Source organism: Actinocrispum sp. NPDC049592 (assembly GCF_040675465.1).
GTDB lineage: Bacteria > Actinomycetota > Actinomycetes > Mycobacteriales > Pseudonocardiaceae > Kibdelosporangium.
The window spans coordinates 523322-1437354 of record NZ_JBFAPA010000001.1; the positions used below are offsets into that span (position 1 = coordinate 523322).

General features: G+C 68.4%; 864 protein-coding genes, 17 tRNA genes, 1 other RNA gene and 4 pseudogenes. 455 read left to right on the top strand and 431 right to left on the bottom strand.

The genetic code is table 11. The annotated features are described in order from the left end of the window. Positions 1-840 (bottom strand): annotated as a pseudogene (locus tag AB0J95_RS02455) (hypothetical protein); the annotation flags it as partial. A 115-nt stretch (positions 841-955) separates the two neighbouring features. Here AB0J95_RS02455 and AB0J95_RS02460 point away from each other — a divergent pair. Continuing rightward, positions 956-1438 carry an inorganic diphosphatase gene (locus tag AB0J95_RS02460; RefSeq protein ID WP_364751219.1) on the top strand — a complete coding sequence of 161 codons (483 nt, stop codon included), beginning with the start codon at positions 956-958 and terminating at the stop codon, positions 1436-1438. A 49-nt stretch (positions 1439-1487) separates the two neighbouring features. Here AB0J95_RS02460 and AB0J95_RS02465 read toward each other — a convergent pair whose 3' ends face one another. The 3 genes from AB0J95_RS02465 to AB0J95_RS02475 form a co-directional block, all read right to left on the bottom strand. Continuing rightward, complete coding sequence (locus AB0J95_RS02465; RefSeq protein ID WP_364751221.1) at positions 1488-3152, bottom strand: MDR family MFS transporter; 1665 nt, start codon at positions 3150-3152, stop codon at positions 1488-1490. After that, positions 3152-3682 (bottom strand): MarR family transcriptional regulator, encoded by a 531-nt coding sequence (locus AB0J95_RS02470; protein WP_364751222.1) that lies wholly within the window; start codon positions 3680-3682, stop codon positions 3152-3154. The genes AB0J95_RS02465 and AB0J95_RS02470 overlap by 1 nt, the downstream gene beginning before the upstream one ends. Positions 3683-3807: 125 nt before the next feature. Then, on the bottom strand, positions 3808-4683 hold the full coding sequence (locus AB0J95_RS02475) for an ROK family protein (protein WP_364751224.1): 876 nt from the start codon (positions 4681-4683) through the stop codon (positions 3808-3810). A 45-nt stretch (positions 4684-4728) separates the two neighbouring features. On the opposite strand from AB0J95_RS02475, the gene AB0J95_RS02480 reads away from it, so the two are divergent. Further along, complete coding sequence (locus tag AB0J95_RS02480) at positions 4729-5448, top strand: copper homeostasis protein CutC (protein WP_364751226.1); 720 nt, start codon at positions 4729-4731, stop codon at positions 5446-5448. Here AB0J95_RS02480 and AB0J95_RS02485 read toward each other — a convergent pair. The 4 genes from AB0J95_RS02485 to AB0J95_RS02500 are packed head-to-tail and all read right to left on the bottom strand — an operon-like array spanning position 5435 to position 10634. Continuing rightward, complete coding sequence (locus AB0J95_RS02485; protein WP_364751230.1) at positions 5435-7006, bottom strand: ABC transporter ATP-binding protein; 1572 nt, start codon at positions 7004-7006, stop codon at positions 5435-5437. The genes AB0J95_RS02480 and AB0J95_RS02485 overlap by 14 nt on opposite strands. Continuing rightward, on the bottom strand, positions 7006-7857 hold the full coding sequence (locus AB0J95_RS02490) for an ABC transporter permease (protein WP_364751231.1): 852 nt from the start codon (positions 7855-7857) through the stop codon (positions 7006-7008). Before AB0J95_RS02490 ends, AB0J95_RS02485 begins: the two co-directional genes overlap by 1 nt. Then, entirely contained in the window at positions 7854-8807 is a 954-nt protein-coding gene (locus tag AB0J95_RS02495) for an ABC transporter permease (protein ID WP_364751232.1), read from the bottom strand. Before AB0J95_RS02495 ends, AB0J95_RS02490 begins: the two co-directional genes overlap by 4 nt. Positions 8808-8864: 57 nt before the next feature. After that, positions 8865-10634 (bottom strand): peptide ABC transporter substrate-binding protein, encoded by a 1770-nt coding sequence (locus tag AB0J95_RS02500; protein ID WP_364751235.1) that lies wholly within the window; start codon positions 10632-10634, stop codon positions 8865-8867. Between the two features lie 150 nt (positions 10635-10784). Here AB0J95_RS02500 and AB0J95_RS02505 point away from each other — a divergent pair, with 150 nt between their 5' ends. Both AB0J95_RS02505 and AB0J95_RS02510 read left to right on the top strand, forming a co-directional pair. Next, positions 10785-11900, top strand: a complete 1116-nt coding sequence (locus tag AB0J95_RS02505) for an ROK family transcriptional regulator (RefSeq protein ID WP_364751237.1) — start codon at positions 10785-10787, stop codon at positions 11898-11900. 3 nt (positions 11901-11903) lie between these two features. After that, on the top strand, positions 11904-13316 hold the full coding sequence (locus AB0J95_RS02510) for a M81 family metallopeptidase (RefSeq protein ID WP_364751240.1): 1413 nt from the start codon (positions 11904-11906) through the stop codon (positions 13314-13316). A 160-nt stretch (positions 13317-13476) separates the two neighbouring features. Here AB0J95_RS02510 and glyA read toward each other — a convergent pair whose 3' ends face one another. Next, positions 13477-14739: a serine hydroxymethyltransferase gene (gene glyA / locus AB0J95_RS02515; RefSeq protein WP_364751243.1), complete on the bottom strand. Its 1263-nt coding sequence runs from the start codon at positions 14737-14739 to the stop codon at positions 13477-13479. A gap of 100 nt (positions 14740-14839) precedes the next feature. Between glyA and AB0J95_RS02520 the strand changes: the two genes are divergently transcribed. Further along, the gene (locus AB0J95_RS02520) at positions 14840-15259 is read left to right on the top strand and encodes a DUF4442 domain-containing protein (protein ID WP_364753412.1); all 420 of its coding nucleotides are present in this window, start codon (positions 14840-14842) and stop codon (positions 15257-15259) included. A gap of 1 nt (position 15260) precedes the next feature. On the opposite strand, the gene AB0J95_RS02525 is transcribed toward AB0J95_RS02520, so the two are convergent. From AB0J95_RS02525 to AB0J95_RS02535, 3 genes are all read right to left on the bottom strand, one after another. Beyond that, positions 15261-15680: a 50S ribosomal protein L11 gene (locus AB0J95_RS02525; protein ID WP_364751245.1), complete on the bottom strand. Its 420-nt coding sequence runs from the start codon at positions 15678-15680 to the stop codon at positions 15261-15263. Positions 15681-15747: 67 nt separating this feature from the next. Next, complete coding sequence (locus AB0J95_RS02530; protein ID WP_364751247.1) at positions 15748-16614, bottom strand: hypothetical protein; 867 nt, start codon at positions 16612-16614, stop codon at positions 15748-15750. A 59-nt stretch (positions 16615-16673) separates the two neighbouring features. Beyond that, complete coding sequence (locus tag AB0J95_RS02535; protein WP_364751250.1) at positions 16674-17675, bottom strand: LysR substrate-binding domain-containing protein; 1002 nt, start codon at positions 17673-17675, stop codon at positions 16674-16676. A gap of 297 nt (positions 17676-17972) precedes the next feature. Between AB0J95_RS02535 and AB0J95_RS02540 the strand changes: the two genes are divergently transcribed. Next, positions 17973-19190, top strand: coding sequence for an MFS transporter (locus AB0J95_RS02540; RefSeq protein WP_364751252.1), 1218 nt, complete (start codon positions 17973-17975; stop codon positions 19188-19190). Positions 19191-19441: 251 nt separating this feature from the next. Next, the gene (locus AB0J95_RS02545; RefSeq protein ID WP_364751255.1) at positions 19442-20614 is read left to right on the top strand and encodes a GGDEF domain-containing protein; all 1173 of its coding nucleotides are present in this window, start codon (positions 19442-19444) and stop codon (positions 20612-20614) included. Between the two features lie 2 nt (positions 20615-20616). Here the strand turns inward: AB0J95_RS02545 and AB0J95_RS02550 are convergent, their stop codons facing one another. Beyond that, positions 20617-21819, bottom strand: a complete 1203-nt coding sequence (locus AB0J95_RS02550; RefSeq protein ID WP_364751257.1) for an MFS transporter — start codon at positions 21817-21819, stop codon at positions 20617-20619. A gap of 162 nt (positions 21820-21981) precedes the next feature. On the opposite strand from AB0J95_RS02550, the gene AB0J95_RS02555 reads away from it, so the two are divergent. Continuing rightward, entirely contained in the window at positions 21982-22989 is a 1008-nt protein-coding gene (locus AB0J95_RS02555) for a serine hydrolase domain-containing protein (RefSeq protein ID WP_364751260.1), read from the top strand. Here AB0J95_RS02555 and AB0J95_RS02560 read toward each other — a convergent pair. Then, positions 22986-23363 carry a hypothetical protein gene (locus AB0J95_RS02560; protein WP_364751261.1) on the bottom strand — a complete coding sequence of 126 codons (378 nt, stop codon included), beginning with the start codon at positions 23361-23363 and terminating at the stop codon, positions 22986-22988. The two genes, AB0J95_RS02555 and AB0J95_RS02560, sit on opposite strands and share 4 nt — an antisense overlap. Positions 23364-23435: 72 nt before the next feature. Between AB0J95_RS02560 and AB0J95_RS02565 the strand changes: the two genes are divergently transcribed. Further along, positions 23436-24131, top strand: coding sequence for an SDR family oxidoreductase (locus tag AB0J95_RS02565; RefSeq protein ID WP_364751264.1), 696 nt, complete (start codon positions 23436-23438; stop codon positions 24129-24131). A 9-nt stretch (positions 24132-24140) separates the two neighbouring features. After that, complete coding sequence (locus tag AB0J95_RS02570) at positions 24141-24593, top strand: SRPBCC family protein (protein WP_364751266.1); 453 nt, start codon at positions 24141-24143, stop codon at positions 24591-24593. Positions 24594-24648: 55 nt separating this feature from the next. Here the strand turns inward: AB0J95_RS02570 and AB0J95_RS02575 are convergent, their stop codons facing one another. The 3 genes from AB0J95_RS02575 to AB0J95_RS02585 form a co-directional block, all read right to left on the bottom strand. Further along, positions 24649-28623, bottom strand: a complete 3975-nt coding sequence (locus tag AB0J95_RS02575) for a discoidin domain-containing protein (RefSeq protein ID WP_364751269.1) — start codon at positions 28621-28623, stop codon at positions 24649-24651. A 210-nt stretch (positions 28624-28833) separates the two neighbouring features. Continuing rightward, positions 28834-29121, bottom strand: coding sequence for a hypothetical protein (locus AB0J95_RS02580; RefSeq protein ID WP_364751271.1), 288 nt, complete (start codon positions 29119-29121; stop codon positions 28834-28836). 965 nt (positions 29122-30086) lie between these two features. Then, complete coding sequence (locus AB0J95_RS02585) at positions 30087-30236, bottom strand: hypothetical protein (RefSeq protein WP_364751274.1); 150 nt, start codon at positions 30234-30236, stop codon at positions 30087-30089. 6 nt (positions 30237-30242) lie between these two features. On the opposite strand from AB0J95_RS02585, the gene AB0J95_RS02590 reads away from it, so the two are divergent. From AB0J95_RS02590 to AB0J95_RS02610, 5 genes are all read left to right on the top strand, one after another. Continuing rightward, on the top strand, positions 30243-30431 hold the full coding sequence (locus AB0J95_RS02590; protein WP_364751276.1) for a hypothetical protein: 189 nt from the start codon (positions 30243-30245) through the stop codon (positions 30429-30431). Then, positions 30428-30946 carry a response regulator transcription factor gene (locus AB0J95_RS02595; RefSeq protein WP_364751279.1) on the top strand — a complete coding sequence of 173 codons (519 nt, stop codon included), beginning with the start codon at positions 30428-30430 and terminating at the stop codon, positions 30944-30946. The genes AB0J95_RS02590 and AB0J95_RS02595 overlap by 4 nt, the downstream gene beginning before the upstream one ends. Continuing rightward, positions 30943-31116, top strand: a complete 174-nt coding sequence (locus AB0J95_RS02600; protein WP_364753415.1) for a LuxR C-terminal-related transcriptional regulator — start codon at positions 30943-30945, stop codon at positions 31114-31116. Before AB0J95_RS02595 ends, AB0J95_RS02600 begins: the two co-directional genes overlap by 4 nt. A gap of 323 nt (positions 31117-31439) precedes the next feature. Beyond that, positions 31440-32591 (top strand): dGTP triphosphohydrolase, encoded by a 1152-nt coding sequence (gene dgt, locus AB0J95_RS02605; protein WP_364751282.1) that lies wholly within the window; start codon positions 31440-31442, stop codon positions 32589-32591. Between the two features lie 29 nt (positions 32592-32620). After that, positions 32621-32902, top strand: coding sequence for a hypothetical protein (locus tag AB0J95_RS02610; protein WP_364753416.1), 282 nt, complete (start codon positions 32621-32623; stop codon positions 32900-32902). Between the two features lie 174 nt (positions 32903-33076). Here AB0J95_RS02610 and AB0J95_RS02615 read toward each other — a convergent pair. Beyond that, positions 33077-33153: transfer RNA gene (locus AB0J95_RS02615), tRNA-Thr, on the bottom strand. Between the two features lie 131 nt (positions 33154-33284). Between AB0J95_RS02615 and AB0J95_RS02620 the strand changes: the two genes are divergently transcribed. Then, positions 33285-34883 carry a hypothetical protein gene (locus tag AB0J95_RS02620; RefSeq protein WP_364751285.1) on the top strand — a complete coding sequence of 533 codons (1599 nt, stop codon included), beginning with the start codon at positions 33285-33287 and terminating at the stop codon, positions 34881-34883. Here AB0J95_RS02620 and AB0J95_RS02625 read toward each other — a convergent pair. The 9 genes from AB0J95_RS02625 to AB0J95_RS02665 form a co-directional block, all read right to left on the bottom strand. Next, complete coding sequence (locus AB0J95_RS02625) at positions 34880-36067, bottom strand: DNA polymerase III subunit delta' (protein ID WP_364751288.1); 1188 nt, start codon at positions 36065-36067, stop codon at positions 34880-34882. The two genes, AB0J95_RS02620 and AB0J95_RS02625, sit on opposite strands and share 4 nt — an antisense overlap. Continuing rightward, positions 36064-38127 carry a dTMP kinase gene (locus tag AB0J95_RS02630; protein ID WP_364751291.1) on the bottom strand — a complete coding sequence of 688 codons (2064 nt, stop codon included), beginning with the start codon at positions 38125-38127 and terminating at the stop codon, positions 36064-36066. The genes AB0J95_RS02625 and AB0J95_RS02630 overlap by 4 nt, the downstream gene beginning before the upstream one ends. Before the next feature lie 73 nt (positions 38128-38200). Further along, positions 38201-38584, bottom strand: coding sequence for a hypothetical protein (locus AB0J95_RS02635; protein ID WP_364751294.1), 384 nt, complete (start codon positions 38582-38584; stop codon positions 38201-38203). After that, positions 38563-39837 carry a hypothetical protein gene (locus AB0J95_RS02640; RefSeq protein WP_364751296.1) on the bottom strand — a complete coding sequence of 425 codons (1275 nt, stop codon included), beginning with the start codon at positions 39835-39837 and terminating at the stop codon, positions 38563-38565. The genes AB0J95_RS02635 and AB0J95_RS02640 overlap by 22 nt, the downstream gene beginning before the upstream one ends. A gap of 299 nt (positions 39838-40136) precedes the next feature. Continuing rightward, positions 40137-42923 (bottom strand): type I DNA topoisomerase, encoded by a 2787-nt coding sequence (gene topA / locus AB0J95_RS02645; protein WP_364751298.1) that lies wholly within the window; start codon positions 42921-42923, stop codon positions 40137-40139. Between the two features lie 270 nt (positions 42924-43193). Then, positions 43194-43799 (bottom strand): hypothetical protein, encoded by a 606-nt coding sequence (locus tag AB0J95_RS02650; RefSeq protein ID WP_364753417.1) that lies wholly within the window; start codon positions 43797-43799, stop codon positions 43194-43196. A 68-nt stretch (positions 43800-43867) separates the two neighbouring features. Beyond that, entirely contained in the window at positions 43868-44587 is a 720-nt protein-coding gene (locus AB0J95_RS02655; protein ID WP_364751300.1) for a hypothetical protein, read from the bottom strand. Positions 44588-44611: 24 nt separating this feature from the next. Next, on the bottom strand, positions 44612-45262 hold the full coding sequence (locus tag AB0J95_RS02660; protein ID WP_364751303.1) for a hypothetical protein: 651 nt from the start codon (positions 45260-45262) through the stop codon (positions 44612-44614). Between the two features lie 112 nt (positions 45263-45374). Next, positions 45375-47639, bottom strand: a complete 2265-nt coding sequence (locus AB0J95_RS02665; RefSeq protein ID WP_364751306.1) for a sodium-translocating pyrophosphatase — start codon at positions 47637-47639, stop codon at positions 45375-45377. A 232-nt stretch (positions 47640-47871) separates the two neighbouring features. Here AB0J95_RS02665 and AB0J95_RS02670 point away from each other — a divergent pair, with 232 nt between their 5' ends. Continuing rightward, entirely contained in the window at positions 47872-50184 is a 2313-nt protein-coding gene (locus AB0J95_RS02670) for a DEAD/DEAH box helicase (RefSeq protein WP_364751308.1), read from the top strand. Positions 50185-51351: 1167 nt separating this feature from the next. On the opposite strand, the gene AB0J95_RS02675 is transcribed toward AB0J95_RS02670, so the two are convergent. The 9 genes from AB0J95_RS02675 to ssd form a co-directional block, all read right to left on the bottom strand. Continuing rightward, complete coding sequence (locus tag AB0J95_RS02675; protein ID WP_364751311.1) at positions 51352-51981, bottom strand: bifunctional DNA primase/polymerase; 630 nt, start codon at positions 51979-51981, stop codon at positions 51352-51354. 201 nt (positions 51982-52182) lie between these two features. After that, positions 52183-52950, bottom strand: coding sequence for an Rv3654c family TadE-like protein (locus tag AB0J95_RS02680; protein WP_364751314.1), 768 nt, complete (start codon positions 52948-52950; stop codon positions 52183-52185). A gap of 327 nt (positions 52951-53277) precedes the next feature. Next, positions 53278-53613: a TadE family type IV pilus minor pilin gene (locus tag AB0J95_RS02685; protein ID WP_364751317.1), complete on the bottom strand. Its 336-nt coding sequence runs from the start codon at positions 53611-53613 to the stop codon at positions 53278-53280. Positions 53614-53732: 119 nt separating this feature from the next. Then, on the bottom strand, positions 53733-53861 hold the full coding sequence (locus AB0J95_RS02690) for a hypothetical protein (RefSeq protein ID WP_364751320.1): 129 nt from the start codon (positions 53859-53861) through the stop codon (positions 53733-53735). Between the two features lie 54 nt (positions 53862-53915). Beyond that, a complete protein-coding gene (locus AB0J95_RS02695) occupies positions 53916-54101 on the bottom strand; it encodes a DUF4244 domain-containing protein (protein WP_364751322.1) in 186 nt (61 codons plus the stop codon). An 18-nt stretch (positions 54102-54119) separates the two neighbouring features. Next, positions 54120-54830, bottom strand: a complete 711-nt coding sequence (locus AB0J95_RS02700) for a type II secretion system F family protein (RefSeq protein WP_364751325.1) — start codon at positions 54828-54830, stop codon at positions 54120-54122. Then, the gene (locus AB0J95_RS02705) at positions 54827-55339 is read right to left on the bottom strand and encodes a type II secretion system F family protein (RefSeq protein ID WP_364751328.1); all 513 of its coding nucleotides are present in this window, start codon (positions 55337-55339) and stop codon (positions 54827-54829) included. Before AB0J95_RS02705 ends, AB0J95_RS02700 begins: the two co-directional genes overlap by 4 nt. A 1057-nt stretch (positions 55340-56396) precedes the next feature. Continuing rightward, a complete protein-coding gene (locus tag AB0J95_RS02710; protein WP_364751332.1) occupies positions 56397-57566 on the bottom strand; it encodes a TadA family conjugal transfer-associated ATPase in 1170 nt (389 codons plus the stop codon). Beyond that, positions 57563-58633, bottom strand: a complete 1071-nt coding sequence (gene ssd, locus AB0J95_RS02715; protein ID WP_364751335.1) for a septum site-determining protein Ssd — start codon at positions 58631-58633, stop codon at positions 57563-57565. Before ssd ends, AB0J95_RS02710 begins: the two co-directional genes overlap by 4 nt. A gap of 493 nt (positions 58634-59126) precedes the next feature. Between ssd and AB0J95_RS02720 the strand changes: the two genes are divergently transcribed. From AB0J95_RS02720 to AB0J95_RS02745, 6 genes are all read left to right on the top strand, one after another. After that, positions 59127-59942, top strand: a complete 816-nt coding sequence (locus tag AB0J95_RS02720; RefSeq protein WP_364751338.1) for an HAD-IB family hydrolase — start codon at positions 59127-59129, stop codon at positions 59940-59942. A gap of 604 nt (positions 59943-60546) precedes the next feature. Beyond that, positions 60547-62268: a glycoside hydrolase family 3 N-terminal domain-containing protein gene (locus tag AB0J95_RS02725; RefSeq protein WP_364753420.1), complete on the top strand. Its 1722-nt coding sequence runs from the start codon at positions 60547-60549 to the stop codon at positions 62266-62268. Then, the gene (locus AB0J95_RS02730; protein ID WP_364751340.1) at positions 62262-63521 is read left to right on the top strand and encodes a DUF1343 domain-containing protein; all 1260 of its coding nucleotides are present in this window, start codon (positions 62262-62264) and stop codon (positions 63519-63521) included. Before AB0J95_RS02725 ends, AB0J95_RS02730 begins: the two co-directional genes overlap by 7 nt. A 12-nt stretch (positions 63522-63533) precedes the next feature. Next, the gene (locus AB0J95_RS02735) at positions 63534-65276 is read left to right on the top strand and encodes a serine hydrolase domain-containing protein (RefSeq protein ID WP_364751342.1); all 1743 of its coding nucleotides are present in this window, start codon (positions 63534-63536) and stop codon (positions 65274-65276) included. A gap of 167 nt (positions 65277-65443) precedes the next feature. Beyond that, a complete protein-coding gene (locus AB0J95_RS02740; RefSeq protein ID WP_364753422.1) occupies positions 65444-66361 on the top strand; it encodes a MurR/RpiR family transcriptional regulator in 918 nt (305 codons plus the stop codon). A 33-nt stretch (positions 66362-66394) separates the two neighbouring features. Beyond that, positions 66395-67321: an N-acetylmuramic acid 6-phosphate etherase gene (locus AB0J95_RS02745; RefSeq protein ID WP_364751345.1), complete on the top strand. Its 927-nt coding sequence runs from the start codon at positions 66395-66397 to the stop codon at positions 67319-67321. A 218-nt stretch (positions 67322-67539) separates the two neighbouring features. Here the strand turns inward: AB0J95_RS02745 and AB0J95_RS02750 are convergent, their stop codons facing one another. Continuing rightward, positions 67540-67968, bottom strand: coding sequence for an excalibur calcium-binding domain-containing protein (locus tag AB0J95_RS02750; protein WP_364751348.1), 429 nt, complete (start codon positions 67966-67968; stop codon positions 67540-67542). Between the two features lie 13 nt (positions 67969-67981). On the opposite strand from AB0J95_RS02750, the gene AB0J95_RS02755 reads away from it, so the two are divergent. Beyond that, positions 67982-68179 carry a hypothetical protein gene (locus AB0J95_RS02755; protein WP_364751351.1) on the top strand — a complete coding sequence of 66 codons (198 nt, stop codon included), beginning with the start codon at positions 67982-67984 and terminating at the stop codon, positions 68177-68179. A 107-nt stretch (positions 68180-68286) separates the two neighbouring features. Here AB0J95_RS02755 and AB0J95_RS02760 read toward each other — a convergent pair whose 3' ends face one another. Then, entirely contained in the window at positions 68287-69027 is a 741-nt protein-coding gene (locus AB0J95_RS02760; protein ID WP_364751354.1) for an oxidoreductase, read from the bottom strand. A gap of 166 nt (positions 69028-69193) precedes the next feature. Here AB0J95_RS02760 and acs point away from each other — a divergent pair, with 166 nt between their 5' ends. Continuing rightward, positions 69194-71173, top strand: a complete 1980-nt coding sequence (gene acs, locus AB0J95_RS02765) for an acetate--CoA ligase (RefSeq protein WP_364751357.1) — start codon at positions 69194-69196, stop codon at positions 71171-71173. Between the two features lie 155 nt (positions 71174-71328). On the opposite strand, the gene AB0J95_RS02770 is transcribed toward acs, so the two are convergent. After that, positions 71329-71784 carry an OsmC family protein gene (locus tag AB0J95_RS02770; RefSeq protein ID WP_364751359.1) on the bottom strand — a complete coding sequence of 152 codons (456 nt, stop codon included), beginning with the start codon at positions 71782-71784 and terminating at the stop codon, positions 71329-71331. Next, positions 71784-72560: a carbon-nitrogen hydrolase family protein gene (locus AB0J95_RS02775; RefSeq protein ID WP_364751361.1), complete on the bottom strand. Its 777-nt coding sequence runs from the start codon at positions 72558-72560 to the stop codon at positions 71784-71786. Before AB0J95_RS02775 ends, AB0J95_RS02770 begins: the two co-directional genes overlap by 1 nt. A 70-nt stretch (positions 72561-72630) precedes the next feature. Between AB0J95_RS02775 and AB0J95_RS02780 the strand changes: the two genes are divergently transcribed. The 6 genes and pseudogenes from AB0J95_RS02780 (at position 72631) to AB0J95_RS02805 (ending at position 77332) form a co-directional block, all read left to right on the top strand. Continuing rightward, the gene (locus AB0J95_RS02780) at positions 72631-73254 is read left to right on the top strand and encodes a GntR family transcriptional regulator (protein ID WP_364751364.1); all 624 of its coding nucleotides are present in this window, start codon (positions 72631-72633) and stop codon (positions 73252-73254) included. A gap of 243 nt (positions 73255-73497) precedes the next feature. Next, on the top strand, positions 73498-74187 hold the full coding sequence (locus AB0J95_RS02785; RefSeq protein WP_364751367.1) for a DUF2848 domain-containing protein: 690 nt from the start codon (positions 73498-73500) through the stop codon (positions 74185-74187). A gap of 76 nt (positions 74188-74263) precedes the next feature. Next, positions 74264-74395: pseudogene (locus AB0J95_RS02790) on the top strand (phosphate ABC transporter substrate-binding protein PstS); the annotation flags it as partial. A 317-nt stretch (positions 74396-74712) separates the two neighbouring features. Further along, a complete protein-coding gene (nhaA, locus tag AB0J95_RS02795; protein WP_364751370.1) occupies positions 74713-75888 on the top strand; it encodes a Na+/H+ antiporter NhaA in 1176 nt (391 codons plus the stop codon). A gap of 27 nt (positions 75889-75915) precedes the next feature. Continuing rightward, entirely contained in the window at positions 75916-76368 is a 453-nt protein-coding gene (locus AB0J95_RS02800; protein ID WP_364751372.1) for a phage holin family protein, read from the top strand. Further along, on the top strand, positions 76349-77332 hold the full coding sequence (locus AB0J95_RS02805; RefSeq protein ID WP_364751375.1) for an alpha/beta hydrolase: 984 nt from the start codon (positions 76349-76351) through the stop codon (positions 77330-77332). The genes AB0J95_RS02800 and AB0J95_RS02805 overlap by 20 nt, the downstream gene beginning before the upstream one ends. On the opposite strand, the gene AB0J95_RS02810 is transcribed toward AB0J95_RS02805, so the two are convergent. From AB0J95_RS02810 to nth, 4 genes are read right to left on the bottom strand one after another with little or no spacing between them, the layout of a single operon-like run. Then, entirely contained in the window at positions 77282-78466 is a 1185-nt protein-coding gene (locus AB0J95_RS02810; protein WP_364751378.1) for a MarP family serine protease, read from the bottom strand. The genes AB0J95_RS02805 and AB0J95_RS02810 overlap by 51 nt on opposite strands. 4 nt (positions 78467-78470) lie before the next feature. After that, complete coding sequence (locus AB0J95_RS02815; RefSeq protein WP_364753425.1) at positions 78471-79106, bottom strand: CoA pyrophosphatase; 636 nt, start codon at positions 79104-79106, stop codon at positions 78471-78473. A 50-nt stretch (positions 79107-79156) separates the two neighbouring features. Beyond that, complete coding sequence (locus AB0J95_RS02820; protein ID WP_364751380.1) at positions 79157-79696, bottom strand: TlpA disulfide reductase family protein; 540 nt, start codon at positions 79694-79696, stop codon at positions 79157-79159. A 17-nt stretch (positions 79697-79713) separates the two neighbouring features. Then, complete coding sequence (gene nth, locus AB0J95_RS02825; RefSeq protein ID WP_364751383.1) at positions 79714-80490, bottom strand: endonuclease III; 777 nt, start codon at positions 80488-80490, stop codon at positions 79714-79716. Positions 80491-80645: 155 nt separating this feature from the next. On the opposite strand from nth, the gene AB0J95_RS02830 reads away from it, so the two are divergent. The 4 genes from AB0J95_RS02830 (at position 80646) to AB0J95_RS02845 (ending at position 84381) form a co-directional block, all read left to right on the top strand. Continuing rightward, entirely contained in the window at positions 80646-80903 is a 258-nt protein-coding gene (locus AB0J95_RS02830; RefSeq protein WP_364751386.1) for a hypothetical protein, read from the top strand. 125 nt (positions 80904-81028) lie between these two features. Next, positions 81029-81703, top strand: a complete 675-nt coding sequence (locus AB0J95_RS02835) for a Crp/Fnr family transcriptional regulator (protein ID WP_364751388.1) — start codon at positions 81029-81031, stop codon at positions 81701-81703. A 489-nt stretch (positions 81704-82192) separates the two neighbouring features. Next, positions 82193-83434, top strand: a complete 1242-nt coding sequence (locus AB0J95_RS02840; protein WP_364751391.1) for an MFS transporter — start codon at positions 82193-82195, stop codon at positions 83432-83434. 11 nt (positions 83435-83445) lie between these two features. After that, on the top strand, positions 83446-84381 hold the full coding sequence (locus AB0J95_RS02845) for a nucleoside hydrolase (RefSeq protein ID WP_364751393.1): 936 nt from the start codon (positions 83446-83448) through the stop codon (positions 84379-84381). On the opposite strand, the gene AB0J95_RS02850 is transcribed toward AB0J95_RS02845, so the two are convergent. Beyond that, positions 84353-85711: a CehA/McbA family metallohydrolase gene (locus tag AB0J95_RS02850; protein ID WP_364751396.1), complete on the bottom strand. Its 1359-nt coding sequence runs from the start codon at positions 85709-85711 to the stop codon at positions 84353-84355. The genes AB0J95_RS02845 and AB0J95_RS02850 overlap by 29 nt on opposite strands. 60 nt (positions 85712-85771) lie before the next feature. On the opposite strand from AB0J95_RS02850, the gene dnaN (AB0J95_RS02855) reads away from it, so the two are divergent. Beyond that, positions 85772-86869: a DNA polymerase III subunit beta gene (gene dnaN / locus AB0J95_RS02855; protein WP_364751399.1), complete on the top strand. Its 1098-nt coding sequence runs from the start codon at positions 85772-85774 to the stop codon at positions 86867-86869. A 1760-nt stretch (positions 86870-88629) separates the two neighbouring features. Here dnaN (AB0J95_RS02855) and AB0J95_RS02860 read toward each other — a convergent pair. Both AB0J95_RS02860 and AB0J95_RS02865 read right to left on the bottom strand, forming a co-directional pair. Then, complete coding sequence (locus tag AB0J95_RS02860) at positions 88630-89328, bottom strand: MBL fold metallo-hydrolase (protein WP_364753428.1); 699 nt, start codon at positions 89326-89328, stop codon at positions 88630-88632. Positions 89329-89412: 84 nt separating this feature from the next. Then, positions 89413-90261, bottom strand: a complete 849-nt coding sequence (locus AB0J95_RS02865) for an NUDIX hydrolase (RefSeq protein ID WP_364753430.1) — start codon at positions 90259-90261, stop codon at positions 89413-89415. Positions 90262-90360: 99 nt separating this feature from the next. On the opposite strand from AB0J95_RS02865, the gene AB0J95_RS02870 reads away from it, so the two are divergent. Continuing rightward, positions 90361-91242, top strand: coding sequence for a Gfo/Idh/MocA family oxidoreductase (locus tag AB0J95_RS02870; RefSeq protein WP_364751402.1), 882 nt, complete (start codon positions 90361-90363; stop codon positions 91240-91242). A gap of 78 nt (positions 91243-91320) precedes the next feature. Here AB0J95_RS02870 and AB0J95_RS02875 read toward each other — a convergent pair whose 3' ends face one another. From AB0J95_RS02875 to AB0J95_RS02890, 4 genes are read right to left on the bottom strand one after another with little or no spacing between them, the layout of a single operon-like run. Continuing rightward, complete coding sequence (locus tag AB0J95_RS02875; RefSeq protein WP_364751405.1) at positions 91321-92589, bottom strand: hypothetical protein; 1269 nt, start codon at positions 92587-92589, stop codon at positions 91321-91323. 10 nt (positions 92590-92599) lie between these two features. Next, entirely contained in the window at positions 92600-93223 is a 624-nt protein-coding gene (locus AB0J95_RS02880) for a hypothetical protein (protein ID WP_364751408.1), read from the bottom strand. Between the two features lie 2 nt (positions 93224-93225). Continuing rightward, positions 93226-93684, bottom strand: coding sequence for a RidA family protein (locus AB0J95_RS02885; protein ID WP_364751410.1), 459 nt, complete (start codon positions 93682-93684; stop codon positions 93226-93228). Beyond that, positions 93681-93836: a hypothetical protein gene (locus tag AB0J95_RS02890; protein ID WP_364751413.1), complete on the bottom strand. Its 156-nt coding sequence runs from the start codon at positions 93834-93836 to the stop codon at positions 93681-93683. The genes AB0J95_RS02885 and AB0J95_RS02890 overlap by 4 nt, the downstream gene beginning before the upstream one ends. A 41-nt stretch (positions 93837-93877) precedes the next feature. On the opposite strand from AB0J95_RS02890, the gene AB0J95_RS02895 reads away from it, so the two are divergent. From AB0J95_RS02895 to AB0J95_RS02905, 3 genes are read left to right on the top strand one after another with little or no spacing between them, the layout of a single operon-like run. Continuing rightward, on the top strand, positions 93878-94129 hold the full coding sequence (locus tag AB0J95_RS02895; RefSeq protein ID WP_364751416.1) for a hypothetical protein: 252 nt from the start codon (positions 93878-93880) through the stop codon (positions 94127-94129). Between the two features lie 45 nt (positions 94130-94174). Then, positions 94175-95185, top strand: coding sequence for an ArsA-related P-loop ATPase (locus AB0J95_RS02900; RefSeq protein WP_364751419.1), 1011 nt, complete (start codon positions 94175-94177; stop codon positions 95183-95185). Next, entirely contained in the window at positions 95182-96312 is a 1131-nt protein-coding gene (locus AB0J95_RS02905) for an ArsA family ATPase (RefSeq protein ID WP_364751422.1), read from the top strand. The genes AB0J95_RS02900 and AB0J95_RS02905 overlap by 4 nt, the downstream gene beginning before the upstream one ends. Positions 96313-96317: 5 nt before the next feature. Here AB0J95_RS02905 and AB0J95_RS02910 read toward each other — a convergent pair whose 3' ends face one another. Then, positions 96318-96623, bottom strand: a complete 306-nt coding sequence (locus AB0J95_RS02910; protein ID WP_364751424.1) for a WhiB family transcriptional regulator — start codon at positions 96621-96623, stop codon at positions 96318-96320. A gap of 200 nt (positions 96624-96823) precedes the next feature. Here AB0J95_RS02910 and AB0J95_RS02915 point away from each other — a divergent pair, with 200 nt between their 5' ends. Next, positions 96824-99250, top strand: a complete 2427-nt coding sequence (locus tag AB0J95_RS02915; protein ID WP_364751427.1) for a transglycosylase domain-containing protein — start codon at positions 96824-96826, stop codon at positions 99248-99250. Positions 99251-99298: 48 nt separating this feature from the next. On the opposite strand, the gene AB0J95_RS02920 is transcribed toward AB0J95_RS02915, so the two are convergent. Further along, a complete protein-coding gene (locus AB0J95_RS02920) occupies positions 99299-99766 on the bottom strand; it encodes a GatB/YqeY domain-containing protein (protein ID WP_364751430.1) in 468 nt (155 codons plus the stop codon). Positions 99767-99829: 63 nt separating this feature from the next. Here AB0J95_RS02920 and AB0J95_RS02925 point away from each other — a divergent pair, with 63 nt between their 5' ends. Together AB0J95_RS02925 and AB0J95_RS02930 are read left to right on the top strand one after the other, a co-directional pair. After that, a complete protein-coding gene (locus AB0J95_RS02925) occupies positions 99830-100780 on the top strand; it encodes a metallophosphoesterase (RefSeq protein ID WP_364751432.1) in 951 nt (316 codons plus the stop codon). Between the two features lie 17 nt (positions 100781-100797). Then, positions 100798-100871: transfer RNA gene (locus AB0J95_RS02930), tRNA-Pro, on the top strand. A gap of 400 nt (positions 100872-101271) precedes the next feature. Here the strand turns inward: AB0J95_RS02930 and AB0J95_RS02935 are convergent. From AB0J95_RS02935 to AB0J95_RS02945, 3 genes are all read right to left on the bottom strand, one after another. After that, positions 101272-102078, bottom strand: coding sequence for a helix-turn-helix domain-containing protein (locus AB0J95_RS02935; protein ID WP_364751435.1), 807 nt, complete (start codon positions 102076-102078; stop codon positions 101272-101274). A 139-nt stretch (positions 102079-102217) separates the two neighbouring features. Beyond that, positions 102218-103057, bottom strand: a complete 840-nt coding sequence (locus tag AB0J95_RS02940) for an SAVMC3_10250 family protein (protein ID WP_364751438.1) — start codon at positions 103055-103057, stop codon at positions 102218-102220. 940 nt (positions 103058-103997) lie between these two features. Next, positions 103998-104489, bottom strand: a complete 492-nt coding sequence (locus tag AB0J95_RS02945) for a hypothetical protein (RefSeq protein ID WP_364751440.1) — start codon at positions 104487-104489, stop codon at positions 103998-104000. 588 nt (positions 104490-105077) lie between these two features. Here AB0J95_RS02945 and AB0J95_RS02950 point away from each other — a divergent pair. The 4 genes from AB0J95_RS02950 (at position 105078) to AB0J95_RS02965 (ending at position 107564) form a co-directional block, all read left to right on the top strand. Beyond that, positions 105078-105362, top strand: a complete 285-nt coding sequence (locus AB0J95_RS02950) for a hypothetical protein (RefSeq protein ID WP_364751442.1) — start codon at positions 105078-105080, stop codon at positions 105360-105362. Further along, positions 105359-106276, top strand: a complete 918-nt coding sequence (locus tag AB0J95_RS02955; RefSeq protein WP_364751445.1) for a sigma-70 family RNA polymerase sigma factor — start codon at positions 105359-105361, stop codon at positions 106274-106276. The genes AB0J95_RS02950 and AB0J95_RS02955 overlap by 4 nt, the downstream gene beginning before the upstream one ends. A 24-nt stretch (positions 106277-106300) precedes the next feature. Next, positions 106301-107209, top strand: coding sequence for an RNA polymerase sigma factor SigJ (sigJ, locus tag AB0J95_RS02960; protein ID WP_364751449.1), 909 nt, complete (start codon positions 106301-106303; stop codon positions 107207-107209). A 133-nt stretch (positions 107210-107342) separates the two neighbouring features. After that, a complete protein-coding gene (locus AB0J95_RS02965; protein WP_364751452.1) occupies positions 107343-107564 on the top strand; it encodes a hypothetical protein in 222 nt (73 codons plus the stop codon). Here the strand turns inward: AB0J95_RS02965 and AB0J95_RS02970 are convergent. Next, positions 107561-108037, bottom strand: a complete 477-nt coding sequence (locus tag AB0J95_RS02970; RefSeq protein WP_364751454.1) for a DUF3291 domain-containing protein — start codon at positions 108035-108037, stop codon at positions 107561-107563. The genes AB0J95_RS02965 and AB0J95_RS02970 overlap by 4 nt on opposite strands. A gap of 50 nt (positions 108038-108087) precedes the next feature. Between AB0J95_RS02970 and AB0J95_RS02975 the strand changes: the two genes are divergently transcribed. Beyond that, positions 108088-109944, top strand: coding sequence for a prolyl oligopeptidase family serine peptidase (locus AB0J95_RS02975; RefSeq protein WP_364751457.1), 1857 nt, complete (start codon positions 108088-108090; stop codon positions 109942-109944). Positions 109945-110013: 69 nt separating this feature from the next. Here AB0J95_RS02975 and AB0J95_RS02980 read toward each other — a convergent pair whose 3' ends face one another. The 3 genes from AB0J95_RS02980 to AB0J95_RS02990 all read right to left on the bottom strand — a co-directional run bounded on the left by AB0J95_RS02980 (position 110014) and on the right by AB0J95_RS02990 (position 111599). After that, on the bottom strand, positions 110014-110490 hold the full coding sequence (locus AB0J95_RS02980) for a DNA starvation/stationary phase protection protein (RefSeq protein ID WP_364751460.1): 477 nt from the start codon (positions 110488-110490) through the stop codon (positions 110014-110016). A gap of 42 nt (positions 110491-110532) precedes the next feature. After that, on the bottom strand, positions 110533-110958 hold the full coding sequence (locus tag AB0J95_RS02985; RefSeq protein ID WP_364751462.1) for an organic hydroperoxide resistance protein: 426 nt from the start codon (positions 110956-110958) through the stop codon (positions 110533-110535). A gap of 86 nt (positions 110959-111044) precedes the next feature. After that, positions 111045-111599, bottom strand: coding sequence for an NAD(P)H-dependent oxidoreductase (locus AB0J95_RS02990; protein WP_364751465.1), 555 nt, complete (start codon positions 111597-111599; stop codon positions 111045-111047). A 65-nt stretch (positions 111600-111664) separates the two neighbouring features. On the opposite strand from AB0J95_RS02990, the gene AB0J95_RS02995 reads away from it, so the two are divergent. After that, entirely contained in the window at positions 111665-112738 is a 1074-nt protein-coding gene (locus AB0J95_RS02995; protein ID WP_364751467.1) for an alpha/beta hydrolase, read from the top strand. A 50-nt stretch (positions 112739-112788) separates the two neighbouring features. Here the strand turns inward: AB0J95_RS02995 and AB0J95_RS03000 are convergent, their stop codons facing one another. From AB0J95_RS03000 to AB0J95_RS03010, 3 genes are all read right to left on the bottom strand, one after another. Then, positions 112789-113316: a hypothetical protein gene (locus AB0J95_RS03000; protein WP_364751470.1), complete on the bottom strand. Its 528-nt coding sequence runs from the start codon at positions 113314-113316 to the stop codon at positions 112789-112791. 321 nt (positions 113317-113637) lie between these two features. Then, positions 113638-114069 carry a Fur family transcriptional regulator gene (locus AB0J95_RS03005; protein ID WP_364753433.1) on the bottom strand — a complete coding sequence of 144 codons (432 nt, stop codon included), beginning with the start codon at positions 114067-114069 and terminating at the stop codon, positions 113638-113640. Between the two features lie 206 nt (positions 114070-114275). Continuing rightward, positions 114276-114461, bottom strand: coding sequence for a hypothetical protein (locus tag AB0J95_RS03010; RefSeq protein WP_364751473.1), 186 nt, complete (start codon positions 114459-114461; stop codon positions 114276-114278). Positions 114462-114620: 159 nt separating this feature from the next. Between AB0J95_RS03010 and AB0J95_RS03015 the strand changes: the two genes are divergently transcribed. After that, on the top strand, positions 114621-115646 hold the full coding sequence (locus AB0J95_RS03015) for a LacI family DNA-binding transcriptional regulator (protein ID WP_364751475.1): 1026 nt from the start codon (positions 114621-114623) through the stop codon (positions 115644-115646). Positions 115647-115819: 173 nt separating this feature from the next. Continuing rightward, positions 115820-117421 carry an alpha/beta fold hydrolase gene (locus AB0J95_RS03020; protein ID WP_364751477.1) on the top strand — a complete coding sequence of 534 codons (1602 nt, stop codon included), beginning with the start codon at positions 115820-115822 and terminating at the stop codon, positions 117419-117421. Positions 117422-117644: 223 nt separating this feature from the next. Here AB0J95_RS03020 and AB0J95_RS03025 read toward each other — a convergent pair whose 3' ends face one another. From AB0J95_RS03025 to AB0J95_RS03060, 8 genes are all read right to left on the bottom strand, one after another. After that, a complete protein-coding gene (locus AB0J95_RS03025) occupies positions 117645-118694 on the bottom strand; it encodes a dipeptide ABC transporter ATP-binding protein (protein ID WP_364751480.1) in 1050 nt (349 codons plus the stop codon). Positions 118695-118698: 4 nt separating this feature from the next. Next, entirely contained in the window at positions 118699-119772 is a 1074-nt protein-coding gene (locus AB0J95_RS03030; protein WP_364751483.1) for an ABC transporter ATP-binding protein, read from the bottom strand. Then, positions 119769-120782, bottom strand: a complete 1014-nt coding sequence (locus AB0J95_RS03035; RefSeq protein ID WP_364751486.1) for an ABC transporter permease — start codon at positions 120780-120782, stop codon at positions 119769-119771. The genes AB0J95_RS03030 and AB0J95_RS03035 overlap by 4 nt, the downstream gene beginning before the upstream one ends. Positions 120783-120867: 85 nt before the next feature. Beyond that, a complete protein-coding gene (locus AB0J95_RS03040) occupies positions 120868-122634 on the bottom strand; it encodes an ABC transporter substrate-binding protein (RefSeq protein WP_364751488.1) in 1767 nt (588 codons plus the stop codon). 60 nt (positions 122635-122694) lie between these two features. After that, a complete protein-coding gene (locus AB0J95_RS03045; protein ID WP_364751491.1) occupies positions 122695-123696 on the bottom strand; it encodes an ABC transporter permease in 1002 nt (333 codons plus the stop codon). Between the two features lie 264 nt (positions 123697-123960). Further along, on the bottom strand, positions 123961-124449 hold the full coding sequence (locus tag AB0J95_RS03050; RefSeq protein WP_364751493.1) for a hypothetical protein: 489 nt from the start codon (positions 124447-124449) through the stop codon (positions 123961-123963). Positions 124450-124487: 38 nt separating this feature from the next. Beyond that, on the bottom strand, positions 124488-125084 hold the full coding sequence (gene recR / locus AB0J95_RS03055; protein ID WP_364751496.1) for a recombination mediator RecR: 597 nt from the start codon (positions 125082-125084) through the stop codon (positions 124488-124490). Beyond that, positions 125085-125408, bottom strand: a complete 324-nt coding sequence (locus AB0J95_RS03060; RefSeq protein WP_364753436.1) for a YbaB/EbfC family nucleoid-associated protein — start codon at positions 125406-125408, stop codon at positions 125085-125087. A gap of 70 nt (positions 125409-125478) precedes the next feature. On the opposite strand from AB0J95_RS03060, the gene AB0J95_RS03065 reads away from it, so the two are divergent. Beyond that, positions 125479-126354: an N-acetylmuramoyl-L-alanine amidase gene (locus AB0J95_RS03065; protein WP_364751498.1), complete on the top strand. Its 876-nt coding sequence runs from the start codon at positions 125479-125481 to the stop codon at positions 126352-126354. Positions 126355-126430: 76 nt separating this feature from the next. On the opposite strand, the gene AB0J95_RS03070 is transcribed toward AB0J95_RS03065, so the two are convergent. Then, positions 126431-126982 (bottom strand): XRE family transcriptional regulator, encoded by a 552-nt coding sequence (locus AB0J95_RS03070; protein WP_364751500.1) that lies wholly within the window; start codon positions 126980-126982, stop codon positions 126431-126433. 39 nt (positions 126983-127021) lie between these two features. Here AB0J95_RS03070 and AB0J95_RS03075 point away from each other — a divergent pair, with 39 nt between their 5' ends. Continuing rightward, positions 127022-127540, top strand: coding sequence for an N-acetyltransferase family protein (locus AB0J95_RS03075; RefSeq protein ID WP_364751502.1), 519 nt, complete (start codon positions 127022-127024; stop codon positions 127538-127540). Between the two features lie 2 nt (positions 127541-127542). Here the strand turns inward: AB0J95_RS03075 and AB0J95_RS03080 are convergent, their stop codons facing one another. The 4 genes from AB0J95_RS03080 to ffs form a co-directional block, all read right to left on the bottom strand. Beyond that, a complete protein-coding gene (locus AB0J95_RS03080) occupies positions 127543-127899 on the bottom strand; it encodes a VOC family protein (protein WP_364751505.1) in 357 nt (118 codons plus the stop codon). Positions 127900-127969: 70 nt separating this feature from the next. Further along, positions 127970-128668: a WYL domain-containing protein gene (locus tag AB0J95_RS03085; RefSeq protein WP_364751508.1), complete on the bottom strand. Its 699-nt coding sequence runs from the start codon at positions 128666-128668 to the stop codon at positions 127970-127972. A gap of 32 nt (positions 128669-128700) precedes the next feature. Continuing rightward, positions 128701-130647, bottom strand: coding sequence for a DNA polymerase III subunit gamma and tau (locus AB0J95_RS03090; protein ID WP_364751511.1), 1947 nt, complete (start codon positions 130645-130647; stop codon positions 128701-128703). Positions 130648-130892: 245 nt separating this feature from the next. Then, an RNA gene (gene ffs, locus AB0J95_RS03095) (signal recognition particle sRNA small type) lies at positions 130893-130989 on the bottom strand. A gap of 14 nt (positions 130990-131003) precedes the next feature. Here ffs and AB0J95_RS03100 point away from each other — a divergent pair. Further along, positions 131004-131786: a serine protease gene (locus tag AB0J95_RS03100; protein ID WP_364751513.1), complete on the top strand. Its 783-nt coding sequence runs from the start codon at positions 131004-131006 to the stop codon at positions 131784-131786. On the opposite strand, the gene AB0J95_RS03105 is transcribed toward AB0J95_RS03100, so the two are convergent. Both AB0J95_RS03105 and AB0J95_RS03110 read right to left on the bottom strand, forming a co-directional pair. Next, on the bottom strand, positions 131737-132312 hold the full coding sequence (locus AB0J95_RS03105; RefSeq protein WP_364753439.1) for a nitroreductase family protein: 576 nt from the start codon (positions 132310-132312) through the stop codon (positions 131737-131739). The two genes, AB0J95_RS03100 and AB0J95_RS03105, sit on opposite strands and share 50 nt — an antisense overlap. Next, positions 132312-133529 carry a hypothetical protein gene (locus AB0J95_RS03110; protein WP_364751516.1) on the bottom strand — a complete coding sequence of 406 codons (1218 nt, stop codon included), beginning with the start codon at positions 133527-133529 and terminating at the stop codon, positions 132312-132314. Before AB0J95_RS03110 ends, AB0J95_RS03105 begins: the two co-directional genes overlap by 1 nt. A gap of 291 nt (positions 133530-133820) precedes the next feature. On the opposite strand from AB0J95_RS03110, the gene AB0J95_RS03115 reads away from it, so the two are divergent. Both AB0J95_RS03115 and AB0J95_RS03120 read left to right on the top strand, forming a co-directional pair. Next, positions 133821-135086, top strand: coding sequence for an aspartate kinase (locus tag AB0J95_RS03115; protein WP_364751519.1), 1266 nt, complete (start codon positions 133821-133823; stop codon positions 135084-135086). Continuing rightward, complete coding sequence (locus AB0J95_RS03120; protein ID WP_364751522.1) at positions 135086-136141, top strand: aspartate-semialdehyde dehydrogenase; 1056 nt, start codon at positions 135086-135088, stop codon at positions 136139-136141. Before AB0J95_RS03115 ends, AB0J95_RS03120 begins: the two co-directional genes overlap by 1 nt. On the opposite strand, the gene AB0J95_RS03125 is transcribed toward AB0J95_RS03120, so the two are convergent. Next, positions 136111-137286 carry an MFS transporter gene (locus AB0J95_RS03125; RefSeq protein WP_364751525.1) on the bottom strand — a complete coding sequence of 392 codons (1176 nt, stop codon included), beginning with the start codon at positions 137284-137286 and terminating at the stop codon, positions 136111-136113. The genes AB0J95_RS03120 and AB0J95_RS03125 overlap by 31 nt on opposite strands. Positions 137287-137631: 345 nt before the next feature. Between AB0J95_RS03125 and AB0J95_RS03130 the strand changes: the two genes are divergently transcribed. Then, complete coding sequence (locus tag AB0J95_RS03130) at positions 137632-137961, top strand: hypothetical protein (RefSeq protein ID WP_364751527.1); 330 nt, start codon at positions 137632-137634, stop codon at positions 137959-137961. Here the strand turns inward: AB0J95_RS03130 and leuA are convergent. Continuing rightward, positions 137958-139748: a 2-isopropylmalate synthase gene (leuA, locus tag AB0J95_RS03135; RefSeq protein ID WP_364751530.1), complete on the bottom strand. Its 1791-nt coding sequence runs from the start codon at positions 139746-139748 to the stop codon at positions 137958-137960. The two genes, AB0J95_RS03130 and leuA, sit on opposite strands and share 4 nt — an antisense overlap. A 240-nt stretch (positions 139749-139988) precedes the next feature. On the opposite strand from leuA, the gene AB0J95_RS03140 reads away from it, so the two are divergent. Together AB0J95_RS03140 and AB0J95_RS03145 are read left to right on the top strand one after the other, a co-directional pair. Then, positions 139989-140285, top strand: coding sequence for a hypothetical protein (locus tag AB0J95_RS03140; RefSeq protein WP_364751532.1), 297 nt, complete (start codon positions 139989-139991; stop codon positions 140283-140285). A 47-nt stretch (positions 140286-140332) separates the two neighbouring features. Next, the gene (locus tag AB0J95_RS03145; protein ID WP_364751534.1) at positions 140333-140662 is read left to right on the top strand and encodes a hypothetical protein; all 330 of its coding nucleotides are present in this window, start codon (positions 140333-140335) and stop codon (positions 140660-140662) included. Here AB0J95_RS03145 and AB0J95_RS03150 read toward each other — a convergent pair. After that, a complete protein-coding gene (locus AB0J95_RS03150) occupies positions 140659-141063 on the bottom strand; it encodes an RpiB/LacA/LacB family sugar-phosphate isomerase (protein ID WP_364751537.1) in 405 nt (134 codons plus the stop codon). The genes AB0J95_RS03145 and AB0J95_RS03150 overlap by 4 nt on opposite strands. A 111-nt stretch (positions 141064-141174) precedes the next feature. Between AB0J95_RS03150 and AB0J95_RS03155 the strand changes: the two genes are divergently transcribed. Continuing rightward, positions 141175-142233, top strand: coding sequence for a DUF3103 family protein (locus AB0J95_RS03155; RefSeq protein WP_364751540.1), 1059 nt, complete (start codon positions 141175-141177; stop codon positions 142231-142233). 25 nt (positions 142234-142258) lie between these two features. Here AB0J95_RS03155 and AB0J95_RS03160 read toward each other — a convergent pair whose 3' ends face one another. Continuing rightward, a complete protein-coding gene (locus AB0J95_RS03160; RefSeq protein WP_364751543.1) occupies positions 142259-143134 on the bottom strand; it encodes a hypothetical protein in 876 nt (291 codons plus the stop codon). A 314-nt stretch (positions 143135-143448) separates the two neighbouring features. On the opposite strand from AB0J95_RS03160, the gene AB0J95_RS03165 reads away from it, so the two are divergent. Beyond that, positions 143449-144342 (top strand): TIGR03084 family metal-binding protein, encoded by an 894-nt coding sequence (locus tag AB0J95_RS03165; RefSeq protein ID WP_364751545.1) that lies wholly within the window; start codon positions 143449-143451, stop codon positions 144340-144342. Between the two features lie 365 nt (positions 144343-144707). Next, positions 144708-144794: transfer RNA gene (locus AB0J95_RS03170), tRNA-Ser, on the top strand. Between the two features lie 92 nt (positions 144795-144886). Here AB0J95_RS03170 and AB0J95_RS03175 read toward each other — a convergent pair. Further along, on the bottom strand, positions 144887-145861 hold the full coding sequence (locus AB0J95_RS03175) for a hypothetical protein (protein WP_364751548.1): 975 nt from the start codon (positions 145859-145861) through the stop codon (positions 144887-144889). 88 nt (positions 145862-145949) lie between these two features. Then, on the bottom strand, positions 145950-146093 hold the full coding sequence (locus AB0J95_RS03180; protein ID WP_364751551.1) for a hypothetical protein: 144 nt from the start codon (positions 146091-146093) through the stop codon (positions 145950-145952). A gap of 124 nt (positions 146094-146217) precedes the next feature. Between AB0J95_RS03180 and AB0J95_RS03185 the strand changes: the two genes are divergently transcribed. Continuing rightward, on the top strand, positions 146218-147537 hold the full coding sequence (locus tag AB0J95_RS03185; protein WP_364751553.1) for a BNR-4 repeat-containing protein: 1320 nt from the start codon (positions 146218-146220) through the stop codon (positions 147535-147537). A 43-nt stretch (positions 147538-147580) separates the two neighbouring features. Here the strand turns inward: AB0J95_RS03185 and AB0J95_RS03190 are convergent, their stop codons facing one another. Next, the gene (locus AB0J95_RS03190; protein ID WP_364751554.1) at positions 147581-147928 is read right to left on the bottom strand and encodes a hypothetical protein; all 348 of its coding nucleotides are present in this window, start codon (positions 147926-147928) and stop codon (positions 147581-147583) included. 249 nt (positions 147929-148177) lie between these two features. On the opposite strand from AB0J95_RS03190, the gene AB0J95_RS03195 reads away from it, so the two are divergent. Together AB0J95_RS03195 and AB0J95_RS03200 are read left to right on the top strand one after the other, a co-directional pair. Beyond that, complete coding sequence (locus AB0J95_RS03195; protein ID WP_364751556.1) at positions 148178-148489, top strand: hypothetical protein; 312 nt, start codon at positions 148178-148180, stop codon at positions 148487-148489. Further along, positions 148489-148872 (top strand): hypothetical protein, encoded by a 384-nt coding sequence (locus AB0J95_RS03200; RefSeq protein ID WP_364751559.1) that lies wholly within the window; start codon positions 148489-148491, stop codon positions 148870-148872. Before AB0J95_RS03195 ends, AB0J95_RS03200 begins: the two co-directional genes overlap by 1 nt. A gap of 158 nt (positions 148873-149030) precedes the next feature. Here AB0J95_RS03200 and AB0J95_RS03205 read toward each other — a convergent pair. The 4 genes from AB0J95_RS03205 to AB0J95_RS03220 all read right to left on the bottom strand — a co-directional run bounded on the left by AB0J95_RS03205 (position 149031) and on the right by AB0J95_RS03220 (position 150444). Then, a tRNA-Ser gene (locus AB0J95_RS03205) sits at positions 149031-149117 on the bottom strand. 129 nt (positions 149118-149246) lie between these two features. Continuing rightward, positions 149247-149459, bottom strand: coding sequence for a CsbD family protein (locus AB0J95_RS03210; RefSeq protein WP_364751562.1), 213 nt, complete (start codon positions 149457-149459; stop codon positions 149247-149249). Positions 149460-149503: 44 nt separating this feature from the next. After that, complete coding sequence (locus tag AB0J95_RS03215; protein ID WP_364751564.1) at positions 149504-149959, bottom strand: nucleoside deaminase; 456 nt, start codon at positions 149957-149959, stop codon at positions 149504-149506. After that, positions 149956-150444, bottom strand: coding sequence for a tRNA adenosine deaminase-associated protein (locus AB0J95_RS03220; RefSeq protein ID WP_364751566.1), 489 nt, complete (start codon positions 150442-150444; stop codon positions 149956-149958). Before AB0J95_RS03220 ends, AB0J95_RS03215 begins: the two co-directional genes overlap by 4 nt. A 79-nt stretch (positions 150445-150523) precedes the next feature. Between AB0J95_RS03220 and AB0J95_RS03225 the strand changes: the two genes are divergently transcribed. The 3 genes from AB0J95_RS03225 (at position 150524) to AB0J95_RS03235 (ending at position 154645) form a co-directional block, all read left to right on the top strand. Further along, complete coding sequence (locus AB0J95_RS03225) at positions 150524-151771, top strand: M20 family metallopeptidase (protein WP_364751569.1); 1248 nt, start codon at positions 150524-150526, stop codon at positions 151769-151771. Between the two features lie 78 nt (positions 151772-151849). Continuing rightward, positions 151850-152812, top strand: a complete 963-nt coding sequence (locus AB0J95_RS03230; RefSeq protein ID WP_364751572.1) for a prephenate dehydrogenase — start codon at positions 151850-151852, stop codon at positions 152810-152812. 45 nt (positions 152813-152857) lie between these two features. Then, complete coding sequence (locus AB0J95_RS03235) at positions 152858-154645, top strand: hypothetical protein (RefSeq protein WP_364751573.1); 1788 nt, start codon at positions 152858-152860, stop codon at positions 154643-154645. Between the two features lie 45 nt (positions 154646-154690). Here the strand turns inward: AB0J95_RS03235 and AB0J95_RS03240 are convergent, their stop codons facing one another. The 6 genes from AB0J95_RS03240 to AB0J95_RS03265 form a co-directional block, all read right to left on the bottom strand. Continuing rightward, on the bottom strand, positions 154691-155287 hold the full coding sequence (locus AB0J95_RS03240; RefSeq protein ID WP_364751576.1) for a putative glycolipid-binding domain-containing protein: 597 nt from the start codon (positions 155285-155287) through the stop codon (positions 154691-154693). Beyond that, positions 155284-155487: an antitoxin gene (locus tag AB0J95_RS03245; protein ID WP_364751578.1), complete on the bottom strand. Its 204-nt coding sequence runs from the start codon at positions 155485-155487 to the stop codon at positions 155284-155286. The genes AB0J95_RS03240 and AB0J95_RS03245 overlap by 4 nt, the downstream gene beginning before the upstream one ends. A gap of 36 nt (positions 155488-155523) precedes the next feature. Further along, a complete protein-coding gene (locus tag AB0J95_RS03250) occupies positions 155524-157485 on the bottom strand; it encodes an FUSC family protein (RefSeq protein ID WP_364751581.1) in 1962 nt (653 codons plus the stop codon). Positions 157486-157630: 145 nt separating this feature from the next. Further along, positions 157631-158782 (bottom strand): thioester domain-containing protein, encoded by a 1152-nt coding sequence (locus AB0J95_RS03255; RefSeq protein ID WP_364751583.1) that lies wholly within the window; start codon positions 158780-158782, stop codon positions 157631-157633. A 141-nt stretch (positions 158783-158923) separates the two neighbouring features. Continuing rightward, the gene (locus AB0J95_RS03260) at positions 158924-160588 is read right to left on the bottom strand and encodes a DUF885 domain-containing protein (RefSeq protein WP_364751585.1); all 1665 of its coding nucleotides are present in this window, start codon (positions 160586-160588) and stop codon (positions 158924-158926) included. Positions 160589-160597: 9 nt separating this feature from the next. Then, the gene (locus tag AB0J95_RS03265) at positions 160598-161107 is read right to left on the bottom strand and encodes a MarR family transcriptional regulator (protein WP_364751588.1); all 510 of its coding nucleotides are present in this window, start codon (positions 161105-161107) and stop codon (positions 160598-160600) included. A gap of 92 nt (positions 161108-161199) precedes the next feature. On the opposite strand from AB0J95_RS03265, the gene AB0J95_RS03270 reads away from it, so the two are divergent. Both AB0J95_RS03270 and AB0J95_RS03275 read left to right on the top strand, forming a co-directional pair. Beyond that, on the top strand, positions 161200-162090 hold the full coding sequence (locus tag AB0J95_RS03270; protein WP_364751591.1) for an ABC transporter ATP-binding protein: 891 nt from the start codon (positions 161200-161202) through the stop codon (positions 162088-162090). After that, the gene (locus tag AB0J95_RS03275; RefSeq protein WP_364751594.1) at positions 162087-163682 is read left to right on the top strand and encodes an ABC transporter permease; all 1596 of its coding nucleotides are present in this window, start codon (positions 162087-162089) and stop codon (positions 163680-163682) included. Before AB0J95_RS03270 ends, AB0J95_RS03275 begins: the two co-directional genes overlap by 4 nt. An 87-nt stretch (positions 163683-163769) precedes the next feature. Here AB0J95_RS03275 and AB0J95_RS03280 read toward each other — a convergent pair. Further along, a tRNA-Arg gene (locus tag AB0J95_RS03280) sits at positions 163770-163843 on the bottom strand. A gap of 340 nt (positions 163844-164183) precedes the next feature. On the opposite strand from AB0J95_RS03280, the gene AB0J95_RS03285 reads away from it, so the two are divergent. From AB0J95_RS03285 to AB0J95_RS03300, 4 genes are read left to right on the top strand one after another with little or no spacing between them, the layout of a single operon-like run. Beyond that, the gene (locus tag AB0J95_RS03285) at positions 164184-165407 is read left to right on the top strand and encodes an extracellular solute-binding protein (protein ID WP_364751596.1); all 1224 of its coding nucleotides are present in this window, start codon (positions 164184-164186) and stop codon (positions 165405-165407) included. Beyond that, positions 165407-166438 carry an ABC transporter ATP-binding protein gene (locus AB0J95_RS03290; RefSeq protein ID WP_364751599.1) on the top strand — a complete coding sequence of 344 codons (1032 nt, stop codon included), beginning with the start codon at positions 165407-165409 and terminating at the stop codon, positions 166436-166438. Before AB0J95_RS03285 ends, AB0J95_RS03290 begins: the two co-directional genes overlap by 1 nt. Next, positions 166435-167331, top strand: coding sequence for an ABC transporter permease subunit (locus AB0J95_RS03295; protein ID WP_364751602.1), 897 nt, complete (start codon positions 166435-166437; stop codon positions 167329-167331). Before AB0J95_RS03290 ends, AB0J95_RS03295 begins: the two co-directional genes overlap by 4 nt. Further along, on the top strand, positions 167328-168161 hold the full coding sequence (locus AB0J95_RS03300) for an ABC transporter permease subunit (protein WP_364751605.1): 834 nt from the start codon (positions 167328-167330) through the stop codon (positions 168159-168161). Before AB0J95_RS03295 ends, AB0J95_RS03300 begins: the two co-directional genes overlap by 4 nt. Here AB0J95_RS03300 and AB0J95_RS03305 read toward each other — a convergent pair. The 3 genes from AB0J95_RS03305 to AB0J95_RS03315 all read right to left on the bottom strand — a co-directional run bounded on the left by AB0J95_RS03305 (position 168130) and on the right by AB0J95_RS03315 (position 172039). After that, positions 168130-168687, bottom strand: a complete 558-nt coding sequence (locus AB0J95_RS03305) for a GNAT family N-acetyltransferase (protein ID WP_364751607.1) — start codon at positions 168685-168687, stop codon at positions 168130-168132. The genes AB0J95_RS03300 and AB0J95_RS03305 overlap by 32 nt on opposite strands. Before the next feature lie 33 nt (positions 168688-168720). Continuing rightward, positions 168721-169641 (bottom strand): M28 family metallopeptidase, encoded by a 921-nt coding sequence (locus AB0J95_RS03310; RefSeq protein WP_364751609.1) that lies wholly within the window; start codon positions 169639-169641, stop codon positions 168721-168723. Positions 169642-170332: 691 nt separating this feature from the next. Next, positions 170333-172039 carry a hypothetical protein gene (locus AB0J95_RS03315; RefSeq protein ID WP_364751611.1) on the bottom strand — a complete coding sequence of 569 codons (1707 nt, stop codon included), beginning with the start codon at positions 172037-172039 and terminating at the stop codon, positions 170333-170335. Between the two features lie 269 nt (positions 172040-172308). Here AB0J95_RS03315 and AB0J95_RS03320 point away from each other — a divergent pair, with 269 nt between their 5' ends. Genes AB0J95_RS03320 through AB0J95_RS03340 form a run of 5 tightly spaced genes read left to right on the top strand, consistent with a single transcriptional unit; the run spans position 172309 to position 180736 of the window. Further along, entirely contained in the window at positions 172309-173595 is a 1287-nt protein-coding gene (locus AB0J95_RS03320) for a helix-turn-helix transcriptional regulator (protein ID WP_364751614.1), read from the top strand. A gap of 19 nt (positions 173596-173614) precedes the next feature. Continuing rightward, positions 173615-174577 (top strand): MoxR family ATPase, encoded by a 963-nt coding sequence (locus AB0J95_RS03325; protein ID WP_364751617.1) that lies wholly within the window; start codon positions 173615-173617, stop codon positions 174575-174577. Next, positions 174574-175716: a DUF58 domain-containing protein gene (locus AB0J95_RS03330; RefSeq protein WP_364751620.1), complete on the top strand. Its 1143-nt coding sequence runs from the start codon at positions 174574-174576 to the stop codon at positions 175714-175716. Before AB0J95_RS03325 ends, AB0J95_RS03330 begins: the two co-directional genes overlap by 4 nt. Beyond that, positions 175713-177881, top strand: coding sequence for a transglutaminaseTgpA domain-containing protein (locus AB0J95_RS03335; protein ID WP_364751622.1), 2169 nt, complete (start codon positions 175713-175715; stop codon positions 177879-177881). Before AB0J95_RS03330 ends, AB0J95_RS03335 begins: the two co-directional genes overlap by 4 nt. Then, positions 177878-180736 (top strand): PKD domain-containing protein, encoded by a 2859-nt coding sequence (locus AB0J95_RS03340; protein WP_364751625.1) that lies wholly within the window; start codon positions 177878-177880, stop codon positions 180734-180736. The genes AB0J95_RS03335 and AB0J95_RS03340 overlap by 4 nt, the downstream gene beginning before the upstream one ends. On the opposite strand, the gene AB0J95_RS03345 is transcribed toward AB0J95_RS03340, so the two are convergent. Beyond that, positions 180733-182076: a toll/interleukin-1 receptor domain-containing protein gene (locus AB0J95_RS03345; RefSeq protein ID WP_364751628.1), complete on the bottom strand. Its 1344-nt coding sequence runs from the start codon at positions 182074-182076 to the stop codon at positions 180733-180735. The genes AB0J95_RS03340 and AB0J95_RS03345 overlap by 4 nt on opposite strands. 182 nt (positions 182077-182258) lie before the next feature. Between AB0J95_RS03345 and AB0J95_RS03350 the strand changes: the two genes are divergently transcribed. Then, entirely contained in the window at positions 182259-182885 is a 627-nt protein-coding gene (locus AB0J95_RS03350; protein ID WP_364751631.1) for a hypothetical protein, read from the top strand. Between the two features lie 695 nt (positions 182886-183580). Beyond that, a complete protein-coding gene (locus tag AB0J95_RS03355) occupies positions 183581-185296 on the top strand; it encodes an HEXXH motif domain-containing protein (protein ID WP_364751633.1) in 1716 nt (571 codons plus the stop codon). A 56-nt stretch (positions 185297-185352) separates the two neighbouring features. Here AB0J95_RS03355 and fxsT read toward each other — a convergent pair whose 3' ends face one another. The 7 genes from fxsT to AB0J95_RS03390 all read right to left on the bottom strand — a co-directional run bounded on the left by fxsT (position 185353) and on the right by AB0J95_RS03390 (position 196138). Next, positions 185353-189750 (bottom strand): FxSxx-COOH system tetratricopeptide repeat protein, encoded by a 4398-nt coding sequence (gene fxsT / locus AB0J95_RS03360; protein ID WP_364751635.1) that lies wholly within the window; start codon positions 189748-189750, stop codon positions 185353-185355. 1 nt (position 189751) lies between these two features. Continuing rightward, positions 189752-190840 carry a MoxR family ATPase gene (locus AB0J95_RS03365; protein ID WP_364751638.1) on the bottom strand — a complete coding sequence of 363 codons (1089 nt, stop codon included), beginning with the start codon at positions 190838-190840 and terminating at the stop codon, positions 189752-189754. Between the two features lie 19 nt (positions 190841-190859). Next, on the bottom strand, positions 190860-192602 hold the full coding sequence (locus AB0J95_RS03370) for a hypothetical protein (RefSeq protein WP_364751640.1): 1743 nt from the start codon (positions 192600-192602) through the stop codon (positions 190860-190862). A 586-nt stretch (positions 192603-193188) separates the two neighbouring features. Next, positions 193189-193261, bottom strand: a tRNA-Arg gene (locus AB0J95_RS03375). A gap of 39 nt (positions 193262-193300) precedes the next feature. Then, positions 193301-193389 (bottom strand) — tRNA-Ser (locus AB0J95_RS03380). 72 nt (positions 193390-193461) lie between these two features. After that, the gene (locus AB0J95_RS03385) at positions 193462-195432 is read right to left on the bottom strand and encodes an acetoacetate--CoA ligase (protein ID WP_364751642.1); all 1971 of its coding nucleotides are present in this window, start codon (positions 195430-195432) and stop codon (positions 193462-193464) included. Between the two features lie 49 nt (positions 195433-195481). Continuing rightward, the gene (locus AB0J95_RS03390) at positions 195482-196138 is read right to left on the bottom strand and encodes a dienelactone hydrolase family protein (protein WP_364751645.1); all 657 of its coding nucleotides are present in this window, start codon (positions 196136-196138) and stop codon (positions 195482-195484) included. 165 nt (positions 196139-196303) lie between these two features. Between AB0J95_RS03390 and hisC the strand changes: the two genes are divergently transcribed. Beyond that, a complete protein-coding gene (hisC, locus tag AB0J95_RS03395) occupies positions 196304-197356 on the top strand; it encodes a histidinol-phosphate transaminase (protein WP_364753442.1) in 1053 nt (350 codons plus the stop codon). Here hisC and AB0J95_RS03400 read toward each other — a convergent pair. After that, positions 197349-198098: a sulfite exporter TauE/SafE family protein gene (locus AB0J95_RS03400; RefSeq protein ID WP_364751647.1), complete on the bottom strand. Its 750-nt coding sequence runs from the start codon at positions 198096-198098 to the stop codon at positions 197349-197351. The genes hisC and AB0J95_RS03400 overlap by 8 nt on opposite strands. Before the next feature lie 105 nt (positions 198099-198203). Between AB0J95_RS03400 and AB0J95_RS03405 the strand changes: the two genes are divergently transcribed. Then, positions 198204-199247: a DUF1906 domain-containing protein gene (locus tag AB0J95_RS03405; protein ID WP_364751650.1), complete on the top strand. Its 1044-nt coding sequence runs from the start codon at positions 198204-198206 to the stop codon at positions 199245-199247. On the opposite strand, the gene AB0J95_RS03410 is transcribed toward AB0J95_RS03405, so the two are convergent. Then, positions 199244-200242: a polyprenyl synthetase family protein gene (locus AB0J95_RS03410; protein ID WP_364751653.1), complete on the bottom strand. Its 999-nt coding sequence runs from the start codon at positions 200240-200242 to the stop codon at positions 199244-199246. The two genes, AB0J95_RS03405 and AB0J95_RS03410, sit on opposite strands and share 4 nt — an antisense overlap. Positions 200243-200379: 137 nt before the next feature. Between AB0J95_RS03410 and AB0J95_RS03415 the strand changes: the two genes are divergently transcribed. Together AB0J95_RS03415 and AB0J95_RS03420 are read left to right on the top strand one after the other, a co-directional pair. Continuing rightward, a complete protein-coding gene (locus AB0J95_RS03415; protein ID WP_364751656.1) occupies positions 200380-200817 on the top strand; it encodes an excalibur calcium-binding domain-containing protein in 438 nt (145 codons plus the stop codon). Positions 200818-200899: 82 nt separating this feature from the next. After that, the gene (locus AB0J95_RS03420; RefSeq protein WP_364751657.1) at positions 200900-201196 is read left to right on the top strand and encodes a hypothetical protein; all 297 of its coding nucleotides are present in this window, start codon (positions 200900-200902) and stop codon (positions 201194-201196) included. Here AB0J95_RS03420 and AB0J95_RS03425 read toward each other — a convergent pair. Genes AB0J95_RS03425 through AB0J95_RS03440 form a run of 4 tightly spaced genes read right to left on the bottom strand, consistent with a single transcriptional unit; the run spans position 201177 to position 204310 of the window. Continuing rightward, positions 201177-202316 (bottom strand): nucleoside 2-deoxyribosyltransferase domain-containing protein, encoded by a 1140-nt coding sequence (locus tag AB0J95_RS03425; RefSeq protein ID WP_364751658.1) that lies wholly within the window; start codon positions 202314-202316, stop codon positions 201177-201179. The genes AB0J95_RS03420 and AB0J95_RS03425 overlap by 20 nt on opposite strands. Next, positions 202313-203329, bottom strand: a complete 1017-nt coding sequence (locus AB0J95_RS03430; RefSeq protein ID WP_364751661.1) for a methyltransferase — start codon at positions 203327-203329, stop codon at positions 202313-202315. The genes AB0J95_RS03425 and AB0J95_RS03430 overlap by 4 nt, the downstream gene beginning before the upstream one ends. A 22-nt stretch (positions 203330-203351) precedes the next feature. After that, complete coding sequence (locus AB0J95_RS03435; RefSeq protein WP_364751663.1) at positions 203352-203978, bottom strand: nitroreductase family protein; 627 nt, start codon at positions 203976-203978, stop codon at positions 203352-203354. Further along, the gene (locus AB0J95_RS03440) at positions 203975-204310 is read right to left on the bottom strand and encodes a hypothetical protein (protein ID WP_364751665.1); all 336 of its coding nucleotides are present in this window, start codon (positions 204308-204310) and stop codon (positions 203975-203977) included. Before AB0J95_RS03440 ends, AB0J95_RS03435 begins: the two co-directional genes overlap by 4 nt. A gap of 66 nt (positions 204311-204376) precedes the next feature. On the opposite strand from AB0J95_RS03440, the gene AB0J95_RS03445 reads away from it, so the two are divergent. From AB0J95_RS03445 to AB0J95_RS03455, 3 genes are all read left to right on the top strand, one after another. Beyond that, entirely contained in the window at positions 204377-204820 is a 444-nt protein-coding gene (locus AB0J95_RS03445; RefSeq protein ID WP_364751667.1) for a hypothetical protein, read from the top strand. Then, complete coding sequence (locus AB0J95_RS03450; RefSeq protein ID WP_364751670.1) at positions 204817-205257, top strand: hypothetical protein; 441 nt, start codon at positions 204817-204819, stop codon at positions 205255-205257. Before AB0J95_RS03445 ends, AB0J95_RS03450 begins: the two co-directional genes overlap by 4 nt. Positions 205258-205732: 475 nt before the next feature. Then, positions 205733-206719, top strand: coding sequence for a helix-turn-helix domain-containing protein (locus AB0J95_RS03455; RefSeq protein ID WP_364751672.1), 987 nt, complete (start codon positions 205733-205735; stop codon positions 206717-206719). Between the two features lie 254 nt (positions 206720-206973). Here AB0J95_RS03455 and AB0J95_RS03460 read toward each other — a convergent pair whose 3' ends face one another. From AB0J95_RS03460 to AB0J95_RS03470, 3 genes are all read right to left on the bottom strand, one after another. Continuing rightward, complete coding sequence (locus tag AB0J95_RS03460; protein ID WP_364751674.1) at positions 206974-209091, bottom strand: ATP-binding protein; 2118 nt, start codon at positions 209089-209091, stop codon at positions 206974-206976. A 1396-nt stretch (positions 209092-210487) separates the two neighbouring features. Then, positions 210488-210572, bottom strand: a tRNA-Ser gene (locus AB0J95_RS03465). An 18-nt stretch (positions 210573-210590) separates the two neighbouring features. Next, entirely contained in the window at positions 210591-211061 is a 471-nt protein-coding gene (locus AB0J95_RS03470; RefSeq protein ID WP_364751676.1) for a MarR family transcriptional regulator, read from the bottom strand. Between the two features lie 106 nt (positions 211062-211167). On the opposite strand from AB0J95_RS03470, the gene AB0J95_RS03475 reads away from it, so the two are divergent. After that, positions 211168-212856 carry a bifunctional metallophosphatase/5'-nucleotidase gene (locus AB0J95_RS03475; RefSeq protein WP_364751679.1) on the top strand — a complete coding sequence of 563 codons (1689 nt, stop codon included), beginning with the start codon at positions 211168-211170 and terminating at the stop codon, positions 212854-212856. Here AB0J95_RS03475 and AB0J95_RS03480 read toward each other — a convergent pair. The 3 genes from AB0J95_RS03480 to AB0J95_RS03490 all read right to left on the bottom strand — a co-directional run bounded on the left by AB0J95_RS03480 (position 212853) and on the right by AB0J95_RS03490 (position 215752). Next, positions 212853-213344, bottom strand: a complete 492-nt coding sequence (locus AB0J95_RS03480) for a MarR family transcriptional regulator (RefSeq protein ID WP_364751681.1) — start codon at positions 213342-213344, stop codon at positions 212853-212855. The two genes, AB0J95_RS03475 and AB0J95_RS03480, sit on opposite strands and share 4 nt — an antisense overlap. 131 nt (positions 213345-213475) lie before the next feature. Beyond that, positions 213476-214516, bottom strand: coding sequence for a hypothetical protein (locus tag AB0J95_RS03485; protein ID WP_364751684.1), 1041 nt, complete (start codon positions 214514-214516; stop codon positions 213476-213478). 87 nt (positions 214517-214603) lie between these two features. Next, the gene (locus tag AB0J95_RS03490; protein ID WP_364751687.1) at positions 214604-215752 is read right to left on the bottom strand and encodes a hypothetical protein; all 1149 of its coding nucleotides are present in this window, start codon (positions 215750-215752) and stop codon (positions 214604-214606) included. Positions 215753-215856: 104 nt separating this feature from the next. Here AB0J95_RS03490 and AB0J95_RS03495 point away from each other — a divergent pair, with 104 nt between their 5' ends. Further along, positions 215857-216600: a BTAD domain-containing putative transcriptional regulator gene (locus AB0J95_RS03495; RefSeq protein WP_364751689.1), complete on the top strand. Its 744-nt coding sequence runs from the start codon at positions 215857-215859 to the stop codon at positions 216598-216600. A gap of 93 nt (positions 216601-216693) precedes the next feature. Continuing rightward, the gene (locus tag AB0J95_RS03500) at positions 216694-218241 is read left to right on the top strand and encodes an MDR family MFS transporter (RefSeq protein WP_364751691.1); all 1548 of its coding nucleotides are present in this window, start codon (positions 216694-216696) and stop codon (positions 218239-218241) included. Here the strand turns inward: AB0J95_RS03500 and AB0J95_RS03505 are convergent. Next, on the bottom strand, positions 218220-218651 hold the full coding sequence (locus AB0J95_RS03505) for a helix-turn-helix domain-containing protein (RefSeq protein ID WP_364751694.1): 432 nt from the start codon (positions 218649-218651) through the stop codon (positions 218220-218222). The genes AB0J95_RS03500 and AB0J95_RS03505 overlap by 22 nt on opposite strands. Positions 218652-218676: 25 nt before the next feature. Between AB0J95_RS03505 and AB0J95_RS03510 the strand changes: the two genes are divergently transcribed. Both AB0J95_RS03510 and AB0J95_RS03515 read left to right on the top strand, forming a co-directional pair. Beyond that, complete coding sequence (locus AB0J95_RS03510) at positions 218677-219525, top strand: NAD(P)H-binding protein (RefSeq protein WP_364751697.1); 849 nt, start codon at positions 218677-218679, stop codon at positions 219523-219525. Positions 219526-219865: 340 nt separating this feature from the next. Continuing rightward, the gene (locus tag AB0J95_RS03515) at positions 219866-220786 is read left to right on the top strand and encodes a neutral zinc metallopeptidase (RefSeq protein WP_364751699.1); all 921 of its coding nucleotides are present in this window, start codon (positions 219866-219868) and stop codon (positions 220784-220786) included. Positions 220787-221455: 669 nt separating this feature from the next. Here AB0J95_RS03515 and AB0J95_RS03520 read toward each other — a convergent pair. Continuing rightward, positions 221456-222943 carry a M28 family peptidase gene (locus tag AB0J95_RS03520; RefSeq protein ID WP_364751702.1) on the bottom strand — a complete coding sequence of 496 codons (1488 nt, stop codon included), beginning with the start codon at positions 222941-222943 and terminating at the stop codon, positions 221456-221458. A gap of 62 nt (positions 222944-223005) precedes the next feature. Then, positions 223006-223650 carry a GNAT family protein gene (locus tag AB0J95_RS03525; RefSeq protein ID WP_364751705.1) on the bottom strand — a complete coding sequence of 215 codons (645 nt, stop codon included), beginning with the start codon at positions 223648-223650 and terminating at the stop codon, positions 223006-223008. Positions 223651-223704: 54 nt separating this feature from the next. Here AB0J95_RS03525 and AB0J95_RS03530 point away from each other — a divergent pair, with 54 nt between their 5' ends. After that, positions 223705-224682, top strand: a complete 978-nt coding sequence (locus AB0J95_RS03530; protein ID WP_364751708.1) for an NAD(P)H-quinone oxidoreductase — start codon at positions 223705-223707, stop codon at positions 224680-224682. Between the two features lie 119 nt (positions 224683-224801). Here the strand turns inward: AB0J95_RS03530 and AB0J95_RS03535 are convergent, their stop codons facing one another. Then, the gene (locus tag AB0J95_RS03535) at positions 224802-225056 is read right to left on the bottom strand and encodes a transposase (RefSeq protein ID WP_364751709.1); all 255 of its coding nucleotides are present in this window, start codon (positions 225054-225056) and stop codon (positions 224802-224804) included. Between the two features lie 3 nt (positions 225057-225059). After that, on the bottom strand, positions 225060-225398 hold the full coding sequence (locus tag AB0J95_RS03540) for a transposase (protein ID WP_364751711.1): 339 nt from the start codon (positions 225396-225398) through the stop codon (positions 225060-225062). A 113-nt stretch (positions 225399-225511) separates the two neighbouring features. Between AB0J95_RS03540 and AB0J95_RS03545 the strand changes: the two genes are divergently transcribed. Further along, on the top strand, positions 225512-226237 hold the full coding sequence (locus tag AB0J95_RS03545; RefSeq protein ID WP_364751714.1) for a type IV toxin-antitoxin system AbiEi family antitoxin: 726 nt from the start codon (positions 225512-225514) through the stop codon (positions 226235-226237). A 188-nt stretch (positions 226238-226425) separates the two neighbouring features. Further along, a complete protein-coding gene (locus AB0J95_RS03550; protein ID WP_364751716.1) occupies positions 226426-227178 on the top strand; it encodes a nucleotidyl transferase AbiEii/AbiGii toxin family protein in 753 nt (250 codons plus the stop codon). Here AB0J95_RS03550 and AB0J95_RS03555 read toward each other — a convergent pair. Next, complete coding sequence (locus AB0J95_RS03555) at positions 227168-228373, bottom strand: cysteine desulfurase-like protein (RefSeq protein ID WP_364751719.1); 1206 nt, start codon at positions 228371-228373, stop codon at positions 227168-227170. The genes AB0J95_RS03550 and AB0J95_RS03555 overlap by 11 nt on opposite strands. Before the next feature lie 102 nt (positions 228374-228475). On the opposite strand from AB0J95_RS03555, the gene AB0J95_RS03560 reads away from it, so the two are divergent. From AB0J95_RS03560 to AB0J95_RS03580, 5 genes are all read left to right on the top strand, one after another. After that, positions 228476-229006 (top strand): bacterial proteasome activator family protein, encoded by a 531-nt coding sequence (locus AB0J95_RS03560; RefSeq protein WP_364753444.1) that lies wholly within the window; start codon positions 228476-228478, stop codon positions 229004-229006. 75 nt (positions 229007-229081) lie between these two features. Further along, complete coding sequence (locus AB0J95_RS03565) at positions 229082-229606, top strand: D-alanyl-D-alanine carboxypeptidase family protein (protein ID WP_364751722.1); 525 nt, start codon at positions 229082-229084, stop codon at positions 229604-229606. 130 nt (positions 229607-229736) lie between these two features. Next, positions 229737-230639 carry an ABC transporter permease gene (locus AB0J95_RS03570; protein ID WP_364751725.1) on the top strand — a complete coding sequence of 301 codons (903 nt, stop codon included), beginning with the start codon at positions 229737-229739 and terminating at the stop codon, positions 230637-230639. 12 nt (positions 230640-230651) lie between these two features. Then, complete coding sequence (locus AB0J95_RS03575; RefSeq protein WP_364751727.1) at positions 230652-231458, top strand: ABC transporter ATP-binding protein; 807 nt, start codon at positions 230652-230654, stop codon at positions 231456-231458. Next, the gene (locus tag AB0J95_RS03580) at positions 231455-232354 is read left to right on the top strand and encodes a glycosyltransferase family 2 protein (protein ID WP_364751728.1); all 900 of its coding nucleotides are present in this window, start codon (positions 231455-231457) and stop codon (positions 232352-232354) included. Before AB0J95_RS03575 ends, AB0J95_RS03580 begins: the two co-directional genes overlap by 4 nt. On the opposite strand, the gene lanKC is transcribed toward AB0J95_RS03580, so the two are convergent. Then, complete coding sequence (lanKC, locus tag AB0J95_RS03585; protein WP_364751730.1) at positions 232308-234941, bottom strand: class III lanthionine synthetase LanKC; 2634 nt, start codon at positions 234939-234941, stop codon at positions 232308-232310. The genes AB0J95_RS03580 and lanKC overlap by 47 nt on opposite strands. Before the next feature lie 451 nt (positions 234942-235392). On the opposite strand from lanKC, the gene AB0J95_RS03590 reads away from it, so the two are divergent. Continuing rightward, entirely contained in the window at positions 235393-236316 is a 924-nt protein-coding gene (locus AB0J95_RS03590; RefSeq protein WP_364751733.1) for a DMT family transporter, read from the top strand. Continuing rightward, complete coding sequence (locus AB0J95_RS03595; protein ID WP_364751735.1) at positions 236313-236585, top strand: hypothetical protein; 273 nt, start codon at positions 236313-236315, stop codon at positions 236583-236585. Before AB0J95_RS03590 ends, AB0J95_RS03595 begins: the two co-directional genes overlap by 4 nt. 37 nt (positions 236586-236622) lie before the next feature. On the opposite strand, the gene AB0J95_RS03600 is transcribed toward AB0J95_RS03595, so the two are convergent. Continuing rightward, positions 236623-237042 (bottom strand): GtrA family protein, encoded by a 420-nt coding sequence (locus AB0J95_RS03600; RefSeq protein ID WP_364751736.1) that lies wholly within the window; start codon positions 237040-237042, stop codon positions 236623-236625. Positions 237043-237138: 96 nt separating this feature from the next. Here AB0J95_RS03600 and AB0J95_RS03605 point away from each other — a divergent pair, with 96 nt between their 5' ends. The 3 genes from AB0J95_RS03605 to AB0J95_RS03615 are packed head-to-tail and all read left to right on the top strand — an operon-like array spanning position 237139 to position 239686. Next, positions 237139-238494: an FAD-binding oxidoreductase gene (locus tag AB0J95_RS03605; protein WP_364751739.1), complete on the top strand. Its 1356-nt coding sequence runs from the start codon at positions 237139-237141 to the stop codon at positions 238492-238494. Next, the gene (locus AB0J95_RS03610) at positions 238491-239246 is read left to right on the top strand and encodes a decaprenylphospho-beta-D-erythro-pentofuranosid-2-ulose 2-reductase (protein WP_364751741.1); all 756 of its coding nucleotides are present in this window, start codon (positions 238491-238493) and stop codon (positions 239244-239246) included. The genes AB0J95_RS03605 and AB0J95_RS03610 overlap by 4 nt, the downstream gene beginning before the upstream one ends. After that, entirely contained in the window at positions 239165-239686 is a 522-nt protein-coding gene (locus AB0J95_RS03615) for a type II toxin-antitoxin system VapC family toxin (protein ID WP_364751744.1), read from the top strand. The genes AB0J95_RS03610 and AB0J95_RS03615 overlap by 82 nt, the downstream gene beginning before the upstream one ends. Before the next feature lie 3 nt (positions 239687-239689). On the opposite strand, the gene AB0J95_RS03620 is transcribed toward AB0J95_RS03615, so the two are convergent. The 4 genes from AB0J95_RS03620 to AB0J95_RS03635 all read right to left on the bottom strand — a co-directional run bounded on the left by AB0J95_RS03620 (position 239690) and on the right by AB0J95_RS03635 (position 243351). Next, on the bottom strand, positions 239690-240616 hold the full coding sequence (locus AB0J95_RS03620; RefSeq protein ID WP_364751747.1) for a decaprenyl-phosphate phosphoribosyltransferase: 927 nt from the start codon (positions 240614-240616) through the stop codon (positions 239690-239692). Beyond that, complete coding sequence (locus tag AB0J95_RS03625) at positions 240591-241124, bottom strand: phosphatase PAP2 family protein (protein ID WP_364751750.1); 534 nt, start codon at positions 241122-241124, stop codon at positions 240591-240593. Before AB0J95_RS03625 ends, AB0J95_RS03620 begins: the two co-directional genes overlap by 26 nt. Further along, positions 241117-242307, bottom strand: coding sequence for a UDP-galactopyranose mutase (glf, locus tag AB0J95_RS03630; protein WP_364751752.1), 1191 nt, complete (start codon positions 242305-242307; stop codon positions 241117-241119). The genes AB0J95_RS03625 and glf overlap by 8 nt, the downstream gene beginning before the upstream one ends. Positions 242308-242475: 168 nt before the next feature. Further along, the gene (locus tag AB0J95_RS03635; protein ID WP_364751755.1) at positions 242476-243351 is read right to left on the bottom strand and encodes an LLM class flavin-dependent oxidoreductase; all 876 of its coding nucleotides are present in this window, start codon (positions 243349-243351) and stop codon (positions 242476-242478) included. 151 nt (positions 243352-243502) lie between these two features. On the opposite strand from AB0J95_RS03635, the gene AB0J95_RS03640 reads away from it, so the two are divergent. From AB0J95_RS03640 to AB0J95_RS03650, 3 genes are all read left to right on the top strand, one after another. Continuing rightward, positions 243503-244300: an HAD family hydrolase gene (locus tag AB0J95_RS03640; RefSeq protein WP_364751758.1), complete on the top strand. Its 798-nt coding sequence runs from the start codon at positions 243503-243505 to the stop codon at positions 244298-244300. Positions 244301-244310: 10 nt separating this feature from the next. Then, positions 244311-245489 (top strand): L-2-hydroxyglutarate oxidase, encoded by a 1179-nt coding sequence (gene lhgO, locus AB0J95_RS03645; RefSeq protein WP_364751760.1) that lies wholly within the window; start codon positions 244311-244313, stop codon positions 245487-245489. A gap of 69 nt (positions 245490-245558) precedes the next feature. After that, positions 245559-246329: a heparin lyase I family protein gene (locus AB0J95_RS03650; protein WP_364753447.1), complete on the top strand. Its 771-nt coding sequence runs from the start codon at positions 245559-245561 to the stop codon at positions 246327-246329. A 34-nt stretch (positions 246330-246363) separates the two neighbouring features. Here the strand turns inward: AB0J95_RS03650 and serS are convergent, their stop codons facing one another. From serS to AB0J95_RS03670, 4 genes are read right to left on the bottom strand one after another with little or no spacing between them, the layout of a single operon-like run. After that, positions 246364-247626, bottom strand: a complete 1263-nt coding sequence (serS, locus tag AB0J95_RS03655) for a serine--tRNA ligase (protein WP_364751763.1) — start codon at positions 247624-247626, stop codon at positions 246364-246366. A 42-nt stretch (positions 247627-247668) separates the two neighbouring features. After that, the gene (locus tag AB0J95_RS03660; RefSeq protein ID WP_364751766.1) at positions 247669-248118 is read right to left on the bottom strand and encodes a DUF350 domain-containing protein; all 450 of its coding nucleotides are present in this window, start codon (positions 248116-248118) and stop codon (positions 247669-247671) included. Between the two features lie 45 nt (positions 248119-248163). Further along, positions 248164-249330 (bottom strand): glutathionylspermidine synthase family protein, encoded by a 1167-nt coding sequence (locus tag AB0J95_RS03665; protein WP_364753449.1) that lies wholly within the window; start codon positions 249328-249330, stop codon positions 248164-248166. A 1-nt stretch (position 249331) separates the two neighbouring features. After that, positions 249332-249973, bottom strand: a complete 642-nt coding sequence (locus AB0J95_RS03670) for a hypothetical protein (protein WP_364751769.1) — start codon at positions 249971-249973, stop codon at positions 249332-249334. A gap of 155 nt (positions 249974-250128) precedes the next feature. On the opposite strand from AB0J95_RS03670, the gene AB0J95_RS03675 reads away from it, so the two are divergent. Continuing rightward, entirely contained in the window at positions 250129-251115 is a 987-nt protein-coding gene (locus AB0J95_RS03675) for a septum formation family protein (RefSeq protein ID WP_364751771.1), read from the top strand. A gap of 7 nt (positions 251116-251122) precedes the next feature. Continuing rightward, positions 251123-251473 carry a metallopeptidase family protein gene (locus AB0J95_RS03680; protein WP_364751773.1) on the top strand — a complete coding sequence of 117 codons (351 nt, stop codon included), beginning with the start codon at positions 251123-251125 and terminating at the stop codon, positions 251471-251473. A 179-nt stretch (positions 251474-251652) separates the two neighbouring features. Here AB0J95_RS03680 and AB0J95_RS03685 read toward each other — a convergent pair whose 3' ends face one another. Further along, positions 251653-252831 (bottom strand): RtcB family protein, encoded by a 1179-nt coding sequence (locus tag AB0J95_RS03685; RefSeq protein WP_364751776.1) that lies wholly within the window; start codon positions 252829-252831, stop codon positions 251653-251655. Positions 252832-252897: 66 nt separating this feature from the next. Here AB0J95_RS03685 and tenA point away from each other — a divergent pair, with 66 nt between their 5' ends. Both tenA and shbA read left to right on the top strand, forming a co-directional pair. After that, entirely contained in the window at positions 252898-253551 is a 654-nt protein-coding gene (gene tenA, locus AB0J95_RS03690; RefSeq protein WP_364751778.1) for a thiaminase II, read from the top strand. Between the two features lie 155 nt (positions 253552-253706). After that, the gene (gene shbA, locus AB0J95_RS03695) at positions 253707-254270 is read left to right on the top strand and encodes an RNA polymerase sigma factor ShbA (protein ID WP_364751781.1); all 564 of its coding nucleotides are present in this window, start codon (positions 253707-253709) and stop codon (positions 254268-254270) included. On the opposite strand, the gene AB0J95_RS03700 is transcribed toward shbA, so the two are convergent. The 3 genes from AB0J95_RS03700 to AB0J95_RS03710 all read right to left on the bottom strand — a co-directional run bounded on the left by AB0J95_RS03700 (position 254260) and on the right by AB0J95_RS03710 (position 255294). Then, positions 254260-254631: a YciI family protein gene (locus tag AB0J95_RS03700; RefSeq protein WP_364751783.1), complete on the bottom strand. Its 372-nt coding sequence runs from the start codon at positions 254629-254631 to the stop codon at positions 254260-254262. The genes shbA and AB0J95_RS03700 overlap by 11 nt on opposite strands. Before the next feature lie 122 nt (positions 254632-254753). Further along, positions 254754-255083: a nucleotide pyrophosphohydrolase gene (locus AB0J95_RS03705; protein WP_364751785.1), complete on the bottom strand. Its 330-nt coding sequence runs from the start codon at positions 255081-255083 to the stop codon at positions 254754-254756. A 10-nt stretch (positions 255084-255093) separates the two neighbouring features. Continuing rightward, complete coding sequence (locus AB0J95_RS03710) at positions 255094-255294, bottom strand: hypothetical protein (protein ID WP_364751788.1); 201 nt, start codon at positions 255292-255294, stop codon at positions 255094-255096. 197 nt (positions 255295-255491) lie between these two features. Here AB0J95_RS03710 and AB0J95_RS03715 point away from each other — a divergent pair, with 197 nt between their 5' ends. Together AB0J95_RS03715 and AB0J95_RS03720 are read left to right on the top strand one after the other, a co-directional pair. Then, positions 255492-257183, top strand: coding sequence for a histidine kinase (locus tag AB0J95_RS03715; protein ID WP_364751791.1), 1692 nt, complete (start codon positions 255492-255494; stop codon positions 257181-257183). Next, complete coding sequence (locus AB0J95_RS03720; RefSeq protein ID WP_364751794.1) at positions 257180-257827, top strand: response regulator transcription factor; 648 nt, start codon at positions 257180-257182, stop codon at positions 257825-257827. The genes AB0J95_RS03715 and AB0J95_RS03720 overlap by 4 nt, the downstream gene beginning before the upstream one ends. Before the next feature lies 1 nt (position 257828). Here the strand turns inward: AB0J95_RS03720 and AB0J95_RS03725 are convergent, their stop codons facing one another. Beyond that, positions 257829-258203: a PASTA domain-containing protein gene (locus AB0J95_RS03725; protein WP_364751797.1), complete on the bottom strand. Its 375-nt coding sequence runs from the start codon at positions 258201-258203 to the stop codon at positions 257829-257831. Between the two features lie 13 nt (positions 258204-258216). Further along, entirely contained in the window at positions 258217-259419 is a 1203-nt protein-coding gene (locus tag AB0J95_RS03730) for an Ig-like domain-containing protein (protein ID WP_364751800.1), read from the bottom strand. A gap of 138 nt (positions 259420-259557) precedes the next feature. Here AB0J95_RS03730 and AB0J95_RS03735 point away from each other — a divergent pair, with 138 nt between their 5' ends. After that, positions 259558-260298, top strand: coding sequence for an SDR family NAD(P)-dependent oxidoreductase (locus tag AB0J95_RS03735; protein ID WP_364751803.1), 741 nt, complete (start codon positions 259558-259560; stop codon positions 260296-260298). Here AB0J95_RS03735 and AB0J95_RS03740 read toward each other — a convergent pair. The 4 genes from AB0J95_RS03740 to pheA all read right to left on the bottom strand — a co-directional run bounded on the left by AB0J95_RS03740 (position 260295) and on the right by pheA (position 263197). Further along, positions 260295-260942: a DUF4232 domain-containing protein gene (locus AB0J95_RS03740; RefSeq protein ID WP_364751806.1), complete on the bottom strand. Its 648-nt coding sequence runs from the start codon at positions 260940-260942 to the stop codon at positions 260295-260297. The genes AB0J95_RS03735 and AB0J95_RS03740 overlap by 4 nt on opposite strands. Positions 260943-260997: 55 nt before the next feature. Beyond that, positions 260998-261606: an FMN-binding negative transcriptional regulator gene (locus AB0J95_RS03745; RefSeq protein ID WP_364751809.1), complete on the bottom strand. Its 609-nt coding sequence runs from the start codon at positions 261604-261606 to the stop codon at positions 260998-261000. Between the two features lie 65 nt (positions 261607-261671). Next, a complete protein-coding gene (locus AB0J95_RS03750) occupies positions 261672-262283 on the bottom strand; it encodes a histidine phosphatase family protein (protein ID WP_364753452.1) in 612 nt (203 codons plus the stop codon). A 5-nt stretch (positions 262284-262288) separates the two neighbouring features. Continuing rightward, the gene (gene pheA / locus AB0J95_RS03755) at positions 262289-263197 is read right to left on the bottom strand and encodes a prephenate dehydratase (RefSeq protein WP_364751812.1); all 909 of its coding nucleotides are present in this window, start codon (positions 263195-263197) and stop codon (positions 262289-262291) included. Positions 263198-263273: 76 nt separating this feature from the next. Between pheA and AB0J95_RS03760 the strand changes: the two genes are divergently transcribed. Both AB0J95_RS03760 and AB0J95_RS03765 read left to right on the top strand, forming a co-directional pair. Then, complete coding sequence (locus AB0J95_RS03760) at positions 263274-263870, top strand: macro domain-containing protein (RefSeq protein WP_364751814.1); 597 nt, start codon at positions 263274-263276, stop codon at positions 263868-263870. Continuing rightward, positions 263867-266401, top strand: a complete 2535-nt coding sequence (locus AB0J95_RS03765) for a hypothetical protein (RefSeq protein ID WP_364751817.1) — start codon at positions 263867-263869, stop codon at positions 266399-266401. Before AB0J95_RS03760 ends, AB0J95_RS03765 begins: the two co-directional genes overlap by 4 nt. On the opposite strand, the gene AB0J95_RS03770 is transcribed toward AB0J95_RS03765, so the two are convergent. Next, entirely contained in the window at positions 266390-266875 is a 486-nt protein-coding gene (locus AB0J95_RS03770) for a GNAT family N-acetyltransferase (protein WP_364751820.1), read from the bottom strand. The two genes, AB0J95_RS03765 and AB0J95_RS03770, sit on opposite strands and share 12 nt — an antisense overlap. A gap of 71 nt (positions 266876-266946) precedes the next feature. On the opposite strand from AB0J95_RS03770, the gene coaA reads away from it, so the two are divergent. Beyond that, the gene (coaA, locus tag AB0J95_RS03775) at positions 266947-267870 is read left to right on the top strand and encodes a type I pantothenate kinase (protein WP_364751822.1); all 924 of its coding nucleotides are present in this window, start codon (positions 266947-266949) and stop codon (positions 267868-267870) included. Positions 267871-267872: 2 nt separating this feature from the next. Continuing rightward, a complete protein-coding gene (locus AB0J95_RS03780) occupies positions 267873-268505 on the top strand; it encodes a response regulator transcription factor (RefSeq protein ID WP_364751824.1) in 633 nt (210 codons plus the stop codon). A gap of 385 nt (positions 268506-268890) precedes the next feature. Here the strand turns inward: AB0J95_RS03780 and AB0J95_RS03785 are convergent, their stop codons facing one another. The 4 genes from AB0J95_RS03785 to AB0J95_RS03800 are packed head-to-tail and all read right to left on the bottom strand — an operon-like array spanning position 268891 to position 275655. Then, a complete protein-coding gene (locus tag AB0J95_RS03785; RefSeq protein WP_364751826.1) occupies positions 268891-270018 on the bottom strand; it encodes a GAF domain-containing sensor histidine kinase in 1128 nt (375 codons plus the stop codon). 13 nt (positions 270019-270031) lie between these two features. Further along, complete coding sequence (gene cydD / locus AB0J95_RS03790) at positions 270032-273175, bottom strand: thiol reductant ABC exporter subunit CydD (protein WP_364751829.1); 3144 nt, start codon at positions 273173-273175, stop codon at positions 270032-270034. Further along, positions 273172-274179 carry a cytochrome d ubiquinol oxidase subunit II gene (cydB, locus tag AB0J95_RS03795; protein WP_364751832.1) on the bottom strand — a complete coding sequence of 336 codons (1008 nt, stop codon included), beginning with the start codon at positions 274177-274179 and terminating at the stop codon, positions 273172-273174. The genes cydD and cydB overlap by 4 nt, the downstream gene beginning before the upstream one ends. Before the next feature lie 12 nt (positions 274180-274191). Continuing rightward, on the bottom strand, positions 274192-275655 hold the full coding sequence (locus AB0J95_RS03800) for a cytochrome ubiquinol oxidase subunit I (RefSeq protein ID WP_364751835.1): 1464 nt from the start codon (positions 275653-275655) through the stop codon (positions 274192-274194). A gap of 86 nt (positions 275656-275741) precedes the next feature. Here AB0J95_RS03800 and AB0J95_RS03805 point away from each other — a divergent pair, with 86 nt between their 5' ends. Beyond that, positions 275742-276950 (top strand): MFS transporter, encoded by a 1209-nt coding sequence (locus AB0J95_RS03805; RefSeq protein ID WP_364751838.1) that lies wholly within the window; start codon positions 275742-275744, stop codon positions 276948-276950. Here AB0J95_RS03805 and AB0J95_RS03810 read toward each other — a convergent pair. The 3 genes from AB0J95_RS03810 to AB0J95_RS03820 are packed head-to-tail and all read right to left on the bottom strand — an operon-like array spanning position 276868 to position 279547. Next, positions 276868-277518, bottom strand: a complete 651-nt coding sequence (locus tag AB0J95_RS03810) for a helix-turn-helix domain-containing protein (protein WP_364751841.1) — start codon at positions 277516-277518, stop codon at positions 276868-276870. The genes AB0J95_RS03805 and AB0J95_RS03810 overlap by 83 nt on opposite strands. After that, positions 277515-278684 carry a fumarylacetoacetate hydrolase family protein gene (locus AB0J95_RS03815; protein ID WP_364751844.1) on the bottom strand — a complete coding sequence of 390 codons (1170 nt, stop codon included), beginning with the start codon at positions 278682-278684 and terminating at the stop codon, positions 277515-277517. Before AB0J95_RS03815 ends, AB0J95_RS03810 begins: the two co-directional genes overlap by 4 nt. After that, positions 278681-279547, bottom strand: coding sequence for a hypothetical protein (locus tag AB0J95_RS03820; RefSeq protein ID WP_364751847.1), 867 nt, complete (start codon positions 279545-279547; stop codon positions 278681-278683). Before AB0J95_RS03820 ends, AB0J95_RS03815 begins: the two co-directional genes overlap by 4 nt. Positions 279548-279614: 67 nt before the next feature. On the opposite strand from AB0J95_RS03820, the gene AB0J95_RS03825 reads away from it, so the two are divergent. Continuing rightward, the gene (locus AB0J95_RS03825; protein WP_364751850.1) at positions 279615-280793 is read left to right on the top strand and encodes a homogentisate 1,2-dioxygenase; all 1179 of its coding nucleotides are present in this window, start codon (positions 279615-279617) and stop codon (positions 280791-280793) included. Here AB0J95_RS03825 and AB0J95_RS03830 read toward each other — a convergent pair. Next, positions 280790-281767 carry a GDP-mannose 4,6-dehydratase gene (locus AB0J95_RS03830; protein WP_364751853.1) on the bottom strand — a complete coding sequence of 326 codons (978 nt, stop codon included), beginning with the start codon at positions 281765-281767 and terminating at the stop codon, positions 280790-280792. The two genes, AB0J95_RS03825 and AB0J95_RS03830, sit on opposite strands and share 4 nt — an antisense overlap. Then, the gene (murG, locus tag AB0J95_RS03835; protein ID WP_364751856.1) at positions 281764-282864 is read right to left on the bottom strand and encodes an undecaprenyldiphospho-muramoylpentapeptide beta-N-acetylglucosaminyltransferase; all 1101 of its coding nucleotides are present in this window, start codon (positions 282862-282864) and stop codon (positions 281764-281766) included. Before murG ends, AB0J95_RS03830 begins: the two co-directional genes overlap by 4 nt. 114 nt (positions 282865-282978) lie before the next feature. Here murG and AB0J95_RS03840 point away from each other — a divergent pair, with 114 nt between their 5' ends. From AB0J95_RS03840 to AB0J95_RS03865, 6 genes are all read left to right on the top strand, one after another. After that, positions 282979-283650 (top strand): hypothetical protein, encoded by a 672-nt coding sequence (locus tag AB0J95_RS03840; protein ID WP_364751859.1) that lies wholly within the window; start codon positions 282979-282981, stop codon positions 283648-283650. Positions 283651-283724: 74 nt separating this feature from the next. Further along, positions 283725-285980 carry an SWIM zinc finger family protein gene (locus tag AB0J95_RS03845; protein ID WP_364751862.1) on the top strand — a complete coding sequence of 752 codons (2256 nt, stop codon included), beginning with the start codon at positions 283725-283727 and terminating at the stop codon, positions 285978-285980. A gap of 55 nt (positions 285981-286035) precedes the next feature. Further along, positions 286036-287412 carry a DUF5691 domain-containing protein gene (locus AB0J95_RS03850; RefSeq protein ID WP_364751865.1) on the top strand — a complete coding sequence of 459 codons (1377 nt, stop codon included), beginning with the start codon at positions 286036-286038 and terminating at the stop codon, positions 287410-287412. After that, positions 287409-288500, top strand: coding sequence for an AAA family ATPase (locus AB0J95_RS03855; RefSeq protein ID WP_364751868.1), 1092 nt, complete (start codon positions 287409-287411; stop codon positions 288498-288500). Before AB0J95_RS03850 ends, AB0J95_RS03855 begins: the two co-directional genes overlap by 4 nt. Beyond that, positions 288455-290683, top strand: a complete 2229-nt coding sequence (locus AB0J95_RS03860) for a DUF5682 family protein (protein WP_364751871.1) — start codon at positions 288455-288457, stop codon at positions 290681-290683. Before AB0J95_RS03855 ends, AB0J95_RS03860 begins: the two co-directional genes overlap by 46 nt. Beyond that, the gene (locus AB0J95_RS03865) at positions 290680-291834 is read left to right on the top strand and encodes a VWA domain-containing protein (protein WP_364751874.1); all 1155 of its coding nucleotides are present in this window, start codon (positions 290680-290682) and stop codon (positions 291832-291834) included. The genes AB0J95_RS03860 and AB0J95_RS03865 overlap by 4 nt, the downstream gene beginning before the upstream one ends. Positions 291835-291977: 143 nt before the next feature. On the opposite strand, the gene AB0J95_RS03870 is transcribed toward AB0J95_RS03865, so the two are convergent. After that, positions 291978-292601, bottom strand: a complete 624-nt coding sequence (locus AB0J95_RS03870) for a LysE family translocator (protein ID WP_364751877.1) — start codon at positions 292599-292601, stop codon at positions 291978-291980. A gap of 223 nt (positions 292602-292824) precedes the next feature. Here AB0J95_RS03870 and AB0J95_RS03875 point away from each other — a divergent pair, with 223 nt between their 5' ends. The 3 genes from AB0J95_RS03875 (at position 292825) to AB0J95_RS03885 (ending at position 296559) form a co-directional block, all read left to right on the top strand. Continuing rightward, complete coding sequence (locus AB0J95_RS03875; protein ID WP_364753454.1) at positions 292825-295095, top strand: Tat pathway signal sequence domain protein; 2271 nt, start codon at positions 292825-292827, stop codon at positions 295093-295095. Between the two features lie 105 nt (positions 295096-295200). Then, positions 295201-295926 carry a DUF2470 domain-containing protein gene (locus AB0J95_RS03880; protein WP_364753457.1) on the top strand — a complete coding sequence of 242 codons (726 nt, stop codon included), beginning with the start codon at positions 295201-295203 and terminating at the stop codon, positions 295924-295926. A gap of 84 nt (positions 295927-296010) precedes the next feature. Beyond that, the gene (locus AB0J95_RS03885) at positions 296011-296559 is read left to right on the top strand and encodes a CHRD domain-containing protein (protein ID WP_364751880.1); all 549 of its coding nucleotides are present in this window, start codon (positions 296011-296013) and stop codon (positions 296557-296559) included. A 23-nt stretch (positions 296560-296582) separates the two neighbouring features. Here AB0J95_RS03885 and AB0J95_RS03890 read toward each other — a convergent pair whose 3' ends face one another. Next, complete coding sequence (locus AB0J95_RS03890) at positions 296583-296876, bottom strand: hypothetical protein (RefSeq protein ID WP_364753459.1); 294 nt, start codon at positions 296874-296876, stop codon at positions 296583-296585. A gap of 365 nt (positions 296877-297241) precedes the next feature. On the opposite strand from AB0J95_RS03890, the gene AB0J95_RS03895 reads away from it, so the two are divergent. Further along, entirely contained in the window at positions 297242-300199 is a 2958-nt protein-coding gene (locus AB0J95_RS03895) for a tetratricopeptide repeat protein (RefSeq protein WP_364751883.1), read from the top strand. A gap of 171 nt (positions 300200-300370) precedes the next feature. Here AB0J95_RS03895 and AB0J95_RS03900 read toward each other — a convergent pair whose 3' ends face one another. Continuing rightward, entirely contained in the window at positions 300371-300838 is a 468-nt protein-coding gene (locus AB0J95_RS03900; protein WP_364751886.1) for a PPOX class F420-dependent oxidoreductase, read from the bottom strand. Between the two features lie 22 nt (positions 300839-300860). On the opposite strand from AB0J95_RS03900, the gene AB0J95_RS03905 reads away from it, so the two are divergent. Continuing rightward, positions 300861-301661 (top strand): CPBP family intramembrane glutamic endopeptidase, encoded by an 801-nt coding sequence (locus AB0J95_RS03905; RefSeq protein ID WP_364751889.1) that lies wholly within the window; start codon positions 300861-300863, stop codon positions 301659-301661. Here AB0J95_RS03905 and AB0J95_RS03910 read toward each other — a convergent pair. Both AB0J95_RS03910 and AB0J95_RS03915 read right to left on the bottom strand, forming a co-directional pair. Then, a complete protein-coding gene (locus tag AB0J95_RS03910) occupies positions 301654-302541 on the bottom strand; it encodes an SDR family NAD(P)-dependent oxidoreductase (RefSeq protein WP_364751892.1) in 888 nt (295 codons plus the stop codon). The two genes, AB0J95_RS03905 and AB0J95_RS03910, sit on opposite strands and share 8 nt — an antisense overlap. Before the next feature lie 9 nt (positions 302542-302550). Beyond that, entirely contained in the window at positions 302551-303348 is a 798-nt protein-coding gene (locus AB0J95_RS03915) for a glutamate ABC transporter substrate-binding protein (protein ID WP_364751895.1), read from the bottom strand. A gap of 184 nt (positions 303349-303532) precedes the next feature. On the opposite strand from AB0J95_RS03915, the gene AB0J95_RS03920 reads away from it, so the two are divergent. Both AB0J95_RS03920 and AB0J95_RS03925 read left to right on the top strand, forming a co-directional pair. Then, a complete protein-coding gene (locus AB0J95_RS03920; RefSeq protein WP_364751898.1) occupies positions 303533-304777 on the top strand; it encodes an arginine deiminase in 1245 nt (414 codons plus the stop codon). 203 nt (positions 304778-304980) lie between these two features. Further along, positions 304981-305511 (top strand): ferritin, encoded by a 531-nt coding sequence (locus AB0J95_RS03925; protein ID WP_364751901.1) that lies wholly within the window; start codon positions 304981-304983, stop codon positions 305509-305511. A gap of 4 nt (positions 305512-305515) precedes the next feature. Here the strand turns inward: AB0J95_RS03925 and AB0J95_RS03930 are convergent, their stop codons facing one another. The 5 genes from AB0J95_RS03930 to AB0J95_RS03950 all read right to left on the bottom strand — a co-directional run bounded on the left by AB0J95_RS03930 (position 305516) and on the right by AB0J95_RS03950 (position 308995). Then, the gene (locus tag AB0J95_RS03930; RefSeq protein WP_364751904.1) at positions 305516-306328 is read right to left on the bottom strand and encodes a hypothetical protein; all 813 of its coding nucleotides are present in this window, start codon (positions 306326-306328) and stop codon (positions 305516-305518) included. A gap of 2 nt (positions 306329-306330) precedes the next feature. Then, complete coding sequence (locus AB0J95_RS03935; RefSeq protein ID WP_364751906.1) at positions 306331-306873, bottom strand: SigE family RNA polymerase sigma factor; 543 nt, start codon at positions 306871-306873, stop codon at positions 306331-306333. Positions 306874-306945: 72 nt separating this feature from the next. Next, a complete protein-coding gene (locus tag AB0J95_RS03940) occupies positions 306946-307296 on the bottom strand; it encodes a DUF952 domain-containing protein (RefSeq protein ID WP_364751909.1) in 351 nt (116 codons plus the stop codon). Next, a complete protein-coding gene (locus AB0J95_RS03945) occupies positions 307293-308249 on the bottom strand; it encodes a DUF5926 family protein (RefSeq protein WP_364751912.1) in 957 nt (318 codons plus the stop codon). The genes AB0J95_RS03940 and AB0J95_RS03945 overlap by 4 nt, the downstream gene beginning before the upstream one ends. Before the next feature lie 11 nt (positions 308250-308260). Continuing rightward, positions 308261-308995: a glycerophosphodiester phosphodiesterase family protein gene (locus AB0J95_RS03950; protein ID WP_364751915.1), complete on the bottom strand. Its 735-nt coding sequence runs from the start codon at positions 308993-308995 to the stop codon at positions 308261-308263. Positions 308996-309055: 60 nt separating this feature from the next. Here AB0J95_RS03950 and AB0J95_RS03955 point away from each other — a divergent pair, with 60 nt between their 5' ends. The 7 genes from AB0J95_RS03955 (at position 309056) to AB0J95_RS03985 (ending at position 317322) form a co-directional block, all read left to right on the top strand. Next, a complete protein-coding gene (locus tag AB0J95_RS03955) occupies positions 309056-310228 on the top strand; it encodes a cytochrome P450 (RefSeq protein ID WP_364751918.1) in 1173 nt (390 codons plus the stop codon). A gap of 129 nt (positions 310229-310357) precedes the next feature. Then, positions 310358-311128, top strand: coding sequence for an ABC transporter ATP-binding protein (locus tag AB0J95_RS03960; protein WP_364751922.1), 771 nt, complete (start codon positions 310358-310360; stop codon positions 311126-311128). Continuing rightward, a complete protein-coding gene (locus tag AB0J95_RS03965; RefSeq protein ID WP_364751925.1) occupies positions 311116-311880 on the top strand; it encodes an ABC transporter ATP-binding protein in 765 nt (254 codons plus the stop codon). The genes AB0J95_RS03960 and AB0J95_RS03965 overlap by 13 nt, the downstream gene beginning before the upstream one ends. Further along, positions 311877-313658, top strand: a complete 1782-nt coding sequence (locus tag AB0J95_RS03970) for an AMP-binding protein (protein ID WP_364751928.1) — start codon at positions 311877-311879, stop codon at positions 313656-313658. Before AB0J95_RS03965 ends, AB0J95_RS03970 begins: the two co-directional genes overlap by 4 nt. 382 nt (positions 313659-314040) lie before the next feature. Further along, positions 314041-314937 (top strand): branched-chain amino acid ABC transporter permease, encoded by an 897-nt coding sequence (locus AB0J95_RS03975; protein ID WP_364751931.1) that lies wholly within the window; start codon positions 314041-314043, stop codon positions 314935-314937. Then, complete coding sequence (locus AB0J95_RS03980) at positions 314937-316034, top strand: branched-chain amino acid ABC transporter permease (RefSeq protein ID WP_364751934.1); 1098 nt, start codon at positions 314937-314939, stop codon at positions 316032-316034. The genes AB0J95_RS03975 and AB0J95_RS03980 overlap by 1 nt, the downstream gene beginning before the upstream one ends. A 19-nt stretch (positions 316035-316053) precedes the next feature. After that, positions 316054-317322 (top strand): ABC transporter substrate-binding protein, encoded by a 1269-nt coding sequence (locus AB0J95_RS03985; protein ID WP_364751937.1) that lies wholly within the window; start codon positions 316054-316056, stop codon positions 317320-317322. Here the strand turns inward: AB0J95_RS03985 and AB0J95_RS03990 are convergent. The 14 genes from AB0J95_RS03990 to AB0J95_RS04055 form a co-directional block, all read right to left on the bottom strand. After that, positions 317319-318863, bottom strand: a complete 1545-nt coding sequence (locus tag AB0J95_RS03990; protein WP_364751940.1) for a carboxylesterase family protein — start codon at positions 318861-318863, stop codon at positions 317319-317321. The two genes, AB0J95_RS03985 and AB0J95_RS03990, sit on opposite strands and share 4 nt — an antisense overlap. Before the next feature lie 51 nt (positions 318864-318914). Next, positions 318915-319571 carry a response regulator transcription factor gene (locus tag AB0J95_RS03995; RefSeq protein ID WP_364751943.1) on the bottom strand — a complete coding sequence of 219 codons (657 nt, stop codon included), beginning with the start codon at positions 319569-319571 and terminating at the stop codon, positions 318915-318917. Continuing rightward, entirely contained in the window at positions 319571-320572 is a 1002-nt protein-coding gene (locus AB0J95_RS04000) for a histidine kinase (RefSeq protein WP_364751946.1), read from the bottom strand. Before AB0J95_RS04000 ends, AB0J95_RS03995 begins: the two co-directional genes overlap by 1 nt. Before the next feature lie 66 nt (positions 320573-320638). Continuing rightward, a complete protein-coding gene (locus tag AB0J95_RS04005; protein ID WP_364751949.1) occupies positions 320639-321541 on the bottom strand; it encodes a hypothetical protein in 903 nt (300 codons plus the stop codon). After that, on the bottom strand, positions 321541-322029 hold the full coding sequence (locus AB0J95_RS04010; protein WP_364751952.1) for a SigE family RNA polymerase sigma factor: 489 nt from the start codon (positions 322027-322029) through the stop codon (positions 321541-321543). The genes AB0J95_RS04005 and AB0J95_RS04010 overlap by 1 nt, the downstream gene beginning before the upstream one ends. 58 nt (positions 322030-322087) lie before the next feature. Beyond that, positions 322088-322972, bottom strand: coding sequence for a DUF4328 domain-containing protein (locus AB0J95_RS04015; protein ID WP_364753462.1), 885 nt, complete (start codon positions 322970-322972; stop codon positions 322088-322090). 30 nt (positions 322973-323002) lie between these two features. Then, on the bottom strand, positions 323003-323335 hold the full coding sequence (locus AB0J95_RS04020; protein ID WP_364751955.1) for a rhodanese-like domain-containing protein: 333 nt from the start codon (positions 323333-323335) through the stop codon (positions 323003-323005). Between the two features lie 29 nt (positions 323336-323364). Then, positions 323365-324957, bottom strand: a complete 1593-nt coding sequence (locus AB0J95_RS04025) for a cation acetate symporter (RefSeq protein WP_364751958.1) — start codon at positions 324955-324957, stop codon at positions 323365-323367. After that, positions 324954-325295 carry a DUF485 domain-containing protein gene (locus AB0J95_RS04030; protein ID WP_364751961.1) on the bottom strand — a complete coding sequence of 114 codons (342 nt, stop codon included), beginning with the start codon at positions 325293-325295 and terminating at the stop codon, positions 324954-324956. Before AB0J95_RS04030 ends, AB0J95_RS04025 begins: the two co-directional genes overlap by 4 nt. A 226-nt stretch (positions 325296-325521) precedes the next feature. After that, positions 325522-327237 (bottom strand): cation acetate symporter, encoded by a 1716-nt coding sequence (locus AB0J95_RS04035; protein WP_364753464.1) that lies wholly within the window; start codon positions 327235-327237, stop codon positions 325522-325524. A gap of 111 nt (positions 327238-327348) precedes the next feature. Then, positions 327349-327780 (bottom strand): hypothetical protein, encoded by a 432-nt coding sequence (locus AB0J95_RS04040; RefSeq protein WP_364751964.1) that lies wholly within the window; start codon positions 327778-327780, stop codon positions 327349-327351. Further along, positions 327780-328625 carry a LytTR family DNA-binding domain-containing protein gene (locus AB0J95_RS04045; RefSeq protein ID WP_364751967.1) on the bottom strand — a complete coding sequence of 282 codons (846 nt, stop codon included), beginning with the start codon at positions 328623-328625 and terminating at the stop codon, positions 327780-327782. Before AB0J95_RS04045 ends, AB0J95_RS04040 begins: the two co-directional genes overlap by 1 nt. A gap of 67 nt (positions 328626-328692) precedes the next feature. Continuing rightward, a complete protein-coding gene (locus tag AB0J95_RS04050) occupies positions 328693-329541 on the bottom strand; it encodes a S49 family peptidase (RefSeq protein WP_364751970.1) in 849 nt (282 codons plus the stop codon). Positions 329542-329563: 22 nt separating this feature from the next. Continuing rightward, the gene (locus AB0J95_RS04055) at positions 329564-330847 is read right to left on the bottom strand and encodes a histidine kinase (protein ID WP_364751973.1); all 1284 of its coding nucleotides are present in this window, start codon (positions 330845-330847) and stop codon (positions 329564-329566) included. A gap of 98 nt (positions 330848-330945) precedes the next feature. Between AB0J95_RS04055 and AB0J95_RS04060 the strand changes: the two genes are divergently transcribed. The 3 genes from AB0J95_RS04060 to AB0J95_RS04070 are packed head-to-tail and all read left to right on the top strand — an operon-like array spanning position 330946 to position 333675. Beyond that, positions 330946-331680, top strand: coding sequence for a (Fe-S)-binding protein (locus AB0J95_RS04060; RefSeq protein ID WP_364753467.1), 735 nt, complete (start codon positions 330946-330948; stop codon positions 331678-331680). Continuing rightward, entirely contained in the window at positions 331662-333089 is a 1428-nt protein-coding gene (locus AB0J95_RS04065) for a LutB/LldF family L-lactate oxidation iron-sulfur protein (RefSeq protein WP_364751976.1), read from the top strand. Before AB0J95_RS04060 ends, AB0J95_RS04065 begins: the two co-directional genes overlap by 19 nt. Beyond that, positions 333082-333675, top strand: a complete 594-nt coding sequence (locus AB0J95_RS04070; protein ID WP_364751979.1) for a lactate utilization protein C — start codon at positions 333082-333084, stop codon at positions 333673-333675. Before AB0J95_RS04065 ends, AB0J95_RS04070 begins: the two co-directional genes overlap by 8 nt. On the opposite strand, the gene AB0J95_RS04075 is transcribed toward AB0J95_RS04070, so the two are convergent. Beyond that, a complete protein-coding gene (locus tag AB0J95_RS04075; protein ID WP_364751981.1) occupies positions 333665-334570 on the bottom strand; it encodes a LysR family transcriptional regulator in 906 nt (301 codons plus the stop codon). The two genes, AB0J95_RS04070 and AB0J95_RS04075, sit on opposite strands and share 11 nt — an antisense overlap. An 87-nt stretch (positions 334571-334657) precedes the next feature. Here AB0J95_RS04075 and AB0J95_RS04080 point away from each other — a divergent pair, with 87 nt between their 5' ends. After that, entirely contained in the window at positions 334658-335851 is a 1194-nt protein-coding gene (locus tag AB0J95_RS04080; protein ID WP_364751984.1) for an MFS transporter, read from the top strand. Here the strand turns inward: AB0J95_RS04080 and AB0J95_RS04085 are convergent. The 3 genes from AB0J95_RS04085 to AB0J95_RS04095 form a co-directional block, all read right to left on the bottom strand. Continuing rightward, positions 335844-336707, bottom strand: coding sequence for a DNA-formamidopyrimidine glycosylase family protein (locus tag AB0J95_RS04085; protein ID WP_364751987.1), 864 nt, complete (start codon positions 336705-336707; stop codon positions 335844-335846). The two genes, AB0J95_RS04080 and AB0J95_RS04085, sit on opposite strands and share 8 nt — an antisense overlap. 43 nt (positions 336708-336750) lie before the next feature. After that, entirely contained in the window at positions 336751-337191 is a 441-nt protein-coding gene (locus tag AB0J95_RS04090) for a DUF983 domain-containing protein (protein ID WP_364751990.1), read from the bottom strand. A 114-nt stretch (positions 337192-337305) separates the two neighbouring features. Next, entirely contained in the window at positions 337306-338715 is a 1410-nt protein-coding gene (locus tag AB0J95_RS04095; protein WP_364751993.1) for a sigma-70 family RNA polymerase sigma factor, read from the bottom strand. A 265-nt stretch (positions 338716-338980) separates the two neighbouring features. Between AB0J95_RS04095 and AB0J95_RS04100 the strand changes: the two genes are divergently transcribed. Both AB0J95_RS04100 and AB0J95_RS04105 read left to right on the top strand, forming a co-directional pair. Continuing rightward, positions 338981-339053 (top strand) — tRNA-Gly (locus AB0J95_RS04100). A gap of 163 nt (positions 339054-339216) precedes the next feature. Further along, positions 339217-339609, top strand: a complete 393-nt coding sequence (locus AB0J95_RS04105) for a hypothetical protein (protein WP_364751996.1) — start codon at positions 339217-339219, stop codon at positions 339607-339609. Here AB0J95_RS04105 and AB0J95_RS04110 read toward each other — a convergent pair. Beyond that, positions 339606-339893 carry a YiaA/YiaB family inner membrane protein gene (locus AB0J95_RS04110; RefSeq protein ID WP_364751999.1) on the bottom strand — a complete coding sequence of 96 codons (288 nt, stop codon included), beginning with the start codon at positions 339891-339893 and terminating at the stop codon, positions 339606-339608. The genes AB0J95_RS04105 and AB0J95_RS04110 overlap by 4 nt on opposite strands. A 147-nt stretch (positions 339894-340040) precedes the next feature. Between AB0J95_RS04110 and AB0J95_RS04115 the strand changes: the two genes are divergently transcribed. Continuing rightward, the gene (locus AB0J95_RS04115) at positions 340041-341153 is read left to right on the top strand and encodes a class I SAM-dependent methyltransferase (protein ID WP_364752002.1); all 1113 of its coding nucleotides are present in this window, start codon (positions 340041-340043) and stop codon (positions 341151-341153) included. Positions 341154-341176: 23 nt separating this feature from the next. Beyond that, positions 341177-342112, top strand: a complete 936-nt coding sequence (locus tag AB0J95_RS04120) for a hypothetical protein (RefSeq protein WP_364752004.1) — start codon at positions 341177-341179, stop codon at positions 342110-342112. Here the strand turns inward: AB0J95_RS04120 and AB0J95_RS04125 are convergent. From AB0J95_RS04125 to AB0J95_RS04155, 7 genes are all read right to left on the bottom strand, one after another. After that, entirely contained in the window at positions 342095-343804 is a 1710-nt protein-coding gene (locus AB0J95_RS04125) for an acyltransferase family protein (RefSeq protein ID WP_364752007.1), read from the bottom strand. The genes AB0J95_RS04120 and AB0J95_RS04125 overlap by 18 nt on opposite strands. Continuing rightward, positions 343797-344333 carry a hypothetical protein gene (locus AB0J95_RS04130; RefSeq protein ID WP_364752010.1) on the bottom strand — a complete coding sequence of 179 codons (537 nt, stop codon included), beginning with the start codon at positions 344331-344333 and terminating at the stop codon, positions 343797-343799. Before AB0J95_RS04130 ends, AB0J95_RS04125 begins: the two co-directional genes overlap by 8 nt. A gap of 36 nt (positions 344334-344369) precedes the next feature. Continuing rightward, positions 344370-348077 carry an FkbM family methyltransferase gene (locus tag AB0J95_RS04135; protein ID WP_364752013.1) on the bottom strand — a complete coding sequence of 1236 codons (3708 nt, stop codon included), beginning with the start codon at positions 348075-348077 and terminating at the stop codon, positions 344370-344372. After that, a complete protein-coding gene (locus AB0J95_RS04140; RefSeq protein ID WP_364752016.1) occupies positions 348070-349230 on the bottom strand; it encodes a hypothetical protein in 1161 nt (386 codons plus the stop codon). Before AB0J95_RS04140 ends, AB0J95_RS04135 begins: the two co-directional genes overlap by 8 nt. Before the next feature lie 109 nt (positions 349231-349339). Further along, on the bottom strand, positions 349340-350638 hold the full coding sequence (locus tag AB0J95_RS04145; RefSeq protein ID WP_364752019.1) for a hypothetical protein: 1299 nt from the start codon (positions 350636-350638) through the stop codon (positions 349340-349342). Between the two features lie 245 nt (positions 350639-350883). After that, positions 350884-352674 (bottom strand): gamma-glutamyltransferase family protein, encoded by a 1791-nt coding sequence (locus AB0J95_RS04150; protein WP_364752022.1) that lies wholly within the window; start codon positions 352672-352674, stop codon positions 350884-350886. A 31-nt stretch (positions 352675-352705) separates the two neighbouring features. Further along, positions 352706-353977, bottom strand: coding sequence for a UDP-glucose/GDP-mannose dehydrogenase family protein (locus AB0J95_RS04155; protein ID WP_364752025.1), 1272 nt, complete (start codon positions 353975-353977; stop codon positions 352706-352708). Positions 353978-354121: 144 nt separating this feature from the next. On the opposite strand from AB0J95_RS04155, the gene AB0J95_RS04160 reads away from it, so the two are divergent. Then, the gene (locus tag AB0J95_RS04160) at positions 354122-355084 is read left to right on the top strand and encodes an aldo/keto reductase (RefSeq protein WP_364752028.1); all 963 of its coding nucleotides are present in this window, start codon (positions 354122-354124) and stop codon (positions 355082-355084) included. Positions 355085-355133: 49 nt separating this feature from the next. After that, positions 355134-355646 (top strand): MarR family transcriptional regulator, encoded by a 513-nt coding sequence (locus tag AB0J95_RS04165; protein WP_364752031.1) that lies wholly within the window; start codon positions 355134-355136, stop codon positions 355644-355646. On the opposite strand, the gene AB0J95_RS04170 is transcribed toward AB0J95_RS04165, so the two are convergent. Continuing rightward, positions 355640-356116 (bottom strand): hypothetical protein, encoded by a 477-nt coding sequence (locus tag AB0J95_RS04170; protein WP_364752034.1) that lies wholly within the window; start codon positions 356114-356116, stop codon positions 355640-355642. The genes AB0J95_RS04165 and AB0J95_RS04170 overlap by 7 nt on opposite strands. Before the next feature lie 107 nt (positions 356117-356223). On the opposite strand from AB0J95_RS04170, the gene AB0J95_RS04175 reads away from it, so the two are divergent. The 7 genes from AB0J95_RS04175 to AB0J95_RS04205 all read left to right on the top strand — a co-directional run bounded on the left by AB0J95_RS04175 (position 356224) and on the right by AB0J95_RS04205 (position 361368). After that, on the top strand, positions 356224-356796 hold the full coding sequence (locus AB0J95_RS04175; protein WP_364752037.1) for an RNA polymerase sigma factor: 573 nt from the start codon (positions 356224-356226) through the stop codon (positions 356794-356796). Continuing rightward, on the top strand, positions 356789-357403 hold the full coding sequence (locus AB0J95_RS04180; RefSeq protein ID WP_364752039.1) for a zf-HC2 domain-containing protein: 615 nt from the start codon (positions 356789-356791) through the stop codon (positions 357401-357403). The genes AB0J95_RS04175 and AB0J95_RS04180 overlap by 8 nt, the downstream gene beginning before the upstream one ends. 118 nt (positions 357404-357521) lie before the next feature. After that, complete coding sequence (locus tag AB0J95_RS04185) at positions 357522-357665, top strand: hypothetical protein (protein ID WP_364752042.1); 144 nt, start codon at positions 357522-357524, stop codon at positions 357663-357665. 46 nt (positions 357666-357711) lie between these two features. Next, a complete protein-coding gene (locus AB0J95_RS04190) occupies positions 357712-358467 on the top strand; it encodes an SDR family NAD(P)-dependent oxidoreductase (RefSeq protein ID WP_364752045.1) in 756 nt (251 codons plus the stop codon). Then, positions 358467-359276, top strand: a complete 810-nt coding sequence (locus AB0J95_RS04195; RefSeq protein ID WP_364752048.1) for a hypothetical protein — start codon at positions 358467-358469, stop codon at positions 359274-359276. The genes AB0J95_RS04190 and AB0J95_RS04195 overlap by 1 nt, the downstream gene beginning before the upstream one ends. A gap of 86 nt (positions 359277-359362) precedes the next feature. Next, positions 359363-360700, top strand: a complete 1338-nt coding sequence (locus AB0J95_RS04200; protein WP_364752051.1) for an ATP-binding protein — start codon at positions 359363-359365, stop codon at positions 360698-360700. Beyond that, positions 360697-361368, top strand: coding sequence for an RloB family protein (locus tag AB0J95_RS04205; RefSeq protein WP_364752054.1), 672 nt, complete (start codon positions 360697-360699; stop codon positions 361366-361368). Before AB0J95_RS04200 ends, AB0J95_RS04205 begins: the two co-directional genes overlap by 4 nt. 9 nt (positions 361369-361377) lie before the next feature. Here the strand turns inward: AB0J95_RS04205 and AB0J95_RS04210 are convergent, their stop codons facing one another. From AB0J95_RS04210 to AB0J95_RS04220, 3 genes are read right to left on the bottom strand one after another with little or no spacing between them, the layout of a single operon-like run. Then, the gene (locus tag AB0J95_RS04210; protein ID WP_364752057.1) at positions 361378-362496 is read right to left on the bottom strand and encodes an aromatic ring-hydroxylating dioxygenase subunit alpha; all 1119 of its coding nucleotides are present in this window, start codon (positions 362494-362496) and stop codon (positions 361378-361380) included. Then, complete coding sequence (locus tag AB0J95_RS04215; protein ID WP_364752060.1) at positions 362493-363641, bottom strand: FAD-dependent oxidoreductase; 1149 nt, start codon at positions 363639-363641, stop codon at positions 362493-362495. Before AB0J95_RS04215 ends, AB0J95_RS04210 begins: the two co-directional genes overlap by 4 nt. Further along, complete coding sequence (locus AB0J95_RS04220; protein ID WP_364752063.1) at positions 363638-363943, bottom strand: bifunctional 3-phenylpropionate/cinnamic acid dioxygenase ferredoxin subunit; 306 nt, start codon at positions 363941-363943, stop codon at positions 363638-363640. The genes AB0J95_RS04215 and AB0J95_RS04220 overlap by 4 nt, the downstream gene beginning before the upstream one ends. A 119-nt stretch (positions 363944-364062) precedes the next feature. Between AB0J95_RS04220 and AB0J95_RS04225 the strand changes: the two genes are divergently transcribed. Next, positions 364063-364842, top strand: a complete 780-nt coding sequence (locus AB0J95_RS04225) for an IclR family transcriptional regulator (protein WP_364752065.1) — start codon at positions 364063-364065, stop codon at positions 364840-364842. Between the two features lie 357 nt (positions 364843-365199). Here the strand turns inward: AB0J95_RS04225 and purU are convergent, their stop codons facing one another. Continuing rightward, positions 365200-366066 (bottom strand): formyltetrahydrofolate deformylase, encoded by an 867-nt coding sequence (purU, locus tag AB0J95_RS04230; RefSeq protein ID WP_364752068.1) that lies wholly within the window; start codon positions 366064-366066, stop codon positions 365200-365202. Positions 366067-366196: 130 nt separating this feature from the next. Here purU and betA point away from each other — a divergent pair, with 130 nt between their 5' ends. The 5 genes from betA (at position 366197) to AB0J95_RS04255 (ending at position 372640) form a co-directional block, all read left to right on the top strand. After that, the gene (gene betA / locus AB0J95_RS04235) at positions 366197-367843 is read left to right on the top strand and encodes a choline dehydrogenase (RefSeq protein WP_364752071.1); all 1647 of its coding nucleotides are present in this window, start codon (positions 366197-366199) and stop codon (positions 367841-367843) included. Then, the gene (locus AB0J95_RS04240) at positions 367836-368597 is read left to right on the top strand and encodes an IclR family transcriptional regulator (protein WP_364752073.1); all 762 of its coding nucleotides are present in this window, start codon (positions 367836-367838) and stop codon (positions 368595-368597) included. The genes betA and AB0J95_RS04240 overlap by 8 nt, the downstream gene beginning before the upstream one ends. Positions 368598-368724: 127 nt before the next feature. After that, complete coding sequence (locus AB0J95_RS04245) at positions 368725-369714, top strand: betaine/proline/choline family ABC transporter ATP-binding protein (RefSeq protein ID WP_364752076.1); 990 nt, start codon at positions 368725-368727, stop codon at positions 369712-369714. Further along, a complete protein-coding gene (locus AB0J95_RS04250) occupies positions 369714-371690 on the top strand; it encodes an ABC transporter permease subunit (protein WP_364752079.1) in 1977 nt (658 codons plus the stop codon). The genes AB0J95_RS04245 and AB0J95_RS04250 overlap by 1 nt, the downstream gene beginning before the upstream one ends. Next, positions 371687-372640 carry an ABC transporter substrate-binding protein gene (locus AB0J95_RS04255; RefSeq protein ID WP_364752082.1) on the top strand — a complete coding sequence of 318 codons (954 nt, stop codon included), beginning with the start codon at positions 371687-371689 and terminating at the stop codon, positions 372638-372640. The genes AB0J95_RS04250 and AB0J95_RS04255 overlap by 4 nt, the downstream gene beginning before the upstream one ends. Before the next feature lie 255 nt (positions 372641-372895). On the opposite strand, the gene AB0J95_RS04260 is transcribed toward AB0J95_RS04255, so the two are convergent. Continuing rightward, complete coding sequence (locus tag AB0J95_RS04260; protein WP_364752085.1) at positions 372896-373429, bottom strand: PadR family transcriptional regulator; 534 nt, start codon at positions 373427-373429, stop codon at positions 372896-372898. Between the two features lie 66 nt (positions 373430-373495). Between AB0J95_RS04260 and AB0J95_RS04265 the strand changes: the two genes are divergently transcribed. The 7 genes from AB0J95_RS04265 (at position 373496) to AB0J95_RS04295 (ending at position 382510) form a co-directional block, all read left to right on the top strand. Beyond that, positions 373496-374089 (top strand): hypothetical protein, encoded by a 594-nt coding sequence (locus tag AB0J95_RS04265; RefSeq protein ID WP_364752088.1) that lies wholly within the window; start codon positions 373496-373498, stop codon positions 374087-374089. After that, positions 374086-375384, top strand: coding sequence for a carotenoid oxygenase family protein (locus AB0J95_RS04270; protein WP_364752091.1), 1299 nt, complete (start codon positions 374086-374088; stop codon positions 375382-375384). The genes AB0J95_RS04265 and AB0J95_RS04270 overlap by 4 nt, the downstream gene beginning before the upstream one ends. A gap of 75 nt (positions 375385-375459) precedes the next feature. Next, a complete protein-coding gene (locus AB0J95_RS04275) occupies positions 375460-377853 on the top strand; it encodes an FAD-dependent oxidoreductase (protein ID WP_364752094.1) in 2394 nt (797 codons plus the stop codon). A gap of 2 nt (positions 377854-377855) precedes the next feature. After that, positions 377856-379058 carry a sarcosine oxidase subunit beta family protein gene (locus tag AB0J95_RS04280; protein ID WP_364752097.1) on the top strand — a complete coding sequence of 401 codons (1203 nt, stop codon included), beginning with the start codon at positions 377856-377858 and terminating at the stop codon, positions 379056-379058. 23 nt (positions 379059-379081) lie between these two features. After that, positions 379082-379324, top strand: a complete 243-nt coding sequence (locus AB0J95_RS04285) for a sarcosine oxidase subunit delta (RefSeq protein WP_364752099.1) — start codon at positions 379082-379084, stop codon at positions 379322-379324. Further along, positions 379321-381996 carry a 2Fe-2S iron-sulfur cluster-binding protein gene (locus AB0J95_RS04290; protein ID WP_364752102.1) on the top strand — a complete coding sequence of 892 codons (2676 nt, stop codon included), beginning with the start codon at positions 379321-379323 and terminating at the stop codon, positions 381994-381996. Before AB0J95_RS04285 ends, AB0J95_RS04290 begins: the two co-directional genes overlap by 4 nt. Next, positions 381986-382510 carry a sarcosine oxidase subunit gamma family protein gene (locus tag AB0J95_RS04295; protein WP_364752105.1) on the top strand — a complete coding sequence of 175 codons (525 nt, stop codon included), beginning with the start codon at positions 381986-381988 and terminating at the stop codon, positions 382508-382510. Before AB0J95_RS04290 ends, AB0J95_RS04295 begins: the two co-directional genes overlap by 11 nt. On the opposite strand, the gene AB0J95_RS04300 is transcribed toward AB0J95_RS04295, so the two are convergent. Further along, on the bottom strand, positions 382479-384101 hold the full coding sequence (locus AB0J95_RS04300; protein ID WP_364752108.1) for a TM0106 family RecB-like putative nuclease: 1623 nt from the start codon (positions 384099-384101) through the stop codon (positions 382479-382481). The genes AB0J95_RS04295 and AB0J95_RS04300 overlap by 32 nt on opposite strands. A 71-nt stretch (positions 384102-384172) precedes the next feature. On the opposite strand from AB0J95_RS04300, the gene AB0J95_RS04305 reads away from it, so the two are divergent. From AB0J95_RS04305 to AB0J95_RS04325, 5 genes are all read left to right on the top strand, one after another. Then, the gene (locus AB0J95_RS04305) at positions 384173-384616 is read left to right on the top strand and encodes a DUF6474 family protein (RefSeq protein ID WP_364752111.1); all 444 of its coding nucleotides are present in this window, start codon (positions 384173-384175) and stop codon (positions 384614-384616) included. 122 nt (positions 384617-384738) lie between these two features. Next, positions 384739-385281, top strand: a complete 543-nt coding sequence (locus tag AB0J95_RS04310) for a hypothetical protein (protein WP_364752114.1) — start codon at positions 384739-384741, stop codon at positions 385279-385281. Positions 385282-385333: 52 nt separating this feature from the next. Next, complete coding sequence (locus AB0J95_RS04315) at positions 385334-386083, top strand: YcnI family protein (protein ID WP_364752116.1); 750 nt, start codon at positions 385334-385336, stop codon at positions 386081-386083. Next, complete coding sequence (locus AB0J95_RS04320; protein ID WP_364752119.1) at positions 386080-386631, top strand: copper resistance CopC family protein; 552 nt, start codon at positions 386080-386082, stop codon at positions 386629-386631. The genes AB0J95_RS04315 and AB0J95_RS04320 overlap by 4 nt, the downstream gene beginning before the upstream one ends. Further along, a complete protein-coding gene (locus AB0J95_RS04325) occupies positions 386631-387647 on the top strand; it encodes a CopD family protein (protein ID WP_364752121.1) in 1017 nt (338 codons plus the stop codon). Before AB0J95_RS04320 ends, AB0J95_RS04325 begins: the two co-directional genes overlap by 1 nt. 83 nt (positions 387648-387730) lie before the next feature. Here AB0J95_RS04325 and AB0J95_RS04330 read toward each other — a convergent pair whose 3' ends face one another. The 3 genes from AB0J95_RS04330 to AB0J95_RS04340 form a co-directional block, all read right to left on the bottom strand. After that, on the bottom strand, positions 387731-388036 hold the full coding sequence (locus tag AB0J95_RS04330; protein WP_364752123.1) for a hypothetical protein: 306 nt from the start codon (positions 388034-388036) through the stop codon (positions 387731-387733). 133 nt (positions 388037-388169) lie between these two features. Further along, positions 388170-389066 (bottom strand): aminoglycoside phosphotransferase family protein, encoded by an 897-nt coding sequence (locus AB0J95_RS04335; protein WP_364752126.1) that lies wholly within the window; start codon positions 389064-389066, stop codon positions 388170-388172. Between the two features lie 28 nt (positions 389067-389094). Beyond that, entirely contained in the window at positions 389095-390411 is a 1317-nt protein-coding gene (locus AB0J95_RS04340) for a helix-turn-helix transcriptional regulator (protein ID WP_364753470.1), read from the bottom strand. 326 nt (positions 390412-390737) lie between these two features. On the opposite strand from AB0J95_RS04340, the gene AB0J95_RS04345 reads away from it, so the two are divergent. Both AB0J95_RS04345 and AB0J95_RS04350 read left to right on the top strand, forming a co-directional pair. Beyond that, positions 390738-390980: a hypothetical protein gene (locus AB0J95_RS04345; RefSeq protein ID WP_364753472.1), complete on the top strand. Its 243-nt coding sequence runs from the start codon at positions 390738-390740 to the stop codon at positions 390978-390980. A 13-nt stretch (positions 390981-390993) separates the two neighbouring features. Next, the gene (locus AB0J95_RS04350; RefSeq protein WP_364752128.1) at positions 390994-391338 is read left to right on the top strand and encodes a hypothetical protein; all 345 of its coding nucleotides are present in this window, start codon (positions 390994-390996) and stop codon (positions 391336-391338) included. A 129-nt stretch (positions 391339-391467) separates the two neighbouring features. Here the strand turns inward: AB0J95_RS04350 and AB0J95_RS04355 are convergent, their stop codons facing one another. Together AB0J95_RS04355 and AB0J95_RS04360 are read right to left on the bottom strand one after the other, a co-directional pair. Next, a complete protein-coding gene (locus AB0J95_RS04355; RefSeq protein ID WP_364752131.1) occupies positions 391468-392682 on the bottom strand; it encodes an MFS transporter in 1215 nt (404 codons plus the stop codon). Then, positions 392679-393977 (bottom strand): GH1 family beta-glucosidase, encoded by a 1299-nt coding sequence (locus tag AB0J95_RS04360; RefSeq protein ID WP_364752133.1) that lies wholly within the window; start codon positions 393975-393977, stop codon positions 392679-392681. The genes AB0J95_RS04355 and AB0J95_RS04360 overlap by 4 nt, the downstream gene beginning before the upstream one ends. Positions 393978-394087: 110 nt before the next feature. On the opposite strand from AB0J95_RS04360, the gene AB0J95_RS04365 reads away from it, so the two are divergent. Continuing rightward, positions 394088-394708: a TetR/AcrR family transcriptional regulator gene (locus AB0J95_RS04365; protein ID WP_364752136.1), complete on the top strand. Its 621-nt coding sequence runs from the start codon at positions 394088-394090 to the stop codon at positions 394706-394708. A 129-nt stretch (positions 394709-394837) separates the two neighbouring features. Here the strand turns inward: AB0J95_RS04365 and AB0J95_RS04370 are convergent, their stop codons facing one another. Further along, the gene (locus AB0J95_RS04370; RefSeq protein WP_364752138.1) at positions 394838-396040 is read right to left on the bottom strand and encodes an amino acid deaminase/aldolase; all 1203 of its coding nucleotides are present in this window, start codon (positions 396038-396040) and stop codon (positions 394838-394840) included. Positions 396041-396130: 90 nt separating this feature from the next. Here AB0J95_RS04370 and AB0J95_RS04375 point away from each other — a divergent pair, with 90 nt between their 5' ends. Then, positions 396131-397432: a D-arabinono-1,4-lactone oxidase gene (locus tag AB0J95_RS04375; protein WP_364752141.1), complete on the top strand. Its 1302-nt coding sequence runs from the start codon at positions 396131-396133 to the stop codon at positions 397430-397432. Here AB0J95_RS04375 and AB0J95_RS04380 read toward each other — a convergent pair. From AB0J95_RS04380 to AB0J95_RS04390, 3 genes are all read right to left on the bottom strand, one after another. Then, on the bottom strand, positions 397411-398076 hold the full coding sequence (locus AB0J95_RS04380) for an NAD(P)H-binding protein (RefSeq protein ID WP_364752144.1): 666 nt from the start codon (positions 398074-398076) through the stop codon (positions 397411-397413). The genes AB0J95_RS04375 and AB0J95_RS04380 overlap by 22 nt on opposite strands. Positions 398077-398100: 24 nt before the next feature. Beyond that, positions 398101-398685 (bottom strand): hypothetical protein, encoded by a 585-nt coding sequence (locus tag AB0J95_RS04385; RefSeq protein ID WP_364752146.1) that lies wholly within the window; start codon positions 398683-398685, stop codon positions 398101-398103. A 1195-nt stretch (positions 398686-399880) separates the two neighbouring features. Continuing rightward, positions 399881-399963, bottom strand: a tRNA-Leu gene (locus AB0J95_RS04390). Positions 399964-400090: 127 nt separating this feature from the next. Here AB0J95_RS04390 and AB0J95_RS04395 point away from each other — a divergent pair. The 8 genes from AB0J95_RS04395 (at position 400091) to AB0J95_RS04430 (ending at position 411177) form a co-directional block, all read left to right on the top strand. Then, the gene (locus tag AB0J95_RS04395; protein WP_364752149.1) at positions 400091-401284 is read left to right on the top strand and encodes a DUF3662 and FHA domain-containing protein; all 1194 of its coding nucleotides are present in this window, start codon (positions 400091-400093) and stop codon (positions 401282-401284) included. An 82-nt stretch (positions 401285-401366) separates the two neighbouring features. Beyond that, the gene (locus AB0J95_RS04400; RefSeq protein ID WP_364752151.1) at positions 401367-401822 is read left to right on the top strand and encodes an FHA domain-containing protein; all 456 of its coding nucleotides are present in this window, start codon (positions 401367-401369) and stop codon (positions 401820-401822) included. Then, a complete protein-coding gene (locus tag AB0J95_RS04405) occupies positions 401819-403222 on the top strand; it encodes a PP2C family serine/threonine-protein phosphatase (RefSeq protein ID WP_364752154.1) in 1404 nt (467 codons plus the stop codon). The genes AB0J95_RS04400 and AB0J95_RS04405 overlap by 4 nt, the downstream gene beginning before the upstream one ends. Further along, entirely contained in the window at positions 403222-404691 is a 1470-nt protein-coding gene (locus AB0J95_RS04410; RefSeq protein WP_364752157.1) for an FtsW/RodA/SpoVE family cell cycle protein, read from the top strand. The genes AB0J95_RS04405 and AB0J95_RS04410 overlap by 1 nt, the downstream gene beginning before the upstream one ends. Then, positions 404688-406175: a penicillin-binding protein 2 gene (locus AB0J95_RS04415; RefSeq protein WP_364752159.1), complete on the top strand. Its 1488-nt coding sequence runs from the start codon at positions 404688-404690 to the stop codon at positions 406173-406175. The genes AB0J95_RS04410 and AB0J95_RS04415 overlap by 4 nt, the downstream gene beginning before the upstream one ends. A gap of 6 nt (positions 406176-406181) precedes the next feature. After that, entirely contained in the window at positions 406182-407603 is a 1422-nt protein-coding gene (locus AB0J95_RS04420; protein ID WP_364752162.1) for a serine/threonine-protein kinase, read from the top strand. 73 nt (positions 407604-407676) lie between these two features. Continuing rightward, the gene (gene pknB, locus AB0J95_RS04425; RefSeq protein WP_364752164.1) at positions 407677-409659 is read left to right on the top strand and encodes a Stk1 family PASTA domain-containing Ser/Thr kinase; all 1983 of its coding nucleotides are present in this window, start codon (positions 407677-407679) and stop codon (positions 409657-409659) included. A 132-nt stretch (positions 409660-409791) separates the two neighbouring features. After that, positions 409792-411177 carry a protein phosphatase 2C domain-containing protein gene (locus AB0J95_RS04430; protein WP_364752167.1) on the top strand — a complete coding sequence of 462 codons (1386 nt, stop codon included), beginning with the start codon at positions 409792-409794 and terminating at the stop codon, positions 411175-411177. A gap of 13 nt (positions 411178-411190) precedes the next feature. On the opposite strand, the gene AB0J95_RS04435 is transcribed toward AB0J95_RS04430, so the two are convergent. Then, positions 411191-411835 (bottom strand): aminodeoxychorismate/anthranilate synthase component II, encoded by a 645-nt coding sequence (locus AB0J95_RS04435; protein WP_364752169.1) that lies wholly within the window; start codon positions 411833-411835, stop codon positions 411191-411193. Positions 411836-411923: 88 nt separating this feature from the next. Here AB0J95_RS04435 and AB0J95_RS04440 point away from each other — a divergent pair, with 88 nt between their 5' ends. After that, positions 411924-412607, top strand: coding sequence for an HAD family hydrolase (locus AB0J95_RS04440; RefSeq protein ID WP_364752172.1), 684 nt, complete (start codon positions 411924-411926; stop codon positions 412605-412607). Here AB0J95_RS04440 and AB0J95_RS04445 read toward each other — a convergent pair. Beyond that, positions 412604-412756: a hypothetical protein gene (locus tag AB0J95_RS04445; RefSeq protein ID WP_364752175.1), complete on the bottom strand. Its 153-nt coding sequence runs from the start codon at positions 412754-412756 to the stop codon at positions 412604-412606. The two genes, AB0J95_RS04440 and AB0J95_RS04445, sit on opposite strands and share 4 nt — an antisense overlap. Next, positions 412756-413631, bottom strand: coding sequence for a class E sortase (locus tag AB0J95_RS04450; RefSeq protein WP_364752178.1), 876 nt, complete (start codon positions 413629-413631; stop codon positions 412756-412758). The genes AB0J95_RS04445 and AB0J95_RS04450 overlap by 1 nt, the downstream gene beginning before the upstream one ends. Before the next feature lie 117 nt (positions 413632-413748). On the opposite strand from AB0J95_RS04450, the gene crgA reads away from it, so the two are divergent. Continuing rightward, positions 413749-414018 carry a cell division protein CrgA gene (crgA, locus tag AB0J95_RS04455; RefSeq protein ID WP_364752181.1) on the top strand — a complete coding sequence of 90 codons (270 nt, stop codon included), beginning with the start codon at positions 413749-413751 and terminating at the stop codon, positions 414016-414018. 123 nt (positions 414019-414141) lie between these two features. Further along, a complete protein-coding gene (locus AB0J95_RS04460; protein ID WP_364752183.1) occupies positions 414142-414552 on the top strand; it encodes a PH domain-containing protein in 411 nt (136 codons plus the stop codon). 10 nt (positions 414553-414562) lie between these two features. Here the strand turns inward: AB0J95_RS04460 and AB0J95_RS04465 are convergent, their stop codons facing one another. After that, the gene (locus AB0J95_RS04465) at positions 414563-415408 is read right to left on the bottom strand and encodes a rhomboid family intramembrane serine protease (protein ID WP_364752185.1); all 846 of its coding nucleotides are present in this window, start codon (positions 415406-415408) and stop codon (positions 414563-414565) included. Positions 415409-415413: 5 nt separating this feature from the next. Further along, the gene (locus AB0J95_RS04470; RefSeq protein ID WP_364752187.1) at positions 415414-415968 is read right to left on the bottom strand and encodes a peptidylprolyl isomerase; all 555 of its coding nucleotides are present in this window, start codon (positions 415966-415968) and stop codon (positions 415414-415416) included. A 102-nt stretch (positions 415969-416070) separates the two neighbouring features. On the opposite strand from AB0J95_RS04470, the gene AB0J95_RS04475 reads away from it, so the two are divergent. After that, positions 416071-416493 carry a hypothetical protein gene (locus AB0J95_RS04475; RefSeq protein ID WP_364752189.1) on the top strand — a complete coding sequence of 141 codons (423 nt, stop codon included), beginning with the start codon at positions 416071-416073 and terminating at the stop codon, positions 416491-416493. A gap of 90 nt (positions 416494-416583) precedes the next feature. Here the strand turns inward: AB0J95_RS04475 and AB0J95_RS04480 are convergent, their stop codons facing one another. Beyond that, positions 416584-417117 carry a DUF2020 domain-containing protein gene (locus AB0J95_RS04480; protein ID WP_364752190.1) on the bottom strand — a complete coding sequence of 178 codons (534 nt, stop codon included), beginning with the start codon at positions 417115-417117 and terminating at the stop codon, positions 416584-416586. A 115-nt stretch (positions 417118-417232) separates the two neighbouring features. Here AB0J95_RS04480 and AB0J95_RS04485 point away from each other — a divergent pair, with 115 nt between their 5' ends. Further along, positions 417233-417640 carry a DoxX family protein gene (locus AB0J95_RS04485; RefSeq protein ID WP_364752192.1) on the top strand — a complete coding sequence of 136 codons (408 nt, stop codon included), beginning with the start codon at positions 417233-417235 and terminating at the stop codon, positions 417638-417640. Between the two features lie 35 nt (positions 417641-417675). Here the strand turns inward: AB0J95_RS04485 and AB0J95_RS04490 are convergent, their stop codons facing one another. The 3 genes from AB0J95_RS04490 to AB0J95_RS04500 are packed head-to-tail and all read right to left on the bottom strand — an operon-like array spanning position 417676 to position 419919. Continuing rightward, positions 417676-418377, bottom strand: a complete 702-nt coding sequence (locus AB0J95_RS04490) for an FCD domain-containing protein (RefSeq protein ID WP_364752193.1) — start codon at positions 418375-418377, stop codon at positions 417676-417678. Further along, positions 418374-419051 carry an IspD/TarI family cytidylyltransferase gene (locus AB0J95_RS04495; protein WP_364752195.1) on the bottom strand — a complete coding sequence of 226 codons (678 nt, stop codon included), beginning with the start codon at positions 419049-419051 and terminating at the stop codon, positions 418374-418376. Before AB0J95_RS04495 ends, AB0J95_RS04490 begins: the two co-directional genes overlap by 4 nt. A 22-nt stretch (positions 419052-419073) precedes the next feature. Then, the gene (locus AB0J95_RS04500; RefSeq protein WP_364752197.1) at positions 419074-419919 is read right to left on the bottom strand and encodes a LysR family transcriptional regulator; all 846 of its coding nucleotides are present in this window, start codon (positions 419917-419919) and stop codon (positions 419074-419076) included. 69 nt (positions 419920-419988) lie between these two features. Here AB0J95_RS04500 and AB0J95_RS04505 point away from each other — a divergent pair, with 69 nt between their 5' ends. Continuing rightward, positions 419989-420522 (top strand): hypothetical protein, encoded by a 534-nt coding sequence (locus AB0J95_RS04505; protein WP_364752199.1) that lies wholly within the window; start codon positions 419989-419991, stop codon positions 420520-420522. Here the strand turns inward: AB0J95_RS04505 and AB0J95_RS04510 are convergent. Both AB0J95_RS04510 and AB0J95_RS04515 read right to left on the bottom strand, forming a co-directional pair. After that, a complete protein-coding gene (locus AB0J95_RS04510; protein ID WP_364752200.1) occupies positions 420467-420991 on the bottom strand; it encodes an RNA 2'-phosphotransferase in 525 nt (174 codons plus the stop codon). The two genes, AB0J95_RS04505 and AB0J95_RS04510, sit on opposite strands and share 56 nt — an antisense overlap. After that, complete coding sequence (locus tag AB0J95_RS04515; RefSeq protein ID WP_364752203.1) at positions 420988-421650, bottom strand: lysophospholipid acyltransferase family protein; 663 nt, start codon at positions 421648-421650, stop codon at positions 420988-420990. Before AB0J95_RS04515 ends, AB0J95_RS04510 begins: the two co-directional genes overlap by 4 nt. Positions 421651-421684: 34 nt before the next feature. On the opposite strand from AB0J95_RS04515, the gene AB0J95_RS04520 reads away from it, so the two are divergent. Continuing rightward, positions 421685-422503 (top strand): SDR family oxidoreductase, encoded by an 819-nt coding sequence (locus AB0J95_RS04520; protein ID WP_364752206.1) that lies wholly within the window; start codon positions 421685-421687, stop codon positions 422501-422503. Positions 422504-422683: 180 nt separating this feature from the next. Here the strand turns inward: AB0J95_RS04520 and AB0J95_RS04525 are convergent. The 11 genes from AB0J95_RS04525 to dnaA form a co-directional block, all read right to left on the bottom strand. After that, positions 422684-422756, bottom strand: a tRNA-Ala gene (locus AB0J95_RS04525). 78 nt (positions 422757-422834) lie between these two features. Beyond that, positions 422835-422972 (bottom strand): DLW-39 family protein, encoded by a 138-nt coding sequence (locus AB0J95_RS04530; RefSeq protein WP_364752208.1) that lies wholly within the window; start codon positions 422970-422972, stop codon positions 422835-422837. Positions 422973-423184: 212 nt separating this feature from the next. Continuing rightward, positions 423185-423258, bottom strand: a tRNA-Ile gene (locus AB0J95_RS04535). Positions 423259-423323: 65 nt separating this feature from the next. Further along, on the bottom strand, positions 423324-424088 hold the full coding sequence (locus AB0J95_RS04540) for a DUF3566 domain-containing protein (protein WP_364753474.1): 765 nt from the start codon (positions 424086-424088) through the stop codon (positions 423324-423326). A gap of 246 nt (positions 424089-424334) precedes the next feature. Continuing rightward, positions 424335-426929, bottom strand: a complete 2595-nt coding sequence (gene gyrA / locus AB0J95_RS04545; protein ID WP_364752210.1) for a DNA gyrase subunit A — start codon at positions 426927-426929, stop codon at positions 424335-424337. A gap of 51 nt (positions 426930-426980) precedes the next feature. After that, on the bottom strand, positions 426981-428960 hold the full coding sequence (gene gyrB, locus AB0J95_RS04550) for a DNA topoisomerase (ATP-hydrolyzing) subunit B (protein WP_364752212.1): 1980 nt from the start codon (positions 428958-428960) through the stop codon (positions 426981-426983). A 177-nt stretch (positions 428961-429137) separates the two neighbouring features. Beyond that, positions 429138-429647, bottom strand: coding sequence for a DciA family protein (locus tag AB0J95_RS04555; protein ID WP_364752215.1), 510 nt, complete (start codon positions 429645-429647; stop codon positions 429138-429140). A 172-nt stretch (positions 429648-429819) separates the two neighbouring features. Further along, complete coding sequence (gene recF / locus AB0J95_RS04560; RefSeq protein ID WP_364752217.1) at positions 429820-430977, bottom strand: DNA replication/repair protein RecF; 1158 nt, start codon at positions 430975-430977, stop codon at positions 429820-429822. Then, positions 430978-431892, bottom strand: coding sequence for a phosphogluconate dehydrogenase (NAD(+)-dependent, decarboxylating) (gene gnd / locus AB0J95_RS04565; RefSeq protein WP_364752220.1), 915 nt, complete (start codon positions 431890-431892; stop codon positions 430978-430980). It lies immediately after the preceding gene. Between the two features lie 28 nt (positions 431893-431920). Continuing rightward, complete coding sequence (gene dnaN / locus AB0J95_RS04570) at positions 431921-433054, bottom strand: DNA polymerase III subunit beta (protein WP_364752223.1); 1134 nt, start codon at positions 433052-433054, stop codon at positions 431921-431923. A 2681-nt stretch (positions 433055-435735) separates the two neighbouring features. Continuing rightward, positions 435736-437283, bottom strand: coding sequence for a chromosomal replication initiator protein DnaA (gene dnaA, locus AB0J95_RS04575; protein WP_364752226.1), 1548 nt, complete (start codon positions 437281-437283; stop codon positions 435736-435738). 459 nt (positions 437284-437742) lie between these two features. Between dnaA and rpmH the strand changes: the two genes are divergently transcribed. From rpmH to AB0J95_RS04615, 8 genes are all read left to right on the top strand, one after another. Next, on the top strand, positions 437743-437886 hold the full coding sequence (gene rpmH / locus AB0J95_RS04580) for a 50S ribosomal protein L34 (protein WP_042184002.1): 144 nt from the start codon (positions 437743-437745) through the stop codon (positions 437884-437886). Positions 437887-437903: 17 nt separating this feature from the next. After that, positions 437904-438293, top strand: coding sequence for a ribonuclease P protein component (rnpA, locus tag AB0J95_RS04585; protein WP_364752228.1), 390 nt, complete (start codon positions 437904-437906; stop codon positions 438291-438293). An 8-nt stretch (positions 438294-438301) separates the two neighbouring features. Next, on the top strand, positions 438302-438655 hold the full coding sequence (yidD, locus tag AB0J95_RS04590; RefSeq protein ID WP_364753476.1) for a membrane protein insertion efficiency factor YidD: 354 nt from the start codon (positions 438302-438304) through the stop codon (positions 438653-438655). Positions 438656-438659: 4 nt separating this feature from the next. Then, positions 438660-439793 carry a membrane protein insertase YidC gene (yidC, locus tag AB0J95_RS04595; protein WP_364752230.1) on the top strand — a complete coding sequence of 378 codons (1134 nt, stop codon included), beginning with the start codon at positions 438660-438662 and terminating at the stop codon, positions 439791-439793. Positions 439794-439822: 29 nt separating this feature from the next. After that, on the top strand, positions 439823-440380 hold the full coding sequence (locus AB0J95_RS04600; protein WP_364752232.1) for a R3H domain-containing nucleic acid-binding protein: 558 nt from the start codon (positions 439823-439825) through the stop codon (positions 440378-440380). A 213-nt stretch (positions 440381-440593) separates the two neighbouring features. Next, the gene (gene rsmG / locus AB0J95_RS04605; protein ID WP_364752235.1) at positions 440594-441238 is read left to right on the top strand and encodes a 16S rRNA (guanine(527)-N(7))-methyltransferase RsmG; all 645 of its coding nucleotides are present in this window, start codon (positions 440594-440596) and stop codon (positions 441236-441238) included. A 41-nt stretch (positions 441239-441279) separates the two neighbouring features. Then, a complete protein-coding gene (locus tag AB0J95_RS04610; protein WP_364752237.1) occupies positions 441280-442182 on the top strand; it encodes a ParA family protein in 903 nt (300 codons plus the stop codon). Next, positions 442179-443159, top strand: a complete 981-nt coding sequence (locus tag AB0J95_RS04615; RefSeq protein WP_364752239.1) for a ParB/RepB/Spo0J family partition protein — start codon at positions 442179-442181, stop codon at positions 443157-443159. Before AB0J95_RS04610 ends, AB0J95_RS04615 begins: the two co-directional genes overlap by 4 nt. 1273 nt (positions 443160-444432) lie before the next feature. On the opposite strand, the gene AB0J95_RS04620 is transcribed toward AB0J95_RS04615, so the two are convergent. Both AB0J95_RS04620 and AB0J95_RS04625 read right to left on the bottom strand, forming a co-directional pair. After that, a complete protein-coding gene (locus AB0J95_RS04620) occupies positions 444433-445389 on the bottom strand; it encodes a D-alanine--D-alanine ligase (protein ID WP_364752241.1) in 957 nt (318 codons plus the stop codon). Between the two features lie 8 nt (positions 445390-445397). Beyond that, complete coding sequence (locus tag AB0J95_RS04625; RefSeq protein WP_364752243.1) at positions 445398-446741, bottom strand: PLP-dependent aminotransferase family protein; 1344 nt, start codon at positions 446739-446741, stop codon at positions 445398-445400. Between the two features lie 152 nt (positions 446742-446893). Between AB0J95_RS04625 and AB0J95_RS04630 the strand changes: the two genes are divergently transcribed. After that, positions 446894-447520, top strand: a complete 627-nt coding sequence (locus AB0J95_RS04630; protein ID WP_364752245.1) for a GNAT family N-acetyltransferase — start codon at positions 446894-446896, stop codon at positions 447518-447520. Positions 447521-447571: 51 nt separating this feature from the next. On the opposite strand, the gene AB0J95_RS04635 is transcribed toward AB0J95_RS04630, so the two are convergent. The 9 genes from AB0J95_RS04635 to AB0J95_RS04675 form a co-directional block, all read right to left on the bottom strand. Beyond that, on the bottom strand, positions 447572-448714 hold the full coding sequence (locus AB0J95_RS04635) for an N-acetylmuramoyl-L-alanine amidase (RefSeq protein WP_364752248.1): 1143 nt from the start codon (positions 448712-448714) through the stop codon (positions 447572-447574). 219 nt (positions 448715-448933) lie between these two features. Continuing rightward, a complete protein-coding gene (gene trxA, locus AB0J95_RS04640; RefSeq protein ID WP_364752250.1) occupies positions 448934-449263 on the bottom strand; it encodes a thioredoxin in 330 nt (109 codons plus the stop codon). 15 nt (positions 449264-449278) lie between these two features. Then, entirely contained in the window at positions 449279-450265 is a 987-nt protein-coding gene (trxB, locus tag AB0J95_RS04645) for a thioredoxin-disulfide reductase (RefSeq protein ID WP_364752253.1), read from the bottom strand. A 150-nt stretch (positions 450266-450415) separates the two neighbouring features. After that, the gene (locus AB0J95_RS04650; protein ID WP_364752256.1) at positions 450416-451180 is read right to left on the bottom strand and encodes a hypothetical protein; all 765 of its coding nucleotides are present in this window, start codon (positions 451178-451180) and stop codon (positions 450416-450418) included. Further along, a complete protein-coding gene (gene sigM / locus AB0J95_RS04655; RefSeq protein WP_364752258.1) occupies positions 451177-451803 on the bottom strand; it encodes an RNA polymerase sigma factor SigM in 627 nt (208 codons plus the stop codon). The genes AB0J95_RS04650 and sigM overlap by 4 nt, the downstream gene beginning before the upstream one ends. A 44-nt stretch (positions 451804-451847) precedes the next feature. Further along, positions 451848-453437 (bottom strand): protein kinase family protein, encoded by a 1590-nt coding sequence (locus AB0J95_RS04660; RefSeq protein ID WP_364752260.1) that lies wholly within the window; start codon positions 453435-453437, stop codon positions 451848-451850. A gap of 94 nt (positions 453438-453531) precedes the next feature. After that, positions 453532-455205, bottom strand: coding sequence for a murein biosynthesis integral membrane protein MurJ (gene murJ / locus AB0J95_RS04665; RefSeq protein WP_364752263.1), 1674 nt, complete (start codon positions 455203-455205; stop codon positions 453532-453534). Continuing rightward, positions 455202-457370 carry a DUF6049 family protein gene (locus AB0J95_RS04670; RefSeq protein WP_364752266.1) on the bottom strand — a complete coding sequence of 723 codons (2169 nt, stop codon included), beginning with the start codon at positions 457368-457370 and terminating at the stop codon, positions 455202-455204. The genes murJ and AB0J95_RS04670 overlap by 4 nt, the downstream gene beginning before the upstream one ends. Beyond that, positions 457367-457933 carry an NUDIX hydrolase gene (locus AB0J95_RS04675; protein ID WP_364752269.1) on the bottom strand — a complete coding sequence of 189 codons (567 nt, stop codon included), beginning with the start codon at positions 457931-457933 and terminating at the stop codon, positions 457367-457369. Before AB0J95_RS04675 ends, AB0J95_RS04670 begins: the two co-directional genes overlap by 4 nt. A gap of 55 nt (positions 457934-457988) precedes the next feature. Between AB0J95_RS04675 and AB0J95_RS04680 the strand changes: the two genes are divergently transcribed. Next, on the top strand, positions 457989-459488 hold the full coding sequence (locus AB0J95_RS04680) for a CCA tRNA nucleotidyltransferase (RefSeq protein ID WP_364753483.1): 1500 nt from the start codon (positions 457989-457991) through the stop codon (positions 459486-459488). Here the strand turns inward: AB0J95_RS04680 and AB0J95_RS04685 are convergent. Further along, on the bottom strand, positions 459399-460691 hold the full coding sequence (locus AB0J95_RS04685) for an MFS transporter (RefSeq protein ID WP_364752272.1): 1293 nt from the start codon (positions 460689-460691) through the stop codon (positions 459399-459401). The two genes, AB0J95_RS04680 and AB0J95_RS04685, sit on opposite strands and share 90 nt — an antisense overlap. Before the next feature lie 552 nt (positions 460692-461243). Between AB0J95_RS04685 and AB0J95_RS04690 the strand changes: the two genes are divergently transcribed. Then, positions 461244-461825, top strand: a complete 582-nt coding sequence (locus AB0J95_RS04690) for a YqgE/AlgH family protein (protein WP_364752275.1) — start codon at positions 461244-461246, stop codon at positions 461823-461825. Here the strand turns inward: AB0J95_RS04690 and AB0J95_RS04695 are convergent. Beyond that, positions 461787-462215 (bottom strand): SdpI family protein, encoded by a 429-nt coding sequence (locus AB0J95_RS04695; protein WP_364752277.1) that lies wholly within the window; start codon positions 462213-462215, stop codon positions 461787-461789. The two genes, AB0J95_RS04690 and AB0J95_RS04695, sit on opposite strands and share 39 nt — an antisense overlap. 66 nt (positions 462216-462281) lie before the next feature. Here AB0J95_RS04695 and AB0J95_RS04700 point away from each other — a divergent pair, with 66 nt between their 5' ends. Both AB0J95_RS04700 and leuS read left to right on the top strand, forming a co-directional pair. Next, positions 462282-463385: an esterase-like activity of phytase family protein gene (locus tag AB0J95_RS04700; protein WP_364752280.1), complete on the top strand. Its 1104-nt coding sequence runs from the start codon at positions 462282-462284 to the stop codon at positions 463383-463385. 134 nt (positions 463386-463519) lie between these two features. Continuing rightward, positions 463520-466351 carry a leucine--tRNA ligase gene (gene leuS, locus AB0J95_RS04705; RefSeq protein WP_364752283.1) on the top strand — a complete coding sequence of 944 codons (2832 nt, stop codon included), beginning with the start codon at positions 463520-463522 and terminating at the stop codon, positions 466349-466351. On the opposite strand, the gene AB0J95_RS04710 is transcribed toward leuS, so the two are convergent. Further along, positions 466352-469513: a hypothetical protein gene (locus AB0J95_RS04710; protein WP_364752285.1), complete on the bottom strand. Its 3162-nt coding sequence runs from the start codon at positions 469511-469513 to the stop codon at positions 466352-466354. A 22-nt stretch (positions 469514-469535) separates the two neighbouring features. After that, complete coding sequence (locus AB0J95_RS04715; RefSeq protein ID WP_364752287.1) at positions 469536-470261, bottom strand: TetR/AcrR family transcriptional regulator; 726 nt, start codon at positions 470259-470261, stop codon at positions 469536-469538. A 115-nt stretch (positions 470262-470376) separates the two neighbouring features. Between AB0J95_RS04715 and AB0J95_RS04720 the strand changes: the two genes are divergently transcribed. The 3 genes from AB0J95_RS04720 (at position 470377) to ptsP (ending at position 475284) form a co-directional block, all read left to right on the top strand. After that, positions 470377-472503 carry an MMPL family transporter gene (locus AB0J95_RS04720; RefSeq protein WP_364752289.1) on the top strand — a complete coding sequence of 709 codons (2127 nt, stop codon included), beginning with the start codon at positions 470377-470379 and terminating at the stop codon, positions 472501-472503. Between the two features lie 277 nt (positions 472504-472780). Continuing rightward, a complete protein-coding gene (locus AB0J95_RS04725) occupies positions 472781-473644 on the top strand; it encodes a ribokinase (RefSeq protein WP_364752292.1) in 864 nt (287 codons plus the stop codon). Between the two features lie 11 nt (positions 473645-473655). Then, entirely contained in the window at positions 473656-475284 is a 1629-nt protein-coding gene (gene ptsP / locus AB0J95_RS04730) for a phosphoenolpyruvate--protein phosphotransferase (RefSeq protein WP_364752294.1), read from the top strand. Here the strand turns inward: ptsP and AB0J95_RS04735 are convergent. The 4 genes from AB0J95_RS04735 to AB0J95_RS04750 are packed head-to-tail and all read right to left on the bottom strand — an operon-like array spanning position 475281 to position 478829. Continuing rightward, the gene (locus AB0J95_RS04735) at positions 475281-475904 is read right to left on the bottom strand and encodes a DUF1707 domain-containing protein (protein ID WP_364752297.1); all 624 of its coding nucleotides are present in this window, start codon (positions 475902-475904) and stop codon (positions 475281-475283) included. The genes ptsP and AB0J95_RS04735 overlap by 4 nt on opposite strands. A 9-nt stretch (positions 475905-475913) precedes the next feature. Further along, the gene (locus AB0J95_RS04740; RefSeq protein WP_364752299.1) at positions 475914-476561 is read right to left on the bottom strand and encodes a response regulator transcription factor; all 648 of its coding nucleotides are present in this window, start codon (positions 476559-476561) and stop codon (positions 475914-475916) included. Further along, on the bottom strand, positions 476558-477703 hold the full coding sequence (locus AB0J95_RS04745) for a DUF5931 domain-containing protein (RefSeq protein ID WP_364752300.1): 1146 nt from the start codon (positions 477701-477703) through the stop codon (positions 476558-476560). The genes AB0J95_RS04740 and AB0J95_RS04745 overlap by 4 nt, the downstream gene beginning before the upstream one ends. Further along, on the bottom strand, positions 477690-478829 hold the full coding sequence (locus AB0J95_RS04750; RefSeq protein ID WP_364753486.1) for an AI-2E family transporter: 1140 nt from the start codon (positions 478827-478829) through the stop codon (positions 477690-477692). Before AB0J95_RS04750 ends, AB0J95_RS04745 begins: the two co-directional genes overlap by 14 nt. Before the next feature lie 99 nt (positions 478830-478928). Between AB0J95_RS04750 and AB0J95_RS04755 the strand changes: the two genes are divergently transcribed. The 4 genes from AB0J95_RS04755 (at position 478929) to AB0J95_RS04770 (ending at position 486606) form a co-directional block, all read left to right on the top strand. Next, on the top strand, positions 478929-480851 hold the full coding sequence (locus AB0J95_RS04755) for a hypothetical protein (RefSeq protein WP_364752302.1): 1923 nt from the start codon (positions 478929-478931) through the stop codon (positions 480849-480851). 177 nt (positions 480852-481028) lie between these two features. Further along, positions 481029-481781 (top strand): hypothetical protein, encoded by a 753-nt coding sequence (locus tag AB0J95_RS04760; protein WP_364752305.1) that lies wholly within the window; start codon positions 481029-481031, stop codon positions 481779-481781. Positions 481782-481949: 168 nt separating this feature from the next. Continuing rightward, positions 481950-485657 carry a hypothetical protein gene (locus tag AB0J95_RS04765; RefSeq protein WP_364752307.1) on the top strand — a complete coding sequence of 1236 codons (3708 nt, stop codon included), beginning with the start codon at positions 481950-481952 and terminating at the stop codon, positions 485655-485657. Positions 485658-485754: 97 nt separating this feature from the next. Next, positions 485755-486606 (top strand): hypothetical protein, encoded by an 852-nt coding sequence (locus AB0J95_RS04770; protein ID WP_364752309.1) that lies wholly within the window; start codon positions 485755-485757, stop codon positions 486604-486606. Positions 486607-486743: 137 nt separating this feature from the next. Here the strand turns inward: AB0J95_RS04770 and AB0J95_RS04775 are convergent, their stop codons facing one another. Genes AB0J95_RS04775 through AB0J95_RS04785 form a run of 3 tightly spaced genes read right to left on the bottom strand, consistent with a single transcriptional unit; the run spans position 486744 to position 488363 of the window. Then, a complete protein-coding gene (locus AB0J95_RS04775) occupies positions 486744-487115 on the bottom strand; it encodes a GGDEF domain-containing protein (protein WP_364752312.1) in 372 nt (123 codons plus the stop codon). A gap of 52 nt (positions 487116-487167) precedes the next feature. Further along, positions 487168-487932, bottom strand: a complete 765-nt coding sequence (locus tag AB0J95_RS04780) for a class III extradiol ring-cleavage dioxygenase (protein WP_364752315.1) — start codon at positions 487930-487932, stop codon at positions 487168-487170. A gap of 35 nt (positions 487933-487967) precedes the next feature. Then, entirely contained in the window at positions 487968-488363 is a 396-nt protein-coding gene (locus tag AB0J95_RS04785) for a MarR family transcriptional regulator (protein WP_364752318.1), read from the bottom strand. A 44-nt stretch (positions 488364-488407) separates the two neighbouring features. Between AB0J95_RS04785 and AB0J95_RS04790 the strand changes: the two genes are divergently transcribed. The 10 genes from AB0J95_RS04790 to infA all read left to right on the top strand — a co-directional run bounded on the left by AB0J95_RS04790 (position 488408) and on the right by infA (position 495562). Then, complete coding sequence (locus AB0J95_RS04790; protein WP_364752321.1) at positions 488408-488827, top strand: MarR family winged helix-turn-helix transcriptional regulator; 420 nt, start codon at positions 488408-488410, stop codon at positions 488825-488827. Between the two features lie 42 nt (positions 488828-488869). Next, positions 488870-489205 (top strand): metalloregulator ArsR/SmtB family transcription factor, encoded by a 336-nt coding sequence (locus AB0J95_RS04795; RefSeq protein ID WP_364752323.1) that lies wholly within the window; start codon positions 488870-488872, stop codon positions 489203-489205. Next, a complete protein-coding gene (locus AB0J95_RS04800) occupies positions 489198-489632 on the top strand; it encodes an SRPBCC family protein (protein ID WP_364752326.1) in 435 nt (144 codons plus the stop codon). Before AB0J95_RS04795 ends, AB0J95_RS04800 begins: the two co-directional genes overlap by 8 nt. Beyond that, entirely contained in the window at positions 489629-490354 is a 726-nt protein-coding gene (locus AB0J95_RS04805) for a DUF899 domain-containing protein (RefSeq protein WP_364752328.1), read from the top strand. Before AB0J95_RS04800 ends, AB0J95_RS04805 begins: the two co-directional genes overlap by 4 nt. Further along, a complete protein-coding gene (locus AB0J95_RS04810; protein ID WP_364752331.1) occupies positions 490351-491517 on the top strand; it encodes a serine hydrolase domain-containing protein in 1167 nt (388 codons plus the stop codon). The genes AB0J95_RS04805 and AB0J95_RS04810 overlap by 4 nt, the downstream gene beginning before the upstream one ends. A gap of 40 nt (positions 491518-491557) precedes the next feature. After that, positions 491558-492382, top strand: a complete 825-nt coding sequence (locus AB0J95_RS04815) for a class I SAM-dependent methyltransferase (RefSeq protein WP_364752333.1) — start codon at positions 491558-491560, stop codon at positions 492380-492382. An 81-nt stretch (positions 492383-492463) separates the two neighbouring features. After that, positions 492464-493204, top strand: a complete 741-nt coding sequence (locus AB0J95_RS04820) for a hypothetical protein (RefSeq protein WP_364752336.1) — start codon at positions 492464-492466, stop codon at positions 493202-493204. 70 nt (positions 493205-493274) lie between these two features. Beyond that, positions 493275-494063, top strand: coding sequence for a class I SAM-dependent methyltransferase (locus tag AB0J95_RS04825; RefSeq protein WP_364752338.1), 789 nt, complete (start codon positions 493275-493277; stop codon positions 494061-494063). Between the two features lie 576 nt (positions 494064-494639). Beyond that, positions 494640-495344, top strand: coding sequence for a GNAT family N-acetyltransferase (locus AB0J95_RS04830; protein WP_364752340.1), 705 nt, complete (start codon positions 494640-494642; stop codon positions 495342-495344). After that, the gene (gene infA, locus AB0J95_RS04835; protein ID WP_364752343.1) at positions 495344-495562 is read left to right on the top strand and encodes a translation initiation factor IF-1; all 219 of its coding nucleotides are present in this window, start codon (positions 495344-495346) and stop codon (positions 495560-495562) included. The genes AB0J95_RS04830 and infA overlap by 1 nt, the downstream gene beginning before the upstream one ends. Positions 495563-495607: 45 nt before the next feature. Here the strand turns inward: infA and dnaB are convergent, their stop codons facing one another. The 6 genes from dnaB to AB0J95_RS04865 form a co-directional block, all read right to left on the bottom strand. After that, complete coding sequence (gene dnaB, locus AB0J95_RS04840) at positions 495608-496993, bottom strand: replicative DNA helicase (RefSeq protein ID WP_364752346.1); 1386 nt, start codon at positions 496991-496993, stop codon at positions 495608-495610. A gap of 430 nt (positions 496994-497423) precedes the next feature. Beyond that, positions 497424-497879, bottom strand: coding sequence for a 50S ribosomal protein L9 (gene rplI / locus AB0J95_RS04845; protein WP_364752349.1), 456 nt, complete (start codon positions 497877-497879; stop codon positions 497424-497426). Positions 497880-497892: 13 nt separating this feature from the next. After that, positions 497893-498135 (bottom strand): 30S ribosomal protein S18, encoded by a 243-nt coding sequence (gene rpsR / locus AB0J95_RS04850; protein ID WP_033380198.1) that lies wholly within the window; start codon positions 498133-498135, stop codon positions 497893-497895. 36 nt (positions 498136-498171) lie between these two features. Further along, complete coding sequence (locus AB0J95_RS04855; protein WP_364752351.1) at positions 498172-498687, bottom strand: single-stranded DNA-binding protein; 516 nt, start codon at positions 498685-498687, stop codon at positions 498172-498174. 31 nt (positions 498688-498718) lie between these two features. Then, a complete protein-coding gene (gene rpsF / locus AB0J95_RS04860) occupies positions 498719-499027 on the bottom strand; it encodes a 30S ribosomal protein S6 (RefSeq protein WP_364752354.1) in 309 nt (102 codons plus the stop codon). A gap of 80 nt (positions 499028-499107) precedes the next feature. Next, a complete protein-coding gene (locus AB0J95_RS04865; protein WP_364752357.1) occupies positions 499108-500112 on the bottom strand; it encodes a hypothetical protein in 1005 nt (334 codons plus the stop codon). Positions 500113-500308: 196 nt separating this feature from the next. Here AB0J95_RS04865 and AB0J95_RS04870 point away from each other — a divergent pair, with 196 nt between their 5' ends. From AB0J95_RS04870 to AB0J95_RS04880, 3 genes are all read left to right on the top strand, one after another. Beyond that, positions 500309-501079 (top strand): deoxyribonuclease IV, encoded by a 771-nt coding sequence (locus tag AB0J95_RS04870; RefSeq protein WP_364752360.1) that lies wholly within the window; start codon positions 500309-500311, stop codon positions 501077-501079. A gap of 141 nt (positions 501080-501220) precedes the next feature. Beyond that, positions 501221-502564: a hypothetical protein gene (locus AB0J95_RS04875; protein ID WP_364753488.1), complete on the top strand. Its 1344-nt coding sequence runs from the start codon at positions 501221-501223 to the stop codon at positions 502562-502564. A gap of 77 nt (positions 502565-502641) precedes the next feature. Continuing rightward, the gene (locus tag AB0J95_RS04880; RefSeq protein ID WP_364752362.1) at positions 502642-503871 is read left to right on the top strand and encodes an SGNH/GDSL hydrolase family protein; all 1230 of its coding nucleotides are present in this window, start codon (positions 502642-502644) and stop codon (positions 503869-503871) included. On the opposite strand, the gene AB0J95_RS04885 is transcribed toward AB0J95_RS04880, so the two are convergent. From AB0J95_RS04885 to AB0J95_RS04895, 3 genes are all read right to left on the bottom strand, one after another. After that, on the bottom strand, positions 503837-505360 hold the full coding sequence (locus tag AB0J95_RS04885; protein WP_364752364.1) for a glycosyltransferase 87 family protein: 1524 nt from the start codon (positions 505358-505360) through the stop codon (positions 503837-503839). The genes AB0J95_RS04880 and AB0J95_RS04885 overlap by 35 nt on opposite strands. 37 nt (positions 505361-505397) lie before the next feature. After that, complete coding sequence (locus tag AB0J95_RS04890; RefSeq protein WP_364752366.1) at positions 505398-507869, bottom strand: transglycosylase domain-containing protein; 2472 nt, start codon at positions 507867-507869, stop codon at positions 505398-505400. A 343-nt stretch (positions 507870-508212) separates the two neighbouring features. Beyond that, positions 508213-508617, bottom strand: coding sequence for a DUF5318 domain-containing protein (locus AB0J95_RS04895; RefSeq protein WP_364752369.1), 405 nt, complete (start codon positions 508615-508617; stop codon positions 508213-508215). 190 nt (positions 508618-508807) lie between these two features. On the opposite strand from AB0J95_RS04895, the gene AB0J95_RS04900 reads away from it, so the two are divergent. Next, entirely contained in the window at positions 508808-509350 is a 543-nt protein-coding gene (locus tag AB0J95_RS04900) for a PadR family transcriptional regulator (RefSeq protein ID WP_364752371.1), read from the top strand. An 80-nt stretch (positions 509351-509430) separates the two neighbouring features. Next, positions 509431-510513, top strand: a complete 1083-nt coding sequence (locus tag AB0J95_RS04905) for an inositol-3-phosphate synthase (RefSeq protein WP_364752374.1) — start codon at positions 509431-509433, stop codon at positions 510511-510513. 63 nt (positions 510514-510576) lie between these two features. Here the strand turns inward: AB0J95_RS04905 and AB0J95_RS04910 are convergent, their stop codons facing one another. After that, entirely contained in the window at positions 510577-511074 is a 498-nt protein-coding gene (locus AB0J95_RS04910) for a DNA-processing protein DprA (protein ID WP_364752376.1), read from the bottom strand. Further along, complete coding sequence (locus AB0J95_RS04915) at positions 511074-511343, bottom strand: hypothetical protein (RefSeq protein ID WP_364752379.1); 270 nt, start codon at positions 511341-511343, stop codon at positions 511074-511076. The genes AB0J95_RS04910 and AB0J95_RS04915 overlap by 1 nt, the downstream gene beginning before the upstream one ends. Positions 511344-511425: 82 nt before the next feature. Here AB0J95_RS04915 and AB0J95_RS04920 point away from each other — a divergent pair, with 82 nt between their 5' ends. The 6 genes from AB0J95_RS04920 to AB0J95_RS04945 all read left to right on the top strand — a co-directional run bounded on the left by AB0J95_RS04920 (position 511426) and on the right by AB0J95_RS04945 (position 516891). Beyond that, positions 511426-511953 (top strand): sigma-70 family RNA polymerase sigma factor, encoded by a 528-nt coding sequence (locus AB0J95_RS04920; protein ID WP_364752382.1) that lies wholly within the window; start codon positions 511426-511428, stop codon positions 511951-511953. Further along, positions 511953-512735, top strand: a complete 783-nt coding sequence (locus AB0J95_RS04925) for a hypothetical protein (protein WP_364752385.1) — start codon at positions 511953-511955, stop codon at positions 512733-512735. The genes AB0J95_RS04920 and AB0J95_RS04925 overlap by 1 nt, the downstream gene beginning before the upstream one ends. A gap of 31 nt (positions 512736-512766) precedes the next feature. Beyond that, positions 512767-513270, top strand: a complete 504-nt coding sequence (locus AB0J95_RS04930) for a sigma-70 family RNA polymerase sigma factor (protein ID WP_364752388.1) — start codon at positions 512767-512769, stop codon at positions 513268-513270. Next, positions 513270-514043, top strand: a complete 774-nt coding sequence (locus tag AB0J95_RS04935; protein WP_364752391.1) for a hypothetical protein — start codon at positions 513270-513272, stop codon at positions 514041-514043. Before AB0J95_RS04930 ends, AB0J95_RS04935 begins: the two co-directional genes overlap by 1 nt. Before the next feature lie 134 nt (positions 514044-514177). Next, a complete protein-coding gene (locus tag AB0J95_RS04940; protein ID WP_364752394.1) occupies positions 514178-516217 on the top strand; it encodes a PhoX family phosphatase in 2040 nt (679 codons plus the stop codon). Between the two features lie 14 nt (positions 516218-516231). Beyond that, complete coding sequence (locus AB0J95_RS04945; RefSeq protein WP_364752396.1) at positions 516232-516891, top strand: SDR family oxidoreductase; 660 nt, start codon at positions 516232-516234, stop codon at positions 516889-516891. Here AB0J95_RS04945 and AB0J95_RS04950 read toward each other — a convergent pair. From AB0J95_RS04950 to AB0J95_RS04975, 6 genes are all read right to left on the bottom strand, one after another. After that, positions 516866-518176, bottom strand: a complete 1311-nt coding sequence (locus AB0J95_RS04950) for an amidohydrolase (protein ID WP_364752399.1) — start codon at positions 518174-518176, stop codon at positions 516866-516868. The two genes, AB0J95_RS04945 and AB0J95_RS04950, sit on opposite strands and share 26 nt — an antisense overlap. A gap of 10 nt (positions 518177-518186) precedes the next feature. Next, on the bottom strand, positions 518187-519155 hold the full coding sequence (locus AB0J95_RS04955; protein WP_364752402.1) for a nitric oxide synthase oxygenase: 969 nt from the start codon (positions 519153-519155) through the stop codon (positions 518187-518189). 66 nt (positions 519156-519221) lie between these two features. Beyond that, positions 519222-519857, bottom strand: a complete 636-nt coding sequence (gene trmB, locus AB0J95_RS04960) for a tRNA (guanosine(46)-N7)-methyltransferase TrmB (protein ID WP_364753491.1) — start codon at positions 519855-519857, stop codon at positions 519222-519224. A 67-nt stretch (positions 519858-519924) separates the two neighbouring features. Beyond that, positions 519925-520524 (bottom strand): hypothetical protein, encoded by a 600-nt coding sequence (locus AB0J95_RS04965; protein WP_364752405.1) that lies wholly within the window; start codon positions 520522-520524, stop codon positions 519925-519927. A gap of 287 nt (positions 520525-520811) precedes the next feature. Then, on the bottom strand, positions 520812-521576 hold the full coding sequence (locus tag AB0J95_RS04970) for a hypothetical protein (protein ID WP_364752407.1): 765 nt from the start codon (positions 521574-521576) through the stop codon (positions 520812-520814). Then, complete coding sequence (locus tag AB0J95_RS04975) at positions 521573-522514, bottom strand: ABC transporter ATP-binding protein (protein ID WP_364752410.1); 942 nt, start codon at positions 522512-522514, stop codon at positions 521573-521575. The genes AB0J95_RS04970 and AB0J95_RS04975 overlap by 4 nt, the downstream gene beginning before the upstream one ends. A 221-nt stretch (positions 522515-522735) precedes the next feature. On the opposite strand from AB0J95_RS04975, the gene AB0J95_RS04980 reads away from it, so the two are divergent. Then, the gene (locus AB0J95_RS04980) at positions 522736-523272 is read left to right on the top strand and encodes a TetR/AcrR family transcriptional regulator (protein ID WP_364752413.1); all 537 of its coding nucleotides are present in this window, start codon (positions 522736-522738) and stop codon (positions 523270-523272) included. Then, on the top strand, positions 523269-524147 hold the full coding sequence (locus tag AB0J95_RS04985) for an SDR family oxidoreductase (RefSeq protein ID WP_364752415.1): 879 nt from the start codon (positions 523269-523271) through the stop codon (positions 524145-524147). Before AB0J95_RS04980 ends, AB0J95_RS04985 begins: the two co-directional genes overlap by 4 nt. A 1-nt stretch (position 524148) precedes the next feature. On the opposite strand, the gene AB0J95_RS04990 is transcribed toward AB0J95_RS04985, so the two are convergent. The 9 genes from AB0J95_RS04990 to AB0J95_RS05030 form a co-directional block, all read right to left on the bottom strand. Beyond that, positions 524149-525351, bottom strand: a complete 1203-nt coding sequence (locus AB0J95_RS04990; RefSeq protein WP_364752417.1) for an ABC transporter permease — start codon at positions 525349-525351, stop codon at positions 524149-524151. Then, the gene (locus AB0J95_RS04995) at positions 525348-526019 is read right to left on the bottom strand and encodes an ABC transporter ATP-binding protein (RefSeq protein ID WP_364752419.1); all 672 of its coding nucleotides are present in this window, start codon (positions 526017-526019) and stop codon (positions 525348-525350) included. Before AB0J95_RS04995 ends, AB0J95_RS04990 begins: the two co-directional genes overlap by 4 nt. After that, positions 526016-527059, bottom strand: a complete 1044-nt coding sequence (locus tag AB0J95_RS05000; protein WP_364752422.1) for an efflux RND transporter periplasmic adaptor subunit — start codon at positions 527057-527059, stop codon at positions 526016-526018. The genes AB0J95_RS04995 and AB0J95_RS05000 overlap by 4 nt, the downstream gene beginning before the upstream one ends. Continuing rightward, on the bottom strand, positions 527056-527604 hold the full coding sequence (locus tag AB0J95_RS05005) for a hypothetical protein (protein WP_364752425.1): 549 nt from the start codon (positions 527602-527604) through the stop codon (positions 527056-527058). Before AB0J95_RS05005 ends, AB0J95_RS05000 begins: the two co-directional genes overlap by 4 nt. Positions 527605-527647: 43 nt before the next feature. Continuing rightward, positions 527648-529387: a HAMP domain-containing sensor histidine kinase gene (locus AB0J95_RS05010; protein ID WP_364752428.1), complete on the bottom strand. Its 1740-nt coding sequence runs from the start codon at positions 529385-529387 to the stop codon at positions 527648-527650. Further along, complete coding sequence (locus AB0J95_RS05015) at positions 529365-530066, bottom strand: response regulator transcription factor (RefSeq protein WP_364752430.1); 702 nt, start codon at positions 530064-530066, stop codon at positions 529365-529367. The genes AB0J95_RS05010 and AB0J95_RS05015 overlap by 23 nt, the downstream gene beginning before the upstream one ends. 11 nt (positions 530067-530077) lie before the next feature. Further along, on the bottom strand, positions 530078-530734 hold the full coding sequence (locus AB0J95_RS05020; protein WP_364752433.1) for a response regulator transcription factor: 657 nt from the start codon (positions 530732-530734) through the stop codon (positions 530078-530080). A gap of 23 nt (positions 530735-530757) precedes the next feature. Further along, entirely contained in the window at positions 530758-531945 is a 1188-nt protein-coding gene (locus AB0J95_RS05025; RefSeq protein WP_364752436.1) for a sensor histidine kinase, read from the bottom strand. Positions 531946-532008: 63 nt separating this feature from the next. Next, positions 532009-532467, bottom strand: coding sequence for a hypothetical protein (locus AB0J95_RS05030; RefSeq protein WP_364752439.1), 459 nt, complete (start codon positions 532465-532467; stop codon positions 532009-532011). Between the two features lie 78 nt (positions 532468-532545). Between AB0J95_RS05030 and AB0J95_RS05035 the strand changes: the two genes are divergently transcribed. The 6 genes from AB0J95_RS05035 (at position 532546) to AB0J95_RS05060 (ending at position 540751) form a co-directional block, all read left to right on the top strand. Continuing rightward, positions 532546-534096 (top strand): dynamin family protein, encoded by a 1551-nt coding sequence (locus tag AB0J95_RS05035; RefSeq protein ID WP_364752442.1) that lies wholly within the window; start codon positions 532546-532548, stop codon positions 534094-534096. 145 nt (positions 534097-534241) lie between these two features. Next, entirely contained in the window at positions 534242-534598 is a 357-nt protein-coding gene (grpE, locus tag AB0J95_RS05040) for a nucleotide exchange factor GrpE (protein WP_364753493.1), read from the top strand. After that, positions 534595-536484: a dynamin family protein gene (locus tag AB0J95_RS05045; protein WP_364752444.1), complete on the top strand. Its 1890-nt coding sequence runs from the start codon at positions 534595-534597 to the stop codon at positions 536482-536484. The genes grpE (AB0J95_RS05040) and AB0J95_RS05045 overlap by 4 nt, the downstream gene beginning before the upstream one ends. A 45-nt stretch (positions 536485-536529) precedes the next feature. Then, entirely contained in the window at positions 536530-537231 is a 702-nt protein-coding gene (locus tag AB0J95_RS05050; RefSeq protein WP_364752447.1) for a DUF6802 family protein, read from the top strand. A gap of 1245 nt (positions 537232-538476) precedes the next feature. Next, positions 538477-540288, top strand: a complete 1812-nt coding sequence (locus AB0J95_RS05055) for a phosphoenolpyruvate carboxykinase (GTP) (protein WP_364752450.1) — start codon at positions 538477-538479, stop codon at positions 540286-540288. Positions 540289-540589: 301 nt separating this feature from the next. Next, positions 540590-540751 (top strand): hypothetical protein, encoded by a 162-nt coding sequence (locus AB0J95_RS05060; RefSeq protein ID WP_364752453.1) that lies wholly within the window; start codon positions 540590-540592, stop codon positions 540749-540751. Between the two features lie 27 nt (positions 540752-540778). Here AB0J95_RS05060 and AB0J95_RS05065 read toward each other — a convergent pair whose 3' ends face one another. Continuing rightward, entirely contained in the window at positions 540779-541642 is an 864-nt protein-coding gene (locus tag AB0J95_RS05065; protein WP_364752456.1) for a septum formation family protein, read from the bottom strand. Between the two features lie 154 nt (positions 541643-541796). Between AB0J95_RS05065 and AB0J95_RS05070 the strand changes: the two genes are divergently transcribed. Both AB0J95_RS05070 and mctP read left to right on the top strand, forming a co-directional pair. Then, positions 541797-542075 (top strand): DUF3311 domain-containing protein, encoded by a 279-nt coding sequence (locus AB0J95_RS05070; RefSeq protein ID WP_364752458.1) that lies wholly within the window; start codon positions 541797-541799, stop codon positions 542073-542075. Then, positions 542075-543712: a monocarboxylate uptake permease MctP gene (mctP, locus tag AB0J95_RS05075; protein ID WP_364752461.1), complete on the top strand. Its 1638-nt coding sequence runs from the start codon at positions 542075-542077 to the stop codon at positions 543710-543712. The genes AB0J95_RS05070 and mctP overlap by 1 nt, the downstream gene beginning before the upstream one ends. Before the next feature lie 168 nt (positions 543713-543880). Here mctP and AB0J95_RS05080 read toward each other — a convergent pair whose 3' ends face one another. The 4 genes from AB0J95_RS05080 to AB0J95_RS05095 form a co-directional block, all read right to left on the bottom strand. After that, positions 543881-544387, bottom strand: coding sequence for a hypothetical protein (locus tag AB0J95_RS05080; RefSeq protein WP_364752463.1), 507 nt, complete (start codon positions 544385-544387; stop codon positions 543881-543883). Positions 544388-544612: 225 nt separating this feature from the next. Further along, entirely contained in the window at positions 544613-545512 is a 900-nt protein-coding gene (locus AB0J95_RS05085; RefSeq protein WP_364753495.1) for an ROK family protein, read from the bottom strand. A 262-nt stretch (positions 545513-545774) separates the two neighbouring features. Next, positions 545775-545918, bottom strand: a complete 144-nt coding sequence (locus AB0J95_RS05090) for a hypothetical protein (protein WP_364752466.1) — start codon at positions 545916-545918, stop codon at positions 545775-545777. Positions 545919-546106: 188 nt separating this feature from the next. Then, positions 546107-547300 carry an AAA family ATPase gene (locus AB0J95_RS05095; RefSeq protein ID WP_364752469.1) on the bottom strand — a complete coding sequence of 398 codons (1194 nt, stop codon included), beginning with the start codon at positions 547298-547300 and terminating at the stop codon, positions 546107-546109. A gap of 82 nt (positions 547301-547382) precedes the next feature. Between AB0J95_RS05095 and AB0J95_RS05100 the strand changes: the two genes are divergently transcribed. After that, positions 547383-548000, top strand: coding sequence for a methyltransferase domain-containing protein (locus AB0J95_RS05100; RefSeq protein ID WP_364752472.1), 618 nt, complete (start codon positions 547383-547385; stop codon positions 547998-548000). A gap of 28 nt (positions 548001-548028) precedes the next feature. Here the strand turns inward: AB0J95_RS05100 and AB0J95_RS05105 are convergent, their stop codons facing one another. After that, positions 548029-549309, bottom strand: coding sequence for an acetyl-CoA C-acetyltransferase (locus tag AB0J95_RS05105; RefSeq protein ID WP_364752474.1), 1281 nt, complete (start codon positions 549307-549309; stop codon positions 548029-548031). An 81-nt stretch (positions 549310-549390) separates the two neighbouring features. Between AB0J95_RS05105 and AB0J95_RS05110 the strand changes: the two genes are divergently transcribed. Further along, positions 549391-550746, top strand: a complete 1356-nt coding sequence (locus AB0J95_RS05110; protein ID WP_364752477.1) for a 3-oxoacyl-ACP reductase — start codon at positions 549391-549393, stop codon at positions 550744-550746. A gap of 1 nt (position 550747) precedes the next feature. Beyond that, positions 550748-551584 (top strand): MaoC/PaaZ C-terminal domain-containing protein, encoded by an 837-nt coding sequence (locus tag AB0J95_RS05115; RefSeq protein ID WP_364752480.1) that lies wholly within the window; start codon positions 550748-550750, stop codon positions 551582-551584. Here AB0J95_RS05115 and AB0J95_RS05120 read toward each other — a convergent pair. After that, positions 551564-552220, bottom strand: a complete 657-nt coding sequence (locus AB0J95_RS05120) for a TetR/AcrR family transcriptional regulator (protein ID WP_364752483.1) — start codon at positions 552218-552220, stop codon at positions 551564-551566. The genes AB0J95_RS05115 and AB0J95_RS05120 overlap by 21 nt on opposite strands. A gap of 79 nt (positions 552221-552299) precedes the next feature. Here AB0J95_RS05120 and AB0J95_RS05125 point away from each other — a divergent pair, with 79 nt between their 5' ends. Next, a complete protein-coding gene (locus tag AB0J95_RS05125) occupies positions 552300-552941 on the top strand; it encodes an SCP2 sterol-binding domain-containing protein (protein WP_364752486.1) in 642 nt (213 codons plus the stop codon). Further along, on the top strand, positions 552941-553525 hold the full coding sequence (locus AB0J95_RS05130) for an SCP2 sterol-binding domain-containing protein (RefSeq protein ID WP_364752488.1): 585 nt from the start codon (positions 552941-552943) through the stop codon (positions 553523-553525). The genes AB0J95_RS05125 and AB0J95_RS05130 overlap by 1 nt, the downstream gene beginning before the upstream one ends. On the opposite strand, the gene AB0J95_RS05135 is transcribed toward AB0J95_RS05130, so the two are convergent. Further along, positions 553427-554848 (bottom strand): PLP-dependent aminotransferase family protein, encoded by a 1422-nt coding sequence (locus AB0J95_RS05135; RefSeq protein ID WP_364752491.1) that lies wholly within the window; start codon positions 554846-554848, stop codon positions 553427-553429. The genes AB0J95_RS05130 and AB0J95_RS05135 overlap by 99 nt on opposite strands. A gap of 45 nt (positions 554849-554893) precedes the next feature. On the opposite strand from AB0J95_RS05135, the gene AB0J95_RS05140 reads away from it, so the two are divergent. Next, positions 554894-555865 carry an aldo/keto reductase gene (locus AB0J95_RS05140; protein WP_364752493.1) on the top strand — a complete coding sequence of 324 codons (972 nt, stop codon included), beginning with the start codon at positions 554894-554896 and terminating at the stop codon, positions 555863-555865. A 169-nt stretch (positions 555866-556034) separates the two neighbouring features. On the opposite strand, the gene AB0J95_RS05145 is transcribed toward AB0J95_RS05140, so the two are convergent. Both AB0J95_RS05145 and AB0J95_RS05150 read right to left on the bottom strand, forming a co-directional pair. Next, entirely contained in the window at positions 556035-556883 is an 849-nt protein-coding gene (locus AB0J95_RS05145) for an LLM class flavin-dependent oxidoreductase (protein ID WP_364752496.1), read from the bottom strand. Positions 556884-556916: 33 nt separating this feature from the next. Next, a complete protein-coding gene (locus AB0J95_RS05150) occupies positions 556917-557651 on the bottom strand; it encodes a helix-turn-helix domain-containing protein (RefSeq protein ID WP_364752499.1) in 735 nt (244 codons plus the stop codon). A gap of 62 nt (positions 557652-557713) precedes the next feature. Here AB0J95_RS05150 and AB0J95_RS05155 point away from each other — a divergent pair, with 62 nt between their 5' ends. Both AB0J95_RS05155 and AB0J95_RS05160 read left to right on the top strand, forming a co-directional pair. After that, a complete protein-coding gene (locus tag AB0J95_RS05155) occupies positions 557714-558292 on the top strand; it encodes a TIGR03086 family metal-binding protein (protein ID WP_364752502.1) in 579 nt (192 codons plus the stop codon). 143 nt (positions 558293-558435) lie between these two features. Then, a complete protein-coding gene (locus AB0J95_RS05160) occupies positions 558436-558954 on the top strand; it encodes a hypothetical protein (protein WP_364752505.1) in 519 nt (172 codons plus the stop codon). A 57-nt stretch (positions 558955-559011) separates the two neighbouring features. On the opposite strand, the gene AB0J95_RS05165 is transcribed toward AB0J95_RS05160, so the two are convergent. From AB0J95_RS05165 to pdhA, 3 genes are read right to left on the bottom strand one after another with little or no spacing between them, the layout of a single operon-like run. Further along, the gene (locus tag AB0J95_RS05165; protein ID WP_364752508.1) at positions 559012-560313 is read right to left on the bottom strand and encodes a dihydrolipoamide acetyltransferase family protein; all 1302 of its coding nucleotides are present in this window, start codon (positions 560311-560313) and stop codon (positions 559012-559014) included. Positions 560314-560316: 3 nt separating this feature from the next. Further along, the gene (locus tag AB0J95_RS05170) at positions 560317-561336 is read right to left on the bottom strand and encodes an alpha-ketoacid dehydrogenase subunit beta (protein WP_364752511.1); all 1020 of its coding nucleotides are present in this window, start codon (positions 561334-561336) and stop codon (positions 560317-560319) included. Beyond that, positions 561336-562544, bottom strand: coding sequence for a pyruvate dehydrogenase (acetyl-transferring) E1 component subunit alpha (gene pdhA / locus AB0J95_RS05175; RefSeq protein ID WP_364752514.1), 1209 nt, complete (start codon positions 562542-562544; stop codon positions 561336-561338). The genes AB0J95_RS05170 and pdhA overlap by 1 nt, the downstream gene beginning before the upstream one ends. A gap of 257 nt (positions 562545-562801) precedes the next feature. Between pdhA and AB0J95_RS05180 the strand changes: the two genes are divergently transcribed. Then, on the top strand, positions 562802-564220 hold the full coding sequence (locus AB0J95_RS05180; protein ID WP_364752516.1) for a M20/M25/M40 family metallo-hydrolase: 1419 nt from the start codon (positions 562802-562804) through the stop codon (positions 564218-564220). Here the strand turns inward: AB0J95_RS05180 and AB0J95_RS05185 are convergent. After that, positions 564182-564853, bottom strand: coding sequence for an endonuclease V (locus tag AB0J95_RS05185; RefSeq protein ID WP_364752519.1), 672 nt, complete (start codon positions 564851-564853; stop codon positions 564182-564184). The two genes, AB0J95_RS05180 and AB0J95_RS05185, sit on opposite strands and share 39 nt — an antisense overlap. Positions 564854-564858: 5 nt before the next feature. Further along, complete coding sequence (locus AB0J95_RS05190) at positions 564859-565950, bottom strand: ADP-ribosylglycohydrolase family protein (protein WP_364752522.1); 1092 nt, start codon at positions 565948-565950, stop codon at positions 564859-564861. Between the two features lie 113 nt (positions 565951-566063). Here AB0J95_RS05190 and AB0J95_RS05195 point away from each other — a divergent pair, with 113 nt between their 5' ends. From AB0J95_RS05195 to AB0J95_RS05240, 10 genes are all read left to right on the top strand, one after another. Further along, positions 566064-566993, top strand: a complete 930-nt coding sequence (locus tag AB0J95_RS05195; protein ID WP_364752524.1) for an ABC transporter substrate-binding protein — start codon at positions 566064-566066, stop codon at positions 566991-566993. A 7-nt stretch (positions 566994-567000) separates the two neighbouring features. Beyond that, entirely contained in the window at positions 567001-567912 is a 912-nt protein-coding gene (locus AB0J95_RS05200; RefSeq protein WP_364752526.1) for an amino acid ABC transporter permease, read from the top strand. 127 nt (positions 567913-568039) lie between these two features. Continuing rightward, on the top strand, positions 568040-568810 hold the full coding sequence (locus AB0J95_RS05205) for an amino acid ABC transporter ATP-binding protein (RefSeq protein WP_364752529.1): 771 nt from the start codon (positions 568040-568042) through the stop codon (positions 568808-568810). A 2-nt stretch (positions 568811-568812) separates the two neighbouring features. Continuing rightward, on the top strand, positions 568813-571005 hold the full coding sequence (locus AB0J95_RS05210) for a hypothetical protein (protein ID WP_364752531.1): 2193 nt from the start codon (positions 568813-568815) through the stop codon (positions 571003-571005). Positions 571006-571023: 18 nt separating this feature from the next. Further along, the gene (locus AB0J95_RS05215; RefSeq protein ID WP_364752534.1) at positions 571024-571485 is read left to right on the top strand and encodes an SRPBCC family protein; all 462 of its coding nucleotides are present in this window, start codon (positions 571024-571026) and stop codon (positions 571483-571485) included. Beyond that, on the top strand, positions 571482-571850 hold the full coding sequence (locus AB0J95_RS05220; protein ID WP_364752537.1) for an NTP pyrophosphohydrolase: 369 nt from the start codon (positions 571482-571484) through the stop codon (positions 571848-571850). Before AB0J95_RS05215 ends, AB0J95_RS05220 begins: the two co-directional genes overlap by 4 nt. A 105-nt stretch (positions 571851-571955) precedes the next feature. Next, positions 571956-572429, top strand: a complete 474-nt coding sequence (locus AB0J95_RS05225; RefSeq protein WP_364752540.1) for a GNAT family N-acetyltransferase — start codon at positions 571956-571958, stop codon at positions 572427-572429. A gap of 43 nt (positions 572430-572472) precedes the next feature. Continuing rightward, on the top strand, positions 572473-574290 hold the full coding sequence (locus AB0J95_RS05230) for an NHL domain-containing thioredoxin family protein (protein ID WP_364752543.1): 1818 nt from the start codon (positions 572473-572475) through the stop codon (positions 574288-574290). A 69-nt stretch (positions 574291-574359) separates the two neighbouring features. Next, a complete protein-coding gene (locus AB0J95_RS05235; protein ID WP_364753496.1) occupies positions 574360-574653 on the top strand; it encodes a co-chaperone GroES in 294 nt (97 codons plus the stop codon). A 21-nt stretch (positions 574654-574674) separates the two neighbouring features. Further along, positions 574675-576564 (top strand): VanW family protein, encoded by a 1890-nt coding sequence (locus AB0J95_RS05240; protein WP_364752546.1) that lies wholly within the window; start codon positions 574675-574677, stop codon positions 576562-576564. Between the two features lie 320 nt (positions 576565-576884). Here AB0J95_RS05240 and AB0J95_RS05245 read toward each other — a convergent pair whose 3' ends face one another. Next, positions 576885-578720 (bottom strand): acyl-CoA dehydrogenase, encoded by a 1836-nt coding sequence (locus tag AB0J95_RS05245; RefSeq protein ID WP_364752549.1) that lies wholly within the window; start codon positions 578718-578720, stop codon positions 576885-576887. Positions 578721-578887: 167 nt separating this feature from the next. Further along, complete coding sequence (locus tag AB0J95_RS05250) at positions 578888-579622, bottom strand: response regulator transcription factor (RefSeq protein ID WP_364752552.1); 735 nt, start codon at positions 579620-579622, stop codon at positions 578888-578890. A gap of 196 nt (positions 579623-579818) precedes the next feature. Between AB0J95_RS05250 and AB0J95_RS05255 the strand changes: the two genes are divergently transcribed. The 7 genes and pseudogenes from AB0J95_RS05255 to AB0J95_RS05285 all read left to right on the top strand — a co-directional run bounded on the left by AB0J95_RS05255 (position 579819) and on the right by AB0J95_RS05285 (position 585975). Beyond that, positions 579819-580094, top strand: coding sequence for a DUF6191 domain-containing protein (locus AB0J95_RS05255; RefSeq protein ID WP_364752554.1), 276 nt, complete (start codon positions 579819-579821; stop codon positions 580092-580094). A gap of 50 nt (positions 580095-580144) precedes the next feature. Then, a complete protein-coding gene (locus tag AB0J95_RS05260) occupies positions 580145-580519 on the top strand; it encodes an LLM class flavin-dependent oxidoreductase (RefSeq protein ID WP_364752556.1) in 375 nt (124 codons plus the stop codon). Positions 580520-580548: 29 nt separating this feature from the next. Beyond that, on the top strand, positions 580549-580989 hold the full coding sequence (locus AB0J95_RS05265; RefSeq protein ID WP_364752558.1) for a nuclear transport factor 2 family protein: 441 nt from the start codon (positions 580549-580551) through the stop codon (positions 580987-580989). Positions 580990-581111: 122 nt separating this feature from the next. After that, positions 581112-582626, top strand: coding sequence for a sodium:solute symporter family protein (locus AB0J95_RS05270; protein WP_364752561.1), 1515 nt, complete (start codon positions 581112-581114; stop codon positions 582624-582626). A gap of 153 nt (positions 582627-582779) precedes the next feature. Continuing rightward, positions 582780-582983 (top strand): annotated as a pseudogene (locus tag AB0J95_RS05275) (DUF1707 domain-containing protein); the annotation flags it as partial. A 213-nt stretch (positions 582984-583196) separates the two neighbouring features. Further along, positions 583197-584459: an MFS transporter gene (locus AB0J95_RS05280; RefSeq protein ID WP_364752563.1), complete on the top strand. Its 1263-nt coding sequence runs from the start codon at positions 583197-583199 to the stop codon at positions 584457-584459. Positions 584460-584793: 334 nt separating this feature from the next. After that, a complete protein-coding gene (locus AB0J95_RS05285; RefSeq protein ID WP_364752566.1) occupies positions 584794-585975 on the top strand; it encodes a GGDEF domain-containing protein in 1182 nt (393 codons plus the stop codon). A 343-nt stretch (positions 585976-586318) separates the two neighbouring features. Here AB0J95_RS05285 and AB0J95_RS05290 read toward each other — a convergent pair whose 3' ends face one another. Next, on the bottom strand, positions 586319-588511 hold the full coding sequence (locus AB0J95_RS05290) for a hypothetical protein (protein ID WP_364752569.1): 2193 nt from the start codon (positions 588509-588511) through the stop codon (positions 586319-586321). Positions 588512-588544: 33 nt separating this feature from the next. Next, complete coding sequence (gene dcd / locus AB0J95_RS05295) at positions 588545-589141, bottom strand: dCTP deaminase (RefSeq protein WP_364752571.1); 597 nt, start codon at positions 589139-589141, stop codon at positions 588545-588547. A gap of 58 nt (positions 589142-589199) precedes the next feature. Here dcd and AB0J95_RS05300 point away from each other — a divergent pair. Beyond that, positions 589200-589270, top strand: a tRNA-Gly gene (locus AB0J95_RS05300). A gap of 107 nt (positions 589271-589377) precedes the next feature. Here AB0J95_RS05300 and AB0J95_RS05305 read toward each other — a convergent pair. The 4 genes from AB0J95_RS05305 to AB0J95_RS05320 are packed head-to-tail and all read right to left on the bottom strand — an operon-like array spanning position 589378 to position 593995. Next, positions 589378-590091, bottom strand: coding sequence for an SRPBCC family protein (locus AB0J95_RS05305; RefSeq protein WP_364752574.1), 714 nt, complete (start codon positions 590089-590091; stop codon positions 589378-589380). Between the two features lie 9 nt (positions 590092-590100). Further along, positions 590101-590898 (bottom strand): SDR family oxidoreductase, encoded by a 798-nt coding sequence (locus AB0J95_RS05310; RefSeq protein ID WP_364752577.1) that lies wholly within the window; start codon positions 590896-590898, stop codon positions 590101-590103. Between the two features lie 10 nt (positions 590899-590908). Beyond that, complete coding sequence (locus AB0J95_RS05315; RefSeq protein WP_364752580.1) at positions 590909-593317, bottom strand: AMP-binding protein; 2409 nt, start codon at positions 593315-593317, stop codon at positions 590909-590911. Positions 593318-593329: 12 nt separating this feature from the next. Beyond that, entirely contained in the window at positions 593330-593995 is a 666-nt protein-coding gene (locus tag AB0J95_RS05320) for an enoyl-CoA hydratase/isomerase family protein (RefSeq protein WP_364752581.1), read from the bottom strand. Positions 593996-594034: 39 nt separating this feature from the next. Here AB0J95_RS05320 and AB0J95_RS05325 point away from each other — a divergent pair, with 39 nt between their 5' ends. The 5 genes from AB0J95_RS05325 to AB0J95_RS05345 are packed head-to-tail and all read left to right on the top strand — an operon-like array spanning position 594035 to position 600540. Continuing rightward, on the top strand, positions 594035-594868 hold the full coding sequence (locus tag AB0J95_RS05325) for a xanthine dehydrogenase family protein subunit M (RefSeq protein WP_364752584.1): 834 nt from the start codon (positions 594035-594037) through the stop codon (positions 594866-594868). Next, complete coding sequence (locus AB0J95_RS05330) at positions 594865-597189, top strand: xanthine dehydrogenase family protein molybdopterin-binding subunit (protein WP_364752587.1); 2325 nt, start codon at positions 594865-594867, stop codon at positions 597187-597189. Before AB0J95_RS05325 ends, AB0J95_RS05330 begins: the two co-directional genes overlap by 4 nt. Next, on the top strand, positions 597186-597665 hold the full coding sequence (locus AB0J95_RS05335) for a (2Fe-2S)-binding protein (protein WP_364752589.1): 480 nt from the start codon (positions 597186-597188) through the stop codon (positions 597663-597665). The genes AB0J95_RS05330 and AB0J95_RS05335 overlap by 4 nt, the downstream gene beginning before the upstream one ends. Further along, positions 597662-599923, top strand: a complete 2262-nt coding sequence (locus tag AB0J95_RS05340) for a xanthine dehydrogenase family protein molybdopterin-binding subunit (protein WP_364752592.1) — start codon at positions 597662-597664, stop codon at positions 599921-599923. Before AB0J95_RS05335 ends, AB0J95_RS05340 begins: the two co-directional genes overlap by 4 nt. Next, entirely contained in the window at positions 599920-600540 is a 621-nt protein-coding gene (locus AB0J95_RS05345) for a GntR family transcriptional regulator (RefSeq protein ID WP_364752594.1), read from the top strand. Before AB0J95_RS05340 ends, AB0J95_RS05345 begins: the two co-directional genes overlap by 4 nt. A 404-nt stretch (positions 600541-600944) precedes the next feature. Here the strand turns inward: AB0J95_RS05345 and AB0J95_RS05350 are convergent, their stop codons facing one another. Further along, positions 600945-602306 (bottom strand): MFS transporter, encoded by a 1362-nt coding sequence (locus AB0J95_RS05350; protein WP_364752596.1) that lies wholly within the window; start codon positions 602304-602306, stop codon positions 600945-600947. 174 nt (positions 602307-602480) lie between these two features. Between AB0J95_RS05350 and AB0J95_RS05355 the strand changes: the two genes are divergently transcribed. Then, positions 602481-603362 (top strand): alpha/beta hydrolase, encoded by an 882-nt coding sequence (locus AB0J95_RS05355; protein WP_364752598.1) that lies wholly within the window; start codon positions 602481-602483, stop codon positions 603360-603362. Positions 603363-604867: 1505 nt separating this feature from the next. Here AB0J95_RS05355 and AB0J95_RS05360 read toward each other — a convergent pair. The 6 genes from AB0J95_RS05360 to AB0J95_RS05385 form a co-directional block, all read right to left on the bottom strand. Beyond that, positions 604868-605881, bottom strand: coding sequence for a cation diffusion facilitator family transporter (locus AB0J95_RS05360; RefSeq protein WP_364752601.1), 1014 nt, complete (start codon positions 605879-605881; stop codon positions 604868-604870). Beyond that, complete coding sequence (locus AB0J95_RS05365) at positions 605878-607251, bottom strand: NAD(P)/FAD-dependent oxidoreductase (RefSeq protein WP_364752603.1); 1374 nt, start codon at positions 607249-607251, stop codon at positions 605878-605880. Before AB0J95_RS05365 ends, AB0J95_RS05360 begins: the two co-directional genes overlap by 4 nt. 33 nt (positions 607252-607284) lie before the next feature. Then, complete coding sequence (locus AB0J95_RS05370) at positions 607285-608595, bottom strand: ankyrin repeat domain-containing protein (RefSeq protein WP_364752605.1); 1311 nt, start codon at positions 608593-608595, stop codon at positions 607285-607287. A gap of 86 nt (positions 608596-608681) precedes the next feature. Further along, positions 608682-609872, bottom strand: coding sequence for an MFS transporter (locus AB0J95_RS05375; RefSeq protein ID WP_364752607.1), 1191 nt, complete (start codon positions 609870-609872; stop codon positions 608682-608684). Between the two features lie 45 nt (positions 609873-609917). Beyond that, entirely contained in the window at positions 609918-610640 is a 723-nt protein-coding gene (locus tag AB0J95_RS05380) for a class I SAM-dependent methyltransferase (protein WP_364752610.1), read from the bottom strand. After that, a complete protein-coding gene (locus AB0J95_RS05385; RefSeq protein ID WP_364753498.1) occupies positions 610637-611821 on the bottom strand; it encodes an MFS transporter in 1185 nt (394 codons plus the stop codon). The genes AB0J95_RS05380 and AB0J95_RS05385 overlap by 4 nt, the downstream gene beginning before the upstream one ends. Before the next feature lie 123 nt (positions 611822-611944). On the opposite strand from AB0J95_RS05385, the gene AB0J95_RS05390 reads away from it, so the two are divergent. Then, positions 611945-612610: a TetR/AcrR family transcriptional regulator gene (locus tag AB0J95_RS05390; RefSeq protein WP_364752613.1), complete on the top strand. Its 666-nt coding sequence runs from the start codon at positions 611945-611947 to the stop codon at positions 612608-612610. A gap of 33 nt (positions 612611-612643) precedes the next feature. On the opposite strand, the gene AB0J95_RS05395 is transcribed toward AB0J95_RS05390, so the two are convergent. Next, entirely contained in the window at positions 612644-614812 is a 2169-nt protein-coding gene (locus AB0J95_RS05395; protein ID WP_364752616.1) for a (Fe-S)-binding protein, read from the bottom strand. A 152-nt stretch (positions 614813-614964) separates the two neighbouring features. On the opposite strand from AB0J95_RS05395, the gene AB0J95_RS05400 reads away from it, so the two are divergent. From AB0J95_RS05400 to AB0J95_RS05420, 5 genes are all read left to right on the top strand, one after another. Beyond that, entirely contained in the window at positions 614965-615291 is a 327-nt protein-coding gene (locus AB0J95_RS05400; RefSeq protein ID WP_364752618.1) for an SMR family transporter, read from the top strand. Continuing rightward, positions 615291-615857, top strand: coding sequence for a TetR family transcriptional regulator (locus AB0J95_RS05405; protein WP_364753501.1), 567 nt, complete (start codon positions 615291-615293; stop codon positions 615855-615857). Before AB0J95_RS05400 ends, AB0J95_RS05405 begins: the two co-directional genes overlap by 1 nt. A 62-nt stretch (positions 615858-615919) precedes the next feature. Then, positions 615920-617038, top strand: a complete 1119-nt coding sequence (locus tag AB0J95_RS05410) for a serine hydrolase domain-containing protein (RefSeq protein WP_364752620.1) — start codon at positions 615920-615922, stop codon at positions 617036-617038. Positions 617039-617103: 65 nt separating this feature from the next. Continuing rightward, positions 617104-617835, top strand: coding sequence for a beta-phosphoglucomutase family hydrolase (locus AB0J95_RS05415; RefSeq protein WP_364752622.1), 732 nt, complete (start codon positions 617104-617106; stop codon positions 617833-617835). Further along, positions 617832-620183 carry a glycoside hydrolase family 65 protein gene (locus AB0J95_RS05420; RefSeq protein ID WP_364752625.1) on the top strand — a complete coding sequence of 784 codons (2352 nt, stop codon included), beginning with the start codon at positions 617832-617834 and terminating at the stop codon, positions 620181-620183. Before AB0J95_RS05415 ends, AB0J95_RS05420 begins: the two co-directional genes overlap by 4 nt. On the opposite strand, the gene AB0J95_RS05425 is transcribed toward AB0J95_RS05420, so the two are convergent. After that, entirely contained in the window at positions 620180-620557 is a 378-nt protein-coding gene (locus tag AB0J95_RS05425) for a hypothetical protein (protein ID WP_364752628.1), read from the bottom strand. The genes AB0J95_RS05420 and AB0J95_RS05425 overlap by 4 nt on opposite strands. A 260-nt stretch (positions 620558-620817) precedes the next feature. On the opposite strand from AB0J95_RS05425, the gene AB0J95_RS05430 reads away from it, so the two are divergent. The 6 genes from AB0J95_RS05430 to AB0J95_RS05455 all read left to right on the top strand — a co-directional run bounded on the left by AB0J95_RS05430 (position 620818) and on the right by AB0J95_RS05455 (position 627123). Next, on the top strand, positions 620818-621648 hold the full coding sequence (locus tag AB0J95_RS05430; protein ID WP_364752630.1) for a DUF4097 family beta strand repeat-containing protein: 831 nt from the start codon (positions 620818-620820) through the stop codon (positions 621646-621648). Positions 621649-621805: 157 nt separating this feature from the next. Then, complete coding sequence (dnaK, locus tag AB0J95_RS05435; RefSeq protein ID WP_364752632.1) at positions 621806-623656, top strand: molecular chaperone DnaK; 1851 nt, start codon at positions 621806-621808, stop codon at positions 623654-623656. Then, positions 623653-624333 carry a nucleotide exchange factor GrpE gene (gene grpE / locus AB0J95_RS05440; protein ID WP_364752635.1) on the top strand — a complete coding sequence of 227 codons (681 nt, stop codon included), beginning with the start codon at positions 623653-623655 and terminating at the stop codon, positions 624331-624333. The genes dnaK and grpE (AB0J95_RS05440) overlap by 4 nt, the downstream gene beginning before the upstream one ends. Before the next feature lie 30 nt (positions 624334-624363). Further along, positions 624364-625530 (top strand): molecular chaperone DnaJ, encoded by a 1167-nt coding sequence (gene dnaJ / locus AB0J95_RS05445; RefSeq protein WP_364752637.1) that lies wholly within the window; start codon positions 624364-624366, stop codon positions 625528-625530. Continuing rightward, on the top strand, positions 625530-625967 hold the full coding sequence (locus AB0J95_RS05450) for a helix-turn-helix transcriptional regulator (protein WP_364752640.1): 438 nt from the start codon (positions 625530-625532) through the stop codon (positions 625965-625967). Before dnaJ ends, AB0J95_RS05450 begins: the two co-directional genes overlap by 1 nt. Positions 625968-626058: 91 nt before the next feature. Next, positions 626059-627123 carry a DUF4037 domain-containing protein gene (locus AB0J95_RS05455; protein WP_364752643.1) on the top strand — a complete coding sequence of 355 codons (1065 nt, stop codon included), beginning with the start codon at positions 626059-626061 and terminating at the stop codon, positions 627121-627123. Positions 627124-627181: 58 nt separating this feature from the next. On the opposite strand, the gene AB0J95_RS05460 is transcribed toward AB0J95_RS05455, so the two are convergent. Then, positions 627182-628285: an FAD-binding oxidoreductase gene (locus AB0J95_RS05460; protein ID WP_364753504.1), complete on the bottom strand. Its 1104-nt coding sequence runs from the start codon at positions 628283-628285 to the stop codon at positions 627182-627184. A 332-nt stretch (positions 628286-628617) separates the two neighbouring features. Here AB0J95_RS05460 and AB0J95_RS05465 point away from each other — a divergent pair, with 332 nt between their 5' ends. The 3 genes from AB0J95_RS05465 to AB0J95_RS05475 are packed head-to-tail and all read left to right on the top strand — an operon-like array spanning position 628618 to position 630310. After that, complete coding sequence (locus tag AB0J95_RS05465) at positions 628618-629367, top strand: pyridoxamine 5'-phosphate oxidase family protein (RefSeq protein ID WP_364752645.1); 750 nt, start codon at positions 628618-628620, stop codon at positions 629365-629367. Continuing rightward, complete coding sequence (locus AB0J95_RS05470) at positions 629367-629819, top strand: MarR family transcriptional regulator (RefSeq protein WP_364752647.1); 453 nt, start codon at positions 629367-629369, stop codon at positions 629817-629819. Before AB0J95_RS05465 ends, AB0J95_RS05470 begins: the two co-directional genes overlap by 1 nt. 44 nt (positions 629820-629863) lie before the next feature. Then, positions 629864-630310: a MarR family transcriptional regulator gene (locus AB0J95_RS05475; protein WP_364752649.1), complete on the top strand. Its 447-nt coding sequence runs from the start codon at positions 629864-629866 to the stop codon at positions 630308-630310. 597 nt (positions 630311-630907) lie between these two features. Here AB0J95_RS05475 and AB0J95_RS05480 read toward each other — a convergent pair. From AB0J95_RS05480 to AB0J95_RS05495, 4 genes are all read right to left on the bottom strand, one after another. Continuing rightward, entirely contained in the window at positions 630908-631711 is an 804-nt protein-coding gene (locus AB0J95_RS05480; protein WP_364752651.1) for a phospholipid scramblase-related protein, read from the bottom strand. A 19-nt stretch (positions 631712-631730) separates the two neighbouring features. After that, positions 631731-632498: an SDR family oxidoreductase gene (locus AB0J95_RS05485; RefSeq protein WP_364752654.1), complete on the bottom strand. Its 768-nt coding sequence runs from the start codon at positions 632496-632498 to the stop codon at positions 631731-631733. 30 nt (positions 632499-632528) lie between these two features. Next, positions 632529-633221, bottom strand: coding sequence for a hypothetical protein (locus AB0J95_RS05490; protein WP_364752656.1), 693 nt, complete (start codon positions 633219-633221; stop codon positions 632529-632531). 829 nt (positions 633222-634050) lie between these two features. After that, a complete protein-coding gene (locus AB0J95_RS05495; protein ID WP_364752658.1) occupies positions 634051-637011 on the bottom strand; it encodes a non-ribosomal peptide synthetase in 2961 nt (986 codons plus the stop codon). Positions 637012-637348: 337 nt separating this feature from the next. On the opposite strand from AB0J95_RS05495, the gene clpB reads away from it, so the two are divergent. The 6 genes from clpB (at position 637349) to AB0J95_RS05525 (ending at position 643654) form a co-directional block, all read left to right on the top strand. Then, a complete protein-coding gene (clpB, locus tag AB0J95_RS05500; RefSeq protein ID WP_364752660.1) occupies positions 637349-639928 on the top strand; it encodes an ATP-dependent chaperone ClpB in 2580 nt (859 codons plus the stop codon). 170 nt (positions 639929-640098) lie between these two features. Beyond that, positions 640099-640659 (top strand): orotate phosphoribosyltransferase, encoded by a 561-nt coding sequence (pyrE, locus tag AB0J95_RS05505; protein ID WP_364752663.1) that lies wholly within the window; start codon positions 640099-640101, stop codon positions 640657-640659. Positions 640660-640716: 57 nt separating this feature from the next. Further along, positions 640717-641088 (top strand): DUF2784 domain-containing protein, encoded by a 372-nt coding sequence (locus AB0J95_RS05510; protein WP_364752665.1) that lies wholly within the window; start codon positions 640717-640719, stop codon positions 641086-641088. Then, on the top strand, positions 641085-641717 hold the full coding sequence (locus tag AB0J95_RS05515; protein WP_364752668.1) for an RNA methyltransferase: 633 nt from the start codon (positions 641085-641087) through the stop codon (positions 641715-641717). The genes AB0J95_RS05510 and AB0J95_RS05515 overlap by 4 nt, the downstream gene beginning before the upstream one ends. Before the next feature lie 75 nt (positions 641718-641792). Next, positions 641793-642908, top strand: a complete 1116-nt coding sequence (locus AB0J95_RS05520; RefSeq protein WP_364752670.1) for a glycoside hydrolase family 76 protein — start codon at positions 641793-641795, stop codon at positions 642906-642908. Between the two features lie 17 nt (positions 642909-642925). Further along, on the top strand, positions 642926-643654 hold the full coding sequence (locus AB0J95_RS05525; protein WP_364752673.1) for an SDR family oxidoreductase: 729 nt from the start codon (positions 642926-642928) through the stop codon (positions 643652-643654). On the opposite strand, the gene AB0J95_RS05530 is transcribed toward AB0J95_RS05525, so the two are convergent. Beyond that, positions 643638-644075 (bottom strand): VOC family protein, encoded by a 438-nt coding sequence (locus tag AB0J95_RS05530; protein ID WP_364752676.1) that lies wholly within the window; start codon positions 644073-644075, stop codon positions 643638-643640. The genes AB0J95_RS05525 and AB0J95_RS05530 overlap by 17 nt on opposite strands. Before the next feature lie 38 nt (positions 644076-644113). Here AB0J95_RS05530 and AB0J95_RS05535 point away from each other — a divergent pair, with 38 nt between their 5' ends. Further along, positions 644114-644875, top strand: coding sequence for an AraC family transcriptional regulator (locus AB0J95_RS05535; RefSeq protein ID WP_364752678.1), 762 nt, complete (start codon positions 644114-644116; stop codon positions 644873-644875). Positions 644876-644890: 15 nt separating this feature from the next. After that, the gene (locus AB0J95_RS05540) at positions 644891-645703 is read left to right on the top strand and encodes a DUF2637 domain-containing protein (RefSeq protein ID WP_364753507.1); all 813 of its coding nucleotides are present in this window, start codon (positions 644891-644893) and stop codon (positions 645701-645703) included. 24 nt (positions 645704-645727) lie between these two features. On the opposite strand, the gene AB0J95_RS05545 is transcribed toward AB0J95_RS05540, so the two are convergent. Beyond that, positions 645728-646720, bottom strand: coding sequence for a LacI family DNA-binding transcriptional regulator (locus AB0J95_RS05545; RefSeq protein ID WP_364752681.1), 993 nt, complete (start codon positions 646718-646720; stop codon positions 645728-645730). A gap of 113 nt (positions 646721-646833) precedes the next feature. On the opposite strand from AB0J95_RS05545, the gene AB0J95_RS05550 reads away from it, so the two are divergent. The 6 genes from AB0J95_RS05550 to AB0J95_RS05575 all read left to right on the top strand — a co-directional run bounded on the left by AB0J95_RS05550 (position 646834) and on the right by AB0J95_RS05575 (position 651610). After that, complete coding sequence (locus AB0J95_RS05550; protein WP_364752682.1) at positions 646834-647841, top strand: substrate-binding domain-containing protein; 1008 nt, start codon at positions 646834-646836, stop codon at positions 647839-647841. Positions 647842-647875: 34 nt separating this feature from the next. Continuing rightward, complete coding sequence (locus AB0J95_RS05555) at positions 647876-648859, top strand: ABC transporter permease (RefSeq protein WP_364752685.1); 984 nt, start codon at positions 647876-647878, stop codon at positions 648857-648859. Then, complete coding sequence (locus AB0J95_RS05560; protein WP_364752687.1) at positions 648856-649665, top strand: ATP-binding cassette domain-containing protein; 810 nt, start codon at positions 648856-648858, stop codon at positions 649663-649665. The genes AB0J95_RS05555 and AB0J95_RS05560 overlap by 4 nt, the downstream gene beginning before the upstream one ends. Next, a complete protein-coding gene (locus tag AB0J95_RS05565) occupies positions 649665-650471 on the top strand; it encodes a PfkB family carbohydrate kinase (protein WP_364753510.1) in 807 nt (268 codons plus the stop codon). The genes AB0J95_RS05560 and AB0J95_RS05565 overlap by 1 nt, the downstream gene beginning before the upstream one ends. Beyond that, positions 650458-651063 (top strand): nucleoside/nucleotide kinase family protein, encoded by a 606-nt coding sequence (locus tag AB0J95_RS05570; protein ID WP_364752690.1) that lies wholly within the window; start codon positions 650458-650460, stop codon positions 651061-651063. The genes AB0J95_RS05565 and AB0J95_RS05570 overlap by 14 nt, the downstream gene beginning before the upstream one ends. Before the next feature lie 136 nt (positions 651064-651199). Beyond that, the gene (locus AB0J95_RS05575) at positions 651200-651610 is read left to right on the top strand and encodes a VOC family protein (RefSeq protein WP_364752692.1); all 411 of its coding nucleotides are present in this window, start codon (positions 651200-651202) and stop codon (positions 651608-651610) included. Between the two features lie 9 nt (positions 651611-651619). Here the strand turns inward: AB0J95_RS05575 and AB0J95_RS05580 are convergent, their stop codons facing one another. The 4 genes from AB0J95_RS05580 to AB0J95_RS05595 form a co-directional block, all read right to left on the bottom strand. Continuing rightward, a complete protein-coding gene (locus AB0J95_RS05580; protein ID WP_364753512.1) occupies positions 651620-652255 on the bottom strand; it encodes a DedA family protein in 636 nt (211 codons plus the stop codon). A gap of 29 nt (positions 652256-652284) precedes the next feature. Then, positions 652285-653190, bottom strand: a complete 906-nt coding sequence (locus AB0J95_RS05585; RefSeq protein WP_364752695.1) for an alpha/beta hydrolase — start codon at positions 653188-653190, stop codon at positions 652285-652287. After that, the gene (locus AB0J95_RS05590; RefSeq protein WP_364752697.1) at positions 653187-654119 is read right to left on the bottom strand and encodes an LLM class F420-dependent oxidoreductase; all 933 of its coding nucleotides are present in this window, start codon (positions 654117-654119) and stop codon (positions 653187-653189) included. The genes AB0J95_RS05585 and AB0J95_RS05590 overlap by 4 nt, the downstream gene beginning before the upstream one ends. Before the next feature lie 70 nt (positions 654120-654189). Continuing rightward, positions 654190-655107 carry an alpha/beta hydrolase gene (locus AB0J95_RS05595; RefSeq protein WP_364752699.1) on the bottom strand — a complete coding sequence of 306 codons (918 nt, stop codon included), beginning with the start codon at positions 655105-655107 and terminating at the stop codon, positions 654190-654192. A gap of 152 nt (positions 655108-655259) precedes the next feature. On the opposite strand from AB0J95_RS05595, the gene AB0J95_RS05600 reads away from it, so the two are divergent. Next, positions 655260-656633: an FAD-linked oxidase C-terminal domain-containing protein gene (locus AB0J95_RS05600; protein ID WP_364752701.1), complete on the top strand. Its 1374-nt coding sequence runs from the start codon at positions 655260-655262 to the stop codon at positions 656631-656633. Here the strand turns inward: AB0J95_RS05600 and AB0J95_RS05605 are convergent. From AB0J95_RS05605 to AB0J95_RS05630, 6 genes are all read right to left on the bottom strand, one after another. Beyond that, the gene (locus AB0J95_RS05605) at positions 656630-659335 is read right to left on the bottom strand and encodes a P-loop NTPase fold protein (RefSeq protein WP_364752704.1); all 2706 of its coding nucleotides are present in this window, start codon (positions 659333-659335) and stop codon (positions 656630-656632) included. The genes AB0J95_RS05600 and AB0J95_RS05605 overlap by 4 nt on opposite strands. 9 nt (positions 659336-659344) lie before the next feature. After that, complete coding sequence (locus tag AB0J95_RS05610) at positions 659345-660022, bottom strand: VTT domain-containing protein (RefSeq protein ID WP_364753513.1); 678 nt, start codon at positions 660020-660022, stop codon at positions 659345-659347. Between the two features lie 35 nt (positions 660023-660057). Next, positions 660058-660321 carry a hypothetical protein gene (locus AB0J95_RS05615; protein WP_364752706.1) on the bottom strand — a complete coding sequence of 88 codons (264 nt, stop codon included), beginning with the start codon at positions 660319-660321 and terminating at the stop codon, positions 660058-660060. 764 nt (positions 660322-661085) lie between these two features. Next, positions 661086-661352, bottom strand: a complete 267-nt coding sequence (locus tag AB0J95_RS05620) for a hypothetical protein (protein ID WP_364752709.1) — start codon at positions 661350-661352, stop codon at positions 661086-661088. A gap of 419 nt (positions 661353-661771) precedes the next feature. After that, a complete protein-coding gene (gene nagA / locus AB0J95_RS05625) occupies positions 661772-662917 on the bottom strand; it encodes an N-acetylglucosamine-6-phosphate deacetylase (RefSeq protein WP_364752711.1) in 1146 nt (381 codons plus the stop codon). 112 nt (positions 662918-663029) lie between these two features. Continuing rightward, positions 663030-663614 carry a SigE family RNA polymerase sigma factor gene (locus AB0J95_RS05630; RefSeq protein ID WP_364752712.1) on the bottom strand — a complete coding sequence of 195 codons (585 nt, stop codon included), beginning with the start codon at positions 663612-663614 and terminating at the stop codon, positions 663030-663032. Between the two features lie 161 nt (positions 663615-663775). Here AB0J95_RS05630 and AB0J95_RS05635 point away from each other — a divergent pair, with 161 nt between their 5' ends. Next, positions 663776-664060 (top strand): YciI family protein, encoded by a 285-nt coding sequence (locus AB0J95_RS05635; RefSeq protein ID WP_364752714.1) that lies wholly within the window; start codon positions 663776-663778, stop codon positions 664058-664060. A gap of 11 nt (positions 664061-664071) precedes the next feature. Here the strand turns inward: AB0J95_RS05635 and AB0J95_RS05640 are convergent, their stop codons facing one another. The 3 genes from AB0J95_RS05640 to AB0J95_RS05650 form a co-directional block, all read right to left on the bottom strand. Next, positions 664072-664539 (bottom strand): pyridoxamine 5'-phosphate oxidase family protein, encoded by a 468-nt coding sequence (locus AB0J95_RS05640; protein ID WP_364752716.1) that lies wholly within the window; start codon positions 664537-664539, stop codon positions 664072-664074. 9 nt (positions 664540-664548) lie between these two features. Further along, positions 664549-665442, bottom strand: a complete 894-nt coding sequence (locus tag AB0J95_RS05645) for an SDR family oxidoreductase (protein WP_364752719.1) — start codon at positions 665440-665442, stop codon at positions 664549-664551. 64 nt (positions 665443-665506) lie between these two features. Next, on the bottom strand, positions 665507-666448 hold the full coding sequence (locus tag AB0J95_RS05650; protein ID WP_364752722.1) for an aldo/keto reductase: 942 nt from the start codon (positions 666446-666448) through the stop codon (positions 665507-665509). Between the two features lie 54 nt (positions 666449-666502). Between AB0J95_RS05650 and AB0J95_RS05655 the strand changes: the two genes are divergently transcribed. Then, complete coding sequence (locus AB0J95_RS05655) at positions 666503-667333, top strand: LLM class F420-dependent oxidoreductase (protein WP_364752724.1); 831 nt, start codon at positions 666503-666505, stop codon at positions 667331-667333. On the opposite strand, the gene AB0J95_RS05660 is transcribed toward AB0J95_RS05655, so the two are convergent. Then, positions 667327-668163 carry an alpha/beta hydrolase gene (locus AB0J95_RS05660; protein WP_364752727.1) on the bottom strand — a complete coding sequence of 279 codons (837 nt, stop codon included), beginning with the start codon at positions 668161-668163 and terminating at the stop codon, positions 667327-667329. The two genes, AB0J95_RS05655 and AB0J95_RS05660, sit on opposite strands and share 7 nt — an antisense overlap. A gap of 59 nt (positions 668164-668222) precedes the next feature. Beyond that, a complete protein-coding gene (locus tag AB0J95_RS05665; RefSeq protein ID WP_364752729.1) occupies positions 668223-669230 on the bottom strand; it encodes a nitric oxide synthase oxygenase in 1008 nt (335 codons plus the stop codon). Positions 669231-669502: 272 nt separating this feature from the next. Here AB0J95_RS05665 and fbaA point away from each other — a divergent pair, with 272 nt between their 5' ends. Beyond that, the gene (gene fbaA / locus AB0J95_RS05670; RefSeq protein WP_364752732.1) at positions 669503-670537 is read left to right on the top strand and encodes a class II fructose-bisphosphate aldolase; all 1035 of its coding nucleotides are present in this window, start codon (positions 669503-669505) and stop codon (positions 670535-670537) included. Positions 670538-670590: 53 nt separating this feature from the next. Here the strand turns inward: fbaA and AB0J95_RS05675 are convergent, their stop codons facing one another. Further along, on the bottom strand, positions 670591-671307 hold the full coding sequence (locus AB0J95_RS05675; protein ID WP_364752734.1) for a hypothetical protein: 717 nt from the start codon (positions 671305-671307) through the stop codon (positions 670591-670593). 164 nt (positions 671308-671471) lie between these two features. Between AB0J95_RS05675 and AB0J95_RS05680 the strand changes: the two genes are divergently transcribed. After that, a complete protein-coding gene (locus AB0J95_RS05680; RefSeq protein WP_364752737.1) occupies positions 671472-672218 on the top strand; it encodes a hypothetical protein in 747 nt (248 codons plus the stop codon). A 1-nt stretch (position 672219) separates the two neighbouring features. Here AB0J95_RS05680 and AB0J95_RS05685 read toward each other — a convergent pair whose 3' ends face one another. Then, complete coding sequence (locus AB0J95_RS05685) at positions 672220-673362, bottom strand: hypothetical protein (protein ID WP_364752740.1); 1143 nt, start codon at positions 673360-673362, stop codon at positions 672220-672222. A 175-nt stretch (positions 673363-673537) separates the two neighbouring features. On the opposite strand from AB0J95_RS05685, the gene AB0J95_RS05690 reads away from it, so the two are divergent. Then, positions 673538-673936, top strand: coding sequence for a DUF3151 domain-containing protein (locus AB0J95_RS05690; protein WP_364752742.1), 399 nt, complete (start codon positions 673538-673540; stop codon positions 673934-673936). Positions 673937-673972: 36 nt separating this feature from the next. Here AB0J95_RS05690 and AB0J95_RS05695 read toward each other — a convergent pair whose 3' ends face one another. After that, the gene (locus tag AB0J95_RS05695; RefSeq protein WP_364752745.1) at positions 673973-674599 is read right to left on the bottom strand and encodes an HNH endonuclease family protein; all 627 of its coding nucleotides are present in this window, start codon (positions 674597-674599) and stop codon (positions 673973-673975) included. Between the two features lie 35 nt (positions 674600-674634). Continuing rightward, positions 674635-675207: a TetR/AcrR family transcriptional regulator gene (locus AB0J95_RS05700; RefSeq protein ID WP_364752748.1), complete on the bottom strand. Its 573-nt coding sequence runs from the start codon at positions 675205-675207 to the stop codon at positions 674635-674637. 110 nt (positions 675208-675317) lie between these two features. Here AB0J95_RS05700 and AB0J95_RS05705 point away from each other — a divergent pair, with 110 nt between their 5' ends. Continuing rightward, complete coding sequence (locus AB0J95_RS05705) at positions 675318-676262, top strand: zinc-binding dehydrogenase (RefSeq protein WP_364752751.1); 945 nt, start codon at positions 675318-675320, stop codon at positions 676260-676262. Here AB0J95_RS05705 and AB0J95_RS05710 read toward each other — a convergent pair. After that, on the bottom strand, positions 676237-676893 hold the full coding sequence (locus AB0J95_RS05710; RefSeq protein WP_364753516.1) for a hypothetical protein: 657 nt from the start codon (positions 676891-676893) through the stop codon (positions 676237-676239). The genes AB0J95_RS05705 and AB0J95_RS05710 overlap by 26 nt on opposite strands. Before the next feature lie 74 nt (positions 676894-676967). Between AB0J95_RS05710 and AB0J95_RS05715 the strand changes: the two genes are divergently transcribed. The 5 genes from AB0J95_RS05715 (at position 676968) to AB0J95_RS05735 (ending at position 681969) form a co-directional block, all read left to right on the top strand. Continuing rightward, positions 676968-678263, top strand: coding sequence for an adenylosuccinate synthase (locus AB0J95_RS05715; RefSeq protein ID WP_364752754.1), 1296 nt, complete (start codon positions 676968-676970; stop codon positions 678261-678263). Positions 678264-678400: 137 nt separating this feature from the next. After that, complete coding sequence (locus tag AB0J95_RS05720; protein WP_364752757.1) at positions 678401-679225, top strand: ABC transporter permease; 825 nt, start codon at positions 678401-678403, stop codon at positions 679223-679225. Further along, entirely contained in the window at positions 679213-679878 is a 666-nt protein-coding gene (locus AB0J95_RS05725) for an ABC transporter ATP-binding protein (protein ID WP_364752760.1), read from the top strand. The genes AB0J95_RS05720 and AB0J95_RS05725 overlap by 13 nt, the downstream gene beginning before the upstream one ends. Beyond that, positions 679865-680851: an ABC transporter substrate-binding protein gene (locus AB0J95_RS05730; RefSeq protein ID WP_364752762.1), complete on the top strand. Its 987-nt coding sequence runs from the start codon at positions 679865-679867 to the stop codon at positions 680849-680851. The genes AB0J95_RS05725 and AB0J95_RS05730 overlap by 14 nt, the downstream gene beginning before the upstream one ends. Beyond that, a complete protein-coding gene (locus AB0J95_RS05735) occupies positions 680848-681969 on the top strand; it encodes an LLM class flavin-dependent oxidoreductase (RefSeq protein ID WP_364752764.1) in 1122 nt (373 codons plus the stop codon). Before AB0J95_RS05730 ends, AB0J95_RS05735 begins: the two co-directional genes overlap by 4 nt. Positions 681970-682029: 60 nt before the next feature. Here AB0J95_RS05735 and AB0J95_RS05740 read toward each other — a convergent pair whose 3' ends face one another. After that, positions 682030-683133 carry a glycerophosphodiester phosphodiesterase gene (locus AB0J95_RS05740; RefSeq protein WP_364752767.1) on the bottom strand — a complete coding sequence of 368 codons (1104 nt, stop codon included), beginning with the start codon at positions 683131-683133 and terminating at the stop codon, positions 682030-682032. 228 nt (positions 683134-683361) lie between these two features. Here AB0J95_RS05740 and AB0J95_RS05745 point away from each other — a divergent pair, with 228 nt between their 5' ends. The 11 genes from AB0J95_RS05745 to AB0J95_RS05795 all read left to right on the top strand — a co-directional run bounded on the left by AB0J95_RS05745 (position 683362) and on the right by AB0J95_RS05795 (position 694124). Next, positions 683362-685368: a TRAP transporter fused permease subunit gene (locus tag AB0J95_RS05745; RefSeq protein WP_364752770.1), complete on the top strand. Its 2007-nt coding sequence runs from the start codon at positions 683362-683364 to the stop codon at positions 685366-685368. Then, complete coding sequence (locus tag AB0J95_RS05750) at positions 685361-686338, top strand: TAXI family TRAP transporter solute-binding subunit (protein ID WP_364752772.1); 978 nt, start codon at positions 685361-685363, stop codon at positions 686336-686338. The genes AB0J95_RS05745 and AB0J95_RS05750 overlap by 8 nt, the downstream gene beginning before the upstream one ends. 322 nt (positions 686339-686660) lie before the next feature. Continuing rightward, positions 686661-687926 (top strand): phosphoribosylamine--glycine ligase, encoded by a 1266-nt coding sequence (purD, locus tag AB0J95_RS05755; protein ID WP_364752776.1) that lies wholly within the window; start codon positions 686661-686663, stop codon positions 687924-687926. Between the two features lie 114 nt (positions 687927-688040). Next, entirely contained in the window at positions 688041-688445 is a 405-nt protein-coding gene (locus AB0J95_RS05760) for a hypothetical protein (RefSeq protein WP_364752779.1), read from the top strand. Continuing rightward, the gene (locus tag AB0J95_RS05765; RefSeq protein ID WP_364752782.1) at positions 688438-689040 is read left to right on the top strand and encodes a DUF3558 domain-containing protein; all 603 of its coding nucleotides are present in this window, start codon (positions 688438-688440) and stop codon (positions 689038-689040) included. Before AB0J95_RS05760 ends, AB0J95_RS05765 begins: the two co-directional genes overlap by 8 nt. 9 nt (positions 689041-689049) lie before the next feature. Then, the gene (locus tag AB0J95_RS05770) at positions 689050-690315 is read left to right on the top strand and encodes a hypothetical protein (RefSeq protein ID WP_364752785.1); all 1266 of its coding nucleotides are present in this window, start codon (positions 689050-689052) and stop codon (positions 690313-690315) included. Next, positions 690312-691073: an ESX secretion-associated protein EspG gene (locus AB0J95_RS05775; protein ID WP_364752788.1), complete on the top strand. Its 762-nt coding sequence runs from the start codon at positions 690312-690314 to the stop codon at positions 691071-691073. Before AB0J95_RS05770 ends, AB0J95_RS05775 begins: the two co-directional genes overlap by 4 nt. Before the next feature lie 79 nt (positions 691074-691152). Continuing rightward, positions 691153-691449 (top strand): hypothetical protein, encoded by a 297-nt coding sequence (locus tag AB0J95_RS05780; RefSeq protein WP_364752791.1) that lies wholly within the window; start codon positions 691153-691155, stop codon positions 691447-691449. Positions 691450-691470: 21 nt separating this feature from the next. Further along, positions 691471-692619 (top strand): transglycosylase SLT domain-containing protein, encoded by a 1149-nt coding sequence (locus tag AB0J95_RS05785; protein WP_364752794.1) that lies wholly within the window; start codon positions 691471-691473, stop codon positions 692617-692619. A 13-nt stretch (positions 692620-692632) separates the two neighbouring features. Further along, the gene (locus AB0J95_RS05790; protein WP_364752796.1) at positions 692633-693790 is read left to right on the top strand and encodes a pyridoxal phosphate-dependent aminotransferase; all 1158 of its coding nucleotides are present in this window, start codon (positions 692633-692635) and stop codon (positions 693788-693790) included. Between the two features lie 172 nt (positions 693791-693962). Further along, complete coding sequence (locus AB0J95_RS05795) at positions 693963-694124, top strand: hypothetical protein (RefSeq protein ID WP_364752799.1); 162 nt, start codon at positions 693963-693965, stop codon at positions 694122-694124. On the opposite strand, the gene AB0J95_RS05800 is transcribed toward AB0J95_RS05795, so the two are convergent. Further along, complete coding sequence (locus AB0J95_RS05800) at positions 694119-694703, bottom strand: HAD-IA family hydrolase (protein WP_364752801.1); 585 nt, start codon at positions 694701-694703, stop codon at positions 694119-694121. The two genes, AB0J95_RS05795 and AB0J95_RS05800, sit on opposite strands and share 6 nt — an antisense overlap. A gap of 1 nt (position 694704) precedes the next feature. After that, entirely contained in the window at positions 694705-695736 is a 1032-nt protein-coding gene (locus tag AB0J95_RS05805) for a GntG family PLP-dependent aldolase (protein WP_364752804.1), read from the bottom strand. A 120-nt stretch (positions 695737-695856) separates the two neighbouring features. Here AB0J95_RS05805 and AB0J95_RS05810 point away from each other — a divergent pair, with 120 nt between their 5' ends. The 7 genes from AB0J95_RS05810 to AB0J95_RS05840 all read left to right on the top strand — a co-directional run bounded on the left by AB0J95_RS05810 (position 695857) and on the right by AB0J95_RS05840 (position 701412). Then, complete coding sequence (locus tag AB0J95_RS05810) at positions 695857-696375, top strand: SigE family RNA polymerase sigma factor (protein ID WP_364752807.1); 519 nt, start codon at positions 695857-695859, stop codon at positions 696373-696375. A 14-nt stretch (positions 696376-696389) separates the two neighbouring features. Continuing rightward, the gene (locus AB0J95_RS05815) at positions 696390-697157 is read left to right on the top strand and encodes a hypothetical protein (RefSeq protein ID WP_364752810.1); all 768 of its coding nucleotides are present in this window, start codon (positions 696390-696392) and stop codon (positions 697155-697157) included. A 17-nt stretch (positions 697158-697174) separates the two neighbouring features. Then, a complete protein-coding gene (locus tag AB0J95_RS05820) occupies positions 697175-697747 on the top strand; it encodes a TetR family transcriptional regulator (protein ID WP_364752813.1) in 573 nt (190 codons plus the stop codon). 61 nt (positions 697748-697808) lie between these two features. Beyond that, positions 697809-698348, top strand: a complete 540-nt coding sequence (locus AB0J95_RS05825) for a SigE family RNA polymerase sigma factor (protein WP_364752816.1) — start codon at positions 697809-697811, stop codon at positions 698346-698348. After that, entirely contained in the window at positions 698345-699076 is a 732-nt protein-coding gene (locus AB0J95_RS05830; RefSeq protein WP_364752818.1) for a hypothetical protein, read from the top strand. Before AB0J95_RS05825 ends, AB0J95_RS05830 begins: the two co-directional genes overlap by 4 nt. Positions 699077-699095: 19 nt before the next feature. After that, the gene (gene purB, locus AB0J95_RS05835) at positions 699096-700541 is read left to right on the top strand and encodes an adenylosuccinate lyase (protein WP_364752821.1); all 1446 of its coding nucleotides are present in this window, start codon (positions 699096-699098) and stop codon (positions 700539-700541) included. Positions 700542-700593: 52 nt separating this feature from the next. After that, entirely contained in the window at positions 700594-701412 is an 819-nt protein-coding gene (locus AB0J95_RS05840; protein ID WP_364752823.1) for an MOSC N-terminal beta barrel domain-containing protein, read from the top strand. On the opposite strand, the gene AB0J95_RS05845 is transcribed toward AB0J95_RS05840, so the two are convergent. Continuing rightward, entirely contained in the window at positions 701409-702671 is a 1263-nt protein-coding gene (locus tag AB0J95_RS05845; protein ID WP_364752825.1) for a M14 family metallopeptidase, read from the bottom strand. The two genes, AB0J95_RS05840 and AB0J95_RS05845, sit on opposite strands and share 4 nt — an antisense overlap. 59 nt (positions 702672-702730) lie before the next feature. Between AB0J95_RS05845 and AB0J95_RS05850 the strand changes: the two genes are divergently transcribed. After that, on the top strand, positions 702731-703627 hold the full coding sequence (locus AB0J95_RS05850) for an ABC transporter ATP-binding protein (protein ID WP_364752827.1): 897 nt from the start codon (positions 702731-702733) through the stop codon (positions 703625-703627). Between the two features lie 122 nt (positions 703628-703749). Then, on the top strand, positions 703750-704391 hold the full coding sequence (locus AB0J95_RS05855) for a hypothetical protein (RefSeq protein ID WP_364752830.1): 642 nt from the start codon (positions 703750-703752) through the stop codon (positions 704389-704391). On the opposite strand, the gene AB0J95_RS05860 is transcribed toward AB0J95_RS05855, so the two are convergent. Genes AB0J95_RS05860 through AB0J95_RS05870 form a run of 3 tightly spaced genes read right to left on the bottom strand, consistent with a single transcriptional unit; the run spans position 704392 to position 708462 of the window. Next, complete coding sequence (locus tag AB0J95_RS05860; RefSeq protein ID WP_364752832.1) at positions 704392-705207, bottom strand: SAM-dependent chlorinase/fluorinase; 816 nt, start codon at positions 705205-705207, stop codon at positions 704392-704394. It lies immediately after the preceding gene. A 43-nt stretch (positions 705208-705250) separates the two neighbouring features. Further along, complete coding sequence (locus AB0J95_RS05865) at positions 705251-706984, bottom strand: ABC transporter ATP-binding protein (RefSeq protein WP_364752835.1); 1734 nt, start codon at positions 706982-706984, stop codon at positions 705251-705253. Continuing rightward, on the bottom strand, positions 706981-708462 hold the full coding sequence (locus AB0J95_RS05870) for an ABC transporter ATP-binding protein (protein ID WP_364752837.1): 1482 nt from the start codon (positions 708460-708462) through the stop codon (positions 706981-706983). The genes AB0J95_RS05865 and AB0J95_RS05870 overlap by 4 nt, the downstream gene beginning before the upstream one ends. A 147-nt stretch (positions 708463-708609) precedes the next feature. Here AB0J95_RS05870 and AB0J95_RS05875 point away from each other — a divergent pair, with 147 nt between their 5' ends. From AB0J95_RS05875 to AB0J95_RS05885, 3 genes are all read left to right on the top strand, one after another. Further along, positions 708610-709485, top strand: a complete 876-nt coding sequence (locus AB0J95_RS05875; protein ID WP_364752840.1) for a phosphoribosylaminoimidazolesuccinocarboxamide synthase — start codon at positions 708610-708612, stop codon at positions 709483-709485. An 83-nt stretch (positions 709486-709568) separates the two neighbouring features. Next, positions 709569-710255, top strand: coding sequence for a DUF2334 domain-containing protein (locus AB0J95_RS05880; protein ID WP_364752843.1), 687 nt, complete (start codon positions 709569-709571; stop codon positions 710253-710255). Between the two features lie 11 nt (positions 710256-710266). Next, positions 710267-710665 (top strand): VOC family protein, encoded by a 399-nt coding sequence (locus AB0J95_RS05885; protein ID WP_364752845.1) that lies wholly within the window; start codon positions 710267-710269, stop codon positions 710663-710665. Here AB0J95_RS05885 and AB0J95_RS05890 read toward each other — a convergent pair whose 3' ends face one another. Genes AB0J95_RS05890 through AB0J95_RS05900 form a run of 3 tightly spaced genes read right to left on the bottom strand, consistent with a single transcriptional unit; the run spans position 710666 to position 712641 of the window. Continuing rightward, positions 710666-711004 carry a TfoX/Sxy family protein gene (locus AB0J95_RS05890; protein ID WP_364752848.1) on the bottom strand — a complete coding sequence of 113 codons (339 nt, stop codon included), beginning with the start codon at positions 711002-711004 and terminating at the stop codon, positions 710666-710668. Positions 711005-711035: 31 nt separating this feature from the next. Beyond that, positions 711036-711674, bottom strand: coding sequence for an MBL fold metallo-hydrolase (locus tag AB0J95_RS05895; protein ID WP_364752850.1), 639 nt, complete (start codon positions 711672-711674; stop codon positions 711036-711038). A gap of 34 nt (positions 711675-711708) precedes the next feature. After that, positions 711709-712641, bottom strand: coding sequence for a DUF5937 family protein (locus tag AB0J95_RS05900; protein ID WP_364752852.1), 933 nt, complete (start codon positions 712639-712641; stop codon positions 711709-711711). Between the two features lie 79 nt (positions 712642-712720). Here AB0J95_RS05900 and AB0J95_RS05905 point away from each other — a divergent pair, with 79 nt between their 5' ends. Together AB0J95_RS05905 and AB0J95_RS05910 are read left to right on the top strand one after the other, a co-directional pair. Then, entirely contained in the window at positions 712721-713791 is a 1071-nt protein-coding gene (locus AB0J95_RS05905; RefSeq protein WP_364752855.1) for an MFS transporter, read from the top strand. Between the two features lie 29 nt (positions 713792-713820). Continuing rightward, positions 713821-715317, top strand: a complete 1497-nt coding sequence (locus tag AB0J95_RS05910) for an aldehyde dehydrogenase family protein (RefSeq protein WP_364752856.1) — start codon at positions 713821-713823, stop codon at positions 715315-715317. 41 nt (positions 715318-715358) lie between these two features. Here AB0J95_RS05910 and AB0J95_RS05915 read toward each other — a convergent pair whose 3' ends face one another. Beyond that, the gene (locus AB0J95_RS05915) at positions 715359-716912 is read right to left on the bottom strand and encodes a GMC family oxidoreductase N-terminal domain-containing protein (RefSeq protein WP_364752859.1); all 1554 of its coding nucleotides are present in this window, start codon (positions 716910-716912) and stop codon (positions 715359-715361) included. Between the two features lie 41 nt (positions 716913-716953). Next, entirely contained in the window at positions 716954-717919 is a 966-nt protein-coding gene (locus tag AB0J95_RS05920; RefSeq protein ID WP_364752861.1) for an NAD-dependent epimerase/dehydratase family protein, read from the bottom strand. A 120-nt stretch (positions 717920-718039) separates the two neighbouring features. On the opposite strand from AB0J95_RS05920, the gene purS reads away from it, so the two are divergent. Genes purS through purL form a run of 3 tightly spaced genes read left to right on the top strand, consistent with a single transcriptional unit; the run spans position 718040 to position 721217 of the window. Then, positions 718040-718279, top strand: a complete 240-nt coding sequence (purS, locus tag AB0J95_RS05925) for a phosphoribosylformylglycinamidine synthase subunit PurS (RefSeq protein WP_364752864.1) — start codon at positions 718040-718042, stop codon at positions 718277-718279. Continuing rightward, positions 718276-718953 carry a phosphoribosylformylglycinamidine synthase subunit PurQ gene (gene purQ, locus AB0J95_RS05930; protein ID WP_364752867.1) on the top strand — a complete coding sequence of 226 codons (678 nt, stop codon included), beginning with the start codon at positions 718276-718278 and terminating at the stop codon, positions 718951-718953. The genes purS and purQ overlap by 4 nt, the downstream gene beginning before the upstream one ends. Beyond that, a complete protein-coding gene (purL, locus tag AB0J95_RS05935; protein WP_364752870.1) occupies positions 718950-721217 on the top strand; it encodes a phosphoribosylformylglycinamidine synthase subunit PurL in 2268 nt (755 codons plus the stop codon). The genes purQ and purL overlap by 4 nt, the downstream gene beginning before the upstream one ends. A gap of 49 nt (positions 721218-721266) precedes the next feature. Here the strand turns inward: purL and AB0J95_RS05940 are convergent, their stop codons facing one another. Both AB0J95_RS05940 and AB0J95_RS05945 read right to left on the bottom strand, forming a co-directional pair. After that, entirely contained in the window at positions 721267-722235 is a 969-nt protein-coding gene (locus AB0J95_RS05940) for a hypothetical protein (RefSeq protein WP_364752873.1), read from the bottom strand. Then, complete coding sequence (locus AB0J95_RS05945; protein ID WP_364752876.1) at positions 722222-722743, bottom strand: SigE family RNA polymerase sigma factor; 522 nt, start codon at positions 722741-722743, stop codon at positions 722222-722224. Before AB0J95_RS05945 ends, AB0J95_RS05940 begins: the two co-directional genes overlap by 14 nt. Before the next feature lie 56 nt (positions 722744-722799). Here AB0J95_RS05945 and AB0J95_RS05950 point away from each other — a divergent pair, with 56 nt between their 5' ends. Further along, positions 722800-723396: a hypothetical protein gene (locus AB0J95_RS05950; protein ID WP_364752877.1), complete on the top strand. Its 597-nt coding sequence runs from the start codon at positions 722800-722802 to the stop codon at positions 723394-723396. Here the strand turns inward: AB0J95_RS05950 and AB0J95_RS05955 are convergent, their stop codons facing one another. Together AB0J95_RS05955 and AB0J95_RS05960 are read right to left on the bottom strand one after the other, a co-directional pair. Then, positions 723397-724563 (bottom strand): pentapeptide repeat-containing protein, encoded by a 1167-nt coding sequence (locus tag AB0J95_RS05955; protein WP_364752879.1) that lies wholly within the window; start codon positions 724561-724563, stop codon positions 723397-723399. 55 nt (positions 724564-724618) lie between these two features. Continuing rightward, on the bottom strand, positions 724619-725470 hold the full coding sequence (locus AB0J95_RS05960) for an aldo/keto reductase (protein ID WP_364752881.1): 852 nt from the start codon (positions 725468-725470) through the stop codon (positions 724619-724621). Between the two features lie 115 nt (positions 725471-725585). On the opposite strand from AB0J95_RS05960, the gene AB0J95_RS05965 reads away from it, so the two are divergent. After that, positions 725586-726455 carry a LysR family transcriptional regulator gene (locus AB0J95_RS05965; RefSeq protein WP_364752883.1) on the top strand — a complete coding sequence of 290 codons (870 nt, stop codon included), beginning with the start codon at positions 725586-725588 and terminating at the stop codon, positions 726453-726455. Here AB0J95_RS05965 and AB0J95_RS05970 read toward each other — a convergent pair. Continuing rightward, positions 726441-727292 carry a lysozyme gene (locus AB0J95_RS05970; protein ID WP_364752885.1) on the bottom strand — a complete coding sequence of 284 codons (852 nt, stop codon included), beginning with the start codon at positions 727290-727292 and terminating at the stop codon, positions 726441-726443. The genes AB0J95_RS05965 and AB0J95_RS05970 overlap by 15 nt on opposite strands. Positions 727293-727522: 230 nt before the next feature. Here AB0J95_RS05970 and AB0J95_RS05975 point away from each other — a divergent pair, with 230 nt between their 5' ends. After that, positions 727523-729673, top strand: a complete 2151-nt coding sequence (locus AB0J95_RS05975; RefSeq protein ID WP_364752888.1) for an EAL domain-containing protein — start codon at positions 727523-727525, stop codon at positions 729671-729673. On the opposite strand, the gene AB0J95_RS05980 is transcribed toward AB0J95_RS05975, so the two are convergent. Then, positions 729636-730181: a type VII secretion system-associated protein gene (locus tag AB0J95_RS05980; RefSeq protein WP_364752891.1), complete on the bottom strand. Its 546-nt coding sequence runs from the start codon at positions 730179-730181 to the stop codon at positions 729636-729638. The genes AB0J95_RS05975 and AB0J95_RS05980 overlap by 38 nt on opposite strands. A 178-nt stretch (positions 730182-730359) precedes the next feature. On the opposite strand from AB0J95_RS05980, the gene AB0J95_RS05985 reads away from it, so the two are divergent. The 10 genes from AB0J95_RS05985 (at position 730360) to arfB (ending at position 737998) form a co-directional block, all read left to right on the top strand. After that, positions 730360-730968 carry a DUF3558 family protein gene (locus tag AB0J95_RS05985; protein ID WP_364752894.1) on the top strand — a complete coding sequence of 203 codons (609 nt, stop codon included), beginning with the start codon at positions 730360-730362 and terminating at the stop codon, positions 730966-730968. Positions 730969-731091: 123 nt separating this feature from the next. Then, positions 731092-731472: a hypothetical protein gene (locus AB0J95_RS05990; RefSeq protein ID WP_364752896.1), complete on the top strand. Its 381-nt coding sequence runs from the start codon at positions 731092-731094 to the stop codon at positions 731470-731472. A 33-nt stretch (positions 731473-731505) separates the two neighbouring features. Next, positions 731506-732819, top strand: a complete 1314-nt coding sequence (locus tag AB0J95_RS05995) for a PPE domain-containing protein (protein ID WP_364752898.1) — start codon at positions 731506-731508, stop codon at positions 732817-732819. A gap of 17 nt (positions 732820-732836) precedes the next feature. After that, positions 732837-733628: an ESX secretion-associated protein EspG gene (locus tag AB0J95_RS06000; RefSeq protein WP_364752900.1), complete on the top strand. Its 792-nt coding sequence runs from the start codon at positions 732837-732839 to the stop codon at positions 733626-733628. Beyond that, complete coding sequence (locus tag AB0J95_RS06005; RefSeq protein ID WP_364752901.1) at positions 733628-734005, top strand: sterol carrier family protein; 378 nt, start codon at positions 733628-733630, stop codon at positions 734003-734005. Before AB0J95_RS06000 ends, AB0J95_RS06005 begins: the two co-directional genes overlap by 1 nt. A gap of 108 nt (positions 734006-734113) precedes the next feature. Next, positions 734114-735631 carry an amidophosphoribosyltransferase gene (gene purF / locus AB0J95_RS06010; RefSeq protein ID WP_364753519.1) on the top strand — a complete coding sequence of 506 codons (1518 nt, stop codon included), beginning with the start codon at positions 734114-734116 and terminating at the stop codon, positions 735629-735631. Between the two features lie 21 nt (positions 735632-735652). Further along, positions 735653-736705, top strand: coding sequence for a phosphoribosylformylglycinamidine cyclo-ligase (purM, locus tag AB0J95_RS06015; RefSeq protein ID WP_364752904.1), 1053 nt, complete (start codon positions 735653-735655; stop codon positions 736703-736705). 38 nt (positions 736706-736743) lie between these two features. Then, positions 736744-737232 (top strand): SigE family RNA polymerase sigma factor, encoded by a 489-nt coding sequence (locus AB0J95_RS06020; protein WP_364752906.1) that lies wholly within the window; start codon positions 736744-736746, stop codon positions 737230-737232. Next, positions 737229-737531: a hypothetical protein gene (locus AB0J95_RS06025; RefSeq protein ID WP_364752908.1), complete on the top strand. Its 303-nt coding sequence runs from the start codon at positions 737229-737231 to the stop codon at positions 737529-737531. Before AB0J95_RS06020 ends, AB0J95_RS06025 begins: the two co-directional genes overlap by 4 nt. Before the next feature lie 41 nt (positions 737532-737572). Continuing rightward, positions 737573-737998: an alternative ribosome rescue aminoacyl-tRNA hydrolase ArfB gene (gene arfB, locus AB0J95_RS06030; RefSeq protein WP_364752910.1), complete on the top strand. Its 426-nt coding sequence runs from the start codon at positions 737573-737575 to the stop codon at positions 737996-737998. 25 nt (positions 737999-738023) lie between these two features. Here arfB and AB0J95_RS06035 read toward each other — a convergent pair whose 3' ends face one another. After that, a complete protein-coding gene (locus tag AB0J95_RS06035) occupies positions 738024-739079 on the bottom strand; it encodes a pyridoxal-phosphate dependent enzyme (protein ID WP_364752912.1) in 1056 nt (351 codons plus the stop codon). 46 nt (positions 739080-739125) lie between these two features. Between AB0J95_RS06035 and AB0J95_RS06040 the strand changes: the two genes are divergently transcribed. Continuing rightward, the gene (locus AB0J95_RS06040) at positions 739126-739767 is read left to right on the top strand and encodes a GntR family transcriptional regulator (protein ID WP_364752914.1); all 642 of its coding nucleotides are present in this window, start codon (positions 739126-739128) and stop codon (positions 739765-739767) included. A gap of 53 nt (positions 739768-739820) precedes the next feature. After that, complete coding sequence (locus AB0J95_RS06045) at positions 739821-740699, top strand: virginiamycin B lyase (RefSeq protein ID WP_364752916.1); 879 nt, start codon at positions 739821-739823, stop codon at positions 740697-740699. 32 nt (positions 740700-740731) lie between these two features. On the opposite strand, the gene AB0J95_RS06050 is transcribed toward AB0J95_RS06045, so the two are convergent. Both AB0J95_RS06050 and AB0J95_RS06055 read right to left on the bottom strand, forming a co-directional pair. After that, on the bottom strand, positions 740732-742222 hold the full coding sequence (locus AB0J95_RS06050; protein WP_364752917.1) for a CoA-acylating methylmalonate-semialdehyde dehydrogenase: 1491 nt from the start codon (positions 742220-742222) through the stop codon (positions 740732-740734). 5 nt (positions 742223-742227) lie between these two features. Next, positions 742228-743220, bottom strand: a complete 993-nt coding sequence (locus AB0J95_RS06055) for a LacI family DNA-binding transcriptional regulator (RefSeq protein ID WP_364752919.1) — start codon at positions 743218-743220, stop codon at positions 742228-742230. A 131-nt stretch (positions 743221-743351) separates the two neighbouring features. Here AB0J95_RS06055 and AB0J95_RS06060 point away from each other — a divergent pair, with 131 nt between their 5' ends. From AB0J95_RS06060 to iolD, 9 genes are all read left to right on the top strand, one after another. Further along, entirely contained in the window at positions 743352-744356 is a 1005-nt protein-coding gene (locus AB0J95_RS06060; protein WP_364752922.1) for a Gfo/Idh/MocA family oxidoreductase, read from the top strand. Then, the gene (locus AB0J95_RS06065; protein WP_364752923.1) at positions 744353-745207 is read left to right on the top strand and encodes a sugar phosphate isomerase/epimerase; all 855 of its coding nucleotides are present in this window, start codon (positions 744353-744355) and stop codon (positions 745205-745207) included. Before AB0J95_RS06060 ends, AB0J95_RS06065 begins: the two co-directional genes overlap by 4 nt. 21 nt (positions 745208-745228) lie before the next feature. Then, positions 745229-746245: a sugar ABC transporter substrate-binding protein gene (locus AB0J95_RS06070; protein WP_364752925.1), complete on the top strand. Its 1017-nt coding sequence runs from the start codon at positions 745229-745231 to the stop codon at positions 746243-746245. 104 nt (positions 746246-746349) lie between these two features. Continuing rightward, positions 746350-747393, top strand: a complete 1044-nt coding sequence (locus AB0J95_RS06075) for an ABC transporter permease (RefSeq protein WP_364752928.1) — start codon at positions 746350-746352, stop codon at positions 747391-747393. Next, on the top strand, positions 747390-748169 hold the full coding sequence (locus AB0J95_RS06080) for an ATP-binding cassette domain-containing protein (protein ID WP_364752931.1): 780 nt from the start codon (positions 747390-747392) through the stop codon (positions 748167-748169). The genes AB0J95_RS06075 and AB0J95_RS06080 overlap by 4 nt, the downstream gene beginning before the upstream one ends. Then, complete coding sequence (gene iolC, locus AB0J95_RS06085) at positions 748166-749095, top strand: 5-dehydro-2-deoxygluconokinase (RefSeq protein WP_364752933.1); 930 nt, start codon at positions 748166-748168, stop codon at positions 749093-749095. Before AB0J95_RS06080 ends, iolC begins: the two co-directional genes overlap by 4 nt. After that, positions 749092-749988 carry an aldolase gene (locus AB0J95_RS06090; protein WP_364752936.1) on the top strand — a complete coding sequence of 299 codons (897 nt, stop codon included), beginning with the start codon at positions 749092-749094 and terminating at the stop codon, positions 749986-749988. Before iolC ends, AB0J95_RS06090 begins: the two co-directional genes overlap by 4 nt. Then, entirely contained in the window at positions 749985-750875 is an 891-nt protein-coding gene (gene iolB / locus AB0J95_RS06095; RefSeq protein ID WP_364752939.1) for a 5-deoxy-glucuronate isomerase, read from the top strand. The genes AB0J95_RS06090 and iolB overlap by 4 nt, the downstream gene beginning before the upstream one ends. Beyond that, complete coding sequence (gene iolD / locus AB0J95_RS06100) at positions 750872-752716, top strand: 3D-(3,5/4)-trihydroxycyclohexane-1,2-dione acylhydrolase (decyclizing) (protein WP_364752941.1); 1845 nt, start codon at positions 750872-750874, stop codon at positions 752714-752716. Before iolB ends, iolD begins: the two co-directional genes overlap by 4 nt. Positions 752717-752729: 13 nt before the next feature. Here iolD and AB0J95_RS06105 read toward each other — a convergent pair whose 3' ends face one another. Next, complete coding sequence (locus tag AB0J95_RS06105; RefSeq protein WP_364752944.1) at positions 752730-753845, bottom strand: serine hydrolase domain-containing protein; 1116 nt, start codon at positions 753843-753845, stop codon at positions 752730-752732. Here AB0J95_RS06105 and AB0J95_RS06110 point away from each other — a divergent pair. Together AB0J95_RS06110 and AB0J95_RS06115 are read left to right on the top strand one after the other, a co-directional pair. After that, positions 753844-754005 (top strand): hypothetical protein, encoded by a 162-nt coding sequence (locus AB0J95_RS06110; RefSeq protein WP_364752945.1) that lies wholly within the window; start codon positions 753844-753846, stop codon positions 754003-754005. The two genes, AB0J95_RS06105 and AB0J95_RS06110, sit on opposite strands and share 2 nt — an antisense overlap. Further along, entirely contained in the window at positions 754002-754169 is a 168-nt protein-coding gene (locus AB0J95_RS06115) for a hypothetical protein (RefSeq protein WP_364752948.1), read from the top strand. Before AB0J95_RS06110 ends, AB0J95_RS06115 begins: the two co-directional genes overlap by 4 nt. 72 nt (positions 754170-754241) lie before the next feature. Here AB0J95_RS06115 and AB0J95_RS06120 read toward each other — a convergent pair whose 3' ends face one another. Then, positions 754242-754418 carry a DUF3073 domain-containing protein gene (locus AB0J95_RS06120; RefSeq protein ID WP_364752950.1) on the bottom strand — a complete coding sequence of 59 codons (177 nt, stop codon included), beginning with the start codon at positions 754416-754418 and terminating at the stop codon, positions 754242-754244. 195 nt (positions 754419-754613) lie between these two features. On the opposite strand from AB0J95_RS06120, the gene AB0J95_RS06125 reads away from it, so the two are divergent. After that, on the top strand, positions 754614-755498 hold the full coding sequence (locus AB0J95_RS06125; protein WP_364752952.1) for a hypothetical protein: 885 nt from the start codon (positions 754614-754616) through the stop codon (positions 755496-755498). Between the two features lie 676 nt (positions 755499-756174). Here the strand turns inward: AB0J95_RS06125 and AB0J95_RS06130 are convergent. The 6 genes from AB0J95_RS06130 to AB0J95_RS06155 form a co-directional block, all read right to left on the bottom strand. Beyond that, positions 756175-757116 (bottom strand): redoxin family protein, encoded by a 942-nt coding sequence (locus AB0J95_RS06130; protein WP_364752954.1) that lies wholly within the window; start codon positions 757114-757116, stop codon positions 756175-756177. A 56-nt stretch (positions 757117-757172) separates the two neighbouring features. Beyond that, positions 757173-758012 carry a DUF1932 domain-containing protein gene (locus AB0J95_RS06135; protein WP_364752957.1) on the bottom strand — a complete coding sequence of 280 codons (840 nt, stop codon included), beginning with the start codon at positions 758010-758012 and terminating at the stop codon, positions 757173-757175. After that, positions 758009-758581 carry an aerial mycelium formation protein gene (locus tag AB0J95_RS06140; RefSeq protein WP_364752960.1) on the bottom strand — a complete coding sequence of 191 codons (573 nt, stop codon included), beginning with the start codon at positions 758579-758581 and terminating at the stop codon, positions 758009-758011. The genes AB0J95_RS06135 and AB0J95_RS06140 overlap by 4 nt, the downstream gene beginning before the upstream one ends. A 24-nt stretch (positions 758582-758605) precedes the next feature. Then, the gene (locus AB0J95_RS06145) at positions 758606-759463 is read right to left on the bottom strand and encodes a 3-keto-5-aminohexanoate cleavage protein (RefSeq protein ID WP_364752963.1); all 858 of its coding nucleotides are present in this window, start codon (positions 759461-759463) and stop codon (positions 758606-758608) included. A 194-nt stretch (positions 759464-759657) separates the two neighbouring features. After that, entirely contained in the window at positions 759658-760299 is a 642-nt protein-coding gene (locus tag AB0J95_RS06150; RefSeq protein WP_364752966.1) for a response regulator transcription factor, read from the bottom strand. After that, complete coding sequence (locus tag AB0J95_RS06155; RefSeq protein WP_364752969.1) at positions 760296-761378, bottom strand: histidine kinase; 1083 nt, start codon at positions 761376-761378, stop codon at positions 760296-760298. The genes AB0J95_RS06150 and AB0J95_RS06155 overlap by 4 nt, the downstream gene beginning before the upstream one ends. A 156-nt stretch (positions 761379-761534) precedes the next feature. Here AB0J95_RS06155 and AB0J95_RS06160 point away from each other — a divergent pair, with 156 nt between their 5' ends. Further along, entirely contained in the window at positions 761535-762149 is a 615-nt protein-coding gene (locus AB0J95_RS06160) for a methyltransferase domain-containing protein (protein WP_364752972.1), read from the top strand. On the opposite strand, the gene AB0J95_RS06165 is transcribed toward AB0J95_RS06160, so the two are convergent. Beyond that, on the bottom strand, positions 762121-762963 hold the full coding sequence (locus AB0J95_RS06165) for an aminodeoxychorismate lyase (protein WP_364752975.1): 843 nt from the start codon (positions 762961-762963) through the stop codon (positions 762121-762123). The genes AB0J95_RS06160 and AB0J95_RS06165 overlap by 29 nt on opposite strands. A 100-nt stretch (positions 762964-763063) precedes the next feature. Here AB0J95_RS06165 and AB0J95_RS06170 point away from each other — a divergent pair, with 100 nt between their 5' ends. Together AB0J95_RS06170 and AB0J95_RS06175 are read left to right on the top strand one after the other, a co-directional pair. Further along, positions 763064-763444 (top strand): transcriptional repressor, encoded by a 381-nt coding sequence (locus tag AB0J95_RS06170; RefSeq protein ID WP_364753522.1) that lies wholly within the window; start codon positions 763064-763066, stop codon positions 763442-763444. Beyond that, positions 763423-764520, top strand: coding sequence for a folate-binding protein (locus tag AB0J95_RS06175; RefSeq protein ID WP_364753524.1), 1098 nt, complete (start codon positions 763423-763425; stop codon positions 764518-764520). The genes AB0J95_RS06170 and AB0J95_RS06175 overlap by 22 nt, the downstream gene beginning before the upstream one ends. A 760-nt stretch (positions 764521-765280) precedes the next feature. On the opposite strand, the gene AB0J95_RS06180 is transcribed toward AB0J95_RS06175, so the two are convergent. The 13 genes from AB0J95_RS06180 to AB0J95_RS06240 form a co-directional block, all read right to left on the bottom strand. Then, entirely contained in the window at positions 765281-766375 is a 1095-nt protein-coding gene (locus tag AB0J95_RS06180; protein WP_364752978.1) for a glycoside hydrolase family 88 protein, read from the bottom strand. Positions 766376-766426: 51 nt separating this feature from the next. Beyond that, a complete protein-coding gene (locus AB0J95_RS06185; protein WP_364752980.1) occupies positions 766427-768679 on the bottom strand; it encodes a glycosyl hydrolase family 18 protein in 2253 nt (750 codons plus the stop codon). Between the two features lie 111 nt (positions 768680-768790). Beyond that, a complete protein-coding gene (locus AB0J95_RS06190) occupies positions 768791-769642 on the bottom strand; it encodes a biotin-dependent carboxyltransferase family protein (RefSeq protein ID WP_364752982.1) in 852 nt (283 codons plus the stop codon). After that, entirely contained in the window at positions 769639-770250 is a 612-nt protein-coding gene (locus AB0J95_RS06195; protein ID WP_364752985.1) for an allophanate hydrolase subunit 1, read from the bottom strand. The genes AB0J95_RS06190 and AB0J95_RS06195 overlap by 4 nt, the downstream gene beginning before the upstream one ends. A gap of 2 nt (positions 770251-770252) precedes the next feature. Next, the gene (locus AB0J95_RS06200; protein ID WP_364752988.1) at positions 770253-770885 is read right to left on the bottom strand and encodes an FABP family protein; all 633 of its coding nucleotides are present in this window, start codon (positions 770883-770885) and stop codon (positions 770253-770255) included. A gap of 168 nt (positions 770886-771053) precedes the next feature. Further along, positions 771054-771596, bottom strand: a complete 543-nt coding sequence (locus AB0J95_RS06205) for a peptidoglycan-binding protein (protein WP_364752990.1) — start codon at positions 771594-771596, stop codon at positions 771054-771056. A 505-nt stretch (positions 771597-772101) separates the two neighbouring features. After that, on the bottom strand, positions 772102-772434 hold the full coding sequence (locus AB0J95_RS06210) for a DUF1416 domain-containing protein (RefSeq protein ID WP_364752993.1): 333 nt from the start codon (positions 772432-772434) through the stop codon (positions 772102-772104). Beyond that, positions 772431-773270, bottom strand: coding sequence for a sulfurtransferase (locus AB0J95_RS06215; protein WP_364752995.1), 840 nt, complete (start codon positions 773268-773270; stop codon positions 772431-772433). Before AB0J95_RS06215 ends, AB0J95_RS06210 begins: the two co-directional genes overlap by 4 nt. A gap of 32 nt (positions 773271-773302) precedes the next feature. After that, positions 773303-773734, bottom strand: a complete 432-nt coding sequence (locus tag AB0J95_RS06220) for a DUF4395 domain-containing protein (protein ID WP_364752998.1) — start codon at positions 773732-773734, stop codon at positions 773303-773305. A gap of 310 nt (positions 773735-774044) precedes the next feature. Further along, positions 774045-779201 carry an SdrD B-like domain-containing protein gene (locus tag AB0J95_RS06225; RefSeq protein WP_364753000.1) on the bottom strand — a complete coding sequence of 1719 codons (5157 nt, stop codon included), beginning with the start codon at positions 779199-779201 and terminating at the stop codon, positions 774045-774047. Positions 779202-779415: 214 nt separating this feature from the next. Continuing rightward, entirely contained in the window at positions 779416-779826 is a 411-nt protein-coding gene (locus AB0J95_RS06230) for a thioredoxin family protein (protein WP_364753527.1), read from the bottom strand. A 7-nt stretch (positions 779827-779833) separates the two neighbouring features. Further along, the gene (locus tag AB0J95_RS06235) at positions 779834-780748 is read right to left on the bottom strand and encodes a DUF2993 domain-containing protein (protein WP_364753003.1); all 915 of its coding nucleotides are present in this window, start codon (positions 780746-780748) and stop codon (positions 779834-779836) included. Next, entirely contained in the window at positions 780736-781677 is a 942-nt protein-coding gene (locus AB0J95_RS06240) for an alpha/beta hydrolase (RefSeq protein ID WP_364753005.1), read from the bottom strand. Before AB0J95_RS06240 ends, AB0J95_RS06235 begins: the two co-directional genes overlap by 13 nt. Between AB0J95_RS06240 and AB0J95_RS06245 the strand changes: the two genes are divergently transcribed. The 9 genes from AB0J95_RS06245 to AB0J95_RS06285 all read left to right on the top strand — a co-directional run bounded on the left by AB0J95_RS06245 (position 781600) and on the right by AB0J95_RS06285 (position 789752). Continuing rightward, positions 781600-782328, top strand: a complete 729-nt coding sequence (locus AB0J95_RS06245; RefSeq protein WP_364753008.1) for a response regulator transcription factor — start codon at positions 781600-781602, stop codon at positions 782326-782328. The genes AB0J95_RS06240 and AB0J95_RS06245 overlap by 78 nt on opposite strands. A 5-nt stretch (positions 782329-782333) precedes the next feature. Beyond that, complete coding sequence (mshD, locus tag AB0J95_RS06250; RefSeq protein ID WP_364753010.1) at positions 782334-783164, top strand: mycothiol synthase; 831 nt, start codon at positions 782334-782336, stop codon at positions 783162-783164. A gap of 209 nt (positions 783165-783373) precedes the next feature. Further along, a complete protein-coding gene (pstS, locus tag AB0J95_RS06255) occupies positions 783374-784507 on the top strand; it encodes a phosphate ABC transporter substrate-binding protein PstS (protein ID WP_364753013.1) in 1134 nt (377 codons plus the stop codon). A 26-nt stretch (positions 784508-784533) separates the two neighbouring features. Further along, positions 784534-785607 (top strand): phosphate ABC transporter permease subunit PstC, encoded by a 1074-nt coding sequence (gene pstC, locus AB0J95_RS06260; protein ID WP_364753016.1) that lies wholly within the window; start codon positions 784534-784536, stop codon positions 785605-785607. Continuing rightward, positions 785604-786518, top strand: coding sequence for a phosphate ABC transporter permease PstA (gene pstA / locus AB0J95_RS06265; RefSeq protein ID WP_364753018.1), 915 nt, complete (start codon positions 785604-785606; stop codon positions 786516-786518). The genes pstC and pstA overlap by 4 nt, the downstream gene beginning before the upstream one ends. A gap of 7 nt (positions 786519-786525) precedes the next feature. Beyond that, the gene (pstB, locus tag AB0J95_RS06270) at positions 786526-787302 is read left to right on the top strand and encodes a phosphate ABC transporter ATP-binding protein PstB (protein ID WP_364753021.1); all 777 of its coding nucleotides are present in this window, start codon (positions 786526-786528) and stop codon (positions 787300-787302) included. 353 nt (positions 787303-787655) lie between these two features. Continuing rightward, complete coding sequence (locus AB0J95_RS06275; protein WP_364753024.1) at positions 787656-787985, top strand: hypothetical protein; 330 nt, start codon at positions 787656-787658, stop codon at positions 787983-787985. A gap of 28 nt (positions 787986-788013) precedes the next feature. After that, entirely contained in the window at positions 788014-788997 is a 984-nt protein-coding gene (locus AB0J95_RS06280; RefSeq protein ID WP_364753026.1) for a hypothetical protein, read from the top strand. Further along, the gene (locus AB0J95_RS06285) at positions 788994-789752 is read left to right on the top strand and encodes an ESX secretion-associated protein EspG (RefSeq protein WP_364753029.1); all 759 of its coding nucleotides are present in this window, start codon (positions 788994-788996) and stop codon (positions 789750-789752) included. The genes AB0J95_RS06280 and AB0J95_RS06285 overlap by 4 nt, the downstream gene beginning before the upstream one ends. Positions 789753-789820: 68 nt before the next feature. Here the strand turns inward: AB0J95_RS06285 and phoU are convergent, their stop codons facing one another. From phoU to dusB, 5 genes are all read right to left on the bottom strand, one after another. Further along, positions 789821-790483 carry a phosphate signaling complex protein PhoU gene (gene phoU / locus AB0J95_RS06290; protein ID WP_364753031.1) on the bottom strand — a complete coding sequence of 221 codons (663 nt, stop codon included), beginning with the start codon at positions 790481-790483 and terminating at the stop codon, positions 789821-789823. Positions 790484-790557: 74 nt separating this feature from the next. Then, a complete protein-coding gene (locus tag AB0J95_RS06295) occupies positions 790558-792897 on the bottom strand; it encodes an LCP family protein (protein ID WP_364753034.1) in 2340 nt (779 codons plus the stop codon). Between the two features lie 827 nt (positions 792898-793724). After that, positions 793725-794594 carry a GGDEF domain-containing protein gene (locus AB0J95_RS06300; RefSeq protein ID WP_364753037.1) on the bottom strand — a complete coding sequence of 290 codons (870 nt, stop codon included), beginning with the start codon at positions 794592-794594 and terminating at the stop codon, positions 793725-793727. A 144-nt stretch (positions 794595-794738) separates the two neighbouring features. After that, positions 794739-795161 (bottom strand): hypothetical protein, encoded by a 423-nt coding sequence (locus AB0J95_RS06305; RefSeq protein WP_364753039.1) that lies wholly within the window; start codon positions 795159-795161, stop codon positions 794739-794741. 1 nt (position 795162) lies between these two features. After that, on the bottom strand, positions 795163-796296 hold the full coding sequence (dusB, locus tag AB0J95_RS06310; RefSeq protein ID WP_364753041.1) for a tRNA dihydrouridine synthase DusB: 1134 nt from the start codon (positions 796294-796296) through the stop codon (positions 795163-795165). 275 nt (positions 796297-796571) lie between these two features. Here dusB and AB0J95_RS06315 point away from each other — a divergent pair, with 275 nt between their 5' ends. Further along, entirely contained in the window at positions 796572-797174 is a 603-nt protein-coding gene (locus AB0J95_RS06315; protein ID WP_364753044.1) for a hypothetical protein, read from the top strand. Here AB0J95_RS06315 and AB0J95_RS06320 read toward each other — a convergent pair whose 3' ends face one another. Next, positions 797175-797675, bottom strand: coding sequence for an O-acetyl-ADP-ribose deacetylase (locus AB0J95_RS06320; protein WP_364753046.1), 501 nt, complete (start codon positions 797673-797675; stop codon positions 797175-797177). It abuts the gene before it with no gap. A gap of 124 nt (positions 797676-797799) precedes the next feature. On the opposite strand from AB0J95_RS06320, the gene AB0J95_RS06325 reads away from it, so the two are divergent. After that, positions 797800-798381 carry a hypothetical protein gene (locus AB0J95_RS06325; protein WP_364753048.1) on the top strand — a complete coding sequence of 194 codons (582 nt, stop codon included), beginning with the start codon at positions 797800-797802 and terminating at the stop codon, positions 798379-798381. 170 nt (positions 798382-798551) lie between these two features. Here the strand turns inward: AB0J95_RS06325 and ligD are convergent, their stop codons facing one another. Beyond that, positions 798552-799541, bottom strand: a complete 990-nt coding sequence (gene ligD, locus AB0J95_RS06330) for a non-homologous end-joining DNA ligase (protein ID WP_364753051.1) — start codon at positions 799539-799541, stop codon at positions 798552-798554. A 59-nt stretch (positions 799542-799600) separates the two neighbouring features. Between ligD and AB0J95_RS06335 the strand changes: the two genes are divergently transcribed. Next, positions 799601-800563: a YafY family protein gene (locus AB0J95_RS06335; protein ID WP_364753053.1), complete on the top strand. Its 963-nt coding sequence runs from the start codon at positions 799601-799603 to the stop codon at positions 800561-800563. Here the strand turns inward: AB0J95_RS06335 and lysA are convergent. The 4 genes from lysA to AB0J95_RS06355 all read right to left on the bottom strand — a co-directional run bounded on the left by lysA (position 800560) and on the right by AB0J95_RS06355 (position 803726). Then, entirely contained in the window at positions 800560-801876 is a 1317-nt protein-coding gene (gene lysA / locus AB0J95_RS06340; RefSeq protein WP_364753056.1) for a diaminopimelate decarboxylase, read from the bottom strand. The two genes, AB0J95_RS06335 and lysA, sit on opposite strands and share 4 nt — an antisense overlap. 132 nt (positions 801877-802008) lie before the next feature. Further along, a complete protein-coding gene (locus AB0J95_RS06345) occupies positions 802009-802626 on the bottom strand; it encodes an NAD(P)H-dependent oxidoreductase (protein ID WP_364753057.1) in 618 nt (205 codons plus the stop codon). Positions 802627-802671: 45 nt separating this feature from the next. Continuing rightward, positions 802672-803277, bottom strand: a complete 606-nt coding sequence (locus tag AB0J95_RS06350; protein ID WP_364753060.1) for a helix-turn-helix domain-containing protein — start codon at positions 803275-803277, stop codon at positions 802672-802674. Between the two features lie 20 nt (positions 803278-803297). After that, on the bottom strand, positions 803298-803726 hold the full coding sequence (locus AB0J95_RS06355; protein WP_364753063.1) for an SRPBCC family protein: 429 nt from the start codon (positions 803724-803726) through the stop codon (positions 803298-803300). A gap of 46 nt (positions 803727-803772) precedes the next feature. Between AB0J95_RS06355 and AB0J95_RS06360 the strand changes: the two genes are divergently transcribed. Next, positions 803773-804351 (top strand): TetR/AcrR family transcriptional regulator, encoded by a 579-nt coding sequence (locus AB0J95_RS06360; protein ID WP_364753065.1) that lies wholly within the window; start codon positions 803773-803775, stop codon positions 804349-804351. Here the strand turns inward: AB0J95_RS06360 and AB0J95_RS06365 are convergent. Next, positions 804318-804932 carry a response regulator transcription factor gene (locus AB0J95_RS06365; RefSeq protein WP_364753068.1) on the bottom strand — a complete coding sequence of 205 codons (615 nt, stop codon included), beginning with the start codon at positions 804930-804932 and terminating at the stop codon, positions 804318-804320. The genes AB0J95_RS06360 and AB0J95_RS06365 overlap by 34 nt on opposite strands. Beyond that, positions 804929-805960, bottom strand: coding sequence for a histidine kinase (locus AB0J95_RS06370; RefSeq protein WP_364753071.1), 1032 nt, complete (start codon positions 805958-805960; stop codon positions 804929-804931). Before AB0J95_RS06370 ends, AB0J95_RS06365 begins: the two co-directional genes overlap by 4 nt. Before the next feature lie 114 nt (positions 805961-806074). On the opposite strand from AB0J95_RS06370, the gene AB0J95_RS06375 reads away from it, so the two are divergent. The 3 genes from AB0J95_RS06375 (at position 806075) to AB0J95_RS06385 (ending at position 807356) form a co-directional block, all read left to right on the top strand. Continuing rightward, complete coding sequence (locus AB0J95_RS06375) at positions 806075-806323, top strand: hypothetical protein (RefSeq protein WP_364753074.1); 249 nt, start codon at positions 806075-806077, stop codon at positions 806321-806323. A 130-nt stretch (positions 806324-806453) separates the two neighbouring features. After that, the gene (locus AB0J95_RS06380; RefSeq protein ID WP_364753077.1) at positions 806454-806765 is read left to right on the top strand and encodes a hypothetical protein; all 312 of its coding nucleotides are present in this window, start codon (positions 806454-806456) and stop codon (positions 806763-806765) included. A 33-nt stretch (positions 806766-806798) separates the two neighbouring features. Continuing rightward, entirely contained in the window at positions 806799-807356 is a 558-nt protein-coding gene (locus AB0J95_RS06385) for a helix-turn-helix domain-containing protein (RefSeq protein WP_364753079.1), read from the top strand. A 7-nt stretch (positions 807357-807363) separates the two neighbouring features. Here AB0J95_RS06385 and AB0J95_RS06390 read toward each other — a convergent pair whose 3' ends face one another. After that, positions 807364-808008: a transcriptional regulator gene (locus AB0J95_RS06390; protein ID WP_364753081.1), complete on the bottom strand. Its 645-nt coding sequence runs from the start codon at positions 808006-808008 to the stop codon at positions 807364-807366. A 116-nt stretch (positions 808009-808124) separates the two neighbouring features. Here AB0J95_RS06390 and AB0J95_RS06395 point away from each other — a divergent pair, with 116 nt between their 5' ends. After that, complete coding sequence (locus AB0J95_RS06395) at positions 808125-808328, top strand: hypothetical protein (protein ID WP_364753083.1); 204 nt, start codon at positions 808125-808127, stop codon at positions 808326-808328. 71 nt (positions 808329-808399) lie between these two features. Then, positions 808400-809818: a cytosine permease gene (locus AB0J95_RS06400; RefSeq protein WP_364753085.1), complete on the top strand. Its 1419-nt coding sequence runs from the start codon at positions 808400-808402 to the stop codon at positions 809816-809818. Here AB0J95_RS06400 and AB0J95_RS06405 read toward each other — a convergent pair. Both AB0J95_RS06405 and AB0J95_RS06410 read right to left on the bottom strand, forming a co-directional pair. Continuing rightward, on the bottom strand, positions 809815-810282 hold the full coding sequence (locus tag AB0J95_RS06405) for a histidine phosphatase family protein (RefSeq protein ID WP_364753087.1): 468 nt from the start codon (positions 810280-810282) through the stop codon (positions 809815-809817). The two genes, AB0J95_RS06400 and AB0J95_RS06405, sit on opposite strands and share 4 nt — an antisense overlap. Next, positions 810276-811484: an endonuclease/exonuclease/phosphatase family protein gene (locus AB0J95_RS06410; protein ID WP_364753089.1), complete on the bottom strand. Its 1209-nt coding sequence runs from the start codon at positions 811482-811484 to the stop codon at positions 810276-810278. The genes AB0J95_RS06405 and AB0J95_RS06410 overlap by 7 nt, the downstream gene beginning before the upstream one ends. Positions 811485-811647: 163 nt before the next feature. On the opposite strand from AB0J95_RS06410, the gene AB0J95_RS06415 reads away from it, so the two are divergent. Continuing rightward, positions 811648-812976, top strand: coding sequence for a zinc-dependent metalloprotease family protein (locus AB0J95_RS06415; protein ID WP_364753090.1), 1329 nt, complete (start codon positions 811648-811650; stop codon positions 812974-812976). Between the two features lie 48 nt (positions 812977-813024). Here the strand turns inward: AB0J95_RS06415 and AB0J95_RS06420 are convergent, their stop codons facing one another. Next, entirely contained in the window at positions 813025-814107 is a 1083-nt protein-coding gene (locus AB0J95_RS06420) for an aldo/keto reductase (RefSeq protein WP_364753092.1), read from the bottom strand. A 142-nt stretch (positions 814108-814249) separates the two neighbouring features. Here AB0J95_RS06420 and AB0J95_RS06425 point away from each other — a divergent pair, with 142 nt between their 5' ends. The 4 genes from AB0J95_RS06425 to AB0J95_RS06440 are packed head-to-tail and all read left to right on the top strand — an operon-like array spanning position 814250 to position 817246. Further along, complete coding sequence (locus AB0J95_RS06425) at positions 814250-815137, top strand: AraC family transcriptional regulator (RefSeq protein WP_364753095.1); 888 nt, start codon at positions 814250-814252, stop codon at positions 815135-815137. 36 nt (positions 815138-815173) lie between these two features. Next, on the top strand, positions 815174-815719 hold the full coding sequence (locus tag AB0J95_RS06430; protein WP_364753098.1) for a PadR family transcriptional regulator: 546 nt from the start codon (positions 815174-815176) through the stop codon (positions 815717-815719). Then, positions 815716-816552, top strand: a complete 837-nt coding sequence (locus AB0J95_RS06435; protein WP_364753101.1) for an NAD(P)H-binding protein — start codon at positions 815716-815718, stop codon at positions 816550-816552. The genes AB0J95_RS06430 and AB0J95_RS06435 overlap by 4 nt, the downstream gene beginning before the upstream one ends. Before the next feature lie 40 nt (positions 816553-816592). Continuing rightward, on the top strand, positions 816593-817246 hold the full coding sequence (locus AB0J95_RS06440) for a maleylpyruvate isomerase N-terminal domain-containing protein (RefSeq protein ID WP_364753104.1): 654 nt from the start codon (positions 816593-816595) through the stop codon (positions 817244-817246). Positions 817247-817685: 439 nt separating this feature from the next. On the opposite strand, the gene AB0J95_RS06445 is transcribed toward AB0J95_RS06440, so the two are convergent. After that, a tRNA-Lys gene (locus tag AB0J95_RS06445) sits at positions 817686-817758 on the bottom strand. Between the two features lie 16 nt (positions 817759-817774). Next, positions 817775-818344, bottom strand: coding sequence for a TetR/AcrR family transcriptional regulator (locus tag AB0J95_RS06450; protein ID WP_364753106.1), 570 nt, complete (start codon positions 818342-818344; stop codon positions 817775-817777). A gap of 98 nt (positions 818345-818442) precedes the next feature. On the opposite strand from AB0J95_RS06450, the gene AB0J95_RS06455 reads away from it, so the two are divergent. Further along, a complete protein-coding gene (locus AB0J95_RS06455) occupies positions 818443-819609 on the top strand; it encodes an FAD-dependent monooxygenase (protein WP_364753108.1) in 1167 nt (388 codons plus the stop codon). A gap of 138 nt (positions 819610-819747) precedes the next feature. After that, a complete protein-coding gene (locus AB0J95_RS06460) occupies positions 819748-820374 on the top strand; it encodes a class I SAM-dependent methyltransferase (protein ID WP_364753111.1) in 627 nt (208 codons plus the stop codon). 52 nt (positions 820375-820426) lie between these two features. Here AB0J95_RS06460 and AB0J95_RS06465 read toward each other — a convergent pair whose 3' ends face one another. Further along, the gene (locus tag AB0J95_RS06465) at positions 820427-820642 is read right to left on the bottom strand and encodes a hypothetical protein (RefSeq protein ID WP_364753114.1); all 216 of its coding nucleotides are present in this window, start codon (positions 820640-820642) and stop codon (positions 820427-820429) included. Positions 820643-820856: 214 nt separating this feature from the next. Here AB0J95_RS06465 and AB0J95_RS06470 point away from each other — a divergent pair, with 214 nt between their 5' ends. The 3 genes from AB0J95_RS06470 to AB0J95_RS06480 are packed head-to-tail and all read left to right on the top strand — an operon-like array spanning position 820857 to position 825550. Then, the gene (locus AB0J95_RS06470; protein WP_364753116.1) at positions 820857-822128 is read left to right on the top strand and encodes a hypothetical protein; all 1272 of its coding nucleotides are present in this window, start codon (positions 820857-820859) and stop codon (positions 822126-822128) included. After that, the gene (locus AB0J95_RS06475) at positions 822125-823078 is read left to right on the top strand and encodes a glutamate ABC transporter substrate-binding protein (RefSeq protein WP_364753119.1); all 954 of its coding nucleotides are present in this window, start codon (positions 822125-822127) and stop codon (positions 823076-823078) included. The genes AB0J95_RS06470 and AB0J95_RS06475 overlap by 4 nt, the downstream gene beginning before the upstream one ends. A gap of 15 nt (positions 823079-823093) precedes the next feature. Further along, positions 823094-825550: a tetratricopeptide repeat protein gene (locus tag AB0J95_RS06480; RefSeq protein ID WP_364753120.1), complete on the top strand. Its 2457-nt coding sequence runs from the start codon at positions 823094-823096 to the stop codon at positions 825548-825550. 45 nt (positions 825551-825595) lie between these two features. On the opposite strand, the gene AB0J95_RS06485 is transcribed toward AB0J95_RS06480, so the two are convergent. Both AB0J95_RS06485 and AB0J95_RS06490 read right to left on the bottom strand, forming a co-directional pair. Continuing rightward, a complete protein-coding gene (locus AB0J95_RS06485) occupies positions 825596-826756 on the bottom strand; it encodes an Ig-like domain-containing protein (protein ID WP_364753123.1) in 1161 nt (386 codons plus the stop codon). A gap of 158 nt (positions 826757-826914) precedes the next feature. Then, positions 826915-828078: an Ig-like domain-containing protein gene (locus AB0J95_RS06490; protein WP_364753530.1), complete on the bottom strand. Its 1164-nt coding sequence runs from the start codon at positions 828076-828078 to the stop codon at positions 826915-826917. A 434-nt stretch (positions 828079-828512) separates the two neighbouring features. Here AB0J95_RS06490 and AB0J95_RS06495 point away from each other — a divergent pair, with 434 nt between their 5' ends. Further along, entirely contained in the window at positions 828513-828716 is a 204-nt protein-coding gene (locus AB0J95_RS06495) for a cold-shock protein (RefSeq protein WP_037265614.1), read from the top strand. Between the two features lie 96 nt (positions 828717-828812). On the opposite strand, the gene AB0J95_RS06500 is transcribed toward AB0J95_RS06495, so the two are convergent. Beyond that, the gene (locus tag AB0J95_RS06500) at positions 828813-829133 is read right to left on the bottom strand and encodes a hypothetical protein (protein WP_364753126.1); all 321 of its coding nucleotides are present in this window, start codon (positions 829131-829133) and stop codon (positions 828813-828815) included. An 869-nt stretch (positions 829134-830002) separates the two neighbouring features. Here AB0J95_RS06500 and AB0J95_RS06505 point away from each other — a divergent pair. The 9 genes from AB0J95_RS06505 to AB0J95_RS06545 all read left to right on the top strand — a co-directional run bounded on the left by AB0J95_RS06505 (position 830003) and on the right by AB0J95_RS06545 (position 837097). Further along, the gene (locus tag AB0J95_RS06505) at positions 830003-830242 is read left to right on the top strand and encodes a hypothetical protein (RefSeq protein WP_364753128.1); all 240 of its coding nucleotides are present in this window, start codon (positions 830003-830005) and stop codon (positions 830240-830242) included. 206 nt (positions 830243-830448) lie between these two features. Beyond that, positions 830449-830521, top strand: a tRNA-Glu gene (locus tag AB0J95_RS06510). 46 nt (positions 830522-830567) lie between these two features. Beyond that, positions 830568-830641: transfer RNA gene (locus tag AB0J95_RS06515), tRNA-Asp, on the top strand. Between the two features lie 50 nt (positions 830642-830691). Further along, positions 830692-830765, top strand: a tRNA-Phe gene (locus AB0J95_RS06520). Positions 830766-832054: 1289 nt separating this feature from the next. Next, entirely contained in the window at positions 832055-833476 is a 1422-nt protein-coding gene (locus tag AB0J95_RS06525) for a sugar transferase (protein ID WP_364753131.1), read from the top strand. Continuing rightward, entirely contained in the window at positions 833473-834687 is a 1215-nt protein-coding gene (locus AB0J95_RS06530) for a class I SAM-dependent methyltransferase (RefSeq protein WP_364753533.1), read from the top strand. Before AB0J95_RS06525 ends, AB0J95_RS06530 begins: the two co-directional genes overlap by 4 nt. Then, positions 834684-835475: a glucose-1-phosphate cytidylyltransferase gene (locus tag AB0J95_RS06535; protein ID WP_364753134.1), complete on the top strand. Its 792-nt coding sequence runs from the start codon at positions 834684-834686 to the stop codon at positions 835473-835475. Before AB0J95_RS06530 ends, AB0J95_RS06535 begins: the two co-directional genes overlap by 4 nt. After that, entirely contained in the window at positions 835456-836103 is a 648-nt protein-coding gene (locus tag AB0J95_RS06540) for a PIG-L deacetylase family protein (RefSeq protein ID WP_364753137.1), read from the top strand. The genes AB0J95_RS06535 and AB0J95_RS06540 overlap by 20 nt, the downstream gene beginning before the upstream one ends. 1 nt (position 836104) lies before the next feature. Then, entirely contained in the window at positions 836105-837097 is a 993-nt protein-coding gene (locus tag AB0J95_RS06545; RefSeq protein WP_364753139.1) for an SDR family oxidoreductase, read from the top strand. Here AB0J95_RS06545 and AB0J95_RS06550 read toward each other — a convergent pair. After that, positions 837079-837609, bottom strand: coding sequence for a dTDP-4-dehydrorhamnose 3,5-epimerase family protein (locus tag AB0J95_RS06550; RefSeq protein ID WP_364753141.1), 531 nt, complete (start codon positions 837607-837609; stop codon positions 837079-837081). The genes AB0J95_RS06545 and AB0J95_RS06550 overlap by 19 nt on opposite strands. Positions 837610-837623: 14 nt before the next feature. On the opposite strand from AB0J95_RS06550, the gene AB0J95_RS06555 reads away from it, so the two are divergent. The 4 genes from AB0J95_RS06555 (at position 837624) to AB0J95_RS06570 (ending at position 842746) form a co-directional block, all read left to right on the top strand. Then, positions 837624-838775, top strand: coding sequence for a class I SAM-dependent methyltransferase (locus AB0J95_RS06555; RefSeq protein WP_364753144.1), 1152 nt, complete (start codon positions 837624-837626; stop codon positions 838773-838775). 532 nt (positions 838776-839307) lie between these two features. Beyond that, positions 839308-841044 carry an O-antigen ligase family protein gene (locus tag AB0J95_RS06560; RefSeq protein WP_364753147.1) on the top strand — a complete coding sequence of 579 codons (1737 nt, stop codon included), beginning with the start codon at positions 839308-839310 and terminating at the stop codon, positions 841042-841044. Then, complete coding sequence (locus AB0J95_RS06565) at positions 841041-841733, top strand: hypothetical protein (RefSeq protein ID WP_364753150.1); 693 nt, start codon at positions 841041-841043, stop codon at positions 841731-841733. The genes AB0J95_RS06560 and AB0J95_RS06565 overlap by 4 nt, the downstream gene beginning before the upstream one ends. Beyond that, positions 841730-842746, top strand: coding sequence for a glycosyltransferase family 4 protein (locus AB0J95_RS06570; RefSeq protein WP_364753152.1), 1017 nt, complete (start codon positions 841730-841732; stop codon positions 842744-842746). The genes AB0J95_RS06565 and AB0J95_RS06570 overlap by 4 nt, the downstream gene beginning before the upstream one ends. Here AB0J95_RS06570 and AB0J95_RS06575 read toward each other — a convergent pair. The 4 genes from AB0J95_RS06575 to AB0J95_RS06590 form a co-directional block, all read right to left on the bottom strand. Beyond that, positions 842736-843989 (bottom strand): glycosyl hydrolase, encoded by a 1254-nt coding sequence (locus tag AB0J95_RS06575; protein WP_364753155.1) that lies wholly within the window; start codon positions 843987-843989, stop codon positions 842736-842738. The two genes, AB0J95_RS06570 and AB0J95_RS06575, sit on opposite strands and share 11 nt — an antisense overlap. Before the next feature lie 65 nt (positions 843990-844054). Continuing rightward, positions 844055-845056, bottom strand: a complete 1002-nt coding sequence (locus AB0J95_RS06580; RefSeq protein WP_364753158.1) for a glycosyltransferase family 4 protein — start codon at positions 845054-845056, stop codon at positions 844055-844057. Positions 845057-845079: 23 nt separating this feature from the next. Further along, a complete protein-coding gene (locus AB0J95_RS06585) occupies positions 845080-846984 on the bottom strand; it encodes a glycosyltransferase (protein ID WP_364753161.1) in 1905 nt (634 codons plus the stop codon). A gap of 109 nt (positions 846985-847093) precedes the next feature. Beyond that, positions 847094-848542, bottom strand: coding sequence for a flippase (locus AB0J95_RS06590; RefSeq protein ID WP_364753164.1), 1449 nt, complete (start codon positions 848540-848542; stop codon positions 847094-847096). Positions 848543-848857: 315 nt separating this feature from the next. Between AB0J95_RS06590 and AB0J95_RS06595 the strand changes: the two genes are divergently transcribed. Next, positions 848858-849613, top strand: coding sequence for a glycosyltransferase family 4 protein (locus AB0J95_RS06595; protein WP_364753166.1), 756 nt, complete (start codon positions 848858-848860; stop codon positions 849611-849613). Next, positions 849610-850707: a glycosyltransferase family 4 protein gene (locus AB0J95_RS06600; RefSeq protein WP_364753168.1), complete on the top strand. Its 1098-nt coding sequence runs from the start codon at positions 849610-849612 to the stop codon at positions 850705-850707. The genes AB0J95_RS06595 and AB0J95_RS06600 overlap by 4 nt, the downstream gene beginning before the upstream one ends. Here AB0J95_RS06600 and AB0J95_RS06605 read toward each other — a convergent pair. The 4 genes and pseudogenes from AB0J95_RS06605 to AB0J95_RS06620 form a co-directional block, all read right to left on the bottom strand. Further along, on the bottom strand, positions 850695-852821 hold the full coding sequence (locus AB0J95_RS06605; RefSeq protein WP_364753536.1) for a phage holin family protein: 2127 nt from the start codon (positions 852819-852821) through the stop codon (positions 850695-850697). The genes AB0J95_RS06600 and AB0J95_RS06605 overlap by 13 nt on opposite strands. A 93-nt stretch (positions 852822-852914) precedes the next feature. Beyond that, positions 852915-853370, bottom strand: a pseudogene (locus AB0J95_RS06610) (VTT domain-containing protein); the annotation flags it as partial. Beyond that, complete coding sequence (locus AB0J95_RS06615; protein ID WP_364753539.1) at positions 853367-854119, bottom strand: MBL fold metallo-hydrolase; 753 nt, start codon at positions 854117-854119, stop codon at positions 853367-853369. The pseudogene AB0J95_RS06610 and the gene AB0J95_RS06615, both read right to left, overlap by 4 nt. 62 nt (positions 854120-854181) lie before the next feature. Beyond that, complete coding sequence (locus AB0J95_RS06620) at positions 854182-854940, bottom strand: WecB/TagA/CpsF family glycosyltransferase (RefSeq protein WP_364753171.1); 759 nt, start codon at positions 854938-854940, stop codon at positions 854182-854184. A gap of 56 nt (positions 854941-854996) precedes the next feature. Here AB0J95_RS06620 and AB0J95_RS06625 point away from each other — a divergent pair, with 56 nt between their 5' ends. From AB0J95_RS06625 to AB0J95_RS06660, 8 genes are all read left to right on the top strand, one after another. Then, positions 854997-856343, top strand: a complete 1347-nt coding sequence (locus AB0J95_RS06625; protein ID WP_364753173.1) for a glutamate-1-semialdehyde 2,1-aminomutase — start codon at positions 854997-854999, stop codon at positions 856341-856343. A 378-nt stretch (positions 856344-856721) separates the two neighbouring features. Further along, positions 856722-858230, top strand: coding sequence for a sugar transferase (locus AB0J95_RS06630; RefSeq protein WP_364753176.1), 1509 nt, complete (start codon positions 856722-856724; stop codon positions 858228-858230). A 46-nt stretch (positions 858231-858276) separates the two neighbouring features. Beyond that, positions 858277-859104: a hypothetical protein gene (locus AB0J95_RS06635; RefSeq protein WP_364753178.1), complete on the top strand. Its 828-nt coding sequence runs from the start codon at positions 858277-858279 to the stop codon at positions 859102-859104. 261 nt (positions 859105-859365) lie between these two features. Next, a complete protein-coding gene (locus tag AB0J95_RS06640; RefSeq protein ID WP_364753180.1) occupies positions 859366-863391 on the top strand; it encodes a DUF4082 domain-containing protein in 4026 nt (1341 codons plus the stop codon). Between the two features lie 66 nt (positions 863392-863457). Next, positions 863458-864600 carry a glycosyltransferase gene (locus AB0J95_RS06645; protein ID WP_364753182.1) on the top strand — a complete coding sequence of 381 codons (1143 nt, stop codon included), beginning with the start codon at positions 863458-863460 and terminating at the stop codon, positions 864598-864600. 58 nt (positions 864601-864658) lie between these two features. Next, positions 864659-865792 (top strand): DegT/DnrJ/EryC1/StrS aminotransferase family protein, encoded by a 1134-nt coding sequence (locus AB0J95_RS06650; protein WP_364753185.1) that lies wholly within the window; start codon positions 864659-864661, stop codon positions 865790-865792. Then, entirely contained in the window at positions 865789-866049 is a 261-nt protein-coding gene (locus AB0J95_RS06655) for a hypothetical protein (protein ID WP_364753187.1), read from the top strand. The genes AB0J95_RS06650 and AB0J95_RS06655 overlap by 4 nt, the downstream gene beginning before the upstream one ends. Next, positions 866046-868115 carry a methyltransferase domain-containing protein gene (locus tag AB0J95_RS06660; protein ID WP_364753189.1) on the top strand — a complete coding sequence of 690 codons (2070 nt, stop codon included), beginning with the start codon at positions 866046-866048 and terminating at the stop codon, positions 868113-868115. Before AB0J95_RS06655 ends, AB0J95_RS06660 begins: the two co-directional genes overlap by 4 nt. Here the strand turns inward: AB0J95_RS06660 and AB0J95_RS06665 are convergent. The 5 genes from AB0J95_RS06665 to AB0J95_RS06685 are packed head-to-tail and all read right to left on the bottom strand — an operon-like array spanning position 868096 to position 873468. Continuing rightward, positions 868096-868692, bottom strand: coding sequence for a class I SAM-dependent methyltransferase (locus AB0J95_RS06665; RefSeq protein WP_364753192.1), 597 nt, complete (start codon positions 868690-868692; stop codon positions 868096-868098). The two genes, AB0J95_RS06660 and AB0J95_RS06665, sit on opposite strands and share 20 nt — an antisense overlap. A gap of 56 nt (positions 868693-868748) precedes the next feature. Further along, the gene (locus AB0J95_RS06670) at positions 868749-870167 is read right to left on the bottom strand and encodes a lipopolysaccharide biosynthesis protein (protein ID WP_364753195.1); all 1419 of its coding nucleotides are present in this window, start codon (positions 870165-870167) and stop codon (positions 868749-868751) included. Further along, a complete protein-coding gene (locus tag AB0J95_RS06675; RefSeq protein ID WP_364753198.1) occupies positions 870164-871378 on the bottom strand; it encodes a glycosyltransferase family 39 protein in 1215 nt (404 codons plus the stop codon). Before AB0J95_RS06675 ends, AB0J95_RS06670 begins: the two co-directional genes overlap by 4 nt. Beyond that, positions 871375-872700 carry an O-antigen ligase family protein gene (locus AB0J95_RS06680; protein WP_364753201.1) on the bottom strand — a complete coding sequence of 442 codons (1326 nt, stop codon included), beginning with the start codon at positions 872698-872700 and terminating at the stop codon, positions 871375-871377. The genes AB0J95_RS06675 and AB0J95_RS06680 overlap by 4 nt, the downstream gene beginning before the upstream one ends. 3 nt (positions 872701-872703) lie before the next feature. Then, positions 872704-873468: a hypothetical protein gene (locus AB0J95_RS06685; protein ID WP_364753204.1), complete on the bottom strand. Its 765-nt coding sequence runs from the start codon at positions 873466-873468 to the stop codon at positions 872704-872706. Between the two features lie 229 nt (positions 873469-873697). On the opposite strand from AB0J95_RS06685, the gene AB0J95_RS06690 reads away from it, so the two are divergent. From AB0J95_RS06690 to AB0J95_RS06710, 5 genes are all read left to right on the top strand, one after another. Next, positions 873698-874918, top strand: a complete 1221-nt coding sequence (locus tag AB0J95_RS06690) for an MFS transporter (RefSeq protein WP_364753207.1) — start codon at positions 873698-873700, stop codon at positions 874916-874918. Continuing rightward, a complete protein-coding gene (locus AB0J95_RS06695) occupies positions 874915-875892 on the top strand; it encodes a hypothetical protein (protein ID WP_364753210.1) in 978 nt (325 codons plus the stop codon). The genes AB0J95_RS06690 and AB0J95_RS06695 overlap by 4 nt, the downstream gene beginning before the upstream one ends. A gap of 8 nt (positions 875893-875900) precedes the next feature. Further along, positions 875901-876737 carry a glycosyltransferase family 2 protein gene (locus AB0J95_RS06700; RefSeq protein WP_364753212.1) on the top strand — a complete coding sequence of 279 codons (837 nt, stop codon included), beginning with the start codon at positions 875901-875903 and terminating at the stop codon, positions 876735-876737. 279 nt (positions 876738-877016) lie between these two features. After that, positions 877017-878324 carry a glycosyltransferase family 4 protein gene (locus tag AB0J95_RS06705; RefSeq protein WP_364753215.1) on the top strand — a complete coding sequence of 436 codons (1308 nt, stop codon included), beginning with the start codon at positions 877017-877019 and terminating at the stop codon, positions 878322-878324. 11 nt (positions 878325-878335) lie between these two features. Next, entirely contained in the window at positions 878336-879652 is a 1317-nt protein-coding gene (locus AB0J95_RS06710) for a UDP-glucose/GDP-mannose dehydrogenase family protein (protein WP_364753218.1), read from the top strand. A 60-nt stretch (positions 879653-879712) separates the two neighbouring features. Here AB0J95_RS06710 and AB0J95_RS06715 read toward each other — a convergent pair whose 3' ends face one another. From AB0J95_RS06715 to AB0J95_RS06725, 3 genes are read right to left on the bottom strand one after another with little or no spacing between them, the layout of a single operon-like run. Then, positions 879713-880720 carry a GNAT family N-acetyltransferase gene (locus AB0J95_RS06715; protein ID WP_364753220.1) on the bottom strand — a complete coding sequence of 336 codons (1008 nt, stop codon included), beginning with the start codon at positions 880718-880720 and terminating at the stop codon, positions 879713-879715. After that, on the bottom strand, positions 880717-881622 hold the full coding sequence (locus tag AB0J95_RS06720) for a glycosyltransferase family 2 protein (protein WP_364753223.1): 906 nt from the start codon (positions 881620-881622) through the stop codon (positions 880717-880719). Before AB0J95_RS06720 ends, AB0J95_RS06715 begins: the two co-directional genes overlap by 4 nt. A gap of 7 nt (positions 881623-881629) precedes the next feature. Beyond that, positions 881630-882307 carry a polysaccharide deacetylase family protein gene (locus AB0J95_RS06725; RefSeq protein ID WP_364753226.1) on the bottom strand — a complete coding sequence of 226 codons (678 nt, stop codon included), beginning with the start codon at positions 882305-882307 and terminating at the stop codon, positions 881630-881632. Positions 882308-882497: 190 nt separating this feature from the next. Here AB0J95_RS06725 and AB0J95_RS06730 point away from each other — a divergent pair, with 190 nt between their 5' ends. Beyond that, the gene (locus AB0J95_RS06730; protein ID WP_364753229.1) at positions 882498-883436 is read left to right on the top strand and encodes a chitinase; all 939 of its coding nucleotides are present in this window, start codon (positions 882498-882500) and stop codon (positions 883434-883436) included. A gap of 13 nt (positions 883437-883449) precedes the next feature. On the opposite strand, the gene AB0J95_RS06735 is transcribed toward AB0J95_RS06730, so the two are convergent. Further along, the gene (locus AB0J95_RS06735) at positions 883450-884397 is read right to left on the bottom strand and encodes a DMT family transporter (RefSeq protein WP_364753232.1); all 948 of its coding nucleotides are present in this window, start codon (positions 884395-884397) and stop codon (positions 883450-883452) included. A gap of 143 nt (positions 884398-884540) precedes the next feature. Between AB0J95_RS06735 and AB0J95_RS06740 the strand changes: the two genes are divergently transcribed. Continuing rightward, positions 884541-884750 (top strand): AsnC family protein, encoded by a 210-nt coding sequence (locus tag AB0J95_RS06740; protein WP_364753235.1) that lies wholly within the window; start codon positions 884541-884543, stop codon positions 884748-884750. Beyond that, on the top strand, positions 884750-885301 hold the full coding sequence (locus tag AB0J95_RS06745) for a Clp protease N-terminal domain-containing protein (protein WP_364753236.1): 552 nt from the start codon (positions 884750-884752) through the stop codon (positions 885299-885301). The genes AB0J95_RS06740 and AB0J95_RS06745 overlap by 1 nt, the downstream gene beginning before the upstream one ends. A 1668-nt stretch (positions 885302-886969) precedes the next feature. Here AB0J95_RS06745 and AB0J95_RS06750 read toward each other — a convergent pair. Further along, a complete protein-coding gene (locus tag AB0J95_RS06750; protein WP_364753239.1) occupies positions 886970-887983 on the bottom strand; it encodes a hypothetical protein in 1014 nt (337 codons plus the stop codon). Between the two features lie 195 nt (positions 887984-888178). Here AB0J95_RS06750 and AB0J95_RS06755 point away from each other — a divergent pair, with 195 nt between their 5' ends. From AB0J95_RS06755 to AB0J95_RS06770, 4 genes are all read left to right on the top strand, one after another. Next, positions 888179-889297: a S8/S53 family peptidase gene (locus tag AB0J95_RS06755; protein ID WP_364753242.1), complete on the top strand. Its 1119-nt coding sequence runs from the start codon at positions 888179-888181 to the stop codon at positions 889295-889297. A gap of 980 nt (positions 889298-890277) precedes the next feature. After that, positions 890278-890811 carry a sigma-70 family RNA polymerase sigma factor gene (locus tag AB0J95_RS06760; protein ID WP_364753245.1) on the top strand — a complete coding sequence of 178 codons (534 nt, stop codon included), beginning with the start codon at positions 890278-890280 and terminating at the stop codon, positions 890809-890811. Continuing rightward, positions 890795-891145: a hypothetical protein gene (locus AB0J95_RS06765; protein WP_364753248.1), complete on the top strand. Its 351-nt coding sequence runs from the start codon at positions 890795-890797 to the stop codon at positions 891143-891145. Before AB0J95_RS06760 ends, AB0J95_RS06765 begins: the two co-directional genes overlap by 17 nt. Continuing rightward, entirely contained in the window at positions 891142-893121 is a 1980-nt protein-coding gene (locus AB0J95_RS06770) for a CHAT domain-containing protein (protein ID WP_364753250.1), read from the top strand. The genes AB0J95_RS06765 and AB0J95_RS06770 overlap by 4 nt, the downstream gene beginning before the upstream one ends. Before the next feature lie 151 nt (positions 893122-893272). On the opposite strand, the gene AB0J95_RS06775 is transcribed toward AB0J95_RS06770, so the two are convergent. Then, positions 893273-894436: a pyridoxal phosphate-dependent aminotransferase gene (locus tag AB0J95_RS06775; protein WP_364753253.1), complete on the bottom strand. Its 1164-nt coding sequence runs from the start codon at positions 894434-894436 to the stop codon at positions 893273-893275. 86 nt (positions 894437-894522) lie between these two features. On the opposite strand from AB0J95_RS06775, the gene AB0J95_RS06780 reads away from it, so the two are divergent. After that, positions 894523-895731: a DUF445 family protein gene (locus AB0J95_RS06780; protein WP_364753541.1), complete on the top strand. Its 1209-nt coding sequence runs from the start codon at positions 894523-894525 to the stop codon at positions 895729-895731. Here AB0J95_RS06780 and AB0J95_RS06785 read toward each other — a convergent pair. Beyond that, positions 895728-896195, bottom strand: coding sequence for a CGNR zinc finger domain-containing protein (locus AB0J95_RS06785; protein WP_364753256.1), 468 nt, complete (start codon positions 896193-896195; stop codon positions 895728-895730). The genes AB0J95_RS06780 and AB0J95_RS06785 overlap by 4 nt on opposite strands. A gap of 105 nt (positions 896196-896300) precedes the next feature. Between AB0J95_RS06785 and AB0J95_RS06790 the strand changes: the two genes are divergently transcribed. The 3 genes from AB0J95_RS06790 to AB0J95_RS06800 are packed head-to-tail and all read left to right on the top strand — an operon-like array spanning position 896301 to position 899829. Further along, entirely contained in the window at positions 896301-896825 is a 525-nt protein-coding gene (locus tag AB0J95_RS06790; RefSeq protein WP_364753259.1) for a PadR family transcriptional regulator, read from the top strand. Next, a complete protein-coding gene (locus AB0J95_RS06795) occupies positions 896822-897517 on the top strand; it encodes an ABC transporter ATP-binding protein (RefSeq protein ID WP_364753261.1) in 696 nt (231 codons plus the stop codon). Before AB0J95_RS06790 ends, AB0J95_RS06795 begins: the two co-directional genes overlap by 4 nt. Before the next feature lie 5 nt (positions 897518-897522). Further along, positions 897523-899829 carry an FtsX-like permease family protein gene (locus tag AB0J95_RS06800; protein ID WP_364753264.1) on the top strand — a complete coding sequence of 769 codons (2307 nt, stop codon included), beginning with the start codon at positions 897523-897525 and terminating at the stop codon, positions 899827-899829. Between the two features lie 9 nt (positions 899830-899838). On the opposite strand, the gene AB0J95_RS06805 is transcribed toward AB0J95_RS06800, so the two are convergent. Both AB0J95_RS06805 and AB0J95_RS06810 read right to left on the bottom strand, forming a co-directional pair. Further along, complete coding sequence (locus tag AB0J95_RS06805) at positions 899839-900549, bottom strand: phytanoyl-CoA dioxygenase family protein (RefSeq protein WP_364753266.1); 711 nt, start codon at positions 900547-900549, stop codon at positions 899839-899841. A gap of 70 nt (positions 900550-900619) precedes the next feature. Continuing rightward, positions 900620-901939, bottom strand: coding sequence for an NAD(P)/FAD-dependent oxidoreductase (locus AB0J95_RS06810; protein ID WP_364753269.1), 1320 nt, complete (start codon positions 901937-901939; stop codon positions 900620-900622). A gap of 81 nt (positions 901940-902020) precedes the next feature. Here AB0J95_RS06810 and AB0J95_RS06815 point away from each other — a divergent pair, with 81 nt between their 5' ends. Then, positions 902021-902482, top strand: a complete 462-nt coding sequence (locus tag AB0J95_RS06815; RefSeq protein ID WP_364753271.1) for a MarR family transcriptional regulator — start codon at positions 902021-902023, stop codon at positions 902480-902482. A gap of 36 nt (positions 902483-902518) precedes the next feature. After that, a complete protein-coding gene (locus tag AB0J95_RS06820; RefSeq protein WP_364753274.1) occupies positions 902519-902899 on the top strand; it encodes a DUF3224 domain-containing protein in 381 nt (126 codons plus the stop codon). Here the strand turns inward: AB0J95_RS06820 and AB0J95_RS06825 are convergent. From AB0J95_RS06825 to AB0J95_RS06835, 3 genes are read right to left on the bottom strand one after another with little or no spacing between them, the layout of a single operon-like run. Next, positions 902889-904706, bottom strand: a complete 1818-nt coding sequence (locus AB0J95_RS06825; RefSeq protein ID WP_364753276.1) for a GAF domain-containing protein — start codon at positions 904704-904706, stop codon at positions 902889-902891. The two genes, AB0J95_RS06820 and AB0J95_RS06825, sit on opposite strands and share 11 nt — an antisense overlap. Next, the gene (locus AB0J95_RS06830; protein WP_364753279.1) at positions 904672-905991 is read right to left on the bottom strand and encodes an MFS transporter; all 1320 of its coding nucleotides are present in this window, start codon (positions 905989-905991) and stop codon (positions 904672-904674) included. The genes AB0J95_RS06825 and AB0J95_RS06830 overlap by 35 nt, the downstream gene beginning before the upstream one ends. A gap of 14 nt (positions 905992-906005) precedes the next feature. Further along, positions 906006-906761 carry a 3-hydroxybutyrate dehydrogenase gene (locus AB0J95_RS06835; protein WP_364753281.1) on the bottom strand — a complete coding sequence of 252 codons (756 nt, stop codon included), beginning with the start codon at positions 906759-906761 and terminating at the stop codon, positions 906006-906008. A 114-nt stretch (positions 906762-906875) separates the two neighbouring features. Here AB0J95_RS06835 and AB0J95_RS06840 point away from each other — a divergent pair, with 114 nt between their 5' ends. Together AB0J95_RS06840 and AB0J95_RS06845 are read left to right on the top strand one after the other, a co-directional pair. Next, positions 906876-907199 (top strand): zf-TFIIB domain-containing protein, encoded by a 324-nt coding sequence (locus AB0J95_RS06840; protein WP_364753283.1) that lies wholly within the window; start codon positions 906876-906878, stop codon positions 907197-907199. Between the two features lie 55 nt (positions 907200-907254). Further along, positions 907255-907869 carry an AAA family ATPase gene (locus AB0J95_RS06845; protein ID WP_364753544.1) on the top strand — a complete coding sequence of 205 codons (615 nt, stop codon included), beginning with the start codon at positions 907255-907257 and terminating at the stop codon, positions 907867-907869. A gap of 497 nt (positions 907870-908366) precedes the next feature. Here AB0J95_RS06845 and AB0J95_RS06850 read toward each other — a convergent pair whose 3' ends face one another. From AB0J95_RS06850 to AB0J95_RS06860, 3 genes are all read right to left on the bottom strand, one after another. Further along, a complete protein-coding gene (locus tag AB0J95_RS06850; RefSeq protein ID WP_364753286.1) occupies positions 908367-908693 on the bottom strand; it encodes a hypothetical protein in 327 nt (108 codons plus the stop codon). Positions 908694-909084: 391 nt separating this feature from the next. Then, on the bottom strand, positions 909085-909747 hold the full coding sequence (locus AB0J95_RS06855) for a hypothetical protein (RefSeq protein ID WP_364753288.1): 663 nt from the start codon (positions 909745-909747) through the stop codon (positions 909085-909087). A gap of 5 nt (positions 909748-909752) precedes the next feature. Beyond that, positions 909753-910148, bottom strand: coding sequence for a helix-turn-helix transcriptional regulator (locus tag AB0J95_RS06860; protein ID WP_364753547.1), 396 nt, complete (start codon positions 910146-910148; stop codon positions 909753-909755). Between the two features lie 132 nt (positions 910149-910280). On the opposite strand from AB0J95_RS06860, the gene AB0J95_RS06865 reads away from it, so the two are divergent. The 4 genes from AB0J95_RS06865 (at position 910281) to AB0J95_RS06880 (ending at position 913218) form a co-directional block, all read left to right on the top strand. Then, on the top strand, positions 910281-911423 hold the full coding sequence (locus AB0J95_RS06865) for a methyltransferase domain-containing protein (protein ID WP_364753291.1): 1143 nt from the start codon (positions 910281-910283) through the stop codon (positions 911421-911423). 241 nt (positions 911424-911664) lie between these two features. Then, the gene (locus AB0J95_RS06870) at positions 911665-911958 is read left to right on the top strand and encodes a DUF2516 family protein (RefSeq protein WP_364753294.1); all 294 of its coding nucleotides are present in this window, start codon (positions 911665-911667) and stop codon (positions 911956-911958) included. Beyond that, entirely contained in the window at positions 911955-912665 is a 711-nt protein-coding gene (locus tag AB0J95_RS06875) for an alpha/beta fold hydrolase (RefSeq protein ID WP_364753296.1), read from the top strand. The genes AB0J95_RS06870 and AB0J95_RS06875 overlap by 4 nt, the downstream gene beginning before the upstream one ends. Before the next feature lie 10 nt (positions 912666-912675). Continuing rightward, entirely contained in the window at positions 912676-913218 is a 543-nt protein-coding gene (locus tag AB0J95_RS06880) for a YbaK/EbsC family protein (protein ID WP_364753298.1), read from the top strand. Positions 913219-914033: the final 815 nt, after the last annotated feature.

Consider the following 914033-nt stretch of genomic DNA (forward strand, 5'->3'; position numbering starts at 1 on the left):
GGTACCCAACTCGGCATCCGACTCGCCTGCCCACGCCGCCACTGACTCAGCGCCCGAACCCGACCGAGGATCCACGTCAGCAGCCCACGACTGGCCCGACTCAACACCGGCGCCCAACTCGGCATCCGACTCGCCTGCCCACATCGGAGTTGACTCAGTGCCCGACTGCGCTTCCAGGTCGGCGGCCCACTCCGGGGCCGGCTCACGCCCCGGCTCGTCTGTCCAGGCCGACTCGGCCGCCGGGCCGGACTCAGTGTCCGTCTCCTCTGCCAGGGCCGAGGTCGGCTCAGCGGCCGGGCCCGGCTCGCCTGCAGTGTCCGGCTCAGCAGCGGCTGGCTCGGCCACCTCGGCCGAGGCTGGCTCAGCAGCCGAGTCTGGTCGCGCTTCCGGCTCATCTGCCGAGGCCGACTCAGCGTCGGGGCTCGGTTGCGTGTCCGGCTGATCGCCGTGGGACTCAGCGGAGGTCGGTTGGGGGTCCGGCTGATCGGTGGTCGGGTCGTCTGCCTCAGCGGTGGGTTCCAGGTCGGCATCGGAGTGTTGCTCCTCCTCGGCCGAGGGCGGCTCCACGTCCTGGACCGCCTCACTCACTGACGTTGGCTCGGGGTCCTGGTCTCCCGAGGCCGGCACCGGGAGTTCCGCGGCCGCCGCCTCAGACCCACCAGCCGAGACCGGCTCGGTGGCAGGGGCGCCAAGTGCGGACGGTTCCCCCTGCTCACCACCCGCGTCAGACTCGACGTCGGCCGGAGACGCGTGGGGGTCGGCGGGCACCGGGGATGTGGAGGAGGTGGCGGGGAGGTCGTCGTCGGCGGTCGGCCACTCCGGGTGTCGCTGGTCTGACACTCAGTCCTCCTGGTCAACATCACATCGGTACCAGCCGCCGTGATGCCGGCCGAGTCCACGTCGTGGTCCAGACTAGTGGCGGACACCGACCGAAGATGATGAGCGAGGAAAGCGCGTGGAGTTCGACGTCACGATCGAGATCCCCAAGGGCGTACGCAACAAGTACGAGATGGACCACGAGACGGGGCGGATCCGGTTGGACCGGACTCTGTTCACCGCCACCCAGTACCCGGCCGACTACGGCTTCGTGGACAACACGCTCGGCGAGGACGGCGACCCGCTGGACGCGCTCGTGCTGGTGCAGGAGCCGACGTTCCCGGGCTGCCTGATCCGCAGCCGCGCGATCGGCATGTTCCGGATGACCGACGAGAAGGGCGGCGACGACAAGGTCCTCTGCGTCCCGGCCGACGACCCCCGCTCGGAGCACCTGCGGGACATCCACCACCTCAACGAGTTCTACCGCCTGGAGATCCAGCACTTCTTCGAGGTCTACAAGGACCTCGAGCCGGGCAAGAGCGTGGAGGGCGCGACCTGGGTCGGCCGCGTCGAGGCCGAGGCCGAGATCAACCGGTCCTACGAGCGTCTGAAGAACCACTAACTGAACAAAAAGGCCCCCGGGACAACCCGGGGGCCTTTTCAGTAATCCGTCAGTGCACCGCCACCGGTGCGGCAGCTGCCTCCTCGGCCTGCTGCTGCACGCGCGACTTGTTCGACAGCGGGATCTCCTTGACGAACCAGACCAGCGCGAACGCGACCAGCATCACGATCCCGCCGACCATGAACACGGTGTCCAGCGAGCTGGCGAAGCCCTGCAGGATCGGCCGGGCCAGCGCCGGGTCCATGTGGTTGAGGAACTCGGTGTTGTTCAGGTCGAGCCCGCCACCGCCCTGCAGGCCCTGGGCCGCGCCGGCGTTCGCCGGGTTCTGCAGCGCCGCGATGAACGCCGGGTCCGTGCGGGCCGAGGCGAACGCCGAGGCGATCCGGTCGGCCACCACGCCGAACAGGATGGACAGGAACACCGCGGTGCCCACCGTGCCACCGATCGACCGGAAGAACGTCGCCGACGAGGTCGCCACGCCCATGTCCTGCACCGGCGCCTCGGCCTGGATCGCCAGCAACAGGCTCTGCATGCACAGGCCGAGCCCTGCACCGGCCAGCAACATCACCAGCATGGTCTGCCAGAGCGCGGTGTCCACGGTGATCTGCGCGAACAGGAACAACGCCACCGCGGTCGCGCCGGTGCCCAGGATCGGGAAGATCTTGTACCGGCCCGTCTTCGAGGTGAACCGGCCGCTGCTCATCGCCGAGACCATGATGCCGAGCACCATCGGCAGCGACATCAGACCGGACTCGGTCGGCGTCGCGCCCTTGACGATCTGCAGGTACAGCGGCAGCGACATCATCATCCCGAACATCCCGATGCCCATGATGAAGTTGATGACGTTCACCAGGGAGAACACCGGGCGGCGGAACATCCGCATCGGCAGCAGCGCCGCGTCGCCCATCCAGCGCTCGACGAACACGAACGCCACCAGGCCGACGAAACCGGTCACGAACATGGCGATCGAGGCGGTCGAGCCCCAGCCCCACTCGCGGCCCTGCTCGGCCACGATCAGCAACGGCACCAGGCCCAGGGTCAGCGTGCCCGCGCCCCAGAAGTCGATCCGCTGCCGCACCTTGACATGCGGCACGTTCAGTACCCGCGAGACGACCACGAGAGCCAGCAGCGCGATCGGCACGTTGAGCAGGAACACCCAGCGCCAACCGGTGATGCCGGCGAACGTGTCCAGGCCGGCGAACAGGCCGCCGATCAACGGACCGGCCACACTGGACAGTCCCCAGACGCCCATGAAGTAACCGGTGTAGCGGCTGCGCTCCCGCGGCGTGGTGATGTCGGCGATGATCGCCAGCGCCAGCGACATCAGGCCACCGGCACCGAGGCCCTGCACCGCGCGGAACGCGGCGAGCTCGTACATCGAGGTCGCGATGCCCGACAGCAGCGAGCCCGCCAGGAACACCGAGATCGCGGTGAGGTACATCGGCTTGCGCCCGAAGATGTCGGACAGCTTGCCGTACAACGGGGTGGAGATGGTCGCGGTGATCAGGTACGCGGTGGTGGCCCAGGCCTGGATGGTCTGGCCGTGCAACTGGTCGGCGATGGTGCGCATGGCCGAGCCCATGATCGTCTGATCGAGGGCGGCCAGGAACATGCCGAGCATCAGCCCGGACAGAATCGTCAGGATCTGCCGGTGGCTCAGCGCGCCGGCCCGTTCGGGGGCTGCCCCAGTGGCGGCTGTGGCCTGGTCTGACATCAGTTCTCCTCTGCGGCGCGCGCCTGTTCGGCGGCGCACTGTTCGATAATGTCCGGAATGTGGCGTTCGTGGTCGGTCACGAACCGCTCGAACAGTTCGGCGAACCGTTCGCGGTCGGCCTCCGGCCAGTGCGCCAGAAACCGGGCGATCGAGCCGGCCTTCTGCCGCTTGCGGGTCTCCAGGAGCTGGTGCCCCTTGTCGGTGACCGCGAGCAGGCTGGCCCGGCCGTCGGCCGGGTCGGCACGACGCTCGATCAAGCCGTCCTTGACCAGCGCGGCTACCTGCCGGCTGATCGTCGAGGGGTCCGAGAAGACCGCCTCGGCCAGCGCGTTGGACCGCATCGGCCCCATCGCCGTCAACGCGTGCAGCAGGATCATCGACGTCCGGTCGATCCCCAACTTCGCCAGCTGCGACGCCACCGCGGTCCACTGCCGGGACATGCCCATCATGGCGTTGCCGATCCGCGTGCCCAACTCCATTTCCCGTGGGGTCAGTTCGTCAGCCATCGTCTCGACGGGTGCTGCGGCCATGATGGTTCCCTCGTTGCTCACTCTGTGTGATTGCTTGTATCAGCCAATTACTTGTTCGATACAAGCATGCGCTTCGATGGTTGACCGATGCAAACAATTAAGCTGTGAGCCGAATCGCAGCACGGTCAGTGCGCGGGGGTGAACTCCCGGTGAGCCAGCGCGGCCGCGCCGATGGCGACGGCATGGTCTCCTAGCTGGGCGGATTCGATGAGCAGACCCTTGTTCGGGTCCAGCACGGACGCCTGGACGGCCGCCCGGCACGACTCCTCGAGCAGGTCCCACGCACCCAGCACGCCACCGCCGAGGACCGCGATCTGGCTGTCCAGGATCGTCGCGACGGTCGCGATGGCCTGCCCCAGCGCCGCGCCCGCCGCCGAGTAGACGTTCATGGCGGCTCGGTCGCCCGCTCGGGCACGGTCTGCCACCTGGATGGCACCAATGTTCTGCCCGTACCGGCGGCTGATCGACAAACCGGAGGCCACCGATTCAAGGTGCCCGCGCGCCCCACAAGTACACGGCTCGTCACCGAACCCAGGCGTGTGGCCGATCTCCCCCGCCCCACCACCCGCGCCGTGCAGCAGCACGCCGTCGCTGATCAGCGCGCCGCCGATGCCGGTGCCGACGGTGATCCCGAACGCGTGCCGGAACCCTTTCGCCGCACCCGCGACGGCTTCGCCATGCAGGAACGCGTTGACGTCGTTGTCCACCACCACGGGAAGGCCCAGCTCGCGCGTGAAGACATCGCCCAGCCTGGTGCCCGCCCAGCCGGGAAAGGAGTCGCTGGCCGCGGTGACTTGACCGGTCACCGGGTCGATCACCCCTGCCGCACCGACACCGATCCCCTGCGCACCGGCGCTGATCTCACGGGCGAGCTCGACCGCTGTGCCGAGCATCCGGCCCGGTGCCGACTCCGCGCGGCGGCTGTCCAGGATCGTCAAGCCGTCGTCGCACCGGACCACTTCGATCTTGGTGCCGCCGATGTCCACGCCGAGCCAGCTCATCGATGCTCGATCCGGCAAGCAGATCTTCGGGAGATACTCACGGCCATGCAGGTGGAGATCAGTGTGGAGTCGTTGGCAGGCGCGAGAATCGCCCAGGAGGCCGGTGCGGACCGGGTGGAGCTGTGCGGTTCGCTGTCCGAGGGCGGCCTCACACCCAGCTGGGGCCTGATGTGGCTGGTCCCTGGGGTGATCGACGCGCACGTGCTGATCCGGCCACGGCCGGGCGACTTCAGGTACTCCGGCGACGAACTGGACGTGATGTTCAAGGACATCGAGGGTGTGGTGCTGTCGGGTGCCGACGGGATCGTGATCGGCGCGCTCGGCGAGGACGGCCTGCTGGACCCGGTCTGCGAGGAGTTCGTCCAGGCCGCCGGGGAGCTGGAGGTCACGCTGCATCGCGCGATCGACGTCAGCGCCTCTCCCGAGCGCGTACTCGACCAGGCGATGGAGATGGGGTTCGCCCGGGTGCTCACCTCGGGGCAGCAGCGGTCCGCGGTGGACGGTGCCCCGCTGATCAAGTCCCTGGTGGCGCAGGCGGGTTCGGACATCGAGATCATGGCGTGCGGCGGGGTGCGCGCGTCGAACGCCCTGGAGGTCATCGCGGCCACCGGGGCTGCCGCCGTGCACGCTGCCCCGCGAAAGCCGGTGACCGGGGTGCCTGGCGGCATGGTGTCGTACGCGGGCGCTGGTGTGCCCGAAGGGTTCGACCACTTCGAGACCGACGCCGACGAGGTCACGGCGCTGTGTGCGGTCATCCGCGGCTGACCCGCCGTTCGCGCTGCTCAACCGGATCCGGCACGGGCGCCGCGGCGAGCAACTTCTTCGTGTAATCCTCTTGCGGGGCACCGAAAACGTCGTTCCGGGCGCCCTGTTCGACGATTTTTCCTTGGTGCATCACGGCGACGCGGTTGGCGAGCAGGTCGACCACGGCGAGGTCGTGGCTGATGAACAGGCACGAGAACGCGAACTGCTGCTGCAGGTCGAGGAACAGCTGCAGGATGCTCGCCTGTACGGAGACGTCGAGCGCGCTCGTGGGTTCGTCGGCGATCAGCAGGTCGGGGTTGAGGGCGAGGGCTCGGGCGATGCTCACCCGCTGGCGTTGTCCCCCGGACAACTCGTGCGGGTAGCGGTCCTTCAGGGCCTCGCCCAGCTCGACCGCGTCGAGCAGCTCGGCGACCCGTTCCTTGCGGTTCTTCTTGTGGTGCAGGACAAGGGGTTCGCCGATGCACTCGGCGACGGTCATCCGCGGGTCCAATGAGGACGCCGGGTCCTGGAAGATCATCCCGATCCGGGAGCGCAGCGGCTTGAGCCGCTTCGGCGAGGCGATGTCCTGACCGAACAGCTCGATCGTGCCCGCGGTGGGTTTCTGCAGGCCGACCGCGCACCGGCCGACGGTCGTCTTGCCCGAGCCGGACTCGCCGACCAGGCCGAGCACCTCGCCTTTGCCGATCTCGAAGGAGATCCCGTCGACCGCCCGGTGGCCGCCGAAGGACACGGTGAGGCCGTCGACCTTGAGCACGGGCTCGGCGGGTTCCGGCTTCTTGGTGCCTTCGCCGAGGCGCGGCACGGCTTTCAGCAGGCGCTTGGTGTAGTCGTGGCGGGGCTTGAGCAGGACGTCCTCGACCGGGCCCTGCTCGACGATCTTCCCCTGGTACATCACGATCACGCGGTCGGCGAGGTCGGCGACGACGCCCATGCTGTGGGTGATCAGCACGATCGCGGTGCCGAGGCGGTCTCTCAGGTCGCGGAGCAGTTCGAGGATCTCGGCCTGGACGGTCACGTCGAGGGCGGTCGTCGGTTCATCCGCGATGATCACCTTGGGGTCGCAGGCGATCGCCATCGCGATCATCACTCGCTGCCGCATGCCGCCGGAGAGTTCGTGTGGGTACTGCTTGACGCGCAGTTCCGGTTTGTCGAGGCCCACCAATGTGAGCAGCTCGCGAACGCGGTCTTTTCGTTTGTCCTGGCCGAGGTCGCGGTGGAGTCTGATGGCCTCGTCGAGCTGCCAGCCGATCGTGCGGACCGGGTTGAGCGCGGTCATCGGTTCCTGGAAGACCATCGCGATCTCGTTGCCGCGCAACCTTCGCAGCTCGTCGGCGGGCAGGTCGAGGACCTCGTTGCCGCCCAGCCGGATGTCGCCCGTGACCAGCGCGCGCTTGGGAAGCAGGCCCATCGCGGACATCGCGGTGACCGTCTTGCCTGAGCCGGATTCGCCGACCACCGCGACCACTTCGCCCTCGCGGACGGCGAAGCTGACCGTGTTGACGGCTTGGACGTCACCGAACCGCACGGAAAGGTCGTCGAACTTCAGCACGACATCCATCAGTGGCCCCCGAACTTGACGTCGAAGGCGTCCCGGAGGCCGTCGCCGATGAAGTTGAACGCGCACACCGTCATCACGATCAGCAGCCCCGGCGGCAGGATCAGCCACCACGCGCCGTCGTGCGCGTAGGTGAGGCCGTCGCTGAGCATTCCGCCCCAGTTCGCCGCGGGCGGCGGAATGCCGAGGCCAAGGAAGCTGACATACGCGACGAGCAGGACGGCGTCCGCGATCTGGAAGGTCGCGTTGACGATCACCGTGCCGATGGCGTTCGGAATGATGTGCCGACCGATGGCGCGGAGATTGCCGCCGCCCATCAGCCGCATCGACTCGACATACGCGCGGCCTTTGAGCGCAACGGATTCGGCGCGCATCAACCGTGCCGGAACCAGCCACGACACGAGGCCGATGACGAGGATGAGCATGGGCACGCTCGGTGTCGTGATCGCGGCGGCGACCACAAGCAGGAATAGTGCGGGGATTGCGATTCCGGCGTCGACGACCCGCATCATCACCGCTTCGATCCAGCCTCCGGCGTATCCGGCTATCGCGCCCCACAGAGTGCCGATCAGTGTTGCGAGGACGCCCGCGGCGAGGCCGATCACCAGGCTCGTTTGTCCCGCGAGCATGAGGCGGCCGAGGAGGTCGTAGCCGAGGTCGTCCGTGCCCAGGGGGTGACCGTTGACTCCGGGTTTGAGACGGCCTTCTTTGAGCGCGGTGAGCACCTGCTCGGTGTGGTAGAAGAGCGGGCCGATGAAGCAGAAGACAAGGAGCAGGATCAGCAGGGTGAAGCCGACGATCGCGAGTTTGTTGCGCAGGAAGCGTTTCGCGCGCCTGACGTTGGGGCCGCTCATGTCTTCACCCGCCTGGTGCGCGGGTCGATCAGCGCCTGCGCCACATCGGCGAGCAGACTTCCGACCACGGTGGCGATCGAGATGATGAGGACTACACCGAGGAGGATCGGGAAGTCGCTGGTCTGGGCGGCGTTCCAGAACAGCAGGCCCATTCCCGGGTAGTTGAACAGTTTCTCGACGACCAGGGCGCCGCCGAACAGGACGGGCAGGTAGTAGCCGAGCATTGCCACGACTGACGTCAGCGAGTTCCTGAAGACGTGTTCGCGGAGGATCCGGCTTTCCGAGGCGCCTTTTGCCCTTGCTGTGCGCACGTAGTCCTCGTCGAGGTTGTCCACAACGGACGATCGCAGGTATCGGCTGAAGATGGCGATTGTTGCCGCGGCTCCGGTGAGGACCGGGAGGACGAGGGCTTTCGGGTCGGCGAAGATCCCGCCGAGAGTGGTCGCCTGTGGGGCCTGGACCGGGAAGATCTCCCAGTTCAGGGCGAAGGCGATGAGGAGGATGAAGCCGAGGAGGAAGACTGGGGTTGAGTACATCAGCAGGGTGATCGCGCTCAGCACGTAGTCGGTGGTTTTGTTCCTCCGGACTGCTTGCCAGACTCCGAGCGGGATGGCGACGAGGAGGGCGACCAGTGTCGAAAGCACTGTCAGCACAAGCGTCTTGGGCAATCGCGACGAGATCAGATCCCCGACCCTCAGGTTCAGCTGATACGACTCCCCCAGATCGCCGGTCACCAGCCGGCCCAGGTAGTGCAGGTACTGGATGGGCAGGGGCTGGTCGAGTCCTTGGTCGTGTTCGAATGCCTTGATCTGCTCCTCGCTGGCTTGCAGGCCCAGGATTCCCCGCGCCGGCCCACCAGGCAGTTGATGCAGGATCACGAATACCACAAGCGTGACAACGAAGATGACGACAATCGCCTGCAGAACCCGCCACGCAAGGTACCTAGCCACGGCCACGCCCCAGCGCGACAATCCCACCCAGCCCAGTGAGGGTCGTGAGCTGGGGTTTCACGAGGTTGTCCAGCGTTGGGGTTGCATGCTGGCGAGGGGGTCTTGGGTGCCGACGTTGAGGTTCTTCTTGATGGCGCTGATCTGGTAGGCGGGGTTGGGGAGCCAGATGACGGGGAGTTGTTTGGCGAGATAGTCGCTGTAGGCCTTCATCGACGCCTCGTCGGCGGTGAAGGTGGTGGCGCTGATCAGTTCGTCGGCTTTGGGGTCTGTGTAGCTGCCGAGGTTGGAGGTGGCGCCGGTGCCGAAGATGCGCTCGCCGCTGGGGTAGGCGGGGAAGTACCAGCTGCCCTGGGTTCCGAAGAACGACAGCTGCCAGGAGCATTCGGGCTGCTCGGGTTTGCACGGTTTGGTGTTGCCCAGGACCGTGTTGAGCGGGGCTTGTTTGAGGTCGAGGGCCACGCCGATCTTCGACAGCGACGACTTCAGCTCCGCCATCATGTTGTCGGTTTCCTTGGAGCCGCTTTCGGCCAGCAGCGTCAGCTTGAGTTGGGTGCCCGCGGCGATGCCTGGGCCGCACGCGCCCGGGTCGGTGCAGGAGGCGACGCCGTCCGCGCCGATGGCCCAGCCGTGTGACTCCAGCAACTGCTTGCCCTTGGCCACATCGAACGGATACGGGTTGGACTTCTGGGTGTCCGACAGGAACGGCGAGGAGTTGTCCTGCGGGATCGGGCCATACCCGGGGACGGCCATGTCACGCCAGATGTTCTTGGCGATCGACTCCTGGTCCACCGCGTACTGGATCGCCTGGCGCACATACAGTTGCTTGAAGACCGGGCCGGCTTGGGGGTTGTTGAAGTTGTACGGGATGTAGGTGATGGCCCAGCCCTTCCACGGCTGGATCACGTACCCCTTCTGCTCCAGCGAGTCCTTCTGGTTCAGGTTCGCCGAGGCCAGGTAGCCGTAGTCCAGGCCGTTGGTCTGCAACACGTTGAACTCGGCGTCCGCGCTGGTGAACGGCTTGAGCGAGACCTTGTCCAGCTTGGGCTTGTCCTGGCCGGTGTACTTCTGGTTGCGCACCAGCGTGACCTGGCCTGAGGTGGAGTACTCCTCGATCGCGAACGGGCCGTCAACGACCTTCCACAGTGGATTCGAGGTGTACGAGGGCAGGTCCTTGGCCTGGGACACCAGGAAGTCGAACACCTGCTGGGCGCCCGCCTCAGTGCGGTCGTTGTCGCCCACCGCGCCGTCCGCGGATGTCTTGTCCCACGCGGACTGTGGCAGCGGCCGGACGTTGGTCAGCTGGTTGGCGGTGAACCAGTCCGGGCTGTAGGCCTTGTCCAGCGTGAACGTGAACGTCTTGTCGTCGGTTGCGGTGAACCCGGTGATGTTGTCCGGCAGCCGGCCCTTGGCGTACCCGCCCCACTTGGACTTGTTGGCCTTGACCAGGTTGTACCAGAACTCGACGTCCCTTGTGGTCAGTTTCTGGCCGTTGGACCAGGTCAGGTCGTTCAACGTGATGGTGACCGACTTGCCGTCCGCGCCGTACTTCGGTGGCTGCGCTGCGCTGGCCTTGGGGTCCATCGCGACCGTGCCGGAGGTGCCGTTGTACGAGTACAACGGCGTGTACAGCACCTCGTAGATGCTGGAGTTGTAGCTGGCCAGGTAGCCGGGGATGCCCAGCGGGAAGATCCAGTTCGGGGTGGCGTTGGGCGGTAACGCGAACGACACCGTGCCCTTGGCCGCGCCAGGTGGTGTCGGTTCGGTACCGCAGGAGGCGGCGAGCAGGGCAACGGCGGCGACACCGGCGGTCAGCAAGCGGCGATTCATCACGCCTCCCCGAGTCTGTGGGTGATTCGCCGGACGGTAGTAGTGGAGGCGAACAAAACACAAGACCGGTCGCCGCAAGCGTCCGATTGAGGTAGCGTTTTCGACGTAACTTGGTTCGCTGCTGAACAAAGATCGACCAAAGGGGAGGGAATGGCGCAGGCTCCCACCGCCGAGATCCTCCGGCTGGTATCCACCGGCGCGGCCTCGTCCCGGACCGACCTCGCCCGCCTGCTCGGCCTGGCGCGCTCGACGGTGTCGGTCCGCGTCCAGGAACTCCTCGACGCGGGCCTGCTCGCCGAGACTGGCGAAGGCCCGTCCCGTGGCGGCCGCCGACCCCGCGTTCTGAGAGCCGCGGGCGGCGGCGGGTACGTCATCGGCGCGGACCTGGGCGCGCAACACGCCCGCGTCGCCGCGTTCGACCTCTCCGGCGAACGCCTGCACATCGACGACTACGAGCTGGACATCACGACCGGCCCGGAAAGCAGCCTGGCCACGCTCGCGGCGATCGTCTCCGGGATCCGCGATCTCCTGCCCGGCCAGCAATTCCTCGGCCTCGGCCTCGGTCTGCCCGGGCCGGTGAACTTCCCCGGAGGCCGCGTCGAAGGCGCGTCCCGCATGCCCGGCTGGCACGGTTACGGCGTTCGTGACTGGCTCGCCACCAGGCTCGAAGTCCCGGTGGCGGTCGACAACGACGCCAATGTCGTCGCGCTGGGGGAATTCCACACGCGCAACCGCGGTCCCGAGCACCTCGTGGTGGTCAAAGCCGGTACGGGTGTCGGATGTGGAGTGATCGCGAACGGTGTCGTTCACCGCGGCGCCAACGGTGTTTCCGGCGACGTGAGCCACGTCCGGGTGTCCGCGGGCGGCGATATCCCGTGCGGCTGCGGCAATACCGGTTGTCTCGAAACGATCGCCAGCGGAGCCGCGCTCGCCCAGAGCGTCGGCCTAGCGCACACCGCGGACCTCGTCGAACTCGCCAACAACGCCGACCCGACGGTGACGGCAGCGGTGCGGCGCGCGGGCGGCCAGCTGGGCGAGGTACTGTCCACAGTGGTCAACTTTTTCAATCCGCACGCCGTCCTGCTCACTGGCAGACTGGCAGCCATCGAGCCGTTCGTGGCCGCGGTCCGTGGTGCGCTGTACGAACGCTGCCTGCCGATGGCCACGCAGAACCTCGAGGTCTCGGTGGCGTCCGCCGGGGCCGACGCGGGTTCGCTCGGTGCTGGTTTACTGGCACTGCACCTGGTGCACAGCAGGAAGGACTGACGAGTGCGGATCGGGATCGCCGGGATCGCCATCGAGAGCAGCACGTTCTCCCCGCACCGGACCAGCCTGGCCGACTTCCGGGTCACCCGGGGCGCCGACCTGCTCGCCCGCTACGCCTGGACACGGGACTCGGACATCGAGTGGGTTCCCTTGCTGCACGCGGTTTCCCTGCCCGGCGGCGCGGTGCTGACCGACGTCTACGAGGAGCTGAAGTCCGAGATCCTGGCCCGGCTGGTCGGTGCAGGGCCGCTGGACGGGTTGCTGCTCGACATCCACGGCGCCATGAGCGTGGTCGGCATGACCGACGCCGAAGCGGATCTGGTCGCCGCGATCCGCGCTTCGGTCGGACCGGACGTGCTGATCTCGGCGTCGATGGACCTGCACGGCAACGTCTCGCACGACTTCGTCCAGCAGCTGGACTTAGTCACCTGTTATCGCATGGCACCGCACGAAGACGCCTGGGAGACCAGGGAAAGGGCCGCGCGCAACCTCGTCGCCCGGCTGACCTCGGGCACCCGGCCGCACCTGGCGTGGGCGCAGATCCCGGTCCTGCTGCCCGGCGAGAAGACGAGCACCCGCATCGAACCCGCGAAGAGCCTCTACGGTCAGCTGGAGGAAATCGAGGCGGGCGAAGGGATCCTGGACGCGTCGATCTGGGTCGGTTACGCGTGGGCGGACGAACCCCGTTGCCAGGCAGCGGTTGTGGTCACCGGCGATGACGCGGAGCGAGTCCAGCGGACCGCCACCAAACTGGCCAAGGACTACTGGCAGGCGCGAGCCGACTTCGCGTTCGTCGCCCCCACCGGAACCCTCGCCGAATGCATCGCCGTGGGCCTGGAAAGCCGCGCCCGCCCGTTCTTCATCAGCGACTCCGGTGACAACCCCACCGCGGGTGGCGCCGGTGACGTGTCCTGGACGCTCGGCAAACTCCTGGCCTACAAGTCCCTCTCGGCGATCTACGCCAGCATTGTCGACCCCGCCGCGGTGGCGAGCGCCCGGTTCGGCGGCGAAGTGGATCTCCTGGTGGGCGGCAAGATCGACCCCGGCCCGGCCGGCCCGGTGCGGTTGCGCGGGACGGTCACGAAGGTGGTCGACGACCCGGTCGGCGGCGTTGTCGCCGTGGTGAAGTCCGGTGGTGTCAACGTGATCCTCACCGAACGCCGCAAGCCCTACCACCTGGTCAAGGACTTCACGGATCTCGGCTTGGACCCGGCGGCGGTCGACCTGACCTTCGTCAAGATCGGCTACCTGGAGCCGGAACTCTACAAACTCGCCCGCGGCTGGCGCCTCGCGCTGACCCCAGGCGGAGTGGACCAGGACCTGCTCCGCCTGGGGCACATGAGGATTCAGCGCCCGATGTTCCCGTTCGACCCGGACATGCCCGACCCGGACCTCAACGCGGTGTTGATCCGCTAGTGCTGTGGCCGGGTAGGTTTGCCGTGTTATCGGCGGATCCAGGTTTTCGCTGGGCGTGCGGCCGGAAGGTCCTCGTACCGGGTTGTACTTGGGCCTTTCGGCCGTGCGTCCAGCGGAAAGCTGGGCCGTCGAGAACCGGTGAACCTATCCGGTCACAGCACTAGGCCCAGCCGGGCATCGGGTAGCCGGTGAGCAGCTCACGGATCTCACCGGCGATGCGCTCGATGGCGGCCTCGTCACCGTTGTTCTCGGCCTGGATGGTCAGGTCGATCCACTCGGCGATCTGGGCCATCTCGTCGACGCCCAGGCCGCGGGTGGTGACGGCGGCGGTACCGAGGCGCAGGCCGGAGGGGTCGAACGGCTTGCGCGGGTCGAACGGCACGGTGTTGTAGTTCAGCTCGATGCCCGCGCGGTCGAGGGCCTTGGCGGCCGGCTTGCCCGCGATGCCCTTGTTGGTCAGGTCGATCAGGATCAGGTGGTTGTCCGTGCCGCCGGAGACCAGGTCGAAACCGCGTTCGGTCAAAGCAGCGGCCAGGGCGGCGGCGTTGGCGACGATGTTGTGCGCGTACGTGCTGAAGGTGGCCGCCTGGGCTTCCTTGAGCGCCACGGCGATCGCGGCGGTCGTGTGGTTGTGCGGGCCGCCCTGCAGACCGGGGAAGACCGCCTTGTCCAGTGCCTTCGCGTGCTCGGCGTCGGACATCAGCATCGCGCCGCGCGGGCCGCGCAGAGTCTTGTGCGTGGTGGTCGAGATGACCGGCGCGTGGCCGACCGGCGAGGGGTGCGCGCCACCGGCGATCAGGCCGGCGATGTGCGCGATGTCGGCCACCAGGATCGCGCCGACCTCGTTGGCGATCTCGGCGAACGCCGGGTAGTCGATGGTGCGCGGGATGGCCGTGCCACCACAGAAGATCACCTTCGGCCGCTCGGCCACCGCCAGAGCGCGGACCTCGTCCATGTCGACGCGGCCGGTCTCCTTGCGCACGCCGTAGGCCACGCTGCGGAACCACTTGCCGGTGGCCGACACGCTCCAGCCGTGCGTCAGGTGACCGCCGGCCGGCAGCGCCATGCCCATCACGGTCTCACCCGGGTTGAGGAACGCCAGGTAGACGGCGAGGTTCGCGGGCGAGCCGGAGTACGGCTGCACGTTGGCGTGCTCGACGCCGAAAACGGCCTTGGCGCGTTCGATCGCGAGCGTCTCGACCGGGTCGATGACCTGCTGGCCTTCGTAGTAGCGCTTGCCGGCGTACCCCTCGGAGTACTTGTTCGTCAGAACCGTGCCGGTGGCCTCCAGGACCGCGGTCGACACGTAGTTCTCCGACGCGATGAGCCGGATCTTCTCGTACTGGCGTTTGGCCTCGGCTTCGACCAGACCGGCGATCTCGGGGTCGGCGGCGGCGAGTTCGGTAATCGCTGGCTGATGCACCCTGCGGATCCTAGTTGCCCGGCCCTGGCCCGAACGGGTGCCATATAAGTTACTGGCGGGTAATATCGCCCGCATGGACTACACGATGATCGGCGAGGCCATGCGGAACACCGTTCCGTGGGTAAGGACCGTGGGCGTGACCTTCAAGGAGATCACCGCCACCCGCGTCGTCACGCAGCTGCCGGACGACCCCGCACTGCACAACCACGTCGGTGGTCCGCACGCGGCAATGACGTTCGGCATTGGTGAGACCGCTTCGGGCGCCGTTCTCCTGGCGGCTTTCGCCGACCAGCTCGGCCGCGCCACGCCATTGGTCGCGCGCACCGAGATCGCGTACAAGAAAATCGGCAAAGGCGACCTCACCGCCGAAGCGGTATTGGGCCGCCCGGCGCAGGAGATCGTCGCGGAACTGGACGCCGGAACCCGCCCGGAATTCCCGGTCCACATCACCATCTCGAACAGCGAAGGGGAGACCACCGCCGAGATGACGGTGGTCTGGACCCTGCGTCCGAACCGCTGACCTAACCGATCACCACGCCCATCGAACGAGCGGTGCCGGCGATGATGCGCATCGCCGCCTCGACGTCGGATGTGTTGAGGTCAGGCAGTTTCCGCTCGGCGATCGCGCGCAGCTGGTCCTTGCTCAACGTGCCCGCGACCACGTGACCGGGCCGGGGTGACCCCTTCGAGCCGAGCGCCTTGCGGATCAGGAACGCGGTCGGCGGGGTTTTCAGGCGCAAGCTGAAGGTCCGGTCCTCGAAAACGGTGATGACGACCGGGACGATGTCTCCGCGTTGCGCCGCGGTGGCGCCGTCGTACTCCTTTTTGACCGCCACGAGGTTGACACCGGTCTGGCCGAGCATCTTGCCGAGCTCGGCCACCGGCGCCTCACCCGCGGTGAGCTCCATGGTGACCTGATGGGTTTTCCGTTTGGGAGGCATCGCTCGCCGTCCTTTCTCCGACGACGAGCGACGCTAAAGTCTCCGGTTACGGGAGAGTCAAAGTCATTTACTTCAATCGCCAGGTCTTGCTGTCGAACAGGACGCAGATGCCCGGCGACATGACGATCACGCGCAGGGTGCCGTCGCGCTCGTCGTAGTCGATGCCCTCGACCTCGAACGACCCGCTGCAGCCACTTTCCTGCGGCAGCGCGCCGAGCGCGGTGACGTGCGCGGACACATCGCTGTTGGACAACGGACCGGCCAAGTCCACCTGCAGCAGCGGCTTCTTGATGCCGAACAAGGTGCCGTCCGGGTCGTCCGACGCGCACAGCAGCCGGGTCGCCGAGGTGAAGTCGCAGCCCTGGATGTCGCGGACGTTGTGGTCCAGCCGGATCACCGAGGCGAGCGGCAGGTTCTGCGCGGGGTTCGTGAACGCGACGCCCGGCATGGGGTGCACGAGCAGCCGGTTGTTGGTGCCCCACTCGCCGGCGACCATCCACTGCCCGTCCGGCGACACCGCCGAGAACGAGTTGTTGTTGGCCTCCCAGGACTCCAGGGCGTGCTGGTACTCCGACCAGACCCCGGTGGGCGACTCGACGCGGAACAGCTTGGCCCCGCGGTCGTCGCGCTGGTACGGCTCGACGTACCAGCCGAGCGCGGTGCCCGGGTCGCCGACGTGGTTCCAGCCCCGGACGGAGATGCTCGCCGGAATGGTGCCGACGCCGGTGTACCGGAAGATCGTCTGGTTCGGCCGGACGATCGAGGCGAGACCCTGACTCTCGTCCAACGCCCGCGCGCGGTCGGAACCGATGGGGTTCCACGGGCCGACCGGCGAAGCGGCCTGCGCGAGGGCAGGGGCCAGGCCGGTGAGCAGCACAGTGATCAAAGAACTGAGAACGGCAACAGTGCCGATTCTTCTGCCTACTCTTCGCATGCGGGATGCATAACAGCCCTGTTCACCCAGCGGAACCCGCCACATGAAGTATTTTCACATTATTGGGGCTGGCTTGGCCTGGCGAGCCGCAGCGCCGCGTCGAGCTCGACGTGCGCCTCGGGATGCTCGGCCCACCACCGCGTGAAGTGCGGGTTGCGGTCCACCACCGCTCTATAGGCATGCGCTGCACAGGCGAAGGCCTCGTGCGCCCGCCCCGCGACCAGGCCGTCGGTCCGGGTCGCCACCATCACCCGGATCGAGATGGGGTCCCCGCGCAGCGGCCGGACGACGATGCCGTCCCAGTTCCGGGACGCCGGGGAGGCCAGCGAGACCGCCCCCGCCGAGATCAACGCGCGGGCCGCGCCGGTCTCGATCGCGTGATGGGTGATCCGCGGGCTGAACCCGAGCGTGGCGCAGGCGGAGTGCAGCTGGCCGCGAGCACTGTCGTACTCCGGGGGCAGCGCGACCCATTCATACGACGCGAGCTCGGCCAAGGGAACGGTGTCATAGGACGCCAGCTGGCTGTGTTGGGGAACGGCCACGAACTGCGGCTCGTGCAGCAGCGTCCGGACCTCGACCCCGGACAGCTGACGGCGGTCGACCCCCTCGAAGTAGTCGAACACGGCGATGTTGGCCCGCTTGGACACCAACATGTCGAGCAGCGCCTGCCAGGACCAGTCGATCTCGGTGCGCACCTCCGTACACCGGAACCGCGCCCGTAACTCCTCCACCAACTGCGAGACCCAGAGCATCGGCATCGCGGCCGCGACGAACGGCCCGTGCGACGGCCCGCTCGCACGTTCCCGCGCCGAGGACAACAGCTGAGCGAGGTCGTCGAGAACGACGTGGGCCGAACGGATGACGTACCTACCCAGGTCGGTCGGCACGCTACCCGCAGGCGTTCGTTCGAAGAGCTGTCCGCCGACCAACCGCTCAACCGACCGCAGTTGCGCGCTCAACGCCGGCTGGGTGAGGCCCAGGCGCGCTGCGGCCTTTGTCACACTGCCTTCCTCGGCGATGGCGCAGACGGCTCGCAGATGACGAAGCTCCAACTCGGCCATAAGGGTTCTTGATACCCCTTTTGGATGAGCAGGAGCTAGTGGCCGGGGGCATATTTTCGTTGTCCGGTCAGATCCGACCGGCCAGCGGAACGCTCAAATCGCCCCTCACCGCTCCACAGGAACAGATGCCCGGCCGGTCGCCTGCTTGACCGGCCGGGCATCTCAGTGATCGCGGAGTGTGTTCACACCGTCCGGCAGAGTGAAGAGGTGCTTCCCCTCGGTATTGGCTTAGTGACCAAGGGCACCTACATTAGGTGTCGACATGAGGGTGCAGCCGGTGACGGGGAGCATGGGCAGTTGACGAAGCGGTCTGGGTTCCTTGCGGCCTTCCGCGTGGTGGAGTTCCGCGCGCTGTGGGGCGCGGAAGCGCTTTCCCAGCTGGGCGACCAGCTGGCCCGCGTCGCGCTGGCCGTCCTCGTCTACGCGAGAACGAACTCCGCCGCACTGGCCGCGCTGACCCTCGCGCTGAGCATCCTCCCCTCGTTCATCGGGTCCACCCTGTTCGCCGGCCTGGCCGACCGCTATCCCCGGCGCGAGGTCATGGTCGTCTGCGACGTGATCGCGGCCGCGCTGGTCATCGTGATGTCCATCGAGGGCATGCCACTGGGCATCGTCTGCCTGGCGATGGCCGGGGTGTCCTTCGTCGGCGGCCCGTTCAAGTCCGCGCGGCTCGCCCTGCTGCCCGAGGTGCTCTCCGGCGAGGCCTACGTCGCCGGGCTCGCGGCCCGCGGCATCACCATCCAGATCGCCCAGCTGCTCGGCTTCACGGCCGGTGGCCTGGTCGTCGCGCTGATCAACCCCTATGTCGCGCTGGCGATCGACGCGGGCACGTTCCTGCTGTCGGCGCTGCTGGTCCGGATCTACGTGCCCTACCGCCCGGCCCCGGCGAGCCCCTCGGCACGCAAGCTGTTCTGGGCGTCGACCGCGCGCGGGGCCAAGATCATCGCGAGCATCCCCGGCCTGCGGTCACTGTATGTCCTGACGATGCTCGCCGGTCTGTACGTCGGACCGGAGGGTCTGGCGCCCGCGTGGAGTGCCGAACTGGGTGAGACGGCCAAGGTGGTCGGCCTGCTGATGGCCGCCCCGGCCGCCGGGCTGATCGTCGGCTCGTGGGCGTTCACCAAGTTCGCCGGGCCCGAGCTGCGGCCCCGGCTGGTCGGTCCGCTCGCGGCGCTGACCGGGTTCTGCTTGATGCTGTGCGTGTTCCAGCCGGGACTGTGGGTGGCGCTGGCGCTGCTGGTGCTCAGCGGGCTCTGCAGCTCGTATCAGGTTCAGGTGGGCGCGACGTTCGCGACGTCCGCGCCCGCGGAAAGCCGCGCTCAGGTGATGGGCCTGCTCAACTCCGGCGTGCTGACCGCGCAGGGGCTGGGCGTGGTGCTCGCCGGCGTGGTGGCCGAACAGATCGGTGTCGCCAACACGGTGGCACTGGCTGGAGGTATCGGCCTGGTCATCGCACTCCCAGCGGCGGCGGCATGGAACCGCGCCACCGCCGCCCGGGAAACCGCCACCGGATGAGGACGATCCGGCAAAGGCGCCGGATCCGGCCCTCAAAACTCGATGATCGCTCGCATGACGGGTACCTCTTCCGCAGCCTTCCGATTCGGCCCCCAGAGTGTAGCTTGAAGACGTCCGGGTTCGAGTAGCCGAACGGGGGAGAACTTTTGCCCAGTGCGGTCGACGCGAACAGCCGGGGTGCACATCCTCGGAAATGGGCACTCTGGCGACAGCCGCGCGCCATGGTCAGGTATTTCCTTGCCATAGAGACGGTGGCGGCCGGGCTTCTCATCTTTTTCGCGATCCGGGACCACATCACCGGTGACAACTGGTGGCAGTTCGCAGCATTGTGTGCACTCGCTGTGTTCCAGGCCGAGGTTTCGCGCAAGATCGAGCAGACCCGCCGCCTGATCACCAACGCACCACACGTGGACATGACGTCGGTGTGGGTGTTCGGCGCGGCCATCGTGCTGCCGCCGAGCCTTTGCGGCGCGCTGGTGATCGTCGTCTATGTGCACCTGTGGCTGCGGATCTGGCGCAAGATCGGCAACCGGCCCATCCACCGCGTCATCTTCACCACCACCGTCGCCGGCCTGAGCACGTACGCGGCCATCGGTGTGCTGGCTGTGGGCAAGCTGGTGCTGGAGGCGAACCACTGGACCCAGCCGTTCGCCTACGCCGTCGTGGTCTACGTCGCCGGTGTCGTTCTGTTGCTGGTCAACAACACCTTGGTCACCGTGGCCGCGCGGTTGTACGGGCAGCCGACGCACATGGTCGTGTCCTGGGCCGACTACGCGCTGGAGATCTCAACCCTCTGCCTGGGTGCGTTGTGCGGCTTGGCTTTGCTGCACGTTCCCTATCTGGTCGTGCTCGTCCTGCCGCCTTTACTGGTACTGCACCGCGCGGTCCTGGTGAAGCAGCTGGAGGACCTGGCCAGCCTGGACCAGAAGACCGGCCTGCTGAACGCGACGGCCTGGCACGAGAGCGCCAAGCTGGAGCTGTCCCGCGCGGCCCGCACGAACGACTCGTTCGGCGTGCTCATGGTGGACCTGGACTTCTTCAAGAAGGTCAACGACACCTACGGCCACCTCGCCGGCGACGAGGTGCTCAAGGGCATCGCGCGGCTGCTCAAGGGCGAGATCCGCGACTACGACTCGGCGGGCCGGTTCGGCGGCGAGGAGTTCGCCGTGCTCATCCCGAACTCGACCGCCGAGCAGATCGTCACGACGGCGGAACGCCTGCGACGCAGGGTCACCGAGCTGGAGATCCCGGTGCAGAACGAGTCCGGCGAGGAGACGGTGATCCGCGGGCTGAGCGCGTCCATCGGGGTCGCCATCTACCCCAACAGCGGGACCACGCTGGAACAGCTGATGCTCACCGCCGACTCGGCGGTCTACACGGCCAAGTCCAACGGCCGCAACCAGGTCGTCACGCTCTCGACCTGAGTTCACAGTGGACTGGCGATCCGGGCGCGCCGCCAGGCGAGCGCGGCCGGAATCGCCGTGAGCACACCGGCACCCGCGATCAGTGACACCGTCATCGACGGAGAATTGGTTCCCAGCACCACCAAAGCACCGACCAAAAGGCCAATGCCCTGTACGGCGATGAGCCCAGCGCCCGCCAGCCCGAATGCCTGGCCGCGTTCGGCATCCGGAACAAGACGCATGAACGTCGCCGCCGCGGTGATCTGATAGGCCGCGCACGAACCGGAAATGACCAACAGGATCATCGTGCCGATCAATCCGGGCCGGAACGCGTACCCGACCAGCGGGACGATCGCGAGTGCCGCCAGCACGCCGATATACCGCAGCCGCACCTCGGCCGGGACCCAGCGCGACCAGATCGACGCGCCGAGCACGATGCCCGCCGGGTGCGCGGCGAGCAGCAGACCCGTGGTGACCGCACCGCCGCCGATCTCGGCCGCGTACGGCACCGCGAGTCCTTCTGGGACAGTCACGAACCCCGCGAGCCAAGCCAGCCCAACCAATGCGCGAAGCCTCGGGTCGTGCCAGATGGTCCGGACCCCGCTGCGCAGCCGGTGCGCCACCGGCTTCTCGGGCAGCCCGGCGGGCGGCCTGGGGTGCACGCCCAGGCGGATGATGACGGCCGAGAGCGCGAAGCTGACCGCGTTCAACGCCAGCGCGTTGTTCGGCCCGAGCGCGCCGATCACCAGTCCCCCACCGGCGAACCCGGCCAGCTGACCGGCCTGGCTGGTGACCTGGCGAATGGACTGGCCGATGTCGTAATGCTCACCGGACAACACATTCGGCAGCACCGCGGCCTGCGCCGAAGTGAAGGGCGCGTTGAGCAGCTGCACGATCACCAGCAATATGACCAGAATCAGCAGCGGCATGCCGTGAATGGCCATCAGGGCAACGAGGACCGCCCTTATGACGTCCACCGTGACCATTACCGCGCGGCGCGGATACTTGTCCGCCAGGCCACCGAGCAATGGCCCGCCCACCAGGTCCGGCAAATATGTCAACGCGTATGTCAGGGCGGGCAACGCGGCCGAGTTCGTGCGTTGGTAGACCAGCACCGACAATGCGACCCTGGCCAGCTGGTCACCGAAGATGGACTGCAGTTCGGCGAGCCAGATCGCGCGGAACTCGCCCACCGCGAACGTGCCGCGATAGGTCGCGGTTGTCACTAACGGACTCTCCCCTCGGTTCGCCTCTTCGTGGAGCGGTCACTTCAAGCCGAACACTCACGCACCGTACCGCCGCGCCTGCGGTACGTGAATAGGTTTCATCCCGGCCGGGGTGATCAAAACCGATTTACCGGTTGCCACTCGGCCGGTTAGTCTCGGCCGATGCTCCCCTTGGCCGACGCCGTTGACGAGATAGCCGGATCAACGGACTTCTCCGGTGTGGTTTCCGTTGATCGGGGTGGTGAGATCGAATTCGCCAAGGCGTACGGGTTCGCCCATCGCGGATACGAGATCGGCAACACGCTGGACACCCGGTTCGCAATTGCCAGCGGTACCAAAGGACTCACCGCGCTGACGGTGATGAGCCTGGTCGCCGAGGGTCTGCTCGACCTGCCGACGCCGGTCCGATCGGTGCTGGGCGAGGACCTCCCGCTGGTCGACGCCGGTGTGACGGTCGAGCACCTGTTGGCGAACCGGTCCGGGATCGGCGAGTACTACGACGACGATCAGGGCGATATCAACGACTACCGTCCGCCGGCGCCGCCGTTCGACCTGATCGACACCTCGCAGTACCTGCCGTTGCTGGACGGGCATCCGCGGGATTTCCCGCCTGGCGAGAGGTTCTCGTACAACAACGCGGGCTTCGTGCTGCTGGCGTTGATCGCTGAACGGGTGAGCGGGACACCGTTCCATTCCCTCGTCGTCGACCGGGTGTGCCGGCCGGCGGGAATGATCGACACCGAGTTCCTGCGTTCCGACGAACCCGGTCCGCGCACGGCATTGGGTTATCTGAACTACGACGGGGTGTGGCGGGCCAACACGTTCCACTTGCCGGTACGGGGAAACGGCGACGGCGGGATCTACACGACGGTCGCGGACTTCCGGGCGTTCTGGCCGGCGCTGTACGGGGGAAAGATCGTTCCCCGCTCACTGGTGGCGGAAATGGTCCGCCCGCGCAGCGGCGTCCCGGAGTACTCGCTGCGGTACGGCCTCGGATTCTGGTTGCACGAGACCAAGAACGTCGTTTTCCTGGAGGGGTACGACCCTGGTGTGTCGTTTCGCAGCACGCACGATCCGGAAACGAGGACGACCTGCACGGTGATCTCGAACTACTCGGAGGGTGCGTGGCCGGTGGCGAAGCTGCTCGCGGAACTGCTCGGCCAGAGCTAGAGGTCGGGAAGCGGGTCCAGCGGCACCAGGTTGGTGATCTCCGCGTCCGCGGCCCGGATCACCGGCACGTATTCCTCGTCCACTTCCAGCAGCAGGGGGCCGATCGTGACCGTCGGCGAGAGCGACCCGTAGAGCTCGACCGGCCCGAGCCGGAAGCCCCGTGGATACGTCGCCCACACCGACGAGGGTCTGTTGCGGCGGAACCAGCTGCAGCCCAGCACGGTCACCTGGGAGTCGGTCACCGCGACGATGAAGTCGGCGATCATCGCGGCCCGCCCGGTCCACAGCGAGGTCGCCGGGAACACGTATCTCAGTTGCTCCCCGTCCGGCAGGAACGCACGACAGCGCTCACGGACGGCAGCCGATAACGGCATGTCGCCTCCTCCCACTCCAACCGAGAGAATGCCAAACGTTTTCACCTGCGCCAACCCCCGGAATAGGGAGAAATGACCAGAGTCGCCCTGGTAACCGGCGTGTCGCGGCCGCAAGGCATCGGCCACGCCATCGCCCACCGCCTGCACGCCCAGCACGTTGATCTTTTCCTGCACCATTACGAGACCTATTCGGGTTTTCCCGATGTCCCCCATCTGGATCTCGACCTGACCATGCCAACCGCACCGCAGGAGCTCATCGACGCGGTGATGTCGGCCTACGGGCGCCTGGATGTGTTGGTGTGCAACCACGCCCTCGACGGTCACGACGGCCCGCTGGCCGAGATGACGGCCGCCACCCTGGACACCCACTGGGCCGTCAACACCCGCTCGTCGATCCTGCTCACCAAGGCCTTCGCCTCGGTCGCCTCGGCCGGCGGCCGGGTCATCTACCTGACCTCAGGCCAGGACAACGGGCCGATGGTGAACGAGATCGCCTACGCGGCCAGCAAAGGCGCCCTCGCGTCCATCGTCCGATCGCTCTCGGCCGCCCTGGCCCCGCGCGAAATCACTGTGAACGCGGTGAATCCCGGCCCCACCGACACCGGCTGGGCCACACCGGAGATCTACGAGGCCGTGCGGAAGCAGTTCCCCACCGGCCGCTGGGGAACGCCGGACGACGCCGCCCGCCTGATCGCCTGGCTCGCCAGCGAGGACGCCTCCTGGGTCACCGGCCAGGTCATCACCAGCGAAGGCGGCTTCGGCCGCTAGATTCACCGAATGACGCGCTTCGAGATCACGACCGCCATCGCGGCGCCGCCGCAGCGCGTCTTCGATGTCTCGCTGCGGATCGAGGTGCACACCGCCGGGATGGCCCACTCCGGCGAGCAGGCCATCGGCGGTGTCACCTCGGGCCAGCTGCGGCTCGGCGACACGGTCACCTGGCAGGCCCGGCACTTCGGCCTGCGCTGGCGGATGACCTCGCGGATCAGCGCGTACGAGCCGCCGGGTCACTTCGTCGACGAGCAGGTCGCCGGTCCCTTCAAGCGCTGGCACCACGCCCACCACTTCGAGCCGGACGGCAACGGCGGCACCATCATGCGCGATGTCATCGACTTCGCCGCCCCGCTCGGTCCCCTTGGCACCATCGCCGAACGCCTGGTGCTCAACAGGTACATGCCCCGGCTGATCGGGATCCGCAACGCCGAGATCAAATCCACCGCCGAAGCCTGACCGTGGAACCGGGGCCGTACGGGTGTTTCCGTACGGCCCCGGGGTCTCTTAGCCGTCAGTTGCGGATGATGGTGAAGGTCGTCGTGGTGTTCCTGATGTCCTGGAAGTTGTTGCTCAGCCTGAGGTTGTTGAAGGTCACCGAGCCGCGGGCCGGGCCTTCGCCGGGCTCGGGCAGCTCGTTGGCCCACAGGCCGAAGCCGGACTTCTCGTTGAACGCGTCACCGCTGCGCTGTGCCCCGCTGATCGACACGTTGGTGAACACGGTGTCGGTGATCGGGTTCAGCGGCGAACCGCCCACATAGTCGGTCTGGAACATGATCCCGCTGTAGGTGGGATCCACTATGTCCACGTCGTTCACGCGGATCGCGCGGTACAACGTGTTGGCGGAGAAGATCCAGATCGCCGGGAACGTCTGCGCGCCCCAGAAGTGGCCGCCGTCGCGCACCAGCGAGATGTTCGAGAACTCGGTGATCCCCGGCCCGAAGTCACGCATGGGGAAGCCGAAGTTCAGCGAGCTGATGGTGATGCCCGCGTAGGTGAGGGTGTCGGCGATGTACATGTTGCGGAAGGTGTTGCTCTGCCCGCCGTACACCGCGAGACCGGCCGCCCGCCACGGCAGCAGCGCGGTGAGGTTCTCGAACACGTTCCCGCTCTGGTCGCCGCCGCCCTGGTCGGTGGCCGCGAACAACGCGAAGCTGTCGTCACCCGTGCTGCGGGCCTCGACGTTCGCAACGCGGTTGTTGGTGCTGCCGTTGGTCAGGTTGATGCCGTCGGCGAACGTGTCCCGGATCCGCGAGTTGGTGATCGTCACGTTGTGCACGTTCGTGCCCCAGAACATGACGATCATGTGCTCGACCCAGACGTTGTCGATGGTCAGCCCGGTCACGCCGGTGATGTTGAAGACCTTGCCGGGGCCGTCGATCCGGCTGACGTAGTTGCCCCAGTAGGAGAACCCGGCGAACGACGAGCCACCGGCGGACGACTGCACGTCCATGCCGACGTCCGTGCCTTCCTGGTTGGCCGGCGCAATGAACCGGGTGAACCAGGGACCGGCGCCGACAACGCGGATCGCCTTGCCGTACACGTTGAACTTGCCGGTGGTCTGGTAGTCACCCGCGGGCAGGTAGACACCGGTGAGCGTGGTGTCCTGCCGGACCCGGTCGAAGGCGTTCTGCACGTCCTGGTGGCTGAACCCGGCCGGCACCGCGAGGTGTGCCGGGTCGGGGTTGCCGACCGCCGAGACCTGTTCGAAGTTCACGAAGTCGACCGCGGTGTTCACGCCGGAACCGCCGCGCTGCAACCGAATCTTGCTCCCGGCCGGAACGTTCGTGCCGAGCAGGACGCTGGCCTCGTCGTAGATGTGCCGCGGCCCACCGGCGCCCGGCGAGTTGCCCGGACCCGCCTCGGCCCCGTACAGCCAGGCGTACTTCGACGTCAGGCTGATGGACTTGAGGAACGTGCCGTTGACGTAGATGTCCAAAGAGGACGTTATGCCGCCACCGCCTGCCGAGTCCGGAATCGAGAACCGGGTCACCAGGGTGTTGGTCGGCTGGGAGTTGGTGAACTCCACTGACGCGCCGGTGCTGTTCAACATCACCGCACGGCGCCCGGAAGCCTCGCCGGCGAAGTCGCCGATCGTCCGGTTGGGACCGACGAGCGTCGCACCGCCACCGAGCACACCGTTCTCGGCTTCGATGGACTCGTAAGGCATGTTGGCGCCACGGCCGACGAACAGCGAGACCGTGCTGGTGTTGTTGGCCTGCTTGACCGGCAACTCGTTGGCGTCGTTGGCGATCACCGTCTTGACGTTGAACCGGCCGTTCACCGCGGTCCACGAACCCAGGTTCACCGGAGCCGTGGTGGCACCGGCCGCGATGGCCCCGTTGAACGAACCGCTGAGGTTGGCCACCACCGCGCCGCTGGTCGCGTCGGACACCTGCAGCGTGATGTTGTGCGCGCCACCGGCCGAGGCGATCGTGCCCTGGTTCTTGATGGCCACGCTGAAGTTCACCGAGTTGCCCGCGGACGGGTTGTTCGGCGTCCAGCTCACCGGCGAGGCGATCAGGTCCGAACTGGACACTGGCACGACCGTGAGCGCGTTCGGGTTGGTGGTGCTGTTGTTGTTCTCGTTCTGCTCGACGACCTGGCCGGACTCGTCGACCTTCGCGGTGAGCTGGTACGAGCCCGCGGTCTGGGTGCCGATGTTCGCCGACACCGTCTGCGACGCTCCCGCCGCCAGGCCGCCGACCTGCGCGGTGCCGACCTTGGTGGTGCCCAGGTAGAAGTTCACGTCGGTCGCGCCGGACGCGAGGTTGCCGGTGTTGGCGACGGTAGCGCTCGCGGTGATCGCGTCCGTCTCCACCGGGTTCGCCGGCGACCAGGAGGTGCTGCTGACGGTCAGGTCCGGGTTCGGGCCGGGCACGCCGATCACCTGGAACTCCGCGGCCTGGCCACCGCCCGCACCGGAGTTCGCGGTGAACTGCAGCCGGACGTCGGCAACCCTTGCGGTGACGGGGATCGTGACGGTGTTGCCGCTGGCCGGGTCGAAGCTGTACTGCGTGGCGGCGACCAGGCTGCTGAACCCGGTCGCGTTCTGCTCGCGGCCGAGGACCTGGATGGTCTGCGTGCGCGGACCCCAGATCGGATCCGGGTTGAGCTTCACGACGACCTGACTGGTGTCCACATTGGAGCCAAGCTGGACGGTCAGGGTGTTCGGGTAGGTGCCGCCCGCGCCTTCCCAGTAGGTCGTGACGCTGTCGTCGTTCGCGTTGGTGGCGACGAAGTTCTGTGTCGTCGAGGATGCGGTGATCGGCTTGCCCACGGCCAGGTTCCGGCCCGGGCCACCGGTGCCGTTGCGCGTGACGCTGTTGCTGTTGCCGGACTGGTTGCCCGCGGCGTCGTGTGCACGTACGAAGTACGTCACGGTCGCGGTGTCCGGCTGCGTGTCGGTGTACGTCGTCGCGGTGACGGTTGTACGCAGCTGGCTGTTCGCGTAGACGTCGTAGCCGGTGACGCCGACGTTGTCCGTGGAAGCGTTCCAGGTCAACCGGATCTGGCCGCTGCCCGGCTGGGTGAAGGCGAGGTTCGTCGGTGCGGTCGGCGGGTCGGTGTCGCCGGTGCTCGGGCCGTAGACCTCGAACTCGGCGACCTGCCCGGCCGGCCAGCCGGTGTTGCCGGTGAAGTTCAGCCGCAGGCAGCGAGTGGTGATCGCGGTGTAGTCGATCGTCACGGTGTTGTTGCTGGCCGGGTTGAACTGGTAGCCGGCCGACGGGACGATTTGGCTGAAGCTGCTGCAGTTCGCGCTGCCTTGCACGGACAACGTCTGCGTACGCGCGCCCCAGCCGTTGGTCGGCAGCTTGAGCACGATCTGGTTGGAGCTGACCGACGCGCCGAGGTCGACCTGCAGCCACTGCGGGAACGCGTTGTTCGTGCTTTCCCAATAGCTGCTTTGGTTGCTGTCGTTGGCATTGCCGGGGCCGAAGCCCGGCTGCACGCCGCTGGCGGTCATTGTCTTGCCCAGCGCGAGGTTCGGCCCGGCCTGGATGGTCGGCTCGACCGTGAGCTCGCCGAGCTGCCCGGCCGGGGCGCCGGAGTTCGCGGTGATCTCGACGCGGACCATGCGGGTGACCGTGGGCGCGAAGGTGATCCGGACCTGGTTGCCCTGCTCGGGCGCGAACTTGTAGTCCTTGGCGCCGACGAGGGTGGCGTACCCAGTGCCGTCCGGGCTGCCCTGGACCGAGAGGGTCTGCGTGCGCGCGGCCCACTTGGCCGGGAGCTTCAGCACGGCACCCGAGATGCTCGTCTGTCTGCCGAGATCCAGCTGGGCCCATTGCGGGAGCGCGGCACCCGCGCTCTGCCAGTAGGACTCGGGGTTGCCGTCGTTGATGTTGGTGCTGCTGGCGGCGGCGCTGCTGGCGGTCGTGACCTGCGCGTTCGCCAGCGCGGCCGGGGAGACCACGGCGGGCGCGGCGATCAGCGCGAAGGTGACCAGCGCTGTGCCTAGCCGTGGCAGTAACCGGGAGGTGCTCATGCCTGGTAGACCTCTCGTCCGGTGGGCAGGGTTAACGAGAAGGTTGGATCTTCCGGCCTAGTCCGTGGATTTTTCGGCCGAATGTTAGATTCTTGCGCGCGAGGGTCCAAGCGTTACAGACGTGCTACGGCCCCGTCAATGGGCAGCTTCTGAACACGGAAAGAGGGCAGGCCCGCGGACGGGCCTGCCCTCTCTGGTCTTCGCTACCTGCTAGAACATCTTCCCGCTGATGCGCACGCCGGGTGTGACCGTCTCGACGCCGAGACCGGTCAGCACGATCTCGCCGGTCTGGCCGGTCACCACCTCGGGAACCGGGTCGCCCTTGAAGATCACCGCCATCACCCGCATGCCCACATCCTCAAGGCCCCGGCCGGACTTGACCTCGGTGAAGATGTCACCGATCTTGATCGGGCCGTGGTAGCACCGCCCGAACAGCCGGACGGTGTTCCCGCCGAGCATGGGGTCGCCCCGCAGCTCGGCGAACTCGATGCGCCGCAATTCGTCCTCCGCGCGCTTCGCCCCTGTACTTCGTTGTACCCGGGCCACCCCACATGCCCGCCCTGATCCAACACTGTTGACAGATGAACGAAAAGGGGCGGAGCCGAATTCATAGCCGCCGGGTGCGGGCCAGGCCTGCGGGTTCGTAGCGTTGCGGCATGATCGAGATCGAGTCGTTGACCAAGAGAGACGGCAGCTGCCGGTGTTGTGGGCCAAGGCTTTCGTGCTGGTGACCGGCACGGCACCGGTCGTGGCCGCGTGCTACCTCGCGTCTTTCCTGGCGAATCAGGCCTTCTCCGTTGAGCCGTTGTCGTTGGGTGCTCCTTCGATTTCGCGGGCCTTGTCCGGGGTCACCGGGGCGACGGTTGCCGCGGGTTTGATGGGGTTGGCGGTCGGGAGTTTGTTGCGGAGCACACCCGGGTCGATCTTCGCTTTCGTGTCGGTGCTGATTGTGTTGCCGCAGGCACTTTTTGGAGGCCTTGCCGGAGCACGCGCAGGAGTTCGTCCTGCCTTTTGTGCCGACTTTGGCGTTGCAGGCGCTGTTCCAGGTGGGTTCGCTGCACCGCCGGGACGTGTGAGCTTTCGGGGGGTTTCGTGCGTGCTTGGGCCTATATCACCGGCTTCGCCGCCGCGGCGGCTCTGGCAGTCCTGGCGGCGACCGTCGGCGGTCGGTGTGTTGCGGCCCGGTACCGGGGTGACAGGGTTCGGCTGGCTGCTTTCGTTGCCGTGCATGTGCCTTTGGTGTGGCGTCGACGGTGGCCTTCGCCGGTGTTCTGGGGTGTGCTCGAATTGTCGCACTGTCGGTCCTTTGTGGAGTAGCTGGCGTTTTTCGTGACGGCTCCGCTTTTCGCGGTGTACGCGGTCGCCCGACACTCTTCCACTCGCTGGCTTTGGCCCGCGGTCGCGGCTTGCGTCGGCCTGGTGTCGCGGGAGCCCGGTGTGGGTTCGCTGGACTCGTTGCTCGCTCAGGTGCGGGCCGCAGGGGTGCCGGTGTCGTTCACCTGCTCGGGGCCGGTCTGCGCGCTGGACGAGGGCTTGCGGTTCGCCGTGTACCGGATCGTGCAGGAGGCTCTGACGAACACGTTGAAGCACGCGGGCCCGGGGTCGAGGCCCATGTCTCGTTGGAGTGCTCGGACGCCTCGGTCGCCGTGGACGTGACGGATTCCGGGGTGCCGGGTTCGGCGGGTGTTCCCGGCCACGGGCTCACGGGGATCGCCGAACGGGCGGCCTTGTACGGCGGGCACGCTTCCGCCGGTCCTGTTCCCGCCGGCTGGCGGGTGCACGCGGTGCTGCCGTTGGAGGTTCGGTGATCAGGGTTCTGCTCGTCGACGATCAGCCGCTGCTGCGTCTCGGGTTCCGCGCAGTGCTCGACCAGGAGCCGGACATCACCGTGGTCGGTGAGGCGGACAACGGTCAGCAGGCCGTCCGGATGGTTCCCGGTGCACGGCCCGATGTCGTGCTGATGGACATCCGCATGCCGGTCATGGATGGGATCGAGGCCACTCGCCGCATTGTGTCGTCCGGGTCGGCGGCTCGCGTTCTCGTGCTCACCACGTTCGACCTCGATGAGTACGTCTTCGCCGCACTCCGCCACGGCGCCGCGGGTTTCCTGTCGAAGGACGCTCTCCCCGCCGATCTCATCAACGGCATCCGCGTGGTCGCCGCCCGCAACAGCACCCTCTCCCCGACCACAACCCGCCGCCTGATCACCCACTTCACCCCGCACCTGCCCAACCCCACCCCAGACCCCCGCCTCGCCACCTCACGCCCCGCGAGAAACAAATCCTCCACCACCACGCCTGCGCCCATTCCAACCGCGGAATAGCCACCCACACCCACATCTCCGAAACCACCGTGAAAGTCCACATCACCCACATCCTCACCAAACTCAACCTCCGCAACCGCGCCCACGCCATCGTCTACGCCTACGAATCCGGCCTAATCCACCCCGGCAGCAAACCGGAGGACGACATGAGCCTGGGCAGCGGAGCATGAGTCACGGACGCGTTCAACGCCAAAGCTGCGGAGACGTCAACCGTCGCACCGCCGAATTAGACGAAGCGTACCGAACCGCTCACCTTATGTATCCAACCAAGATCAAAGGCCCACTTGACCTGCTGACTTTCGACACAGAAATGCCGCATCGCTGTTCCTGTAGATTTCTATTGGAACTCTAATTGATACCGATCGAGCATTCGACAAGGAAGTCACACACGGGCCGGTAACGACGGTGGCGGCAGCTCGTACGTAACTCAAGCACCCCTCTTCAAAGGAGCTTTATTAGACGACTCGCCAATACGGCAGACCGGAGGCATCACATGTACGAAGATCACGACAAAGCACGCCTCCTGGCAGTAGAGGACGCTGCCACCCGGCTACCGATAGCGGGTCAGACACAGGCGAGTGGAATCGAACAAGCCGCCAGACCGCCGTTCACCCGAGACTACGACCGCCTGATCCACACTGCTGCGTTCCGCCGACTCCAAGGCAAAACCCAAGTTGTGACCCCAGGTCAGTCGGATTTCTTCCATACCAGGTTGACACATACTGTCGAGGTGGCGCAGATCGCCCGACGTCTCGCCTACCGACTGTGCTACGAGGCCGACGAGACGCACGCCCGAGAGGTGTCCGACGTTTGCGAAGCAGCCGCGATCATGCACGACTTCGGACACCCTCCCTTTGGTCACATTGGCGAAGAAGCACTACACCAAGCCCTCAAGTCGGTCGCCAAGGAACCGAAATGGAACGTCGACTTCACACACCTCGGCGGCTACGAGGGCAATGCGCAGAGCTTCAGACAAGTGGTGTGGTCTTTCCAGCGAGCACAAGAAGACGGTCCCGGACTGCAACTCACTCGCGCGGTACTCGACGCGTCAATAAAGTATCCATGGACGTTCAAGAAGGGCAAACGCAAGTGGAACTACTACCCTAGCGAGAAGTGGGCTTTCGATTGGGTCCGCGGCGAGGCACCAACCGAGGACAAAAGCTTTGAGGCCCAGATCATGGACTGGGCAGATGATGTCGCGTATGCAACACACGATCTTGAAGACTGGTGTCACGCTCAGTACATACCATTGGCGATGCTTTCACAGTCCGATTCGGCGCTTGAGTACCTGAAACAAGAGATCATCAACTCATGGGCGCCAACCGGACGGATCGTCAACTCCGAGGCACGTCCCGAGAACCTGCCGACCGCCGTCGGATTGCTCTCAACCGAGGACGAGGTGGACAGCGCCCTGAGGACCATGTTCCGCAACAGCCAGATGTTCAAGGGCTTCCAAAAGCTCGGTACGGAGTACGATGGCAGTAGAGACGCCAAGCTTGCCGTACAGCATATGCGTCACTACTTGTTCGAGACGTTCCTCGGCAGCGTCGTCAGCACAACAGGAGATGTTCTCCGCGGCAGGCATGCCGCAAAGCTCCACATACCACCCGAGGTAAGGCGCCAGAACGCGATCCTCAAGGAATGATCTGGATATATGTGATCAAACACCCACGTATGGCGACCCACCAGCGAGGGCAACGAGAGATCGTGGATTTTCTGGTGAAAACCTATGCGTCATTCGTGTACCACTCTGACGAATCGGCCCTGGACGCCCTGCCTCGCGACAGAAGACACAGAATCAGGGAGTTGCGCCAGACGGCTGATCACAATGGCAGCAGCGTCGAGGTGCTGCGCCTTATCGCAGACCACGTCGCGGGAATGACCGACTCATATGCCGCCATGATCCATAAGCGTTTGAGCGGGCAAGTCAGCGGTGAGTTCAACAAGTTCGTCTAACCGTCCGATGTACTCATCACGCCAACACAGCAGCGAAGATGCAGGTTCGCCGTCCGTGGGCTGACGATCAGGTCCATCTAACTGTTCGCCACCACCGACGATGACCGTCCGTTTGAGCCACCTCGCTGGTACGAACTCAGGGCCTTCCCAACGTACTGGGAAGGCCCTGAGTGGTGGAGCCGCCTAAGGGAATCGAACCCTTGACCTGCTCATTACGAGTGAGCCGCTCTGGCCGACTGAGCTAAGGCGGCGTGCCCTGGGGCAAGTGTAGCGGGTCGGGTCGACCGACTTTGCACCACCCGGATGGGTGAGGGGGTGGGCGTCACTGGGGGCTGGGCCGTTCGTTGGTATGGGTGACGCCGGTGGTAGGAGGACCTTCCTGATGCGCAGAGCTATGGCCTTGCCCGTGACCATTGCTGTGCTGGCGTTGTGTGCCGCGCCGGCCGCGGCGGCGCAGCCTCCGGCGACGACGCCCATCCCGGCCCCGAAGGACCCGAACGACCCGCCGGCCTCCCAGCCGAACGGCCCGCAGCCGCTGGGCCACGCGATCGGCGACGCGGGGACGGGTCTGTCGGTGATCCGCCTGCTGCCCGCATCCGCGCCGACGAACACGATCCTGCCCGGCTACTCGGCGCAACTGCCCAAGCAGTCCGCGTTGGAGGTCGGCTTCGGCCTGTCCAGCGCCCAGGTGAACTCCGAGTCCTACCTGTCCTACGAGCACTCGATCGCCCAGGCGTCGCCGGGTGGGATCGCGGTCCAGGGCTCGAGCCCGCAGTCGCCGGGTGCGGTCGCGCAGACCGCACCGCCGGACAACGAGAAGCCCACGACGTTCGGCCTGAACCCGCCGCAGACCCCGATCGACGCCCTGATCAAGATCAACGCCCTGAACGGCAGCGCCCACGCCCGCTGGAGCGACACCGAGGGCCCGTGCGTGTCGCCGCTGTCGGACGCGAGCACGTCGGTCGCCAGCCTGAGCCTGCTCAACGCGATCCCGACGCTGCCGGGCATCAGCGACCTGTCCGGCAAGCTGACCGACTCGAAGCTCACCCCGGACCAGCAGAACGCGCTGACCAACCAGCTCAAGGCCCTGCCCGGCCCGCTGTCGCAGCTCGGCGGCCTGCTCCCCGGGCCAGGTCAGAGCGGCACGGGTTCGCTGATCAGCCTGCCGAACACCCTGTCGACCCGCTCGAACGTCCAGCTCGTCGACATCCCGGGCTCGAAGAACAAGGCCGTCCAGGCCACGTCGACCCTGCAGGTGGCAAGCCTGAACCTGCTGGCAGGCACCCCGTTCGCGATCACGCTGAACGTGGTCAGCCAGCCGACCCTGCAGGTGACGTCCACCGGCGACGCCAAGACCTCGACGGTCAAGTACACCGCGCCTGTGTTCCAGGTGAAGCAGGGCGACAAGGTGCTGTACACGCTGGACGCCGCGCACCCCACGTTCGACCTGCCGATCGGCATCCCGCTGCCGGACCTGACCAAGCAGCTGCCGGACAACCTGAAGAACCTGCCGCTGATCGGCGACATCACCAAGTTCCTGCCCGGCACGCCCGATGCGAACCAGCTCAAGCTGGACATCGGGGTGCTCCGGCTGACCATCGCGGGCCTGCAGCAGAAGGCCCAGGACATGACCGAGCCGTTCAAGGGCCACCAGCTCGCCGCGTCCGCCCGCATGCTCGATCTGCAGGTCCTGCCGACCCAGGCGCTCGGCCTGCCGGGCCTGCCGTCCTCGCTCGCCGAGGTGTCGATGGGCGAACAGGTCGCCCGCGCCGCCGCGCCGACCGGCGGGGTCGTCTGCGGCACCGCCGGAACGCCCCCGGGCCCGGCCCCGCAGGCCTCACCGCCCCAGAAACTCGCGTACACCAGCGCCTACCAGGCGGTGCCGATGTTCTGGACCGGTGCGGCGATGCTGCTGATCGGCGTGATCATCGTGGCCGCGATGCCGGTCCACCGCCTGCGCCGCCCCGAAGACCAGGACTAGCCGTAGTACAGCGTGGTCACCATTGCTTCGATGGCGATCCGGGGTTTGACGTTCAGTTCCAGCGCCTCGCGGCAGGCCAGCACCGCTTCGAGGCGCCGGAGCGTGGACTCCGGTGACCACGCGGAGGCTGCGGTCCGCGCGTCGTCGGCGTGGTCCGGGTGGTTGAAGACGGCCGAGGAACCGGACCCCGCAACGAGAACATCGCGGTAGAACCCGGCGAGGTCGACCAGTGCAAGGTCCAAAGTGTCCCGTTGGGTTCGCGTGGCACGAGACTTCTGCCTGCGCTCCAACTCTTTCAACGCCCCAGCCGAACCGCGGGTCGCCGAGGCGGTGCCCTTTCCGGTTCCGCCGGCGCCCAACGCGGTCTTCAACGCCTCGCGCTCGATCTCGTCCCGCGACTCGCTCTGCTCGCTCGCCTCGGACTCCGCGGCCTTCACCAGCTCGTCCGACAACGTGAACACATCGCCGGGACGCCGTAGCCCCAACGGGATCCGCAACACCGATTCCCGGCGCTGACGGGCATGCTCGTCGGTCGCGAGCCGACGCGCTCGCCCAACATGGCCCGCGGAAACGGAAGCGGCCCAAGTGGCGGTCGCCGGGTCGACGCCGTCGCGGTCCACCAGCACTTCCGCGATCGCGTCCGGCGGCGGGATCCGCAAAGACACGACGCGGCACCGGGACCGGATGGTCACCGACACGTCGTCAGGGTGGTCAGAGGGCGCGCACAACAGGAACACCGTGCGCTCCGGCGGTTCCTCGACGGCCTTCAGCAGAGCGTTGGCCGCGCCTTCGGTGAGCCGGTCGGCGTCCTCGATGATCACGACCTGCCAGCGCCCGCTGGTCGGCCGCCGCGCGGCGGTCTGCACCAACGCGCGCATCTCCGCGACGGAGATGGAAAGCCCTTCCGGCACAACGAGCCGGACGTCCGCGTGGGTGCCCGCCATCGTGGTCCGGCAGCCCGGGCACTCACCGCAGCCCATGCCGAACTCGCACTGCAAAGCGCCGGCGAACGCCCGCGCCGCAACGGAACGACCGGACCCGGGCGGCCCGGTGAACAGCCAGGCGTGGGTCATCCCGGTCGCCGCGCCCGGACCGTCCCGCACGATGACCGCCGCCGCGGCGGCGGCCTTGGTCAGGACCTCAACGGCGTTCGCTTGTCCGACAACCTGCGACCAGACGGTCACGTGGCCTCCGCAACGGGCGCTAACGCGGGGGCGTTCTCCTCGTCCAGGCCGAGCTTGGCCGCCGGAACGGCACTCTGCACCGCCGCGCGCACGCGTTCGGCGGTGGCGGAGTCGTCGGTCGCCTCGACCACGACGTACTTCTCCGGGTCGGCGGAAGCCATCTCCAGCAACAGGTCCTGCACCCGCCAGTGGTGGTCGTTGGCCTGGTACTGGAACTTCGGCAGCGTCGCGGGGTCGCGGTCGAGCAGCACCGTCAGGTCCGGCCGCAGTTTGGCGGTCGCCCAGTCGGTGAGCCCTTCCATCTCCTCCGGGTCGAGCCCGGCCACGGCCGACAGGTGCGCGAACGGGCTGTCCACGAACCGTTCCATCACCACGATCGCGCCGCGGTCCAGCGCGGGCCGGATCTCCCGCTCGACGATGTCCGCCCGCACGGCCGCCGCCACCAGGGCATGCGCCCGCGCACCGGTCAGCTCAGCGCCCGCGAGCACCGCTCGCAGTCGAGCGTCGTTCAGCGAGGGGTCGCTGGCCAGCAGGATCTCGCGGCGGCCGGACTGCCGCAGCCAGTCGGTCAGCTGCCGGGCCTGACCGGCGGTGTCCTGCGCGGTGTCACCCTCGACCGCGATCAGCAGGCCGGTCGACCGGCGCGGCTTGCCGCGGATCGCGGCCTTCAGGTCGGCCAGGATGGTCTCGGCCCGGCGGTCGTCCATCTGCTTGTACGCGATCACGCCGACCAGCGCCGCGATCAGCCCGGCGGCGAACAGCACCGGCCGGGTGCCGTCGATCCGCACCGGGTTGCCGAACAGCTCGACCACCCGCGGCCGCACGAGACCGACGAACAGCGGCACCACCATCATCGACAGCGCCAGCACGATCTTCATCAGCGACTGGTAGATCGCGTTGATCCGGCCGCGGATGGCGTCCTCGACCTGCGTGCCGATGATGGTCACACCGGTCAGGAACGCGATCCCGGCACACGCGCCGACGAACGCCACCGCCACCAGCGACACCCACAGGTGCGGGGACGCGGCGACCGGCAGCAGGCCGAGGCCGGCCGCGACGATCGAGATGCCGAACAGCCGGTTGTGCGGGATGCGCTGGGCCATCTTCGGCGCGCTCGCCATGCCCGTGCCCAGGCCGATGAACAGCGCCGCGAACAGCCAGCCGAACGCCGAGTCACCGCCGAGCAGGCTGGACGAGTACGGCTTGGACGAACCGACCAGCGCGCCCGCGGCGGCGAACGCGCCGAGCATGCCGACCAGCAGGCCGCGCACCAGCCGGGTGGTCCGGATGAACCGGGCCGCGTCGCGGAGCATGACCAGCAGCCCGGTCTTCTCCTCGGCCGGTTCGGCGGCGGCCTCGGCCTTCGGGTCGGCGGGCGGCGCCGCCACCCGCCGGGACAGCTCCGGGATGCGGGTCGCCACGATGATCGCCGACGTGAGGTAGAACAGGCCGTTGATCACGATGATGATCGTGGCCATCTGCATGCCCTCGTCGTCCAGCTTGACGTGCAGCTGGGAGGTGATGCCGGTGATCAGCGCGTACAGACCGGCGCCGGAGATCACCGAGATGCCCCAGGTCATCACCAGGCCGAGCTGGTTGGCCGTCTCCACCTGGTCCTTGCGGCGCAGCAGGTTCGGGATCGCGGCGTCCTTGGACGGGATCCACAGCAGCTGGCAGCAGCCGACCAGGAAGTTGCCGGCGAACAGCCACAACGGCGTGCCCACCAGGGCGATCGAGATCAGCAGGCCGCACCGCATCAGGTCGCAGACGACCATCACCTTGCGCCGGTCGAACTTGTCCGCCAGCACGCCGCCGAACGGGGCGAACAACAGCCCGGGCAGCAGCTGGGTGAGCACGACGCCGGAGAAGGCGTAGTTCTGGAACGCGTAGTCGTGGGTCAGCTTGGTGATCAGACCGGACAACGCCAGCAGCGACAGCCAGTCGCCGGTGCTGCAGATGAAACTGACCGCCCACAGCCTGCGGAAGGGCCGGATCGCCAGCACGCTGCGGATCCGGTGCGCCAAGGACGCATCGGAGCGGACGGACGGTATTCCTTCCATGCTGATATGCCCCACCTCATTCCCACCAACAGCGTAGCCATGGCCGCCGGGCGGCCGGTCAGCCGCCTGGATCTCAGCCGAACAGCTGGGTGATCGTGCTGGCGAGGCTCTGGATCACGGAGAGCAGGATCAGCGCTGTGACCAGCAGGGCCACGATAACCACCGCGACGCCCCTGCGTGACGCATTTGACGCAGCTGTCAGCGGGACGACAGGTGGCGGTTGCATGGCCGCGCGCTCGGCCGGAACGGGCCAGGACCGGCGGACCCGGCGGGGCGGTTGCTCGAGGGCGGCGCGGATGCCGGCGTGATCCGGCAGCTCGGGCGGGGCGGGCACGACGACCCGCGGGGTCTCGACCAGGTCGTCACCGGTGATCAGGCCGGCCAGCGGATCGGGGAACAACGGCAGGGGCGGCGGATCGGCGGTGCCGTCCGCGCCTACTGAGGTGTCTCCTGCCACTCCAGGTCACCTTTCACCACCAAGGGCCCCGCGTCAGGGTAGCTGGTCCGGGTGACGGGTTTGTCCCAAAGTGTCAGGTAGACGTCACGGGCTGCGAGGCTCATCGCCACGTCGGCCATCAATGGGTCGAAGAACGACTTCCGGTAGGTGGAGTCGGTCGCGATCGAGGCGGCGAAGTACATCCCGGAGAACCCGGCCAGGAAGATCGACACCCGGATCAGTTCGTCGCTGATCCCGGGCACCGGCAGGCCGAACAGCTTCCCGCTCGAGCTCGGCGGGTGCCCGAGCCAGGTCGCGATCACCGAGTTGTCCACCGCGATCAGCCCGAACACCACGAAGAACCAGAACACCACCACCGAGAACACGACCGCCTGCAGGGCTTGGGCGAGGAACACCACCAGGGCGAGGTTGATCTTCTCGGCCCGGTTCAGCGGGTGGTTGCGCACGGCGTCGTCATCGTCGGGCACCAGCCCGTCCAGCGGCGTCTGCCACAGCAGGGCGACGTAGTCCTTCGTGCTGCCGGCCCGGTGTTTGGCCAGCATGTCGCGGCCCTCGTCGCGCAGGATGGAGATCAGGAACAGCGACCCGAACACCACGAAGAACCCGATCACCAGCCATAGGTTGGTGCGGTGCCCGTCGACCTCGAGCTTCTCCGAGATCTGCCAGGTCTCGGTGGCGAAGAACCCGAACAGCAGGAACAGCATCAGCAGCGGCAGTGCCCGGCTCGCCAGGCTGCCCACCGCGCTGACCTGCCGCAACGCGACCTGCAGGGTCCAGCCGAGGATCGACCCGGCGCCCACGAAGATCACGAACAGCACGATCAGCCGCAGCCCGCCGTCGAGCAGCAGGGCCGCGGTCAGGTTCGGCTCGGTCCCGGCCAGCCAGTTCCCCACCGGCGCGACCACCACCCCGAGGATCAGCACGACCCACCCGACGGCCCGGCCGGTGGCCGGACTGAGCCGCCGCATCACGCGCGACGCGACGATCGACAACACGATCGGCACCACCACGGTGGCCAGCGAGATCGCGAGCAGACCCAGCACATACGGCGTGTTGCCGGAGTTCACCTCGAGCTTGTCCAACTCGGCGGCGACCCAGTTGAGCAGCGGATCGGCGACCAGCAGGAACACCTGAGCTGGCACCGCCCGCGCGAGCAGCGCGGCCCCCCGGATGCGACGGCGGACGACCATCGGCAACCCTCGCCGCCGGAACCAGGCCTCGACCGCCCGCCGGTTCCGCTCCGACTCGTCCACGCGCCACCCCCGTGATCACCCGACCAGACCAGGCGACAACCTATCGGGGCAGGTCAGCTCGCGTGGGCGGTTTCGACCGCCGGAACGGCCCAAACCCGCCATGACCAGATCATCCAGCGGGGCAGCAAACAAAGGGGGGCAGATCTGCGACCTGCCTCGCCGGAAGGCTTATGTGCGCCGCCACCCCGCACAAAATCGCGGCAAAACCACTCCCGACCAGGTGGGGAGTTCGTTCACTCGGCCCAGGGCGGCGGCCCCGGTCACGAGTTCGTTCGCTCGGACCGGAGCGGCCGCCGGAGTCAGGACTTCGAAGACTTCGCGCGGGACGCCGCGGCGGGGCGCTTCGCGGCCGTCGTCTTCTTGGCCGTCGTCTTCTTCGCCGCGGTCTTGCGCGCGGGAGTCTTCTTCGGCGCCGGGCCCTTGTCCCGCTTCTCCTGCAGCAGCTCGGCGGCCCGCTCATCGGTCAGCGTGTCCACGCTGTCCGACTTGCGCAGGGACGCGTTGTACTCGCCGTCGGTCACGTACGGCCCGAACCGGCCGTCCTTGACGATCATCGGCTTGCCGGAGACGGGGTCGTTGCCCAGCTCCTTGAGCGGCGGCTGTGCGGAGGCCGCTGCCCGCCCGCGCTTCTTGGGCTCGGCGTAGATCTTGAGCGCCTCGTCCAGGGTCACGTTGAAGATCTGGTCCTCGGTGGCCAGCGACCGGGAGTCCGTGCCCTTCTTCAGGTACGGGCCGTAGCGGCCGTTCTGCGCGGTGATCTCGTCGCCCGACTGGGGGTCGGTGCCCACGACCCGCGGCAGCGACAGCAGCTTGAGGGCGTCGTCGAGGGTCACGTCCGCGATGGTCATCGACTTGAACAGCGAGCCGGTCCGCGGCTTGACCTTCTTGGTGCCGTTCTCCTCGGGCAGGATCTCGGTGACGTAGGGGCCGAACCGGCCGTCCTTGGCGACGATCTCGTGCCCGGTCACCGGATCGGTGCCCAGCGAGCGCCCCTCCTGCGGGGTGGCGAACAGCTCCTCGGCGATCGCCGGGGTCAGCTCGTCCGGCGGCAGGTCCTCGGGCAGGTTCGCCCGCTGCGACTCACCGTCGACCTCTCGCTCCAGGTACGGCCCGAACTTGCCGACCCGGACCACGACCTGGCGGCCCTCGGCATCGTCGAACATCGGGATCGAGTTGACCAGCCGCGGGTCGATCTCGTCCACGCTCGCGCTGATCAGCTTCTTCAGCCCGCCCGCGCGGCCGATCGAGTCCTCGGGACCGACCTCGCCGCCGAAGTAGAACCCGGACAGCCAGTCGGTGCGCTGCGCGCGCCCGGCCGCGATGCCGTCCAGCTCGTCCTCGAGCGTGGCGGTGAAGTCGTAGTCCACCAGCCGGCCGAAGTGCTGCTCGAGCAGCCCGACCACGGCGAACGCGATCCACGAGGGCACCAGCGCGGCGCCCTTCTTCCACACGTAGCCGCGGGACTGGATGGTGCTGATCGTCGTGGCGTACGTGGACGGACGGCCGATGCCCAGCTCCTCCAGGGTCTTGACCAGGCTCGGCTCGGTGAACCGGGGCGGCGGGTTGGTGGAGTGCCCGTCGGCGGTCAGCTCGGTCGCGGTGACCGCCTGGTCCTTGACCAGGTTCGGCAGCCTGCGCTCGGCGTCGTCCGCCTCGCCGCCCTGCTCGGAGTCGACCGTCTCGACATAGGCCTTGAGGAAGCCGGGGAACGTGATGGTCCGGCCGGACGAGGAGAACGTGCACTCCTCGCCGCTGGTGGCGGTGCCGACGATCCGCACGGTCATGGTCGTGCCGCGCACGTCGGCCATCTGCGAGGCGATCGTGCGCTGCCAGATCAGCTCGTAGAGCCGGAACTCGTCGGACTGCAGCTCGTTGGCGACCTGGCCGGGGGTCCGGAACACCTCACCGGCTGGCCGGATGGCCTCGTGCGCCTCCTGCGCGTTCTTCACCTTGCGCGTGTACTGCCGGGGCGTCGGGTGGACGAACTGTTTGCCGTACAGGCTCTCCGCCTGCGCCCGGGCAGCCGCGATCGCCGTCTCCGACAGCGTCGTGGAGTCGGTACGCATGTAGGTGATGTAGCCGTTCTCGTACAGCCGCTGCGCCACGCGCATGGTCGTGTCCGAGGAGAACCGCAGCTTGCGCCCGGCCTCCTGCTGCAGCGTGGACGTCATGAACGGTGCGTACGGGCGGCGGGTGTACGGCTTCTCCTCGACGCTCGCGACCCGCATCGAGGCGCCGTTGAGCGCCTGCGCCAGCCGCTGGGCCTCGGTCTCGTCCAGCAGCCGGACGTCCGAGCCGTTCTTGAGCTTGCCGTCGGTGCCGAAGTCGCGGCCCGCGGCCAGGCGGGTGCCGTCGACGGCGATCAGCCGGGAGCCGAAGGTGCGCGGGTCCGCGCTCTCCCCAGCGTCCATGGTGGCGGCGATGTCCCAGTACGAGGCCGACTTGAACGCCATCCGCTCGCGTTCCCGCTGGACCACGATCCGGGTCGCCACGGACTGCACACGGCCGGCCGACAGCCGCGGCATGACCTTCTTCCACAGCACGGGGCTGACCTCGTAGCCGTAGAGCCGGTCGAGGATGCGCCGGGTCTCCTGCGCGTCGACCAGGTCGAGGTCCAGGTCACGGGTGCTGTTGGCGGCCTCGCGGATGGCCGACTCGGTGATCTCGTAGAACACCATCCGGCGCACCGGGACGGTCGGCTTGAGCGTCTCCAGCAGGTGCCACGCGATCGCCTCGCCCTCGCGGTCACCGTCTGTCGCGAGGTAGACCTCGTCGACCGTCTTGAGCGCCTCTTTCAGCTCGGTGACGGTGGACTTCTTGTCCGGGGTGACGATGTAGATCGGCTCGAACCCGCCGTCGACGTTCACGCCGAGGCTGGCCCAGGACTGGCCCTTGTACTTGGCGGGCACCTCGGCGGCCTTGCGGGGAAGGTCGCGGATGTGGCCCTTGGACGACTCCACGACGAAGTTGCGGCCGAGGTAGGACGCGATCTTGCGCGCCTTCGCCGGTGACTCGACGATCACCAGCCGGCGCGGCTCGGCCCCGTTCGCCGTTCCGTCGCTCTTCTTCGTCCGCGTACCTGCCACGCTTTTCCTGCCCTCTTGTCCCGCCTGTCCCAGGTCGACTGGGAGCGTCAGCCCGTCAGTGTGCACTGCCGGGTGCCGAGTACCGAAGTGGAGGTGTCCCGACGCACACACGAACTCGGGTAACCCCCGGTGACCCTCTCTACCTCGCCCGGGCCATCCGGCTCGTTACCTTCCGGATGGTCCCCGTGCACGTGGGACCCCGTCCCGCAGGTCTGCGGGCTATCCACTACTAGCACGACCGGACGTCCACGTGCATCACTCGGGGCGACCCTACGCGCGCGAGGTAATTTCACCCGTTTGGATGAATGGGCGTGTCGGCCAGTGTGGTTCCGCGTCCGGCACGGGAGCGTCGCCCACCAGTTCGACCAGACGGCCGATTCGCCGTCTGCCGTTCACCCGCAACCCCGGGCCGCCGCCGCGTATTCCCAGCAGGTGCGCGGGCAGGCCGATCCGGGTGACCGCCTGGACCAGCGGTTCGTGCGTGTCCGGGGCGCGTTCGTCCAGGCCGAGCAGATACCCGCTGTCCACCCAGCGGCCGAACGCCAGTGCCCAGATCCGCAGCGTGGCGCCGTCCATGGCCAGGCCCTTGGGCACCGCCTTGACCGCGCCCTTGGTCCACGCGTCGGCCAGTCCGACCAGATCACGGCGGAACGCCGTGCGGACCAGCGGGTGCCCCTCGTCGCTCTGGCCGGTTTCCGCCTGCACGCCACGCTCGGCGAAGGCGGCCGCGAGCGCGCGCTGGCGCCACGGCTCGTCGAGGACCACCGAAAGCCGGGCCGCGGCGCTGGCGAAGTGCGCCACCTGGCCCTGCCCGCAGAGCAGCCCGGCGAGGTCGGCGACCCCGGGCTGCATCGCCTCGGCGGAGAAGAACGACATCTGCGCCACGAGCCTCAGAGTAGAACAAGTGTTCGCCTACCGCGAGGGAAGGATGTTGCCAGAGTTACTCACGGGGTCGAGGTCGAGGTGGACGTCGGCGGCCCGTCCGGGAAGCTCGGGTCGGTCGTCGGGGTGGTGGGTGTGGTGGTGCCACCCGGCAGGCCCGGTTCGGTGGACGACGTGAGCGGAGGCAGCGCGGAACGGCTCGCCCGGGCCCTGGTGATCTCCGTGCAGTTGTCCGCCCCGCGTACGGCCGCCTGGAGGTCCGGGAACCGCGCCCCCATGCCCTCCAGCGGGTTCACCGGCGTCTTGAGCTGCTGCAGGTCCCTGGCGACGTCCTGGAGGGTCGCGCTGGTGTTCGAGCGGTCGTTCGGGTCCGCCTTGGCCAGCTTCTCCTTCGACCTGGTCACCACGGTCTGCACGTCCTTGAGGCCCTGCACGAGGTTGCGCACGGCCTCGTCACCGCCGTCCACCGGCGCGGCGCCGATCTCGCCGAGCTTGCTCGTGGCGGTGTCGACCCTGGTCAGGACCGCGTCCAGGTAGGTGTTCAGCGACGAGATCATCGTCGCCGGGTTGCTGGAGTCGATGTCCGCCTTGGGCGTGCTGCCGTCGTAGTCGAGGATGACCGAGCAGAGCTTGTCCGCCCACTCCACCGCGGCCGGACCGGCCGACGGCGTCGTGGTCTGGGCCACCTGCGCGGCCGGGTGAGCGGCCGGAGCGTCACAACCGGCCACCGTGGCCGCGACCGCCAGGGCCAGCACCGCCCGGCGCACCTGGGCGCGTTTCACTGCGCCAACCTCATTTCCCCTGATTCAGCCGCCGGCGATGTCCTTGCACCGCGGTGCCTTGCTCATCGCGTCGCGCAGCTCGTTGTTCTGCAGGTCCTTGAACGGGTCCGCGATCTTGGTGGTCTCGTCGCCGAGGCTCTGCATCGCGGCGGCCGCGGCGTCCTGGTCGCCCGCCTTCATCTTGGCGGCGGCGTCCTTGAGCACCTGCTGCGACTTGCCGTAGGACTCGATCATCTTGGCCTTGGCGTCGTCCGCCCCCTTGATCGGCGAGGGCTCGAGCTGCTTGAGCCGGTCGACCAGGCCACCGACACCGTTGGCCATGTCGTCGAGCAGCTGGCCGAGCTTGGCCTGGATCTGGTTCTGGTCACCGGCGGCCGAGCCGAGGTCGGAGGCCTTCTGGGTGATCGACTTGGTGAAGTCGCTGACCGGCGCGCACAGGTTGTCCACCCACTTGACCGGGTCGCCGTTGCTCGGCTGGGGCGGCGGCGCGGATGCCTCCGGCGAGGACGAGCCACCACCGGAGCCACCGGTGCCCGACGCGGGAGCGGACGCGCCTGCCGACCCGGAGCTGCTCGGGGCGGCGTTCTGCCCGCCGCTGTCGCTGGAGCCGCAGCCGGTCAGGGTGAGCGCGATGCCCAGAGTGGCGGCCGCGACGGACGCGAGGCGACGCTTCATCAAGACTCCTGGTGTGGGGGACCTGGCGGGCCCGACGGTACCCGCGTACGGGTTTGAGTGCCGTGAGGGCCGCTCCTCAGACGAGAAGCGGCCCTCATTCGGTTGCATCCGATCAGGCGTTGTTGACCTGTTCGGCCGGGCTGTCGGCGATGGCGTTACCGCGCCGCTTCGACACGACCACCGCCGCGGCGATGATCGCCACGGCCACCAGGGCGATGATGATCCGCAGCGCGGTCTTGTCCTCGATGATGAAGGTCACGACGGCCGGTGCGACCAGCAGCGAGACCAGGTTCATCACCTTGATCAGCGGGTTGATGGCCGGACCCGCGGTGTCCTTGAACGGGTCACCGACGGTGTCACCGATGACGGTGGCCTCGTGCGCGGGCGAGCCCTTGCCGCCGTGGTTGCCGTCCTCGACCAGTTTCTTGGCGTTGTCCCAGGCACCACCGGAGTTGGCCAGGAAGATCGCCATCAGGGTGCCGGTCGCGATGGCACCACCCAGGTAACCGGCGAGCGACTGGACGCCCAGGCCGAAGCCGACCGCGATGGGCGCGAACACCGCCAGCAGACCCGGCGTCATCAGCTCACGCAACGAGTCCCGGGTGCAGATGTCCACCACACGGCCGTACTCCGGCCGCACGGACCCGTCCATGATCCCGGGGTTGTCGTGGAACTGACGGCGGACCTCGTAGACGACCGCACCCGCGGCGCGGGACACGGCGTTGACCGCGAGGCCGGAGAACATGAACACGACGGCCGCGCCGATGAGCACACCGACGAGCGTGTTCGGGCTGACCAGGTTCGCCACGAAGTCACCGGTCGCGTTGGCCGCGGTGCGGATCGCCTCGCTGTACGAGCCGAACAGCGCCGTCGCCGCGAGCACGGCGGTCGCGATCGCGATGCCCTTGGTGATGGCCTTGGTGGTGTTGCCGACCGCGTCCAGCTCGGTGAGGATCTGCGCGCCGTCGCCGTGCACGTCGCCGGACATCTCGGCGATGCCCTGCGCGTTGTCGGAGACCGGGCCGAAGGTGTCCATGGCGACGATGACGCCGACCGTGGTGAGCAGACCGGTACCGGCCAGCGCGATCGCGAACAGCGCGACGGTCACGTCACCGGACAGCAGGAACGCGCCGTACACGGCGGCACCGATGACGATGGCGGTGTACACGGCGGACTCGAAACCGACCGAGATGCCGGACAGGATCACCGTCGCCGCACCGGTCTCGGAGGTCTCACCGACGTGCTTGACCGGCTTGTGCTCGGTGCCGGTGTAGTAGCCGGTGAGCCACAGGATGATGCCAGCCAGCGCGATACCGATGATCACGGCGACCGCGGCGATCAGGCCCGGGTTGCCCGGCAGCGTGGAGTTCTTGGCCCCGTCCAGAGCGGCGAACGAGGTCGGCAGGAACGCGAACGCGGCCACCGTGCACAGCACCAGCGAGATCAGCGCGGAGATGTAGAAGGACCGGTTGATCGCGGTCAGGCCGTTCTCGCCCGGACGCGCCTTGGTGATGAACACGCCGATCACGGCGGTGATGACACCGATCGCCGGCACGATCAACGGGAACAGCAGGCCCTGCGCACCGAAGGCCGCGCTGCCCAGGATCAGCGCCGCGACCAGGGTCACCGCGTAGGACTCGAAGAGGTCCGCGGCCATACCGGCGCAGTCACCGACGTTGTCGCCCACGTTGTCGGCGATGGTCGCCGCGTTGCGGGGGTCGTCCTCGGGAATGCCCTGCTCGACCTTGCCGACCAGGTCGGCGCCGACGTCAGCGGCCTTGGTGAAGATACCGCCGCCGACACGCATGAACATGGCGATCAGCGCGGCTCCGAAACCGAAGCCCTCCAGCACCTTCGGCGCCTGGCCGGAGAACGCCAGCACCACGATCGAGGCGCCGAACAGGCCCAGGCCGACGGTGGCCATACCGACCACACCACCGGTGCGGAACGCGATCCGAGTTGCCTTCTCCCGGCCGCCGTCCTCGTTGGCCGCCGCGGCGACCCGGAGGTTCGCCTGCGTGGACAGCCACATGCCGAGGTAGCCGATGGAGAAGGAGAACACCGCGCCAACGAGGAAGAACAGCGATCGCCCGATCAGTTCACCCGTACTGTCCGCAGGCAATGCGAACAGCAGCAGGAACACCACCGTTCCGAAGATCAACAGCGTGTTCCGCTGACGCTTGAGATATGCCGCCGCGCCCTCTTGGACCGCCTTCGCGATGTCCTGCATCTTCGCGGTGCCCTGGCCCGCGGCCAGCACCTCCCTGAGCAGGAAATAGCCGACGCCAAGAGCGGCCAGGGCGACCACGGCGACCACAACGACAATGCTGTAGTCACCGCCGGAGAGTGAGGCCTCCGCTAGGTACTGCCCGGACATCCGTCCTCCTGTGACTTCTGCCGATTTCTCCCGTCCTTTGACGCCGACGGGACGTGCATGCCACCACGAGTGGTGGGACGTCGGCGGAGTCTATGTGTAGTGAAAACCGCGTTCGTAAGGCGTCCCCGCCCGTGCACGTTCCGTTATCTTGCGGTGATCGATTTCGAGATCGATCAAGACCACCGCGACGGCGGCGCGCGGGACTGTCGGTGGGCTGTGCGAAGCTCGTCCGGTGGGTGACGTGCGACCAGAACGCGGGCGGATTCTGCTGGACCGTGTGCTCGCCGGGGTGCCGGCGAACGAGAACCCGCTGACCCACGCGGAGGATCTGCCCGAGCGCGAGGCGCGGTACGCCGAGTGGCCGTCGTGGGCGCCGGCCGAGCTGGTGTCGGCGCTGCAGATGAAGGGCCTGCAAAAGCCGTGGTCGCACCAGGTCGAGGCGGCTTCGCACGTGTGGGAGGGCCGCCACGTCGTGCTGTCGACCGGCACCGCGTCGGGCAAGTCACTTGCTTACCAGTTGCCGGTTTTGTCCTCGATGCTGACCGACAAGCGCTGCACCGCCTTGTATCTGGCGCCGACCAAGGCACTGGGCTACGACCAGCTGCGCACGGTGCAGGACATGAACCTGACGGGGGTGCGGGCGTCGAGCTTCGACGGTGACACCCCGATGAACGAGCGCGACTGGGTGCGTGCGCATGCCCGCTGGGTGTTCACCAACCCGGACATGTTGCATCGCGGGATCCTGCCCGCGCACGCGCGGTGGGCGCAGTTCTTCCGGCGCCTGCGGTATGTAGTGGTGGACGAGGCGCACGCGTACCGCGGTGTGTTCGGCTCGCACGTGGCCCTGCTGTTGCGCCGGCTCAGCCGTGTCGCCGCGCATTACGGGACTTCGCCGGTGTTCGTCGCCGCTTCCGCGACCGTGTCGGATCCGGGTGTTTCGGTGTCCCGGCTGACGGGCGCGGAGTGCATCGCGGTCACCGAGGACGGTTCGCCGCGGGGGGCGCGGACGGTCGCGTTGTGGGAGCCGCCGTTGATCGATGACCTCGTCGGCGAGAACGGTGCTCCCGTGCGCCGGTCCGCGGGGGCCGAGACCTCGCGGATCATGACGGACTTGGTGGTCGAGGGCGCCCGCACGCTGGCGTTCATCCGGTCCCGCCGTGGGGCCGAGCTGACGGCGTTGTCCACCAAGCACGCACTGTCCCAAGTGGACAGTGCGCTGGCCCGCCGGGTAGCCGCCTACCGTTCGGGTTTCCTGCCCGAGGAGCGGCGGGCGTTGGAGAAGTCCTTGGCGTCGGGCGAGTTGCTGGCCGTGGCCAGCACGAACGCGTTGGAGCTGGGTGTCGACATCGCGGGCCTGGACGCTGTGGTCGTCGCGGGATATCCAGGCACTTTGGCGTCTTTCTGGCAGCAGGCGGGCCGTGCTGGCCGGGAGAACGACGGGGCGTTGGTGATCTTCGTGGCCCGCGACGACCCGTTGGACACCTATCTGGTGCACAACCCGGCGGCGATGTTGCACCGGCCGGTCGAGGCGACCGTGCTGGACCCGGCCAACCCGTATGTCCTGGCCCCACAGCTGGCGTGTGCCGCCGCTGAACTGCCGTTGAAGACCGCTGATCTCCGGGCGTTCGGCGGGGAGGTGGCCCGCGAGGTGCTCGACGGCCTGGTGGCGGAGGGTGCGCTGCGCAAGCGCCCCGCTGGCTGGTACTGGACCTCGCACGACCGGCCGCACGCGGGGGTGGACATCCGCGGGTCGGGTGGTGAGCAGATCGTGGTGGTGGAGGCGGACACCGGGCGGATGCTGGGCACGGTGGACGGCGGGTCGGCATCGATGGCGGTGCATCCGGGAGCGGTGTACCTGCACCAGGGCCAGTCGTACGTGGTGGACGACCTGGATTTCGAGTCGGGCCTGGCGATGGTGCATGGCGAGGACCCGGACTGGACGACCCAGCCGCGGGAGAAGGTGGACATCGCGGTGCTGCGGGAGTTGACCCGCAAGGACTACGGAGGTGTGAGCGTCTGCCTCGGCGACGTGGCGGTGACCTCCCAAGTGGTGGCGTACCTGCGACGTCTGCCCTCCGGCCAGGTCCTCGACCAGATCCCCCTTGACCTCCCCGAACGGACGCTGGAGACCCGCGCGGTCTGGTACACGATCACCGAGGACCTCCTGCGCGCGGCGGGCCTCGACCGCGCCCAGGTCCCCGGCGCCCTCCACGCAGCGGAGCACGCCGCCATCGGCCTCCTTCCGCTGCTGGCCACCTGCGACCGCTGGGACATCGGCGGCGTCTCCACCGCCCTCCACCCCGACACCGGCGAGGCAACGGTCTTCGTCCACGACGGCCACCCAGGCGGCGCCGGCTTCGCCGACCGAGGCCACGACAAGATCAAACCCTGGCTCCACGCCACCCGCCGGGCGATAGCCGCCTGCGAATGCCCCACCGGCTGCCCTTCCTGCGTCCAGTCCCCCAAGTGCGGCAACGGAAACGAACCCCTCAACAAACAAGGCGCGATCCAGGTCCTCACCATCGTCCTAGACGCAATCACCTAGCCCGCCGACTCCCGTGCTCACGCCCCTACGCCCCTACGCCCTACCCCAAACCGCCCTCCGCCCTCCGCCCTCCGCCCTCCGCCCTCCGCCCTCCGCCCTCCGCCCTCCGCCCTGACACCACCAAAACACCCCGTTCGACCGCTGGCGCCCTTGGGCGCCATTAACCCCGCACCACCAGCCCACCACGGCCTCGCACGCCTCCGCGCCACCACACATGCGGTATGCCCGCTTAACTTCTCACCACAACCCCGCTGCTTAGACCACCACGGCACACGCCTCTACACCCGCCAACATCCGGTGTCGCCCCTTACGACTCCCACGCGGCAACTCGCCTCAGCGCACCGCGAGATCACACGCCCCGCCTGAACATGCCGCGCGACCGCTCACAACTCCGCACCGCAGGCCCCGCACCACAAACATGCGGTGTGTTGCTTACCTCCGCAGCACAACCCTGCTTAGCGCACGCCGTCTCATGCACCTCGCACTGCCAAACCTCACCGCGCGGTTCGCTTTCCGTCGCATCCGCGACCGTTCCGCTCGGGACACCGCGCTGGCTCCCTCGGCGCCCACCAGTTCCCGGTCGTACGTAGAACTCAGTGCCATCGCCCACTTTGCGGAGTCCCCCCCCGCAGCACACCTCACGGGTTCCAGCCCTCGTCCACATTGCACTGTCGCTCGAAGCGATCTCGCTGCCACGGCGCAGTTCTTAGCCGCGTTCATCGTGGGGGTGTCATCATCGTCGCGCTAAATCGCGTGCTCACCGGTGCGACCGTTGTGGCCGCTGGTGATTCACGCGCGGCGAGGGCTTTTCTGGTGGTAGATATGGCAATGCGCAGGGGTATCGGTTCCGTACGATACCCCTGCGCATTGCCTTGCCGCCGAGTCCAGCCCGTGGGCCTGCTACCGCTTGTTCACGACCGCCGTCAGCACTGGGACACCGGGAGGCGAAGGTGTCGTGTGCCGGAGTTTCTTCCCGGGGGCAAGATCGCCGACCGCGGCGGGAGGGCCGCGCTCACCGGAGGCTGCCGTGTCTCGGGAGACCGTCTACGGGGTGGTTTCCTCGGCAGGCTGCCCTGTCCTGGTCGTCGCTTCGGTGCGGGAGGCCGGCTTACGACCAACGGACGAGGCAAACCTGTGTGGCGCTATGGAGTTGTGAGTCTGGGTGGGTCAGTCCGCTGCCACGAGTTCGGAGACGTGGGTCAGCCGGCTCGGTGCCGCCAGTGCGTCGGCGAGTGCGTCCTGCACCATCGCGGACTCCGGCAGCCGCCAGCCGCACACCTCGGGCTTGACCCGCCAGTGCACGACACCGTGCTCGAAGGGGCTCGGCGGCAGCGGGACGTAGCTGCCGTCGCCGTGCAGGGTCACCGACTCCTCGCGAGCCAGCTCCCGGCGCAGCGAACGCCCGGTCTTGGTCAGGAACATCCAGCGCCCGGCCGGGGTGGCGACGATCGGCACCGGCATCCCGAAGGTGCGCAGAACACCGGCGGCCTGACGGCCCAGGGCGTCGTCGACCTCGATCGCGTCCAGCGTGACACCGGTGGCGACAAGGAGGCTGTATGGGCGGCCGGTCCACCAGGTCGCGACCTGCTCGGGCTTGGTGCCGATCCGCTCCTGCCAGTCGCGGTGCACCGGAACCGGACCGGTGGCTTCCGTCCCCTCACGGCCCGCCCACTGCGAGCCCGCCGGATAGGTGCCGGGCAGCACCGGCCACCCGTGCCACGCGAGGCCAACCGCTTCCGCACGCAGTTCGATGCGGAAAGCCCCACGCCAGCTATCCGACCAGTCCGTCTCCAACATCTTGGGTTCTGCCTCCTTGCACGTCGGGCACCGTCCGTGCCCTGCATCTGACTAAACGGCACAAAGGCGCCGTCCTGTAACCAGCTGTCGGCAACTGGTCGGTACGGCACGCCGAGTGACGTGGGTCTCGACCTACGGGCCGAACTTCCACCGGTCGGCGGTACCACTCGCCGAGGCTCTTCGGCCTGTCTGCCCTGCCGCTCACCGCTTGTGAACGACCGTTGCCCGTGGCCGGACGGGCGTTTCACCAGCACGCGTCCAGTCGTCGACCGGTCCGGCCCGCGCCCGGGCGGTCACCGTCCCCAGACCGCTCACCGCACCGGCCACCTCAACCCACGCCTCCCACCCCTCCATCCGGCACGAGGTCAGCCGCACCCCCATCCCCTCAGCCACCCACCTAGCCAGCCCGCACGCGTACTCCTCGCCCCACGGCCCGTAGGACGCTGCCGCCAACGCACCCAAGTCCGCCGCACTCTCCGCCCGATGCCGAACCGAAGCCACCATCCCCACCCCCACAATCGCCCCCACCAACGCCGCAATCCCCGCAACCACCCAAGCGGTCCACACGGTCGCCACACCCCGATCCCCACCACCCTGATCGAGCCCTGTGCCGCCGAAGCCCGGTCTGCCAGCCTCCAAGGCAGCGGACGCCAATTCGCCAGATCGCAAGCCGCCGAGCCGCCCGGCGTCAGACGGCGAGCCGCCGGATCCAAAGGGATCGCTGAGCCACGTGCGGTCGGACTCCAAGGCATCGGGTAGTACGCAGCTGGGCCACGAGTCGTTAGCCCCATAGACACCGAGCCGCACACGGCCGGGCTCCACGTCATCAGACCCAAGGGCGCCGAGCCGCACGCAGCCCCGCTCCACGTCATCAGCCCGCATGCAATCGAGCCGAAAGCCAGGCCATGACTCATCAGACCCAAGGACACCGAGCCGCACGCAGCTGGGCTCCACGTCACCGGGCCGCATACAATCGGGTCGAAAGCCGCTAGGCCACGCCTCATCAGAGCCAAGGGCACCGAGCCCCGCGCAGTCGAGCCCCACGTCATCAGGCCGCGCGCAGCCGGGCCGCGAGGTCTCAGGCTCCAAGTCACCGCCTCTCCTGGTCAGCCGAGCGCTCAACCACGTCACCCGGCCCACGCACGTATCACCCAAACCACGCACACGCACCGCCCGACTCCTCTCACGTATTGCCTACTTGCATCACCTGCGGCCGAGCCCTTCACGCTCACCGGGCTCTTCGCGGTTCTCGTCATGTCTTGATCCCTTCGGTCATCTGCTGAGGCGCGTATCGCTTCATTCGGGGGTGGTTTCGGTTGGTTCGGCGATGGCGAAGGCCTTGCCGGTGACGGTGAGGCCGGGGAGTTGGGTGGAGGCGGAGATTTCTACTTGGATGTGGTCGCCGTCGGTTGTTGTGCTGAGGTGGGCATTGGATGGGGCGATCTTGGCGACGGCTTGTTGGGCAAGGGTGGGTTCGCCTCGGGCGATGAGGCGGGCGGCTTCGCGGGCGGCGTCGACACAACGGAGGTGGGTAGTGATGGCCGCGATGCCGGCGAGCGCCAGGTAGAGAACCAAGGCGAGGGAGCAGAGCGCGATCGCCGCCTCGACGGTAACCGCACCCCGCTCGCTCACCAGCCCACGGCGGACATCCCGGCCGCACCGAAGATCACGACGAACTACTCGATCATTCGGTAGGCCACGGCCGATGTATCCGCCATTTGAAGTGCCACGGCGGACATCCCGAACGCCAATTAGGTCACGATGGGCATACCGATCCTGATGAAGGGCACGGCGTACTCCTCGATCGCTCTGATGGTCACCGCGGACCTCGCGGTGGTTCGCAGGTTCTGTACGGATTTCTCGGCCATTCCGAACGTCACGGCTGGTCTCCTGACCTGTTCCTAGATCGTTTGGGTGTTCGGGTTCGCGGTGGTTTAGAAGTTGACAGTGAAGGCCCTCTTGATGATGTTGGTGATGCCGTCGAGGACTTGGTCGCCGGTGAGGACCGCGTAGAGGATGCCTGCGAGCGCGGCTGCGGCGATCGTGCCGATCGCGTATTCGGCAGTGGACATACCGTCGTCGCCGTAGTCGTTGTAGTCGGTGAAGTCGTGGAGTTGCATGGGGTGTTCCTTTCGGGGTCATGGGGTCAGTCCGAGGTGGGTGGCGAGGCCCGCGATCACCGGCACGATCCCGAGACATACGAAGGCAGGCAGGAAACACAGGCCCAGAGGTCCGGTGATCAGCACACCGGCACGTTGCGCCCGTGACTCGGAGAGGTCGTTCGCGGAAGTCCGCATGTCGGCTGCGAGAGCCGTGGCCACGGCCGCCAGTTCCGTTCCAGATCTGGCGGTTCTCCTGGCGCCTCTCGCCAGTGCAGCGGTCTGCGGGACTGCTGCCACGGGGCGCCACGCGGTGGTTGGGTCAGCGCCAACTGCGAGCAGATCGGCTGTCGACCGCAGGGCCTGCCCGCTTTCGCCTGGCACGCGGGCCGCCACTGCGCGGACTGCGGTCGACACCGGGAGCCCAGCCCGCAGGCATGCGGCGAGCAGGTCCCAGCAAGCCGCTAGCCGTAAGGGATCCACCTCTGGTGGGCGCTTCCGCAGTGCCCGGCGCGCCGCGAACCAAGCGGCCACGGTCACCGGCACCGCAAGCAGCCAGGCTCCTATCATCGTCACCAAGACGCCAACAGGAACCGCTGCCACGACTGGCAACAGCTGCTGGCTGGGCAGCCGAATTCGTTTCCGCTGCACACCAGCTACAGCCGCCAACCGCCATCGAGCGACCTGCCGACCGGGCTCGACGACCAGAGCAGTCGCCAGCAACAGCAACGCCCACACGAAGTTCGTCATGGCAGCACCGCCTGATGAGTCAGCCGGGCGCTCCACTGGATTCCAGCGCACACCAAACCAATTCCCACTACGAGCAGGACCTGTCCAAAGGCCGTGCTGGACAGAACATGCAGCGGACGCGCACCCATCACTTCGCCCAAGGCGATGCCGAGAATGGGAAGCGCCGCCAGGATCGCGGCACTCGCCCGGGGTCCAGCCATCCGGGCCTGGACCTGCCCGGCGAACCGGGCCCGTTGCTCCAGATCGCGAACGACCGCGTCCAGAACATCGGCCAACGGCAACCCATGTTGTTGAGCCAAAGCCCAAGCATGGGCGGTCTCGGCCAGCAGTGGTTCCTGGACTGCCTGTTGCACGTCCACACCGGTCCGACTCGCGATCGCCAGTGCCCGCATGGCCTCCGCACCGGCTGGCGGCGCATCGGCAGCGACGGACTCGGCAGCGATCGCGGGATGCGCACCGGCTCTTAGTTCACCCACAAGCGATCGCAGGGTCTCAGCCAGCTGATCCACTGTGGATAGTCGATGGCGCAGATCCTTCCGTGCCTGCCAACGCCGCCAACCAACCAGTGCGCCGACAGAAGCGGCGACACCGCCGCCGATCCCCAGCGTCGCCCAGCCGCCGATAGCCGCAGCTATCGCCACGCTGACAGCGTTCGGCTTTGGCAGCTTCCATTTTCTGGACCTGACTCCGACCAACGCTGACAGCCGCCACCCCGAGCGCCGTCCAGGCCATACGAGCAATGCCGCTGCCAGCAGTAGAAGTGCGACGACCATCAACTGACACCCCAATTGGCGAACGATGCGGGCTGTCCGATGTAGACATAGGTGGGCTGCATGATGATTTCCTTGGGCATTGGCAGCGGCGATAGGCCGGAAGGGTTCCGGGATGGGTCAAGGACCGCTCGGGATGGGCGGAGGTGGGTGATCTGGGTTAGGTGGGTGCGGTGCGGAGCGGGATTGGTGGGGTGACAGGTTGGTGGGGTTTGGGTTTGATGCCCAGGGCGGTGAGGCGACGATTGGCGATGTGGGATGGCCAGACGGTGTGAGCGGCGGCTGATACGGGGGTGGGTGGATTCATGGTGTGCTCCGGGAGTAAGGCGAGGGGTGGTAGGTGATGAGGATCGAGGCGTGAGGCGAAGCGCTGTCCTGGAGTAGTGGGCAGCGCAGGGCGGTGGGTGGATCGAAGCGGCGGGGGCGCCGACAGAATTGGAATCTGGCAAGAAGGTTGCGGCTAGGCCTACTGGATCGGGTGATGGGCGACGGTTCAGTGACGGCGTGAGGTGATCAGGGGCGGGGTCATGGCGCTATGTGGCGGTCGTGATATGTGCCGTGGGGTGGCAATGGGAGGTGGTCACGGGGTGGGCCATGGGTGAGGATGTGGGGTGGTCACGAGTGACCCATGGCGTCGCGGTGGGCGGTGAGGGTAGAGAGGTGACGGGCGGTCAGGTTTTGTGGCTATGGAATGGAGGCTTGCGGTAGTCAGATGTGGAGGGGTGGCTGAGGGCGGGAATGGTTGGGGTGTGCGGGATGGGGGGTGAGAGGTGGAGTGGTGATGAGGGGTGGGTGGTCAGGGTGGGGGCCAGGGGGTGGGGGTGTTGTGGGTGGTGAGGAGGGATTCGAGGGTTGTGCGGGCGTAGAGGCGTTCGCCGGGGCGCCAGGCGGGGTGGACTTTGAGGGTGTGGGTTGTCTTTTCGAGGATGGCGATCTCGGCGAGACGGCGGGTGGAGCCGTCGCGGCGCATGAACAGGATCAGGTGGACGGCGGCGGCGAGCTGACTGTGCAGCTCGGCCCGGGAAAGGCCGCCCAGGGCGGCGAGGGCCTCGAAGCGGGCAGGGACCTCCGCTGGGGAGTTGGCGTGCAAGGTGCCCGCACCGCCGTCGTGACCGGTGTTCAAGGCTGCCAAGAGATCCACCACCTCGGGACCGCGGACTTCGCCGACGACGAGGCGGTCCGGTCGCATTCGCAACGCCTGACGGACCAGATCCCGCAAGGTGATCTCGCCGGCGCCCTCGATGTTGGGCGGCCGGGCGACCAACCGCACGAACTGCGGATGGGTGGGATGCAACTCCCCCGCGTCCTCGACACAGACGATTCGCTCGCTCTCGGGGACGCACCCGAGCATGGCCGACAGCAACGTCGTCTTGCCCGAACCGGTCCCGCCCACCACAACGAAAGCCAGCCGGGCGGCGACGATCGCGCGCAGCAGCTCGGCACCCTGCTGTTCGAACGTTCCCAAGGCCCGCAAGGACTCCAAGTCGTGCGCCGCGGGACGGAGCACCCGCAGGGACAGGCAGGTGCCGTCCGGGGCGATGGGCGGCAGGACAGCGTGCATGCGGACCTTGCCCAGCGCGGTGGTCTCCGGGATCCAAGCGTCCACATAGGGCTGCGCGTCGTCCAGCCGCCGCCCGGCAGCGAGCGCCAGGCGCTGGGCGAGCCTGCGGACCGCGGTCTCGTCCGGGAACTGGACGGCGGTGCGGCGCAGCCCTGCCGGACCATCGACCCAGACCGAGCGCGGACCGGTGACGAGCACGTCGGTCGTGGCCGGGTCGCGGAGCAACGGCTCCAACGGCCCCGCGCCGACGAACTCCTGGTGCATCTTGTGCATCGTGTCGAGCACGTCCTTGTCGCCCACGACCCCGCCGGCCTCGTCGCGGACCGCGTCGGCGACCGTGGCGAACGTGATGTTCGGCCCGGCGGCGGCGACCCGGTTGCGCACCCGCTCCATGAAGTCCGTCATGACGCCCTCCGCAGTTTATGTTGCACGCCAAGCACTTCGAGGGTCAGCCGGGCCGCGGCGCCCAGCGGGCCCCGGCGTTCGCTGAACCGGCCCTTCTCCAGATCGACCGCGAGGCCGCGCTGGTAAGGCATCCACGCGAGCAGAGGAAGGTCGATGGCATCGGCGATCTCCTGCGCCCGCAGGCCGTCCGGCGCCGGGCCGCGGACCAGGACCCGCGCCGTGACGCCACGTTCGGCCAGCCGCTCGGCGATGCGGCTCGCCGAAGTGGTCGCCCGCAGCTCGGCAGGAACCACGATCACCGTCAGATCGGTCAGATCCAGCGCCGCCGCAACGGTTTCGGACATCGCCCTGGGCAGGTCGCAGACCACCACATCGCCGCCGCGCTTGCTCGCCTGGACGACGGCGGTCACCGCGTCCGGCTCGGGTGCGAACCCCTTTCTGGCCCCGGACAACAGTTTCACGCCGCCGAGGCTGGGCAGCGCCGCCCGCAGCGACGAGCACGCCACCCGGCCGGACCGCACACGGATGTCCGGCCAGCGCAGGCCCTGCTCGTTCTCCGCGCCCAGCACCAGATCCAGCCCACCGGCCATCGGATCGCAGTCCACCAGCATGGTGGAGTGACCGGCTCGCGCGGCGGCCATGGCAACGGCACCGGCGAACACCGAAGCACCCGCGCCGCCGCGGCCACCGATGACCGACAGCACCCGGCCCGGTGGCCCGCTCGGTCCCTCAGCGGTGTCGGCAAAGCACTCGCTCAGCCACGCACCGGCGACGGGCAGCTCGACCACCCGCTCGGCGCCCAGTTCCAGTGCGCCTTGAAGCGAAGAGATGTCGGTGGTTTCCGGGGATACCACGATGATCCGGTCTCTTCGCGGCAGATGGGCGGCGTGGCATTCGCGGACCCCGCCGGGATCCAGCAGCACCAAGGGAGCGCTGAGCCAGCGGGCACGGGCGGCGCTCACGTCGGGTACGCGCTCAAGTTCGCAGCCTGCGGCGGCGGCCAGCCTCGACAGCTCGTCGACCACGTCGTCGTTGGTGGCCAGGACCAGCGGCCGGTTCTCGCTCATGTCCACTCCCCTGTGTCGCTTTGCCGGTCGGTTGGCCGGCGCTCTTCCACGTTCGCCGGTTGGGCCTTTGGCGGCAATGCGGTCTCGCTCGGCTGTGGACAACTTGGGGACTTGTGGACAACTGGGTGCGGGCGGGCCCGAGTTGCCTTCCGCTGTCGCTGATGTGTGGTAGAGGCCTCGGTGCGGGGCGTTGCTACGACAACGTAGAATTCACACGCGCGCCTGGATCGGGGCCTGCACAACAGAAGTACAAGTGAATATGGGACGACCCCCGCCAGGGGGGAGGGACGGGGGTCGTCAATAGGTTCAGTCCCGGGGGGTCGGACTGAACCGGCCCGGCGTCAGAGACCGGACGCCCTCACTGTATCCCCTCCCGGCCGCGTCGTGGTCACGGATGCGGCTTTTTCTTGCAGTGTCTTGTTGACAGAGTTCGCCACGACGGCAGAAGCACGCATCCGCGCGGCAATCGGACCAACGGACATATGCTGGGCTTATGCCCGACGTCGAGCCCCTGACCAGGCCGGTCGCCGCGTTCTTCGACCTGGACAAGACGGTGATCGCCAAGTCCAGCACGCTCGCCTTCAGCCGGCCCTTCTTCCAGGGCGGCCTGATCAACCGCAGAGCGGTGCTCAAGAGCGCCTACGCCCAGTTCGTGTTCATGCAGTCCGGAGCCGACGCCGACCAGGTGGACCGGATGCGTGCGCACCTGACCGCGCTGTGCACCGGCTGGGACATCGAGCAGGTGCGGTCGATCGTCGAGGAGACCCTGCACGACATCGTCGACCCGCTGGTGTACGCGGAGGCCGCCGAGCTGATCGCCGACCACAAGGCCCAGGGCCACGATGTGGTGGTCGTCTCAGCCTCCGGCGAGGAGATCGTCCGGCCGATCGCGCGGATGATCGGCGCGACCGACAGCGTCGGCACCCAGATGGTCGCCGAGGAGGGCCGATACACCGGCGAGATCGAGTTCTACTGCTACGGCGAGAACAAGGCCATGGCGATGAAGCAGCTCGCAGCGCAGCGCGACTACGACCTGACGGCCTGTTACGCCTACAGCGACTCGAGCACCGACATCCCGATGCTCGAGGTCGTCGGCCACCCGAACGTCGTCAACCCGGACCGCGCCCTGCGCAAGCTCGCCGGTGAACGCGGCTGGCCGGTCCTCACCTTCTCCAAGCCGGTCTCGCTGCGTTCGCGGATCCAGATGCCCTCCCCGACCGCGGTTGCGATCACCGCGGCCAGTCTGGGCGCGGTGGCCGCCGCGGGCGCGACCTGGTACGGCATCCAGCGCCGCCGACGCCGCAAGTAGTCGACTTTGTGGGTGACCCGGATAGCCCGGATGGAGGTAGCGCGCTGCGCCGTCAGCACGCTACCCGGCGTCCGTTCGACACGAGGCGTGTTGATCTACCGCTCACCGACTCTGTACCGGTGCACCCCTTCGTGCCCTTGAAGTGACCGCCATCACTAGGTAGAAAAGGGGTGCGGACTTCTAGTCGGCCAGGGACCAAACGAAGAGAAGCTTGGTCCACCCCGAGAGAACTCCGTGCGCGGACTCCAGGCACCCACGCGCAGCACGCCGCGGGAGGCTTGTCGTCAAGGGACTGCGTACCGGGACGCCGGGCGCCGAGGCCCAGTGAGTACGACGTGAGTTGCACGCTTGGTAACCCGAGATGTTCGCGCTTGGGGCGGGGTCCACCTCCGGGTGGGCCCCGCCTAATCTTTTGTCCTCGCTTGACCTGGCCAACTGGGGATACTCAAACACTCCGTTCGGCTCTTTGCCTCCATGGTGTCGCGTGGGTAACTTACCGATTCAAGGAGTAAGTCGGTAAGAATATTTCGCCTCCAGGGAGGCAGTGGTGTCCCGTCCACGTCCCCGCCGTTGGATCCCGTCCGCACTCGCCGCCGTCACGGTCCTGGCCACGGCCGTCGTTCCGGCCGAGGCGACGCCCGACGTCATGTCGCTGGTGCTGCGGCACATGTCATTGCAGGAGAAGGTCGGCCAGCTGTTCGTCGCGACGGTCTGGGGCAAGTCCGCGGACGAGGCGAGGCCGGAGAACAAGACCGCGTACGGTGTCGACACCCCGGCGCAGGTCGTGCAGCGCTACCACGTCGGTGGCGTCATCTACTTCAACAACCCCACCACGGACAACGTCGACGACCCCGCGCAGCTCACCCGGTTCTCCAACGGCCTGCAGCGCGCGGCCCTCACCAGCGGCGCCCACCTGCCGTTGATGATCTCGATCGACCAGGAGGGCGGCAACGTCACCCGAATCGTCGCCCCGGCCAGCGAGTTCCCCAGCAACATGGCGATCGGCGCGGGCCGCAGCACCCAGGACGCCAAGAAGCTGGCCACCATCAACGGTCACGAGCTGCGGGCGATGGGCATCACGCAGAACTTCGCCCCGGTCGCGGACGTCAACTCCAACCCGCTCAACCCGATCATCGGCGCCCGCAGCTTCTCCTCGGACCCGAAACTGGCCGGTGACATGGTGACCGCGGAGATCAACGGCTACCAGCGCAGTGGCTGGCCGGGCGACACGGTTTCGTCCGCCGCCAAGCACTTCCCGGGCCACGGCGACGCCGCCGAGGACAGCCACACGGGCCTGCCACGGATCAACCGGACCGCCGAGGAGTGGCGGCAGACCGACATGCCGCCGTTCAAGGCCGCGGTCAAGGCCGGGATCGACGTCATCATGACCGCGCACATCCAGGTCCCGAGCCTGGACCCGTCCGGCGAACCGGCCACGCTGTCCAAGCCGATCATGACCGGCCTGCTGCGCAATGAGCTCAAGTACGACGGCGTGGTGGTCACGGACGCGCTGGGCATGGAAGGCGTCCGCAAGATGCACTCCGACGCCGAGATCCCCGTTCTGGCCCTGGAAGCCGGCGTCGACCAGATGCTGATGCCGGTCGACCTCAACCTGGCGATCACCTCGGTGACGAACGCCGTGCGGTCCGGCCGGATCAGCGAGAGCCGGATCGACCAGAGCGTCCGGCGCATCCTCAAGCTGAAGTGGGACCGGGGCGTGTTCATCAAGCCGTTCGCCAACGAGCGCGCCGTGCCGCACGTGGTCGGTACGCCGCAGAACCTCAAGCAGGTCCAGCAGATCACCGACCGCACGGTGACCGTCGTCAAGAACGACACCAAACTGCTGCCCGTCCGCCAGCTGCCACCCAAGGTCCTCGTCACCGGCTGGAACAACCCCGCGTTCCCCGGTAAGCCCGCGGAACCTGTAGCCACACTGGCCAGGGAGCTAGGCGGCACAGCGGTTTCCACGGGTGCCGCGCCGACAACCGCGCAAATCGACCAAGCCGTCGCAGCGGCGAACACTTCGGACATGGTCGTCGTGCTGACCAACGGCCTGCGAACGTCCGCATCCCAACGCAACCTCGTCACCAGGCTGCTCGCCACGGGCAAGCCGGTGATCGCGGTCGCCGCCCAGGTCCCCTACGACCCCGCGTTCGTGGACGTGCCCACGTGGGTCATCACCTACGCGTGGCGCGATGTCGACATGGTCTCGCTGGCCAAGGTGATCACCGGCAAGCTCGCGCCGAAGGGCAAACTGCCGGTGAACGTGCCCAACGCCGACTCCAGCAAGATCCTCTACCCGTTCGGAGCAGGCCTGTCATGGTGACCCGGCGAGTTTTCCTAGCCGCCCCAGCGGTTCTCGCGGCCGCCGCACCGGCCGCGGCCGCGCAGCCACCCGCGGTAGCCGACCACTACCGCGCCGTGACCACGGGCGCCGACCGGCTCGCCGCACGCGGCTGGCGGGACTTCGACGGCCGCAGGGTCGGCGTTCTCACCAACCCCACCGGCGTGCTCAAGGACAAGACGCACATCGTGGACTCCTTGGTGGCGGCCGGAAAGGCGCCCGTCGCGGTGTTCGGCCCGGAGCACGGGTTCCGCGGCACCGCCCAGGCAGGCGGGTCCGAGGGCAGCTACACCGACCCGCGGACCAAGGTCCCGGTGTACGACGCATACGCGGTCAGCACGGCGAAGCTGGCCGAGATGTTCGCCAAGTCCGGCCTGGACACTGTCGTCTTCGACATCGCCGACGTCGGCGCTCGCTTCTATACATACATATGGTCGATGTACACGGCCATGGCGGCCGCCGTCGAGGTCGGCGCGTCCTTCGTGGTGCTCGACCGGCCCAACCCGGTCGGCGGCCAGGCGTTCGGCCCGCAGCTCGACCCCGCGTTCGCATCCGGGGTCGGCAAGAAGCCGATCGTGCAGCAGCACGGGATGACCGCGGGCGAGCTGGCGAAGCTGTTCGACGCCGAGTTCCTGCCCGCGGACACCAACGGCCGCCGGCTGTCCAAGTTGGACGTGGTCGAGGTGCGCGACTGGCGGCGGGACATGCTGTTCGGCCAGACCGGCCTGGACTGGGTCCTGCCGAGCCCAAACATGCCGACCCCGCAGACGGCGCTGACCTACCCGGGCACGTGCCTGTTCGAGGGCACCGTGCTGTCCGAGGGGCGCGGCACGACCCGGCCGTTCGAGACGATCGGCGCGCCGGACATCGACTGGCGCTGGGCCGAGGAGCTCAACGCGATGCGGCTGCCCGGAGTGCGGTTCCGGGAGAACTACTTCGCTCCCACGTTCAACAAGTTCGTCGGCAAGACCTGTGGCGGTGTGCAGCTGCACTTCACCGACGAGCGCGCCTTTGACCCGATTCTGACCGCCGTGGCGATGCTGGTCACCGTGAGACGGCTCTACCCGGCGATCTTCGCGTGGCGCCCGGACAACTACGTGGACAAGCTGTCCGGTTCCGCCCGGCTGCGCACGATGATCGACGCGGGTGCGGGCGTCGCCGAGGTGACCGGCGCCTGGCGGGACGAGCTGGCGGCCTTCCGCCGGCTGCGGCAGCGGTACCTGATCTACCGGTAAGAGGGGGACGAGATGCTTCGCCGAGCGGTGGTCGTGCTGACCGTGCTGGGTGTCGCCGGAGCGAGCGCGGTGGCGGCCGACGCGCACAAGGACGGTACGGGACGGTTTGATCGTCCTATGAACGGTTTCGCGGCGCCCTGGACGACGCTGCACCCGGGCAGCCCGCAGTCGGCCGGGCTGGACCCGGCGCCGATCGACGCCGCGCTGCGCCAGATCGACGAGTGGACGCGGACGAACACCAACCCGGCGATCCCGCATCCGCTGATGTCCGGCGTGGTGACGTTGCTGGCGCACGACGGCGTGGTGGTCAGCCGTGCCGCCAAGGGATACGCCCTGCAGTACGCCACGCAGGACGGCCAGCAGCTGCCGCCCGAACAGCGGGTGCCGATGCGCGACGACACCATCTTCGACATGGCGTCGATCAGCAAGCTGTTCACGTCGATCGCCGTGATGAAGCTGGTGGAACAGGGGAAAGTCGATGTGGACGTCCCGGTTTCCCGCTATCTGCCGGAGTTCGGTGTCAACGGCAAGACTGACATCACGGTCAAGCAGCTGCTGACGCACGTGTCCGGCCTGGCCGCGGACCTGCCGCTGTGGCGGGACTGGCCGGACAAGCCGTCGCGGATCAAGGCGGTCATGGACGTGGCCCCGGTCAACCCGCCGGGCAAGGTGTACCTGTACTCCGACTTGAACCTGATAACTCTCGGCGTTCTTGTCGAGCGTCTCACCGGGTCCACGTTGGACAACGTTGTCAGATCGTGGATCACCGAACCGCTGCACATGGTGGATACCGGATACAATCCACCCTTGTCCAAACTGGACAGGATCGCCGCGACGGAGTTCGAGGCCGTGCCGGCGCGAGGCATGGTGCGGGGCCAGGTTCACGACGAGAACGCGTGGGCACTCGGCGGAGTCGCCGGCCACGCAGGGGTCTTCTCGACCGCCTCGGACATGGCCGTTCTAGGGCAGACCATCATCAATGGCGGTACTTATGCCGGCAAGCGGATCCTTCGCGAGGACACCATGCGGGCCATGCTCGCCGACTACAACGCCGCTTTCCCTGGCAACGCACACGGTTTGGGCTTCGAACTGGACCGAATGTTCTACATGGGAGGGCTGAGCAGCCTCGCCACCGCGGGCCACACCGGTTACACCGGAACGACTTTCGTCGTCGACCTGGAGTCGCGGTCGATCGCGATCCTGTTGTCCAACCGCGTGCATCCGAACCGTGGCTGGGGATCCATCAACCCGGCGCGGGAGGCGCTGGCGAACGGACTTGCCAAAGCAATGGCCGTTAGACCCTTGCGCGGACGGGATTCTTGGTACTCAGGCATCGGCAACCTGAGCACCGCCACACTGTCCACACAGGAGCTCACGGCCCGGAGTTCACCCGTACGGGTTACGTTCGATGCATTTGTTGATACGGAGCCGACCGACCACCTCGTTCTGGAGTCGAGTGGTGACGGCGTGCAGTGGCAGGCGGTCCCGTTGACCGTTCGCGGGCGGGCAGCGCCCACCGGAAATCCACTGTGGTTGGCCGGTCACGGCCATCGGACCTGGTGGTTTGTCACCGCGGAGGTCCCGGGAACCCCGAAGCTGAGGTTCCGCTGGCGGCTCACCACCGACACCCTCTACACCGGTCGCGGGGTCAACCTGGACAACATCAAAATCACCGAGGGTAGCCGGACACTTCTTGACGGTGAAAAACAACCAACAGCGCTCGATTCACAAGCTTGGGATCGTCGAATCCGATGATAAAGTCTGTTAACGACACCCCCATTACCTGCGATTTCCCACGCAAGCCGGTTTGGTTGCAGGTTCAAGTTTCGGACACGTTTGGGTGTCGTTGCGTCAGGAGGTCTGGTCGTGACCTTGTACGATCTCGTAACTGTTAGTAAGTTTCCCACGTGAGCACCGCGGAGATGGTCGACGAACGGAGCGAGTCCAGCCCGCTCGTACGCATCAGGTCGCTGCTCCCGGGGCTGGCCCGGGCGGAGCAGCGCGTCGCGAAGGTGGTGCTGGACAACCCGGGCGCGGTCGCGCGCCGGAGCATCACCGAGGTCGCCGATGCCGCAGGCACCAGCGAGACGACGGTCACGCGGTTCTGCAAGGCGATCGGCGTCGGCGGGTACCCCGAGCTGCGCATCGCGCTGGCCGCGGACACCGCCCGCACCGAGGCCCGCGCCGAGCGGGACCTCGGCGGTGAGATCGGCCCCGAGGACGACCTGCACCAGGTCGTCGGCAAGGTGACCTTCGCGGACGCACGTGCCGTGGAGGAGACCGCCGACCAGCTCGACATCCCCACGTTGCAGCAGGTCGTCGAGGTCATCGCCAACGCGGGCCGGGTGGACGTCTACGGCGTGGGCGCCAGCGCGTTCGTCGCCGCGGACCTGCAGCAGAAGCTGCACCGCATCGGGCGGGTGAGTTTCGCCTGGAACGACACCCACATCATGCTCACGTCCGCTGCCGTGCTGCGTGAGGGAGATGTCGCTGTGGGCATCTCGCACACCGGTGCGACCACGGACACCGTGGAGGCGCTGCGAACCGCACGCCAGCACGGCGCCACGACCGTGGCGCTGACCAACTTCCCCCGCTCCCCGATCACCGAGGTGGCCGATCTCGTGCTCACCACCGCGGCCAGGGAGACCACGTTCCGCTCCGGCGCGATGGCCAGCAGGATCGCCCAGCTGACGGTGATCGACTGCCTGTTCATCGGGGTGGCGCAACGGCATCTGTCGGAGGCCATGGGCGCGCTGGAGGCCACTCGCGATGCGGTCGGACCGCACCGGCTGGAGACCCGGCCGGACGGCCGCCGCAAAGCGCGCGATATCGGGAAATGAGAGTGACCTAGTGCCGGATGAGGTGCGTGGGCGATGACGGTTCCGCAGCAAGCGGTCTACGTCGACTCGCCGACCGAGGGCCGCAACCCGCGGACCATGGGGCTGGACACCATGCCCACCCTCGAGGTCCTGCGAGTGATCAACGCGGAGGACCGGCAGGTGCCGGCCGCCGTGGGGGCTGCGCTGCCGCAGCTGGCCCAGGCCGTCGACCTGGCGGCCGCCGCGCTTCAGCAGGGGCACAAGGTGCACTACGTCGGCGCGGGCACGTCCGGGCGGCTGGCCAGCCTGGACGTGGCCGAGCTGGCGCCGACGTTCAACACCCCGGCAGGCTGGTTCGTCGCCCACCACGCGGGCGGTGACACCGCGCTGCGGACGGCGGTGGAGAACGCGGAGGACGACTCGGCCGCGGGGGCGGCCGAGCTGACCAGGGACGCCGAGGCCGGGGATTTCGTCCTCGGCCTCACCGCATCCGGCCGGACACCGTTCGTGCTGGGTGCGCTGGCGGCGTCCCGGCGGATCGGCGCGACCACCGCGCTGGTCTCGAACAACCCGATGTCGGCCAGGACCGTCGACGTGGACGTGGTGATCGCCGTGGACACCGGTCCGGAGGCGGTCGCCGGGTCCACGCGGATGAAGGCTGGCACGGCGCAGAAGCTGGTGCTCACGGCGTTCTCCACCGCCGTGATGGTGAAACTGGGGCGCACGTACTCGAACCTGATGGTGAGTATGCGCGCCACGAATGCCAAGCTGCGCGGCCGTACCCTGCGGATCCTGCGGGAGGCGACCGGTTTGAGCACCCAGGAGTGCTCGGCGGCGCTGATGGCGGCCCACGGCGACCTGAAGGTGGCCCTGGTGCATTTGCTGTCCGGTGTCGACTCGGAACGCGCCGCCAAGGCGTTGCACGAGGCGAACGGACATGTCCGCAACGCCTTGGACGTACTCGGCGCGGCGGCACGGTAGTTATACCCACATTTTCGCGGCGCACCCTGTGGTGCGCCGCTTAATCACGCATGCGCAATCAGGACACGGAATAAGGCGTGAATGCCCTTATTCATAGCGACAACCCTGTGGCCATTCCGGCCACAGGGTTGCCCGGCCGCCCTCCCGCGGGGCACCGGCGGGCGCTTCCAGTACGCCCGGCGGTCAGACGACGTTCATGGTGTGTCCACTATGGACACTTATTCGCAGGCGACTCCGTCCTTGTCGCGGTCGAGAGCGGCTCGATAGCCCGGCTCACCGACGTGCAGCGGGGCGGCGCCAGCGGCTCTGGCCGCATCACAGTTCGCGTAGTACGGGGCGGGCGGCGCGGCCGGCTTCGGGGTTGTCTTGGGCGGCGCGGGTTTCGGTGTAGTGGTCTTGGTCGTGGTCTTCGGCGGCGCGGGCGGCGGACCGACCACGTGCACCACGACGGTCGAACTGCGCGACATCCCGGTCCCGGCGCCCTCCACCGAGTCCACTATCCAATCCGGACCCGGCGTGACCGGCTTCCACAGGCTGTCGACGTAGCTGATCGCTGTGAAGCCAAGGGCTTTCAGCCGTCCTTCGACCGTGCCGGTGGATATACCCGCGAGGTCGGCGGGGATCGTGACGGGCGGATCGGTGACCACAGTGGATGCCGGCGTGGAGTACGTGGTGCTGGTGGTCGTCGCGGAAGTTGTTGTTGGCGTTGGGATAACAGGTGCGGCGGTCCGCACCGGTGTTGTCCCGCAAGCGCTGGCCATGGTCAGCGCGACGACTACGCAGACAATCCTTTTGGTTGCCACCATATTCGACTCGGTTCCGCCAACCGGTTCGTCCTATGTGACCGTCCGGATATGAATCCCTTCTGCAGCACAGGATTCACCGTTACTGAAGTCACACTATCGGCTGAACTTAGGTTGCACTTTGGTCATGTCTCGGTGACAGAACCGTTGAAACGTGCGCTTTCAGGCGTTCACCGAATCGGCGATCGAGGTGGCCTCGCGCGCGCCGATCTCCATCGCCTCGCAGCACAGCACGACCCAGTCGCGCACGCCGTCCGGCTGCCCGCTGGCGAACGCCTCGGCCGCCTCGCGGTACCGCTCCGGCCGCCGCAAGTACGCGACCTCCGGCACGGTCAGCCCCTTGGGGTCCAGACCCGTGCCGATCATGGTCAGCCGGGCCGCCGCCCGCGCGACCACACCGTCGGCGACCCCGAACGGCGCCAACGTCAACAACTCGCCATGCACCACGGCGACCAGTACCGGTGCAGGCGCCTTCGTCGCACCCGTCACGAGTGAAGCGAGCAGATCGAGCCGCCCGGACACACCGCGTGCCGACCGGGGACGGCCGAGCCGGTCGTCCTCCGCGGGGTCGATGAGGTCCGCGGCCGCCAGCAGGTGCAGCCGCGCCAACGCCTGGAGCGGAGCTCGTTGCCACACGGGCAACAACGGTCCGAGGGCCTCGGCGACCCGCAGCGCCCCGGCCAGGACCGGATCTGTGACTTCGCCCTCATCGGGGATCTCGGGGTTGCCGCCGTCCAGGTACGCGGAGGAACGTGCGGCTCGGACCGACGCCTCGGCGGCCGTGGTCGGCCACCCACGCCGGTTCGCCGGATGCCGGTGCACGGCGTCCACGGTCTCGCGCGCGGACTGGACCGCCTCGGCGATCCCGGGAAGGTCCAGCAGTGGGCCCAGGGGGTCGGTCACGCGCTGACACTACCGAGCGCGGCGGTCATCCGATACGGCGACGCTCCACTGGGCCGACGCTCACCATTGGTCTAAACCAAACGGGGTCCTAGCCTGTTGTTTCCCGCCGCGCGGCACTACGGTCACCACATCACAAATTTTGTCAGTTCCGAGGAGGTCACACGCGATGACCGAGCAGTCGGGCCAGGGTCCCGCACTGGACAACCTGCTCACCGAGAGCAGGACGTTCCCGCCGTCCGCCGAGTTCGCGGCGGCGGCCAACGCGGGCCCGGACCTGTACGCCGAGGCAGACGCCGACCGGGAGAGCTTCTGGGCGAAGCAGGCCGAGCGACTGCACTGGGACACCAAGTGGGACCAGGTTCTGGACTGGAGCGGCGCGCCGTTCGCGAAGTGGTTCGTCGGCGGGAAGCTGAACGTCGCCTACAACTGTGTCGACCGGCATGTCGAGTCCGGGCATGGCGACCAGGTCGCCATCCACTGGGAGGGTGAACCCGGCGACACCCGGACGATCACGTACAACGACCTGAAGGCCGAGGTCAGCAAGACCGCGAACGCGCTGCTGGAGCTGGGCCTGCAGGTCGGCGACCGGGTCGCGATCTACATGCCGATGGTCCCCGAGGCCATCTTCTCGATGCTCGCCTGCGCGCGGCTCGGGCTGACCCACAGCGTCGTGTTCGGCGGGTTCTCCGCGGAGGCGCTGCGGTCGCGGATCGACGACGCCGAGGCCAAGCTCGTTATCACCACCGACGGGCAGTACCGCCGTGGCAAGCCGGCGGCGCTGAAGACCGCGGTGGACGAGGCCGTCGCGCAGACGCCGACCATCCAGCACGTGCTCGTGGTCAAGCGGACCGACACCGACGTCGAGTGGACCGAGGGCCGCGACATCTGGTGGCACGACCTGGTCGACAAGCAGTCCGACCAGCACACCCCGGAGGCGTTCGACGCCGAGCACCCGCTGTACATCCTGTACACGAGCGGCACGACGGGCAGGCCCAAGGGCATCCTGCACACCTCGGGCGGTTACCTGACCCAGGTCGCCTACACGCACTACAACGTGTTCGACCTCAAGCCGGACAGCGATGTCTACTGGTGCACCGCGGACATCGGCTGGGTCACGGGGCACAGCTACATCGTGTACGGGCCGCTGGCGAACCGCGTCACCCAGGTCGTCTACGAGGGCACGCCGAACACTCCCCACGAGGGCCGGCACTGGGAGATCGTGCAGAAGTACAAGGTCTCCATCTACTACACCGCGCCGACGCTGATCCGCACGTTCATGAAGTGGGGCGCGGACATCCCGGCGAAGTTCGACCTGTCGTCCCTGCGTGTGCTGGGCAGTGTCGGTGAGCCGATCAACCCCGAGGCGTGGATCTGGTACCGGGAGACCATCGGCGCGTCGAGGACCCCGGTCGTGGACACCTGGTGGCAGACCGAGACCGGCGCGATCATGATCTCGCCGCTGCCCGGCGTCACCTCGGCCAAGCCGGGTTCCGCCCAGCGCGCACTGCCCGGCGTGTCCGCGAAGGTCGTCGACGACCAGGGCAACGAGGTCCCGCACGGTGGCGGCGGTTACCTCGTGCTGGACAAGCCGTGGCCGTCGATGCTGCGTGGGGTGTGGGGCGACGACGAGCGCTACCGCGACACCTACTGGTCGCGCTTCGCCGAGCAGGGCTACTACTTCGCCGGTGACGGCGCCAAGTACGACAACGACGGCGACGTCTGGCTGCTGGGCCGCGTGGACGACGTGATGAACGTGTCCGGCCACCGCATCTCGACGACCGAGGTCGAGTCCGCATTGGTGTCGCACCCGACCGTCGCCGAGGCCGCGGTCGTCGGCGCCACCGACCCGACCACCGGGCAGGGCATCGTCGCGTTCGTGATCCTGCGCGGCGGCGCGGTCGACGGCGGCGCGGAGGCGGTGAAGGCGCTGCGCGACCACGTGGCCAAGGAGATCGGCCCGATCGCCAAGCCCCGCCAGGTGATGGTGGTGCCGGAGCTGCCGAAGACGCGGTCCGGCAAGATCATGCGCCGCCTGCTGCGCGACGTGGCGGAGAACCGGTCCATCGGCGACGTGACGACCCTCGCGGACTCCTCCGTGATGGACCTGATCTCCCAGGGCCTCAACAAGGGCGCGTCGGAGGACTGACCCCAAAGAGTTCACCCGATCGGGGTGGTTCCGGGCCGCACGGCCCGGAACCACCCGTTCCTGTCAGACCCCCGCACTACTTTGGGACATCGGGGGGTCTCCGCTCGGCGCCGGTTTTTGTCGGTGGCCGGTGCTAGCGTCGGCGGGTTTGTCCCTTAGCTGATCTCGGGTTCGTGGCGGACCGGGAAGTTGACCGAGCGGGCGATGAAGCACTTCTCGTTCGCCTCGTGGTGCAGTTCCCGCGCCTTGGCGACCATGTCCGGCGCGGCCACGCGCACCCGCGGCCGCAGGATCACCTCGGTGAACTGCCCCGCCCCGTTCTTCTCCTCCACCATCGTGCCGACCGCCTTGTCCACATAGGACTCGACGATCACCCCGGCGACCGCGCACAGATGCAGGTACCAAAGCATGTGACAGTCGGACAAGGCCGCGACCAGCAACTGCTCGGGGTTCCACCGCGACCGGTCACCGCGGAACGCCGGATCCGATGAGGCCTCGATCACCGGCCGTCCCTCGGCGGCGATGTCGTGCGCGCGGTCGAAGTCGCGGTAGCCGGAGGTTCCGGTGCCGCGATTGCCGGTCCAGGTGACGGTGACCTCGTAGGTGTGCATCAGAACCGCCTGTTCGCCAGCACTGGCACGGTTTTGCGGGCGGCGAGCGCCTCGTCGGGATCGATGTCCACGATGAGCAGTCCCGGTTCCTGGCCGAGCTGTTCGCGGATCTCGCCGAGCGGCGAGGACACCGCGCTGTAACCGATCCCCGTCGGTCCTTTGCTCGCGACCTCGTCACCCGGGTACGCCTGTCCACAAGCGACGATCCATGCCGTGCTGTCCAACGCTCGGGCTCGCACCAGCAGCTCCCACTGCTCGCGTTTGCCCGGGCCGCTGCCCCACGAAGCCGGCACGATCGTCACCAGAGCGCCGTCGTCCGCGAGTTTCTGGAACAGACCGGGGAAGCGGATGTCGTAGCAAGTGGCGAAACCGACGCCGACACCGTCCACTTCGGCCACCACGGTCCGCGAACCGGGCGCGACCGTGGCCGACTCGGTGAACCCGAACGCGTCGAACAGGTGGATCTTGTCGTAGTGGGTGTCGATGCCCTTGCCGGTGATCAACAGGGTGTTGGTGACCCGGCCGTCCGGGCTCGGCGTGAACATCCCGGCGACGATCAGCACGCCCGCGTCGGCCGCGATCTGCCGGACCGCGGTCGCCCACTTGCCGTCGAGCGGTTCGGCGAGCGGGCCGAGCGGGATGCCGAACCGTGCCATCGCCGCCTCCGGGAACACGACGATGTCGACGTCGCTCAGCCGGGCGACGGTTGTCCGGATGTGCTCGAGGTTCCGCTCCGTGTCGGTGTGTGCTGCGAACTGGCTGAGAGCTATGCGCATCGACGGCACCTCGTCCTCGATATACACTTTGTATACACGTTGTATACAAGAAGCATACAAGGGGTGGGCAATGGCGCCGTCCGGGCGGGAGCGGGCGTACACCTTCGTCAAGAAGGAGGTGCTCACCGACCCATCGATGCAGGGCACGTTCATCAACGAGCAGGCGCTCGCCGACCGGATCGGCGTGTCCCGCACCCCGATCCGCGAGGCCCTGCTGATGCTCGCCGCGCAGGACCTGCTCCGGCTCGTGCCCAAGCGCGGCGCCTACATCGCGCCGATGTCCAATCGCGAGCTGACCGACCTGGTCGCGGTCCGCACGATGATCGAGAAGCACTCGGTGTTCCACATCCTCGACTTCCAGTCCACTATGGATGAGATGCAGGACGTGCTGGCGACGCAGAACCTGTTGCGCCGCAAGCCGAAGCACCGCGAGTTCATCGAGCTGGACATGCGGTTCCACACGACTCTGGTGCGGTCCAACGGCAACGAGATCCTCACCCGCATGTACGAGGGCCTGCGTGACCGGCAGGTGACCGCGGGGATGATCGCCCTGGCCCGCAACCCCGACCGGCAGGAAGCGGTGCTCGACGAGCACGCCCGGATCCTGAACGCGTTGGTGGCATGCGACTTCGCCGCCGCGGCGCAGGCCATTGAGGACCATCTGAAGTCGACACTGCGGGTGCAGCTGGGATGACAAACGTCAGCGGGAAACCCGTGAACAACGCATGAACTCGAGTTCCACCATCGGAAACGCCGCTATACCAACGAACGGACCACAAATTCGCCCGGAACCGCCCGCAACGTGCCTCGTTACCAGACAGGAGGTGCCGGACAGGCCGTCTCACCGCAGCGACCGCTGACCGACTGAGGTGAGCATCATCTTCATCTGTCCGCGCGTCCCTGCATATCTTATGTATACAAGGCGTATACGAGATGCATGACGGAGGTGTTCGTGCTGCACTTCAGCCTGCCCGACGGCCAGCGTGTCACCGTCGAGGTGCGTTCGGTGCTCAACGCGGGCTTCTCCGGTCGCAACGCTGAGGTCGTCGCCGCACACGTCGCCGAACTGGCCGCGTTAGGCATTCCCGCCCCTGCCGTCACGCCCTGTCTGTACCCCGTCGCGCCCTACCTGGCCACCCAGGCCAGCGAGGTGCCCGTGCAGAACGACCGGACCTCCGGCGAGGCCGAGTGGGCTCTGGTCATCACCCGCGACGACCTGTTACTCACCGTCGCGAGCGACCACACCGACCGCAGCCTCGAGGTGCACGGCGTCGGCTGGAGCAAGCAGGTCGCGCCGAACGTGCTGAGCCGTCAGGCGTGGCGGTTCGAGGACGTCGCCGAGCGGATGGACAGCCTCACGCTCTCCGCCTGGGTCCGGCACGGTGACTGGGTCGAGATCCAGAACGGCACCTGCGGCGATCTCCAGCCGCCGAAGTACTGGCTGGACCTGCTGCACGCCAAGAACCTCTACGCGCCGGGCACGGTGCTGATGTCCGGCACGCTGCCGATGCGCCGCGGCGTGGACCAGTTCGCCGACGCCTGGCGCGTCGAACTCGCCGACCCCAGCACGGGCCGCACGATCACCACGGACTACGAGGTCCGCCGCCTGCCCGAACCCATCGCCTGACGCCCAAAAGGCCGGTGCCGTCGCTCCTGCGAAGCTGGACAGCGGTCTGACCGCCGACTCGGCGATCACAACGCCCGGTGAGGGCAACGACCTGCGGCTCGACCTGAAGGCCCTGTACGCCTCCAAGGACGCTGGTATCTACCCGCTGGTCCTGGCCACCTACGAGATCGTCTCCTCCAAGGACTACGACGCCGACACCACGAAGGCCCGCCGAGGCGCGTTGAGAACGGCGAGGGTTCGCGCGGCCAACTCGCCTTCAGATGGCCGCGATTCGCCCGGACCGCCGACCTCCGCCCCGGCCCGCCCCCAGGTCAGCGCCATGATCAACAGACTCGACCCGATTTTGGGCCCCCGATTTCCCAAATTACGGAGATGGGCGGACAGGGCGGGGGAAGCGAGCGAGGGTTATCCACAGGGTTGTGGAGTTATCCACAGGGTTGGGGTGGGTGCGTTAGGATTGTGCGTAGGTGTGCCGGGAAGCCTGGTCGGCGAGATGATCTTGTGTTATCCGACCAGAGGGGTGCTGTGAGCCGACGGCCTGTTGCTGAGTTCGCTCGTTTTCTCCGTACCGAGACTGTGGGCGGGATGATCCTGCTCGGGGCCACCGTCGTTGCCCTGCTGTGGGCCAACTCGCCGTGGCGCGGTGCGTACCAAGCGATCCGGGATGTCCACATCGGACCTGCGGCGTTCCACCTCAGTCTGTCCATCGAGGACTGGGCCAAGGACGGGCTGCTGGCGCTGTTCTTCTTCGTCGCCGGGCTCGAGCTCAAGCGCGAGCTCGCGGTCGGCGAGCTGTCCACTTTCAAGGCCGCGATCCTGCCGGTGCTTGCCGCGCTCGGCGGGATGATCGTGCCAATTGGACTAGCCATCGCGGTCGGCGGTGGCGCGCCCGGGATGGCGGAGGCGTGGGCGATCCCGGCGGCGACGGACATCGCGTTCGCGCTCGGCGTGCTGGCGATCACCGCGTCCGGCCTGCCCAGCAGTGCCCGTGTCTTCCTGCTCAGCCTCGCGGTCGTCGACGACCTGGGCGCCATCGTGATCATCGCCGTGCTGTTCACCACCGGCCTCAACCTCCTCGCCGCGGCCGCTGCCGTCGCACTGCTGGCGCTGTACGCCTTCTTGCAGCACAAACGGATCCAGACAGCGTGGCTGTACGTCCCGATCGCGGTGGCCACGTGGGTCGCGGTGCACCAGTCGGGTGTGCACGCCACCATCGCGGGTGTCGCGCTCGGGCTGTTGACGCGCGTCAAGAAGGACCCGTACGAGCGGGAAGCCCCGGCGATCCGCCTCGAACACCGTCTCCAGCCGTGGTCCGCCGGACTCGCCGTGCCGGTGTTCGCGCTGTTCGCAGCGGGTGTGCCGGTGTCGCCGGACGCGCTCGGCCAGATGCTCGGTGACCGGGTCGCGCTCGCGGTGATCGCCGGCCTGCTCATCGGCAAGCTGGTCGGGATCTTCAGCAGCACCTTCGCCGCGGTCAAGCTCGGGGCCGCCACCATGCCCACCGACATGGGCTGGCGGGACATGATCGCCATCTCGATGCTCGGCGGCGTCGGGTTCACCGTCAGCCTGCTGATCGCCGACCAGGCCCTCGACGGGGCCGCCGCGGACCGCGCGAAAGCCGCCGTTCTGCTGGCGAGCGCGGTGGCGAGCCTGCTGGCCGCCGGAATGTTGGTGCGACGCAACCGGGCACGGCGGGTGTGACGGACCCGCACGTGGCACGATGACCCGGTGACGAGTGCGCAGCAAAACGTCCCAGAGATACCGCTGACCGAGGACAAGCCCGGCCTGCCGCCCGGCGACCAGTCGATCGGCGCGTTGGTCAAGGACGCGACCACCCACCTGTCGACGCTGGTGCGCGCCGAGATCGAGCTGGCCAGACTGGAGATCGCCCGCGACGTCAAACGGGGTGTGCGCGGCAGCGTGTTCTTCGTGATCGCGCTGACGGTCGTGATGTTCAGCCTGTTCTTCTTCTTCATCGCGATCGCCGAGATGCTGGCCGACTTCGGCCTGCTGCGGTCGGTCTCGTACGGCATCGTGTTCTTCGGGATGCTGCTGTTCGCCGGGCTGTTCGGGTTCCTCGGCTACAAGAAGGTCCGTGGGATCAAGGGCCCGAAGCGCACGATCAGCACCGTGCGCGACACGGCCGCGGCGTTCAAACGCGATGGCGACGAGAACAACTGATCCGTCTGCCGTCCGCATCGACGGGCCGTGGGCGCACCGGGATGTCCACGCCAACGGCATCCGCCTGCACGTCGCCGAGACCGGTGAAGGTCCGCTCGTGCTGTTCCTGCACGGGTTCGGGCAGTTCTGGTGGACCTGGCGGCACCAGCTCACCGCGTTGAGCGACGCCGGGTACCGCGCGGTCGCCGTCGACCTGCGTGGCTACGGCGACTCCGACAAACCGCCGCGCGGCTACGACGCGTGGACGCTCGCAGGTGACGCGGGCGGTCTGGTGAAGGCGTTGGGGGAACGGAAAGCGCACATCGTCGGGCACGGCTGGGGCGGCCTGCTGGCATGGACGGTCGCAGCCATGCACCCGCGTCTCGTGCACTCCGTCGCCGCCGTGTCCGCGCCGCACCCGCTGGCACTGCGCCGGCAGATCCGTCGCACGTTGCTCCGCCGCAAACCCAACAACCAGGCCAAAGCGCTCGGCACGCTGTTCCGGGGGCAGCTGCCGCTCGCCCCGGAACGCTGGCTCACCAGGGACGACGCCGTCACCGTCGACCACCTGATGCGCCAGCAAGCCGGTCGCACGTGGGCAGCCAGTGTCGACTTCACCAAAGCCGTCTCGCGCTACCGCGAGGCCATGCTGGTGCGCGGTGTTGCCCACAGTGCCTTGGAGTACTACCGCTGGGCCGTGCGCTCACAGGTCCGTAGTGAGGGCCGTCGGTTCACCGAGGCGCTAGACCGGCCCATGCCTGTGCCGTCACTGCGTCTGCACGGTGCGGACGACCCCACGATGCTGCTGGCGACCGCCGAGAAGTCCGGCCGGTGGCTCGATGACAAGGCCCCGCTGCACGTCCTCCCCAACGTGGGCCACTACCCGCACGAGGAACAACCGGCGGCCACCAACCAGATCCTGCTCGACTGGCTGTCAGGCGGCGCAAGCCCCGGTGTCCACACGCCGGGTCAGCCCCGGCGCTGACTGGACCTCGTCCGAGACCTCCTTGGCGGTCAGCACGAACCCGGTCTCATCGCTGTCCACGGCCGCGCCGAACACGACGCCGATCACGTTGCCCTGCGAGTCGACCAGCGGTCCGCCGGAGTTACCGCTGCGCACCAACGCGCGCACGGTGAACACGTCGCGCTGCACGGTCTTGGCGTCGTAGATGTCCGGGCCGCGCAACGTGATCCGCTCACGGATCCGCGCGGGCGACGCGGTGTACGGGCCGTCCAACGGGTAGCCGAGCACGATGCTGTCCTCACCGTTGCGGCCGTCCTGGCTCGCGAACGGCAACGGCCGCGCGGTCAGGTCCGGCACCGCGAGGATCGCTACGTCGGTCTCCGGGTCGTACCAAACAACGCGCGCGGGCAGCTGGCCCCGGTCGGTCTCCACAGTCACCTGGTCGGTTCCCGCCACGACGTGCGCGTTGGTCATCACGCGCTGCGGGGAGATCACAAAACCCGATCCCTCCAGCGCGCGCGAGCACGACTGGGCGCGCGCGTGGATCTTCAGCACGCTGGTGCGCACCCGCTGCACTACCGGGCTGGCCTGCAATGCCGGGTCCGGCGGGTCGGTGTTGGTCAGCGGGGTCTGCGAGAACGGGCCTACCACGTTCGGGAAACCGGAGTCGTCCAGCAGCTTCTGCACGCCCGCTGGCAGCCGCTCGGCCCCCGGCGGCATGATGTCGTTGACGCCGCCCAGCACCACCGAACCGCGGATCGCCTGCGCCAGCCCGGGCAGCCCGGGCACGCTGGTCAGCGGCAACGCGATGATCCACGCGACGACGAACACCACGACGCCCTGCACGAGCGCGCCCAGGATGCTCTCGATCGGCGTGAGGTTGGGCGTCTTCATCTTGCGCCGCAGCGTCCGGCCGACCCAGACGCCGGCCGTCTCCCCCAGCGCCACCAGGAACACCACGATCGCGATGAAGAACGCCGCCCGCGTGGCGAAGTTGGTGAAGTTCTGCACGATCAGCGGCGCGATGATGGCGCCCAGCACCAGCCCGGCGAACACGCCGAGCAGCGCGGGCAACGCGATCACCACCCCCTGACGCGCGCCGGAGATCGCGGCCAGCACGACGAGCGCCAGCACCAGCACGTCGACCCAGTTCAAACTCTCACACCTCCGGACGGCTCGACCGCCACGCTACGTCAAGGTCCCGCACATCGGTCGTGTCCCATGGCCGTTCCCACCCGCCGATGGCCAGCACGAGGGTCAGCACGCCGGCCGTGAACCCCCACACGAGCATGTCCGGCGCGCTGAACGCCGGTCCGGTGAACCCCGACGGGTGCCGGACCATGAACCGGTTGGCCGGGTCCGCGAGGTGGTCAAGGGGAACGCGGGCGACCGCGGCGGTCTCCCTGGGGTCGACGGCGCGCACCGGCGAGGACTCCTGCCAGTGCGCGATCACCGGAGTGACGAGGAACTTGGACACGGACACATACAGTTCTGGCATCACGGCGACCGGGCGTACGCCCTCAGGCAGCACCCCGGTCTCCTCCATCGCCTCGCGCAACGCGGTCTCGATCGGGCCGTCGTCGGTGTCGTCCGCCTTGCCGCCCGGGAAGGCCACCTGGCCCGCATGGCTGCCGAGTTCGTCGGACCGCAACAGCAGCAGCACATCCGGCCCGGCGGGGCCCTCTCCCAGCAGCACCAGCACCGCGGCGTGTTTGGCGAGCACGCGTCCGGGCGGGTCGAACCGGCGGAACGGCTCCACGTCCAGGTCACGCGTGCCCTCGACGAGCTTGGCCATCCACGACGGCACTTCGGTGGGGTCCACCAGCGGACCGTGGAAGGGGGACGTCACCGGCCCACCGCCTTGCGGACGGCCTCGACCGACGTGAACAAGCGGGGATCGGTCACGGGATGGACTTCGCCGGACGCGTCGATCAGGTAGGACGCCGGCAGCGAGTCCGGCACCTTCAACGCGCGTCGCACAGATCCATCACGGTCAAACAGGCTCGGCAGGTTCACCTTGAGGTCTGTGAGCATCGCGATAGCCGTGGATGGCTCGCTCTCCACGGCCAGTGTCACGACTGGGATCGCTCCCGGCTCGGCGGCGTACTGGGACAACACCGGCAGTTCGTCCTGGCAGGGCCCGCACCAGGTGGCCCACACGTTGACCAGTGCCGGCCCCGCAAACGCTTGCTTGACCGGCACGGCGGCGCCGTCAGCGAGACAGGTGGCGGTGAGCTTGTCGTCGAACGGCCCTGGTCCGGGGTGGGTGGTGCAGGCGGGCAGCGAGGTCTTCACGGGTGCCTGGGGCGCGGCCTGCGGGGCGGTGTCCTGTCTCGGCCAGAATGCGATCGCACCGGCCACGACCAGGACCAGCGCTACCAGCACCCAACGGACCTTGACGCTCAACCGGCCGCCTTCTTGCCGGCCGCCGCCCGCTGCCGGACAGCGGCGGCCTTCTGCTTGACGGCCGGCGCCTTCTTGGGCGGCGGCGGCTTCGGGGCGGCTTCGGCCAGCGCGATCAGGTGCTCGGCCTCCACGCCCTTCACCAGCTTCGCGGCGACCTCGGGCTCGATCGGGCCGGTCCCGTAGGACGGGCAGTCCTTGGCCAGCAGGCATGCACCGCAGGCCGGTTTGCGCGCATGGCACACCCGCCGACCGTGGAAGATGATGTAGTGCGAGGCCATCGTCCAGTCCTTCGGCGGCAGCAGCGCACCGACCGCGTACTCGACCTTGACCGGGTCCTCCTCCGCGGTCCACTCCCAGCGCCGCACCAGCCGGCCGAAGTGCGTGTCGACGGTCAGGCCGGGCACGTCGAAGGCGTTCCCGAGGACCACGTTCGCCGTCTTGCGGCCAACGCCCGGCAGCGTGACCAGCTCGGCCATCGTGCCGGGGACCTCGCCGTTGAACCGTTCCACCAGCGCCGCGCCCAGGCCCATCAGCGAGGTCGTCTTGGCGCGGTAGAACCCCAGCGGCCGGAGGTACTCCTCCATCTCGAGGCGGTCCGCCCCGGCGTAGTCGGCCGCGGTCTTGTACTTGGCGAACAACGCGGGGGTGGTCTGGTTGACCCGCACGTCGGTGGTCTGCGCGGACAGCACGACCGCGACCAGCAGCTCCAGTGGGTCGGTGAAGTCCAGCTCGGCCTTAGCGTCCGGGTAGGCCTCGCTCAGCGCCCGGATCATCCGGCGAGCTCGGCGGACCAGACCCGTGGACGGCTTGGGGGGCTGTGTGGTCGCGGAGGGCACAGGAATAGCCTACGGGCCGCCGAACAACCTCATGGGTGCCCCAGACATCTATCAACATGCCGAGTCCCCACTGGCAAGCGAGGATCAAAGTCATGACGACCACTGTCTGGTTCGTGTTCATCGTCCCGCTCATCATCATGCTGTTCGCGTTGTTCATGGAGCGCATCGAGACCCGCCTGCGGAACGTGGCGATCCAGGAGGAAGAGGTCACCGAGTTCCTCGAGGCCGCCCGGCCCGACGAGGTGCGGGCTCTCTACGGCCACGGCATCGGCCGCGCGCTGGAGCTGTTCCGCCTGCGCCGGCGGGGCGGACGGGCCGCGCGGCTGCGCGCCCAGCGCGTCCGCCGCTAGCGAGGTCGACTACCTACTAGTAGCGTGCGGCGTGCCCGGCGAGTGAGATCGGGTGAACGTCCTACACTGCAGGTAGTTATAACGGCGACGGCGCTGGTCGCCGTGTCTCGACAGGAGGGACGAGCGTGGACGAGACCCTGGCCAGGGCTGGCATCTTCCAGGGGGTCGAGCCTGCGGCAGCCGAGGCGCTCAGTCAGACGCTCGAGTCCGTGGAGTTCCCCCGCGGGCATGTGATCTTCGCTGAGGGCGAGCCAGGCGACCGGCTGTACATCATTTTGTCGGGCAAGGTGAAGCTTGGCAGGAAGTCGCCAGACGGGCGCGAGAACCTGCTGGGCATCTTCGGCCCCTCGGACATGTTCGGCGAGCTGTCGATCTTCGACCCCGGCCCGCGCACATCCACGGCCACCACGGTGACCGAGGTCCGCGCGGTGACCATGGGCAGGCCCGAGCTGCGGCAGTGGATCGCGACCCGGCCGGAGATCGCCGAGCAGCTGCTGCGGGTCGTGGCCCGCAGGCTGCGCCGGACGAACGGCATGCTGGCCGACCTGATCTTCACCGACGTGCCGGGCCGCGTGGCCAAGGCGCTGCTGCAGCTGGCCCAGCGGTTCGGCAGCCAGGAGGCCGGCCTGCTGCGCGTGACCCACGACCTGACCCAGGAGGAGATCGCCCAGTTCGTGGGTGCCTCCCGGGAGACGGTGAACAAGGCGCTGGCCGACTTCGCCCACCGCGGCTGGCTGCGCCTGGAGGGCAAGAGCGTCCTGATCCTCGACCCGGAACGCCTCGCCCGCCGAGCCCGCTGACCTCAGCACGAAGCGGGGCCGCCGACCAGGCGGCCCCGCTTTCGCGTACGCATCCCCACCAAGGCCCACCTGGGTGATTTTTCGGCGACTTTCGGCAGGTGGGTGAACGAAGTCGCCCTGAAGACCACAGAGAGCCGGGCGCCGCCCCCGACGCGGCGCACCGGCTCTCTGTGTTCGCGCGAGCCATCCCCCGACGGCTCGCGCTCCCCGCCCTCCTGGCGTTCCGGCCCCGACCCATTCCGCCGGAGGGAGCTTGTTCAGTTACGTCTCCGAAGAGGTCGCGTCCTCCACCATCGCACGTGACCTCCCCTCCAGCTCAAGTCTTTTCACCCTCAAGGACTCTGTTGAGGCGGATTCGTTGTCCGGTTCCGCAACGATTTCACTTTCCGTTACTCAACCGTGATCATTATTGGGCCGATCAGGCGATGGTGATCGAACCCACCGAAAAGAACTGGTACGGCTGTACCAGTATTTGCCATACTGGGACGCGTGTCCCACTCTGTCTCGTTCCGTGACTACCGGACCGCCCTGACCACACCGGGTGCGGGCAGCCCGGTGATCGCCGCCGTCTTCGCCCGTCTGCCACTCGCCATGGTCGGCCTGTCGCTGCTGTTCTACGTGCAGCGCGTGACCGGCTCGTTCGCCACGGCGGGCATCGTGTCCGCAGGTGCGCTCATCGGTGTGTCGGTCGGGTCGGTGCTGCAGGGCCGGAGCATGGACCGGCTGGGTCCGACGAACCCGCTGCTCATCACGTCCGCCGGGTTCGCGGTCCTGGTCACCGCCCAGATCTGGGCCATCGAGACGCACGCGTCCACTGCAGTGCTCGTCGCGCTGGCGGTCGGCGTCGGCATGACGGAGCCCATGGTCGGCTCCGCCTCGCGCGCTATGTGGTCACGCCTACTGCCCGACGGCGCACCCCGTCAGGCCGCGTACAACTACGACGCCATCAGTATCGAGGTGTTCTTCATCCTCGGACCGGGCATCTCCGGCGTGCTGGCGGGGCTGCCGTGGGCCGGCACCGGCCTCGTGATCGCCGCGGGTATCCAGGCGTTCGGCGCGATCTGGTTCGCGCTGACCAAGACCGTCCGCAAGCTGCACCCGCTGCCCGGCGAACTGCCCGGCATGCTCGGTGCCCTGGCCAGTCCGGGTATGCGCACGGTCGCGCTCGCCGCGGTCGGGTTCGGCGCGGTCATCGGCTTCCTCGAGGTCGCCGTGCCCGCCGCCGCCACGCAGGCCGGTCAGCCTGCCCTCGGCGGCCTGATGATCAGCGCCTGGTCGGTGAGCTCGGTGGCGTTCGGCGTGCTCTACGGGATGCGCCCATGGCCGCGGCCGATGCACCTGCGGCTGCCGTTCCTGCTGGCCGTCTTCGCTGTGCTGGTCGCGTTCTCGGCGATCCCGGGCGAGCTGATCGGCCTGACCGCGACGCTGCTGGTCGCTGGCGCGATGATCACGCCGCAGTCAACCGCGCACTCGACCGTGCTCGAGCAGGTCGCCCCGCCGGGAACGATCACCGAGGCGTTCGGCTGGGTGATCACCTCGATCACCCTCGGCCTGGCGTTCGGCCAGTCGCTGAGCGGCTTCCTGGTCGACCACGTCAGCGTGCAGGCGTCGTTCCTGGCCGCGTCTGTGGCGGGGCTCATCATCGCGGGCGCCGTGTTCCTGTGGCGTGGCACGATCAAGCGCGGTGTGCCGTCTCCGGCGCGCGTCGAAGACCACGTCCTGGCCGGCTGAAACGGAGAGTCATGCGGCGCCTGATCATCGACACGGACCCGGGCGTGGACGACGCCTTCGCGATCGCCCTCGCCTGCGCGAGCCCGGAGGTCGACCTGCTCGCGGTGACCACCGTGGCGGGCAACATCGGGATCGAGCACACGACCCGCAACGCACTGAACATCCTCGCGCTGTGCGGCCGTGAGGACGTCCCTGTCGCAGCCGGTGCGCACCGGCCGTTCTCACGGCCGGTGCGCGGCGACGACGCCCACGGCAATGACGGCCTCGGTGGTCATGCCTACGCGATCCCGGCATCCACAGCAGTGGTCGACAAGCGTGACGCGGTGACGCTGCTCAAGGACATGCTGGAGGCTTCCGACGAACCGGTCACCATCGTCGCGATCGGCCCGTTGACCAACATCGCCCTGCTGCTGGCCGCGCACCCGTCGGTGAAGGCCAAGATCGACCGCCTGGTGGTCATGGGCGGCGGGATCGAGGGCGGCAACATCACACCATCGGCTGAATTCAACGTCTGGGTCGACCCGGAGGCCGCCCGGCGCGTGCTGGTCGAGGAGGACGTCCCGGTCACGCTGGTGCCGGTCGACATCACCATGCGGTGCGCGGTCGGCGACCCATGGCTCAACGAACTCGCGACCACACCGGTAGGGCGCGAACTGGTCGCGATGACCCCGCACTACCGCGCGTTCTACCTCGAGGAGGTCGGCCGCGACGACTTCGTCATGCACGACGCCATCGCGGTCGCCGAGGCCATCGAACCGGGAGTCCTGCGGACCACGCAGTTGCGCCTGGAGGTTGACTGCACCGACGGACCGGGCAGCGGCGCGACCATCGCCGACCGCCGCAAGCCCGCCTCGCCCGGGGAACGCGTCGTCGACGTGGCCCTGGACGCCGACGTCGAGGCGTTGACCGGCACGATCCTCAGCCGGCTCCGAGGAAGATCGGATTAGTCAGCGCGACCATCGTGTCCACCGTGGTGTCGGTCCGTTGGTCCCGTCTGACCTCGACGCGGACCCACCTGGTGTAGCGGCTTCTCGTGGTCCACGTGGCCGTGCCGCCGTTCTTCTCCACGTAGCCGCCCCATTGCGGACCGCCCTGGTCGAGGATCCGGATGTGAGTGTCCGGCGCGCCTTCGACCTTCACCTCGAAGGTCACCGGTTCGTCGGTCGCCAGGCGTTCACCGATGCCGGCCGTGTTCGTGCCGTCGGTGGCGGTGAACTCCAGCTGCACCTCTGCTGACTCGGCGATCCAGTTGCGGCCCTGGATGAACCCCGCCATCAGCTGGTGCGGCGACAGACCCTCAGCCCACACCACATTCTGTGGCAGGCCGACGCGGTCGCTAGGTGTGTGGGCGTCGCTGTTTCCAACGGCAGGCACCCAGGTTCCCGCGCGCAACAGGCTGTCCCAGGCAATCACCGTTGCCTCGTCGTCGAGCGTCCACGGACCGTTCCATACCTCGATGAGATCCGCGCGTTCGAGGCCGAACTCCCAGGAACAGCCGACGCACGGCCCGAACGGGTGCGCGGCCACGACCAGACCGCCCACCTCGTGCACCTCATCCACGAGCTTCTGCAGCTCACGAGGGTCGTCCGCGCGGTGGCGCCAGTCGATCCAGGTGCCCGCCGGGAGATTCCACGCGGGCCAGTGGCCGGTCCTGGTGGTCACCTCTTCGCCGTTGAGGATCAGCAGGTCGTCGGTGGCGTGGTGGCCCCACTGCAGGTGCGCGCTCGGGTTGTTGTGCTCGGTCGACACGATGAAGTCCAGCCTGGCTTCCCGGGCGTCTTTCACCAGTTCCTCAGGCCTGCGGCGGCCATCGGAGTAAATCGTGTGCAGGTGCCCGTCGCCCCGGTACCAGGCTGCGCCCCGATCCCGGTTCGGCGCTGTCTCGGGCGCCGTGCTCGGTTCGAACGCGGGCCCGTCCGGTCCTAAGTGGACAGCTATGTCCAGGTCGTAGGCCATGCCCTGCGGGGAAACCGTGTACGGACCGAGGATCACCTCCCATCGGCCCGGCTCGATCTTCCCTGGCAGATACCCGGGCGTCGCCTCGGTCGCGCTGATCCGGAACCGGTCGCGCGCCCCACCGGACCAGCCGCGGAACCTCCGGTCCGGCCCGAAGACCCCGATGTCCAGCGCGTTCCCCTTGACCCCCGGCGGCACCTCGGGCCGGTCGAACGAGTAGACGACCTCGATCTCACGCACCCCCTCGGGCACATCGAAGCCAACGTACTGCCAGTCGCCGACCCCCGGCGCGAACCGCCCGCTGATCCTCTGAGTACTCACAAACCCCAACCTAGCTGGGAAAACCCGGAATTGTCGGACCCCATCGCTAAGGTGCGAAGCATGGATCTGACCGCCACAACCGCAGACCTGGCGAACGCAGCGGCCGAGGCCGTCCGGCTGCTGCCCGGCCGGATGCTCGACCCCGTGCTCGCCGGGCTGCTGCTGACCACGACCGATTCCGGAGTCGTCCTGGCCGGCAGCGATCGCGAACGTGCCGTGCGGCTGTCGTGCGAGGCGGCGGTGCACAGCACGGGGAAGGTTCTCGTGCCCGCCAAGCCGTTCGCGGAGACCCTGCGGGCGCTGGACGTGCCGATGGTCCGGATCGTGGTCGAGGGCGCGCGGCTCGCGATCCGGACCCCGGCGGCCCGGTTCGCCCTGCCGCTGCTCGACGCGGACCTGCATCCGGGTGTGCTGGTGGCGCCACCCCGGGTCGGGTCGGTGGACGGGAAGCTGCTGGTGTCCGCGTTGACCACGGTGGCGGCGACGGCTTCGCGGGACGAGGCGCTGCCGTTGTTCACCGGGGTGCGGATGCGGTCGGACGGGGACCGGTTGGTGCTGGCCGCCACCGACCGGTACCGGATGGCGGTCGCGTCCATCCCGTGGTCGGCGGGCCCGGGCTCGCTGGACGCGTTGATCCCGGCCGCGTTGCTGGCGGAGGTGGCCAAGCAGGTCCGTGGCGAGGTGGAGGTGCACGCCGATCCGAACCGGGTGGGGCTGGCCTGGGGAAGTTCGGTCGTCACAACGGCTTTGCTGGACGGGTCGTTCCTGAGCGAGAGCAAGATAGTCATGTCCGAAGTAGACACTCACGTCGAGGCGGACGCGGATGTGCTCGCCGCGGCGGTCCGGCGGGTGGCGCTCTACACGGACAACCGCGGTGTGCTCAAGCTCGAGGTTGGCGACAACGAGCTCCGGCTGCGCGGGGCCGACCAGCAGGCCGGTGAGGCGGAGGAGTCGGTCAAGGCCGATGTGGACGGTGGACGCACCTCCCCTTCGTTCCAGTCGCGTTTCCTCGTCGACGCGCTGCGGCCCTTCACCGGCGGCCGGGTCCACCTCGCCATCCAGCCCGGCATGCGCGCCACCGTCTTCAGCTCCCCCGACTCCGAGGAGGTGATCGATCTCCGCTACATGGTGGCCCCCATGCGCCCACCCACCACCTGACCCACCCACACCACCGAGACGGCATCGGCGCCCCAGCCACCCCTACGGCGGCCGCGCGGCCACCCGCAGCCTGCCCACGATCACGGTCCAGCATCAACCCGCCAGGTGCTGCCCCCACCGTGGACAGTCGCAGCCGCCACGACGCCCCACGCGCCTCACGTCGCCACCACAGCGCACCGCACCTGAGGCGCGACGGTCCGCCCACCCACCGACGCCCCGTCCCGCGCGGGGTCAGCCCGCCCCGGGCCAGCCCCGCGCCGCTCGCCCCGCGTGGTCGGTGCAGGGCAGCCAATCCCGGGTGGGCCAGTGCCGGATGGGGTGAGTGCCGCGTCGGTCAGCCCCGCCTCGGTCAATCCCGGCTCGGTCAATCCCGGCTGGGCCAGTTCCGCGTCGGTCAATCCCGCGTGGATCAGCCTCGCCTCGGCCAGCCCCGGCCGGGTCAATCCCCGCGTCGATCAAACCCACGCGGGACCAGCCCCGCACCCGCTCACCTGCCTGGTCGGAGCGAGGCGACCAGGCCCGGCCGGGCCGGTCCAGGGTGGGTCAGCCCCGCCTCGGTTAATTCCGGCTGGGCCAGTTCCGGCTGGGCCAATCCCGGCTGGATCAGGCCCCGCGTGGATCAGCCCGCCTCGGTCAGCCCCGGCTGGGTCAATGCCGCACGGGACCAGCCCCCGCACGCCCGCCTAGCCGATGCGAGGCGGCCAGCCCCGCGTCGGTCAACCCTGCGCGGGACCAGCTCCCGCACCCGCTCGCACGGGTGGTCGGTGCGAGGCGGCCAGCCCCGGGTGGGCCGGTGCCGCGTCGGTCAGCGCCGCGTCGGTCAATCCCGCGTGGATCAGCCTCGCCTCGGCCAGCCCCGGCTGGGTCAATCCCCGCGTCGATCAAACCCGCGCGGCACCAACCCCCGCACTCGCTCGCCCGCCTGGTCGGAGCGAGGCGGCCAGTCCTGGGGTGGGCCGATGCCGGGTGGGCCGGTGCCGCGTCGGTCAGCCCCGCGCCGTTCAATCTCGGCTGGGTCGCTCCCGGGTGGATCGATCCCACGTCGGTCCATCCCGGCTGGGTCGCTCCCGGGTGGGCCAGTCCCGCGTCGATCAAACCCGCGTGGTGTTCGCGGGGTGCGACCTTGCCAGCTTCGTGCCGCAGTGACACGGGTTGCTGCAGCGTGCGGCTGGCTCCGGGCCGGGCGGTAGCCACACGGGTAGGCGTCCGGGTGGGCGTCGTCCGCGGGGTCCGTTGGCGAACCCCCAGAAGTGCGTCGAGGACATGCCGAGGTAGCTGGCGCTGGAAGAACCGTTGTCCTTGGTGTGCTGGTACAGCGCGCCCGTAGGTCCGCAGCGTGCTTCAGGGCCGCCGTGGCGAACCCGAGGGCACCTGCCTGCTGACGTTGATGCTGTCCGGGTCAGCGATCCTCCGGTTGTGCAGGCGCTTGTCTCCGCAGAGGGCGCCGCTAAAACGCACATGCTGTCGCGCAGCAAGACGCCGCCGGGTGGGCCTTGCCGAACAACGGCTCCCTCCGGTTGGCTGCGGGCAACGCGCACAGGTTCGCTTACCCAGCAACAAGAACACACCGGTTACGGAGCGGCGAGATCGGCGCCCACCAGCACGACAGAACCAGCCCGCACCAACTCGGCAGGATCTGCCCGCGCTAACGCGGCTGGATCTGCGCACCGAGGCGGGTGGGAGCAGCGTGCCGGCGCTGGGATGGCGACTGGCTTTCCCTTGTCCGGGGCGAACAACGCGATGTACCGGCGCCTTCGCTGCTACGAGCGGAGGTAGTCCAGTTGGGCGCGGACTGACCATTCCGCGGGGCCCCACAGGGAGGGGTCGACGTCGGCGTAGACCAGTTCGACTACCTGGCGGGCTGAGGCGTCTGGTCCGAGTTGCTTCAGTGCGGCGCGCACTTGGTCGAGTCGTTCCTCGCGGTGCGCCAAGTACTCACTGGCGACTGCGGCCAGGTCGGGTAGGTCCGGTCCGTGTCCTGGGAGCACGGTGGTTTGGATCTGTGCGAGGCGGCGGAGGGTGTTGAGGTAGTCGCCGAGGGACGAGATCACTGTGGTGCCCCGCCCCAGGATGGTGTCGCCGGTCAGCATGGCGTCGGGCAGTTGCAGGCAGATCGAGTCGTCGGTGTGGCCTGGGGTGTGCAGTACGCGCAAGGTCAGGCCTGCGGCCTCGACGACCTCGCCGTCGGTCAGGGAGTCGCCGTCTCGGCACAGTTCGGGGTCGAACGCGCGGATGGGTGCGTTTGTGTGGGCGGACAGCCAGGGGGCGCCCTCGACGTGGTCGGCGTGGTGGTGGGTCACCAAGATCAGGGACACCGGGCCGGAGGCCGCCACGCGTTCGAGGTGCGGGATGTCCTCGTAGCCGGGATCCACGACGACGCAGCCCTCGGCGTCCGGCGCGCGCAGAATCCAGGTATTGGTCCCGTCCAGGGTCATCGAACCCGGGTTGTCCTCCAACATCACCGCAGCCGTCGGCGTCACCGCCCGCAACACCCCGTACGCCGGATGCTCAACGCTCACCGATCCACACCTCCACTCCAGTTGCTAACGGCCCAGGGTGTCGTCGGGGTGGGCGTCCAGGTGGTTGGCCGCTTGGGGGTAGGCGGGGTCGCCGGGCAGGACGGGGCGGAGGATATGGCCCTCGCGGATGACCTTGGGGATGATCTTGCTGATGGTCCGGTCGGCGGCCATGGCGTCGGCGACCGTCGGCATCTCCGCCAGGTCGGCGAGGGTCATCCAGGTGGGTGGCAACAGGCCGCGTTCGCCTGCTTTCCACAGGGCGATGGCGTCGGTTGGGCGGCGCCATTCGGCGTGATCGGCCTCGGAGGTCGAGCCGTCGGCTCGTTGTCCCTCGGGCAAGGCGGCGATGAAGAACTTGGTGTCGTACCGGCGCGGCTCCTCGGCCGGGGTGATCCAGTTCGCCCAGGGCTGCAACAGATCCGCGCGCAGGACCAGGCCCGCGCCAGCGAGGAACTGCGCCAGCGAGAACTCACGGTCGACAAGCGACTTCCGGGCCGACGCGTAAGGCGCCGTGTCCGAGACAACCGAAGACGCCGACGGCCCGGCGAGCAACACACCGGACTCCTCGAAAGTCTCCCGGACCGCCGCACACACCAGTGCACGTGCGAGCGGCACCGGGCAGTCGAAACGCTCCGCCCACCATTCGGCGTCCGGGCCGGTCCACGCGACCGCCACGTCCGCGTCGCGCTGGTCCACCCCGCCGCCCGGGAAAACGCTCATCCCGCCGGCGAAAGCCATCCCCATCACACGGCGCAGCAGGAACGCCTCCAGGCCCGCCGCGGTATCGCGCAGCAACACCACGGTAGCGGCGTCCTTGGGCGTGACCGGAGGATCCGGGAACTTGTCCGGCACCATCGACTCCGGCAGCACCATCTCCTTCGGCAGTTCACGCACCTCCCGAGCCTACGACCGTGCCCACCGCGGGACCTCGTGACCCAGCTCACCCGGGATACTTGCCGGGTGGAGAACCAGGTGCGAGTAGGACTGATCGGGGCCGGCGGATGGGCGCAGCGTGTGCACGCCCCCGGGCTGGCCGACCATCCAGGCGTCGAGCTGGTCTCGGTGTGGGCCCGCCGCCAGGACGCCGCCGCTGAGCTGGCCGGCAGCTACTGCGCGCAGGTCGCCGCCGACCCGGCCGAGCTGATCGCCCAGGTCGACGCCGTCGCCTTCGCCGTCCCTCCGGCCATCCAGGCCGACCTCGCGCTGGAGGCCGCCAAAGCGGGCCGGCATCTCATCCTCGAGAAACCGCTCGCGGCCACCCTGGACGAAGCCGAACGCCTCGCCGGGGCCATCGCCGACGCGGGGGTCGTCTCGATCATGGCTCTCGTCCGCCGGTTCGCCCACGAGACCAGCCAGTGGCTCGACGGCCTGCACGAGCTCGGCGGCCTCGCCGGCGGCAACGCCCAATGGCTGTCCGGCGCCCTGCTGTCCGAGGACTACGTGGACTCCCGTTGGCGGCACGAGCACGGCGCCCTGCTCGACATCGGCCCGCACGTGATCGACCTGATGGACGCCGCCCTCGGCCCCGTCACCGACGTAGTCGCCGCCACCCACGGCTCCCACGACCTCTGGCACATCCTGATGGCCCACGAGGGCGGCGCCACCAGCACGATCTCCATCTCGCTGCGCCTGCCCATGCGCCCCACCGTCACCGAGTTCACCGTCTACGGCGACCACGGCTACCGCTCACTCCCGGGCCGCGACAGCTCCGCCGCCGAGTGCTACACCGCCCTGCTCGACGACTTCGTGGCCATGATCCACAGCAACACCACGACCCACCCCGTCGACGCCCAGCGAGGCCTCCACCTCCAGAGGACCATCCACACCATCACCCAGAAAGTCACCCGCCCCTAACCCACCGCCGGGGTGTCCGCGTCGTGGTGAACTGCGTGCCTGAAAACAAAAGGGCCAGCCGGAGTGGCTGGCCCTTTGTCACGCTCCCGGGGAGAACCGCGGTGGTTCGCCGGTGCCGCCCGCGGACGGCGGGGCGCCGTTGATGATCCGCGGGGTGGGCGGGCTGGACCACTGCTTCGACTCGTTGTCGGAGTGGCGGCCGGACTTGTCGGTCTGCCAGGACAGCTTCTTGTTCGGGGCGGCCGCCGCTTCGGCCTGTTCGCGCTTGGCGAGCTCCTCCTGCAGCTGACGCAGGAGGTCCCGCTCCTGGTCGTTGAGGTCGCTGTCGTCGAACGTGTCCTTCACCGACGGCACCGACGGCGGCACTACCGGCGCTGGAACAGCGGGAACTACAGGCACAGCGGGTGTCTTGGGCTCCTCGACCGGCTCGGCCCGGCGGAGGCTCGGCTGGTCGAAGTTGGGGCGGTCCGGACGCGGTGACGGTGACGGCGTCGAGGCAGGGACCGGGGCCGGCGACGACGGGGTGTCATCGGCGACTGGATCGAGCACCGTCGTCGTCTCTTTTGGGGACGTGACCGGCTCCATCTCCGGGATCCAGCTGCTGCTCGAGGGCTGCTCGGCCTCGGGCTCGGGTTCCTTCTTCCAGCCGCCCTGGCGCTCCTGGCCCCACGTCCGCGGCGCGTCCGGTTCGGCCGAGCCGTCGGCTCCGTCGAACGACACCCGGCGGGCCTGCTGCATCGCCTGGCGGTGGTACTCGGTCAGCGGCGAGCTGTCCCGCAGCACCTCCACCGCCGCGCGGATCCCGGCCCGGCGCAGCGCGTGCTCGATGCGGTAGGCCGTCGACGGCGGGAACCCGCGGGGCCCGATCTCGACGAGCACCACCCGGTTGGGCACCGGCCCGGCCACCGCTCCCGCGGGGGTGGTCCGCCACACGCACCACAGGGCACGCACGTCCGGCAGGACCTCCAGCACCCGGTGCACCGCGTCGTTCACGCCCTGCTCGGCCCCGCCGACCTGGGTGTCGACCAGTCCGGGGTGGAACTTGTGCACTGGTGGGCGGGCTCGCCCGTCGTCGACCTTCAGCTGCTGAATCAGCGTCGGGTCGCAGTGCGCCTCGGTGAACAGCGTGTCCAGGTCCCTGCGCTCCACCGGCGACAGCGGGATCCGGCCGGCCACCAGGCAGCCGGCGATCAGTTCGAGCGACCGGTCCAGCTCGGCGGACGCCAGCAGCTCCCGCGCGTCGGTCAGCGCGTCGTCGTCCAGCCGGCCGGCCAGGCCCAGCAGCAGATCATGGACACGGATCGGAAGCGCAACGCGGTCGGCGACCTGGGTCACGGCTGTCTCCATTCCGGCTCGTCTAGCTGGGGACCAGATGTCCCCCTTCAGCGGCTCCCATGGCCAGCGGCACCGACGCCGCCAGTGCCGCCTGGTGGTACCGAGGCAGCAGGATGCCCCTCGGGATCACCTCAACGCTCGGCTCATGGGTGCCGAGCGCCCGCAGCACCCGCTGCAGCTCACCTGCCAGCCGCGCGCACTGCGAGGTCGCGGTCACGAGGACGACCCGGGTCGCCGGCTCACCACCCGTTCGTGGCAACCGCCAGCTGCCTCGGACCTCACCGATATCGGTCCGATCCCGGACAATCGCCCCAAGGACTACGCCCGTGGAGTCACCCATGCTCACCCATTCGGGCGACTCCGACGTGAATGTGTAGTCGACCTCGGCGATTTCGTCTACCCATGGCAGCGCGTTGAGCCGCTCCGGATCCGCGCCCGCGGGCCGCAAAGCGTTCGTGAGCAGGCGAGACTCCTCGGCGGTGAGCCCGACACGTTCGCGAAGAAGTGTGAGCGGCAGCGACCGCGCGAGGGCCGTGACCGCACCGGACGCGAGCCAGTCCCGGAACCGCCACAGCTGGCGGTCCGGCAGCCGGCCGGCCAGCCGCAGCAGCAGCTCGTGACAGTCCGACTCCGCGTAGCTGTCCATGCTCAACCTCCGACCTCGAAGATCACCTCGACCTCGACCGGTGCGCCGAGTGGCAGTTCCGCCACCCCCACAGCGGCACGAGCGTGCTTGCCGGCGTCCCCGAACACCTCTCCGAACAGCTCGGAGGCACCGTTGACCACGGCCGGGACGGCCGTGAAGCCCTCGGCGGCGGCCACGAAGCCGCCGACCTTGACCACCCGGACGACGGCGTCCACACCGACCAGGGAGTGCACCGCGGCCAGGGCGTTGAGCGCGCAGGTCCGCGCGTGGTCCTTGGCCTCCTCCGGGCTGACCTCCGCGCCGACCTTGCCGGTCGCGGGCAGTGAGCCCTCGACGAACGGCAGCTGACCGGAGACGTACACGTGTGCCCCGGACCGCACCGCGGGCACGTAAGCGGCGAGCGGGGCCGCCACCGAGGGGAGTTCGATGCCGAGCTCGGCCAGCCGCGCGGACCAGCTCACGACTTGGGCCGCTTCAGGAAGGCAACGAGCTGCTCGCCGGTCGGGCCGGGCTGCACCGTGACCAGCTCCCAGCCGTCCTCGCCCCACTGGTCGAGGATCTGCTTGGTCGCGTGCGTGAGCAGGGGGACGGTCGCGTACTCCCACTTCGTCATGGGCCGGAGCGTAGCCCGTGCACTTTGGGTAGCTTCACCCCGTGGAGACGTGGCGGGTGATCGCAGGGGTACTGATCGGGTTCGGCGGCATCATCCTCGTGCTGCTCACCATGGCGTACACGCGGGAACGCCGGGGCAGCACCGGCGGCACGGTCGCGGTCGCCGGGGTCATCGCGTTCACCCTCCTGACCATCCTGTGCATCCTGTCGCTCACCGTGTTCCCCGGCGCGGTGGTGTGGATCATCGTGCTCGTCGTCGGGCTGACGAACGTAGTGCTGTTGCTCACGAGCTGACCGGCCACCAGGGCATCTGCGTATTCCGGCACTTACGCTTGGGTAGTGACCACCCCCGTCGTTGGTTGGACCGATCACGTGGCCCGTGCGCGGCTGCACATCGTGACCGGCAAGGGGGGTACGGGCAAGACCACCGTCGCGGCGGCGCTGGCGATCGCGCTGGCCACCGGCGGCAAGCGGGTGCTGCTGGTCGAGGTGGAGGGCCGGCAGGGCATCGCGCAGGTCTTCGACAACCAGCCGCTGCCGTACGAGGAGCTGCGGATCGCGGCCGCGCCCGGCGGTGGCGAGGTCCGCGCGCTGCACGTGGACGCCGAGGCCGCGCTGCTGGACTACCTGTCGATGTTCTACAACCTGGGCCTGGCCGGGCGGACGCTGCGCCGGATGGGCGCCATCGACTTCGCCACCACGCTCGCGCCGGGCCTGCGGGACGTCCTGCTCACCGGCAAGATCAAGGAGACCGTCGGGCGGACCGGTGAGAACGGCAGGCACCTGTACGACGCCGTCGTGGTGGACGCGCCGCCGACCGGCCGGATCGTGAAGTTCCTCGACGTCACCCGGGCGATGGCCGACCTGGCCAAGGTCGGGCCGATCAAGGGCCAGAGCGACGGCGTGGTGCGGCTGCTGCACTCCGACGACACCGCGGTGCACCTGGTGACGCTGCTGGAGGAGATGCCGGTGCGCGAGACCCTGGAGGCCGTCGCCGACCTGGACGGGGCCGACCTGCGGCCCGGCGCGGTGTTCGTCAACCGGGTCCGCCCGCCGCGGCTGCCCGCCCGTTCGGTGACGTCGGCGGCCAACGGCCGGGTGGACGCGTCGCGGGTGCGCACCGGCCTGCAGGCGGCCGGGCTGGACCTGGCCGAGGACGTGGTGGAGGGCCTGGTGGCCGAGACGGTCGAGCACGCCATCCGGGTACAGGCCGAGAGCCGGGCCCGCGAGCAGCTGGCCGAGGGCGACCTGCCCACGGTCGAGCTGGCCGAGATCACTGAGGGGATCGACCTCGGCGCGCTCTACGAGCTGGCCGAGACCATGGTCGAACAGGGGGTGCGGGGCAGATGAGCACCCCGGCGCTGAAGACCGACGAGCTGATCGACGATCCGAACACGAAGGTGATCGTGTGCTGCGGGTCCGGCGGGGTGGGCAAGACCACGACCGCCGCCGCGCTCGCTGTCCGCGCCGCTGAGCGTGGCCGCAAGACCGTAGTGCTGACCATCGACCCCGCGCGCCGCCTTGCCCAGGCCCTTGGCCTGCCGGAGCTGGGCAACCAGCCCCGCCGGGTCGAGGTCGATGGCTTCGAACCGGCCGGTGAGCTGGACGCGATGATGCTGGACATGCGCCGCACGTTCGACGACATGGTGCACGCGCACGCCGGTCCCGAGCGGGCCAAGGAGGTGCTGGCCAACCCGTTCTACCGGACCATCTCCAGCTCCTTCTCCGGCACGCAGGAGTACATGGCGATGGAGAAGCTCGGGCAGCTGGCCGCCGAGGGCCAGTGGGACCTGATCATCGTGGACACCCCGCCGAGCCGGTCCGCGCTGGACTTCCTGGACGCGCCACAGCGGCTGTCACAGGCGCTGGACGGGCGGATGATCAAGCTGCTGGCCGGTCCGGCCAAGGCGGGCGGCTGGGGGATCCGCAAGATCGTCGGCGCCGGGTTCTCGCTGTTCGCCAAGGCCGTGTCGACGATCGTGGGCGGGCAGCTGCTGGCCGACGCGTCCGCGTTCGTACAGGCCTTCGACAGCATGTTCGGCGGCTTCCGCGAGCGCTCGACCCGCACCTACGAGCTGCTCCGCTCCGGCGGCACCGCGTTCCTGGTGGTCGCCGCGCCGGAACCGGACGCGTTGCGCGAGGCCAGCTACTTCGTCGAACGGCTGGCGGGCGAGTCGATGCCGCTGGCCGGCCTGGTGGTCAACCGGACCCACCCGGTGCTGGCCGGCCTGGCCGGGACCAAGGCGCTGGCCGCGGCCGAGACGCTGGAACGCCGCGGCGACGCCCCCCTTGCTGCCGCGGTGCTGCGCCTGCACGCCGACCGGGTGTCCGTGGCCGACCGGGAACGCCGGCTGGTCAGCCGGTTCACCCGGGCCCACGCGGGTGTGGCCGTGGCCCGCGTGCCCGCCATGCCGTCCGACGTGCACGACCTGAGCGGGCTGCGGCTGATTGGCGAGCAGCTCGGCGCGGGCCACTAGTGGTCCTAGCCGACCTGGGCGTCCTCCGGGTGGTGCCGCTTGCGGGCGTTGTCCAGAAGTTCACGCCATGAGGTGACGTCCGGGCGACGGCGCAGCAGCGCGCGCCGCTCCCGCTCGGTCATCCCGCCCCACACGCCGAACTCGATCCGGTTGTCCAGTGCCTCGGCGAGGCACTCGGTGCGGACCGGGCACGCCACGCATACCAGTTTCGCCTTGCGCTGCTCCGCTCCCCGGACGAACAGCTCATCGGGGTCATCGCCCCGGCAGGCCGCGCTGACGCGCCAGTCCTGCGGTTTCAGAGTCGAATCCATCTCCCCCAGCTCCTACCGTCGTGTCCATTGTCCGATGCCCCCCGGCACCAGCTGCCTGTCGTGACAAAATTGACGACGTTCGCGCGCCCCCGGTTCCCCTCAGTTCAGTTATTGACGACCTGCACACAAGCGCGCTGACTGTCAACCTGGTATCGCAGCGTAGCCACAAGCCCGAACGGGTTAATGGGTACCCTGGCTCAGTGCGCTTCACGAACGGTCTGTTCAAGCTGCTCAGTCTGTGCCTCCTCGCCGGTGTGCTGGTGGCCGGGATGCTGTTCCCTCTGGTAGGGGCGCTGGGCGTGGCATCCAACCGCGCCAGCGACACGATCGACAGTGCCCAGGCGGAGATGGTCGAGGTGCCACCGGCCCTCATCACGACCATGACGGACGCCGGTGGCAAGCCCCTGGCGACGCTGTACGACCAGTACCGCGTGCCGGTCGCGGCCGACCAGATCTCCCCGATCATGAAGGCCTCGCTGATCGCGATCGAGGACCGCCGGTTCTACGAGCACCACGGCGTGGACTGGAAGGGAACGTTCCGGGCCGCGCTGAGCACGAGCGGCGGCAACCAGCAGGGTGGCTCGACGCTGACCCAGCAGTACGTGAAGAACTACCTGATCAACGTGGTCTACCGGGGCAACAAGGCGGAGCAGAAGAAGGCGCAGGAGCCGACCATCGCCCGCAAGCTGCGGGAGGCGCGGATCGCGTTGCAGCTGGAGCAGAAGATGTCCAAGGAGGACATCATCACCGGCTACCTCAACACGGTCGAGTTCTCCAACGAGATCTACGGCATCGGCGCGGCGGCCGCGACCTACTTCGGCACCACCCCGGACAAGCTGACCGTCCCGCAGGCCGCGCTGCTGGCCGGCATGGTCAACAACCCGAGCGTGTACAACCCGTGGAGCAACGGCGCCAAGGCGCTGGAACGGCGCAACCTGGTGATCGACACCATGGTGCAGACCGGGCGGCTGGCCCAGTCGGACGCGGACGCGGCCAAGAAGGAGCCGCTGGGTGTGCTGCCGAAGGTGCAGAAGCCCGCGAAGAACTGCAACGGCGCCGGCCCGGAGGCCGGGTTCTTCTGCCAGTACGTGGTGACCTACCTGGAGAAGCTCGGGTTCACCGAGGACCAGCTGATCACCGGCGGCTACACGATCAAGACCACGCTGGACCTCAACGCCACCCACCTGGCCAAGGTGGCCGCCGAGGACGGGGTGCCCAAGACGCTGGACGGCATCGCCAACGCGATGGCGATCGTGCGGCCGGGCAAGGACCGCCACGAGGTCGTCGCGCTGGTCTCCAACCGCGACTACGGGCCCAACGCGGCCCTCGGCCAGACCCAGTACCCGCAGCCGTACGGCATCGAGAACAAGTTCGGCGCCGGGTCGATCTACAAGATCTTCACCGCGGCGGCCGCGCTCGAGGCGGGCATGGGCATCAACAACACCATCGAGACGCCCGGCCAGTACACCTCGCACTTGTTCAAGGGCGGCGGGGACAAGTGCCCGAAGACCGAGGACCCCAAGGACGGCAACACCCGCTGGTACTGCCTGGGCAACGCGGGCAAGTACGCCGAGTCGATGACCCTGCAGTCGGCCCTGGCCACCTCGCCGAACACCGGGTTCGTCAAGCTGGAGGAGACCCTCGGCGGCACCGAGAAGGTCGTCGACATGGCGCAGCGGCTGGGCATGCGCGAGACCATGGCGTCGAACATGGACGGCAACAAGCCCAAACCGGGCGAGGAGACCCAGGCGCAGCACTTCAAGCCGCACCCTGGTGACCACGGCAAGCCGACGTTCACCCTCGGCCCGGCGCCGACCAGCGCGCTGGAGCTGGCGAACGTGGCCGCCACGCTGATGAGCGGCGGCAAGTGGTGCCCGCCGACGCCGATCGTGTCGATCACCGACCGCAACGGCCAGCCGGTGGACCTCAAGGGCAAGGAGCAGCCGTGTGACCAGGCGGTCGACGAGCCGCTGGCGAACAGCCTGGTGGTCGGGCTGAGCAAGGACGACCAGCCGGGCGGCACGTCCGCGGCGGCCGCCTCGGCCAACGGCTGGAACCGCCCGATGATGGGCAAGACCGGCACCACCCAGGAGTACAAGTCGGCCGGGTTCGTCGGCGCCGTGCCGCAGTACGCGGCGGCCGTGCTGACGTTCAACGACGGCCCGCGGCCTCGGCCGATCCGCGACACCGACCCGCCCTCGTTCGCCAGCACGGGCAACATCTACGGCGGCAAGATCCCGGCTCGGACCTGGTTCAAGGCGATGAAACCGTTGCTGGGCAACGAACCGGCGTTGCCGCTGCCGAACCCGGACCCCCGGTACGTGGACGGCGGGGCGCAGCAGCAGGTGCCCAACGTGATCGGCCTGAGCGCCCAGGAGGCCACCAACCGCCTGCAGGCGGCCGGCTACCGGGTCAACCAGGTGACCAGGGACTCCGGTGAGCGCAAGGGCACGGTGATCAACCAGAACCCGCGCGGCAGCCGGATCCCGAACGAGGTCATCACGATCTACGTGTCCAACGGGGTCGCGCCGAACGTGCAGAACCCGCCGGATCCGAACAACCCCGGCGGCACGCAACCCGGCGGACCGCCCAACGGCGGTGAAGGCGGCGACCCGGGCGGCGGCTGAGACGACGAAGGGCCCCTCGTTCGCGAGGGGCCCTTCGTGCGTCCGGGGTCAGGACAGGCGGGCGCGCACGGCGGCGGCCACCCGGCCGCCTTCGGCGCGGCCGGCCACCTTGGCGTTGGCGGCCTTCATGACCTGGCCCATCTGCCGCTGGCCGGGAGCGTCACCGAGCTGCGCGGTGACCTCGGCGACGGCCTCGTCGACCACGGCGTCCAGCTCGTCGTCGGTCAGCTGCTGCGGCAGGTACTCGGAGATCACGTCGGCCTCGGCGCGTTCGGCGGCGGCCTGCTCGGTGCGGCCGGCGCTGTCGAAGGCCTCGGCGGCCTCCTTGCGCTTCTTGGCCTCACGGGTCAGCACGCGCTGCACTTCCTCGTCGGACAGCTCGCGCGCCTCCTTGCCGGCGACCTCCTCGTTGGTGACCGCGGCCAGCACCATCCGCAGCGTCGCCAGGCGGGTGGTGTCCTTCGCCTTCAGCGCCGTCACCAGGTCGGACTTCAGGGCTTCCTTCAGCTGCGCCATGGCCGGGAACGTTACCGGGACGGTGCCTGCCTGCGCGCGGCAATACAGCCGTACCCTCGAAGCGTGAGCACGTTGGGCCGAATCGCACTGACCACGACCGCCGCCGGAGCCGCAGCCATCGCGTACGCGGCGGGGATCGAACGAAGGCGCTGGACACTGCGCCAAGCGACCCTGCCGGTGCTCGCCGAAGGCGCCCGGCCGTTGCGCGTGCTGCACATCTCGGACATCCACATGCTGCCCGGGCAGAAGTCGAAGCAGCGCTGGATCGCGGCCCTCGACGCCCTCGAGCCCGACCTCGTGGTGAACACCGGCGACAACCTCGCGCACAAGCAGGCGGTCCCCGCCGTCATCCGGGCGCTGGGGCCGTTGCTGAACCGGCCGGGTGTGTTCGTGTTCGGCAGCAACGACTACTACGCGCCGAAACCCAAGAACCCGGTGCGCTACCTGCTGCCTCGCGCGAAGAAGAAGCGCATCCACGGCATCGCGCTGCCCTGGCGTGACCTGCGCGCGGCCTTCGTGGAACGCGGCTGGCACGACCTGACCCACGTCCGCCGGATCGTGACCGTCCAGGGCCAGAACATCGCGGTGGCCGGCGTCGACGACCCCCACCTCAAACGCGACCGCTACAACGAGATCGCCGGCCGCCCCGACCCCAACGCCGCCCTGCGCCTCGGCGTCACCCACTCCCCCGAACCGCGCGTCCTCGACCCGTTCGCCGAAGACGGCTACGACCTCGTCATGGCCGGCCACACCCACGGCGGCCAGCTGCGCATCCCCGGCTACGGCGCCATCGTGACGAACTGTGAGCTCGATCGCAGCCGGGCCCGCGGCGCCAGCCGCTGGGGCAGCCACATGTGGCTGCACGTCTCCGCCGGCCTCGGCACATCCCCCTACGCCCCAGTCCGTTTCGCCTGCCCACCCGAAGCCACCCTGCTGACCCTCACCCCCCGCCCCGCAGGCAGCACCAACACCGAAACCGATACCCGTTTCGGGGCGCGAGCGGACGTCCGCTAGAGTTACCTCTGCAAGACCGGGGTGTGGCGCAGCTTGGTAGCGCGCTTCGTTCGGGACGAAGAGGTCGTGGGTTCGAATCCCGCCACCCCGACGCAGGTCAGAGCCCGTCCACTTTAGAGTGGACGGGCTCTTTGCATGTCCTGCCTGCCTAACTGCCTGTCTAAGCCGCCGAGCCTGGGAAGATGCCTGTCCTGGTCGAAAACTCGGTTACCGGTCCTGGCCTAGACTTTCATGCAGCAGGCCGGTACTCGTTGAGCAGTCCTCGGAGACACTGCCGGCGTCGAATCGTGTCGAGTGGGGCTGGAAACGGGATCATGTTTGGTTTGTCGTCGGGTGCATGCAGACGCATCTCGTTGCCTTGGTGGCTGCGCCCGGCGTTGTAGTGGGCGACGTAGGCGTCGAGGACATGGTGTAGCTGTCGTTCTCCGGTGATGAGGATCCGGTCGGTGCACTCTCGCGGAGGGAGCCGATCCAGCGCTCGGCGAAGGCGTTCATCCGCGGGGCCTGTGGTGCGGTGAGCATGATCTGGATGCCGATAGCGGCGAAGACCGCGTCGAAGGCGCTACCGAACTTCGTATCACGGTCGCGAATGAGGTGTGTGAATCGGTGGCCGGCGTCCTCCAGATCACTGGCAAGTTCGCGGGCGACCTGAACCACCCAGGCCGTGGTCGGATGCTGTGTAATGCCGAGCAGGTGGAGCCTCGTGTCTTGATCTCGATGATGAACGCGACGTACAGCCGCTTCAGCGTCACGGTGTCGATGTGGAAGAAGTCGATCGCTAGCAGGCTGTCGGCCTGGGCGCGTAGGAAAGTGCGCCAGGTGTCGTCGCGGCGTGTCGATGGTGGGACTTCGTTGGCACGCAGGATTCTGCGGATGGTCGAGGCAGCGACCCGGTGGCCGAGGCGACGCAGTTCACCCTGGATACGCACTACACCCCAGGTCCGGTTCTCCTTCGCCAGACGCAGGATGAACGTGACCAGCTCATCGCCGATCGGAGGGCGACCCAGCGGTCGTGGCTGTCGCCACCGGGTGGCGATCAGCCTGCGGTGCCAGCGCAGCAACGTTCCCGGTGTGACTATCCGATGGGCGCGTAGCGCCTTGGGAAGCATCCGGGCCAGCCTGGTTAGGACAGCGCGATCCGGCCAGGACAGGCGAGGTCTCGGGTTGTTGCGTCGCAGCACGGCGACTTCGTGGCGCAAGGCGAGTATCTCGGCGTCCTTCGACGCAGACGATCGAGCGAACAGGGCGAGCCAGGACAGCACCTGACCGAAGAGCTGATAGACCAGACGGACAGCCACGACTGCCGATCATCAGATGTCACGATTGCCCAGGTCAAACCGGATAGCCCGCATTCTCGACCAGGACAGCCACCGAGTGGATCACTGATCTCGTGGTGTAGAGGACTGCGCGGGCGCCCACTCGGCCGAAGTGGACCAGTCATTGTGATTCGTCGTACGGGGCGACATATTCGATATACAGAGGAGTCGCAGCAAGCCATGACCCATACGCAAAGGTAACTCGCGCAAATCCCGCCATTAAGGCGGAAAACGTGGGGACATTTCGATATTGCGACTTTTCATTGAAGAAGTCGTAATCAAGCGCACCTATTAGGCGTTTTAATGCGGTTAGGGTGTCAGCTTTTCCAGCGGGTGTGTGACTATCGCGACCATTCGGGCCTTCTGCAAGTCGCTCCAGGAGATGTCTAAACTCGTGCGTGGCGGAGCCAAAGCCGCCGGCCACTGGCGTCCCGGTCACCTTTCCGAAGCCAACGAGGCTTTGGGGTGACCCATGCAATAGAAACGTACCACCATCCTGGCCCGGCCATGCATGAAAGACGACTATGGGAGCTAACCCCTCGAAAGTGAGGATATCATAGGCAAGAGGCGCCTCGAAGTTGACCCATTCTCCTGGTGAGAGGCTGTCGTCTTGAAACCATTTTGCATATCGCCCCATCTTGTCCAGCTTTTTTAGAACACGGTCGATGTCTCGGCTCGTCGCCCTGGGCACATCAGGCTCGCTGGCGAATTTAAGTTCGCCAATAATAGGAATCTTGAGACTGCCTTCGAACTTAATTCGGCGTGACCAACGCCGACCTAGAGCGAACTCTTCTAACAGTTTGCGCTCGGATAGGTAAACCAGCTCTCGCATGCTTCTCCAGGCCATCTTGGAACGTCCGACGTTGGTCAAGCATAGGACTGCCCGCAGACGGACATCGATGCCGATGCGGTGCTCGATGACATACGTGCTGGGCAGATGCTGTACACGGTCAATCAGCACCGTTCACTTACGGTCCTACGGCAAGATGACCGGCCGTGCTGCTGCGGCTGGCCTACCTCGGCCTGACCAACACCTTCGCCCTACTCCGCCTGATCCCGACCAGCAACCAGGACAAAGACATCGAGATCCTCGCCCTGCGACACCAGATCGGAGTACTGCAACGGCAACTCGGCGACACCAGAGTGCGATTCAGCCCAGCCGACAGGGCGCTACTCACCGCGCTCCTGCACCGACTACCACGCCACATCTTGCACAGACTCCGCCTGCTGGTCCGCCCGGATACCATCCTGCGCTGGCACCGCGACCTGCTCCGCCGACGCCACGCCAGAATGTCTCGACCGAGACACCCGGGCCGGCCGCGCATCATCCGGTCCATCCGAGTCCTGGTCCTGCGCCTGGCCAAGGAGAACCCGAGCTGGGGCTACCGCCGTATCCATGGCGAACTCCTTGTCCTGGGCATCAAGGTCGCCGCCTCGACCGTGTGGCAGATCCTCACCGACGCCGGGATCGATCCCGCACCCGCACGCGCGTCCAGCACCTGGGCCCAGTTCCTCCGATCCCAAGCAGAGGTCCTGCTGGCCTGCGACTTCTTCGAAACCGACGGCCACCGAACCCTCATCGGCAAACAGACCTGCTGTTTGGTTGAGGAGGCGACACATCGCCAGCGCGGGCCGCGCACATTCTTCTGGTCGGCGAGCGCCGGAGAATACCGCACGATTGAGATACCGCTACTTCACCCGTCGACAAGTTGCGAGCGGCGGCGGTCGGTCAACTCGACAGGCCTACCAGGAACTGTCCAAGCAGGAACTGATCAGGGATCGCCAAGGCATACAGGCTGCCCCGGCGGTCGCATCCCGTCATGGCGCCGCCGCCGGCCGGATTCACCCCGATCTGAGCGTCAGCTCAAACGTCACTGCCGTCGGATCTGCGAAGTCGCCGGTCAAAATGTCTCGGTGCTGGCGCCGAACAACAACTCGTGTACGTCGGCTGTTGGCCGCATCCGTCTCCCGCCTATCGTCGTGTACACGTACAGGCTCGGCGGCACCTCGTCCGATACCGGACCGTAGCGGATTTCCAGCGGTCCCCGGAAGGGGTGGGGGTTGGCTGGCTGGAAGTCCATTTCTCCGGTCCTATACTCACCCAGGGGGAACAGGTCGGGCTGGCCGTACCACGCTGCGTTCGGGTCGCCAGAGCGCCGGAACGCGTAGATGATGTCCCGCTGGCCGACGGGGCGCCCGCGAGGCTTCGGGGGCGGCTGGTGCCGGGTGGCGAGTTTGACGACCATATCGGTCTCCTTCGTGAGTGCCGTGAGCATCGCGATGACGAAGTCCCGCATCTCGATGCCGTGGCCGCGGAGGACGGTTTTCGCGGCCTGTTGCACCTCGATCGGCGCCCGGACCGTGATGGCAGGGTCTGCGTGCTTGCTGCCCATACTCAACAGAATAACAGAAGTGGTTGCCACTTATCGAGCTTCGAACATGAGTCGGTAAGCCCAGTTCCTTGCGTTGCGCCTGCCGGTCGTTCTCGGGAGAAAACTGGGAGAAGTACTCACGGCAGACCGCCACGGGCGCCTACACAGACCAACACCGTCCAATACCCCTGGCCTGCATCTTTGTGTCTGCCCGCAGGTCGCGGGTGATGTCGAACCTAATTCGGGACGAAGAGGTCGTGGGTTCGAATCCCGCCACCCGACTCGGTCGAGGGCGACTCGTGTCCGCGGAATGCGCGGACTGGGTCGCCCTCGTTTTTATGTTGGGGGGGCGACCCCCCAAACCCCCCGGAGGCGCGGAGCGCCGGAGGCGCGTGTGCGTAGGGCCGGAGGCCCGAGCGCCAGAGCGTCACGTTGCGCGGGAGCGTAGGGCCGGAGGCCTAAGAGCGGCGAGTTTGTGTGGGGCTGTCCCTGTCACAGGGGGCTGGTTCTTGATGTCTGAGTGGGGGACATCGTGGTGGGTTCGATGAGTTTCTGGCTCGGTGCGGATCCAACAGATGTCATAGATCCACGCGACAGAGGGAGTCAGTGATGACCCACATTAAGGCGAATGTTGTGCGGTATGGGACAAAGGCGGGGCAGGCCGAGGAGAACGTGCGGAAGGTGGAGGCGCTGTTCGCGCAGCTGGCCGAGGAACGTCCGGAGGGTGTGAGCTACCAGGCTTACCAGCTCCCGGATGGGCGGTTCCTGCACATCTCGCAGGGAAACACCGAGCTGTTGCAGTCGTTGAGCGCGTTCAAGGAGTTCGCTCAGGCCGGGTTGATGGATGGTGCGCCGGAGATCACGCCGTCGAAGGTGATCGGCGTCTATCCGTGACCGAGGTCGACGACCTCGACCGGTTCCGCCCGGAGCTGCTCCGGCTGTGTTACCGCCTGCTCGGCTCGGTCCACGACGCCGAGGACGCGGTGCAGGAGAGCTACCTGCGGGCCTGGCGGTCCCTCGACCAGTTCGACGGCCGGGCGTCCCTGGGCACCTGGCTGTACCGGATCGCCACGAACGTGTGCCTGCGGCAGCTGGAAACAGCCGGCCGCAGGCCCCTCCCGTCCGGGATGGACCACCCGGGCATGCAGCCGGTCGAGGTGCCGTGGCTGGAGCCGTTCCCGACTGATCCCGCGATGATCGTGGAGGAACGTGACTCGCTCCGGCTCGCGCTCATTGCCGCGTTGCAGTTCCTGCCACCCAGGCAACGGGCCGTGCTGATCCTCCGGGACGTACTGCATTGGCGCGCCGTGGAGGTGGCGTCGGCGTTGGAGACGTCGACCGCGGCCGTGAACAGCCTCCTGCAACGCGCCCGCACCCAGCTGGCGGAGGCCGGGCTGACCGAGACCGACGTGACCTACCCGCTCGACGAGCACCAGCGCAGGCTGATCGACCGGTACGCGGCCGCCTTCGAACGCGCCGACATCGACGACCTCGTGCTGACCCTCACCGAGGACGCGGCCTGGGAAATGCCACCGAACCCGATGTGGTTCGCCGGCCGCGCCGCGATCGGCGGGTTCCTCAAGGCCAAAGCGGTCGGGAACCGGTCGTCGATCCGGACCGAGGCCAACGGCCAGCCCGCGGTGGCGGTCTACAACGGCGATGGCTCAGCACACTCAATACATGTGCTGACCGTGACGTCCCAAGGAATCAGCCGATCGGTGGTCTTCTTGGACGTGACGGTGTTCGATCTCTTCGGGCTGCCCCGGGTCCTGTCACACATACCGGCCGCCAGGTGTCAGGGTTCGTAAGGACATCACGGTGGAGGGTGGCTGATGACGGACCTGGCGGAGAGCTTCGAGGAGAACCGGGGCCGGCTGCGGGCAGTGGCGTACCGGATGCTCGGCTCGATCGCCGAGGCCGACGACGCGGTGCAGGAAGCCTGGCTGCGCCTCAACCGGTCGGACGCCAACGAGATCGACAACCTCAGCGCCTGGCTGACCACGGTCGTCGCGCGGGTGTGCCTGAACGTGTTGCGGTCGCGGCGCACCCATGGCGAGGACCTGGTGGGTGTGCACATCCCGGATCCAGTGGTCGGTCGCGCGGATGGGCCCACGCCCGAGGCGGAGGCGTTGCTGGCCGACTCGGTGGGGTTGGCGCTGCAGGTCGTGCTGGAGACGTTGACGCCTGCCGAGCGGCTGGCGTTCGTCCTGCACGACATGTTCGACCTGCCCTTCGACGAGATAGCGCCGATGGTCGGGCGTACGCCCGCCACGGCCCGGCAGCTCGCCAGCCGGGCGCGGCGGCGGGTCCGCGGCGCGGAGGTGCCCGACCCGGACCTCACCCGGCAGCGGGCGGTCGTGACCGCGTTCTTCGCCGCGGCCCACGACGGGGACTTCGAGGCGCTGGTTTCCGTGCTGCACCCTGATGTCGTGCTTCGCGCGGATGGCGGGACCGCTCGCCCGGAGAACACCGGCGTGGTTCGCGGCGCGGCGCAGGTCGCCGGTCAGGCGATCATGTTCAGCCGCCCCGCCGTGGTCCGGCACCCGGCGACGGTCAACGGGGCCGCGGGTGCGGTCGTGACGGTGAGCGGGCAGCCGTACGCGGTCATGGCCTTCACGGTCACCGAAGACAAGATCGTGTCCATCGACATCCTGGCCGACCCCGAGCGGGTCGGGCGGCTCGACCTGGCCGGCTTCGCGGGCGGAGATGTCCAGGGACTTTCGGCCCCAGATAGTCACTGACCGCAAGCAACAAACTACGACGAACGAGTGAAGGTTTAAGGGTCAACTGACTATCTGTAACGGGCCTGCTGATCGTCGCGAGGACGATGTGTGCGTCCACACGGGGCGCCGGGTGGTCGAGAAGGAACCCTCAATGAGTTCGGTGTCGGCGCTCAACCTGTCGGTACGACCCAGCCTCGCGCGGGTGGGTGTTGTTGGTGTGTTCGCGGTTCTGCTTGTGGGGCTTGGGTTTCTCGTGCCGTTCTGGATTGTGCTGGCGACCGGGACCGGGTCGGCCGGCGGGCTGGCCGTCGCGCGCAAGTGGCGGCGGGCCAGCTCGACGGTCGACCGGATCCTGGCCGAGGAGCTCCGTTAGCACTCGACGAGCGAACGGGTCACCGCTTCGCCCGATGCGGTAAACGTGTGACGGAGGGTAAAGGCCAATGGTGACGGACCGTGCTCACGGAGCTGGGTCAGCCGCTCCTCGGCCTCGGCGACCGAGGGCCGGTGACCGGCGGGCACCCACCAGAGCGCCGTCATCGCCTCCACCGGCCGTTCGAACCACTCCCGGCGGCGTTTCATGATCGACCGGTGCGCGTCGTCGTACACATAGGCCGACAGCGTCTCCACCGAAGTCCACACGGACATGTTCACGATCAACCAGTCGTCGTCGAAGACCCGCACCGCGGTCGCGTCGCCGTCCTCGGTCTGCAACCGCCACACGAACCCGGGTGCGGCGTCCGCCACCGCGTTCACCGGCTCGAGAGCGGCCACGAAGTCCCGCAGCAGCGGGCTGTCCAGCGGCTGCAGCAGCCTGCTGATGTTCACCTGAGCGAGCTCATACCCCATGCTGCCAACTTATCCCGGCCAGGACTGGTCACGCCCTGCCCGAAGGGCACATGGATGAGGCAGGATCTCCCCTTGTGACCAAGCATCCCGTAGCCCCGGAACCCGAGAGCCTGTTCGACGACACCGCGGCGGACGCGCGGTGGCGGGCGCGGTTCCGGGCCGCCCGCGTCAGCCTGCCCGACTGGGCCAGGGACGCGCCCGACCGCAACGTGTACCTCTCCAACGCCAGCGGCGTGTGGGAGACGTACGCGTGGGACCGGTCGACCGGGATCCACCGCCAGGTCACCGACCGCCCGAACGGCACGTACAACTCCGCGGTCAGCCCGGACGGCGAGCGGATCTGGTGGTTCGCCGACACCGACGGCAACGAGTTCGGCCACTGGGTCACCGAACCGTTCGCCGGCCACCCGATCGCCGAGGAGCCGCGCAAGGCCATGCCGGCCGCGCCGGACGGCTACCCGGCGGGCCTTGAGGTCGGCCGATCGGTTGTGGCCATTGGGATTTCCAACGACGACGGCACGAAAGTCCTGGTGTCCAAGGACAACGGGTCGGGCGAGGTCATCTACGCGCACGAGAACGACGGTGGCGTGGCCGCGCAGTCCCGCGACGAGCGCTACCTGGTCATCGCGCACTCCGAGCACGGCGACAACCGGCACACCGCGTTGCGCGTGGTCGACACCACCGGCAAGGCGGTAGCCGACAAGTGGGACGGCAAGGGCAAAGGCCTGGACGCCATCGGGTTCAGCCCGGTCGGCGGCGACCCGCGGCTGCTGGTGCTGCACGAGCGCCGCGGCCGCGAGGAGCTGCTGATCTGGGACGTCGAACAGGACACCGAGACCGAGCTCAGCCTGGACCTGCCCGGCGAGGTGTCCGCGGCCTGGTACCCGGACGGCCGGTCGATTCTGGTCGTGCACACCTACAAGTCGCGCAACACCCTGCACCAGTACCTCATCGAGACCAACGAGCTGTCCCTTCTGGACACTCCACAAGGGACGGTTGGTTCCGCGGGCGTACGGCCGGACGGCACCATCGAGTACTCCTGGTCGAACGCGGCCGAGCCGTCCATGGTCCGGGCACTGTTCACCGACGGCACCGACGACGTCCTGCTCACCCCACCGGGCGACCGGGCCCCGGGCAGCGTGCCCGTCACCGACGCGTTCGTGCCGGGCCCGGGCGGCGAAGTGCACGCACTGATCGCCACGCCGGACGGCGAAGGCCCGTTCCCCACGGTGTTCAGCCTGCACGGCGGGCCGCACTCGGCCGACGAGGACCGGTTCTCGGCATACCGCGCGGTATGGATCGACGCCGGGTTCGCCGTGGTGCACGTCAACTACCGCGGTTCCACCGGTTATGGCTCCGCTTGGCGTGACGCGATCGAGGGACGCCCGGGCCTCACCGAGCTCGAAGACGTGGCCGCGGTACACGATTGGGCGGTTCAGTCGGGTCTTGCCGACCCCCAAAAATGTGTCGTCGCGGGCGCGAGCTGGGGCGGCTACCTGACATTGCTCGCCATGGGCGTCCAGCCGGAGCGCTGGGCCGTCGGCGCGGCAGGCGTTCCGGTCGCGGACTACCTGGCCGCGTACGAGGACGAGATGGAACCGCTGCGGGCGTTCGACCGCGCGTTGTTCGGCGGTTCCCCCGAGGAACTCCCTGATCTGTACCGGGAATGCTCACCGATCACGTACATCGACCAGGTCAGGGCGCCGGTGCTGGTCTGGGCCGGGGAGAACGACCCGCGCTGCCCGATCCGGCAGATCGACAACTACCTGGACGCGCTGGCCGAGCGGAACCTGCCCTACGAGGAGTACCGCTACGACGCCGGCCACGGCTCGCTGGTGGTGGCCGAGACGATCAAGCAGGTGGCCATCGAGGTGCACTTCGTCCAGCGGATGCTGGAAACGCGCTGACACAAGCGAAAAGACCGTCCCCCGGCAGGTGCTCCCTGCAAACACCTGCCGGGGACGGCCCTTCCTAGGTCAGGCCCGTTGGGCCTGCCACATCCAGTGCGCCTGCTCGAGCTCGCGGGCGATCTCGATCAGCAGGTCCTGGGTGACCAGGTCGCTCTTGTCGGTCTCGTCGATGCCCTTGCGCAGCTTCTTGATGATCGCTTCGAGGGTCCGCACGATCGCCTCGACGGTCTGCTCGTCGGACTGCCAGCCGTCCGGATAGGCCGGCAGGCCTGAACTCTCGACGATCGTGCGTGCCTTGCCGTTCGGGGAGACGCCGATCGTGTTGGCTCGCTCGGCGACCTCGTCGACGTACGTCCGTGCGGTGCTGACCAGCTCGTCGAGCTGCAGGTGCACGCTGCGGAAGTTCTTGCCGACCACGTTCCAGTGCGCCTGCTTGGCGATGAGCGACAAGTCGATCAGGTCGACCAGGGTGGCCTGCAACACCGAGCCGGTGGACTTGCGGTCCGCCTCGGACAGCGGGCTCGTGATCGGGGACTTGCTCATACTGACCTCCTCTGCACAGAGGTCTACCCGTGGCCGGCGGGATCAAACAGTGGCGCTCACCGCGACCTCGATGTTGCCGCGGGTGGCGTGCGAGTACGGGCAAACCTGGTGTGCCAGCACGACAAGCTCGTTGGCCTTGCCCTGCTCCAGACCCGGCAGGTGGGCGTTGAGCTTGACCGACAACACGAACCGGCCCTCGTCGTTGCGGTTGAGCGTCACGTTCGCGGTGATCGACGCCTCGGGAACGTCCACTTTGGTCTGTCGCGCCACCAGCGTCAGCGCGCTGAGGAAGCAGGCCGAGTAGCCGGCCGCGAACAGCTGCTCGGGGTTGGTGTGCGGGCCGCCGGGACCACCGAGCTCTTTCGGCGTGGCCAGCTTCTCGTCGATCACGCCGTCCGACGAGACGACCTCGCCGTCGCGGCCCTTTCCGCTGGCAGTGACCTCGGCTGTGTACAACGCCTGTGCCATCTCGGCTGACTCCTCGCTGTTGAAGATCCGTTGTTACTGACCAGTAACGTCAGGCGGGCCCGTTTTCATGCCGACCGTGCGGCACGTCACTTCCGCTGGGCGAACTTCGCGACCTGGGTGCCGATCGTGCGCAGGTTCGCCGCGACGGTCTCGCTCGTGCAGATGCCCTCGTCGTCGAACCGAACCTCGGCGGAGTTCACCGCGGAACCGAGTGGGGTCGGCCAGCCGCGCAACGCGTGCACGATCGAGCGCAGCGAGGTGAGCGTGGTCACGGACGCCTGCCAGCCTTGGGCCACCGCGACACAGCCGACCGCGCGCCCGTCTAAGTACGGGCGTTCGTCGGCGCGCAGGTCCTCGACGTAGTCCAGGGCGTTCTTCATCAAACCGGAGATGGTCCCGTGGTAGCCGGGTGAGACGAGCACCACACCGTCCGCCTCGCGCAGGCTCGCCACCAGCCGTTGCGCGGCGGGCGACCGCTCGGGGATGGCCGGGTCGTAGAACGGCAGCACCAAGTCGTCGCCGGTGATCACCGTCGTCGACGCGCCCAGGGCTTCGGCGCCCTCCAGGGCGATGCGCAGCGCTCGCTCGGACTGTGAGCTCGCCCGCAGCGATCCACCGATACCCACCACTTTTATGGCCATTGGCTTGATCCTAGAACGTGAAGCGCTGTTGAGGTCCATAACCTACTGGCAGTAAGGTACGCGGAATGCCGAGTCTGCTGGAACGCCTGCCAGTCCCCGCCCAAGCCGGTGCGATCCGTGCGCTCTACGCCCTTCCCCGGTCGTTACGCCGGCTGGTCGCCGGCAAGCCGATCCGGATCGACGGCAACGAGCTCGCCCTGGACGCGCAGCTGTTGCTGCGGCTGCAGCAGCTGGCGAAGGTCCCGCCGTTGTCGGACGGCGAACCGGTGCACGCACGCGCATCGCTCGCGGAGAACCACAAGCTGGTCAGCGGCCCGCCGATTCAGCCGGTTGACGTCCGTGAAGTGACGATCTCGCCATCGATCGCCGGGCGGCTGTACACCCCCGCCGGGTTGGCTGAGGGGTCGCCGCTGCTGGTGTTCTTCCATGGCGGCGGGTTCGTGGTCGGCACCTTGGACAGCCACGACAACATCTGCCGGTTCCTCGCCAAGCAGGCGGAGGTGCGGGTGTTGTCGGTGGACTACCGGCTCGCGCCCGAGCATCCGTTCCCCACGCCGGTCGAGGACGCGCTGACGGCGTTCCGTTTCGCGCACGCGTCGGCGCGTTCGCTGGGCGCGTCGCCGGACGCGATTGCCGTCGGCGGGGACAGCGCCGGCGGCAACCTCGCGACCGTCGTGTCCTGGCTGACCACGCGCGAGGGCGGCCCGAAGCCGGCGTTCCAGCTGCTGTTCTACCCGGCGACCGACGCCTCGAAGCGCTACCGGTCGCAGGAGCTGTTCACCGACGGGTTCTTCCTGACCCAGGACGACATGGACTGGTTCATGCGGCACTACGCGGTACACGAGGAGGACAAGCTCGACCCGCGGTACTCACCGCTGCTCGCGCCGGACCTGTCCGGCCTGCCGCCCACCTACCTGGCCACGGCCGGTTTCGACCCGTTGCGCGACGAGGGTGAGGCGTACGCCGAACGGCTGAAGCAGGCCGGCGTGCCGGTCATTCTGTCCCGGCAGGCCGACCTGATCCACGGCTACGCCAATTTTATCGGAATTGGCACTCGTTTTCTCCAAGCGATGCACGAGGCCGCCGGGGCGCTGCGCACCGGTCTCGGAATTTCGGCCCGGGAATCGGTTCTCGAATAGGCGAATGCCCGACGCGGAAAACGCGCCGGACATTCACGTTCTCGCCGGAATTACGGGTTGGGCACCGGCACGACCGGCAACGGCGGCACCGGCAGCGGCGGCAACGGGACCGGCACCGGCAGGCCGCCGAGCAGGCTGGTCACCAGGTCGAGCAACGTGCTCAGCAACGACGTCAGCAGCGCCGTCACGCCCGACAGCAGGTCCAGGCCGGGCAGGCCCTTCTCCGAACCGTCCGGGATCTTCGCCAGCTCGGCCATCAGCTGGGTGTTCTTGTCGTTGGCCGACACCGAGTTGTCACGCACCTCGCTGCGGGTCGCCCACTCGTCGGAGCGGGTGACCAGGGCTTTCAGCACCCCGTCGAGCTCGCGCGTGTTGGCCTTCACGCCGGCCACGTCGCCGGCCTCGTAGGTTGCCTTGAGCTGGTCGTGCAGCCGCTGGACGGTCTTGGCGGCCACTTCGGGGTTGGCCGTCGCGGTCCAGCCGGAACCGTGCCAGTCGTCCGCCGAGGCGCCGCCTGCCATCACCACCAAGCTGCCCACGACCAGTACGGCCAGACGTTTAACGAATCCCATTCTCATTACCGACTCCTCCCCCCGCTCAAATGATGACGTAGCCAACAATGAGCGGATCCCGCTAGTACCGGAACATAGTCACCACGGGACTGCAGGCGCGCCAGAGTTCTTTACCAACGTCGCATTCGACGGTTTGCGCGGAGTGACCGGATATCCGGTGAAGATCAACTACATTGGGGTCGGGAGCGGGACGATTACCTGCCGGACGCTAACTGTCCGGCAAACGCCGCCCGGTCGCAGGCCGATTGGCCCGCCACAATCGGGGGAATCGTCACCTGAGTGAGTGAAAGTTCCGCAAAGCCCGTGTTGCTGCCTTGTGCTAGGCGGTCAGTTCGTTTCGGGCTTTTCGCAGGTCGGGCAGAGCCCCCAGAAGACGACCTCCGCGCCGTCGACCAGGAACCCGGCGGACTCGGCCGGCGACAGACACGGTGCGGGACCAACCGCGCAGTCGACATCCTCAGTGCGACCACACACCCGGCAGACAATGTGGTGGTGGTCGTCGCCGGTGCGGGTCTCGTAGCGCGCCGGGTGACCGGCGGGCTCGATCCGGCGAACGAGATCGGCGGCGGTGAAGACGCTCAGGACGTCGTAGATCGCCTGCGTGGACACGGTGCCGAGAGCGTCACGGACACCAGTGGCGATCTGGTCCGCCGTGGTGTGCGGGTGCTCGATCAACCAGGCGAGCACGGTCAGCCGCGGGGCGGTGACCCGCAGACCCGCGCGCTTCAACCGGTCCAGCAACTGCGCCCGGCCGGCCATCGTCGTCATACTGGTGACCCTGCCACCTCTTCTGGAACGAGTCAATAAAACGACTCGTTAACGAGTGAGCGGCCAGCGGGACGGGTGTGGTCGGTTCATGACGGCTTTGCGCACGCGGAGTTCACCGACGCGACGGAAGTGTCCATTGTGGAGGCGATCGCCAACGCCATGTCGTGCGCGGGTTTCCTGTTGTCATTGTGGCGGGATCATGAGGGCCACTGGTCGCGTTCGGGGAAATCGGTTGGCAGACCACGGAAGAACGAGACCTTCAGCCGGTGCCCGGGCATGCTGGGCAACGTCGCGTACATCCCGTTCCAGATGCCCGTCAGGCGGACTTCCTCGACGACGCTCCACACTGCGTGTAGCTCGCTATCGCTGAGAGTCTCGGACATGACACCTCCCCGGCCGCCAGGCGTCTCTTCAGGGTACGGATGTCCTAAAGTGGGAGCGCTCCCGGATTGTTGCGGGATGTTTCCGCTCGCAGTTAAGGTTGTCATTGGTGGGAGCGCTCTCGTATGGGTCTGTGCAATATGCTCTCCGGGAGGTGAGAGATGGCGACCAGTCAGAGTGATCGGCCGACCCTGGAGGACGTCGCCGCGTACGCGGGGGTCTCGAGGTCGACAGCGTCGCGGGCGCTGAACGAGGAGTCGTATGTCAGCCCGAAGGCGCGGGAGGCGGTGCTCGCCGCGGCGCGCGATCTCGGGTACTCCCCCAACCAGGCGGCGCGCTCGCTGGTCACCAAGCGCACGGGGGCGGTCGCGCTGGTGTTGTCCGAGCCGGAGTCCAAGGTTCTGGACGACCCGTACTTCCTCACGGTGATGCGGGCGGCGTTCCGGGAGCTGGCCAACCGGGGCAGCCAGATGCTGGTGATGTTCGTCGACACGCGGGACGACATTCCGCGGACGATGAAGTTCCTGGACGGCGGGCACGTCGACGGCGCGTTGGTGTTCGCGCCGCACAGTGGTGACCCGTTGCCGACCGCGTTGAAGCTGTTGCGGGTGCCGATCGTGTTCGGTGGGCGGCCGGGGAACGCCGGGCGTGGTCTGTACACAGTGGACTATGACAACGTTGCCGGTGCGCGGTACGCGGTCGAGCACCTGCTGGCGCGGGGGCGCCGCAAGATCGTGACCGTCAGCGGTTCACCGGACCACCCCGCCGCGGCCGACCGGCTTTCCGGTTGGCAGCAGACGCTCACCGACAACGGCCTTCCCACCGAGGGCTTCGTCGAAAGTGGGGATTTCACCCAGAATGGCGGGGAAACGGCGATGACTCGCCTGCTGGAACGCGTTCCGGACCTTGACGGTGTTTTTGCCGCCAGTGACCCGATGGCCGCGGGGGTGTTGCAGGCGTTGCGCGCCGCCGGAAAACGTGTGCCCGAAGATGTGTCGGTTGTCGGTTTCGACGACAATCCGTCGATCGCGCCCACACTCACGCCGCCGCTCACCTCCGTTCACCAGGAACCGGCCGAGCAGGTGCGCGAGATGATCCTGATCCTGCTGGACCTGCTATCCGGCGAAACCCCTGCCGCGCAACGGAAAGTGCTGCCCGTGTCACTCACGGTCCGCTCGTCGGCGTGAGGGCGAATCAGCCAGGAATCGGTTCGCAACGCATGCGCGGAATGCCCGGTTTTCTCATCGGGAACTCCCCGTAATCCCTACCTTCGTATGTTTTCTTCGCTTAGTTCCCGAGTGAGGATCGCGAGATCTCGAGGCGGGCTCGACACCCGCCGTTACGCGAGGAGCGAGGGAACGTGAAGAAATTCGTGGCAGCGGTCGCCGCCGCCGGGGTCGCCATCAGCGGTCTGGTCGTGGCCGCCGGCCCGGCCGCCGCGGGCGAGTCGGGCTACAGCCCGGCGGCCATCCCGTGGGGTCAGTGCGCCAGCCCGGGCCTGCAGCGCCGGGGCGCCGAGTGCGGGCTTCTCGAGGTGCCGCTGGACTATGCGCACCCGGGCGGGACCAAGATCAAGATGGCGGTGTCCCGGATCAAGCACAAGGTGTCCGACGACAAGTACCAGGGCATCATGCTGGTCAACCCGGGCGGTCCCGGCGGATCCGGCCTCACCCTGTCGGTGCTCGGTGAGTTCGTGCCCAACGGCGCGGGCGAGGCCTACGACTGGATCGGCTTCGACCCGCGCGGCGTCGGCTCCAGCCAGCCCGCGCTGACCTGCGACGGCAACTACACCGGCTACGCGCGGCCCGACTACGTGCCCGTCACCCTGAGCCTGGAACAGACCTGGCTCAAGCGCTCCAAGGGTTACGCGGACGCGTGCACGAAGAACAACGCCCCGCTGCTGCAGCACCTGAAGACGACCGACAACGTCCAGGACATGGAGTCCATCCGCAAGGCACTGGGCCGCAACGAGATCAACTACTACGGGTTCTCGTACGGCACCTACCTCGGCCAGGTGTACAGCACCCTGTACCCGAACCGGATGCGGCGCATGGTCCTCGACGGCAACGTCGACCCGCGCGGCGTGTGGTACCAGGACAACATCGACCAGGACATCGCGTTCGACCGCAACATCCGGGTCTACTTCGACTGGCTGGCCAAGTACGACAGCGTCTACCACCTGGGCACCTCCGGTGACGCCATCGGCCGCCGGTTCGAGCAGGAACGCCTGAAGCTCAAGGCCCACCCCCTCGGCGGCCAGATCGGCTCGGACGAGCTCGTGGACGTGTTCCTGCAGGCCGGGTACTACGTGTTCGGCTGGGAGGACGTGGCCACCGCGTACTCCGAGTACATCAACAAGGGCGACTTCACCGGCCTGAAGGCGTTGTGGGACGGCGGAAACCCGCAGGGCCCCGGCGCCGACAACGGTTACGCCATCTACCTGGGCACCCAGTGCACCGACGTCCAGTGGCCGACCAACTGGAACAAGTGGCGCGTCGACAACTGGCTGACCTACTTCCGCGCGCCGTTCGAGACCTGGGGCAACGCCTGGTTCAACGCGCCGTGCATCTACTGGGGCGGCAAGGCCTCGAAGCCGGTGCAGATCGACGGCAAGCGGGTGCAGAGCGCCCTGCTGATCAGCGAGACGCTCGACGCGGCGACTCCGTTCTCGGGCAGCATCGAGGTTCGTAAGCGTTACCCGAACTCGGCGCTCATCGAGGGTGTCGGCGGGACGACGCACGCTGGATCGTTGAACGGTGTGGCGTGTGTGGACAACGCGATCGCGGACTACTTGGCGACTGGGAAGTTGCCGCAGCGCAAGCCCGGGAACCGTTCGGACGTGCAGTGTGATCCGGTTCCTCAGCCCGTGCCGAGTGCCGTTTCGGCCAAGGCGGCTGCGAGTGGGGCTGGTAAGTCCGCTGAGCGACGGGCTCTGACTGAGAACCTGCTGCTGACACACTGAGGTGGCTTTGGGTGGCGCTGGCGGTTTCCGCCGGCGCCACCTTTTGCTTTGCTGGGTGGGGTTTGGACCCACTGCGGGGCGCCGCAGGGGTCCCCGCACAAAATCGAACCGCCCCCAACCATCAACTAGGCGCCGCCCCAACCCCTAACTCTCCTCTGGCAGCGTAGAAAACGGGGGTCCCCAGGCAGGGGACCCCCGTCGCGGCGTGGGTGGATGGGTGGGGTCAGATGACCTTGATGGTTTCGGCTGAGTCGGGGGTGTTCTCGGGGAAGTGGCAGGCGGCTTTGCGGCCGGGGGCCAGTTCCACGAGCTGGGGTTCCTCCACTTTGCACACTTCCTGCGCTTTCCAGCACCTGGTGTGGAAGCGGCAGCCCGACGGCGGGTTGATCGGTGAGGGCACATCGCCCTTGAGGCGGATGCGCTCACGCTTCGTCTTGCGGTCGGGGTCCGGCACAGGCACGGCCGACAGCAACGCCATTGTGTACGGGTGCATCGGCGTTTCATAGACACCGGTCCGGTCGCCCAGCTCCACGATCTTGCCGAGGTACATCACTGCCACCCGGTCGGACACGTGCCGCACCACCGAGAGGTCGTGCGCGATCATCACGTAGGTCAGGTCCAGTTCGTTCTGGAGGTCCTCCAACAGGTTGACCACCTGGGCCTGGATGGACACGTCCAAAGCGGACACTGGTTCGTCGGCGACGATCAGTTTTGGCTTCAGCGCGAGGGTTCGGGCGATGCCGATGCGCTGGCGCTGCCCGCCCGAGAACTCGTGGGGGTACCGGTTGTAGTGCTCGGGATTCAGGCCCACCAGTTCCAGCAGCTCCTGGACCGCTTTCTTCACACCGTTCTCCGTCTGCACCTTCTGCAGGTGGTACGGCGCACCCACGATCGCGCCGACGGTGTGGCGCGGGTTCAGGGAGCTGTAGGGGTCCTGGAAGATCATCTGCACGTCTCGGCGCAGCGGTCGCATGGCCGCCTGGGAGATGTGCGTGATGTCGCGGCCCTCGAAGGTGATCTTGCCGGCGGTGGGCTCGAGCAGGCGCGTCAGCAGGCGCCCGGTCGTGGTCTTGCCGCAGCCCGACTCGCCGACGAGCGAGAGCGTCTCGCCCTTCTGCACCTCGAAGTCCAGCCCGTCCACGGCCTGCACGTTGCCCTTGGTGCGCTGCAGCAGGCCCTTGCGGATCGGGAAGTACTTCTGCAGCCCCTGGGCCGACAGCAGGGTCTCCGCCGTCTTCGCCTGGGTCTCGGTGGTGGAGGTCAGTTCGCTCATCAGCTCACAACTTCGGCTTGATCTCGGTCGTCCACAGCCGCTGACGCTCCTCTGTGGACAGGTGGCAGGCGATGAAGTGCCTCGGGCTGATCTCGCGGAACTCCGGCCGCTCGGTCGTGGACAGGTCGCCGTTGAGATCCTTGAACGCGCACCGCGGGTTGAACGGGCAGCCGTCGGGCACGTTGATCAGGCTCGGCGGCGTGCCGGGGATCGGCAGCAGCCGCTCGGTGCGCTCCCGGTCCAGCCGCGGCATCGAACCGAGCAGGCCCCAGGTGTACGGGTGCTGCGGTGCCGAGAAGATCTCGTGCGCCGTGCCGTACTCCACCGACCGGCCCGCGTACATCACCATGATGTCGTCGGCCAGCTCGGCGACCACGCCGAGGTCGTGGGTGATGATGATGACCGCGGAGTTGAAGTCCTTCTGCAGGTCCACGATCAGGTCGAGGATCTGCGCCTGCACGGTCACGTCCAGCGCGGTGGTCGGCTCGTCCGCGATCAGCAGCTCCGGGTCGCAGGACAGCGCCATCGCGATCATCGCGCGCTGGCGCATACCGCCGGAGAACTGGTGCGGGTAGTCGTCCACGCGCCGGTCCGGCTGCGGGATGCCGACCCGGTCGAGCATCTCGATCGCGTGCTTGCGGGCCACCTGCTTGGACACCTTGTGGTGCACCCGGTAGGCCTCGATGATCTGCTGGCCCACCGTGTAGAACGGGTGCATCGCGGTCAGCGGGTCCTGGAAGATCATCGCCATCCGCTTGCCGCGCAGCTCCCGCACCCGCTCCGGGGTGGCGGCCACCAGGTCCTCGCCGTCCAGCATGATCTGGCCGGAGATCTGCGCGGTGCCGCGCTTGTGCAGGCCCATGATCGACAGGCTGGTCACCGACTTGCCCGAGCCGGACTCACCGACGATGCCGAGCGTCTTGCCGCGCTCCAGCGCGAAGGTCAGGCCGTCGACCGACTTGACCAGTCCGTCGTCGGTCGGGAAGTGCACCCGCAGGTCCCGGACGTCCAGGAAGGCCTGGTCCGGCTTGCGCGAGGGCACGGCGACGTCGCCGGCCATGATGTCTTCAGAGCTCACGAGTAACGCACCCTCGGGTCGACGACGGCGTACAGCAGGTCCACGATCAGGTTCGCGACGATGATGAAGAACGCGCCCACCAGCGTCACCCCGAGGACTTTCGGCAGGTCGTTGTTCACGATCGCGTCCACGGCGTACTTGCCGATGCCCGGCAGCGAGTAGGTGCTCTCGGTGAGCACCGCGCCGCCCAGCAGGATGCCGAGGTCCAGGCCGAAGATGGTGAGGATGGGGGTCAGCACCGCGCGCAGGCCGTGCTTGACCACGACGTTGCCCTCGGACAGGCCCTTCGCCCGCGCGGTGCGGATGAAGTCCTCGTTCATCGTCTCCAGCATGGTGGCGCGGGTCAGTCGCGCGTACCCGGCGGCGTTGAGGAACGCCAGGGTGATCCACGGCAGGATCAGCGCGCCGGCCCACCGGATCGGGTTGTCACCGAAGTTGACGTAACTGCCACCGGGAGCCGTCCAGCCAAGGCCGTAGCTGAAGATCGTCAGCGACAGCAGACCGGTGAAGAAGATCGGCAGCGACACACCGGCCAGTGCGACACCCATCGCGGCCCGGTCGAACACCGTGCCCCTGCGCAGGGCGGACACCACACCGGTGGCGACACCGAAGAACAGCCACAGGATCGAGGCGCCGATGGCCAGCGAGATCGTCACGCCCATCCGGTCGACCAGGTCGGGCCACACCGGGTTCTGGGTGATGAACGAGTAGCCGAAGCAGGGCGCCGGGCAGTGCACCGTCGTCGGGCCGGTGCTGTAGTCGGCTCCCGCGAAGATGGCCTTCACGAACCGCCCGTACTGCTCCCACAGCGGGTCGGTGAACCCGAGCTTCTCCGCCATGGCATGGGTGGTGGTCGCGTCGGCGGTCTTGCCGACGTAGCGGGAGGCCAGGTCGTCCACGCTCGCACCGGCGATCCGCGGGACCAGGAAGAAGATCGCGAACGTGACCAGGCTGACCACGAAGAGCAGGATCACCGCTCCGATCAGCCTGCGGATGATGTAAGCGAGCACCGTTCTCGGCCTTGGTGGCCGGAAGCGCCGAAGCGCTCCCGGCCACCAGTTGCCTTCACCTACCTTTTGCTGGTCGCTGGACTACTTACTGAGCGACGCCCAGCGCGAGGTAGTCGTACTCCGAGAAACCGTCAGTGATGAACACGTTGGTCAGCGTCTTGGGCCGGTAGTACAGACCCTTGGCGACGACACCCGGCAGGGCGTACGCCGTGTCCATGGCCGCCTTGTCCACGTCGACCCACGCCTTCTGGCGCGAGGCGTCGTCCTTGGCGCTCATGGCCGCGTCGATCTTCGCGTCCACGCCCGGGTCCTTGATGGAGAAGTTGGTGTTACCGGCCGGCTTGATGGTCCGGCTGTCGGTGATCTCCTTCAGGAAGCCGAAGCCGTCCGGCCAGTCCGCCGCCCAGCCGAAGACCATCAGGCCCAGGCTGTTCGACTTGGCGAAGTCCGGCTTGCCCGCGTACAGCTTGGCGTAGTCGGCCACCGGGTAGGACTTGATGTTCAGCTTGATGCCCACGCGGCCAAGCGACTGCTGCAGCGACTCCGCGACGGCCTTCTCCTTCGGGCGCTCGGCGCGGTAGGAGATGTTGGTCTCGAAACCGTTGGGCTGACCGCACTTGCCCAGTGCTTCCTTGGCCTTGTCCACGTCACCAGCGTTGTCCTTGCTGGGGAACGGGTCGTACTTCTCCGAGCCCGGGATGACCGGCGGCAGCAGGTGCGTCGCGATCTCGCCACCGGTGTTGCCACCGTAGGCGCGCTGGTAGCCGGTCTTGTCGGCGGCGTACTGGATGGCCTTGCGGCACTCGATGTTGTTCAGCGGGGCCACGTCACCGTTGATGTTGGTGTACCAGAGGCGCGCCGCCAGCGGGTTGTCCGAGTTGTTCTTCAGCTGCGGGTCGGCCAGGATCTTGGCCTGCGCGGCCGGCTGCACACCGGAGCCCACCACGTCGACGTCGAGGTCACCGGACTGCAGCCGGTTGTCGATGTCGTCGGCGTTCACGTTCAGCGCGACGGTGATCTTGTCCGGCAGCGCCTTGCGGTTCGGGTCGGTGGACGGGTCCCAGTTCTCGTTGCGGACCAGGGTGAAGTTCTTGCCCAGCTCGTTGGACTCGAACTTGTACGGGCCGGTCGAGATGACCTTCTTCTTGTACTCGGTACCGGTGTCCTTCGCCCGCGGCACCGGCATGGTGGACGGCATCTGGGCGAAGTAGTCGAACCCGGAGAACGGCTTGACCAGGTGGAAGACGATGGTGTTGTCGTCCGGCGTGTCGATCGCCTTGAGGCCCAGCTTGTCCGGGTCGGTGTCCTTGTAGGGCGAGGTGTAGCCCTGCAGGTCGAGGAACTCGTTGAAGTAGGTCGGGCCGTTGGGGAACGAGTCCTTGTCCAGCGAACGCTCGACCGCGTACTTGACGTCCTTCGAGGTGACGACCGTGCCGTCCTCGAACTTGACGTTCTTCTTGATCTTGTACGTCCAGGTCTTCAGGTCGTCGCTGTGCTCACCCTTGGCCTCGGCGAGGTCCGGCACCAGCTTGGCGCCGTCGGGGCCCGGGGCGGAGGCGAACATCATCAGCGAACGGCCGTACAGGCGGATGAAGTTCCACGAGTAGGCGTAGTACGTGTCGGCCGGGTCGAGCGAGTCCCAGTCCCCCGAGTTGGCCATCCGCAGCGTGCCACCCTTCTTGTCGGAAGGGTTGAAGATCTTGCCAATGGCTGCGTTGGGTGCTGCGACGTTGTTGGCACCGCCGCCGTTGTTGCTGTTGTTGCTGGTGTTGGTCCCCCCTCCGCACGCGGAGAGCGCCATGATGGTCGCCGCACCGGCGGCAACCATCGTGACCATGCGTTGTTTCTTCATCTACAGTTGCACCCCTTTTAGGTTGCTAGCAGCCACCGGGTCGGCGGCTTATCCGATGGGCTAACGCGCTCGCGGATCCAGTGCGTCGCGCAGTCCGTCGCCGAACAGGTTGAAGGCCAGCACGGTGATGAAGATGGCCAAACCGGGGAAGACCATGTACCAGGCGTCGACCTGGTACCACCTGGACGCTTCGGACATCATCGTCCCCCACGTGGCGGTGGGCGCCTGGATTCCGACGCCGAGGAAGGACAGTGCCGCCTCGAACAGGATGTTCGTGGGGATCAGCAGTGTCGAGTAGACGAGGATCGGTGCCACCAGGTTGGGCAGCAGCTCCTTGAACAGCACGTGCGGGGAGCGGGCACCGAGGCTCCGGGCGGCGTCGACGAACTCGCGCTCGCGCAGCGAGAGGGTCTGCGCCCGGATGATCCGGCCGATGTAGGGCCAGCTGAAGAACCCGATCACGAAGATCAGCACCGCGATGCGCGAACCGTCCCGGCCGAGGCCGAACGCGTTGTCCGGCACCACACCGACCAGCGCGATGGCGAACAGCAGCAACGGGAACGCCAGGAACACGTCCATCAGGCGGCTGATCACGGTGTCCACCCAGCCGCGGAAGTAGCCGGCCGTGACCCCGAGGATGGTGCCGATCAGCACCGACAGCACGGTGGCGGCGAACCCGATCAGCAGCGAGATCCAGGACCCGGCGAAGATCCGGGTCAGGATGTCGCGGCCGTTGATCGGCTCGACGCCGAACAGGTGGTCACCGCTGATGCCGCCGAAGCCGCCCTTGGGTATCTGCAGGTCGGCGTCGACCAGCTCCTGGTTGAAGGCGTTCGGGTCGATCACGTGGAACACGCGGTCGAGCAGCAGCGCGGCCAGCGCGGCGACGATCATGACGGCGATCAGGATGCCGCTGATCATGGCGACGCGGTCGCGCTTGAGCCGCATCCACGCGATCTGGCCGAGCGAACGGCCCTGGATCGCCTTGCGGCCGAGACCTGTGAGCGCGGCCTCCGGCTGGGCTTCGGCTGAGCCACCGGAGACTTCGAGCGGGGCGGTCATGCGCGCCGAGTGCTGGTCGACGGGTCAACAGCACTCACGTTGACTTGCAGCGGTCGCCGCGACGCGTCTGAAGCAGCTCGCTGCATCGGACGCGCGGATCGCGGGTAGGCCATCGCGCACTCCCTTGGATTTCACCGACCGGATGTTGTCCGGGTCTCACACTGTGGTCGCCGAATCTAGTCGGTCAAGTGTCAGTCCTGAGCGGGTGGAGGTCACAATCGGGCCACATGGTTTCCCAAAAGCCACGCAACCACATGCGGATAGTTACTCAGGGTGAGAAAAATGGGTCGCGCGTGCCTTCGGGTCGTCGACCGCGAACCAGCCCGCCTCGAACCGCTGCCACCTGCGCAGGTGTGTGCGCGAGATCTCACCGTCGCGCCGGACGGACCGCTCCAGCCGGGCGTCCAGGCCGGGAAATTCCACCCAAACGAGTGCAGAGAGCCGATCCTGGACGGCCCGGCGACCGGCGGAAACGCCTTCCAAGATCAACACCTCGGGAACGTCGACGGTGATCCACTCGCCGAGCCGCGGCCGTCCACCCGGCCACTCCATCCGCTGATAGCGACCTTGCTCTGCGTGACCGAATGGTCGCAAAACGCCCTCTTCCAGGCGCGGCCACCACGCCACCGGGTCGTCCCAGGTGGCGAATTCATCCGTTGAAATGATCTTTACGAGATCGAAATGCGCTGCCAGCGCATGAGCGAAGGTGGACTTGCCGGCGCCCGAAGGACCGTCCACAGCGACCAAACGCACGCCACCCAGCCTCGGTGGCGTGCGCTTGATGTCCGCAGCTATACGGCGCGGCGACCCGATAGCGCCCTCGTGAGCGTCAGCTCGTCGGCGAACTCCAGGTCGCCGCCCATCGGCAGGCCGGACGCCAGCCGGGTCACGGTCAGGCCGGGGAAGTCGCGCAGCAACCGGATCAGGTAGGTGGCGGTGGCCTCGCCCTCGGTGTTCGGGTCGGTCGCGAGGATCACCTCGGTGACGTCCTGCGAGCCGATCCGGCCGAGCAGCTCGCGGATGCGCAGCTGGTCCGGGCCGATGCCGGACAACGGGTCCAGCGCACCGCCGAGCACGTGGTAGCGGCCCTTGAACTCACGGGTCCGCTCGATCGCCAGCACGTCCTTGGGCTCCTCGACCACGCACACCTTCTGCGGGTCGCGCCGGGCATCCCGGCAGATCCGGCAGGTCGCCTGCTCGGAGACGTTGCCGCAGATGTCGCAGAACACCACGCCGTCCTTGACCTTCTGCAACGCGTCCTGCAGCCGGCCGATGTCCGCCGGTTCGGCCGCCAGCAGGTGGAAGGCGATCCGCTGGGCGCTCTTCGGCCCGACCCCGGGCAGCCTGCCGAGCTCGTCGATCAGGTCCTGAACTGGCCCTTCGTACATCTAGAAACCCGGCAGCCCGAGTGCGCCACCGAGACCGCCGGTCAGGCCGCCCATCTTCTCCTCGGCCAGCTTCTGGGCGTTGCGGTTGGCGTCCCGCACCGCGGCGATCACCAGGCTCTCCAGCGTCTCCGCGTCGTCCGGGTCGATCACCTTCGGGTCGATGGCCAGTGCGGTCAGCTCACCGGCGCCGGACACCGTCGCGGTCACCAGGCCGCCGCCCGCCGTGCCGGTCACCTCGGCGTCCTCCAGCTCCTCCTGGGCCGACGCGAGCTTCTCCTGCATGGCCTGGGCCTGCGCCAGGATCTCCTGGATGTTGGGGGGCATTCCTCCGGGTTGCACCGCGGCTCCTCGATCTCACGTCGGTGATGCTGGTGTCAAGACTAGTCTCTTTGGCGTGACGACCTTGCCGCGCCGCGCACTCGCGGCCGTCGCCGTGCTCGCTTCCCTCGCCGCGTGCGGAAACCCGCAGGCCAGCACGACGTCGCCGAGCACCACGACCACTTCGTCCTCGTCCGCCGCGAACGTGGCCGAGCCGAGCCTGGTGCAGACGTTGGGGCAGACCCCGCCTTCCGCACCACCGCCACCGTCGTCATCGGTCGCCGCTCCACCACCTGCGTCCGCCGCCGGGAAGGTCGTGGTGATCGACCCCGGGCACAACGGTGGCAACGCGTCACATCCGGCCGAGATCAACAAGCAGGTGCCCGCGGGCCGCGGCCAGACCAAGCCGTGCAACACCACCGGGACCGCGACCAACGCCGGGTACACCGAGCACGAGTTCACTTGGGACGTGTCGGTGCGCGTGCGAGATGCGTTGGTGGCCAAGGGAGTCAAGGTCGTGATGACCCGGTCGAACGACACCGGCGTCGGGCCGTGCGTGAACGAGCGGGCGGATGTGGGCAACAAGGCGAACGCGGCCGCGGTGGTGTCCATTCACGCCGACGGGTCCACTTCGCCTGGGGCACATGGGTTCCACGTCGCCTACTCGTCGCCGCCGCTGAACGCCGCGCAGGGTGAGCCGTCGGCGAAACTGGCGAAGGTACTGCGGGATGGCTTGCAGGCAGCGGGTTTCGCGACTTCGACGTACATCGGCTCGCAGGGTTTGTCGCCCCGCAACGACCTCGGCGGACTGAACCTGTCCACGCGACCCGCGGTGCTTGTGGAGTGCGGGAACATGCGGAACGCGGCCGAGGCGGCGGTTCTGTCGAGCGCTGCGGGCCGCCAGAAGTACGCGGACGCCATCACCCAGGCGATCCTGAGCTACTTGGGGTGACTCACCCCGGAGGAACGGGGGACACACCCCGGAGGAAAAGGGGACACGCGGGGGAGGAAAGGGGGACACGCCGGGGTCAGGCGCGGCGGGCGATGGCGACCACGTAGCGGCATGGTTTGTCGCTGGAGTTGACGAACTTCGTCGGCGCCGGTGGTCCGAGGTGGAGGCAGTCGCCGGGGTCCAGCTCGTGGACCAGGTCGCCCTCGTGGAAGGTGAGGTGGCCTTCCAGCAACCAGATCTGTTGGTGTTTGAACGCGTACGCGTCCGCCGGGTAGGCGACCTCGGTCTTCGGCGGGAACTCCACTTCGACCAGTTCGAGCGGGCCGCCGCTGGACGGTGAGATCGCACGGCGCCGGTATCCGGTCTCCGGATCCGTCCACAGTGGCTGGTCGGCCGCCTTGACGAACCTTCTGCCCTCGGCCTTGGCGACCAGTTCGGACAGGCTCATGCCGAGCGCCGCCGACAGGCGTCCGAGCAGCACGGCGGTCGGCTGGGCCTCGCCGCGTTCGATCTTGCCGATCATCGCCCGGGACACACCCGAGCGTTCGGCCAGCTGGCTCGCCGAGAGGTCACGGTCCTGCCGCGCGGTCCGGACCGTCTCGGCGAGTGATGCGGTCAACTCGTCCACCCTGTCACTATAGCGCCGGATATGGCTACTATCATCGACATGAAGGTTCGGGATGCATCCGTCGACGACGCTTCGGCCTGCGCGGCGATCTACGCGCCCTATGTCACCGGCACCTCGATCACGTTCGAGGTCGACCCGCCTTCGGACGCGGAGATGGCGTCCCGGATCGCGGCCGCGGTGGACACGCACGCCTGGCTCGTCGCCGAGGACGCGGGCGAGGTGATCGGGTACGCCTACGGCGGTCCGTTCAAGGCACGCGCGGCCTACCGGTGGTCGTGCGAGGTCAGCGTGTACATGTCGCTGAACCACCACCGGACCGGCGGCGGGCGCGCGCTGTACACGGAGTTGTTCTCGCGCTTGGCTTCGCGCGGGTTCCGGACGGTGTGCGCGGGCATGACGCTGCCCAACGACGCCAGCGTCGCGCTGCACCGGGCGCTCGGGTTCGAACCCGTTGGCACGTACCGGAACATCGGCTGGAAGCACAACGCGTGGCACGACGTGGCCTGGGCTCAGCGGGAGATCGCGCCGGTCGGCGACCCGCCCGCCGAGCCCCGCTGAGGTCAGGCCGGCTTGTACACGCCGAACTCGTTGCCGGCCGGGTCCTGCACGTGCGCGAAGACCAGGCCGCTCGGCGTGGTCGTGGCGGGCACGAGTACCTTGCCGCCCAACCGTTCCGCCTGTTCCAGCGAAGCCGGCACGTCGTCCACGATGACCATGAAGATCGCGTGGTTGGGGAACTTGCCGCCGGTGTTGGCGAGGCCGCCGAAGGGCGCGCCCGTCGTGCTCACCAGCGCGTAGGCGTCGCCGCTGTCCGGGTCGCCGGCGAACTTCCAGTCGAACAGCTCACCGTAGAACTTCTTCGCGGTCGCCGGGTCGTCCGTGCCGACCTGCATCCAGCCGACGGTTCCGTGGCTCATCTGATGTCTCCGTTTCCTTGGCAGTACACCAGGATCGGGCCCGTTCGCGACACCCCTGTGTCGGTGTTTCTCAGCCGAGTGTGGTGACGTGGGTGACACACCCCGGGAGGTCCCCGGCGATGTAGTCCCTCCGTGCCGCGACACAGCCGGTGGCCTGCACGGTGACGATCCGGTCCAGCCGGAACGCCCGCAGCGCCGACCGTAACCGGCACCAGCCGACCAGGTACCAGCCGTTCATCCCGGCCAGGAACATCTCCGGCTCGACCTCGCGGGCGGTCGGCACACCGGACTTGTCGATGTAGTCCAGCCGCAGAACCTGTTTGCCGGCAACGGCTTCCTCGATGATGGCGGGGATGCTCGCGGGCGGTTCGGCGTCCTTGACCGCCATGAACCGCACGCGCTCGGCGAGCTCCCGCGCTGCCGTGGCGTCGTGCGGGGCCATCGCGGCCACCATCTTCTGCAGCGCGGTACGGGCCTCGCGGGCGAACGGCGAGCCGCTCGCGTGCTGCAAGGCGACCGACACCGCGACCGCTTCAGCGGCCGTGAAGTTCAACGGCGGCAACGTCATCGCACGGTCCAGCGCGTACCCGCCCTTGCGGCCCGCGTCGGCGTAGACCGGGACACCGGCCTGCTGGAGCGCGCTGATGTCACGTTCGATCGTGCGCACGCTCACCTCGTAGCGGTCCGCGAGGGAGCGGGCCGTGCGTCGGCGCGGCGCGACCGCGCGGAGATCCTCGACGATCGCGTACAGCCGGTCGGTCCGGTTCATGCCGCGGACGCTAGACCCCGGGTACGACAGTTTCAGATCTTGCGGGCGCCGAGCTCCTGGGTGAGCAGCTCGATCGCGATCTCCTCGGGGTCGCGGGCCTGGACCCGTTCGCCGTCGCCCGGGGCCTGGGAGGCCTCGGCGAGCATCTCCTCCTCCGCTTCCTCCTCGGTCTGCGGTGGTGGCGGAGGGGGCGGGAGAGGGTCGTCGGGCTCCGGGGGTTCCGGGGGCGGCGGGATGTCGTCGTGGTCCGTCGCGGGCCTCGGTGCCTCCCGGCGCGGCGGCTCGACCTGGCGCGCCGGTTGCGGGCGCTGCGGTGGCGGCGGCGCAGCCTTGGGCGGCGCGGCGGCCGCGGCCACGGGGGCACCCGCGTGCACCGCCTTGACCCGCCAGTTGCCGCCGATGACGGTGTTGAACGCCTGCGTGAGCAGGTCGACGTTGCGGGCCTCGGCCAGACGGCGGGCCAGCGGGGCGGCGGCATGGCCGACCACCACCGTGTCACCGTCGATCTCCTGGATGGTCGCGTTCGTCAGCATGGCCTCGGTGCTGCGGCCACCAGGCTGACGCCGGACCTCCGCAAGCAGCTCGGGCCAGAGTCGCCGGACTGCAGCCGCGTCCATTCCACCTGCGGCGGCCACGGGCGCGGGCTCGTGGTGCACGGGCTGCGGCGGCGGTGCTTGGACCGCGACGGGTTCGGGAGCCGGGGCAGGCGGTGGCGCCTGCCGCTGGACCGGGGCGGGCTCCGGGGCCGGCTGGGGCGCCGGGCGGTGTGCCGCAGCTTGCGCTGGGGTCGCCGGCACGTCCGGGACCATGGTGGCCCGCTTCTCCAGGCGCTCAAGCCGTTGCAGCACAGCGGAATCCACCGCCGCGTCGGTCGGCACCGCGGCGGGCAGCAACATCCGGGCGCAGAGCAGTTCCAGCACCAGCCGGGGCGACGTGGCCCCGCGCATCTCGATCAGTCCGTTGTGGACGATCTCGCAGAACCGGGTCAGTGTTGCCGGGCCGAGCTGCTCGGCCTGCGCGGACATCTTGGTCAGCTCGTCGTCGGGCACGTTCACCAGGCCGCGCGCGCCCGAGTCGGGGACCGCGCGCAACATGACCAGGTCCCGCAGGCGGTCCAGCAGGTCCGAGGCGAACCGGCGCGGGTCGTGGCCCGCGTCGACCAGGCGCTCGACCGTGCCGTACACCGCCGAGGCGTCGTACGCGGCGAGCCCGTCGACCATGTCGTCGATCAGGGCGACGTCGGTGACCCCGAGCAGCGACACAGCACGTTCGTACGTCACCCCATTGGGTCCAGCGCCGGACAGGAGCTGGTCCATCACCGACTGGGTGTCGCGCGCCGAGCCGCCACCGGCCCGGATCACCAGCGGGAACACCGCGGGCTCGACCTGCACGCCTTCCGCGGCACAGTTGCGTTCCAGCAGCTCACGCATGATGCCCGGCGGGATCAGCCGGAACGGGTAGTGGTGCGTGCGGGAGCGGATGGTCGTCAGGACCTTGTCCGGCTCGGTGGTGGCGAAGATGAAGATCAGGTGCTCAGGCGGCTCTTCGACGATCTTCAGCAGGGCGTTGAAGCCCTGCGTGGTGACCATGTGCGCCTCGTCGATGATGAAGATGCGGTAGCGCGACACGGCCGGCGCGAAGAACGCCCGGTCCCGCAGCTCACGCGTGTCGTCCACACCACCGTGGCTGGCCGCGTCCAGCTCCACCACGTCGACACTGCCCGGGCCGTTGGGCGCCAGCGAGATGCACGACTCGCACTTGCCGCACGGATCCGGCGTCGGCCCCTCGGCGCAGTTCAGCGACCGCGCCATGATCCGGGCGCTGGACGTCTTCCCGCAGCCTCTCGGGCCGGAGAACAGGTACGCGTGGTTCACACGTCCCGCGGCGAGCGCGACCCGCAGGGGTTCGGTGACGTGGTCCTGCCCGACCACCTCAGCGAAGGTCGCCGGACGGTACTTGCGGTAAAGGGCGAGCGCCACACACCGACTCTACTGGGCCGGTACGACAGTCCCGGGGTGGGCTGTGCTGACTGTCCTCGCTTCGCTCGGACGGCTTGGCCGCCCGAAGCCGGTCGTTTCCGCCCCGCACCACGCGACCGGCATCGCGATCGGGCTGGTCAGCAGTCCGGCTGGGGCGACGCCGGGCGTGTTGCGAGCCGGAAAACGACCGGCGCGGCCAAGCAGGCTGCCGTTGCTCGGTCATTCATCCACAGGGTGTGGGCACAAAAAAGCGGGCCTCGCGCACCTGCCAGAGCCCGCTTATCCTTGCTGCCTTCCGGCCCTGGGGAGGTTCACGAGATGCACACCGCACGAGACCCATGTTCAGTATACCCATGATGCGCTTGCTGCTCGCGGTGGTGGCCCTTCTTCTGATCAACATGCCCGTGGCCTCGGCAGACGTGCGGCCGATGATCGTCGGCGGCTCGCGGGTGAGCATCGAGGACTACCGGTACACCGTCTTCTTCACCGACCCTGCGGGGTACCAGTTCTGCGGCGGCGCGCTGGTGTCGGCGACGAAGGTCGTGACGGCGGCGCACTGCATGGCCGGGCGCAGTACGCGCAACACCCGAGTGGTGTGGGACCGTGAGGATAAGTACAGCTCGGACGGCACCATCTCGACCGTCAGCGACATCTGGGTCCACCCGAACTTCTCCAGCACGGTCCGCGGCGCGGACGTCTCCGTCGTGACCCTCGACACCAGCCTGCCCGGCCCGTACCTGCCGATCGCCTCGCCGCGCGACACCTCTCTCTATACGCCGAACACGATGTCGACGATCCTCGGCTGGGGCGCGACGAGCAGCGGCGGCAGCTCGTCGCGGTACCTGTTGAAGGCCACCGTGCCGATCACGACCGACGCGGCCTGCCGTACTGCCTACGGCACTGCATATATAGCTAGCGCGATGGTGTGCGCTGGGTATGCGAGTGGTGGCGTCGACACGTGTCAGGGCGACTCGGGTGGCCCGTTGATCGCCGGGGGCAAGCTGATCGGCGACACGTCGTGGGGCCGTGGCTGTGCGCTGGCGGGGTATCCGGGGGTGTACGGACGGATCGCCAGCTACTACGACGTGATCATGCCGGAGGTTGCTCAGGGAACACCGGGGTCCCCCACTCGCCCGTGAAAGCGATGTCCGACAACGGAAGCCGCTTGCGTGGGGCCAGTTCGCGGTCCCTGAGGTCGTCGGGGATGGTGTTGCGGTCGCCGAGTTTGCCCACGGCGATCGCCACGATCGGCTTGGCCTCCAACGGCAGTTCGAACAGGATCCGCGCGGCCTCGGCGTTGAACCCGCCCATCTGGTGGGCCACCAGACCCTCGTCGACCGCTTGCAGCACAAGGTTTTCGGTGGCGAGCGCCAGGCCGTACTCGTACAACGGCAACTCGCCCTTGGCGTTGACCGTGATGGCGACGCCGAGCATGAGCACCGCGGCGGTGTGCGCCCAGTTCTGGTTGCGGCGGCTGAGGGTCTCGAAGATCCGCTCATAGGTCGAGTCGCCTTTGCGGCCAACGAGATAACGCGCCGGCTGGGTGTTGCCATAGCTCGGTGCCCAGCGGGCGGCGTCCAGCATCGCGCGCAGCGACTCGTCCGGAACCTCGGCGTCGGCGTCGAGCCAGCGGGGGCTCCAACGCTGTTCGAACAACGGGTGCATCAGATCGCGTAACTCCACACTGTCACCGCGTAGGCCCCGAACCAGCTGGTGATGACCACCAGTCCGGTCAGGGTGAGCACCGTGGTGGCGGTCTGCCGTTTGGCCAGGGCGAGCGCGATCGGGACCAACAGGACGAAAGCCGGCAGCAGCAGCCGGGCCTTCGATGCCATCATGCCGTCCGACCCGACGTCCATCAGCAGCACACCGATCGCGTACAGCAGCAGCGGCCACGGCAGCCTGGTCCGCAACCCGATGGCCAGCAGCACGAACGCGGTCATGATGACCAGCACGGTCACGCCTTCGAGCACGGACAGCTGGTGGGTCATGGCGTCGACGATGAACCTCAGGGTGGCCCGGCCGCCGTCGAAGTGCGACTCCCAGCCCTGGTTCTGCAGGGTGAAGTAGCCGGTCAGCGAGCCCGTCTTGGCCGCGACCCAGCCCAGGTAGGACAGCAGTCCCGCGGGTGCGAGCAGCCCGCAGGCCCACGGCCGCCACCCGTCCTTGCGCTGGATCACCGCGACCAGCGCGGCCACACCGACCGCCAGCACGAGCGCCGCCGACGTCGGCCGCACCAACCCCGCCGCGGCGCACGCCAGGCCGGCGAGGATCCACTTGCGTTCCAGCACACCGACCAGGGCCCACGCCGCGAACGCGCAGAACAGCGCCTCCGAGTACGTCATCGCCAGGACGATGCTCATCGGCGCCGCCGCGAACAGCACCACGAGGATGACGCCCGCCCTGGCCGACCCGCCGGGCACCACCCGGCCGATCCGGACCAGCGCGTACGAGCAGAACACGCCGGCCACGATGGTGATGGCGAACGCGAAGAACAGCCGGTCGTTGGGGGTGCCGCCGAACGGCCGGGCCAGCCAGTTGATCAGCTTGGGGTAGCCGGGGAAGAACGCCAGCGGCGTCTCGGCGCTGCGCCGCCCGAACGCGTCCCCCAGGCTCGCGGGCACGTTGTCGTACCCGCCCGCGGCGATGCCGAGGTACCACTGCCCGTCCCAGCTGGTCAGCGCCTCGCCCATGGGGAACCGCGTCTTGATGCTCATCCAGGTGAGCACGAGCAGCCCGAACTCCCGGATCCCCAGGTAGAGCAGCGCGGGCGTCAACGCCACCGCCACCCGCCGCACCGTCCACGCGCTGGCCACACCCACCTGCGCCGCCGCGGCAGCCCGCCGCACGTCGGGCTGCTGAGCCACCTCCGTCGCGGTCACGCGAACAGCCTAAACAGCGGTGCTCCGCACGCCCGTCAACCGCCCCGATCGGGCGACACAGAGCAGGTGAGGGGCGGTGACGAATTTCATCGGCGGGAAACCACCCGGCCGGTGCCGAGCAGGCCCGCAACTCTTGTTCCCGGTGGCTGCGGGCGGCGGACGATTCCCGGGAAAAGGCCGGTCAAGGGCCGGTCGGGTGAGTGGCCGTGGTCATATCACGATCGAGGGAGTCCCGCCCGCGCAGGTAGGCTCTTGACCGATGTAGCGGGGCGGAACAAGGAAGGTGGCGCGGTGGCGCTCGTCGTCCAGAAGTACGGCGGTTCCTCGGTGGAGAACGCGGACCGCATAAAGCGGGTGGCCGAGCGGATCGTGGCGACCAAGAAGGCCGGCAACGACGTGGTCGTGGCGGTCTCGGCGATGGGTGACACCACCGACGAGCTGCTGGACCTGGCCAACCAGGTCGCCCCCGTGCCGCCGGCCCGCGAGCTGGACATGCTGCTGACGTCGGGTGAGCGGATCTCGATGTCGCTGCTGGCCATGGCGATCCACGCGCAGGGCCTCGAAGCCCGCTCGTACACCGGCTCGCAGGCCGGGGTGATCACGACCGCGGCGCACGGCAACGCGCGGATCATCGACGTGACGCCCAGCCGGATCCAGGAGGCGCTGGACGACGGGGCGATCGCCATCGTCGCCGGCTTCCAGGGCGTCAGCCAGGGCACGCGGGAGATCACCACCCTCGGCCGCGGCGGCACGGACACCACCGCGGTGGCGCTCGCGGCCGCGCTGAACGCCGATGTCTGCGAGATCTACACCGACGTGGACGGCGTGTTCACCGCCGACCCGCGGATCGTGCCCAACGCCAAGCACCTAGAGCAGATCACCTACGAGGAGATGCTCGAGATGGCCGCCAGCGGCGCCAAGGTGCTGATGCTGCGGTGTGTCGAGTACGCCCGCCGCTACGGCGTGCCGGTCCGTGTCCGTTCGTCGTTCAACCAGAAGCCCGGCACCGTCGTGACCGGGTCGATCGAGGAGCTCTCCGTGGAACAAGCGATGATCACCGGGGTCGCGCACGACCGCTCCGAGGCGAAGGTGACGGTCACCGGCGTGCCGGACAAGACCGGCGTCGCCGCCCGGATCTTCCGGGTGATCGCCGACTCGGAGATCGACATCGACATGGTGCTGCAGAACGTCTCGTCGACGCACTCCGGCCGCACCGACATCACGTTCACGCTGTCGAAGTCCAACGGCCCGCTGGCGGTGGCCGCGCTGGAGAAGGTGCGCGAGGAGCTGGGCTTCGAGAGCGTGCTGTACGACGACCACGTGGGCAAGCTGTCCCTGGTCGGCGCGGGCATGCGGTCGCACCCCGGGGTCACGGCGACGTTCTGCGAGGCGCTGGCGGGGGCCGGCGTGAACATCGAGATCATCAACACCTCGGAGATCCGCATCTCGGTGCTGATCCGGGACACGCAGCTCGACGAGGCCGTACGGGCCATCCACGAGGCGTTCGGCCTCGGCGGGGACGAGGAGGCGGTTGTGTACGCGGGGAGTGGTCGCTGATGGCACCGGTACTTGCCCTGGTCGGCGCCACCGGCGCGGTCGGCGGCGTGATGATGGACATCATCAACGGCCGCGAGTCCGTGCCGTGGGGCGAGATCCGGCTGATCGCGTCGCCGCGGTCGGCGGGCAAGAAGTTCACCGTGCGCGGGCAGGAGCTGACCGTCCAGGCGCTGTCGCCCGAGGTGTTCGACGGGGTCGACATCGCCATGTTCGACGTGCCGGACGAGGTCTCCGCCGAGTGGGCGCCGATCGCCGCGGCCCGTGGCGCGGTCGCGGTGGACAACTCGGGCGCGTTCCGGATGGACCCGGACGTGCCGCTGGTGGTGCCCGAGGTGAACGTGGACAAGATCCACGACCGGCCGCGCGGCATCATCGCCAACCCGAACTGCACGACGCTGTCGATGATGGCCGCGGTCGGCGCGCTGCACCGCGAGTTCGGCCTGCGGGAGCTGGTCGTGGCGTCCTACCAGGCGGCGTCCGGCGGCGGGCAGCCCGCGATCGACCGGCTCTACGCGGAGCTGGAAGCCGTTGCGGGCAAGCACGTCGGCGTGCGGGCGGGCGACGTGCGGGAGGCGGTCGAGGCGGCCGGACTGTCCATCGCGGACTCTCCGTTCCCGGCGCCGCTGGTGATGAACGTGGTGCCGTGGGCGGGTTCGCTCAAGGACGACGGCTGGACCTCCGAGGAGCTCAAGGTTCGCAACGAGTCCCGCAAGATCCTGGGCATCCCTAACCTGAAGGTGTCCGCGACCTGCGTGCGAGTCCCGGTGGTCACCACGCATTCCCTTGCGATGCACGCGGTTTTCGAGCGTGAGGTCACCGTTGAGGCCGCGCACAAGGTGTTCTCCGCGCAGCCGACGGTGGTGCTCGTGGACGACCCGGCGAACAAGAAGTTCCCGACTCCCGCGGACGTCGTAGGCGGCGACCCCACGTACGTCGGCCGGGTCCGCCAGGCCCTGGACTTCCCGAACACGCTGGACTTCTTCGTCAGCGGCGACAACCTGCGCAAGGGCGCGGCGCTGAACACCTACGAGATCGCCGAGGCCCTCGCGGGCTGACGGGTCAACGCGTAGGCGCCGGCCGCGACGAGCACACCGCCGAGGCCGGCGCCGACGAAACCCCAGTTGGGCGCCGTGTGGTCGACCACGAACCCGATCACCGGCGACCCCAGCGCGCTGCCGAGCGTGAACGCCGACCCCTGAAGCCCGGTCGCCTCACCGCGGACCGACAGCGGCGTGAGGCGGCTGACCTCTTCTCCGGTGGCGGCGAGGGTCGGCGCGCACATCATCTGCGACGGCACCAACGCCAGCCCGATCACCCACCACCACCCGCTGACGAGCGCGACCGGGATGGTGAGCGCGCCGAGCAGCATCATCAAAGTGACCTGTGGCAACGATTTGTGCACCGCCCCGTGGACAAGCCCGCCGATCAGCGACGCGATGCACATGATCACCACCAGCGCCCCGGTCCACTCCACCTCACCGTTCGCGCGCAGCACCGCCACCGCCGTGACCTCCGTGCCCGCCAACACAAAGACCGCGCCCATCCCCACGACGAGCACGCCGGTCAACTGCCCGGTGAGCCACTCCCGGCGGGCGGGCCTCGGCCCGGCTTCCCGCTCATTCCCGTTGCGCGTCAACGGGTTGAACACATACAACGTGCCGCCCACCAACACCACCGAACACGCGATCACGATCATCGCGACCGCACTCGACGCCTGCGTCGCCAGCGCCACACCGAGCACCGGCCCGACCATGAAACTGAACTCGACGAACACCGCATCGAGTGAGAAAGCGGTGCGCCGGTGCTCCTCGGGGACGATGATGCCGATCGCCTGCCGCCCGATGCTCATCGCCGGAACGGTGAGCACACCCCCGATGAAAGAGGTGACCAACAATCCGGTGTAGCCGAGCAGCGGCGCGGTGAACCAGAACGCCGACTGCCCGATCGTGGTAAGCACCAGCATCGGCCGCAGGCCCCACCGGTCCACGATCCGCCCCATGAACGGAGCCCCCACCGCGATCCCGACCGTCCCCGCGGCCCCCACCAGCCCCGCGGCCCCATAGCCCTTCCCCAGCGTGACGGCCACATGCAGCGTCAACGTCAGCGGTGTCGCCGTCTGCGGGATCCGCGCGAAGAACATGACGATCATCAACGCCCGGACACCCGGCAACCCCAGAACCACCCGATACCGCTGCACCATCCCAGCCGATCATCCGACCCCCACCCACCACAACCGACTTTCCACCCATCCGGTCGCGGTGCCTACTAGACGCCGACCCAACCCATGAAGACGCCGCCAACCCGAGTTGGCGCCGCCCCCCGCCGCCCTCTTCCGTGATCTCCATGGCCACCGATGCGACCTGACCCGTCCGTGGGTTGACCGATTCAGGTCAACTCATCGCGTTCGGCCGAACACAGGGTGCTTTCCCTTGTACGCCAATAGGTTGACTTAGTGAAGAACCGGTAACACCCCTTGGGATAACGGCGATTTATGGGCAAGTGTCCACGGTGGATATCCTCCGCACGGGAGCCACGGGAGTCGCCCATGAGCGCCGCGATCCGGCCGCCAGAGGCCGCCACGCCGATCTTCCGCAATGGTTTCGCGACCACGGCCCTCGCGTTGGGCATTGTGGGTGTCGGGTTTGGGTTGACTGTCCTGTTCGGACTGCTGGCCACCATTTTCGGGGCTTTTGCCGTTGTTTTCGGGGTTGTCGGAGTTGTCCGGGCTCGGAAGGGCCGCGCGACGGACGGTGGGATGGCCGCGGTGGGTGTACTCGCGGGTCTGATCGCGGTCGCGCTGGGGATCATCGGGATGGCGACCGTCCCGCAGGCCGGTGCGCCGATCCCGATGAGCGCGGTGGTGTCCGGCGTCTAGCGGTTCGCGCGGTTCACGGCGGACACGACGGCCCGCAGTGAGGCCGTGACGATCGAGGAGTCGACGCCGACGCCCCACCACACCCGGTCGCCGACGGTGCATTCCACGTAGGCGGCCGCGCGCGCGTCGTCGCCGGCGGTGAGAGCGTGCTCGGAGTAGTCGAGTACTCGCACGTCATAGCCCACGCTGGCCAGCGCGTCGACGAACGCGGCGATGGGGCCGTTGCCGTTCCCGGTGACCTCGTGGGTGTCGCCCTCGACGGACACGACGGCGGCGATCTCGTCGTGGCCCTGGCCGTCGTCGGACAGCCGGTGCCGTTGGAGCACCAGGGGCGACGTCAGCGACAGGTACTCCGTGGCGAACACGTCCCACATCTGCTGCGGGCTGACCTCGCCGCCCTCGCTGTCGGTCATCTTCTGGATCACGCCGGAGAACTCGATCTGCAGCCGGCGCGGCAGCTCGAGCTGGTGCTCGGTCTTCATCACGTACGCCACGCCGCCCTTGCCGGACTGCGAGTTGACCCGGATGACCGCCTCGTAGGTGCGGCCCACGTCCTTCGGGTCGATCGGCAGGTACGGGACCTCCCACTGGAACTGGTCCACCGGGGTGCCCGCACGGGAAGCGGCATCCTTCAAGGCGTCGAAGCCCTTGTTGATGGCGTCCTGGTGGCTGCCGGAGAACGCGGTGAACACCAGGTCACCGCCATAGGGGTGGCGCTCGGGGACGGGCAGCTGGTTGCAGTACTCGACCGTGCGGCGGATCTCGTCGATGTCGGAGAAGTCGATCTGCGGGTCGATGCCCTGGCTGAACAGGTTCATCCCCAGCGTGACCAGGCAGACGTTGCCGGTGCGCTCGCCGTTGCCGAACAGGCACCCCTCGATCCGGTCCGCGCCCGCCTGATACCCCAGCTCGGCCGCGGCGACCCCGGTACCGCGGTCGTTGTGCGGGTGCAGGGACAGGATCACCGAGTCGCGGCGCTCCAGGTTGCGGTGCATCCACTCGATGGAGTCCGCGTACACGTTCGGCGTGGCCATCTCGACGGTCGCGGGCAGGTTCAGGATCACCGGGCGCTGCGGGGTCGGCTGCCAGATCTCGGTGATCGCGTTGCACACCTCGGCCGCGTACGACAGCTCCGTGCCGGTGTACGACTCGGGCGAGTACTCGAACCGGAAGTCCGTGTCGGTGTACTTCTCGGCGAGCTCCTGCACCATCTCCGCGGCCGAGGTGGCGATCTTCTTGATGCCCTCGCGCTCCTCGCGGAACACCACCCGGCGCTGCAGGATCGAGGTCGAGTTGTAGATGTGCACGATCGCCTTGTTCGCGCCCTGCAACGCCTCGAAGGTGCGCTCGATCAGCTCGGGACGGCACTGCGACAGCACCTGTATGCGTACGTCGTCGGGTACCGCGTTCTCGGTGATGATCTCGCGGACGAAGTCGAAGTCGGTCTGCGAGGCAGCCGGGAACCCGACCTCGATCTCCTTGTACCCCATGCGCACCAGCAGCTCGAACATCCGCCGCTTGCGGGCCGGGGACATCGGGTCGATCAGCGCCTGGTTGCCGTCCCGCAGGTCGACCGCGCACCACAGCGGCGCCGTGGTGATCTTGCGGTCCGGCCAGGTGCGGTCGGCGAGCGTGACGTCCTCGACGACCTCGGCGAACGGCCGGTACCGGTGGACCGGCATCGAGCTGCCGAGCTGGGCGTTCCACTCGGCCTGCCCGGCGGGCGCCGGCCGGGACGGCCGCCGGATATTGCCGGCGGCAGGGCGGTAATCGGGGGTGGTGGTCATGGTGTTTCTCCTGCTGGGGTGCCTGAGAAGACCGGCGCATCACTCAGCTCCGCGGCGGGGAGCCAGTCTGGAAAGTCAGGCCCCGACGCGGCAGCGAAGCAGGAGGTCAAGTCGCGCCACGTCTCCACCATATCCGTGTCACCCACCCATCCGTAAACCACCCTTCCCACATCGTGGGCCGCGACCGATTGCTCCGATCGGGCGAGTTTTCGAATCTCCGCTGAGGTGAACCCCTGTTCCATGACAACTCGCAGATGGCACGTGCGGAGCGGCCGCGGGACTGCCGCTCGGGTGGTTTTCGGGGTCACCGCGCTCTTCGCGCTGATCGAAGCGATCTACATCCTGTTGATCGTGCTGGGCGCCAACACGGCGAACGGCTTCTTCACCTTCATCAGGTCCCTCGCGGAACCGCTCGCGCTGTTCTTCCCGGGCCTGTTCGCGACCGGCAACTTCCACTTGGACGTCATCCTGAACTACGGGCTGGCCGCGGTGTTCTGGCTGGTCGTCGGCTCGATCCTGGCACGGATCATCGCGTAGTTACTGATAAGTAGCGAAACGCGCTGGGCCATGTCAGACTGCTGCGCATGGCCCAGCATGCCGAGTCCGAGAGCAAGCGGCCCGACCTGCGCCCGCGGCTCGTGGGCGCCATCGCCTCGGTCGTCCGCTGGATCGGCCTGATCTTCGCGCTGGTCTTGGTCGTCCACGTCGTGCTGACGGTCGGCAGCGCCAATCCGAACAACGGGATCACGAATTTCTTCGCCGATGTGGCCGATCCGCTCGCCATCGGATTCAAGGATCTGTTCACCCCGTCAGACCCCAAGCTTTTCGTGTTGGTCAACTATGGGCTGGCCGCACTGTTCTGGCTGATCGTGTCCGGGGTGCTCGTCAAGATCATTCGCCGCTTCGCCGGTTAGTCCAGCATCGCGATGTTGTCGGCCTCGCTCGGATCGGGGCCTGTTTCCAGGAATGCCTTGGTCACCTCGACCGCCACGTCCGGAGCGAGCCTTTTCAGGCTGAGCGCGAGCACGTTGGCGTCATTCCATTTCCGTGCGCCCTCGGCGATCCAGACCTCCCACGCCAATGCCGCGCGCACCCCGGGCACCTTGTTCGCGGCGATCGCCGTGCCGGTGCCGGTCCAGCACATCACCACGCCGTAGTCCGCGGTCCCGTCGACGACCGCCCGGCCGACGGCCGCGCCCAGCTCAGGCCAGGCGTCCGAGGCCGCGGGGCGGATCACCTCGTGCCCGGTCTCCAGGAAGGCCACCACCGCCCGGGTGGTCTCGTTCTCGTCGTCGGCGGCGAACGCGATTCGCATGTGTTCACCGTAGCGTTCCCAGTTTTCCCTGGCACCCGTTTGGACAGTTGCCAACACTCATGGCGGTACGCCAACGTCGAACCACCGGTCCGATAACCGTGAGGAACGCCCATGCGCATCACATCCCTGCTGGTCGCATTTGTGCTCGCTGGTTCAGCCGTCGGCACACCCGCGATGGCCTCGCCTGAAAAAGCCCCGAACACCGTTTCGGAAATCTCCGACGGGCTCGCCCGGGCTTTGTCGGCTGAGCTCACGAACAACGCTGTTCGAAACGCCCTCACAAAACTCGCGCCGGTGACCCCGGTCGACGCCGGGGCTTTGGACGTCCGCGGCAGGCTCGCCGCGGTCATCGACAAAGCCGACGCCGATCTGCTGGCCGTGAAAGGCCTGCCCGCCGGTTCCACGCGGCTGGCGCAGATCCGGCTCGGCGACGCGAGCATGGTCGCTCCCCTGCGGGCTGGTGCCGCCCCGCTGGTGGCCGCCACGCCGAACGACGACAACGCCACCGAGTTCACCGCTTACAACCCCGGTGGCAAGGCGGAAACGGTGCCGACGGCCTCGATCCCGAAGCGCCCGGTGCTGTTCGTCGACGTGGACGTGAAGACCGCGACCCGGCTGGGCATGGCGGTGATCGACCAGGCAACGGGCAACAAGAGCGCGCGCGTTGCCAGGGCCGCCAACGGCTACTGGGCCACCCAGATCAAGAGCATCCGGTTCAACGACGTGGAAGAGCCGTGGTTCAAGGGCGACGCCGAGATCTTCGCGATCACCGGCGGGTTCGACCTCAACGGCGACGTGCGCGCCGACACCGTCGACATGCCCTACCTCGACGACGAGAACCACACCTACTACCCGAACCAGCTGATCCTGCACTGGAACCGGTACAAGTACAGCGCCGCCGACATCGTGTTCATGGAGGACGACGGCGACACCAACTACCTGGCGCTGGCCAAGGCGATCATCGCCGCGCTGGCGTACATCACCGACACCGGCGCCTATGTGCCGCTGGCCAACGCCATCCTCGACGCGATGCCGTCGAGCTGGTGGACCGACGACCCCGACTACGTGGACTCCTGCTACGCGGTGACCGTTGACGCGAACTGGACCCGCACCTGCGCTCGCGGCAACGGCACGCTCAGCGTGGCGCCGTTCTGGGTCGCCGGGATCTGACCGCCGGGTTGGTGGCCGGGCGGCGCTACTGCTTGGCCACCAACACGTTCGGATCCTTCTGGGTGAAGTAGGCCGCGTTGGCGACGTAGACCTTGTTGCCGCGCACGGCGATCGACGTCGGGTTGGACAGACCGTCCTGCGCGGTAAGGAAAGTCTGCTGCGAACCGTTCGGGTGCAGGAGCACGACCTCGCTGCCGAAGTTGTTCGCCGCGAAGACCTCGTCGCCGTGGCCGAAGGTGAAGTCGTCGATCCCGGTGACCTGGGCCTTGGTCTGGATCGCACCCGGCGATCCGTCGGAGCGGACCGGGATCCGCAGCAGAAGCCCCTTTTCGGTCTGCGACACCCACACGGCGCCGCCGTGAAGCTTGATGCCGTTGACGCCGAACCCGCTGGGTGTCGAGGGCGCGAGGATGGGCGCGGTCAGCCACTTGGTGGCCTGGCGGTGCCGGACTCGCCAGATGGTGCCGGTGGACGAGTCGGTGAGGTACAGGGTGTAGCCGTCGAGGGCGAGCCCGTTCGGGAAGACCGTGTCCGGCAGCGCGGTGTACAGCTCGGCCGGCTGGCCGGGCTTGATCTGGTAGACCCCGGCCGGCAGGCCGCCGCCGAAGTGCAGGAAGTAGATGGTCCCGGCGGCGGACCGGACGATTCCGCTCGCGCGGCCGCCCGCGGGCAGGTTCGTCAGGACCTCGACGTGGCCGTCCGGCCGCACGCGGGCGACCTGTCCGGCGGCCGCCCAGGTCACGTCGGCCGAGCCGTCGGGTTCCAGGGTGATGTTCTCCGGCAACTGGCCCTGGGCGATATCGAAATGCGCGAGGGTGCGTGTCTGGGACGCGGCCGCCGGGGCCGTCAGGGCCACCATCGCGGCCGCGGTGACCGCCAATGTCTTCTTCAGGTAAGTCACTGAACGTTCAACGACCTGTATCGGAATACCCATTCCAGCGGAACATGGCAGCTACTCGCCGTGGACTGCCGGGCGTGCCGGCCCTGGACGGCCGGTTCCGCCGGATGGCCCAGAGCCGCCCGTGGTCACGGAACGCTTACCGGTACCGGTCATGTCGATCGCCGACCGCGACATCGCATTCGTTTGTTCCCTGATCGGGCGAATGCTATGTCGCTTTGTGCTACTCAACAAAGCCGGATTGGGTAATTCCCACCAGGACACTGTTACCGGGAGGATCAATACGGACCGATGTGGGCTTCTGGAGGTGTGTCGCTGTGCCGACTGCCGTCTCGGCGGACAATGAGATCAGGGCTTATCCGGAGCTGCCCGGGCAGTGCCGCCCGGCCAGATTCGTCCGGGTGCTGTTACAGACCGTCCTGGACGATTTACGAGCCGAGCAGGAGGAGTTAGACGCGCTGGCCGGGTCGCTGACCGAGGCGCAGTGGCGGCTGGCCACCCCGTCGCCGGGCTGGACGGTCGCGCACCAGATCGCGCACCTCGCGTGGTGCGACGACGCCGCGCTGCTCGCCGTCACGGACAAGCAGGCGTTCCTGGCGTTCCTCGACTCGGTCCGTACCGACCCACAGGCGCACATCGACCGCGGCGCCGCCGAGGGCGCCGCCGCCTCGCCCGAGGATCTGCTGGCGCGCTGGCGGGCCGGCCGCGGTGTGTTGTTGTCCACACTGCGCCGGATCGACGCGGGCTCGAAGCTGGCGTGGTTCGGGCAGCCGTTGAACGTCGTGACGCTCGGCACCGCCCGGCTGATGGAGGTCTGGGCGCACGGCCTGGACGTCGCCGACGCGCTCGGCGTCACCCGTGAACCCACCCACCGGCTGCGCCACATCGCCTACCTGGGTGTCCGCACCCGCGACAACGCCTTCCACCGCCGTGGCCTGACGCCACCCGAGCCGTTCCGCGTGTCACTGAGCGGCCCGGACAACCAGGTGTGGACCTGGGGCCCGCCCGAGGCCGACCAACGCGTCACCGGTACCGCCCTGGACTTCTGCAAGCTCATCACCCGCCGCATCCACCGTGATGACACCACCCTCACGGCCGTCGGCGCCGACGCCGAGCGCTGGCTGCACATCGCCCAATGCTTCGCCGGCCCACCCGGCCCCGGCAGACCCCCGAAAACCACCGACACCCGGTTCGGCGCCTGCTCCGGCTGACCCAACCGGGCGCTAGCGGTCGGCCTACCGGAGCGACCGCCACACCACCGCACCATCACCATGCCCGACCGCGACCGGAATCGATCCCAAAGCCCGCAGCAGGGCGAGCTTCGGCCGACGTCCGTGCCCGGGGGCATCTGGGCGGCACCTTGGATGCGCCCGTGGAGGTGGCGCGGCCGATGCTCAAGTGAGCGCCCACATCTCCGGCGTCGACGGTGGCGTGGACCTGCACCGTCAGTGGGCGCGCAAGTCTCGCACTCGGGCGGTCCGCCGCCGAGGAATGCCAGCGGCGCCCGCAGCTCGCCCGCACCCGTGGTGACCCCCGGTTTTGGGAGCGGTCCAGGCCATCCGGTATCCTTCTCGGCGGAGGATTCGCATAGTGGCCTAGTGCGCACGATTGGAAATCGTGTTGGGTGTGATAGCCCTCAGGGGTTCAAATCCCCTATCCTCCGCTCCTTCTGGGCGACATGTGTCCGCGGAAAGCGCGGACCATGTCGCTCGCCATTATGTTGGGGGGCGACCCCCCAAACCCCCCGATGCCGATTTAGCGCTCGATGGGGTAAGTGTATTTGCCGTCCTTGTCGCGAATGGTGCGCACGAGGGTGAAGTCCGTGGTCATTTTTGTGGCGAGGTCGACGGTGAGGGCGATCGCGCCTTCGTCGGGGCAAGGGAGTTTCTCGGACGGGGAAAAGCAGACCGTGACGTAGGTACGCATTTTGTCGGCGGTGCCGGGGAGCAGGCGGTTGCCGGTGCTCAGGTAGCGGCCCAGGCGGGGTTTCGGGGTGAGGATCGCTGCGGCCAGCCAGTCGCGGGCGGCGGTTTCCATTGCGGCGCCGAACTTCTGCCCCTCGTCGAAGGACATCGCCGGGGCCAGCACGTCGCCGAGCGAACGGCCGGGCGTGATCAAGCCGCTGTGGTGGGGACTACCTGCGAGGACTTCAGCGAGGCTGCGGTCGGTCAGCTTCTGGTACGTCGGACCGGTGGTGATCGGCAACGTGGGTGGCTGCTGTGCGCTGAGGATGTTCAGCGTGATGTTGCCGACCTTCGACCGCCACGGGGATTCGCTGTTCGAACGCGCGTCTCGCCATTTCACCACGCAGTCATCGAGCGACCCGATGAGCCGGGTCACCGTGGTATTAGTAATCGGCGACGCGATCCACACCGTGAGATTGAAGGACGTATTGACAAACGGGATCTCGCCGATTCCCACTATTTCGTGTCCACAGTCGCGGAACACTTTCAACGCCGTGCGCAATTCCGCGGCCTGTGCGCGGCCGAGGTCGACGGCGTCCCGCATTTTCTGGTCGATATCCGTTTTGTCCGACCTCACCGCGAGCCGGACGATCGCATCCGGGTCGCCCCGCACCGCGAAGGTCACCTCGGACCCGGTGTCCTGCGGAAACAGCGACCGGCTGCCGATGACCGTCAACTGGCCCGGAAACAACCGGTCGGCCAGCTCCTGCGCGGTGCGGACGTCCGCCTTCGCGTCGCCGACGCCGCACGCGGCCAGCAACGACACGAGCGCCGACAACAAGACCCTGCGAGCCACCCCGCCACCGTGCCACGTCGCACGGCGAGGTAAGTGCCCGTTGAGGCGGTTTTCGGTGTCAGTCCTCGTCGTCCGGCTTCGCGTGGTCGGCCTTGCCCGGCGTCGGGTCACGGGTCAAGTCGACCAACGGGTGCGGGCCGTCCGCGTCGTCGGGCAGGGCATGGCTGCCCCGGCGTTCGGTGTTCTCCTGATTTGCGCTCACGACGCCCCTCCTCTGTGTCCGTCCGGACCATACCTAGGGGTGCCGCGGGGTCTTCTCCCGGGCTGGCCAGGTGTGACAGCATGAGGTCCCGCCGCCTGGGACAGATCGACCAGGAGGCAGCTTCATGCGCCGATCGCAGCGCATCCTCACCACCCTGACCGTGTTGGCCACCACGGTGGCCCTCGCCCCGGTTGTCTCGGCCGCGCCTTCGGACTTCTCGGTGATGACTCCGGCCACCAACGTGGCCTCGCGGTCCGACCGCAGACCGGTCGCGGGCGGGGTGTACGACGCCCACGCGGACAAGACGTTCATCTCGTGGTCCGGCCAGGCCGCCGACGCGTACGTGCAGGCGTACGACCACCGCACGCGCACCTGGAGCACGCCGAAGTTCATCGCGCCCGGCGAGTCCGACTCGCACAACTACCCGACCATGATCGAAGCCGCCGACGGGCACATCCTGCTGGTCCGCGGCATGCACAACACCGCGACCGTGATCAGCCGCTCGCCCAGCGCCCACTCCATCGAGGGCGACTGGACCACCTACGAGGTTCCCTCGGGTAAGGCCGCCAGCTACCCGATGCCGTTCAAGACGTTCGACGGCACCTTGTACGTGTTCTACCGCGAGACCACGCACGACATCGACAAGAACGTCCCCACCGACACCCGGCAGATGAAGTACATCGTCTCCAAGGACAACGGGCTGACCTGGAAGAACAACATCGACGTGGTCGGCCAGCCGTTCGTGATCGGCTCGACGTCCCGGCCGGACAACATGAACGAGATCTACATCGGCCAGCTGCGGCAGGATCCGCTGACCGGGCTGGTCCACATCGTGTACACGCTCGCCGGCGGTGGCCCGACCCAGCACGTGCACGACTTCTACCACCGCAACATGTATTACACCGTGTTCAACCCGTACAACCAGCACTTCTACTCGGCCGCCTGGCGTGACCTGGGTACCCAGGTCGACGACGTCGACCAGGAGACCTACCTGAAGATCGCCGACACTCCGCTGGAGAAACCCGCCGACGCCAAGACCCCGGACTACATCCAGCAGGTCGGCTCCACCTTCGGCCGTCCCTTCGTGCTCTGGTTCACCTACGACACCAACGGCGTGACGCACAACCAGGCCAGCGTGTGGACCGGAACCCGTTGGGAGACCAAGGAAGTGGCCAGCGGCATGCGCACCCGCGAGATCGAGCAGGTGAACCTCGTCACCTGGCGTGTGTACGCGACCCGCGACGGCCGGCCGAACATCGAGACGTACCTGCTGACCTTCGGCCGCGACTGGCGCCCGGAAACCGTTATCAACACACCGAAGCCGGTACAGCGGATCGAACTGATCGGCAACTTCCGTGACCCCGCCCGGATTCTCGCCAGCGGCGCCTCCACCGCCCGCGACGTTTCCGTGGCAGACGGCGACATCTACGTCGCCGGCCGCTGACCGCCGAGTCTGGGTGGGCTTCCGCGGAAGCCCACCCAGACCCCTAGTACAGCTCGTCATGACGGTCGACGATCCGCTGCAGTTCCCGGGCACAGTGCCGTGGCAACGCGAGCAGCACGCCTTCCAGGATGTCCCGGGACAGGTGCGGATCGCCGCAACACTCCCAGATCCCGCAGTCGCCGGGGTCGGCAGACCAGAAGCGGTGCCCGGGTTCGCGGACGAAGTTGTGCCACCGCACCAAAGCCATGGTCACAATCCCGGGCCAGAGGTAGTTGCGGGACCGCTCGAGCCGCACGATCCCGGCGGCCAGCCGCGGTGATATCCCGGCTATCTCAGGGGATTCGCCCGGACGCGGGTCGGTCCGGACCTGAGCGGGGCGCCTACGCGACATCGCCCTTTCGGTTGATCATCCGCCTATGATGCCACTCCTGCCTGGCCTTGATCGAGCAGATGTCGCCGTTCAGCGAGCGTCATTTTCCGAAAGCGAGGCGGGACAACGGGTTAGCAGCTGCCGGGCACGTGGATGGCGGGGCACGTGCTGGTCACGAATGAGCCTCAAATCGGGCAAGAGCGGAAGGGCGCCGGCCGGACGGCCGATATGAGGGCATCGGTTTTCGCTGCTCGGGAGATTGGAGCGGCCGTGCGCGACTTCGCTCATTCCTACCTGTTCCTACGCCGGTTCATCGGCTTCATCGGCACGCTGCTGCCGTTCGCCGTGATCATCGGTGTCGCCGTGATGTCCGGCGAGTTGCTGACCTCGGTCAGCGCCTCGTACCACACCGGCATGCGCGACGTTTTCGTCGGCAGTATGTGCGCGATCGGGGTGTTCCTGATCTTCTACCGCGGGCTGAACTGGCGCGACGACCTCCTCGGCTGGATCGCCGGCCTCGCGGCGATCGGCGTGGCCCTGGTGCCACCCGCCCGCCGAAGGACGCCACGACCACCCAGGTGATGGCCGACTATGTCCACATCGGCCTGTCCGCGGTGTTCTTCCTTTCCCTGGCGGTGTTCTGCTTCCGCTTCACCCTCAAGGAACAAGACCCGCTCCCCGACCCCCAGCGCAAACAACTGCGCAACCGCATCTACATCACTTGCGGCGTCGTGATTCTCGTCTGCCTGGCGCTGATCGCCTTGTTCGGCTGGGTTCTGGAGAACTGGGCCGAACCGGCGCATCCCGTGCTGTGGCTGGAAGCCTTGGCCACCGTCGCGTTCGGCTGGTCCTGGTTCATCAAGGGCAAGACCCTGTGGAAGGACAACCCACCGCGAATCCCCGCCCTCACACCGCCCGCCGACGACGCCCAGCCCCCCGCAACCACCGAGGCCGCACCCGTCTAGCCCCCACCGCCCCTCAATTGACCATCGGTCCCGGGTGACCATCACATCGGGCCAACCCATGCGGGCGCAGCCCGCTCCGGGGGGTTTGGGGGTCGTCCCCCAAAATGAGGCGAGCGACGCGGTCCACGCTTTCCGTGGACACACGTCGCCCGAGCGAGCGGTAGCGGTGGGATTTGAACCCACGGAGGACGTGAATCCTCACACGCTTTCGAGGCGTGCTCCTTCGGCCGCTCGGACACGCTACCGAGCGGAAGCTTACCGGACGCCTCCCAGCGGGTTTCCGGCGCCCACCGGCCTCACGGGCAGCAAGGCGGCCCGGCACCGTTGTCGGTACCGGGCCGCGTGGACTGAGTCATCCCCGACGGATCGCCGGGTCACCTTTCGCCCTGGAGCCTGTCCTTGGCGTCCTTCACCGCGCCGGCCGCCCGGTCGCGGACGTCGTGTGCGGTCTCCTTGGTCTCGCCGGAGAGCTGGTCGCGCTTGCCGGCCGCCTCGAGGTCCTCGTTGTCGGTCTCGCGGCCGACGGTCTCCTTGCCCTTGCCGAGCATCTGCTCGGCCTTGTCCTTGATCTTGTCGAAGTTGCCCATAACTCCGAATGCCCGCCAGAACAGCCGGGACACTGTGATCCAAATCACATACGTCGGGCGGCAAAGAAGGTTTCAAGGAGGGCCGACGACTCCTCGGCCAGCACCCCGCCCACGACCTCGGGGCGGTGGTTGAGGCGTTGGTCGCGCACGACGTCCCAAAGCGACCCGACAGCTCCTGTACGGGGCTCCCAGGCCCCGAAAACGACCCTGGAGATCCGCGCGAGGACCAGGGCGCCCGCGCACATCGTGCACGGCTCGACGGTCACCACCAGCGTGCAGCCGGCCAGGCGCCAGCCGTCGCCGTGAACACGAGCCGCGGCTCGCAACGCGAGGATCTCCGCGTGCGCGGTGGGGTCGCCGAGGGCTTCGCGGGCGTTGCAAGCGCTTGCGAGCTCCTCCCCCGACGGCGACAGCACCAACGCGCCGATGGGCACGTCCCCGGTCGCGAGCGCCCCCCTGGCCACGCGCAGGGCGCCCCGGACCAGGTCGGCGTCGTTCACCGCTGGATGCGGTCGAGCAGGTTGTTGAACGCGTCGGCGAACCCGCAGCGCTGGGCCACCATCTGCAGCTGCTGGTCCGGGTAGAGGTCCACCTCGGTGGTGATCACCTGCAGCTCCGGCCCGGGCAGGCCGAGATCCGCCAGGATGTCCAGCGACCCGGCCGGCCACAGCTCGTCCTCGTAGTCCTCCGGCGGGTCCACCCGCAGCACGTCGAGGGCGTCCGCCGCGATGTCGTAGTCCAGCGCCGCGGCGGCGTCCGAGAGCAGCAGGGAGACCCCGCGCGGGCTCGGCCGCAACAGCAGGAAGAACTCGTCGTCGACCGCGAGCATGCCGAACACCGCCCCGGTCGAGCGGATCTTGCGCAGTTCGGTGATCGCTGAGTCGAGTGACCCGAGCGCTTCCGCGCTCATGGAGTCGCACCGCCACTTGCCGTCCTCACGGACGACCGCTACCGCGAAGCCGGCGACCGGCTCCTCCTGTGACATGTGCACACCGTATTCCGGTTGGCGTTCACCCGGAAGAACCAGCCCCCATCCGCGCGCCCGCGATGTCACTATCGATTGTATGAACGCGACCCGCCCTCTCCCGTCACCCGCCGTTTCCCCGCTGGCCACCGACCCCCGGTTCAGCGGCCTGGTCGAGGCGGCGCGCGCGCTGCAGCCCAAGACCGTGGCCCTGCGCAGGCGGATCCACAAGTTCCCGGAACAGGGGCTGCAACTGCCCCGCACCCAGGCGGCCGTGGTGCAGGCGCTGGACGGGCTGCCGCTGCAGATCACGCTGGGCAAGAAGGTCAGTTCGGTGACCGCGGTGCTGACCGGCGCCAGGCCAGGGCCGACGGTGCTGCTGCGTGGGGACATGGACGCGTTGCCGTTGCAAGAGGACAGCGGGCTGGACTACGCGTCCGCAGTGGACGGTTCGATGCACGCTTGTGGCCACGACACGCACACCGCGATGCTGGTGTCCGCCGCGCGGTTGCTCTCCAGCCGCAAGGAGGCCCTGGCCGGGCGGGTGATCTTCATGTTCCAGCCGGGTGAGGAGGGCCACCACGGCGCCCGGTACATGATCCACGAAGGCGTGCTGGACGCCGGTGGCCGGCCGATCGAACGGGCCTTCGCCCTGCACATCACGTCCACCGACACCTCCGGGATGATCCGCAGCAAGGCCGGCGCGATGCTGGCCGCGGCGGACTCGTTCGTGGTGAAGGTGACCGGGCGGGGCGGGCACGGCGCCATTCCGTCCGAGGCGCTGGACCCGGTTCCGGCCGCGGCCGCGATGGTCGGCGCGATCCAGACCCTGGTCACCAGGCGGATCAGTGTTTTCGAACCGGTCGTGGCGACGGTCGGGCGGATCACCGCGGGTACGACGTCCAACATCATCCCGGAGACCGCCGAACTGGAGGGCACGTTCCGGTCCCTGTCCGAGCCCAGCCGCGCGAAGATACGGGCCGAGCTGCCGAAGCTGTGCCAGCACATCGCCGCCGGGTACGGCTGCCGCGCGGATGTCACGCTCACGCCCGGATATCCGGTGACCGTCAACGACGACGAGATCGGCCCGCACGTGGTCGATCTGGCCAGTGCGGTGCTGGGCAACCGGCATGCCGCGCCGATGCCCAACCCGTTGATGGGCGCCGAGGACTTTTCCTACGTCTTGCAGCGGGTTCCGGGCGCGTTCGCGTTTCTGGGAGCGTGCCCACCCGGGGTGGACCCGGCCCAGGCCGATCCGAACCATTCCAACCGCGTGCATTTCGACGAGTCAGCGCTCGCGAACGGCGTAGCGATGTACGCGGCGTTCGCACTGGACACGTTGCGATAGACAAGAAACCGGACAGATCCGCCGGTTCGCGGCTGACGGCTTCCCCCCGGCCATTGATTTGTAGGGCACTATGTGCTCGTGCGTCCAGTGTGTGTGATCGGGTTGGGGCTCATCGGCGGCTCGCTGCTGCGCGCGGCGAGTGCGGCTGGACGGGAGGCCTGGGGCGCGACAGCGTCCACAGTAGATACTGAAGCCGCCAAAGTGGACGGTTTCCGCGTGGAGTCGCGTGTGGACGTCGCGCTGCGGCTGGCGCGCGAGCGGGACGCCATTGTCGTTGTCGCGGTGCCGTTGCCGGAGGTCGACCTGACACTGTCGACGGTCGCCCGCAACGCCCCCGACTGCCTGCTGACCGATGTGGTCAGCGTGAAGGCGCCCGTTGTCGAGGCCGCGCGGCAGTTCGCCGGCCGGGCCCGGTTCGTCGGCGGGCATCCGATGGCCGGAACGTCGGCATCCGGCTGGGCCGCGGGCTCCGCGGACCTCTTCAAGGACGCGGCCTGGGTGCTGACGATCGAGGACGAGACGGACCTGGGCGCGTGGCGAGAAGTGGCCCAGCTCGTACTGGACTGCGGTGCCCAACCGGTTCCGGCGTCCGCCGCGGCACACGACGACGCCGTCGCCCGGATCTCGCATCTGCCGCACCTGCTCGCCGCGGTGCTCGCCGCGGTTGGCGCGGACTCCGGAATGCTGCCGCTGGCGCTCGCGGCCGGTTCGTACACCGACGGAACCCGCGTCGCCGGAACCCGCCCGGAGCTCGTGCGCGCGATGTGTGAAGGCAACCGGGCCTCGCTGCTCGACGCCGTCGACGACGCCCTCGGGCGGCTCGGCGCGGCGCGCGGGGCGCTGGCGTCGACGGGGTCGCTCGGTGCGACCGTCGGGGCCGGTCATCGCGGCTGGCAGGCGCTGAACGAGTACCGCACGACCCCGCGCCCGGCCGGCCGGATCGACCTCTCCGCGCCCGACAGCAGGGAGGCGTTGCTGGCCCTGGGCGCCCGCGGTGGCCGAATTGTCGGGTTGGAAGGGGACTTCGCGGTCACGGGCTAGCAACAAAGGTGTGATCTGACTCCCAAATATGCCTAGCTTGAGCGGGTGGAGCGTCGTCTGCTGCAACGGGCCGGGTACGTGGTCGGGGGTCTGGTGCTGGTCACCGGGGCCGTGGTCGCGCTGCGCAACTCCGACACCCCCACGGCGCAGAAGCCGCCGCCCCCGCCGCCGGTTCAGACCACCGTGCGCGACTACGCCGACGAGGGCGTCCTCGTGCCGCAGCCGGGCGCGAAACCCGCGCCGCCCAAGGATCTCCGCGTCGTCTCCGGCGCGCACCGATTACAGGCCATCTGGACACCGGACAAGGACATGGCCGGCTATGAGGTCCAGGTGCACGGCGACCGGTTCGACAAGACCAAGCTGGTCATCGGGTCGGCCGCGCAGTTCGACAACCTGCCGGGCGGCGGCCTGTTCACTGTCTCGGTACGGGCGGTGGACGTGTTCGGCCAGCGCTCTGGCTCGGCCACTCAGGACGGCCAGCCGGCGGGGTCGTACCCGGATGAGAGCTTCTACCCGCTGATCGACCAGTTCGACGGCAAGGTGGTGCCCGATCCAGCGCGCTGGCAGCTGGCGTACAACGCGGCCTGCGCGCACATGACCCGTGGCGCTGGGGAAGATGCCCGGCGGATGGTGATCAGTGCCGCCTGCGGCAACGAGTCCGTGGCGTTGCGGTCGCGGACTCCCTTGCGGCTCAACAACAAGGCCGGTCGCGTGATGATCGAGACCGACGCGCCCGGGGCCGCCGGTGAGATGACCCTGGACCTGGTTCCGGGACCCGCCGACCTGATCGAAACGACCACTCGCAGCGGTCCGCCGCCGGGCACGCTGCGCGTCCGGATCACCCCGACGTCGTTGGAAGTCCCTGGGGCGCAACCGATCCAGATCGACCCGCTGCAGACCGGGCTGAGCACGCGCTGGGAGTTCGCCCTCGCCGCCGACGGGATCCGCGTGTGGCGCAACGGTTCCCTGGTCGGCAGCGGGCCCGCGGTGCCCGCGTGGAACGAGGCGACGCCGCTGTTCTCGTTCACCGGTCCGGCCAACGGGCTGACGTTCGTGGCCATCGACGCCCTCGGCCTGTCGAACGCCGACACCCCCGCCTTCGTCCCGCCGCCCAGGATCACGACCACGCCGCGCCCGTCCGCCGCGGCCGTGAAGATGCCCGGGCAGCTCGGCGGCCAGCTGCGGATGACCATCCGGTCGAGCTATGGCGAGGCCATGCCCGGCCCGTTCACCGTGACCATCGGTCAGCAGACATTCCCGGCCGAGCCCGCGGTGGCGGGTCAGCAGTTCGAGTCGGGGCTGCGGTTCCCGGTCGTCGCGAACCTGCCCGCGGACGCCGTGGTCGTCAACGACCGCAACGAACTCAGCCTCCAGCTGCACAGCGCGACGCCGAACCTCGCACCCCAGCTCGTGCACGCCGCCCTCGAACTGGTTCCCGACCCGGCCATGCCGGTCAAGGTCACCACGGCCGACGAACCGATGGAACGCCCCAAGCCGACCCTGCCGCTCACCACGGCGACCCTGCTCGACGCGTCCGGCGGCAAGATCGAGAGCGGCCACGCCAGCCCGCGCGGCCGCGTCATCCTGGACATCACGACGACCGCCGACGGACCCGTGGCGGGTCTCGCCGGCGTCGAGGTGTGGGTGGACAACAAGCGCATCGCGGGCCTGGCGACCAACCGCGACGGCCCGGGGATCGGCGGCCACTGGCGCCTGGCGCTGAACACGGCCGGCTTCCCGCCGGGCATCCGCGACCTGGAGCTGAAGGCGATCAGCACCGACGGCGTGACCTCACCCCAGTTCACCACCATTCCCTGGCAGATCCCCAGCTAGTGAGTGGTTTCGGTCGTTCCAACGGCCGAAACCACTCACGAGGGGTCAGACGCGGGTGGCGAGGCCGGGGTAGTCGATCACGAAGCCCTCGCTGTCGACCGTGAGGTCGGCGGTGAAGTTCTCGTCGCGGTAGTTGACCACCGCGCTGTCGTCCCCGATCGACACCGTCGTGTAGGTCTGCTGGGAGACGCGGATGTTCAGGTCCGGCAGGGACACGTAGACCACCGGCAGCTCGTGCTGGCCCGCCTCGCGGTGCAGCCCGAGGCGGCGGACCGGGAACGCGTTGAACGTGACCGCGCCGGCCACGTCCACCTCGAAGGCCCCGCCGAAGGTCGAGCGCTCGTTGCCCTGGCCGCGGTCGACCAGCCAGAGGCCGTCCTCGGTCCGGTTGACCGAGAGCTGGCGCTCCTCCTCCGCGGTCGTCACGCGCAGCAGCAGCCGGCAGAACGTGCCCGCTTCGTCGGTGGCGGCCTCGAACGAGGTGCTGTAGGCGTCCGCGTCGCCGGTCGCCGCCGCGATCAGCCTGCCGGAGGTCTTGAACCGGACCCCGGCCACCAATAAGCGGACCGACTCCAGGCGTGGCGCGTCAACGCCCTGCCAGGTGAGGATGGTTGGCTTGCGGGTGAGAGTAGTGGTCGTCACGCGTTGTTCTCGCCGTCCTGCTGGGGCTTGTCCGGGATCAGCTCCTGGAGCTTGTCCACCGCACCGTCGATCTGCTCCTCGTGCCCGAACTTCTGCTTGGCGAACTCGCCCGCCTTCTCCAGGCCGTCCTCGATCTTGTCGCCGTGCTCGTTGATCAGGCCCTTGGCCTTGTCCGCCAACCCGCCAAAGTCGATACCCATGATCGCTCCTTACCGCACCCGGTCCCGTCTCGCAGGCTACCCAACTCTGCGGACCGGCTGCAGCAGACGTCGGACGATCTGTCCCGGCGACCGGCTGTACCAGTCCGGTCCACGCAGTGTGGTCAGCATGGACACCAGTTCCGTAACAAGTCGGGACAGCCGATCCACGTCGGGCATAGCCACTCGTTCGGGTGGTCTTTCCTCGCGGATCGCGGCGGCCGCCTCGGCGACGGCCTCGGTGAGCGCCTCGATCGCGTCCGGGGTGATCGGCTCGGCGCCCCGTTTGATGCCCACGGCCAGGCCGGTCACCGCGTCGGTGGCGCGTTCCAGGGTCACGATCACCGGCCACCAGGCGGCGGCCTGCAGCCCGGCGGCGGACGGCTCGACGACGGCCTGCTGGAAGACGTTCCGCAGGTCGGAGAGCTGCCGGTAGATCTGGCGGCGCAGCTGCACGCGTTTGTCCGAACCGGACAGCCCGTACTCGATGTACTTCTGCAGGGCGTCCAGAACCGTTAGAAGGTGGGTTCCCACCCGGGGCTTGAAGCTGCCCGGCCACAGCAGGTAACCGACGACGAGCACGATCGCGCAGCCGATCGCGGTGTCCATCAGCCGCGCGAGGACCAGACCCCAGTTGCTGGCGTGCGCCAAGTCGAGCTGAACTATCACCAATGGGGTGACGAACGTGGAGAACATCCCGTAGTTGCGGTCCCGGCCGATCGGCAGCGCCGCCGCGATCACCGCGACCAGCAGCACCAGGACCCAGCCCTTCGGGTCGAACGCCAGCACGGCCGCGCCCAGCACGACACCGGCCAGCGTCCCCAGCCCGCGCAGCAGCGCGCGGCCGAACACCGACCCGAAGTCGGGCTTGAGCACGATCGCGACCGTCAACGCCACCCAGTACGGGTACTGCAGTTTGAGGATCCAGCCGAGCCACTCGGCCAACGCCATGCAGGCCATCAGCCGCAACGCGTGCGACCAGGCGACCCAGCTGCCGAACGTGGTGTCCAGCCAGTCATCGAACCGTTCGCGCCACGGCACCGCGTCGTCGTCGAGGTCGCGGGCGTCCTTCTTGCCGCCCTTGGCAGTCAGCCCCTCCAGGCCGGCGCGCAACGCCGCCAGGCCCCGCGAGGCCTCCTCGAACTCCGGCGGCGCGGGCAACGGCCGGTCGAGCCGGATCGCCTCGGCGACGGTCGCGAGGTGCACGACGACCTCGGCGGGTGGATGGCGGCCCACGTTCACCAGCGCCACGCTCGCCTCGATCACCGGCGTGGTTTCGGCGAGCAGGTTCATCAGGCGGCGGTAGGTCCGGTCCCGCCCGGAGAGGCGCGAACGGGCGGTCAGCAACGCGTCGTAGGCCGCGTTGAGGACATTGGTGAGGCCTACCCGGGCCGCGCGCGCCTCAGGCGTCCCCGACGCCGCCAGCATCACCGCCAGTTCGTCGTAGACCTGGGCCACCGCAGCACGTTCCGGCCCGGTGGCGCGCACCGTCCAGCCCGCGATCGCGAGCAGCCACGCGAACACCGCGCCGACGACGAACCAGAACGTCGCGAAGATCGCGTCCCGCGGCTGCCCGGAGCCGAGCGTCGCGAACACCAGCAGCTGCAAGGCGGACAGCGAGGCGATGTTCCCGTTGACGCTGATCAACGCGGACGCACCGGCCAGCGCGACCAGCACGATCGCGGTCCACCACCCGTGCCCGGAAGCCGACCCGCCGAGGAAGAACCCGGCGGCGCCACCGAAGATCGCCCACCCGATCCGGCGCGCGCGGTACCGGTACGGCCCGTCCTGGTCGCCGAACGTGGCGCACAGCGCGCCCTGCGAGATCAACGCGCCGATGTCCAGCCGCCCGAACGCCATCCCGAGCCCGATCGGCCCGGCGATCCCGATCGCCGCCCGCACAACACGTCTCCACGAGATCGGCACGGACTTCGGCCGCAGCAGCTGAACCAGCCAATGCGGAGCGCCGACATCCCTCCCCGTCGCCGTCGTCCCCGCCACGTGCCCATCTAAACAAAGATCGGGCCTGGTGGTCGCCCACCAAGCCCGATCTTTAACTACTCAACCGATGCTCGACCCCGGCTTGGCCGCGCCGGAAATGACCGGCTTCCGGCGGCCAAGCCCTGTCCGAGCGGAGCGAGGACCATCAAGCCCTGCGACGGCGCACGAAGATCAGCGCGCCGACACCGCCGAGCACGAGCACGCCGCCGATGACGAGCGGCAGGGTGATCGAGGCGCCGGTGTTGGCCAGTTCGTTCTTGGCCTGCGGGGCGGGCGGGGCCTCGGTGGTGGGGGTGCTGACGGTGACGGCCCAGCTGGCGGTGGCGTCGGCGGTGAGGTTGGCCTTGCCGTTGCCGGCCAGGATCAGCGCCTGCGACTCCTTCTTGCCCACGAACAGCCGGCCGGAGGTGAGGGTGGCCTCGGCGCTGACCTTGATCTTCGCCGAGCCGTCGGCCTGGCCGGCCGGCACGCTCACGTAGAACTCGTACTTGTCCTTGGTGGCCTGCTTCTTGCCGTCGAGCTCCTTGCCGTCCTTATCAGTGATCTTGACACCGCTGGGCAGCTCGCCCTTGATCACGACGTTGTCGGCGTTGGTGGTGGCGGTGAACGGGCCGATCAGCGAGCCGGGCTTGCCGGCCAGCTTGTCCGGGGTGAGCGTGAGGGCCGGCTTGGGCTGGACCTTGTCCGCGTTCTTCTTGGCGTTGTCGACCAGCCAGTTGTAGACGTCGCGGACGTCGGCCTTGGTGCCCTCGTCGATCTTGTCGTGGTTGTTCGGGTCGACCTGGCCCGCCACGTCGATCAGCTTGCGGTCGTCGCTGAAGTACCAGGCCGCGGCCTGGGTGGCGGTGATGGCCTCCTGCTTGCTGAGTCCATCGTGGAGCTTCAGCCCGGTCGCCTTGTGGACGGCGTCGGTGTCGAGGTTCGGGTAGCTGTGCTGCAGCAGCCAGTTGATCTCACCGGCGTGCTTGGGGAAGCTGCTCTTCTTGTTGGAGTGCTGGTCCCAGGGCTTCTCGACGTACTCGGCGGTGAAGTCGATGTTGGTGTCGATGTCGACGCAGTAGGCGTTGAGGGTCTTGCCGCCGACCTTCAGGTCGAACAGCAGCGCGTCGAACGGGGTCGAGCCCTTGTCGTTCAGGTCGCTGACGTTGACCTTGTAACCGACGTTCCCCTTGGCCGCCTGACCGGCCGTGGCGGTAACGGCATCATCCGCACCAGCGGGAATGGCCGATGCCATCAGGCCGATCGCAGTCACACCCAACAGCGCGGCACCCGCGCGCAGCTTCCCGACTCGCCTCACGACTGATGCTCCCTCTATTCGGTCCGTGCCCCGGAACGCAATCACTCTGTGTTGTGTACGAACACCATCGAGCGGCGTGACTCTATACACCCCGGAATGACGATCGACTCCGGGGTGTACAAAGGGAGCACAAATACCTCTTTAGGGCGTCGCCCAATCGGTGACGACCTGGTCAAGCACGTTGAGCGGCAGCGGGCCACCGCCGATCACCAGGTCATGGAAGGCGCGGATGTCGAACCGATCGCCCATCGCGGTCTGGGCCGCGGCGCGGATTCGTTGAATTTCCAACCGGCCGACCATATAGGACAGTGCCTGACCTGGGTAGGCGATGTAGCGGTCGACTTCGGTGCCGATCTCCAGCGCGGGCATGGGCACGTTGGCGGTCATGTAGTCCACGGCCTGCTGCCGCGACCAGCCCTTGGCGTGCAGGCCGGTGTCCACGACCAGCCGCCCGGCCCGCACGGCGTCCATGGAAAGCATCCCCAGCCGGGCTATATCGCCTGAATAGAGGCCCATTTCCTCGGCCAGCCGCTCGCAGTAAAGGCCCCAGCCCTCGGTGTAGGCGTTCACGCTGGCGATCCGCCGCAAAAGCGGCAGATCCGTGAGCTCACTCGCGATTGTCAGCTGGAAGTGGTGTCCCGGCACCGCCTCATGGAACGCCGTTACCTCTGACGTGTGCTTATGCCGCTCCTGTGGCTGATATGTATTGGCGAAATAAGTCCCGGCCCGGGAGCCGTCCATCGACGGCGGCATGTAGTACGCCATCGGCGCGCCCGGGGCTTCGGCGTCGCCGATCGGTTCGACCTTGCAACTGTGCGACGGCAGCCGGCCGAACCACTGCGGCGCGACCTCCTCGGCGCGCTGGATCGCGGTGCGGGCCGCGGTGAGCAGCTCCTCGCCGGACTCCCAGCGCAGCGAGGGGTCGGTCTTCAGCCGCGTGAAGATCTCCTGCAGGCCCGACGTGCCGAACACCCGCGCCCCGATCGTGGCGAACTCCGCCTGGATCTGGTCCATCAGGTCGAGGCCGGTCTGGTGCAGCTCGTCGGGTGTGCGGTCGGTCGTGGTGTGGTAGCGCGAAAGCAACGCGTACATCTGCTCACCGCCGGGCAGCCAGGACAGGCCCGGCTTGTCCTCGGGACGGGCGTGCGGGGCGATCTCCTCGGCCAGAACCTGCCGGTACGCGGCGAAAGCCGGCCGGACGACCTCGGCGAGCAGACGGTCGCGATCGGCCACAAAGGACTCGGCGGCGTCCTCGGGCGGCGCCGGGCGGGTCAGTACATCGGTCTCGGCCGAAGCCAGATAACGGTCCAGATGCGAAATCGCCGCCTGAACGAGATGCGTCACCGGCACCCGGCCCGCTGTGACGCCTTCACGGTGACGGTCCGCGACCACCGCCAGGTAGTCCGGCAGTCCGGACAACCGCGTCAGATAGTCGCCCGCACGCTCGGCGTTGGGCAGCTGGGTCATCGGCAGCATGGTCAGCAACGCCGACGCCGGACCGATGAACAGGTCGGTGATCGTGTACTCGGCCATGTGCGAGTCGATCCGGTCGGCCGCGGCCCGCGCCTGCTGCGCGATCACCGCGAGCGTCACCGCGTCGCCGGCGTCCACTCCGGACTTCGCGGCCGCGTCCGCCCGCTCGGCGATATCCAGCACCTTGCCGCGGAAGTCCCGCTCCGCCGCCGCGGACGGGTCACCGAGCCGGGCGTCGTACCCGGGGATGCCATAGAGCGACGCACCGACGGGGTCGTGCTCGAACTCAAGCTGGACAAGCTCGTCCGCCAGTGCGTTGGCCTCGTTCGTCATAACAAGACACTAGTCACTGAGCCCCCACTCGCGGTGGAGCTTGGCCCGGCGCTCCTTCCAGCGCTCCATCACGCCGGGCATCTCCTCGTGCAGATAGTCGAAGAACGCCACGGTCTCCCGCATCCGCTGGCCCGCGCGGGTGTGCACGCCGAGCGCGTCGATGCCGTCGTCCAGGATGGACCGCCAGCGCAGCATCAGCTGCTCGCGCTGGGTGATCATGTCGTACCACATGTCCGCTTTGAGGAAGTAGTAGTCGCGGCGCGAGCCCGGCTCCCGGCGGCGTTCGATCATGTCGACCTGGGTGAGGTAGCGCACCGCGCCGGAGATGGCCGCCGGGCTGACCTGCAGCACCTCCGCCAGCTCCGCGGCGGTCAGCCGGGCCGCGTCCTCGGCGAGCAGCGCCACGAACACGCGCGCCGCCATCCGTTGCATCCCGGCGTCGGCCAGCTGGCCGGCGAACCGCTCGATGAACTCCTGGACCCCAGCTCTGTCCCGGCCTCCGGCCGCCACCTCGCTCACCGAAGCATCCTCTCGTGTAGATAGTTGCAACAGGTAAGTTTATACGCTTTCTTAACTTCATGATTTTGTGAAACAAGCGTAGCGTCTGCGCCATGACACCTGCGATATCCGTGTCCGGCCTGGTCAAAACGTTCGGCCGGACGCGTGCGCTCGACGGTCTGGATCTGACCGTCACCACTGGGGAAGTACACGGCTTCCTGGGCCCGAACGGCGCCGGCAAGTCGACCACGATCCGGGTCCTGCTGGGCCTGCTGCGCGCCGACAGCGGCACAGCCCAGCTGCTCGGCGGCGACCCCTGGGGGCAAGCCGCCGAACTGCACCGCCGGCTGGCCTACGTGCCCGGCGACGTGACGCTCTGGCCCACCCTGTCCGGCGGCGAGGTCATCGACCTGCTCGGCCGGCTGCGCGGCGGCCTGGACGTCAAGCGCAAGACCGCGCTGCTGGAACGGTTCGAGCTGGACCCGGCCAAGAAGGGCCGCACCTACTCCAAGGGCAACCGGCAGAAGGTGGCCCTGGTCGCGGCCCTGGCCTCGGACGTGGAGCTGCTGATCCTCGACGAGCCGACCTCGGGCCTGGACCCGTTGATGGAGGCCGTGTTCCGCGAGTGCATCACCGAGGAGAAGGGCAACGGCCGCACCGTGCTGCTGTCCAGCCACATCCTGTCCGAGGTCGAGGCGCTGTGCGACCGGGTCTCGATCATCCGCAACGGCCGCACGGTCGAGACCGGCACGCTCAACGAGCTGCGCCACCTGACCCGCACCTCCATCAACGCCGAACTGGCAACCGCGCCAACGGGTCTGGCGCAGCTGCCGGGCGTGCACGACCTGTCCACGCGAGACACGACGGTCAAGTTCGAGGTGGACACCTCGGAGCTGGACGCCGTGCTCAAACACCTGTCGGCGGCCGGGATCCGGTCGCTGACCAGCCAGCCGCCGACCCTGGAGGAGCTGTTCCTCCGGCACTACGAGGACGACCTGCGATGAGCACGCTCACCGGCACATTCTCGTTGGTGCGCCTGGCATTGCGGCTCGACCGGGTCCGGCTGCCGATCTGGGTCCTGGTCACCGTCGTGACCGCGTTGAGCACCGCGAGCGCGTTCAAACAGCTGTACCCGGACGAGGCGTCCCGCCAGCGGGTCGCCGCGTCGATCGGCAGCAATCCCGCGCTGCTGGCCATCTACGGCCCGATCTACGACACCTCGCTGGGCGCGGTGACGATGTGGCGGCTCGGGATCATCGGAGCTCTGCTGGCCGGCCTGATGAGCATGCTCACCATCAACCGGCACACCCGGCAGGACGAGGAGGCCGGGCGGCTGGAACTGATCGGCGCCACGGTCGTCGGCCGGCACGCGCCGATGGCGGCCGCGCTGGTCGTCACGATCGGCGCGAACATCGTGCTGGCCCTGCTCACCGGGCTCGGCCTGGCCGGGCAAGGCCTGCCGGTGGGCAGCTCGCTCGCGGCCGGGTTCGCGTTCGCCGGGCTGGGCGTCGTACTCGCCGCGGTCACGGCGGTCGCCGCTCAGCTGAGCGAGAACGCCCGCACGGTCAACGCGATCGCGGGCACGGTCTTCGGGGTCGCGTTCGTCCTGCGGCTGGTCGGGGATGCCAGCGGCGCGGACGGGCCGGGCTGGCTGACCTGGCTCTCCCCGGTCGGCTGGATCGAGAAGACCCGGGCCTACGCGGGCGACAGGTGGTGGGTGATCGGCATGATGGCCGTCACCGCGATCGTGCTTTTCGTTGTGGCGTATGCCCTTGTCGGCCGCCGCGACCTCGGCGCCGGGCTCGTCCCGCCGCGCCCGGGACCCGCGGACGCCGGCGCCTCGCTCAACGGCGTGTTCGGTCTGGCGTGGCGGTTGCAGCGGTGGTCGCTGGCCGGCTGGGCCTTCGGGTTCGCCGTGATGGGGTACGCGATGGGCAGTGTCGCCAGCGGCGTGCTCGACCTGTTCAAGGACGACCCGCAGATGACCAAGATGATGCAGCAGCTCGGCGGGGTGTCGACGCTGATCGACGCGTTCATGTCGGCGATCATGGGCATCGTCGCGCTGGTGGTCTCGGTCTACGCGGTGCAGGCGACGCTGCGGATGCGCGCCGAGGAGACGAACTTCCGCGCGGAACCGTTGCTGGCCACCAACACCGGCCGGATCCGCTGGGCGGCAAGCCATCTGGTGTACCCGCTGGTCGGCTCGGCGGTCATGCTGACGCTGGCCGGGCTTGGCGCGGGCATCGCGTACGGCATCGAGATCGACGATGTCGGCGGACAGGTCGGCTCGGTGCTCGGCAATGCGTTGGTACAGCTGCCTGCCACGCTCGTGGTGGCCGCGATCGCGCTCGCTTTGTTCGGTCTGGCACCGAGGTTCGTGATCCTCAGCTGGGCCGCGCTGACCGTGTTCGTGCTGCTCGGCCAGCTCGGGCCGATCCTGCAGGCGCCGCAGTGGCTGATGGACGTCTCGCCGTTCACGCACGTGCCGAAGCTGACCCAGCAGGTCAGCGCCGGTCCGCTGATCTGGTTGTCCGTGGTGGCAGTGGTTCTCGGCGTCGTCGGGCTGGTTGGCCTGCGGCGACGCGACATCGGCTAGACAGTTGTGTGGGGACGGGAGCACGGCCCCGTCCCCACCAGCACCCCACTGTTCAGTTCTCCACCAGACCCACCCGTGCTGGGCCGGCGTCCCCGCGAGGAGTCGAACCCCGGACCTTGGCGGCCGTAACGCCACGCTCTATCCAGCTGAGCTACGAGGACATTTAAAAAGCCGCCGACTCGAATTAACGAATCGGCGGCTCACGCATGTGAGCGACAATTACTCACATACCGAGCCACTCCTGACCTGCGGGAACGAACCAGTCGCGGTCGTCATCCGCACGTCGGCCGACGCTGCACCAGATGTTCATCGGACCCTCTCCCCTCGGTTCTGACAGCACTAATTCTGCCGAAATCCCCGGTGCGCGTCCAACGATTTATCGCTCAGCGAACACCCCGCCGGCGCCACCCGGCCCATTGACAGCAGCGGTAGGATGTAACAGATGTAAACGTATTCATCCGATGATTCCCCGAGGGCGGCACCGACGCCGCGAGGAGGGCCATGAGGACGAAGCTGTTACTGGCCATCTGTTGTGCCGCACTGTTATCGGCCTCCTGCGGCGCCCCCGAGCAGAAGCAACCCGCGCAGGGCGACCAGTCCCAGTCCAGCGCGGCCGCCGAGCCGGTCAGGAAACCCAGCCAGCCGGTGAAACTCACCGTGGCGGACGTCGCGGGCAACCTGCAGCTGACCCAGAAGGCGATCGAGAAGTTCCGGGACGACCACAAGGACCTGATCTCCAGCGTGGAGTTCACCAGGTCCACCGCCCCCGAACTGCCGGGCAAGATCGACGCCCAGCAGCAGGCCGGCCGGGTGGAGATCGACCTCGTTCTCACCGGGACCGATGCGTTGGCGGCGGGCGCATCGAAGAACCTGTGGGAGAAGGTGGCCGACAACGCCCGGCCGGTGCTGGGGTCCTTCGAGGACACCCTGCAGGAACCGGCCCAGCGGATGCAGAAACTGGCCGCGGGTAACGGCGTCATCGTCGTGTACTACCCGTCCGGCCCGCTGATCGAGTACAACCCGGCGACCGTGCCCAACCCGCCGAAGTCCGCGCAGGAGCTGCTGGACTACGCGAAGGCACACCCGAACAAGGTGATGTACGCGCGGCCGGCGAACTCCGGGCCGGGCCGCACGTTCCTGATGGGCCTGTCGTACCTGCTGGGGGACAAGAACCCGAAGGACCCGGCGGGCGGCTGGGACAAGACCTGGGCGTACCTGGCCGAGCTGGGCAAGTACGTCGAGTACTACCCGGCGGGCACCTCGGCGGTGTTCAAGGAGCTTTCCCAGGGGACGCGCGACATCGTGCTGTCCACCACTGGCTGGGACATCAACCCGCGCGCGCTGGGCCAGGTGCCCAAGGACATGAAGACCGGTGCGCTGCAAGGGTTCCACTGGGTCGCGGACGCGCAGTACATGGTCGTCCCCAAGGGCGTCTCGCCGGAGAAGCGCTATGTGCTGTACGAGCTGATGAAGTACATGCTCACCAAGGAGGCCCAGGCGCAGACCTACGACCAGGGCTACTTCTACCCGGGCCCGGCGGTCAAGGACGTGCCGTTGTCCATGGCGCCCGCGGACTCGCAGAAGGCCATCTCCGAGTTCGGCCGGCCGGAGTACGCGGACCTGATCGCCAACAACCCGATCGAGACCCCGTTGGACGCCACCGCGATGGTGTCCGCGTTCGAACGGTGGGACCGGGAGATCGGCGGAAGCAAGGTGAAGAAGTAGTGCCACGGATCACGTCGCTCGAACTGTCCGGCGTGAGCCGGCGGTTCGGGCATGTGACCGCGCTGGACGGGCTGAGCCTCACCATCACCGGGGGTGAGTTCATCGCGCTGCTCGGCCCGTCCGGCTGCGGCAAGTCGACGGCGCTGAACTGCCTGGCCGGCCTGCTGCCGTTGACCGCGGGCACCATCACGCTGGACGGCAAGCGGGTCGACACCCAGCCGGCCGAGAACCGCGGTTTCGGCATGGTGTTCCAGAACTACGCGTTGTTCCCGCACCTCACGGTGGAACGGAATGTCGCTTTTGGACTCCGCATGCGGAAGGTGCCGCGTGCGGAGATCGCCTCGCGGGTGGCCACGGCGCTGTCCATGGTGCATCTTTCGCACCTGGCTCGCTCGCATCCCGGTCAGCTGTCCGGTGGGCAGCAGCAACGGGTCGCGATCGCGCGGGCGATCGTCCTGGAACCGCCGCTGGTGCTGATGGACGAACCATTGTCCAACTTGGACGCGAAGCTCCGCCTGGAGATGCGCACCGAGATCAAGCGCCTGCACCAGGAGCTGGGCCTCACGACCATCTACGTGACCCACGACCAGGAGGAGGCGTTGTCGCTGGCGGACCGGCTGGTGCTGATGAAGGACGGGCAGGTCCAGCAGATCGGCCGACCTGAGGAGCTGTACCTGGAGCCGGTGTCGCCGTTCGTCGCGGACTTCATGGGCTTCCGCAACCGGATCACCGGGACCAGTGGCCCGGACGGCTTCGTCGCCGACGACATCCGCCTGACCGGCCGGTCCACGGTCACCGGCGCCGCGATCGCCATGTGCCGCCCGGAGGACCTCCGGGCGGGCATCACGACGAACGCGCTGGAGGTGACGGTCGAGGTGGTCGAGTACCACGGCCGCCAGTTCCTGCTGGAGGTCCGAACTCCGTCCGGTCAGGCGCTGCACGCCGTCTCCGCCGAGCCGATGTCCCCCGGTGACAAGGTGAAGATCGGCATCGACCCGGAACGCCTGCTGATCTTCGGCGAGGAGACATGACGGCCACGGTGGTGCAGCCGTCGTTGCGGCTGCGGCTGGCCGAACGGGGTGTGGATCTCCGGTTGTTGCTGGCCGTGCCCGCGGTGGTCGTCGTCCTCGTGCTGTTCGTCTACCCGTTCGTGTTCGGGATCCGGCTCTCCCTGTCGCCGCAACGGTTCACCAACCCGTTCGACAACTACCGCGCCTTCTTCTCCGACCCGTACTACTACAGCAGCCTGCTGAACACACTGGTCATCGCGGTCCCGGCGACCTTCGTCAACGTGTTCGCGGCGGTCCCGATCGCCGTGCGGATGCGGCGGGCCTTCCGCGGCCGCAGGCTGCTGGCGGCCGCGCTGGTCGTGCCGGTCAGTCTGGGCACGGTGTTCCTCGCGGACGGCATGCTGAACGTGCTGGGCCCGGCGGGCTGGCTGAACAAGGCGTTGCTGGGGCTCGGGCTCATCGACGACCCGATCCGGCTGACCAACAACTGGTGGGGTGTCTTTCTTTCCCTTGTGGTGAGCGGGTTCCCGTTCGCGTTCCTGCTCATGCTCGCGTACGCCTCGGGGATCGACCCCTCGCTGGAGAACGCGGCCGCCACGCTCGGCGCCAACCGAAGTCAGCGCTTCCGGTACGTGATCTTCCCGCTGCTCCTGCCCGGTGCCGCGGTCACGTTGTGCCTGAACTTCGTGATGGCGTTCTCGGTGTTCCCCTCGGCCGTGCTGCTCGGTGATCCCTCCGGGTCGTCGCGGGTGCTCGCGCTGATCGCGTACCAGGAGGCGCAGGAGCGGCTCGACCCGTCGATGGGGTCGGCGGTGGCGATGCTGCTTGCCGCGGCACAGCTCATCTTCGTCGTGCTGGTGCTGGGCGCGCGGTCGTTGCTGTACACGGGGCCGGCCACGGGAGGCAAGGGATGAGGAAAGTCGTCTTGTCGCCCAGTGGCTGGCTCACCTGGGCGGGAGTGGCCGTTTTCCTGACGTTCGTGACGTCGCTGATCGTCGCGGTCGTGGTCAGCTCGTTCGGCACGGTCTGGCTCGGCACTTGGCTGCCCGCCGGGTTCACCGGGAAGTGGTGGGAACAGACGTGGTCGGAATTCGGCCTGGGCAACACCCTCCTGGTCACCCTGGAGGTCGCGCTGCTCGTGGTGCTGATCTCCGTACTGCTCGGGGTCCCCGCCGCGTACGTGCTCGCGCGCAGAACGTTCCCCGGCAAGAAGATCGTCAGCCTGCTGCTGCTCCTGCCGTTGCTGGTACCGCCGATCACCTACGGCATCCCGCTCGCGACCCTGCTCTACCAATGGGGTCTGGGCGGCAACATGACCGGTGTGGTGCTGGCGAACCTGGTGCCGTCACTGCCTTTCGTCGTGCTGACCATGACACCGTTCGTGGAACAGGTCGACCGGCGGGTGGAGGACGCGGCCAGGACCCTGGGGGCGGGCACGCCGAGGATCATGTTCAGCGTGCTCGGACCGTTGCTGCTGCCCGGGATCCTGGCCGGCGCGGTGATGGTGCTCGTGCGCACGGTGGGCATGTTCGAGCTGACGTTCCTCACCTCGGGCGCGGACAGCGAGACCCTGGTGGTGGCGCTGTACGCGGCCAAGAGCGGGGCGGGGATCCGCGCCGACCAGACCGTGGACGCGATCGCGGTGGTCTACATGCTGTCCACGGTCCTGCTGCTGCTCGTCGCGTTGCGGTTCGTCAACCCGACCCAGCTGGTCACGCGGGTGAAGGAGGCCGCGAACGACTAGCGCCGGGCCACGGCTCCAGCACGATGCCGTCCTGCTCCACGGTCTCCTCCTGGTGGTAGATGGACAACCCGCGCGCCTCGTAGTTCTTGATCGCGTGCGGACCGTCCAGAGTGCACGTGTGCAGCCAGACCCGTTGCGTGCCAGGCACTTCCCAGGCCCGGCGGAGCACCTCGGTGAGCAGGTGCCCGCCGAGGCCCCGGCCGATGAACGACGGCACCAGCCCGAAGTCCTTGATCTCCACCTCGCCGTCGCCCGGCAGCAGCAGCCCGTACCCAGCGGGCGTGCCACGCACCCACGCCACCCAGGTCTGCTGGTTCGTGCTGGTCAGGAAGTCGTACCACTGCTGCCACGTCCAGTCGCGGCGTTTGGTCCAGTACCAGTCGCTGCCCACGGCGGCGTACAGGTACTGGTTGAACTCCGGTGAGATCTCCTCGGCCCGGACCACCCGCACGTCGATGTCCGGTTTCCGGGCCGGGCGCAGCTGGTCAGGGCTGGTCTGCTGGAGGTAGAACGTGGTTGCGAGCACGCGGCCAGTTCACCACGTGCCCGCAAGCCGGTGTCACGCGCCTATCAGCGAATACAGCGCGTACGCGATCACGTCGGTGTGCCGGTCCAGCGAGGTCACGTTGATGTTGCCCGACGTGTCACAGGCCTGGTGGTAGCACCGGTCGAACGCGACATTCGCCTGACCGCCCCACTTCTGCGCCTGCGCGGCGGTCTTGCGCACCTCGGCGCCGCTGAACGTGCCACCGGTCGGGATGCCGGCGCGGGCGAACGCGGCGTGGTCGGACCGGCCGCCGACGCTGGTCAGCTCGGTCGGCACGCCCTTGGCCGCGAACCCGGCCTCGAGCAGGTCCTCGATCGCCAGCGACCCGCTGGGCTGGCCGGAGCTGGAGTAGACGAAGTAGCCAGGGTTGGGTGAGCCGGTCATGTCGAAGTTGACGTACGCCTTGATGACCGACTTCTGCGCGCTGGTCAGGCTGTTGACGTAGAAGGTGGACCCGACCAGGCCCAGCTCCTCCGCGCCCCACCAGCCGAACCGCAGGTGCTTGGCCGGCCGGACGTTCTGCCGGGCGACGGTGAGGGCGACCTCGAGCAGACCGGCGCTGCCGGAGCCGTTGTCGTTGATGCCCGGGCCGCGGGTCACGCTGTCCAGGTGCCCACCGGCCATGATCACCTGGCTGGCGTCGCCGAACGGCCAGTCCGCGATCAGGTTGTAGCCGGTGGCGCCGCTGTTGGTGAAGGTCTGGATGCGGGTCTGGTAGCCGGCCGCGTCCAGCTTGGCCTTCACGTAGTCGACCGAGGCCTTGTGGCCGGGGCGGCCGTGTGCGCGGTTGCCGCCGTTGGCGTTGGCGATCCGCTGGAGTTCGTTGAGGTGCGCCTGGACGTTCGCCACGGGAATGTCCGGCGCTGCCAGTGCCGCTTGCGCCGGGCTGATGGTGAGCCCGGTGACGAGCAGCAGGGCGGCGAGGAGCTTCATGGGTTCCTCCTGAATGTGCCGTTCGCAGGGGTTTGACGGCTTCGTTCCATTCAGGGGGACGCATGAGTCCGCCGGTACCCGCCGTTCGTCTGGCCCGGTTTCCCACCTGTGGACAACTCTGTGGATAACCGGGTCGAGCTGTGGATTGCCGGACCCGATCCCGAGGCAGAAGTTATTGGGACTGTGGATGATCGGCCTGTACACACACTGTGGACAACTTCGCCGAAATGATCGTCCACATGAGACAAACAGGGTACTGGTCCAGATGGCGTAACCCGTTCCCTGTTTTCGCCACGACGGGCCGCGAATGGAAACAGCCCGGCCCGGGCGTCCCCTGCCCGGGCCGGGCTGTTTCAGCGGCGTCACGACGGTGACACTCACGTCGCGATTCCCCGTCGAACTGATCGCTGCTCACGGGGCGACGGACCTTCCCACCCGGGGCGGGAAGCCGGTGATACCCCCAATCGACCACCGGCTCGCCGCCGCGGCTTTCCGTCTGTTAGATCATGAACGAGCGCGGGGGGAAACCACAGTGGTTGCTCGTCGCCCGCGCGTGAGGAAACGGGAAACACCGGTCCTGGGCGGCATGCCACGCTACCAGGTGGCTGTTGTGGTTGGGGCGATTCGATTCGCGCGCCTGTCCACAGTAGACATGGGGGGCCGGGAGCGCTGCTCGACCGGCCCCCGGACGCTACTGTTTCCCCGGCCGTCGCCGGGTCGCCAGGACCAGGCCGATCCCCAGGATCAGGGCCGCCACCGCGAACAGCATCGGCTGCTGCAGGTTCGCCCCGGTGTGCGCCAGTCCCTTGGCCTGCGGCGCCGGATCGGTGGTCGCCGGCGTCGTCTGGGTGGTGCTGCTGGACGAGGAAGCCGGCTGTGTGCTGGTGGACTGCGACGAGGTCGATGTGGATGTGGACGTCGAAGTGGGAGACGTCGGCGAGGTGGGGGAAGTCGGCGAAGTCGGTGGCGTCGGCTTGGTGCCGCAGTCGGCCGGTGGAGCCGGGATGACCGGGACCTGGCCGGTGCCCTTGAAGACCCGGAAGACCCGAGACGACACCTCGCCCTCCACGACATGGACATCGCGGTCCGGGTTCTCCTGGCGCATCATCCAGCCGTCGGGCGGGTACATGTAGAGCGGCAGGGTTCCCCACAGGCCCGCGGGCACGTGGTCGAACACGAACTTGCCGTTCGAGTCGGTCACCCGCTCACCCAGCTGGCAGAACCGCTTGTCCAGCAGGACGACCTTGACCCCGGGCACGGGCTCGTCGTCCGCCCCGGACTGATAGACCATCGACCCCTCGAGCCCGCCGAACCCGCCGGGCACGTCGACGTTGTCCTCCCACTCCGGGTTGTTGAGGTAGTCCAGCATGCCGGCGTACCCGAAGTTGCAGTTGACCTTCAGGTCGCCTGCCGCCTGGGCGGCGGGCAGCACGACGTCGGTGATCTTGATGATCGTCGTGCCCGGCCGCAGGATCACACCCTCCCGGTCCGTCGACAGGTCGCCCCAGCCCGGGCCGTGGCCGAACAGCGCGTAGTCGTCCCCGAGGGTGTTGCAGTTGGCGGTGACCTTGTAGATCGGGAAGTCGGTCTTGTTGTTGAACGTCGCCGTGAGGTGCGCGGTGTCGCCGACCCGGTACTGGCGCTCGTCGAACGTGATCGCCGCACTCAGCAGGTCCTTCATCGGCCGCACCATCCGCACCCTCAGGTCGGAGGTACCCGCCTTGGTGAGCCGGAACCGCGGGCCGGTCGTCGTCCAGCCATTGGTCTCGGTCGGTTCGATGGCGTACTCGACCGTGGGGAGGGTCATGGCGAAGTGGCCGGTGTCGTCCGCCGCGGTCTCGTAGTCCTCCCAGCCGCCGTAGTAGCCCACGGTCACCTTCGCGTTGGGCTGCTCCTCACCCGGGTCGAACCGGGCGTTGGTGTTGCGGTCCGCGTAGGCGATGCCGCTCACGACGCCGTACGTCTTGGTCACCGGAACGTCGGAGTAGTAGTGGGTGAGGTTGTGGCCGGTGACGTCGGTGAACAGGTCCCCGGCGAGGCTGACGTCCGTGCCTTCGGCGCTGGGGTTGCGCCCGTTGAGGGTGAAGGTCCGGCTCTGACCGGCGTGCAGGGTGCCGCCGGTCGAGTAGGTGCCGAACTCGGCCCAGTCGTCGAGGGAGTACCTCAGCTGGGAGCCCGACACGAAGTCCTTGACCCTGATCTTCTCCAGGTCTGCCGAGCTGGTGTTGGTCAGCGTGACCGTGGCCGTGAGGGGGTCACCGGACTCGTAGACCGTCTTGTCCCACACGATCTTCACGTCGATGGGGGCATCCTGCTGGGCGGCGGCCGGTACAACGGGCATGGCCAGGGCGATGGTGGCCAGGAGCGCGCCGATGCGCGCGAACGGTCTGCTGATCAAGACTGCACCCCGGATCGTGAAGGACGACGGTCCGAAGTGGTGGCCGGCGGGCGTGCCCCGCCGACCTTCCCCCCACATGGACCAGACCAGTGTGTGCAGGCTGCCACGACCCCCCTCCTGCTGTCACTAGCAAGAGTGAAAATCGTCACTCGTGGTAGTCTGTCTTGCTCCCCGCTGTGTCCGGATACAGGATGCGATGAAGACCAACGCACGCGCTAGGCGTTGAATGTCGACTCGGGGCTAGGAAACGGGCAACACCTGGGGTGAGCATGGACGAGGGGTCCAGACTGTTCGCGGAGCAGTTGCGGCGTACTCGATTGGCCGCCGGACTGTCGCTGTCGGAACTGGCCAAACGTGTCCACTACAGCAAGGGATATCTCAGCAAGATCGAGACCGGGGCGAAGGCCGCCGGGATCGACCTGGCCCGTCGGTGCGACGCGGCGCTCGGCGCGGAGGGCATGCTCACCGCGCTGATCACCCAGCCCGGCACGGCCGCCACCAGGCCCGACAGCCCGGAAGAGGCGTGGACGGGCGAGGTGTGGATGATGAACCTGGACTCCGGGGGTTCGACCTGGTTCAACCCGGTGCGCCGCCGTGACGCCCTTGCCTCCGGTGCGGCGCTGCTCACCCTCGGCCTGACCGAGCGGCGGGCCTCCGCGGCCGTGCAGGACGAGTCCAACCTCCAGGCGTTCCAGGCGATCTTCGAGCAGCACCGGAAGATCGGCCAGACGATGAGCCCGGTGATGGTGCTGCCCTCGTTGATCGCGCAGACCCACACGTTGCGCGAGCTCGCCATGGTCGCCAAGGGCCAGACCCGCGAGCGGTATCTCCGGCTGGCCTCGCGGTACGCCGAGTACACCGGCTGGATGACCCAGGAGACCGGCAACGACAAGGCCGCGCTCTGGTGGACCCGCACCGCCGTGGAGATGGCCGGCGCCGCGGGAGACCACGACGTGGCCGCGCACAGCCTGGTCCGGCACGCCCTGATCACCCTCTACCGCGAGGACGCGGTCCAGACCATCGAGCTCGCCCAGCAGGCGCAGGCCGACGCCAAGGCGCCCGCCCGGATCCGCGGTATGGCCGCGTTACGCGAGGCCCAGGGGCACGCGCTGGCCGGCGACGACCGCAACTGCCGGTCCACGCTGGACCGCGCCGTGCAGCTGCTCGAGTCGGTCGGCGCCTCGGACGGCATGGTCCTCGGCACGACCTCGATCACCTCGATGGGCCCGCTGGTGACCGCCTGGTGCCTGTATGACCTGGGCAGGCCCGGCCAGGCCGCCGAGCTGCTCGACACCAACCTGACCCCCGCGATGGGCCGCCGGGCGCACACCCGGTTCGGGGCCCGCCGCGCCCTCGCGCACGCCGCGGCCGGTGAGATCGACCAGGCCTGCGTGCTCGCCGAAGACGTGCTGGACAGCGCCGAGCTGGTGGACTCGGCGACCATCCGGTTCGACCTGCGCCGGCTCGCCCGTACGCTGGCCAGGTGGTCATCCCACAAACCAGTTCGTGAGCTCCAGCCCCGGTTGACCTCGGCGCTGCACGCGCCGGTTTCATAACCACGAGTCGGGGGAATTGGTGGCGGACGAGGCGATCTTCCAGCGGCGTTTCCTGGAGGTTTCCAAGAACATCGACGACTTCATCCGGGGCAAGCCGCAGGCCGTGCACCTGGCCCTGGTGTGCCTGTTCGCGCAGGGGCACCTGCTGATCGAGGACGTGCCCGGGGTGGCGAAGACGTCGCTGGCCAAGGCGATCGCGCGGTCGGTGGCCGGGACCACGGTGAAGCGCTTGCAGTTCACGCCGGACCTGCTGCCCTCGGACGTGACCGGGGTGCACGTCTACGACCAGGCCATCGGGCGGTTCGAGTTCCGCGAGGGCCCGGTGTTCGCGAACATCCTGCTGGGCGACGAGATCAACCGGGCCTCGCCGAAGACCCAGTCGGCGCTGCTCGAGGTGATGGCCGAGCGACAGGTCACAGTGGACGGTGACCCGCGGCCGGTGCCGGACCCGTTCCTGTGCATCGCCACGCAGAACCCGATCGAGCACCAGGGCACGTTCTCGCTGCCCGAGGCCCAGCTCGACCGGTTCATGATGCGGATCACCATCGGCTACCCGACCGAGCTGGCCGACGAGGTGTCGATCATCGCCGACGGCATCGCCCGGCGCACGCCCGAGGAGCTGCGCTCGGTGATGGAGCTCGACGACCTGCGGCTGATGATCCAGGCGGTGCAGGACCTGCACGTCTCGCCCGAGCTGCAGCGCTACATCGCCACCATCACGCGGGCCACCCGCAACCACCCGGACGTCAAGCTGGGCGTCAGCCCGCGCGGCAGCATCGCGCTGGCCAACGCCGCCCAGGCCTACGCGATCTCGACCGGCCGCTCGTTCGTCACCGCCGACGACGTCAAGGCCGTCGCCGTGCCGGTGCTCGGCCACCGGCTGCTGCTCACGCCGGAAGCCAAGATCCAGAAGCAGACGTCCGAGGCGATCATCGAGGACATCCTGGCCAGCGCGCCGGTGCCGCGGGCATCAGGACGATGATCACCAGGACCGGCGCCGTGGTCGCGATCGCCGCGGCGGTGCTGTTGCTGGCGGGGCTGCTGATGGACTACCCGGAGCTGGTGATGATCGGCCTCGCTGGGGCCGTCGCGCTGCTGGTGGCCGCGTTGTGGATGATCGCCCGGCCGCAGCTGAGCGTGAGCCGCGAGATCCTGCCGTTCCGGGTGGCCGAGGGCTCGTCGGCCCGGGGTGTGCTGACGGTGACGAACACCGGGCCGCGCCGCAGCCCGCCGCTGGTGGTCACCGAGACCGTCGCCGACCAGCGGGTGAGTGTGCCGTTGCCCAGCATCGGCGCCGGAAGTGTGCACGAGACAACGTATCCGCTGCCGACCGGGCGCCGTGGCCGTTACCAGATCCCGGCTTTGACCATCGGCCATTCGGATCCGTTGCGGCTGCTGCGAATCGGCCGGACGGCGAGCGAGGACTCGGTGCTGCTGGTGCATCCCAAGGTGCACCACATCGTGCCGGTCCCGATCGGCGGGCCGCGGGACGTGGAAGGGCCGACCACCGCGCGGTCGCCGCAGGGCGGGGTGGCGTTCCACAGCCTGCGGGACTACCAGCCCGGCGACGACTGGCGGTTGATCGACTGGAAGTCCACCGCCCGGACCGGCACGCTTGTCGTGCGGCACAACGTGATCCCGGACGAACCGCGTCAGCTGATCGTGCTCGACACGAGCGCGTTATCGTACGGTGACGGGTCGTTCGAGGATGCTGTGCGGGTCGCGGCGTCGTTGTGCGTCGCCGCCGTCGACGCCGGGTTCCCGCTCGATCTGCGGGTCACCGGCGAGGGCCCACGTGCTCCACAGTGGACGGACAATGCCACCGCCGCCTTGGACCAGCTGTCCATTGTGCACCCCACGGACGAGGATCCCGGGCTGGCGGCGTTGCCGGAGATCGTGCACGACGTGCTCACCGACGGAGCCGCGCTGGCGGTCGTCACCGGGCGGCCCGCGGCGGAACACCTTGAGCTGCTTGCTTCTCTGCGTCCCCGGTTCCTCACGGTGACGCTGGCGCAGATCGGCACGACCACGCACAACGTCGTGCCGCGCGAAGTCATCTCGGTCGGTGCGCCGACCAGCGAACGGTTCGCGGCCGTGTGGAACCAGCTGGTGCCCGGATGAGAAGGCGGATCCCGGTTCTCGTCGAGGCAGCGGCGTGCGTGCTGGCGCTGCTGGGCGCGAGCCTGCTCTACCGCCAGTTCTTCGCGACCCCGGACTACCTGCCGCCGTTGGCCGCCGCGGCCTCCGGTGGAGTGCTCGTCGCGGCCGTACGGCGGACCGGCCCGCTGCTGATCACCGGGTTCGCCGGGTTCCTTCTCGTTGCCACGTATGGCGTTTTCACCGACAGCCTGCGGTACGGGCTACCGACCCTCGACACCGGCAAGGACCTGCTCTGGGGCGTGCTCGGCGGGTGGGCGCGGATGCTCACCATCGGCCTGCCCGCGGACGTGCGCGGCGACCTGCTGATCACGCCGGTGCTGGTCACCTGGGTCGCCGCGATCCTGGCCGGCCGGCTCACCAGGACGAAGTCCGTGCTCGCGCCGATCGCGCCACCGCTGGCCGCGTTCGTGATCGCGTTGCTGCTCGTCGGCAACCGGCCGGGCGTGCAGGTGCTGCCGACCGCGCTGCTGCTGGGCGGGATCCTGGTGCTGATCATGGCCAGGGCCGGGCGGATCGACGGTTCGGACCGGACCACCGCGAGCGGGTTGGCGTTCGGGCTGCCGGTGATCGCCGTCATCGCCGCGCTGGGCGTCGCCGGTGGGTTGTTCCTGCCGCTGGCCTCGGGGCAGGACCGGTTCGACCCGCGTGACCTGCATCCGCCGCCGGTCGCGATCGCCGACACGCTCACTCCGTTGGCACAGGTCAAGAACCAGCTGAAGGAACAGCCGGCGCGCCGGTTGTTCACCGTTCAGCCCGACCACCAGATAGACCGGATCCGGACCGCGGCGCTGGACGACTACAACGGGACACTGTGGACTTCAGCGGACAAGTTCGTTGTCGCGGGCCGGAAACTCGCCGCGGACCAGCCGCTGCCGCACACCGTGCCGGTGTCCGCGGCGATCGAGATCGACGACCTGGGCGGGCCGTTCCTGCCCGCGCTCGGGCGGCCGACCCGGTTCGACTCGGCCGAGGCGGGCTCCGGGCGGATCGGGTTCAGCGCCACCGCCGGTGTCCTTGCCACCACCGACAACGATCCGCGTGGGTTGCGGTACACCGTCGCCGGGGACATCAGCGTCCGCGACGACTCCCTGACGCTCGCGTTGCCCAGTGCTTCGGCGCGGTTCGTGCCGTACACGAGGCTGCCACCGGGTTTGCCGGCCCAGATCCAGCTGATGGCCCAGGAGCTCACCAGTTCCCAGACCGCGCCCTACGGGCAGCTCGTGGCCATCGAACAGTACCTGCGGTCGTTGCCCTACAGCCTCGACGCCGATCCAGGGCACTCGTACGGCGCGTTGACCAGGTTGCTCACCGGCACGCAGCCGGGCGACGACCTCGGGTACGCCGAGCAGCACGCGGCCGCTTTCGCCGTGCTGGCAAGGGCGATCGGGTTCCCGGCGCGGGTCGCGGTCGGGTATCGCGTGCCTGCCAACGGAATCGTCACCACCGCCGAGGCGCATGCCTGGGCCGAGGTGGCCTTCGACGACTACGGCTGGGTCCCGTTCGAACCCACCGACCCGACCCGGAACGTCAGCGACCGCCGTACCCAGTCGGACAGCCCGGTCATCGGCCCGCCGCAGGACAACCCGCCCCTCGCCGCGCCACCGGTGCTCGGTCCGCAGCCGGACACGTCCGGTGAGGGCGGCAACGGCTGGGGTGCGGCCCTGCGGACGACGGCGTTCGCGGCGATAGGCGTTGCCGGGCTTGGGATCGTGGGAGCGATCTGCACCGCTGCCGCGAAGGCGCGGCGAAGGCGGCGCCGGCGCAAGGCGTTGGGCGCGGACCGGGTGCTGGGGGCGTGGCGTGAGGTGACGGATCGGTTGAGCGAGCGCGGGATCAGGTTCCCGATCTCGGCGACGGCCGACGAGATCGCCGTGCTGCTTGGGAACACTGGGGCGGTCCGGTCACTGGCCACGCTGGCGACTAAGGCGGTGTTCGCGCCGGACCAGGTCACCGACGAGGACGGCGAGCGGGCCTGGGAACTGGAGCCGGAGATCCGCCGGTCCCTCGCCCCGGGCCGGTTCTCGCCGCGGCGGCTGTGGACCCGGTTCGACCCGCGGCCGTTGCTCGCCACCCGCCGGGACACCCGGCAGAGCCGCAGGAACCTGGAAAGACTGGGGGTCGGGTGATCACTCGCAAGCGGATCCGGATCGGCGCGGTGGCCACAGCCGTCGCCGGGTTCCTCACCGCGGTCGTCGTGGTGGGGTCGCAGGAGGCACACGAGGCGCCGCAGCTCCAGCTGCACGCCGGTTCGGCATGGCTGGCGTCCAACAAAGTCGGCCAGATGACCCTGCTGGACGGCGCCTCCGCCGAGGTCGCCGCGCGGGTGAACGTCGCCCCCGCAGGCAGCCCTCTTGCTGTGTCACAAGAAGAATCCAACGGGTACGCGGTCAACCGGCACGACGGCTCGGTGATCCGCGTGGACGGCGCGACGCAGGACGTCACCCGCTCGGCACCCGCGATGGCCGACACGATCTTCCCCACTCCAGAGACATTGCACGCGTTGAACTCGGCCCGCGGGTTGCTCGCCCCGGCCGACCCGGTCACCTTGACGCCACGTGGGGCGCCGCAGCCGCTGGCCGCGCAGATCGGCGCGGACGGCTCGGTGGTGGACGCCAACGGCCACCTCTGGGTCTTCGACGACCGCACCGGTGACCTGGTGTGGTTCGACGGCGGCCGCCAGTCCCGCGGACACGCTGGGACACCAGGGAAAACGCAGCTCACGGTGGCCAACGGGGCACCGGCGCTGATGGACGTGCCCGGCAGGCAGGTCTCGTTCCTCGACCCGTCGACCGGTGAGGTGGACCGGTCGGCCCAGCCCGACCTGCGGCCGGACGACGTCGTCGCGGTGAGCGGATCGCCCAGGCAGCAACGAATGCTGATCTCGGTCGCCTCCCGGGGGCTGCTCATGGTGTGCACATCCTCTTGCGCGGCCCCGATTCCGCTGGGCACGGGCGCCGGCCAGCTGGGCGCGCCGCTGGAGGCGCACGAGCACGCGATCGTCCCGGACTACGCCACCGGCCGGGTCTGGATCGTCGACCTGGCGAGCATGCGGGTCGTCGTCGAGAAGCAGCTGTTCGACCGGCCGGTGAAGTTCGAGCTGCTCACCCGGGACGGCGTGATCTTCTACAACGACCCGGACACCGACCAGGCGGGCGTGCTGGAACTGGACGGCCGGGTGCGGGCGGTGGTCAAGTACGACACTTCCAAGCCGGATAGGCTCTACCCAGCCCAGGTCGCCAACAACCGTGACGACACCCGCCGGCCGCCGAACGCGCCGCCCAACACCAACCGGACCGGCCAGCAGCCGCCGATCAGCGGCCCAGGCAACGACCCGAACACCCCGGTTCGGCCGGGTGCGGCAATCGTCGTGAAGCCCAGTGACCACGGCCTGGTGGGCGACGACTTCGACTTCACCGTCGTCGCCTCGGCCGAGATCGCCAGTGCGCGGTGGACGTTCGGCGACGGGACCAACGCCACTGGGGTGAACGTGCGCCATCACTGGGATCGGCCCAGTCAGTTCCTGGTGAGCGTGGCCGCGACGCTGACCTCCGGCCAGGCCGTCCCGATCACGAGCACGACGGTGACCGTCGATCCGCTGGAGGCCCCGCCGCGGATCACCAGGTTCATCATCACTCCGGCCGCGCCGGTGGTGGGCCAGCCGGTGTCGTTCGGCGCCGACGTTTTCGGCCGGACCGACCGCTGGGAGTGGGCTGTGCGCGGCCCGCAGGGCTTCGAGGTGGGGTCCGACAAGCACTCGTTCGAGCACACGTTCGCCACACCGGGGACGTATCAGGTGACGTTGACGCTGGTCAGGGGCGCACAGCGGGTGCCGGAGCAGCGCAGCATCGCGGTGGCGGACAAGCTTCCGCCCGTGCACTGCGGCGCCGTGCTCACCGCGAGCGCCAGTCTCGACCGGGACCTGATCTGCCCTGGCCAGGGCGCCACGCTCACGCTGGCCGCGCCGAACATCACGCTCGACCTCCAGGGGAAAACGATCTCGGCGCAGCGTCCGGACCCGAACGGCAGCGTTGGAATCCTGGTGCACGGCTCAGGCAGCAAGATTTTCAACGGGAATATCAGTAATTTCGCCACCGGGATCAACGTGACCGATGCTTCCGGGGTGACGCTTTCCGGCGTCCATATCTTGTCCTCGTCATTCGACTCGGGTACCACTCTCGTCGGCGGCGATGTCCGGACCACTCGCGCTCCCGGCACCATTTTGAATGGAATGACCCTGGAAGGGGCCGTGGGGTTCGTGTTCGACGACAACTCCAAGGTGACCGTCAACAACTCGGCCATCGCATACCATGACACCCCGACGGCCCCGGTGACGAAAATGCAGTGCTCGGGCAACAGCGACTGCACCATCGCGGGTGGCACAATCAACGCGGCGAACTTCTTCTGCCAGCGGTTCAATCAGGCGCCGACATCGAACATCACGATCACCGCGGACGCCATTGCGCAGGTGAGAGCCATCGCCGACGGCACTGGGGGCAGATGCTCTTCGCTCACCGTGGAGAACAGCACCATCAGCCTGGGAACCATGTCGCCGGTACAGTTGACGCTCACCGGGAACACATCGCTACCGAACACGTTCAACTCGGTCAAGGACGCCAACTTCACCATCTCGGGAAACGTCTTCACCGGCTTCACCGTCGAGTCGGGCAGCAAGGGAACCATCACCGGCAACACTTTCCAGAACGCGCCGGGCTACGGTTTGGCCGTCAAGGGCGGCGGCGGGCAGGTCACCGTCATCCACAACACCTTCCAGGGCAACGGCACGGCAGGTGAGGCCGATTCCGGTGGCCTTTTCGTCGATCCCGGCGTCGAGGGCCGTTCGGTGATCATCACCGAGAACACCGGCGACGACATCGGGTTCGACATCAAGGCGGAGCCACGTGGTGTCGCCGATGGTGGCCGGAACACCTCGACGAAGGGCGAAAGCGGCTGCATCGGCCGGGTTCGCTGCACGCTCCCTTAGCGGTAGCGGCCGCGAATGGAGGCTTCGAGCTGGTGGCGGGCCGCGGTCACGTGGGTCGGGTCGCCGTCGAAGGCACCGGCCTTGAGCAGCGGTGAGCCGTCCGCAAGGCGGGTGTTCATCCGGACGTGCACGCCGGAGTGGCCATTGGCCAGGGAGTAGGCGAACTCGCCGAGTGAGGCGAAGGCGGAGTCGTGCAGTTCGAGGAGGCTGCGGAGGTATTCATATTCTTCGAAGGCGTACTCGTACTCGTGTTCGTCGAGCAGGTCGGCGAAGATCGGCCGCAGCGATTTGCGCAGGTGACGGCTGAGCGGGTGGTAGTAGCGGACGCCGTTCCATTCCGGGAACTCCGCCGCGTACCTCGGATCGACCACGTGCCGCAGCCCCAGCGAGCGAATCGCCGGGGTGTCACCGGTCTTGGCCGACATCAACACCTGGTATGCGATGTCCTCGCGGCCGGTCGCGGTACTCGCGATACCGGCTGCATAGCTGAGCAAAAGCGCGGGATAGGCCTCGGCGGAGATCCACGGCCCGGAGATCCGGCGCCGCACCCGGTTGAGCAGCCGTTCCACGACCCGGACCCAGAGTTCGTCGTGCCCGGAGTCTCCGTGCGCGATTCCGTTGGCCACGAGCCGGAGCAGTTCGGTCATGTCCCGTTCGTAGGAGACCAGCCGTTCCGCCAGTTTCCCGGGCATTTCCCGGTCGGGGAACCGCACGGTGACCGGGTATCGGCTTTCGCCCAGTGCGTCGAGCGCTTTGACGGTCGCGGTGTGCACCATGTCCGCGACTTTGCTGTTCGATTCGGTGAGCGCTTTCTTCAGTTGGGCGACGATATCGTCCGGTTTTCCCCGTGGCATGACCTCGGCGCTGGACAGCAGTTCGGTGAGTTCGTCGAGGACCCGTTCGATGTCCCGGTCGTCGTTGCGGTGGTGCAGGCGCAGGTATTGGCAGCGGGCGAGCATCCCGATTTCCGCGGGCAGATCGGCCTCGGTCAGCGGCGGGGTGCCGTCCAGGAACACCGGAATGACCCGCAGCCCGGCTTTGAACGCCTCGGCGATCTCACGGCGGACCCAGTCGTCGGAGTTGTCCAGGCGGCGGTTGCCCTGCCGGTCGGTCGCGGTGAGCCACCGGGAGCCGATCACCGCCAGAAAGACCTCGCATTGGCGCAGCCGGTCGAGAATGCGCGTGACGAAGTCCTCGCCCACCCGGATGGACTTGCTGGCGAAGAAGACGTTCGCGGGCCCGAACTTCGCCGCCAGCTCCCGCGACACGAACGTCGCCGCCCAGTCCCCGTCCCCGGTCCGGTAGTTGATGAAGACGCCGCCCATGTGCTCCTCCCCCATACCACCTTCAACCCTAGCCAACCCGGGTCGCATTCCGGCCGTCGAAGGCCCGCGGCCCAGCTCTTCGGTATGGAGTTCGATCATGCCGGTCACGCATGTGCGGCGGTGAGCGTCCGGCCGCACCCGGTGACCTCCGCGGAAGTGCCCCCGCGGCCACCACGGAATGGTTAGCATGCCCGCCCGTGATCGACAAACGCGCGGTGCTGGCTGGGGTCCTGATCGCCGGCATGCTGGCCATCGCCGGCTGCAGCTCTTCGGACGGCGAAATCACGCTCGACGGCCTCCGCAAGACAGCGACGAACGCAGGCCCAGCCCCCACCACCTGCCCGATCCCCTACGACATCTCAGCGGCACTGCCAGACTCCCCTCAGGTGAAGCCGGGCGACGTCGAGGTCCAGGTATCGAAGTCCACCACCCCCGCCCCCGATCCCCTTGCGGCCCAGCGGGACCAGGGAATGTCCGCATTGGACGCGGCCGCGGGCGTCTCGATCAACTGTGACTACGAGGTCAACGGTAAAACCGTGGCCACCTGGCTCGTCGCCACCCCCACCCCCGGCGCGCCGAACATCATGGGCCCCTCGATAACCCGCGCAGCCCACATCACCACCACCCAGCTAGCCGACTTCCTCAAGAACCCCCCAGACCCCGGCGAAGTGAAACTGACCCCCACCGGCACCATCGCCATAGCCCACATCCCCGTCAACGGCTCCGGCGACGCAACCCTCATGCTCAACCCCGACGGCCTGATAACAACCGAAGCCCTCACCAAAGCAACAAAAACCCTCCTCTCCCAAATCCACATCTCCTAACCTCCACCCCGGCGCTGATCTCGCCCTCGCTGGCGCCAATTGGCGCCCTTTGCCCTGGCAGGCTGCTCCGAACGGCCGCGAACCGCATGCAGCAGCATTTACCGCTTGCGGCCGAAATTCCACAAGCCCGCGCAACAGAGCACTTCGCCCGTCGCATCTGCGCCCAACACCGGGTATCAGCAGGACGACTTGCCCCTGACAGCAGGCAGCTCACCTGTCGCGTCCCTCTAGCAGGGATGACACCGGAAGAGTTGCGCGAGTCAAGCGACCACCACCGCGCCCGGCACGCAAACCACAACGCCAACTGTGAACATTGGTCTCACCTACCGGGAAGAAGTGACCAGTCCGACCACGAACAGCACGCGGTACCATCCGAATACCTGCTTCCGGGCGGAGGGAATGGATGGCATGAATTCGTTCTCGGCGGACACAGAACCAGGCATCGAATCGGGGCTGTACGACTTGGCCGGTGTTTCATTCACCGCTCTACGCGACCTGGACAGCGAGCCCCTGCTTCGCTCGTTGGGCCAGGTGGTCGAACGAACCTGCCGGGTGCGAGCCGTATACAGAAGTGGAAACCAGGGGAGCGGCGAACGTATCGACTGATGTCGCACCCAGCGCAGGAGGGCGGTTCTTTCCACCGCTTGCCATGGCGTGACTTGGACGCGTTTGCTGGTCTTGCGGCTGACGCGAGCATGGTCCGACGGCTGCGACGTGCCGAACGCAGCCGTCGGAAACTGCTGCTGCGCGCCCTGATGGAGGAGTGCGCGAAGTCACCGGAGCTAACAGGCCCGTTGCCACCGCTCGACGCCGCCTGGGAGCTGTTGGCGAGGGTGGAAGGCTGGTCATCCAAAGCATTCGATCACCTGCTCACCCATCCCTATACCGGAACTTGGGCCGGATACACGACCCGGCTGCTGCGCAGCGGAATCGACGGAACTGGTCCACTGTGGATCCACCTTGGCCACCTGCACGCACTGGCCGGCGCCGCGGCCATCCGCGCCGGCCTGGACTTCGATGTCGATGTGCCTGCCTGGAGCGGAAACGTCGCACTGCCCTCGCTGGGCATGGCACGGCTTGCCACCACGGCACAGTTCTCAGTAGCCAGGGTTCGTGGCGAAGACGGTCGGTACACCGTCTCCAACGAGATCAGCGCAGTGCGTTTACCGGACCCACTCGACTCTGAAACACCCGGCTGGTGGAGCGTTCGGCGAGTTCACACTCGCGTTGGCTCGCATCGGTTCGTATTGCACCTGGACGATCTTGATCCATATCGAGGCCTTTATGAACCTGTCCCGCCGCAGCGGTTGGACACCGCCGAGATCGCGAATTGGCAACGGCTGATCGGCGAGGCGTGCGCACTGATTGTCAAGCATCTGCCCACTTTTGCCGAGACCATGCCGATCGGCCTGCAGTCGCTGGTACCAAAGCCTCAAGTGCCTTATCGCAATCCCAGCGCCTCCACCGGGGAAGCCTTCGGCAGCGCGGTCGTCGGACGCCCGACCGACGGCGCATCGTTGGCGGCGACGCTGATCCACGAGTTCCAGCACATCGTCCTCGGCGGCGTGTTGCATCTGACCCGGCTCTACCACGCTGATCCACGTGAGCGGATCTACGTGCCGTGGCGGGACGATCCCCGCCCGTTCAGCGGGGCCATGCAAGGCGTCTACGCATTCTTCGGCGTCGCAGCATTCTGGCGAGCCCTGGCCGGAAAATCCGCACTGGCCACGTTCGAGTTCGCCTACTCGCGGCTACAGAGCTGGCGAACGCTCCAGGAACTGCGCAATGACGAGGTGCTTACCGGCGCCGGACGACGTTTCCTCGACGGCATCGCCGAGTGCCTCGGGCCATGGCAAGACGAGCCAACGCCCGACGAGCTCGCGACCCTGGCCAAGGCAGCTGCCCGCGACCACCACGCGGGATGGCGGATTCGGCACCTGAGGCCCCACCCCACAATGGTCGCGAGGCTGGTCGACGCTTGGCAGTCCGGCCGCCCACGACCGCCGGTCATCACTGAAGGAACTGAACTGCCTCCGACACCAGTACCCGACGGCGTGTGGTCACGAGCCAGGACAGACCTGATCAGGCTGAACCTGAGTGAGGCACGCCTTTCTGAGGTCTGGAACACGGTGCCGGACGCGACGATCGCGGATCTTGCCTATGCGGAGCAGAGGTTCGCCGATGCCGCCGACGGCTACCGCGCGGAACTGGCAGCCGATCCGGACCGGCCGACCGCACTGGTCGGCCTCGGCCTCGCGCTGTCGGCGATCGGGCCGAACCCGGCGGGTCGTGCGTTGTTGCGATGTCCCGAACTGGTGCGGGCCGTCCATCGGCAGCTCCGAGAATCAGGACGGCCTTGGCCTACTCCGGAGGAGATCGCTGCCTGGATCGGTCAGCTCGTTTCCGCCTGAACGCACCTGGGGCCTGCGCCGCAACGGCGGCGGAGGCCCCACGTGAGATCAGGAGATCACATCAACATCGGATCGATGTCGCAGTCGGCTCGAATGCCGCGGAGAGCAGCCTGGGTGCCGGGATGGGCCTCGCCGAGGACCTTGCGGTACTTGGCGACAATCGGCTCCTGGTAAGGCTTTGCCTCCTCGTCACGGCCCACCGCGGCGAGGTCCAGCCCCAGGTTGAACGCTGCCGCCAGCACCGTCGGATGATCACTGCCCAGCACCCGCTCGCCTCGCTCAAGAGCGTCCCGGCCCAGCGCGATCGCCTGCTCCCGATCACCAAGGGCGGAGACGTCACTCGCCAGGTTGATGCCGGCGATGATCGCATAGGGATGGTCGGCGCCGATGCCTGCGCGTAGATGTTCAAGGGCACGTTCGTTGAGCTCTCGCGAACCTTCTATGTTCCCCTGATGGCGCAAGGTCACCGCGAGGTCGACTGAGGCAACGAGCGAGTGCGGGTGGTGTTCGCCCAGTCCTGCGCGGTACCGGTCGAATGTCTGCTCACCGAGTTCCTTCGCCGCGGCGAAGTTGCCCGCATGGCGAAGGTCGATCGACTGAGCGAGCGATGCCGCCATGGTGACCGAGTGATCTTCACCGTAGATGAGCCGGAACCGTCGAAGGGCCTCAGTGGACAGAGCCAGCGCGGCATCGTGGTCGCCGTCCTTACGACGCGCCACAGAGAGATACAACTCGTGCGTCGAGGTGCCCGGGTCGTCCTGCCCGAACCTCGCTCGGAACGACTCCGTGAGCCTCTCCTGCTGGACGCGTGCCTGCCCGTACTCGCCCGCTTCACGCCGGTCGATGATCATCGAGGCGTGCACGCTGAAGGTTCGGGTGTGGTCACGGCCCAGCACTTCCACGCGACGACGGTGCGTGTCTTCGTCGAGTTCAGCCGCGGCCCGGTACTCGCCGGACAGGCGCAGGCTGATTCCATGCTGGAAGGCCGCGTTGAGCGTTTCCGGGTCGTCCTCGCCGAACATGCGCTTCGACTTCTCGTAGATCTCTTCGCTGAGTTTGGTCCCCGCAGCGAAGTCGCCCTGAGCACGCAGGTCGATCGTGATGTTCCGCTGCAGAGCGAAGATCTCCTCGTTCTCCTCGCCGGAAACCTGCAGCCGCAACGCGAGAGTGCGCTGGTTGAGCTCGGCCGCGTCGGCATAACGACCGATGGCCCACAGATACAAACCCAGCCGCGAGGACACCTCGAGAGTCTGCGGGTGGGTAGGTCCAAGCGTCTCGATGAACCGCTCCCGCGCCGCGGTCGCGAGCCGAGCGGCTTCCTCGTGGTCGCCGTATTCGAACAAGTAGCGCATGAGGTTGATGTAGAGCTGCCGTGGCCAGTCCTCGTCGCAGTCCAGGACGTTCGCGGCATAGGCGTGTGGCAGCAGCTCACGATATCGCTGCCAGTGGCGGTTCGACTCGGGGTCGTTCGGGTCCAGCGCCGCGAGCAACTGATGAGCACCGTGTTGCATCTGGGCGTGGACCGATCGCGCCATGACCCGGTTTCGCAGCACCAACTGAACCAGGCGGTGCAACTGAAGGGTGTTGTTGCCGTGGTCGATCTTGGCCAAGCCGTACCGGTTGATGTCCCGGATTGCGCGCGCCAGTTTGATCGGATCACGCAGTACGGCATCGAGTTCCGGGGAAATGGACACCCGGCTGACGCCGGTCAGCAAATCGCGAGAAATCGGCTCCGGCGAGAAGAACGCGCAAATGTGCAGAATCTGGTGCGCGCCGGGATTCCGGTCCTTTAGTTCCTCGAAAGACACGTTCCAAGCCGCCGCAACGGAGACCTCATAGCTGGGCGCCGTCGTCGTGTCGAGAATTTCCGCAACAGATTCGTCGAACAGGCGCAGATACTCATGAACTGGCATACCTGTGACCGCACGCCAGGCGGCAGCCTGTTCGATCGCCAGTGGCAGGTCACCGAGTCGCTCAGCGAGCTCATCAGCGTCGCGGAGGTCGATCTCCGGGCCCCGCTTGCCCAGTAGCTCGATGCTTTCTTCCCGCTTGAAGACGGCCAGCTCCAACGGGCGAGCCATCCCTGCCCAATCGGAGTTACGCGATGTGATCAGGATCTTCCCCGGACCGTTACGGGGGAAGAACGGCAGCACCGCCTCGGGGCTCTCCGCGGCATCGAAGACCAGCAACCATCTGCGGAACGGACGTCCGGTTCGCAATGCCTCAAGCACGGCCGGGACCGCCACACCGGCCTCGGTCGCACCAGGCAGACCAAGCACCCGTGCCAACTCCGTCAGCCCGGATCGAATCTGCGTCGTATGGGTGGCGTCGATCCACCAAACGAGGTCGTAGTCCTGCAGGTGGCGGTAGATGTATTCCGTTGCCATCTGCGTCTTGCCGATACCACCGAGGCCATGCAGGGCCGAAGGCAGGACCGCGGTTGTTCCGCTGGTCAGGCGTTTGGACAGCTGGTCGAGAAGTTCACTCCGACCGGTGAAGTTCGGGTTGCGCGGCGGAACGTTGCCCCAGACGGGAGGCGGGTCGTCCGGCTGGCGAGCCGGGAAGGTCTTCGTGCTCGCAGTCCCCGGGTACGCCATCGGCGTGGTCCGCGAGTCGAGCGGCTCAGGTTGGACGTGCTGGGCCGAATGGACCTCCGTGGCGGGCGCGGGGTCGAAGGAACGTTCGGCCGTCTCGTGCATAGTGGAACTCGCAGTCTTTATCGATTCAGAGCGACGGTGGGCTGGATCGTGACGCTGGACCGAGTTCCACAAGCGGTCGGCTCGCGACAGGTACGGCCCCGAGAGAGCGCGCATGACCGCGCTCTCAAGTTCAACGTCGGCCGAAGATTCCTCGGTGAACTTCGGATCGGGCGTGTTGTGCGGGTCGGCGATGGCATCTCGGAGGTGACCGAGTACCGGAATCCGTTCACCGAAATGGGTGGCCGCCACCTGCACCACGCTGGCCGTTTCCGAACGCCGCGCGCCACTGAGTAGCAATTCACGGACTGCCTCGGGAAAGGCAAAGGCCCCACCTGTGTCCCAAGTGGACTTCCCCTCCCTGAGTCGGGGAGCGTACAGGATCCCCGATACCAGCAACTCCGTGAGGTGCTCTGGACCGGCTTCAGGAAGGAATGTTCGTCCAATCAACTGGGCCACGTCAAGCCGAACCGGCACCGCAGCCAACAGAGTCGCGAGACGCTGTGCGACGGGAGAGCCGGTACTACGGAACCTATGGACGCGCTCGACCGGCGCCAACGTGCTGGAATCGCCATGAGACGCCGCTGTTGCCGGTGGCACTTGTTCTGCTGTGAGCAGAACCGTTCCGCCGGTTGGACCGCGTTGTTCACCGGCGATCAGCCGGGCCCACCAATTGAGCCAACGGGGCTGGAGCTCGAGTATGGGCACCGGAACCGTACCGGCCGGCACCAATGCGTCCGGATCGGGTGCCAGCCAGGCATCGGCCAGCTCACAACTCCAGCGACTGTTCGGCATGAGCCTTCCAGGCAAGGAAAGCCTAGCCTTCTGCGCACCAAGACCGCACCGGCCCCACATCCATTGCGGAAGCATGTGCACAACGCTCACGGGTAGTACGCGGCCCCACCTGGCGAGCAACGGGTATAGAATATCTCGTCGCAATGCGTCGCCGGCGCCGTCCGTGATCAGGAGTACTACTCGGCGTCCGGACGATTCAAGAATCTCATCTGGATGCCGCGCCACCGCTTCAGCGGTCCCGCCCCGCAGAACCGGTGTTGGCTGGCCATTGTCCTTGGTGATCTCCAGCAACCGGAGCTGAATGGTCCGGAAAGCGCCCAATCGCTCGAGCAAAGTGGCGAATGCGGCGACCCGCCGGCGCCATAGGGCCATAGACGGTCCATTGTCGACCACAAGGGTCAGATCCAGCCAACGCTCTTGCCTCGATCGGGTGACCGGCCACCACAGACCGGTCTCCGCCGCACGCTCTGCAGTGGCCTCCTCATTCAGGACCACGTCGTTCTGTCGGCGAGAAGGCACCTGGCGTTTCAGGGGTTGCAACGCTCGAATGTAGTCGAGCGAACCAACTGGTGCGGCGCCGACATTCGTGACGCCGTTGCCGGCATCCGCTTCATGACCCGCGGAGGTCAACGCCTGTTCGCCCCGCGCCGAAACCGCGATCTCCGGCCGGGTCGGTCCGGGCGACGGTGCTGACACGTTCGGGTTGTCCCGAGGTTCGAACGGAGTGCTCCGTATTCGCGTTCCATTGTCATTGCCGGATGCGGGCTTGCTCTTGGCCGCCGGCGAGGTGGGCGAATCCGGTGGTGTTGTGGCAGCGGCCAACCAGACGATGTCGGCCACGTCGGTCCAGGTCAGATCGTCCAGACCGAGCCTGCCCGCCGTGTTGCGCGCATTGACCCCCGATGGGTCGCCGGTCACCGGCGGGCGTGCCTCTGGCCGCGAGGCGTCGGCTGGGCCGGGCATGTCACTGCACCGTCAGCCGATGCCAGAGCGCCTCCACAAGTTGTGGCCACGCGATGTTGTCCGGCTGGTAGGCGCCTGACGTGGCCAGGTAGACCGCATCCAGCAGCCGGTCGGTGGGCAGACCGCCTTCGGCCTTGCTGCGGTCGGCGAACTGCCGGATGAGCGCGTCACGATGCTCCCCGTTCGCACCGACCAGGTGACTCGCGACGATCGCGGCCAACTGCTCGTGGTCCGGGTTCTCCATGCGCAGTTGCAGGCAGCGGCGCAGGAACGCGGGCGGGAACTCCCGCTCGGCGTTGCTGGTGATGATCACGACCGGAAAGGCTCGACAGGCGATCCGGCCGTCCCGGACAGTCGCCGTGCGTTGCGGGTCGGCGGTGTGCACGACCATTTCGGGGTGCCGCTCACGGACGCGCTGAAGCTCGTCGATGAGGAACTCGCCGTCCTCGAAGATCGACAACAGGTCGTTCGGCAGATCTGCCTCGCTCTTGTCCAGTTCGTCGATCAGCAGTACTCGCGGCCGGCTGCTGGGCAGAAACGCCGTGCCGAGCGGCCCGAGCCGGATGAAGTCGCCGATCGGTGGTTCCTCGACCGCCGCACCCCGCTGCGCCTGGCCGGTCGCCGCCGCCTGGACGCGACCGATGGCGTCATACCCGTAGAGACCGGACTGCAACGTGGTGTGACTGGTGATCGCCCATCGGAGTACCCGCCCAAGGCCGAGCTCGCGGGCGATGCGGAACGCCAGGCAGGACTTGCCGGTGCCCGGGTTGCCGGTCACGAGCAGGGGCCGCCGAAGGTAGAGCGCCGCGTTGACCATGTTCAGCTCGTTCGGCTCGACGACCTCCTCGGACATCTCGAACGAGGCACCGAGGCGCCGTTGGGCATCGCCGTCGTCCGGCGGCGGCACATCCGGTTCGGGCAACGGACCGCCCTGGAAGGCGCGCCATGGCGGCGGCGCGGGCAGCATCTCGGTGAGGTCGACATCGTGGATCGGCCTACCTGTGCCGCGGTAGATCCACCAGTCGGGCGGGTCGAAATGTGGTGAGCGCCTCCTCGGCGACACCACGCCATCTTGATTGTTCACGCTCATCCGCGGTATCCCCTTACTGTCATGACGGGGTCAACGGCTGGTCGAGAACGATTGTTCTTTTCGGGTCGTCCCACATTACCACCAAGTCATGAACCAGAGAATCGTTGAACGGCAGTGCCGTCGGCGAATTGGCAGATTTCCGGCGAGCCAGTAGATCATTGAAACCGTTGTCACCGTCGAGCATCCAGTCGATCAACTCACGAAGATCGTCCGGGCCTGCGTGCGGGTGGAAAAAGATCACCGGAAGACCACTGCGGAGTGCGGCTGTCAACTCGTCCGGCACGTTCCTTGGTTCTGGTGGCGGTGGTCCCGTCATCACCAGTCCGACCCATCGGTCGTCGCTCAGTACTGCGTTGATCGGAAGCTCCTCGGAGCCTGAATAGTGCAACCGGTCCGCCGAGGGATTGTGCAGCATCGAATCGAATTTGAGGTTCCACGCGCGATGCCAATGCCCGGCTTTCATCCGTTCGAGTGAGCGGACACTGAGGCGATAGTCGTAACGGAGGGGCTGCGGCTGTCCCGACTCGTGCTCCTTCGCCCAGCGTTGGACCGGCAGGCTCAGCAGCGTTCGCGGCAGCAGGAACTCCACGGCCGCTGCGATGCTCTGCCCGGACCACATCGACTCGGCCTCGAGGATCACGTCGTCGACGCGGTACTCCAGCTCGTCGAACGCGACCTCGCGAACACCCCCGAGCGTCGGTGGCCAGACGGACGGGTCGTCCTGCCGCCACGACGCGAGTGTGCAGCGGCCCGGATCGATCGGGTCCGGGTCGAGCATGATCGTCAGGTACAGGTGTGGCCGGTCGGGAATGGGCACATGGGCCAGCCGTTGACGCTCCAATGCCGGACCCAGCCGCAACCGTCGGGTGTGGTCGCCGAGCCAGGTGGTGATCGCGGGGCCTATGTCGCCGCCGAGTTCCTCGGCGAGCATGCGCAGGAAGGTGATCGCGGGTGGGACGCCGTCCGAACCGGCGTTGAAGTCGGTGAGCAGGACGAAGGCGCTCCAGGCGTCGTCAACGTTGTCAAGCGGGGGTAGCGGAACCCCCTGACCGAGCGCGCGACTTATCAGCACGCTCAGCCGAGGAACCTGTACCCGGCTGAGCCGGCTACGCAGACCGGCCAAGTCCGCACTTGGAAGGACGTCCAGCAGAACTCCATGCGCGTCGGCAGGCTCGGGGGGCGCCGGTGCCGGAGCAGCCGCCGCGGGCGGCGCGAAGGTCATGTCACCGCCGAGCATCCGCAGGTAGGCGGTTCCGGAGAACTGCTTCACCGAGACATCTATCTGCTGGTACGACTCGGGGACCAGGCCGGGGTCGCGCTCGATGACCTCGGCGAAGAACTGCTGTGAGGAGATGAAGGCCACCATCCGGTCGCTGCGGTCCAAGGTGGTCTTCGCCGCGGGGGCTTCGAGAATCCGGAAAGCATCGTCGACGGCGGTTCCTACCCACCCGTTTCCGTCGTACAGCACGTCCCCGGAGTTCATGCTCACCCGCAGCTTGAACTGGGCCTGAGGGATGCGCGTCGAGTTGTACCGGCGGAGCGCGACCACGATCCGGTCCGGTAACCGCTCAGCGACAACGGTTTTTGCCACCCCGGGCGGGAGCAGGATCAACGCGCCGTCGCCGCGGTCCTCCCGCACACACGAGCTGAAGTCGATGTCGCAGGCATTGAAGGCAGCGCTCAACACCTCGTACAACCCTTGGCGCACCGCAAGCCGATCCACCGCGTTGCGACCAGGGCTGGTGAAACCGGCGACATCCACCACAATGATCGTTCTGTGGAGGGGCGCAGGCATAAGTTGCGTCACCAGCCATCCCTCCCCGCAGCCCCGGGTGTCGGTCCGACGGCGACCGGCCGACGGCCTCCATTATGAGGGCACTGTCATCCCTGTCCCGGCAAAATGACACACAAGCACAAACCTTCTCAGGAAGAGCGCACCCAACTGCAAGACGTTACGACACCACCAACGCAAGACCCCACATGGGTGCCCACCACTCGACCAAACGAGATCCCACCCCCACTCCAATACCCGGATATAGCCCCCAACCCACCCGCCCCGCAACCAAATGCCGATCTTCCCCCCATTGCCACCCCACCAACAAAAGCACCCCACCTACACAACACCCGCAGTCCACAAGCTCACTATCAACCCCGCACCGCGAAGGTTCGACACTCCCCCATCAACGCGTAGATGTCGGCCAAAGGGGGGACAGGGGCGCAGCCCCCAACGGCGCAAAGCGCCCCGCGCCAAAGGCGCAACGTGGGGGGCATGGGGGCTCGGCCCCCCAACATAATGCGAGACGACCCCTGTCTGCGCTTTCCGCAGACAAGGGTCGCCCGTCGTCGAGCGCGCCCGAAGGGATTCGAACCCCTAACCTTCTGATCCGTAGTCAGATGCTCTATCCGTTGAGCTACGGGCGCTTGTTCAGTTGTCGTTCAGCCGGGGCTGAACGTCTTGCGCGGAGGCTCCGGGATTTGAACCCGGGAGGGGCTTGAACCCCAACCGCATTAGCAGTGCGGCGCCATAGACCAGACTAGGCGAAGCCTCCCGAGCCCCTCGGCCGCTTCGGGTGATTACAGTACAGGGGCCTGCCCGGCCCCTGCAAAGCGCCCCCTGGTTTCTAGGTCTGGGCCATCGCCACGAAGGGGGCCAGTGAGTCCGGGTTGGTCAGTGCGTCTCGGCTTACTGCCTGGTCAGGGGCGGTGCCGGCGAGGATCTTCTTGATGGGGACCTCGCACTTCTTGCCGTTGAGGGTTCTGGGGATGGCCTCGACGACGATGAACTTGTTGGGGACGTGGCGGGGGGACAGGGCGGTGCGGAGTTCGGCGCGGAGCTGGGGTTCGACCTCGGTGAGGGAGGCGCCGGGGGCCAGGACCAGGAAGCAGAGGAGCTCTCCTTCCGGCTGGCCGACCGCAGTGGTGTCGATCACAAGGGAGTCCGCGACGGAGTCGAAGGCCTCGACCACCCGGTAGAACTCGCTCGTGCCCATCCGGACGCCGCCGCGGTTGAGAGTGGAATCACTCCGGCCGTAGATCACGGCCGACCCGCGGTCGGTGATGCGGATCCAGTCGCCGTGCCGCCACACCCCTGGGAAGTCCTCGAAGTAGGCCGCCCGCAGCCGGGAGCCGTCCGGGTCGTTCCAGAAGTACACCGGCATCGACGGCATCGGTTGGGTGACCACGAGCTCACCGACGGTCTCGATCACTTCCTTGCCGTCGGGGTCGTACGCGGCGACGGCGGCGCCCAGTGCCCGGCAGGACAGCTCGCCGAGCCACACCGGGACATCCGGCGCGGCTCCGACGAACGCCGTGCACAGGTCGGTTCCGCCGGAGATCGAGCAGATCTGCACCGACGGCCCCACCTCCTCGGCGATCCACCGGAAGCCCTCGGGGGTCAATGGCGCGCCGGTGGATCCCAGGGCCCGCAACGCCGACAGGTCGTACTGCGCGGCCGGTGTGATGCCCTTCTTCAGGCACGACTGGATGTACGGGGCGGACGTGCCGAAGTAGGTGATCCGGTGCTGCTCGGCCAGGTGCCACAACACGTTCAGGTCGGGGTAGGCCGGGTTCCCGTCGTACAGCACGATCGTGCCGCCGGTCATCAGCCCGGACACCAGGAAGTTCCACATCATCCAGCCGGTGGTGGTGAACCAGAAGAACCGTTCCCCCGGCCCCATGTCCCCGTGCAGCACAAGGGCTTTGAGGTGCTCCAGGACGATCCCGCCGTGCCCCTGGACGATCCCCTTGGGCAGCCCCGTCGTCCCGGACGAGTACAACACCCACAACGGGTGGTCGAACGGCACCGCCGAGAACTCCAGTGAAGCCCCGGAATGCGCCGCGAGCAGCGCATCCCACGACTCCGCCCCGTCCAGCGCGGCGCCGTTGCCGAGGTAGTCGATCAACACCGTCGCCCGGAGCCCGGGAAGCTGTGAACGCAGCTCGTCGACGGTGGGCCGGATGTCGAACGACCGTCCACCGTAGACATACCCGTCCACGGCCACGAACACCGTCGGCGAGATCTGGGTGAACCGGTCGGACACCGCCCGCGGCCCGAAGTCCGGCGAACACGATGACCAGGTCGCCCCCAGGGAGGCCGCCGCCAGGAAGGCCACCAGGGTCTGCGGGCAGTTCGGCGCCAACGCGACCACCCGGTCGCCCCGCTGCACGCCCAAAGACACCAGAGCGGCCCGGAAAGCCGCCACATGCGACCGCAGCTGCCCGTAGTTGAGGTACGAGGCGACGCCGTCCTCGCGGTGGAAGATCACCGCGAGGTCGTCGTCCGCCTGTCCGGTCAACGCCTGCTCGGCGTAGTTCAAGGTCGCGCCCGGGAACCAGGAGGCCCCAGGCATCGCTGCCGACCCCAGCACCGCCGTCGGCTGCGAGTGGAAGATCACACCCAGGTACTCCGCGACCGCACCCCAGAACCCGCTGAGGTCCGTCGTCGACCACTCCCACAGTGCCGCGTAGTCCGGCAGGTCCAGCCCGCGGTGAGCGGCCAGCCACGCGCGGAACCCGGCGATCCGGGTGTCCGCGACGTGCGCGGGATCGGGCTGCCACAGCAGCTCAGGGGCCTCTGGCGACGGCGATGTCATGCCCCCGTTCTAACTCACGGGCATGGCCAGGACAACCGTTCTGAGACTCCTAACGCAGATGTGCGTCGAACCAGTTGAGCGTGCGCTGCCAGGACTCGTACGCTGCCTCGGGCGCCGAGTCGAACCGGTGGTTCGCGTCGGCGAAACGGACCACGTTCGTGGCCATTCCCGACTCGATCACCGCGTCCCGCAGCTTCTCCACTTCGGACGAGTCGATCTCGTCGTCCTGGTCGCCGTACAGCCCCAGCCACGGGCACTTCAGCTCGGACGCGATCTCGATCAACGCCGGCAGCGCGGGCGAGACCGGGTTGATGATCCCGCCTGCCGCGATGCTCACCGCGGCGCCGATGGTGCGCTCGCCTGCCACGATCATCGCGATCGCGCCGCCGAGGTCGAACCCGACCACGCCCATCAGGTCCGGCGCGATCCCGCGCTGCGCAAGGAAAGCAAAGGCCACGTCGGTGTCGGCCAGCACCGAGTCGCCGGACAGCCGTCTGACCTCGTCCTGTCGGTAGAGGTGCGGGGCGACGGTGAGCCACCCCTCGGCGGCGAACGCGCTTGCCAGCAGGCGCACTCCGTCGGTCACGCCACAGGCCTCGTGCAGGACGACGATGCCGCCGCGGACCACGCGTTCCGGCTCGGCGATGGTCAGGGTCAGCGCCCTGCCGTCGTCAAGCGCGAACGTCTCGGTGCGTGTTTCGGTCATGGTCCCACCCAATCATCCGGGGGTGAACGTAAGTCAACGTGACCAAACGAACGAGGCGTTCACGATAGTCCGTCCGCGCTGTGCCCGGAATACTTCAATTCCCGTCCAATCCCTGGCGCGTGTGTGCCGCCGGCGGGTTACCGTGCGGGGGTGCGTGAGAGCGAACTGAGCAACGTCCAGACCCGGCCCGACCTGGCGACGTTGCCGTCCTATGTGCCCGGCCGGTCGGTTCCCGGCGCGATCAAGCTGGCCAGCAACGAGGTCACCGGCGGGCCGCTGCCCAGTGTGGCCAGGGCGATCGCGGAAGCGGCCGCCGACGTGCACCGCTACCCGGACATGGGTTGTGGCGAGCTGACCACGCGGCTGTCGGCGAAGCTCGATGAACCGGCCGAGCACATCGCGGTCGGCTGTGGTTCGGTGAGCCTGTGCCAGCAGCTGATCCAGGCGATGTGCGGCCCGGCCGACGACGTCCTGTTCGCCTGGCGTTCATTCGAGGCATATCCGATCGTTACCCAAGTCGTTGGCGCGCAGCAGATCCGCGTGCCCCTGACCGAGCACCACGCGCTGGACCTGGACGAGATGGCCGCCGCCGTCACCCCGGCCACCAAGCTGATCTTCGTCTGCACGCCGAACAACCCGACCGGCACGCTGATCCGCAAGGCCGAGCTGACCCGGTTCCTGGACGCGGTGCCGGAGAACGTGCTCGTCGTGCTGGACGAGGCGTACTGGGAGTTCGTGGACGACGAGGACGCCCCGGACGGCCTGCAGATCACCCGTGAGCGCGACAACGTGGCCATGCTGCGCACGTTCTCCAAGGCGTACGGCCTGGCCGGCCTGCGGATCGGCTACGCGGTCGCGCCCGAGCACGTGACCGCCGCGCTGCGCAAGGTCTACGTGCCCTTCAGCGTCAACCACCTGGCCCAGGCCGCCGCGATCGCGTCGCTGGACGCCGAGGAAGAGCTGTTCGAACGGGTCGACGTGATCAAGAACGAGCGCGGCCGGGTCCGCGACGAGCTGGTCGCGATGGGTTACGACGTGCCGGAGACGCAGGCGAACTTCGTCTGGCTGCCGCTGGGCGAGCGCACCGCCGCGTTCAACGAGCACTGCATGGCGAACAAGGTCATCGTGCGGGCGTTCGCCGGCGACGGCGCCCGGGTCACGGTCAGCACGCCGGAGGAGAACGACATGTTCCTGGCGGCCGCGCGGTCCTTCAGCTAGTCAGCAGTTTGACGATCGCGACCACACCGACCACGACGATCACGCCACGCAGCACGGCCGGCGGCAGTTTGCGCCCGATCTTGGCGCCGATGACGCCGCCGACCGTGCTGCCGGCCGCGATCAGCAGCACCACCAGCCAGTCCACGTCCGCGATCGCCACGAAGATGATGCCCGCGACCAGGTTCACGCCCGCGGTCAGCGCGTTCTTCAACGCGTTCAGCCGTTGCAGGCCCTCGTCGATCATGATGCCGAGCAGGCCCACCAGCAGCACGCCCTGCGCCGCGCCGAAGTAGCCGCCGTACACGCCGGCGAAGTACGTGGCGATCAGCGCGCCGATCCCGCCGTGCTCGTGCCGTTCCCGCTCGGACAGCCGCCGCGAGAGCCACGGCTGCATCACCACCAGGACCAGCGCGATCACGATCAGTACCGGCACGACTGCCTTGAACACCCCCGGCGGCAGCCAGAGCAGCAGCAGCGCCCCGGTCACCCCGCCGAGTAACGAGCAGATCCCCAGCCGCAGCAGGCGGCTGCGCTGGCCCTCCAGCTCCCGCCGGTAGCCGATCGCGCCGGTCACCCCGCCGGGGACCAGGCCGATGCTGTTGGACGCGTTGGCCACCACCGGCGGGTAGCCGATGGCCAGCAGTACCGGGAACGTGATCAGCGTGCCCGAGCCGACGACCGTGTTGATGGCACCGGCACACATGCCTGCTACGGCGACCACGATCGCCTCGATGGGTGTCATTACCTGCATGGTGACACGTGGCTAGTGCGTTCGAGTGGCCGTGGTCGCCGAGATCACCGAAGATGTCTCACATCGTGTACGGAGAGTGACCTTCGGGGAGGATCGATGCGTGCGTGGATCGCGGGTGCGGGGGCAGTCACGCTCGCCGCCGCCCTGGTGAGCCCTGTCAGTGCTGATCAGACCATCAGCTACGGGGGCCGGACGTTCGCCGTGCCCGCCGGCTGGCCGGTCGTCGACCTCACCGCTCATCCCACCGCGTGTGTCCGGTTCGACCGCAACGCGGTGTACCTGGGCACGCCCGGCGCGGACCAGCGCTGCCCAAGCGGGTTGCGGGACGTCACCGACGCCGTGCTGATCGAACCGGACGGCCGGGTGACCGTCTCCGGCGACCGGTTCAGGTCCATGGCCACGCCGGTCGAACGGGTCGAGCAGCCGGCCATGCGGACCGTGCAGCCGGGTGTCTACACAGGACAAGGTTTCGACGCGTGCGCGGCTCCGTCGCAGGCCACGATGGATGCGTGGGGCGCGTCGCCGTACCGGGCGATCGGCGTGTACATCGGCGGTGTGCACCGGGCCTGCGCCCAACCGAACCTGACGGCCAAGTGGATCAGCAAACAGGCCGGCACCGGCTGGCACATCATCCCCACTTATGTTGGCCTGCAAGCACCCTGCACGAACTTCAAGTACAAGGTGGACTGGGACCCCGGCAACGCCCGCAACCAGGGCCGGGACGGCGCGAACGACGCTGTGGAGCAGGCGAAACGGCTCGGCCTGTCGGCGGGCACGGTGATCTACAACGACATGGAGGGCTACAACACCGCGGACGGCAACTGCAGCGGCGCGGTGATGTCGTTCCTCAGCGGCTGGTCGGACCGGTTGCGGGAACGTGGGTTCCGCTCGGGTGTGTACAGCAGCGCCGGTTCGGGGATCACCGATCTGGTGCGCAACTTCGACAACCGCGCGTACAGCCGTCCGGACCACGTCTGGTTCGGCTGGTGGAACGGGCAGGCCAACGCGGACGGCGGCAAGTTCCTGCCCGGCGACCGGTGGGGCGGGCGCCGGATCCACCAGTACACGGGCGGCCATGACGAGTCGTACAACAACGTGACCATCAACATCGACAGCAACTTCGTCGACGTGCAGGGTTAGAACGCCCGCCCGGCGGCGAAGTCACCGAGGTTGATCAGCGCGGTTTTCGCTGGGATGTCAGGCAAGTCGTACAGCAGCTCCTTGGCACGTTCCGCATGCTGGCAGGCTTCCCGTTGAGCCCGTTGCAAGCCAGGCGATTCCCGCAGCAGGGCGATGGCGTGTGACCGGGTTCGTTCGTCGGTCAACGGACCCGACAGCACAATCTCCGCGAGCGTAGGATTGTCTTCCACGGCATAGAGAACCGGCAGCGTGACGATCCCTTCCCGCAGGTCGGTCCCGGGTTGCTTGCCCAGGAGGTGTTCGCTGGCACAGATGTCCAGCACGTCGTCGGAGATCTGGAACGAGATGCCGAGCAGTTCGCCGTACAGCGCAAGGGCATCCGCCACTTGGCCGGGCGCGCCGCTGACAGTCGCACCAAGCCGTACCGCCATAGAGATCAACGACGAGGACTTGTCGGCCATCACCCGCAGGCAGTGTCCGATTCGGTCAACACCCTTGCCGGGGCCGACGGTTTCGTCGATCTGACCGCGGACCAGGCGTGCGAACGTGCGTGCCTGCAAGCGAACCGCTTCATCGCCCAGCGTCGCCGCCAATGCGGCCGCCCTGGCCAGCAGGTAGTCGCCGAGCAGGATCGCGATTGTGTTGTTCCACCTGGTGTTCGCGGACACGACGCCGTGCCGCACGGGCGCCTCGTCCATCACGTCGTCGTGGTAGAGCGTCGCAACATGCACCAGCTCGGCCAGCTGGGCCGCGTCGACGACGCTGGTGCGGTCGGTGCCGAAGCATGCTCCAAGAAGGACCATCAAGGGGCGGAACCGTTTGCCACCGGCCTCGATCAGGTGGGTGGCGGCCTTGCTGAGAAAGGGGTTCTCCGGATCCCGGAGGGTGGCCCGCAATCCGTGTTCCACCTGGTCAAGCTCGGCGCGCAGGTCCACTCCGGCCGCCTCGACCGCCGCCCGCGCACTGGGAAAGCGTTGACTGGTAACCATCCGCATGACCGACACGGTCGTCTTCCGGCAAACGGAGTACATCGATCGCGCGAGTGACGGCATTCCCCCGCAGGAGGGAGATCCGCTTGTAACACCGGGACCCGTCGCGCGGACAAGACCGGTATCCGATGGTGAGGATGTCCATGGCCGGCAGACAGTGGCATTGGGTGGCGGCGGGTCTCGCCGTGCTCGCGGTCTTCGCTGCGGTGCTGCTGAACGACAGCACACCGGGCACCACGATCAGCGCGCAGACGTTCCCGACGGTCGCCTACCGCGAGCCGGACAACGGCGGGATGATCATCGCGTCGCCGACGATGGACGCGACCACTGTGACAAAAACCACAACGACCCCGCCGCCCGCACCGAAGCCGACCAGTTCGGCCACGGCCCCGCCGCCCAGCCCCAAGAACCCACCGTCGCCGCCGCGGATCTCGATCACGCTCACCCTGCCCGACGTGCCGATCTACTACCCGAACTGCGAGGTGGCCAAGGCCGTCGGCGCGGCGCCCATCTACGAGGACGAACCGGGCTATCGCGAAGAACTGGACCGCAACCACAACGGGATCGCTTGCGAGGGCTAGTGACCGGGACGGGTGCGTAGCCGGCGTACGTATGTAACGACCGCTGCCACCGCGACTACAAGCAGGTGCGCGGAGGTGAGTGATGACCGAGTCGAAAACCACCATGTGGGTCACCGGTGTCCTCGCGGCCGCCGTGATCCTGTTGACCTTTCTCGACTTCGACGACTCCAAGCCGGTCATCACCATTCCCGGCAACCTGTCCGGCCGCTCGGCGGCGAACGTTGACGACCAGCTCAGAGACCTCGGTTTCGCCAATATCCTTTACTCGTCCGGGGACGGGACGTCGGCAACTTTCCGTCCGGAATGGACGGTGGTGTCCATCGACGGCGAGGGGCAACCGGTCAAACTGGACTCATGGATCACCGTGCGGGTCCGGTGAACGCGGCGCTGAGCACGCCGACCGTCGCCCAGTCAACGAGTTGCTCGCCCAGAATGTCCGAGTAGCTTCGTATCTCGACGAAGGTGCGTTCGGAGTCCTCGATGATCCCGTGCGGGCCGGGATTTTCCCGCGCGCTCGCGATCTCGTCGGCGGTCAGCTCGACGGTGAACACGTGCACCCGGTGGGCCGAGAGGGTGGCGATCGCCTGCCGCACCTGACCGGCGCGCAACCGGTCCGCCGCAACTTGCAGACCGGTCTCCTCGGCCAGCTCGTGCGCCGCCTGGTCCACCGGTTCGCCGTGCAGCACACCGCCGCCGGGAAGTTCGCGGACATAGCCGTCCGGTGAGCACGAGGGCAGCCGGAACTCGCGGACGAGCACGACCTGGTGCTCCAGCACGGTCTCGCCGGGGTGATAGGCCACAATGGACACCACATCCGGCCGGCCGAGGACGATCTCGTTGGACTTGACGCGGTCCTCCGCGGCGATGTGCATCCGCGCGTGGAACACCCAGAGGAACGCCTTCCTGGTCCACAACAGCTTGCCGTGCAGAAGGGTGTTGCCCGCGTTCTGCTGGGCCGCGTACCAGTTGCGGAAGGTGGGCGACTGCCAGGCTTTCAGCGGCACGAACCGCTCACCGCCGGAGCGCGGCACGCCTTCGCCGATGGGCGACAACGACATCCGCACGGTGTCCGCCAGCGTCGTCGTGACCGGGGCACCGTTGCGCAACGCGTGGATGCGCAGGTACTTCATCCGTTCGGCGGACTCCGGCGCGCCGAGCACCACCCGGCCGGACGACTCGTACCGGCCGAACTCGATGTTCGTGGTCAGCCCGGGCATGGTCGCCATCGCCCGCGGGATCCAGAACATGATGGTGTCGGCCGCGTCCAGCCAGCGTTCCTCCCAGTCCACCTGGTCGTCGTAGCCGGGATAACGCTTGCCGTCGGCCGGTTCCGGCACGAACACCACCAGAACGCCGTTGTCCCACTGGCGTTCCAGCTCGGCGATCGCTTCGGGCCGCCAGGACGGCACGCCCGGGTCGCGCGGTGTGGGCCCGGCCAGGAACACCGAGGCGTCCCACTCCTCCGGCGGTTGTTCGCCGGCGTAGCAAACTGTGATCATGGTTTGCGCGCCACCACGATGCTGTAGCCGGCGGTGGTCGGCGTCGTGGTCACCTCGGCGAAGCCCACACGCTGGAAGATCTCGGCGAGTTCCGGCGTGGAGTAACACTTTCCGGCGGTGATGAGCATCATCCGGACGGAGAACTCGGCCGCCCGCAGCGATCCGGTCTTGTCGTCGTCGATGTGCATGTCGTGGTCGACGAGCACACCGCCGGAGGGCAGCGCGGCGAACGAGGCGGCCGCGAGCCGCTCGATGTCGTCCACACCCCAGTCGTGCAACACGTTCGAGTACAGGTGCACATCGAAACCCGTTGGCAGCTCGGCGAACATGTCCCCGGCGATCACACCCACCCGGTCGGACATGCCTTTCGCCGCGATGCAGCTGCGGGAGAAGTCCACCACCGAGGGAATGTCCAGTACCGCAGCGGTGATCTCCGGCAACGCCTTGGCTATCGCGCAGGCGTAGACACCGGAACTGCCGCCCACGTCGAGGATCCGTTCGGGTTTCAGCTCGCGCAACGCCTCCGCGAGCGGCGGGCTGAGGTACCGGCCGCGCGCGTCCATCGCGGCGCTGAACGTGTTCGCGAACTCCGTCGTCGAGGACATCCTGGTGATCCAGTCCTCGCCGTCGCTCGCGCTCTCCCAGGGCGCCGGGCGCCCCGTTCTCAGTACCGTCACGGCGTCGCGGACACCAGGCCGGTCCGCCACCATGGCGGCGTAGTAGCGCAGGTCGACATCCACCCCAGCGACCAGATGTTCTTGTCCCACAGGCGAGAGCTTGACCGAACCGGCCGGCAGTCGTTCGAGGAGCCCCAGTGCCACGAGGTAGGTCAGGGTCACGTCGGCCGCGCGCTCGTCGATCCCCAGCAGCGCGCTGAGCTCGGCCGTGGACGTGCTGTCCCGTCCCGCCAGTGTGGTGAACATGTCGAAGTCGCTGACGACCGCGATGAACAGGTCAGTGGCGTACGTGCTGTTCACGTGAGCGATGATGTCGCCAGGTCGTTCAATCGTCATACCATTGATCTTGGCGGACGGCCTACCAGCGGTCCAGATGCAGCACTTGATCAAGAGGGACGCGTGCGGCGGGCTTGAACGTGTCGCCGGTGTAGTACGCGGTCGGGATGAGCGCGGCCTGGTGCACATCCTCCGGCAGGCCAAGGATTTCCGCGGCGTCCTGCTCGAAGGTCAGGTGCAGCGTCGTCCATGCCGTGCCGAGGCCGCGGGACCGGGCGGCGAGCATGTAGCTCCAGGCGGCGGGCAGCACCGACCCCCAGGTGCCGGCCTGGTTGCCTTCACCCAGCTTGGTTTTCAGGCAGGGCACGACGAGCACCGGCACCTCACCCATGTGCTCGCCGAGATAGGCAACGCTGTCACCCACACGGGTCTGGACGTGCGCGCGGTCCGGGTCGTCGCGGAAGAGTTTCCCGGCGGCACCTGGGGATTGGAGGTAGGCCTCGACCGCTCGGCGGTACAGCTCGCCCACCGCGGCGCGTTGGTCCCGGTCGGTGATGACGAGCCAGTGCCAGGTCTGCCGGTTGCTGCCGGAGGGCGCCTGCAAAGCGATCTCGAGGCATTCGCGGACCAGTTCGAGCGGGACCGGGCGGTCGAGGTCGAGGCGCTTGCGGACCGAGCGGGTCGTGGTGAGCAGTTCGTCCGGGGTCATATCTCCTCCACCACGCTGGTGCCGCTGCCGATCCGGGACTCCCACTGCCAGCGTTCCACCAGCCGGATCCTCCCGCCGAACTCCTCCACTGTGGACACACAGTGGCCCGTGCTGGTCTCGCCCCGCACGTTGAGCTGGGCGTACCGGAACTCCAGCCTGTCTTGGTCACGCGTGCCGACAAGGTAGCCGCGTTTGATCCTGCCACCCGCGTACTCGGCCCAGATCTCACCGTCCTGCTCGTGGTAGGTGAAGATGGTGGCGGGCTCGACCTCGCCGCCCTCGGTGTGCTCCGCGGCCCGGAACCGCAGCCCGTCCAGTGAACGCAACGCCACCCCTTCTCGACTACCGAAAAAGTCGCCTATACTCGGTAGTGTACTGCTCTCGGTGGGGAGGCCGTGATGACCGTGATGGCGGAGACGCAACAGCTCCGCGACCTGTTCTCCCAGGTGGAGGAGATCGAGTCGGTCGCGGACACGCTGCCGGAGCACGACCAGCGCCGGTCCCGGCTGATCGGCGTGGTCGAACGCGCCCTCGCCCAGGCCCCGCCCGTACGCCCGGTGGTAGCAGGTGAGCTGCTGGACCTGACCGAGAAGACCGTGCGCGCCTGGGCCCAGGAGGGCGTGCTGACCGTGAGCCACACCTCCCCGCGGATGCTGCTGGACGCGTCCCGCCTGCACCAGGTCCTGCACCTCGTCGCCGACTTACGGCGGGCGGGTAAACACCGGGGGCTGCTGGACGAGGTGTACCGGCGGCTGGCCGACCAGGCGCTGCTGGACCGCGTCGACCTCGCCACGAGCCTGGCCCAGATGAGCCAGGGCGAGGGACGCGTCGTCCGCGAGTGACCTCAGTCCAGATAGCGGAGACCCCACTGGCCAGTGCCCAGGCGGCGATCCTCCGGGGTCCCGCGCGCAAGGCGTACGAGGCCTTCCTCGACGACCTCGCGCACCGAGGCTGCGCGGCCCTGGGCTACCGCGTCACCGGCCCCGAACCCCTGCCCCGCCTGTGCGTCAAGCACCTCCGCGGTTCCGACCGCGTCGTTGTCGCCTTCGAGTCCTCAACCCTCGCCTGGATCCTCCTCGTCGGCCCGCACGGCACCGACCCCGACCTCGACGTCTACGACCGCCTCTACGAACTCGCCGGCATCCGCCCACCCAATGCCCACACCCGCACAAAACCCTCCTGCTGCACCCCCACCGGCGCCGCCCCAGTCTCGGCCGCCGAAATCGTCGACTCCCTGGTCCGCCGCGCCCGAGCCTTGAGCCGCCGCCGCTTCCCCTAACCCCCTTGCGATTGGCGCCTGCCCCTCGCCGATTCGAGTCTTCGGTGCGAGGTGCCTTCCCAACAGCCACTAACGCCCGTACGGCCGACCAACCCCAAGATCCCAGCCACCAAGGCGCAGCATCGGGGGGTTTGGGGGGTCGTCCCCCCCAACATGATCCCGGACGACCCGGTCTGCGCTCTCCGCAGACACAGGTCCCCCGAGCACGGACCTTGTCGGAGGGCTTTTGAACCCGTCTCCGCAGGTCAAGCGTCTGTTAGACATGGCGGACGAGCTGAGTAGGCAAGACGACGGCTCGCCGAAGGTCTAGACAAGCTGATAGCCTGATAAACAAGCACCGCGCCGTCACTACCGGCGCGGTGCTTGTGTCTAGTGCTCTGACCGGAATGGTTCGCCGGGGTGTCGTCGGCCTGTGATGCCATGCGACCGGTTCGATGAGGGATGTCGTCGAACCGGGTGCGTGGAGGTGCTGCTGGTGGCCGAACTAGTGAAAGTGCGCAGGCTGACCGATCAGGAAGGGCAGCGGCTGCAGCAGATCGTGCGTCGGGGCAGTACAAGTTCGGTGCGTTACCGGCGAGCGATGATGATCCTGGCCTCGGCCGGTGGCAACAGGGTGCCGGTGATCGCGCAGTTGGTGCAGGCAGACGAGGACACCGTCCGGGAAGTGATCCACCGGTTCAACGAGATCGGCCTGGCCTGTCTGGACCCTCAGGGGGCGGGCGGCCGTCCCCGCCTGCTGAGTCCTGACCAGGAAGACCTCGTCGTGGCGACGGCCACCACCCGCCCGGCGAAACTCGCCCAGCCGTTCACGCGCTGGTCTATCCGCAAACTCGGCGCCTACCTGCGCAGCACCGCAGGCGGGCTGATCCGGATCGGGCGTGAGGCGTTGCGCTGTTTGCTGGCTCGCCGCGGGATCACCTTTCAGCGCACCAAGAGCTGGGCTGAGCAAGGCAGGCCCGAGCGAGTCTCGGCGACCTACCACCGCACCCACGGCGTCACCTATTTCCACGGCTGCTACTCGATCGGCGAGGACATCTTGTGGGGTGTGAACCGTCAGCGGAAGGGCACGGCCAACACCCTGGCGGCGTTGAAGTCGATCCGGGCCGCCCGCCCGGGCGGTGCCCCGATCTACGTGATCCTGGACAACCTGTCCGCCCATAAGGGACCGGTGATCCGCCGATGGGCCAGGCACAACAAGGTCCGGCTGTGTTTCACCCCAACCAACGCCTCCTGGACCAACCCGATCGAGGCGCACTTCGGGCCGTTGCGGCTGTTCACCCTCGCCAACTCGCAGCTCCCGAACCACATCGTGCAAACCCATGCCCTGCATCCCTATCTGCGGTGGCGCAACGCCAACGCCCGCCACCCCGAGGTGCTGGCAGCGCAACGCCGCGAACGCGCCCGCATCCGCAGCGAGAAAGGCATCCGCTGGGGCGGCCGCCCCATCACCGAAGCGGCCTGACACCCCGGCGAACGTATCCGGTCAGAGCACTAGCTAGGACAGGTCGAGGCGCATGATCGGCCTACACCGGTCGTGTGCTTAGCAAGCAAGATCGTCCCCGGACACTAGCCTTATCCGAGGGGGGATGTTCGCATCGAGCGTCCGCGCTTGGCGTTGCAGGCGGTTTCTGCGTTCAACTCGCCGTTGAGTCTTTGCAGTTCTTCCGACGCTCCGAGCCTGGTCACTTTCCTCACCTCGCCGAGCAAATCAAATGCCTACGAGCGCGCCCACTCCAGGGTAATACGACGTCCGTCGAGCTCATAACCCTCAAGGTCATTCTTCACCGCTTTTGCATCTGCGGAAGCACGCATAACCACAAAGGCAAAGCCTCGGTTCTCCCTGTCCGAGAAATGACTAGAAGGAACCTGAACCTGAAGGACATTGCCGCGCGAACTAATTAGGTTCCTGATCGACTCCGCCGTGGTTGAGTACGAAAGGTTTCCGATATACAACTTCGTTGGCTCGCGCCGGGATTCAACATCGCCGATCCCGTCTGAATCAAGCTCGACGCTGACTGGCTCAACAAATTCAGGATCTTTATCGGAATTCATCACAGTAGAACCCTGAAAATTGCGTGACGACACATCTTTCGCCGAACCAGCATCTTGTTCAAGTATCGCAAGGAAGCGACCAGCCGGGTTCCCCGCAGCGTCTGCCAGCCCTAACCTAACGAACGTCTTTTGCAGACTTCGACCGTTATTGAGATAGGGACTTCCAGCACCTAGCAGTCTAAGAATGTCTGCGTACCCGCGGGCCGCAAGCAAATCGCCCTTATATGCCTCTTGTGCCTTACTAATGAGCTCACCGTAGTACCTATTGGCATCCTTCGGTTGCACTACCCGCCATCTCGGTTGGTTTCGGGTTCGCTTGCCACTAGTGGCAGATTTCTTAATGCCGAGAATCAGGCCCTTGTGCAGCAATCTCTCAATAAGGGTGCGGTAGTCCTCTGTGTCAACAAGGTCGGCGGCATCCATGATCTGCTGGACACTCAGGGGATCTCCAGCCCGGCCCAACAAGAGAACTTTTTCCTCATCCCTTTCGAGGTCAAAATTCTCATAGGCGGAAATCCAGCGCTGATCTTCATCCGAGAATACGGATTGATGCTTAAGTGCAACCGAAAACCCCTGGTCATCTGAACGCAGCTCCGGCTCCACCAAGTCGTGCGCCCGCATCAACTGGAACATGCGACGAAAGCCTTCGCCCATTTCTCGCATATAGCCTAGTTCGCGCAACGTCCTAGTTATCGTGGTATTTCTCGACTGATGCAGACCGTCCAACGTTTTGATGCCAGAAATAGTTATCGTAGAGAGCAGCGGGCCGGGACTACGGACCTCCACACGGTCGTCAAAGACATAAACCTCGATGGCCCGACCCTCAACCGAATAGTCTCGATGAGCTATGGCGTTTGTCAGCGCTTCTCTACAGGCGTCCTCTGGATATCGAACTTGCTCCTGAAAGCGGCCGTCTGGCCCGAGCCTCGTCTCAACAAGATACGGCCGAATCTCATCCCACGCAGCCACGAGCAGCGTTAAGATGTTTCCGACAACGTGCTTGTCCGACACAACATTGTAATCTCGTCCCGTACGCAACTCATTTCCAGAGACGCGCAGTACGCGTACTTCACAACGCGGATGCCAATGAGTAACTTCGCTCGCAAAAAGGAGGGCTGCCGCGCGACGAAGCCGTAGCCCTCCATCTGAGAAGTCTACGAGATCAAGAAGCTGAAGGACTTTTTCGATAGATAGACCAGGCGCAACATTGTCGCCGACTGCTTCGAGAAGTCGTGAGTCTAGCGCTGACACGCTGGCGCCATCTAGATACTGTCGATCATATTCGCGTGACTGGCGTTCCTGTCGCTCGAAGCTTATCCGCTCAGCCGATACAGGAACCGATTCCCGATCTTTGCGCTGCAAACAACGCCCGTCTTGCGTCAGATGAACGTACTCAGTTCCTTTTTGTATCGAGAAGTACAGAACTCTCTTTCCATCGATAGTGAGGCTTATAGCCTGCGGATGCGGCAGAGGCGTCTGTTGATGGACGTGCGAGATATACGCGGAAAGGAAGCTTTGGATCGTTTCCTCATTGTGCGGCACTCCGGTAACAGTGCCATCATCCTCGACTCCTACCAACATCTGTCCGCCATCTGCATTTGCGAATGCTACGAGCGTCTCGCCAATATCTCGCTTGACCGCTTTCGGATTGCGAGGAGTCTTATTTAACGGTGGGCCTTCCAGCGCGCTCTTGAACTCCCGAAAATGACTTTCACCCAGCGTTAGGTTTGTCCGAACCCTCTCCTGGAGGGTCAGGATGTCAGGATTCGATTGATCAGCCATAACATTCCAATCGATTTCTCGCTAGATCAATGAGCGCCGCGAGCGATCCCACGATCACCCAGACGGCAGCAGAAGACCGCACGATCGAACCTTGACCTAGCCTCCTGCTTGTGCGCTTGCAAGAAAACTTGGTGCAAGATCCTGGGTCCATAGCTGACGTATCGCCCGACTCCACACTGACGTTTCCTGGAAGCCCTCAAGCAATACCGCGAAAGCGCACCGCTGGCTATGAGTGACAGGTCATACACACTGAGCGATACGAGTAGGGAGTCAGATGGATCTCGAAGGCGGGCCGATCTGCTGCGCCTCGAGCCGTCCCACCCCTCGAAGTGGTCCAACCCGAGTCCATCTTTGAGTCCCCGCTGGGGCCGGGCTCCACTTGGGCGTTATCGACCCCGGGACGGACACCACGCCGGTCCACGTAGTGGTCATAGGTGCTCACCTGCGATTCTCCGCGTTCGCGCGCTTCTCCCCGCGGGGCTGACCAAAGATTGCGGCCAACGCGCGGAGGTCCGCCGGTCGATCCTCCGGCCGGGACCCACGCAGGGCTAACCAGGTGATCAGCGCACGCCCGAGGACAGCAACCACGGTGGTTACGGCTGCGGTCACTCCGATCTCCGTCCACACTCGGCTTACCTCTTGAACTGAGCATCCCCGGCCGAAGGCACACGATAGGTCCTGCGGTCGACCGCGCGTCCCGGGACAGTGTGCGACCACGGACAAGCGCCAATACTCGCGTTCTCGACTTCGGCGACCTGGTATCGGACAAGTTGACAGGTGACCTTTTGGTCACCTATGAGTGCAAGGTGACCCTTGCCGATAAGTCAGCACGGGGACACACGTTCCCAACCAACGACACTAGAGGACAGCCCGGCTCTATCCAGACGATTGACCAACACATGACCTACTGTTCCTAAATATCCGTGAATCACCGTTGGACATGCAGATAGCGCCACAATGAATGCCCCGTGGTCGAAATGGCGATAATTCGCTAACTGTGAACAAACCGCCGACGTTCGTCCAGCTCGCGATCTGGATAACCTGACGCCATAGGCGCAACCGTATGCTACACGGCGGGTGAGCGTTATACCCAGATCCTATTTATTAGTGTCGTCGTTCCTCGCGTTTTCTGTTTTGTTTTGTCAACGAAAGATGGCTGATTTCATTAATAAAACGAAACTCCGGCAACCCGCGCGGCCCGGCCGACGTACCGGCACCACCAGAGGTGCACACGGGTCGGGCGCCTCGTGTGCGTCGCTGAAGCGCGGCGGCGCGAGACGTGCGGTAGTGCTCCCTTGAGCAACTTCGACCGCACGAGATCGGCTATTGCAATCAGAACTGCAACCGGCCATGCGAAGGCCCCCGGGACCGAAGTGGTCACCGGGGGCCTGAGCTGCGGAGGCGGAGGGATTTGAACCCCCGGACGGTCTCCCGTCTTCCGCTTTCAAGGCGGATGCATTCGGCCGCTCTGCCACGCCTCCACTTCGAAGCGTATCTTGCTACGGCTCGCAGCCGTCGAGGTGCTTCTGCACTCGCTCGAAGACGGTGGCCAGGACGGCGCGTTCCTCGGGGCTGATCAGGTCGATGAGGTGGTCGCGGACGCCTTCGACGTGGGTGGGGGCGGCGGCGCGGAGCTGGTCCATGCCCTTGTCGGTGAGCTGGGCGAGGATGCCGCGGGCGTCGTTGGGGCAGTTGCTGCGGCGGACCAGGCCGGCTTGTTCCAGGCGGGAGATCTGGTGGGACAGGCGGCTCTTGGACTGGGCGACCTCGTCGGCGAGCACCGTCATCCGCATCCGGCAGCCGGGCTGCTCGGAGAGGCGCACGAGCACCTCGTAGTCGGCGAGCGGGAGGTTGTGGCCTTCCTGCAGCTCGGTGTTCAGGCGCTGGCGCAGCCGTTCGCTGCCGATCACGTAGGCGCGCCAGGATCTCTGCTCGGCTTCGGTCAGCCAACGGGGCTCTGCGGCGGTCACCTCACCAGGCTAGTCACGAATCTTCGGCGATCCATCACCTATGGCTGGCATTCGCCCCGCTCAGCAGGCAGACTCCCGGCCCGGGTGCTTCCCGGACGGAGGAATGATGAGCGTTTCGACCATCCGTCGTATCGCGGCCCTCGCCGCGGTCACGACGGTCGGCCTCGGCGGGCTCGCGGTGACCCCCGCGCTTGCCAGGCCGGTTTCCACCACCGACTTACGTGTGATCGCGATCAACGACTTCCACGGCAACCTGCAGCCACCTGCGGGTTCGTCTGGCCGGGTGGTGCTGCCGGACGGTTCCACGGTGGACGCGGGCGGCGCCGCCTTCCTGGCGACGCACGTCAAGCAGCTGCGGACGAACAACTCGCTGGTCGTGTCCGCCGGTGACAACATCGGCGCGTCGCCGCTGTCGTCGGCGCTGTTCCACGACGAGCCGACCATCGAGATGCTCAACGACATCGGCCTGGACGCGTCGGTCGTCGGCAACCACGAGTTCGACGAGGGCCTGCAGGAGCTGCGCCGGATGCAGTTCGGCGGCTGTCACCCGACCGACGGCTGCCAGTTCCGGGACAAGTTCAAGGGCGCGAACTTCCCGTTCCTCGGCGCCAACGTGACCACCGACCGCGGGCTGCCCGTGCTGCTGCCGGCCACGGTCAAGATCGTCGACGGTGTCCCGGTCGGCCTGATCGGCGTCACCCTGCACGACCTGCCCAGCGTGGTGACCCCGGACGCGATCAAGGGCCTGAAGTTCGGTGACGAGGTCCAGGCGATCAACCGGACCGCGAACCTGCTCGACCTGTTCGGCGTGAAGACCCAGATCGTCCTCATGCACCAGGGTGACAGCACCGAGGGCGGCGGCCCGGACGACTGCAAGACGGTCCCGGGGATCGCCCGCACCATCGTCCAGGCGGCCTCGCCGAAGGTGGACGCCTTCTTCACCGGCCACAGCCACCAGCAGTACAACTGCATGGTCGAGAACAACACGGACCACAAGCTGCGCCCGATGATCCAGGGCTCCTCGTTCGGCCGGTTGCTGTCGGTGATCGACTTCAAGATCGACCGCCGGACCCGGGACGTGGTCGAGGCCAAGCCGCACAACGAGATCGTCACCCGCACCGTGACGCCCGACCCGACCGTCGGCGCGCTGGTGAACGACGCGGTGACCAAGTCGGGCCCGATCGCCAACCGCCAGGTCGGCACGATCACCGCGGACCTCGTGCGGGCCACCAACCCGGCGGGCGAGTCGCCGCTGGGCGATGTCCTCGCCGACGGCCAGCTGGCCGCCACGACCGGCAACAACGCCGTCATCGCCATCACCAACCCGGGCGGCATCCGCTCGGACGTGACCTTCGCATCCTCCCCCGCCGGTGAGGGCGACGGCGTGGTCACCTACGGCGAGGCGTTCACCGTCCAGCCGTTCAGCAACATCATGCAGACCATCACGCTCACCGGCACGAACCTCAAGAACGTGCTCGAGCAGCAGTGGCAGCCGAACAACATCGTGCGGATCCTGCAGATCTCCTCGTCGCTGCACTACTCGTGGTCGGCGAGCGCACCCGCCGGCTCGCGGATCTCGAACATCACGGTGAACGGCGTTCCAGTGGACCCCAACGGGTCCTACCGCGTGTCGGTGAACAACTTCCTCGCCGCCGGCGGTGACGGGTTCGCCGAGTTCACCAAGGGCACCGACCTGGCCGGTGGGCCCGTCGACCTCGACGCGTTCACGGCCTACCTGACGGCGCACCCGGGCCTGGCGCCGCCCGCGCTGGACCGGATCACCCGCCTGCCCTAGGAGTCGTTGAGGGACAGCAACAACTTGCGCAGCAGTTCGGCAAGCTGTTGCTGTCCCTCAACATCCAGCCCGGCGATCAGCTCGCGCTCCCGGTTCAGGTGCGTGCCAACGACTTCGTCGGCCAGCTCGCGCCCGTCGGCGGTGAGCCGGACGCGGATCCCCCGGCGGTCGTGCGGGTCCTTCGCCCGCACTACCAGCCGCCGCTTCTCCAGCCGGTCCAGCCGGTGCGTCATCGTGCCGGAGCTGATCATCATCGTGGCCAGCAGCTGCCCGACCGTCATCTCGAACGGGGAACCGTTGCGGCGCAACGAGGCCAGCACCTCGAACTCCCACCCCGCGAGGCCGTGGCCGGCCAGCGTGTCGTCCATTCCCCGTTCGAGCAACGCGGCCAATCGCGCCGCCCGCACGGTCACCCCCATGGGTCTGGGATCGAGATCGGGCCGTTCCGCCCGCCACTGGTCGATGATCGTGTCCACCGCGTCGCGCACGCCATTCAGTGTGCCACTTAGCTCGACATCAAGATAAAGCTACACAGCGGGCGCGTCACGCACTGAATTCGTGGGATATGACGACAATGCCGGCCACCCACGCGGAGTGACCGGCATTGACACTTCAGGGGTCAGACGTTCTCCCAGGCCCGCCATCCGGCGGACTGCTCGTACCTCTTCTGGTAGACACCGCCGTCCGACTCACCGGTGGTGAACACGTCAAGCCGGGTCTGCAAGGAGGACCAGTTCACGCTCGGCGCACCGCCGGCACCCGCCGGCGGCTGTTCGAAGGGGAACCAGCCGCGCCACGCGTTCGTGTCGTTGCTCCACACCTTCTGGTACAGCTTGCCGTCCGTGCCGACGACGAAAACGTCGATCCGGTTGCCCAGGGAGACCCACGACGCCGACGGCGCCGACGTGAGCACGCCGCCGAGGTCGGCCCACCCGCTCCAACCGGCCGGCGACGCGTTCCACGCGAGCTGGTAGAGGTGACCGTCCGCGGCCCCGCGCACGAACACGTCCAAACGGTTGCCGTCTGCCGTCCAGGTGGCACTGGGCGCACTACCGAACCCGGCAGGCGGCGACGACAACGTGACCCACGGCGTCCAACCACCCGCTGCGGTGTGCGTCTTCTGATACAGGCGGGAATCCGTGCCGATCCCGAACAGGTCGATCCGGTCCGGGGCGCCCGCGTACGCGGCGGACGGCCAGGAGATCAGCCGGCCGCCGAGGTCCTCGGGGGTGCCCCAGCCCGTGCCCGGGGTCCAGGCCGTCCAGTAGGGGTGATTGTCTTGTCCGACAACGAAAAGGTCGATCCGGTCGCCGGACTGCGTGGTCACCGCGGCCGGCGTGCCCTGGACGGTGAACGGCATCGGCCCGACGACCCGGGGACGGCTCCAGCCGTCCGCGACGGTCCACGTCTTCTGCTGGATCTGCCCGGAGACGTTCTGGAACACGTCGAGCTTGGTGCCATCCTGAGCCGACACGGTCGCCGGTGTGGAGATGCCGTCCGGCTCGAACCTCCCGGCCGGAGCGGTGGGCAGCCCGGTGAGCGGCATGGTCCCGGGTGTGGTCTTCGGTGGCTGCGCCCCGGCCGGACCGGCCTGCGCGACGACCAGACCGGCCGTCACCAGGCCGGCCACCAGGCCGCGGGCGAGCGTTGTCCTCAACATCGAAAAGCCTCGATTCCTCTGCTGCTGCGACGGCGAAGCGCCGGCCACCGAGGGAGTGGTGGCCGGCGCTTCAGTCAGGAAACGACCTCAGGGGGCGACGTCCGCGTCCACCCAGTCCTTCCAGCCCGTGGTGTTGGTCCAGGCCTTCTGGTTCAGGTGACCGTTGCTGAAGCCGGTGACGAGCACGTCGAGCCGGCTGCCGTTGGCCGCCCAGGTGGCCGACGGGGTGCAGCAGTTGCCCGCGGCCGGGCCGTCGAAGCCGAAGTAGCCACGCCACTGCGAGGTCGTGTTGCTCCAGACCTTCTGGTACAGCTTGTTGTCCGTACCGGTCACCCAGACGTCGATCCGGCTGCCGTCGCCGATCCAGCTGGCCGAGGGGCTGGTGCCGACCTGCAGGGCGCCGCCCTGGGAGACCCAGTCGGTCCAGCCGGCGCCGGCGTTCCAGGACTTCTGGAACAGCGCGCGGTTCGAGCCACCAGCGGCGAACACGTCGAGACGCCCGCCGTTGGCGGTCCAGGTGATGCCCGGGTTGGACGCCCAGCCACCGGGCGGCGGGGCGAAACCGACCCAGCCGGTCCAGCCGGAGCCGTTGTTCCAGGCCTTCTGGTAGAGACGGCCGTCGGTGCCGAAGCCGAACACGTCGAGCCGGTTGCCGTTGGCGGTCCACGCCGCCGAGGCCGAGCTCACCAGCTCGCCGCCCAGGTCGACCCAGCCGGTCCAGCCGGAGCCGGCGTTGAAGGACTTCTGGTAGGTGTGCAGGTCGGTGTCACCGACCACGAAGACGTCGATCCGCCCGCCGCCCGGGGCCGACGTGACGCTCGCGGTGTCGTAGACGCCGGCCGGCGGGCGGCCGAGGTCCTGCCATTCGGTGTCCCAGCCGGTGGCGGCGTTCCAGCTCTTGAAGGTGACCTTGCTGTCGAGGACCTGGTTGTTCTCCTCCAGGAACAGCGACTGCGCGGCGTCGATGCGGGCGCCGTTCAGCGTGCTGGCCGAGCCCGGGGCGGAAACGAACACCTGCTGCTCCGCCGGGTCGGCGCTGATCTTGGTACGTGGCGTCTTCGTCCGTGGCGTCCGGACGCCGCCAGTCGCTGCGCCCCCCGGCGCACCCTTGGCGTTGGTGGTGGTCTTGTCGAACTTGTTGTCTTGCTGCGCACCCGCCTGGCCGGCCTGGAAGGTGACCAGACCGGTCACCGTCAAGGCCACTGCCAGCATGCGGGCAGCTCTCCCCTTAGTCATTTGCCCGATACTGGAGATCGGATCTAAATGAAACGTTGGTGGCTTCTTAACGATGCTCTAGACGACAACGTCGCCAGGACGGTGTCCATCACTGTGGGGGCTTGATGGAGCTGCGGCTTCTTGGTTCTGTTGAGGTTCTGGCGGGGGGACGGCCGTTCTCGGCCGGTCCGCCGCAGCAGCGCGGCGTCCTTGCCGCGGTGGCGGTCGATGTCGGTCGTCCAGTCTCAGTGGACACCATTGTCGAACGCCTGTGGAGCCACAATCCGCCGAACCGGGCACGGGCGGCGGTCTATGTGTATATCAGCCAGTTGCGGAAAGTGTTATCGGCGGCCGGCACATCGATGAGTCTGGAGCGCACGTCGGGCGGCTACCGGCTGGACGCCGACCCGGACGTGATCGACCTGCACCGGTTCCAGGGCCTGATCGCCGCCGCGCGCTGGCCGAAGCGGCCGGACGGCGAGCGCGTCCAGATGCTCCAGGAGGCGCTCGGGTTGTGGTGCGGCAACGTGGTGGCCGACCTGCCCGGCGACTGGGCGGCCGGGATCCGGCAGGCCTACAACCAGCTGCGGCTGGACGCGACCGTGTTGTGGGCGCAGGCCGAACTCCGGCGAGGCAACGGTGGCGCGATCGTCGCCACCCTCGTCGGCCTGACCGGTGAGTACCCGCTCGCCGAGTCGCTGGCCGCGGCGCTGATGCGGGCCTTGCACGCGAGCGGCTGCAGCGCCCAGGCGCTGGACTTCTACGCCGGCCTGCGCAGGCGCCTGGCCGAGCGGCTGGGCACGAATCCCTCGGCGCACCTGCAGGAACTGCACCAGACGATCCTGCGCGGGGAGGCGGTCGCGGTCTAGCGGGCGAGGTCCACTGCGGACGGTGGGAGTTTTCCGGGCTCCCCCGTTGTTGCCCCCAAGGGGATCATGGGATCTCGTCTGCCTGGAGGACGGATGACTGAAGTCGTGCGGAGTGCTGTCGGGCTGCGCTCGGAGCGGGGACCGGTGCTGGGCTCGATCATGCTGTCAACGGCGTTGGTGGCATTGGACAGCACGATCATCGCGACGGCGGTGCCGTCCATTGTGGCGGATCTGGGCGGCTTTTCGCAGTTTCCCTGGTTGTTCTCCATCTATCTGCTGACCCAAGCGGTGACCGTGCCGCTGTACGGGAAGTTCGCCGACCAGTTCGGCCGCAAACCCGTGATGCTCTTCGGGATCGCGGTGTTCCTGCTCGGCTCGGTGCTGTGCGGCGCGGCCTGGAGCATGCCGATCCTGATCGCCGCCCGGGCCATCCAGGGCATCGGCGCGGGCGCGGTGCAGCCGATCAGCATGACCATGCTCGGCGATCTGTACACACTGGAGGAACGCGCGCGGGTGCAGGGCTACGTGACCAGCATCTGGGGCGGTGCCTCGCTGATCGGGCCGGCGCTGGGCGGGTTGTTCTCCGAGTACATCGACTGGCGCTGGATCTTCTTCATCAACCTGCCGGTCGGCGCGTTGGCCGTGGTGCTGCTGGTGCGCAAGTTCACCGAGGAGCAGGTGCGGCCGGGCAAGCCGAAGATCGACTACGCCGGGTCGTCGTTGCTCACCGCGGGGCTCGCGTTGGTGCTGCTGGGGTTGCTCGAAGGCGGCGTGGCGTGGGCGTGGAACTCGGTACCCAGCGTGCTGATCTTCGTCGCCGGTGCCGGGCTGCTGGTCGCATTCGCTTTCGTGGAGCGCAAAGCGGCCGAGCCGGTGCTGCCGCTGTGGGTGTTCACCAGCCGGACCCTGGTCGGCGGCAACCTGATGGCGTTGATCGTCGGCGCGATGATGATGGGCCTGAGCTCGTACCTGCCGACATTCGTCGAGGGCGTGATCGGCACGGGTGCGCTGGTCGCGGGCTTCGCGCTGGCGGCGATGACGATCGGCTGGCCGATCGCCGCCACCATGTCGGGTCACCTCTACATCCGGATCGGTCTGCGCAACACGGCTTTGTTCGGCGCGGTCTTCGTGGTCGCCGGCGCGATCCTGGTCGCGATGCTGACACCGAACGCGGCGGTCTGGCAGGCCGCCGGGGCCGCGTTCGTTCTCGGTGTGGGGCTTGGGCTTTCATCGAGCCCGTCGATGATCGCCGTCCAGTCATCGGTCGGCTGGGAACGTCGCGGGGTCGCCACCGGCACCAACATGTTCAGCCGGTCACTGGGCAGTGCCGTTGGTGTGGCTGTGTTCGGCGCGATCGCCAACGCCACCCTGGCCGACCGCTTCGCCAACCCACCCGCGGATCTCGCCGGCCGCCTACCGTCCAGTGTGGACGCGACCGCCGCGATCCTCGGCACCCGCGACACCTCCCCGACAGCGGTGTTCGTCCGCTCATCCCTGTTCGACGCCACTCACCACGTCTTCCTGACGCTGATCGGCATCGCGCTGCTCAGCGTGGTGGCACTGCTGCTGATGCCGAGCCGTTCAGCCGCTGAAGCCGCTGCCGCAACGGAACAACCGGTTCAGTCGCGCGCGTCGAAGTGATCCCGGGCGGCTTGGACGTCAACGGCTCGTTGGTACGCCCAGACGCCTAACGCCTCGACATGGCCGTAGAACTCGCGGCCGATGTCGGTGAGGGCGTACTCGACCGACGGCGGCACGGTCGGGTGGACGGTGCGGGTGACCATGCCGTCGCGTTCGAGGGTGCGCAGGGTCCGGGTGAGCATGCGTTGGCTCAGGCCCTCCATGGCGCGGTGCAGTTCGTTGAACCGGAACGGCCGCTTGGCGAGCAGCGCGACCACGAGCACGGTCCACCGTTCGCCGACTCGCCGCACCAGCCCGCTGGCCTGGCATTCGTCGGTCTTCGCGAGCGTGACAGGCACATCGATGTGCGCACCGGACATGAAAGTGCCTTCTTTCGCGCGGTCGCGGTGGTCCCGCAGGCTGGGGGTCACCTTCGACAGTAGCCAAGGAGAGCAGATGATCGTGGTCAGCGGCGGGTCCGGGGACCTCGCGAGCCGGACCTTGCGGCACCTCGCGGGGCGAGCGGATGTGCGCGCGTTGTCGCGGACGCCGGACAAGGTCACTCTCGTGCCGGCGGCGTACGCGGACTTCGACGACCCCGGGTCGCTGACGGCGGCGCTTGCTGGAGCGGACCGGTTTCTGCTGGTGAGCATCGGCGGGTTGCAGCCGGGCGACCTGGAGCGGCAGACGAACGCCGTTGCTGCGGCTGCCAAAGCGGGCGTAGGACACATCGTGTACACCTCGCTCACCCGGGCGGGGGATTCTGGCAATCCCGTCCCGCTGGCCGGATATCACGGTGCCACGGAGCGTGTTCTCGCCGAGTCCGGCGTGCCGTTCACGGTGCTGCGGTTCAACATCTGGCCGGAAGTACTGTCCGTGATCGGTCTGGTGCCCGCCGCCCGCGAACACGGGCAATGGTTCAGCAACTCGGGCGACGGCCGGTGCGGCTACGTGACCAAGGACGACTGCGCCGAGGTCGCCGCCCGTGTCCTGCTGAAAGGCTCTCACCAGGGCGAAATCCTGGAGGTGACCGGCCCGGACGCGGTCTCCGACCAGGACTTCGCGGCGGCGCTCGGGGTTGAGTACGTGCCGGTGGGTGACGACGAGCTGCCGGCGCGGCTGATCGCCATGGGACTGCCGGAACGGTTCGCGGGATTGTGGGCCGAGGCCGGGATCCAGCAGCGTGCGGGCTGGTTCGACGTGCGGACCGACGTCGTCGCGAAGATCACCGGCCGCGCCCCGGTCTCGTTGCGTGACCACTGGATGAACAGTGATCGAAACTTCACCGATTCGGGTCCCTTGTGACTTGACACACAAAGGGGCATGCTCGGAGGAGGTTGTTCCCCGAGCACGGAAAGGGCAGGTGGTGCCGTGGCAGAGAACTCCAGGGAAGTGGTCGCGCGCTCCCTGCCGCATCCCCGCGGCTGAGGCGACAACATCGGCCCAGTCGCGACTGCGAGCGGCACAAGCCCGTTCCGAGAAGTGCATCGCACCAGGACGTCGTTTGAGTCCCGGTCGGGACTCCGCGCCGGGCGGGCCCAGCGGCAGCGGCCACTGACAAGTCCATCCGAACCCGGGCGCGCCAGTCCATGCGACGGCGCGCCCGGGCTGTATATCGTTGGTCTCCAACGACCCGGAGGGCGACGTGGAATTCAACGACGACGTGGGCCTGGACACCTCGGACGTCCAGGACATGCGATCCAGCGGCGGCGGTGGCGGGGTCGGTCCCCGGGTGCTGCTCGGCGGCGGCGGTCTCGGCATCGTCGGCCTGATCATCTACTTCGTGATGTCGCAGCTCGGCGGGATCGGTGGCGGCGGCGGTGCGAGCGGCATCGGCAACGTCGGCTCCGGCCAGTCGGTGGACAACTCGAAGATCTCCGAGCAGTGCAAGACCGGCAAGGACGCGAACAGCAACCACGACTGCGCGCTGGTCGCCACGATCAACTCGATCCAGGGTTACTGGCAGGACCAGTTCGCCCGCACCGGCAAGACCTACCGCAAGGCGCCCACCAACTTCTTCAAGGGCGGCGTGCGCACCGGCTGCGGCAGCGCGAGCTCGGACACCGGCCCGTTCTACTGCCCGGCCGACTCCGAGGTGTACGTCGACCTGTCGTTCTTCCAGGAGCTGCAGACCAAGTTCGGCGCGCAGGGCGGCACCTTCGTGGAGGCGTACGTGCTGGCGCACGAGTACGGCCACCACGTGCAGAACCTGCTCGGCACCTCGAACCGGGTGAAGTCAGGCAGCGGCCCCACCTCCGACTCGGTCCGGCTTGAGCTGCAAGCCGACTGCTACGCGGGTGTGTGGGCGAACCACGCCACGACAACGCCGACCTCGAGCGGAAAGCCGCTGATCAAGTCCATTTCGGACGATGACATCAGCCGGGCGCTGGACGCGGCGTCCAGGATCGGTGACGACTACATCCAGAAGGAGCTCGGCGGCGGCCGGGTGGACCAGAGCAAGTTCACCCACGGCACCTCGCAGCAGCGGGAGAAGTGGTTCACCACCGGCATCAAGAGCGGAAACCCCGCCAACTGCAACACCTTCGACACCTCCAACCTGGGCTGATCCCGAGATGTCCGTGCGAACGGTCCACTCGCACGGACATCTCCTTGCCCACGGGTGGCGCCACCCGCCACTCTAGAAACATGCAACAAACACCCAGCCCCGCCTACACCACTCACCTGCCTTGCACCGTCCACTTGCGACAGATGTCAGGCTGGACGACCACGCCCCCATAACCGTCGCTCCGCTAGTGAGCCGACGTCATCCGGCGCCGCTCACGAGCAGGTAGTCCTTGCGGTTCAACGGGTTGTGGTCCGTTCGTGGCCGGTCCGGCACACCGGCTGTCCGCAGCCGCGGCCAACAGCACCGACGGTCCTCTTCCCAGCTGCACCTGGGCTTCGTAGCGCTGCTGCTGATTCCCATGCCACACAAGTAGATCCACGCCGGACCGCCTACGAGCACCGGCGTTCCCCGCAACCCTGTCCGAGTTCCGTCACCTGCGGACGCTTCGATGATTCCCTTGCCATACCGGCAATCCCGTCGGTGTGTGTTCCCTTGAGCTCCTGTCATCGGCTACGGCCTTACCCCCTGGCTGTTGCGGTGATGGCTGGGCGCTGCTTTTCGAGATCCGAACCCCTCGTCTCCGATGAAGCCGTGTCCGGCCGGCCGCGCCGGTGGCAGGTTGGGGTGCGGTGAGCAGGTGTTCTGTCCTGCTCACCGCACCCATGGGGGTCAGAGTGCCACGTCGTGGGTCGCCGGCGCGGCCAGGGCCTTGGTCCTGGCGCGAGCGGTGGCGCGGGCCGGGCGGTCGGGGACGCCGTTGACGTCGGTCGTGCTGATCCCGTAGGCGGTGATCACGTAGGAGATCGCGGTTGCCTGGCGGCCCAGGGCTTCGCGGTTCACGTTCAGGAGGTTGTCACATGCTTTGTGGTAGCAGGGGTCGAAGGCGATGCCGGCCTGGCCGCCCCATTTGGCGGCTTGGGCGGCGGTCTTGATGACCTCCGCGCCGGTCGCCGTCCCGCCCGCGGGAATGCCCTGTGCGACGAACTCGGCGTAGTCGGAGCGGGAGTCGAAGTCCTTGCCCTCGGTGGGGATTCCGGCGGCGGCGAACCTCGCCTGGATGGCGGCCTCGATCGGGCCCGAGCCGACCGGGCCGGGTCCGGCGCCGACGTGGTCGGAGTCGTCACCATCGAACACGAAGTACCCGGCGTTGGGAGAGCCGACCATGTCGAAGTTCAGATAGAGCGCGATGTCCAGCTGCTGCTCGAAGGTCAGCGACCGCACGTAGGCGGTGGAGCCGACGAGGCCGAACTCCTCGGCGCTCCACCAGGCGAACCTGATGGCGTTGTTGACCTTCGGAGACCCGCCGAGCTGCAGGGCGGTCTCCAGCAGGGTCGCCGAGCCGGTGCCGTTGTCGTTGATGCCGGGGCCGGTGGGCACGCTGTCGAGGTGGGCGCCCGCCACGACGACGTTGTTCTCGCGGCCGGTCTTGGTCTGGGCGATGAGGTTGACCGAGGTGCGGTTCTCCTGCACCGCGGTGGCCACCAGGGTCACCGGGACCGGTTGGGCGGCAAGGGCTTCACCCGCGGCCAGGGTGATGCCGACGACGGGGATCCGGGCGGCGGCGGGATCGCCCAGGGTCCCACCGAACGGCTCGGAATCCGGGACGTTGTTGTAGACGATCGCAGCGATGGCGCCGGCATCGGCGGCCACTTGTTGTTTGACAGCAAAAGAACAGACACCGCGTTTGATGAGCGCGACCTTGCCGGCCACGTCGAGGCCGGTGTAGTCGGCGGGCTCACAGCCCGGGGACGCGTCCACCGGCACGGGCACGACCGGGGCGGTGATTCCGCCAGCGGGCGTTGACCTGCTGTAGGTCATCATGTGCGTCGGGATCGCGTTCCCGCCCGCGGTCAGGGTCTCGGTCTGCACCACGAAGTACACGAACGGGAACTCCTGGCGCGAGACGTCGAACCCGGCGTTGCGCACCAGGCCCTCGATGTAGGCCGCGGACTGCAGGTGGCCCTGGCTGCTGGCGACCCGCGTGCGGCCGTTGCGGTCGGCGAGCCGCTGGAACGCGATGAGATGGCGGTTGACGCCCTCGACCGTCACGTTGCGTGAGATCTTGCGGGGCAGGCTGTCGGGTGCTGCGGTGGCAGGCACCGTGCTGAGCGTCAGCCCAGCGGTGGCCGCGACGAGCGCGACGGCTAACCGGAGCATGAAGGTCCTTCCTCCCGGATGGGCCGCCACCTTGTCCCGGTGCCGCGTGAGCGGTCAATGCGTCAGTTGTCCACTACGCCTGAATTGAGCAAGGGGAGGCAACCGTCCAGCCCAGTCACTTCGACAGACCAGTCCGGCCGGGTTGCGGCGAACGCTTCGGGGGTGAGCAACAGGCGGATCTGCGTGCGGGCCCGGCCCTTGATGGCGACCCGGTCGGTGCCGTCAGGGACGTAGCCGAGCTTGCGGCTCACGCCGTGTGACGCGCGGTTGTCGTCGAAGGCCGCCGAGGTCAGCCGCTCGGCCTTCAGGTGGTCGAAGGCGAACATCGCCACCGCGGCGCGCATCTCGGTGCCCAGGCCCTGGCCGTGGTGCCGCAGGCCCAGCCACGACCCGGTGTGCAGCTCACGGGTGAGGGCGAAGTCCTTGCCGCCGATGCCCTGCTCGCCGATCACCCGGCCGTCCCGGCGGACCATGAAGTGGATGGTCCAGCTGTCCTGGCGGAACGCGGCCCGGGTCGACCAGTAGAACTGCATCCACTCGCTCGGCTTGTTGTCCGTCCACGGCACGCCGAACGGCATGTAGTCCGGTGGGTGCACGCCGAGCTGGGCCTCCTCGGACAGCTCCAGCAGGCCGGCGTCGTCGTCGGGGCGCAGTTCCAGGCGGGGTGTGCGGAGCACGAGGTGCCGCAGTGGCCAGGGGTCCTCCATCCGCAAGATGGTCCCGGAAGGGCCTACACACCGCGACCGGATTACCGTGGCAATGTGTATGCAATCGTGGCCCGCGAGCCGGGCGGAGCTGACGTACTGGAGTGGACCGAGGTGCCGGACCCCGAGCCGGGCCGGGGTGAGGTGCTGATCGACGTCGCCGCGAGCGCGGTGAACCGGGCGGACCTGCTGCAGCGCCAGGGGTTCTACCCGCCCCCGCCGGGGGCGCCGAACATCATCGGGCTGGAGTGCTCGGGCACCATCGCCGGGCTCGGCCCGGACGTGACCGGCTGGCAGGTCGGTGACGAGGTGTGCGCGCTGCTCGGCGGCGGTGGGTACGGGCAGAAGGTGGCCGTGCCCGCGGCCCAGGTGCTGCCGCTGCCGGACGGCGTGGACGTGGTGACCGCCGCGGCGCTGCCCGAGGTGGCGTGCACGGTCTGGTCGAACGTGGTGAGCCACGCCGGGCTCAAGGCGGGCGAGGTGCTGCTCGTGCACGGCGGAGCGGGCGGGATCGGCACGCACGCCATCCAGGTCGGCAAGGCGCTGGGTGCGACCGTCGCGGTGACCGCGGGCACGGCCGAGAAGCTGGCCAAGTGCGCGGACCTCGGGGCGGACATCACGATCAACTACCGCGACCAGGACTTCGTCGAGGTACTCGGCGAGCGCGGCGCCGACGTCATCCTGGACAACATGGGCGCGTCCTACCTGGACCGCAACCTCCAGGCGCTGGCGGCCGACGGCAGGCTGATGGTGATCGGGTTCCAGGGCGGCCGCAAGGCCGAGCTGGACCTGAGCAAGCTGCTCCCCAAGCGGGCCAGCATCACCTCCCTCGGCCTGCGGGCGCGGCCACTCGAGGGCCCGCACGGCAAGGGTGCCGTGGTCGCCGCGGTCCGCGAAGGCCTGTGGCCGTTGATCGCCAAGGGGCAGGTCAAGCCGATCGTGCACGCCACCCTGCCAATGGCGGACGCGGCCGACGCCCACCGCGCACTGGAGTCGGGCGGCGACGTCTTCGGCAAGATCATCCTGACGGTCTGACCTCACCGGACATCCTGTCGTGCGGGCTGCCCGGCGTCGTCCGCAACGGTCACGTTAGAGCCTGTCTCAACGTGGTCAGGTGGTCCTGGCGCGCTTTTACGGGCGTGTCAGGCGCCTGATCACGGACAGGTTGATGAACGCGGCAAGGTGCTCGGGCAGGCGTTCGTATTCGCGCACATTGCGGCGGGCTTGGCAGATCCTGGACAACGTCCGCTCGGCCACCCACCGGCGGGGTCTTGATTGCTGGCGGCGGTGACCAGCACGACCAGCAGCAACCCTTGCGTGTCGATGGCGATGTGCCGCTTGCGGCCGTCGATCTTCTTGCCGCCGTCATAGCCGCGGATGGGCCTGCCGACGGTTTCCGCGGCGCGCACCGACTAGGAATCGATCACCGCAGCGATCACCGCAGCGCTGGGCGTGGCGGTGCGGCCCGCGCGCACCCGGATGAGTTCACGCAGCCGGTGGCGGATCGTGCCGAACACCCCGGCCGCGCTCCAGTGGGTGAACAGTCCGTGGACCGTCTGCCAGGGCGGGAACTCCGCGGGTAAGGCACGCCGTGTGATGCCGTTGTCGGTGATGTGGCGCAGGGCGTCGAGGACGTCGCGGCGGTGGTGCTTCTCCGGGCGGCCGCCCCGCGGGGTCCGGCAGGCAGGTACCGGCAGCAGCGGTTCGAGCACCAGGTTCCAGGACGGGCTCTTCGGACTGCAGCGGGACATGCCGCCGAGCGGGTTGCGAGGGCGAGGCGCGGTGGCGAGCGCGGTACTTGCGCAATCAGTATTATGAGACACTGCTCACGACAGGGTTTCATAATACTGATTGCAGGGGTGGCATGACTCCTCCCCCGAACCTGTGGGCGCGGGCGACGATGGTCGTCCGGCCCAGGGACCTCCGGGATGTCTATGCCCGGCCCGACCTCGAGGTCCGGAGGCTGGCGGGGCACGCGTTGCGGCCGGTGGCCACCGGGTACTGGGCGATCCCGCCGATCGAGCGCCTTGACGACCCGGACTGGCGCCCCGAGGTCGAGGCGCTCGCATTGGGGCTCGCCGTCGCCGACTACGGGGTCAAGGCGACAGCGTTGATGGCCGCGAGCGCCGCCCGGTTCCATGGGGCGCTGCCGCGGGCGTTGGGGACCGCAGTCGTGGCCGTCCCCAAGCAACGGCCGGCGCTCGACACCGCATACGGCCGCATCGTTTTCGTGAAGCGCCAGACCGACCGGCTGGAGCTCACGCGCGCCCGTACGCCCATGGTCACCGGTTACGTCACGACCATCGAGCAGACCATGCTGGACATCGCCCACCGTCCCACCCTCGGCGACCTCGCCACGACCGAGGCCGCCGAGGCCATCCGCGCACTGGCACTGCGCGCCGACTGGACCGAGACCCTGGCACTGGCCAAGGAACAGCGCATCCCCGCGGCCTACGTGCGAGCGCGCTGGGTCGCGGAAAACGTTGTCCCAGAGGACACTCCCATCCTCAAGCCGCGCACCCCCGTCCCGGGCCTCCACCTGTGGCCGGCCGACGACGAGGCCAGCTTCTTCGGCATACAGAAGAGCTGACACTCGCCCGGCTGGCATGGGCCGCGGCGCCCATCGCGAGGATGGCGGCACGCGCCGCGCAACGCACACCGTTGACCGTCACGTGCTTGACCGGGCCGCTCAGCTCAGTCAGCAATGCCGGACTGCGGTGCGGGGGCCGATCGGTTGCTGGAGGATGACGTTGTCCGCCTTGGGATTTGGGAGAGTTGATGCTGGACGATGAGGAGCGGCGGGAGGTTGCGCGGCGGTTCCTGGTCGCCGATGATCAGGTTGTCCGTGACCACCTGATCAGTCACGTCCTGGCCGCGCTGGCCGGGATGGGGCAGGACTTCGTCTTCTACGGTGGGACCGCGTTGGCGCGGACGCATCTGCCCGAGTTCCGGTTGTCCGAGGACATCGATCTGCTGGCGAAGGATCGGGCCGCTGTTGCCGGGGCTTTGGAAGGTACTCTGCCGCGGCGGCTACGGCGGGAGTTCGGCGCTGTTGAGTGGGTTGTCGCGCCTTCCCGGGTAGGCGAGGCCGATCCCGCGCTGCTGTCCACTGAGGACGGTGTGCAGGTGCGGGTTCAGGTCGGCGTTCTCGACTCGGACCGGGCGCGGTGGCCGACCGAAGTGCGTCCGATCATCATGCGGTACAGCGATGTCGAGGCCGTCTCACTCAGAGTTCCCACGCTGCGGGCGTTCGCAGGGATGAAGGCGTTTGCTTGGGAGAGTCGGCATGCCGCGCGGGACCTTGCCGATCTGCGGGAGCTGGCGCGTCTCGGCGCGATCGACGCGGGCGTTATTGCGTTGCTGCGCAACACTATCGGGCGGACCGTGTACCCCGTCGAGTTCACCCGGATGCCCGAGGGGACGCGGGCCGGGTGGTCCGTGCAGCTCGACCACCAGATGGCCGCGACTCCCGATCCGGACGTGTGTCTGTCCGAAGTGCACAGTGCCTGGGTTGCCGCGCTCAGTTCCTGAGCTCTGCCACCGCGTCCACGAGCTGGTCCACCTCGCCGGAGGTCGTGTAGTGGGCCAGGCCGACGCGGACCGCGCCGCCGACCTCGCTCACGCCGAGGGCCGAGAACACGCCGCTGGGCACGTCGTCGGCGAACGCACAGATGCCCCGGTCCGCCAGCGCCAGCAACGCATCCGAGGCCTTCATGTCGGCGATCGTGAACGCCAGCACCGGAACCCGGCGCATCGCGTCCCCGATCACCATCACGTTCCGGATCGCGCGCAGCTCCGAGATCAGCTTGGCCACCAGCCCCGCCAGGTACGACTTCGCCGATCCCAGCGAGGTTTCCAGGCGCTGACGGCGAGAACCCGTCGCGGTGTCGTCCAGCGAGCTCAGGTAGTCGACCGAGGCGACCAGGCCTGCGAGCAGCGGGTACGCGTGCGGCCCCAGCTCCAGCCGTTCGGGGCCGCGGGTGCCCGGGTCCAGCGAACACGCCGGCAGCCGGTCGATCAGCTCCGGATCCGCGAACACCAGCGCGCCCACCGCCGGCCCACCCCAGGCCGACGCCGACACCGCGATGATGTCCGCGCCCATCGCCTGCATGTCGATCGGCATGTACGGGGCCGCGTAGGACGCGTCGACCACCATCAACGCCCCCGCGCCGTGCGCGATCTCAGCGATCTTCGGCACGTCCGGCCGGGTGCCCACCGCGCCCGAGGCCGCCGTCACCGCGACCACCTTCGTCCGCCTGGGGGTCACCAGCTGCTCGTACTGCCAGGCCGGCAGCTCACAGGTCTCGATGTCGATCTCGCCCCAGCGGATCGCCGCCCCCGGCCGCTGGGCCGCGCGCAGCCACGGGGCGATGTTCGCCTGGTGGTCCAGCCGCGACACCGCCAGCTCGTCGCCGATCAGCCAGCCGCTGCCCATCGCCTCGGCCAGCCGCTGCAGCAGCACGGGCACGTTCGGGCCGAGCACCACGCCGGCCGGATCGCCGCCGACCAGGTCGGCCACGGCCCGGCGCGCGGCGTCCACGATGGCCTCGGCCCGCTGCGACGCCGGGAAGGCGCCACCGGGTCCGGACACCGGCGCGCGCATGGCCGTCGAGACCGCCGTGGCGACCTGTTCGGGTACCTGCATGCCCGCCGAAGCGTCCAGATGAATCCAGCCGTCACCCAACGCGGGGAACAGCCCACGAATCCGAGCGACGTCGAACGCCATGTCCACACCGTACGGAGCCCGCCAAACGCACCGGTGGGTACCCTCGGGTACGTGGACTTGTGGGGGAACCTTCAGCAGGTGGACGCGGGCAGGATGGGACAGATGAGCGAGGCCGAGGACAACACGCACCACGTGGTCGTAGTCGGGCCCGACGGTCAGCCGCTGGGTGCGGCCAAGATTCCGAACGAGCCGGACACCGACGGTGGCGAGCAGATCAGCGACATGGTCGAGCAGCCGGCCAAGGTGATGCGGATCGGCACGATGATCAAGCAGCTGCTCGAGGAGGTCCGGGCGGCTCCGCTGGACGAGGCGTCCCGCACCAGGCTGCGCGAGATCCACCAGTCCTCGATCAAGGAGCTGGAGGAGGGCCTGTCGCCGGAGCTGCGCGAGGAGCTGGACCGGCTGACCCTGCCGTTCACCGACGACTCGGTGCCCAGCGAAGCCGAGCTGCGGGTGGCGCAGGCGCAGCTGGTCGGCTGGCTGGAGGGCCTGTTCGCCGGCATCCAGACCGCGCTGTTCGCCCAGCAGATGTCCGCCCGGGTGCAACTGGAGCAGATGCGCCGCGGCGCGCTGCCGCCAGGACTGGGCCAGCAGGAGGGGGCTCCCCAGCGTGGGACCGGTCAGTATCTCTGATCACACAACCCCGGCGGGGCCGTAGACGTCTCCACCTACGTGTGGGGATGGAAACGGCTGAGCTTGGTCATAGGTGTGCCGGTACTGGTCTGCGGGCTGCTGGCGGGCCTGTGGGTCACCAAGGCGATCGGCTACAACCGCCTGACCGGCGAGGCGACGTTCCAGATCGAAGGCGTGCCCGGCCCGGACACCGGGCCGGTCTGCCCCGTCGACAAGCGGTACGTCGACGAGGACCCCACCGGCATGCGCGACGACGTGAAGGCCAAGTTCACCGAGCTGAAGGCCAAGGCGAAGACCGAGAACATCACCATGTGCCTGCAGGACGGCAAGCGCAGCTCCCGCCAGCAGCAGGCCCAGTTCGACGAGTACGTGCGCAGGTTCGGCACCTACGAGCTGGCCCGCCAGTACGCGCTGCCGCCGGAGCTGTCCAACCACGTGAAGGGCATCGCCGCGGACATCCAGCCGCTGTCGGCCGCGGGCTGGGTGGAACGCAGTGCCGGGAAGTACGGCTGGTGCCGTCGTTATGAGAACGAGCCCTGGCACTTCGAGTACGACCCGGGCTACGTCAACGGGTGCCCGGCCCTGCTGCCGCACGGCTGACCCACCTACGATCTGCGCTCATGCCAAGCACGCGGAAAACCAGTGGCGGTGACCGACCGGTCACGAGTAGTCCGACAGGCCGCCGGTACCCTCAACAACCGTGCATGCGACGAGCACGATCGACCGACCGATGACGACGCAGGACGCGCCGCCGACCAACCCCAGCAAGAGCTTCGCTCGGGCGTGGGAGGACATCCGCACGGGTGTCCGGTCCACCGAGCTGTGGGGACACCTCGGCTGGCAGGACATCAAGCAGCGTTATCGCCGTTCGGTGATCGGACCCCTGTGGATCACCCTTGGCATGGCGGTCACGGCCATCGGCCTGGGCCTGCTGTATTCGCAGCTGCTCGGCCAGCAGATCTCGACATTCCTGCCGTACATAACGGTGGGCTTCATCGTCTGGAACTTCATCGTCGGCTGTGTCATCGAGGGCACCGAGACGTTCATCCGCAACGAGGGCCTGATCAAGCACCTGCCCGCGCCGCTGACCGTCTACGCGCTGCGCACGGTGTGGCGCCAGACCTTGATGATGCTGCACAACCTGCTCGTCTACGTGGTGCTGGTGGCGATCTTCTTCCCGACCCTGAGCGAGCCCTACCGGCTGCAGGACGGCGGGCACCAGCACCCGGGGCTGAGCTGGCTGGTGCTGCTGGCCATTCCCGCGTTCCTGCTGCTGGCGTTCAACGGTGTCTGGGTGACGTTGTTCTTCGGCATCATCTCCACCCGCTACCGGGACATCCCGCAGGTCATCAACGCCTTCATCCAGCTGGTGTTCTTCGGCACGCCGATCGTGTGGACCACCGACACGCTGCTGCGGTTCAGCGGCGGTGACCCCGGCACGGCGAGCTGGCGGGTGCTGATCGCCGAGCTGAACCCGATGTACCACTACGTGGAGATCATCCGCGCCCCGCTGATCGGCAACGAGCAGAGCTGGCACCACTGGGCGGTCGTCGGCGGGTTCACGGTCTTCGGCTGGATACTGGCAGTTGTGGCGCTGCGGAACTTCCGCGCGCGCATCCCCTACTGGGTCTGAGTGAGGCAGGGCATGGTCAGCATCGACGTCTGGAACGCCTCAGTCGACTTCCCGATCTTCGACGCGAAGAGCCGCTCCTTGAAGAAGGCGGTTCTCGGCAAGGTCGGCGGGCACATCGGCACCGAGGGCAGGGTGCCGGTGATCGAGGCGCTCAAGGACATCAACCTCTCGCTGAAGACCGGCGACCGGGTCGCGCTCGTCGGGCACAACGGCGCCGGCAAGTCCACGCTGCTGCGGCTGCTGTCGGGCATCTACGAGCCGATCACCGGCGGGTCGAAGATCGTCGGCAAGATCGCGCCCGTGTTCGACCTGGGCGTGGGCATGGACCCGGAGATCTCCGGGATCGAGAACATCATGATCCGCGGCCTGTTCCTCGGCATGAACCGCAAGGAGATGGAGAAGCGGGTCGACGACATCGCCGAGTTCTCCGAGCTGGGCGACTTCCTGCAGATGCCGCTGCGGGCGTACTCCACGGGTATGCGCGTGCGGCTGGCGCTGGGCATCGTGACCTCGATCGACCCGGAGATCCTGATCCTGGACGAGGGCATCGGCGCGGTGGACGCGGCGTTCATGGACAAGGCCCGCGAGCGGCTGATCGACCTGGTCAAGCGGTCCGGCCTGCTGGTGTTCGCCTCCCACCAGGACGATCTGCTGCTGGAGATGTGCGACACCGCGATCTGGATGGACGGCGGCCGGATGAAGATGCACGGCGGGCTGCGCGAGGTGCTCACCGCGTACAAGGGCCGTGACCCGTACGAGAACCTGAGCCCGGAGATGCTGGAACGGCTCGGCGTGGCGGCGGGTGGCGAAGCGCGATGACCGCCCCCCTCGGCCCGGACTCCGTCGTCACCGTCGTGGTGACGCGGCACCGCCGTGACCTGCTGGTCGACTCGCTGAAGGTGATCGGCGCGCAGACCCGCCCGCCGGACCACCTGATCGTGGTGGACAACGGGCCCGACCAGCCGGCCGAGGACATCGTCAAGGCGTGCCCGGTGCCGTCGACCTACCTCGCCTCGCACCGCAACCTCGGCGGTGCGGGCGGGTTCGCCCTGGGCATCCTGCACGCGCTCGCGATGGGCGCGGAGTGGGTCTGGCTGGCCGACGACGACGGCAGGCCGGCCAGTGACAACGTGCTCGAGGTGCTGCTCACCGAGGCCAAGCGCCGGGGTCTCGCGGAGATCTCGCCAATGGTCACCAACATCAACACCCCGGACACGCTCGCGTTCCCGTTGCGCCGCGGGCTGACCTGGAAGCGGCAGACCTCGGAGCTGGGCACGGACTTCCTGCCCGGCATCGCGTCACTGTTCAACGGGGCGCTGTTCCGTGCGTCTGCTTTGGACGTTGTCGGCGTGCCGGACTACCGGTTGTTCGTCCGCGGCGACGAGGTCGAGGTGCACCGCAGGCTGGTCCGCTCCGGGCTGCCGTTCGGTACCTCGCTCAGGGTGTCCTACCTGCACCCGGACGGCTCGGACGAGTTCAAGCCGATGCTGGGCGGCCGGTTCCACGCGCAGGACCCGGACAACGAGGTCAAGCGCTACTACACCTACCGCAACCGGGGCTACCTGTTGTCCCGCCCGGGGATGCGCAAGATCGGCGCCCTTGAGGTCCTCCGCTTCGGCCTGTACTTCCTGGCCGTGCGCAAGGACCCCAAGGCGTTCCTGCAGTGGCTCAAACTCGTCCGCCAGGGCCAACGCGAACACTTCTTCCGCTACTGAGGGCCGCGCTGAGCGCCACACTGACCGTGTCGGTCAGAAACGGCATCAGCTGAGCACCGTCCACTGCGGACACAAGCGCCATCAGCACCCCGGCACCACCGGTGGCCACGTCCATCGACAGCCGCAGCAAGTGCGTGCCGGGGAAGGCGATGTGACCGTGGTAGGGCACCGCGTGCAACGCCAGCCAGTCCAGGTGCTGGTTGAGCGCGCGGGTACTCAGCCCGTCCGGTTCCCGGCGCAACCCGGCTGCCAGCGCGCCGATCAGCCCCGCCCGGCCGAGCAGCAACCCCGGCTGGAGCACGAACTCCGTGTACAGGGCCTTGCGCAACCGGGGCAGCTCGACCGCACACGGCGCTCCCGGCCAGACCGTGAGCAGTTCCTCGATCACCAACGCGATGCCCGCGCTGCCCACCTCGAGGAAGGGCAGCGTGCGCTGGCCGTCGCGCACCTGCAGGGCCCCGTCGGGGGTGCGGGTGCACTCCAGCAGGTCACGCCGGATCGCCAGGTCGGCCTGATCCAGCCAGCTGCGGTCGCGGGTGCGCTCGAACAGCCGGACGAACAACAGCGCCGGGCCGCACCAGCCGTGCATCAGGCCCGCCTTCGCGCGTAAGCCCGGTCCGGGCAGCGGCGCGCCGGCCAGCATCCCGGTCAGCCGGTCGCCGATCTCCACCGCGTGCCACAGGTGTCCCGCGTCCTGCCGGCTGGCGGCCAGGTGCAGCAGGTTCAGCGCGATCCCGGCCAGGCCGGCCTTGAAGCCGTGGTTGGTGATCGAGCCCAGCTGGCTGTCGAACCGGTCGATCAGGTCGTCGGCCGCGTCTGGGTAACCGAAGTTGTCCAACACATGCGCCACACCATGGGCGCCGGTGAAGAACCCGGCCGTGCGCGGCGGATCCCGCCGGACGGCCTCCAGCAGCCACTGCTCGTGCGCCGGGAACCGGCCGCAGCCGGTGGCGTCGAGCGCGTGCAGGACGCCCGCGGCGCCGTTGCCGAAGCTCGTGCCGCCGGTGGCGTACTGGTGGATGTCGCCGGGGAACAGCCGGTCGGCGCGCATCGGGGTCGCGCTGGCCAGGATGGCGTCGGCGATCGAGCGGCGCACCGAGACCCAGTTGACCTCGGGCTGGTCCAGCGCGGTGCGGCGGCGGGCCGATCGGGTGGACCGCGGCCGCAGCTCGGCCATCACCTCTTCCAGGTAGCCCAGCGGCAGGTCGAACCGCTTGCGCACGTGCCGGACGAAGTCGGCGAGCTTGTCCGGTTCCAGGTCCAGCACCATCGTCATCGGCAGGAACATCCACAGCCGCAGCACCGCGAACGCGTACCGGTCGACCTCGTAGCCGGTGCGGTCGTTGGGCGCGCGGAACCCGGGCGTACCGCCGAGCGGGCGCCGCGGGTCGCGGGCCGGGAACGTCAGCTCGAAGTCCACAAGGGACACCGAGTCGTCCTCGTCGACGAGGATGTTGCGGTCGTTGAGGTCGCCGAAGACCAGGCCGCGGCGATGCACGTCGGCCAGGATCCGCTCGACCCGGCCGAGCAGCGCCTGCACGCGCTCGATGAACTTGTTCTTGTCGATCTTGCTCGCATCCCGTTGGCCCAGCGGGAAGTTCCGCGCCAGCCAGGTGGCCAGCGGGATGCCGGGCAGCGCGCTGATCGCCATGAACTCGTTGCCCCACATGGTGAACCGCCCGTGCAGCTCGGGGATCCCCGGCACGCCGGCCAGCGCGGTGAGCGTGCGGGCCTCGCGCTCCAGCCTCGTGACCGCGTCGGTGCCGTCCTGGTCCAGGCCGGTGTGCGGACGGGCCTCCTTGAGCACGACCTGGCGGCCATCAGCACGGCGCGTGGCCAGGTAGACCCCGCCGGCATTTGTCACCCTAAGCGCTTTATCCACCCGGTACGGGGATGGTGCGGGTTCCGGCTGGGGGACAAGATGCTCGGAGAGGAATTCGGGTATACCAACCCACTCGGGCAGGCGCCGATTCTCCTCGGGGACGAGGACGCCGTCCGGACGCTCCAGCGCCGGTATACCATTTCCGTTCTCATCGATGATCATACGTTCGATAAATCCACCGAACTTGACGTAAAGAGGACCCTCCCCAAAGCGTGCCTCGCCTGGTATATGCGGACCGGCCAGGCCGGCCAGTGCGAGGTCCAAGTCCTGCAGGACACGGCGCAATTGGATCTCGTCGACCGGGTATATGGTGATTAATTTTCCACTTACCGCCCGGTCCGCGTACTTCCCGTTCCGGGTCGCGTGAATCCGTGCGGAGCGGAGGAATTTGAACGGTATCCGGTGATGGACGCAGTATGGCCGGACGATCTCCAGTACCCGCCTCGCATCGCTGTGACCAGCGGACACGTGGACCTTCCAGCCCTGCATCGGCAGCTCCACCCCGTCCGGGAGACACACGTGCCAGCCGTTGCGGTCCACTCGCCGCCAGCCGTGTGTACATCCGGAAAGTGTGCTGACCCAACTGTCTGAATTTTCGACGCCATGGTCCTCGATGTCATAGAACCAACGATCCGCGAAGCTGAACGCCTCGTACCGCAGATCCATGCCGGCACGCGCCTCCCCGTCCCTTTTATTCCCGCCCATAGCGCCCGAGTAGAAACAATTCCCGCACACCGGCCCGCGAGGGTCGATCCGCCGTTCGAGGGTTCACACTGCCAACTAGCCGTCACCGAGTCCGCGCTACTGACGAGTATGTGCATACAATCGCGCCGGAAATACGCGAAAACACCCGGCTGCCTGGTCGAACTCCACCGAATGCAGCATTGTCCTGTGGTCCGGCGACACCTAGTGATCGCTACCGTCCGTGACGATTCTACCGTCAGTGGGCCCCCCAAAGGCAGGTTCAGCCAAATGCCGCTTGACAGCTCGGTTACCGTTCTCGACGTGCATCGCATGTTCCCCATCACCCCGCCGCCGGCCTCCTGAGCGGGGCTTGAGCGAATGCGTGCGGCCGGTGGCCGCACGCTGCAAGAACATGCACTTCGCCCCGCGGACGAACATTTCCCCTTGTTCCTCCGTTGATGGAGCGTTTCCCTTGTCTGACAAGATTTTTCTGATTCTGGCCGGGGTGCTGTGGGGCACCGGCGGCCTGTCCGGAGCCCTGCTGGGCGAGCTCACCGGCCTGCACCCGCTCGCGGTCGCGGCCTACCGGCTGCTGATCGGCGGCGGGCTGGCCACCGTGGCAGTGGTCACCCGATCGAAGGCCTTGCCCCGCAGCGGAATGGCGGTTAGGCGGTTGCTCGCCGCGGGCGGGCTGCTCGCCGTTTTCCAGGCGACGTACTTCGCCGCGGTGACGCTGACGTCGGTCAGCCTCGCCACTTTGGTGTCCATTGGCAGCGCGCCGGTGGTCGTCGCGGTGGTCACCTCGATCCGCGAACGTCAACTACCGCAACGCACAACGGCGTTGTGCATCGCGCTCGCGGTGACCGGGCTGGCCATGCTGGCCGGCATGCCGTCCACAAGGGACACTTGGCACACGCTGGCCGGGGTGGCGCTGGCACTGGTGGCAGGCACCGGATTCGCGATCTTCACGATGATCAGCCGGCATCGCGTCGCGGGCCTGAGCACCGGCGTCACGACCGGTCTCGGCCTGTTGGTCGGCGGGTTGCTGTTGCTGCCGGTGGCTCTGCCGCTGGGCATGACGCTCCCGATGCACACGGATGTCTTGCTCACAGCGGCTTTTCTCGGCACGGTCCCGACGGCTGTCGCCTATGGCTTCTACTTCACCGGGCTGCGGCACGCGCATCCGGTGATGGCGGCGCTCGCGGCGATGCTGGAACCGTTGACAGCAACGGTGTTGTCGGTGGCGTTCTTCCACGACAGCCTGGGACCGACCGGGATCGCGGGCGCGGTCCTGCTCGGTACGGCGCTCGCGGTGAACTATTCCGCTCAGAGCAGATCCGCTGACGGTGAACCCGCGTTGCCGGGCGAGCGGCCCGGTGCTGGAGTGGGTTCATGACCGAGCCGAAGAAGAACGCGCTGGTGCTGCACGTGGTGAGCGCCGGCGAGCCATTGGTGTACGCGCTGTCGGTGGCGGCCGCGAAGGAGCTCGCCGGCCGCCTGCAGACGCTGATGACGACCGGGGCGGTGGTCACGCCGGAGCTCGAGGACGGTTCCTCGGTGGCGATCAACTTCGCCCACGTGGTGACCGCTCACTTCGACGAGCTGCCGCCGTTGTCGCGGATCTACGGCAGCGCTTCGCGGAGCACGCGCGGCTTCAACGGCTGAGGGGGTGACGGGCCCGGTGCTTGGCCGCCGGGCCCGGCTACTTCGCCGGCTGGCGGAAGACGACGAGGCGCAGCATCACGAAGTTGATCACTGTCGCGGTGCCCTGCGCGATGACCCATGCCACCGACTTCTCGCCGGTGAAGTCCGGCAGCAGGGTCAGCATGAGCGCGTTGACCCCGATGTTGACGAAGAAGGTGACCGAGTAGAGCAGTGCGAACTTCACCACAGAGGCGGTGTCGCCCTCGGCGTTGAACGTCCAACGCCGGTTGAGCAGGTACGCGCAGGTGGTGCCGAGGATGAAGCTGATCGCCTTGGCCAGGTGCACCCACACGCCCAGGGCCAGGAGAGCTTGGTAGGTCCCGTAGTCGACGATCGCGGACAGGCCGCCGACGAGCACGAACCGGGTGATCTGGGCGAGCAGCCCGACTTCCCGTGCCTCCGCGTCCACAGCTGTCACCACAAGTCCTTACTGTGTTGTTTCCGGCCCCGTATCCCCGCCGCGATTGGGTTACCGCTGCGAGTGTAGGTGTCGTTACTGGGTAGGCTCGGCCGGGTGGATGCCGAGTTGCGAACGCTTGCGGGGTGGGGGCGGACCGCGCCGAGCACTGCGCGGGTCCTCTGCCCGTCGAACGCCACCGAGGTCGCCGAAGCACTGCGGTCGGCCGACGATCGCGGGGTGATCGCCCGCGGCCTGGGCCGCGCGTACGGCGACCCCGCGCAGAACGCGGGCGGCCTGGTCATCGACATGACCCGGCTCGACAAGGTCCACTCCATCGACGCCGACGCGGCCGTCGTGGACACCGACGCGGGCGTCAGCCTGGACACCCTGATGCGGCGGCTGCTGCCGTTCGGCCTGTGGCTGCCGGTGCTGCCGGGCACCCGCCAGGTCAGCGTCGGCGGCGCGATCGCGGCCGACATCCACGGCAAGGCGCACCACGTCGAGGGCAGCTTCTGCGAGCACGTGCTGTCCATGGACCTGGTCACCGCGGACGGGTCGGTGCGCACGCTGACCCCGGAAGGCCCGGACGCGGAGCTGTTCTGGGCCACCGCGGGCGGCATGGGCCTGACCGGGATCGTCGTGCGGGCCACGCTGAAGCTCAACCGGGTCGAGACCGCGTACTTCAAGGTGGACACCGACCAGATCGACAACCTCGACGACCTGATGGCCCGCCAGTCGGTCGACGACGAGAAGTACCTGGAGTCGGTGTCCTGGTTCGACACCACGACGACCGGCCCGCACCTCGGCCGCGGCCTGCTGACCCGCGCCAACCACGCCACCCTCGACGACCTGCCGGCCAAGCTGCGCGCGAACCCGCTGAGGTTCGAGGCGCCGCAGCTGCTGACGTTCCCGAACATCTTCCCGCCGGGGATGCTGAACAAGCTCACCGGCCGCGCGTTCAACGAGCTCTGGTACCGCAAGTCGCCGACCAAGCATGGCGCGATCCAGAACATCACCCAGTTCCTGCACCCGCTGGACATGTTCGGCGAGTGGAACCGGGCGTACGGGCCGCGCGGGTTCCTGCAGTACCAGTACGTGATCCCGTTCGGCCAGGAAGAGGCCGTCAAACAGAGCGTGCGGATGATCGCCTCCTCCGGGCACGTGTCGGCGTTGAACGTGCTCAAGCGGTTCGGCGCGGGCAACCAGGCGCCGCTGTCGTTCCCCGCCCCCGGCTGGACGCTGGCGGTGGACCTGCCGGTCCGGCGCGGGCTGGCCGAGCTGTGCGCGGACCTGGACAAGCTGGTGCTGGACGCGGGCGGGCGGCTGTACCTGGCCAAGGAGTCCAGGACCTCGGCGGAGATGATCCAGCGGATGTACCCCCGCATCGACGAGTGGCGCAAGATCCGGGCTTCGGTCGACCCGGACGGGATCTTCGTGTCGGATATGGCCAGAAGGTTGAGGCTCACGTGATCGACGCAGTTGGCAGCCCCCAGTCCCTGCTGGTGCTCGGTGGCACCTCGGAGATCGGCCTCGCGGTGGCGGCTCGCTACGCCCGGCAGAAGCCGCTTCGCGTGGTACTGGCCGCCCGTCCGTCGCCGCGCCTCGACGCCGCCGTGGACCAGCTGCGCGCGCTCGGCGCCACCGTCTCGACCGTGCCGTTCGACGCCCGCAAGCCGGACACCCACGAAGAGGTGATCGAGAAGGCGTTCGCCGACGGGGACATCGACGTGACCGTCGTGGCCTTCGGCGTCCTGGGCGACCAGGAGGAGGCGTGGACCAACATCGACGTCGCCCGCGAGCTGGCCGAGGTCAACTACGTCGCCGCCGTCACCGTGGGCGTGCCGCTCGCCGAGCGCCTGCGCAAGCAGGGCCACGGCTCCCTGGTGGCCATCTCGTCGGCCGCGGGTGAGCGGGCCCGCCGGTCCAACTTCGTGTACGGCTCGACCAAGGCCGGCTTCGACGCGTTCTACACGGGCCTGACCTATGCCCTCAAGCCGCACGGCATCACCGTCAGCGTGATCCGCCCCGGTTTCGTGAAGTCCAAGATGACCGAGGGCCTCAAGCAAGCCCCGCTCGCCCAGACCCCCGACCAGGTCGCGGACATCATCGTCAGCACTGTCCGCAACCGCCGCGAACAGGCTTGGGCCCCGGCCGCGTTCCGCCCGGTGATGACCGTGCTCCGGCACGTCCCTCGCGTGATCTTCCGCCGCCTCCCGTTCTGATTGCCCACCGGACAAGCCCATCGCCCATTCATGTCAGACATCTCGTAGTACCCTGCGCGATCATCAAGCTGATCCGCCCAGAGGCGGAAAGTGTCCAGCTCGCCGCCTGGCTGAATGCCAATTCCGACGAGACCGTCGTGACCTCCGAACTGGCTGAGGTCGAAGTGCCTCGTGCACTTCGCCGCAGTGCTCCAACAAGGCTGGCGGCAATGCCGGCTGTGCTCGCGCATGTGAACCGGATCAAGGTGGATGCCGCGGTGCGCGCGACCGCTGGCGCATATCCGGATCCGAACCTGCGGTCATTGGACGCGATTCATCTGGCGACAGCGGACACGTTGGTCGCTTCCGGCAAGACCCTGACGGCGTTCGTCACCTACGACAAAAGGCTCGCTGCTGTCGCTGCTGATGCGGGCCACGCCGTTGTGACACCTGGCGAATAGGGGTCAGTGCGGGAGGTAGACCGCGAGGGCGAGGCTGGCGACCCAGGCGAGGCCGAGGACTTGCAGGACGCGGTCCTTGAGGGCGATTTCCTCGGGTTCGCCGGCGGTGCCGCCGTCGACGTCCACGGCGTAGCGCAGCACGGCCACGACGAACGGGATGATCGACACGGCCGACCAGACCGGGTGGTGGCCGACGCGGATCTCGAAGGCCCACAGGGCGTAGCTCATGATCAGCACGGCGGCCGAGGTGGCCCAGACGAACCGGAGGTAGGTCGGCTTGTACTTGGCCAGGGACGCGCGGATCTTGGCGCCGGTGGTCTCGTACAGCATGATCTCGGCGTAGCGCTTGCCGGACACCATGAACAGCGAGCCGAAGCCGGTGACCAGCATGAACCACTGGGACAGGGGGATGCCGGTGGCCGCACCGCCGGCGATCGCGCGGATCAGGAACCCGGAGGCCACGATGCACAGGTCGATGACGGTCTGGTGCTTCAGGCCGAAGCAGTAGCCGAGCTGGATGACCTCGTACACGCCGATGACCACGGCGAGCTGCCAGCTGGCCACCACGGACAGGCCGAGGGCGGCGAGGAACAGCACGATGGCCACGCCGTAGGCCACCCGGACGGGCACGACGCCCGCCGCGATCGGCCGGTTGCGTTTTGTGGGGTGTGCGCGGTCCGCCTCGACGTCGACGGCGTCGTTGACGAAGTAGACCGCCGAGGCCGCGAGGCAGAACGCCACGAACGCGATGCCCGCGTCCAGCAGCACCTGCCCCTCGGTGATCCTGCTCGCGGTGAACGGCGCGGCCAGGACCAGCACGTTCTTCACCCACTGGCGGGGCCGTGCGGTCCGGACCACGCCGCCGACGAGGTTGCCCTGGACGGGCACCGCCGGCGGCGTGGTCTCAGCCGTCGTCTCGACCTTGCTCATCTCGTTCCTTCCCCCGGCTCAGCCTCCGACGCACCACACCGCCGATCGCCGCGCCGAGCACCGAGCCCGCCACCACGTCGCTCGGATAATGCACCCCGAGGACCATCCTCGATACAAGCATCGGCGGAACCAGCAGCGGTGATAGCCGCCGTCCCATCAATCCCCCATACAGAACAGCGGCGGCGGTGGTCGAGGTTGCATGGGCCGACGGGAAGCTCAGCCGCGATGGCGTGCCGACCAGCACCTGCACGCCCTCGTCGTCCGGACGAGTGCGTTTCACCACACGCTTGACCAGGACCGAGGCCGCGTGGGCGGCGAACACGCCACCCGCCGCGACGAGCCAGTCCTTGCGGCGGTCCCGGTCCACCATGGCACCGACCGCGCCGACGGCGAGCCAGCCGAGGCTGTGCTCGCCGAACAAGGACATGCCACGGGCCACCTTCACCACGGCGGGCTTGGCGATCGCGCCCTGGACGATGCGCAGGACCGCGATCTCCGGGTCAGGCATCGAGCGACCCGTCCAGCGGCTTGCCCTCGGTGAGGTGCGGCGCGACCTTGTTGTCGAAGGTGCTCAGCGCGGCGCCGATGGCCATGTGCATGTCGAGGTACTTGTAGGTGCCCAGCCGGCCGCCGAAGATGATGTTGCGCTCCTTGGCCTCCTGCTTGACCAGCTCGCGGTAGCGCTCCAGCATCGCCCGGTTGTCCGGGGTGTTGATCGGGTAGTAGGGCTCGTCGTCCTCTTTGGCGGCCCGCGAGTACTCCCGGACGATCACCGTCTTGTCGGTCGGGTAGTCCCGCTCCGGGTGGAAGTGCCGGAACTCCAGGATCCGGGTGAACGGCACGTCCTCGTCGGCGTAGTTCATCACCGGGGTGCCCTGGTAGTCACCCGTCGTGGTGACGACCTCCTGCTCGAGGTCGACCGTGCGCCAGCCCAGCCGGCCCTCGGAGTAGTCGAAGTAGCGGTCCAGCGGGCCGGTGTACACGGTCGGCACCCCGGCCGGGATCTGGTCGCGGACCTCGAAGTAGTCGACGTTCAGCCGCACCTCGATATTCGGGTGCTCGGCCATCTTCTCCAGCCACGCGGTGTAGCCGTGCTTGGGCAGGCCTTCGAACGTGTCGTTGAAGTACCGGTTGTCGTAGTTGTAGCGGACTGGCAGGCGGGTGATGATGCCCGGCGCGAGCTCACGGGGGTCGGTCTGCCACTGCTTGGCGGTGTAGCCCTTGATGAACGCCTCGTAGAGCTTGCGGCCGATCAGCGAGATCGCCTTCTCCTCGAGGTTGCGCGCCTCTTCGGTCTTGAACTCGCTGGACTGCTCGGCGACCAGCTGGCGCGCCTCGTCCGGGGTGAACGCGCGGCCGAAGAACTGGTTGATCATCGCCAGGTTCATCGGCATCGGGTACACCTGGCCCTGGTGGTTGGTGTACACGCGGTGCTGGTACGGCGTGAACTCGGTGAACTGGGTGACGTAGTCCCAGACCCGCTTGTTCGACGTGTGGAACAGGTGCGCGCCGTACTTGTGGATCTCGATGCCGGTCTCCGGCTCGGCCTCCGAGTACGCGTTGCCGCCGATGTGCGGACGCCGTTCGAGCACCAGCACGCGCTTGCCCAGCTGCGTCGCGGTGCGCTCGGCCACGGTCAGGCCGAAGAAACCGGCCCCAACGATCACCAGGTCATAGCCCTCGTAGCTCACGGGGCCCCAGGGTAACGGGCTTGACATGACCGGGGTGGACAGCCCCCGTGCGTGGCCTCCCCGGTCCACCGCACGAGGGCGACGCCCCCCACCCTCCGTTGTGCCCCCTCGCACATCACATGAGACGTGCGAGATCACCAAGGGGTTCCGCGGCGTCACTCGAATGGCCTAACGGAGGGCCGGGAGGACCTCCGCTGCGATGTCCTCGACGATCTGCTCGGAGCCCGCGTAGATGCCGTCGTGGCGGGGCCAGGGCACGGTGACGTCCGTGAACCCCAGGGCCTCGGCGCGGCCGAGCAGGTCGCGGAAGTGCTCGACGCCGGTGAGGGTGAAGCCAGGCAGACCGTCGAAGTTGAGATACCGGTCGATCGTGCCCACGGCGCGGCCTTCGGCGGTCAGGGTGTCGTTCATCCGGCCGGTCAGCTCGCCCAGGGACGCCCACCAGGCGTCCACGTCGTCGGTCCCGATGCCGGTGGTCACCCAGCCGGTGCCGTACCTGGCCGCGATGCGCATCGCCTTCGGCCCGTTGGCGGCCACCACGAAAGGCAGGCGCGGCTTCTGCACGCAGCCGGGCATCATCCGCGCCTCGACCGCCTCGTAGAACGAGCCCTGCCAGGTGGTGCGGTCCTGCCGCAGCAACAGGTCGAGCAGCTCGACGAACTCGCCGAACCGCTCGGTGCGCTTGCCCGGCGGCAGCGCCGTGTCCCCCATGACCTTGGTGTCGTACCCCGCACCGCCCGCGCCGACACCGAGGATGAACCGGCCGTCGGACACGTCGTCCAGCGCGGTCAGCTCCCGGGCGAACGACACCGGGTGCCGAAAGTTCGGCGTGGCCACCCACGTCCCCAGCCGGATCGTCGAGGTCACCATGGCCGCCGCGGTCAGGGTCGGGACCGCACCGAACCACGGCCCGTCGACCAGCGTCCGCCAGCCGAGGTGGTCATACGTCCACGCGTGGTCGAAGCCGTACTCCTCGGCGGCGCGCCACTTGGGCTCGGCGGCCCACCACCGGTACTCCGGCAGGATCTCGATACCAACTCGCACAATGATCGACCGTATCGTGTCCCGCTAACGGCGCAATGCGATACGCCCAGAAGGTGATCCAGACTTTAGGTTCAATGGCCGATAGGCGGGACGGTCATGACGACCATCACACGATTCCGGGCTGTCCGCATGATCAGGCAGGATTGATGGTGTGGATAGACCCGGACTCGTCGCGTCGGATGTGGATGGCACGTTACTCGGCACCTATGAGCAGCTGAGCGAACGGACGGCCAAGGCGGTCGCCGGCGTGACCGCGTCCGGCACGCCGTTCATCCTGGTCAGCGGCCGTCCGCCGCGGTGGATCCCGAAGGTCGCCGAAGCCGCCGGGCTCACCGGGTACGCGGTGTGCGCGAACGGGGCAGTGCTGTACGACATCGGCGCCGACCGGATCGTCAAGGCGCACGGCCTCGAGCCGATGCAGCTGCACGACGTGGCGCACGCCCTCGAACAGGCCATGCCCGGGATTCATCTGGCCACCGAGCGACCGGTGCTCGACCAGCCGGCGTTCCGCACCGAGCCCGGCTACATCAACCCGTGGGGCAACGCCGAGAACAACACGGCGCCGCGCGCGGAGGTGCTCGGCGAGCTGGCCGTCAAGCTGCTCATCCGGCACCGGGACATGACCAGCGAGGAGATGGCCGCGGCCGCGCACGGCGTGCTGGACGACAGCGTGACCGTGACGTTCTCCACCAGTGGCGGCCTGCTGGAGATCTCCGCGGGCGGCGTCACCAAGGCGACCGGCCTGTCGGACGCCGCGGAACTGCACAACGTGGACTCCGCCGACGTGATCGCGTTCGGCGACATGCCCAACGACATCGAGATGCTCAAGTGGGCCGGCTGCGGCGTGGCCATGGCCAACGCGCACCCTGATGTGCTGGCCATCGCCGACGAGATCACCGCGGCCAACGTCGACGACGGCGTGGCCCAAGTGCTGGAACGCTGGTTCTAAGGTCATGGGTGTGCGACGTGTTGCGGTCATCGGCGGCGGGATCGTGGGGCTCGCCGTCGCCCATGAGCTGATGTCCCGTGGCGACCAGGTGACGGTGCTGGAGAAGGAGAAGCGCTGGGCCGCGCACCAGACCGGGAACAACAGCAACGTCGTGCACGCGGGCCTGTACTACAAGCCCGGGTCGTTCAAGGCGCGGATGTCGGTCGCGGGCAACAAGTCGATCATCGCGTTCGCGCGGGACAACGGCGTGCCGGTGGAGGTCTGCGGCAAGCTCGTGGTCGCCACCTCCGAGGACGAGCTGCCCGCGTTGTACGTGCTGGCGCAGCGGGCGACCGAGAACGGCGTGCCCGCGAAGCTGATCTCGCCCGCCGAGGCCAGGGACTACGAGCCCGAGGTGTCCTGTGTGGCCGCGCTTCGCGTGCACAGCACCGGGATCATCGACTTCCCCGCCGTATGTTCCGCGCTGGTCCGCAAGCTGGTCGCGGGCGGCGCCGAGCTGCGACTGTCCACTCCGGCCCTGGCGATCCGGTCCCGGGCGGGCCGGGTCGAGATCGCCACCGGGTCGGACATCGTGCGCGCCGACGCCCTCGTGAACTGCGCGGGACTGCAGAGCGACCGGGTCGCGCGGCTGGCCGGGTTGACGCCGCGGGCCCAGATCGTGCCGTTCCGCGGGGAGTACTACGAACTGCGGCCCGAACGGCGGCATCTCGTGCGCGGGCTGATCTATCCGGTGCCGGACGCCGCGCTGCCGTTCCTGGGCGTGCACCTGACCCGGATGCTGGACGGGAGTGTCCACGCCGGACCGAACGCCGTGCTTGCCTTGCGGCGTGAGGGATATCGGTGGCGGGACGTGTCCATCGGCGATGTGGTCGAGACCGCCCGGTTCGCCGGTGCTTGGAAACTGGCCCAGAAGTACGGCCGGACCGGGGTCGACGAAGTGCTCAGATCCTTGTCCCGCAAGCGGTTCGCCGCCAGCCTGGCCCGGCTGGTGCCCGCCGTTCAGGCCTCGGACCTGGTCCGTTGCACCGCCGGGGTGCGGGCGCAGGCGTTGCGGCCGGACGGGTCCCTTGTGGACGATTTCCTGATCGAGACCGCACCGCACCAGGTGCACGTGCTCAACGCGCCCTCCCCCGCGGCCACCAGCGCGTTGGAGATCGCCAGGTACGTGGCGGACCAAGTCAAATCTTGACCGACTGGGACAGCGGGTGTACGAACGCACTACCGCCGCATTGACCCTGCGGAGGTATCTGTGTCCAGCATGTCCCGGCGAACGGTACTAGGCGCGTTCGCCGCCGTTCCTTTGCTTGCCACCACTGCGAATGCCGACGTCGGCACGCAGAGTGTGCTGTGGGATGGCGATCCCGGTCGTGGCACCGGAGTTTTCGACGGCCTGGAGAAGGCCCCGGGCAACATCACGGTGGCGAACGACCCGCAGGGCCAGTTCGGCAAGACGTTCCGCTACGAAACCTGGGACAACGCCGACGGCACCAAGGAACGCTGTGAGAGCCGCGGCCTGCGCAAGCCGGACGGTTCGGTGCTGCGCATCAACGACTCGTATCTGGGGAAGACCCTCTACATCGGGTGGCGCGGCCTGTGGCAGGTCAACCCGAACGCGGGTAAGTGGATCGCGGTCTACCAGCTGCACGTGTCCGGCGTGAGCGGGTCGCAGGTGAACGTCGGCCCGTTCGTACTCAGGACCCTCGGCGACGGCAAGCTGTACTTCCAGCACATCTCGCCGGACGGCTCCGACCGGCACCTGTGGTCCACATCGTTCCCGGTGAACGCCTGGAACCGGTTCGCCATCGGGTTCAAGCTGTCCCGCGGCAACGATGGCTGGTGCGAGTTCTACTACAACGGAACCCCGCAGAAGTTCAGCAACGGCCAGACCCGCTATCCCGGGCCGACGATCTGGGGCGATCACGTGAACCACAAGTGGGGTGTGTACCGGTCGGGTGGGAACAGCGGCCACGCCAACGCCTACCTCAACGGTGCCCGCCTCGGCACGAGCTACGCGGACGTCGCGCTGTAGCAGAAAGGGCAGGCCTGCCGGCCTGCCCTTTCGCTTACTTGGGTTCGAGGACCTCGATGCCGCCGAGGCCGGGGCGCAAGGCCTCCGGGACCACGACGGAACCGTCGGGCTGCTGGTGGTTCTCCATGATGGCGACGATCCACCGGGTGGTGGCCAGGGTGCCGTTGAGGGTGGCGGCGGTCTGCGGTTTGCCGTCCTCGTCGCGGTACCGGACGCCCAGGCGGCGGGCCTGGAACGTGGTGCAGTTCGAGGTGGAGGTCAGCTCGCGGTAGGCGTTCTGCGAGGGGAACCAGGCCTCGCAGTCGAACTTCCGCGACGCGCTGGTGCCCAGGTCGCCCGCGGCGGTGTCGATCACCCGGTACGGCACGTCGATCTTGGCCAGCATCTGCTCCTCCCACCCCAGCAGCCGCTCGTGCTCGGCGTCGGCCTCGGCGGGCTTGCAGTAGGAGAACATCTCGACCTTGTCGAACTGGTGCACCCGGATGATGCCGCGGGTGTCCTTGCCGTACGAGCCCGCCTCGCGCCGGAAGCACGACGACCAGCCCGCGTACCGGCGGGGGCCGGTCGACAGGTCCAGGATCTCGTCGGCGTGGAACCCGGCGAGCGGCACCTCCGACGTGCCGACCAGATAAAGATCATCGTCGGCCAGCTTGTACACCTCGGAGGCGTGCGCGCCGAGGAACCCGGTGCCGCCCATGATCTCCGGGCGGACCAGCGCGGGCGTGATCATCACCTGGAACCCGTTGGCCACCGCCTGCTGCACGGCCAGGTTCAGCAGGGCCAGCTGCAGCTGCGCGCCGACGCCGGTGAGGAAGTAGAACCGCGAGCCCGACACCTTGGCGCCGCGCTCCATGTCGACCGCACCCAGCTTGGTCATCAGGTCGAGGTGGTCGGCGGGCTCGAAGTCGAACTTCCGCGGCTCGCCGACGTGCTTGAGCACGGCGTAGTCCTGCTCACCGCCGGCCGGGACCGCGGTGTTGACCAGGTTCGGGATGGCCCGGTGCAGGGTCGCGACGGCCTGCTCGGCCTCGGCCTGCTCGGCCTCGGCCGCCTTCACCTCCGCGGCCAGCTCCTTGCCCTTGGCCAGCAGGGCGTCCCGCTCCTCGCCCTTGGCCTTGCCCACCTGGCGGCCGAACTGCTTCTGCTCGGCGCGCAGGGCGTCCGCCCGGGACACGGAACCGCGCCGGCGCTCGTCGGCGGACAGCAGCTGGTCGACCAGCCCCTCGTCCTCGCCGCGGGCGCGCTGGGACGCGCGCACCGCCTCCGGGTCGTCGCGCAGTATCCGTAGGTCAATCACACGAAAACTCTAGTACGGCAAGGTGCAGGGGCTCGATGGGGTTTAGCTGATGGCAACGGCCACGATCAGGCCGAGGGCGAGGTGTGCCGCGGCGACCACGGTGCTGGCCGGCGAGTACTTCTCGCTCTGGATCATCGTGCCGATGTCGATCCGGGTCGCCCACTCCACGATCCGCACCGCCACCACCTGCACGACGATGCCGATCAGGCCGTAGACCAGCGACGTGATCAGGCCCGCGGTCAGGTCCGTCGCCGAGCTGACGATGGCCACCACGATGATGAACGCCATGCTCACCAGCCCGGCGGAGGTGACCACCACGGCGTTCGGCTTGCCGGTGCGCACCAGCTCGGACAGCTTGCCCGGGGTGGTCCAGTCGATGGCGTAGAAGCCGAGCAGGATCAGCACCAGGCCGACGATCGCGTACAGCGCGATCGCGCCGATCCCCTTGCCGAGCTGCGACCCGAAGTCGGGATCGAGAGCAAGATTGAGCATTGGTCCCTCCGGCCTAAGTGGACTGCGCGGTCTTCGGGTGAATTATCACGATTCCGGGATGCGATGGGGGACAAACGCCGCACCGTCGTCCGTAACGAGACCTGCGGTCTCCCGGATGCCCAGCCCGGCCGCGGAGTCGCCGACGATCCACGCGCCCAGTGCCGGGCGGAACCCGTCGAACTCGGGCAGCGGGTCGAACGCCTGGTAGACGTACCCCTCGTGGCCGTAGACGCCACCGGTCTGGGTCTCGTAGCCGGGCGCCACGATCTGGATGTTCGCGCCCTCCCGGCCCAGCCGGGGCTTGCGGACGTACTCGGTGAGCAGGCCCGGCTGGTCGAGGAAGGCCGGCAGCAGGTTCGGGTGGCCCGGGTACATCTCCCAGAGGATGGCCAGCAGCGCCTTGTTGGACAGCAGCATCTTCCACAGCGGCTCGATCCACAGCGTCTGCGGCAGGCTCTCCACCGCCCGCTTGCCGAACTCCTCGTCGATCACCCACTCCCACGGGTAGAGCTTGATGATCGTGTTCATCGGCGCCTCTTCGAGGTCGACGAACCGCTTGAGCAGCGGGTGCCAGCCGATCTCCTCGATGGCCAGGCCGATCGTGTCCAGCCCGGCCTCGGCCGCGGTCTCCTGCAGGTACGCCGTGGTGACGTGGTCCTCGCCGCTCGGGTCCGCGGTCGACCAGGTGAAGTGCAGCTCGTTGGACGGCAGCTTGTCGCCGATCTCACGCCAGCGCTCGACCAGCTTCTCGTGCAGGGAGTTCCACTGGTCGTCGTCCGGGAAGACGTCGGTCTTCCAGAACCACTGCACGACCGCGGCCTCCAGCAGCGAGGTCGGCGTGTCGGCGTTGTACTCCAGCAGCTTCGCCGGGCCAGAGCCGTCGTAGCGCAGGTCGAACCGGCCGTACACGTGCGGGTCGTTGCGCCGCCACGACTCGGCGATGTGCGGCCATGCCCACTCGGGGATGCCGAACTCCTTGTACCGCTCGGCGGTCACCACCGTGTCGACGGCCTCGAGGCACATCGAGTGCAGCAGTTCGACGTCCGCTTCGAGGGACAGGATCTCGTCGAGGCTGAACACGTAGTGCACCGACTCGTCCCAGTACGGACGGCTGTTACCGGCCCCGTCACGGGCGGGCGAGCCGAAGACCAGGCCCTGCTCGGCGATCTTGTTCTGCCAGTCCCGCCGCGGCTGCGAGGACTCCCGGTGCAACTCAGCTTCCCCCACTCTTGCCGCCGCCGCTCACACCGAAGCCGCCGCGCTGGATGGTCGTGCCCTTGGACGTCTTGACGGTCGTCCGGCTGCTGGGCGCGGTCGTCGTCCCGCCGGTCACCCGGTTCGTCCCGGGCGTGACCGTGCCGCCGTAGTTGTAGTGGTACTGCCGGTAGCCACCGCCACCGAGGGGGATGTAGTAGAACCCGCCGCTGCTGTAGCCACCGTGGCTGTAGACGTAGTCGTCGGTGCAGATGTTCTCGTCGGAGGACAGAGTGCTGCTGTCGTCGACACAGCTCGCGGTGACCTCACCGCCACCGGCCGCGGCCGAGTACCAGAGCGCGACCGTGGCCACCACACCCACGGTGACCCCGGCGCCGATCATGGTCCGGCGGCGGCGCAGCGACTTGCGCTCGACCTCCGCGACCTCGGCGCTCTCGCGCTGCTCTTCCTCCTCCATCGCGCGCCGCATGGCCCGCTTCTCGGCCAGCGTCGGCTCGCGCGGGGTCGTCGTCTCGGCGTCCTGGTAGCGGACGCTGCCACGCCGGGGCTGCTCGGTGTCGGGCTCCACCGGCTCGGCCGGCTGCCGCTCCGGCTCGTCGGCGTCCTTGGCCGGGTCGGTCTCGTCGTTCCTGTCAGTCATCGCAGGCCCTCCCTCTGCGGACAGTACATACGCCGGTGTGAAACCCGCTGTGTGGTGTCCTGATCGCAACACACCGATGATTCACCCCTGCGGAGTACGGCATGATGGAATAGATGTCGAAGAGCGCCGCACGGTTTCGTTCAAACGACCGGACCTTGAGCACCCGCCTGGTGATGGGCGGTGCGTTCGTGGGTGCGCTCGTGGTGCTGACCCTGAGCATGGTCTTCTCCTGGCCGGTCCGGGTGACCGCGAACGCGGGCGACGAGGCGGCCGAGAACCTGCAGAAGGCCTTCGACGCGCCGGCCGGCAGCTGCCTGACCTGGAAGCCCGACGGCGCCGACATGCGGCCGATCGGATGTGACCAGCCCCACTTGTTCGAGGTCACCGGGGACGTGGACATTTCCGGCGAACACGGCAAGGACGAGGCCCCCTTGAGCCTCGACGCGTGGCGGGACATCGCGAAGCAGAAGTGCGCCAAGAGCGCCGCCGACTATCTGGGCGGCAAACTCGACCCCTTCGGGAAGTTCAGCGTCGGCGCCCTCAAACCGTCGGACGACCAGTGGCGCTCCGGCGACCGCAAGCTCCGCTGCGGCCTGCAGCGCGCGGGCCTGACCGGCAAGACATTGGTCCCGACCACCGGCACCGCGGTGAAGCAGGACCAGTCGGACATCTACGACCCGGGCACCTGCCTCGCACTGGTGGGCAAGACAGTCGGCGACCCCGTCCCCTGCACCAACGGGCACGCCTACGAGATCGTCGGCGTCGTCGACCTCGGCAAGGTCTTCACCCAAGGCGGTTTCCCCAGCGAGGAACAGCAACAGGCCGCCATGCTCGACCAGTGCACCAAACAGGTCGCCACCTACTCGGGCAACGCGAACCTCCAGGAGAAGAAGCTGACCCTCACCTGGGACACCCGCAAGCAGGAGAGCTGGGACGCCGGTTCACACCAGGCGGTGTGCAAGGTCGGCGCCACCCTCGAGGACGGCTCCGGCCTGGCCCTGGTGACCGGCAGCATCAAGGCCGCCCCCGTCGACTCCTCCGCGGTGCAGCCCCCAGCCAACGACCAGCCGAGCCAGCAACCCAACAGCGGCAACGACTCCGGCGGCGGCCAGCAACCCAGCCAGTCCGGCAGCGGCGGCTGACCCCACCATGCCCGTCGAGATGTCCCGGCAACGGTTCGAGGACCTGGTCAGCGACGCCCTCGACCTGATCCCGCCCCAGTTCGCCAAGGCGATGAGCAACGTCGTGGTCCTCGTCGAGGAGTTCAACCCCGAGTCCCCCTCCATCCTCGGCCTCTACCAGGGCATCGCCCTCACCGAGCGCACCTCCAACTACGGCGGCGTGCTCCCCGATCGCATCAGCATCTACCGCGAGCCGATCCTCTCGATCTGCGACACCGAGGAAGACGTCATCGAGGAAGTCGCCATCACCGTCGTGCACGAGATCGCCCACCACTTCGGCATCGACGACGCCCGCCTCCACGACCTCGGCTGGGGCTGAGCACCGCCACGAGGACCAGCACCAGCACCAAGGGTTAGCACGAACGGGTAGCACAACCACCCGTCCTAAGTGGACACCCCCCAACACCCGGGCACCTCGAAATGGGGATGAACCTGGTCGGGCTCGGGCGCGATTTTGTGCGGGGTGGCGGCGCACACAAGCTCGAGCCCTCTCAGCAATCACCCCTTGACACAGACCACCTGCTTCAACTTCGCCACGATCTCAACGAGATCCGACTGGTTCCGGATCACCTCGTCGATGTCCTTGTACGCCGCGGGAATCTCGTCCACCACACCCGAGTCCTTCCGGCACTCGACGCCGCGAGTCTGCTCGGCCAGATCCCGCGCACTGAACTGCTTGCGCGCCTTGGTCCGCGACATCCGCCGTCCCGCGCCGTGCGAAGCCGACTCGAACGAGTCCGGGTTTCCCAGTCCCCGCACGATGTACGACCCGGTGCCCATCGACCCCGGAATGATCCCGAGATCCCCGACCCCGGCACGGATAGCGCCCTTCCGGGTCACCATCACGTCCGCACCGAAGTGGGTCTCCTCCGCCACGTAGTTGTGGTGGCACGAGATCGGGTCCTCGAAGGTCACCTGGGGGAACTGCGCGCGCAGCACCGAGCAGACCAGGCGCAGCATCACCGCACGGTTGCGTCGCGCGTAGTCCTGCGCCCAGAACAGGTCGTGCCGGTAAGCCGCCATCTCCGGGGTGTTCGCCAGGAACACCGCCAGGTCGCGGTCCGGCAGCTCCTCGTTGTGCGCCAGGCCCCGGGCCACCGAAATGTGGTGCTGCGCGAGGATGTTGCCGATACCGCGCGATCCGGAGTGGAGCATCACCCAGACCTGGCCGGTGGTGTCCAGGCAGACCTCGATGAAGTGGTTACCGCCGCCGAGGGTGCCCATCTGGTGCAGGGCACGGGTGATCTCCAGCTTGGCCGCCTCCGCCAGTGAGTCGAAGCCGCGCCAGAACGCGTCCCAGTCCGAGGCGTCCCGGTCGTCGAACGCGGTCGCCTTGTGCATCCCGAACCCGACCGGGACGGACGCCTCGATCGCCGAGCGCATCCGGCCGAGGTCGTCCGGAAGGTCGTTGGCGGTCAACGAGGTCCGCACGGCCGCCATGCCGCAGCCGATGTCAACGCCGACCGCGGCGGGCGAAACCGCGTCCCGCATGGCGATCACGGACCCGACTGTGGCGCCCTTGCCGTAGTGCACGTCCGGCATCACGGCCACGTGCTTGAAGGCCCATGGCAGCGCGGAGATGTTGTGCAGCTGGCGCATGGCCTGCTCCTCGACCTGTTCGGGCCGGGTCCAGAGTCGGATGTCCACGTTCTTGCCGCGGATCACGGTTGCGTTCACGCCGACCAGGCTAGAGCCCGCCAAAGTCCTGGCACGAGCGATATTCGGCGTGCGACCATCGCGCGCGTGACCGGATTCTCCGAGCAGGCATGGAAACGGACCGAGCGGCTGCAGCAGGCCATTCTCGAGCTGCCGTTCAACACCGAGCTGGCCGGCGGTTCACTGTCCCGGGACCGGTTCCAGTTCTACATCGCGCAGGACGCGCGCTACCTCGTCGGGTTCAGCCGGGCGTTGGCGGTCGCCGCCACCCGCGCGGACGACCACGACGAGGTGGTTTTCTTCGCGAACGCCGCGCACGAGGCCATCGCGGTCGAACGCCAGCTGCACGAGGGGTACGGGATCGTCGACGTGGAGACCTCGCCGACCTGCCTGGCGTACACGTCGTATCTGCTCGCGGTCGCGCAGACCGGTTCGTACGCCGAGCTCATCGCGGCCCTGCTGCCGTGTTTCTGGGTCTACCACCACGTGGGCACCGACATCCTCAAGCGCCAGACCAGCGACAACCCGTACCAGGCGTGGATCGACACGTACGCCGACGAGAGTTTCGGGGCGGCGGTGGCGAACTGCCGCCAAGCCGTGGACCGTGCCGCGGAGACCGTCGGGAGCGATACACAGGAGCGGATGTTCGCGGCCTTCTCCCGGGCGAGCGAGTACGAGTGGCTGTTCTGGGACAGCGCCTACCGGCTCGAGGGATGGCCCACAGAACGATTCCGTAACTGACCGGCTACGCAGCAGATTTCCTGCTGACTTCGCGTATCTGGCGGTTCGCCGCTGACTCCTGTCCTCACGGGGAGGCCCGCGGCGAGGAGGCACGAATGTCCGTTAGTGCGTTGGCGGAACGGCCGGACACTGCTCAGACACGGCTTGGGGAGCCCGTGGATGAGATCGTGCTGAACGCCGTGGTGGAGGCGGCCGTGTCGGGGGACACGGCCGCCACAGAATGGCTGTTGTCCTATGTGCGGCCGTTGGTGCTGCGCTACTGCCAGTCCCGGATCGGCGGTCACCGCACCGCGATCGCGGTGGACGACGTGGCCCAGGAGGTCCTGCTCGCGCTGTTCCGCGCGCTGCCGACCTACCGCAACCAGGGCCGCCCGTTCCTGGCGTTCGTCTACGGCATCGCCGGCCACAAGGTCGCCGACGCCCGGCGCAACGCGGCCCGGATCGCCGCCGCGCTGCCCGTGCCGGAGATCCCGGACGTGGCCTCGCAGGAGGCGACGCCCGAGCAGCACGCCCTGCAGTTCGAGCTGACCAGTCGGATCGAGAACCTGCTGCGCAAGGTGCTCTCGCCGCGCCAGCACGAGATCCTGGTGCTGCGCCTGGTGGTCGGGCTGTCCGCGGAGGAGGTCGCGGACGTGATGGGCTCGACCCCGGGGGCCATCCGGGTGGCGCAGCACCGGGCGCTCACCCGGCTGCGGAAGGTCGTCGCGGTCAGCCGTTGAGGGCCTCGATGTCCTCGAACTCGACGACCTGGCGCACCTCGACCTCGATCTCGTCGAACAGGGCGGCATAGCGCTCGGCGAACGCCACGGCGTCGGCCTTGTCCTTGGCGTTGATGAGTGCGAACCCGCCGATGACCTCTTTGGCCTCGGTGAACGGGCCGTCGGTGGCCTTGATGGCGGCGCCGCGGGTCTTGCGCACCCGCGCGCCCTTCGCCGACGGGTGCACGCCCTCGGCGGTGATCAGGATGCCCTTGTCGATCGAGTCCTGGATGAACGCACCCATCGACTCGATGAACTCCTTGCTGGGGTTCCACGCCTCGGGGGCGCTCTCGTCCAGCCGGTGCATCAGAAGGAACCGCATCGCATACTCCCTGTCGTCAGACCGGCCCTCGTGGCCGGCCACACCCCCACGTCGATCAGCGACGCGCGGCCTCGACAGTTTTATAACCGGCCCCTGCGGGGGCTCCCACCCCCACCGCCTTTCTACCGGGAATTTCCGGCGACCGGTGGGAAGCGGTGCTCGTTGCGGTCGATCTTGGCGTGCGCCTCCTTGGCCAGGTCCACCCCGAGGGTGTCGGCCAGCTGCACGAGGTAGAGCAGGACGTCCGCCAGCTCGTCCTTCACCTTCCCGGCCTGCTCCGGATCGGCCATCACCTGCGTGGACTCGTCCGGGGTCAGCCACTGGAACAGCGAGATGAGCTCACCGGTCTCCCCGGACAAGGCCATGACCAGGTTCTTCGGCGTGTGGTACTGCTCCCAGTCGCGGGCCTGGCGAAACGCCCGCAACCGCTCGGTCAGCTCATCGAAGCTCATACCCCAGTGACTACATGGTGGCCGGACGGGCGACCACGGTGGGGGTGGCCTGCTTGCGCGCGACCCTGGCCTGCACCTGGGTCCGGCGGCGGTCCCGGCGGCGCTGCGCCAGCCAGCCGTCCAGCTCGACGATCACCGGGCCGAGCGCCATCAGCAGCAGCAAGGTGGTCGCGACAGCGATCCCGATCCAGGTCATCACCAGTGCGAACATCTCGGTCTCCTCTGTTTCCAACGCTGTTTCGAACGTGCCACCAGCATCGCCCGGGAAACGGTGTCGCCGAATCGGCCGAAGAGTCGGCGGGCGACACCGATCGGCCCTGCTCACAGACCCGTGGATGGCCGATCGGCCGACCCGCCCGCACCGGTTGACCGAGGCGGATCGCCCCTAGGGGTGCCAAGCTCTAGGCCGTGACGGCGCCACCTCTCGTGCCAGCGAACAACCGCTGGCTGCTAGCCCTGCTCGCTGGGTCCTTCCTGATCGACGTCCTGCTGGCGGTGGGTGCCGGGCTGGGAGCGTTGGGGGCGTTGCCGGGCGGGGCGCTGATGGTGGCGTGCGCGATGCTGGGCACCAGGCAGCCCGCCGAGGGGGCGGTGGCCGGTGGGCTGACCATGCTGATGTCGACCGCGTTCGTGCGGTTCAGCGACTCGGTGCCGCGCTCGCTGGGCATCAACGACCTGCTGCTGTCCGAGATGGCCGCCGGGGTCACGCTGGTGGTGCTGGTCATCTGGCGGTGCAAGCCGCTGATCTCGATCCCGTGCACCGCGCTGCTGGTGGTGGCCGGGTTGGTGGCGACCTTCGGGCGGACCGGCCGGTTCGGCTCGTTCTCGATGTTCCGTTCCCTGCAGATCGGGCTGTTGCTGCTGGTCGGCGCGGTGGTGATCGGGGTCTACCTGCGCGGGACGACCGAGCGGCACACGGTGACCGAGCTGGGTTCGCTGGTCCGGCGGCAATGGCCGCTGGCGGCGGCACTCGCGATCCTGCTGTTCCTCGACGTCGGGGTGATCGAGACGTCGACAACGCATGTCTTGGCCATGGGCGGCGCGGTTTTCGCCGGGATCTGCGCGTTCTTCGCGCCGCGCGCCCCGGTCCCCCTGGCACTGACCGCGACCGCCGGGATCGCGTTGGCGCCGCTGGCGTTGTGGGTGGCCGAGAGCGTTGTTTCGGTCGGCCGGGTAGGCGAGCCGATCGTGCTCAGCGAGGTCGCCGCGACCATGGCGCTGATCGCGTTCGTGACCCGCTGGGGCCCGCGCTGGCCGGCCATCCTCAGCACGCTCGCGCTGTCCACGTCGTCGCTGATCGCCCTGCAGCTGCGCTCCGAGTTCGCCGGCAAGGAGCGGTGGTCCAGCTTCGGCGTGTGGCTGGGCCTGTTGTTCGTCGTCTCGGTGGCCACCGGCCTGTACTTCCGGTCCCGCGACCGGGAACGCGCCCAGACCATCAGCGTGGCGGTCACCGGCGCCCAGCAGTCCGAGCGGATGGCGCTCGCCCGCGAGCTGCACGACGTCGTGGCCCACCACGTGACCGGCATCGTGGTGCAGGCCCAGGCGGCCCAGCTGGTGGCCGGGCGGGATCCGCAGGTCGCGGTCGGCGCGCTGGCGAAGATCGAGGTCAGCGGCGTGGAGGCGTTGAAGGCCATGCGGTTCCTGGTGGCCAGCATGCGCGGCAGCCAGAAACCGGTGGGCGCGTCCGCGGCCACCGAGCAGGCCACCACCGACCTCGCGGCCGACCTGCACACCGTCGTCGAGCACTTCGGCGGGCCGCCGGTCACGCTTGACCTGAGCTTCCCGGAGCAGGTGCCGCACGAGGTCGGCCGGTCGGTGCTTCGGCTGGTGCAGGAGTCGCTGACCAACGTCGGCAAGCACGCGCTGGGCGCGCGGAACGTGCAGGTCCAGGTCACCCTGCGGGTGGACGAGCTGTACGTCAGGGTCAGCGACGACGGCGTGGCCAGGCGCGCCGACCCGGTTGGCGGGTCGGGCGGATACGGTCTGGTCGGCATGCGCGAACGCGTGGAGCTGCTCGGCGGCCGGTTCACCGCCGGCCCGGCCGAGCCGGCCGGCTGGCGCGTCGAGGCCTGGCTACCACTAGGAAAAGAGGGCGAGTGACGATCCGGGTGCTGATCGCCGACGATCAGGAGATGGTCCGGGCCGGGTTCCGGATGATCCTGGAGACCCAGGAGGACATCGAGGTGGTCGCCGACGTCGCCGACGGGCTGTCGGCCGTGCAGCGAGCCCGGGAGCTGCGCCCCGACGTGTGCCTGCTGGACATCCGGATGCCCGGGATGGACGGCCTCGAGGTGACCAAGGTCCTCGCGGGCCCCGGCGTCACCGACCCCCTGAAGGTCGTCGTGGTGACCACGTTCGACCTCGACGAGTACGTGCACACCGCGTTGGCCAACGGCGCCAGCGGGTTCCTGCTCAAGGACGCCGGCCCCGCGCTGTTGCTCGAAGCTGTGCGCGCAGCCGTCCGCGGCGACGCCCTGATCTCCCCGCAGATCACCGTCCGCCTGCTGCAGCACTTCTCCCAGCCCGCGAGGTCTTCGGTGTCAACGGATGTCGCGCTGACCGAGCGGGAACAGGACGTCGTGCGCTCAGTCGCCCGCGGCCTGACCAACACCGAGATCGGCAACGAGCTCTACATGTCCCTGTCGACGGTGAAGACCCATCTCGCCGCCGTCCAAGCGAAAATCGACGCCCGCAACCGCGTCGAGGTCGCCGCCTGGGCCTGGCGCACGGGCCTGATGAACTGAGCTACTTGTCGTCGTACTTCTTGGAGCGGAGGGTGATTCGCTCCTTGGTGAGCAGGACCGTGCCGCCCTTGGGGATCTGGTCGACGACGACCCAGTTGCGGTCGAGCAGGAGCCTTCGGCCCTGGCCGGTCGCGTCCTGCTCGCCGAGGTTGTAGAAACCGGCTGCCTGCAACAGGTCCTGGGCCTCCTGGTGGTTCTTGCCGACCACGTCCGGGACGATGTTGCCCTGGGGGGCGGGCTTTCCGGGCACCACGGTCTGGCCGATGACGGCCTCCGGAGATGCCACGACCGGGGCCTGTTGCTGTGCGGGTGGCGATGTCGTCGAGCACGCCGCCACCAGCAGCACCGAGACCCCGGTCAGGAAGGCTTTCCGCACGCCTCCACGGTACTTACTTCAGCGCGGAACCGGCCTGCCAAGTGGCCCAATCCAGCGCCCAGTCGCCGTAGGTGTCCCAGACCGGCAGCTGCGGGCCGCCGGAGTTGGTCACCTCGACGACGTCGCCGAGGTTGAAGTGGTCGAAGAACCAGGAGGCGTTCGCCGCGTTGAGGTTGATGCAGCCGTGCGAGACGTTCGAACTTCCTTGCGCGCCAACGCTGTTCGGGTTCTCGTGGACGAACTCGCCGTCGTTGGACATGCGCATGGCGAAGTGCTCGAGCGACCGGTAGGCCTTCGGGTTCGGCGGGCAGACGCCGTACGTGCAGGAGTCCATGGTGTAGTCGCGCTGCTTGTCGGAGATGACGTGCGCGCCCAGGTGCGTCGGGGTGGCGTCCTTGCCCATGCTGATCGGCATCGTCTTGACCATGGTGCCGTTCTGGAAGATCTGCATCTGCTCGGTGTTGCCGTCCGCCTTGGCCACCCAGGAGTCGTGCACCTTCAGGTTGAGGTCGCGGTCGGTCTGCCCGTAGACCCCGCCGCCGAGGTCGATGCCGTACACACCGGCGTGCAGCTTGATCGTGGTACCGGCCTGCCAGTACACCTTGGGCCGGTAGTGCACCTCGCGCTTGCTGATCCAGTACCAGCCGCCGGGCTGGTCGGGGGTCGCGGTGACCTTCAGCGCCTTCTCGGCGGCGGCCTTGTCGGTGATGTCCTTGTCGAACTTCACCACGAGCGGCTGGCCGACGCCGACCTCGGTGACACTGGGCGCGGGGATGAACGAGGGGAACGCGGTGGCCTTGGGCGCCAGGGTCTTCACCGTGACGTTCTGGTCGGCCTTCTTACCGTCGTCGGTGACCGCCGAGACCTGGACGGCATAGGAGGAGCCATATGCGAGCGGCTCACTCGACGTCCAGGAAGTTTTGTCATCGGAATAGGAACCCTTTACTTTCGAGCCCTTGGCCGAGTTCGTGACGGTGACCGAATCGAGCTTCCCGCCGGTGGCCTTCACCACGACCGGATTGGTCGGCGAGATGTTGTCCCCGGCCGGCGTCACGTCGATCTTGACCGGCGGCGGCGCGGCCGAAGAACTACCAGCTGAGCCACCCGTCGAGCCGTCCCCAGCGGCCGGCGGCGAGTCCGTTGAGCTGCATGCCCCCGCGAACAGGACGCCGACCAGGATCGCGCCCGTTAGGAGCATTTTGTTCCGTTCAGTCATCGTTCCTCGCGCATTCTCGGCTGCTTCGATTCCCCACTTAACATGACGCCCCAGACCGCGAAAAGTTCATCGTTATCGGGCGGCTCACAATACGTCCGATTTGACCCGGGGCCTGCCGCAGGGTGTCTGATAGAGGGCATGACTTTGCAGGGGAAGGTCGCTCTGGTCACGGGGGCTTCGTCGGGGATCGGCGAGGCAACCGCCGAGGCGCTGGCCGCGGCCGGCGCGAACGTCGTGATCGCCGCCCGCCGCGTCGACCGGCTGGCCGCACTAGAGGAGAAACTCGCAGCTCAGGGCACCAAGGTGCTGAGCGTCGCGCTGGACGTGACCGACGAGGACGCGTGCCGGTCAGCGGTCCAGCAGACCGTCGACCAGTTCGGCGGACTGGATGTCCTTGTCAACAACGCCGGGCTGATGCTGCTCGGCAAGATCGAGGGCGCGGACACCACCGACTGGACGCGCATGATCAACACGAACGTGCTGGGGCTCATGTTCATGACGCATGCGGCACTGCCCCATCTGCTCGCCGGCGGCGGCTCGATCGTGAACATCTCGTCGGTGGCCGGCCGGGTCGCGCGCCTCGGCTCCGGCGCCTACAACGCCTCGAAGTTCGCGGTCGGCGCGTTCAGCGAGGCGCTGCGCCAGGAGGTGACCGCCCGCAACGTGCGGGTCATCCTGATCGAACCCGGGATGGTCGCCACCGAGCTGCGCACCCACATCACCGACCAGGAGGCCAAAGCGAACGCCGAGGCTCGGGCCGGGCAGATGCGTCAGCTGCAGGCGCCGGACATCGCCGGCGCGGTCGTGTGGGCCGTGACGCAGCCGGACCACGTCGCCATCAACGAAGTGCTCGTCCGGCCCACCGACCAGGTTCTCTAGATCTTCTCCATCGTCTTCACGCTGAGCTGCTGCCCGGGCGGGTTGCCCGCACAGCCCGTTCCCGGCAGCGGCAGGAACATCGACGCGGTGTCGTGCGGTGGGTAGATCCGCAGGCCCCGCGTCTCGGTCGGCCGGCACACGTTGGTGTCGAAGTTGCGCACCTGCACGAACCCGACCGGTGCCTGGGCGCGGCCGTTCGGCGCCAGCGTGATCACCGGGCCCTTGGCGCCGACGCGCTCGGCCGCCGGACCGACCTGGTGGCCGTCGTCGCCGGTCACGTACGAAACGCCCGGGAAGCCCTGCATGGTGCAGGTCCGGCCGCTCTTGTTGCTGAAGATGATCGGCCGGTACACGGTGCCGGCCGCCGCGTCGCCCTGGCCGAGGCTCAGGCTGAGGTCGGCCGCTTTGCACTCGCCGACGCCGCCGGTGGCCTGCTGGGGCGGCGGCGCGGGAGCTCCGGCCGCCTCCGACGTGGGCGACTGTGCCGGTGTGTCGCTCGGCGTCTCCGGCAGCGGTGCGGACGCGGAGGGCGACGACGTGGTGATGTCGGGGACCGAGGGGCCGGCGTTCGGCGTGGTCTGACTGCATGCCGCCAGCAGGACCAGGCTGCCCGCCGCCAGGATCCGGGTGAGTGGAACGTTCATGGCGTTCGCCTCCAGTGTCATCGTCTGGATGCCCACTGTGAGGACGTACCGAAACCTACTGAGGTTGCGTCAGACGTTCACCAAGATGGCGGGCGGCGGCCTGGTCCATCGGGCCGTCCCGGCCGGCCAGGCGCTCGCCGATCACCACCCGGTGCTCGACCGTCTTGTTGCCGCCGTACTTGAACTTCGCCCGGACGTTGATGATCGACAATTCGATCCCGCGGATGCCCTTGAGCAGGCGATCCTCCGCGTCGAGCGGCGTGCGGCCGCCGTCTGGCTCGAAGTGGTTCAGCTGGCGGTTGAGCAGTTCGGCCTTCGCCGCCGGATCGTCGATCACGGTCACCTCGCACTCGAACTGCACGGTCGCGTAGTACGAGGTCGGCACGCCCAGCGCGGGGTCGTCGAGGGTGTTCCAGTCCGACGGGATGTACGTGTAGTCCCCTACCACTGACAGCAGTGCGCGCGGGTTCTCGTCGAACGCCGCCCAGATCGGGTTGGGGCGCGCGAGGTGCAGCCAGATGGTGCGGTCGCCGTCGAGGACGAAGTGCGCCGGTGTCACCACCGGGTAGTCCCGGTCGCGGCCGGTCGCGATGAGCTGGCCGAAGTCCGGCAGCCACTTCAGCCACTCGGCGGGTACTGCGGCATCCCACGGGTGAACCAGCATGCCACCAGCCTGAACGCCGATGTGGACTTCCGAAAGTGCCAGTTATCGGGTATTCGAGAGGGCCACTAGTCGTGCATCAGCTCGAGGCCGGTCCACTCCAGGCACTGCCAGCCATCGCCGTTGGCCTCCAGCAGCACGTGACCCGTGTTGGGCAGGATGCCGATCTTGGCGACCCGGCCGTCGACGTTCGCCGCGAGCCATTCCGCGGCGAGCCGGATGGCGCCACCGTGGCTGACCAGCACGACCAGGCCGTCGGGGTGCTTGGCCTTGATCGCCTCGACGGCGGCCAGGTAGCGGGCCTGGACCTCCTGGCCGCTTTCCCCGCCGGGCATGCACGCGGTGAGGTCGTCCTGCGTCCACTTGTCGTAGACCTCGATGAACGTCTTCAGCGCTTCCTCGGTGGTCTTGCCTTCGAGGTCGCCGACGAAGACCTCCTGCACACCCTGGATGACCTGCACGTCCAGCCCGTGAGTCGAGGCGATGTGCTCGGCGGTCTGCTGGGCGCGGATGGCGGTGCTCGCGTACACGGCGACCACCGGTGAGGTGGCGATCCTGGCGGCGAAAGCGGCCGCCTGGGAGTGGCCCTCCTCGGTCAGCGGCGCGCCCGGCGGCTTGGAGTCCAGCGCGCGGGCGAGGTTCGACGGGGTCTGGCCGTGCCGGACGAGCAGCAGCTGCAGCGTGCTCATCGGCCCTCCTGGATCCGGGTCACCCAGGCGCGGGCGGCCGCGTAGTCGTCGTCCGAGTTCTTCGGCATCGGCTCGGACGGCGACCCGTCCGCCTTCGGATAGGACCCGAGGAACCGCACCTGGCGGCTGCTGCGGTGCAGGGCGGCCAGCGCGTCGGCGACCCGCTGCTCGGCGACATGCCCGTCGAAGTCCAGGTAGAACCGGTATTCGCCGTACAGCCCGCGCAACGGCCGCGACTCGATCCGGGTGAGGTTGATCCCCCGCAACGCCAGCTCGGACAGTGTGCTCGCCAGCGAACCCGGTTCGTCGTGGGCGATCACCACGGCCAGCGACGTCCGGTCCGACCCGGTCGGCGCGGGCAACGCGGCGGGCTGGCTCAACAGCAGGAACCGGGTGACGGCGTTGCGTACATCCGCGACGTCGGTAGCGAACTCCTCCAGCGGGTAGTGCAAAGCAGCCACTGGCGCGGACACAGCAGCGTCGTACTCCCCGTCGTACACCTGGGCGGCCGCGGCAGCCGTCGACGTGGTGACGACCTCGCGTGCGTTCGGCAGGTTCTCGGCCGTCCACTGCCGCACCTGCGTCAGGCCGTGCGGGAACGAGGCGATGGTCTTGATGTCCTCGGCCTGGGTGCCCGGCCGGACCAGGATCGAGAACCGCACCGGCAGGATCACCTCGCCGATCGCGATCAACGGCGAGTCCTCGGCCAGCGCGTCCATCGTGGCGGTGACCGCGCCGCCCACGGAGTTCTCCACCGGCACACAGCCGTAGTCGGCCTCACCCGCCCGGACCGCGGCCAGCACCTGGGGCACCGTCTCGACCGAGATGAACTCGGCCTCCCCGAAGGTCCGGGCAGCCTGCTCGGTGAACGTGCCCTGCGGTCCGAAGTAGGCGATACGTGTCACTGGACCACAATACGGGGTAGGTGGTTGACCCCTGATGGTGGTTTTCGTCCCGCGCCGGGCCTGACATGCTGGGACTGTGACCGCCGAATCGGAGGCCAGTACGACAAGCGTGTCGGGCACGTATCCGCTGGAGTTGGTGCTGTGCGCGGTTGAACAACCCCTGGCGCGGGCGTGGGAGGCGGCGGCGGAGGGGCGTTCCGGGATACGGGTGCACCACGGGTCCGTGCTCGATGTTCAGGTGCAGGCCGTGGTCAGCCCGGCGAACTCGTTCGGCTGGATGCGCGGCGGGATCGACGCGCTCTACGCCGAGGTGTTCCCGAACGTCGAGCAGACCGTGCGCAGTGGCGTGCTGGCGTTCCACGGCGGTGAGCTGCCCGTCGGCGAGGCCCTGATCGTGCCCACCGGTGTGCCGATGCCTGCCTGGCTGATCAGCGCGCCGACCATGCGCCGGCCCGGCGAGTCACTCCCCCACGACACCGTGCACCCCTACCTCGCGGCGCGCGGCGTGTTCCGGTTATGGCAGTCCGGCTTACTCGACGAGGGCGTGCTGATCCGCGAGGTCGTCCGGTCGATCGGCTTACCCGGGCTGGGCACCGGCACCGGCGGCGTCGCGCCCGAGACGTGCGCCCGCCAGGTGATGGCCGCCTGGGACGAGGTGTTCGCCACCCGGTGACCGACCGGATCCGCAATGAGATGTCCGGTGTGGCCCGCAGTGTCCTGCAGGCCGGGGTCATGCACGTCCACCAGGCACCAATGCGGCCCGACCCGGCTGTCGTGGCCCGGCCGATCGGCGAGTGGAACCCGTTCGACCTCGACGTCCACCGAGCCATCAGCACACCGGCCGACGCCCAGCTGCCAGAACTGCCCGGCTACCTCCGCCGCGACCACGACGACGTACTCGCCCAGCTGATCGCCGATCCCCAGCGAAGTCTCCTGGTGGTCCTGACCGGCGGTTCCTCGACGGGCAAGACTCGCGCCCTCTACGAGGCCGTGCGCGAGCTGCTCAGCGACTGGCCGCTGCTCTACCCCCGAACCTCGGACACCCTGCTCGGCCTGATCCAGCACGAGCGCATCAAGCCCCGGACCGTGCTGTGGCTCAACGAGACCCAGAACCACCTGTCCGGCCCCAGCGGCGACGCGGTGGCCGCATGGCTACGGGCGGTCCTGGACGGCTCCGTACCGGGCCCGATCGTCGTACTGGGCACACTGTGGCCGCAGTACTGGGCCGACCTCACCACGGTCGAGAACCCCCACACCCGCGCGCTACTACAGCACAGCGTTAAACGGGTGCGCGTGGCCGAACGCTTCACTCCTGAACAACTCTCTCAAGTCCGCGGCAACGAGGACATCGACCCCCGCCTGGCCGCCGCGGCGATCGCCAAAGATGGTCACGTCATCCAGACCCTCGCCGGCGGCCCCGCCCTGGTCGAACGCTACGAACACCCCGACCGCCCGACGGACCGCTACGCCGCCGCGATCATCAGCGCGGCGATTGACGCCCGCCGCCTCGGCTTCCGCTCCCTGCTCCCCTTGGCTTTGCTGGCGGACGCGGCCTCTGGGTATCTCAGCGACGAGGACCGCACGGACCCACCGCCGGACTGGTTCACCCAGGGCTTGGCGCAGGCCGCGAAGGACCCGGTGTACGGGATCACGGCGTTGACCGGGCGGCGGCTGCAGTCAGGCGTGGGACCGCCCGATGGCTACGACCTGCACGATTACCTCGACCAGCACGGCCAGGTCACCCGGCAACGGCTCCCCGCGCCGGAGTCGCTGTGGGAAGCGCTCACCGCACACGCCACAAACGGCAACGACCTTGTCCGGCTGCTGAACGTCGCCTATCCGCGGCTGCTCTACCGGTATGCAGACGTGTTGCTGCAGCGAGTTTCGGGGGACCAGCGCAGGCTGGTGGCGCAGTTGCTGGTCGAGTACGGGCGCCTCGACGCGGCGATCGCCATCGAGGAGGAGGACCCGGGTTTCCTGTACCACGGCCGCGAGACGATGGTCCGGCTGCTGCTGGCGAAGGACCGCCCGGACGACGCTCTGCGGCTCTACCTGAGCGCAGTCGAACGAAGCCAGTCCTATCCCCCGGACGTCGACGTCGTCGACATGTTCCTCGACCATGGCGCCACCGAACAGGCTCTGCAGGCGCTTCGCCACCTGGCCAAATCGGAGGTCATCCGCATGAAGCTGGCCAGAGTCCTGGCCGCGCACCAGCGGATCGACGAACTGCGGGAGCGCGCCGGAACGGGCGACTCGAAAGCGGCGGAACAGCTGGCCGACCATCTCGCCGACACCGGCCAGTGGGCAGAGGCGCTGGCTTTCGTCCGTGGTTGTGAGTACGACTGGCGGACCCGGTGGCTCGCCGAGCGGCTCGCGGGTAGCGGCCGGCTCGACCGGTTGCGCGAGCTGAGCGCGCTGTACCCCGCCGAGACATTCGAGCCACTGATGGCCGCGCTGCTCGCGAGCGGTGCGGTGACCGAGGCGATGCGGCTGTACGACGCCAGGACACTCGAGGGCCTGAACTACCTGCCGAGCGAGCGGGTGGTGGAGTCGCTGGTGGCGCACGGCGAGACCAGCCGCGTCGTCGACATGGTCGTGAACCGGCAGGGTCCGGGCGAGGGCGACGGCAGCACCACGTTGTTCCAGTCCCTCATCCGGTCGATGCGTGCCCATGGCCGGACCGACGAGGCAGAACGAATGCTGCGCAAGCTGATCGCGCCGGGTGAGTCCGGGGAGCATTGGCTTCATGCCACGGCCGAGGAGCAGCTGCTGGATCTGCTGGCCGACCAGGGTGACTGGGCGCAGGTGCTGAGCATGCTGCGGGACGCCAGGCCTTCGTCGCGGTCGTGGTTCGTCGAGAAACTCGCGGATCTGGGCAAACTGGATCAGTTGCGGCGGCTCGCGCGTACCGGCAACGGGCTGGCGCAGCAGTTCCTCGTCATCGAGTTGCGGAAGGCGGGCCGTTGCGCTGAAGCGCTGGACCTGATGCGGGAGTTCGCCGAGGCCCAGCGGGGTATCGGGGTGCTCGGCGCGGAGCTGCTCGCCGAGCGCATGCAGTTCGCCGAACTGCGTGACCGCACCGCTCGCGGCGACCGGCACTGTGGGCGTCAGCTGGCCGAGCTGGCTTACCTCGGTGTCCTGCCGCAGGCTGAGCAGTTGCTCAAGTACGGGCTGACCGTGGACGGGGCCATCTCAGAGGGTTAGTTCCAGTTCGAGTTCGTCACGGATCGGGATGCCGTGCTCGCCGGTCAGCGGGATCTCGGGTTTGACCTTGCGGGACTCGGCTATGGCGTTCACGCGCAGTTCTTTGAGCCGGTAGCCGAGGCGTTGGTAGAAGCGCAGGCCGTCGGTGTTGTCGTTGGTGGTCATCAGGAAGATGCGCTTGATGCCCTGGGCGCGGAGGATCTCCTCGGCTCTTTTCATCAACGCTTTGCCGATGCCGCTGCCGGCGCGGAAGGCGTTCAGCGTGACGATCTCCGCCGAAGTCCCGGTGATCTCATAGGTGAGCAAGCCGACAATCTCAGCGTGATCTTCGGCAATCAGGCCTGGCAACGTGCCCGGGTCCACCACCCGGGCCTGTCCAACGACAACCGTTGGGGCACCCCAGCTTTCGGTCACCAGTTGGCGTACGACGTCCTGGTCGGCGGGGACAAGGGCACGCAGCGTGTAGTTCGTCACAGCGCAAGGTTGCCAGTCAGCACCTACCGTTGACCTGTTGTTTTCCCCTGCCTCGGCGAGGAGTGGGCGCGATGGCGCGCGTGCGAGACCTGACCCCGTACGTTGAGCTGCATCGGGACCAGTGGCGAGAACTCCGCAAGTCGACCCCGCTGCCCCTGAGTGCCGGCGACCTGGCCCGGCTGCGCGGTCTGAACGACCCGGTGGACCTCAGTGAGGTCGCCGAGGTCTACCTGCCGCTGTCCCGGTTGATCAACCTCCAGGTCGCCGCGCGGCAGAGACTCAGCGACGCCACCGCCACCTTCCTCGGCGAGAAGGAGAAGGTGCCGTTCATCATCGGCGTGGCCGGCAGTGTCGCGGTCGGCAAGTCGACCACCGCGCGGGTGCTGCGGGCACTGCTCGCGCGCTGGCCGGACCACCCGCAGGTGGACCTGGTCACCACCGACGGGTTCCTGTGGCCGCGGGCGGAGTTGCTGCGCCGCGGGATCATGCACCGCAAGGGGTTCCCGGAGAGCTACGACCGCCGGGCGCTGCTGCGGTTCGTCTCCGAGGTGAAGGCGGGGGCGCCGGAGGTGCGCGCGCCGGTCTACTCGCACCTGCTGTACGACATCGTGCCCGGCGAGGAGCAGATCGTCCGGCAACCGGACATCCTCATCGTCGAGGGCCTGAACGTGCTGCAGCCCGGGCCGCGGCTCGCGGTGGCCGACCTGTTCGACTTCTCGATCTTCGTCGACGCGCACACCGAGGACGTCGCCCGCTGGTACGTCGAGCGGTTCCTGACCCTGCGGCACACCGCGTTCGCCAACCCCGAGTCGCACTTCCACCACTACGCCTCGCTGACCGACGAGGAGGCCCGGTGCGAGGCGATGCAGCTGTGGACCACCATCAACGAGCCCAACCTCGTGCAGAACATCCTCCCGACCCGGCCGCGGGCCACGCTCGTGCTGCGCAAGGACGCCGAACACAACGTCGGCCGGGTGCGGCTCCGTAAGCTCTAGGCATGACTGTCCGGTTGCTGCTCGTCGACGATCACGAGGTCGTCCGCCGTGGGCTGCGCGGCCTGCTGGACGGCGAGGATGACATCGAGGTGGTGGCCGAGGCGGGCAGCGTCGGCGAGGCCATCGCGCAGGTAACAGCCAGCAGACCGGACGTGGCGATCGTCGATGTGCGGCTGCCGGACGGCAACGGCGTCGAGCTGTGCCGCACCCTGCGCGCGATGCCCGACGGACCCCGGTGCCTGGTGCTGACCGCGTTCGACGACGAGGAGGCCCTGGTCGGCGCGATCATGGCGGGCGCGTCGGGGTACCTGCTGAAACAAGTCCGCGGCCAGGACCTGGTGACCGCCGTGCACGAAGTCGCCGCCGGCCGCTCCCTGCTCGACCCGGTGACCACCGGCCGCGTGCTGGAACGCATGCGCCGAGCCGCCGACTCCGACGAACTGAACACCCTCACGGACCGCGAACGGCGGGTGCTGGAGCTGATCGGCGAAGGCCTGACAAACCGCCAGATCGCCGAAACCATGTTCCTGGCGGAGAAAACGGTGAAGAACTACGTCACCTCGGTGCTCGCCAAACTCGGCATGGAACGCCGAACCCAAGCAGCCGCCTGGGTAGCCCGCCGCTCAACCCGCTGACACCACCACTCCCGGAGCAAGAACAACGGTGGTGTGAGGGCTGCCCGGACTGCCGCATGCACCCCCCGGCATGCCCCCACCCTCCCGGGGGCGGCCCCAATGCCAGTCTATCGGCGATGGAGCCTGCGGAGGGGAAAGCGGCGCCAGCTGTGGACAAGCTGGCGGCGTGAGTGGCGGGTTGTGTGGACAGGGCTCGCTCGATCCCAGGCGACGCAAGGGAAGCAGCCGGAGGTGTTAAGAAGCCAGCGATGCGAGTGGCAAGTTGAGAGGACGGCTTGCTTGGCCGCGGCCGTCCGCGAGGAAAGCGGCCGAAGATGTGGACAAGCGGGTGGGGTTGGGCGGAACCGGGCTCGCGAGGGAAGCGGCCGACAGCGCGAGTGGCGGGCTATGGGTGGAGGGGGACTTTCCAGGTGACCATGGTGCCGGTGCGGGCCGAAGACCTGACCTGGCAGTGGCCGCCGGCTTCCTCGGCGCGTTCCTCGAGGTGCTTGAGGCCGCGGCGGGTGACGCCCGGGGGGATGCCGCAACCGTTGTCGATGACGTCGAGTTCGAGGTTCTTGTCGATCAGCAGGCGGACGCGGACCTGGCTCGCACCCGAGTGTCTGACCACATTGGACAGTGCTTCGCGCAGTGCGGCGCGGGCGTGGTCGGCGACGTCCGGAGGGACAACCGAGGGGTCGCCGGAGATGTCCAAAACCGGCTGGAAGCCGAGCAACTCCCCTGCGGTGGCGACCTCTTGGCGGACCGATTCCGCGAGGTCCGCCGGGGAGGTGGGATCTGGACTTCGGAGAGCGCGGACGGTGGCGCGGACGTCGGCGATGGTGGCGTCGAGTTCGTCGACGGCTTCGGCGAGACGGGTGGCGTCGGCTTTGGCGAGGCGTTTGGTGGGGCGGCGGACGAGGAGGTCCAGTTGCATGCCGGCGCCGTAGAGGCGCTGGATGATCACGTCGTGGAGGTTGCGGGCGATGCGTTCGCGTTCCTCGAACACGGCGATCCGCTGCCGCGCGTTGGAGCCCTCGGCGAGAACGAGGACGAGCCCGGCCTGGGCGGCGAACGCGGTGAGGACCTCGACGGTGGCCGGGGTGAACGGAGGGCCGCCGCGACGCCGGTACACGGTCAGCGCGCCAAGACGGCGTTCCCGTGTGCCGAATGGCGCGGCGGCGAACGGTCCGAAGCCCCAGAGTTCCTTGGGCACGAACGGCGACGTCCGGGGATCGGTGGTGACGTCGTCGACGACGATGGGGATGCCGCTGCGGGCAACGCGGGCCGCAGAACTACGGGTGGACAGGACCAGGCCGACCGGATTCTCGCCGCCCGCGTGGCCGTGCGCGGCCTCGATCGTGAGCCTGCCGTCGTCGCCGCGGGCCATCACCAGGCCGAGGTCGGCTTCGGCGAGTTCCGCGGCACAGGCGACGACACGGCTGAGCACTGCCTCGGGGTCGTCACCGGACAGGGCAGCCGTGGCGATCTCGGTGGACGCGGACAGTGCCCGCGCGGCAAGGGTCGGATCCATGACAAGCACCAGGCTATGCCACCCGTCCCTGGTCCACGTGGATCACCAGGTCAGCGGCGGCCGCCTCGGCGGGACGGTGGGTGACGTGCACCAACGTCCGTCCCTTGAGCCGGGTCGCGAGCCCGTGCAGCACCGCTGTGGCGGTCGGCACGTCGAGGTGCGCGGTCGGTTCGTCGAGCACGACGAGGTCGGCGTGCGGCGCCGCGACCAACGCCCTGGCCAGCGCCAACCGGTCGGCCTCGCCGCCGGACACCATGCCGACGAGGTCGTCCAGCCGGTCCGCCCAGTGCCCGAGACCCGCCTCGCACAGCGCCGAGGCCAGCTGGGAGTCACTCGCCGAAGGGTCACCGAGCCGCAGGTTCTCCCGGATGGTGGTCGACACCAGCTGCGGCTCCTGCGGGCACCACGCCACCCGCGCAGGCACCTGGGCGATGCCACGTTCGGGTGGCAGGAACCCCAGCAACAGCGCCAAAAGCGTCGACTTGCCCGCCCCGGAAGGCCCCACCACGGCCACATGTGAGCCCGCCGGGATGTCGAGGGTCACATCGCGCAGGCTCGGAGCCGCCGCGCCCGGCCACCGCACATCGACGTTCTTCAAGTGCACGCCCGCACTGTGCGCCGGAAGCTCTGTCTGCGGCAGAGGCGAGTTCAACAAGGCCTGAACCCGTGAATAGGCGGCGACCAGCGCCTCCCGATGCTGCAGCGCAGGTGGCAACAGAGCCAAAGCCTCAGCCAGCGCCAGCGGAACCAAAGCCAGCACAGGAATCCCACTCGCAGCGCCAACAACAGCAGCGAACCCAGTAGCCAGGGTGATCAACGCCGTCGCAGCACCCGCACCGAACGCCTGCCGACGCGCCCGCGCAGTCAAAGCAGCGTCCGTGGCCGCCAGATCGGCCTGCTTCTGCTGGTACGCACCGAAAACGATCAGCTCCGGCGCAGCCTCCAACAACCCCAGCACACCCTCCGCGACCTGACGACGCCCCGAAGCCAACGCGAGAGTCGCCCGTTTGTCCAACAGCCAGGCCACAACCGGCGCACCGATCCCGCCGACAAGCATCGCTCCGGCCAGCACCAAACCCGCAACGGGGTCGATGACCGAACAGATCGCCACCGCGAGCACGCACACCACGGCCGCGACGATCGGCGGCACAAGCACCCGTGGCGTCAGGTCACGCACAGCGTCCACGTCGTCGACGAGCTTCCGCAGGCCTTCGCCACGCGCAAGGCCAGCCGTCCGCGCCGGGCCCAACGCAACCAGCCGTTCCCACAGCCGAACCCGCAGATCGGTCGCCGCGCGGAAAGCAGCGTCGTGGGTGACGAGTCGTTCCGCGTACCGGAGACCGGCTCTGGCCAGGCCGAACGTCCGCACACCGACGATCGCCACGGACAACGTGAGGATCGGCGGCTGGGTGGCCGCTTTGGCGATGAGCCAAGCCGAGGTCGCGGTCAGCGCCACCCCGCTCGCGAGCGCGACCGCTCCCAGGATGGCCCCCACGACCATCCTCCGGGTCAGCCTCGGCTTGGCCCTCGCATCCCCCACAGAAACGTCTGCAGCCTCCACAGTGGACTGGACAGGCGCCACATCGGTGACTTCGGCCTTGCGATGTGTGGCAAGCAGAACCGCCACACCGTCGTCGGCCGCCTGGTAGATCGCCGCCATCACGCGGCCTGCGGTCGCCGCGTCGAGGTGTGCGGTCGGCTCGTCCAGAAGCAACACGCGTGCACCGCGTCGGACCCGCAACAGAGCCCGCGCGATCGCGACCCGTTGACGCTCCCCTGTGGACAGTTCGATGATCCGCCGGTCCAGCAGGTGATCCGCGACCGCGAGCGCGGCGGCCTCGCGCAGCTCGTCAACGCTCGGCGGCACGTTCCGGTCGCTCACCGCCAGCCGCAACTCGTCCGCGACGGTCTCGCCGGCGAAAGCGGGTCGCTGCGGGACCCAGGCAACCTTCCGGCGCCAGCAGTCGATGTCTGCCGCGCGAACCTCGACGACGCCCTCAGCAGGTTCCACAAACCCCAGCAGAACTCCGACAACGCTCGACTTCCCGCCGCCGCTGGCCCATTCCAGCCGCGTGATCTCCCCGCGGCGGACCTCGAAGGAAGCCCCATCCGGCGCGAACCCGTCCCGCCGCGCCACCCGCACCCCGCAGACCCGGACGTCGACAGACCCATCAGGGACAAACACAACCCCATCGGAGGGCCGGGTAGGTGCGGTGAGTGACTGGACGCGGTGGACGGCTTCGAGGCCGTCCTCGCTGGCGTGATGGGCGGCCCCGGCGGCGCGAAAGGGGAAGTAGCACTCCGGGGCCAAGATCAGGACGAACAGGCCGATGGTCAGCGTCAGGTCGCCGGACACCAGGCGGACGCCGATGATCACGGCGATCACCGCCACCGAGAGCGTGGCCAGCAGCTCCAGCACCAAGGCCGAGGCGAAGGCGGCGCGCAAGGTCGACAACGTGGTCTTGCGGTGCTGGTCAGAGACCCGGCGAACGGCCGAAGCCTGTGCCGACGCACGTCGGAAGGCGGTCAGCACAGGCAAAGCGCGGATGAGTTCGAGCAAGTGACTCGACAGCCGGGTGGTCGCGTCGGCGGCGCGAGCCACCCGGTCGCCGGTCCACTGTCCGATCAGGATCGCGAACACCGGCACCAAAGGCACGGTCACGAGGAGCACCACAGCCGACGGCCAGTCCGCGAACAACACAGCAGCGCCAACAGACACCGGCACAACGGCAGCGGTGACGAGTGCCGGCAGGTACGTCGTGAAGTACCCGTCGAGCGCGTCCAGCCCCTTTGTGGCAACGACGGTCAACGAAGTAGCGCCCTGAGAGGCGACCCATTCAGGCCCACGAGCGGCCGCAGTCGCCACCACCGAAGCCCGCAGCGACTCCTTAGCGCCAGCCGCAGCCCTAGCGGCGACGACCTGTGTAGCCCACCCCAGCAGTGCACGCGCGACAACGGCAGTCGCTAGCACCCACAGCAGACCATGGCCAGTGACTACCGAAGCCAACGACCAAGCCTGCGCGACGAGTGCCACAGCGGACAGGACCGCGAGCACGAAACAGAGGGCCAACGCTCGGCGCGCCCCCGAAGGCAACGCGCCGAGCGGGCCTCTCCCGGTCCGGACAAGGGCGGGAGTCAGCCGGCCGGGAGAGCTCATGGGACGTGCACCGGCGGGATGTGCGTGGTGCCGATCCGTTTGCGGAACACCCAGTACGTCCAGCCCTGGTACACCAGGACCGCGGGCGCGCCGATCCCGCCGACCCAGGTCATCACCTGCAGCGTGTAGGGGTTCGACGCGGTGTCGGTGATGGTCAACGAGAACGCCGGATCCACAGTGGACGGCAGGACGTTCGGGTACAAAGCCCCGAAAAGTGTCACCACAGCGCCCACAATGGTCACCGCGAGTAGCGCGAACGCCTGACCTTCGTGCGAACCTGTCAGCCGCATCAGGGCGAGCCCGGCAGCGGCGACCACGACCAGCAACGAGACCCAGGTCCACGAAGACCCGGACCGCAGCTGAACCACCAGCAGCAGCCCCAGCAGCGGAGCCAACGCCCAAGGCCCGATCCGCAGGGCCAGCGTCCGGGCCCGCACCCGGATCTCGCCCACGGTCTTCAAAGCGATGAACACCGCGCCGTGCACCACCGAGTACCCGACGATCGCCAGCGCCCCGAGCAGCGTCTCCCATTGCAGCGCCGCGAAAGGCGACCCGACCCGGTTACCCGACGCATCGATCGGCAGGCCGAGCACGTTCCACGACAACAACAAGCCGACCCCCAGGGCGGGCAGCAGCGACCCGGCGACGATCACGCGGTCCCAGTTCCGCCGCCACCGCACCGAGTCCACCTTGCCGCGGTACTCGAACGCGACGCCTCGCCCGATCAGGCCGAGCAGCACGGCGAGCAGCGGCAGGAACGCCGAACTCAGCAAAGTCGCGTACCACCCTGGGAACGCCGCGAAGGTGGCGCCGACCGCGACGATCAGCCAGACCTCGTTGCCGTCCCACACCGGGCCGATCGTGTTGACCATGACCCGGCGCTCGGTCTCGTCCCGGCCGAGCACCGGCAGCAGGATGCCCACACCGAAGTCGAAACCCTCGAGGAACAGGTAGCCGAGCCAGAAGAACACGATGATCACGAACCAGACCATGGCGAGGTCCACGCTGTCACCTCCCTAGTACGCGAACGCCAAGGCGTCGGATTGTTTGTCGGCGGAACCCGGCGGGAGCACGCCCGACACACCCGCTCGGGCGTACCGCCGGATCAGGAAGAACTCGAGCACCGCCAGCGCGCCATAGGTCACCGTCAGCAGGATCAACGAGGTGAGCACCTCGCCGACGGTCAGCCCGGACACGCCGCGCGCGGTGAACATCCACACGCCGTCCACACCGGTCGGGTTGGGCACCACCACGAACGGCTGACGGCCCATCTCGGTGAAGATCCAGCCCGCGCTGTTGCCCAGGAACGGCATGGCGATCCCGGCCAGCGCGCCCCACCGGAACCACTTCGACGCGGGCATCCGGCCCTTGCGGGTCAGCCACAACACGGCTGCGGCGGCCACTGTGGACAGTGCGCCCAGGCCGATCATCAGCCGGAAGCCCCAGTAGGTCACGGGCAGGTTGGGCACGTAGTCGATCGGCTTGCCGGACAGCTCGCCCAGCGCCGGGTCGACCGGGTAGTTCGTGCCGTACTTGGCCTGGTACTCCCCGACAAGGTCGTTCACGCCCTTGACCTCGGACGAGAAGTCGTTGTGTGCCAGGAACGACAGCAGCGCGGGCACGGTGATCGACTTGACGTTCTCGCAGTCCGGCCGGGCCACGTCACCGTAGGCGAAGACCGAGAAGCTGGCCGGCTGCTCGGTGTGGCACAACGCCTCCGAGGCCGCCATCTTCATCGGCTGCTGCTGGAACATCAGCTTGCCCTGGATGTCGCCGGTGATCGCGAGCACGGCGAACGCCACCATGCTCACCCACCCGCCTAGCTTGAGCGACGCGCGCCAGACGTCCGTGTTCTCCTTGCGCCTGCTCAGGTGCCAGACCGCGATGCCGACCAGGAACGCCCCACCGACCGCGAAGCACCCGGCGACCGTGTGCGGGACCGCGGCCAACGCGGTGTTGTTGGTCAGCAACGCCCAGATCGAGTTCAGCCGCGGCTTGCCGTCCACAAGGGACACGCCGACCGGGTGCTGCATCCACGAGTTGGCCGCCAGGATGAAGTACGCCGAGCCGATCGTGGCCAGCGAGAACGCCCATGCACAGGCCAGGTGCACCCGTTTGGGCAGCCGGTCCCAGCCGAAGATCCACAGGCCGAGGAAGGTCGACTCGACGAAGAACGCGACCAGGCCCTCCATCGCCAGCGGCGCGCCGAACGCGTCCCCGACGAACTTCGAGTAGTTGCTCCAGGACATGCCGAACTGGAACTCCTGCACGATGCCGGTTACCACGCCCATGGCGAAGTTGACCATCATCAACTTGCCCCAGAACTTCGTCATCGCGAAGTACTTCTGCTTGCCGGTGCGCACCCAGGCGGTCTGCATCCCGGCGACCAGCACCGCCAGCCCGATCGTGAGCGGGACCATCAGAAAGTGGTAGACGGTGGTGATCCCGAACTGCCATCGTGCCAAGTCGAGAACGTCCACGAGACTTATGTTCGTTCCGGCCAGGGATGACCGCCTCGGTCGCCAGTCCCCTCTTGCCGGGACCTAGGTCCTACTGGGGGTGTGACGTGCGTACGCGGTTCGCCATCGCGTCGACGATCGATTCCGCCGCGAGCGGACTGTGGCCGCCGTTCACGCTGCTGTTTCTGGTGCACGCACAGCATTTGCCGTTGACGACGGCAGGCTTGGGGCAGACCATCGGCGGCCTGTTGGGACTGACCGTTGGTCCCGCCGTGGGCATGCTGCTCGACCGTGTGGGACCGAACACACTCGTGGTGGCGTCCAATGTGGTGCGGATGCTGGGGTTCGCGTACTACCCCCAGGTCACGACCATCTGGCAGGCCGCGTTGACCGCCGTCGTGCTCAGCGTCGGCGACCGGCTGTTCTGGACCGCCAACGCGCCCTATGCGCGTGCGGTGAGTACTGGTCCACGTGACGTGGAGCGGTTGCTCGGCCGTCAGTCCATCGGGCGATTCGCAGGCTTCGGAGTGGGCGCGGGACTGACAGCAGTCATGCCGAACACGGGTGACCCCACGCTGTACGTCGTCGTCACGTACGTCATCGCTGGGGTGCTGGGCGTGTGCGGCGCGATGCTGTGGGGAATCAAGCTGCCCCGTAGTGAGTCCACGGTGACCGCGCGCTGGTCCGTCGTGCTGAGGGACCGGCGGTATGTGGCCATCTGTGCCACGCAGCTCCTGTTCTGCCTGGCGAGCACCAGCAAGTACTCGGTGCTGCCGATCGTGGTGATCGACGTGCTGCACGGGCCGCAGTGGGTCGCGGGCGTGGCCATGATCGTTGGCACAACGGTGTACGTGGTCTCGCAGGAACCGGTGTTGCGGGTCGCGGAACGACACCCGCGAAGCAACGGCATGCGCCTGGGCGCGGCGCTGTTCGCGGGGTCGTTCGCCGCGATGGCCGCGGCAACCGCACTGCCAACACCGGCCACCCTAGCGGTGATGGTGGCGGCGAGCGCGGTCATGTCGATCGGGGAAACCATCTTCAGCCCGCTGTCGACGGCCGCGGCCGCAGAGGCAGCGCCTGCGGGCGCTCAGGGCCGCGCCAGCGCCCTGTTCCAGCTTTCCTGGGGTACTGCCATCGCCGTCGGCCCCGCGCTGCTCACGAGCCTGCTGGACGTAAGCCTGCCGTTGTTGTGGATCACGCTGACGGTGATCTCGGCGGCGGCGATCCCGGCGGTCACCGCAACGCAGCGGCCACCTCGGCAGCCGTCCGGACCACTTGAGGCCCGACGACCTCCGCGTGCAGACGCTCAAAAGTGACCACGCCGACGCTCGCCCGCAGGCCCGCGACCCCGCGCACCGGCGCCGCGATCCCGTACGCCCCGGCCTGCAGCTCCCCCGCGGTCGCGACCCACTCGGGCCCGTCGAACGGCAGCAGGATCGCCTTGCCTGAGGCCCCCTTGCGCAGCGAGTGGCGGGTGCCCACGCGGTAGGCGACGTGGTACGCGGTCCACGACGGTTCGACGACAGCCACAGCCTGTGCCTCGTCCCCGTCGGCGACTGTCAGGTGTGCCGTCGCACCGATGGACTCCGCCAGCTCCCGTAGAGCGGGCAACGCGGCATGCCGTAGCTGCGGCAGTACCCGTGCGGACAACCGCAATAACCCCAGTCCCAGCCGGACACGTGACCCCTCACGGCGCACCAGCCCACGCGCCTGCAACGGCACGAGCAACCGGTACACCGCGGCCCGGCTGGCGCCGATGGCCGCGGCGAGGTCGCTGATGGTCGGCGCCTCGGACTCCGAGTCGGCGACCGCCTGCAGCAGCGCCAGCCCCCGGTCCAGCGTGAGCGAACTCTCCTTGCCGTGCGCACCGGCGGTGGAGGTCACGGCAGGGCCGGGGATACCGTGCCGGCGACCTCGGCCAGGCCCACCACGGAGCCGTTCGGACCGGGTGCGGTCGCAGTGATCCGCACTGTGTCGTCGTCCTCCAGGAAGGTCCGCTGCTCGCCACCGGCAAGGGTGATCTTGTCCCGGCCGCCCCAGCTCATCTCCAGGAAGCAGCCCAGCTGGTCGCGGTTCGGCCCGGAGACGGTGCCGGACGCGAACAGGTCGCCGGGGCGCACGGTCGCGCCGTTCACGGTCATGTGCGCCAGCTGCTGGGCGAACGAGTAGTACATGTCGGCGAACCGGGGCCGGGACACGACGGTCCCGTTCCAGTCGACCTCCAGCACCAGGTCCAGGCCCCACGGCGCGTCCTCGACGAGGTAGTCGAGGAGCTTGTGTGCAGGGGTGTGCACACGGGCCGCGGAGAACGCGTCCAACGGCGTCACCCAGGCGGAGATGGACGTCGCGAACGACTTGCCCAGGAACGGGCCCAGCGGCTGCGCCTCCCAGCCCTGGATGTCCCGCGCGGACCAGTCGTTGACCAGCACGACGCCGAACACGTGGTCCGCCGCGGCCGACGTCGACACGCGCGAGGTGACCGGGCCGCCGCAGACGAACCCGACCTCGGCCTCGATGTCCAGCTTCTGGCTCGGCCCGAACACCGGGCCGTCCTTGCTGCGCCGCTGGCCGTTAGGACGCACCACCGGCGTCCCGGACACCACCACCGTGCCCGCACGCCCGTGGTACCCGACCGGCAGGTGCAGCCAGTTCGGCAGCAGCGGCTCGTCCTTCGGCCGGAAGATCCGGCCCGCGTTCTCCGCGTGGTACTTCGACGAGTAGAAGTCCACGTAGTCCGCGACCGTGAACGGCAGCACCGCGTCGTCGATCGGCAGCAGCGTCGCACCCCTCGGTGCCGACAAGGCTGTAGTCAGCTCCGTCAGTCGCGCGCGTACCTCGGTCCACGCCGGGCAGCCCGCGGCCAGCAACGGGTTCAACGAGTCCGCGGAGACCACGTCGGCCAACGCACCGAACTCGTGCGCGATCGGGCGCAACGGCAGTGCCTGGTTGCCTACGCGGACTGCTAGCTGCCCGTCGACGACGCCGTAGGGCAGCGTCTGCGGCCCGAACGGGGCGTCAGCGGTGAACCCCTCGTCCTGCACCCAGGTCACAGCAGCCCCAGTTCTTCCAGGTCGGCCACCGGCTCGGAGAGTGAGCATGACCCGTAGGAGGCGAAGACACCACGCACGGCGTGTGCGGCGTCGTCGGTCAGCTCACCGGCCTCCTTGGCCAGCGCCTCCGCATCCGTGCTGCCCAGCGCCTCACGGACGTCGCCACCGGACAACGACCGCCCCGTGGCCACGAGTAGGTTCAGGAACCCGTGGTGGGTGAAGCCGGTCTCGTCGTCGGTGTGGCGAACGGCGTTGTGCAGGCCGGCAGTGGCCTTGAACGACGTGCCGCCATTGGCGACCACCGACAGGAAGTCCGCGACCTCGTCGATGGTCGGGAAGGCCTGCTGGCTCAGCCCGCCGCAGCGCAGCTTGGGCCAGCTGCCGTGCTCGGCGACCTTGCGGATGCTCTCCAGCCACTCCTTGCCGCCGCGGCGTGGCTCGATCACCCGGATCACGTCCTCGGGGACGAACTCGGAGACCCGCTCGAGCCACTGGTCGTCCACATCGGACGGGGCGGGCATCTCCACCATCCGCAGCGCCAGCAGCTCGGTCCGGGACTCGATGATCGACAACGCCTTGGGCACGCCGCCGAGGCCGGTGTCGATCACCAGCGACAGGGCCACCGGCTTGACCGGTTTGGCCTTGATCAGCTCGGTGATCAGCTCCGGCAGCCGGGACGCGGGGCAGAGGAAGAGGCCCATCACCCCCGCGCGGTTGCCGCCGCGCGACTCGAGGTGCGCGGCGACCGCCGCGGGCATGGCTGCGTTGCCCGGCGGGAACAGGGCGGCATCGTCGACAAGCCTCGCGAGCAGGGGCGGAACACCTCGAGGGCCGGGCGGCGGGAGTTCTACTGCGCTTGACACGGCTGACACGCTAGTAGCGTACCCGGAACCGAACAAAGATGTCCGCATATCGAACGCAGGAGGGTTGATGCCCTACTACCGTCAGGTGGGCGAGATCCCGCGCAAGAGGCACACCCAGTTCCGCGCGCCCGACGGGCGGCTCTACGCCGAGGAACTCATGGGTGTCGAGGGGTTCTCGAGCGACTCCGCGCTGCTCTACCACCGGAACCTGCCGACCGCGATCGTGAACGCGGTGCAGGTGGCGGACGAGCGCTCGACCAGTCCCAACCTGCCGCTCAAGCCCCGGCACTTCCGGTCGCAGGACCTCAAGTGGGACGCCCCCGCCGAGGTCGACGCGGTCACCGGGCGCCGCCTGCTGTTCGGCAACGCGGACGTGAAGATCTGCTTCGTCGCCGCCACCCAGCCGTCGCCGCTGTACCGCAATGCTGCGGGCGACGAACTGCTGTACGTGCAGACGGGTACTGCCGTCGTGGAGACCATCTACGGCGCACTCACGGTCGGCGACGGTGACTACGTCGTCATCCCGACATCGTGTACATATCGCGTGGTCCCGGGTGACGATCTGCGACTGCTGGTCCTGGAGGCCACCGGGCACATCGGACCGCCCAAGCGGTACCTGTCGGCCAAGGGCCAGTTCCTGGAGCACTCCCCGTACTGCGAACGCGACCTACGCGGCCCGACGGAGCCACTGCTGGTCGACGGCGAAGATGTGGACGTGTTCGTCCGGCACCGCGCGGGCGTCACCCGGTTCACCTACGCGAACCACCCGTTCGACGTGGTCGGCTGGGACGGAGCGTTGTACCCGTGGGCGTTCAACATCCGCGACTTCGAGCCGATCACCGGGCGCGTGCACCAGCCGCCGCCGGTGCACCAGACCTTCGAGGGCCCGAACTTCGTGGTCTGCTCGTTCTGCCCGCGCAAGGTCGACTACCACCCGCTGGCCGTGCCGGTGCCGTACAACCACGCCAACGTGGACTCCGACGAGCTGATGTTCTACGTCGGCGGGGACTACGAGGCCCGCAAGGGCTCGGGGATCGGCCTCGGCTCGTTGTCCCTGCACCCCTCGGGCTGCACGCACGGGCCCCAGCCGGGCGCCGTGGAGGCCTCGCTGGGAGCGGAACGGTTCGATGAGACCGCGGTCATGGTCGACACGTTCCGCCCGTTGGAGCTCGGCGAGGCGGCCGACGCGTGCGAGGACCCGCGCTACGCGTGGAGCTGGGCGCAGCGCGGGCCGGACTGGACCTAGACCAAGTACGTCAGATCGGACAGATCGGCACGGCGGCGGGTCCGGACCCACTCGGAGGTGCGGGCCAGGCCGTCGCGCAGGCTCACCCGCGGCTGCCAGCCGGTGAGGTCGTGCGCCTTGGTGTTGTCGGCCAGCAGGCGGTCGACCTCGCTGCGCGTGGGCCTGCGTCTGCTCTCGTCGAACACCACCTTGGCGTCCGCGCCGGTGATGTCGATCAGCAACCCGGCCAAGGCGCCCATCGAGATCTCCTTGCCGGAGCCCAGGTTCACCACCTGGCCGATGGCCTTGTCGCTCGCGCCGACCGCCATGAAGCCGCGGGCGGTGTCCTCCACGAACGTGAAATCCCTTGTGGGAGCGGTCGATCCGAGCTTGATGTCCCGTACACCCGCATGCAGTTGCCCCAGGATCGTCGGAATGACCGCACGAGCGGACTGCCCAGGCCCGTAGGTGTTGAAGGGACGCACTACAGACACGGGCAGTTCGTAGGCATGCCAGTAGGACAACGCCACCATGTCCGCACCGATCTTCGACGCGGAGTACGGGGACTGTGGCTGCAACGGGTGTGTCTCGGCGATCGGTACCTTGCGCGCGGTGCCGTAGACCTCGCTTGTGGACGTGTGCACGAGACGCACGCCCCTGCGTTGGCAGGCGGCGACCACGTTGTGCGTGCCGACCACGTTGGTGGCCACATAGGACTCCGGCGCCTGGTAGCTGTACGGGATGCCGACCAGCGCAGCCAGGTGGAACACGACCTCACAGCCGGCGATCGCGTCCAGCACGAGACCCGCGTCGCGAACGTCACCAGTGATCACCGGGACGTCGATCCCGGCCAGATTCCCTTTCCCGCCATAGGGTTTGTAGTGCGTGAACGCCTTGACATGGGCGCCTTCGGCCAGCAGCAGCCGGGTCAGCGTGCTGCCGATGAACCCTTCCGCGCCAGTGACCAGGACTCTTCGTCCCGTCCAGGGGTTCATCGGTGCTCCATGGCGAGTTCGGTGACCCAGCGGGCCAGGTGACGGGCGGCGTGGGGACGAGCGGTGCGCAGCGCTGCGGCGGCCATCCTCTCCCGGCGGCCGGGGTCGTCGACCAGACCGCCGAGCACGACCTCCAACGCGGCCGCGGTGGTCACGTTGTCCGGAAGCAGAACCGCTGCGCCATTCTGGACCAACGCCTCGGCATTCCGGGTCTGATGATCATGAGGCGCATAAGGGTAGGGCACGAGCACCGCGGGCAGGCCGACCTGTCCCAGTTCGGCGATCGTCGCCGCGCCCGCCCGGCAGACCGCGACGTCCGCCGCCGCGTACATCATGTCCATGCTCTCGATGTAGTGCACCGATTCGGCGATGTGCCGCGCGCCGGACTCGTCGAGCTGCTGGTTGATCGCGTCCGCACCGCCCTTGCCCGCCTTGATGATCATGCGTACGTCGGTGCGCCTGCGCCAGCGCAACGCGAGCTGGATCGCCGCCTCGTTCAGCCGATCCGCGCCCAGGCTGCCGCCATTCACCAGAACGAGTGTCTTGCTGTCCGGCAGGCTCAACGCCTCGCGCGCGACCGGACGCAACGCGGCCCGGTCGAACGTCGCAAGGCTTGCCACCAACGGCATGCCGACGGTGCGGGAGTCGATGTTGCGGGGCAGGTGGTCCGCGGCCTCCTCGAACGCCAGCGCCACGTTTTCGGTCAGCCGCGCGGAAAACCGGTTCGCCCGGCCAGGAACCGCGTTGGCGTCGTGGATGACCGACGGGAGCCCCGCCATGCGCGCGGCCAGCACGAGCGGAGCGCTGGTATACCCGCCCATGCCGACCGCGACGTGCGCTTCGTTGTCACGTAAGACTTTGCGGCACTGCCGGGAGGCCACGGCGAGTGCGACGGGAAACCGCCAGCCGTCCTTCTTGGTCAGCGGCACCATGTCCACTGTGGTCAGTGGGTAGCCCGCCTTGGGAATGATCCTGCCTTCCAGGCCGCGGCGCGTTCCGACGAACGTCACGCGGACGTCCGGCTCGGCGGCTTTGATCGCCTCGGCAAGCGCCAGACCTGGGTAGATGTGCCCACCAGTGCCTCCGGCCGCGATCACCACGGACAACGGTCTGGATGTGTTCGTACCCGCACTATTCATGTTTTTGTCCCCCCATCTCATTGTTCAGACGCCCGGCTCTCCGCCCGGTTGCTCGGGTCCTAGGCTCTTGCCATGTTCGAGATCGTTCCCGGTGCGCAGCTCGACAGCGCGCCCCGGTTGTCGCTTTCCGGCATGTCGCTGACCATCGGGCCGTATGCGGGCCCGGAGGAGCATGAGAAGCACGTGCTGCGGACGGTCGGCAGTGGCAACTGGTACTTCTCGGAGTACGACGAACTGCGGTTCGACCCGGTGACCGGTGTGCTGCAAAGCCTGCAGCTGCACATCCCGGAGCGCAACGCCACCAGCTACTCGTCGCCGGTCACGCCCGGCGTCCCCGGTTCGTTGCGGCTGACTTCGCTGTCGGACTTCGACCACGAGCCGGCCGCGTTGCGGTGCATGGACTCCACCCGGCTGGCGTGTCTGTACACAATGGACGCCATTGCCGACCGGGTGACCGTCGCGCCGGGCGTCGACCTGCTGCTCACCGACGGCGAGCTGGCCGGGTGGCTGGTCGCGGAGCCCGAGCGGTTCATCGCCGAGGGCGGTCCGTCGGCGGAGGTCCGGGCGCTGCTGGCCGAGTTCTTCACGCTCGTGGCCGAGCCGGGCATCGAGCGGATGGAGGCCGAGGACCCGGCGATGCTGCGGGCCCTTGAGGAGCTGTCCGGCCGGGTCGGCACCGCCTCGCCGCAGCGCGCCGCACTGCATGACCGACTCGCCGATCTGGCGGACTTTTTCTACGGCTGACCTGGGGATCTCAAAACTGTCGGTGCCCGGTCCTAAAGTGGCCGTCGAACCAACTGACAGGGGGTCTCGCAAGTATGGACGTCGACGCGGTGCTCGCCATGGCGCCGGACAAGCAGGTCGCCACGAGCGCGGCCAAGCTGGCCGCGCCGGGCAACTGGAGCGGGCTCGGGCACGACGAGCACGCGCTGTGGGGGTTGTGCCGTGGCAGCGGCCGGACCCCCTACCAGGTCTGCGTCGACCTGGACGACCGAGTGACGAAGTGCACCTGCCCGTCGCGGAAGTTCCCGTGCAAGCACGCCGTGGCTGTCCAGGTGCTGCATGCCCGCGGCGGGACCACCGCCGGTGAGCCGCCGCCGTGGGTCAGCGAGTGGCAGCACAAACGCGACGTCAGGCGCGCTCCGCGGGAGCTGGACGAGTCACCCGAGGCGGTCGAGCGCCGGGCGGCCCAGCGCGCCCGCACCAGTGAGGCGCGGGAGCTGGCGGTCCAGGGCGGGATCGCCGGGTTGCGTGAGTGGCTGGCCGACACCGCGCGCCGGGGCATCGCCGAGCTGCCGGGGCGCGACCGGGCCTGGTGGGAGTCGATCACCCGGCGGATGGTCGATGCCCAGGCGCCAGGTCTGGCCGGTGCGCTCGAGGACCTCGCGGCGGTCGTGTTCGCCGGGGGCCCGCACTGGGCCGAGCGCGCCGCCGACCGGCTGGGCGGCCTGCACCTGCTGGCGACGCTCGCCGTCGACCCGCCGCCCGAGCTGGCCGACGTGATCCGGATGCGGCTGGGCTTCACCACCCCCGAGCAGGAGGTGAAGGCCAAGCCGGGCTGGGTCGACAACTGGGTGGTCCTGCTGCGCAAGGACGAGGACAACGGGCAGGTCCGCACCACCCGCCAGTGGGTGTGGGGGCGGGCTCGCCGGGAGTGGGTGGTGGTGTTCCGGCACGCCGCCGGCAACGCCCCCGCCGGCCCCGCGCTGCCCCTCGGCGAGTTCACCGGCGAACTCCACCCCTACCCCGCCGGCGCCCCGCGCCGGGTGGCCGTCGGCGACCGCGAGCCCACCCATCCCGCCGGGCCGATCGAGCTGCACGAGAACTGGACCGAGGCCCTCGCCTCCCTCGAACCCGCCCTCCGCCAAGACCCCTGGCAACGCCTCCACCCCCTCACCTGCCGCAAAATCCGCCTCTCCATCCCTACGCAGACCACCCCGGCAGCCCACAACACCAGCGCCACCGCAAACACCGGGAGCACCACCACCTCACCCACCCCCAGCACCGCCACACCCACCACCGACTCGGCCACTCAGGACATCGCTACCACCCCAGGCGTAAAGGACACCGCCCCAACCACCCAAAGCACCACCACCATCCCGGCCACCCACGACGCAGCCGCCACGCCGGCCACTGAGGGCACCGCCACCGACTCGGCCACTCAAAGCACCGCCACCACCCCAAACGTCGAGCGCACCGCCATCGCCCCCGCCGCCGAGGACGCTGCACTCACCACGGGCCCGGAAGGAGCCCCACCCGGCACCACCACGGGCGTGGATCCCGCAGCCATCCCCGACGCTCTGTCGCCAGCCGCCCGGGGCATCCCCACCACTCCAAACACCCAGAACACCGCCCCCGGCGCCCAGGGCGCCCCACCAGGCGCCAGCGCAGGTGCAAGCTTCAGCCTCCCGGCGACGCTCGGTACGCCGTCCCTGAGCACCGCCATCGCCCCCGGCGCCCACGGCACGTCGCCGGACGCCAGCACGGGCGTGGCATCCGTGGACAGCGCCACCTCGGACGCCGACGGCGCCCCACCCGGCACCACGGACGCGGCGTCCCTGGACAGCGCCACCGCCTCGGGCGCCGAGGGCACCCCGCCCGGCACCACGGCGGACTCGGGTCCGACGGCCGCACCTAGTGCGGCGTCTCCGAGCGCGCCGTCCTTCGTCATCCCGCCCGGCACTCCATCTGTGACCACGCCATCCGGCGAGCTGTCCCTGATTACGCCGTCCCTCAACGTTTCCGCCCTCAGCACCCCGACCGGAGGAGCCCCGGTCTCCCCCGCCGCGCCCCTGTCATCGAGCGCTGTCGGCGCCAACTCGGCCTCACGTAGCGCTGCCACCTCGTACGGCCGCAGCGGAATGGCGATGCCGACCACCCCAGGCTATGGGCCGACTCTCTTTGCCATTGATGTCGACGGGCGTGCTTTGCCTGTCGCGGATGACATCGCGGCGGACCGCGCCCTGGCGATCCATGGCGGCAACCCGTTCGACGCGGCGGGGCTTTGGGACGGCTTCACTTTCCGGCTCGGCGCGACCGCAGCTCCCGACTCTCCCCTTGAGGCCATCGCATGACCCGCATTTCACCGCCCGGCCTTCCTGCTTTTCCGCGTTTCGGTGGGGAGGCGGGATGAGCTGGGCTCAGGCTACGCAGCGGCTTGTTGTCGGTTCGGGTGATCCGGAGGAGGTTTTGGCGGAGTGCGCGGCTTTTGGGTTGGCGCGCAGGGGGGCGAGGATTGCGCCGGAGGCGGAGTATCCGCCGATTCCGCCCGCGCCGCCGGAGACCCGGCGGGAGGCGGGGCCGCGGATCGGCGGGATCCTCGCGCAGGTTCTGGGGTCGGAGGACAACGAGATGCTGCGCGAGTGTTGCCTCGCCATGTACCGCGCGGGGTTGGTGGTGCCGTACCGGCAGTTGCCCGACGTCTTGGCGGCTGGCACGGCTCGGTCTGTGGTGCGGGACGCTGTCATTCCGGCGTTGGGCAGCCGGGGGCGGTGGCTTGCCGAACGGCGTCCCGCGTGGTCGTGGGCGGCAGGCGCGATGGAGTCCGAGGAGATCGACATCGAGGAGATCCTCGACCTTTCGCCCGCGCAGCGGAAAGCGGGGCTGGCGGCCGCGCGGAAGCAAGACCCGGCGCGGTTCCGTGCGTATGTCACCGAGAACTGGAACGAGCTCCGGCGGGTCGAGGACCGCAAGCTCCTGGTGGGCGCGTTGGTGCATGAGCTGGCGCCGGAGGACGAGCCGCTGCTGGAGCAGGCGCTCGATGACCGGTCCAGCAACGTCCGCGAAGAAGCGGTCGTGCTCTTGCGCAGGCTTCCGGGATCGCAGCTCGCCCGACGTGCGGAGGAACGTCTTCAAGCAGGCCTTGAGGTCAAGCTCTTCCTCGACCTCAACTCGGAAGGCCCGTACGAGAAGGAACCCACGCGGGAGGAGTACCGCGACTCGCCGGTCCGCCGCACCGGATCCGCGCGGTTGAGGGCGGACGCGTCGAGTGTGTCGCCGGACTTCTGGCTCGCGTGGCTGGGGCCGAAGGCGCCGCGGATCCTGCGGGCCAGCCCGTGGGGATCGGCGCTGTTGCAAGGGGTCGCGGCGAACCTGCGGATGGCCGAGGACCCGTTGCCCTGGCTCACCGAGCTTTCCGCGGCGATCAGTTCGACAGCGTTGCTGGACGCGTTGGACGAACTGCCCGCGGAGATGTTGTCGCGGGTGCTGATCAAGCTCGCCGGCACGTGGAACCACGACGAGCTGGACCACTTCTGCACGTTGCTGCCCTCACCGTGGAATCCGGATGTCACGCGGGTCGTGCTGGAGCGGTTCGCCGAACTGGCCGACCGCGGCTGGCGGGTGGGACGGCCGCCGGAGGTGTTACTGCGGCGCGGCGACCTGAAAGTCCTCAGTGACCACTGGACGCGGATCGCCGCGCGCTGGCCCGTGCACGGCGCGGAAGAGCTGGTCCTGCGGTTGCGCACCGAACTTCACGAAGAGATCGAACGGAGAGAACACCAGTGACGGCAACGAATGTGCTGCGCCCGACTGCGGAAGTGCAGTACGCCGAGGAACTGGCCGCGCTCGCGGCTGCCGACGACAAGCACCGCCCACCGCACTGGAAGCTGTCCCCGCAAGCGGTCGTGCGTTACGTGCTGGGCGGAACGCTGCCGGACGGCACGGTGATCAGCCCCAAGTACGTGGGCGACCGTCGCCTGGTCGAGGTCGCGGTCGGCACCCTCGTCACCGACCGGGCGCTGCTGCTCGTCGGCGTGCCCGGCACGGCCAAATCCTGGCTGTCCGAGCACCTCGCGGCCGCGATCAGCGGCAACTCCACGCTCATCGTCCAAGGCACCGCGGGCACGAGCGAGGAGGCCGTGCGCTACGGCTGGAACTACGCGCGGCTGATCGCCGAAGGACCCAGCGAGGCCGCGCTCGTGCCCAGCCCGATCATGCGCGCGATGCGGCTCGGCACGGTCGCCCGGATCGAGGAACTGACCCGGATGCCGTCCGAGGTGCAGGACTCGCTGATCACCGTCCTGTCCGAGAAGGCACTGCCGGTGCCGGAACTGAACTTCCAGGTCCAGGCCGTGCCCGGGTTCACCATCATCGGCACCGCGAACGACCGCGACCGTGGCGTCAACCAGATGTCCTCGGCGCTGGCGCGGCGGTTCAACACCGTCGTGCTGCCGCCACCGTCCACTGAGGACGCCGAGGTGGAGATCGTCAGCCAACGGGCCGCCCAGCTGGGCCGTGCGCTGGAACTGCCGGCCGAGCCGCCCGCGCTGGACGAGGTCCGCCGGGTGGTGCGGATCTTCCGCGAGCTGCGCAACGGCAGCACGGTCGACGGCCGCACACAGGTGAAGAAGCCGAGCGGCAGCCTGTCCACCGCCGAGGCGATCTCGGTGGTCACCAGCGGGATGGCGCTGGCGGCGCACTTCGGTGACGGCCGGCTCGGCGCTGACGAGCTGGCCGCCGGGTTACTGGGCGCGGTGATCAAGGACCGGGTGTCCGACACCGCGGCCTGGCAGGAGTACCTCGAAGCCGTCGTCAAGGAGCGCAAGGAATGGCGCGACCTCTACCGGGCGTGCCGGGAGCTGGACCCGGCCTGATGATGAAGACCATCGACGACCGGGTGACCCTGCTGGGCATCCGGCACCACGGGCCGGGCTCGGCGCGAATGGTCCGGGCCGCCCTGGACGTCGTGCGCCCGCAGCTCGTGCTGGTTGAAGGCCCGCCGGACGCGGACCAGCTGGTCCCGCACGTCCGCGAGGTGACACCGCCGGTCGCGCTGCTGCTGCACGACGCGGCCGACCCGGCCGCGGCCGCGTTCTGGCCGTTCGCGCGGTTCTCCCCGGAGTGGCAGGCGCTCGACTGGGGTGTGCGCAACCAGGTCGAGGTGCGGTTCGCCGACATGCCGGCCGGGATCTCGATGTTCTACGAACGGCAGGACACCGACCGGGTCGTGGTGGACCCGCTGGGTGTGCTTGCCGAGGCGGCCGGGTTCGACGACCCGGAACGCTGGTGGGAGGACGTGGTCGAGCACTCCAGCGCCGAACCGGTCCAGCTCGCCGAAGCCGTCGCGGAGGCGATGACGGCGCTGCGCGACGAGTTCGCCGACACCGTCGACGAACGCACCCTGCAACGGGAAGCCTTTATGCGCCAGGCGATCCGGCGCGCGCTGACCGAGGTCGAGGGACCGATAGTGATGGTCTGCGGCGCCTGGCACGTGCCCGGGTTGCAGGACTTCCCGTCCGCCAAATCCGATACGGACCTGTTGAGAGGACTGAAGAAACGCAAGATCGCCGGAAGCTGGGTGCCGTGGAGCCACGGCCGGCTCGCGGCCACCTCGGGCTATGGCGCCGGGGTCGAGTCGCCGGGCTGGTACGCGCACCTGTGGGAGCACACCAAGGACACGGTCCCGCGGTGGATGGCCCGGACCGCACACGTCCTGCGTGAAGAGGGCCTGCCCGCCTCGACGGCGAGCGCCGTCGAGGCCGTGCGGCTCGCGGACACGTTGGCAGCCTTACGCGGCCGCCCGTCGCCGGGACTCGCCGAGGTGAGCGAAGCGACGCTGGCGGTGCTGTGCGGCGGGGACGACGTCGGCCTGCGGATCGTGCACGACCAGCTGGTCGTGGGCGAGGAGCTGGGCGTCGTGGGCGCGGGTGTGCCGCGCTCACCGCTCGCGACCGACCTGGAACGGTTGCAGCGCAAGCTCCGGATGCCCGCGAGCGCGGCGGAGAAGGCCTACCGGCTGGACCTGCGGCGCGACATCGACCGCGGCCGGTCCCAGGTGCTGCGCCGGCTGCAGGTGCTGGACGTGGCGTGGGGCGAGCCGGACGAGACGAGCACGCTCGGCACGTTCGCGGAGGCCTGGAAGGTCCAGTGGGATCCGGGCCTGGCCGTGGCGGTCGCCGCCGCGGCACGGCATGGCGCGACGGTCGAGGACGCGGCCGAGCACGTCCTGCTCGACCTGGCCAAGGCGGCCGACACGGTCGGCAAGGCCGCGGAAGTGTTGCAGGAGGCCGTGGCCTGTGAACTGGCGGATGCGGTCGCGGCCGCCCGGGCCGCGCTCGACCGGTGCGCCGCGGCCGCGACGGACGCGCTGGAGCTGCTGGACGCGTTGCCCGCCTTGGCGAACACGGTCCGGTACGGGTCGGTGCGGGGTACCGATCCCGAGCTGCTCCGGTCGGCGATGCACGGGCTGCTGGCCCGTGGCTCGGCCGGGCTGGCGCTGGCCTGCCGCGGCATCGACGACGAGACGGCCGAGGTCGCACTGTCCGTTGTGGACAAAGCGCACGACGCCGTCGCGCTGGCGGCCGACGAGGAGCACACCGCGGGCTGGTGGGATGCCTTACACCGGCTGGTGAGCATCGACCCGCCCGCGCACGGGCTGCCGAGCGGCCGCGCGAGCCGGTTGCTGTGGGAGGCCGAACGCCTGGACACCGAGGCGGTCGCGGTCCGCATGCAACGGGCCGTGTCCGCGGCCGGGGCGGGAACGGCGTTCGTCGCGGGGTTCCTGCGCGGGTCGGCGGTCCGGCTCGCGGCCGACTCGCGGCTGCTCGGCCTGGTCGACGAGTGGCTCACCGGGCTGCCCGGCGAGGCGTTCGAGGACGCGTTGCCGTTGCTGCGCCGGGCGATCACCGGGTTCAGCGCGCCCGAGCGGCGCACGCTGGCCGAGCGGGTGGCGGCCGGGGCGAGCCCGATCGACCTGATCACCGACGACGGGGATCCCGAGCGGACCGAGCGGTTCGTGGAGTTCGTGCGGGGTCTGTACGAGGGGGCGAGGGTATGAGCGACGAGCGACTGCGCCGGTGGCGGCTGCTGCTCGGGCCGGACGCCGGTGACCTGGCCGGGCTCGGCGAGGACGACATGAAACGGGACGGTGCGCTGACCGCGTTGTACGGCGGGGGCGGTGACCAGTCCGGCAAGCGTGGCGCCGGACTGGGGGCCAGTTCGCCGAAGCTGCACCGGTGGCTCGGCGACGTGCGGACCTACTTCCCGACCTCGGTCGTCCAGGTCATGCAGCGGGATGCGGTCGAACGGCTCGGGCTGACCAAGTTGTTGCTGGAGCCCGAGTTGCTGTCCTCGATCGAACCGGATGTGCACCTGGTCGGCACGCTGGTGTCGTTGTCCCGCGCGATTCCCCAGCGCACCAGGGAGACCGCGCGGGCGGTGGTGCGCAAGGTGGTCGAGGAGATCGAACGCAAGCTCGCGGACCGGTTGATCGCCGCGGTCAACGGTGCCGTCGACCGGTCGCGCCGGACCCGGCGGCCACGGATGTCCGATGTGGACTGGTCGACCACCATCCGGGCCAACCTCAAGCACTACCAGCCCGAGCAGAAGACGCTTGTGGTGGAGAGCCTGATCGGCGCGCACCGCCGCTCGCGCACCGCCGCCCTGCGGGACGTGATCCTGCTGGTGGACCAGTCCGGGTCGATGGCCGAGTCGGTCATCTACTCCGCGGTGTTCGGCGCCACGCTGGCCTCGCTGCGTTCGGTGAGCACCCGGATGATCCTGTTCGACACCGAGGTCGTCGACCTCACCGACACCCTCGACGACCCCGTCGACGTGCTGTTCTCCACCCAGCTGGGCGGCGGCACCGACATCAACCGCGCGGTCGCCTACGCCCAGCAACACGTCCGCCGCCCCGCGGACACCGTCATGGTGCTGATCAGCGACCTCTACGAAGGCGGCGTCGCCACCGAACTGCAGCGGCGGGTGCGGGAACTCGTGGCCAGCGGCGTGACGGTCGTCGTACTGCTGGCCCTGTCGGACAGCGGCACGCCCGCCTACGACCACGAACTGGCCGCACGGCTTTCCGCCCTGGGCGCGCCTTCGTTCGCGTGCACGCCGGACATGTTCCCGGACCTGCTCGCCACCGCGCTACGCCGCGAAGACGTCGGCGCCTGGGCGGAACAGGAGGGGATGGCCGTCGGGAGATAGCTAGTGCTGTCCAGATGAATCGGCCGGGACAGCCGATAGCGGGTCAGGACCCGGCCTGGTTGTTCGCGGGAGCCATGACCACCTGTCGCTCGATGAGTGGGACCGGCCCGGCCGTCCCCACGTCGGCGTCATGTGGTGAGCCGTCAGTCGAGGGCGATCTTGACGCCCAGGCCGACCAGGATGGTGCCGGTGACGGCGTCCATCGTGCGGCGCACTCGTGGCGAGGTGAAGAACTTCCGAAGGGCGCCCACGATGTTCGCCAGCACCGTGAACCACACCACCGTCACGACGACGGCCAGCGCAGACAGCAGCAGCGTCTGGTCGAGTCTTGGTGTGCCCGCGAGGAACTGGGGCATCAAGGCCACGAAGAACACCGCGCACTTGGGGTTGAGCAGGTTCGTCCACAGACCCTGGCGAAACGCCGACCAGGGCCGCACAGTGGTCGCGCTCTGGCCGAGCTCGACCTTCTCGCGGCGCCGCCGGGCCGCGATGAGGGCCTTGACGCCGAGGTAGGCGAGGTACACCGCGCCGACCAGCTTGACCACGGTGAACGCCATCGCGGACGCCGCCAGGAGGCTCGCCACGCCGAACGCGGCCACCACGGCCCACACGAACACACCGCTGGCGATCCCGAACGCGGTCGCCATCCCGGCACGCCGGCCCGATACCGCCGCGTGGCGGGTCACGATCACGAAGTCCGGCCCCGGGGACATCGCCGCCAGCAACACCACACCCATGAACGCCAGAAGATGCCCAGCACTGATCATCCGCCCACGCTAACCCGCGGCCGCAGCCCGTCCACGGCAATTTCCACAGCGTGAGACCTCCCGGTAGAGGTCCGAGGGCTTCAGGTATGTGAACGTTTTCACGTCTTGACCGCACTCCACCGAGCAGCCTAGTTTCGAGGAAACATCGGAGGTATACGAACGGGTAGGTGGCAGAGTGGCCGACCTCAACCGACGCACGATCCTCTCAGGGGCCTTGGCCGGGATGGCCGGGGCGACACTGGTGAATCCGGCGGCCGCGCTGGCCGAGGACAACAGCGCGGGACAAGACCTCGGAGCTGCGGGCCTTGGCGGTGGCGTCGACTGGGCCGGGTTTCTGGGTGGGGCCGATCTTGTCTGGCGGCGGATGCCGACGACCTGGTACGACGGCCCCTTCCTGGGCAACGGGTTCCTCGGGTCGGGGATCTACGCCGAACCCGGCCGCAACGCGATCCGGTTCAACGTCCAGCACAGCCAGGTGCAGGACCACCGGCCACAGTTCGGCTCGCTGTTCGGCCTGGCCCGGCTGCCGATCGGGTACTTCACGCTGGAGCCGGCCGGCACGATCACCGCGATCGACTGGCGGCTCGACCTCTGGAACGCCGAGCTGACGGGCACGCTCACCACCACGAACGGCAGCCTGAAGATCCGGGCGATCGTCCACAGTGTCCGGTCGGTGCTCGCCATCGAGATCACGCCGACCGACGGCGAACGCGGCTTCAAGTGGGTCTTCCATCCCGCGACGGCGGTCAGCCCGCGGACCGACCCCGTCTTCGGCAAGCCGCCGCCGGAAGGGTACCTGCCCAACCCGCCGGCCGACATCCACACCAGCGGCGACACAACCCTTGCGGTGCAGTCACTTCTCGCCGGAGGCGAACACGTGACCGCCTGGCGCGAGACCAGTCGTGGTTCGACGAGGACCCTCTACACGGCGGTCGCGTGGTCGCATCCGGAGCGGTCCGCGGGTGCGAAGGCGATGCGGATGGTCCGGCTCGTCGGCCCGTTGTGGGAGCTGGCGCAGGAACACCAGCAATGGTGGCACGACTACTACCGGAGGAGCTTCCTGTCCATTTCGGACACAAGGCTGCAGTCGTTCTACTGGATCCAGCTCTACAAGGTCGCCTCGGCCGCGCGGAAGGACGCCCCGGTGATGGCGACCAGCGGGCCGTGGCTGGAGCCGACGCCCTGGCCGGCGACCTGGTGGAACCTGAACGTCCAGCTCGAGTACTGGCTGATCCACGCCTCGAACCACCTCGAGCTCGACGCGGTCACCTACGCCATCGACCGGTTCCGCGACAACCTCAACTCGCAGGTCGCGCCGGAGTACCGCGAAGGCAGCTACGGCATCCCCCGTACGACGGACATGACCCTGCTCAACGGTGGCGGAACCGGCACCGCGGGCTTCCCGGTCGGCGTCCCGGGCAAGGAGACGCCCACCCCGGAGGTCGGCAACCTGACCTGGGCGTTGCACAACGTCTGGCTGTCCTACCGGCACACCATGGACGAGCGGATCCTGCGCAACGTCCTGTTCCCGTTGCTGCGTGGCGCGATCAACTACTACCTGCACTTCCTCGCGCCCGGCGCCGACGGCAAGCTGCACCTGCCGTTCACGTTCTCCCCCGAGTACGGCGTGAACGCCCCGGACTGCACGTACGACCTCGCGCTGATTCGTTGGGGTTGCCGGACTTTGCTCGAGGCGACCGCGATCCTGCGGATCTCCGACCCGCTGGAAGCCAAGTGGCGCGAGGTGCTCGGCACTCTCGTTCCGTACCAAGTGGACGCCAACGGGTACATGATCGGCGCGGGCGTGCCGTTCGCGAAGTCGCACCGCCACTACTCGCACCTGCTGCAGATCTACCCGTTGTACGAGGTCACCTGGGAGCAGCCGGAGAACCGCGAGCTGATCGACAAGTCGCTGCAGCACTGGATCACCTTCGAGGGCGCGTTGCAGGGCTACACGTTCACCGGCGCGTCCTCGATCTCCGCGCAGATGCTGCGGGCGGACAAGGCGAACTTCTACCTGACCGAGCTGCTGCGCCGGTTCATCCAGCCGAACACCATGTACAAGGAGTCCGGCCCGGTCATCGAGACGCCGCTGTCGGCCGCGCAGTCCCTGCACGACATGATCTGCCAGAGCTGGGGCGGTGTGCTGCGGGTGTTCCCGGCGGCGCCGTGGCCGGACATCGCCATCGACAACTTCCGCACCCAGGGCGCGTTCCTGCTCAGCGCGTCCCGGCAGAACGGGCAGACCCGGTGGCTCCGGCTCAAGAGCGAGGCGGGCGCGCCTTGTGTCGTCCGGCATGGCATCACCGGCGAGCTTCAGGTCAAGGACCGCGGGGGCCGTGATCTCAGCTGGCGAGAACAAGCCCCGGGCACGATCGAGGTGGACCTGCCGCGCGGCGCCGAGGCGCTGATCAGCCGAAAGGGTGACCGGCCGGACTTCGAGGCGGCCCCGGTCGCCTCGTCCGGGCCTGCTTCGCCGTGGGGTTTGCCCTGACGGGGTGATGCCCACTTCCCAACCACGCTCCCTCCAAGTTAGGCTCGCCTTACTTGGAGGTGAGCAGTGACCCAGACCCCCACTCCGGCCGAACGCGCCCGCACCATGGCGGCGCGTGGCGGCAAGGCGACCCTGTTGCCGTCCGCCGAGGGTCTGGCCGGGAAGATCACCCCACTGACTCACCACGTGCACGCCGACGGCACCGCCAGCGTGCTGATCACACAAAGCCATCCGCTGGTCACGGCCGCCTGGGCGGCGCCACGGGGTGAGCTCGCGGCGATGCTGGAGCTGGCCGACACCGCGCCGGTGCCGTTGCGCGAACCGGTCCGCGGCCTGCTCTGGCTCACCGGCTGGGTTCGCGCGCTGTCCGAGGACGAGGCTCGGCGGGCGGCGATGCTGGTCGCCGAAGACCGGCCGGATCCGCGGCTGCTCGACGTCGGGCACGGCGCCACGATGCTGCAGGTCGTGCCCGCGTCGATGGTGCTGGCCGACGCCGAGGGCACGCATTCGCTCAGCATCGACGAGTTCACCGGCGCCACGGCCGACCCATTCTGCGTCTACGAGGCGGACTGGTTGCGGCACCTCGAACTCGCGCACACCGACGTGGTGTCCCTGCTGGGCCGCCACCTGCCAGCCGAGTTGCGCGGTGGGCACATCCGGCCGCTGGGCCTGGACCGGTTCGGGCTACGGCTGCGGGTCGAGGCCAGCGACGCCGACCACGACGTGCGCCTCGCGTTCGAGCAGCCGGTGTCCACCACCGCCGAACTGGCGAACGAGCTGCGCCGCCTGGTCGGCTGCCCGTTCCTCGCGGAGACCAGAAAACAGGGCTGAGTTCCCGTGTAGACGGTGAACCGCCGCAAGACCATCGGCGTAGTTACCTCCTGGCGTGGCCTTTCACCCCAGGAGGCAACACTGATGACTAGTCACAGGCGTCTGCTCGCAGTCATGGCCGCGGTGGGCGCGGCGGTCGCGCTGTCCGCGACGGCGAGCACGGCGTCCCCCGCCGCCGACTCGTTCGGTGGCCGGAACACCTTCCGGGAGTCCCTCTCCGGCTATCAGGAGGACCCGCTGGTGCTGTCCACCACCGGCGGCGGACAGTTCCGGGCGTCGATCAACGACCGGACCATGGAGATCTCCTACCAGCTCAGCTACTCGGGCCTGGCGGGCAACGTCACCCAGTCCCACATCCACTTCGGCGGCCGGTCGCAGAGCGGCGGCATCAGCGTGTTCCTCTGCACCAACCTGGGCAACGGCCCGGCCGGCACCCAGGCCTGCCCGGCCGCCCCGGCGACGATCAGCGGCACCATCAAGGCCACCGACATCATCGGGCCCACCGGCCAGGGAATCGCCGCCGGTGAGTTCGCCGAGCTGACCAAGGCCATGCGGGCCGGGGTCACATACGTCAACGTGCACAGCGCGACGTTCCCGGGCGGGGAGATCCGCGCCCAGCTCGACCACCACTGACCCGCATGCCGGTTCCCCGCCCGTCACCGGGCGAGGAGCCGGTCCAGGTGCGTGTCGAGGGCGGCGACCGCCGACTCCGGGGTCTGCAGCCCGATGAGAATGTGCGAGGTCGGACCGTCCAGCATGGACAGCAGGGCGGCAGCGTGCCGGCGGGCGTCGGGACGTCGGCACGCGCCATCCCGCTCGCGATGTACTCCTCGAACCCGGCCACGCCCTTGAGGAGTTCCTCGGCGATCGCGGGGGTGACCGCGGCCCGGGCCGGGAACCGGCGCGAGGACCTGCGCCTCGGCATGGCGTTCCCCGTCCAGCGGGAGCATCTGCAGCAGCAGTGTCCTGATCGGACCGCCGTCCGGGCTGCCGTCGCGCAGCCGGGTCTCGACGCGGGTGTTCAGCAGCGCTACTGGGACATGGTCAGCGGCCGGGCGTACACGTTCGGCGAACGGATCGGCGCAGGGCACTCAGGCCCGGCGGCCGAGCGATGATCATGGACTGGCAGCCGAGCGGAAAACGGCGTAACCGGCGGCAAGCAGTACCTCTCGCCGCGCTCCATCACTCCTCTGGGTCTTGCGCTGGTGTCGGGCACCCAGAACGGTTGGCACGACCGTAGGAAAATCGTGCAACCAATCCCGTCTGGCCGGTGTTGTCACTGTGAGGGCTGCTCGGCTGGGCGTGGGGGAGACAGATGGAGTTCGTTCTGCTGGGCTCGGTCGAAGGCTGGGCCGGCGAGCAACGGGTGGACCTGGGCACGGTCCGCCAGCGCTGCGTGCTCGCGGCGCTGCTGGCCTCGCCAGGCCGCCCGGTGCCGCTCGACGTCCTGGTCGACCGGGTGTGGGGCGCGGACCCGCCGGTTTCCGTGCGCAACACGCTGTACAGCTACATCGCGCGCCTGCGTCGGATCCTCACCGAGCACGGGCTCGCCCTGGACAAGCGCACGGGCGGGTACCAGGTGGCAGCCCCTGTTCATGCTGTCGACTTATGGCAGTGGGACGAACTGCTACAGCAGGCGCGGACTGCCGTTGCCGACGGCGAGCGTATGGAGTTCCTCGACCGCGCGTTGGACCTGTGGCAGGGACGTCCGTTGGACAACCTGGACGGCCAGTGGGTCGTCCAGGTCCGGGACAAGATCGAGCAGCAGTACATCGCCGCGCTGGCCGAGTGGGCGGAGCTGACCATCGACGACGGGCGCGCGGCCGATGTCGCGAGCCGGCTGGCCGGTCCGGTGGCCGCGTGGCCGTCGGTGGAACCGCTGGTCGCGGCCCGGATGCGGGCGTTGCGGGCGATGGGCCGGACCGCGGAGGCGCTGGAGTGCTTCGCGCGGATCCGGCAGCACACCATCGACGAACTGGGGGTCGAACCGGGTCAGGCGCTGCGTGAGCTGCACATGTCGCTGCTGCAGGAGCCGGACGAGCGCGCGGTGCCGAAGCCCGCTCAGTTGCCCGCTGCCGTTGCCGACTTCATCGGGCGTGCGGACGCAATCGAACAGCTCAACTCGCTGGTGTCCGCGGACGCGTTGGTGATCACCGCGCTCGCGGGGACGGCCGGAGTGGGCAAGACGGCGTTGGCTGTGCAGTGGGCGCACCAGATCGCGCCGGAGTTCCCCGATGGGCAGCTGTACCTGAACCTGAACGGGTACTCGTCGGCGCCACGGGTCGAACCTGCGCGGGCCTTGGATCTGATGTTGCAGTCGCTGGGTGTGCCCGGTGACCAGATCCCGGCGTCGGTGGAGAGCCGGGCCGCGATGTACCGGTCGTTGCTGGCCGGCAAGCGGATGCTGGTCGTTCTGGACAATGTGGACAGTGCCGGGCAGGTGCGGCCGCTGCTGCCCGGGCAGCCTGGGTGTCTGGTGCTGGTCACCAGCCGGGACCGGCTGGGTGGACTGGTGGCGATGGACGGGGCGCGGCGGATCGACGTGGACTTGTTGTCCCACGACGAGTCTTTCGCGTTGATGCGGCGGTTGCTGGGCGATCGTGTCGATGCCTCGCGGCAGGCCACCGACCGGTTGGTGTCGTTGTGCGGGCGGTTGCCGTTGGCGCTGCGGATCGCCGCGGCGAACCTCGGGTCGCAGCCGATCGCGTCTTATGTGCAGACGTTGGAGCAGAACCGCCTGGGCCAGTTGGTGATCGACGGTGACTCCCGTGCGGCGGTGAGTACCCAGCTCGACTACTCCTACGAGCACCTGGGGGTTGCCGAGCGGGAGATGTTCCGGTTGCTGGCCTGCATTCCCGGGGCGGACGTCTCCGCTGAGGGCGCGGCGGCACTGCTGGGGTCCACTGTGGAGGCTGCCCGGCCTTTGCTCGCCCGGCTCGTGGACGCGCACCTGGTGGTTCAGGAGCGGTCGCGGTTCAGCTGTCACGACCTCTTGTCCGCCTATGCCGGTTCGCTGGTGGACGATTCGGAGACTTCGGCGGCGTTGCACCGGTTGTTCGGCTGGTGCCTGGACATGGCGATGGCCGCGATGGAGCAGATCGACCCCAACCGGCGGAAGCTGCTGCCGCCGCCGGTCGACATCGAGTTCCCGTCTTACGACTCGGCGATGACGTGGCTGGAGACCGAACGGTCGACACTCGTCGCCGTCACCGTCGCGGCGGCCGCGCGGGGGTGGCATTCGTATGCGTGGGAGCTGCCGCATGCGTTGTGGTCATATTTCTATATCCGGGGTCACCTGAACGATTGGCACACCACCCACGAGCTCGCTTTGACCGCCGCGCGCGCTTTGGACGACCCCATGGCGCTGGCCGAAACGCTGAACAATTTGGGGACCGCGCACAGACGTGCGGGCCGGTTGCCGCAGGCGCTGGATCATCACCTTGACGCTTTGGGAATTTATCGACAAATCGGCGATGAGGTGGGGGCGGCGACGGCTTTGTCGAATACCGGGATCGTGCATCAGCGGCTGGGGCAGTATCCCCAGGCGCTGGATCATTTCGGTCAGGTGCTCGTGTTGCAGGAGCGGTTGGGGGATGTCCGGCAGCAGGCTCGGACGCTCGGGAACCTGGGGGTCATCTACGAGGAACTGGGGCGTTATCCCGAGGCTTTGACGCACTACGGCCAGGCTTTGGCGAAGTTCGAGCTGATCCGGGATCGGCTTGGGGAGGCTATCGCTTTGGCCAATATCGGGATTGTTCATCAGCGGCTGGGCCAGTATCCGCAGGCGCTGGATCACCAGAGGAAAGCGTTTGCGCTGCATCAGTCGCTCGGTGATCGGCAGGGGGAGGCGGCGGTGCTGGCGAACCTTGGGTATACGTACTGTCAGCTGGGGCGGACGACTGAGGCGTTTTCGCATCAGCAGCAGGCGCTGACGCTGGCGCGGCAGATCGGGGATACGGATCTGGAGAGTGAGATCCATAATGATCTTGGGGAGACGCATGCCGCGGCGGGGGCGCATATGGCGGCGTTGACGGAGTATCGGCATGCGTTGACGATGTCGATTGATACCGGGAATCGGCATCAGGAGGGGCGGGCGCACCGGGGGATTGCTCAGGCTCAGCATGCCGTTGGGGAGCACTATACGGCTCGGAAGCATTGGGGGGCTGCGCTGCGGTTGTATACCGAGTTGGGGGTGGCTGAGGTTGCTCGGCTGGGGGCTGAGCTTGCTGCTCTCGACCCGGATTGCCAACCCACTGGTGATCGCGTTCGCTGAGTTTTTCTGAGGGGTGGAAAGAATGCGCTCGCCGCGCGGCAGGCCGCCAAGAGGGGCAAGGGATCCTTCGGATCCTTTGGGGTGGGTTGGGTGCGTGCCCTCTGGGCGCTTGCGTGCGTTGGGGTGGGGTGGAGTGGGTGCTTGGTGGAATTGGGTTAGTTGGTTGGTTGACTAGTCGGTTGCCAGGTGGGCGGGGAAGCCGCCGGTTGCTATGGGGCCCCAGGTGGTGGGGGTGATGCGGATGAGGCTTTTTCCTTGTTTCCGCATCGCCTCTCGGTATTCGTCCCAGTCTGGGTGTTCACCGGAGATGCTGCGGAAGTAGTCGACCAATGGTTCGAGGGCTTCGGGGAGGTCGAGGACTTCTGCTTCGCCGTTCACCTGGACCCAGGGGTCGTCCCAGTCGTTGGACAGGATGCAGAGGGAGGCTTGGGGGTTGGTTCGGAGGTTTCGGACTTTGGCTCGCTGCGGGTAGGTCGAGATCACCACCCGGCCTTCGGTGTCCACTCCGTATGTCACAGGGGACATTTGTGGGGTCCCGTCGGGTTTGTGGGTGACCAGAATCGTGCGGTGGCGGGGGCGGAGGAAGTCGAGCAGCTCGGCACGGTCCACTTTGGTGTTCGTCGCGATTCGTCGGGCCATGGGCGGAGGGTAGCGTGCGGGGGTGGCGAACGGACTACGCGGCTGGTTGGCGCCGCGGCGCGATCGGGAGGTCGTGACCGACCCCGAGCAGCGCAGAGCAATCAAGATCGAGCTGTGGATCGTCTTCCTGGTGACTCTGGGGATGTCGGGGCTGCGGAGCCTGTTGTCGCTGGTCGACTCGTTGCTGGCGCCGGCGCCGCTGAGCGACCAGAAGGTGGCGTTGAACGTCCCGCAGGCCACGGCGGACCTGATCGACCTCTTCAAGCAGCTGCTCAGCGCGGTGCAACTGGTGGCGTGGGGTGCGTTGGGCGTCTACCTGTTGTGGCGGGCGGGTAGACAGCTGAGGGACGTGGGGCTGCGGTACTTCCGCAGTGACCCGTTGCGGGGTGTGGGGCTGGCGGCGCTGATCGGCATCCCGGGGCTGGGGTTGTACCTGCTCGCGTATGCGTTGGGTGTGAGCCTGCAGGTCGTGCCCACGACGTTGACGGACACGTGGTGGCGGCCGATCGCGCTGACGTTGTCCGCGTTTGGGAACGCGTGGGCCGAGGAGACCTTGGTGATCGCGTACCTCATCACCCGGTTGCGGCAGCTCGGGTTCGGCGAGAACAAGTCGTTGCTGTTCTCCTCGGTGCTGCGCGGCAGTTACCACCTGTACCAGGGGTTCGGTGGGTTCGTCGGGAACCTGGTGATGGGGTTGGTGTTCGGGCGGATCTGGCAGCGCACCACCAGGTTGTGGCCGATGGTCATCGCGCACACGCTGCTGGATGTGGTGGCGTTCGTCGGATACTCGTTGCTCAGCGGGGTTTCCTGGCTGCCTAAGTGACGTTGTAGCGCATCCGCTGCATCATGTTCTCCGGGCCCGGCTGGATCCCGGACGAGGTGAACAACCCGCCCATCTGCTCGGCGAGATCGGCCGGGTCCCAGCGCTTGCCGCCCGCCTTGATCTCCGCGACGGAGGTGTAGGGCTGGAAGATCTCGACGCTGTCGCCCTGCACCCCGAACACCTTGCCGCTGATGTGCCCGGCGTCCGGCGAACACAGGTAGGCCACCAGCGGGGCGATGTTGTCCGGGTCGAAGAAGTCGAAACCGTCCTCGGCCTCGGCGACCGCGCTGAACAACGGCTCGGTCATCCGGGTGCGGGCCGAGGGCGCGATGGCGTTGGAGGTCACGTCGAACCGGGCCATCTCGATCGAGACGATCGTTGAGAACGCGGCGATCCCGGCCTTGGCGGCGCCGTAGTTGGTCTGGCCGAAGTTGCCGAGCAGACCGGAAGTCGAGCTGGTGTGCACGATCCGGCCGGGGCGTTGGGCGGCACGCCAGTACCGGCAGGCCGCGCGGGTGGGCGCGAAATGGCCGCGGAGGTGGACCCGGACCACCGCGTCCCACTCCTCGTCGGTCATCTTCACCAGCGTGCGGTCGCGCAGGATGCCCGCGTTGTTGACCAGCGCGTCCAAGTGACCGAACTCCTCGACGGCGCCGGTGACCAACTGGTCGGCGAAGTCGGTGTCGGCGACGTCCCCCGAGGCGACGACGGCTCGGCCACCTGCGGCGATGATCTCGTCGGCCACGTCGTACGCCGGTGACGGGTCGAAGTCGGCGAGCACCACCGAAGCGCCCTGCCGGGCGCACTCCAGCGCCTCACCGCGGCCGATGCCCCGCGCCGCACCGGTGACGATCACAACCTTGCCGTCGAGGATGCCCATGGCACGACCCTACGGACTGTCGGCCACCTGCGGCTTGACCGGCGCGCGGTAACCCGACCGGCCGACACTGTCGGTGACGAACTTCTGCCAGCTGCCGTCCGCGATCATCGACCGCAGCGCCTCGGTCACCTGACGGCGGCGCGGATCGCCCTTGTGCAGGCCGATGCCGTAGCGCTCGGTGGAGAACGGCTTGCCGACGAGCTTGAGCCGCTCGGGCTGCTCGGCGGCGTAGCCCGCGAGGATCACGTCGTCGGTGGTGACCGCGTCGATGTCGCCCTTGAGCAACGCGTCCACACACTCCCGGTAGGAACCGTGCTGCTCCAACGTGACCGAAGCCGCATAGGTCGCCTGGACCTTCTGCGCCGGAGTGGACCCGGTGACCGAGCAGAGCTGCCAGTCGCTGTCGTTCAACGACTCCGGCCCGTCGATGTCCGCGTTCGCCTTGCGCACCAACAGGCTCTGGCCCGCGACGAAGTACGGACCGGCGAAGTCCACGTGCTGCTTGCGGGCGTCGGTGATCGAGTAGGTGGCCACGACCATGTCCACTTTGCTCTGCTCGAGCATGGACTCGCGGTCGGCCGCGCGCGCCTCGACGAACGTGATGTTCCGGCTGTCGGTACCCAGGCGCGTGGCTACGTACTTGGCCACGTCGACGTCCAGCCCGGTGTACCCGCCGTCCGATCCGCGCAGGCCCAGGCCGGGCTGGTCGAACCGGATGCCGATGGTCAGCTTGGGCCCTGCCGGTGCGCCGCTGCTCCCACAGCCGGCCACCAGCAGCACACACAATGCCGCTACTGCGCGTATCAAGACCGCTCCCCGACTCCTGCCACCGAATCCGACCGTACCGGCCGATCCGGGACGCAACAAACCGCGTACATTTCCGTCACCAGGCGAAACGAATCACTGTTTCGATCACTCCGCACCGTATGTTTCGATGAGAAATCACCTCGGTACGCGACGATTTGCATATCCAGCCGGTAGCCTTCGAACCGTGACCGCGTACTCCGCAACAGACGTGACAGCCGAGGTCGAGCCCCAGGCGCAGCCCCGAGTCGACAGCGAGGTGGGCACGCTCCGTACCGTCCTGCTGCACCGCCCCGGGGCCGAGCTCAAGCGGCTCACCCCGCGCAACAACGACAAGCTGCTCTTCGACGGTATCCCGTGGGTGGACCGCGCGCAGGAGGAGCACGACAGGTTCGCTCAGGTCCTCACCGACCGGGGCGTCGAAGTGATGCTGCTGGCCGACGTGCTGGGCAAGGCGCTGGAGGACGGCCGCGCCCGCGCCACCGGCGTCTTGACTGCTGTGGACGAGCGCAGGCTGGGCTACGAGCTGGCCGACTCGCTGCGGTCGCACCTGTCCAGCGTGGACAGCAAGACCCTGGCGCACGTGCTGACCGCGGGGATGACGTTCGAGGAGCTGCCGGTCGCCGAGGGCGCGTCGCTGGTGCGCCGGATGCACGGGCCGCACGACTTCGCCATCGACCCGCTGCCGAACCTGTTGTTCAGCCGGGACTCGTCGGTCTGGATCGGCGACCGGGTCGCGATCGCCTCGCTGGCCATGCCCGCGCGGGTCCGCGAGACCTCCGTGCTGGATCTCGTGTACGCCTACCACCCGCGGTTCCGGCTGTCCGGCCGCGCGTACGGCGCGCACTCCGCTCCGGTCGAGGGCGGCGACGTGCTGCTGCTCGCGCCGGGCGTGCTCGCCATCGGGGTCGGCGAGCGCACGACTCCGGCAGGCGCGGAATCCCTTGCGCGGTCGGCATTCGCGGACGGTCTCGCGCACACCGTGCTGGCCGTGCCGATCGCTCAGGACCGCGCGACCATGCACCTGGACACCGTGTGCACGATGGTCGACAAGGACGCGGTGGTCATGTACCCCGCCGTCCGCGACTCCCTGATGGCGTACCCGATGCGGCCCGACGGCTCCGGCGGGGTCGCCGCTTCCGGGCCGGTGCCGTTCCTGAGCGCCGCAGCCGAGGCGATGGGGATCGAGCGGCTGCGCGTGATCGACACCGGGCTCGACTCGGTGACCGCCGAACGCGAGCAGTGGGACGACGGCAACAACACGCTGGCCCTCTCGCCGGGTGTTGTCGTCGCGTACGAACGGAATGTGGAGACCAACGCGCGGCTCGAGGAGGCCGGCATCGAGGTCCTCCGGATCAGCGGGTCCGAGCTGGGCTCCGGCCGGGGCGGGCCGCGTTGCATGTCCTGCCCGATCAACCGCGATTCCCTGTAACCGGAACAAGGGCGGCGGTGACCGGCCCAACGGCATGGGCCTGGCTTTTTGACCCGGAATCAACGGTGGGGCGGCCAAGGCCGTCCCACCCCGGAAATCCCGCGGGAAATAAGGAACGCCTTACCTAAATGCATTCTCGATAGGCTTGCCTAAATTAGCATCGCCAAATTGTGGAAACAAGGGCTCTTGGTTATCTTGCGGACATGACCAGCAAGTTCCACGAGCTGCTGCAGCAGCAGATCCGTAACGAGTTCACCGCTTCCCAGCAGTACATCGCGGTCGCCGTGTGGTTCGACGACCAGGACCTCCCCCAGCTCGCGAAGCATTTCTACCACCAGGCGCTGGAAGAGCGGAACCACGCGATGATGATCGTGCAGTACCTGCTCGACAACGACATCAAGGTGACCGTCCCCGGTGTCGACGAGGTGCGCAACGACTTCAGCACGGCCGTGGAGCTGGTCGAGCTCGCGCTGAACCAGGAACGGCAGGTCACCGACGAGGTGATCCGGCTGGCCAAGACCGCCCGCGACGAGGACGACTACAAGGGCGAGCAGTTCATGCAGTGGTTCCTCAAGGAGCAGGTCGAGGAGGTCGCGCAGATGTCCACGTTGCTCAACGTGTTCAAGCGGGCCAACGGAAACCTGTTCGACGTGGAGAACTTCATCGCCCGGGAAACGGTCGGCGACGCCGGTTCGGACGCCGGCGCCCCGCGTGCCGCCGGTGGTTCGGTCTAGTTCCTCAGCATTCCGTCTGGCTGCCGAGCAGGATGATCCCGGTCACCTTCGAAGTGTCCATGTCGTAGGAGATCGAGTACCAGGCTGACGTGCGGCCCGGCACCGCGACCACCGAGGGCGACTTCTGCGCGTCGAAGTCGCGGTAGTGCGAAAGCGCGATCTCGATGTTCGTTCCCTCGCCGACGTCCTCGGGGGTGTGCACCTTGATCGACGGGTCGATCAGGACCACTCCCGAGCGGGGCGAGACCACGATCCGGGAGCCCGGCTGGCCGCCGATCGTGTAGGTCACGCACTGGCCGGCCGGGACCGGGGCGGCGGGCTGGTTCACCTGACCGGTGGCGACCACCTGCTCGGCGGTCATGCCGAGCCGGAACGGCCCGTACCCGTTCGGACCGAGCACGGTGGCGGTGACCGCGGGCACGACCGCCGGCTTCGAGGTCGACGCGGCCGGTCCACGCGGACTGGTCATCACCGTCGGCGCGTTCGCGCGCCCGGATGCCGGCGGCGTGGTCGCCGCCGACGGGGTCTGGACCTGGGGTGTGGTTCCCGGCGACGTGGTGTCGGTCGAGGTCGAGGTGACGGAGAGTGTGGGTGCGTCCGCCACCTGGTTGGACTTCGACGGTCCGTGAGTCAGCACGATGGTTCCGGTGGCCAGGACGGCCGCGGCGACCACACCCGCCGCGCTGACCAGCGCGATGCGGTTGCGGCGAACCCGGCGGGCCCCGGCGACCACGGTCTTCTCGGCGTCGGCGGCCACCTGGACGTCCAGCCTCCTGTCCTGGAAGAGCCTGGTCAGCTCCTCCTCGAGGTCGTCCATCCTCAGTGCCTCCCTTCCGCCGTCGCGCCCAGCCTGGTCCGCAGACTCGCCATCGCCTTACTCGCCTGGCTTTTCACCGTTCCCGTGCTGATCCGCAGGGTCTCGGCGATCTCCGCCTCGGACAGACCCTCGTAGTAGCGCAGCACGATCACCGCACGCTGCCGCTGGGGCAACGCGCGTAGAGCCTGCCAGAGGGGCTCGTTGTCGAACGAGTCAGGTACGGACGGGCCCGCGACCTCCGGCAGGTCGGCGACCAGGCTTTCCTTCCTTCTTCGTCGCCACCAGCTGATGTGCGTGTTCGACATCGCGCGGCGCGCGTAGGCGAGCGGGTCACCTGTGCTGCGCACGACCGTCGACCACCGGGCGCCGATCTTCTCCAGGACGGCCTGGACCAGGTCGGCTCCGTCGTGCGGGTTGCCCGTCAGGGCATACCCGTAGCGAAGCAGGCCGGGCAACGCCGCCCGGACGAACTCGCCGAAGTCGTCCACTGCGTTATCCCCCGAGTCAGCTGGATGGACCGCAGCCCGGGACAGAACCGAGGTCATCCACCCTCCCCGCGAGACGACTCACTGGACATGCGGAACACGCCAGTCGGCCCGCGGGGGTTGCCTTGTCTTTCAGTTCCCGTTTCCGGCCAGGGCGGCGGGCAGCCGGAACCGGCCGTCCGGACCCGCCGGGAACTCGTGCACGGCCACCACCGCTCGTCGCGATATCGGTCCGTAGACGTGCGGGAACCAGGGGAGGTTGTCCCCGGGCGGATCGGCCTCTTCCCACCGTACCGGGCATTCCAGCAGGTCAGGGTCGATGACCAGGAGGACGAGGTCCGACCGGCCCGCGAAGAACTGACCGGCTGGCATGTGCACCGTGCCGTAGTCGGCGCAGTGGATGAAGCCCACCTCGTCGAGCGAGTCCGCCCGGTAGTCGCCACTCTCCGGCCATTCCGAACGGCCGCAGATGTGCAGGATCATCGGATGGTGACCTGGCGGCCGATCAGCCCGTCCCGGGACCGGCGCTCCTCACCGGTCAGCGGCGTGCCCTCGAGCGACGCCAGTGCCTCGGCCAGGCGCTCGCCCAGCTCGGCGGCCGGCTTCTCCCACTCGCGGGCGTGCGGCTCGGGGTCCAGGTCGAACACCGGCACCAGCAGGCCGTGCGCGCGGAACGAGCCGGCGTACTTGGAGCCCTCGCCCACGGTCAGCGTGCCCGCGGCGGCGAGCCGGGCCATGGCGGCCATCAGCTGCTCCTCCGGCTCCGGGCGCACCCAGCGCAGGTAGGCCTTGTCGCCGGCCAGGGTCCAGTAGGCGGCCGGGCCGATCCGGTGGGTCGGCATGATCGCCGCGTTGGCCCGCTCCAGCGACAGCGCGACCTCGCCGGTCGCGTCCGTGCCGGGCGCCAGCCACCAGCCGAAGTCCTCGTGCACCTCGGGCTCGACCACGGCGTCCGCGTCGATCAGGTCCTGCAGCCGGGTGGTCCCGGTCTGCGGCACGATGCTGAGCACCTCGCCCGCCTCGGCGGTCAGCGCCCACTCGATCGCCTCGGCCACATCGCGGCTGATGTTCTCCGAACGGGTCTGCACCTGCAGGCCGATGAACGCGGCCTCGTCCTCACCGGCCCGCACCAGGGCGGCGGAGGCCAGTGGCAGCACCGTGCCCAGCGTGATGGTCCGCTTGGCCTCGGTCTTCAGCGGCAGGGTCACGGTCGCGGACGGCACGAACTCACGCAGCGCGACCAGCTCGCACTCGCCGGCCAGGCCCTCGAACGGCCGCGCCCCGGACAGGTCGGCGGCACCGCCGGGCGCCCCGTGGCACGCCTTGTACCGCTTGCCCGAACCGCACGGGCACGCCTGGCGCGGGTTGATGCCCTCGTCCCCGGCGGACGCGCGCCGTGCTCGTCTGGCCTGCTTCGCCCCGGCGCCCTTGCCCACCTGGTACTCCTCTAAGTCATCTCGGACGGTTGTGTCCCCGGGACCGTACCGCGCAGCACGGCCGCGGTCGCCGCGGGCTTGTTCGTCGCGAGGAACCGGACGCCCAGCTCGCGGCACAGCCGGACGTCGGCCGGCTCGTCCACGGTCCACACATACGTGGGACGTCCGGCTTTGGCCACGTAGTCCGGGTCCGTGCGCAGGCGGTCGATGCTCGGCCCGACGTAGTCGCCTATGCGCGGCGTGACGCGTGTGCTCGTCAGCATGACCGTCGGCAGCTGCGGTGCGTGCCGTCGCATCCGCAGGATCGCGCGCTGCGAGAACGACATCACCACGACCGGCGACTCGTCCTTGTCCTTCGGCCGCGCGAGTCCATGCCGGGCCAGCAACGCCACCAGCTTGGCCTCGACGAGACCGCCGTAGCGGACCGGATGCTTGGTCTCGACGAACAGCCGCACCCCCGGCCGGACCAGGCCCAGCAGGTCGTCCAGGGTGAGCACACCCGGGTTCTCGTCGCCGAAACTGAGCTTGTTCAGCTCGGCTAGGGTCTTGGTGCTGACCACGCCGGAGCCGTCGGAGGTGCGGTCCAGGGTCCGGTCGTGCACGCAGACGAGCTCGCCGTCCTTGGTCAGCCGGACGTCACACTCCAGCCCGCCGGCCTGCTGGGCGAGCGCCAGCTCGTAGGCGGCCAGGGTGTGTTCGGCCCGTTCGGCGGAGGCACCACGGTGCGCTACGACTTCAGGCAACACTCAGTGATAGTGACACGTCCCGCTGGCAACCGTGTGAACTGCGGACATACGGTGACCGACATGCCGTTCGACCCGCAGGACCCCGATTTCGTCGCCGATCCGTATCCCGCGTTCGCCGCTTTGCGGGCGAATGGCCCGGTCCACCAGCACCCGGGCCTCGGCCTGGCGGTCGCCGTGTCGCACGCCGCGTGCTCGGAGGTGCTGCGGCACCGGTCGCTGGGCCGGATCTGGTCGGACGCCACCCCGATCGAGCAGTTCACCTCGTTCAACCTGCTGCATCGCAACTCTTTGCTGGAGAACGAGCCGCCCGTCCACACCCGGCTGCGCAAGCTTGTATCCACCGCATTTCTGCGCGGTCATGTCGAGCGGCTGCGGCCCTGGGTGGAGAAGCTGTCCACGCGTCTGGTCGACGACCTCGCCGCCGCGATCGCCGCCGACGGGCACGGCGACCTGCTGGCCTTCGTGGCCGCTCCCCTGCCGGTCGAGGTGATCGCGGAGCTGCTCGGGGTGCCGTTGGCGGACCGGGCGCGGCTGGTGCCGTGGTCGAACGCGATCGTGAAGATGTACGAGTACGGCCTGCCCGCGGACATGCGGGCGAAGGCCGAAGAGGCGGCTTCCGAGTTCGTCGCCTACCTGCGGGAACTGGCCGCGGATCCGGCACCGGACAGCTTGATCAGCGACCTGGTGTCGGTGCGGGACGCCGGGGACCGCCTGAGCCAGGACGAGCTGGTCGCCACCTCGGTGTTGCTGCTGATGGCGGGGCATGAGGCGACCGTGAACGTCATCGGCAACGGGGTGCTCGCGTTGATGCGCAACCGGTCGCAGTGGCAGCGGCTGGTCGATGATCCCGCGCTGCTCCCGACCGCTGTCGAGGAGCTGATCCGGTACGACGCGCCGCTGCAGCTGTTCGAACGGACCGCGACCGCGGAGGTCACCATCGGCGGCGTGACCCTGCAGCCCGGCGACAAGATCGCCGCCCTGCTCGGCGCCGCCGCCCGCGACCCCGAGGTGTTCGTGCGACCGGACGTTCTGGACGTCGGCCGGAACCCCAACCCGCACATCGGGTTCGGCGCCGGGATCCACTACTGCGTCGGCGCGCCACTGGCCCGCGTGGAGATCTCGGCGGCGCTTGGCGCGTTGATCACCCGGTTGCCCAATCTCCACCTGGCCGCCGAACCCGAGCGTCGTCCCGAGTTCGTGATCCGCGGCCTGCGGTATTTAACTGTCGAGTAACCAGAGGTCACAATCCGACTTAGGTGGCTTGCCCAGCCCCGAACCCGCAGCTAGCGTCCGTGATCTAGGTCACAAGCGGTTTGCCCGGTTTGTCAACGGCGCGAAGGACGGGGCACAACTGTGTTGTCGGTGAGCAACCTGGAAGTGGTCTACGACGACGTAGTCCTCGTACTTCGTGGCCTCAGCCTCGAGGTGCCCAGCGGGGCGGTGGTCGCCGTGCTGGGCGCGAACGGCGCGGGCAAGACGACGCTGCTGCGGGCCATCTCGGGTTTGCTGATGCCGCACCGCGGCAAGATCACCAAGGGCACAGTCCGGCTGGACGACGAGGACATCACCGGCATGGACCCGGCCAAAGTGGTCCGCCGCGGCATCGCCCAGGTGCTCGAGGGTCGCCGGGTGTTCGCCGAGATCACCGTGGACGAGAACCTCCGGGCGGGCGCGCACACCCGGTCACGCGCCGAGGCGCGGGAGTCGTATGCGCGGGTTCTCGACTTGTTCCCGCTGCTGGCCTCGCGCAGGAAGTCGATCGCGGGCTATCTGTCCGGCGGGGAGCAGCAGATGCTCGCGATCGGGCGGGCGTTGATGGCGTCACCGTCGTTGCTGCTGCTCGACGAGCCGTCGCTGGGGCTCGCGCCTCGGCTGGTCGAGCAGGTGCGGGACATCATCGTGGAGATCAACCGGCAGGGCACGAGCGTGCTGCTGATCGAGCAGAACGCGGTGATGGCGCTGGCCATCGCGCAGGCCGGGTACGTGCTGGAGAACGGGAAGGTCGTCAAGGACGGACCGGCCGCGGAACTGCTGGCCGACGAGGACATCCGCGAGTTCTACCTGGGTTCCGGCGAACGAAGGTCCTTCGCCGACATCAAGACCTACCGGAGGAGGAAGCGGTGGAGCGCTTGACCGTGCGCGACCTGACGTTGCGGTTCGGCGGGGTGACCGCGTTGAACGGCGTCAGCTTCGACGTGCACTCCGGTGAGCTGTTCGCGGTGATCGGTCCGAACGGCGCGGGCAAGACCTCGATCTTCAACTGCCTCAACGGCGTCTACCGCCCGCAACAGGGCAGCATCAAACTGGGTGACGTCGAGCTGACCGGCAAGTCGCCCGCCCGCATCGCCTCCCTCGGCGTGGCGCGGACGTTCCAGAACCTCGGCCTGTTCGAGAACCTGTCGCTGATCGACAACCTGATGCTGGGCCGGCACCACCTGATGCGCACCGGGATGGTGTCCGGGATGTTGTGGTGGGGGCGGGCCAAACGCGAGGAGATCCAGCACCGGTCGGCGGTCGAGGAGGTCATCGAACTGCTGGAGCTGGAGGCCTACCGGCGGACCCCAGCGGGACTTCTGCCTTACGGCGTGGCGAAACGGGCCGAGCTGGGCCGCGCTTTGGCCATGGAGCCCCGGTTGCTGCTGCTGGACGAGCCGGTGGCCGGGATGAACCTCGAGGAAACCGAGGACATGGCCCGGTACCTGACCGAGGTCCGGCGCCGGCTGCGGCTGACGATGATCCTGGTGGAGCACGACATGCGGCTGGTCATGGACCTCGCCGACCGCGTGCTGGCGCTGGACTTCGGCGTGCCGATCGCGACCGGGACCCCGGCGGAGATCCAGCACGACCCGGTGGTCGTGGAGGCCTATCTCGGCGGTGCGGCATGACAGCTGCCCCGGCAGAGAAGACCACGCTGCCTGCGCGGTTACTTGAACTGGCAGCGTCGCGGCCGCGGGATGTTGGCGTGCGGTGGAAGCAGTTCGGCAAGTGGCAGGAGTTCACTTGGGCCGCTTACGCTTCGCGGGTCGCCGGGATCGCCGCCGGGTTGCGGGACCTGGGCGTCGGGCCGGGCACGCGGGTAGCCATCCACGCGGAGAACCGTCCTGAGTGGATATTCACGGACCTCGCCGTGCAGGGGCTCGGCGGGGTGAGCGTCGGCATCTACCCCACTTCGCCGGCGGCAGAGGTTGAGTACGTGCTGGCGGACGCTTCCGTTGAGGTACTGGTCACCGAGGACGAGGAGCAGCTCGACAAGGTGCTCGCCGTGCGGGACCGGTTGCTGGCCCTGCAGCACATCATCGTGATCGACCCTCGCGGCGTGCGGTCGCCGGATGTGCTGACCTTCGCTGATGTGGCCGATCGCGAGGACGTTCTGGACGCTTACGCGGCTTCGGTCGCGGAGCTGGATCCTTCGGCTACCGCGATCCTGGTGTACACCTCCGGAACCACCGGGCCACCCAAGGGCGCGATGATCTCGCACGCGAACCTCGTGGCGGCCGGGCAGTCCTTCGTGACCTCGTTGCCCGCGGGGCCCTCCGACGAACTGTTGAGCTACCTGCCTTTGTGTCACGTCGCCGAGCGGTTGTTGTCCGTGATGGACGCTTTGTGGGCCGGGGCGACCGTGAACTTCGGGGAGGGCGGCGAGTCGTTCCCGCATGACCTGCGGGACGTGCAGCCTACGGTGTTCCTCGGGGTGCCGCGGGTGTGGGAGAAGATGATGGCCGGGGTGGAGATCCGGATGGCCGACGCCTCCTGGCTGAAGCGGGTTACCTACCGGGCCTGCGTTTCCGCGGGGCGCCGGATCTCGGTGCGGCGAATGCGCGGCTCACTGTCGCTTGTGGACAGAGCTGTGCTTGGCGTGTGCTGGCTGCTGGTTTTCCGTTCGCTGCGGGAGAAGCTGGGGATGGCCCGGGTCCGGGTACCGTTGAGCGGCGCCGCGCCGATCGCCCCCCAGGTGCTGGAATGGTTGTGGGCCATCGGGATCCAGGTCCGCGAGGGCTACGGCCAAACGGAGAACACGGCCATCTGCACCCTCAACCCAGCCACCGATGTGCGACTCGGGACAGTGGGAGTGGCGAGTCCGTCCGTGGAAGTGCGCATCGCGGCCGACGGGGAGATCCTGACGCGCTCGGCGGGCGTGTTCCAGGGCTACCTCAACATCACGTCGTCACCGGTCGACGACGAAGGCTGGCTGCACACCGGCGACATCGGCACGCTGGACGACGACGGCTACCTGCGGATCACCGACCGCAAGAAGGACATCATCATCACCGCCGGCGGCAAGAACATCTCGCCGTCCGAAATCGAGAACCTCCTCAAAGTCTCGCCGTACATCAGGGAAGCGATCGTCATCGGAGACCGCCGGAAATACGTCACGGCGCTGATCGGCATCGAACTGGAGACGGTCGGCGACTGGGCCACCCGCCGCGACCTCCCCTACACCACCTACGCGGACCTATCGGGAAAGCCGGAGGTGTTCGCGCTGATCCGCAACGTCGTGCACGCCGCCAACCGACAGCTGGCGCAGGTCGAACACGTGAAGCGGTTCTGCCTCCTCGACAAAGAACTCGACCACGAAGACGGCGAACTCACCGCCACCCAGAAGGTCAAACGCACCGCCATCGCCCGCCGCTTCGCCACCCAGATCGAGGAGATGTACCGATGAGCCCCGGGCCTGCGGGTGGGGGCGGCGCCTTCTGTGGCTGGGGCGGTTCGATTTTGTGCGGGGACGTCCGCGGCGCCCGGGCAGGCGAAAGGCAAACAGGTCTGGCGACCTGCCCTGCCGGAAAGCGTATGGGCGCCGCCGCCCCGCGCAAAATCGAACCGCAACGGCGCCCATCAAATGCCGCCCCCAAGCGGGCAAACCGCCAAAGAGCCGCTTCCCCTCATCCCAACAGGAATCCCCCGCCGCTCCCAGGGGGCGGCCCCAAGGTCAGTCTATCGGGGGTAGCAGGGTGGGGCTATGGGGTGGCGCGGGGTGTGGATAACTGTTGGGTGCGAGTGGCGCGCAATGTGGCGGACCGGAGTTGGGAGGGGGTGGCGGTGGGGTGACTGTGTTCTTGCAGAACTGTTTTGCGGGGTTGGCGCTGGGGTCGACTTATGCGTTGGTGGCGTTGGGGTTTGTCGTGATTTTCAAGTCGACTGGGGTTATTAATTTCGCACAGGGTGGGTTGTTGGCGCTGGGCGCTTATTTGGGGTATACGTTCTCGAACAATCTCTTGCTGGGGTTTGGGGTTGCGATTGTCTTGGCTTGTGTTACCGCTGGTGTGGTGGGGGCGGGGTTTGAGCGGATTGTTCTGCGGCGGATGGTGGGGCAGCCTCCGTTCGCGGTGATCATGATCACCATCGGGCTTCTGTTCGTCCTGGAGCCGTTGATCACGGCGGTGTGGGGATTTGACAACAAGCAGGTGCGCAATCCTTGGAACATCCAGACCGTTGAGGTCGGCGGGTTGGTGTTCGGGGTCCGGGACTTGTGGACCATTGGGTTGACGGCGGCGGTGGTGGCCGGGTTCTTCGTGTTCTTCCGGTACTCGTCGCTGGGGTTGGCGATGCGGGTGACGGCGTTCGATCCCGAGGCGGCGTTGGCGCAGGGGATCAGCGCGAAGCGGGTGTACGCGGTGTCGTGGGCGATCGCGGCGGCGTTGGCGGCGTTGGCGGGGATCGCGATGGCGGCGGGGCCGGGAGGGTTGTCGCCGTCGATCGGGTTCATCGCGTTGGCCGCGTTCCCGGCGATGATCGTGGGTGGGATGGACTCGCCCGCGGGAGCTGTTCTCGGCGGGTTGGTCATCGGGCTGGCCGAGGCGCTCACGCGTGGGTACCAGGACCAGTTGTTCTCGTGGGCCGGGGACAACGTGAGTGTGATCGTTCCCTATCTGCTGATGATCGTGATCCTGTTGATCCGGCCCTACGGGCTGCTCGGGACCAAAGACGTGAGGCGGGTCTGATGGGGAAGGCGCATCGCAACCTGGTCCGCGACTACAAGCAGGACCTCAGGCTTTTCGGGTCGCCGATGGCCAAAGCCGGGCTCGCGCTCATGCTGGGCGTGCTCTTGCTCCTCCCGATGGTGATCCAGGACGACTTCTGGTTGTCGGTCCTCATTTACGTCGGAATTACCGCGGTCGGGGCGATCGGGCTCAACCTGCTCACCGGCTACTGTGGACAGATCTCGCTCGGGCACGCGTTCTTCATCGGCGCGGGTGCCTACATCACCGGCTGGTTCGGCGGGAAACTCGGGCTTCCGCTCGTGCTCTGGCTGCCGTTGGCCGCGATCACCGGCGGTCTGCTCGGCGCGGTGGTGGGACCGTTCGCGCTGCGGCTGCGAGGTCACTACCTGGCGATCGTCACGCTCGGCCTGGTGTTCATCGGCGAACACATCTGGCGCAACTTCAAGGGCCTGACCGGCGGGAACTCCGGGACGTCGATCAACGCGGACCTCAGCCTCGGCCCCCTGGACCTCAACCGGGTCGAGCTCGCGGGCGAGGTGTACTCGCGCAACCAGGGCTACTTCTGGCTGGTGTGGGCGCTGGTCGCGGTGATCGCGTTGCTGGTCAAGAACCTGGTGCGGACGCGGCCCGGGAGGGCGCTGCAGGCCGTGCGGGACCGCGACCAGGCGGCCGAGGTGATCGGCGTCCGGGCGGGGCGGTACAAGATCGGCGCATTCGTGGTGTCCAGCGCGATCGCGTCCGTCGCGGGCGCACTTTTCGGTGCGTACCAGCAGTTCGTGAGTCCGGATGAGTGGAACCTGTTGCTGTCCATCCAGTACATCGCGATCGTCATCGTCGGTGGGCTCGGGACGGTGTTCGGCTCCATTCTGGGCGCGGTGTTCGTCGGGGCGTTGCCCGCCTTGATCGACCGGTTCGGCGATGCCATCCCTGGGGTCCAGACGAGTGTCGGAGGTGAGGGTTTCATCAGCGTGTTCGCCCTGAACCAAGCGATTTTCGGGGTGCTCATCGTGATCTTCCTGGTGTTCGAGCCGAGGGGGCTCGCCGGGATCTGGCTGCGGATCAAGGCCTACTTCAAGTCCTGGCCGTTCTCGTACTGAGACTCAAGGAGGAGTTGCCATGCGAGGCATGATCACACTGGCGGTGGCCGCCGCGCTGCTGGTCGCAGCATGCGGCGGCGCGGGCGACAAGAGTGGCGGTGCGAGCGGTGGCACCGCGGGGGCCCCGCAGAGCACGGCGGGGTTCGACGGCACGACGATCAAGCTCGGTGTGCTGAGTCCGTTGTCCGGCCCGGTGGCGGTGATCGGGCTGCCGCTGACCGCGGGCAACAAGATCTGGTTCGACGCGCTCAACGCCAAGGGCGGCGTCGCGGGCAAGTACAAGGTCGAGCTGGTCCAGGAGGACACCCAGTACAAGCCGGACGTGACCGTCCAGCAGTACAACAAGATCAAGGGCAACGTGGTCGCGTTCACCCAGGTGCTGGGCACCGCGCCGACCCTCGCGGTGCTGCCCCAGCTCAAGACCGACAAGGTGCTGGCCGCGCCCGCGTCGCTGGACGCGTTCTGGGTGCGTGAGCCGAACCTGCTGCCGGTCGGCGCGCCCTACCAGATCCAGGTCATCAACTCGATCGACTACTACCTGACCGAGGGCGGCGGCACGAAGGACTCCAAGATCTGCAACATGATCCAGGACGACGTGTACGGCGAGGCCGGGCTGGCGGGCCTCACCTTCGCCGCCCAGAAGTACGGTTTCTCGATCGCCACCACCCAGCGGTACAAGACCGGCACGGAGAACTTCGCCGGCCAGATCCAGGCGCTGGCCGGGGCCGGCTGCCAGATGGTGTTCCTCACCGCGACGCCCAGTGACGCGGGCAAGATCTGGGGCACGGCCGCGCAGGCCCGGTTCGCACCGAAGTGGTACGCCCAGTCCCCCGCCTACGCGGCCGCGCTTGCCAAGTCGCCGCTCACCCCGTACCTGCAGCAGACCACGTTGATCGTGGCCGAGGGCACGGAGTGGGGCGACGAGAAGGTGCCCGGGATGAAGGGCATGGTCGACGGGATGGCCAAGTTCGGGCCGGGCCAGCAGCCCGACTACTACCTGGCGTTCGGCTACAACCAGGGCCGCGCGATGACCGCCGTGCTGGAGAAGGCCGTCCAGCTGGGCAACCTGTCCCGCGACGGCATCCTCGAGGCGTCCAAGCAGCTCGGCACGGTGTCGTTCGAGGGCCTCAGCGGGGACTACCAGTACGGCCCCGCCGAGACCCGCAACCCGCCACGGGTCAACACGTTGTTCGCGGTCGACCCGTCGAAACCGTTCGGCCTCAAGTCGGTGAAGGTGAACTTCACCTCCGATGCGGCCAAGTCCTTCGAGTTCCAGAAGGCGGGCTAGAAGTTCAACGCCAGGGACGGGAAGTCGTACCCGTCCCAGGCCGCTCGCTCGGCATCCCTTGGTGCCGAGGCGATCCGGCTTGGGGTGTCCCAGATCCGGGTGATCCGGCTGGTCGTGCTGTACCGCGGCCAGCCCGGATCGCCGGACCGGGCGAACGACGTCCACGAACACACCATCTGCCGGGACAACTGCCGCACCGGACCGGACACCGCGCCACCGGGGATGCCGGTGAAACTCAGTGATCCGAACACGAACGGCAGCTCAGCGGTGTGGATCGCACCCAGCCCGCCAGCTGGCGACCAGTCGAACTGATACAGATACGTTCGCGCCCAACGGCTCTGCTCGGCGGCGATCCGGGTCGCGGGAACCCGCATGGCCTGGTCGTTCAGCATGGCCAACGCGATGTCCGACTCGCTCTGCCCGGGCCGTCCGGCTCGATACGTGCGGATCATCTGCTCGCGCCGAGCAGCCAGCTGCGCTGGGAACAGCGCGTTGTACTGCTCTTGGGTGAAGTTCAGCAACGAAGGGTCGAGCTGGGCGAAGAATTGCATCTCGTCACGGTTGGTCCCGATCAGCACGTCGATCCCGCGTGCGCCCCCGGCTCGGATCCGGTCGATGAGCGGTGCCTTGATCAGCGTCCCGTCGATCGCAGGTCCAAAGTAGACGGCTCCGCCCACGGCACCTGGACCGATCAGCTTCTCCTGCAAGCCAAGCAGGTCCGACGGGCTCATTGCCTTCAACGTGGAGACACTGAGTCCCTTGAGACGAGCCGCGAAACTGGCTTGGAGCTGCGGAGAATGGATCATGTAGCCGCTGCCGCTCTCCAGGATGACCCGGCGGAACAGGCGTTGCGGGTTGTCGGTCGCCAGGATCGCGCTCAGCGAGAACGCGCCCTCGGACTGGCCCATCGCGGTGACATTGCGCGGATCCCCGCCGAAGTCCGCGATGTGCTGTTGCACCCACTCCAGTGCCGCGATCTGGTCGCGCACCCCGTTGTTCCCCGAACCCGCGTAGGCCGGATCCAACCCGCCAAGTTCACCCCAGCCCAGTAGTCCCAACCGGTAGTTCAACGTGACCACGACAGCGTCGCCTGTGTCGGCTAGTTGAGTGCCTGCGTACCGAGGTTCGTTGCCCGTGCCGAACCGGGCCGCACCGCCGTGCGAGAACACGATCACCGGGTGCTTTCCGGGTGTGCGCGGTGCCCAGATGTTCAGCCGCAGGCAGTCCTCGTCGGTGTAGATCGGCTTGTCGTCCGGGTATTCCTCGGTCATGGTGTCTCGGAACTGCGGGCACACCTTGGTGTTGTCGGTGGCCGTCAACGTCCCCCACGGCCGGACCGGTTGGGGTGGACGGAACCTGAGGTCACCGACGGGAGCCGCCGCGTACGGGACTCCACTGTAGACACAAAGACTCTTTGTCGACTTACCGACTACTCGACCTAACGATGTCGTTGTCGCACAACCCCGGTCGGCAGGGGCCGCGCTGACCGCAGTCGGTGCAACCACTAGCCCGGCCGCGACGAGAAGACCCAGAAGTTTCATGCATCCAGCCTGCTGGCCCAACCGGCGAACCGGATCGCCGACAAGAGTGAGTCACGACTGGCCCGCGATGACCAGACCGGACTCGTAGGCGAAAACGACCGCCTGGGCCCGATCCCGCAGCCCTAGCTTGCTGAGCAGGTTGCTCACATGCGTTTTCACGGTGTGCTCGCTGAGCTGCAGCGCTGCCGCGATCTCCGCATTGGACAGTCCGCGGGCCAGCTGCCGCAACGTCTCCCGCTCCCGATCGGTCAGCTCGTTGAGACGCGCGGCCAACGCGGGCACGGCATGCCCGCGCCGACTGAGGTCCGCGATCAGCCGCCGGGTGACGCTCGGCGCAAGCAAAGCGTCGCCCGCGGCAATCAACCGGACCGCGTTGACCAGGTCGTCCCGGCGAATGTCCTTGAGCAGGAACCCACTCGCGCCATGGGACAAAGCTGCGTACACGTATTCGTCCACATCGAACATGGTCAGCACGATGACCTTCGCGGCCGTCTCGCGGCAGATCCGCTGGGTGGCCTGGACGCCGTCCATCCCGGGCATCCGGATGTCCATCAACACGATGTCCGGCGCCAGCTCCACCGACAGCCGGACCGCCTCGAAGCCATCAGCCGCCTCGCCCACGACGGCCATATCCGGTTGAGCGGCCAGGATCATCGCGAACCCGCCGCGGAACAGGTCCTGGTCGTCGACCACGAGAACGCGCAGCATCAGATCGGCAGGCTCGCGTGCACGGCGAACCCGGCCCCGCCCGGCCCGGGCCCGGTCCGCAACGTCCCGCCACACGCGGCGACCCGTTCCCGCATGCCCAGCAGGCCGAACCCACCGGACTGGCCGTTCGGCCCGCGCCCGTCGTCGACCACGTCCACCCCCAGACTCCGTTCCCGCCACTGCAACCGGACCCACACGTGTGAGGCCGACGCGTGCCGCACGACGTTCGTCAACGACTCCTGCACGACCCGGTAGACCGCAGTGTCCACTTCGGACGATACCGGCCGGGGCCGGCCGACGACCTCCAACTCGGCCCCTTTGGTCGTCGACACCAGCGAAGCCACCGATTCCACGCCGGGTGAACGCAAAGCCGCCACCGCTGAACGCAGTTGCGCGATCGCGCCCCGGCCGGTGTCCGCGATGGCCTCGAAAGCCGCCTCCGCCCGCGCGGGATCGCTGCGGACCACGAGCGGACCGGCCTCGGCCTGAACCACCATCATCCCGACCGAGTGCGTGATGATGTCGTGCATGTCCCGCGCGATCCGGATGCGTTCCCGCTCGGCGGCCGCGGCCCGTTCCTCCCGCACTGCCGCCGCCCGTGCTCGCGTGTTCGTCCCCAACGCGAAGGCAGCCGCGTAGACGACGCCGAGGTACCGATAGGTGTCCAGGCTGCCGTCCCCGGGCAGAACCACCGAAATGGTCACCCCGGCGACCGTCACCACAACGCACACGACTCGCCACAATGCCGACAACTCCGCGGCGATGACGTAGATCGCTAGCAATGGCCCGGCAGGCACTAACGGCGCCGTGTACACAGCGGCGAGCACCGTAGTCGCCACACCGACAACCAGACCCACGGCCAACGGCTTCCGCCACGTCCACACTGCAGGAGCCGACGCCAGCACGGCCAACCCCACAGCACCCCATGACGACGTCAGCGCAACGGGCACCACGGTCACAACTACAACGACAGCGGCCACCAGCAGCTCACGAACACGCACGCCCGTCAGTATGGATCGAGCGACGCCCACAAGGCCTCGCTCGCGCGACCCAAGCGGGCCTCGTCCTCACGACCCAGCCACGCCGATGCCCACCGCGGCAAGCTGCTGTTCGGTGAGCGGCAGCGTGCCACGGCCCTTGCCGATCCGTTCCCACATCGAGGGCTGTTTGGGGTCGGGCCGGACGTCCACGCTGCCGTCGCTCCACTGGCTGATGCTGTACAGCCGCCCGTCGGGGCGATAGATGACCAAGGTCTGCGTCAGGGTCTGGTACGGCTCCATCGCCCGGTACGGGTAGATCTGCAGGACGGTGCCGTCCTGCAGCAGGGTTCGCTGGGGCGGGCGGCAGTTGCCTTCCGCGTAGGCCTGGCGGTTGGCCTGCGTGAGCGGTGTGTCGGTGAAGCTGCCCGCCCGGATCCACAGGCTGCCCACGCCCGCCGGGTCGCGGATGTCCACTCGCAGCCCGTAGGACCGGCTGGCCTTCGGCGGCATGTCCGGGGTGAGCACCCCGATCGACGACTTCGGCGCGGCCGCCCGCAGTTTCGCCACCACCTGCTCGCCGAACGCCGCGGGCACCTTGGCCTCGGGGAAGTCCAGCCAGCCGCCGGTGTCGCTGTCGCACAACGGGATCGCCACCTGCGGGAAGCCCGGTGGCGGCGGGGCCGTGCTCGCCGGGGTCCAGGTGCCGTACGGCACGTGCTCGGGCAGGTTCGCCTGTGGCCACACCCCGGCCGTCGTGGTCGCCACGCCGGTCGGCTCCGCGGGCTGGTTGAGCCGGGTGTCCTTGCCGCCCAACGTCATCGCGAGCACCCCGACCCCGGCGACGACCGCGAGGGACACGGCCGCCGAACCGGTCTGGCGGAGCCTGCGGCGGCGCAGGCCACGGCGCATGATGTCGGACAACGAGGTCTGGACGGCGGGCGCGGGGGCGTCCAGTTCCGCGCGCAGTTTCTCCGGCAGCTGCTGCTCCATCACACCCCACCTACGTTCAAATAAGCCGCCCGCAGGGTGGCCAGACCTCGAGCCATCTGGCTCTTCACTGTTCCTGGTGCGCAGCGCATGGCCTCTGCCACCTGTTCGACCGACATGTCCTGGACGATCCGCAGAACGAGCACTGCCCGTTGCCGTGGTGGCAGCTGCTGCATGGCGGCGATGAGGGGTTGCCGGTCGTCGTACGCCTGGTCATGGTGCAGCGGCGTATCCGGTGGCTCAGCCACCAAGTGTTCGCGTTTGCGCTGGCGGCGACGGCCGTCGAGGAACAGCCGGATCACAGTCGTGCGCAGGTAGGCCTCCGGGTTCTGGTGCACGACCCGCGGCCAGTGCGAGTACAGGCGGACAAAACCGTTCTGCGCCAGCTCCTCGGCTTCGCTCCAGTTCGCGCACAGCGCGTAGGCCATGCGTCTGGTCCTGTCGAAGCGCGCGGCGAAGAACTCGGCGAACTCGTCGTCGTAGCGTGCCACCCGGCCCCCATGTGTCTGCGGTCGCGCTATGAACGCCGTTCCCGCCGACCGGGTTGCATCAGCGCGCCGACCCCCACGAGCGGGTCGCGCGCAGCTCCGGTTCGGGTGCGTCGGTGACCTTGATGACCCGCATCAGCCGGATCGCGCTGAGGTCGATCGGGGCCAGCAACCGCACCAGCCGTCGCACGAGGAGCACGGTCAACACGGCAAGGGCCGCGGCGAGACCATCGGTCACGATGGCGAACAGCACGCCGTCGGCCTGGGCCTGCACACCGCCGCGGAACCGCCAGATGACAGACAGCGCGGTGAACACGCCGTCGGCGATCCACAGCCCCCACCACCACTTGAGCAGCTTGCTCGGCTTCGGCCGGACACCCTCACCACCGCGCTGGGCCGCGTGCTCCAGTTCAGCCAGTACGGACCCGGCCACGGCCAAGTTCACCCCGGGAATGAGCAGGCCGAGGAAGAACTGCTTGTCGGTCCGGGCGGGCTTGTAGCCGGCGACCTCAGTCGCGGCCAGGCGGGCCACATACAGCCACCACACGGTCAACGCGACTGCTATGACACCTACAGCCAGCGCCAGGCTGGCCCCGGTGTACACGAACGTGTCGGACACCGACACAACGCCGCTGCTCAATGCGCCATACCGGCTCTGCAGCAGCAGCACGTACCGCCAGATCTCGGAAAGCCCGGCCACCGCGGACACGCCCGCCAGCAGCCACAGCATGGCCGACGTGTGCTTGGCCAGCACGCGGACGCGTTCGACCGCGGGCGGGCCTTCGACCGCCGTACCCGGGACCGACCGCGGCCAGCGCCAGGCCAGGCTGGGGAACCCCCACCGCGGCGGCGTCGGGTACGCGGGCGGGCCTGAGTACGGGCGCGGCCGGGGGGTCGCACCACCGCGCTGGTACGCACCGGGCGGCGGAGTCGCCACCCAGCGCATCCTCGGCGGGCGGTGCGGCCGGAACGCCACCTAGATGACCTCGGGCTCGGCGTCGCCGTCGCTGACCATCGGCTTGCCCTGGGCGGCCCAGGACTGCATGCCACCGTCGATGTTCACCGCGTCCCAGCCGTTGCCGTTGAGGTACTGGGTGACCCTGGCGGACCGGCCACCACTACGGCACACCACGTAGACGTCCTTGTCCGACGGCAGCTCCTCGAGCCGCCCGGCCAGCTCGCTCATCGGGATGTGCAGCGCCTCGGGGGCGTGCCCGGCCTGCCACTCGTCGAGCTCACGCACGTCGAGCAGGGTCACGCCGGCCGGGATCTCGGCCACGCCCACAGAGGGCACGTTCTGCGGATTCACGCCGACGATGCTGCCACGTGCCGCATGAGTTAGTGGTGAACCGCCTGCTCAGCACCGGCACCGGTGAGCGCGCGCACCTCCATCTCGGCGTACTTGGCGTCGTTGCGCTCCTTGGACAGGATCGTGCCCAGCCAGCCGAGGATGAACGAGACCGGGATGGACACCAGGCCCGGGTTGGCCAGCGGGAACCAGTCGAACTTGGCACTCGGGAACATCGCGGTCGCCGAGCCGGACACGGCGGGCGAGAACACGATCAGCACGATGCAGACCGCGAGTCCGCCGTAGATGCTCCACAGCGCGCCGGAGGTGTTGAACCGCTTCCAGAACAGCGAGTACAGGATGGTCGGCAGGTTCGCCGACGCGGCCACCGCGAACGCCAGGGCGACCAGGAACGCCACGTTCTGCCCGTTGGCCACGATCCCGCCGACGATCGCGATGGCGCCGATGACCAGTGCGGTGATCCGGGCGACCCGGACCTCCTGCGCCTTGTCGTCGACCTCGCCCTTCTTGATGATGTTGGCGTAGATGTCGTGCGCGAACGAGGCCGACGCGGTGATCGTCAGGCCCGCGACCACGGCCAGGATCGTCGCGAACGCCACCGCCGCGATCAGCCCGAGCAGCACCGGCCCGCCGAGCGCCTGGGCCAGCAGCGGCGCGGCCGAGTTGCCCTTGCCGGGCGCCGCGTTGATCGCCTTCGGGCCGACCAGCGCACCCGCGCCATAGCCCAGGACCAGGGTGAACAGGTAGAAGATGCCGATCAGCCAGATCGCCCACACCACGGACTTGCGGGCCTCCTTGGCGGTCGGCACGGTGTAGAAGCGCATCAGGATGTGCGGCAGGCCCGCGGTGCCCAGCACCAGGGCCAGCGCGAGCGAGACGAAGTCGAGCTGGCTGATGCCGGTCTTGCCGTACTGCTTGCCCGGCTCCAGCACGGACCCGCTCTTGGCCGCGTCACCCAGCAGCGAGGACAGGTTCAGGCCGTACTTGCCGAGCACCCAGATGGTGATCGCGGCGGCGCCGACCAGCAGCAGGGTGGCCTTGATGATCTGCACCCAGGTGGTGCCCTTCATGCCGCCGACCAGCACATAGACGATCATGATCACGCCTACGACGGCGATCACGGCGCCCTGCCCGACCGAGCCGTTGATGCCCAGCAGCAGGGCGACCAGGCCGCCCGCGCCGGCCATCTGGGCCAGCAGGTAGAACACGCTGACGATCAGCGTGGAGGTGGCCGCGGCGGCGCGGACCGGACGCTGCCGCATCCGGAACGCGAGGACGTCGCCCATCGTGTACTTGCCGGTGTTGCGCAGCAGTTCGGCGACGAGCAGCAGGGCCACCAGCCAGGCGACCAGGAACCCGATCGAGTAAAGGAAGCCGTCGTAGCCGTTCAACGCGATCAGTCCGGCGATTCCGAGGAACGAGGCCGCGGACAGATAGTCACCGGAGATCGCGATCCCGTTCTGCGCCCCGGTGAATGCGCGGCCGGCCGCGTAATAGTCGGCGGCGGTGCGCTGGTTTCGCGACGCGCGGAACACGACCACCAAAGTGATCACCACGAATGCCGCGAAGATCGAGATGTTCAGCGCCGGGCTGGACCCGGACACGCCCTGAGCGAGGGTCATTTGTCCATCCCCTCGATCTCTTCGCGGATCTCCTCGGCTTTGGGGTCGAGCCGTCGGCCGGCATACCGCACGTACAGCCCGGTGATCACGAATGTGGAGACGAACTGCAGCACGCCCATGATCAGCGCCACGTTGATGTTGCCGATGACCTTGGTGGACATGAACCCGTGCGCGTAGTCCGCGAGCAGCACGTACACGAGGTACCAGACCAGGAAGACCGCGGTCATCGGGAAGACGAACCGGCGCAGCCGGTGCCGCAGGTCGGCGAACTCGGGACTGTTCTGGACTTCCGTCCACTTGCTCGATTCATCGGCTTGGGTGCGTTCGCTGCTGCTCACTTGACCCTCCCGCTCGGCAGTTCGCTCGGGTCGGACGCTAAGGAGAAAGATGACCGTCCGGTAAGACGCCGATCGGGGACTTCTCGTCAGCCGGTCCGGCGATGCGGTGAACGGTCGCCCTTGTCCGGCGACGGGCGTTCAGACTCTTTTCAAGATCGCTATCCCACGAAAGGAGGAATGCCGGTTACCCCGTTCGGGGACCGGCAAACTTTCCGCAAGGGACTTTCTACCTCCGGTGGCGGCCGTCCGCGAGTCGGGCGCGTTCCTCTGCCGTGCCGAACCGGGCCACATCGCGGTCCCGGATGAACCCGAGCGGGTCGGGTGCGTGCATCCGCAGCAGCGTCCGGCTGGTGTCGCCGGGCAGGCGCCGATGGGTCGCCTTGCTGACCACCAGGACCACGATGAACGCGATCGGCACGGTGATCAGGGCCGGCTGGCGGACGAACCCGGGCGCCCAGTCGCCGGTGTACCGGCTGACCACGTCGACCACGATCGCCGCGATCACCAGGCCGCCGCCGACGATCATCCCGGCCCCGGCGCCCACCCAGGTCAGCTTGCGCCACCAGATGCCCAGCACCAGCACCGGGCAGAAGGTGGACGCGGCCAGCGCGAACGTCACCCCGATGCTCAGCGAGACGTCGTTGGGCCGCAGCACGAACGCCAGCCCCAGCGGGATCGCCCCGGCGATGATCGCGGCCCACCGGAAGTCCCGCACGCGGCCGCGCAGCACGTCCGTGGACAGCACGCCGGACACGCTCACCACGAGGCCGGAGGAGGTGGACAGGAACGCCGCGAACGCACCGGCCGCGGTCACGGCCCCCAGGATGTCCCCAGCGACCCCTGGCACGAGCTTCTGCGGCAGCGCGGTCACGGCGGCATCGGTGCGGCCGGTGACCAGCAGCTCGGGCACGTAGATGCGGGACAGCGCGCCCAGGATCATCGGGAACAGGTAGAACAGCGCGAGCAACAGCATCACGTGCAGTGTCGTGCGCCGGGCCGCCTTGCCGTCCGGGTTGGTGTAGAACCGCACGAGCACGTGCGGCAGGCCCATGGTGCCCAGGAACGTCGCGAATATCAGCGAGTACGTGGTGAACAGGTCGCTCGCGCCGTCCGGATTCGGCTTCACCCAGCTCGCGTTGTCCGGAGTCGCGCCGACGATCGACGGGACGACGGCGGTGGGCGGGAACTTCAGCGTCGTGCCCGCCTCGACCCGCACCTCACGGCGCAGGGCGCTCCAGAACGTGCTGCCGTGCGCGGGGGCGCCGTCGACCGTGCCGTCCGCCCACAGCCACACGTCCTGCTTGATCTGCAAGCGAACCGGGGTGTCGATGCGGACCGTGGTCTCCTCGTAGAAGACCGGCGGCGACTCGGCGGTCAGCGTTGCCTCGCCGCGCGGCCCGGCGCCGCCACCGCCGATGAACAGCGCGCACATGATGAACGTGGGCGCGGCGATGGCGAAAAGCTTGAGCCAGTACTGGAAGGCCTGCACGACAGTGATCGCGCGCATGCCGCCGCCGAGCACGTTCACCACCACGACGATCACGACCACGACAGTGCCCACCCAGGTCGGCACCGGCATGATCCGGGACACCACCAGTCCCGCGCTTTGCAGCTGCGGCAACAGGTACAGCACCCCGATGATGATCACGAACCCGGTCGCCAGCTTGCGCAGCCCGGTCGAGCCCAGCCGGGCCTCGACGAAGTCGGGCAGCGTGTACGCGCCCGACCGGCGCAACGGCGCGGCCACGAACAGCATCAACGCCAGGTAGCCGGCGGTGAACCCGATCGGGTACCACAGCGCGTCGACCCCGTCCTTGAGCACGAGACCGGCGACACCGAGGAACGAGGCGGCCGACAGGTACTCGCCGGAGACCGCGGCGGCGTTGCGGCGCGAGCGGACCGTGCGGCGCGCCACCAGGAAGTCCTGGGTCGTGCTGGCCATCCGTGAGCTGCGGAAACCGACATAGAAGGTCACCACCGCGACCAGCAGGATGCCGGCGACGGCCCACAGGTTGACCTCAACGGCCGTGCCACTCACCGCGAAACCCTTCGGCTACTTCTCGACCATGTCGACGAAGTCCCGCTCGTGCCGTTCGGCCAGAACGTTGTACCAGTATCCAATGCCGAACAGGACGGGGAACGGCGCCACCCCGAGCAGCAGCCAAGGAAGCCGGACACCCGCGAGCGTCACGTCCGCGATCGCGGGGATGAAGAAGAACAACACGGGCAGACCACCGAGCAGGAACACCACGATCGCGCCCAGCCGGACAGCCGTCCACAACTGCACCCGGATGAACCCGCGGACCAGCTCCTCGCCGTAGCTGGTCTGCTCCTCCAGCTCGACGACCGTGCGCAGAACCGTGACGGGAGCCCGGGAATCCGCCAGCACCACGCGTTTGCGCCGCGGTGGCGGCCCGGCCGAGCCGTTCTCCTCCGAGTCCTTGGCACCGCGCCCCGGACCCGTCCCAGCGGAATGCCGGCTCATCAGCTGCCGAAACCGGCACGCGGCGAGCGAACGAGCTTGTCCTTGAGCTCACGGGTGTGCCGGCGGCTGACCGGCAGCTCCTTCTCCTCGCTGCCGATCACGACCGTGTAGCCGGACGCGCCCATCCGCAGCTCGGTGATCAGGTTCAACGGCACCAGGTAGGACCGGTGGATCCGGACGAACCCGACCTTGCCCCAGCGCTCTTCCAGCTGCGCCAACGGGATCCGGACCAGGTGCGAGCCGTCGGAGGTGTACAGCCGGGCGTAGTCGCCCTGCGCCTCCACCCAGCGCACCGAGTTGCGGGCCACCAGCTTGGTGGTGCCCGCGAGCTCGACCGGGATGACCTCGTCGTCGCGGGTCTCGGGCACCGCCGAGGGCGCGGCCGCGGCCGGGGCGGCCGACATGCGCAGCTTGGCGATCACCCGGTCGATGGACTTGTCCACGCGCTGCTGGTCGTTGAGGGGTTTGAGTAAATAGTCGACCGCGCCCAGCTCGAAGGCGGAGACCGCCTCGTCGCCGCCGACGCCGGTGACGAACACCAGGGCGGGCGGCGGGTTGAACTCGGCCAGCACCCGCGCCATCTCCATGCCGGTCAGGCCGGGCATGTTGATGTCGCAGAACACCACGTCGACCGCGGGCAGCCCGGCCTTGCGCCGGGCCACGAGCTCCTCGTCGTTGCCCGACAGCACGCGCAACGCCTCAGCCGCGTCGAAGGCCGTAAGGATCTTGCGAACGTGCCGGTTGTTCTCCAGCCGCTCGTTGATCATCTCTATGCCGGCTTTCTCGTCGTCCACGCAGAGGACGACCAGCCCGGCGGCGGTTTCGTTCGTCACGGTGGGAAGCATTGTGCCGACTCCACCACCTTGGTGTCCATGTCCCGGCGGCCCGCCACCCTGCTGAGTGAAGCGAGCGTCACAGTCCGAACCGGGACCAGGTCGCCCGGTACTCGATCGCCTGAATCACGCTCTCGATCGCGGCCCCGCCGACACCCAATCGCGCCAGCAGCGGGCGGCGCGGCTCGGCAATCGCGATCTCCGCATCCGGGAATCGGTCGGACAGCAGCCCGCGCATCGTGCCCAGGCCGTCCACCAGGCCCCTCTTCAGCGCGTTCGCGCCGGTCCACACCTCGCCGGAGAACAGGTCGTCGTGGTCGGCGGACAGCCGCTCGCCGCGCCGCTGCCTGACCCACGCGACGAACTGGTCGTGCAGCTCGCCCTGCAGGCCGCCGAGCCAGGCGACGTCCTCCGGCTTCTCGTCCTGGAACGGGTCGAGCCTGCTCTTGTTGCTGCCGGCGGTATGCACGCGACGCTCAACGCCGAACCGCTCCAGCAACCCGGTCAGGCCGAACCCGGCCGAGATGACCCCGATCGAGCCGACCAGGGACGTGCTGTGCGCGTAGATCTCGTCGGCCGCACAGGCCAGCCAGTACCCGCCGGACGCCGCGACGTCCTCGCAGAACGCCAGCACCGGCACTTCCTTGCGGTCGGCCAGCTGACGGATCCGGTCCGCGACCAGAGCGGACTGGGTGGGCGCGCCGCCCGGGGAGTTCACCGCCAGCGCCACCGCCACCAGCCGGTCGTGCTCGAACGCGCGGCTGAGCGCGGACTCGACCGAGTTCAGGTTGATCGCGCCCCGGCCGAGCGGCGACGGGGTCGGCGTGATCACCCCGTGCAGCCGGACGACCGCGACCACCGGCTTGCGCTCGATCCGGTCGCCCAGGCCCGGCAGCCGGGACAGCAGGTTCTCGGTCATGGTGTTCATGGCAACGACATTACGGCCGGTTTCACGAACTCGGCGAGTGGCCGTTGGTGGCAGGCGATCCCGGCGTGGGCGCGAACTCGTCGAAGTCGTCGTCCGGCGGCGAGTAGTCCGGCAGGCCGACCCGCACGCCCGGGTGCGACTTCGGGATCCGCAGGATGACCTTCATCCCCGCACCCGGCGCCGTCTCCACCATCAGCGCGTACTCGTCGCCGAAAACCGACCTCATCCGCTGGTTGATGTTGCCGATACCCACGTGCGACCCGGTCTTGTGCGCGTCGCGCAGGTCGGCGAACAACCGGTCGGCGTCCATGCCGACCCCGTCGTCCTCCACGCTGATCAGCGCCTCGGAGCCGTTGTCCTGCGCGATCACGGTGACCGTGCCGCCGCCCGGCTTGCGGGCGATGCCGTGCCGGACCGCGTTCTCCACCAACGGTTGCAGCACCAGGAACGGCACCACCACGCCCAGCACCTCGGGCGCGATCTTCAGCCGGACCGACAGCCGTTCGCCGTAGCGGGCCGCCTCGATGGTCAGGTAGCGGTCGATGTTGCGCAGCTCGTCGGACAGCGAGGTGAAGAAGCCGGAGGCGCGGAACGAGTACCGGGTGAAGTCGGCGAAGTCCTGGACCAGGTCCCTCGCCTGCTCGGGGTCGGTGCGGATCAGGCTGGAGATCGTGTTCAGCGCGTTGTAGACGAAGTGCGGCGAGATCTGCGCCCGCAGCGCCCGGGCCTCGGCCTGGGCCAGCTGCTGCTTGGCCTCGTCCAGCTTGGCCAGCTCCAGCTGGATGCAGACGAACTTGGCCACCTCGTCGGCCATCCGCATCAGCCGGCCGGAGTTCACGCCGCCCACGACGATCAGGGCGCCCTCGACGGTGCCCTCCACGATCAGCGGGACGATGACCGCCGTGCGCATCGGGCAGCTGCCCCGCCGGCTGCACGGCAGCGACTCGTGCTGGATGTGCTCGCGCTGGCCGCGGGAGACCGACCCCACGATCGCGTCGGCCAGGTCGCGGTAGTGGTGGTTCGCCTGGCCGTCCCACGACAGCAGGGCGCCGTTGGCGTCGCTCAGCCCGACCGCGACGCACTTGAGCAGCTCGACCAGGTGCTTGGCCGTCTGGTCCGCGGACGCCTCGGTGAGGCCGCCGCGCAGCTCGGGCGCTGCCTTGGAGAGCCGCTGAATCGCGTCCAGCTGCGCTTCGTCGACCGACGTGCTCACCCGCCGGGACCGGCACAGGAAGACGAACAGCCCGAGCACGGCGAGCGTCGCGATGACGCCGAGGACAACACGCTCGGTCAGGAACTGGACCACTTGTCAATGCTCTGGCACTCGTTAGTCGCAAGCAAGCTTTGCGAGGAGTTTAGTAGACATCCGATGAATCCGTGAGGCAGGGTGTGGCTGTGCCCACCATGCCGTCCGCGCCGCAGAGCAGACGCGTCGCGTTGTTCGCGACCTGTCTGACGGACACGTTCTTCCCGGACACCGCGCGGGCGGTGGTCCGGCTGCTGGAGCGGCTGGGCTGCTCGGTGGAGTTCCCGATGGACCAGACGTGCTGCGGCCAGATGCACTACAACACCGGGTACCACGATCGGGCGAAGCCGCTGGCGCGCAACGTCTCGAAGGTGTTCGCCGGGTATGACGCGGTGATCATGCCGTCCGGGTCGTGCGCGGGGATGGTCCGGCATGTGTACCCGTCGCTGGGCGTGGACCCGGGATCGACCTATGAGCTGTCGGAGTTCCTGATCGATGTGCTCGGTGTCGAGGATGTCGGCGCGTACTTCCCGCACCGGGTGACCTATCACCCGACTTGTCACTCGCTGCGGATGCTCGGGGTCGGTGACAAGCCGCTGCGGCTGCTGCGCGCGGTGAAGGGCCTTGAGCTGGCCGAACTGCCCGCTGCCGAGACGTGCTGCGGCTTCGGTGGGACGTTCGCGTTGAAGAACGCCGATGTCTCCGCGGCGATGCTGGCCGACAAGATGACCGCGGTGCTGGACACGTCCGCCGAGGTGGTGACCGCGGGCGACAACTCGTGCCTGATGCACATCGGCGGCGGGCTGTCCCGCCTGCGGACCGGTGTCCATCCCTTGCACCTGGCCGAGATCCTGGCGAGCACCGAGGAGGAGCCGTGGACCGCAACCCGGTGACCTGGCTGGGCAGCCCAGCCTTCCCCACCGCCGCGAAGTCCGCCTTGGCCGACGATCAGCTGCGGCGCAACCTCCGGCACGCCACGGGACTGATCCGCACCAAGCGGGCGCACGCGGTCGCCGAGCTGCCGGACTGGGAGGAGCTGCGTCTCGCGGGTGAGGCGATCAAGGACTCCGTGCTCGCGAATCTCGACACGTACCTGGAGCAGCTCGAGGAGTCGGTGACCGCGCGCGGCGGGATCGTGCACTGGGCCGTGGACGCCGCCGAGGCCAACGCGATCGTGCTGCGGCTGGCCAAGGAGGCGGGCGCCGACGAGGTCGTCAAGGTCAAGTCGATGACCACCGCCGAGATCGGGCTGAACGAGGCCCTGGCGGCGGGCGGGGTCGAGGCGATCGAGACCGACCTGGCCGAGCTGATCGTGCAGCTCGGCGACGACCGGCCGTCGCACATCCTGGTCCCCGCGATCCACAAGAACCGCACCGAGATCCGGGACATCTTCAAGGCCCGTATGCCGAACACCGCCGAGTTGACGGACTCGCCGCCGGAGCTGGCCGAGGCGGCGCGCAAGTACCTGCGGCAGAAGTTCCTGTCCGCCAAGGTGGCCGTGTCCGGAGCCAACTTCGCCGTGGCGTCAACGGGTTCCGTGGTCGTGGTGGAGTCCGAGGGCAACGGGCGGATGTGCCTGACCCTGCCGGACACCTTGATCACCGTGATGGGGATCGAGAAGATCGTGCCCGCGTGGCAGGACCTCGAGGTGTTCCTGCAGCTGCTGCCCCGATCGTCGACCGCAGAGCGGATGAACCCTTACACGTCCGTGTGGTCCGGGGTGACTCCCGGCGACGGGCCGCGGAACTTCCACCTGATCCTGCTGGACAACGGCCGAACGTCCACTTTGGCCGATCGGGTCGGGCGGCAGGCGTTGCGGTGTATCCGGTGTTCGGCCTGCTTGAACGTGTGCCCGGTGTACGAACGGACCGGCGGGCAGGCCTACGGCTCGGTGTACCCGGGACCCATCGGCGCGATCCTGACGCCGCAGCTGGGCGGCGACATGCACGACAAGCACGCCGCTTCGCTGCCGTACGCGTCGTCGTTGTGCGGGGCGTGTTTCGAGGTCTGCCCGGTGCGCATCGACATCCCATCGGTGTTGGTGCATCTGCGCGCGGACGCGGTGGCGGCGAAGAGCCGGTTCAGCCCCGAGGCGATCTCGATGGCGGCGATGTCATGGGTGATGGCCGGTCCGAAGCGGTTCCACATCGCCCAACGCCTGGCCACGGCCGGACGGCTGCTGTCGCGCGACGGCAAGATCCGCAAGCTGCCGTATCCGGGTTCACAGTGGACACAAAGCCGCGATCTGCCCGCTCCCGCAAAGGAATCCTTCAGCGCCTGGTGGAAGAGGACCCGTGGCTGACAGCAAAGCGGAGATCCTCCGCCGCATCCGCACCGCCCTCGCCGACAAACCCGCGACGCCGGTCGTTGAGCGTTCCTACCAGCGAACGCGGTCCTTCCCTTCGGTGATCGATCTGTTCGCAGAGCGGGTCGCGGACTACCGGGCGGTGGTGCACCGCGTGACTTCGGTGCCCGCGTTCATCGAGGAAACGTTGTCCGGCAAGCGGATTGTCGTTCCCGCGGACGTGCCTGAGGAGTGGCTGGTGTCACCGGTGACGTGGCTGCACGAGCCGCTCTCGGTCACGGACCTCGACCAGTCCGACGGCGTGCTCACCGGCAGCGCGGTGGGGATCGCGGAGACCGGCACGATCGTCCTCGACGCCGGAGTGGCCCAAGGCCGCCGCGCCCTGTCGTTGCTCCCCGACTACCACCTGTGTGTGGTGCGGGCGGAGCAGATCGTCGGCACCGTTCCGGAAGCGCTCGAACGCCTCGACCCGCACCGGCCGTTGACGTTCATCAGCGGCCCCTCGGCCACCAGCGACATCGAACTGGACCGCGTCGAAGGCGTGCACGGCCCGCGCACCCTCGAGGTCCTGATCACCGGCTGACCCAGTCCGGCACCCACGTTCCCGGTTTCGAGGTCACCCGGCCAAGGTGTTCGCGCAGCGTGTGCAGTCCGGGATGGGGGTTGTCCGTGCGCCAGATCAGCGAGTGCGGGTAGACCGGGGTGGGCGCGTGCAGGGGGATCCGGCGCAGGTTGTGACCGTCCGGCCAGAGCATCCGGGTCTGCTCGCCGACGAACGTGGCCCGCGTCGTGGCCGCGATCGCGTCCAGCAGCGCCTCCAGGCCGAAGTTGGGGCCGGAGGTGTCGATGGTCAGGCCGAAATCCCGGGCGAGGTCGCGGTAGTAGGCGTCCCATTCGGTGCCGGCCACCAGGCTCGGCATCCAGATCGGGTGAGCCGCGAGGTCGCTCAGGGTGACGCCGTCGGCGTCGGCGAGCGCGTGCGCCGGGCCGACGAGCAGCTCGATCGGTTCGTCCAGGACTCTCGTCGCCTGCAGACCGTCAGGCAGCGGCGAGGCCACCGCACGGACTGTGGCATCGACCGTGCCCGCCTGCACCGCGGCGATCGCCTTGTCAGCGCCGAAAAGCGTGACGACATCGAGGTCGATTTCCGGGTGCGCTTGGTGGAAGTCCCGCAGCAGCGCGGCCGGGGCGAGGGACCGGCCGAGCATGTCCACCCGCAGCCGCGCCGTGCAGACCGACGCCCGGGCGCGTTGTTCGGCCTGCAGCAATGCATGCGCGTGCGGCAGGAACGCCTGGCCGTCGGACGTCAGAACGGCGCCGCGGGGTGTGCGGGTGAACAACCGGGTGCCGAGGTCCTTCTCCAGGGCGGCAATGCGTTTGGACACCGCCTGCTGGGTGATCACCAGCTCGGTGGCGGCGTGCTGGAACTGGCCGGTGTCCGCGACGGCGACGAAGGTCCGGACGGCGACGAGGTCCACGGCCGCCGACCCTACAACGCCCGGTTGTGACGCGCCGGGACATCGGTTGTTTGATCGGCGCCAGGGGTCCCGGGTTTGATCCCGGGCATGCTGGGACGGCGGTTCGGGTGGTTGTGGAGTGCTTACGCGGTCAGCAGTTTGGGGACATACCTGGCATTTGACGCGTTCCCGTTGGTGGCCATCCTGGTGCTGCATGTGGGGCCTGGCGCCGTTTCCGCGCTGGCGGCGGTGGGGACGGCGGTCGGGGCGGTGATCGCGGTGCCGTTGGGCCCGTGGATCGAGTTCCGGCGCAAGCGACCGGTGATGGTGGGCATGGATCTCGTGCGGTTCGCCGCCGTGCTCAGCGTTCCGCTGGCGTACGTGCTCGGCATCCTCACGTTCGCGCAGCTGCTGGTGGTCGCGGTGGTGGTCGCCGCGTCGGACATCGCGTTCCGGTCGGCCAGCGGCGCCTACCTGAAAACCCTTGTGGCGCCATCGGATCTGCTCGTCGCGAACAGCCGGTTCGAGTCGACGCTGTGGACCACGACCATGCTCGGGCCGCCGCTGGGCGGTGGGTTGATCGGCGTGTTCGGCCCGATGACCACGATCGTGGCCAACGCGGTCAGCTTCGCCTTGTCCGCGCTGGGACTCCGGGCCATCGGCGGCACCGAGCCCCAGCCGGTCCGGACAGCGCCGCCGCGCCTGCCGGACCTGCTCGACGGCTGGCGGTTCATCCTCGGCCACCCCTCCCTGCGACGGCTGTTCGTCAACACGGCCCTGGTCAACGGCCTGATCATGGCCAGCGCGCCGCTGATGGCCGTGCTGATGCTCGGCGAACTGGGGTTCACGCCGCTGCAGTACGGGCTGGCGTTCGGACTGCCGTGCGCCGGCGGCCTGATCGGGTCCCGGCTGTCCCGCCCGCTGGCCGCCCGGCTCGGCCGCGACAAGATCCTGCGCCGGTTCGGTGCCCTGCGCGCCTGCTGGCCGATCGGCCTCGCGTTCATCCACCCGGGCGTGACGGGCCTGCTGCTGGTGATCGTGGTCGAGCTGGTGCTGATCACCTGCATCGGCATCTTCAACCCGGTCTACGCCACTTACCGCCTCGAACTGACCCCCGCCGACCGCGTGGCCCGGATGCTCACCGCGTGGACGGTCACCACCACCGCCAGCATCGCCACGATCACCGCCCTCTGGGGCCTCCTGGCCAGCCTCACCACTCCCCGCATCGCCATCGCAGCCGCGGGCGTCCTCCTCCTCGCCACCCCGCTGCTTCTCCCCCGCCGCGCGTTGGTGCTCACTTGAGCAGGCGGGACATCCGGCGGTCGGCGAGGGGCTTGCCGTTGGTCTGGCAGGTGGGGCAGTACTGGAAGGCCTTGTCGGCGAAGGAGACCTCGCGGATGGTGTCGCCGCAGACCGGGCATGGCATGCCGGTCCGGCCGTGGACGCGCAGGCCGGAGCGTTTCTCGCCCTTGAGGCGGGCGGCGGACTGGCCCACGGACCGCGCGACGGCGTCGGTGAGCACGGACTGCATCGACGAGTACAGCCGATCGAGTGCTTCGTCGGCGAGCTTGCCCGCAGTGGCGTAGGGCGACAGCTTGGCGGTGTGCATGATCTCGTCGGAGTAGGCGTTGCCGATCCCGGCGATCAGGCGCTGGTCGGTCAGCGCGTTCTTGAGCCGTTCGGTCCGGCCGGCCAACAGGTCGGCGAGCGAGTCCCGGGTCAGTGACAGCGCGTCAGGACCGAGGGACACGATCTGGGGGATCTGCCGCACGTCCGTGACGATCCAGACCGCGAGGCCCTTCTTCGTGCCCGCCTCGGTCAGGTCGAAACCCGGGCCCTCACCAGGCGGACCGAGGTGCACGCGCAACGCCAGCGGGCCCTTGCCCGGTTTGGGTGGGGTGGCACTCAGCGTGTCGGCCCAGCGCAGCCAGCCCGCGCGGGCGAGGTGAACGACCAGGTGCAGGCCGTCGCAGTCCATGTCCAGGTACTTGCCGTAGCGGCCGGCCCCGGTCACCGTGCGGCCGTGCAGCTCGGTCCACGGCGGCGAGGCCGTCTTGAGCACCTGCAAGGAGGCTACGTCGACGCGCGCGACCGTCCGCCCCACCGCGAACTCCCGCAGGTGGTGCGCGAGCGCCTCGACTTCAGGTAGTTCTGGCACACCGACAGTCTCACCCGGACGGCGAGCGCTGTCACTCCACCCGTTACTCGACCGGGTGCAGCGGGCCGTCGAAGCCGGGCATGTCGTCGGTCTGGATGTTCCTGGCCACCTTCGCGACCTCGGTCCGGACGTTGAACACGCCGCGCACCGTGCCCACCCAGCGCTCGATCGGCGCCTCCGGGGTGCCGTCGCCGGTCTCGGCGACCAGCTTCCACGGCCGGCGCAGCGCCCAGCGCACCGGGAAGAACAGGAACACCAGCAGCAGGGCGAGGACCACCCAGGCAGGCACCACGACGTCGCCGGGGGTCCAGGCGACCAGTACGACGCCCAGCACGACGATGAACGACAGCATCACCACGCCGGGCCCGTACCCGGCGCTCACGTCGTGCTCGAAGTCGTCGGCCGTCATGGGCTTGCGAGCCCACTCGAGATCACCGCGAACGGTCCACATCCGCCCGTTCACGCTGCGCACCAGGCGCGTCATGCTGGCCTCCATCCACGACACGTCTGCGTAGCCGTCGTACCACGGTAGGTGATCACCGCGGTCCATCAACGGTACCGTGTCCGCGTTAGGCCCCGCGGGTGAAAGTGGATCCTGTCACTTACCTGGTGATGAGCTTGTGGTCGACGTGGATTCCGTGGTCGGGTCCGGTTTCCTCGGCGCGGACGCGGACGCGTCGGGGTCGACGGACTTGTCCGGCGGCGGCTCCTCCGTCGTGCCGATGCAGGGTGTCGGGTCGTCGGCGATGGTGTTCGAGTTGGCTTCCCGGCTGCTGGTCTTGTCCGGGCCGACCAGGATCCGGGTCTCCTCGGTGCCACCGGCCAGCGTCTGGTCCGCGGGCACGGGATCCTCGGCGGCGGGCAGCCCGGCCTGCTGGTCCTGCTGTTGCTGCAGCACGGCGGGCGCTACCGCGGGCGACTTCTGGTCCACTCCACGCACCGGAACGTCCCGGCGGCTCACCGACCGGCCACGCACGACCGGCACGGCCGAACTGAGCGAACCGGACACCGGCGTCGGATGGGACACCTCGCTCTGCGCGATCGACAGCTCGGGGGCGCCGCCGGTGAAGTCCAGGGCCGCGAGCGGGGCGCCGTCGGAATGCCCCCCGGACACCACGCCGACCACCCCGGCGGCGAGCACGGAGGACGCGGCCAGGCCCAGCTTGGCGGGGGCGCTGGCGAACAGGCCCTTGAGCAGCGCGCCGAACCCGGTCTTGTGCGCGGCGAACCCGAGGACGGGCACCGCGGCCACCCCGGCGTACGAACGCAACCCCGCGCACACGTCAACGAGTTCGTCGTGTGTCGACTGACACGACGAGCACGTGACGAGGTGCGCACGTACCCGGCGGCGCTCGGCGCCCTTGATCGTCCCGGCGGTGTACGCGCCGAGCTTCTCCAGGATGGACCGGCAGCCGGTCGACCCCTGGTGGGTGGACAGGTGCGCCTGCAGGTAGGCGGCACGCAGGCCACGCCGTGCGCGACGGGCCAGCGCGGCCGTCGCGTTGGGGCTCAGGCCGAAGTTGTCGGCGACCACCGCGGGCCGCTCGCCCTCCACCTCGACCTTCCACAGCACACTGCGCCAGCGCTCGGGCAGGCTGGTGAACGCCCGCGCGATCAGGCTGCGCTCGTGTGCCTGGCCGGAGGTGTCGGGGTCCGGTCCGACCCGGTGGGTCAGGACCTCGTCGGAGACCGGCACGTCCCGGCGCCGCTCGCGCCACTCCCACGCCACCCGCCGGGTGACGATCAGCAGGTACGAGCGGACGTTGTCGACCGGCCCGGAACCGCGCCGGATCGCTTGCAGGACACGGAAGAAGGCCTCGGCCGCGAGATCCTCCGCGTCGGCCCGGTCGGTGGCCAGGCTGCGCGCCAGCCGGCGCACGGCGTCCGCGTGTCTGGAGAACAGCTCCCCGAAGGCGGCGTCCTCACCAGCCCGCAACGCGGCCAGTAAGGCACGGTCCTGGAGCGACTCCTCGCCAGCGTCGAGGGCTGGGTTGCCCGTGGCGGTCATCCGGCTAGGTACCTCCCCTCCGGATACACGCGAACCTTGAACAACATGCCACATCCGAGCGTCGCCCAGTGTGGGTAGTGTGAAGACTCTTGGTGACAGGCGACCTAAGACGTAAGCCAAACAACCGGATCTACTAGGCCTTTTGCCGTACTGAATCGCTCATGCCTGCCCTGAACGCAGGACACCCGTACGGGTGAGGCCACACCCCCAAAAAACTTGTGGAGAACATCCGCTAGACTTCCCCCCAGCGTCACAGAGACGCGATGCGGACGTAGCGCAGTTGGTAGCGCATCACCTTGCCAAGGTGAGGGTCGCGGGTTCGAGTCCCGTCGTCCGCTCTCTCTGGAGAAGTCTGTTCGCGGAAAGCGCGAACCACGTCGCTCGCAATAATTTTGGGGGGACGACCCCCCATACCCCCGCAGAACGCATGCGAACTACTACTCACCGTAGAAATCGCCGTTCCGCTTGACCCGAACGGGTTAACCCGATACAGCTAGTGGCGTGCTCGACCAACAAGGCGCGCCGTTACGCATGGCCGTAGGGGCGTTCCTGGGAGCCGCCGTGGTCGCGATCTTCACCGCGGGGGTCACCGGCCAGCAGCGCCCCGAGGGCCATCCCCCGGTGCGGCTGGAGCACGTGGCCACGGACGGGACGCCGCGCTCGCAGGCGCCGCCACCCGTCCAGGCCCAGACCGTCGCGGGCGCCACCTCCGCCGAAGCGCCCCCTTCGTCGACGTCCACCGCCACGACGAAGTCCTCGACGACCACCAAGTCGTCCACGAGCACGACCACGACCACCCAGTCGCCGAAGCCCACCACGACGACGACAACGACCACCACGACCAGGTCGGTGCCGACGACCACGACGACCAAATGCACAAGCCTGCTCTGCTAGAGCGAGTCCGCCTTGAACGGATCGTGTTCGGTGATCAGTTTGTCCAGCCGCGCCTGGTCCACCCGCTTGAACAACGCGGTGTCCTCCTGCCGGTCGCGGATGCACTTGGCCAGCGTGAACGCGGAGGTCACGGTGTAGAGCAGTCCTAACGCGAGGAAGCCGCGAACCCAGGGATCGAGCGGCAGCGACACGATCCCGATCGCGACGGCGCACAGGGCGATGGAGAACGAGGCGACCGCCTGCGCGAAGAATGCCGGAGTGTTCTTTGGTGTGGGATTGGCCATACCCGAAGGCTCCCGAACACCACCCGCGCTGTCTTGAGTAGAGCTACTCAGCTGCACGATTCGTGACAATCTCGTTGTCCCGCCAGGAGATCATCTGCTTCGCCCGTAGGATGCGGGCGACCTGCCGGAAAGGACCGAGGAGCACCTGTGGCGCTGGACGAGCTCAAGAACACCTGGGAGAGCCTCGGTGACGTCGATCCGCTGTGGGCCGTGGTGAGCGATCCGGACCGGCGCGACGGGCAGTGGGACCTCGCCGAGTTCATGCAGACCGGCCGCGAGTCGGTCGCCCGGGTGGTCGCCACGCTCGCCGATCACGGGCTGAGCCTGGGGTCGCGGGTGCTCGACTTCGGTTGCGGGGTGGGACGGCTGAGCAACGGGCTGGCCGAGTACGCGGATTCCGTTGTCGGGATCGACATCGCGGCCTCCATGCTCAAGCAGGCCGAGGAGCTCAACCGGCACCCGGGCAAGCTGGAGTTCGTCCAGTACGACGGGCTGACGCTGCCGTTCGAGACGGCGTCGTTCGACGGCGCGCTGAGCCTGCTGGTGCTCCAGCACGGCCGTCCCGAGGTGCAACTGCGCTGCCTGATGGAGCTGCAGCGCGTGGTGCGGCCGGGCGGCGTGCTGTTCCTGCAGATCCCGAGCCGTCCGTTGCTGCAACGCCTGCTGCCCGCGGAGACCTACCGCGCCCACTTCGAGGCGCGCCAGGTTCCACAGCGTCTGGCGCCAGGTGAACAAGCGACGTTCACCGTCGGTGTCACCAACATCAGCGAGCACCGCTGGCAGTCCGCGGCCGTGTTCCAGCTCGGCAACCACTGGCTCGCCAACGGAGAGACCGTCGTGCGTGACGACGGCCGCGCGATGCTGACCCACGATGTCGAACCCGGTGCGACGGTCGAGCTGACCATCACGGTGACGGCTCCGGAGACGCCCGGCGCCTACGAGCTCGAACTCGACCTCGTGCACGAACTGGTCACCTGGTGGAAGGACACCGGCTGCGAGACCGTGCGGTTCCCGGTCACCGTGGACGGGTCCGCAGTGCCCGCCGAGGCCGCGCCGATCGAGCCCGTCGCCGAGGCTGTGGCGGAATCACCAGAGCCGGGCGACGACCATCCTGGTGAGGCCATCGAGATGCACGGCCTGCACATCGACTTCCTGCGCCAGCTGTTCGACTACAGCGGGACGGAGGTCATCGCCGCGATTGAGGACAAATCCGCCGGCGAGGAGTGGGAGAACTACAGTTATGTCCTTCGGCGCCGCTGAGTCGGGGTAAGGGGTTTGAGGAAATGGGTTGGCAGGACGACCTGAACAGCCTTGAGGCGGACCTGTCGGCGGGACGGATCCGGGTCGAGGAGTACCGCAGGCGCCGGGACGACCTGCTGGCCGCCGCGTCCAGCAACCCGCCCCGCGGCCGCGTGCCGGAACGGCGGCAGCCGCCGATCGTGAACGCGAACGACCCGCGCCTGGATGTGTCCCCGGTCGAGGTGACCCAGCAGATCAACCCGGACTCGTGGGTGGCCAAACCGGGCAGCATGATCATCGACCAGTCGCCGGTGGCCGCCGATCCGCCCGCCCCCGCGCCGATGCAAGGTGCCGAGGTGTTCGGTCTGCAGACGGCCGCTGCCTCGCCCAACGGCCGGGGCTGGCTGCGGTTCGTGGTGGCGATCGTGATTCTCGGCGTGATCGCGGCGATGATCTGGTTCTTCGCGTTCAACAAGAACTCCGGCGAGCCGGCCGCGGGCGCCAATGGCGAGTTCACGCTGGAGAAACTGCCGAACCCCACCGACTCGCCATTGACCACCGCCGGGGTGCTGACCGTCGACCAGGCACAGGTGTACAACCTGATCCGGCCGGACGAGGCCGCGTATCTGGCGGCGGCCGGAACGCAGAAGATCTTCTACCGGCAGATCACCAGCGGAACCGTCTCGACGCAGATCTTCTATTTCCAGCTCGCCCCCGGAACCCCGGGCGGCCCGCTGGCCAAGCAGGTCGTCGACCGCGGCGCCAAACTGGGGATGCAGAACGTCCCGGATCTGCCCAACGGAACCACCGGAATCGAGGCGTTGTCGGCCACATCCGGAATTCTGGAGGCGATTTACCCGACCGACCGGGGCGCAGTCCGGATCGTCGTCGGCCAGCTCGCCCCGCCGGAGGAAAAGGCGCTGATCAGCACGCTGAAGAAGACCGTGACCTCGGTGCAGGGGTCATTGCCGAACCGGTGAGCGGCGGGCCCGCAGCAGACGTTCTGCCGGCATTTCCACGAACCGGTGCAGGATTTCCGCCACCCCGGCGGACACGGCGAGGGAAAGCACGATGCCCGCGTCGGGACCGATGACGGACGCGAAATGGTCCATCACCGCGAAAATGCACGCGGTGTGGACCAGGTAGATCGCGTAGGTCCGCTTGGACCAGTTCCGGATCAGTTTCGACCGGCTGACCGGGCCGTTGACGTTCATCATGACCGCGACGAACAGCACCACCAGCACGGCCGTCCGGACATTGGCGTAGTTCGGGTAGGTCGTCATCGCCACCTGGTCCATCCAGGTGAACAACGCCAGGTGCACCGCGCCGATCAGCGCCGCGGTGGCGCGATGGACCTGGCCGGTGTGCGCGAGTGAGATCAGCTGCCCGATGCACAGCAGCGGCAGGTAGGCGCAGATCTGATGCACTTCGAGGACGGCCTGGTTGCGACTGCCCGCGGTGGCGAGCACGACGACGAAACACACCAAGGCCACGACCATCGGCGGGATCCACGGCCGTCGGCGCAGCGCCGGAATGGCCGCGGCAACGTAGCAGTAGAAGGCGACCTGGATCACCAGCGTCCACGTGACTCCGACGAGCCGCTCCAGCGGTGACGTGAAGAAGTTGGCCAGCACCAGACCGCGCAACAGGTCCCCGACGCCGACCCCGGCCGAGCTGACCTCGTCGCCGACCCGCTGGCCGACGGTGATCAGAATCCAGACCAGCGGGGTGACCACCCACAGCAGCGGCGCGATCCTGGTCAGCCGCCGCCACAGGAACTGGCCGGGGTTCTCCCGTTGGGTCACGTAGGTCACCACGACCCCGCTGACCACCAGGAACATCGTCACCCCGAGAATCGACAGCCGGTCGTTGAGCTGCAGCGTGCCGATCACGTTGGCCTGTACCCAGTCGGTGAGCCACCAGTGCTGGCCGCGCACGATGAGCCACCCCTGGATGTGCGCGTAAACCACGAGGCAGGACGCCAGCACCCGCACGAAGTCCAAGCCGTGCAAGTAACGGCTCTCCGGCTGCGCGCCGTCCGGATTGCGGCGCAACAAAAGCACGAACAGCACCGCGTAGAGCACGGTGAGCGCGTGCCACCACCCGGTCAGCTCCGGATAGACCGTCTCCGCGACACCCGGAACGCTGACGCACAACACGCCGAGCAACACGGCACGCCAGGTCCCAAGCCGGATCAACATGCCGAGCGTGAGCAACGGCAGGTACTCGGCGATCAGGCCGGCCTGGTGCAGGCCCGGGATCTTGCCGAGCAGCAGCAAGGCATACGCGGCTTCCAGTTGCAGCAGAACGGAGATCCACGGCCAGCGCCGGGTCGGCGCCCAGATCGCGACGAACAGCACCAGCGCGCAGACCGGCCGGAGCACCCCACCCAGCTCGGCCGAACCCAGCAGCACCCCGGCGATCCCGAGCATGAGCACCGCCGCGACCGGCAAAGTCAGCCGGTGCAACAACTCCGGCGTGATCAGCAGGCCGAACGCGATCAGCAGCACCGCGATGCCCAGGTAGGCGAAGTCTTCGCCGATGCCGAGCGGCTTGTTCACCCATTCCCGGACGAACACGACGGGCGAGGGTGGCAGACCGCGCCACAACAGGCCCAGGTAGCCGTACGCCACCAGCGCGAGCCCGACGATGAACAGGCGGCGGTCAGTCATCGGCGGACAGCACGGCGAGCTGGCGGTCGAGCAGCGGCTGGAACCCGTCCGGCGGCCCGGTCAGTTCCATCCGCACGAGCAGGTCGTTGTGGTGGTAGTGAATGCGAGCGGCCGAGGGATGCGTCAGGACCAACGGCGCCTGCCGGGTGAAGCCTCCGGCGATCTCCAGGTCGTTCAACGCGGCGGCGGCCGAACGCGCGGTCTCGCGGTCCCGCACCTGAGTCACCACCACGATCAGGCGTCCCTCGGGCAGCGTCGGGTTCACCAGGATGCGCGCCGGACCTGGCCTCGCAGCGCGGAACAGCTGGGTCTCCTCGGGGCTGAGGAAGCCCAGCTTGTCCACGTCGTCGAACGTGCGCAGGTAGCCGTAGTCGTCCTGACCGCCGCCGAAGTCGGCGATCATCATGGCGCTGCCCGGGCGTCTGCCGCTGTCCCCGTCGGCGCGTACGTCGCTGGTACTCGCGGCAGGGAACCGGTCACCCCAGACCAGCCAGGCGGCGACGGCGAACACGACAAGCGTGACCACCACCGCCGCCCCACGTAACCGATCCCCAGTCATCGACGGCTACGACGGCTTGAGCCACAAGGTGATGAACCCGGTCTCCGCCGCCTTGGCCTGGTCGGCCAGGGTCTTGTCCGAGCGGCGGCGCCGGTCCACGCCGGTGTCGTTCAGCGCGAACGGCACGTAGCCCAGCTCCCGGTAGCCCGCCAGCACCTTGCGCGGGTCGTCGCCGAGGTCCTCGATGTGCCCGGGCGCGAACTCGCACACCACGTGCGGGCGGTCGCGTTCGAGCACGGCGGTCAGGCCCGCGATCGCCCGGTGGTCCCGGCCCTGCAGATCGATCTTGACCAGACCCACCTTGTTCGCGGTCACCTGCGGGACGGAGTCCAGCCGCAGCGCGGGAACCTCGGTGCCCTTGCCGTTGCCGACCCGGTAGTCACCGCTGTTGCCCGGCTCGTGCTGACTGATGTGGACAGTCGTTTCGGTGTCCCACGCGGCCGCGTGCAGGACCGTGACCTGCTCGGCGACACGGGCTGGCAGGTTCACGGAGATGTTGCGGGACAACAACTCGGCGGTCGCCGGGTTGGCCTCGACCGCGACCGCGCCGGTCAGCCCCGGGCTGACGCTCAACAGCCGCAACGTGTGGTAGCCGACGTGCGCGCCGATGTCGAGGAAAACGCCGCCAGTGGCCAGTTCGGCCAGCAGCTCGGCCTCGCTGGGTTCCCACGTGCGGTGGTGCGCCAGCCAGGGCAGGAACACGTCGTCCACCGGAACCAGCAGGGCACCGGCGTCGCACAGCACGACCTCGGTGTCCGGCGGCAGCGGCGCGTGCAGCACGGACAGCGCGCCCTGCAACGCTTTCGCGTCCGCCAGCGCAGCGCGGTCGGCCTCGGCGCGGGCGTCCCGCTCGACGAACATGTCGAACGTCTTCTTGTCGTTGTCCTCGATCCGGCCGGCCAGCTGGTCGACGAGATCGCGGAGGTGCCCGGCGGTGTCGCCGGTCTGGCTCGCCGCGGTCTCGACCACGCCGAGCCGCTCGCTCATCGACGAGACGTGGTTTCCTTGCGCCGCTTGGGCTTCGGCCAGCCGTGACGCCTCAGAACGCAGCTCGTCGAGTGCGTGGGCTGCGGTCTTGGCCGTGCTGTCGGCGTTCGACGCCAACGCGTCGAGCCCGGCGATCCGCTGTTCCAGGCCTTCGATCCGGCTGATCAGCAGGTGCAGGCTGTCCTCGACGCCGTCGGTCAGCGCGCCCATCACGCGGCGCTGGTGCACGTCGTAGTGGTCGATCACGCGCAGCACGGCCTTGCGCAGCACCGGCGCCAGCGGCATCCGCGACGAGGTGTCCACCTCCGGCCGCCAGCGCAGTGCCTCACGGGACCGGTGCAGCGGTTCGATGGCCTTGGCGGGTTCGCCCCGGTCCACCCGATGTCCGCCCTTCGCCTGGTACGCGGCCGTCAGCTGGGTCCGGGTCCACTCCGCGGCGGCCGCCATCGAGCGCGTTGCCAGCACGTGTTCACGGGCAAGCCGGCCACGGCGAGCGGCCTCCGCCGGATCGTCCGCGACCGCGCGCATCGCCGCTGCGGCCTCGTCCAGATCGGGGTCGGCCCACAACGCGTCGGCCGGATACGGCGGGTTCGCCGGGCCGACCTCGACCAGCCGGTACCCGACCGGCCATCCAGTGCGCTCGTCGAGGAACTCGGTCGTGCTGGCGTAGTTCGTCGCGATCACCGCGAGACCGCGGGCCATCGCCTCGGCGACGGTCAGCCCGAAGCCCTCACTGCGGTGCAACGACACGTAGGCGTGGCTCGTGGCGTACAGGTCGGCGAGCTCGGCCTCGGTCAGGTAGCGCTCGATCAGCTCGACCCGCGCGTCCTCACGGGCCGCTGAGCGCAGCCGCTCGGCCTGGTGCGGGTGCCTGCCCGCGTTGATCGACTTGATCACCAGCCGGACGTCGTCCCGGTCGCCGAACGCCCGCTGGAACGCTTCGACCAGGCCCCAAGGGTTCTTGCGGTCGGCGACGCTGTTGAAGTCGAACGCGAACAGGAACCGGACCGGCTCGCCCTCGGCCCGCTCGGCCACCGTCCGGCCAGGGTCGTTGACCGGCACCGGGAACACCTTCACCGGCACGGGACTGTGCGGGGCGATGGCCGCGCGGCAGAACTCGCTGACCACCCACACCTCGTCGAGCAGCCCGAACGCCGGGTGCAGCCAGCCGGGGAAGTCCTCGAGCTCCCAGGCCCACACGCCGATCCGGTACCGGTGGAACGCGGCCTGCGCGTGCCGCTTGAGGATCACGTCGGTCTGGTCGGCGTTCACGCAGAACACCGAGACCGGGAACCGCTGGCGGCCGGTGGTGGCCGGGCCGGTGGCGTTGGTGCGGTTGTCGACCAGCCGGTCCTCGACGGCCGACGCGACCGGCACACCGGCCTGCGCGATGGCGTCGTGCACCTTGCGGCCCATCTCGCCGACGCCCAGCTCCGCGGTCAGGTAGCCGACCACGTTCACGCCGAACTCGCCGTCCGGCTCGGTCAACGGCTCGGGCCGGGACGTCAGCGCCCACGGGGCGACCTCACCCTCGGCGATGCCGGAGGTGCGCAGCCACTCGTGGAACGCGCCCGCGTCCTTGCCCTCCGGCTCGGCGAAGGCCTTCTGCAGGTCGGTCCGCCGCTGCCAGACCGCCTCGGTCAGCCGGGTCAGGCCCGAACCGGCCGGGGCGTCCTCGGTGGGTTCCGACAGCCACGCGCGCAACGCGGCACCGCCGTCGGCGCCGTAAGCGTGCGGTGGCGCCGGTTTGCCCTTGCGCTCGGCCTCGACCCAGGCGTCCCGGAACATCCGGCGCATGGCCGGGCCGACCGGCGTGCCGTCGGCCATCTTGCCGAAGCCGTAGGGGATCGCGTCCAGGCTCTGCGCGTAACCCGCCTCGCGCAACGACTTCCCGTAGGCGTCGCACAGCTCGCGGATCACCGGGTACTCGGACAGCAGCACACGCGGCTTGCGGGGCGCGTGGTTGCTGAAAATCCAGGGCTTCTCCGGCCGGTAGCCGCTGAAGTGGAAGAACCGCAACGGTTTTCCGCCCGCGGTCAGCGAACCATCGGCCTCGCGGGTCATCGGGCGCTCGTGCGCGTTCCAGTAGGCCACGTTGAAACCGGGATCGCGCAGCACGGTGTTGGGGAACAACGCGGGGACCATGTCGATCCAGCGCTGGTCGGTGAACAGCTGCCGCTCCGGCGCCACGATCGCGTCGTGCCGCAGCCGCTCGGCCCAGAAGTCCAGGAACGGCTCGCAGCCCGGGCCCATCGCGATGAAGCCAAGGTTGAAGATGCCCGAGCCCATGATCGCCGCTTCACTGGGATCCTTGCCGTCGCGCGGGATCGGGTACAGGCAGTGCGGGGTCAGCACGATCTGGTGCGCGAGCGCCTTCTCGGCCAGTTCCGGCATGGGCGCGAAGACGACGATGTCCGGGTCGAGGAAGATCACCACGTCGGACTCGGCGCGCAACGTCCGGAAGATGAACGGCTTCACCGCGGTGGCCAGCTCGGTCACGTTGTAGGCGGTGGCCATCCGCAGGTACTCGTCGGTCTCGATGCCGAACCGGCTCCAGCCCGCGACCTCGTAGCCGTCCTGGTCGTACGACTCGTCGGCGTCGATGACATGGATGCGGAAGCGGTGGTCCGGGTGGTGCTTGAGATAGGACTTCGCGAGCACCGTGGCGGCGGGCAGGTAGTTGCGCGCCACCACGGTCAGCGCGGTCGGACGGCCGCGGTCAGCCATCGGCCGGGAACACCTTCAGCTGGTCGTTGAGCACGTCCTGGAACGAGGAGCTGAGCTTGGCCGGGTCCTTCGCCTGGACCTCGATCCGGACCACCTTGTCCTTGCTGGCGAAGTGCCCGCGGATCACGTCGGCGGCCTGGGTGGCGGTCACCCCGGTGGGCATGCCGGTCACCTTGGTCGCCTTGTAGCCCACCTGGATTTCCACCAGGCTCTTCACCGCCGCCGCGGCCAGATCGGCCGACCCCGCCTTGGTCACCAGCACGATGACCCGGCCCGCGCTGCCGTCCAGCTGGCTGATCACCATGCCGGCATCGGTGGACTGGGCGGTCTGGTAGGCGGCGATCTCCTCCTTGGTCAGGTAGTCGATCCTGGAGACCCCGGCGAAGTCCTTGACCTGCTGGTCGATCTGCTGGCCCGGCAGGTCCGCGATGTCCATCGCGTTGGGGACCTTCGGCGGTGTGGTCGGCGTGCTCACCGCGCTGGACTGCGCCACCGGCGGGTTGTTCGGCTCGCCGCCGCCCTTGCCCCAGATCAGCCAGGCGCCGACGCCCAGGCCGATCAGCAGCACGACGACCACCGAGATGGCGATGACCTTGCCGCGGGACTTGCCGTTCTCGAACGCCTCCGGGCCCTGCTTGACCCAGGGCTCGTTGTTGTTCCACGGCTCGTTCGTCGCCCACGGCGCGGGCGGCAGCGACGGCCCGCTCCAGTGCGGCGAGGAGAACCCGTCGTCCTGCGGCTGCGGCTGCTGGCCCCACTGGGGCTGCTGCGGCGGGAACTGCTGCTGGGGGAAGCCGCCCGGCGGCGAACCGACCCCGGGCACCACCTGGGTGCGCTCGGCGTCCGCGCTCTGCTTCGGCGGCTGCGGCTGCTGGTAGGAGGGCTGCAGTGACCAGCCGCCCTGCGGCACGGCCTGGGTCCGGTCGCTGTCCGGCGGCGGGCCGGCCGGCTTGGGCGGCGGCGCGACCGGCTGGATCAGCTGGGTGCTCTCCGAACCGGTGCCCTGCTGGGCGTCCGGAGGCGGGTCGGCCGGCTTCGCAGGGTTGGCCGCGGCGGCCAAGAGCCCGTCCCTGCGCTTACGGTAGTCATCGGCCGAGATCAGGCCGGACGCGAGCTTCTCGTCCAGCTGCCGAAGCTCATCCTGCCAGGTCAACCCCGCACCCCCTTCCGGGTCACGTCACCTGATGGTGCCGCGATTCGCAGCAATTCTGTCCCACGCCCTCCGGGGCCGGTCACCGGCTCTCGAATCGTGACCCAACCTGTCACTTTCGTGGGTGAGCGGCCAACTCCTGACCGATCCGGTCGATTACTCCGGGTGACAGAATCGGGTTCACACCACCCGTCAGTGACCGTTCCACCGCCTCCAGCACGACCACGTCCTGATCGGCCAGCATCTGGCCGGCCTTGGCCGGATCCTGCTGGGCCGAGTCGACGTGCAGCACGGTCACGTTGGTGAACGCCGCCGACAGGAACGGCAGCACCGGCTGCGTGAACGAGTCGGCCAGCATGCCCACCTTGGTGTCGACCACACCCGTCCCGCGGCCGCGGGTGAGGTGCAGCGCCTCCCGGAAGGTGGCGGTGCTGTTCTGGCTGGACGCGATCGCGCCGCCGTCCGGGGCCAGGTTGATGGCACGCACGGTCAGCCGCCCGGTCTTGCCGATCAGCGGCGGCAGGTCGCCGTTGCGGGTGACGTCCCGGCCCGGCGTCGCCTTCCAGGTCCGGGTGATCCCCGGCACGAGCCGTTCCGCCAGCTCGGTGGCCATCACCAGGGCGCCGTCGGGCGTCCAGTGCGTGTCGACCTTGGTGTAGATGGCCTGCCGGCCGGCGGTGAGCACCAGGCCCGACCGCACGTCGAGGGCGCCGGTCTCGCGCGGGACCCGCGACCAGAACTCCTTGCCGCCCGCGGCGGCGCAGTCCTTGCCCACGTAGCTGTCCGGCAGGTGCTCGGGGACCATGGTCGACTTGTTCGGCGGGACGATCAGCAGGAACCGGCGGCCGGACGCCTCGACGACCTGGCGCAGGTGCTGCAGCGCGCCGATCACGTCGGACAGCGACTTCGTGGGCATGCACGGGCCGGAGATGTCGTCGCCGAGGTAGAACCAGCCGTCCTTGCCCTCGATCACCTTGGTGTAGCCGGCCTCGGTCTTCTGGGTGTCCGCCGGGTTCTCGGCGGTCGGCGGGACGTCCTGGACCGGGCCGCTGGTGTCCTTCTGCTCGCCCAGTTTGGGGGCCTCGCCGAAGATGGCGCGGCTGATCGCGTCCTCGAGGTCGATGGCCTCGGCCCGGCCCGGCAGGTAGTCGGTGGCCCAGGGGTCGAACGAGGTGAAGAAGCCCCAGCCGTCGGCGGGCGACGGGAAGTCGGTGAGCTTGCGGTTCTCGATGGCCTCGGGACGCACACCGAGGATCAGCAACAGCAGCGGGACGCCGAAGAACACCACGGCGCACACCAAGGACACGCGCTGGGTCCGCCCGTGGCGTGGACGGTGCAGCGAATGCTCCCGCGGCAACCAGGCCTCATGCACCGGCGGCAGGCTGCGGCGGGTCTGTTGTGTCGTTTCCACAGCACCCTCCGCGCGCCACGATAGCCGACCCCCGGTGAACGAATCACTCGATCAGGCGAACCTGCGTGCGTGTCAGCCGACTGTTACCCACGTCACACAGTCAACCGGCGGAGGCTGGCGAGCGTCCTAGGGACGTAGTCCACCCACGGAGGAACCATGTGGATCCACGTCACTCTTGTGGCGATCGTGGCGGTGCTGTTCCTGGGCCGCCTCGTGGTAGTGCTGGCCAAGCGGCCCCGTAAGCCCTAGCGGCCGACCGCGTAGCCCTGCATGCCGCGGGGGTTGGCGGCGGCACGCAGGATTCCGGTCGAGGGGTCCCGCGACACGGCCGACATGCGGCCGAGGGTCCAGGGGCCCGCGTCGGTCACCAAGTGCCCGCGTTCACGCAGCTCACCGATGGTCCGCTCACCGAGCCTCGACTCGACGACGAGCTCACCCGGTTGCCAGTAGCGCGGGAAGAACGAGCTCGGGAACGCGCCGGAGTGCCAGTTCGGGGCGTCGATCGACTCCTGCAGGTTGAGCCCGCCGACCGTGTGGGCCAGCCAGAAGCACAGCTGCCACTGGTCTTGTTGATCGCCGCCGGGCGTGCCGAAAGCCATCCGCGGGACGCCGTTGTGCAGGGCCATCGACGGCGTGAGCGTGATCCGCGGACGGCGTCCTGGTTTCAGCGCGGACGCGAAATGTGGTTCCAGGGTGAACATCTGGGCACGCGTGCCCAGGCAGAAACCGAGCGAGGGGATGGCCGGCGAGGACTGCAGCCAGCCGCCGGACGGGGTCGCCGAGATCATGTTCCCGGCCGCGTCCACGACGTCGATGTGCACTGTGTCGCCGCGTACGACACCGCTGTTGCCGACGGTGGGTTCGCCCAGCGCTCCTGAGATTTCCTCGGACGGAACGAAGTAGGGCACGGCGAACGCGGGCAACTTGGGCGGACGCCGGTCCGGCGAACCCGGCCGCAGCTCGAACGACGCCCGGTCGGACACCAAGGCGCGGCGAGCCGCCGCGTAGTCGCGCGAAACCAGCTGCGCCAACGGGACCGCCGGGTCATCGCCGTACCAGGCCTCCCGGTCGGCGAACGCGAGCTTGGCGCACTCCACCGCGAGGTGCACGGTCTCCGCGGTCGGCACACCGTCCACATACGACAGCCGGTCGGCGAACCCTTCCAGCAGCCGGAGTTGTTGCGCGAGCACGGGCCCCTGCGTCCAGGCGCCGCACTTGACCAGGGTCCACTCGCCGAAGTCCACCGTCAGAGCGTCCTCAAAGGACGCCTGCCAGCCGGCGATGTCCTGCCCGGTCAGCAGGCCCGCGTGGTCGCGGCCGGAGTCGTCGCGGAAGGCGGTGCGGGCGAAGGCGTCGATCTCCTCGGCGACGAACCCGTGCGACCAGGCCCGCCGGGCCGCCTCGATCTGCGCGATCCGGTCCGGCCCGGCGCTTTCCGCCTCGGCGAGCAGGCGTTCCCAGGTGTCCGCGAGCACGGGGTTGGTGAACCGCGAGCCCTCCGCGGGCACCCGGCCGCCCGGCAGCCACAACGCCGCCGAGGTCGGCCAATGGTCGTTGAACAGGTCCACCACCGCCGCGATGGTGTCCGGGATCCTTGGTACCAAAGGGAACCCGTTGCGGGCGTAGCCGATCGCCCGGTCGAGCACGTCCCGGAGGGTCTTGGTCCCGTAGTCCCGCAACAGGATCAGCCAGCCGTCCCACGAGCCGGGCACGGTCGCGGCCAGCAACCCGCTGCCGGGCACCAGCTCCAGGCCGAGCCGGTGGTAGTGGTCGATGGTCGCCGCCGCGGGGGCGACGCCCTGGCCGCACAACACACGCGGCTGCGACTCGTGCGCGGCCTGGAAGACCGCGGGAACCTCGCCGCCCGGGCCGTTCAGGTGCGGTTCGACCACCTGCAGCACGAACCCGGCGGCAACAGCGGCGTCGAACGCGTTGCCGCCGTCCTCCAAGACCGCCATTCCCGCCGTCGACGCAAGCCAGTGGGTCGAGGCGACCATGCCGTGCGTACCGGCCAGTTCAGGGCGGGTAGTGAACATGTTCAAGCATCTAAGCCGATGTTCAATCGTTTCAACAGGGGCGGCCCATGCCCCGCCAGGTCAGGCCCGCCCGGCTGAGCAGGTCGCCGTCCAGCAGGTTGCGGGTGTCCAGCACGGTGAAGCCGTCCATCAGCTCGGCCACCCGGGTCCAGTCCAGCGAGCGGAACTCGGGCCATTCGGTCAGCACGAGCACGACGACCGCGCCCTTCACCGCCTCGTACGGGTCGTCCACCAGGCGGATGCCGGGCAGCTCACCGGAGATCGCCGGGTCGTGCGCGGTGATCTCGGCGCCTTCGGCCGCCAGCGCGTCCGCGATCCGGATGGCCGGTGAGTCGCGCAGGTCGTTCGTGCCCGCCTTGAACGCCAGGCCGAGCAGGCCGATCCGGGCTCCGCGCAGGGTGCCGTCACAGGCCTGCCGGACGCGGTCGAGGACCTCGTCGAGCTGGCGCTGGTTCTGTTCGATCGCCGAGCGCAGCAGCGGGAACTCCAGGCCCACCGACTCGGCCACGTGCACCAGCGCGTTGGCGTCCTTGGGCAGGCAGGACCCGCCCCAGCCGGGGCCCGGCTTGAGGAACGAGCGGCCGATCCGCGGGTCGTAGCCCATGCCCTCGGTCACCGCGAGCACGTCCGCGCCGACGCGGTCGCACAGCTGGGCGATCGCGTTGACGTAGGACAGCTTCACGGCGAGGAAGCAGTTCGCCGCGTACTTGACCATCTCCGCGCTGGCCGCGTCGAGGATCAGCGTCGGCGCCTGAAGTCCCTGGTAGAGCTCGCCGACCTTGCGTGCGGCGGAACGGTCCGATGAGCCGACCACGATCCGGTCGGGATGCAGGAAGTCGTCGACCGCGGTGCCCTCACGCAGGAACTCCGGGTTCGACACGATCGGCGAGCCGACCATCATGGCCAGCCGGTCAGCCGTGCCGACCGGGACGGTGGACTTGGTCGCGACCGCGCATCCGGGCGGCAGGATGTCCCGGACCTCGCCCAGCACGGATACGACCGCGCGCAGGTCAGCGGAGCCGTCGACGCCCATCGGCGTGGGTACGCACAGGAACAGCACGTCGGTGTCGGGTTCGACGGCCGCGCTCGCGCCGACGACGAACCGGAGCCGGCCGGTCCGCAGTCCGCGCTGGACCAGGTCGGCCAGGCCCGGCTCGAGGATGTCCACCTCGCCGGCCCGCAACCGCTCGACCTTGGCCGCGTCGATGTCCGCGCACACGACCTGGTGGCCCAGAGTCGCCAGGCACGCCCCGGTCGTTAGGCCGACGTAGCCGGTGCCGACCACCGCGATCTTTCGCTGCACCCGAACCACCCCATCGTCGCTGTTCTCACCAGCGACGGTCGCAGCCCGAGTTGACCCCCGCGCTAACAGCAGGCGGCATGCTCGAATACTCCATGCGACGGACGCCGCTAGGTCCAGCGGGTGCGCCGACATAGGGTGTCCCGGGTGGAGCACCGACATCTCGGTGAGTCCGGCCTGGTGGTCAGCACCGTCGGACTCGGCTGCAACAACCTTGGCAGGCCAGGAACTCCCGCGGAGTCGCTCGCCGGTTCCCGTGCCGTGGTGAGCGCGGCGCTGGACGCCGGCATCACGTTCTTCGACGTGGCGGACGTCTACGGGGCGCCGCGCGGCCGCAGCGAGGAACTGCTCGGCCAGGCGTTATCCGGCCGTCGCGACCACGCGGTGATCGCGACGAAGTTCGGCGTCGACATGCAGGGCGCCAACGGCCCGGACTTCGGCGCACGTGGGTCGCGCCGGTATGTACGGCGCGCGGTGGAGGCGTCTTTACGCCGCCTGGGCACCGACTGGATCGACCTGTACCAGCTGCACCGCGCCGACCCGCAGACGCCGATCGCGGAGACCCTGGGCGTGCTGTCCGAGCTGATCGGCGAGGGCAAGATCCGGTACGCGGGCGTCTGCAACCTCGCGGGCTGGCAGATCGCCGACGCGGCCTGGACGGCCCGGACCGAGCACGTGGCCAAGCCGATCTCCGCGCAGAACCACTACTCGCTGCTCGAGCGGGAGGCGGAGCGCGACGTCAACCCGGCGGCCCGCCGGTTCGGCCTGGGCGTGCTGCCCTACTTCCCGCTCGCCAACGGCCTGCTGACCGGCAAGTACAGCCGCGCGGACGAGCCACCGGCCGGTTCCCGCCTGGCCACCCGGCGCAAGCTGCTGGACGACGCGCCGTGGGAGCGGATCGAGCGGCTGCGGTCGTTCGCGGACGAGCGGGGCATCTCGATGACCACTCTCGCGATCTCCTGGCTGACCGCGCAGACCCCGGTGTCCTCGGTGATCGCCGGCGCCACCTCCGTCGACCAGGTGGTGGAGAACGCCGCCGCGGTGAAGTGGCGGCCCGCCAAGGATGAGCTGCTGCTGATTGACGAGATCTGCCCGCCCGGCCGCCGCTAGACAGATACTGAAGTACGTAATAATGTACTGACTCACTATGAGTCAAGTAATGAGTGACGCCGACGGAACGCTGTACGACGCCGGCGTCCGCACCTCCATGTCCCAGTTCGCCTCCGACACAGCCACCTTCGAAGCCGCCGCCGCGGTCCGGACCGCCTACCAGGCCATCGAGCGCCTACGCTCCCACGGAACCGACAGCCGTGGCCTCAGCTCCGGCGCCATGGACCTGCTGCTGCGCCTCAGCTCCGTCGAGTCCTCGCCGCTGAAGGACCTCGCCGGTTCGGCCGGTGTCAGCGCCCGCAACGTCACCGGCCTGATCGACACCCTCGAACGCGACGGCCTGGTCCGCCGCGCCCCCGACCCCACCGACCGCCGATCGGTGCGGGCCGAGATCACCGACGCGGGCCGCGACTGGCTCGAAGCGTTCCGCAAACCGTCCGAACTGGCCATGACCGCGCTGTTCCACGGCTTCACGCCAGACGAGCTGAGCCGGCTGCGTCACCTCTGCCTGCGCCTGGTCCAGAACCAGCAGCACATCGAGTCGCGGCTCAACCCTCAGTAGCCGTACCCACCGCCTCCGCCGCCACCACCGGTCTCCGTGGTGGCGGCGACAACGGTGGCGAACCACTGGAAGTCCGTGCCGCCGAACTTGTCCTTGACCATGTTGCCGCTCGCCTGCCCGGCAGTGTCCATTTTGAACACGTAGAGCGGCTTGCCTTGGTAGGTGAGCTGGGTTTTGCCGTTGTCGGACCGTTTGAGCGTGCTCAGGCCCGTCACCGGCCCGGTGGGCGTGGAGTTGTCCGCTGTCGTGGCGGGGAACCAGAATCCGAGGCAGTCCCCGGTGCAGCGCACCTGTCCGTCCGCTTCCTGCTCGGTGTAGTACAGCGTCTTGCCGGACCCGTCGACCAGGACGCTGCCCACGCCCGCCACGGTGGCGGTCGAGAGCGAACTGCCGGTGGTAGCGGTGTTTCCTGAGCCGCAAGCGGTCAGCAGCACGCCTGTGGCGGCCAGCAAAAGCCAACGTCGTCGCATCGCTTCGTCCTCCCGTTGTGGGGATCCGAAGTAGGTACGACCGCGACCGCCGGCGGGATTGCGCAATCTCTTGCGGGCCGTCGATCGTATGTACTGACATGGGCGGTATGGGCCTGCCCGCGGATCGCCTGTCCGACGAGGCGCTGCTCGCCGGGCTGGGCACCGGGCAGATGGAGTTCGCGGTCGCGTTCGTGCGGCGGTTCCAGCGCCGGGTGTTCGGTGTCGCGATCGCGGTGGTGGGTGACGTGCAGCTGGCCGAGGACATCGCGCAGCAGACCTTCGAACGGGCCTGGCGCCATGCCCAGGTGTACGACGCGCGCCGCGGCTCCGTCGCCGTGTGGCTGACCACCATCGCCCACAACGTCGCCGTCGACACGACCAAGGCCCGCAAGGCGACCCCGGTGGATCCGGACCAGCTGATCGGCATGATGACCGCCGTGGCCGACGGCCCGGAACGGCAGGCACTCGCGGCCGAGGCGTCCCGTGAACTGCGTGGCGCACTGGCGGGGTTGCCGCGGGAACAGGCGAGGGCGCTGGTGATGGCCGGGATCAGCGGGATGACCGCGCAGCAGATCGCCGACGCGGAGCACATCCCGTTGGGCACCGCGAAGACCCGGATCCGGACGGCGATGGGGAAGCTCCGCACCGCGCTGGCGACGAAACGAGGCGGCCATGAGTGAGATCGGCTGCGCTCAGGTGCGCGAGCTCGGCGCCGAGTTCGCCCTCGGCATCCTGGACGGCCGGCAGCGCGCCGAGCTGATGTCCCACCTCGAGGGGTGTGACGGTTGCCGGGACGAACTGCGGCAGCTGGCCGAGGTCAGGGACGAGTTGCTGACGCTCGTCCCGGCCGGCGAGCCGCCGCTTGGCTTCGAAAGCCGGGTTCTGCGTTCGCTGGGCCGCACGAAACGGCGCCAGTGGTTGCGTCCGGTTGCCGCGGCGGTCGCTCTGCTGATCGCTCTCGCTGGTGGCTGGCTGCTCGGTTCGAGTCGTCCGGACAGCCTGGTCAACGCGGAGCTGACGGCCGGTGGACGCGTAGTGGGGCACGCATTCCTGTACACACATTCGCCGTCGTGGGTGTACATGACCGTCGCCGGTGTGGGTGACGAGGTCAGCTGCCAGGTGGGGCGTGCCGACGGCAGTTGGGCCACGACCGGGTCGTTCTCGCTACGCAACGGATACGGCTACTGGGGTGGCCCAGCGAAAGCCGATCCCGGCAGCATCACCGCGATACGCCTGGTCCGGTCCGATGGGACGGTGCTGGCCGAGGCGACCCTGCCCGCGAGATAAGGGTCGATGTCAGCCCTGGGTAGTAGCGGTGGGTGACCTGTGCGGTCCCCCAGAAGTACGCGAATACCGCACTCCCGGCCGACGCGGTGGAACACGGTCGCCGCGCATGGTGGACAGCATGATGAATGTGCTGGCCATCGTGGCTGTGTTCATTGGGCTGGCGTTGGTCGCGGCCATCCCGCTGGTGGTGATGCTGCAGGTGGCGGACCGGCGGCAGACCGCCGTTAAGGACGTCACACCGCAGGACGGCCGCCAGGCCTGACGGCTAGCCTCTCTCCGTTGAGCCACAAGCCAAAGGAGAGCTGGTTATGCAGGTCGGCGGCATCGCGGCGGTAGTCACCGGTGGAGCGTCGGGTCTCGGCGGGGCCACCGCCCAGGCGCTGGCCGCGGCGGGCGCGAAGGTGTTCGCGCTGGACCTTCCGCAGGCGATCGAGAAGGCGGAGCAGGTCGAGGGCGTCACCTACACGGCCGCCGACGTGACCAACCCCGAGCAGGTCCAGGCGGCGATCGACGCGGCCTCGGCGACGGCTCAGCTGCGGGTCGCGGTGAACTGCGCGGGGGTGGGGACCGCGGGCCGGATCCTGTCCAAGAAGGGCGTGCACGACCTCGACCTGTACCGGAAGGTCATCGAGGTCAACCTGATCGGCACGTTCAACGTGCTGCGGCTGGCCGCGGAGGCCATCGCCAAGACCGACGCCGACGAGAACGGCCAGCGGGGCGTCATCATCAACACCGCTTCGATCGCCGCGTTCGACGGCCAGATCGGGCAGGCCGCGTACTCCTCGTCCAAGGGCGGCGTCGTGGGCCTGACCCTGCCGGCCGCGCGGGACCTGGCCAGCTCGGGCATCCGGGTGATGACCATCGCCCCGGGCATCATCGACACCCCGATGCTCGCCGGTGTCAGCGACGAGTTCCGGGCCGCACTCGCCGGTGGCGTGCCGTTCCCGCAGCGCCTCGGCCAGCCCGCCGAGTACGCGAACCTGGCGTTGTCGATCATCGCGCAGGACTACCTGAACGGCGAGGTCATCCGCCTCGACGGAGCCCTCCGGATGGCTCCGCGGTAGTGGCCGACGCGCGGGCCTTCCTCGACGAGCTGATAGCCGTGCGCAAGGGGCGCGGGATGTGCAGTCCGCACGTCTCGGCGAACCTGGGCCCGGCTCTCCGCCGCACGTGGGGCATCGAACGGGACGACAGCGACCGGGTGCTGCGCCAGAAGGCGGTGACGCACCTCCGGCCGTTCGTCGACGAGCTGCCCAAGGACGACCACTACCTGGTGGCGGCCGCGCTGGGGCTCGCCGAGGACCTGGCGTCGATGTCGTACATCCAGCGGCTCGCGTTCCTGGCCGACCGGTACGGGCACGACGACCGGACGATGCGAAGACGGGCGGATGCGGCCATGGCCGCACTCGCCGTCCTGCTCGCCAAGGCCTACGCCGACCTCCCCAGCTGGCGCACCCAACGACTGTCGATCATCCTCCGGCTCGGCCCGCGCCCGGTCTGCCTCGAAGAACGCACGATCATCGCCCTCGACGACAACATCCAGGACCTCACCGACGCCCAGCACGACTTCGACGTCCTCTACGGCGCCACCCGCGCCCTCCGCCTCCCCCACCCCCTCAAAGCCGGGGACACCGCCGAATACGGCCTGTTCAAACACTTCCCCGACGGCCAGACCCACTACGTGTACGTCCCCGCCCAGCCCTGCCCCGAGTTCAACCTGCGGATCCGCTTCGCCGAGCCACCCCTCCGCGTCACCTCATGGGACGGCACCGACGAACTCCAGCCGGACGCCGTCGGCGAAGTCGGCATGCGTTTCACCGACCTCACCCCCGGCGTCGGTTACGGCATCAAATGGGAGCCAGCCTTGAGGTGACCCTCAAGTAGACGCTTCCGCAGACTTTTTGCGGAAGCGGCCTTCTGAAGGTAGTCTTAAGGTAATCGAACACGCGGGGTGCCCTCATGCTGCTGTCCTTCAGCGTCACGAACTTCCGATCCATCAGGGACGAGCAGACCCTGTCCATGACCAGGAGCCGACGCATCGCCGCACACCGGACGACGCCGGAGGCCGACACCCCGGACACGAACACGGTCGCGGGCATCTACGGCAGCAACGCATCCGGCAAGTCCAACCTGATCCTCGCCGTGCGGTTCATGTGTGACGCCATACGTGACTCACACTCCCGGTGGTCACCTGAAGGCGGCACACCCTTCGATCCGTTCCGGTTGGACACTGAACATCCCACGGCTCCCTCCAGGTTCGAAGCAGAGATACAAGCACGAGACATCCGGTATCAATACGGTTTCGAACTCAACGGCGACAGGATACTGCGGGAGTGGATGTACGCATTCCCGCACGGGCGTCGCCAAACCTGGTTCGAACGAGATGCGGACGATAAGACCGAATGGTACTTCGGCAAAGGACTGGGCGGACAGAACAAGGTCATCAGCGAGATCACCAGACCCAACTCATTGTTCCTGTCGGCAGCGGCCACAGCGAACCACGACAAGCTTTCGTACGTTCACCACCTCTTCGTTGCACACTTCCGGTTCGCCAACGAAAGGAACTTCCGCTCCCGGATCAGGTTCACGATCAAAGAGATCGAGAAGCGCCCCGAAACTCTGGAGGAGCTCACCAGACTGCTCAAATTCGCCGACCTGGGCATCTGCGGAATAAAGTTGAAGAAACCAGACTACGACCTCAAACCCAGGCCGGAATTTGTCGAGCTCACTAAGAGATTGATTGCCGAAAGCGGAGACCTACCGTCCCCGACCGACCAAGAGATTGACAGCCTGCTGAAGCAAACGACCGAAATCGAGCTGCAGCACGCGAGTGCGGGTGGCCATGAATTGGTCGGTCTTCCGTTCGAGTCCGAATCCATGGGCACTCGGTCACTTCTGGCCTTGGGCGGCCCCGCGCTGCAGGCGTTCCGTACGGGCTACACACTTTTCGTCGACGAGATCGACACGAGCCTTCATCCCAACCTCGTTGCCGAACTCGTAAGGCTGTTCAAATCACCGGAAACCAACCCCAAGCACGCACAGCTGGTCTTCACGAGTCACGACACGTCCTTGATGGGCAACCTGATCGAGGATGGACCGGTCCTCGAACGCGATCAAACGTGGTTCATGGAGAAGGACCAGGGCGGCGCGTCCACGCTTTACCCGCTTACCGACTTCAATCCCCGGAAACAGGAGAACCTGGAACGGGGTTATCTACAAGGACGGTACGGCGCGGTTCCGTTCATCCGGACTCGTGAACTGGTTCCAGAAGCACGGTCGCCAGAGGAACATGCATGAGTCGCCGGAAGCCACTGTCTCCTGAGCGTTCGCTTGCTCGCAGAGGACCGACACGAGAGCCGCGAGCACGCTTTCTCATCCTGTGCGAGGGAAGGGTGACTGAGCCTGAGTACTTCCGATATGTCAAGGAAAAGCTCCGGGACCATTTGCTGGTGATCGAGATTTCCAAAGAGCACGGAGACCCGCTACGACTTGTCGAAGCAGCGGTGGAGAGATTTCGGTCCGCCCAGCGAGCCGCACGCAAGGATCGAGACGACAACCTAAAGTATGACGAAGTGTGGTGCGTAATGGATGTGGACACGCATCCACAGCTTCCCCGAGCCAAAATCCTGGCCGCACAGCACGGCATCCACCTCGCGATCAGCAACCCCTGCTTTGAGTTCTGGCCGCTTCTTCATTTTGTCGACAAGCGGGCGTACATCTCCGTTCAAGCCGTACAGAAGGAGCTCAGACACCACATGCCTCGTTATGAGAAGCTGCTGGACTGCTCGCTTCTGCATCAGCAGTTCCAGGTGGCGCGGAGCCGGGCCGTTTCGGTACACGCCCAACACGAGCGCGAAGGAAAGCCGAAAGAGAGCAATCCCAGCACCAACGTCTGGCAGCTCATCGACAGCTTGCTGGAAGCCAAGAAGCGGGCAGCACCACGGGAATGGTCCTGCCCGCTATAGCACTCGGGATCACGTGGCCAGCCTTGAGGTGAGCCATTCGTGGAAGGTGGCGATGTGGTGTTCGCTGGGGACGAGGACGCCGCCTTTGGCGTAGACGCGCGAGGACATGTTGGGCTGGCAGCGTTCGCAGGCGTCGAAGTCCTGGACGTTCACGCGGTGGAACAGCTCGACCGAGTGTGAGACGTCGCGGCCGCTCGCGACAACGTCCTTTGTGTACAGCCAGTCGCAGACGACGGTGGTGCGGTCGGCGGCGACCGGGAACATGCGGTGGAAGATCACGTGGTCGGGGACCAGGTTGATGAACACCTGGGGGTTGACGGTGATGGCGTAGTACTTGCGGTCCTGGTCCTCGCCGACGCCGGAGATCTTGTCGAGGCCTTCGCTGCCGTCGACGGTGAAGCCCTGGGCGTCATCGGCGAAGGCGGCGCCGTGGCCGACGTAGTACTGGGCCGCGTAGCCATCGGCGAACTCGGGCAGGACCTCGGTCAACTCGGGGTGGATCGTGGCGCAGTGGTAGCACTCCATGAAGTTCTCGATGATGAGCTTCCAGTTCGCCTTGACGTCGTAGACGATCCGGCGCCCGACCGACAGGGAGTCGACCTCCCAGTGGTCGATCATCGACGTGTCGCCGAGGCGCGCGGCGGCCGCGCCCATCACAGTGTCCTCAAAGGACGGTGGGGTATCCGCGAGGCAGACCCAGGCGTAGCCCAGCCATTCGCGCAGGTGCACCGGGACGAGACCCCATTCGGTGCGGTCGATGTCCGGCATCTTGGTCAGGTTCGGTGCCGCGATGAGCTTGCCGTCCAGGCCGTAAGTCCAAGCGTGGTAAGGACATTGCAGCGACCGCTTGGTCTCCCCCGCGGCGTCCACACACAGCTTGGCGCCGCGGTGGCGGCACACGTTCAGGAACGCCCGCAGCTCACCGTCGCGCCCGCGCACCAGGATCACGCTTTCCCGGCCCACGTCGACGGTCTCGAACTTGCCGGGCGTATCGATGTCGTCCACGCGCGCCACGGCGAACCACATGGCCTCGAAGACCCGGCTCTGCTCGAGGGCGAACACCGCGGGATCGGTGTAGTAGTGCCCGGGCAGCGTCGCGAGCAGGCTGGGCGGCAGGCTGATGGTCAACTCAACACCCCTTCGGTGACGGTGGTCAGCTCCCGGCGCCAGCGGCCGAACACCCGCGCCTCGTCCCGGGAGAGCACAGCGACAGGCCGCGACTCGCGGCGGTAGACAGCGGTGAACGGGCCGTCGGCGGCGCCGGACACGATCTCGACCTGGTCGCCCTCCTGCCGGTGCCCGGCGAACTGCAGCCGCGACCCGTACTGGTCGGACCAGAAGTACGGCACGGCGAACCTCGCCGCGTGCACGCTCGTGCGGCCCATCAACGTGGCCGCGGCGATGCGAGGCTGCTGCAACGCGTTCGTCCAGTGCTCCTGGCGGAGCACGGTCTGGGCGTGGTCGTTGAACGAGGAGGCGCAGTCGCCGACCGCGACGACCTGCGGGATGTTGGTGGAGCACTTGGCATCCGTGACCACCCCGCCGTCGATGATCAACCCCGACCCGGCCAGCCACGAAACGTTCGGCGTCGCGCCAACCCCGGCCACGACGACATCCGCGCGCAGCTCGATGCCATCCGCGAGCCGCACCAAGTGATCGGCGATCTCCGCCACCGGCACACCCGTGATCAGTCGAACGCCGTTCGCTGCATGTAGCGAACCGCAGATCCGGCCCATCTCGGCACCGAGCGGCCCGGCCATCGGCACCGGCAGCGCCTCGACCACGGTCACGTCCAGACCCAGTTTCCGTGCCGTGGAAGCAACTTCGGCGCCGATGAAGCCCGCCCCGATCACCACCACCGAACCGGCGGAAGCGAAAGCCGAGCGCAGCGCGATGGCGTCATCCAGCGTCCGCAGCGTGTGAACGTTGCGCCCAGGCAAGGTCCGCGCCCGCGCACCGGTCGCCAGCACAACGCCGTCGGACTGAACGCGTTCGCCGGTGCTCAGCACCACCGAACGGTCGGACGGATCCAGCTGGACCGCGGAAACGCCCAGCCGCCAGTCGACGTCCAGCAGCTTGTCGTCCGTGGTCAGCAACGAGATGTCCGGGGACTCGCCGGCCAGGAACTCCTTGGACAGCGGTGGCCGGTCGTAGGGCTCGTGGGTCTCCTCGCCCAGCACGATGATCCGCCCGGCGAACTCCTGCGCGCGCAGGGCGCGGGCGGCGGAAAGGCCGGCCAGTGAGGCGCCGACCACGGTGATGGTCCGCATCATGCGCTCACCTCGACGTAGATGTTGCCGTCCCGGACGACCACCTCGTGCGTGCGGACCGGGACCTTGGCCGGCGGACCGGTCGGTTTGCCGGTGCGCAGGTCGAAACAGGACGCGTGCAGCGGGCACTCGACTGTGCAACCCTCGAGCCAGCCCTCGGCGAGTGAGGCGTCCTGGTGCGTGCAGGTGTCGTCGATCGCGAAGTACTCGCCGTCCACGTGGAACACCGCGATGGGGGCGTCGCCGTGCTCGAGTCTGTGCGCCTCGCCGTCGGGGAGGTCCGCCACCGCGCAGACCAGGATCATCTTGCCTCCGTTGTGCGATACACAACAAGTCGTGCGATAAGCAACAGAGTGAGGCCTGCTCAGATGCGCGTCAAGGGTTCAACCAGGGGAATCGCAGTACGGGTGAGTAAGGTTGCGGCATGGGGAACGAAAAGCCGCAAACCCCGGCAGTACAGGTCCAGTCCGTGGACCGGGCACTGGCGATCCTGGACATCCTCGCCCTGAAGGGTGAGGCCGGTGTCACGGAGATCGCTGCGGAGCTCGACGTCCACAAGTCCACGGCGTTCCGCCTGATCGGCGCGCTGGAGAACCGGCGCCTGGTGGAACAGGTGGCCGAGCGGGGGAAGTACAGACTCGGCTTCGGCATCGTCCGGCTGGCCGGTGCCACCACGGCGCGCCTCGACCTCCCCAGAGAAAGCCAGCCGGTCTGCGAGCGCCTGGCCATGGAGCTGGACGAGACGGTCAATGTCGCGATCATGGACTCCGGCCAGGCCACGAACATCATCCAGGTCTACGGCACCGCCGCGGTGACCACGCGCAACTGGATCGGCCAGCGCACCCCGCTGCACGCCACGTCGAGCGGGAAGGTCCTGCTGGCGTGGGCGGCCGAGGAGGACCTGGAGACCGCGATGGACACCCTGGAGCGCTACACGCCCAACACCATCACCAGCCGGTCCAAGCTGCTGGCCGAGCTGGAGGCCATCCGGGCCAACGGCTGGGGCAGCACGGCCGAGGAGCTGGAGATCGGGCTGAACGCCATCGCGGCGCCGATCCGGGACGGCTCCGGCGAGGTCATCGCGGCCGTCAGCGTGTCCGGGCCGGCGTACCGGCTGGGGGTGGACTCCTACCCGGACGTGGCCGAGAAACTGTGCGCCGGAGCCGCCGAGATCAGCTCGCGGGTCGGCTACTTCGGCGGATAGCGACAGTCACCACCGCGAGCACCCCGGCTCGTGAGGCAGGGTCCGCCGCCATCGCCGTCTGCGCCTTGAACAGCGCTCCAGCGCAGGGCGAACGCGAAGAACCCGACCGCGACCAGGACCGGCACCTTCGGACCTCGGTGCGGCTTCGAGCTGATCTCCGAGCCGATCGGCCTGGCCTGCGCGCCGGGCCGGGGTTGGGATCTCGTTCGTGCCGCTGGGCCTGGACTTCTCCCCGCACCCGCGGCCGGGCGACGCGCTGCGGCTGATCCCGCTCGCCGACGCGCGGCTGGACCGGCGGATCGACTCACCTACCCCGCCGGGCCTGCGGCCAGCCCCGCGACCAGGCGGTTCGTCGAGCTACTTGAACACCACCGTGCGGTGGCCGTTGAGCAGGACCCGCCGTTCGACGTGCCACTGGACGGCTCGTGACAGCGCCAGGCACTCGGCGTCCCGGCCGATCACCGCGAGCGACTCGGCGTCCTGGGTGTGGTCCACCCGGATCACCTCCTGCTCGATGATCGGGCCCTCGTCCAGGTCGGCGGTGACGTAGTGGGCGGTCGCGCCGACCACCTTCACGCCCCGCTCAAACGCCTGGTGATAGGGCTTGGCGCCCTTGAAGCTGGGCAGGAACGAGTGATGGATGTTGATCACCCGGCCCTCCAGCTTCTGGCACAGCCCGTCGGAGAGCACCTGCATGTACCGGGCCAGCACGGTCAGCTCGATGTTGTTGCGCTCGATCAGCTCGAGCAGCTTGGCCTCGGCCGCGGCCTTGGTCTCCCGGGTGACCGGGATGTGCGCGAACGGGATGTTGTAGGACTCGGCCAGCCGCCAGAAGTCGGTGTGGTTGGACACGATCAGCGGGATGTCGATCTTCAGCTGACCGGTCTGCCAGCGGTAGAGCAGGTCGTTGAGGCAATGCCCGAACCGGGACACCATGATCAGCACCCGCGGCCGCTCGTCGAGGGCGTTGAGCTGCCATTCCATCCCGTAGACGGTCGCGGTGCGGGCGAAGGAAGCGCGCAGGTCCTCAAGGGCGACCGGGTTCCGGCGAGCGGCGAAGTGCACCCGCATGTAGAACCGTTCGGAGTCGAACTGCCGGTTGTCCACGATGTCGCAGCCGTGTTCCACCAGGAACCCGGAGACCGCGTGCACGATGCCGAGCTGCTCGGGGCAGGTGAGGGTCAGCACGAACTCGTCGCTCACCACGACCTCCAGTTGCGTCATATGAGACATGAGACGTAGTTCGCAACAGTGTCCGCACCAGTTGGCGTCCGCGTCAAGCCCAGCTAGCCTGCTGACACACCGCATTGTGAACCCAGTTGAGTAATACGCAACAGAATCACCGGGAGGCGCGATGGGCTACGACTACATCATCGTCGGTGGCGGGTCCGCCGGCTGCGCGCTGGCCAACCGGCTGTCCGCCGACCCCGCGACGAAGGTCCTGGTGCTCGAGGCCGGCCGGCCCGACTGGATCTGGGACGTCTTCATCCACATGCCCGCCGCGCTGACCATGGTCATCGGCAACCGCTTCTACGACTGGAAGTACTTCTCCGAGCCGGAGCCGTTCATGGGCGGCCGCCGGGTCTCGCACGGCCGCGGCAAGGTGCTCGGCGGGTCGTCCAGCATCAACGGGATGATCTTCCAGCGCGGCAACCCGATGGACCTCGAGCGCTGGGCCGCCGACCCGGGCATGAAGGACTGGGACTACGCGCATTGCCTGCCGTACTTCAAGAAGATGGAGAGCTGCCTGGCCGGCGCCGACGAGTGGCGCGGCGGCGACGGGCCGCTGATCCTGGAACGCGGCCCCGCCAAAAACCCGTTGTTCGGCGCCTTCTTCGCGGCGACCCAGCAGGCCGGGTACCCGATCACCAAGGATGTCAACGGGTTCCAGCAGGAGGGCTTCGCCCGGTTCGACCGCAACATCCACAAAGGACGGCGGTGGTCGGCCGCCCGCGCGTACCTGCACCCGGTGAAGAACCGTCCAAACCTGACAGTCCAGTGCCTGGCGCACGTGAACAAGGTCCTCTTCGAGGGCACGACCGCGGTCGGCGTCGAGTACCAGCGGTTCGGCCGTGCCCACCGGGTTCGCGCCCACGAGGTCATCCTCAGCGGCGGCGCCATCAACACCCCGCAGCTGTTGCAGCTGTCCGGCGTCGGCAACGCCAAAGAGCTTGCGGCGCTGGGCATCGACGTCGTCAAGGACCTGCCGGGCGTCGGCGAGAACCTGCAGGACCACCTCGAGGTCTACGTCCAGCACGCTTCCAAGAAGCCGGTGTCGCTCAACCCCGCGCTGAAATGGCGGAATCGTCCGCTGATCGGGCTGCAGTGGCTGCTCGCCCGCAAGGGTCCGGCCGCCACCAACCACTTCGAGGGCGGCGGGTTCGCGCGCAGCAACGAGGACGTCGAGTACCCGAACCTGATGTTCCACTTCCTGCCGCTGGCCGTGCGCTACGACGGTTCACAGCCGACCGCGGGACACGGCTACCAGGTGCACATCGGCCCGATGTACTCCGACGCCCGCGGCTCGGTGAAGATCAAGTCCACGGACCCGCGTGAGCATCCCGCGCTGCGGTTCAACTACCTGTCCACCGACCAGGACCGGCGCGAGTGGGTCGAGGCGATCCGGGTCGCCCGCGAGATCCTCAAGCAGCCCGCGTTCGACGAGTTCAACGACGGCGAGATCTCCCCCGGGCCGGATGTCCGGACCGACGAGGAGATCCTGGCCTGGGTCGCCAAGGACGCCGAGACCGCGTACCACCCGTCCTGCACGGCGAAGATGGGCATCGACGAGATGTCGGTCGTGGACCCCACGACCATGAAGGTGCACGGGGTCGAAGGGCTGCGCGCGGTCGACGCGTCCGTCATGCCCTATGTCACCAACGGGAACATCTACGCCCCGGTGATGATGGTCGCCGAGAAGGCCGCCGACCTGATCCTCGGCAACACCCCGCTGCCGCCGTCCGACGCTCCCTACTACCGCCACGGGGCGAGCCATGAGTGACAGCACGATCCAGTCGGTCGACCGCGCGTTGACCGTGCTCAGACTTCTTGCCAGATACGGCGAGCTCGGCGTCACCGACATCGCACGCAAGCTGAAAGTGCACAAGTCCACCGCGTTCCGGCTGGTCACCACGCTGGAATCACACGATCTGGTGGAACAGCACAGTGATCGCGGCAAGTACCGGCTCGGCGTCGGCGTGCTGCAGCTGGCCGGCGCCACCACCGCGAAGCTGGATCTGGTGCAGCGCAGTCGTCCGGTGTCCCAACGACTGGCCGAGGTGGTCGGCGAGACGGTGAACATCACCGTGCTGGCCGGGCAGGAGGCGCTCTACGTCGACCAGGTCGCCGGTTCGGCCGCGCTGCAGCTGCACAACTGGGTCGGCCAGCGGATCCCGTTGCACGCCACCTCCAACGGGAAGGTGTTGCTCGCAAGCGTTTCCGGGGTCCGGTTCGACGAGCTGACCTCCGGCGTGCTGAAGCGGTTCACCGACAAGACCATCACCTCGCGCCAGGAGCTGAGGGTCCAGGTCGAGCGGGTCCGGCAGAACGGGTTCGCCATCGCCGTCGACGAGCTCGAGGTGGGCCTGACCGCCATCGCCGCGCCGATCAGCGGAGCCGACGGAGTTGTGGTGGGATCCATCAGTGCTTCCGGACCGGGTTTCCGCATTACCAGGGCCCACCTGCCCGATGTGGCCAAGCACGTCGTGGCCTCTGCCCAGGAGATCTCCCGCAGATTGGGATGGCACGGTCACTAGATAAAACCGATTTGAAACACGACACAGTCTTGACTAGTGGACAGGCTTGAGCTGATTGTGTTCCATGCACGGAACTCAGGTGCACGATACGCAACAACCAGTCATCTCGGTCCGGAACCTCTGGAAGGTGTTCGGACCCCGGGCGGCGCGGGTGCCCGGCTCCGCGGAGCTGAGCGCGCTGTCCCGGCGCGACCTGCTGGACAAGACCGGCTGCACGGCGGCGGTGCGCGACATCGGCTTCGAGGTCGCGCCCGGCGAGGTGTTCGTCGTGATGGGCTTGTCCGGCTCCGGCAAGTCCACCCTGGTCCGGTGCCTCACCCGGCTGGTCGAGCCGACCGCCGGTGAGGTGATCTTCGAGGGCGAGGACATCCTACGAGCCGACGAGAAGCGCCTCAGAGAACTGCGCAGGCGCAAGTTCGCCATGGTGTTCCAGCACTTCGGCCTGCTGCCGCACCGCTGTGTGCTGGACAACGTCGCGTACGGCCTGGAGATCCGGGGCGCCGGCAAGGCCGAGCGGACCAAACGCGCCAACGAGGTGATCGAGCTCGTCGGGCTGTCCGGGTACGGCCACGCGTATCCCGACCAGCTGTCCGGCGGCATGCAGCAGCGGGTCGGCCTGGCGCGCGCGCTGGCCGTGGACCCGGACGTGCTGCTGTTCGACGAGCCGTTCTCCGCGCTGGACCCATTGATCCGCCGGGACATGCAGAGCGAGGTGATCCGCCTGCACCACGAGGTCGGCAAGACGATGGTGTTCATCACGCACGACCTGTCCGAGGCGCTCAAGCTCGGCGACCGCATCCTGATCATGCGCGACGGTGCGCTCGTGCAGATCGGCACCGGCGACGAGCTGGTCGCCGCGCCGGCCGACGACTACGTGCGCGACTTCGTCAAGGACGTGCCGCGTTCGCACGTGCTGACCCTGAAGTGGATCATGCGCCGGCCCAAGCCGGACGACCAGCTGGACGGTCCCGAGCTGGGGCCGGACGTGGTGGTGCGGGAGGCCACCCGGGCCGTGCTGGCCGCCGAGAAGCCGGTCAAGGTCGTCAAGGACGGTGAGCTGCTGGGCATCGTCGGCGACGAGGAGATCCTGTCGATCATCGCCGAAAGCAGCACGTGATGGCGGTATCGACTCCCATCACGGTCACCCGGCCGGTCGACGATGGCGGCACCGGGTTCAAGCTGATGCAACGGCGTGGCTCGATCGTCGCCGCGGTGCTCGTGGCCTGGCTGGTGCTGTGGCTGTTCCTGCGCGGCACGGCGACCCTGCCGCTCGCGCCGGCCCAGCTGACCGGGCTGCACCACTCGCTCAACGACCTGAACGACGGGATCGGCGAGAACCGCAACTCCAGCTGGATCTTCCTGTACTTCTTCAACGAGATCCGGCTGGTCATCGACCAGTTCGTGATCTTCCTGCAGTCGCTGATCTCGCAGCCCGGCTACGGCCGCCCGCTGCCGCTGATCGGCTGGCTCGGCGTGGTGACGCTGGTCGGGTTCGTGTCGTACGCGGTCGCCAACCTCCGCGTGGCGCTGCTGGCCGCGGCCGGGTTCTTCTTCCTCGGCCTGCAGGGGCTGTGGCGGGAGAGCATGGACACGCTCGCGCTCACCCTGGCCGCGGTGATCATCTCGTTGCTGATCGGCATCCCGCTGGGCATCTGGGCGGGTGTGTCGAACAGGTTCAACAAGATCATCACGCCGGTGCTGGACTTCATGCAGATCATGCCGTCGTTCGTGTACCTGGCTCCGTTGACGCTGATCTTCCTGATCGGCCCGGCCTCGGCGACCATCGCGACGCTGATCTACGCGGCGCCGCCGGTGATTCGCCTTACCGCGCACGGGATTCGCAACGCACCGCACGACACGGTGGAAGCCGCCGAGTCGATGGGGTCGACGAAAACCCAGACGCTGACCAAGGTTCTGCTGCCCGCGGCAAAGCGGACCATCGTGCTCGGCGTGAACCAGACGATCATGGCGGCGCTGGCGATGGTCACCATCGCGGCCCTGATCGACGCGCCCGGGCTGGGCAAGACGGTCGTGAAAGCGTTGCAGACACTCGATGTGGGCACCGCGTTCAACGCCGGCCTGGCGATCGTGATCATGGCGATCGTGCTGGACCGGGTCACCACCGCGGCGGCGCAACGCGGCCGGCGGCGGCCGAACCGGATCGCCCTGGGGATCGCGGCGGTCGCCACGATCTTCGCGATCTGGTTGTCCTACACGTATGTCTGGGCCGCGGAGTTCTCCTCGGACCTGGACATCGGCAGCACCATCGCGCAGTGGGCCGGCGACGTCACCACCTGGGTCCAGTCGAACCTGTCGCCGGTCACCAACGGCATCAAGGACCTGTTCACCTCGGTGCTGATCGACCCGTTGCAGGCGTTGCTGGCCGACTCGCCGTGGTGGCTGGTGGCCCTGGTCGCGGTCGCGATCTCGGCGACGATCGGCAGCGTCCGGGCCGCGATCATCGCCGCGGTCTGCGTCGCTCTGCTCGTGCTGTCCGGGTTGTGGCAGGACAGCATGACCACGCTGGCGTCCACCCTGGTCGCCACCGTGTTCACGATGATCATCGGTCTGGTGGTCGGGGTGTGGATGGGCCGGAGCTACCACGCGGACCGGGTCATCCGGCCGGTGCTGGACGCCGCCCAGACCATGCCCGCGTTCGTGTACCTGGTGCCGTTCCTGGCGTTGTTCGCGGCCAGCAGGTTCACCGCCATCGCCGCCGCGGTCGTCTACGCGGCGCCGGTGGCCACGAAGATCGTCGCGGACGGGATCCGCGGCGTGTCGGGGACGACGGTGGAGGCGGCGGTGTCGTCCGGGTCCAGCACCTGGCAGACCATCACCAAGGTCCAGCTGCCGATGTCGGTGCGGGCACTGACCCTGGCCACCAACCAGGGCCTGATCTACGTGCTGTCCATGGTCGTGGTCGGCGGCCTGGTCGGCGCCGGCGCGCTCGGCTACGACGTCGTCGCGGGGTTCTCACAGGGCGAGCTGTACGGCAAGGGACTTGCCGCCGGTATCGCGATCGTGCTGCTCGGGGTCATGCTCGACCGTCTCACGCAGGCGGCGGCCAACCGCATGGAAAGAGGAACAAGGTGAGGATTGCGGCAATCGCGGTCGTCGCTGCCCTGGCTCTGGCCGGGTGCAGCGGGGCCAAGGTCGGGGAGAGTTCAGGCGGCGGCGGTGGGTCCCAGGCCAGCTGCGGCACCTTCAACCTCGCGGTCAACCCCTGGGTCGGCTACGAGGCCAACGCCGCGGTGATCGCCTACGTGGCGGAGAAGAACCTCGGCTGCCGGGTCACCAAGAAGGACCTGAAGGAAGAGGTGGCCTGGCAGGGCTTCGGCACCGGCGAAGTGGACGCGGTGGTGGAGAACTGGGGTCACGACGATCTGCGGAAGAAGTACATCGACGACCAGAAGACCGGCGTCTCGGCGGGTTCGACGGGAGTGAAGGGCCAGATCGGCTGGTACGTCCCGCCGTGGCTGGCGAAAGAGCACCCCGACGTGCTCGACTGGAACAACCTGAACAAGTACGCGGACATGTTCAAGACCTCCGAGTCGGGCGGTCAGGGCCAGCTGCTGGACGGCGACCCCTCGTTCGTCACCAACGACGAGGCACTGGTGAAGAACCTGAAGCTGAACTTCAAGGTGGTCTACGGCGGCAGCGAGACGGCGCTGATCCAAGCGTTCAAGCAGGCCGAGGAGCAGAAGAAACCCCTGATCGGCTACTTCTACTCACCGCAATGGCTGCTGTCGGAAGTCAAGCTGGAAAAGGTGAAACTGCCCCCATACACCCAGGGCTGCGACGCCGACCCGGAGAAGATCGCCTGCGACTACCCGGACTACGACCTCGACAAGATCGTGAGCAAGAAGTTCGCGGACGCCAATGGCCCCGCATACCAGCTGGTGAAGAAGTTCCAGTGGACCAACGACGACCAGAACCTCGTGGCCCGCTACATCGCGCAGGACAAGATGACGCCTGACGCGGCCGCGAAGAAGTGGGTGGACGCCAACCAGGACAAGGTCAAGGCCTGGCTGCCCAGCACGTGATTCACCGCTCGGCCGAGGACGCATCCCCGCCCTCGGCCGAGCAGTGCAGGTAGCCCGCTACAAATCGCTTTGCCTGCATTTCTCACATTGATGGCCTGCGCAGAATGTGACGTCTCCGTTGATGATTCCCGACTGGAAGACGTTCCCATTGACGTGACCGCTGACCTGGTTCTGACTGGTTTTGCGGACACGTCCTATTACGGCGCACGCATCCTCCGTGGTCAACTGAGTTCGGCGCCCACAGAGCCGACCCCGCTATTGGTGGGTTGCGGCCGCCGCCTGCAGTTCCTGCTGGGCCCATTGACCCCAGGTGCGGACCATCTCCATGTAGCGGACGCCCCACTCCAAAGCTATCCGGCCGTAAACCGCCAGCCGGTCGTCCTCCCCGGCGATGGACTGCTTGATCTCCTCGTAGGCGGCGAGGGTCTCTTCCGCGTGGTCCACCTGTTTGTGGAGGTACTCCACGGCTTGGTGGGGTGGGATGACGTTGAGGAAGAAGACGCGCAGGAGCATGTCGCTGCGGCGGACGCGGTCGGGTTCGACCTCGGTCATCCAGTGCCGCAGTTCGTCGAGGCCCGCGTCGGTGATGGCGTACTCCTTGCGGCCGCGGGGGCCTTCGGCAGCGGCCTGCACCAGGCCGGCCTCGGCCATCCGGTTGAGCTCCGAGTACAGCTGGCTCTGGGTGGCCGGCCACACGTTCGCCAGGGAGATCTCGAACGTCTTGAGCAGGTCGTAGCCGCTGGCGGGGCCGGCTGACAGAAGACCTAGAACGGCGTGGCGGAGGCTCATGTCTGGCAGTTTACATTCCAACATTGACATGTCGCTAGTGGAGGTTCTAGCTTTGACATGTCACAGTTGGAACGTCAGAGAGAAAAGGACCTGGGGATGCTCGGCTACGTGAAGACCTTCGCCCCGTGGATCGTGTTCGCGGTGTTGTCCACCAACGGGGAGTCGCGGTGGGGTGCGTTGGGCGCGGTGGTTCTCGCGGCCGGACTGCTCGTCCTGGACCGCAGCCGGGGCAAGGCCTGGGATGCGCTGATCATCGAGTCGAGCTCGGCGCTCTTCTTCGGTGCGCTCACCGTGGCGTCGTTCACCATCAGCCACGCGCCGCTGGGTGACTACGGGCCCGCGGTCGCGGGTGGGTGGCTGGCGCTGACCTCGTGGGGGTCGTTGGCCATCCGCAGGCCGTTCACCCTGGGCATCGCGAAGACCATGGTGCCCAAGGAGCTCCACGGCCACCCGATGTTCTTGCGGACCAACGCGATCATCACCGCCGCCTGGGGCATCGCGTTCACCCTCGAAGCGGTCCTGCTGACCGTCCTGCTCGGCGTGGCGCCATATGCCACCGCCGCGCTGATCACCATCAAGATCGCGAGCTTCGTGCTGCCCGCCATCTTCACCATCCGCTACCAGCAGATCGTCCGTGCCCGTCAGGAGGCTCTCCGATGACCACGCCCACCTACCTCGACGGCCTGCTCGCCCCCGTCGTCGACGAGATCACCGCGGAGAACCTGCAGGTGTCCGGCACGATCCCGGCGGAGCTTCGCGGCCGGTACTTCCGCAACGGCCCGAACCCCAAGCCCGGCGAGGACCCCGGTCACTGGTTCGTCGGCCCGGGCATGATCCACGGCATCCGGCTGCGTGACGGCAAGGCCGAGTGGTACCGCAACCGCTGGGTCCGCACCGCGCAGCTGGCGGGCCGACCGTTCGTCGGACCCGACGGGCCCGACCTCACCGCGGTCAGCGCGAACACGAACGTCATCCGGCACGCGGACAAGATCTTCGCGCTGGTGGAGAACGGGTTCCCGCACGAGATCACGCCGGAGCTGTTCACCGTCGGCGCCTACGACTTCAAGGGCCGGCTGACCACGGCGATGACCGCGCACCCCAAGGAGGACCCGGACACCGGTGAGCTGCACTTCTTCGGCTACGGCTTCTGGGCGCCCTACCTGACCTACCACCGGCTGAACGCCCAGGGCGATCTGGTGGAGAGCCGGGAGATCGATGTGCCCGGGCCGACGATGATGCACGACTTCGCGATCACCGAGCACTACGTGATCTGGCTCGACCTGCCGATGGTGTTCGACCTGGAGTCGGCCGGCAAGGGCATGGCCTACCAGTGGTCCGACGCGTACGGCGCGCGGCTGGGCGTGATGTCCAAGCAGACCAAGCAGGTGCAGTGGTTCGACGTCGATCCCTGCTACGTCTTCCACGTCGGCAACGCGCATGAGGACGAGGGCCGGGTCGTGCTCGACGCGGTCCGCTACTCGCCGAACCAGATGAAGGCGACGTGGGCGCGGATCGGCGGCAGCCCGAACCCGGCGAACGAGACCGACGGCACCACGCTGCACCGGTGGACGCTGGACCTGGCGTCCGGTGGGATCAAGGAGGAGCAGCTGGACGACCGGCACGTCGAGTTCCCCTCGATGAACGAGCTGCACCTGGGCCGGCCGAGCCAGTACCTCTACGCGGTGACCGGCAACGCGATCGTCAAGTACGACACGGTCACCGGCCGCACCAACGCGCGGGAGCTGGGCCGCGCGCCCGGCGAGGCGGAGTTCGTGCCCCGGATGGACGCCCGGTTCGAGGACGACGGCTGGCTGATGTCCATCGTCACCGACCACGACGGCACCAGCTCGGACCTGATGATCTTCGAGGCCGCTGGTCTGGACTGGGTCGCCAAGATCCACCTGCCCAGGCGGGTTCCCTCCGGGTTCCACGGCAACTGGCTGGCCGACTCTTGACATGCCCGCGACCCCGCGCGACGCTTGTTGCGCAAGCTGCGTGGTGTTGCGAATAGTGCATTGATGGAGGCTCGCGTGGCCGGACCTAAGGTCGTGATCATCGGTGCGGGGGTGGTTGGTGCCGCCCTCGCCGACGAGCTGGCCCTGAAGGGCTGGACCGACATCACCGTGGTGGACCAGGGGCCGCTGCCCGCGCCGGGCGGGTCGTCGAGTCACGCGCCCGGCCTGGTGTTCCAGTGCAACGGCTCGAAGACCATGACCGAGCTGGCCCGCTACACAGTGGAAAAGCTTGTCAGCCTGGACGCGTTCCTGCAGGTCGGCGGCCTGGAGGTGGCTACGACCCCGGCTCGGCTGCAGGAGCTGCACCGGCGGCACGGCTGGCTGACGTCGTGGGGCGTCGAGGGCCGCGTGCTCAGTCCACAAGAGACACACGAGCTGTACCCGTTGCTGGGCGAGGACACCGTGCTCGGTGGCCTGCACGTGCCCACCGACGGTCTGGCCAAAGCCGTGAAGGCCGTTGAGGTTCAACTCAGACGCGCCCAGGAACGCGGGGTCACGCTGATGGACCGCACCGAGGTGCTGGACATCAAGACCGAGGGCGACCAGGTCACCGGCGTCGTCACCGACAAGGGTGAACTTCCGGCGGACATCGTGGTCTGCTGCGCCGGGATCTGGGGCCCGAAGGTCGCCGGTCTCGTCGGCATGACGCTCCCCCTCGTGCCGCTCGCCCACCAGCTCGCGTGGACCGGCCAGGTTCCCGCCATCGAAGGCCAGCAGACCGAGGCGGTCCGGCCGATCCTGCGCCACCAGGACGCCGACCTCTACTACCGCGACCGGTTCGACACCATCGGGATCGGCTACTACGGCCACCGTCCGATGCCGGTCGACGTCAACGACATCCTCAGTGTCGACGCCGCCGAGGTGATGCCGTCGGTGCTGCCGTTCACCGAGGAGGACTTCGACCCGGCCTGGCAGGAGTCGCAGCGGCTGCTGCCCTCGCTGACCGAGGCGAAGATCGAGGAAGGCATCAACGGGCTGTTCTCGTTCACCGTCGACGACTTCCCCCTGCTGGGCGAATCACCCACGGTCAAAGGCTTCTGGGTCGCCGAGGCGGTCTGGGTCACGCACTCCGCGGGCGTCGCGCACGCGATGTCCGAGTGGCTCACCCAGGGCTACTGCTCCTCGTACGACCTGCACGAGTGCGACGTCAACCGGTTCGAGCAGCACCACCTGGCGCCCGACTACATCAAGGCCCGCGGCTGCCAGAACTTCGTCGAGGTCTACGACATCAAGCACCCGCTGCAGCCGATGGAGGACCCGCGGCCGCTGCGCACCAGCCCGTTCTACCAGCGGCAGAAGGAACTCGGCGCGGTGTTCCTGGAGGCCAACGGCTGGGAGCGGCCGCAGTGGTACGAGTCGAACTCCCTGCTCACCGCGGGCCGCCAGCTGCACCAGCCGAACGAGTGGGCGGCCCAGTACTGGTCGCCGATCGCGGCCGCCGAGGCCCAGGTCACCCGCGAAACCGTTGCGCTGTACGACATGACGGCGTTGAAGCGGCTGATGGTCGAGGGCACGGGCGCGGCGGAGTTCCTGCAGCGCATGACGACCGGTGACGTGGACAAGTCGGTCGGCTCGGTCACGTACTGCCTGCTGCTCGACGTCGACGGCGGGATCCGCAGTGACGTCACGGTCGCGCGGCTGGCCAAGGACCAGTTCCAGGTGGGCGCCAACGGAAACCTCGACCTCGACTGGCTCACCCGGCACCTGCCGGAGAACGTGCACGTCCGCGACCTGACCGCGAGCACGTGCTGCATCGGCCTCTGGGGCCCGAAAGCCCGCGAAGTGCTGCAGCCGCTGACCAGGATCGACCTGACCGCGCTGAAGTACTTCCGCGGCAAGCAGGGCTTCATCGGCAACGTGCCGGTGACGTTGCTGCGACTGTCCTATGTGGGCGAACTCGGCTGGGAGATCTACACCACCGCCGACATGGGCCTCAAGCTGTGGGACACGTTGTGGGCCGCGGGTCAGCAGCACGGGATCATCGCCGGCGGGCGGGCCGCGTTCAACAGCCTCCGGCTGGAGAAGGGATACCGCAGCTTCGGCACGGACATGACCTACGAGCACGACCCGTTCGAGGCGGGCGTGGGCTTCTCGGTCAAGCTGGCCAAGGAGTCGTTCGTCGGCCGGGACGCGCTGCAGCCCGGTGACCCCAAGCGCAAGCTCACCTGCCTGACGCTCGACGAGACCGTGATGGGCAAGGAACCCGTGTTCAACGGGGACACCTGCGTCGGCTACGTGACCAGTGCCGCCTACGGGCACACCATCGGCAAGGGCATCGCGTACGCGTGGTTGCCGGGCGACCTCAACCCGGGCGACACCGTCCACATCGGCTACTTCGACCGCCGGATCGCGGCGACCGTGGCCGAGGAGCCGCTGTTCGACCCGAAGATGACCCGGTTGAGGGGATAGCGATGGACCACCCGGACTGGCTCTGGCGCACCCCGGAGCCGAAGAAGTCGTATGACGTCGTCATCGTGGGCGCGGGTGGGCACGGCCTGGCCACCGCGTACTACCTGGCCAAGAACCACGGCATCACCAATGTGGCGGTGCTGGAGAAGGGCTGGCTCGCGGGCGGGAACATGGCCCGCAACACCACCATCATCCGGTCGAACTACCTTTGGGACGAGAGCGCAGGCATCTACGAGCACTCGCTGAAACTGTGGGAGGGCCTGGCCCAGGAACTCGACTACGACTTCCTGTTCAGCCAGCGCGGGGTGCTCAACCTCGCGCACACCCTGCAGGACATCCGTGAGGGCACCCGCCGGGTGAACGCCAACCGGCTCAACGGGATCGACGGCGAATGGCTGTCGCCGGAGGAGATCGCCAAGGTCTGCCCGATCGTGAACATCTCCCAGGACGTCCGCCATCCCGTGCTCGGCGGCACCTGGCAGCCACGCGCGGGTATCGCCAAACACGACTACGTGGCCTGGGCTTTCGCGCGCCGCGCCGACGAACTCGGCGTCGACCTCATCCAGAACTGTGAGGTCACCGGGTTTCTGACCGACGGCAACCGGGTCACCGGCGTGCAGACCAACCGTGGCTCGATCAACGCTGGACGCGTTGGCCTTGCCGCAGCGGGACACACGAGCGTTCTCGCGTCCACGCTGGGCATTCGGCTGCCGTTGCAGAGCCATCCGTTGCAGGCGTTGGTGTCCGAGCTGCTGGAACCGGTGCACCCCACGGTGGTGATGTCGAACCACGTGCACGTATATGTGTCCCAGGCGCACAAGGGCGAACTCGTCATGGGCGCGGGCATCGACTCGTACAACTCGTACGGGCAACGGGGTTCGGTGCACATCATCGAGCAACAGATGGCCGCCGCGATCGAGCTGTTCCCGATCTTCGCTCGGGCGCACCTGATCCGGACGTGGGGCGGGATCGTGGACGTCACGCCGGACGCCTCGCCGATCATCGGCCGGACGCCGGTCGAGGAGCTGTTCGTCAACTGCGGCTGGGGAACCGGCGGGTTCAAGGCCACGCCGGGTGTCGGTTGGGTGTTCGCGCACACGCTCGCCCACGGCACACCACACGAGTTGAACGAGCCGTTCACCCTCGAACGGTTCACCACTGGGGCCTTGATCGACGAACACGGCGCTGCAGCCGTCGCCCATTAGTACAGCGCACTAGAGGAGTCACGTTGCTGCTGATCAGCTGCCCCTGGTGCGGGGAGCGTGAGGAGACCGAGTTCCACTACGGCGGCCAGGCGCTCGTCACCTACCCGGCCGACCCCGAGTCCCTGTCCGACGCGGACTGGGCGCAGTACCTGTTCTTCCGGGACAACCCCAAGGGTGACTTCGCCGAGCGCTGGGTGCACACCGCCGGCTGCCGCCGCTGGTTCAACACCGTCCGCAACACCGTGACCAGCGAGTTCAAGTCATGAGACTGGACACGGGCGGCGCGATCGACCGCACTCAGGAGCTGAACTTCACCGTCGACGGCGTCAGCTACACGGGCTATCAGGGTGACACCGTGGCCTCCGCGCTGCTCGCCAACGGCGTGATCCAAGTGGGGCCGTCGCTGTACAAGGGGCGTCCACGGGGGATCTTCTCCGCAGGCGTCGAGGAACCGAACGCGCTCATCCAGGTCGGCCCCGATCCCTCGCTCCAGGCGACCACCGTGCCGCTCACCGAAGGCCTCACCGCGCGGACGTTGAGCGGAGTCGGCCGCCTGATCCCAGACCCTGACGAGCCCCGCTACGACAAGCGCTACACCCACACCGACATCCTCGTGGTCGGCGGCGGACCCGCAGGTCAGGCCGCTGCCAAGGCCGCCGCAGCGGGTGGCGCCCGAGTCGTCCTCGTCTCAGTGTCGGTCCCCTCGAGTACTCTGGATCTCGGGGGGCCGGAGGCCGGTGGGACTAGCACAGTCATCGCCCCGGCGACGGCATTCGGTTACTACGACAGCAACTACATTCTGGTCGCCCAAGGCCAGACGCTGTGGCACATCCGCGCACGTCAGGTGATCCTTGCGACCGGCGCGCACGAGCAGCCGATCATCTTCGAGAACAACGACCGCCCCGGCATCATGCTCGCCGGCGCGGTCCGCGAGTACATCGAGAAGTACGCGGTCCTGCCTGGCCGCAAAGCGGTCGTCTTCACCACCAACGACTCCGCGTACGAGACGGCGTTCGCCCTGGTCGAAGCTGGTGCCGAGGCCACGGTCATCGACACTCGCACGCCGCCCGAAGACCTGGCCGCTCAGGCTCGCTCCCGAGGCATCGAGGTCCTGACCGGACTCGTGCGCACCACCGAGGGCACCGGCCGGATAACCTCAGTGTCCACTGAGGACAGGACGATCGAGTGCGACCTGCTGGCGGTGTCCGGCGGCTGGCAACCCTCGGTGCACCTGTTCAGCCAGTCCCGCGGGACACTGCGCTGGACCGGCGAGAGGTTCGTGCCGCACGCGCCCGGCCAGGCGAATCGCGTGGTCGGCGCGGCCAACGGCACGTTCGACATCAACGCGGCCATCACCGAGGCGACCGCCGCGGGCATCGAACTCGCCGCCGCCGTCGGCTATCCGGTGAGCGTGCCACCACCGTCCAGAGTAGACACCCGCATGGCCGCAAAGGCCAAGCCCGTGTGGCTCGTGCCCGGCGACCCGCAGCTGCAGTTCGTGGACCTCGCCCGGGACGCCACGGTCGCGGACATTCAGCGCGCGGTCGGCGCGGGCATGCGTTCGCCCGAACACGTCAAGCGGTACACGACCATCGGCACCGGCGCCGACCAGGGCCGCACGTCGAACATCGCGACCCTGGGCGTGATCGCGACCCTGCTGGACGTCACGCCCGGCGACCTCGGCACGACGACGTTCCGCGCGCCTTCGGTGCCCGTGTCGTTCGCGCTGATGGCCGGTCGCGACCGCGGCGACCTGCTCGACCCAATCCGCACGACGCCGATTCACAGCTGGCATGTGGCCGCGGGCGCGGAGTTCGAGAACGTCGGGCAGTGGAAGCGACCGTGGTTCTACCCGAAACCAGGCGAGGACATGGAGTCCGCCGTGCTGCGCGAGTGCAATGCGGCCCGGACCGGCGTCGGCATGCAGGACGCGAGCACGCTCGGCAAGATCGAGGTGGTCGGGCCGGACGCCGGCGAGTTCCTCAACCGCATGTACACCAACGCTTTCAAGAAACTGCCGGTCGGCTCGTGCCGGTATGGGCTGATGTGCAAGGCCGACGGCATGGTGTTCGACGACGGCGTGACCATGCGGCTGGCCGAGGATCGCTACTACGTCACGACGACCACGGGCGGCGCGGCGAACGTACTCGACTGGTTCGAGGAGTGGTCGCAGACCGAGTGGCCCGAGCTGGACGTCAAGTTCACCTCGGTCACCGAGCAGTGGTCGACCATCGCCGTGGCCGGGCCGCTGTCCCGTGCGGTGATAGCGCGAATCTGCGACCTTGACGTGTCGAACGAAGCCTTCCCGTTCATGACGTTCCGGAATACGACCCTCCACAATGGAGTTTCCGCCCGGATCGCGCGGATCTCGTTCTCCGGTGAGCTGGCGTACGAGGTCAACGTGGCCGGCTGGTACGGGCTGTCCACGTGGGAGGCGATCCACGAGGCCGGTGCCGAGTTCGGGATCACGCCGTACGGCACCGAGACGATGCACGTTCTCCGTGCGGAGAAAGGGTTCCCGATCGTCGGCCAGGACACCGACGGCACGGTGACCCCGCATGACCTGGGCATGTCGTGGATCGTGTCCAAGCAGAAGGACTTCGTGGGCAAGCGCTCGCTGCGACGGCCGGACACCGCTCGGACGGACCGCAAGCACCTCGTCGGCCTGCTGCCGGTCGACCCGACAGAGTTGTTGCCCGAGGGCGCGCAGATGGTGACGTCCGACGCGGTACTGACCCCGCCGGTGCCGATGGAAGGGCACGTGACCTCGAGCTATCGCAGTGCCGCGCTGGACCGGACGTTCGCGCTGGCGTTGATCCGCAACGGGCGCAACCGGATCGGCGAGACGTTGCTGGCGCCGCTGGGCGACCGGGTGATCGCCGCGACCGTGACCGAGCCGGTGTTCTACGACAAGGAAGGGGCGCGTCGTGACGGTTGACCTGCGCCGCAGCCCGCTCGCGGACTACCCGGGCATCACCGAGCTGCCGTTCCTGACCATGGTCAACGTCCGGGTCGCGCCGACCAGCGCGGCCGCCGCAGCCATCAGCGCGCGGCTCGGCGGGCCGTTGCCGGTGGTCCCGGGTTCGGTCGTCGACGCTGGCACACGGCACATTCTCTGGCTCGGGCCGGACGAGTGGCTCGTGGTCGGGCCGCCCGATGACAGCGGCCTCGCCGCTTTGCTGGACGAGCCGGGAGCGTCCATTGTGGACGTTTCGGCGAACCGGACGACGATCGAGGTGGACAGCCGTGACCTGCTGGAACACGGCTGCACGCTGGACCTGCACCCGCGGGCGTTCCACGCGGGCCGGTGCGCGCAGACGATGCTCGCCCGGACGCAGGTGATCCTGTGGCAGACCGACGACGCGCCGGTGTACCGGTTGCTGGTCCGGGGTTCGTTCGCGCGCTACCTGGCGGACTGGCTCACAGATCACCGACGAACGGGATCCGGGTGACCTGCTCGGAGGACATCCAGTGCCGTAGCACCTGAGTTGCGCGCACGTCGTCCTCGTTGTACTCGAACAGGCGCGTGCGCTGCGACAGGTCCGGCTCGCCGCCGTCCATGCCGACCGCGTCCCGGTACCAGCGCATCGAGTTCTCGCCGCTGGCCGCCGGGTCGCGCCAGCCGAACCCGGCCGCCGGGGCGATGATCTTCAGGCCCTTTCCCTGGGCGCACAGGAACTGGTCCTGGACGCTGCGGAACAGGTCGAACCAGCCGTCCGAGTCGATGAAGTCCTGCACCTGCTTCTCGGTCGGGATGCCCGGGCGGCCCTTGAACCGGCGCGCCGAGGCCAGCAGCCAGCGGTTCTCGGCGAGCTCGTTGTAGCAGTAGGCGCGAAACGTCAGACCTCGCGCGCGGGCCCGTAGCCGCACGCCCATCAGCCATTCCCAGAACTCGGCGAACGAGCGGCCCTCGTCCTCGGTCGGCACCGGCTCCCAGGTGACGAACGCGCGGTAGCCCGGGGGCTCGCCCACGTCCGCGCCGCTCAGCAGCACGCCCCACATGTACGCGCCCGCGTCGCCGAAGCTCTCCATGTCCACGTCGACTTCGACATCCGCGCGGGGCACGGTCACATCAGGCACGCGCCGGACCATCTTGAGGTCCCGCAGCCACGCCTTGGCCAGCGCGATCGCGTCATCCGAGGGCAGGCCGACGAGCTGCAGGTCCGTACCGGGGGCGACCTGCGCGAGGTCGTCGACGGTCCGGATCCCCGCCGCGCGCAGCATCACGGCGTCCTCGCCGCGGGCGACCAGGCTGACATCCCGGTTCTCCAGCAGGGTCTGTTCGCAGATCGGCCACCAGGGGCAGCTGCGGCACTCGACGATCCGCGACGGCTGGGCCATCGCGTCGCCACCGTTCGCCGCCGCCCCGGCCACCGCCAGGCGGTCGGAGAACCGGTTGTCGTACTCGGACAGCGCCGTCCGGCCACCCGGCCACGTCGGCGCCTCCAGGTCGTGCCAGGCCACCACGTCCGCGTCCAGCCCGATCACCCCGCCGACCGCGCGGCCGCTCGCCGCATAGCCTGAGGCCTGCAGCATCCGCCACGCGTGGGCCAGCCGCATCTGGTCGCGCGGCTGGGGGCGGATCTTGCGCAGCGGGTCGACGCGGCTGCCGCGCGGCATCGGTTCACCCAACGGCGACGTACGCGCACCCGAGCCCGGGTCGGTCACCTTGTGCCGGACCACCAGCACCGGGACGTAGCCCTTGTCGGTCCGGACCAGCAGGTCTATCGAACCGCGACGGCCTCCACGCGGGTCACGGGGCAGCTGCGCGGCCCAGATGAACCGGGCGCCCGCGGTCAGCATCGCCTGGGTCGCCTTCTCCCGGTCGGCGCCCGGCGGGATCTCCATCCAGTCCGGCCCGACCAGCCGCGCGACCCGGTCGGCCACCGAGCGGCGGTGCGCCATCGCGTCCGCCTTCCGCTGCTCACCCGTGGGATCCGGCGCCGCCCGCGGGGCGTCCCGCATCGCCGGATCGTTCTCCAAGTGCACCCGCCGCCGGCAACGATTGACCACACCCGCGTCGAGCAGCACCGAATCCGTCACAGCAAGCACTCTAAATGTTGAAGTTTCCAGCCGAGATGCTGCTGTAGCCTCCCGACGTTAAGTTGAGATGCATGGCACGGTCAGGCAAGCCCCGCATCACGCCGCGCAACGCCAAGAACGCCGTCGCGGTCGCCAAGGTCATCGGCCCCGCGATCGCCCCCATCATGCTGCCGATAGTCGCCAAAGCGGCGGCCACCCTCCGCAGCATGAAAGACAGCCGCCGGGCCCACAAACTCGGGGTCCCCCTCGACGACCTGGCGAAGTACAGCGGCAAAGGCGGCCACCTCCACGCCCGGATAGCCGGGTTGACGGACGTGCTGACCGAACTGCGCGCGAAGGACAAGGCCACCGACACCGCCTTCATCGACGAAACCCAGACCACCCTCACCCAACTCGCCGCCGCCGTCCGCGCCGCCGAACGCATGCCGACCCCCAGACGCAAAACCGCCCACCGAGCCGTCGCCCAGGAACTCGACCTCCTCGAAGACCGCCTCATGCACAAACTCGGCATCTAGCCCGCCCCTCGTCGGACGACTGGCCGCGACCGGGCGACCCAGCACGACAACACACCCTGCGATGCACAACTCCGGCCTCGGGGCGGAGTTGGTCAACGGCCGGCTTCGTTAGGCTGCGGTGTGTGAGACGGCGGCCATCCAGAGCGCGGGGAGTCCTGCGTGGGTGGACGCTGGGGGCGGCGTCTGGGGCGTTGGCGGTCGCGGCGCACGGAATGGCAGGCGGCGGGACGCCGGATACGGCGTTAGCGGTGTTGCTGACCGTCATCGTGGGATGGGCCGGGACGGCGTTCGCGGCCAAGCGGCGGAGCACGTTTGCGGTGCTCACAGCCCTGGGGACGGCCCAGCTGGCGATGCACCTGGTGCTCAACTACGTCGTCCCCACGCACATCGGGCACCACGCGCCGCCCATCAACTCCACCGCGATGCTGGCCACGCACACGGTGGCGACACTGCTGACGGGGCTGTTGCTCACCCGGGCCGATCACGCGGTCCAGCTCGCCGAGACGGCGGTCCGGCTCCTCACTGACCTGCTCAAACCCCCCACGTTCCCGGCGGTCCCGGCGGCTGTGTATGCGCTGCCCGCATCGCCGGGGCACATCGGCCACCTGCTGGCGGTCGTGCTCAAGCGGCAACACGCCCGGCGTGGGCCGCCGCAGTCCTCCTGAAGTCGCGAATTCACCTCCCCCTAACCCCTGCAGACTCAGGAGCAATATCTACATGTCTACAAATCGACTCGTTCAGCGTGCGCTGGCGGTGGCCGTGACGGCCGGGGCCATCGTGGTCGCCACCGGTGGGATGGCCAGCGCGCACGTGACGGCGAACGTCACCGAACCGGCCAAGAAAGGTGGTTACTCCAAGATCACCTTCCGGGTGCCGAACGAGGACGCGGCGCAGAGCACGGTCAAGCTGACCCTGACCTTCCCGGCCAACCCGCCGATCACCGGCGCGCGGCCCAAGCCGGTGGCCGGCTGGACCAACACGGTCACCAAGGCCAAGGTCGACCCGCCGGTGAAGGTCGGCAAGACCACCGCGACCGAGCGGATCGACACCATCACCTGGACCGCCCAGCCGGGCAACAAGATCGCGCCCGGGGAGTTCCAGGAGTTCGACATCTCGGTCGGCCCGCTGCCGGACGTCGACCAGCTGGTCATCCCGGCGACCCAGACCTACGACGGCGCCAAGGGCGACGTGAAGTGGGACCAGCTCGCCCAGCCGGGTGCCGAGGAGCCGGAGCACCCGGCGCCGACGGTCAAGCTGGTCGCCGCGGGCGCAGGTGAGGACGACCACGGCAACATGGGCTCCAGCGCGGACGTGAAACCCGCCGCCGACAGCCACGACGCCGCGGCTCCGGCATCCACAATGGACAACACGGCCCGCTGGCTCGGCGGCATCGGTCTGGTCCTCGGGGCGCTCGGCCTCGGCCTCGGTGTCGGCGCCACCCTGCGGTCCAGGAAGCAGAAGGCATGATCCGTCGCCGCATAACCGCGGTCGCGGTGCTGGCCGGCCTGGCGTTCGCCGGGTCGGCCACCCCCGCGCTCGCACACAACTCACTGGTGGACTCGAACCCGAAGGACGCCGCGACGCTCGACGCGGGCCCGCAGACCGTCCAGCTGACGTTCGACCAGCCGGTGCAGGACGGTGAGGGCGCCAACACCCTCGCCGTGCTCGGCCCCCAGGGTGACCACTGGGAGTCGGGACCGCCGCAGGTCAGTGGCAACGTCGTGACCGCGCCGGTGCGCCCGCTCGGGCCGGCCGGGACGTACCAGGTCAACTACCGGATCCTGTCCGCCGACGGGCATCCGGTGTCGGCGGGCCTGAAGTTCACGTTGAGCAAGGCCGGCAACGGCACGCCCACCCCGCCGGACGAGCTGGCCAAGTTCAGCAGCGCCCCCGCGCAGTCGAGCGACAGCGGCGGCGGCATCCCGACGTGGGTGTGGATCGTCGGCGCGGTCCTGCTGCTCGGCGTGGGCATCGTGTTCGCGATGCGGATGGGCGGCAAGGAAGAAGACGCCTGATGGCCACCCGGACCACCGCGTCCGCCCGGCTCAGCCTGGTGACCGTGCTCGTGACGGCGGCATTGGCCGGTGTTCTCATCGGTCTGGCGCTGACCGCCACGAGGACGCTGCCCGGTCTGGCCGAGCCGGACGCGGTGGTCCGTTTCGGCATTCCGGTCGTGCGCGTGCTGCTCGACCTCGCCGCGGTTGTCACGGTTGGACTGTCCCTTTTGCCCTTGCTGATCGGCTTCGACCGGCCGAAGCTCGCCGAGAACGTGTTGGCGGGCACCAGAAGGATCGTCGTTGCGAGCTCATTGACCTGGGGCATAACGGCTTTGGTCGCGCTCGTGCTGCAGACCGCAGAGCTTCGACTGTCCACATCGGTCACTCTGGGCGCGATCTGGGACTACATAAGGACTGTTGGCGCGGGCAAGGCGCTCGTCGCGGTGTTCGTACTCGCCATGATCTGCGCCGGGCTCGCGGTCTGGTCGGTGCGCAAGGGCGAGTCCGTCCCCGCGGAACTGCGTGCGGCCGCCGCGCTGTTCACTTTGCTGCCGCTGCCGGTGACCGGGCACGCGACCAACTGGAACTGGCACGACATCACGATGGTGTCGATGGAGCTGCACGTGATGGCGGCCGTCGCCTGGACGGGCGGGCTCGGCGCGATCGCGGTCCTGCTCGCCGCCAACCGCACCCTGCTCGCCCACGCGTTGCCGCGGTTCTCCAAATTGGCCGCGCTCTGCCTGGTCGTGTCCGTCGCGACTGGACTGTTCAACGGGTTCGCCGAACTGCTGCTGAAACCGGGCAGCGACCTCTGGCAGGACCTGTTCCACACGGACTACGGGATTCTCGTCGTCCTGAAAATCAGCTGCGTCACGCTGCTCGCCATCCTCGGCGCGAACATCCGGTGGCGGCTGCTGCCCGGAATCCTGAAGCACCAGCGGACCGCGCTCGCCGGCTGGGCGGCGGTCGAACTGTCGATCATGGGGCTCGCGTTCGGCTTCGCTGTAGTGCTCACCCGGGCACCGGTCAGCTGACGGCCGTTCGTCGCAAGTGGAGACTTATGTGGCGGCCGTCACGTCCGGCCGATCGATGATCAAAAACCCGAAGAGTCGAGCGGTCAGTCCTGCTCGGTGAACTGCGGGCGCTCGTGCGGGCGGCGAAGTTCCGCCAAGCGGTCCATCGTCACCGCGCCCCGGCGCTCCAGCTCCTTGCGGCTGATCCAGCCCGCCGCGAAGTGCCGGTAGCTCTGCGCCAGCATGACCAGCTCGGCCAGATAGTCGGCGGCCCGGCGGCGGCTGTCCTCGGGCAATCGGGAGACCAACGCCAGCTGCGCGGCCACAACGTCGTCCAGTACCTGGGCGGACCGCAACGCACGCTTGGCGCGCCTGCCATCACCGACTGTCCTGCTCAGCAGCCCCAACACCGTGACCCATCACCTCTTCGTGCGCGACTTCGACAATGGCTCGCAACACAGCGTAGCCGATAACCCGTGCGGAGCAATGGCCACCATCTGTCGAGAAAGGATTCGCTGCCGGAGGGGCGGGCGTTACCGCCATTCAGGTGTATCGAGCCCACCTCGCGCGGGTGTCACCGCGCCGGAAATCGTCGAGCCGACGCATCAGTTCCGGCCTGACATCGGGATTGCTGCGCACACTGGGCAGCACACTCGTGATCAGCTTCAGTTCCCTGACCTCGCGCAAAGCCGAGAAGCCACCCCAACGGGTGACATCCCAGCCGTACGCCCGGACCATCTCACGGTACGTACGCGCGGGCTCGCCGAACCTGCCCACTCCGACGGCCACCGGGGTCAGATCCCACTCCGGCGGGCCGACACAAGTGGAATCAAAGTCACACAACACCGGGCCGTCCGGCGACGGGATCAAGTTCCCCAGGTGGGCGTCGCCGTGAACAACCGATGAAGCCAGCGGAAACTCCAGGCCGGCCAGGGTCTCCTCGAGGCGGTCGCAACAGTCCAGCAGAAACTCTCTGTCACTGTCCTCGATCGCCTCGGCGTCGTCCACCCGCCGCCGGACGTCGTCCAACGGGTCCCAGGTAGGCAGTTGGAAGGGCGGGGCGGGCAGCTTGTGGATGCGCCGCAGCAGGTTCCCGAGGTCACGGCCGCGCGCCGGGCGGCCGCCGGACGGGACGACCTCCCACACCGTGGCCACGTGCTCGTCCACCCGGATCGGCTCGCCGACCAGCAGCCGGACCGCGGCGATGTCGTGCTCGGCGAGCCAGCCCGCGATCCGCACGACCTTCTCCACCCGGTGCTGCAGCGCGACCGACCCCACGATCCGGACGACCGCCTGGTCACCGGCCAGTTTGTACACCGCGTTGTTGGTGAACCGCAGCAGCTGGGCGCCCTCGGCGTCCAAGCCGAGCCGGTCGCAGATGGCCCGCAGGACGAGGGCGAGCCGGTCCCGGCTGAACCGTCCCTCCGAAGCGGGAACCATCGAGCCGGCCGTGGACAGTGCGCTCGCCTCAGGCGTCCGTGTCGAAGTACTTGTTGAGCACGTCGGACAGTTCACGGGCCTGGGCGTTGTTCCGGCGTTTGTCGGCCTCCTGTTTGAGCGGCCGCATCCGGTCCTTGGTCCGCCCCGAGGTGAGCTGTTCGGCCATCTCGACCGCCTGGCGGCCGACTTTGGCGCCGTGCTCGACGTCGCCGTCGAGCAGATGGTTGGTTGCCAGCGCGCCAAGGTTGAAGGTCTTGCTGCGCGCCATGTCGTCGCCGAACGAGTCGATCGCGCGCTGCAGCGCGGGGATCGCGTAACGGGTGTGCTTGGGGTCGACGGTCTGCGCCAGCACCGTGTGGACGGTGCCCATCATCGCGTAGACGTCGGTCTCGTTGAAGAACTTGACCCAGCTCTCGGCGCCGTCCAGGTCGGCGCGGGCGAACTCGTCGCGGGTCCGGCCGAGCAGCTTCATCGTCTGCTCACGCTGGCCCATCATCGCGTAGGCCCAGGCCTCGTTCGCGCACAGCACCGCCACCGCCAGCTCGGAACCGGAGTTCTGGGCGGCGATCTGGCCGAGCGAGAAGATCTTGAGCGCGTCGTTGGGGGCGTCGTTGTGCAGGTAGACGCGGCCCATCCGGTACAGGATGTTGGCGACCAGCGGCTCGCTGCGGCCCTCCTTGGCCAGCTCCAGGCCCTTGCCGAAGTGGTTGCGCGCGGAGTCGAGCAGGCCGATGTCGAACGAGGTCCAGCCGGCCAGGTTGTGCAGGTCCGCCAGGGCGACGTGCAGGCGTTGCTTGACCACGTCCGTGGCCGAGGCGCCCAGCATCTGCTGGCCCCAGGACAGCTGGGCGATCACCGCGTCGCGGCACGAACCGCCGCCGTACTGGTAGTCCAACGACCTCAGCGCCCTGGTGGCGGCTTCCACCTGGCGCACGTCCGTCATGCCGATCCGGCCCGGGGCGGGCGTCGAGATCGGGTTGGAGACCCACGGCCCGGAGTCCGCGCCGAACACGTTCGCGCCCATGGTGACGGCCGCGGCGTGCGCGAGGAACTTCCGACGTTTCACCGACTCTGCCTCCTCAGGGGTCTGGTCGTCGACGGTGGCGACGACACGGACCCGTGTCTCCTCGTCATATGCGAGGCCCATGTACCCACGTGGGACGCCCAGGCCCTGGGCGATCCTCGCGAGCACGTCATAGGCCATGACCTGGCGACCTTTGAGGATCTCCGATACCTCGGACTGCGACTGGCCGGTCTGGGCGGCGATCTGCCGCTGCGAGATGCCGTGCTTCCGCAACAGCCGGTAGACCTGACTGATCTCCCTGGCGGCCAGTGCTGCCCGCATGTCCGGCTTCTCCCAGACGTCGGCTGTCACCACAGCACCTTGTGACCCGGTGGAGTTCACTCGCGCCCCCTTGCAGTCCGTTGGGCGTCAACCGCAGCGTAAACACATTGCGGCAGGGGGGAGAAGTACTGATCGGCCAGGCTGATCGGCCGGGCCGAAGTCCGGCGACCGCTTATCGTCAATGCCCGTCCGATCAGCGCAGTGTCACCCCGTTCGCGTTTCCTGGGTACCAATCTAGTTTCTGGTAAGCATTCGAGCACGGAGGGGAACTTCGCATCGTGGACCTACTCGGCTCGACAGTCACTCACCCGGCCGCCTCGCTGGACGTGCAGGGTGAGCAGGAGGACCGGCCTGGCCTCAGAGACCTGCACGGCTCCTTCGCCGGCCGCCGGGTATGGCACGTCAGCTGTGGCGACGTCATCAACCGTGATCGGTGCCTGACAGTGCTTGTGGACCAGAACAAGGTGGTGCTCGTCGGACCCCCCGGTGAGACCGCTGTCCTGTCATCCGGCCAGCTCGGCCAGCTGCGGGACGCCCTACGAGAAGCCGCCGAGCAGGCGGAAAGGTGACGGTGAGCTGATCGTGGACGAGATACTCGGCCAGGTCCTGCGCAACGCGGTGTGGGAACGCCTGGACATGCTGTCCGAACTGGCCAACCGTGCCGACGCACCCTCGCTGCTCTCCGTCGCGCGCTCCGAGCTGCCCCGGCTGACCGAGGGCTGGCGGGCGATGCTCTCCGCGCATGAGCCGGATGAGCGCGGCAACTGCCCCACCTGTTCCACCCGGTGGCGCCAGCAGAAGGCGCCCTGCTCGGTCTGGCGTGCCGCCTATGAGCACCTGGTCGCCGGTGGCCTCGCCCCGGCCGGGGGCCGGCAGGTCCGCCGTTCCGGTGCCGCCCCGCGCCGCGTGGTGGCCGGCGCCCGATAAGCCGGCGGCCCGTTCGTCCGTCCCCCCGAGCGAGGCGAACGGGCCGCCTCCCAAAGACCCCGCGGGTCGGTGCCGCGAAAAGCACTCCCCCCTCCCCCGACCGGTGCCGATCCGCGGCTCCCAGCTTCGTTAGTTCACACTCCGGATCCTGGCGATGAAGAATCCGGCGATCAGCGTTACCAACGCCGAGGCGCCGAACAGGCCGGGATATCCGAGACTCGCAATCACGACAGGTGCCAGCAGGGGTGCGAAAACCTGCGGCAGTGAGTTCGCGATGTTTATCACTCCGAGATCTTTCGCGCGGTCGGACGCCGACGGCAGCACCTGGGTCAAAAGTGCGAGCGCGACCGCCCAGTAGAGGCCGAACCCGGCGCCGAGCAACGGTGCGGCGATGACACTGGCCACCCACGTCTGGGAGACGACGAGGGCAACGGCGGCGACCGCCATCAGCCCCGAAGCCACCAGTACATACGGTTTCCTGCGGCCGGACTTGTCCGAGAGGATGCCGCCCAGGATCGCGCCCGCGATCAGCGCGAGGCCGTAGAACGCCATCAGGATCAGCAGCGAGCCCTCCGGGTCCGGCAGGTGCACCGCGTCCTTGAGGAAGAACAACAGGTAGAACGTGCCGAACGCGTTGCCCAGCTGGATCAGGAAGTGACAGCCCCAGGCCCACGCGAAGTCCGGGTGCTCACGGGGTGACACCCAGAGTTCGATCTTGGTCCGCGGCTTGAGCTCCTTCGGCAGGACCGCGTCCGGGGTGAACAGCACGAACACCGCCGCACCGAGCAGGACGACCACCGCCGACGCGAGGTATCCGCCGGATAACGATGTCACCAGCTCGGTGACCAGCAGCGTGCCGAGGACGGTGCCGAACATCTGGCTGATGCCGATGAACCCACCCGTCTGCGCGCGCTGTTCGACCGGGACGCGGTCGGGCACCGCGGAGATCAGCGTGGCGATCATGCCGTTGAGCCCGGCGGAAACGAGGCACCAGCCGAGCACCATCACGACCACGTTCGGCGCGGTCGCGAGTACCGCAAGGCCAAGCGCCCCAACGACTGCGCCCGCGACGGTCCACGGGTGCCGGCGGCCGAACCGCGAGGTGGTGCGGTCGGAAAGCAAGCCCACCAACGGGTTCACCACCAGTGCGACCGCTCCGCCCGCACCGGTGACGATCCCGAACACGAGCTCTTTGTCCGCGCTGGCAAGCAGTTCCGCCTGCCGCGGGAGCAGGACCTGGATGGGCGCGTAGATCGCGAGCCACATCCCGAGGTTCGCCAGGAACAGCAACGACACCCAGCCGGCGCGAACCCTCGCGACCGGCTCCGACAACGCCGTCGTCACCGTGCACCTCCGAGCAGATCCCGGTACCAGTAAAAGGAATCCTTGGGTGTCCTGGCCAGTGTGCAGTAGTCGACGTGGACCAGGCCAAAGCGGGGCTGGTATCCCTTGGACCACTCGAAGTTGTCCAGCAGCGACCACACGAAGTAGCCGCGCACATCCGAGCCCTCGTCGAGCGCTTGTCCCAGTGCCGCAAGGTGATCCTGGAGGTACTGGATGCGTTCCTTGTCGTGCACGCCGTCGAAGCTGCAGCCGCTTTCGGTGATGTAGATCGGCGGTAGCTTGTCCTCGTAGCGTGTTCGGAGCTGGCCTAGGAACTCGCGCAGACCGTCCGGCACGACCGGGGAACCGTTGGTGGTCAACGGATATCCCTCGATCGCGCGCAGCTCGAACGGCAGCGGGTTGCCTTCGCCGGGCGCCGCACAGCCCTGTGGCTCGTAGTAGTTCACGCCGTAGAAGTCGAGCGGTGCGGCGATCGCGGTGAGGTCGTCGGCGAAGTCGTCCGGCAGGTACTGGATCACCTGCTCGGGGTAACGGCCGAGCAGCATCGGGTCGGTGTACATCCAGTTCGCCACCGCGCCAAGGTGTTCGGCCGCTTCGAGGTCCGCGGCGCTTTGCGTGGCCGGCCAGATCGGGCTGTGGTTGTTCGCGCTGCCAATGCTTTTCGCGTTCACCGAGCGCAGCGCGCTGACCGCCAGGCCGTGCGCGAGGTTCTGGAAGTGCGCGGCCGGCATCGCGTCGAACAGCAACGCCTTGCCCGGCGCGTACTCGCCTAGCGCATAGCCGTACAGGGTCTCCACGACCGGCTCGTTCAACGGGATCCAGTGCTCGACCCGGTCGGCCAGCCGCTCGCCGACGATCGCCGCGTACTCGGCGAAGCGGTACGCGGTGTCCCTCGACAACCACCCGCCCGCGTCTTCAAGATCTTGTGGAGTGTCCCAGTGGTAGAGGGTGACGACGGGTCGGATCCCCGCTTCACACAGCGCGTCCACCAGGGAGTCGTAGAACCCCAGCCCTTCGGCGTTGACCGGACCCGACCCGGACGGCTGGACCCGGGGCCACGCCACCGAGAACCGGTAGCCGCCGACCCCGAGCTCGGACATCAGCGCGATGTCCTCGGCGTACCGGTGGTAGTGGTCGCAGGCGACGTCGGCGTTCTCCCCCGTGTGGATCTTGCCCGGGGTGGCGCAGAACGTGTCCCACACGGACACGCCGCGACCACCCTCCCGGGTGGCTCCCTCGATCTGGAACGCGGACGTGGAGACACCCCACAGGAAGCCGTCCGGGAACCCACGCATCCAGTCACCTCCGACAGAATGTGAAATTGATTCGCATACTAGATGCGATGTCGCTCACACGCCAGCAGCGATTTCACGGCAAGATAGGTCCTGAGCAGAGGAGACAGATCGTGGGCAGTCCGACACCCTTGCGGCGCAAGCCGGTCCAGCAGCGCAGCACCAAACGGGTCGAGCAGATGCTCGAGGCGTGCGCGGCGCTGATCGAGGAGGTCGGCTACGACGGCGTGACGACGACGTTGATCGCGGAGCGCGCGGGCGTGGCGGTCGGCTCCCTCTACCAGTTCTTCCCGGACAAGCGGGCGGTCGTGCGCGAGCTGACCCGCCGCAACCTGGAGCGGTTCCTCCGCCTGGTCAGCGAGCGGTTCGAGACCACCCCGGTCGAGCACTGGTGGGATGCGGTCGACCTGGCGATCGACTCCTACGTGGACATGCACCGGACCGTGCCGGGGTTCGCCAAACTGCACTTCGGCGACGTCGTGGACCTCGAGCTGCTGGACGACGGCGAGGGAAAGCACAACAACGAGGTCGTGGCCGAACAGCTGACCGAGATCGTGGCCCAGAAGGCCGGGCTGCCGGTCGAGGACCTCCGCCTGCCGATCACCATCGCCGTGGAAGCCACCGACGGCATCCACAAACTCGCCTTCCGCCGCCACCCCCAGGGCGACCAGGAGATCATCGACGAAGGCAAGTACCTCCTCCGCCAGTACCTCTCGTCCAAACTCGACGGCTGACCCAACGCAGCCCCACCCTCACCGGGGGGCGACCCCGATGCCAGTTTATCGAGGTCAGAGGGGTGGATCGAGGGTTGAGGCGTGCGAGTGGACCGTTCGCACGATGTTCCCTCGAACAGGTGATCCCGGTTACCCGAAGTTGACGCCCTCGCCGCGATAAGTAGGCACAGTGCGTTCGATTCGGTCGCCGCGGACGAGGTGGTATTCCTGGAAGCGCTCGGCGAGCTCGCCGGCCTTGGAGTGGCGCAGCCAGACGCGGTCGCCGAGCTTCAGGGTGTCGGCGGCTTTGCCGGTGACGGGGGTTTGGACTTCGCCGGCGCCTTCGAGGCCGAGCAGTTTCAGGCCCTCGGGGAGGTACGGGATCGGCTCGCGGTCGCGGCCGACGGGGCCGGAGGCGATGTAGCCGCCGGCGAACAGGGTGGCGATCCGGGCGGCGGGGCGGCGGACGACGGGCAGCGCGAACAGCGCGGCGGGGTTCGGGGTGAAGGCGCGGTAGCCGTCGAACAGGCCGGGGCCCATCAGACCGGAACCAGCCGCGACCTCGGTGACCGAAGGGTCGGAAGAAGTCAGCTCCAGGCTGCCCGTTCCGCCGCCGTTGACGAACTCCAGCGGCGCGACGTCCCGGACGGCGGCCACGACGGCCGAGCGCCGTTTGACCAGCTCCTGTCCCGACCGGCCCTGCATCCAGTGCACAAGCGAGCCACGCACCTTGTGTCCCGGTGGGTTGTCGCCCAGTCCGGCGATCTGCCCCTCGTAGGACATGAGCCCGACCAGGGAGAACCCGGGGCGCTTGACGATCTCGTTCGCCAGCCGGGCCGCCTGCCGGGGTGTCCGGATCGGGGATCGGCGGGTGCCGACGTGCACGCCGGGCAGCGGACGCCAGGAGGCGTCGAGTTCCAGGCAGATGCGGATCGGGGGATGATCAGTGCCCAGGGCCGAGTCGACTAGGTCCAAGTGGTCCGTCGAGTCGGCGATGATGGAGATGACCTGCAGGGCGTGTGGGTCGGCGGCGAGTTCCCGGAGTGCGGCGTGGTCGGTTGTCGGGTAGGCCACCAGGAGGTCGGTGCCGGCCAGCGGGGTGTCCCGCCACTTGCCGGCCAGCCAGAGCGCCTCGCGCAGCGAGTAGGACATCACGCCCTCGAACCCTGGCATGCCGAGCACGCGTTGCAGCAGGTACTCGCACCGGACCGACTTGCTGGCCACGCGGATCGGCCGGCCGCCCGCGCGCAGCACGAGGTCGGTCGCGTTCGCGTCGAACGCGTCCAGGTCCACGACCGCGAGGGGGGCGTCGAGGCCTTTGGTGGCGGTGTCCAAGTTCGCCTGCTGGGTCACGCCCCCACAGTACGTCCAAAACGCTTGAAATGTGAATAGGATTCACTTACGGTGTCGCGAAACGCTGCAGCGGAGGTAAGGATGCCCCCCGTGTGGACCAACTGGGCCCGGACGGCCACCGCCACCCCGGCGAGCATCGCCAGGCCGGGAAGCCTGGGGGAGATCGCCGAGACGGTCACCGATTCGGCGAGGGCCGGCCGGCGCGTCAAGGTGATGGGCAGCGGCCACTCCTTCACCTCGATCGCCTCCGCGGACCAGGCCACCGCCGTCGATCTGTCCGGTTGGACCGGAATCGAGTCCGCCGACCGTGACTCCGGCCTGGTGACCGTTCGCGGCGGGACCACGATCAAACAGCTCAACGCCGCCCTCGACCGGCTGGGCCTGGCGATGACCAACCTCGGTGACATCGACGCCCAGACCATCTCGGGCGCGATCTCCACCGGGACCCACGGCACCGGCGCCAAGCTCGGCGGGATCGCCACCCAGGTCACCGCGCTCGAGCTGGTGCTCGCCGACGGCGCGGTGGTCCGCTGCTCGGCCGACGAACATCCGGAGCTCTTCCACGCCGGCCGGGTCGGCCTGGGCGCACTCGGGGTGATCGCCAGTGTCACGCTGCGCTGCGAACCGGCGTTCGCGCTGGTCGCCGACGAGCGGCCGGAGCCGCTGGAGCAGGTGCTGGAGCAGCTGGACGACCTGATCACCGGGCACGACCACATGGAGTTCTACTGGTTCCCGTACGGTCGCAAGGCTTTGGTCAAACGGAACAACCGGCTACCGCTCGACGCGCCCACCCGACCGCTCAGCCCGGCCAGGCGGTACTTCGAGTACACGGTCATGGAGAACGTCGCCCTGCAGGCCACCTGCTCGCTCGGAAAAACCGTGCCCAAGCTGGTGAAACCGCTCAACCGGCTGGCGTCCACCGTGCTCTCGCCGCGCAATTACAGCGACGCCTCGCACCGGGTCTTCGTCACCTCGCGCAATGTCCGGTTCGTCGAGTCGGAGTACGCCGTGCCGCGGGAATCGCTGGCCGACGTGCTCCACGAGCTGCGGGCGCTGGTGCCGACGCTGGCCGATCCGGTGATGCTGCCGGTGGAGATCCGGGTCGCGGCCGCGGACGATATCTGGCTGTCCACCGCCTACCAGCGGGATTCCGCGTATTTCGCGATCCACCAGTATCTGGGCCTGCCGTACCGGGACTATTTCGCGGGCTTCGAGAAGATCGTCGCCCAGGTCGGCGGGCGCCCGCACTGGGGCAAGATGCACAGTTTGGATTCGACCGTGCTGCGCGAGCGCTATCCGCACTTCGACGATTTCCGCCGGGTGCGGGCCGACGTCGACCCGGGCAGGCTGTTCACCAACGCCTATCTTGATCAGGTTCTGGGTTCGAGCTGAGCGATAGCGATCTCCGCCGGCGTTTCACCCCTGGTCAGTTCCAGGGTTAGCCCGATGGTGTTGTCGTCGTCGAGCAGGCCCACCAGCACGGCGGCGACGTCCTGGCGCGAGATCTGGCCACGGGGCAGCGGCGGCGCGGCCAGCCGGACGAGGCCGGTGCCCGGGTCGTCGAGCAGGCCGCCGGGCCGCAGGATGGTCCAGTCGAGATCACGGGCGCGCAGGTCGTCCTCGGCCGCGGCCTTCGCCTTGAGATAGATCCGGAAGGTCTCGTCGACCGACGGGTCGTCGGACCGGTTGAGGCCCATCGAGGAGATCTGTACGAACCTTCGGACGCCGGCAAGTTCGGCCGCTTGGGCGAACAGGGCGGCCGCGCCGCGGTCGACAGTGTCTTTGCGGGCGTTGCCGGATCCGGGACCGGCACCGGCCGCGAACACAGCCGCGTCCGCACCGGCCAAGGTCTTGGCCACCTCGTCGGGCGTGGCCGACTCGAGATCGAGAACGACCGGTTCGGCACCGGCTTCGCGCAGGTCATCCGCCTGGGCGGGGTTGCGGATCAGGCCGACCGGCTCGTCACCGCGCGTGGAGAGGAATCGTTCGAGGTGCAGTGCGATCTTGCCGTGCCCACCGGCGATGACTACGCGCATGCACCCCAGCGTAGGGCCGCCGGCTCAGGCCGACAGAACGCGCTCGTAGGCCACTTCGTTGACCCAGCGGGACACCGCGTCGATGCCCGCGGTCACGCGGTCACCACGGCCCGGCAGGTCGAGGTCCACGCCGTTGTCCGGGTCCGCGCTGACCACGGCGATGCCGTACGTCCGGGCGCGGGGCAGGCAGTTGGCCAGGTAGTCGTGGGTCAGGACGACCGACGAGGGCACGACCATCGCGGTGTCGCCGTAGCGCGCGAACGGCGCCAGCGAGGCGAGACCAGTGCGCCAGTGCCGCACGACCGCCAGCACACCAACGATCCGCACCGCGGCTGCGGGCACCTGGCCGGCGAACTCGGGCCACACCCACGTGGAGACGGTGGCGCGGTCGGTGACCGGCGCCTGGCCGAGGCAGATCCGCTCGGCGTGCGCGTCCGGCAGCAGCTCGGCGACCAGGGAGACCCGGCGGCCCAGCAGCGTCATCGGCGGCAGCGCCACGCCCGGCCAGCCCAGCTGGGCGACTGCCGCCGCGGCCAGCTCGTCGTCAGGGGCGGGAAGCTCGACGGCAGACGGTGTCGGCAGTGACTTGACGTCGTCGCTCACTGCCATTCGTCCTGGAATGCCGGTCACGAAGCCCCGCCTCCTCTACCTCGACCGTGCCCCGGGATGGTCACGGGCCGAACTGGTACATGGAATTTGGTACCAGCTCGAACCGGGCCCAACGCAGACCCGCACCGTCTGCAGCGACGACCGGCGCCCGGCGGTCGGTGACCGGTCGACGAGCCGCCGGTCGTCTTCAGCCGGGCAATGCTGCCGTCCGGGTGAGATGCCATCCGACTGGCAGAACGCACCGGCTACTCAAAGTAGGAAGTAACAAAAAGGTGTCTGCCATCACAAAACCGTGAACTACACGCCTGTGGTTCGAGCCCCAAAGTGCAGAAATCCCCGCCCACCTCAACAAACGCGGCGGCACCCACCCGGTGCCCAGCGACTTTCCCCGCAGGCGAGCGAAAGTCCGCCGACCAAATGGCACACCACAAGCCCAATGCCAAACACTGGTGAAACACGTAGACCAAACGGCCTATAAGCAGCGCCGCCCACCCCCAACAAACGGCCCGAACATCAGCCCAAAACCCAAACCCCACTCCCCCGAACAATCCACCCCGGCAAACCCCCTAACCCCCACCCAAATCCCAAGCCCCACATAACCGATGGGAAGGCTGAGCAGAGGAGCAGGGCGCACCTGGGGAGTAGGCGGCCGCGACGAACCGCAAGAGCGGCAGGCACATCGAGCGCGAGACCCGGTAGGGAGCGCCAGGCGGGAGGCTGCGGCGAGACGGCCGAAGGCGCCCGTGCAGGCTGGCAAGAGGAGCCTGGGCGGTGCAGGGAAAGGCGGCCCGACAGGCTCTATACGGGCTGGGGCGGTTCGATTTGTGCGGGGACCCCTGCGGCGCACGGGCAGGAACCAAAGGGGGCAGGTCTGCGACCTGCCCCGCCGGAGAGGCGCCAAGCCGCAGGTCAGCCCCTCAGAGGTAGGCAGGTGTACTAGCCAGCTAAGCCGATCCCATTACACCTAACGGCCCACCCAAACCCACCTAGACGCGAGCAAACCTCAAGAATGTTGCCTGCATCACTCTCCCCCTCCCAAACCCAAGCCCCCAAACCCCAAAAAACCAACCCCCCACGCAAAGCGAGGCGCCGAAGGCGGCGCACGTGGGGGGTATGGGGGCTCGGCCCCCCAAAATAATGACGAGGCTCCTCGGGGAAGGTGCGAAGCACCGACCACAAGGAGCCTGGAGTCTCGTGGGCGAGGAGGGAGTTGAACCCTCACGTCCTTTCGGACACACGGACCTGAACCGTGCGCGTCTGCCATTCCGCCACTCGCCCTGAAGTGACCGCGGAAGCGTAGCACGGGGTTTGGGGGGCTCTTGCACGGGGTTGGAACATCCCGGTGTCTCCAGGCTCGCACCCGGATACGATCGGGGGAGGAGCAACGCGTGAAGGGACTTGAACCATGGGCCTCGTGCAGCGCTTCGAGCGCAGGCTCGAAGGCATCGTGGGCAATACGTTCGCGCGGGTGTTCGGTGGCAACGTCGTGCCGCAGGAAGTGGCACAGGCGCTGCAACGGGAGAGTGAGGACCACATCCGTGAGCTGGCCGGCGGCCGGCTGCTGGCCCCCAACCACTACGTCGTGCAGTTGGGGCCGGCGGACCATGACCGGCTGGCCGGCGGTGACGAGGAGCGCATCATCACGCTGCTCACCGATGTCATCGCGGAGAATCTCACCGAGCACGGGTGGGATACGTACGGTGACGTCGTAGTCTCCCTGGAGCGTTCCGACGCGCTGCATACCGGACAGTTCCGAACACGCTCGTCCGTCGACCCTGACGTAAGCCGACGGCCGGCATCACCTCGCAACGCAGGAGACCGATCCATGAGCCAGCCTCCCGGCTACGGCCAACCGCCTGAGGGTGACCCGTACGGCCAGCAGGGCCAGTACGGGTACGGCCAGGGCCAGTACGGCAACGATCAGAACTACGGGCAGCAGCAGCCTCAGGGTGGCTACGGCCAGCAGCCTGGTGGCTACGACCAGGGTTACGGCCAGCAGGGTGGCTACGGCCAGCAGCCTGGTGGCTACGACCAGGGCTATGGCCAGCAGGGCGGCTACGACCAGGGTTACGGCCAGCAAGGTGGCTACGGCCAGCCGCAGCAGCCTGGCGGCTATGACCAGGGTTATGGGCAGCAGCCTGGTGGCTACGGCCAGCAGCCTGGTGGCTACGACCAGGGTTACGGCCAGCAGGGCGGCTACGACCAGGGCTATGGCCAGCAGGGTTACGGGCAGCAGGGCGGCTATGGCCAGCCGGATCCGTACGGCCAGGGTGGTTATGCGCCGCCTGCCGTGCAGAGCGGTCCGCGGCAGCTGTCGGCGAGCCTGCAGCTGGACGACGGTTCCAACCGCACGTACTCCCTGAAGCAGGGCGGCAACGTGGTTGGCCGGGGCCAGGACGCGGACTTCCGGCTGCCGGACACGGGTGTGTCCCGCCGGCACCTGGAGATCACCTGGGACGGCCAGAGTGCCACACTTGCGGATCTCGGTTCGACGAACGGGACCACGGTGAACGGCACCCCGGTGCAGACGTGGCAGCTCGCGGATGGCGACGTCATCCGCATCGGTCACTCGTCGCTGGTGTTCCGCACCCAGGGCTGAAGTTCGATCGCTCACGGGACTCGAATACAGTTCGCGTGTTCGAGCGGTGTCGGCTGCAATTTTTAGGGAGCGGTCACAACAGGTGCCAGAGCTGGTGATGCAGCTGACCAGAGCAGGGTTTCTCGCCCTGCTCTGGTTGTTCGTGCTGGCCGCACTGCGGATCGTGCGCTCGGACCTGTACGCGGCGTCCGGCCTGAAGGTCTCGGTGCCCGGCTTCCGCCGGCAGAAGGGCAAGGGCGGCGGCAAGGCGCCGCGCCAGCTGGTGGTGACGCACGGCGCGCTGGCGGGGACGCGGATCTCGCTGGACGGCCGGCCGATCATGATCGGCCGTGCGGACGACTCGACGCTGGTGCTGGACGACGACTACGCCTCGACCAGGCATGCGCGCATCTCGCTGCGCGGCACCGACTGGTACGTCGAGGACCTCGGGTCCACCAACGGCACGTATCTGGACCGGGCCAAGGTGACGGTTCCGCTTCGGGTGCCGCTGGGTGTCCCGATCCGGATCGGCAAGACGGTGATCGAGCTGCGCTCATGACCCTTGTCCTCCGTTACGCGGCTCGCAGCGACCGGGGCCTGGTGCGTTCGAACAACCAGGACTCCGTGTACGCAGGTCCACGCCTGCTCGCTCTGGCCGACGGCATGGGGGGCTACAACGGCGGTGAGGTCGCCAGCAAGGTGGTCGTCGGCGCGCTGGCTCCGCTGGACGACGACACCCCGGGTGAGGATCTGCTCGGCCAGCTGCGGGAGGCCACGCTCGCCGGCAACGGCGCCATCTCCGAGCTGGTGTCGGCCGATCCGGAGCTGGACGGGATGGGCACCACGCTGACCGCGATGCTGTTCGCCGGCAACCGGTTCGGGGTCGTGCACGTCGGTGACTCGCGGGCGTACCTCAACCGCAACGGCCAGTTCACCCAGATCACGCACGACGACACGTTCGTGCAGTCGCTGGTGGACGCCGGCCGGATCACCGCGGAGGAGGCGACCAGCCATCCGCAGCGGTCGCTGCTGCTGCGGGCGCTGACCGGGTACGACATCGACCCGACGCTGACCATCCGGGAGGCGCGGGCGGGCGACCGGTACCTGCTGTGCTCGGACGGCCTGTCGTCGGTCGTGAGCTACGAGACGCTCGCCGAGGCGATCCAGATCCCCGATCCGCAGGAGTGCGCCGACCGGATGATCGAGCTGGCGCTCAAGGGCGGTGGTCCGGACAACGTCACCGTGATCATCGCCGACGTGGTGGACGTCGACTACGGCGACGACGACCCGATCGTGGGCGGCGCCGCCGGGGACGGCAGTGAGGACCCCAAGCCGCAGGACTCGGCCGCGTTCCGGGCCGCCGCGCTGACCGCGCCGAAGCCCGAGCCCAAGCCGGCGGTGGAGCCGCCGAAGCCGGCCGAGGACCCGAAGGCCAAGCGCCGCAAGCGGATGCGCTGGATCGCGGCGGCCGCGGCGATCGTCGTGCTGCTGGTCGCGGGCACGTTCACCATCCGCTACTTCGTGCTCCGCAACTACTACGTCGGTGAGGGCACAGACAAGTACAAGGGCGAGATCGCGATCTTCCAGGGGGTGCCGGGCAGCGTGCTGGGTATCTCGCTGCACCGTGAGGTGGAGGGGTCGTGCGACCCGGCGCTGGACAAGTGCAACAAGCGCTACGTCGACCAGCTGGACCAGAGCGGCAAGGACACCGTGCTCGGCAGCGGCACCTCGTACTCCAGCCTGAGAGAGGCGCGCGAGTTCATCAACCGATTGCGTACCGAGAACGTCCTTGATCCGTGTCCGACCGACGCGACCAAGCAGCAGCAGGAGCAGACCTCGGTGACCCCGCCCCCACCGTCCGGCCAGACACCGGCCGACGCGACCAGCACGATCGCCAAGCCGGCGCCGCGGCCGGGGATCGACTGCCGCCCGGAGCACAACGAGGGTGGCGGCGGCTGATGGCACAACCGGTCCCCGTCGGGGCGGGTCCGGCGCCGGCGACCGGACAGCAGGGCACCCCCGCGCCCGCCAACCAGGCTCCCACCAGGCGCGGTACCGAACTGGCGATGCTCGCGTTCGCGGCGGCCCTGGTGACCGGGGCGCTGATGCTGGTCGCGATCAACCAGGAACAGAAGCTGACCATCCAGATCCTCTGGTACGGCCTGGCGTATCTGGCCCTGTTCTCCGTGGCGCACCTGGCGATCCGCAAGTGGGCGCCGTACGCGGACCCGCTGATCCTGCCGTGTGTGGCGATGCTCAACGGGTTCGGCCTGGTGATGATCTACCGGATCGACCTGGCGCTGGAGGGCCGCAAGGGGTTCTCGGCCGCGACGCCCAAGCAGATCATGTGGACCACGATCGCGCTGGTGCTGTTCCTGGTGGTGCTGTACTTCGTCAAGAACCACCGCGCGCTGACCAAGTACGGCTACACCGCCGGCCTGGTCGGCCTGATCGCGCTGGCCCTGCCCGCGCTGCTGCCCAGCAAGCTGTCCGAGGTCAACGGCGCGAAGGTGTGGCTGCGGTTCGGCAGCGTGTTCTCCATCCAGCCGGGTGAGTTCGCCAAGATCCTGCTGATGATCTTCTTCGCCTCCTTCCTGGTCTCCAAGCGGGACCTGTTCATGGTGGCGGGCAGGCGGTTCCTCGGCCTGGAGATGCCGAGGGCGCGTGACCTCGGGCCGATCCTGCTGGCCTGGGGCGTGGCGATCGGCGTCCTGGTGTTCGAGAAGGACCTGGGCACGTCGCTGCTGATCTTCGGCATCGTGCTGGCGATGCTGTACGTGGCCACCGAGCGGGTGGCCTGGGTGGTGATCGGCCTCGTGCTGTTCATCGGCGGCGCGCTGGTGGCGTACTCGCTGTTCACGCACGTGCAGCAGCGGGTGGCGAACTGGCTGCACCCGATGGACCCGGTGGTCTACGGCAGGCTGGGCGGCAGCTACCAGATCGCGCAGGGCCTGTTCGGCCTGGGCACCGGCGGGATGGCCGGCACCGGGCTGGGCGCCGGGCGGCCGGAGATCGTGCCGGAGGCCAACACCGACTTCATCACCGCGGCGATCGGCGAGGAGGTCGGCTTCATCGGCCTGGCCGCCGTGCTGATGGTGTACATGCTGCTGGCCATGCGCGGCCTGCGCAGCGCGGTCGCGGTCCGCGACAGTTTCGGCAAACTGCTCGGCGGGGGTTTGTCGTTCGCCATCATCATGCAGCTGTTCGTCGTGGTCGGCGGCGTGACGGCGCTGATCCCGATGACGGGCATCACCGCGCCGTTCCTGTCCTACGGCGGGTCGTCCCTGCTGGCGAACTACATCCTGGTCGCCCTGCTGCTGCGGATCTCCGACGCGGCACGGCGGCCGCAGACCGGCTCGCGCCCGCGGCCGGTCCAGCAGGCGCCGATCGCGGAGGCGAGCACGGTCATGGTGGAGCGGCCGACATGAACACACCCCTGCGGCGGGTCGGCCTCGCCATGATCGCCATGCTGGTGCTGCTGCTGGCCAACGTCACCTACATCCAGATGGTCAACGCGGACGACTACCGCGCCGACTCGCGCAACCAGCGCGTGCTCTACGACGAGTACTCCCGGGAGCGCGGCAAGCTGATCTCACCGGTCGGCGGCGAGCTGCTGGCGAAGGTCACGCCGACCAACGACCGGCTGCGCTACCTGCGGCAGTACCCGTTCGGCGCGGCGATGGCCCCGGTCACCGGGTACTACTCAGTGCGCTACGGCTCGCGCGCGCTGGAGCGGGCCGAGGACGAGATCCTCAACGGCTCGGATGACCGGCTGTTCGTGCGCCGGCTGTCGGACCTGATCACCGGCCGCGACCCGCGCGGCGGCAACATCCAGGCCACGGTCATCCCGGCCGTGCAGCAGGCCGCCTACGACGCCATGACGAAGAAGAACTTCGTCGGCGCGGTGGTCGCGCTGCGCCCGCAGACCGGCGAGATCCTGGCGATGGTGTCCACCCCGTCCTACGACCCGAACCCGTTGTCCTCGCACGACTCGGACGAGCAGCAGGCGTACTGGGACACCATCCGGGACGAGAACAACAAGCTCAAGCCGATGCTCAACCGGGCCATCTCGGAGACCTACCCGCCCGGCTCGACCTTCAAGCTCGTGGTCACCGCGGCCGCGCTGGAGGACGGCAAGGACAAGAACTACCTGCTGCCCGCGGACGCGTCGATCCAGCTGCCCGGCACCAAGACCGACCTGGAGAACTTCGCGCACAGCCACTGCGGCCCGGCCGACCAGAACCAGGTGCCGCTGGAGACCGCGCTGGCGCTGTCCTGCAACACCGCGTTCGCCACCCTGGCCGACCAGCTGGGCAAGGACAAGCTGCAGGAGCAGGCCGCGAAGTTCGGCATCGGCCAGACCGACCTGCAGATCCCGATGACCGTGGTGCCCTCCGGCATCGGCAAGCTGCCCGACCGGGCGGCGCTGTTCCAGACCGGCATCGGCCAGCGGGACGTGCTGCTGACCCCGATGCAGGACGCGATGGTCGCCGCCGCGATCGCCAACAACGGCATCGTGATGCGCCCGCAGCTGGTGCAGAAGGTGCTGGCGCCGGACCTGCAGGTGATCTCCGACTTCGACGCCGACGAGATCGGCCGCGCGATGTCCGGCAGCAACGCCAGCACGTTGCGGGACATGATGAAGAAGTCCGAGGCGAACACCAAGGGCGACGGCAAGGTGGCTGGCCTGGAGATCGCCTCGAAGACCGGGACGGCCGAGCACGGCGCGGACCCCAAGGCCACCCCGCCGCACGCCTGGTATGTGGCCTTCGCCCCAGCGGACAACCCGCAGATAGCCGTGGCCGTCGTGGTGGAGAACGGTGGTGACCGCGGGCTGGCCGCGACCGGTGGGTCGGTGGCCGCGTCCGTGGGCCGGGCCACCATCAACGCGCTGCCGGGAATCGGGAAGTAGGTGAGCATGCTGACGTCGGGGCAGCTGCTTGCCGACCGCTACCGGCTGGCGAGGCGGATCGCCGTCGGTGGCATGGGCGAGGTGTGGGAGGCCGCGGACACGCGGCTGGACCGGGCTGTCGCGGTGAAGGTGCTCAAGCCGGAGCTGTGCGGGGACGCCGAGTTCCTGCACCGGTTCCGCACCGAGGCGCGGACGATGTCCTCGCTCAACCACCCGGGGATCGCCTCGGTGCACGACTACGGCGAGACGGCGGCGGTGCCGGACGGCCCGCAGGACACCGCCTACCTGGTGATGGAGCTGGTCGAGGGCGAACCGCTGGCCGCCATCCTGGCCCGCGAGGGCCGGATCAACGCCGAACGCACGCTGGACATCCTGGAGCAGGCGGGCAACGCGCTGCAGGCCGCGCACGCGGGCGGCTACGTGCACCGGGACGTCAAGCCGGGCAACATCATGATCACCCCGGCCGGGATGGTGAAGCTGACCGACTTCGGCATCGCCAAGGCGGCCGACGCGGCGCCGGTCACCCGGTCCGGAATGGTGATGGGAACGGCCCATTACATCGCCCCCGAGCAGGCGCTCGGGCACGACGCCGAACCGGCAAGTGACGTGTACTCGCTGGCCGTGGTCGGGTACGAGTGCCTGATGGGGCACCGGCCGTTCCTGTCGGAGAACGCGGTGACCGTCGCGATGATGCACATCCGCGACATCCCGCCGCCGTTGCCGCCGGACGTCCCGCCGGGTGCGCGGGCCGTCATCGAGGCGACCATGGTCAAGGACCCCCGCCGGCGCTACGGCAGTGGCGGGGAGTTCGCCGCGGCGGTCGCCGCGGTCCGCGCGGGGCGGCCGTTGCCGACCCCGTCGGGTCTGGTCATGGCGGCGTCCGCGCCGCAGCCCCACCACACGGGGACGCACCCACGAATCGTCACGGGCGGCATGGTTCCGCCGATGGTGCCGCCGGGCACCGGCTCGTTCCCGTTGCCGCCGCCACCGCCGCGGCGTGGGAGCCGGGCCTGGCTGTGGACGTTGCTCGCGGTGCTCCTGGTGGCCCTGGTGGTGCTGGGAGTGTGGGCGATACCGAAGCTGACCGGTTCGGGTACCCGTTCACCGGGTACTCCGACCTCCGGCGCCACGCCGGGCGCGTCGGGTGTCAGCTTCCCGGCCGGCGAGCCGTCGTACCGTGAACCCAGCGGACAGGGACGCCCTGGACCAGTTCAGGTGAAGCCGGGCGAGCTGCTCGGCCACCCCGCCGACTACGTTGCTGAGCAGTTGCGGAAGTCTGGGCTGGAACCGGACGTGCGATCGACGCCGGGCGAGCCGTCGCAGGACCTGCGATCGTGCCTCGTCACCAGCGTGCAGCCGGTCGGGACGCTCGACCGGGGGTCGAAGGTGACCGTCGAGTGCGTCCACGACGGGCAGCCGCCTGGTTGAAAACGGCCTGGCGATCAAGCAAGAGCGGGCATGATGGGATCGAGAAGTTGACTAGGAGCGGGACAACGCAGCGATGACGACACCGCGACTGCTCTCCAATCGCTACGAGCTGGGCGAGACGCTCGGCTATGGCGGCATGTCCGAGGTTCACAAGGGTCGGGACGTGCGGCTGGGCCGTGACGTCGCGGTCAAGGTGCTGCGTGCCGACCTGGCCCGTGATCCGCAGTTCCAGGAGCGGTTCCGGCGCGAGGCGCAGAACGCCGCCGCGCTGAACCATCCCGCCATCGTCGCGGTCTACGACACCGGTGAGACGCGCACCGAGTACGGCCCGCTGCCCTACATCGTGATGGAGTACGTCGACGGGCGGACCCTGCGCGACATCGTCAAGACCGAGGGCCCGCTGCCCGGCCAGCGCGCCATGGAGATCATGGCGGACGTCTGCGCGGCACTCGACTTCTCACACAGACATGGGATCATCCACCGGGATGTCAAGCCCGCCAACGTGATGATCACCAAGACCGGCGCGGTCAAGGTGATGGACTTCGGCATCGCGCGCGCGGTGCACGACGGCCAGGCGGCCGTCACGCAGACCGCCGCGGTGATCGGCACCGCCCAGTACCTCTCGCCCGAACAGGCCCGTGGTGAGACCGTGGACGCCCGGAGTGACGTCTACGCAACGGGTTGCGTGCTGTTCGAGCTGCTCACCGGCGAGCCGCCGTTCACCGGCGACTCCCCTGTCGCCGTTGCCTACCAGCACGTGCGGGAGGACCCGCGCAAGCCGTCGCAGCTCAACCCCCGGGTCAGCCCCCAACTCGACGCGATCGTGCTGAAAGCGATGGCCAAAGGGGCGGCCAACCGGTACCAGTCCGCCGCGGAGATGCGGATGGACATCGTCCGGGTGCTGTCCGGCCAGCGGCCGGCCGCGCCGATGGTGATGTCCGAGGACGACCGCACCGCGATGATGGGCCAGCAGACCCGGGCCACCGAGTTCATCCCGCCGCGCGGCCGGCACCGGCCGGACGCGATGGTCGACGACTACGACAGCTACGACGACGGTGAGGAGGAACGCCGGCGCAAGCGCCGCAAGGCGTGGATCACCACGATCGTCACGCTGCTCGTGGTCGCGGTGATCGTGCTGGCGATCTACCTGGTCACCTCGTTGCTGAACAAGGACACACCGAGCTCCAGCATCGTCAACCTGCCGGACGTGCACAGCCAGACCGAGCAGGCCGCGCGCAAACAGCTCACCGACGCCGGGTTCACCAAGATCCAGGTGACCCCGATCAGCTGCGAGCCCGGTCAGGGCGGCGCCCCCGCGCCGTGCAGCGCCGAGCAGGTCGGCCTGGTGATCAGCCAGGACCCGCAGCCCGGCAAGGCGGACAAGAACAACCCGGTGACCCTCCAGGTCGGCCGCGCCGCCAACCAGGTCGGCATCCCGGACGTCAAGGGCAAGAGCAAGGAAGACGCCACCAACATCCTGCAGCAGGCCGGGTTCACGGTGTCCGGTGAGGACACCGAGGAGGTGACCGACGCCAAGCTGATCGGCAAGGTGAGCAACACCAGCCCGGGCATCGGGGTGCAGGTGCCCAAGGGCTCGCAGGTGAAGCTGCTGATCGGCAGGGCACAGGCGCAGCAGAACGTGACGCCGGTGACCGGGCAGGACTTCAACACCGCGAAGTCCAACCTGGAGTCCGACGGCTGGCAGGTCAACCGCCAGGACGTCGACTCCGACCAGCCGGAGGGCACGGTCACCGACTACGCGCCGAAGAAGGCCAAGCCGGGCAGCACGATCACGGTCAAGGTGTCCAAGGGCCCGCAGAACAGCAACCAGATCAGCATGCCGAACCTGGTCGGGCTGAAGAAGCAGGACGCGCTCAACGCGCTGCGCACCGCGGGCTGGGACGGCCAGTTCAACATCACCGAGGTGACCCCCGACAGCCCGGACGAGAAGGACGAGGTCGTCGAGCAGGACCCGGGGGCCAACAACAAGATCGCGAAGAACCAGCCGGTGAACGTCAAGATCGCAAGTAAAGGCATCGGCATTGGCGGTGGCTGAGGAACGGCCGCCGGTAGTGGTTTTGTATGTTGTTGCCCCCGAGATCTCGGCCTGGCGGTACCTGGACGGTGAGCGTCCGGAAAGGCGGACAGCAGTGGTTGGGCAACATTGGGTTGAGAGCCCGCTCCGGACATGACGCTCGTGATCAAGTACGCGGCACGCAGCGACCGCGGCTTACACCGGTCCAACAACGAGGACTCGGTGTACGCCGGGCCGCACCTGCTCGCGATCGCCGACGGGATGGGCGGGCACGCCGCCGGTGAGGTCGCGAGCAAGGTCGTGATCGCCGCGCTGGCGCCGCTGGACGAGGACCCGCCGGGTGACGACCTGCTCGGCAAGCTGCACGAGGCCGTCGTGGCCGGCAACGACACCATCGCCGAGCTGGTCCAGCAGGACCCGGACCTGGAGGGCATGGGCACCACGCTGACCGCCATCCTGTTCGGCGGCGGCAGGCTCGGCCTGGTCAACATCGGCGACTCGCGCACGTACCTGTCGCGCGACGGCGTGTTCTCGCAGATCACCCGGGACGACAGCTTCGTGCAGTCGCTGCTGGACGAGGGCCGGATCACGCCGGAGGAGGCGCTCACCCACCCGCAGCGCTCGCTGGTGCTGCGCGCGCTGGTCGGCCACGAGGTGATCGAGCCGACCCTGTCGGTGCGCGAGACGCGGATCGGCGACCGGTACCTGCTGTGCTCGGACGGTCTGTCCGATGTGGTCGGTACCGAGAAGCTGGCCGAGACGATGAAGATCCCCGACCGGCAGGCGTGCGCGGACAAGATGATCGAGCTGGCGCTGCAGGGCGGCGGCCCGGACAACGTCACGGTGATCGTGGCCGACGTGGTCGACGAGGAGCCGAGCCAGGTCACCCAGGCGCTGGCGGCCGGCCCGGGCACGGACAACCACCTCAAGCCGGTGCCGCAGCCGGGACAGAACACCTCCCCGCCGCGGCCGCCGGTGGCCATGGGGCCGCAGGCGATGCAGCAGCCACCGCAACCGCCCCAGCCTGCGAAGAAGAAGCGCAAACGCGGCCGCCTGATCATCATCAGCGCGGCCGTGGCGGTGGTTCTGCTGGCCATCGCGGCGGCTGTGGTGCGCTATCTCGCGTACACGAACTACTACGTGGCCGTCGGGGAGAACTCGGAGGTCTCGGTCTTCCAGGGCGTCCGCGGCACCGTGCTGGGCCTGGAGCTGCACCGGAAGGTGGAGGGCTCGTGCCCGCCGGACAAGACGGACTGCCGGCCGCTCACGGTCAACCAGCTGCCGTCGGCGCAGAAGGAACAGGTCAGCCAGGGCCTGTCCGTGGCGGACCTGGACGCCGCCCGATCGATGATCAGCCAGTGGCGCAACGACGACGAGATCAAGACGCCTTCGTGCCCCACTGACACGACCACGACCAGCCCGCCGGCCGGCGCCACCACGACGACGGTCACCACCGCTCCCGGTGGCACCACCACGTCGAACACGCTGGGCACATCGGTGGTGGGCACGACGAGCCCATCGGCCCCGCCCGCCTGCTGAGCTGCTGAGCTGGCTAGCGGACGGCGGCGGCCTTCGTCAGGGCCCGCATCCCCTGCTCCAGCTCGGCGACGACGGACTCCGCGACCGGGTGGCCGCAGGACGCCAGCCAGTTGGCCAGCATCCGGTGGCCGCCATCGGTCAGCACCGACTCCGGGTGGAACTGCACCCCCTGGATCGGCAGCGACCGGTGGCGCATGGCCATCACGATCCCGGTATCGGTCCGCCCGGTGACCTCGAACTCGTCTGGCACGGTCTCCGGCAGGATCGTCAGCGAGTGGTAGCGGGTGGCCGTAAAGGGGTCTGGCAGGCCCGCCAGGACGCCGGCGCCGGTGTGGTGGACCTGACTGGTCTTGCCGTGCAGAAGCTCGGGAGCGCGGTCCACAGTGGCTCCCCAGGCGACGCCGATGGCCTGGTGGCCCAGGCACACACCGAGCAGCGGCAGCTTCAGCTCGGCGGCCCGCTTGACCACCTCGATGCTGCGGCCGGCTCGTTCCGGCGTGCTCGGGCCGGGGCTGACCAGGATCCCGTCGAAGCCGTCCAGCGAGTCCAGCTCGGCCGCGTCGTTGCGGTGCACCACGCACTCCGCGCCGAGCTGGGCCAGGTACTGGACCAGGTTGAACACGAAGCTGTCGTAGTTGTCGACCACCAGTACGCGCATGGCACTGATGCTATTCGCCGCCGCGCAAGCCACGCTCATGAGTTAAAAGTGGTGCGGGCGTACCAGAATCCGGTGTACTGTCCGCCGCGTGAAGCAGGTGCTCATCTTTGACGCGGACGACACGCTCTGGGAGAACAACGTCCTGTTCGAGCGGGTGATCGACGACTACCTGGAGTGGCTGAGGCACCCGACGATGGACCGGGCGCAGCTGCGCGCCATCCTGAACGACATCGAGCGGGCCAACGTGCCGATCCTCGGCTACGGCAGCAAGGCCCTGCTGGGCAGCCTGCACGCCATGTTCGAGCACATCAACTCCCGGCCGGTGAACGACCGGGAGCGCCGGGAGATCGACGAGCTGGCCGCCCGCCTGCGCGAGCACAAGGTCGACCTGGTGCCGGGCGTCTCGGAGACGCTGGCCGAGCTCGGCGGCCGGCACGAGCTGCTCCTGCTCACCAAGGGCAACCCGGACGAGCAGCAGGGCAAGCTGGACGCGTCCAACCTGGCCCACCACTTCGCGAGCGTCCACATCGTGCCGGAGAAGGACGTGCCGACCTACCGTTCGCTGGTCGGCGAGCGGTCCCTGGACGTCGGCCGGACCTGGATGATCGGCAACTCACCGAAGTCGGACATCCTGCCCGCCCGCCAGGTCGGCATGAGCGCGGTGTTCATCCCGAACCAGCACACCTGGGTGCTCGAGCACGACGAGCTGGACCCCGCCGACACCGGCGTACTGCACCTGGAGCGGTTCACCCAGCTGGTGGACCACTTCTAGATCGTGTCGTTGTTGAACCAGAGCATCGGCTCGAGCCACGGGAAGACGACGAACAGCAACAGCGCCACCACGGCCAGGACGAGCACGACGGCGATGGCCACCCGGACGCCGATCGGTCCGGGCAGCCGCCGCCAGATCCAGCCGTACATCAGCCGTTCTCCTTCAGCTCCGGCGGCACCTCGCCCGGTTTCGCCGGGTCCTTGGCCCACTGCTTGACCAGCACGCCGTGCACGATCAGCCGCTGCCGGTCGGAGAACTTCGGGTGGCAGGTGGTCAGCGTGATCAGCGAGGCCTGGTCGGCGGGCGGGGCGGCGCCGGGGCTGTTCGGCACCGGCGAGATGACGCCGCCCTGGGAGGGCACGACGATCTCCGAGCCGAGCACCTTGGCGTACGGGCCGCCCAGCGGCTTGACGTCGGCGCAGTGCGGGTTGCCCTTCTGCCGCTGGTCCCAGCTGGCCGCCTCGCCCTTCATCGGCAGCACCCGGTAGACGAACCAGGCCGCCTTGGTCTCCACCACCATGGCGTCGCAGGAGCCGAGCAGGTCGAGGTCGTTGAACGGGGCGCCCATGCCGACCCGGTGCCCGGCGATGGAGAAGTTGCCCGGCTCGCCCGGCAGCGCGGTGCCCTTGTAGTGGCCCGGGCCGCTCTCCAGGATCTTGTCGGAGGTGCCCTCCAGGACGGTGAAGTGCACGTCCGGGCCGAGCGAGGGCAGGTAGAGCTTGGCGAAGCCCTTGCCCTCCTCCAGGTCGTACTTGTTGGTCCGCTCACCGCCCTCGACCACGTCCTTGTTCTTGTCCCACTGGTCGTCCAGGGCGGCGGTGGCCTCACGCTGCTTGCCAGCCGAGAGCAGGTCGGTGATGTAGACCTCGTAGACCACGAACAGCAGGACGATCAGGCCCGCGGTGATCAGCAGCTCACCGATGTTGCGGACCACCGTGCGGGCCCGGTCGGGGCGCTGCGGCGGCCGGTCTTCGAGGTCTCCGTACAAGCGACCGGAGTTGTGGTCACCCTCATGACTTCCCACACGTACTCCCCTGGTGGACCGCGACCGTCTTCGACTACGTTAACGTGTTCCTACGGCGGCAGTTGCGCACGTCTCCTGTCCGCCGTATACGCACGCATAACGCCAGGCGAGGACACGATGCCCAAGTCCAAGGTTCGCAAGAAGAGCGTCTACACGGCGCCGGCAGGCGATCGCCGTACCCCGGTGAAGGTGCGTGGGGGTGGCCCTTCGCATCCGATCTACATCACGGTGATGCTGGGCGTCATGATCATCGGGCTAGCGTGGCTCGTGGTGAACTACATCGCCGGGCAGCAGATCCCGTTCATGAACGATCTGGGGAACTGGAACTTCGCGATCGGGTTCGCCCTGATGATCGGCGGCCTGCTGATGACGATGAAGTGGCGCTGAGCAGCGTTCACTCTTTGGTGGGACGTTGGATGACACCCGTTCAGCCCAGCGTCACTGAACCACAAGGCTGTAACTCATCCCCAGTGTGGACAACTGCTGTGGATAAGTAGGACACACCGTTACGTGACGTCACCAAAGGCTCGTCTGATCTGGTCACCCCCGGCCGCGCTGGTTGCGCTCGGCTGGGCTTTTGTGGTGGGCACGGTCGCTTTCGCCGTGCTCACCGACGACCGGGCGGGCAAGGCGCTGGTGGGCATCGCGGCCCTGGTGGCGGCGTTGTTGTCGCTCTTCGGAACGGTGGCGCGGCCCCGGCTCGCGGCGGACAGCAGCGGGGTACGGGTCCGTGGCCTGCTACGCCGGCGCGAGTGGGCGTGGTCCGAGGTGAACGTCCGGGTGGTGCGCACCAAGCGGCTGGGCCGCGAGGTGAGCACCCTCGAACTGGACGCCGAGGACGACCTGGTCGTGCTCGGCTGGCTGGACCTCGGCGTGGCCCCGGAGGATGTCGCCGAGGCCCTCACCGAGCTGCGCATCTGACGTCCCGGATTTAGGTCCCCACGACGGCCAGGTCGCCGACGCCGACCATCAGCGCCACCAGCAGCACGACCGTGCCGACCAGGGTGACCGCCTGGACCTTGTTGCGGATGGCCGCGGGCGGGAACAGGAACCCGGCGCCGACCAGCGCGCCGACGACCAGGCCGCCGATGTGCGCCTCCCAGGAGATGGCCAGGAACCCGGAGAAGCTGAGCGCCAGGTTCAGCGCGATCACGGCGATGACCTGGCCCAACGGCAGCTTCAGCCGGATCACGGTGACCAGCAGCGCGCCCATCAGCCCGTAGATCGCGCCGGACGCGCCGGCGGCCCCGGCGGCGCTGAGGATGTACACCGCCGCACTGCCGCCGAGCATCGAGACCAGGTAGAGCGCCAGGAACCGCAGCCGGCCGAAGACGATCTCCAGCTCCCGGCCGATGATCCACAGCGACACCATGTTGAGCAGCAGGTGGGTCAGACCGATGTGCAGGAAACCGGAGGTGAACAGCCGCCACCACTCGCCGTCGGTGACGAACGACGGGATCAGCACCCCGTCCGCGTACGACTGGGACCGCCAGTTGCTGTTGATGCTGTGCGCCTGGTAGGCGTTGAACGCGAACACGGCCACGTTGATCGCGATCAGCACGGGCACGACCAGCAGCTTCTGGTTGAGCTCGGCGCCGGCGACGGTCACCGGCCGGCGCACCTGCTTGCTGCCCTCGTTCACACAGTCGACGCACTGGTAGCCGACCGACGCCTCACGGAGGCACTCGGGGCACGCCGGACGTTCGCAGCGCACACACCTCAGGCCCGTCGGCCGGTCCGGATGCCGTACGCAGGCCGGCATGCCCTCTGGGTTCATGTCGGTCAGCCTCGCTCGATCTCGACCCGGGTGATCGCCACTTCTTCGACCGGCCGGTCGTCACCCGGAGTGGTCGCCACCCGGGCGATGGCGTCCACGACGTTGCGCGACTCCTGGTCGGACACCTCACCGAAGATGGTGTGCTTGAAGTTCAGGTGCGGCGTGGGCTTCACGGTGATGAAGAACTGCGAGCCGTTGGTGTTCGGCTGGTTGATGTTGGCCATGCCGAGCAGGTACGGCTTGTTGTACTGCAACTCCGCGACGAACTCGTCCGGCACGGTGAACCCGGGCCCGCCGCGGCCGGTACCGGTCGGGTCGCCGGTCTGGATCATGAAACCGCTGATCACCCGGTGAAAGATCACCCCGTCGTAGTACGGGCCGGATGTGCCGCCCTGCGCGTTCTGCGGAGAGTAGTCCTTGGTGCCCTCGGCCAGGCCGACGAAGCTCTTGACCGTCTTGGGCGCGTAGTCGGGGAACAGCTTCACCCGGATGTCACCCATCGTGGTGTGCAGGATGGCGGTGACCTTGGTCCCGACGAGTGATTCGTTGCTTTCTGCCACGCCCTCAATCGTGCCATCCACGGCGGGAACGGTTCGGAAGGGGCAGGATGGGGAACCTGTCAACCAAGTATCCCTTTCGAAGCAACCGACGAGGTGAAGGCGATGACCCGGGCTCCTGAAGCGGTGGACAAGGCCGTGGACGCTGTCCGCCGGGCGGAGCACATGCTGGCCGGCCAGGCCGAGGAGGCGCTGGCCAAGACCCGCAAGGCGCGCCGCCGGCTGGCCCGCAAGGCCAAGGCGACCAGGAAGGACTTGGCCAAGACCGCGAAGCAGGCGAAAGCGAACGTCCAGCACCTGACCGGCACGGAGAAGAAGGGGCGCCGCAAGTGGCCCTGGATCCTCGGCCTCGTGCTCGCCGCGGCGGGCACGGCAGCCGTCGTGCGTGCCAAGACCAGCTCGTCCACCAACGACGCGTTCACCACCCCCGAACCGCGCACCACGTCCGAGGACGAGCAGGCGCCGGAGTCCAAGGCCCAGGAAAACGGCAAACCCGCCCCGAAGCCGGCCGCTCCCCAGAAGAAGTAACCAGCCCACTCACCCCACCGAGCCCGCGCCCTGGCGATCACTTTCCGCCACGGGCCGCGGGCTCAGGTGCGTCCGTGCCCCGATGGGTGCTTACAGGCCGAGGGTGGTGATGGCCTTTTCGGCGACCCGGCGGGCCTTGATCGACTGGGCCTGGTTCGAGGTCACGATGACGGCCGTGCCTTCCTTGGCGACGGCGTACACCGACCCCTTCTCCGACCCGACCGAGCCGCCCTTCCACCCAGCGGGCGCGGTGGCCGGGTTCGACGTGGCGATGGGGGCCGCCTCGTCGACCAGTTGCTTGGCGATCTTGGCGGTGCCCACGTACACGCGCGCGGTCAGCTGGATGTTGCCGTCGGCGCGGTAGAAGAAGCAGGCGGGGTGGGGCTTGTCGGCCGAGATGCGGACCTTGGTGGCGCGCTGGCCGTTGGCGTCGGCGACGAAGGCGCTCTCCAGGTAGGGGCACGGGCCGTCGGCGACCGGTTCCGGTGGGGCGGGCGGGCCGTCGGGTTCGGTCGTGCTGGGAGTCGTGACAGCGGAGGACGGCGCGGGCTCCGGCGCGGGCGGCGACGAGGTGCAGCCGGCCAGGCAGGCCAGCAGGAGCAGGGCTGAAGTCAGCGGCTTCATAGGGCTCCCAGTCAACCAGAGCCCATTCGGCGGTACTTGCGCGCCTCGGTGAACCGCGCCGGTCCACCGGGCGTAACTCGCTGTCGCATGATCCTGCACATGTGAAGGGGTTTGGATGGACGTGGTCCAGAGGCGCAAGGAAGATCTCCTCTCGTTGTTCCGGGTCGTGGTCGGACTCCTGTTCGTCTGCCACGGTCTGGCCAAGATGTTCGGCGCGTTCGGCGGCAAGGTCGTCACATTCGGGACCTGGCCTGGCTGGTTCGCGGCGGTGATCGAGCTGGTTGGTGGCATGGCCGTGCTGCTCGGAGTCGGCACGCGCATCGCGGCCTTGCTTTGTTCAGGGGAGATGGCGTTCGCGTATTTCACCGCTCATCAGGAGAAGGCCTTGTGGCCGATCCAGAACGGTGGCGAGCTCGCCGCGGTGTACAGCTGGGTGTTCCTGCTGATCGCCGTTCTTGGCCCAGGTAGCTACACGGTCGCGAAGCTCTGGCAGCGGCGGCGTTCCGTGACGACAACGGCCTGAGTCACGCCCCTGAGTCCTGCCGGCGTGGGCAGGACTCAGGGTTCGAGCAACTGGTCGACCTCGGCGGCGGACTGCCGCACGATCGACCGGGTCGCTCGTTCCGCCTCGGCCGCGTCGCCTCGCGCGATCGCCTGTGCCACAACGACATGCCAGTCCATCGCGGCGGCGTCCAGGCGCGGCGGGATCAGGCTCAGCGCGACCCGCCCGTTGAGCACGGACGCGGTCACCTCACCGACGTGCACGTACAAGTCGTTGCCGGAAGCCAGGAACACCAACCGGTGGAACGCGATGTCGGCGGCGATGAACGCGGGAATGTCCCGGCTCTCGGCCAGTTTGAGCAGCTCGTCGGATAAGCGGACCAGCTCTTCTCGTTGCTCGGCAGTGGCATTCACCGCGGCTAGCGCGGCCGCGGCCGGTTCGACGGCGCCGCGCAACTGCGACAATTGACCCAGCAGCCGCCGACTGTCCCCACCGGACAGTCGCCACCGGATCAGCTGCGGGTCGAACAGGTTCCAGTCGCTCATCGGCAGCACGATCATGCCGATCTTGGGCCGGCTGCGCACCATCCGCAGCGCCTCCAGCACCCGGACCGCTTCCCGCGCAACGGTTCTGGACACACCGTAGGTCGCGGTCAGCTCGTCGAGGCGCAGGATCGTCCCGCTCGGGTGCCGGCCGGAGGCCAGCGCGATGCCAAGCGAGTCAAGCAGATGAGCGTGCAGGCCACGCGCTGTGCTCACCGCGGTACCAGGATCCGTTCGGCGACCACCAGGTCGTGCTCGAAGGTGATCTTCAGGTTGCGCTGCTCGCCGGGCACCCAGTGCACCTGAATGTCGGTGTACCGCTCGACGCAGGACGCGGTGTCGGTGCCGTCGAACCCGTCCCGCGCGGCCTGTTCGTAGGCGGCGAGCAACGGCGCGGCCAGAAACCCTTGGGGCGTCTGGACCGCGACGAGCGCGTCGGGGATCGGCAGGATCCGCCCGTCGGGTTGCTCGGCGGCCAGGTCCTCGGCGCGCAGACCCGGGATCGCGCCGCCGTACTGCTTGGTCGCCTTGAGCACGGCGGCGACGAGGTCGCTGCTGACCAACGGTCGCGCGCCGTCGTGGATGAGCACGGTGTCGATGTCGCCCGCCTCGATCCGCGGTGCGAGGTGCCGGAGCGCGGCGAGTTCGGACTCCTGGCGCGTGCTGCCACCGGACACCACTTCGACAGCCAGATCGCCGACGACCTCGGCCATGTAGTCGACGTCCTGCGGGCGGGTCACGAGCACGAGCACATCGCTGTGGCCGGCGAGCGCCTGCAACGACCACGCCAGCACCGGCCGCCCGGCCAGCCGCACGTAGACCTTGTTGATGTCCCGCCCGAGCCGCGAACCGGAGCCGCCTGCCAGAACCACTCCGGCCGCCTGAGTCACGGCACAGATCATCCCCGTTGTTTCACGTTGAACCAAGCGACTGGCGGATCTCGTCGAGCATCCGCCTGATCCGGCTGTCGGACAGCGCCCCTCGGCGGTGCACCGCGTAGTACGGAACCGCAGGTAGATCCACGATTGGCAGGTTCGGCAGGCCGGTCCGCACACAACCATTGACCACCGCCGCGCCGACTCCCAACTGGACGAAGTGCAGCATCAGTGGCCAGCCCTCCGCCTCGACCGCCACCTCCCAGGTCGCCCCGGCGGCCGCGCGCTCGAGCATCATCCGCAACGGGCGAGGCGCGGGTGGAACGACCATCCGCATCCCGGCGAGGTCGGCCACGTGCACCACTTCTCGCTGCGCCAACGGATGCCCAGGCGGGAGCACCAGCTTCTGCGGGTACTTGGCGAGCAGGACGGTGTCCAGGTCGTCCGGGACCGCGTCGAGCACGGCGACCCCGAGATGCGCTCGGCCGTCGCGGACCAGGGCGAGGGTCTGCGCGCGGGACGACGTGATCAGCCGGAGCCGGGTCGCCTCGCGAGCGATGACGTCGCCGAGCAGGTACAGATAGGCGCCCTGACCTGCGGCAAGCACGACGGGACGCTGCTGTGCCTCGCCGGCGAGGTGCTGTAGGAAGTCGTCGAGCTGGTCCTCGCGGTCGCGTGCGAACCGCGCCAGCGCCTCACCATCGGCGGTCAGCACCAGCCGGCGGCCGTCCCTGAGGTAGAGCGGGCGACCGACGGCTTCGGCGAGTTTGCGCACCTTGACGTGCAGGGCGGGTTGGGAGATGTGCAGCTCCCGGGCGGCGGTCGTGAAGTTGAGGTGCTCGGCGAACGCCAGGAACGACGGCAGCGCCTCCACGGGAAACATAACTTCAAACTATAGTTCTGCGCCGAGCAATAGTTCTGATTGAGCCGCTCGCGCCCCAGACTTGATGACATGAGACAAGCAAGACTCGGCATCGATTTCGGCCGGGTGATCAACGAGGGCTCCGCCGAGCTCGGCGGGGACGACACGACATTCCTCAGTGGAGGGTTCGAGGAAGCGATGCGCACGCCGGCCAAGCCGGACGCTTTCGAGGTCATCGGTCGGCTGACCGAACTGTTCGAAGGTCGCGTGTGGATCGTGTCCAAGTGCGGCGAACGGATCCAGCAGCGTACCCGGGAGTGGCTGGACTACAACGACTTCTGGACGTTGACCGGGATATCTCCCGAGAACAAGCGGTTCTGCCGGCAACGCCCGGAGAAAGCACTGCACTGCAAGCGGCTTCAGATCACGCACTTCATCGACGACCGGCGGGACGTGCTCGGCCACATGCGTGAGACCGTCGAGCACCTGTACCTGTTCGGTCCACAGAAGACACCCGCGCCGGAGTGGGCGACGCCGACCCTGACCTGGCTCGACGTCGAAAACGCAGTCACGTCAGGAATCGCGGCGGAACCTCAGCGACCAGCCAGACGCCGTTCTCGCTGACGCGGAACTCGTAGCCCTCGGCGTACATCGATTCCGCTTGCACGGTAAGCACAACGGGCTTCCCCCGCCGGGAGCCCACCCGAACAGCAGTGTCCACATCGGACGACAGGTGCACGTCCTGTCGTCCCATCGGCCGTAGGCCCTCGGCCCGGATCTGTGGCAGGTTCGCGGCGATCGTCCCGTGGTACAGCAGGTCCGGCGGACGCCGCGGCGTGAGTCCGAGGTCGACCGTGATCGAGTGTCCCTGGTTGGCCCGGATCCTGTTGCCCATCAAGGCAAAACGCTGTTTGTTGTTCGTCTCGACGACGTGCTCGAGATCGGCCCGCGTGATCTGGATGCCCGCCTTCGCGCACGCGGCAAGCAGTTCGTCGACGTCCGCCCAGCCGCCTTCGTCCAAGGTCAGGCCGATGTCCTGCGGCGCGTGCCGCAAGTGACGTGACAGGAACTTCGACACGCGGACGACGTTCATCCCCGGATTTCCTTGAGCAGCTCGGTAACCCGTCCCATGATCACCTCGGTGACCTCCCGCAGCAGCTCTCGGTCCTCGTCGCGGCCACGGTACTCGCTGAGGTCCACCGGTTCGCCCACCAGGAGCTGTACGGGTTTGCGTGGGAACGGCCGGAACCGCCGGCGCCGGCTGTCGAAGATCTCCCTTGTGCCCCAACGGGCCGCGGGGACCACCGGGACATCGTTGGCGAGCGCGAGCCGCGCGACACCCGTGCGCAGATCGCTCGGCCAGCCGTCCGGGTCCTTGGTGAGCGTGCCCTCGGGATAGATGATCACGACCTTGCCCGCCTTGAGCGCGTCGTGCGCGCCCCGCAGGCTGTCGCCCGCGTTCGCGGTTCCGCGGAACACCGGGATCTGGCCGGCGCCGTCGAGTACTCTCGCGAGTCCGGGAATGTTCCACAGCGTGTGTTTGGTGAAAAATCGCGGCACCCGGCCGTGCTCGTGGATGTAGATCGCGTCGATGATGGGGTCGATGTACGACGGATGGTTCAGCACCACCAAGGCGCCGCCCCGCATCGGCACGTGCGCCAGACCTTTGGCGGTGCGTTTGGTCAGCAGCCACGTGAACGGATAGAAGAACGCGGCGAACAAGCCGACCCAGAACCCGCCCTTTTCCCTCACCGTCCCAACGGTACCGAAGGAAGGCCCGTACCCAGTGGAAACGCCGGATTACCGCCACTTGTTGCGTCTCGACAACCGTCACGTCGTCGTCCTCGGCGCCGGTCAGGGCATCGGACAGCAAACCGCGCACGCCTTGGCGCAACTGGGTGCACGTGTCACTTGCGTTGACATCGACGCGTCCCGCGGCGCTGCCGTCGCCGCCGAGGTCAACGGTCAGCACTACACCGCCGACGCGACCGACCGCCAAGCCATGACCGATGTCTACGCGGACGCAGTGTCTAGTTATGGCCCTCTCCACGGTGTTGTGAACATCGTCGGTCTCGCCAAGTGGGCGCCGATCGTCGACCACAACGACGATCTCTGGGCAGCGGCACTCAACGACAACCTCCGCCCCGCAGTCCTCGCCCTCCAACTCGGTGTTCCCCATGCGGACCCGGCCGGCGCCAGCTTCGTCTTCGTCGCCTCAGTCACCGGAATCGGCGCCGCCCCCAACCACGTGTCCTACGGTGCGGCCAAAGCCGGACTGATGTCCCTGGTCCGCACGGCCGCCGTCGAACTCGGCCCCCGCAACATCCGCGTCAACGCCGTAGCCCCCGGCATCACCTGGACCCCACGCGTCGCCGCCGCACAAACCCCCGAAACCCGCCTCGCCCTCGACGCCCTCCACCCCCTGGGCCGGGTAGGCCTCCCCGCCGACATAGCCGCGGCCATCCTGTTCCTCACCTCAGATCTGTCCCAGTGGATAACCGGTCAGACCATCCCCATCGACGGCGGCGCAACAGTCAACGGCCCCTACCAAACCCCCCGCCTCCCAACCCCAACAACCACAGCCCCCGTCGCCCAACAAGCCTGACAAACCACAAAGCCCAGGCCACCAGCCTGGGCTCAACACACCATTTTCTTGAGAAGAAGCACGCTGCAACGCAACGCCGCCGAAGGCGGCACGTGGGGGGTTTGGGGGCTCGGCCCCCCAACACAATGACGGACGACCCGGCGAAAGTGCGAAGCACTGAGCAGGGTCGCCCTGAGGACGTGGAGACGAGGGGAATCGAACCCCTAACCCCTGCCTTGCAAAGGCAGTGCTCTGCCAATTGAGCTACGTCCCCGTCTGGGACTCGGCCCAGGTGCCGGGCGGGTGACCCACCGCCCGGAGGGGTGGTGGGTCACTGCCGGATGTGTGGGTGTTACTTCTTGGCGCCGTTGTTGCCGGCGGGGGCCGTAGCCTCACGCCAGAGGTCGGCCTCAGCCTTCGCGGAACGGCTCCGCCGAACCACCAGGAAGATGGCACCGGCAACAGCACCAAGCGCGAGAAGCTTCTTCACGTCAGGCCTCCTTCAGGCACATGCTCTAAGTCCCCAGTCGCCCCTACCCTACCGACTTCGAGACCGAGCATCCACCGAGCGAACTTGTGGTGACGGCGCCAAGCGGCCAACGCCGTCTTTTCCTGGGGGGTGTGGGGGGCTGGGCCCCCCAAAATTTCCGATCGATGGACGGTCTGCCTCTTTCGGCAGACACACGTCCACCACATCGATCGTGGGCCCAGGAGGACTTGAACCTCCGACCTCTTCGTTATCAGCGAAGCGCTCTAACCGCCTGAGCTATGGGCCCTTGGTGGAACGAGGAGAAGATTACCGCACCGTCTCCGCGTCCCCAAAACGGGTATCCCCTAACGCCTACTCTCGTTCTGCCAGCGTCACTTCGAGGCCGCCGGCGAGGTCGGCGGACACGTTGTAGACGAACGCTCCGACCGTGGCCAGGGCGCTGAACAGGACGATGTTGACCGCGCCGATGATCGCCGCGACGCCGAACACGCGGCCGGCGCTGATCAGGGGTTCGCCGGTGCCGCCGGACGAGGACTGGAACAGCTCGTTCGCGGTGCCGTTGACCTTGTCCCACACGCCCATGCCGTCGAGCACGGCGTACAGCACACCGACGGCGACCAGCCAGACGAAGAACAGCGCGACCCCTAGCACCAGGGAGAGCTTCAGCACCGACCACGGGTCGAACCGCTTGATCTGCAGGTTCGCCCGCCGCGGGCCACGGCCGGGGCGGCGCAGCGCGCTCGGCGGTGCCTGTCCGGCCCGCGCGCCCCCGACGCCGGGGATGGGCGAGGCCGGTCCGCCCAGGTTGACGGTGGTGCGGGCGGGTGCGCCGATGGCCGGCTGCGGGCCGGTCTGGTGCAGCCCGACCGGCGGGTACTCGCCCAGGGCGCGAGGTGCGGCGGTGCCGGTCACGACCGGGCGTGGCACGGCGACGGTCACCTCGTCGACCAGCTTCGGCCGGGTCGAGTCCTCGGCGACGGGGATGACCGGCTCGATCTCCGGTTCCTCGGCCGCAGCAGAGGAACCCGAAGCGCTGTCCTCGGCGAACCGGGCGTCGCTGGTGACGCGCTGCCACGGCGGCGGCGCGCCGGCGCCGTCCTGCTCGTCCACGACCACCGGTGGGTTGCCGTCGGTCCCGGCGATGAACTTGACCGTCTTCTCGCCTGACGCGCCCTGCCCGTTGCCGTTGGCCTGCGGTTGCGGCTGCTCGGCTGGCTCCGAACGGTTCGCCGTCTGGACCGTGGAGGCCTGCTCGTCCTCCTGGGTCTTCTGGTCCGTTCCCCGACCTTCCGGGGTCTCGGGGGCTGTCACGAGATGATCCTCGTCTCCTCGTCGGTGTGGTCCCGACACTTAGTCTGCGGGCTACTCGGTTGACGCGCCGGATGGGCCCGGGGTTGTCTCCTCACCCGACTCCGGCTCTTCTTCGGTGACAACCGACGTGTCCGTGTCTGTTGTGTCCGTGTCGTCCTCGGCAACGGCCACGTCCTCGCCGTTCGAGGTCTCCTCCGCGCTGCGGGCGATGGCGACCAGGGTGGTGTCCTCGCCGATGTTCATCAGCCGGACGCCCTTGGTCTGCCGTCCCGTCTTGCGGACCTGCCCCGCCGACGTCCTGATCACACCGCCGGCCGAGGTGATGGCGTACACCTCGTCGTCCTCTTCGACGATGAGTGCTCCCACCAGCCTGCCACGCTTGCTGTCGTGCTGGATCGTCAGCACACCCTTGCCGCCGCGGCCCTGCACCGAGTAGTCCTCGATCGGCGTGCGCTTGCCGTACCCGCCGTCGGTCGCGACCAGCACGAATGTGCCTTCCCTCACAACACCAAGAGTGAGCAGCTCGTCACCGTTGTTGAACCGCATGCCCAGCACACCGGAGGTGGCGCGGCCCATCGGCCGAAGCGCCTCGTCGGAGGCGTGGAACCGGATGGACTGGCCGCCCGCGGACACCAGCAGAAGGTCGTCCTCGGCCGAGCAGAGCACCGCGCCGACCAGCTCGTCGCCTTCGCGCAGGTTGATGCCGATCAGGCCGCCGGACCGGTTGGAGTCGAAGTCGGCCAGCTTGCTCTTCTTGACCAGGCCTTCCTTGGTGGCGAGCACCAGGTAGGGCGCGACCTCGTAGTCCTTGATCTGGATGACCTGGGCGATGGTCTCCTCGGGCTGGAACGCCAGCAGGTTCGCCACGTGCTGGCCCCGGGCGTTGCGGCTCGCCTCGGGCAGCTCGTACGCCTTGGCCCGGTAGACCCGGCCCTTGTTGGTGAAGAACAGGATCCAGTCGTGTGTGGAGCACACGAAGAAGTGCGCCACGATGTCGTCCTGCTTGAGGCCCGCGCCCTGCACGCCCTTGCCGCCGCGCTTCTGCGCCCGGTACAGGTCGGTCTTGGTGCGCTTGGCGTAGCCGGTCCGGGTGATCGTGACCACCACGTCCTCGACCGCGATCAGGTCCTCGACCGAGACGTCCCCGTCGAACGGGATGATCTTGGTGCGCCGGTCGTCGCCGTACTTCTCGACGATCTCCATCAGCTCGTCGCGCACGATCGCACGCTGGCGCTCCGGCTTCTCCAGGATGTCCTGCAGGTCGGCGATGTAGCGCTCGATCTCGGCCAGCTCGTCGATGATCTTCTGGCGTTCCATCGCGGACAGCCGGCGCAGCTGCAGGTCCAGGATGGCGGTCGCCTGGATCTCGTCGACGTCCAGCAGCTCGATCAGGCCGTTGCGGGCCTCCTCGGTCGAGGACGACCGCCGGATCAGGGCGATCACCTCGTCGAGCATGTCCAGCGCCTTGACGTAACCGCGCAGGATGTGCGCCCGCTCCTCGGCCTTGCGCAGCCGGAACCGGGTCCGCCGGATGATGACCTCGACCTGGTGCTTCACGTAGTGGCGGACGATCTGGTCCAGCCGCAGCGTGCGGGGCACGCCGTCGACCAGGGCCAGCATGTTCACGCCGAAGTTGTGCTGCAGCTGGGTGTGCTTGTACAGGTTGTTCAGCACGACCTTGGCGACCGCGTCCCGCCGGAGCGTGATCACGATCCGCATGCCCGAGCGCTTGTTGGACTCGTCGGCGATCTCCGAGATGCCGGCGATCTTGCCGTCGCGCACCAGCGCGGCCATGTTCTCGATCAGGTTGTCCGGGTTCACCTGGTACGGCAGCTCGGTGACCACGAGGATGGTGCGCCCCTTGGCGTCCTCCTCCACCTCGACCACCGAGCGCATCCGGATCGAGCCGCGGCCGGTCCGGTAGGCGTCCTCGATGCCGGCCGTGCCCAGGATCAGACCGTGCGTCGGGAAGTCCGGGCCCTTGATCCGCGTCATCAGCGCGGCCAGGGTCTCCTCCTCCGAGGCCTCCCAGTTCTCCAGCGCCCACACCACGCCGTCGGCGACCTCGCGCAGGTTGTGCGGCGGGATGTTGGTGGCCATCCCGACCGCGATGCCGGAGCTGCCGTTGATCAGCAGGTTCGGCACCCGGGAGGGCAGGACCACCGGCTCCTGCGTGCGGCCGTCGTAGTTGTCGCGGAAGTCGACGGTCTCTTCCTCGATGTCGGCCAGCATGTGCATGGCCAACGGGGTGAGCCGCGCCTCGGTGTACCGCATGGCGGCCGCGGGGTCGTTGCCCGGCGAACCGAAGTTGCCCTGGCCGTCGACGAGCGGGTAGCGCATCGACCACGGCTGGGCGAGGCGGACCAGGGTGTCGTAGATGGCCGAGTCACCGTGCGGGTGGTAGTTGCCCATCACGTCGCCGACCACGCGCGAGCACTTGACGTACCCGCGGTCCGGCCGGAAACCCGAGTCGTACATCGAGTACAGCACGCGGACGTGCACCGGCTTGAGGCCGTCCCGCACGTCTGGCAGCGCCCGGCCGACGATGACGCTCATCGCGTAGTCGATGTAGGAGCGCTGCATCTCCTGCTGGATGTCGACCGGCTCGGTGCGGTCGCCCTCCGGCGGCAGAGTCGTCTCGGTCACGGTTCTTCTTTCGGTCCGGCTGGCATTGAGAGTCTACTGTGGACGGACGGGTCACACGTCGAGGAAGCGGACGTCCTTGGCGTTGCGGGTGATGAACGAGCGGCGGGCCTCCACGTCCTCGCCCATCAGCACGCTGAACAGCTCGTCGGCGGTGGCCGCGTCGTCCAGGGTGACGTGCCCGAGCACGCGGTTGGCCGGGTCCATCGTGGTCTCCCACAGCTCGTCGGCGTTCATCTCGCCGAGACCCTTGTACCGCTGGATGCTGTCGTCCTTGCCCAGCCGCTTGCCCGCGGCCAGGCCCTGCTCGATCAGGCCGTCGCGCTCGCGGTCGGAGTAGGCGAACTCCGGCTCGACCCCGCGCAGCCACTTGATCTTGTAGAGCGGCGGCTGCGCCAGGTACACGTGCCCGTGCTCGACGAGCGGGCGCATGAACCGGAACAGCAAGGTGAGCAACAAGGTCCGGATGTGCTGACCGTCCACATCGGCGTCGGCCATCAGCACGATCTTGTGGTACCGCAGCTTGGCGAGGTCGAACTCGTCGTGGATGCCGGTGCCCAGCGCGGTGATCAGCGACTGGACCTCGGTGTTCTTCAGCACCCGGTCGATCCGGGCCTTCTCCACGTTGATGATCTTGCCCCGGATCGGCAGGATCGCCTGGAAGCGCGAGTCGCGGCCCTCCTTGGCCGAGCCACCGGCCGAGTCACCCTCGACGATGTAGAGCTCGCACTCCTCCGGGTTGGTGGAGCGGCAGTCCTTGAGCTTGCCGGGCAGGCCGCCGATGTCCAGCGCGCCCTTGCGGCGCACCAGTTCACGGGCCTTGCGGGCGGCGATCCGGGCCTGCGCCGAGGAGACCGCCTTGGTCACGATCGTCCTGGCGTCCGCCGGGTTGGCCTCGAACCAGTGCGCGAGCTGCTCGTTGCAGGTCTGCTGCACGAAGGTCTTCGCCTCGGTGTTGCCCAGCTTCTGCTTGGTCTGGCCCTCGAACTGCGGCTCGGCCAGCTTGATCGACACGATCGCGGCGAGACCCTCGCGGATGTCCTCACCGGTGAGGTTGGTGTCCTTCTCCTTGAGCAGCTTCTTGTCGCGCGCGTACACGTTGACCACCCGGGTCAGCGCGGCGCGGAAGCCCTCCTCGTGGGTGCCGCCCTCGGGGGTGTTGATCGTGTTGGCGAAGGTGTAGACCGACTCGGAGTAGCCGGTGTTCCACTGCATCGCGATCTCGACCTCGAGGCCGGTGCCCTTGGCCTCGAACGCGATCACCGTGTTGTGGATCGACTCGCGGGCGTGGTTGATGTGCTTGACGAAGTCCTCGAGACCGCCGGGGTAGTGGTAGGTCCGCTCCTTGATCCGGGCGGCCTGACCCTCGGTGTCCTCCTGGGTCTCCTCGTCGGAGACGCGCTCGTCGCGCAGCACGATCGTGAGGCCCTTGTTCAGGAACGCCATCTCCTGCAGGCGGCGGGCCACGGTCTCGGCGTTGTACGTCGTGGTCTCGAAGATCGTCGGGTCGGCCCAGAACGTGATCGAGGTGCCGGTCTCCTCGGTGGCCTCGCCCTCGATGACCGGGGTGACCGGCTCGGTGTCGCGGTAGCTCTGCGTCCACACGTGACCGTCGCGCTTGACGACCGCCTCGAGCCGCGAAGACAGCGCGTTCACCACCGAGATGCCCACACCGTGCAGACCGCCGGACACGGCATAGCTGTCGCTGTCGAACTTGCCGCCGGCATGCAGCACGGTCATGACGATCTCCAGCGCGGACTTGCCCTCGTCCGCCTTCATCGCCACCGGGATGCCGCGGCCGTCGTCCACGACCCGCACGCCACCGTCGGCCAGCAGCGTCACCTCGACCTTGGTGGCGTAGCCGGCCATCGCCTCGTCGACCGAGTTGTCGACGACCTCCCAGATAAGATGATGCAGACCCCGCTCACCCGTGGAGCCGATGTACATACCTGGGCGCAGGCGCACTGCCTCAAGCCCTTTGAGCACGGAGATGGACTCGGCGCCGTAACTCTTACCGTTCTCATTGGCTGCCACGGGCGTGGTTTCTCCTCGTCTCGCCGAGGCCTGGATGGGCCTGTCGCTGATCCCCTCTATATCTTACTGGTAGAGCTCGCCAGAACCGCCCATAGGACACCTCTAGATTGCTCACAGACGCTCCGGCGAGAAGTTCGCCGGGTGCGACCGGCTGAGCCATGGTCTCAGACGCTCAGGTTAGCCGTACGTGTCCCTCGGCCCGCGACCGGGAACGTGCCTGGGGCCATACCGCCAGCTGGGCGCCGCCGGACCATGCACCTTGAGCCGTTTGACCACGTCAGGACCCACACCCTTGGCGATCTTGGCCAGCAACTGGCGTTGCAGCAACCGCAGCTGTGTCGCCCAAGCGGTTGACGATGCCTGCACGGTGAGCTCGCCGTCGCGCAGCGCCAGCGGCTTGGCGTGCTCGGCGATCTCGGCCCCGACCAGGGCGGTCCACCGGCCGAACACCTCACCGTTGGCCAGCTGCTCGTTCCAGCCGCGGTCTTTGGCGAGCCGGCCGAGGATCGAGCCGAACCGCTGCGGGTCGCGCGCGTCGGCGCCGGCTCCGGACCAGCGCCTGCGCTTGCGGGACTCGGTGTGCGGGGCCTGGCCCTTGACGCCCTTGCGCTTGTTCTTGGTCCCGGCGGCGGCCTGCGCGGCCTTCAGCGCGGCCCGGGCGAGGTCCGACCCCCGAAGTTCGCGCACACCCTCAGTGGCGGTGTCATCACCCGGTTGAGCGGTCTTTCCGGGCGAAATGTCCGAGTTACTGGCATTCGAACCCGCCGGAGTGACCGTGTTATCCACACTATCCACAGAGTTGTCCCCAGTTGTGGGACGGGTCACACCACTAGGGGTGATCTTCGGTAGCTGATCGTCATCAGACACGCTGGACCTCCCCGTCCGCGACAACGAACCTCGTACCGGCCAGTTCGCTCGGCACATCCTCCTCCACCGCGGCGGTGATCAGGACCTGTTCGGCCGCCGCGGCCACTTCGGCGAGTCGCGCCCGCCGCCGGCGGTCCAGCTCCGCGAACACGTCGTCGAGCACGAGCACCGGCTCCGAGCCCTCGGCCCGCAGCAGCTCGTACGCGCCCAGCCGCAGTGCCAGCGCGAATGACCAAGATTCGCCATGGCTCGCGTAACCCTTGGCGGGCGCGTCACCGAGGTTGAGCTCCAGCTCGTCGCGGTGCGGGCCGATCAGGCTCACCCCGCGCTCGAGGTCCGCCGACCGGCCCTCGGCCAGCGCGGCGAGCAACGCGTCGCTGACCGCCTCGGGATCCGCGCGCTCGCCGTCGGGTTTTCCGTAGCCGGGTTCGAGGCCGGCCGCGATCGACGAGCGGTACCCGATCGAGGCCGCGAGCGTCTTGTCCGAGCCGGCGACCCCCGCGTACGCCTCCACTACATAAGGGGTGAGATCCGCGACGAGGTCCAGGCGCGCGGCGAGAAGCTGCCCGCCGTGCGTCGCGAGGTGGCCGTCCCAGACGTCGAGAGTCGAGATGTCGCCCTTCGACCCGGCGCGCCGCGCGGCACCCGCGGTCTTGAGCAACGCGTTGCGCTGCTTCAACACCCGCTCGTAGTCCGAGCGCACACCGGCGTACCGGGGTGCGCGCAGCACGAGCAGGTCGTCGAGGAACCGCCGCCGCTCACCGGGATCGCCGCGCACGAGCGAAAGGTCCTCCGGCGCGAACAAGACCGTGCGCAGGATTCCCAGGACATCCCGCGGCCGCGGCACCGGGCCGCGGTTGAGCCGCGCCCGGTTCGCCTTGCCCGCGGTGATCTCCAACTCGATCGTGAGCTCACGCCCCTCGTTGACCACGGCGGTGCGCACGACAGCGCGCGCCGCACCGTGCCTGATCATCGGCGCGTCGGTGGCCACGCGGTGCGAGCCCAGCGTGGCCGTGTAACCGATCGCCTCGATCAGGTTGGTCTTGCCCTGGCCGTTCTGCCCGATGAGGACGCTCGGGCCAGGTTCGAAAGTCAGGTCGGCCTGCTCCCACGACCGGAAGTCGACGACCTGTAACTGACGTACGTACACCTAGGCCAGCGTGCTGCCGGATCCGGAAGTGGGCCCGGCCTTGTGCACCGCGTGCCCGCCGAACTGGTTGCGCAGCGCGGCAACCGCACGCATCGCGGGCGAATCGTCCTGCCGCGAACGGAACCTGGCGAACAACGCGGCCGAGATCACCGGCGCCGGCACCGCGTGGTTGATCGCCTCGGCGACCGTCCACCGGCCCTCGCCGGAATCCTCGACATATCCCCGAAGGTCGTCCAGCTCGGGGTCGGAGTCCAAGGCGCGCACCAGAAGGTCGAGCAGCCACGAACGCACGACCGTTCCGCGCTGCCACGCCCGGATCACCGCCGGCACGTCGGTCACAAGGTCAACGGTGTCAAGGAGTTCGAAGCCCTCGGCGTACGCCTGCATGAGCCCGTACTCGATCCCGTTGTGCACCATCTTGGAATAGTGCCCGGCACCGATCGGGCCGGCGTGCGCGAAGCTCTCCTCGCGCGGGCCTTCCGGGCGCAGCGCGTCGAAGACCGGCATCATCCGCTCGACGTCGGCCTGCTCGCCGCCGACCATCAGCCCATAACCGACCTCGAGGCCCCACACCCCACCGGAGACACCGACATCCAGGTAGTGGATGCCTTTCTCGGCAAGGGATGCGGAGTTCTCCTTGTCCTCCGTGTACTTCGAGTTGCCGCCGTCGATCACCAGATCGCCTTCGGACAACAGGGATTTCAGTTCGGTGATGGTGTCCCGCGTCGGGTCGCCGGCCGGCACCATCACCCAGACCGCCCGGGGCGCCTCGAGTTTGCCCACCAGGTCGGCGAGCGACTCGGAGTCGCTGACATCCGGGTTGCGGTCGTAACCGACCACGTCGTGACCGGCCTTGCGCAACCGCTCACGCATGTTGAACCCCATCCGGCCGAGGCCGACGAGCCCGAGCTGCACGGTGATCCCCTTTGCTTGGAACGAGAAACTAACCCGGCAGCCGGACCGGCATCAGCAGGTAGAGGTAACCGGGCATGACCTCGCCATCCTCACCCACCGGCTTGATGAGCGCCGGACGGTTCGGTGTGGTGAAGGACAACTCCGCGCGATCGGTGTGCAACGCACCCAGGCCGTCCTGCAGGTAGCCGGGGTTGAACGCGATGGTGACCGGGTCGCCGTCGAACTGCACCGGCAGCTCTTCCTCGGCGCTGCCCTCATCGTCGCCACCGGCCGACAGCTTCAGCCCGCCCTCGTGGAACTCAAGGCGCACCTGGGTTCCGCGCTCGGCGACGAGCGACACGCGCTTGATCGCCTCGGTGAGCGGGCCCACCTCGATGATCGCGTTGGAGGTCTGCTCGGTCGGCAGCAACTGGCGGTAGCGCGGGAACTCCGCGTCGAGCAGGCGGGTGGTCGTGCGGCGGCCGGTACCGGCCAGGCCGAGCAGACCGTCACTCGACGACAACGCGAGCTCGACCGTTTTGCCAGCGGTGCCAAGGGACTTCGCGGCATCGGCGAGCGTGCGCGCCGGCACGAGCACAGCCGCGTCCTCGACACCCTCGGCCGGCTTCCACGCGAACTCGCGCATGGCGAGGCGGAACCGGTCGGTGGCAACGAGGGTCAGGGTCTCACCGGCGATCTCGACGCGCACACCCGTCAGCATCGGCAGCGTGTCGTCGCGGCCGGCCGCGATCGCGACCTGAGCGACCGCCTGGCCGAACACCTCACCGGCGAGCTCACCCGCGAGCTGAGGCATGGCGGGCAGCTGCGGATAGTCCTCGACCGGCATCGTCGGCAGGCTGAACCTCGCACTGCCACAAGTGATCGTGACGCGGGCGCCGTCGACGGAGATCTCGACGGGCTGGTTCGGCAACGCCTTGGTGATGTCGGCGAGCAACCGGCCTGACACCAGGGTGCGGCCGCCGTCGGCGATCGTCGCCGGCACGCCGACAGTTGCTGAGACCTCGTAGTCGAAGCCGGAGATGGTCAGCGCCTCACCCTGGTCACCGGACCCGGCGTCCAGCAGCACCCCGCCCAGCACTGGGACGGGAGGCCTGGACGGGAGGCTGCGCGCAACCCAGGCGACGGCGTCGGCGAGACCGTCGCGCTCGACGCGGATCTTCATGGAGGTCCTTTCAGACTCGGCCTGTTGATCCCCCGGCTGTCGCCCTCCCCGGACATGGGGCGGCGAAGCTGTAGAGGCTCAACCGTAGAGCGTGCCGACCGGGTTCGTCATCCGGGCCGGGTTTCTGAGGAGGCGGGTTGTCCTCAGTCATCCACCGCCCCTGTTTCTTCTTTGGAGATCTCTTCAGAGAGAAAAACCGCAACAGCAGTAAGGGCTGTGGGTTGTGTGGATGGAGCGCGTCCGCGCTGGTCGAGCGCCGCGCCGGGCTGTGGGCAAGTACGGGACGTGATCGGTGGATAGACCCGATCGGCGGTGTACAACTCCCGGGCGGTCCAGATTCGTCCACATGATGTGGGAGTTGTCCACAGCCCCATCCCCAGATGTGGGTCGATCCATGCCCAGGCGCTGTGGACGGCGAGAAGTGACGCGAATCGCCCCCTTGGGTGACACCTCCGGCCGATTCCGGTCCGACTGGCAGGTTTTCTGGGCCTGTGGACAACCCTCCACACCCCCAGAAAAGTTCGAGAATCCGGACACCAACCCGCCTCGACCAGCCCATCGGCATGATCGAGCGCGCGTCCGGCCGGTGTGCCCCGACACCCCGCCACGATCGGGTCTTTATAGGGAGCCCCCGCTGCTCAACCCCCACGCCCTGGCAGAAAACCGCCTCCGCCGCCCGCGCCAGCCCCCATCCGGAGGATCCCCCAACCCAGCTACCCGTCACTTCGCCGCACCTCATGTCCCGACCGCCATCACCTGCGACACCGGTCAACCCAACTGCTGTCGTCTTCCCTTCGGTCCTGGTCCTCACTCGGACTTTCCGCCCCTACCGCCGTCACCTCTGCGACACCGTCCTCACACCAGGCGGCTGTTCTCTCCACCGCGGTTCGCGTCCGACCGCCGCCGCTGCAGATCACACCTACCTCTCCGCACTTCATGCCCACCCACGCGCTTGCCCCACATCTCCAATGTCGGCTGGCTCCGCGCGCCGCCCTCATCGGTTGCGCCACCTCTCTGCACCTCGCGCTCGTTCGCACCGCACCGCACCGCACCGGACGGGCGGCCTGCGGTCGTGGCACGTCGGCCGCTCGCCAAGTTCGCAGGTCAGAACGCCGGAAAGCGAGCTATCCACACCCGCAGAATCACGCAGGAGTCTGAGGTCCGGAGGTCGTGACTGTTCATGTCGCGAGCTGCGGCCCACCCTGGGACACTCGCTGCGACCACGATCAAACGTCGGATCGGCGGTACACGTTCAGCTGTTCGGCCCAGTGCGCCGGATCGCGCAACTTTTCTAGGAGTGCGTCCGGCTGGACCACGGGTGGTTATCGACCAGTGATGCCCGAAGTCGCCGGATGTCCTGACCCACCCGAGCCCGGCCGACGTCTCATCCGAACGCGGCGATGTGAAGCTCTTTAGCCCTCGAGGTCGAGCCCACCGACCTCGCCAGAAAAGTCTCCCGCCGACCACCCACATCGAGCCCCTGAGCGACGGCCACACACCTGTGGACAGCGCCCTGACCTGCACAAACCCGCAGCATTCCAAGATCAAAGCGCACTGAGCACCCCCCGATGGCCCAAAGTACTGGGGAGGGCGGACGGTGGGTGGGGATCGGGGGATGGGGGTGTGGACAGGTTGGGGTTTGGCGTGGTCAACGGTGTGGATGGGGTGTCCACAGGGTGTGGGTAGGTTTGTGGGTGTGAGTCGGCGGTGGAGGGGTGGAGGGCGTTCGGCGAGTGGGGTTGAAGGCCGGCCCGGTGAGGCTGGGGCGAGGTGAAGTTGGCGGTGGGTGGCGTGCGCTGCCAACCGAACTTTGGAGATGTGGGCAAGCGCAGTCGGCCGACGATGGGTAGGCGGCGAGAGGGAATGGACCGGGGCCATTCGGTGAGGTGGTGGGCGGAGATCTGTGGAGTCCGGGGCCGCGCAGTGAAGTGGGCGGGGAGGCGAGTCGGGCGCGGGTCGGGAGTTGGACAGTGTCGATAGGCCGGGGTGGGGCGGATGGAGTCGGAGGGCGGCGGGGTGATCAGGATGGAAACGGTGGGTTGGATGTGGGCAGGAGCCGCAGCACCTGGGTGGGAGTGAAGCGGCTGCGGACATGAGCGCGGCGCTGGCGAGCAGGGCGCGAGCCCGGGATGTGGTGTGGGCGATGTGGATGTGGGCCCGGGTGTGGTGGAGATGAAGTGGGCGCAGGGGTGCGGTGGGCCACGTGGGGCACGGGGCCGAGATGCAGTGTGGGTGAAGTGGACCTGGGCGTGAGGTGGGGTGCTGGTGATTGCGGCGTGCGAAGTGTGTGCGGGAGCGAGTTGGTGGACCGCGAGGTCAGAGGGCGAGCCGGTTGTGGGTCATGTGTAAGTAGCTGTGGGGCTGGCGGACAGCTCCTTGGTTGCCGTCGGCCAGGTGCAGTTCGACCAGCTGACGGTGAGCGCTCTCGGGGAGTGGTCGCCGTCCGGTCGCAAGAGCGCACGGAGGCCGTGAGCGCGGATCGGCGTGGGCCGTGAGTTCGGGACTGGCGTAGGTAGGGATGAGAGCGGGCCGCCGTGCGATCCGCTCCACTCACCCCACTCGCGTCGCCGGTCCACAAAGTGACAGTGCGGCAGTTTTCTCTGAGGGGTGCGGCGCTGGGGTCTGGTGCCGAGTGGATATGGGTCGGCCCCGCCTGGGTGGGCGGGGCCGGGGGTGTGAGGTCAGCCGCGGGCGCGTTGTTTTATCCGGGATGTGAGTTCTTGGACCTGGTCGTAGGTGCGGCGGCGTTCGGCCATCTCCTTGCGGATCTTCTTCTCGGCGTGCATCACGGTGGTGTGGTCGCGGCCGCCGAAGGTCTGGCCGATCTTGGGCAGGGACAGGTCGGTGAGTTCGCGGCACAGGTACATGGAGATCTGCCGGGACTGGGCCAGGGCCTTGGTCTTGCCGGGGCCGCACAGGTCCTCGATGGTGACGCCGAAGAACTCCGCGGTGACGGCCATGATGGTGGACGCACTGATCTCCGGGACCTGGGAGTCCGGAATCAGGTCCCGCAGCACGATCTCGGCCAGGCCGAGGTCCACCGGCTGGCGGTTGAGCGAGGCGAACGCGGTGACCCGGATCAGGGCGCCCTCGAGCTCCCGGATGTTGTGCTCGATCCGGGCGGCGATGAACTCCAGAACCTCAGCCGGCGCGTTCAGCCGGTCCTGGGCCGCCTTCTTGCGCAGAATCGCGATCCGGGTCTCCAGCTCGGGCGGCTGGATGTCCGTGATCAGACCCCACTCGAACCGCGTGCGCAGCCGGTCCTCCAGCGTCTCCAGCCGCTTCGGCGGCCGGTCGGAGGACACCACGATCTGCTTGTTCGCGTTGTGCAGGGTGTTGAAGGTGTGGAAGAACTCCTCCTGGGTTCCTTCCTTGCCCTCCAGGAACTGGATGTCGTCCACCAGCAGGATGTCGATGTCCCGGTAGCGGCGCTGGAACGCCACCTTCCGGTCGTCGCGCAGCGAGTTGATGAAGTCGTTGGTGAACTCCTCGGTCGACACGTACCGCACGCGCATCCCGGGGAAGAGCCTTTGGGCGTAGTGACCCACCGCGTGCAGCAGGTGCGTCTTGCCCAGTCCGGACTCGCCCCAGATGAACAGCGGGTTGTACGCGCGGGCCGGTGCCTCGGCCACGGCCACCGCGGCGGCGTGGGCGAACCGGTTGGACGCGCCGATCACGAACGTGTCGAACGTGTACTTCTCGTTCAGCCGGGTCTTGGAGGTCTGCGGCTGGGCGGGCGCGGTGAACGGCTGGCCGGGTGAGGCCGGCTGCTTGCCGTTGAAGGTCGGCCAGATCTCGTGGACCGCGGCGAGCGCCTCGCCCTCCTCGTCCACTTCCTCACCGTCGGACTCCGCGCCGTCGACCGCTGTCTCGTCGGCGGCCGGCGTCACCACGATCGGGACGGTGACGGCGGCGGGCTCGGCGGACGGCACGTCCACGATCGGCTGAACCGGCGGCGTCGGCGACCCGACCGTGTCCACCTTCACAGCCAGCGACACGGTGCGGCCCAGCCGCCGGGACAACGCGTTGGTGATCGGCTCGCGCAGCGCGCGCTCGATCGCCTCCTTGGCGAAGTCGCTCGGCGCGGCCAGCAACGCGGTGCCGTCCAGCAGTCCGATCGGTCGGGTCACCCGCATCCAGGCTCGCTGCTGGGGCGACAGGGTCCCGGCGGACAGTTCCCGCACGACCTGTTCCCAGACGAGACCAAGGTTGATCTGGTGCTCGGACACCTGGCGGGCTCCCCTCCCCTCGTCGGCACGTACTTCTTGTGGGTAACGCCCCGAGGGCATCCACAGGGTTGTCCACAACTGTGCACGAAGATACGGCGAACCGCAGCGAAGGCCCGCTCGGTTCAACGTACCGAGTGGCGGGACGTGACACGTCGGGGCTCCCACTCCCCGTGTGACAAACCGGAAGCCGCACGCTAACAAGCGCCGCCCCGCCCCACAAGACGTACCACTGGCTGAGTACTGCCGCACCCGGCGTGTCGGGTGGACGCCACCGAATAGTAGGGCCCGATAATTCACCGACCGGTCTGGTGACGTACCCTCGGAGGGTCTCCCGCTAGCGCCGGGTGTGTTCCGCGTGCCCTTGAGGTACTCCAAGCGGATCCACCGCCGCACCGGTCCATCGAGGGCCAACCCCCGGCTGGAGACCAGAGAGCTGAACTAGACCGGGAGAACACAGCCGTGAGCAAGGGCAAGCGCACCTTCCAGCCGAACAACCGCCGTCGCGCCAGGACCCACGGGTTCCGGCTGCGGATGCGCACCCGTGCGGGGCGGGCGATCCTGTCCGCGCGTCGCCGCAAGGGCCGTGCCGAACTGTCGGCCTGACCGGCGGCACGACCACCGTGCTGCCCGCAACCGCCCGGCTCACGCGTAGCGGCGACTTCGCCCATGTGACCCGGCACGGTCGACGCGCCGGGCGGCCCCGGCTGGTCGTGCACGCCCTGATCGATCGGCACGTCAACCAGAACATCGACCAGACCCGGACGGGTGATCCCGTCCGGGTTGGCTTCGTTGTGAGCAAGGCGGTGGGTAACTCGGTGGTCCGCCACCGGGTCTCCCGCAAGCTGCGGCACCTGGTCCGCGACCGTCTCGGAACTCTCGCCCCGGGTAGCACGTTGGTCGTCCGAGCGCTGCCGGCGGCTGCCACGGCGTCGAGCGCCGAACTCGGGAGTGACTTGGACGCGGCGGTCCGGCGACTGAAGCTGGTACCGGCCGACGGCGGTGCGGTGTGACTGAACCAATGCTCGACCCTGACGACAGGGTCTCGGACGAACCGGCTGACGACGTGACGGGCGGCACGCGCAGGCCGGGTCCGGTCGCGTGGGTTCTGCTCCAGCCGATCCGCGCGTACCAGAAGTGGATCTCCCCCGCGCTGCCGCCCAGCTGCCGCTTCTACCCCAGTTGCAGCGCGTACGCCGTCGAGGCGTTGCAGGTGCATGGCGCACTGAAAGGGTCGTGGCTGGCGTTGCGCCGGTTACTGCGCTGCGGCCCATGGCATCCCGGGGGCCTGGACCCCGTGCCACCCCGTCGTACCCGTGGCCGCGAGCCGAACGGGACGTTGACCCCGGCTCACCACAGCCCCGCCGAGGAGTAGCTCCGTGCTCGATTTCATCAACTACCCGGTGTCCTTCATCCTCTGGTGTTGGCACAAGGTCTTCGGGTTCGTCTTCGGCCCGGCGACCGGCATCGCCTGGGTGCTCGGGATCATCTTCCTGACGTTCACCGTGCGCGCGATCCTGATCAAGCCGTTCGTCAAGCAGGTCCGCTCCATGCGGAAGATGCAGGAGTTCGCGCCGGAGATCAAGAAGCTCCAGGCGAAGTACAAGAACGACCGGCAGAAGCTCGCGCAGGAGATGCAGAAGCTGCAGTCGCAGCACGGGGTCAACCCGCTCGGCGGCTGCCTGCCGATGATCCTGCAGATCCCGGTGTTCTTCGGTCTGAACAACGTGCTGCGCGGGTTCACCCAGGGCGCGACCAAGAACTACTTCTTCGGCGCGGACGAGGTGCACTCGTACCTCAACGCCGACCTGTTCGGTGCCCGGCTGTCGAACTTCATCGCGCAGTCCACGGCCGACATCGAGAAGCTGGGCGCCAACCACACCGCGGTCATCATCGTCTCGATCCCGTTGATGATCATCGCGAGCTTCGCCACCCACCTGACCGCCCGGCACAACGTGGAGCGGCAGAACCCGGCGACCGCCACGGCGCAGACCGGCATCATGAACAAGATCACGCTGTACGTCTTCCCGCTCGGTGTGCTCGTGTTCGGTGCCTTCTTCCCGATCGGTCTGCTCGTCTACTGGCTGAGCAACAACGGCTGGACCCTCGGCCAGCAGCGGTTGATCTACAAGAAGATCGACCGCGAGGAAGAGGAGAAGAAGACCGAGGCGATCGAGAAGCGCACCGCACTGGGCCCGAAGGTCGGCCAGAAGCCGACCCAGCCGAAGAAGCGCCCGACGCCGCCCAAGCCGCCGACGCCCGAGGAGAAGCCGGCCGGTGAGGTGTCCGACCCCACCAAGCCGAAGCGTGGCGCCAAGCTCCAGATGAACAACAAGCCCGCGCCGGGAGCCAAGCCCGCCGCGAAGAAGCCGGGCGCGAACAACCAGCCCGGCCGCAAGCAGGACCCGGTGCCGGAGGAGAAGCCGGCCACCACCAACGGTGCCAGCACCGAGATTTCCGGTCTGGTCTCAGACCGATCCCGTAGCAAGAAGTCAGGCCGGAAGCGTCCGTGACGCGGACCGAGGCCTGGAGAGGAGAGACCGTGACGGCAGCCGACACCGAGCTCGGGGCGGACGGCGCGCAAGCGGCGACCGAAGATGCCGAAGGCAAGCCCGCCCGGTCGGGCCTGAGTGGCGAGGAGTTGCTCGTCCGGGAAGGCGACATTGCCGGCGACTACCTGGAGCGCCTGCTCGACCTGCTGGACTTCGACGGCGACATCGACCTCGACGTCGAGGCCGGCCGCGCGATCGTCAGCATCGACGGCGGTGACGATCTGGAGAAGCTGGTCGGCCCCCGCGGCAACGCACTCGAAGCGCTGCAGGAGCTGACCCGGCTGGCCGTGCAGCAGGAGACCGGCGTGCGCAGCCGGCTCATGCTGGACATCGCGGGTTGGCGGGCGGAGCGCCGCGAGGAGCTTCGCGACCTCGGCAAGGCGAGCGCGGAGAAGGTTCTGAAGACCGGCGAGAAGGTCCGGCTGCAGCCGATGACTCCGTTCGAGCGCAAGGTCGTGCACGACGCGGTCGCCGAGATCGAGGGTGTGCACAGTGAGAGTGAGGGCGAGGATCCCCGCCGACGAGTGGTGATTTTCCCCAAGGACTGACACGTCTGAGTGACTTTGAACGCGGTCCGTCAAAATCGACGGACCGCGTTCTTTTTTTGTGCCGTGAGTGTGAGAGGCTAGACGCCATCTCCCACAGCGCGTGTTTCACGTGAAACGCATCCCCGATTTCGGTGAGTCTGCGGGACGACAGTGGCCGATCGGCGACAATCGAGTACGGCGTGGTTTCACGTGGAACATGACTGGGACGGGTGCATGACCGAGTTGGTATCGGCGGCGTTCGGGGCTGGCGTGGATCGGGCGAACCGCTTCGCCGAGTTGCTCGCGGTGCACGGCGTCGAGCGCGGTCTGATCGGTCCACGTGAGGTCGACCGGCTGTGGGATCGGCACCTGCTGAACTCGGTGGCGGTCTCGGAGTTCCTCCCGGAGGGCGCGTCCGTTGTAGACGTCGGCTCCGGCGCTGGACTACCAGGCATCCCGCTGGCGATCGCCCGCCCGGATCTGGACGTCGTGTTGCTGGAGCCGATGGCGCGGCGGGTGGCGTGGCTGGAGGAAGCCGTGGCCAAGCTCGACCTGAGCAACGTCACGGTGGTCCGCGGCCGGGCCGAGGAGAAGGCGATCCGTCAGCAGATCGGCGACCGCGATGTGGCCACCGCCCGCGCGGTCGCACCGCTCGGCAAGCTGGCCGGCTGGTGTCTCCCCCTGGTGCGCGTCGGCGGCTCGCTCGTCGCGTTGAAGGGATCGAGCGCCGCCGAGGAGATCGACCGGGACCGGGCCGAGATTGCTCGCGCGGGCGGCGTCGAGCCGGTGGTGAAGACTTCCGGGCTCCTCGACGAGCCCGTGACCGTCGTGGTGGTGCGGCGCGCCGAACCCGCCGGGCGCCCGCGCAAGCGGCGATGAGGAAGGATCGAACGACGGATGTTCCACGTGAAACAGAGGAGGTGCAGCCACCCGTGAGTCACCCCATCCCGACCGGCGAGGTGAACTGGACGCCGATCGCCGAGGAGGCCGAGCGTGCCGCGAAGCTCCTCCACCCGGACCGCAAGTTCCCGAAGCCGGCCCACCGCCGGGTCTTCACCGTGGCCAACCAGAAGGGTGGCGTCGGCAAGACCACCAGTGCGGTGAACCTCGCCGCCGGGCTCGCCATGCACGGGCTCAAGGTGCTCGTGATCGACCTCGACCCGCAGGGCAACGCCAGCACCGCGCTGGGCGTCGACCACCGGTCCGGCACGCCGTCCATCTATGAGGTACTGCTCGGTGAGGTGTCGCTGAAGGACGCCGCTCAGGTCAGCGACCAGTCGCCGAACCTGCTGTGCGTGCCCGCGACGATCGACCTCGCCGGTGCCGAGATCGAACTGGTCGAGCTGGCCGGTCGCGAGTCCCGGTTGAAGCAGGCGCTGACCGACGAGGCGTTCGACGAGGTCGGTCCGGACTACGTGTTCATCGACTGCCCGCCGTCGCTCGGCCTGCTCACGGTGAACGCGATGGTGGCCGGGCACGAGGTGCTCATCCCGATCCAGTGTGAGTACTACGCGCTCGAAGGTCTGAGCCAGCTGCTGAAGAACATCGACCTCGTGCAGAAGCACCTCAACCCGGATCTCGACCTGTCGACCATCCTGCTGACGATGTACGACGGCCGGACCAAGCTCGCCGACCAGGTGAGCGCGGAGGTGCGCACACACTTCGGTGACGTCGTGCTGCAGACGGTCATCCCCCGCAACGTGAAGGTCTCCGAGGCGCCGAGCTTCGGGCAGACCGTGCTGGCCTACGACCCCGGTTCGCGCGGGGCGATGAGCTACCTCGACGCGGCCCGCGAGATCGCTGAGCGGGGTGCGGCGGAATGAGCAAGCCGGAGTCCCCACCGGTGCGCAAGGGTGGTCTCGGTCGTGGTCTGGCCGCCCTGATCCCCAGCGGCCCGGACGCCGACTCGGCGCCCGCCGCCAAGCGGCCGTTGCCGCCACGGGGAGCGCCGGAGCCGGTCGGCGAGGTCGCCGGGGCGGTCTACCGCGAGATCGTCACGTCGTCGATCAAGCCGAACCCCAAGCAGCCGCGCCAGGTGTTCGACGAGGACGCGCTGGCCGAGCTGGAACACTCGATCCGCGAGTTCGGCCTGATGCAGCCGATCGTGGTGCGCGACCTCGGCGGCGACTCGTACGAGCTCGTGATGGGCGAGCGCCGGCTGCGTGCGTCGCAGCAGGCGGGGCTGGAGAAGATCCCGGCCATCGTCCGGCAGACCGCCGACGACGCGATGCTGCGCGACGCCCTGCTGGAGAACATCCACCGGGTGCAGCTCAACCCGCTCGAAGAGGCGGCGGCGTATCAGCAGCTGCTCGACGAGTTCGAGGTCACCCACGAGGAACTGGCGAGCCGGATCGGGCGGAGCCGCCCGGTCATCACCAACACCATCCGGCTGCTGAAGCTGCCGCTCCCCGTGCAGCGCCGGGTCGCCGCCGGGGTGCTGTCCGCCGGGCACGCCCGCGCCCTGCTCGGGCTGGAGCGCTCGGAGGCGCAGGAGGAGCTGGCCACCAAGATCGTCGCTGAGGGCATGTCCGTGCGCGCGACGGAGGAAGCGGTCACTCTCGCCAAGAGCGCCCCCGAGGCCAAGCCGAAGGCGGCACCGCAGCGCAAGCCGATGCACGCCCCCGGCCTCCAGGATCTGGCCGAGAGCCTCTCCGACCGGTTCGACACCCGCGTGAAGGTCGAACTCGGCCAACGCAAGGGCCGGATCGTGGTCGAGTTCGGCTCTGTGGACGATCTTGAACGCATCGTCGCGCTGATGAACCAAAATGGGACAAAACAGGCGTTGCAGGGGGATGTATAACCACCCCACCCCGTTAAGTCACGGTGACGATACCGATTTGCCCGATTCGCTGCCCTCCCGGCGCCCCTCGGCAAATCACCTCGCCACCCGAAGTTGAGGAGCGCCGCCACTCCCCTCGGCGGCGCCCAACCCACCCTCCTGACGCTGACCCCACCGCGTCCGACTCGACTCGGACTCGCCCGACTCGACCGCCTCCAACTCAGACCTCGCGCCTTGGTGAGGGTGGCGGTCCAAGACGACCAGCCGGACAGCGAGAGCATTGGGCGAGTGGCTGAGTCCAGTAGCGGAGTCTGACGCGAGCATCGAGCCGGACCGAGCCGGACTGGACCGGATCATCGAGCCGAACACCGGGCAAGTGACTGAGTCGAATAGCTGAGTCGGGGCGGGAGCACCGAACCGAGCGGGCCGTCCTGAGCGTCGAGGCAGCGACTGAGTCGAGCGACCGAGCTGAACGAGGCGAGTCACGTCGAACCGGCGAGCGCGCCGAGGCGAGCCGGGGTGGACGGCAGTTGAGCGGCCAAGCCGAACAACTCGAGCCGAGCGGCCCGTGCGAAGCGCCGAGCAAGCCGAGCCGAGCTAACCAGCCGAGCGAAGGCGAGCCGAGCCAGCCAGCCGAGGCGGAACGCGAGTCGAGAGGCCGGAGCGGACAAAGGCAGAGCACTCGAGGCGAGTTGAGCGACCGACCGAGTTGAGCGACCGAGCCAGGGCTACGGCACGAGTAGTCGGGCCCGATAGGCGCCGAGTCGAGCGGGGCGAGTCGAATGGGGCGAGTCGAATGGGGCGAGTCGAATGGGGCGAGTCGAGCGGGGCGAGTCGAGCGGGGCGAGTCGAGCGGGGCGAGTCGAGCGGGGCGAGTCGAGCGGGGCGAGTCGAGCGGGGCGAGTCGGAATGAGTGGCCGAGTCGATGGGCCAGTCCGCAAGGCGAGTTAACTGATCGAGCCCCGAGAACCAGGCGAGCAGCCGGGGCAGCGAGCCGGACGGGGCGGGAGCTCTCAACTCGAAGTGAGTGGGCGAGCCGAATAGCGCGAGAGGGTGGGTGGATGGCCGAGGCGAAGCAGGCACCACTCGCGGCGATGTGGGCTGTAGGGAGCGCCCTACAGCGCGGCGCCGGTCACCGAGGTCGACCTGTACGGCGAGGCGGGTGGCGGTGGTTGAGGTGGGTAGGGCGGGGCGCACTGCGGTCACGGTGAACCGAGCACCCTCTCGACGCGGCGGCGAGCGGCGAAGATCGAGTCGACCGCCCCACGAGGCACCCGAGCGAGGCGGCTGGATGTCAATGGGAGGGTGTGCGGGTTATGGCGCGGTCGATGAGGTTCGCGTAGATCTGGCCGAGGGACTGGCCCGCGGCTTCGATGGCCATCGGGAGCAATGAGGTCTCGGTGAGGCCCGGGGAGACGTTCACTTCCAGGAAGTACACCAAGCCGTCCTCGGCGATGATCGCGTCCGTCCTTGACACGTCTCGGAGGCCCAGCAGTTTGTGGGCCGAGATTGCCACGTCGGCCACGGCTTCCGCTGTTTTCGCGTCGAGGCGGGCAGGGGTGTGGAAGTTCGTCAATCCGGCTGTGTAGCGGGAGGTGTAGTCGTAGACGCCGGCTTCCGGGACGATCTCCACCGCGGGCAGGGCCTGGGGGCCGTCGGCGGTGTCGATCACCGTCACGGCCACCTCGATACCCTCGATCAGTTCCTCCGCCAGCACAGTGTCGCCATATGCCAGGGAGCCGACCATGGCCGCGGGGAGTTCCGAGGGCTCGCGGACCACCTGGGCGCCGAGGGCCGACCCGCCCTGGTCCGGCTTCAACATCAGCGGCATCCCCAGCCGCCGCACCATCGCGTCGAGCACCGCCTGGGCGCCCAGCTCGCGGAACGTCGTATGCGGCAGGACCACCCAGTCAGGGGTGAGCAGGCCGGAACGGGCCAGTTCGGCCTTGGCCGTCGGCTTGTCCCAGGCTCGGCGGCAGGCGTGGGAGTCCGCACCGACGTAGGGCAGCTCCAGCATCTCCAGCACCGTTTGAATCGAGCCGTTCTCGCCCTCTCCCCCGTGCAGGGCCACGACCACGGCGTCCGGTCGCTGCTCGGTGAGGTGGGTCAACAGCGACGAGTCGGTGTCCCACTCGTCGACGGACAGGCCGACCGAGCGCAGGGCGGCCGACAGCCGCCTGCCCGACCGCAGAGAGACATCACGCTCATGCGACAACCCGCCGGACAGGACGGCTACCGATCGATCAGTCACTTCCGGGATTATGCCGTGTCCGGCGCGGGGGTCTGCGGGCCGGACGTGATCCGGTGCTGTGCCACCGGCCCGAAGGTCCGGTACAGCTCCAGTTCCTGCTCCAGCACCACCGCGAGCCTGCGCACGCCCTCACGCAGCCGCTCGGGGGTGGGGTAGCAGAACGACAACCGCATCTGGCGGCTGCCGAACCCGTCCGCGTAGAACCCGGTGCCCGGCACGTACGCCACCCGCGCGGTCACCGCCCGGGGCTGCATCGCTTTGGTGTCAATGCCTTCCGGCACGGTCATCCACACGAAGAACCCGCCGTCCGGCTTGGTCCACGTGCAGCCCGCGGGCATGTGCTGCTCCAGCGCACCCAGCAGCGCGTCCCGCCGCTCCTGGTACATCAGCTGGAACGACTTGATCTGGCCCTTCCAGTCGTGTGTCGCCAGGAACCGGGACACGATCATCTGGTTCAGCATCGGCGGGCACAACGTGGTCGCTTCCGCTGCCAGCACAAGCTTTTCGCGCACCGCGTGCGGCGCGAGCGCCCAGCCGACCCGCAGGCCGGAGGCGAACGTCTTGGAGAACGAGCCGAGGTAGATCACGTTGTCCGGGTCCATCGAGCGCAGCGCCGGGTAGGTCTGCCCGTCGAACCCGAGCAGCCCGTACGGGTTGTCCTCGATCACCAGCACACCCGCCTGGCGGCAGATCTCGAGGATCTCCGCGCGCCGCGCCACCGCGAGGGTGATGCCGGCCGGGTTGTGGAAATTCGGGATGGTGTAAAGGAATTTGACCCGCTGGCCCCGTGCCGCGGCGGCCGCCAGCGCCTGCCGGAGCGCCTCCGGGACGAGGCCCTCGCCGTCCATCGCCACGTGCACCACGTTGGCCTGGTAGGCCGCGAACGTGCCCAAAGCGCCCACATAGGACGGTCCCTCGGCGATCACGATGTCGCCCGGGTCGCAGAAGATCCGGGTCACCAGGTCGAGCGCCATCTGCGAGCCGACGGTGACCACGATGTCATCCGGGTGCCCGGTGACGCCTTCCAGCGCCATCACGTCGCAGATCTGCTCACGCAGCAACGGATACCCGTGCGCCGAGCCGTACTGCAGCGCGGTCATGCCTTCCGAGGCGATCAGGCCCGCGACCTCCGCCGCGATGGAGTCGAGGGGCAACGCGGCCAGGTTCGGCATGCCGCCGGCGAGGGAGACCACTTCGGGCCGGCTCGCGACGGCGAAGAGCGCTCGCACCTCGGATGCCGTCATGCCCGCCGCTCGCGCCGCGTAACGACGCAGGTGCGGATCGAGATTCTGGCCGGCCGAAGGCGCAGAGGGCAGGCCTCTGTTGCCTTCGAGCGATTCCTCCGAGTGCATGTGCCACCTCGTTCGTCAGTCAAGTGAGTGTAACTCTGGCCTCGATCAGGGCCTGACGCTTCCGGCGCTCGTCACATACACCTATCCTGAAAGCCGGGTGTGGCGTAACGAACCACGCCCGCTTTCGTTCGGCCACTGCTCGGGGAGGTTGGGTGTCGCGACGCGTCGTCGGCATCACGCTGGACAACCTGGATCACCTCCCCAAGCACTCGAGGGGCTGCGTGTTCTGGGAGCTGGCCCCGCACCTGAAGGAGCAGGCCGAGGCCTTCGGTGAGACCGAGCTGGAGAAGGAGGCCTGGGTCTCCAGCGTGCTGCTGGAGTGGGGCTCCTGCGGCCGGATCGTCTACTCCGACAAGCTGCCGGTCGGGTTCGTGCTCTACGCCCCGCCCAACGCCGTCCCCCGTTCGCTGGCCTTCCCGACATCCCCGATCAGCGCGGACGCCGTGATGCTGACCGGTTTCTACGTGCTGCCCGAGTTCCGCGGCGGCGGGCTGGGCCGGATGCTCGTCCAGGCCGTGGCCAAGGACCTCACCCGCCGCGGGGTGAAGGCCGTGGAGGCGTTCGGCAACGCCAAGCCGGACGAGGAGAACAGCTGCGTCGTGCCGTCCGAGTTCCTGGCCTGCGTAGGCTTCAAGACCGTCCGCCCGCACGCCCTGTGGCCCCGGATGCGCCTCGAGCTGCGCAGCGCCATCACGTGGAAGGAAGACGTGGAGGCGGCCCTGGAGCGGCTGCTGGGCACCGTCTCGGTGACCACCGCGAGCCCCGTCTACCAACGCTGAGCCAACGAAAAGGGCCCCCGGACGCTTCCGGGGGCCCTTTTCGCAGGTGTTTCAGCTGGTGGCCAGCTCGTGGCGCATCAGGTCGGCGAAGCTGAACGTGCCGGTCGGCTGGTCGCCCTCACCCAGCAGGTACAGCCGCTTGACCGAGACGAGGATGCCCTCGGCGACGATGTCGCGGAACGCCGGATCGGACAGCCGCGCCCGGTCACCCGGGTTGGTCAGGTAACCGATCTCGACCCGGACGGCGGGGCAACGGGTCAGCCGCAGCGAGTCCCAGGTCTTGGCGTGGGTACGGCAGTTCTGCATGCCCGTGCGCACGGTCAGCTCGCGCTGGATGAACCCGGCGAGCGCCTCACCGAGGCTGGACGAGCCGTTCGTGCCCGCGCCGAAGAAGAACGTCGCCACGCCCGCGGCCTGGGCCGAGGCGTTCTTGTCGCAGTGCAGCGAGATGAACACGTCGCCGCCGGCCTCGTTGGCGAAGTTCGCCCGGTCGGCCTCGGTCGGGCACTGGTCGGGGCCGCGGGACAGCATGGCCTCCATGCCGGTGGCCACCATCCGGCCCTCCAGCCGGCGGGCCAGGTCCCACATCAGGTCCGCCTCACGGATGCCGTCCACCGAGACGCCGGTGTCCTCGGCGCCGTGACCTGGGTCGATGACGATCCGCTTGCCACGCAGCCGCGGCCCGGCCATGCGGACCTGCTCCTGCTCGCGCAGCAGCACCGGGCGGCCGCCGCTGGCCCGCGGGGACAGCCGGCCGAACGCCCGGACGGTCTCGGTACCGCACATGCCGTCGACCGTCAGCCCGTAGTCGCGCTGGAAGTCCCGCAGCGCCAGCTCGGTCTGGGCGCCGAAGACCCCGTTGGGCCGGCCGGCGTTGTAGCCCAGCTGCAGCAGCCGCTCCTGCAGCTCCAGGACGTCGTCACCGCTCACTGGCGCCGACACGAGGTAGGCCAGCGGGCGGCCGCCGAGCCGGTAGGTCGCGTCCCGCAGGGCCTGGTAGGTGGCCGGGCCCACGATGCCGTCCGTGATCAGCCCACGCTGTTGCTGGAACGCCCGGACGGCATGCTCGAGTGGGAGGTCGAACTGGGCCGTCTCACCATCGCCGTTGGCCGAAGGCAACAGGCCCAGCGTGGCGAGCGTGGCCCGCACCTCGGCTACGGCCGGTCCGGCGTCACCGCGGCGGAGTTCCCGCATGCACCCCTCACTCAGGTTCAGAGGAAACCTACGAATTCTGCTTGTGCTAGGCGCCTATTGTGCCCTGCCCCGGTCCCGATCCCGCGCAGGGTCACATGCCGCGTCCGGCCGGTGACCGGACCTACCTGAATAGTGTGACGCATAACACGACCCGGGGCCGGTCAACTCACAAGGAGTAGACGTCCGGGCCCCGGGTCGAGGTTGCTTGCGCCGTTCAGGTCAGCCGACGTAGTCGGCCAGGTCGTTGAGCAGCGCCGCCTTGGGCTTGGCGCCCACGATCTGCTTCACCGGGCGGCCGCCCTGGAAGACGATCATGGTCGGCACCGACATGATCTGGTAGTCACGGGCGATGCCCGGGTTGGCGTCGATGTCCAGCTTGGCGACGGTGATCTTCTCGGCGTGCTCGGCGGCGATCTCCTCGAGCACCGGCGCGACCATGCGGCACGGCCCGCACCAGGTCGCCCAGAAGTCCACGAGCACTGGCTTGTCGCTCTGCAGGACGTCCTCGGTGAAGGACTTGTCCGTCACGGTCACGGTGTTGGTGCTCAACTTCGTTCTCCTGTCCTAGCCCTGGGCCGGGGCGTAACCGCCACCGACGAGTTCGGGGGTCATGTGGGCGTGCTGCTCGCCGTGCTCGGCGAGCCAGCGTTCCGCATCGATGGCGGCGGCGCATCCGGAGCCGGCCGCGGTGATGGCCTGCCGGTAGGTGTGGTCCACCAGGTCACCGGCGGCGAACACGCCCGGGAGGTTGGTGTAGGTGCTCTGGTCCTTCACCCGCACGTAGCCGTCCTCGTCGGTGTCGACCTGGCCGGCCACCAAGTCACTGCGCGGGTCGTGGCCGATCGCGACGAACATGCCGGTCGCGTCGAGCACGCTCTCCTCACCCGTCCGGGTGTCACGAATGCGCACGCCGGTGACCTTGTCCTCACCGAGCACCTCGACGACCTCGGCGTTGGTCCGCCACTTGATCTTCTCGTTCGCCTTCGCCCGATCCAGCATGATCCGCGACGCACGGAACTCGTCGCGGCGGTGCACGATGGTCACGGTCTTGCCGAACTTGGTCAGGAAGGTCGCCTCCTCCATGGCGGAGTCGCCGCCGCCGACGACCACGATGTCGTGGTCACGGAAGAAGAACCCGTCACAGGTGGCACACGCCGACACACCACGGCCGAGCAGCGTCTGCTCGCCCGGAACGTGCAGGTACCGGGCCGCGGCGCCCATCGCGAGGACGACGGCACGCGCCGCATAACGCACGCCGTTGGCCGTGACGTACTTGACCGGGCCGTCCAGCTCGACCGACTCGACGTCCTCGGCACGCAGCTCCGCGCCGAACCGCTCGGCCTGGGCGCGCATCTGCTCCATCAGCTCGGGGCCCATGATCCCGTCACGGAAACCCGGGTAGTTCTCGACCTCGGTGGTGGTCATCAACGCGCCACCGAACTGGGTGCCCTCGAAAACCAGCGGGGACAGCTGCGCACGCGCCGCATACACGGCGGCCGTGTAGCCCGCCGGGCCGGAACCGATGATGATCAGGTTACGGACTTCAGCCATTTGTCCTCCGACTCGCCGCCAGGTACACCCTTGTCAACACGATCGTAGGGGCCGGTTGTTCCACACCTACCGGGTGACGGCGAGCACGCGTTGCCAAACATGCGAGAACGGGACCCGTTCTGGGAACGGGCCCCGGCCTGCGGCAAAGCCTCAGATGTTCTTGTCGGCCAGTTTCGACGGGGTGCCCGGACCGCAGTCCGGTCCGACCACGATCAGCCGGAACTGGCCCGCGCCGCGCACGAGGACCAGCAGCGTGCCCTTCTTGCCGTCCACGGTCACCTGACGGGCGCCGAGCGGTTCGGCGGTCGCCTTGATGCCGTTGGCCTCGAAACACGCCGCGAGCTTGGCCTTGTCCTCGAACGGGCCGTAGTCGTTCTTGCCCTTGGCCGCCTCGAGCTGGGGCTGGCCCAGATCCTCCGACTTGAAGGTCAGCGGGTCCTGAGCCGCGGAACTCGTGCCGCCAGTCGGTGGACCGGCGACCGAAGAGCCTGGTGTGGTGCTCGGGATCGCGGCGAACGCGATGCCTACCGCGGCGGCCGCCGCGGCGAGAAACCCGGCACCCCAGCCCAGCCTGCGGTTACGGCGCTTGCGGGCCTCGTCGAGGCTGACCACGTTCGGCGCCGGCTGCGGCTGCGGAGCGTGCGCCTGGGACCGGACCTGTGACTCGGCGGCGATCGCCGCGTCCAGCCGGGCCGCGAAGTGCGCGGGCATCGGCGGGGCCGGTGCCATCGCGAACTCACGCAGATCGGCCTGGGTCGCCTCCAGTGCGGCCAGGATCGCCCTGGCCTCGGGGTCCGCGTTCACCTGGGGCCACAGCTGGGCGGCGGCCCCGGGGTCGAGCGCACCGGCCTGGAGGTCGGCGAGCAGGTCGACCGACCACGGCGGACCGCCGCTCCCCCGTTCGATGCCCGTCATGTCCCCTCCCAGTGACGCCGTGGACGCCCATCGCGCGTGTCAGTTGCGTCACCTGGGACGTTCGCATCTGCACTCGGGTTCCGCAGATGGCCCAGAACTTTGGCCAGCTTGGCCCTGCCCCGGGCACAGCGGCTCTTCACCGTGCCCTCGGCGATCCCCAGCATCTTCGCCGTCTCGGCCACCGAGTAGCCCTCGACGTCGACGAGCATGATCGGCACCCGCTGCTCCTCGGACAACTCGGCCAGCGCGTTGCTCACCACCAGGCTGGTCTCGCGCTCGGCCATCGCGTCACCGGCGGCCACCGGCTCGGCCGGGCCGGTCTCGGGCAGCGGGACGGTCGGGCGGGCCTGCCGGCGCCGCACACGGTCCAGGCAGGCGTTCACCACGATCCGGTGCAGCCAGGTGGTCACCTGCGACTCCGCCCGGAACGAGCCGGCCGCCCGGAACGCCGAGATGAACGCCTCCTGCAGCGCGTCCGCGGCCTCCTCCGGGTCCCGCAGGGTACGCAGTGCCACCGCCCACATCCGGTCCCGGTGACGGCGGACGAGCTCTGCGAACGCGTGTGGATCCCCGGCGGCATGGGACGCGATCAGGTCGGCGTCCGAACTTGCTGCGGCGGTCACGCCACACACCCTATCGACTGGGAAATCTCTACCCGGTCCAGGGGTTATTGCGCGCTCGCGAAGGTCAGGTCCCGGAACTGGCTGAGGTTTTCCTTGCCCGAGCCGCCCAGTTTGGTGATCCACACCAGCACGAACTGGGTCGGTTCCGGCGCGCTGATCGGGATGTCGGTCTTCCCGTCGACGAGGGTGCCGGTGCCGATCACCTTGGTCTCGTCGAGTTTCGCGTCCAGCGAGGGGGCGGACCGGATCTCCAGGACGGTGCCGTCGCTCGGCGAGTCGACCGTGAGCTGAGCGAGCTTGGTGGCTTGCTCGAAGCTGACCATGATGCCGATGCCCTCGCGCGAGGCGGGGAACGGCTGCTTGTAGGTGGCGGTCTTCCAGATGGTCTTCGGGTTGCCGTCGGTCAGCCGCCGGATCGACCCGGAGTTGTCCTTGTCATCGCCCTTGAGCGCGTAGACCTGGACCTTGTCCGGCTTGACCGGCGTGCTGGGCTTCGGCGCGGGCGGCGGGTTGGCCTGCGGCTGCTGCCCGCCGTTGCTCGGCGCGGTCGGGCTGATCGAGACCTGCTGGGCGGTGTTGGTGGCCGAGCCGTCGCTGAACAGGCTGATCAGCTGCATACCGAGCCACGCGAGGACACCGACAGTGGCGACGGTCAGCGCCGTGACGCCGATGGCGAGCTTGCGGCGACGGCCGTCGTCCTTGACGGGTCTTGTCGTCCACACGGTCGTGGCGTCGCCGCCGTTGCCGGGCATGACCGGGTTGAGCAGGTCGGTCTGCTCCTCGATCTCCGCCTGGTGCGCCGCCGCCTCCAACAGGGTCAGCAGGGCCGAGCTGGTGCGGATGCCACCGATCGACGAGTCGGCGATCGCGCGGACCGCGAGCTCCGACAGCTGCAGCGGAACGTCCGGGCGCAGCTGGTGCGGCGGGATGGGGGTACCGCGCTGGTCACGAGGGGCGAGGGGGATGGTTGGCGGTCCGCCAGGCAGCGCCCACCGGCCGGTGAGCAGCAGGTACAGCACCGCGCCCAGGCCCTTGACGTCGTCCTGGAGGGTCGCCTGGGGCAGCGGGCCCGGGAAAGCCAGCCGCAGGGCGCCAGTAGGGCCCACAGCGACGCGTTGGGGGTGGTCGACGCCGAGCACGAGACCCGCGTGATGACCTTGTTCGACGGCAGCGGCCAGCGGCTCAAGCAGCCGGGCCGCAGTGCCGGGCGGCAACGGGTGTTCGGCGATCAGGTCGACCAGGTCGGTGCCCTGGGACCAGTCCGCCACGACCACACCGAGGACCCCCTCGCTGGGGTCGATTCCAGTCCCGACGCCGAGTACATCCAGCACGCGGGAGACCGAAGGGTTGCTGAACTGGGCCGCGTGGGCCGCGCGTTCGAGGGTGCGCCGGGCCGCGACGGTCGCCTCCCGGTCGGTGGGATCGCCGACCAGGATCGTCAGCGCGACATCCCGGCGCAGCTGCCCATCGGTGGCACGCCAAAGATGCGCGTTGCCACGCGCGTCCAGACCACACTGGTTCAGCAGACGGTATCGACCATCGCCGATGACCCCGCCCGGAAGCAGGTCACCACCGGTCGCGCGAACGCCTGGGGCGGCCGCGCCGTTGGTGTAGTCGGTCCTCCTGATCGTCACCGCACTCTCCCGTCTCCGCGCCACCCAATCTCCGCGCGACGGATACCTCGCCACGAGACTACGGGAAACCTCTCGGCCGCGAGCGCCACGCTGGTCAGCGCCGACGAATCAGACGGGTGATTTTGGCCGTGGCCGGCTTGAGCTCCTCCACCCGCAGCGCGGTCAGCACGCCGAACGACACCACGCCGGCCACCAGCCCCTCGATGATCAACGAGAGGAAAGCCCTGACAGCGTTGGAATCCGGGAGTACCCCGCCGAGCACCTTGGCCACCCCGAGCCCCGCGCCGACGCCGAGCGCGCCGGCGAACACGGAGAACAACGTGACGCCTACCACCCTGCGTGTCCTGAGGTGACCCAGACGAACCCACAGCCACACCTGGCCCAGCACAGCGCCGACCACATAGCTCAACGAGTTGACCATCAACACGCCGATCACCACGTGCTCCGACGAGAGGAGCGCCTCGCACATGTACAGCAGCGGGATCTTCACCGCGGTCATCACGACCATGATCAGCGTCGGCGTGCGCGCGTCCTTCATCGCGTAGAACACCCGCAGCTGCAACATGACCAGCGCATACGGCAGCAACCCGAACGCCGACACCGCCAGCGCGTCCCCCAGCCGGGTCGCCTCGGCGATGCTGCCGCGGCCCCACGAGAACAGCACGATGCCGATCGAGGTCCCGGTGACGGTCAGGATCGCCGAGATCGGCACCAGGATCACCGCGGACAGCCGGGACGCGTAGGACAGGTCGCCGATCAGCTTGCGGTGGTTGCCATCCGCGGCCGCGCGCGACAGCCGGGGCATGATCGCGGTCAGCAGGGACACACCGATCACGCCGTACGGCAACTGGAACAGCAGCCAGGCGTTGCTGTAGATCGACGCACCACCGGCGGCACCGGCGGTCAGCACGCGGGTGCTGATGATCAGGCCGATCTGGCTGATCGCGACGTAGCCGAGGATCCACAGCCCCAGCCCGCCGAACTCCTTGAGCCGCTCGTCGAACCCCCAGTTCCAGCGGAACTTGAAGCCGGACCGGCGCAGCGCGGGGATCAGCATCAGCGACTGCACCACGATCCCGAGCGTCACGCCGATGCCCAGGACCAGCAGTTTCGCGTCGCCCATCCGGACCGGGTTCGTCGAGATCTCGCCAGGCACCACCCAGTAGACGCCGATGGTGATCATGACGACGAGGTTGTTCATCACCGGCGCCCACGCGGTGGGGCCGAAGATGTGCTTGGCGTTCAGGATCGCGCTCAGCAGCGCGAACAGCCCGTAGAACAGGATCTCCGGCAGCAGCAGGTAGGCGAACGCGGTGGCCAGCGCGGGGTTCGCGGTCCCGGTCGAGCCGTCCATGTAGAGCCGGGTGAACAACGGCGCCAACGCGACGGCGATGACCGTGCCGACGGCAAGCAGCGTCATCCCGACGGTCAGCAGCCGTTGCGTGTAGGCCGCACCACCGTCCGGGTCGTCCTGCGCGCGCACCAGCAGCGGCACGACGACGCTGGCGAGCACGCCGCCGATCAGCAGCTCGAAGACGATGTTGGGCAGCGTGTTGGCGACGGTGAACGAGTCGTTGACCGTGGTCAGGCCGGCCGCCGCGGCGAGCATGATCTTCCAGAGGAACCCGGTGATCCGGCTGACCAGCGTGGCGATCGCCATCGACCCGGTGGCACGCGCCAGCGACCCGCCGCCCTGCTGCTGCCTGGGCGCGGTCGCCGGTTCGTTGGTCTGTCCGCCGGGGGCCACGGTGGTCCTCGCTCTGGTCAAGCTGGGCTCTGCTCCTGCTGCTCGCTCTTGCTCTTCTTGCTCCGGCGGTAGATCCGCCGGCCGGCCAGCAGCACGAGCACGCCGCCGGCGACGCCGGTCACCGCCACTGTGATCGTGCCGTACGAAGTGGAGGAAAGCTCGAACCGGGAGGAGATCCCCAGCGGAGTACCACCCGGGGTAGCCAGCTGGACGTCGACGGTGAACTTCCCGGCCCGCAGCAGCTCCGCCGGGATGATCACTGTACTGGTGCTGGACGCGGCGATCCGCCGCTCGGGGATGTCGGCCGGGCGGAACCCGGAGCTCTCCGAGATGACGAACTTCACCTGCATGGCCACCGGCAGCGCGTTGCCGATCCGGACCGGGATCGGGCTGGACGCCGAGGCCAGCGTGATCGGCTGGCCGGGCGGGCTGACGGTGACCTGGTCACGCAGCTTGTTCAGCCGGTCGTGCACGTTCGTGGCCATCGCCAGGGCGCCGTTGGTGTTGCCGCGCCAGCTGCCGGACGCCGCCCGCAGCAGACCGGTCCGCACGGGTTCGATCAGGTCGGCCGGGTCCTTGCGGCTGGTGTCGTCGGGGCGCATGGCGTCACCCAGGTCCCGCATCACCACGTTGGACTGGGCGATGTCGCCGGTGACCTGGGCGGGCAGCTCGGCGCCCGCGTCCTGCTGCGAGTAGTCCAGGCCGCTCGCCGTGCCGGTCGCGGTCGCGCTGACCAGGTCCGGCAGCACCTGCGGGTTCGCCAGCTTGTCGGTGTAGAGCTGGCCGACCGTCTCCAGGTAGAGCCGCTGCTCGCTGGCCGGGGCGGTCCACCGGCGCGGCGGCGCGATCAGCACCGACCGGCTCGGCGAGTCGGCCAGCGCGGTGCGGAACACCAGCGCGGCCAGGCCGCTCTGCACCGACACCGGACCGGCCGCGTTGCCGGCCAGCGCGGAGGACACCAGCGGGTCGATCGGCACCGCGCGGTTGGCCTGGCTGATCGCGTACGGCGACTGCCCGCTCAGACCCTTGAGCCGGTCCGGGTTGATCAGCACGGTCGCGTTGCCGGAGATGTCGGCAAGGGCGCGCTGGTCCAGCGTGCTGTCCAGCGGCCAGAGCACGCCCTGCTGCGGCTGGACCGGCTTGAGGATGTCGGCGACGGTCGACATACCCTTCTCGGCCGCGGTCTTGGTCAGGTCGGCCGCGTTGGCCCGGGACAGCGCCGTCACGTCGGCATCGGCGTACGGCAGCGCGATCACGCACTGGCCGCGGGTGAGCTGCCTGAGCTTGGCCAGCCAGCGCTGGGCGATGTCCTTGCCCCGGCCCGGCGCGGTCTGCCCGTCCCCGGTGCGCACCTGGTAGCCGTCGGACATCGAGTTGACCGTGGACAGCAGGTCGCCGTCGACCGCGAAACAGATCGACGAGGCCAGCGACGGGTTCGCCCCGGCGGTGATCTCGACCGCGTTGAGCATCCCGTAGAGCCGCCCGCCGACCGCGAGCGAACCCGCCAGGTCGTCGTCGGACAGCACCTCCTGGCCGTTGACGGTCTCCTGCAGCACCCGCGGGTGGTCGTCGACCAGCGGCCACAGCACGGTGATCCGCGACGGCTGAGCGGGCGCGTTCACCCCGCGCAGCACCGGCAGCAGGACGTTCAGCCCGGCCAGCCGCTCGGTACCGCCGAACGCGGGCCGGCCGTTGACGTTGATCAGGACCGGGTACACCCCCGGGCCCTCGAGCTTGAGCGAGTCCACCGGGACGGTGAGCTCGAACGGCGCGCTCGCCCCCGGCTCGAGCGACTTGGTGACCGGCGTGAACCCCGGCCGGATCGTGTCGGTGTCCGGCGGGCGGCTCATCGCCTCACGCAGCTTGCCCTCGTTGGTGATCGCGTCACCGCGCTGCAGCCGGACCTCCAGCTGGTCGATCCGGCGGCTGCCGCTGTCGATGTTGGTCACCTGCCCGGTCACCTTGATCGACTGCGTGTCGGCGCGGATCACCCGGGGGGTGAGCTGGGTGATGTCCAGCTTCAGCCGGGACTGCGTGTCGGCGGGCGGCGCGGGCGCGACCCCGATCGGGGCGACCAGCGGGTCCGGCCCCGGCTGTTGCGCGACCGCGACCGGGCCGCTGACCAGCATCATCACGCCGGCCGCGAGCGCCAGCGAAACTTGGGTGGCGAAGCGCACCCGACTCATGGTGTTCGACCCTTCGGCACGTCAAGGCCATCCGAGAACGGCACCTCGTCGCCCTGACGGGGCGCCGGTGCACTCTCGGAGAGTAGTTGCATGGCCTTGCGCACCAACCGGCGCTCGTCCGCATACGCGAGCCGGGCGTCCAGATCGTCCAGCGCGACCCAGGCGACCTCGGTCACCTCGGTGTCCTCATCGGACAACTCACCCGACTGGGCGAGCAGCAGGTAGTGGTGGACGGTTTTGTGCACCCGCCGGTTCTCCGCCACGAACCAGTAGTCGATCGAGCCGAGCGACCGGACCACCTCGCCGGTGATCCCGGTCTCCTCCTTGACCTCGCGCACCGCGGTCTGCTCGGGCGTCTCGCCGTCCTCGATGTGCCCCTTGGGCAGCGACCACAGCAGCCGGCCCTTGCGGTCCAGCCGGCCGATGATCACCGCGTTGACCTGGTCCTCGTCGATCACCAGGCCGCCGGCCGAGGTCTCGTCCACCGTGGTCAGCCGCCTGCCCCGGCGCCGGCCGCGACGCCCGGACCGGGCGCCGTTGGGACGGCCAGCTGACGGGGACATGAACTCGATCGTAATGGCGTGGCGACGTCAACTAGCCTGGTTCGCCGTGTCGACGATGCTGGCAAAGCAGAATGCGGTGGTGGAACTGCTGCGGATCTCCCCGGTCGCGGACGAGCTGACCGCCTTGTTCACCAAGGCTGGTCAGAGCCTGTTCCTGGTCGGTGGCAGCGTCCGCGACGCGCTGCTGGGCCGGCTGGGCAACGACCTGGACTTCACCACGAACGCGCGACCCGATCAGGTGATGCGCCTGGTGTCGGGCTGGGCCGACGCGGTGTGGGACGTGGGCATCGAGTTCGGCACGGTCGGCGCGTCGAAGAACGGCGTGATGTGTGAGATCACGACGTTCCGCGCGGACTCCTACGACGGCGTGACCCGCAACCCCGAGGTCAAGTTCGGCGACTCGATCACCGACGACCTCAAGCGCCGGGACTTCACCGTGAACGCCATGGCCGTGGACCTGGCGAACAAGCAGTTCGTCGACCCGTACGGCGGCATGGAGGCGCTGTCGGCGCGCGTTCTGGACACCCCGGCGGCGCCGGAGGAGTCGTTCGGCGACGACCCGCTGCGGATGATGCGGGCCGCCCGGTTCACCAGCCAGCTCGGCTTCACCGCGACACCGCGGGTTTTCGAGGCGATGACGGCGATGGCCGAGCAGATCACCCGGATCACGCCCGAGCGCGTGCAGACCGAGCTGTCCAAGCTGCTCTGCGGCAAGCACCCGCGCGACGGCATCGAGCTGCTGGTGGAGTCCGGGATCGCCGGGTACGTGCTGCCCGAGGTGCCGGCCATGCGGCTGGAGATCGACGAGCACCACCAGCACAAGGACGTCTACGAGCACTCGCTCGTCGTGCTGGAGCAGGCGATCGACCTGGAGGAGCCGGACACCGAGCCGGACCTGATCCTGCGGCTGGCCGCGCTACTGCACGACATCGGCAAGCCGGACACCCGGCGGCACCTCCCGGGCGGGGGCGTGTCGTTCCACCACCACGAGGTGGTCGGCGCCAAGATGGCCCGCAAGCGTTTGCGCGCGCTGCGGTACTCCAAGGAGATCATCGAGAACGTCGCCGACCTGGTGTTCCTGCACCTGCGGTTCCACGGGTACGGCAAGGGCGAGTGGACCGACTCGGCCGTGCGCCGGTACGTCACCGACGCCGGCCCGCTGCTGGCGCGGCTGAACAAGCTCGTCCGGGCCGACTGCACGACCCGCAACCGCCGCAAGGCGCAGGCACTGCAGCGGTCCTACGACGACCTGGAGGCCCGGATCGCACGGCTGGCCGCCGAGGAGGACCTCGCGCGGGTGCGGCCGGACCTGGACGGCAACGAGATCATGCGGCTGCTGGGCATCCCGGCCGGCCCGCTGGTCGGCAAGGCCTGGAAGTTCCTCAAGGACCTGCGGCTGGACCGCGGGCCGCTGGAGCACGACGAGGCCGTCGCCGAGCTGTTCGAGTGGGCCCGGGCGCAGGGGCTAAGCGGTCCGTTCCCGGCGGGCGGCGGCGAGGTAGCCGGCGACCCCGAGCAGGTAGACCAGCACGGTGACGATGATCAGGGCGTGTGAGTGACCGTTGGCCGGCACCACGGTGGCGGCCAACGCGATCGACACCACCTGCGTGATGTTGAACAGCGTGTCGTAGAGCGAGAACACCCGGCCGCGCGACTCGTCGCCGACATCGCTCTGGATCGCCGAGTCCACGCAGAGCTTGATCACCTGACCGGCACCGAACAGCAGGAACGCGGCGAACAGCATGGCCAGCAGGGTGAACGGCGTGCCCAGGCCGAGCATGGTCGCCGCGGCCAGCAGCAACGCGCCGATGATCACCTTCTGCCGCCCGAACCGGCTGACCAGCCTCGGCGTCACCACCCCGGCGGTGAACAACCCGAGCCCGACCATCCCGGCCATTTCGCCGAGCCCGGTCAGCCCGGCGCGGAGCAGGCCCAGGTCGGTGAAGTAGTAGCGCATCAGCAGCACGGCCATCAGCAAGGCGACGCTGCTGGACATCCGGTGGGCCAGCAGTGCGACGAGGCTGGCGATGACTCGGGGCGCGTGCCAGGCGGCTTTGGCTCCGTCGATGAGTCCGCGGGCCACGGCGAGCACGGTTCCGGCCGGTTCGTCTACTTCGTCCGGTCCTAGGCGGCCTTTGGTGAACCTGATCGCGAAGAACGCTGCCAGGAGCGAGCCGATGACCGCGACTGAGGTGGTGAGTCCGGATCCGAAGTCGCCTTCGCCGAACACCTTTCGCAACCCGATCGCGCACCCACCCCCGACGACCGCCAGCAGGGCACCGAAGGTGACCGCGAAGGAGTTGGCCTGCACGAGGTTGCGTTGGGGCACGACGTGCGGGAGGGCGGCGGACAGGCCGGCGCCGATGAACCTGCCTACGCCGAGGACGAGGAGGGAGAACAGGAAGAGGACCTTGCTGTCCAACCCGGCCAGCAATCCGGTCGCTGCCGTGAGGACCAGGCCGACGCGGACCATGTTGGCGACGACGAGGACGCGGCGGCGGTCCCATCGGTCGAGGAGGGCGCCCGCGAACGGGCCGACGATCGAGTAGGGCAGCAGGATGGCGGTGAAGCCGGTGGCGATCGTCAGGGGGTCGGCGCCGCGTTCGGGGTTGAACAGGACGGCACCGGCCAGACCGGCCTGGAAGAGGCCGTCGCCCCACTGGGAGGCGAACCGGCTGTAGAGAAGCCGACGGAACTCGGAGAGTGCCAACAACTGCCGGGTTGGCACCCGCTGCTTCTCATCGACCACCGCCGTCACGAAAACCCAGCCTACTTAAGACAGCAAACCGACAGGCCGCTCCAGCTGGACAACACATAAAACCCCCGGTGAACCCCTCGCTTGGGATCGGACATAACCGGCGGTGGGTTGAGGCGCGTCCTGAGGCTGGGTGAAAGAGATGTCCTCGCCGGACAGGCAGACCACCAAGAGGGGCAAGGGCAACGGATCCTTCGGATCCTTGGGGAGGGACAGAACACGAGGCCGGGGTCTGTTGCGCTTACGCGCCCCCAAAGCCCTGGAGGTGGGTGCGCTGGAAGGCGACGCCGCCGAAGGCGGCACGTGGGGGGGTTTGGGGGGCTCGGCCCCCCAACATAATCCGAGCGACCCGGCGAGGCGACGAAGGAGCCGAGCAGGGTCGCCCGGAAGCGAGGGTCGACGCGCCCGGTCGCCTCACGGCGAGTGGCGCGACATGGCTCCAGCCGGACGGTATTCCATGAAGGCTCTTTTGGTTGAGCCCGGGGGACACGTTGACGCGTCGACCAAGGCAACAACGTACACGGTCCGTGTGTTGTTCCCGTGGCTGGTGGGATCATGTGCGGCGTGCGACCCGACGCTGACGTTGAGCCAGGAACGCTGCTTGTGGCGGCCCCGAGCCTGCTCGACTCGAACTTCCGCCGGACGGTGGTCTACATCATCGACCATCGTGGGGAGGGGACTCTTGGGGTCGTGCTCAACCGTCCGAGTGATGTTCCCGTGCACGATGTGCTGCCCGCGTGGGGGCCGCATGTGAGTGAGCCGCAGTCTCTTTTTGTGGGTGGGCCGGTGGAGCAGAAGACCGCGCTGTGTCTTGCCGCGTTGCGGACTGGGGAGGATGCGGCGGGGCTCAGTGGGGTGATTTCTGTGCGTGGGCCCGTTGCTCTGGTCGATCTTGATGCCGACCCGGATCAGCTCGCGCCCAAGGTCAAGGGGCTGCGGGTGTTCGCCGGGTACGCGGGGTGGGATGTCGACCAGCTCGCCGGGGAGATCGAGCGGGGTGACTGGATCGTGGTGCCCGCGTTGCCCAACGACGTGCTGGCCTCACCGGACCAGGACTTGTGGGGACGGGTGTTGCGGCGGCAGGGGATGCCGATCTCGCTACTCGCCACCCACCCCGGGGACGTCCGACTTAACTAGCTTCTTGACGCCGCAGGTGCCGCATGCGCAGCCCGCGCATCCGGCGGGCAGCTCCGGCTCGGGTTCGGGTACCGCGAGGGCCGCCTTGTGCCCGAGCATGCCGCCCGCGCTGGCGATGGCGACCATGCCCACGGCGGCCACGATGCCCGCGATCAGCCCGCCGGCGGGCAGCCCGAACGCGAGCACCCCGCCCAGCACGCCGACCAGGCCGGCGACCATGATCGGCAGGCCGGCCACGCGGTTGCCGATCCGGAACGTGTCGGCGTCGCGGAGGGTGGCGGCGGTGCGCACACCGGCGAACCGGTTCACCGGCAGCCGCTCGGCCAGCCCGAGAAGGCCTAAAACCGCCACAATCGCCCCAAGAGCGGCGAGTACGGAAGCAAGGATCACGACACCGATGTTAGGTGTCGTGTCAGCTTCACCTGCCGGACACCCTCATTGGATGTGCTACACGCCATGTCGAAACGCCTCATCGCGGCCGCTGCTGCCGCCGCCGTCGCCGCGACCGGCCTGCTGGTCGCGCCCGCGTCAGCGGGCACCACGAACGTCCGCCTGCTCGGCGAGAAGATCATTCCCAAGGGCCTCGTCTTCGCGGGCACCGCTGTGGGTGGGCTGTCCGGGATCGACCGCGATCCCCGGACCGGTGAGTACGTCCTGATCAGCGACGACCGGTCGGCGATCAACCCGGCTCGCTTCTACACCGCCAAGATCGACGTCTCCAAGAACGGCATCGGCGACGTCACCTTCACCTCGACCCACCCGTTCCTGCAGCCCGACGGCACCACGTACCCGAACGGTGGGGTCGACCCGGAGGACATCCGGGCCGACCCGTGGACCGGCCAGATCACCTGGAGCCAGGAGGGTGAGCGCAAGCCCGGTGTGCTGATCGACCCGTCGATCCGCAACGCGACCAGGGACGGCAAGTTCCGCAACGAGCTGCCGCTGCCCGCGAACGAGCACATGTCCGCCGGCGAGACCGGCCCCCGGCAGAACCTGGTCCTCGAGGGTTTGTCCTACGCGGCGGCGGGCACGCTGGTGGTCAGCTCGGTCGAGTCGCCGCTGCTGCAGGACGGCCCGCTGCCCACCCAGGAGAAGGGCGCCCTGTCCCGGGTCACCGTCCAGGCCCGCACCGGCCAGGTCCTGGCCCAGTACGCCTACCCGCAGGAACCCATCTTCGCCTTCCCGAACCCGCCGACCGCGTCCGCCAGCACCGGCGTCTCGGCCATGGTCGCCGCCGACCCGCTGGACCCGACCCGGTTCCTGCTGGTCGAACGCTCCTTCGTCACGGGTGTCGGCAACCGGGTGCGGATCTTCGAGGCGAGCACCCTGGGCGCGACCAACGTGCTGGACAAGAGCCTGACCGGGGCAAAACCCATGCACAAACGGCTGCTGGCCGATCTCGCCGACCTCAAACTGTCCACTGTGGACAACGTCGAGGGGATCACCTGGGGCCCGCGGCTGCCCTCCGGCGAGCGCACGCTGCTGCTGGTCAGCGACGACAACTTCAGCCCCACGCAGGTCACGCAGATTGTCGCTTTGGCGGTCCGCTATCCTCAGTGACATGGGCACGGCCCGCCTGCTTCTTAGCCGGCCGCGCTGACCACACACTGACAGGTTGGCGCGGCGACCCCTCATGCCCATTGCGGGCTGAGGGGTTTCGCGTTGTTCGGGGCCGACAGGGAAGGACTCGCAAGATGAGCGAGAGTGCTGCGGAGGCGGTACCGGCGCACCGGTACACGGCCACGCTGGCTGGAGCGATTGAACGCCGTTGGCAGGCGTACTGGGAGGAGCACGGCTCCTACCACGCCCCCAACCCCGTGGGACCGCTCGCCGGACCACTGCCCGAGGACAAGATGTTCGTCCAGGACATGTTCCCGTACCCGTCCGGCGCGGGCCTGCACGTCGGGCACCCGCTGGGCTTCATCGGTACGGACGTCTTCGCCCGGTACTACCGGATGCTGGGCCGCAACGTGCTGCACACGATGGGCTTCGACGCGTTCGGCCTGCCCGCCGAGCAGTACGCCATCCGCACCGGCCAGCACCCGCGCAAGACCACCGAGGACAACATCAACACCTACCTGCGGCAGATCCGCAGGCTGGGGCTGGGCCACGACGAGCGGCGCCGGATCTCCACCATCGACCCGCAGTACTACCGCTGGACCCAGTGGATCTTCCTGCAGATCTACAACTCCTGGTACGACGAGCGCGCCGGCAAGGCCCGGCCGATCGCCGAGCTGGTGGCCGAGTTCGCGCAGGACAAGCGCCGCACGCCGGACGGCCGCAACTGGTGTGAGCTGACCGCGGGCGAGCAGCAGAACGTGCTGAACTCCTACCGCTTGGTCTACCTGTCCGACGCGCCGGTGAACTGGGTGCCCGGCCTGGGCACGGTGATCTCCAACGAGGAGGTCACCGCCGACGGCCGGTCCGAGCGCGGCAACTTCCCGGTGTTCCGCCGCAACCTGCGCCAGTGGATGATGCGGATCACCGCGTACGCCGACCGGCTGATCGACGACCTGGACCGGCTGGACTGGCCGGACAAGATCAAGGCGATGCAGCGCAACTGGATCGGCCGCTCGCACGGCGCCCGGGTCCGGTTCGCCACGGCGGGCGCGGACATCGAGGTGTTCACCACCCGGCCGGACACGCTGTTCGGTGCGACGTACATGGTTCTGGCGCCGGAGCACCCGCTGGTCGACTCGCTGGTGTCGGCCGAGTGGCCGTCCGATGTGGACAGCCGGTGGACCGGTGGCGCGGCCACGCCCGCGGAAGCCGTTGCGGCGTACCGCCGGGCCGCGTCGATGAAGTCCGAACTGGACCGTCAGGAGAACAAGGACAAGACCGGCGTCTTCATCGGCGCGTATGCGACCAACCCGGTCAACAACAAGCAGATCCCGGTCTTCATCGCCGACTACGTGCTGATGGGCTACGGCACCGGCGCGATCATGGCGGTGCCCGGCCAGGACGCGCGCGACTGGGACTTCGCGACGGCGTTCGGCCTGCCGATCATCCGCACGGTCCAGCCGAGCGAGGGCTTCGACGGCGACGCGTACACCGGCGAGGGCCCGGCGATCAACTCTGGGTTCCTGGACGGCATGGCCATCGACGAGGCCAAGAAGACGATCATCGCCTGGCTGGAGGAGCACGACCACGGCCGCGGCACCATCCAGTACAAGCTGCGCGACTGGCTGTTCTCCCGGCAGCGCTACTGGGGGGAGCCGTTCCCGATCGTCTACGACGAGGACGGCGTGGCGCACCCGCTGCCCGAGTCGATGCTGCCGCTGGAACTGCCCGAGGTGGACGACTACTCCCCCACCACCTACGACCCGGAGGACGCGAACACCGAACCCTCGCCGCCGCTGTCGCGCGCGACCGAGTGGGTGGACGTCGAGCTGGACCTGGGCAACGGCAAGCGCCGCTACCGCCGGGACACCAACACCATGCCGAACTGGGCCGGTTCCTGCTGGTACCAGCTGCGGTACGTGGACCCGACCAACTCCGAGCGGTTCGTCGCCGAGGAGAACGAGCGCTACTGGCTGGGCCCGCGCACCGAGCAGTTCGGCCCGCAGGACCCGGGTGGCGTCGACCTGTACATCGGCGGCGTCGAGCACGCGGTGCTGCACCTGCTGTACTCGCGGTTCTGGCAGAAGGTGCTGTTCGACCTGGGCCACGTGACCGGGCCGGAGCCGTACCGCAAGCTGTTCAACCAGGGCTACATCCAGGCGTACGCCTACCTGGACGCGCGCGGCCAGTACGTGCCCGCGGCCGAGGTCGTGGAGAAGGACGGCAAGTTCTTCTACAACGACCAGGAGGTCACGCAGGTCTACGGCAAGATGGGCAAGACCGAGCAGAACGTGGTCACGCCCGACGAGATGTGCGAGACGTACGGCGCGGACACCTTCCGGTTCTACGAGATGTCGATGGGCCCGATGGAGGTCTCCCGGCCGTGGGCGACCAAGGACGTCGTTGGCGCGCAACGGTTCCTGCAGCGGCTGTGGCGCAACGTGGTGGACGAGCACACCGGCGAGGTGCGGATCACCGACGCGGAGCCGACCGAGGAGGACCTGCGCCAGCTGAACCGCGCCATCGACGGGATCCGTGAGGACTACGCGGCGATGCGGTTCAACACGGCCGGCGCCAAGCTGATCGAGCTGAACAACCACGTCACCAAGACCTACAGCGCCACCGAGGGCACGCCCCGCGCGCTGGCCGAGCCGTTGGCGCTGATGCTGGCGCCGCTGGCCCCGCACATCGCCGAGGAGCTGTGGTCGCGGCTGGGCCACACCGAGTCGCTGATCCACGGGCCGTTCCCGGTCGCCGACGAGAAGTACCTGGTCGACGACACCGTGGAGTACCCGGTTCAGGTCAACGGCAAGGTCCGGTCCCGCGTGGTGGTGCCGTCGGCCGCCTCGCAGGACGAGGTCAAGGCGGCCGCGCTGGCCGACGAGAAGATCGTGGCCCTGACGGACGGGAACGAGCCCCGCAAGGTGATCGTCGTCCCCGGCCGTCTGGTCAACGTGGTGCTGTAATCATTCGACAGCTGTCGTGATCGCGAGGGCTGCGTCGCGCACACCGGGATCGGGGTGCCGGCGCAGTTCTCGTACCCGCGCTCGCCAGGCGTCGTGCCAGCCCACCGTGTGGCCGGCTCTGAGCAGCGTGACCAGCAGGTAGGGGTCGCTGAGCCGCAGCACGGCCTTGGTGAGCATCGCCTTGTCCCACTGCCACAGCAGGTCGAGGATCTGCTGGCCCAGCGCGATGGCCAGCTGCGGCATGCCACTGACGAGCTGTTCGAGCGCGAGCAGGTCGTCGATCAGCTCCGCGGACCGGCCGCGGATGGTGGTGGCCCGCAACCGCAGGGCATCAGGCCTGATCTCGTCCTGGGTCAGGCTGTCGGCGACACGCAGGATGAGCTCGCGCCGTGGTGGGTGCATGTTCCACGGCTCGGAGATCCACTCCACCACCCGGCGTGCACGTTGCAGGCCAGGCAGATCCCGGTCCTCCTCGGCGTCCGGGCCAAGACGGGACAGCAGTGTGCGCAGGGTCGTGACGACGGCCTCGGCGCCGGCGCCGGTGTGCACATGGCTGGTCAGACTCATCGCGGCCGACTCCCAGCCGGCGCGTTCGCCCAGGTCGGTGACGGCGGCGATGAGGATCGCGCCGGCCTCGGGGTACCAGTGCGTCCAGGCGCCTAGCGCTCCAAGGGATTCGTCGCGCAGACGGTCGTCCGGGCCGGTGGCGAGCCCGGCGATCAGTGCGCCCACCCCGGCCCGGTGTTGTTCGGCGACCGAGTACGGCTGGACCCGGAGCACCTGCATGCTGACCTCGCGCGGTCCGCTCACCGCGGCCCGCAACAACTCCCACGCCTCCGGGTCGTCCAACCAGGACAGTGCGGCGAACGCCGCGGCGGCCCGGACATCCCGGTGCTGGTTCGGCATGTTCCACGTGGAGCGAAGGATCTGGACGGCGCCGGGCACCCGGAAGTCACTCGCCAGCCGGACGAGTTCCTTGCGGACGGTCACGCGGCCGCCCTGCTCCAGCGCGGCCAGCAGCTTGGGCACGAGTGCGCTCGGCGCGACCCGGCGGGCACACCGGCGGATCGTGTACATCGAGGTCAGCTCGGCCTGGCCGCGGTTGTCCGACAAGGCCCGCTGGAACAACAGGTCCAGGGCCTCGGCCGGGTCGTCGGCGTCCGGCAGCACGGCGAGCGCGGCCTGGGCGATCAGCTCGTCCGCGGAATCCAGGTAGCGCAGGACGTTCCGCTTGGCCGGACCGTGGATGGTGCCCAGTGTCCGGACCGCGCGGGCTCTTGTTTCCCGCGAGTGGCTCTCGCTGTCGGCCAGGGTCATCACCAGCTCGGCGTAGCGGGCGCGCTGTGCGGGCGTCCAGAACCGGGTTCCGTCCAGCCCCAACGGGATCAGCCGGACCTTCTTCGGCGCGAACGTCCCTTCCGGAATCTCACTGCCGAGCATGACGTCCAGCAGGTCGGTCCGGGAGTACTGCAGGACGTTCAGCACCGACGGCACGAACACCGCGGTCGGGTCCAGCTCCAGAATCCTTGCCACGCGGTCGTTGCGGTGGCGTGGGTCGGCGAGTAGGAGGTTGATCGCCTCGCGGGACGCGTGCTCCAGGTCCCACGGGATCGCGTTCCACAACAGCTCCAGCAACTCCGGCATGTCCCAGGCCCGTGGGCCGAACGTGCGGGTGAGGGCGAACGCGGGCGAGAAGTCGACCTGCTCGGCCTCCTTGGTCACGGTGTTCCTGAGCGCGGCGAAGACCTCGTGCTCCTGGCCGCGGCGCAGGCGCTGGCCGAACCGGCCCAGGCTGTACCAGCCCTCCCGCGTCCACCAGTCGGCGAGGATCCGCAGCGCCATCGCGGACCCGTGGTGCACCAGCAACTTCTCGCAGACCCGGGCGACCGCCTGACCGGTGCCCGGCGAGAAGTCCCTGGCGTTGAAGGCATCCGTGGCGACCTGGGCAAGTTCGGGCGCATCGCCGAGCGCCTTCGGGCTGGCCTGGGCAAGACCCTGCAGCGCGGCCATCCGCACCGGGTCCTGTTCGCGCTTGAGCCGCTCGGCCAGCCATGGCAACAGCTCGGTGAGCCGAAAGTCCCTGGCGGCGCAGAAGATCAGCAACGGGTAGCCGATGGCCCGGTCGTCCGCCTCGCCGCTCCGGGTGACGTCGATCAGGGCATCCTTGCCCTCGTCGTAGGGCAGGAACGCGGTCAGCCGCCGGATCCGCGGTTCGTCGGCCTTCTCCCGGGCGATCGCGAGCATCCGGCGGGCCTCCTCGGCGGCACGCACGCGCGGCAACAGCCGCAGCACATCCTCGGGCACGTCGAAACGGGCCATGGTGAGGTCGGCGTGGACGGCGTCGAAGAACTCCGCTCGCCGCGACGGAGGCAACGCCTTCAGCACCGGTGGAAGCGTCCGGCGGCCGAGCAGGACCAGCTCGGGCGGGTTGGCCTTGGCGAGTTCCAGGTACGCGGCCTTGCTCAACGAGCAGCGGCGGTCCTCGGTGAGGCGGATGAACCGGCCGGGATCGGTCCTGGCCAGGACGGTCGTCGAGGGACCGCTGAACGGCAGCCAGTCCACCGGCGGGAACTGTTCGACCAGGTCGAGCACACGAACCGGGTCATGGGTGACCACCTGGTCGATGGCGTATCCGTAGGTCCGCCACCAGGTGTCGTACGCCTCCAGCTCGGCCAGTTCCGCGAACGCGCGCGCCAAGATCAGCTCGGGGTGGCGCTTGGCGATCGCGATCCGGTTGACCGCGTGCGCGAGCACCGGAAGCCACCGTTCCACTGTGGACGAACCGCACAACGGCAGCAGGCTTCCGGCTTCGAAGACGTCCTGTGTCGTATGCACGGTCTCGAGCAGCGCTTCGGCCAAAGCGGACAACCGCTTCGACCGGATCCGCCGGAACAGCTTGCGCCGCACGTCCATCGGCAGGTCCGGCAGCGCTTCGCGAAGCAGTTCCGGATCGAGCCTAGGCAGGCTGGACGACGCCACCACCCGCAGCTGCAGTGCGACAACGCCCGAGGTCAGCCCGCGTTCCAGGGTCGGCAGGTGGTTGACGACCTCCGCCAGGTCCAGCGCCAGCTCGGCATCCTCGGACCACACCGCCGCCAGCTCGTCCGGCGTCATGGCCTTCGCGCGTTCGGTGATGTCGCGGCGGCGGGTCACATAGGACATGCGGCCATCGTCTCGGACCCGTCTACTCGATTGTGAGACCCGCTTCCTGGACCAGTCCGGCGAGCATGATCTCGAAGAGCGCGTCGGTGTTGCTGACCACGAAAGGGAAGTGCTCGAACACCTCCAGCGCGACCTGCCCGTACAGCCGGATCCAGAACTGCAGCACCATGTAGGCGGTACCGATGCTGAGCACGTCGTCCGGCACCTCCACCCCGGTCGCCGCGACCGTGGCCAGCATGTCGGCGCGGAAGTGCTCGAGGTCGGCGCGCATCACCTCGGGCACCTCGTCGTCGCTCGGTGGCGTGATCTGCTTGGCCATCAGCACCTTGCCGGCGACCGACAGGAAGATCTGGCCGAACGGGTCCGACTTCAGCTCCGGCGAGCCGCTCATCCCGGTCGGGGAGGCGAACACCATGGTGAACTCGCGCGGGTGCGCCAGCGCCCAGCGGCGGAACCCGCGGCAGATGGTGAGCACCTGGGTGACGGTGTCGGTCTCCGGGATCCCGGCCAGGTCGGTGGTCAGCTCCTCGGCGAGGTCGGCGCAGATGTCCATCCGCACGTGGTGCACGAGGTCCTCGCGGGACGAGTAGTACCGGTACAACGCGGGGGCGGTGATCCCCAGCTGACGGGCGATCGCGCGCAGGGTGACCGCCTCCGGACCCTCGTTGACCAGCAGTGTTCGTGCCTGCTGGCGGATGTCCCGGTCCGTCGCTGCCCGCGCGCGTTCCCGACGTGTGGGCTCGCTCATACCTCACCCCATCTGGTGTAAACACCGTTTACCAACGCGTACCCTCGACCCCAGAACAGTGAACGGTGTTTACGCAGTTCTCACTGTTCATGCAGACGCTAGTCAACAACCGGCGTTGTGCACCACCGAACGGGAGGAACCGGACGTGTTCAACAAGTGGGGTGCGGTGGCCTATCGGCGCCGGTGGACGGTGCTCATCACCGTTCTGGTGCTCGCCGTGGCCGGTGGTCTCTGGGGACTCGGCGTATTCGATCGCATGAAGCAGGGTGGCTACTACGACGACTCGAGCCCGTCGGCAACGGCGACCCGGATCGCCGAACAAGCCCTGGGCCAACGGCAACCCGACGTCGTCGTGGTCTACGACGCCGGGTCCGTCGACACCCCGGCGGTCGCTCAGAAGGTCCAGGCAGTGATCGCCGCCCTCCCCGGCGACACCGTGACACACAAGACCAGCTATTGGGACAGCCACAGTCCAGTCTTGGCCGACGCTTCGAAGCGATACGGCTTGGTGACCCTCACCCTCGCGGGCGATGAGAGCACCCGGTTGGGCAACTACGCGAAGGTCAAGGACCTGCTCAACGTCGACGGAGTACCACACCAGGTCGCCGGGGCGACGGCCATGGCCTACACGATCGGAGCCGAGTCCAAATCGGACCTGACGACCGCCGAGGCGATCTCGATGCCGGTCGTGCTGGTGCTGTTGCTGCTGATCTTCGGCAGTGTCGTGGCTGCCTTGCTGCCGGTGCTCGTCGGCGGGCTCGCGATCGCCGGGTCGCTCGGGGTGCTCAACGCGCTGTCGTATGCCGTGGACGTGAACAACTTCGCCGTCAACGTGGCGACCCTGCTGGGCCTGGGTCTGGCGATCGACTACGGGTTGTTCGCCGTGGGACGGTTCCGCGAGGAGCTGGCTGCCGGACGCTCGTCTGCGGAGGCCGTGCGGCGGACGGTGGCCACGGCCGGGCGGACCATTGCTTTCTCCGCGACCCTGCTGGTCATCGCGTTGGCCGGGTTGCTTGTGTTCCCGCTGCCGTTCCTGCAGTCGATGGCCTATGGCGGGATGTCCGCGGTCGCCATCGCCGCTCTGGTCTCGTTGACGCTGCTGCCTGCGCTGTTGGGGATCTTGGGGCCGCGGGTGGACAAGCTGTCGCTGCCGTGGCGTCGTGCTGGGGATCCGCGGTGGCTCGGCCGGATTGGCAGTGCCGTGATGCGCAAGCCGTTGGCTTTCGCGCTGCCGATCGTGGCCGTGCTGGTGGTGCTCGCGGTGCCGTTCGGGTCGCTGCACTTCGGCGCGGTGACCGAGAAGCAGCTGCCGCCGGGCGACCCGACTCGGCAGGCCGTCGAGATGATCGGCACCAACTTCCCGGCGCTGAGCAACAACGGCGCCGACGTCATCGTGCCTGGTCCGGACTATCTGGCTCGCGTTCAGGCGGTGCCCGGCGTCGCGCAGGCAACCGTCGTCGGCACCAAGGACAACGTGACCGTGGTGCACGCTGCCCTGGTCGGTGACCCGGTGAGCGACACCGCGCAGCACGCGATCTCCGGCCTGCGGGCGCTGGGTCCGGAGGTGCAGGTCGGTGGGTTCACCGCGCAGGTCATGGACGGCAACCAGGCGATCGTGGACAACATGCCGTTGATGATCGCGATCCTGGTCGGGGCGACGCTGCTGCTGATGTTCCTCGCGTTCGGGTCGGTGCTGTTGCCGATCAAGGCCGTGGTGATGAGCGCTCTGTCGCTGTCGGCCACCTACGGCGTGCTGGTGTTCGTGTTCCAGCTGGGCCACGGCGCCGGGCTGCTGAACATCACCCCGGAACCGTTGCAGGCCGGGATGTTCGTGCTGATCGGGGCGGTCGTGTTCGGACTGTCCACGGACTACGAGACGTTCCTGCTGTCCCGGATGATCGAGGCCCGGCACACCGGCATGAGCACGCCCGACGCGGTGCGCACCGGGCTGGTCCGGACCGGCCGCATGATCAGCGCGGCGGCGCTTTTGCTCATCGTGGTGACAGGCGCGTTCGCGATGTCCGGTCTTTCCATGATGAGGTTCGTCGGGGTGGGCATGATTGCCGCCCTCATTCTCGACGCCACCGTGGTCAGAATGCTGCTCGTGCCCGCCGTGCTGCGGCTGCTGGGCAATGCTGCTTGGTGGGCGCCCGGACCGCTCAAACGCTTGCAACAGCGTGCAGGAATCGGCGAGGTCCCGGCCGGCGAAAACCCCGTTAACCGCCAGGTCGAGCTGGTATAGCAAATAATCATGGGGAAATGTGCTGGCGGTGCCGATCGCTCGGGGGGCTACACGATCGGCACCGCCAGCACAGAAGCCCGGCTCACGGCCCCCTGGCCCGAACCGGACCCCAGCACCGCGATGATGGTCGCGGCGAGGGTCTGTACTCCGTCTGGGACGGGTATACACGACGTTCACTCACATTGTGGCATCACCTATCCCAGTAGAGCTGGAATTGTTAACAGATGCGCATGCAGATGCACTTGCATACACACGCCGCATGGCAAGGTGAACACCCGTGAGCACCGACGTTGTAGTGGTAGGTTCGGCGAACGCCGATCTGGTCGTGGCGGTCGACCGCCGTCCCGGTCCGGGGGAGACCGTGCTGGGTGCGGATACCGAAGTTCACCCGGGTGGGAAAGGCGCGAACACCGCCGTCGCCGCGGCAAAGCTCGGCGCAAGCGTTTCCCTCGTGGCGGCGATTGGCCGGGACTCCTACGGGCGGTTGCTCGAGGAATCCCTGCGGAACGCCGGGGTGGACACCGCCCCGATTCGGAAAACCGAACGGCCGACCGGCATCGCCTACATTTTCGTCACCCCGGACGGGGAGAACTCCATCCTGGTCTCGCCGGGCGCGAACAGCGCGCTGGCCGAGGATGATCTGACCTTCGGGGACGCGAAAATCCTGGTGGCCTCGCTGGAGGTTCCGCTGCCCACGATTGAGCGGGCGGTGGCGCTGGCCGCGGCACGAGGGATTCGCGTGGCTGTCAACGTTTCGCCACCGGCCCCGCTTTCCGCGGATACCCTCGCCGTGCTCGACCCGATCGTGGTGAACGAGCACGAGGCCGCCCAGTTGCTCGGCGGTGATTCCGATCCGCGCGGATTGCTCGCCCTCGGGCCGCGTTCGGCCGTTGTCACCCTCGGTTCGAAAGGCGCGCTGGTCATCGAGCCGGACGGCGTGCAGGAGATCTCGTCACCACGTGTCACGGCGGTTGACACAACCGGTGCGGGCGACGCGTTCACCGGTGCCCTCGCCGCCGAACTCGCTCGCGGAGCCTCGTTGGGGGACGCGGCCCGGTTCGCCGTCAAGGTTGCTGCGATCTCCGTCACGAGAAAGGGTGCGCAGCCTTCTTACCCTTCAGTAGAGGAGTTGGCCGAGTAGGGTTTCCACTCATGCTGAGTGGCGTGGGTGTGAGTCCTGGCCGGGCGGCGGGTCCGGTAGTCCTGGTCACGGAACCACCCGGGGAGCCGCCCTCGGGCCCGGCCCCGGCCGACCTGGCCGCGGAGGCGGGCCGGATCGGCCCGGCCGCCGAGCTGGTCGCCGCCCGTTTGCAGGAACGGGCCGCCGCGGCCACCGGCGATGCGAAGACGCTGCTGGAGACGACGGCGATGATGGCCGCCGACCCCTCACTGCGCATGCAGGCCGAACAACTGGTCGCCAGCAACAAGATCCCCGCCGCGCGGGCCGTGCACGAGGCCGCGTCGACTTTCATGGACTCGCTGCGTGCCGCGGGCGGCTACATGGCCGAGCGCGTGCGTGACGTCGAGGACGTGCGCGACCGCTTGGTCGCCGAACTGCTTGGCGTGCAGCCTCCCGGCGTGCCGACGCTGACCGAGCCGAGTGTGCTGCTCGCCCGTGACCTCGCCCCGGCGGACACCGCCGTGCTGGACCCGTCGAAGGTCCTTGCCCTGGTGACCGAGGAAGGAGGGCCGACCAGCCACACCGCGATCCTCGCGCGTTCGCTGGGCATCCCCGCTGTCGTTGCTGTGCAGGGGATTCTCGCCGCGGGCCCGGCGCAACTGATCGTCGATGGGGAGATCGGCACGGTCGAGATCCCACGCGGCCCGATCACCCCGTTCGCCGCCGAGGTCCGCGCCGAGGCCGTGTGGAACGGCAAGGGCGCGCTGGCCGACGGCATGCGGATCAAGGTGCTGGCCAACGTCGGCTCCCCCAAGGACGCCCAGGCCGCCGCGGACGCCGGCGCCGAGGGCGTCGGCCTGTTCCGCACCGAGTTCTGCTACCTCGACGCCACCGACGAGCCCACTGTGGACGACCAGCGCAAGGCCTACGCCGCCGTGCTGGCACCGTTTCACGGGAAACCGATCATCGTCCGCACCCTCGACGCCGGCGCCGACAAGCCCCTGGCCTTCCTCAACCCCGACCCCGAGATCAACCCGGCGCTGGGCGTCCGCGGCATCCGGATCTCCAAGCAGCGCCCCGAAGTCCTGAACCGCCAACTCGAGGCCATCGTCCTGGCGGCCAACGAGACCGGCGTCGAACTGTCGGTCATGGCGCCCATGGTCGCCACCGTCGAGGAGGCCGCCTGGTTCGTCGACCGCGCGCACGCCGCCGGGGTCACGCGGGCCGGGGTGATGATCGAGGTCCCCGCCGCCGCCTTGGTGGCCGAGGAACTGTTCGGGGTCGTGGACTTCATCAGCATCGGCACCAACGACCTCGCTCAGTACACCCTTGCCGCGGACCGGCAGCTGGGCGCTGTCGCGGCTTTGAACGATCCTTGGCAGCCCGCGTTGCTGCGGTTGATCGCCATGATCGGCAAGGCTGCTGGCGCTGCCGGGAAGCCCGCCGGGGTTTGTGGTGAGGCCGCTGCGGATCCGCTGCTGGCTGGAGTGCTTGTCGGGCTTGGTATCAGCAGTCTGTCGATGAACGCCGGTTCCGTGCGTCGAGTCGGCGCCGCTCTGGCCCGGCATTCGGAGGACTTCTATCGCCAGGTCGCGCGGGCGGCGCTCGTGTCGCATACCCCCGCTGACGCCAAGTCGACTGTCCGGGCGATGGTGTCCTAGCGGTCGGTGGAGACCTTCCAGGGGAAGCGGATCACGAGGGAACCCAGCCGGAGGTAGGTCGGGCGCTTGATCTTGACGGAGCCGGCCCGCACGATGCCGCGGATCCGGAAGTGCGGGCCGCCGGGTTCCTGCGGACGCGAGATCTTGTTGTGCAGGGAACCGGCGGCCAGCTGAACATCATCGGTGTCCACTGTGGCGTGTTGGGGGAGCAGGATCCTCACCGAGCCCGCGGTGATGTCCAGCTCCACGTCGACTTCGCGCGTCTGGATGTCCGCGTCGCTGAAGTCGAGGTCGCAGGAGCCCATCTTGTTGCGGACGATCAGTTCCCGCGGCACCGCCCAGCGCCCGCTCCGGCGGAGCTTCGACATGGTGTTGCGCAGTTCGAGGCGCGGCTTGGCGGTGGCGGCCGGCTGGGTTTCGGGGTGGACCAGGCCGGGCAGGTCGATCAGCACCGCGTTCAGCTCGGAGCGGGTCTTGGCCGCGAGCGCGGTGTCCGTTCTGGTCGTGAACTCGTCGAGGGTGATCAGGCCCTGGCCGATGGCCTTCTGCAGCACCGCGACGACGTGCTCACGTTCGGCGTCGCTCACCCTGAGGGTGCGGGGGTCGACCGGCTCGCTCACGACCTCAACCTATTCCTCGTCCAGCCCATGTTCGATGGCGTACCTGGCCAGCTCGACCCGGTTGTGCAGCTGCAGCTTCCGCAGCGTGGACTGCACGTGGTTCTCGACCGTCCGGTGCGACAACACCAGCCGCTCGGCGATCTGCCGGGCGCTCATGCCCTTGGCCACCAGCCGGAGCACCTCGGTCTCCCGTTCGGTCAGCTGCGGGGCGTCCTCGGCCTCAGCAGGGGCGGCGGCCATCCGGCGGTACTCGCCCAACACCAGACCGGCCAGTCCCGCGGTGAACACCGCGTCGCCGTGGGCGGTTCGGTTGACCGCGTCCACGAGTTCCTCGGCGGAAGCGGACTTCACCAGATAGCCGGAGGCACCCGCCTTCACGGCCTCCAACACGTCATCGTGCGCACCGCTCGCGGACAGCACCAACACGCGTGTGCCCGGGAGTTCGCTGACGATCGTGCGGGTGGCGTCCACGCCGGATGCGCTGCCCAGGTTGAGGTCCATCAGCACGACGTCGGGGGTCACGGCCTTGGCGATCCGGACCGCCGCGTTCGCGTCACCGGCGGTCGCCCGCACGTCGAAGCCGCGTTCGGTGAGGTCACGGGCCACGCCGTCGCGCCACAACGGATGGTCGTCGACGACCATCACGGACACGCTCATCGCCCACCTCCCTTTCTCTGCCGCGCCTTCGGACGGGGAATGCGGATCTCCCACTCGGTGCCCTCCCCCGGAGCGGTGTCCAGGGTGATCGTGCCACCCAGCTCGGACACCCGGCCGCGGATGGACCGGGCCACTCCCATCCGGCCCGCGGAGACCGCCTGGTCGAGCCGCCCGGACGGGATGCCCTGGCCATCGTCCCGGACGCTGATCACGACCTGGTCACCCAGATCCTCGACCAGGACCCACGCGTGCGCGTCGGGACCGGCGTGCCGGGCCACGTTCAGCAACGCCTCCCCCACCAGGGAAGTCAGCTCGGTGACGGTGGTCTCGGGCAGCTGGACCGCCGTGCCCGGGACGGCGACCTGCACCGAAGCCGTTGCCATCACTTGCAGACGCGGCCGGAGGTCAGCGGTGCCGTCGGCGGCGGACTCGGGTGGCGCGGCGGCGACGAGGGACCGCAAGGCGACTTCCTGCTCACCGGCGAGCCGGGCGAGTTCGGCCGCTTCCCCACCGAGCTCGGCGCCGCGTTTCCGCACGCGGGCCAGGATCTGCAGCACGCTGTCGTGGATGCTGCGGGCGAGCCGTTCCCGTTCGGCGGTCGCGGCTTCGGCACGCAACGCCTGCGCCATGCGTTCCTGCGACCGGCGGGCGGTGACCGACGCGAGCCCGACCACGAAACCGGCGCCGACGAGTAACACGGCGTCGCGCATGACATCCGTGTTGAGCACGTTCCTGGTCAGCCCGTTGGTGACCGCCACGACCAGTCCCGCCGAGATCCCGGCGATCTGCCCGCCGAGCACCGCCGCCGCGACCGCCGGGACACACGCCCACACGGTCGGGACCAGCGGAACGATGTCGACGATCTGCTGCGGCGACAGGACCCAGGCCGACGCGCCCATCAACACCGCCGTGACGCCGAGGTCCGACCACACCACCCAGCCCCGGCGTCCCCACGGCCGCAGATAGGCGGGCACCGTGAACAGCGACCACACGAACATGACGCCCAAGATCGTCCACGCCAGCCACGGCCGGACGTACCCGCCTTGGTGCACGAACACCACCACGACCGCGAAGACGAACGTGACTATCCGCAGGATCGCGGTGCTGCGCCACAGCGGCGAGGTGGCGTCATTCGGGGGCACGGCTCGGTTCCTGACTCGTCCCCGGCCGGGACCCTTCGTCGTCCATGACGTCCACCGACTCGGGATCGGCCTCGTTCTCGTGCACCAGTGACCGGATGCCCGCGTTCAGCACGGCCAGCAACGGCACCGCGAGCAACGCCCCGGGGATGCCACCGGCGACCAAACCCGCGGTGATCGCGAGAACCACAGCCAGCGGGTGCAACCGGACCGCGCGCCCCAGCAGCCACGGCTGCAGCACATGCCCTTCCAGCTGCATGACCGCGACCACGACGCCCAGCACGACCAGCGCCTGCACCCATCCGTTGGCCACCAAGGCGATCAGCACCGCGACCGTGCCCGCGATGACCGCACCCACGATCGGGATGAACGCCCCGAGGAACACCAACGTCGCCAGCGGCACCACCAACGGCACGCCCACGATCCACAACCCGATGCCGATACCGACGGCGTCCACCACAGCCACGGCAGCAGTGGCGCGCACATAGCTGACCAGCGACGAGAAACCCCTGCGCCCCGCGGTGTCCACCCGGTCGCGCACGTTCACCGGCACGCCCCGCATCAGGAACCGCCAGATCCCGCCGCCGTCACTGAGGAAGAAGATCAGGATGAACAGGGTCAGCACGAACCCGGCGAGCACCTCGCCGATGCTGGCCGCGGTGGTCAGCGCACCGGTGGTGATGGCCTCCTGGTTCTTCTTGATCGTGTCGATGATGGTGTTGAGGAAGTCCTGCAGCTGCTCCTTCTGCAAGTGCAGCGGCCCGTCGCGGAGCCAGTTGCGGATGGCGTCCAGCGACTGCCCGACCTGTGCCTGCAGGTCCGGCAGGCCGCTGACGAACTCAGAGATTACGAACGTGAGCACGCCGCCGAGCACCGCGAGCCCGCCGACCAGCACGATCGCGGTCGCCAGCCCCTTGGGCACCCGCCAGTCGACGAGCTTCTGCACCCCGGGCGACATCAGCGCGGCCAGCAGCAGCGCGATCGCCAGCGGGATCATCACCGTGGAGAAGTAGCCGGCCAGCCAGATCAGCACGTACAGCGCGGCGATGACGACGATGAACCGCCAGGCCACCGCTGCGGCCACGCGCAGGCCCCGCGGCACCACATTGGTCACTTCGAGCGGGGCCATCGGCCGCTTCGGGCGCTCCGTCGTCACGATCGTCACGTTATCGGTCCGGGCACCCGAATTGGGTGACCGAGCAGGGGCCGGACACGAAAGAATCTTGGCGTGCAGCTCACCGAGGTCGAACGGAAAGTCAGCGAGGCGTTCCCCAGCGGCGAACCGGTCGACGCCGGCGGCCAGCCGGTTCGAGGCGAGGTCCTCACCGGGCTGTTCACCGACGTCAACGGCTCGAGCGCGCTGCGGCTGTCCAACGCGCACATCACCGGGCAGTTCAACCTGGAGGGCCGGGACGTCCGCCAGGTCGTCGACCTGCGTGACTGCGAGTTCGACAGCGTCCCCGACCTGCAGATGGCCAAGCTGATCGGGCTGCGCATGCACTCCTGCCGCGTGCCCGGGCTCAGCGCGCGCAACCTGCGGGTGGACAGCGACCTCATCCTGGAGCCGCGGTTCCAGTGCGACGGCACGGTCGACCTGACCGACGGCACCATCGGCGGTTCGCTGCGGATGTCCGGCTCGGTGCTGCACAACCCGGGCGACCGGCTGGTGATGGCGGCCGCCCGGCTGCACGTGTCGGGTTCGTTCCTGGCGTTGGACATGCGGGCGACCGGGCCGATCCGGCTCGCCGGCGCCTATGTCGGCGGAAGTCTCCAGCTGTCCGCGGCTTACCTGACCTCGCCGATCGACTGCGACCGCATCCGTGTCGAGGGCACGGTCGCCTTGGACCGCGGGTTCACCGCATTGGGTGTCGTGCAGTTCGCGGACGCCCGGATCGGCGGGCACCTCCGGCTCGCGGGTGCCGTGCTCGGCGGGCCGGACCAGCCGTTGACCGAGCGGCCGCCGATCGCGTTGTTCGCCGACGGCATCGAGCTGGGCGGGGACATGGACGCCCGGTCGGGGCGGCTGGCCGGGCGGCCGAACCAGGCGCCGTTCGTGGCCTACGGGCAGGTTCGCTTCCCCGGGGCCAAAGTGGACGGCACGTTCAGCATGTCCGGTGCCCGGCTGCACTGCGCGGGCCGGGACGCGTTGTTCGCCGACCGGCTGTCCGTCGGCGAGACCCTGTTCCTGGAGGAGGTCCAGGCAAACGGTTGCGTCCGGTTGCAGGACACCAAGATCGGGGCCTCGCTGAACTGCACTGGCTCGCGGTTCGTCGAGCCCCGGTTGCGCGCGGACGGCAGCCGCAAGCCGTCGCTGGACCTGCAGTTCGCGAGCATCGGCCACAACCTGTTGTGCAGCCGCGATGTCGTGGCGACCGGTGGGGTGAGCATGCGGCTCGCCGACATCCGGCACACCGCGCACCTGTCGTTCGCCACGATGGGCGACGGCCGGCCGGACAGCTTCGCGTTGGACGCGTACGGCATGAGCGCGCACCAGCTCGTGGTGCAGTTCCCCGAGGAAACGCCGCCACAGGGCGCTGTCCGGCTGGCGAAGGCGCACGTGCGGGTGCTCACCGACGGACCCGGGCTGTGGTCGGCGTCCGGCGGCGTTGATGTCGCCGACTTCGTGTACGAGTCGGTCGAGTCCACTAAGGACGTCACGGTCAAGGACCGGTTGCGGTGGCTGCGAACCGTGCAGCCGGACTTCGCGCCGGGCCCGTACGACCACCTGGTCAACGTGTACCGCAACGCCGGTGAGGAGCAGCTCGCCGAGGACGTGTTGCTGGAGAAGCAACGGCGCCGGCACGCGGAACTCGGCCGTGCTGGGCGGATCTGGGGCGTGCTGCAGGAGTGGACCGTCGGTTATGGGTACCGGCCGTGGCTCGCGGCCGGGTGGCTGGGCGTTTTCTGGCTGGTGGGCACGTTCTGGTTCGCGTTCCATGAGATGTCCAAACTGGACAACGACCAGAACCCGGTCTGGAATCCGCCTTTGCTGGCCATGGATCTGTTGTTGCCGATCATCGACTTGGGGCAGGACAACATGTGGCGGATGGTCGGTCCGTCGCAGTGGATCGCGGACGTGTTGATCGCGGCGGGCTGGGTTCTCGCGACAACGGTCGCCGCCGGGGCAACGCGGCTGCTCAAGCGGGGTTGATTACTCTTCGTCAAAGTCGGCGACACAGAGTGTTGATCACACGATCGGGGGGTCTCCCGGCGTTGGGCGTGCACTCGCCTTGATCCGTCTGCCAGTCTTGCCGTCGGCACCGAGCCGTGATCGAACCGATACCGCTCGTGCCTCCCCAGTGAGACCCCGGCAGACAGGAACCCAGGCGTGGCGAAGACAGCGAGGGCCGCACGTGTGCGGCGCATCCTGTCCCGCGCCGGGCTGGTCCTCGGTGGTGCCGTCGTCGGCACGGCAGCGGCTTGGCTGCTGTCCTCCGCCAGCGCTTCGGCGGACACCGACACGACCGACGTCCTGCAGCCGGTGGTCGGCGCACTGACCCAGCACACCGACACCAAGCCGAGTGAGCTGCCGCAGTACGTCGACCAGATCGTGCACAAGGCGCCCGCCCCGCCCCAGGAGATCACCGAGGTCGGCCGGCAGGTGCAGGACACGGTCGAGCAGGTCGCCGGGCAGCTCCGGCTGCCCGCCGCGCCCACCCACCGCGCCGAGGACACCTCGCCGGCGTTGCGGTTGCTCTCGTTGGGCAACCACGACATCTCGCCGATCGTGCGCCCGGTGGACGCTCTCTCGCAGACCGCGTCCGCGCTCACCACGCAGACGCGCCCGGCGGCGCACGACTACAGCCGCCACCCGGTGAGCGAGTCGCCACGGCATGAGCCGTCGCCCGCGCCCGCTCCTGGTCTCCCCGCCCTCCCCCCGGCGCCGTTGGTTCCCCCGACCGCTCCGGCCGGTTCCTGCAGCAACTCCTGCGGGCACGGCTCGGACGACGACCTCGGCATGCCCTTTGTGGACTCCTGGCCGGCCCCGCAGAGCGGGCTCGGTTCTTCGCGCGCGCTGCGACTGGTCTCGCAGCACGTCGTGACCGCCGTGGGCGCGCAGCCCGGCGTCACCCCTGACTGACCCAAGCACACGCGGCCGGCGTTAAGCGCCTTCAGCACGCCCGTGTGCTTTTTCGCGTGGCCGCGTACCGACCAACCCCCTCAAGCCCGGGTGGTCGCTTGCCCCGGCGCGTCTCGCGTCCGACCACCCACCCCCTTGCCACTGAACAAGGAAAAGGAGAACACCCGCATGCAAACCTGGGCTCGGCGTGGTCTGCAGACCGCGCTGGTAACCGGTGGTTTGCTGATGCTCGGTACTGGCATCGCTTCTGCCCACGAGAACGTGAACCCGGACCGGCCGGCCTCGCCGCTGGATCCGCAGGTCAAAATCCCGGTCCGGGTGCACGACAACGCCATCGGCACCCCGTTCGGCCAGAAAGACCTCCCGGATGTCAACCGTGACATCACCATCAGCGCCGACTCGCTGACCAAGAAACTCCCCGCCGGCAAGGCCGCCTCGCTCGGCAAGGCCACCACCGGCAAGGCACAGAACGTGGCCGGCCCGCTGGCCGCCAAGCTCCCGCACTCGGCGGAGCGGATGAGCCCGAAGGCGGCGGACCTGTTCCGCGGCAACGTGGTCTCGCCGCACGTGCTCGCGCCGATCGAGTTCGCCGGCAACGCGATCGCGGCCGGTGGTGATGCGCACGTGGACGCCACCTCCTCGGAGAACGACGTCGACTACAGTCCGGTGTGGACGAACGGCGCGGATGACGTGCTGGCCGGCAACGTGGTCAACATCGACTGGGCGCTGCCCATCCGGGTCAGCGGCAACGCGGTCGCGGCACTGGGCAAGGCGACGACGAAGTTCGTCTCGCACAACACCACCGTCGAGGGTGGCGACATCGTCACCAAGGGCACCAACGGTGTCCTCGCCGGCAACGTCGTGTCCGGCCAGTGGGCGACCCCGGTGCAGGTGACCGCGAACGCGATCAGCGCGGCGGGCATCGCCAAGGCCGACACCGAGATGGACGACTCGGCGCACGCGCCGGGCACCATCACCACCGACGGCACGAAGGGTGTCGTGTCCGGCACCGGTGCGGGCGTGCCCATCGGGCTGCCCGCCGCCGTGCACGGCAACGCGGTCACCCTGGCCGGCAAGGCGCTGACGGACGAGAAGAACACCCTGATCGCCACGGCCGGGCAGCCGCTCGGCAAGAGCGCCCCCGGCTACATCACCACCAGCGGCAAGGAGTCGGTGCTCTCCGGTACCGCGCTCGAGCCCGCGTTCGCCGGACCGGCCTCGGCCACCTGCAACGCGGCCGCGGTGGGCGGCGGGGCGGACTGCCTCGACGGCGACACCGAGACGATCACCAAGGCCGGTGGGGACGTTCTCACCAATGGCGACAAGTCGGCCGGTGGCGGCACGCTCGCCACGGTGCCGCTGGCGTTCCCGGCACAGGTCTTCGCGAACTCCGCGAACCTGGTGGGGCTCACCAACGTCCAGCACCACAACCTCGACGTGGCCAAGGCCGGCGGCGACACGAAGACCAGCGGCAACGACGCCGTGCTGGCCGGAACCCTGGCGAACGCCCCCGTCGCCGGGCCGGCCGAGGTGTTCGGCAACGCGGGCACCCTGGGCGGCATCGCCAAGACCGACTCGATGGACGACGTGGTCACCAAGGCCGGCGGCGGCGCGCTGACCGGTGCGGTGAACAGTGTCGCGTCGGGCACGTTGGTCAACACCCCGGTGGCTCTGCCCGCTGAGGTGTTCGGCAACGCCGCCGCGGGCGTCGGCCAGGCGGTCGCCCTGGTGGGCGAGCACAAGCAGGCGACGGCCGGCGGCGACTCGGGCGTGTACGCCGACAACTCCGTCCTCGGCGGCAACGCGATCAACCCGGCGGTGTCCGGCCCGGCACAGGTGATGAGCACCGGCGCCACCATCCTGGGCAACGCCAAGACCGACGTGTGCAACGACATCGTCACCAAGTCCGGTGGCTTCACCGGCACGACCGGCAACGACAGCGCCGGCGGCGGCAACGCGGTCACCCCGGGTGTTTCGCTGCCCACCGAGACGCTGGCCAACAACGCCAACCTGGGCGGCCAGACCTCCAGCGCGGTCGACGAGCACAAGGTGTCCACCGCGGGCGGCCCGACCAGCACCATCGACGACGCCGGTGTCCTGGCTTCGAACGTGGTGACCGGTTCGGTGTCCGGCCCGGTGCAGGTGTTCGGCAACGCCTTCTCCGGCGGTGGCATCACCACCTCGAAGGCGCACAAGGAGACCATCTCCACCGCGGGTGGCCCGGTCTGGGCCAAGGGCACCGGCGGTGCCGGGTCCGGCAACGTCGCCGCCGCCCCGTTCGCTCTTCCGACGCAGGTCTTCGGCCTGGCCGGCAGCGTGCTGGGCAAGGCGAACGCCTGGGCCGAGGGTGACACCACGTCCATGTCGGGCGGGGACGTCACCACCGACGGCAAGATGGGCACGGTCAACGGCAACGTGGCCTCCGTGCCCGGTGCCTGGGCCGCGCAGGTGTTCGGCGACGCCGCGGGCGTGGCCGGGCTGGTGAACTCGCACGCCGAGAACACCACCGACTCGACCGCCGGCGGCGACGTGCTGACCTCCGGTGACGACGGTTCGATCTCCGGCAACGTGGCCAGCGCACAGGCGCTGCCGATCGCCCAGGTCTTCGGTCTCGCCGCGGCGGGCGCCGGCCTGGTGAACGGCGCGGGCGCCAACGACACCGTGGTCACCTCCGGCGGTGACGTCACCACCAGCGGCGACCGTGGCTCGATCTCGGGCAACCTCGCCGACGTGCCGGCCGCGGCGGTCGCGCAGGTCTTCGGTGACGCCGCTGCCATCGGTGGCACCGCTGTCGGCGTTGGCCCGAACGAGACCACCGCTGTCACCGGCGGCATGGACACCACGTCGGGCAAGGCCGGCAACCTGTCGGGCAACCTGGCGACCGTGCCGGTGGGCGCCATCGCACAGGTCTTCGGCAACGCGGCCTCCGTTGTGGGCACCGCGGTCGGCATCGCGCCGAACGACACCGACGTGATGGCCGGTGGCGACGGCCAGACCTCGGGCGAGGACGGCTCGATCTCCGGCAACCTGTTCGCGGTTCCAGTCGCGGCGGTCGCCCAGGTCTTCGGCAACGCCGCCTCGCTCGGCGGGCACGCGGTCGGCATCGCGCCGAACGAGACCACCGACATCGTCGGCGGGACCTACGACACCGACGGGTCGCTCAAGACCCTGTCGGGCGTGGAGAAGGTCGTCCCGATCGGCGCGGTCGTGCAGGTCTTCGACATCCCGCTGCCGATCCTGGCGCACGCGATGACCGCCGCCCCGAACCACACCGTGGTGAAGATCGACGACACCGTGCCGCAGATCAACCTGCCGATCGGCGGGGGCGGCCTGCCCATCAACAAGCTGCCGAGCCTGCGTGGCCTGCTGGCCAAGTCGCAGTCCCGCTCGGACATCGCCCCGGTCAAGGCGCCGGGCGTGTCCAATGTGGACGTCGCTGGTCTCGGCACCGGTGCCGGCCCGCAGCTGCCGAACCTGAACGTGGTGCCGAACTTCGGCGGATCCACCGTCGACGGCGTCACGCTGCCGCACCTGCCGTTGGGCTCGCAGGGTTCCGCGCTGCCGACGATTCCGCTCGGCCAGGGCGCGCTGCCCGTTGACCTGCCGCTGCCGCTGACCCCGCAGTCCCGCGCGGACCTGCCGGTCAACTCGCCGAGCATGAACGACGTCAGTGTCGCCGGCCTCGGCTCGGGCAAGGGCGCCCAGCTGCCGGTCGTCAACCTGAGGCCGAACTTCGCCGGCACCAACGTCGACGGCGTTTCGCTGCCCAGCACCGACGCGGTCACCAGCGGCTCCGCGCTGTCCTCTTTGGACGCGACGCAGGTGCTGCCGACCCTGAACGTGCTGCAGATGCTGCCGAAGCCCGAACTGGGCTGAGTGCAGACCCGGCCGGGGCCGTCCCTCCCTGGAGACGGCCCCGGCTCTCCCCTCTTGCTTCCTCACCGATTTTCTGTTGATTTACAAGGAGATTCTCGTGCGCAACACCATCCGTCGCGGTATGTTCCTGACCGCCACCGCCGGCTTCGCCCTGCTCGGCTTCGGTCTCGGCCAGGCTTCCGCCGCGGTGCCGGCCCTGCCCCCGCTGCAGGCCACCCCGAACGTGCCTTCGCTGCCCCAGCTGCCCACCCCCGGCCTGGACACCCCGAGCCTCGGCTCGCTGCCGACCCTGCCGGACACCGGTCTCCTGGGCGGCATCACCGACACCACCGCTTCGCGGTCCGGCCTGCCCGCCACCCCGAAGCTGCCCACCGCCAAGGACCTGCCGCTGCTGGGCGGGATCGCCGACCTCCCCAGCCTGATGGACCTGGTGCCGCAGAACGACGGCCTGACCGGCATGGCCGACCTGCCTTCGCTGGGCGAGGACTCGCTGCCCACCGCCGACCTCCCGTCGAACGAGCTGGGCCTGCCCGCCACCGAGACCGGTGACCTGCCCGTGGGCCTCGACCCGCAGCAGCTCCCGCAGCTGCCCCAGCTGCCCGCGGAGTCCTCGGAACTGACCAAGGCCCCCGTCGTCCAGCTGCCCAACACCCAGCGCCTGCCCGTCGTGGCCCAGGTCGACCACAACGACATCACCCACAAGATCGTCCCCAACACCGACGGCGTCGACGTCCAGGGCCTGCCCAAGCCGCAGGTCCCCGACGTGGCCGACACCCCCAACGCCGTCAAGCTCCCCAACGCCACCCCGAAGACCCCCGGCATGGAGTCCCTGGGCCTGCCCACCACCCTCCCGGTCGTCTCGGACATCGACACCACCATGCCGAGCCTCGACGACCTGACCGGTGGCACCCAGCTGCCGACCGAACTGCCTGAGCTGCCGGCGGTCTGACCTCCGCCGCTACCGAAGAACGGGCCCGGGAGCAACGCAGCTCCCGGGCCCGTTCTCCCATGTCCAGGGCATCCCATCCCCTCCCCACCGCCCCAGCCACCAACTAGGCGCCGCCCCAACCGTCAAAGCCCCCCAAACTAACCGAGGTGGGTTTCGGCGGTGAGGATGACTTCGTGGACTTTTTCCTTGCCCGCGCTGGTGAACCAGCCCGCGTCCGTCCGCGCCAGGCGCCGAATGCGGTCCGCGATCGGCTTTCCCGTGCCGTAGGGGTGTTCGGTGATCACGGCGATGAGGGTGTCGGTGAGGTGGGCGACGGTTTGGTCTTCGCGTAGGGCTTTTCGCAGGCGTGTCGCCAGAACTGGTGGTCCCGCAACGATTGTCAACGTCACGAGGGTGCCGTGCGTTCTGGCGCGGGCAAGTGCGTGTGTCAGGCGGTCGATCAGCAGTTCGCGGCCGGGCAGCCCGGTGCCGGGATCGAGCAGACCCTTGCCGTTCAGCACGGCATTCATGGCCAGAGCCTTCACCGTCCACGATGGACACTCAAGGCCCCGATCCGGTGGTTTAGCCGAACTGCACCGATCTCTTCGACAGTCCGTACCAGTAGCCGTCGATGGTGGTCCGCGCGGTGTCCGCGGTGGCCAGGCTCGCGCCCAGCGTCACGAACAGCGGCGCGAAGTGTTCCGTGCGGGGGTGCGCAAGGCGGGCGGCGGGGGCCTTGTGGGTGAAGTCGATCAGCGCGTCGAAGTCGCGGGTGGCCAGGGTTTCCGCGCCCCACTGGTCGAACTCGCTGGACCACTGCGGTGGTGTGACGTCGGTGCCCGCCGACATGTTGAGGCCGCTCAGGTTGTGCGTGAAGAAGCCGCTGCCGAGGATCAGCACGCCTTCGTCCCGCAGCGGCGCCAGCTGCCGGCCGAGCTCCACCAGCGTCTCGGGGTCGAGGGTGGGCATGGAGATCTGCAGCACCGGGATGTCCGCGTCCGGGTACATCTCCACCAACGGAACGTAGGCGCCGTGGTCGAGGCCGCGGTCCGGCGCGTCCTGAACGGGTGACTGCACGAGTTTGCGCACCTTGGCGGCCAGTTCCGGCGCTCCCGGCGAGCGGTACTGGACCGTGTAGTACCGCTCCGGGAAGCCCCAGAAGTCGTAGACCAACGGCACCGTGGCGGTCGCGCCGATGGTGAGCGGCGCCTCCTCCCAGTGCGCGGAGACGACCAGGATCGCCGTCGGTGCAGGCACATCACCCGCCCAGCCGGCGAGCTGACGGGTCCACAACGGGTCGTCGGCCAGCGGCGGGGCACCGTGGCTGAGGTAGAGCACAGGCATCATGGTCGACTCCAAATGTTGAAGCTTCAACAATGAGTCTAGCCTGCCGCGGTGACGTTCGCAGCCACGCGTTCGAGGAGTGACACCAAAGTGCCGTACTCGTCGTCGGACAACCCCTCGATGGTGCGCCGCCGGAACGCGTGCACCTTGGCGGAGATCGCGTCGAACGCCTCCTGGCCGGACGGGGTCAACGCGCACTCGGCGACCCAGCCGCGGGCGGCCAACGATTCGACAACCGGTCGCAGCGTGGGCATTTCCGGCGAAAGGAACGGTCGCGCCGCGGTGTCGATCTCCTCGACCGAGCGCGCGCCGGACGCGATGGTGTTGAGCACCTGCCACTGCCGCCGCGTGAGGTCCTCCTTGACAAGCACCTTGTCAAAGGCGGCCTCCAGTTCGTTGTCGATGTGCTTGAGCCAGTAACCGAGCGGTTTCACGGGAACCTCCATGTAAGAAGACATGTAAATGTAAGATAGCATGCATGGACCGTGACGTGGAACTGGTCGAACGCGCGATGGTGGCGATCCGGCGGCGGCAGAGCAGGCGCGCGCTGGCCAAGCACATGCCCGTGGACCCGGCGGTGTTCGGCGTCCTGGACGCGGTCGAGGATCGCGGCCCCTGCTCGGTGACCGACCTGACCGGCGCTCTCGGCGTCGACCAGCCGCGGGCGAGCCGGCTGGTGGCCCGCGCGGTCGACGAGGGATTGCTTGTCCGGCAGGCGGATCAGCACGACGGCAGGCGCACCCTCGTCTCGCTCACTGCTTCGGGCAAACGCCAGGTCGAGGCCGCTCATGAAGCGCGCCAACGGGTTTTCGCCGAAGCGATGGCGGACTGGCCGGACCGGGACCGGGCGACGTTCGCGCGGCTGCTCACCAGGTTCATCGACGCCCTTGACACCTGAGCTATGGTGAACCAGTTGGTTAATTAACTAGGTGGTTTAGTAGTGGCAGACCAGCTGAGCACGACGTTCGCGGCGCTGGCGGACCCGACCCGCCGGGCGATCCTGGCGCGCTTGGCCGACGGCGAGGCGACGGTCACCGAGCTGGCCGAGCCGTTCCGGATGAGCCTGCCCGCGGTGTCGAAACACCTGAAGGTGCTGGAGAAGGCGGGGTTGATCGTGCGAGGCCGATCCGCGCAGTGGCGCCCCTGCCGGCTGGACGGCCGGCCGCTGGCCGACGTGTCCGAGTGGATCGAGCGCTACCGGCCCTTCTGGGAGGGCAGCTTCGACCGCCTGGACGAGCACCTGCGCGAGATCATGAAAGGCGACCGCGATGCGTGAGCTGAGCATTCACCGGGTCTTCGACGCACCCCGGGAGCTGGTCTTCCGGGCGTGGACCCGGCCGGAACACCTCACGCAGTGGTATGGCCCGGTGGGGACGCACACCCCGTTGGACACGATCAGCGTGGACGTCCGTGCTGGGGGTACGTGGCGGGCATGCATGATCAACAACGAGACCGGCGAGGAGTACCCGACCGGCGGCGAGTTCCGCGAGGTCGTCGAGCCCGAGCGGCTGGTGTTCACCTGGGGCGAGCCCGGCGGCACCGCGGTCGGCCTGGTCACCGTCACCTTCGAGGACCTCGGCGCCAAGACCGCGATGAACTTCCTGCTCACCGAGCTGCCCGACGACCCTGGTCTGTTCCGTGGCGTGAGCGAGGGCTGGTCGAGCGCCTTCGACCGGCTCACCGAACTACTGGAGGGAAGATGAGCCTGCCCCCGATCGTCAGTCGCGAGGACTGGCTGACCGCGCGCAAGCAGTTGCTGGCCGAGGAGAAGGAGTTCACCCGGGCCCGGGACGCGTTGAGCGCCAAGCGGCGTGAGCTGCCGATGGTCAAGGTGGACAAGCAGTACGTTTTCGAGGGCGAGAACGGTGAGGCGAGCCTGCTCGACCTGTTCGAGGGCCGCCGCCAGCTGATCGTCTACCACTTCATGTGGCTGTTCGACGCGGGCGAGGGCTGCCCGAGCTGCTCGTTCCTGGTGGACAACATGGGCCACCTCTCGCACCTGTACGCCCGCAACACCTCGCTCGCCGTGGTCACCCGCGGCCCGCTCGCCGAGACTTTGGCGTTCCGCAAGCGAATGGGCTGGACGGTGCCGTGGTTCTCGTCGTTCGGCAGCGACTTCAACTACGACTTCCACGTGACGCTGGACCCGGCCAATGGCGCCACCGAGTACAACTTCAAGCAGGACGACTCCGGCTGGTCCGGCGAAGTCCCTGGGGTGAGCGTGTTCCTGCGCGACAGCGACGAGGTGTTCCACACCTACTCGTCCTACGCGCGCGGCGGCGACATCCTGCTGAACACCTACAACTACCTGGATCTCACGCCGTACGGCCGCCAGGAGTCGTTCGAGAAGTCGCCCGAGGGCTGGCCGCAGGACCCGTTCATGTCCTGGGTCCGCCACCACGACAAGTACGAGGTCACCGCATGAGTTTCGACAAGGCACGGCTGGACCGGATGCACGATGTCCTCGCCGGGCACGTTGGCCGCGGCTGGGTGCCCGGCCTCGTCTCGCTGGTCAGCCGGCGCGGCGAGGTGCACGTGGACGTGATCGGCTCGCAGTCCGTGGACGGCCCGCCGATGCGCCGCGACTCGATCTTCCGGATCGCGTCGCTAAGCAAGCCGGTGGTCGCCGTGGCCACGATGATCCTGGTCGAGGAATGCCGGCTGCGGCTGGACGATCCGGTCGACGAGCTGTTGCCGGAACTGGCCGACCGCAAGGTGTTGGCGCGTTTCGACGGACCGCTGGACGAGACCGTTCCGGCCGAGCGGCCGTTGACCGTGCGGGACCTGTTGACGTTCCGGATGGGGTTCGGCGCGTACTTCGGGCCGGACATCCCGATTTTCGCCGCCGCCAAGGAAAAGGGCGTCGCGGTCGGCCCTCCGGCGCCGTCGCCGCTCACCCCGGACGAGTGGATCGCGAACCTCGGCTCGCTGCCGCTGATGTACCAGCCGGGCGAAAGATGGCTCTACCACACGGGTTCCGACGTGCTGGGGGTGCTGATCGAGCGGGTCGCCGGGCAGCCGCTGGAGGCGTTCCTGGCCGAGCGGATCTTCGGCCCGCTCGGCATGACGGACACGAGTTTCTTTGTGCCTGACGAAAAGCGCGACCGGTTCACAACGCAGTACGTGGAAGGCGATGACGGTGCTCTGGTGGTAACCGACGGCGTGCACGACAGCGGGTGGGGCAAGCCGCCGTCGTTCCCGTCCGCCGGTGGCGGGCTGGTCTCGACGGCCGACGACTTCTTCGCGTTCGGGCAGATGATGCTGTCCGGCGGGGCCGGGATCCTGTCCCGCAAGTCCATCGAGCTGATGACCACCGACCAGCTGACGTCCGCGCAGAAGGCCGTGTCCGGGTTCATGCCCGGGTACTTCGACAACCGCGGCTGGGGGTTCGGCGTCGCCATCGACACACAGCGCGTTGACCTGCAGTCCGTCGGCCGGTACGGCTGGGACGGCGGCACCGGGACGTCCTGGTGGAACGACCCGGCCGAGGAGCTGACCGGCATCCTGCTGTCACAGCGGCTGGCGTTCCCGCTGGCTTCCCCGTTGTACCTGGACTTCTGGACCTCGGTGTACCAGTCGATCGAGTAATTCCGTTGGACGGCCGCGGGCCGGGCGCGATCCTGGCGAAGTGACCGACTACATCGCGATCAACCGGGCGAACTGGGACGAACGAGCCCCGGCCCATGCGGCGTCCAACGACTACGGGTTCGACCGGTACGTCGACGATCCCGGGCACCTGAGCCACGTCGTGCAGTTCGACCGGCCTCGTCTCGGCTCGATCGACGGCGTGCGCGGCGTGCACCTGCAGTGCCACATCGGCACGGACACGCTTTCCCTTGCGCGGCTTGGTGCTCACATGACCGGCCTCGACTTCTCCGGCGAATCCCTTGCGCAGGCGCGGACCTTGGCCGCGCGGGCCGGCGCGGACATCACGTATCACGAGGCGTTGGTGTACGACGCGGTGTCCGTGCTCGGCGCCGGGGCGTTCGACCTTGTGTACACCGGGATCGGGGCGTTGTGCTGGCTTCCGTCGATCGCGCGCTGGGCCGAGGTGGTGGCTTCGTTGCTGCGGCCGGGTGGCCGGTTGTTCATGCGCGAGGGCCACCCGATGCTGTGGGCGCACGACGAGACCCGGACCCCGCCGTCACTGGGTTTCCCGTATTTCGAAACCGTTGAGCCGATGGTGTTCGACGAGCAGACAACATATGTGGATACTGAAGCGCCAATTATGAACAGCGTGACTCACAGCTGGAATCATGGCCTGGGTGAGATCATGACGGCGCTGCTCGAGAATGGCATGAACCTGACCGGGTTCGAGGAGCACGACAGCGTGCCGTGGAACGCCATGCCGGGCTACATGACCAGGGACTCCGCAGGTGAGTGGCGGCTCACCGAGGCGCCCAACCGGCTCGCCGCCAGCTACACCCTGCGGATGACCAAGGCTGGCGGATAACTGCCAGCCGGTCGCGGACACTGTTATCCGGCCCTAATCTCGCCTTGGGAAAAGGGATTTCCGGAGATCAGGGGTGTTCGAATGCGACCGTTGAACCGAAGAACTCTGCTCAAGGCGTCTTTCGCGGGCATCGGCGCCACCCTGGTGCTGCCCGGGATGGCATTCGCCGACGAGTTCCCCGCCGTTCCCGGAATGGTCGGCGACCGGCGCGCCAACGAGTTCTGGTACCGGTTCGACCAGGAGCTGCTGTTCGAGGCGAAACCGGAGATCCTGGACGCCTACACCACCATCGGTAAGGCGATCGGCGGCTCACCGGACCTGCTGGCCCAGAACTGGCTGCAGATGGTCACCTCACCGGACTACCCGGCCAACTACACCGAGTTCGTCAGCCAGTTCCGGTCCCAGTTCGAGCTGCTGTCCCGCACGCAGCTCGGCATCATGGACCGGTTCTACCGGCCGAACAGCCCCGAGCTGGCCCAGGCCTTCGGCTACTTCGGCGCCGGCGTGCTGTTCGACCCGCGCCGCGCAGGCATCGAGTCCGAGGTGCACCGGATGGACGGTGACCCGCCGATCGGCTACCACACCTGGCACGCCTTCCTGCGCGGCATGATGTTCCTCGGCATCAGCCCCGAGCGCTGGGCCTGCATCGACCCGCTGGTCGCCTACGGCTGGGCCGTCCAGTCCGTCGCGAAACCCAAACCCCGCGAGGTCAACCAGCCCCTGCCGCCCGCCACCATGGCCCGCCTCGCCTACAAGTGGCTTCCCCGCACCGTCACCCAGCTGGACCGCGACTTCCAGTCGGTGCCCTTCCCGGCGCGGTGACGAGAAGGTCGCTGTCACGCTGAGAGCAGAACTGCTGTCGCGGGCCGGTTCCGGTGACCAGACTGAAGTCATGGACCTGGGGTTTCGCGGTGAGGTGGCTGACTTCTACCACCAGTTCCGGCGGGGTTACCCGTCGGCGGTGATCGACTCGCTGGTGGGTTCGTTCGGGCTCACCAGCGACGACGTCGTGGTGGATCTCGGGTGTGGGACGGGTCAGCTGGCGCTGCCGATCGCTGACCGGGTGCGGTCGGTGGTCGCGGTGGATCCCGAGCCGGACATGCTGATACGCGCCCGTCGAGCCGCGGCGGAGCGTGGGCAGGCGAACCTGAGCTGGATGATCGGGTCCGATGTGGACATTCCCGCGCTTGGCGCGCTGATCGGCGATCGACGCTTGGCGGCGGTGACCATCGGGCAGGCGCTGCACTGGATGGGCCACGAAGAGTTGTTCCGTGCGCTGACTCTGTTCCTCCGGCCTGGTGGTGGCGTTGCGGTGGTGACCAACGGAACTCCGTTGTGGCTGCAGGACACGGCGTGGTCTCGCGCGCTGCGTGGGCACTTGGAGGACTGGCTGGGCACCAAGTTGACCAGCACTTGCGGCACCGACGAAGCCGATCAACGGCGATACCGCGATAGCTTGACCGCGGCAGGCTACGAAATTGCCGTCACTACAGTCGACTACACCGACGAGCTCACCGCGGACCAGATCGTCGGTGGCGTCTATTCGGCGCTTCCTGTTGACCGCCTTCCGTCGCTGGACCAACGGCCACATTTCGCGGAGCGGCTGTACCACGTTCTGCAGCCGCATTCGCCGTTCACCGAACAGGTTCGGGTGACGACGTTGATCGGCCGAGTCGCCTGATAATCGCTGTACTGCGCTGCTCGGCCGCCTCTATGGTCTGCGCCGCAAGGGATTCCGATGAAGGAGGCCGTCATGCGCCACGACTACGACGACGAGATGTCCTTTTGAGCCGACCAGCAAACGCCGCCGGGGGTTCCCTCTAGCGAGGCCGCGGTCAAGCGCGGTGACCGGGTGGTGGGCGGCGACACCGAGCTGGTGGAGAAGCTCGGCGGCCGCGATCCGTGCCCGTGCGGTTCCGGGCGGAGGTTTCCGCCGGTGCTGCCGTGCCGCCGGCCGGTACGACGGTGTCCTCGGCGACTACTACGTCCGCGATTGAGGCCCAGGCCAGTATTTCGATGTTGGCGAGCAGGCCCCGCGGATCCCTGGTCCCGCGCCCACGGGAAATCCGATGGACGCGGGACCGGGCCGCCGGTAGCTTGCTCGTCGACCGTGCATCGACCGCAGGAGGTGAGGACCCATGAACGCTGTTTCGATGTGGGTGCTCCCCTCGTCGTCACGGTCGGGCGGCTAGGGGGCCGCCCGGGAGCGCCTTCGGTGTCCACATCCCGAAGGGTGACTACCTTGGATTCTTTGTGTGTGACCCGGGTGTCGCGGAGCTGCTGGCATGCGCTCGACGACGACCGGGTGATCGGCCGCGGGGAGGTTTCCCAGCGGCCCGACGGACGATCGTTCCTGAGCATCGACGTCTGGCGCGACGACGCGTTCGGCCGCCTGGCCGAAGCGATGCTGCCGGCATTGCCGAAACCCCTGTACACAGTGGTCGACGAAGGCGATGCCGAGCTGACCTCGCACTGGCGTGCGGCCGGGTTCTCGGTCCGCCGCCGGGAATGGGAATGCCTGATCCCCACCGCCCCAGCGAAGCCGTCGGGCCTGGCGGTGATCTCCCCCGAGGTAGAGCCGCTGGCCGAGCTGGACCGGGTGATCCGCGCGGAGGTCGAGGCGAGCGTCGGCTGGCATGAGATGCCCGCCGAGCTGCTCGGCCCGGGCGTGGTGGATCCGTCGAAGTACGCGGTGGCAACGAAATCCGGCCGCTACATCGGGTTGATCCGCGTGACGCAGGTGCAGCGCCTGCCGCGGATCGGTCTGATCGCGGTACGCGCCGACGAACGGCGTCGTGGCGTGGCGCGGGCGTTGCTCGGCCACGCATTGGGTTCGCTGCACGACCGTGGCATCGACACGGCGTCGGCGGAGCTGAACGAGTCGAACACCGCCGCCGTGGCGCTGTTCGACGGTTTCGGTGCCCGGCGCGTAGGCAGCAACCTGGAACTGGTGCTGCGCTGATGAGCAAAACGGGGATAGAAGTGGAAGGCACCGTGGTGGAGTGCCTGCGCAACGCGACCTTCCGCGTGGAACTCGCCAACGGGCACCGGGTCCTCGCGCACATCAGCGGGAAGATCCGGCGCAACTACATCAAGATCGTGCCGTTCGACCGCGTCCTGGTCGAACTGAGCCCGTACGACCTCGACCGCGGCCGGATCCTCTACCGCTACCGGAACTGAAAGCCAACGCCGGGCTCGTCACCGTCGTGACGAGCCCGGCCCCGGTCAGGCCTGGGCGAGGTCGGCGAACTTCGAGTAGTGCAGCTGGTGGGCGACCGTGATGGTGGCCGTGGGGCCGGCCCGGTGCTTGGCGATGATCAGGTCGGCCTCACCCGCCCGGGGGTCGTCGCGTTCCCACGCGTCCGGGCGGTGGATCAGCACCACCATGTCGGCGTCCTGCTCCAGCGAGCCGGACTCACGCAGGTCGGCGAGCATCGGGCGTTTGTCGGTGCGCTGCTCGGGACCACGGTTCAGCTGGCTCATCGCGACCAGCGGCACCTCCAGCTCCTTGGCCAGCAGCTTGAGCTGACGGGAGAACTCCGAGACCTCCTGCTGGCGGCTCTCCACCCGCTTGCCGGAGGTCATCAGCTGCATGTAGTCCAGCACGATCAGCTTCAGATCGTTGCGCTGCTTGAGCCGCCGGGCCTTCGCGCGGATCTCCATCATCGTCATGTTCGGCGAGTCGTCGATGAACAGCGGCGCCTCGCTGATCTCACTCATCCGCCGCGCCAGCCGCGTCCAGTCATCGTCCGTCATGCGCCCACCACGCATGTCCGCCAGCCGGATCTTCGCCTCCGCCGACAACATACGCATGACGATCTCGGTGCGGCTCATTTCCAGCGAGAAGATCACGCTGGTCATCCCGTGCTTGATCGAGCACGACCGCGCCCAGTCCAGCCCCAGGGTCGACTTGCCAACGCCAGGACGGGCGGCGACGATGATCATCTGACCGGGGTGCAGGCCGTTGGTGAGCTCGTCGAAGTCGGCGAAGCCGGTGGGGACGCCCAGCGAGCTGCCACCGCGGGAGGCGATCGCGTCGATCTCGTCCATGGTGGGCTGGAGGAGCTCCTCCAGGGCCACGTAGTCCTCGGTGGTGCGGCGCTCGGTCACGTCGTAGATGGCGGCCTGGGCGCGGTCGACGATCTCGTTGACGTCGCTGCCGTCCTGACCGGAGTACCCGAGCTGCACGATGCGGGTGCCGGCCTCCACCAGGCGGCGCAGCACCGCCTTCTCGGCCACGATCTCGGCGTAGTACCCCGCGTTCGCGGCGGTGGGCACGGTCGCGATGAGGGTGTGCAGGTAGGGGGCGCCGCCGATGCGGCGCAGCTCGCCGCGGCGCTCCATCTCGGCCGCGACGGTGATCGGGTCGGCCGGCTCGCCGCGGCTGTAGAGGTCGAGCACGCACTCGTAGACGCTCTGGTGCGCCGGGCGGTAGAAGTCGTTCGGCCGCAGGACCTCGACCACGTCGGCGATCGCGTCCTTGGACAACATCATCCCGCCGAGCACCGACTGCTCGGCCGGCAGGTCCTGGGGCGGCTGCTTGTCGAACGACTGGCCACCGCCGCCGTCCGACATACCCGGTGCCGTTCCCCGGTCATCGGTGAGCGCCACCGCGAGGCCCCTCCCTAGTGAACACGTGTTCGATGATATTTACCTCATGACGCGCCTGCCACAGCGAATTCGTGATCATTCGGCGTGTCGCCGGGATGGACATTAGAGCCCGCGACGGAGGTCCCCAAATCGTGGTGTGGGCCGATCTGTGGACAGCTTGTGGATGGCTGTCCGAACCTGACCACAGGCGTCCGCCAGCCTGGGGACAACCTGGGGACAAGTGTCGCCGGGCGCGCCAAAGCCGCAGGTCAGAGCCTGTGCATATGGTGTGGAAAAACTCGCTGGAAATGCCTCGGCGTGTCGCCGCGAAACCGTCCTTCGGCGTGTCGCGCGCGCCGGTTCACCCCATCGGGGAATGCCGCCTGTGGATAACTTGGGGCATGCGCAAGACACCCTCCCGGGCCTCCCGGGAGGGTGTCTCGATACGAGCTCAGCTCGCGGCGCTGACTTCCAGCTTGACCGCGACCGACACGTCGGGGTGCAGCCGCACGGTGGCGGTGTGCTTGCCGACGTTCTTGATGTGACCGGCCAGCTCGACCGTCCGCTTGTCCAGCTGCGGGCCACCGGCCGCCTTGATGGCGGACACGATGTCGGCCGTGGTGACCGACCCGAACAGCTTGCCGGACCCGGCGGCCGCCTTCGCCTTCAGCGGGACCGCGCCCAGCCCGTCCAGGGTGGCCTTGATCTCCTTGGCGTGGTCCAGGTCGCGGACCCGGCGGGCGTCCTGCGCCCGGCGGATGGTCCGCACGTTCTTCTCCGCGCCCTTGGTCGACAGGATCGCCAGGCCACGCGGCAGCAGGTAGTTGCGGCCGTAGCCGTCCTTGACCTCGACGATGTCGCCGGGGCCGCCCAGACCGCTCACGTCCGTCGTGAGAATCAGCTTCATGTCAGGACTCCGATCAGCGCGCGGTCGAGGTGTACGGCAGCAGCGCCATCTCGCGGGCGTTCTTCACCGCGATCGCGATGTCCCGCTGGTGCTGGCTGCAGTTGCCGGTCACCCGGCGGGCGCGGATCTTGCCCCGGTCGGAGATGAACTTCCGCAGCAGCGCGGTGTCCTTGTAGTCGATCAACGTGTCCACGGCGTCCTTCTTGCAGAACGCGCAGACCTTCTTCTTCGGCTTGCGAATGGGTGGCTTGGCCACTTGATGTACTCCTGGGAACTTCGAAAGTCTGGGGGATTAGAACGGCGGCTCGTCGGAGAACCCGCCACCGCCACCGGCCGGCGGGGCCGAGCCCCACGGGTCGTCGGCGGGCGCGGACTGACGGCTCGGTGCACCACCGTTGCCGCCACCACCACCGCCACCGAAGCCACCGCCGCCGCCTTCACCGCGGCTGACGCGGTTGACCTTGGCCGTGGCGTACCGCAGCGACGGGCCGACCTCGTCGACCTCGAGCTCGATGACGGTGCGCTTCTCGCCCTCGCGGGTGTCGTACGACCGCTGCTTGAGCCGGCCGGAGACGATGACGCGCGCGCCGCGGGTCAGCGACTCGGCCACGTTCTCCGCGGCCTGCCGCCAGATGCTGCACCGCATGAACAGCGCCTCGCCGTCCTTCCACTCGCCGCTCTGGCGGTCGAAGGTGCGGGGCGTGGAGGCCACCGTGAAGCTGGCCACCGCAGCACCCGATGAGGTGAACCGCAGTTCCGGGTCGGCAGTCAGGTTGCCGACCACCGTGATAACCGTGTCGCCTGCCATATCGGCTCTCCTTGCTGTGCGCTGAGCGGTGTCAGACGCGCGCGGGTCGCTTCTTGTCGACGCGGCGCAGCACCTTCGTGCGCAGGATCGACTCGGACAGGGACAGCTGCCGGTCCATTTCCTTCACCGCGTCGGGCTCTGCGTTCACGTCCAGCACGGCGTAGATGCCCTCGGCCTGCTTGTTGATCTCGAACGAGAGCCTGCGCTTGCCCCAGACCTCGACCTTCTCCACGGAACCGCCGGAGTTGCGGATCACGTTGAGGAAGTTCTCCAGCGACGGCTGCACGTTGCGCTCGTCGGTGCTGGGATCGAGGATGATCATTACCTCGTAATGACGCATGAAGACCACTCACCTCCTGTGGACTCGCGGCCATGGTCTCTCCATGGCAGGAGGGTCTACGGCCAAAAAGAGTACAGGACCTAGGCGGCGGCCTTGCGCAGGACCCAGGTTCGGACCAATGCGGCGGTGACGCCGGACAGGGCCAGCACGGCGATCAGCACGGAGATGTCGATGTCACGGCCGGGAACGCCGCCGAGGGCCTCGGCGTGGCCGGCGGCCTGGACGCCGTCGGACGGCGGGGTGTCGGTACCGAGGATGCCGAACTGGGGGCTGTAGCCGGGGACGCCGCCGCCGTACCGGATGCCGGGCGACGGGGAGTACAGGCCGGCCTGCGCGAACGGGATCGAGCTGTAGTCGGTCATCGGCGAGCGGCCATAGTCCCAGCCGCTCAGGTACGGGATGCCGGACCCGCCCGCGCCGGGCACCAGCGGGAAGTTCGGGCCGAGACCGCCGCTGCCGGGCGCGACCCCACCGCCACCGCCACCACTCTGCGGGTTGCCGGGGGTGCCGGGAGCGGGCTTGCTGGGCTGGGTACCGCCACCGCCGCCGGAGCTGCGAGGGGCGATGCCGATGCTGGCGGCGCCGGCGTTGGCGGCGTCAGCGGCCTTGGAGGTGCCGTCCTGGACGGCCGCCGCGCCGGTGTTCACCGCCTTGACGGTGACCCCGCACATGCTGCTGAACGTCTTCTGCACGCCGTCGGCGACGGCCCCGATGATCGTGCCGAGCACCGGGATCTTCTTCAGCTCGCCGACCACCGCGTTGCTGATCTGACCAGCCGTGATGAAGCCGGTGCCGGTGGGGATGGCGCCGATCGGGATCGGCGGCAGCTTCGCGAGGCTGGACCTCACGGTGGGAGTGATCAGGTTCAGCGGGTCGAGCGCGCGGACCACGTTCACCACCGGCTCGAGCACGGCGGCAGGAGCCAGCTGGACCGGAGTGCCCGGGGCGCCCTCGACCGTGGTCGCGCAGGACCCGATGACCACCGGCGTCGCCGCGACCGCCGTACTGCCCCCAAGCAGGCCGCTCGTCACGACGACGAACACCACCGCGAAAGCGGCGGCAAGCCTGCGAGCGAGCCGTTGCATCCTCTGTCCTCCGTGCTGATCCACCGTACCGGCGAGTAGCCTTCACGGGTTCCAACGACGATACGCGCGAGCGGTGACGCCAACCAGCCCGAATCACCCAGGTGATCATGAGATATTCCGCCAGGTGGAGTAGCGCGGGGCGTCGACCCCCACCACCGGGTCGATTGTCACATGACGGCGACTACGCTCGCTGGTCATGCGCATAGGTGCCCATGTCCGCGACGACGACCCGCTCGGCGCCGCACACGAGCGGGGCGCCGAGGTCGTGCAGTTCTTCCTGGCCGATCCACAGTCCTGGAAGAAACCGCCGGAGCACCCGCACGCCGAGGCGTTGCGGGCAACTGACCTGGATGTTTACGTTCATTCCCCCTATCCGGTGAATCTCGCCTCGATGAACAACCGGATCCGGATCCCGTCCCGCAAGACCGTCACCCAGCACGCCGAGGGGGCCGCCGCGATCGGCGCGAAGGGCCTGATCGTGCACGGTGGCCACGTCACCAAGGGCGAGGACCCCGCCGAGGGCATCGCCAACTGGCGGAAGTTCTTCGAGCGGCAGGCCGGGGACGGCGGGTTCCCGCTGCCGATCCTGATCGAGAACACCGCGGGCGGCGACAACGCGATGGCCCGCCGGTTCGACATGCTCGCCCGCCTGTGGGACGCCGTCGGCGAGTTCGACGCCGGCTTCTGCCTGGACACCTGCCACGCGTTCGCCGCCGGTGAGGAGCTCGCCGGCATCGTCGACAGAGTGAAGGCGATCACCGGCCGGATCGACCTCGTCCACCTCAACAACTCGCGTGACGAGTTCGACTCGTCCCGCGACCGGCACGCGAACATCAAGACTGGCACGATCGAACCCGAGGTCCTTGCCGCGGTGGTCGCCGCGGCCGGGGCCGACGTCGTGGTCGAGACGCCGGCGGACGGGCAGGCGGAGGACATCGCGTTCCTGCGCCAGGCCCTCGGGCGGTGACGTCCGGTGCGTCCGGGTCAGCGTTCACCGGTGGCGGTGAAGAGTGCGGGAGAGGCGGAAAGCTCGGTGCCGCAGGAGGCGAACGAGCCGGACAACCGCGGTAGGCGGACCGGCACCGTTGCCACGTTCGGCCGGTTCGCGCTGGCGATCCTGGTCTTGCTGTGCGGCATCACGCTGCTGCTCGGGTACCTGAACAAGGACCGGTGCACGGGGCCGTCGTTCGACAAGACCGGCCGCAGCGAGCCGAACTTCCAGAAGCGGGCGCGCGCCGACGCGTGCTACTCCGACATCCAGTACCTCTGGATCGGCCGGGACATCGACAAGCACGTGTTCCCGTACGTCGAGGGGTCCATCGACGACAAGGGCAACCTGCTCGGCGGCAGCGTCGAGTACCCGGTGCTGACCGGGGTGCTGATCTGGCTGGGCGCGTTGTTCGCCAAGAACGACGCGGGCTTCCTGCTCGGTTCGGCCATCCTGATGGCGCCGTTCGGCCTGCTCACGGCGTGGCTGCTGGGCAAACTCGCGAGATGGCGGGCGCTGCTGTGGTCCCTTGGGCCACCCGTCGTGCTGTACGCGTTCCACAACTGGGACCTGCCCGTCGTCCTGACAGCAGTGGCCGCTGTGTACGTCGTGCACCGTGGGTGGGGCCGTCTTGGTGCGGACCGGCCGTTGCTGGACCGTGCGATCGTGGCCGCGGTCCTGCTCGGGCTCGGGTTCACGCTCAAGCTGTATCCGGCCGCGTTCGTGCTGCCGTTGATGCTGTACGTGCTCACCGGCGGGCGTTCCGGCCTGGAGATGCCCGAGGGCAAGCGCTACGACGTGAGCGGCATGTTCAAGGTCGCCGGGGTCGCGCTGGGCACGGCGGTGCTGGTGAACCTGCCGTTCGCGCTGCTCGGGTTCGAGGGCTGGAAGGCCTCGTTCACCTTCCAGGGCCTGCGCCAGGCGGACATCACCACGAACTCGATCTGGTTCTGGGGGTTCCGCCCGGAGTCGGACACCACCAACGTCGAGTTCCAGGACCTGGTGAGCCTGCTGTCGCCGACGCTGATCCTGGCGTCGTTCGCGCTGGCCCTGGTGCTGGGCTGGTTCCGGTACAAGCGCGAGGGCACCTACCCGTGGATCGGCGTGTCCGCCGCGATGCTCTGCGGGTTCCTGTTGCTGCACAAGGTCCACTCGCCGCAGTACACGCTGTGGCTGGTGCCGATGCTGGTGCTGCTGCGGGTGCACATCGGCTGGGCGATCGCCTACTACCTGGCCGACATCGCCATGGGTCTCGGCATTTTCATGTGGTACAACGCGATCGACGTGGGCAAGGCCACCACGATCTACGACGGCTTCACCGCGCAGATGGTGATGATCGGCGTGTGGGGCCGGGCCGCGCTGCTGGTCGGGCTGTTCTTCGCGTTCCTCAACGCCAGACCCACAGTGGACGATGACCCGATGCCGCAACGGTTCCTGCCCGGTGTGCCGGCGACTGTCGGTTAGGACGTTTGTCCGGCGCTGACGGGTTTGTCAGCCGATCGGCGGTGGCCATGGGTCACTGTGCGCAGCACGGTGATCACATGAAGCGATTGGTCGCGGTCGGTGTGGTGATGGCGTGTGCGCTGGGCCTGGTCACCGGGTCGGGTTCGGCGGAGCGGCCGGAGCCGAGGGTGCTCGCCACCCCCGGCGGGTGGGTGGGCACGTGGGCGGCCTCGCCCGCGGCGCCGGTGCCCAACACGGACAACGGCTATCCGAACTTCTCGATCCGCAACCTGGTGCACGGCAGCGTCGGCGGGTCGGTAGCCCGGGTGCGACTGTCCAATCAGTTCGGTGCGAAACCGTTGCTGTTCGGGCATGTCACCATCGCGGTGAGCGCGCAGGCCAACACCCCGCGCGCGGTCGCGGGCAGCATGCGCACGCTCACCTTCGGCGGAGCGCAGTCGATCACCGTGCCCGCGGGCGGCGAAGTGCTCAGCGACGCCTCGCTGCTGCGCGTCCCCGACGACGCGGATCTCCTTGTCACGACGTATGTTCCGACGCCGTCCGGACCGGTCACCTTCCACCCGGCGACCGAGCAGACGTCGTTCTTCACCCGCAACGGCGACTTCTCGGCCGAGGAGTCCGGGGCTTCGTTCACCGAGCAGACTGGTGTCTGGCATTACGTTGCCGGCGTTGACGTTCAGGGCTCGATGGCGTCCGGGTCGGTGGCCACCCTCGGCGACTCGATCACCGACGGCGTGGGCTCGTCGACCGGGACCAACCGCCGCTGGCCGGACCTGCTGGCCGACCGGATCCTGGCCAGTCCGCGCCGGCTGGGCATCGTCAACGCCGGGATCAGCGGGAACCGGCTGCTGCTGGACGTCCCCGGGAGCGGCTTCGGCCGCAACGCGTTGGCGCGCTTGGACAACGACGTGCTCAGCCTGGGCACCGTGCAGACCATGATCGTCATGCTGGGCATCAACGACATCCAGCAGGACCCGCATCAGACCGACCCGGCGCAGATCATCGCCGCGCACCGGCAGATCATCGCCCAGGCCAGGGCCCGCGGCATCCGCGTGCTCGGCGCGACGCTGACTCCGTTCAAGGGCTGGCGGGTCTACGACCAGACCCTTGAGAACACGCGCCTGGCGGTGAACAACTTCATCCGCACGAGCGGCGCCTACGACGGGGTGGTGGACTTCGACGCGGCCATCCGCGACCCGCAGGACCCGTTGCGGATGCTGCCCGCCTACGACTCCGGCGACCACCTGCACCCGGGCGACGCCGGGTACCAGGCTATGGCCGCCGCGGTGCCGCTCGGCCTGCTCTGAGCAGGAACCGGTCCTCGGCCCCGTCGAGCACACCGCCGGCGGGGTCGTCGTCCCCGGCGAGCCGGACCAGGTCACGCGCCGGGTGGTAGATCTCGTAGACCACGAGCGCGCACAACGCGACCACGGCCAGGTCGCGCACGACCACCCAGCCGAGGAACCACTCCACCGGCAGGCCTTTGTGGTCGACGCCGAGGTAGTACATCATCCGCGGCACCCAGACCAGGGCGTCGATCGTCATCCAGGCCAGCAGGATCTTCCACCGGGGCATCGCCAGCACGGCCAGCGGCACGAGCCACAGCGAGTACTGCGGGCTCCACACCTTGTTGATCAGCAGGAAGGCCGCCACCAGCAGGAAGCCCAGCTGCGCCACCCGCGGCCGGACCGGCGCGGACAACGCCATCACCGCGACCGCCGCGCAGCACGCCAGGAACAGGCCCGCGGTCACGGCGTTCAGCACCGACGGCGTCTGCCACGGCCCGAGGTGACCGTCGAACCCGGTCCAGCCGGTGAACTCGGTGATCACGTTCCAGATCGAGTCGGTGTCCGCGGCCCGCGCGGTGTTGCGCCGGAAGAACTCCCACCAGCCCTCGGGATACAGGTACGCGATCGGCGCGTTCACCACGAGCCACGCCGCCAGCGCGGCGACCGTGGTCCGCTGCCACTCCCGCAGCTTCCCCGCTCTCAGGCACAGCACGAAAAGCGCGCCGAGCAGGAACAACGGGTAGAACTTGGCCGCTGCCCCGATTCCGATCAGCACCCCGGCCGGCACGGGTTTCCGGCGCGCCCACGCCAGCATTCCGGCGGCCGCGGCGGCCGCGGCCAGCGCGTCGAAGTTCGTGAACGCGTGCACCAGGACGAGCGGTGACGCGGCGACCAGAACGGCGTCCCACGGTCTGCGCCGGGCGATCCGTACGGTCGCGAACACCGTCACCAGCCAGGCCAGCGCCAGCCAGAACGCCGAGATGTCGAAGTAGATGGCCACCGGGATGGCCTGCGCCAGGCCCAGATCCAGCCAGCCCGCGGTGAGCTTGGCGTTGACCCACTGGAACAGCCCGGTGAGCACCGGGTACTCCATGTACCGGGTCTGCTGGGTCGGCTTGCCCTCGTCGTCGATCCAGGTCGTCTTGTAGGGGAAGCTGCCCGGCTTGTCCAGCTGCTCGGCCGTGTACAGCGGGACGATGTCGGTGTAACACATCGTGATGTAGGGCCTGCTGGTCCGCCAGTCCAGCTCGAACTTGCCGTCCTGGGTCGTGTACTGCTGGATGCAGGCGGCCTTGCCGAACCAGCTCAGCATCAGCGCGAACACCCCGACCAGCAGCGCGATCCGCAACGGCGTCCAAAACCACTGACGGCCCACCTGGGCATGTTCACCCAGGGGGCCGCCAATGGTTCTGGCCGCTGCCTTCCCCAGTGGTCCCGTCAACGAGGGGGCGACCCGCTCGGCCGGTTCGATCGAGCGGGTGTCACCGAAGTCGTCATCGGGCTGCACGCGGGAATGCTACGGGGACGAAGATCTGTCGCGCCGGTCAACCGCCCTGAAAATCGTTGGGGTTGTTGTCGCCGCCGCGTCCCGTCCCGGTCGGGTTACCGGGCCCGCCGGGCCCGCCCGGTCCACCGGGCAGCGAGATCGTCGGACCGCCGCCACCCTTCTTGGTGGTCGTGGTGGTCTCCGACGACGGCGGCTGCGACTGCGAGTTGCCCTGTGTGTTGCTGTTCTGCGACTGGGAGTTGCCCTGCGGGTTCTCCGCCGAGGACGACGCGGCGTTCTGCCGGTCGTAGTCCTCCTTGGACTTGCCGATCGGCACCAGCGGCGGGAAGTCCATCTTCGGCTTGCCCTTGAGCCAGGCGTTCATGAACTTCTGCCAGATCAGGCCGGGCAGACCGCTACCGAACACGATCTTGCGCTGGCCCTTGACCGTGCTCCACAGCGCGCTGTTGTCGTCACTGCCGACCCACACCGCGGTGGAGATCTGCGGGGTGTAGCCGACCATCCAGGCCGCGCAGTTGTCGCTCTTGTTGGTCTTCGCGGTGTCGGCGCAACCGTGCGTACCGGTCTTGCCGGCGCACTCGCGGCCGCCGTCGCACGGGATCTTCGACGACTCCGGGATCGGCAGCAGCGACTCGGTCACGTTCCGGGCGATCTGGGCGTTGTTCTCCGGGTCGCTCTTGTTGAACGCCATGCCCAGGTTGGTGCTGCCGTCCTCCCAGACCGTCTTGCCGGACGCCGGGTCGATCACGCTCTGCACCAGGTGCGCCTTGTGCTTGGTGCCGTTGGCGGCGAACGTGGCGTACGCGCCGGCCATGTCCACCGGGCGGGCCTGGTAGACGTCACCGCCGATGGCGATGTTGACGTTCGGCGGGTTGCCGTTCTGGCCCTCCAGCGGGATCTGCTTGGCGCCGACGTTGTTCGGGATGCCCGCCTCGATCGCCGCCTTGGCCACTGCCCGCGTGCCGACGGTGTTGAACGCGATGTCCGCGAACACGGTGTTCACCGACTGCTTCATCGCCTCGGCGACGGTGCACTGGTCACCGCACTTGTTGCTGCCCTCGGAGTTGTTGATCGTGGCGCCGCCGAACTTGCGGTTGCTGCGCCCGTCGTAGACCTCGTAGAGGCCCTTGCCCTGGTGCAGCAGCGCGACCAGGTCGAACGGCTTGTACGAGGAGCCCGGGTTCTGCCAGGCCTGCCCGGCGTAGTCGAGCTGGCCCCTGGCCTTGTTGTAACCGTAGTAGGCGATGATCCGGCCGGTGTTCGGGTCGACCGCGACCAGCGCCTGCCGGAGGTTCTCCGGCTGGCCCTGCATGGTCGTGTTGATCGCGTCCTGGGCCATCTGCTGGGCGGTCGGGTCCACGGTCAGGTTGACCGTGTAGCCGCCCTTGGTGATGGTCTCCCGCTCGATGCCGTTGCTCTGCAGCTCACGCAGCGCGGCCTGCCAGATCAGCGACTGGTCCGGGGTCATCTTCGATGAGGCCGAGTCGGACTCGATGGGCTGCGGGAACCCGGCGGCCTTGTCCTGCGGCGTCGCCCAGTGGTTCTCGATCATCTTGTCCATCACGTAGTTCCAGCGCTTCTCCGGGTAGTCCGGCTCCTTCACCTCCCGGCTGGGCCCCTGGATGACGCCGGCCAGCGTGGCCGCCTCCTGCTTGGTGATGTCCTTGAGGTCCTTGCCGTAGTACGCCTTGGCCGCCGCCACGATGCCGTTCGCGCCCCGCCCGAAGTAGATCGTGTTCAGGTAGGCGGTGATGATGTCCTCTTTGCTCATCGTGTTGGACATCTTGTAAGCCTTGACCAGCTCGGTCGCCTTACGGGTGAGGGTCTTCTCCTCGTTCTCGGTGGCCTTCTTGACGTACTGCTGGGTGATCGTCGAACCACCGCCCTGGCCGCCGGTGAGGTTGTTCCACACGGCGCGCATGATGCCGGTCAGGTCGAAGCCGGAGTTGGTCCGGAAGGTCGCGTCCTCGGCCGCGTAGACGGCGTTGAGCACGTGCTCCGGGATGTCCTTGTACTCGACCAGGGTGCGCTTGCCGTCCGGCGGCGCGATCGTGGTCATCTGCTGCCCGTTGCCCCAGTTCACGGTGACCGTCTTGGGCAGCGTGTTGGCCAGCGCCTTCGGGTCCGGCACGTCCACCAGCTGGTACATCACGAAGAACGCGACGATCGGGCCGATGATCATCAGCGCCAGGAAGACGTAGCTGGTCCGCCGGACCCGCTTCCAGATCTTCTTGCGCCGGCGCCGGCGAGCCTCTTCGTCGGTCTCGTACGGCTCGTCGTAGAGGCTGTCCGGGTCCTCGTAGCCCTCGTCTTCGAACTCGCGGTGCGTCAGCAGCTCGGGTTCGGCCGCCGCACGGCCGCGGCCGTTGAGCGGGGTGAGCATGTCGGTCTTCTGCTCGCTCGGCCCGGCCGGCTTGGCGACCCGCTGGGTCACCTGCTCGGCAGGGTTACCCCGCGGCGGGGTCCCCGGCCCGCCCGGGCCCATCGGCGGGCGGGCGCCCGGCGGCACGGGACGGCCACCACCCGGTCCACCGGGTCCGGCTGGTCCACCCGGCGGACGGCCGGGCGGGCGCGGCGCACCGCCGCGCGGGGGCATGCCGTTGCCGCGGGGGCGCTCCGGCGGCGTCTCTGTTGGCCATTGGGGCTGGGCCGGGCCGTCGTCATCGTCGAACGACGGGGCCCAGAACCCAGTGCTCTCCTGGGACTGTTCTTGCCGGCGACCGCGCTTGCCGGCATCAGGGTCGTCACCCGTCGGCCACTGTGGGTCTCGGTGGTCGTTCACAAATAGGCCTTCCAGACGTCCGCGAGCATGCGGAGCAGCTTGCGACGAAGTTAGCTGGTCGGTGACCGCCTCATTCCGCCGCTGTCCTCCTGCGTGGCTTGCCGGAACGCAGACCGCGCGTTCCCAAGACGTATGACTGCACTAGGTGGTTCCATGAACATGTGCGGCAAACTTCTACCGCATACACGGTGAACTCCTCATAGAGGTTCGCCAGTTTGGCAAGTTCCTCCGGAGTCCGTGCCGAACCTGAAGCATGCTTGAGCTCGTCACCGTAGATCCAGGAGACGAGCGTGAGCGGTTCCTTCCGGCAGACCGGACAGGTCACCTCGGTCGGCTGGCCATGGAACTTCGCAGCTCGCAGCAGGTACGGGCTGGCGTCGCAAACCTCCCCAGTGCCAACGCGGCCGGAGTAGACCTCGGCGAGCAGCGCACGGCGCTGCAGCGCGTAGTCCACGACCTGACGTTGGGTTCGCACGGATTACAGCGTACGGGTCCGGGCCATCCCCCCGCTGGTCCGTTCGGGTCAGTGCGTTGCCGGTAAGCCCCTGGACCTGCGGACCTTCGCCTGCGTGTCGATTGCCACAGGCACATGTGTTGAATCGGCACGCGATGTATCGGCACGATATAGTTGTCCGGTAGGTCCGGCGACAACCGAGGAGGTCTCGATGCTCGAGTTCGCCATCCTCGGCCTGTTGCACGAGGCCGCCATGCACGGCTATGAGCTGCGCAAACGACTGCATGACCTGCTCGGCACGCTGCGCACGTTCTCCTACGGCTCGCTGTACCCGACCCTGCGCCGGCTACTGCGGGCCGGCCTCATCGTCGAGGAGGAGCCGGACGAGAACCGGGCGTGGGGCCGCCGCGCCAAGCGCGTCTACAAGCTCACCGCGGAGGGCAAGGAACGGTTCGCCGACATGCTCGCCGACGCCGGCCCCCAGACTTGGGACGACGAGGGGTTCGGCGTCCACATGGCGTTCTTCTCCCGGACACCGGCCGAGGTCAGGATGCGGATCCTGGAAGGTCGGCGGCGGCGGGTCGAGGAGCGCCGGGAAGGACAGCGCTCGGCGCTGGCCAGGGCGGGTGAGCAGATCGACCGGTACACGCGTGAGCTGCACCGGATGGGCCTCGAGTCCAGTGAGCGCGAGGTGCGCTGGCTCAACGAGCTGATCGCCAACGAGCAGGCCGAACAGGACGGCGGCGCCACCTGAGGCGGCCACGGACACAACCTGAGTTTTCACTCGACGGCGGCCGGTCCGCCGTCACCTGGAGATGGATAAGGAGAACCGGCATGGGCCGAAGCGTGAAAGTGGCCATCGTCGGGGTCGGCAACTGCGCGGCTTCCCTGGTTCAGGGCGTCCACTACTACCGTGACGCCGATCCGGCCACGCGCGTGCCCGGCCTGATGCACGTGCAGTTCGGCGAGTACCACGTCGGTGACGTGCAGTTCGTGGCGGCGTTCGACGTGGACGCCAAGAAGGTCGGCCGCGACCTGTCCGAGGCCATCGTGGCCAGCGAGAACAACACCATCAAGATCTGTGACGTGCCGCCACTGGGCGTGACCGTCCAGCGCGGGCACACCCTCGACGGCCTGGGCGAGTACTACCAGGAGATGATCACCGAGGCGGACGAGGACCCGGTCGACGTGGTCCAGGTGCTGCGCGACTCGGGCGCCGACGTGCTGGTCTCCTACCTGCCGGTCGGCTCGGAGGAGGCGGACCGGTTCTACGCCCAGTGCGCCATCGACGCGGGCGTGGCCTTCGTCAACGCGCTGCCGGTGTTCATCGCCTCCGACCCCGAGTGGGCGGAGAAGTTCCGCGCCGCGGGCGTCCCCATCGTCGGCGATGACATCAAGTCGCAGGTCGGCGCCACCATCACGCACCGCGTGATGGCCAAGCTGTTCGAGGACCGCGGGGTCGAGCTGCTGCGCACCTACCAGCTCAACTTCGGCGGGAACATGGACTTCATGAACATGCTGGAGCGCAAGCGCCTGCAGTCCAAGAAGATCTCCAAGACCCAGTCGGTCACCTCCCAGGTCCCGCACGAGATGGAGAAGGCCGACGTGCACATCGGCCCGTCCGACCACGTGCCGTGGCTGGACGACCGCAAGTGGGCCTACGTCCGCCTCGAGGGCCGCGCCTTCGGCGACGTCCCCCTCAACCTCGAGTACAAGCTCGAGGTCTGGGACTCCCCCAACTCCGCCGGCGTCATCATCGACGCCGTCCGCGCCGCCAAGATCGCCCTCGACCGCGGCATCGGCGGCCCCATCCTCTCGGCCTCCAGCTACTTCATGAAGTCCCCACCCGTCCAGTACTCCGACTCCGAGGCCTACGACGCCGTGGAGAAGTTCATCACCGGCGAACTCGAGTCCTGACCCACACGCACGCCATGCCCCGGGAGCCCCCACGGCACCCGGGGCATTTTCATGGACCCGGCCTCACGAGGAGCGCTCCCCCGGCGCGCTCGGCACAGCTTCGAGCACTTGGACATAACGAGGCTTTGTCTGCAGCACGGACTTTCCCAGCATCTCCGCCAGCGGATGACCGGTCCGGCCCCTAGTGCTGGGGATGGTCGTGACCAGCTGAAAGCCGGTGACACCCACTGCGTTCGCGAGGCATTTCTCGTGTTGGCGCAGGAACTCGGCCAGTACGAACGCGAGCCCGTGGTCTGAGCAGCCGGCGGACCTCGGGATGGCCTCGCCCGCCTCGACGACAACGGTCGCGACGGTCAGACCGCTCATCACGGCGTTGCGCATCGGGAAGTGATGTTTCGCCGGCCGGGCGTCCGGCAAGAACTGGGAGATCACCGCGCCGGTGCGGGTGATCCGCTGCTGGAGGTCGCGGTTCTCCGCGGGATAACAGTGGTGGAGACCGGTTCCGACGACGGCGACTGTCCGGGCACCGGCGTCGAGCGCTGCTTGGCGTTGGTGGACCATCAACAGCTGTGTGGGATAGGTCTCATCGAGCAGGGTCCCAGGGTGATCCCCTCGTCGGCCCACTCGGCTATCTCCGCTTCGGCCGCCTCGAGCGAGGCATCCAGGTCCATCGGTGTGTGGTCCAGGGTGGGCGCCGCGGGACTGGTGAGCTGTTCGAGGATCGCCAGCGCGGAGCCGGATTCCTCGACGAGGCGGGCCACTTCCGCCCACGGGTGCTCGTCCGCGCGCAGCGCCAGGAGCAGCGCGGCCTGTTCGCGTCGGTCGATCACCGCCGCATCCTATCGAACACGCGTTCACTTCCGGCGCTGGGACACGGCTAAACCTTCTGGCTGATCAGGGCGTCTGAGGGGGGTGAGCACGGTGGTGGCCGGGCCGGGCGCCGCGGGACCGTCCAGAATGGACGCGATGGTGGCGTTCTCGACCCTGTTCGACGAGTCCTTCGAGGCGATGAAGCGGCTCGCGTACCTGCTTGGCGCCGACGACCCGGAGAACATCGCGCAGGAGGCGTTCGTCCGCCTGCACGACCGGTGGCACACGCTCTACGACGAGAACAAGGCGCTTCCTTACCTGCGGGCGATGGTCGTGAATCTCAGCCGGTCGAGGCTGCGTCACCTGAAGGTCGTGCGGAAGGCGCCGCCGGACGTCATGCTCGACGAGGTGTCCGCGGAGACACACGCGCTGGCCCGCCAGGAGCACCGGCGGATCAGGGAGGCGCTGGGCAAGCTGTCCCGGCGGCAGCGAGAGGTGCTGGTGCTGCGCTACTGGCTGGACCTGGACCAGGCCGCGATCGCCGAGACGCTCGGTGTGGCCGTCGGCACAGTGAAGGCGACGACTTCGCACGCGATGAACAACCTGCGCAAGCACCTGGAGGAGTGGTGATGGACGAGCTGGAGCGGCGGCTGCGCTCGGCACTCACCGACATGGCCGGTGAGGTGCCGGCCAGCACTGACGCCTGGGGCGAGCACGAGCGGCGGATGGCCCGCCGCGGCAGGCAGGCCCGGCGCCGGCCGATCCTGGTGGTCGCGGCGGCGGCCGCCGTGGCGGCGTTGATCATGGTGCCGGTGCTGGTGTTCAACTCACGCGGCGGTGGTGGCGGCGATGACCTGACCGCCGCGAACCGGCCGCCCGAGACGAGCGTGAGCACGCCCAGCACGAAGATCCCGAGCTCGGGTGTGGTGGTGCCGCAGACCAAGGCGACCTACCAGCCGGGGGTCGGCGAGACGATCGTCATCGGGCCAGTGTCGCTGATGACCGAGCAGTCCGGCGGTGGCGGGTACCGCAGCCTGTACGGCCTGGTCCTCAACGCCAAGGGCGAGACGATGTACTGCACCGCCGAGGGGAAGACGTTCACCACCGGCATCCCGCGCGACGACGCGGTGACCAAGCGCGCCTGCTCGCCGCTGCGGCCGCCGAAACCGGGCAAGGTGTTCTGGGGCAAGTTCCAGGTCAGCACCGTGGCCGACAACATGGGTGGGTTCGTGTTCCTGGCCGCCAAGAACACCCACCACGTGGTGGTGCGGGCGGACAACGGCACGTACGCCACCGCGGACCGGATGGGCAGCGGGACCGACTTCGACCTGTTCTTCACCTACATCTCCGGCAAGACGATCACGAACTACACCGCCAAGGACGCGGCCGGGCAAACCCTCGAGGACGCCTAAACCCGGCGCGTGAGCCAGACGTGAAGGACATGTGAGAGCGGTGGTGGCCGGGGCCCCCGGCATGGCGGCGTTCTCTGCGCTGTTCAGCGAGTCGTTCGAGGCGATGAAGCGGCTCGCGTACCTGCTCGGCGCGGACGACCCGGAGAACATCGCGCAGGAGGCGTTCGTCCGGCTGCACGACCGCTGGCACACGTTGTACGACGACTCGAAGGCGTTGCCGTACCTGCGGGCGATGGTGGTGAACCTGAGCCGGTCGCGGTTGCGGCACCTCAAGGTGGTGCGCAAGACACCGCCCGAGGTGATGCTGGACGAGCTGTCCGCCGAGTCCCACGCGATCGCTCGCCAGGAGCATCGCCGGATCAGAGAGGCGCTGGGCAAGCTGTCACGCCGGCAGCGGGAAGTACTGGTGTTGCGCTACTGGCTGGACCTGGACCAGGCCGCGATCGCCGAGACCCTCGGTGTCGCGGTCGGGACGGTGAAGGCGACGACTTCGCACGCGATGAACAACCTGCGCAAGCACCTGGAGGAAGGGTGATGGACGAGCTGGAGCGCCGGCTGCGCTCGGCACTCGTCGAGCTGGCCGAGGAGGTGCCACCGAGCCACAACGCCTGGGCCGACCAGGAGCGACGGCTGGCGTTGAAAAGTCGTCGAGCACGGGTTCGACCGGTCCTCATGGCGGCGGTGGCGGCGGCGGTCGCCGCGCTGATCGCCGTGCCGGTGGTGATCTTCAACCTTCGCCCGAGCGGTGTGCAGGCCGGTGGTGTGCTGCCCGCCGAGGAACACCCGTCCAGCGTGGCCACCGGCCCGGCCTCGAACTGGCCGCCGCCCAAGACCGGGAACAACTATGTGCCCGTCCCGAACGAGAAGCTGATCACCGAACCGGTGAGCGTGGAGACCGTCACCCGCCCGGAGGGTCAGTGGGAGACCCTCGTCTACACCGTGCAGCGCGACGGCACGCAGCTGATGTGCTCGATCCCGCTGCCGTACGGCGTCAAGGTCAACGGCGCCGACCAGGCCAAGTACGGCAGCCCGGCGTGCCTGCCGCTGATCGCGCCGAGGAACGGCCGGCTGATGTGGTTCAAGGGCTTCCTGCCGAACAGCGCCAACGGCATGTACGCGTACGTGATGACGCCGAACGTCCAGTCGGTGCTGGTGCGCACCGCGGACAACGCCTGGAAGGTGGCCTACCGCATCGGGCCGCAGGGACCGGACTACGCCGTGCTGATCGCCCGGCTGGGCCCGCAACAGGGCCAGCCGAAGGCGTACACCGCGCGCGATGGCCGGGATGCCACGCTGGAGAACGGATAACCGCACGTGACCGGCTGGTTCTCGGCAGCGACGCCCAGCGGTTGTTCGCCAGTCGTTCACTTTGATGTCCGCTAGGCCTACCTTTGGGCGCTTACCGTTCGGCCGTTCCCACTGACCCTTATGGGAGGCTTCGCGTGGAATCACGCCGTCTGCTGCCACTGCTCACCAACGATCACTTCGGGCGGTCGGCAATCACGTGCCAGTACCGCTGTAACAACGCGTGCTCGCACGACGCGCCCAACACGTCCGGCAACGAGTACTTCGGTGACGTGGTCGGTTCGATCGTGCGCCGGCGTGGCCTGCTCAAGGCCGGCACCGTGCTCGCCGCGGCCGGCGCGGGGATGACCGCCCTGGGTGGTTCCGCGTCCGCGGCCCCCGCCGACGCGGAGCGGCACGGCTCGCACCGCGGCGACGGCCTCAACTTCGACCCGGTGGCACCCAACACCGAGGACAAGATCGTCACGGCCGACGGCTACGACCACGCCGTCGTCATCCGGTGGGGCGACGCCGTGCTGCCCGGTGCTCCGAAGTTCGACTTCGACAAGCAGACCGCGGCCGCGCAGGCCAAGCAGTTCGGCTTCAACAACGACTTCTGCGGCCTGGTCCCGCTGGGCTACAACCGCTGGCTGATGGGCTCGAACCACGAGTACACGACCGAGTCGTTCATGTTCAAGGGTTACAGCGAGGCCAACCCGACCGAGGAGCAGGTCAGGATCGGCTGGGCCGCGCACGGGTTCTCCGTTGTCGTGGTGCAGAAGGACTTCTGGTCCGGCAAGCTCGTGCCGCAGCTCGACCGGCACTACAACCGCCGGATCACCGTCACCACCCAGTTCGAGTTCGACGGCCCCGCCGCGGGCAGCGACTTCCTCAAGACCTCCGTGGACAAGACCGGCCGGAAGGTGTTCGGTACCTTCGGCAACTGCTCAGGTGGCGTCACCCCGTGGGGCACGTACCTGTCCGGCGAGGAGAACTTCGACGGCTACTTCGCCAGCCCCACCGCGCCGACCGACCCGCGGGTGACCCGCTACGGCAAGATCGGCACCGCGACCGTGCGCAAGTGGGAGCGGTTCGACAAGCGCTTCGACATCACCCAGGAACCCAACGAGTTCAACCGGTTCGGCTGGGTCGTCGAGATCGACCCGAAGGACCCGGACGCCGCACCCGTCAAGCACACCGCGCTTGGCCGGTTCAAGCACGAGGCCTGCAACGTCCGGGTCGCGCGTGACGGCCGCGTGGTCGCCTACATGGGTGACGACGAGCGGTTCGACTACATCTACAAGTTCGTGTCCTCGGCGAGGATCAAGCACGGCGACAGCCCGAGTGCCCGCGCGCACAACAAGAAGCTGCTCTCCGACGGGACCCTGTACGTCGCCAAGTTCACCGGGGACAGCCCGGCTGCCGAGATCGACGGCACCGGCAAGCTGCCGTCCGATGGCGAGTTCGACGGCTCCGGCCAGTGGATCCCGCTGGCCAGCGGCAACAAGTCCTTTGTGGACGGTTTCACCGCCGAGCAGGTCTACGTGTTCACCCGCATGGCCGCGGACAAGGTCGGCGCCACCAAGATGGACCGGCCCGAGGACATCGAGCCGAGCCCGAAGAGCGGCCGCGTGTACGCCGCGCTGACCAACAACACCGACCGCGGTGTGGCAGCAGGCAAGGAGGGCCCGACCGAGATCAACCCGCGCGTCGGCAACAAGCACGGCCACATCCTCGAGTGGGAGGAGAAGGGTGGCGACCCGACCGCGACCAAGTTCTCCTGGAAGCTGCTGCTGGTGTGCGGTGACCCGGCCTCGCGGGACACGTACTTCGGTGGCTACGACAAGACCCAGGTCAGCCCGATCTCCTGCCCGGACAACCTGGCGTTCGACAAGCGCGGCAACCTGTGGATCGCCAGCGACGGGAACGCGCTGAAGTCCAACGACGGCTTGTTCGCCGTGCCGGTCGAGGGCAAGTACCGCGGCCGCGTGAAGCAGTTCCTGACCGTGCCCAAGGGCGCGGAGACCTGCGGCCCGGTCATCACCGAGGACTTCGTCCTCGTCTCCGTCCAGCACCCGGGTGAGATCACCGGCGCCAGCGCCGACAACCCGTTGTCGCACTGGCCCGATGGTGGCACCAGCCAGCCCCGTCCGGCCGTCGTGTCGATCTGGCCGCGCCGCGGATCGATCTGCGACTGACTATCGTGAGCTAGGTGACGAGAACGGCACTGGTGACCGGTGCTTCCGGCGGGATCGGGGCGGCGGTCGCCCGTGCCCTCGCACCCACGCACGAGGTCTGGCTGGGAGCGCGCAAACCGGTGACCGGGCTGCCCGGAAGGCCTTGGCCAGTAGACCTGCGGGACTTCGGGTCCTTCGAGGAACGGACCCAGGACATCGAGTCGCTCGATGTCCTGGTCCACTCCGCCGGAATGGTCGAGATCGCGTCGCTCGAAGACCACACGCCGCAGCTGTGGCGGGAGACGTTCGCCCTCAACGTCGTCGCCGTGGCCGAGCTGACGAGGGTGTTGCTGCCCAAGCTCCGTGAAGCACACGGGCACGTCGTGCTGATCAACTCCGGCTCGGGGATCCGGGCGAACCCGAACTGGGGTGCTTACGCGGCAAGCAAGTTCGCGCTGCGCGCGTACGCGGACGTGCTGCGGGCCGAGGTTCCGGAGATCCGCGTGACGTCAGTGTTCCCCGGGCGCACGGACACCGGCATGCAGCACGCCGTGCGGGATGCCGAGGGCGGTCAGTACGAACCCGAGAAGTACCTACGGCCGGACACGGTCGCGCAAGCGGTGTTGAACGCGATCAACACGCCTGGCGACGCGCATCCGACCGAGGTCGTCATCCGGCCGCGAGGAGCCGTTTAGTCACCTCGCCCGCGGCCGCCTGGGCCTCGGCCCGGTCGACCATCGTGGTCTCGCCGTCGCTGACCACCTGGTCACCGGCCACCCACACGTCCTGGACCTGACGCGCACCCGCGGCCCACACCAGGTTCGACAGCAACTGCACGTCCGGCACGTCGACCCCGCTGGAGAACGCCGGTGCGTCGGTGGACACGTGCACGACGTCCGCCCAACGACCGGTCTCCAACGCACCGATGTCCGTCCGCCCCAGCACGGCCGCGCCGCCCCGAGTGGCCATCAACAGCACATCGGGGGCCACCAGGGCCGAAGCGTCCAAAGTGGACAGACGGGCCAGCATCGCGGCCAGCCGGATGTCCTCCCACAGGTCCAGATCGTCGTTGCTGGCCGGGCCGTCCGTGCCCAGGGCGACGTTGACGCCCGCCTCGCGCAGGTCCCGGATCCGCGCGATCCCGGACGCCAGTTTGGCGTTGGACCCCGGGCAGTGCGCGACCCCGACCCCGTTGGCGGCGAAGATCGCGATGTCCTCATCGGACAGATGAATGCTGTGCGCCGCGACCACCCGCCCGCCGAAGAACCCCAGCGACTCCAGCAACCGCGGCACCGAACCGTGCGCTTCCCGCTGCGCCGCGTCCTCCAGGGCCGCCTCGGCGACGTGGATGTGCATCAACGCATCCCGCGCGCGAGCCGCCTCGGCGACCTCGACCAGCACTTCCGGGGTCAGCGTGTAGGCCGAGTGCGGGCCGTAGCCGATCTCGATCCGGTCGCCCGGGCCGAACCGCAGGCCACGTGTGTCGATCATCGAGCTGACGTGGTCGACGAGCTTGCGCCAGGTGAACCCGGGCGCCTCGATCACCCCGCCGGTGAGCACCGCGCGGGCGCCGGTGGCGAGCACCGCCTCGGCCAGCCGGTCCAGGTTGAAGTACATCTCCAGGCTCGTGGTCACGCCCGCGCGGAGCATCTCCACCGAGCCCAGCACCATCCCGGCGTACATGTCGTCGCTGGTCAGTTTGGCCTCGGCGGGCCAGATCACGTCCTGCAGCCAGCGCAGCAGCGGCAGGTCGCCGCCCATCCCGCGCAGCACGGTCATCGGGGTGTGTGCGTGCGCGTTCACCAGGCCCGGCAGCAGGATCCCGGCCAGCTCGGTGACCGTGGCCTCGCCGGGAGCCGACGCGAACGGCCCCACGTAGCCGATCCGCCCGTCCTCCTCGATGTCCACCACGGCATCCCGCAGTACCGAACAGGCCGTGTCGCACGGCAGGACGATCGGAGCTCGCAAGCGTTGACGCATGTCGCGCAAGCTACCCCAGGAAACTGGGCGAATGACGGTCGCCGTCCGGCCGGACGGGCTGGTCGGCTCGGGCCGCAATGCTCACTCCCGCCGCCTGGAACGAGTGCAGGACGGCCCGGTCCAGCTCCAGTGCGGCGCGTTCGCGCCAGAGCGAGTGCTCGATGGAGGTGTCCAGGCCGAGTTGCTCGGCGATCACCCGGCCGAACCCGTAGGCCCGGTCGTCGCCGAGCGCGTCCGCACCGATCGCGGACGCCCGGTAGATCCCGTTGAACAGCGCCGGATACCGCACCCCGCCGATGCACAGCAGCTGCGAGCGGACGCCCACCGCGTGCCAGCGCAGGCCGAGGTCGACGAACCAGCTCAGCTCGGGGTGCTCCAGCGGCACCTCGCGGACCACGTCCCGCGGGATGGCGAACAGCCGCACCCCGTGCTCGTGATCCCGGATCACCAGCGGCAGCAGGTCGAACGCGCTGCGAGCGGTCGGCGTCCGCCAGCCCATCTTGCGGACCGTGTCGGTGAACGCCACATGCCGGCGGTCGCCCACGACCTGCCCGTGCTGCGCGTACCCGGCGTAGCGGATCAGCTGCTCGTTGATCAGCCGCGGGCTGTCCGGCGCGAAGATCGTCACCGTCGGCCGCACCCGGCCCTTGTCCACAGCGGCCCGCAGGTGCTGCACGCACCCGGACGCGACCTCGGTGGCCGTGTGCGCGGCCCGCAGGTCCCGCACGAGCAGGCCGCGCCACGGCACACCAGTGGTGCAGACGCCGCTGTCGCGCAGCGCGAGACGGGCGCCGTAGGCCAGCTCACCGCGGGTGTGCTGGTAGGTCCCGGTCTCCTCGACCTGGGTACGCACCAGTGCGAGCCGGGAACGGACGTGCCCGGCACGCGGCCGGGCATCGTGATAGCTGTACAGGAACTCCTCGGCCGCTTCGAGCAGCCCGGCATCCGGCGATAAGGAGATCTCACGCAGGGCGGTCACACCCTGGTTATCGGCCGATCGGGGTAACCGGCTCAACTACCCGGCCGGGTAGGACTGGTACTACTGTCAGTGCGCCCGTTCGTAGATCAGGTCGCGGATGTCCCGCTCCTCGGCATGGGCACGGGACTCGAACTTGGTCACCGGCCGCCATTCCGGTCGCGGTGCCCACCCTCCGTGCACATTGGTCAGCCGCGGCTCCGCCTCGCACACCTCGAGCATGTGCTCGGCGTAGTGCTCCCAGTCGGTGGCCATGTGGAACCGGCCGCCGGGCCGCAGCCGCGAGGCCACCAGAGCGGCGAAGTCGGGCTGGACGATCCGGCGCTTGTGGTGCCGCTTCTTCGGCCATGGGTCCGGGAAGTACAGCCGGACCTCGTCGAGCGAGTCCGGTTCGATGTGGTCGGTCAGCAGGATCACCGCATCGCCGCGCAACAGCCGGAGGTTTGTCAGGCCAAGCTCCTCGGCCCGCATCATCAGCTGCGCGAGCCCGGCCTGGTAGACCTCGACGGCCAGGTAGTTCACCCCGGGAGCGGCGGCGGCGAGCTTGGCGGTGGTCTCGCCCATGCCGGAACCGATCTCCAGCACGACGGGGGCCTCGCGGCCGAACCACGCACTCACGTTCAGCGGCCCTGATGGCAGCTCGACCACATCCTGCCCGAGCTGCGACCAGTGCCGCTGCCAAGCCTTCTCCTGGCCCACTGTCATCCGCCCGCCCCGCTGGACGTAGCTGACCACAGTGCGCCGGTGTACCTGTTGTTCCACGGTGTTAAAGCTAGGAGACGCTCTCCCAGCGGGCGAGGTTGGCCCGCAGGTCGGCCAGCCCGCGCACGGCGAGCGGAGCCGGGGTGCTGCCGGTGTTGTGCACCGGCACGATGTCCAGCCAGCCGGGATGCCGGTCGGTCAGGACAAGGGTGGTCGGGATGGCGGGGCCGTCGACTCTTCGTTCCGACGGCATGTACTCCCAGTACCCGGTGTCGCCTTCGGTGCTCCACGGCACGAACACCCAGCCTGGGCGCGCGTCGAGCAGCTTGGCGACCCGGTCCTCCAGCAGGAACCCCTCGGAACGCGTTGCCAGGGTGCCCGCGGCAAGCGCGCGCAGCCACCAGGGAGCGGGGAGCTGCGGATCGACTTCCACGGCGGTCCGGAACAGGGTGAGCACCTGGTCCTCAGGCGCCCGGTGCACCCACGCCCGGCGGATCTCCGACGGTCTGGTGGCGGATGCGATGGACGAGATGGCGCTGTGCGGCTCGATCGCTTGAGACCATTCCAGCGCGATCATCGGCTCTACTCGTAGTTCCCGGCGCACTGTTCCGGAGTTCGGCAAAGCGCGCTCGGGTGGCCCGGTCGGGGCACTCAGGTCAGCAACCGTCAACGTCCACCTCCGATGGTTCGTGACGGGGTCAACATCGATCTGAGCGCTAGTCGAACACCGTTGTCCGCGACGTGCGCGACGCCTCACAGCCTCTTAACGTGGTATTTACCAGGCCGCATGCGCTAGATCGCTGCGGCCCATCCTTCCAAGTCCGACCGGTGATCGCAACAGTCCGTGACCGGATCGACAAAGGGCCCGGGCCACCCCCCGACAGGTGACCCGGGCCGATTTTCCCCAGTTCCCGCCCACCGGTTGGTCCCCGATTCACCAACCGGTGGTTCTTTCGGTCAGGCGTCCCGCTTCTTGGCGGTGACGATGGCGATCGTCAGCATCACCACGGCGAATCCGGCGAAGTACGCCATCGCCCACCAGGGGTCCAATGTGGAGTTGGAGGCCCCCGGCCCGGAGTCGGCCAGCTCCGGCGACACGTCCGGGTTGCCGGTCAGGAACCGGCTGGCGACGTTGAACGGCATCCAGGCGTGGATGTCCATGCCCACCTTGGGGATGATCCGCACCAGCGACTCGACCATCAGCGAGTACGCCAGCAGGATGGACACTGCTCCGGCCGTGTGGCGGACCAGGATGCCCACCGACAGGGCGATGATCGCGGCGAATGCGGTGACCAGCCCGGCGCCGGCGACCGCGCGCCAGTCGGCGGCCGTGTTCAGCGCGAGGTCGGCGTCCGGCCGGAACAGCTTGGAGATGCCCAGCGAGCCGAACGCGGCGATCTCCCCGGCGATGCCGCAGGCGATCGCGACCACGACGGCCTTGGCCAGCAGTGCCGAGGTGCGGTTGGGCACCGCCTGGAAGGTCGTCTTGATGGTGTTGAACCGGTACTCGGTGGTGATGGCCAGCGCGGCCAGCACCAGGATCACCGCCAGCCCGAAGTTGAACCCGAACTGGGAGCTGATGATGTTGACCTGGGCGGTGTCGTTGGCCGACAGCGACAGCAGCGCGGCGAACCCGATGGTCAGCGAGAGCGCGAGGGCGAAGCACCACCATGGCGAGCGGGTGGAGAACAGTTTGATCCGTTCGACGGACAGCAGTGTCATCGGGTCACTTCCTGCAGTTGGCCTGCGGCTTCGGCAATGTCGGTGTGGTACTCAACGGAGTCGCCGGTCAGCTGCATGAACGCCTCTTCCAGCGACCCGCGCTGCGGGCTGAGCTCGTGCAGCACCAGCTGGCTCGCGGCGGCGATCTCGCCGATCCGCTCGATGTCCATCCCGGACACCACGAGCGAGCCGGCCTCACCGTCGCGCAGCGCGCCGCCCTCGTGGGCCAGCGCCGCACGCAGCTTGCCCAGGTGCGGGCTGCGCACCTTCACCGTGTTCTCGGTGGCGGCGTGGATGAACTCCTCGGTGCTGCTCTGCGCGATCAGCCTGCCGCGGCCGATCACGATCAGCTCCTGCGCGGTCAGCGACATCTCGGACAGCAGGTGGCTGGAGACGAACACGGTCTTGCCCTCGTCGGCCAGCCGGTGCATGAACCTGCGGATCCAGAGGATGCCCTCCGGGTCGAGGCCGTTCACCGGCTCGTCGAACAGCAGCACCTCCGGGTCGCCGAGCAGCGCGGCGGCGATGCCCAGCCGCTGCGACATGCCGAGCGAGAACCCGCCCGCGCGCTTGCCGGCGACCGAGGTGAGGCCGACGATCTCCAGCACCTCGTCGACGCGCTTGATGGAGATCTTGTTGGACACCGCCATCCACTTCAGGTGCGAGTAGGCGGACCGGTTGGGGTGCACCCACTTGGCGTCCAGCAGGGCGCCGACCTTCCGAAGGGGATGGTGCAGGTCCCGGTAGGGACGACCATCGATGAGCGCCTGGCCGGACGTGGGGTTGTCCAGGCCGAGGATCATCCGCATGGTGGTGGACTTGCCGGCGCCGTTCGGGCCGAGGAACCCGGTGACGCGGCCAGGCTGGACGGTGAACGACAGATCGTTGACCGCGACCGTCTTCCCGTAGCGTTTGGTGAGGCCCCGTGCCTCGATCATTGCCGCTCCCTAAGTGAAGTCATTGCGCCTCCCCCGACTGGCACCAATCGTGGCGGCGGCGCACCCCCGCTCGCGTCCTCCCGGGGTGCCACTTCGGGGTCAGCTCGGAGTCGTAGTCCGGGCGACCCGAAAGCCGCCTCGACTAGGTGAGATCCCCGAGGTGACCCTGACTCGCCGGGGTAGGGGTGGCCCCCGTTAATGAACTGTGGTTCACTAATGGGGTGGCCCGGCCCCGGACGATCACCGACGCGCGTCTGCTCGACGCGTTGGGTCAGGTCATCGCCTCACGAGGGCCTGGTTTCACGGTCGCGGACGTGGCCGCGCAGGCAGGTGTTTCGGTCGGGACGGTCGCCCAGCGGTTCGGCTCCAAGCACGGGCTGCTGGTGGCGTTGAGCGAGGCCGCGATCGCGCAGATCCCCGACCTGGTGCGCTCTGCTTCGACTGTCCTGCAAGCTTTGTTGAACGTCTACAGCGGACTGGACGATCCCGCGACCGCGCCGCACAACCTCGCCCAGCTGGCCGCCGACCTGGCCGATCCCGAGCTGCGCGGGCTGCTGGGCCGGTTCTACTCGACGCTCGCCGACGAGCTCACGCCGTTGCTGATCCCGTTGCAGGGCGCGCCGCCGCAGGCCGCGCGGCTGCTGGTGGCGCTGACGAACGGCACGGCCGTGGACTGGTCGATCAATCCGGTCGGACGGCTGGCAGACCGGCTGACCGACGACATCGGTGCGGTGCTGAACGGATGGAGGACTGCATGATCGCCGTGGTGACCGGGGCGACCCGGGGCTGTGGCCGGGGAATCGCCGTCGAGCTGGGCGCGGCGGGGTACACGGTGTACGTCACCGGCCGCACGACCCGGGACGCGGTGAGCCCGATGGGCCGGCCGGAGACCATCGAGGAGACCGCTGAACTGGTCTCGAAGGCCGGCGGCACCGGCATTCCGGTGCGCTGTGACTTCACCAATGTGTCCGATGTGGACAGTCTGGTGCGGGTCATCAACGGCCAGATCGACCTGCTGGTGGACGACGTCTGGGGCGGCGACCCGTTCGTCGAGCACGGCACGCCGTTCTGGGAGTCCGACCTGGACAAGGCGATCGCGGTGACCCGCAACGGGATCGAGTCGCACCTGATCGCCCTGCACCGGCTGGTGCCGCTGGTCCGCCAGGGCGGTCTCGTCGTCGAGATCACCGATGGCGACGACGACACCTATCACGGCGTTTCGCTGCCGTACTACCTGGTGAAGAGCGGTGTCCGGCGGATCGCCCACGGGCTGGCGAAACAGTTGCAGCCCAACGGGATCACCGCTGTCGCACTGACCCCTGGGTTCATCCGGTCGGAGGCGATGCTCGAAGGCCTCGGCGTCACCGAGGAGAACTGGCGGGACGCGGTCGCCCAGGACCCGCACTTCGCGATGGCCGAGACCCCGCACTACGTCGGCCGGGCCGTGGTCGCGCTGGCGTCCGATCCCCAGGTCAGCCGGTGGTCGGGCGACTGCCTGTCATCCTGGGGGCTGATGCGGGAGTACGGCTTCACCGATCTTGACGGCACCCGGCCGGACTGGGGCCGCTGGTATGAGGAGGTCTTCCTGGCCGGGCAGGACCCGGCCACGGTGGACGCTTCGACGTACCGCTAGATCAGGGCGCAGCCAACGCCTCGGTGGGAGTGAGCCGGGCCGCGCGGACCGCCGGGTAGAGCCCGGCGAGGACGCCGATGGCCAGCGCGGACCCGGCCCCGCCGAGGACCGCGGCGGGCGGGATGACCGCGGGCCAGTCCCGGGCGACCGCGTAGGCGGACGTGCCGAGGATGCCGAGCGCGGCCCCGGTCAGCCCGCCGAGCAGGCACAACGTCACCGACTCGGCGAGGAACTGGCCCCGCACCTGGCCGCGGGTGCTGCCCAGGGCCCGGCGCAGGCCGATCTCGCGTTTGCGTTCCAGCACCGAGATCACCATCGTGTTGGCCACGCCGACCGCGCCGACCAGCAGCGCCACCCCGGCCAGGCCCAGGAACAGACCCGAGAACGCGGTCTCGGTGATCCGCTTAGCGGCCAGCGCGTCCGACGGGCGGCTGACCTCGATCCGGGCCGGGTTCGGCGGGAACACCGTGGCGGCCAGCACCTTGCGGACGTTCTCCAGCTCGGCCTCGGCGGACCGGACGAACACGACCGTCGGATGCCCGTCGAACCGCAGCCAGGTCCGCGCGGCCGTCCACCCCACCAGCACCGAACGCTCCACATCGGGCGCCAACGGCATCGGCGCGAGCACCCCGCCGACGGTGAACCAGCGGTCGCCGATCCACACTGTCGGCGCGGGCCCGCTGCCGACTTCGGTGATGCCGAGCCGGCTCGCCGCCTTGTCGCCCAGCACCACGATCGGCAGGCCATCGGTCGCCGCGGTCAGGTACTTGCCGGACGCCACCCGACCGCCGATCGCGGGCAGCAGGTCCGGGCGCGCGGCCAGCACGGTCAGCCCCGAGCCCTGCTCGGCCGGGATCTTGTCGGACCGGCGGACGTTCGCGTGCGTGTTGGCCACCGCGCTGGTCAGCTCGACCGGCCCGATCCGGGCGGCCATGTCCGCGGCGGCTTCCGGCACCGGCGGCAGGGTCTGGCTGACCTGGTCGATGGTCGCCTGGGCGCGCAACAGGTTGGTGCCCAGCGCGGACAGCCGGGCGTCCAGGTCCGCGCGGCTGGACGCGGGGATGCCGACCACCATGATCATCGTCGCGATCCCGATCGAGATGCCCAGCGCGGACAGCACCGCTCGCAGCGGCCGGGTGCGCAGCCCGGCGAACCCGAGTGCGGCCAGATCCAGCGGGCTCAACCGCACCGGTGCGTCGCTCATACCGACACTCCCTGGATCCGGCCGTCCAGCACGGACACCCGGCGGGGCAGGGCGGCGGCGATCTGCAGGTCATGCGTGATCACCGCGACCGTCGTGCCGCTGGCGTTCAAGGCGCGCAACAGGTCCAGCACGGCGTGGCCGGTGCGGGTGTCCAGCGAACCGGTGGGTTCGTCGGCGAGCACGATGGCCGGGTCGTTCACCAGGGCGCGCGCGATGGCGACCCGCTGGCGTTCGCCGCCGGACAGCTCGTGCGGCCGGTGCCCGGTCCGGTGTGCCAGGCCGACCCGCTCCAGCGCGGCGGTCGCCAGCGACTTCCGGCGTCGCCGTGGGATTCCGGCATAAAGCAGCCCGGTGGCGACGTTTTCCACCGCGGAAAGGCCTTCGGCGAGGTGAAACTGCTGGAACACGAACCCGATCCGACGGGCCCGCAACGCCGACAACCGTCGGTCCGGCAGCGCGGACGCCACCCGGCCGTCGATCCGCACGACGCCGCTGCTCGGCCGGTCCAGCGTGCCCATCAGGTGCAGCAACGTCGACTTGCCGGACCCGGACGGCCCGACGATCGCCAGCAACTCCCCGGTGTGCACGGACAACGAGACGTCGTCGAGCGCGCGCACCCCGCCGGGATAGACCTTGCTGACGTGCTCCAACGACAGCACTTCAGTCATGATGCTCGCACCACACGCATTCCCGCTGCCAGCCCATTGCCGGTGACCTCGACCAGGTCACCGGCGAACAACCCGGTCTGTACACCGACGAGCTTGGTCCGGCCGCCGTCGACGACCTGCAGCGCGTAACCACCTTCGCCGAGTGCGAGCAACGCGGTCACCGGGACAGCGAGTACGCCGGTCCGTCCCGCGGTGACGATCTTGACCTGCACCGGGCCGGAATCCATTGCGGTGACGGCGTTCTGGTCGTCGACCGCGATGGTCGCCAGCTGCTTCGGCGTGCCGTTCTCACCGGCGGGCGCCGCGTTGACGGACCGGACGGTCCCCGGCGCCTGCGTCCCGTTCGGCAGCTGGAGGTCGACTTTGGCGCCCGGCTTCACGGTGCCGAGGTCGACCTGCGCGGGATCCAGCTGAGCGCTGACCGCCTTGTCCACGGTCGTATAGGTGAACACGTCGGCCGCGGCCGGGGCGCCAGGCTGCGCCTTCACCGACTCGACCCGGACCTTGCCCGGCAGCACCACCGCGTCACCCGCCTCCAACGCGCCGGTCTCCTCCAGCCCATTGGCCTTCTGCCAGCGTTTCAACGCGCTCTCAGTGTCCACAGTGAACTTGTTGCCGGTGCCGGGGTTGCGGTAGCCGAGCGTGCGGAGGTTGTCGATCAGCTCGCGGATGTCCGGTCCGGGCGTGGCCGCGGTGTCGATCCGCCGGTACAACGGCGTGCCACCGAACAACAACGGCACCGACTTGGCGTCCACTGCGTACAGTCGCTGGCCGCGGTCGATGACCGTGCCCACGGCGGGCAACCAGGTCACCGTCCCGGCTTTGCGGCCGGTGAGCACCGTCGGCGCGCCATAGCCGAGGGTTCCGTTCACGGTGACGGAGACACTCAGGTCGGTCCGCTTGATCTCGACGGTCTCCGCGGCGGCCGGACTGGCGGGCTGCTCCACGGGTGCGTGCTCAGCCAAGCGGCTGTACGCCAGCACACCACCCGCGCCCACGACGAGCAGCACCGCCAGGCTCACCGGCAGCCAAGCCCTCACTTGTTCCCGCCGGCCGACAGTTCCTTCTCGCACTGGGGGATCAGGTTGAGCCCCTTGGAGATCGAGTCGGAGTCGTTCTGCGCGCCGCCGAGCGCTATCGACGTGCGCTCGTCGCCGGGCTTGACCGGCGACTCCTCGACGTACTTGACGCCCTTGCCGCGCAGGCACAGCACCATCTTGTGGGCGAAGTCGGCGGCCTGCGGGTTGGCCGTGTCGTACTCCCACGGCGGCAAGGGGTCCTTGAACTTGCACGCGGCGGTGGCCGCGGCCTCCTTGCTCATGTCCATGCCCGGACCCTTGCGGAAACCATGGTCGGCCATGCAGTTGCTGTACGCGGTGTAGAGCTGGTCCTCCTCGTCCGGCGTCATGTCCAGCCGCAGCCGGGGGCGGGCCGCCTCGGCCGGGGCGCTGGGCGGCGCCGCCGGGGGCGCGGCCGCCGACGAGGTCTGCAGGGTGGCCACCTTCTGCTCCGGCGCCGCCGGGGACGAGCAGCCGCCGAGGATCACCAAGGCGGCGATCCCGGCGGCGATCCGCACTGGGGTCATGCCGGCGAGCATGTCGGGGAGTTGTGAAGAACCTGTTGGCCCGTCATTCAGGTTCCTTCGCAGGCAGGCGCAGGGTGAACGTCGTGCCAGCACCCGGCCCGGAGTCCACTGTGACCGTTCCGCCGTGCGCTTCGACGAGGTGTTTGACGATGGCCAGGCCCAGCCCGCGGCCACCGGTGGCCCGGCTGCGTGAGGGGTCCGCGCGCCAGAACCGGTCGAACACATGCGGCAGGTGCTCGGCCGCGATGCCACTGCCGGTGTCGCTGACCTCGAGCACGATCTCGCCGCCCGCTCGCCGTCCCCGCAACACGATCCGGCCGTCCGGCGGCGTGTGCTGGATGGCGTTGGTGACGAGGTTGCCGACCGCCTGGCGCAGCCGGACCGGATCAGCGGTGAGCTGCAGATCGCCGGACGTCTCCACCGCCAGCGGCCGCGGATGCACCGCCGCGACCTGGGCCAGCAGCTCGCCCGCGTCCATTGGTTCCACGTGGAGCCGGAACTCGCCGGCGTCGGCCGAGGCCAGCTCGTGCAGGTCGTCGACCAGCTGCTGCAGCACGAGGGTCTCCTCCAGCAGCGACTCGACCAGTGCCGGGTCGAGCTCGGCCACCCCGTCCTGCGCTGCCACCAGCCAGCCCCGGATCGTGCCCAGCGGGGTGCGCAGCTCGTGCGAGACGTCGCTGACCAGGTTCTTGCGCTGGGTCTCGGTCCGGGCCAGGTGCTCGGACATCTGGTTGAACGCGTCCGCCAGCTCGGCGATCTCCCAGCGCGACGACACCTCAGCCCGAGCCGCCCGGTCACCCGCACGCATCCGTTGAGTCGCCGCGGTCAACGCACGCAACGGCCGCAGCACACGCCCCGCTAGCAGCAGGCTCACCCCAACGGTCAGAACGATGATCACCAGCGCGGCGCCGAGAATCCGCACAGCCCCGGCGGCAGGCAGCCCCATGGTCGTCGGCGGGACGCTGATGAAGAGCAACGCCGCCGGGGAGGTGTACGGCGTGAGCAGCAACTGGCGGCTGGAGGTCAGGCATTCGAGGAAGGTCTGCCGGTTGGCGCCGGGCCGTGCTGGGGTGAACCCGCCGGACGCGGTGACCATGGTCGGGAAGGCGTTGCTCCCCTTGTTCTTCAGGCAGTCGCCGACATAGCTGTCGAGAATGTCGAGGCCGGTTTTCTCGGTAAGCGTCGGCGACGGCGGCTGCGCACAGGCGCCGACCGGATCGGGCCGGACGAACGACCGCCCGCTCGTGGCCACCACGACCTCGGCCTTGACACCAAGTTTCTGCATGCACGCGAGCTGCTGGTCGGCCTCGGCCCGGACCTGGTCTCGCTCTTGAGGCTGCAACCGGAACGGCCCGACCGCGCGGGCGTCGATCCGGTCGTCGGGTGCGTTGGCCTGCAAGGTCACGTCGACCGCGAGCGGGTCGACGACGGCCGAGGGCTGCGCGGGCAGCGGGGGGTCGTCCGGCCCGAATGCGCCCGCGATCGGCACCCGGTTGCCCGCGGTGAGCCCGATCCGCAACCCGGTCTCCCGGCCGAGGTCGGCGAGCACCGGCGCGACCCCGTTCCAGCTCGGATGCGTGGCGGCGTAGCCGAGCACGCCGTCGTAGATGCGGGCGACGGTGGCCCGGTTCTGCACCTGTTCGGCCTGCAGCGTGCCGGTCGTGCTCTGCACCGAAAGCCAGGCGGTCGCGCCGACCGAGCACACCGCGACCAGTACGGACCCGGCCAGCAACCGGACCCGCAGGCCGCGGCGGCGCCGCTCAGCCCGCGCGGCGCCGGCCATCGGCCACCTTGTACCCGATGCCGTACACGGTCTGCAGCAGCTCCGGGCTGGCCGGATCGGCTTCGATCTTCTTGCGCAGGTTGCGGACGTGCACGTCGATGGTCCGCTCGGTGATGAACCCGTCCAGCCCGTACGCGTGCTCCAGCAACTGCGCCCGGCTGAACACCTGCCCGGGCGAGCCGACCAACGTGCTCAGGATCCGGAACTCCGCCGGGGTGCACGCCACCGGCTTGTCCCCCACCCAGACCTCGTGACGAAGCACATCGACCGTGAGGTCACCGGTCCGCAGCGGCGGCGCGGCGGGCCCGGACGCGGGCTGCGACCGGCGCAGCAGCGAACGGATCCGGGCCATCAGCTCACGCGGGTCGTACGGCTTGGTGAGGTAGTCGTCGGCGCCCAGGTCGAACCCCAGCAGCTTGTCGTCCGCACTCGCCCGCGCGGTCACCATCAGCACCGGCAGGTCGTACTCGCGGCGCAGCACCCGGCAGACGTCCAGGCCGTCCACCCCGGGCATCATCACGTCGAGGACCAGCAGGTCCGGACGCTGCCGCCGGACCTCGTCGATGGCCGACCGGCCGTCCGCGACGACCCGGACCGTGTGCTGCTCGTGGCTCAGATAACGGCGGACCAGCTCGGCCTGCTTGGGGTCGTCCTCGGCGAGGAGCACATACGCACACACGGCCCCATCATCTACGACTCGCCGGGACGCACCAGCCCCGTCTCGTAGGCGAGCACCACGGCCTGGACCCGGTCGCGCAGGTCCAGTTTGGCCAGCACCCGCCCGACGTGCGTCTTCACCGTCGCCTCGGACAGGAAAAGCCGGCGCGCGATCTCGGTGTTCGACAGGCCCTGGGCTATGAGTACGAGGACTTCCCGCTCGCGGTCGGTCAACGCGTCCAGCACCGAGGCGTCCCGGAGCTGGCCTCCGGCGGCGACCAGGAAGCGGTCCAGCAGACGGCGGGTCACGCTCGGCGAGACGACTGCATCGCCGCTGGCCACCGACCGGAGCGCGGCCACCAGGTGGTCCGGCGGGGTGTCCTTGAGCATGAACCCGCTGGCGCCGTTGCGGAGCGCGGTCAGTGCGTACTCGTCAAGGTCGAAGGTCGTCATCACCAGCACCTTCGCGGTCCCCGCCTCGGTGATCATCTTCGTCGCTTCCACCCCGTCCAGCACCGGCATGCGCACGTCCATCAGCACGACGTCCGGCCGGAGCTCGGCGGCCAGGCGCACGGCGGCGTCCCCGTCCCCGGCCTCGCCCACGATCTCCATGTCCGGCTGCGCGCCCAGCACCATCCGGAACCCGACACGCATCAGCTCTTGGTCGTCGACGAGCACCACCCTGATCATGCGCACAACCTAGTGGCCTGCCACTAGGACCCCTGAATGGGCAGAACCGCATGGACATGCCAGCCACCGCCGGGACGAGGTCCGGCGTCCAAGGTTCCGCCGAACACATTGGCCCGTTCCCGCATGCCGATCAGCCCGTTGCCGCCGGAGACGCCGACCAGCTGGGGCGGGGTGCCGAAGCCGTCGTCGCTGATGTCCAGCTCGACCTGTTCGCCCACTCGCGTCACCTGCACGCTCGCCGAGGCTCCGGCGCCCGCGTGCTTGAGCGTGTTGGTCAGGGCCTCCTGGACAATCCGGTAGATGCCCAGGCCGATACCCGCGGGCAGGCCGTCCAGCTCGCCCTTCAGCTTGAGCCGCACCGGCAGGCCTACCAGGCGGACGCGTTCGGCGAGCTCGTTCAGCGACGTCGTGCCTGGTTGCGGGGTGCGTTCCTCGTTGCCGTCCTGCGATCGCAGCACGCCGAGCAGGCGGCGCAGCTCGGTGAGGGCCTCCCGGCCGGTCGAGGAGATCGTCTTCACCGCGCGTTCGGCCAGCTCAGGGTTGGTGTGCACGGCATAGGTCGCGCCGTCGGCCTGCACCACCATCACGCTCACCGCGTGCGCGACGACGTCGTGCAACTCGCGGGCGATCCGGGTGCGTTCCTCGGCGACGGCGATCTTGGCCTGCTGGTCGCGTTCGGTCTCCAGCAACCGCAGGCGTTGCTCCAGCTCGTTCTGGTAGGCGCGGCGGGCGGCGACGAACTCGCCGAGCACCCAGCACAGCCCGAAGGTCAGCAGCACGATGGTCATCGCGATCCACATGCCCGGGCCGACGGAGCCCGGCGCGACTCGCCAGACACCCCACAACGCCGTGCCCAGGACCAGCCACAACGCGTACAGCGCGGCCTGACGACGGCCGACGTAGACCACGACCGTGTACAGCGTGATGCCGAGCGCGATGTCCGCGGGCCGGGCGATGAAGTTGTTCTCCATCCAGTCCTGGGAGACCAGCTGGAAGGCGCCGGCAGCGAGCACGGCGTAGGCCGTCAGCATCGGGTTGCGCCGGCGCAACGCGAGTGGCCCCAGCAGCAGCACATCGATGAGCAGCGACAGCCACCACCGCGGTTCCGTCTCGGACAGCGGCGAAAGCAGGCTCGGCGTCAGGAAGAACAGCGCGAGCAGACAGTCCCCGAACATCGGATGCTTGCGCATCCACAGACTCAGCCGCCGCACACGCCAAGCCTAAGCGTGCGCGGCGGCTGAACGCGTCAGGCCGCAGGGTGACGGGCGGTGCGCCTACGGGGTGAGGAAGGGCGGGCTCTTCTCCGACCGCGGTTCGGCGATGTCGTAGGTGTGCTCGGGCTCGACCGGCGGTTCCTCGCGCAGGGCGGCGGCCTGCTTGCTGGCGGCCATCTCCTCGGCCAGCCGTTCCTGCAGCTGACGGTCCCGGATCCGGGACAGGATGGCGATGGTCAGGCCGTGCACCAGCGCCAGCAGCAGCAACACGATGCCCAGCCGCATGACCACACCCTCGGTCGGCGTGCTGCCGACGTTGATGGTGGAGATCAACAACATCAGGCCAAGGACAGCGAGGTGGAACAGCACGGTGACCAGCCGGGTCATGGACGCGCCGGCCTCCGCATCGCCGTACGAGTGCTCGAGGTACCGGCGCCCGCTGCGATAGATGATCTGACCGTCGACGGCTACGAGGACCACACCCAGCACGAGGAAGGCGATATAGCTGTTCGTGTCCATATCGATGGGTTACCCGCTCGGGGCCGATTTCTATCCGTACGATGCGAAGCGCGTGGGAGGCGGACTCGAGGGGTTGAGGTGTCCACGGCTACCGAACAGCAGCATCTGGCCGGGCCGTTGTCGACGGCCGTCGCGAACCTGTGCGTCCGGTTGCAGCCACAGGTCTCCGCGCGCACGGCGGCGGGGTTCCGCGAGGTGCTGCGCCGGTTGTCCGCGCCGCTGCAGGTGGCCGTCGCCGGGCGGATCAAGTCGGGCAAGTCGACCCTGGTCAACGCGCTGATCGGGCGCCGGGTGGCGCCGACCGACGTGGGCGAGTGCACCCGGCTGGTGACCCGGTTCCAGTACGGCACGGTCGACCGGGTCGAGGTGATCTTCAACGACGGCCGCAAGCAGGTGCTGCCGTTCGACGTGGGTGGCATGATCCCGGCCTCGCTGGACGCGGACATCGAGTCGGTCTCGCACCTCGAGGCGTACCTGACCAACGCCGTGCTGCGGGACCTGACCGTGATCGACACCCCCGGCCTCGGCTCGCTGGACGCGGCGTCGGTGGCCCGGACCGAGCAGCTGCTGGGCGCGGCCAAACCGGAGAACGAGGAGGGCTCCGATGACCTGGACGACACCTCCCGCAACGCGGTCGCCGGTGCGGAGGCTGTGCTTTATGTCGTCACCCAGGGCGTGCGCGCGGACGACCAGCAAGCGCTTGCGGCGTTCACCGCGGCGACCGCCAGCCGCGAGGCCGGGCCGGTCAACGCCATCGCGGTGCTGAACAAGGCGGACACCATCGCGCCGGAGTCCGTGGCGGGCTCGGACGGCGACGTGTGGAAGGCCGCGACCCTGTTGGCGGAGAAGCAGGCGCTGACCTTGAAGCCCCGGGTCGCCGACGTGATCCCGGTGATCGGCCTGCTCGCCGAGTCGGCCGAGTCCGGCGGGTTCACCTCCGCCGACGCCGACGCGTTGCGCCAGCTCGCCCAGCTCGACGACACGATCTGGGAGATGATGCTCGTCTCCGCGGACATCTTCACGACCTGGGAGTGCGAGGTCGCCACGGGTACGCGCGTGCGCCTGCTGGAGAAGCTCGACCTGTACGGCGTGCGGTATGCCGTGGACGCCCTCCGCGCCGAACCGGAACTGACCGCCGGTGCTTTGCGGCGGAAGTTGCTGGAGGCTTCCGGGCTTGGCGGTGTGCGGACCCGGCTGGATGCCGTGTTCCGTGCCCGGGCGGATGGCATCAAGGCCGCTGCCGCGCTGGCTTCGGTGACCGCGCTGGCCCAGGCCTCCGGCGATCCCGGTGAGCGCCAACGGGTGCACGACGCCATCGAGGTTCTGCTCGCCAAACCGGAGGCACACGCCCTCCGGTTGCTGGAGGCGCTGACCCTGGTCACTTCCGGCGCCGTCGCCATGCCCGAGGACCTCGCCGAGGAGGTGCTGCGGGTGGGCGGCAGCGCCAACATCGACGAACAACTCGGCATGAAGGGCCGCCCCGCCGCCGAGCTGATCGCGTACTCGCTGGAACGCGCCGGCTGGTGGCGCTCCTTCGCCTCGTTCGGCGCCACCCCCGCCCAGAGCCGCATCGCGCACGTCGTCCACCGCGCCTATTTCCTTATCTGGCAACACCTCAAACAGGGGTAGTGCCCCGATTTCGGCAATCACCCGGGCGGGCGGCGGCCGGGTTGGTAGCGTCGGGACATCGTTTCCCGGGGTAGACAGGGTGATCTCGTTGGCTTCTCTCTTTCGGCGTGCCACCTCGGACGAGCAGTCCGACCAGACGGTCGAGGTGAAGGCCGGCACGATCGCCGGGCTGGACGGCGCGCCGGTCACCGATGAGCTGCTGGAGCAGGCGCTGGCCGAGCGCAAGGCCCTGGTGCAGCTGTGTCTCTACGCGCTGGACCGGGCGCGCAGCCCCGGGGTGGTCGAGCGGCTGGAGGAGGGGCTGGCCGGGATCGGTGTGACCGCGTTGCGGCCGGACGGCGACGTGTTCGACCCCGCGCACCACGAGGCCGGGGGGACCGTGCCCACCCAGGACGTGACGATGGACGGCGTGGTCGCGGAGACCGAGGTGGTCGGGTTCGCCGACCGCGGGCGGCTGCTGCGGGCGCCGATCGTGATCGTGTACAAGGCTCAACAGTCATGACAGCGCCCGCTCTGAGCCTGCCCAAACAGGTCGCGCAGCACCGTGAGGTGATGCTGAACCTGCTGCGTGAGGTCGCCCCGGAGTCCGCGAAGTGGGTCGAGGAGCTGCGCGGCCGCCGTCGCCGCAAGCCGACCGTGGTGACCATCGGCGAGACCAACCGCGGCAAGAGTTCCCTGGTCAACGCCCTGCTGGGGCAGCCGGGACTGTCCCCGGTCGACGCGGACGTGGCCACTGCGACGTACCTGGTGTTCGGGCACGCCGAGCAGTGGGAGGCGCGGGCCTGCTATCCCGGTCAGCTCGCGCCGGTGCCGGTGGACCTGAGCCAGCTGGTCAACTGGGTGTCCGCGGCGCACGAGCTGCCCGAGGGGCAGTTGCCGCCGCGCTATGTCGAGGTCGACGGGCCGGTCGAGCTGCTGACCAACGTGTCCATCGTGGACACTCCGGGGGTCGGCGGGCTTGACTCGGTGCACGGCGAGCTGGCGTTGGAGGCGGCGGCGAGTGCGACCGCGCTGCTGTTCGTTGTGGACGCTTCGGCGCCGTTCACGGTCGGGGAGCTGAACTTCCTGCGCAACGTGGGCGACCGGGTGGAGACGGTGATCTTCGCGTTGTCCAAGATGGACGCCTACCGCGGCTGGCGGCAGGTGCTGGAGGCCAACCAGGGGTTGCTGCGGGACCACGCGCCCCGGTTCGCCGACGCGGTGTTCTACCCGGTGTCCGCGCGGATGTTCGAGATGGCGGCCAAGGCGCCGAACCCGGACGCGGTCGCGATGCTGCGCGAGAAGTCCGGCGTGCCCGCGCTCGCCGAAGCCGTGCAGGAGCTGGTGATCGGCAAGGCGGCGATGCTCGCCGAGGCCAACACGCTGCGCGCGATCGGCACTTCGCTGGACGAGGTCCAGGTGCAGCTGTCGGCCGAGGCGCGTGCGTTGACCACCGGCGCCGACGAGGCGAAGGTGTTGCGCGAGCGCAAGGAGGAGCTGACCGCGCAGCGCAAGTCGTCCACCCGCGGCTGGCAGGTCAAGATGCGCACCGAGACGCAGCGCTGCCGGATGGAGAACACCCACGAGGTCAGCCGCGAGATGCGGGACATGCAGACCTGGTTCCGGCAGGCCATCGACGCCGCCGACAAGGACAAGCTCGCCGCGTTGCCCGGTGAGGTGGACGTGGCGCTGCAGGTGGTGTCGCGGCGGATCAGCCACTCGGTCGGCGCGCGGCTGAACCGGATCGGTGAGACCGTCCTCGCGGGTCTGTTCACCCGGGACGAACTGGCCGTGTTGCAGGCGCAGTACGCGCGCAACGGCCAGCCGCCGGTGGTGCTGCGCACGCCGGAGAAGCGGCCGGGCACGTCCGAGGACAAGCTGATGGTGATGATGGGCATCTCCGGTGGCGTCGGCTTGGGCAAGCTCGCCACCATGCCGTTGGGCATCTTCGGCGCGGCCGCCGCGGGCACGTTGGGTGTCGTCGTCGCGCCGGTGACGATTGTGCTGGGGCTGGGCGCGGGCTGGTGGATCGCCAAGACCCGCAAGCACGCCCAGGAGAAGCAGCACATGAAGACCTGGCTGACCGACGCGATCGCGGACGCCCGGTCCACACTGGACCAGATGGTCGCCGACCAGCTGATCCAGGCCGAACAGGAGCTGTCGCTGGCGCTCGACGACGCTCTGGGCAAGCGGATCGCGGCCATCGAGGAGGAACTGCGCGAGGTGGACAAGGCGATGCGGCTGGGCGCCACCGAGCGCTCGAAACGCCTGCAACAGGTCAACAAGCACCTCGCCGAGGTCGGTTCCGGCAAGGAGCGCGCCGATGAGCTGCTGAGCCGGATCAGGTCGGCTAAAGTCCGGCCCGCCGGTGCTTCTTCGCCCGCGCAGGGAACCAGCGCCGCCGGCTGACAGTCCAACCGCCAACGAAACGAACACTCCAACCAGGGGGACCCCGTGTACGACGACTCCGACCACGACTCCACCACCACCTCGCACCACGGCGACGAGATGACCGTGACCGTCGACGGCGAGCAGTACGAGGTCGAGGAGGAGTACGACATCGACAAGGATGGCCACAACGACACGGCCATCATCCAGACCGACGACGGCGGCGCGGTCGCCTTCACCGACGCGGACGGTGACGGGGACGCGGACGTCGCGGTGGAACTTGACGATCACGGCAACGTCGTCGGCGCCGCCCGCTACGACGAGGCCAGCGGTGAGTGGCACGCGGTCGACCCCAAGACGGGCCAGGAGACCGGCGGCGGTAGTCATGGCTCCACCACCGCCAGCAGCCACAACGACGACCACACCACCTCGTCCTCGTCTTCCTCCTCCGGCAGCGCCCACGGTGAAGAGATCCATGTGGACGTTCCCGACCAGAAGGAGGACATGAACGTCGGCCAGGCCACCGTCGACACCGACCACGACGGCAAGAACGACACCGTCGTGGACACCACCGACGACGGCACCGTGATGGCCTACACCGACACGGACGGCGACGGCGAAGCCGACCGCGTGACCATCATCGAGACCGACGGTGACGTCATCATCGGTGAGCACACCGGCGAGGACGAGTGGACCGACGTCGAAACCGGCCACGTCGACTCCCACGGCAACTACACCCCCGACTCCACCCCCAGCCACAAGAGCTGAGTGCACTCACCCAGAAACCCCGCGGGCCCGATCCCGCGGGGTTTCCTTGTGCGTGCCTGTGGATGGACGGCTGGTTGTGTTGTGGTCTTGTCGGTGGGCGCCGGTACGCTGGAGTTCGGGGGGCCGGAGGCAAGGGGCGCTGCGGATTTCAGAAGTGTTGGGGCGCCTGAGGAATTCGCTTGCCCCGGGGTGTCTGAAGAATGCGCTCGCCGCGCGGCAGGCCGCCAAGAGGGGCAAGGGATCCTTCGGATCGTTTGTGGGGGTTGGGTTTCGTGTCCTCTCCCGCCCGTATGGCCTGCCCGGAGGGAACCACATCTGTCAAGTGGGGCCGCTCTGCTTTGCGTTGGGGGCCGGTCCGTATGGCGTCCAGCTGGGTTGGTTTCGTTGGCGGACCGGCGCTTTGGTTTGCGGCCCCCACTTGACAGACCGCGGGGGCTCGCCTCCGCTGCCCATTGCCTTAGGCTGCGCCAATTGCGTCTGGCCGCGCGAACTCCGTCTGGCCTCGCCAAGTGCGGTTCGCAGGTGCCTCCACCGGTGCTGGGACCAGGGCCGCCCAGCCAAGTCGGTTCACAGCGCGAGGTTCGTCCTGCCGGTCGCCCTCTTCCCCCGCTCGACCGCTCTCGCTTCCCCGGCTCACCCCCGCTCACTCTCCTCGCCCCGCCGCTCAACCCCTCGCTTCCCCGATGCGCCCACCCCTCCCGCGCAACTCCGTCTTTCCATCTCCTCGCTCAATCCCCTCCCTGCCAACGATGTCATCACCCAAATCGGGCCGCCCACAGATTCCAATTGTGGCGGCGGGCACAACTTTCGCTCCGCACTTCGTTGGTCGCCCGCAGAATGTCCACAGTGAGCTCAACCCCATTGGTCTAGTCCTTTTCTGGGTATGCTCGGATATCCGTTCAGCGGCACTTGGTGCTGGTCAGGATGGGTGGGTTTTGGTCTTGAACGATTGCTGAACCGATCACGAACAGGAAGATTTCCGGTGGTGTGGGAAAGGCCACGCGGACATTCGTGTACTGAATCGATCCCCTTATCGGTCCGGTGAGGCAACCCACACGTCAACTGTCGTTTAACTGCCGTCCAGCTGGTTAACCTCGCTTCATCCCTTTTCACGGCACGCCCATCTCTCAGCGCGGAGTGGGTGGGCGTCAGCCATTGGTGAGGACGTCGAAGTCCCCGCTGTCGGACAACGGCGTCCGGCTCGGGCTTTGCGCCGACAGGCCGACAGTCAGGAGACGAGGCGAGATGACCGCATTGGCCATTCCGGGTCTGGATACCGCACCGACCACGCACCCGCGCCTGCTGGAGTGGGTGCATGAGGTCGCCGAGCTGACCACGCCCGACCGGGTCGTGTGGGCCGACGGGTCGGACGAGGAGTGGGAGCGCCTGACGACCAAGCTCGTCGAGGCCGGGACCTTCACGCGGCTCAAGCAGAAACCGAACTCGTTCTGGGCTGCCTCGGACCCCGGTGACGTCGCCCGGGTCGAGGAGCGCACGTTCATCTGCTCGGTGGACCCGCAGGACGCGGGCGCGACCAACAACTGGATGGACCCCGCCGAGATGAAGGCGACCATGACCGAGCTCTACCGGGGCTGTATGCGTGGTCGCACCATGTACGTCATCCCGTTCTGCATGGGGCCGCTCGAGGCCGAGAAACCCATGCTGGGCGTGGAGATCACCGACTCGGAGTACGTCGTCGTGTCCATGCGGGTGATGACCCGGATGGGTTCGAAGGCGTTGGCCAAGTTCGGTGAGGACGCGGACTTCGTGCCCTGCCTGCACTCGGTGGGCGCGCCGTTGGAGGACGGGCAGGAGGATGTCGCCTGGCCGGCCAACGAGACCAAGTACATCAGCCACTTCCCGGAGACCCGCGAGATCTGGAGCTACGGCTCGGGTTACGGCGGCAACGCGTTGCTGGGCAAGAAGTGCTACTCGCTGCGGATCGCCTCGGTGATCGGCCGCGACGAGGGCTGGCTGGCCGAGCACATGCTGATCCTCAAGCTGATCTCGCCGGAGGACAAGGTCTACTACATCGCCGCCGCGTTCCCGAGCGCCTGCGGCAAGACGAACCTGGCCATGCTGGAGCCGACCATCCCGGGCTGGCGGGTCGAGACGCTCGGCGACGACATCGCGTGGATGCGCTTCGGTGAGGACGGCCGGCTGTACGCGGTCAACCCGGAGGCCGGTTTCTTCGGTGTGGCACCGGGAACCGACTGGCACACCAACCCGAACGCGATGCGCACGATCGAGCGCGGCAACACGGTCTTCACCAACGTCGCGCTGACCGACAACGGCGACATCTGGTGGGAGGGCATGGGTGAGCCGCCCGCGCACCTGACCAGCTGGAAGAAGCAGGACTGGACGCCGGACGCCGACGAGCCCTCCAGCCACCCGAACTCGCGGTACTGCACGCCGATGTCGCAGTGCCCGATCCTGGCGCCGGAGTGGGACGACCCGAAGGGCGTGCCGATCTCGGCGATCTTCTTCGGTGGCCGTCGCAAGGACACCATCCCGCTGGTGACCGAGTCGCGCGACTGGAACCACGGCACCTTCATGGGCGCCACGCTGTCCAGTGAGACGACCGCGGCCGCCAAGGGCAAGGTCGGTGTGGTGCGCCGGGACCCGATGGCGATGTTGCCGTTCATCGGCTACAACGCCGCCGACTACTTCGCGCACTGGATCGCCACCGGTAAGCGCGCGGACGCGAACAAGCTGCCGAAGATCTTCTACGTCAACTGGTTCCGCCGCGGCCCGGAGAACCAGTTCCTGTGGCCGGGCTTCGGGGAGAACTCGCGCGTGCTGAAGTGGGCGATCGAGCGCATCGAGGGCAAGGCCGCCGCGCAGGACACCCCGATCGGCTGGGTGCCGACCGTGGACGACCTGGACACCGAGGGCCTGGACGCGTCCCGCGAGGACCTGGAGGCCGCGCTGACCGTCGACGCCGACGAGTGGCGCAAGGAGATCCCGCTGATCGAGGAGTGGTTCGCCAAGATCGGTGAGAAGGTGCCGACCTCACTGAAGGACCAGCTGGAGACGCTCAAGCAGCGCCTCGCCTAACAGCTGATCCACTTCGACGGCCCCGGGGTCCCACCTCCCCGGGGCCGTCGGTTGTCCACAGGTGATGGGACGGATGTGAACACTGGGACGATTGTGCACATGTGCCGCACCTGGCGATCCTCAGGTTTGTCCACACCCTGTGGATAGATCTGTGCACAGCCTGGGGACGAGACCCGGTCGTCACCGCATCGAAACTCAGTTGTCCACAGCGGGGTGAAACGAGGACCCTGTCCACACGTCATATAGAGAGTGACCCTGGACACCTGGTCCCGGGCGGACGTGACGAAGGTGGTGTGCGGCAATGATCAGCGCGGGCATCGCGATGATGGTGCTGGCACTGGCCGCCCTGTTGATGGTCATCCTGACCGAGACGGACGCGGATCAAGACAGCGCGCAGGTGGAAGAGCCCGTCGTGCCGCAGTCGCACGACGGGCTCTCCCGGGCGCTGACCCCGGTCGGCTGACTGGTTTTCCCTTGCGTGGCAAGGGTTCTACTGCGGAAGGCCCAGCCCGCCGAGGTTGCGCAGCCGCACCCGGACCGGACGGATCGCCTCGGCGTAGCAGACGATGTTGGTGTAGCCGCGGGCCCAGGACTCGGCGTTCGGAATCCGCCAGGCGGGCAGCACCTCCTTTGACTGCCCACCGAGATAGCTCTGCACCATCGCCGGGCAGCGCTGCTGGGCCAGCGCGTTGATCGAGTCGGTGGACGGCATCTGGGCGCCCGGCCGGGCGATGCTGACCACCTGCGGCAGTGCCTCGCCGAGGTGTGGCTGGTCGCACGGGCCGCGCTGGATCTTGGGGTCGCGGGACGGCGAGGACACCGAACAGGTCTGGAACCGGAGCTGGTCGGCTGTGCGCAGCACGCCCTCCAGCGTCCCGGTGCGCAGCACGGGCCGCTCGTCCGGCCCGACCTCGGCGACCGTGCACAGCAGCCACCGTTGCCCGGCCTGCCACTGCTGGTCGTTGGGCCACAACGGCATCGCGACCAGGTTCGTCGCGTCCGCACCCGGCCCACCCAGGTACCCGGCGAGCTTCTCGCGGCACAGTGGCATGGTGATCGTCGCGGCGTCGTCCTCGTCGGGCATCGAGGTGGCCGTCAGCTTGCCGACGTTGACCACCTCGGCGTCGTGCGGCTCACCGCAGCCGACCACCGCGGACCGGCCCGAATCGAGACATTGCCCGGCCGTCGGCGGATGCTCACCGTACATATTCGAGGGCAGCGTGATCCGCTGCGACGTCGACGTCCCCACCTGGCCGCCGCCGTTGGGCGGCGCGGCGGTTGTGGTGGTCCCGGTGTCACAGGCCGAAACGGCGAGCAGGGCGGCGCAGACGGCGAGACCCCAAGCGATCCGCATGCGATGACGCTACCGCCAGTATCCGGGTGTGCCGTCGGCGAATATCACGATTCGACTACCGACAAAGCTTCCTCACCGCCCAAATCTGTAACCGGGAACAACCTCACGCCTACCATCCGGCGGACTGGTCCGCGCGAGGCATGTGAGGACGCTGATGTCAGAGGCACCTGGCAAGGCCGGCAACGGCCTGAAGTGGAACAACTGGAACCTGCTGCTGCTCGTTCCGCTGATCATGTTGATCACACCCCTGATCAACTTCGACGGGCCAAGACTGCTGGGCCTGCCGTTCTTCTACTGGTCGCAGTTCGCCTTCGTGATCGTCGGCGTGCTCAGCGTGGCGATCGTGTACGTGAAGACCAGGAACGAGCCGGTGGACACCAGCGCGCCGGACCGGTTGTCGGTGGACGACCTGGACGAGGGGGAGGCCAAGTAATGCAGTGGACCGAGCTGATCATCTTCGCGCTGCTGTTCGTCGTGGTCACCGTGCTCGGCTTCGTCGCCGCCCGGTGGCAGCGCGGCAGCACCCTCGACCACCTCGACGAGTGGGGTCTCGGCGGCCGCAAGTTCGGCTCCTGGATCACCTGGTTCCTGGTCGGCGGTGACCTGTACACGGCGTACACCTTCGTCGCGGTGCCCGCACTGGTGTTCAGTGCCGGTGCGACCGGGTTCTTCGCGTTGCCGTACACGGTGATCCTGTACCCGATCGTGTTCCTGCCGCTGCTGCGGATGTGGTCGGTGTCCCGCGTGCACGGCTACGTCACGCCAGCTGACTACGTGCGCGGGCGCTACGGTTCGCAGCTGCTGGCGTTGCTCGTCGCGGTCACCGGCATCGTCGCCACGATGCCGTACATCGCGCTGCAGCTTGTCGGCCTGGAAGCGGTGCTGCGCACGATCGGCCTGAACGGGTCCGGCATCCTCGGCCACCTGCCGCTGCTGATCGCGTTCATCGTGCTGGCCGTCTACACGTACCAGTCCGGCCTGCGCGCGCCCGCGCTGATCGCGTTCGTCAAGGACATCCTGATCTACATCGTGATCCTGGTGGCGGTGTTCTACCTGCCGGCCAAGCTGGGCGGCTGGGGCCACATCGTCGACACGGCCAAGGCGAAGTTCGACGCCACCACGACCAACCCGAACGACGGCATCCTGCTCAACAGCAACAACCAGCTGCAGTACGCCACCCTGGCACTCGGCTCGGCGCTGGCGCTGTTCCTCTACCCGCACTCGCTCACCGGCGCGCTCGCCTCCCGCGGCCGCAACGTGATCAAGCGCAACATGGTCGCGCTGCCCGCGTACTCGCTGTTGCTAGGCCTGCTGGCACTGCTCGGGTTCGTGGCCATCTCGGCCGCCGCCAAGCCGATCGTCAACCAGGCGACCGGCCGGGCGGACAGCAACACGATCATCCCGGTGCTGTTCGACCAGCAGTTCCCGTCCTGGTTCGCCGGCATCGCGTTCGCCGCGATCGGCATCGGGGCCCTGGTACCCGCCGCGATCATGTCCATCGCCGCGGCCAACCTGTGGACCCGCAACATCTACAAGGAGTTCTTCCGCAGGGACGCCAGCCCGGCGCAGGAGGCCAAGCAGGCCAAGCTCGCCTCGCTGGTGGTGAAGTTCGGCGCGGTGCTGTTCATCATCCTGATCGACCCGCAGTTCTCCATCGACCTGCAGCTGATCGGCGGCGTGATCATCCTGCAGACCCTGCCCGCGGTGGCGATCTCGCTGTACACCAGGTGGTTCCACGTGTGGGGCCTGGTGGCCGGCTGGGTCGCGGGGATGGCCTGGGGCTTCGCGATGCTCTACGTGATCCCCAACCCGGCCGCGAACAAGGCCCACTTCGGCGGGTCGGCACTGGCCCTCGACAAGCTGTCGCTCTTCGGGTGGCACCCGTTCAGCGGTTCGACGGTGCAGATCTACGTCGGGTTCGTGGCGCTGATCGGCAACCTCGTGGTGGCCGCGGTCGTGACGTGGATCTTGCGGGCGCGGAAGGTGCCCAATGGGCTCGACAAGACGCAGAACAGTGACTACCACGCGGATGAGGGGGATCCGCGGTTGAAGGAAGTGGCTGTGCACTGAGTCGGTTGGAGCTGAGTTGAGCAGGGCCTCGCCTTCGGGTGGGGCCCTGCTCGATGTGTGTGGGTGGCTCTGAGAGGGGCCGGCCATTGCCTTGGTGGCGTTGGGGAAATCCGTCTTACCGGGTCTACGGAAATGAAAGTCAGCCGGATGGGTCCGGATGGGGGTGGATTACGATTTCCGGGTCTGTAAATCCTCGAGGGCTTTGGTGGTGAAGTCGCGGGCCGGGCGGCAGGGTGGCAGGCGGGGGTCGGCGGCCTGCTGGCGGTAGACGACGAGGAGGACCTCGTTGGGGGCGACGTCGACGGCGATGCGGCAGGAGGCGAGGCCGTCGCTGCTGGAGCCGTTGGACAACTGGATGGCGGGGAAGCGGTCCACGCCGATCCAGCGCACGCTGTCGCCGTCCACCGCGCCGGAGTACTGGTCCAGTTCGGTGTCGGTGCGGGGGATGACGATGATCTCGGTGCTGCCCGCGTCGTCGGCGACCCGGCAGCCGACGGAGATCCGCTCGGCCCCCAGCGCCGCGCAGATGTCCTTGTCCTGCAACAGGATGTCCGATGGGCGCAGCTGGGGGGACATCGGCAGGTCCCACTGGTCGCCTGCCGCGCCACAACCGGCGAGCAGCGCCGCGAGACCCGCGGTGAGCAGCGCCGTGCTGATGAGCGCGCGTCCAGGCACGCGTGCCTCCTCGAATCAGCTATTTCCCAGGTGACTACCAAACCACTGTTCGAGGCCGTAGTCGATGCTGCGTTCGAGTGTGTTCACCAGTATCAGCCTGATTTATTGGGCCCGTATTCACCCACATGTCGGCTAATAAGTATTCCGTGCAGCCGGGTGGGTGCGGAGTGTTAGTGCCGGGCTCAATTGTTCGGTGAACGATCAAAGTCGGCGAATGGGCCAGGATCAAGACCGGATGACGAGTGCGGCGGCGCCGACAAGGCCCGCGTGCGCGGACAGCTCGGCAGGGACGACCCTCAGGTTCCGGACGTAGGACAGCCGCGCGTGGTCGTCGAGGGCCTGCCGGATCGGGTCTAGCAGCAGATCACCGGCCTGGGCGATGCCGCCGCCGACCACAGCCAGGTCGAGGTCGCACAGAGCGGCGGTGGCGGCGATGGCCATGCCGACCGCCCGGCCCGCGCGGTCGAACGCGGTCTGCGCGATCTCGTCGCCGGTGAGGGCCGCGGCCGCGAGGTGAGCGGCGTCGGCGTTGTCCGGCGCGCGCCAGCCGCGTTGCCGCGCCCAGTGCACGAGGTGAGGACCGCCCGCGACCGTTTCAACACAGCCGCGTCCGCCGCAGGAACAGGGAAGACCGTCCGGCTCGGCAACAATGTGACCGATATGTCCGGCATTTCCGGTGCGGCCGCCATACGGTCGGCCATGCAACACCAGGCCGCCGCCTACTCCGGTGGACACAACGAGGCCGACGAGGAAGTCCGCGCCCCGGCCGGCGCCCATCCAGTGCTCGCCGAGCGCCATGCACACCCCGTCGCCGGCCAGCTCCACCGCAACGTTCGGGAAGGCCGCGCGCAGGCGGGTGATCAGGGGGAAGTCCTGCCAGCAGGGGACGTTGATCGGGCTGACGGTGCCGAAACCCGAGTCGACCGGGCCGGCGCAGGCCACGCCCACGCCGTCGACCTCACGCCCGTCGAGCGCCTCCCGGGCCGCGTCCATCAGGGCGGCCCAGGTGTGGTCCAAGTCCGTGAGCGGGGTGGGGCGGGTCGCGTACCGGAGAACTTCGCCGTGGTCGTCGATGACGCCGGCCGCGATCTTGGTTCCGCCGACGTCCAGCGCCAGCACCGTCATCCCCACGAGTTACACCCTAAAGGGGGACGTGGCGGACCTGGTCGTGCAGGCGGGGATGCATCAGCACGCGCAGCTGCACGTGAAGACGTGGAAACCCCGAGGTGCTGCCAGGTCGGGGGTCCGCCAGCATCTCGGGGTCATAGGGAACATCGCCGGTCTAGCTGCAGTCGTTACCGACTTTCCGGGTGTGTTCCACGTCACTCTTTGAACCGAAAGTGTATCTGCCTGTGGGTGAACAGGGCGACACGTTCCGTGGTGATCGTCAGCGCAGGTTGAGGTTCTGCTGCGAGATCATGATCAGTTCGTGGCGCATGGCCGGGGTGGCGGCCATGTCGATCGCTCGGTTCACGGCCCGCCGGGTACGAGCCTCGGCGCGACGGGCACGAATCTTGGCGGTGATGTTCATCGGGTCCAGCTTCCCCTCGGGTTGCTCTCTTGGTGGTCTGTACCTATTATGCGCGCGCGTCGCTCAAGATGCACCCGATTATCCGGTGACGTCAGGCACAGGCCGATGATTCGTTGGTCAACGAGGTCTCTCACCGGACATGTCGGCTTATCTCGCTGTCTACCTCTCGTGCTAGAGACCGCTAGACATCACTCGTCACGGCCCAGCAGGAACCGGCCGAAGTGCGGCACGGTGAAGGCGATCCGGCCCCGCTCGGCGGAGTACACGAGCCCCTTCTTGATGAGGCTGTCGCGTGCGGGTGACAGCGACGACGGCTTGCGCCCCAGGAACACGGCGATATCCGCAGTGCTCACGCCCTCGTCACGTCCCTCGGTCAGCTCGGCGATCGCCCGCAGGTACTCGCGCTCGGCTGGGGTGGCCCGCTCATAACGCGAGCCGAAGAACCCGACCGCCAACTCGGCCTCAGCCTCCGGCGCGGCGACCCCCACGTCCTCGTCGGTGATCGGATCGCTCGGCGCCGCGTCCCACGCGGCCTTGCCGTAGGCCTGGATGAAGTACGGGTAACCGCCGGAGGCCTCGAACAACGCGGTCAGCGCGTCCTCGGTGATGTCGGCGTCCTCCCGGGCGACCGGCGCCAGGATCGCCTGCTGGGCGTCCTCCCTCTGCAGCCGGTCGATCCGGACGTACCGGAACAGCCGCTCGGAGTACGACTTGCTCGCGGACAACACCGCGGGCAGGTGCGGCAGCCCGGCGCCGACGACCACCAGCGGCGCGCCCGACTGCGACAGTTCATGGCAGGCCGCGCACAACGCCGAGACGTCATCCGGCAGCAGATCCTGCATCTCGTCGATCAGCAGCGCGACCCCGGTGCCCACGTCCTGGGCCAGCTCGGCGACATCAGTGAACAGCTCGACCAGGTCGATCTCGATGTCCCCGGAGTCGGCCCGGCCCTGCGCCGCGGGCACGTCGATCCCCGGCTGCCAGCGTTCCCGCAGCTTGGCCCCGTCCGGCGCGGCTCGCAGCGCGAACGCCTTCAACACTCCCAGCACGTACTCGACCCGTTCCGGCGCACGATGACGCACGGCCAGGTCCCGGACAGCACGGTGCAAGGCGGCGGACAACGGCCGGCGCAGGTCGGCGTCCGGCCGCGCCTCGACCTTGCCCGCGCCCCACCCCCGTTTCACCGCCATCGACCGAAGCTCGCCGAGCAGCACGGTCTTGCCGACCCCGCGCAGACCCGTCAGCACCAGACTGCGCTCCGGACGGCCGCGCGCCACCCGTTCCAGCACGACCTCGAACGCCTGCAGTTCCTTGTCCCGACCGGCTAGTTCCGGCGGGCGCTGGCCCGCCCCGGGCGCGAACGGATTCCGTACCGGGTCCATCATCGGAAGGTATCGGCGTGTCTAGCGCGATTCCGATATTGGCCGATAAACCCCTACGGCGTGTCGCCGATACGGTGCGGCCATGGATGTGGAGACGACGAGGACCTCCTGGACCAAGCTGGCGGCCGAGTACACCAAGCGCGTGGAGCAGTTCACCGAGGTCGAACAGGCCGAACTGAACGCGTTCGTGAAACAGGTGACCGGGCCGATGGCGGACATCGGCTGCGGACCCGGCGTGACCACCGCTTACCTGCACCGGCAGGGCGCCGACATCTTCGGCATCGACCTGTCCCCCGGCATGCTCGCCGTCGCCCGCGAGACCCACCCGGAGATCCGCTTCGACGAGGGCACGATGTTCGCCCTCGACCTGGCCGGCAACTCACTGGCCGGGATCGTCTCCTGGTACTCGATCGTCAACCTCCCGCCCGAGTCCCTGCCCGCCGCCTTCGCCGAGTTCCACCGCGTCCTGTCCCCCGGCGGCCTTCTGCTCCTCGCATTCCGCTTCGGCCAGAACGAGATCCAGCACTACGACTCCGGCTACGGCATCGACGACATCTCCCTCGACTTCCACCGCCACGCCGTCGATGACGTGCAGGCCAAACTCGCCAAAGCCGGTTTCTCCCTGCTGTCCCAACGCCTGAAGGGCCCCGACGAGGATCAGCCGACCCCGCAGGCGATATTGCTCTCTACTGCTGTCTAGTACGTGAGCTAGAGAGCGGTAGAGGGCGCTACTTCTCGAGGATGGCGGCAACGCCCTGGCCGCCGGCGGCGCAGATAGAGATCAGGCCGCGGCCGGAGCCCTTCTCGTTGAGCAGCTTGGCGAGGGTCGCGACGATGCGGCCGCCGGTGGCGGCGAACGGGTGGCCGGCGGCGAGGGACGAGCCGTTGACGTTGAGTTTGTCGCGGTCGATGGCGCCCAGGGGTTCGTCGAGGCCGAGGCGTTCCTTGGCGAACTCCGGGTCCTCCCAGGCCTTGAGGGTGGCGAGGACCTGGGAGGCGAACGCCTCGTGGATCTCGTAGAAGTCGAAGTCCTGCAAGGTGATCCCGGCTCGGGCGAGCATCCGCGGCACGGCGTGGGCGGGGGCCATCAGCAGGCCTTCACCGCCGTGCACGTAGTCGACGGCGGCGGTCTCGGAGAACGTCAGGTACGCCAGCACTGGCAACCGCCGCGCCTTCGCCCACTGCTCGGTGGCCAACAGAACCGTGGAGGCGCCGTCGGTCAGCGGGGTCGAGTTGCCCGCGGTCATCGTGCCCTCGGCGCCGCCGAACACCGGCTTGAGCTTGGCGAGCTTCTCGATCGATGAGTCCGCGCGCAGGTTCTGGTCGCGGGACAGCCCTAGGTACGACGTCACGAGGTCGTCGAAGAAGCCGCGGTCGTAGGCGGCGGCGAGGTTGTGGTGGCTGCGGACGGCCAGGGCGTCCTGGTCCGCGCGCTCGATGCCCCACTCCTTGGCGGTGATCGCCGCGTGCTCACCCATCGACAGGCCCGTGCGCGGCTCGGAGTTACGCGGGATGTCCGGGACGATGTAGCCCGGCCGGAGCTTCGTGAGCAGCCGCAGCCGGCCGCCGAGGCTCTTGGTCCGGTTGAGTTGCAGCAGGATCGCGCGCAGGTCCTCGTGCACGCCGATCGGCGCGTCGCTCGTGGTGTCCACGCCACCAGCGATCCCGGCGTCGATCTGGCCCAACGCGATCTTGTTGGCCACCTGGATGACGGCCTGCAGACCCGTGCCGCACGCCTGCTGGATGTCGTACGCGGGCGTTGCCGCTGACAGACGGCTGCCGAGCACGGACTCGCGGGCCAGGTTGAAGTCCCGGGAGTGCTTGAGCACCGCCCCGGCGGCCACCTCGCCGAGCCGCTCGCCCTGCAGCGCGAACCGGCTGACCAGCCCGTCCAGCGCGGCGGTGAACATGTCCTGGTTGGAGGCGGTCGCGTAGGGCCCGTTCGACCGGGCGAACGGGATGCGGTTCCCGCCGATGATCGCTACGCGTTTCTGGCCTCTGGGTGCCATCGTGGCCCTCCAGGTATCGGGGTCGTACTGGCCATCCTAACCTACTGGCAAGTAGTATTACCGCGAGTAGGGAGGCGTCCGATGACCGATCGCTATCAGCGGTTCACCCGGTCGGGGCCGGGGAAGTTCCTGGTCGCCCGGCTGGGGTTGCCCAATCCGGAACCGTTGCGCCGCCATGATCCCGGCCAGCCGCCACTGCCCGGAAGCGCTGTTGTCGGCGCGGCCAAAGGCGGCCGGCTGGAGGAGTCCGTGCGGACAATCCTCGGCCGATCCGGCATCGAGATCGACGACCCGGTGGGGGTGGGATCCCCTGCAGGGGGTCGGAATGTCACAGTCGAGCGTCCGGGCGCCTTGGTGTTCGACGCGACCGGTATCGACACCGTGGATCGGCTGCGTGAGCTGTACGACTTCTTCCACCCGCGGATCCGCGGCATCGCCGCCTGCGGCAGGGTCGTCGTCCTCGGCACGACCCCGGACGGCAGCAAGGACACGATCGCCCAGCGTGCGCTGGAAGGGTTCACCCGGTCAGTGGGCAAGGAGCTCAAGCGCGGTGCCACGGCCCAGCTCGTCTACGTCGCCCCCGGCGCCGAGGACGGCATCGAGTCGACCTTGCGGTTCCTGCTGTCCGCGAAGTCCGCGTACGTCGACGCCCAGGTGATCCGGATCGGGCCCGGCGAGGTCACCCGACCGGCGAACTGGCTGACCCCGCTCGACGGCAAGGTCGCCTTGGTCACCGGCGGGTCCCGGGGTATCGGCGCCTCGATCGCCGACGTCCTCGCCCGCGACGGTGCCCACGTCGTCGTGCTGGACATCCCGGCGCAGGGCGGCGACCTGTCCGAGGTCGCGAACCGGGTCCGCGGCTCGTCGCTGCAACTCGACATCACCGCCCCCGAAGCGCCCGCCAAGCTGGTCGAGTACTTCACCGCACGCCACGGTGGTGTGGACATCGTCGTGCACAACGCGGGCATCACCAGGGACAAGACCCTGGCCAAGATGACCGAGGCGCAGTGGGACTCGGTGCTCTCGGTGAACCTGGCCAGCGCCCTGCGCATCAACGACGCCCTGCTCGACGGGACGCTCCGGCCTGGCGGCCGGATCATCGGCGTCTCCTCGATCGGTGGCATCGCCGGCAACGTCGGCCAGACCAACTACGGCGCCTCGAAGGCCGGCGTGATCGGCATGGTCAACGCCTACGCCCCGCTGCTGGCCGAGCAGGGCGGGACGATCAACGCGGTCGCGCCCGGGTTCATCGAGACCAAGATGACCGCCGCCATGCCGCTGGTGATCCGCGAGGCCGGCCGCCGGATGAACAGCATGTCCCAGGGCGGCCTGCCCGTCGACGTCGCGGAAACCATTGCCTGGTACGCCAACCCGGCGTCCGGGTCGGTCAACGGCAACGTGGTCCGCGTGTGCGGACAGAGCCTGCTGGGAGCCTGACATGCCGACCGTCCACACGCGAGAGCTGTCGGCCACGCCGAACCTGACCATGTTGTTCGGCAAGGCCGTGCTCACCGGGTTCACCCGGCACGGGTCCTCTCTTCCGTCCACTGTGTACAGTCGTGACCTCGTCGTCGACCCGGGTCACCTGGCCGCGTACAACAAGGTCTGCGGGTTCCGGCTGACCGACGAACTGCCGGTCACCTACCCGCACATCCTCGGGTTTCCCTTGCAGGTCAAGCTGATGACCGACGGGGACTTCCCGTTCCCGCTGGTCGGCTCGGTGCACCTGGCGAACCGGATCACCCAGCACCGCCCGGTGCGCGCGGAGGAGGCCCTCTCGCTCAAGGTGCATGTGGACAACCTGCGGGACCACGCCAAGGGCAAGCAGTTCGACATGGTCACCGAGGTCACCGTGGACGGCGAGGTCGTCTGGGACAGCGTGAGCACGTACCTGCGCCGCGGCGGCGGAACCGGTGGCAGCAGCGAGAAGGAGATCGTGGTCCGGCAGCCGCGAGCGGTGTGGCGGGTACCCGAGGACATCGGCCGCCGCTATGCCGAGGTCTCCGGCGACCGCAACCCGATCCACACACACGCGTTGACCGCGAAGCTGTTCGGGTTCCCGCGGGCGATCGCGCACGGCATGTGGACGAAAGCCCGCTGCATGGCCGCCTTCGAAGGGCGCCTGCCCGATGCGTACACGGTGGACGTCCGGTTCAAGCTGCCCGTGCTGTTGCCGGCCAAGGTCGGGTTCGTCGCCACTCAGCAGCACGGCTGGCAGTTCGAGCTGTTCGACGCGCGCCGCGGCAAGCCGCACCTATCCGGCGTGATCAGCTGACGGCGTCCAGGTCGTGCCCTCGACCAGGTCGCCGAAGCCCATCCAGACCAGGTTCATCAGCCAGGACGCGACCACCCGGGTCGGGATCTCCGGGTGGTCCAGCCACCAGTCGGCGAGCGACTCGCCCGCGCCGACCAGGGCCGCGGCCATCGCCTCGGTGCTGGTCGTGCTGTGCTCGTCCATGCCTTTGCGGGTCGCGCCGCGCACCAGCAACGCGTCGACCAGGGCGATCGCGCGCGAGCGCATGCCCATCAGCTCCTCGCTGAACGGCCCCGCCTGGGCGATGGCCTGCCGGTGCAGCACCCGCCAGCTGGCCTTGTTGGCCGCCACGAACTCGAAGAACGACCGCAGCCCCATCCACAGCTGCATGTCCGGCTCCAGATCGGCGCTCACCCCGCCGACGATCGCCTCCATCAGCAGGTTCGCCTCACGCCGGATGCACGCGGCGAACAGGTCCTCTTTGGACCCGAGGTACGCGTAGATCATCGGCTTGGACACGCCGGCCACTTCGGACACCTCGTCCATCGCCGCGTTGTGGTAGCCGTGTTCGGAGAACACCTGCACAGCGGCATCGAGGATCTGCTTCTCGCGCACCTCGCGCGGCAGCCGTTTCACCCGCCGGTCATCCACGCTCAAGCCCACCTCCGAGGGGTCTCGGTTGTCATGGTAACTACTCGAACGTATTCTTACTCCGCAGTAGGTAAGAGGAGGTGTGATGCCTGACCTCAGTGCCGAGGCCATTGACCGGATGACCCCCGGCGAGCTGGTCACCCTCGTGGAAAACCTCGACCCCCAGGACGCCGCGCTGCCGGACGTGGACATCGACGCCGTCGCGCGCCTGATCGACCCGGCCGAACTGCAGGACGACGAGTTCGTCCGGCTGATCGCAGGCATGCAGCGGCTGGCCGGTGCCAGCGTCGACGTGACCAAGATGGGGCCGCAAACGTTCGCGCGGATGATCGACCGGGCCAGCAAGGACCAGCTGGAACAGGTCCTCGTGCACCCTGAGCTGCGGGACCTGATCCTGGGCGAGATCTTCCGCCGGATGCAGGCGCACCTGCGGGTCGAGAAGGCCGCCAAAGTGGACGCCGTCGTGCACTGGCGGTTCTCCGGCGGCACCGGCGACGAGGGCTTCGACCGCTACGAGACGATCATCTCGGGCGGCACCTGCACGGTGAACCGGGCCATGACGAACGACGCACGGGTCACCATCACCATGCCCCCGCAGGACTTCCTGCGGCTGATCACCACCAACGCCTCGGCGCCCGTGCTGTTCATGACCGGCAAGCTGAAGATCCGCGGCGACCTGGCCTTCGCCGCCGGCATGCTCGGCCTGTTCGACCTGCCGACGCCCTGATGGTGTTCCGCCGCGCGCGCCCGGGCGCCGACCCCGGCGTCTTCGACGCGTTCGCCCGGTCGATCGACATGACCAAGCTCGAGCCGCAGCAGTTCGTCCGGCTGATCGAGACGATGGACATGCTCGGCAAGGCCGGGACCGGCGTGGAGCTGTCCGCGTTGAGCACGTCGACGTTCGTGTCGATCATCGCGCAGGCCTCGTCGCCGCAACTGGACGCGTTGATGGAACACGCCGGCCTGCGGACGGTGGTGCTGAACGAGATCTTCACGCGGATGTCTCAGCACCTGCACCCCGGCAAGGTCGCCGGGCTGAACGCGGTGCTGCACTGGCGGTTCACCGGCGGCTACGAGAACGGCGGGTTCGACCGGTTCCAGACCGTGATCGAGAACGGCACCTGCGTCTCCGGGACCGTGCAGGACCGTGACCCGCGGGCCACGGTCACGTTGGCGCCGACCGACTTCCTGCGGGTCAGTACCGGGATCTCGTCAGCGCCGCTGCTGTTCATCCGCGGCCGGGTCAAGGTGAAGGGCGACATCCCGTTCGCCGCCGGGTTCGCGAACTACTTCGACATCCCGCAGCCCTGACCGCAGGATCTTCACGGCCTCGGTGACCGCTGTGTCGGCCAGGTTGCCGTAGCCCAGGACGAGCGCGGGTTCGCCGGGGGAGCTGCGGTAGGTGTCGAGGTCGACCAGCTTCAGGCCGCGGCGCTCGGCGTACCGGATCAGCATCCTGGTGCTGGTGCCCGGTTCCACGTGAAGCAAAAGATGCAGACCAGCGGCCGCACCGGAGATCTTGGCACCGCCCAGCGCTTTCAGCAGCGCGTCCCGCCTGGCCCGGTAGCGCAGCCGGGTCTTGCGCAGGTGCCGGTCGTAGCCGCCGTCCTCGATGAACTCGGCCATCGCCAGCTGGTCGAGCACCGGCGGCGCGCTGCCCTGGACCTTGTGCCTCCACAATGGAGGGACGACACACCAGCCGATTCCCAAGGCCGGGCTGAGTGTCTTGCTCACCGAACCCAGCAGGACCACTCGGTGCGGGTCCATGCCCTGCAGGGTTCCGATCGGCTTGCGGTCGTAGCGGAACTCGGCGTCGTAGTCGTCCTCCAGGATCAGGCCGTCGACTTCCCGGGCCCACGCCAGCAGCTCCGCCCTCCGCCCGGCGGAAAGCACGACGCCGGACGGGAACTGGTGGGCGGGGGTCACGATCACCGCGCGGACCTTGCCCGGGATGTCCTTGACCCGCAGGCCTTCCTCGTCCACCGCGACCGGGACGACCTCCAGGCCGGCGCGTTCGGCTGCTCGCCAGACTCGTGTCCAGCCCGGTTCCTCGACGGCGATCTGGGTGAACCCGGCTTCGTGCAACGCTCGGCAGACCATGAACACGCCGTCGGTCACGCCTGCGCAGATCCGCACATCATCGGTCGCCGCGCCGCGGACTCGCCGCAGGTAGCCGGCCAGGATCGCCCGTAGCTTCGGATGCCCACCCGCTGGTGGCACGCCGAGTTCGGTGTGCGGGACGACGGCCAGAACCTCGCGGATCGCGTCCACCCAGCGCTTTCGCGGGAACGCGCGGAGATCCGGCAGGCCGGGGGCGAGGTCGTAGCGCGGGGCCTTCTTCGCCGGAGCGGGCGGCTTGGTCTGGTCCGGGCTGCCGGACCAGCGCACTCGCGTCGCCGACCCGGTCCGCGCGACCAGGTAGCCCTCGGCCACGAGCTGCGCGTAGGCCTGCGTGACCACCCATCGCGAGCAGCTGAGGTCTTCGGCCAGTTTCCGGCTCGGCGGCAGCGCGGTCCCCTGCGCGAGGACGCCGCTGCGGATCGCCGTGCGCAGGGCGCTCACCAGCGGATCCGCCCCCGGGCCGGAAACGTCCAGCAGGACGTCCCAGCTGGAGTTGGTCTGTGCTCCAGGCATGAAATTGGATGGTACTGGCAGACCGATTGTTCCTAGGCTGGGCGTATGCGGAGAATCGAACTGGCGCAGACCGGCCAGGTGGTCAGTCAGGTGGCGCTCGGGTGCATGGTGTTCGGCACCCTTACCGATGAGCAGACGTCGTTCCGGATCCTCGACTCGTTCCTCGACGACGGCGGCGACTTCCTGGACACCGCGAACTGCTACGCCTGGTGGACCTCGCCCGAGGCCACCGGCGACGAGAGCGAGGAGTTACTCGGCCGGTACCTCACCGGCAAGCGGGACAAGGTCTTCCTGGCCACGAAGTGCGCCGCCCGGGTCGCCGACACTGCGGGCGCACTCGCCGCCGGGTCCTGGCCCGAGCGCGAGGGTTTCTACGAGGGCGCGGCGCCGGACACCGTCCGCCACGCGGTCGAGGACAGTCTCCGCCGGTTGCGGACGGACTATGTGGACCTGCTGTACATCCACGTCGACCTGTTGACCACCCCAGTCGAAGAGACGTTGCAGGCGCTGGACTCGATCGTGCGCTCGGGCAAGGTCCGGTACATCGGCTGGAGCAACACCCGGTCCTGGCGGCTGGAACTCATCCGGTCCGTCGCCGAGCACAATGGCTGGGCCAAACCCGTTGCCGTGCAACAACAACACTCCTACCTCCGGCCCAACCCGGCCGCCGACCTCGGCGGCAAGGTCGGCCCGGAGATGCTCCACTACCTCGCCCACCACAAGGACATCGCCCTCGTCCCCTACTCCCCGATCCTCCGCGGCCTCTACGAGCACCCCGAACGCCTGCACACCCCCGACTGGCAGGACTACGCGGGCCCGGACTCCGAGGAGCGCCTGGCCAAGGTCGCGAAGGTGGCGCAGGAACTCGGCGTCACCAACAGCCAGGTCGTGCTCGCTTGGTTGTTGCACCAGGGCACTTTCCCGATCGTCGGCCCGCGCACCTGGGACCACTGGACCGCTTACCGCCCCGCCTTCGACCTCGAACTGACCCCGGAACAGTTGGCGTTGCTGAGATAGTCCCGGTATCGACTGGCGGCAGCACCTCCCGAGGACTGTCCACTGAGGACTCGGCGCCGCCGTGGGACCGGATCGACGAACTGGTCGCGCGGTATCTCGGGCCGGTCCGCCGGGCCGGGAAAAGCTTGCTGCCACAAGGCACCCGAAGTGGTCATCTGGCGGCTGTGAGTCAGAGCAGGGCTTTCGCCTCCGCGAGCAGTTCTGCCTGGGTCTGCCAGCTGGTGCCGATCGCGACCACGGAGACGTGTTCGGCGCCGGCTTCGACGTACTCATGGATCTGGTCGGCGACCTGTGTGGGGGCGCCGTGCAGGACGACTTTCGCGGCTTGGTCGAGGGGCATGCTGTAGTTCTTGTTCAGCATGCGCACCACCGCATCCGGTGTGCCGCCGAGGGATCCGAACAGCTGCACACCGCCCGTCGGGGTCTTGCGACCGGCCTTCGCGGACAGCTCGGTGATGTCGTCGAGTCCTTCGGCGTACTGGCTGGGGGTCAGCATCGCCGGGTACCAGCCGTCACCGAACTCCGCGGCCCGGCGCCGGGCCCGTTGTGAGGCACCGGCGATCCAGATGGGTGGGGTCGGTGCCGGTGGCGTGAGGCGGATGACGACGCCGGTGTCGGGAGTGCGGGTGGCGTGCCCTTCCAGCAGCGACGGCAGGACTTTCAGCAGTTCGTCGGTGCGGCGGCCGCGGTTGCGCAGCGGCACACCGGCCGCCGCCCACTCGTCCGGCCACTCCCCACCGACCCCCACGCCGAGCTGGATCCTGTTGCCGGACAACGTCTGCAGCGACCCGATCTGCTTGGCCGCCCACGCGGATGGCCGCAACGCGATCTGCATGACCATGCCCAGCTCGATGTTCTCCGTCACCGCGGCGGCGGTCGCGAGGGTCATGCCGACGTCGATCATCGGCATGTCGCTGGCCAGGTGGTCACCCGCCCACAGCGACGAGAGCCCCAGCTGCTCGTAGAAACCCGCGTGCCGGGCCAGCTGCCCGGAGAGGTTGATACCCACTTTCACCATGGCTCGATGCTGCAACCTGAACCATGGTTGAGTTCAATACCGGGCGGCGTACCGGGTCGGGGTCTCGCCGAACATCGAGGTGAAGTCGCGGGTGAAGTGCGCCTGGTCGGCGTACCCCAGCTCGGCCGCCAGCTCCGCCCAGTCGATCCGGCTGCCCTCGGTCATCCGCACGGTCACCTCGTGCAGCCGGTACCGCCGGATCACCCACTTCGGCCCCACCCCAACGTGTTCGGCGAACAACCGCTGCAGCCGGCGCACGGTCGTGCCGAACTCCTTGGCCAGCATGTCCACCCGCATCACCTCGGGCCCACCCTGGATGTGTTCGACGATCTCCGCCGCCAGCACCGACTTCGGGTCGTCCACTGGCAGGTGGTCGCGCAGGTACGCCTCGATACCAGCGACATCGGCCGTGCATGGCAAGTCTGGGAAGACCTCGGCGACCGGACCGGTGGTGTCGGTGAGCGTGCTGACGGACCTGCCGAGGAACGGCCGGAACCTGCCCGGCCGGAACGCGACCCCGAAGACGCCGTCGTTGCCGTCGAGATGCTGGAACACGTGCCCACTGGAGACGCCGTGCAACTCGGGTCCGGTGCTGTGGAACGTCAGGTGCACGTTCGGGTACGGCACGACGAGCTGCCGGTACGGGGTCTCGTAGGTCCAGTCGACGCGCCAGTACCGCGAGACCCAGGTCCGCAGGTCCGCCGAGGGCTGGGTGAACGAGACGCGCTGGTGCTTGCGCCAATCCAGCTCACGAGGGTCCCGGCTCACAGCTTCGAGCCTATGACGCTTTTGTTCAATACGCGGGCGGACCTGGGTACTAGCGTTCGGGCATGTCCCAAGACCAGTTGATCAAGCTCGCCGTCGAACCCGTCCTGGACGTCGTCCGTGCCATCCGCGAGGACCAGCTCGACGCGCCGACCCCCTGCACCGACTACACCGTCCGCAGGCTGATCAACCACCTGCTGTACTGGGGTCCGTCGCTGGAAGCCGGGGCCCGCAAGGAGATCGTCACGCCGCCGGAGACCCCCGAGGCCGAGGCCGATCTGACCGACGGCTGGCAGGACAAGCTCCTCGCCCACCTCACCCAGCTCGCCGCCTCCTGGGGTACGCCGCAAGCCTGGGAAGGCGTCACCCACATGGGCGGCCCGACCGAGATGCCCGCGACTCTGGTGGGCGGCATGGTGGTCGGCGAGACCGTCGTGCACGGCTGGGACCTCGCCCGCGCCACCGGTCAGAACCCGGAGTGGGACGCCGACCTGCTCGCGTACGTCCACAAGGAACTCGTGGCCAACGTCCAGTGGGGACGGGACATGGGCGTGTACGGCCCCGAGGTCCCGGTGCCCGCCGACGCGCCGCTGATCGACCGCATTCTGGGGATGACCGGACGGAATCCGGCCGCCCTCCGATAGCGCGCGGCCATTCGGACGCATTCCCCCTAAATGTTCCTCAAGAACCGTTTGATTTCCGCGACCCGCGGTTAGGCTCGCCGCACTGATGTCCGATGTGGACATGAGGGGGCAGCTGGGTGGAAGTCTTTTCTTGAGGGGCGTCAATGCGTATCAGAAGTATCGCCGCGGCCGGTTCGCTCGCGTTGGCCACGTTCGCCTTGCCGACGGTCACCGGCTTGGGCGCGCAGGCGTTCGCGGTCTGCCCCGAGGTCGGGCAGGTCTCGTACACCATCAGCAACGGCGCGAAGGTCTGGCAGGCCACCAACCTGCACAGCGACTACCTGACCGGGCCCGGCACCATCACCTACAGCAAGAACACCACCTCGACGGTGAACGCCTCGATCACCGGCACGACCAGCGCGGAGGCGGGCGTGATCTTCGCCAAGGCGAGCGTGTCCCTCTCGGTCACCGTCGGCGGCAGCTACTCCAAGTCGGACACCTGGTCCTACTCCGCGACCGTCCCGGCCGGCCAGACCAAGAAGCTCCAGCAGTACAAGGACGCCCGGTCGTTCACGGTGAAGAAGACCCAGATCGTGGCGCCCTGCAACGTCAAGACCGTGTGGACCAAAAAGGTGACCGCGCCGGTGAAGAACAACGTCTACAAGTGGGCCCTGGCCAGCTGAGTCCGAAACAAAAGAATTCCGCCCCTCGACGTCGGAGGGGCGGAATTCGGCATGCAATTAATAGGTGATCGCGATACTCGGGTCGGCGAGCAACGCGCCCACATCCGCGAGGAACTCCGAACCCTGCTGACCGTCCACTACGCGGTGGTCGAAGCTCAGTGACAGCTGGCAGATCTTGCGCGGCACGACCTGGCCGTCGACCACCCATGGCATGTCGCGGATCGTGCCGAGGGCCAGGATCGCCGACTCACCGGGGTTGATGATCGGCGTCCCGGTGTCCACACCGAACACACCGATGTTGGTGATGGTGAACGTGCCGTTGGCCATCTCCGCCGGGGTGGTCTTGCCGTCCCGCGCCTTGAGGGTCAGCGCCTCGATCGCCTCGGCGAGCTCCCGCAGCGACATCGCGTCCGCGTCGTGCACCTTCGGCACCACGAGGCCGCGGGGTGTGGCGGCCGCGATGCCAAGGTGCACATAGGACTTGTAGACGATCTCGCCCGCGGCCTCGTCCCACACCGCGTTGATGTCCGGCGTCCGGCGCGCCGCGAGGCAGACCGCCTTGGCCGCGAACACCAGCGGGGTCAGCTTGACGTCGCGGAACTGGGGGTGCGTCTTGAGCTTGGCCCGCAGCTCCATCATCGGCGTGACGTCGATGGTCATGAACTCGGTGACGTGCGGCGCGGTGAACGCACTGTCCACCATGGCCTTCGCGGTCGCCTTGCGGACCCCGCGGACCTGCACCCGCCGCTCACGTTCTCCCGCTGTGACAACAGGAGCGGACACGGGTTCCGGCGCGGCCGCACGCTGGACGTCGTCGCGCGTGATGACCTGACCTTCAGTCGCGAGCGACCGCAGGTCGACGCCCAGGTCCTTGGCCAGCTTGCGCACCGGCGGCTTCGCCAACGGCACGTACCCGCCCGCCACCACGGCGGGTTCCGGCTCGGGTTCGGGCGCGGGCGGCGGTGCCTCGACGACGGTGGTTCCCTTGCGGGCCCGGCGTTTCGAGGCACCGGTCTTCGGGCCGTAGCCGACCAGGCTCTGGATCCGGCCGCCGCTCTCCTCACCGATCTTGGCGCCGCCGCCGTTGTCCGAAGAGGACTGTTCGGGGCCGTTGGGGTCGATGTCGAACACGATGATCGGCGAGCCGACCTCGACGGTCTGACCGGGTTCGGCCAGCAGCTCCTTGACCACGCCGGCGTAGGGCGCGGGCAGCTCGACGGCGGCCTTGGACGTCTCGATCTCCACGAAGATCTGGTTGACCTGGACCTCCTGGCCCGGCTGCACGTGCCAGGTCAGGATCTCGGCCTCGACCAGGCCCTCGCCGACGTCAGGAAGCGGGAAGTGCACGTAGTTGGGCACGTCTCACCACGCCATCGATCGGTCGACGGCGTCCAGCACGCGGTCCAGGTCGGGCAGGTAGTCGTCCTCGACCTTGGCCGGCGGGTACGGCGTGTCGAAGCCGGCCACCTTCAGCACCGGCGCCTCCAGCGAGTAGAAGCACTCCTGCTGCACCCGGCTGGCGATCTCGGAGGCGATGGACACCTCGCTCGGCGCCTCGCTGGCCACGACCAGGTGACCGGTCCGGCGGACCGACTCGAACACCGGGTCCAGGTCCAGCGGCGACAACGTCCGCAGGTCGATGACCTCCAGGTCGTGCCCGTCCTCGGTGGCCGCGGTGGCCGCCTCCAGACAGGTCTTCACCAGCGGGCCGTAGGTGGCGAGGGTCGCCGTCGTCCCCCGCCGCACGACACGGGAGGAGAACAGCGGGTACGGCGTCGCCGTGGTGTCGATCTCGTCCTTCTCGTGGTAGCGCCGCTTGGGCTCGAAGAACAGCACCGGGTCGTCGCTCTGGATGGCCTGCTGGATCATCCAGTACGCGTCCACCGGGTTCGAGCAGGACACGACCTTGATCCCGGGCATGTGCGCGAAGAACGACTCGGGCGACTCGGAGTGGTGCTCCACCGCGCCGACTCCGCCGCCGAACGGCACCCGGATCACGATGGGCACCTTCACCTTGCCCTGGGTGCGGTAGTGCAGCTTGGCGACCTGGCTGTTGATCTGGTCGAAGCCGGGGAAGATGAACCCGTCGAACTGGATCTCGCAGACCGGCCGGAACCCGCGCACGGCCAGGCCGACCGCGGTACCGACGATGCCCGCCTCGGACAGCGGCGTGTCCAGCACGCGCTGCTCGCCGAAGTCCTTCTGCAGGCCGTCGGTGATCCGGTAGACGCCGCCCATCTTGCCGACGTCCTCACCCATCACGATCACCTTGGGGTCGGCCTCCATGGCCGCCCGCAGGCCCATGTTGATCGCCTTGCCCATGGTCAGCTTGGTCGGCGCGGCCTGCGCCGGGGCCTTCGGATCGATCACTGGTGCCGCCATCAGTGCGCACCTCCCTCGAAGCCGGCCAGGTAGGCCAGGTACTCGTCACGCTGCTTGTCCAGCAGCGGGTTACCCCCGGCGTAAACGTTCTGGAAGATCCGCTCGGGCGGCGGGTCGGGCATGTTGAAGCAGTACGCCCGCAGCTCGGAGGCCAGCTGGTCGGACTCGACCTGCACCTCGTCGAAGAACTCCGGCTCGGCCAGGCCGCCGCGCACCAGGTGCACCCGGACCCGCTCGATCGGGTCGCGCAGCTTCCACGCCTCCAGCTCGTCCGACAGCCGGTAGCGGGTCGGGTCGTCGGAGGTGGTGTGCGCGTCCATCCGGTAGGTGAAGGCCTCGATCAGCACCGGGCCGTTGCCGGTGCGGCACTCCTCCAGCGCCCACCGGGCGACCGCGAGGGTGGCCAGCACGTCGTTGCCGTCGACGCGGATGCCGGGGAAGCCGTAGCCGCGGGCCCGCTGGTAGAGCGGGAGCCGGCTCTGCCGCTCGGTGGGCTCGGAGATGGCCCACTGGTTGTTCTGGCAGAAGAACACGACCGGCGCGTCGTAGACCGCCGCCCAGACGAAGCCCTCGTGCATGTCGCCCTGGCTGGTGGCGCCGTCACCGAAGAACACCATGGTGGCCTCGGCGTCCGCCTCGTGGCCGACCTTGCCCTCGAACTTCTGGCCCATGGCGTAGCCGGTGGCGTTGAGCACCTGGTTGCAGATCACGATCGTGTACGGGTGGAACCGGTACTGCTTGGGGTCCCACTCCGAGTGCTGGGTCCCGCGGAAGGTGGCCAGGATCTGCTCGGGCTTGATGCCCCGGCACCAGGCCACACCGTGCTCGCGGTAGCTGGGGAAGACCATGTCCTGCGGTTTGAGCGCCCGGCCGGCACCGATCTGCGCGGCCTCCTGGCCCAGCAGCGGCACCCAGATGCCCAGCTGGCCCTGCCGCTGCAGGGCGTTGGCCTCCCGGTCGGCGCGCCGGACCAGGACCATGTCGCGGTACAGCCCGCGCAGCTCCTCGGCGCCGATGTCGGCCACGTACTTGTCGAACTCTGGGTTCGGTACTCGCTCACCCTCGGGGGTCAGGAGCTCTACCAGCTCCGGTCCGCCCTCGCTCGTCGCGCGCAAACCGGCGATCACCTGTTCCGGGGTCGGCTTGGCCGCGGTGGCGGCTGGACCGCCGCCCGGCTCCGGGTGCGTCCACTGTTCTGGGGACGACATGCGGCTATCTCCTCGTGTCGAGGCCACGGCATCACTTGTGGCGACGCCTGGCGGCCACTCGCGCGGCAACCGTCGGCGCCTCGGGTGAGAGGAGCGCGACGGCGGTCGGCGTTGACGGCTGTCACTCCCATCCTGTCACGGCACCGGCCGCCCAGGTGAGTCCCACACCCATCCAGGATCGTCTCAAAATGGTCCTGAACAGGCAAAATGCTAGGAACCCCGATGGTCGGGGATCCCACTTGTGGGAGAGTGGAGGGGTGGAGCACAACGCGCTGAATTCGACCGTTGACCGGCTGTGGGCGGCAGAGATCCTGACCAGCCTGTCCGAGCTGGTGACCATCCCGGCCCTGTCGCCCGCGTTCGACCCGAACTGGTCGGCGAGCGGGCACCTGGACGCGGCGGTGGAGCACGTGAGCCGCTGGATCGCGTCTCGTGGGCTGCCCGGCGCGACCGTGGAGACCGTCCGGCTGGAGGACCGCACGCCGCTGTTGATGGTCGACGTCCCGGCCACGCCCGGCGGCGCGGACGCGGGCACGGTCATCATGTACGGCCACCTGGACAAGCAGCCCCCGGTCGGTGGCTGGGCGGACGGTCTCGGCCCGTGGACCCCGATCCACCGGGACGGACGGCTGTACGGCCGCGGCGCGGCGGACGACGGCTACTCCGGGTACGCGGCGACGGCGGCCATCGAGGCGGTGCACGCGGCGGGCGGTGAGCACGGCCGGTGCGTGATCCTGCTGGAGACCAGCGAGGAGTCGGGCAGCCCGGACTTCGAGGCGTATCTGGAGCACCTGCGTCCCCAGCTGGGTGACGTGACCCTGGTCGTCTGCCTGGACTCCGGCGGCAACGACTACGACCGGCTCTGGCTGACCACCTCGCTGCGCGGCCTGGCCGCGGTGGACGTGACGGTGAAGGTGCTGGAGACCGCGGCGCACTCGGGCATGGCCAGCGGGATCGTGCCGAGCTCGTTCCGGATCATGCGGCAGCTGCTGGACCGGCTGGAGGACTCGAAGACCGGCGCGGTGTTGTTGCCGGAGATGAACGTGGAGATCCCGGCGCACCGGCTGGCCGAGGCCCAGGCGGCCGTCGCGGCCATGCCGGGTGCGGTGGGCCGGGCGTTCAAGCGTCCCGCCGGGATGCGGCAGGCCTCGGACTCGGACCTGGAGCTGGTGCTGAACAACAGCTGGCGGCCGACGCTGTCGGTGATCGGCGCCGAGGGCCTGCCGCTACCGCAGGAGGCCGGGAACGTGCTGCGCACGCACACCACGTTCACCCTGAGCTTCCGCCTGCCGCCGACGGCTTCCGCGCCCGCCGCGCTGGCGGCCCTGCAGACCGCGTTGACCACGGATGTTCCCTATGGCGCTTCGGTCACGTTGTCCCGCGCGGAGTACGGCGACGGGTGGAACTCGCCGGAGCTGGCGCCGTGGCTGCTGGCCACGATCGAGGACGTGAGCAAGAACGTCTTCAACAACCCTTGGGCCACCGTCGGTCTGGGCGGGTCGATCCCGTTCATGGGGCTGCTGGCCGCGACCTACCCGGCGGCGCAGTTCCTGGTGACCGGCGCGTGCGGCGCGGACAGCAACATCCACGTGCCGAACGAGTGGCTGCACCTGGGCCAGGCCGCCCGGGTGACCACCTCAGTCGCGCACGTCCTGCACGCCCACGCCACGCGCTAGCGCCTGGCGGCAGAGCTGATCGGCAGCCCGGGTCGTCTCGGGCTGCCGGTACTTCTGGGCGAGCGTCAGTGTTACTTCGCAGGCCGTGTCCAGGTCCATCAAGTGTCCAATGGAGACGAACACCGGCTTGACGTCGTCCTGCGTCCGCAGTGCCCGCCCGACAACCTCTCCGTCGTCGACGAGCGGTGTCCAGTCGCCCCGTTCCGGGCCGGGCATCTCGTAGCGGCCAAGCGCTTGCTTCCCCACGCCGATCGAGGGAATCCCGGTCACCACGCCCACGTGGCACGCCAGCCCGAACCGTCGTGGGTGAGCCAGCCCTTGCCCATCGCACACCAGGACGTCGACCGGGCTCGCCAACCGCCCCAACGCCTCCACCAACCACGGCAGCTCCCGGTACGCGAACAGCCCTGGCACGTAAGGGAACCCGGCGACTCCATCCGCCACAGCACTCTCGAGGACCGCAAGACTCCGGGTGTCGACCGCGACCGCCGCCGCTACCAGCCGTGTGTCGTCCCCGGCGTAGGCAACGTCCAGCCCCACAGCGATGTTGGGCGCGAAGCCGTCCGGGGTTTCGCGGATCACCTGAGGCGCCAACCGTTCCTGCTCGGCGACTGCCTCCTCGACAGTCAGCACGACGGTCACCAGTCGGGGTAGCGGCCGTACCAGCCGGGATCGCGGACCGGGAGCGGCCCGAACTCGATGACGGCGTCGAGGCTCAGCCGTTCGATGACCTCGCGCAGCTCCAGCTCGGCCAGCCACACGGGTGGAACGGCGTCGATGCCCCACATCGCGCCGAGGATGTTGCCGCAGATGACGCCGGTGGAGTCGCTGTCGCCCGAATGGTTGACGGATGTCAGCAGACCGGAGGCCATGTCGTCGGCCGCCAAAGCCGCGCACAGGCCGATGGCCAGCGCCTCTTCGCCGACCCAGCCGCCACCCAGCTCGTCGGCGATGGTCTCCGGCGTCGGCTTGCGCGCCGCGAGGTCGACCGCCCGGTCCATCACCTCGAGCTGTTCCTGGTGCGAGTCCCAGCGCAGCAGCTCTGTCCTGGCCACTGTCACCGCATCGGGCAAGGCCGCCCCGTCCAGGAGCTCACTCACGATCACCGCGAGGACACCCGCTGACAGGAACCCGCTCGGGTGACCGTGGGTCAACGCGCCGGTCGCCGCGGCCAGGCCGAACACCTCGTGCGGATCATCCGACCAGAAGGCGACCGGGGCCGCGCGCATCACGCCGCCGCACCCCTTGGAGTTGTTCAGCTGCTCGGTCGTCGTCCCCATCGGACCGCCCTTGGCGAACGCCCGCAGCGAGGTCATGCACGTGTTCCCGGGCGCACGCAGGTGGAACAGGCCGCGGTTGGTCACCAGCCAGCCATCGGGACGCTCCGGCGCGCGCTCGAGGAACCGCCCGCCCGCCCGGTCCCACGGCTGGTTCTGGGTGTGGAACCAACGCTGGTACGCGTGTTGGACGACCGCCACAACGTCCGTTTGGGTACCCCGGCGCTGCGCTGCGTGCGCGCGGATGAGCCCTTCGAGGGTGAACAACGCCATCTGCGTGTCGTCGGTGATCTTGCCGTGATCACCCACGTACCCGGTGATTCCGTCCTGGCCATAGCGGGTACGGATGTCCTCGATGGAGTTGAACTCGATGGCCGCGCCCAGCGCGTCGCCGACGGCCCCGGCGAGCATCGTGCCGAGCACTTTCGAAGGTGGCAGCAAGCGGCGGGTCACCTGCAGAACCTTAGTCGCGATGCGCGCTTGTAACGGGGACTTGCTGGGAACTGTGCCGTACGGGTGGCAGGATGCGGGAACTTGATCCGGACGACTGTGACGAGGAGTGACCTGTGGCGCGACGAACCAGGCACAAGTTGCTCGCCGTGGTGCCTGCCGTGGCCTTGGCGACCCTGAGTGCCGCATGCGGCCAGGTGAACGACACCAACCCGAGCGGGAACGGCGGCGCCACCAGCCAGGCAGCGTCGGCGGTGCCGACGGTGACCAAGGACGACAAGCTCGCGGCCATGGTGCCGGACGACGTCAAGAAGGACGGCAAGATCCTGATCGGCCAGGACCAGAGCTACCCGCCGAGCGAGTTCGTGGAGAACGGCCAGGTCGTCGGCATGGACGTCGACCTCGGCAAGGCCATCGGCCAGAAGCTGGGCCTGGAGGTGACGTTCGAGAACTCCGCGTTCGACGGCATCATCCCCGGCCTGCAGTCCGGCCGGTACGAGGCGGGCATGTCGTCGTTCACGATCAACGCCGAGCGCCTGCAGGTGGTCGACATGATCTCCTACTTCAGCGCCGGCACCTCCGGCGCGGTGCTCAAGGGCAACCCGGACAAGCTCACGCTCGACACCCTGTGCGGCAAGAACGTGGCCGTGCAGAAGGGCACCGTCCAGGTCGACGACCTGGAGAAGCGCAACGAGAAGTGCAAGTCCGGCGGCCAGCCGGAGATCAACGTGCAGCAGTTCCAGGCCCAGACCGACGCGAACCTGGCGATCAACTCCAAGCGCGTGCAGGCCATGCTCGCCGACTCGCCGGTGATCGACTACGCCATCAAGGTGACCAACGGCCAGCTCGAGCAGGTCGGCCAGGTCTACGACACCGCGCCGTACGGTCTCGCCCTGCCCAAGGGCAAGGGTGACTACGCCAAGGCGGTCCAGGGCGCGCTGCAGGCGCTGATCGACGACGGCACCTACAAGAAGATCCTCGAGAAGTGGGGTGTGCAGCAGGGCGGCGTCACCAAGGCCGAGGTGAACCCGGCCCCGGCCGGCTGATCGTCAGATGTCGACACCCGAAGAGACCGGCCGCCCGGAATCCGTGAAAGCGGTTCCGGTGCGGCACGTCGGCCGCTGGGTCGGCGGCGCGATCGTGCTGTTCATCGCGTTCCTGATCATCCGCAGCATCATCGTCAACCCGAACTTCCAGTGGAACGTCATCGGGCCGTACCTGTTCGACACCCGCGTCTTCCAGGGCCTGCTCAAGACCCTGATGCTGACCGTGGTGTCGATGGCGATCGGCATCGTCGGCGGCGTGATCCTCGCGGTCATGCGGCTGTCGCCCAACCCGGTGATGACCGGGGCGGCCGGCATCTACATCTGGCTGTTCCGCGGCACGCCGCTGATCACCCAGCTGATCTTCTGGGCCAACCTCGGCGCGCTGTACCCGAGGCTGGGCATCGGCATCCCGTTCGGCCCGGAGTTCTTCAGCGAGGACACCAACGTCCTGATCAACGTCACGACGGCGGCGATCCTGGGCCTTGGTCTCAACGAGGCCGCCTACATGGCCGAGATCGTCCGCGCGGGCATCTCGTCGGTGGACGAGGGCCAGACCGAGGCGGCCGGGGCGCTGGGCATGACCCGCGGCAAGACGCTGCGCCGGATCATCCTGCCGCAGGCCATGCGGGTGATCATCCCGCCGACCGGCAACCAGGTCATCTCGATGCTCAAGACCACCTCGCTGGTCGTGGTGATCGGGTACTCCGAGCTGATGGTCGTGGTGCAGCAGATCTACGCGCAGAACTACAAGGTCATCCCGCTGCTGATCGTGGCGGCGATCTGGTACCTGTTCTGCACCAGCATCCTGTCGGTGTTCCAGGGCTTCATCGAGCGGAAGTTCAGCCCCGCGGTGCCCACCACACCCGGCTGGGCCAGCCGGATGTTCGCCTTCCGCTTCGGCCGCAAGGAGTTCGAATGACATCGCCGCGTGGCTCCCAACCGCACCCAAGGGGAACGGGACGCAACCCAGCCACCGGCACGTACCGAACTGGACCGTGCGAACCCAACGCGACCAAAAGGGTTGAGTTCGGGGAGGCGGGACAGCAATGACAGCCATGGTCAGGGCCGAGGGGGTCTGCAAGCGGTTCGGTCGCCTGGAGGTGCTCAAGGGCATCAACCTTGAGGTGCAGCCCGGTGAGGTGATGTGCATCATCGGGCCGTCCGGGTCGGGCAAGTCGACCTTCCTGCGCTGCATCAACCACCTGGAGAAGGTGGACGCGGGCAGGCTGTCGGTGGACGGCGAGCTGGTCGGCTACCAGCAGCGCGGCGACCGGCTCTACGAGCTCAAGGAGAACGAGGTCGCGCAGAAGCGCCGGGAGATCGGCATGGTCTTCCAGCGGTTCAACCTGTTCCCGCACATGACCGCGGTGGAGAACGTGATCGAGGCGCCGATGCAGGTCAAGGGCATGCGCAAGAACGCCGCCCGTGACCTCGCGCTGGAGCTGCTGGAACGGGTGGGCCTGGCCGACAAGGCCTCGAACTACCCCAAGCAGCTCTCCGGCGGGCAGCAGCAGCGGGTGGCCATCGCGCGGGCGCTGGCCATGCAGCCCAAGCTGATGCTGTTCGACGAGCCGACCTCGGCGCTGGACCCGGAGCTGGTCGGGGACGTGCTCGCGGTCATGCGGCAGCTGGCCGCGGACGGCATGACGATGGTCGTGGTGACACACGAGATGGAGTTCGCCCGCGAGGTCGCCGATACCGTGGTGTTCATGGACGGCGGAGTGGTGGTGGAGGCGGGGTCGCCCGATGCGGTGATCCGGTCGCCCCAGCACGAACGCACCAAGGCGTTCCTGTCCCGAGTGTTGCGTCAGGACTGATATTGGCGGTCATCCGTGGGAGCGGCGGCTCGTCGGACGAGCCGCCGCCTCGCGACCCCTTCGACGTGTCCTCGCCGGATCCGCCCGGGTGGGCGCACCTGCCGGCGGCCGACGTGATCCGCCGGGTGGTCGAGCCGGACGCCGGTGGGCTGCGCTGGCGGCGCCGCTCGGTGACCCCGCCGGTGATCGTGATCGAGGACAAGTTCCTCACCGGGACGCTGAACCTGCGCGCGCTGGAGTTCCCTTATCTGCTGGAGTTCGTGCGCTGCCGGTTCGAGAACGCGCCCGATCTGCGGCAGGCCAAGCTGGCCGGTCTCGAGTTCCGCGACTGCTGGCTGCCGGGTCTCAGGGCGAAGAACTCGCGGTTCGCCAACGACCTGGTGATCGCGTCGACCACTGTGGAGAGTCTGGTCGACCTGGTGGACGCGGACATCGAGGGTTCGCTGCTGTTGCAGGCAAGCACGCTCGGGTCGGGTACCCGCGCGCTGCACGCCGACCGGCTGGTGCTCGCGGGTGCGTTGCTGGCCAACAACTTGCGGGCGAACGGCGAGATCCGGATGCCGGGTCTGCGGGCCGGTGGCAACGTGAACTTCTCCGGCGCCGTGCTGGACAATCCGACCGGCAACGCGCTCAACGGGTACGGCAGCCACATCGGCGGCAGCCTGCTCTGCGGGATCGATGTCACCACCCAGGCCGCTTTCTCCTCCACCGGCTGGCTTTTCGTGTCGGCGACCCGGGTGGAGGGCGACTTCTCCCTGCGTGGCGCGGATCTGCAGCCCGGCGACCTCTCGCAGGCCGTGGCGGGCACGGATCCCGGGTTCGACCTCACCGCGACCCTGATCGCCGACCGGATCCGGGTGGAGGGCAACGTCGAGCTGGACCGGGGCCTGCGCTCGACCGGGACGATCCGCATCGTCAACGCGGTCGTCGGCGGATCGATGCGGCTGGCCAGCGCGCACATCGACGTGTCCGGGGACACCCCGCCGCCGTGGCCGCACCGCGCGTTGCACCTGGACGGAACCCAGATCAGCGGCGACTTCGACGCGCGGTCGCTGCGGCTGGCCGGACAGGCGCGGATGGTCGATGTGGACATCCGCGGCAGTCTCCGGCTGGACGGCGCCAACCTGCGCAACCCCGAGGCGGACGCGATCCTGGGCCGCCGGTTCAGCGTCGGCGGCAACATGGACGCCCGGTTCGTCGAGGTCGCCGGGTGTTTTTCCTTACAGGGTGCCAAGATCGGCGCGAATATGGACCTGCGCGGCACCCGCCTGGTCGAACCGGGCAAGCACGTGCGCACCGGCGCGATCTCCCCATCGGTGGACATCCGGGCGGCGACCATCGGCCGCGACATGATCATGTCCGCTGGTCACCGGCCGTTCGCCGCGCATGGCGGGGTCCGGATGCACCGGGCGGAGATCGGCCGGGAGGCCAACTTCGACGGTGCCATCCTCGGGTCGGCGTTGACCGGGACGGCGTTGAACGGGCACGGCATGGTCGCGCAGGAGCTTGTCCTGACCGTGGGACAGGCGCCACGCGGCCGGGTGACGCTTCGGCACGCTCGGTGCGCGTCCCTGGACGACAACGAGAACTTCTGGAACACCACCGGGAAGCTGGATCTGGAGGACTTCCGGTACGAGGCGCTCGCGACGCCGATCGACGTCAAGGACGACGCCACGGTCCGCAACAGACTGCGGTGGCTGCGCGGGATCATGCAGCGTGACTACAGCCCCGGTCCGTACGACCAACTCGCAGCAGTGTTCCGGGCCAGTGGCAACGAGGAACACGCGTCCACTGTGCTCATTGAGAAGCAACGGCGTCGCTATGTGGCCATGGCGGACGGGTTCCGGGTACTGGGGCCGGGTGTGTTGCTGTGGAGCTGGCTACAGCGTTCCATGGTCGGCTACGGCTACCGGCCGACGCGTGCGTTGGTGTGGCTGTTGCTCGCGTTGGCTGTCGGCAGCATGTGGTTCGGCTTCCATCCCCGGCTGACGGAGATCAACGAGCAGGACCACCTGATCTGGAACCCGGTGCTGTACACATTGGACCTGCTGGTGCCGATCATCGACTTCGGCAACAAGAATCGCTGGCAGGCGCCGGGCGCGTCACAATGGATCGCCTCGGGGCTGATCGCCACCGGCTGGGTGCTGGCCACCACCGCGGCGGCCGGCCTGACCCGGATGCTGCGCCGGAACTGACTTTCGAGGGGAGCGCCTGTGAACCCGTCCGCCACTGGGCAGATCTTGGTGAGTGCGCCGCCGGACCGCGTGTACGCGCTGATCAGCGACCTGGCCGGGTTGTGCTCGGTCGCCGAGGAGACCACCCGCGCGACCATCCTCGGCGGCGGGACCTCGGTGTCCGTCGGCACCCGGTTCCGCGGCCGCAACAAGCGGGGCGTGTTCCGGTGGGCGACCACGTCCACCGTCACCGACGCGTCCCCAGGCACCCGGTTCGCCTTCGACGTCACCTCATTGGGTGTTCCTGTGTCGCGATGGCAGTACGACATCGAACCGGCTGAGGGAGGATGTGTGGTCACCGAGAGCACGTGGGACCGCCGCCCGGCCTGGTTCTACCCGATCGCGCTGCTGGGCACCGGCGTCACCGACCGGGTCGCGGTCAACACCGCGAACATCGCCAGAACCTTGCAGCGCCTCAAAGACAAAGCAGAGTCCGCATGATCCCCCTCGTCATCATCGACGCCGCCAACGTCGTCGGCAGCGTCCCCGACGGCTGGTGGCGTGACCGCGCCGGCGCCACCGAACGCCTCCGCGACAGCCTCGCCGCTCTGCCGTCGACCGGCGTCGGCGGCCTCGAACCGCCGATCGACGTGGTGATGGTCGTCGAGGGCAAGGCCCGCGACGTCGCCCCGTCCCCGACGATCCGGGTCGTCCCGGCCACCGGTTCGGGCGATGACACCATCGTCGACCTGGTTCGTGAGGAGAGCGGTTCCCGGTCCTGCGTCGTGGTCACCGCCGACCGCGGCCTGCGCTCCCGCGTGACCGACCTCGGCGCCTCAGTCCTGGGCCCCAGTTCCGTCCGCTAGCAGTTCGCGCAGAGCCGGTCCACCCGGTCGGGCCGGTGCTCTCCGGGTTTGTCGGTGCGTCCCGATACGTTGTCCGCCAGGCTGCGCAGAGCGAGGAGAAGCCCAGTGGCAGAGGTGGCACTACGCCCGGTGGAGGACGACGATCTCGACGCATTGTTCGAGCAGATGCGCGACCCGGAGTCCGTCCGGATGGCCGCGTTCACCGCCAAGGACCCCAACGACCGCGAAGCCTTCAACGCCCACATGGCGAAGGTGCTGAACGATCCCGGCATCACCCACCGCGCGGTGACCCGGGACGGCCGGTTGGTCGGCAGCATCGGGTGTTTCGTCCTGGAGGGCGAGACCGAGATCACCTACTGGATCGACCGTTCGGTGTGGGGCCAGGGCATCGCCAGCCAAGCCCTCGCCTTGTTGCTCGCCGCGGTCACGACACGGCCCGTGCGCGCCCGCGTCGCCAGCGACAACCTCGGCTCGCTCAGGGTTCTCCAGAAGGCGGGCTTCACCGTCATCGGCACCGAGGTCGCCTACGCCAACGCCCGCGGCGCCGAGATCGAGGAGACCATCCTCCGTCTCGACTGACCACTGGAAATACCCGGTCTGGCATCTCGTGTTGACTGTCGGTGTGACGACTGCCAAGCGCCGTGCCCGCGTCCGTGCTCCCGAGCTGGTCGGCCGTGGCTGGCTGAACACCGGCGGCAAGGACGTGCACCTGAAGGAGCTGCGCGGCAAGATCGTGCTGCTCGACTTCTGGACGTTCTGCTGCATCAACTGCCTGCACGTGCTCGACGAGCTGCGGCCGGTCGAGGAGGAGTTCGGCGATGTGCTGGTGACCGTGGGGGTGCACTCGCCGAAGTTCGTGCACGAGGCGGACGCGGCGGCGCTGAAGGCCGCGGTGGAGCGCTACGAGGTGCACCACCCGGTGCTGGACGACCCGGAGCTCACCAGCTGGCAGCTGTACGCGGTGAAGGCGTGGCCCACGCTGGTCCTCATCGACCCCGAGGGCTACATCGTGCACGTCGCCGCCGGGGAGGGGCACGCGGACGCGTTGAGCCGGATCATCCGCGAGCTGGTGGCCGAGCACGACGCGAAGGGCACGTTGCACCGCGGCAGCGGCCCATATGTTCCGCCCGCTCCACAACAGACGGACCTCAAGTTCCCGGCGAAAGTCGTTGTCACACCGAAGCAAACGTTGCTCGTCGCCGATGCGGCCAATCACTCCGTTGTGGAGCTTGAGCAGGACGGCAGCACGGTGATCCGCCGCTTCGGCGGCAAAACCCGCGGCCGCCAGGACGGTCCGCACCCGACGTTCTCCGAGCCATCCGGGATTGCCTTGCTGCCCAAGGAAATCGCTGAGCGGGTCGGCTATGACGCGATCGTCGCCGACACGGTCAACCACCTCCTCAGAGGACTCAACCTCACCACTGGGGAGGTGACGACGGTCGCGGGCACCGGCGAGCAGTGGCGCAATGGGCCGGTGGACGGCCCGGCGACCGAAGTGGACTTGTCGAGTCCGTGGGATGTTGTGTGGTGGCAAGGGAAAGTCATCATCGCGATGGCCGGTAACCACACTCTCAGCGCGTTCGACCCGATCGCAGGCACCGTCGAGCGCTTCGCGGGCACCACTGTGGAGGGTCTGTACGACGCACCCCGCGACGAGGCCTTCTTCGCTCAGACGAGTGGTCTCGCGGCCACGGAGGGTCGCCTTTGGTTGGTGGACTCCGAGACGTCGTCCCTGCGGTGGATCGATGACGAGGGCGTGCATACCGCGATCGGTAAAGGACTGTTCACCTTCGGTCATCAGGACGGTGACGCGGACGAGGCGTTGCTGCAGCACCCGTTGGGTGTGGCTGTTCTCGACGACGGCACGGTCGGGATAGCCGACACCTACAACGGCGCGATCCGCCGGTTCGACCCGGAGACCAACCAGGTCAGCACACTCGCGCGCGACATCGCCGAGCCTTCGGGGATCGCGACCGTCGACGGCAAGATCGCCGTGGTCGCGTCGGCCGCGCACCGGATCGAGTTCCCCGTCTCACCCGGTGACGAGCAGCAGATCTCCGGCCGCGCGCACGAGGTCAAGCGGCCGCCGACCGAGTTGCGGCCCGGCCCGGTCGAGCTGGCGGTGATCTTCCAACCGCCGCCCGGTCAGAAGCTCGACGACCGCTACGGCCCGTCCACCCGCCTCGAGATCACCTCGTCGCCGCCCGAGCTGTTGATCGACGGCGCGGGAGTGACCACGGATCTCACCCGCACAATTACGCTGTCGAATATCGGAAACGGGGTCCTGCATGTCGTCGCGCAGGCGGCCAGCTGCGATGACGACCCCGCGATCGAGCACCCGGTATGCCGTCTGACCAGGCAGGACTGGGGTGTACCGGTCCGGATGGCGGACACCGGGATGGACCGTTTGCCGTTGATGCTCGGCGGGCTGGACGGCTAATCCCGTGAATGGCCCTGGCGGCCCACGAAGTACGATTCGCCCGTGTCCGAACTCAAACTCGAGATCCAGATGCTGCACGACCGCGTGCTGGTGAAGATCTCACCCGAGGATGGGGAACGGCGGAGCACCGGCGGCATCGTCATCCCGGCCACCGCGCAGATGGCGCGCCGGCTGGCGTGGGGCGACGTTCTGGGGGTCGGCAACAGCGTCCGGCAGGTGAAGGTCGGTGACCGGGTGTTGTTCAACCCGGAGGACCAGCTCGAGGTCGAGGTGCAGGCGCAGACCTACCTGGTGATGCGCGAGCGCGACGTGCACGCCATCGCCAGCGAACGCACCGAGCACGGTACCGGGCTGTACCTGTAGCCCCGTGGAGGATTGAGAGCCTTGCCGGATCAGTACCAGTGGCCGGAGTCGCACAGCGAGCAGACCGACGTCTTACCGGCCATCAAGCCCCCGCCGCCCAAACCCGGCGAGGTCACGGCGGTCGTCCCGAATCCCCCGCAGGGGGCGTACCAGGGCACGTCCGCCTACGACGAGCCCACGGTCAAGTGGGGATCGCCCGAGGGCGAGCCGGAGAAGCCCGCTGCCAAGCGCAAGGGCCTGCGCACCGCCGGGTTCGCCGCGGGCGCGGTCGTCGGCGTGCTGGGTGTGCTGTACCTGGTGGACATCCTGACCAGCCAGGGCAACGTGCCGCGTGGTGTCACCGTGGCCGGGGTCGAGGTCGGCGGGCTGAGCCGGGCGGCGGCCGAGACGAAGCTGCGGCAGGAGATCGAGCCGCGGCTGGGCCAGCCCGTGCAGCTGCGCGCGGGTGAGTTCACCATGGCGATCGAGCCGGCCAAGGCGGGGCTGACCCCGGACTGGACCAAGACGCTGGACAACGCCGGCGCCCAGCCGATCAACCCGATCACCCGGCTGACCTCGTTCTTCAGCAAGCGTGAGGTCGGTTTCGAGACGCAGACCGACCGCGCCGCGCTGACCGCCGCGATGGAGCAGGTGCGCGCCAAGGTCGACCAGCAGCCGGTCGAGGGCACCATCAAGTTCGACGGCGCCACCCCGTCGGTCGTGGAGCCCAAGGAGGGCCGCAAGCTCGACACCAACGCGGCCGCCGACCTGGTGGTGAAGGTGTGGGTGAACGGCCAGGTGATCGACCTGCCGGTGGCCACCGCGCCGGCCAAGGTCAAGCCGGACGCCGTGCAGCAGGCGCTGGCCAAGGCCAAGGCCGCGGTGTCCGCCCCGGTGGTCATCAAGGGCGAGGGCAAGGACGCCACGCTGTCCCCGGTCGCGATCGGCGCGGCCATGCAGTTCGAACCGGGCCCGGACGGCACGCTCAACGCCAAGTTCGACCAGGCCAAGGTGGTCGAGGCGGCCGGCCCGCAGCTGAAGTCCACCGAGAAGGAGGGCAAGGACGCGGCCGTCGTGTTCGAGGGCGGCAAGCCGACGGTCAAGCCTTCCGAGGACGGCATGACCGTCAAGTGGGACACCACCCTCGCGCCGCTCGTCGACGTCTCGCAGAAGCCGTCCGGCCGTGAGCTGAAGGCCGAGTACGAGAAGAAGCCCGCGAAGGTGACCACCGAGCAGGCCAACCAGCTGGGCATCAAAGAGGTCATCGGCGAGTTCAGCACCGGCGGTTTCGCCCCCGAGTCGGGCGTGAACATCCGCGTGGTGGCGCAGAAGGTCAACGGCGCCATCGTCAAACCCGGCGACACCTTCAGCCTGAACGGGTTCACCGGCCCGCGCGGCACCCCGCAGGGCTACGTCGAAGCCGGCGTGATCGAGAACGGCGCGCCCGCCCGCGAGGTCGGTGGCGGCATCTCCCAGTTCGCCACCACGCTGTACAACGCCAGCTACTTCGCCGGCCTGAAAGACGCCGGCCACAAGGAACACAGCTACTACATCAGCCGGTACCCCGCCGCGCGCGAGGCCACCGTGTTCCAGAACCCCAACGGCAGCAGCGTCATCGACCTCAAGTTCACCAACGACGCGCCCACCGGCATCGCCATCCAGACGATCTGGAGCCCCGGGTCGATCACGGTGAAGATCTGGGGCACCAAGCGCTACATCGTCGAGTCCCAGCCCGGCGGCCGCACCAACCCGACCGATCCGCAGGAGAAGCCCGGCCCCGCCCAGAACTGCCACGCCAGCAACGGCGCCCCCGGCTTCACCACCTCGGACACCCGGGTGATCAAGGACCTCAACGGCAACGTCATCCGCCGCGACACCCGCAACGTCAAGTACAACCCCCAACCCAAGATCACCTGCCCACCCCCCGCCTGACACCCATCCGGGTGGACCCCGTGCGAACGGCCCGTTCGCACGGCCAAACCCTCCCCCACCCCCTCTGACCTCGATAGACTGGCCGCAGGGGTGCCCCCCAGTGGAGGGTGGGGGCTGCTCTTTGGTTGGCGCGAAGCCAAAACCGACGTCGGCGGGGTGTGCGTGGCACGACGTTGTCAGATGGCCGTGTACTTCGCCGGGCGATCTTTGCGTCAGCCGCAGGCGCGATGAGTGGCGGTCGTGCGGTGGTGGGGCGGGAAAGGCAAGAGCGGCGCTCCCCCTGGGAACGCCGCTCTCATCTCACCGCGGGATGGCAAGTCTCAGAAGGCCGATTCGTCGAGCTCCATGATCGAGTTCTCGGCGCCTTCGATGATCTTCCGGCCGGCGCTCAGCTCCGGCAGGACGTTGCGGGCGAAGAACGAGGCCACCGCGACCTTGCCCTCGTAGAAGGCCTTGTCGCGCGCGGAGACGTCGCCGGACAGGGCCCGCAGCGCGACCTCGGCCTGGCGCTGCAGCAGCCACCCGATCAGGAGGTCACCGGTCGCCAGCAGCAACCGGACGCTGTGCTGCCCGACCTTGTAGATGCTCTGGGGGTCCTGCTGCGAGCCCGTGAGGTAGCCGATCAGGGCGCCGATCATGCCCTGGACGTCCTCGAGGGCCTGCTTGAGCAGGGCGCGCTCTTCCTTCAGCCGGCCGTTGCCGCCTTCGCTGGACAGGAACGCGTTGATCTCACCGGCGATGTGCGCCAGGGCCTGGCCCTTGTCGCGCACGATCTTGCGGAAGAAGAAGTCCATCGACTGGATCGCCGTGGTGCCCTCGTACAGCGAGTCGATCTTGGCGTCGCGGATGTACTGCTCGATCGGGTAGTCCTGCAGGAAGCCCGATCCACCGAGGATCTGCAGCGACTGGGTCAGCTGCTCGTACGCGCGCTCCGAGCCCACGCCCTTGACGATCGGCAGCAGCAGGTCGTTCACGCGCTCGTACAGCGCCTTCTCGGCCTCACCCAGGGCGATGCGGTCCTGGAACGACGCCGTGTACAGGTACACCGCGCGCAGGCCCTCCGCGTACGCCTTCTGCAGCATCAGGCTGCGGCGGACCTCGGGGTGGTGGGTGATGGTCACGCGCGGGGCGCTCTTGTCGAGCATGTTCGGCAGGTCGGCGCCCTGGACGCGCTCCTTGGCGTAGTCCAGCGCGTTGAGGTAGCCGGTGGACAGCGTGGCGATGGCCTTGGTGCCGACCATCATCCGGGCGTACTCGATGACCTGGAACATCTGCGCGATGCCGTTGTGCACGTCGCCCAGCAGCCAGCCGACCGCGGGGGTGCCGTGCTGGCCGAAGGTCAGCTCGCAGGTGGCCGACGCGTTCAGGCCCATCTTGTGCTCGACGTTGGTGACGAAGGCGCCGTTGCGCTCGCCCAGCTCACCCGTCTGGGGGTCGAAGTGGAACTTCGGCACCAGGAACAGGCTCAGGCCCTTGGTGCCCGGCCGGGTCTCGATGCCGGGACCCTCGGGCCGCGCCAGCACCAGGTGCATGATGTTCTCGGTGATGTCCTGGTCGCCCGAGGTGATGAACCGCTTCACCCCGTCGATGTGCCAGCTGCCGTCCTCCTGCAGGACCGCCTTGGTGCGTGCGGCGCCGACATCCGAACCGGCGTCCGGCTCGGTCAGCACCATGGTGGCGCCCCAGCCGCGGTCGATCATCAGCTGCGCCCAGTGCTGCTGCAGCTCGTTGCCGTTGCGGTGCACGACGTCGGCGAAGTTCGGGCCGGCCATGTACATGAACACGGCCGGGTTGGAGCCCAGGATCAGCTCGGCGGCGGCCCAGGTGACCGTCGGCGGCACGCCCAGGCCGCCCAGCTCGTTGGGCAGGCCGATCCGGTACCACTCGCCGTCCCACAGCGCCTGGTAGGACTTCTTGAACGCCTCGGGCAGCGTCACCGAGAACGTCTTCGGGTCGTAGGTCGTGCCCTCGCGGTCACCGGCCACGAACGAGTCGGCCAGCGGCCCGGTGGCGACCTTGTTCAGCTCGCTCAGCACACCGCGGGCGGTCTCCTCGTCGGACTCGGCGAACGGTCCGGTACCGAGCCGCTCCTGGACGTTGAGCACCTCGAAGAGGTTGAACTCCAGGTCGCGCACGTTGCTCTTGTAGTGGGACATCTTCGCTCCCCTGTCGGACTGGAAACACCCCCGGCGCCGGGCAGGCTTCCGCTACTCGCCGGTAATAACAGGATATTACTAGCGGGTAACTTAGGCAAGTGGTGTCCCTCCAATAGGCACGGCATGACCTCCTGGCCAAGCCAGGAGAGCTGGTAGCGGCGCCCGCTCTAGTAGGGATGATCCTCCTGGTTGACCGTGAGAACCCCAGACCTGAAGGCCACCGCCACAGCATGCGTGCGGTCACGTGCGGACAGCTTGCGCAGGATGCTCTTCACATGAGTCCGGACGGTCTCCACGGATACGTAGAGGATCTTGGCGATCGCCTGGTTCTCCAGGCCGTCGGCGATCAGCTGCAGCACCTGGTACTCCCGGCGGGACAGCGGCTGCTGGCCGGGGCTGGCGGCGGGCGCGGGCTTGCCCTTGGGGGTGCCCAGGGCCGAGGCCAGCGTCGGGTCGATGTAGCGGCGTTCGGCATGCACGCGCTGGATGGCCTGGATGAGCTGGGGCGGCTCGCTGCGCCGGGAGATCACGCCGTGCACGCCCGCGGCGATGGCGCCGGCGATGTACGGGGTGTTGCGCTGGGTCTCGCGGATCATCAGCAGCACGCCCAGGTCGGGGTCGTTGCCGATGAGCATGCGGGACAGGTGCCAGCGCGGGTCCAGGCCGGAGTCGATGATGACCGCGTGCGGGCGGAACCGTTCACAGAGTTGCAGCGCCGCGTGCGGGCTGCCGGCGGCCCCCACCCAGCGCAGCCCCCGGGTACGCATGACCAGGGCCGACAGACCCTCGCGAACGAGCGGCACCGAGTCGACCAGGGCGATCCCCAGGCCGCCCTCGGTCGACCGTCCGGTGACGACCGACCCCGTCGGCCGCACCTGACGGTGGTCGATGTTGTTCGCCAATCCACACCTCCACGCCGGTCGCTCGTCCGATACTGCGACGTCAGAGACCTCCATTCGTGACGTAGTGGCCAGATGTGACGTGCGGTAACACCAAAACTCACCCGCACGGGTGATAACTGGCGCCTGTCCGAATATTGCTCACCGGGAACCGGCGTTCAGATCCTGCCGTTGGCGGGGTATGGCAATGGTGTGGGGCGTGTCACTTCCTGCTCTCGTTGTGCTGCTCATCGCGCTCGGGATCCTGGAACGAGTGTGGCGCCGGGCCCGTCGGCAGCGGAAGACCGGCGGGGAACTGTCCGGTCTGGCCTTCGATGAGTTCACGTCCTTTCTCTACGGCACGAAACGGGTCGAGCTTGACCAGCGGGCGACGCAGTCCTTGATGCGCGAGGAGGAGAACGACGGGGCCCCACCCAACCAGGTGGACCTCGACCGGGGTGTCGTCACCCTCCGTCCGCGTGACAAGCAAAACTAGAACACGTTACAGTCGACCTTCCCGGACCGGTGCGGAAGGACGGCTCGCGGATGGAGTTCACCGTCGCCATCGCCCTCATCGCGGTCGCAGCGATGGGCGCGATGGGGAACGAGATCAGGTTCTACCCGTGGGTCCGCACACCGGGACCTCGTAACCCATTGCCACTGGCCCGGCAGGTCGGCTCGGTCGCCTGTCCGACCATCAACCGCTTCGGCCTGGGTGTGGGCATCGGCTCGACGCCCGGGGAGTTCGAGTGGTGCGGTGCGCCGTTCGCCGAACGTGGCGCCGGGGTCCGCGAGGCCCTCGAAGTACTCCAATTGGTCCTGGGCGGCGGCATGGCCGAGTACCACGACGAGCACTTCGGCTTCGGCCGTTCGCGCAGGAGCCCTGCTCCGTCCGCACCAGTGCCCATGCGGAAACCGTGATCCTCCAGCAAACCGAAGGAGTGCCCGCAATGACGGCTGTGACCTGGGCCGCGACCGAGACCGACCACCCGGCCCGCGCGGCGTCGCGCCGGTCGATGGACGCGGTCTGCCGGGGCGCCAAGGACGACTGGCTCGCGCTGTTCGCGCCGGACGCCATCGTGGAGGACCCGATCGGCCGGTCGCCGCTCGACCCGACCGGTGAGGGACACCGCGGCCTGGCGGCGATCGCCGGGTTCTGGGACAAGACCATCGCGAGCGCCGAGCGGTTCGAGTTCGCCATCGACGACTCGTTCGCGGCCGGTGACGAGGTCGCCAACGTCGGCACCATCACGGCGTACCTGCCCGGCGGGATGCGGATCGACACCGAGGGCGTGTTCACCTACCGGGTTGGCCCGGACGGGTTGATCCGGGCGCTGCGCGCCTTCTGGGAGGTCGACCGCGCCATGGCGACACTTCGCAAAGCTACCTAATTCGCCCATGTGAACAGGAATCACGAATGTGACTCGAAAGAGGTCCAGACCTTCCCATAGCACGTAAAGCGCCCGTAAGACGTACGTCACAAGTCACGCATTTGTGACGAACTGGAGGTGCGATGGGCACGCTGGACTGGACCGTGGTGTGCGGGTACTTCTTCGTGATGGTGGCCATCGGCGTGTGGTCGAAACGGCGGGTCAGCAACACCGCCGACTTCTTCACCGCCGGCGGCCGGATGCCGTGGTGGCTGTCCGGGATCTCCCACCACATGTCCGGCTACAGCGCCGTCATGTTCGTGGGCTTCGCGGGTGAGGCCTACCGGTACGGCCTCACCGTCTACGTGTGGTGGGCGCTGACGATCGGCGTCGGGGTCGGCATCGGCGCGTGGCTGCTCGCGCCTCGGTGGAACCGGCTGCGCACCAAGTACAACGTGGCCTCGCCGCTGGAGTACCTGGCGCGCCGCTACAACGTGCCCACCCAGCAGGTGATCGCCTGGTCGGGGTCGCTGCTCAAGGTCGTCGACATCGCCGCCAAGTGGGCCGCGGTCTCGTTGCTGCTCAAGGGTTTCGCCGGGGTGCCGGTGGAGTGGGGCATCATCCTGATCGGCGCGGTCACCATGGTCTACTCGGTGATCGGCGGCCTGTGGGCGGACGCGCTCACCGACTTCGGCCAGTTCATCATCCAGGCGGTGGCCGGCCTGGCCATGTTCGGCGCGGTGATCAACTACTTCGGCGGGCTGAGCTGGATGTGGGACATGTGGGACAAGCTGCCCGCGGCCAACTCCGAGCCGCTGGCCGGCCCGTACACGATGACGTTCTTCCTGGCGTTGTTCCTGATCAAGACGCTCGAGTACAACGGCGGCATGTGGAACCTGGCGCAGCGCTACATGGCCGCGCCGGACGGGTCCGCCGCCCGCCGCTCGGCGATGCTGTCCAGCGCGTTGTGGCTGGTCTGGCCGCTGGTGCTGTTCCTGCCGATGTGGGCGGCGCCGCTGATCGTGCCGGGCATCGCCAACCCCGACAACGCCTACGTGGCCATGGGCCAGGCGATGCTGCCGGCCGGCATCGTCGGCCTGGTGCTGGCCGGGTTCTTCTCGCACACCATGGCAATGGTCTCGTCGGACGCCAACGTCATCTCCGCGGTGATCACCCGGGACATGCTGCCGAAGATCTGGAAGGGCGCCGACCGGCTGTCGGAGAAGGCCAAGCTGACCGGGGCGCGGCTGACCACGTTCCTGTTCATCACCGCGAGCATGCTGATCGCGATCGGCACCAACGGCACCGGCGTGGTGATCAAGATCGTGGTCGACGTGGTGGCCGCGACCGTGGGCGTGATCGGCATCCCGCTGATCCTCGGCCTGCTGCCGTGGTTCCGGCGGTCCGGCCCGGCCGCGGCGCTGTCCTCGGTGCTGCTCGGCCTCGGCGTGTGGGCCACGCTGTTCATCTCCTCCAAGAACGGCGTGACGGTGACCAAGGAACAGCTGGTGGCCTGGCCGATCGTGGTCTCCACGGTCACCTACATCGCGGTCGGCCTGCTGCGGCCGGAGCGCACGACGGCCAGGGACGAGCTGATCGACGCCCTGGAGGCGGACCCGGAGGACGAGACAGAGACCAGAGCGGTACCGGTCGACTGACTCATCGGCGCTGCGAGCGGGCGGATCCCTGGGGGTCCGCCCGCTTCGCTGTCCGATTGGCGAATTTCGGCCAGCGGAACGTTTCGTGAACTAAGAGTTTTCGCTACCGTGGACTTCGTGGCTGATGAGGGTGGGGACCCTGACAAAGGTGGGATCAGCGCGCGGCCGGTCGCCGGGGTGAACCCGCGGGACCTGCGGGTGTCCAATGCGGAGCGCGAGCACGTCGCCGGCCTGCTCAACAAGGCCTTGGCCAGGGGGTTGATCGACCTCGACGAGTTCGGCACACGGGTCGGTGCGGCGATGGAGGCACGCACCCGCGCGGAGCTGAACGCGGTCGTGATCGACTTACCCGGTGTGGTGGTTCGAATCGATCCGAACGGCCGTGGCGGTTGACCCGCCCGGCGTGGAACGGTTAGCCGGTTTCGCGGGTCAAACGACTCACACGCCTGCGGTAAAGATGAGCGACACTTGCCGTAGGTAGCTGACGCTTTGTGATTGACTCGTGACCACAAGCACCTATCGTCCCGCTAGCGGGAGGCCAGGCAAGTCCGTACCTAAAGGGGTCGGTGAGTGACGAAGGCATCAGGGCGAGCCACGTTCCGGGACGTGTTCGCCGTCGGCGAGTTCCGCGCGCTGTGGTTCGCGGAGCTGTTGTCGATGTTCGGCGACCAGCTGGCGCGGGTCGCGCTGTCGATCCTGGTCTACCAAAAGACGAACTCCGCCGCTCTCACCGGCCTGACCTACGCGCTGACCTACGCACCCTCCCTGCTCGGCGGGATCTTCCTGTCGCCCATCGCCGACCGCTTCCCGCGCCGGGAGGTCATGGTCGCTGTCGACGTGATCCGCGCCGTGGTGATCGGCGTGGCCGCCATCCCGGGGGTGCCCTACCAGGCGCTGTGGGGCCTGGTCGCGATCGTCTCGCTGGCCAACCCGCCGTTCAAGGCCTCCCAGTTGGCGTTGATGCCGGACGTGCTGGCCGGTGACCGCTATGTCGTGGGCATGGCGATTCGCAGCATGACGATCCAGACCGCGCAGATGCTCGGCTTCGTCGGCGGCGGTGTGCTGATCCTGAGCGTCGACCCGCACGTCGGCCTGCTCATCGACGCGCTGACGTTCGTGGTGTCCGCCGCTTTCGTCCGGTTCGGCCTGCGCTACCGGCCCGCGGCCGCGCGCCCCACCCAGCGGGTGCCCTTCCTGGCGTCGGTCAGCGCGGGCGGGCGGCTGCTGTTCGCCGACCACGGCCTGCGCACGCTGCTGCTCTACACCTGGTTCCTGTCGCTGCTCACCGTCTACGAGGGCCTGGCCGTCCCGTACGCGGCGGAGTTCCACGGCAGTTCGGCGGCCGTCGGGCTGCTCCTCGCGGCCGACCCTTTGGGCAGTGTTATCGGCACCTTCGCGTTCACCCGGTGGGTAAGTCCCGACGTCCGGCCGAGGCTGGTGGGCATCCTGGCCATCCTGGCGTCGGTCGTGCTGCTGGTGTGCTTCCTGCACCCCGGGCTTATCGTGTCCATACTTGTCTTCATGGCCGGAGGAGTGCTAGGAGCGACTGCGCTGATGCAGGCGACCGCATCGCTGTCGCTGGCCGTGCCCGACTCGGCCAGGGCGCAGGCCATGGGCCTGTCCAACTCCGGCCTGTCCACCATCACCGGGATCAGCCCGGCCATTGGCGGCGTCATAGCGGACCAGCTTGGCAGCACCGCGACGACCGTGGGGGTGTTCGGGATCGTCGGACTGGCGCTGGCGGTTCCGCTGGGCCTGGCCTGGCAGAAAGAGCTCAGGACTCAGCCACAGCGTTGGATTCCCGGTGATAGCACACCCACGGGGCAATCATGATGTGGGCGGCGGCGATGGGGTGGCGACCCCTGGACAGGGCAACGCCACCGACTCACTGTTCCCTGCTGTCCATCGCTGCACTCACCTTTCTTCGACGGCTATCTGAAAATACACACCTATGGCCCTTGTCGTCAGCCTGCAAACCGGTGGAAACTGTCCGTATTCGGGCTGATCGCCTAGCGCTAGCAGTGAGGGGAATGGGGGACGAGTGAACGGATCGGAGGAAAGGCCGATACTACGATACGTATCGCCTCGTGACTGGGAGTTGTGGAAGCGCCCGCGCAGATGGGTCGCTTTTACTCTAGCGACCGAGGCCGTTGCGCTCGCACTCACCGTGACGTCGTTCGTTTTCGTTCCCGTCACGGCTGCCGACCTGGGCATGTTCGCGCTGCTGGCCGGTCTCGGCCTGGTGCACGCCGAGGTCACCCGCAAGATCGAGCGGATCCGCCGCAGCCTGAGCGTGACGCCGTACATCAACATGACGTCGGTCTGGATGCTGCCCGCGGCGCTGCTGCTGCCGATGCCGCTGGTCCCGGTGCTGAGCTGCGTGTTGTACCTGCACCTGGCGTTCCGCCGGCGGATGCGCCGGGTCGCCCCGCACCGCACCATCACCAACGCGTCGACCACCTCGATGGCCTCGTTCGCGTCCCTGCTTGCGCTGCACCTTGTCGCCGGCCCGGTGGCGCTGACCTCGTCGGACGTCGACACGACGACGCTGGCGATCTTCGCCGCGGTCGCCGCCTACTTCGTGGTGGACGCCCTGATCACGGTCATCGCGCTGTACTTCGCGGCCCCGGAGAAGGCGACCGCCCGGTCGCTGCTCGGTAGCTTCGAGGACAACGCCCTCGAGCTGACCAACTTGTGCCTGGGCGCGTTGCTGCTGGCAGCGCTGCTGTTCGCCCCGGCCCTGTCGGCGGCCATCTTCTTCCCGATGTTCGTGCTGCAGAAGGCCGTGCTGGCCAAGCAGCTGGAGGAGCTGGCCTCCAAGGACCAGAAGACCGGCCTGCTCAACTCGGTGGCCTGGCACTCCAGCGGCAACAACGAGCTGTCCAGGGCCGGGCGCACCGGCGCCGCGTTCAGCGTGCTGATGATCGACCTGGACTACTTCAAGAAGATCAACGACACGTTCGGCCACCTGGCCGGCGACGACATGCTGATCGCCCTCGCCGACCTGCTGAAACGCGAGACCCGGAGCCACGACCTGGTCGGCCGGTTCGGCGGCGAGGAGTTCGTGGTGCTGCTCGCCGGGTCGGGTGAGGCGGACGCGCTGGTCGCGGCCGAGCGGATCCGGCACCAGATCACCGAGATGGTGGTGCAGAGCCGGATGAACGACGGCAGCCCGGTGACCATCGCGGACCGCTCCGCGTCCATCGGCGTGGCCGCCTATCCGGCCAGCGGAGACACCCTCGAAGAGGTCCTCGCGGCCGCGGACGCGGCAGTTTACGCGGCCAAACGCAGTGGGCGGAATCGGGTGGTCGGCACCAGTATTTCCGATCTCGTCGGTACTCCCGGTTAACTTTTGAACGTTTCGATAGCCCAAAGTGACCGCCGTCGCGCAATGCGATCGGCGGTCACTTTGCGTTGTGTGGGTAAATTTCCGTGCAGATGGGAAAAGAAAACAGTTTGCCCGCGCATCGGGCCGGGTATCCATTAACTCCATTCGCGGCGCCGTTATGGGATCACCCACAGCGGATGAGATCAGTAACCGTCATCCTTTGCTCAGCGAAACAGGGCCCAGCACCAGCACGTCGAGCGCGAGCCTCAGCACCAGGAGGCCGACGTCGACGGGCGGGTGGATGTGGCGGCCGACCAAGGGTCGTTAAACGGGCCCAGCAGCGCCGTAGAGCCCTGTACGTCGGTCAAGGGAGGGTGATGTCGACGAAGGCGCCGTCGACGGCGGTGACCGGCGGGCCGACCGGGGGTTTGGCCGTGACTGTGACGAGGTTGGTGATGTCGTCGGCGGGGGCGGGCATTGTGCAGTCGTAGTCCCCTGGCGCCGTCAGGGTGCGGGCGCAGGCGGGGGCGATGGGGTCGGTGACCACGATGTCGGCAAGAGGTGTGTCGCCCGTGTTCTTGACGCTGACGGTGAACGTGACGGTGTCGCCGGGTTTGTAGGGGCCTCCCTTGGCGGTCACGACGACGGCGATGCCCGGGTGGACGACGGTGAAGGTGGCGTCGTCGGTGGCGGTCACGGGCCGCTGGGTTTCGTCGGTGGCGGTGATGGTGGCCTTTGTCAGGGACCGCTGGGCGCCGGCGATGGTGGTGCAGGTGTAGCGGAGTTCCTGGTTGACGGCCAGGTCGCCGATGTCCTTGACGCAGCTGGGGACGTCGTCCTGGACCGCCGCCTTGGTCAGCGGGGCGTCTCCGTCGTTCTTGACGACGATGTTGAACGTGACGAGGTCGCCCTGGCGGACGGTCGCGGGAACGGCGTCCTTGGTGATCGTGACGTGCGGGTGGATCACGCGGACCGGCGTCGACGACTGTTCCGTCACCTGTTTGCCGAGACGGTCGGCGGCGCTCACCGACGCGGTGTTGGCGTTGTCGGGCAACGGTGCGGCGGCGGTGCAGGTGAATGTCGCGGGGGCGTCGAGTTTCCGGGCGCAGGCTGGGGTCTTGGGGTCTGCGACCTCGATGGCGGTCAGGGGTGTGTCGCCGGTGTTCTCGACGGTCAGCGTGAACGTCACGGTGTCGCCGTCGCGGTAGACGGGCTTGTCGGTCTTCTTGGTGATCTTGACGGCCGGGTTGAGCACCTCGACTTTGGTCTCCGCGCTGCCTTCCACGTCACCGATCGGCGTCTTGCCCACCACTCTGACAGTGTTGGAGAAGTCGTCCGCCGGTGCTTTGATCGTGCACGTCACGGCTTGCGACTGGCCACTTTCGAGGGCCGGGATCGTCTGGCAACCGGCTTTGATGTCCGTCAGCTGTGTGCTTCCGGTGTTCGTCACCGTGATCGTGAAGGTGACGTCATCGCCCGGGTGAACTGCGGGTTTGTCGACCGTCTGGGTGACTTGCAACGCGGGTACGGCGACGGACAGCGCGAGCGACTGCACCATGAAACCGTCGCCGGAGGTGCCGAACGCGAGGTCCAAAGCGCCTGCGCCGACGGCGACCGTGGTGTTCAGTGACCGGACATCGACGCTGAAGTTGTTGGGCGCGTTGGGTTCGAGACGGCCGTTGGCTTCGGAGACGAAGAAGTTGTCGCCCGGGGCGGCCTCGAACTGGTCGCCGCCGATGCCCCAGTCGCCCTCGTACGCGGTGACTCCGACGTGGACTTCCGGTGTGGCGGCACGGAATCCGTCCACGTGCACAGCGGTCTTCGCGTCGCCGTTGCTCTGCCTGATGTGTCCGTTGTAGACGAGCACCTGCCGCTTCCTGGCGTCCGGCACGCTGTAGACGACGGTCAGCGACCACCCGCCCATACAACCGAACCCCTTGGGAGCCCACACATTCCCGACCGTCACCGGCCCGCTTCCGATCGCGTCGGTGACGTCGGCGTACGCGGAGTAGTACTGGCCGGAGCCGCGGAACGTGCCTGGCGGGTCGACCATGTAGTGCTGCGGCGCGAGGTCCACGGTCCTGCGGCCGACGAGCCGGACTTTCTGTTTGCTGGGCGTGCCTTCCGGCAGGATCGCCGGGGTCTCGGACTCACGCGACTGGCACATCTTGACAGTCGAGTCGGCGAACGTCCCCGTGTTGCCGGCCCAGTTCAGCCGCGCGAACTCCACTGTGGCATGCGGCGGGAGGTCGACCTCGGCGCTGCTGGAGTTGAACGTGCCCGGGTCGGTGTCGACGTCCGCCCACTGCATGAAGAAGTTGTCGTTGACCCGGTTGTTCTGCCTGGCCGCGGCCTTCGCGCACTCGCCGGGCGTGTTGTCACCGATGACCGGCGGGTTGTCGGTCGACAGTGGACAACGCAGGGAACCGTTGCCCACGCTCAGAAAGTCACCGCCGACGATCCGGTTGTAGGCCAGGTCGAACGGTTGCGGCTCAGCGGCCCGCGCACCACCGGTCAAGCATGTCAACAACACCAGCCCGACCAGAACAAGCCGCATAACCCAGAAGTCTGGCAGTCACAGCGCGTGACGTCAGTCCTCTTCACCCGTTCGAGTCGTGTCCACGCGGTGGAAGTTCAGGTAGGCGCGCGACGGCGTCGGACCGCGTTGCCCCTGGTAGCGCGACCCGGCGCGGGCCGAGCCATACGGGTGCTCGGCCGAGCTGGACAGCCGGAACAGGCACAGCTGGCCGATCTTCATGCCCGGCCACAACGTGATCGGCAGGTTGGCGACATTGGACAGTTCCAGCGTGATGTGCCCGGAGAAACCGGGATCGATGAACCCCGCCGTCGAATGCGTCAGCAACCCCAAGCGCCCCAACGACGACTTGCCCTCCAGCCGGCCGGCCAGATCGTCCGGCAACGTCACCAGCTCGAACGTCGACCCCAGCACGAACTCCCCGGGGTGCAGCACGAACGGGTCGTCACCCTCCTGCTCCACCAGCGACGTCAGCTCGTCCTGCTGCTGCGAGGGATCGATGTGCGTGTACTTCGTGTTCACGAACACCCGGAAGAACCGGTCCAGCCGCACGTCGATGCTCGACGGCTGCAGCATCGCGGGGTCATACGGACTGACCCCCAGCCGCCCCGACTCGAGCTCCTTGGCGAGATCACGATCACTCAGCAACACGAGACCACCCTAGCTGCGCGCCAGAAGCCCGTTCGTGTAGGCTCGGCAAAGCAAACAGGCGGATGTAGTTCAATGGTAGAACATCAGCTTCCCAAGCTGAATACGCGGGTTCGATTCCCGTCATCCGCTCTTACAAGGTTTTAGCAGCTCAGAAGGGGTGTTTCCCGATCTCGGGAGGCACCCCTTCCGGCTGTAGACGATCACCGGATCAGCGCGTCGAGGTCGGCGGTCAGGGCTCAGTCGGTGCCGGACACCTTGATGATCACTTCGATCACCTTGCGGCGGCGCAGTCCCGCGCCGGCCAGCAGCCCGATGGCGACACCCGCCGCGATGGGCGCGACCCGCTTCAGGATCGGCTTGATCACCAGCGCCAGGCCGTCCAGCTCGGCGGCCGCCGCGGGGACCCCAGCCGTGCCCGCGACCCCAGCCGCAGAGCTGCTTCCAGCGCCCACCGCTTGGCCAACCGTGCCCCCAACTGCGGCGGGCTCGACGTCAGCCGCGGCACCGTTGGTGGTCAGGAGCTGCTCGATGTTGCCGGCGAACTGGCCGATAAGGCGCTGGCTCACTTCACCGATCACGCCCCGCCCGAACTGCGCGACCTTGCCGCGGATCATCAGGTCCGTCTCGATCGCGACCTTCGACCCCGTGCCGTCGGGCAGCACCCGCGCGGTGACGTGTGCGTCGGCGTTGCCTTGGCCGTGTTGTTCCTTGCCGGAGGCCTTCAGCACTGCGGTCCGGGCCGAGGAGTCCACCGACAGGAACCGGACCGTGCCGGTGTACGCGACGCCGAGGGGGCCGATCTTGACTTTGACCTCGCCCTCGTACGAGTCGCCGTCGCGGCCGGTCAGCCGGCTGCCGGGCATGCACGAGGCGACGCGTTCCACGTCGAGCAGGGTGGCGAAGACCTCGGCGGGGTCCCGCTCGATGTGCACCTCGTTGGTCAGCTTCATCAACCGCTCCTAGAGATCCATCAACGCTTTGCGCTGCCCGCCGTCGACGGGGATGTGCGCGCCGTTGATGAAGCTAGCCCGTGGCGAGGCGAGGAACGCGACCAGCGCGGCGACCTCGTCGGGCTCGCAGATCCGGCCGAACGGGATGGAGCCGGTGGCCAGCTCGTGGGCGCGTTCCTGGGTGACCTTCTTGTCCCGCGCGAACGCTTTCTCCAGGGTGTCCCAGCGGTCGGTGTTCACCGGGCCGGGGTTGACGGTGTTGATCCGCACGCCGTAGCGGCCGTACTGCTCGGCGATGGACGAAGCGAAGTTGATGTCCGCGGCGTTGGCGACGCCCGCGGTGAGCTCCCAGTAGCTTGGTTTGAGGCCGTCGTTGCCCACGACCAGCACGATCGACCCGGAACCACGCTCACGCATGTGTGGGATGACGGCCCGCACCGACCGCACGTACCCCATGAACTTCAGGTTGAGGCTGGACAGCCACTGCTCCTCGGTCAGTTCCTCGAGCAGGCCGCCCGGGGAGCTGCCGGCGCAGGTGACCAGCATGTCGATCTTGCCGAACCGTTCGAGCGTGGCGGCCACACACCGCTCGACGTCCTCGGACCTGCTCATGTCCCCGGCCATCGGGACCACGGTCCGGCCGCTGGCGGCGGCGATCTCCTTCGCGGTGACCTCGAGCGAGTCGGCGGTCCGCGCGGTGATCACCACGTCCGCGCCCTCCGCGGCCAGGTGTTCGGCGACCGCGCGGCCGATTCCCTTGCTGGCCCCGGTCACGAAGGCGACCTTGTCCGTCAGCTGCAGGTCCATGGACCACTCCTCACTTGGGACGTGATATTTGGTATACCAAATCGCGTCGAGCCTCCGCTAGAGCCACCCCGGCGGGCGCCGACTCGATCATCGTGCCCACCATGCCCAGTACCGCCTCCTCATGTCGACCACCGATCACCTGGACCCCCACCGGAAGCCCGCCGGCCAGACCCGCCGGAACGGACAAAGCGGGATGGCCGGTCGCCGAGGCCAACGCGGTGAACCGGAAGTACTTCGCCGCCAGATCCGGAGTCCCGATGGGCGCGGCCAGGATCGGAACGGTCGGCAGCACGATGACGTCCACCTCGTCGAGCAACGCGTCCACCTCCGCGCGCGCCTGTTCGATCGGCTCGCGACCGACATCTTTCCGCCCTTGCGCCAGTTGGTCTTGCACCTCGGCGCTGAAGTTCTCCCGTTGCTCCCACCAGATCTCGGCGGCCTCGGCGAGCATCACGTCGTAGGTCACCGCCCGCACATCCGGCAGCTTCACCTCGACGGCCTCGAACGGCAGCGCGTCGATGACCTCCCCCAGAACGCGCTTCACCTCGTCACCGCAGTGACTCAGCGAGACGCCGATTCGCCTGATCTCGTGAACCGGTTTGGTCGTGCCGCCGAGCATTTCGTGCAGCTCCAGGCACTCCTGCGAGGTGCGCGCGATCGGCCCGATGGTGTCCAGCGACGGCGCCAACGGGAGCACGCCGTCCATCGGGATGACGCCGAACGTCGGCCGCAGCCCCGCGACCCCGCACAACGCCGCTGGTACGCGGATCGACCCGCCGGTGTCCGTGCCCAGCGCGTACTTCGCCGCGCCCACCGCGACCGCGACCGCCGAGCCGCCGCTCGACCCGCCTGCGTGCAGGTTTTCACCCCACGGGTTGACGCAGCCGGGGGTTGTCAGCGACAGCGCCAACTCCGGCATTCTGGTGCGCCCCACCGTGTGGCAGCCGGGGAGTTCCCGGTGGATGTTCTCCTTCACCGCCAGCGGAATGCCTTCGCCGGGCGGGAAAACCTCGGTGAACGCGCCGAGTTCCCGAGCGCGTTGCATGGGTGTGCGGAGCTGCTGACGTGCGATCTTGCCCATGTGGTTGCGGGGCAGGGAAGTCACCTCGACGATCTGCTTCGGGCACTTGTAGGGCGCCAGCCGGGTCCGGGCATGAGTGCTCAGATCGGCGGGTTCGCGCAGGACGACCCAAGCGGTGACCTGTTCGCCCCATTTCTCATCCGGCACTCCGGCCACCGCAGCTTCGACGACCGCGGGATGCTCCTCAAGGGCCAGCTCGACTTCGCGCGGGTAGACGTTCAGGCCGCCGGTGATGATGAGTTCCTTGCTGCGCCCCTTGATCACCAGGTGATCCTCGCGGATCTCGCCCAGGTCGCCGGTTCTGAACCAGCCGTCCTCGGTGAACGGGTTCTCGTCGTTCCGCCAGTACCCGGTGAACACCTGCGGTCCGCGGACCTGGATCTCGCCGTCGTGGATCCGCACATGCACGCCAGGCAACGGAATGCCGATCGTGTCACCGCGTGGCGCGTCCACCGGGTTCGACACGTTCAGCCCTGATTCCGTTGTGCCGTAACGGACAACCGGCATCTTCGGCAGCCGTTCCGCCAACGCGGCACTCAACGGCGCCGATCCGCAGACACACAACCGCAGGTTCTCGAACGCCTCCGGGTGGTCCGCGAGCCGTTCGTAGATGGTTGGCACGGCAAAGAGAATCGTCGACTCCCGCATCGAGGCGGTCAGCCTGCCGACGTCGAACTTCGAGAACAACCTCGCCGTCGACCCGGCCAGCAACGTGGCGTGCACTCCGCTTAGCCCATGCTGGTGAAACAGCGGCAACGAATGAGTGAGCACGTCGTCCGGCGACCACCGCCAAGCCGCCATCGCGGACCCGATGGACGTCAGTAGCTGCCGGTGCGTGAGCGGAACTCCCTTGGGCCGCCCAGTGGTCCCTGACGTGTAGGCGAGAACCGCGACGTCATCGGCCTCGCCCACCAGGTCATCAAAGTCCGGCCCCACCGGCTCGCTCATGTCGCGGACCACCAGAGCCGCCTCGGAGTCACGCACCAGATGGTCCAGCTCTGCCTCGGTGTAGGCCGGATTCGCCAGGACGACGACCGACCCCACCCGCAAAACCCCCAGGTAGCACCGCACGAAATCCAGGGACGACTCACCGCACAGCACTACCCGCTCCCCACGCCCAACTCGCTGCGCGAACCACCCCGCCGCCGCTCTAACCCCACCCTCCAGCTCCGCGAACCCAGCCCCGGCTCCGTCGACCGAGATCCCGCCCGGCCCGTCGGCCCGGTTCCGCAACAACCCCGAAACCGTCGCGTTCCCCAAGCCCCGCACGAACCCCGCGACATCCGCCACCCCGGGCAGGTGCCGCCGCCACGCCGCCTCACTCCACTCGACACTCATCCGGCCCCCTAGTCAGACTGCGCCGCTCCACGTCGACCGGTTGCCCATTCTCTCGTCGGCGAGGCGTTGCAGCAGGCCGTCCGCGGCCGAGATCGACTTGATCCGGGCGACCGCGTCCCGGTCCAAAGTGCCGATGTGGGTGACGAGCTGTTCCGCCGCGGCCCAGGGATCGTCGACCAACCCGGTGAATCCAAGGCGGTAGGCCTCCTCCGCGTCCAACCACCGCGACGAGATCAACAGGTCGAGCGCCGCGGACCGGCCGATCAGCGAGGGCAGGATCCAAGCCCCGACCGCGAGCCCGTGACCAGGCCCGACCCATCGGAACCGGGCCCCAGGACCCGAAATCCGGAGGTCAGCAGCGGCCGCCAGCTGTGCGCCGCCGCCCACGGCCGCCCCGGTGATCACAGCGATGACCGGGCCTGGACGGGTGATCATCCGCTCGTAGCATTGGTACAGCAGGTCGGACAGGCGAGTGCGTTCGTCGTCCGGAACGGTGAGGTCGGCGCCCGCGCAGAACACCGCCGGGTCGGCGCTGCCCAGGATCAGCGGCAGTGTCGGGGTCGAGTCGAGGGCCGAGAGCAGGGCTTTGACGGTGTGCTCGGTGAGGGCGTTGCGCCGGCTGGGGCGGTTCAGCTTGAGTCGGAGGCAGTCGTCTGATCGCTCGAGGACGAGACCCATGGTGAAATATGGTATACCAAGTTGGAGGGAAGGAGCCCCGTGAAGCCAGCGGCGTTCACCTACCACCGTGCCTACGACGTGAACGACACGACGGCGTTGCTGGGCGAGCTGGGTCCGGACGCCAAGATCCTGGCCGGCGGGCAGAGCCTCGTGGCCATGATGAACTTCCGGCTGGCCCGCCCGAGCGCACTTGTTGACATCACGCGCGTCCCGGGCCTCGACTACCTCCGCCGCGACGACCAGGGCCTGCACATCGGCGCCCTCACCACTCATCGCACGGTCGAACAGGCCAGGCTCGACGGGTTCGAGGTGCTGCCGAAGGCGGCCCGCTGGATCGGCCACTACCCCATCCGCTGCCGCGGCACGTTCGGCGGCAGCATCGCGCACGGCGACGCGACCTCCGAGTGGTGCATCCTGGCGGTCCTCCTCGACGCCGTGATCACCTTGCAAGGACCGGCTGGACAACGGCATATCCCGGCCAGGGACTTCTTCCACGGCTTCTTCATGACCGCGGCCGAACCGGACGAGATGATCACCGAGATCCGGTTCCCCAAGCCCGCCCCGCACGCGGCGCTGACCGAGTTCTCCCAGCGCAAGGGTGACTTCGCGATCGTCGCCGCGGCCGCTCGCCTGGACCTGGCCGAGAACGAGATCCTGACGGCGCGGATCGTCCTCGGCGGGGTCGCCGAGAAACCGTACGCAGTGGACATTGACCTCGGTGGTCAGCCCGCGACCGGGGAGACCTTCAAAGCAGCTGGCGAAACCGCTGCGGCACAGGTGCAACCGCCCTCCGACGGACACGGGAGCTCGGCCTACCGCAAGAAGCTCACCGCCACGCTGGTCGCTCGTGCGCTCGCCGAGGCCGCGGCATGAGCGACGCCACGCGCTGGGTCGGGGCCCGGGTCCCGCGCAAGGAAGACCGGCGGATGTTGTTGGGGCGCGGGCGTTTCGTCAGTGACATGGCCACCGCGCAGACCCTGCACGTCGCGTTTGTCCGCAGCCAGTACGCGTCGGCGACGATCCGCGGCATCGGCACCGAACGCGCCAAGAAGGTCGACGGCGTGCTGGAAGTGTTCACCAGCAACGACTTGGGCGACCCGCACCTGCAGGCCGTCCTGGAACGCGACGAGTTCAAGCCCACCAGGATGCCGATGCTGGCGCACGACCGCGTCCGGTTCGTCGGCGAGCCAATTGCCGTTGTCATCGCGGAGGACGCCTACGCGGCTGAAGATGGTGCTGAGGCTGTGGACGTCGACTACGACGTCGAGCCGGTCGTCACGAATCTCGACGACGCCCTCGCACCGCAGGCCCCGGAAGTCCACAGTGGAACGGGCAACTGCCTGGTCGACCTGGTGATGTTCGACGATCCGCGGCTCGCGGACATCTTCGCCAACGCCCACCTGACGCTCAACGAGGTGTTCAGGAGCGGCCGGGTGTCCGGCCTGCCCATGGAAGGCCGCGCGACGCTGGCCGAATGGGACGACCGCGACGGTCAGGTCGTCGTGCACACCTCGACCCAGGTCCCGCACCAGGTCCGCTCCGGAATCGCGCAGGCGCTGGACATCCCGGAGCGGATGGTCCGCGTGATCGCGCCGGACGTGGGCGGCGGGTTCGGCCAGAAGTGCGTGGTCAGCCGCGAGGAAGTGGTGCTGGCCAAGGCCGCGATGCTGGTGCGCCGCCCGCTGGTCTGGGTCGAGGACCGGCAGGAGAACCTGATCGGGTCGGTGCACGGCCACGAGCAGCAGTACGACGTCACGGCCGCGTTCGACGAGCACGGCAAGATCCTGGGTCTGGCCGCGGACGTCAAATGCGACATCGGCGCCTACTCGGTCTTCCCGTTCACCTGCGCGGTGGAACCCCTGATGGCCGCGACCGAGCTGCCCGGCATCTACAAGGTCCCGGCGTACCGGGCGCGTGGCCGCGGGGTGTCGACCAACAAGACCCCGACCGCCCCCTACCGGGGCGTCTCGCGCCCGCAGATCGTGCTGGTGATGGAACGCCTGATGGAGAAGGCGGCCGCGCGGCTGGGCATCGACCCGATCGACATCCGCCGCCGCAACATGATCCTGCCCGGCGAGTTCCCGTACACCGGCGTCAACAAGATCACCTACGACGAGGGCAGCTACCTCGAGTCGCTGGACCTGACCGAGAAGAAGATCACCGAGGCCGGCTGGTACGCCGAACGCGACCAGTTACGCGAACAAGGCCTCTACGCGGGCATCGGGTTCTCCTGTTTCTCCGAACGGACCGCCTACGGCACGCCGACGATGTCGCAACGCCGGATGCGGATGACTCCCGGTTACGACACCGCACACGTTCGGATGGACCCGTCCGGCGAGGTCATCGTGACCACCGGGACCTGCGGGCACGGCCAGGGCCACGAGACCACGTTCGCGCAGATCGTCGCCGACCAGCTGGGCGTGCATCCCGACCAGGTGCGGCTGCGGCAGGGCGACACGGACCTGACCTCGTACGGCTGGGGCACGTTCGGCAGCCGGTCGATCGTGATCGGCGGTGGCGCGGCGCGCAAAGCGGCCGGCACCGTAGCGGCCCAGTTGCGCAAGATCGCCGCGCACGTCCTCGAGGTCAGCGAGGACGACGTGGTGCTCGCCGACTCGAAGGCCGGGGTCCGGGGCGTGCCGGACGTCCAGGTGCCGATCGCCGAGCTGGCCCGGATCGTGCACTTCCAGGCTCACCAGCTGCCCGAGGACACGCGGTACGGCCTGGAGGCGCGGGAAACCGCGGACCCGCCGGGCACGTTCTCCAACGCCTGCCACGCCGTCTTCGTCACGATCGACCCGGACACCGGTGAGATCACGGCCCGCAGGTTCATGGTGGTCGAGGACTGCGGCGTGATCATCAACCCGCTGGTGGTGGACGGGCAGGTGCGCGGCGGGGTCGCCCAGGGCATCGCGTGCGCGCTGTACGAGAAGATCACCTTCGACCCCGAAGGACAGCCGACCACCACGACGCTGATGGACTACCTCGTGCCGACCGCCACCGAGATCTGCCCGATCGAGATCCACCACCTCGAGACGCCGTCGCAGTTCAGCGAGAACGGCTCCAAGGGCATGGGCGAGGGCGGCACCATCGGCGCGCCGGCCGCGGTGCTCAACGCGGTGAACGACGCACTGGCGCACAAGGGCATCCAGATCGACCACATCCCTGTCCGGCCGGAGGACGTGCTGACATGAAGGACATCCACCTGATCGCGCTGTCGGTCAACGGCAAGGAGCACGAGATCGTCGTGGAGTCGCGGCGAACTCTCGCCGATGTCCTGCGGCACGACCTCGGCTACACAGGCACGCACATCGGTTGCGAGCACGGAATCTGCGGTGCCTGCACGGTTCTGCTCGATGGCCAGCCGGTTCGAGCTTGTCTGATCTTCGGTGTGCAGGCCGATGGCTGTGAAGTCCGGACTGTCGAAGGGCTTGCCGACGGCGACCGGCTTTCCGACCTGCAGCAGGCGTTCAGCCGGTGCCACGGGTTGCAGTGCGGGTTCTGCACCCCCGGGTTCCTGATGTTGAGCGAGGCGTACCTGTCCGAACGGGACGGCGTGCCCGAAGAGTCCGAAGTGCGCGAGGTGATGGCCTCGAACCTGTGCCGGTGCACCGGGTACCAGGGGATCGTCGAGGCGGTCCGGCAGGTGGCCGAGGAACGCGCCGGATGATCGGCGAGCGCGCGCCACGCAAGGAGGACCCACGGCTGCTGCGCGGTCTTGGCCGGTTCGGCGACGACCAGGACAGAATCGGTCAGCTGTGGGCCCGCATCGTGCGTTCGCCGCTCGCCCACGGCGCCATCCGGTCGGTCGACACGACGAGAGCGTCCGAAGTAGACGGTGTCGTCCGGATTGTCACCGCCGCGGACCTGCCGCCCGGACTCCGGATCCCGGTGCGCCTGCTGGTCCAGAACATCAAGCTGGACGAGTACCTGCAGCCCGTGCTCGCCGCCGACACGGTCCGCTACGTCGGCGAGCCCGTCGCGGTTGTCCTGGCAGAGGATCCGTACACCGCCGAAGACGCCGCCGAGCTGGTGTCCATCGAGATCGACGAGCTCACGGCCGCTGTGGACAGTGCCGACGGAGAGGTCGCCGCCGCCTTCGAACTCGGCTACGGCGACGTCGACACCGCGTTCGCGGCCGCCGAACATGTTGTGGAGCTTGAGTTCGACGTGGGACGGCACAGTGCGGTCCCCATGGAACCTAGGGCACTATTGGCCGATGTGGACACCGCGACCGGCGCGCTGCAGATCTACGGCATGACAAAGGTGCCGGTGTTCAACCGTGACGTGCTGGCCGCGATGCTCGGAATGGACGAGACCCAGATCCGCGTGCACGCGATGGACGCCGGTGGCGGGTTCGGTGTGCGCGGCGAGTTCTACCCCGAGGACTTCCTCGTTCCGTGGCTGGCGCGAACGGAGAAACGGCCGGTCAAGTGGGTCGAGGACCGCGGTGAGCACCTCGTCGCGGTGAACCACTCCCGCCAGCAGAAGCACAGGATCGCGGCTGCGTTCGACGCCGACGGCATGCTGCTGGCGCTCAAAGACGACGTGCTGCACGACAACGGCGCCTACGCGCGCACGCACGGGATCATCGTTCCGGAACTGACGATCGCGATGCTGCCCGGCCCGTACCGCGTGCCCGCCTACCAAGGCCGGGTCGAAGTTGTTCTCACGAACAAAACTCCTTGTGGCACCTACCGCGCCCCTGGCCGGTTCGAGGGAACCGTGGTACGGGAGCAGCTGCTGGACGTGGCCGCCGACCGGATCGGCGTCGACCGCGTCGAGCTGCGCCGCCGCAACCTCGTCACGCGGTTCCCGCACACCCGTGAGATGAGCACGCTCGGCACCGATGTGGTGCTCGACTCCGGGGACTACGTGGAGTTGCTGGACAAGGCGATGGCCGAGGCCGAGCGGCTCGGGTACTTCTCCCTCGTCGAGTCCTTGCGCGCCTCCGGTCGTTGTGTGGGCGTGGGCGTGGCGATGTTCCTGGAGAAGAGCGGTCTCGGGCCGCAGGAGACCGCCGACGTGTCGGTCAGCGCGTCCGGCGGGGTGCAGATCTACTCAGGTGGAACCTCGCTGGGGCAAGGAATCGAGACCGTTCTCGCCCAGATTGCCGCTTCTGTACTGGATGTCGACCCGGCCGTGATCACGGTTGTGAACGGCGACACCACCCTGCAGCCGTTCGGCGCGGGCTCCTGGGCGTCACGATCCACAGTCGTCGGTGGCAGCGCTGTGCACCGGGCAACGCTCGCGGTGCGGGAACGCGCGATCCAGATGGCGTCCCGGATGCTGGAGGTGTCCGAGGACGACCTCGAGCTGCGCGGCGGCACGATCGGCGTCGTCGGCGCCCCCGGGACCAGCGTTTCGCTTGGACAGATCGCGCGGGCCTGCCGCCCCGGAAGTCCATGGCTCGGACCCGGCGAACCCGCTGGACTCGCAGCTCAGCGCCGGTTCGAGGTCGAGCACATGACCTACCCGTACGGCGTGCATGTCACGGTGGCCGAGATTGATCACGGGACTGGTCTAGTCCAGGTAATGCGTTATCTCGTAGCCTACGAGATCGGTCGGGCGATCAACCCGACCCTGGTGGAAGGTCAGCTGGTCGGTGGTGTCGCCCAAGGCGTCGGTGGTGCTCTGCTGGAGGAGTTCCGGTACGACGAGGCCGGACAACCACAGGCGGTGACGTTCATGGACTACCTTCTCCCGACCGCGGCGGAGCTGCCGAAGGTCGACATCCTCCTGGCGGAGGACGCGCCGGCCCCCGGCAACCCGTTGGGGGTCAAAGGGGCGGGGGAAGGCGGGCTCACCGCAGCAGGTGCCGCGATCGCGGGGGCGGTCCGGGACGCACTGGGCATAGCCGGATCAGTGGGCCGGCTGCCACTGACCGCCGAGCGAGTTCGCGGTCTGACAGAAGAGGGGACCAGATGACAGAGCCGACGCTCAACTACGTCAGCAAGACCGACATGGTGGTCGCGCTGATCCGGGAGCTGATCATCACCGGCGAGCTGCCGGCCGGCAAGCAGCTGCGGCAACGCGACCTCGCCGCCCGCTTCCACGTCAGCCAGACCCCCGTCCGCGAGGCCATGCGCCGGCTCGAGTCCGAGGGCCTCGTCGTCGGCGACGCCCACCGGGGGTTCACGGTCGTGGAAGCCGACTCCGGCTCGACCGAGGAGAACTACCGGATCCGCGCGGCCCTCGAAGCCCTCGGCGCCGAACTGGCGGCCCCCCGCATCGACGACGCGGGCATCGACAAGCTCACGGACCTCAACGAGCAGATGCGCAAACTCGCCGAAGAGGACAACTGCTACCCCGAACTCAACCGCGAGTTCCACTTCACCCTCTACGAGTACGCGCACAGCCCCCTGCTCGTGTCGATCATGAGGTTGCTCTGGCAGGCCCTGCGCGGCGGCCCCCGCGTCACCCGCACCCACGCGGAATCCGTGGCGGAGCACGCGGTGATCATCGAGGCCCTGCGCCAGAAAGACGCCGACGCGGCCGCCAAAGCCACCTACAACCACATCATGGGCACCACCCACCTCGACTGACTCCACCCCGAGTCCCGCCGCCACCACCCGGCCCGCCCTCCCCTGGCTGGCCGGTTTCGCTCATCCCACCCACTCGCCTTGACCAACTCACGCCGCGACCAGGGTCCCGGCAAAGTCGTTTTGCAGGGCGGGCACCGTCCTTGTTGATCATGCGAGGCTCGAATTCACATGATCGTGGGAGAGCCGTGCCCGTCGGCGACTGCCCCGACTATCCCGCTGGTCGAGTTCCCGCACGCCGCCCACGCGTTTCTCATCGAGCGCCCTACCCACTGCCACATCACCGGAACCCGCAGCGCCTACACCACCCTCGGCGTGACCAGCGTGCCCGGCCAGTACGCCCAGATCCACGCCTACGTCCGTGACCACTGGACCAGGCTTGATCGTGAGTTGTCCACAGGGTGGGGTCAGGGCGCGGTGGGCTGGGTGATGGGGTCGCGGAGTTCGTCGAGTTCACGGCCCTTGGTTTCCGGGGCGGCGACGGCCATCCACACCGCGGCGAGGGTGGCCAGGATGCCGATGATCAGGAACGTGACGGGCAGGCCGAAGTACGGCCACAGCAGCAAGCCGAAGATCAACGGGACGAACCCGGCGCCGATCCGGCTGATCGTTGACGACCAGCCGAAACCGCTGGCGCGCAACCTGGTTGGGTACAACTCGGAGACGTACGCGTACAGGGCGGGGATGGTCAGTTCGATGACGAACCCGAACACCCCGATCCACAGTTTCGCGGCCGAGGGGATGTCCAGTTGCAGCGCGAAAACCACCATGGCCAGCGCTGAGAGCGGTCCACTGAGGCCGATCACCCACTTACGGCCGATCGCGTCCACCAGCCACGCGGACACGACGACGCCGACGATCCCGACGGCGGTCATCAACGTGGTGACCATGAAGGCCGCGTAGTTGCCGTATCCCTGGGTCTTCAGAATCGTTGGCAGCCAAGTCAAAGCGCCGTAGTAGAGCAGGAACACGGTGAGGAACAAGGCCCACGAGACCGACGTGATCCGCGCGCTGTACCGCCACAGGTCCTTGAGCTGCGAGACCATGGTGGCCGCGGACAGGCGTGGCATTCGTTCGGGTGGTGGAAGTTCCCATGGCTCAACGGTCGCACCTGTTCGCGCCACGAGTTTGTCAATGACCGCACGGGCTTCAGCGTCCCGGCCGCGCCGCACGAGGTACATCGGCGACTCCGGCACGGACAGCCGTACCCAGAACAACAGCAGCGCGGGCAACACCATCACGACGAGCATCGCGCGCCAGTTCGGTTGCAGCGCAGTGGAAACGACGCCACAGAGGGTCGCGCCGACCGGCCACCAGATGTCCATCGCGGTGAGCACGCGCCCGCGCACCTTCGCCGGCGTGAACTCGCCGACCAGCGCGTAGTCCACCGGGATGCAGCCACCAAGACCCAGCCCGGCCAGGAACCGGAACACGCAGAAGGTGACGATGTCCGGTGCGAGCGCCCCGGCGACCGAGAACACCGAGAACATCAGCAAAGTCGCGCTGAACGCACGTTTGCGGCCGATGCTGTCGGCGATCCCGCCCCACACGAAGGCGCCGACCGCCATGCCGATCAGGTTGGCCGTGCCCACCCACGCGCCCTGCGTCTTGGTGAGGTCCCATTCGTCGGACACCAACGGGATCAGGAACCCGTTCAGCGTGACGTCCCACGCGTCGAACATGAACCCCAGCCCGCCGACCAGGAAGATCATCCCCTGCGCGCGCCATTTCCACGGAAGTTCCTGCACAACCCGATCAGCTGTGTTCATGGGCCTCGCTCCGTATTCATGGGCAGGGCTTGATCGCCTGTGTTCGTTCGTCGCCGTCGCTGGGACGATGGTGGGCGCGACCGAGCCGGTTGTCTCTGTAGCTGTGTCGTGGCGCCTGCGCTGTCGAGGTGTCTGGTATATCATTTGGTATACCAACCTGCAATGGGAGGTTTCGTGCCGAAGATCGAGACGGACGACGGCGTTCAGCTGTATGTCGAGGAGACCGGGACGGGGTTCCCGATCCTGTTCGTGCACGAGTTCGCGGGTGACCACCGCAGCTGGGAACCGCAGGTGCGCCACTTCTCCCGCACTCACCGCTGCATCACCTACTCCGCCCGCGGCTATCCCCCGTCCGACGTCCCCACCGACCCCGGCGCGTACTCCCAGCAACGCGCGGTGGCCGACGCGATCGCGGTTCTCGACGCTCTGTCCGTGCCCAAGGCGCACGTCGTCGGCCTGTCGATGGGCGGCTTCACGGCCCTGCACCTGGTTCTGCGCCACCCATCCCGGCTCGCATCGGCCGTTGTCGCAGGTGCTGGCTATGGCGCACAACCCGAACGTCAGGACGCGTTCCGCGAGGAGTGTCACGCGACAGCGGACGCGTTCGAGACCGAAGGCGCCGCCGAGGTCGCCAAGCGCTACTCGGTCGGCCCCGCCCGCGTCCAGTTCCAGAACAAGAACCCGCATGGCTGGGCCGAATTCGCCCAAGCCCTCGCCGAACACTCCAACCTGGGCTCAGCCCTCACCATGCGCGGCGTCCAAGCCAGCCGCCCCTCCCTCTATGCCCTCACAGACGAACTGAAGGCCGTCACCACCCCGGTCCTCATCGTCGTCGGCGACGAGGACGAAGGCTGCCTCGAACCCGACCTCATGCTCAAACGCACAATCCCCACCGCTGGCCTGGCAATCCTCCCCCAAACCGGCCACACCGCCAACCTGGAAGAACCCGCCCTCTTCAACTCCACCATCGACGCGTTCTTGACGTCCGTTGACCGAAACGCCTGGCGCACACGGGATCCGCGCTCTCTCTCCACTTCGACCACCGGCATGAAGTAGACGGTGTACGTCCTTTTCGGACAGCACTGGGTTTGCCGATGTGTTGGGATCTCGCGGCTTGCGGAAGCTCGACAGGTCAAGGAGCGTGGCTGGATTTCCTGTCCGGCGGCACGGGGTGAGCGGCCCGATGGAGTGAAGTGGGTGGGCGCGCAGGATGTTGCCTGTGGGCGAGGCGGGCGGCGTGACGGTGGGTGAGCGCGCGGGGCGATGCGCTTGGGGTGTGGTGGGTTCGTGGGGTGTTGCCTGTGGGGCAATGCTGGTGCGGTGTGAGTGGTGCGCTGGATAGCCAGAGGCTTGCCTGCGGGTCAAGCCGAGGGGCTGGTTGGGTGGGTGCGGTTAGAGGTAGGCCTGTGGCGTGGTGCTCGCGGGCAGGACGGGGATGAGGGTCAGTGGAAGGCCAGGGGCGACCGTTGGATGTGGTCGGGTGAGGACAGGCAGGCATGCAGTGTTGTGGCGGAGATGGGCCCGCAGGCTTGCCCATAGTGCAAGACCGCCGAGTAGGCGGGCGCGCGAGGCCTTGCCCACGGGACAAGGCTGTGGGGCACAACTGGGTGGGCGCGGGCGGTGCCTGCAGGGCAAGGCCGTTGGGGTGAGTGGTCACGCGGTCTTGCCTGTGGGACAAGACAGGCGAAGTGGGGATGGGGGAACGGGCAGTGCCAGGCGCTCGGAGCACGGTGGATGCGCGGGGGTGTTGCCCGTGGGGCAAGGCGAGTGGGGTGGATGAGCGGGTTTGCGTGTGGGTAAGGCGAGTGGCGTGATGGGCGAGTTTGCGTGTGGGTAAGGCGAGTGGCGTGATGGGGCGAGTTTGCCTGTGGGCACGGCAAGTGGGGTGACGGGACGGTTTGTCTGCGGGGCAAGACAGCGGAGTGAGGATCGGTGAGCGGGCGGGGCGATGCGGTTGGGATGCGGCGGTGCGAGTGGTGTTGCCGTGGGGCGAGATGGCGGGGTGAGACTGGGTGAGTGAGCGGGGCCGCGCTTGGGGCACAGCCGGTGCGCGGGTGTTGTTCGTGGGACAACGCGAGTGAGGTGAGGGTAGGTGAGGGCGCAGGGCGATGTACTTGGAGTGGTGGTGCGGGAGGGTGTTGCGCGTGCGGCAAGGCGGGCAGGGTGAGGGTGGGATAACCGGGCAGGGCCGCGCCCTTGGGGATGCGGTGGGTGCGCGAGGTGTTGTCCGTGGGGCAAGGCGAGTGGGGGTGAGAGTGAGCGGGCGGGGCGATGCGCTTGGGGTGTGGGGGTGCGTGGGGTGTTGCCTGGGGGACAAGACAGGCGGGGTGAGGGGGCGGGTTTGTCTGCCGGGTAAGGCGAGTGGCTGTGGGCGAGGCGGGCGGAGGGCCTGGGGTGGGCGCGCACGGGATGGGCGGGATGGGCGCTGCGAGATGGGCTGGGTGCGGGGTGCGGGGTGGGGAGTGGGCGCGTGGGGATGGCCGTGTGGAGGTGACCGCGTGGGGACGGGCGCGTGGGGACGGGCGCGTGGGGGTGGGCGTGTGCGTGGGGGTGGTGGTGGGTTAGGGGGTGGGGTCGGTGTTGAAGTGGTGGACTATGCGTTCGCCGTAGCGGTTGAGGACTTTGGCGCGGAGGTCGGGGTCGGTGCGGGGGACGGGTTCGAGGAAGATCTCGTTGAGCTCGTGGAACTCGGCGCGCAGTTCGTTGTCGATGCGGACGCAGGCGCGCTCGAGGTCGGCGGCGCCGAGGCTGTCGTTGAAGTCGAGGCGGGCACACAGCAGGACGCTGTCGGTGCCGGTGGTCATGGTGAGCAGGTCCACGACGGCCTCGACCTCGGGGGCTTGGCGCAGGCGTTGGCCGATGGCTCTCACCAGGATGGGGTCGGCTTGGCGGCCGATCAGCAGCCCTCTGTTCGTGGCGCCCAGGGTGTAGGCAACCCCGCACAGCAGCAGGCCGATCAGCACGGACGCGATGCCGTCGAACAGGGACGACCCGGTGAGCTGGTGCAGCAGGATGCCGACGAACGCGATCAGCAGACCGATCAGGGCGGCGGTGTCCTCGAACAACACGGTCTTCGACGTCGGATCGTCGCTCTGCCGCAGGAACGCCAGGATCCCGCGGTTGTCCGCCTTGGCCTCGGCGCGGGTCTGCCGCACCGCCTGCGTCCACGACACCGACTCCAGCGCGAACGCCAGCCCCAGCACGATGTAGGCGACGACCGGGTTCTCCTGCTCGGCCGGCTCGCCGAAGATCGCCGAGAACCCCTCGTAGAACGAGAACACCGCGCCCGAGGTGAAGATCGACACCGCGGCCAGCAGCGACCAGAAGTACCGCTCCTTGCCGTACCCGAACGGGTGCGCGCGATCCGCTGGGCGGTCGGACCGGCGCAACGCGGTCAGCAGGAACAACTCCGTGAAGGTGTCCGCCGCCGAGTGCGCCGCCTCCGACAACATCGCGGCCGAGCCGGTGATCAGCCCGGCGATCAGCTTCATCACGCCGATCGCCAGGTTGACCAGGAGGGCGAGAACGACCGTGAGGGTGCTCTCGCCGCCCCCGTTCTGCTTCTCTGCTGTCATTGCTCCAGATCCGCCAAAGCTGAGCCGATGGCCCGGTGGAACGTCGGGTACGTCAGGATCATCGTCCGCAACGTGGCGGTCGGCACCTCACCGTGCACCGCCACCAGCAGCGCGCTGAGGATCTCGCCACCGGCCGGACCGGCCACGGTCGCGCCGACCAGGACACCGCGGTCGGCGTCCTCGACGACCTTGATGAACCCGTCGTTGCCCGGCCCGTGCACGAACCCGCGCGAGGACGCGGACAACAAGGTGAACCCGGTCCGCACGTTGAGGCCCTGAGCCCGGGCGGCCGCCTCGGTCAGGCCGACCCCGCCGATCTCCGGGTCGGTGAACGTGGCGTGCGGAACCGCGTGGTACCGCGCGGGCGGCCCGTCCTCGCCGAGGATGTCCCGGCCGGCGATCTCCGACTGGTACATGGACATGTGCGTGAACGCGCCCTTGCCGGTGATGTCGCCGATCACCCACACGCCGTCGGTGGCACGCATCCGCTCGTCGACCTCGATCACCCGGCCGTCGTCCGGCAACCCGACCGCTTTCACGCCCAGAGCCGCGAAGTCGGTCTTGCGCCCGGTGGCGACCAGGACCTGTGCCGCGGTCAGCGTTTCGTCGCCAACAACGACCTCGAAGCTGGTGCCGTCGTGGCTCGCGCTGGAGATCCGCGCCCCGGTCATCACCCGCAGGCCCTCACGGGTGAGCACGTCCTTGAGCAGGTCGCCCGCCTCCGGCTCGTCGTTGGGCAGCAACCGCTCGTTGCGCTGCACCAGCGTGACCTGCGCGCCGAACCGGGCGAAGATCTGCGCGAACTCGCAGCCGACCGGGCCGCCGCCGAGCACGATCAGCGACTCCGGCACCGAGGTCGCCGCCACCGCCTCCCGGTTGGTCCACAGTGGAGTGTCGGCCAGGCCGTCGACCGGCGGCACCGCCGGGTCCGAGCCGGGGTTGAGCACGATGCCGCGCCGGGTGCGGAACACCTTGTCACCGTCCTTAGTGGACACGGTGACCTCGTGCCGCCCGGTGATCCGGCCCCAGCCGCGCTCGATCCGGGCACCTGCCGCGACCAGCCGGTCGACCGCGGCCTGGTCGTTCCAGTTCGCGGTGATCTCGTCGCGCACCCGTTTGGCCACGATCGACCACTCCGGATGCACCTGGACCGTGCCGGCGAGCTGGTTCGCCCGCCGCGCCTCGGCCAGCGAGTCGGCGGCACGGACCATCGCCTTCGTCGGGATGCACGCGTAGTACGGGCACTCGCCGCCGACGAGCCGCGCGTCCACCCCCACCACGGACAGGCCGCCGCGGGCCAGCTGACCGGTCAGCGCCTCCCCACCCGGGCCCAACCCGATGACGACGACGTCCACGTCCTCCGCTGGCATCAGCCACACCTCCAAGTCATTGGCCACACCTCATCACGAACGAGGCCCAGCCGCACCATCGAGCAGGTTAATGACTGCCGCCCACCCAGCGACCGGCTCATCATTGCCACGATGTTCACTACCCACCTCGGCCCATTGCCGTGGCGTCGAGCCGTACCGCGTGTCGACGACGTCCAGGTCCGCACCCCGCGCGAGCAGCAGCGAGACCAGCTCCGGCTGCCCCGAATAGGCCGCCACGTGCAGCGCGGTCGCCCCGTCCGACGGCCGCACGGCATTGACCGGGAACCCCATGTCCAGCATCAGCTCGATCGGCTCGACCCGCTCGTACTCGGCCGCGAACACGATCATGCCCTCGTCGTGCGGCTCCAACGGCACTCGTAACCGTTCGGCCGCCGCCCGGTCGGCCCGTGCGCAGGCACCGACGAACCGGTCGGCATCCGTCGAGTCGTCCGTGGCGCCATGCCGCAGCAGCACCTCGACCAGGTCCAGGCGACCGAGCCGGACCGCCAGCCGGATCGGCGTGAACGGGTGGCAGTCCTGGAAATCCGGATCCGCACCCGCGGAAAGCAACGTTTCGAGCGTGGCGGGCGTGCATTCCCGTCGAATCGCATGCTGCAGCACGCCGCCGGCCATCGCCGCGCTCGGCGTCCCGCCCGCCTCGAGCAGTAACCGCAGGCCCTCGACGTCGCCGGTGTCGAGCATCGACCCGATCGCGTTGCTGCCGTCGACCCGGGCCCCATGCGCGAGCAACAGCCTCAGGCAGCGGTGGTCGGGCGCGTGGTACGCCGAGTGGTACAGCGACTCCCCGTCGTTCGGGTCGGCGCCCCGCTGCAGCAGCAGTTCCGTCATCGCCGGGTTGTTCGCGATCCCCGAGGCGCCGTACAGGGCCTCACCCGAGTTCGGGTCCGCGCCCTCGTCCAGCAGGAACCGGGCCACATCCAGCATTCCGGGCGCCCGGTCCGGGTCGATCCGGTGCCAGTGCGAGTGCGTGACGACGCGCAGCAGGTCGTCGAGGGCGGACGGGCCGGCTGCCCGGACGTACTCGATGTCGCCCAGGACAGCGGCGGTCCTGACGTCGAAGTGGGCCACGCCAGGGTCTTCGGCGAGCAGCCGCGCGGCTCGCCCGGTCCGGCCGGTCATGCTGGCCTCGACCAGCGCGGCGGCGCGGGCGGCGCGGTCCATCAGGGCCGACTCGACGGCGGCCTTGAGCTTGGGCCAGCTGGCGAACCCGTGCTCGCGGGCGATCCGCAGCTGGGCGGCGGCCAGCGGGATGCCTTCGGCGCGGCGTAGCTCCTTGGCCTGACGGCGGAGCTGGTCCAGGTCGGGACGCGGGGGCAATGACATGTCATCTCCTCGTGCTCGCCCACCTTGGTCCGCGTGGTGGAGGGCGTGCGAAGAAATGACACACCGGTGTTGGCTCGGAGGTGGACTCAGTCCTGCCCGCGGACCCGGGCGCGCCCTCCGGGGCGCACGTCTTCGACAGTAGCACCCACGGGCGACAAGATCGCTCCGGCCAGTGGCATCACCGCGCAGACCAGCAGCGCCGTCCAGTAGTTCGTGCTCACGATGATCCAGCCGAAGAAGGGCGGCACGACCAGGGCGACCACGTTCTGACCGGTGTTGTGCAACCCCAGCGCGCGACCCGCCCAGAACGGCCCCGCCAACTCCGCCGTGGCGGTGAATCCGAGCCCGTTGTCGGCCACCGACACGATCAACGCGGCCACCAGAGCGACCACCGCGAGCCACGAGTCGATCAGGTCGCCGAACGCCCACAGCACCATCGCGATCGTGGCCAGCACGGCGATCCGCTGCATCGGCCGCAGCCTGCTGCCGACCCGGTCGGACCAGACGCCGACGGCGATCCGCCCGGCCGCGCCGGCGACCTGCACGACCGCGATCAGCTGACCGGCCGCGACGGGCTGCCAATGTCGTTGCGCGACCAGATAAGTCAACGCGTACGTGGAGGCGACCATCTGCGGGCCGCCGAGCAGCGCGCCGACCGCGTGCACCTTCCACAGCACCGGCGTGCGATACGGCGAACTGGTCTCCGCGGTGGTTCGCTCCGGGCGCGGCGGGTCGATCACGATGATCGCCACCAGCAGCGCCGAGAGCAGGCACAACCCGGCGGGCAGCAGCAACGCGGCCCGGAACCCGAAGTGGTGCCCCAGCGGCGGCAGGCTGATCGCGGCCAGGCCGACGCCGAGTGGCTGTGCGGTCTGCCGGATGCCCATGGCCAGGCCGCGTTCGCGTTCGGTGAACCACCCCATCACCACACGCCCGCTGGCCGCGTTCACCGAGGCAGCGCCCGCCCCGGCGAGGGCGAGCGCGACCCCGAGCCAGACCAGTCCGTCCACAAAGGACGCCACAGTCAGCAGCGCCCCGGCGGCGGTCATCCCGGTGACGATCACGATCCGCTCGCCGAACCGGTCCGCGGCCGCGCCCCACGCGATCAAGGTCCCCAGCAGCCCCAGTACCGGCGTGGCGATGATCGTCGCGGCCCCGGTCAGCGAAATATGCTCGGCCGACTGGATCTCCGGGATCAGGAACCCGAGGCCGTACAGGAACGTGCACGTCATCGCCTGTGCCGTGATCCCGGTCCCGAGGATGAACCAGCGCCTCATGGATCGTTAGTGTAAGCAACTATCCCGTCATGCGGGAGTGCTTTCCTATATCTTGAGAGCGCGGAGCTGCATGAACATCGGCATCCGGCGCCACCGGTCCCAAGCCGCCGCGGGCGCGTCGTCCACCGGCAGCGGCTCCCGGATCGTCTCGATCAGCAGCTCCGCGTCCTCCAACGCCTTGGCGTAGGTGGTGATCGACCGGTGCCAGCCGCTGAAGTGCATGGTCAGCCCGCCCCGCTCGGCCACCCCCGAGAACGCGGCGGTGGGCAGGTAGGCGCCGGTGATGACCAGCGGCGCGTCGGCGTCCCGCACGTCGAACCCGATCGAGTCGGTCACCGGGTGGACGATGGTGATGCACAACCGCCCGGTCCGCGGCGTGAGCACCCGCGCGAACTCCCGCAGCGCGCCGTCCAGATCGTCGATGTCCATCAAGTTGTTGTAGGACACCAGAAGCTGCACGCTGTCGGACTCGAACGGCAGGTCGGCCGCCTCCGCATGGACGTACGTGCCCTCCGGATGCGCGTCCTTGGCGGCCTGCAGCAACGTTGGCGCGGGCTCGACCCCGGTCACGTCGTAGCCTCGTTCGGCCAGGTCACGGGATAACCGGCCTTCACCACAGCCGACGTCGACGGTGAGTCCACCGGGCTTGGGCAGGATCTCGAAGAACCGTTCGCGGTAGTACCAGTAGGCGTCGAAACCGGGCGTCCGGGCCCACTCGATCCAGTTGGCGGCTTGGGATTCCCAGTGCTGCTTGTCGGTTGTAGTCACTTAGCCGAGACTACGGCCGGTGTCACCTGGTTTTCGGTGCGTACTCCGGGGTGCACGAACGCGAAAACCGCCAGGCCCGCCAACACAATCGCGCCCAGCAGGTAGGGAATCACCGGCGTGATCCCGTAGAGCCCGTTGCCCAGCAACGGACCGAGCACGAACGTCAACGCGGAGGTGGCGCTGACCAGGCCGGCGACCGCGCCCTGTTCCTCGCGGGCGGCCAGCAGGGTCGGCGCGGCCATCACCCCGGGCATGCCGAACCCCATGCCGGTACCGAGGACGGCGACCCCGAGCCCGAGCAGAAACCCGCTCGACGCAACGGTTACCACGACCATGCCCACCGTCATGATGACCAAGCCGACCCGGATGAGGCGCATCGGCGCCCACCTCAGCCGCGGCACCGCCAAAGCCTGAACCAGGACGACCATCCCCGCGCCGGCCAGCATCACCAGCCCGGTCGCCTGCCCGGTCTCCTGCGGGCTCAGCCGCAACCGGTCCTGCAGCAGGAAACCGACCGTCATGAACACGATGGCCAGCGCCAGGTACATGCCGAACCCGGTGGTCAGGAACGGCCACATACGACGGTCGAACGGGCTGACCCTGACCATCACGGGCCGTTCCCGGTGCACCGCCGGTGCAGGCAGGCCACGCCAGACGAGCAGCGCGATCACGCCCAGAATCGCCGGCGCGATGTACATCGGCGTCAGCAGACCCGAGAAACTCAGCAGCCCACCCAAAGCGGGACCGACGGCGAGCCCGAGTCCTTGTGCCGCACCGATCATGGACATGCCGCGCACTCGTTCGGCCGCACCGGTGGTCATGTCGGCCACATAGGACTGTGCGGTCACCGGTGTCGCGGCCCACGCGAGGCCGAACACCAGGCCACGGCTGAGCAGGACCAACCCGAACAGCAGTGGCACGGCGAGTGCGCCGGTCAACCCGATCTGGGCGATGACCGCGAACGCCAGCAGGCCCACCAGCGCACCCGCCAACGAGATCAGCAGCACCGGCCGGTGTCCCCACGACACGCTCCGGCGGCCCCAGAACGAGCTGGCCAGCACGACGCCGGACGCGCCGACCGCCATCACGAGCCCGAGCGCCAGCTCGCTGAAGCCCAGCTCACGGGCCAGCGGCGCGAGGACCGGGTTGACCATCTGCTGCCCGGTCATCAGGCCGAACACGGACAAACAAACCAGTAAGACGGATCGCCGGGTGTCCATCGATGCCCCCAGGGGTAGTTTTCGAACGCGTTCCGAAATTAGCATCGCGAGGGTGCGCCTGTCGAGGCGGGAAAGATGGAGGCCATGCCCCGACCCGTCACGAACAGCCGTCCCGGCCGCCCGGCCGTGACCTCCCGCGAGCAGATCCTCACGGCGGCTCGGCTGCTGGTCGAACGGGACGGTGTGCAGAAACTGAGCCTTCGCCGGCTCGCCGCCGAGCTGGATGTCGGCGTGACGACCCTCTACCACCACGTGCGGGACAAGGAAGACCTGCTGATCCAGCTGCTGGGGCACTACGCCGAACAGATCGAGCGGCCCGAACTGCCGAGCACGCCAAGAGACCGGATCCTCGCCGCCGCAACGACCATGCACGACTCACTAGCGGCGATGCCTTGGGCCGTCGAGGTTCTGACCGCCGACGACCTGCTCGGCGAGTCGGCGTTGTGGATGGTCGAAGGCATTGTCGGCGGCGCAGTCGATGCCGGTTGCAGTCCCGAACAGGCGGTCGTCCTCTACCGCGGCATTTGGTACTACACGGTCGGTGAGCTGCTGGTCCGGGCGCACTCCGCCCGGCGCCGTGAAGACGAACGCCCGGTGTACCGCGACAACGTCTTCAGCGGCCTCGACGCGTCCCGTCTGCCGCATCTGGCCGCCATCGGCGACCGCTGGGCGGAACTGACCGCCAAAGACACCTATGTCGAAGGATTGCGGGCGTTCGTCGACGGATCGCTGGCAGACCGGTCGCGCTGAGTCGAGGGGGCGCCTCAGCGCGACCGGCCGGGCTCACGCCTGAGCGGCGGGTTGCTTCGAAGGGGTCTCCTGGCCGCGCTTGACTGCGTTGAGCAGCAGCTGCGACACGTCCAGCACCTCAACCTCCGGCGCGGCAAGGCCTTCACTCTGCCGGGCGGTCAGGCCGTCACTCAGCATCACCTTGCAGAACGGGCAGCCGGTCGCGATCTTGGTCGGCGCCGTGCCGAGGGCCTCGTCGACGCGTTCGACGTTGATGCGCTTGCCGATCCGCTCTTCCATCCACATCCGTGCACCACCGGCACCGCAGCACATCGACTTGTCGCCGTGCCGCGGCATCTCACGCATCGCCACGCCCGAGGCCTCCACCAGTTCGCGCGGTGCCTCGTAGACCTTGTTGTGCCGCCCCAAGTAGCAGGGGTCGTGGTAGGTCACGTCCTCGGCGACGGGCGCGACCGGGACCAGGCGACGCTCGCGCACCAGGCGGTTCAGCAACTGCGTGTGGTGGACCACCTCGAACTTGCCACCCAGTTCGGGGTATTCGTTCGCCAATGTGTTGAAGCAGTGCGCGCAGGTGGCGACGATCTTGCGGACCGCCTTGCCCTCGAACACGCCGTTGAGCACCTCGACGTTCTGCTGCGCCAGCATCTGGAACAGGAACTCGTTGCCCGCGCGGCGGGCCGGGTCGCCGGTGCAGGCCTCCTCGGAACCGAGCACCGTGTACTTCACTCCAGCGATGTGCAGCAGTTCAGCGACGGCCCGGGTGGTCTTCTTCGCGCGGTCCTCGAACGCGCCCGCGCAGCCGACCCAGAACAGGTACTCGAAGTCGTCCGACCCGTCGAACACCGGCACCTCGAAGTCCAGGCCCTCGGTCCAGGCCAGCCGGTCCTTGGCGTTCTGGCCCCACGGGTTGCCCTTGTTCTCCAGGTTCTTGAACATCCCGTTCAGCTCGCTCGGGAAGTTCGACTCGATCAGCACCTGGTAGCGGCGCATGTCGACGATGTGGTCGACGTGCTCGATGTCCACCGGGCACTGCTCCACGCACGCGCCACACGTCGTGCAGGACCACAGCACCTCGGGATCGATTACATCGCCGACCAGGGACTTCTCCGACTCGGCCAGCGCCAGCACGTCGATGCCCGCGTGTGAGTCGAGGCCGATCTCGTCGCCGGCCATGTCCCGCTTGCCGCCGGCCAGCAGGTACGGCGCCTTGGCGTAGGCGTGGTCGCGCAGCTGGGTGATGACCAGCTTGGGGGACAACGGTTTCCCGGTGTTCCAGGCCGGGCACTGGGACTGGCAGCGGCCGCACTCGGTGCAGGTGGTGAAGTCCAGCCAGCCCTTCCAGCTGAAGTCCTCGACCATGCCCGCGCCGAAGACGTCCTTCTCCGGGTCGGCCTCCTCGAAGTCGAGCAGCTTGCCGCCGCTCATCATCGGCTTCAGCCCGCCCAAAGCCGTGCCCTCGTCGCGCTTGAAGTAGATGTTGAAGAACGCGGTGAACCGGTGCCACGCGACACCCATGGTCTTGTTCTGCGAGATCACGATGAGCCAGATCATCGCGCTGAAGATCTTCATCGCGGCGAACGCGGACACCAGCCAGGGCGCGGCCGGTAGCAGCGAGCCGACCGCGTGCGTGACCGGCGCGACCCAGACCGGCTGGTCGAAGTAGCCGTTGGCGTACTTGGCGGCGCGGATGCCCAGCACGCCGATGCCCTCGATGAGCACCACGGCCTCGACGAAGTACGCGGCCCTGAAGTTCGACCCGGCGAACCGGGACTGGCGGTCGGCCCGGCGCGGGTGGTTGCGCTGGCGGATGAGGATCAACGCCAGGATGCCCAGGATGGTGGTCACCCCGAGCAGTTCGACCAGCACGTTGTAGACCGACCAGTGGTCGATGACCGGCAGCTCGAAGCTCGGGTGGAAGACCTCGCCGTAGGCCGCCACGACGCTCAGGATCAGGCCACCGAACCCGGCCATCACGAACCAGTGCGCGATGCCGACGTGGCTCCACTTGAGCATCCTGGTGTGGCCGAGGACCTCTTTGAGCATGATCTTGAAGCGGCGGCCGAACGGGCCGTTGCGGGTGGAGTCCGGCTGGCCGAGCCGGATGGTGGCGAGCATGCGCCGCACGGTCCGGGTCGTCAGCACGACCGCGACCGCGGTCAGCAGCACGCAGACGATCCCGAGGACCAGTCCCAAGCCACTCATCTCACGCGCCCCTCTCGTTCCGCCCAGCCTGTCCGGCGGGGCGCAGCACAAGCGCAAGCTAGCCGAGGTTACTCACCAGTAACCACGCCTGTGTGGCGTGGATCGCGCAAAATCGCTAGGTATTGGGACCATCGTCCCGTTAGTTTGGACGTATGCCTCCGTACCTGCTATTGGCCGTCGCGATCGTCGGCGAGGTGTCCGCCACGACCGCGCTGAAGCTGTCCGACGGCTTCACCAGACTCGTGCCGAGCGTCGTCGTGGTGGTCGGCTACCTGGTGGCGTTCGGCGTGCTGTCCCGCCTGCTCAAGGACGGGTTCCCGGTCGGGGTCGCCTACGCGATCTGGGCCGCCGCTGGGATCGCCGCGGTCGCCCTGATCGGGGCCGTGTTCCTCAACGAACCGGTCACCTGGACCATGATCGGCGGCCTCGCGCTGATCATCGGCGGGGTCGTGCTGCTCGAGCTGGGGAGATCACACTGATCGGACAGGCTGTGGACGGCCGCAAGGCCCGCGGCGAACGGCGGCGCCAGGAGCTGATCGAGGCCACGCTGCGGGTGATCGAGCGGGACGGCGTCGCCGGGGTCACCCACCGGACCGTCGCCCGCGAGGCCGGCGTGCCCACGACCTCGACCACGTACCACTTCTCCAGCCTCGACGACCTGCTCATCGCGACCTTGACCTGGTGCGCCGACGGGTTCGCGGTGGCCGTGCGGGACCTCGTCGAACGCGCCCGGATCCGGGGAAGTCAGGGTGCCCGGGAGGTGGCCGAGATGATGGTGGAGGCGCTCGGCCCGCACCGCGGCCGGACCATGGCCGAGTACGAGCTGTACCTGTTCGCCGCTCGCCGGCCCGGCCTGCGGCCCGCCGCCCGGCTGTGGCTCGACGTGCTCACGAGCCTGGTGCAGCACGACGACGAGGTCGCGTTCCGGGCGTTCCTGGCGGGCATCGACGGGCTGCTCGTGCAGGGCCTGATCGACGACGACCCGCCGTCGCTGCAGGACCTCCAGCCGGTGGTCGCGTACCTGATGCGACCCTCACGACCCTGATCTTCGCGATCCAGGGTCGTTCCCGGATGGCCGGCCGGCGCCGGACCGACAAGCTCTGCGGCATGAGAAAAGCAGCCATCGCCGCTATCGCCGCCGCCGCAGTCGCCCTGACGGCGGTGCCCGCTCAGGCCGCCTGCCTGCCGAAGCCGAACGACAAGGCCCTGACGGCCGCGCTCGCCACCGTTCCTTCGGCGGATGTCACCGGCGCGCTGGTGCGGATCACGGGATCGGCCGGTGACTGGTCCGGCACCTCCGGGTACTCCGACACGCAGAGCCACACCCCGGTGAACCCGGACGGCCTGTTCCGGATCGGCAGCGCGACCAAGACGTTCACTGCGGTGATGGTGCTGCAGTTGGCGCAGGAGCACCGGATCAGCCTCGACGCACCCGTGCAGCGGTACCTCCCCGGCGTGCTGCCCGCGAGCTACCCGCCCGTCCCGGTGTACACGTTGCTCGACCACACCGCCGGTCTGCCGTCCGTGGACATCCCGGAGCTGTACAACCCGGACTGGATCATCGAACACCGCTACGACCACTGGTCACCCGAGCAGGTGCTGGCGACCGCGACCAAGCACCCCATCGACTTCACGCCGGGCAGCGAGCAGAAGTACACCAACACCGCGTACGTGACCGCGGGCATGATCATCCAGAGGGTCACCGGGCGTTCCTACGCGGACAACCTGCGCGACCGGATCGCCGCCCCACTCGGCCTGGCGCACACCTACGACCCGGGCGACGACCCGCACCTGCCCAACCCGGCGGCCCGCGGCTACATCACCAACACCAGGGGCGAGCTGGTGGACGTCACCGAGATGAACCAGTCCATCCCCGGCGCCGCGGGCGCGGTCATCTCCACCGCGGCGGATCTGGACAAGTTCATCACCGGCCTGTTCCGCGGCCGCCTGCTGGACCGGCCGATGACGAACCGCCTGTTCACCCTGCCGAAGGTCAAGCAGGTCGACGGCACGGACGCGGCCTACAGCCAGGGGCTGATGAAGGTCACCGTGGACGGCATGACGGTGTGGGGCAAGACCGGTAGCCGCTACGGCTACTCCAGTGGTGTCTTCGCCACCCGCGACCTGGCGCGCAAGCTCATCTACTCGGTCAACCCGACCGTGAAGTCGCCGGACGGCCAGCCGCTGGTCGTGCGGCAGATCGCCGCGGCCGCCGCGGCGAAGTGAACTGGTTCTTACGAGTGTCCGCCGTCTGACGGCATCCTCCGAGCCAGCGCGGTAGGTTCGGCCGTGTGATGGGACTGCCGGATGCGATCAAAGCCCTGCTGTTCGATCTCGACGGAGTGCTGACCGGCACCGCCGAGCTGCACAAGCGGGCGTGGAAACGGACCTTCGACGAGTTCCTGGCGCACCACGACGGGCCGGACTTCCGCCCGTTCACGGAACAGGACTACCTGGACCATGTGGACGGACGGCCCCGTGCCGACGGTGTGCGCCAGTTCCTCGCGTCACGAGGAATCCAGCTCCCCGAGGGCAAACCGGACGATCCGCCCGGTGAGGCCACCGTCAACGGTGTGGGCAACAAGAAGAACGTGCTGCTGCTCAAGGTGATCGAGGAGGAGGGCGTGCGGCCCTACCCGGGATCACGCCGTTATGTCGAGGCCGCTCGTGCCGCAGGGCTGAAGGTCGGGGTCGTGACTTCGTCGGCCAACGGCGCCGCTGTGCTGGATGCCGCCGACCTGACGCAGTTCGTCCAGGCCAGAGTGGACGGCCTGACCATCGCCCAGCAAGGGCTGCGCGGCAAGCCCGCGCCGGACTCGTTCCTGGCCGGTGCCAAGGCACTTGGCGTCGACCCCGCCGAGGCCGCGGTGTTCGAGGACGCGTTGTCCGGGGTGGCGGCCGGGCGCGCGGGCAACTTCGGTTACGTGGTCGGCGTGGACCGCGCGCACCAGGCGGAAGCCCTGCGCGAGCACGGCGCTGATGTGGTCGTAGAGGATCTGGCCGACCTGCTGGAGTCAGCATGACAACCACCCCGCGGTACGAGATCGAGCCATGGCAGCTGCGCTGGCGCGGCCTCGACCTGGATGCGTTGCGCCGCACCGAGTCCACCTTCGCGCTGTCGAACGGCCACATCGGGCTGCGCGGCACGTTCGAGGAGGGCGAGCCGCGCGGGCTGCCGGGTACATACCTCAACGGCTACTACGAGCGCCGCAAACTGCCGTACGCCGAGGCGGGGTACGGCTTCCCGGAGGACGGGCAGACGGTCGTCAACGTGACCGACGGCAAGATCATCCGGCTGCTGGTCGAGGACGAGCCGCTGGACATGCGCTACGGCCACGCGCCGGCGCACGAGCGGGTGCTGGACTTCCGCTCGGGCACATTGCGCCGCAACACCGAGTGGGTCTCCCCGACCGGGCGGCACATCCGGCTGACCACCGAGCGGCTGGTGTCGTTCACCCAGCGCGCGGTCGCGGCGATCCGGTACACGGTCGAGCCGCTGGACGACGACCTGCAGCTGGTCATCCAGTCCGACCTGCTGGCCAACGAACCGATCCTGTCCCGCACCGAAGACCCGCGAGTGGCCGCCGCCCTGGACAAGCCGCTGCTCAGCGAGTTCGCCTGGGCGGGCGGGACGCGGGCGGTGCTGTCGCACACGACGCGCTCATCGGGTCTGCGGATGGCCGCGGGCATGGACCACGAGCTGCACCTGGAAGAGGACGGCATCCGCACGGAGATCACCGCGCTGCCGGACCTGGCGCGGCTGACCGTTGCCGCGGACGTGCCGAAGAACGCCAAGCTCACGCTGACCAAGTACATCGCTTACGGCTGGTCGAGCCAGCGGTCGTCGCCCGCTTTGCGTGCGCAGGTGGACGCGGCAATGGTCGGCGCGCTGCAGACCGGGTGGCAGGGCCTGCTCGACGAGCAGCGCGCCTATCTGGACGACTTCTGGGAGACCGCGGACATCGAGATCGACGGCGACGCCGAACTCCAGCAGGCGGTCCGGTTCGCGCTGTTCCACGTGCTGCAGGCCGGGGCCCGTGGTGAGACCAGGGCCATCCCGGCCAAGGGCCTCACCGGTCCCGGCTACGACGGGCATGCCTTCTGGGACACGGAGTCCTTCGTGCTGCCGGTGCTCACGTACACGATCCCGGAGGCCGCGCGGGACGCCCTGCGCTGGCGTTGGTCCACTTTGGACAAAGCGCGGGAACGGGCGAAGACGCTGGGGCAGAACGGTGCGGCGTTCCCGTGGCGGTCCATCGACGGCGAGGAGTGCTCGGGCTACTGGCCGGCCGGCACCGCGGCGTTCCACGTCAACGCCGACGTCGCCGACGCGGTGATCCGGTACCTGAACGCCACCAACGACAAGGGTTTCGAGTCCGACTGCGGGCTGGAGATCCTGGTGGAGACGGCGCGGCTGTGGTCGAGCCTCGGCCACCACGACGCACACGGCAACTTCCGAATCGACGGCGTCACCGGCCCGGACGAGTACACCGCCATTGTGGACAACAACGTCTACACCAACCTGATGGCCCGCCGGAACCTGCGCTACGCGGCCGTGATCGCCGAACGCCAGCCGGGCAAGGCGCACGAACTCGGTGTGGACGAAGAGGAAACGGCGCGCTGGCGGGACGCGGCGGATGCCATGGTCGTGCTGTACGACGAAGAACTCGGCGTGCACCCGCAGTCGGAGAAGTTCACGCGGCACGCGCGGTGGCACTTCAAGGACACGCCGCCCGAGCACTACCCGTTGCTGCTGAACTACCCATACTTCGACCTGTACCGCAAGCAGGTCGTGAAGCAGGCGGACCTCGTGCTCGCGATGCACTTCTGCGGCGACGAGTTCACCGACGAGCAGAAGGCGCGGAATGTCGCGTACTACGAGGCTTTGACGGTTCGCGACTCGTCGCTGTCGGCGTGTACGCAGGCGGTGATGTGCGCCGAGGTCGGGCACCTCGACCTGGCCTACGACTACTTCGCCGAAGCCGCGCTGACCGACCTGCACGACCTGCACGACAACGTCCAAAATGGACTGCACATCGCGTCGCTGGCCGGCGCGTGGAGCGCGGTCGTCGCCGGGTTCGGCGGGATGCGGGACCACAGCGGGGAACTGACTTTCGCGCCGCGGCTGCCGCCGGAGCTGGCCCGGATCACGTTCCGGATGTCCTACCGCGGCACCAGGTTCCGCGTGGAGGTCGGCCAGGAGCAGGCGCTGTACCGGCTGATCTCCGGTGAGCCGCTGGAGCTCAAGCACCACGGTTCGGCGTTCACACTTGGCGAGCAGCCGGTGACCTTGGCCATCCCGTCCGCGCCCCGGCGGCCCACCCCGCACCAGCCCTACGGCCGTGCGCCGGTGCGTCGCAGGCCGGTCTAGTCGTCGATGCCGATGGCGTGGAGGTCCTCGGAGGTGAACACGCGGTCGTCGACGTAGGCGGCCAGGATCGCCTCCAGGACGTCGATGTGCGCGGCGCGGGACTGTTTGTTGAGGTCCGCGATGGTGTCCAGGGGCACCCTCGCGGGCTCATCGGCGTCGGCCTGGCCGGGATGCGTGATGCCGAAGTACGACCGGACCGTGCTGTCGAACAGTCCCCAGTGGACAGTCGACAGCTGGGTCTCGTCCACGGTGCAGCCGAACAGCTCCTGCAGGCCCATCAGCACCTGCTGACGCCGCACCCGCTCCGGGTGCCGGTACTCCGGCTGAGCCTCCACATAGGCCACCGCCAGGGCCCTGCGGTCATAGCGCGTCACAAGGGCACGGTAACCAGGCGCCCGGCGCGGTGTACACGAAGACAGGGGCTCCGCCGAACGGGGGTAGGGGCAGCACCCCGGCTCATTGGGTGGCCTGGACCACCGCGTTCCCGGCCGCACCCGCGTAGGTTTCTTGCCGGGAGAGGGCTCAGGGTCGGCTCCCCGGGTCGGGCTCCGGGTGGTCCCCGATGCCCCGGGGGCGCCGCGCCTCGTAGGTTCATCACCGTCGAAGCAAAGCTTGAGTCACCGGGGAGTTGGGGATGTCTCGTCGTCGAGTTGTCGTACTGGGGATCTGCGCGGCCGGGACGCTGCTGCTCGCGGGGTGCAACGGATTCCGGGCGGCGTCCTCGACGTTCGACGAGGACGTGCCGGTCGGCCAGCCGGTGTCCACGGTGCGGATCGAGAGCGGCTCCGGTGACGTGCGCATCCACACCGGCAGCAAGGCCAACATCCACCGGAAGGTCTACTACCAGGGCGACAAACCGGGCGCGACGACCCGGTTCGAGGGCAACACCCTGGTGCTGGCCGAGTGTGGCCAACGCAACTGCTCGATCGACTACGAGCTGACGCTGCCCGTGGCCGCCAAGGTCATCGGCGAGGCCGGCTCGGGGAACATCGAGGTCGTGGGGATGTCCGAGGTGGGGGTGCGGGCCGGGTCCGGCGACGTGACGGTTCGCAACGTCGCCGGCCCGGTCACGGTGAACACCGGCTCGGGCAACGCCGAGCTCAGCGGCCTGGGCCAGTCCGCCGTCGTGGAGGTCAGCTCGGGGGACGTGCGGCTGACCGACGTGAAGGGCGACGCCACCATCCAGGCCCACTCCGGCAAGGTGACCGGGACCAACCTGGGCGGCAAGACCTCGGTGGACAGCTCGTCCGGCGACGTGGTGCTCAGCATGTCGGCGGTCAGGAACGTGAAGGCCACCGCGAGCAGCGGCAACATCAAGGTGCAGGTGCCGCGCGGGGAGAACTACCACGTCTCGGCCGTGACCGACAGCGGCGACGAGTCGGTCAACATCCTCAACGACCCGGCCGGCCCGAACCTGCTCGACCTGCACGCGAGCAGCGGCGACATCACCGTCGACTACCGCTGAACCGCTCCCTCCCGGGAACAAACCCGCGACCCCGCCCGTTGGCCTAGCAGAAAGGTTGAGCGGGATCCGCTCAAGTCTGGTCCGGCCGGTTACACTCTCCGCCGAGCAGACTTGAGCGTCGCAGGCTCAAGATGGCAGAACTACCGGGAGGACTGAAATGGCGCGAGCGGTCGGCATCGACCTGGGGACGACCAACTCTGTCGTCGCCGTTCTCGAAGGCGGTGAACCGACGGTCATCGCCAACTCCGAGGGTTCGCGGACGACCCCGTCCATCGTCGCCTTCGCCAAGAACGGCGAGGTGCTGGTCGGCCAGCCGGCGAAGAACCAGGCCGTCACCAACGTGGACCGCACCATCCGGTCGGTCAAGCGGCACGTCGGCAGCGACTGGAAGACCGAGCAGATCGACGGCAAGACGTACACCGCGCAGGAGATCTCCGCGCGGGTACTGCAGAAGCTCAAGCGGGACGCCGAGTCCTACCTGGGCGAGCAGATCACCGACGCGGTCATCACCGTGCCCGCCTACTTCGAGGACGCCCAGCGTCAGGCCACCAAGGAGGCCGGTCAGATCGCCGGCCTGAACGTGCTGCGGATCGTCAACGAGCCGACCGCGGCCGCCCTGGCCTACGGCCTGGACAAGGGCGAGAAGGAGCAGACCATCCTGGTCTTCGACCTCGGTGGCGGCACGTTCGACGTTTCCCTGCTGGAGATCGGCGACGGCGTCGTCGAGGTGCGTGCGACCAGTGGTGACAACCACCTCGGTGGCGACGACTGGGACCAGCGGATCGTCGACTGGCTGGTGGACAAGTTCAAGCAGTCCAGCGGCATCGACCTGACCAAGGACAAGATGGCGCTGCAGCGCATCCGTGAGGCCGCCGAGAAGGCCAAGATCGAGCTGTCCAGCTCCACCAGCGCGAACATCAACCTGCCCTACATCACGGTGGACGCGGACAAGAACCCGCTGTTCCTGGACGAGACGCTCACCCGTGCCGAGTTCCAGCGGATCACCTCCGACCTGCTGGACCGTACCCGGGCGCCGTTCCACAACGTGATCAAGGACGCCAGCATCAACCTGGGCGACATCGACCACGTGGTGCTGGTCGGCGGCTCGACCCGCATGCCGGCCGTCACCGACCTGGTCAAGGAGCTGACCGGCGGCAAGGAGCCGAACAAGGGCGTGAACCCGGACGAGGTCGTGGCCGTCGGTGCCGCGCTGCAGGCCGGTGTGCTCAAGGGCGAGGTCAAGGACGTCCTGCTGCTCGACGTCACGCCGCTGTCGCTGGGCATCGAGACCAAGGGCGGGGTGTTCACCAAGCTCATCGAGCGCAACACCACCATCCCGACCAAGCGCTCGGAGATCTTCTCCACCGCGGACGACAACCAGACCACCGTGGGCATCCAGGTGTTCCAGGGCGAGCGCGAGTTCGCCGTGCACAACAAGAAGCTGGGCACGTTCGACCTGACCGGCCTGCCGCCCGCCCCGCGTGGCGTGCCGCAGATCGAGGTCACCTTCGACATCGACGCGAACGGCATCGTGCACGTCTCGGCGAAGGACCTGGGCACCGGCAAGCAGCAGTCGATGACCATCACCGGCGGCTCCGCGCTGCCCAAGGAGGACATCGACCGGATGGTCAAGGACGCCGAGGCGCACGCCGAGGAGGACAAGCGCCGCCGCGAGGAGGCCGAGACCCGCAACCAGGCCGAGACGCTGGTCTACCAGACCGAGAAGTTCCTCAAGGACAACGAGGAGAAGGTCCCGGCCGACGCCAAGGAGAAGGTGTCCGCGGCCATCGCGGAGACCAACGAGGCGCTCAAGGGCGAGGACACCGCGAAGATCACCGCCGCGGTGGAGAAGCTCTCGCAGGTCTCCCAGGAGATGGGCGCCGCGATGTACGCCTCCGCGAACGCCGCCGGTGGCGGTGCCGAGGGCGGCCCGTCGGCCGGTGCCGGCGCCCCGCCGAAGGACGACGTTGTTGACGCCGAGATCGTCGACGAGGACGAGAAGAAGTGAGTGATCACGAGCAGCGTCCCGCCGAGGGCGGGGAAGAGCGCGTGGTAGTGCGTGACCGCCGGCGGATCGACCCGGAGACCGGGGAGGTCCGGCCGGTGGCCGAGGAGGTGCCCGCCGACGAGGCGGGTGCCGCCGAGGGCGGCAGGCACGCGGCCACGGAGGAGCCGGCCGGGATCGTCGGGGAGGCGCTGTTGCAGGCGCAGCTCGACGAGCGCACGGCCGACCTCCAGCGGCTGCAGGCGGAGTACGCCAACTACCGCAAGCGGGTCGACCGCGACCGCGAGGGTGTCATCGCCGGGGCCAAGGCCTCGGTGGTGAACGAGCTGCTCGGTGTGCTCGACGACGTCGAGCGCGCGGCCGCGCACGGCGACCTCACCGGTGCGTTCAAGTCGGTGGCGGACAAGCTGATCGCCACGGTGCAGCGGGTCGGCCTCGAACCGTTCGGGCACGAGCGCGAGCCGTTCGACCCGGCGGTGCACGAGGCCGTGCAGCACAGCACGTCCCCCGAGGTGTCCGGCCCGACGGTGACGGCCGTGCTGCGGCGCGGCTACCGGTTCGGTGAGCGGGTGCTGCGGCCCGCGCTCGTGGCGGTCACCGACCACGAGCCGGAAGAGCAGAAACCCGTTGAAGCGGAATGGATCGAGCCGTCCGATGGCGAGCCGTCCGACCAAGGGTGACTGCAATAGGCCGAAGGGAGGGGACGTCCGGTGAGTGCTAGAGACTGGATCGACAAGGACTTCTACCGCGAGCTGGGCGTCTCGTCCACGGCGAGCGACGCGGACATCAAGAAGGCGTACCGCAAGCTGGCCCGTGAGCTGCACCCGGACGCCAACCCGGGCAACGCCGAGGCCGAGGCCCGGTTCAAGGCGGTGTCCGAGGCGTACGGCGTGCTGGGCGACCCGGAGAAGCGCAAGCAGTACGACGAGGCCCGGCGGCTGTTCGGGTCCGGCGGGCTGCGCGGTTTCGGCACCGGCGGTGGCGGGTTCGACGTCGGCGACCTGTTCGGCACCGGCGGCCAGGGCGCGGCCGGTGGCGGGTTCAGCGGTCTCGGCGACATCCTCGGCGGCCTGTTCGGTCGCCGCGGCCAGGGTTCGGCCGCCGGCCGCCCCCGCCGCGGCGCCGACGTGGAGACCGAGGTGCGGATCGACTTCCTGGAGGCGGTCAAGGGCGCCACGGTGCCGTTGCGGCTGTCCAGCCCGTCGACCTGCGGCACCTGCAACGGCAACGGCGCACGGCCGGGCACATCCCCACGCACCTGCCCGACCTGCAACGGCGCCGGCCTGATCAACCGCAGCCAGGGCGCGTTCGCGTTCAGCGAGCCGTGCCGGGACTGCCGCGGCACCGGGCGGATCGTGGACGACCCGTGCCCGGAGTGCGGCGGCGACGGCATCAGCACCAAGAGCCGCACGCTGACCGTGCGCATCCCGGCGGGGGTCGAGGACGACCAAAAGATCCGCCTCGCCGAGCAAGGGGAACCGGGCCAGAACGGCGGCCATGCGGGGGACCTGTACGTCCGCGTGCACGTGACCCCGCACAGCGTGTTCGGCCGGGCCGGCAACGACATCACCATCAGCGTGCCGGTCACGTTCCAGGAGCTGGCGCTGGGCAGCACGTTGACGGTGCCGACCCTCGACGGCAAGGTGAGTCTGCGGGTGGCGCCCGGCACGGCCAACGGCCGGGTGTTCCGCGTGCGCGGCAAGGGCGTCGTCAAACGAGAGGGCGCGACCGGGGACCTGCTCGTCACCGTGCAGGCCGCCGTCCCGGCCAAGCTCAACGACGAGGCGAAGGCCGCGCTCGAGGCGTACGCACAGGCCACCGCGGGTGAGGACCCGCGTCCCGAGCTGACAGCGTTGCTGAAGCAGAGGAGCGACTGATGTTCCCCAGCGGAGTCCCGTTCCCAGTGAACGCCGATGAGGACACGCCCATCTTCGTGATCTCGGTGGCGGCGCAGCTGTCCGGCCTGCACGCCCAGACGCTGCGCAGCTACGACCGCCTCGGGCTGGTCTCCCCCGGCCGGACCTCCGGCGGCGGCCGCAGGTACTCGATGCGCGACATCGCGGTCCTGCGCGAGGTGCAGCGCCTTTCCCAGGAGGAGGGCGTGAACCTGGCCGGTATCAAGCGGATCATCCACCTGGAGAACCAGGTGGACGCCTTACAGAACCGGGTCCGGGAGCTGAGCGAGGAGCTGGCGGCCGCCTACGCTGCGGCTGAGCAGGCGGCCGCGGCCATCCACAAGTCCTACAGGCACGAACTCGTCCCGGTCCGCCGCCAAACGGCTTTAGTGGTCTGGAAACCGCAGCCCCGTCGCTGAACTTTTCAACGCCCCCGAACGCCCCGGCATTCGGGGGCGTTTCCAATAACCGGTCGCGTCCGCTCAGCCTTGCGCGACACCATCTCCGGCCATGGGAACGTTCATCCCGGGAGTGGAGCTGTCGCGCCGCTTCTACGTCGAGGCCGTGCTGCCTGTGGTGCATGCGCATTGTGGCGAGATCCCGCACACCGCCGCCCGGATCGGGCCCGGCTCGGAGGTGCTCGGGTTCGACACCGCCCGCTCGGCCGATCACGACTGGGGGCCGCGCCTGCAGTTGTTCCTGCAGCCGCAGGACCAGCGCGCTCAGGACATCGTCTCGATGTTGAGCGAGGAACTGCCGAAGACGTTCTACGGGTATCCGACGAATCTGTCGTCGGCCGGCCGGGTTCGCTTCATGGAGTTCACCGACGGTCCGGTGTCCCATGGCGTCGACGTCACCACTCTGGATGCCTGGTTCGACGGGCACCTGGGTTTCGATCCACGGTCCGGTGTCTCCCCGTTCGACTGGCTGGCCACGCCGACCCAGGTACTGGCCGAGGTCACCGCAGGCGCTGTGTTCCACGACGAACTCGGGCTCACGCATGCTCGCTCTGCACTCGACTGGTACCCCGAGGACGTGTGGCGGTATGTCCTCGCCTGCCAATGGCAGCGCGTTTCCGAGGAGGAGGCGTTTGTCGGCCGTTGCGGTGAGGTCGGCGACGAGCTCGGCTCGGCCGTTGTCGCCGCTCGTCTGGTTCGCGACCTGATGCGGCTGACTCTGCTCATGTACCGCCGCTACCCGCCGTACAGCAAATGGCTCGGCAGCGCTTTCGCCCGGCTGGATTTCGCCGCCACTCCGTCGTTGACCGCGACCCTGACGGCCACGACCTGGCATGACCGGGAGAACCACCTGGCGAAGGCGTACACCGCCATCGGACAGCTGCACAACGACCTTGGGTTGACCGCGCCGGTGGATCCCAGCACCCGGTCGTATCACGATCGCCCGTTCCAGGTCCTGCACGCCGAACGGTTCAGTCAGGCGCTGATCGCCGGTATCGCCGACCCTGAGCTGCGCGCTCTGCCGCTCACCGGGGCCATCGACCAGTTCGCGGACAGCACCGATCTGCTCGGCAATCGCGAACGGAGGCGCGCGGCGGCTGCGGCGCTGACTGTCTGACGCACGCACGGCACGACCGCGGCAGCCTTCCGGGTGCGGCGGCCAGAAGGAGCCCCAGTCAGTCCAGCGTGAACGGGTCGTAGGTGATGTGGTCCAGGGGGGTGCCGGCGACGAGCATGCGGGACACGGTCGACCGGATCATCCCCGGCGAGCCGCTCACCAGCACGTCCCGTTCCGCCCATGCGCCGTAGCGGGTCACCACGTCGGCCAGCGTGCCGTGCTCCACGCCGGTTGCGTCCGGCTCGGACTCCAGCACCGGGACCACGGTCAGCCATGGGTTGCTCGCGGCCAGCTGCTGCAGGTTGGTCAGGTCGTACAGGTCCTCCAGCACGCGCCCGCCGTAGAACAGGTGCACGCGTGGGTTCTCCCCCCACTGGCAGAGCTCGTCGATGATCGCCCGCATCGGTGCCAGACCGGTTCCGCCGGCGACCATGACTAAGTCCCGGCCGTTCTCGCGGTTGATCCGCATCCGGCCCATCGGCGGCCCCAGCCGCCACACCTCGCCGGGGCGGGTGTGCCGGACGATCGCGCGGCTGACCCAGCCGCCCTCGACGTTGCGGACGTGGAAGTCGATCGTGCCGTCCTCGCGGGGCGCGTTGGCCGGCGAGAGGTACCGCCACAGCCGCGGCCGGTGCGGGGACTCCACGCTGAGGTACTGGCCAGGCGTGTAGCCGATCGGGTGGTCGGTCTGGACGGTGATCACCGCCAGGTCCCAGCTGATCGCCCGGTGCTCGACCACGGTCGCCGGCCACCAGGCCGGGCCGTCCTCGGCGTTCGCGGAGTCCAGCATCGCCCGGGCCATGATCGTGTACGCCTCGGCCCAGGCGCGCTCGATCTCGTCGCTCCAGGACTTCTTGGCGAACTTCTTCACCGCCGCGATCAGCGCCGTGCCGACCGCCTCGTAGTGGGCGCTGACCACGCCGAACTTGCGGTGGTCGCGGCCGAGCTGGCGGAGGAACGGGTTCAGGTCGTCCGGGCGGTCGACCAGCTGCACCACGTGCACCAGGGCACGCAGCAGCCGGGACCGCTGAATCTCCATGTTCGCGGGGAACATCTCCCGCGCGGTGGGGGACAGGCTGAACAGCATCCCGTAGAAGAACTTGGCGACCTCGTCCTGTTGCGGCTCGACGACGGCGAAGCTCTCGCGGACCAGGCGGACCATGGCGGTCGCGCCGGTGCTGGCGTCCGCGGATCTCGACGGCGTGGTCGTCGCGGACCTTGGTGTCTGGGGTATCGGGCTCACTAGGGCGTTTGCTGTCATGGTCGGGGCACGGACTCCAACCTCTGGCTCAGACGACCCGATCTTGGGCGTCACGTTTCTCATGCATCCATCCCCCGACAGGGTTGGACACTAACCCGATTCTCGTTGGAAGTCCGCCTTGATGCCACCTTCGTGTACTTGTACGTCACCGAATGTTGAGGAAGGTCCCTCATCCGGTTGAACACTGACGGGCGGTCTGTGCGGTCCACGCCCGATATGAAACTGTTACCGCCGTGCCTTCCGCAACCCCGACCCCCACCGGCACCGCCGAGGCGCACCTGCTGGACCTGGAACTCGCCGATCCGCCCAGGCCCGCGCTGGCGGCCGTCGTCGACCCGCTGCTCGACTCCGAGGCCGATGACCTGCCCGGATCCCATGGTGAGCATCTCCTCCAGTGTGCGTACGGTACCCGTGACCGGGCCAAGAAGTTCTACGAGAACCAGCTGCTCGACCATCTCAACGAGGCGATGATCGAGTTCATCGGCCGGATGGAGATGGCGTTCGTCGCCACCGCCGACGCCTCCGGTGAGTGCGACTCGACCTTCCGCGCCGGCCCGCCGGGCTTCCTGCGCGTGCTCGACTCGCGGCACATCGCCTACCCCGAGTACCGCGGCAACGGCGTGCTCGCCAGCCTCGGCAACATCAGCGAGAACCCGCACCTGGCCATCCTCATGGTCGACTTCGTCCGGGACCTGATCGGCCTGCACGTCAACGGCAAGGCGCGGGTGCTTGAGGACGCCGAGATACGCGAGCAGTATCCGGACGTGCCGGCCGAGCACGACCGCGGCCGGACCCCGGAGCGCTGGGTGGTGGTGCAGGTCGAGGAGGCCTACATCCACTGCCGCAAACACATTCCCCGGCTGCAGCCGGTCGAACGCACCCGCGACTGGGGCACCGACGACGTGAAGCGCAAAGGTGGTGACTACTTTGGCGCGAAGGGCACGCCACGCCCGTGGACAGGAGTGGTGCAGACTTCTGGGTAGTGAGTACGACCCATCCCTCCGGCGACCGTGAGACCGCGGCCCACGACCTCGAACGTGAGCTGTCGGTGCTGTTCGGCCGCGCCCGCAGCGTCTCGCTGAGCCTCGCCGCCCAGATCCACCCGGGCCTGGACGCGGCCTGCTACGCGATGCTGCTGCACCTCGGCGACATCTCGCCAGTGCGCGCGGCGGACGTGGTCGAGCGCACCGGCCTGGATAAGTCGACCGTCAGCAGGCAGATCGCCCGGCTGGAGGAACTCGGCCTGGTCGAACGGGTCGCCGACCCCACCGACGGGCGGGCCCGGCAGGTCCAGCTGACCGACGTCGGCACCGCCCGGCTGGACAAGGTGCGGACCGACCGCCGGGCCAGACTCCGCGCGATCTTCGAAGGCTGGTCGACGGAGGACATCACGTCGTTCTCGGCACTGCTCGCGAAGCTCAACCACGACCTCTGACCGGATATAGTTGTCATCAGCAACCAAACGGTGGAGGTAGGGCGATGAAGCCGACCGCCGAACACTACGTCGCGATGCTCCGGCAGATCCGCTCGCTCGTCGAGGTCCAGCACGCGGTGACCATGCGCAACTGGCAGGACTCCCGCCTCCAGCCGGGCGCGGGCAAGCTGCTCGCGCTGCTGTCGGCCACCGGCGAGACCCGCGTGTCCGACCTGGCCGACCAACGGTTCGTGGATGCCTCGGTGGTCAGCCGCCAGGCCGCGCAACTGGAGAAACTCGGCCTGATCGAACGCCGCCGCGCCCCGGAGGACGGCCGCGTGGCCCTGCTGCGCGTCACCCCCGAAGGTGAGCGCGTCCTGGAAGAGTGGCGCCAAACTCAAGTCGACCTCCTAGCCAAAGCCCTGCACGGCTGGGACGCCGACAAACTGACGGCCGCCACAACCTTCCTCGCCGAGATCAACGAGGACTTCCGCACCAGCCTCTTCGACTGACCCCACCCCGGACAACCACCCACCCCTCACCTGTGGACAACCCGCACCCCTGTGGACAACCACCCCCACCCACACCCTCGCGCCCCCGATTCCGTCTCCCCTCCATGAGATCGTGAAATCAGGGGTTCCCCCTGGGAGGGGACCCTCGTCGCGGCGTGGGCGCAGCCAGCCGCAACGATGGTGGGTCGGCCAGGCACAGGAGCCGCAATTGTGGTGGGTCCCGGCCAGGCGCAGCGTGCTGATCGCGAGGTTGCGCAGCGAGGCTATGACTCTGAGGCGGTGCCGGTGCGCACCCGGAAGGCGTCTTCGTGATCGCCGGTAAGCCGCAACGGTGATGGGTCAGACAGATGAGCCGCGTCCCGGGCGCCCGTTCGGCGCAGCGGGCGGGGATCGGCGATGTGGCGCTTCGCCAGGTAGACCACCTGGTGTCCAGTCACATGAGCGACCGGCACAGTTCCTTGATCAGGAACTGCGGGCCCTCCTCGCGGAGAGCCCGCAACGTGGCCGTGATGAGTGCCCCGAGCCGGACGCCGCCCGCGGGTGGATTCTGTTGGCATATAAAGGAAATGCCCCCGGCGGTCCGGGGGCATCGGTGGCTCAGCCGAATCCTCGGTCGTCCTGTTTCAGTGCTGTGTCCACCGTCAGTGCCGAGGCGACGACGAGGCTGATCAGCGGGTTCTGCAGCTGCCGGTGGATCTGCACCACGTAGTTGTCGGCCGTGGTGAACATGGTCTTGGCGAAGCCCTCCCAGGTCTTGGTGATCCGGGCGATCTCCTGGCCGGTGTGGTCGTGGATCATGAAGTTCCACGCCCGCCAGTTCTCCGCCTGGATGCCGCCGACCTGCTGGCCGTTGACCACGAAGGCGAACCTGATCTTGCCGATCATGTTCTCCTGCACGATCTCGCCGATCTGGTGGCCGTTGGGCTGCTCGACGATGATCCGCGACTTCATCAGCTTGGCCGGGCGGGTCAGCCGCAGCACCGTGCTGCCCATGGTGTCGCGCACCTCCAGCCGGTGCGTCATGAACTGGTCCCAGCTGGAGAGGAACCGAACCGCCTTCTTCAGCGCGCTCTGCCCGACCTCGGCGACCGAGCCGATCTGCTGCCCGGCCTGGTTGAACACCGAGTACTCGTTGGCCATCTCGATGAGCTTGACCTTCTGGTTCACCACCAGCACCGGCTCGGTGAACAGCGTGCCGCCGCCACCGGAGACCGGGCCGACCCCGGCTTTCTGCTGCACCTGTTGCTGGACGCGGGACGGGTCGTGCTGCCGCCCGACGTTCACCTCCCAGGCGCTGCCATCACCGGCCTGCTGGGTCGCTTGTGTCCATTGTGTACCGTCCCACCAGCGCAGGACGCGGGACCCTGGCTGCTCGGGATACCACCCCGGCGGCTGGTTCACGGTTGATCAGTCCTTCCCCTCACGTTCGGTCCCGGCCGCCACGGCTCTCCAGGCGGCGCGACAGACCGACTGGGAGCAACTTAGTCAACCCGACCACGAATTTGTAAGGAGCACCCGGAATGGACCGGATCCGGCCCCTGGCCAGGTCCGCGAGGCAGTCGGCGACCACCCGGTCGGCCTGCAGCCACAGCCGGTCGGGGATCGTCGTGGTGTCATCACCGGCGCGAGCGTGGAACTCGGTCCGCGTGAACCCGGGGCACAACGCCATCACCCGCACGCCGGTGTCCTTCAGCTGCACGGCGAGACCTTCGGAAAACGCCGTCACCCAAGCCTTGCTGGCGCTGTAGGTGGGCCCGGTCCCAGGGAAGAACCCCGCGATGCTGGACACGTTCACGACCGCACCGCGACCGCGCGCGATCATCCCGGGCAGCGCCGCGTGAGTCAGCCGCAGCACGCTCGTGACGTTCACATCCAGCTGTTGCTGTAGCCAGCCGACTTCGACGGCCTCGAACCGCCCACGCGTGCCGAACCCCGCGTTGTTCACCAGTAGGTCGACGGGGTCCGCCTGCAACCGCCGCTCCACCACCGCCCGACCCTCCACAGTGGACAGGTCAGCTGGTATGCACTCGGTATGCACGTTGTATACCGCTTGTATTTCGGCGGCGACCTCCGCCAGCCGCGACTCGGTGCGGGCGATGAGCACAACGTCATGGCCATCGGCCGCGAGCCTGCGCACGAAGGCCGCGCCGATTCCCGCGGTGGCGCCGGTGACAAGGGAGGTGGGCATGACCGCCAACCTAGCTGGCGGCGTGAACTGCTACGACTGGCCGTGGCGGCCCGGGGGCAACTGGACCGTGCCGTCGGTGGAGGGCTCATCGTCGTCGAACGGGTCGATGACATCCGCGACCTCACCCAGACCACGCAGCAGGCGCTCCAACCGCGACGGGTTCGAGTTCACCGGCGCCGCGGCCAGTACCCACCCGTCCTCGATCCAGGCGACCATGATGTCCGCGCCCAGCTCCTCGGACGCGTCCACCAGGTCGGGAGTGATCAGTGCACGAGCCTTGGCCAGGTCGGACACGAACGCGTACCGCTGGCCGACCGGGCCGAGCAGTTCGGGCATGTGCTCCTGCTCGAACGGCACGCTCGGCAGCCACAGCTCGATCACGACCGGGTGCTTCCGGCGGCACTGGACCGCGGCGATCACCGCACTGACCCGGCCCCCGTTGTCCAGGTCGAACACATAGACGCGGCGCCGCCCATCCGCCGTGAACGTGGACCCGGCGACGACATCGTTCGCGGTCCCACCCTCGTAGTAGGCGATCGCGCCACCCTGCCACTGGGTGGGCAGCACGTTGTCGGTCTCGGTGAACTGCCATCCGCGCAGCGCCGCCCACCTGCGCCGCTCACGGTTGCGTGACGTACGGACGGCACGGTCGCGAGCGAGCAGAGCGACGCCGCCGACGGCCGCGACGGCGGCTACGGCGAACCAGACCCATGACGGACCCACCCAATGAGGGTAGCGGTCGAGGCCGCGAACCGGAGATCACGGCCCCCGCGCGTCTCCCCCGAACCCACACAACCCCCAAGCCACGACACCCCAGCCCCACCCGGTCACTCGCAGTGCCCACCCACCCACCTCTACAACCATGACCCAAACTGGCCACCACCCGGCCGTTCGCCCCGGGGACTCACCCCCGCCCAACCCCCGGACCGGTCCCACCCCCACATCGCGCCCTGCCCACCCCGGCCCTCACCCCCAATCTGGCCTTACCCCACCCAACCCGGCCCTGCCCGCCCTGGCCTTCACCCCGCCCACCCTGCCCTCACCCCGCCCAATCCGGCCTCACGCCACCCAACCCGGCCCCGCCCACCCCCGACCAGTCCGCCGCCACATCGCACCCCGCCAACCCCGCCCAACCTCAACTCCGCCCAATCCCGCTCCGCGCCCAACCCCGGCCAGGCCCAACCCCGGCCCCGGCCCTGCCAATCCCGCCCCGCGCCCAACCGCGGCCGATCCGCCCCGCATCGCACCCCGCCCACGCCGCGACGAGGGTCCCCTCCTGGGGGATCCCCGAATTTCACGCTACTGGGGAGGGGCGACAGAAGGAGAGCTGTGGGGATGAGTTATCCACAGGGGTTCGGGCCGGATGGGAGTTGAGGTGAGCGCCGCTGTGGGGCTGGCCTGGTCTTAGAGGCGGAGTGGGCCTGAGGAAGCGTGAAAACGCTCGGCGTGTGTCCTGCGAAGCGACGGCAACGGAGACGGTCGCGATGCCAGGTGAGCGTGAAGACACCGCGGCCTGGGGTTGGCCGCGGTGCCGGGTGAACGGGTGGGTGGGTTAGGACACGGCGGCGAGGCGGGTCAGTTCGGCGACGTGCGCGACTGTGGGCCGGCGGATGATGTCCTGCATGTGGCTGGTCAGGACCTCCTCGCCGGTCGGGGCCAGCTCGCGGGCCACGGTGGCGACCATGGTGATCAACGTGAGGGAGTTGCCGCCGAGGTCGTGGAAGTCGCTGCTGCTGTTGAGCAGGTCCACGTCGAGGTTCAGCACCTGCGCCCAGATCCGGGAGATGGCGCTCTCGGTCTCGTCGAGCGGCTCGGTGGGCGCGGCGGAACCGTTGCTCTCGAACGGGTCCGGCAGGTTCGCGACCGCGACCTTGCCGTTGACGGTCCGCGGGATCTCGTCCACCGGCAGGATGTGCGACGGGATCATGTACACCGGCAGGGTCTTTCCCAGGTGCTGGCGCAGGTCCTCTGTGTCCACTGTAGACGATGTGACCACGTACCCGACGAGGGTCTTCTCGGTGTGCCCCGGACGCATCCGCGGGATCACCACGGCGGCGGCGACCGACGGGTGGTCTTCCAACGTCAGGGCGATCTCGGCGGGTTCGATCCGGTGGCCGTGCACCTTCACCTGGTCGTCGATCCGGCCCGCGCACTCCAGCTCACCCGAGGGCAGGACCTGCACGATGTCACCCGTCCGGTACGCGCGGGTGCCATCGGCCATGTACACGAACCGTTGCCGCGTCAGGTCCGTGCGCCCGCGGTAACCGCGCGCCAGCTGGATTCCGCCCAGGTACAGTTCGCCGCTTTCCCCGGGCGCCACGAACCGGCGCTCGCTGTCCAGCACGTACATGCTGACCCCGTCGAACGGCACTCCGATGGGGACAGTCGCGCCGTCGTCAAGCTTCCCGTTGAACACATGATGGCTCACCGCGATGGTGGCCTCGGCCGGCCCGTACAGGTTGATCACCTTGCAGCGCGGGCCGAACAGCTCCTGCGCCCGCACCGCGAGCGACCGCTTGAACTGCTCACCGATCACCAGCAGCGCACGGACGTCGTTGCCGGGCTTGAGTTCCAGGCGCGTGATCAGGTCCAGATGGGACGGTGTCAACGCGATCACGTTGGCGCCCGCGTCGAAAACCTCCTGCAGGCTCAGGTGGTTGAGGTCGTCACGCATCAGCAACAGCGTGCCGCCCACCAGGAACGGCAGGATCAGCGAGATCTCGGCGACGTCGAACGACATCGAGCACAGCAGTGGCATCCGCGCCGACGCGTCGATGCCGTGCTCACGCGTCGCCCAGACCGCGTAGTTGCTGAGGCTGCGGTGCTCGATCTCGACGCCCTTGGGCTTGCCGGTCGACCCGGACGTGTACACGACGTACGCCAGATCGGACGGCTGGGGCAGGGTTTCCTGCACCGGCGGCTGAACGAGGTAGTCGAGGTCCTCCAGGACGATCCGTTCGCACCCGGAGGGGAGTTCCCTTTCGTGGTGCGGTTTTCCGACCAGGCACAGCGGGGCTTGCGCGTCCTCCAGGTAGTTCTGGATGCGGCCGTCGGGGTGTTTGGTGTCCATCGGCAGGTACGCGGCGCCGGCCATCAGCACGCCCCACGCGCCCGCGATCGCGTTCACCGAACGGTCCGCGAGCAACCCGACCACGTCGTCCCTGCCGATCCCGCGCTCCTTCAACGCGGCCGCGACGACCCGGGCATAGTGGTCCAGCTCGGCGTAGCTGACGTCGCCTTCGGGCCCGGAAATGGCCACAGCGTGCGGGTTCTTCGCGACTTGTGCGCGGAACTGCTTGACGATGTTGCACCCTGCGGGCACCTCGCCGCGTTGCTTGGGCTCGGCGGGCAGCAGGGTGCTGGCCTTCTGGTGCGCCATCGGCGAAAGCGACTCGCACAACGCGTCGAGCACGTCCTCGGTGCGCGTGCGCGACCCGGAGAACCAGGGCAGGGTCAGCTCGGTGCGGCCGTCGCTCTCCACGATGTTCAGGCTCAGCGGGCTCGGCGGCGCGGGCGGGTCGAGCATGTAGATCGACACCGGCTCGAACTGCGCGGTGCCGAACTCGGCGCCGTCCACCCGGCCCAGGTTGCTGACGTTGGCGACGCCGGAGAACCGGTCGGTCTCCCGCATCCGGGTGTCCAGCTTCTTGATCATTCGGCGCAGCAGGGCCAGCGGCGCCATCAGGATCTCCTTGCCCGGCGCGTGCACTGTGCCCTGACGCTCGCCGAGCACCTTCAGCAGCTGCTGATGCGTCTCCGCCCAGGTCTGCCCGGCCTTGATGTCCAGCACCACCGTGATCGCCAGGTTCGACGTCGAGTCCAGGTCCGGGTGCAGCACACGCAGGTCCAGCGGCACGCTGACCTGGGCTTTCTCCAGGCCGGACAACTTGACCAGCTCGGTCGCCATCCGGGCGACGACCGCCGGGTACGTACCGTCGACCGTGCGGCGCAGCCACTCGAACTCGCCTCGCTCGGCCCGGGGTGGGATGCCCAGCAGCGACGGGACGGAGAACTCCTCGCCCTTGGTGTCGATCTGGTTCAGCAGTGGTTCCTCGAGGTCGAGGATGGTCCGGCGGGACTCGGTCCGGCTCAGTTCCTCACCACGCAGCGCGCGGAACACCGCCGCCGCCCACATCCGCAGGCCGCGTGCGTCGGTGACCGCGTGTGAGGCGCGGAACACGACAGACGGGCCGTCCAGCAGCACGACCTCGCAGTACCTACCGTTGCGTGTGAGCGGTTCACGCAGGGCAGGGTGGTCGACGGGGTCGTTGCCCTCCGCGATCCGCACCCGCGGCGGCACGCCCTCGTCGGACCAGTGGCTGCCGTGCCGGGCCAGCCGGGTGCCCGGATAGCTGTCCCCGGCCACCTCCACCGCGTGCCGCAGCTCGTCCAGCCCGACCCGGCCGACGCCGGTCACCACCAGGTTGAGAACCGGGGTGAGCGCGCGCGGGAAACCCAGATACCACCGTTCCAGTGGCGCGACGCGCCGGGTGAAGCGTTTACCTGACGACATGTCCCCTTACCTCCTCATTCACCGGAGGCGAAGGTAGGCGCGCCGGTCCAGCGAATTCCCTGGACAAGCTGGGCGTTGCACTAGGAGACAGGCGGTGCGCGGCGTGCCACCCGGACGGCCGCTGGACGACACTGTGGTGGTAACAGTTGTCCACCGACCTGTGGATAGCGACCTGCGGTTTGTGGATAAGTCACCCATCCGTGTGGACAACCAGGTTGCGACATGTGAGTGAATCTGGGTTGAGCGGAACAGACTCAACTTTTCTGACGTTGGGCATGGTGGACGCTCATGCGGAAAGCTGAGCAGGGGTGAATGACCACGCGTACTGAGGTGAGGGATGGACGCTTTCAACCCGACCACGAAGACCCAGCAGGCGGTCTCCGCGGCGGTGCAGGCCGCTACCGTGGCCGGCAACCCGGATGTATCGGCGGCGCACCTGCTGGGTGCGTTGCTCGCGCAGGGAGACGGGCTGACCGCGCCCTTGCTGACCGCGGTCGGGGCCGATCCCAACGTCGTGCGCAAGGAGCTGGAGCTGATCGTCAACGGCCTGCCGTCGGCGACCGGCAGCACGGTGTCCGCGCCGCAGCTGAACGCGGAGGCCGCCCGGAGCCTGCAGCAGGCGCAGAAGCTGGCCACCGAGATGGGCGACGAGTACGTCTCCACCGAGCACGTGCTCTACGGGCTGGCGGCCGAGCGCGGCCGCGTCGGTGACCTGCTGCGCAGGCACGGCGCCACCAAGGACGCGCTGCGCGAGGCCTTCACCAAGGTCCGCGGCTCCGCCCGGGTGACCTCACCCGACCCCGAGGGCACATACCAGGCGCTGGAGAAGTACGGCGTCGACCTGACCGACCGCGCGCGCAAGGGCGAGCTCGACCCGGTGATCGGGCGCGACTCGGAGATCCGCCGCGTGGTGCAGGTGCTGTCCCGGCGGACCAAGAACAACCCGGTGCTGATCGGTGAGCCCGGGGTCGGCAAGACCGCGATCGTCGAGGGCCTGGCCCAGCGGATCGTCGCCGGTGACGTGCCGGAGTCGTTGCGCGGCAAGCGGGTCGTCTCGCTGGACCTGGGTTCGATGGTCGCCGGCGCCAAGTACCGCGGTGAGTTCGAGGAGCGGCTGAAGGCCGTCCTCAAGGAGATCACCGACTCGGCCGGCCAGGTCGTCACGTTCATCGACGAGCTGCACACCATCGTCGGCGCGGGCGCGACCGGCGAGGGCGCGATGGACGCCGGCAACATGATCAAGCCGATGCTGGCCCGCGGCGAGCTGCGCATGGTCGGTGCGACCACGCTGGACGAGTACCGCGAGCACATCGAGAAGGACCCCGCTTTGGAGCGCCGGTTCCAGCAGGTGCTGGTCGGCGAGCCGTCGGTGGAGGACACCATCGGCATCCTGCGGGGCCTCAAGGACCGCTACGAGGTGCACCACGGTGTCCGGATCACCGACGCCGCCCTGGTCGGCGCCGCGACGCTGTCCGACCGGTACATCACCGCGCGGTTCCTGCCGGACAAGGCGATCGACCTGATCGACGAGGCCGCCTCCCGGCTGCGGATGGAGATCGACTCGCGGCCGGTGGAGATCGACGAGGTCGAGCGGGCCGTGCGCCGGCTCGAGATCGAGGAGATGGCCCTGGCCAAGGAGGAGGATCCCGCCTCCGCCCAGCGCCTGGCCGCGCTGCGCGCCGAGCTGGCCGAGAAGCGCGAGGCGTTGTCCGCGCTGACCGCCAGGTGGCAGAACGAGAAGGGCTCGATCGAGAAGGTCCGTGACCTCAAGGAGCAGCTGGAGCAGCTGCGCGGCGAGTCCGACCGGGCCGAGCGCGACGGTGACCTCGGCCGCGCGGCCGAGCTCCGCTACGGCCGGATCCCGGCACTGGAGAAGGAACTGGAGACGGCCTCGGAGTCGACCAGGTCGGAGTCCGTGATGCTCAAGGAGGAGGTCGGCCCGGACGACGTCGCCGACGTGGTGTCCGCGTGGACCGGCATCCCCGCTGGGCGTCTGCTCGAGGGCGAGACCGCCAAGCTGCTGCGGATGGAAGACGCTCTTGCCCGCCGCGTTGTCGGCCAGGCCGAGGCCGTGCGGGTCGTGTCGGACGCCGTGCGGCGGACGCGGGCCGGTGTCGCCGACCCCGACCGGCCGACGGGTTCGTTCCTGTTCCTGGGCCCGACCGGGGTCGGCAAGACCGAGCTGGCCAAGGCGCTGGCGGAGTTCCTGTTCGACGACGAGCGGGCGATGATCCGGATCGACATGAGCGAGTACGCGGAGAAGCACTCCGTGGCTCGCCTGGTCGGTGCCCCACCCGGATACGTCGGCTACGACCAGGGCGGTCAGCTCACCGAGTCGGTGCGCCGGCGCCCATACAGCGTGGTGCTGCTCGACGAGGTCGAGAAGGCGCACCCGGACGTGTTCGACGTGCTGCTGCAGGTCCTCGACGACGGGCGGCTGACCGACGGCCAGGGCCGGACCGTGGACTTCCGCAACACCATCCTGGTGCTCACCTCGAACCTCGGCTCGCAGGCCATCGCGGACGCCACGCTGACCGAGCAGCAGCGCAAGGACGCCGTGCTGTCGGTGGTGCAACGCCACTTCAAGCCGGAGTTCCTCAACCGCCTGGACGACGTCGTGGTGTTCCACCAGCTGGCCACCGAGGAGCTGACCTCGATCGTGGACATCCAGGTGGACCGCCTGAGCCGCCGCCTGGCCCAACGCAGACTGACCCTCGACGTGACCCCGTCGGCCCGCGATTGGCTGGCGCTCAACGGGTTCGACCCCGTCTACGGCGCCCGGCCGCTGCGCCGCCTGGTGGCCTCGGCCATCGGCGACCAGCTCGCCAAGAAGCTGCTCGCAGGTGACATCCGCGACGGCGACAAGGTGACCGTCGACGTCCTCGACGACAGCTCAGGCCTCCAAGTCTCGGCCTGACACCACAACGACGGAGCCCGTGCCCGCGCACGGGCTCCGTTTCTGTTCGGGCTGCTGCAGCGGCCCTCAGGATCTGGTCGTGCACGCGGAAATACGTCCGGATGGGGGCTGGCGACGTTGCGCACATCTGTGGGCCGGACTGTCGGTGGGCTCGCTTAGGGTGGGGGCTTGTGCCCGTTGATCAGAATCTGAAGGCCGAGCTCGCGCGGCTGGTGACCGAGCTGTCGGTTGTGCACGGCAAGGTGACGTTGTCCTCCGGCAAGCAGGCGGACTACTACGTCGACCTGCGGCGTGCGACGCTGCACCACGCGGCGGCGCCGTTGATCGGCAAGCTGCTGCGGCAGCTCACCGAGGACTGGAGTTATGTGGCCGCGGGCGGGCTGACCCTCGGCGCGGACCCGGTGGCGACCGCGATGATGCACGCGGCGGCGGCGCAGGGTGAGGTGCTCGACGCGTTCGTGGTGCGCAAGGCCGCCAAGGAGCACGGCATGCAGCGGCGTATCGAGGGCATCGAGGTGGCCGGGCAGCGCGTGCTCGCCGTCGAGGACACCACGACCACGGGCAAGAGCCCGTTGACCGCCGTCGAGGCGTTGCGGGAGGCCGGCGCGGAGGTCGTGGGCGTGGCCACCGTGGTGGACCGGGCCACCGGCGCCAAGGAGATCATCGAGGCCCAGGGCGTGCCCTACCGGAGCCTGCTCACTCTGGAGGACCTCGGCCTCACCGCCACGTGACCTGACTGTTGGGCGGCGTTGGGGGTTCCCGGCGCCGCCCGGCAGTAAGGTGATGTTGTGGCTGGTTTCTTAACCGGTGTGGTCGTGGCGGTGCACTTCGCCGCGCTGATCTACATCGGTTTGGGTGGCTTCCTGGCCTGGCGCTGGCCCAAGTCGATCTTCGTGCACATCTTCTTCGCGGCCTGGGGCGTGGCCATCAACACCGTGCCCGGCCTGCTGTGTCCGCTGACAACCGCGGAGGACTACCTACGGGCCCAACGGGGACTGGGGCCACTGCCGGGTGGGTTCAACGAGTACTACATCTACGACCATCTCATCCCGCGTAGCCTTTTGCCGGTGGTAGCAGTGGTAGCAGTCGTGCTTCTGGTGGTGTCCTACGTGGGCGTGTTCGTGTTGTGGCGCCGCCGGCGCGCGCTGGTCACCCAGTGAACCCGACGGAGTGGGTGTTCGGCGAACCGGTGGGTGTCGGTCCTTGGGAAGGGCCGTGGCCGGACGATCCGAAGTACGACCCGGAGCTGCTGCGAGACGGCGACCGGCGCAATGTGATGGACAAATACCGTTACTGGCGCCGGGATGCGGTGATCGAGGATCTCGATACCCGGAGGCACGATTTCCACGTCGCGATCGAGAACCTCCAGCACGACCACAACATCGGCACAGTGGTCCGGACCGCGAACGCGTTTCTGGCCAAAACCGTGCACATCGTCGGCCGCCGGAGGTGGAATCGGCGGGGCGCGATGGTGACTGACCGTTACCAGCACATCGAGCACCACGAGGATGTACACGATCTGGTGAAGCGCACCCCGGGGCTCACGCTCGTGGCGGTTGACAACACCCCGGGGGCGCAACGCCTGGAGACGGTCAAGCTGCCGCGCAACTGCGTGCTGCTGTTCGGCCAGGAAGGCCCTGGTCTCAGCGAGGAGGCCAGGCAGGCCGCGGAGATGGTGGTCTCGATCGCGCAGTTCGGATCGACCCGGTCGGTCAATGCCGGCGTCGCAGCGGGCATCGTGATGCACGCATGGATCCGGGACCACGCCGATCTGTCCAGAGCCTGGTGACCTGATTACCCGAAGTGGGTGGACTGTCGCACTGGGGGGTACCTCGGAACCGATCCAGACCGCACCATGGCGGGTATGGCTCATGAGCTGGTAGCGCCCTCACGTCTGTGGGCAGCGCGCGCTGCGGTGTCGGAGCTGGGTGTCCAGGCCAGGCACCTGCGACGGCTGTGGGCCAGACCCGGCACGCTGCTGGGGGTCGACGGCTGGCCCGCGACTCGCGGCGAGCGCCTGTACCGGCGGTTCAACTACTGGGCCCATGCGCATCTGATCGACTGCTTAGTGGACGCGCAGGAGCGCTACCCGAACCCGACCCGCCCGGCGACCATCCAACGAGTGATCCGAAGTGTCCGGGTTCGCAACGGCCGCAGGTGGACCAGCGACGACTACGGCGACGCAGCGTGGCTGGGCCTGGCTTTGCTGCGGGCGCGAAACGTGGTTCCGGTCGACAACGCCATAAAAGCCATTACCTACCGGCTCCGCGACGCCTGGTCCGATCACGCGGGCGGCGGAATCTGGTCGCACGCCGGCGAGGATCTGAAAAGCGCGCGCGCCAACGGCCCCGCCACAATCTTCTTCGCCCGTACCGGAAGCCGCGCGGATCTGCACCGGGCCCGCGCGATGGCCGAATGGATGGAGGACTTCCTCCTCGACGAGACCAACGGCCTGCTGTGGTTCGGCCTGCACGTCACCATGGACGGCGAGATCCGCGAGATGGTGAAGGAGGCCTACACCTACATCCAGGGCGTGTACCTCGGGATCTGCCTCGAACTGGCCGCGGCCGGCGACCCCATCTGGGCCGAACGCGCCGAACGGACGATCATCGCCATCAGCGAGCACCTGGCCAACAACGGTGTTCTGCGCGGCCACGGAGGCGGCGACGGAGGCCTGTACGCAGGCATCCTCGCCCGCTACCTAGCCCTGGCGGCCCTGCGGCTCCCCGCCCTCACAGGCGCGTCGGTGACCGCGTTGGCCGCACGCGAAACAGCCCAGCAACTCGTCATGACCAGCGCCGCCGCCGCATGGCGCAACCGCGCCGTCGGCCGGGGCGGCCCCCTCTACGGTCCAGATTGGACACTGCCGGCCCGGGTCCCCAGGTCACCGCGGCACGCCATCCCGGAACGCGAGCTGTCGGCGCAGCTGGGCGGCTGGATGGTGCTGGAAGCAGCCGCATTGCTCGAGCGATCCCGCTGACTCCGTAAGCTGCGCGTATGGGTGTGATCGTTGTTACTGGGGGCAGCCGGGGTATTGGGGCCGCGATCTGCCGGAGGCTGGCCGCAGAGGGCCACAAGGTGGTTGTCAACTACACCAGTGATGCCGCTGCTGCCGAGGCCGTGGCCAAGGAGACCGACGGGCTTGCGGTGCAGGCGAACGTCACCGGCGAGGCGGATGTCAAGCGGCTCTTCGACACCGCTGAAAGCCTTGGTCCGCTCACGGCAGTCGTTTGCAACGCGGCCATCACCGGCAACACGCCCGGCCGCCTCGACGAGCAGTCCGTGGCGACCGTGCGTGATGTCTTCGATGTCAACGTTATCGGCGTCTTCCTGTGCAACAAGGAAGCCGTGCTGCGAATGTCCACAAAGTACGGTCATGGCGGTGGGGGGATCGTCAACATCTCCTCCACTGCGGCTGGGCGCGGTTCGCCCAATGAGTGGGTTCATTACGCCGCAACGAAAGGCGCGGTCGAGACGCTCACCTACGGCCTCGCCCTCGAGGTCGCGGACGAGGGGATCCGGGTCAACGCCGTCGCGCCCGGGCTGGTCGAGACCGACATGCACGCGGCCGCGGGGATGCCGGACCGGCCTACCCGCCTGGCGCCGCTCATCCCGATGAAACGGCCTGGTCAGCCCGCTGAGATCGCCGAAGGCGTGGCGTGGCTGCTGTCCGGTGCCGCGTCCTTCGTGACCGGCGCCATCCTGCCCATCAGTGGGGGCCGCTGAACAGCGCCGCGGCAGCGGCGACGACCTCGTCGTGCGGCACTTCGTTCACCTGCCGGCTGATGTTCCACCGGTGCCCGAACGGGTCCGTCACCTGGCCGTGCCGGGCGCCCCAGAAGGTGTCCGACACCGGCTGGCGGACCTCTGCTCCGGCCGCGACGGCCTGCGCGAACACGGCGTCCGCGTCGTCGACCTCCAGTTGCAGCACCGTGGCCGTACCGCCGATCGACGGCGGCGCAAGGACTCCCAGCTCCGGGAACTCGTCGGCGATGTGCAACGCGGACGACCCGACCCGTAACTCCACGGACATCAACCGCCCGTCCGGCACCGGGATCCGGCTCACCTCCGTGGCCCCGAACGCGTCCGCGTAGAACTTCGCCGCCTGCGAGGCACCCTGAACGACAATGTGCGCTGTGATCACCATGTCCTGACCATAAGCACGTGGTCTTGTACGTTCTTGACATGACCGAGGACGTGCGGATGTGGCGTCCCGCGGACGGTGTCCTGCTGCTGGCCGGGCACACCAGCGGGTACGCGATCGAGCCGCGCGGCGAGTACGTCTTCGGAGTCGTTGCCGAGCAACCGATGCACTCCCGCCGCGGCCGTGAGCACCGGGAAGTGCGGCCAGGTCAGCTCGTCGCCTGGGACCCGTCGCAGGCGCATTCCGGCGAGTCCGGCACGCCGTGGTTCGCCCGTCTCGCGATCATCGAGGGCGACGCGCACGACCTTGCCAACGTCGAGTTTCCGCAACCCGTGCTGTCCGATCCGGTGCTCGCGAACCAGTTCGTCCGGTTGCACCAGTTGCCCGCGGGTCTCGAGCAGGACGAACAACTCGTGACATGGCTGAACACCGTTGTCGCCAAGTATTCTCCCGCCCGGCGACACACAACTCCCGCTGGTGCCAAGGAGTTCCGGCTGGCGAGCGAGTACCTCGCCGAGCACCCGGAACGCACGGTGAGCCTGGCCGAACTCGCCGGAGTAGCTGGTACGACCAGCTTCCAGCTGATCCGGCTGTTCCGCGAGCACACCGGCCTGCCGCCGCACGCGTTGCACGTCGCGCACCGTATCCGCCTGGCGCGCCGCCTGCTGGAGGCCGGACATTCCGTCGCGGAAACGGCCGCACGCACCGGTTTCACCGACCAAAGCCATCTGCACCGGCACTTCCGGCGCGCGCTCGGGTTCACACCCGTGGCGTACCAACGACTACTCTCCGGCAGCAGCTAACCTGTCCGGGTGCCTATGGAGACGATCAACCAGACCCGGCTCCACAAAGCCGAACTGGACAAGCTGAAGACGCAGGTCGGCAAGATCCGTTATGCGTGCGAACAGCTGAACGAGCCGGTCACCGCCGAAGTGCAGACGTGGCTGCGCCAGTTCGGCGTGGTCGTCGACCGCTCGTACGCGTCCGCGATCGTCAACAAGTGGCGCAAGGAACACGACTTAGCGACGACGGGCGGGATGCCGGTGCTGTCCCCGGAGCTGCTGGCGGAGATCGACCAGATCAACGCCGGCGAGCCGGAAGTGCCTGTCGTGCACGAAGAACCGGTCACCGTCGCGGAAAAGCCGATCGCCGCTCCGGAACGGCCGCGGCAGGAAGCGCCATCGCGCGGCGTGATCGTCGCGTGGATTTCCTTCATAGTGGGCGGGTTGGTGTCGGTCGCGGCGAACGTCGCCCACACGCTGTACCCGACCGCCGCGCAACTCGCCGACTGGGCGGCCGCGGGCAAAGCGGCGAACGACTGGACCCCGCCGCCCGGCGCCATGGTTTTCGCCGCGTTCTGGCCGATCGCGTTGATCCTCGCGGTGGAAGTGATCACGCGGGCCCAGTGGCGCAGGGGTTTCCTGTTCGGGCTCGCCCGTTATGGCGGCACGACGCTGGTCGCCGCGGTCGCCGCGGTCATGTCGTACCGGCACATGTCCGGCCTGCTCGCGATCTGGGGCGAGGACTGGTGGGGCGCGCATCTCGGGCCGCTCGCCGTGGACGGCCTGATGGTCGTTTCCGCCGCGGCTTTGCTGAGCATGAGCCGTGCCAAGGAAAAGGCCCCCGCCTGACAGCGAGAGCCATTACCGGAATGGTCAGTCGCAGCCGCACGATTTGCGGTGCATGAGCACCGGTTGCAAACGGGTCGTGGTCGGCGGCCGGGACGGGTCGGCGATCCGGGCGAGCAGCATTCGCACCGCGGTCCGGCCGATTTCCGCGATCGGCTGGGCCATTGTCGTGATGGGCGGGTCGAGCAGGTCCGCCCATTCCACGTCGTCGTATCCGACGACGGCCAGATCTTTGCCGATTTTCCGGCCACGGCGGCGGGCTTCGTGCAGAACGCCCGAAAGCATCACGTTGTTGCCCGCGACAACGGCGGTCGGCGGGTTTTCTAAGTCGAGGAGCTTGCCCAGTGCGGCAGCGGCCGGTTCGGCGGCCGACTCCCCGGACTGCACCAGGCCTTCGTCCCAGATCAGGCCGGACCGGCCCAGCCCGAGGCGGTAGCCCAGGATGCGCTCGGAGGTCGTCGCCAGGCCCTCGGCGCCGCTGATCATGCCGATCCGCCGGTGCCCGCGCTCGGCCAGGTGCTGGACCAGCGCGGACGTGGCGTGCACGTTCTCCGGGCCGACCTGGTCGACGTCCTGGCTCACGGTGAGCCGGTCCACCAGGACCATCGGGATGCCCAGCTGCTTGAGCTCCGGCAGCACGGTCCCGGCCGCGCGCGGCGACGGCGTCAGGATCAGGCCGTCCACCCTGCGGGAGCGCAGGGTGCGGACCGCGGACTGCTCGGCCGAGGCCTCGTCGTGCGTGTCGGTGAGTACCAGCGTGTAGCCCGACTTGGTGGTCTCGTGCTCGATCGCCTGGATGAGTTCACCGAAGTAGGGGTTGGCGACCAGCGAGATCGCCACACCCAACGATCGGGTGCCGCCGGTGACCAACGATCGGGCGATCGCGTCCCCGGTGTAGCCCGTGCGCTCGATCGCGTCCAGCACTCTGAACTTGGTTTCCGGTGCCACGGCGCGCGTGGAGTTCACCACGTGCGACACCGTGGTGATGGAGACGCCCGCCATCTGGGCGACATCCTTCATGGTGACCAAGCCAGGCTCCTGTATCGAACAAGCGGCAAGCGTTTGCGCAAACGGTTGCGACAGGCTATGTGAATCATTAACTTCCCCGCAACCAGCCACGCAGGAGGGAAGTCATGGGACGACGAGGTCTCGCACTCATCGCCGCTGCCGGTCTGCTCACGTTCGTCGCGAGTGGTTGTACCAGCCAGAAGACCGGCAGTGGTGGGCAACCCGCCGATGGCGGCAAGATCAAGGTCGGTCTCGTGACCAAGACCGACTCCAACCCCTACTTCGTCGCGCTGCGCGACTCGGCGAAGGACGAGGCCGGCAAGTCCGGCGCGGAGCTGATCGCGCTGGCCGGCAAGTTCGACGGCGACAACGAGGGACAGGTCGCCGCGATCGAGAACCTCGTGCAACAGGGCGCGAAGACGATCCTGATCACGCCGAGCAACTCCACCGGCATTCTCGGCGCCATCAAGAACGCCCGCGACAAGGGCGTCCTGGTGATCGCGCTGGACACCGAGACGGACCCCAAGGACGCCGTCGACGCCACCTACGCGACGGACAACACCGAGGCGGGCCGGCTGCAGGGCTCGTACGTGAAGGCCGCGCTCGGGCCGAAGCCGCCGAAGTTCATCATGTTGGACGGCACGCCCGGCTCGACCGTGAGTGAGCAGCGCCACAACGGCTTCCTGCAGGGCATCGGCGTGAAGGCCGGTGACCCGGCCATTCTCGGCGCCGAGGCCACGAACGGTGAACAGAACAAAGCCCAGCAGGTCACCGAGAACCTGCTCCAGCGCGACACGTCACTGACCGCCGTCTATACGCTGAACGAGCCCGCCGGCCGTGGCGCATATGTGGCGCTGCAGGCCAAGGGAATCGCCGGGAATGTCGTGATCGGCTCGATCGACGGTTCCTGCCAGGGCGTCACCGACGTGAAGGATGGCAAGGTGGCCGTGACGGTCATGCAGTTCCCGAAGAAAATGGCGGCGCAGGGCGTGCAGGCCGCGGTCGAATTCAGCAAGTCGGGCAAGAAACCCAGCGGATTCATCAACACCGGAGTCGCCGTCATCACCGACAAGCCACTCGCCGGAATTCAAAGCCAGGACACCGCCTGGGGCCTCCAGAACTGCTGGGGCTGACACCCATGCGAACCGGGGATGAAGGGTTGGATGGATGACGACTCTGCGGGAACGGCGGGGGTCGGTCAGCGAGTACATGCTGCGGACCCCCGCGGTGGGGCCGGCGATCGCGCTGGTCGTGGTGATCGTGGTGTTCGCGGTCGTCACCGACACGTTCTTCACCGTGGACAACCTTTCGCTGGTCGTGCAGCAGTCGCTGGTGATCGGCACGCTCGCGCTCGGGCAGACGCTCGTGATCCTGACCGCGGGCATCGACCTGGCGAACGCGGCGATCATGGTGCTGGCCACTCTGATCATCGCGAAAATGACGCTGCTGCACGGGTTGCCCGGCCCGGCGGCGCTGGTTCTCGGCATCGCGGTGGCGACCGTGCTCGGGGCCGTGACCGGTGGCGTGGTGACTTCACTGCGGTTGCCGCCGTTCATCGTCACCCTCGGCATGCTCACGATCGTCACCGCGGTCGGCCGGATCTACGCCGCCGGCCAGAGCTTTCCGGTCACCGATGGCTTTCTCGGGTTTCTCGGGCAGTCGCAGTACCTCTTCGGGCAGCTCGAGATCACCTACGGCATGGGCCTGATGCTGGTGATGTACCTCGGTTTCTGGTACGCGCTCAGCCGGACCGCTTGGGGCAAGCACGTTTACGCGGTCGGCAACGATCCCGAGGCCGCGCGGCTGTCCGGAATCCACGTGCGGCGCAACGTTCTCGGTGTCTACATCGTCGCCGGGATCATCTACGGGATCGCCGCTTGGCAGGCGCTCGGGCGGGTGCCGAACGCCGACCCGAACGCGTTCCAGACCGGCAACCTCGACTCGATCACCGCCGTGGTGATCGGCGGGACCAGCCTGTTCGGTGGGCGCGGGAGCGTGCTCGGCACGTTGGTGGGCGCGTTGATCGTGGCCGTGCTGCGGTCCGGGCTGACGCAGGCCGGGATCGACAACCTCTACCAGGACGTGGCCACTGGCATCCTGGTGATCGCCGCGGTCGGGCTGGACCGGTTGTCCCGAGGGAGGCAGCGATGACCCCCGTGCTGGAGGGTGTCGGCCTGGTCAAACGCTATGGCCGGGTGACCGCGATGGACGGCGCCGACTTCGACCTGCGGGCCGGTGAGGTGCTCGCGGTGGTCGGGGACAACGGCGCCGGGAAGTCGACGTTGATCAAGGCGTTGTCCGGCGCGGTGATCCCCGACGAGGGCCGGATCCTCGTCGACGGCACCGAGGTCCGCTTCCACGGCCCGCTGGACGCCCGCAAGAACGGCATCGAGACGGTCTACCAGGACCTGGCACTCGCGCCCGCCCAGGACATCGCGACCAACATGTTCCTCGGCCGCGAACGCCGCCGGACCGGGCTGCTCGGCGGCGCGTTCCGGCTGCTGGACCAGCGCGGGATGCGGGCCGAGGCAAGGCGCGTGCTGGACGAGCTCGGCATCGACATCAAGTCCATGACCCAGTCGGTGGAAACGTTGTCCGGCGGGCAACGCCAGGCGGTGGCGGTCGCGCGGGCGGCGGCGTTCGGCACCCGCGTGGTGATCATGGACGAACCCACCGCGGCCCTCGGCGTCGCGGAGTCGGCGAAGGTGCTCGAGCTGATCGGCCGGATCCGCGACCGCGGCCTGCCGGTGGTCCTGATCAGCCACAACATGCCGCACGTCTTCGAGATCGCCGACCGCGTGCACGTCCACCGCCTCGGCAAACGGGTCGCGGTCGTGTCGCCGAAGACGCACACCATGAACGAGGTCGTCGGCCTGCTGACCGGCGCCCTGCGGCTGACCGCGGACGGCAGGATCGAAGAGGTCGGGCAAGCGGTGACCACCGGGCTGGACCGGTGATCCTGGCCGTCGGGTTGTGCACGCTCGACCTGGTCCAACGGGTCACCGAGCTGCCCGTACCGGGTCAGAAGGTGCAGTCGGCCGAGGTCGAACTGGTGGCAGGCGGACCGGCGGCCAACGCGGCGACCGCCATCGCCGCGCTCGGCCACCCGGTCCGGCTGGTCACCGTGCTGGGCGCGCATCCGTTGGCGGGCTTGGCAAAGCGCGACCTGGAGCGGTACGGCGTCGAGGTTCAGGACGCGCTGCCGGACCGCGCCGAGCCGCCCACGATCAGCGCTGTCTCGGTCCGTGAGTCCGACGGCGAACGGACGGTCGTCTCGCACAACGCCTTGAGCACCAACGCCAGAGCCGTGATCGATCAGTCCAATGTGGACACAGTGTTGGTCGACGGTCACCATCCGGAGCTCGCGCTGACCGCGGCCAAGGAAGCGAAAGTCCCAGTGGTGCTGGACGCGGGCAGCTGGAAACCCGTCTTCCCGCAACTGTTGCCGCACGTGGACGTCTGCGCCTGCTCGTCGGCGTTCCGCGGCGAGGTCGACTGCCCGGTGGTGACCTGGACCGACGGCCCGAACCCGGTCCGCTGGCGGATCGGCGACCAGACGCATACAACCCGTATACAACCTGTATACGCAGTGGACACATCCGGCGCCGGAGACGTCTGGCATGGAGCACTCGCATTGGGGATAGCGCGGCTCGGGCGCGTACCGGAGGCTGCGGACATGCCGTCGCTGATCGAGTTCGCGAACTGGGCGGCCGGTGTCCGGGTACAGCACAAAGGGGCGAGCTGGCGCGATGAACTTCGATGACCTCCTGGCGAGAGCCGCGGCGCTGGGCGACGGCGGACGGGGCATGCTCGGCATCTGCGGCGCGCCCGGGGCGGGCAAGTCGACCCTGGCCGCCGAACTCGTCGATGCGCTGGGCGACAAGGCCGTGTACGTCGGCATGGACGGCTTCCACCTGGCCCAGGTCGAGCTGGAACGCCTCGGCCGGACCGAACGCAAGGGCGCGCCGGACACGTTCGACGCCGCCGGCTACGTGAACCTGTTGCGGCGCCTGCGGGACCAGAGCGAGATCGTCTACGCCCCGCAGTTCCGCCGCGAGATCGAGGAACCCATCGCGGGCGCGGTCCCGGTGTTCCCGGAAACCCCGCTCGTGGTCACTGAGGGCAACTACCTCCTGGTGCCCGACCACCCCTGGGGTGAGGTACGCCACTTGCTCGACGAAGTCTGGTTCCTGGCCCCCGGCGAGAGCGAGCGGCACCGTCGCTTGATCGCCCGCCACGAGCAATTCGGGCGCTCACCGGAGCAGGCTCGTGACAGGGCGTATGGCTCCGATGAACGCAACGCAACCGTGATCAACGCTACGGCGAACCTCGCTGATCTCGTGCTATCGGGCTAACGCCCCGATCTCGTGCTGTGGAACGTCCGATAACGGCGTGCTCACGATCAGTGGTGATGCCTCGGACTTCCGGCACTATGGCTGAGTGGCCCTCCCCCCGATGATCTCCCCGGCCACGCGAAAGGACGGAACAGTCATGCCCACGTTGAGCGGGGTGCACCACATCGCGCTGACCGTGACTGACGTGGAGCGCAGCATCCCCTGGTACGAGCGGGTACTGGGGTTCACGGTGATCGGCAAACAGGACGAGGACGCCGTCGGCGTGCGCAAGGCGTTCCTGCGCGGGCCGGGCGAGGGGTTCGCGCTCACCCTCGTGCAGCACCCGTACGCGGCCGGCTCGGTGTTCGACGAGAAGCGCCCGGGTCTGGACCACGTGTCCTTCTCGGTGCCCGACGAGGTCTGCCTGACCGAGTGGACCGACCGGCTGAACGAGCACGGGGTCACGTTCTCCCCGATCACCGAGGAGCTGAGCGCTCCGGGAACGTCGGTCGTGGCGTTACGCGACCCGGACGGCATCCAGATCGTCCTGTGGGCAGAGAAGCCTTAGCGGTCACCGCTAGTCGGCGGTCGCTGAGACGAGCTGGGCGGGTTTGCGCATCTCCTGGCGGTAGCGCCAGATCCCCCACGCGGTCCCGGCCACGAAGAACACGATGCCGACGACCATCACGGTGGTCAGCAGCCATGGGAACTGCTCGAGCACTCCGGCGCCGTAGTAGCCGAGCAGCACCAGGGTCGGCACCCAGAGAACAGCGCCGGTCGCGGTGGCCGTCATGTACCTGCGCGAGTCCATGGCGGCCGCGCCGGCGATCAGCGGCGCGAGCGTGCGGATCCAGGGGATCCAGCGGGCCAGCACGATGGCCCAGAAGCCGCGCCGGTCGAGGAAGTCCCTCGCCTTGGCCAGCCGTTCGACGCTGAGCATCCGGCCGCCGAGGCGCCCGGTCAGCGACGATCCCGCGCGTCTGCCGAGCACGTAACCGAGCTGGTTGCCCACGACGGCCACGATCGTCGCCACGATGGACAGCGACCACGCCTGCACGTCGTGCGTGCCCTGCTGGGCGAGCACGAGACCGGCGGTGAACAGCAGCGAGTCGCCCGGCAGGAACAGACCCACGACGAAGGCGCATTCGAGGAAGACGAAGCTGAGCACGACCAGCCAGACCACGAGTGGCCCGTTCGTGCTTAACCAGCCCATCACGTCCATTTCAGCAGGGTACGTGGTGATCAGCCGTGGACGAACTCGGCCACGTAACGAAAAGCCTGGCGCGCCTCGGGAATCGCGTTGCCGAACGCCTGGAAGACATGGATCTGGCCCGGCCATTCCTGCAGCTCATGGCGGATTTCCGCCCGTGCGAGGCAAGCGGCCAGCTGCCGAGAGTCCTCAAGCAGGCACTCGGTGTCACCGACCTGGATCAGCGCCGGTGGCCAGCCTTTCTTGTCGGATTTCAGCACCGCGACACGGTTTTCCCACGGATCCCGGTCACCGAGATACGCGTACCGGCAGGCGAGAATCCCGTTGGGCGACAGGAATGGATCCCGGCGCAGCTGGTCCCTCGTGAACGACGAATCGCCGCTCAGGTCCAGCCAGGGCGAGAAGAACACGGCGTGGCTGGGTTTCGGCAGGTCCGACCGGACCAGGTCGTCCAGCAGGCACGCGGTCAGGTGCCCGCCCGCCGAGTCACCCGAGACGACGATCCGGTCCGCGGAAAAACCCTTGTCCAGCAAGGAGCGGTAGACCGCCAGGCAGTCATCGGCCGCCGCCGGGTAACGGTGTTCCGGCGCGAGCCGGTAGTGCGGCAGGAACACCGGCCGTCCAGTGCGTTTCGACATGGACCACGCCAGACCCCTATGGGAGTTGGGCGATCCGAAGGTGAACCCGCCCCCGTGCAGGTGCAGCACCATGCCGTTGGCGATCGACGCGCCCTGCGCCTGCACCCACAGGCCCGGAACGCCGCCGTAGCGCGCCAGCCACACCTTTGTCCCGCGTGGCAACCGACGCAGCGCGGAGCTGCTCAGAAGTCCCCGCATGGCACGGAGTTGCACGCCCCGCGGGACCCACCGGTCCGCCTGCGGGCGTACCCGGGTGGCGAAGAACCGTTCCAGCCGAACGCTTTCCGGTGACGGCGTCACGACTGGGCCAGCTCACCGGCCAGCTGCCAGGTGCGCTTGTGCTCCTCCGGTTTGGCGAACCCCATGTCGCTGACGATCACGTCGGTCGCGCCCGCGTCGAAGTAGCTGCGGATCCGCTGGGCCACGAACTCCTCGTCGCCGAACACGCCCACGTCCTCGGGCCCGCTCGCACCGCCGCGGTCCATGACCGTCCGGTACGAGGGAATGTCGTTGTAGATGGCCATTACGCGCTTCATGGTGGCACGTTTGCGGTCGGGATCGGCGGTGACGATCGCCGGCACGATCACCATGATCCTCGGCGGCTTCAGGCGTCCGGCAGCGGCCTTCGTCATGGCCGGGACGATGAAGTCCGTCAACACCTTGGGCGTCGCCAGGAACGGCATGGTCCCGTCGGCGAGTTCGCCCGCGACCCGCATCGCCTGCGGCCCCATCGCGGCCACGATGACCGGCACGGCGGGGTCGGCGCCCGGCACCTTGCCGGGGAACAGGCTGCGCGCTTGAACGGTCTCGCCCTGCACGTCGACCGTTCCCTCGTGGAACAGGCTGTGCAGGATCTCCAGGTACTCGCGCAGGTGCCGGATCGGGCGGTCCCAAGGGGTTCCGTAGATGTTGTCCGCCCACGCCTTGACCGCGAAGCCGATCGCCAGCGTGAACCGGCCGTGCGTGGCGGCCTGGGCGGTCTGCGTCTGGCTGGCGAGCAACATCGGATGCCTGGGGTAGATGGGCGTCACCGCCGTGCCGACCTCCAGCTCCGGCACCGCCTGCCCCACCAAAGCCGCCGACATCACCGCGTCATGCTCGAACCCCTGGGCGAACCAGAAGGACCGCACGCCGTAACCGGCCGCCTCGCGCGCACTGTCCTTGAAGTAGTCCAGGGCGTTGCCCACCACGGGGTCCGTCGCGGGCCCGAGCACGACACCGATCCTCATGCGCGCAATGTAGCGTGCAACTCCCCGGCAAGCCCCCGGTGCGCCCGCGGTCTAGGGCTGTCCCCAGATCTCAGGCCGCAGCCGAGTTCTCGGTGACCTCGCGGACAAAGCTGCCAATGTGCTTGATGGCGGCGTTGGCCTCGGGCAGCAGCGGCGCGAACCAGTGGAACACGTGCACCTGGCCCGGCCACACCTGCAGCTCGCAGTACCCGCCGGAGCGCTCGATCGACGCGGCCATCCGCTCCGAGTCGCCCAGCAGGCATTCGGTGTCGCCGACCTGGATCAGCACCGGTGGCCAACCGTGTTTGCGGACTTTCAGCACGTCCAACCGATGATGGGTCAGCAGGGTCTCGCCCGCGTAGGCCTTGCCGCACCAGACCGCGTAGTCCGGTGGTACGAATGGGTCGCGAACAGATGCATCGCGTGTCGCAAGTTCACTGCCGGTGAGGTCCAGGAACGGCGACAGCATCACCGCGGCGCCCGGCATCGGCAGTCCGTCGGCGGCGATGTCGGCCAGCAGGCACGCCGTCAGGTGCCCGCCCGCGGAGTCCCCGGCGACCACGATCTGCTCGGGCGAGTACCCGTCGGCCAGCAGCCATCGGTACGCCGTCAGCGCGTCCTCGGCGGCCGCGGGAAAGGGGAACTCGGGCGCCAGCCGGTAGTCCAGCAGCAACACCGGCAAACCGGTCGAAGCGGATATCCGGGCGGCCAGCTGCCGGTGCGTCTTCGGCGAGCCGCAGACAAACCCACCACCGTGCAGATACAGCAGCACACCAGGGGATTCACTGGTTCCCTTGGCCGTCACCCACAGGCCGGGGACACCGCCGGCGGTCACGTTGCGGATCTTGGTGCCGAGCGGCAACGGGGTTCTGCCCACCGCGTCGAACGCCTCGCGCACGATCCTCAGCGGCGTGGTTCCAGGCCGGACCACACCTCCGAGCACGCGCAGGCTCGAGATCATCAGCCGTACCAGCAAGCGACTCGCCATGCTGGGGGTAGCAGGTAGCTCAACCACGGCCATCGCCTCCCCGACATCCCGTCAACCTTGACGTGACAACTTTCACTGTAGATCACTCATCGGAGGATCGCCGCCCGCCGAAAGACTGTTAGGGGCCAGGTGGCAGGGGTTACCTTGAGTACGTGAGGTTGGCAGAGTCGTTGGCTTCGGCGCTGGGTGCGGACGCCGTCATCACGGATGCCGACGTCACCAGCGGCTACCAGCACGACATGATGCCGCTGGCGCCCTTCGGCACCCCTCTCGCCGTCGTGTTCCCTTCGGACACCTCGGAGGTCCAGACCGTTGTCCGGCTGTGTGCCGAGGCAGGGGTGCCAATCGTGCCGCGTGGGGCCGGTAGTGGGCTGTCCGGGGCCGCGAACGCCATCGATGGGTGTGTCGTGGTGGCGATGACGCGGATGAAGGAGATCCTGGAGATCGACCCGGACAACCGGCTGGCAGTGGTGCAGCCGGGCGTGGTGAACCTCGAGTTCCGCGGCGCGGTGGAGAAGCACGGGTTGTTCTACCCGCCGGATCCGTCCAGTTACGACTGGTGCACGATCGGTGGGAACGTGTCCACCAACGCGGGTGGGCTTTGTTGCGTGAAGTACGGCGTGACCACGGACTCCGTACTGGGCCTGGAGGTTGTGCTCGCGTCCGGGGAAGTGCTGCGGACCGGGCGCCGGACGGTCAAGGGTGTCGCGGGCTACGACCTGACCAAGTTGTTCATCGGCAGCGAGGGCACCCTCGGCGTGATCACGGAGATCACCGTGGCGTTGCGGCCGTTGCCCCAGGTGCCGGGGACTACCATCGCCGCGTTCCCGACGACCGAGGCCGCGGGCGCCGCGGTGTCGCGGATCGTGCGCGAGGGCCTGGTGCCTTCGTTGATGGAGATCATGGACGCCACCTCCATCCAGGCTGTCGAGGCGTACCTGAAGACCGAACTCGGGGCCGGGCAAGGCTGTGCGGCGCTTCTGCTGTGCCAGTCGGATGCGGGCGGTGCGGCCGCACGGCACGAACTCGAGATCATCGAACAGGTCTGCCAGGCGGAAGGCGCCGATCTCGCGTACACGACACACGACCTGGCCGAAGGGCAGATGCTGCTGCAGGCCCGCCGGGCGGTGCTGACGGCGCTTGAGGTCTACGGGACCTGGCTGACCGACGACGTGTGCGTGCCGCGAACCCGGATCGCCGAGCTGATCAGCGGATGCGAACGGATCAGCGCCGAAGTCGGCCTGCGTATCGCCGTCGTCGGCCACGCGGGCGACGGCAACATGCACCCGACGATCGTCTACGACGCCTCGTCCGCGGACGAGTTCGCCCGTGCCCGCAAGGCTTTCGACGATATTCTTGAGGTGGGCCTGTCCCTCGGCGGGACGATCACCGGCGAGCACGGGGTCGGCAGGATCAAACGCGAGTGGCTGGCGCGGGAGATCGGCCCGGTCGGGATGAAGGTCCACCGCGCGATCAAGTCCGCTTTGGACCCGGCGAACCTGTTCAACCCGGGCTCGATGTTCTAGAGGATCCGGCCGGCCAGGCCGCGGATGTCCGGGCCCGCGGCGAGGAACGCCTTGAGGTCCTCCTCACCGTCCTCGTGCATGAGGTCCAGTTTGGACACTCCGTCGACCTTGGTGGTGAACACGCTGAGCAGTGACGGCCAGCGGATCGCCAGCGCCGCCAGCTTCGCGATCTGGTCGCCGGTGACCGGGCCGGCGCCGCTCAGCCGTTGCCGGTAGGCGATGAACGTGTAGAACCGGAACAGGTTGATGAACCGCTTGATCTCGCGTGGGTTCACGGTCTTGAGCAGCGCCACGCCCCGCGTGATGGCCTCGTGGGCGTCCGCGTCGCTGTAGAGGCCGGCGAAGATCCGGTCCACCGCCGCGATCGTGTTGATGTTCATATCCGCGTCGAACGCTCGCGCGATCTCGGTCAGGGTGTCCAAAGTGGGGTTCTGCGCCAGGATCGCGGCCTCGGCCTGGCGAACCATGAGCGGATTCTCGAACTCCCGGACCGGATACGACGTGGATTCTGTTGGCGGGAGGGTGAATGGCTGCGGTTCTTGCGGAGTTTCCGGTGCAGGCGCTTGGTTTTGCACGCCCAGCAACCGCCGCACGTACTCCGGTCCGGGCTGGGTCGCCGGGAGGCTGATCGGCAGCTGCACGATCTTCTCCAGGAACCGCCAGCCGATCGACGTCTCGCCCAGCTGCGCCGTCAAGTCCTTGTACGCCACCTCAACGCTGGCCGCGACCACGTGCGGTTCCATCGCCAGCACGAACATACAGTGAGGAAACTCCCCGGCCAGGAACAGGTTGATCGCCTCGATCACCTGCGACACCGGCCCGGGCGTGCACCGGTCGAGGTCGTCCACGAACACGACCAGCGGCCGGTCGGGCATCGCGACCAGGTCCAGCACCCGTTTCATGTCCGACTGGACGAGGTGCAGAAAGCCGGTCCTGGCCTGGTATCCAGGGTCCCGCACCGCCTCGTCGTACAGCCCCTTGGCGCCCTCGTTGAGCTGCCCGTGCACCGCCGTCGACCCACTCACCAACGGCCCGAACACACCCCGCGCCGACTCCCGCCAGAACCCAACCGTCTTCGCAACCCCAGCAACGACAACCCCGCCCGTCCCCACCGCGAACACACCACCGGCAACCCGCCTGATGGCCTCCACCCATACGCCGATGATCGACGACAGCAGGAAAGCACCCAGCGCCAGGATGAGAACTCCGCCGAACACAAGCAGAAGCGGCAGCAGACGTTCCGCGAGCATCCGGTACGCCCTGCGCCGCACCACCTGCCGATCCAGCCGAGCGAGGTTCAGCTTGAGCCAGAACCGTTCCCGGTCCGCGGGCGGGAGCCTTCTCGTGACCTGGTCGATGATCTCGTGTGCGAGCCCGGCCCAGATCTGCTCACCGCTCTGGTACATCCACGGGTTGAACCACACCGTCGGACGCCATCGCTTGTCGTCGGAGAGGTCGAACTCCGGCTCCTGGGTCTCGCCCGCCCGCTTCACCACCTCGGCGTTGCTGACGGTGTTCCTGGAACCCTTGTGCAGCCGGATCTTCCGTCGTTCGCCGGTGGCGTCGAGCGGATCCAGCTCTTCCTGGACCATCCGCATGAGCGAGGTCTTGCCCGCGCCCCAAGGGCCTTTCACGCCGATCGTCAACGGCGGCTTGGTGTCGCTGTGCCGCAGGAAGTTCGCGATCGCGTCGGCGTAGGGCCGGTACCCGAGCAGATCCTCGGTTGTCCAGAAGTCCCGCGTGACAACGGTTTTCGGCGTCCCGCCGCGCCACCGCCGCAGCCGGTCCCGGACGGCGTCGATGTCCTCCGGTGCCTCGTCAGGGAGATGAGTGGCGCCGTACTCCAGGAACGCCCGGTCGGTCACCGCGTCCGGCCCCAGCAGGTCGAGGGCGGCCTCGGCGTCCGCTGTGTCGGAGTTCAGCAGCATCGCGGCCAGCCGAATGTCCAGCCGTTCGTTGTCGCGAAGCAGGGAAGCCCTGCGCCACAACCGCTTCCCGTTCTCGTCGAATGTCTCGTACTTGGCTCGCAGGTGGTCGCGCAACACACCGATCGGGAACACGCGCCCGTCCAGCCGGCGCAACGGCTGCCGTGCCGCGATCAGGACATCCTGGCCGCGCGCCAGGTACAGCTGGATCTCGTCCCGGTGCCGCTCGGTCGCGTCGTCGATGACGTGCAGCGTCTTGCCGCTGAGCTGGTTGACCACCAGGTTGAGCAGGCTCGACTTCCCGGACTTGGCGGCGCCGACGATCTGCGCGAACACCGGGCCGCCGGAGCTCCCGCTCAGATAGCGGACGATCTCGTCGCGCATCGAAGGCGCCTGCCCCGGCCAGGACGAGCGGTGCAAGAGGAAGGAGATGAGGGTCCCGGCGTCCTCGTCGAGGTGGTCCGGGCTGAGCGTGAAGGCGTGTTCGCTGGTGAACGGCAGCGGTGCGCCGTTCACCAGCACCGGGAGGACGGTTCTGCCCTCACTGCGCAGGGTCTCGGTCGATCGCCCGAGCCGCTCGGGGCGATCGACGCGGTCGATCAGCACCAGGACGGTCTGGCTGTCGTCGGCGACCCTGCCGTGGCTGACATTCTCGGCGCCGAGTGCCGCCCTGAGGCGTTCCCGCAGGGCGAGCACCAGCTCACGGCTGCCGCCCGTCCCGTCCAGGAGAAGGACTTTGCGCCGGTCCAGTTCTCCTGGCTGGTCCTGCCCGGCCATGGCCTTGGCTCAGCGCTGGATGCGGTTGATCACCTGGGTGGTCTCGGCCGCCGTGGCGGCCTCGGCCTTCTTCTCCTTGCGGGCCTTGATGATCTCGAAGACGATCGGGATCAGCGAGATGGCCACCACCAGGATCAGCATCAGCTCGATGTTCTTGGCGATGAAGTCGATCTGGCCCAGGTAGAAACCGGCCACCGTGATGCCCGCGGCCCACAGCGCGCCGCCAACGGCGGAGTAGGTGAAGAACTTCTTCTGGTCCATCTTGCCGACACCGGCGATCGCGGTGATGAATGTGCGCACGATCGGGACGAAGCGGGCCAGGATGATGGCGCGGGCGCCGTACTTCTCGAAGAACGCGTGGGTCTTGTCCACGTACTCCTGTTTGAACAGCTTGGAGTCCGGTTTGTTGAACAACTTCGGGCCGACCGCGCGGCCGATCCAGTAGCCGCTCATGTTGCCTGCGAACGCGCACACCGTCAGGATCACCGCCGCCAGCCACAACGGCTCCGAGATCGACCCGCGCGCCACCGCGAGACCGGTGATGAACAGCAGCGAGTCACCCGGCAGGAAGAACCCCACCAGCAGCCCGCACTCGGCGAACACGATGAGGCAGACCACGACGAACAACGTTCCACCGAGCGTGTCCAGCAGATAGACGGGGTCCAGCCACTGCGGCAAGATCGACATGGTGTTCGTCACGACACCACGGTACAGAACCCGACTTACAGGACGGTGACCAGACCGGTGACGGCCCCCGCGGCCAACCCCAGCACCACAGCCAGGATCAGGATCACCCACCCGCTGAACCGCCGCCGCGGCCACACCATATCGGCGGGCTCCTCGGCCATCGTCTCGACCCGCGACGCCATCCCCAGGTCACTCCCGGACAGCAACCCGAACCCGGGGCTCGCGGGCGGCCCGGCGTTCACTGCCTGAGCGCGCAGAGCCTCAGCCAGCAACTGCTCCGGGTCCTTCTCCTTGGCCACCCCCGAACCTTAACCGGTCCGCCCACCGTCACACCCGAACCCACAACCGCTCACCGCCGACACAAGCCTGGCCTCGTGCCGCCCTTGGCCTCCGCCCCCGGAATCCAGCCTACGAGCCAGCGCCGACAGAAACGGCCGGGCAAGATCATCTCGAGACTGGTTGTCCACAGGCGGCGGTTGTCCACAACTGGTGTGTGCGCAGGCTTGCCTCAGTGCAGGACGCCCTGCGTAGGCTGGAAAACGGGGGCCGGAGGCAAGTCGGCTGCGGCGACTTGCTGGTCCCGCTCGTTCCCGGGCGGGTGGCCGGCCCTGGACTGACCGCGTTGGCGGTCGGCCTGCTGGGGGCTGTACCTGCGCATCCCTGGCCTGCGGGAGAACGGCGGCCTGCGGCCGACCGAGCCCGTCGCGCTGGTCAGGTTCCCTGCCGCTTCGGGCGGCATTGTTTCGCGCTTGTTCAGCGCGAGTCGCCAGCGTGACGGTGGCAGCCAGGCGACATTGACGCCAGCAGGCTGACCGCCGGGCAGGAGTGTGCGCCGGGCGGAGATGCGGGGCGGGCGAAGTGCGGAGCAGGCGCGGGTGTCGGCTGGTCAGCGGGCTGTCGAGCCGATGGTGGCCGCCGGGCGATGGCGACCGTATGCCGTGGATCGTCAGCCGACGGATCCCCAGCCGATGTGGCCGTCAACTGGTGAGTGCCGCCCGGGGAACGCGGACCGCCAGGCCGGTTCCAGCGCGCCGGCTCACGGTCAAGGTGGGCTTGATGCTGGTCAGGTCTGGGGTGCGGCGCTGCGGAAGATCAGGAGGGCTCGGTCGGCGTCGCCTCTTGCCTTGTTGTACGTGCTGGTGTGGTCCAGGCGCCAGCCTTGGCGTTCCACCGCGTGGATCACCTGGGATACCTGGTCCTGGATCACCGCGGTGGGCGACGGGCTGATGTCCGTGAGGGGGACGACGACGGTGAAGACGGTGCCGTTCGCGATGCGTTGCTGGTAGGCACCGTTCTCGGCCGCGCTGACCATGTCCGTCAAGTAGTTCACTGGGCTCCTGTCCACCTGGTCGTCCGGCCTCCGGCCCCCGGTATCCAGCCTATCGATGGGGGCCGACGGCGTTCGGCGGACAAGATCCAGAACCGGCTGGTTGTCCACAGGCGACGGTTATCCACAGCCGCCCTCCGGCAAGGCTTGCCTTGTCCACGAACACCCTGCGCAGGCTGGGAATCGGGGGCCGGAGGCCAAGGCGTGTCTGAGGATCGTGACAGCCAGGCCGACGCGGTCCCTCACGCCACGGCAAGATCGCCCAAACAGGTCGGAACTGCCCGCACCGCGCCGGGCACAGCCCCCAAACACGCCCGAGGATCGCCCAAACACGCCCGGTATGAGGACGATCCCGCGGAACCACCTCGCTGGAGCCTGGCCTCCGCCCAGGGCGACCTCGACCGAGCTCCAGCGGACCCGCCCTAACTCTTGACCCACTCACCCCGCGCCAGCACGCCGGCCGGCCGCAACCCGTCGTCAAGGACCACCAGGTCAGCGGCCATCCCAACGGCCAGCGACCCGGTCTCCTCACCCAGCCCGAGCACAGCCGCAGGCCGCGTCGAAGTCGCGGTCACCGCCTCGCGGATGGTCAACCCACAGTGCTGCACGAGGTTGCGGAAGGCGGCGTCCATGGTCAGCGTGCTGCCCGCGAGCGAACCACCACCCGCAATGCGCGGCACGCCGTCCGTCACGGTCACCTCAAGCCCGCCGACGTCATAGACCCCGTCGCCCACCCCGGCCGCGGCGATGGCGTCGGTGATCAGCACCGTCCGTCCCGGACCCGCGTGCCGGGCCGCCAGCCGCACCACGGTCGGATGGACGTGCACCAGGTCGACGATCAGTTCCACGGTCACCCGGGGGTCGTCGAGCAGCGCACCGATCGGCCCCGGCTCCCGGTGGTGCAGCGGCCGCATGCCGTTGAACAGGTGCGTCGCGACGGTCGCACCCGCGTCGATGGCGGGCAGGACGCTGGCTTCGGTCGCGTCGGTGTGGCCGATGGCGGCGATCACGCCGGAGTCCACCAGGCCACGGACCGCGTGGACGGCGCCGTCCAGCTCGGGCGCGATCGTGATCATGCTCACCGCACCCTGGCCGGCCGCCAGCAGCTTGCGGACCGACTCCGGCTCCGGTGGGCACAGGATCGCCGGGTCGTGGGCTCCGCACCGGGCCGCCGACAGGAACGGGCCCTCCAGGTGGATCCCGGCGAGCAGCCCCTCCTGGACCAGCTCGGCGAGGGCCGCGACCTGGTTCACCAGCTCGGGCACCGGCCGCGACACCAGCGACGCGAGCATGGTCGTGGTGCCATGCCGGCGGTGTGCGTCCACGGCCGTGCCCACGCGTAACGGGTCCGTGTCGGTGAACGCCTCACCCCCACCGCCGTGACAGTGGATGTCGACGAAACCGGGTATCACCCAGGCTCCGGCGACATCAGTGATGGCGGCGCCGGACTGCTGTGGGGAGCCTGAGCCGATCGCGGTGATGGTGCCGTTCTCGACTTCCAGCCACCCGGGATCGAGGACGCCGTCGGGCGTCACGACCTTGCCCCCAGAGATCACCAGGTGAGTCATGCCCACGATGATGGGTCATAGACCCGCGATTGGTCTATACCAACACGCGATCGTCACTCGTGCGGGCGCGCGCCATCCGCCCGGATTTCCCAGGCAGACAGGGGTGACCCGGTTACGCCGGGCCGGCCATTATTTTCTGCAAAGCATCCAGCGCGCGGCTCGCGGTGGACTTGACCGTGCCCTTCGAGATACCCGCGGCGTCGGCGATCTCCGACTCGGACAGGCCGCCGTAGTACCGCAGGACCAGCACCTCACGCTGCCGTGGCGGTAGCTGGGACAACGCGTGCACTACAGCCTGGTGCTCCGCTGTCAGCATCGCGAGGCTCTCGGCGGACCGTGCGTTCACCGCGTGCGGTGGGGTGTAGTCACGGGCCGTTTTACGGCGACGCAGCACGCTACGAGACCCGTTGACCACGGCAGTCCGTAGGTAGCCCACGGCCGCCGCGCCGTCACGCAGGTTGCCCCAGTGCCTGTGCAACCCGGTGAACGCCTCCTGCACGACGTCCTCGGCCGTCGCCGGCTCGTCGACCAGCAGCAACGCCAACCGCACCAGCCGCATCCGGTGTGTGCGGTACAGGTCTTCGAGGGTCAGCTGCTGAGGCACCTGCTCGGGCGCCGAGCCGGTGTCCAGCACGCGCAAACGGCTGAGCGTGTGCTCCACGCTGCGTTCGGCGTTGTGATCGGGGCCAGGCCACATCGGCGGCTGACCACCCGGTACTCCTTGCGACTGTGGGTTACCACCGCCGTCTCTGCCAAGACCTGCCACGCACTGAGCCTATCGGGCCGGAGCCCCGGGGACAGCGTCCGATTCCTGGAACGCCCGCGAAGGAGCAGTTCACCGTCGGTAGCATCCGGAACATGGCCTGGTACACCGTGGACACCACGTACGTAGACGACCGCGAAAAGCTGCTGCAGGTGCGCCCCACACACCGTGCATACCTGGCGGAGCTGGTCGAGCAGGGCAGCGTCCTGGTCGCCGGTCCGTGGGCCGACGACACCGGCGGGTTCGTGGTCTACCAGGTCGAGGACCGGGCCCAGCTGGACAAGCTGCTCGCCGACGACCCGTACACCCTCGAAGGGGTGTCCGCCGGCCGGGCGATCAAGGAGTGGCGGATCACAATGGGTGCCTGGCTGCCTCAGTAGCCGCTCGACGCTCAGTAGACCCCGCCGAGCTTGCTGTGGTCCCAGCTGACCACTTTGGTCGGCTGGAACACCAGCCCGACACGTTTCTCCGCCTGGGTGCGGATGAACTGGGCGGCGGCGGTGACCACCTCGTCGCTGCCCTTGGTCATCTTGAGCATCATCTCGGTGCCGATCCGGACGATCTCCTCGGTGTCCTCGACGATCTGCACGTCGCACTCCATGGAGACGCCGCGCAGTTCCTCGTAGGCCTCGCCGGACTCGACGAGCACGGTCGCCTGCGGCAGCCGCCGCAGGTTGGCCACCTTCTGCGACGAGCCGTAGGTCCAGGTGGCGAGGCCGTCGCCGGCCGGAACGTAGAACACCGGCACCACGTGCGGACGGCCGTGCGGGCCGATCGTGGCGACGTTGGCGGCGCGTCCCGCGGCCAGGTACGCACGCACCTCGTCGGGGCTCATCTTGATCTGTTCACGGCGGGACATGATCGTGATCTAACCCCGTGACTCCAGGTCGGCGCGCCCACCGGGGCCGACGATGCTGGCCTCCTGCTCGCCGCGTTCGGCGATGTCCTCGATGGCCGCCTTGTCCGCCGCCGGCAGGAAACTCCGGCTGCCCAGTTCGACCACCCGGGGCAGCAGCGCCCGGAACAGCTTGAGCACTCCGGTCCAGCCGGGTACGTGGATCGCGCGCGAACGTTTGCCGATGCCCTCTTCCAGTAGGTCGACGGCCACCGACAGCGGGTACGTCTTGCTGAGCAGACCGGGTGTGCCGGTGCGCAGGGCGCCGAACACGGGGTGCTTGTCGACGCTGTTGACCATGTCGGTGGCGATCCAGGTCGGGTGCGCCACGCCGACGCTCACCCCGAGGTGCCGGACCTCGGCCCGCAGGCTGTTCGCGAACGCCTCCACACCGGCCTTGGCCGCGCTGTACGCGGCGTTGCCGGGGATGTGCACGATCGCGGCCAGCGAGGACACGATCAGGGCGTACCCGCGGCGCTCGATGAGCTGCGGCAGGCACACGCGGACCGTCCGCCACACACCGAGCAGATCCACCTCGATCACCCGCTCGAACGACGCACGGTCGATCGACCGGGTGAACCCGGTGGCGGCGATGCCCGCGTTGGCCACCACCACGTCGATCCCGCCGAAGTGCTGGACCACCTCGCCGACCGTCTTCTCCAGCGCCTCCCAGGAGGTCACGTCGGTCTCCCACCAGGCCGCGTCCGGCCCGCACTCGGCGGCGACCCGCTTCAGCTGGTCCGGTTCCAGCCCAACCAGGGCGACCTTGGCGCCGCGGGCGGCCATCCGCCGGGCCAGGCCCGCGCCGATGCCGCGGGCCGCCCCGGTGATCAGCACGACCTTGCCCTTGACGTTCCAGCGGCTCACGGCAGTCCTCCCAAACCTCGTCTGGGACTCGACGGTACCGGAACCTACTGCGAGTAAGCTACTGTCAGTCAGAAGATGCTTCGGTGAGCTGGGCGACCTCGTCAGCGGTCAGGTCCAGCGTCGCCGACCGCACCAGCGGCGGCACCTGGTCGAGCTTCCGCGCGCTCGCGAGCGGCGCGATGACCTGCGGCTGGTTGCGCAGCCACGCCAGCGCGACGCTCGCCACCGGCGCCTGGTGGCGCGCCGCGATCTCGTCCAGCGCGGCCAGGATCCGCTTGCCCTTGTCGTCGTAGAACTTCTGGGCGGTCGCGGCGCGCGGGCTGCCCTCGCCGTCGTCCGGGTTACCGCGGTACTTGCCGGTCAGGAAGCCCCTGGCCAGGCCGAAGTACGGGAAGACGGCCAGGTCCTGCTCGGCCGCCAGTGGCGCGTAGGCGGTCTCGTAGGGGCCGCGGTCGACCAGGTTGTAGTTCGGCTGCAGGGCGATGTACCTGGCCAGGCCCTCCTTCGCGGAGAACGCCAGTGACGCGCGGATCCGCTCCGCGGACAGGTTCGAGGCGCCGATGTACCGGACCTTGCCCTCCTTGACCAGCTCGTCGAACGCGGTCACAGTCTCCTCGACCGGGGTGTCCTCGTCGTCGAAGTGCGCCCAGTACAGGTCGATCACGTCGGTCCGCAGCCGCTTGAGCGAGGCCTCCGCCGCGCCTTTCACGTCCTTCGCGGTCAGGCCCTTGAAGTCCGGGTGCGCGCCGACCTTGGTCGCCACCACGATGTCGTCCCGGTTGCCGCGCGCGGCCAGCCACTCACCGATGATCGTCTCGGACTCGCCGCCGACGTTGCCCGGTGCCCAGGAACTGTACGAATCGGCGGTGTCTATGAAATTGCCGCCGCCGGCGACGTACGCGTCCATCACCGCGAACGACTCGTCCCTGTCGGTTCGCCAGCCGAAGACGTTGGTACCCAGGTTCAGCGGGAAAACGTCGAGATCGGTTCCGGGAATGTTCGTCATGCGTCGAACATTATCCGTGGAGAGGTCTGGCCCGCACTACTGAAAGGAACCGGTGTGGAACTCGGGAAAGTGGGCATCTGGAGCGGCTGGGGACACTGGACCGGAAACCGGGCGGACGCCGCCGAGGTGGAGGAACTGGGCTTCGGCTCGCTGTGGCTGGGCGGGTCGCCGGGCGGTGATCTCAAAGTGGTCGAGGACGTGCTGGACGCGACCACGACACTGACCGCGGCGACGGGCATCGTGAACATCTGGCAGGACGCGCCGGAGTCGATCGCCCAGGCGTACCACCGCATCGAGGCCAAGCACCCGGGCCGGTTCCTGCTCGGCATCGGCGCCAGCCACAAGCTGTTCAACGACCAGTACGAGAAGCCCTACGACAAACTAGTGTCCTATTTGGACGCTCTGGACGCGGCCGGGGTGCCCGCGTCCGGCCGGGTGCTGGCGGCCTTGGGGCCCAAGGTGTTGCGGCTCGCCGCCGACCGGTCCGCCGGCGCGCACCCGTACCTCACGACCCCCGAGCACACCGCGTTCGCGCGCGAGGTGCTTGGCCCGGATGGATTGCTGGCGCCGGAAATCGCCGTCGTTCTCGAGCCGGACCGGGAGACCGCACGGGCGCACGCCCGGCAGTACCTGAGCCTGTACCTGCAGCTTCCCAACTACACCAACAACTTCAAGCGGTACGGGTTCACCGACGCGGACATCGCGGACGGCGGCAGCGACCGGCTGGTGGACGCGCTCATCCCGTTCGGCGTGGACGCGGCGCTGGCCAAGGTGGCCGAGCACCACGAGGCGGGCGCGGACAACGTGAACATCCAGGTCGCCAAGCCGGACCACTCGATCGCGATGGACGAGATCCGCGCGCTGGGTGCGGCCCTGGCTCAGTGACCGGCTAGGAAGTCCCGGATCAGCTGGTTCACCAGGCCCGGGTTCTCCCAGATCATCATGTGACTGCCCCGGTCGGCCGCACTGACCACGCGCACAGTGGCGCCCGGCATGCTCGCGGCCACCGGGGCGGCGTCGAACAGCCCGATCTCACCGGCCAGGACCAGTGCCGGGATGTCGATCAGCGGGGTGACGTCCCGCCAGTCGCCGACGCAGAAGTCGAACAGCAGCTGGGTGGCCGCGTCCCGGTTGGGGCCCATCATCACCGACAGGATCCACTCGCTGTCCTCGTCGGACATCCGCGGGCTGATCATCCGGCTCAGCGCGTCCGCCGCGGCCTCCTCACCCTGCGGGCCGCGGACCGTGGAGATCCACTCGGCGAGCGTGTCCGTGCGGAGCGTCGCGCCGATCCGGCCGGCGAAGCCGTCCGGCCAGTCCGGCTGCGCCACCATCACCGGCAGCTGGTCGATCAGCACGAACCGCTTGAGGTCCTGGCCGCCGAACAGGTCCCAGTAGGACCAGGCCACTCCCACGCCCAGACCGTGCCCGACCCAGGTGACGTCGGTCAGCCCGAGGTTCCTGATCACGTCCCGGGTGTCCGCGGCGAACCTGGCCAGCCGATACCCGTGCGTGGGCCGCTCGGAGCGGCCGTGCCCGCGGTAGTCGAACGCCACCACGTGGTGGGTCTGGCCGAACTCCTCGATCTGGTGCCGCCACACCTCGGTGCTGAACGTCCAGCCCGGCACGAGCAGCATGTCCGGCCCGGTGCCCGCCTCGGTGTAGTGCAGGCACACGCCGTCGTTGGTGAACACCGTGCCCGAGCTGATCTCCATGGTTGTCAAGGGTGCCAATGGACGGAAACCCCTGCTCGGCCCCGGCGAGTTCTTGCCAACTACCGGTGCGGGCGGAAAGCGGGCCGGTCACCGCGGTTCTTGCGGGTGCGCAGCCACGCCAGCCGGTGCTGGGTCTCGGCGTAGTGGTCGGTGATGGTGACCTTGGCGGTGTCGAACGAGTGGAGCACCGCGCGGTTGATCTCCAGGGTCGCCCGGTCCCGCCAGAGCGTCCGGTCGGTGGACGTGTCCAGGCCGAGGTGGATCGCCACCGGCCGGAGCATCGCGTACGCGGCCTCGTCGGCCAGGCTCCGGGTGCCGATGTCGGTACCGACGAACCACGTGTTGAACGGGGCCGCCGGGTAGTCGACGCCGCCGATCCGCAGGCGCATGTTCGTGATCACCGGGACGGCCGGCCACCTCAGCCCGAGCGCCTCGAACCACGGCAGGTCCGGGTGGGTCAGCGGGACCTCGTGCACGACCTCGGGCGGCAGGGTGAAGAACCTGGCGTCCTCGTGCCCGGCGCTGACCACGAGCGGCAGGTGGTCGAACGCGGTCCGCGGCTGCGGCGGATGCCAGCCCATGGCCTGCACGGACTCGGTGAACTCGGCGTTGCGGGCGTCGCCGATGCCGGTGCGGTAGCCCGCGTACCCGACGAGCTGCGAGTTCCAGATGCGCGGTCCGGGCGCGGCCGGGCGGTCCTGGGCGAACACGGTGACCAGGGGCTGGATCCGGCCGCCGTTGGTGGCCAGCCGCAGGTGCTCGAAGCACTGGGCGGCCACCGCCTGGGCCTTGTGGATGCCCCGCAGGTCACGGACCTTGAGGCGGCGCCACGGCAGGCCGCTGGTGGCCCAGCCGGTGTCACGCAGCGCGACCCGGGCGCCGTAGCAGAGCTCGTCGTGCGTGTGCCGGTACGTGCCGGTCTCCTCGATCTCCTCGCGCACCTCGTCGAGTCTTCGGCGGACGGGTCCGGCCTCGGGGTGCGCGTCGTGGAACATCCGCAGGAAGTCCTCCGCCGCGGCGAAGGTGACCGATCCGCCGGTGATCGTTTCGTTATAAAGCGCGGTCACGGCCGGAAATCTACGGCGGCGTAAGGCCTCGGCGACACTGCCAACCGGGTTGGGTCCGTCAGCCACCCACCCGGGTGAGATCCGCACCCTGTGTAACCCGCTCGGCCGGTCAACGGGTGTCCTTGACCCACGATCGGGGGTTATTGTGCTGGTCGCCTACTGAATCGATTGCGATCACTGTGAGCCATCAGACGGCGCCGCCGCCGCCCTTGGCGCAGCCTCGTAGGATTCCGCTGCAAGACAGGCATGTGAGCCCGAGGAGGACGAGACCGATGCCTATCGCGACACCCGAGGTCTACGCGGAGATGCTGGACAAGGCGAAGAACAACGAGTTCGCCTACCCCGCCATCAACGTCACCTCCTCGGAGACCCTGAACGCCGCGCTGCGCGGCTTCGCCGAGGCGCAGAGCGACGGCATCGTGCAGGTGTCCACCGGCGGCGCCGAGTTCGCCTCCGGCACGAAGGTCAAGGACATGGTCACCGGCGCGACCGCGCTGGCCGAGTACGCGCACGTCGTGGCGGCCAAGTACCCGGTGAACATCGCCCTGCACACCGACCACTGCCCGAAGGACAAGCTGGACGGGTTCGTCCGGCCGCTGATCGAGATCAGCAAGGCCCGGGTGGCCCGCGGCGAGAACCCGCTGTTCCAGTCGCACATGTGGGACGGCTCGGCGGTGCCGATCGACGAGAACCTCAAGATCGCGGCCGAGCTGCTGTCGCAGACCGTCGAGGCCAACATCATCCTCGAGGTCGAGATCGGCGTGGTCGGCGGCGAGGAGGACGGCGTCGCCAACGAGATCAACGACAAGCTGTACACCTCCGAAGAGGACTACCTGAAGACCATCGACGCGCTGGGCGCGGGCGAGCGCGGCCGGTACCTGCTCGCGGCGACCTTCGGCAACGTCCACGGCGTGTACAAGCCGGGCAACGTCAAGCTGCGCCCCGAGGTCCTCAAGCGCGGCCAGGAGGTCGCGGCCGAGAAGCTCGGCCGCCCCGCCGACAGCAAGCCGTTCGAGCTGGTCTTCCACGGCGGCTCGGGCAGCGAGCTGGCCGAGATCCACGAGGCCCTGAGCTACGGCGTGGTGAAGATGAACATCGACACCGACACCCAGTACGCCTTCACCCGCCCGATCAGCGACCACATGTTCAAGAACTACGACGGCGTCCTCAAGATCGACGGCGAGGTCGGCAACAAGAAGACCTACGACCCCCGCAGCTACCTCAAGCTCGCCGAGGTCGGCATGGCCAACCGCGTCATCGAGGCCTGCCAGCACCTGAAGTCCGCCGGCCGCATGCTCGCCGGCTGAGTTGTCCTTCGTGGATCCCCGCGCCCGGCTTCGGGCGCGGGGATCCTGCTGTCTCAGGGGCAGTCCTTGGCTGACGCGATGTACCGGGGGTCGCGGTTGACGTAGCCGTACTGGCCGTTGGTGAGCAGGACGCGGTACCGGTTCGGGTTGCCGACGTCGACCTCGGCCCGGAACCTGGTCCGGCCCGGCCATTCCGTCCATTTCTCGTGGCTCTGCGGGTCCTTGAACACCGATACCGACTCGGTGTCGTCCTTCACGCGTTCGCACCGGCTGCCGGTGTAGCCCGTCGCGGGCAGGATTCCCGGACCGGATGCCGGTTCATCGGACGCCGACGCCACGAATATCCACACTCCGCCGCCCACGACCGCGATTGCCGCGGCGGCGATGACCAAGCCCCATCGACGTTTCCGCGAGCGCGGTTGTTCCGGCGCAGCCGGTGGCGGCGGTTTTCCGAGGCTGTCATAGGCCGCCCGGGCGGCTCGCCATTTCGGCACCCATTCCTTCGAGGTGCCACCGAGGAAGCCGACGATCGGGCCGACCCGGTCGTCCCAGTCCGGGACGACATCCCGTTTGCAGGTCAGCAGATCGCTGAGGGTGCTCTGCGGGATGTTGGTCTCGCGTGCGATCTCCTTGTTCGAAATGGGAGCGAGGTTGTTCTCGAGGCGCTCCCGGTCGAACCGGTCGCGGAGTCCCTGGATCTCCACCCGCCAGAAGTCACGCACGACCGTTCTCGGGTCGTCGCCTGTTGGGTCGTCACCGTCGGCCGTCACGCGGACATTGTGGCCGCGGGCCGGGCTCGCTGGGACCGTTTTTCGCGTTCTCCCAGCTCGGATGCGCGCGGATCCGGCCGGATCCGGCAGCGCGGCCGGACGCGTCCGGATCGGTGACGGTCGGAGTCGTCCGCCGAGGCACGGCGGGGAAACGGAGCGATCCCATGATGACTCATCTGGCGAAACGAGCGGCGTTGCTGACCGCCGCCGTGGCTGCGGCGATCGGCCTGGTGACAGTCGTGAGCCCGGAGCACACGGTCACTGTCGCGAATGCCGCCGCGATCGACGATGACGATGATGTCCCGGTTGCCCAAGCCGCGCAGCCGAAAGAGGGCGATATCCGCGGCCACCGGCGCATTCTGATCGTGGATTACCTGGCCGCGAAGGACTGCAAGGTGAACGCGAACTATCCGGTCAACCCGGGCGGGCACAGCTGGGTCATTCGAGCGGGCGCGAAAATCGCGTGGCGGTTCAATGTGACCGGAAAGGTGGCAGCGGTGTCGGATCCCGCGCGGGGGACGGGTTTCCCGCATTGGGGATTCGTCGAGGACAGCTCGTGTATCGGCCAGTCGACCGGGCAGAAGTCGTCCTATGAGCAGTATGAGCACGGGAAATGGGTGAAGCACGAGATCTCTTTCCCGGCGGGACAACCGATGCCGCGGCGGATCCTGTTCGGGCGCAGCCAGTTCTCGCCGTTCTGGAAAGCGGTCGACTGTCACCCGGACCACGGTTCGGTGCCGGGCACGAAGCACAGGATGACGCACAACCGCACCCTGCGGGACGCACCGCACCGGTTCGTGATCGGCAACGTCTATGCCGACTGGGAGGTGCGTCCCACGTCCGTCCACCAGGACGGTTACACCAAGGTCTACGTGCCCAGCCTGCACCGCTGGGGCTGGCTGCAGCTCTGACTCAACCGGCCTGAACCGCCACCGGTTCGGGTGCGCGGGAGCGGCCGAGTCGCTGGGCCAGCGGCCGGCCGCTGGCCCACAATGCCGCCAGGACAACGAAAGCGATCGGCAGAGCCCAGTAGTCCACGGGTGGCGCCGCCAGGACGAGCGATTGCCCGTACAGGGCAAGGCCGCCGAGCGCGGTGACCAGGGCGGCGCCGGTCAGGGGCCGCACCGGTAGCAGGAACGCGATGTCGACGGCGAGGCCGGTGAACACCAGCCAGAACGGCACCGCGGAGGGCGGGAAACCGGTGCCCACCAGCAAAGGCCAGATGATGCCGCGGTACGCCACGTAGGCCCCGGCGATCAGCGTGGCCGTCCATGCCCGGCCCATTGCCTTGCGCGCCAACGCGAGCACGAGCCCGACCGCGACGATTCCCCACGCCGGGTAGACCCAGGAGGGGATCGGCAGGGCGAAGTGTTGCAGGGCTTCGAGGTCCACTGGGCGGTTGATCTGCTGGGCAGCGAACCGAAGCAGCTCCGGTTCGGCGTAGGGAGTGCCGCGCAGCCACGATTCCAGCTCCAGCACGCCGTACTCCTGTTGCCCCGCGGGGAACCAGACGTCCTCCAGCAGGAAGAAGAACAGCGCTGCGAGTACGAAACCGCGGCGGCCCATGCCCAGCCAGCCGTCGATCGCGCCCGCGAGCATCAGCACCGTGCCGATGTACAGCAACAGGTGGGATGGGCTCCACGCGGTGAGGTCGAGGCCGTTGATCCGGTGGTTGATCACGTCCAGCGGCGCGGCGATCAGGAACACGACGATCCCCGCCTGCATCAGCCGCAGCGCGCGCTTGTGGACAGCGAAGCCGGTGAAGCTGTGGAGGACCACCAGCACGATCACCATCACCGTGCCCACGGTGTTCAGCAGGTGGGGTGGGGCGAGGTCGTCGCGCAGCCACTTGAAGTGCCACGAGACGTCCCACGAGGAGCCGAGCACCTTGAACCCGAACGCCACCAGCCACGCCCGGTAGGCGAGCAAGGTCACCCACTCGGGTGTGTCTCGGCCGGCCTTGCCGCGGGACCAGTGCAGCCGGAAGAACGCCAGGAACTGACCCACTGGCCCCAGCCTGGTCGGGTCCACGATCGGGTTATTCACGCGCGCCATCATCGCTGTCCGCGCCCGCTGCACGAAATCGGGGATTCACCCTTAGGTGGAGTGAACGCGCTTGTCCTGCTTCCGGCCGCCCCGGTACCGATATCGGGCATGACCCGCGTGATCGCCATCGTCGTGCTCGCCGTCCTCGCCCTCGCCGCGCTGGCGAGCCTGATTTCATAGGGGCATGCACGACAACCTGCTCGGCCCCGAGCCGACCCGACTGCCCGCCCGCCCCGAGCAAGAGGCGGCCGTGGACGCCGGCAAAGACGCCAAGGAGATCGTGGCCGCGTGGCCGGACTTCAGCGAGGGCTGGGCGATCCTCGCCGAACAGGCCTTCGCGGACGGCGAGACGGTCACCGCCTACGCATACGCCCGCACGGGCTACCACCGCGGCCTGGACCAGCTGCGCCGCAACGGCTGGAAGGGGTTCGGCCCGGTGCCCTGGGACCACCGCCCCAACCAGGGCTTCCTGCGCGCGCTCGCGGTGCTCGGCAAGGCCGCGCAGGCCATCGGCGAGACCGAGGAGTACGACCGGGTGAAGAAGTTCCTCACCGACTCCGACCCGGCCGCACCGGGGATCTGACCGGAAAGGGGGCCGCCGCGAGCGGCCCCCTGCCCGTCAGCAGCGGTCGAGCATCGAGGACAGCGCCGACTTCTCCGACGAGTTGACCGTCAGCGCCCACTTGTACTTCGAGGCGATCCACATCCGCGCGTAGGTGCACCAGTACGAGGTGAGGGGCGGCTTCCACACGTCCGGCGTCTTGTCGCCCTTGGCCTGGTTGACGTTGTCGGTCACGGCGATCAGCTGCGGGCTGGACAGGTCGTTGGCGAACTGCTCCCGCTTCGACGTCGTCCACGACGAGGCCCCGGTGCGCCACGCGGCCGCCAGCGGCACGACATGGTCGATGTCGACGTCCGAGGCCGCCGTCCAAGTGGCGCCGTCGTACGGGCTGTACCAGCGGCCGGCCGTGGCCGCGCAGGACGAGCTGGTCACGACGTTGGTGCCGTCGCGCTTGAGAACGGTCTCGCGGGTGTCGCAGGTACCGGAAACGAGGTGCCAGTGCGGGAAGAGATCGCGGCTGTAGCCGGTCATCGAACCGTCCGCGCGGACGGTCAGCGACGCCAGCTCGGATCGTGCGGTGGTCGCGCTGGGAATGCCTGGCGGGGTCGCGTTCGCGACCGCTACCAGGGAGAGCAGCAGCGCGACGACGACCAGCAGGGTCCGATAGGCACGTTTGGCGGACATGTCACCTCCGTGGGTTAGGTCACAGGGACCGTTACTCACGGAGATGGAGGTGGCAATACCTTTGGGTGACGCTCGGACGACTTACCGTGTAACTCAGCGCTGATGACGGCCCGCAGCAACCGGGCCGTGTGGTCGGCGATGTCCGCTGGTGGTGTGGGCCGGCCCTGAGCCAGCCACCAGCTGATGGCCTCGACGTGGATGGCGCCCAGCACCTTCGGGGTGAGTCCGCCGGCCCCTGGTGGCAGGTGCTGCGCGCTCATCTCGCCCAGCGCCGACCGCATGTGCTCGGCGAACCACGCCGTGCCCTTCCCACCCAGCAGCGGCCCGTACAGCCCGTCGTACGCGGCGATGTGCTCGAAGAACCCGACCCACCTCCGCCGCCTGTCCGCTGTGCTGGTCAGCATGTCCGCCATCGCCTCGTCGAAGACCTGCTCGGCCAGCTGGTACTTGTCCCGGTAGGCCCGGTAGAACGCGGCCCGGCTGATCATCGCCCGCTCGGTGATCTGTCCGACGGTCACCCGTTCGAACCCGCGTTCGCCGATCAGGTCGACCAGTGCCGCGCGCAACAGCTTGCGGGTCCGCCGTACCCGCACGTCCGGCTGAGACACATCACGCTCCTTGTCCGGGATGAGACGTCCGCGCCCAGGTGAACCTTGTTCGCCCAGCCCCAGGACCACCAGTCTGCCTGTGCACCGGGAGATCGACTGGGGAGCAACAGATGCGAGTTGTGCTGGTCACCGAATTCGGCGGCCCGGAGGTGCTGAAGGTCGCGACGGCCGCCGAGCCGGTGCCGTCGGATGGGCAGGTCCTCGTCGCGGTCGAACGGGCCGCGGTGCTGTACGGGGAGACGATCGTGCGCCGTGGTGAGCACCCGTTCCCGTTGCCGTACGTGCCGGGCATGGAGATCGGCGGCCGGGTTGTGGCCGCTCCCGGCCATGAGCTGGACGGACGGCTGGTGGTCGGCACCACGACCGGCCTGTCCGGCGGCTACGCCGAGTTCGCACTGGCCGAGGACGTCCACTTGGTGCCGGACGGGATGTCGCTCGACCACGCCGTGGCCTTGTTCGGCGCGGGCGGCCTCGCGGTGGGGCTGCTCGCGGCGATGGACGTCGGGCCGGACGACACGGTGCTGATCACCGCCGCGGCCGGGCGGATGGGGTCACTGCTCGTCCAGCTTGCCAAGGCGGCCGGCGCTCGGGTGATCGGAGCCGTTGGCACGCAAGAGAAACTCGACGCGGTGCGGGCGTTCGGCGCGGACGTGGCGGTGTCCTACTCGGACCCGGACTGGGCCGCGCCGGTCGAGGCGACCGTCGTCCTCGACGCGATCGGCGGCGACGTGGGCCCCCAGGCCCTCGCCGCCGTGGCCACGGGTGTGGGCCGGATCGGCTTCTACGGCTACGCCTCGGGCAGGTGGCCGGACCTGGACATCGGCGACATCGCCCGGCGGGGCCTGACCGTGGTGGGCTCGCTGGGCAAAGTGCTCGCCAAACCCGCCGCTGAACGCCGTGCCGACGTCCAGCGTGCCCTGACCGCCGGCCTCACCCCGCGCATCCACGCCGTCCACCCCCTCGAACGGGCCGCCGACGCGCACACCGACCTCGAGCAGCGCCGCAATGTGGGCGCTGTCCTGCTCGATGTCACACCACCCCGCGGGCGACCCTGAGGTCCTCGGTGTGCCGGTACCAGGTCCACTTCGTCATCGGCCGGGGATGCGACTCGCCGTCCTTGACCGGGTGCACCGGCAGCGACCCGAGCTGGAACGCGCGGCCCTTGTACTCGCGGACGCGCTTGCCGATCAGTCCCCGGTGGATCACCCGCACGAGCAGGCCCTGCGCCGGATCGGGTGACACCTCCACCGCGCTGACCCGGCCGCGGACCACGGTGGTGTCGTCGCAGTAGGCGACGCCCCGGACGGGTGCGATCCGGCCGACCCCGACCAGCACCCCGCCGGCGTCGTCGCGGACCAATGGGACCGCGTCCACATCCCCGCGCAGGGCGACCTCGATGGCCCCGTCCGGCAGGTCCCAGAGCGACGCCACCGCGGACTCGCCGGTGGGGATGTACCCAACCGTCACCGTGCCGAGCAGGTCCTTGCGCAACAGCCTGAGCACGACGGACGCGAGGTCCGCGTCCGTGCCGAAGATCACAAGCCGGCGGTCGCCGAGGTCGGCCAGCACGGGGTCGACCTCGTCCCGACCAGGCCTCGCGCCCACTTCGCGCACCGTGACGTCATCACGCTCGGTCAGCGACTGGAACGCACCGTGCCCGGCGGCGTCGCCGCAGGCCAATACCACTGCACCCAAGGTGAACTCCTGGTCTAGTCTTCACTACCGGCATTTCGCACGCCCGAATCCACCTGGAGTTTCACATGCCGGCCATCGTGCTCATCGGCGCCCAGTGGGGCGACGAAGGTAAGGGCAAGGCGACCGACCTGCTCGGCGACCGCGTCCAGTGGGTCGTCCGCTACCAGGGCGGCAACAACGCGGGTCACACCGTCGTCCTCCCGGACGGCCAGGACTTCGCGTTGCACCTGATCCCGTCGGGCATCCTCACGCCCGGGGTCACGAACGTCATCGGCAACGGGGTGGTGGTGGACCCGGGCGTGCTGCTGTCCGAGCTCGCCGGCCTGGAGGCCCGCGACGTCGACACCAGCAGGCTGCTGATCTCGGCCGACGCGCACTTGATCATGCCCTACCACGTGGCGATCGATAAGGTCACCGAGCGGTACCTGGGCAAGTCCAAGATCGGCACCACCGGCCGCGGCATCGGCCCCTGCTACCAGGACAAGGTGGCGCGGGTCGGCGTGCGGGTGCAGGACCTGCTGGACGAGAAGATCATGCGGCAGAAGGTCGACGCGGCCCTGGACTTCAAGAACCAGGTGCTGGTCAAGGTGTACAACCACCGCGCGCTGGACCCCAACCAGGTCGTCGACACCGTGCTGGAGCAGGGCACCAAGTTCCTCAGCCGGATCGCCGACACCCGCCTGCTGCTCAACCAGGCCCTCGAACGCGGCGAGAACGTCCTGCTCGAAGGCTCCCAGGGCACGCTGCTGGACGTCGACCACGGCACCTACCCGTTCGTCACCTCGTCGAACCCGACCTCCGGTGGCGCGTCCTCGGGTTCGGGCATCGGCCCCACCCGGATCACCACGGTGATCGGCATCCTCAAGGCCTACACAACCCGCGTGGGTTCCGGGCCGTTCCCGACCGAGCTGACCGACGAGATGGGCGAGCGGCTGCGCAAGACCGGCGGCGAGTTCGGTGTCACCACCGGCCGTTCGCGCCGCACCGGCTGGTTCGACGCGGTCATCGCCCGCTACGCCGCACGCGTCAACGGCATCACGGACTTCTTCCTCACCAAGCTGGACGTCCTGTCCGGCCTGGACACCGTGCCGATCTGCGTCGGGTACGAAGTGGACGGCCGCCGCGTCGACGACATGCCGATGACACAGACCGACGTCCACCACGCCATCCCGGTGTACGAGGAGATGCCGGGCTGGTGGGAGGACATCAGCGAGTGCCGTGACTTCAACGAGCTCCCGGCCAATGCGCGCGCCTACGTCGAACACCTCGAGGAGCTGTCCGGCGCCCGCATCTCCGCCATCGGCGTCGGTCCCGGCCGGGAACAGACGATCGTCCGCCACCAGATGGTGCCCACCGCCTGAGTGTCAACCGATCCCGCGATGCGGTCACCCGGTGACCGCACCGCGAGACGAGTCCTGCCAAGGGAAAGCGCAAGACCCCGGCCCACCATCCGGGACGCGTTGACGGTCCGCTGAGCGGGACCGAACACTCGGGACCCATGAGTGAGACCTCGCTCGCGGCCCGTCCCGGCCTGGCCGAGCGGAAGCGAACGGCCGCCGCCGTGCCGGGCAGACGGTGGCGGCCGCCGGACCTACGGCGGTGGATCAGTCCACTTGCGATAGTCGTCCTCTGGCAGCTCGCCAGCAGTACGGGAGTGCTGCCGGAGGACAAGCTCAGCTCGCCGTGGACGATTCTGAAAGCAGGTGTCGACCTCGCCGGGACCGGTGAGCTGGGCGAGGCGTTCGTGGTCTCGCTGCGGCGGGTGGCGATCGGGTTCGCGATCGGCGCGGTGACCGGGCTGGTGCTGGGGATCGTCTCCGGGCTGTCGCGGTGGGGCGCGGCGCTGGTCGACCCACCGGTGCAGATGCTGCGCACGCTGCCGTTCCTCGGGCTGATCCCGTTGTTCATCCTGTGGTTCGGCATCGGCGAGGAGCCGAAGATCGCGCTGGTCGCGCTCGGCGTGGCGTTTCCCTTGTACCTCAACGTGCATTCCGGGATCCGTGGCACCGAGCCACAGCTGATCGAGGCCACCACCGCACTCGGGTTCACCAGGGCCGAGCGGCTGCTGCACGTGATCCTGCCGTCGGCCGTGCCGCAGACGCTGGTCGGGGTCCGGCAGTCGCTTGGCATCGCGTGGCTTTCACTGATCGTCGGTGAGCAGGTCAACGCGGATGCCGGGCTGGGGTACCTGATCAACAACGCACGCGACTTCCTGCGCACCGACATCATCGTGGTCGGGCTGGTCGTGTACGCGATCCTCGGGCTGGTCACCGACGCCCTGGTGCGGTTGCTGGAGAAGAGGGCGTTGCAGTGGCGGGCGTGAAAGGGCTGACCAAGCGGTACGGCGACCGGGTCGTGCTGGACGGGCTCGACCTGGAGATCGCGCCCGGCGAGTTCGTCGCGCTGCTCGGGCACAGCGGTTCCGGCAAGTCGACGCTGCTGCGGGTCCTCGCGGGCCTCGACCGGGATATCGAGGGCGAGGTCCATGTCAGCGGCACGGTCTCGGTGGCCTTCCAGCAACCCAGGCTGCTGCCGTGGCGCCGCGTGTGGCGCAACATCGTGCTCGGCCTGCACCGGCCCGATGCCGGACGGCCGTTGGCGTTGCAGGCATTGGAAGAGGTGCGGCTGGCCGAGCACGCGGACAAGTGGCCTCGTCAGCTCTCCGGCGGCGAGGCGCAACGGGTCTCGCTCGCCCGTGCCCTGGTCCGCGAGCCCGACTTGTTGCTGCTGGACGAGCCGTTCGCGGCGCTGGACGCGTTGACCCGGCTCGCGATGCACCGCCTGGTGCAGGACCTGTGGCGGGCGCACCGGCCGTCGGTGCTGCTGGTGACCCACGATGTCGACGAGGCGTTGCGGCTCGCCGACCGCCTGCTGGTGCTGGCCGGCGGGCAGATCGTCAGTGAATACGGGCCGGGTGCACATGACCGGGCCGCTGTCCTCGCCGACCTGGGAGTGAGCGAAAGTGCGACTGCGTAACGGAATCCTGCTGGCCGTGACGGCGTTCTCCTTAGCCGCCTGCGCAACGAGCGCGCCCGCCGCCTCCAGCGGCGACGACCTGACCAAGGTCGTGCTCAAGGTCGGTGACCAGAAGGGTTCGTCCAAGGCACTGTTGACCGCGGCCGGCCTGGAGAAGGCGCCGTACAAGATCGAGTGGTCCACGTTCACCTCCGGGCCGCCGCTGCTGGAGGCCGCCTCGGGTGGCGCCATCGACATCGGCGGGGTCGGCAACACGCCGCCGATCTTCGCCGCCGCGGCCAACGCCAAGATCGCCGTCGTCAGCGCCGCCAAGGGCAACGTCGACAGCGACGCGGTCGTCGTGCCCGCGGACTCGCCGCTGCGGACCGTCCAGGACCTGCGCGGCAAGAACATCGCCGTGGCCAAGGGCAGCTCCGCGCACGGCCAGATCCTGCTCACCCTCAAGAAGGCCGGTCTGTCCACAAAGGACGTGAAGCTGAACTTCCTGCAGCCCGCCGACGCGTACGCCGCCTTCACCCAGAAACGGGTCGACGCCTGGGCCATCTGGGATCCCTACACCTCCCAGGCACTGCTGGAGGCCAACGGCCGGGTTCTGGTCGACGGCAATGGAACCGCCAACGGCTACACCTTCCAGGTGGCCGGCCGCGCGGCTCTGGACGACCCTGGCAAGGCCGCGGCGATCAAGGACTACGTCACCCGCATCGCCAAGGCCCAGAAGTGGTCGGACGGTCACCGGGACGAGTGGGCGCAGGCATGGTCGAACGACACCGGCCTGGCCACCACGATCACCAAGGCCGCCACCGGCCGCGGCCCCGACCTGCCGGTCGCCATCGACGACGAGCTGATCGGCTCGGAGCAGCAACTCGCCGACACGTTCACCGATGACCGGACGCTAACGTCCAAAGTGGACTTCGTACGATTCGTCGACAAGCGGTACGCGGCCGACCTGGACGCGGCTAGGAGCAGCAAATGAGCATCACCCTGCACTGGTTCCTGCCCACCTCCGGGGACGGCCGGACCATCGTGGAACGCTTCCACGCCAACAAGTCCCTCGGCGCCCCGGCGCAACGCCCGGCCGATATCGACTACCTCGGCCAGATCGCGCGGGCCGCCGAGCAACTGGGCTTCACCGGTGTGCTGACCCCGACCGGCACCTGGTGCGAGGACGCCTGGCTGACCACGGCGGCGCTGATCGCCCAGACGTCCCGGCTGAAGTTCCTGGTCGCCTTCCGGCCGGGGGTGATCTCGCCGACCCTGGCGGCCCAGATGGCCGGCACCTACCAGCGGATCTCCCGCGGGAGGCTGCTGCTCAACGTCGTCACTGGCGGCGATGCCATTGAGCAGCAACGGTTCGGCGACTGGCACGACCACGACCAGCGGTACGCCCGTACCGACGAGTTCCTTACGATCGTGCGTGGCGTGTGGTCGGGAGAACCGTTCGACTTCGACGGCGCCCACTACCGCGTCGCCGGGGCCACCACACTTGCGCCGCCCGACCCCGCCCCGAGTGTGTACTTCGGCGGCTCGTCGCCTGCCGCGCTCCCGGTCGCCGCCCGGCACGCGGATGTCTACCTGACCTGGGGTGAACCGCCCGCGCAGGTCGCCGAGAAGATCGCCAAGGTCCGCGCGCTGGCCGGCGGCCGGGACATCCGGTTCGGCATCCGGCTGCACACCATTTCCCGGGACAGCTCGGCGGAGGCCTGGGCCGAGGCACGCAAGCTGTTCGAGGCGCTCGACCCCGAGCAGGTCGCCAAGGCACAGGCGCAGCTGGCGGCCAGCGAGTCGGAGGGTCAGCGGCGGATGGTCGAGCTGCACCGGGGTTCGCTCGGCAAAGGCGTGCGTGGCTTGGAGATCTACCCGGGCCTGTGGGCGGGGATCGGTCTGGTCCGCGGCGGCGCGGGCACGGCATTGGTGGGCAGCCACGCCGAGGTCGCCGACCTGATCGCCGAGTACCACTCGCTGGGCATCGACGAGTTCGTCCTGTCCGGCTACCCGCACCTGGAGGAGGCCTACTGGTTCGGCGAGGGCGTGCGCCCGGAGCTGGCCCGCCGTGGCCTGCTCGACCGCACACCCGCGCTCGCCCAGGCCTGAACAACACGTATGCCGCTTGTACACAGGTCGTATACAAGCGGCATACAGGCTGCCGGAAGCTCAGTGCTTGAAGTTGTTCCGGAACTCCACCGCGATGTCGGTGTTGTCGGTGAACAACCCGTCCATGCCGGTGTCCACGAACTTCTGGAACTCACCGAACAGGTTGCCGTACTCGGCCGGGTTGGCCGAGGACCGGAAGTCCGCGGGCAGGAAGTTGTTCTCCGCGCGGAACGTGTACGCCACGACCTTCAGGCCGGCCTTGTGCGAGTCGGCCACCAGGGAGGTCGGCGCCTGCAGGAACCCGGCCGCGTTGCGCGGGATGATCTGGTTCTTGTCCGGGCCCAGCCAGTCGGCGTACTTCGCGATGTCGCGCAGGCCCGCCGGGGTGGTCATGTCCGCGTAGGTGCGCTTGTCGCCCTTCACTGTGAAGTCGTACGGCTGGCCGGTGGCGCCGGTCAGCTGCACCAGCTGGACCCGCAGCACCCGGTTGAGCTCGATCAGGTTGCCGACCTCGAAGGACTGCACGACGACCTTGGCGTCCGGCCGGTTGAGGCCGTTGCGGTTGAGCATCTCGACGAACTTCGGCTCGATGGCCTTGCCCTGCTGGCGGAAGTAGGTCGAGTGCTTGATCTCCGGCACGATGCCGATCTGCCGGTGCAGCTCACGCGACAGCCGCTTGGACAGGTCGATGACCTCCTGGAAGGTCGGGACCTGGAACTTGCCGTTGTAGATGGTGTTGCGCTGGCGGAACTCCGGGATCCGCTCCTTGGCGCGCAGCGTGCGCAGCTCGGCGAGGGTGAAGTCCTCGGTGAACCAGCCGGTGGTCTGCACGCCGTCGAGGTTCTTGGTGGTCTTGCGGCCGGCGAACTCCGGGTGGTCGGCGACGTCGGTGGTGCCGCTGATCTCCGGCTCGTGCCGGGCCACCAGCACGCCGTCCTTGGTGGTCACCAGGTCGGGCTCGATGTAGTCCGCACCCATCCGCGCGGCGAGCTCGTACGAGGCCAGGGTGTGCTCGGGCCGGTAGCCCGAGGCACCGCGGTGCCCGAAGATCGTCGGCGTGGCCTCGTGCCCGCCGTACGACTCGGCTTGCGGGTCTGCGGCGGCGGAGCTCACCACGGCCACCAACGCGACCCCCGACAACGCCAGCGCGGCGAGTCGTCTCATGTCCTGCCTCCTCGTTGCGAAGTGCACGGACGCTAACCGGGGTTCCTGCACGGAAGGCCAAGTCCCGGTGAACGTCTCGGGTGCGAGTCAACGATGTGCCGGATGTCTCCACAAGCCCGTCCGAGCGGAGCGAGGACCGATAGCACAGTCAATCTTGTGATCGGGCCCACGCCAAGAGGTAACGTGCTTGCAGTCCGGTGGGAAAGATCCGGTTCGAGGAGGGCTGGGTTGGCGGTCTCCGAAGCCGAGGAAAAGCAGCCTGACCTGGCCGAGATCGTCGGCCAGCACGACGAGGAACGGCCCGCGCGCAGGCTGTCCCCGCGCTGGGAACGGGCGCTGTGGATCGTCGGCGCGGCGATCGCGGTCCTCGTGCTCAAGCAGGTCTTCCTGCCGTTCGACCAGGGCAACCAGTTCTATCTGGTGATCTTCCTTGGCGCGAGTTTGCCACTGGTGTTCCTGTCCTACCGGCCGTTCGGGCGCACCGGCGGCGACAAGGACGACCCCGGCCCGATCGACTGGGTGCTGTCCGCGTTGACGCTGGTCGTGGCGCTGTACCCGGTGCTCGGCGGGTTCGACGCGTTCCTCGACCGGCAGGGCCAGCTGTCCACTCCGGACATCATCGCCGGGACGTTGCTGCTGGTGCTGATCCTGGAGGCGACGAGGCGGACCACCGGCCTGGTGCTGCCGATCGTCTGCCTGGCCTTCCTCGCGTACGCGTACTACGGCGGGTACCTGCCGCCGAGCTGGTCGATCGCGCATGCCGGGATGGACTTCGACCAGATCATCAGCGCCCTCTACGACCCCAGCAACGGCTTCTTCGGCACACCGCTCGACGTCGCGGCCACGTACATCGTGCTGTTCACGATCTACGGCGCGGTACTCGCGAACTCCGGGGCGGGGCAGTTCTTCGTCGACTTCAGCTTCGCGGTGTTCCGCAAGTCGCGCACCGCACCCGGCCGCACGACCGCGCTTTCCGGGTTCCTGCTGGGAACGGTGAGCGGCTCGGGCACGGCGACCGCGGTCACGCTCGGCGCGATCACCTGGCCGATCCTCAAGAAGGCCGGGTATCCGCGGGAGAACGCCGGTGGTCTGCTGGCGGCGTCCGGGATCGGCGCGATCCTGTCCCCGCCGACGCTCGGCGCGGCCGCGTTCATCATCGCCGAGTACCTGGAGACCTCGTACCTGACGGTCCTGCTCTGGGCGATCATCCCGACGCTGCTGTACTACCTGGGCATCGTGTTCGCGGTCGAGGCGGACGCCCGGAGGTTCGGCGCGCACTCGGTCGACGTGGACACGCCCAAGGCGTTCTCGTTGCTGCTCAAGGGCGGCTACCACTTCGCGTCGCTCGCGATCATCGTGGTGTTCCTGGCGTTGGACATCCCGCCGTTCGCCGCGGTCGTCTACGCGTCCGGGGTCGCCGCGCTGTTCTCGTTGGCCGCCAAGCTTTTCCAGGATGACAAGCGGGCGGCGCTGCTGGCGTGGCTGCGGGAACTCGTGGACGCGTTGTCCGAGGGCATTCGCGGGGCGCTGCCAGTGGTCGCGGTGTGCGCGGCGGCCGGGGTGATCACGTCGACGATCACCAAGACCGGGCTCGGCCAGGAACTCGCCGACGCACTGGTGAAAGCCGCGCATGCGTTGTCTTCCAACCCAACCGTGGTGCTCGCGCTGACTGTCGTGTTCGCGGCGGTCGCGGTGTGCGTGCTCGGACTCGCGGTCCCGGTCACCGCGTCGTTCATCATCTCGTGGGTGGTCATCGGCCCGGCGCTGATCACGTTGGGCGCGGCCACTCCCGAGGTCGCGATGTTCATCTTCTACTACGCGGTGTTGTCCGAAGTGACTCCACCGACCGCGCTCGCGGCCGTCGCCTCCGCGGCGATCACCGGCGGACCGGTCATGAAAACCATGTGGCAGACGTGGAAGTACACGCTGCCCGCCTTCCTCGTGCCGATCGCGTTCGTCCTCACCGACAACGGGTCCGCGTTGCTGTTGCAGCGTCCGTTCCTCGACGTGGTCTGGGTGACCGTTGTCTCCGCGATCGGCGTGGCCGCACTGGCGGTCGTCACCACGGGCTGGCTGGCCGGGCCGGCCCGGTGGCCGGAACGCGTCCTGTGCGTGCCGGCCGCGTTGCTGTTGCTCTACCTCCAACCGGTGTCCATCGCGATCGGCGTGGGCTTCGCGCTCGCCGCGGTCGTCGTGCACCTGCTGTTGAGACCCAAGGAGACCCAAGATGCGTAAGGCATTCGTCGGCGTACTGGGGCTGGCCCTCGTGGCCACCGGCTGCGGTGGCAAACGCGACACCGGTGCGGCGCCACAACCCGGACAGCAGGTGGCCTGCGAGGCGGCCGACGGCCGGATCACCATCGCCACCGGCAACGTCGGCGGCGTGTACTACGTCCTCGGCGGCGGCCTGGCCCAGCTGATCAGCAACAACACCAAGCTGAAGGCGACCGCGGCGGACACCGGCGCGTCCGTGCAGAACATCCAGCAGCTGGGCGACAAGACCTACGACATCGCGTTCTCCCTCGCCGACACCGCCGCGGACGCGGTCAACGGCAAGTCCTCGTTCGAGGGCAAACCGCAGAAGATCCAAGCGCTCGCGCGGATCTACTCGAACTACACCCAGGTGGTGGTGCGCGCGGACAGCGGGATCAACAGCATCAAGGACTTCCGCGGCAAGCGGATCTCCACCGGATCGCCGAAATCCGGGACAGAGGTGATCGCCAACCGCCTGCTGCAGGCCGAAGGCCTCAAGGACGGCGACCTCTCACCGCAACGACTGGCGCTGCGCCAGTCGGTCGACGGCATGAAGGCGGGCACGATCGACGGCCTCGTGTGGTCCGGCGGCCTGCCCACCCCCGAGATCACCGACCTGACGACATCCATGAAGGACAAGGTCAAGTTCATCGACATCACCTCGTCGCTGCCCGCGTTGAAGAAACTCAACGAGGTCTACGACCAGGGCGCCATCCCCGCGGCGACCTACAGCCTGCCCGCCGACGTGCCCACCATCGTGGTGCCCAACCTGCTGCTGGTCCGCGACGACTTCCCAGCGGGCAACGCCTGCGCCATCACCAAGCTGATCTTCGACAAGAAGGCGGACCTCGAAAAGACGCACCCCTCGGCGAAGGAGATCACCAAGGAGACCGCGGTCAAGACCGACCCAGTCCCGCTCCACCCCGGCGCCAAACAAGCCCTAACCTCATGACACCCCCACGGTGAGAGCCACCAACCGCCCCACGTCCGGCCAGCCAGCCACCCCCCCAGCCAACTACTAGCCAGGCAGTGGATAGCCGCCTAGCTACTACCCGCCTAGCTACTACCCGCCTAGCTGCTAACTGCCTAGCTACTACCGGGGTAGCTACTAACTGGTCAGCTACTAACCGGCTAGCTACTAACGGGCTAGCTACTAACCGGGTAGTTGCTAGCCAGCTATTAGCTAACTAGTTAGCTAATAGCCCGCTAGCAGCTGCCGCCTCGAAGGACCGGGTGATCCGGGCGGGGATCCGGGTGAACTACGCTCTTCGGTCGTGCGCGTCCTGGTCATCGGGTCTGGTGCCCGAGAGCATGCCCTCGCCCTCGCCTTGTCGCGGGACCCTTCGGTGGTCGCGCTGGCCTGCGCCCCGGGCAATGCGGGCATAGCCGCTGTCGCCGAGCTCTACGGTGTCGACTCCGCGGACCCGGCCGAGGTCACCGCGCTGGCCCAGCGCTGGCAGGCCGACCTGGTGGTGATCGGACCGGAGGTGCCGCTGGTCGCCGGGGTCGCCGACGCCGTGCGGGCCGCGGGGATCGCGTGCTTCGGGCCGTCTGCCAAGGCCGCCCGGATCGAGGGGTCGAAGGCGTTCGCCAAGGAGATCATGGCCGCGGCCGGGGTGCCCACCGCGACCAGCGAGATCGTCGACAACCCGGCGCGGCTGGACGCGGCTCTGGGCCGGTTCGGGCCGACCTACGTGGTGAAGGACGACGGCCTGGCCGCGGGCAAGGGTGTCGTGGTGACGTCCGACCTCGCCGCGGCCCGTGCGCACGCGATGACGTTGCTCGACGGCGGTCACCCGGTGCTGCTCGAGTCGTTCCTCGAGGGGCCCGAGGCGTCGCTGTTCTGCCTGGTCGACGGGCGCACGGTGGTGCCGTTGCTGCCCGCGCAGGATTTCAAACGTGTGGGTGACGGGGACAGCGGGCCGAACACGGGCGGTATGGGCGCTTACGCGCCGTTGCCGTGGGCGTCGCCCGATCTGGTGGAAACTATCGTCAAGACCATCGTCCAGCCCGTGGTGAACGAGATGGACGCGCAGGGCGTGCCGTTCTCGGGTCTGCTCTACGCCGGGTTGGCGCTGACGCCGTCGGGTCCGCAGGTCATCGAGTTCAACTGCCGGTTCGGCGACCCGGAGACCCAGGCGGTGCTCGCGCTGCTGCGCAGCCCGCTCGGCGTCGTGCTCAAGGCCGTGGCCACCGGGGACCTCGCGTCCCAGCCGCCGCTGGAGTGGGCCCCCGGGTCTGCGGTGACCGTTGTGGTGGCTGCGGAGGGTTACCCGGGCCGTCCACGGACGGGTGACGTTATCGCTGGTAGCGAGGCCGAGGGCGTGCTGCACGCCGGTACTCGCCGCCGCGACGACGGTGCTGTGGTGTCCATCGGCGGGCGCGTGCTGTCCGTCGTCGGCGTGGGCGCTGACCTGGAGGAAGCTCGCCAGGAGGCCTACCGCCGGGTGGAGAACCTGCACCTCGCCGGCTCCCACCACCGCACCGACATCGCGCTGCGTGCGTCCCGCGGCGAGGTCGCCGTCCCCGTCGCTCGCTGATTCGGGGGAACCTCCGGCCGCGTTCTTCCGTCAAACTTCCCGTAGGCCTCTGCCAGTCGTTGGTAGCCTGCAATGCGGGACCGGACGACTACGGAAACGTACGGGGGTGCGTGCATGAACGAGACGACCGGCTCTTTCGCCACCGGAGTGGGCGCCTTCGTCAACGAGGCCATCCAAGCCATCCCCACAGCCCCTCCCAACGCCACTCTCACGGTCAACCACGACAACGTCCTGGCCGCCGCCAAGATCATCCAAACCCAGATCGACGCCCTGGATGACATGCTTCGGAACAAGGCCCCGACCCTGGTCGTCGATGCCGCGGCGGACGATCCGGTGAGCCAGGACGCGGCTCGGGCCTGGAACTACCGGCTGGTGGGCGCGGACGACTCCTACGCCTCCCGGATCACCGAGTACGTGCTCAGCCTCAAGAAGCTGGTCGCCCAGCTCAAGGACAGCGCGAAGACCTATGGCTTCAACGAGCAGGACATCGCCGCGACCTTTGGGACGACCGTTGTCTAGGTTGGCGACCGCCGCCGTGGTGCTCGCAGGGCTCGCCTTGGCCGGATGCACCGAAACCAACGCCGGGGAGCCGGTGCCGGCCAGTTCGGCGCCCGCCGGCGGCGGAGCCGGGCCCGCGCCGAGCGTGAGCATCCCGCCGCGGCCCCGCGAGATCAAGCTGGACGGCGTTGATCCCTGCAAGCTGTTCACCAAGGCCCAGCTCGGTCAGATCAAGGTCACCCGGCAGCGCAACGGTGTGCAGACCGACGAGACCTTCAAGGGCGCGGCGCAGTGCCTGATGGACGGCAATGAAGGCCAGACCTTCTTCGACTACACCGTCTGGCTGGTGACTACCGAGGGCATGGAGCCGTGGCTGAGCGGCAAGCGGAATGCCGACGCCAAGTTGGTGTCCGTCGAGGGCTTCCCGGCCGCCAGCTACAAGATCCGCGGCACGACCACCTTCAACTGCTGGACCTCGGTGGGTGTCGCAAACGGGCAGCAGCTGACTGTCGAGTTCCGGCCGATCAACCGGGATGTGTTGAGCCAGAACCAGATGTGTGAGAAGAGCGAGCAAGCGGCGGGTCTCGCCATGCAGACTCTCCAGACTCTGAAGTGAGGACCTGTCATGTCCACTGAGCCCCGCATCGGCGACTACCGCTTCGATGGCTACTCGAACCAGGAACTCGCTCGCATGGTCGACCAGCTTCGGCAAGGGCCGGGTTCGGAGAGCATGAACCGGGCGGTGGATGCGCTCAAGAACATCGCGACCGCCCTCAAGCAGACTGATGACACCCTCCGCACCGAGCTGCAGAAGATCGGCGTGGAGTGGACCGGTGACTCCAGTGAGGATGCCGCGGTCGTCATGAGTGACTCCGCGCAGTACGGCGGGGAGGCGAACGGGACCATCAACGGGTCCGCGACTTCGGTCGGCAATCAGGGCAGTGACTTCTCGCGGACGTGTCATTCCGTCCCGGAGTCGAGCAAGTTGCGCGGCGCCGACCAGTACAACGTGATGGACACCCTGCTCTGCCACACCACGGACCACTCCAAGGAGGTCCAGCAGACCCGCGCGGCGCGGCAGCAGGCGGTGGACTCGATGAACGGGTACGCCGACGCCAGCAAGTCCAACCTGTCCGGCTACCAGCAGCTGCCCGTCCCGCCCGCGTTGAACCTCAACCCGCAGCCGATCCAGCACAACCCGATCGGCACCAGCATCGCCGGGTTCGGCGGGACCGAAGGGCCTTCCATCCCAGGTACTTCCGGTGGCGGCCCTGGGTTCTCGCAGGTCAACGTCCCTGGTGGTGGCGGCCCCGCGGTGCAGTTCGACCCGATCACCGGCCAGCCCATCACCGGGGGCCAGCCGATCACCGGCGGACAGCCTGGGTTGCCCGGTGGACCCACGACAGGTGGGCAGCCGGGGGTTCCTGGGGTGCCCGGGAAGGTGACGGGGATCGGGCCGATGCCCGCGCCGCCGCTCAGTGGCCCGGCGCCCATTCCCGCTCCGCCGCCGTTCCGGCCGTCGCTGGCCGGGCTCGACACGGCGATCGTCGGGATGGCTGGTGGGGCTGGGGGTGGCGCTGCGGTGGGGGCGACCGCGGAGAAGGACCGGATCGTGCGCGGCGGTGGGACCGGGCGGGTCAGCCCGCCCGCGGGGTCGCGGGGCGCGCAGGCCATCGGTGGGTCGCCCAGTGAGGAGGCCGCCGCGCGTGCGGCCGAACGGGTCGGCGCGAAGGGCAAGCCGGGGTCGTCGCTCATGCAGCCCGCCGCGGGCACCGCGCAGGGCGAAGAGGACGATGAGCACGTGCGCAAGTACGGGATCGCGGCCGAGGATGTGTTCGCCGACGACCGGATGGTCATCCCGTCCGTCCTGGGCGAAGACGACGACGAGTGAGCAGCGTCGTCCTCTCCGCGCTGGAGTTCGACGTCATCTGGGAAAGTGAGCGGCTGCCCCAGCGGCACGTGGCTTTGGACGTGCCCAGCCCCGGCAAGACGCACACCGAACGGGCCGCGCTCGTCCGGCAGACGTGGGCGGAGCTGGAGGCCCGCGGTCTGGCGAACGGCGGCCGGGTGCTCGGCGAACTCGCCGACCGGCTCCAGGTGCTGGCGCACCCGGATGTCAGCGTCGATGGGTGGGTGTGGGCCGGGCGCGAGGTGAAGGTGTTCGCCGCGCGGACCGGGCGGATGGCGCAGCTCGCCGTGATCGACGAAGGGAAAGTGTGGCTGATCCCGTCGCGGGACACCGCGCTCGCCGAATCGGCGGTCTCGGTGGCCGGGGAAATGGGGCCCGGACCTGGCCGGTCGGTGAGCCTGCCGAATGACCTGGTCGCCGCGGCGGACGACCGGTCGAAAGGCGATACCCGCGCTTTCATCACCACTCTGCAGGACAAAGGCGTGGCGTTGAAAGACGCCCAGTCGATGACCGCGATGCTGGCCGGGATCACCACCCGCGGCCAGTTCGGCGCCGAACGCAGGCACCGTGACCAGCGGATTGTCCGTGCTGACCGGGTTGTCGCGTTTCACGACACCGAGCAGGGCCGTTACCTGGATCTGGTCCGGCCGAGCACCGACGGCCGTTTGTGGTGCACCGTCACCCCGGCCGACAACCACCGCATTGCCTCTTGCGTGTGGGAATTGCTCGAAGAGATCTAGTGACCGCGCGAACCGTTCTAGAGTGACGGGGAACCGCGGCGGCCTTCGAGCCGTCAGATCGGTGCCGAAGGGTGGGGACGTGGCCGACTACAACATTGACGCGATCAACAACTGCATGACGACCGTGCAGAACTTCAAGCCGAAGTTCGGCGAGATCGCGGACTCGTTCCACAACGTGCACGGCGACGCGTCCGCCTACGGCACACTGCCCAGCTCCACGGCCGTTTCCAGTGCCGTCGACGAGCTGAACACGCTGATGTCCGGCCAGTTCGACAAAGCCGAGCAGCTCCTCGACGGGATCGCGCGGGCGCTGGACGCGGTGGTGCAGAGCGTGTCGCACAACGAGACGAACATCGCCAAGTCCATGGCGGTCTAGACAGAACTGGGGAGACGAGAAGTGGGCAGCGCTGCGGAGACGGTGGCCGGCTACCCCGGGGGCGACGCGGTGCTCGCCGCGGCAAACAAGGTCGAGCACGCCAACTCCGGCGCCATCAAGGAGGCCGCCGACCGGCTGACCAAGGCCGGCACCGGGATGGGCACCAACGGCAAGGGCGTGGCCGACGCGGTCAAGACCCTGGACGACGCCTGGCAGGGCGCCTCCGCTGACCAGTTCGTGTCCTACATGTCCCGGTTCGCCAACGCGGGCACGGCGACCGCCGAGTCAATGACCAAGGCGGGCGGCGCGCTGGGCAAGGTCGCCACCGCCATCGACGAGGCCAAGTCGTTCGTTTCCACCCGCTGCGAGGGCGTGATCGGCGAGGTCAACCGGTTCCGCCAGCAGAACCCGGACGCCACCCCCGAGCAGTTCGACGCGGCGGTCCGGCCGATCTGCCAGGCCGCGGCCACCGACATCGAGAACAAGCTCAAGGAGACCGAGAGCGTCCTGAGCGGCGCCGCGAGCGAGATCAAGGCCGCCGCCAACCTCAGCACCCGTTTCACCGACATCCCCGACCCCGGCACGCAGCCCTACGTCCCGCAGCACGGCAACGTCGCGGGCTGGGACCGCACACCGTTGCAGCAACAGGACTCCACCACGAACACCGCGGCCGCGACCCCGGCGGCGAACCATGCCGCCGCCGGTTCAGGGAGTGGTGGTGGCGGTGGCGGGCACACGAGCAGCGGCGGCGGCAGCGGCAGTTTCCACGGCAGCCTCGGCTCCAGCGGCGGCCCGCCCGCCGGCCCGGTGCCCGGCAACGTGCAGGACTGGATCAAGCAGGCGCTGGAGATCCTGCGCGCCAACGGCATCAACGTCAGCGAAGCGGACGTGCCGAAGATCTGGGCGATCATCCAGCACGAGTCCGGCGGAAACCCGCACGCCATCAACAACTGGGACTCCAACGCCGCGAAGGGAACACCGTCGAAGGGGTTGATGCAGTGTATCGACCCGACGTTCAACAGTTACAAGATCGCTGGGCACAACGACATCTGGAACCCGGTCGACAACATCTGCGCGGGTGTCAACTACGCGATCTCGCGGTACGGGAGCCTGGACAACGTGCCGGGGATCAAGGCGATGGCGGGCGGAGGCGCGTACCGCGGCTACTAACTAGTGTGGCCGCATGGATCCTTTGACTGTTGCCGCGCGGGCCGCGGTGCCGCCGTTCTATGTGATGGACGTTCTCGAGGCGGCCAACGCCCGGCAGCGCGCCCGCGGCGACGTCATCTCGCTGGCAGCAGGCCAACCGTCCGCGTCGGCGGCCGCGCCGGTGCTGGAAGCCGCGCAAAAAGCCTTGCACGGCAACAAACTGGGCTACACCGAACAGCTGGGCATCCCGGAGCTGCGGGAAGCCATCGCGGGTCACTACGAGCGGATGTACTCGCTCGAGGTCGCACCGCAGGATGTCGTGGTGACAACGGGATCCTCCGGAGGTTTCCTGCTGTCATTCCTGGCGGCGTTCGATGCGGGTGACCGCGTCGCGCTCGCTCGTCCCGGTTACCCCGCCTACCGCAACATTCTCGCGGCGCTGGGCTGTGAGATCGTCGAACTTCCTTGTGACGCAACAACAAGGTTCCAGCCGACGGTGGAAATGCTGGAAGCCGCAGGGCCTTTGAAGGGTGTTGTGGTCGCGAGTCCCGCCAACCCAACGGGAACGGTGCTCGCCGCGCCGGAACTCGCCGCGATCTCCGGGTGGTGCGTGGAGAACGGCGTGCAGCTCATCAGCGACGAGATCTACCACGGCATCGACTACAGCGGCCAAACCGCGTGCTCGTGGCAGTTCGGCCGGGAATCCGTTGTGGTGAACTCGTTCTCGAAGTACTTCGCCATGACCGGCTGGCGGCTGGGCTGGCTGCTGGTGCCGCAACGCCTGCACCGGGCGGTGGAGTGCCTGATCGGCAACTTCAACATCTGCGCCCCCGCGATCGCCCAGCACGCCGCCGTCGCGAACTTCACCGAAGAGGCCTACAAGGAGCTGGACCAGCACGTCGACAGCTACCGCACCAACCGCGACCTGCTGCTCACCGGCCTGCCCGAGCTGGGCATCACCGAACTGGCCCCCGCCGACGGCGCCTTCTACATCTACGCCGACGTCCGGCACCTCACGCACGACACCATGAGCTGGTGCCAGCGGCTGCTCGCCGAGACCGGTCTGGCCCTGGTGCCCGGCATCGACTTCGACCCGGTGGACGGCCGCAAGTTCATCCGGCTGTCGTTCGCCGGATCCCGCGCCGAGATCGAGGAGGGCCTGCACCGGCTCGGCGGCTGGCTCCCGGCGTGATCCCGGGGCCGTGACCTGGGCGACACCGCCCCGGCCGACCCTGAGCCGCAATATCCGGGGGTTTCCCGATAGTCGGGCGCACCCACCGCTGGTTCACTTGGTGGTGTGGGAACCGGCGGTGGGCGCGGATCGTTCACCTCTTGAGAGTTCCGCAGGGACCGGGAGGCTCTAGATGTTGGTGCGGATCATCGGCGCGATCGTCGTGATGTGGCTCGCGTTCATGCTGATCGGCTGGATTTTCGCGGCCTTCAAGTGGTTGCTGATCATCGCCGCCGTCGGCACTGTTGGCGCCATCGCCTATGGGGCGATCAAGCGGCGCCAGATCAACTCATAACACCCCGATCTCGGTCAGGTACCGGCGCGCGTCGGCGGCCGAGGTCCACAGATGCGCTTTCAAACCGAACAATGTGGCACCGTCGATGTTCTCCTGACGGTCGTCGAGGAACACACAGTCGCCCACGGACGCTCCCAGGCGCGCGACCAAGGCCTCCCAGATCTCCGTGTCCGGCTTGACCACACCGAGATCCCCTGAGAACAACAGCTGCGAGAACTGCCGGGTCCATGGCTGGCCCTCTGCGGCGCGCCCGAACGATGACGGCGCGTTGGACAGCAGGGCCAGCCGGGCGCCCGCCGCGACGATCTCGCCCAGCAGCTCCACAGTGGACGGGTCCACCTCCAGCCAGCCGCTGACATCGGTCTTGGTCAGCTGGCCGGCCAGGGTCTCGTCCACATCCAGACCCGCCACCAGGCGCCAGTAGTCCAGATCGGGCAGGCCGGCGTCGTAGTCCCGCCGGTGCCGCCAGTACGCGTCCGTGAAAGCGCCCAGGTCCGCCCCGGCCAGGGCGGCGAGGTCCGGCAGCGCGCGGGTGCGCCTGCTGATCACCTCGCCGTAGTCGAACACGATCCAGCGCATGTCACTCCTTTGCCAGTCGTCGCAACGTTTCCGCGATGTCGTCAGCGCTGACGTCCCGGTGGGTGACGAACCGGATCCGGCCGGACATCGGCACGGCCAGGATCCCGATCCGCTGCAACTGCGCGAGGGCGTGCTCGACGTCCGGCACGGCCGCGATCACGATGTTGGTCTGCGGCGGCGTGACCTCCCAGCCCAGCTCGACGAGCCCGTTGGCCAGCGTGCGAGCGTTCTCGTGGTCGGCGGCGAGCTCGGGAAGGCGTTCCAGGGCGACCAGACCGGCGGCGGCGAGAATCCCGCCCTGCCGCACCCCGCCGCCGAGCATCTTGCGCACCCGCCGGGCCTCCTCGACGAACGACGCCGTGCCGGCCACGACCGAGCCCACCGGCGCCCCGAGCCCCTTGCTCAGACACACCTGCACGGAGTCGGCGCCCACAGTCAGCGCAGCGGGTGGCAACTCCAGCGCGACGGACGCGTTCCACAACCGGGCCCCGTCGAGGTGCACGGCCAGCCCCGCCTCGCGAGCAGTGGCGACGAGCTGGGCATGCCGGTCCGGCGGCGTCACCGTCCCGCCCGACGCGTTGTGCGTGTTCTCCAGGCACAACAGCGTCGTCCGCAGCCCGTGGTAGGGCACCGCGCCGCCGATCGAGGCCCGCAGCGCCTCCACGGAGAACTGACCGGGGGAAAGGTCCCAGGCGAGCGGCTCCGGCATGCCGCCGGCCAGCCACGCCGCCGAGCCCAGCTCGTTCACGATCACGTGCGCGCCCACCGCGGCCAGGAACCGGTCACCGCGGCGCAGGTGCAGCATCAGCGCGATCTGGTTGCCCATCGTCCCGCTCGGCACCCACAACGCGGCCTCGACGCCCAGCAGTTCGGCCACCTGCTCCTCGAGTCTGAGCATCGTGGGGTCGTGGTCCAGCACGTCGTCGCCGACCACGGCCGTGGCCATGGCCGTCCGCATACGCTGGTCGGGAGTGGTGACGGTGTCCGAGCGCAGGTCGATGATCGGCGAGGTCACGACCCGATCACACCACATGAGGCCGCCCCGGGGCCAAGGCGGAGCGGAGTGTGGCGTAGAACTCAACGCGACATCATGCAACCGTGTCGGTGACGGGGTCCGTCCCTTATCCGAAGACGACGAGCGGAGAGAGTCCGCGTGGACCAACGCGACGAGCAGGAGTTCGCGGAGTACTTCGAGGCCCGGCTGGATGCCGTGCGCCGGACCGCGTTCCTGTTGTGTGGCGACTGGCACCGCGCGGACGACCTGGCCCAGACCGCGTTCGTCGCGTTGCACCGGCGGTGGCGCAAGGTGCGGGACCGCGGGGCGTTGGACGCCTACGTCCGCCGGACGGTGGTGCGCGCGATGATCGACGAGTCGCGCCGGCCGTGGCGGCGGGAACGGTACGTCGAGGAGATGCCCGAGCCGCCGCAGTCCGGCGCGGAGGTCGGCGACACGGTCGCGACCAGGACGGCTCTGGTCGACGGCCTGAAACGGGTGCCGCCGCGGCAACGGGCGGTGCTCGTGCTGAGGTTCCTGGAGGGCCTGGACGTCTCGGCCACCGCCGAGGCGCTCAAGTGCTCCGAGGGGACGGTGAAGAGCCAGACCGCGCGCGGCCTGGCGGCCCTGCGCGAGGCGCTGGGCGACACGTTGGACGATCTGCGGCCGGCGTCGTGAGGAGGTGGACACAGGTGGACGAGAAGAAGCTGGGTGAGCTGTTCAAGGACGCGGTGCGGGACACGCCACCGGCCACCTTCGGCACGGGCGAGGTACGCAGGGCGTCGGAACGCGCGTCCGCGCGTCACCGGCAGAACGTTGTTGTCGGTTCTGTGCTCGCGGTGGTCCTCCTGGGTGGTGGCGGGATCACCGCTGTCGCCCTAACGGGTGGAACTTCTAACTCGAACGCGGCTGTGAGCGCCTCCAGCGGCAGCGCGGATACCGCCAACAGTGGCACTATGAAAGGCGAAGCCGGAGCGGCGGCTCCCCGGGTGGAGACCCCGTCGCTGGCGGCCCCGTACGACCAGCCGGTGCCCTCTAAGCAGGGAGATGGCCCGGCTGGAGGTGCTGGTTCGCCCAGCACCCGCACCCCTAGTGGTGGGTGCGAAACGGCGGACCGGGAGCTCGCTGCTGCCCTCGCGAGCGAGCTCCCGGCCGCCCCCAACGCCAAGGACGCGGTGAAGGTGCCGTTCGGCTGCCCGCCGCGCAGCCGCGGCGCGGCGTTCAAGGTCACCGATGGCGCCCGGTCGGGCACGGTCTCGCTGGTCGTCATCCCGCCGGGGGTGTCGGCCGGGTTCGCCCCGCTCGGTATCGAGGTCCCTGGCACGCAGGACTTCTCCTCGACCGGCGCCACCAGCGGCGCGACCGTGTACCTGGTCAGCCAGCCGACGCCGGAGCTGGCCGAGGCGCCGTTCCTCGAGTCCGGCAGCCAGATGGTGGCGAGATTGGCCCAGAAGTTCTGACCTACGCTGGTCACACCATGACCACAGCGAGTACACCCAAGGGTGAGCGCCGCCGCCAGGCCCTGATCGAGGCGGGTGCGCAGCTGCTGGCCGAGGGCGGGTTCGACGCGATCCGGCACCGGGCGGTGGCCGAGCGCGCCGGCCTGCCGCTGGCCTCCACCACGTATTACTTCGACTCGCTGGACGAGCTGATCACCGCGTCGGTCGAGCACCACGCCCGGATCGAGCTGGCCCGCGGCTGGGCGCAGCTGCGGGCGATGACCGACCCGGGTCCGCAGACCCTGATCGAGATGGTGCTGGACCAGCTGCTCGGCGACGAACCGGAGTCCGAGGCGGTGCTGCTGCGCTACGAGCGGCTGGTCGCCACCGGGCGCCGGCCCTACCTGCGGCCGCTGATGCAGATCCTCTCCGGCGAGATGTACGACCTGCTCGCCGAGATGTTCGCCAAGGGCGGCCTGCCGGTGGACCGCGAGCGCCTGGAGCAGATCGTGCACCTGGTCGACGGGGCCGTGCTGAACGCGATCATCGAGATCCACTCGGATCCCCGCGCGACCGCCCGCCGGATGCTCAAGGCCACTCTCCAGCTTTAGCTTGTCAACCTTTGCGTGGCCCCAACCGTGAGGAAGTAAGGGAGACGCGAAGGGAGCGGGAGTGCGCAAGTCCGACGAGGAGCGGTTTCGTGCCTTCGCCGGTGACCAGGCCAAGGCGCTGCGCCGGTGCGCCTACCTGTTCTGCGGCGACTGGCACCTCGCGGAGGACCTCACCCAGACCACCCTGATCAAGATCTACCGGGCCTGGCCGACCGTGCAGAAGACCGACAGCATGCAGAACTACGCCCGCAAGGTGCTGCTCAACGCGTGGCTGGACGAGAAGCGGCGGCCGTGGCGGCGCACCGAGCTGCGGGTGGCCGCGCCGCCGGACTTCGCCGACGCGGGCGCCGATCCCGAGCTGGCGCAGGCCCGGTCGTGGGCCAAGGACATGACCCACCGCGCGCTCCTGGAGCTGCCGCCCAGACAGCGGGCGGCGCTGGTGCTGCGCTACTTCGACGACCTGTCGGTCGCCGAGACCGCCGCGGTGCTGGGCTGCTCCGAGGGGACCGTGAAGAGCCAGACCGCGCGGGGGCTGGAGACATTGCGCCTGGTGGTCGACAACCTGACGGCCGGCAGGCCGGCGAGGAGGGTGGTGTCGTGAGCGAGCAGGAACTGCGTGAGGGCCTGCGGTCCGCGGTCGAGGACGAGCCACCGATGCGGGTCGACCTGGACGAGATCGTCAGCATGGCCGAACGGCTGGTCCGTCGGCGGCGCGCGCTGGTCGCCGTCGGGGTTGGCACCGCGGCCGTGACGCTTGCCGCGGTGACCGTGCCGGTCGTCCTCGGCATAGCCCGGGGTGAACCCGCGGAGCTGACCGTCGCGGCCCCGCCGGCCGCGACATCCACGCAGCCAACGGGCAGCGTGGAGCAACTCACCCAGCGCGGGAAGGACATGCAGTCGTACCTCACGACCCGGTTCCCCGCGATGGTCCCGGGGGTGACGCAGATCGATGTGCGGCCGTTCGGTGGCGAGGCCGAGGGGCAGATCTTCGCCGGCCAGAAGTACCTGAGCGGGACCGTCCGGTACGTCATGCACGGCACCAAGACCGGGGTCATCGTGGAGATCCACGCCGCCGACGACCCGGCCAAGGTCAGCAAGGACTGCCCCGGCTGCGACGTCCGGATACAACCCGACCAGAGCACGGTCGTCCTGGAGACCCTCCAGTCCGCGGACATGATCATCGCCAAGCACTTCCGGCGGGACGGCTCGGTCGTGACCGTGAACACCTACGGCCACGACCCGGCGGGCGAGCCGGCTCCGGGGTCTGCGGCCAAGCTCACCCTGGATCAGCTGGTCAGCCTGGCCACCGACCCGGAGCTGCACCTGTGATGGCCTACGCTGTGTGAACGTGAGTGAAAAGCCGCGCATCCCGAACGTGCTCGCCGGCCGCTACGCCTCGGTGGAGCTGGTCCAGCTGTGGTCCCCGGAGCACAAGGTCGTCCTCGAGCGGGAGCTGTGGCTCGCCGTGCTCAAGGCCCAGGCCGAGCTGGGCGTGTCGTTCGGCGGCGCGGACCCGGACGCGGTCATCGCCGACTACTCGCGCGTGCTCGACCAGGTCGACCTGGCCTCGATCGCCGCACGCGAGCGGGTGACCAGGCACGACGTCAAGGCGCGGATCGAGGAGTTCAACGCGCTGGCCGGGCACGAGCACGTGCACAAGGGCATGACCTCGCGCGACCTCACCGAGAACGTCGAGCAGCTGCAGATCCGGCGTTCGCTGGAGCTGCTCGCGTCCCGCACGCTCGCGGTGCTGGCCAGGCTGGCCCGGCTGGCCACCGAGCACTCCGACCTGGTGATGGCCGGCCGCTCGCACAACGTCGCCGCGCAGGCCACGACCCTCGGCAAGCGGTTCGCCTCGGGCGCGGACGAGCTGCTGATCGCGTTCGAGCGGCTGAGTGACCTGATCGGGCGATACCCGTTGCGCGGCATCAAGGGCCCGGTCGGCACCGCTCAGGACATGCTGGACCTGTTGGGCGGCAACGAGTCCACTTTGGACTCACTCGAGCTGAAGGTGGCCTCCCACCTCGGTTTCGAGCGGGTGCTGACGAGCGTCGGCCAGGTGTACCCGCGGTCGCTCGACTTCGACGTCGTGTCCACTTTGGTCCAGCTGGCCGGGGCGCCGGGCAGCCTGGCCAAGACGATCCGGCTGATGGCCGGGCACGAGCTGGTCACCGAGGGGTTCAAGCCGGGCCAGGTCGGCTCGTCCGCCATGCCGCACAAGATGAACACCCGCTCGTGCGAGCGGGTCAACGGCCTCGCGGTGATCCTGCGCGGATACCTGTCGATGGTCGGCGAGCTGTCCGGCGACCAGTGGAACGAGGGCGACGTGTCCTGTTCCGTGGTCCGCCGCGTCGCCCTCCCGGACGCGTTCTTCGCCCTGGACGGCCTGTTCCAGACGTTCCTCACAGTGCTCGACGAGTTCGGCGCGTACCCGGCCGTCATCGCCCGCGAGCTGGACCGGTACCTCCCGTTCCTGGCTACTACCAAGGTCCTCATGGCCGCCGTTCAAGCCGGAGTCGGTCGCGAGACCGCGCACGAGGCCATCAAGGAGAACGCCGTCGCCGTGGCGCTGGCCATGCGTGAGCAGGGCATCGCCGACAACGACCTGCTCGACCGGCTCGCCGCCGACTCCCGGATCCCGCTGGACCGGCCCCAGCTGGACACGCTGCTCGCCGACCGCCTCTCGTTCACCGGCGTCGCCGACAGCCAGATCCGGGCCGTCGTCAAGCGCGTCGAAGAGGTCCTCGAGAACTACCCCGAGGCCGCCGGCTACGTCCCCGCGCCCATTTTGTAGCCGCTGGTGAAACTCGGGGGCGTCCTCCGCGCGCGTGCTTTAGCTTTGGGGTATGCGCGCTGAGGTGGTTGAGCTGGTCAGATATCCGATCAAGGGGTGTGCGGGCGAGTCGTTGCCGCGGTCAGGGGCCGGGCCGATGGGGCTCGACGGCGACCGGCTGTTCATGGTCGTCGACGCCACCGGCAAGTTCATCACCCAGCGGACGCACGAGCAGATGGCGGTCATCCGGCCGCGGCTGGGCGAGACGACGCTCGGGTTGTCCGCTCCCGGGATGCCCGACGCGGAGTTCGACATCGTCCTGGACGGCGAACGTGTCGAGGTCCTGCTGTTCACCTGGACCGGGAAGGCCGTGCACCAGGGCGCCGGGCCGGCGGAGTGGTTCTCGCAGTACATGGGCGAGGAGTGCCGGCTGGTGCGGATCACGCCCGGCCACGAGCGGCGATCCAACGGCCTCACCCGGGGGTATGCGGGGTTCGCCGACGCGCACGCCCTGCACGTGACGAGCATGTCGTCGCTGGACAATCTGAATGCGCTCATCCTGCAGTCGGGTGGGCTGGACGCGTTGCCGATGAACAGGTTCCGGCCGAACATCGTGCTGTCCGGGTGGCCCGAGCCGCACACCGAGGACCGCGTGCGGCGGATGACCATCGGCGGGATCGAGGCGGGCTGGGAGAAACGCGCGGTCCGGTGCGTGGTGCCGACCGTCGACCAGGCGACCGGCAGGCGCGCCGGGCACGAGCCGACCAAGACACTCGCCCGCTACCGGCGGGAACCCGAGGGCGGGGTCTCGTTCGGCACCAAGTTCGCTGTGGTGACAGCGGGCCAGGTGGCCGTCGGAGACCCCGCCGACGTCATCGAGTGGGAGGACTAGCAGGTGCCGCCGATCACGCGCGGCACACAGTCGGCGTAACTCAGGAACAACGCGACCGCGCTGTCGTTGCGCTGCGTCTCCCTCGGGATCACCTCATCGGGCGGGTAGAAACCGCTGGTTCCGCCCGAACGTGGGTACATCTCGAAGGTGTAGCTCCAGATCTTGTGCACGCCCCAGAGCCAGTCGTTGATCGTGCCATCCGTGATGTACAGGTCGGACGCCTGCTCGGGGGTGTAGCTGTTGGTCTGGGCCATCTGCTGGCCCAGCGTCCGGAACGCACGCTCTTCGGTCGCGTTCAGGCCCGGACCGGTGTTGGCCGTGGTGTATCCGTACGGCCACAGGATCAGCTCGCTGAAGGTGTGGAAGTCGATGTTCGCCTTGATCTGCTGCACACCGCCGACCACCCGGGAGTTGACGAAGTCACGCACCCGCTGCGTCTCGGGCGCCGAGAACGCCGACGGCCCACGGTAGGTCTCGCTGGTCGTCGAGCCGCTGGAGCCGCCGCAGCAACCCCAGTTGTAGCCGAAGTTGCGGTTCAGGTCGGTGCCGTTGCCCTGCCGGTTCTTGCGCCACGCACGGTAGCTGCCGGTGGCGATGTCGTACTCCGAGCCGTCCGGGTTCACGCTCGTCACGATCCAGATCTCCCGCGTGTTCACCATGGTGGTGATGGCGGTGTCCGTGCCGTACAGGTCGGTGTACCGGTTGGCGATCCGCAGGCACATCTCCGGGGTGAGGTGCTCGCGGGCGTGCTGCTGGCAGGTGAACAGCACCTCGGGCTCGGACTCGTCGGTGGCCACGTTGTCGCTGATCTTCAGCAGCCACAGGTCGCGGTTCTGGAAGCTCTTGCCGATCGAGGACAGCCGCGCGATCGTCGGGTGGTCGGCGGCGATCTTCTGCAGCTCGGCGGTCTGCTCGGCGTAGTTGTGGTAGTTGGAGTCGGCAGGCGGGAAGTCCAGCGGCTGGGCGAGCTGCTCCAGCTTGTACCCGGCCTTGCGCAGTGCGGCGGCCTGCTTCGGGGTGGCCGCGAAGGTGAGCGTGCCGCTGTCGACGCCGTAGATGTCCACGTCGAAGCGGCTGATCGCGGTGCGTGACTGGGAAGTGGTGCCACGCACAACATAAGTGGCGGTGCCGGTCTGCTGACTGTCCGACACACTGGCCGTGCTCTGGTCCGGCTGCGCCTGCGCGACTACGGGCAAGGGCAGCATGGCGGAGGCGACGAGCACCGCCGCGGCCAGCAAGCCGCGACGACGAGAGGACATAGTGGTCCCTCCATCCGGTTTTCACTTGTGCTGCAGGGTGTCTCGGAGCGTGACGCCCGGTGGACACACAACGCAATACAAATCGGGACGAAAACACCTATCCGGACGAGACGGTTCTACCCTTTGGCGGCGAATCAATGGTCGGGTCGGGCACTATGGGTTCTGTGCTCGTCGTTGAGTCGGTGCGGAAGCGGTATTCGCGTGGCGGCCCGTGGGTTCTCGACGGGGTCGACCTGACCGTCGAACCCGGAGTGATCACGGTGCTCGTGGCCGGTAACGGTGTCGGGAAATCAACCCTGCTGCGAATAGTGGCGGGCGCGTCCCTGCCGACCTCCGGGCGGGTTGTCGGGCGGCCTCGGGTCGTGGGGTACGTCCCGGAGCGAGCGCCGACGGCGATGCGGATGACCGCTCGGCAGTACCTGTCGCATATCGGGCGGATGCGGGGGATGTCGCCGGGCGAGGTGGCTTCGCGGATTGATTCGCTGGCTTCGCGGCTGGAATTGGTGCCTGGGGCGGATGTGCCGATCTCGTCGCTGTCCAAAGGGAATGGGCAGAAGGTCGCGGTGATGCAGGCTTTCCTGGTGCCGCCGGAGCTGCTGGTGGTGGATGAGCCTGCGACGGGGCTGGATGCGACGGCGACCGCCGAGTTGACGCGGTTGATGCTGGAGGCGGAGCAGGATGGGGCCGCGATCTTGATGAGCGCGCATCAGAGTGCGGTTCCTGCGGGCGGGCGGTTGTTTCGGCTCTCCGCGGGGCGGATTGCCGCGGAGGTTGGGCGGGGTATGCGGGTTACCTTGCGTGCCACCAAGTCCGGCTTGTCCATAAAGGACTTCGCGGGCCTGGCCGACGTGCTGATCGAGGAACCGGGCCAGGTCATGCTGCACACCGACGAGCCGGACAAGTTGCTGTTGCGGGCCTTGCCTGAGGGCTGGTCATTGGTGGAGGCCAAGCCATGACTGACGGCGTGTCCCCCTCTCCTCCGTGCCGTGTCCCCCTTTTGTCGGGGGTGTGTCCCACGTTCGGCGATGCCGTGTTCCACGTTCGTCGGCCCCGAGTTCTCCGTGGTGGAGGGTGAGTTGTGATTCGGTATCTGGTGGCGGATGTGGTTCAGGGGCAACGGTGGATCGCGCCCGCGTTGGTGTTCGTGGCGGCGGCGTTGGTGAGTACGCCGACGAGTGGGCCGGTGTTGCCGACGTATGCGATCTCGGCGGCGGTGATGGTGCCGGTGGCGATGTGGTTCACGATTGTGGTGTTCCACAACGAGGAACCGGCGCAGGCGGCGATCACGATGGCGGTGGTGGGTGGGTTCAACCGGGTGTGGCCCGCGAAGTTGCTGACCTCTTTCCTGGTGTCGTTGGTCGTGAGTGCGGTGGCTTTTGGGTATGTGACGATCAGTACGATTCCGCAGCAAACTCCTGTGCTGCTGGGGGTTGGGGTTCTTGACTACCTGATGTGCGCGGTGGCGGGGGTGGCTTTTGGGGCGTTGATCAGCCGGCCGGTGGTGCCGAAGATCGCGTGGACCGTGTTGCTCGGAGTGGGGATTTCGTTGGGACAGCTGCTTATCCGGCACGCACCGCCGGTGAACGCGATGATCCAGCTGTATGCCGGGGATGCGCCGCTGGCTTCGGTGGGGTCGTTGCTTGTGATCGCGTTGGAAACCGTTGTCCTCGCGGCGGTTGTGGTGGTCGCCGCGAGAACGTTGACGCGGCAGCGGACCTAGCTAGCGCTCGATCTCGGCGATTGCGTTGCGCTGGCTGACCATCAGCAGCGATGACGCGAAGCCTCGGTTGACCGCTATGGCCACGTGGCCGGAGGAGTCGACGAACACCAGCGCCTCACCGGGTTCCACGTCGTCGAAGGTCCGGCCGATGGTGGCATCGACCTGGTGCATGCCGACCCGCACGCGCACGGACGCACCCGGGAGCAACAGGCCGGTCGCGATGATGTCGCGGACGGTCGCGGCGAGCTGGACGTTGCCGAAGTGGTCCACCGACAGGACCTCGGAGGTCAGCTTCTGGTTGGCGATCGTGACCTTGGGGTCCGGCAACTGGATCAGCTCGTCGGTGTCCAGCTCCGGGCCGAAGTCGGCGGGGGCCACGCCCAGCGCCAGGTGGGCACCGGCCGGCGCGAAGATGTCACGGCCGTGGAAGGTGTGCGACACGCTGGGCAGGCGGTACTCCTCGGCGATGAGGTCGTAGGCGGCCTCGATGCCGCCCAGCGCCTCGGCCGCCGGGAGCAGGAGGCCGTTGTCCGGGCCGACCAGGACGCCGTCCTTGGCGGCGATGACGACACCCCGCCGGGTCGAGCCGACGCCCGGGTCGACGACGGCGACGTGGACGGCGGGCGGCATGAACGGCACGACCTGGGCCAGCACGGACGCACCACGCCGGACGTCCTGTGGGGGCACGGCATGGGAGATGTCGATGACCTGGGGCTGTGGCGCGATGCGGGCGATCACCCCGCGACATGCCGCCACAAAGCCGTCGGCCAGCCCGTAGTCGGTGGTCAACGTTATCCAGTCATACGCCATGCGCATTCATACCGTGTTGCGGTGTGTACTCGCCGCAAGCCCCACCGGACTAGGCCGACAATGTCTCCACTAGGTTTGCGTATGACCCCTTTCTTGTCATCAGTTCGTCGTGCGTGCCGAGCTCGACGATCCGGCCGCCGTCCATGACCGCGATCCGGTCCGCGTCCTTCGCCGAGGCCAGGCGGTGTGCGATGGCGATCACGGTCCGTCCTTCCAGGACCGCGGACAACGACTGCTCCAAGTCCCGGGAGGCCGACGAGTCCAGCAGGGACGTGGCCTCGTCCAGAACCAACGTGTGTGGGTCGGCGAGAACCAGCCGTGCCAGCGCGATCTGCTGAACCATTGCCGGAGCCACCGCCTCGCCGCCCGACCCGACCAGGGTGTCCAGCTGCTGCGGCAGGTTCTTGGCCCAGTCCTCGGCGTTCACCGTCCGCAACGCGTTCCACAACTCGTCATCGGTCGCCGGACGCGGCAACGTCAGGTTCTCCCGCAGGGTTCCGGCGAACACGTGCTGTTCCTGGGTCACCAGAACGACTTCGCGGCGCCTGCGCTCCAGCGGCAGGCTGCTGACCTCGACGCCGCCGATCGTCACCTCGCCCTCGCCGGGGGCGTTCACCCCGGCCAGCAGGCGGCCCAGGGTGGACTTGCCCGCGCCGGACGGGCCGACGATCATCAGCCGCTCACCCTCCACAATGTCCAGATCGATCCCGTGCAGGATCTCCCGGCCCCTGGTGTAGGCGAACTTCGCGCTGCGGACCTTGATGTGCGTGCCCACCGGCCGAACGTCGGCGTCCCCGTCGTCGGGCCGGATGCGTTGCACACCAAGGATCCGCCGCAGGGCCGCGTTGCCGACCTGCAACTCGTCCAGCCAGCCGAGCACCTCACCCAACGGCTCGGCCATCGCGCGGGCGTACAGCACGACCGCGGTGATCTCGCCCAACCCGGCCAGGCCGTTGGTATATGCGAGGCCACCGATCAACAGAATCGCCGCGATCGGCAGCAGGTAGGCGACGTCCAAGGCGGCCAGGAACGTCGACCACAGCTTGCTGCAGTAGTTCTCGACGTCGATCGCCTTGTCCAGCAGCCGGTCGTTGGCGCCGACCCGCTTCTGCCGCAACCGCAGGGCTTCCAAGGTCCGGCCGCCTTCGGCCGTCTCGTGCGTGTTGGTGTGCACGTCCGCCCACAACGCCAGCGCCTCTTGGTACTTGGGCAGCACCTTCGGCCGGTACCAGCGCGCCGCGCCGACCATGACCGGGACCGCGACCAGCATGCCCAGCGCCACGATCGGGGAGGTGACCACCATCGCGACCGCGGTCAGCGCGACCGTCACGGACGCGATGGTGATCTCCGGCGCGGCCTGGCGCAGGCCCTCGTCCAGTTTGTCCACATCGGACGTTGCGCGGCTCAGCAAGTCGCCGGTGCCGGCGGACTCCACGGTCGACAGCGGCAGCTGAACCACGTGCCGGACCATGCCTTCGCGGGCCTCCGCGAGCAGCCGCTCGCCGAACACCGCGGCCCGCATCCGTGCCCAGCCCTGCAACACCGCGTGCAGGGCGAGCACGGCCACGAACACCAGCACGGTCACGTCGATCCGCCAGGTCGTCGTGCCCGCGACCACTGCGTCCACCAGGTCACCCAGCAGCTGCGGACCCACCAGGCCGACGATGGTCGCGATCCCGAACAGCGACATCATCCCGAGGAACGCGCCGCGGTTGGCCGTGGTCACCCGCCACAGCCAGGCCCGGACGTCCCGCCGCCCGGCCAACGGAAGTGTTGTACTCATGGGGTGTACACCTTGTCCGCCACGTGTTTCCACAGTGGACTTTGGCTGAGCACGATGGTGGTACGGCCGCGCCGCAGCTCGGCCACCCGCTCGACGATCCGGGCCTCGGTGTGCGCGTCCACCGCCGAGGTCGGCTCGTCCAGCACGAGGACGTCCGCGTCGAAGCTGAGCGCACGGGCCAGCACCATCCGCTGACGTTGTCCCCCGGACAAGGTCCGGCCGCGTTCGGCGAGGTGCTCGTCGACGCCGTTCTCCAGGCCGTCGACCACATCCATGGCGTCGGCGACCCATAACGCGGTGCGCAGATCCACCGACCGGCCCATGTCGATCTCGTCGGCCAGCCGCCCGGAGAACAGCAGATCCTGGTTGTGCGCCACCAGGATCCGGGCACGCACCTCGTCGAGGTCCGCGTCCTTCAAGGCAACCCCACCGGCGCTGACATCGGCGTCGACGTACCGGCCGAGCCGGTCCGCCAGCTCCGGGTCCGCACCCGTGATGACGGTCAACTCGCCTGCGGCACAGTCGATTTCGCCCTCGCGCAGGCCGAACGACCCGGCCGGGAGCGGCCGAGGGTCGGCCGGGGACGTGAGCGTGGGCGTCAGGCTGACGATCGCGCAGGCACGTGCAGCGGCGACGCGGGCCTCGTTGAACCGGTGCACCGCCTCACCGACGACCCCGACCGGCACGTTCAGGAACGCCGAAACCCCGAAGAAGGCAACGAGTTCACCGACCGAGATGTCCCCGGCAAGTGCCAGCCGCGCACCCAGCCAGGTCACCAGCGCGATGACCAGCCCGGGCAGGAAAAGCGCCACACCGGCGATCCACGAGTCCATCTTGCCCGCGGCCACACCGGCCTGCCGAACCCGCTGGCTCACCTCGGCGAACCGCGCGGTGAACTGCCGTTCGCCGCCGATCCCGCGCAGAATCCGCAGGCCCGACACGATGTCCGCGGCAACGGCGGTGGCCGTGCCGACCTCCTCGCGGTGGGCCTCGGTGCGTTTCTGCAACGGCTTGAGCAGCGGCATGAAACCGAGCGTCGCCAGCGGAATGCCCACCAGGACAACGAGTCCGAGCGTGGGCGAGGTGCCGATCAACGTGATCGCCACGACGGCGAACGCCACGACCGACCCGGTGAGCCGGCCGGCGACCTCCATCACCCCGGCGATGCTGTGCAGGTCGGACGCGCCGACCGCGACGATCTCACCGGTCTTGATCTTCTGGGGTAACGCCGCGCCCAGGCCGGTCGCGTGCCTGATCACGGTGTTCTGCAGAATTCGCGCGCTGGTGAACCACGCCTGGTCGCCGCAGCGCGTCAGCATGTACGTACTCGATGAGAGCACCACGCCGAGCGCGAGCAGCGCAACGATCCACAGCAGCAACGCGGGCGTGTTCCGAGCGGCAATGCCCTGGTCGATGGCCTCACCAATGGCCAACGGCACCAGGGCGAGCGGAACCATCCACAAGGAACCGAACAACATGGCCAGCAACAGTGGCCGCTTCGCGCCTCGCGCGATCCACCACAGGAACCTCAGTGGTGTCTTGGGGGCGGTGCTGAGTCAATAGTGGTGCATACCGGGCAAGCTACCCCGCGCGCCCGGCCGAAGCCACGCAATTAAGCTCGTCCCGTGCCGACCCTCACTGAGTATCCGCAGGTAGCCGCCGGGAAGGTGCGCGAGCTGTACGCCGTGGACGACGACCACCTGCTGCTGGTCGCCTCCGACCGCATCTCCGCGTACGACTACGTGCTGCCGACGACCATCCCGGACAAGGGGCGCGTGCTCACCGCGATGAGCGTGTTCTGGTTCGAGCTGCTCGGCGGGCGCAACCACCTGGTGTCGTGGGACGACCCGCGGATTCCCGAGTCGGTGCGCGGCCGCGCGTTGGTGGTGCGGCGGCTGGAGATGCTGCCGGTCGAGTGCGTGGCTCGCGGTTACCTGACCGGGTCGGGCTTGATCGACTACCGGAAGACCGGGTCGGTGTCGGGTGTCGTCCTGCCGCCGGGGCTGGTCGAGGCGTCCCAGTTGCCGGAGCCGATCTTCACGCCGTCGACCAAGGCCGAGGTGGGCCAGCACGACGAGGCGATCGACTTCGACACGGTGGTCTCGCTGGTCGGCGCGGAGGTGGCCGCTCAACTGCGGGACGCCACGATTTCCGTTTACACGCGGGCCGCGGAGCACGCTTTGTCGCGGGGCATGATCCTCGCGGACACCAAGTTCGAGTTCGGGCTGGACGCCGACGGGGAAATCGTTCTCGCCGACGAGGTGCTGACGCCTGATTCGTCCCGTTACTGGGCGGTAGATGGATATTCCGAGGGTGTCGTTCAGCCCGCTTTCGACAAGCAGCTGGTCCGCGACTGGCTCACTTCCCCGGTGTCGGGCTGGGACCGTTCCTCGGGTGCCGAGCCGCCCGCTCTGCCTGTTGACGTGGTGGAACGCACCCGGGCGCGGTATATCGAGGCCTACGAACGGGTCTCCGGCCGGTCATTCGCCGACTGGCTCTGACCTTTTCGTGAGTTCGGCCAAATGGCGCTGGTTCGTTACCCGTTGGACAGGCATGCGCCATTCGGCTGATTTGTCATGGTGTGGTGTCCGCGCGTCTGGTGGTTTCGCTGTCCGGGATCGGGATCCGGACTCTGCACCGCTGCGTAGAACTGGCTGGAGAGCTGGACCTTCGGGGGGTCTCGCTCTCGCTGTTGTTCACGCCGCGAGTCGCGGGGTCGGAGCAGCACCCAGTGGTTGTGGATTGGGTGCGGCAGCGGCGCGCTCGAGGTGACGCGCTGCTGCTGCACGGATTCGACCACACCGCCCGGCGCAAGGCCGAGTTCGGCACCCTGCCCGCGCACGAGGCGGGCCTGCGGCTGACCGCGGCCAACCGATGGCTGGAACGGATGGGTTTCGAGGGTGTCGACGGCTTCGCGCACCCCACCGCCTCGCCCGGCACGCTGACCGCCTTGCGCGACAAGGGGTTCGTGCTGTGCGCCGAGTCGACGCGGGTGCACGACCTGCGGAACGGTTTAGTCCACAAGGGACGGTCACACGGGCTTTCCCACGGCGAGCGGGTGGAGACCTGGTCCTGTTTCGCGCTGGTGCTGAGCGTCGCCCGGGCCGCCCGCCGCGGCGGCCTGGTCCGGTTGTCCGTCGACGCAGCCGACCTCTCCCGCCCCGGCCCGCGCCGCGCCATCCTCGACGCCATCGACATCGCCACCCACCACGGCGCCGAGCCGATCACATATCGTGGGGTTACCCAACGATTGGGTGCCCCCATCGGTTAGGGTCGGGGCCCATGGACCTCAGCCAGGTGCGCCTGATCACCGACGACTTCCGCGCGATGTACCTGTTCTACAAGGACGTCATCGGCCTGAAACCCCAGTTCGAGACCGAGACCGGCCCGTATGTCGCCTTCAAGCCCGACCTCGGCAGCGCCCTCTCGCTGCACTCCCGCACCGAGCTCTCGGCCGTCATCCCCGACCTCCAGCCCCACGGCGGCGACAACGCCCTGATCTCCCTGCGGGTCGACGATCTCGACGCCTACCTCGCCACGCTGTCCGTCCCCACCACATCGCCCGTGGTCCTGGACGACCGCATCAAGGTCGCCTACCTCCGCGACCCCGAAGGCAACCTCCTCGAACTCCAGCAATGGCTGGTCACCCGCTCCGGCGCCCCCGTCCCGCCCGCGCAGTAGCTACTTCTTCTTGGCGGGCAGGGAACGGGCAAAACCCACGCCGCGGGCGACCCACTTCTTCAGCTGGGTGGCGGTGCGCAGGGCGGCGGGGTCGACGCGGAGCCAGCCGGTCATCTCACGGCCGCGCATGACCATGGGGAAGACGTTCTTGTCGTCGATCAGGGCATCGCCGTCCTCGGGGGCGACCCGAACCAGCAACCCGCCCTGGCCGCTGGCCGCCACCGACATGTTCCCGTTGATCAGGAACGCCAGCCCGCCGAACATCCGCTGCTCGGCGAGCCCTTTCTCGCCGGCCACCAGTTCGCGGATCCGGTCGGCGAGGTGTTCGTCATAGGCCATTGCAGGATCATGCCTCCCGCATCGGCCCAGCTCAACCGATGTTGGTGGGTTCGCCGTGCTCGAGGACGCGGACCGTGGTCTCTTTCGGGCCGAGGTCGGTGAGGCGGCCGGTGAACAGCTGCGGCACGGTGGTGACGGCCATGTGGATCGGGATGGCGATGCGGGGCTTCACCATCCGGAGGTAGTCGACGGCCTCGCTCAGCTTCTGCCAGGGCGCGGCGGCGGGGATGCCCAGCACGTCGATGGTCTGATCGGGCCGGAAGAACGAGTCGCCCGGGTGGTAGAAGGCGCCGTCGTCCAGGACGTAGCCGACGTTCGGCGGCACGGGGACTTCCGGGTGGATGATGGCGTGGTTGCCGTTGACGGCGTTGACCTGGGTCGAACCGACGGTGAGGGTCTCGCCCGGCAGCGCCACGCGAGCGGTGAGGCCAAGGGCGGCAACGGTTTCCGCCGACGCCGGGTCGGTGATCAGCTCGACGCCGGGGTTGGCCGCGACCAGCGCGGGCAGCCGGTCCGGGTCGAGGTGGTCGGGGTGCTGGTGGGTGACCAGGATCGCGGTCAGCTCCCGCGCGTCCTCGAACCCCTGGGAGAACGTGCCCGGGTCGAACAGCAGCCGGGTGTCGCCGGTCTCGGCCAGCACGCATGAGTGTCCATAGTGGACGAACTGCATCGTCGGTCCCTTCGGGTCGGTCCTGCCGCCGACACTACGCCGTCGCCGACACGAGTTCATCGCCGAGCGGGCTGCGCCGGTACTGCACGCTGCGGCCCACCCGGTGCCCGTGCAAAAGCCCCGCGGCGGACAACGCGGTCAGATGCTCGGAAACGGTGCTCGGTGCCACCCCGAACCGCGCGGCCAGCGCCGTCGTACTCGCGGGCGAACCCAAGGAGCGCAACAACAACGCCTTCGTCCGCCCGATCACGCCCGCCAAGGCGTCGGCCGTCGCCGACGGCACGTCGTCCCACAACGTCGCCGTCCCGCGAGCCGGGTACACAAGGGACGGTTGCCACGGCGGGACCGTCATCATGCCCAGCCCGGTCGCGAAAACGCTTGGCACCAGCTGCAAACCCCGCGAGTCGAGCCGCAGGGTCGAGCTGAACCGGGTGGGCACGAGAATGCGCGGCCCGTCGACGGCGACGCCCGGATGGATCCCGGTCAGCACGGCCGCGAGCCCGCCAGATCCGAACTGTCGCCGCCGGTAGTCGTGGTCGGCGTCCAGAATCGCCCGGATCCGCGGCCACAACGGCGCGATGAACGTGTCCCAGCAGGCGCGCATCTGCGTGGCGAGCACATCGCGCGCCACCGCCGGATCGAGCGAAGGCATATCCCGGCCGGCGACCGACATCCCGATCTCCAGGGCGACCTGATCGAGCGGCGTGGCCCGCACCGCCGCGAGCTGGGCCTCGACCGTCGTGGCGGTCGGTGGGCTGAGGAAGTCGGGGAAGTAGACGTCCCCGGTGATCAGCTCGACCAGTTCGGGCGCGTCCAGTCGATGGCGCTGAGCCGTTGCCCACCGGGCATGCACCGGCGAGCGCCCCGGCCGGTTGAGAATCCGCACGGCATGCAGGACCTCCTCCAGCGGCGAGATCCCCAGCCGGATGTGGTTCGCGCCCACCTCACCAGGCACAACCTCGATCACAGCCACCTCACGGCCTGTTGGATTCGGGTATAGCCGAATCAGTGTCGCACTGGGTACGCCGAGCTGCACGGTCGGCGGTATGAACCGGGGTTTCTGGCAGTGGCTGGTGGCGGCTCAGTTCGTGCGGCTGCCGTCGATGATGGCGCCGTTGGCGTTCGCCGTGCTCGCGACGCAGGTGACGGGGTCGTACCGGCTTGGCGGGCTGATGATGGCCGTGTTCGTGGCGTCCGAGGTGGTCGCGGCCGGGCCGGTCGGGCGGTTGCTCGACCGGGTCGGGGTCGCGCGCGGGCTGCGGGTGCTTCTGGTCGCCTGCGCCGCCGTGCTGTGCGGGCTGTTGATCACCATTCCCGTGGTCATGGTGGTGTGCACGGCGCTCGCGGGGATGCTCGGTGGCGGGATGTCCGGGGCGATCCGGGCGCTGCTGGCGAACACCGTCGGCGACAACATCGAACGGGCGGTCTCGATCGACGCCATGGTCATCGAGGTCGTCGTGGTCACCGGGCCGTTGCTGGTCGCGGTGCTCGGACCGGTCGGCGGCATTCTGGGGATGGCCGGGTCCTACCTGATCGGGGCATTGCTTGTCCCCCAGGCAACAGCTACGCGGAAGCACGGTCCGCGTCCGCCGCTCGGGTCCATCGCGAAATGGCTGGCCTGCGCGTTCGCGTTCGGCCACCTGCTCAGCACCATCGAGGTGGCGTCGTTGCCCCTCGGGCAACGTCTGGGCGGCGGACCGGTCACCGCGGTGATCGTCGTGGCGGTGTTGACGGGCGCCAGCATCGCGGGCGCGGCCGTGTACGGCTGGCGACGTCCTGAGCTGCCGCCGTCGCTGTTCCTGGGTGGGATGGGGGTCGGCGCCGTCCTGGTCGGGCTCGGCGACAACTGGCCGGTGCTGGTAGCTGGCCTAGTGACTGTAGGTATCTGCACGGGCCCGTTAAACGCGACCATGTCCCTCCAGTTGCAACGGACACTGCCTGAGGAACGACGTGCGGAAGGCTTCGGCCTTGTGTTCACCGCACAGGCGTCCGGGTTCGCGCTGGGCTCACTCTCGGTGTCCGCCTTCCCGCTCGCGTTCGCCCCGATCATCGCCGCCTGCCTGGCGTTGCTCGGCAGCGCTCTGGTGCCCGTCGCCAAGCCGGTTACTGTCGAGTAGCCTCACGGTCAGGCAACCAGGAGGCGCACATGACGACGGTGCAGTCCGCGCAGTCCGCGACGGAGACCTTCGACTCGTTGAACCCGGCGACCGACGAGGTGGTCGGCAGTTACCCGGTGCACACCGAGGAAGACGTCGCGGCCGCGGTGGCGCGAGCCCGTGCGGCGTCGAAGTGGTGGAACTCGCTCGGCTTCGACGGCCGCGCCGAGCGGCTGACCCGCTGGAAGGGCGTGCTCACCCGCCGGGCCGCACAGCTGGCCGAGGTCGTGCACCAGGAGACCGGCAAGCCGCACTCGGACGCGATGATCGAGCTGATCCTGGCCATCGACCACACCGCGTGGGTGGCCAAGAACGCCCGCAAGGTGCTCGGCCCCAAGCGCCGCTCGGCCGGCCTGCTGATGGCCAACCAGTCGGCCACCGTGGAGTACCAGGCGCTGGGCGTGATCGGCGTGATCGGGCCGTGGAACTACCCGGTCTTCACCCCGATGGGCTCGATCGTCTACGCGCTGGCCGCGGGCAACGCGGTCGTGTTCAAGCCCAGCGAGTACACCCCCGGCGTCGGCCGCTGGCTGGTCGACTCGTTCGCCGAGGTCGTCCCCGAGCAGCCGGTGTTCCAGCTGCTCACCGGGTTCGGCGCGACCGGCGCGGCGCTCTGCCGGTCCGGTGTGGACAAGCTCGCGTTCACCGGTTCGGCCGGGACCGCCCGCAAGATCATGGCCGCCTGCGCGGAGACGCTGACCCCGGTGCTGATCGAGGCGGGCGGCAAGGACGCCCTGCTCGTCGACGCCGACGCGGACATCGACGCCGCCGCGGACGCCGCGGTGTGGGGTGGCATGTCCAACGCGGGCCAGACATGCGTTGGCGTGGAACGGGTTTACGTGCACGAGAAGGTCTACGACGAGTTCGTGGCCAAGACCGTGGCGAAGGCCAAGACGGTCCGCGCGGGCTCCGACGCGGGCGCCCAGATCGGCCCGATCACCATGCCCAAGCAGATCGAGATCATCCGCAACCACATCAAGGACGCCCTATCGCGCGGCGGGAAGGCACTGGTCGGCGGCGAGGACGCGGTCGGCGACAAGTTCGTCCAGCCCACGGTGCTGGTGGACGTGCCCGAGGACTCGATCGCCGTGCAGGACGAGACCTTCGGCCCGACCCTGACCATCGCCAAGGTCAAGGACATGGACGAAGCGGTCGCGAAGGCCAACGACTCGCGCTACGGCCTCGGCGCGACCGTGTTCGCCAAGCGCCGGGCGATGGAACTGGCCCGCAGGCTGCGGTCCGGCATGACCGCGGTGAACTCGGTGATCAGCTTCGCCGCGATCCCCTCACTGCCGTTCGGCGGCGTCGGCGACTCGGGCTTCGGCCGGATCCACGGCCCGGACGGCCTCAAGGAGTTCACCCGGGCCAAGGCCATTGCGCGCCAACGCTTCCGCCCGCCGCTCGCGCTGACCACGTTCGCGCGCACCGAGAAGACGGACGCCGCCGTGGCCAAGCTGATCACCCTGCTGCACGGCAAACGCAAGTAACCACGGAAAAGGGCCCCGCTCAGCCGAGCGGGGCCTTTTCGCTATGCGTTCTTCACCAGATCCGCGGCTTTTTCGCCGACCATGATGGTGGGGGCGTTGGTGTTGCCGCGGGGGACGGCGGGCATGACCGAGGCGTCCGCGACCCGGAGGCCTTCGATGCCGTTCACCTTCAGCTCCGCGTCCACGACCGTGCCGATCGCGCACGTGCCGACCGGGTGGTACAGCGTCTGGGTCTGCTCGCGGATGTGCTGGGCGAGTTCGGCGTCGGTCAGGTCCAGGCGCTCGGGCAGGAACGGCTTGTCCAGGTAGCGGGCCAGGGCCGGGCGCTGACCGATCTCCCGCAGTACCCGCAGGCCCGCGACCATGGCGTCCATATCGGACGTTTCGCTGTAGTAGGCCGGGTCGATCGCCGGCCGCCACTCCGGGTTGGCCGACCGCAGCCGCAACCGGCCGCGGCTCGCGGGCGAGACCATGGTCGCCGCCGAGGTGAAACCGCGAACGGTCGGCTCGTGCATTCCGTTGTCGTAGAACAAGGTCGGCGCGACGATGAACTGGATGTCCGGCGCCGCGAGGTCTTCCTGGGTGCGGATGAACGCGCCCGACTCGCCGATGTTCGACGCCATCGGGCCGCGGCCGGTGACCTGCCACTGCACCAGCCTGCGCGGGTTGGCGTAGTCGACGATGTCGGTGGTCTTCTTGGTGCTCCACAGGATTCCGGCGGCCGGGTGGTCGTGCAGGTTCTCCCCGACCTCGTCCAGGCCGACGACCACGTCGATGCCGAGCTCCCGCAGGTGCGCCGCGGGACCGATGCCGGACAGCATCAGCAGCTGCGGTGAGTTGACGGCACCACCGGACAGCACGACCTCGGCGTTCACAGTGGACGTCACCAGGGAGCCGTTGTGCAGGTAGGTGACGCCGGTCGCGCGGCCCGACGACGTGACGATCTTGGTAGCCAACGCGTTAGTGCGCACTGTCAGGTTGGGGCGAGTCATGGCAGGCCGTAGGTACGCGTCGGCTGTGGACCAACGACGGCCGTTGTGACAGGTCACCTGGTACTGCCCGGCGCCCTCCTGCTCAGCGCCGTTGAAGTCGTCCGTCGGCTTCATACCCCACGCCACAGCCGCGTCGACCCACGCGCGGGACAGCGGGTGCGTATAACGGCGGTCCTCGACGAACAGCGGTCCGTCGGTGCCATGCAGGGGACCGCTGAGCCGTGTGTTGTGCTCGGCCCGTTTGAAATAGGGCAGAACGGACTCCCAGTCCCAGCCGGGCGCGTTCCAGCCGTCGTAGTCCGCCGCGTTGCCGCGGATGTAGATCATGGCGTTCATCGACGAGCACCCGCCGAGCGCCTTCATCCGCGGCCAGTACGACGTGCGGTCATCCATGTGCTTCTGCGGGACGGTCTCGTAGTTCCAGTCCCATTTGGTCTTGAACAGGCTGGAGAACGCCGCCGGGATGTGGATCTCGTCGGCGGTGTCCTCCCCGCCCGCCTCGAGCAGCAGCACGCTGACGCCGGGATCCTCGGTCAACCGGTTGGCGAGCACGCATCCGGCACTGCCCGCGCCTACCACGATGTAGTCGAACGTCTCGGTCACGACGCCTCCAATCGGCCCACCGACCGATCCTGCCCCAGGGTTCAGATCCGCGAAAGCACCTCGTTCTCTTCTGACGGAGTCAAGCCGGCCTTGCGGGGCCGGTCCAGGCCGAGCTCGCGCTCGTACATCAGCGCGCTCGCGGCCGCCTGCGCCACGGACCTGAACCGCAGCCCGGCCTCGATGGCCGGCTGGACGTCCCAGTCGCGCTTGAGCAGGTGGTCCTCCGGGATCCACAGCGGCAACGACTTCGGCCCGGCCCAGGCGTTCACGCCGAGTGCGAGCAGCTTCTCCTCGGCGACGGGCACCATCTCCACGTCGCCGCCGGCCACCGCGTGGATCTCCTTGAGCAGCGCGCCGAACGGGATCGGCAGGCCGGCCGCGTTGAACGTGCCGCCGATCCGCTGTTCCGCGCCGGTCACGATCCACGACGCCAGGTCGTCGACATCCAGGTGGTGGGTCGCCTGATCGGGGGAATCTGGGATGACCGCCCGGCCGGTGCCCGCGAGCCGGGCCGGCCAGTAGCCGAACCGGTCGGACACGTCGCCACGCCCGGTGATCAGCCCCGCCCGGACGATGAACGCGTCCTCGCCGTACACCTCGCGGACCGCGTTCTCGCTGGCCACCTTGATGCCGCCGTAGTTCTCGTACGAGCCAGGGGCGGCCTGCTCGTACACGGCCTCCTCGAGCGGGTCCGCCACGCCACCGGTGCGGTACTCCGAGTACGCGCTGATCGATGAGACGAACGTCCAATGCTTCGCCTTGATCGTTCGCACCGCCCGCTGGACGTGCGGGAACGAGATTTTGGCCACGTCCACGACCGCCTCGAACTCGACGTCCGCGAGGGGCGCCAGACCGTCCGGATCGTCGCGGTCGACCTTGATCAGCGGGGCCGGTGCCCCGTTCGTGCTACCCCGGGCCGCGCAGGTCACGTCGTGTCCCCGGCGAACCGCCTCGGCCGCGATGGCAGACCCGAGGAAGACCGTTCCCCCCAGAATGAGAAGTCGCATGTCAGCCATCCTTACTGTGACCCGGGCCATTCCGCCACGCTGCTCGCGCAGGGCGAAACTCCCTGGTCAGGTACTCTTCGCGGGTAGCCGTCACCCCTAGTAAGTGTGGGAGTAACGACCGTGGCCCGTGTCGTCGTCGACGTAATGCCCAAGCCGGAGATCCTCGACCCGCAGGGACAGGCGGTGGCCAAAGCGTTGCCCCGTCTGGGTTTCCAAGGTGTCACCGAGGTTCGCCAAGGCAAGCGGTTCGAGCTGGAGGTCGACGACGATGTCGACGACGAAACGCTGACCAAGATCGCGAGCGGCCTGCTCGCCAACACCGTGATCGAGGACTTCACGGTTCGGCGGGTGGAATCGTGACCGCCCGGGTTGGGGTGATCACCTTCCCTGGCACGCTGGATGATCAGGACGCGGCGCGCGCGGTGAAGTACGCGGGCGGCGAGGCCGTCTCGCTCTGGCACGCGGACGCCGATCTCCGCGGCGTGGACGCGGTGATCGTGCCCGGCGGGTTCTCCTACGGCGACTACCTGCGCTGCGGCGCGATCGCCCGGTTCGCCCCGGTGATGGGCCCGGTGATCGAGGCCGCCGCCAAGGGCATGCCGATCCTGGGGATCTGCAACGGGTTCCAGATCCTCTGCGAGGCGGGTCTGTTGCCCGGCGCGCTGGTTCGCAACTCCGCCATGCACTTCGTCTGCCGCGACCAGTGGCTGAAGGTGGACAACACCAGCACCGCCTGGACCACCCGGTACGACCAGGGCGCGGAGATCCTGATCCCGCTGAAGTCCGGCGAGGGCGGCTATGTCGCCGAGAAGCCGGCGCTGGACGAGCTGGAGGGCGAGGGCCGGGTCGTGTTCCGGTACGCGGGCGGGAACCCGAACGGCTCGCTGAACGACATCGCCGGCATCACCGACGCACGCGGCCGGATCGTGGGCCTGATGCCGCACCCCGAGCACGCGATCGACGCGCTCACCGGGCCGTCGGACGACGGGCTGGGCATGTTCTTTTCCGTTCTCGACGCACTGGTGGCGGCATGACACTCGACACGGTCAAGCACGCGGAGTCCACTCCGGACACCGAGCAGCCCTACCGCGAACTGGGTCTCAAGGACGACGAGTACCAGCGGATCCGGGACATCCTGGGCCGCCGCCCGACCGACGCCGAGCTGGCTATGTACTCGGTGATGTGGTCGGAGCACTGCTCCTACAAGTCCTCCAAGGTGCACCTGGGCTACTTCGGCAAGACCACCACCGAGGAGATGCGCTCGAAGATGCTCGCCGGCATCGGCGAGAACGCGGGCGTGGTGGACATCGGCGACGGCTGGGCGGTGACGTTCAAGGCCGAGTCGCACAACCATCCGTCCTATGTGGAGCCGTACCAGGGCGCCGCGACCGGTGTCGGCGGGATCGTCCGCGACATCATGGCGATGGGCGCCCGGCCGCTGGCGGTCATGGACGCGCTGCGGTTCGGTGCCGCGGACGCGCCGGACACCCGCCGCGTGCTGCCCGGCGTCGTCGCCGGCGTTGGCGGGTACGGGAACTGCCTGGGGCTGCCGAACATCGGCGGTGAGGTCGTCTTCGACCCGACCTACATCGGCAACCCTTTGGTGAACGCGCTTTGTGTGGGTGCGATGCGGGTCGAGGACCTGCACCTGGCGCACGCCTCCGGCACCGGGAACAAGGTCATCCTGTTCGGCGCCCGGACGGGCCTGGACGGCATCGGCGGCGTGTCGGTGCTGGCCAGCGACACGTTCTCCGGCGACGAGACCGGGCCGGGGCGCAAGAAGCTGCCCTCGGTGCAGGTCGGCGACCCGTTCACCGAGAAGGTGCTGATCGAGTGCTGCCTGGAGCTGTTCCAGAAGCGGATCGTGGTCGGCATCCAGGACCTCGGCGGTGCCGGGCTGTCCTGCGCGACCAGTGAGCTGGCCGCCGCCGGTGACGGCGGGATGCACGTCGTGCTGGACAGCGTTCCGTTGCGCGCCAAGGGGATGACCCCGGCGGAGATCCTGTCCTCGGAGTCGCAGGAACGGATGTGCGCGGTCGTCCGGCCGTCCGATGTGGACGCTTTCATGGCCGTGTGCGCCAAGTGGGACGTGACGGCGACCGAGATCGGCGAGGTCACCGACACCGAGCGGCTGGTCATCACCTGGCACGGCGAGGTCGTGGTGGACGTCCCGCCGCGGACCGTCGCGCACCAGGGCCCGGTCTACCACCGGCCGATCGAGCGGCCCGCGGACCAGGATGACTTGCAGGTTCCGGCTTCCTTGCCGCGGCCGCAGGCGTCTGAGTTGCGGGACTTGGTGGTCCGGATGGCCGGATCGCACAACCTGGCCTCCCGCCGGTGGGTCACCGACCAGTACGACCGCTATGTCCGCGGTGGCACTGTTCTCGCGCAGCCGTCGGACTCGGGGATGATCCGGATCGACGAGGAGACCGGCCGCGGGGTCGCGCTTTCGCTGGACAGCAACGGCCGGTACTGCAAGCTCGATCCTTACGAGGGCGCGAAGCTCGCTCTGGCTGAGGCGTACCGGAATGTGGCCGTCTCCGGGGCGACGCCGGTGGCGGTCACGAACTGCATGAACTTCGGGTCGCCGGAGGATCCCGGGGTGATGTGGCAGTTCGAACAGGCCGTTCGCGGGCTGGCCGACGGCTGCGTCGAACTCGGGATTCCGGTCACCGGCGGGAACGTGAGTTTCTACAACCAGACCGGGACGACGGCGATTCTGCCGACTCCCGTTGTCGGTGTGCTCGGAGTCATCGACGACGTCCGTCGCCGGATTCCAACGGGAATTGGCGCCGAGGCGGGCGAAACCCTGATTCTGCTGGGTGACACGCGGGACGAGTTCGGCGGGTCCGAATGGGCGCACGTCGTACACGGGTCGTTGAGCGGGTTGCCGCCGAAGGCCGACCTCGCGCGGGAGAAGCTGCTGGCGGAGATTCTGCGGTCCGGGTCCCGCGACGGAATGGTCTCCGCCGCGCACGACCTTTCCGAGGGTGGCCTCGCGCAGGCTCTCGTCGAGGCCTGCCTGATCGGTCAGACCGGGGCTCGCGTTTTCCTCGACCCCGACCAGGACGCTTTCGTGCAGCTGTTCTCGGAGTCGGCCGGGCGGGTGATGGTCGCCGTGCCGCGGACCGAGGAGCTGCGGTTCACCGACATGTGCTCCGCTCGCGGCCTGCCCTGGCGCAAGCTCGGTGTGGTCGACCCGGACGCCGGTGCACTGGAGATCCAGGACATCGGCACGTTCACCCTCGATGAGCTGCGGACCGCCTGGGAGTCGACGCTCCCGGCGTTGTTCGACTGAGTTTTTCCATGGCGAAAGGCGCCGTCCCATCGTGGGCGGCGCCTTTCGCTCACTTGATCTGCTTGAAGTCGGCTGGTGGGGTCAGGGTGAGTTTGGCCAGGTTCTCTTCTGTTCTGGGCAGCCAGGCGTAGGTGATCGCCTCACCGCCCGACTCCGGGAACTCCTGGTCGCCCTGGCCGCCGTGGTTCTTGATCGCGGATTCCTTGACCGGCAGGTAAGTGGTGGCGTCCACCCACAGCTCGATCTTGTACTCCCGCTTGGGGCCGATGAGCCGCAGGTGGTGGGTGTCGATGGTGCCGACCTTCTCCTGACCGACCAGTTCCAGCTTGCCGTCGGCCACCGCTTTGCGCAGGCCTTCCGGGTCGGTGGGATCGGGAATCTCGAAGTTCGGTTTGGGCTCACTCATGTGGTGGGTGGACCACCACTTGTTCTCCCAGTCGATGGTGGTGATCTCCTGGTTCTCCCACGGGCCTTTGACGGCGTTCGACTGTTGCCTGCGCATCGGGCCCAATTCGACCTTGGGTGGCCCGGCGGGGAGGCTGACACTCCCGTCGGCATTCCGTTTGCCCATCGGGGGCGAGGGCGGGAGCTGGGTGTAGCCGTCGTTGCGGTACCGCAAGGTCGCCTTGTCGGTCCACGTCTCGTAGTAACCGGTGTTGTAGGTGTCCTTCGAGTAGATGACGTACTGCGAGGCCTGACCGAGCGCCTTCACGGTCTCGGCCTGGATGTAGGCCACGTTGTGGATCTGCGGTGCGGCGCTGCTGGTGCTCGTGTTGGGCGCCGCGCTGGTCGCCGGGGGTGCGGCGATGGGCTGGGTGGGCGTGCTTTGGCTGGACACGACCACTGCGATGACCGCAGCCGCCGCGACCGGTGTGGCGATGGCGCTGGTGATGGCCCAGGTGCGCTTGACCTGGCGGCGGCGCAGCCTGCGGACCAGGTCCGGGCTCGCGTGGACATCCTCGATCTCGTGCCGCAGCCGGTCGCCGATCCGGCGGCCGTACTGCTCATCGGTGAGCACGGGGTACCTCCTCCATGGAGTCGTGGCCGGCCAGCAGCTCACGCAGCCGGGCCAGCGCCCGGGAGGTGTGCGACTTGACCGTTCCGGGGGTGAAGCCGAGCAGCTCAGCGGTCTGCTCGACCGTCATGTCCTCGTAGAACCGCAGCACGATGACCTGCCGCTGCCGGATCGGCAGCCTGGCCAGGGCGTGCAGCATCACGCGCCGCTCGGCGATCTGCTCGTACCCCGCGTCCACCGCGTGGATGGCGTCCACGTCCGGTGGCATCGGGGCCTCCTTGGGGCGCCGGAACAAGGTTCTGATCCGGTCGCGCGACAGGTTCAGCAGAACCGCGCGTGCGTACGCCGCCGGCGAGTCACGCGCCCGCGACCAGTGCCGGGCGGTGCGTAACAACGCCGTCTGCAACAGGTCCTCGGCATGCCCCCGGTCACCTGTCAGCAGGTACGCGGTGCGCAGCAATGCCGTGGAGCTGTTCTCGACGAACGTCTCGAAGCTGGGATCTACCCGCATGCCCCTCAGAACGTCCCCGTGCGGAATCGGGTTGTCATGAGCCCTAGTCTGACCTTGTGCTGGCTGACGAGGGGGTTCGGATCGGGGCCGAGGCCGCCAGGCGGGCCGGTGGACCTGCCGCGCCTGGGCTGACCGACGCTGAGTTCGACCGGATCGAGAACGAGTTCGGCTTCGAGTTCGCCGACGACCACCGGGCGTTCCTGGCCGAGAAACTGCCGTTGAACGTGCCGGTCATCCCGCAGCCTGGCGTGACCCACACCTGGTCGAAGCCGTGGCCGGACTGGCGCGACGAAGACCGGGACGCGCTGCGCGAACGACTGGCCCGGCCGGTCGGGGGCGTGCTGTTCGATGTCGAGCACAACAAGATGTGGCACAAAAGCTGGGGCGAGCGTCCGGCGGAGCCGGCCGAGGCGATCGAGGTCGCCCGCGAGCACCTGGCCACGGTCCCGCAGCTCGTTCCCGTGTACGGGCACAGGTATCTGCCCGCCGGGCGCGGGACGTACGGACATCCCGTGCTGTCGGTGGTGCAGACCGACATCATCTACTACGGCACCGACCTCGCGGACTACATCCACCGCGAGGTCATGGGCTGGTACATCGACCCGGACTGGGAGCCCAGCTGGAAAGCCGAGTTCTGGGGCGACCTTTTCTGATCAGACCCGGACGAGGCCGGTGCCGTCCTCGTTGCGGTCCACGATCCAGCCCTCAGGCAGCTCGTTCTTCATCTCCAGCGACACGACCATGCCGTAGGTGTCCGCGGTCGACGTGCTGGCGGAGGTCATGTCCAGTCCGCCGTTGAACTTGCTGTGGTTGAGGTCGATCGGCTGGGCGAACCGGCTGCCGCGCAGCACCACCTTGCCGTCGAACTTGGCCTGGGCGAGCTTGGCGATACCGTCGAAAGTGGACTGTTTGAAGTCCACCAGCTGGTCGGCCTCGAAGTTGGAGAACCAGGCCCGCTTGTGGAACTTCGTGCCCTGGGCGATGAACTTGCCCCAGCTGTGCGCGGAGGTGAACCAGGCGTCGCCGAAGATCTCCATGCCGCGGAAGGCGTTGGCCTCGTACAGGTTCACCGAACGCGCGGTGAGCTGGCCGACCACGCGCTCGGACAGGTCGAAGTACTCCAGGGTCGCGCCGGTCAGGTCGAGGTCGTAGGTGGGGCCGCGGCCGTTGCCGATCTGCGGCAGCAGATCCCCGATCAGGCGCTGGGCGGTCAGCCGCACCTGGCGCTCCCGGTCGGCGTCCGGGGCGACCACGAAGTCCTTGTCGCCGCGCAACTTCGCGTAGTGCTCGTGGTCGAACGGCCGGCGAAGGTACGCGCACAGCACGTCGAGCACGGTCTGGGTGTAGTCGGTCCGGGCGCGGGCCAGGCCGGCGAGGGAGTGCATCGCACCCACGCGGACCTGGTCGGCGTCGCTGCCCAGCAGCTCGACCGCGCGGGCGAACCGCTCGTCGGTGGACCGCTCGCGCTCGTGCTGGACCCGCTGGGACTCCAGGTGATGACGGGCCTGCTCCAGGCTGTGCCGCTGGCCCTCGAGGTCGTGGCGGCGACGCTCCACTTCGTACCGTTCCTCGTCGGCCTGGCGGCGGCGGTCGCTGAGCCACAACGCGTACAGCACGACCAGGGAGCTGGCGGCCAGGCCGCCGGTCTTCAGCGCGTCGCTGAGCGTCGACCCGCCGTCGAGCAGGACCCAGCCGGTCACGGTCAGCAGAACGCCGAGCGCACCGATGAGGGTGCCGGTCAGCGCACGACCTTGCTGGGTGAACGCCACACCGGCACCGAACAACAAGAGGATGCCGACAATCACCAGCGCGAGATGCATCCGCACATTCTGGTGGCATCCGGCCCTGCCGCATAGGGCCGGATGCCGTAGAAAGTCAAGCGGTGTCCAATTTCTTGACCTCGTCAGGTGACAGGACCAACTCGGCCGCTGCCGCAGAGTCACGGATGCTCTCCGGACGCGACGACCCCGGGATCGGGATGACCACGTCCGCCTTCGCGAGCATCCACGCCAGGCAGGCGCGCTGCGGGCTGACCCCATGCGCCGCACCGACTTCGTCGAACACGCCGCCGCCGAGCCGGCCTGCCTTGCCGATGCCGCCCAGCGGGCTCCACGGCAGGAACGCGATGCCCAGCTCCGCGCACAGCTCCAGCTCCGGCTCGGAGGACCGGAACACCGGCGAGAACTGGTTCTGCACCGCCGCCAGCCGGCCGCCGAGGATCTCGTTGGCGGTCCGGATCTGCGCCGGGTTGAAGTTCGACACGCCCGCGTACCGGATCTTGCCCGCGTCCAGCAGGTCCCGGACGGCCTCGACGGACTCCTCGATCGGCGTACGCGGGTCCGGCCGGTGGAACTGGTACAGCCCGATGGCCTCGACCCCGAGGCGCCGCAGCGAGGCCTCACAGGCCTGTTTGATGTACTCGGCCGTGCCGTTGAGGCCCCAGCCGCCGTCGGCCAGGCGGGTGTGCCCGCCCTTGGTGGCCACGAGGATCTCGTCGCCGGCGCCGTAGCTCTTCAGCGCGCCAGCGATCAGCTCCTCGTTGTGCCCGAAGTCCTTGTCGCTCAGGCTGTAGGCGTCGGCGGTGTCGATGAGCGTGATCCCCGCGTCCAGGGCCGCGTGGATCGTGGCGACCGCGCGCTGCTCGTCCGGCCGCCCGTCAACGGACAGCGGCATGCCGCCGAGCCCGATCGCGCTGACCTCTGTCTCGCCGATCCGACGAGTCCGCATCTGCGTCTCCCTCTCGATGGTGGTGACGGCCTCCAGCCTGCGCCGAGTGCATTATTCTGTCCAACAGAAGAAACTGATCCCGTTGAGCACTGCTGGTTATCAATAGGGGCTGTCAATGGAACTGCGCCAGCTCGAGTACTTCGTGGCCGTCGCCGAGGAATGCCACTTCACCAGGGCGGCCAAACGCATGCACGTCGCCCAGTCGGGGCTCTCGGCGTCGATCCGGTCACTCGAACGGGAGCTGGGCGCGTCACTCTTCGTCCGCAGCACCCGCCAGGTCGAGCTGACCCCGGCCGGGCGCGCGCTGCTCGTCGAGGCCCGGCGGGCGTTGAGCGCGACCGACGCGGCCCGTGACGCGGTGGCGGCCGTGCAGGGCCTGGTCCGGGGCAGTGTCGCGATCGGGTCGCTGCAGTGCCTGCATGTGGTGCACCTGCCCGCGGTGCTCGCGCGCTTCCACTCGGCCCACCCGGGCGTCGAGATCCGGCTGCGGCATGGTGGTTCGAACGAGCTCACCGACGAGGTCCGCTCCGGGCGCCTGGACATCGCGTTCGTGTCCCTGCCGGTGCGCGCGGACGACCTCAAGGTCAGCCCGCTCGCGGGTGAACCCCTTGTGCTGGCCTGTGGACTGGATCATGAACTGGCTCAACGCGACGAGGTCGACCTGAACGAGCTCGACGGCGAACCGTTCGTGGACTTCTCCCGGGACTGGGGCTCGCGGGACGTCGTCGACTCTGTGGTGGGCGACCGGCGGATCGCGTTCGAGGTCAACGACGTGCACTCGTTGCTCGACCTTGTCGCGTTTGGACTCGGCGTCGCCCTTGTGCCGCAGTCGTTCTCGGTGAAGACCGACAAGGTCCGGTTCGTGGGGCTGAGCAAGCCGAAGCACTGGGAGACCGGTGTGGTGACGGCAGAAGCGCCTAGTGCCGCGGCGACCGCGCTGCTCAACGCGATCGCCGCAGCTCGAAGCGGCTCAGCCGTTGGCTAGTGCTACCAGCCGATCCTGGGCGCCGTTGAAGACGTCCTGGTCGATCGGGCTGGAGCTGTACTGCCAGAACGTGTAGAAGCCCCAGGCGTACGGCAGTGTGCCGACGGTGGACGCGTACCTGGCCACCCACAACGGGTTGGTGGACGTGAAGTCACCGCCGTTGCCGGTGCACTGCGACCACCAGCTGGTGCTCGTGTAGATCACCGGCCACCGCCCGGTCCGGGAGTGGTAGGTGTTGCTGAAATTCAGGATCCACTTGACCATGGTGCCCGGGGCGAGGTCATAACATGTTGACCCGTAAGGGTTGTACTCCATGTCCAGTGCCCCGGGCAGGGTCTTGCCGTCCCGTGACCAGCCGCCGCCGTGGTTGACGAAGTAGTTCGCCTGGTCGATGGCGGTCTGCATGTTCGCGCTCGGGATGGCGAAGTGGTAAGCCCCGCGGATCATGCCTACGTTGTAGGAACCGTTGTACTGCTGGGCGAAATAGGGGTTGGTGTAGTTGGTGTTCTCGGTCGCTTTGACGTAGGCGAACCGTTTGCCCGCGTTCCACTGCGCCGCCCAGTCGACATTCCCCTGCCAGCCGCTGACGTCGATGCCGTAGACGGCGGCCTGGATGGAGATGTCGTCGGGGTGCACGAGGGTCATCGGGGTGCCCTCGTGCTTGGCTATCTGCGAGCCCATCGGGTGGTCGTTCTCGTAGATCATCTTGTCGATCGGGTTCACCTGGTCGGCCGGCATGGCTGTGGCTGGTAACGCGCCCAGGGCCATGACGGCGGCGGACACCGCGGCGACTGCGGTCAGCAGGCGGCGGCCCCGTCGGATTGCAGGGATCTTCATGGGGTGCCCTTTCTTGCCCTCACGGAGCGGTGGCCACCGTGTGAAGGTAACCACCGGGAGGGATTGTGAGCCTGAAACTATCCATTTGTCACGCCTTGGTGTGAAATAATCACGAACAGTGGGTGCCCTGGTAGTTGCGCGGCTGAGTACCTTGCTGTTCAGAACCGGTAAGGTTGCGGTCAACCGGCCCAGTTGGATCGATCCCACGAGTGGGCGAAGGGTGTTGGACGGTGGAGAGCCCGAACTTGCCCGCTGCCGAAGGGACCGGCGGGTACGAACGGTTCGCCCGGCGCTGGGCTTCGTCCGTGCGCAGCACCAGCTACGTGGCGCTGGACACCGAGGAGGTCGTCGACCGGCTGCGGGAGTTCGCCAAGATCCTGATCGACTCCTGCGCCCAGGACGCGTTCGTCGCCGAGACGGTGGAGTGGGTCGGCGTCGAGCTGGTGCGGCTCGGCTTCGCGGAGACGGAGTCGCTGGCCGCGTCCGTTCGGGTGATCGGCGAGGAGCTGCCCGCCCTGGCCGGTTGCGCCGATCGGGCGATTTCCGTGTTGCCGCGCATTCTCGCCGCTCTGGTGACCGGGTTCAACGAGGCCAACCACGAGCAGTCGCTGGACGAGCACGAGTCGGTGCGCACCGCGGCCATGGACGCCAGGCGCGGCGCGCAGGCCGCCCTGCGGGCCAGCGAGGCCCGTTTCCAGGCGGTGTTTCACGAAGCGGCGGTCGGCATCGGCATCTGCGACATGCGCGGCCACATCATCGACGCCAACCGCGCCATGTCCGAGCTGCTCGGGGTCCCGCTGACCGAGCTGCGCACGATGAACATCGAGCAGTTCTTCGAGAAGGACATGCCGGTCGAGCTGCGCGCCGAGTACGACGAGGCGCTGTCCGGCGCGCGGGACAGCTACCAGGTGGAGCGCCGGTACACCCGGCGCGACGGCGCGACCTTGCGCACCAACGTGAAGGTCTCGGTCGTGCGGGACAGCGACGGCCATCCGCAGTACCTGGTCGGGATGATCGAGGACATCACCGAACGGCACGCGCTGCAGCGCCAGCTGCGGCACGAGGCCACGCACGACCCGTTGACCGGCCTGCCGAACCGGGCGTTGTTCCAGGAGCGGCTGGCGGAGATCTTCGCCGCGGGCGAGGGCACGCGCGTCGGCCTGTGCTACCTGGATGTCGACGGGTTCAAGGTGATCAACGACAGCCTCGGCCACGATGTCGGTGACCAGCTGCTGGTCGCCGTCGGTTCACGGCTGGGTTCGCTGGTGCACGGGCCGGACCGGATGGCCGCGCGGATGGGCGGCGACGAGTTCGTCGTCCTGGTGCGCAACTGCTCGTCGATCAAGGAACTCACGCTGCTGTCGGACAAGATCCTGGCCGCGTTCCGGGAACCGGTGCGGATCGGCGGGCACGAGCTGAGCGTGTCGGCGAGCATCGGCATCGTCGAGCGCGCGGTCGAGGGCACCACGCCCGCGGACACCATGCGCGACGCGGATGTCACGCTGTACTGGGCGAAGAGCGACGGCAAGGACCAGTACGCGTGCTTCGACCCGGAGCGCAACGCCCGCGAGGTCGCGCGGTTCACGTTGTCCGCGCGGATGCCGGCGGCGCTGGAGCGTGAAGAGTTCTACGTGGACTACCAACCGATCGTGCGGTTGCCGGACGGTGAGCTGCACGGCGTCGAGGCGCTGGTCCGCTGGCGGCACCCGGAGTTCGGGCCGCTGGGGCCGGACAAGTTCATCGGGCTGGCCGAGGAGACCGGCCTGATCGTGCCGTTGGGCCGGTGGGTGCTGCGAACCGCTTGTATCCAAGCGAAACAGTGGTGGGACCGGTACGGCGACGACGCGCCCTACGTGAGCGTGAACCTCGCCGTGCGGCAGTGCCGCGATCCTGGCCTGGTCGACGACGTGCGCAAAATCCTTGCGGAGACCGGGCTTCCGGCGCACCGGGTGCAGCTGGAGCTGACCGAGTCGGCGATCATGGGCGCCACCGGTGAGCCGCTGGAGATGCTGCGCACGCTGGTGGACCTGGGACTGACCATCGCGATCGATGATTTCGGCACCGGCTATTCGAATCTCGCGTATTTGCGCGTACTTCCGGTGCGGACGTTGAAGATCGCGGGCTCGTTCCTGGAAGGCCTGCGGGATTCCGGGAATGCCAGCCTGGTGGACACCCAGATCGTGCGAACCCTGGTGTCGCTGGCGCATCTGCTGGGTCTGACGGTGACCGCGGAAGGCGTGGAGACCGTGGAGCAGGCCGAACGGCTGCGGCGGATCGGCGCGGACTGCGCGCAGGGCTGGCTGTACGCCAAGTCCGGGCCGCCCGCGGCGATCGAGAAATGGCTCAGTTCGCCAGGTGCTCAGCCGGGACGATCGCACTGATCGGGCCGATCGGGTTGACCAGCACGGGATGACCGGCGAGCAACGGCGCCAGCACCGCGCCGGTGACCTGCCGCCACCCGGGCCAGCTGTCCGGCACGTACTCCTCGGCCGTGCACACCGGCACGAAGACCCGGCCCTGCGGGTCGGGAAAACCGATGACGTCGTATTCGTGCGCGGCGCGGGCGTACAGCAGCAGCTTCGCGTCCTTGAGCGCGGGCGGCAGCTCCTCCGGCTGCCGGTGCCCCGTGCGGATCAGCTGCAGCAGCTCGTCCAGCGGGCTCGGCGGGGGCGGCATCCGCAACGCCTGCGGTGACGGACGGTAGCGCTCGTTGGGCTGGAAGTCGTCCTCGATCTCACCACCCGCGTCCACCGGATAAGCGCCGACAACCCCCCATGGCGGCACGTCTACTTCGGACTCGAACAACGGGTCGATCACGTACAGCCACGTGTTCGGGTTCGACTTCGCACTCGCCCTCATCTCGGCGGTGATGTCCGGCCGCTGTGCCATGTGGAGCATCGTAGGCGTGGGTCCGGCCCATCCCGCCACGGGCATCCGGCGGGTCTTCGCACTCCACGTCGTTTCACGGTCGCGAACAGTGACTGGACTGGTCATATACACGCAGCGTGACCGGGATCTCGGGCGTTCACCGGACGACCGCCGGTGCGGTTCGGTACCGTGCTGGGCCATGGGGAGCTTCAGGGTGGGAGCAGTGCTGGGGGCCGCGCTGCTGCTGATAACCGCCTGCTCGACCAAACAACAAGGCACCCCCACAGCCGCCGCCGACACCAACACATCCGTTCCACCCACCGGCAAAACAACCGGTTCCGCCAAGCCATCGGTGAACCGCCCGAAGACCATCGACCTGAAGACGACGGACAGCTGCAAGATCATGAATGGGATGTCCGCCGCCGAATTCGGCTGGCAGGGCAAGAAGACCATTGGCAAGCCGTCGGTCGCGTTTGCCTCGATGACCGACTGCGATGTTCTTGTCTCGGGTGAGTTCAGTGCGGGCGTCACCGCTGTCACGAATGTCGGAGTCGACGACTTCACCCGCAACGGGCAGGCGCCCGGGGTGACACCGGTGACGATCGGAGGTTTCCCGGGGTTCACCTTCCTGGCCCCGTCCGGAGCGCCCGGAATCTGTTTCGCCGGGATGGACGTCGCCGATGGGCAGATGCTCTACGTCTACTGGAACTCGGCCAAAGTGGCGGCCGAACGTCCGGCCGACAGCGAGATCTGCACGAACGCCGTGAAAGTTGCCGAAGGAGCGCTCAAAGTGGCGGTGGCGTCATGACCGCTCCGCCGGTTGGTCACACATTCACGAAACCGGGTTACGAGGTTGGGGGAACCACTCCCGAGCCTCTCGCATCAGAGCTACAGTCATCGCGAAAGCACATGTACCTCAGGGAGACGGACCGTGATTCCAGCTGACAGTGGGGGGTCGGCACCTGGCCCCGCGGCCTCGCAGACGTTGAACGTCCACCCTTCTTCCATTCCGGTCGCCCGGGATGCCTTTTACCAGGCCGCCGACGAGGTTCTGACGCTCGTCAGCGACCTCAAGAAAATGAAGACCCCGGCCTGGGCGCAGGATCCGGTGAGCAAGCAGACCGCTCAGCAGTTCGACGACGGCAGTGCCGGCGCGGCCGACATGGGGCAGGACGCGGCCATCGATCAGCTGACCGCCTACCACGCGCAGTTGACGGCGTCGGGTGACGCGCTGCACTCCGCCTACGTGAGCTATGTCGGCGTCGAGGCGGCCAACAGGTCCAAGGCGCGCGGCACCGACTTCGCGGACTGATCCACGGGAACTGGAGCTGAGGGGCATTGAACAATGACTGACACCCGCTGGAGAGGCCTCGACCACAAGGCCATCTACACGATGATCAACGACGGCCCGGGGCCGGCCGCGTCCGCGTCGCACATCCAGTTCTGGACCACGCTGTCGCAGGGCCTCGACCACATCAGCTCGACCCTGGACAGCCGGCTGGGCAAGCTGAAGGTCGACTGGGAGGGGCAGGCCGGGGACAACGCGACGACGAGCATGTCGCCGCTGAAGGACTGGGCCACGCACGCCTCGCAGGGTGCGAACGTCATGAAGGCGTCGTACGAGATGCAGGGCGACTACGTGGGGCAGGCCCGCTCCGAGGTGCCGGAGCCGGTCGAGGTCACCACGCCGAAGCCGTCCACGTGGGCGATGATCGGCGCGGGTGCGGCGGCGCTGGCGGGTAACCCGGGGCCGGCCGCGGCGGTGGCCAACCAGGCGATCGACCACGAGGCGCAGGAGCGCGCCCAGGACGAGGCCGCCCGTAAGGCCGTCCAGGCGATGGAGAAGTACGAGGACAACAGCCAGCTCAACGCCTCGACGCTGGGCCGGTTCGACCCGCCGCCGAACGTGGTCGTGAACACCCCGGGTGCGCAGGGTGGCTGGGAGACCGGTTCGGTCAACACGAGCGGGTTCCACAGCTCGAGCGCGTTCCCGGCCGGGCACACCACGCCGGCCACGCAGACGTTCACGCCGAGCCACACCACCACGAACAACACGACGTTCACCCCGTCGCACACGCCCACCCCGACCGGCGACCCGTTGCCGACGGGGCAGCACCAGGCCACCGACCCGTCGCACGTCACCCCGCCGGTGGTCGAGCCGCCGGTCAACCGCCCGCTGCCGTTCCCGCCGAACCCGCCAACGCCGACCCCGAACCCCAACCCGCTGCCGATCACCGGCGGCCCCGGCCCGTTCTTCACCGGCGGTCCCGGTGGCTCCGGCCCGAACGGCTCCGGCCCGTTCAACGAGGGCCCGGGTGGCCGCGGTGGCCAGGGCGGGCCTGGCGGTGGTGGCCGGGGCGGTCTCGGCAACCAGGGCTTCGGCCAGAACGCGGTCGACGCGGAAGGCCGTCAGCTCGGCCGCGGTGCCGGCACGAACGCCCTGTTCCAGGAGGGTGTCGGCGGCCGTGGCGGTGCCGCGGGCAACATGGCCGGTGGCCGTGGTGGCGCCGCGAACGGGCCGATGGGCGCCGGTGGCCGTGGCCAGGGCGAGGACGACGACGAGCACGAGACCCCGAGCTACCTGCTGGAAACCGAGGACGTGTTCGGCGACGACCGGATGGTCGCCCCGCCCGTGATCGGTGAGAGCTCCGAGCAGTGATCGATCTGGGAGCACCGGTGCAACCCAGGCCGATCACGGTGTCGGCGCTCGAGTTCGACGTGTTGTGGGAGCACCTTGGCCTGGCCGACGAGATGCCGCTCGCGGTCAAGGTGCCCTCACCGGGGGCCACGCACACCGAACGGCGCGGGCTCGTCGCCCAGGCGTGGGCGGAGATCGAACGGCGCGGCCTCGGCCGCCCAGTCGACCTGCACCCCGCCGTGGGTCAGGGCCTGAACGTGCTGGCCCGGCCGGACCGCGAGGTCGACGGCCGGACGTGGCTGGGCCGCAGCGTCCGCTTCCTCGCCGCCTCGCGCGGTGACGACGCGGTGCTGGCGATCCTGGCCGACGACTACGTGACCATCCACAGTGTCCCGGCCACGTCGCTGCCCAGCGTCGCGGTCGGGGTGCTGGCCCAGGTCCCGGCCGGCCCGGGGCAGTCGGTGAGCCTGCTGACCGCGGACTTCGACGCCGCGGCCAACGGCGCCGGCGGCACCCAGGTGGGTTTCGAGAACGCGCTGCGCAACCGCGGTATCCGGCAGGACGACGTCGAGACGCTGAGCACGATGATCAAGGACGTCGTGGCCACCGGGAACTTCGGCGCCGCCGCCCGGGACAAGTGGGGCAAGCGGCACCGCGCCGAGCGGGTGGTCTCGTTCTTCGACACCGAGGAGGGCCGCTACCTGCAGGTCCGCCGCCCGTCCCCGGACGGCAGTGTCTGGACGACCATCGCGCCGACCGACAACCGCAGGCTGGTTCACCACGTGGAGCAGATGTTCGGCGAGGTCGTGCAGCTGGCCGAGAGCCGGTAGTGCGCAAACCTGTTGACCCCAATGAACTGCGTGCCGCCGTGGCAGCCGTGCTGCCCTGGGTGCGTGGTGAGACCGACGAGAAGCCCGCACGGCCCGTGCTCGCCGCGGCCGTGCGGTCCTCGTTGCGCACCCTGGAACAAATAGCTCCGGGGCATAGCGTCGAGGTGCGAGTGCCTCCGTTCGCGGCGATCCAGTGCGTCGAGGGCCCGCGACACACCCGGGGCACCCCGGCGAATGTGGTCGAGATGGACCCGAGGACCTGGCTTGAGCTGGCCATCGGGCAAATGGACTGGACCACTGCGGTCGACCAGGCCAGGGTGTCCGCGTCCGGCACCAGAGCGGACATTTCCGGCCTGCTGCCGATACTGCGGTTCTGACTTCCTCACCCAAGAGTGGGGTGCGCCACAGCGGTGTGGTCCGAATGGGTGTCTGGGGCCCTTACACTGGTGATACTGCCTTCGTCCCCAGGGAGTGCTTCGGTGGTCATCGACCAGTCCGCCCCCCAAGCCGACCCCATCGACTCCGAGCCCCGCGAGGAATGCGGCGTTTTCGGTGTCTGGGCGCCCGGTGAGGAAGTCGCCAAACTGACCTACTACGGGTTGTACGCGTTGCAACACCGTGGGCAGGAGGCGGCCGGAATCTCCGTCGCCGACGGCCATCAGGTCGTGGTGTTCAAGGATCTCGGGCTGGTCAGCCAGGTCTTCGACGAGCAGGTGCTGCAGTCGTTGCGCGGCCACCTCGCTGTCGGGCACTGCCGCTACTCCACCACCGGGTCCGGTACCTGGGAGAACGCGCAGCCGACGTTCCGCACCACCGCCGCCGGATCCGGCTTGTCCCTGGGCCACAACGGCAACCTGGTGAACACCGCCGAGCTGCTGGAACGCTCGGAGGCCGCCGGGATCGCCGTGAAGAACGGCGCCACCACGGACTCCGACCTGATCTGTGGCCTGCTCGCGGCCAACGCCGCGGACAAGGGCCTGGAGCAGGCCGCGATGGAGCTGCTGCCGACCCTGCGCGGCGCGTTCTGCCTGGTCTGGTCGGACGAGTCGACCCTGTACGCGGCCCGCGACCCGCACGGCGTGCACCCGCTGGTGCTCGGCCGGCTGGAGCGCGGCTGGGTGGTCGCCAGCGAGACCGCCGCCCTGGACATCGTGGGCGCCTCGTTCGTGCGTGAGGTCGAGCCCGGCGAGCTGCTCGCCATCGACGAGGGCGGCCTGCGCTCGTCCCGGTTCGCCGTGCCGGAGCCGAAGGGCTGCGTGTTCGAGTACGTGTACCTGGCCCGCCCGGACACCACGATCTCCGGCCGCAGCGTGCACGCCACCCGCGTGGAGATCGGCCGCCGCCTGGCCAGCGAGCACCCGTGCGAGGCCGACCTGGTCATCCCGGTGCCCGAGTCCGGCACCCCGGCCGCGATCGGCTACGCCCAGGCGTCCGGCATCCCGTACGGCTCGGGCCTGGTGAAGAACGCCTACGTCGGCCGGACCTTCATCCAGCCCTCGCAGACCATCCGCCAGCTGGGCATCCGGCTCAAGCTCAACCCGCTGCGGGACGTGATCCGCGGCAAGCGCCTGGTCGTCGTGGACGACTCGATCGTGCGCGGCAACACCCAGCGCGCGCTCGTGCGGATGCTGCGCGAGGCCGGTGCGCTGGAGGTGCACGTGCGGATCGCGTCGCCGCCCGTGCGCTGGCCCTGCTTCTACGGCATCGACTTCGCCTCACGCGCCGAACTCATCGCGAACGGCCTGGACTTCGACGGCATCCGCCGGTCGATCGGCGCCGACTCGCTCGGCTACGTTTCGCTGGAATCGCTGGTAGCGGCCTCGGAGCAGCCCCGGACGAGGCTATGCATGGCGTGCTTCGACGGCCGGTACCCGATCGAGCTGCCGAACGAGGCGATGATCGGCAAGCATCTGCTTGAAGGCCTGGAAAAAGGTGTCGCGGGCGACGCCACCCCGGTGATGGTCAACGGGTACGGTGCTGAGGACGCATTGCAACGTCCTTAGTCTCACGGGGAAGATCACATAGTGACGACGCAGTCCGACGGTCCCAGGACGACGTATGTCGGTGCCGAGGCTGTGCAGAAGCTCAAGCCGTGGGCCGAGAAGGCCTCCAGGCCCGAGGTGCTGGCCGGGATCGGCGGGTTCGCCGGCCTGTTCCGGCTGAAGCTGGAGAAGTGGCGGGAGCCGGTGATCGCGGCGTCCACCGACGGCGCGGGCACCAAGATCGCCATCGCCCAGGCGATGGACATCCACGACACCATCGGCCGTGACCTGGTCGCCATGGTGGTGGACGACCTGGTGGTGTGCGGGGCGGAACCGTTGTTCCTGCAGGACTACATCGTGGTCGGCAAGATCGTCCCGGACAAGATCGCCGCCCTGGTCAAGGGCATCTCCGACGGCTGCGTGCAGGCCGGCTGCGCGTTGCTGGGCGGCGAGACCGCCGAGCACCCCGGCCTGATGGCCGACCAGGACTACGACATCTCGGCGACCAGCGTCGGCGTGGTCGAGGCGGACAAAGTGCTTGGGCCCGAACGGGTCCGGCCCGGCGACGTGGTGCTCGGCCTGGCCTCGTCCGGGTTGCACTCCAACGGCTACACGCTGGCCCGCCGGGTGCTGCTGGAGACCGCGCGGCTGCCGCTGGAGGGGCAGGTCGAGGAGTTCGGCCGGACCCTGGGTGAGGAACTGCTGGAACCGTCCCGGATCTACGCCAAGGACTGCCTCGCGCTCGCCGCGGAGGCCGACGTCCGCACGTTCGCGCACGTCACCGGCGGCGGCCTGGTGCACAACCTGCAACGCGTGATCCCACCCGGCCTGTGCGCCGTGCTCGACCGCGGCAGCTGGACCCCGGCGCCGGTGTTCGGCCTGATCGGCCGGCGCGGGCGGATCGACCGGGACGAACTGGAGCGCACGTTCAACATGGGCATCGGCATGGTGGCCGTGGTCAGCCCCGAGGACGTCGACCGCGCCCTGGCCGTCCTGACCGCCCGGCACCTCCCCGCATGGGTGATCGGCGAGGTGAACGCCGCCGACGTCGACTCGCCACGCGCGATCCTGCGCGGCGACCATCCTCGGTTCTAGCGGCAACCTTTCGCGGGGGCCGCGCCGTTGTATCTGGTGTGGGGGACCGCGACTTCGGCGAATTCGTCGACGCCAAGGCACTGGTGCTGCGTCGGACGGCGTACCTGCTGTGCGGGGACTGGCACCGGGCGGAGGACCTGGTCCAGACCGCGCTGGCCAAGATGTACGCGGTCTGGCCGCGGATCGCCAAGATCGGCGCGCTGGACGCGTACGCGCGGAAAGTCCTGGTCCGGGCGGCCATCGACGAGTCGCGGCTGGCGTCCCGGCGGCGGGAGACCGCGGTGGACGCGGTGCCGGACTGGGCCGGTGAAGACCGTGATGTCGCCGCCCACCTGGATGTCCGCGCCGCGCTCGCCGCGTTGCCGCCCAGACAACGCGCGGTGGTCGTGCTGCGCTACTGGGAGGACCTGTCCATCGAGGAGACCGCACAGCTGCTGGGATGCACCACGGGCACGGTGAAGAGCCAGGCCAACAAGGGGCTGGCCGCGTTGCGCCACCAGCTGGAACCGGCCGGGGAGGTGCGATGACCGACGATATCCGGACCCTGCTGGGGCAGGCCGTGGCCGACGAGCCGCCGCTGCGGTTCTCCCGCGAGGACGTTGTCGCCCAAGGACGTCGTATCCGGCGTCGCCGCGTTCTCACTGCTGCCGGCGGTGCGGTGGCGGGTGTGGCCGCGGTCGCTGCTGCTGTGGTGATCGTCTCGGGGTTCGCGCGGTCGCCGGCTCGGGTCGACGAACCGGCCCGTCCACAACAGACCTGCGCCACCTCGGTTTTCCAGGACAGCAGCGGCGGAAGCTTCGCCGGGACGGTGTGCGAACGGCACTAATTCCATTTCGAGTCCGGCCCGCGATGCGTCACACTTGAGGTATGGCGGAGGACTTGATGGTGACCGGTGCGCTGGTGATTCCAGCGGCCGAGTTGCGCGAACGGTTCTCCCGGTCGTCCGGGCCCGGTGGGCAGGGGGTGAACACCGCGGACAGCCGGGTGGAGCTGTCGTTCGACGTGGTCGGTTCACCGTCCATTTCGGACACACTGCGGCCCAGGCTCGTCGAGCGCCTCGGCCGCCGGCTGGTCGACGGCGTGATCACCATCGCGGCGAGCGAGAACCGTGCGCAGCTGCAGAACCGCCGCGCCGCACGGGACCGGCTCGCGGCGCTGCTCCGGGCTGCCGCCGAACCGCCGCCACCCAAGCGCCGCCCGACGAAGCCGAGCCGTGGTGTGCAGGAGCGTCGTCTCGCGGACAAGCGCCGCCGCGGCGAGACCAAGCGCACCCGCCGCGCCCCCATCGACTGACCCCTCGTGAGGGTTTCCGGTCGTTCTAACGACTGAGAACGCTCACGACCTTGTCGTAGTTGGCCGGGTCGTTGATGCCTTCGGTGTTCATCAGCACGATGGTCGCGTTTTCCGGGATGTTCAACGGGTTGCCCGCCGCGAAGTAGGCGCTGAGACCGGCCGCGGCGGCAGCCCCGCATTCCCCCGCGGTGATGTTCTGCGCGGCCAGGGTTCGCATGGCTTCGAAGGTGTCCTCGTCGGACACTCCGATGGCCGCGTCGACACCGTTGTGCAGTGTTTCCCAGGCCTGGCCGTCGACCTCGCCCGTGTTCAGACCGGCCATTGTGGACGGATGTGGTCCGGGCACGGTCACCGGATGCCCTGCTTGCAACGACTTCAGCAGGCACGCGGCCGTGTCCGGTTCGACCGTCAGAATGCGCGGGCGCGGGCCGTCCTGGCGGTAGTGCGTGACGACCGCCTTCGCGAACGTTCCCGCGCCCACCGGGACGACAACGAGGTCCGGTGCCTGGCCGAGTTGTTCGTCGAGTTCGCGCAGGATGGTCCGGTAGCCCTCGGATGCCCACACCGCCGTCATCGACTCGCCGACATCGCCTACCAGCAAGGAGTTTCCGGTCGATGCGTCGTTGACCGCAGCGTCGACGGCCGCTTGGTAGTCGCCTTCGACGATGTGCACCTCCGCCCCTTCGCCGCGGATCGCCTCGACGCGGGCTTCGGAGGTTCCGGCGGGGATGAAGATGTGCGAGGCCGCGCCCAGCAGGCGGGCGACATACGCGACCGCGCGGCCGTGGTTGCCCGCCGTGGCCGTGACCAGGGTGAGCTTCGGGTCGATGTCGAGGTCCGCGAAGCCCCCGGTGGTGCCGCCGAGCGAACGGAAGACCGCCCACGCGGCGCCGAGGATCTTGAACGACGGCATCCCAGCGCGCAGATGTTCGTCCTTCACCAGCACCCGCCGCGTGGCCACCCGTGCCTCCAGGAGCGGCGTCGGCGCGAACCCGGGCAGCGTCCGGTGGAGCTCACGCGGGTCGCCCACAGTCGGCTGGGAGCGCGCTGACCAGGTGTTTCCCTCGGTGTTGACGTACATGTCCTGCACTCTACATTCTGAATTCAGAATGAAGTACTCTGTGTTTATGGCCATCACCAGGCGCCCGCTGCGTGAGCAGATCCGCGACGAGGTGCTGGTCCGCCTGGCCAACGGCGAGTACCCGATCGGCACGCGGATCAACGAGGGCACCCTCGCGGACTCCCTGGGCGTCAGCCGGACTCCCCTCCGGGAGGCGCTGGCCGGCCTGGCCCAGGAGGGTGTCCTGGAGCTGCGCCCCAACCGCGGCTTCTGGCTGTCCCCGGTGACCGCGACCGAGATCCGCGAGACCTACCCGATCATCGGCGCCCTGGAGGTCCTGGCCCTGCAGGCCAGTGACCCCGCCAAACTCCACGCCCACGCACCCAAACTGATCAAACTCGCCGACACCATGGCGCAGGCCGACCCGGTGAGCGCGGGCGCCAAGGACGACCAGTGGCACACCGAACTGCTCAAGTTCTGCCCCAATCAACGCCTCCTGGCCCTGATCAAGGCGCAGAAGACGGTCGTCCACCGCTACGAACGAGCCTTCTTTCAGAAACCCAAGCGCATCAAACAATCCGCCGCCCAGCACCGCCGCATCGCCGAAGCCCTCCTCACCGGCGACCTCGACACAGCGGCCACCGAACTGCGCGACAACTGGGAACTGGGCATGCAAGTCCTGGCCGACCTCATGCCCGACACCCCCTGACCCACCACCCTTGGGGCGTGAGGGTGGGTGGGGGACCGCGTAGGGTCGGGGTCATGATCGAGGAGTTCCGGGTGGCCGATCCTGGTGCTGGTCCTTATGGGATCGCCGCTGGGGTGGATGGTGCGTTGTGGTTCACGATGGTGCATGCGGGACGTATCGGGCGGTTGGTGCCCGGTGGCGAGGTGCAGAGCTTCGCGTTGGAGTCGGCGCAGAACGGGCCGTCGGTGATCACCCCCGGGCCGGATGGGGCGCTGTGGTTCACCCAGCTGCGCGGTAACCGGGTCGGTCGGATCACCACTGTGGGTGACGTGCGCGAATACGAGCTGCCGAGCGCGGAGACCGGTCCCTATGGGATCGCCGCGGGGGCGGATGGGGCGCTGTGGTTCACCGAGATCAACGTGGACCGGATCGGCCGGATCACCCAGGACAACTCCATCGACGAGTACCCGCTGCCGATCGAGAAGGCGTTCCCGTCGATGATCACCGCGGGCCCGGACGACGGCCTGTGGTTCACCCTCAACCAGGCGAACGCGATCGGCCGGATCGACCTCGGCGGCGACGTGACCACGTTCCCGCTGCCGACCCCCAACGCGGGCCCGGTCGGGATCACGACCGGGGCCGATGGCGCGCTGTGGTTCGTGGAGATCCTCGCCGGGCAGGTCGGCCGGATCGCGGTGGACGGCACGATCGACGAGTTCCCGTTGCCCGACCGCGCCGCCCGTCCGCATGCGATCGTCGGCGACGAGAGCGGCGACCTCTGGTTCACCGAATGGGGCGCGAACCGCGTCGGCCGGATCACGCCCGCGGGCAAGATCGACGAGTTCGACCTGCCCAGCCCCGAGTCCGAGCCGCACGGCCTGACCGTCGGCCCGGACGGAGCCATCTGGACCGCCCTCGAAACCGGCTTCCTCGCAAGGATTCCGTTGTCGTAAGCGACGCCGGACCGCGCCGCTCACAAAGGCCCTCAGCCGTGGGTGGGGAAGCCGAGGTCGATGCCGGACTGACGGGGCCAGCGGGCGGTGACGGCCTTGGCGCGGGTGTAGAACTTCACGCCCTCGGCGCCGTGCACGTGGGTGTCGCCGAAGAGGGAGTCCTTCCAGCCGCCGAACGAGTAGTAGGCCATGGGGACGGGGATGGGGACGTTGATGCCGATCATTCCGACGTGCACGCGGCGCTGGTACTCGCGGGCGGCGAGGCCGTCGCCGGTGTAGATCGCGGTGCCGTTGCCGTAAGGGTTGGCGTTGACCAACTCCACGGCGGCGTCGAAGGTCGGCACGCGCACGACGCTGAGCACCGGCCCGAAGATCTCGTCGGTGTAGATCGACATGTCCGGCGTGACATGGTCGAAAAGCGTTGGCGCCAGCCAGAAACCCTCGGCGTGGTCCGAAGGCGCATAGCCACGGCCGTCCACGACGAGTGACGCGCCGGCAGACACTCCAGCGTCCACATAGGACTGAACGCGGTCCCGGTGCACCCCAGTGACAAGCGGGCCCATCTGGGACGAGGACTCCGTGCCCGGGCCGGTGGTCAGCTCAGCGGTCCGCGAGGCGATGGCGGAGACCAGGGAATCGGCGATGTCCCCGACGGCGACGATCACCGAGATTGCCATGCACCGCTCGCCCGCGCTGCCGTAACCCGCGGAAACTGCGGCGTCGGCGGCCACGTCGATGTCCGCGTCCGGCAACACGACCATGTGGTTCTTGGCCCCGCCCAACGCCTGAACGCGCTTGCCGTTGGCGGTTCCGCGCGAGTAAACGTGTTTGGCGATCGGCGTGGATCCGACAAAAGAAACACCAGCGACATCAGGGTGGTCAAGCAGTGCGTTCACCGCGGTGGCGTCACCTTGCACGACGTTCAACACGCCATCCGGAAGCCCGGCTTCCTTGAACAGCTCAGCCAAGCGAACCGATGCGGAGGGGTCACGCTCGGAAGGCTTGAGGACGAAGGCGTTCCCGGCCGCGATCGCCAGCGGGAACATCCACATCGGGACCATCACGGGGAAGTTGAACGGAGTGATGCCCGCGACCACGCCCAGCGGTTCACGCACCGAGTACGCGTCGACGCCACGCGAGACCTGCTCGGAGTGCTCACCCTTCAGCAGATGCGGGATGCCGCAGGCGAACTCGACGACCTCAAGTCCCCGCTGCACCTCCCCGGCCGCGTCGGAGAGGACCTTGCCGTGCTCGGCGGTGATGATGGCGGCCAGCTCGTCGCGGTGGGTGTGCAGCAAGTGCCGGTAGGCGAACATGATCCGGCTGCGAGTGGACAAGGAGGACTCGGCCCATTCGCGGGAGGCCTTGACCGCAGAGGCCACCGCGAGGTCCACATCGGACTGTTCGGCCAGCGCGACCTGCCTGGCGACCTGGCCGGTCGCGGGGTTGAACACGTCGCCGGTGCGCACCGACGCGCCCGTGGTCCGGGCGCCGTCGATCCAGTGCGGGACCAGTTCTGTCACGGAAGTCAGCTCCTTGCTTGGGTGGTCGCGCGAACCACAAGGGATGGGTGCAGCAGCTTGCGGATCGGCTCGGTGCGCTCGCCGCGGACCCGTTGCAACAGGGCCTCCCCGGCGAGCCGGCCGATCTCGTGGCGCGGCTGGTCGATGGTGGTCAGGGACACGTGCCGCAGGCCGGCCAGCGAGGTGTTGTCGTAGCCGACGACCGACATGTCCTGTGGGACATGCAGGCCGGCTTCTTCCAAGGCGGAGATCGCGCCGACGGCGTTGAAGTCGTTGGCCGCCACGAGAGCCGTGGGCAGCTGGCCGCCCTCCAACAGCTGCCGGATCGCTTTGGCACCGGCGATGTCGGTGTACTCGCTGGGAATCACCCACGGGGTCAACCCATGCCGTTGCATGGCGGCGATGTACCCGCGGCGGCGTTGCGGTGCCTGCGAGCCGACGCCGCCGTCCAGGTGGGCGATTTTCGTGTGCCCCAACGAGACCAGGTGGTCCACGGCCAGACCGGAGCCTGCCTCACCGTCGTCGTTGACAGTGTCTAAAGTGGACAAGCGAGACGAACGGGCAACAAGCACGGTCGGCGCTTGGTCCGCTGCCGTCGCTAGCGTGGTTGGCGGCACTACCGGACCTAGCAGCGCTAGCCCCGCGGGCCGGAACCCCAAAAGGCTCGACACCGCACGCTTTTCCCGCGACGGCGACCGCCCGCCGGTGTTGATGATCAGCTCGAAGCCCTCGTCCCGCGCGACCGCGTCCAGGCCGTCCACGACCTCGGCGAAGAAGGCGTTGTGCAGGTCGGACACCATCACGCCGAGCACCGTCGACGTGCGGCTGGCCAGCGACCGGGCCATCGCGTGCGGCGAGTAGCCGAGCTGCTCGGCGGCGTCCAGCACGGCCTTGCGCCGCTGCTCGCTGACTTTGGGCGACCCCCGCATGACCAGGGAGACCAGTGCGCGCGACACCCCGGCAAGGCGGGCCACGTCCTCCATGGTCGGGTGGGTCACCGGAGCCTCCGTAACAAGCACGCAACGCGGCCTTGACAGGTGAAACAGCACGCTACAGCATTAGAGCGCTCCAACCAAGTAGAGCGCTCTAACGAAAGACAGGGCTTGACCAGCGGATCCTTTGGAGAAGCATGCGTATCGGAGTAGCGGGGGTCGGGCGCATCGGCACGATGCACGCCGGCAACCTGGCCTCACTCGACGCGGTCGGCGAGGTGGTTCTGTTCGACCCGGTGCCCGGCCGGGCCGCCGCGGCCGCGACCACGATCGGCAAGGCCCGGGCCGTGGACGACCTGGACACCTTGCTCAAGGACAGCGACGGCGTGCTGATCGCGACTCCGACCGACACCCACCCGGCGACGCTGCGCCGCGCGCTGGCCGCGAAGGTCCCGGCGCTCTGCGAGAAGCCGATCGCGAGTGACTACGCGCAGATGAGCGCCCTGGTGGACGACATCGAGGCGTCCGGCGTCGAGGTCCTGGTCGGCTTCCAGCGCCGGTTCGACCCGGCGATCGCCGAGCTGTACCGGCGGATCCGCGCGGGTGAGGTGGGCAAGCTGTACCTGGTGCGCGCGGTCGGCAACGACGCCTCGCCGCCGGACTTCAGCTACCTGCCCGCGTCCGGTGGCATCTTCCGCGACCTGCTCATCCACGATCTGGATGCGGTTCCGTGGCTGGTCGGCGAGCCCGTCGTCGAGGTCTTCGCGTCCGGCTCGGTGCTCGTGCACGAGGCCTTCGCCGAGGCCGACGACGTCGACAACGCCGTGGTGATGCTGAAGTTCGCCGGTGGCGCGCATGCGGTCCTCGCCGGTGGACGGCACGACCCGCTCGGCTACGACCACCGCATCGAGGTCCTGGGCAGCAAGGACTCCCTGGCCGTCGGCGTGGACCCGCGCACCCCGTTGACCTCGCTGGAACCCGAGGGCCCGGTCGTGGCGACCGACGCCTATCCCGGGTTCCCGGAACGCTTCCACCGCGCCTACCTCAACGAGATGGCCGTGTTCGTGGACGTAGTGGCGGGCAAGGTCGCCAACCCGTCGCCCGCCCGCGACAGCCTCACCAGCCTCGCCCTCGCCCTGGCCTGCGACGAGTCGCGCCGCTCGGGCAGCCCGGTCCGGATCACCCAGGAGGTCACCGCATGAAGCTCGCCGGGGCACCGATCTCGTGGGGTGTGTGCGAGGTTCCCGGCTGGGGCCTGATGCTCGACCGCGACCAGGTCCTGTCCGACATGCACGAGCTCGGCCTGACCGCGACCGAGCTGGGCCCGCCGGAGTACCTGCCGACCGACCCGGCCGAGCTGAAAGCCTTGCTGGGCAAGTACGAACTGACTCTCGTTGGCGGCTTCCTGGCCACGCCACTGCATCTGGGCACCGATCCCGAGGCCGACCGGACCGCGAGGCTGTTGGCCGCCTGTGGCGCCGAGGTGCTGGTTCTCGCTGCGGCGACTGGGCTTGACGGGTACGACGACCGGCCCGCGCTGTCCGACGACGAGTGGCAGACGCTGGTCAAGACGGCCGGCGAGATCCGCGACACCGCCGCCGGGTACGGCCTGAAAACCGTGCTGCACCCGCATGTGGGCACGCACGTGGAGACGCAGGCCGAGGTGGAGCGGTTCCTGACCGATTCCGACCTGCAGCTGTGCCTGGACACCGGGCACCTGATGATCGGCGGCACCGACCCGGTCGTGCTCGCCGAACGGTACCCGGCGCGGATCGGGCACCTGCATCTCAAAGATGTCCGGGCCGCCCTGGCGGACGAGGTCCGCGCGGGCCGGCTCGGCTACACCGAAGCGGTCAGCAGGGGAATGTACGTTCCGCTCGGGCAGGGGGATGTGGACATCGCCGCGGTAGTGGGCTTTGTCCGCCAAGCGGGCTACGACGGGTGGTACGTCCTGGAACAGGACACCGCCCTCGACGAGCGGAGTCCGGCCGGTACTCCCAGACTGGACACCGCTCAGAGCTTGCGTTACCTCAACCAGATAGCCGGCCGGTAGGCCGCCCAGCGAGGAGAGACGATGACGTCCGATCGCTTCGTGAAGTTCAAGCGCCGCACGCGATATGCGGCCGTTGTGCTCGGTGGGGCGTTGGCGCTCGCCGCCTGTAGCGGACCCACCGCCGACAAACCCGCCGCGCAGTCCAGCGCGGGCGGGAACGCGCCTGCGTCAAGCAGCGCCGGGAACCTGCACATCGCTGTGGTGACCCACGGTTCGTCGGGTGACGCGTTCTGGAACGTGGTCAAGAACGGCGCCGAACAGGCCGGCAAGGACCTCGGCATCCAGGTCGACTACAAGTCCGACGGCGACCCCGGTGCGCAGTCCAAGCTAATCGACAACGCGATCGCCCAGAAGGTCGACGGGCTCGTGGTGTCGATGGCCAACCCGGACGCGCTCAAGACCTCCATCCAGAACGCGGTGAAGGCCGGGATCCCGGTGGTCACCATCAACTCCGGCGACTCCAAGAGCGCCGAGTTCGGTGCCATCGCCCACGTCGGCCAGACCGAGACGATCGCCGGCCAGGGTGCGGGCAAACGGCTCAAGGAGGCCGGCAAGACCAAGCTGCTCTGCGTGATCCACGAGGCGGGCAACATCGGCCAGAACGAGCGGTGTGACGGCGCCAAGCAGGCCTTCGGCAACGTGCAGACGCTCCAGGTCGACATCAACAACCCGACCGACGCGCAGTCCCGGATCAAGGGCGCGGTGCAGGCCGACCCGTCGATCGACGCGGTGCTGGCGCTGAACTCGCAGGTCGCGGCCGGTGCGGTGACCGCGATCAAGGGCGCGGGCTCCAAGGCCCAGGTGGCCACGTTCGACCTGAACAGCGACGTGGTCGCGGCCATCAAGTCCGGCGATGTGTTGTTTGCGGTGGACCAGCAGCAGTACGAGCAGGGCTACCTGCCGATCGTGTTCCTCAAGCTGTACAAGGAGAACGCGAACACCGTCGGTGGCGGCCAGCCGGTGCTGACCGGCCCGGGCTTCGTCGACAAGTCCAACGTGGACACTGTGGCTCCCTATGCCCAGCGTGGAACGCGGTGATCCCAGGATGAGTGTCGCAGCGCAGGCCGCGACCAGGGCGGCCGGTCACAGGCCGCCCGGCTGGTCTTCCCCGCAGGGCAACGAGATCGGGTGGTGGTCGCGCGATGAGTGTGGCGGTGCGAGGCACGCCGGATGAACGGCTGGTCAAGCCCGGGCTGTGGGACCGGTTGGTGGTACGGCCCGAGATCGGTGCCCTGCTCGGGGCACTGCTGGTGTTCATCTTCTTCTCGGTGGTCACCGGCCAGTTCCTCAGCCCGCTCGGGGTGGCGAACTGGCTGGATGACGCCTCCACGCTGGGCATCATGGCGGTGGTGGTGTCGATGCTGATGATCGGCGGGGAGTTCGACCTCTCCGCGGGTGTGATGACGGCCTCCACCGCGCTGGTGACCGCGATCCTGTCCACCCAGCTGGGCATGAGCGTGTGGCTGGCTTTGGTCGTGTCGCTGGCGTTCGCGCTGGGCGTGGGCGCGTTGAACGGCTGGCTGGTGATGAAGACGGGGCTGCCCAGCTTCATCGTCACCCTGGGTACTTTCCTTGCGCTGCAAGGACTCAATCTCGGCATCACCCGGCTGGTCACCGGAACCGTGCAGGTGTCCGGGATGCGCTCGACCGGCGGGTACGAGTCGACCGGGCAGCTCTTCGCGTCCACGATCGACATTGGCGGCACCGCTTTCCCTGTCTCCATCCTGTGGTGGGTGGTCGTGGCCGCCATCGCCGCGTGGATCCTGGTGCGGACCCGGTTCGGCAACTGGATCTTCGCTGTCGGTGGCGCTCAGGTGAGCGCGCGGGCCGTCGGTGTTCCCGTTGTCCGCACGAAGATCCTGCTGTTCATGGGGACCGCGTTCGGCGCCTGGATCGTCGGCTCGATCAACCTGCTGCGCAACGCGAGCGTGCAGGCCAACCAGGGCATCGGGCTGGAGTTCCAGTACATCATCGCCGCCGTCATCGGCGGCTGCCTGCTGACCGGCGGGTTCGGCTCGGCGGTGGGCGCGGCGATCGGAGCGCTGATCTTCGGCATGGCCCGGCAGGGCATCGTCTACGCGCAGTGGAACAGCGACTGGTTCATGCTGTTCCTCGGCGTGATGCTGCTGGCCGCGGTGCTGGTGAACAACACGTTCCGGCGTCGAGCGGAGAGGGTGCGTCGATGAGCCCGCTTCTGGAAGTCCGTGACATCGGCAAGACCTACGGCAGCGTCATCGCTTTGGCCGACGTATCCACTGTGGTCAATGCCGGTGAGGTCACTTGTGTGCTGGGTGACAACGGCGCCGGTAAGTCCACGCTGATCAAGATCCTGGCCGGGGTGCACCAGCACGACCGCGGCAGGTTCCTGGTCGAGGGTTCGCCGGTGCGGTTCGGTTCGCCGCGTGAGGCGCTCGACCGCGGGATCGCCACCGTGTACCAGGACTTGGCTGTGGTTCCGCTGATGAGTGTGTGGCGCAACTTCTATCTCGGCTCGGAACCCACGATGGGCTGGGGCCCGTTCCGCCGGCTGGACCGCCGGACGGGTCGCGCGACCACCAAGAAGGCCTTGGCCGAGATGGGCATCGACCTCCGCGATGTCGAACAACCGGTGGGTACGCTCTCCGGTGGTGAACGCCAGTGCGTCGCCATCGCCCGTGCTGTCCACTTTGGAGCGAAGGTACTCATTCTCGACGAGCCGACCGCCGCTCTCGGTGTGAAGCAAGCCGGTGTGGTGCTTCGGTATGTCGCTCAGGCGCGGGACCGTGGCCTTGGCGTCGTGCTGATCACGCACAACCCGCACCACGCTTTCCCGGTGGGCGACCGGTTCCTGCTGCTCAAGCGCGGCCGCAGCCTGGGCTCGTTCGACAAGGGCGACATCACCATCGAGGAGCTGACCCGCCAGATGGCCGGTGGCGCCGAACTCGAGGCGCTGGAGCACGAACTGCGGGCGGTCGAATCGTGAGTTTGGAGGCCCTCACGATCGGGCGGGTCGGCGTGGACCTGTATCCCGAGCAGAGCGGGGTACCGCTGGCTCAGGTGCGGACCTTCGCCAAGTCGCTCGGCGGGACCGCGACCAACGTCGCGGTCGCCGCCGCGCGGCTCGGCCGCCGGTCCGCGGTGCTGACCAAGGTCGGCCCGGACGGCTTCGGCACGTACGTCCGGGAAGCCTTGGCGGGCTTCGGGGTCTCGCCCGAGTTCGTCGGCACCTCGCCGGATCTGTTGACGCCGGTGGTGTTCTGCGAGCTCAACCCACCCGAGGACCCGCCGTTGTTGTTCTACCGGTTGCCGATCGCGCCGGATCTCACCCTGACCGAGGCTGATGTCCCCTGGGATGTCGTCTCGGAAGTGCCGGTGTTGTGGGTGACCGGGACGGGGGTGAGCACGGAGCCCGCGCGCAGTACCCAGCGCAAGATCCTGGAAGCGCGCGGACGCCGTGAGCACACCGTGCTGGACATGGACTACCGGCCGATGTTCTGGTCCGATGTGGACTCCGCCCGCGAACAGATCGGCTGGATGCTGGATCACGTCTCGGTGGCCGTCGGCAACCGGACCGAGGCCGAGGTGGCGGTCGGGACGGCCGATCCGGACGAGGCCGCACGCCGGATCCTGGACCGCGGTGTCTCGCTGGCGGTGATCAAGAAGGGCGCCGAGGGCGTGCTCGTGGCCACCGCCGAGGGTTCCTGGACCGTGCCGCCCCATCCGATCGAGGTGGTCTGCGGGCTCGGCGCGGGGGACGCGTTCGGTGGCGCGCTGATCCACGGTCTGCTGTCCGGCTGGGAACCCGTGCGGATCGCCGAGTACGCGAACGTGGCGGGGGCGATCGTCGCCGGGCGGCTGGCCTGCGCGGACGCCATGCCGTCGGGCATCGAGATCGAGGAGCGGCTGTGATCAGCGACGCGCAGTGGGCCGATCTGCTGCACACCCGGGCCACCGATCCACAAGCGGTATACCGCCTGTACACAAGTCGTATACGACGTGCATCGCTGTTGTCCGACAACGGAACGCTGTTCCTGGTCGCCGCGGACCACACCGCTCGCGGCGCGATGGGCATCCCCGGTGACCCGGCCGCGATGGTCGACCGGCGGTCGCTGCTGGAGCGCCTGCTGATCGCGTTGTCGAACCCGGCGGTGGACGGAGTCCTTGGCACGCCGGACATCGTCGAGGAACTGCTGCTGCTCGGCGCCCTGGAGAACAAGGTCGTCATCGGGTCGATGAACCGCGGCGGCCTGGCCGGGGCGGACTGGGAGATCGACGACCGGTTCACCGCGTACACCGCTCAGTCCATTGTGGACTTCCGGTTGGACGGCGGGAAGATGCTGCTGCGCATCGTGGACACCGACGCGGGCACCGTGCCGACCCTCCAGGCCTGCGCCGACGCGGTGACCTCGCTGGCCGAGAAGAACCTGATGGCCATGGTCGAGCCGCTGCCGTACCGCCGGGACAACGGGAAACTGACGCTGCTCAAGGACAGCCTGTCGCTCGCCCGTGCGTCCACCGTTGCTTCCGCGCTCGGCGTGACCTCCGCGTACACATGGCTGAAGCTGCCCGCGCCGGAGGATCCCGAAGCCGTGCTCAGTTCGACCACGTTGCCGACCGTGGTGCTGGGTGGGGTCCCGTCCGCGCGCGTCGAGGACGACATCGCCTCCTGGGGCCGCGCCCTGCGGCACCCGGTCGTGCGTGGTCTCGTCATCGGCCGGGCGCTGCTGTACCCGCCGGACGGGGACGTCGCCGCCGCCATCGATGCCGCCGCCAAGGTCCTGCACGAAGGAGTCTCCGCATGAGCCTGCACCGTCCACACGGGACACTGAGCGACGGGACCGACCCGATCCGGCTCGCCCCTGAGGACGCCGGCTGGACATACACGGGTCTGCGCGTGCTGACCATCCCCGCGGGCGCCACCCGGACCGTGTCGACGGGTGAGTTCGAGGCGTTCGTGCTGCCGCTGTCCGGTGGCCTGACCGTGTCGGTCGACGACGAGACGTTCACGCTGCAAGGCCGCGAGTCGGTGTTCACCCGGGTCACCGACTTCGCTTACGTACCAAGGGATGCCTACCTGACATTGTCCACCGAGGACGGTGCGGAGATCGCGTTGCCGATGGCTCGGTGCACCCGTCGGCTCGCGCCCAAGTATGGACCGGCGCCCGAAGTTCCCGTCGAGGTGCGCGGTTCCGGCAACGCGACCCGGCAGGTGACGAACTTCGGCGTGCCCGGGGTCTGGGACCACGCCGACAAGCTGAACGCCTGCGAGCTGATCACCCCGGACGGCAACTGGTCTTCGTACCCGCCGCACAAGCACGACGTGGCCAGTGAATGCGAAGTGGTCAACGAGGAGATCTACTACTTCCGGATCGCCGCCCGCGACGGTGTCACGCCGTCCCGCGAGGGCTTCGGGTTCCATCGCACCTACACCGCCGACGGCTCGATCGCCGAGGACGTCACCGTCCGGGACGGCGATGTTTTCCTCATCCCGCGCGGATATCACGGGCCGTGCGTTGCCGCGCCCGGGTACCCGATGTACTACCTGAACGTGCTCGCCGGGCCCGCCGACGAGCGGTCCATGGCGTTCTGCGACGACCCGGCGCACACCTGGGTGCGCGAGTCGTGGGAGAAGCAGACCGACGATCCACGCTGCCCGGTGACCTCCGCGGACGGAAGGGTGCAACGATGAGGCTGACCACCGCTCAGGCCCTGGTCCGGTGGCTCGTCGCGCAACGGACCGAGCTGTTCGACGGCACCGAGGCGCCGCTGTTCCCGGCGGTGTTCGCGATCTTCGGGCACGGCAACGTCCTCGGCCTCGGCTCGGCGCTGGAGGAGTACCGCGCGGAGATCCCGGTGTGGCGCGGGCACACCGAACAGGGCATGGCATTGGCCGCCGTCGGCTACGCGAAGGCGACCCACCGGCGTCAGGTCGGCGTGGCCACGTCCTCGATCGGCCCGGGCGCGCTGAACATGGTCACCGCGGCCGGGGTCGCCAACGCGAACCGGTTGCCGCTGTTGTTGCTGCCTGGGGACACTTTCGCCAACCGCGCGCCGGACCCTGTGTTGCAGCAGATCGAGCCCTTCACCGACGGCACGGTCAGCGTGAACGACGCGTTCAAGCCGGTGTCGCGGTACTTCGACCGGATCATGCGGCCCGAGCAGCTGCTGTCCGCGTTGCCGCAGGTCGCGCGGGTGCTCACCGATCCGGCCGACTGCGGGCCGGTCACTTTGGCGCTGCCGCAGGACATCCAGGCCGAGGCGTTCGACTTCCCGGAGTCCTTCTTCGCTCCCGTCGTGCACCACGTTTCGCGGCCCCGGCCGGATGTGCGGGCTCTGGAGCGGGCCGCCGCGGTGCTGTCGTCGTCCTCGCGGCCGCTTCTGGTGCTGGGCGGCGGTGTCCGGTACTCGGGTGCGGCTCAGGTCGCGGTGGAGTTCGCCGAGCGGCACCGGATCCCGATCGTGGAGACCACCGCGGGCCGCACCCTGGTCCCGCACTCCCATCCCTTGCACGCTGGACCTCTGGGCATCACGGGGTCCTCTTCGGCGAACGTGCTCGCTGCTGAGGCCGATGTCGTGATGGCGGTGGGCACGCGGCTGCAGGACTTCACCACGGCGTCGTGGACCGTGTTCAACCCGGACGTCCAGCTGATCACCATCAACACAGCCCGGTTCGATGCTGTGAAGCATGGGGCTGTTGCTGTTGTTGGGGATGCCCGGGCTTCGTTGGACGAGCTTTCGCTGGACTGGCAAGCCCCGGCAGCATGGGCCGAGCGCGCGCCCGCCGAGCTGGCGAAGTGGGATGCGCACATCTTCGGCCTGCGGACCGTCGAGTCGACCTTGCCGACGTATGCGCAGGTCGTGGGGGCTGTGAACAACCTTTCCGGCCCGGCCGACTACGTGATGACCGCGTCCGGGGGCCTGCCCGGTGAGCTGATCGGCGGCTGGCGGGCCACCGGCGAGTCCACAATGGACGTCGAGTACGGCTTCTCCTGCATGGGGTACGAGGTCGCCGGGGCGTGGGGCGCCGCCATGGCGCACACAAACGGCGTTGTGACAACGCTTCTGGGCGACGGCTCGTACCTGATGCTCAACTCCGAGCTGTACTCCGCCGCCTTCGCCGGCCACGGCTTCGTGGCTGTCGTCTGCGACAACGACGGGTACGCGGTCATCGACCGGCTGCAACGCGGTCAGGGCGGTGCAGGGTTCAACAACATGTACGGCGACGTCCGCACGACCCTCGTCAATCCCCCTCGCGTGGACTTTGCTTCACATGCCGCTTCGCTGGGTTGTGCGGTTCTGGCCGCCACCACCATCGACGACCTCCGGGCCGCGTACACCAAGGCCCGCGAACACGCCCAGGACGGCCGTCCGGCGGTCGTGGTGATCAAGACCCACCCGAGCTCCTGGACCGAGGCCGGCGCCTGGTGGGAAGTCGGCGTCCCGCAGACCTCCCACCGCGCCGAGATCGCCCAGTCCCGCACCGACCTCGACGAAGCCAAGACCCACCAGCTCCGCTACCTCCGCCACTAACCTGCGGGAATGGCTAGAACTTGGTGGTGTACTCCCAGAAGGCCTGCAGGTTCTTGGGCGCGACCGGGCTGTCCACGCCGAGCTGGGTGAGCAGGATGCCGGTGGTGCCGGTGCTGGGCGTGACGTACGCCGAGGTGCCGGTGCCGCCGACCCAGCCGTAGCGGCCGAGGACGTTCCACGGATCGGTCAGCGTGGTGTCCACCCCGCCGCCGAAGCCCCAGCCCTGGCCGTCGAGGAAGAGTTTGCTGGAGTCCTGCTGTTCCCGGGTGAGGTGGTTGGTCATCATCAGCCGCTTCGACTCGGCGGAAAGCAGGCCGTCGCCGAGCAGCATCCGGGTGAAGGCGAAGTAGTCGTCAACGGTCGAGACAAGGCCGCCCGCGCCGGACGGAAATGCGGGCATGGTGGCCCATTGACCGTCCGGCGCGTCTTCGAGGACGAGGCCGCTTTTGTAGTAGCTGGTGAACCGATCGCGTTTCCCCTCCGGCACGGTGAACGCCGTGTCGGTCATTCCCAGTGGTTCGAAAATCCGCTCGGCCAGGAATTCCGGGAAGGACTTGCCGCTCACCCGGGCGATCAGCACACCTTGGATGTCCGAGCAGGCGTTGTAGAGCCACTTCTCGCCGGGCTGATACGTCATCGGCAGGCGCCCGAGAATGGCCATCCACTCGTCCGGCGCGGGCGGGTTCTGCGGGATGCGGCCGTCGCCCTGAATGGTCCGGGCGATCTCCTGGACCGACGGCAGCGAGAAGTCGTCCGCGAAGCCGTAGCCCGCCCGGCTGGTGAGCAGGTCGACGACCGTGATCGGGCGAACGGCGGGCACGACGTCGGAAAGTTCACTCGAAGGTGTACGCGCGACAACCGGGGACGCCAGCTCGGGCAGCCACTCGCGGACCTCCGATTCGAGACCCAGCGTGCCGTCCTCGACCAGCAGCATCACCGCGGCGGCGGTGACCGGCTTGGTGATCGAGGCGATCCGGAAGATCGAGTCGCGGGTCATCGGCGGCCCGCCCACGCTCCGCGACCCGACGGCGGCCACCTCCATGGCCGAACCGCGCGCGACCAGCGCCACGGCACCAGGGATCGTTCCTTCGTCCACGAAGGTCTGCAGCAGTGCGTGCAATCGGCTCATGCTGGTATGGACCAGGACGTCAGCGAAAACTCATCGCGCCGGGCTCATCGCCCATAAGCCCGCGGAGCACCTGCCGGAGGGCATGCCACAGCAGTGGCTGTACCTGGACGACCTGCCGCTACCCGACTTCAACGACACCCGGCACACATCCTGCGGATGAGCGCCAAGACACTGTGGTCGTGTCCGTGCATGATGCGGCGCACGGCTGCCTACCTGGGCATGCGCTGGGGTGGTGTCCTGTCCGCGACCGGCAACCGCCCGGGCGACGTGCTGAACGACGCACCGGCCTTGGTCGCTGCCAAGAACTTCTTCCAGGACGCGTGACAACCCACGACGAGGGTGCTCGGCACACGGACACCAGGGCGCCGTACAACACCCTGGTGTCCGTGTGGCAAGTCAGCGACGATAGTCGTCGTACCCGTCGTCGTAGTCGTCGTGCTGGTCCTCGTCATGAGCATCGTCCGGCTTGCCCGACAGCTCACGTTGCAGAGCGTCGAAGTCCGTGTTCCGAGTGCTGTATTTGAGCTCTCGGGCCACCTTCGTCTGCTTGGCCTTCGCCCGGCCGCGCCCCATGGCTCGACCCCCTCGCACAGGGATGGGGCGGCCGGGGGAAACGGCGGCCCCACTCATCTCGACAACTGATTCCTAGTAACTACCGTACCGTGCCGATGGGGTTCGACGCGACGCGGCACCGTGTGCCGGTGGTGACAGATCGATCCCGATCGGGCGATGAGGTGTTCACCGTCCGGGCGTGAAACCATGCGTGGCGTGCCTCGTCCGTTCGTCGCCTACCTCCGGGTGTACGAACCGTTGTCGGCTTTTGACAGTGAGTTGTCAAAGCGGCTACGGAACGTCATCGAAACCGGTCCGTTGAGCCGTTCGGCCGTGGGCGAACACGAGCGGCAGATGTGGTTCAGGTCACAAACTTCGGTCCCGCCCAGGGTCTTCCCGGGCGAGTCGGCGACCGGCCGGCCGTCCCCCAGGAACCTGTTCGACATCCTGGTGCTCGACCCCGCGGACGTCCCAGGGGCCGCTGCGGGCCAGGGACTCCTCGTCTGCCCCCTGGACCTCCTGTCCCGGTCCGCGGCCGCCCTGGTGGGCTTCCTGAGCACCGCACACCCCGCCCTGCGCGAGGCGGCCATCCCAGCGTCCCTCGACAGCGTCCGCGCGCGGGCGGCGTCGGTATTGGGGCAACAGTCCGCCAACGCGGTGCACGCCGTCTCCACGACGTGGACCGTGCCCCTGCCGTGGTTTGTGATGTTCGACTCCGGGGCGCGCCGCCTGGTCCTCGCCGACCGCGAATCGCCCGACCGCGAATGCTCCTGGCGGGCGACAATGGCCGACGCCCGCGACCGCGTCGCCCGCGCCTACGAGCTGACGGCCAACACCTTCGGCGACCAAGGCCCCGCCAAAGTCCTCGAGGACACGGCCGGCTGGCTCGAGCACTTCGACGACACCTCCGCGGTCGAACTGGACTACGGCGGCCTCGTCCAGCTGATGGACGACGAGACCCTGACCGCGGACACCTCCTGCGAAGACGTCAACGCCATCGTCACGGCGCTCGAGGCGGGGGACGCAGAGGAGGTCGCCGAGCGCTTCGAACGCCTCCGCGAGTTCTGGGGCGAACTCGCCATCAAAGAACGCTTCAACTGACACCTGTGGATAACCGCATGGCCGCCACCTGGCCATTGTGGATAACCCACCCCCTGTTCACCCCCACCGTCGGCCCCACCCACTAGCGTGAAATTCGGGGATCCCCCGGGCGGGGACCCTCGTCGCGGCGTGCGCTTGCGCGGGGTGGAGACAGCGCGGGTGGGGGTCGGTTGCGGATGCGGCGCGGCTTGGTGGGAGAGGTGGGTTCGGTTCGGCGAGGAGTCGGGCGACGTGCGCGGTGTGTGGGACAGCGTGAGTGGGCGGGGGGTTGGGGTGGCCGTGTGGGGCGCGGGCGGTTGGGGCGGGCCGGTTGTGGGATGACTCCCGGAGGTGTGGGAGTGACGTAGGCGACGCGTCAAGGCTAGGGCGGTGGTTGTGGGTGGCGGCGGGAGTGGCGTGAGCGATGCGGCGGCGTGGGTGGGGAGGTCGCGCGGAGATGAGGTTGGTCGGGGGCGGAATGGCTGGGTGGCCGTGCGGCGGCGAGGTTGTTTGGGGCTGAGTGGTTGGGTGGCCGTGCGAGGGCGGTGCGGAGTGGTTGTGGATGGCCCGGGGAGGGACGAGGTGCGTGCGCGGATGGGCCGGGGCACGTAGGGATGCGTGGATGGGCTGCCCGTGGGGAGAGGGCGGCGGCGGGGAGAGGCAGCGGGAGGTGTAAGGGCGGCGTGGATGGTTGGGGCTAGCCGAAGGTGAAGGCGTAGGCCTCGGCGCCTGGTTTGTCGAAGGTGATCTCCACGGTTCGGTCGCTGACCTGCCCCGGCGACCGGATCAGCTGGTAGAGGCGCCCCTCGTTGAGCACCCCGTTCCCCGCCGCGTCGACGTCCCCGCCATGAGCGGCGCCCGGAGCCTGACCATCCAGTGTCACCCGGAACGGGATCGGCCCATCCGTCCCCTGCGACAACACGAGGTGCGCGTCCCGAGCGTGGAACCGGTACGCCAGCCGAGCCCCGGCCGACCGGACGACGACCCGCTCGGGCTCCACCGCCCACGAGCCCTCCAGCGACGCGGAGGTGTCCCCGCGCGAGGAGCCGAGGTAGGTCTCGCCGGAACGGAGCTGCGCCCAGTCGGCCGAAGCCTCGACGCCCTCCCCGGTCACCGGCACCAGCGTCCGGGTCACGCCGAGCAGCTCCTGGATCCGGCGCTCCGCCGACGCGTAGTCGCCCTCGCCGAACTGGTGGCCGACGACCTTCCCGGAACGGTCGAGGAAGTACAGCGCCGGCCAGTAGTGGTTGTCGAAAGAGCGCCAGATCTTGTAGTCGTTGTCGATCGCCACCGGGTAGTCGATCCCGCGGGCCGCGATCGCCGAACGCACCAAGGACGCTGAGTGCTCGAAAGTGAACTCGGGGGTGTGCACGCCGATGACGGTCAGGCCGTCGGCTCGGTAGGTCTGCGCCCAGGCGCGCACGTATGGGGCGGTGCGCAGCCAGTTGATGCAGGTCAGCGTCCAGAAGTTGACCAGGACGACCCGCCCGCGAAGGTCGCCCGGTGGGGTGTTGGCCCACTCGACGGAATCGAACGCCATCACGTCTCCCTTCGCCGACCATGGCACGACCGCCGCGGCAACGCCGCCCAACCCCAAGGCGACAGCACCGGCGAGGACAGCACGTCTCGACATCGCCATGGGGCAAGCGTGCGCCGCGCCGGTTGATGTCTCGTCGACGCGACGTTGACGAGTGGCTACCGGGGGTGCAGGTCCTTCAGGGCGGACAGGTCCAGCGTGGCCGGGACGTCCTCCGGATTGCGCTCTCCCCAGGCGCTGGAGGCGAGTTCCGTGTAAACGTCGCGGATCGCGTCGAACAATGCCGGGGTGAGACCCGCGTCTTTCTGGGTCTGCGCGATCTGTTCCATTTCACCGATGAACCGCCACGCTTTCGTGGCCGCCTGAATCGGCTGACGCAAAGCCTCGGGGGTCAGCTGCTGGACATCGGCGAGCACATGCGCCGCGACGCCATGGTGTTCAGCGGTCAGGAACGCGTGCGCGAGCAGAGCGGACATTCCTTTGTAGACCGAAGCCGTGCACATCTTCACCGCGCTGGCCGAACCCACTTCCGGCCCGACGACGATCCAGCGGATTCCCGGTGCCTCGACCGACGCGAGCATTTCCGCACGCGGACCGGACAGATAAATCCGGGTCTCGCCGTCCGGCCGCGGCGGGGGCCCGGAAATGGTGCCGTCGATCAGCTCCAGCGACGAACCGATCTCCGCGACGGTGGCCGGGGAGGTGGCGTTGAGGTCGGCCACGAGCGGGCGGCGCCCCACCCTGGCGAAGGAAGCGTTGAGGTCCTGTGCGACCTGCCGGGCCGACGACGGCGGCACCACGGACAGGATCAGGTCGGCGGCCCGCACCAGGGCGTCGACATCCTCGGCGAGCTCAAGACCGGCATCGGCAGCGAACCGGGCGGAGCGTTCACTCCGGCCGGCCACGGTGGTGACGGCGCGCACTCCGCCACTCCGCAGGCTTGCCCCGATCGCGCTGCCCATCGACCCGGGGCTGAGGATCCCGATGACCGGTGTCACTCCTCGGGTTCGTCCCGTTCCCGCTCGGCGGCCAGCAGCTCGTCCACCGAGGCACGGCCCTCCCGGTACCGCTTGGCGATCTCCGCGTTGAGCAGGTCCATCACGACCTGGACCTGGCGCCGCCGCTGGGAGACCGAGGCCTCCTCCTTGGCGTAGGTCTGTAAGGCCAGCTCCAGCCGCTCATCCGGGAGGGCGCCGACGTCCGAGAGGTCCGCGTCGGACACCAGGGCCTCGACGTGCCGCCGGTGCGCCTCGGCGCGTGACGGTTCGAGGGTCTGGTAGCGGCCCATGCCGGTGGCCGGGCCGACGGCGTTGTCCGCGAGGATCGTCGCCAGTTGTTCCACTACTGAAGCCGAACCGCCTTCGGTCCGGCGCCGCTGCTCGGCGCGCACGATGTCGATTCGCCCGTGCAGCAGCCTGCGCAGGTACGAAAGATCCGTCTCCTCCTGCGCGGCATCGTCCCGCCGGGACCGCACCTCGGCCAAGCCGAGCCGGTCCAGGCCCTCGATGTAGTCCGGGTCGAGCACGCGGTCGATGCGCCGGCGCCCACCAGGTCGGACCTCGATCACGGGATCATCCTCCGGCAACGACGCCTAGACCGCCACATCGGCCAGCCCCTTTTCACCCTTGACCCCCAGTACTTCACGGACCACGTCCGCCGGCATCGGCGGCCGTTGCGAGATCTTGGCCAGGCCGGCCGCCCTGGCCACCAGTTGCGCGTTGTCTCTCACACGCTCACCACGTGCGTATGTGATCGTGTCCTCCATCCCTACCCGCAGGTGCCCGCCCGCGGACAGCGACGCCAGCATCACCGGCAGGCTCGTCCGGCCGATCCCGGTCGCCGAGAATGTCGCCCCCGGCGGGATCATCCGCAGCGCCGCCACCAATGTCTCCGTATCCCCGGGCATGCCGCCAGGTACCCCCATCACCAGATCGACATGCACGTGGCCGCCGGCGGGCAGGCCGTGCTTGTCGAGCAGGCGATGCAGCGAGGCGAGCTGGCCGAGGTCGAAGATCTCGTACTCCGGCACGATGCCCCGCTCCCGCATCCGCTGGTGCAGTTCGACGATGAACTCCCAGCGGTTGTGGAACACGTCGTCGCCGAAGTTGACCGTCCCCATGGTGCAGGAGGCCGAGTCCGGCAACGCGTCGAGCACCCGCAGCCGGTCGGACTCCGGGTCGGTCACCGCGCCGCCCGTGGAGAGCTGGACGATCAGGTTCGTCTGCTCGCGCAGCGCCGCCACGGTGTCCTTCAGACGGGCGAGGTCCAGTGTTGGTTGAGCCTCCGCGCCACGAATGTGCACATGGATCATCGCCGCGCCCACGCGCTCGCAGTCTTGCGCGGTGCTGACGAGTTCTTCCAGCGTGACCGGCAGGTTCGGCACATCGGCCTTGGCGTGCTCGGCCCCGGTCGGCGCCACTGTGATGATCGTGCCTGTCGACGGGGACATGGCGTGATAGTGACACAGGCGCGGGGCGTGTGTCGTCGGGGATGGGCCCTTGACCGGCAGGCAGAACCCGATTGTTGCAATCGTTCGCGCCCCCTTCGCCCACATACTCAAGGGCTCAAGCATTTCTTGGTTCTGCTGCCGGAAATACCCCTGCCGCATGACGCAGGCCGCTACGCCGTTCGGCTGCCCCTCGATCAGGGCGGCACCAGGCCCAGCCGCACGGCCAGGACCGCCAGCCGGACCCGGTTGTCGCACCTGGTCTTCACCATGAGATTGGCCACGTGGGTTTTGACCGTTGTGATCCCGACATGCAGATTTTCGCCAATCTGGGCGTTTGACATGCCCGCGCCGACCAGCGTGAGCACCTCCCGTTCGCGCGCGGTCAGGTCCGGCTCCGGCGGCGCGGGCTGGGTGGTGGTCGTGACCGCGCGGTCGACGAGCCGGCGCAGCACGGCCGGGCTGAACGGGCTCTCACCGGTCGCGGCGCGGCGGACGGCGGTGATCAGGTCGGCCGGTGCGACGTCCTTGGCGAGGAACCCGCACGCGCCCGCGGTGAGCGCGGGGTAGACGTGGTCGTCGTCGTCGAACGTCGTCAGCACCAGGATCCGGGTGACCGGCCGGATGTCCAGAATCCGCTTGGTCGCGGTGATCCCGTCCATGCCCGGCATCCGGAGGTCCATCAGCACCACATCGGGCACGAACTGCTCGGCCAGCCGCACGGCATCTCGGCCGTTGTCCGCCTGGCCGACGACGGTCATGTCCGAAGTGGACTCACAGAGCATCCGCAGACCGGCCCGCACGAGCTGCTGGTCGTCCACGATGAGCACGCGGATCATGCGGGCAGCCTCGCGTGCACGCGCCAGCCGTCTCCCGCGGGTCCGCTGTTCAGCCGCCCACCGGCCAGCTCGACTCGTTCACGCATCCCGATCAGGCCGTGCCCGGGCGCCGCGGGAGTTCCGGGACCGTTGTCCTGCAAGGAAACTTCCACCCCCTCGCTGTCCCGCCGGATGTCCAGCATGACTTTCGCCTGTGGCCCGGCGTGTTTGAGGACGTTCGTCAGTCCTTCTTGGACAACTCGGAGCACCGCGAGCCGCAGGACGGCGTCCAGATCGGTGATCGCCGGGTCGATTTCGGCCTGGACACAGGGACCTGCCGCTTCGACCCGGTCCACAGCGGCCCGCAGCGCGCTTGGCAGGTCGGTCACCGCGTCGGGGCCGCCTTCGGGATCGCGGAGCACCGTGACGAGCGTGCGCAGGTCGGCCATGGCGGCTTTTCCGGACGCGTGCACGTCGTCGAGGATCTGCGCGACTTTGGGATCGGGGCTGAGCACGTGCCGCGCGACACCGATGCGCAGCACCATCGAGGCCACATGGTGTGCCACGAGATCATGCAGTTCGCGTGCGATGGCTGTGCGTTCATCCGCGCGGGCTGCCTGGGCGTCGGCTGCCGCCCGTTCCTTGGCCTGCCAAGCGATCTCCTGAACCGAGCGCAGGTGCAGGCCGAGCAGGACCGGGGCGCTGATCAACACGACCGTGCGGAACAGCTCCGGCACGAGCTGGCCGGGATCGACCATCTGGAACAGGTTCGCGAGCACGACCGCCGTGCCGCCGATCCACAACTGCCGGGCACCGCGCCGCCACGCCAGCTCACCGAGCGCGAACAGCGTCGCGATGTTGATCACGCCCACCGCCAGCCACGCCCCACCCGCGCCCATCAGCAGCGCGGCCTGGCCGAGCGTGACCGCGAGCGGCCACCGCCCCTGGACGAGGATCGCGGCGGTGGAGATCATCGAGAACGCCCAGTCGGCACCCGTCGGCACGAGCGGCTCGTGCAACAGCAGGATGTAGCCCACAGCCAGTACCAACGGGATCACCCGAATCGGTACAACCCACCGCCCCAGCAATTCACGTCGCACCCGATCGACGGTAAGGCGTCACCAACAGGCCCGCCTCCTCCCGAGGTAGGAACAGCGACCCGGTGCGTCAACTAGGGGGCCGGGTCCTGCCCGCGAAGGAATGATCGCGGCCGGTCAGCGGAGGTCCGGCGATCTCCGCTGACCGAGCGTGGGGTCATGACCTCGGACTACCAGACCTTCTTCGCCGCCGCGCTGCGCCGGCCCGCGGTGATGGGCGCCGTCGCGCCCAGCTCCAACGGCCTTTCCGAGCTGCTGGCGGCGGTCACCCCCACCGCGGGAGCGCCGTTCGTCGTCGAGCTCGGGCCGGGTACCGGTGCCGTCAGCGCGGCGATCCGCCGGCGGCTCCCACCGGATGGGCGACATGTGGCGGTGGAAATCGACCCATCGATGGTCATGCACCTGCGTGCCGCTCACCCTTGGTTGGAGATCGCGCACGGAGACGCCGCCGATCTGACCGGATTGCTAGCCGATCGGGGGATCCGGCAGGCGGACGCCGTGATCAGCGGGCTGCCGTGGTCGTTGTTCAAACCCGAGCGGCAGCGGGTGATCCTGGACCGGATCACCCGGCTGCTGGCCCCCGGCGGCGCTTTCACCGCGTTCGCCTACCGGCACACGGGCGCGATGACGGGTGCGCGCACGTTCCACAGGTTCCTCGACGCGATGTTCGACGAGGTGATCGTCAGTCACACGATCTGGTGGAACATGCCCCCGGCCAGGATCTACGCCTGCCGCCGCCCGCTGCTCAGTACTCCGAGTCGTACAGCCGGCTGAGCTCGGCCAGCAGCGCGGTGCTGTCGCCCAGCTGCACCCCGTCGAGCGTGTGGATGCGCGTGACCTTGCGGACGCTGGAGGCCAGGAACAGGCCGTCGGCCTCGGCCAGCTCGTTGACCTGGATCGGCTCGACCTTGACGACCCAGCCCTCGCGTTCGGCCGCACGGAACAACGCCGCCTGGGTGGTGCCCGGGAGGATGCCGAGCACGGCCGGCGGGGTGCGCAGCGTCCTGCCGTAGGCGGCGATCAGGGTGGATGTCGGGCCTTCCAGGACGCCGCCGTCGCTCGTGGTGAAGATGACCTCGGAGGCGCCGCGGCGTTCGGCCTCGCGCACGGCGGCCATGTTCACCGCGTACGACAGCGACTTGGAGCCGAGCAGCAGCCAGGGCGCGCGCTGGGCCAGGCCGTCGTCGATCCCGCGTTCCAGGGTGATCGCCGAGATGCCCTCCCGCCGCTGGACCTTGACCTTCTCGCTGATCTCCATGCCGAGCGCGAACGCGGTGGGGGTGCCGTCGCCGCCCTCGACACCACGGGTGTACACCCACTTCAACGCCATCTCGGACCCGCCGGTCCAGTTGTCCAGCACCGACTGGGTCGCGCGTTCGAACCCGGCCCGGTCGGGCGTCGGCAGGTCGAGCATGGCCGCGGAACGGACCAGCCGGTCGAAGTGCGGGCCCTGCTCCCGGGGCTTGCCGTCGACGACCAGGATGGTCTCGAAGATCCCGTCCCCGCGCATCAGCCCCAGGTCGTCCACGCGGATGTGCGGGGCGTCGGGGTTGGCCAGGGTTCCGTCGAGGAAGGCGAGAACGCGCATGGCCATGACCATACTCACGGCCAGGACGCCGTAAATTGGTCCTGTGGAGACGACTCGCCAAGAACGCGCCGCGCTGCGTTCCACGCTGCACGAGCGCGGCATGCGGATGACGCCGCAGCGGCAGCTCGTCCTGGATGCGGTCGTGGAACTGGACCATGCCACCCCCGAGCAGGTGTGCAAGCGCGTCCAGGAGACCACCCCGACGGTCAACATCACCACCATCTACCGCACCCTCGACCTGCTGGAACAGCTCGGGCTGGTGCGGCACGCGCACATCGGGCACGGTGCGCCCACCTACTCCGCGCGCGACCACGAGCACGTCCACCTGGTCTGCCACCGGTGCGACCGGGTGGAGGAGGTGCCGTGTGAGCTACTCGACGGCCTGGCCGGAACACTGCGCGACAGCTATGGGTTCAAACTGGATGCGAGCCATGTCGCGTTGTCCGGCACCTGCCGGGACTGCCTGAACGGGGAGAACTAGTGACGCTGCCGGGAGCCGTGCCGCCCCAGGACGACGCTTCGCCCGACCAGGGGGTGCCGTGGCACTTCGGCGACCCGTTCGGTGAGCAGCGCGCGGCCGCCCGGTCGGTGGCGGTGGTCGACCGGTCGAACCGCGAGGTGATCGCGGTCCCCGGCGAGGAGCGGCTGAGCTGGCTGCACCTGATGATCTCGCAGCACGTCAGTGACCTGCACGAAGGCGAGGGCACCGAGGCGCTGGTGCTGGACAGCCAGGGCCGCGTCGACGCGCACATGGTCCTCGCGCACGCCAGTGGCACGGTCTGGCTGGACACCGAACCCGGCGCTTCGGCGACCGGCGCGCGGGGCGACCGCCAGTCCCTGCTCGAGTACCTGATCGCGATGAAGTTCTGGTCGAAGGTCGACCCCCGGGACGCCACCGACGAGATCGCGGTGTTGTCGCTGCTCGGCCCGTCCGCGCCCTCGCTGCTCGAGTCCGTCTCCCTGCCCGCGCCCGCCTCGCTGTACGCCGTCGCCGGGACGGATGTGCTGGTCCGCCGGATGCCCGGCTCGTTCGACCTCCTGGTGCCCCGCGCCGAGCGTCTGGCCTGGTGGGAGCGCCTGACCAACGCGGGTGCGCGGCCGATGGGCAGCTGGGGCTACGAGGCGCTGCGCGTCGAGGCCCTCCGCCCGCGCCTGGGCGTCGACACCGACGAGAAGACCATCCCGCACGAGGTCAACTGGGTCCCTTCGGCCGCGCACGTCGCCAAGGGCTGCTACCGCGGCCAGGAAACCGTCTCCAAGGTCCACAACATCGGCCGCCCACCCCGCCGGATGCTCCTGCTCCACCTCGACGGCACCGCGGACACCCTCCCGGCCACCGGCGACCCGGTGCAGGCGGGCGAACGCGTGGTCGGCCGGGTCGGCACCGTTGCGCAGCACCACGAACTCGGCCCCATCGCCCTCGCCCTCGTCAAACGCTCCGTCACCCCGGACACCCCACTGACCGCCGGCGGTGCCTCTGCCGCGATCGACCCGGACTCGGTGCCCCCGGACACCCCCGGCCTCGGCCGCGAGGCCGTCCGCCGCCTCCATAGCTGAGCGACGTCCGGGTTCGGTGGCGTTCTCACTGGCCGCCGACTCGCACGGCGCGCTGACCCGGGTGGATCCGCGCCTGGCGATCTCCGGCGCTCGTCGATCCGCGTCTCTGGGGCGCAGTGATCCAGTCGACCCGTTCGGCCCATCGAACACTGGTGCGCATCCCGCTTGCGGATGACATCAACGGCCTCGGAGCCGATGTCTCCGGCGGCAAGGGCGGCGCAGGTTGCCGCCGAGACCAGCCATAGTGGCAGCTCCGGCGCACGAGCCGGAACGGCAAGCACCCGGCAGGGTGGCGGTCTGTTGGGGTTGGTCTCGCCGCGCACTTACCTCGCCTGGTGGGTTTGTCTCGCGTACCTACCTCGCCCGGTGGGTTTGTCTCGCGGCGCACTTACCTCGCCTGGTGGGTTGGTCTCGCGGCGCACCTATCTCGCCCGGTGGGTTGGTCTCGCCGCGCCTCACCTTGGCTGACTCGCCGGTCTGCCCCTCAACGCACCTACTTCACCCTCTGGTCCAGCCAACCCCGCCCACCTTGGCTGACTCGCCGGTCTGTCCCTCAACGCACCTACTTCGCCCCTCCGGTCCAACCAACCTGCCCCACCTCGGCTGACCTGCCGAAATGCCCTATCCCCCGTCCATTCGCGCACGCCGCGACGGGGGTCCCCTCCCAGGGGGATCCCCTGTTTTTCACGCTACGGGGCGGGGTGTGCGGGTGGGAGAGGATGTGGATGGGGTGTGGATAAGTCGGTGGGGTGAGTGGTGGTCAGGGGGTTGTGCAGCTGGGGGTGAGGTGGGCTATTTGCTGGCCGGCGATGAGGAAGTTGCCGACGGCGAAGGCGGCGGTGGTGGATGGGTTGATCGGCCAGTTGTCCCAGGGGGTTGCGCCGGGGATTTGAACATGGCCCAGTTTTCCGGTTGGCTGCAGGGCTTTTGTGGTCAGCCACGTCCAGCCTCGTTGTGCCGCGGCTGCGTACGTCGAGTCGAGGAGGCCATTGTTGGCGCCCGCGCCGAAGGCGTAGGTGATCAACGCGGTCCCATTGGACTCGGCGCCGAACGGCGATGGGTGCGTGAGATCGATGCCCCAGGAGCCGTCGGGACGCTGTAAGCCCTTCAAAGCAGTCGCGGTGCGGCGCACGAGGTCGACGTAAGACGCGCGGTGGGGGTCGTTGGCGGGCAATGCCAGCACGACCTTGACCAACCCCGCCAAAGCCGACGCGTTCGCCTGCGACCAGTACACCGGCGAACCCACGAACCGCCAGTCCTGCCACCACAATCCGGTTCGCGCATCGAAAAGCCGCGAAACCCGGTCGAACAACCTGAAAGCAGCCGCGGAAACCTCAGGCGTGTTCAGCCGGACATAGGCGGGCATGGCCAGCAACACGTCCATGGGAGTGTTCCAAGTGGACAGTTGGCCCGCGGAGATCTGGGCGGTGACGCGGTCTCGCAATGGCTGGAGGTGCGCCGGGTCCGGGTGGAAGAAGGCGAGATCCTCGTATGCCTCACCCGACGTGAAGTTCGCGGCGCGGAAGTCCTGTCCCGGTAGCTGGTACTTGTTCGCCTCGGCCCAGGGCAGGGTCCGGTGGTTGCTGACGCCGGTTGTCCTTACCACCGCCAGGTTTCCGATGTGGTAGGTCGCGTTCTGCCAGTTGTTCGCGTCGAGGTCCGTGCCGTGCTCGACCCAGTAGTTCGACACCGCCACCATGGTGTCGGTCACCGCACAGGCGGTCGCGGCCGACGACGGCGAACCGGTGGCGGAAACCAGGGAAACGGCGAGCAAAGCGGACAAAACCAGGCGGCCCAAGGCATCCCCTTCCACACAGTAAAGGTGGACCTTGGCGGCGGGGAGGTCCTGGATCATCACACCCCGGTCCGCGGACCGCTGTCAACGGCCCGCAGACCGGGACACGACCTACCTCAGACCCGAGTCCACGGCGGTCATCAGGCTGCCTGGGTCGCCGGACATCTCCCAGGCCATGGCGCCGAGCAGGCCGCGTTGCTTGATCCACGCGGTCTTCTTGCCGATCGACCAGAGATCGTCGAAGGTCCACCACTGGTTGCCGGTGTAGCAAGAAGTCGCCACAGCGGCCTCGTCGTGGTAAACGGTGCATCCGGGCACGGAAGCGACCAAGTTCCCATAGCCGCGGGTGCCCGCCTCTTCGGGGAACTGGCCTGGTGCAGCGCCGTTCGCCGCTTGCCATTCACCGTGTTTCCCGCCGTCGGCCACGCCTTGCCAGCCTCTGCCGTAGAAAGCCAGTCCCGCAGTGAGCTTTCTTGGGTTCACGCCCGCGTTGGTGTACGCGTTGATGGCGTTTTCGACGCTGAAGTGGAAGTTGTACGGGTCGTCCGCGTCGGCGAACAGGTTGCCCTGGTGGCCGGTGCGGTTGGGCTCCCACGAGTTGTCGCTGCCGGAGCCGTGGAAGTCGTAGCCCTGCACGTTGGCGACGTCCAGGTAGTTGAAGATCTTGCTGACGTCCCAGCCCGAGGCGACCTTGGCGGGGTCGGCCGGGGTGAACGCGTGCAGTTGGTACCGCTTGCCGGTGGTGGCGCCGTACGCGTCGAGCTGCGTGCGGAACTCGGCGAGCAGCGCGGTCAGGTTGTTCTTGTCGCCTGCGCTCCAGTGGTTCCCGGGGTGCCCATCCGGGCTGCCCGGCCACTCCCAGTCGATGTCGATGCCGTCGAAGATCCCCGCGGCCGTGCCAGGACCGCCGGCGCCGCCGTACGGCTTGATGTTGCCCTTGATCCAGGTGTCGACGCAGGACGACACGAACTTCTTGCGGGACGCGTCGGTCGCGGCCACGTCGGAGAAGTACTTCGAATAGGTCCAGCCGCCCAGCGACACCAGCACCTTCAGGTTCGGGTTCAGCGCCTTGAGCTTCTTGAGCTGGTTGAAGTTGCCGCGCAACGTCTCCCAGCCGGTGTCGCCGACGCCGTCCACGGACTGCGAGGCGGCGAACGGACGTGAGTAGTCGGCCTCGGCGTCGCCCGCGCCGTCACCCTGGTTCGGGTCCTGTGGCTGGCCGCTGGTCGCCTTGGTGACACCCGACAAACAAGTCAGGTTGACCGGGTCGATGTTCTGGAACGCGTACAGCAGGTGCGTCAACTTCGAAGCAGCGCCGGAGGTCTGCAGGTTGCGCACGAAGTACTGCCGCCCATAGATCCCCCACTGCACGAAGTAGGCGACCTTCGCGTACCCGGAGACAATGTCCGAAGTGGACGTTGTAACCGTGTTGCTGGCAGCGGAAGTGTTGTCGTAGCCGTCGCGGGCGCGGACGGAGAAACTGTACTGAGTGGACGGTGCGAGCCCGGCGACCCGGGCGCTGGTCCCGGTGACGGTCAGGACCAGCGAGGAACCCTGGTACACGTCATAGGCCACGACCCCGGTGTTGTCCGTGGAAGCGTTCCACGCCAACGAAACACTGCCCGAGTCCGCGCCGGTCGACCGCAGGTTGCCCGGCACGCTGGGCGCCTGGGTGTCGTCGCTGGGGTTGTTGGTGCGCACGACGAGCGGCGTGCTCAGCGGCGATTTGGTGCCTTTGCGGTCTTTCGCGAGCACGGTGAACGTGTACTCGGTGTTCGCCGTCAACCCAGTCAGCGTGGCCGTGGTGTCCGTCGGCGACGCGGCGAGCGTGCCGTTGCGGTACACCTCGTACCCGGTGACTGGGAGCGATCCCGCAACGGAAGCGTTCCACGCCAAGGTCACCGTCTTCGTCGTCTTCACGGTCACGCGCACGTTGGCCGGCGCCGTGGGCGGGGTGTCAGCCGAACCGTCGCAGTTGCCGTCGTCGATCCGGCACTGCGTCGGCGTGACGGCGCTGCTGAACCGGACGGTCGGGCTGTACGGGTACGTCGATCGCCCTGGTGCCAGCGAGTCGATGTAGTACGCCGGAGTGACCGTCACGGAAGTCCCGGACTGCGTGACGGTGTCGTTGTCACCGGTTGTCGCGGTGACACCGGCGGGCACTTGGAAGGTGATCGTCCACCCGGAGACGGTGGCCGTGCCGGCGTTGGTCACGGTGTACGTACCGACGTTGCCGGACAAGGCGAACGCGGCGCGCAGGCTGCCCGCGGCCGCGGCGGGTGAGCTGAGGGCGACCGTGCCGGCGATGGCCAGGACCGCGGACGCCACGATGGACAGGACTCTGGAGCGAGGTTTTCTAGACATGGCAGGGTTCCTCACGCCTCAAAATCCACACAGTGGTCTAGACCAGATTGCGGCGCAGGTGTACTCCCGCACAACGGGACATGTCAGTTGTGTTGCATGACGGAACGCTCGTTAACCCATTGGACGGAAGTGGACCCGCACTCCGGGCCGTGCCTGCCCCAACAGGGGGAGGGCCTGAGGTGCCACGACGGCGATGACCGGATAGCCGCCGGTGGTCGGGTGGTCGGCGAGGAACACGACCGGCAACCCGTTGGGGCGCACCTGAATCGCTCCAGTCACGAGTCCCTCGCTGGCCAGTTCCACGTCCTGGTAACTGGGAACGCGGCGCAGCGCGGTGCCGATCAGCCGCACGCCCACCCGGTTGCTCTCCGGCGAGACCTTCCAGCGCCCGGCCGCCAGTTGCGCGGTGGCATCGTCGAACCAGTCGTCGCGCGGCCCCGGCACAACGGGAATCACCAGATCTGCCAACGCGCGCACGGGCGGCAGCTCGTCCGCGCCGACCGGAAGCCCCGAGGGGGACCCCAGCGGCAGCACGTCTCCGGTGGACAGTGGAGCTGGACCGATTCCGGAAAGCACGTCCGTCGCCCGCGAACCGAGCTCCGGCTCGACCGCCACCCCGCCGGAAACCGCCAGATAGCAACGCAATCCGGTGTCCGGGCTGCCGACGGTGAGCACGTCTCCGGCCTTGAGGTGAACGGGGGTGTGTGACCCGCCAGGGGAAACGCGCACCTGCGGGCCGGTGATCGCGACCGTGCAGGAAGCCTCGGCCCGCACCGACAACCCGCCGAGCACCATCTCGATGCCCGCGGCCGACTCCGGATTGCCCACGAGCCGGTTCGCCAGCCGCAGCGACGGCTGGTCCAACGCACCCGACGGCGGCACGCCCAGATGCCCGTTCCCAGGCCGGCCAAGGTCCTGGACCAACGCCAACGGCCCGGTCGCCAGCACGGTGAGCGCCCTCATCGGACCGCCTCGAACCGCACGACATCCCCGGGCGACAGCAAAGCCGCCGGATCGCGGTGGGAGTCGAACAAAACGGCGTCCGTGTGCCCGAGCAGACGCCAGCCGCCGGGAGATGCCGTCGGGTACGCGCCGGTGAATTCCCCAGCGATACCAACGGACCCGGGCGGTACACGCTTGCGCGGGTTGTCCAGGCGCGCTTGCTGCAACTCGGCCGGCAGCCCGACCAGGTAGCCGAACCCGGGCGCGAACCCGCAGAACGCCACCTTGTACTCGGCGCCGGTGTGCAGGTCGACGACGCCGTCAACCGAAGTCCCGGCGGTCTCCGCGATCAGTCCGAGATCCGGCCCGTCGTAGTGCACTTGCAGAACGACTTCCCGCGGTGTGCCGTGCGCGCGTTGGCCGAGGTCGACGCCGTCCAACAGCGGCCGCAACTGCGCGACGCCGCCGGAGCCCGAGCGGAACGTGGCCAGCACGGTTCGCGCGGCCGGAACGAGTTCGACCAGGTCAGGCAGGTCGGCGGCGGCCAGGGCGGAGCGAACCGCCTCGACCTCGTCCAGCGACGAGACCTCGATGAGGACCGCGTCGACCCCGCACCGCCTCAGTCGCATGCTTAGCCGACGACGCGCGTCAGGTAGGCCGACGTGTGCGGCTGCAGCTGCTGGCCGACCATCGCCCGCTCCTCCACGTACGCCAGATCACCATTGTTGACCAGGCCGTACAGGCGCTTGGCGCCGTTGACCTCCTTGGCGCTGGCCGTGCGCACGACCGCGTCGGTGGTCAGCTCCCAGGAGGTCTGCGTGCGCGGCTTGCCGTAGAAGATCTCGACGATCCCGGTGGCGTGCGCCAGCAGCAGTTCGATCGTGTCGTCCGGCTGCACCCGCCACCACCCGGTCTCGCGGGCCGCCGGGCGGATCACGTTGCCGTCGTCGTCGAGCAGCCAGGCCCGCGCCTCGTAGGACAGGAACGGGCGGCCGTCGTGCGCGAAGGTGACCTGCTGGCCGAACTTGTAGGTCTGCTCGAGTGTGGGGTAGACCACCTCGCCCTCCCCGCGCCAGACCCCCACCAGCGGCAGCAGCGGCAGCAGGGCGTCGTGCAGGTTCGGGCCCTCACGGAGGTTCGCGGTGTCCGCGGGGATCGGCAGGTCGTCGAACTGGGGCAGGTTGCGGTGGCGGGTCGCCTTGGCCCGCTCGGCCGCGGCCGCTACCGCCGCGTCGCCGCTGCCCGGCGCGTTCTCAGTGCTCATCAGCGGTGATCGCTGTAGAGCCGGTAGACGACGTAGCCGGCGAACCAGAGGACCGCCAGGGCCATGATGGCCAGCAGCGAGGTGAAGAACAGTTCCACGCCGGTCAGGATAACGACTGGCGGGGCAGGACACGTCCCGGCGTGCCCTGCCCCACTGTTCGAAATCGGGTCAGCAGCCCCACTGGCCGCTGACCGAGATCACCTCGTACAGCGCGTTCCAGGTCTTCGGGCCGACGATGCCGCTCGGGTTGATGCCGGTCCGCCGCTGGAAGTCCTTGACCAGCGCCTGCATGCCGGGGCCGTAGGTGTTGCCCTCCTGCGGCATGGTGTTCATGTAGTACGGGTAGACCCGCATGACGGCGTTGTACAGCGTGCGCATCTTCTCCTCGTTGGTCTCGCCGGGCGTGATGCCGAACGTCGGCACCTGGAGGTAGCCGTTGCCGGAGAACATCGGCCCGATCGGGCCGACCAGCGCGTGCCATGTCTTCGAGCCGACGATGCCGCTGTCGTTGATGCCGTGCTTGCGCTGGAAGTCCTTCACGGCGGCAAGGGTCTTGCTGGCGTAGTTGCCGGTGCCCTGCAGGTCGTACCCATACCTGGTGACCAGGACGAGCTGCAGCGCGAGCACGTGCTGGCCGGAGTCGCCGTAGTTGACCTGCGGCATCAGGTCGGCGAGGTGGTCGGAACGCTGGTGGTCCGCACTGCACGCCATCGCGGTACCCGCACCGGCGATTCCGGCGGCAGTGGTGGCGCCGGTGTGAAAATCGCCAAAATGGCAGCACGAACAAGCATCTTCTTCATGGTGGTTTCTCCCCAGCAGAGGTGATTTCTTTCTTCTGCTGGTAAAGACGGCCCGCTGCCGGGAAGGTTCGTCGACACCCAGAGAATGTCCTCAGCAACAGTCGTCCCCGCGGTGAAGACCGCCAGTATCGCGGCCCGGACCAGGTACTTCCGTTTTTCCGCCTCCCAGGCGGTCCTTCCTGGAAGACGACCGGGCGCCGAATGAGGTTGGTCAACGTTGGAACACGAAAAGGAGCCGGCGGCCAATTGGCCATCCGGCTCTTTCGGAGGGGTGTTCAGCGGGGGCGGTACTGGCCGACGGTGATTAGGCGCTTCTACTACTCAGGACGGGCCTGTACCGGGGAGGTTCGTCGAGGGGTGAAAAAGATCGAGCCGGGTGACCCGGTTGGGCCACCCGGCTCATCGCCGTACTGATCTCAGCCGACGGCTACGGCCACTTCGTGGATTCCGGGGCCGTTCGCGGTCACGGACGCCTCGCCGTTGCCGGTGCGGTGCAGCGCGCGCACCGTCCAGGAACCGGGGGCGGCGTAGAACCGGAACTCACCGTCCGGCGAGGACACGACCTCGCCGGTGAAGTCGCCGTTGCCGTCGAGCAGGCGCACGAACGCGCCGCCGACAGGGGCCTCGCCGGCGAGCACGCGCCCGGTCAGGACGGTCTCGCCGGAAACGTCCCCGAGGGGAGCCGACTGGTCAGGTGCGCCGCAGCCGGCTGTGCCGATGCTCGACCCTGCACGCAGATCTTCGGTCATTTACCCGCTCCAAGTTCCACGGGCACGCCCACCAGCGACCCGTACTCCGTCCAGGATCCGTCGTAGTTCTTCACGTCCGAGTAGCCGAGCAGCTCGTGCAGGGCGAACCAGGTGTGCGAGGACCGCTCACCGATGCGGCAGTAGGCGATGGTCGCCTTGCCCTCGTCGAGACCGGCGTCCTTGTAGATCTCGCGCAGCTCGTCGTCCGAGCGGAAGGTGCCGTCCTCGTTCGCGGCCTTGGCCCACGGCACGTTCAGCGCCGAGGGGATGTGGCCGGCCCGCTGCGCCTGCTCCTGCGGGAGGTGCGCCGGGGCGAGCAGCTTGCCGGAGAACTCGTCCGGCGAGCGCACGTCGACCAGGTTCTTGGTGTTGATGGCCTGCACGACCTCGTCGCGGAACGCGCGGATCGCCAGGTCCTGCTCCTGCGCCTTGTACTCGGTCCCGTCCCGCTTGACCTCGTCCTGCGACAGCGGGCGGCCGTCGAGCTCCCACTTCTTGCGGCCACCGTCGAGCAGCTTCACGTTCTCGTGGCCGTACAGCTTGAAGTACCAGTACGCGTACGCGGCGAACCAGTTGTTGTTGCCGCCGTAGAGGATCACCGTGTCGTCGTTGGCGATGCCCTTGGCCGACAGGAGTGCCTCGAAGCCGGCGCGGTCGACGAAGTCGCGGCGCACCGGGTCCTGCAGCTCGTTCTTCCAGTCGATCTTGACCGCACCGGGGATGTGGCCGGTGTCGTAGGCGCTGGTGTCCTCGTCGACCTCGGCGAACACCACCCCTGGCGTCTCGAGGTTCTCCTCGGCCCACTGGGCCGAAACCAGCACGTTCTCGCGGCTCATCGAGCGCCTCTCACTCTCTGTGTTGGGGTTGGTCACTGGCTGACGGAAGGGGTGAACCTGCGCAGCAGCAGGTAGGTCTCACAGCCGAGGCAGAAGCCGAAGGCCGCGTTCAGGAAGGCCGCGGCCAGCGCGAACGCCACCGCCACGATGCCAAGCGTGGTCAGGCCCGCGACGAACGCCAGCGTGCCGACCAGGCCGAAGCCGAACCCGACACCCTGCGCGAACCGCAGCGGCGCCTGGTCCTCACGTTCGTTGGCCGGCCGCAGCCGGGGCGCGACCAGGTGTTTGTAGATCAACGAGTAGGGGGCGTAGCGCAGCCCGGCGAACGCGCCGATGGCGAACACGACCGTCTGGGCCGCCAGCAGCGGCCACCACTGGGTGACCAGCGAGACGGCCAGAACGACGGTGGTGATCCAGGCGGCCAGCCTGGGGCCGCGCGGGTCTACGGGGGGTCCTGCGGACATCGTGTCCTCCTGACCTGGGAACAAGCGGAAATGAGGGCGCGCTGAGCGCACACGGGATCGCCTGGGCCGGAGGGTTACTGACAGAGGCTCGAGTCGACGCGGCAGTAGTCCACCGCGCGGCGCCTGGTCAGCAACGTATACACGAGCCGAGACTACCTCGATCCCACCCTTCGGAGCAGGCCTGTCCACCTACTGAGACAACCCGCGGCTGACCTCCCGATGCCCGAATCCTCGCCAAAACCCCAGGTCAGCCCTCGTGAGTGGGTTCGGCCGTCTGTACGGCCGAACCCACTCACGGGGCGAGAGTCGGTCAGATGCGACGGCGGCGGAGGTGGAGGAGAAGCAGCAGGCCGAGAGCCAGCACCATGACGCCGCCGGTGACCAGCCAGCCCAGGGACGCGCCGGTCTTGGCGAGGGCCTTGGGTGGCAGCAGGGCGATGTCGGCGGTGAGGAGTTCACGGGTCGCAGTGGCGCCCACGGTGAGCTGCTTGGTGCAGCCCGACTCGGCGTCCGCGCCCGAACCGATCGAGTAGCCCTTCACGTCGTGCGGGACGCACACCTGGTAGGTCCCGTCGGCGAGGTCGTCGAACAGGTACTGCCCGGTCCGGTCGGTCGTGGTCCGCGCCAGCTCCTGGCCCGACGGTCCACGCAGGAACACCGGGACGTTGGGCGCACCGGACTCGCCGTCGGCGCGGCCGTCCCGGTTGGCGTCGATCCACACCAGGTCGCCGATCCGGTTGCGCGGCTCGACCAGGCCCGCGTCCACGCCCAGGTCCTCGTACTTGCCCGCGTACAACCGCGTCGGCTGGCTGCACCATGAAGCCTGGTCGACGACGCCCTTGGTGAGCTGGTACTCCGCGTACTGGGCGGGCAGGGTCTTGCGGTCGAAGCAGGCCACGAACAGGCCGTCCGGCAGGTTCTCGAACATGTACGTGCCATCGTCGGCCGTCTTGGTCGTCTGGCCCGTGTTCAGGGTCACGGTCACGCCGCCGACGCCCGGCTCGCCGGGGTCCTGCTGGCCGTTGCGGTTGGTGTCGGCCCAGACGAAGTTGCCGAGCGCGTTCGGCGCGCGGATGCCCATGTCGACGTCGAGGTTGGTGCGCTTGCCGGGACCCAGGGTCACGGTGTCCGCGCAGCCGTCGTCGGACACGGTCGGCAAGTAGTTCGGGTACTGCGGGATCTTCAGGTCGAAGCACACCCGGTAGGACCCGTCCGGCACCGCGTCGAACGAGTACCGCCCATCCGCCCCGGTCACCGTCTTCAAGTCGCCAGCGGTCACCGACACCCCGGGGATGCCAGGCTCGTCGGTGTCCGGGCGGCCGTTGCGGTTGCGGTCCAGCCACACCAAGTCGCCGAGCTTGTTCGGCGGTGCGACGAGAGTGGTGTCGACGGCGAGGTTCTCCCGTTGCCCTGGGCCAAGGGTGACCGGCGCCGAGCACCCGGCCACCTGGTAGTCCAGCGGCGGCGTGAAGCACACCTGGTACGTGCCATCGGCCAGGCCCTCGATCAGGAACCGGCCGTCGGGCCCGGTCATGGTCTGCATCGGCCCGGCGATCACCGTCACCCCGCCAAGACCGGCCTTGCCCAGCGACACCAGCCCGCCGACCCGGTTGACCGGCGCCGTCATGCCCGCGTCGACCGCGGTCACGGCAGCCCCGCCGTTCAACGAGATCGCCGGCGCACAACCGGAACCGGGGTCGGCGTCGGAGTCGAGCGCGTCATCCCCGCCGTGCGGCCGGACGAACTGGAGATCGTCCTTGCGGCCAAAGCAGACCGTGTACGAGCCGTCGCCCAGGTTCTGGAACGAGTAGTGCCCATCGGCCCCGGTGACGGTCTTCAAAGACCCCGCGGTGACCGGGATCCCGGCGATACCGGGCTCACCGGAGTCCTGCAGGCCGTTGTGGTTCAGGTCGTTCCAGACGAAGTCGCCCAGGCTGTTGGGCGGTGCCAACAGTCCAATGTCGACAGTCAGCACCTCGCGCTGTCCAGGGCCGACCGGCACCGGGGGAGCGCATCCAGCCGAGTCCAGCGAAGCCACGGAGTACTTGGCGGGCAACGTCTTCAGGTCGAAACAGACCTGGTACGACCCATCCGGCATGCCCTCGAACAGGTACTTCCCGTCCGGCCCGGTCACGGTCCTCAGCGAACCGGCGCTGACCGCGACCCCGGGAACGCCCGGCTCACCCGGGTCCTGAACGCTGTTGCGGTTGGTGTCACTCCACACCGTGTCGCCGAGCCGGTTCACCGGAGGCGCCAGACCAGCGTCAACGCTCAACACCGAACGGTTCCCCGGCCCGAGAACGACCTCGGCGGCGCAGCCGGAAGAAGGATCGACGTCCGAGTCCAGGGCATCGTCCCCGGCGTTCGGCCGGGATATCTGGAACTCCTTCGGCACGGCGAAACACACCGTGTACTTGCCGTCCGGAATCCCGTCGAACGAGTAGTGCCCGTCGGACCCGGTCTGCGTCTTCAACGACCCCGCGGTGACCGCGACCCCGGAGACGCCGTTCTCACCGGAGTCCTGCAGACCGTTGCGGTTGGCGTCGTTCCACACGAAGTCGCCGAGCTTGTTCGGCGGGGCCACGAAACCCGCGTCGATCGACCGCACGGACCGGTTGCCCGGCCCCAAAGTCACCTCGGGCGCGCACCCGGTGACCGGGTCGGCGTCGGAGTCCTTGGTGTCGTCGCCGGTTTTCGGCGTGGCGAAGCCGAAGTCCGAGTACCGCCCGAAGCACACCGTGTACTTGCCGTCCGGCATGCCCTCGAACGAGTACCGCCCATCGCGGCCGGTGGCGGCCTTCAGCGAACCGGCGGTCACCGGTACCCCTTCGATGCCGTGCTCGCCGGGATCCTGCAGGCCGTTGCGGTTGGTGTCGTTCCAGACGAAGTCGCCGAGCCGGTTCACCGGCGACACCAGACCGGCGTCCACGTTCAGGTTCTCCGCCGAGGAGGCCGAAAGCGTCACCGGCGGGGCGCAGCCGGTCTCCGGGTCGATGTCCGAGTCGCGGGCCGCATCGCCGGAACCCTGCTTGGTGGCCTGGAAATCCAGGAACGAGGCGGGCAACGTCCTGAGGTCGAAGCAGACCGTGTAGGTGCCGTCCGCCAGCTTGTCGAACAGGTACCTGCCATCCAGCCCGGTCACCGCGGTCAGCGAACCCACGGTCACGGTCACCCCCGGCACCGGCGGCTCGTCCGGATCCTGGACGCCGTTGCGGTTGAGGTCGCTCCACACCAGGTCACCGAGGCTGTTCGGCGGCCGCAGCCCGAGGTCCAACGTGAGGTCCTCGTGCTTGGCGCCGCCCATGGTCACCTGCGGCACGCAGCCGGTCTTCGGATCGGCGTCCGAGTCCGCGGTGTCCGAACCGACGTTCGGCGGCGAGACCAGATACCCGGCAGGCAACGAGGTCAGGTCGAAGCAGACCTGGTAGACGCCGTCGGGCAGCTTGTCGAACGAGTACCGCCCATCGGCGCCGGTCACCGTCTTCCGGTTGCCCAGCACGACGTTCACGCCAGGAACGCCCGCTTCACCGGCGTCCTGAACGCCGTTGCGGTTGGTGTCCGCCCACACCAGGTCGCCCAGAGTGCTTGTGGGAGCCACAAGTCCGGCGTCGACGTTGTTCTCCACCGTCCCAGCTGCGTTCAGCGTCACCGAAGCCAGGCCGGTGCCGGGGTCCACATCGGAGTCGGCGTTCCGGTTCGGCCCGGCGCCGCGAATGGTCCACTTCAACGACGATCCTGGTGGGGAGCCAGGCATCGCCGAGGTGTTCGTCGAGGAATGGTCGAACTTCAGGTTGTAGCAGGTGTTGGGCTTGAGGCCGTCCGCCGTGCCGAAGGCGTACTCGCCCTTGGCGTTGGTGGTCTTCGCGGGCAAAGCCGCCCCACCGGCGCACGGGGTCGCGGTGACCTTCACGCCGGGCAGGCCGGGTTCGGTACCGTCCTGGACGCCGTCGGTGTCCTCGTCGAACCAGACCCGGTTGCCGAGCTGCACGGGCGCCATGTCGCACAACGCCTCCAGGTCGCCCAGCCCGTTGACCCAGCCCTCCTGGGCCTCGGTCATCAGCTGGGCCACGTTGTTCTGCACGGCCCCGGAGATCCGGTCCAGCCAGCCCAGCCCGGAACCCTTGTCCGCCACCACAGTCGCGGGCATCCGGTCCGCTCCAGGCACAAGCGCCAACCCGCCCAGCGACAACGATGGGTTCGCCGGGCAGTCCCACCCGAACGACCCATCGGCCTGACGGCAGGCGCGCACCAGATCCCCCGCGGTGACAGCGGAAGCGGCCTGGTCGCCGTACCGGTCCCGGAACGCCAGCATCAGATCGCCGTCGTTCTCAACGCCGATGTCCGTCAACAGCGGCTGCGGGTACGAAGGCTGATCCCGCAACGCGTCCAGCCAAGCGTGCCAGTGGTCGTCCAGCTGCTTGGTCAGCACCGCGGTCCCGAAAGCGCCGTTCTTGAACGGCAGCACAATGGCCTTGAGGTCCTGCCCGCCGCACACCCCACCGACGTACACGGCACCATCACGGCCGCCGAGAGCCGCGGGATGCCAGTCGTTGCCGCAAGGACTTGGGATCGCATACGAGGCAACAGGAGCAGACGCCGTGGCCACGGTGGCGTCGAACACGTACAGCGTCTTGTTCGCCATGTTCACGGCGTAGAGCGCGGTCCCGTCCTCGGAGACCTCGATGTCCCCGAGGCTCTCCTTCCCCGGCGCCACACCGAAAGTAAGGTCGTTGTCGGTGTGCTGGGTGTTCCCCGCCTCGGGCACGGTGGCGAACAACGACGTCACCCCGGACTTGGTCACGTAGATCGCGCCCGAACCGCCGGGACCGTAGGGCGCCAGCCGTTTGGCGAACGCCGCGGAGAACAACCGCTTGTCCTGCTTGCGATACGCGAGCCCGAACAACGCCCCGGTCTCACCCTGCTTGGCGATCGCGGTCCCTGTCTGGGTGCCGCGGGCGGTGAACGGCACGGTCACGATCGACCGCGCGTCCGGTTGGGCGCCCGCCTTCGAGGTGTTGCGCTGGCAGGCGACCGCCAGCGACGGGTTGGCCTGGCAATAGTCGGCCGGGTTCCACACGCCCATCGTGATGCTGGGGTTGGCGCCGGTCACGAACTCGGTCAACGGCGACAGCCCGTTCCCGCTGGGTGCTGGCCGCAGGAACGGCATGGAGTCCGGGATGGTCGCCTCGACCCGGTAGCCACCGCCGGATACCGGGCCGAGGTCGATCTTGGTGACGCCGTCCGCGCCGGTCGTGCCCTTGGCGGTGGCCCCGCCAGGATCGGTCACGACCACCGGGATGCCTGCGACGCCGACCTCAAGCGCGGGTTCGTAGGCGCCGTTGCCGTTCACGTCCCGCACCACGCGGACCGTGAGGGTGCCGTCCGCCGGGCCGGCGACCGCGGCCGGGGTGACCGGCGCGCCTGCCACGCCGAGCACACCTACAAGGGCCAACACCACTCTGCGCACAACAGCTCCCTTTCCCCGCACCTGTCCAGGAAAAAGTTAGGCTGTTGAAGATGGTTTTCAGGACGTCCGGGCGAGCGTCCACTACGGACCGTGCTGACGGCCGCGGGTGGCAAGGGCGCCAAAGTGGATTCGGGGCGCCGAGGAGCACCGGAAGTCACGAACGGGGCCGCACGCGCCCTGGACGGGGTAACCCGTACGGGGGTAAACCGCCCGATCAGGGCAGGTGTGGACGCAAAGCCGCCAGCAGCGTGTCCCGCTTCGGGACACCGCCGACGCGCATGATCTCGACGCCCTGGGAGTCCACCGCGAGGGTCGTCGGCGTGGTCAGCACCCCGAGCGAGGCGGCCACCTGCGGATGGTCGGTCACGTCGTAGTCGACGTGCTGCAGGCCGTCGGTCTTGCCCGCGAGGTCGGACAGCAGGACCCGGGTGTGCCGGCAGGGCGCGCAGAAGGTGGTGGAGATCTGCAGCAGGGTCACCGCGCTCGACGGATCGACGAGCTCCCGCAGCTCAGCGGGCAGAGCGGAACTCCTCGCCGCGCGGACCCGGCCCTGGCGGGCGCGCCAGACCAGCCCGAAGGCGGTCGCCAGCGCGAGGGTCCCCACCAGGACCAGGACAGCGGTCAGAGCCATGTCAACCGGACACCGAGTTCAGCTTCACGTTCTGCGCCTTGCCCTTCAGCGAGATCGAACCGGGCTCCACCAGCACGGCGGTCGGCGTGATCGCCACCGGGAGCTTGCCTGGGTCCAGGGTAGGCGAGAACTTCGACAGCAGCTGGTTCTGCAGGATCGGGGCCAGCGGTGTGGACCCGGCCGAGCCGCCGATCTCGATCCGCTTGGCGGCCAGCTCGATCTTGTTGTTGACCAGGTTGACCAGCGCGTACACGGCCAGGTCGATCTTGCGCCCGGCGATGTCCACGGTCGCGCCCAGCCGCACGCCGGTGGTGGTGCTCTCCGTCTCGGCCTCGGCCTTGAGGGCCTCCTGCTCGGCCTTCTCGTCCGCGTCGGTCCAGTCCTCGTCGGTGTTCGTCGTCGAGTTGACCCGCTGCTTGCTCGCCGGGGCGATGGTCACGTTGGTGATGTCGCCGGTCTGCACCCGCTGGTTGTTGGCCTTCAGCGCCCGGTTGAAGTCCGCCTCCTTGACCCGGACCTGCGCCTCCATCTCCTTGACCACGATGGAGTCGGTCTTGCCGGCCAGCAGGTCGGACAGCGGCGCGGTGACGTCGCGCAGGTCGGCGTGGATCTCGACGTCCTTGAGGATGTCCTTGATCGGCACGCCCTTGGCGTCCACCGTGATGTGGCTGTAGTCACCACCGATGGCCTGGGTGAGGAACGGGAACCCGTTGATCGTCACCGCGGGGTCGTCGGCCAGGTTGAACGCGGACTTGGCCCGCTTGGACACCTGGTACTCCGCGATCGCCGCGGCGCCGAAGTCCGCGCCCACCAGCAGCGCGAGCAGCACCACGAGGGTGATGACGAGCGGACGCGTCCGAGACCGCTTGGGCTTTCCGGCCCGCTGGGGTCGTGCCGTATTCGTCACTGTCGACATGCCACCGCCCGTGTAGAGGTTTGTTGCATGGACGTCTGGATGCACGTCCGGTTGAGCCATGTGCCGATCCGGTCTACCAGATCGGGTGTCACGCCCGACTCGGCATGCCCCATTCCGGGCTCCAGCCACAGCTCGGCGCGCTCCCCAGCGGCGCGTTCGAGGGCCAGCCCATGCTCGGCCGGGAAGTAATGATCCCGCTCGCCGTGCACGAGCAGCAACGGGGCCCCGATCCGGTGCACCACCTCGACCGGGCTGACCGGGATCGTGGCCCACGGCTCGCCTAATCGCACGCCCAGGACAGGGGCGAGCCGGCGGCCGAGCGGGGCCTCCACCAGCCAGTGCAGCCGCCGCATGGCCGGGGTCTGGCGGATGTACCAGCGCGACGGCGAGCTCACCGAGACGACGGCGTCGACCACATGCTGGGACGCGTGCAGCAGGGTCACGGCCGCGCCCATCGAGAACCCGACCGTGGCGATCTTCCGGTAGCCCAGTTCACGAGCCAGGTGTACCCCGGCGGCCAGATCGTTTACCTCCGCCGGCCCCACCGAACTGCGGCCACCGGACCGGCCGTGCCCCCGGAAGCTCAGCGCGACGATCCCCGCTTGCACGCCCAACCGTGAGGCAATGCGCCGAAACGACACGGTCGAAACACTGTTGCAGAACCCGTGCGCCAGAACTACTCCCAGGTCAGCGGGTGAATACGGAGCGCAGTGGAAGCCGTCCAGCGCTACGCCATCCTGGGTGAGTTGGCCCACGTGTGTGAACCGCGTGTTACGGAAAGGCGATTTCTGAGCCACGCTAGCTATTCTCCTGGACAACCGCGTTGCACAACCCACGAGAGGCGGTGGCCCGTGGCCCTTGACCTGCTGCTGCTGACGTCGGACCCGGAACCGGGTTCGGTGCTGCCCTCGCTGATGCTGCTGCCGCACGCCGTCCGGACCCAGGCCCCGGAGGTGACAGCGCTGCTCGAGGCCGGTTCCCGGGACGCGGTGCTGGTCGACGCCCGGACCGACCTCGCCGGGGCGAAGAGCCTGTGCCGGCTGCTGGCCAGCGGCGGCGACTCCGGCCCGGTCATCGCCATCGTCAACGAGGGCGGCCTGGTGGCCGTGACCTCGGACTGGCGGGTCGACGAGATCCTGCTGCCGACCGCGGGCCCGGCCGAGGTGGACACCCGGCTGCGGCTGCTGACCACCCGCGGCAACCCGGCGGCCACCGGCAACGACGGCGCCATCCGGCTCGGTGAGCTGGTCATCGACGAGGCCACCTACATGGCGCGGCTGCGCGGCCGCCCGCTCGACCTCACCTACAAGGAGTTCGAGCTGCTCAAGTACCTCGCCCAGCACGCGGGCCGGGTCTTCACCCGCGCGCAGCTGCTGCAGGAGGTCTGGGGCTACGACTTCTTCGGCGGCACCCGCACGGTCGACGTACACGTCCGGCGGCTGCGCGCCAAGCTCGGCATCGAGCACGAGCAGATGATCGGCACCGTGCGCAACGTCGGCTACAAGTTCGTCCAGCCGCCCAAAGGAGCCATCCCGGCGCAGCAGCGGGCCGAGACCGTGAGCCTGGACGTGGTTCAGTAGTAGGTGTGATCGAACTGCGCTGGCGGGACGCCCTGCCGGAGGACGAGGCCGCCCAGGCCCGTGAGGTGTTCGGCGACGACCTGCCCAAGGGCGGCGTGCACCTGGTAGCCGTGGACGACGGTGTTGTCGCTGTCGTCGGCTATGCGCACCTCGACCCGGCTGGTGACTCGTTCGGCAACCAGGTCGCTGAGCTGGTGGTTCGTCCCGAGTCCCGCAACCAGGGCATCGGCGGACGGCTGCTGCAAGCGCTTGCCGACCGGGCGCGGCCGTTGCGCGTGTGGTCGCACCACGACGACCCCGCCGCCGCTCACCTGGCGCGGAAGTTCGGCTTCAAGCGGGTCCGTGAACTGCACCGGATGGGTCTCGACCTGCCGCGGGACTTCGCCGAACCCGTGTTCCCTAACGGTGTTAGAGAGCGGACCTTCGTCCCTGGGCAGGACGAGGAGGCAGTGGTCGCGGTCAACGCGCGTGCCTTCTCCTGGCATCCCGAACAGGGCCGGCTGAGCGTCCAGGACGTGCTGGAGACCGAGAAAGAGGCCTGGTTCGACCCCACGGGCTTCTTGCTGGCCGTGGACGCGCAGGACAAGCTCCTGGGATTCCACTGGACCAAGGTGCACCCGGACGGAACGGGTGAGGTGTACGTCGTCGGCGTCGACCCGGACGCGCAGGGCGGCGGCCTCGGCAAGTCTCTGACACTGGCCGGGCTGCGTTATCTCGCCGCCCGCGAAGTGCCGTCGATCATGCTTTATGTCGAAAGCGACAATTCACCGGCTATAGCCGTTTACCGCAAACTCGGGTTCACCTTGCTGGATGTCGGCGTCCAATACGAACGGTAATCAGTGTCGAGGTCGCTACTCTGGGCAAACTCCCAGGTCGCGGTCTGGTAACGGGGTCGTTCCAATGGGGTAGCCCTGCTCACAATGGGTGCCTTGTTCACCTGTCGTTCACCTCTACAGGGCCAGTCGTTCCAACGCGCTGCCTAGCGTCCCGTCCGAGCGGCGAGCTCGTCGCGAAACGGACGAAAACTCCTCGACTGGAGGAACAGGTGAAGATCAAGCGGCACTTTGCCGTGGTCGGCTTCATCGCGGCCGGCGCGCTGGCGCTCACCGCGTGTGGATCGGACACGAACACCCCGGCGGGCGGTAGCAGCAGCACCGGGGCCGCGGCCGCGCCGACTCAGACGGCATCGGTGGACTGCGGCGGCAAGAAGAGCCTGGTCGCCGAGGGCTCCAGCGCCCAGAAGGGCGCGATGGACCTGTTCATCCAGGCCTACGGCGCCAAGTGCTCCGGCCAGCAGCTGGCCTACACGCCGTCCGGCTCCGGCAACGGCGTGAAGCAGTTCAACGGTGGCGTCAGCGACATCGGCGGCTCGGACTCCCCGCTGAACAAGGACAAGGGCGAGGTCGACGCGGCCGCCAAGCGCTGCAAGGACAACCCGGCCTGGAACCTGCCGATGGTGTTCGGCCCGGTGGCCATCTCCTACAAGCTCGAGGGTGCCGACAGCGTCACCCTGACCCCGGACGTGACCGCCAAGATCTTCTCCGGCGCGATCAAGACCTGGGACGACGCGGCCATCACCACCGCCAACGGCGGCAAGGCGCTGCCCTCGAAGCCGATCACCGTCGTCTACCGCGGTGACGAGTCGGGCACGACCGACAACTTCCAGACCTACCTGGGCGCTGCCGCGCCGAGCTCCTGGACCAAGGGCGCCGGCAAGAAGTTCGCCGGTGGCGTCGGCCAGGGGGCGCAGGGTTCGGCCGGTGTGGCGGACGCCATCAACGCCGCCGACGGCACCATCGGCTACATCGAGTGGTCCTTCGCCCAGGACAAGAAGCTCAAGATGGCCAAGCTGGACAGCGGTGCCGGCGCGGTGGAGCTGACCGCCGACTCGGCCGCCACGGCGATCAAGAACGCCAAGGTCTCCGGTGAGGGCAACGACCTGCGGCTGGACCTGAAGGCCCTGTACGCCTCCAAGGAGGCCGGTGCCTACCCGCTGGTCCTGGCCACCTACGAGATCGTCTGCTCCAAGGGCTACGACGCCGACACCACGAAGGCCGTCAAGGCCTTCCTGACCGTCGCCGCCACCGACGCCCAGGCCCAGCTGGCCGACGCCGGCTACGTCCCGCTGCCCTCGGAGTTCCAGGGCAAGATCCTGACCGCCGTCAAGGCGATCGCCTGACCGAGTAAGGGCTGGCACTATTCGCCATGAGTGAGATCCAGAAGAGGTCTCCACGCCCCGTCGCCACCAGTGACCCTGGTGCGCGGCGGGGCGGTTCGGCGACCGAACCCCCGACGGAGGCTCCGATTCCAGCGAGACCTCAAGATCCCGGCCCGGCCGGCGGCAGCAAGACGGTGACCCGCGCCGGCGACCGCATCTTCAGCGGCCTGGCCACGGGGTCCGGCATCCTCATCGTCGTCATGATCGTGGCGATCGGTGCCTTCCTGCTGGCCCAGGCGATCCCCTCGCTGGCCGCGAACAAGGCCAGCTTCCTGTTCTCCCGCCAGTGGGTGGCCGGCGACCCGAACAACCTCTCGTTCGGTGTGCTGGACCTGTTGCTGGTCACGGTGTTCAGCTCGCTGTTCGCGCTGGTCATCGCGATGCCGATCTCGCTCGGCATCGCGCTGTTCCTGACCCAGTACGCGCCCAAGCGGCTGGCCCGGCCGTTCGCCTACATCATCGACCTGCTGGCCGCGGTCCCCTCGATCATCTACGGCCTGTGGGGCGCGATCGTGCTGGCGCCCGCGCTCGACCCGATCACCGGCTGGCTCAACGACGCGCTCGGGTTCATCCCGATCTTCGCCACCGGCAACGTCAGCCGCGGCATCGGCCAGACCATCTTCACCGCTGCGATCGTGCTGGCGGTCATGCTGCTGCCGATCATCACCGCGATCACCCGCGAGGTGTTCGAACGCACGCCCCCGATGCAGATCGAGGGCGCGCTGGCGCTGGGCGCCACCCGGTGGGAGGTCATCCGCACCACGGTGCTGCCGTTCGGCAAGGCCGGCTACATCAGCGCCTCCATGCTGGGCCTGGGCCGCGCCCTCGGCGAGACCATCGCGTTGCTGATCATCCTGGCCACCACGGACAAGAACTTCGGCTGGAGCCTGTTCGACGGCGGTGACACCATCGCCTCGAAGATCGCCCGCGCCGCCGCGGAGTTCAACGACCCGAAGAGCGCCGGTGCCTACATCGCCGCCGGCCTCGTGCTGTTCCTGCTGACGTTCGTGGTGAACGCGATCGCCCGGTCGTTCATCGTGGGCAAGAAGGAGTACGAGTGAGCGCCCCCGCGTCCGACCTGGAACGCCCGGCGACCACGCCCGCGTTCCAGCAGATCAGCGCCGGCCGCCGGACCAAGAACACGATCGCGACCGTGCTCATGGTCAGCGCTTTCGTGATCGCCGTCGCCCCGCTGGTGTGGCTGCTGGTCACCGTGTTGCAGAAGGGGTTCACCCATGTGCTGAACTCCAACTGGTGGCAGAAGTCGCTGGCGGGCCTGACCGGCCGCCAGGCGGGCGGCGGTGTCTACCACGCCATCTACGGCACGCTGATCCAGGCCCTGATGTGCGCGGTGATCGCGGTGCCGATCGCCCTGATGGTGGCCATCTACCTGGTGGAGTACGGGCGCCGCTCGCGGCTGGCCAAGGCGATCACGTTCACCGTGGACATCCTGTCGGGTGTGCCGTCGATCGTGGCCGCGCTGTTCATCTACGCCCTGTGGGTGACCACGTTCGGCCTGCCGCGCAGCGCCTTCGCGGTGTCGCTGGCGCTGGTGATGCTGATGATCCCGGTGGTCGTGCGCACCACCGAGGAGCTGCTCAAGATCGTGCCGGACGAGCTGCGCGAGGCCTCCTACGCGCTGGGCATCCCGAAGTGGAAGACGATCGTCAAGATCGTCGTGCCGACCGCGTTGTCCGGCATCATCACCGGCATCATGCTGGCCATCGCCCGTGTCATGGGCGAGACGGCGCCGGTGCTGATCCTGGTGGGCTACACGCAGTTCATCAACTACGACCCGTTCGGCGGGAACATGGCCTCGCTGCCCTTGTTCATGAACTCGGAACGGCTCACCATCAACGACATCGGCGAGGCGCGGGTGTGGGGTGCGGCGGTCACCCTGATCCTGATCATCACCGTCATCAACCTGCTCGCGACCCTCATCTCGCGGCTGACTGCAGTAAAGAGCAAGTGAGGCGGCCATGGCCAAGCGCATCGACGTCAAAGACCTGAACCTGTTCTACGGCAAGTTCCACGCGGTGGACAGCGTGACGCTGTCCGTGCCGCCGCGGAACGTCACCGCGTTCATCGGGCCGTCCGGCTGTGGCAAGTCCACTGTGCTGCGTTCGCTCAACCGGATGCACGAGGTGATCCCCGGCGCCCGCGCCGAGGGCCAGGTGCTGCTGGACGGCGAGGACATCTACGGGTCCACTGTGGACCCCGTGTCGGTCCGCCGGACGATCGGCATGGTGTTCCAGCGCCCCAACCCGTTCCCCACCATGTCCATCCGGGACAACGTGGTGGCCGGGCTGAAGCTGGCCGGTGTGAAGGACAAGAAGCGCCTCGACGAGGTCGCCGAGCGCGCCCTGCGCGGCGCGAACCTGTGGACCGAGGTCAAGGACCGCCTCAACCGCCCCGGCGGCGGCCTGTCCGGCGGTCAGCAGCAGCGTCTGTGCATCGCGCGCGCCATCGCGGTGCAGCCGGACGTGCTGCTGATGGACGAGCCGTGCTCGGCCCTGGACCCGATCTCCACGCTGGCGATCGAGGACCTGATCACCGAGCTGAAGAAGGACTACACGATCGTCATCGTCACCCACAACATGCAGCAGGCCGCGCGGGTGAGCGACCAGACCGGGTTCTTCAACCTCCCGGGCGTCGGCCAGCCGGGCAGGCTGATCGAGCTGGACGACACCGAGAAGATCTTCTCCAACCCGAGTGAGAAGGCGACCGAGGACTACATCTCCGGCCGGTTCGGCTGATTCTCGCCGTGCGTGTCGCGAAACCCGGGCCCTCGAGCCCGGGTTTCGCCTTTTGACGTTCTGGCCGGCCGAAGGGTGACGCCCAGGTGGGTGCTTTTTGGCTGCGCCAAGTGCACTATCGGTGGGTGAATGACGGTTTTCGCTGGCAGAGATGGTCACGGACCGCTCTCAGGTAAGGACCAAGTGGGTGGAAAGCCCACGGCACTAGGGACACGCTCGGTGGTCGGTTGGTACCGTGCGGTCAGGTCCGGTGCGAACTCCGAGGGGTCCTCATGTACGACGATGGCGATTCCACAGTTCCCGGCGCATGGAACGATCCAGCGCGCAACGCCATGGATCAAATGCTGGAAAACATGAAGAACTTCAAGGAGAACGCGCAGTCCGGGCATTTCGCGGTGAGCGACCAGGGCGGCACCGCCCTGTTGTCGGTGATCCGGATGCTGCGCGACTTCCTGTCCGCCGCCAAGACCGGCGAGATCGACCAGCGGCCCGCGCTCGGCGGCAGCTACGGCGCCCGCGCGATGTCGCCGTTCGTCCAGCAGGTCGCCTGTGACCAGCAGGGGTTCCTGCCGCAGCTGCTGCGGCTGCGGGGCGTGCTGGACGAGGCCGAGGACGGCGTCCAGCAGGCGATGGCCAACTACCGGCAGAACGAGCACAGCGTCGCGGGTTCGTTCCGCCGCTGACCTGCCCCTTGAAGATGGAGAGGTGGCCATGCCGAACGCCGACGACCTGGGCCCCCGGATCAGCGACATGATCTCCAGGATCGCCGCTCGAGGCGGCACCAGCGCGCCGGCCGGCGTGCCCGGTGCGGACACCAGGGTCGCCCCGGTCCCGTCCGGCGCCCTCTACGAGAACCTGGACCACCCGACGCTGAAGGCCATGGTGACCAGCGACGTCGACCCGGAGCAGGTCGGCACGCTGGCCGAGGCCTGGCGGGAGGCGGGGACGCGGCTGGCGCAGTTCCAGGACGACGTGGCCGGTGCGGTGAACGCGAGCCGGGGCGAGTGGCAGGGCGCGGCCGGTGAGCTGGCCCGCGGGTTCATCGCCGGGCTCGGGGTGTGGATCGGTCAGGCCGGCCGGGGCGCCCAGCTGGCCGGCACGCAGGCCGCCAAACACTCGGAAGCTCTTGCCACGGCTCGGAACGCGATGCCGGAACCGGTCCCGTTCGATGTGGACGCGGCCAACGCCGAGCTGCGCAGCATCACGGACCCCGTGTTGCTGCTGAGCCGGTACGCGGCGCACATGGAGGCCTATGCGGCGCAACAGGCCGCGCAACGCCGTGCCGCCGAAGTCGTGTCCAACTACGACAACGCGCTCGCCGAGGCGGCCCTCATGCCCGCGTTCGCCCCGCCACCGACCATGACCGGTGACGCGCCCACCCGGTCGGCTTTGCCGCCTTTGCCCCGGGTGTCGCACGATTCCCCGGTATCCCAAGGCGGAAGCACTTCCCCGCAGTCAGCGGCGCCGTCGTCGTCCTCAACGTCCATTCCGGACCGAAGCCCCGACCACAAACCGGTGGACACCCCACCGCAGTCCACGGCTGCCATGCCGATGGCGGGCGGGTTCGCCGTCGGTGCCGGAATGGACAGCGGCGCAAGGAATGTGGACCTCTCGACACCGCCTGGTGGCGCGACCGCCGCGCACTACGCCACCGACCCGGGCGATGACTCCATCCCGCCGGTGATCGGCGGATGACCGACACCTTCACGCTTTCCTTGGCCGCGGTGGACATCCTGGCCGAGGCCCTCGGCGTGGACCCGCGGAGGTACCCGTTCCAGATGGCCGGGATCGGGGACTTCGTGGAGGACCGGGTGCGGATCGCGCAGGCGGTGTTCGCCGACCTGAGCCGCCGGGGGCTGGTGCGTGAGGAGCGTCTGGACCCGGATGTGGCCGATGCGTTGCGGCTGATGTCGCGGTATCGCGTGGCGATCGCGGTGATGGGTACCCTGGACGACGAGAGTGGTTTGTACGCGCGGGTTTGCACGGACGGGGAACGCGGTCTGCTGGTGATGCAGGAAGGGCAGATGTTCCGGTTCGAGTTCGTCCGTCCGGAGTCCTTGGCGCGTACCGCCGTGAGTCTGCTGCCGCGGTTGCGTCCTGGGCATGGGCAATCGGTGACGATCGCCGCGCCCAAACCGGTTGAGAAGACTGAGGAGCACCAGGGGTTCAGTCGTCCGCTGCGGCCTGCGCGGACGACCTCGCAGGCGCAGCTTGTTGCGGCGCAGGAGATGTTGCGTAAGCCTCGGACTGGGGCGGGGTACTTCGTTGTGTCCGCTGTGGATGGTCGGGGTAAGGAGACTCGTGCTCCTGGGCTTTCTTGGCTGGACACTGAGGAGGGCCGGTATATGGCCCAGGCTCATCCCGAGTCCGGCGGCGGAACCTTCGCGCCCGCTGACACCATCCGGTTGATCGGGCAGCTGGAGGACTTGATCGCTTCGGTGCAGGGTTAGCTCGCGCGGTTCGATTTTGTGCGGGGCCCCCACACCACATCGAAACCGCGCGCCGCCTCCGCGCGAACTCAGAGTTCGTCGGTGCCGTATCCCGGCATCCGGCCAGTCACCACGAAAACCACCCGGTTCGCGACCGAAACAGCGTGATCGGCGAACCGCTCGTAGAACCGCCCCAGCAAGGTGACGTCCACCGCCGCCGCTACACCGTATGGCCACTCGCGGTCCATCAGCACGGTGAACAGGTGCTGGTGCAGGTCGTCCATCTCGTCGTCGGTCTCGTCGAGCTCCCGCGCGAGCTTGATGTCCTGGGTACGGATCACCTGTTCCGCCTTGGCCGCCATCTTGCAGGCGACCTTGCCCATCTCGGCGAAGTACGGCGCGACGGACTCGGGCAGCACGTGGTTGGGGTGGCGGCGGCGCGCGGCCTTGGCCACGTGCAGGGCCAGGTCGCCCATCCGCTCCAGGCTTTCCGCGGCGTGGATCACCGCGAGCACGGTCCGCAGATCGGTCGCGACGGGGGCCTGCAGGGCGAGGAGGGCGTAGGCGTCCTCCTCGGTCTTGGACCGCGCGTCGTCGACCTTCACGTCATCACCGATCACCTGCTCGGCGAGCGCCAGATCGGCCTCGAGCAACGATCGAGTGGCGAGCGACATCGCGTCGCCGACCATGGAACACATGTCTGCCAGTTGGTCGGCGAGCTGACCGAGCTGGTCACGGTAGGCCTCACGCATGGGCGCCAGCCTACGTCCCGCTGTCCTTTCTTACCGAATCGAGAAGTGAACCGTGAGTGAACCGGAGTCAACACTTAGGCGCACTTCGTGTCGCCCGCGTTGACGGTCGACAGATCACCTGGCAGTGGGGTGGTGTTCGCCGGGGGTTGGTTCGCGGCGGGTGGCTGGCCCGCGTCCGGCGCGCCGCCGCCCTGTTTGGCCGGGTTGACCTTGCCGTTGTAGTTCTGGCCCAGCAACAGGATGACCGCGCCGCCGAGCGAGTCGTCCTTCTGCACCTGGGAACCGGCGATGGTCGAGGCCACCAGCTGTGCGGCCGCCTCGTTCGAGCCGTAGCGAACCACGGTGGCAGGCAGCTTCTCCCCGCTGTTGTCGGTGCGCATGATCTGGAAACCCTGGCTGCGCAACGCGTTGGCGGCCGGCCCGGCCTTGCCGTCGCCCGCACCCGCGTTGAGCACCTGGATCTTGACGTTCTTCGGGTCGACCGGTCCCTGCTGCTTCAACGAGTCCGGCGGCTTGTTCTGCGCCTGCCCCTCCGGGCCGCTGCCGTCGGGCTGCTCACCGGGCAGCTGCTGCTCGTTGATGATGGCGGTGAACAGGTTCTTGTTGTCCTTCTCGCGAAGTTCCTCGTTGCCGCGCTTGTTCGACACGCCGACCGTGGGCACCGTGATGAACAGGACCTTGCCCGCGCCGACGTTCTGCAGCGACCGGCCGAGCGTGATCATGTCGTTGGTCGCGATGCCGTCGCCGAAGGTGGCCTTGCCGAACGCCTGCATGAAGTCGCTGAGCTTGCCCGGGTTCAGCAGCACTTGGCTGGACATCGCCTTGCGCAGCAACGAGGACAGGAACCGCTGCTGGCGCTTGATCCGGCCGTAGTCGGAGGTCGGGTCGCCCTGCTTGGAGGTGGGGCTGATCTTGACGTGCCTGGCGCGCACGAAGTTCAGCGCCGCGTCACCCTCCAGCTTCACGTTCTGGCCGGGGGTCTGCACGATCCAGGTCTTCAGCTCGGTGTCGTACATCGGCTGCTCGACGCACACCTCGACGCCTTGCACGGCGTCGACCATCTCCTTGAAACCGTTGAAGTCGATGCCGACGAAATGGTTGATCCGCAGCCCGGTCAGCGTCTGGATGACCTTGGTCACACACTTCGGGCCGCCGACCTGGAACGCCGTGTTGATCTTCTGGTTGGCCGACGGCTTGACCTTCTCGCCGGTGTACTTGCCGGTCTTGGAGTCGTACCGATCGCACTCCGGGCGCTGGATCTCCAGGTCCCGCGGGAAGGAGACCATGACCACGCGTTTCCGGTCCTTCGGGATGTGCGCGATCATGATCGTGTCCGACCGGGCGCCCGGCACGCTGTCGGCGGTCCCCACGCCATCCTCGGCGTCGGCGCCCTCCCGGGTGTCCGAGCCGACCATCAGGAAGTTCTCGTCGCCCAGCTGCGCCGGGGCGTCGGCGATCGCGGCCGAGTTCGGGTCGAGCGCGTCCACCTGCCGGGCCTGGCCGTCGAGGTTCATGACCTTCCAGGCGTACCCGGTGGCCACGAGCACGATCAGGGCCAGGGCGGCGCTGGAGATCCGCCCGGCCAGTGCGACCCTGCGCGGCGGTGGACGCCGCTTCGTGGACTTCTTTCTGGGAGCCGGTTCGGTGAGAACCGTCTCCTGAGCCATCAGCTCTTCGTCAAAGGTGCCTGCTGCCTGGTCTTCCGCGAGGGCGTCAGGCTCTTCTCCGCCCTCGCTTTCGGCTTTTAGCCACGGCATCAAGCGCTCGCGCTTTTCCTTCTTTAGTCGTTCCTCTTCGGCGAGCTCGTCATGGACCGCGGAGAACCGGGCCAGGGTCGCGTCGACCCGGCGGATCTCCTGCACGCTCTCCGAGATGGCCTCCATCTCGGTGGTCATGCTGATGTCGTCGCGGCGCGGGGCCACCGGCTTGCGGCGGTCCGGCGGGGCCGGGCGCTCCGGCGGCGCGGGCCGCTCGGCGTCGGGCTGGGCGCGCAACGCGGGCGGGACCGGGTTCGCACCGGTCTGCTGGTTCGGCGGCGGCACGGCCGAGGCGAACTGGGTCTTCTCCACCGCGGGCGGGACCGGCAGCTGCACGGACGCCTGACCGGGCGCACGGGTGACCGGCATCTGACCCGAAGGCTGGCCGTTCACCGGGGGCACCGGCATGTGACCGGAGGCCTGACCGTTCACCGGCGGGATCGGCAACCTGGCGGAGGCCTGGCCGGGCGCGATCGGCATCTGGCCGGAGGCCTGCCCGTTCGCCGGCGGGATCGGCAGCTGCTGGGACAGCTGGTGCGGCGCCTGGCCGTTCATCGGCAGCTGGGCCGACGACTGACCGTTCGCCGGTGGGATCGGCAGCTGGACGGACTCCTGGCCCGGTGCACGCCCGTTCGGCGGGCGCGGCGGCCGCGGCATGGACGCCGAGGGCTGCGGAACCGGCCGCGGACCCGACGAGTGCCCACGGGGCGGCGGCGGGACCTGATATGCACCCGATGCTTGCGCGGACGGCATCGCACCGGAAGGTTGTCCGTTTTGCGGTCTTCCGTTGGGGAAGCTGTCGCTACGGGCGTTCGGGAAGCTGTTGCTGCGTGGGGCGCGTGGTTCCTGCGGCGGCTGCGGCATGGGCCGGGGCCGGCTGGGCAGCTCAGGGCGCGGCATCTGCGCGGAGCGCTGCTCCGGGCGGTCGGCGCGCGGCTGTGGCTCGGCCGGCGGCGCGGGCGGCGGAGGCGCCTGCATGCGCGGCTGGGCGGCCCGGCGCGACGGAGCCGGCGGCTGCACAGGGTCGGCCGAGCGCGCGGCCCGCTGCGGGGCTCGCGGCTGTTCCGGCGCCGGTGCTACCGCGGTCGTCTGAGGAATCGGCAGGTCGGTACGGGTATGCCGCTTGACCAGGTCCGAGACGCTGACCCCGCCCGAGTCCTCCATTGACCGTCTGCGACGCCTCGGCTGCTGATCGGGTGAAGCTTCCTCGGTTGAGTGACGACTGCGGCGGGAACCAGTGCCGTACGCGTGATCTTCGTCGGGCACCAGGTATCCCTCCAATCTCAGTCACGTCACGATATCAACACGGCGCCGCATGTCCAGCGGCGGCGGGAATAACCAGTGTTGCAGACCCTCTGTAGGCGTTGCCCGGAGATAGTACGGGCGGCAGCCGGTTCTGACGACAGGCCGACGACGATTGCTTACGTTCGGTACGCAGAACTGCGCAGACCAGTAGGCCGAACGGGGGACAAAAGACCTACTCTCTAGTAGGCCAGCGCCCTCGGCTCGGTCACCGCCCGGCGGCCCGCGGCCGGCCCGGCGAGGAACGTGCGGCCGCCCACGCGATACGCCACAGCGTTACGACCACTCTGTTTTGCTGTGTAAAGCAGTCCGTCGGCCTGCCGCAGCTGACGCTCCGGACCCACTCCGACACCCGGCGCCGGCTCATGCGCGACACCGATGCTGACCGTGACCCGCAGCCCCAGGACGATCTTGTTCCAGTCGTGGTTCTCGACCTTGATCCGGGCCGCCTCGGCCATCGCGACGGCGGTCGGGCCGTCCACCGCGGGCAGCACCAGCGCGAACTCCTCGCCGCCGTAGCGGGCGCAGAAGCCGTCCTCGGGCAGGCCGTCCTGCAGCAGCTCCACCACGCGCTGCAGCACGCGGTCGCCGATCAGGTGGCCGAAGGTGTCGTTGACCTGCTTGAACCAGTCCAGGTCGACCAGTGCGACGGCGAGTCCGCCCGGCTTGCCGCCCCATTCGGACAGCAGCGTGACGAGGCGCTGGTCGAGGTACCGGCGGTTGTAGCTGGCCGTCAGGCTGTCGCGGATGCTCTGCTCGCGGGCCTCGGCGTGCTCCCGGCGCAGCCGGTCCACCTCGCGGCGCAGCTGTTCGGGGATCCTCGGCGGTTCGGTACGGTCGGCGTGCACGAGTTCCAACGCGGAACGCAGGTGCTGGTAGGCCTGCCGCCACTGGCCACGCGAGGCCAGCAGGGTGGCGATCGACTCGTGCAGTTGCACGAGACTCGCACCGTCGGGACTCGCGCCATCGGGCATGTGAGCACCGCCCGGGCCCGGCCAGTCGTCGTCCGAAACGGGCTCAGGCTCGGTGATGCCGCGTCCGAGTCCGGTCACCGCCTTCACCTCCCTCACCTACCTCTGTCGACCGGTTGGCCGCCGGTCTTGAGACGCTGGGGCGATGGGGTTGTGAAAATCCCTCAACTGGTGGATGAGCGGCTGCTCCAACCCAGTGATGTGATGTGACACGCCTCGCAGTTGTCAGCGCAGGCACGGCATGAAGCCGTACACGCTGCCGTCGAGCACCACGAGACGCTGTGATCCGACCTGCTCGCCGAGAACTTGGCCGTTCTTGTGCACGCTCAGTGCCACTGCCACTACATATACGGTGCCGCGCGGGCGTCCGCCGGTCTGTGGCGCCCATTCGTTGTCCGGCTGGAAGGTCGACATCCCGGGCTTGGCGTCGATCGTGGCGCCGCCCAGATCGCAGATCAGATTCGTGAAATCCGGATGCTGGGTGTGGCGAAAGAACGCCAGTTGCGCTTGGGGGCCTTGACTCTCGGCCGTGTTGAGCGCGGCGAAGTAGTTCTGGACGAGTTCGCGGTCGGTGGGTTCGACCGGCGTGCCTGCGACTGTCGTTGAGCAACCTGCAAGCAGCAAGGTGACCGCCAGCAGCGCCCGCACCTCAGCCGCCCGAGTGCATCACGTCGGCGGCGAAGGGGATGGACGGGTCGTCGGGGTCGTCGAGCCAGCCCTCGGGCAGCGTGACCTTGCCGGGCGAACCCTGGCGTCCGCGCGGTCCTTCGGCGTCCTGCGGGAATGGCGCGTCGTGGTCGAGTTTGCCGATCAGGTCCTCGATCTCGGTGATCGTGTCGACCATGGCGAACGCCCGGCGCAGCTCCGAGCCGACCGGGAAACCCTTGAAGTACCAGGCCATGTGCTTGCGCAGGTCGCGGATTCCCTTGTCCGGCCCCAGATGGTCGACCAGCAGCAGGGCGTGCCGGTGCAGGATCTCGGCGACCTTGCCCAGGTTCGGGCCAGGCGGGATGGGCCCACCGCGGAAGGCGGCCTGCAGTTCACCGAAAAGCCAAGGCCTGCCAAGGCATCCGCGGCCGACGACGACCCCGTCGCAGCCGGTCTCGGCGATCATCCGCAGGGCGTCCTCGGCGCAGAAGATGTCGCCGTTGCCCAGCACGGGGATGGTGGTGACGGCCTGCTTGAGCTCGGCGATCCTGGTCCAGTCGGCGGTGCCGGAGTAGCGCTGGGCGGCCGTCCGGGCATGCAGCGCAACGGCTTTCGCGCCCTCACCCTCGGCGATCCGGCCGGCGTCGAGGAAGGTGAGGTGCTCGTCGTCGATCCCGATGCGGAACTTCGCGGTGACCGGCGTGTCCCCGGCGGCGTCCACAGTGGCCGCGATGATGTCCTGGAACAGCCGCCGTTTGTACGGCAGCGCCGCCCCGCCGCCCTTCCGGGTGACCTTGGGCACCGGGCAGCCCCAGTTGGTGTCCAGGTGGTCGGCGAGCCCCTCCCCGACGATGATCTTGGTGGCCTCCCGCATGGTCGCCGGGTCGACGCCGTAGAGCTGCATCGACCGCGGGAACTCGCCGGCCCCGAAGGTGATCATCTCCATGGTCTTGGCGTCCCGCTCGACCACCGCCCGCGCAGTGATCATCTCGCAGACATACAGCGAGGTCGGGCTGCCGAACTCCCGGCACAGCTGCCGGAAGGCGACATTCGTGATCCCCGCCATCGGCGCGAGCACCACCGCGGGCTCGACCCGATACGGGCCGATCCGCAAAGAGGGGGTAGTGGCAGGCACGCATCCAGGCTAGCGGGTGACACACACCACGCCGTGGCGGTTCGTCCGCAGTTCGGCAGATCCGCGACGAATGCTCGGCAGATGAGCGACGGGCAAGAGCACGCTCGCCGACTTGTGTCCGCGCGACCATCCGGACAGCGTGCGGCGCTATATGGACGATCTTCGGACCGGGGCCTCGGCTGCGGCTTACCCGGTGGCGTTCTCAGACGCCCCGGGCATCATGCTCATCGACAACCGGGCGGGTAGCTTCGCGAGTACACACCCTGGAGGCCGGGATGACGTCGTACATGGCTCTGCCGGGACCGGAGCGGGACCCGCGTGCGGACTTCCAGCGCTCGCTGACCGCCGTTCTCGATCTGCTCGGCATCACCGCCCCGCCATCGGCGGACTTCCGTGCGCAGCGGTTGCTGGTCAAGGAGGCGCTGCGCGACCGGACGGACCTCCCTGAGGCGTTCTTCGCCCCGTTGCTCAGGGCGGCGGTGGACGACCCGGACCCGAGCTTCGACCGGTGGTTCGTCGACCCGGCGCGCCTCGCGTTCGGCCGGGCGCGTGTGATGGAAGCGCTGCTGCACTACCTCGTCCACGGCACCGACAGCGAACGCGCCGGCGCCGCCCGCGCCTGGTACTGGGTCACCCGCTTGCGCCGCGGGGACGACCTGGAACCCTTCCGCCCCTTCGCTTCCCGCTGGCTCGAGGCCGCGCTCCATCAGTTCGTCACCAACGAGGACCTGGAAGTCCGCCGTTGCCTGCTCGCCGACCTCCCACTGAACCCCCGCTACTACCGCGAAAACCTGCACGAGCAAGTGCACCAGGCGGTCCACATCGCCCGCACTCACCCCGATCCGTACCTACGCAACCGTGTCGAGCACCAGGTGTAGTCAGGCGAGTTCGGCGGAGAGCAACTCGTAGGTCTCTTCGTCGAACGCGACGAACCGCACGCGTTCAACCTTTGTCGGCGTTTCGCGCACGGTGCGCACCGCGATGCGGGCCGCCTGCTTCGCCGGAAACCCATACACCCCAGTGGCTATCGCCGGGAACGCAACGCTCCGCGCCCCGATCTCGTCGGCCACCGCAAGACACCGCCGGTAGCAGGAGGCCAGAATCTCCGCCTCGCCATACGCGCCGCCGTCCCACACCGGCCCGACCGTGTGGATGACGTGTTTCACCGGTGGGTCCAGGTCGAACGCTGGCGTCACCTTCGCGTCGCCGGGCCCACAGGGCGCGATGGCGCCACCGGCTTCCGCCAGCCTCGGCCCCGCCGCCCGATGCACCGCCCCGTCAACGCCTCCGCCGCCCAGCAACGACTCGTTCGCCGCCGTGACGATGGCGTCGACATCCTCACCGGTGATGTCCCCGAGAACGACTTCAAGCGTGGCCATTGCCCGATCATCCCTGCGGCGGCCCATGTCCGGGGCACGTTTCGCGGCAGGCGAACCGGGTGTGAGAAATCCGCGCCGCCGGACGGCGGTTCCTGGCTAGGATTCCGGTTCTTGGGGGTGTCGTATGACTGTCGGTGGGTTGCCAAGCGCTGAGATGTCGATTGCCGAGGCGCGCAAGGCGTTGTGGGTGATGGTCGGGTTCCTCGCCCCGTACCGCAGCGACCGAATGAGACGCCTCCTCCTCGGCCTTGCCGCGGCCCTCGCACTGACCGCGTGTTCGCACCAGCCCGACACCCCAGCGTCGCCTGTCCACTATTCGCAGCCTTCCACGGACAAACAGGCGATCGCCGAGGAGTTCCCCAACCTCAAGGGGATCAAGGACGTCTACTGGATCGAGGGCAACAACAGCGATCCCAGCCCGAGAGCGGCCCCAGGCCCCTCCACGTTCTATCTCGAATCCATGATCTACCTCGACGAAACCGGCACCGAGGAAATCACTGCCTTCCCCTACATCTGGGACCACCCCGCCCCCACCTGGACCCAGAAAACCCACCCCACCCTCACCCCCAAAATCGAGAACCCCACCACCTGGCTGCACTCCCCAACCTTCGACACCAACTACGCATCCAAAAACAACCACTACCACGGCACCTTCTACCTCAACCCCGACAAGACCATCATCTACTACACCGGCACCACATTCTGAGGGACGTGCGATTTCCACTACGACGTCGTGGACCTCGACTTGTACTGGCACATATGCGGCCAGTTGTTGCGGGGTGTGAGAGGTTTGCCTGCCGGAACCGCGATCAGCGGAATCTCCATCGAATGATTGCGCGACGGGAGTGCGGAGACCTCCAGTAGTCCGATCGGAGGCTATTGCTGGCGGGCGCGCGAAGGGGCGACTCGGTCGGGTTCGTTGGGTTGTTTGGGGTAGACGGGTGGCCAGGGGGCGTCCATGAGGCCGGCGGCCATGTCGGCTTCGTGCAGGGCGAGCAGCGGGGCGAGGGACTGCGGGGTGTCGTTGATGGTGGACCAGGGGTCGCCGTCGGTGGCGAGTCGTGCAGGGACGGTCGCGATGGTGAGGGTTTTGGGGTCGACGGAGGAAAGAGCGTCCCAGTGCAGGGGTGTTGAGACTTGGGCGTTTTTGTTGTCGCCGCGGACCGACCAGGCGCCGAAGACCGTTTTGTGTGGGGCGTTCTGGTTGTAGTCGACGAAGATCCGGGCCCCGCGTTCTTCCTTCCACCAGGCCGCCGTGATGAGGTCGGGGCGGCGGCGTTCCAGTTCGCGGGCGACCGCCACCGCGGCGAAGCGGACTTGGTAGGAGTCCCACTGCGATTCCAGGCGCATGTAGACATGCAGGCCGCGTTTGCCGGTGGTCTTCACGAACGCGGTTAGACCTAGCTCGGTCAGAAGGGCCCGAAGTTCATGAGCGGCGAGCACGGCCTCGGCGAAACCCGTGCCCGGCTGCGGATCGAGGTCCAGGCGAAGTTCGTCCGCGAAGGCGGGCGCGGCCGCGAGGTACGGCCACACGTGAAAGCCGAGACACGCGAGGTTGACGGCCCAGGCGACGTGCGCGAGATCGGCGATGACCAGCGCCTCGGACGGCGTCCCGTTGACGGTCTCCACGGTGGTGGTCGACAGCCAGGGCGGCACCGTGGCGGGCACGCGCTTCTGGAAGAACGAAGGGCCGCCCGCGCCCTGCGGATACCGCTGCATCAGCACCGGCCGCCCACCCATCGTCCGCATCAACGGCTCCGAGACGGCCTGGTAGTACTGGATCAGATCGAGCTTGGTCTCGCCGCGTCCCGCGAAGAACACCTTGGACGGGCTGCTGATGGCCACCTCAACGTCTCCTACCAGCATGAACGGCACGCTACCCGGACTGACAGCCGGTGTCAGGATTCCGGGGCAGAATTAACCCCGTGCGTGCGAGCCGGTTGCTGTCCGTCCTTCTCCTGTTGCAGGCGAGGGGGCAGATGACTGCGCAGGAACTGGCCGATGAGCTGGAGGTCTCGGTAAGAACCATCTACCGGGATGTCGATTCGCTGAGCGCCGCCGGTGTTCCGGTGTACGCGGATCGGGGGCCTGCGGGCGGGTACCGCCTGCTGGATGGGTACAAGACGAAGCTCACCGGGTTGACGACGGCCGAGGCCGAGACGCTGTTCCTCGCGGGCATGCCGGACCAGGCCGCGGAGCTGGGGCTTGGGGAGGTATTGGCGGCGGCGAAGCTCAAGCTGCTGGCCGCCATGCCGCCCGAGCTGCGCGAGAAGGCCGAGGCCATCCGGGAACGGTTCCTGTTCGACGCGCCCGGCTGGTTCAAGGAGCAGAAACCGCCGGAGCACCTGGTCACCACGGCGAGCGCGGTGTGGGAGCAGCGCAGGATCGCCGTGAAGTACCGCCGCTGGGGTAACTCCGAAGTGGACAGAGTCATCGAGCCCCTTGGCCTGGTGCTGAAGAACGGCACCTGGTACCTGATCGCGAACAGCAACGGCGAGGCCCGCACCTACCGGGTCTCGCGGATCCTCAGCATCGAGCCGCGCGACCTGTTCGACCGCCCCGAGGACTTCGATCTGGCCCGCCACTGGGAGACCGCGTCCGAACGCGTCCAGACCACGCTCTGGAAAGGCGAAGCCAAGGTGCGTCTCACCGAACGCGGCCTGAAACTGGCGTTCCTGCTCGGCCCGGTGGTCGGCCGGGCCCTGCAGGACACCGACCACCACCCCGACGAGGACGGCTGGACCACGGTCACCCTCCCCATCGAGACCAACATGCACGCCCTGCACGCGATCCTGCAGCTCGGCGCGGACGCGGAAGTCCTCGAACCGCCGGAACTCCGCCAGATGTTCACGCAGGCCGTCCAGGACCTCGCCCGGATCTACACCTAGCCGACGTCCCGCGCCGCCAGGTCCTCCTCGGTCTCCCGCCGCACCAACGGACGCGCGATCCCGTCCCGCACCCCGACAATGGGCGGCCGGCACACCTGGTTGTAGTTCGACGCCAACGAATGGTGGTACGCCCCGGTCACCGGCACCGCGAGCAAATCCCCCGCATGAACATCACCGGGCAAGCCGACATCCGAAGCGATCACATCGCCCGCCTCACAATGCCTCCCGACAACGGTGACTGTCCGAAGTGGAGCGCATGAGGACCGGCCCGCCAGCCGGACGCAGTACTTGGCCCCGTAAAGAGCCACCCGCATGTTGTCGCTCATCCCGCCGTCGACGGCGACGAAAGACCCCTTCACCGCAACGACACGATACAGCGTGACCCCGGCTGGACCGGCAAGAGACCGCCCAGGCTCAACAGTCAACCGCGGCACCGCAAGACCCAGCAGAGAAGCAGTGTAGGAAACGGCAACCCGAACCCGCTGCGCATACCCAACGAGGTCAAACCCAGGCTCACCAGTCAGATACGGCACGGCATACCCACCACCGAGGTCCAACTCCCGCAACACCACACCAAAGCGATCCCGGACGGCACCCAGCAACGAGACCATCCGCCGAGCAGTCTCCTCGTAAGCGGCCACAGTGGACACCTGCGAGCCGATGTGACAGTGCACCCCCGCGAGCCGCAGACTCGGCTGAGCCAACACCGCCGAGACCGCGTCCATGGCTGTAGACAACGGAAAACCGAACTTCTGCGAGTCAACCCCCGTGGTGATCGCCTTGTGGGTATGGGCATCCACGCCCGGGGTCACCCGGATCAACACCCGCTGCGGATATCGTGCCAAAGTACCCAGTTCCGCGATCTCGTCCAGCGAGTCGACGACGATCCGGTCGACCCCGTACGCCAACGCCGCCTTGAGGTCCTCGGGCGTCTTGACGTTGCCGTGCATCAGGATCCGCGAGGCCGGGAAGCCGACGGCGCGCGCGACCGCCAGCTCACCCGCCGAGCACACATCCAGCGACAGGCCCTCCTCCATGACCCAACGCAGAACAGCGCGGCACAGCAGGGACTTCCCCGCGTAAGCGACTTCCATCTCGGGTAGAGCGGCCCGGAAGTCCCGGCACCGCAACCGGAACGCGTCCTCAGCCAGAACGTACGCCGGAGTGCCGAACTGGGCCGCGAGGGAAACGGCTGGGACGCCCGCGAAAACGAGGCCGTCCTGGCCAAGGGTGGTACCAAGCGGCCAGATGTCCGGCTCCAGCCTGGTATGCAGGCATCTGCCCATGGTCGGCAGCACGTCGGCGAGCGTCACCGTGTCCTCCTGTGGTGGTCCTGCCCCCACCACAGCGCCAAATCCGGGCCCGAGTGCCCAATGAGGACACGGGATTGACGACCAACCCAGTGTTGTTAGCGCTGTCTTGACGGTTGCGTGGTGCCGGCCACATCAAAACGCCTGAGCGAGTTCCCGGGCTCGCTCATGCGCCAGCTTGCGGTCCGCGTCCGCCGTCGTGGTCACGAGATCAGGCCGGAATGCCACGCTGACGATGTCCGAGATCCCGGCCCACTGCAGCCAGTTCTCGAAGTACGGCTGCTGGAAGTCGGCGCCGAACGACGGCGGTAACCCAGGCCCGTAAACCGCGCTGGTGTAGACCACGGCGGCCTTGCGGCCCTGCAAAAGCCCCGTGTAGCCGTGTTCGGGCGAGAACGAGAACACCATGCCCGGCTGGCTGATCACGTCGATCAGCTGCTTGAGCACGTACGGCACGCCCGAGTTCCACATCGGCACGCTGAACAGGTACTTGTCGAACGACGCGAACCGCTCGAACGTCCGCACCGCCGCGTGCCAGTCGTCACCGGCAGGCTCTTGACCTGCGAAGACAGCCATCTTGGCGGCGACCGCGGACGGCCCGAACGCGGGCAGCGTGCCGTCCCACAGGTCGAACTCCTCGACGGTGTCGGCCGGATGCGTCTCCCGGTAGACGTCGAGGAACGTGCGGGCGATCGCGAGCGACTCGGACGCCTCACCACGCGGCGAGGCGGACACGTGCAGAACCCTGGCCATGATTCTCCTTCAAATCGGACTGCGGTCCGTTTGAAGGTTAGCGGACTACGGTCCGGTTGTCACCCCGCTGAGCACCAGCCGGGCGAGCGAGACCGCGCCCGCCGTCGCGCGCGCCGCGGAATAGTCCAGTGAGCTGCGCAGATCCGCGCCGAGTGTGGCGAGGATCGCGTGCGCCAGGTAGTCGGCGTCCAGGTCCGGCCGGGCCTTCGCGAGCAGCACGGTCACGTGCCGGTGCCACAGCTGGTACGCGCCGATCCGGTACCGGGCGCCCGGGCTCGCGGTCTCGGACAACCGGACCAGGTCCAGGCTCTCCTCGAGGAAAGCCGCGTACGCGGTCACGAACGCGATCAGCCGCTCGCCTGGCGGGGCACCCGGGCCGAGCGGCGGCGGGCCGGACAACATGCCCTCCTGCAGCACCGACTCGCGGTCCCCGAGCAGGGCCGCGGCCAGGCCGGACTTGTCGCCGAACCGCCGGAACAGCGTGCCCTTGCCGACCCCGGCGGCCGCCGCGACCTGGTCCATCGACACGTTCGCCACGCCGTTCTCGGCGAACAGGCGCGCTGCCGCGTCCAGGATCTTGCCGCGGTTGCGCGCCGCGTCCGCGCGTTCCCTGGGAGGCGAGCTCCCGATGTTCAGCAGTTCGTCAGCCACGAACAGGACTGTAGTCCGAATCAGTTCCCGCTGGTGTAGGAGACCAGGTGGTTGACCATGTTCTCGGTGATCTTCTGCAGTGCCCGCCGGTAGAGCCAGCCCATTCCGGGCACCTTCGCGCGGAACGTGGTGTGCCAGCGGATGTCCGTGCCGCCGTCGACCGGGGTCAGGTCGATGTTGGCCCGGTAGTCCCGCAGTGCCAGGCCGCTGAGCAGCTCGTAGCTGAACCGCTTGTCCGGCACCAGCTCGGCGACCCGCTCGCGCATCTTGTACTTGCCGGTGTGGAAGTTCCGGATCGCGCCGACACTCTCCGGTTCGGGCGTGCCGGCCTTTTCCAGGACGAACCTGTCCAGTGGCCCCCAGGTCGGCCAGGTCGAACCGTCCCTCAGCAACGCGTAGATGGTCGCCGGGTCGGCGGTGGAGTGGCCGCGTGCGTCGATCTTCTGCATCCCTGCCTCCTTCGTGTACCAGATGGTACATGTACCATGTGGTTCAGTGAGCGAGAAACAACGGCTGCTCGAAGCGGCTGTCGACTACGTGGCCGACCAGGGCATCGGCGAGAAGAGCCTGCGCCAGCTGGCGGCCGCGCTCGGCACCAGCCACCGGATGCTGATCTACCACTTCGGGTCCAAGGAAGGCCTGCTCGTCGAGATCATCAAGACCGTCGAGGCGCGTCAGCTAGCAGTGCTAGCCGATCTGGCGGAGGTAGAAGGCGAGTCGCCCGGCGACGCCGCTCGCAGGTTCTGGCAGCGGATCGCGAACCCCGCGCTCTGGCCGAACGAGCGGCTGTTCTTCGAGGTCTACGGCCAGGCCCTGCAAGGCCGCCCGGGTACGACTCACCTGCTGGACGACGTGATCCACTCCTGGGTCCGGCCTTTGACCGAAATGATTGCTGCGCAAGGGTTTCCCGCGGAACAGGCGCAGAACCTGGCTCGGTTGGGGCTTGCGACGAGCCGAGGTCTTCTGCTCGACCTGCTCGCCACCGGCGACCGGGCCGGGGTGGACGCGGCGATGGAACAGTTCATCACCATGTACGAGGCTCAGCTGCCCGGCCGCGCCACACCGCTCTCGTAGGCCAGATACACCGCCTGCGCCCGGTCTCGCGCGCCGATCTTGGTGAACAGCCGCGAGACATAGGTTTTCACGGTCGAGTGGGTGAGCCGGAGGTCCGAGGCGATCTCGGTGTTGGTCCGGCCACGGGCGACCAGTCGCAGCAACGCGGTGTCCTGTTCGGACAGTTCCGGCAGTGAACCGGTCGGGATGCCAACGGTGTCCAGCAGCCGCCGGGTGATCGACGGTGACAGGACCGCCTGACCCGACGCCACGTCCCGGATCGCCTCGACGACCCGCTCCGGCGGCGCGTCCTTGACCAGGAACCCCCTGGCGCCGGCCCGAAGCGCGGCGTGCAGGTTCTCGTCGTGGTCGAACGTGGTCAGGATCAGCACGGGCTGAGAGATCCGGCGGGCCGCCTCGATCCCGTCCACGCCCGGCATCTGGATGTCGAGCAGGATCACATCCGCTTGGGGCGCAAGGGCGATCGCAGCCGATCCGTCCGCGGCCTCGCCCACCACGGTCATGTCCGGCTCGGTCTCCACGACCATGCGCAACCCGGCGCGGACAATCGGGGCGTCATCGCAGATCAGCACCGAGATCATGACGGGAACACCGCCCGGACCGACCAGCCGCCCTCCGGCCGCGGCCCGGCGACCAGCGAACCACCCGCCAGCACCGCCCGCTCGCGCATGCCCGTCACCCCATTGCCGGGCCGGGCTGGCATGCCCAAGCCGTCGTCCAGCACCTCGACCTCCAGTGCGTCCGGCCGGTAGCGGACGCCGACATGCGCGGTCGCGCTTCCCGCGTGCCGCACCACGTTCGTCAATGACTCCTGCACGATCCGGTAGGCCGCGTTACCCACCTTGACCGGCACCGTCTGCGGCTTGCCCTCGGTGGAAACCTGGACGGCCAAGCCGTTCGAGCGCACGTTGTCGACCAACGTGGACAGATCGTCCAGGGTCGGCGCCGCACGGACGGACTTCAGCAACGCGCGCGTCTCGGTCATGCCCTGGCGGCCGACCTCCTCGATCCGGGCCAGCACCTCGACGGCCGCCGCGGGATTGGTCTGCGCCATCCGGCGGCCGCCCCCGGCGAGCACGACCATGCCGCTCATGGTGTGCGCCAACATGTCGTGCAGTTCGCGCGCGATCCGGGCCCGTTCCTCGGCCACGGCCTGAGCCGCGATCGCGGTCGCCTCATCGCGCCGGGTGCTCTGGTAGCGACCGAGAAACCACGCCGAGGCAACGTATCCGAGCACCAGCAGGATCGCGAGCCCGATCCCGCCTTGCGAACGTTCCTCGGTGACCGGCCCCATCGCCACCAGAACGCCCGCGGCCATAACAAGAACCGTGATCCCAACGCCCAAAGCCCAGCGCCGAGGGGCGTACGCGGCCACGCCGTACAGCGCGACCCAAGCGACGCACAACAGGCTGAACCCGGTCTCCCAGTGCCACAGGATCGAAGCCACGAACGTCGGCGCGACCAGCGCGAACACCACCACCGGATATCGCCGCAACCAGATCAACGCGACACATCCGGCGACCGCCGCCACCGCGGCCGCCCAGCTCAGGCTGTTCAGCATCAGTAACGCCGTGGCCAGTCCGCCTGCCAGCGCGATGTCCCGGGACATGGGTCCACCGTAGGGCGGTCGACTCCGGTCGGCTTCCGGGATAAACCCCGGTCGATCCCGGGATATCCCTGAGATCGACGCGTGCCGAGGCCGCGCGTTCCTAGCGTCACCGGCATGAAGACACCGTCCACTTTGGTCTACGATGAGACGACCATGGGCGTGCAGTCCATCACCTCCGGCCAGAACGGCACCGCCCGATCCGGGATCTGGGTGTACCAGAACGGGTTGAAGCACCTCTTCGACCTGGACCTGGGCGCCCAGGGCGGTTCGGGACCAGGCCCCGACCACGCCGCCGACCGAGCGGCCCCGGCCGCCCGGCCTGAACATCGCGGACACCCTCACCGCCTGGTCCTTCGCCGGTGACAAGGCCGCCGCGGTCCGCGAGAACGCCCATCACTCCACCGCGAGTGGTCCGGATCGATGGCACCGACATCACGGATGTCTTCAACCCCAACCTGGACGTGCCGCCGGTCCAGGCTCCGGTTGCGGCGCAGTGGACGAATGTGCACGGCCACAAGGCATCGCCGGGTACAGCCGGGGCGCGGAGGTCACGCAACTGGCGATCTCGCATTCGAACGTGTTCAAGGCCGCCTCGTCCGGCGAAGGCGGCTACTGGCTGTTGGGCGCGCAGATCCCGTACGCCGCCGAACAGGCCAGGGAGGTCTTCGGTGGTTCGCCGGTCGACCCGGCCGCCGTCGAGAAGGCGCAGAACCTGGACTGGTTCGACTACTGGCTGACCGGCCGCCGCGATCCGGATCCCGCGAAGAAGGCCCAATACGCCCGGTGGGACGGGATGCGCCCATAGAATCGGAAGAACACCTCCGGATCGGAGCCGCCGATGACCGAACGACCGTTGCGCGCCGACGCACGACGTAACCGCGCACGCGTTCTGGAAGTGGCGACCGAGGTCTTCGAGAAGGACGGCATCGACGTGCCGGTCGAGGAGATCGCCAAACGCGCCGGTCTGGGGGTCGGCACGCTGTACCGGCACTTCCCGACCAAGGAGGCGCTGTTCGAGGCGATCATCATCGACCGGGTGGAACGCCTGGCCGCCGAGGCGACCGAGATGGCCGGGGCCGAGGACCCGGGCCAGGCGTTCTTCGAGTTCTTCACGACGATGATCAGCAAGGTGGTGCTCAACCGGGCGCTCAGCGAGATCCTGGCCACCGAGATGGGCCAAGACGTCGCAGGCCTGGCCGGCGGCGCGAAAGAGGATCTCCGGCGCGCTCAGGACGTGCTGCTGGAACGCGCTCAGCGAGCCGGGGCGGTGCGCGCGGACCTGACCGGGGACGAGGTGAAAGCCGTGGTGCTGGGCATCGTCACCGCCGAACGCCAGGCCGGCGGCGATCCCGGCCGGCTGGCCGGGATCATGCTGCAGAGCCTGCGTGCCGGTTAGAACCCGGTCAGAACTTGGTGTCCGCCAGGGTGTTCCAGAACATCAGCTCGTAGTCGAGCAGCAGGTGACCGTGGCGGCGGGCCTCCGTGGGTTCCCAGCCGGTGTCCAGTGCCGCCTGGATCGCGTTCAGGGCGACCTGTTCCAGCTCGGGCACCGGGGTGGCGAAGAAGTCGAAGAACCTGGTCTCCTCGAACTGGTACACCGACTTCAGCGACCGGGAGATCTCCGCGCAGTACTCACCGAAAGCCGCGAAGTTCGCGAACAGGGCGAGCAACGCGTCCACCGGCTCGGCGTTCAACGCCAGGGACGCGACATACGCCGCATACGCCTGGCACCCGGCCTGTGGCGTGTATTCGCCTTCGTCGAACCCGGTGGCGTCGATCAACGGCTGCACCAGGTCCAGCGAGATCCCCTCGCCCCCGGCCAGCGTGCCGAAGAAATTCCGGGCCGCCGGTTCCTGCGCCCGCGCGGCCAGTGTGAGGAACGCCCGCCAGTCGCTGCCGATGATCCGGCGTTCTTCCGCCGCCAATGCGCCGATAATGGACACAGAAGCGCTGCCATCTGCTAGCAATGGCAGCAGCCGGTTAGCCCCCGGCTGCGGTGTCAGTTCGGTCTGGGTCTGCTGCAGCACATCACGAGCCGAAGAGGTCACCGTGTAAACGTTACGCGAATGGAGCATGGCGCAGGTCACGCCGGGGTCGCGTAAGCCGTAGGTTCGCCGCACGTCCCAGTACCAGCTACCCACACCGACAAGGAGTCTGAGGGGAGATGGACTACTTGCACGATCTCGTCGCCGTGCAGGTCGAGCGTGCCTGGCGGGCGGAGACCGAGTTCGAGCGCCTGGCCGCTGAATCTGGGATCAGTGCCGACCACGCCAACCACCTGTTGAAGTTCGCCGTACAACGAATCGCCGAGGGCACGGCGTCCACGATGGACCCGTACGCCCTGGCCACCTCCTGGATCCGCAGCTAGCGAAGCTGTTCCCGCTCGAACCCGCCTGTTACGTTGGTAATTCACCTTTTCCACGGCAGGGGGAGGGCGTAGTGGTCGAGGTCGCGCGTTCCGGCTGGCAGATCGAGCAAAAAGGGATCGACTGGGTCGCGCAGGACGAGCGGCACAGCAGACCGCGCAGTCTGTTCTGGCCATGGACCGCCGCCAACTTCAGCTTTTTCACCGTGGCGTACGGGGTTTTCGTAGTCAGCCTTGGTCTGGACCCCTGGCAGGGCGCGCTCGCGGTGGTGATCGGCCTTGGCCTGTCGTACCCCGTCGTCGGCCTGGTCGGGATGGCCGGGCTGCGTGGCGGCGCGCCGACCATGACGCTCAGCCGGGCCGCGTTCGGCTTCCACGGCAACAAACTGCCGACGTTCTTCGTCTGGTTGTCCTACGTCGGCTGGGAGACCGTCAGCGTCACGCTCGGCGCCCTTGCCACCCGGACGATCCTGCGACGGCTCAGCCCGGACCTGGCAACCACGCCCATGGTCGTGATCGGCTTCCTGGTCACGACCTTGCTCGTGGTCCTGGTCGCGGTGTACGGCTACGACACGATCATCCGGGTGCAGCGCTGGATCACCGTGGCGGTCGCGGTCGCGGTGGCCGGCTACTTCGTGATCATCATCCCGGACCTGAACTTCGGCGCTCCCACCACGGGCGGCAGCCTCGCTTTGGTCGTCGGCGGAATCACGCTGGTGATCGCGAACGGCATCGGCTGGACGCCCGGCGGCGCGGACTACAGCCGGTACACCAAGGGATCGCCGAAGTCCGTGGTCTGGTGGACCGCGATCGGCGGCGCCACCGCGCCGGCCGTGTTGATGTTGTTCGGCGTCCTGCTGACCGCCGGGGATCCCGCGCTGGCCATGGCGGCCGCGGCCGACCCGATCGGCGCGTTCGCGGTGAAGCTGCCGACCTGGTTCCTGGTGCCGTTCCTGCTGGCCACGATCCTGAGCGTGATCGCGGGCGCGGTGTTCAACCTGTACAGCTCCGGCCTGAACCTGCTCGCGCTGGGCCTGCGCATCCCGCGCTGGGCCGCGGTGACCATCGACGGCGTGCTGATGGTGCTCGGCGGGCTGTACCTGATCTTCGTGGCGCCCAGCTTCTTCGCGCCCGTGCAGTCGTTCCTGATCGTGATCGGCGTGGTGACCGCCGCCTGGTCGGCGATCTTCGTGACGGACCTGTTCCTGCACAGGCGATCCGGCTACGACAAGGACGCCCTGTACTCGCCCGCGGGCTACGGCGGCGTGAACCTCGCGGGCGTCGTGTCTTTGGTGGTCGCGATCGTGGTCGGACTGGGACTGGTGACCTCACTGGATCCCAACATCCGTGCCGTTCTGGGATACCTGCTCACCCCGGCGGCTCAGGCGGGCACGCTCGGGGCGAGCAACATCGGTGTGGCCGTGGCATTTGTCGTGGCCGCTGCGCTGTATTCGTTGCTCAGCACCACTGTCCTCAAAGTACGGTCGCGCTAGCCCCGGGGTGTGGTGTGGTCGATCAGCTCGGCCCACCGCTCGCCCGCCGTTGACCAGGGATGGTCACTGCGCAGGACGGCGATGGTGGACGTCTTGAAGACCGTCTCCCGGCCGGTGAGATACTCGGTGAGCATCTCCAGCGCGGGGTTGTGGCCGACGATGACCGCGGTCTCGACGTCCTCGGACATCTCCTGGACGACCTCAAGCTGCGGGCCGTAGTAGATCCGGCTGTCCTCGGTCACCGTCGGCGGGATGGTGAGCTGCGCGGCGGCGTTCTCCCAGGTCTGGCGGGCCCTCAGCGCGGGCGAGACCACGGCGAGGTCAAGACCGGGCACGTTCTCGTTCAGCCACTGGCCCGCGACCGGCGCGTCCCGCAGACCCCGTGGCCCGAGCGGGCGGTCGAGGTCGGCGACGCCGTCCGGCCAGGCCGACTTGGCGTGCCGGAGAATGACCAGGGTCACCATTGCGGCACCACCAACGTGAGACCGACGAGGTGGTGGTCGGTGGTGTCGTTCAGGCGCGCGAGCGGGGAGTCCGGCGTCGGCCAGAACACCTCGGTGTGCAGCGGGATCAGGTTGCGCGACGGCAGGACGTAGTCGACCCGCAGGTTGCCGGGGGCATTGTCGTTGAAGTCGCCGGTGTCGAACCAGGGGTTGCCGCGCTGGGTGAGGTTGGCGCCCTTCTGGTCCTGGCTCGCGCGGACCGCGCCGAGACTGCCGGGCTTGAGGTCGAACAGCCGCGGCGAGGAGATCAGCTGCTGGATCGCGCCGGGAACGCTGTCGCCGTCGACCGGGTCGGAGTTGTGGTCACCGGCGATGACGAACTTCGCGCCGGGCGCGAGGCCGCCGCGCTTGCCCTTGTCGTCGTACAGATACCCGGCTTTACCTGGGGTGATGTAGTCCGCCCACAGCCGGATCTCGTCGTGGTTGCGGGTGCCGTTGCGGTCCTCGGGGCCGTCGAAGCTCGGCGGCGTGGGGTGGTCGACCAGGAAGTGCACCGTCTCGCGACCGATCTTCAACGGCAGGTCCCAGTGCGATTTCGAGGACAGCCGGAACACCGCGAGCTGCTGCGGTGAGTACCAGTCGTGCGGCGCGGGCGTGGCCGGGTCGTCCGGCAGCAGCGCGCCGGGCATGTCCTTCCACAGGAAGTGCTGGAACGTGCGGACGTGCTGGGTGTCGATCGGGTACTTGGACAGCACGAGCATCCCGTACTGGCCCGGGAACAGGCCGAAGCCGTAGGCGTCGTCCGGGCCGTCGGTCTTGCCGTCGCGGTTGAAGTCGAGGCCGCTCGGCACGCCCGTGTTCACCGGCGCGGTGTACGCGTACGGGAAGTCGATCGGGCGCGCGCCGTTCTGGCCGTGCTGCAGGTAGTTGGCGCGGAACAGGTTCGCGGCCTGGTTGTCCGGCACGTAGTCGAACTCGTTGATCAGCAGCACGTCCGGGCGGTCCCGCTGGATCACCTCGGCGACCTTCCTGGCCTGTGCGTTGTCCGGCGTGGACAGGTCGGTGACCAGCTGGCCGGCGGCGCCGCGGTTGAGCGACGCGTTGAAGGTGGAGAACCGGACCTGTGCCGGCCACTGGGAGGCCTCGGCGGGGTGGGCGATCACTCCGGCGATCAGGGCGCCGGTGAGCAGCACGCGAGTCAGCACGTCAGCTGACTCTGCCATGCCTGGGTTGCCGGTGCACAAACATCCGCATTCAGCCTGATGAGGGACCACCATCCGAACGGACTGTGGTGGGATCGGCTAATTGTTTGTATCTTGGGCGACCGTTACACCCATTTGGGTTAACTCAAAGGAGTTGTCTCGGTTGTCTTTCCCTGCACGAGTCGTGACCGTCTCGACCGCTCTGGCAGCCGGTGCCGCGCTGGTCGTCACGCCCGTCGCGCAGTCCGCCCCCGAACAATCCGTCATGTTCGACGAGCCTCAGCCGTTATCCGCGGCGCCCGCCCTGGTCACGGCCATGATCAACGGCCTGCCGGTGGCACAGGTGCGCCGGATGGCCAAGGGGAACCACTTCCAGCTGGACCAGACCGGCATGATCCGCTCGGTCGAGAAGGTGTCGCCCAAGCCCGCTGCCAGGACCGCGCTGGACGCGCCGCCCGGGACCGACGTGTTCAAGCTGCACAGCCGCCCTGGCTCCAACCGGACCATCTACCTCGACTTCACCGGGCACAGCGTGTCCGGCACCGCGTGGAACGGCGGCGCCCAGATCGACGCGCCCGCCTGGTCGGCCGACGGTGACCCGTCGACGTTCAACGACGCCGAGCGCGACACCATCTACCAGGCTTTCCTCGCCACCTCCGAGGACTACCGGACCTTCGACGTGGACGTGACCACCGAGGAGCCGAGCGACGACAAGATCACCCGGTCGAACGCCGACGACCAGGTCTACGGCACCCGCGCGGTGATCACGCCCAAGGACGTCGTCAACTGCGGCTGCGGCGGCCAGGCCTACATCGGCACGTTCAACCGGACCAGCAACCACGCCAAGTACCAGCCGGCCTGGGCCATCGCCCGCGGTGACTACGACGGCAAGTCGATCGCCGAGATCGTGTCCCACGAGACCGGTCACAACCTCGGCCTGTCGCACGACGGCACCACCACTGGCAGCGAGTACTACGGCGGGCACACCAACTGGGCGCCGATCATGGGCGCGGGCTACGGCCAGCCGGTGACCACGTGGAGCCGGGGCGAGTACGCCGACGCGAACAACCCCGAGGACGACCTCGCGATCATCCCCACCAAGGGCGCGGTGACCCTCCCGGACGACTTCCCGGACACGACACCCAGCCAGTTGACGGACAACACCCCGGTGAGCGGAATCATCACCACCGACAGCGACGTGGACGTCTTCAAGATCACACATGCGGGTGGATCGCTGACCGCGACCGCCGTCCCCGCGGAGTTCTCCCCAGACCTGGACATCAAGCTGACGATCAAGGACGCCAACGGCACGGTCGTCGCCACCGTCGACCCGCCGGTCCGCCGGGTGTCGGAGACCCAGGCCAACGGCCTCGATGCCTCGTTCACCCAGGACCTCCCGGCCGGCGACTACACGTTCCAGGTCGAGGGCACCGGCGCCGGTGACCCGAAGACCAACGGCTACACCGGCTACGCCAGCATCGGCAAATACACCCTCACCGTCGACGCTGGCTGATGTTCTCGCTTGAGCGGCGCGTTTCCCTTGGGAGCGCGCCGCTTCTGCTCAGTAGCGGACGTCGCTGAGCAGCAGCGGCGGGTACACATCGGACCGCTCACCGTCCACAGTGGTCCCGGCGAACTGCAGCGTCGCCCGTATGGTGCTGGTGACCTGGGCGGGGTAGTCGAGGTCGGGTGCGGAGACCTCGTCGAGCCGCCGCACCTGCTCCTGGGACAGCTCCACTTCGAGCGCGGTGAGGTTGCTCTCCAGTTGTTCCACCCGGCGCGCGCCGATGATCGGCACAACCGTGCCCTGACGAGCCCGGAGCCAGGCCAGGGAGACCGCGGCTTCGTTCGTGCCCAGCTCGTCGGCCACTGCGGTCACCGCGTCGATGACCTTGTACTGGTCCTCCGTCGGGACGCCGACGTACGCCGCGCGGGCGGAGTCGGTGCTCTCGTTGCCGCGGCGGTACTTCCCGGACAGGAACCCGCTCTTCAGCGGGCTCCACGGGACCAGCGCCATGCCCTGGTCGAGCGCGAGCGGGCCGAGTTCACCCTCGAGGGTGCGCGCCAGCAGCGAGTACTCGACCTGCAACGCGATCAGCGGCGTCCATCCCTTCAGCAGAGCCATTGTCTGCGCCTGCGCGGTGACCCAGGCGGGCGTGTTGGAGAAGCCGATGTACCGGATCTTGCCGGTTCGCACCAGGTCGTCGAGGGCGCGCATGGTCTCCTCGACCGGGGTGTTGCGGTCCCAGTTGTGCAGCCAGTACACGTCCAGGTAATCGGTCCGCATGCGGCGCAGGGTTTCGTGCAGCTGGGCGATGATCGCGCCGCGGCCGGCGCCGCCGCCGTTCGGGTCGCCGGGGTACATGTTGGCGAAGAACTTCGACGCCAGCACAACGCGTTCGCGCTTGCCGGGCTGTGTGGCGAAGTAGTCGCCGAGGATCCTCTCCGAGTGGCCGTTGGTGTAGAAGTTGGCCGTGTCGACGAAGTTGCCGCCGCGGTCCAGGTAGGTCGAGAGGATCTTCTCGGACTCCGCCACGCTGCAGCCCGCGCCGGGCGGATCCTCGCCGAACGTCATCGCGCCGAGCGCGAACGGGCTGACGCGCAGGCCGGACCGGCCGAGGGTGACGTAGTGGTCGAGCGCCATGGAAGTGCTCCTCAGGTCTGGGAATCCGTCCCTTCCATGGAACCCCTCGCGGACGGTCTGGCGGTAGGCAGATCGTCGCTGGCTCTTGCCTGATCCTGCTCCACAGGGTGCGATCGGGTCGTCGGGGTGTTTCCATGGTGGGGTGAGCGAAGTTGTGGACGAGATCACCGGCCTGATCGAGCGGCATGCGCGGCCGGACATGCAGACCGCCATCGACGGGCTGGTGCTGTCGATCGCGGAGTCCTCGGCGCCGGACTACACGTTGGCCGAGCCGTTGTTCGTGCTGATGGCCAAGGGCGGCAAGCGGTTGTTCCTCGGCGACCAGCTTTTCGAGTACCGCTCAGGGCAATGCCTCGTGGTGACCGCGGATCTGCCGGTCACCGGCCACTTTCTCGACGTGCCCTCGTTCGGTGTGGGCCTCGTCCTGCGGTCAGCCACCATCGCGCCGCTGCTGCTGGAGGCCCCACCGACACGCCGGGTCACGACCGGCGAACCCGCGATGGCCACCGGCGACGCGAGCCCGGTCCTGCTTGACGCCGTGGTCCGGTTGCTGCGCCTGCTCGACACGCCTTCGGACATCGCCGTGCTGGCGCCGTTGATTGAACGGGAGATCCTGTGGCGCCTGCTCACCGGCCCGCACGGTGCCATGATCCGCCAGATCGGCCTGGCGGACAGCAACCTGTCGCACGTCAACCGTGCGATTCGGTGGATCAGGGAGAACTACGCCGAGCCGATGCGGATCGCCGACCTCGCGGCGCTCGCGGGCATGAGCCCGTCCGCGTTCCACCGCCACTTCCGCACGGTCACCGCGATGAGTCCGCTGCAGTTCCAGAAACGCATCCGTCTCCAGGAAGCCCGGTCGTTGCTGCTTGCCCACCCGCACGACATCGCCGGCGTCGGCCACCTCGTCGGCTACGACAGCCCCACCCAGTTCAACCGCGAATACCGCCGCCTCTTCGGTACTCCACCTGGACAACACGCCGCTCAGCTCCGCGCAACCACCCCCATCGACGCCCCACACCTCCCATAGTCGCGTTTGACTACGGATCCATAGTCATGTTTGACTATGGATGTGAGTAGTTCGAGACTCTTTGCGCTCAGTGCGTTGGCGCGTCGGGGGCAGATGCACGGCTATCAGATCCGGCGGGCGGCGCAGCTCGACCGGACCGAGCTGTGGACGGACGTCAAACCGGGTTCGCTGTACAACGTGCTGCGCCGGATGACGGACGAGGGCCTGGTCGAGGTGGTGCGCACGGAGAAGGTGGGCAACCCTCCGGAACGGACCGTCTACGCGATCACGGCGCGGGGGCGAGCGGAGCTGGTTTCGTTGCGCAGCGCGGCACTTGGGGACGTGCGGCTGCCGCCGGACCTGGTCGATCTGGCGCTTCAGTACACAGAGGACCTCACGTCCGACGAACTCGTTGAGGCCATTGGCAAGCGGCGGCAGGCCGTGGCCGGTCAGGTGGCGTTGTTCGAGGACGAGTTCCGTGCGGCCAAACCGGATCTGGCCGGGCTGGAGCCGTTGATCTTCGAGCACTGCCTGATCCGCCTGCGAGCCGAACTCACTTGGCACGACACCGTGCTCAGCACTCTTCAGGAGGGAAAGTCATGATCTTGGTAACTGGGGCGACCGGGACGATCGGTCGTGCTCTGATCGACCTGCTCGTCGATGCGGGTGCACCGGTCCGCGCAGCCACTCGGCGAACCGTCGACCTGCCGGTCGATACCGTGTACGCGGACCTTGGTTCGCCGGAAAGCCTTGTGTCCGCGCTCAACGGCGTGCAACAGGTGTTCTTGTTGTCCAGTGGCGCGGACATCCCCACGCACGACGCCAATCTCGCCCGCGCGGCAGTCGAAGCGGGCGTCGGCACCATCGTGAAGTTGTCGTCGGGGCGGGCCGGTGATCCCGCCGCGACCGATCCGATCCCGAACTGGCACCGCGCCGGTGAGCAGTCCGTTGAGGACAGCGGTCTGGCATGGACCTTCCTGCGTCCCATGGGGTTCATGTCCAACACACTCGCCTGGGCCGGGCCGATCCGCCGGGATCGTACGGTCTATGCGGCTTTTGCCGGCGGTCGCGTGGCGACCATCGCTCCGGAGGACATCGCCGCGGTCGCCGCTCGTGTTCTCACCGAACCGGGCCACGCCGGTCAGGCGTACACCCTCACCGGCCCGGAAGCCCTTACGCCTGCGGAAATGACCGCGATCCTGGCCGAAGTCCTCGAACTGCCACTGAAGTTCGTCGAGGTGTCGGCGGAAGTGGCGCGCCAGGCCATCCTTGACCACGGTGTTCCGCCGGTGATGGCGGACGCGATCATGGCGTTGCGGGCCACCGCGTTGTCGGAGTTCACCGCGACCATCAGCCCGGACGTCGAAAAGCTCACCGGCACCCCAGCGACGACGTTCCGTGAGTGGGCCTCGCGCAACCGAGCGAAGTTCCGGTAATCCGGTTGTCCGGCGTTCCGGAACGGCATTACGGTGCCGTGTGGATCTCTTCGCGCGCTCTTGGACGGCTTTGCTCGCCGCGGTCGCTGATCTCAAGGACGAGGACTTCGAGCGGCCGTCCGGTTGTACCGGCTGGCTGGTCCGGGATCTTGTGTGCCACTTGGTGATCGACGCCCAGGATGTCCTGATCACCCTCGCCACCCCCGCGGACACCGAGCCGACCGTGGACGCGATCAGCTACTGGCACGTGGTCGAACCTCCAACCGGCGACGACCCCCTCGACGCCCTGATCGTGCGCCTGGCCGCCGCCTACCAGGAACCGTGGCTGCTCAAGTTCCACCTCGACGACGTCGGCTCCGCCGCCGGCCGCGCCGCCACCCTCGCAAACCCCGAAGCGCTTGTGAGCACCCGCGACGAAGTCCTCACCGTCGCCGACTACCTCACGGCGTACGTCCTGGAATGGACCCTGCACCACCTGGATCTGACCGCAAACCTCCCCACGGCCCCCGAACCCCCGGCCGAGACCCTCACCCAAGCCCGCCACATGCTCGAAAAACTCGCCGGCGCCCCCTTCCCACCCACCCTCACGGACAAAGCAGCCCTCCTCATCGCCACCGCCCGCCGCCCACCAACCCCCGAAGAAAAAGCCGCCCTCGCCACGTATCCCACCCAACTCCCGATCCCCATCGGCTGAAAACGAAGCGGTCGATCACGTCAGAAACCCGCCCGCCCAACCCACCCCCGCTCACTAGCGCCGCGACCGTGTCCGACCACCAAACCCGCGACATCATCAAGAAAGCCTGAAAAACCTTCGCCGCCCACAACCCCACCAAGATCACCAAAAACAGCACCCCGCTGAAAGGCGACGCGTCCGCAGCCGCCGGACTCCGCCCAGCTCCCCACGCTGGAAGGCGGCGCCTCCGCTGGAAGGTGACGCGTCCGCAGTCGCAGGGCTCCGCCCAGCTCCCCCGCTGAAAGGTGACGCCGACACAGACGCCGGGCTTCGCCCGGCTCCCCCGCTGGAGGGTGAGGCCGCCGAAGGCGGCACGTGGGGGGCTTGGGGGGCTCGGCCCCCAACATGAAGACAAGCGACAAGGTCCGCGCAGTCCGCGGACATATGTCGCCCGAGCTTGTGGGCCCCCGGGGGATCGAACCCCGAACCCGCGGATTAAAAGTCCGCTGCTCTGCCAATTGAGCTAGAGGCCCGGCTGGTACAGCGTACCTAGGCTGCGCCAGTGGGTTTTGGGAGGGTGGTGGCGATGGTGTGGATGGCGGTGGTGATGTCTTGGGGGGTCATGGGGGTGGTGGGGTCGATGAGGAGCTGGGCCATGATGCCGGTGAGGAGTGCCTGGTAGAGGCTGCCCATGGCCCAGCGGGTGCGGTCGTCGGGTGGGGCGTCGCGGTCCTCGAAGGGGTAGGCGAGGCCTTCGCGGGCGTCGGCGAGGTTGCGGGCGAGGTCGGCGCGGAGTTCCTCGATGTGTGCGGCGAGGCCGATGACCTCGAACGTTGCCGCCCAGAGGGCTCGGTGGGCCGTGAACGAGCCGATGATGCCCGCCCAGATCTCCTCGAACCCCGTTGACCCGGCAAGTGCCCTGCCGATCTCTTCCGACCACTCCAGGGTTGCCTGCCGGAAGGCCTCGTTGAGCAGCGCCTCCTTGGACCCGAAGTGGTATCCGACGGCCGCCATGCTCACGCCGGCCTCGGTCGCGATGTCGCGGATGGATGTCCGCGCGTAGCCCTTGGTGTACAGGCAGCGTTTCGCCCCGGCCAGCAGGTCTTCACGGTTTCCCATGCGCTCATCCTAGTTTGGGCGAACGCCTTAGGCAAACGACTTGCGCGATCGCCTAAAACGGTTGTACGGTTCCGGCATCGACCAAGGAGGGCAACGACATGAAGATCCTGATCTCGGGTGCGAGCGTGGCCGGTCCGGCGCTGGCGTACTGGTTGCGGCGCTACGGTTTCCAGCCGACCGTCGTCGAGCGCGCCCCCGCGCCGCGGCCCGGTGGCTACGCGGTGGACTTCCGAGGTGCCTCGATGGACGCGCTCAGCCGGATGGGCATCCTCGACGAGGTGCGCAGGGCCGCCACCGACATGGGCGACATGGAGTACGTGAACGAGCGGGGCAAGCGGATCGCCACCACGCCGCCGGTGGTGTTCAGCGGTGAGCTCGAGGTCCTGCGGGGTGACCTCGTGAACATCCTCTACAACCGCACGCGCGAGGATGTCGAGTACATCTTCGACGACACCATCACCTCGATCGCCGAGGACGGGCACGGCGTCAAGGTCACCTTCCAGAACGCCGCCCCGCGGGCGTTCGACCTGGTCATCGGCGCGGACGGGCTGCACTCCAAGGTCCGCGAGCTGATGTTCGGCGGCGAGGAGCGGTTCATCAAGCACCTCGGCCTGTACGCCTCGGTGTTCACCGCCGGCAACCACCTCGGCCTGGACCACAAGGGCCGCTTCTACAACTCACCGGGCCGCACGGCGGGCATGTACCCGGCGCGGAACAACACCGAGGCCAAGGCGATGTTCTACTTCGCGTCCGACCAGCTGGACTACGGCAGGCGCGACACCGGACGCCAGAAGCAGCTGCTGCGGCAGGCGTTTGCGGATGAGGGCTGGGAGATTCCCCGGCTGCTCAACGAGATGGACCGGGCCGGCGACTTCTTCTTCGACTCCGTCAGCCAGATCCACATGGACCACTTCACCAGCGGCCGCACCGCGCTGGTCGGCGACGCGGGCTACTGCGCGTCCCCGATGTCCGGCATGGGCACCAGCCTCGCCCTTGTCGGGGCGTACGTGCTCGCCGGCGAGCTGAAGGCGGCCAACGGCGACCACCGGATCGCGTTCCCGCGCTACGAGCAGGAGATGCGGCCGTTCATCGAGTCCTGCTGGAAGCAGGCGGAGGACGGGCAGGCGTTCTTCGTGCCGCGCACCAACCGGATGATCAAGCTGCGCAACCTCAGCTACCGGATGCTCCGCTACCCGCCGATGCGCGGCATCTTCACCAAGATGGCCCTGAAGGCCGCCAACATCATCAAGCTGAAGGACTACTAGGGAATTCGCCCGGATGGTGGTCGCCCGGCGTTGTGGTTCCCACGTTCGGGGGAGGTGGTCCGGTCCCAGATCGCGGCCGTGTAACGGGATCCGTGATCGACCCGGACGTAACGGAAACCACGCCCGGAGGGGGACGAGATGCGCAGGATCCGCACTGCCCTGAGCCAGCTGGCCTTCGAACGCCGTTACAACGTCCGGACCGCCGAGAAGATTCCGCTCGCCGACCTGGGGATCGCGGCCGAGGGCCGCGGCTACTACGTCGCCGCCAGGTGGCGGACGCTGCGCCGGACGTTGTCCCGCCGGGAGATCGGCGCGCGGGACGTGTTCGTGGACTTCGGCTCGGGGATGGGCCGGATGGTGCTGGAGGCGGCCCGGTTCCCGTTCGGCCGGGTCATCGGCGTCGAACTTTCCCCGCAGCTGCACGAAATCGCGTTGTCGAACCTCCGGACCACCCGGCAGTGCCTCAGGTGCCCACAGGTCGACCTTGTCTGCGAGGACGTGCTGGGCTTCGAGATTCCCGATGACGTCTCGGTGGTGTTCTTCAACAACCCGTTCCAGGGCGAGGTTTTCACCGAAGTGATCGACCGCCTGGTCGGCACGGTGGACCGCAATCCCAGGCAGATCAAGGTGATCTACTACAACCCGGTCGAGCAACAGACCCTGCTCGACACCGGCCGCGCCCACCTGCTGCGCACGCTTACCCACGCCCGCAAGCGTGTCGCAGGTGAACCGTTCGGGCTGACCAACGTGTACGCGCTGTCGTAGGAGAACCCCAGAACGCGGTGCCGACAGCAGCGGCGGCACCGCGTGTCGTACCTCAGGAGCTGGATGTCGCGAGCAGGGCGTCGAGTGCGCCGTCCTTGACGTCGCTGACCAGCACGTGCAGCTGAGCCAGGCTCATCTGGATGCGCTGGCCGAAGTCGTCGGTGATCACGACGCGCTGCTCGTCCGGGGCGTCGGGGTCGATCCACAGCTCCGGGCAACCGCAGTTGCACTGCCCGCAGAAGGTGGCGATCCGTTCGAGCTTGCTCATGTGTCTCGGCCTGCCTCATATGGGTTTGGGCGGAATATGCCAACGAATCAGGTAAGCAGAACGTCCGTCCTTCCGGCCATCGGGCAATCGAGCGATTGAGTCGCTCGCATGGGGGATTGCGCAGAGTGATCAGTCACGCTCCGGATCACAGGCCGGTCACCGACTCGGCGATAGTGGCGCATACCAGGTGCGTAGTGGTGTTGACTCTGTCGTCATGGGAGCTCCTGTCAGTGCGCCGCCGGCGCAGCGGGGTGACTCCGTGCGGCGGCTGGCCCGCTCGGCGCGGACCACCCCAGGTCGCCTTGGGGTCGTGGCGACCGCGCTCGTCCTGCTGAGCGTGCTGACGGGCAACGTGGGCGCGCTGACCATGCAGGGCAGGCTGAACACGATCAGCGGCCTGGTCGAGCACCGCGAACCGCTCTCGGCCGCCGCCCAGCAGATCTACCGGTCGCTGTCCGATGCGGACGCGACCGCGTCGAGCGCGTTCCTGTCCGGTGGGTCCGAGCCGCCCCAGCTGCGGGAGCGCTACGAGATCGACATGGGCCAGGCCGGGGCCGCGCTGGCCAAGGCCGCGTCCGACGTCGGCGGGATCGCCGCGGCCGAGGACCAGGTCGACACGCTGAGCAAGCAGGTGCCGGTGTACGCGGGGCTGGTCGAGACCGCGCGCACGAACAACCGCCTTGGCCTGCCGATCGGTTCCGCGTATCTGCGCGAGGCGTCCACCTTGATGCGCACCAAGTTGCTGCCTGCCGCGCAGGAGCTCTACGCGATCGACACCCAGCGCCTCACCGACGAGCAGGACGACGCGAGCGGCGTGCCGTGGTTCGCGCTCATCGTGATGGTCGTGCTGCTGGCGGCCCTGATCGCCACGCAGGTTTACCTGACCCGCAAGACCAACCGCCTGCTCAACGTCGGCCTGCTCACCGCGTCCATCGCGATCGCGCTCGGTTTGATCTGGGGCGCGGTGGCCGGGGTCGTCTCGGCGTCGGCCATCAGCGACGCCCGCGAGCACGGCAACCAGCAGGTGGACGCGCTGGTGCAGGCCCGGATCGTCGCGTTGAAGTGCCGCGCCGACGAGACCCTGACGCTGGTCGCCCGCGGCGACGGCGCCGGTTATGAGCAGGAGTTCCAGAAGCTCGCGCCGACCCTGCCGGGTCTGCTGAGCAAGGCCGGGGTGAGCGACAAGGACGCGCAGGCCTGGCTCGAGGCGCACAAGAAGATCCGCGAGCTGGACACCGGCGGCCAGTTCGACCAGGCGGTGGCGCTGGCCATCGGCCCGGACCAGAACGGCGCGACGGCCGCGTTCAACCGGCTCGACCAGGACCTGTCCCAGGCCATCCAGCAGGGCCGGGAGAAGTTCGTCGACTCGACCTCCACCGCGTACAACGCGCAGGAGGCGCTGTTCCCGGGCATCGCGCTGCTGGCCGTGCTCGCCGCGGGCGGCAGCTTCCTGGGCATTCGGCAACGGCTGCGGGAGTACCGATGAGACGAGTCGCGCTGCTGCTGGCGGCGTTGGGCCTGCTGACCGCGTGCGGGGCGCCGGACAAACCGGTCGACCTGGCCGTGGTGACCGCCGTGGACCGGCCCGCGCCCGACGGCTACACCCCGGCGCAGAAGCCGACCGCGGGCTCGCAGGCGCCGAACTGCGGCGACCCGACGGTGAGCCTGCGGCCCGGCGGCCTGGCCGTGACGGGAACCATGGCCAAGATCAAGGAACGCGGCCGGCTGATCGCGGGCGTCGACCAGAACACGTTCCTGTTCGGCTTCCGCAACCCGGAGACCAACAACCTCGAGGGCTTCGACATCGACATGGCCAAGCAGGTGGCCAAGGCGATCTTCGGGGATGAGAACAAGGTCCAGTTCCGGGTGATCGCCTCGCGCGACCGGGAGGACGTGCTGACCAAGGGTGAGGTCGACATCGTGGTCCGCACGTACACGATCAACTGCGACCGGCTGCAGAAGATCGCGTTCTCCTCGGTCTACTACTCCACCGGCCAGCGGGTCCTGGTGGACAAGTCCTCGCAGGTCAAGGGGATCGAGGAGCTGGCGGGCAAGAAGGTCTGCGCGACCGCGGGCTCGACCTCGCTGACCCAGATCGCCAACAACCCGGCGAAGCCGGTGGCCATGTCGGTCGTCAACTGGTCGGACTGCCTGGTGCTGCTGCAGCAGGGTCAGGTCGCGGCGGTGTCCACGGACGAGCCGATCCTGGCCGGGATGGCCGCGCAGGACCCGAACGTCAAGATCGTCGGCCCGAAGCTGACCGACGAGCCGTACGGGATCGGCATTCCCAAGGCCAACACCGACATGGTTCGCTTCGTGAACGCGGTTCTCGACAAGATCCGCGGCGACGGGACCTGGCAGCGCAGCTACGACCAGTGGGTGGGCAGCCGGACCGGGGAGTCCGCGTCGCCGCCGAGCCCGAAGTACCGGGACTGACGAGGGGGTGCCGGTATGGCAGAACATGGATCTTCCGACGACCAGGCGGGCACCGGCTGGTTCCGGCCGCCGGACGTGCTGACCGGGTCACAAGCCCAGCCGCCGAAGCAACAGCAGCCGCAACAGCCGACGCGGCAACAGCAACAGCCGCAGCCCTGGCCGCAACAGCCGCAGCCGGAGCCGCGAACCCAGGCCCAGCAGCAGAAGCCGAGGAACCCGGACGAGACGCTGCGGATCGCGCCGCTGAGCATGCAACCCGTCGGGCCACCGTCGGACGACCTGCACCAGCCGACGAGCGTGCTCGGCTCGGTGCACCCGACGCAGAGCATCGTCCCGCCCAAACCGGCCCAGCCGACCAGCGACTCGACGCCGTTCCCGGCGTCCGGGCACGGGTCCGGCACCGGCCGCCGCACGGGTTCGCGAACCTCTGGGCGCGGCCGTCTGGGTGCCGGGCTGGTGGACGTTCCGCCGGTGCCGTACCGGGATCCGACGTCTGCGGTGATGACCGATCCCGTTGTGGCGGAGAACAAACGCTTTTGCAGCGGGTGCGGCGCGGCGGTCGGCCGTGGCGTGGACGGGCAGCCCGGCGAGGCGGAGGGCACCTGCCCGAAGTGCGGGGCGCCGTTCTCGTTCAAGCCCAAGCTGAAGTCCGGTGACGTCCTGGGTGGGCAGTACGAGGTGCTCGGCTGCCTCGCCTACGGTGGCCTGGGCTGGATCTACCTCGCCAAGGACCACAACGTCAGCGACCGCTGGGTCGTCCTCAAAGGACTCATCGACACCGGCGACCCGACCGCGATGGCGTCCGCCCTTGCCGAGCAACGGTTCCTGGCCGAGGTCGAGCACGGCAACATCCTGAAGATCTACAACTTCGTGCAGGCCCCGGACCCGAGGACGGGCACGTCGGTCGGCTACATCGTGATGGAGTACATCGGCGGCCAGTCGCTGCGGCAGATCGCCCTGGAACACCACCGGGTCATCGGCCGCGCGGAGGCGTTGCCGATCGGGCAGGTGATCGCGTACGGGCTGGAGATCCTGCCGGCCATGGCGTACCTGCACAGTATCGGCCTGCTGTACTGCGATCTCAAGCCGGACAACGTGATCCAGACCGACCAGACGCTCAAGCTGATCGACCTGGGCGCGGTCCGCCGCGACGACGACTACGAGAGCCCGCTGTTCTTCACCCTCGGCTACAGCGCGCCCGAGCTGTCCGAGCGCGGTGCCTCGGTCGCCTCGGACATCTACACCGTCGGCCGGACCCTCGCGGTGCTGTCGATCGAGTTCACCGGGTACACGAGCAAGTACGTGCATTCCTTGCCGGGCCCCGATGACGTGCCGCTGTTCAAGCTCTTCGACTCGTACTACCGGGTGCTGCGGCGGGCCACACATCCCGACCCGGACCGCCGGTTCTCCTCCGCCGAGGAGATGGCCGAGCAGCTCACCGGTGTGCTGCGGGAGGTCATGGCGCTCGGCACCGGACGGCCGCGGCCCGGTGTGTCCACTGTGTTCGGTCCCGAGCCGCGGACCTTCGGCGCCACCATCGGTGACGGCGAGCAGGGCAGCGCGCTGCCGGTGCCGGATCCGTCCGAAGTGGTCGGTGCGTTGCCAGTGCCTCAGGTGGACACCGACGACCCGGCCGCCGGCGTGCTGGCCGCGACGGTGGCCAGTGACCTGAACGAACTCGTTGAGGCGCTGACGTTCGCGCCGCAGAACTCGGTCGAGGTCCGGCTGCGGATGCTGCGTGCCCGGACCGAGCTCGGGGACATCGCGCGGGCTTCCGGCGAACTGGAGATGGCCAGGCGGCTCGCGCAGGACCCGCACGACTGGCGGTTGCATTGGCACCGCGGGCTTCTGGAGCTCGCGATGCGCCGCCCGGCGGATGCACGCGCGTCCTTCGACGTGGTGTACGACGCCCTGCCCGGTGAGGCAGCGCCCAAGCTGGCATTGGCGATCAGCGCCGAGTACCAGCGGGATTACTTTGCCGCGGCACGGTTCTACGAGCAGGTGTGGCGGACCGACCGGTCCTATGTCAGCGCCGCCTTCGGGTTGGTGCGCGTGTATCTGGCGCAGGGAGCGCGAACCGGCGCGATCGAGGTGCTGGAGTCGGTGCCGGACTCGTCCAGCCACTACGTGACCGCGCAGGTCGCGGCGATCAAGATCAAGGCCCGTGCGCACGAGGTCGGCAAGCTCGCCGAACCCGACCTCTACGACGCCGCCCGGCGGCTGGAGCGCCTCGCGCTGGACGCCGAACGCCGGACCCAGCTGTCCGCCGAGGTCCTGGAGGCGGCCTACGGCTACGTCCAGGCCGGCGGCCGGGGCGGCGGAACCGTCCTGGGCTGCACGCTTTCCGAGCGGGAGCTGAGGTTCGGCCTGGAACGCTGTTACCGGGCCCTCGCCCGCCTCGCCAGCACCCCGGAGGCCCGCCACGACCTCGTCGACCGGGCCAACGCCATCCGCCCCCGCACGCTGACGTGACAACGGCCCTGGGCGCTCGCCCAGGGCCTTTCCGTTACATCGCGGCTATTTCAGCGCTGACCGGGACTGCCACTTGTCCCAGGGCACGATCCAGTCCGAGTAGTCGTACTGCTCGGACATCTGGACCTTGGAGCCGGTCACGATCACCGGGTCGCCGGTGAGCTGGCTCTCGAAGTACTTCTTGGCGTTCTCGGTGGTCAGGTTGGCGCAGCCGTGCGAGACGTTCACCTTGCCCTGCTGGGCCTTCGTGGCGTCGTAGGCGTGGATGAACTCGCCGTTGCCGTAGAACCGGACCGCCCACTTCACCGGGACGTTCTCGTAGCCGTACTTCTCGTTGGTCATCAGCTTGGTCTCGAAGGCCTCCATCACCACGTGCGTGCCGCCCGTGGTGACCCGGCCGGGGTCGGACTCCAGGCCGTAGCTGGCCGGGAAGTCGTACATGACCTTGTCGTCGCGCTTGACGATCAGCCGGTGCGCCTGGGTGTCGGCGATGACGGTCTGCTCGCGGCCGATGGTGAAGCTCGAAGTGACGTCCGCCTTGCCGTAGACGCCGTTGCCCAGCGAGGTGCCGAACAGGTTCGCGGTGACCTTCACCTGGGTGTTGGGCTTCCAGAACTCCTTGGGGCGCCAGTGAACGCGTCGGTCGTCCAGCCACGCCCATGAACCCTCGGTGGGCACGGAGGTCTCCACCTTGAGCGACTTCTCCACCGAGGCCCGGTCGGTGACCTTGGTGTCGAACTTCAGCTCGATCGGCATCGCGATGCCGTAGGTCTTGTTGTCGCCCACGTTGAGCTTGCCGGTCTCGGTGCGCTTCGGCTTGACCGTGCTGAACGAGCCGGTGATCTCGGTGTGCTGACCGTTGCCGCCGGTCGCCGAACCCGACCAGGTGTAGGACTTGTTGTACTCCAGGGCCTGGCCGGCGGTCCACGTCTTGTGGTCGGCGGACAGGGCACCCTGGACGGTCTTGCCGTCCTTGGTGGACAGCGTCACCGAGTCGATGGTGCCGTCGGCGACGGTCGCGGTGACCGGCCCGCCGGGGCTTGCGTCGGTGGTTCCGTTGGCAGGCTGGACATTCGGTGTCGCCGGGGCCTGCGTCACGGCCTCCTTGTTCACCGGAGTCGTGACGGCCTGCTGGCCCGTGCAGGCGGTCAACGCGGCCGCCGTCAGTACGATGCCGATGATTCCCTTGCGCCCCAGTCGCTTCACCACAGTCCCCGCTTTCGTTTCGACATCCGTACAGACGTGGCGGGGAGGTGGGACGTTCGTCGGATACCGTTGTGACGAGGGTCGCAATTGTCTTGTCCGCCCAAAAAGCAACCCCTCGCGAGCGGGGCACTCGCGAGGGGTCGTCGGGTGCGACGGGGTTACTTCAGCGCGGACTTGGCCTGCCACTGGTCCCACGACAGGGTCCAGTCGTAGTAGTCACCGTCCTTCGCGGACAGCTGGATGCTGGAACCGGTGATCTCCACCGGGTCGCCCATCAGCACGCTGTCGTAGTACAGCTTCGCGTTGGCCGGCGAGAGGTTCGCGCAGCCGTGAGAGACGTTCCGCTTGCCCTGGTTGGGCACCGACGCCTGCAGGCCGTGCACGAACTCACCGTTGTTGGAGATCCGGACCGCCCACGGCACCTCGACGTTCTCGTAGCCGTACGCGCGGTTGGTCATCTTGTAGGTGGCGTGCTTGGACATGACCACGTGCACGCCGCTGTGGCTGACCCGGCCGGGGTCGCTGTCCAGGCCGAAGCTGGCCGGGAAGTCCCAGACCTGCTGGCCGTCCCGGGTGACCACCAGGCGGTGCGTCTGGGTGTTGCCGACCACGCGCTGGTCGCGGCCGATGGTGAACTTCGACGTGATGTCCGCCTTGCCGAAGACGCCGTTGCCGAACGAAGTGCCGTATAGCGCGGCGGTGACGGTGACGGTGGTGTTCGGCTTGAAGTACTCCTTGGGGCGCCAGTGCACGGTCTGGTCGTCCAGCCAGGCCCATGAACCCTCGGTGGGCACGGAGGTCTCCACCTTGAGCGACTTCTCCACCGAGGCCTTGTCGGCGACCTTGTTGTCGAACGAGAGCACGATCGGCATCGCGATGCCGTAGGTCTGGTTGTCGCCGACGTTGAGGTGGCCGCCCTCGGTCCGGCGGGGCTTGGCGGTGGTGAAGCTGCCGTTGATCGGCACCTGCTGGCCGCCGGTGCCGGCCGCGGTGCCCGACCAGGTGTAGGTCTTGCCGTAGCCGAGCGCCTCACTGGCCGTCCAAGTGCGTTTGTCCGCACTTAGCGCGCCCTGGACCGCTTTGCCTTCGGCGTTGGTCAGCTGGACCGAGCCGATGGTGCCGTCGGTGACCGTCACGGTGATCGGGCCCTTGGGCGCCACGTCGGCCGCGCCGTTGGCGGGCGTCGCGGTGACCGTCGCCGGCTTCGGCGTCGCGGCCGCGTTCTCGATGTTCACCGTCGACTGACCCGGTGGCACGGCACCGATCGGGGTGCTGTTGTCGCTGCTGCACGCGGCCAGGCCTAACGCCGCCGCCAGCGTCATCACCGCTGCCAGCTTCGAACCCCGTCGTGCCGTCTTGTCTGCTGCCCCACGCTTCACACCCGTATCGACGCGGCGAAGAGGGCGCGCGTTGGTGTGTTGTCACTGTGACTCACATCACAGTTTGGGAGAATGTTCGATGAACGATCGCAAGCCGAAAGATTGTGGCAGGCAGCGCACTGATCGATACCGTACGTAACGCGGGAGGATCACACGAACGGCCCAGCGATGGGCAGTTCGAGGCAGTAGTGCGGGCCGTATGCAGGCGATAGAGTCCCTGGTGCAGGCCGTAAGTTTCTGTGTTCGTGCTCCATCACGCTCGCGGAACAAAACGCGGGCGTGCTGTCTTCTCGCTGCAGTTGGCGAAGAGCGACGCCCGGGACGGCCCGGGGTTGCACGGTGTAATCCCAAGCTGATCCGGCGACGGAGGCAGATGTATGGCTCAGGGCACTGTCAAGTGGTTCAACTCGGAAAAGGGGTTCGGCTTCATCGCGGTCGACAGCGGTGAGGCGGACGTCTTCGTGCACTACTCGGAGATCCAGGGCAAGGGATTCCGGACGCTCGAGGAGAACCAGCGCGTCGAGTTCGAGGTCGGCCAGGGCACCAAGGGCCCGCAGGCCACGAACGTTCGGCCTATCTGAGACCTGACGGCAAAGGACCCCCGGCAGCGGCGCCGGGGGTCCTTTGTTTGTTTTGTCGGGGGATTTGTTGTTCTCGGGATCGCTATTCGCGGCCACTCAGCGCTGAGGGAAGCGCAGCTGCTGGGCTTCCCAGGAAAGGCGCTCCATGACCCATTCCTGGGCCAGGGCCTGCGGCGAGGTCTGCCGGTGCGCGGCGAGCTCACGCAGTTGCTCGTTCGCGATCAGCGCCAGGCGCAGCTGGTACACCTCGGAGTTGCCGAAGCGGCGGCCGGAGGCCGTGGTCTCGACATCGGCCTCGGGGGCGAGGGCGGCCAGGTAGCTCTCCAGCTCCGTGTCGGGCGGCAGCTCCTCGGGCTGCTGTCTGACGTTGGAGCTCTTGCTGTTACCGCGGATGCGTCCCAGTGATGGCAAAGGCACCGGAACAAGATAACGGTTCGGTCGCGAGAACCTAGCCACTGTGACCCGCGACACACCGAGGGGAAAGCAACCTCGCAGGTGGGCGACGCGTCTGGGTTTCGGTTGGACAGCTGTTCACGGGCCGTGCGCGGGTGTGAACGTTCCTCTGGGAACAACACGCCGAGTGTGCTAGGCCACCCCGCTGGCAGCGGATGGTGATCACCCGATAAGCTGACTTCGTTAACCAACAGCGAACGAAGAGTTCCGCATACCCGGCACGAATCGCGTGGGGGTATGGGGGGCTCGGCCCCCAAAGTTATTTCGCGCCGGAGGGCCGGGAAGGCGACGAAGGAGTCGAACAAGGTCCGTCCGGCGACGCGAAGAGGCCCCCGCGCCAGGGGGAGGAACGCGGGGGCCGGAGGGGATCTCCACAGGCGCTGACCGGGGGTGTGTCAGCTCCTAGATTGTTGCACGCTCATCCTTCCGATGGCGATAGTTCGCGCCCCAAAAATTCCTGCGAACTGTTCACTTGATGTTTGCCCGAGTCGTGAACCGGTCCAGCTGCACGTGCACGCAGTTGTTGCACGGCCCTATCGACGGACATTTGCATGCTTCCGGCAAAAGTGTGGAACGCGTTCTAGTCGTCGATTCAGAACTGCATACCCCTAGGGGGTAGGGGTGTTCCGCACGGCTGTGTACACAATACCGTCCACCATGCTCACCCGAATGGCCCTACCCAGACGTCGGGACGGCACGTAGTACCCACGTGAAAGACGGCCAAACACCCTGTTTCAACTACCCACGGTTGTAGGCCATTCACTCTGCGGGGGGCTGTGGACAGGCCTTTTCCTCCCATAACCTCACGGCCACAGCCGAGCCGGGGAGGCGTCATGAGCGGGTCCCTCGAAGTGCGGAACTTCTTGATGCAGCAGGACACCATGTCGGGTGCCGGCTACGCCGGCGTGCCGGCCCAACGCACCGGCGATTCCTCGCGGGTGACCGACGACCAGATCCAGAAGGCGCGCCTGGCGGTTGCGCGCGGTGCCCTCAACGCCGAGGACTGCCGTCTACTACTCGACATGCTCGGCCTCGTGCCAGGCGACGACGGCATCCCGCCGGTCAGCCGCTGACCTCCGGGTTCTTCGCGGTTCGGACGGATGTGACGAGGGCCACGTAAAGGTCTGTGGGCGTGCGGGAGCGTCCGCAGACCCCCAAAAGAGGCCCGTCAGCGATGGTTTGCGCAGGTCAACCGGTTTTGGATAACCCGTTTTGGAGAGCCCCGGGGTCGTGCCCTATGCTTCTCGTGCTCCCAGCGGAAAGCCAAAGGGACTTAGGCGCTCCCATCGTCTAGCGGCCTAGGACTCCGCCCTTTCAAGGCGGCAGCGCGGGTTCGAATCCCGTTGGGAGCACGCGGTAAGGTTAGACAGCAAGACAAGCAGTACTGCACAACAGCAAGGCCCAGTGGCGCAGTTGGTTAGCGCGTCGCCCTGTCACGGCGAAGGTCGCGGGTTCGAGTCCCGTCTGGGTCGCAACACCATCACCACCCCGTGAGTCCACTCCCCACCCGGACCCACAACCCGGCCAGGTAGCTCAGTTGGTACGAGCGTCCGCCTGAAAAGCGGAAGGTCGGCGGTTCGACCCCGCCCCTGGCCACTCGACTCTGGACGACCCTGCTCAGTGCTTCGCACTTTCGCCGGGTCGTCTCGCATTATGTTGGGGGGCCGAGCCCCCCATACCCCCCCACGTGCCGCCTTCGGCGGCCTCGCCTTCCAGCGGGGTGTGCTCGCGCTTCGCGCTTTGCGGATATGCGTTGGGACTGGGTGGGTTGGAGGTTGGGCTCACGTCTGAGCGTCGGATCTTGTTGTGGGGCTTGCGTTTTGGGTGCGGGCTCGACTTCGGGGCGGGGGCTGCATCCTGTGGAGCCAACCACCTTCGCCGAACCCCGGGCTCGCCCGCGACGCCCTGGCGCGGCGCTTGGTGGGTACGTGTGCGGCGCCTTGGTGAACCGCCCCAACCACCAACTCGGCGCCGCCCCAACCCAAGACGCGCCGCCCCAGCCACTCAAGGCGCCGCAGGGATGCGCGCACGGCCCCACTTGAAGAGGCACCACGCCTAACCGGATGGGCGCCGCCGGGGGCCCGCTACCACCGGCGCCAAACCATCCTGAGCACCCACCAAAGGTGCCGTCCCCAAGACCCGCCCCAAACCCCACCCAACCCGGCCAACCGCGCCCAACCAACCGACCCAACCACCGCGCCCAACCGCGGCCAACCACCGCGTCCAACCACCCGGCCCAAACCGCGCCCACCCACCGCGCCGACTTCAACCACCGCCACGCCACCTCGACCCGGCCCATCCACCTCACCCCATTTGCGTTCGTAATTCGGCGCGCCTTTCAGGCGCGGGCGAGTGAGGGCTTGTGGGCTGGACCGGTTGGCGCACTTCTTTGTGGCGGCAGGGGATTTTCGTTTGGTGGGTGGCGTCTATTCGACAGATGCATTTCGGGTTGCGCTCAGGGCGTGTTTTGTTTGGTCACTCAGTTGGGTGGTTTTTGGGGTGGCTAACCCTTGTGAGGGGTGTTTGTGAGCTGGGCGTATCTGGGAGGTTGGTGTCGTCGTTCCCCCTGATGGGCTCAGGTGTGTACGTCTGGGTGACTGGTTGGCCATGGCGGGTTGGGCCGTCCGAGTGAGGTGATCTAGAGGTGGTTACTGTGCGTCGCTTTTTACCGCTAGCCCGGTTTACCGGGGTGTGGGTGTGAATCGTAAAGTTTCGGACGCGGTAACGGTGTTCGAAGACGGAACGACTGAGATGACGAGCAGGCGATCATCTCTGTGTTCCCCCAGAACGTCCAGGGCAGCCTGGCTTTTGTGTACGACGTTCACAACAGGAGAGACTGGATGAGAGAACGGGCCGGGTCTGTGCGCCGACGTGGTCGTTTTCAGATGGTCTCCCCGCGCAGCGCGCCCGAATCCCGCCGTCCTATGCTGGCCGGTTGGGAAACCAAGTACCAGTTCGCCGTCATCGTCTGCGACCTCGCCGTCATTCTCGGCGTCACCATCGTCGTCGCGGTGCTGATCGGCGCGTGGACCCCGCTGCACGCGGTCGCCTTCGCCGGGCTGACGCAGTGCGCGATCCTCGCTGGGCTGGGCGGCTCACGCGCGTGGAGCCCAGTGATGCTCGGCCACGGTGCCGAGGAGTTCCGCCGCCTCTACCGCGGCCTGTTCACCGCCATGGTGATCCTCGCCATCAGCGGGTTCGCCTTCAGCCTGGACGGCCTGCGCCCCTGGGTGTTCGTCGCGCTGCCGGCGATCGCGGTGATCGACTTCCCGGTGCGCTACATCCTGCGCCGGCTGCTGCACAAACGCCGCCAGGTCGGCCGCTGCCTCCTCCCGGTCCTCGCGGCCGGCGGCACGGGCACGGTCACCGACCTGATCGACCGCACCCGGAAAGCCCCGCACCAAGGCTGGCGCGTCGAAGCGGTCTGCACGGCGGATGGCGGCGGCGAGGTCGAAGGCGTCCCGGTGGTCGGCCAGATCGAAGAGGTCGCCGAACACGTCCGCCGTGGTGGCTACCGGATCGTGGCAGTCACAGCAGACAGCTACTGGACACCCCGCCGGCTCCAGCAACTCGCCTGGGAACTCGAAGACAGCTCCGCCGAACTCGTCGTGGCCCCGGTGCTGATGGAGATCGCGGGCCCCCGCCTGCATGTCACCGGTGTGCTCGGCATGCCGTTGCTCATGCTGTCAGCGCCGGTGTTCACCGGCGCACGCCGTGTGGTCAAAGAGATCGTCGACCGCGTAGGCGGCGCCGTACTGCTAGCACTGCTGTCACCGTTCCTGCTCGCCCTCGCGCTGGCGATCAAGCTCAACGACCGTGGCCCGGTCTTCTACCGCCAGCGCCGGATCGGCAAGGACGGCAAGGCCTTCACCATGATCAAGTTCCGGTCGATGGTGAGCGACGCCGAGGCCCAGCGGATCGGTCTGCTCGCGATGAACGAAGGCGCCGGGCCGCTGTTCAAGGTCCGCAAGGACCCGAGGGTCACCCGGATCGGCGCGATCCTCCGGCGCTACTCACTCGACGAGCTGCCCCAGCTGTTCAACGTCGTCGGCGGGTCGATGTCGCTCGTCGGCCCGAGACCGCCGCTGCCCGAGGAGACCGAACGCTACGGCCCGGACGCCCGGCGAAGGCTGCTGGTCAAGCCGGGGTTGACGGGGTTGTGGCAGGTCAGCGGGCGCAGTGACCTACCGTGGGAGGAGTCCGTCCGGCTCGACCTGCGTTACGTCGAGGACTGGTCGCTCGCGCTGGACGCGGTGATCCTGTGGAAGACGGTCCGTGCCGTTGTGAAGGGCCAAGGAGCCTACTGATGATCTGCCGACTCTGCGGCTCCGCCGAGCTGGAGAGCGTCGTCGACCTGGGGGCGACCCCGCCGTGTGAACGGTTCCTGACCGCCGAACAGCTCGACGAGCCGGAACCGACGTACCCGCTGCACCTGCGGATCTGCCGGGCCTGCCTGCTCGCCCAGATCCCGCCGCTGATCACCCCCGAGGAGACGTTCACCGAGTACGCGTACTTCTCCTCGTTCTCCACCTCCTGGGTCGAGCACGCGCGCCGGTTCGTGGACGGCGCGATCGACCGCGTCGGGCCGCAGTTCGTCGTCGAGGTCGCCAGCAACGACGGGTACCTGCTGCAGCATGTCGTCGAGCGCGGGATCCGCTGCCTCGGCGTCGAGCCGTCGGTGAACGTGGGACAGGCCGCACGCGACAAGGGCGTGCCGACGCTGACGGCGTTTCTGGACAAGTCCACCGGCGCCCAGGTCCGCGAGGAGAACGGGCCCGCGGACCTGGTGGTCGCGAACAACGTCTACGCGCACATCCCGGACGTCCAGGGCTTCACGGCCGGGCTGCGGGAGTTGGTCGCCGATGACGGCTGGGTCTCGATCGAGGTGCAGCACCTGCTGAGCCTGGTGCGGGACAACCAGTACGACACGATCTACCACGAGCACTTCCAGTACTACACGGTCGAGTCCGCTCGCCGGGCGCTCGCCGCGGGCGGCCTGTACCTGGCCGATGTGGATCTGCTGCCGACGCACGGCGGTTCGATCCGGCTGTGGGCGCGCCCGCTGGAGGTCGAGCCGAGCGAGAACGTCACCCGGGTCCTGGCCGGGGAACGCGCGGCAGGGTTGCACGACATGTCCGGCTACCAAGGGTTCGCGCGCCGCGTCGACCGCGTCCGGCAGGACCTGCTGCGGTTCCTGCTGGACGCGAAGGCCGAGGGCAAGCGGGTCGTCGGCTACGGGGCGCCCGGCAAGGGCAACACCCTGCTGAACCACTGCGGGATCCGGCCGGACATCCTCGAGTACACAGTGGACCGCAACCCGTACAAGCACGGCCGGTTCACGCCGGGCACGCGCATCCCGGTCCACGCTCCCGAGCGGATCGCCGAGGACAAACCCGACTACGTGCTCGTCCTGCCCTGGAACCTGCGGGCCGAGCTGACCGAGCAACTGTCCTATGTGGGCGACTGGGGTGGCCGGCTGGTGTTCCCCATCCCCGTGCTTGAGGAGGTCCGGCCGTGAAGGTCGTGCTGTTCTGCGGCGGCTACGGAATGCGCATGCGCAACGGCATGGCCGACGACGTGCCCAAGCCCATGCAGATGGTCGGTCCGCGGCCGCTGCTGTGGCACGTCATGCGCTACTACGCGCACTTCGGGCACACCGAGTTCATCCTGTGCCTCGGCTACGGCGCGCACCACATCAAGGAGTTCTTCCTGCACTACCAGGAGACCGCGTCCAACGACTTCGTGCTGCGCAACGGCCGGGTGGAGCTGCTGAGCACGGACATCAGCGACTGGACGGTGTCCTTCGTGCACACCGGCCAGGACTCGCCGATCGGCGAGCGGCTGCGCCGGGTCCGGCACCTGGTCGAGGGCGAGGAGATGTTCCTCGCGAACTACGCGGACGTGCTGACCGACGCACCACTGGACGAAATGGTCACGCGGCTGGCGGACAGCGACGCGGGCGCTTCGATGATGGTCGTGCCGCCGCAGTCGTCGTTCCACTGCGTCGAGATGGGCGCGGACGGCATGGTGAGCGGTATCACGCCGGTGAGCAACCTGCCGCTGTGGGAGAACGGCGGCTACTTCGTGCTGCGCCAGGACGTGTTCGACCACCTCCCCGAGGGCGGCGACCTGGTCCAGGACGCGTGCGGGGCGCTGGCCAAGGACGGGCGGCTGCTGGCCTACCCGTACCGTGGTTTCTGGCAGCCCGCCGACACGGTCAAGGAGCGGGCCGCCCTGGACGCCGCGTACGCACAGGGCTCGCGGCCGTGGATGTTGTGGGAGAACGATGCGGGCGCTCCGGCCTGATGGCCTGACCGCTGTCGCGCTGCTCGGCGCGCACTGCGACGACCTCGCGATCGGCGCGGGCGGCACGTTGCTGACCCTCTGCCAGGCGCGACCCGGGCTGCAGGTGGACGCTCTCGTGCTCAGCGGCGGCGGGACCGACCGGGAGGCCGAGGAACACGCTGCCCTGCAGGCGTTCTGCCCCGGTGCGTCGCTCAAGGTGACCGTGCTGGACCTGCCGGACGGCCGGTTCCCGGCGAACTGGGAACGGGTCAAGGCGGCCGTCGAGGACCTGCGGTCCCGCACCGACCCCGATCTTGTTCTCGCGCCCTGGGTGCACGACGCGCACCAGGACCACCGGACACTGGCCGAAGTGGTGCCGACCGCGTTCCGTGACCACTGGACGCTGCGGTACGAGATCATCAAATGGGAGGGGGACCTCGGTACCCCGACCGTGTACCAGCCCTTGCCCGACGGCGTGGCTGAGGCCAAGGTGGAGATGCTGCTGCGGTACTACTCCTCGCAGCGCGGCCGGGACTGGTTCGACGCCGAGACCTTCCTGGGGCTGGCAAGGGTTCGCGGTGTGCAGTGCCGGGCGCGGTACGCCGAGGCGTTCCATGTGGACAAGACGATCATTGGCTTGGAGGCGTGACGTGCGCGTATTGCTGACCGGACACCAGGGTTACCTGGGAACGGTGATGGCGCCACGGCTGGTCGCGGCGGGCCATGAGGTGGTCGGCCTGGACACCGGCTGGTTCGCGCCCTGCGTGCTCGGCCCCGAGCCGAGTGATCCCCATGGTTACCAAGTGGATCTCCGCGAGGTGACGCCGGACCATCTGTCCTATATGGACGCCGTGGTGCACCTGGCGGCGCTGTCCAACGACCCGCTCGGCTCGCTCGAGCCGGACATCACGTACTCGATCAACCACCGTGCGTCGGTCCGGCTGGCCCGGTTGGCCGCTGAGGCCGGGGTGCAGCGGTTCCTTTACGCCTCAACGTGTTCGGTGTACGGCGCCGCGGGTGACGGGCTGGTGAACGAGGACGCGCCGCTGCGGCCGGTGACCCCGTACGCGGAGAGCAAGGTCCGGGTCGAGGACGACCTGGTGAAGCTGGCCTCCAAGGACTTCTCGCCGGTGTTCCTGCGCAATGCCACGGCTTTCGGGTTCTCGCCGCGGCTGCGGGCCGACATCGTGCTGAACAACCTGGTCGGGCACGCGGTGCTGACCGGTGAGGTCCGGGTGCTCTCGGACGGCACGCCGTGGCGGCCGCTGGTGCACGCCCAGGACATCGCGGACGCGTTCGTGGCCGCCTTGGACGCGCCCCGGGATGCCGTGCACTGCAAGGCTTTCAACGTCGGCATCGAGGAGAACAACCTCACCGTCGCGCAGATCGCCGAGCACGTGGTCGAGGCGGTCGCCGGATCCAAGCTGGTCATCACCGGTGAGGCGGGCGCGGACCCGCGTTCCTACCGGGTCGACTTCGCCCGCATCCGCGAGGCGCTGCCCGCGTTCCAGCCACAGTGGACGGTCAAGGCCGGCGCGGTCGAACTGCACGACGCTTACCGGCAGTACGGCCTGACCCAGGCGGACTTCGAGCAGAAGTTCACCCGGCTGGCCTGGTTGCGGGCTCAGGGCGGGCTGGCGTGAAACCGGCCGGCGGCCTTGTCCCGTTCGCTGATCAGGGCGACCGGGAGGGGCCAGGCGATGCCGAGATCCGGGTCGTCGTACCGGACCGCGACGTCCTCGCTGGGGTCGTGCGGCCGGTCGATGCGGTAGCAGACATCCGCGATCTCGGTGAGCGCCTGGAACCCGTGCAGCATGCCCGCCGGGATGTACAGGTGCGCAAAGGTTTCGTCGTCCAGCTGGAACACCTCGTGCCGCCCGTAGGTCGGCGAATCGGGGCGGGCGTCAACGACCACATCGGACACGGCGCCGTGCGCGCACCGCACCAACTTGGCCTCACCCTGGCCTTTCCGGCCGTGCAGACCGCGCAGCACGCCTCGGTAGCTGCGGGACTGCGAGTCCTGGCGGAACTCGCCGATTCCGTACTCCCGTGCGATGTCCGCGTCGAACGTCCGGGTGAACAACCCCCGGTCGTCCCGGTGCGGGGTGGGCACGAACAGCAGGACGCCCTCGATCGTGGTGGTGCGCACATCCATACGTCCATCATGGCGTGCCCGTGCTGACCCCGATCTGCCGGTCCTGCCGGGCGCGCCGCGGTGACGTCGTGCTGGACCTTGGCAAGCAACCGGCCAGCGACTTCTTCCCGGAACTGCAGGACCCAGGGCCGGATCCGGTTTATCCGCTGCGGATGTGGCTGTGCGCGGAGTGCGGGTTGGCGCAGCTGGCCGAGGATCCGACCGTCCCCGAGGAGCCTCGGGGTGTGGAGCCCGCGGCTTTGGTTGCGCAGGCTCGGGACGCCATCGGGCGGGTGATGCGGTCGGGTCTGGTTCCGCCGGGTGCCCGTGTTCTCGAGTACGGCAGTCCCCATGGCGGGTCTTGGTTGCCGATGCTCGCCGAGCACGGTCTGTCTCCCGTGGACGGTGACCAGGCCGATGTGGTGGTGGACTGCTTTGGCATGATGCACGCGGCCGACCAGCATGCGGCCGTCGCCGAGCGTGCATCGAGGCTCTCACAGGACGGGGTTCTGCTGCTGCAGTACCACTCACTGGCGACGATCATCCGGAATGGACAGTGGAACGCGCTGCGGCATGGGCATTTCGCGTACTACTCCACGGTTGCGGTCACCCGGATGCTGGCCGCCGCCGGGTTGACCCCGCGGACCGCCTGGCGGTTTGACCTCTATGGCGGGACCGTTCTGCTTGCCGCGGGTCGGAGTGGGCAGGTTGATACCGAGGTGCGGGCGCTGCTTGCCGAGGAGGGCGGCAGCGGGGTCGGGGATCCGCGGATCGTGCGTTCGTTGCAGGAAACCGCGGAGAGCAGCATCAACGCTTTGCGCGGGTGGCTGCAGCGGCAGCGGGGCACCGGGCGGCGGGTCTACGGGTATGGGGCGGCATCGCGGGCGGTTGCTTTGCTTGCCGCAGCAGGGATTGATGACACCATGCTGTCGGGGGTCGCGGATGCTTCGCAGGTGAAGTGGGGGCGGCGGATGCCTGGGACGGTCATTCCGGTGATCTCTCCGGCGGAGTTGGTTCGGGCGCAGCCGGATGCGGTGTTGTTGTTCGTGCCGGACTTGCTGGATGAGGTTCGGGCGGCGCTGCCTGCTTTGAACGGGCGGTGGGTCATCGCGGAGCCCGTGCCGACCGAGGATCCCGCTACTCGGCGGATGGTTCCTCCGGCGCGGTTGTCCGGGGACAACAAATGAGCGCGGTCGTGGCAGGGGTGGCGTCCTGGGGCGGGACGCTTGGGGAGCCTGGGCTTGGGGCTGCGGAGCTCAGGGTGGCTGTGCGGGCTGATGTGGGCGCGCTTCGCGGTGCTGCGCCTGGGATGACAGGGCATGGGCAGCGCCTTGCGGCTGCTTTGGGGGTGCGCTTAGGGCGTCGTCTGGGTGGGGGGTGGCGGGGGTGAAGGGGTTTGTTTTGCGGTTCCCGGTTGTTGTGGTGGTGATCTTTGCTGTTTTGGGGGGTGGGATCGGGTTTTTTGTTGGTGGGGCTGGTGGGCCGAAATATGAGAGCAGTGCGATCATTGTGTTCACGGCGGCGCAGATTGATGATCGGCCCGCCACCGCTTCCGAGGCCCGGCATATCACTGAGCGGGTGCCTAGTTGGGCTCAGATCGCCAGTAGTGGGGCTGTGGCTCGGCAGTATGGGTTAGGGCCGGGTGAAGCCATTGATGCTCATGAGATCGCTGGGTCTCAGTCGCTTCTGATCACACTTTCCAGTCCTCGGGCCGCGCGGATGGCCGAGCGGGCCACCGAGGCGGCGAAGGTGGTCATCGAGGCTGTTCAGACCGCTGAGACGCCGCTTGGGGCCGGGACCAGCCGGGTGTCCGGGATGATCTCCGAGGCTGGGCGGGACCCGGTCAACGCGTCCCGGGAATGGGGCATGCTCGGGCTCGGACTGGGGTTGGCGCTCGGGACTATTGCTGGGTGGCTTGGGTGTGTTCTCGTACGGCCGCGGAAATGGGTCGAGCAGATCGCCGGTGGGGCGGAGCGGGCGGTGTCGGCGGCGATTTTCGCGGATGAGGTCGACCGGGAGCTGAGAGGGATCTTCCGGGGCCTGAAGACAAAGCGTGGGCTGGTTGTGGTGGCCACGTTCTTTGTGGGGATCGCGGGTTATGCGGGTACTGGGTCGCCGTATCCGGTTTTACTGGCCACACTCATCGCAGGGGCCGCGTCGATCAAGGACCCGCGGTGGATCGCGGTGGCGGTCCTCGTGCTTGGCGCCACCGTCCTGGAACCGAAGCTCGACCTGGTGAAGATCGGGCCGGTCACGCCGACGGTCCTGGAAGTCGCGGTCGTGATCGGGCTCGCGGTGGTGTGGAAGCGCGACGGCAAATCCGTGCTCACCTGGCCGATCATCCTTGCCACGGCTGCGGTTCTGTTCGGGTGCGCGCGCGGCTTACTGCTGGGCGGGGACTTCTCCGAGGTGGCGGACACCGCGCGGGCGCTGCTGCTGGTGCCGTTCGGGTTCATCATCATCCACCGCGCGTTCGCGGGGCGGTTGCCGCAGCTCGTCGCGGGTGTGGCGATCGGCGGGGCGGCGGCGAGCCTGCTCGAGCTCGTGGCCACGGTGGCCCACTGGGAGCTGCTGCTGGTCGACGAGCGGAACTCGGTCATCACCGGCACCGACACCAGCGAGGTCGCCCGGCTGGGCGCGCCGGTGCTCAACCTGTGGGGCCCCCTGCTGATCCTGTTCGTGTCCGGCGCGTTCCCGTTCCGGCCGCGCTGGCGGCTGCTCCTGCTCGCCCTGCCCGGCCTGCTGCACGAGGCGCTCAGCTTCAACCGCTCCACCTGGGCGCCGCTGCTGGGGTTCGCGGTGATCGTCGCGGTCGCCCGGTTCGGCATGCGCGGAGTGGTGAAACGCCTGATCGCGGCGGTTGTGCTCGGGGCGCTGGCGCTTGGCGCGGCGAGCGGAGGGGTGTTCGGGTCGACCGGTGTGGCCCTCGCCGACCGGGTGACCAGCGTGCTCACCGGGAACGCGCTGGCCGAGGACAGCCTCGCCGACCGGCAGCGCGAGAACATCGCGGCCATGGCCGCCCTGCGTGACCAGCCGTTCTTCGGCACCGGGGTGGGCATCTCGTACGGCGGCCAGATCATCTCGTACGACGCGCTGCACGACCGCACGGTCGTCGAGGTCCGGCCGTGGATCCACAACCAGTACATCCGGATGTGGCTGTGGTTCGGGGTCGCCGGGCTGATCGCGATCGGGCTGCTGATGGTCCGGGTGATCGCGGTGGTCTGGCACAGCTGGCGCAGACGAGCGCCGGCGACCGTTCTGATCGTCGCTCTGGGACTGGGGCTGGCCTGCCTGGCGCTGCAGTCGATCCTGCAGACCACGTTGATCGACCGCCCGACCCTGCTTGTGGTCGCGCTGCTTCTGGCTATGTTGGGACTCGCGACCGGCTGGCGGTCGCCCGAGTTCGCGCAGGTCGCGCGAACGCCGTTACGGACAGGCAGGATAATGACACGGTGAGGTTGCTTCGGAACGTCAAGTGGTGGCACTGGCTGATCGCGGCCGGCGTCGTGGTCGGCCTGGTCGCCGGCGGCTACCTGAGCAACAAGTTCGCCAACGCCGTGTACACGTCCACCTCGCAGGTCCTGATGACCGGCCAGGGCGACCCGGCCCAGCCGGACACGGCGTACTCGAGCAACCAATACGTCAACCAGCGGATGACCACGTACGCCCAGATCGCGTCCAGCGCGCAGGTCACCGCGCCCGCCGCGCAGACCCTGGGCACCGACACGGCCACGCTGACCGACCGGATCACCGCGACCGTCGCCGGGGACACGACCGTCCTCGCGCTCGCGGTGACCGGGCCGACCCCGGAGGCGGCCCGGCGCAACGCGGTCGCGGTCACCCAGTCGTTCGTCAACGCGGTCACCAAGCTGGAGACCAACCCCGGCGGCACCACCCGGGTCGCGGTGAACGTGATCACCGACCCCAGCCGGCCCCCGGCGAAGTCCGTCCCGCCCGGCTGGTTGCTGCTGGTCGGCGGCGCCATCGGCGGCGGGGTGCTCGGCGTGGTCGCGATGTTCGTGCTCGGCTGGCTCTACCCGCAGCGGTTCGTGCTGAAGCTCAAGCGGCGGTCCAACGTCGGCAACGACACCACCCGGATGCGCCCGGTCGCGCCGCCGCCCCCACACGAGTCGCAAGCCTCATGAGGGTGCTGATGGTCGGGTCCGCGCCCGAGGAACGCGGCGGCATGGGCACGGTCACGACACTCCTGCTGCGGCACGGCGCCAAGGTCGCGTCGATGCGGATGGTGGTCACCCACCGCGAAGGCCCGGCCGCGATGCGCCTCAAACTCTGGCTTTCCGGCACTCTGCGGGTGATTTCCGCTTTGCCGCGGACGGATGTCGTGCACGCGCACGTGTCCGAGCGAGGCAGCGTGATCCGCAAGAGCGTGATCGTCCTGCTGGCCAAGCTCTTCCGGGTTCCGGTCGTGCTGCACTGCCACGGCGCGGAGTTCGTCGACTGGTACCGCGGCCTGCCCGGACCGGCCCGGCGGGCGATCGCGTGGGCGTTCCGGCAGGCGGATGTGCTCGCGGTGCTGGGGTCTTCGTGGCGGACGACCTACCTGCAGCTGCTCGGCGTCCGGCCCGAGCGGGTGGTCGCGTTCGGCAACCCGATCGAACTGCCGTCGCCCACGGACAAGCCCGACGGCGTCAAAGTCGTGTTCCTGGGCCGTTTCGGGGCTCGTAAGGGCTCTGCGGACGTGCTCAACGCCGTTGCCGGCCTGCCGGTATCGCTGGTGATGGCTGGGGACGGTGAGGTCGCCGAGACCCGCGCTCTGGCGGCTCGGCTCGGCGTCGACGCCGACATCCGCGACTGGCTGACTCCGGCCGAGCGCGACGAACTCCTGGCGTCAGCACACGTTTTCGTGCTGCCCAGCCGCGATGAGGGCCTGCCCATGGCGTTGCTGGAGTCGATGGGGCACGGGCTGGTGCCGGTGGTGAGCCCGGTCGGCTCGATCGGCGAGGTCGTCAAGGACGGCGAGAACGGCCTGCTGGTCCAGCCCGGTGACGTCGCCGGAATCGCCGCCGCCGTGAAGTCGTTGCTGGACGACGCCCTCCGTGAACGCCTCGCCAAGGCCGCACGGTCCACAGTGGAACCGTTCGGCATCGAGCCCTACATGGACCAGATGGTCCGGACCTGGCGGTCGGTCAGCGGGTGATCTGCGGCCGGATGACCGGGTTGCGGGTCGATGGTGGCGAAGCCGGTCCGGGATACGTGGGCGTGGGTTTCGGCGGGGAACTGGACGAGGGCGGGTTCTTCGGGCGCCAGTCCACTGTGTCCCGTGTGATCACCCACGGGTCGTGCATCAGCTCCTCGGTGTGCTTGTCCTTCACCAGCTCCATCACCTTGTTCTGCCAGCCGTGCCAGCAGTTGAAGTACGTCATCATCGGGTAGGTCGAGCGGATCCGGTTGATGATCGTGCGCGCGTCCCAGCTGCCGTCCAGCTTCGTGCCCGGGCCGCATTCGCCGAACCCGATCGGCTTCTCCGCGGTGAGGATGTCCTTGTAGTCGCTGTTGGGCGACTCGCCCTCGCGTTCGCCGAGCATCAGCATGTCGTCGTCGTACCGGGACGGGCAGATCATGTCGACGTACTCCGCGCCCGGGTAGTAGTCCATCGCCGGGCCGTTCCAGGACGCGCCGGGCGAGTAGACGAACAGGACATTGTGGAGCTTGCGGGTCTGCGTGATGTAGTAGAAGACATCCCGGTACAGGTCGCGGGCGTTCGTCTTGTGGGTGCCCAGATCCTGGCCCCACCAGAACCACGCCCCGTTGCTCTCGTGCAAGGGCCGCAGCAGCACCACGGCCCCGGCCTGGCCCAGTTCCTCGACCAGATCGCCCATCCGTTCCAGCTGGCTGCGCCAGAGGGTGCGTTGCGCGCTGGAGTCCGCGGTGGCCAGCAGGACACGCAGATCGGGCTTGGGCGCCTTCATGTCAGGCACCCAAGCCGAGTTCGCGCCGCCCGCCGGGTTCCAGGGGTTGGTGGGGTGAATGTCCATTGTGATCAGGCCGCCGCTGCGCCAGTGGTCGATCAGCACCCGGGCATCGGCTCGCGTCCAGGCGTCGCGGACCATCACGCCGACCATCGCCGGGTACTTCTTGGTCCGGGTGGCCAGCTTCTCGATGAACTCGTCGAAGCTCGCCGCGGTGATGTCGTCGATCTGCTGGCCGCTCACCACCCGGCGCGAGCTGCGGGTGGGCAGCTCCTTGAACCACTTCAGCAGCGCCTGCGCGTCCGGCGAGGCCTCCGGGTCCGCGGTGATCGGCTTGGGGACCTGCTCGGCCGCGTCGTCCGGCCGGAACCACTCCTGCTGGCCGATCGCCACGCCACCGGCCACCCCGAGCGCGATCGCGCCGGCCGCCGCGGCGATGAACCGGCGCCGTCCGATCTGCTCCTCAGCCATGGCGACCATGGAAGCATGTCAATCCGCCGAATGCAGTAACCTAAGGGCGGTTTTCGGGTGGATTTTCATGAATCGTCGCGAGCGGCCTGCGCCAGGACGTCCGCGAGCCGGTCCACGGCCTGCGCAGCGCTGAACTTCCGCTCGAAGTGCTTGCGGCTCGCGTCCCCGCGTCGCTGCGCGACATCCGGGTCGGCCAGCTCGCCGAAGACGGCCGCCAGGCCCTCGACGTCGTCCACCCCGATCCCGGGCTCGTCCGGCGGCTGGAACTCCGCCAGGCCACCGGAATCCGAGACGATCGGGGTCACGCCGAGCTGCATCGACAGCAGCTGCACGCCGCTCTGCGTGGCAAGCCGGTAGTGCACCAGGGAAGCCTTGGCGCGCGCCAGCAACGGCAGGACGTCGGCATAGGAGTACCGCTCCCGGCGCCATTCGCAGCGCGGCGGAAGGTCCTGTTCGGACACGTCGAGCGGGCCGTCGCCGAGCAGCAGCAGCCGGTCACCCTTGTGCTGACCGGACAACAGGTGCTGCTCCCAGGCCCGCAACGCGACCGGGACGTTCTTGTACGGCGCCATCCGGCCGTACAGCACGAAGTCGTGCCGCTCGATCGGCGGCTCCGGCAGATCGGTCTCGGGCACATCGCTGGTCAACGGCACCACGCTGGCGGGGTACGGCAGGCGCTTGGCGACGTGGTCGCTGAACGCCACGACCCGCGTGGCGCGCTCGGAGAACCGGGCGAACAGGCGGCGCTGCCAGCCCGGCCGCACCTCGGTCTCGTCGTGCGGCTGGTCGTCGTGGATCAGGTGCACCGACGGCGCCAGGCGGGTGAACAACGTCCAGCGCGGATCCCAGACCAGCTCGACCACGACCACGTGCGGCCGCCACCGCCGGGCCTCCCGGACGGTCCGCAGCAGCGGGCCGACCGTGCGCATGTCCTTGGGGCGCGGGTCGAGGACGCGCTCGTACGGCCTCGGCGCGGTCTTCTCGTAGTGCTGGTCGGACGTGATCAGCAGGCACTCGTGCCCGGCGTCCTGCAACGCCTCGACATGCACCCGCGACAGGGTGCGCATCCATGGCGACAGCCACAGCACTCTCATAGCGCCGCCGCGATCGCGGTCTCATACGCGTCGGTCATTGCGTCCACTGTGTACAGTTCGGCGGCCCGGCGTGCCCCCGCCGCGGCGAGCGGGCCGAGCCGGGCCGGTTGCTCGATGATCGGTCGTAGCGCCGCGGCCCACGCCTGCACCGTGACCGGCTCGACGAGCACCCCAGCGGCACCATTGTCCAGCACATCGGGCACGGAACCCACCGCCGAAGCGACAACGGGCACACCCCGAGCCATCGCCTCGACGATCACCAGCGGGAACGCTTCGGCGCGGCTGGGAACGCACAGCACATCGAGTTCGGCGAAGGCGTGGTCCGGCCCGGGCGAGGCGCCGCGCCAGCGGACCCGGCCGGTTAGCCGTTCGGGCGTCCGGGCTTGCAGCTTCGGCCGGTCCGGGCCCTCGCCGAAGATGTCCAGCGTCCAGTCGAGGCCGGTCAGGGTGTCGAGCGCGTTCACCAGCAGGTGCGGGTTCTTGTGTTCGACCATCCGGCTGAGCATGCCCAGCCGAAGCGGGCTCTGCGGGTGGTAGCCGCGGTCCTGCTGCGCGGGGACGCCGTTGGGCGCGAGGAAATGCTTGGTGTGCAACGACTGGTGCTTCGTGATGGCGGCCCAGTGCCTGGGCGAGAGCGCGATCACGCCGTCGCTGCGGTTGATCACCTTCGCCAGTTTGCCACCGTAGGTGGGGCCATCCTCAACGGCCGGCTCGTGGGTCGCAGCCAGCCAGCGGCCGTTGCGGTTCGCGGCTTTCCAGCCGAGCGCGAACCCGGCCTCGGTGTTGGTGATCCCCGTGATCAGCACGGCGTTGCCGGTCGGCAGGTCCACCAGCGGCTGCCACCACGGCGTGAGGATCAGGCGCACGCTCGGGTCGAGTTCCGGGGTGAGCGGGCCGAAGTGCTGCAGGCAGGCGATCGTGACCGGATATCCGCGGTTGGACAGTTCGTTCGCCAGCAGGACACGTTGCCGCTCGGCGCCGCCTTGGCAGAGCTCGTTGGTGGTCAGCAGAATGCTCGGCTTGCCGGGGTCGGCTTTGGCTTTGGCCGCCTGGCGTTCCTTCTCGCGGTCCTTGCGGTGCGAACGTTGCACGCGGTCGAGAACGGCCAGGCCCGCGGTGAAGAACGCGCCCGGGCCGTAGTTGCTCATGCCCAGCATCTCGGCCTGACCGGCGCGCAGCAGGTCACGGGATCGCCGCTCCGCCAACGGATCCCCGGCCATCGTGCCCGCCGCGCCGTGCTTCACGTCGTTCTCGTCGGCCAGCACCAGCCGCCAGCCGCCGGCTTTCGCCTTGCGTTGCCAGGCCGCTTCTTCGCCGTACAGGAAGAACTTCTCGTCGAACCCACCCAGCTCGCGCCACGCCGCACCGGAGATCAGCAGGCAGCACCCAGACAGGTAGCCGTCGACATCGTGAGGCTCGCCGGCGTAGTAGTCGGACACCGCGCGGCCGCGCAACCTCTTGCCGTAGCCGGAATGGCTGACCAACGAGCGCAGCACGGTCTGCTTGCGCCGGGCCACATCCCACTCCGGGCCGCCATCCGGTTCGGCCACCTTCGGCGACACCGCCGCGACACCGGGCTCCTTGATGGCCGCGCGGCTTTTCGTCAGCGGGCCGGTGAGTTCCGCGTCCGGGTTGAGCAGCAGCAGGTCCGCGTCCCCGGCGAGCTTCGCCAGACCGTTCACCGCCGCCGCGTAGCCCACGTTGCGTGCCGAGAACGTCCACTTCACATCCGGATACCCGGCCGCCAGCTCCCGCACCTCAGCACTGCCCGCCGACAAGTTGTCCCACACCAACACCCGGCATCCACCCAGGTGCTTGTGGACACTGTCCAGACACCGCCGCAGCAGATCCGCCCGCCGATAACTCACCACCAGCACGACAAACGGCCGCCCACTAGTCACATCGCGTCACCTTACTCAGCCTCCCCGCCCCGGCTGTACGCCATGGCCCACACTCATGCTCGATTGACCCAGCCCCCACTGTCCCCATCACCCGGTCGTGTTGATTCCGTCACGCTGGTGACTTCTTGCCGGGTTTGATGGCGCCGAGGAGGGCGGCGCGCATTTCGGGGGGAACGGCGCCGCCGATGAGGGCGCCGGCGAAGTAGCCCAGGGAGCCGGCGATCAGCGGGAAGGCGATGGGCAGGTTCCAGGTGGCGAGCATGCCCAGCAGCGCGAGGTTGAGGCCGGGCAGCAGCCGCAGGATGTAGGTGAACGGGAGAGGGTCCACGCCGACTTTGCGCAGGCGCATCTGGGTGAACACGACGCCCGACAGCTCGGTGACGATCAGGGCGATGCCGCAGCCGACCGCGCCGAAGAGGGGGATCAGGGCGGCGTTGAGGGCGATGTTGACGATCAGGTTCACCGTGGACAGCGTGGTCAGGTACTTCTGCTGGTGGGCCGCGACCATGGCGTCGCTGATGATCGACGTCAGGAAGGTGATGCCGACGGCCACGAAGAACAGGCGCAGCACGGGCGTGGCGGCGGAGGCGAACTCGTCGGAGCTGATGGCGGTGATCAGCCGCCCCGCCAAGGGGATGCCGAGCACGGCGACGGGGGTGGCGAACAGCAGCAGGAACTTGTAGCCGCTCGCGACCGCGCGTCTGAACCGTTCGGGGTCGGTCGCGTAGCCCTCGTTGATCGTCGACAGCGCGGTGCGGGAGAACACCTGGGGCAGCATGTTCAGCGTGAACGCCAGTTGGACGGCCAGACCGTAGGCCGCGACCTGGCGGGTGTCCGAGAGCAGGGACAGCAGCACGCCGTCGACCCGCCAGTAGACCACCCCGATGATCATGATCAGGGTGAACGGGATGCTCTCCTTGACTAGGCTGGTGGTCTCGTCGAGGTTGGCGATCGGGCGCAGCGGGGTGATCCGGTTCGCGGCCAGGCCGGTCACGATCATCTTGATCAACTGCGGGATGATCTGCACCGCGCACATCGCCAGCAGGCCCGCGTCGGTCACCGACACCAGGACCGCGGCGCCGAGGGTGGCCACCCGCGAGAAGAACTCCGCGGTCGCGACCGAGCCGTACCGCACGTGCACGTCGAACACCGCGTCGAAACACGACGCCAGCGCGCTGCAGATCAGCCCCATCGCCAGCACGAGCAACGCCGACTGGGTCTCCGGCGAGTTCTTGTACGTCAGGATCCCGATACTGGCCGCGGTCAGCGCCAGCGGCACCGCGTAGACCAGCGACAACGTCAGGTCGATGCCGACCAGGCGGGCCAGCGAGCCCTGCGCGCGGCCGCTGACCCGGCGCACGATCACCGTGCCGATGCCCTGCGAGGTCAGCGTCTCGAACAGGCCGATGAACACGATCGCGGTGGTCATCACGCCGTACTGGTGCTCGCCCAGGTACCGGGTGGCGACACCGAGAGTGACGATCGCGAGCGGTAGCGCGGATACCCGTGCTACCACCTGGAGGGCGACCCCTCGCGCGATCGCCGCCGCCCTGGACACGGCCCGTAGTCTAGTAACTTCGCGTTGCCGCTGATCCCACGCGGTGCCAGGGCGACACGGAGGACCGAGACAGTGCGGGTGTACGTGGAATTGTCACACCAGCTGCATCCGGCTGAATGGTCTGCCCGGCACGCTCGAGGCGAGGTCCCCGATCACTGGCCGTATGGATTCGACCGGCTGACCCGCTACGGAATTCACCCGATCGTCCGAACGCCCTATCGCGGACGTCTACTCGGACGAGTAGCGCGGGCCGCTCGGCACCGTCTGGGTGGGTACGAATGGGTCGACGCGATCCGCCGGCATGGTTGTGATGCCGTGCTCTGCTGGGACGAGTACTCGGGCGTCCCCGCGATCCTCCGGGAACGCAAGAAACCCGTGGTCACCGGGGTGGTGTGGCTGACCGACGAGGTATCAAGGGCCACCGCGTGGTTCGCCCGGCGGGCGCTGCCCAAAGCGGGATTGGTCTGGGCGTCGTCCAGCGCGATGATCCCCCGGTTGAGGGACGACTGGGGTGTTCGTGATCCACAGCACATCCCGCTCGGCATCGACACCGGCTTCTTCCGGCCGTCCGAGAGCGAACCCGAGCCCGGCCTGGTGGTCAGCGCGGGCAACGACCGCCACCGCGACCACGACCTGCTGGTTCGTGCCGCCCGGCAGGTGGGGGCGCGGCTGGAGATCGCGACCCGGCTGCCCGTCGACCCCGAGGTCGTCCGGCCCGGGCTGACCGAGGGCGAGATCCGCGGGTTGTACGCGCGCGCGTCCGTCGTGGCCCTCGCCACCAGGCCGAACGTGCACGCATCCGGCCTGACGGTGACCCTCGAGGCGATGGCGAGCGGCCGGCCGGTGGTGATTCCGGACACTCCGGGCCTAACGGACTATGTTGTGCCCGAGGAGACCGGGCTGGTCTACCCCGTCGGCGACGAGGACGAGCTGGCCAAGTGCCTCCAGCGGCTGCTGTCCGACCCGGCGATGGCCGCTGAGTTCGGCGCCGCCGGGCGCCGTAGGGTCGAACAGCGATTCAGCACCGAGCTGCAGGCCGCCCGGCTTGCCGAGCTGATGCTCGAGATGTGAACGGAGTACCGGTTTTGTCCCGCGTGCGCGCCTGGGTCGAGCTCATCCACTACCTCGACGCGGCCGGGTGGCCCGCGCGCAACGCTGTTGGCGAAGTGCCCAACAGGACTCCGTTCGGCATCGACGAACTGGCTCACCATGGCGTGGACGTCGTGTTCCGGCCGTCGATGAAGGGCCGCATTCCCAAGGCCGTCGCCCGCCGCGTGCGGGCGCGCCTCGGTGGGCTGGAGTACTTCGAGGCGCTGATGGCCTCGCGGAACTCGTTGCGGCGCAGCGCGGACGTCGTGCTGTGCTGGGACGAGTTCACCGGGATCCCCGCCGTCGCCCTGCCTTTCCGGCCGCCGGTGGTCAGCGGGGTCCAGTTGCTGACCGATCCTTCGGGGCGGTCCAAGGGTTTCCTGCGCCGCGCTCGGGCCGCACTGGACAAAATGGACGCTGTGTTCGTCCAGTCCCACGGGCAGATCCCTGTGATGCGCGACGAATGGGGTGTGCCGGAACGGAAGCTGCGGTTCGTACCGTTCGGTGTGGACGGTTCGTGGTTCCGGCCGTCGCCCGACGGCGTCGACCGGGATCTCGTGGTGTCCGTTGGCGATGACCCGCACCGCGATCACGAGACGTTGGTCAAGGCGCTGAGTGAGGTGCGGCGCCGGCGGTCCGGCACGCGGCTGAACCTCGCGACACAGCTCGACGTCGACCTCCCTCCCGAGCTGGGCACGTTGCACCGCGGGCATCTCGGTCCGTTGCGGCGCCAGTACTACGGCACGGCGTCGATCGTGGCGGTCGCGACCCGGCCGAACATCCACGGATCCGGCATGTCGGTGGTCCTGGAGGCGATGGCGTGCGGGCGGCCTTACGTGGTCACCGCGAGCGAAGGCCTTGAGGGGTATGTGAAACACGGGCACGACGGCCTTGTCGTGCCGCCGGGGGACGTCGACATGTTCGCCTCGGCCGTCTACGCGCTGCTGTCCGACCCCGACCGCGCCGATGCCATGGGCGCCGCCGGCCGCGCCCGCCTCGAACGCGACCTCACCACCCACACCCAAGCCCGCCACCTCGCCGACCTCATCAAGGAGGTCACCGGTCACGTGGGCTGAGGGGCGAGGGTGATGTCCTCTTCCTCCTTGGGGGTGGCGGGGGTTGGGTGGCCCAGCTCGGTGAGCCAGTCGCGGAACAGGGCGTGCAGGGACTCGGCGCCGACGATCTCGCCGGGTGGGCGCAGGGACTTGGGGTAGACCAGGAAACCGCGGGCCTGGGGGCCGCCCATGCCGCCGTGCGAGCCGACGTGCATCTCGAACGGCGAGGCGTTGTCGGTGCCGGGGTCGTAGCGACTGTTGATCATGATGTCCGCGCAGTGCGGGTAGGTGTCCACGCGGCGGATGAGGTCGGCGGCGTGCGGTCCGTAGTCCTTCAGCGGGTCCTCACCGATGATCACGCCGGTGGCGAGGCGGTGCAGGCCGTCGCGACCGAGCACGACCGGGCCGAACTCGGTGCTGCGCACCAACATGAAGCCGACACCTGGGTGATCGACCAAGGTGGGCAACAGCTCCGGGTACTCGCGTTCGATGGTCTCCAGGGGCACACGGCCTTCGTGGTCGGTGAAGGACACCATCGCGATGTGCCCGGACACCACGACGACCACCCCCGGCGCGACCCGGGCCACCTCACCCGGCCGCCCGGAAGGTGTGCGATGCCGGTCCTCGTGCACCTCGGCCCGCTCCACCCGGCCGCGCAACCGCCGGGCGATCAACCCGCCTTCGGCGAGCACGGCGCCCATCTGCCAACCCTCAGCGGTACCAGGGGACTTCACCGCAACCGGGGACGGCGAGCCGCCGCACAACCGGCCGATGTACGACTCGATCGGCTCGCCGAACCGGTTCGCGAACGCCCAGCCCTGCGTCTGGCCGTGATCGGAGAGCACGACGAGGTGATACGGCCGCGGGCCCAGCCGGGTCGCCCGGCGCAGGCGGCCGATCTGCTGGTCGATTCCCCGCAGCACAGCCAAAGCGTCGAACCGCTCGATCCCCGAATGGTGCGCGACCTCGTCGTAGCCCAGGAAGTCCGCGTACACCACGGGCCGGCCCGCGAGGATGTCCTCGATGATCGCCGACACAACGACATCGCGCGTGATCACCGTGGTTCCCGGACGCGCCAACGGATAGATCCCGCCACGCTTGATCCGCGGCCGCACGTCCGCCCGCCGCTGCGAGGTCGACGCCCACAGTTCCCGCACCATGTCTACCAATGCCGTCCCGAAGGTCCGGATCACGTTGGCGGGACGGGCGAAGTAGGCGAAGTACCCGTCGGCGGTGCGCGCGTTGTGTCCACGCCGGACACCCTTGGGTAGAACCGGAACCGCGCTCATGGTCAGCGAAACGTGGTCGGCGTCACCGGTGAACAGGTTGCCGTGGCTGGCGCCGCCGCCGGACAACAGGCCCTTGCCGTCGGAGTGGCGGCGTTCGATCTCGGCGGCGTCACGGGGGTGCGCGCACGCCATGACGTGGTCGCGATCCTTTTCATACCACCGGAACCCGAGGATGTCGTGGTTGTCGCCGTGCAGGATCCCGCAGACCGAGGCGCCGGTCTGCGAGGACCAGTCGGTGTGCCACATCTCCAACGCGTGGCTGCCGGAGTTGATCCACGAAGCCAGCGTCGGCATGTCCCCGTCGCGCACGGCCCGCCGAACGGTGTCGTAGCCGAGCCCGTCCACCTGAAGGAAGATCACCCCGGGCGGGGTGTCCGGCGGCAGCGCCGAGGGCGTTCCTTTCCTTGCCACCCGGCGGAAGAAGATCTCGTCCTCGTCCAACGCCAGCAGGCTGCTGGTGATCACGCCGACCGCGGCCATCCCGATGGTGACCGCCACCGCCGAGCGGAGGTTCGAGATCTCGACCCCCGGGATCGCCCTGAAAATGGCCAGGGTCCCGGCGCCGATGATGAGGAAACTGCCCAGCCCCAACGTGAAGAACGCGATCGGCAGGGCGAACCGCAGCACCAGCGGCCACACCACGACCGACATCAGCGAGACCACCAGCGCGCACACCGTCGGCTGCCACCACTGGGTCATCTCGAACCCGGGCAGCCACACGTCCAGCAGCCGGATCGCGGCGGTGAGGATGATCCAGATCAGGATCGCCCGCAGCGTCACCCGGCCGCCCCGCAGCAGCCGCCCGGCGTCGGGAGCGCGGTGCTGGCGGCGGGCGAGCACGGCCATCGCCACGGTCACCAGCAGCACCAACAGAGTCGCGATGAGCGAAGCCACCAGTGGTGAGTCGAAGATCCCGCCGCTGATGATGCCCAGCAACGCATACGCCACAGCCCAAACAGCGGCCGCGATCAATGCGGTCGGCAGAAATCGCCGCCACGGATAAGCGAGCGCACCGGCGGCCAGCAGCACGGGAATCCGCCCGGCCGGCAGCAACCGGCCCACGACGACGATCTGCCAGCCGCGCTTCGCGAACTGGTCGCGCACACTCGTCACACGATCCTGGTGCTGGTGGCGGGCCAGCCAGCGCACGGCGGGATCGCCGCCCAGCCGCGCGACCGAGTACGTGATCACGTCCCCGATGTAGGCGCCCGCGGTCGAGACCGCCAGTACCAGCGGAATCGACAGCCCGCCGGCGCTCGTCATCGCCACCGCCGCCCCGGCACCCACGACGGCGCCGGTGGGCACGATCGGGATGATCGACCCGAGCAGGACGCCGAAGAAGATCACCGGATAGCCGATGGTGGACGGGTTCGACCAGTCCAGCGCGTACGTCATATGCCCTGCCTCAACGGGACCTCGGCGCCGGGCGCCGTCACGACCACTGCGGGGCCCGCGGCCGCCGCGAACTCCAGCGGCGGCTCGGTCAGCAGCCGTCTCATCCGTGGGGTGCGCGCCAGGCCGGGCAGCGCGAGCGTCCCCCAGTGCACCGGCACCGCGATCCGTGGCCGCACCCGTTTCACCGCCTCAGTGGCCCGCTGCGGGGTCAGATGCCCCGGGCCGAGGCTCGGGCCCCACCCCCACACGGGCAGCAGCGCGACATCGACGGGGCCCAGCGCCGTCATGCCGTCGAACAGGTCTGTGTCTCCGGCCACATAGATCCGAACGTCATCAGTCCGCACAATGTGCCCCACTGCAGGCGCGTGCGGGCCGTGAGTCAAGCGCGGGCCCCAACGATGTCCGGAATGTGCCGCGTAGGTGGCCGTGATCCGCAGTGCGCCGTGCACGAGTTCTTGCCCGACACCCAGCTCCGACACGTTGCGTATGCCGCGACGCCGTAGCCACTGTCCCGCTCCACGAGGCACTACAACCACGGCAGACGACGGCAGTAGACGCAACGACGGCAGGTGTAGGTGGTCGCCGTGGATGTGCGAGATGAGTACAAGGTCGGTCCCCGCCCAGGCCTCCGGTGACAACGGCGGCACTACGCGTACCAACGGGCCTACGCGTGGCGTTAAGACGGGATCCGTGAGTATGACGTGACCTGCGAGTTCCATACGGACCGTGGAATGGCCGAGGAAGCGCAGCGTCACGCGAACGAGTATCGGCGCAAACCAGGGCAGATGCGACCCGGCGCGACCAACACCACTTACCTGCGAACCCGCCGCACAGCAGCGCCCGCGAGCAGGGCGATCGCGAACGGGAGGTCGTCGCGGAGGTAACGGCGGGCGAGCCGGCGGGGCTCCTTGACGAGCCGGTGCAGCCATTCCAGCCCGAGCCGTTGCATCGGCACCGGCGCGCGCCGGGAGTCGCCGGACGCCATCGGGATGCCCGCGCCGCAGCCGACGTACCAGGCGTGCGGCATGACCTCCCTCAACCGGGTGATCATGTGCTCCTGTTTGGGGAAGCCCATCCCGATCAGCACGAGGTTCGGCCGGGCCAGCACGACCGACTCGATGACCTTCTGCAGGCTCTCCGGGCACGCGTCGAACCCGACCGGCGGCGCGGCGACACCCGCGATGCGCAGACCGGGCGACCGCGACTGCAGTGCCTGGGCGGCCCGCTCCGGCACGCCAGGCGCGCCGCCCAGGATGAACACCGACTTACCGTCCCGCGCGGCGGCGTCGGTGAGCGTGTGCACGAGCGAGGATCCGGTGACCCGCTCGGGGATGTCCTCACCCGCGAGGCGCCCGGCCCAGACCAGGGGCATACCGTCGGCGACGGTGAGGGTGGCGGTCGACGCCAGCTGGACGAGGTCGCGGTTGCGGCTGATGGCCCGGATGATGTCGACGTTCGCGGTCAGGATCCAGCCGCCGCTGTTCCACGAGCCACGGACGTGGTGGACGACTTCGGCCTCGGTGAGGGCGTCCACGTTCACCGTGCCGATCGGAACCCGGCGGACAGTCACGCGCGCAGGCTACCTGTCCGTGTCAGGCCAGCTACGGGGTGTGGGAGGTTGTGCACGTGAACGAGCATTTCCGCCGGTCAGCCGAGCTGCAGGAACGTCTGCACGAACTCGTGCCGGGTGGCGCGCACACATATGCACGCGGTGCCGACCAGTACCCCGAACACATGTCCCCCGTGCTCGTGCGGGGCCGGGGCGCGCGGGTCTGGGACGCCGACGGCAACAGCTATGTCGAGTACGGCATGGGACTGCGGTCGGTCACCCTCGGGCACGCCTACGAACCCGTGCTCGACGCGGTGCGCGCGGTTCTGCCCGACGGCATCAGCTTCACCCGGCCGACCGAGCTCGAGCTGCTCGCCGCCGAGGACTTCCTCCGGCTGGTGCCGGGTGCGGACATGGTCAAGTTCGCCAAGAACGGCTCGGACGCCACCACCGCCGCGATCCGGTTGGCGCGTGCGGCGACCGGGCGGCGCATGATCGCGATCTGCGATCAGCCGTTCTACTCGGTGGACGACTGGTTCATCGGCACTACACAGATGGATGCGGGCGCACCAGCGCCGGACACGGTCAAGTTCCGCTACAACGACCTGGCGTCGCTGGAAAACCTTTTCACTGAGCACAGTGGACAGATCGCGGCGGTCGTCCTGGAGGCGGCCACCGCGCTCGCCGAGCCCGAGCCGGGGTTCCTCGAGGGCGTCCGCAGGCTCTGCACCGACCACGGCACGGTGCTCGTCTTCGACGAGATGATCACCGGGTTCCGCTGGTCGGCGGGTGGGGCACAGGCCGTTTACGGCGTCACACCGGACTTGTCCTGCTGGGGCAAGGCGATGGGCAACGGGTTCCCGATCTCGGCGCTGGCCGGCCGGCGCGAGCTGATGGAGCTGGGCGGGCTGCGCACCGAGGCCCCGAGGGTATTTCTGCTCTCGACCACACACGGCCCGGAAACGGTCTCCTTGGCGGCATTCCGGGCCGTGGTGCGGGCCTACACGGAGGGCGATCCGGTGGGCCGGATGGAACAGTCAGGAGTCCAGTTGGCTAACGGTGTTAATTCCGTGGCCGCCGAACTTGGCATTGCCCGTGCCGTATCCGTGATCGGCAGGCCGTCCTGCTTGATATTCACCACAAAGGACACTCAGGGTGAGCCGTCGCAGCCTTTCCGTACCTTGTTCCTGCAGGAGTTGTTGCGCCGCGGAGTGCTCGGGCAGTCTTTTGTGATCTCCGCCGCACACACGGATCAAGACATCGAACACACGATCGAAGCCGCACGTCAGTCCTTGATCGTCTACCGGAAGGCGCTGGAAGCGGGGGGCGTCGACGGGTTCATGGAGGGCCGTCCGGTGGCCCCGGCGCTGCGGCGTTACGCCCATCCGCGAATGGCACCCATTCGCCGGATCGGGAATGCGTGAATATTTTCGGGTTGACTTCGGCAGGGTCGGAATGTAGTTGCCTGCACGAACTACTTGGGTGATTAGGCCGTTCGACCTAACCCGAGTAAGGGAGCCGAGGGCTGTTTGTCCGGCGCGCTGGTCATTCCGGGTGAACATACGGGCGATGAAGTGGATCAGTCGGTGAGTAACAGACCGCCGCGCGGGCGGAGTAGCCGAAAAACCTGGTAACCCCGCGCGTAACGGTCAGAAGTACGTGAGCGACTCTTGGTACGCCGGGGCACGGCAGCCCCGACATCACTTCGTTATCTGCCAAAGACTTTTGTAGCGGACATGGGCGGTCGGGGCCGCTTGTGCCGGAATGACCATGCCCGAACCCGACCAGCGGGGGGACCAACGATGGGTGAGCAAGCCAGCTCGACTCGCCATGGCGTGCACGGACGTGTGCTGCCGGAGTACCACTCCCGGCCGCGCCGCCTGCTGTCCATAGCTGAGCCTGGCCAGGCCCCGATCGCTTCGTGGGAGCCGAGATACCGGCGTTCCGTGATCCTCAGCGACCTCTTCGCGACCGTGCTCGCGGTCTCCGTCGTCGGCCTGCTGTTCGGCGCGAAGGGCGCCGAGAGCTGGCACCAGCTGTGGGTTGTGCTTGGCGTCACGACCGTGGCGCTTGTGTTGTGCTCGCTGTGGATGAACCGCGCGTGGGGCCAGAACGCCTTGGGGCAGGGGGCCGACGAGTTCGGCCGGCTGGGCCGGGGCCTGTTCTCCGCGGCGGTGGTGCTCGCCCTCGGCGGTCTGGCCGTCGACTCGACGAACATCCGGGTGTGGGTGTTCGTCGCGATCCCGGCGATCGCCGTACTCGCCTTCCCGCAGCGGTATCTGTTGCGGCGCTTGCTGCATAAGTCGCGCAGGGAAGGCAAGTGTCTGTTACCGGTGCTCGTCGCCGGCAGCGTGGAGACCGCGCGCGACCTGATCGTGCGCACGAAACTGGCGCCACACCTCGGCTGGAAGGTCGAGGCAGTGTGCACTTTCGACGGTCGCGGCGACAGCGACGACGAGCTCGAGGGCGTCCCGGTGGTGGGCCGCCTGCGCGAGCTGGCCGAGCACGTCCGGCGCGGGGGCTACCGCGTGGTGGCGATCGCCTCCGACCCGTACTGGAGCCCGCGGCGGCTGCAGGAACTGGCCTGGAACCTGGAAGGCAGCGAGGCCGAGATGGTCGTCGCGCCGGTGCTGATGGAGGTCGCCGGGCCGCGCCTGCACGTGAGCGGTGTGCTGGGCATGCCGCTGCTGCGGGTGAGCGCGCCGGTGTTCAGCGGCGCCCGCCGGGTGGTCAAGGAGATCGTCGACCGGGTCGGCTCCGGCCTGCTGCTCACCCTGTTCTCCCCGCTGATCCTGGCGATCAGCCTGCTGATCCTGTTGGACAGCCGGGGTTCGGTGTTCTACCGGCAGCGCCGTATCGGCAAGGACGGCCGCTCGTTCACCATGGTGAAGTTCCGCACGATGGTGAAAAACGCGCACGCTATGAAGGCCGGGCTGGCCAACGAGGGCAACGGCCTGCTGTTCAAGATGCGCAAGGACCCACGCGTCACCCGGGTCGGCGCGGTGCTCCGACGGTACTCATTGGACGAACTGCCGCAGCTTTTCAACGTGCTGCGCGGGCAGATGTCGTTGGTGGGGCCGCGGCCGCCGCTGCCCGAGGAGACGAAGAAGTACGCCCCGGATGTCCGGCGGCGGCTGTTGGTGAAGCCGGGCATGACCGGTCTGTGGCAGGTCAGCGGTCGAAGCGACCTGCCGTGGGAGGAGTCCGTCCGGCTCGATCTCCGCTATGTAGAGGACTGGTCGCTGACGTTGGACGCAGTGATCCTGTGGAAGACGGTCCGTGCCGTGGTGACCGGACAGGGGGCCTACTGATGGGAGTTGTGACATGAGGCTCAGGCCCCTTGTTATCGTTTCGGCCATGGCCGCGGCGTTCGTCGTCGCGGCCACACCGGCGTCCGCGGACGGGCTCGCCGTCGAGGCGACCGTCTCGCCAGGGCAGGTCCAGCCCGGGGACGCCTTCACGGTCACCGAAACGGTGCACAACAACACGTCCGGCAGCATCCTCAGCCCGACCATCCGGCTGTTCAGCAAAGAGGTGCCGCTGCCGTCCTACGCCACCATGGAGGGCTGCTCCGGCCTCCCGGATCTGACATGCACCACTGTGGACACACCGAGCGGACCGATCGGCTACATGGCGGTCATGTCACGGGCCATGAACGGCTTCGAGACGGTCACCATCGTGTTCAACCTCCGCGTGAAGGCGGACGCCCAAGGCGCCGTGCACACGCTGCAGGGGCAGCTGCTGGGCCGCAATGACGGCATCGACCCGGTCGATGTGGCCACCCTCACCGTCATCGCCCAGGCGGACGCCGCGGTGAGCCTTTCCGCGGTGCCGAAAGCCGGTCTGCTGGTGCCGAGAATCGACGTGACCGTGCGAGTCACCAACAACGGCCCCGGAAAGTTGACCTCCGCCGAGGTTCGCGGTGCCCTTTCGCCCGGCCTGACGGCCAATTCCGGTCCGGGGTGTACGGGTGGTTCGCAGCCGGTCTGCACCTTTGGTGAGATTGCTTCCGGTGCGAGCGCGACGGGTACTTTCTCCGTCCCGCTTGGACTGCTCTACATCGGACTGCCGTTCCGGATCAGCGCGACCAAGACAGCGTCGACGCCCACGGATCCGGTGGCAGCAAACAACTCCGCGGCCACCACCTGCACCGTGGTGACCCCGTTGCTGGTCAGCTGCAACTGACCCGACCGGTTCGTCAAACGCCCGCATCGCTCCGAATTCGTTGTGATCTCACCATTCCAGTTGGTAGCACAGTGAATTCGCGTTACCCGACCGCAATCACCCTTTCGGGCAAGCTCCCCCGAAAGTCGTAACATCAACTGCTCCAGGGTCGATTTTTCCGTTGACGACAGGGGTAAGCGGTGGTTGCTGGAAGGCGGAGCGATGCGGGTGTTCGGTTTTCACCTGAGACGAAGAGTGGCGCAAGTCGCGTCAGTGGCATTGGTGGCCGCCAACCTAGCCGTCGTCGGGGCACTCGCGGGACCGGCCGCGGCGGCCGGCGGACCGTGTGACCCGCCGGTCAACAAGATCGCTTGTGAGAACGCGTCGAACACGGCCACCGAGACGGATCAGTGGCAGGTACAGGCTTTCGACGACTCGATCATCGGCTACGCCGACGACATCTCCTATGCGCCGGGCAACACCGTCAAGTTCAAGGTGAAGACAACGGCGACCCAATACCGGCTCGACATTTACCGTCTTGGTTATTACCACGGTAAAGGCGCGCGGCTGGTGCAGAGCATCCCGCGCACCGGGGCGTCCAGCCAGCCCAACTGCCTGGACACCGACCCCACCGGACTGGTCGACTGCGGCAACTGGTCCACCACCTTCACGTGGAACGTCCCGTCGAGCGCGGTTTCCGGTCTCTACTACGCCGTGCTGCACCGTGACTACACCGACGGCAGCATCGGTGAGAGCGAGATCGTGTTCGTCGTCCGTGACGACAGCAGCACCTCGGACCTGATGTTCCAGACCTCCGACGCCACCTGGCAGGCGTACAACACCTACGGCAACCGCACGAACGAGCCGCGGGGACAGAGCCTCTACTCCGGCGAGGGCCCGGGCAACGGCGGCTCCGCCTACAAGGTGAGCTACAACCGCCCGATCTTCGGCGGGAACGACGAGAACTTCATCTTCAACGCCGAGTACCCGATGCTCAAGTTCCTCGAGTCCAACGGGTACGACATGACGTACACGACCGATGTGGACACTGCCCGGCGGGGCAACCTGATCCAGAACCACAAGGTGTTCATGCCGGTCGGGCACGACGAGTACTGGTCGAACGAACAACGCGCCAACGTCGAGGCGGCCCGGGCGGCCGGCGTCAACATGGCGTTCATGACCGGCAACGAGGTCTTCTGGAAGACCCGCTGGGAACCGTCGACCGACGCGTCGCACACCAACTGGCGGACCATGGTCTGCTACAAGGAGACCAAGGCCGGGCAGGTCGACCCGAACGCGACGACCTGGACCGGTACCTGGCGCGACCCGCGGCAGAGCCCGCCGAAGGACGGCGGCCGCCCGGAGAACTCCTTGCTGGGTCAGATCTTCACCGTCAACGGCGTCCGCAACGACCAGCTGACCGTGCCGTCCGCGTACGGCAAGATGCGGCTCTGGCGCAACTCCGGGATCGACAACCTGCCGTCCGGCAACGTCAAGACCTTCCAGCCCGGCACCCTGGGCTACGAGTGGGACTCGGTGGAGGACAACGGCTTCCAGCCCGCCGGTGTCGCGCAGATGTCCAGGACCACGGTCGCCATGACGGCCTCGGGTGACAACTACGTCCTGCAGAACTATGGCGACCTGTACGCGCCCGGCACGAAGACGCACGCGTTGACCATGTACAAGTACCAGCCCAGCGGCGCGCTCGTGTTCGGCGCGGGCACGGTGCAGTGGGCGTGGGGCTTGGAGAACGACCACTTGAAGGCCAACGGCACGCCGACGGCCGACCGTGCGATGCAGCAGGCGACCATCAACCTGCTGGCGGACATGGACAACGTCCAGCCCCGCACGCTGCGCACCGACCTCGGCCTGGTGGCCGGCGTGATGAGCACGGACACCGCGGCGCCGATCCCGACCATCACGATCGGCCAGAACCCGGTCGTCGGGACGCCGTACACCTTCTCCGGCAACGTGATCGACTGGTCCGGCAAGGTCGCCGGGGTGGAGGCCTCCGTCGACGGCGGCGCCACCTGGCACCCGGCCACCTGGACCGCCGGGGCGACCACGTGGAGCTACACGTTCACGCCGACGAACTCCGGTGCCCGCACGCTCGCGGTGCGCGCGGTGGACGACTCCGCGAACCTGTCGAACGCGGTCACCCAGAACGTCACCGTCAACGCGCGGCAGTGCCCGTGCAGCATCTGGAGCGACACAACGGTTCCGGCCTCGCCGTCGACGAACGACAGCACCTCGCTGGAGCTGGGTGTGAAGTTCACGGCCAGCGCCAACGGTTACGTCCGCGGTGTGAAGTTCTACAAGGGCAACGGCAACACCGGCACGCACACCGGTTCGCTGTGGGCTACCGACGGAACCCGCCTGGCGACCGGCACGTTCACCAACGAGACCGCGTCCGGCTGGCAGACCCTGTCGTTCCCGACATCGGTGGCCATCTCGGCCAACACGACGTACATCGTCTCGTACCACACGAACACCGGGCACTACGCCGGCGACGCCGGGTACTTCACCAACTCGGCCACCGGCATGGAACCGTTGTCCGCCACGCAGAGCACGGCGAGCAACCCGAACGGTGTCTACAAGGTCGGCACGTCCGGCATGCCGACGCAGAGCTTCGGTGACACCAACTACTACGTCGACGTCGTCTTCGGCCTAGACCCCGGTCCGGACACGCGGGCGCCGCTGGTGACGGGCACCAACCCGCTCAGCAACAGCAGCAGCGTCGGGCTCAACGCCACGCCGACGATCGGTTTCGACGAGCCCATCGCGCCGAGCTCCTTGCAGTTCACCGCGACCGGCCCGGGCGGGGCCTCGGTGGCGGGCACGGCCTCGCTGTCCGCGGACGGCAAGACCGCGACGTTCACCCCGAGCCAGGCGTGGGCGGCGGCCACGAGCTACACGATGTCGGTGCGGGCGTCCGACGCGGCCGGTAACTCGATCGCGAGCCCGCCGTACACCTGGACGTTCAAGACCGGTTCGCCACGCGGCGCGTCCTGCCCGTGCACGGTCTGGGACGACTTCGCCACACCGGCCAATGTGGACTCGGATGACCCGAGCGCGGTCGAGGTCGGCACCAAGGTCCGGTTCGACAGCAACGGTTCCGTGCTCGGTGTCCGGTTCTACAAGGGCCCGAACAACACCGGCACGCACACCGGTTCGCTGTGGAGCAGCTCCGGAACCCGTCTGGCGACTGGAACATTCACTGGCGAGTCCGGCGGTGGCTGGCAGACGCTGACCTTCTCGTCGCCGGTCGTGGTCCAGCCGAACACGACGTACGTGGTCTCGTACTACGCGCCCAACGGCGGCTACTCGGTGTCTGGTGGCTACTTCAACGGCGTGGGTGCGGATTATGGCGCCCTGCACGCGCTGGCCAGTGGTGTCGACGGCAGCAATGGCGTCTACCGCTACGGTTCCGGCGGCGGGTTCCCGAGCAACTCGTACGGCAACAGCAACTACTGGGTCGACGTGATCTGGCAGGGTGGCGCGAACGGTGACAGCACACCGCCTTCGGTCACCGGCACGTCGCCGGCCAGTGGTGCGGCGAACGTCTCGCTGACCACCCCGGTGAGCGCGACCTTCAACGAGCCGGTCAACCTGTCCACCGCGCAGTTCACGCTGGCCGACCCGGGTGGCGCCAAGCTCACCGGCACGCTTGCCCTGTCGGCGGACCAGAAGACGGTCACGTTCACGCCGTCGGCCAGGCTGGCCGCGGGCACCGCGTACACGGCGAGCGTGAAGATCGCCGACGTCAACGGGAACGTGATGGCCAACGCCACGACGTGGTCGTTCACCGGCACCACAACGCAGACGTGCCCGTGCTCGCTGTTCAGCGCGGCCACCCAGCCGACGGTGACCTCGGAGAACGACACCGGCAGCTACGAGATGGGCGTGCGGTTCACCACCTCGGCGAACGGCAACATCACCGGGATCAAGTTCTACAAGGGCACCGGCAACACCGGGACCCACATCGGTACATTGTGGACGAACACCGGGATCCAGCTGGCCACCGGCACGTTCACCAACGAGACCGCGACCGGATGGCAGACGCTGACGTTCGCCTCACCGGTCGCAGTCACCGCGGGCACGACGTACGTCGCGTCCTACACGGTCCCGAACGGGCACTACGCCGCCGATGGCGGGTACTTCCAGCGGACCGCGGTGACGAGCAACCCGCTCAGCGCCCCGGCGACCGGACCGGGAACGGCGAACGGCGTGTACCGCGTCGGCGCCGGCTTCCCGGAGCAGTCCTACCTCGGCGGTAACTACTGGGTGGACGTGGTCTACACCCCATGACCTCCCCAGGCTGGTGCCTCGTGAGTACTTTCGGTCCCCGGAAGTGCTCACGAGGGGAGGCATGAGATGAGACCGCTTGTTGTAGTGGCCTCGGGTGTCACGTGGGACGGGGTCAAGGGTTCGGAGCGTCAGCTCGCGGAGGCCTTGGCCCACCACGCGGACATCCTGTGGGTGGACCCTCCGGTGTCCCCGATAACACCGGAGCGGTTCCGTGGCGGCACGGGACGGATGTGGCGGCCTCTGGTACGGCGTGCCAAACCCGGAATCGTGCGGCTCACCCCCGTGGGGCCGCCGGGCTGGACCCGCCCGGGCGTGCGGTCGCTGACGTGGCCGCTCGTCCGGGCCCAGATCCGGTGGGCCCTGCGGCGGGCGAAGCGAACCCCGGACGTGTTCGTTGCCTGCCACCAACATGACCTGCTCGGCCGGTGGAACGCGGTCGACGTGCTGTACGGCACGGACGACTGGGTGGCCGGTGCGACCTTGATGAACCAGGACGCGGCTTTCGTGCTCAAGGAGGAGCAGGCCGCGCTGCGCCGGGCGGATCTCGTCCTGGCGGTGGGCCCCGAGCTGGCCGAGCGCTGGTCCGGCCTTGGCGCGCAACCGGTCGTGTTCCCCAACGGCTGCGATCCCGACGCCTACCAGGAGGTCTGGCTGACCGAGCCGGGCGGCGTGCCGGACGGGTTCCCCGACCGGGTGGCCGGGCTGATCGGCCAGCTCAGCGACCGGATCGACATCGGCGTGCTGGAAGCGGTGGCGGACACCGGGATCGGCCTGCTGCTGGTCGGACCGCGCGAGCCCGGCTGGGAACCCGGCCGCGCGGATGCCCTGCTGCGCCGGGAGAACGTCTACCACGTCGGCGCCGTCCCCTTTGAACAACTGCCGCGATGGTTCGCCCGTTTGAACGTAGGCCTTACTCCGTATGCCGACACCGCGTTCAACAGGGCCTCCTTCCCGTTGAAGACCTTGGAGTACCTCGCGGCGGGGTTGCCGGTCGTGAGTACCGATCTGCCGGCCAGCAGGAGGCTCGCCGAGGAAACCCCGCACGTGCACATCGCGAGCCACGATTTCGCTGACGCCGTTGTGAAAGCGGCGGGCAGCGAGTGGACACCCGATGTGGTCGCCGAGAGGCGTTCCGTGGCCACAAGGCATTCGTGGGCCGCGCGCGCCGATACATTCACCCGGCTGGCGGGTTTTCATACCGGGGCGTAAAAAACCGCGGGTGAGTAGCGATGTCCTGGAGGGAGGGCAGAACTGGAGGGGTGACAACGTGATTCCCGTGATGCGGCCGGTCCTCGGCGAGGAGGAGGCGCTGGCCGTCGCCGAGGTGGTGCGGTCGGGCTGGGTCGCGCAGGGACCCAGGGTGACCGTGTTCGAGGCGGCGTTCGCGGCGAGGGCCGGTGCGAAGCATGGTGTCGCACTGTCCTCGTGCACGACGGCGTTGCACCTGTGCCTGCACGTCCTGGACATCGGCCCGGGCGACGAGGTGGTGGTGCCCTCGTACTCCTTCATCGCCACGGCGAACGCGGTCCGGTACACCGGCGCGACCCCGGTGTTCGCCGACGTCGACCCGCTCACGGGCAACATCACCCCCGACACGGTTCTGCCTGTCCTGACTGAGAAGACCAAGGCGGTCATCGCTGTCCACCAGGCCGGTGTGCCCGCGGACATCGTTTCGCTGGGGATGGTCCTCGGTTACATCCCGATCGTCGAGGACGCCGCCTGCGCCATCGGTTCCACGTACCTCGGCCGCCCGGTCGGCGCGGGTGCGCATCTGGCCGCGTGGTCGTTCCACCCGCGCAAGCTGATCACCACCGGCGAAGGCGGGATGATCACCACCGACGACGAGGACCTGGCCCAGCGGCTACGCAGGTTGCGCGAGCACGGGATGAACGTCTCGGCCGCCGATCGGCACTCCGCCGGGGGCATGGTCCTCGAGTCGTACCTGGAGACCGGCTTCAACTACCGGATGACCGACGTGCAGGCCGCGCTCGGCCTGGTGCAGCTGGGCCGGCTCGACACCATCATCGAGCGCCGCCGTGAGCTGGCCGCGCGCTACCACAGCTTGCTGTCCGATGTGGACAACGTACGGGCGGTAACCGATCCCGCCTACGGGACCACGAACTACCAGTCGTTCTGGGTCCTGCTCGACGACAGCGCCGAAGTACACCGCAACGAGGTGCTCGGCACGCTGGCCGCGGCCGGGATCTCCGGCCGCCGCGGCATCATGGCCGCGCACATGGAACCGGCGTACGAGGGGCATCCGCACCTGCCGTTGCCGGTCACCGAGAAGCTGGCCACCCGGTCACTGATCCTCCCGCTCTACCACGACCTGACCGCGCGGGAACAGGAGATGGTGGTGTGGGGACTGTCCGAAGTGGTCTCTTCGGCGGTGACGGTGTGACCGCCCGGCCGCTGCTGCTCGTCGGCGCCGGTGCGCGCGAAGCACTGGCCATGGTCCGGACGCACCCGTACGAGTGGGTTCCGGTGGGCGCGTTGCTGGACGATCCGGCGATGCACGGCCGCGATCTCGATGGAGTTCCCGTTCTCGGCGGCACCGACCTGGTGTACCAGCTGCCCGATGCGGCCCTGCTCGCGTGCGACCCCAGCGTGGTCGACCGGCTGGGGCTGCCCCTGAACCGATGGGTGCGCGTTCGATGAGAGTCCTGGTCTACCCGCACGCCATGGAGATCGGCGGCTCGCAGCTCAACGCCGTCCAGCTCGCCGGGGCGGTCCGCGACCGCGGGCACGAGGTGGTCGTGTTCTCCGAGCCGGGTCCGTTGGTGGACAAGGTGACCGCGCTCGGCCTCGAGCACGTCGAGATCCCGATGAAGCGCCGCCGCCCGTCGCCCGAGGTGCTGGCCAAGCTGGTCCAGGTCGTCCAAAGCAGACGGATCGACGTGGTGCACGGCTACGAGTGGCCGCCGGTGGTCGAGGCGTTCTTCGGGCCCGGCCTGCGGCTGCGGACCCCGGTGGTGGGCACCGTGATGTCCATGTCCGTGGTGCCGTTCTTCCCCCGGACCGTGCCGCTTGTCGTTGGCACGGACGCGATCCGTGACGCTGCGCGGGCGGCCGGTCACCACCGCGTGACGTTGCTCGAACCACCGGTGGACACCGACTCGGACAACCCGGACGTGGACGGCCGCGCCTTCCGGCGTGAGCACGGCATTCCCGGGGACGAGGTGCTCGTCGCGATGATCTGCCGGCTGGTGCCGGAGCTGAAACTCGAAGGCCTGCTGGCGGCTTGCGACGCCGTGGGCGAACTTGCCGCCGCGGGGCACAAGGTTCAGCTGGTGCTCGTGGGCGATGGCCGGTCGCGTGGCGAGATCGAGGAGCGGGCCGCGAAGGCCAACGCCCTGGCGGGCCGGACCGTGGTCCGGCTCACCGGTGAGGTCGCCGATCCGCGCCCGGCCTACGCGGCCGCGGACGTGATCGTCGGCCAGGGCGGGTCGGCGTTGCGGGGCATGGCGTTCGGCAAGCCGCTGGTCGTCGTGGGCGAGCAGGGCTTCAGCGAGCTGCTGACCCCGGAGAGCTCACCGTTGTTCCTGCGCCAGGGGTGGTATGGCCTCGGCGGTGAAGGCGTGCCGGAGCTCCGGTCCTCTTTGGAGCGTCTGGTCACCTCGCCCGCACAGCGCGCCACTCTGGGCGCTTTCGCCCGCAAGCTCGTGGTGGACCGGTTCGCGCTGACCCGCGCGGCCCGGATCCAGGAAGAGGAGTACCTCAACGCCGTCCACACGCGACCCGCGCCCGTGGCCGTCGCCGCCGAGATCTTCCGCTCCGGCGGCGGAGTGGTGGCCAGCAAAGTGAAGACGAAGTACCGGCGTTGGCGCGGCACGGCCGCGACCGACGACGCCAACGCGACACCGATCGTCGTGACACCTGGAGAGGGAGACGAACACATGACCACGTCTACCTGGCGTGACCGTGCGAAGACCGTGCGCGACAAAGCAGAGGACGCGGTCACCCGCGTCACCCACATGCCGCCCAGGCGGATCCGCGGCGACATCTCCCCGCTCTGGCTGGACTACCAGAAGACCGGCCAGGACCAGGTCGACTTCCTGCGTGAGCTGTGCGGCCTGCAGCACGACCACCACGTCCTGGACATCGGTTGCGGTGTCGGACGTCTGGCGGTTCCGCTGACCACGGCGTTGAGCGCGGCCGGCCGGTACGACGGGTTCGACGTGATGCCGTACATGATCGACTGGTGCAACCGCAACATCGCGGCCGCCCACCCCAACTTCCGGTTCACCCACGCCGACGTCCAGACCTCCATCGGCCACGACTCGGGAATCGACGCGGCCGACTACGTCTTCCCGTACGAGGACAACACGTTCGACCTCGCCTACGCGGGATCCCTGTTCACCCACCTGACTCCGGACGCGGCCACGAACTACATGAGCCAGGTCGCCCGAGTGCTCAAGCCGGGCGGGGTGTTCGTGTCCACCTGGAACATGTTCAACTCCGAGACGGAGAAGACCATCGCCGGGCGGAGCCTGCGGCAGGCGTGGCCGCACGACCACGGCGAGTACCGGCTGAAGGAGGAGGACCACCCGGAGTCCAATGTGGCCTTCGACGAGGTGTGGCTGCGGCCGCAGTACGCCAAGGCCGGCCTGACGATCCTGGAGCCGGTCCGCCCCGACGCGACCTACTCGCCGTTGCGCGTGCCGCGCACCGTGCAGGCCTCACACCTCTGGTACACCAGCACGATCATCGCCGTCGTGCCCTGACCACCACGTCGTGGACGGTGGTCCCATCGGGGGTGAGCCGCGGCCGCCGCTCGGCCACCACCGTGTCCCACTCGTCGCGCGGTAGTGCCGCCACGACGTCCTCGGCGGAGAAGAACAACCCCGGCATGGGCGGCCGTCGCACGCCGCTGTCCAAATCGGACACATCGTGCGCGACGATCAGCAACGTGCCACCGGGGCTCACCGCGGCGGCCAGCCGGTGGTGGAACGGGATCCGCAGCTCGACCGGCAGTTGCATGTAGTGCGAGGTCACCAGGTCGAAGGTGCCGGGCGGATCCTCGGTGCGCAGATCCGCCTGGACCCACTCTATTTTGAGATCACCGGAGTGCTCCGCGGCTCGCCGCAGCGCGACGGCGGACACGTCCAGACCAGTGACCTGCCAGCCCTGTTCGGCGAGCCAGATCGCGTCGCCGCCCTCGCCGCAGCCCACATCGACAGCCGACCCGGGGCCGAGGTCCGCGACCTCGGCCACCAGGGTCGGGTTGGGCTTGCCGCTCCACTGCCTGCCGTCGCTGTACCTGTCGTCCCAGTACCCGGCGCTGAAGAAGTCCTCGCTCATGCCACAAGCGTGCTGGCGGCGCGCCGATCCGCCAACTTTCGTTGCCGAAACAGCAACTAGCCGGACTTCAGGGCGCCGAGGGACTTGCGCAACGGCCAGACGACCGGGAGGTAGACCAGCGCCGCGAGGGTTCCGCCGAGCAGCAGCTGGAGGAACGACGGCTCGGTGAACCACCGGACCACCAGGATCACCGCGACCATCAACGCGCAGCCCAGCACCGGCCGGGCGAGCGGCGCGGCCAGCGCCCGGATCGAGATGCCGTTGCGCATCACCGCGATCGTGTACGCCGGCAGCATCAGGAAGACCGCGACCGCCGCGTGCGCGAAGGCGACTCCCTCGATCCCATAGAGCCAGGCCCCGATCGGCAGGCAGATCACCAACGCCGCCAGCCAGATCACCTGCAGCCACAAGGTCGTCCGCGACTTCCCCAAGGCCACGAGGAAGTCGTAGGCGAGCTCCGAGGCCACGCGCACCACGCCGAGCAATGCCAGGAACTGCAGGGCGACCGCGGACCCGACCCACGCCGATCCGTACAAAGTGGACACAATCGGCCAGGCGAACAGACCCAGCACCGTGCACACCGGCAGCGTGGGAATCGCCAGCACCAGAGCCATCTTGCCGAGCACTTCCTGCCGCCGGCCCGGATCGTCCTGCACCTTCGCGAACGCGGCCAGCGAGACCCGCCGGACCACCAGTGAGAACACGTTGACCGGCCAGGAGGCCAGGTTGAACGCCTGCACGTACAGGCCCAGCGCCACCGCACCGAGCAGCCGTCCGGCGATCACCTTGTCCACGTTCAGCATCGCGATCAGCAGCAGGCTCGCGCCGGCGAGCGGGATGCCGAACGCGAGCAGCTCCCGGGCCTGCGACCGGTCGAACCCGAACCGAGGCCACTTGCGGCTCAGCCCGAACAGCATCAGCGAGGACGCGGCGTTGCCGGCGAGCTGCCCCCAGGCCAGGCTCCACGCGCCATGCCCCGTCGTCGCCAATGACACGGTCAAACCCGTTGTCACCATCAGGTTCGTCAGGTCCACGAGCAGCCGGAGGCCTTGCCGGAAGTCACGGTTGACCAGCTGGGCCACCGGTGAGGTCAGCCCGTCCACCAACGCGGACAGGCATAACACCCGCACGATGCCGGTCGCCCCAGGGGTTTCCATCGCGGCGGTGAACACGGGCGCACCGAACCAGCACACCGCGTACACGATCAGGCTGGTGCCCATCGAGATCGTGGTCACCGTCGGCCGGATCCGCTCGGGGTCACCGGGCCAGCGCACCATGGCCAGGCTGACGCCGAGCTCGTTCAGCGACAGCAGAGCCATCAACGCCACGAAAGCGACCGCGTACAGACCGAAGTCGTGCGGGGTGAGCAGCCGGGCCAGGACGATCCCGGTGAGGAACGTGCCGAGCCTGCCGACGATGGTGTTGAGCAGGCTGAGGCTGAGCGCCCGGCGGATCGGGGCCTTCGTGGTCGTCACGCGGCCCGCCGCCGATCCCACCACACGACCACAGTGGACACCGCGAGCACGATCGTCAGCGCGTCGAGCGGGACCCGGAAGCGGATGCGGGTGAAGAACACTGCCAGTAGAAGAACGTTGAGAACAATGGTCCAGACGGCGAGCTTGTCGAGCCTGTGCAGCGGGAATCTCCGCCAGAGCAACACCCTGAGTAGAGCGAGCGCCAGAATCGGGTAGTAGGACAAGGCCGCCAGCAGGTCGGACGCGCCTTGCCCCTCAGTCTTCAACGTGTCGCTGTAGGCGAAGTTGTGCACGACCTTGGCCACGTACAGACCCGCCGCCTCGGCCGGGTTGTCCTTGATCCAGTTCAGTGCCTCGGTCTGGTAGAACTTGTCGATCTGGACCTCGTCCAGCTTCAGGTCCTTGGCGCGCTGGTCATACGACGACACGTCCACGCTCGTGCCGCTGCTGCCGGTTGCCTGGGGATTGTTGCCCAGCAACAGGTTCACCCCGTTGTTGGTGGAGACCGGGATGAACGCGTGCATCACAACGGCGTTTCGCACACACCACACCATTGGAATGATCGCGGCGGCCACGATCAGCACGGCCAGGGCCTTCTTGTGCCGCCAGCCGATGAACAGCAGCACCAGCAGCAAAGTCGGCGCGAACGACGGAACAGTGACAGTGAGGAACCCGGCCGACAGCCCACTCCAGATCGCCCAGGTCCAGCGATCCCTGGCCCGCAGCCCGAACTCGAGCATCATCAGCAGCATGAGCAGGGCGGGGATCTGCGGGTACAACGCAGTGGCCGTGTAAACGAACAGTGGGTACACGGCCATCACGACGGCGACAAGCGCCCCGGCGACCGGCGAGATCCGGCGCGCCAGCAGGTAGCCGAACCAGACCGCACCCGCGAGGCACAGCACGGAGACCATCCGCATCGCGAAAACGCTGCCGCCGGTCAGCAGGTGCACCGGCAGCAGCATGAACGGATAGCCCGGCGGCCGGTACGCGGTGGCGTCGGCGCCGAACGCGAACCCGTGTCCGTCCACAAGCGACTGGGTGAGCTCGAGGTAGACGTGTTCGTCCGAGTAACGCAGGGTTCCGCCGAGCAGCACGGCGTAACCACCGGCGAGTAACAGGCTCAGGCCGACCGCGGCGAGCCCGATCTGCTTGCCGCGGGCGTCCAGCCAGTCGAGCACCGTGGTCCGGCGCAGCGCGAATTCGGTCATCGGACTGCTTTCCACATCGGGGGAAGGACAGGGTTCTCCGCTTCGGCCCTGGCGTGTCTGAGCAACGCCCCGCTCGCCCCCACCAGGACGAACGTCAGGCTGCTCGCGGTGGAGAACCAGAGCAGGTCGAACGTGGCGGCCCCCAGTGCCACGATCGCCTGGCACGCGATCAGCGTCAGCGCCAGGTCCCGGGTCACCGGGTCGGGACTGATCGCCCGCACCCTGGCGGCCGCGTACATCCCGGCGAGGAACAGGAAGATCAGGCAGGCGAGTCCGATGTATCCGTTCTGGACCAGTGTGCCCAGATACTGGTTGTCCAGCGGACCGTACTTTTCGGACAGATAGGTGCCGTTGCCCCGGCCCAGCAGGAAGTGTTTGGCGATCTGCTTGCCGGCCGAGGCGTAGTCGTCGGTGCGACCGGAGATGCTCGGGTCCTCGCCGAGGTTGTCGAACAGGCTGTACAGCGTGCCGATCAGGCCCGGCACGACCATCCGCAGCACCACCAGGAAGCCCGCGGCCGCGATCAGCGCCTGCACCCGGCGGCGGCCGGACCAGCCGATCAGCAGGACCAGACCACCCAGGCACAGACCGAGGATCGCCGAGCGGGACAACGAGACGACCGACCCGGCGGCGATCATTCCCAGGCACAGCCACCATTTGCCCGATTTGAGCCCGGCCTCCTTGGCCCGGTACGCGTAGTGCGCCGCCAGCGGGACACCGATGGCACAGACCACCCCGAACTCGATGGGATGCCCGGTCGTCCCGGCTGGCCGGCGGAAAGCCGCCCGTTCCAGGACGAACCCGTCATCGGTCACCGGCCGCAAACCGGGTACCGCCAGGTACTTCGTCAGGTCGAACCCGGCGGCGAACTGCAGGAAGCCAATGGTGGCCACGATCCCGATCAGCACGGTCATGAACTTCAGCAGCACGTCCAGCCGGGCGAGGTTCTTCACCCCGTCGCAGATCGCGATGCCGACGCAGATCGTGCCGAACACCACCACGATCGTGCGGTCCGCGCCTTCGAGCTCGTCCGACGGCAGGTAGTTACGTGTCGCGTACCCGTAGGTCGCCAGCTGTGAGATCGCGTACAGGAACAGCGCGGTCCTGGCGAGGTTCCGTCCTTTCGCGACACCCAGTGTCGTCACGAGCTGACAGCAGAACCAGATGACGCCGAGGCCCAGCCCGGTGAGGGTGGCCGGAGTGATCGACATCGGGATGCCGCTGATCACCAGCCGGGCCGGGATGATCAGCAGCATCAGCAGGAAGACGCACGCCAAAGTGGCGCCGTCGGCCCGCTGAACCTCAGCCTGCTGCCCGCTCACGGGTCACGACGATTTGGGGGTGATGGGGTGCATGCGGATGGTCTCGTTCGCCGCGCCCGGAACCTCGCTGCCGTTCGTCGGGGTCTCCTCGAGGGACCCCTGGTGCTGCCAGTTCTCCAACGCCTTCTCCCGCGTGCGCTTCTTCTTGCGCGACTGCGTGAAGCTCTCCATCGCGTACGCGGATGCCAGGCTGGCCACGAAACCCAGCACCAGGGCCACCGCGGCGAACCGGACCTTGCCGCCGGTCTTCGGCTCGCCCTTGGTGGGTTCGACGATGGACACCGGCGTGATGAACGTCGACGCGGGGGCCTTCAACGCCTCCTGGCTCTGCTTGAGCTCGCTCTTGGCCCGGTCCAGCACCTTGGTGACGACGTCCTTGGCCTCTTCGGGCGACCGGCCGAGCGCGACCACGACGACGAACGGACCGGTCAGCTGCCCGTTGCCGATCTGGTAGGTCATCTTGGGGTTCGGGCCGAGCAGCTGCTCCATCACCGCGGGGTCCTGCAGCTTCTGGATCAGGATGGTGGCCGACGTGTTCAGGCTGCCGTCGAACGCCAGCAACGGGTTCACCTGGTCCACCGGACCCTTTGCGCCGGCGGCCACCCGCGCGCCCTCGGTGGGCGACGTCAGCACGATGGTGCCTGTCGACTCATAGTCGGTGTGCACGGTGAGATACACCCCGGCCGCCAGACCGAGGGACACCGCGAAGACCGGAACCGCCACGCGCCAACGGCGCAGCAGGACCCGGATCGTCTTCCAGAAGTCCATCTCGTCCCCGATCGGCGATCGCCCAGCACTCTCTCCCCAAGGATCTGGTTGACCTGCCGAACTGTTACGTCACGTCATCACCCACGCCGAGGATGTCCAGCTAAAGGACCAATCCGGTCACCGTGCGTTCACTCATGTAACGGATCGGCACCCGGGTGATACCGGCTAACAGCCACGCGGGGTCCCGCGATGACCACTGCGCAGGCGAGCTTCGAGAGGTGGGCGCCGCATGTACATCGCGTCGACGCGCACCCCAGGGACATCCGTCCGGGTGACCCGTCGCATCCCGGGCACGGTTTTCGCGCTTGGCACAGTGAGCCTGCTCACTGACGTCTCGGCGGAGATGGTGACCGCGTTCCTGCCCGTGTACCTGTTGTTCACGTTACAGCTCGGCTACGTACAGTTCGGGTTGCTGGACGGCTTGTACACCGGCGCGACCGCGGTGCTCCGGCTGGTCGGCGGGTTCGTGTCGGACCGGACCAGCCGGCCGAAGCTGGTGGCGTTCTTCGGGTACGGCATCTCCGCGGCCACCAAGGTGATCTTCCCGCTCGCCGGGGCTTCGAGCGTGGCGATCGGCGGGGTGCTCGCGGTGGACCGGGCCGGTAAGGGCATCAGAACGGCCCCCAGGGACGCGCTGATCTCCCTTGTGACGCCCCCGGACCAGCTCGGCGCGGCTTTCGGTGTGCACCGCGCCATGGACACGGTGGGCGCACTCTGCGGGCCGTTGCTGACCTTCCTGATCCTGTCGCAACTCGGGTCCGCCCCGGGACCGGTGTTCGTGGTGAGCTTCGTGTTCGCCGCGATCGGTCTGGTGGTGCTCGGGGCGTTCGTCCGCGAGCACAAGACGCCGGCCAAGCGGGAACGCAAGGTCTCGGTCCGGTCCGGTGCCCAGTTGCTGCGGGACAAGGCGTTCCGCCGGGCGACCATCGCGGCCGCGGTGCTCGGGCTGGTGACCATCAGCGACGCGTTCGTGTTCGTGGTGCTGCAGAAGGTGTCCGGGATCTCGGTGGGGATGCTGCCGTTGCTGCCCTTGGGGACCGCGGCGGTGTTCCTGCTCGGGGCCGCGCCGATCGGGCGGATCGCCGACCGGCTCGGCCGGTGGAAGGTGTTCTTCGCCGGGCACGTTCTGTTGCTGGGCACGTACTTGACGTTGCTGGTGCCCAGCGGTGGCTACTGGGCGGTGGCGATCGCGTTGCTCGCGCACGGTTTGTTCTATGCGTGCACCGATGGTGTGCTGATGGCATATGCCGGTGGGCTGGTTCCGGCGGAGCTGCGGGCCACCGGGATGGCGACTGTCCAAACCGGTCAAGCGCTGGCCCGGATGGTGTCCTCGGTGGTGTTCGGGATCATGCTGGCCGGGCTGGCCATGCAGGTCGCGGTCGGCGCGCTGGCCGCGGTGATGGTGGCGGCGCTGGCGATTGTGGTGTTCCTGGTGCGGAGGCCGGCTTGAGGACGTGGGTGTCGGGACATCGCGTCCTGGTGGGTGTGATCGCGATCGTGGTGCTGCTGCTGGGCGGTGGCGCCTATGTGGCGTGGACCGCGGCGAGCCAGCCCGCGGTCACGACGAACGCGCCGGCACCGGTGTCCGGCGACCTGATGTACATCGATATCGCCAACGGTCTGGACCAGGTGACGACAGTCAAGACCGCCCAGCCCAGCGGCCAGAAAACGGTCACGCCGCTGAAGTGCCAGCGGTACTACCAGTCCGGCCCGACCTCGGTGTGCCTGCGGCTGGCCGGGCCGGGGCCGAGCTACGAGGCCGCGATCAGCAAGGACGGCAAGGAGATCAGGACAGTCCCGCTGCCCGGGATACCGTCCCGCGCACGAGTCTCCGCGTCCGGCAACGTCGTCTCGTGGACCTCGTTCGTCACCGGCGACTCGTACTCGGTGCCGGGCGGATTCTCGACTCGCGCCGGGGTGTTCGACGTCCGCAGCGGTGAAGTCACTGAGTCCATCGAGCACTACACCGCGACGGTCAACGGCAGAGTGACCACAGCGGCGGACATCAACTACTGGGGTATCACCGTCGCCTCGGACGACAACACGTTCTACGCGACCCTCGCTACCGAAGGCAGCACCTACCTGGTCCGCGGCGACCTGATCGCCAAGACCCTGCAGTCGGTCCGGCAGAACGCGGAATGCCCGTCGCTGTCACCGGACGGCACCAAGGTGGCTTACAAGAAGCGGCCGAACCAGACCCGGCCGTGGGAGCTGGTGGTGCTCGACCTGGCCGCGAAGAAGGAGCAGATCCTGCCCGGGACCAGCGGAATCGACGACCAGGCGGCGTGGTTGAACGACAACACGCTGGCGTACGGGGCGGCGATCAACAACCAGAAGAACGCCATCTACTTCGTGCCGGCGGACGGCTCCGCGCCCGCACGTGAGGTCATCCCGGACGCGGCCTCGCCGGTGCCGGTGCGATAGTGGACCACGTGGGTGAACCCATTGCCAGCGTGGTGATCGCCGCGCACAACGAGGAGTCGGTGATCGCCCGGTGCCTGCGCACCCTGACCAGCACGGCGAAGCCGGGTGAGCTGGACGTCGTCGTGGTGGCCAACGCGTGCGAGGACCGCACGGCGCAGATCGCGCGCGCCGAACGCGCCCGCGTGGTGGAGACCCCGATCGGCGGCAAGGCGCACGCGCTCGTGCTCGGCGATGCCGAATGCCGCGCGTTTCCCCGGCTGTACCTGGACGCCGACGTCGACCTGGACACCGAGTCGTTGCGGCGCATGGTGACCGCGCTGGACCGAGGCGCACTCGCGTGCTCGCCCGTGCCCACATATGACCTGAGTGGCTGTTCGGTTGTGACCAAACGATTCCATCAGGTGTTCGAGAAGATGGCCGCGGCACAGCGGGGTTTGACCGGTACCGGTGCGTACCTGTTGAGCAAGGAGGCGCACGAGCGGGTTTTCCCGCTGCCGCAAGTGATCTCGGATGACGGGTATGTGCATCGTTCGTTCTCGGCGAGTGAACGGCAGTCGGTCGAGGGTGCCCGGTCAGTGGTACGCCCGGCGCGGACCCTGAAAGCGTTGATCCGCAGGCGGGCCCGCGTCCGGCTGGGTAACCGGGAGCTGGATCGCTTGGGGCGCAAGGCAGAAGATCCACCCATGGGTCTGGGTTCCCTGTTGACCCTTGTGCGCCGCAGGCAGGTGGGCGTCTTTGCCGCAGTGTGCTTTCTCACAGTAATGTTCGTCGACAAGATCCTGACGCGCTGGCGGCGGGTTCGCGGCAGTGATGCCACATGGTCGTCCGACCGGGGTAGCCGTTAGCCGGAATGTACTCACACGGGTGATGCGGAACGCACAACTCTGCCCGTAGGTGCAACGCTCACATTCCCTTTTGTGCATTGGTTTCAGCCGTTCACGCTTCGGCGTTAGGCCGTTCGCGCTGGTGCGGTGCAGTGGTTATTCACGGCCGTTCGGCTGAGGCTGTGACCTGGTGACTACCCGAACGGACGCAGTGGCCAGGGTTTGCCGGAAACAGTAACCCCGGACGCGTTTTCCGCGACATGGCAATTGTCGGGCCGGATCGTAGGAAGAGGCTCCCAGGTGACTCGTGGGCATGTGCTGATCATCGTCCAGAATCTGCCGGTTCCCTTGGACCGCAGGGTCTGGCTGGAGTGCCAGGCGCTGACCGCGGCCGGATACCAGGTGTCGGTGATCTGTCCAAAAGGGCCGGGTGACTCCAGATATCAGGAGTTATCCGGTGTGCACCTTTATAAGTACGCACCGCCACCACAGGCCAGGGGCGTGCTCGGGTACCTGCTCGAGTTCGTCTACTGCTGGCTGCGCACCGCGCGGCTGACGCTGAAGGTGTGGCGGCGTGAGCGTTTCGACGTGATCCAGGCCTGCAACCCGCCGGACACCTACTGGGCCCTGGCCCGGCTGTGGCGGTCCAAGGGTGTCCGCTTCGTGTTCGACCACCACGATCTCAATCCCGAGGTGTTCCGGTCGAGGTTCGGCGAACCGTCCGGCCTGGCGGGGAAAGTCCAACTGGCCGGGCTGTACTGGTTGGAGCGCAAGACGTTCCACACCGCCGACCGGGTCATCTCGACCAACCAGTCCTACCAGCGCATCGCCTGGGAGCGCGGCAGCGTGCCGCCCGAGCACACCACGGTCGTCCGATCCGGACCGGACACGTCGGTGATGAAGCCGGGCGAGCCCAAGCCGGAGCTGCGCAACGGTCGTCAGCACCTGGTGGCGTGGCTGGGAATCATGGGTCCGCAGGACGGCGTCGACGGCGTGCTCGAGGTGGCGCAGAAGATCGTGCGCGAGCACGGCCGGGAGGATGTCCAGTTCGCGCTGCTCGGCTTCGGCGACTGCCTGGAAGAGCTCAAGCAGCAGTGCCACGAGATGGGCCTGGACGACTACGTGACCTTCACCGGACGCGTGGGACCGCCGCAGATCGCGGACTACCTGTCCACCGCGTCACTCGGTCTGTCCGCGGACCCGTTGAGCCCGCTCAACGACGTGTCCACAATGAACAAGACGATGGAGTACATGGCGTACGCGCTCCCGGTTGTCGCCTACCGTCTCACTGAGACAGTGGTGTCCGCGGGCGAGTGCGCGGAGTACCTGGAACCCGGTGACGTCGACGGTTTCGCCAAGGCTGTGGTGGAGCTGCTCGACGACCCCGAGCGCCGGCAGCGGCTGGGCCGCGCCGGGCGGGCCAGGGCCGAGCAGGTGCTGGACTGGCGCCCGCAGGCCCAGGCGTATGTAAGCGTTTACGACTCGTTGTTCGGCGTGGAGCCCGAGCCGGCCGTCATGCCGGCCCGGTCCGCTGTAGTGCGTGAGCACCGCGCCACGGGCCTGCGCACGGAGCGAACACTGCGCCGGGTCACCCCGACCGCTGACTGAAAGGGCTGGGAATGTTCGCCAGACGGATCGCGGTGATCGGCACCGGGTACGTGGGCCTGACCACGGGCGCGTGCCTCGCCTCGCTGGGACACAAAGTGGTCTGCGGTGACGTGGACCCCGGCAAGGTGGAACGGCTGCGCAACGCCGAGGTCGACATCCTCGAACCGGGCCTGGCCGAGCTGGTCCGCGAGGGCCTGGCCGCGGGCCGGCTGTCCTTTGTGGTCGGCGCGGAGGCCGCGGTCACCGGGCACGAAGAGGGCGCGGAGATCGTGTACCTGTGTGTCCCGACCCCGATGGGCGTCGGCGGCGTGGCCGACTTGAGCACGGTCGAGTCGGTCATCGATGAGGTGCGCGAGCTGCTGCGGCCGGGAACGGTCGTGGTGAACAAGTCCACGGTGCCGGTGGGAACAGCCCAACGGACAGCGGAACTGCTCAAGCGCGATGACGTTTCCGTGGTGAGCAACCCGGAGTTCCTGCGCGAGGGCTCGGCGGTCGAGGACTTCCTGAACCCGGACCGGATCGTGGTGGGCTGCGACGAGCAGGACGCGGCCGAGCGAGTGTCCGCTTTGTACGCTCGGCTGGGCGCGCCGACGGTGCTGACCGACGCGGCGAGCGCGGAACTGGTGAAGTACGCGGCGAACTGCTTCCTCGCGATGAAACTGTCCTATGTGAACGCGATGGCCGAGCTGTGTGAGCGCCTGGGCGCGAACATCGCGGACGTGACCGAGGGCATGGGGTACGACCGCCGGATCGGCCAGGCCTTCCTGTCGCCGGGGCCGGGCTGGGGCGGTTCCTGCCTGCCCAAGGACACTTCGGCGATGCTGCAGGTCGCGGACTCCGCGGACTTCGAGTTCCGCCTGCTGCGGGCGACGATCGACACCAACGAGCGCCAGCGCCAGCGCATCGTGGACAAGGTCCGCCTGGCGGTGACCGGCAAGCGCGGCGGCTCCCTGTCACACCTCCGGTTGGGCATCTATGGCCTGACTTTCAAGGCCAACACGGACGACCTCCGCGACTCACCGGCCCTGGCCGTAGCGGCCATGTTGCGCCAAGCCGGCGCGGAGCTGGTCGCCTACGACCCAGCCGTCAGCGCGGACACGCTCCGCCCGGAGCTGTCGGCGGTCACCGTGGTGGACGACCCTTACCTTGTGGGCAAGGAAGTCGACGGCCTGGTGATCCTCACCGAGTGGCCGGAGTTCCGCACTCTCGACTGGGGCCGCCTGGCCGGTGCGGTCCGTGCCCCGATCGTCGTCGACACCCGCAACCTGCTGGACAAGGACGTGCTGCGCCGAGCCGGGTTCGCCTGGACCGGCCTCGGCAAGAACTGACCCATCCAAAGCCGCGACCTCTTTGCGTGAGGTCGCGGCTTTTGCATGGGTTCGTATGGCTCAGCGGAACTTGCGGACGATCGACCGCAGCTGCGGCGCGATCGGTGAGGACTTGGCCGCGGTGATGGCTTTGCGGCTCGCCTTGCGCATCGTCGTGCGGAAGGTGCCCGCGGTGACCGCGCCGATGCACACCGTCGAAGCCCCGGTCATCGCGCGTCGTTTGTAGTCGTCCTCGCCCCGGCCGAGGTCGATGCGGGTGAGACCCAGCTCCGGCGCGGCCATGACCACCTCGCGCAGCAGGATCCAGCCCGGCGACAACGGCCCGAACTTCTTGTCATAGACCGGGAACCACCAGTGCAGCACGCCACCGGAGCGGATCCCGAAGTGCGCGGCGAGCAGGTGCGGACCGGCGTACACAGTGGACAGAGCGCCCAGGTCCGACGCGAGCAGCCGGTGCAGCAACGCCCGCTGGGCGGGATCGGCGAAGTGGTCGCGGGCACCGGTCGACGCGTACTGGTCCCGTTTCAGCTCGATGACCCGGTCCAGCTCGGCTGGATCGCTCGACTCCGCAACGAAAGCAACCTCGCCCAGATCGCGCCCGGCCTTGTTGGCCAGCCGCCGCGCCTCGCTCATCTTGTCCTTGCCGCTCTTCGCCGCGCGGCTCAGGTACCCGTCGAGGCCACCGGTGACATCCATGTACGGCGAAGGCCGCCGCTCCTCGACCCACGGTTCGAGGTCCGGATACCCGTCGAGCAGATGGTCGAACGTGAACGACTTGACGCCCGCCGCGGTCAGCAATGCCTGGGGAGAGAAACGAACACCCGGCTGGAGCAACGGCCCCTGGAAGTCGGCGCCCGGCGACCCGGCGGGGATCGCCGACGCCCCAATGACATGCAAAGGCAGGACGAACCCATCGCCCCACAACACGCTCACCGGCCGCCCGGCATCAACCGCCGCGACATAGCGCGGATCGAAGTATGGACTGTCCCAAGTGGACGCTCGCAGCTCCTGCCACTCGGCCAGGGCGTCAGCCGACAGCTTGGCGAAGGGGACCAGCTGAAGGCTCATTGCGGCAACACCTTGAGCCGGCTGGACGGCCGCACCAACGCTTTGAGGGCGGCCTTCGCGGTCGCCCGTCCGGCGGCCGCGCGGATGGCCTCACCCACGACCACGGCTGGGAAGTAGCCGAGCCACGCCAGCAACCCGTTGTGCCGCCGGACAACGCGAGTCCGGTTGACGGTGAGCAGCGCCCACAGCATGGGGTTCGTGCCGGACTCGCCGCCGTCGTGCTCGACGACAGCGCTGGGTACGTACCAGGTCAGGAACCCGCGTTTTCCGGCGCGGAGGGCGAAATCCGTCTCCTCGCCGTAGAGCAGGAACGTCTCATCCCATGGCCCCAACGCCTTGCAGGCCGCCGACGAGATCATCAGCACGCCACCAGTCGCCCACGAGGCCGGCCCGGCGATGTCGTACCGCTCGGGCGACATGATGAGTTCACCCAGTGTTCCCCATCGACCGGCCCGGTTCCCGCCGATCAACGCCTCGGCCCACGCCCGGGTCGCGGTCGGCGGCCTGCGCAACGAAGGTTGCAAGCTACCGTCGGCGTTTTCCAGGCGTGGCGCGGCGATTCCCACGTTCGGGCGGGAGAACGCCTGAGCCATCGTGGCGACCGCGCCGGGGCGGACCCGGGCGTCGGGGTTCATCACCAGCACCGCGTCGAACGAGCCCAGCGACGCGATGCCCGCGTTCAGTCCCGCCGCATAGCCCGCGTTGCGGCCCAGTTGCACGATGCGCAGCGGCAAACCGGTGGCGTTCTTGGCGATCTCGCACGTGTCGTCACGAGAGTTGTTGTCCACCACCACAACCTCGGTGAGGTCAACGCCGGAAGTCCCCACTTGCAAGGAGGCGAGGCAGGAGCTGAGCGTGTCCGCACTGTTGTACGTCACGATCACGACGGCGACTCGGGTCACGCCCACCTCATCGTGCCGCGCCACGGGTGCGTTTCACCAGCCCCGCGGCCAGCCGGCGCGCCTGACGGCGGAGCCCGGGCTGTCCGGCCAGCACATCCGCGGTCCACTGCGGATCGATGTCGTGCCGCAGGCTGGTCCGGGCCTGCAACCAGGTCTGCTCGTTGGCCGGGCCACCGTCACTCGTATAGACGACTGACGCACCCGCACTGCGCAACCGGGCGAGGACCATCCGGTCGTACGACCCGAACGGCACCGCCACCCGGGACACCGGCGCGCCGATCACCGACGACAGAACCCGGGGCGCCTCAATCATTTCCTCGACGGCCTGGGCGCGGTCGATGCGCCGCCAGTCCCGGTGCGACCAGCCATGCGAGCCGATCCGCATACCGGCGTCCTTGAGTTTCCGCACATCGGAACCGGTGAGCCGGCCGGGCGCGCCGAGCAGTCCGGCCAGGACGAAGAACTCCGCCTCCAGCCCGCGGGACTGCAGCCGCGGCAACGCGATCTCGATGTCGGAGGAGTTGCCGTCGTCGAAGGTGATCCGGACGTCGTCGCGGCCCACGGCGGCGTCGAGCACCTGCTCGAACTGCTCGACCGAAACCCAGGTCTGGTCTTCACCGGGGTCCAGGTCACGGGGCGGTTCTCCGATGCCGTGCACTGTCAGGTTGATGACCCTTGCTGGCATCAGCTGCCCTTCTCGCGGCGGATTCTCTACTCAGGTATCGGCGGCGATCTTCCGGCATTACCTCTTGACAGGGCGTATTGGTCTAGTCCACCTTGTTCTTGCTGAAGGTAATCAGCTACCTCCGGTCCGACACCGCCGCCTAGGACGCCGGGAGGTGCGCTCCGCAACCCTGCATGCTGGAGGACCACAAATGAAGATCATGCGGCGGATTCTCGTCGCCGTGGCGGTCGCGTCCGCGACCGTCGGGCTGGCGCCCGCGGCTCAGGCCGCGGTGAATCCCGTGCTCGCGGCTCCCTACCTCTACCAGTGGAGCAACCCACCGAACCCGGTCAGCGTGATGAACGCGACCGGCATCAAGTCGTTCACGCTGGCGTTTGTGCTGTCCAACGGCAACTGCAACCCGGCCTGGGACGGCAACCGCTCGCTGACCGGCTCGGACATCACCCGGGTGAACCAGATCCGGGCGGCAGGCGGGGACGCGATCCCGTCGATCGGCGGCTGGTCGGGCAACAAACTGGGCTCCACCTGCTCGAACTCCACCGCGCTCGCGGCGGCCTACCAGAAGGTGATCAACGCCGGTAAGTTCACCGCGATCGACCTGGACATCGAGAACACCGACGAGTTCCAGAACGCGACCGTGCAGGACCGGATCCTCGGCGCGGTGAAGATCATCAAGCAGAACAACCCGGGCGTCCGCGTGGTCATCACCATCGGCACCACCACCTCCGGCCCGGACAGCTGGGGCAACCGGATCATCGAGCGGGCCAAGGCGATCGGCGCCCCGGTCGACGTGTGGGCGGTCATGCCGTTCGACTTCAGCAGCGGCGGCGACATGGTCGGCAAGACCAAGTCGGCGGTCACCGGCCTGAAGAACAAGGTCAAGTCGGTCTACGGCCTGTCCGACGACGCGGCCTTCCGCAGGTCCGGCCTGTCCTCGATGAACGGCCACACCGACAACTCCGGTGAGGTCGTCACCGTGGCCAACTTCAAGTCCATCGTGAGCTGGGCGAACAGCGTGCACCTCGCCCGCGTGTCGTTCTGGGCCCTCAACCGCGACTGCAACAACTGCGCGGGCATCAGCCAGGGTCTGTACGACTTCACCAAGGCCAACGCGGCCTTCACCGGCTGAGTCCGGGACAGCGTCACCGCCCTCGCGAGTGGGTCTCCTCCCGCTCGCGAGGGCTTTCCGGTTCCCCGGCATCCTCGGCTTTCCCGGCGGCCTGCGGCTCGGCTGACGGCTTGAGGTGCTGCGACTTGGACAGCAGCACGATCCCGGCGGCCGCGAGCAGGAAGCAGGCGGCCTCGCTGAAGGTCGCCAGGGTCGAGGTCTTGGCGCCCTCGCCGAGCGCCACATAGCCGATCCCGATCGCCACCACCGGGTCCACCAGGGTCAGCGCGGCCACCACCACGTTCGGCGGGCCGCTGGCGTGCGCCTGCTGGATGAACCAGACCGCGACCGGGATGGACAGGATGGCGCCGATCAGGGATCCGGTGGGGAAGTCGGTCAGGTTGCCGCGCTCGACGGCCAGCGCCGCGAGCCGGACCACCACCGACGCGAACCCGAACACCACACCGCCGCCGGCCGCGAACGCGAGGCACCGGACCAGCCCATGGCCGACGCTGCCGATCAGGCCGAGCACCATCAGCAGCAGCCCGACGATCACCGCGATCAGCACCGCGGTGGCGTCCGAGACGCTCGTCACCTGGGCGTTCGTCGCGGCCAGCGAGGTGAACCCGCCGACCCCCAGGACGACCGCGACCAGCGAGAGCAAGGTGCCGATGGTCAGCTTGGTGCGTTCCCGGCGGGCGGTGGCCACCGTGGTCACCGCGATCGCCAGCACACCGATCGGCTGAATCACCGTCACCGGCGCGAACGCGAGCGCGCCGAAGTGCAGAACGCTGCCGACAATGACCGCCGACTGTCCCATTAACCAGCGGGGGTTGCGCAGGAGGTCCAGCAGCGCGGCGAGCCGGACCAGCTTGCCGTTCTGTTTGTCCCGGACCGCGGAGTTCTGCCACAACGCCCCCAGGCCGTTGAGCGTCGCCCCGGCGAGAGCCAGGACGAACGCCAGCCATAGCAGAGTGCCCACAAAACCAGCCTATTGGGCGGATCGAGATCGCACCGGGTAACTGACATGGCTGCTAGGTCACAAAGAGGTGTATTCGTCCTGCCAGAACGAGGGACATGTCAACCGGGGTTGACAGTAGTCCACTGTCAACCTAAGTTGACACCATGAGTGAGGCGACCAAGCTGGCGGACGCCGCCGGCGACAAGGACCCCAAGGTGGGCCTGCGCGCGGTCGCGGCGCTGCGCAAGCTGCTGGAGTGGCTGGAGGCCGTCCAGGTCCGCAACGCGCGGGCCAACGGGTGGTCCTGGCAGGACATCGCGGCCGAGCTGGGCGTCAGCCGCCAGGCCGTGCACAAGAAGTACGGGAGGGGCTGATGTTCGAGAGGTTCAGCGGGACCGCGAGGCAGGTCGTGGTGACCGCCCAACGGACCGCACACGAGACCGGCGCGTCCGCAATAGACGGCCCCGAGCTGCTGGTGGCGTTGCTACGGGTGGAGGACACCACCAAGGATCGGCTGCTGGCGGGGCATGAGCTGTCCGCGGACGACCTGGTCGAAGAGTTCCGCCGGGTCCGCCGCAGAGGCGGGATCACCGACGCCGACGCAGCCGCCCTGAGCACCTTCGGCGTGGACGTCGACAAGGTGATCCGCAGCGTCGAGGAGTCGCTGGGCGAGCACGCAACAGCAGACCCAGAGCCCAGAAGGCATTTCTTCGAACCCAAAACCCGCGTGCCCTTCACCACCGAAGCGAAACGCACCCTCGAGCAATGCCTCCGAGAAGCCCTCCGCCGAAAACACAAGGAAATAGGGACGGAGCACCTCCTCTTGGCCCTGCTGTCCCGCAACTCCCTGGCCGCCGAAGCCCTCACCGCCCGCGGCATCACCTACGAAGCCATATCCGCCCAACTCCCCACCCCACCCCCATAACCCAACTCCACCCACCCTCACCCCTCCCCACACCCACCCCGGCGACACCGCGCCTCAGCCCGCCCCGCCACCTAGCCCGCCAGCACCGCCACTCCGCCCGCCGTCACTGCTACCCAGCCGCCCAGTCCACGCCTTCCCCCGTCGCAATCTGACCGCCCCAGGCTCTCCCCAAGCAATGACAATCCCACCCAGCACCTCGACGCCCATCCCAGCACGTCGGCCAACCAGGCCCTTTCTCGGCAAACCACCCTCGGCGCCTCCCGTCTGGTCCTGGCCAGTCGAAGTCGCGACCTGACCGGTGAAAGTCGTGAACGCGTCGACCTGGGCAGCCGACGCGTTCACGTTCTGGCAGGTCCCGCAGTCTTGTCATTCCCCACCCCCGACCCGTAACAGCAGCGCTGGCGGTGCAGCCAACGGCCGGGGGTGGGGCTTCCAGGCCACGGTCGAATTGGCGGTCGCGTCGGTGCGTTGCGGGTGCCACTCGGCCCCGCCTCCCCCGGAGGCTGGGTCGTCATGGAACGCCGGTCTGTGGCGCTGGAGACGCTGATGCTGGCTCCAGCTGGACCTCGCTGTGCCTCTAAGTCGGCTACCGAACTTGGTCCAGCTTGAATCCAGCGACCGCACGCGGTCGGTCACCTACCCACAGCGGCACCACCACCGGCCCACACGGTCGGTCGCCCACCCACAGCGGCACCACCACCGGCCCACACGGTCGGTCGCCCACCCACAGCGGCACCACCGGCCCACACGGTCGGTCACGCATATACAGCGGCACCACCGGCGGCCCACATGGTCGGTCGCCCACTACTACAGCGGCACTGCTCCTGCCGGTACGTACGCGGTACCCAGCCCCGCCTCGTCTGTGCGGTGCACCACGTGCCCTCGCTTGGCCCAGCCGCCCGTCTCGTTCGAGTTGCCGCCTCGCCTCCGGCTCCGGCGACCGATCGTCCTGACTGGGACCGGCACCGGGCCCGATGTCTCGATTGGAGCTGGCGATCAGCGGTCCCTGTCTGTGCGCCGGGCTTGCGTCCGTGTCCGGTCCAAACCTTCCCTTGGAGTCCTGGTGTGAGCCTGAATCGCGATGATGACCAGCGTCGTGTGGGTGACGCGGGGCCGGAGCGTCGCCCGGTTGGGCGTCAGGTTCATATTCGGGCGGGATCGAGCTGCGGGGCGAGGCCGGCTGCCGCCAGGGCCTGTGAACAGCCGAAACCCTCGGAAAACCTGCGCACGCTGCTGCGGCGTCTCCTGATCAGGTAGTTCCTCCCCACCATTCGGGGGTAGTCAGCGTGCGGTCGGACGCTGTACAAACAGTGCGCCGGATGGCGTAACGTATTCGACCGCTCGGTCGACGTCACAACCATCCGGCGCACATGCCGTGCCCTGCGGGTTCCATCACACCCGCGGGACACACTGGCCGCTCGTCCTGCGTGGGGTCGGCACAGCCCCTCGTTGTGCCGACCAGGCGTTGCAGCCAGTTGGGGTGAGCCCCGGCGCCGCGGGGGCATCGCGACGCCGGGGCCGGGTCCCGACCTGACCGGGCGCGGTCGGCAGGTCGGGTAGCTCATGGGCGAGCGTGTGCTCGTGTGGGGGAGCCCCGGTGATCCCAAAAGGTGTGGGCGTGCGGAACGTGCTCAGGGCAGAGATATGCCCATGAACTGAGGTACTGCGTCAGTCAGGGGTGGTGACGGGAAGGCCTGCGGTGCGTCCCCGCGCTGCGACCGGGTCTCCGCGCTCAAGCCGGCCCAGGAGGGGTGGCGGCGCCAACCGGTACTGCGGGGCGAAGACGGCAAGCACGCCACGCGCGCTGTGTCCGCCGTCGTTGCCGGAAGAGACGCTGGGGGCCGGGGTGGCCGGCGCGCTGGGCGCGCTCGGGACCGGCAGCGGGCCGGGCCCGTCGTCCGCCGGGGTGAGCCGCTCCACGACGGTGGCCGGGTTGGTCACGGTCTGGAGAGCCGTCCGGTGAGGGGTCTGCGCATGCGGGTGCTCGACGACCGCGGGCTGCTGAGCCGCCTCGGGGGCGACTGCGGGCGCGGCCGGTGCTCCCGGCGCGGCCTCGGTACGGGCCGTCGTCGCTGGGGTCTCGCTGGTGGCGGACCCGCTGTGCGTCGGCGTTGGCTCCAGGATGTCGTCCACGGTCTCTTCAACGACCGGAGCGACCGACGGCAACGTCTGTTTTACAACCGGGGTAACAACTTTTTGCGGGATCTCACTGACGCAGTGCACAACCGAGCCGACCGTGTGGTTGACCGTGGCAGTGACTGTGCTGAGCGTCGAGGTCACCGTCTGGACCGTTGTCTTGACCGTGGTGTTGACGGTCTTGACCGTCGTGTTCACGGTGCTGTTGACCGCGCCGAGCAGGCCGTTGACCACACCGCCGAGACCGAGTCCCGGTCCCTGCGGCGTGCGGCTGATCTTCTGCTCTCGGCTGCCTTGTTCCCTGCTGTCCTGTTCCCGGCTGTCTTGCTCGCGGCTGTCCTGCTCCCTGCTGTCCTGGGTCGGCTTGCCGTTACCCAGGCCGGGGAGGTTGATGGTGATGTGCGGTCCGGTGTCCGCGGACGCGGTGCCGGCGAGGACCATGCCCGTCAGCCAGCCCGCCGCGGTCAGCCCGGCGAGCATCAACAAGCGCAGCACAAGACGACGCACCCGCGTACCGGCGTCACGCGCCGGACTCGAGCCAGTCACCTTGTGCCTCCACCGTTTCGCTGCCAAGACCGCAAAACCGCCGATTGCACCCTAGCTTCGGAAGGGCCAGCCGGAAAGACGGATTCGCATGTCCGACCCTTTCGGCAATGATCTCGGTCGCTGGTATTCACCGAACCGGGTGATCCTTCTAGTGCGACTGGGCGAGTCTGCGTTACGAGGCCGAATGTGTCCTTCGTGGACATTGACCGACCGATGCGTCTGGCCGAATGGGCCAGCCGTTGGCAAGGACATGTTCCCGATCTGGTCTTGCACGATCCAGACGGCCCTCGGGAAACCCTTGTGCGGGCGGGCCAATTGGTCGCGCCGCCGAACGCGATCCAGCCGGTTGCCGACGAGTTGCGCCGTTGGGTAGATCACGTTGAGCCGACCGGTCGGATCAGGCTGCGGGCCGAGCTGCGGGACCGTCCAGTTGAGATCGCCGCGGACATCGCCGGCCGTTACCCCGTCGGTCCCAACCATGTCCACATTGGTGGCCCGATCGTGCTCGGCACCCCGGCATGGCAGGGCGGCCCGCACTTCGACGTGCCCACGCCCCCACCGCCAATGGTGGAGGAATGGGACCCGCCGGTGACCGTCGCCGTGCTCGACACCGGCCTGTATCCCCACCCATGGTTCGCCGGCCGTCGTTGGTTCGATGAATGGGGCCACCATCCCGAAGTGCTCGACCTCGATCTCGCCGGAAACGACGATCGGCAGGCCGGTCACGCAACGTTCGTGGTGGGCGTTTTGGTACGCAATGCGCCAGGCGTGACATTGCGTCACCACCGGGTGCTGTCCTCAATGGGCTTGACCGATGACGCGACAGTGGCGGCCGCATTGCGCGCCCTCCGCAGCCGAACCGACATCGTCCTGCTGACCTCCGGCTGCCACACGGCGGACAACCAGTGCCCACCGGTTTTGGCGCACGAATTCTCCCAATGGGCCGATGCCGTCGTGGTCACCGCAGCCGGAAATGGCGGCAGCAGTCGCCCCTACTGGCCCGCAGCGCTCCCCGACGTGATCGCCGTCACCGCGACCGACCACACGGGCACGATCGCCGCCTTCTCCAACCGCGGCCCCTGGGTCAACGCCACCGCACCCGGAGTCGACGTAGTGAGCAGTCACGTCGGGTTGATCACCGGAACACCCGGAACGACCCCCGGAATGGAGGCCCGCCAGTACAGCGTCGCCCGCTGGTCCGGAACCTCCTTCGCGGCCGCCAAAATAGCCGCTGACCTCGCCAGACTCCTACACGTCGGCCATACACCAACAGACGCCCTCGACCGCCATTCACTTGGCCAGCCAACATTGTGAACGCGATTTGTCAATGACCTCTGGCACGCACAGTCGTCGACGCGCTACTCTATGGATGCTCGCCCCCTCCCCCTCGGCGAGCCAAACGTCCCCGCTCCCCGGGACCCCCAGCCGGGTCGAGCGGGGACGTCCTTATTCCGAATCCTGGTCGGCGCTTCGCGCCTTCCCTCGGATTCGGACGATGATGTTGGGGGGCCGAGCCCCCCAAACCCCCCACGTGCCGCTTTCGCGGCCTCGCTTTCCAGCGGGGTGGCTCGCACTTCGCGCCTCGCTGGGCTTTTGACTGGTGGGCGCGGTCTGACGACCTGTAGGGGTACCGTCCGGCTCTGTTTGGGGCTAGTTGTACGTGCCGCAAAGGAAGGCGGGGTGCGCGGCAGTTGGTTGGGGCATGGATTGGAGAGGGCGAGCTAGGTGGGCGGCCTCTGCAGCGAAGACAGGCTTGAGTGGCGGGGTAGTTGGTGTGGCGGTGGTGAGGCCGGGGCTGGGTTGTGGTGGCATCTGGGGCAGTAGTGGGTGTTGGTGTGGTCCGGGCCGGACGTGGTGTAGGTATGGCCGTGGGGTCTGGGGGCGGCGGGGCGTTGTGGTGTTTAAGGGCGGGTTGAGGCTCTTTGGGGTAACTGGTGCCTGTGGAGCCACCGGGATGTTGTTGAGTGGCTGTTCGAGCTGTGGGCGGGTTTGGCGTCGATAGTTGGGGCTGGTCTTGGATGCCGCCGGTTGAGGTGTGGTCGGGGCGGTCAGTTGGGGCAGTCGGCTCGTGTCACGGCTTTGCGTCTGCCGCGGGCCCGTTGTGTGGACTGCGGTCTTAGGACGGTGGGTGGCGCCGTTGGTGGCTTTGGCGCGGTGGGCTTGTGAGAGGTGTGGCTGGTGGGTGGGAGGTGCCGGGTGGGTGGGTGGTTACTGTCGGTTGTGGGGGTCACTCGGATGGTTGGTTTGGGGCGTTTGTGGGGAGCGGGGTGGTCGAGGGTTGCGTCTGACCGGGCATGTCGAGTGATCTTGTTCAAGGGTTGGCCCGGTGGGACGACGAGGCCTGGCGCTCGCTCGTCACCGAGTACGGGCCGAAGATATGGGCTGTCACAAGGGGATTCCGGCTTGGGCATGCCGATGCGGCCGATGTTTTCCAGAACACGCTGCTGAACCTGGCCGAGCGGTTGCACACGTTGAAGCAACCCGACCGGATCTCCTCATGGCTGGTGACCACTGCCAAGAACGAATGCCTGCGGCTACTGCGACTCCGCCGACCGCTGCCGATCCGTTGGCGTCCCGAGGAAAACGACAACGAACGCCTCTTCCCCGAAGAGAGTGCGCTGGTGAAGGCGCGCGACAAGGCGCTGTGGGCGGCCTTCGAGCTGCTGCCACCGCGGTGCCAGCAGTTGCTGCGGATGATCGCCTACATGCCGGAGTACGGCTACGAGCAACTGGCTGAAGCGATCGGTGTCGGCGTCGGAAGCGTTGGCCCGACCAAGAACCGGTGCGTGCAGACCCTGCGATTGAGGATGCGTGAGTTTCGTGATTGAACGACTACGACGCATCTTCGACATCCTCGACCCGATGCCGGCCGCGCCCGCGGCACCAATGGACATCGCGTACCACCACATCAATGTGGTGCCCGACACCGGGACGCGCGGCACGTGCATGCGTTTCGAACGTGGTGAGGTGACCATTCACCTGGAGATCGGGTCGGCGCTGACCGGCATGGTCATCGGCGCGACCGAGCTGGAAATCCGATGGCCCAACGGAATGACACAGGTGACCATCGACCCGATGGGACTGTTCGAAGTGGACTGCGTGCCGCGCGGACCGGCACGGCTCGTCGTCGGGACTGCTGCGACGGACTGGTTCGTTCGGTGAGCAACGCGGCGGCGCTCGAATGCGTCGAACGAGGAGACCTCGAAGGCGGACTGGCGAAGGCGAGGCTGGCGCTGGCCGAAGACCCCAACGCGGGCCTGACCATCGCCTGGATCGAGCTCGAACGAGGCAACCGGCAAGCCTGTGAGTCGGAGATCGCCAAAGCCGTCCGACGCGGCGCCTCGCCTGGCCGTGCCAAGTGCCTCAACGGGCTGCGACTCTGCGCACTGGGTTCGTATGAGCTGGCAGTTCGAGAGCTGTCCAATGTAGATCTGAGTGACGATCTCAAATGGCAGGCCAACGCGCTTGTCGGACTCGGCATAGCCCGGACCTACCTGTTCCGCCTCGATGCCGCGGACCGGGACTTCGCTGCTGCCGCCGAGATCCTTGCCGCGCTCGGCGAAGATGAGCGGGTCGCCACGTGTGTTCACAATCGCGGTTTCGTCGCCTTGCAAGCCGGCGACGTGCCCAAGGCGCTGGCCCTGTTCGACCAGGCCGCTGGCGGTTTGCGCCGGGGCCGGGCCGAAGCGCTGATTGACCGGGCATCCGCGCTCATTGCCGCCGGGATGACCCGTGACGCCAGCGCCCTGCTCGACGAAGCGCAGAACCTGTTGGCTGGCCGCGCAAGCAGACTGGCGGAAGCAGCGCTGACCGCCGGGTACTGCGCGCTGCGAGCCGGTGACACCGACCTCGCGGCACGTGAGGCCCAACGAGCCCGAACGCTGTTCCGGCAGCAGCGGCGACCGGCATGGACGGCCGCGGCGGATGCGTTGGCACTACGCACCCGCCCGATCGACGTCGCCGCTGCCCTCCGGACCGCGGACCGCTGCCTGCGCTGGGGGCGTCGCACGGAGGCGGCCGAGCTGCTCGTGGCCGCAGCCCAGACCGCTCCACAGGCAGAGGCCAGGGAGCTGCTCACTCGTGTCCAAGCCGAACGACATGCCGAGACCCCAAGGTTGAGGGCGCTCGGATGGCTCGCGCGCGCCAGGCTCGCACCCGACAACCGAGGTTTGTTCGCTGCATGCCGCGCCGGGCTCAGGCAGTCGCCCGACTTGGCGCACGAGTTCACAGCTACCGCTCTGCGCGCAGCCCGCCGACCCCGGACGGTATTGGCTGCCGCCGAACCTCGCGCCGTGGACGTCATTGACGCGCTGGACGACAGAGCCCTCGTCAGGTTCGCCGTCCGCGACGGCGAGCTGCTCGCATGCACTGTGGTGAACCGCCGGGTCCGCGTGCACTGCCTGGGTCCCGCAGCCGGGTTGAGAGCCGCCGTGGCAGCCCTCCGGATGAACCCGGCGGTGCACGCGAAGTCGGTGGAAGAGAAGCTGTTCGCCCCCTTGCGGCTGGGAGACCGCCCCTTGGTCCTGGTACCCGTCGAGGCGATGTCCGGCCTGGTGTGGCCGGAACTCCCATCGTGCGCTGGGCGACCGGTGTCGGTCGCCCCTACCGCGACAGCCTGGCTCCAGGCGGCCAAGGCCGATCGCGGTGATGGCACGGTGTCGGTGGCCGGCCCCGACCTCACGCATGCTGAACGTGAGGTCAGTGCCTTGCGCCACACGACGCGCTTGCACGGCCGAAGGTCAACAGTGGCCAACACGCTCAGAGCCATAGAAGGTGCCGATATCGCCCACATCGCCGCGCACGGCCGCTTCCGCGACGACGCACCGATGTACTCGTACCTTGAACTTGCTGATGGCCCTTTGCACGGTCACGACCTGACGAACCTCACCCGCGCACCCCGGCTGCTCATCCTGTCCGCGTGTGAGGTCGCCCGCGCCGAAGTGTTCGCCACCGCGATCCTCGATCGTGGCGCCCAAGCACTGATCGCCAGCTCTCTTCCTGTTCCCGACGACAAAGCCGTCGATCTCATCACCACCTTCTGTGCTCGGCTGAGGGCCGGCGACACACCGGCCCCTGCGCTGGCGCATGCCCAAGATCGCCACGGCCACCTGGGCTTCACCTGCATCGGTGCGGGCTGACCGCGCCGACGAGATTCAAGCTAGCCGAGGCGGGCGGCGACCGGGCGAAAGCAAGATCAACTAGCCCGAGTTGTCCACAGACCCGGGTTATCCACAGCTGACCGGTGATGGGTCTTGACAGGTCCGGTGAATCGTTGGTGGCAAAGGGAAATCAGGCGAGCTTGTGCAACCGGGCGACCGCTTCGTCGAGCACTTCATCCCTCTTGCAGAACGCGAACCGCACAATGTGTTGCCACTGCGAGGGATTGTCGGTGAACACCTGCACGGGCACCGCGGCCACACCGATCCGTTCGGGCAACTCACGGCAAAACTCGAGCCCGTCAGTGAACCCGAGCGGCCGCACGTCGGCGCAGATGAAGTACGTGCCCTGACTCGCCCGGACCCCGAAGCCGGCCTCCGCCAACCCCGCCGCGAGCCGGGATCGCTTGGCCTCCAACGAATCCCGCAACCCCAGCACCCACGCGGCCTCGTGCTCCAAGGCATATGCGACGGCAGGCTGGAACGGCGCACCACCAACGAAAGTCAGGAACTGCTTGGCCGCCCGTGCAGCCGCGACCAGCTCGGCCGGACCGCAGATCCAGCCGATCTTCCACCCGGTGCAGTTGAACATCTTGCCCGCGCTGGAAATCGTCACCGTCCGCGACGCCATCCCCGGCAAAGAGCCCAGTGGCACATGCGAAAGCCCATCGAAAACGAGGTCCTCGTACACCTCGTCGGTCACCGCGATCAGGTCGTGCTCGATGCACAACTCCGCGATCGCCGTCAGCTCCTCACGCGTGAACACCGTCCCCGTCGGGTTGTGCGGAGAGTTCAGCAGCAGCAACCGTGTGTTAGGACCGATTGCAGCGCGCAACCCGTCGATATCCGGGGCGAACCGGCCCTCGACCTCGACCAGCGGGACGACCTTGCGGGTCGCGCCGGACAAAGCGACGCACGCGGCATAGGAGTCGTAGTACGGCTCCATCAGCAGCACCTCGTCACCCGGCCCGGCCAGGCCGAGCAGCGTGGACGCGATGGCCTCGGTCGCACCGACCGTGACGAGGATCTCGGTGTCCGGGTCGAAGGCCGTTCCGTACCTGGTCCGGTGCTGCGCGATGGCCGCTCGCAGCTCCGGGCGACCCGGTCCGGGCGGGTACTGGTTGAGACCGGCACCGATCGCCTCCTGGGCTTTCACCAGCATGGCTGGCGGACCATCGGTGTCCGGGAAGCCCTGGCCGAGGTTGACGGCGTTGGTCTTGGTGGCCAGCGCGGTCATCTCGGCGAAGATCGTCGAGGTGAACGGCTGCAGCCGCGGAGTGAGAGCTGGACGACGCACGATGGCTGATCCTCGCGGACAATGAAGGTGTGGAGCAACTGGGTGCCGTCCCCGGAGCCGCCGAGAAGCAGCGCGCGCTGCGCAAGATGAAGCTGGTCGCGCTGGCATTCCTGGTCGGCGCAACGGTGATTTTCGGGGTCGCGTGGGCGTGGGAGAACGCGGGTGGACCGGCCTGGGTCGGGTATGTGCGTGCCGCCGCCGAAGCGGGCATGGTGGGCGCGCTGGCCGACTGGTTCGCGGTGACCGCGCTGTTCCGGTACCCCCTGGGCATCCGGATCCCGCACACCGCGATCATCCCGAACCGCAAGAACGTCCTGGGTGACAGCCTGGGTGAGTTCGTCGGGGTCAACTTCCTGTCCCCGCAGGTAGTGCGGGACAAGCTGGTCCGCGTCGACCTGACCCGGCGGCTCGGTGAATGGCTGGCGCAGGAGGAGAACGCCGAACGCGTCACCCAGGAGCTGGCGACCGTCGTCCGTGGCCTGGTCGCGGTCCTGCGGGACGAGGACGTGCAGGCCGTGCTGGAACAGGCGGTCACCAAGCGGATCGTGGCCGTGCCGTGGGGGCCACCGATCGGCAAGTTGATGGAACGGGTGCTCGCTGACGGTACGCACCGGCAGCTCGTCGACCTGTTGTGCGACCGCGCGTACGAGTGGGTCAAGGAGAACCACGACAAGTTCGTCGGGCTGGTGTCCGAACGCGCCCCGACCTGGTCGCCCAAGTTCGTGGACACCATCGTCGCCGACCGGATCTACGGCGAGGTGCTGTCGTTCGCCTGGCTGGTCAAGACCGAGCCGAACCACCCGATGCGCCAGGCGCTGGACCGGTTCCTGGTCGGCTTCGCCGAGGACATGCAGCACGACCCGGAGATGATGGAACGCGCCGAGCGGGTCAAGCACCAGGTGCTGGAGCACCGCGAGGTGCAGAACGTGATCGGCTCGGCCTGGGCGAACGTCAAGCGCCTGATCCTGGAGGCAGCCGAGGACCCGTCGAGTGAGCTGCGCAAACGCGTGCGGGTCGGGCTGCTTTCGCTGGGCAAGCGGCTGACTGGCGAGGACGCACTGCGCGAGAAGGTCAACGGCTGGGTGCTCGACGCGGCCACCTACGTGGTGGTGAACTACCGCGACGAGATCACCACGCTGATCACCGACACGATCGACCGGTGGGATGCGCAGGAAACCTCGCGCAAGATCGAGCTGCAGGTCGGCCGGGACCTGCAGTTCATCCGGATCAACGGCACCGTGGTCGGTGCGTTGGCCGGCCTGGCGATCTACACGATCGCCCACTTGTTCACCTAGCCGGTCGCGCGCGCCCGTTCTCGCCAGGCACGGGCCTTTTCCCGGTTGCCGCAGACCTGCATGGAACACCAGGTCCGTGACCGGTTGCGGGACCGGTCGAAGAACGCCCAGTGACAGGTGTCCGCCGGGCAGATCTTGAACCGTTCCCACTCGCCAAGGACCGCCAGCCGCGCGGCCGCGGCGAGCACCGATCCGACAGCGTCCAGCCCGGTCAACGTCGGCAGGCCGGCGACCAGCGAGACATGCAGCGGTTCAGCCAGTTCGCTGGGGTTGGAACCGGGATCGCCGAGAGTCGCGCGCAGGGCGTCGCGGACCGCGCGGGCATGGACGAGGTTGCTTTCACGTAGTTGCCTGGCACGAGTCCAGGCCAGCCAGCTGGCTTCGGTCTGCAGATCGTCGGAGCCCTGCTCGATGTCGATCGTGTTCAGGAAGTCGAGCACCAGCCGCACATCATGTGCACCCACCTCTCCACAATAAGCCGTTCTCCGCGAACTGGTTAAAGTGCAGCTCAACGCACTATTCATGGGGTGTATAGACGGTGCGTATACACCCGGTGTAGAGTCTCTGGTATGTCGATCGGGAACACCCTGCTGGGCCTGCTGGAGACCGGACCCAGACACGGCTACGACCTCAAGCGCGCGTACGACGAGCGCTTCGGGCAGGACCGTCCGCTGCACTACGGGCAGGTCTACTCGACGCTGTCCAGACTGCTGCGCAACGGGCTCGTGCAGGAGAGTGGGGTGGAGCCGGGCGGCGGCCCGGAGCGCAAACGGTACGCGATCACCGACGCTGGGGTCACAAACCTGGAGGAGTGGCTGGCCACGCCGGAGGATCCGGCTCTGTACCTGCAGAACACCTTGTACACCAAGGTGGTTCTGGCGTTGATGTCCGGCCGGAGTGCGGCTGACGTCCTGGATCAGCAGCGCTCGGCGCACCTGCGGGCGATGCGTGAGCTGACCAAGCGCAAGTCCAGCGGGGACCTGGCCGACCAGCTGATCTGTGACCATGCGTTGTTCCATTTGGAAGCGGACCTGCGGTGGCTGGAGCTGACCGCGGCCCGGCTGGACGAGCTGCAACGGCAGGTGCGTCCATGACGGGGGATCCGTTGCTGTCCGGGGTGGACCTCGTGAAGTCCTTTGGGCAGACCAAAGCGCTCGACGGTGCCAGGCTGGACCTGCGTGCTGGAGAGGTCGTCGCGGTGATGGGGCCGTCCGGCTCGGGCAAGTCGACGTTGTTGCATTGCCTGGCGGGCATCATCCGGCCGGACGGGGGAACCGTTCGATACGACGGCCGCGACCTGTCGTCGATGTCCGACACCGCGCGCAGTGCGTTGCGGCGCAGTGACTTCGGCTTCGTGTTCCAGTTCGGGCAGCTCGTCGTCGAGCTCACCTGCCTGGAGAACGTCGCGCTGCCGTTGCGGTTGGGCGGAGTGCGGCGCCGTGAAGCCGAGCGGCGGGCCCGGGACTGGCTGGACCGGCTGGAGGTCGGAGATGTCGCCCGGCATCGGCCGAGTGAGATCTCGGGCGGCCAAGGGCAACGAGTCGCCGTGGCGCGGGCTTTGGTCACCCGGCCGAGGGTGATCTTCGCCGACGAACCGACCGGGGCATTGGACTCGCTCAACGGTGAGCGCGTGATGACGTCGCTCGTTGACGCCGCGCAGCAGACCGGTGCGGCGATCCTGCTGGTCACGCATGAGGCGCGAGTCGCGGCCTACTCCGACCGGGAGGTCGTTGTGCGGGACGGGCGGTCGCGGCAGGTGGACGTCGTTCCCGCGGGGCAGTTGTGAAGACGATGCTGAATGACCTGGCGATGGGAGTACGGCTGGCTGTCGGGGGCGGCCGGAACTCCAGGACGACGCTGGTCCGGCTGGTGCTCGGGACTGTCGGTGTGGGGCTGGCCGTGTGGGTTCTGCTGGTGGCGGCGGCGATCCAGCCGGCGATGCAGGCCCAGAGTGAGCGCGTGAGCGCCCGGACGCCGGTCAACCACGAACAACTGCCCGGCGTGGACGCGCTCGAGGTCGCCCGCTCGGCCACGAGCTTCCACGGTGTCCTGATAGAGCGGAATTTCGTTCGCGCGACCGGCCCCAACACACCGCGGATGCCCGGGGTCGACCGGCTGCCCGGACCGGGCGAGAGCGTGGTGTCACCGGCCTTGGCGAAGCTGTTGGCGTCGCCCGGCTCGGCGCTGCTCAAACCCCGGCTGTCCGAACCGATCGTGGGCACGATCGGGCAGGCAGGGCTGTCCCAGCCGCAAGAGCTACTGGCGATCATCGGCACCGACACCAAGTTCGACCAAGCGGTTCCGGCGTACCGGTTCGGTGTGCCCGACTTGCACAGCGAGCTGCCGACCCAGTTGGTGATCATTCTGGTCGTGGGCTTGGTGACGCTGCTGATCCCGGTCTTCATCTTCGTCGCCAGCAGCGCACGGGTGGCCGGCGCGGAACGGGACCGGCGGCTGGCGGCGTTGCGTCTGGTCGGTGCGGGCGCGAGACAGGTACGGCGGATCGCGGCGGCGGAATCCCTCGTGAGCACGGTGTTCGGGCTGCTACTCGGCGGCGGGCTGTTCCTGCTCCTGCGCTCATCGTCGGCGGACATCGTCGTGGCGAACGAGAACTTCTTCCCCAGTGACCTCACTCCGCCCGCCTGGCTGGTCGGGTCGATCCTGGTCGGCGTGCCGGTACTGGCGTTGATGACGACCCAGTTGGCCTTGCGCAGCACGGTGATCGAACCACTGGGCGTGGTCCGCCAGGCGAAGCCGGTCACCCGGCGGATGCTGTGGCGTCTCGTGGTGATCGCGGTCGGAGTGGCTCTCCTGCTTGTCACCGATGGGGAGATGGCGGACGACACCATCGAGATGCTCAAGATCATCGGCGGGTCGACACTGCTTCTCGTTGGTGTGCCGACGTTGTTGCCATGGGTGCTGGAGCGGGTGGTCGCGCGGTTCCGAGGCGGCGGCGGTCCGTCCTTCCAGCTGGCGATGCGCCGTCTGCAACTCGACCCCGGCACTCCTGCGCGGGTCGTCGGTGGGCTGGCGGTCGTCCTCGCTGGGGCAGTGGCCCTGCAGATGGTCCTCATGGGGCAGCTCAACCGCTTCGGTGCTCCACCCGAAGGCGCTCGGGACATCGACATGAGCAACATGGTGTTCGTGGACGGTCCGGGCAAGGTGCCGGACGACCTGCCCGCCGCCTGGGCGAAAGTGCCGGGAGTCACCAAGACGTACGCAGTCAGCACACTCATGGCGACGACCGGCAACGACCCCGGCGCTGTCGATGCCATCATTCCGATCACGGTCGCGGACTGCGCGAACCTGCGCCAAGCCGCCGCCGTGTCCGAATGCGCCGATGGGGACGCTTTCATGGCCCAGGGTCAGGACCTGATCCACCCAGGCGCCGTCCTGCACCTGCTCAACAGCGCCGAGCCCTTCGATTCGTACAGAACCCGGCCGTTCACCGGCACACTGCGGCTTCCGCTGGCAATCCAGCGGATCTCCATCGGTCCGGACTCGTACGCGTTCGGCGGGGTGCTGCTCACGCCCGGTGCCGTGAACGCCTCGGCTCCGCTGGACTACCGCACGGCCGGTGTCGTGGTCACCGATCGCGCCAACGCGGACGCACAGGAGGAGGTCCTCAACGTCGCCGATCGCCACCGGGACCGGCTCAAGGTGGGCAGACCAGGACTGGTCACCCTGAACGACACCGCTCAGATGTTCCTCGATCTGCGGAAGGGGCTGCTCACCGGTTCCCTGTTCACCCTGTTGGTCGCAAGCGTCAGCTTGCTCGTTGTCGCACTGGAGCAGATGCGAGAACGGCGGCGAGCCATCGCGGCGCTCTCGGCGACCGGTGTGCCGACGTCCACTTTGGTCAGATCTTTGCTGTGGCAGAACGCGATTCCCATGTTCGTGGCCCTGGTGCTGGCGGTCGCGACCGGAGTGGGCCTCGGACTGCTGGTGTTCCGCTTGATGGGGCTCGGCTTCGTCGTTGACTGGTCGACCATCGGCGTGATGGCCGCGACCGCCGCCGGCCTCATCCTGGTGATCACGACCCTGACCCTGCCGACGCTGAAGAGCGCGACGCACCTCAACGCATTACGCACCGAGTGACCTCGTCGGTCACAGCAGGAGGTAAGCCGCTGTCCCCAGGCGGACAATGGTTTCGTTCGATGGCAGGGGCTCGCCGCCGAGAGTGGGACCGCTGTTGCGGCGGTGGAACGCGGTCAGGATCGCGTGCCGCGGGGCGTCGGACTCGTTGAGGGTGCCGGAATGCCACAGATGACTGTTGAACAACCAGCAGGTGCCGGTGGGACCGGTCAGCAGGATCTCCTCGGGGTGCTTTCCATGGCCTCGAGGAGGTTTGAAGAAGGGATCGAGATGAGAGCCGGGGACGACCCGGGTGGCGCCGTTGCGGTCAGTGAAGTCGGTGAGGGCGACGATGGCGTTGCAGGCACGCCACTGGCCAGGGCCCGCGCGGTCGGTGGCGTCCATGTGCAAGGCCTGACTGCCGTGGCCGGGAGTGCCCGCGCGGTAATGCATCTCCCGGATCTGGAACTCCGGGCCGAGCACATGGGTGACGGCGGCGAGCAGCTCCGGGCGAAGCCACAGACTGTCGAACAGGCTGCTCCGGTCGAGCAGGCCCTTCACGTGCAAGGTGCCGCCCTGTCGCGTGCCGTGCAGCATCGTCCCGACCGCTTCGACGATCTTGGCCGCCGAGTCGGCGGGGACGAACCCGTCGAACCGGCAGAAGCCGAACTCGTCGAGGTCGGCCCGGTGTTCCCCGGCGAGAACATCGGGCCCTGCCCCCAACTCCGCCAATACCTCCCGCATACACCCAGGCTGGTCCTTGCCCAAGGGACACGCCAGTGAATTCACCTGATGAGGGGGCTGGGTGCATTTTTCACGCCTCCTGGCGAGCGTGGTCCCGGTTACGCACCTCGGCTTTGAGCATCCTGCGTTTCAAAGGTCGGACGTGGTTGACCACCCGCATACCGGTCCGCATCACCGCCAGCCCGAGCCGGCCGATCACCGGCTTGTACGCCATCGAGTTCCCGTCGAAGCGGGCTCGCGACTTGATGACGGCTTCCCATGCGTAGCCGTGCATCTCGTGCTCGTAGGCCGCGATAGCGTCCACAGAGGACTTCTGGCGGACCAGGTTGTCGCCAAGGATCTGGGCATCGCGCAACGCGGTGTTCGCGCCGACCCCGAGACCGGGTGTCATGGTGTGGATCGCGTCCCCGATCAGGGTCACATTCGTGCTCTGCCATGGCTCGACAGGTTCGGACGTCCGGATGTTCAACGGGAAGCAGGACGTCGGGTCGGCCAGTTCGAACAGCTTGCGCAGGTTCGGGTGCCAGTCGCGGGTGCGGTCCAGGACCAGCCGGTGCAGTTCCGGGCCCGACAGCTGCATGAAGTCCGGTGGCAGGAACCGGCGATGGCAACCGAAGCCCCACATGATGTAGTCGCGGGTGTTGTCGAACGTCAGCCCGGGCCAGGCCTTGACCAGTTCGGGATCGGTCTCACCGCGCTGCCACTCGAACTCCATGACGTGGAAGATCGTGTTCACGCCCTTGGGGGCGAACGCCATCGTGACGCCACGAAGCATGCGAGGGGTCAGCAGGGCGCGGGTCTCGTCGTTCAACGGCAGTTTGCCGGTGACGCCGAACAGATCCGTCTCCACCAGTTTGGCGTGTGGCAAGTACTGCCTGCGCACACGCGACGAGGTGCCGTCCGCGCCGACAAGCACATCGCCGGTCGCCGATGAGCCGTCCTCGAAGAACGCGGTCACGCTGCCGTCCGGGTTCTGCGTGTAGCGCGCGAACTTCTTGTCGAAGTGCACGACGTCCTCCAGGCCGGTGAGCAGGATCTGCCGCAAGGTCATCCGGCTCACCGACCGCTCGGTGAACTCCGGGTCGGCCGGTCCGAGGATCTCGGCGTCCGCCGGCCCGCCCGCGCTGAACAGCTCGCTCATCTTCTCGGTGATGAAGTTGGTGTACTCGGGGGTGATCGCGACGGTCTTCTTGAACGTCTCGAACAGCTGCGGCGGCAGGCACGCGGCCAGCGCGCGGCTGCCGTCCGGCGAGATCCCCACCCGGTAGCCGAACAGGCCATCGGATCTCGTGCGATCCCGCTCATAGACCGAAACTCGCACGCCGGCCCCGTGCAGCCGCTGTGCCAGCGCCAGTCCACCGGTCCCCGCGCCAATGATGATCACGTGCATCGAACTCTCCTATGCTCTACGATAGAGAAGATCAGAGACTAAGTATCTCTCTAACCGAGAGATTAAGCAGACGGAGAGATCGTGTCAACCGACAATCGCGGGGAGCTGCTCGCGGCACTGGCCGAAGCCTCGAGGGTGTCGGCCGGACGCGGCGTGTTCTTCCACCAGACGGTCGCGGCCCGGCTCGGCATCAACACGACCGACCTGAACTGCCTGAACCTGCTCCAGATGAGTGGTCCGTTGCCCGCCGGGCAACTCGCCGAACAGGTCGGCCTGACCAAGGGCGGCGCCATCACCGCGGCGCTGGACCGGCTGGAGCGGGCTGGGTACGTCGAGCGTGAGCGGGACCCGGCCGACCGGCGCCGCACGATCGTCCGGCACACGCCGAAGGCCCTTGACGACATCGGCCCGCTGATGCCCGGTGACGTGTGGGAGGAGGTCTACACCCACTTCACCGACGACGAGCTGCGCGTCGTCCTCGACTACACCGAGCGCTCGAGCGAGGCCGCCCGGATCTGTGTGGAAAGACTGACCCAAACCTGACACGAACTGTCAGCTACTGATGTGAGGATCGCTGTCATGACCAACTCATTCGGATCCACCAACTGGGAAGAGCAGACCTTCGCCGAGGCCGGCGACGGGGTGAAGATCGCGCACGCAAAGATGACCTTCAAGTACGGCGGCCACCTCACCGGCGAGAGCAATTCCAACTGCCTGCTCACCTACCTGCCCGATGGCACCGGCACCTACGTCGGCTCGGAGCTGTTCACCGGCACGATCGACGGCAAGCAGGGCACGGTCGTCATGCAGCAGGAAGGCCGGTTCGACGCCGAGCACATCAGCGGCACGTGGACGATCACTCCTGGATCAGGCACCGGTGACCTCAAGGACACGACCGGTCATGGCTCGTACGACATGAAGATGGGCGTGCCCACGGTCGACTACGAGTTCAAGAGCTGACGCGGGTTCCCGGGCTGATCGCCAGGACGCGAAGGGCAAGCTGCAGCTCGAGGGCGCGTTCGGGAGTCTGCCAATCGGCACCGAGCAGGGAGGAGATCCGGTCCAGGCGCTGCACGACCGTGTTCACATGGACGTGCAGAACGTCCTTGGCGCGGGTGAGGCTTTGACCGCAGTCGAAGTAGGTGCGCATGGTCCGGATCAGTTCGGTGCCCCGGCGGGCGTCGTAGTCGAGCACCGGACCGAGAGTGGTGCGCAGGAAACCGTCCACATCGGCCCGGTCGCCGAGCAGCACGCCGACAAAACCCAGCCCGGACAACGATGCACCTTTGCCGGACTGGCCGAGGGCACGCAACGCGCGCAGGCAACGACCGGCTTCGGCGTGAGCGGCCGCGAGGTCGACGGGGCCGGTCGCCGGGCCTGCGGCGCCGACCGTGACCGGGCATCCGACCAAGGTGCTCAGGGTGTGTGCGAGCTTGTCCGGGTCTGCGTCGACGGCGAGCAGCACGACCTCTTCGGCATGGACACCAACCAAAGCGGCATGTCCTGACGCTGCTGCGGCTAGACGGCCACGAGACACACCGTCGGCATGCGCGATCAGCACCATCAGCGGGGAGGTCAGATCTACGCCCAGGCGACGGCCGCGGGCGATCAAGGTCGCCGGGCTGCGGTCGGGCGCGGTCAGCAGGTCGGTGAGCAGTTCGCCGCGAACTTGTTCCTCTACGTGTGCCACGGAACGCCGTAGCAGCAACAAAAGCGCGGTCACCAGGCCGGCTCGTTCGAAGAGGAGGCGGTCGGCGTCCGGGAGCGTCGGCCGCCCGGTGAGGACCAGGCTGCCCAGCAGTTCTGGGCCTGCCAATGCCGCGCACACCCAGGCGTCCCCAGCGGACACAGCGCGCCCCGATGCCTGTGCCCGCGCAACGATGTGTGCCGGTGGGACCACAGAAGGCCCGACGCAGGCGAGCTCGACCCCGGTGGCGTCGTGCAGGACGATCCCGCCATCGAGAACCTGCGCGACGGCGGCTGCGACCTCGGGCACGTCGGCACCGCGCAACACCAGTGCGGTCAAGCGGTCGTGTACCTCCTCGGCCCGGCGGATGTCGGAGTTCGCCCGGCGCGTTTCGGCCAGCAGCTGGGCGTTGTCGATGGAGATCGCCGCGTGGTCGGCCAGCGACGACAGCAGCGCCACTTCATCGGGTGAATATGACCGGGGTGCGCGGTCGGCGGCATAGAGCACGCCGATCACCCTGCGCCCCAACGTAAGCGGCACACCGATGATCGACACGAGTCCTTCCTCACGGACGGCGGTGTCGATCGTGCGGGTGTGTTTGAACCGGCTGTCGGCGAAGTAGTCCGGCGTGGCGTAGGGGCGTGCGGTCTGCGCGACCAGACCGCCGAGGCCCTCGCCGATGCCCAACGAGAGCTGCTGGAACAGCGCCGAAACCGAGCCTTCGGTGACTCGCATGTAGGTCTGGGCACCGGTGTCGTCGTTCAGGCTCAGGTACGACACGTCCACGCCGAGCAGCATCCGCACCCGGTGCACGATCGACCGCAGCACCGCGTCCGGGTCGCGCAGCCTGGCCAGGTCGGAGGCGGTGTCGACCAGCGCCGACAGCTCGGCTTCCCGGCGCTGGTGCTCCACGAGGGCGTGCCGGACGCGGAGGGCCGCGTCCGTCGCCGCGGTCCACTCGGCGGCCTCGTCCGGCGGCAGGCCGAGGGCGCGGCCGGCGGCCAGCTTGGTCAGCTGGCCACCGTCCGCCCCCTCGGCGAGCAGCTCAAGCAGCTCCCGGAACGCGTTCACGCGTGCCATCTTGTCCCAGGGACACGCCTCGCGTCTCCCTTGCCAGCAGCACGGCCACCACGGTGACCACGCACATCGCGGCCACGTAGATCGACACCGGCCAGGCCGAACCACTGTCCTTCAGCAGCGCCGTGGCGATCAGCGGTGCCACCGCGCCGGATGCGAGTGAGGCCAGCTGGTACCCGATCGAGGCGCCGGAGTACCGCATCCGCGTGTCGAACAGTTCCGAGAAGAACGCCGCCTGCGGTCCGTACATCGCGCCGTGCAGCAGCAGGCCGAGCGTCACGCCGAGAGTGATGGTCCCGAACGACTTGGTGTCCAGCATGGTGAAGAACAGGAACGCCCAGACTCCCATGCCAACCGCGCCGAACAGGTACACGACCCGGCGGCCGAGACGGTCGGACAGCGCGCCCCACAACGGGATCGTCACCAGATGCACGGCCGAGCCGATGAGCACCGCGTTCAGCCCGACCTGTCGTGACATCCCCAGCGACTGGGTCAGGTACACGAGGATGAACCCGGTGATGATGTAGTACGAGCCGTTCTCGGCGATCCGTGCGCCCATCGCGATGAGTGCCTCGCGCCAGTTCTCCCGCACGACCCGGACGATCGGCGCCTGCTCCCGCGTACCTTCGGCCTTCCGTTGTGCCTCAAGGAAGATCGGCGACTCCTCGATGGACAGCCGGATCCACAGGCCGATCAGCACCAGCACCGCGGACAGCAGGAACGCGATCCGCCAGCCCCACGCCAGGAACGCCGCATCGTCCTGCACCGCGGCGAGAATCGCGAGCACCGCTGTCGCCAGCAAGTTGCCGCCCGGCGCACCGGCCTGTGGCCAGGACGACCAGAACCCGCGCCGTTCAGCCGATCCGTGCTCGGACACGATGAGCACGGCGCCGCCCCACTCGCCGCCGATCGCGAAGCCCTGCACCAGCCGCAGCACGGTCAGCAGGATCGGCGCGGCCACGCCGATGGTGGTGTACCCGGGCAGCAGGCCGATCAGGAACGTCGACACACCCATCATCAGCAGGCTGATCACTAGCAGCTTCTTCCGGCCGAGCCGGTCGCCGTAGTGCCCGAACACCAGGCCACCGAGCGGCCGCGCGGCGAACCCGAGCGCATACGTGCCCAGCGACAGCAGGGTGCCGTTGAGCGGGTCGCTCGTCGGGAAGAAGACCTTGTTGAACACCAGGGTCGCGGCCGAGGTGTACAGGAAGAAGTCGTACCACTCGACCGTCGTGCCGATCATGCTCGCGCCGACGATCCGGCGTAACGAGCCCTGCGTCGCTGCCATGGGCCGTGCCTCCTCTAGCTGGCGGTCCAGCCGCCGTCGATGGGGATCGAGACGCCGGTGACGTGGGCGGCGTGCGGTCCGCACAGCCACAGCACGACCTCGGCGACGTCCTCGGGGTCGATCAGCCGTTTCACCGCGGACCGGTCCAGCAGGATGTGCTCGACCACTTCCTCCCGGCTGATCTGATGGGCTTCCGCCTGCGCGGCGATCTGCTCGGCGACCAGTTGGGTGCGCACATACCCGGGGTTCACGCAGTTGCTGGTCACACCGTGCGGCGCGCCTTCCAGGGCGGCGACTTTGCTGAGCCCTTCCAGCGCGTGCTTGGCGGCCACATATCCGGACTTGTAGGCGCTGGCCCGCAGCCCGTGCGCGCTGGAGATGTTCACGATCCGGCCCCACCGGTGCGCGTACATGTGCCGCAGGCAGTGGCGGATCAGCAGGAACGGCGCGGTCACCATGACCTGCTGCAGCCGGGTGAACCGTTCGAGCGGGAACTCGTGGATGGGCGCGACGTGCTGCAGTCCCGCGTTGTTGATCAGGATGTCGATCTCCGCGGGCAACGCCTCGATGGTCGCCGGGTCGCTGAGGTCACCTGCGTGCGCCCACCCGCCGCATTCGGCGGCCGCCTTGTCCGCGGCCTCGGCGTCCAGGTCGACGATGTGCACCTTCGCCCCCGCGTCGGCCAGCGCCTTCGCGCAGGCGAGGCCGATGCCGTTGGCGCCGCCGGTGACCAGCGCGACCCGCCCTGTGTGAGCTACCCCACTATCCATGGCAGACGACGCTATGTGCTCCGGAGAGCGCGAACCATGTGTGCGGCCGCCACACTCTGTGGATTTCCTGTGTGGTTCGGGCGCATTCGCGGTTCCGTCAGTAGTCTGGTCTGTGTGATTTGCCCGAAGTGTCAGAACGTGATGGCCACCGTCGATCGGAACGGGATCCACATCGAGCAGTGCCAGGGCTGCCGCGGGATCTTCCTCGACCGTGGCGAGCTCGAGCAGATGGTCGGCGCCGAGCAGCGCTATCACCAGCAGATGGCGCCGCCACCGCCGATGTACCGCGGTGACTCCGCCCCGCCCTATCGCGGCGGCGGCCACTACAAGGATTCAGCTCCGCCGTATGGGTACGGCCGCGGGCACCACGGCGACTCGCCGCCGCCCTACGGCCACAAGCGCAAGCGTCGAAGCTTCCTGGAAGACCTGTTTGACTGAGCTGGTGATCACGGCACCGGTGGACCTGAAGATCTGCGTCGCTTGCGGGCAACGGATGGACACACCCGTCGTCCCGGCAGGCGAGGCTGTGATCGTGTGCCAGGACTGCGGTCATCGGCAGCCGTTCCTCCGGCTGCCGATGTTCGCCCTCACCGGTCCGAGTGGCACAGGCAAGTCCACCGTCAGCCGCATGCTCACCAGCGAGCTCGGCGACCAGGTCGTCGTGCTGGAACAGGACGTCCTGTGGACCGCGGGACTGCGCGACCCGTACAACGACTTCCAGCTGTTCCGCGCGACCTGGCTGCGGATGGTCGCGATGATCCACCAGAGCGGCAGACCGGTGGTCCTGTGCGGGACCGTGGTGCCCGTGCAGTTCGAGGAATGTCCCGAGCGTGCGCTGATCGGCGACATCCACTACCTGGCTTTGACGTGCGCGCGGGACGTGATGCGCAAACGGCTGCGTGCGCGGCCGGCCTGGCGTGAATGGGACGAGCCGCGGATCACCGAGATGCTCGAGTTCAACGACTGGGTCCGCCGTGAAGCCGCCACCATGAAACCGCCGATGCGACTCCTCGACACCACCGACATCCCAGTCGAAGACACCGCCCGCGAAGTCGCCGACTGGGTCCGCACCGCGCTCGCCCCCGAACTGCGCCCTGTGGATAGCTAACCCGCCTGTGGATAACTCAGCCCGCGCGACCCGAACCTGTCAGTCTCCGCCGATAGGCTGGAAATTGGGGGGTGTCCCTATGTTCTTGTCAAGCCGCTGTGGGCAGATTTTTCGGTTCGGGGTGTCGGTAGTAGGTCTTGTTTTGGATTGCCGCTCATCCGTGCTGGTGCTGCGGGACCGCCGGTAATCGATCACTGTCGTGATCGATTTCGCTCAGAAACGACCGCGCCGGAGCCGTCTTCCCATGAACCACCTGGAGAGTCCCGCCAGGGTGGCCCGGCGCGGTGGCGAGTAGTCCAGTCGCTGGCATGACGGCGCTGTTGGCCTGTTCCCGAGCGGTCAGGGGCCCTCATCTGGAGGGGGACGGCCCGCACAGGAACACGGCGGGCGGGTAAAACCGTTGTCGCGGGGAAACTCTTTGTCGGCAATCTGTAGTTCGTACCGACCGCGGCCCACAGGTCACAAGTCCTGCGGCCTCTGCCAGATCCCACTGGCGTTTAGGCAAACACCCACGACTCGATGTCTTCTACCACCGTGATCGTCACAACGACATCTTGTGGGTCGCCGTCCACATGTAGGTGGTACTCCACACCCCCCGCCTCGCCCGTGTCGTGACCGCCATGCGGTCCGACGTTGGTCACGTACACGCTCGAGTTGTCGGTGAGAATCGGCCGACCTTGCGTCTTCGTAGTCTGCGACGGATTAAAAGCAAACGAGGCCGCAGTAATGATCACTGCGGAGTCCACGTTGATCGCTTCCCAGTTGGTGTTCTTCCGGATTACTCCTACTTGACTCTGAAAGAACACCCGGGTCGAACGTGCCATGATCCTCTCCCTCTTTCCGAAGGTATCCGTACCTCGACCGCTCAACGTACGCCTTTTCATAGGTAGTCTCTACTCATCTGCTCGTGCAGCCTGGTATCCCAGGATCGGGACTGGCTAGTGTCGCGAGGCCTGGGTTCACGTATTCCGAAATGCTGGTACGTAATGGAATCCTGGCGGGGCTGGGGCGTTGAGTGAGCCGTCGCAAGCGCGCCACGTGCACAGAGATCAGGCCGGATGCCGGATTGGCGTTGGGGCTGGAAGTGCCCTTCGTGGAACTGTCGCGTAAGGCGTGCCGAGACAACCGAGTTCTTGCGGCGACTTCCGGGTGAGGCCGCTGGCGGAGACATGACGAAGCCCCGGCACGGTGGCCGGGGCTTCGTGGTGGTGCTGCTTACTTCTGGGTCGTGGTCTTGGTGGTGCTGGTCTTGGCCGCGGTGGTGGTGGTCCGCGGCGCTGGCTTGCGGGCCGGGGCGGTGCGGTTGGCGACCTTGCGGCTGGTGCTGCGCACCTCGTGGGCGACGTCGTCGCCCAGCTCGGTCACGGCCTCGGCGGTCTCGCCGGCCAGCTTCTCGGCGGCGCGGGCGGTCTTCTCACCCACGGAACGGGTCCGGCGGGTCACCTTGGACAGCACGTCCTCGGCCAGCTCACGGGCGTCGGTGGCGACGTCGCCCGCGCGGGTCTGCGCGGCCTCGATGGCCTCTTCCAGCTGGTCCACGATCTTCTTGACCTGCGGCTGGGCCCGGAACTTGTCGAGGGCCTCCTCGCCCTGCTCGGCCAGCTTGCGGTACAGCTTCAGCGCGGCGTCGGTGTACTCGTCGACGACCTTGCGCAGCTCGGCCGGGTCCAGCTTCTCGCGCAGCGAGCTGACGTCGGTGGGCAGCTCCTGGGCGGTCTTGCGGGCGGCCTCGGCGCGCTCGGTGACGCCCTCACGGGCCTTGCTCACCGCGTCCAGCACGGCCTTGGCGGCCAGGTCGCCGGCGCCGAGGGCGGCCAGCAGCGGGGTGCGGACCTGCTCGACGGCCTTGCGGACGTCCTCAGTGTTCGGTCGGGTCATCTCGTTCACTCCTCAGCGGTTTTCTCAACGTCCACATCGGACTTTTCCACTGTGGACTTCACGTTCTCTCGGCGAAACGATTCGTAGACATCCAGGAGGATCTGCTTCTGGCGTTCGCTCAGCTCGGGGTCGGTCCGGATGGCCTCGGCCACCGGTCCGCCCGTCGGCAGGTCGAGGATCCCGGCCTGCACGTACAGCGCCTCGGCGGAGATCCGCAGCCCTTTGGCGATCTGCTGGAGGATCTCGGCGCTGGGCTTGCGCAGCCCGCGTTCGATCTGGCTCAGGTACGGGTTGGACACCCCGGCGAGCTTCGACAGCTGGCGCAGCGAGATCTTGGCGTTGCTGCGCTGCTGGCGGATGTAGTCCCCGATGTCGCGGCCGAGACCGGCGACCTTGTCCATAGGTGACTGTGTCTCGTCTGCCACCTGGTCACCTCCTCTCGACACATTCCAAGGTAGGCGGGCCTGCTAGCAATTGCAAGCACTCTGCACGCACTTGCGCCGTGGGGTCGGTCACAGCATGGTTGTAGGGCGATGAGCGTTCGTGCGGACATCGGAGGCACCGCGGCGCGCCTGCGGAGCCGGCTAGTTCGCGCGCTCGTGCGCGGCGGCACGCTGATCGATCCGGGTTGGCGCGACGCGTTCCTCGCTGTTCCACGGCACATGTTCCTGCCGCGCTACTTCCAGCAGCGATCCGGCCTGTGGACAGCCGTCGAGGAAGGCGACCCCGATTGGCTGACGCAGATCTACGCTGATCGTGTACTGGTTACCCAGCTTGACGGCGATTCCACGCGCTGGGATGTGGCTCGCGCCACGGGTCCGGTCGCGGGTGCGCCGACGTGTTCGTCCAGCATGCCCACGATCATGGCCGTGATGCTGGAAGCCTTACGCGTCAACGAAGACTCGCGCGTATTGGAGATCGGCACCGGCACCGGTTACAACGCCGCGCTGATGTGCTTCCGGCTGGGAGACTCTGCCGTATCCACAGTAGACATTGATGAGACGTTGAGTTCGCTGGCCGTCCAGCGCCTGATCGCCGCCGGGTTCCAGCCGACTTGTGTCGTGGCCGACGGTGCGCGTGGACATCCCGAGAACGCTCCTTATGACCGTGTGCTGTGTACGTGCGCGGTGCCGCGGATCCCCCTGGCGTGGCTGGAACAGACACGACCGGGTGGAATCGTCGTGACAACGCTGAACCGGCCATTGGGGGCGGGGCTGGTGCGGATCGTTGCCGGTGAAGGGGCTTCCGGGCTGGGCGAGGTCCTGGCCGACGACGGGCGGTTCATGCCGTTGCGGACATCCGCGCCTGAGGTGACGTGGCCGAGCCCGGATACGACCGGGAGCACGCGCAGTACTTCGTTGTCGGCGGGTGTGCTCAGCCCTACCCATCCGTTTGAATTCTTTGCCGGATTGGGTCTGCCGGATGTGCAGGCGGTAGGAGCCGCTGGCGACTCTGTGTTGCTGGGACATCCGGACGGATCGTGGGCGCGGCACGACGGCGAGACCGTTACCCAAAGTGGTCCCCGGCGGTTGTGGGACGAGGTCGAAGCCGCCTATGAGCAATGGCTCTCCTTGGATGAGCCGCGGCGGGCGCGATTCGGCATAACCGTGACTCCCGAGCGACAGGAGATCTGGCTGGACGCACCCGATAACGAACACCGCTGGAGCCTCGGCTGAGAAATCGCTTGGGGAAACCGCTCTCCGGCCTGTGGATTGCCCGGCATTCGCCACCCTGACCTGCGCAAACGAAGATCAACAGGTATCAAGCGCCCCCGGAAAGCCAAAGTACCGGGGTGGGGTGACGAGGGTGGGGTTTGGTGGGTGGGTTGTCCACAGGGTGGGGTGGATGGGTATTGGTTGGCTTTGGGTTGGCTTGACCATGTGGTCGGGTCGGCGGGACGCAACGTAGGCTGGTCGTGTGCCGACGCTTGCCGTGTACATCATCTTGGGCATTGACTGGGCCGTCATCCCGGTTGGTGTCTTCGCCTTTGTGCACGCCCTGTTACAGCGGGCCGACGCCTTCACGGCGATCGACCGGCTGACCAAGCCGGCCTGGCTGGGGATCACCGGTGGTGGGACGGCGGCGCTCGCGTTGTTCTCGTTCGGCGACTACACGATCATGTTCTGGATCGCGGGCCTGGTGGCGGTGCTGGTGTACATCGTGGACGTGCGCCCGAAACTGATCGAGGTGCAGCGCGGGAACCGGTGGTGAGCTGGGCCGCGTACGGCAAGGGCACGCCGGTCACACTGATCGTTCCTGGTCTGGCCGCGACTCCGGGTGAGGCGCGGATCCCCGCATCGGGCCTGACGGGCACCCGCGTCGTGATGACTCTGCCTGGGCATGGCGACGAGCCGGATGCACCTCCTGGGTACTGGCGCTATTCGACTCTGGCCAAGGACGTGGTGCGGGCGGCCGATGCGGTGAAGGCGCGCAACGCGATCGGGGTGTCGCTCGGGGCCGGGGCGTTGACCAGGGTGGTCGCGGACGATCCCGATCGGTTCGACAAGCTGGTGCTGATGTTGCCCGCGGTGCTGGACTCGCCGCGGCCGCGCGTCGAACTGAAGCGGCTGACCACTGAGGATCCGGCCAAACTGCGCGCGTTGGTCGCGGAGCCGTTGCCCGCAGGGCACGCGCTCGGGTCGTACGTCGAGGAGCGGGCGGCGGCGTTGACCCGGTTGCGCCCGGCGATCCTCGAACTCGAGGACGAGCACCCGATCGACTCGCTCGCGGAGCTGGGTTCCGTTTCGTCGGAAGTGCTGGTGATCGGCGCGGTCGGCGACCCGCTGCACCCCGAGGATGTCGCGCACGCCACCGCGAAGGCGTTCCCACACGCACGGTTGGAGATCTTCCCGTCGCCCGCGCCGTTGATCACCCACCGCGCGCAGATCCGGGCCTTGCTGCAGGAGTTCACCCGCTAGCCTGGCGGGCGTGACCACATGGACCATCGCCGGCTCGCTCCAGGTGGAGCCGGCCCTCGACCGGACCGACCTGCTCGCCGCGCCCGTGGTCGCGGCGTTGCGGACCATCGACGCCGCACGAGTCGGCGTCGCCCCGATCGACCCCGCCCTCGCCGACACCGCGGAGTTCTGCGAGGCCTACGGGTCACCGCTGTCCGCGTCCGCGAACTGCGTCGTGATCTCCGGCAAACGCGCAGGTGAGGAGCGGTTCGCCGCGTGCCTCGTGCTTGCAACGACACGCGCTGACGTGAACGGCGCCGCGCGCAAACGGCTGGATGTCCGCAAGGCATCGTTCGCGCCGATGGACACCGCGGTCGAACTCACGGGGATGGAATACGGCGGAATCACGCCACTCGGACTGCCCGAGGGCTGGCCGGTGCTCATCGACCAGGCCGTGGCCGCCGCGCCGGAACTCGTGATCGGGTCGGGCATCCGCGGCAGCAAAATCCTCATCCCCGGCGATGTGCTCGTGAAACTGCCGGGCGCTGAGGTGATCGAGGGCCTCGGCCGCTGAAACCCGCCCCACAGACCTGTGGACAATCGGGCTTACTGCCCCTCGGTGAGTCGGCTGCGGGGCTTTGACCTGCGGCGATGCGCGCGTGCCCGGAATGTGGATCCCCCGCAAACCAAAATACCGGAGGGGGGGTGACGGCGGCGGGGGTATGGGGGCGGTGTGGGGTGGGTTATCCACAGGCGGTGGCGTTTGGGTGGGTGGGGTGCGGTGGCTGTGGGGATTGGGTGGTGGTTGGGCTGCGGTGGAGTGGCGTGGGTGTGGGCGGGTTGCGGTGCGGGGAGTGTGGCCTGAGTGCGGTGAAGTGGGGCCGCCTGGACATGAGCGAGGTCGGCATGAGCCAGGCTCCGAGTGTGGCGGGGCGGGCGTGACTGGGGGCTTGGGTGTGGCGACCTAGGTTTGAGCTGGTGGATGTGGCGGATTCAGGCGCGGGTGGGGCTGGGCGTGGTGGAGACGGGTGGCGCTGTGGGGCGGCAGCGTTGGGCGCGGGCGGAGGGATGGGTGGTGGGCGTGGCCAGATCTGGGTGTGGGCAAAGTTGGTGGGGGCCGGGTTGGCTGTGGGCAGGTTGGTGCGGCTGCGTTTGGGGTGTGGCGACGTAGGGGTGGCCTGGTCTGGTGTGCGGGGAGGATGGTGTGGCTGGGTTGAGGCGTGGTGACGTCGGCGTGGGGCCTGGTCTGGGGTGTGGCGGGGCGGGTGTGGGTGGAGTTAGGGGTGCCGCGAAATGAGTTGGGTCTGAGATGGAGCGAGGTAGGTGCGGGCAGGGCGCGTTGTTGCTGCGGTGATGCGGGTGTGGGCGGGGATGGGTTTGGCGAGGTTG

Coding starts and splice junctions, on each gene's coding strand:
- AB0J95_RS02720 (WP_364751338.1), top strand. CDS start 59,127: ATGCCCGACGTCGAGCCCCTGACCAGGCCGGTCGCCGCGTTCTTCGAC.
- AB0J95_RS05160 (WP_364752505.1), top strand. CDS start 558,436: ATGCGTATCAGAAGTATCGCCGCGGCCGGTTCGCTCGCGTTGGCCACG.
- AB0J95_RS03740 (WP_364751806.1), bottom strand. CDS start 260,942: ATGAACGTTCCACTCACCCGGATCCTGGCGGCGGGCAGCCTGGTCCTG.
- AB0J95_RS05555 (WP_364752685.1), top strand. CDS start 647,876: ATGACGACTCTGCGGGAACGGCGGGGGTCGGTCAGCGAGTACATGCTG.
- AB0J95_RS05630 (WP_364752712.1), bottom strand. CDS start 663,614: ATGTGGCCTGGCCCCGATCACAACGCCGAACGCAGCGTGGAGCACACG.
- AB0J95_RS04480 (WP_364752190.1), bottom strand. CDS start 417,117: ATGAAGCCGCTGACTTCAGCCCTGCTCCTGCTGGCCTGCCTGGCCGGC.
- AB0J95_RS02775 (WP_364751361.1), bottom strand. CDS start 72,560: ATGCGCATAGCTCTCAGCCAGTTCGCAGCACACACCGACACGGAGCGG.
- AB0J95_RS06780 (WP_364753541.1), top strand. CDS start 894,523: ATGAAGCTGGTCGCGCTGGCATTCCTGGTCGGCGCAACGGTGATTTTC.
- AB0J95_RS04700 (WP_364752280.1), top strand. CDS start 462,282: ATGTCGAAACGCCTCATCGCGGCCGCTGCTGCCGCCGCCGTCGCCGCG.
- AB0J95_RS06715 (WP_364753220.1), bottom strand. CDS start 880,720: ATGAGCCTTCAGCTGGTCCCCTTCGCCAAGCTGTCGGCTGACGCCCTG.
- AB0J95_RS03150 (WP_364751537.1), bottom strand. CDS start 141,063: ATGCGAATCGCGTTCGCCGCCGACGACGAGAACGAGACCACCCGGGCG.
- AB0J95_RS05995 (WP_364752898.1), top strand. CDS start 731,506: ATGACTGACACCCGCTGGAGAGGCCTCGACCACAAGGCCATCTACACG.
- AB0J95_RS02520 (WP_364753412.1), top strand. CDS start 14,840: ATGCGGAACACCGTTCCGTGGGTAAGGACCGTGGGCGTGACCTTCAAG.
- AB0J95_RS03845 (WP_364751862.1), top strand. CDS start 283,725: ATGGACGTCGACGCGGTGCTCGCCATGGCGCCGGACAAGCAGGTCGCC.
- AB0J95_RS04340 (WP_364753470.1), bottom strand. CDS start 390,411: ATGCGGGCAGCACTGGCCGCCAGGGAGATCAGTCAGGTCTACCGGCTG.
- AB0J95_RS03995 (WP_364751943.1), bottom strand. CDS start 319,571: ATGCTGCGCGTTCTCGTGGTCGACGACCAGGACCTGTTCCGCGGCGGG.
- AB0J95_RS06745 (WP_364753236.1), top strand. CDS start 884,750: ATGTTCGAGAGGTTCAGCGGGACCGCGAGGCAGGTCGTGGTGACCGCC.
- AB0J95_RS03300 (WP_364751605.1), top strand. CDS start 167,328: ATGAGGAAAGTCGTCTTGTCGCCCAGTGGCTGGCTCACCTGGGCGGGA.
- AB0J95_RS05475 (WP_364752649.1), top strand. CDS start 629,864: ATGAAGCCGACCGCCGAACACTACGTCGCGATGCTCCGGCAGATCCGC.
- AB0J95_RS02905 (WP_364751422.1), top strand. CDS start 95,182: ATGAGCACCCCGGCGCTGAAGACCGACGAGCTGATCGACGATCCGAAC.
- purU (WP_364752068.1), bottom strand. CDS start 366,066: ATGACGCAACTGGAGGTCGTGGTGAGCGACGAGTTCGTGCTGACCCTC.
- AB0J95_RS04175 (WP_364752037.1), top strand. CDS start 356,224: ATGGGCCTGCCCGCGGATCGCCTGTCCGACGAGGCGCTGCTCGCCGGG.
- AB0J95_RS03400 (WP_364751647.1), bottom strand. CDS start 198,098: ATGACACCCATCGAGGCGATCGTGGTCGCCGTAGCAGGCATGTGTGCC.
- AB0J95_RS05865 (WP_364752835.1), bottom strand. CDS start 706,984: ATGAGTACAACACTTCCGTTGGCCGGGCGGCGGGACGTCCGGGCCTGG.
- AB0J95_RS05450 (WP_364752640.1), top strand. CDS start 625,530: ATGTTCCCCAGCGGAGTCCCGTTCCCAGTGAACGCCGATGAGGACACG.
- AB0J95_RS06280 (WP_364753026.1), top strand. CDS start 788,014: ATGCCGAACGCCGACGACCTGGGCCCCCGGATCAGCGACATGATCTCC.
- AB0J95_RS04935 (WP_364752391.1), top strand. CDS start 513,270: ATGGACGAGCTGGAGCGCCGGCTGCGCTCGGCACTCGTCGAGCTGGCC.
- AB0J95_RS02845 (WP_364751393.1), top strand. CDS start 83,446: ATGCGGCGCCTGATCATCGACACGGACCCGGGCGTGGACGACGCCTTC.
- AB0J95_RS06320 (WP_364753046.1), bottom strand. CDS start 797,675: ATGGCCACGCTTGAAGTCGTTCTCGGGGACATCACCGGTGAGGATGTC.
- AB0J95_RS04670 (WP_364752266.1), bottom strand. CDS start 457,370: ATGAGTCGGGTGCGCTTCGCCACCCAAGTTTCGCTGGCGCTCGCGGCC.
- AB0J95_RS02470 (WP_364751222.1), bottom strand. CDS start 3,682: ATGGCCGCAGCACCCGTCGAGACGATGGCTGACGAACTGACCCCACGG.
- AB0J95_RS05455 (WP_364752643.1), top strand. CDS start 626,059: ATGGGAACGTTCATCCCGGGAGTGGAGCTGTCGCGCCGCTTCTACGTC.
- AB0J95_RS04315 (WP_364752116.1), top strand. CDS start 385,334: ATGTCTACAAATCGACTCGTTCAGCGTGCGCTGGCGGTGGCCGTGACG.
- AB0J95_RS02700 (WP_364751325.1), bottom strand. CDS start 54,830: ATGACGAACTTCGTGTGGGCGTTGCTGTTGCTGGCGACTGCTCTGGTC.
- AB0J95_RS04625 (WP_364752243.1), bottom strand. CDS start 446,741: ATGCACTCGGAGGAATCGCTCGAAGGCAACAGAGGCCTGCCCTCTGCG.
- AB0J95_RS04900 (WP_364752371.1), top strand. CDS start 508,808: ATGCTCGAGTTCGCCATCCTCGGCCTGTTGCACGAGGCCGCCATGCAC.
- AB0J95_RS03475 (WP_364751679.1), top strand. CDS start 211,168: ATGAGCGTTTCGACCATCCGTCGTATCGCGGCCCTCGCCGCGGTCACG.
- AB0J95_RS04615 (WP_364752239.1), top strand. CDS start 442,179: ATGAGCAAGCCGGAGTCCCCACCGGTGCGCAAGGGTGGTCTCGGTCGT.
- AB0J95_RS05065 (WP_364752456.1), bottom strand. CDS start 541,642: ATGCGGATCGCTTGGGGTCTCGCCGTCTGCGCCGCCCTGCTCGCCGTT.
- AB0J95_RS05420 (WP_364752625.1), top strand. CDS start 617,832: ATGACAACCACCCCGCGGTACGAGATCGAGCCATGGCAGCTGCGCTGG.
- AB0J95_RS06795 (WP_364753261.1), top strand. CDS start 896,822: ATGACGGGGGATCCGTTGCTGTCCGGGGTGGACCTCGTGAAGTCCTTT.
- nagA (WP_364752711.1), bottom strand. CDS start 662,917: ATGACTCACCTGGTGATCTCTGGGGGCAAGGTCGTGACGCCCGACGGC.
- AB0J95_RS04505 (WP_364752199.1), top strand. CDS start 419,989: ATGAGACAAGCAAGACTCGGCATCGATTTCGGCCGGGTGATCAACGAG.
- nth (WP_364751383.1), bottom strand. CDS start 80,490: ATGATCCGGGCGCTGAGCGAGGCCTACCCGGACGCTAAGGCCGAGCTG.
- AB0J95_RS05140 (WP_364752493.1), top strand. CDS start 554,894: ATGCGGAGAATCGAACTGGCGCAGACCGGCCAGGTGGTCAGTCAGGTG.
- fxsT (WP_364751635.1), bottom strand. CDS start 189,750: ATGCCCGGCCCAGCCGACGCCTCGCGGCCAGAGGCACGCCCGCCGGTG.
- AB0J95_RS06495 (WP_037265614.1), top strand. CDS start 828,513: ATGGCTCAGGGCACTGTCAAGTGGTTCAACTCGGAAAAGGGGTTCGGC.
- AB0J95_RS06645 (WP_364753182.1), top strand. CDS start 863,458: ATGAGACCGCTTGTTGTAGTGGCCTCGGGTGTCACGTGGGACGGGGTC.
- AB0J95_RS05200 (WP_364752526.1), top strand. CDS start 567,001: ATGTCGACACCCGAAGAGACCGGCCGCCCGGAATCCGTGAAAGCGGTT.
- AB0J95_RS02830 (WP_364751386.1), top strand. CDS start 80,646: ATGACGACCACTGTCTGGTTCGTGTTCATCGTCCCGCTCATCATCATG.
- AB0J95_RS03785 (WP_364751826.1), bottom strand. CDS start 270,018: ATGGATCCGACCCTTGCCGCGCGGGCACTGTCCGCGTCCACCGAGATC.
- AB0J95_RS04015 (WP_364753462.1), bottom strand. CDS start 322,972: ATGCGCTGGGTGGCGACTCCGCCGCCCGGTGCGTACCAGCGCGGTGGT.
- AB0J95_RS06800 (WP_364753264.1), top strand. CDS start 897,523: ATGCTGAATGACCTGGCGATGGGAGTACGGCTGGCTGTCGGGGGCGGC.
- AB0J95_RS05705 (WP_364752751.1), top strand. CDS start 675,318: ATGCGAGTTGTGCTGGTCACCGAATTCGGCGGCCCGGAGGTGCTGAAG.
- AB0J95_RS03745 (WP_364751809.1), bottom strand. CDS start 261,606: ATGCTGGTTCACCCGTGGGATGCCGCAGTACCCGCCGAGTGGCTGAAG.
- AB0J95_RS05740 (WP_364752767.1), bottom strand. CDS start 683,133: ATGAGACGACTCGCCGCGCTGGCGTTGTCGGGGGTCGCGTTGGTGGCC.
- AB0J95_RS06235 (WP_364753003.1), bottom strand. CDS start 780,748: ATGTCGACAGTGACGAATACGGCACGACCCCAGCGGGCCGGAAAGCCC.
- AB0J95_RS04820 (WP_364752336.1), top strand. CDS start 492,464: ATGCGACCGTTGAACCGAAGAACTCTGCTCAAGGCGTCTTTCGCGGGC.
- AB0J95_RS03935 (WP_364751906.1), bottom strand. CDS start 306,873: ATGACCTCGGTTCTGTCCCGGGCTGCGGTCCATCCAGCTGACTCGGGG.
- AB0J95_RS05320 (WP_364752581.1), bottom strand. CDS start 593,995: ATGGGTCTCGTCCTCGAGCGATCAGACGACTGCCTCCGACTCAAGCTG.
- AB0J95_RS05550 (WP_364752682.1), top strand. CDS start 646,834: ATGGGACGACGAGGTCTCGCACTCATCGCCGCTGCCGGTCTGCTCACG.
- AB0J95_RS06200 (WP_364752988.1), bottom strand. CDS start 770,885: ATGAGCACTGAGAACGCGCCGGGCAGCGGCGACGCGGCGGTAGCGGCC.
- AB0J95_RS05360 (WP_364752601.1), bottom strand. CDS start 605,881: ATGACAGCAGAGAAGCAGAACGGGGGCGGCGAGAGCACCCTCACGGTC.
- AB0J95_RS05105 (WP_364752474.1), bottom strand. CDS start 549,309: ATGGCACCCAGAGGCCAGAAACGCGTAGCGATCATCGGCGGGAACCGC.
- AB0J95_RS02585 (WP_364751274.1), bottom strand. CDS start 30,236: ATGGGCCTCGACCCCGGGCCCGCGTGCTTCAACGTGTTCGTCAGAGCC.
- AB0J95_RS05960 (WP_364752881.1), bottom strand. CDS start 725,470: ATGCGGACTCGTCGGATCGGCGAGACAGAGGTCAGCGCGATCGGGCTC.
- AB0J95_RS03735 (WP_364751803.1), top strand. CDS start 259,558: ATGACTTTGCAGGGGAAGGTCGCTCTGGTCACGGGGGCTTCGTCGGGG.
- AB0J95_RS04320 (WP_364752119.1), top strand. CDS start 386,080: ATGATCCGTCGCCGCATAACCGCGGTCGCGGTGCTGGCCGGCCTGGCG.
- AB0J95_RS04710 (WP_364752285.1), bottom strand. CDS start 469,513: ATGTCCTATGTGACCCGCCGCCGCGACATCACCGAACGCGCGAAGGCC.
- AB0J95_RS06525 (WP_364753131.1), top strand. CDS start 832,055: ATGGTCTCCCCGCGCAGCGCGCCCGAATCCCGCCGTCCTATGCTGGCC.
- AB0J95_RS06165 (WP_364752975.1), bottom strand. CDS start 762,963: ATGCGCGTTCTCGCCTTCCTCGACGGAACCCTGGCCAACCCCGACGCC.
- AB0J95_RS02465 (WP_364751221.1), bottom strand. CDS start 3,152: ATGTCAGACCAGGCCACAGCCGCCACTGGGGCAGCCCCCGAACGGGCC.
- AB0J95_RS06835 (WP_364753281.1), bottom strand. CDS start 906,761: ATGGATAGTGGGGTAGCTCACACAGGGCGGGTCGCGCTGGTCACCGGC.
- AB0J95_RS04790 (WP_364752321.1), top strand. CDS start 488,408: ATGGACCGTGACGTGGAACTGGTCGAACGCGCGATGGTGGCGATCCGG.
- AB0J95_RS02780 (WP_364751364.1), top strand. CDS start 72,631: ATGGCGCCGTCCGGGCGGGAGCGGGCGTACACCTTCGTCAAGAAGGAG.
- AB0J95_RS05820 (WP_364752813.1), top strand. CDS start 697,175: ATGACCACAGCGAGTACACCCAAGGGTGAGCGCCGCCGCCAGGCCCTG.
- AB0J95_RS06075 (WP_364752928.1), top strand. CDS start 746,350: ATGAGTGTGGCGGTGCGAGGCACGCCGGATGAACGGCTGGTCAAGCCC.
- AB0J95_RS05095 (WP_364752469.1), bottom strand. CDS start 547,300: ATGGACCCGGTACGGAATCCGTTCGCGCCCGGGGCGGGCCAGCGCCCG.
- AB0J95_RS05310 (WP_364752577.1), bottom strand. CDS start 590,898: ATGGACCTGCAGCTGACGGACAAGGTCGCCTTCGTGACCGGGGCCAGC.
- AB0J95_RS06710 (WP_364753218.1), top strand. CDS start 878,336: ATGTTCGCCAGACGGATCGCGGTGATCGGCACCGGGTACGTGGGCCTG.
- AB0J95_RS05920 (WP_364752861.1), bottom strand. CDS start 717,919: ATGCGACTTCTCATTCTGGGGGGAACGGTCTTCCTCGGGTCTGCCATC.
- AB0J95_RS04435 (WP_364752169.1), bottom strand. CDS start 411,835: ATGCGCGTACTGGTGGTCGACAACTACGACAGCTTCGTGTTCAACCTG.
- AB0J95_RS02985 (WP_364751462.1), bottom strand. CDS start 110,958: ATGGCACAGGCGTTGTACACAGCCGAGGTCACTGCCAGCGGAAAGGGC.
- AB0J95_RS04060 (WP_364753467.1), top strand. CDS start 330,946: ATGCCGTCCGCGCCGCAGAGCAGACGCGTCGCGTTGTTCGCGACCTGT.
- AB0J95_RS04290 (WP_364752102.1), top strand. CDS start 379,321: ATGAGACTGGACACGGGCGGCGCGATCGACCGCACTCAGGAGCTGAAC.
- AB0J95_RS03940 (WP_364751909.1), bottom strand. CDS start 307,296: ATGATCCTGCACATCTGCGGCCGTTCGGAATGGCCGGAGAGTGGCGAC.
- AB0J95_RS03700 (WP_364751783.1), bottom strand. CDS start 254,631: ATGCGGTTCCTTCTGATGCACCGGCTGGACGAGAGCGCCCCCGAGGCG.
- coaA (WP_364751822.1), top strand. CDS start 266,947: ATGGCGCGCGTGCGAGACCTGACCCCGTACGTTGAGCTGCATCGGGAC.
- AB0J95_RS04870 (WP_364752360.1), top strand. CDS start 500,309: ATGCGCATAGGTGCCCATGTCCGCGACGACGACCCGCTCGGCGCCGCA.
- AB0J95_RS05055 (WP_364752450.1), top strand. CDS start 538,477: ATGACCGCATTGGCCATTCCGGGTCTGGATACCGCACCGACCACGCAC.
- AB0J95_RS05660 (WP_364752727.1), bottom strand. CDS start 668,163: ATGGAGATCAGCTCGGGCACGGTGTTCACCAACGACGGCGTGTGCCTG.
- AB0J95_RS05070 (WP_364752458.1), top strand. CDS start 541,797: ATGTCAGAGGCACCTGGCAAGGCCGGCAACGGCCTGAAGTGGAACAAC.
- AB0J95_RS05030 (WP_364752439.1), bottom strand. CDS start 532,467: ATGGACACGAACAGCTATATCGCCTTCCTCGTGCTGGGTGTGGTCCTC.
- AB0J95_RS05685 (WP_364752740.1), bottom strand. CDS start 673,362: ATGGCGCGCGTGAATAACCCGATCGTGGACCCGACCAGGCTGGGGCCA.
- AB0J95_RS04170 (WP_364752034.1), bottom strand. CDS start 356,116: ATGCGACGACGTTGGCTTTTGCTGGCCGCCACAGGCGTGCTGCTGACC.
- AB0J95_RS04675 (WP_364752269.1), bottom strand. CDS start 457,933: ATGTCCCCGTCAGCTGGCCGTCCCAACGGCGCCCGGTCCGGGCGTCGC.
- AB0J95_RS05970 (WP_364752885.1), bottom strand. CDS start 727,292: ATGAAGATCCCTGCAATCCGACGGGGCCGCCGCCTGCTGACCGCAGTC.
- AB0J95_RS03010 (WP_364751473.1), bottom strand. CDS start 114,461: ATGTCCGAGACTCTCAGCGATAGCGAGCTACACGCAGTGTGGAGCGTC.
- AB0J95_RS03270 (WP_364751591.1), top strand. CDS start 161,200: ATGACACCTGCGATATCCGTGTCCGGCCTGGTCAAAACGTTCGGCCGG.
- AB0J95_RS03085 (WP_364751508.1), bottom strand. CDS start 128,668: ATGAACCGGACCGACCGGCTGTACGCGATCGTCGAGGATCTCCGCGCG.
- AB0J95_RS03295 (WP_364751602.1), top strand. CDS start 166,435: ATGACGGCCACGGTGGTGCAGCCGTCGTTGCGGCTGCGGCTGGCCGAA.
- AB0J95_RS05155 (WP_364752502.1), top strand. CDS start 557,714: ATGTCCCAAGACCAGTTGATCAAGCTCGCCGTCGAACCCGTCCTGGAC.
- AB0J95_RS06220 (WP_364752998.1), bottom strand. CDS start 773,734: ATGTCCGCAGGACCCCCCGTAGACCCGCGCGGCCCCAGGCTGGCCGCC.
- AB0J95_RS03335 (WP_364751622.1), top strand. CDS start 175,713: ATGAGAAGGCGGATCCCGGTTCTCGTCGAGGCAGCGGCGTGCGTGCTG.
- AB0J95_RS06575 (WP_364753155.1), bottom strand. CDS start 843,989: ATGGCTGAGGAGCAGATCGGACGGCGCCGGTTCATCGCCGCGGCGGCC.
- AB0J95_RS05890 (WP_364752848.1), bottom strand. CDS start 711,004: ATGGCCTATGACGAACACCTCGCCGACCGGATCCGCGAACTGGTGGCC.
- AB0J95_RS05845 (WP_364752825.1), bottom strand. CDS start 702,671: ATGTCCTCTCGTCGTCGCGGCTTGCTGGCCGCGGCGGTGCTCGTCGCC.
- purL (WP_364752870.1), top strand. CDS start 718,950: ATGACACTCGACACGGTCAAGCACGCGGAGTCCACTCCGGACACCGAG.
- AB0J95_RS02505 (WP_364751237.1), top strand. CDS start 10,785: ATGGCGCAGGCTCCCACCGCCGAGATCCTCCGGCTGGTATCCACCGGC.
- AB0J95_RS03330 (WP_364751620.1), top strand. CDS start 174,574: ATGATCACCAGGACCGGCGCCGTGGTCGCGATCGCCGCGGCGGTGCTG.
- AB0J95_RS03955 (WP_364751918.1), top strand. CDS start 309,056: ATGCCGTTCGACCCGCAGGACCCCGATTTCGTCGCCGATCCGTATCCC.
- AB0J95_RS02660 (WP_364751303.1), bottom strand. CDS start 45,262: ATGAAGCGTCGCCTCGCGTCCGTCGCGGCCGCCACTCTGGGCATCGCG.
- AB0J95_RS03900 (WP_364751886.1), bottom strand. CDS start 300,838: ATGGCCCGACGAATCGCGACGAACACCAAAGTGGACCGTGCCGAGCTG.
- AB0J95_RS03060 (WP_364753436.1), bottom strand. CDS start 125,408: ATGCCCCCCAACATCCAGGAGATCCTGGCGCAGGCCCAGGCCATGCAG.
- AB0J95_RS06430 (WP_364753098.1), top strand. CDS start 815,174: ATGGATGTGAGTAGTTCGAGACTCTTTGCGCTCAGTGCGTTGGCGCGT.
- AB0J95_RS03405 (WP_364751650.1), top strand. CDS start 198,204: ATGCGTGCGTGGATCGCGGGTGCGGGGGCAGTCACGCTCGCCGCCGCC.
- betA (WP_364752071.1), top strand. CDS start 366,197: ATGGGCTACGACTACATCATCGTCGGTGGCGGGTCCGCCGGCTGCGCG.
- AB0J95_RS04165 (WP_364752031.1), top strand. CDS start 355,134: ATGAGTGACGCCGACGGAACGCTGTACGACGCCGGCGTCCGCACCTCC.
- AB0J95_RS06480 (WP_364753120.1), top strand. CDS start 823,094: ATGGCAGAACATGGATCTTCCGACGACCAGGCGGGCACCGGCTGGTTC.
- AB0J95_RS02990 (WP_364751465.1), bottom strand. CDS start 111,599: ATGGCCATAAAAGTGGTGGGTATCGGTGGATCGCTGCGGGCGAGCTCA.
- AB0J95_RS04215 (WP_364752060.1), bottom strand. CDS start 363,641: ATGATGCGGACCATCACCGTGGTCGGCGCCTCACTGGCCGGCCTTTCC.
- AB0J95_RS04200 (WP_364752051.1), top strand. CDS start 359,363: ATGCTGCTGTCCTTCAGCGTCACGAACTTCCGATCCATCAGGGACGAG.
- AB0J95_RS04715 (WP_364752287.1), bottom strand. CDS start 470,261: ATGAGCGAGCCCACACGTCGGGAACGCGCGCGGGCAGCGACGGACCGG.
- AB0J95_RS06730 (WP_364753229.1), top strand. CDS start 882,498: ATGAAGATCATGCGGCGGATTCTCGTCGCCGTGGCGGTCGCGTCCGCG.
- AB0J95_RS02945 (WP_364751440.1), bottom strand. CDS start 104,489: ATGGGCAGCAAGCACGCAGACCCTGCCATCACGGTCCGGGCGCCGATC.
- AB0J95_RS05345 (WP_364752594.1), top strand. CDS start 599,920: ATGACAGAGCCGACGCTCAACTACGTCAGCAAGACCGACATGGTGGTC.
- AB0J95_RS06405 (WP_364753087.1), bottom strand. CDS start 810,282: ATGGTGACCCTGGTCATTCTCCGGCACGCCAAGTCGGCCTGGCCGGAC.
- AB0J95_RS06275 (WP_364753024.1), top strand. CDS start 787,656: ATGAAGAACTTCAAGGAGAACGCGCAGTCCGGGCATTTCGCGGTGAGC.
- AB0J95_RS04995 (WP_364752419.1), bottom strand. CDS start 526,019: ATGACTGAAGTGCTGTCGTTGGAGCACGTCAGCAAGGTCTATCCCGGC.
- AB0J95_RS04865 (WP_364752357.1), bottom strand. CDS start 500,112: ATGCAACGGCTCGCTCGCAGGCTTGCCGCCGCTTTCGCGGTGGTGTTC.
- AB0J95_RS04220 (WP_364752063.1), bottom strand. CDS start 363,943: ATGATCCTGGTCTGCGCGGTGGCGGACCTCCCCGACGGCGAGGCGCAC.
- AB0J95_RS06210 (WP_364752993.1), bottom strand. CDS start 772,434: ATGACCGAAGATCTGCGTGCAGGGTCGAGCATCGGCACAGCCGGCTGC.
- AB0J95_RS04240 (WP_364752073.1), top strand. CDS start 367,836: ATGAGTGACAGCACGATCCAGTCGGTCGACCGCGCGTTGACCGTGCTC.
- AB0J95_RS02630 (WP_364751291.1), bottom strand. CDS start 38,127: ATGGAAGGAATACCGTCCGTCCGCTCCGATGCGTCCTTGGCGCACCGG.
- AB0J95_RS06385 (WP_364753079.1), top strand. CDS start 806,799: ATGACCGAACGACCGTTGCGCGCCGACGCACGACGTAACCGCGCACGC.
- ligD (WP_364753051.1), bottom strand. CDS start 799,541: ATGCTGGTAGGAGACGTTGAGGTGGCCATCAGCAGCCCGTCCAAGGTG.
- AB0J95_RS03865 (WP_364751874.1), top strand. CDS start 290,680: ATGAGCGACGAGCGACTGCGCCGGTGGCGGCTGCTGCTCGGGCCGGAC.
- AB0J95_RS04765 (WP_364752307.1), top strand. CDS start 481,950: ATGCAAACCTGGGCTCGGCGTGGTCTGCAGACCGCGCTGGTAACCGGT.
- AB0J95_RS06845 (WP_364753544.1), top strand. CDS start 907,255: ATGGACACACCCGTCGTCCCGGCAGGCGAGGCTGTGATCGTGTGCCAG.
- AB0J95_RS02860 (WP_364753428.1), bottom strand. CDS start 89,328: ATGTTGGAGGACAACCCGGGTTCGATGACCCTGGACGGGACCAATACC.
- AB0J95_RS05945 (WP_364752876.1), bottom strand. CDS start 722,743: ATGCGGGTAGATCCCAGCTTCGAGACGTTCGTCGAGAACAGCTCCACG.
- AB0J95_RS05125 (WP_364752486.1), top strand. CDS start 552,300: ATGCCTGACCTCAGTGCCGAGGCCATTGACCGGATGACCCCCGGCGAG.
- AB0J95_RS02665 (WP_364751306.1), bottom strand. CDS start 47,639: ATGTCCGGGCAGTACCTAGCGGAGGCCTCACTCTCCGGCGGTGACTAC.
- AB0J95_RS03285 (WP_364751596.1), top strand. CDS start 164,184: ATGAGGACGAAGCTGTTACTGGCCATCTGTTGTGCCGCACTGTTATCG.
- AB0J95_RS03210 (WP_364751562.1), bottom strand. CDS start 149,459: ATGGGCAACTTCGACAAGATCAAGGACAAGGCCGAGCAGATGCTCGGC.
- AB0J95_RS06860 (WP_364753547.1), bottom strand. CDS start 910,148: ATGGACAAGGTCGCCGGTCTCGGCCGCGACATCGGGGACTACATCCGC.
- AB0J95_RS03520 (WP_364751702.1), bottom strand. CDS start 222,943: ATGCTCCGGTTAGCCGTCGCGCTCGTCGCGGCCACCGCTGGGCTGACG.
- AB0J95_RS06665 (WP_364753192.1), bottom strand. CDS start 868,692: ATGAGCGAGGACTTCTTCAGCGCCGGGTACTGGGACGACAGGTACAGC.
- AB0J95_RS06475 (WP_364753119.1), top strand. CDS start 822,125: ATGAGACGAGTCGCGCTGCTGCTGGCGGCGTTGGGCCTGCTGACCGCG.
- AB0J95_RS05335 (WP_364752589.1), top strand. CDS start 597,186: ATGAAGGACATCCACCTGATCGCGCTGTCGGTCAACGGCAAGGAGCAC.
- AB0J95_RS03595 (WP_364751735.1), top strand. CDS start 236,313: ATGACCGAGCCGAAGAAGAACGCGCTGGTGCTGCACGTGGTGAGCGCC.
- AB0J95_RS05750 (WP_364752772.1), top strand. CDS start 685,361: ATGCGTAAGGCATTCGTCGGCGTACTGGGGCTGGCCCTCGTGGCCACC.
- AB0J95_RS03570 (WP_364751725.1), top strand. CDS start 229,737: ATGACGACGCAGGACGCGCCGCCGACCAACCCCAGCAAGAGCTTCGCT.
- AB0J95_RS03580 (WP_364751728.1), top strand. CDS start 231,455: ATGACCGCCCCCCTCGGCCCGGACTCCGTCGTCACCGTCGTGGTGACG.
- AB0J95_RS04185 (WP_364752042.1), top strand. CDS start 357,522: ATGATGAATGTGCTGGCCATCGTGGCTGTGTTCATTGGGCTGGCGTTG.
- AB0J95_RS06460 (WP_364753111.1), top strand. CDS start 819,748: ATGCGCAGGATCCGCACTGCCCTGAGCCAGCTGGCCTTCGAACGCCGT.
- AB0J95_RS05610 (WP_364753513.1), bottom strand. CDS start 660,022: ATGTCGATCTTGCCGCAGTGGCTGGACCCCGTCTATCTGCTGGACACG.
- AB0J95_RS05395 (WP_364752616.1), bottom strand. CDS start 614,812: ATGAGTGGCTTGGGACTGGTCCTCGGGATCGTCTGCGTGCTGCTGACC.
- AB0J95_RS05010 (WP_364752428.1), bottom strand. CDS start 529,387: ATGGCCGGCGCCGCGCGGGCTGAGCGGCGCCGCCGCGGCCTGCGGGTC.
- AB0J95_RS04080 (WP_364751984.1), top strand. CDS start 334,658: ATGCTGGGACGGCGGTTCGGGTGGTTGTGGAGTGCTTACGCGGTCAGC.
- AB0J95_RS06205 (WP_364752990.1), bottom strand. CDS start 771,596: ATGGCGTGCAGTGCGGACCACCAGCGTTCCGACCACCTCGCCGACCTG.
- AB0J95_RS03540 (WP_364751711.1), bottom strand. CDS start 225,398: ATGTCCCGCTGCAGTCCGAAGAGCCCGTCCTGGAACCTGGTGCTCGAA.
- AB0J95_RS02950 (WP_364751442.1), top strand. CDS start 105,078: ATGACCCACATTAAGGCGAATGTTGTGCGGTATGGGACAAAGGCGGGG.
- AB0J95_RS05570 (WP_364752690.1), top strand. CDS start 650,458: ATGAACTTCGATGACCTCCTGGCGAGAGCCGCGGCGCTGGGCGACGGC.
- yidD (WP_364753476.1), top strand. CDS start 438,302: ATGCTCGACCCTGACGACAGGGTCTCGGACGAACCGGCTGACGACGTG.
- AB0J95_RS06065 (WP_364752923.1), top strand. CDS start 744,353: ATGAAGCTCGCCGGGGCACCGATCTCGTGGGGTGTGTGCGAGGTTCCC.
- AB0J95_RS05245 (WP_364752549.1), bottom strand. CDS start 578,720: ATGTCCCACTACAAGAGCAACGTGCGCGACCTGGAGTTCAACCTCTTC.
- AB0J95_RS05965 (WP_364752883.1), top strand. CDS start 725,586: ATGGAACTGCGCCAGCTCGAGTACTTCGTGGCCGTCGCCGAGGAATGC.
- AB0J95_RS03980 (WP_364751934.1), top strand. CDS start 314,937: ATGGGGAAGGCGCATCGCAACCTGGTCCGCGACTACAAGCAGGACCTC.
- acs (WP_364751357.1), top strand. CDS start 69,194: ATGACCGAGCAGTCGGGCCAGGGTCCCGCACTGGACAACCTGCTCACC.
- dnaN (WP_364751399.1), top strand. CDS start 85,772: ATGGATCTGACCGCCACAACCGCAGACCTGGCGAACGCAGCGGCCGAG.
- AB0J95_RS04270 (WP_364752091.1), top strand. CDS start 374,086: ATGACCACGCCCACCTACCTCGACGGCCTGCTCGCCCCCGTCGTCGAC.
- AB0J95_RS03140 (WP_364751532.1), top strand. CDS start 139,989: ATGACAACTCGCAGATGGCACGTGCGGAGCGGCCGCGGGACTGCCGCT.
- AB0J95_RS03485 (WP_364751684.1), bottom strand. CDS start 214,516: ATGTTGAGGACAACGCTCGCCCGCGGCCTGGTGGCCGGCCTGGTGACG.
- AB0J95_RS05390 (WP_364752613.1), top strand. CDS start 611,945: ATGCCCCGACCCGTCACGAACAGCCGTCCCGGCCGCCCGGCCGTGACC.
- AB0J95_RS03025 (WP_364751480.1), bottom strand. CDS start 118,694: ATGAGCGAACTGACCTCCACCACCGAGACCCAGGCGAAGACGGCGGAG.
- AB0J95_RS03840 (WP_364751859.1), top strand. CDS start 282,979: ATGTTCGAGATCGTTCCCGGTGCGCAGCTCGACAGCGCGCCCCGGTTG.
- AB0J95_RS05205 (WP_364752529.1), top strand. CDS start 568,040: ATGACAGCCATGGTCAGGGCCGAGGGGGTCTGCAAGCGGTTCGGTCGC.
- AB0J95_RS06215 (WP_364752995.1), bottom strand. CDS start 773,270: ATGAGCCGCGAGAACGTGCTGGTTTCGGCCCAGTGGGCCGAGGAGAAC.
- AB0J95_RS04180 (WP_364752039.1), top strand. CDS start 356,789: ATGAGTGAGATCGGCTGCGCTCAGGTGCGCGAGCTCGGCGCCGAGTTC.
- AB0J95_RS04335 (WP_364752126.1), bottom strand. CDS start 389,066: ATGGTTCCCGCTTCGGAGGGACGGTTCAGCCGGGACCGGCTCGCCCTC.
- AB0J95_RS03985 (WP_364751937.1), top strand. CDS start 316,054: ATGCGAGGCATGATCACACTGGCGGTGGCCGCCGCGCTGCTGGTCGCA.
- AB0J95_RS03550 (WP_364751716.1), top strand. CDS start 226,426: ATGCTGGACGATGAGGAGCGGCGGGAGGTTGCGCGGCGGTTCCTGGTC.
- AB0J95_RS04125 (WP_364752007.1), bottom strand. CDS start 343,804: ATGACTGACCGCCGCCTGTTCATCGTCGGGCTCGCGCTGGTGGCGTAC.
- AB0J95_RS05085 (WP_364753495.1), bottom strand. CDS start 545,512: ATGACGGTGCTGGCGCTGGACGTCGGCGGAACCAAGATCGCGGCCGGC.
- AB0J95_RS02480 (WP_364751226.1), top strand. CDS start 4,729: ATGCAGGTGGAGATCAGTGTGGAGTCGTTGGCAGGCGCGAGAATCGCC.
- AB0J95_RS02920 (WP_364751430.1), bottom strand. CDS start 99,766: ATGGCGCAGCTGAAGGAAGCCCTGAAGTCCGACCTGGTGACGGCGCTG.
- AB0J95_RS03355 (WP_364751633.1), top strand. CDS start 183,581: ATGGTCCGACGGCTGCGACGTGCCGAACGCAGCCGTCGGAAACTGCTG.
- AB0J95_RS05590 (WP_364752697.1), bottom strand. CDS start 654,119: ATGAGGATCGGTGTCGTGCTCGGGCCCGCGACGGACCCCGTGGTGGGC.
- AB0J95_RS04405 (WP_364752154.1), top strand. CDS start 401,819: ATGACCCTTGTCCTCCGTTACGCGGCTCGCAGCGACCGGGGCCTGGTG.
- sigJ (WP_364751449.1), top strand. CDS start 106,301: ATGACGGACCTGGCGGAGAGCTTCGAGGAGAACCGGGGCCGGCTGCGG.
- AB0J95_RS02620 (WP_364751285.1), top strand. CDS start 33,285: ATGCGCAGAGCTATGGCCTTGCCCGTGACCATTGCTGTGCTGGCGTTG.
- AB0J95_RS04810 (WP_364752331.1), top strand. CDS start 490,351: ATGAGTTTCGACAAGGCACGGCTGGACCGGATGCACGATGTCCTCGCC.
- AB0J95_RS03890 (WP_364753459.1), bottom strand. CDS start 296,876: ATGCTCCCGCTGGACGGGGAACGCCATGCCGAGGCGCAGGTCCTCGCG.
- AB0J95_RS03080 (WP_364751505.1), bottom strand. CDS start 127,899: ATGAGCCACGGAACCGTCGGCTGGATGCAGGTCGGCACGGACGACCCG.
- AB0J95_RS05605 (WP_364752704.1), bottom strand. CDS start 659,335: ATGGCCGGGCAGGACCAGCCAGGAGAACTGGACCGGCGCAAAGTCCTT.
- AB0J95_RS05980 (WP_364752891.1), bottom strand. CDS start 730,181: ATGGCACAGCGGCCGGACATCACCGCCGAGATGAGGGCGAGTGCGAAG.
- AB0J95_RS03225 (WP_364751569.1), top strand. CDS start 150,524: ATGAACGCGACCCGCCCTCTCCCGTCACCCGCCGTTTCCCCGCTGGCC.
- AB0J95_RS02570 (WP_364751266.1), top strand. CDS start 24,141: ATGACGCGCTTCGAGATCACGACCGCCATCGCGGCGCCGCCGCAGCGC.
- AB0J95_RS02575 (WP_364751269.1), bottom strand. CDS start 28,623: ATGAGCACCTCCCGGTTACTGCCACGGCTAGGCACAGCGCTGGTCACC.
- AB0J95_RS04500 (WP_364752197.1), bottom strand. CDS start 419,919: ATGTTTCCCGTGGAGGCGCTGCCGTCGTTCCTGGCGTTCGCCGAGCAC.
- AB0J95_RS03705 (WP_364751785.1), bottom strand. CDS start 255,083: ATGAGCTTCGATGAGCTGACCGAGCGGTTGCGGGCGTTTCGCCAGGCC.
- rplI (WP_364752349.1), bottom strand. CDS start 497,879: ATGAAGCTGATTCTCACGACGGACGTGAGCGGTCTGGGCGGCCCCGGC.
- AB0J95_RS04410 (WP_364752157.1), top strand. CDS start 403,222: ATGGCACAACCGGTCCCCGTCGGGGCGGGTCCGGCGCCGGCGACCGGA.
- AB0J95_RS04025 (WP_364751958.1), bottom strand. CDS start 324,957: ATGACCCTCGCTCAGGGCGTGTCCGGGTCCAGCCCGGCGCTGAACATC.
- AB0J95_RS05715 (WP_364752754.1), top strand. CDS start 676,968: ATGCCGGCCATCGTGCTCATCGGCGCCCAGTGGGGCGACGAAGGTAAG.
- AB0J95_RS04970 (WP_364752407.1), bottom strand. CDS start 521,576: ATGACACTGCTGTCCGTCGAACGGATCAAACTGTTCTCCACCCGCTCG.
- AB0J95_RS06375 (WP_364753074.1), top strand. CDS start 806,075: ATGAAGACACCGTCCACTTTGGTCTACGATGAGACGACCATGGGCGTG.
- AB0J95_RS04430 (WP_364752167.1), top strand. CDS start 409,792: ATGACGCTCGTGATCAAGTACGCGGCACGCAGCGACCGCGGCTTACAC.
- AB0J95_RS03710 (WP_364751788.1), bottom strand. CDS start 255,294: ATGTTCGCACTGGTGATGACCTGGATCGGGATCGCTGTCGCGACCACC.
- AB0J95_RS03100 (WP_364751513.1), top strand. CDS start 131,004: ATGCGCTTGCTGCTCGCGGTGGTGGCCCTTCTTCTGATCAACATGCCC.
- pknB (WP_364752164.1), top strand. CDS start 407,677: ATGACGACACCGCGACTGCTCTCCAATCGCTACGAGCTGGGCGAGACG.
- AB0J95_RS02740 (WP_364753422.1), top strand. CDS start 65,444: ATGGTCGACGAACGGAGCGAGTCCAGCCCGCTCGTACGCATCAGGTCG.
- AB0J95_RS06855 (WP_364753288.1), bottom strand. CDS start 909,747: ATGACCCGACCGAACACTGAGGACGTCCGCAAGGCCGTCGAGCAGGTC.
- AB0J95_RS05220 (WP_364752537.1), top strand. CDS start 571,482: ATGATCCCCCTCGTCATCATCGACGCCGCCAACGTCGTCGGCAGCGTC.
- dgt (WP_364751282.1), top strand. CDS start 31,440: ATGTACGAAGATCACGACAAAGCACGCCTCCTGGCAGTAGAGGACGCT.
- AB0J95_RS05495 (WP_364752658.1), bottom strand. CDS start 637,011: ATGTCGTCAGGTAAACGCTTCACCCGGCGCGTCGCGCCACTGGAACGG.
- AB0J95_RS06850 (WP_364753286.1), bottom strand. CDS start 908,693: ATGGCACGTTCGACCCGGGTGTTCTTTCAGAGTCAAGTAGGAGTAATC.
- AB0J95_RS04485 (WP_364752192.1), top strand. CDS start 417,233: ATGGACGTGGTCCAGAGGCGCAAGGAAGATCTCCTCTCGTTGTTCCGG.
- AB0J95_RS03620 (WP_364751747.1), bottom strand. CDS start 240,616: ATGAGCAAGGTCGAGACGACGGCTGAGACCACGCCGCCGGCGGTGCCC.
- AB0J95_RS02560 (WP_364751261.1), bottom strand. CDS start 23,363: ATGCCGTTATCGGCTGCCGTCCGTGAGCGCTGTCGTGCGTTCCTGCCG.
- leuA (WP_364751530.1), bottom strand. CDS start 139,748: ATGACCACCACCCCCGATTACCGCCCTGCCGCCGGCAATATCCGGCGG.
- AB0J95_RS06830 (WP_364753279.1), bottom strand. CDS start 905,991: ATGGCAGCGACGCAGGGCTCGTTACGCCGGATCGTCGGCGCGAGCATG.
- AB0J95_RS04985 (WP_364752415.1), top strand. CDS start 523,269: ATGATCGCCGTGGTGACCGGGGCGACCCGGGGCTGTGGCCGGGGAATC.
- AB0J95_RS06285 (WP_364753029.1), top strand. CDS start 788,994: ATGACCGACACCTTCACGCTTTCCTTGGCCGCGGTGGACATCCTGGCC.
- AB0J95_RS02555 (WP_364751260.1), top strand. CDS start 21,982: ATGCTCCCCTTGGCCGACGCCGTTGACGAGATAGCCGGATCAACGGAC.
- AB0J95_RS03500 (WP_364751691.1), top strand. CDS start 216,694: ATGACTGAAGTCGTGCGGAGTGCTGTCGGGCTGCGCTCGGAGCGGGGA.
- AB0J95_RS05680 (WP_364752737.1), top strand. CDS start 671,472: ATGATGACTCATCTGGCGAAACGAGCGGCGTTGCTGACCGCCGCCGTG.
- AB0J95_RS03120 (WP_364751522.1), top strand. CDS start 135,086: ATGGCACCGGTACTTGCCCTGGTCGGCGCCACCGGCGCGGTCGGCGGC.
- AB0J95_RS04415 (WP_364752159.1), top strand. CDS start 404,688: ATGAACACACCCCTGCGGCGGGTCGGCCTCGCCATGATCGCCATGCTG.
- AB0J95_RS05560 (WP_364752687.1), top strand. CDS start 648,856: ATGACCCCCGTGCTGGAGGGTGTCGGCCTGGTCAAACGCTATGGCCGG.
- AB0J95_RS04750 (WP_364753486.1), bottom strand. CDS start 478,829: ATGGCCCCGCTCGAAGTGACCAATGTGGTGCCGCGGGGCCTGCGCGTG.
- AB0J95_RS06435 (WP_364753101.1), top strand. CDS start 815,716: ATGATCTTGGTAACTGGGGCGACCGGGACGATCGGTCGTGCTCTGATC.
- AB0J95_RS03910 (WP_364751892.1), bottom strand. CDS start 302,541: ATGGGCATCCTCGACGGCAAGGTTGTGATCGTCACCGGTGCGGCGCGG.
- AB0J95_RS04825 (WP_364752338.1), top strand. CDS start 493,275: ATGGACCTGGGGTTTCGCGGTGAGGTGGCTGACTTCTACCACCAGTTC.
- AB0J95_RS05060 (WP_364752453.1), top strand. CDS start 540,590: ATGATCAGCGCGGGCATCGCGATGATGGTGCTGGCACTGGCCGCCCTG.
- AB0J95_RS02735 (WP_364751342.1), top strand. CDS start 63,534: ATGCTTCGCCGAGCGGTGGTCGTGCTGACCGTGCTGGGTGTCGCCGGA.
- AB0J95_RS05985 (WP_364752894.1), top strand. CDS start 730,360: ATGGGGAGCTTCAGGGTGGGAGCAGTGCTGGGGGCCGCGCTGCTGCTG.
- AB0J95_RS04805 (WP_364752328.1), top strand. CDS start 489,629: ATGAGCCTGCCCCCGATCGTCAGTCGCGAGGACTGGCTGACCGCGCGC.
- AB0J95_RS06295 (WP_364753034.1), bottom strand. CDS start 792,897: ATGCCGCGGCCGCCGCGCCCGCCGAACGGGCGTGCACCGGGCCAGGAG.
- AB0J95_RS04975 (WP_364752410.1), bottom strand. CDS start 522,514: ATGATCGAGGCACGGGGCCTCACCAAACGCTACGGGAAGACGGTCGCG.
- AB0J95_RS02980 (WP_364751460.1), bottom strand. CDS start 110,490: ATGAGCAAGTCCCCGATCACGAGCCCGCTGTCCGAGGCGGACCGCAAG.
- AB0J95_RS03320 (WP_364751614.1), top strand. CDS start 172,309: ATGGACGAGGGGTCCAGACTGTTCGCGGAGCAGTTGCGGCGTACTCGA.
- AB0J95_RS02880 (WP_364751408.1), bottom strand. CDS start 93,223: ATGGACAGCTACGCGGAGTCGGACTGTCACGAGCTGCTGCTGCGGCTG.
- AB0J95_RS06170 (WP_364753522.1), top strand. CDS start 763,064: ATGCGGATGACGCCGCAGCGGCAGCTCGTCCTGGATGCGGTCGTGGAA.
- AB0J95_RS02815 (WP_364753425.1), bottom strand. CDS start 79,106: ATGGCCAAGCTCGTCGAGGGCACGCGTGACCTGGACGTGGAGCCGTTC.
- AB0J95_RS04905 (WP_364752374.1), top strand. CDS start 509,431: ATGGGCCGAAGCGTGAAAGTGGCCATCGTCGGGGTCGGCAACTGCGCG.
- AB0J95_RS03425 (WP_364751658.1), bottom strand. CDS start 202,316: ATGATCACAGTTTGCTACGCCGGCGAACAACCGCCGGAGGAGTGGGAC.
- AB0J95_RS03130 (WP_364751527.1), top strand. CDS start 137,632: ATGAGCGCCGCGATCCGGCCGCCAGAGGCCGCCACGCCGATCTTCCGC.
- AB0J95_RS05400 (WP_364752618.1), top strand. CDS start 614,965: ATGCCTCCGTACCTGCTATTGGCCGTCGCGATCGTCGGCGAGGTGTCC.
- AB0J95_RS04950 (WP_364752399.1), bottom strand. CDS start 518,176: ATGCGTCAACGCTTGCGAGCTCCGATCGTCCTGCCGTGCGACACGGCC.
- AB0J95_RS06725 (WP_364753226.1), bottom strand. CDS start 882,307: ATGCCAGCAAGGGTCATCAACCTGACAGTGCACGGCATCGGAGAACCG.
- AB0J95_RS04380 (WP_364752144.1), bottom strand. CDS start 398,076: ATGCGCGTAGTCATCGCCGGTGGGCACGGCAAGATCGCACTGCACCTC.
- AB0J95_RS05790 (WP_364752796.1), top strand. CDS start 692,633: ATGGATCCTTTGACTGTTGCCGCGCGGGCCGCGGTGCCGCCGTTCTAT.
- recR (WP_364751496.1), bottom strand. CDS start 125,084: ATGTACGAAGGGCCAGTTCAGGACCTGATCGACGAGCTCGGCAGGCTG.
- AB0J95_RS03415 (WP_364751656.1), top strand. CDS start 200,380: ATGGCCGGCAGACAGTGGCATTGGGTGGCGGCGGGTCTCGCCGTGCTC.
- AB0J95_RS06465 (WP_364753114.1), bottom strand. CDS start 820,642: ATGAGCAAGCTCGAACGGATCGCCACCTTCTGCGGGCAGTGCAACTGC.
- AB0J95_RS02530 (WP_364751247.1), bottom strand. CDS start 16,614: ATGCGAAGAGTAGGCAGAAGAATCGGCACTGTTGCCGTTCTCAGTTCT.
- AB0J95_RS05410 (WP_364752620.1), top strand. CDS start 615,920: ATGAGAAAAGCAGCCATCGCCGCTATCGCCGCCGCCGCAGTCGCCCTG.
- AB0J95_RS05690 (WP_364752742.1), top strand. CDS start 673,538: ATGCACGACAACCTGCTCGGCCCCGAGCCGACCCGACTGCCCGCCCGC.
- clpB (WP_364752660.1), top strand. CDS start 637,349: ATGGACGCTTTCAACCCGACCACGAAGACCCAGCAGGCGGTCTCCGCG.
- AB0J95_RS04990 (WP_364752417.1), bottom strand. CDS start 525,351: ATGAGCGACGCACCGGTGCGGTTGAGCCCGCTGGATCTGGCCGCACTC.
- AB0J95_RS05375 (WP_364752607.1), bottom strand. CDS start 609,872: ATGAGGCGCTGGTTCATCCTCGGGACCGGGATCACGGCACAGGCGATG.
- AB0J95_RS06660 (WP_364753189.1), top strand. CDS start 866,046: ATGAGAGTCCTGGTCTACCCGCACGCCATGGAGATCGGCGGCTCGCAG.
- AB0J95_RS03200 (WP_364751559.1), top strand. CDS start 148,489: ATGGCCGACTATGTCCACATCGGCCTGTCCGCGGTGTTCTTCCTTTCC.
- AB0J95_RS04190 (WP_364752045.1), top strand. CDS start 357,712: ATGCAGGTCGGCGGCATCGCGGCGGTAGTCACCGGTGGAGCGTCGGGT.
- phoU (WP_364753031.1), bottom strand. CDS start 790,483: ATGCGTGAGGCCTACCGTGACCAGCTCGGTCAGCTCGCCGACCAACTG.
- AB0J95_RS02680 (WP_364751314.1), bottom strand. CDS start 52,950: ATGCGGCCCGGTGACGTGGAGCCCAGCTGCGTGCGGCTCGGTGTCCTT.
- AB0J95_RS05955 (WP_364752879.1), bottom strand. CDS start 724,563: ATGCATCTCGCGCTGGTGATTGTCGGCATCCTCTTGTTGTTCGGTGCC.
- AB0J95_RS06825 (WP_364753276.1), bottom strand. CDS start 904,706: ATGGCACGCGTGAACGCGTTCCGGGAGCTGCTTGAGCTGCTCGCCGAG.
- AB0J95_RS06195 (WP_364752985.1), bottom strand. CDS start 770,250: ATGCGACTGAGGCGGTGCGGGGTCGACGCGGTCCTCATCGAGGTCTCG.
- infA (WP_364752343.1), top strand. CDS start 495,344: ATGAGCAAAACGGGGATAGAAGTGGAAGGCACCGTGGTGGAGTGCCTG.
- AB0J95_RS05720 (WP_364752757.1), top strand. CDS start 678,401: ATGAGTGAGACCTCGCTCGCGGCCCGTCCCGGCCTGGCCGAGCGGAAG.
- AB0J95_RS02650 (WP_364753417.1), bottom strand. CDS start 43,799: ATGTCGTTCTTCTCCGCCGAGGCGATGCAGCCCGGGGTCGCCGACCTC.
- AB0J95_RS05905 (WP_364752855.1), top strand. CDS start 712,721: ATGAACCGGGGTTTCTGGCAGTGGCTGGTGGCGGCTCAGTTCGTGCGG.
- AB0J95_RS03420 (WP_364751657.1), top strand. CDS start 200,900: ATGACCGAGTCGAAAACCACCATGTGGGTCACCGGTGTCCTCGCGGCC.
- AB0J95_RS03495 (WP_364751689.1), top strand. CDS start 215,857: ATGGAGCTGCGGCTTCTTGGTTCTGTTGAGGTTCTGGCGGGGGGACGG.
- AB0J95_RS03680 (WP_364751773.1), top strand. CDS start 251,123: ATGCCCGTCGAGATGTCCCGGCAACGGTTCGAGGACCTGGTCAGCGAC.
- AB0J95_RS03220 (WP_364751566.1), bottom strand. CDS start 150,444: ATGTCACAGGAGGAGCCGGTCGCCGGCTTCGCGGTAGCGGTCGTCCGT.
- AB0J95_RS05860 (WP_364752832.1), bottom strand. CDS start 705,207: ATGCGCATGGCGTATGACTGGATAACGTTGACCACCGACTACGGGCTG.
- AB0J95_RS06450 (WP_364753106.1), bottom strand. CDS start 818,344: ATGGGAAACCGTGAAGACCTGCTGGCCGGGGCGAAACGCTGCCTGTAC.
- AB0J95_RS06365 (WP_364753068.1), bottom strand. CDS start 804,932: ATGATCTCGGTGCTGATCTGCGATGACGCCCCGATTGTCCGCGCCGGG.
- AB0J95_RS02875 (WP_364751405.1), bottom strand. CDS start 92,589: ATGGAGACAGCCGTGACCCAGGTCGCCGACCGCGTTGCGCTTCCGATC.
- AB0J95_RS02695 (WP_364751322.1), bottom strand. CDS start 54,101: ATGCAACTCCACGACTTCACCGACTACAACGACTACGGCGACGACGGT.
- AB0J95_RS03625 (WP_364751750.1), bottom strand. CDS start 241,124: ATGCCTGACCCGGAGATCGCGGTCCTGCGCATCGTCCAGGGCGCGATC.
- AB0J95_RS06740 (WP_364753235.1), top strand. CDS start 884,541: ATGAGTGAGGCGACCAAGCTGGCGGACGCCGCCGGCGACAAGGACCCC.
- AB0J95_RS04110 (WP_364751999.1), bottom strand. CDS start 339,893: ATGGCCAATCCCACACCAAAGAACACTCCGGCATTCTTCGCGCAGGCG.
- AB0J95_RS05090 (WP_364752466.1), bottom strand. CDS start 545,918: ATGAACATCACCGCCAAGATTCGTGCCCGTCGCGCCGAGGCTCGTACC.
- crgA (WP_364752181.1), top strand. CDS start 413,749: ATGCCCAAGTCCAAGGTTCGCAAGAAGAGCGTCTACACGGCGCCGGCA.
- AB0J95_RS03860 (WP_364751871.1), top strand. CDS start 288,455: ATGGCGCGACCTCTACCGGGCGTGCCGGGAGCTGGACCCGGCCTGATG.
- AB0J95_RS06070 (WP_364752925.1), top strand. CDS start 745,229: ATGACGTCCGATCGCTTCGTGAAGTTCAAGCGCCGCACGCGATATGCG.
- AB0J95_RS03310 (WP_364751609.1), bottom strand. CDS start 169,641: ATGAAGCTCCTCGCCGCCCTGCTGCTCGTCACCGGGCTCACCATCAGC.
- AB0J95_RS06820 (WP_364753274.1), top strand. CDS start 902,519: ATGACCAACTCATTCGGATCCACCAACTGGGAAGAGCAGACCTTCGCC.
- iolD (WP_364752941.1), top strand. CDS start 750,872: ATGAGGCTGACCACCGCTCAGGCCCTGGTCCGGTGGCTCGTCGCGCAA.
- AB0J95_RS04925 (WP_364752385.1), top strand. CDS start 511,953: ATGGACGAGCTGGAGCGGCGGCTGCGCTCGGCACTCACCGACATGGCC.
- AB0J95_RS06490 (WP_364753530.1), bottom strand. CDS start 828,078: ATGACGCTGGCGGCGGCGTTAGGCCTGGCCGCGTGCAGCAGCGACAAC.
- AB0J95_RS06540 (WP_364753137.1), top strand. CDS start 835,456: ATGCGGGCGCTCCGGCCTGATGGCCTGACCGCTGTCGCGCTGCTCGGC.
- AB0J95_RS03075 (WP_364751502.1), top strand. CDS start 127,022: ATGAAGGTTCGGGATGCATCCGTCGACGACGCTTCGGCCTGCGCGGCG.
- AB0J95_RS05525 (WP_364752673.1), top strand. CDS start 642,926: ATGGGTGTGATCGTTGTTACTGGGGGCAGCCGGGGTATTGGGGCCGCG.
- AB0J95_RS04150 (WP_364752022.1), bottom strand. CDS start 352,674: ATGTTCACTACCCGCCCTGAACTGGCCGGTACGCACGGCATGGTCGCC.
- AB0J95_RS05545 (WP_364752681.1), bottom strand. CDS start 646,720: ATGAAGGATGTCGCCCAGATGGCGGGCGTCTCCATCACCACGGTGTCG.
- AB0J95_RS03545 (WP_364751714.1), top strand. CDS start 225,512: ATGACTCCTCCCCCGAACCTGTGGGCGCGGGCGACGATGGTCGTCCGG.
- AB0J95_RS03410 (WP_364751653.1), bottom strand. CDS start 200,242: ATGCGGATGGTTACCAGTCAACGCTTTCCCAGTGCGCGGGCGGCGGTC.
- AB0J95_RS06145 (WP_364752963.1), bottom strand. CDS start 759,463: ATGTCCCCGTCGACAGGCACGATCATCACAGTGGCGCCGACCGGGGCC.
- AB0J95_RS05305 (WP_364752574.1), bottom strand. CDS start 590,091: ATGAAGCTGACCAACGAGGTGCACATCGAGCGGGACCCCGCCGAGGTC.
- AB0J95_RS06410 (WP_364753089.1), bottom strand. CDS start 811,484: ATGGCAGAGTCAGCTGACGTGCTGACTCGCGTGCTGCTCACCGGCGCC.
- AB0J95_RS03555 (WP_364751719.1), bottom strand. CDS start 228,373: ATGGCGTTCGACGTCGCTCGGATTCGTGGGCTGTTCCCCGCGTTGGGT.
- AB0J95_RS03185 (WP_364751553.1), top strand. CDS start 146,218: ATGCGCCGATCGCAGCGCATCCTCACCACCCTGACCGTGTTGGCCACC.
- AB0J95_RS05770 (WP_364752785.1), top strand. CDS start 689,050: ATGTCCACTGAGCCCCGCATCGGCGACTACCGCTTCGATGGCTACTCG.
- ptsP (WP_364752294.1), top strand. CDS start 473,656: ATGCTGAGTGGCGTGGGTGTGAGTCCTGGCCGGGCGGCGGGTCCGGTA.
- AB0J95_RS02675 (WP_364751311.1), bottom strand. CDS start 51,981: ATGTTGGAGACGGACTGGTCGGATAGCTGGCGTGGGGCTTTCCGCATC.
- AB0J95_RS04445 (WP_364752175.1), bottom strand. CDS start 412,756: ATGTACGGCTGGATCTGGCGGCGGCTGCCCGGACCGATCGGCGTCCGG.
- AB0J95_RS06345 (WP_364753057.1), bottom strand. CDS start 802,626: ATGGCCAGGGTTCTGCACGTGTCCGCCTCGCCGCGTGGTGAGGCGTCC.
- AB0J95_RS02965 (WP_364751452.1), top strand. CDS start 107,343: ATGAGTTCGGTGTCGGCGCTCAACCTGTCGGTACGACCCAGCCTCGCG.
- AB0J95_RS05430 (WP_364752630.1), top strand. CDS start 620,818: ATGTCTCGTCGTCGAGTTGTCGTACTGGGGATCTGCGCGGCCGGGACG.
- AB0J95_RS02710 (WP_364751332.1), bottom strand. CDS start 57,566: ATGACGGACTTCATGGAGCGGGTGCGCAACCGGGTCGCCGCCGCCGGG.
- AB0J95_RS06865 (WP_364753291.1), top strand. CDS start 910,281: ATGAGCGTTCGTGCGGACATCGGAGGCACCGCGGCGCGCCTGCGGAGC.
- AB0J95_RS04305 (WP_364752111.1), top strand. CDS start 384,173: ATGGCACGGTCAGGCAAGCCCCGCATCACGCCGCGCAACGCCAAGAAC.
- AB0J95_RS05485 (WP_364752654.1), bottom strand. CDS start 632,498: ATGCCCACCTCCCTTGTCACCGGCGCCACCGCGGGAATCGGCGCGGCC.
- AB0J95_RS03000 (WP_364751470.1), bottom strand. CDS start 113,316: ATGAGAATGGGATTCGTTAAACGTCTGGCCGTACTGGTCGTGGGCAGC.
- AB0J95_RS05870 (WP_364752837.1), bottom strand. CDS start 708,462: ATGTTGTTCGGTTCCTTGTGGATGGTTCCGCTCGCCCTGGTGCCGTTG.
- AB0J95_RS06110 (WP_364752945.1), top strand. CDS start 753,844: ATGCTGGTATGGACCAGGACGTCAGCGAAAACTCATCGCGCCGGGCTC.
- AB0J95_RS03885 (WP_364751880.1), top strand. CDS start 296,011: ATGACTAGTCACAGGCGTCTGCTCGCAGTCATGGCCGCGGTGGGCGCG.
- AB0J95_RS03650 (WP_364753447.1), top strand. CDS start 245,559: ATGTCCCGGCGAACGGTACTAGGCGCGTTCGCCGCCGTTCCTTTGCTT.
- AB0J95_RS05260 (WP_364752556.1), top strand. CDS start 580,145: ATGGAGTTCACCGTCGCCATCGCCCTCATCGCGGTCGCAGCGATGGGC.
- AB0J95_RS04040 (WP_364751964.1), bottom strand. CDS start 327,780: ATGAGCCGGCATTCCGCTGGGACGGGTCCGGGGCGCGGTGCCAAGGAC.
- AB0J95_RS04120 (WP_364752004.1), top strand. CDS start 341,177: ATGGGTTGGCAGGACGACCTGAACAGCCTTGAGGCGGACCTGTCGGCG.
- AB0J95_RS02910 (WP_364751424.1), bottom strand. CDS start 96,623: ATGGATTCGACTCTGAAACCGCAGGACTGGCGCGTCAGCGCGGCCTGC.
- AB0J95_RS03275 (WP_364751594.1), top strand. CDS start 162,087: ATGAGCACGCTCACCGGCACATTCTCGTTGGTGCGCCTGGCATTGCGG.
- AB0J95_RS06115 (WP_364752948.1), top strand. CDS start 754,002: ATGAGCGCCAAGACACTGTGGTCGTGTCCGTGCATGATGCGGCGCACG.
- AB0J95_RS03970 (WP_364751928.1), top strand. CDS start 311,877: ATGACAGCTGCCCCGGCAGAGAAGACCACGCTGCCTGCGCGGTTACTT.
- AB0J95_RS03490 (WP_364751687.1), bottom strand. CDS start 215,752: ATGACTAAGGGGAGAGCTGCCCGCATGCTGGCAGTGGCCTTGACGGTG.
- AB0J95_RS03850 (WP_364751865.1), top strand. CDS start 286,036: ATGAGCTGGGCTCAGGCTACGCAGCGGCTTGTTGTCGGTTCGGGTGAT.
- AB0J95_RS03460 (WP_364751674.1), bottom strand. CDS start 209,091: ATGGCTGATCAATCGAATCCTGACATCCTGACCCTCCAGGAGAGGGTT.
- AB0J95_RS04225 (WP_364752065.1), top strand. CDS start 364,063: ATGGGGAACGAAAAGCCGCAAACCCCGGCAGTACAGGTCCAGTCCGTG.
- AB0J95_RS03880 (WP_364753457.1), top strand. CDS start 295,201: ATGGCGGCGCGTGGCGGCAAGGCGACCCTGTTGCCGTCCGCCGAGGGT.
- AB0J95_RS05840 (WP_364752823.1), top strand. CDS start 700,594: ATGCGCGCTGAGGTGGTTGAGCTGGTCAGATATCCGATCAAGGGGTGT.
- AB0J95_RS04650 (WP_364752256.1), bottom strand. CDS start 451,180: ATGACGGGCATCGAACGGGGGAGCGGCGGTCCGCCGTGGTCGGTCGAC.
- AB0J95_RS05695 (WP_364752745.1), bottom strand. CDS start 674,599: ATGTCCGCCAAACGTGCCTATCGGACCCTGCTGGTCGTCGTCGCGCTG.
- AB0J95_RS06185 (WP_364752980.1), bottom strand. CDS start 768,679: ATGTCTAGAAAACCTCGCTCCAGAGTCCTGTCCATCGTGGCGTCCGCG.
- AB0J95_RS04090 (WP_364751990.1), bottom strand. CDS start 337,191: ATGACGCGCCTGGTGCGCAGCGTGAACGGGCGGATGTGGACCGTTCGC.
- ssd (WP_364751335.1), bottom strand. CDS start 58,633: ATGAGCGAGAACCGGCCGCTGGTCCTGGCCACCAACGACGACGTGGTC.
- AB0J95_RS04095 (WP_364751993.1), bottom strand. CDS start 338,715: ATGACCGCCACGGGCAACCCAGCCCTCGACGCTGGCGAGGAGTCGCTC.
- AB0J95_RS06325 (WP_364753048.1), top strand. CDS start 797,800: ATGACTGTCGGTGGGTTGCCAAGCGCTGAGATGTCGATTGCCGAGGCG.
- AB0J95_RS05910 (WP_364752856.1), top strand. CDS start 713,821: ATGACGACGGTGCAGTCCGCGCAGTCCGCGACGGAGACCTTCGACTCG.
- AB0J95_RS04050 (WP_364751970.1), bottom strand. CDS start 329,541: ATGAACACCATGACCGAGAACCTGCTGTCCCGGCTGCCGGGCCTGGGC.
- AB0J95_RS03040 (WP_364751488.1), bottom strand. CDS start 122,634: ATGAAGAAACAACGCATGGTCACGATGGTTGCCGCCGGTGCGGCGACC.
- AB0J95_RS03830 (WP_364751853.1), bottom strand. CDS start 281,767: ATGAACCCCTGGACGGGACGAAGAGTCCTGGTCACTGGCGCGGAAGGG.
- rpsF (WP_364752354.1), bottom strand. CDS start 499,027: ATGCGTCATTACGAGGTAATGATCATCCTCGATCCCAGCACCGACGAG.
- AB0J95_RS05895 (WP_364752850.1), bottom strand. CDS start 711,674: ATGCAGTTCGTCCACTATGGACACTCATGCGTGCTGGCCGAGACCGGC.
- AB0J95_RS06685 (WP_364753204.1), bottom strand. CDS start 873,468: ATGGACTTCTGGAAGACGATCCGGGTCCTGCTGCGCCGTTGGCGCGTG.
- AB0J95_RS03385 (WP_364751642.1), bottom strand. CDS start 195,432: ATGACATCGCCGTCGCCAGAGGCCCCTGAGCTGCTGTGGCAGCCCGAT.
- AB0J95_RS06605 (WP_364753536.1), bottom strand. CDS start 852,821: ATGGCCGTGCTCGCCCGCCGCCAGCACCGCGCTCCCGACGCCGGGCGG.
- AB0J95_RS06040 (WP_364752914.1), top strand. CDS start 739,126: ATGGCCATCACCAGGCGCCCGCTGCGTGAGCAGATCCGCGACGAGGTG.
- AB0J95_RS05460 (WP_364753504.1), bottom strand. CDS start 628,285: ATGGTCCGCCTGGTCCGCGAGAGCTTCGCCGTCGTCGAGCCGCAACAG.
- AB0J95_RS04045 (WP_364751967.1), bottom strand. CDS start 328,625: ATGCTTCCCACCGTGACGAACGAAACCGCCGCCGGGCTGGTCGTCCTC.
- AB0J95_RS05330 (WP_364752587.1), top strand. CDS start 594,865: ATGAGCGACGCCACGCGCTGGGTCGGGGCCCGGGTCCCGCGCAAGGAA.
- AB0J95_RS05535 (WP_364752678.1), top strand. CDS start 644,114: ATGACCGAGGACGTGCGGATGTGGCGTCCCGCGGACGGTGTCCTGCTG.
- fbaA (WP_364752732.1), top strand. CDS start 669,503: ATGCCTATCGCGACACCCGAGGTCTACGCGGAGATGCTGGACAAGGCG.
- AB0J95_RS03895 (WP_364751883.1), top strand. CDS start 297,242: ATGGAGTTCGTTCTGCTGGGCTCGGTCGAAGGCTGGGCCGGCGAGCAA.
- AB0J95_RS03435 (WP_364751663.1), bottom strand. CDS start 203,978: ATGACCCCGGACGAACTGCTCACCACGACCCGCTCGGTCCGCAAGCGC.
- AB0J95_RS03345 (WP_364751628.1), bottom strand. CDS start 182,076: ATGGGGGAGGAGCACATGGGCGGCGTCTTCATCAACTACCGGACCGGG.
- AB0J95_RS06420 (WP_364753092.1), bottom strand. CDS start 814,107: ATGGCGCTCGACCACTACGTCACCCTCGGCCGGTCCGGCCTGCGCGTC.
- AB0J95_RS05520 (WP_364752670.1), top strand. CDS start 641,793: ATGGCTCATGAGCTGGTAGCGCCCTCACGTCTGTGGGCAGCGCGCGCT.
- AB0J95_RS04325 (WP_364752121.1), top strand. CDS start 386,631: ATGGCCACCCGGACCACCGCGTCCGCCCGGCTCAGCCTGGTGACCGTG.
- AB0J95_RS03005 (WP_364753433.1), bottom strand. CDS start 114,069: ATGGCCGGCCGGGCGCAGTTGCTGGACCGGTTGAAGCGCGCGGGTCTG.
- AB0J95_RS04250 (WP_364752079.1), top strand. CDS start 369,714: ATGGCGGTATCGACTCCCATCACGGTCACCCGGCCGGTCGACGATGGC.
- AB0J95_RS06690 (WP_364753207.1), top strand. CDS start 873,698: ATGTACATCGCGTCGACGCGCACCCCAGGGACATCCGTCCGGGTGACC.
- AB0J95_RS06760 (WP_364753245.1), top strand. CDS start 890,278: ATGTCGAGTGATCTTGTTCAAGGGTTGGCCCGGTGGGACGACGAGGCC.
- AB0J95_RS05270 (WP_364752561.1), top strand. CDS start 581,112: ATGGGCACGCTGGACTGGACCGTGGTGTGCGGGTACTTCTTCGTGATG.
- AB0J95_RS05020 (WP_364752433.1), bottom strand. CDS start 530,734: ATGATCAGGGTGGTGCTCGTCGACGACCAAGAGCTGATGCGTGTCGGG.
- AB0J95_RS04880 (WP_364752362.1), top strand. CDS start 502,642: ATGAAGCGATTGGTCGCGGTCGGTGTGGTGATGGCGTGTGCGCTGGGC.
- pdhA (WP_364752514.1), bottom strand. CDS start 562,544: ATGTCGTCCCCAGAACAGTGGACGCACCCGGAGCCGGGCGGCGGTCCA.
- AB0J95_RS03245 (WP_364751578.1), bottom strand. CDS start 155,487: ATGGGTATCGACTTTGGCGGGTTGGCGGACAAGGCCAAGGGCCTGATC.
- dnaK (WP_364752632.1), top strand. CDS start 621,806: ATGGCGCGAGCGGTCGGCATCGACCTGGGGACGACCAACTCTGTCGTC.
- AB0J95_RS02770 (WP_364751359.1), bottom strand. CDS start 71,784: ATGCACACCTACGAGGTCACCGTCACCTGGACCGGCAATCGCGGCACC.
- AB0J95_RS05135 (WP_364752491.1), bottom strand. CDS start 554,848: ATGCCTGGAGCACAGACCAACTCCAGCTGGGACGTCCTGCTGGACGTT.
- AB0J95_RS06505 (WP_364753128.1), top strand. CDS start 830,003: ATGAGCGGGTCCCTCGAAGTGCGGAACTTCTTGATGCAGCAGGACACC.
- AB0J95_RS05365 (WP_364752603.1), bottom strand. CDS start 607,251: ATGCCAGCGGAGGACGTGGACGTCGTCGTCATCGGGTTGGGCCCGGGT.
- AB0J95_RS05130 (WP_364752488.1), top strand. CDS start 552,941: ATGGTGTTCCGCCGCGCGCGCCCGGGCGCCGACCCCGGCGTCTTCGAC.
- AB0J95_RS06580 (WP_364753158.1), bottom strand. CDS start 845,056: ATGCGCACCCTGTCGCGGGTGCATGTCGAGGCGTTGCAGGACGCCGGG.
- AB0J95_RS03875 (WP_364753454.1), top strand. CDS start 292,825: ATGGCCGGGGCGACACTGGTGAATCCGGCGGCCGCGCTGGCCGAGGAC.
- AB0J95_RS03105 (WP_364753439.1), bottom strand. CDS start 132,312: ATGCACCCGTTGTTCGAACAGCGTTGGAGCCCCCGCTGGCTCGACGCC.
- lanKC (WP_364751730.1), bottom strand. CDS start 234,941: ATGGGCGGGAATAAAAGGGACGGGGAGGCGCGTGCCGGCATGGATCTG.
- AB0J95_RS05350 (WP_364752596.1), bottom strand. CDS start 602,306: ATGAACACAGCTGATCGGGTTGTGCAGGAACTTCCGTGGAAATGGCGC.
- AB0J95_RS03660 (WP_364751766.1), bottom strand. CDS start 248,118: ATGCTCAATCTTGCTCTCGATCCCGACTTCGGGTCGCAGCTCGGCAAG.
- dnaN (WP_364752223.1), bottom strand. CDS start 433,054: ATGAAGATCCGCGTCGAGCGCGACGGTCTCGCCGACGCCGTCGCCTGG.
- AB0J95_RS03925 (WP_364751901.1), top strand. CDS start 304,981: ATGACCAGCAAGTTCCACGAGCTGCTGCAGCAGCAGATCCGTAACGAG.
- AB0J95_RS03510 (WP_364751697.1), top strand. CDS start 218,677: ATGATCGTGGTCAGCGGCGGGTCCGGGGACCTCGCGAGCCGGACCTTG.
- AB0J95_RS02865 (WP_364753430.1), bottom strand. CDS start 90,261: ATGGTGCTGCCGGAGTCGATGGTGCCGGACAAGTTCCCGGATCCTCCG.
- AB0J95_RS05575 (WP_364752692.1), top strand. CDS start 651,200: ATGCCCACGTTGAGCGGGGTGCACCACATCGCGCTGACCGTGACTGAC.
- AB0J95_RS02610 (WP_364753416.1), top strand. CDS start 32,621: ATGGCGACCCACCAGCGAGGGCAACGAGAGATCGTGGATTTTCTGGTG.
- AB0J95_RS03015 (WP_364751475.1), top strand. CDS start 114,621: ATGGCGACCAGTCAGAGTGATCGGCCGACCCTGGAGGACGTCGCCGCG.
- AB0J95_RS04035 (WP_364753464.1), bottom strand. CDS start 327,237: ATGGCCAGCACGACCCAGGACTTCCTGGTGGCGCGCCGCACGGTCCGC.
- AB0J95_RS04510 (WP_364752200.1), bottom strand. CDS start 420,991: ATGAACGTCGTCCGCGTGTCGAAGTTCCTGTCACGTCACTTGCGGCAC.
- arfB (WP_364752910.1), top strand. CDS start 737,573: ATGGCGGAGGACTTGATGGTGACCGGTGCGCTGGTGATTCCAGCGGCC.
- AB0J95_RS04475 (WP_364752189.1), top strand. CDS start 416,071: ATGACCCGGGCTCCTGAAGCGGTGGACAAGGCCGTGGACGCTGTCCGC.
- AB0J95_RS05650 (WP_364752722.1), bottom strand. CDS start 666,448: ATGACGAACATTCCCGGAACCGATCTCGACGTTTTCCCGCTGAACCTG.
- AB0J95_RS03390 (WP_364751645.1), bottom strand. CDS start 196,138: ATGACCGAAACACGCACCGAGACGTTCGCGCTTGACGACGGCAGGGCG.
- trxB (WP_364752253.1), bottom strand. CDS start 450,265: ATGGCTGAAGTCCGTAACCTGATCATCATCGGTTCCGGCCCGGCGGGC.
- AB0J95_RS05145 (WP_364752496.1), bottom strand. CDS start 556,883: ATGGTGAAAGTGGGTATCAACCTCTCCGGGCAGCTGGCCCGGCACGCG.
- AB0J95_RS06470 (WP_364753116.1), top strand. CDS start 820,857: ATGGGAGCTCCTGTCAGTGCGCCGCCGGCGCAGCGGGGTGACTCCGTG.
- AB0J95_RS04395 (WP_364752149.1), top strand. CDS start 400,091: ATGGGCCTCGTGCAGCGCTTCGAGCGCAGGCTCGAAGGCATCGTGGGC.
- AB0J95_RS04775 (WP_364752312.1), bottom strand. CDS start 487,115: ATGAATGCCGTGCTGAACGGCAAGGGTCTGCTCGATCCCGGCACCGGG.
- AB0J95_RS04690 (WP_364752275.1), top strand. CDS start 461,244: ATGTGCGGCGTGCGACCCGACGCTGACGTTGAGCCAGGAACGCTGCTT.
- AB0J95_RS02490 (WP_364751231.1), bottom strand. CDS start 7,857: ATGAGCGGCCCCAACGTCAGGCGCGCGAAACGCTTCCTGCGCAACAAA.
- cydD (WP_364751829.1), bottom strand. CDS start 273,175: ATGAGCTCTCCCGGCCGGCTGACTCCCGCCCTTGTCCGGACCGGGAGA.
- AB0J95_RS04385 (WP_364752146.1), bottom strand. CDS start 398,685: ATGGCAGTGAGCGACGACGTCAAGTCACTGCCGACACCGTCTGCCGTC.
- AB0J95_RS02475 (WP_364751224.1), bottom strand. CDS start 4,683: ATGAGCTGGCTCGGCGTGGACATCGGCGGCACCAAGATCGAAGTGGTC.
- AB0J95_RS02745 (WP_364751345.1), top strand. CDS start 66,395: ATGACGGTTCCGCAGCAAGCGGTCTACGTCGACTCGCCGACCGAGGGC.
- AB0J95_RS05110 (WP_364752477.1), top strand. CDS start 549,391: ATGACCGATCGCTATCAGCGGTTCACCCGGTCGGGGCCGGGGAAGTTC.
- AB0J95_RS06810 (WP_364753269.1), bottom strand. CDS start 901,939: ATGCACGTGATCATCATTGGCGCGGGGACCGGTGGACTGGCGCTGGCA.
- AB0J95_RS04005 (WP_364751949.1), bottom strand. CDS start 321,541: ATGGAGCAGCAGCTGCCGGAGAAACTGCGCGCGGAACTGGACGCCCCC.
- AB0J95_RS05635 (WP_364752714.1), top strand. CDS start 663,776: ATGGCCTGGTACACCGTGGACACCACGTACGTAGACGACCGCGAAAAG.
- trmB (WP_364753491.1), bottom strand. CDS start 519,857: ATGACAGTGGGCCAGGAGAAGGCTTGGCAGCGGCACTGGTCGCAGCTC.
- mctP (WP_364752461.1), top strand. CDS start 542,075: ATGCAGTGGACCGAGCTGATCATCTTCGCGCTGCTGTTCGTCGTGGTC.
- AB0J95_RS06025 (WP_364752908.1), top strand. CDS start 737,229: ATGACCGACGATATCCGGACCCTGCTGGGGCAGGCCGTGGCCGACGAG.
- AB0J95_RS06120 (WP_364752950.1), bottom strand. CDS start 754,418: ATGGGGCGCGGCCGGGCGAAGGCCAAGCAGACGAAGGTGGCCCGAGAG.
- AB0J95_RS03445 (WP_364751667.1), top strand. CDS start 204,377: ATGACCGTGATGGCGGAGACGCAACAGCTCCGCGACCTGTTCTCCCAG.
- AB0J95_RS05735 (WP_364752764.1), top strand. CDS start 680,848: ATGAGCATCACCCTGCACTGGTTCCTGCCCACCTCCGGGGACGGCCGG.
- AB0J95_RS02730 (WP_364751340.1), top strand. CDS start 62,262: ATGGTGACCCGGCGAGTTTTCCTAGCCGCCCCAGCGGTTCTCGCGGCC.
- AB0J95_RS03780 (WP_364751824.1), top strand. CDS start 267,873: ATGACTGTCCGGTTGCTGCTCGTCGACGATCACGAGGTCGTCCGCCGT.
- AB0J95_RS06570 (WP_364753152.1), top strand. CDS start 841,730: ATGAGGGTGCTGATGGTCGGGTCCGCGCCCGAGGAACGCGGCGGCATG.
- AB0J95_RS06550 (WP_364753141.1), bottom strand. CDS start 837,609: ATGGATGTGCGCACCACCACGATCGAGGGCGTCCTGCTGTTCGTGCCC.
- AB0J95_RS02970 (WP_364751454.1), bottom strand. CDS start 108,037: ATGGGGTATGAGCTCGCTCAGGTGAACATCAGCAGGCTGCTGCAGCCG.
- AB0J95_RS05595 (WP_364752699.1), bottom strand. CDS start 655,107: ATGGCGAGTCGCTTGCTGGTACGGCTGATGATCTCGAGCCTGCGCGTG.
- AB0J95_RS02995 (WP_364751467.1), top strand. CDS start 111,665: ATGCCGAGTCTGCTGGAACGCCTGCCAGTCCCCGCCCAAGCCGGTGCG.
- AB0J95_RS06045 (WP_364752916.1), top strand. CDS start 739,821: ATGATCGAGGAGTTCCGGGTGGCCGATCCTGGTGCTGGTCCTTATGGG.
- AB0J95_RS03190 (WP_364751554.1), bottom strand. CDS start 147,928: ATGTCGCGTAGGCGCCCCGCTCAGGTCCGGACCGACCCGCGTCCGGGC.
- AB0J95_RS04800 (WP_364752326.1), top strand. CDS start 489,198: ATGCGTGAGCTGAGCATTCACCGGGTCTTCGACGCACCCCGGGAGCTG.
- AB0J95_RS03670 (WP_364751769.1), bottom strand. CDS start 249,973: ATGACTGACAGGAACGACGAGACCGACCCGGCCAAGGACGCCGACGAG.
- AB0J95_RS04780 (WP_364752315.1), bottom strand. CDS start 487,932: ATGATGCCTGTGCTCTACCTCAGCCACGGTGCCCCGCCGCTGGCCGAC.
- AB0J95_RS05115 (WP_364752480.1), top strand. CDS start 550,748: ATGCCGACCGTCCACACGCGAGAGCTGTCGGCCACGCCGAACCTGACC.
- AB0J95_RS04135 (WP_364752013.1), bottom strand. CDS start 348,077: ATGGCTGACCGCGGCCGTCCGACCGCGCTGACCGTGGTGGCGCGCAAC.
- AB0J95_RS05800 (WP_364752801.1), bottom strand. CDS start 694,703: ATGCGCTGGATCGTGTTCGACTACGGCGAGGTGATCAGCAGGCGCACC.
- AB0J95_RS05540 (WP_364753507.1), top strand. CDS start 644,891: ATGGAGACGATCAACCAGACCCGGCTCCACAAAGCCGAACTGGACAAG.
- AB0J95_RS06130 (WP_364752954.1), bottom strand. CDS start 757,116: ATGGCGATGTCGAGACGTGCTGTCCTCGCCGGTGCTGTCGCCTTGGGG.
- pstC (WP_364753016.1), top strand. CDS start 784,534: ATGAGTGAGATCCAGAAGAGGTCTCCACGCCCCGTCGCCACCAGTGAC.
- AB0J95_RS03930 (WP_364751904.1), bottom strand. CDS start 306,328: ATGGACGACCTCGAGGAGGAGCTGACCAGGCTCTTCCAGGACAGGAGG.
- AB0J95_RS05170 (WP_364752511.1), bottom strand. CDS start 561,336: ATGGCGGCACCAGTGATCGATCCGAAGGCCCCGGCGCAGGCCGCGCCG.
- AB0J95_RS04465 (WP_364752185.1), bottom strand. CDS start 415,408: ATGAACCCAGAGGGCATGCCGGCCTGCGTACGGCATCCGGACCGGCCG.
- AB0J95_RS03365 (WP_364751638.1), bottom strand. CDS start 190,840: ATGAGCGTGAACAATCAAGATGGCGTGGTGTCGCCGAGGAGGCGCTCA.
- AB0J95_RS03045 (WP_364751491.1), bottom strand. CDS start 123,696: ATGACCGCCCCGCTCGAAGTCTCCGGTGGCTCAGCCGAAGCCCAGCCG.
- AB0J95_RS06355 (WP_364753063.1), bottom strand. CDS start 803,726: ATGCAGAAGATCGACGCACGCGGCCACTCCACCGCCGACCCGGCGACC.
- AB0J95_RS06315 (WP_364753044.1), top strand. CDS start 796,572: ATGACGTCGTACATGGCTCTGCCGGGACCGGAGCGGGACCCGCGTGCG.
- AB0J95_RS04855 (WP_364752351.1), bottom strand. CDS start 498,687: ATGGCAGGCGACACGGTTATCACGGTGGTCGGCAACCTGACTGCCGAC.
- AB0J95_RS04740 (WP_364752299.1), bottom strand. CDS start 476,561: ATGAGCGTGTCCGTGATGGTCGTCGACGACCATCCGTTGTGGCGCGAC.
- AB0J95_RS02785 (WP_364751367.1), top strand. CDS start 73,498: ATGACGGAGGTGTTCGTGCTGCACTTCAGCCTGCCCGACGGCCAGCGT.
- AB0J95_RS03825 (WP_364751850.1), top strand. CDS start 279,615: ATGCCCTACTACCGTCAGGTGGGCGAGATCCCGCGCAAGAGGCACACC.
- AB0J95_RS02805 (WP_364751375.1), top strand. CDS start 76,349: ATGGCGACGAGAACAACTGATCCGTCTGCCGTCCGCATCGACGGGCCG.
- AB0J95_RS04260 (WP_364752085.1), bottom strand. CDS start 373,429: ATGAGCCTCCGCCACGCCGTTCTAGGTCTTCTGTCAGCCGGCCCCGCC.
- iolB (WP_364752939.1), top strand. CDS start 749,985: ATGAGCCTGCACCGTCCACACGGGACACTGAGCGACGGGACCGACCCG.
- AB0J95_RS05235 (WP_364753496.1), top strand. CDS start 574,360: ATGCTGCACGACCGCGTGCTGGTGAAGATCTCACCCGAGGATGGGGAA.
- AB0J95_RS06630 (WP_364753176.1), top strand. CDS start 856,722: ATGGGTGAGCAAGCCAGCTCGACTCGCCATGGCGTGCACGGACGTGTG.
- AB0J95_RS04910 (WP_364752376.1), bottom strand. CDS start 511,074: ATGGTCCACCAACGCCAAGCAGCGCTCGACGCCGGTGCCCGGACAGTC.
- AB0J95_RS06395 (WP_364753083.1), top strand. CDS start 808,125: ATGGACTACTTGCACGATCTCGTCGCCGTGCAGGTCGAGCGTGCCTGG.
- AB0J95_RS03575 (WP_364751727.1), top strand. CDS start 230,652: ATGGTCAGCATCGACGTCTGGAACGCCTCAGTCGACTTCCCGATCTTC.
- AB0J95_RS05530 (WP_364752676.1), bottom strand. CDS start 644,075: ATGGTGATCACAGCGCACATTGTCGTTCAGGGTGCCTCGCAGGCGGCG.
- AB0J95_RS06455 (WP_364753108.1), top strand. CDS start 818,443: ATGAAGATCCTGATCTCGGGTGCGAGCGTGGCCGGTCCGGCGCTGGCG.
- AB0J95_RS02565 (WP_364751264.1), top strand. CDS start 23,436: ATGACCAGAGTCGCCCTGGTAACCGGCGTGTCGCGGCCGCAAGGCATC.
- AB0J95_RS02525 (WP_364751245.1), bottom strand. CDS start 15,680: ATGCCTCCCAAACGGAAAACCCATCAGGTCACCATGGAGCTCACCGCG.
- AB0J95_RS02975 (WP_364751457.1), top strand. CDS start 108,088: ATGGATGAGGCAGGATCTCCCCTTGTGACCAAGCATCCCGTAGCCCCG.
- AB0J95_RS05805 (WP_364752804.1), bottom strand. CDS start 695,736: ATGTGGTGTGATCGGGTCGTGACCTCGCCGATCATCGACCTGCGCTCG.
- AB0J95_RS03870 (WP_364751877.1), bottom strand. CDS start 292,601: ATGATCAGTGCTGGGCATCTTCTGGCGTTCATGGGTGTGGTGTTGCTG.
- AB0J95_RS06635 (WP_364753178.1), top strand. CDS start 858,277: ATGGCCGCGGCGTTCGTCGTCGCGGCCACACCGGCGTCCGCGGACGGG.
- AB0J95_RS02535 (WP_364751250.1), bottom strand. CDS start 17,675: ATGGCCGAGTTGGAGCTTCGTCATCTGCGAGCCGTCTGCGCCATCGCC.
- AB0J95_RS03145 (WP_364751534.1), top strand. CDS start 140,333: ATGGCCCAGCATGCCGAGTCCGAGAGCAAGCGGCCCGACCTGCGCCCG.
- AB0J95_RS06560 (WP_364753147.1), top strand. CDS start 839,308: ATGGCCGAGCGGGCCACCGAGGCGGCGAAGGTGGTCATCGAGGCTGTT.
- AB0J95_RS06675 (WP_364753198.1), bottom strand. CDS start 871,378: ATGACCGAATTCGCGCTGCGCCGGACCACGGTGCTCGACTGGCTGGAC.
- AB0J95_RS06370 (WP_364753071.1), bottom strand. CDS start 805,960: ATGTCCCGGGACATCGCGCTGGCAGGCGGACTGGCCACGGCGTTACTG.
- AB0J95_RS04360 (WP_364752133.1), bottom strand. CDS start 393,977: ATGCGTGGGTTCCCGGACGGCTTCCTGTGGGGTGTCTCCACGTCCGCG.
- AB0J95_RS05005 (WP_364752425.1), bottom strand. CDS start 527,604: ATGACCCCAGTGCGGATCGCCGCCGGGATCGCCGCCTTGGTGATCCTC.
- AB0J95_RS04635 (WP_364752248.1), bottom strand. CDS start 448,714: ATGCGGGAACTCCGCCGCGGTGACGCCGGACCGGCCGTAGCCGAGGTG.
- AB0J95_RS05640 (WP_364752716.1), bottom strand. CDS start 664,539: ATGTCCCGCCGTGAACAGATCAAGATGAGCCCCGACGAGGTGCGTGCG.
- AB0J95_RS03125 (WP_364751525.1), bottom strand. CDS start 137,286: ATGGTGCAGCGGTATCGGGTGGTTCTGGGGTTGCCGGGTGTCCGGGCG.
- AB0J95_RS05290 (WP_364752569.1), bottom strand. CDS start 588,511: ATGCGGCTTGTTCTGGTCGGGCTGGTGTTGTTGACATGCTTGACCGGT.
- AB0J95_RS03525 (WP_364751705.1), bottom strand. CDS start 223,650: ATGGAGGACCCCTGGCCACTGCGGCACCTCGTGCTCCGCACACCCCGC.
- AB0J95_RS03155 (WP_364751540.1), top strand. CDS start 141,175: ATGCGCATCACATCCCTGCTGGTCGCATTTGTGCTCGCTGGTTCAGCC.
- AB0J95_RS05580 (WP_364753512.1), bottom strand. CDS start 652,255: ATGGGCTGGTTAAGCACGAACGGGCCACTCGTGGTCTGGCTGGTCGTG.
- AB0J95_RS03260 (WP_364751585.1), bottom strand. CDS start 160,588: ATGACGAACGAGGCCAACGCACTGGCGGACGAGCTTGTCCAGCTTGAG.
- AB0J95_RS02890 (WP_364751413.1), bottom strand. CDS start 93,836: ATGACGAAGTGGGAGTACGCGACCGTCCCCCTGCTCACGCACGCGACC.
- AB0J95_RS04680 (WP_364753483.1), top strand. CDS start 457,989: ATGCTGGCAAAGCAGAATGCGGTGGTGGAACTGCTGCGGATCTCCCCG.
- AB0J95_RS06060 (WP_364752922.1), top strand. CDS start 743,352: ATGCGTATCGGAGTAGCGGGGGTCGGGCGCATCGGCACGATGCACGCC.
- AB0J95_RS05100 (WP_364752472.1), top strand. CDS start 547,383: ATGGATGTGGAGACGACGAGGACCTCCTGGACCAAGCTGGCGGCCGAG.
- AB0J95_RS05265 (WP_364752558.1), top strand. CDS start 580,549: ATGACGGCTGTGACCTGGGCCGCGACCGAGACCGACCACCCGGCCCGC.
- AB0J95_RS05370 (WP_364752605.1), bottom strand. CDS start 608,595: ATGTCATTGCCCCCGCGTCCCGACCTGGACCAGCTCCGCCGTCAGGCC.
- AB0J95_RS03430 (WP_364751661.1), bottom strand. CDS start 203,329: ATGACGATTGAACGACCTGGCGACATCATCGCTCACGTGAACAGCACG.
- AB0J95_RS04205 (WP_364752054.1), top strand. CDS start 360,697: ATGAGTCGCCGGAAGCCACTGTCTCCTGAGCGTTCGCTTGCTCGCAGA.
- AB0J95_RS05045 (WP_364752444.1), top strand. CDS start 534,595: ATGACAGCGCCCGCTCTGAGCCTGCCCAAACAGGTCGCGCAGCACCGT.
- AB0J95_RS03990 (WP_364751940.1), bottom strand. CDS start 318,863: ATGAAACTTCTGGGTCTTCTCGTCGCGGCCGGGCTAGTGGTTGCACCG.
- AB0J95_RS06180 (WP_364752978.1), bottom strand. CDS start 766,375: ATGATCCAGGACCTCCCCGCCGCCAAGGTCCACCTTTACTGTGTGGAA.
- rsmG (WP_364752235.1), top strand. CDS start 440,594: ATGACCGAGTTGGTATCGGCGGCGTTCGGGGCTGGCGTGGATCGGGCG.
- AB0J95_RS06150 (WP_364752966.1), bottom strand. CDS start 760,299: ATGATCCGCGTGCTCATCGTGGACGACCAGCAGCTCGTGCGGGCCGGT.
- AB0J95_RS03560 (WP_364753444.1), top strand. CDS start 228,476: ATGAGCGAGGCCGAGGACAACACGCACCACGTGGTCGTAGTCGGGCCC.
- AB0J95_RS04420 (WP_364752162.1), top strand. CDS start 406,182: ATGCTGACGTCGGGGCAGCTGCTTGCCGACCGCTACCGGCTGGCGAGG.
- AB0J95_RS06160 (WP_364752972.1), top strand. CDS start 761,535: ATGACCTCGGACTACCAGACCTTCTTCGCCGCCGCGCTGCGCCGGCCC.
- AB0J95_RS05795 (WP_364752799.1), top strand. CDS start 693,963: ATGTTGGTGCGGATCATCGGCGCGATCGTCGTGATGTGGCTCGCGTTC.
- AB0J95_RS04280 (WP_364752097.1), top strand. CDS start 377,856: ATGGACCACCCGGACTGGCTCTGGCGCACCCCGGAGCCGAAGAAGTCG.
- AB0J95_RS02500 (WP_364751235.1), bottom strand. CDS start 10,634: ATGAATCGCCGCTTGCTGACCGCCGGTGTCGCCGCCGTTGCCCTGCTC.
- AB0J95_RS05340 (WP_364752592.1), top strand. CDS start 597,662: ATGATCGGCGAGCGCGCGCCACGCAAGGAGGACCCACGGCTGCTGCGC.
- AB0J95_RS06035 (WP_364752912.1), bottom strand. CDS start 739,079: ATGTACGTCAACACCGAGGGAAACACCTGGTCAGCGCGCTCCCAGCCG.
- AB0J95_RS06105 (WP_364752944.1), bottom strand. CDS start 753,845: ATGAGCCGATTGCACGCACTGCTGCAGACCTTCGTGGACGAAGGAACG.
- AB0J95_RS06790 (WP_364753259.1), top strand. CDS start 896,301: ATGTCGATCGGGAACACCCTGCTGGGCCTGCTGGAGACCGGACCCAGA.
- AB0J95_RS06080 (WP_364752931.1), top strand. CDS start 747,390: ATGAGCCCGCTTCTGGAAGTCCGTGACATCGGCAAGACCTACGGCAGC.
- AB0J95_RS05885 (WP_364752845.1), top strand. CDS start 710,267: ATGGACCTCAGCCAGGTGCGCCTGATCACCGACGACTTCCGCGCGATG.
- AB0J95_RS05315 (WP_364752580.1), bottom strand. CDS start 593,317: ATGAGTGTCGAGTGGAGTGAGGCGGCGTGGCGGCGGCACCTGCCCGGG.
- AB0J95_RS06805 (WP_364753266.1), bottom strand. CDS start 900,549: ATGCGGGAGGTATTGGCGGAGTTGGGGGCAGGGCCCGATGTTCTCGCC.
- AB0J95_RS05760 (WP_364752779.1), top strand. CDS start 688,041: ATGAACGAGACGACCGGCTCTTTCGCCACCGGAGTGGGCGCCTTCGTC.
- pstB (WP_364753021.1), top strand. CDS start 786,526: ATGGCCAAGCGCATCGACGTCAAAGACCTGAACCTGTTCTACGGCAAG.
- leuS (WP_364752283.1), top strand. CDS start 463,520: ATGAGCGAGAGTGCTGCGGAGGCGGTACCGGCGCACCGGTACACGGCC.
- AB0J95_RS03730 (WP_364751800.1), bottom strand. CDS start 259,419: ATGACTGAACGGAACAAAATGCTCCTAACGGGCGCGATCCTGGTCGGC.
- AB0J95_RS02485 (WP_364751230.1), bottom strand. CDS start 7,006: ATGGATGTCGTGCTGAAGTTCGACGACCTTTCCGTGCGGTTCGGTGAC.
- AB0J95_RS06190 (WP_364752982.1), bottom strand. CDS start 769,642: ATGAGGGCGCTCACCGTGCTGGCGACCGGGCCGTTGGCGTTGGTCCAG.